749 protein-coding genes, 6 tRNA genes and 4 pseudogenes (1 of these 759 only partly in view) are annotated in these 922746 nt (G+C 37.9%); 435 read left to right on the plus strand and 324 right to left on the minus strand.

Translation table 11 applies throughout. The annotated features are described in order from the left end of the window. Positions 1-436: 436 nt before the first annotated feature. From JYB62_RS00005 to JYB62_RS00045, 9 genes are all read left to right on the plus strand, one after another. Complete coding sequence (locus tag JYB62_RS00005) at positions 437-1042, plus strand: hypothetical protein (protein ID WP_243431400.1); 606 nt, start codon at positions 437-439, stop codon at positions 1040-1042. A 71-nt stretch (positions 1043-1113) separates the two neighbouring features. Further along, a complete protein-coding gene (locus JYB62_RS00010; protein ID WP_205643407.1) occupies positions 1114-3543 on the plus strand; it encodes a heavy metal translocating P-type ATPase in 2430 nt (809 codons plus the stop codon). 1 nt (position 3544) lies between these two features. Then, complete coding sequence (gene ccoS / locus JYB62_RS00015) at positions 3545-3733, plus strand: cbb3-type cytochrome oxidase assembly protein CcoS (protein WP_205643408.1); 189 nt, start codon at positions 3545-3547, stop codon at positions 3731-3733. Further along, the gene (gene ccoN, locus JYB62_RS00020) at positions 3726-5855 is read left to right on the plus strand and encodes a cytochrome-c oxidase, cbb3-type subunit I (RefSeq protein ID WP_205643409.1); all 2130 of its coding nucleotides are present in this window, start codon (positions 3726-3728) and stop codon (positions 5853-5855) included. The genes ccoS and ccoN overlap by 8 nt, the downstream gene beginning before the upstream one ends. 11 nt (positions 5856-5866) lie before the next feature. Next, complete coding sequence (locus JYB62_RS00025; RefSeq protein ID WP_205643410.1) at positions 5867-6049, plus strand: cbb3-type cytochrome c oxidase subunit 3; 183 nt, start codon at positions 5867-5869, stop codon at positions 6047-6049. Next, a complete protein-coding gene (locus JYB62_RS00030) occupies positions 6046-6960 on the plus strand; it encodes a cbb3-type cytochrome c oxidase N-terminal domain-containing protein (protein WP_205643411.1) in 915 nt (304 codons plus the stop codon). The genes JYB62_RS00025 and JYB62_RS00030 overlap by 4 nt, the downstream gene beginning before the upstream one ends. A gap of 64 nt (positions 6961-7024) precedes the next feature. Beyond that, complete coding sequence (gene ccoG / locus JYB62_RS00035; RefSeq protein WP_205643412.1) at positions 7025-8440, plus strand: cytochrome c oxidase accessory protein CcoG; 1416 nt, start codon at positions 7025-7027, stop codon at positions 8438-8440. Between the two features lie 4 nt (positions 8441-8444). After that, a complete protein-coding gene (locus JYB62_RS00040; RefSeq protein WP_243431401.1) occupies positions 8445-8882 on the plus strand; it encodes a FixH family protein in 438 nt (145 codons plus the stop codon). Next, on the plus strand, positions 8882-9586 hold the full coding sequence (locus JYB62_RS00045; RefSeq protein ID WP_205643413.1) for a sulfite exporter TauE/SafE family protein: 705 nt from the start codon (positions 8882-8884) through the stop codon (positions 9584-9586). The genes JYB62_RS00040 and JYB62_RS00045 overlap by 1 nt, the downstream gene beginning before the upstream one ends. Here JYB62_RS00045 and hemN read toward each other — a convergent pair. The 4 genes from hemN to JYB62_RS00065 all read right to left on the minus strand — a co-directional run bounded on the left by hemN (position 9583) and on the right by JYB62_RS00065 (position 13837). Continuing rightward, positions 9583-10941, minus strand: a complete 1359-nt coding sequence (hemN, locus tag JYB62_RS00050) for an oxygen-independent coproporphyrinogen III oxidase (RefSeq protein WP_205643414.1) — start codon at positions 10939-10941, stop codon at positions 9583-9585. The two genes, JYB62_RS00045 and hemN, sit on opposite strands and share 4 nt — an antisense overlap. A gap of 104 nt (positions 10942-11045) precedes the next feature. Continuing rightward, positions 11046-12089, minus strand: coding sequence for a vWA domain-containing protein (locus tag JYB62_RS00055; RefSeq protein WP_205643415.1), 1044 nt, complete (start codon positions 12087-12089; stop codon positions 11046-11048). Next, on the minus strand, positions 12070-12966 hold the full coding sequence (locus tag JYB62_RS00060; protein WP_205643416.1) for a hypothetical protein: 897 nt from the start codon (positions 12964-12966) through the stop codon (positions 12070-12072). The genes JYB62_RS00055 and JYB62_RS00060 overlap by 20 nt, the downstream gene beginning before the upstream one ends. Further along, the gene (locus JYB62_RS00065) at positions 12959-13837 is read right to left on the minus strand and encodes a DUF58 domain-containing protein (protein ID WP_205643417.1); all 879 of its coding nucleotides are present in this window, start codon (positions 13835-13837) and stop codon (positions 12959-12961) included. The genes JYB62_RS00060 and JYB62_RS00065 overlap by 8 nt, the downstream gene beginning before the upstream one ends. Before the next feature lie 106 nt (positions 13838-13943). On the opposite strand from JYB62_RS00065, the gene JYB62_RS00070 reads away from it, so the two are divergent. Both JYB62_RS00070 and JYB62_RS00075 read left to right on the plus strand, forming a co-directional pair. Further along, a complete protein-coding gene (locus tag JYB62_RS00070) occupies positions 13944-14303 on the plus strand; it encodes a DUF4296 domain-containing protein (RefSeq protein ID WP_205643418.1) in 360 nt (119 codons plus the stop codon). Further along, complete coding sequence (locus JYB62_RS00075; RefSeq protein ID WP_205643419.1) at positions 14303-16690, plus strand: endonuclease MutS2; 2388 nt, start codon at positions 14303-14305, stop codon at positions 16688-16690. Before JYB62_RS00070 ends, JYB62_RS00075 begins: the two co-directional genes overlap by 1 nt. A gap of 27 nt (positions 16691-16717) precedes the next feature. On the opposite strand, the gene JYB62_RS00080 is transcribed toward JYB62_RS00075, so the two are convergent. Genes JYB62_RS00080 through JYB62_RS00105 form a run of 6 tightly spaced genes read right to left on the minus strand, consistent with a single transcriptional unit; the run spans position 16718 to position 22364 of the window. After that, positions 16718-17203 carry a hypothetical protein gene (locus JYB62_RS00080; RefSeq protein ID WP_205643420.1) on the minus strand — a complete coding sequence of 162 codons (486 nt, stop codon included), beginning with the start codon at positions 17201-17203 and terminating at the stop codon, positions 16718-16720. A gap of 56 nt (positions 17204-17259) precedes the next feature. After that, on the minus strand, positions 17260-17880 hold the full coding sequence (locus tag JYB62_RS00085) for an ABC transporter ATP-binding protein (RefSeq protein ID WP_205643421.1): 621 nt from the start codon (positions 17878-17880) through the stop codon (positions 17260-17262). A gap of 2 nt (positions 17881-17882) precedes the next feature. Then, on the minus strand, positions 17883-18662 hold the full coding sequence (lpxA, locus tag JYB62_RS00090) for an acyl-ACP--UDP-N-acetylglucosamine O-acyltransferase (protein ID WP_205643422.1): 780 nt from the start codon (positions 18660-18662) through the stop codon (positions 17883-17885). Beyond that, a complete protein-coding gene (locus tag JYB62_RS00095; protein WP_074225009.1) occupies positions 18659-20053 on the minus strand; it encodes a bifunctional UDP-3-O-[3-hydroxymyristoyl] N-acetylglucosamine deacetylase/3-hydroxyacyl-ACP dehydratase in 1395 nt (464 codons plus the stop codon). The genes lpxA and JYB62_RS00095 overlap by 4 nt, the downstream gene beginning before the upstream one ends. 39 nt (positions 20054-20092) lie before the next feature. Beyond that, positions 20093-21115, minus strand: a complete 1023-nt coding sequence (lpxD, locus tag JYB62_RS00100; protein WP_205643423.1) for a UDP-3-O-(3-hydroxymyristoyl)glucosamine N-acyltransferase — start codon at positions 21113-21115, stop codon at positions 20093-20095. Between the two features lie 16 nt (positions 21116-21131). After that, positions 21132-22364 carry an HD domain-containing protein gene (locus tag JYB62_RS00105; RefSeq protein WP_205643424.1) on the minus strand — a complete coding sequence of 411 codons (1233 nt, stop codon included), beginning with the start codon at positions 22362-22364 and terminating at the stop codon, positions 21132-21134. Positions 22365-22423: 59 nt separating this feature from the next. On the opposite strand from JYB62_RS00105, the gene porX reads away from it, so the two are divergent. The 3 genes from porX to JYB62_RS00120 are packed head-to-tail and all read left to right on the plus strand — an operon-like array spanning position 22424 to position 25621. Next, entirely contained in the window at positions 22424-23980 is a 1557-nt protein-coding gene (gene porX, locus JYB62_RS00110; protein WP_205643425.1) for a T9SS response regulator signal transducer PorX, read from the plus strand. 8 nt (positions 23981-23988) lie between these two features. Further along, positions 23989-24420 (plus strand): tRNA (adenosine(37)-N6)-threonylcarbamoyltransferase complex ATPase subunit type 1 TsaE, encoded by a 432-nt coding sequence (gene tsaE / locus JYB62_RS00115; protein ID WP_205643426.1) that lies wholly within the window; start codon positions 23989-23991, stop codon positions 24418-24420. Next, positions 24410-25621 carry an alanine dehydrogenase gene (locus tag JYB62_RS00120; RefSeq protein ID WP_205643427.1) on the plus strand — a complete coding sequence of 404 codons (1212 nt, stop codon included), beginning with the start codon at positions 24410-24412 and terminating at the stop codon, positions 25619-25621. Before tsaE ends, JYB62_RS00120 begins: the two co-directional genes overlap by 11 nt. Before the next feature lies 1 nt (position 25622). On the opposite strand, the gene JYB62_RS00125 is transcribed toward JYB62_RS00120, so the two are convergent. Further along, complete coding sequence (locus JYB62_RS00125) at positions 25623-26096, minus strand: response regulator (protein ID WP_205643428.1); 474 nt, start codon at positions 26094-26096, stop codon at positions 25623-25625. A 209-nt stretch (positions 26097-26305) separates the two neighbouring features. Here JYB62_RS00125 and JYB62_RS00130 point away from each other — a divergent pair, with 209 nt between their 5' ends. From JYB62_RS00130 to JYB62_RS00150, 5 genes are all read left to right on the plus strand, one after another. Next, positions 26306-28573, plus strand: a complete 2268-nt coding sequence (locus JYB62_RS00130) for an Rv1355c family protein (protein WP_205643429.1) — start codon at positions 26306-26308, stop codon at positions 28571-28573. A 1-nt stretch (position 28574) separates the two neighbouring features. Then, the gene (locus tag JYB62_RS00135) at positions 28575-29285 is read left to right on the plus strand and encodes a hypothetical protein (RefSeq protein ID WP_205643430.1); all 711 of its coding nucleotides are present in this window, start codon (positions 28575-28577) and stop codon (positions 29283-29285) included. A 19-nt stretch (positions 29286-29304) separates the two neighbouring features. Then, the gene (locus JYB62_RS00140; RefSeq protein WP_243431402.1) at positions 29305-31386 is read left to right on the plus strand and encodes a 7TM diverse intracellular signaling domain-containing protein; all 2082 of its coding nucleotides are present in this window, start codon (positions 29305-29307) and stop codon (positions 31384-31386) included. Then, complete coding sequence (locus JYB62_RS00145) at positions 31376-32461, plus strand: hybrid sensor histidine kinase/response regulator (RefSeq protein WP_205643432.1); 1086 nt, start codon at positions 31376-31378, stop codon at positions 32459-32461. The genes JYB62_RS00140 and JYB62_RS00145 overlap by 11 nt, the downstream gene beginning before the upstream one ends. Before the next feature lie 88 nt (positions 32462-32549). Then, positions 32550-33089: an inorganic diphosphatase gene (locus JYB62_RS00150; RefSeq protein WP_205643433.1), complete on the plus strand. Its 540-nt coding sequence runs from the start codon at positions 32550-32552 to the stop codon at positions 33087-33089. A gap of 21 nt (positions 33090-33110) precedes the next feature. Here JYB62_RS00150 and JYB62_RS00155 read toward each other — a convergent pair whose 3' ends face one another. Beyond that, the gene (locus JYB62_RS00155; RefSeq protein ID WP_205643434.1) at positions 33111-33569 is read right to left on the minus strand and encodes a hypothetical protein; all 459 of its coding nucleotides are present in this window, start codon (positions 33567-33569) and stop codon (positions 33111-33113) included. After that, positions 33556-34161: an acyl carrier protein phosphodiesterase gene (locus JYB62_RS00160; protein ID WP_205643435.1), complete on the minus strand. Its 606-nt coding sequence runs from the start codon at positions 34159-34161 to the stop codon at positions 33556-33558. The genes JYB62_RS00155 and JYB62_RS00160 overlap by 14 nt, the downstream gene beginning before the upstream one ends. Before the next feature lie 63 nt (positions 34162-34224). Between JYB62_RS00160 and JYB62_RS00165 the strand changes: the two genes are divergently transcribed. After that, positions 34225-36153 carry an AAA domain-containing protein gene (locus JYB62_RS00165; RefSeq protein WP_205643436.1) on the plus strand — a complete coding sequence of 643 codons (1929 nt, stop codon included), beginning with the start codon at positions 34225-34227 and terminating at the stop codon, positions 36151-36153. A 127-nt stretch (positions 36154-36280) separates the two neighbouring features. Here JYB62_RS00165 and JYB62_RS00170 read toward each other — a convergent pair whose 3' ends face one another. From JYB62_RS00170 to JYB62_RS00185, 4 genes are all read right to left on the minus strand, one after another. Continuing rightward, positions 36281-36820, minus strand: coding sequence for a DUF4924 family protein (locus JYB62_RS00170; RefSeq protein WP_205643437.1), 540 nt, complete (start codon positions 36818-36820; stop codon positions 36281-36283). Positions 36821-36945: 125 nt separating this feature from the next. Then, positions 36946-38418: an efflux transporter outer membrane subunit gene (locus JYB62_RS00175; protein WP_205643438.1), complete on the minus strand. Its 1473-nt coding sequence runs from the start codon at positions 38416-38418 to the stop codon at positions 36946-36948. Then, the gene (locus JYB62_RS00180; protein WP_205643439.1) at positions 38415-41606 is read right to left on the minus strand and encodes an efflux RND transporter permease subunit; all 3192 of its coding nucleotides are present in this window, start codon (positions 41604-41606) and stop codon (positions 38415-38417) included. The genes JYB62_RS00175 and JYB62_RS00180 overlap by 4 nt, the downstream gene beginning before the upstream one ends. 145 nt (positions 41607-41751) lie before the next feature. Further along, the gene (locus JYB62_RS00185; protein WP_205643440.1) at positions 41752-42906 is read right to left on the minus strand and encodes an efflux RND transporter periplasmic adaptor subunit; all 1155 of its coding nucleotides are present in this window, start codon (positions 42904-42906) and stop codon (positions 41752-41754) included. Between the two features lie 355 nt (positions 42907-43261). Between JYB62_RS00185 and lepA the strand changes: the two genes are divergently transcribed. The 6 genes from lepA to JYB62_RS00215 all read left to right on the plus strand — a co-directional run bounded on the left by lepA (position 43262) and on the right by JYB62_RS00215 (position 50171). Next, positions 43262-45055, plus strand: a complete 1794-nt coding sequence (gene lepA, locus JYB62_RS00190; protein ID WP_205643441.1) for a translation elongation factor 4 — start codon at positions 43262-43264, stop codon at positions 45053-45055. 299 nt (positions 45056-45354) lie between these two features. Then, positions 45355-45567, plus strand: a complete 213-nt coding sequence (locus JYB62_RS00195; RefSeq protein WP_205643442.1) for a four helix bundle protein — start codon at positions 45355-45357, stop codon at positions 45565-45567. Between the two features lie 67 nt (positions 45568-45634). After that, positions 45635-46516 carry a bifunctional 5,10-methylenetetrahydrofolate dehydrogenase/5,10-methenyltetrahydrofolate cyclohydrolase gene (locus JYB62_RS00200; RefSeq protein WP_205643443.1) on the plus strand — a complete coding sequence of 294 codons (882 nt, stop codon included), beginning with the start codon at positions 45635-45637 and terminating at the stop codon, positions 46514-46516. Positions 46517-46595: 79 nt separating this feature from the next. Then, positions 46596-46679: transfer RNA gene (locus JYB62_RS00205), tRNA-Leu, on the plus strand. A gap of 368 nt (positions 46680-47047) precedes the next feature. Further along, positions 47048-47596, plus strand: coding sequence for a DsrE family protein (locus JYB62_RS00210; protein WP_205643444.1), 549 nt, complete (start codon positions 47048-47050; stop codon positions 47594-47596). 37 nt (positions 47597-47633) lie between these two features. Next, a complete protein-coding gene (locus JYB62_RS00215; protein ID WP_205643445.1) occupies positions 47634-50171 on the plus strand; it encodes an ATP-binding protein in 2538 nt (845 codons plus the stop codon). 17 nt (positions 50172-50188) lie between these two features. Here JYB62_RS00215 and JYB62_RS00220 read toward each other — a convergent pair whose 3' ends face one another. Together JYB62_RS00220 and JYB62_RS00225 are read right to left on the minus strand one after the other, a co-directional pair. Continuing rightward, positions 50189-51589: a sigma-54-dependent transcriptional regulator gene (locus tag JYB62_RS00220; RefSeq protein WP_205643446.1), complete on the minus strand. Its 1401-nt coding sequence runs from the start codon at positions 51587-51589 to the stop codon at positions 50189-50191. An 88-nt stretch (positions 51590-51677) separates the two neighbouring features. Next, entirely contained in the window at positions 51678-51995 is a 318-nt protein-coding gene (locus tag JYB62_RS00225) for a hypothetical protein (RefSeq protein WP_205643447.1), read from the minus strand. Between the two features lie 357 nt (positions 51996-52352). On the opposite strand from JYB62_RS00225, the gene JYB62_RS00230 reads away from it, so the two are divergent. From JYB62_RS00230 to JYB62_RS00255, 6 genes are all read left to right on the plus strand, one after another. Further along, complete coding sequence (locus JYB62_RS00230; protein WP_205643448.1) at positions 52353-54236, plus strand: amidophosphoribosyltransferase; 1884 nt, start codon at positions 52353-52355, stop codon at positions 54234-54236. A gap of 118 nt (positions 54237-54354) precedes the next feature. Continuing rightward, positions 54355-55407: a M42 family metallopeptidase gene (locus JYB62_RS00235; RefSeq protein ID WP_205643449.1), complete on the plus strand. Its 1053-nt coding sequence runs from the start codon at positions 54355-54357 to the stop codon at positions 55405-55407. Between the two features lie 119 nt (positions 55408-55526). Next, on the plus strand, positions 55527-56519 hold the full coding sequence (locus JYB62_RS00240; protein WP_205643450.1) for an App1 family protein: 993 nt from the start codon (positions 55527-55529) through the stop codon (positions 56517-56519). An 11-nt stretch (positions 56520-56530) separates the two neighbouring features. After that, a complete protein-coding gene (locus JYB62_RS00245; protein WP_205643451.1) occupies positions 56531-57436 on the plus strand; it encodes a diacylglycerol/lipid kinase family protein in 906 nt (301 codons plus the stop codon). Between the two features lie 156 nt (positions 57437-57592). Further along, positions 57593-58318: a 3-keto-disaccharide hydrolase gene (locus JYB62_RS00250; RefSeq protein ID WP_394369687.1), complete on the plus strand. Its 726-nt coding sequence runs from the start codon at positions 57593-57595 to the stop codon at positions 58316-58318. Positions 58319-58397: 79 nt separating this feature from the next. Beyond that, positions 58398-59387, plus strand: coding sequence for an SH3 domain-containing protein (locus tag JYB62_RS00255; protein WP_205643453.1), 990 nt, complete (start codon positions 58398-58400; stop codon positions 59385-59387). 117 nt (positions 59388-59504) lie between these two features. Here the strand turns inward: JYB62_RS00255 and JYB62_RS00260 are convergent, their stop codons facing one another. The 5 genes from JYB62_RS00260 to JYB62_RS00280 all read right to left on the minus strand — a co-directional run bounded on the left by JYB62_RS00260 (position 59505) and on the right by JYB62_RS00280 (position 64260). After that, the gene (locus JYB62_RS00260) at positions 59505-62138 is read right to left on the minus strand and encodes a valine--tRNA ligase (RefSeq protein ID WP_205643454.1); all 2634 of its coding nucleotides are present in this window, start codon (positions 62136-62138) and stop codon (positions 59505-59507) included. A gap of 156 nt (positions 62139-62294) precedes the next feature. Then, positions 62295-62795: a GreA/GreB family elongation factor gene (locus JYB62_RS00265; protein WP_205643455.1), complete on the minus strand. Its 501-nt coding sequence runs from the start codon at positions 62793-62795 to the stop codon at positions 62295-62297. 95 nt (positions 62796-62890) lie between these two features. After that, positions 62891-63349 (minus strand): MarR family winged helix-turn-helix transcriptional regulator, encoded by a 459-nt coding sequence (locus JYB62_RS00270; protein WP_205643456.1) that lies wholly within the window; start codon positions 63347-63349, stop codon positions 62891-62893. Next, positions 63342-63836: a glutathione peroxidase gene (locus JYB62_RS00275; protein WP_205643457.1), complete on the minus strand. Its 495-nt coding sequence runs from the start codon at positions 63834-63836 to the stop codon at positions 63342-63344. The genes JYB62_RS00270 and JYB62_RS00275 overlap by 8 nt, the downstream gene beginning before the upstream one ends. 1 nt (position 63837) lies before the next feature. Continuing rightward, complete coding sequence (locus tag JYB62_RS00280) at positions 63838-64260, minus strand: DoxX family protein (RefSeq protein ID WP_205643458.1); 423 nt, start codon at positions 64258-64260, stop codon at positions 63838-63840. A gap of 316 nt (positions 64261-64576) precedes the next feature. On the opposite strand from JYB62_RS00280, the gene fahA reads away from it, so the two are divergent. Further along, positions 64577-65845, plus strand: coding sequence for a fumarylacetoacetase (gene fahA / locus JYB62_RS00285; RefSeq protein ID WP_205643459.1), 1269 nt, complete (start codon positions 64577-64579; stop codon positions 65843-65845). 245 nt (positions 65846-66090) lie between these two features. Continuing rightward, entirely contained in the window at positions 66091-67590 is a 1500-nt protein-coding gene (locus JYB62_RS00290) for a hypothetical protein (protein ID WP_205643460.1), read from the plus strand. 122 nt (positions 67591-67712) lie between these two features. Here the strand turns inward: JYB62_RS00290 and JYB62_RS00295 are convergent, their stop codons facing one another. After that, a complete protein-coding gene (locus JYB62_RS00295; protein ID WP_205643461.1) occupies positions 67713-68630 on the minus strand; it encodes a sugar phosphate isomerase/epimerase family protein in 918 nt (305 codons plus the stop codon). 157 nt (positions 68631-68787) lie between these two features. Here JYB62_RS00295 and JYB62_RS00300 point away from each other — a divergent pair, with 157 nt between their 5' ends. Beyond that, positions 68788-69453: an FAD-binding oxidoreductase gene (locus JYB62_RS00300; protein ID WP_205643462.1), complete on the plus strand. Its 666-nt coding sequence runs from the start codon at positions 68788-68790 to the stop codon at positions 69451-69453. Between the two features lie 5 nt (positions 69454-69458). On the opposite strand, the gene JYB62_RS00305 is transcribed toward JYB62_RS00300, so the two are convergent. The 9 genes from JYB62_RS00305 to JYB62_RS00345 all read right to left on the minus strand — a co-directional run bounded on the left by JYB62_RS00305 (position 69459) and on the right by JYB62_RS00345 (position 77682). Continuing rightward, entirely contained in the window at positions 69459-71045 is a 1587-nt protein-coding gene (locus JYB62_RS00305) for a serine hydrolase domain-containing protein (RefSeq protein WP_205643463.1), read from the minus strand. A gap of 65 nt (positions 71046-71110) precedes the next feature. Then, entirely contained in the window at positions 71111-72382 is a 1272-nt protein-coding gene (locus tag JYB62_RS00310) for a cation:proton antiporter (RefSeq protein ID WP_205643464.1), read from the minus strand. Between the two features lie 105 nt (positions 72383-72487). Next, positions 72488-73732, minus strand: a complete 1245-nt coding sequence (locus JYB62_RS00315) for a DUF4153 domain-containing protein (protein ID WP_205643465.1) — start codon at positions 73730-73732, stop codon at positions 72488-72490. 48 nt (positions 73733-73780) lie between these two features. Further along, a complete protein-coding gene (locus JYB62_RS00320; RefSeq protein ID WP_205643466.1) occupies positions 73781-74506 on the minus strand; it encodes a DoxX family membrane protein in 726 nt (241 codons plus the stop codon). Between the two features lie 28 nt (positions 74507-74534). Continuing rightward, positions 74535-74861, minus strand: a complete 327-nt coding sequence (locus JYB62_RS00325; RefSeq protein WP_205643467.1) for a hypothetical protein — start codon at positions 74859-74861, stop codon at positions 74535-74537. Between the two features lie 54 nt (positions 74862-74915). Then, positions 74916-75209 (minus strand): winged helix-turn-helix domain-containing protein, encoded by a 294-nt coding sequence (locus tag JYB62_RS00330; protein WP_205643468.1) that lies wholly within the window; start codon positions 75207-75209, stop codon positions 74916-74918. 1 nt (position 75210) lies between these two features. Next, positions 75211-75822, minus strand: a complete 612-nt coding sequence (locus tag JYB62_RS00335) for a hypothetical protein (protein WP_205643469.1) — start codon at positions 75820-75822, stop codon at positions 75211-75213. Between the two features lie 91 nt (positions 75823-75913). Then, positions 75914-76609 (minus strand): LytR/AlgR family response regulator transcription factor, encoded by a 696-nt coding sequence (locus tag JYB62_RS00340; protein WP_205643470.1) that lies wholly within the window; start codon positions 76607-76609, stop codon positions 75914-75916. Continuing rightward, positions 76606-77682 (minus strand): sensor histidine kinase, encoded by a 1077-nt coding sequence (locus JYB62_RS00345; protein ID WP_205643471.1) that lies wholly within the window; start codon positions 77680-77682, stop codon positions 76606-76608. Before JYB62_RS00345 ends, JYB62_RS00340 begins: the two co-directional genes overlap by 4 nt. A 215-nt stretch (positions 77683-77897) precedes the next feature. Here JYB62_RS00345 and JYB62_RS00350 point away from each other — a divergent pair, with 215 nt between their 5' ends. The 3 genes from JYB62_RS00350 (at position 77898) to JYB62_RS00360 (ending at position 81119) form a co-directional block, all read left to right on the plus strand. Beyond that, positions 77898-78326 (plus strand): MotA/TolQ/ExbB proton channel family protein, encoded by a 429-nt coding sequence (locus JYB62_RS00350; protein ID WP_205643472.1) that lies wholly within the window; start codon positions 77898-77900, stop codon positions 78324-78326. Positions 78327-78358: 32 nt separating this feature from the next. Beyond that, on the plus strand, positions 78359-79591 hold the full coding sequence (locus JYB62_RS00355) for an alpha/beta hydrolase-fold protein (protein ID WP_205643473.1): 1233 nt from the start codon (positions 78359-78361) through the stop codon (positions 79589-79591). Positions 79592-79763: 172 nt separating this feature from the next. Next, positions 79764-81119, plus strand: a complete 1356-nt coding sequence (locus JYB62_RS00360; protein ID WP_205643474.1) for an amidohydrolase family protein — start codon at positions 79764-79766, stop codon at positions 81117-81119. Between the two features lie 39 nt (positions 81120-81158). Here JYB62_RS00360 and JYB62_RS00365 read toward each other — a convergent pair whose 3' ends face one another. The 11 genes and pseudogenes from JYB62_RS00365 to JYB62_RS00415 form a co-directional block, all read right to left on the minus strand. Beyond that, positions 81159-82460, minus strand: coding sequence for a metal-dependent hydrolase family protein (locus JYB62_RS00365; RefSeq protein WP_243431403.1), 1302 nt, complete (start codon positions 82458-82460; stop codon positions 81159-81161). A 109-nt stretch (positions 82461-82569) separates the two neighbouring features. Further along, complete coding sequence (locus JYB62_RS00370) at positions 82570-83964, minus strand: alpha-L-fucosidase (protein ID WP_205643475.1); 1395 nt, start codon at positions 83962-83964, stop codon at positions 82570-82572. 44 nt (positions 83965-84008) lie between these two features. Next, positions 84009-84803, minus strand: coding sequence for an alpha/beta hydrolase family protein (locus JYB62_RS00375; protein ID WP_205643476.1), 795 nt, complete (start codon positions 84801-84803; stop codon positions 84009-84011). Positions 84804-84826: 23 nt separating this feature from the next. Continuing rightward, a complete protein-coding gene (locus tag JYB62_RS00380) occupies positions 84827-85279 on the minus strand; it encodes a nuclear transport factor 2 family protein (protein WP_205643477.1) in 453 nt (150 codons plus the stop codon). Positions 85280-85361: 82 nt separating this feature from the next. Beyond that, entirely contained in the window at positions 85362-86255 is an 894-nt protein-coding gene (locus tag JYB62_RS00385; RefSeq protein WP_205643478.1) for an NAD-dependent epimerase/dehydratase family protein, read from the minus strand. A gap of 75 nt (positions 86256-86330) precedes the next feature. Further along, complete coding sequence (locus JYB62_RS00390) at positions 86331-89411, minus strand: WD40/YVTN/BNR-like repeat-containing protein (RefSeq protein ID WP_205643479.1); 3081 nt, start codon at positions 89409-89411, stop codon at positions 86331-86333. Between the two features lie 200 nt (positions 89412-89611). Further along, positions 89612-90247, minus strand: coding sequence for a hypothetical protein (locus JYB62_RS00395; protein WP_205643480.1), 636 nt, complete (start codon positions 90245-90247; stop codon positions 89612-89614). Then, positions 90231-90722, minus strand: coding sequence for an RNA polymerase sigma factor (locus JYB62_RS00400; protein WP_205643481.1), 492 nt, complete (start codon positions 90720-90722; stop codon positions 90231-90233). Before JYB62_RS00400 ends, JYB62_RS00395 begins: the two co-directional genes overlap by 17 nt. A gap of 188 nt (positions 90723-90910) precedes the next feature. Beyond that, complete coding sequence (locus JYB62_RS00405; RefSeq protein ID WP_205643482.1) at positions 90911-92179, minus strand: phosphatidylserine decarboxylase; 1269 nt, start codon at positions 92177-92179, stop codon at positions 90911-90913. 126 nt (positions 92180-92305) lie between these two features. Next, positions 92306-92419: pseudogene (locus JYB62_RS19970) on the minus strand (PepSY domain-containing protein); the annotation flags it as partial. A 167-nt stretch (positions 92420-92586) separates the two neighbouring features. Continuing rightward, positions 92587-92931 carry a hypothetical protein gene (locus JYB62_RS00415; protein WP_205643483.1) on the minus strand — a complete coding sequence of 115 codons (345 nt, stop codon included), beginning with the start codon at positions 92929-92931 and terminating at the stop codon, positions 92587-92589. Between the two features lie 162 nt (positions 92932-93093). On the opposite strand from JYB62_RS00415, the gene JYB62_RS00420 reads away from it, so the two are divergent. Further along, a complete protein-coding gene (locus tag JYB62_RS00420; RefSeq protein WP_243431405.1) occupies positions 93094-93669 on the plus strand; it encodes a COG2426 family protein in 576 nt (191 codons plus the stop codon). A gap of 264 nt (positions 93670-93933) precedes the next feature. Here the strand turns inward: JYB62_RS00420 and JYB62_RS00425 are convergent, their stop codons facing one another. Further along, complete coding sequence (locus tag JYB62_RS00425; RefSeq protein WP_205643484.1) at positions 93934-94206, minus strand: hypothetical protein; 273 nt, start codon at positions 94204-94206, stop codon at positions 93934-93936. 435 nt (positions 94207-94641) lie between these two features. On the opposite strand from JYB62_RS00425, the gene JYB62_RS00430 reads away from it, so the two are divergent. Then, complete coding sequence (locus JYB62_RS00430; protein WP_205643485.1) at positions 94642-95745, plus strand: glycoside hydrolase family 130 protein; 1104 nt, start codon at positions 94642-94644, stop codon at positions 95743-95745. A gap of 361 nt (positions 95746-96106) precedes the next feature. Here the strand turns inward: JYB62_RS00430 and JYB62_RS00435 are convergent, their stop codons facing one another. Further along, complete coding sequence (locus JYB62_RS00435) at positions 96107-97138, minus strand: YncE family protein (protein WP_205643486.1); 1032 nt, start codon at positions 97136-97138, stop codon at positions 96107-96109. A 551-nt stretch (positions 97139-97689) separates the two neighbouring features. Here JYB62_RS00435 and JYB62_RS00440 point away from each other — a divergent pair. Beyond that, positions 97690-98565, plus strand: a complete 876-nt coding sequence (locus JYB62_RS00440; protein ID WP_317194617.1) for a carbon-nitrogen hydrolase — start codon at positions 97690-97692, stop codon at positions 98563-98565. A gap of 6 nt (positions 98566-98571) precedes the next feature. Beyond that, positions 98572-99645, plus strand: coding sequence for an agmatine deiminase family protein (locus JYB62_RS00445; RefSeq protein ID WP_205643487.1), 1074 nt, complete (start codon positions 98572-98574; stop codon positions 99643-99645). Between the two features lie 564 nt (positions 99646-100209). Here the strand turns inward: JYB62_RS00445 and JYB62_RS00450 are convergent. The 3 genes from JYB62_RS00450 to JYB62_RS00460 are packed head-to-tail and all read right to left on the minus strand — an operon-like array spanning position 100210 to position 103234. Next, on the minus strand, positions 100210-100899 hold the full coding sequence (locus JYB62_RS00450; RefSeq protein ID WP_205643488.1) for an ABC transporter ATP-binding protein: 690 nt from the start codon (positions 100897-100899) through the stop codon (positions 100210-100212). Beyond that, the gene (locus JYB62_RS00455; RefSeq protein WP_205643489.1) at positions 100896-102152 is read right to left on the minus strand and encodes an ABC transporter permease; all 1257 of its coding nucleotides are present in this window, start codon (positions 102150-102152) and stop codon (positions 100896-100898) included. Before JYB62_RS00455 ends, JYB62_RS00450 begins: the two co-directional genes overlap by 4 nt. Continuing rightward, complete coding sequence (locus tag JYB62_RS00460; RefSeq protein ID WP_205643490.1) at positions 102149-103234, minus strand: efflux RND transporter periplasmic adaptor subunit; 1086 nt, start codon at positions 103232-103234, stop codon at positions 102149-102151. Before JYB62_RS00460 ends, JYB62_RS00455 begins: the two co-directional genes overlap by 4 nt. A 178-nt stretch (positions 103235-103412) precedes the next feature. Between JYB62_RS00460 and JYB62_RS00465 the strand changes: the two genes are divergently transcribed. Further along, positions 103413-104300, plus strand: coding sequence for an alpha/beta hydrolase (locus JYB62_RS00465; RefSeq protein WP_205643491.1), 888 nt, complete (start codon positions 103413-103415; stop codon positions 104298-104300). Here JYB62_RS00465 and priA read toward each other — a convergent pair. Genes priA through JYB62_RS00480 form a run of 3 tightly spaced genes read right to left on the minus strand, consistent with a single transcriptional unit; the run spans position 104297 to position 109848 of the window. Beyond that, on the minus strand, positions 104297-106819 hold the full coding sequence (gene priA, locus JYB62_RS00470) for a replication restart helicase PriA (protein ID WP_205643492.1): 2523 nt from the start codon (positions 106817-106819) through the stop codon (positions 104297-104299). The two genes, JYB62_RS00465 and priA, sit on opposite strands and share 4 nt — an antisense overlap. A gap of 4 nt (positions 106820-106823) precedes the next feature. After that, a complete protein-coding gene (locus tag JYB62_RS00475) occupies positions 106824-108860 on the minus strand; it encodes a thioredoxin domain-containing protein (RefSeq protein WP_205643493.1) in 2037 nt (678 codons plus the stop codon). 7 nt (positions 108861-108867) lie between these two features. Then, entirely contained in the window at positions 108868-109848 is a 981-nt protein-coding gene (locus JYB62_RS00480; RefSeq protein ID WP_205643494.1) for a GSCFA domain-containing protein, read from the minus strand. 151 nt (positions 109849-109999) lie between these two features. Here JYB62_RS00480 and JYB62_RS00485 point away from each other — a divergent pair, with 151 nt between their 5' ends. Further along, positions 110000-110506 carry a sigma-70 family RNA polymerase sigma factor gene (locus JYB62_RS00485; RefSeq protein WP_205643495.1) on the plus strand — a complete coding sequence of 169 codons (507 nt, stop codon included), beginning with the start codon at positions 110000-110002 and terminating at the stop codon, positions 110504-110506. Next, complete coding sequence (locus JYB62_RS00490) at positions 110497-111090, plus strand: hypothetical protein (protein WP_205643496.1); 594 nt, start codon at positions 110497-110499, stop codon at positions 111088-111090. The genes JYB62_RS00485 and JYB62_RS00490 overlap by 10 nt, the downstream gene beginning before the upstream one ends. Positions 111091-111104: 14 nt before the next feature. Here JYB62_RS00490 and JYB62_RS00495 read toward each other — a convergent pair whose 3' ends face one another. The 5 genes from JYB62_RS00495 to JYB62_RS00515 form a co-directional block, all read right to left on the minus strand. Continuing rightward, entirely contained in the window at positions 111105-111848 is a 744-nt protein-coding gene (locus JYB62_RS00495) for a DUF1835 domain-containing protein (RefSeq protein WP_205643497.1), read from the minus strand. Between the two features lie 446 nt (positions 111849-112294). Further along, positions 112295-112681, minus strand: a complete 387-nt coding sequence (gloA2, locus tag JYB62_RS00500; RefSeq protein ID WP_205643498.1) for an SMU1112c/YaeR family gloxylase I-like metalloprotein — start codon at positions 112679-112681, stop codon at positions 112295-112297. Next, positions 112682-114754 carry a S9 family peptidase gene (locus tag JYB62_RS00505; protein ID WP_205643499.1) on the minus strand — a complete coding sequence of 691 codons (2073 nt, stop codon included), beginning with the start codon at positions 114752-114754 and terminating at the stop codon, positions 112682-112684. Positions 114755-114798: 44 nt separating this feature from the next. Beyond that, on the minus strand, positions 114799-116106 hold the full coding sequence (locus JYB62_RS00510) for a D-alanyl-D-alanine carboxypeptidase (RefSeq protein ID WP_205643500.1): 1308 nt from the start codon (positions 116104-116106) through the stop codon (positions 114799-114801). A gap of 302 nt (positions 116107-116408) precedes the next feature. After that, a complete protein-coding gene (locus JYB62_RS00515; RefSeq protein WP_205643501.1) occupies positions 116409-118616 on the minus strand; it encodes a sodium-translocating pyrophosphatase in 2208 nt (735 codons plus the stop codon). A gap of 219 nt (positions 118617-118835) precedes the next feature. Between JYB62_RS00515 and JYB62_RS00520 the strand changes: the two genes are divergently transcribed. Next, positions 118836-121214 (plus strand): GAF domain-containing protein, encoded by a 2379-nt coding sequence (locus tag JYB62_RS00520; protein ID WP_205643502.1) that lies wholly within the window; start codon positions 118836-118838, stop codon positions 121212-121214. Here JYB62_RS00520 and JYB62_RS00525 read toward each other — a convergent pair. Both JYB62_RS00525 and JYB62_RS00530 read right to left on the minus strand, forming a co-directional pair. Next, the gene (locus JYB62_RS00525; protein ID WP_205643503.1) at positions 121182-124823 is read right to left on the minus strand and encodes a BamA/TamA family outer membrane protein; all 3642 of its coding nucleotides are present in this window, start codon (positions 124821-124823) and stop codon (positions 121182-121184) included. The two genes, JYB62_RS00520 and JYB62_RS00525, sit on opposite strands and share 33 nt — an antisense overlap. Then, positions 124820-125674, minus strand: a complete 855-nt coding sequence (locus JYB62_RS00530) for an SdiA-regulated domain-containing protein (RefSeq protein WP_205643504.1) — start codon at positions 125672-125674, stop codon at positions 124820-124822. The genes JYB62_RS00525 and JYB62_RS00530 overlap by 4 nt, the downstream gene beginning before the upstream one ends. Before the next feature lie 69 nt (positions 125675-125743). Here JYB62_RS00530 and JYB62_RS00535 point away from each other — a divergent pair, with 69 nt between their 5' ends. Continuing rightward, positions 125744-126910, plus strand: coding sequence for a Pycsar system effector family protein (locus tag JYB62_RS00535; RefSeq protein WP_243431406.1), 1167 nt, complete (start codon positions 125744-125746; stop codon positions 126908-126910). 321 nt (positions 126911-127231) lie between these two features. Then, positions 127232-127378 (plus strand): response regulator, encoded by a 147-nt coding sequence (locus JYB62_RS00540; protein WP_205643506.1) that lies wholly within the window; start codon positions 127232-127234, stop codon positions 127376-127378. On the opposite strand, the gene JYB62_RS00545 is transcribed toward JYB62_RS00540, so the two are convergent. Then, positions 127375-127824: a DM13 domain-containing protein gene (locus JYB62_RS00545; protein WP_205643507.1), complete on the minus strand. Its 450-nt coding sequence runs from the start codon at positions 127822-127824 to the stop codon at positions 127375-127377. The two genes, JYB62_RS00540 and JYB62_RS00545, sit on opposite strands and share 4 nt — an antisense overlap. 95 nt (positions 127825-127919) lie before the next feature. On the opposite strand from JYB62_RS00545, the gene JYB62_RS00550 reads away from it, so the two are divergent. The 3 genes from JYB62_RS00550 (at position 127920) to JYB62_RS00560 (ending at position 128744) form a co-directional block, all read left to right on the plus strand. Further along, positions 127920-128246 carry a hypothetical protein gene (locus JYB62_RS00550; RefSeq protein ID WP_394369680.1) on the plus strand — a complete coding sequence of 109 codons (327 nt, stop codon included), beginning with the start codon at positions 127920-127922 and terminating at the stop codon, positions 128244-128246. A 132-nt stretch (positions 128247-128378) separates the two neighbouring features. After that, complete coding sequence (locus JYB62_RS00555) at positions 128379-128600, plus strand: hypothetical protein (RefSeq protein WP_205643508.1); 222 nt, start codon at positions 128379-128381, stop codon at positions 128598-128600. Between the two features lie 69 nt (positions 128601-128669). After that, positions 128670-128744, plus strand: a tRNA-Pro gene (locus JYB62_RS00560). A 178-nt stretch (positions 128745-128922) separates the two neighbouring features. On the opposite strand, the gene JYB62_RS00565 is transcribed toward JYB62_RS00560, so the two are convergent. From JYB62_RS00565 to JYB62_RS00605, 9 genes are read right to left on the minus strand one after another with little or no spacing between them, the layout of a single operon-like run. Next, a complete protein-coding gene (locus JYB62_RS00565; protein ID WP_205643509.1) occupies positions 128923-130245 on the minus strand; it encodes a hypothetical protein in 1323 nt (440 codons plus the stop codon). Between the two features lie 23 nt (positions 130246-130268). Next, the gene (locus JYB62_RS00570) at positions 130269-131012 is read right to left on the minus strand and encodes a hypothetical protein (RefSeq protein ID WP_205643510.1); all 744 of its coding nucleotides are present in this window, start codon (positions 131010-131012) and stop codon (positions 130269-130271) included. Positions 131013-131054: 42 nt separating this feature from the next. Then, the gene (locus JYB62_RS00575) at positions 131055-132413 is read right to left on the minus strand and encodes a glutamate-cysteine ligase family protein (RefSeq protein ID WP_205643511.1); all 1359 of its coding nucleotides are present in this window, start codon (positions 132411-132413) and stop codon (positions 131055-131057) included. A 22-nt stretch (positions 132414-132435) separates the two neighbouring features. Then, positions 132436-133506: a deoxyribonuclease II family protein gene (locus JYB62_RS00580; protein ID WP_205643512.1), complete on the minus strand. Its 1071-nt coding sequence runs from the start codon at positions 133504-133506 to the stop codon at positions 132436-132438. Further along, the gene (gene gshB / locus JYB62_RS00585) at positions 133503-134492 is read right to left on the minus strand and encodes a glutathione synthase (protein WP_262897653.1); all 990 of its coding nucleotides are present in this window, start codon (positions 134490-134492) and stop codon (positions 133503-133505) included. The genes JYB62_RS00580 and gshB overlap by 4 nt, the downstream gene beginning before the upstream one ends. Before the next feature lie 52 nt (positions 134493-134544). After that, entirely contained in the window at positions 134545-139956 is a 5412-nt protein-coding gene (locus JYB62_RS00590) for an AAA family ATPase (RefSeq protein WP_205643514.1), read from the minus strand. A 4-nt stretch (positions 139957-139960) separates the two neighbouring features. Further along, entirely contained in the window at positions 139961-140677 is a 717-nt protein-coding gene (locus tag JYB62_RS00595) for a hypothetical protein (protein WP_205643515.1), read from the minus strand. A gap of 48 nt (positions 140678-140725) precedes the next feature. Beyond that, complete coding sequence (locus JYB62_RS00600; protein ID WP_205643516.1) at positions 140726-141517, minus strand: gamma-glutamylcyclotransferase family protein; 792 nt, start codon at positions 141515-141517, stop codon at positions 140726-140728. A gap of 1 nt (position 141518) precedes the next feature. Further along, positions 141519-142544, minus strand: coding sequence for a hypothetical protein (locus JYB62_RS00605; RefSeq protein ID WP_205643517.1), 1026 nt, complete (start codon positions 142542-142544; stop codon positions 141519-141521). Between the two features lie 241 nt (positions 142545-142785). On the opposite strand from JYB62_RS00605, the gene JYB62_RS00610 reads away from it, so the two are divergent. The 5 genes from JYB62_RS00610 to JYB62_RS00630 all read left to right on the plus strand — a co-directional run bounded on the left by JYB62_RS00610 (position 142786) and on the right by JYB62_RS00630 (position 153069). Continuing rightward, complete coding sequence (locus JYB62_RS00610; RefSeq protein WP_205643518.1) at positions 142786-144945, plus strand: alkaline phosphatase family protein; 2160 nt, start codon at positions 142786-142788, stop codon at positions 144943-144945. Between the two features lie 983 nt (positions 144946-145928). Further along, on the plus strand, positions 145929-147731 hold the full coding sequence (locus tag JYB62_RS00615) for a 3-keto-disaccharide hydrolase (RefSeq protein ID WP_205643519.1): 1803 nt from the start codon (positions 145929-145931) through the stop codon (positions 147729-147731). Positions 147732-147753: 22 nt separating this feature from the next. Next, positions 147754-149661, plus strand: a complete 1908-nt coding sequence (locus JYB62_RS00620; RefSeq protein ID WP_205645374.1) for a c-type cytochrome — start codon at positions 147754-147756, stop codon at positions 149659-149661. A 148-nt stretch (positions 149662-149809) separates the two neighbouring features. Continuing rightward, positions 149810-151300: a sulfatase family protein gene (locus tag JYB62_RS00625; RefSeq protein WP_205643520.1), complete on the plus strand. Its 1491-nt coding sequence runs from the start codon at positions 149810-149812 to the stop codon at positions 151298-151300. 104 nt (positions 151301-151404) lie between these two features. Next, on the plus strand, positions 151405-153069 hold the full coding sequence (locus JYB62_RS00630) for an FAD-dependent oxidoreductase (RefSeq protein WP_394369681.1): 1665 nt from the start codon (positions 151405-151407) through the stop codon (positions 153067-153069). 35 nt (positions 153070-153104) lie between these two features. Here JYB62_RS00630 and JYB62_RS00635 read toward each other — a convergent pair whose 3' ends face one another. The 6 genes from JYB62_RS00635 to JYB62_RS00660 all read right to left on the minus strand — a co-directional run bounded on the left by JYB62_RS00635 (position 153105) and on the right by JYB62_RS00660 (position 159396). Further along, positions 153105-153692, minus strand: coding sequence for a hypothetical protein (locus JYB62_RS00635; protein WP_205643521.1), 588 nt, complete (start codon positions 153690-153692; stop codon positions 153105-153107). Between the two features lie 52 nt (positions 153693-153744). Beyond that, positions 153745-154731: a hypothetical protein gene (locus JYB62_RS00640; protein ID WP_205643522.1), complete on the minus strand. Its 987-nt coding sequence runs from the start codon at positions 154729-154731 to the stop codon at positions 153745-153747. A gap of 5 nt (positions 154732-154736) precedes the next feature. Beyond that, positions 154737-155108 carry a hypothetical protein gene (locus tag JYB62_RS00645; RefSeq protein ID WP_205643523.1) on the minus strand — a complete coding sequence of 124 codons (372 nt, stop codon included), beginning with the start codon at positions 155106-155108 and terminating at the stop codon, positions 154737-154739. Between the two features lie 70 nt (positions 155109-155178). Then, complete coding sequence (locus JYB62_RS00650; RefSeq protein ID WP_205643524.1) at positions 155179-156312, minus strand: carbon-nitrogen hydrolase family protein; 1134 nt, start codon at positions 156310-156312, stop codon at positions 155179-155181. A gap of 86 nt (positions 156313-156398) precedes the next feature. Then, on the minus strand, positions 156399-158735 hold the full coding sequence (locus JYB62_RS00655; protein WP_205643525.1) for a glycoside hydrolase family 95 protein: 2337 nt from the start codon (positions 158733-158735) through the stop codon (positions 156399-156401). A gap of 88 nt (positions 158736-158823) precedes the next feature. Next, positions 158824-159396, minus strand: coding sequence for a TlpA family protein disulfide reductase (locus JYB62_RS00660; protein ID WP_205643526.1), 573 nt, complete (start codon positions 159394-159396; stop codon positions 158824-158826). A gap of 165 nt (positions 159397-159561) precedes the next feature. On the opposite strand from JYB62_RS00660, the gene JYB62_RS00665 reads away from it, so the two are divergent. Continuing rightward, positions 159562-161805: a Tex family protein gene (locus JYB62_RS00665; RefSeq protein ID WP_205643527.1), complete on the plus strand. Its 2244-nt coding sequence runs from the start codon at positions 159562-159564 to the stop codon at positions 161803-161805. Positions 161806-161843: 38 nt separating this feature from the next. Here JYB62_RS00665 and JYB62_RS00670 read toward each other — a convergent pair whose 3' ends face one another. Together JYB62_RS00670 and JYB62_RS00675 are read right to left on the minus strand one after the other, a co-directional pair. Then, positions 161844-162830, minus strand: coding sequence for an LLM class flavin-dependent oxidoreductase (locus JYB62_RS00670; RefSeq protein ID WP_205643528.1), 987 nt, complete (start codon positions 162828-162830; stop codon positions 161844-161846). A 177-nt stretch (positions 162831-163007) separates the two neighbouring features. After that, the gene (locus tag JYB62_RS00675) at positions 163008-165785 is read right to left on the minus strand and encodes an outer membrane beta-barrel protein (protein ID WP_205643529.1); all 2778 of its coding nucleotides are present in this window, start codon (positions 165783-165785) and stop codon (positions 163008-163010) included. 306 nt (positions 165786-166091) lie between these two features. Here JYB62_RS00675 and JYB62_RS00680 point away from each other — a divergent pair, with 306 nt between their 5' ends. After that, entirely contained in the window at positions 166092-166349 is a 258-nt protein-coding gene (locus tag JYB62_RS00680; protein WP_205643530.1) for a hypothetical protein, read from the plus strand. Continuing rightward, positions 166346-167116 carry an XRE family transcriptional regulator gene (locus JYB62_RS00685; RefSeq protein WP_205643531.1) on the plus strand — a complete coding sequence of 257 codons (771 nt, stop codon included), beginning with the start codon at positions 166346-166348 and terminating at the stop codon, positions 167114-167116. Before JYB62_RS00680 ends, JYB62_RS00685 begins: the two co-directional genes overlap by 4 nt. Here JYB62_RS00685 and JYB62_RS00690 read toward each other — a convergent pair. After that, a complete protein-coding gene (locus tag JYB62_RS00690) occupies positions 167106-168185 on the minus strand; it encodes a toll/interleukin-1 receptor domain-containing protein (protein ID WP_205643532.1) in 1080 nt (359 codons plus the stop codon). The two genes, JYB62_RS00685 and JYB62_RS00690, sit on opposite strands and share 11 nt — an antisense overlap. Before the next feature lie 71 nt (positions 168186-168256). Then, the gene (locus JYB62_RS00695; protein ID WP_205643533.1) at positions 168257-169015 is read right to left on the minus strand and encodes a hypothetical protein; all 759 of its coding nucleotides are present in this window, start codon (positions 169013-169015) and stop codon (positions 168257-168259) included. Between the two features lie 73 nt (positions 169016-169088). Here JYB62_RS00695 and JYB62_RS00700 point away from each other — a divergent pair, with 73 nt between their 5' ends. Then, positions 169089-169700, plus strand: a complete 612-nt coding sequence (locus JYB62_RS00700) for a 2OG-Fe(II) oxygenase (protein WP_205643534.1) — start codon at positions 169089-169091, stop codon at positions 169698-169700. Here JYB62_RS00700 and JYB62_RS00705 read toward each other — a convergent pair. Next, positions 169697-170116, minus strand: coding sequence for a DUF2141 domain-containing protein (locus tag JYB62_RS00705; protein ID WP_205643535.1), 420 nt, complete (start codon positions 170114-170116; stop codon positions 169697-169699). The two genes, JYB62_RS00700 and JYB62_RS00705, sit on opposite strands and share 4 nt — an antisense overlap. Beyond that, positions 170113-171183 (minus strand): AMP-binding protein, encoded by a 1071-nt coding sequence (locus tag JYB62_RS00710; protein WP_205643536.1) that lies wholly within the window; start codon positions 171181-171183, stop codon positions 170113-170115. Before JYB62_RS00710 ends, JYB62_RS00705 begins: the two co-directional genes overlap by 4 nt. 105 nt (positions 171184-171288) lie before the next feature. On the opposite strand from JYB62_RS00710, the gene JYB62_RS00715 reads away from it, so the two are divergent. Beyond that, entirely contained in the window at positions 171289-172122 is an 834-nt protein-coding gene (locus tag JYB62_RS00715) for a 1,4-dihydroxy-2-naphthoyl-CoA synthase (RefSeq protein ID WP_205643537.1), read from the plus strand. 81 nt (positions 172123-172203) lie between these two features. Here the strand turns inward: JYB62_RS00715 and JYB62_RS00720 are convergent, their stop codons facing one another. After that, on the minus strand, positions 172204-173427 hold the full coding sequence (locus tag JYB62_RS00720; protein ID WP_205643538.1) for a serine hydrolase domain-containing protein: 1224 nt from the start codon (positions 173425-173427) through the stop codon (positions 172204-172206). 131 nt (positions 173428-173558) lie between these two features. Further along, positions 173559-174134 (minus strand): DJ-1/PfpI family protein, encoded by a 576-nt coding sequence (locus tag JYB62_RS00725; protein ID WP_205643539.1) that lies wholly within the window; start codon positions 174132-174134, stop codon positions 173559-173561. 120 nt (positions 174135-174254) lie between these two features. Between JYB62_RS00725 and JYB62_RS00730 the strand changes: the two genes are divergently transcribed. Further along, positions 174255-175091 carry an alpha/beta hydrolase gene (locus JYB62_RS00730; protein ID WP_205643540.1) on the plus strand — a complete coding sequence of 279 codons (837 nt, stop codon included), beginning with the start codon at positions 174255-174257 and terminating at the stop codon, positions 175089-175091. 856 nt (positions 175092-175947) lie between these two features. On the opposite strand, the gene JYB62_RS00735 is transcribed toward JYB62_RS00730, so the two are convergent. Continuing rightward, on the minus strand, positions 175948-178110 hold the full coding sequence (locus JYB62_RS00735) for an alpha-glucuronidase family glycosyl hydrolase (RefSeq protein WP_205643541.1): 2163 nt from the start codon (positions 178108-178110) through the stop codon (positions 175948-175950). Between the two features lie 161 nt (positions 178111-178271). Between JYB62_RS00735 and JYB62_RS00740 the strand changes: the two genes are divergently transcribed. Continuing rightward, a complete protein-coding gene (locus tag JYB62_RS00740) occupies positions 178272-181490 on the plus strand; it encodes a UvrD-helicase domain-containing protein (RefSeq protein WP_205643542.1) in 3219 nt (1072 codons plus the stop codon). After that, a complete protein-coding gene (locus JYB62_RS00745) occupies positions 181483-184347 on the plus strand; it encodes a PD-(D/E)XK nuclease family protein (RefSeq protein ID WP_205643543.1) in 2865 nt (954 codons plus the stop codon). The genes JYB62_RS00740 and JYB62_RS00745 overlap by 8 nt, the downstream gene beginning before the upstream one ends. Before the next feature lie 15 nt (positions 184348-184362). Here JYB62_RS00745 and JYB62_RS00750 read toward each other — a convergent pair whose 3' ends face one another. The 4 genes from JYB62_RS00750 to JYB62_RS00765 form a co-directional block, all read right to left on the minus strand. Further along, positions 184363-184986 carry a hypothetical protein gene (locus tag JYB62_RS00750; protein ID WP_205643544.1) on the minus strand — a complete coding sequence of 208 codons (624 nt, stop codon included), beginning with the start codon at positions 184984-184986 and terminating at the stop codon, positions 184363-184365. Positions 184987-184991: 5 nt separating this feature from the next. Further along, positions 184992-186242 carry an LVIVD repeat-containing protein gene (locus tag JYB62_RS00755; protein WP_205643545.1) on the minus strand — a complete coding sequence of 417 codons (1251 nt, stop codon included), beginning with the start codon at positions 186240-186242 and terminating at the stop codon, positions 184992-184994. A 238-nt stretch (positions 186243-186480) separates the two neighbouring features. Then, complete coding sequence (locus JYB62_RS00760; protein WP_205643546.1) at positions 186481-186933, minus strand: YciI family protein; 453 nt, start codon at positions 186931-186933, stop codon at positions 186481-186483. A gap of 12 nt (positions 186934-186945) precedes the next feature. After that, on the minus strand, positions 186946-188322 hold the full coding sequence (locus tag JYB62_RS00765; protein ID WP_205643547.1) for a TIGR00341 family protein: 1377 nt from the start codon (positions 188320-188322) through the stop codon (positions 186946-186948). Between the two features lie 430 nt (positions 188323-188752). Here JYB62_RS00765 and JYB62_RS00770 point away from each other — a divergent pair, with 430 nt between their 5' ends. The 4 genes from JYB62_RS00770 (at position 188753) to JYB62_RS00785 (ending at position 192013) form a co-directional block, all read left to right on the plus strand. Next, a complete protein-coding gene (locus JYB62_RS00770; protein ID WP_205643548.1) occupies positions 188753-189136 on the plus strand; it encodes a response regulator in 384 nt (127 codons plus the stop codon). Between the two features lie 346 nt (positions 189137-189482). Beyond that, on the plus strand, positions 189483-190277 hold the full coding sequence (locus JYB62_RS00775) for an MlaE family ABC transporter permease (protein WP_074224878.1): 795 nt from the start codon (positions 189483-189485) through the stop codon (positions 190275-190277). 3 nt (positions 190278-190280) lie between these two features. Then, positions 190281-191033 (plus strand): ABC transporter ATP-binding protein, encoded by a 753-nt coding sequence (locus JYB62_RS00780; protein WP_205643549.1) that lies wholly within the window; start codon positions 190281-190283, stop codon positions 191031-191033. Next, positions 191030-192013: an MlaD family protein gene (locus JYB62_RS00785; protein WP_205643550.1), complete on the plus strand. Its 984-nt coding sequence runs from the start codon at positions 191030-191032 to the stop codon at positions 192011-192013. The genes JYB62_RS00780 and JYB62_RS00785 overlap by 4 nt, the downstream gene beginning before the upstream one ends. A 68-nt stretch (positions 192014-192081) precedes the next feature. Here the strand turns inward: JYB62_RS00785 and JYB62_RS00790 are convergent, their stop codons facing one another. After that, on the minus strand, positions 192082-192435 hold the full coding sequence (locus JYB62_RS00790; RefSeq protein ID WP_205643551.1) for a hypothetical protein: 354 nt from the start codon (positions 192433-192435) through the stop codon (positions 192082-192084). A 152-nt stretch (positions 192436-192587) separates the two neighbouring features. Here JYB62_RS00790 and acnA point away from each other — a divergent pair, with 152 nt between their 5' ends. After that, positions 192588-195362: an aconitate hydratase AcnA gene (gene acnA / locus JYB62_RS00795; protein WP_205643552.1), complete on the plus strand. Its 2775-nt coding sequence runs from the start codon at positions 192588-192590 to the stop codon at positions 195360-195362. 60 nt (positions 195363-195422) lie between these two features. Here acnA and JYB62_RS00800 read toward each other — a convergent pair whose 3' ends face one another. Beyond that, positions 195423-195683 (minus strand): TonB family protein, encoded by a 261-nt coding sequence (locus tag JYB62_RS00800; RefSeq protein ID WP_205643553.1) that lies wholly within the window; start codon positions 195681-195683, stop codon positions 195423-195425. 270 nt (positions 195684-195953) lie between these two features. Beyond that, entirely contained in the window at positions 195954-196739 is a 786-nt protein-coding gene (locus tag JYB62_RS00805; protein WP_205643554.1) for an energy transducer TonB, read from the minus strand. A 154-nt stretch (positions 196740-196893) separates the two neighbouring features. On the opposite strand from JYB62_RS00805, the gene pgi reads away from it, so the two are divergent. Continuing rightward, positions 196894-198537 carry a glucose-6-phosphate isomerase gene (gene pgi / locus JYB62_RS00810; protein WP_205643555.1) on the plus strand — a complete coding sequence of 548 codons (1644 nt, stop codon included), beginning with the start codon at positions 196894-196896 and terminating at the stop codon, positions 198535-198537. Between the two features lie 67 nt (positions 198538-198604). On the opposite strand, the gene JYB62_RS00815 is transcribed toward pgi, so the two are convergent. The 4 genes from JYB62_RS00815 to recQ form a co-directional block, all read right to left on the minus strand. Then, on the minus strand, positions 198605-199060 hold the full coding sequence (locus JYB62_RS00815) for a gliding motility lipoprotein GldH (RefSeq protein ID WP_205643556.1): 456 nt from the start codon (positions 199058-199060) through the stop codon (positions 198605-198607). Beyond that, positions 199053-200510, minus strand: a complete 1458-nt coding sequence (gene ricT / locus JYB62_RS00820) for a regulatory iron-sulfur-containing complex subunit RicT (protein WP_205645376.1) — start codon at positions 200508-200510, stop codon at positions 199053-199055. Before ricT ends, JYB62_RS00815 begins: the two co-directional genes overlap by 8 nt. Before the next feature lie 132 nt (positions 200511-200642). Next, the gene (purD, locus tag JYB62_RS00825) at positions 200643-201932 is read right to left on the minus strand and encodes a phosphoribosylamine--glycine ligase (RefSeq protein ID WP_205643557.1); all 1290 of its coding nucleotides are present in this window, start codon (positions 201930-201932) and stop codon (positions 200643-200645) included. A gap of 14 nt (positions 201933-201946) precedes the next feature. Beyond that, positions 201947-204124 (minus strand): DNA helicase RecQ, encoded by a 2178-nt coding sequence (recQ, locus tag JYB62_RS00830; RefSeq protein ID WP_205643558.1) that lies wholly within the window; start codon positions 204122-204124, stop codon positions 201947-201949. A 98-nt stretch (positions 204125-204222) separates the two neighbouring features. Here recQ and JYB62_RS00835 point away from each other — a divergent pair, with 98 nt between their 5' ends. Both JYB62_RS00835 and JYB62_RS00840 read left to right on the plus strand, forming a co-directional pair. Further along, positions 204223-205191, plus strand: coding sequence for a KpsF/GutQ family sugar-phosphate isomerase (locus tag JYB62_RS00835; protein WP_205643559.1), 969 nt, complete (start codon positions 204223-204225; stop codon positions 205189-205191). 7 nt (positions 205192-205198) lie between these two features. Next, positions 205199-206272 (plus strand): mannose-1-phosphate guanylyltransferase, encoded by a 1074-nt coding sequence (locus tag JYB62_RS00840; protein ID WP_205643560.1) that lies wholly within the window; start codon positions 205199-205201, stop codon positions 206270-206272. Positions 206273-206287: 15 nt separating this feature from the next. Here the strand turns inward: JYB62_RS00840 and rlmB are convergent, their stop codons facing one another. Then, the gene (gene rlmB, locus JYB62_RS00845; protein WP_205643561.1) at positions 206288-207067 is read right to left on the minus strand and encodes a 23S rRNA (guanosine(2251)-2'-O)-methyltransferase RlmB; all 780 of its coding nucleotides are present in this window, start codon (positions 207065-207067) and stop codon (positions 206288-206290) included. Continuing rightward, a complete protein-coding gene (locus JYB62_RS00850) occupies positions 207040-208275 on the minus strand; it encodes a GWxTD domain-containing protein (protein ID WP_205643562.1) in 1236 nt (411 codons plus the stop codon). Before JYB62_RS00850 ends, rlmB begins: the two co-directional genes overlap by 28 nt. A gap of 61 nt (positions 208276-208336) precedes the next feature. On the opposite strand from JYB62_RS00850, the gene JYB62_RS00855 reads away from it, so the two are divergent. Further along, positions 208337-209113: a class I SAM-dependent methyltransferase gene (locus JYB62_RS00855; RefSeq protein ID WP_205643563.1), complete on the plus strand. Its 777-nt coding sequence runs from the start codon at positions 208337-208339 to the stop codon at positions 209111-209113. Between the two features lie 24 nt (positions 209114-209137). On the opposite strand, the gene JYB62_RS00860 is transcribed toward JYB62_RS00855, so the two are convergent. Then, a complete protein-coding gene (locus tag JYB62_RS00860) occupies positions 209138-212122 on the minus strand; it encodes a glycosyltransferase family 117 protein (protein ID WP_205643564.1) in 2985 nt (994 codons plus the stop codon). Between the two features lie 170 nt (positions 212123-212292). On the opposite strand from JYB62_RS00860, the gene trxA reads away from it, so the two are divergent. The 13 genes from trxA to JYB62_RS00925 all read left to right on the plus strand — a co-directional run bounded on the left by trxA (position 212293) and on the right by JYB62_RS00925 (position 224461). After that, positions 212293-212613 carry a thioredoxin gene (trxA, locus tag JYB62_RS00865; protein WP_205643565.1) on the plus strand — a complete coding sequence of 107 codons (321 nt, stop codon included), beginning with the start codon at positions 212293-212295 and terminating at the stop codon, positions 212611-212613. Positions 212614-212696: 83 nt separating this feature from the next. After that, positions 212697-214118, plus strand: a complete 1422-nt coding sequence (locus tag JYB62_RS00870; protein ID WP_205643566.1) for an MBL fold metallo-hydrolase — start codon at positions 212697-212699, stop codon at positions 214116-214118. Between the two features lie 97 nt (positions 214119-214215). Then, on the plus strand, positions 214216-215622 hold the full coding sequence (locus tag JYB62_RS00875) for a hypothetical protein (RefSeq protein ID WP_205643567.1): 1407 nt from the start codon (positions 214216-214218) through the stop codon (positions 215620-215622). A 16-nt stretch (positions 215623-215638) separates the two neighbouring features. Then, positions 215639-216220: a YeeE/YedE family protein gene (locus JYB62_RS00880; RefSeq protein ID WP_205643568.1), complete on the plus strand. Its 582-nt coding sequence runs from the start codon at positions 215639-215641 to the stop codon at positions 216218-216220. Positions 216221-216232: 12 nt separating this feature from the next. After that, positions 216233-216721: a DUF6691 family protein gene (locus JYB62_RS00885; RefSeq protein WP_205643569.1), complete on the plus strand. Its 489-nt coding sequence runs from the start codon at positions 216233-216235 to the stop codon at positions 216719-216721. Between the two features lie 258 nt (positions 216722-216979). After that, positions 216980-218152, plus strand: a complete 1173-nt coding sequence (locus JYB62_RS00890; protein ID WP_205643570.1) for an MFS transporter — start codon at positions 216980-216982, stop codon at positions 218150-218152. Next, the gene (locus JYB62_RS00895) at positions 218149-218865 is read left to right on the plus strand and encodes an acyl-[acyl-carrier-protein] thioesterase (protein ID WP_205643571.1); all 717 of its coding nucleotides are present in this window, start codon (positions 218149-218151) and stop codon (positions 218863-218865) included. The genes JYB62_RS00890 and JYB62_RS00895 overlap by 4 nt, the downstream gene beginning before the upstream one ends. An 84-nt stretch (positions 218866-218949) precedes the next feature. Continuing rightward, on the plus strand, positions 218950-220005 hold the full coding sequence (locus JYB62_RS00900) for a c-type cytochrome (protein WP_205643572.1): 1056 nt from the start codon (positions 218950-218952) through the stop codon (positions 220003-220005). After that, positions 220002-221351 carry a hypothetical protein gene (locus tag JYB62_RS00905; protein ID WP_205643573.1) on the plus strand — a complete coding sequence of 450 codons (1350 nt, stop codon included), beginning with the start codon at positions 220002-220004 and terminating at the stop codon, positions 221349-221351. The genes JYB62_RS00900 and JYB62_RS00905 overlap by 4 nt, the downstream gene beginning before the upstream one ends. A gap of 461 nt (positions 221352-221812) precedes the next feature. Next, positions 221813-222808 carry a fatty acid desaturase family protein gene (locus tag JYB62_RS00910; protein ID WP_205643574.1) on the plus strand — a complete coding sequence of 332 codons (996 nt, stop codon included), beginning with the start codon at positions 221813-221815 and terminating at the stop codon, positions 222806-222808. Continuing rightward, positions 222808-224001 carry a DEAD/DEAH box helicase gene (locus JYB62_RS00915; protein ID WP_205643575.1) on the plus strand — a complete coding sequence of 398 codons (1194 nt, stop codon included), beginning with the start codon at positions 222808-222810 and terminating at the stop codon, positions 223999-224001. Before JYB62_RS00910 ends, JYB62_RS00915 begins: the two co-directional genes overlap by 1 nt. A 9-nt stretch (positions 224002-224010) precedes the next feature. Beyond that, positions 224011-224274 (plus strand): cold-shock protein, encoded by a 264-nt coding sequence (locus JYB62_RS00920; RefSeq protein ID WP_205643576.1) that lies wholly within the window; start codon positions 224011-224013, stop codon positions 224272-224274. Beyond that, a complete protein-coding gene (locus JYB62_RS00925; RefSeq protein ID WP_074224850.1) occupies positions 224267-224461 on the plus strand; it encodes a cold-shock protein in 195 nt (64 codons plus the stop codon). Before JYB62_RS00920 ends, JYB62_RS00925 begins: the two co-directional genes overlap by 8 nt. 98 nt (positions 224462-224559) lie before the next feature. Here JYB62_RS00925 and JYB62_RS00930 read toward each other — a convergent pair whose 3' ends face one another. Together JYB62_RS00930 and JYB62_RS00935 are read right to left on the minus strand one after the other, a co-directional pair. Beyond that, positions 224560-225558, minus strand: a complete 999-nt coding sequence (locus JYB62_RS00930; RefSeq protein WP_205643577.1) for a 2-hydroxyacid dehydrogenase — start codon at positions 225556-225558, stop codon at positions 224560-224562. Between the two features lie 2 nt (positions 225559-225560). Beyond that, positions 225561-226637, minus strand: a complete 1077-nt coding sequence (locus JYB62_RS00935; protein ID WP_205643578.1) for a hypothetical protein — start codon at positions 226635-226637, stop codon at positions 225561-225563. Positions 226638-226893: 256 nt separating this feature from the next. Here JYB62_RS00935 and JYB62_RS00940 point away from each other — a divergent pair, with 256 nt between their 5' ends. After that, entirely contained in the window at positions 226894-227328 is a 435-nt protein-coding gene (locus JYB62_RS00940; RefSeq protein ID WP_205643579.1) for a Dabb family protein, read from the plus strand. Here the strand turns inward: JYB62_RS00940 and JYB62_RS00945 are convergent, their stop codons facing one another. The 3 genes from JYB62_RS00945 to msrA all read right to left on the minus strand — a co-directional run bounded on the left by JYB62_RS00945 (position 227329) and on the right by msrA (position 229757). Next, complete coding sequence (locus tag JYB62_RS00945; RefSeq protein ID WP_205643580.1) at positions 227329-227736, minus strand: hypothetical protein; 408 nt, start codon at positions 227734-227736, stop codon at positions 227329-227331. Between the two features lie 161 nt (positions 227737-227897). Further along, the gene (locus JYB62_RS00950; RefSeq protein ID WP_205643581.1) at positions 227898-228287 is read right to left on the minus strand and encodes a response regulator; all 390 of its coding nucleotides are present in this window, start codon (positions 228285-228287) and stop codon (positions 227898-227900) included. Between the two features lie 363 nt (positions 228288-228650). Further along, complete coding sequence (msrA, locus tag JYB62_RS00955) at positions 228651-229757, minus strand: peptide-methionine (S)-S-oxide reductase MsrA (RefSeq protein WP_243431410.1); 1107 nt, start codon at positions 229755-229757, stop codon at positions 228651-228653. Between the two features lie 289 nt (positions 229758-230046). Here msrA and JYB62_RS00960 point away from each other — a divergent pair, with 289 nt between their 5' ends. Continuing rightward, positions 230047-232698 (plus strand): PQQ-dependent sugar dehydrogenase, encoded by a 2652-nt coding sequence (locus JYB62_RS00960; protein ID WP_205643582.1) that lies wholly within the window; start codon positions 230047-230049, stop codon positions 232696-232698. Positions 232699-232775: 77 nt separating this feature from the next. Here the strand turns inward: JYB62_RS00960 and JYB62_RS00965 are convergent, their stop codons facing one another. Further along, the gene (locus JYB62_RS00965; RefSeq protein WP_205643583.1) at positions 232776-233297 is read right to left on the minus strand and encodes a TerB family tellurite resistance protein; all 522 of its coding nucleotides are present in this window, start codon (positions 233295-233297) and stop codon (positions 232776-232778) included. A 189-nt stretch (positions 233298-233486) separates the two neighbouring features. Here JYB62_RS00965 and JYB62_RS00970 point away from each other — a divergent pair, with 189 nt between their 5' ends. Further along, on the plus strand, positions 233487-234026 hold the full coding sequence (locus JYB62_RS00970) for a hypothetical protein (protein WP_205643584.1): 540 nt from the start codon (positions 233487-233489) through the stop codon (positions 234024-234026). A 3-nt stretch (positions 234027-234029) separates the two neighbouring features. On the opposite strand, the gene JYB62_RS00975 is transcribed toward JYB62_RS00970, so the two are convergent. Together JYB62_RS00975 and JYB62_RS00980 are read right to left on the minus strand one after the other, a co-directional pair. After that, positions 234030-235382, minus strand: a complete 1353-nt coding sequence (locus JYB62_RS00975) for a sensor histidine kinase (RefSeq protein WP_205643585.1) — start codon at positions 235380-235382, stop codon at positions 234030-234032. Further along, on the minus strand, positions 235372-236760 hold the full coding sequence (locus tag JYB62_RS00980) for a sigma-54-dependent transcriptional regulator (protein WP_205643586.1): 1389 nt from the start codon (positions 236758-236760) through the stop codon (positions 235372-235374). The genes JYB62_RS00975 and JYB62_RS00980 overlap by 11 nt, the downstream gene beginning before the upstream one ends. A gap of 340 nt (positions 236761-237100) precedes the next feature. Here JYB62_RS00980 and JYB62_RS00985 point away from each other — a divergent pair, with 340 nt between their 5' ends. From JYB62_RS00985 to JYB62_RS01000, 4 genes are all read left to right on the plus strand, one after another. After that, positions 237101-238348 (plus strand): efflux RND transporter periplasmic adaptor subunit, encoded by a 1248-nt coding sequence (locus tag JYB62_RS00985; protein ID WP_205643587.1) that lies wholly within the window; start codon positions 237101-237103, stop codon positions 238346-238348. Between the two features lie 203 nt (positions 238349-238551). Further along, positions 238552-239250, plus strand: coding sequence for an ABC transporter ATP-binding protein (locus tag JYB62_RS00990; protein ID WP_074224837.1), 699 nt, complete (start codon positions 238552-238554; stop codon positions 239248-239250). 168 nt (positions 239251-239418) lie between these two features. Further along, positions 239419-241779, plus strand: coding sequence for an ABC transporter permease (locus tag JYB62_RS00995; protein ID WP_205643588.1), 2361 nt, complete (start codon positions 239419-239421; stop codon positions 241777-241779). A 313-nt stretch (positions 241780-242092) separates the two neighbouring features. After that, on the plus strand, positions 242093-244546 hold the full coding sequence (locus JYB62_RS01000; protein ID WP_205643589.1) for an ABC transporter permease: 2454 nt from the start codon (positions 242093-242095) through the stop codon (positions 244544-244546). 293 nt (positions 244547-244839) lie between these two features. Here JYB62_RS01000 and JYB62_RS01005 read toward each other — a convergent pair whose 3' ends face one another. From JYB62_RS01005 to JYB62_RS01020, 4 genes are all read right to left on the minus strand, one after another. Then, positions 244840-245247, minus strand: a complete 408-nt coding sequence (locus JYB62_RS01005; protein ID WP_205643590.1) for a MoaF-related domain-containing protein — start codon at positions 245245-245247, stop codon at positions 244840-244842. Positions 245248-245875: 628 nt separating this feature from the next. After that, positions 245876-246601 carry a hypothetical protein gene (locus tag JYB62_RS01010; protein ID WP_205643591.1) on the minus strand — a complete coding sequence of 242 codons (726 nt, stop codon included), beginning with the start codon at positions 246599-246601 and terminating at the stop codon, positions 245876-245878. A gap of 54 nt (positions 246602-246655) precedes the next feature. Then, positions 246656-247135, minus strand: a complete 480-nt coding sequence (locus JYB62_RS01015) for a nuclear transport factor 2 family protein (protein ID WP_205643592.1) — start codon at positions 247133-247135, stop codon at positions 246656-246658. 29 nt (positions 247136-247164) lie between these two features. Then, the gene (locus JYB62_RS01020; protein WP_205643593.1) at positions 247165-247812 is read right to left on the minus strand and encodes a DUF2306 domain-containing protein; all 648 of its coding nucleotides are present in this window, start codon (positions 247810-247812) and stop codon (positions 247165-247167) included. 389 nt (positions 247813-248201) lie between these two features. On the opposite strand from JYB62_RS01020, the gene JYB62_RS01025 reads away from it, so the two are divergent. The 8 genes from JYB62_RS01025 to JYB62_RS01060 all read left to right on the plus strand — a co-directional run bounded on the left by JYB62_RS01025 (position 248202) and on the right by JYB62_RS01060 (position 260306). Beyond that, positions 248202-250565, plus strand: a complete 2364-nt coding sequence (locus JYB62_RS01025) for an ABC transporter permease (protein WP_205643594.1) — start codon at positions 248202-248204, stop codon at positions 250563-250565. Between the two features lie 103 nt (positions 250566-250668). Beyond that, on the plus strand, positions 250669-253089 hold the full coding sequence (locus JYB62_RS01030) for an ABC transporter permease (protein ID WP_205643595.1): 2421 nt from the start codon (positions 250669-250671) through the stop codon (positions 253087-253089). A gap of 153 nt (positions 253090-253242) precedes the next feature. Further along, positions 253243-253932 (plus strand): head GIN domain-containing protein, encoded by a 690-nt coding sequence (locus JYB62_RS01035; RefSeq protein ID WP_205643596.1) that lies wholly within the window; start codon positions 253243-253245, stop codon positions 253930-253932. 73 nt (positions 253933-254005) lie between these two features. Then, complete coding sequence (locus tag JYB62_RS01040) at positions 254006-256432, plus strand: ABC transporter permease (protein ID WP_205643597.1); 2427 nt, start codon at positions 254006-254008, stop codon at positions 256430-256432. A gap of 249 nt (positions 256433-256681) precedes the next feature. Continuing rightward, complete coding sequence (locus JYB62_RS01045) at positions 256682-257446, plus strand: MlaE family ABC transporter permease (protein WP_205643598.1); 765 nt, start codon at positions 256682-256684, stop codon at positions 257444-257446. A 3-nt stretch (positions 257447-257449) separates the two neighbouring features. Further along, positions 257450-258190 (plus strand): ABC transporter ATP-binding protein, encoded by a 741-nt coding sequence (locus JYB62_RS01050; protein WP_205643599.1) that lies wholly within the window; start codon positions 257450-257452, stop codon positions 258188-258190. A gap of 1 nt (position 258191) precedes the next feature. Continuing rightward, positions 258192-259178 carry an MlaD family protein gene (locus JYB62_RS01055; RefSeq protein ID WP_205643600.1) on the plus strand — a complete coding sequence of 329 codons (987 nt, stop codon included), beginning with the start codon at positions 258192-258194 and terminating at the stop codon, positions 259176-259178. Between the two features lie 432 nt (positions 259179-259610). Then, positions 259611-260306 (plus strand): head GIN domain-containing protein, encoded by a 696-nt coding sequence (locus tag JYB62_RS01060; RefSeq protein WP_205643601.1) that lies wholly within the window; start codon positions 259611-259613, stop codon positions 260304-260306. A 74-nt stretch (positions 260307-260380) separates the two neighbouring features. On the opposite strand, the gene JYB62_RS01065 is transcribed toward JYB62_RS01060, so the two are convergent. Then, entirely contained in the window at positions 260381-261367 is a 987-nt protein-coding gene (locus JYB62_RS01065; RefSeq protein ID WP_205643602.1) for a bestrophin family protein, read from the minus strand. A 273-nt stretch (positions 261368-261640) separates the two neighbouring features. Here JYB62_RS01065 and JYB62_RS01070 point away from each other — a divergent pair. The 8 genes and pseudogenes from JYB62_RS01070 to JYB62_RS01105 form a co-directional block, all read left to right on the plus strand. Continuing rightward, positions 261641-261945, plus strand: a pseudogene (locus JYB62_RS01070) (cytochrome ubiquinol oxidase subunit I); the annotation flags it as partial. 171 nt (positions 261946-262116) lie between these two features. Continuing rightward, positions 262117-264540, plus strand: coding sequence for an ABC transporter permease (locus JYB62_RS01075; RefSeq protein ID WP_205643603.1), 2424 nt, complete (start codon positions 262117-262119; stop codon positions 264538-264540). Positions 264541-264714: 174 nt separating this feature from the next. Continuing rightward, positions 264715-267141: an ABC transporter permease gene (locus JYB62_RS01080; protein WP_205643604.1), complete on the plus strand. Its 2427-nt coding sequence runs from the start codon at positions 264715-264717 to the stop codon at positions 267139-267141. A 119-nt stretch (positions 267142-267260) separates the two neighbouring features. Then, positions 267261-269687 carry an ABC transporter permease gene (locus tag JYB62_RS01085; RefSeq protein WP_205643605.1) on the plus strand — a complete coding sequence of 809 codons (2427 nt, stop codon included), beginning with the start codon at positions 267261-267263 and terminating at the stop codon, positions 269685-269687. A gap of 195 nt (positions 269688-269882) precedes the next feature. Continuing rightward, a complete protein-coding gene (locus JYB62_RS01090) occupies positions 269883-270164 on the plus strand; it encodes a hypothetical protein (protein ID WP_205643606.1) in 282 nt (93 codons plus the stop codon). A 75-nt stretch (positions 270165-270239) separates the two neighbouring features. Further along, a complete protein-coding gene (locus JYB62_RS01095) occupies positions 270240-270815 on the plus strand; it encodes a hypothetical protein (protein WP_205643607.1) in 576 nt (191 codons plus the stop codon). A gap of 222 nt (positions 270816-271037) precedes the next feature. Next, on the plus strand, positions 271038-271982 hold the full coding sequence (locus JYB62_RS01100; RefSeq protein ID WP_205643608.1) for a DUF4097 family beta strand repeat-containing protein: 945 nt from the start codon (positions 271038-271040) through the stop codon (positions 271980-271982). A gap of 61 nt (positions 271983-272043) precedes the next feature. Beyond that, entirely contained in the window at positions 272044-274401 is a 2358-nt protein-coding gene (locus JYB62_RS01105; protein ID WP_205643609.1) for an ABC transporter permease, read from the plus strand. Positions 274402-274502: 101 nt separating this feature from the next. On the opposite strand, the gene JYB62_RS01110 is transcribed toward JYB62_RS01105, so the two are convergent. Both JYB62_RS01110 and JYB62_RS01115 read right to left on the minus strand, forming a co-directional pair. Next, positions 274503-275894 carry an FAD-binding oxidoreductase gene (locus JYB62_RS01110; protein WP_205643610.1) on the minus strand — a complete coding sequence of 464 codons (1392 nt, stop codon included), beginning with the start codon at positions 275892-275894 and terminating at the stop codon, positions 274503-274505. A 45-nt stretch (positions 275895-275939) separates the two neighbouring features. Next, positions 275940-277301, minus strand: a complete 1362-nt coding sequence (locus JYB62_RS01115; RefSeq protein WP_205643611.1) for an adenylate/guanylate cyclase domain-containing protein — start codon at positions 277299-277301, stop codon at positions 275940-275942. 283 nt (positions 277302-277584) lie between these two features. Here JYB62_RS01115 and JYB62_RS01120 point away from each other — a divergent pair, with 283 nt between their 5' ends. From JYB62_RS01120 to JYB62_RS01145, 6 genes are all read left to right on the plus strand, one after another. After that, positions 277585-279456: an ATP-binding protein gene (locus JYB62_RS01120; RefSeq protein ID WP_205643612.1), complete on the plus strand. Its 1872-nt coding sequence runs from the start codon at positions 277585-277587 to the stop codon at positions 279454-279456. A gap of 19 nt (positions 279457-279475) precedes the next feature. Continuing rightward, a complete protein-coding gene (locus JYB62_RS01125; RefSeq protein WP_205643613.1) occupies positions 279476-280117 on the plus strand; it encodes a response regulator in 642 nt (213 codons plus the stop codon). A gap of 336 nt (positions 280118-280453) precedes the next feature. Then, the gene (locus JYB62_RS01130; RefSeq protein WP_205643614.1) at positions 280454-282892 is read left to right on the plus strand and encodes an ABC transporter permease; all 2439 of its coding nucleotides are present in this window, start codon (positions 280454-280456) and stop codon (positions 282890-282892) included. Positions 282893-283329: 437 nt separating this feature from the next. After that, a complete protein-coding gene (locus JYB62_RS01135) occupies positions 283330-285774 on the plus strand; it encodes an ABC transporter permease (RefSeq protein WP_205643615.1) in 2445 nt (814 codons plus the stop codon). Between the two features lie 51 nt (positions 285775-285825). Further along, positions 285826-288237, plus strand: a complete 2412-nt coding sequence (locus JYB62_RS01140) for an ABC transporter permease (protein ID WP_205643616.1) — start codon at positions 285826-285828, stop codon at positions 288235-288237. 59 nt (positions 288238-288296) lie between these two features. Continuing rightward, positions 288297-290708, plus strand: a complete 2412-nt coding sequence (locus JYB62_RS01145) for an ABC transporter permease (RefSeq protein ID WP_205643617.1) — start codon at positions 288297-288299, stop codon at positions 290706-290708. Between the two features lie 16 nt (positions 290709-290724). On the opposite strand, the gene JYB62_RS01150 is transcribed toward JYB62_RS01145, so the two are convergent. Continuing rightward, complete coding sequence (locus JYB62_RS01150) at positions 290725-291792, minus strand: PA0069 family radical SAM protein (protein WP_205643618.1); 1068 nt, start codon at positions 291790-291792, stop codon at positions 290725-290727. 261 nt (positions 291793-292053) lie between these two features. On the opposite strand from JYB62_RS01150, the gene JYB62_RS01155 reads away from it, so the two are divergent. From JYB62_RS01155 to JYB62_RS01175, 5 genes are all read left to right on the plus strand, one after another. Next, on the plus strand, positions 292054-292713 hold the full coding sequence (locus JYB62_RS01155) for a 3-keto-disaccharide hydrolase (protein WP_205643619.1): 660 nt from the start codon (positions 292054-292056) through the stop codon (positions 292711-292713). 20 nt (positions 292714-292733) lie between these two features. After that, positions 292734-294083 (plus strand): Gfo/Idh/MocA family protein, encoded by a 1350-nt coding sequence (locus JYB62_RS01160; protein WP_243431411.1) that lies wholly within the window; start codon positions 292734-292736, stop codon positions 294081-294083. A 260-nt stretch (positions 294084-294343) separates the two neighbouring features. Further along, complete coding sequence (locus JYB62_RS01165; RefSeq protein WP_205643620.1) at positions 294344-296746, plus strand: FtsX-like permease family protein; 2403 nt, start codon at positions 294344-294346, stop codon at positions 296744-296746. Between the two features lie 31 nt (positions 296747-296777). After that, complete coding sequence (locus JYB62_RS01170; protein WP_074224797.1) at positions 296778-297461, plus strand: ABC transporter ATP-binding protein; 684 nt, start codon at positions 296778-296780, stop codon at positions 297459-297461. Then, complete coding sequence (locus JYB62_RS01175; protein WP_243431412.1) at positions 297439-298788, plus strand: TolC family protein; 1350 nt, start codon at positions 297439-297441, stop codon at positions 298786-298788. The genes JYB62_RS01170 and JYB62_RS01175 overlap by 23 nt, the downstream gene beginning before the upstream one ends. A 94-nt stretch (positions 298789-298882) precedes the next feature. Here the strand turns inward: JYB62_RS01175 and JYB62_RS01180 are convergent, their stop codons facing one another. Then, entirely contained in the window at positions 298883-299731 is an 849-nt protein-coding gene (locus JYB62_RS01180) for an OmpA/MotB family protein (protein ID WP_205643622.1), read from the minus strand. 242 nt (positions 299732-299973) lie between these two features. Further along, positions 299974-300558: a DUF4136 domain-containing protein gene (locus tag JYB62_RS01185; RefSeq protein WP_205643623.1), complete on the minus strand. Its 585-nt coding sequence runs from the start codon at positions 300556-300558 to the stop codon at positions 299974-299976. A gap of 185 nt (positions 300559-300743) precedes the next feature. On the opposite strand from JYB62_RS01185, the gene JYB62_RS01190 reads away from it, so the two are divergent. Beyond that, positions 300744-301385 carry a uracil-DNA glycosylase family protein gene (locus JYB62_RS01190; protein WP_205643624.1) on the plus strand — a complete coding sequence of 214 codons (642 nt, stop codon included), beginning with the start codon at positions 300744-300746 and terminating at the stop codon, positions 301383-301385. Here JYB62_RS01190 and JYB62_RS01195 read toward each other — a convergent pair. Further along, positions 301363-302259 carry a cation diffusion facilitator family transporter gene (locus tag JYB62_RS01195; protein ID WP_205643625.1) on the minus strand — a complete coding sequence of 299 codons (897 nt, stop codon included), beginning with the start codon at positions 302257-302259 and terminating at the stop codon, positions 301363-301365. The two genes, JYB62_RS01190 and JYB62_RS01195, sit on opposite strands and share 23 nt — an antisense overlap. Before the next feature lie 196 nt (positions 302260-302455). Here JYB62_RS01195 and JYB62_RS01200 point away from each other — a divergent pair, with 196 nt between their 5' ends. Next, complete coding sequence (locus tag JYB62_RS01200) at positions 302456-302752, plus strand: hypothetical protein (protein ID WP_205643626.1); 297 nt, start codon at positions 302456-302458, stop codon at positions 302750-302752. A gap of 2 nt (positions 302753-302754) precedes the next feature. Here JYB62_RS01200 and JYB62_RS01205 read toward each other — a convergent pair whose 3' ends face one another. Beyond that, positions 302755-303672, minus strand: a complete 918-nt coding sequence (locus JYB62_RS01205; protein WP_205643627.1) for an NAD-dependent epimerase/dehydratase family protein — start codon at positions 303670-303672, stop codon at positions 302755-302757. 377 nt (positions 303673-304049) lie between these two features. Between JYB62_RS01205 and JYB62_RS01210 the strand changes: the two genes are divergently transcribed. The 12 genes from JYB62_RS01210 to JYB62_RS01265 all read left to right on the plus strand — a co-directional run bounded on the left by JYB62_RS01210 (position 304050) and on the right by JYB62_RS01265 (position 317347). Continuing rightward, positions 304050-305693, plus strand: coding sequence for a TldD/PmbA family protein (locus JYB62_RS01210; protein WP_205643628.1), 1644 nt, complete (start codon positions 304050-304052; stop codon positions 305691-305693). Positions 305694-305710: 17 nt separating this feature from the next. Then, positions 305711-307027, plus strand: coding sequence for a TldD/PmbA family protein (locus JYB62_RS01215; protein ID WP_205643629.1), 1317 nt, complete (start codon positions 305711-305713; stop codon positions 307025-307027). Between the two features lie 108 nt (positions 307028-307135). After that, complete coding sequence (locus JYB62_RS01220; RefSeq protein WP_205643630.1) at positions 307136-307750, plus strand: DUF4159 domain-containing protein; 615 nt, start codon at positions 307136-307138, stop codon at positions 307748-307750. 6 nt (positions 307751-307756) lie between these two features. Next, the gene (locus tag JYB62_RS01225) at positions 307757-308752 is read left to right on the plus strand and encodes an AAA family ATPase (protein ID WP_205643631.1); all 996 of its coding nucleotides are present in this window, start codon (positions 307757-307759) and stop codon (positions 308750-308752) included. After that, the gene (locus tag JYB62_RS01230; RefSeq protein WP_205643632.1) at positions 308742-309611 is read left to right on the plus strand and encodes a DUF58 domain-containing protein; all 870 of its coding nucleotides are present in this window, start codon (positions 308742-308744) and stop codon (positions 309609-309611) included. Before JYB62_RS01225 ends, JYB62_RS01230 begins: the two co-directional genes overlap by 11 nt. Then, a complete protein-coding gene (locus JYB62_RS01235) occupies positions 309611-310774 on the plus strand; it encodes a BatA domain-containing protein (protein WP_205643633.1) in 1164 nt (387 codons plus the stop codon). The genes JYB62_RS01230 and JYB62_RS01235 overlap by 1 nt, the downstream gene beginning before the upstream one ends. Next, positions 310771-312957, plus strand: a complete 2187-nt coding sequence (locus JYB62_RS01240) for a hypothetical protein (RefSeq protein WP_205643634.1) — start codon at positions 310771-310773, stop codon at positions 312955-312957. Before JYB62_RS01235 ends, JYB62_RS01240 begins: the two co-directional genes overlap by 4 nt. Next, positions 312954-314579: a hypothetical protein gene (locus tag JYB62_RS01245; RefSeq protein ID WP_205643635.1), complete on the plus strand. Its 1626-nt coding sequence runs from the start codon at positions 312954-312956 to the stop codon at positions 314577-314579. The genes JYB62_RS01240 and JYB62_RS01245 overlap by 4 nt, the downstream gene beginning before the upstream one ends. Positions 314580-314639: 60 nt before the next feature. Then, positions 314640-314825, plus strand: coding sequence for a hypothetical protein (locus tag JYB62_RS01250; protein ID WP_205643636.1), 186 nt, complete (start codon positions 314640-314642; stop codon positions 314823-314825). Positions 314826-314906: 81 nt separating this feature from the next. Next, a complete protein-coding gene (locus JYB62_RS01255; RefSeq protein WP_205643637.1) occupies positions 314907-315455 on the plus strand; it encodes an RNA polymerase sigma factor in 549 nt (182 codons plus the stop codon). Continuing rightward, the gene (locus JYB62_RS01260; protein ID WP_205643638.1) at positions 315442-316821 is read left to right on the plus strand and encodes an outer membrane beta-barrel protein; all 1380 of its coding nucleotides are present in this window, start codon (positions 315442-315444) and stop codon (positions 316819-316821) included. Before JYB62_RS01255 ends, JYB62_RS01260 begins: the two co-directional genes overlap by 14 nt. Before the next feature lie 148 nt (positions 316822-316969). Beyond that, positions 316970-317347 (plus strand): VOC family protein, encoded by a 378-nt coding sequence (locus tag JYB62_RS01265; protein ID WP_205643639.1) that lies wholly within the window; start codon positions 316970-316972, stop codon positions 317345-317347. A gap of 61 nt (positions 317348-317408) precedes the next feature. Here JYB62_RS01265 and JYB62_RS01270 read toward each other — a convergent pair whose 3' ends face one another. Then, positions 317409-318137 (minus strand): DUF4397 domain-containing protein, encoded by a 729-nt coding sequence (locus JYB62_RS01270; RefSeq protein ID WP_205643640.1) that lies wholly within the window; start codon positions 318135-318137, stop codon positions 317409-317411. Between the two features lie 373 nt (positions 318138-318510). Here JYB62_RS01270 and JYB62_RS01275 point away from each other — a divergent pair, with 373 nt between their 5' ends. From JYB62_RS01275 to JYB62_RS01285, 3 genes are all read left to right on the plus strand, one after another. Beyond that, positions 318511-320151, plus strand: a complete 1641-nt coding sequence (locus JYB62_RS01275; RefSeq protein ID WP_205643641.1) for a sulfatase family protein — start codon at positions 318511-318513, stop codon at positions 320149-320151. A 19-nt stretch (positions 320152-320170) separates the two neighbouring features. Beyond that, positions 320171-321718: a sulfatase family protein gene (locus JYB62_RS01280; RefSeq protein ID WP_205643642.1), complete on the plus strand. Its 1548-nt coding sequence runs from the start codon at positions 320171-320173 to the stop codon at positions 321716-321718. Positions 321719-321855: 137 nt separating this feature from the next. Continuing rightward, the gene (locus tag JYB62_RS01285) at positions 321856-323244 is read left to right on the plus strand and encodes an MATE family efflux transporter (protein WP_205643643.1); all 1389 of its coding nucleotides are present in this window, start codon (positions 321856-321858) and stop codon (positions 323242-323244) included. A 10-nt stretch (positions 323245-323254) separates the two neighbouring features. On the opposite strand, the pseudogene JYB62_RS19975 reads toward JYB62_RS01285, so the two are convergent. Beyond that, a pseudogene (locus JYB62_RS19975) lies at positions 323255-323338 on the minus strand (DinB family protein); the annotation flags it as partial. 354 nt (positions 323339-323692) lie between these two features. Between JYB62_RS19975 and JYB62_RS01295 the strand changes: the two are divergent. Continuing rightward, positions 323693-328999, plus strand: a complete 5307-nt coding sequence (locus JYB62_RS01295) for a CHAT domain-containing protein (protein ID WP_205643644.1) — start codon at positions 323693-323695, stop codon at positions 328997-328999. A 225-nt stretch (positions 329000-329224) separates the two neighbouring features. Here the strand turns inward: JYB62_RS01295 and JYB62_RS01300 are convergent. After that, positions 329225-329313, minus strand: a tRNA-Ser gene (locus JYB62_RS01300). 599 nt (positions 329314-329912) lie between these two features. Between JYB62_RS01300 and JYB62_RS01305 the strand changes: the two genes are divergently transcribed. Beyond that, complete coding sequence (locus JYB62_RS01305; protein WP_205643645.1) at positions 329913-330104, plus strand: hypothetical protein; 192 nt, start codon at positions 329913-329915, stop codon at positions 330102-330104. Between the two features lie 265 nt (positions 330105-330369). Further along, positions 330370-331620 (plus strand): hypothetical protein, encoded by a 1251-nt coding sequence (locus tag JYB62_RS01310; protein WP_205643646.1) that lies wholly within the window; start codon positions 330370-330372, stop codon positions 331618-331620. Here JYB62_RS01310 and JYB62_RS01315 read toward each other — a convergent pair. Next, positions 331617-333143, minus strand: a complete 1527-nt coding sequence (locus JYB62_RS01315) for a hypothetical protein (RefSeq protein WP_205643647.1) — start codon at positions 333141-333143, stop codon at positions 331617-331619. The genes JYB62_RS01310 and JYB62_RS01315 overlap by 4 nt on opposite strands. A gap of 51 nt (positions 333144-333194) precedes the next feature. Beyond that, positions 333195-334406 carry an S-adenosylmethionine:tRNA ribosyltransferase-isomerase gene (locus JYB62_RS01320; RefSeq protein ID WP_205643648.1) on the minus strand — a complete coding sequence of 404 codons (1212 nt, stop codon included), beginning with the start codon at positions 334404-334406 and terminating at the stop codon, positions 333195-333197. Positions 334407-334478: 72 nt separating this feature from the next. Between JYB62_RS01320 and JYB62_RS01325 the strand changes: the two genes are divergently transcribed. Next, positions 334479-335561: an o-succinylbenzoate synthase gene (locus JYB62_RS01325; RefSeq protein WP_205643649.1), complete on the plus strand. Its 1083-nt coding sequence runs from the start codon at positions 334479-334481 to the stop codon at positions 335559-335561. Here JYB62_RS01325 and JYB62_RS01330 read toward each other — a convergent pair. After that, on the minus strand, positions 335558-336625 hold the full coding sequence (locus JYB62_RS01330) for a lactonase family protein (protein WP_243431413.1): 1068 nt from the start codon (positions 336623-336625) through the stop codon (positions 335558-335560). The genes JYB62_RS01325 and JYB62_RS01330 overlap by 4 nt on opposite strands. A 243-nt stretch (positions 336626-336868) precedes the next feature. On the opposite strand from JYB62_RS01330, the gene JYB62_RS01335 reads away from it, so the two are divergent. Next, the gene (locus JYB62_RS01335; protein WP_205643651.1) at positions 336869-339403 is read left to right on the plus strand and encodes a phosphoenolpyruvate carboxylase; all 2535 of its coding nucleotides are present in this window, start codon (positions 336869-336871) and stop codon (positions 339401-339403) included. Between the two features lie 58 nt (positions 339404-339461). Here the strand turns inward: JYB62_RS01335 and JYB62_RS01340 are convergent, their stop codons facing one another. From JYB62_RS01340 to tamL, 11 genes are all read right to left on the minus strand, one after another. Continuing rightward, a complete protein-coding gene (locus JYB62_RS01340; RefSeq protein ID WP_205643652.1) occupies positions 339462-340103 on the minus strand; it encodes a hypothetical protein in 642 nt (213 codons plus the stop codon). 17 nt (positions 340104-340120) lie between these two features. Next, positions 340121-340666, minus strand: a complete 546-nt coding sequence (locus JYB62_RS01345) for a DUF4136 domain-containing protein (protein ID WP_205643653.1) — start codon at positions 340664-340666, stop codon at positions 340121-340123. Between the two features lie 145 nt (positions 340667-340811). Next, positions 340812-341402: an outer membrane beta-barrel protein gene (locus JYB62_RS01350; protein ID WP_205643654.1), complete on the minus strand. Its 591-nt coding sequence runs from the start codon at positions 341400-341402 to the stop codon at positions 340812-340814. A 4-nt stretch (positions 341403-341406) separates the two neighbouring features. Continuing rightward, positions 341407-342054: a DUF4136 domain-containing protein gene (locus JYB62_RS01355; RefSeq protein ID WP_205643655.1), complete on the minus strand. Its 648-nt coding sequence runs from the start codon at positions 342052-342054 to the stop codon at positions 341407-341409. A gap of 19 nt (positions 342055-342073) precedes the next feature. Next, positions 342074-342550, minus strand: a complete 477-nt coding sequence (locus JYB62_RS01360) for a hypothetical protein (RefSeq protein ID WP_205643656.1) — start codon at positions 342548-342550, stop codon at positions 342074-342076. A gap of 118 nt (positions 342551-342668) precedes the next feature. Beyond that, complete coding sequence (locus JYB62_RS01365; RefSeq protein ID WP_205643657.1) at positions 342669-343868, minus strand: BamA/TamA family outer membrane protein; 1200 nt, start codon at positions 343866-343868, stop codon at positions 342669-342671. Continuing rightward, positions 343868-345109 (minus strand): OprO/OprP family phosphate-selective porin, encoded by a 1242-nt coding sequence (locus JYB62_RS01370; RefSeq protein WP_205643658.1) that lies wholly within the window; start codon positions 345107-345109, stop codon positions 343868-343870. The genes JYB62_RS01365 and JYB62_RS01370 overlap by 1 nt, the downstream gene beginning before the upstream one ends. 102 nt (positions 345110-345211) lie before the next feature. Next, complete coding sequence (locus JYB62_RS01375; RefSeq protein WP_317194618.1) at positions 345212-345865, minus strand: outer membrane beta-barrel protein; 654 nt, start codon at positions 345863-345865, stop codon at positions 345212-345214. A gap of 161 nt (positions 345866-346026) precedes the next feature. Further along, the gene (locus JYB62_RS01380) at positions 346027-346602 is read right to left on the minus strand and encodes a phosphatase PAP2 family protein (protein WP_205643659.1); all 576 of its coding nucleotides are present in this window, start codon (positions 346600-346602) and stop codon (positions 346027-346029) included. Continuing rightward, positions 346599-347510 carry an oxygen-dependent coproporphyrinogen oxidase gene (gene hemF, locus JYB62_RS01385; RefSeq protein ID WP_205643660.1) on the minus strand — a complete coding sequence of 304 codons (912 nt, stop codon included), beginning with the start codon at positions 347508-347510 and terminating at the stop codon, positions 346599-346601. The genes JYB62_RS01380 and hemF overlap by 4 nt, the downstream gene beginning before the upstream one ends. A 13-nt stretch (positions 347511-347523) precedes the next feature. Beyond that, positions 347524-349884 carry a translocation and assembly module lipoprotein TamL gene (gene tamL / locus JYB62_RS01390; RefSeq protein WP_317194619.1) on the minus strand — a complete coding sequence of 787 codons (2361 nt, stop codon included), beginning with the start codon at positions 349882-349884 and terminating at the stop codon, positions 347524-347526. A gap of 79 nt (positions 349885-349963) precedes the next feature. On the opposite strand from tamL, the gene JYB62_RS01395 reads away from it, so the two are divergent. The 3 genes from JYB62_RS01395 (at position 349964) to JYB62_RS01405 (ending at position 352657) form a co-directional block, all read left to right on the plus strand. Then, entirely contained in the window at positions 349964-350710 is a 747-nt protein-coding gene (locus tag JYB62_RS01395; RefSeq protein ID WP_205645380.1) for an RNA methyltransferase, read from the plus strand. Then, entirely contained in the window at positions 350710-351696 is a 987-nt protein-coding gene (locus tag JYB62_RS01400) for a bile acid:sodium symporter family protein (protein ID WP_205643662.1), read from the plus strand. Before JYB62_RS01395 ends, JYB62_RS01400 begins: the two co-directional genes overlap by 1 nt. Before the next feature lie 79 nt (positions 351697-351775). Next, positions 351776-352657, plus strand: coding sequence for a hypothetical protein (locus JYB62_RS01405; RefSeq protein ID WP_205643663.1), 882 nt, complete (start codon positions 351776-351778; stop codon positions 352655-352657). A 54-nt stretch (positions 352658-352711) separates the two neighbouring features. Here the strand turns inward: JYB62_RS01405 and JYB62_RS01410 are convergent, their stop codons facing one another. The 10 genes from JYB62_RS01410 to JYB62_RS01455 all read right to left on the minus strand — a co-directional run bounded on the left by JYB62_RS01410 (position 352712) and on the right by JYB62_RS01455 (position 361328). Next, positions 352712-352972, minus strand: a complete 261-nt coding sequence (locus tag JYB62_RS01410; protein WP_205643664.1) for an acyl-CoA-binding protein — start codon at positions 352970-352972, stop codon at positions 352712-352714. A gap of 122 nt (positions 352973-353094) precedes the next feature. Continuing rightward, positions 353095-354381, minus strand: coding sequence for a citrate synthase (locus JYB62_RS01415; protein WP_205643665.1), 1287 nt, complete (start codon positions 354379-354381; stop codon positions 353095-353097). Positions 354382-354625: 244 nt separating this feature from the next. Then, on the minus strand, positions 354626-355048 hold the full coding sequence (locus tag JYB62_RS01420; RefSeq protein WP_205643666.1) for a BrxA/BrxB family bacilliredoxin: 423 nt from the start codon (positions 355046-355048) through the stop codon (positions 354626-354628). 23 nt (positions 355049-355071) lie between these two features. Further along, a complete protein-coding gene (locus JYB62_RS01425; protein ID WP_074224740.1) occupies positions 355072-355410 on the minus strand; it encodes a DUF59 domain-containing protein in 339 nt (112 codons plus the stop codon). 3 nt (positions 355411-355413) lie between these two features. Then, positions 355414-355845 carry a SufE family protein gene (locus JYB62_RS01430; protein ID WP_205643667.1) on the minus strand — a complete coding sequence of 144 codons (432 nt, stop codon included), beginning with the start codon at positions 355843-355845 and terminating at the stop codon, positions 355414-355416. Beyond that, positions 355842-357065 carry a cysteine desulfurase gene (locus JYB62_RS01435; RefSeq protein ID WP_205643668.1) on the minus strand — a complete coding sequence of 408 codons (1224 nt, stop codon included), beginning with the start codon at positions 357063-357065 and terminating at the stop codon, positions 355842-355844. Before JYB62_RS01435 ends, JYB62_RS01430 begins: the two co-directional genes overlap by 4 nt. A 7-nt stretch (positions 357066-357072) precedes the next feature. Further along, positions 357073-358341 carry a Fe-S cluster assembly protein SufD gene (gene sufD, locus JYB62_RS01440; RefSeq protein WP_205643669.1) on the minus strand — a complete coding sequence of 423 codons (1269 nt, stop codon included), beginning with the start codon at positions 358339-358341 and terminating at the stop codon, positions 357073-357075. A 22-nt stretch (positions 358342-358363) separates the two neighbouring features. Further along, positions 358364-359128, minus strand: coding sequence for a Fe-S cluster assembly ATPase SufC (sufC, locus tag JYB62_RS01445; RefSeq protein ID WP_205643670.1), 765 nt, complete (start codon positions 359126-359128; stop codon positions 358364-358366). A 39-nt stretch (positions 359129-359167) separates the two neighbouring features. After that, the gene (gene sufB, locus JYB62_RS01450) at positions 359168-360613 is read right to left on the minus strand and encodes a Fe-S cluster assembly protein SufB (protein WP_205643671.1); all 1446 of its coding nucleotides are present in this window, start codon (positions 360611-360613) and stop codon (positions 359168-359170) included. A gap of 241 nt (positions 360614-360854) precedes the next feature. Next, positions 360855-361328 (minus strand): Lrp/AsnC ligand binding domain-containing protein, encoded by a 474-nt coding sequence (locus JYB62_RS01455; protein ID WP_074224734.1) that lies wholly within the window; start codon positions 361326-361328, stop codon positions 360855-360857. A 373-nt stretch (positions 361329-361701) separates the two neighbouring features. On the opposite strand from JYB62_RS01455, the gene JYB62_RS01460 reads away from it, so the two are divergent. From JYB62_RS01460 to JYB62_RS01475, 4 genes are all read left to right on the plus strand, one after another. Beyond that, on the plus strand, positions 361702-362238 hold the full coding sequence (locus tag JYB62_RS01460; RefSeq protein WP_205643672.1) for a hypothetical protein: 537 nt from the start codon (positions 361702-361704) through the stop codon (positions 362236-362238). Positions 362239-362327: 89 nt separating this feature from the next. Beyond that, complete coding sequence (locus tag JYB62_RS01465; RefSeq protein WP_205643673.1) at positions 362328-364244, plus strand: M14 family metallopeptidase; 1917 nt, start codon at positions 362328-362330, stop codon at positions 364242-364244. 6 nt (positions 364245-364250) lie between these two features. Beyond that, complete coding sequence (locus tag JYB62_RS01470; RefSeq protein WP_205643674.1) at positions 364251-367064, plus strand: S9 family peptidase; 2814 nt, start codon at positions 364251-364253, stop codon at positions 367062-367064. A 163-nt stretch (positions 367065-367227) separates the two neighbouring features. Further along, entirely contained in the window at positions 367228-367788 is a 561-nt protein-coding gene (locus JYB62_RS01475; protein WP_205643675.1) for a hypothetical protein, read from the plus strand. Positions 367789-367865: 77 nt separating this feature from the next. On the opposite strand, the gene JYB62_RS01480 is transcribed toward JYB62_RS01475, so the two are convergent. Next, positions 367866-368660: a thymidylate synthase gene (locus JYB62_RS01480; RefSeq protein ID WP_205643676.1), complete on the minus strand. Its 795-nt coding sequence runs from the start codon at positions 368658-368660 to the stop codon at positions 367866-367868. Positions 368661-368791: 131 nt separating this feature from the next. Between JYB62_RS01480 and JYB62_RS01485 the strand changes: the two genes are divergently transcribed. Then, entirely contained in the window at positions 368792-371053 is a 2262-nt protein-coding gene (locus JYB62_RS01485; RefSeq protein WP_205643677.1) for an efflux RND transporter permease subunit, read from the plus strand. On the opposite strand, the gene JYB62_RS01490 is transcribed toward JYB62_RS01485, so the two are convergent. After that, positions 371042-372085: an endonuclease/exonuclease/phosphatase family protein gene (locus JYB62_RS01490; RefSeq protein WP_205643678.1), complete on the minus strand. Its 1044-nt coding sequence runs from the start codon at positions 372083-372085 to the stop codon at positions 371042-371044. The genes JYB62_RS01485 and JYB62_RS01490 overlap by 12 nt on opposite strands. Positions 372086-372326: 241 nt before the next feature. Between JYB62_RS01490 and JYB62_RS01495 the strand changes: the two genes are divergently transcribed. The 66 genes from JYB62_RS01495 to rffA all read left to right on the plus strand — a co-directional run bounded on the left by JYB62_RS01495 (position 372327) and on the right by rffA (position 453528). Continuing rightward, entirely contained in the window at positions 372327-372899 is a 573-nt protein-coding gene (locus tag JYB62_RS01495) for a DUF2911 domain-containing protein (protein WP_205643679.1), read from the plus strand. Between the two features lie 184 nt (positions 372900-373083). Beyond that, on the plus strand, positions 373084-375498 hold the full coding sequence (locus JYB62_RS01500; RefSeq protein WP_205643680.1) for a penicillin acylase family protein: 2415 nt from the start codon (positions 373084-373086) through the stop codon (positions 375496-375498). A gap of 4 nt (positions 375499-375502) precedes the next feature. Then, positions 375503-375874, plus strand: a complete 372-nt coding sequence (locus JYB62_RS01505) for a hypothetical protein (RefSeq protein WP_205643681.1) — start codon at positions 375503-375505, stop codon at positions 375872-375874. Positions 375875-375986: 112 nt separating this feature from the next. Continuing rightward, positions 375987-376505, plus strand: a complete 519-nt coding sequence (locus tag JYB62_RS01510; RefSeq protein WP_205643682.1) for a DeoR family transcriptional regulator — start codon at positions 375987-375989, stop codon at positions 376503-376505. 182 nt (positions 376506-376687) lie between these two features. After that, on the plus strand, positions 376688-379270 hold the full coding sequence (locus JYB62_RS01515; RefSeq protein ID WP_243431414.1) for an SLBB domain-containing protein: 2583 nt from the start codon (positions 376688-376690) through the stop codon (positions 379268-379270). An 18-nt stretch (positions 379271-379288) separates the two neighbouring features. Next, a complete protein-coding gene (locus tag JYB62_RS01520; RefSeq protein WP_205643684.1) occupies positions 379289-380608 on the plus strand; it encodes a UDP-glucose dehydrogenase family protein in 1320 nt (439 codons plus the stop codon). 220 nt (positions 380609-380828) lie between these two features. Continuing rightward, positions 380829-382031: a UDP-N-acetylglucosamine 4,6-dehydratase gene (locus JYB62_RS01525; protein WP_205643685.1), complete on the plus strand. Its 1203-nt coding sequence runs from the start codon at positions 380829-380831 to the stop codon at positions 382029-382031. A 2-nt stretch (positions 382032-382033) separates the two neighbouring features. Further along, positions 382034-383173 (plus strand): LegC family aminotransferase, encoded by a 1140-nt coding sequence (locus JYB62_RS01530; protein WP_205643686.1) that lies wholly within the window; start codon positions 382034-382036, stop codon positions 383171-383173. A gap of 122 nt (positions 383174-383295) precedes the next feature. Next, a complete protein-coding gene (neuB, locus tag JYB62_RS01535; protein WP_205643687.1) occupies positions 383296-384321 on the plus strand; it encodes an N-acetylneuraminate synthase in 1026 nt (341 codons plus the stop codon). Then, positions 384318-385442, plus strand: coding sequence for a UDP-N-acetylglucosamine 2-epimerase (gene neuC, locus JYB62_RS01540; RefSeq protein WP_205643688.1), 1125 nt, complete (start codon positions 384318-384320; stop codon positions 385440-385442). Before neuB ends, neuC (JYB62_RS01540) begins: the two co-directional genes overlap by 4 nt. After that, positions 385426-386472: a nucleotidyltransferase family protein gene (locus JYB62_RS01545; RefSeq protein WP_205643689.1), complete on the plus strand. Its 1047-nt coding sequence runs from the start codon at positions 385426-385428 to the stop codon at positions 386470-386472. The genes neuC (JYB62_RS01540) and JYB62_RS01545 overlap by 17 nt, the downstream gene beginning before the upstream one ends. Further along, complete coding sequence (locus tag JYB62_RS01550) at positions 386469-387167, plus strand: acylneuraminate cytidylyltransferase family protein (RefSeq protein WP_205643690.1); 699 nt, start codon at positions 386469-386471, stop codon at positions 387165-387167. The genes JYB62_RS01545 and JYB62_RS01550 overlap by 4 nt, the downstream gene beginning before the upstream one ends. A 3-nt stretch (positions 387168-387170) precedes the next feature. After that, positions 387171-387695 (plus strand): acyltransferase, encoded by a 525-nt coding sequence (locus tag JYB62_RS01555; RefSeq protein WP_205643691.1) that lies wholly within the window; start codon positions 387171-387173, stop codon positions 387693-387695. Between the two features lie 35 nt (positions 387696-387730). Further along, positions 387731-389137, plus strand: coding sequence for a lipopolysaccharide biosynthesis protein (locus JYB62_RS01560; RefSeq protein WP_205643692.1), 1407 nt, complete (start codon positions 387731-387733; stop codon positions 389135-389137). Further along, positions 389134-390543 carry a hypothetical protein gene (locus tag JYB62_RS01565; RefSeq protein ID WP_205643693.1) on the plus strand — a complete coding sequence of 470 codons (1410 nt, stop codon included), beginning with the start codon at positions 389134-389136 and terminating at the stop codon, positions 390541-390543. Before JYB62_RS01560 ends, JYB62_RS01565 begins: the two co-directional genes overlap by 4 nt. Before the next feature lie 28 nt (positions 390544-390571). Continuing rightward, complete coding sequence (locus JYB62_RS01570) at positions 390572-391192, plus strand: DapH/DapD/GlmU-related protein (RefSeq protein WP_205643694.1); 621 nt, start codon at positions 390572-390574, stop codon at positions 391190-391192. Between the two features lie 39 nt (positions 391193-391231). Continuing rightward, the gene (locus JYB62_RS01575) at positions 391232-392098 is read left to right on the plus strand and encodes a glycosyltransferase (RefSeq protein WP_205643695.1); all 867 of its coding nucleotides are present in this window, start codon (positions 391232-391234) and stop codon (positions 392096-392098) included. 49 nt (positions 392099-392147) lie between these two features. Further along, positions 392148-393239, plus strand: a complete 1092-nt coding sequence (locus tag JYB62_RS01580; RefSeq protein ID WP_205643696.1) for a Wzz/FepE/Etk N-terminal domain-containing protein — start codon at positions 392148-392150, stop codon at positions 393237-393239. A 1-nt stretch (position 393240) separates the two neighbouring features. Then, positions 393241-394236 carry a glycosyltransferase family 2 protein gene (locus tag JYB62_RS01585; protein WP_205643697.1) on the plus strand — a complete coding sequence of 332 codons (996 nt, stop codon included), beginning with the start codon at positions 393241-393243 and terminating at the stop codon, positions 394234-394236. Then, on the plus strand, positions 394233-395435 hold the full coding sequence (locus JYB62_RS01590; RefSeq protein ID WP_205643698.1) for a hypothetical protein: 1203 nt from the start codon (positions 394233-394235) through the stop codon (positions 395433-395435). Before JYB62_RS01585 ends, JYB62_RS01590 begins: the two co-directional genes overlap by 4 nt. A 155-nt stretch (positions 395436-395590) precedes the next feature. Further along, positions 395591-396178 (plus strand): glycosyltransferase family 2 protein, encoded by a 588-nt coding sequence (locus JYB62_RS01595; protein ID WP_205643699.1) that lies wholly within the window; start codon positions 395591-395593, stop codon positions 396176-396178. After that, on the plus strand, positions 396178-396933 hold the full coding sequence (locus JYB62_RS01600; RefSeq protein ID WP_205643700.1) for a glycosyltransferase family 2 protein: 756 nt from the start codon (positions 396178-396180) through the stop codon (positions 396931-396933). Before JYB62_RS01595 ends, JYB62_RS01600 begins: the two co-directional genes overlap by 1 nt. A gap of 11 nt (positions 396934-396944) precedes the next feature. Then, entirely contained in the window at positions 396945-397802 is an 858-nt protein-coding gene (locus JYB62_RS01605; RefSeq protein ID WP_205643701.1) for a glycosyltransferase family 2 protein, read from the plus strand. Between the two features lie 2 nt (positions 397803-397804). Next, positions 397805-399532 (plus strand): capsule assembly Wzi family protein, encoded by a 1728-nt coding sequence (locus tag JYB62_RS01610; protein WP_205643702.1) that lies wholly within the window; start codon positions 397805-397807, stop codon positions 399530-399532. 312 nt (positions 399533-399844) lie between these two features. After that, positions 399845-401143 (plus strand): nucleotide sugar dehydrogenase, encoded by a 1299-nt coding sequence (locus JYB62_RS01615; protein WP_205643703.1) that lies wholly within the window; start codon positions 399845-399847, stop codon positions 401141-401143. 112 nt (positions 401144-401255) lie between these two features. Then, positions 401256-402080 (plus strand): polysaccharide biosynthesis/export family protein, encoded by an 825-nt coding sequence (locus JYB62_RS01620; RefSeq protein ID WP_234982142.1) that lies wholly within the window; start codon positions 401256-401258, stop codon positions 402078-402080. A 13-nt stretch (positions 402081-402093) separates the two neighbouring features. Beyond that, a complete protein-coding gene (locus JYB62_RS01625) occupies positions 402094-404463 on the plus strand; it encodes a GumC family protein (protein ID WP_205643704.1) in 2370 nt (789 codons plus the stop codon). Positions 404464-404479: 16 nt separating this feature from the next. Then, on the plus strand, positions 404480-406276 hold the full coding sequence (locus tag JYB62_RS01630; RefSeq protein ID WP_205643705.1) for an ABC transporter ATP-binding protein: 1797 nt from the start codon (positions 404480-404482) through the stop codon (positions 406274-406276). 20 nt (positions 406277-406296) lie between these two features. Then, on the plus strand, positions 406297-407409 hold the full coding sequence (locus tag JYB62_RS01635; RefSeq protein ID WP_205643706.1) for a DegT/DnrJ/EryC1/StrS family aminotransferase: 1113 nt from the start codon (positions 406297-406299) through the stop codon (positions 407407-407409). Beyond that, the gene (locus JYB62_RS01640; protein ID WP_205643707.1) at positions 407390-408292 is read left to right on the plus strand and encodes a glycosyltransferase family 2 protein; all 903 of its coding nucleotides are present in this window, start codon (positions 407390-407392) and stop codon (positions 408290-408292) included. The genes JYB62_RS01635 and JYB62_RS01640 overlap by 20 nt, the downstream gene beginning before the upstream one ends. 392 nt (positions 408293-408684) lie before the next feature. Next, a complete protein-coding gene (locus tag JYB62_RS01645; protein WP_205643708.1) occupies positions 408685-409479 on the plus strand; it encodes a glycosyltransferase in 795 nt (264 codons plus the stop codon). Between the two features lie 7 nt (positions 409480-409486). Continuing rightward, on the plus strand, positions 409487-410698 hold the full coding sequence (locus JYB62_RS01650) for a glycosyltransferase family protein (RefSeq protein ID WP_205643709.1): 1212 nt from the start codon (positions 409487-409489) through the stop codon (positions 410696-410698). Positions 410699-410709: 11 nt separating this feature from the next. After that, positions 410710-412119: a glycosyltransferase family protein gene (locus JYB62_RS01655; RefSeq protein WP_205643710.1), complete on the plus strand. Its 1410-nt coding sequence runs from the start codon at positions 410710-410712 to the stop codon at positions 412117-412119. Between the two features lie 29 nt (positions 412120-412148). Beyond that, positions 412149-413294, plus strand: a complete 1146-nt coding sequence (locus tag JYB62_RS01660) for a glycosyltransferase family 4 protein (protein WP_205643711.1) — start codon at positions 412149-412151, stop codon at positions 413292-413294. Beyond that, positions 413291-414421 carry a glycosyltransferase gene (locus JYB62_RS01665; protein ID WP_205643712.1) on the plus strand — a complete coding sequence of 377 codons (1131 nt, stop codon included), beginning with the start codon at positions 413291-413293 and terminating at the stop codon, positions 414419-414421. Before JYB62_RS01660 ends, JYB62_RS01665 begins: the two co-directional genes overlap by 4 nt. Further along, positions 414414-415112, plus strand: coding sequence for a class I SAM-dependent methyltransferase (locus tag JYB62_RS01670; protein ID WP_205643713.1), 699 nt, complete (start codon positions 414414-414416; stop codon positions 415110-415112). The genes JYB62_RS01665 and JYB62_RS01670 overlap by 8 nt, the downstream gene beginning before the upstream one ends. Continuing rightward, positions 415112-416239, plus strand: a complete 1128-nt coding sequence (locus tag JYB62_RS01675; RefSeq protein ID WP_205643714.1) for a glycosyltransferase — start codon at positions 415112-415114, stop codon at positions 416237-416239. The genes JYB62_RS01670 and JYB62_RS01675 overlap by 1 nt, the downstream gene beginning before the upstream one ends. After that, a complete protein-coding gene (locus JYB62_RS01680; RefSeq protein WP_205643715.1) occupies positions 416236-417654 on the plus strand; it encodes a hypothetical protein in 1419 nt (472 codons plus the stop codon). The genes JYB62_RS01675 and JYB62_RS01680 overlap by 4 nt, the downstream gene beginning before the upstream one ends. 1 nt (position 417655) lies before the next feature. After that, entirely contained in the window at positions 417656-418972 is a 1317-nt protein-coding gene (locus JYB62_RS01685) for a phenylacetate--CoA ligase family protein (protein WP_205643716.1), read from the plus strand. Beyond that, complete coding sequence (locus JYB62_RS01690) at positions 418969-420165, plus strand: glycosyltransferase family 4 protein (RefSeq protein WP_205643717.1); 1197 nt, start codon at positions 418969-418971, stop codon at positions 420163-420165. Before JYB62_RS01685 ends, JYB62_RS01690 begins: the two co-directional genes overlap by 4 nt. Then, positions 420162-421058, plus strand: a complete 897-nt coding sequence (locus tag JYB62_RS01695) for an NAD-dependent epimerase/dehydratase family protein (protein WP_205643718.1) — start codon at positions 420162-420164, stop codon at positions 421056-421058. Before JYB62_RS01690 ends, JYB62_RS01695 begins: the two co-directional genes overlap by 4 nt. After that, complete coding sequence (locus JYB62_RS01700; protein ID WP_205643719.1) at positions 421055-422089, plus strand: glycosyltransferase; 1035 nt, start codon at positions 421055-421057, stop codon at positions 422087-422089. The genes JYB62_RS01695 and JYB62_RS01700 overlap by 4 nt, the downstream gene beginning before the upstream one ends. A 5-nt stretch (positions 422090-422094) precedes the next feature. Then, complete coding sequence (gene asnB, locus JYB62_RS01705) at positions 422095-423954, plus strand: asparagine synthase (glutamine-hydrolyzing) (protein ID WP_205643720.1); 1860 nt, start codon at positions 422095-422097, stop codon at positions 423952-423954. A gap of 24 nt (positions 423955-423978) precedes the next feature. Next, the gene (locus tag JYB62_RS01710) at positions 423979-424386 is read left to right on the plus strand and encodes a sugar 3,4-ketoisomerase (RefSeq protein WP_205643721.1); all 408 of its coding nucleotides are present in this window, start codon (positions 423979-423981) and stop codon (positions 424384-424386) included. Beyond that, positions 424376-424810: a sugar 3,4-ketoisomerase gene (locus tag JYB62_RS01715; protein WP_205643722.1), complete on the plus strand. Its 435-nt coding sequence runs from the start codon at positions 424376-424378 to the stop codon at positions 424808-424810. The genes JYB62_RS01710 and JYB62_RS01715 overlap by 11 nt, the downstream gene beginning before the upstream one ends. Continuing rightward, on the plus strand, positions 424791-425258 hold the full coding sequence (locus JYB62_RS19980; protein WP_205643723.1) for an acyltransferase: 468 nt from the start codon (positions 424791-424793) through the stop codon (positions 425256-425258). The genes JYB62_RS01715 and JYB62_RS19980 overlap by 20 nt, the downstream gene beginning before the upstream one ends. A gap of 48 nt (positions 425259-425306) precedes the next feature. Continuing rightward, positions 425307-426311 carry a glycosyltransferase family A protein gene (locus tag JYB62_RS01725; protein WP_205643724.1) on the plus strand — a complete coding sequence of 335 codons (1005 nt, stop codon included), beginning with the start codon at positions 425307-425309 and terminating at the stop codon, positions 426309-426311. Positions 426312-426734: 423 nt separating this feature from the next. Beyond that, on the plus strand, positions 426735-432947 hold the full coding sequence (locus JYB62_RS01730; protein WP_205643725.1) for a PKD domain-containing protein: 6213 nt from the start codon (positions 426735-426737) through the stop codon (positions 432945-432947). Continuing rightward, entirely contained in the window at positions 432948-433949 is a 1002-nt protein-coding gene (locus tag JYB62_RS01735) for an N-acetylneuraminate synthase family protein (protein ID WP_205643726.1), read from the plus strand. Further along, complete coding sequence (gene neuC, locus JYB62_RS01740) at positions 433946-435100, plus strand: UDP-N-acetylglucosamine 2-epimerase (RefSeq protein ID WP_205643727.1); 1155 nt, start codon at positions 433946-433948, stop codon at positions 435098-435100. Before JYB62_RS01735 ends, neuC (JYB62_RS01740) begins: the two co-directional genes overlap by 4 nt. Beyond that, the gene (locus JYB62_RS01745) at positions 435100-435798 is read left to right on the plus strand and encodes an acylneuraminate cytidylyltransferase family protein (RefSeq protein ID WP_205643728.1); all 699 of its coding nucleotides are present in this window, start codon (positions 435100-435102) and stop codon (positions 435796-435798) included. Before neuC (JYB62_RS01740) ends, JYB62_RS01745 begins: the two co-directional genes overlap by 1 nt. 338 nt (positions 435799-436136) lie before the next feature. Beyond that, positions 436137-437069: a sulfotransferase family protein gene (locus JYB62_RS01750; RefSeq protein WP_205643729.1), complete on the plus strand. Its 933-nt coding sequence runs from the start codon at positions 436137-436139 to the stop codon at positions 437067-437069. 289 nt (positions 437070-437358) lie between these two features. Then, positions 437359-439053 (plus strand): asparagine synthase (glutamine-hydrolyzing), encoded by a 1695-nt coding sequence (gene asnB, locus JYB62_RS01755; protein ID WP_205643730.1) that lies wholly within the window; start codon positions 437359-437361, stop codon positions 439051-439053. Between the two features lie 144 nt (positions 439054-439197). Continuing rightward, entirely contained in the window at positions 439198-440811 is a 1614-nt protein-coding gene (locus JYB62_RS01760; RefSeq protein ID WP_205643731.1) for a hypothetical protein, read from the plus strand. Positions 440812-440981: 170 nt separating this feature from the next. Continuing rightward, a complete protein-coding gene (locus JYB62_RS01765; protein ID WP_205643732.1) occupies positions 440982-441881 on the plus strand; it encodes an MraY family glycosyltransferase in 900 nt (299 codons plus the stop codon). Between the two features lie 554 nt (positions 441882-442435). Next, positions 442436-442903: a nucleoid-structuring protein H-NS gene (locus JYB62_RS01770; protein WP_205643733.1), complete on the plus strand. Its 468-nt coding sequence runs from the start codon at positions 442436-442438 to the stop codon at positions 442901-442903. Positions 442904-442929: 26 nt separating this feature from the next. Then, positions 442930-443508, plus strand: coding sequence for a hypothetical protein (locus tag JYB62_RS01775; RefSeq protein ID WP_074224683.1), 579 nt, complete (start codon positions 442930-442932; stop codon positions 443506-443508). Beyond that, entirely contained in the window at positions 443505-444347 is an 843-nt protein-coding gene (locus JYB62_RS01780) for a hypothetical protein (RefSeq protein WP_205643734.1), read from the plus strand. The genes JYB62_RS01775 and JYB62_RS01780 overlap by 4 nt, the downstream gene beginning before the upstream one ends. Next, the gene (locus tag JYB62_RS01785) at positions 444334-446784 is read left to right on the plus strand and encodes a leucine-rich repeat domain-containing protein (protein WP_205643735.1); all 2451 of its coding nucleotides are present in this window, start codon (positions 444334-444336) and stop codon (positions 446782-446784) included. Before JYB62_RS01780 ends, JYB62_RS01785 begins: the two co-directional genes overlap by 14 nt. A gap of 427 nt (positions 446785-447211) precedes the next feature. Continuing rightward, entirely contained in the window at positions 447212-448777 is a 1566-nt protein-coding gene (locus JYB62_RS01790) for a hypothetical protein (protein ID WP_205643736.1), read from the plus strand. Positions 448778-448990: 213 nt separating this feature from the next. Continuing rightward, positions 448991-449245: a hypothetical protein gene (locus tag JYB62_RS01795; RefSeq protein WP_205643737.1), complete on the plus strand. Its 255-nt coding sequence runs from the start codon at positions 448991-448993 to the stop codon at positions 449243-449245. Between the two features lie 288 nt (positions 449246-449533). After that, complete coding sequence (locus JYB62_RS01800; RefSeq protein WP_205643738.1) at positions 449534-450037, plus strand: winged helix-turn-helix domain-containing protein; 504 nt, start codon at positions 449534-449536, stop codon at positions 450035-450037. 11 nt (positions 450038-450048) lie between these two features. Further along, positions 450049-450966, plus strand: coding sequence for a glycosyltransferase family 2 protein (locus JYB62_RS01805; protein ID WP_205643739.1), 918 nt, complete (start codon positions 450049-450051; stop codon positions 450964-450966). Between the two features lie 131 nt (positions 450967-451097). Beyond that, entirely contained in the window at positions 451098-451772 is a 675-nt protein-coding gene (locus tag JYB62_RS01810; RefSeq protein ID WP_205643740.1) for a GNAT family N-acetyltransferase, read from the plus strand. Positions 451773-451852: 80 nt separating this feature from the next. Continuing rightward, on the plus strand, positions 451853-452212 hold the full coding sequence (locus JYB62_RS01815) for a four helix bundle protein (protein ID WP_205643741.1): 360 nt from the start codon (positions 451853-451855) through the stop codon (positions 452210-452212). 50 nt (positions 452213-452262) lie between these two features. Continuing rightward, positions 452263-453528, plus strand: a complete 1266-nt coding sequence (gene rffA, locus JYB62_RS01820) for a dTDP-4-amino-4,6-dideoxygalactose transaminase (protein ID WP_205643742.1) — start codon at positions 452263-452265, stop codon at positions 453526-453528. Between the two features lie 53 nt (positions 453529-453581). Here the strand turns inward: rffA and JYB62_RS01825 are convergent, their stop codons facing one another. From JYB62_RS01825 to JYB62_RS01860, 8 genes are all read right to left on the minus strand, one after another. Beyond that, on the minus strand, positions 453582-457007 hold the full coding sequence (locus JYB62_RS01825) for a hypothetical protein (protein WP_205643743.1): 3426 nt from the start codon (positions 457005-457007) through the stop codon (positions 453582-453584). A 2-nt stretch (positions 457008-457009) separates the two neighbouring features. Then, entirely contained in the window at positions 457010-458620 is a 1611-nt protein-coding gene (locus JYB62_RS01830; protein WP_205643744.1) for a hypothetical protein, read from the minus strand. A gap of 286 nt (positions 458621-458906) precedes the next feature. Further along, a complete protein-coding gene (locus tag JYB62_RS01835) occupies positions 458907-459767 on the minus strand; it encodes a DUF5777 family beta-barrel protein (RefSeq protein WP_205643745.1) in 861 nt (286 codons plus the stop codon). After that, positions 459764-460303, minus strand: a complete 540-nt coding sequence (locus JYB62_RS01840; RefSeq protein WP_205643746.1) for a YceI family protein — start codon at positions 460301-460303, stop codon at positions 459764-459766. The genes JYB62_RS01835 and JYB62_RS01840 overlap by 4 nt, the downstream gene beginning before the upstream one ends. Positions 460304-460305: 2 nt before the next feature. Beyond that, positions 460306-460692 (minus strand): 2-polyprenyl-6-methoxyphenol hydroxylase, encoded by a 387-nt coding sequence (locus JYB62_RS01845; protein ID WP_205643747.1) that lies wholly within the window; start codon positions 460690-460692, stop codon positions 460306-460308. A gap of 87 nt (positions 460693-460779) precedes the next feature. Then, on the minus strand, positions 460780-461994 hold the full coding sequence (locus JYB62_RS01850) for a porin family protein (protein WP_205643748.1): 1215 nt from the start codon (positions 461992-461994) through the stop codon (positions 460780-460782). Further along, complete coding sequence (locus JYB62_RS01855) at positions 461963-462532, minus strand: RNA polymerase sigma factor (protein ID WP_205643749.1); 570 nt, start codon at positions 462530-462532, stop codon at positions 461963-461965. Before JYB62_RS01855 ends, JYB62_RS01850 begins: the two co-directional genes overlap by 32 nt. Positions 462533-463715: 1183 nt before the next feature. After that, positions 463716-465377 carry an FAD-dependent oxidoreductase gene (locus JYB62_RS01860; protein WP_205643750.1) on the minus strand — a complete coding sequence of 554 codons (1662 nt, stop codon included), beginning with the start codon at positions 465375-465377 and terminating at the stop codon, positions 463716-463718. Between the two features lie 641 nt (positions 465378-466018). Here JYB62_RS01860 and JYB62_RS01865 point away from each other — a divergent pair. The 29 genes from JYB62_RS01865 (at position 466019) to JYB62_RS02005 (ending at position 498144) form a co-directional block, all read left to right on the plus strand. Further along, on the plus strand, positions 466019-467452 hold the full coding sequence (locus tag JYB62_RS01865; protein ID WP_205643751.1) for a hypothetical protein: 1434 nt from the start codon (positions 466019-466021) through the stop codon (positions 467450-467452). Positions 467453-467655: 203 nt separating this feature from the next. Then, on the plus strand, positions 467656-469227 hold the full coding sequence (locus JYB62_RS01870) for an MBOAT family O-acyltransferase (RefSeq protein ID WP_243431416.1): 1572 nt from the start codon (positions 467656-467658) through the stop codon (positions 469225-469227). A gap of 3 nt (positions 469228-469230) precedes the next feature. After that, entirely contained in the window at positions 469231-470154 is a 924-nt protein-coding gene (locus tag JYB62_RS01875) for a hypothetical protein (RefSeq protein WP_205643752.1), read from the plus strand. 6 nt (positions 470155-470160) lie between these two features. Then, positions 470161-470976 (plus strand): ABC transporter permease, encoded by an 816-nt coding sequence (locus tag JYB62_RS01880; protein ID WP_205643753.1) that lies wholly within the window; start codon positions 470161-470163, stop codon positions 470974-470976. A gap of 53 nt (positions 470977-471029) precedes the next feature. Then, positions 471030-472289: an ABC transporter ATP-binding protein gene (locus JYB62_RS01885; RefSeq protein ID WP_205643754.1), complete on the plus strand. Its 1260-nt coding sequence runs from the start codon at positions 471030-471032 to the stop codon at positions 472287-472289. Between the two features lie 2 nt (positions 472290-472291). Beyond that, a complete protein-coding gene (locus JYB62_RS01890) occupies positions 472292-473011 on the plus strand; it encodes an O-methyltransferase (RefSeq protein WP_205643755.1) in 720 nt (239 codons plus the stop codon). Further along, the gene (locus JYB62_RS01895; RefSeq protein ID WP_205643756.1) at positions 473011-473922 is read left to right on the plus strand and encodes a glycosyltransferase family 2 protein; all 912 of its coding nucleotides are present in this window, start codon (positions 473011-473013) and stop codon (positions 473920-473922) included. Before JYB62_RS01890 ends, JYB62_RS01895 begins: the two co-directional genes overlap by 1 nt. Positions 473923-473962: 40 nt before the next feature. Then, on the plus strand, positions 473963-474886 hold the full coding sequence (locus JYB62_RS01900) for a hypothetical protein (RefSeq protein WP_205643757.1): 924 nt from the start codon (positions 473963-473965) through the stop codon (positions 474884-474886). Continuing rightward, positions 474883-475773: an FkbM family methyltransferase gene (locus JYB62_RS01905; protein ID WP_205643758.1), complete on the plus strand. Its 891-nt coding sequence runs from the start codon at positions 474883-474885 to the stop codon at positions 475771-475773. The genes JYB62_RS01900 and JYB62_RS01905 overlap by 4 nt, the downstream gene beginning before the upstream one ends. 4 nt (positions 475774-475777) lie before the next feature. Then, a complete protein-coding gene (locus JYB62_RS01910; protein WP_205643759.1) occupies positions 475778-476965 on the plus strand; it encodes a glycosyltransferase in 1188 nt (395 codons plus the stop codon). Between the two features lie 5 nt (positions 476966-476970). Then, positions 476971-477900 carry a glycosyltransferase gene (locus JYB62_RS01915; RefSeq protein ID WP_205643760.1) on the plus strand — a complete coding sequence of 310 codons (930 nt, stop codon included), beginning with the start codon at positions 476971-476973 and terminating at the stop codon, positions 477898-477900. Continuing rightward, positions 477900-478778: a glycosyltransferase gene (locus tag JYB62_RS01920; protein WP_207758585.1), complete on the plus strand. Its 879-nt coding sequence runs from the start codon at positions 477900-477902 to the stop codon at positions 478776-478778. Before JYB62_RS01915 ends, JYB62_RS01920 begins: the two co-directional genes overlap by 1 nt. Positions 478779-478787: 9 nt before the next feature. Continuing rightward, complete coding sequence (locus tag JYB62_RS01925; protein WP_205643761.1) at positions 478788-479447, plus strand: class I SAM-dependent methyltransferase; 660 nt, start codon at positions 478788-478790, stop codon at positions 479445-479447. Beyond that, the gene (locus JYB62_RS01930; RefSeq protein ID WP_205643762.1) at positions 479444-480397 is read left to right on the plus strand and encodes a glycosyltransferase family 2 protein; all 954 of its coding nucleotides are present in this window, start codon (positions 479444-479446) and stop codon (positions 480395-480397) included. Before JYB62_RS01925 ends, JYB62_RS01930 begins: the two co-directional genes overlap by 4 nt. Positions 480398-480689: 292 nt before the next feature. Further along, complete coding sequence (locus JYB62_RS01935) at positions 480690-480989, plus strand: GIY-YIG nuclease family protein (protein WP_205643763.1); 300 nt, start codon at positions 480690-480692, stop codon at positions 480987-480989. A gap of 178 nt (positions 480990-481167) precedes the next feature. Next, entirely contained in the window at positions 481168-482097 is a 930-nt protein-coding gene (locus tag JYB62_RS01940) for a glycosyltransferase family 2 protein (RefSeq protein ID WP_205643764.1), read from the plus strand. A gap of 1 nt (position 482098) precedes the next feature. Continuing rightward, positions 482099-483232 (plus strand): glycosyltransferase, encoded by a 1134-nt coding sequence (locus tag JYB62_RS01945; protein ID WP_205643765.1) that lies wholly within the window; start codon positions 482099-482101, stop codon positions 483230-483232. Beyond that, a complete protein-coding gene (locus JYB62_RS01950; RefSeq protein WP_205643766.1) occupies positions 483229-484350 on the plus strand; it encodes a glycosyltransferase in 1122 nt (373 codons plus the stop codon). Before JYB62_RS01945 ends, JYB62_RS01950 begins: the two co-directional genes overlap by 4 nt. 76 nt (positions 484351-484426) lie before the next feature. Then, complete coding sequence (locus tag JYB62_RS01955) at positions 484427-485626, plus strand: hypothetical protein (RefSeq protein WP_243431417.1); 1200 nt, start codon at positions 484427-484429, stop codon at positions 485624-485626. Next, on the plus strand, positions 485623-486711 hold the full coding sequence (locus JYB62_RS01960; protein ID WP_205643767.1) for a glycosyltransferase family 4 protein: 1089 nt from the start codon (positions 485623-485625) through the stop codon (positions 486709-486711). Before JYB62_RS01955 ends, JYB62_RS01960 begins: the two co-directional genes overlap by 4 nt. Positions 486712-487550: 839 nt before the next feature. After that, the gene (locus JYB62_RS01965; protein ID WP_205643768.1) at positions 487551-487817 is read left to right on the plus strand and encodes a GIY-YIG nuclease family protein; all 267 of its coding nucleotides are present in this window, start codon (positions 487551-487553) and stop codon (positions 487815-487817) included. A gap of 575 nt (positions 487818-488392) precedes the next feature. Further along, positions 488393-490045, plus strand: a complete 1653-nt coding sequence (locus tag JYB62_RS01970) for a DUF6044 family protein (RefSeq protein WP_205643769.1) — start codon at positions 488393-488395, stop codon at positions 490043-490045. A gap of 122 nt (positions 490046-490167) precedes the next feature. Next, positions 490168-491355: a glycosyltransferase family protein gene (locus tag JYB62_RS01975; protein ID WP_205643770.1), complete on the plus strand. Its 1188-nt coding sequence runs from the start codon at positions 490168-490170 to the stop codon at positions 491353-491355. After that, on the plus strand, positions 491352-492530 hold the full coding sequence (locus tag JYB62_RS01980) for a hypothetical protein (protein WP_205643771.1): 1179 nt from the start codon (positions 491352-491354) through the stop codon (positions 492528-492530). Before JYB62_RS01975 ends, JYB62_RS01980 begins: the two co-directional genes overlap by 4 nt. 6 nt (positions 492531-492536) lie before the next feature. Then, positions 492537-493517, plus strand: a complete 981-nt coding sequence (locus tag JYB62_RS01985) for a polysaccharide deacetylase family protein (RefSeq protein ID WP_205643772.1) — start codon at positions 492537-492539, stop codon at positions 493515-493517. A 31-nt stretch (positions 493518-493548) separates the two neighbouring features. Then, positions 493549-494364, plus strand: coding sequence for a polysaccharide biosynthesis/export family protein (locus JYB62_RS01990; protein WP_205643773.1), 816 nt, complete (start codon positions 493549-493551; stop codon positions 494362-494364). Continuing rightward, positions 494361-496814, plus strand: coding sequence for a GumC family protein (locus JYB62_RS01995; protein WP_205643774.1), 2454 nt, complete (start codon positions 494361-494363; stop codon positions 496812-496814). Before JYB62_RS01990 ends, JYB62_RS01995 begins: the two co-directional genes overlap by 4 nt. A 12-nt stretch (positions 496815-496826) precedes the next feature. Beyond that, complete coding sequence (kdsB, locus tag JYB62_RS02000) at positions 496827-497552, plus strand: 3-deoxy-manno-octulosonate cytidylyltransferase (RefSeq protein WP_205643775.1); 726 nt, start codon at positions 496827-496829, stop codon at positions 497550-497552. 403 nt (positions 497553-497955) lie between these two features. Beyond that, on the plus strand, positions 497956-498144 hold the full coding sequence (locus tag JYB62_RS02005) for a hypothetical protein (RefSeq protein ID WP_205643776.1): 189 nt from the start codon (positions 497956-497958) through the stop codon (positions 498142-498144). Between the two features lie 156 nt (positions 498145-498300). Here JYB62_RS02005 and JYB62_RS20090 read toward each other — a convergent pair. Further along, positions 498301-498432: pseudogene (locus tag JYB62_RS20090) on the minus strand (hypothetical protein); the annotation flags it as partial. Between the two features lie 350 nt (positions 498433-498782). After that, a complete protein-coding gene (locus tag JYB62_RS02015; protein WP_205643777.1) occupies positions 498783-501290 on the minus strand; it encodes a right-handed parallel beta-helix repeat-containing protein in 2508 nt (835 codons plus the stop codon). A 1161-nt stretch (positions 501291-502451) separates the two neighbouring features. On the opposite strand from JYB62_RS02015, the gene JYB62_RS02020 reads away from it, so the two are divergent. From JYB62_RS02020 to JYB62_RS02100, 17 genes are all read left to right on the plus strand, one after another. Further along, positions 502452-502958 (plus strand): hypothetical protein, encoded by a 507-nt coding sequence (locus JYB62_RS02020; RefSeq protein WP_205643778.1) that lies wholly within the window; start codon positions 502452-502454, stop codon positions 502956-502958. A 770-nt stretch (positions 502959-503728) separates the two neighbouring features. Further along, positions 503729-504739, plus strand: a complete 1011-nt coding sequence (locus tag JYB62_RS02025; RefSeq protein WP_205643779.1) for a mannose-1-phosphate guanylyltransferase — start codon at positions 503729-503731, stop codon at positions 504737-504739. A gap of 7 nt (positions 504740-504746) precedes the next feature. Continuing rightward, positions 504747-505706 carry a GDP-L-fucose synthase family protein gene (locus JYB62_RS02030; protein ID WP_207758586.1) on the plus strand — a complete coding sequence of 320 codons (960 nt, stop codon included), beginning with the start codon at positions 504747-504749 and terminating at the stop codon, positions 505704-505706. Between the two features lie 45 nt (positions 505707-505751). Next, positions 505752-506897, plus strand: a complete 1146-nt coding sequence (gmd, locus tag JYB62_RS02035; RefSeq protein ID WP_205643780.1) for a GDP-mannose 4,6-dehydratase — start codon at positions 505752-505754, stop codon at positions 506895-506897. 48 nt (positions 506898-506945) lie between these two features. After that, positions 506946-513413 carry a polyketide synthase gene (locus JYB62_RS02040; protein WP_205643781.1) on the plus strand — a complete coding sequence of 2156 codons (6468 nt, stop codon included), beginning with the start codon at positions 506946-506948 and terminating at the stop codon, positions 513411-513413. Between the two features lie 22 nt (positions 513414-513435). Then, positions 513436-517464, plus strand: coding sequence for a non-ribosomal peptide synthetase (locus JYB62_RS02045; protein ID WP_205643782.1), 4029 nt, complete (start codon positions 513436-513438; stop codon positions 517462-517464). 9 nt (positions 517465-517473) lie between these two features. Continuing rightward, the gene (locus JYB62_RS02050; RefSeq protein ID WP_205643783.1) at positions 517474-518196 is read left to right on the plus strand and encodes a 4'-phosphopantetheinyl transferase family protein; all 723 of its coding nucleotides are present in this window, start codon (positions 517474-517476) and stop codon (positions 518194-518196) included. A gap of 21 nt (positions 518197-518217) precedes the next feature. Continuing rightward, on the plus strand, positions 518218-518997 hold the full coding sequence (locus JYB62_RS02055) for a polysaccharide biosynthesis/export family protein (protein ID WP_205643784.1): 780 nt from the start codon (positions 518218-518220) through the stop codon (positions 518995-518997). Positions 518998-519007: 10 nt separating this feature from the next. Beyond that, positions 519008-521323: a GumC family protein gene (locus JYB62_RS02060; protein WP_205643785.1), complete on the plus strand. Its 2316-nt coding sequence runs from the start codon at positions 519008-519010 to the stop codon at positions 521321-521323. A 10-nt stretch (positions 521324-521333) separates the two neighbouring features. Continuing rightward, positions 521334-522728, plus strand: coding sequence for a lipopolysaccharide biosynthesis protein (locus JYB62_RS02065; protein ID WP_205643786.1), 1395 nt, complete (start codon positions 521334-521336; stop codon positions 522726-522728). 9 nt (positions 522729-522737) lie between these two features. After that, complete coding sequence (locus tag JYB62_RS02070; RefSeq protein WP_205643787.1) at positions 522738-523655, plus strand: alpha-1,2-fucosyltransferase; 918 nt, start codon at positions 522738-522740, stop codon at positions 523653-523655. Beyond that, on the plus strand, positions 523652-524860 hold the full coding sequence (locus tag JYB62_RS02075; RefSeq protein WP_205643788.1) for a glycosyltransferase: 1209 nt from the start codon (positions 523652-523654) through the stop codon (positions 524858-524860). The genes JYB62_RS02070 and JYB62_RS02075 overlap by 4 nt, the downstream gene beginning before the upstream one ends. A gap of 422 nt (positions 524861-525282) precedes the next feature. Beyond that, positions 525283-526173, plus strand: coding sequence for a hypothetical protein (locus tag JYB62_RS02080; protein ID WP_205643789.1), 891 nt, complete (start codon positions 525283-525285; stop codon positions 526171-526173). Further along, complete coding sequence (locus tag JYB62_RS02085; RefSeq protein WP_205643790.1) at positions 526160-527515, plus strand: glycosyltransferase family protein; 1356 nt, start codon at positions 526160-526162, stop codon at positions 527513-527515. The genes JYB62_RS02080 and JYB62_RS02085 overlap by 14 nt, the downstream gene beginning before the upstream one ends. 10 nt (positions 527516-527525) lie before the next feature. Then, positions 527526-528680: a glycosyltransferase gene (locus tag JYB62_RS02090; protein WP_205643791.1), complete on the plus strand. Its 1155-nt coding sequence runs from the start codon at positions 527526-527528 to the stop codon at positions 528678-528680. Positions 528681-528686: 6 nt separating this feature from the next. Continuing rightward, positions 528687-529730 carry a glycosyltransferase gene (locus JYB62_RS02095; protein WP_205643792.1) on the plus strand — a complete coding sequence of 348 codons (1044 nt, stop codon included), beginning with the start codon at positions 528687-528689 and terminating at the stop codon, positions 529728-529730. Positions 529731-529734: 4 nt separating this feature from the next. After that, complete coding sequence (locus tag JYB62_RS02100; protein ID WP_205643793.1) at positions 529735-530898, plus strand: glycosyltransferase; 1164 nt, start codon at positions 529735-529737, stop codon at positions 530896-530898. On the opposite strand, the gene JYB62_RS02105 is transcribed toward JYB62_RS02100, so the two are convergent. After that, positions 530895-534929, minus strand: a complete 4035-nt coding sequence (locus JYB62_RS02105; protein WP_205643794.1) for an Ig-like domain-containing protein — start codon at positions 534927-534929, stop codon at positions 530895-530897. The genes JYB62_RS02100 and JYB62_RS02105 overlap by 4 nt on opposite strands. 787 nt (positions 534930-535716) lie before the next feature. On the opposite strand from JYB62_RS02105, the gene JYB62_RS02110 reads away from it, so the two are divergent. The 9 genes from JYB62_RS02110 to JYB62_RS02150 all read left to right on the plus strand — a co-directional run bounded on the left by JYB62_RS02110 (position 535717) and on the right by JYB62_RS02150 (position 547029). Then, positions 535717-536484 (plus strand): WecB/TagA/CpsF family glycosyltransferase, encoded by a 768-nt coding sequence (locus JYB62_RS02110; protein WP_243431419.1) that lies wholly within the window; start codon positions 535717-535719, stop codon positions 536482-536484. Continuing rightward, positions 536468-537157, plus strand: a complete 690-nt coding sequence (locus JYB62_RS02115; protein WP_205643795.1) for a sugar transferase — start codon at positions 536468-536470, stop codon at positions 537155-537157. Before JYB62_RS02110 ends, JYB62_RS02115 begins: the two co-directional genes overlap by 17 nt. 518 nt (positions 537158-537675) lie before the next feature. Further along, entirely contained in the window at positions 537676-539019 is a 1344-nt protein-coding gene (locus tag JYB62_RS02120) for a Gfo/Idh/MocA family protein (protein WP_205643796.1), read from the plus strand. Positions 539020-539346: 327 nt separating this feature from the next. Beyond that, positions 539347-539613 (plus strand): hypothetical protein, encoded by a 267-nt coding sequence (locus JYB62_RS02125; protein ID WP_205643797.1) that lies wholly within the window; start codon positions 539347-539349, stop codon positions 539611-539613. 134 nt (positions 539614-539747) lie between these two features. Further along, complete coding sequence (locus tag JYB62_RS02130; RefSeq protein ID WP_205643798.1) at positions 539748-541094, plus strand: DUF3748 domain-containing protein; 1347 nt, start codon at positions 539748-539750, stop codon at positions 541092-541094. A gap of 297 nt (positions 541095-541391) precedes the next feature. Beyond that, positions 541392-543650 carry a glycoside hydrolase family 20 protein gene (locus JYB62_RS02135; RefSeq protein WP_205643799.1) on the plus strand — a complete coding sequence of 753 codons (2259 nt, stop codon included), beginning with the start codon at positions 541392-541394 and terminating at the stop codon, positions 543648-543650. Between the two features lie 299 nt (positions 543651-543949). Beyond that, positions 543950-545737, plus strand: a complete 1788-nt coding sequence (locus JYB62_RS02140; RefSeq protein ID WP_205643800.1) for a glycoside hydrolase family 9 protein — start codon at positions 543950-543952, stop codon at positions 545735-545737. Beyond that, positions 545730-546464, plus strand: coding sequence for a polysaccharide deacetylase family protein (locus tag JYB62_RS02145; RefSeq protein WP_205643801.1), 735 nt, complete (start codon positions 545730-545732; stop codon positions 546462-546464). The genes JYB62_RS02140 and JYB62_RS02145 overlap by 8 nt, the downstream gene beginning before the upstream one ends. Positions 546465-546522: 58 nt before the next feature. Beyond that, positions 546523-547029 (plus strand): PH domain-containing protein, encoded by a 507-nt coding sequence (locus JYB62_RS02150; protein WP_205643802.1) that lies wholly within the window; start codon positions 546523-546525, stop codon positions 547027-547029. Between the two features lie 12 nt (positions 547030-547041). On the opposite strand, the gene JYB62_RS02155 is transcribed toward JYB62_RS02150, so the two are convergent. From JYB62_RS02155 to JYB62_RS02205, 11 genes are all read right to left on the minus strand, one after another. Beyond that, entirely contained in the window at positions 547042-547857 is an 816-nt protein-coding gene (locus tag JYB62_RS02155) for a PAS domain S-box protein (protein WP_205643803.1), read from the minus strand. 422 nt (positions 547858-548279) lie between these two features. Beyond that, positions 548280-548450 carry a hypothetical protein gene (locus JYB62_RS02160; RefSeq protein ID WP_205643804.1) on the minus strand — a complete coding sequence of 57 codons (171 nt, stop codon included), beginning with the start codon at positions 548448-548450 and terminating at the stop codon, positions 548280-548282. Positions 548451-548674: 224 nt separating this feature from the next. Beyond that, entirely contained in the window at positions 548675-548809 is a 135-nt protein-coding gene (locus JYB62_RS20095) for a Beta-galactosidase C-terminal domain (RefSeq protein WP_205643805.1), read from the minus strand. Between the two features lie 160 nt (positions 548810-548969). Continuing rightward, a complete protein-coding gene (gene rhaM / locus JYB62_RS02170; RefSeq protein WP_205643806.1) occupies positions 548970-549305 on the minus strand; it encodes an L-rhamnose mutarotase in 336 nt (111 codons plus the stop codon). Between the two features lie 47 nt (positions 549306-549352). Beyond that, the gene (locus JYB62_RS02175; RefSeq protein WP_205643807.1) at positions 549353-550186 is read right to left on the minus strand and encodes a GDSL-type esterase/lipase family protein; all 834 of its coding nucleotides are present in this window, start codon (positions 550184-550186) and stop codon (positions 549353-549355) included. Positions 550187-550328: 142 nt separating this feature from the next. After that, positions 550329-551390 (minus strand): HmuY family protein, encoded by a 1062-nt coding sequence (locus JYB62_RS02180; RefSeq protein WP_205643808.1) that lies wholly within the window; start codon positions 551388-551390, stop codon positions 550329-550331. A 22-nt stretch (positions 551391-551412) separates the two neighbouring features. Continuing rightward, positions 551413-553668 carry a TonB-dependent receptor gene (locus tag JYB62_RS02185; RefSeq protein WP_205643809.1) on the minus strand — a complete coding sequence of 752 codons (2256 nt, stop codon included), beginning with the start codon at positions 553666-553668 and terminating at the stop codon, positions 551413-551415. 42 nt (positions 553669-553710) lie between these two features. Beyond that, on the minus strand, positions 553711-554760 hold the full coding sequence (locus JYB62_RS02190) for a hemin-degrading factor (RefSeq protein WP_205643810.1): 1050 nt from the start codon (positions 554758-554760) through the stop codon (positions 553711-553713). Next, on the minus strand, positions 554747-555565 hold the full coding sequence (locus JYB62_RS02195; protein ID WP_205643811.1) for a heme ABC transporter ATP-binding protein: 819 nt from the start codon (positions 555563-555565) through the stop codon (positions 554747-554749). The genes JYB62_RS02190 and JYB62_RS02195 overlap by 14 nt, the downstream gene beginning before the upstream one ends. Further along, complete coding sequence (locus JYB62_RS02200; protein ID WP_205643812.1) at positions 555558-556628, minus strand: FecCD family ABC transporter permease; 1071 nt, start codon at positions 556626-556628, stop codon at positions 555558-555560. Before JYB62_RS02200 ends, JYB62_RS02195 begins: the two co-directional genes overlap by 8 nt. After that, positions 556628-557491, minus strand: a complete 864-nt coding sequence (locus JYB62_RS02205; RefSeq protein ID WP_205643813.1) for a heme/hemin ABC transporter substrate-binding protein — start codon at positions 557489-557491, stop codon at positions 556628-556630. Before JYB62_RS02205 ends, JYB62_RS02200 begins: the two co-directional genes overlap by 1 nt. Positions 557492-557590: 99 nt before the next feature. On the opposite strand from JYB62_RS02205, the gene JYB62_RS02210 reads away from it, so the two are divergent. Next, positions 557591-557899, plus strand: coding sequence for a hypothetical protein (locus JYB62_RS02210; protein ID WP_205643814.1), 309 nt, complete (start codon positions 557591-557593; stop codon positions 557897-557899). A gap of 136 nt (positions 557900-558035) precedes the next feature. Beyond that, positions 558036-560765 (plus strand): WD40/YVTN/BNR-like repeat-containing protein, encoded by a 2730-nt coding sequence (locus JYB62_RS02215; RefSeq protein WP_207758587.1) that lies wholly within the window; start codon positions 558036-558038, stop codon positions 560763-560765. 91 nt (positions 560766-560856) lie between these two features. On the opposite strand, the gene JYB62_RS02220 is transcribed toward JYB62_RS02215, so the two are convergent. The 5 genes from JYB62_RS02220 to JYB62_RS02240 form a co-directional block, all read right to left on the minus strand. Then, positions 560857-563277, minus strand: coding sequence for a TonB-dependent receptor domain-containing protein (locus tag JYB62_RS02220; RefSeq protein ID WP_205643815.1), 2421 nt, complete (start codon positions 563275-563277; stop codon positions 560857-560859). Beyond that, entirely contained in the window at positions 563258-564631 is a 1374-nt protein-coding gene (locus tag JYB62_RS02225) for an HTTM domain-containing protein (RefSeq protein ID WP_205643816.1), read from the minus strand. Before JYB62_RS02225 ends, JYB62_RS02220 begins: the two co-directional genes overlap by 20 nt. Continuing rightward, complete coding sequence (locus JYB62_RS02230; RefSeq protein WP_205643817.1) at positions 564621-565748, minus strand: imelysin family protein; 1128 nt, start codon at positions 565746-565748, stop codon at positions 564621-564623. Before JYB62_RS02230 ends, JYB62_RS02225 begins: the two co-directional genes overlap by 11 nt. Positions 565749-565809: 61 nt before the next feature. Continuing rightward, positions 565810-566982: a DUF4856 domain-containing protein gene (locus JYB62_RS02235; RefSeq protein WP_205643818.1), complete on the minus strand. Its 1173-nt coding sequence runs from the start codon at positions 566980-566982 to the stop codon at positions 565810-565812. 262 nt (positions 566983-567244) lie between these two features. Further along, positions 567245-568651 (minus strand): sulfatase family protein, encoded by a 1407-nt coding sequence (locus JYB62_RS02240; protein ID WP_205643819.1) that lies wholly within the window; start codon positions 568649-568651, stop codon positions 567245-567247. Positions 568652-568990: 339 nt separating this feature from the next. Here JYB62_RS02240 and JYB62_RS02245 point away from each other — a divergent pair, with 339 nt between their 5' ends. After that, positions 568991-573340, plus strand: coding sequence for a PAS domain S-box protein (locus tag JYB62_RS02245; protein ID WP_243431421.1), 4350 nt, complete (start codon positions 568991-568993; stop codon positions 573338-573340). A 17-nt stretch (positions 573341-573357) separates the two neighbouring features. Here the strand turns inward: JYB62_RS02245 and JYB62_RS02250 are convergent, their stop codons facing one another. The 5 genes from JYB62_RS02250 to JYB62_RS02270 all read right to left on the minus strand — a co-directional run bounded on the left by JYB62_RS02250 (position 573358) and on the right by JYB62_RS02270 (position 576318). After that, entirely contained in the window at positions 573358-574068 is a 711-nt protein-coding gene (locus JYB62_RS02250) for a LytR/AlgR family response regulator transcription factor (protein WP_205643820.1), read from the minus strand. A 2-nt stretch (positions 574069-574070) separates the two neighbouring features. Further along, positions 574071-574394 (minus strand): hypothetical protein, encoded by a 324-nt coding sequence (locus JYB62_RS02255; protein WP_205643821.1) that lies wholly within the window; start codon positions 574392-574394, stop codon positions 574071-574073. Positions 574395-574405: 11 nt separating this feature from the next. After that, positions 574406-574831, minus strand: a complete 426-nt coding sequence (locus tag JYB62_RS02260) for a hypothetical protein (RefSeq protein WP_205643822.1) — start codon at positions 574829-574831, stop codon at positions 574406-574408. 67 nt (positions 574832-574898) lie between these two features. Continuing rightward, on the minus strand, positions 574899-575291 hold the full coding sequence (locus tag JYB62_RS02265; RefSeq protein ID WP_205643823.1) for a response regulator: 393 nt from the start codon (positions 575289-575291) through the stop codon (positions 574899-574901). A 244-nt stretch (positions 575292-575535) separates the two neighbouring features. Then, positions 575536-576318 (minus strand): glycerophosphodiester phosphodiesterase family protein, encoded by a 783-nt coding sequence (locus JYB62_RS02270; protein ID WP_205643824.1) that lies wholly within the window; start codon positions 576316-576318, stop codon positions 575536-575538. A 92-nt stretch (positions 576319-576410) separates the two neighbouring features. Between JYB62_RS02270 and JYB62_RS02275 the strand changes: the two genes are divergently transcribed. The 26 genes from JYB62_RS02275 to JYB62_RS02400 all read left to right on the plus strand — a co-directional run bounded on the left by JYB62_RS02275 (position 576411) and on the right by JYB62_RS02400 (position 608556). Beyond that, the gene (locus JYB62_RS02275) at positions 576411-577382 is read left to right on the plus strand and encodes a polysaccharide deacetylase family protein (protein WP_205643825.1); all 972 of its coding nucleotides are present in this window, start codon (positions 576411-576413) and stop codon (positions 577380-577382) included. Positions 577383-577448: 66 nt separating this feature from the next. Next, on the plus strand, positions 577449-577889 hold the full coding sequence (msrB, locus tag JYB62_RS02280) for a peptide-methionine (R)-S-oxide reductase MsrB (protein WP_205645389.1): 441 nt from the start codon (positions 577449-577451) through the stop codon (positions 577887-577889). Between the two features lie 378 nt (positions 577890-578267). Then, on the plus strand, positions 578268-579296 hold the full coding sequence (locus JYB62_RS02285; RefSeq protein ID WP_205643826.1) for an LLM class flavin-dependent oxidoreductase: 1029 nt from the start codon (positions 578268-578270) through the stop codon (positions 579294-579296). A gap of 278 nt (positions 579297-579574) precedes the next feature. After that, the gene (locus JYB62_RS02290; RefSeq protein WP_205643827.1) at positions 579575-580387 is read left to right on the plus strand and encodes a polysaccharide biosynthesis/export family protein; all 813 of its coding nucleotides are present in this window, start codon (positions 579575-579577) and stop codon (positions 580385-580387) included. A 5-nt stretch (positions 580388-580392) separates the two neighbouring features. Then, a complete protein-coding gene (locus JYB62_RS02295) occupies positions 580393-582837 on the plus strand; it encodes a GumC family protein (RefSeq protein WP_205643828.1) in 2445 nt (814 codons plus the stop codon). Between the two features lie 2055 nt (positions 582838-584892). Continuing rightward, a complete protein-coding gene (locus tag JYB62_RS02300) occupies positions 584893-586203 on the plus strand; it encodes a nucleotide sugar dehydrogenase (protein ID WP_205643829.1) in 1311 nt (436 codons plus the stop codon). A gap of 2 nt (positions 586204-586205) precedes the next feature. Beyond that, complete coding sequence (locus JYB62_RS02305) at positions 586206-587204, plus strand: SDR family oxidoreductase (RefSeq protein WP_205643830.1); 999 nt, start codon at positions 586206-586208, stop codon at positions 587202-587204. A gap of 11 nt (positions 587205-587215) precedes the next feature. After that, entirely contained in the window at positions 587216-588685 is a 1470-nt protein-coding gene (locus JYB62_RS02310) for an oligosaccharide flippase family protein (protein ID WP_205643831.1), read from the plus strand. A gap of 4 nt (positions 588686-588689) precedes the next feature. Next, complete coding sequence (locus JYB62_RS02315) at positions 588690-589853, plus strand: glycosyltransferase family protein (protein ID WP_205643832.1); 1164 nt, start codon at positions 588690-588692, stop codon at positions 589851-589853. Further along, a complete protein-coding gene (locus JYB62_RS02320; RefSeq protein WP_205643833.1) occupies positions 589846-591171 on the plus strand; it encodes a hypothetical protein in 1326 nt (441 codons plus the stop codon). The genes JYB62_RS02315 and JYB62_RS02320 overlap by 8 nt, the downstream gene beginning before the upstream one ends. A gap of 99 nt (positions 591172-591270) precedes the next feature. Then, positions 591271-592353: a glycosyltransferase family 4 protein gene (locus tag JYB62_RS02325; protein WP_205643834.1), complete on the plus strand. Its 1083-nt coding sequence runs from the start codon at positions 591271-591273 to the stop codon at positions 592351-592353. Positions 592354-592406: 53 nt separating this feature from the next. Continuing rightward, positions 592407-593681, plus strand: coding sequence for a phenylacetate--CoA ligase family protein (locus JYB62_RS02330; protein WP_205643835.1), 1275 nt, complete (start codon positions 592407-592409; stop codon positions 593679-593681). 1 nt (position 593682) lies between these two features. Continuing rightward, positions 593683-594834, plus strand: coding sequence for a glycosyltransferase (locus JYB62_RS02335; RefSeq protein ID WP_205643836.1), 1152 nt, complete (start codon positions 593683-593685; stop codon positions 594832-594834). Further along, positions 594827-595849, plus strand: a complete 1023-nt coding sequence (locus JYB62_RS02340; RefSeq protein ID WP_205643837.1) for a polysaccharide biosynthesis protein — start codon at positions 594827-594829, stop codon at positions 595847-595849. Before JYB62_RS02335 ends, JYB62_RS02340 begins: the two co-directional genes overlap by 8 nt. Beyond that, a complete protein-coding gene (wecB, locus tag JYB62_RS02345) occupies positions 595837-596973 on the plus strand; it encodes a non-hydrolyzing UDP-N-acetylglucosamine 2-epimerase (protein WP_317194620.1) in 1137 nt (378 codons plus the stop codon). The genes JYB62_RS02340 and wecB overlap by 13 nt, the downstream gene beginning before the upstream one ends. Then, complete coding sequence (locus JYB62_RS02350; RefSeq protein ID WP_205643838.1) at positions 596973-597839, plus strand: dTDP-4-dehydrorhamnose reductase family protein; 867 nt, start codon at positions 596973-596975, stop codon at positions 597837-597839. The genes wecB and JYB62_RS02350 overlap by 1 nt, the downstream gene beginning before the upstream one ends. Positions 597840-598035: 196 nt before the next feature. Next, the gene (locus tag JYB62_RS02355; protein WP_205643839.1) at positions 598036-599025 is read left to right on the plus strand and encodes a glycosyltransferase family 4 protein; all 990 of its coding nucleotides are present in this window, start codon (positions 598036-598038) and stop codon (positions 599023-599025) included. Then, positions 599018-599443, plus strand: coding sequence for a WxcM-like domain-containing protein (locus JYB62_RS02360; RefSeq protein WP_205643840.1), 426 nt, complete (start codon positions 599018-599020; stop codon positions 599441-599443). The genes JYB62_RS02355 and JYB62_RS02360 overlap by 8 nt, the downstream gene beginning before the upstream one ends. A 67-nt stretch (positions 599444-599510) precedes the next feature. Then, a complete protein-coding gene (locus JYB62_RS02365; RefSeq protein ID WP_243431423.1) occupies positions 599511-601124 on the plus strand; it encodes a capsule assembly Wzi family protein in 1614 nt (537 codons plus the stop codon). 77 nt (positions 601125-601201) lie between these two features. Then, complete coding sequence (locus JYB62_RS02370) at positions 601202-602893, plus strand: SLC13 family permease (RefSeq protein WP_243431424.1); 1692 nt, start codon at positions 601202-601204, stop codon at positions 602891-602893. Position 602894: 1 nt separating this feature from the next. Continuing rightward, on the plus strand, positions 602895-603488 hold the full coding sequence (gene cysC, locus JYB62_RS02375; RefSeq protein ID WP_205643842.1) for an adenylyl-sulfate kinase: 594 nt from the start codon (positions 602895-602897) through the stop codon (positions 603486-603488). A gap of 22 nt (positions 603489-603510) precedes the next feature. Then, on the plus strand, positions 603511-604416 hold the full coding sequence (cysD, locus tag JYB62_RS02380) for a sulfate adenylyltransferase subunit CysD (protein ID WP_205643843.1): 906 nt from the start codon (positions 603511-603513) through the stop codon (positions 604414-604416). 92 nt (positions 604417-604508) lie between these two features. Continuing rightward, the gene (gene cysN / locus JYB62_RS02385; protein WP_205643844.1) at positions 604509-605768 is read left to right on the plus strand and encodes a sulfate adenylyltransferase subunit CysN; all 1260 of its coding nucleotides are present in this window, start codon (positions 604509-604511) and stop codon (positions 605766-605768) included. 52 nt (positions 605769-605820) lie between these two features. Next, positions 605821-606198, plus strand: coding sequence for a GxxExxY protein (locus JYB62_RS02390; RefSeq protein WP_394369689.1), 378 nt, complete (start codon positions 605821-605823; stop codon positions 606196-606198). A 148-nt stretch (positions 606199-606346) separates the two neighbouring features. Then, a complete protein-coding gene (cysQ, locus tag JYB62_RS02395) occupies positions 606347-607105 on the plus strand; it encodes a 3'(2'),5'-bisphosphate nucleotidase CysQ (protein ID WP_207758588.1) in 759 nt (252 codons plus the stop codon). A gap of 293 nt (positions 607106-607398) precedes the next feature. After that, positions 607399-608556, plus strand: coding sequence for a glycosyltransferase family 4 protein (locus JYB62_RS02400; protein WP_205643846.1), 1158 nt, complete (start codon positions 607399-607401; stop codon positions 608554-608556). 400 nt (positions 608557-608956) lie between these two features. On the opposite strand, the gene JYB62_RS02405 is transcribed toward JYB62_RS02400, so the two are convergent. Further along, complete coding sequence (locus JYB62_RS02405; RefSeq protein WP_205643847.1) at positions 608957-609658, minus strand: sugar transferase; 702 nt, start codon at positions 609656-609658, stop codon at positions 608957-608959. A gap of 270 nt (positions 609659-609928) precedes the next feature. Here JYB62_RS02405 and JYB62_RS02410 point away from each other — a divergent pair, with 270 nt between their 5' ends. The 6 genes from JYB62_RS02410 (at position 609929) to JYB62_RS02435 (ending at position 618326) form a co-directional block, all read left to right on the plus strand. Next, entirely contained in the window at positions 609929-611086 is a 1158-nt protein-coding gene (locus JYB62_RS02410; RefSeq protein ID WP_205643848.1) for a glycosyltransferase family 4 protein, read from the plus strand. 129 nt (positions 611087-611215) lie between these two features. Next, the gene (locus tag JYB62_RS02415) at positions 611216-612355 is read left to right on the plus strand and encodes an aminotransferase class I/II-fold pyridoxal phosphate-dependent enzyme (protein ID WP_205643849.1); all 1140 of its coding nucleotides are present in this window, start codon (positions 611216-611218) and stop codon (positions 612353-612355) included. Positions 612356-612410: 55 nt separating this feature from the next. Continuing rightward, complete coding sequence (locus JYB62_RS02420) at positions 612411-612992, plus strand: sugar transferase (RefSeq protein WP_394369690.1); 582 nt, start codon at positions 612411-612413, stop codon at positions 612990-612992. Positions 612993-613225: 233 nt separating this feature from the next. Continuing rightward, the gene (locus JYB62_RS02425) at positions 613226-615136 is read left to right on the plus strand and encodes a polysaccharide biosynthesis protein (protein ID WP_205643850.1); all 1911 of its coding nucleotides are present in this window, start codon (positions 613226-613228) and stop codon (positions 615134-615136) included. Between the two features lie 177 nt (positions 615137-615313). Then, on the plus strand, positions 615314-616900 hold the full coding sequence (locus JYB62_RS02430; RefSeq protein ID WP_205643851.1) for an NAD(P)/FAD-dependent oxidoreductase: 1587 nt from the start codon (positions 615314-615316) through the stop codon (positions 616898-616900). Between the two features lie 58 nt (positions 616901-616958). Continuing rightward, positions 616959-618326 (plus strand): exonuclease domain-containing protein, encoded by a 1368-nt coding sequence (locus tag JYB62_RS02435; protein WP_205643852.1) that lies wholly within the window; start codon positions 616959-616961, stop codon positions 618324-618326. Between the two features lies 1 nt (position 618327). Here the strand turns inward: JYB62_RS02435 and JYB62_RS02440 are convergent, their stop codons facing one another. Further along, positions 618328-618876 (minus strand): GNAT family N-acetyltransferase, encoded by a 549-nt coding sequence (locus tag JYB62_RS02440; RefSeq protein WP_205643853.1) that lies wholly within the window; start codon positions 618874-618876, stop codon positions 618328-618330. Then, a complete protein-coding gene (locus JYB62_RS02445) occupies positions 618877-620001 on the minus strand; it encodes a pyridoxal phosphate-dependent aminotransferase (protein ID WP_205643854.1) in 1125 nt (374 codons plus the stop codon). It lies immediately after the preceding gene. Positions 620002-620201: 200 nt separating this feature from the next. Here JYB62_RS02445 and JYB62_RS02450 point away from each other — a divergent pair, with 200 nt between their 5' ends. Then, positions 620202-620993 carry a hypothetical protein gene (locus tag JYB62_RS02450; protein WP_205643855.1) on the plus strand — a complete coding sequence of 264 codons (792 nt, stop codon included), beginning with the start codon at positions 620202-620204 and terminating at the stop codon, positions 620991-620993. A 17-nt stretch (positions 620994-621010) separates the two neighbouring features. Here JYB62_RS02450 and JYB62_RS02455 read toward each other — a convergent pair whose 3' ends face one another. The 7 genes from JYB62_RS02455 to topA all read right to left on the minus strand — a co-directional run bounded on the left by JYB62_RS02455 (position 621011) and on the right by topA (position 630578). Then, positions 621011-622204, minus strand: a complete 1194-nt coding sequence (locus tag JYB62_RS02455; protein WP_205643856.1) for an MFS transporter — start codon at positions 622202-622204, stop codon at positions 621011-621013. Beyond that, positions 622201-623223: an L-glyceraldehyde 3-phosphate reductase gene (gene mgrA / locus JYB62_RS02460; RefSeq protein WP_205643857.1), complete on the minus strand. Its 1023-nt coding sequence runs from the start codon at positions 623221-623223 to the stop codon at positions 622201-622203. Before mgrA ends, JYB62_RS02455 begins: the two co-directional genes overlap by 4 nt. 27 nt (positions 623224-623250) lie before the next feature. Continuing rightward, the gene (locus JYB62_RS02465) at positions 623251-624585 is read right to left on the minus strand and encodes a YfcC family protein (RefSeq protein WP_205643858.1); all 1335 of its coding nucleotides are present in this window, start codon (positions 624583-624585) and stop codon (positions 623251-623253) included. After that, positions 624582-625712, minus strand: a complete 1131-nt coding sequence (locus JYB62_RS02470; protein WP_205643859.1) for a serine hydrolase domain-containing protein — start codon at positions 625710-625712, stop codon at positions 624582-624584. Before JYB62_RS02470 ends, JYB62_RS02465 begins: the two co-directional genes overlap by 4 nt. A 72-nt stretch (positions 625713-625784) precedes the next feature. Beyond that, positions 625785-626723, minus strand: coding sequence for a DUF5996 family protein (locus tag JYB62_RS02475; RefSeq protein WP_205643860.1), 939 nt, complete (start codon positions 626721-626723; stop codon positions 625785-625787). 45 nt (positions 626724-626768) lie between these two features. Continuing rightward, a complete protein-coding gene (locus JYB62_RS02480) occupies positions 626769-627464 on the minus strand; it encodes an SIR2 family NAD-dependent protein deacylase (RefSeq protein ID WP_205643861.1) in 696 nt (231 codons plus the stop codon). A 789-nt stretch (positions 627465-628253) separates the two neighbouring features. Continuing rightward, positions 628254-630578, minus strand: coding sequence for a type I DNA topoisomerase (gene topA, locus JYB62_RS02485; RefSeq protein ID WP_205643862.1), 2325 nt, complete (start codon positions 630576-630578; stop codon positions 628254-628256). Positions 630579-630733: 155 nt separating this feature from the next. Between topA and JYB62_RS02490 the strand changes: the two genes are divergently transcribed. The 3 genes from JYB62_RS02490 (at position 630734) to JYB62_RS02500 (ending at position 633887) form a co-directional block, all read left to right on the plus strand. Next, on the plus strand, positions 630734-631201 hold the full coding sequence (locus tag JYB62_RS02490) for a SixA phosphatase family protein (protein WP_205643863.1): 468 nt from the start codon (positions 630734-630736) through the stop codon (positions 631199-631201). Between the two features lie 355 nt (positions 631202-631556). Continuing rightward, positions 631557-632732, plus strand: coding sequence for a pyridoxal phosphate-dependent aminotransferase (locus tag JYB62_RS02495; protein ID WP_205643864.1), 1176 nt, complete (start codon positions 631557-631559; stop codon positions 632730-632732). Positions 632733-632744: 12 nt separating this feature from the next. Continuing rightward, complete coding sequence (locus tag JYB62_RS02500; RefSeq protein WP_205643865.1) at positions 632745-633887, plus strand: AEC family transporter; 1143 nt, start codon at positions 632745-632747, stop codon at positions 633885-633887. A gap of 79 nt (positions 633888-633966) precedes the next feature. Here the strand turns inward: JYB62_RS02500 and JYB62_RS02505 are convergent, their stop codons facing one another. Then, positions 633967-634713, minus strand: coding sequence for a 3-keto-disaccharide hydrolase (locus tag JYB62_RS02505; RefSeq protein ID WP_205645394.1), 747 nt, complete (start codon positions 634711-634713; stop codon positions 633967-633969). Between the two features lie 230 nt (positions 634714-634943). Here JYB62_RS02505 and ypfJ point away from each other — a divergent pair, with 230 nt between their 5' ends. Next, positions 634944-635843, plus strand: coding sequence for a KPN_02809 family neutral zinc metallopeptidase (gene ypfJ / locus JYB62_RS02510; protein WP_205643866.1), 900 nt, complete (start codon positions 634944-634946; stop codon positions 635841-635843). A 6-nt stretch (positions 635844-635849) separates the two neighbouring features. Here the strand turns inward: ypfJ and JYB62_RS02515 are convergent, their stop codons facing one another. Continuing rightward, positions 635850-637094: an Nramp family divalent metal transporter gene (locus JYB62_RS02515; protein ID WP_243431425.1), complete on the minus strand. Its 1245-nt coding sequence runs from the start codon at positions 637092-637094 to the stop codon at positions 635850-635852. Between the two features lie 61 nt (positions 637095-637155). Between JYB62_RS02515 and JYB62_RS02520 the strand changes: the two genes are divergently transcribed. From JYB62_RS02520 to JYB62_RS02535, 4 genes are all read left to right on the plus strand, one after another. Further along, positions 637156-638169, plus strand: a complete 1014-nt coding sequence (locus JYB62_RS02520) for an alpha/beta fold hydrolase (RefSeq protein WP_243431426.1) — start codon at positions 637156-637158, stop codon at positions 638167-638169. Continuing rightward, a complete protein-coding gene (gene rmuC, locus JYB62_RS02525) occupies positions 638159-639403 on the plus strand; it encodes a DNA recombination protein RmuC (protein WP_205643867.1) in 1245 nt (414 codons plus the stop codon). Before JYB62_RS02520 ends, rmuC begins: the two co-directional genes overlap by 11 nt. A 165-nt stretch (positions 639404-639568) precedes the next feature. After that, a complete protein-coding gene (gene trkA, locus JYB62_RS02530) occupies positions 639569-640915 on the plus strand; it encodes a Trk system potassium transporter TrkA (RefSeq protein ID WP_205643868.1) in 1347 nt (448 codons plus the stop codon). A gap of 2 nt (positions 640916-640917) precedes the next feature. Beyond that, entirely contained in the window at positions 640918-642366 is a 1449-nt protein-coding gene (locus JYB62_RS02535) for a TrkH family potassium uptake protein (protein WP_205643869.1), read from the plus strand. Here the strand turns inward: JYB62_RS02535 and JYB62_RS02540 are convergent. Then, entirely contained in the window at positions 642363-644822 is a 2460-nt protein-coding gene (locus JYB62_RS02540) for a ligase-associated DNA damage response DEXH box helicase (RefSeq protein WP_205643870.1), read from the minus strand. The genes JYB62_RS02535 and JYB62_RS02540 overlap by 4 nt on opposite strands. Positions 644823-645048: 226 nt before the next feature. On the opposite strand from JYB62_RS02540, the gene JYB62_RS02545 reads away from it, so the two are divergent. Beyond that, positions 645049-645513, plus strand: a complete 465-nt coding sequence (locus JYB62_RS02545) for a hypothetical protein (protein WP_205643871.1) — start codon at positions 645049-645051, stop codon at positions 645511-645513. Positions 645514-645577: 64 nt separating this feature from the next. Here the strand turns inward: JYB62_RS02545 and JYB62_RS02550 are convergent, their stop codons facing one another. The 6 genes from JYB62_RS02550 to JYB62_RS02575 all read right to left on the minus strand — a co-directional run bounded on the left by JYB62_RS02550 (position 645578) and on the right by JYB62_RS02575 (position 653371). Then, positions 645578-646174, minus strand: coding sequence for a hypothetical protein (locus JYB62_RS02550; RefSeq protein ID WP_205643872.1), 597 nt, complete (start codon positions 646172-646174; stop codon positions 645578-645580). A gap of 14 nt (positions 646175-646188) precedes the next feature. Further along, a complete protein-coding gene (locus JYB62_RS02555) occupies positions 646189-648501 on the minus strand; it encodes a TonB-dependent receptor (RefSeq protein ID WP_205643873.1) in 2313 nt (770 codons plus the stop codon). A gap of 186 nt (positions 648502-648687) precedes the next feature. Next, entirely contained in the window at positions 648688-649122 is a 435-nt protein-coding gene (locus JYB62_RS02560; RefSeq protein WP_205643874.1) for a hypothetical protein, read from the minus strand. Between the two features lie 53 nt (positions 649123-649175). After that, positions 649176-650357, minus strand: a complete 1182-nt coding sequence (locus tag JYB62_RS02565; RefSeq protein WP_205643875.1) for a class I SAM-dependent rRNA methyltransferase — start codon at positions 650355-650357, stop codon at positions 649176-649178. After that, positions 650344-651741 (minus strand): sodium:solute symporter family protein, encoded by a 1398-nt coding sequence (locus JYB62_RS02570; RefSeq protein WP_205643876.1) that lies wholly within the window; start codon positions 651739-651741, stop codon positions 650344-650346. The genes JYB62_RS02565 and JYB62_RS02570 overlap by 14 nt, the downstream gene beginning before the upstream one ends. Positions 651742-651751: 10 nt before the next feature. Beyond that, the gene (locus JYB62_RS02575; RefSeq protein ID WP_205643877.1) at positions 651752-653371 is read right to left on the minus strand and encodes an ABC-F family ATP-binding cassette domain-containing protein; all 1620 of its coding nucleotides are present in this window, start codon (positions 653369-653371) and stop codon (positions 651752-651754) included. 163 nt (positions 653372-653534) lie between these two features. Between JYB62_RS02575 and JYB62_RS02580 the strand changes: the two genes are divergently transcribed. From JYB62_RS02580 to galE, 3 genes are all read left to right on the plus strand, one after another. Next, a complete protein-coding gene (locus JYB62_RS02580) occupies positions 653535-656672 on the plus strand; it encodes a PKD domain-containing protein (protein ID WP_205643878.1) in 3138 nt (1045 codons plus the stop codon). Positions 656673-656682: 10 nt separating this feature from the next. Then, the gene (locus JYB62_RS02585) at positions 656683-659796 is read left to right on the plus strand and encodes a PKD domain-containing protein (RefSeq protein WP_205643879.1); all 3114 of its coding nucleotides are present in this window, start codon (positions 656683-656685) and stop codon (positions 659794-659796) included. Between the two features lie 66 nt (positions 659797-659862). Next, positions 659863-660885: a UDP-glucose 4-epimerase GalE gene (gene galE, locus JYB62_RS02590; RefSeq protein WP_205643880.1), complete on the plus strand. Its 1023-nt coding sequence runs from the start codon at positions 659863-659865 to the stop codon at positions 660883-660885. Here the strand turns inward: galE and JYB62_RS02595 are convergent. From JYB62_RS02595 to JYB62_RS02605, 3 genes are all read right to left on the minus strand, one after another. Then, positions 660882-663188, minus strand: a complete 2307-nt coding sequence (locus tag JYB62_RS02595) for a GH92 family glycosyl hydrolase (RefSeq protein ID WP_205643881.1) — start codon at positions 663186-663188, stop codon at positions 660882-660884. The genes galE and JYB62_RS02595 overlap by 4 nt on opposite strands. Before the next feature lie 307 nt (positions 663189-663495). Further along, a tRNA-Asp gene (locus JYB62_RS02600) sits at positions 663496-663569 on the minus strand. A 43-nt stretch (positions 663570-663612) separates the two neighbouring features. Further along, positions 663613-663686 (minus strand) — tRNA-Asp (locus JYB62_RS02605). Positions 663687-664096: 410 nt separating this feature from the next. On the opposite strand from JYB62_RS02605, the gene JYB62_RS02610 reads away from it, so the two are divergent. From JYB62_RS02610 to JYB62_RS02625, 4 genes are read left to right on the plus strand one after another with little or no spacing between them, the layout of a single operon-like run. After that, complete coding sequence (locus JYB62_RS02610) at positions 664097-665044, plus strand: acetyl-CoA carboxylase carboxyltransferase subunit alpha (protein WP_205643882.1); 948 nt, start codon at positions 664097-664099, stop codon at positions 665042-665044. A gap of 53 nt (positions 665045-665097) precedes the next feature. Further along, positions 665098-665937 (plus strand): MBL fold metallo-hydrolase, encoded by an 840-nt coding sequence (locus JYB62_RS02615; RefSeq protein WP_205643883.1) that lies wholly within the window; start codon positions 665098-665100, stop codon positions 665935-665937. Beyond that, on the plus strand, positions 665927-666715 hold the full coding sequence (locus JYB62_RS02620; RefSeq protein ID WP_205643884.1) for a patatin-like phospholipase family protein: 789 nt from the start codon (positions 665927-665929) through the stop codon (positions 666713-666715). The genes JYB62_RS02615 and JYB62_RS02620 overlap by 11 nt, the downstream gene beginning before the upstream one ends. An 11-nt stretch (positions 666716-666726) precedes the next feature. Beyond that, a complete protein-coding gene (locus tag JYB62_RS02625; RefSeq protein ID WP_205643885.1) occupies positions 666727-667287 on the plus strand; it encodes a 1-acyl-sn-glycerol-3-phosphate acyltransferase in 561 nt (186 codons plus the stop codon). 39 nt (positions 667288-667326) lie between these two features. Here the strand turns inward: JYB62_RS02625 and JYB62_RS02630 are convergent, their stop codons facing one another. From JYB62_RS02630 to JYB62_RS02640, 3 genes are read right to left on the minus strand one after another with little or no spacing between them, the layout of a single operon-like run. Then, complete coding sequence (locus tag JYB62_RS02630; protein WP_205643886.1) at positions 667327-668508, minus strand: aspartate aminotransferase family protein; 1182 nt, start codon at positions 668506-668508, stop codon at positions 667327-667329. Between the two features lie 13 nt (positions 668509-668521). Then, a complete protein-coding gene (locus JYB62_RS02635) occupies positions 668522-669421 on the minus strand; it encodes a class I SAM-dependent methyltransferase (RefSeq protein WP_205643887.1) in 900 nt (299 codons plus the stop codon). 36 nt (positions 669422-669457) lie between these two features. Next, a complete protein-coding gene (locus JYB62_RS02640; RefSeq protein ID WP_205643888.1) occupies positions 669458-670282 on the minus strand; it encodes an SDR family NAD(P)-dependent oxidoreductase in 825 nt (274 codons plus the stop codon). 176 nt (positions 670283-670458) lie between these two features. Here JYB62_RS02640 and JYB62_RS02645 point away from each other — a divergent pair, with 176 nt between their 5' ends. From JYB62_RS02645 to ppk1, 5 genes are all read left to right on the plus strand, one after another. Further along, positions 670459-671274 carry a 1-acyl-sn-glycerol-3-phosphate acyltransferase gene (locus JYB62_RS02645; RefSeq protein ID WP_205643889.1) on the plus strand — a complete coding sequence of 272 codons (816 nt, stop codon included), beginning with the start codon at positions 670459-670461 and terminating at the stop codon, positions 671272-671274. Then, positions 671271-672236, plus strand: coding sequence for a GNAT family N-acetyltransferase (locus JYB62_RS02650; RefSeq protein WP_205643890.1), 966 nt, complete (start codon positions 671271-671273; stop codon positions 672234-672236). Before JYB62_RS02645 ends, JYB62_RS02650 begins: the two co-directional genes overlap by 4 nt. Continuing rightward, positions 672217-672597, plus strand: coding sequence for a CoA-binding protein (locus JYB62_RS02655; RefSeq protein WP_205643891.1), 381 nt, complete (start codon positions 672217-672219; stop codon positions 672595-672597). The genes JYB62_RS02650 and JYB62_RS02655 overlap by 20 nt, the downstream gene beginning before the upstream one ends. A gap of 161 nt (positions 672598-672758) precedes the next feature. Further along, a complete protein-coding gene (gyrB, locus tag JYB62_RS02660; RefSeq protein ID WP_205643892.1) occupies positions 672759-674717 on the plus strand; it encodes a DNA topoisomerase (ATP-hydrolyzing) subunit B in 1959 nt (652 codons plus the stop codon). 116 nt (positions 674718-674833) lie between these two features. After that, positions 674834-676960, plus strand: a complete 2127-nt coding sequence (gene ppk1 / locus JYB62_RS02665) for a polyphosphate kinase 1 (protein WP_205643893.1) — start codon at positions 674834-674836, stop codon at positions 676958-676960. 14 nt (positions 676961-676974) lie between these two features. Here ppk1 and JYB62_RS02670 read toward each other — a convergent pair whose 3' ends face one another. The 3 genes from JYB62_RS02670 to JYB62_RS02680 form a co-directional block, all read right to left on the minus strand. Beyond that, positions 676975-677862 (minus strand): Ppx/GppA phosphatase family protein, encoded by an 888-nt coding sequence (locus JYB62_RS02670; RefSeq protein WP_205643894.1) that lies wholly within the window; start codon positions 677860-677862, stop codon positions 676975-676977. Between the two features lie 9 nt (positions 677863-677871). Further along, entirely contained in the window at positions 677872-678081 is a 210-nt protein-coding gene (locus tag JYB62_RS02675) for a hypothetical protein (RefSeq protein WP_205643895.1), read from the minus strand. A gap of 175 nt (positions 678082-678256) precedes the next feature. Then, a complete protein-coding gene (locus JYB62_RS02680) occupies positions 678257-678532 on the minus strand; it encodes a DUF202 domain-containing protein (protein ID WP_205643896.1) in 276 nt (91 codons plus the stop codon). Positions 678533-678580: 48 nt separating this feature from the next. On the opposite strand from JYB62_RS02680, the gene JYB62_RS02685 reads away from it, so the two are divergent. Beyond that, a complete protein-coding gene (locus JYB62_RS02685) occupies positions 678581-679474 on the plus strand; it encodes a DUF3078 domain-containing protein (RefSeq protein ID WP_205643897.1) in 894 nt (297 codons plus the stop codon). 673 nt (positions 679475-680147) lie between these two features. Continuing rightward, positions 680148-680321 carry a DUF7010 family protein gene (locus JYB62_RS20100; protein ID WP_394369682.1) on the plus strand — a complete coding sequence of 58 codons (174 nt, stop codon included), beginning with the start codon at positions 680148-680150 and terminating at the stop codon, positions 680319-680321. A gap of 864 nt (positions 680322-681185) precedes the next feature. On the opposite strand, the gene JYB62_RS02690 is transcribed toward JYB62_RS20100, so the two are convergent. Both JYB62_RS02690 and sucC read right to left on the minus strand, forming a co-directional pair. Next, positions 681186-681259, minus strand: a tRNA-Arg gene (locus JYB62_RS02690). A gap of 23 nt (positions 681260-681282) precedes the next feature. Continuing rightward, positions 681283-682497 (minus strand): ADP-forming succinate--CoA ligase subunit beta, encoded by a 1215-nt coding sequence (gene sucC, locus JYB62_RS02695; RefSeq protein WP_205643898.1) that lies wholly within the window; start codon positions 682495-682497, stop codon positions 681283-681285. Between the two features lie 151 nt (positions 682498-682648). Here sucC and JYB62_RS02700 point away from each other — a divergent pair, with 151 nt between their 5' ends. From JYB62_RS02700 to JYB62_RS02735, 8 genes are all read left to right on the plus strand, one after another. Continuing rightward, positions 682649-683299, plus strand: a complete 651-nt coding sequence (locus JYB62_RS02700; protein ID WP_205643899.1) for an ABC transporter ATP-binding protein — start codon at positions 682649-682651, stop codon at positions 683297-683299. A gap of 194 nt (positions 683300-683493) precedes the next feature. Continuing rightward, positions 683494-684303, plus strand: a complete 810-nt coding sequence (locus tag JYB62_RS02705) for a DMT family transporter (protein WP_205645397.1) — start codon at positions 683494-683496, stop codon at positions 684301-684303. Between the two features lie 58 nt (positions 684304-684361). Next, positions 684362-685852 carry a nicotinate phosphoribosyltransferase gene (locus JYB62_RS02710; protein ID WP_205643900.1) on the plus strand — a complete coding sequence of 497 codons (1491 nt, stop codon included), beginning with the start codon at positions 684362-684364 and terminating at the stop codon, positions 685850-685852. Next, complete coding sequence (pncA, locus tag JYB62_RS02715; RefSeq protein ID WP_205643901.1) at positions 685842-686480, plus strand: bifunctional nicotinamidase/pyrazinamidase; 639 nt, start codon at positions 685842-685844, stop codon at positions 686478-686480. The genes JYB62_RS02710 and pncA overlap by 11 nt, the downstream gene beginning before the upstream one ends. Next, complete coding sequence (locus tag JYB62_RS02720) at positions 686473-686991, plus strand: acyl-CoA thioesterase (RefSeq protein WP_205643902.1); 519 nt, start codon at positions 686473-686475, stop codon at positions 686989-686991. Before pncA ends, JYB62_RS02720 begins: the two co-directional genes overlap by 8 nt. Positions 686992-687364: 373 nt before the next feature. Further along, a complete protein-coding gene (locus tag JYB62_RS02725; protein WP_205643903.1) occupies positions 687365-687949 on the plus strand; it encodes a hypothetical protein in 585 nt (194 codons plus the stop codon). A gap of 1201 nt (positions 687950-689150) precedes the next feature. After that, a complete protein-coding gene (locus JYB62_RS02730) occupies positions 689151-689738 on the plus strand; it encodes a hypothetical protein (protein WP_205643904.1) in 588 nt (195 codons plus the stop codon). A 538-nt stretch (positions 689739-690276) separates the two neighbouring features. Beyond that, on the plus strand, positions 690277-690858 hold the full coding sequence (locus tag JYB62_RS02735) for a T9SS type A sorting domain-containing protein (protein WP_205643905.1): 582 nt from the start codon (positions 690277-690279) through the stop codon (positions 690856-690858). A gap of 33 nt (positions 690859-690891) precedes the next feature. Here JYB62_RS02735 and JYB62_RS02740 read toward each other — a convergent pair whose 3' ends face one another. Both JYB62_RS02740 and JYB62_RS02745 read right to left on the minus strand, forming a co-directional pair. Continuing rightward, positions 690892-692151: an ADP-ribosylglycohydrolase family protein gene (locus tag JYB62_RS02740; RefSeq protein WP_205643906.1), complete on the minus strand. Its 1260-nt coding sequence runs from the start codon at positions 692149-692151 to the stop codon at positions 690892-690894. 1 nt (position 692152) lies between these two features. Further along, positions 692153-693112: a phosphotransferase gene (locus JYB62_RS02745; protein WP_205643907.1), complete on the minus strand. Its 960-nt coding sequence runs from the start codon at positions 693110-693112 to the stop codon at positions 692153-692155. Positions 693113-693292: 180 nt separating this feature from the next. Here JYB62_RS02745 and JYB62_RS02750 point away from each other — a divergent pair, with 180 nt between their 5' ends. The 3 genes from JYB62_RS02750 to JYB62_RS02760 all read left to right on the plus strand — a co-directional run bounded on the left by JYB62_RS02750 (position 693293) and on the right by JYB62_RS02760 (position 696789). Further along, positions 693293-694450, plus strand: a complete 1158-nt coding sequence (locus JYB62_RS02750) for an acyl-CoA dehydrogenase family protein (RefSeq protein WP_205643908.1) — start codon at positions 693293-693295, stop codon at positions 694448-694450. Between the two features lie 76 nt (positions 694451-694526). Next, a complete protein-coding gene (locus JYB62_RS02755) occupies positions 694527-696209 on the plus strand; it encodes an AMP-binding protein (RefSeq protein ID WP_205643909.1) in 1683 nt (560 codons plus the stop codon). Positions 696210-696303: 94 nt separating this feature from the next. Next, positions 696304-696789 (plus strand): hypothetical protein, encoded by a 486-nt coding sequence (locus tag JYB62_RS02760; protein ID WP_205643910.1) that lies wholly within the window; start codon positions 696304-696306, stop codon positions 696787-696789. A 26-nt stretch (positions 696790-696815) separates the two neighbouring features. Here JYB62_RS02760 and JYB62_RS02765 read toward each other — a convergent pair whose 3' ends face one another. The 5 genes from JYB62_RS02765 to uxaC all read right to left on the minus strand — a co-directional run bounded on the left by JYB62_RS02765 (position 696816) and on the right by uxaC (position 701932). Then, positions 696816-697748 carry a UDP-glucuronic acid decarboxylase family protein gene (locus JYB62_RS02765; protein ID WP_205643911.1) on the minus strand — a complete coding sequence of 311 codons (933 nt, stop codon included), beginning with the start codon at positions 697746-697748 and terminating at the stop codon, positions 696816-696818. Between the two features lie 103 nt (positions 697749-697851). Further along, positions 697852-698415, minus strand: coding sequence for a sugar O-acetyltransferase (locus tag JYB62_RS02770; protein WP_205643912.1), 564 nt, complete (start codon positions 698413-698415; stop codon positions 697852-697854). Continuing rightward, a complete protein-coding gene (uxuA, locus tag JYB62_RS02775) occupies positions 698412-699587 on the minus strand; it encodes a mannonate dehydratase (protein WP_205643913.1) in 1176 nt (391 codons plus the stop codon). Before uxuA ends, JYB62_RS02770 begins: the two co-directional genes overlap by 4 nt. A 78-nt stretch (positions 699588-699665) precedes the next feature. After that, positions 699666-700484 carry an SDR family oxidoreductase gene (locus tag JYB62_RS02780; protein WP_205643914.1) on the minus strand — a complete coding sequence of 273 codons (819 nt, stop codon included), beginning with the start codon at positions 700482-700484 and terminating at the stop codon, positions 699666-699668. A gap of 2 nt (positions 700485-700486) precedes the next feature. Next, a complete protein-coding gene (gene uxaC / locus JYB62_RS02785) occupies positions 700487-701932 on the minus strand; it encodes a glucuronate isomerase (RefSeq protein ID WP_205643915.1) in 1446 nt (481 codons plus the stop codon). A gap of 177 nt (positions 701933-702109) precedes the next feature. Between uxaC and JYB62_RS02790 the strand changes: the two genes are divergently transcribed. Further along, a complete protein-coding gene (locus JYB62_RS02790) occupies positions 702110-703132 on the plus strand; it encodes a LacI family DNA-binding transcriptional regulator (RefSeq protein ID WP_205643916.1) in 1023 nt (340 codons plus the stop codon). 82 nt (positions 703133-703214) lie between these two features. Here the strand turns inward: JYB62_RS02790 and JYB62_RS02795 are convergent, their stop codons facing one another. The 4 genes from JYB62_RS02795 to JYB62_RS02810 all read right to left on the minus strand — a co-directional run bounded on the left by JYB62_RS02795 (position 703215) and on the right by JYB62_RS02810 (position 711034). Next, the gene (locus JYB62_RS02795) at positions 703215-704885 is read right to left on the minus strand and encodes a RagB/SusD family nutrient uptake outer membrane protein (RefSeq protein ID WP_205643917.1); all 1671 of its coding nucleotides are present in this window, start codon (positions 704883-704885) and stop codon (positions 703215-703217) included. 6 nt (positions 704886-704891) lie between these two features. Then, positions 704892-707909 carry a SusC/RagA family TonB-linked outer membrane protein gene (locus JYB62_RS02800; RefSeq protein WP_205643918.1) on the minus strand — a complete coding sequence of 1006 codons (3018 nt, stop codon included), beginning with the start codon at positions 707907-707909 and terminating at the stop codon, positions 704892-704894. Between the two features lie 382 nt (positions 707910-708291). Next, entirely contained in the window at positions 708292-709638 is a 1347-nt protein-coding gene (locus tag JYB62_RS02805; protein WP_205643919.1) for a Gfo/Idh/MocA family protein, read from the minus strand. Between the two features lie 13 nt (positions 709639-709651). Next, a complete protein-coding gene (locus tag JYB62_RS02810; protein ID WP_205643920.1) occupies positions 709652-711034 on the minus strand; it encodes a 3-keto-disaccharide hydrolase in 1383 nt (460 codons plus the stop codon). A 170-nt stretch (positions 711035-711204) separates the two neighbouring features. Between JYB62_RS02810 and JYB62_RS02815 the strand changes: the two genes are divergently transcribed. Then, positions 711205-712365, plus strand: a complete 1161-nt coding sequence (locus tag JYB62_RS02815; protein WP_205643921.1) for a THUMP domain-containing class I SAM-dependent RNA methyltransferase — start codon at positions 711205-711207, stop codon at positions 712363-712365. A 207-nt stretch (positions 712366-712572) separates the two neighbouring features. On the opposite strand, the gene JYB62_RS02820 is transcribed toward JYB62_RS02815, so the two are convergent. The 4 genes from JYB62_RS02820 to JYB62_RS02835 form a co-directional block, all read right to left on the minus strand. Next, positions 712573-714084, minus strand: a complete 1512-nt coding sequence (locus tag JYB62_RS02820) for a DUF4301 family protein (RefSeq protein WP_205643922.1) — start codon at positions 714082-714084, stop codon at positions 712573-712575. Between the two features lie 120 nt (positions 714085-714204). Then, positions 714205-715056 (minus strand): 5-oxoprolinase subunit C family protein, encoded by an 852-nt coding sequence (locus JYB62_RS02825; RefSeq protein ID WP_205643923.1) that lies wholly within the window; start codon positions 715054-715056, stop codon positions 714205-714207. A 14-nt stretch (positions 715057-715070) separates the two neighbouring features. Beyond that, on the minus strand, positions 715071-715769 hold the full coding sequence (pxpB, locus tag JYB62_RS02830; protein WP_205643924.1) for a 5-oxoprolinase subunit PxpB: 699 nt from the start codon (positions 715767-715769) through the stop codon (positions 715071-715073). Further along, positions 715766-716491 (minus strand): LamB/YcsF family protein, encoded by a 726-nt coding sequence (locus JYB62_RS02835; RefSeq protein WP_205643925.1) that lies wholly within the window; start codon positions 716489-716491, stop codon positions 715766-715768. The genes pxpB and JYB62_RS02835 overlap by 4 nt, the downstream gene beginning before the upstream one ends. A gap of 134 nt (positions 716492-716625) precedes the next feature. Between JYB62_RS02835 and JYB62_RS02840 the strand changes: the two genes are divergently transcribed. Then, entirely contained in the window at positions 716626-716751 is a 126-nt protein-coding gene (locus tag JYB62_RS02840; RefSeq protein WP_205643926.1) for a 30S ribosomal protein THX, read from the plus strand. Positions 716752-716796: 45 nt separating this feature from the next. On the opposite strand, the gene JYB62_RS02845 is transcribed toward JYB62_RS02840, so the two are convergent. The 6 genes from JYB62_RS02845 to JYB62_RS02865 all read right to left on the minus strand — a co-directional run bounded on the left by JYB62_RS02845 (position 716797) and on the right by JYB62_RS02865 (position 721180). Then, entirely contained in the window at positions 716797-717096 is a 300-nt protein-coding gene (locus JYB62_RS02845) for a hypothetical protein (RefSeq protein WP_205643927.1), read from the minus strand. Between the two features lie 62 nt (positions 717097-717158). Then, positions 717159-717470 carry a YdeI/OmpD-associated family protein gene (locus JYB62_RS19810; RefSeq protein ID WP_317194657.1) on the minus strand — a complete coding sequence of 104 codons (312 nt, stop codon included), beginning with the start codon at positions 717468-717470 and terminating at the stop codon, positions 717159-717161. Further along, positions 717471-717665 (minus strand): hypothetical protein, encoded by a 195-nt coding sequence (locus JYB62_RS19815; RefSeq protein ID WP_243431428.1) that lies wholly within the window; start codon positions 717663-717665, stop codon positions 717471-717473. A gap of 32 nt (positions 717666-717697) precedes the next feature. Continuing rightward, the gene (locus JYB62_RS02855) at positions 717698-719140 is read right to left on the minus strand and encodes a hybrid sensor histidine kinase/response regulator (protein ID WP_205643928.1); all 1443 of its coding nucleotides are present in this window, start codon (positions 719138-719140) and stop codon (positions 717698-717700) included. Positions 719141-719154: 14 nt separating this feature from the next. Beyond that, positions 719155-719598 (minus strand): response regulator, encoded by a 444-nt coding sequence (locus tag JYB62_RS02860; RefSeq protein ID WP_205643929.1) that lies wholly within the window; start codon positions 719596-719598, stop codon positions 719155-719157. A 106-nt stretch (positions 719599-719704) separates the two neighbouring features. After that, the gene (locus tag JYB62_RS02865; protein WP_205643930.1) at positions 719705-721180 is read right to left on the minus strand and encodes a sensor histidine kinase; all 1476 of its coding nucleotides are present in this window, start codon (positions 721178-721180) and stop codon (positions 719705-719707) included. A gap of 152 nt (positions 721181-721332) precedes the next feature. Here JYB62_RS02865 and JYB62_RS02870 point away from each other — a divergent pair, with 152 nt between their 5' ends. The 5 genes from JYB62_RS02870 to JYB62_RS02890 all read left to right on the plus strand — a co-directional run bounded on the left by JYB62_RS02870 (position 721333) and on the right by JYB62_RS02890 (position 724552). Then, positions 721333-721485, plus strand: a complete 153-nt coding sequence (locus JYB62_RS02870) for a lmo0937 family membrane protein (RefSeq protein ID WP_205643931.1) — start codon at positions 721333-721335, stop codon at positions 721483-721485. Positions 721486-721583: 98 nt separating this feature from the next. Next, entirely contained in the window at positions 721584-721859 is a 276-nt protein-coding gene (locus JYB62_RS02875) for a hypothetical protein (RefSeq protein WP_205643932.1), read from the plus strand. Positions 721860-721996: 137 nt separating this feature from the next. Continuing rightward, complete coding sequence (locus tag JYB62_RS02880) at positions 721997-722365, plus strand: response regulator (RefSeq protein WP_205643933.1); 369 nt, start codon at positions 721997-721999, stop codon at positions 722363-722365. Between the two features lie 11 nt (positions 722366-722376). Next, positions 722377-723792, plus strand: coding sequence for a sigma-54-dependent transcriptional regulator (locus JYB62_RS02885; protein ID WP_205643934.1), 1416 nt, complete (start codon positions 722377-722379; stop codon positions 723790-723792). Positions 723793-724063: 271 nt separating this feature from the next. Further along, positions 724064-724552 carry a Dps family protein gene (locus tag JYB62_RS02890; protein WP_205643935.1) on the plus strand — a complete coding sequence of 163 codons (489 nt, stop codon included), beginning with the start codon at positions 724064-724066 and terminating at the stop codon, positions 724550-724552. A gap of 70 nt (positions 724553-724622) precedes the next feature. Here the strand turns inward: JYB62_RS02890 and JYB62_RS02895 are convergent, their stop codons facing one another. Further along, the gene (locus tag JYB62_RS02895; protein WP_205643936.1) at positions 724623-725651 is read right to left on the minus strand and encodes a sugar phosphate isomerase/epimerase family protein; all 1029 of its coding nucleotides are present in this window, start codon (positions 725649-725651) and stop codon (positions 724623-724625) included. Between the two features lie 188 nt (positions 725652-725839). Between JYB62_RS02895 and arfB the strand changes: the two genes are divergently transcribed. Then, positions 725840-726259, plus strand: coding sequence for an alternative ribosome rescue aminoacyl-tRNA hydrolase ArfB (gene arfB / locus JYB62_RS02900; protein ID WP_205643937.1), 420 nt, complete (start codon positions 725840-725842; stop codon positions 726257-726259). Positions 726260-726283: 24 nt separating this feature from the next. Here arfB and JYB62_RS02905 read toward each other — a convergent pair whose 3' ends face one another. Continuing rightward, on the minus strand, positions 726284-726943 hold the full coding sequence (locus JYB62_RS02905) for a metal-dependent transcriptional regulator (RefSeq protein ID WP_205643938.1): 660 nt from the start codon (positions 726941-726943) through the stop codon (positions 726284-726286). Positions 726944-727056: 113 nt separating this feature from the next. Here JYB62_RS02905 and JYB62_RS02910 point away from each other — a divergent pair, with 113 nt between their 5' ends. Next, positions 727057-729333 carry a TonB-dependent receptor gene (locus JYB62_RS02910; protein WP_205643939.1) on the plus strand — a complete coding sequence of 759 codons (2277 nt, stop codon included), beginning with the start codon at positions 727057-727059 and terminating at the stop codon, positions 729331-729333. A gap of 53 nt (positions 729334-729386) precedes the next feature. Here the strand turns inward: JYB62_RS02910 and JYB62_RS02915 are convergent, their stop codons facing one another. The 14 genes from JYB62_RS02915 to JYB62_RS02980 form a co-directional block, all read right to left on the minus strand. Beyond that, complete coding sequence (locus JYB62_RS02915) at positions 729387-729968, minus strand: DUF3347 domain-containing protein (RefSeq protein ID WP_205643940.1); 582 nt, start codon at positions 729966-729968, stop codon at positions 729387-729389. Between the two features lie 21 nt (positions 729969-729989). After that, positions 729990-730685, minus strand: a complete 696-nt coding sequence (locus JYB62_RS02920) for a PepSY domain-containing protein (RefSeq protein ID WP_205643941.1) — start codon at positions 730683-730685, stop codon at positions 729990-729992. Between the two features lie 24 nt (positions 730686-730709). Then, positions 730710-732470: an efflux RND transporter periplasmic adaptor subunit gene (locus tag JYB62_RS02925; RefSeq protein WP_205643942.1), complete on the minus strand. Its 1761-nt coding sequence runs from the start codon at positions 732468-732470 to the stop codon at positions 730710-730712. Continuing rightward, positions 732467-733792 (minus strand): TolC family protein, encoded by a 1326-nt coding sequence (locus JYB62_RS02930; RefSeq protein WP_205643943.1) that lies wholly within the window; start codon positions 733790-733792, stop codon positions 732467-732469. Before JYB62_RS02930 ends, JYB62_RS02925 begins: the two co-directional genes overlap by 4 nt. After that, on the minus strand, positions 733789-737613 hold the full coding sequence (locus JYB62_RS02935) for an efflux RND transporter permease subunit (RefSeq protein ID WP_205643944.1): 3825 nt from the start codon (positions 737611-737613) through the stop codon (positions 733789-733791). Before JYB62_RS02935 ends, JYB62_RS02930 begins: the two co-directional genes overlap by 4 nt. A gap of 100 nt (positions 737614-737713) precedes the next feature. Then, positions 737714-738133, minus strand: a complete 420-nt coding sequence (locus tag JYB62_RS02940; RefSeq protein WP_449500890.1) for an HYC_CC_PP family protein — start codon at positions 738131-738133, stop codon at positions 737714-737716. Positions 738134-738166: 33 nt separating this feature from the next. Continuing rightward, positions 738167-738601 (minus strand): CHY zinc finger protein, encoded by a 435-nt coding sequence (locus tag JYB62_RS02945; protein WP_205643946.1) that lies wholly within the window; start codon positions 738599-738601, stop codon positions 738167-738169. A 26-nt stretch (positions 738602-738627) separates the two neighbouring features. Beyond that, positions 738628-738837 carry a heavy-metal-associated domain-containing protein gene (locus JYB62_RS02950; RefSeq protein ID WP_205643947.1) on the minus strand — a complete coding sequence of 70 codons (210 nt, stop codon included), beginning with the start codon at positions 738835-738837 and terminating at the stop codon, positions 738628-738630. A gap of 185 nt (positions 738838-739022) precedes the next feature. Continuing rightward, positions 739023-741260 (minus strand): heavy metal translocating P-type ATPase, encoded by a 2238-nt coding sequence (locus JYB62_RS02955; protein ID WP_205643948.1) that lies wholly within the window; start codon positions 741258-741260, stop codon positions 739023-739025. A 107-nt stretch (positions 741261-741367) separates the two neighbouring features. Continuing rightward, positions 741368-742570: an MFS transporter gene (locus JYB62_RS02960; RefSeq protein ID WP_205643949.1), complete on the minus strand. Its 1203-nt coding sequence runs from the start codon at positions 742568-742570 to the stop codon at positions 741368-741370. A gap of 66 nt (positions 742571-742636) precedes the next feature. After that, entirely contained in the window at positions 742637-743221 is a 585-nt protein-coding gene (locus JYB62_RS02965; RefSeq protein ID WP_205643950.1) for a Crp/Fnr family transcriptional regulator, read from the minus strand. Positions 743222-743252: 31 nt separating this feature from the next. Then, positions 743253-743822: a helix-turn-helix domain-containing protein gene (locus JYB62_RS02970; RefSeq protein WP_205643951.1), complete on the minus strand. Its 570-nt coding sequence runs from the start codon at positions 743820-743822 to the stop codon at positions 743253-743255. Positions 743823-743834: 12 nt separating this feature from the next. Continuing rightward, positions 743835-746312, minus strand: a complete 2478-nt coding sequence (locus JYB62_RS02975) for an outer membrane beta-barrel family protein (protein WP_205643952.1) — start codon at positions 746310-746312, stop codon at positions 743835-743837. A 202-nt stretch (positions 746313-746514) separates the two neighbouring features. Continuing rightward, positions 746515-746709 carry a hypothetical protein gene (locus JYB62_RS02980; protein ID WP_205643953.1) on the minus strand — a complete coding sequence of 65 codons (195 nt, stop codon included), beginning with the start codon at positions 746707-746709 and terminating at the stop codon, positions 746515-746517. Between the two features lie 33 nt (positions 746710-746742). On the opposite strand from JYB62_RS02980, the gene JYB62_RS02985 reads away from it, so the two are divergent. Then, complete coding sequence (locus JYB62_RS02985) at positions 746743-746985, plus strand: winged helix-turn-helix transcriptional regulator (protein ID WP_205643954.1); 243 nt, start codon at positions 746743-746745, stop codon at positions 746983-746985. Here the strand turns inward: JYB62_RS02985 and madM are convergent, their stop codons facing one another. The 4 genes from madM to JYB62_RS03005 form a co-directional block, all read right to left on the minus strand. Continuing rightward, positions 746986-747744, minus strand: coding sequence for a malonate transporter subunit MadM (madM, locus tag JYB62_RS02990; protein WP_205643955.1), 759 nt, complete (start codon positions 747742-747744; stop codon positions 746986-746988). Positions 747745-747748: 4 nt separating this feature from the next. Continuing rightward, complete coding sequence (locus JYB62_RS02995; protein ID WP_205643956.1) at positions 747749-748105, minus strand: malonate transporter subunit MadL; 357 nt, start codon at positions 748103-748105, stop codon at positions 747749-747751. A gap of 5 nt (positions 748106-748110) precedes the next feature. Next, positions 748111-749586: an acyl-CoA synthetase gene (locus JYB62_RS03000; RefSeq protein ID WP_205643957.1), complete on the minus strand. Its 1476-nt coding sequence runs from the start codon at positions 749584-749586 to the stop codon at positions 748111-748113. 146 nt (positions 749587-749732) lie between these two features. Continuing rightward, on the minus strand, positions 749733-751424 hold the full coding sequence (locus JYB62_RS03005; protein ID WP_205643958.1) for a M1 family metallopeptidase: 1692 nt from the start codon (positions 751422-751424) through the stop codon (positions 749733-749735). A gap of 135 nt (positions 751425-751559) precedes the next feature. On the opposite strand from JYB62_RS03005, the gene JYB62_RS03010 reads away from it, so the two are divergent. From JYB62_RS03010 to JYB62_RS03040, 7 genes are all read left to right on the plus strand, one after another. Beyond that, the gene (locus tag JYB62_RS03010) at positions 751560-752474 is read left to right on the plus strand and encodes a methionyl-tRNA formyltransferase (RefSeq protein WP_205643959.1); all 915 of its coding nucleotides are present in this window, start codon (positions 751560-751562) and stop codon (positions 752472-752474) included. A gap of 184 nt (positions 752475-752658) precedes the next feature. Next, positions 752659-753414, plus strand: a complete 756-nt coding sequence (locus JYB62_RS03015) for a hypothetical protein (protein WP_205643960.1) — start codon at positions 752659-752661, stop codon at positions 753412-753414. 65 nt (positions 753415-753479) lie between these two features. Beyond that, complete coding sequence (locus JYB62_RS03020) at positions 753480-754022, plus strand: phage tail protein (RefSeq protein WP_205643961.1); 543 nt, start codon at positions 753480-753482, stop codon at positions 754020-754022. 51 nt (positions 754023-754073) lie between these two features. Next, positions 754074-754616 carry a phage tail protein gene (locus tag JYB62_RS03025; RefSeq protein WP_205643962.1) on the plus strand — a complete coding sequence of 181 codons (543 nt, stop codon included), beginning with the start codon at positions 754074-754076 and terminating at the stop codon, positions 754614-754616. Positions 754617-754661: 45 nt separating this feature from the next. Further along, positions 754662-755204 carry a phage tail protein gene (locus JYB62_RS03030; protein ID WP_205643963.1) on the plus strand — a complete coding sequence of 181 codons (543 nt, stop codon included), beginning with the start codon at positions 754662-754664 and terminating at the stop codon, positions 755202-755204. Positions 755205-755272: 68 nt separating this feature from the next. Beyond that, positions 755273-763453 (plus strand): MBG domain-containing protein, encoded by an 8181-nt coding sequence (locus JYB62_RS03035; protein ID WP_205643964.1) that lies wholly within the window; start codon positions 755273-755275, stop codon positions 763451-763453. A 72-nt stretch (positions 763454-763525) separates the two neighbouring features. After that, on the plus strand, positions 763526-764488 hold the full coding sequence (locus JYB62_RS03040; protein WP_205643965.1) for a PorP/SprF family type IX secretion system membrane protein: 963 nt from the start codon (positions 763526-763528) through the stop codon (positions 764486-764488). 44 nt (positions 764489-764532) lie between these two features. Here the strand turns inward: JYB62_RS03040 and JYB62_RS19985 are convergent, their stop codons facing one another. From JYB62_RS19985 to JYB62_RS03065, 5 genes are all read right to left on the minus strand, one after another. After that, the gene (locus tag JYB62_RS19985) at positions 764533-764889 is read right to left on the minus strand and encodes a GH25 family lysozyme (protein ID WP_205643966.1); all 357 of its coding nucleotides are present in this window, start codon (positions 764887-764889) and stop codon (positions 764533-764535) included. Next, positions 764868-765284, minus strand: coding sequence for a glycoside hydrolase family 25 protein (locus JYB62_RS19990; RefSeq protein ID WP_205643967.1), 417 nt, complete (start codon positions 765282-765284; stop codon positions 764868-764870). The genes JYB62_RS19985 and JYB62_RS19990 overlap by 22 nt, the downstream gene beginning before the upstream one ends. Next, positions 765281-765883, minus strand: a complete 603-nt coding sequence (locus JYB62_RS03055) for a hypothetical protein (protein WP_205643968.1) — start codon at positions 765881-765883, stop codon at positions 765281-765283. Before JYB62_RS03055 ends, JYB62_RS19990 begins: the two co-directional genes overlap by 4 nt. Positions 765884-766225: 342 nt before the next feature. After that, positions 766226-766846 (minus strand): NADPH-dependent F420 reductase, encoded by a 621-nt coding sequence (locus JYB62_RS03060; protein WP_205643969.1) that lies wholly within the window; start codon positions 766844-766846, stop codon positions 766226-766228. Between the two features lie 286 nt (positions 766847-767132). After that, positions 767133-767792, minus strand: a complete 660-nt coding sequence (locus tag JYB62_RS03065; protein WP_205643970.1) for an ROK family protein — start codon at positions 767790-767792, stop codon at positions 767133-767135. A gap of 219 nt (positions 767793-768011) precedes the next feature. Between JYB62_RS03065 and JYB62_RS03070 the strand changes: the two genes are divergently transcribed. Both JYB62_RS03070 and JYB62_RS03075 read left to right on the plus strand, forming a co-directional pair. Then, complete coding sequence (locus tag JYB62_RS03070) at positions 768012-768476, plus strand: DinB family protein (protein WP_205643971.1); 465 nt, start codon at positions 768012-768014, stop codon at positions 768474-768476. Between the two features lie 205 nt (positions 768477-768681). Next, entirely contained in the window at positions 768682-768873 is a 192-nt protein-coding gene (locus tag JYB62_RS03075) for a CsbD family protein (protein WP_205643972.1), read from the plus strand. 60 nt (positions 768874-768933) lie between these two features. Here JYB62_RS03075 and JYB62_RS03080 read toward each other — a convergent pair whose 3' ends face one another. After that, complete coding sequence (locus tag JYB62_RS03080; RefSeq protein WP_074224384.1) at positions 768934-769113, minus strand: histone H1; 180 nt, start codon at positions 769111-769113, stop codon at positions 768934-768936. A gap of 324 nt (positions 769114-769437) precedes the next feature. On the opposite strand from JYB62_RS03080, the gene JYB62_RS03085 reads away from it, so the two are divergent. The 3 genes from JYB62_RS03085 (at position 769438) to JYB62_RS03095 (ending at position 773030) form a co-directional block, all read left to right on the plus strand. After that, positions 769438-770820 carry an MATE family efflux transporter gene (locus tag JYB62_RS03085; protein WP_205643973.1) on the plus strand — a complete coding sequence of 461 codons (1383 nt, stop codon included), beginning with the start codon at positions 769438-769440 and terminating at the stop codon, positions 770818-770820. Between the two features lie 109 nt (positions 770821-770929). Next, positions 770930-772348 (plus strand): sugar porter family MFS transporter, encoded by a 1419-nt coding sequence (locus tag JYB62_RS03090; protein WP_205643974.1) that lies wholly within the window; start codon positions 770930-770932, stop codon positions 772346-772348. Between the two features lie 220 nt (positions 772349-772568). Continuing rightward, positions 772569-773030, plus strand: coding sequence for a YehS family protein (locus JYB62_RS03095; protein ID WP_205643975.1), 462 nt, complete (start codon positions 772569-772571; stop codon positions 773028-773030). On the opposite strand, the gene JYB62_RS03100 is transcribed toward JYB62_RS03095, so the two are convergent. Then, entirely contained in the window at positions 773015-773266 is a 252-nt protein-coding gene (locus JYB62_RS03100; RefSeq protein ID WP_243431429.1) for a YwbE family protein, read from the minus strand. The genes JYB62_RS03095 and JYB62_RS03100 overlap by 16 nt on opposite strands. A 110-nt stretch (positions 773267-773376) precedes the next feature. On the opposite strand from JYB62_RS03100, the gene JYB62_RS03105 reads away from it, so the two are divergent. The 3 genes from JYB62_RS03105 to JYB62_RS03115 all read left to right on the plus strand — a co-directional run bounded on the left by JYB62_RS03105 (position 773377) and on the right by JYB62_RS03115 (position 774907). Next, positions 773377-773790, plus strand: coding sequence for a hypothetical protein (locus tag JYB62_RS03105; protein ID WP_205643976.1), 414 nt, complete (start codon positions 773377-773379; stop codon positions 773788-773790). Between the two features lie 65 nt (positions 773791-773855). Further along, positions 773856-774329 carry a hypothetical protein gene (locus JYB62_RS03110; RefSeq protein WP_205643977.1) on the plus strand — a complete coding sequence of 158 codons (474 nt, stop codon included), beginning with the start codon at positions 773856-773858 and terminating at the stop codon, positions 774327-774329. A 113-nt stretch (positions 774330-774442) separates the two neighbouring features. Next, positions 774443-774907: a hypothetical protein gene (locus JYB62_RS03115; RefSeq protein ID WP_205643978.1), complete on the plus strand. Its 465-nt coding sequence runs from the start codon at positions 774443-774445 to the stop codon at positions 774905-774907. Between the two features lie 191 nt (positions 774908-775098). Here JYB62_RS03115 and JYB62_RS03120 read toward each other — a convergent pair whose 3' ends face one another. The 3 genes from JYB62_RS03120 to JYB62_RS03130 form a co-directional block, all read right to left on the minus strand. Then, positions 775099-775347 carry an acyl carrier protein gene (locus tag JYB62_RS03120; RefSeq protein WP_205643979.1) on the minus strand — a complete coding sequence of 83 codons (249 nt, stop codon included), beginning with the start codon at positions 775345-775347 and terminating at the stop codon, positions 775099-775101. Positions 775348-775934: 587 nt separating this feature from the next. Further along, complete coding sequence (locus tag JYB62_RS03125) at positions 775935-777419, minus strand: glycoside hydrolase family 32 protein (RefSeq protein WP_205643980.1); 1485 nt, start codon at positions 777417-777419, stop codon at positions 775935-775937. Between the two features lie 6 nt (positions 777420-777425). Beyond that, positions 777426-778694 (minus strand): glycosyltransferase, encoded by a 1269-nt coding sequence (locus JYB62_RS03130; protein WP_205643981.1) that lies wholly within the window; start codon positions 778692-778694, stop codon positions 777426-777428. Between the two features lie 72 nt (positions 778695-778766). On the opposite strand from JYB62_RS03130, the gene rfbA reads away from it, so the two are divergent. Continuing rightward, positions 778767-779630 (plus strand): glucose-1-phosphate thymidylyltransferase RfbA, encoded by an 864-nt coding sequence (gene rfbA / locus JYB62_RS03135; protein WP_205643982.1) that lies wholly within the window; start codon positions 778767-778769, stop codon positions 779628-779630. A 71-nt stretch (positions 779631-779701) separates the two neighbouring features. Here the strand turns inward: rfbA and JYB62_RS03140 are convergent, their stop codons facing one another. The 6 genes from JYB62_RS03140 to JYB62_RS03165 form a co-directional block, all read right to left on the minus strand. Next, positions 779702-782473: a M14 family zinc carboxypeptidase gene (locus JYB62_RS03140; protein WP_205643983.1), complete on the minus strand. Its 2772-nt coding sequence runs from the start codon at positions 782471-782473 to the stop codon at positions 779702-779704. 106 nt (positions 782474-782579) lie between these two features. Then, the gene (locus JYB62_RS03145; protein ID WP_074224372.1) at positions 782580-783602 is read right to left on the minus strand and encodes a hypothetical protein; all 1023 of its coding nucleotides are present in this window, start codon (positions 783600-783602) and stop codon (positions 782580-782582) included. A 3-nt stretch (positions 783603-783605) separates the two neighbouring features. Continuing rightward, a complete protein-coding gene (locus tag JYB62_RS03150) occupies positions 783606-783923 on the minus strand; it encodes a DUF3817 domain-containing protein (RefSeq protein ID WP_074224371.1) in 318 nt (105 codons plus the stop codon). Position 783924: 1 nt separating this feature from the next. Then, the gene (locus tag JYB62_RS03155; protein ID WP_205643984.1) at positions 783925-784512 is read right to left on the minus strand and encodes a hypothetical protein; all 588 of its coding nucleotides are present in this window, start codon (positions 784510-784512) and stop codon (positions 783925-783927) included. A gap of 72 nt (positions 784513-784584) precedes the next feature. Next, positions 784585-785112 carry an acyl-CoA thioesterase gene (locus JYB62_RS03160; RefSeq protein ID WP_074224369.1) on the minus strand — a complete coding sequence of 176 codons (528 nt, stop codon included), beginning with the start codon at positions 785110-785112 and terminating at the stop codon, positions 784585-784587. 101 nt (positions 785113-785213) lie between these two features. Continuing rightward, a complete protein-coding gene (locus JYB62_RS03165; RefSeq protein ID WP_205643985.1) occupies positions 785214-785873 on the minus strand; it encodes a protein-L-isoaspartate(D-aspartate) O-methyltransferase in 660 nt (219 codons plus the stop codon). 115 nt (positions 785874-785988) lie between these two features. Here JYB62_RS03165 and JYB62_RS03170 point away from each other — a divergent pair, with 115 nt between their 5' ends. Continuing rightward, entirely contained in the window at positions 785989-786585 is a 597-nt protein-coding gene (locus tag JYB62_RS03170; protein WP_205643986.1) for a riboflavin synthase, read from the plus strand. A gap of 66 nt (positions 786586-786651) precedes the next feature. On the opposite strand, the gene JYB62_RS03175 is transcribed toward JYB62_RS03170, so the two are convergent. The 5 genes from JYB62_RS03175 to JYB62_RS03195 all read right to left on the minus strand — a co-directional run bounded on the left by JYB62_RS03175 (position 786652) and on the right by JYB62_RS03195 (position 792042). Further along, a complete protein-coding gene (locus JYB62_RS03175; RefSeq protein WP_205643987.1) occupies positions 786652-787743 on the minus strand; it encodes a formylglycine-generating enzyme family protein in 1092 nt (363 codons plus the stop codon). Positions 787744-787810: 67 nt separating this feature from the next. Then, positions 787811-788827 (minus strand): hypothetical protein, encoded by a 1017-nt coding sequence (locus JYB62_RS03180; RefSeq protein ID WP_205643988.1) that lies wholly within the window; start codon positions 788825-788827, stop codon positions 787811-787813. Positions 788828-789033: 206 nt separating this feature from the next. Next, positions 789034-789612, minus strand: coding sequence for a hypothetical protein (locus tag JYB62_RS03185; RefSeq protein WP_205643989.1), 579 nt, complete (start codon positions 789610-789612; stop codon positions 789034-789036). 436 nt (positions 789613-790048) lie between these two features. Then, positions 790049-790594 (minus strand): ferritin, encoded by a 546-nt coding sequence (locus tag JYB62_RS03190; RefSeq protein WP_205643990.1) that lies wholly within the window; start codon positions 790592-790594, stop codon positions 790049-790051. A 101-nt stretch (positions 790595-790695) separates the two neighbouring features. After that, positions 790696-792042, minus strand: a complete 1347-nt coding sequence (locus JYB62_RS03195; protein ID WP_205643991.1) for a M20/M25/M40 family metallo-hydrolase — start codon at positions 792040-792042, stop codon at positions 790696-790698. A 67-nt stretch (positions 792043-792109) separates the two neighbouring features. Here JYB62_RS03195 and JYB62_RS03200 point away from each other — a divergent pair, with 67 nt between their 5' ends. From JYB62_RS03200 to JYB62_RS03215, 4 genes are all read left to right on the plus strand, one after another. Continuing rightward, a complete protein-coding gene (locus tag JYB62_RS03200) occupies positions 792110-792625 on the plus strand; it encodes a DinB family protein (RefSeq protein WP_205643992.1) in 516 nt (171 codons plus the stop codon). Positions 792626-792628: 3 nt separating this feature from the next. After that, a complete protein-coding gene (locus JYB62_RS03205) occupies positions 792629-793423 on the plus strand; it encodes a PhzF family phenazine biosynthesis protein (RefSeq protein WP_205643993.1) in 795 nt (264 codons plus the stop codon). A gap of 1 nt (position 793424) precedes the next feature. Further along, a complete protein-coding gene (locus JYB62_RS03210) occupies positions 793425-794126 on the plus strand; it encodes a potassium channel family protein (protein ID WP_205643994.1) in 702 nt (233 codons plus the stop codon). An 89-nt stretch (positions 794127-794215) separates the two neighbouring features. After that, positions 794216-795697, plus strand: coding sequence for a S10 family peptidase (locus tag JYB62_RS03215; RefSeq protein ID WP_205643995.1), 1482 nt, complete (start codon positions 794216-794218; stop codon positions 795695-795697). Positions 795698-795743: 46 nt separating this feature from the next. Here the strand turns inward: JYB62_RS03215 and JYB62_RS03220 are convergent, their stop codons facing one another. After that, positions 795744-796634 (minus strand): glutamate--tRNA ligase family protein, encoded by an 891-nt coding sequence (locus tag JYB62_RS03220; protein ID WP_205643996.1) that lies wholly within the window; start codon positions 796632-796634, stop codon positions 795744-795746. 37 nt (positions 796635-796671) lie between these two features. Here JYB62_RS03220 and JYB62_RS03225 point away from each other — a divergent pair, with 37 nt between their 5' ends. Together JYB62_RS03225 and JYB62_RS03230 are read left to right on the plus strand one after the other, a co-directional pair. Then, entirely contained in the window at positions 796672-797337 is a 666-nt protein-coding gene (locus tag JYB62_RS03225) for a DUF6503 family protein (protein WP_205643997.1), read from the plus strand. A 67-nt stretch (positions 797338-797404) separates the two neighbouring features. Continuing rightward, complete coding sequence (locus JYB62_RS03230; protein WP_205643998.1) at positions 797405-798136, plus strand: peptidase associated/transthyretin-like domain-containing protein; 732 nt, start codon at positions 797405-797407, stop codon at positions 798134-798136. Here JYB62_RS03230 and JYB62_RS03235 read toward each other — a convergent pair. Next, complete coding sequence (locus tag JYB62_RS03235) at positions 798133-798639, minus strand: DUF4442 domain-containing protein (RefSeq protein ID WP_205643999.1); 507 nt, start codon at positions 798637-798639, stop codon at positions 798133-798135. The genes JYB62_RS03230 and JYB62_RS03235 overlap by 4 nt on opposite strands. Before the next feature lie 94 nt (positions 798640-798733). On the opposite strand from JYB62_RS03235, the gene JYB62_RS03240 reads away from it, so the two are divergent. After that, complete coding sequence (locus JYB62_RS03240; RefSeq protein ID WP_205644000.1) at positions 798734-799525, plus strand: M48 family metallopeptidase; 792 nt, start codon at positions 798734-798736, stop codon at positions 799523-799525. A gap of 32 nt (positions 799526-799557) precedes the next feature. On the opposite strand, the gene JYB62_RS03245 is transcribed toward JYB62_RS03240, so the two are convergent. Together JYB62_RS03245 and JYB62_RS03250 are read right to left on the minus strand one after the other, a co-directional pair. Next, complete coding sequence (locus JYB62_RS03245; protein ID WP_205644001.1) at positions 799558-800364, minus strand: 3'-5' exonuclease; 807 nt, start codon at positions 800362-800364, stop codon at positions 799558-799560. A 58-nt stretch (positions 800365-800422) separates the two neighbouring features. Continuing rightward, positions 800423-801778 carry a UDP-N-acetylmuramate--L-alanine ligase gene (locus JYB62_RS03250; RefSeq protein ID WP_205644002.1) on the minus strand — a complete coding sequence of 452 codons (1356 nt, stop codon included), beginning with the start codon at positions 801776-801778 and terminating at the stop codon, positions 800423-800425. 139 nt (positions 801779-801917) lie between these two features. Here JYB62_RS03250 and JYB62_RS03255 point away from each other — a divergent pair, with 139 nt between their 5' ends. The 3 genes from JYB62_RS03255 to JYB62_RS03265 all read left to right on the plus strand — a co-directional run bounded on the left by JYB62_RS03255 (position 801918) and on the right by JYB62_RS03265 (position 805291). Continuing rightward, positions 801918-802601: a lycopene cyclase domain-containing protein gene (locus JYB62_RS03255; protein ID WP_205644003.1), complete on the plus strand. Its 684-nt coding sequence runs from the start codon at positions 801918-801920 to the stop codon at positions 802599-802601. A 102-nt stretch (positions 802602-802703) separates the two neighbouring features. Continuing rightward, positions 802704-804284 (plus strand): replicative DNA helicase, encoded by a 1581-nt coding sequence (gene dnaB, locus JYB62_RS03260; RefSeq protein ID WP_205644004.1) that lies wholly within the window; start codon positions 802704-802706, stop codon positions 804282-804284. 8 nt (positions 804285-804292) lie between these two features. Further along, positions 804293-805291, plus strand: coding sequence for a quinone oxidoreductase family protein (locus JYB62_RS03265; RefSeq protein WP_205644005.1), 999 nt, complete (start codon positions 804293-804295; stop codon positions 805289-805291). Here JYB62_RS03265 and JYB62_RS03270 read toward each other — a convergent pair. Together JYB62_RS03270 and JYB62_RS03275 are read right to left on the minus strand one after the other, a co-directional pair. After that, complete coding sequence (locus JYB62_RS03270; RefSeq protein ID WP_205644006.1) at positions 805288-805773, minus strand: hypothetical protein; 486 nt, start codon at positions 805771-805773, stop codon at positions 805288-805290. The two genes, JYB62_RS03265 and JYB62_RS03270, sit on opposite strands and share 4 nt — an antisense overlap. Before the next feature lie 150 nt (positions 805774-805923). Continuing rightward, positions 805924-806256 (minus strand): tetratricopeptide repeat protein, encoded by a 333-nt coding sequence (locus JYB62_RS03275; protein ID WP_205644007.1) that lies wholly within the window; start codon positions 806254-806256, stop codon positions 805924-805926. Between the two features lie 74 nt (positions 806257-806330). On the opposite strand from JYB62_RS03275, the gene JYB62_RS03280 reads away from it, so the two are divergent. The 4 genes from JYB62_RS03280 (at position 806331) to JYB62_RS03295 (ending at position 810044) form a co-directional block, all read left to right on the plus strand. After that, a complete protein-coding gene (locus tag JYB62_RS03280; protein ID WP_205644008.1) occupies positions 806331-807068 on the plus strand; it encodes an electron transfer flavoprotein subunit beta/FixA family protein in 738 nt (245 codons plus the stop codon). A 35-nt stretch (positions 807069-807103) separates the two neighbouring features. Beyond that, on the plus strand, positions 807104-808072 hold the full coding sequence (locus JYB62_RS03285; RefSeq protein ID WP_205644009.1) for an electron transfer flavoprotein subunit alpha/FixB family protein: 969 nt from the start codon (positions 807104-807106) through the stop codon (positions 808070-808072). A gap of 5 nt (positions 808073-808077) precedes the next feature. Continuing rightward, positions 808078-808674: a bifunctional nuclease family protein gene (locus JYB62_RS03290; protein WP_205644010.1), complete on the plus strand. Its 597-nt coding sequence runs from the start codon at positions 808078-808080 to the stop codon at positions 808672-808674. Positions 808675-808757: 83 nt separating this feature from the next. Next, on the plus strand, positions 808758-810044 hold the full coding sequence (locus tag JYB62_RS03295) for a NupC/NupG family nucleoside CNT transporter (protein WP_205644011.1): 1287 nt from the start codon (positions 808758-808760) through the stop codon (positions 810042-810044). A 160-nt stretch (positions 810045-810204) separates the two neighbouring features. On the opposite strand, the gene JYB62_RS03300 is transcribed toward JYB62_RS03295, so the two are convergent. From JYB62_RS03300 to JYB62_RS03325, 6 genes are all read right to left on the minus strand, one after another. Beyond that, positions 810205-811680 carry a M28 family peptidase gene (locus JYB62_RS03300; protein ID WP_205644012.1) on the minus strand — a complete coding sequence of 492 codons (1476 nt, stop codon included), beginning with the start codon at positions 811678-811680 and terminating at the stop codon, positions 810205-810207. 52 nt (positions 811681-811732) lie between these two features. Further along, entirely contained in the window at positions 811733-812443 is a 711-nt protein-coding gene (locus JYB62_RS03305; protein WP_205644013.1) for a pseudouridine synthase, read from the minus strand. A 54-nt stretch (positions 812444-812497) separates the two neighbouring features. Continuing rightward, entirely contained in the window at positions 812498-813709 is a 1212-nt protein-coding gene (gene mnmA, locus JYB62_RS03310) for a tRNA 2-thiouridine(34) synthase MnmA (protein ID WP_205644014.1), read from the minus strand. Positions 813710-813885: 176 nt separating this feature from the next. Continuing rightward, positions 813886-815601, minus strand: coding sequence for a gamma-glutamyltransferase (ggt, locus tag JYB62_RS03315; protein ID WP_205644015.1), 1716 nt, complete (start codon positions 815599-815601; stop codon positions 813886-813888). Beyond that, positions 815601-817973, minus strand: coding sequence for a S9 family peptidase (locus JYB62_RS03320; protein ID WP_205644016.1), 2373 nt, complete (start codon positions 817971-817973; stop codon positions 815601-815603). The genes ggt and JYB62_RS03320 overlap by 1 nt, the downstream gene beginning before the upstream one ends. Positions 817974-818001: 28 nt before the next feature. Next, positions 818002-818337, minus strand: a complete 336-nt coding sequence (locus JYB62_RS03325; RefSeq protein WP_205644017.1) for an Hpt domain-containing protein — start codon at positions 818335-818337, stop codon at positions 818002-818004. Between the two features lie 395 nt (positions 818338-818732). Between JYB62_RS03325 and JYB62_RS03330 the strand changes: the two genes are divergently transcribed. Further along, entirely contained in the window at positions 818733-819203 is a 471-nt protein-coding gene (locus JYB62_RS03330; RefSeq protein ID WP_205644018.1) for a DUF2452 domain-containing protein, read from the plus strand. Then, positions 819196-819840 carry a DUF7255 family protein gene (locus JYB62_RS03335; RefSeq protein WP_205644019.1) on the plus strand — a complete coding sequence of 215 codons (645 nt, stop codon included), beginning with the start codon at positions 819196-819198 and terminating at the stop codon, positions 819838-819840. Before JYB62_RS03330 ends, JYB62_RS03335 begins: the two co-directional genes overlap by 8 nt. 2 nt (positions 819841-819842) lie before the next feature. On the opposite strand, the gene JYB62_RS03340 is transcribed toward JYB62_RS03335, so the two are convergent. Next, positions 819843-820460 carry a deoxynucleoside kinase gene (locus JYB62_RS03340; protein WP_205644020.1) on the minus strand — a complete coding sequence of 206 codons (618 nt, stop codon included), beginning with the start codon at positions 820458-820460 and terminating at the stop codon, positions 819843-819845. A 14-nt stretch (positions 820461-820474) separates the two neighbouring features. Next, complete coding sequence (locus JYB62_RS03345; RefSeq protein ID WP_205644021.1) at positions 820475-821365, minus strand: 3-hydroxyacyl-CoA dehydrogenase family protein; 891 nt, start codon at positions 821363-821365, stop codon at positions 820475-820477. 172 nt (positions 821366-821537) lie between these two features. Here JYB62_RS03345 and JYB62_RS03350 point away from each other — a divergent pair, with 172 nt between their 5' ends. Beyond that, positions 821538-822374, plus strand: a complete 837-nt coding sequence (locus JYB62_RS03350) for a CvfB family protein (protein WP_205645399.1) — start codon at positions 821538-821540, stop codon at positions 822372-822374. On the opposite strand, the gene JYB62_RS03355 is transcribed toward JYB62_RS03350, so the two are convergent. Then, the gene (locus JYB62_RS03355; RefSeq protein WP_317194622.1) at positions 822367-822780 is read right to left on the minus strand and encodes an arsenate reductase family protein; all 414 of its coding nucleotides are present in this window, start codon (positions 822778-822780) and stop codon (positions 822367-822369) included. The genes JYB62_RS03350 and JYB62_RS03355 overlap by 8 nt on opposite strands. Positions 822781-822828: 48 nt before the next feature. On the opposite strand from JYB62_RS03355, the gene JYB62_RS03360 reads away from it, so the two are divergent. Then, positions 822829-823317, plus strand: a complete 489-nt coding sequence (locus tag JYB62_RS03360) for a YkgJ family cysteine cluster protein (RefSeq protein WP_205644022.1) — start codon at positions 822829-822831, stop codon at positions 823315-823317. Between the two features lie 47 nt (positions 823318-823364). Further along, a complete protein-coding gene (locus JYB62_RS03365) occupies positions 823365-824297 on the plus strand; it encodes an ROK family protein (RefSeq protein ID WP_205644023.1) in 933 nt (310 codons plus the stop codon). On the opposite strand, the gene JYB62_RS03370 is transcribed toward JYB62_RS03365, so the two are convergent. Continuing rightward, positions 824278-824664 carry a hypothetical protein gene (locus JYB62_RS03370; RefSeq protein ID WP_205644024.1) on the minus strand — a complete coding sequence of 129 codons (387 nt, stop codon included), beginning with the start codon at positions 824662-824664 and terminating at the stop codon, positions 824278-824280. The two genes, JYB62_RS03365 and JYB62_RS03370, sit on opposite strands and share 20 nt — an antisense overlap. A 3-nt stretch (positions 824665-824667) precedes the next feature. After that, a complete protein-coding gene (locus JYB62_RS03375) occupies positions 824668-825900 on the minus strand; it encodes a sterol desaturase family protein (RefSeq protein WP_205644025.1) in 1233 nt (410 codons plus the stop codon). A gap of 115 nt (positions 825901-826015) precedes the next feature. On the opposite strand from JYB62_RS03375, the gene JYB62_RS03380 reads away from it, so the two are divergent. The 4 genes from JYB62_RS03380 (at position 826016) to JYB62_RS03395 (ending at position 831854) form a co-directional block, all read left to right on the plus strand. Continuing rightward, complete coding sequence (locus JYB62_RS03380; protein WP_205644026.1) at positions 826016-826510, plus strand: DNA topoisomerase IV; 495 nt, start codon at positions 826016-826018, stop codon at positions 826508-826510. A 21-nt stretch (positions 826511-826531) separates the two neighbouring features. Further along, a complete protein-coding gene (locus JYB62_RS03385) occupies positions 826532-828427 on the plus strand; it encodes a DNA topoisomerase IV subunit B (RefSeq protein ID WP_205644027.1) in 1896 nt (631 codons plus the stop codon). Positions 828428-828534: 107 nt separating this feature from the next. Further along, positions 828535-831141 (plus strand): DNA gyrase/topoisomerase IV subunit A, encoded by a 2607-nt coding sequence (locus JYB62_RS03390; protein WP_205644028.1) that lies wholly within the window; start codon positions 828535-828537, stop codon positions 831139-831141. 11 nt (positions 831142-831152) lie between these two features. Next, positions 831153-831854, plus strand: coding sequence for a TrmH family RNA methyltransferase (locus tag JYB62_RS03395; RefSeq protein ID WP_205644029.1), 702 nt, complete (start codon positions 831153-831155; stop codon positions 831852-831854). A gap of 6 nt (positions 831855-831860) precedes the next feature. Here the strand turns inward: JYB62_RS03395 and JYB62_RS03400 are convergent, their stop codons facing one another. The 3 genes from JYB62_RS03400 to pckA form a co-directional block, all read right to left on the minus strand. Then, on the minus strand, positions 831861-832469 hold the full coding sequence (locus JYB62_RS03400; RefSeq protein WP_205644030.1) for a hypothetical protein: 609 nt from the start codon (positions 832467-832469) through the stop codon (positions 831861-831863). A gap of 113 nt (positions 832470-832582) precedes the next feature. Next, positions 832583-833017 carry a peptidylprolyl isomerase gene (locus JYB62_RS03405; protein WP_205644031.1) on the minus strand — a complete coding sequence of 145 codons (435 nt, stop codon included), beginning with the start codon at positions 833015-833017 and terminating at the stop codon, positions 832583-832585. 107 nt (positions 833018-833124) lie between these two features. Then, the gene (gene pckA / locus JYB62_RS03410; RefSeq protein ID WP_205644032.1) at positions 833125-834735 is read right to left on the minus strand and encodes a phosphoenolpyruvate carboxykinase (ATP); all 1611 of its coding nucleotides are present in this window, start codon (positions 834733-834735) and stop codon (positions 833125-833127) included. Between the two features lie 344 nt (positions 834736-835079). Between pckA and JYB62_RS03415 the strand changes: the two genes are divergently transcribed. Then, positions 835080-836579, plus strand: a complete 1500-nt coding sequence (locus JYB62_RS03415; protein WP_243431522.1) for a peptide MFS transporter — start codon at positions 835080-835082, stop codon at positions 836577-836579. Positions 836580-836631: 52 nt separating this feature from the next. Here the strand turns inward: JYB62_RS03415 and JYB62_RS03420 are convergent, their stop codons facing one another. The 3 genes from JYB62_RS03420 to tyrS form a co-directional block, all read right to left on the minus strand. Next, positions 836632-838053, minus strand: a complete 1422-nt coding sequence (locus JYB62_RS03420) for an amidohydrolase family protein (RefSeq protein WP_205644034.1) — start codon at positions 838051-838053, stop codon at positions 836632-836634. A gap of 3 nt (positions 838054-838056) precedes the next feature. Then, complete coding sequence (locus tag JYB62_RS03425; protein ID WP_205644035.1) at positions 838057-838755, minus strand: TetR/AcrR family transcriptional regulator; 699 nt, start codon at positions 838753-838755, stop codon at positions 838057-838059. 151 nt (positions 838756-838906) lie between these two features. After that, the gene (tyrS, locus tag JYB62_RS03430) at positions 838907-840199 is read right to left on the minus strand and encodes a tyrosine--tRNA ligase (protein WP_205644036.1); all 1293 of its coding nucleotides are present in this window, start codon (positions 840197-840199) and stop codon (positions 838907-838909) included. A gap of 191 nt (positions 840200-840390) precedes the next feature. On the opposite strand from tyrS, the gene JYB62_RS03435 reads away from it, so the two are divergent. Then, the gene (locus JYB62_RS03435) at positions 840391-843624 is read left to right on the plus strand and encodes a S41 family peptidase (RefSeq protein ID WP_205644037.1); all 3234 of its coding nucleotides are present in this window, start codon (positions 840391-840393) and stop codon (positions 843622-843624) included. A gap of 67 nt (positions 843625-843691) precedes the next feature. On the opposite strand, the gene JYB62_RS03440 is transcribed toward JYB62_RS03435, so the two are convergent. Then, positions 843692-844021: a BlaI/MecI/CopY family transcriptional regulator gene (locus JYB62_RS03440; protein WP_205644038.1), complete on the minus strand. Its 330-nt coding sequence runs from the start codon at positions 844019-844021 to the stop codon at positions 843692-843694. Positions 844022-844196: 175 nt separating this feature from the next. Continuing rightward, positions 844197-844946, minus strand: coding sequence for an acyl-CoA desaturase (locus JYB62_RS03445; protein ID WP_205644039.1), 750 nt, complete (start codon positions 844944-844946; stop codon positions 844197-844199). A 143-nt stretch (positions 844947-845089) separates the two neighbouring features. Between JYB62_RS03445 and JYB62_RS03450 the strand changes: the two genes are divergently transcribed. After that, on the plus strand, positions 845090-845455 hold the full coding sequence (locus JYB62_RS03450; RefSeq protein ID WP_205644040.1) for a phage holin family protein: 366 nt from the start codon (positions 845090-845092) through the stop codon (positions 845453-845455). Here the strand turns inward: JYB62_RS03450 and JYB62_RS03455 are convergent. Next, entirely contained in the window at positions 845444-845875 is a 432-nt protein-coding gene (locus JYB62_RS03455; protein WP_205644041.1) for an AlbA family DNA-binding domain-containing protein, read from the minus strand. The two genes, JYB62_RS03450 and JYB62_RS03455, sit on opposite strands and share 12 nt — an antisense overlap. A gap of 96 nt (positions 845876-845971) precedes the next feature. Here JYB62_RS03455 and JYB62_RS03460 point away from each other — a divergent pair, with 96 nt between their 5' ends. The 5 genes from JYB62_RS03460 to JYB62_RS03480 all read left to right on the plus strand — a co-directional run bounded on the left by JYB62_RS03460 (position 845972) and on the right by JYB62_RS03480 (position 850925). After that, positions 845972-846538, plus strand: coding sequence for a hypothetical protein (locus tag JYB62_RS03460; RefSeq protein WP_074224312.1), 567 nt, complete (start codon positions 845972-845974; stop codon positions 846536-846538). Between the two features lie 56 nt (positions 846539-846594). Next, the gene (locus JYB62_RS03465) at positions 846595-847497 is read left to right on the plus strand and encodes a histone deacetylase family protein (RefSeq protein WP_205644042.1); all 903 of its coding nucleotides are present in this window, start codon (positions 846595-846597) and stop codon (positions 847495-847497) included. A 97-nt stretch (positions 847498-847594) separates the two neighbouring features. Continuing rightward, positions 847595-848194, plus strand: coding sequence for an OmpH family outer membrane protein (locus tag JYB62_RS03470; protein WP_317194623.1), 600 nt, complete (start codon positions 847595-847597; stop codon positions 848192-848194). Positions 848195-848292: 98 nt separating this feature from the next. Next, complete coding sequence (locus JYB62_RS03475; RefSeq protein WP_205644043.1) at positions 848293-849264, plus strand: deoxyhypusine synthase family protein; 972 nt, start codon at positions 848293-848295, stop codon at positions 849262-849264. A 2-nt stretch (positions 849265-849266) separates the two neighbouring features. Then, positions 849267-850925: an OmpA family protein gene (locus JYB62_RS03480; RefSeq protein ID WP_205644044.1), complete on the plus strand. Its 1659-nt coding sequence runs from the start codon at positions 849267-849269 to the stop codon at positions 850923-850925. Positions 850926-850964: 39 nt separating this feature from the next. Here JYB62_RS03480 and JYB62_RS03485 read toward each other — a convergent pair whose 3' ends face one another. Beyond that, positions 850965-852422 (minus strand): Gfo/Idh/MocA family protein, encoded by a 1458-nt coding sequence (locus JYB62_RS03485; protein WP_205644045.1) that lies wholly within the window; start codon positions 852420-852422, stop codon positions 850965-850967. 210 nt (positions 852423-852632) lie between these two features. Between JYB62_RS03485 and JYB62_RS03490 the strand changes: the two genes are divergently transcribed. The 3 genes from JYB62_RS03490 (at position 852633) to JYB62_RS03500 (ending at position 856865) form a co-directional block, all read left to right on the plus strand. Next, positions 852633-854228 (plus strand): beta-N-acetylhexosaminidase, encoded by a 1596-nt coding sequence (locus JYB62_RS03490; RefSeq protein ID WP_205644046.1) that lies wholly within the window; start codon positions 852633-852635, stop codon positions 854226-854228. Positions 854229-854381: 153 nt separating this feature from the next. After that, the gene (locus JYB62_RS03495; RefSeq protein ID WP_205644047.1) at positions 854382-855770 is read left to right on the plus strand and encodes an alanine/glycine:cation symporter family protein; all 1389 of its coding nucleotides are present in this window, start codon (positions 854382-854384) and stop codon (positions 855768-855770) included. 3 nt (positions 855771-855773) lie between these two features. Continuing rightward, on the plus strand, positions 855774-856865 hold the full coding sequence (locus JYB62_RS03500) for a glycerate kinase family protein (RefSeq protein ID WP_205644048.1): 1092 nt from the start codon (positions 855774-855776) through the stop codon (positions 856863-856865). A gap of 46 nt (positions 856866-856911) precedes the next feature. On the opposite strand, the gene JYB62_RS03505 is transcribed toward JYB62_RS03500, so the two are convergent. The 4 genes from JYB62_RS03505 to JYB62_RS03520 form a co-directional block, all read right to left on the minus strand. Beyond that, positions 856912-857049: a hypothetical protein gene (locus JYB62_RS03505; RefSeq protein WP_205645463.1), complete on the minus strand. Its 138-nt coding sequence runs from the start codon at positions 857047-857049 to the stop codon at positions 856912-856914. Positions 857050-857138: 89 nt separating this feature from the next. Continuing rightward, positions 857139-857327, minus strand: coding sequence for a hypothetical protein (locus JYB62_RS03510; RefSeq protein ID WP_074224302.1), 189 nt, complete (start codon positions 857325-857327; stop codon positions 857139-857141). 314 nt (positions 857328-857641) lie between these two features. Next, positions 857642-857998 (minus strand): response regulator, encoded by a 357-nt coding sequence (locus JYB62_RS03515; protein WP_205644049.1) that lies wholly within the window; start codon positions 857996-857998, stop codon positions 857642-857644. A gap of 241 nt (positions 857999-858239) precedes the next feature. Beyond that, positions 858240-858830, minus strand: coding sequence for a DUF4136 domain-containing protein (locus JYB62_RS03520; RefSeq protein ID WP_205644050.1), 591 nt, complete (start codon positions 858828-858830; stop codon positions 858240-858242). 143 nt (positions 858831-858973) lie between these two features. Here JYB62_RS03520 and JYB62_RS03525 point away from each other — a divergent pair, with 143 nt between their 5' ends. After that, on the plus strand, positions 858974-859456 hold the full coding sequence (locus JYB62_RS03525) for a deoxycytidylate deaminase (RefSeq protein WP_074224299.1): 483 nt from the start codon (positions 858974-858976) through the stop codon (positions 859454-859456). Here the strand turns inward: JYB62_RS03525 and murB are convergent. Beyond that, positions 859453-860466: a UDP-N-acetylmuramate dehydrogenase gene (murB, locus tag JYB62_RS03530; protein ID WP_205644051.1), complete on the minus strand. Its 1014-nt coding sequence runs from the start codon at positions 860464-860466 to the stop codon at positions 859453-859455. The genes JYB62_RS03525 and murB overlap by 4 nt on opposite strands. Positions 860467-860543: 77 nt before the next feature. Here murB and JYB62_RS03535 point away from each other — a divergent pair, with 77 nt between their 5' ends. Genes JYB62_RS03535 through JYB62_RS03545 form a run of 3 tightly spaced genes read left to right on the plus strand, consistent with a single transcriptional unit; the run spans position 860544 to position 863635 of the window. Then, entirely contained in the window at positions 860544-861488 is a 945-nt protein-coding gene (locus JYB62_RS03535; RefSeq protein WP_205644052.1) for a succinylglutamate desuccinylase/aspartoacylase family protein, read from the plus strand. Between the two features lie 34 nt (positions 861489-861522). After that, a complete protein-coding gene (gene egtB / locus JYB62_RS03540) occupies positions 861523-862668 on the plus strand; it encodes an ergothioneine biosynthesis protein EgtB (protein WP_205644053.1) in 1146 nt (381 codons plus the stop codon). Position 862669: 1 nt separating this feature from the next. Beyond that, a complete protein-coding gene (locus tag JYB62_RS03545) occupies positions 862670-863635 on the plus strand; it encodes an L-histidine N(alpha)-methyltransferase (protein WP_205644054.1) in 966 nt (321 codons plus the stop codon). A gap of 53 nt (positions 863636-863688) precedes the next feature. On the opposite strand, the gene JYB62_RS03550 is transcribed toward JYB62_RS03545, so the two are convergent. After that, complete coding sequence (locus JYB62_RS03550; protein ID WP_205644055.1) at positions 863689-865419, minus strand: phospho-sugar mutase; 1731 nt, start codon at positions 865417-865419, stop codon at positions 863689-863691. Between the two features lie 202 nt (positions 865420-865621). Between JYB62_RS03550 and JYB62_RS03555 the strand changes: the two genes are divergently transcribed. After that, positions 865622-868411: a glycoside hydrolase family 2 protein gene (locus JYB62_RS03555; RefSeq protein ID WP_243431430.1), complete on the plus strand. Its 2790-nt coding sequence runs from the start codon at positions 865622-865624 to the stop codon at positions 868409-868411. Here the strand turns inward: JYB62_RS03555 and JYB62_RS03560 are convergent. The 6 genes from JYB62_RS03560 to JYB62_RS03585 form a co-directional block, all read right to left on the minus strand. Further along, a complete protein-coding gene (locus tag JYB62_RS03560) occupies positions 868391-869362 on the minus strand; it encodes a YihY/virulence factor BrkB family protein (protein ID WP_205644056.1) in 972 nt (323 codons plus the stop codon). The genes JYB62_RS03555 and JYB62_RS03560 overlap by 21 nt on opposite strands. A gap of 2 nt (positions 869363-869364) precedes the next feature. Next, the gene (locus tag JYB62_RS03565; RefSeq protein WP_205644057.1) at positions 869365-870309 is read right to left on the minus strand and encodes a mechanosensitive ion channel family protein; all 945 of its coding nucleotides are present in this window, start codon (positions 870307-870309) and stop codon (positions 869365-869367) included. 254 nt (positions 870310-870563) lie between these two features. Then, positions 870564-871160, minus strand: a complete 597-nt coding sequence (locus JYB62_RS03570; protein WP_205644058.1) for a DUF502 domain-containing protein — start codon at positions 871158-871160, stop codon at positions 870564-870566. A gap of 74 nt (positions 871161-871234) precedes the next feature. Next, positions 871235-872329 carry a 4-hydroxyphenylpyruvate dioxygenase gene (hppD, locus tag JYB62_RS03575; protein ID WP_205644059.1) on the minus strand — a complete coding sequence of 365 codons (1095 nt, stop codon included), beginning with the start codon at positions 872327-872329 and terminating at the stop codon, positions 871235-871237. A gap of 74 nt (positions 872330-872403) precedes the next feature. Next, entirely contained in the window at positions 872404-873405 is a 1002-nt protein-coding gene (locus JYB62_RS03580) for a lysophospholipid acyltransferase family protein (protein WP_205644060.1), read from the minus strand. Continuing rightward, positions 873402-874304 (minus strand): bile acid:sodium symporter family protein, encoded by a 903-nt coding sequence (locus tag JYB62_RS03585; RefSeq protein ID WP_205644061.1) that lies wholly within the window; start codon positions 874302-874304, stop codon positions 873402-873404. Before JYB62_RS03585 ends, JYB62_RS03580 begins: the two co-directional genes overlap by 4 nt. A 294-nt stretch (positions 874305-874598) precedes the next feature. On the opposite strand from JYB62_RS03585, the gene JYB62_RS03590 reads away from it, so the two are divergent. From JYB62_RS03590 to JYB62_RS03625, 8 genes are all read left to right on the plus strand, one after another. Continuing rightward, entirely contained in the window at positions 874599-875969 is a 1371-nt protein-coding gene (locus JYB62_RS03590; protein ID WP_205644062.1) for a Gfo/Idh/MocA family protein, read from the plus strand. A gap of 16 nt (positions 875970-875985) precedes the next feature. Then, positions 875986-876882: a sugar phosphate isomerase/epimerase family protein gene (locus JYB62_RS03595; RefSeq protein WP_205644063.1), complete on the plus strand. Its 897-nt coding sequence runs from the start codon at positions 875986-875988 to the stop codon at positions 876880-876882. Positions 876883-876909: 27 nt separating this feature from the next. Continuing rightward, positions 876910-878001: a DUF6807 domain-containing protein gene (locus tag JYB62_RS03600; RefSeq protein WP_317194624.1), complete on the plus strand. Its 1092-nt coding sequence runs from the start codon at positions 876910-876912 to the stop codon at positions 877999-878001. Positions 878002-878304: 303 nt separating this feature from the next. Continuing rightward, complete coding sequence (locus JYB62_RS03605; RefSeq protein ID WP_205644064.1) at positions 878305-878901, plus strand: hypothetical protein; 597 nt, start codon at positions 878305-878307, stop codon at positions 878899-878901. 72 nt (positions 878902-878973) lie between these two features. Next, on the plus strand, positions 878974-879720 hold the full coding sequence (locus JYB62_RS03610) for a hypothetical protein (protein WP_205644065.1): 747 nt from the start codon (positions 878974-878976) through the stop codon (positions 879718-879720). 299 nt (positions 879721-880019) lie between these two features. Continuing rightward, positions 880020-883361: a transglutaminase family protein gene (locus JYB62_RS03615; protein WP_205644066.1), complete on the plus strand. Its 3342-nt coding sequence runs from the start codon at positions 880020-880022 to the stop codon at positions 883359-883361. A gap of 40 nt (positions 883362-883401) precedes the next feature. After that, positions 883402-885939: a circularly permuted type 2 ATP-grasp protein gene (locus tag JYB62_RS03620; protein WP_205644067.1), complete on the plus strand. Its 2538-nt coding sequence runs from the start codon at positions 883402-883404 to the stop codon at positions 885937-885939. Further along, positions 885936-886826, plus strand: a complete 891-nt coding sequence (locus tag JYB62_RS03625) for a transglutaminase family protein (RefSeq protein WP_205644068.1) — start codon at positions 885936-885938, stop codon at positions 886824-886826. Before JYB62_RS03620 ends, JYB62_RS03625 begins: the two co-directional genes overlap by 4 nt. A 51-nt stretch (positions 886827-886877) precedes the next feature. Here the strand turns inward: JYB62_RS03625 and JYB62_RS03630 are convergent, their stop codons facing one another. Together JYB62_RS03630 and JYB62_RS03635 are read right to left on the minus strand one after the other, a co-directional pair. After that, entirely contained in the window at positions 886878-888176 is a 1299-nt protein-coding gene (locus tag JYB62_RS03630; RefSeq protein WP_205644069.1) for a DUF3472 domain-containing protein, read from the minus strand. Between the two features lie 116 nt (positions 888177-888292). Next, the gene (locus JYB62_RS03635; protein WP_205644070.1) at positions 888293-888769 is read right to left on the minus strand and encodes a hypothetical protein; all 477 of its coding nucleotides are present in this window, start codon (positions 888767-888769) and stop codon (positions 888293-888295) included. 279 nt (positions 888770-889048) lie between these two features. On the opposite strand from JYB62_RS03635, the gene JYB62_RS03640 reads away from it, so the two are divergent. The 5 genes from JYB62_RS03640 (at position 889049) to JYB62_RS03660 (ending at position 895552) form a co-directional block, all read left to right on the plus strand. Continuing rightward, on the plus strand, positions 889049-890707 hold the full coding sequence (locus JYB62_RS03640) for an amidase (protein ID WP_205644071.1): 1659 nt from the start codon (positions 889049-889051) through the stop codon (positions 890705-890707). 451 nt (positions 890708-891158) lie between these two features. Next, a complete protein-coding gene (locus JYB62_RS03645; protein WP_205644072.1) occupies positions 891159-891734 on the plus strand; it encodes a class I SAM-dependent methyltransferase in 576 nt (191 codons plus the stop codon). A 45-nt stretch (positions 891735-891779) separates the two neighbouring features. After that, the gene (locus JYB62_RS03650; protein ID WP_205644073.1) at positions 891780-892871 is read left to right on the plus strand and encodes a hypothetical protein; all 1092 of its coding nucleotides are present in this window, start codon (positions 891780-891782) and stop codon (positions 892869-892871) included. Positions 892872-893098: 227 nt separating this feature from the next. Beyond that, complete coding sequence (locus JYB62_RS03655; RefSeq protein ID WP_205644074.1) at positions 893099-894841, plus strand: GMC oxidoreductase; 1743 nt, start codon at positions 893099-893101, stop codon at positions 894839-894841. A 3-nt stretch (positions 894842-894844) separates the two neighbouring features. After that, positions 894845-895552, plus strand: coding sequence for a gluconate 2-dehydrogenase subunit 3 family protein (locus JYB62_RS03660; RefSeq protein ID WP_205644075.1), 708 nt, complete (start codon positions 894845-894847; stop codon positions 895550-895552). Positions 895553-895642: 90 nt separating this feature from the next. On the opposite strand, the gene JYB62_RS03665 is transcribed toward JYB62_RS03660, so the two are convergent. The 3 genes from JYB62_RS03665 to JYB62_RS03675 all read right to left on the minus strand — a co-directional run bounded on the left by JYB62_RS03665 (position 895643) and on the right by JYB62_RS03675 (position 898263). Further along, a complete protein-coding gene (locus tag JYB62_RS03665) occupies positions 895643-896347 on the minus strand; it encodes a collagen-like triple helix repeat-containing protein (protein ID WP_205644076.1) in 705 nt (234 codons plus the stop codon). Between the two features lie 147 nt (positions 896348-896494). Further along, positions 896495-896989 carry a hypothetical protein gene (locus tag JYB62_RS03670; protein WP_243431431.1) on the minus strand — a complete coding sequence of 165 codons (495 nt, stop codon included), beginning with the start codon at positions 896987-896989 and terminating at the stop codon, positions 896495-896497. A gap of 5 nt (positions 896990-896994) precedes the next feature. Continuing rightward, the gene (locus tag JYB62_RS03675) at positions 896995-898263 is read right to left on the minus strand and encodes a sulfite oxidase (protein WP_205644077.1); all 1269 of its coding nucleotides are present in this window, start codon (positions 898261-898263) and stop codon (positions 896995-896997) included. A 228-nt stretch (positions 898264-898491) separates the two neighbouring features. Here JYB62_RS03675 and JYB62_RS03680 point away from each other — a divergent pair, with 228 nt between their 5' ends. The 7 genes from JYB62_RS03680 to JYB62_RS03710 all read left to right on the plus strand — a co-directional run bounded on the left by JYB62_RS03680 (position 898492) and on the right by JYB62_RS03710 (position 903521). Next, complete coding sequence (locus JYB62_RS03680; protein WP_205644078.1) at positions 898492-899514, plus strand: aldo/keto reductase; 1023 nt, start codon at positions 898492-898494, stop codon at positions 899512-899514. Between the two features lie 202 nt (positions 899515-899716). Continuing rightward, positions 899717-900277 carry a helix-turn-helix domain-containing protein gene (locus JYB62_RS03685; RefSeq protein WP_205644079.1) on the plus strand — a complete coding sequence of 187 codons (561 nt, stop codon included), beginning with the start codon at positions 899717-899719 and terminating at the stop codon, positions 900275-900277. A 322-nt stretch (positions 900278-900599) separates the two neighbouring features. Then, the gene (locus JYB62_RS03690) at positions 900600-900950 is read left to right on the plus strand and encodes a cupin domain-containing protein (protein ID WP_205644080.1); all 351 of its coding nucleotides are present in this window, start codon (positions 900600-900602) and stop codon (positions 900948-900950) included. Between the two features lie 17 nt (positions 900951-900967). Then, entirely contained in the window at positions 900968-901141 is a 174-nt protein-coding gene (locus JYB62_RS03695) for a hypothetical protein (RefSeq protein ID WP_205644081.1), read from the plus strand. A gap of 43 nt (positions 901142-901184) precedes the next feature. Next, complete coding sequence (locus JYB62_RS03700) at positions 901185-902183, plus strand: beta-1,6-N-acetylglucosaminyltransferase (protein ID WP_205644082.1); 999 nt, start codon at positions 901185-901187, stop codon at positions 902181-902183. 1 nt (position 902184) lies between these two features. Next, positions 902185-902370 (plus strand): CsbD family protein, encoded by a 186-nt coding sequence (locus tag JYB62_RS03705; protein WP_205644083.1) that lies wholly within the window; start codon positions 902185-902187, stop codon positions 902368-902370. 71 nt (positions 902371-902441) lie between these two features. After that, positions 902442-903521, plus strand: coding sequence for a fatty acid desaturase family protein (locus JYB62_RS03710; protein WP_243431432.1), 1080 nt, complete (start codon positions 902442-902444; stop codon positions 903519-903521). A gap of 354 nt (positions 903522-903875) precedes the next feature. On the opposite strand, the gene JYB62_RS03715 is transcribed toward JYB62_RS03710, so the two are convergent. Continuing rightward, a complete protein-coding gene (locus JYB62_RS03715; RefSeq protein ID WP_205644084.1) occupies positions 903876-904325 on the minus strand; it encodes a YybH family protein in 450 nt (149 codons plus the stop codon). Positions 904326-904752: 427 nt separating this feature from the next. On the opposite strand from JYB62_RS03715, the gene JYB62_RS03720 reads away from it, so the two are divergent. Beyond that, entirely contained in the window at positions 904753-906459 is a 1707-nt protein-coding gene (locus tag JYB62_RS03720; protein ID WP_205644085.1) for an amidohydrolase, read from the plus strand. Between the two features lie 41 nt (positions 906460-906500). Here JYB62_RS03720 and JYB62_RS03725 read toward each other — a convergent pair whose 3' ends face one another. Next, a complete protein-coding gene (locus JYB62_RS03725) occupies positions 906501-907382 on the minus strand; it encodes an aldose 1-epimerase family protein (RefSeq protein WP_205644086.1) in 882 nt (293 codons plus the stop codon). A 353-nt stretch (positions 907383-907735) separates the two neighbouring features. On the opposite strand from JYB62_RS03725, the gene JYB62_RS03730 reads away from it, so the two are divergent. After that, the gene (locus JYB62_RS03730) at positions 907736-909934 is read left to right on the plus strand and encodes a hypothetical protein (RefSeq protein ID WP_205644087.1); all 2199 of its coding nucleotides are present in this window, start codon (positions 907736-907738) and stop codon (positions 909932-909934) included. A 59-nt stretch (positions 909935-909993) separates the two neighbouring features. Here JYB62_RS03730 and JYB62_RS03735 read toward each other — a convergent pair whose 3' ends face one another. After that, positions 909994-910500, minus strand: coding sequence for a DinB family protein (locus JYB62_RS03735; RefSeq protein WP_205644088.1), 507 nt, complete (start codon positions 910498-910500; stop codon positions 909994-909996). Between the two features lie 171 nt (positions 910501-910671). Between JYB62_RS03735 and JYB62_RS03740 the strand changes: the two genes are divergently transcribed. Beyond that, positions 910672-911121, plus strand: coding sequence for a GNAT family N-acetyltransferase (locus JYB62_RS03740; protein WP_205644089.1), 450 nt, complete (start codon positions 910672-910674; stop codon positions 911119-911121). 72 nt (positions 911122-911193) lie between these two features. Here the strand turns inward: JYB62_RS03740 and JYB62_RS03745 are convergent, their stop codons facing one another. The 3 genes from JYB62_RS03745 to JYB62_RS03755 form a co-directional block, all read right to left on the minus strand. Beyond that, complete coding sequence (locus tag JYB62_RS03745) at positions 911194-911538, minus strand: putative quinol monooxygenase (RefSeq protein ID WP_205644090.1); 345 nt, start codon at positions 911536-911538, stop codon at positions 911194-911196. 418 nt (positions 911539-911956) lie between these two features. After that, the gene (locus tag JYB62_RS03750; protein WP_205644091.1) at positions 911957-913810 is read right to left on the minus strand and encodes an adenylate/guanylate cyclase domain-containing protein; all 1854 of its coding nucleotides are present in this window, start codon (positions 913808-913810) and stop codon (positions 911957-911959) included. 5 nt (positions 913811-913815) lie between these two features. Continuing rightward, the gene (locus JYB62_RS03755; protein ID WP_205644092.1) at positions 913816-914283 is read right to left on the minus strand and encodes a hypothetical protein; all 468 of its coding nucleotides are present in this window, start codon (positions 914281-914283) and stop codon (positions 913816-913818) included. A 446-nt stretch (positions 914284-914729) separates the two neighbouring features. On the opposite strand from JYB62_RS03755, the gene JYB62_RS03760 reads away from it, so the two are divergent. Next, positions 914730-915008: a hypothetical protein gene (locus JYB62_RS03760; protein WP_205644093.1), complete on the plus strand. Its 279-nt coding sequence runs from the start codon at positions 914730-914732 to the stop codon at positions 915006-915008. A gap of 159 nt (positions 915009-915167) precedes the next feature. Here the strand turns inward: JYB62_RS03760 and JYB62_RS03765 are convergent, their stop codons facing one another. After that, positions 915168-915482, minus strand: coding sequence for a hypothetical protein (locus JYB62_RS03765; protein ID WP_205644094.1), 315 nt, complete (start codon positions 915480-915482; stop codon positions 915168-915170). A 137-nt stretch (positions 915483-915619) separates the two neighbouring features. On the opposite strand from JYB62_RS03765, the gene JYB62_RS03770 reads away from it, so the two are divergent. From JYB62_RS03770 to JYB62_RS03780, 3 genes are all read left to right on the plus strand, one after another. Continuing rightward, positions 915620-916459, plus strand: coding sequence for an endonuclease/exonuclease/phosphatase family protein (locus JYB62_RS03770; RefSeq protein ID WP_205644095.1), 840 nt, complete (start codon positions 915620-915622; stop codon positions 916457-916459). A 412-nt stretch (positions 916460-916871) separates the two neighbouring features. Further along, positions 916872-918536, plus strand: a complete 1665-nt coding sequence (locus JYB62_RS03775) for a hypothetical protein (RefSeq protein ID WP_205644096.1) — start codon at positions 916872-916874, stop codon at positions 918534-918536. A 311-nt stretch (positions 918537-918847) separates the two neighbouring features. Next, positions 918848-919258: a hypothetical protein gene (locus tag JYB62_RS03780; RefSeq protein WP_205644097.1), complete on the plus strand. Its 411-nt coding sequence runs from the start codon at positions 918848-918850 to the stop codon at positions 919256-919258. Between the two features lie 1221 nt (positions 919259-920479). Here the strand turns inward: JYB62_RS03780 and JYB62_RS03785 are convergent. Further along, positions 920480-922746, minus strand: the 3' portion of a protein-coding gene (locus JYB62_RS03785; RefSeq protein ID WP_205644098.1) for a DUF2357 domain-containing protein. 52 nt of this gene lie beyond the right edge of the window; only the last 2267 of its 2319 coding nucleotides appear in the window; its start codon lies beyond the right edge, outside the window — the gene reads right to left on this strand; it ends in the stop codon at positions 920480-920482.

Below are 922746 nucleotides of genomic sequence, written 5' to 3' on the forward strand. Positions count from 1 at the left end.
AGAGAAGTTAAGCCCTGCAGCGCCGATGGTACTGGGGTTACACCCGGGAGAGTAGGTCGCCGCCACATTATTCAAGCCCTTTGGATCCGTCCATAGGGCTTTTGTGTTTTCAGCCCCACAGGGAGCAAAACCCATCCCTTCCCTTTTACCTAGCCAGCTATCCAGCTGGCTTTTTTTGTTGTTACTCTTCTCTTCTAGTCCTCAGGATTCTCATGTCTCGAACCAAAACTGTTCCTGATCACTGCTTACTGAATTCTATTGGTAATATATGGGTTAAATGGAATGGGAACTTACCATTTCCATTTTTTTGGTTGGCAAAGAAAATTCAAAAAACTGACTTTTATCATCTTTGCAACTAGGAATGGTCATGATGTGCAAAGGCTCTGTTGAATAGCTTTGAATAAAGTTATTCTATATGGAAGCCAAGCCTTCAAGCATGACGAAGTTTGATCTACCGCCCCAATTGATCAATGTATTTCACCAAGAGATATTGGAAGAAAAATTCAATCCAGCTATTGAACTAACCAGCCATGTCTTTGATGAATCAAACCATACCTTGTTTTCATTAGACCTTAATCAAGTATTGGATTGGCTGCAAACCCATGAATATCCTAAATCTTTGGAAAAAGAACCTTGCCAAACTCCTGTTCTACTTTACGTCCCAAAATTCTCTTTGAACCACCTGTTGTTTCATTACGATGGTACTAGTGATTCAGCGAGAATCATTCATAAGTTTTTGTACCTATTCCAAGACTTAATTAAGGGCAGTAAAGCCACTATCATTTCACCCAGCTTCATTCCTAAATCCAGGTCAAAAGAAGAACAAGAAATTATTCAAAAAATTACTTCTGCGACCATGGAAACCAGTTTTATCAAATTCAATTTTATGCGAATTGGAGACTTTTGGTCCTATGCAGTGCAACATGACTGTACTCTTTTGGTCACGTCGAAAACCTATCAGCAAGAGCTCTCTAATGTGCTTTTTGATTTTTACAAAGGTAATTTGTGGGATGACCAATTATCATTTTACCTATCCCTTTAATTAATGTATTCAACTGACTTTAATCATGTTTTTTTATTACTTTATAAGGTAAATTTAGTAAACTAATATCCATGAAAGCCACCTCTAACTCAAATTCTATTACTAAATGCTATCATTGTGGTGAGGTGTGCAGTGAATTGAATTTGGTGCTTGAAGAAAAGCATTTTTGCTGTCAAGGCTGTAAACTAGTCTACGAAGTTCTTTCTGAAAATGACCTTTGCAGCTACTATGAATTGGAGGAATTTCCTGGAGAAAATCAAAAATTAAAGAGTTCCAAAGAAAATAGATTTGACTATTTAGAAGATTCGGATATTCAGTCACAACTTTTGGATTTTAGAAGTGATTCTGAAAGTCATATTACCTTTACTATTCCTCATATCCATTGCGCATCCTGTATATGGTTGCTCGAAAACTTGGTTCAAATCCATTCTGGAATCCTATCAAGTAGGGTTGATTTTATTAAAAAGAAAGTTCAAGTCAAATTTAATCAACATAAAATCAGCTTAAAGGAGCTGGTTTCATTGTTGGCTACTATAGGTTATGAACCGAAAATCAGCTTATCTGATACAGGAGGGAAACCAAAAGCTACGATAGATAAAAAACTGATTTCCCAATTAGCAGTAGCAGGGTTCTGTTTCGGGAATATGATGTTATTCAGTTTGCCGGAATATTTTTCTGAGACCCAGTTTTTAGGAGAAGGATTTAAAGGCTTATTTAATTACTTGAATGTTTTACTTGCTTTACCTGTCGTTTTCTACTCAGCTAATAGCTATTATTTATCTGCCTGGAATTCTCTAAAGCAGTGGAAAATTAATATGGATGTGCCTATCGTATTAGGCATTATTGCATTATTTCTGTATTCCCTTTGGCAGATATTTATTTTTGGGAATGCTGGTTTTATGGATAGCCTAGGAGGATTATTGTTCTTCCTTTTATTGGGTAAATTTTATCAGCAGAAGACTTTTTCAGCCTTGGAATTTGATCGTGATTATAAATCCTATTTTCCAATGGCAGTTACCAAACTAGTTCAAGACAAGGAAAATGTGGTTCCTATTTCAAAACTTGAAATAGGAGATGTGATCTTGATAAGAAATGAGGAGTTGATCCCAGCAGATTCAATTTTACTCAGTGATCAAGCAAGTATTGATTATAGTTTTGTCACAGGAGAAGAGATTCCTGTACCTAAGTATAAAAAAGAAATTATATATGCTGGTGGAAGACAAGTAGGCGATCCCATTCTCTTAACTATTCAAAAATCTCCATCCCAAGGGTATTTAACAGACCTTTGGAACAACGAAATCTTTGAAAAAAAGCATGATGGACTTTTAGAACCTTTGGCCAATAAAGTAAGTAGCGTGTTTACTTGGACTGTGCTTACTATCGCTTTCCTGGCATTTTTTTATTGGAGTTTTCAGGATTTATCAATTGCAGTCAAAGCCTTTGCTTCTGTATTGATTGTGGCATGTCCATGTGCATTGGCGATGTCTACTCCATTTACCTTAGGCAATACTTTGAGAATTTTTGGGAAGGCAAAGTTTTATTTAAAAAATGCTTCTGTTATTGAAAAGATGGCTCAGCTAGATACCATCGTTTTTGATAAGACAGGAACACTTACTTCCCCTGCCAATGCACAAATAGAATTTGTTGGAGATGAATTGACTGCACAAACTAAGAATGTTTTGAAATCTATGGTTTCCAAGTCGAGTCATCCATTAAGTAATCGAATTAATCATTATTTGGGAGATTGTGAACTGGAGCGTATTACAGATTTTCAAGAACTCAAAGGGAAAGGGATACAGGCTATTTTCAAGGGACAACTTTTTCAATTGGGATCTAAAGATTTCACAGGGTCACAACTAGAACCTAATATTGTGGAAGGGAATCTGGTCTATTTTACTGTTGCGGGACAAAGTTTAGGTTATTATTCCATCAAGTCAGGATTGAGGGAAACTGCCCCATTTGTCATCCAACAATTGGAAGAAGAATATGAATTGCACTTACTTTCAGGGGATCATAGTCATGAACAGGTTGCTTTGCGGGATAAACTCGGTACTTCTATTCAGTTTAATTTTAATCAAAGTCCTTCCGATAAGCTTCAATATCTAAAACATCTTAACCAAAAAGATAAACATACGCTGATGATAGGTGACGGTTTGAACGATGCGGGGGCCTTACAAGAAAGCGAAGTTGGAATAGCCGTGACAGAGCAGATCAGTCATTTTTCTCCTGCAAGTGATGCCATTATGGATGCCTCTGTGATTTCTGAAATTCCTTCTTTTTTAAGCTTTGCAAAGGCGAATAGAACGATTATTAAAATCAGTTTTATCTTGAGTTTAATGTACAATATTGTCGGGATTTCCTTAGCAGTTCAAGGAGTTCTGAGTCCAGTTATTTGTGCCATTTTAATGCCTCTTAGCAGCATTACGGTTGTGGTGTTTACCACAGTAGCAACTAATCTAGTGGCTATGAGAAAAGGATTATTTAAGACAAACTTCAAATAATATGGAGGTAATTTTTCTATTGATCGGTGTGAGTTTAATTCTAGCAGGGACATTCCTTTACCTGTTTTTTAAAGCAATGAAGGATGGCCAGTTTGATGATGATTATACGCCATCCATTAGAATATTATTCGACAGCAAACAGAAAAAAGTAACAAAAGATCAACCAACAAAAACAAAGTCCTATGAATGATTCTACTTTAGAAACGTTCCAATATGACAATAAAATTGTCAAGTATTTTGGAGCAGCCACCGTTATATGGGGGCTCGTCGGGATGTTGGTGGGAGTCATCGCTGCCACCCAATTATTCCTACCAGAAGCCAATTTGGGTAATCCCTATACCACTTTTGGTAGGATTAGACCATTGCATACGAATGCGGTAATTTTCGCCTTCGTGGGAAATGCGATTTTCGCAGGTGTGTATTATTCCATGCCGAGGTTGTTAAAAACGCCTATGTGGAATAAAACATTGAGCTGGTTTCATTTCTATGGATGGCAGCTAATTATTTTGGCCGCTGCAATCACCCTTCCTTTAGGACTTACCACCTCAAAAGAATATGCTGAGTTAGAGTGGCCAATTGACATTGCCATTGCCTTGGTTTGGGTGGCGTTTGGTGCCAATATGATTGGTACGTTGATGACTCGAAGAGAGCGACACATGTACGTAGCCATTTGGTTTTACATGGCTTCCTTTGTGACTGTGGCTGTACTGCACATTTTTAATTCCTTGGCTTTGCCAGTTTCCTTTCTAAAAAGTTACTCTGCCTATGCTGGGGTTCAGGATGCTTTGGTACAGTGGTGGTATGGTCATAATGCGGTTGCATTCTTCCTTACAACCCCCTTTTTAGGATTGATGTATTATTTCCTGCCAAAGGCGGCGAACAGACCTGTTTATTCTTATAAACTTTCTATAGTTCACTTTTGGTCATTGATATTCATTTACATGTGGGCGGGCCCTCACCATTTATTGTATACAGCACTTCCTGAATGGGCTCAGGTATTGGGTACTGCATTTTCGGTAATGTTGATTGCTCCATCATGGGGTGGAATGGTCAATGGATTATTGACCCTTCGAGGAGCTTGGGACAAAGTAAGCAATGAACCTATATTGAAATTTATGGTCGTGGCTCTTACAGCATATGGTATGGCGACCTTTGAAGGACCTATGTTGTCCTTGAAAAATGTGAATGCGATTGCTCACTATACCGACTGGATCGTTGCTCACGTGCATATTGGAGGATTGGGCTGGAATGGCTTCTTGACTTTCGGCATGTTGTATTGGATGTGGCCAAGGATATTCAAAACCAAGATCTATTCAATCAAATTGGCCAATACCCATTTTTGGATGGGAACCTTAGGGATTATTTTCTATGCACTACCGATGTATGTGGCTGCCTTGACTCAGTTCTTGATGTTAAGAGAGTTTGATGAAATGGGACGATTGTCTTACGGTAACTTCTTACAAACTGTAGTAGAATTAGTGCCGATGTATATGTTGAGAGCCTTTGGGGGTTTATTATACTTAAGTGGTGCGGTGATCATGGTATACAACATGTGGAAGACTGCTCAACAAGGAGTATTCCAAGAGTCAGAAGAAGATTCTGCGCCAGCCTTGGCTAAAAACTATAAGCCAGCTGGAGAATTTTGGCACAGAGCCTGGGAAAGAAAGCCTGTTTTCTTTACTGTATTGGCAACAGTTGCCATTGCAATAGGAGGTGCGATTGAGATTATTCCAACTATTTTAGTGAAATCCAATGTACCAACCATTAGTTCTGTAAAACCATATACCCCATTAGAATTAGAGGGTAGAGATTTGTATATCGCGAATGGCTGCGTTGGTTGTCATTCACAAATGATCCGTCCATTTAGATTTGAAACAGAACGATATGGGGAATATTCCAAAGCCGGAGAGTTTGTCTATGATCGGCCTTTCCTATGGGGATCCAAGCGTACAGGGCCTGATTTACATCGTGTAGGAGGTAAATATCCTGATAGCTGGCACTACTTCCATATGATGGATCCAAGGTCCATGTCTCCGGGTTCATTGATGCCACCTTATCCATGGATGGTGGAGAATGTAATGGATTACTCAGATTTACCAGCCAAAATCAGGACGCTTCAAAAATTGGGAGTTCCTTATCCAGAAGGATATGATGAGCGCGCGATGGCAGACTTGGAATCCCAAGCTGCTCAGATTACTGCTAACCTAAAAGATGCAGGTGTCGAGGTAATGCCAAATACTGAAATCGTGGCATTGATATCTTATTTGCAAAGACTTGGTACAGATATCAAGGCAACTTCTTCAAACGAATAAATCTATAAGTCATGTATAAAGAAGTTTTAAGATCTATCGAAAACATAGAAATCTATCCGATCATTTCGCTTTTGATTTTTGTCCTGTTCTTTGTCGCCATGTTGCTATGGGTGATTAAGGTGCCTAAATCCTACATTGACCATATGAGGTCACTTCCTATGGAAGAAGACGATATTATAAAGAAAGAGCCATGAAAAATATACTAACCTTATTATTTGCATTTGTTGGGCTTTCTGTGACCAACGCAGTTTTTGCTCAAGCAGTAGAAAGTTCGACTTACGAAAAACTGATGAATATGGATGGGAATCAATTAACCCTTCTTATCATTATGGGGGTCATATTAGGAGTCATTGTTCTTCTTTTGATATTGATTATTTACCTCATGTCTTTTATAACAGCAATGTTTAGAAAGGAAAACCCTGCTATGGCAGAAGAGCCAACATGGTGGGAATCCTTCAAAGAAAAGTTCATTACAGGGGATGTAGAAGAAGAAGCAGTGGAGAAAAGGGAAATGACAGATCACTCCTACGATGGGATTACTGAGCTAGATAATTTCATGCCTCCTTGGCTTCAATATACGTTCCTAATCACAGCCATCTTTGGGATAGGTTATTTCATCAATTACTCTGTATTGGGCTATGGCAAGACTGGAGTGGAAGAATATGAAGAGGAATTGAGAATTGAAGCAATAGCCTCGGAAGAGCGTAAGGCAAATGCCGCCGCGGGAATAGATGAGACTACTGTCGTTTTTGATGAGTCTGCATCCGCATTAGCATCAGGTAAGACCATCTTTGAAGGTAATTGTGCTGCATGCCACGCTATTGATGGAGGTGGGGGAGTTGGTCCTAACTTAACGGACGATTACTGGATTCATGGAAATACTATATCTGAAGTGTTTTCTGTTATTAAATATGGGGTCGTAAGTAAGGGAATGGTGCCATGGGAGGATCAGTTAAGCCCTGAAGAAATCCAACAAGTAGCAAGCTATATTCTTACGTTGAATGGCACAAGCCCTGCAAACCCTAAGGAACCTCAAGGTGAGCTGGTCGGTGCAGCACCTGCCACCGAAACTCCTGTAGAGTCCGATAGCACCACAGTAGAATAAGAAATAGACTGAACATAATTAGTCGGGAGAAGAAATTCTTCCGACTATTCCTTAGCTATCAATCATGGCAAAAAAGAATCCACATTTAAACCCCGAGAATTTCCGTGATGCCTTGGCAACTGTTCAAGAAGATGGGAAAAGAAACTGGGTATACCCAAAAAAAGTCAAGGGTCTGTTCTATAAATATAGGACCTATCTTTCCTGGCTTTTATTGGCTATTTTATTTGCGGGACCTTTCATAAAAGTGGATGGTAGACCATGGCTTTTGTTCAATATTTTTGAAAGGAAGTTTATCATATTTGGAGCTGTATTTTGGCCTCAGGATACCTATTTATTGATTTTTCTCCTATTGATCTTTTTCGTTTTTGTCATTCTTTTTACGGTGATTTTTGGAAGAGTTTTTTGTGGTTGGGCTTGTCCTCAAACTCTTTTTATGGAAATGGTTTTTCGTAAAATTGAGTATTGGATCGAAGGAGATGCCAATCAGCAAAGAGCTTTGAATAGTGCTCCTTGGGACTCAAGAAAAATTGGCAAAAAAGGGGCAAAGTACTTGATCTTTGGATTCATTTCACTGATGATTGGTCATTTGGTGATGGCTTATTTAATAGGGGTAGATCAGGTAATAGAGGTAGTTACTCAGCCACCTTCTGCCCATATGGCTGGTTTTATAGGGTTGATCGCGTTTTCAGGAATTTTCATGTTTGTATTTTCCTGGTTTCGAGAGCAGGCATGTTTGGTTGTTTGCCCTTATGGAAGACTTCAAGGCGTTTTGCTGGACAATAACTCCATCAACGTCATGTATGATTATGTGAGGGGTGAACCTAGAGCTCCAATACGGAAAAATAAGACGGAACTTGAGCCTAAAGGTGATTGTGTGGATTGCAGCCTTTGTGTACAGGTTTGTCCAACAGGGATTGATATTAGAAATGGAATTCAAATGGAGTGCGTAAACTGCACCGCTTGTATTGATGCCTGTGATGAGGTCATGGAAAAGGTGGATAGACCAAAAGGCTTGATCCGGTATGCCTCTCAGAATAGCATTAAAGAAGGATTCCAAAAATTGATCACGGGTAGGGTCAAGGCATACGTGGTGGTTTTATTGGTGTTAGTAGCCGCTTTTGTTTCATTAATTGCTACAAGAGAACCTATTAATGGAACAGTCACTAGATTTCCGGGTATGACTTATCAAACCAGAGAAGATGGAAGAGTTTCAAACTTGTATGAAATCACGTTAATCAACAAAACATTTGAACCTCAAACTGTAGAATTAATACCATTGGAAGAAGGGATTGATTTGGAAGTAGTTGGCGATACTCATTGGACTTTAGAACCCCAATCAAAGTTTGAAGGAAGGTTTTTCTTAGTTAGAAATCAATCTGATGTGCAAGTGACCCAGGAAAAGGTAAAGTTGCAACTAAGTGCTGGGGGTCAAGAATTTGGTGATATTGAAACAAACTTTATGGCTCCCATAAACAAATAAAGCGATGAAATTAAATATGAATTGGGGAACTGGAATATTCCTTTCGTTTTTAGGTTTTATTGTGGTCATTATGACCATGGTGACTATTTCGGTTAGAATGGATGGGATTGAATTAGTGACAGAAAGCTATTATGAAAAGGAAATAGTTTATCAGGATCAAATAGATAAAGAACAGGCTACTTTAGATCAAAACAAGGATATTATGACCTTTGATATCAAGGCGAAGGTGATATTAGTGGATTTGCCTTCAGGCGCTTCAGGAACTCTTCATCTTTTCAGACCTTCTGATGCCGCCTTAGACAAAAAAATTAAATTAGATGGTAATAGCCAAAGAGTTATTGAAGTTCCAACTGATCAATTGAAAAGTGGGTATTGGAAAGCTCAATTAAATTGGGAGGAAAATGGAGTTGAATATTATCAAGAAAAGAAATTGAATTTTTAATGCTTTGGACCGCTGTCATACTTGGTTTTTTGGGATCATTCCACTGTGTTGGAATGTGTGGGCCAATTGCTTTGGCAGTGGGAGGATCCAATAAAAATAAATTTTTAGGTAAAAAAATAGTTTACCACTTTGGACGAAGTTTTACTTACTCCCTATTAGGACTTCTGGTAGGTAGTCTAGGTTTTTCCTTAGCATTGGCAGGAGTTCAGAAAGGCCTATCTATTGGGATGGGAATAATTATTTTAATCCTTGCACTTTCTATTAAAAAATCAGATCAATTCCTATCAATCCCAATTTTTTCAGGATTTGTAAAATGGATCAAAAAGACCTTAGGAACCTATCTAAAATCTGGAAAAACAGCTGCTTATTTAAGTACAGGTATGATCAATGGTTTATTGCCTTGTGGCATGGTCTATATGGCACTGATCGCAGCTTTGGCTTTGCAAAATCCTTGGTTAGGAGCGGCCTACATGTTTTTCTTTGGATTGGGTACTGTGCCGCTCTTATTGGCATTAATGATTTCTGGAAGTCTTTTTAGTCTGTCTTTAAGACAAAAATTCCAATCAGCTATCCCTTACTTGGGAGTTCTGATTGGAATACTATTTATTTTTAGAGGCTTGGGCTTAGGGCTGCATGGCTTTAGTCCTGAATTGCAAGTCTATGACTATGGCACTGAACAAATCGAAATAACGATGTGCCGTTAAATCGCTTTACTAAATACTTGATGTTGCTTTTGGTTTTCGGCTAGTCTTAAATCCAACTGCTTGCAAACATGACGGATAATTGCCATCCCCATTTCGGTAATTTCTAATTTTCCATCTTCTAATCTGATCAGATTTTCAGATTCCATATTTTTCAGTTTAAAAATCTGATCTTCATTTAGCTTTTCCCAAACCTGCAAAGGGATATGTGCTTCATTTCTACAAATCAAGTCAAGAATGATTTCTCTGATCTGAATATCTTCTTTTGTTAATACGTGTCCTTTTTGAATCGCCCATAGATTTTCGTTCATGGTTTCTTTATAGGCTTCAATATTCTTTTCGTTTTGAGCATAGCCAAGATGTATATCACTAATACTACTTGCGCCCAAGCCAATTAATATCTTGGAAGGAGAGGTGGTGTAGCCCATGAAATTTCTATGCAAAGTACCCTTGTGTTTTGCCAAGTTTAGTGGGTCATTGGGTAGGGCAAAATGATCCATTCCTACTTCCTCATATCCTAGATCAATTAATTTTTTTCTTCCAAATTCATATAATGCCCGCTTTTCAATATCTACAGGTAAATGTTTTTCAAAGCTCTTTTGTGCAGGGAATACGGTTGGTAGATGCGCATAGGAATAAAAAGCAATGCGATCCGGTTTTAAATCGGCCACCTTCTCAAAGGTATCTTCTAGAGATGCTATTGTCTGATGTGGCAGTCCATAAATCAAATCAAAGTTGATAGAAGTATACCCCGACTTTCGAGCATTTTCGGTAGCTTCAATTACCTTTTCCAAAGGTTGTAGCCTATGAATGGCCAGCTGTACTTTCGAGTCAAAGTCTTGAATCCCATAACTCACTCGATCAAAACCGAGGCTATTTAATGTTTGTAAGTGGGCCAAGGTAGTGTTGTTGGGGTGTCCTTCAAAACTGAATTCGGCCGATTCCAAAACTTCAGAATTTTGAATGATTTCGTTAAGAAAATACTCTAGGGATTCAGGTTGGAAAAAGGTAGGTGTTCCGCCGCCAAGATGAATTCCAGCTAGCTTGGGCTTGCTATTAAATAGCTTAAGGTATTTTTTCCATTCAGTTAGGATAGCGTCCAAATAGGGAATTTCCACCGAATGGTTTTTAGTAATTCGTTTATTACAGCCGCAATAGGAACAAAGGCTTTCACAATAGGGAAGGTGGATGTATAAAGTAATTCCTTCTTGTTCACCAAACTGGTCAAATGCAGTTTGAACAAGCGCTTCCCAGGTCTCTGAATGAAGGTTGTTTTCCCAAAGTGGTACCGTTGGATACGAAGTATAACGAGGTGCAGGTTTGTTATACTTTTCTATAAGTTCTGGTGATAAAGTCATTCTTTTTTCTTTGTACAAAACTGTACTTAAATGACTTTTTTTTGACTGACTAGAATAAGACTAAAACCTGATATTTATCAGGTTTTAGCGATTTGTAGGAATATCTAATCAAGTAGGAAATTATTGAGAAAGCTACTTTTCAAAAGTAACCAGACAAAGAATAATAGGATTCCCCAAAATAAATAAATACGATAGTAATCTGAAGTCTCTTTATACCTGTTTTCTATAATTTCTGCCTTTTCCAAGGTGTCAATTCTTTCAAAAATACTATTTAGTGTACCTCCGTCTGATGCCCTAAAAAACTCTCCATTACCAATTTTTGCAATTTCTCTTAAAGTAGTTTCATCCAGGTAACTTTCCACCATTTGAGGTCTCCCGAAAAAATCAGTCCCGTAAGGAACCATCCCATCTTTTCCCACTGCAATGGTATATATTTTTATATCTAATGCAGAGGCAAGTTCCGCTGCAAACAGAGGGTCTACGTTTCCAGCATTACTTTCACCATCACTCAGTAGAATCAAAACTTTGGAAGCCGACTCTGATTCTTTCATTCGATTGGTTGCTGAGGCTATTGCGGAACCGATGGCAGTACCTTTTGCTTCCATCATATTAAATGAAATATCCTCTATCAAATCTGTCAAAAGCTGATAATCATTCGTCAATGGCGCAAGTGAATATGCTTCTCCTGCAAATACCACCATTCCTATTCTATCTCCAAAACGGCCGTTGATAAAGTCAACAGCGGTGGATTTAGCTGCTTCCAACCGATTTGGCGTAAAATCTTGAAGATCCATGGATTCAGAAATATCCATTACTAAGACAATGTCTATTCCTTCCGTAAATTGCTCTACCCGTTCGTTACTTCGCTGAGGTCTTCCTAAGGCGATCACGATCATGACCAAGGCCAAGAAGAAGAATCCTGTAGGGATAAGTCTAAGGTAAGTCCATGGATTGTTTTTTGCGGCTCTTTTAGGAAGTGAAAGCTCTAAAACAGGATTTTTCAAAAACTTCACGAAAATTCTCAAAAGCATAAGCGCAGGAATGATCCAAAGCAAATGCAGAATCCAAATATTTTCCCATTCGTATGATTTGAAGGTCTCAGGCAAAAACCAAGACCAGCTAAAAAACTCAGCTAGTTGCTCTTGCATGCTTCATCTCGTTTAGTTTTTCTAAATGCTTTTCTTTTGCTACCTGAAGTAGATAATCAGTAGCTTCTTCACTTTTTTCTGAAACCCCTGCATAAATGATCAAGTCAATTGCTCTTAATGCTTTGAAAACTTCAGGGTCATCCAGTTTTTCCCCGATTTCGCTGGAAGTCCACTCTTGGAAAGGCTGGTGAGTGAGTTTCTCCATAAATGATTTCCAAAGTCCCTGTACTTCATCTGCAAGGTCCAAGGTAGGGTTTTGGGTAAGAAGAGTGGTTTGTTTGATCCATTCTTTTTCAAATTGCCTCCATCTTCTTTTTTGACTTTTATCCTTAAGTAAGCGTTTGATACGTTCCGCAAATAGGAGATAGAATACCAATAAGACTAAAACAATTCCTCCTAACAGAACCCCAATGACAATCCAATTGAATTCTTTTTCAAGTGGCTGATATACATTGTTTTCCTGAAAAACAGGTTGCTCTGGAATACTGTCTAACGTGAGCTTTAATTTTAATTCGGCCTCTAATGGGAAATGAGTGATGCTATCGTATCTGGTTAACTCATATACTGGAAGCGTCATAAAGATACTGGGCTCCAGAGAAAAGTTGGAAACATAATAGATAGTACTATCACTGGTTACTCCTTCGATAGTACTCGAAATAAATGTCTTTTTTTCAAGCAGCACCAACGGGGAATAATCATATAATGAATCAGGAAATATTAGCTGTTTCTGTTCAGGGTAGGTAGCTTTTAAAACATAACCTACACGTTCTCCAAGTTTTGCAGAATCCTGGAGAAAATATCCATCTATCTTGACCTCTTGAGCCCAGCTTAGAACGGGGAGGAAAAATAAAAGAATGATTTTACTTAGTTTACCCACGTTTCATTCTTTTGTTTCTGTACTTAAATAATTCAATTAATGGGGCTACGATATCTTGACTCGTATCAATACTTAGGTAATTGATCTGATTTTTTTTACAAATTTCTTGAAGGTTCACCCGTTCCGAAGAAAAAGTTTCAGCAATTTTTTTTGAAAAACTTCCGAAGGCTGTATTTACCCAAGTTGTTTTACCTCTCTCTTTATCATAGATGGGAATAATTCCTAAAGAAGGTAACGCTGATTCCCTTGGGTCTGTCAACTGGATTGCTACCAAGTCATGTCTTTCTGCCAGAGCTCTGAAAGGTCTTTCATAACCTTCATCGATAAAGTCAGAAATCACAATGATGACACTTCTTTTTTTAATAAGATTTAATGCGAAGGTAAACATGGCATTCAAATCTGTTTTTAAAGATTTGTTCTCATGCTCAAAGATCCCTCTAACCATCTTTACACCTTGTTTTGGACCTTTACCGGGTAAAATCAGGTTCTCTTTTTGATCAGAAAAGCTGATAAGTCCTACCTGACTGCCATCAAAGACCGCAGCAAGGTTAAGCACTCCTGCGATGATTTTTCCCTGATCTATTTTCTTGTTTCCTACTTGACCAATATCCTGACTTCCACTGATGTCCAATAAGAAATAAACACATTGATCTTTGTCTTCACGAAAGGTCTTTACAAAGGTACCATGACCTTTAGCAGACACTTTCCATTCGATCGTTCTTACATCATCCCCGTATTGATAAGGACGTAAGTCGTCAAATTCCAAACCAGAGCCTTTGAACAGAGATTGGTACTCTCCTTGCAAGTGGTTGTTAGCCACTTTTCGGATCATTATCTCATATTTTCTAAGCTTACTGAATAGTTGATTCATTCCTGGAGATTTGAACTGGCTAATTTATAGGAACAGGTTGAATTATAAAATTTGTCTTATATGAAGGGTGAAGGAAATTTCAGTTAAAAAACCATAATTTTACATCGTGAAACGATTACTACTAATTTGTTTAAGTCTCCTTTTTGTAGCCTCTTGCTCCAAAGATGAGAAACCAAAAGGTTTGTTGAGTCAGGATAAAATGATTAATGTCTTGATTGATATACAGATAACGGAGGGGATTGCCAGTGCAATTCCAGTGCCCTATGATTCTTCTGAGGTTTTATACAAATTAATGGAAAAAGAAGTCTTCAAAAAACATCAAGTTGAAGATTCAGTTTTTACTCAAAGCCTCCGATATTACCTGCAATACCCAGGAATCATGGATAATATGTACGCCCAGATTTTAGATTCGTTGGCAGCAAGAGAAACAATTGGAATTAAAAAAGACGAAGGAGAGATTTTCTAATGATATACCCCTCTAATTTAGAGCAAAAAATAAATTTCGGAAAGGTCAAGGAATTACTTAAAGAGGAATGCACCTCTCCTTTGGGAATGAGTTATGTAGATAAAGTTTCCTTTTCTTCTGATCCCAAATTGGTTGTAAAACTCCTAGACCAAACACATGAATTTTTTCAGATCCTGATTTCCGGGGAAGTTTTTCCCTCCTCCAATTTTACGAACCTTTATCCTTTTTTAGATAAAGCCAAATTGGAAGGCTCATTTCTAGATCAGGAGGATTTTCATGAAGTGAAGTTGGCTCTATATACCTTGAGAGGATGTATTTCATTTTTTAAAAAATTTGGGGATGAATATCCTGCTCTTAGTCAACTTCTGGGATTATTGGTTGATCTGGATTTGAGCTTACTGAAATCAATAGAACAAGTAATCGATGAAAAAGGAAAGATCAGAAGTAATGCGAGTAGAGATCTTCAATTGATAAGGAACCAGATCATTTTTGAAGAAGGAAGGCTAAGAAAGGTGATGGAAAGAATCTTTAAAGAGGCAAGGGCCAAAGGTCTAACTCCTGAAGATTCGGCTATGACCATCCGTGGAGGCAGAATGGTGATTCCAGTGGCAGCAGAAAATAAGAGGAAGCTAAGAGGGTTTATCCATGATGAATCTGCAACAGGCCAAACTGTCTTTATGGAGCCAGAAGAAGCCTTGGATATCAATAATGAAATCCGGGATTTGGAATACATGGAGCGCCGTGAGATTATCAAAATACTCACGACTCTAACTGATAAATTGCGACCGACAATCCCTGCATTAAGAAAAGCGACAAATTACCTGGGTTTGATGGATTTTGTCAGAGCAAAAGCAAAATTTGCTCAAAAGACAGAGAGCGTAAAACCTGAGATCACCAAAGAAAGACAATTGACTTGGACCAAAGCAAGGCATCCACTCTTGGAAATGGCTTTGAAAAGCCAAGGAAAGAGAATCATTCCTTTGGATGTGAAATTAGGAGGGCATGAGCGTCTGTTAGTGATTTCAGGACCCAACGCAGGAGGAAAATCAGTAACCCTAAAAACAGTAGCATTGCTCCAGTATATGTTGCAATGTGGTTTGTTAATCCCTGTTCAGCCTGATTCAAAAAGCTCGCTCTTTGATAATTTCTTCATCGATATTGGAGATGAACAGAATCTTGAAAATGACTTGAGTACATATAGCTCTCATCTCCTAAGTATGAAGCATTTTACTCAATTTTCGAATAGAAAGACGATCCTCTTCATTGATGAATTTGGAACAGGAACTGAACCGCAGTTTGGTGGGGCGATTGCTGAATCTATATTACTGGCTTTGAATAAATTAGGAGCCTTTGGTATTGTGACTACCCACTATGGAAACCTGAAGCAGATAGCCAATAAGAACCAAGGGTTGGTAAATGGGGCCATGCGCTATGATGTAGATAAATTGGAGCCACTGTACCAATTGGAAATTGGTAAGCCAGGATCTTCTTTTGCTTTGGAAATCGCCTCTAAAATCGGGATTTCTAAAGATATTCTTCAATATGCAAAGGATAACATCGGAGAAGAACGGGTTCGCTACGATAGATTGTTGACCCAGCTTGAAAATGAGAAGAATCAATACACTAGCCTATTGGCAGATGCAAAAGCAAAAGAAAGGTTACTCAAGACCAGGCTCAGAGAATATAATGAACTGAAAGAAACCTTAGAGCTTACAAAGAAGCGATATATCCAAGAGGCCAAACAAGAAGCCAAAGCATTATTGGATCAAACCAATAAAAAAATCGAATCTACTATCCGTCAGATAAAGGAAGACAAAGCAGATAAAGAGGCCACTAAAAAAATCCGACAGGAACTCGAAACATTTAAAGAGGAGGTAAAACCTGAGAAAATGGCCATTAAAGATCCGGAGATCGTGGTTATAGGTGGCAAAATTTCCAATGGAGATTGGGTCAGGTTAAAAGATAATGGAGCGATTGCTCAAGTGCTTCAGGTGAAAAATAAGGAAGTGGAACTTTCAATTGGAGAGTTGAAATCTAATGTTAAGCTTTCTAGATTGGAAAAAATCTCCCAAACTCAGGTGAAGAAAGAATTGAAGTCATCTTCCAAAAGAAGTGGGTATAACACCAACGAGAAACTCATGGATTTTTCTCCAAACTTGGATTTGAGAGGAAAAAGGGGAGAAGAAGTGCTGTCTATAATCCAGACATTTATTGATGAAGGATTTATGTTTGGAGTCAAAGACCTAAGGATCGTTCATGGAAAAGGTGATGGGATCCTAAGAGATATTACCAGAAATTTACTTAGAACCATGCCTCAGGTGGCAAGGTTGGAGGATGAGCATCCTGATCGTGGTGGAGCTGGGGTAACTCTGGTAACTTTAAAATAGCAAAGGGGCATTTTTAGCTCCTTTTTCTTAATCCTTCAAAAGATCAAATTCGTAGGTTCCTGCAATGGCTTGGACCCCATTGATTCTAGCTCCTGGTAAAGGAATAGTAAAGATCAAAACCAGGCGATCACCAGTTCGGGTGAATGAAATCTCTCTACCGGAAACTGGTTTAGATCCGGTCAAAACTATTTTGTCAAAATTACTACCAGCAAAAGACCAAGTTCCTGCATTATCAAAAATGTCATTGTTGTTTTTACTGGTATATGTTTTAGCGGCTGTGTTGGCACTCAAATTCAATTCAAAGTTTTGATAAAGGTCTGTGACCAAGGTCCCATCTCTTTTGACGGTACCTCCTCCTGCAATAACCCAATTTATTCTACCAGTTTCTGTTAATGCTTCAATCGCTAATTCCTCAGCTGTTTTTTGAGGAGGGGTTGGATCGTCATTCCAACAAGCTTGAGCGAAAGCTGCAATAATTACAAAGGATAAGAATCTAAAATATTTGAGTTTCATGAATTGAATTGTTCCTTCTTAAAAATAAATATACACAAGTATCCCTAAAACTAATCTTATTTGTAGTCCTCTAGTTTTATTTTTTGCGTACAAAACTCATATTCTCTAGGTTCATTGGAACAAACGAAAATTGTTCGATCTGATTTATAAGTATCGATCAATTCTTGGTACCATTGAATTCCTTTTTTATCGAGGTTTGATGTAGGTTCGTCCAAAAATATAAGAGGGACTTCCGAAAATAATGCGATACCAAGTTTTACTCTTTGTTTCATTCCAGAAGAAAACTGGGAGATTGGCTTATTAGCATGTTGTTCCAAATACAGCATAGAAATGATCTTTTCTACCGTAAAATTGGAAATCATATCCTTGAACTTGAAATGAAATTTCAATAATTCTTCGAGGGTGAATTCCTCAGGTAGCTCCATGTATGGTGCTGCGACACTTAAATAGGAAAACCAATCAGATTCTGAAATCGATTGGTTTTTATAGATGTAGTTGACTTTTCCTGAGGTAAGGGGAATGGCCCCACTGATGCATTTGAGTAAGGTGGATTTACCAGAACCATTGCTTCCCGTGACAGCCAAAGATTCACCTGATTCTAATGTTAAATCCAGGTTTTTAAAAATCCATTCATATTGAAAGCGCTTTGTAGCCTTTTCAAGTTGGATTTTAAACATGATTAATTAATATAACCTTTCATAACCCCGCGCTCTGATGAACGGATGAAATTCAGGATTTCATCCCGCTCCTTGGTAGCAGGTAAATTGATTTCGATTTCTTCTAGAGCCCGGCTATTATTCATGCTATTCAGGAATAAATACCTGTATACTTCCTGAATATGCCCTATAGACTCACTGGAAAAACCCCTTCTTCTTAATCCAAGTGAATTGACTCCTGCATAAGAGAGCGGTTCTCTAGCGGCTTTTGTAAATGGAGGTACGTCTTTTCTGACCAAAGATCCGCCAGAAATCATAGAGTGCATTCCAATTTTTACGAATTGGTGAATAGCACTGGAACCTCCAATAATTGCCCAGTCATCTATAGAAACATGACCCGCGATTTGAACTGAGTTTGCTATAATTACATGGCTACCTAGGACGCAATCATGAGCCACGTGAACATAAGCCATTAATAAGCAGTCACTTCCAATAACAGTAGTTTGCTTGTCTACTGTTCCTCGGCTAATGGTAACACATTCTCTGATGGTCGTATTGTCACCAATAATTACCGTTGATTCTTCCCCCTGAAATTTTAAATCCTGGGGAATTCCTGCTACTACCGAACCAGGGAAAATCTTACAGTTTTTACCAATTCTAGCACCAGGAAAAATGGTCACATTCGGGCCAATCCAAGAGTTATCACCAATAGTCACATTCTCATGGATCATGGTGAAGGGATCCACCGTTACATTTTTCCCCAAAATTGCCTTTGGGTCTACGTGGGCCATTGGGCTTATCATGATTCTTTACGGGTTATGCTGGCTGTCATTACTGCTTCACAGACCAATGTGTTTCCAACATAAGCCTCTCCTCGCATCTTTGCAATGCCTCTTCTAATAGGAGCCAAAAGTTCGCATTTAAAAATAAGGGTATCTCCCGGTAGCACCATTTTTCTAAACTTACAGTTTTCAATACCTAGAAAATAAGTCCAATAGTTTTCTGGATCTTCTACTGTACTTAATACTAATATTCCACCTGTTTGAGCCATAGCTTCTACTTGCATAACTCCTGGCATCACTGGGTTTCCTGGGAAGTGTCCCATGAAAAAAGGCTCGTTGATAGTCACATTTTTTACCCCAGCAACTACTGTTTCATCCAAGTAGATGATTTTATCCAATAGCTGGAATGGATATCTATGAGGTAAAATATTACTGATCTGATTGATGTCCATTACTGGAGGCAGCTTCGGATCATAATGTGGTATATGGGAGGAGCCGGATTTTTCCATGGCTCTCTTCAATTTCTTAGCAAAAGCAACGTTGGCAGCATGACCAGGTCTAGCAGCTAAAATCTGGGCTTTCAATGGTCTGCCCACTAGTGCCAAATCACCAACTACATCGAGCAGTTTGTGTCTAGCAGGTTCATTGCGATAGCGAAGGTCCACATTGTTCAAAATGCCTTCTTTTTTCACTTCAACCTTCTGCTTATTAAACATCTTGGCTAGATGTACTAATTCTTTTTCTTCTACTACGCGGTCCACCACCACAATAGCATTATTGAGATCTCCCCCTTTGATTAAGTTGGAGTTATAGAGCATTTCTAATTCATGTAGAAAACAGAATGTTCTACAGGAAGCAATCTCAGGGATGAATTGACTAATGTCAGTGATAGAAGCATGCTGACTTCCTAACACTGGAGAGTTATAATCCACCATCACCGTGACCCGGTAATTATCAGTGGGCAATGCCACCATTTCTACCTCTCTTGAAGGGTCCTTGTATTGAATGCTTTCTTCTACTTCAAAAAATCTTCTCAAAGCATTCTGCTCTTCTAATCCAGCATCTTGTAAAACATCGATGAATTGAATAGAAGAACCATCCATAATCGGGGGTTCTGGGCCATCTAGTTGAATCAGCACGTTGTCTATTTCCATGCCAACCAAAGCGGCAAGTACGTGTTCAACAGTATATACTCGAGCACCATTTTGCTCCAAAGTAGTGCCTCTAGAAACATCTACTACTAAATCGCAGTCAGCATCCACAGTAGGCCGACCTTCTAGATCAACTCGTTGGAACTTAATTCCATGATTTGGTGGGGCTGGCAGAAAAGTCATATTGGAAATTACTCCAGTATGAAGTCCTACTCCGGATAGTTCCACCTGCTTTTTGATGGTATGTTGTTTTACCTTCATCTGATATTTTAGACTTTCAGGATGATTAAGGGTGCAAATTTACGGCTTTTTTTCCAGTTCTCTTAAACGGTTTTCAAGGACATCCAGATTTTTGAAGATTGAATAAGATTTTAGGAAGTTTTTCATCTCCATTCCTATGTACCCAAAAATCGTTTCCCCCTCTTTCTTTATCGTTTTAGATATCCCTGTTTTCGCACCAATAGTGGTTCTATTTGCTATTTTGATATGACCGCTAATTCCTACCTGACCAGCAACCACACAATTTTTTCCGATTTCTGTAGATCCGGAAATTCCGGTTTGGGAAGCAATAACGGTGTCCTCACCAATCACAACATTATGGGCAATCTGAACCAAATTGTCAATTTTGACTCCTCTTTTAATAATGGTTGAGCCCATGGTGGCGCAGTCGATGGTGGTGTTTGCTCCAATACTCACATGGTCCTCAATGATCACATTTCCAATTTGTGGAATGGGTTTGTATGTTCCATCAGGTTGAGGAGCAAACCCAAACCCGTCAGAACCGATTACAGCACCCGGATGAATTTCACAATTATTACCGATCACGGTACCGGAACAGATTTTTGCTCCAGGATGAATAATTGTATAGTCTCCGATTTTCACATTGTCACCAATAAAAACTTGGGGATGAATCTTTACCTCTGATCCTATTTTGCAAAGTTTTCCAATATGTGAAAATGCACCCCTGAATCCATTTTCTCCCATTTCAGAACTTGAATCCATGTAGGAAGGTTCTTGAACACCCACTAGACTCATCTTTGAAAATTGGCTATAGGCTTCCAGTAAAGTGGTAAAACCAGTATAGGCATCCTTTACCCGGATCAGATTGGTCTTGATCTCCTTGACAGGAGTGAAGTTTTCTGAAACGATTACAGCAGTTGCCTCTGTTTCATATATAAAAGATTGATATTTCTCATTGGAAAGGAAGCTGATTCCACCTTCTTTTCCTTCTTGGATTTTATCCAGTCTATATACTTTTTGGGTTTCATCCCCTTCTACTTTTCCCTGAAGGATAGCGGCCACTTGACCTATAGTAAATTCCATATGCAGGTTGGACAATTTAGAATTTTAAATTTAAGCTTTTGGCTTTACATACATAGTGTTTCTCGACGATTTTGCTCATTACCTTAATATTTGGTAAGTCTGCAGCTTGGGCTACATCAATGACCTTGCCTTTTTTGGTCAATATATTTATTCGATCTTTTGCTAAGTATCCATAATTACTGACTGCCCCATGAGAGAAGAAGTATTGGATGTCTTCATCAGGGATGCCTAGTTTATGAATGGTCTTTAATTTCATTTCTTCAATTTCTTCAGCTCCAAACTGCTCATTTGTTAAGGTGATCTTAAATAAGTCCCTTGTCAAGAACATATTGGAAATATTGCTAAGCACATAGTCTGGATGTCTCTTCCAAAGCTTTACTGCTCCCCATATATCCAAGTCATCCATTTCCAGAAACTTCTTTAAAGTGTCAGGGTTCCTCTGAAAATCTTCAACTGAGTTTTCATGTTGTAAGAAGAAATCAAACTCATCTGTAATTGTAAAATTCATGCCTGATTTCCGAAGCATTTTTGCCCGTTCGATCAATTTGATCAACATTTTTTCTGCACTGACCGTGGTTTTATGAAGATATACCTGCCAATACATCAACCTTCTTGCACTTAAGAAGTTTTCTATGGAATAAATTCCTTTTTCCTCAATGACCACTTGGTCATTTTTGACATCCATCATCTTGATGATACGATCTGCACCAATCGTGCCTTCTGATACACCGGTAAAGAAACAGTCCCGTTGTAAGTAGTCCAATCGATCAATGTCCAATTGGCTAGAAACTAGCTGATGAAAGAACTTTCTTTCATAAGTATTCTTAAATATTCTTAAAACTAAATCTAGTTTCCCGTCCAATTCCTTGTTCAAAAGTTCAATAATGAGCAAGGATAATTGTTCATGTGGTACCCTTTTAAGCAGACTATACTCCAAGGCATGGGAAAATGGGCCATGGCCAATATCATGTAATAGAATAGCAATTAAGGCAGCTTCGTACTCTTTATTCGAAATTTCTGTTCCTTTTATGCGTAAATTATCCAGCGTTATGCTCATGAGATGCATGGCGCCGATGGCATGATGGAAACGGGTATGAAGAGCTCCTGGGTATACAAAGTCAGTCAAACCCAGCTGTTTTATTCTCCGTAACCTCTGGAAATAGGGATGGTCAATAATTGTAAAAATTAACTCGCTTGGGATAGTGATAAATCCGTAAACCGGGTCATTTAGTATCTTTTGGCTTTTCAATTGGGCCTAATTTGATTGACTCAAAAGTAATTATAATTTTAAAAGAAAAGGAAACTCTAATGTCTCAAAAGTTTAATATTCTATGGGCGGACGATGAAATCGACCTTCTTAAACCACATATTCTTTTTCTGGAGCAAAAAGGATATCAGATTACTACGGTAAATTCTGGAGTGGATGCAATTGATGAAGTCGAAGCTCAAAATTTCGATGTCATTTTTTTAGATGAGATGATGCCTGGTATGACAGGCTTGGAAACCTTGCAGCAAATCAAAATTATCAAGCCTCAAATACCTGTGGTGATGATTACCAAGTCAGAGGAAGAGCATATTATGAATGATGCTATTGGGGGTAAAATTGCTGATTACCTGATCAAACCTCTGAATCCCAATCAAATCTTGCTTTCTGTTAAAAAGCTGTTGCAAAACAAACAACTAATTGATGAAAAAACTACCCTGAATTATCAGCAGGAGTTTATGAAAATCAGTATGGCTTTTGGAGATGCACAAGATCATAATGATTGGACTGATATTTATAAGAAGCTGATTTATTGGGAGATGCAAATCGATTCTACTGAAAATAAAAGTATGATTGAAGTGCTGGAAACCCAGAAAACAGAAGCAAATGCCTCTTTTGCTAGGTTTGTAAAAGACAACTACCTGGACTGGATGGAGGAGCAAAACAAAGACAAACCTCTTTTGTCCCACCAAGTCTTGAAACAAAAGGTGTTTCCTCAGATCAAATCTGGGAAGCCGCTGTTTTTGATTGTAATTGATAATTTGAGATTAGATCAATGGGAGGACATTGAGCCCTTGTTGACTACTTATTTCAACATTGGGCAAAAGGATACTTATTATAGCATATTGCCAACCACAACTGCCTTTGCAAGAAATGCGCTCTTTAGTGGAATGATGCCCATGGATATGGCTCGATTCTATCCAAAACTTTGGGAAGATGAAGATTCAGACGAAGGGAAAAATAATTTCGAGGAAGACTGGTTGAAAATCAACTTGGATAAAAACAGGTTACCCATCAAGTCTTCCTATCATAAAATCCTACAGGCAAATCAAGGAAAAACTGTGGTGGAACAATTCCATCAGCTTCTTCAAAATGATTTGAATGTATTGGTCTATAATTTTGTGGATATGATGTCTCATGCCAGGACCGATATGAAAATGATTCGGGAACTTGCCCCTGATGAATCTGCTTATCGATCCATCACAAAAAGCTGGTTTGAGCATTCCTCTCTTTTTGAGTTATTTAAAAAAATACAACTAGCTGGGGCAGAGGTAATCGTGACTACGGATCATGGGACTAAACGAGTGAATAGACCCTATCGAATCATTGGAGATAAGAATGTGACTACAAATCTGAGGTACAAACAAGGGAAAAACCTTAATTTTGAAGGAGGAAAGGTTTTTGAAATAAAAAGACCAGAAGATGCAAAGCTTCCTAGGTTGAATGTTTCTTCCAGTTATGTATTTGCAGTGGAGGATTATTTCTTTGCCTATCCCAATAATTACAATTATTATGTGAACTTCTATAAAGATACTTTTCAACATGGAGGTGTATCTTTGGAAGAAATGATCATTCCGATTGTTCATTTGTCACCAAAATAATAGATCAGTTGATTCAATTTTCATATGGGAAGGATGCTATTTCTAAAGCTGCAGAGAAAGTAATTGAAATAGCAGGTTCTGAAAAGGTTTGGGTGTTTAAAGGAGAGATGGGAGCTGGAAAGACGACCTTTATCAAAGCCCTGGCAGAGCAGTTTCATATTCCAGATCAGATCAGTAGTCCTACCTTTGGAATCGTCAATGAATATCAAAATGATAGGGGAGAAGAATTTTATCATTTTGACTTTTATAGGCTCGATGATCCTACCGAGGCATTGGATATCGGAATAGAAGAGTATTTTTATAGTCAGAATTATTGCTGGTTGGAATGGGCCGAAAAGGTGGCGGATTTTCTTCCAGATCAATATTTTCTAATCAAGTTAGAAATTCTTTCTGATTCAGAAAGAAAACTCACGCTTCAACACGTTAACGATGTCAGCTGAATTAAGTGAACTGTCTGCAGTAGGTTTAATACCTAAGGAATCTCCATCAAAAGTAAGAAAGGACTCTAAATCCATCACGATTGGAATTCCCAAAGAGGTTTCTGATCAGGAAAAAAGAGTGGTCCTAACTCCTGAGGCAGTAGGTATTCTTTCCAATAATGGGCTAAGTGTAATTCTAGAAACAGGTGCAGGCTTGCAAGCAAAATTCACCGATCAGGATTATTCCGATGCTGGTGCAAAGGTGGTTTATTCAAAAAAAGAGGTACTGGCTGCTCAAATTGTTTTGAAAATCGATTCTCCTACCTTGGAGGAGGTGGAGGATATGAGCCAGGGGAGTTGTTTGATCTCAGCATTACAACTTGGAAGACAGAGTAAAGAATTCATTGAAGCTTTGAATTCAAAAAAGATAACTGCCGTCGCTTTTGAATATTTGGAAGACAAAGTGGGAGGGATGCCTGTAGTCAGAGCAATGTCTGAAATCGCAGGAAGTACTGTCATGCAAATTGCTGCTGAGTACCTTTCCAGTGTCAATGATGGGAAAGGTTTGATTATGGGTGGAGTAACTGGTGTTCCGCCTACTCAAGTAGTCATTATAGGAGCCGGAACTGTAGCCGAGTATGCTGCTAGAACCGCTTTGGGATTAGGTGCGAATATCAAAGTATTTGATAATCATATCTACAAGTTGAGAAGAATAAAGCAGTTGCTGGGACAGCAAGTATATACTTCCACTATTGATAATTTCAGTTTAAGTCAAGCCATGGCAGAAGCAGATGTTGTGATAGGGGCATTAAGAGCTGAAAAAGGTAGAAATAAAATAGTAGTCAGTGAAGAAATGGTAGCCAACATGATGCATGGAAGCATTGTGATTGATGTAGGAATTGATCAAGGGGGTTGTATTGAAACTTCGAAGGTGACCAGTCATGATGATCCTATCTACAGGGTTCATGACATCATTCATTATTGTGTTCCTAACATAGCCTCTAGAGTTGCACGTACAGCATCTTACTCTTTAAGTAATATTTTTACTCCTATTATTTTGCAGACTGCAGATCTTGGCGGAGCAGAAGAAATGATATTTAATTACAAGTGGTTTTTGAGAGGGGTGTATACGTATCGAGGAAGCCTGACAAATGCATATTTGGGAAGAAAGTTTGGGCTTTCTCACAAAGAACTTCAATTATTACTGGCAGCTCGATATTAATTTAGGAAAGTAGGTTTTGTCTTAGCAGAAACTCAAGTTGCTCATTGGCTTTCAATAAGGCCTCTGTTAACTTTTCATTCTCCCTTCTGAGTGTATACATCTCAAAAGCATTTTTGATCACAGTTCTTAAATAATCTTCCTCCCAAGGTTTTGTCAAGTAATGATATACTTGGCCTTTGTTGATTGCGTCAATTACTGCTTGTATATCAGTATATCCAGTTAATAAAAGACGTATTGGTTTAGGGTAAATAGGAATGATGCTTTCTAAAAATTCAACGCCAGTTTCTTCTGGCATCCGTTGATCTGTAATAATCAAATCAACTTCTTGTTCTATTAATATTTCTCTTGCTTCTTTTGCTGAGATAGCAAGAAATATTTTATAATCTCTTCGGAATGTTGCTTTAAATGCCTGAAGATTATTTTCTTCATCATCTACATAAAGAATTTTTATTTTTTCTTCACTTCCAGTTTCCATAAGGCATCTATAACTGTCAACAGATTGAAATCTGTAGGACAAATAATCTCTTTTTTAGTTAAAAAACAAACTAAGGTCGGTTTGAAATCTATTTAGGGTGTTAGGTGATGAATTATTCTCAATAAATTAATTGAATATGTTTAAGAATATATTTGACATAAATCTTAATAAATTATCTTTACTGAGCTATTCACCCCCAGATTACACAAATGTCCATTAAAAATTTCGCGGATCAAAATGTAAATTATTCTGCTGTAATTCTAAATCCGAACCTTGAGTCTGACTGGTTAAAAATCAAAGAATTGCAAAAGAGTGAATTTGTTTTTGTTTCCGATCAAATTGAAAGTCAAGTAGGAGATTTAATCAAATCAGAAAATCCTGAAAGGACTATACCTAGTCAAGAATTAAAAGGCTTAGTACTAAATTTTTTTAAAGAAATAGAGAAAGAAAAGTATGGCAATTGGGTGTTCTTTCCCTGGAAAAACACCTTGGTTCATGTGTTAGCAGAGGAGGAGTTTATTAAAATCAGAACACTTCGAAATAATTTTAAAATAACTCCTTCGGAACAAGATTTATTAAGTAAAAAGAAGGTCGGTATTGTAGGTTTATCTGTAGGTCAAAGCATCGCGTTGGCTATGACTTTGGAGAGAGGATATGGGGAGATCAGATTAGCAGATTTTGATACATTGGAACTTAGTAATCTAAATAGGCTGAAAGCAGGTGTAACTAGCTTAGGGTTAGAGAAAGTCGTGCTAGCGGCCAGGGAGATAGCAGAAATTGATCCGTATCTCAAGGTGAAGGTTTATAGAGAAGGGATCACACCAGATAATATCGAAGATTTTCTATTAGAGGGGGGGAAGTTGGATTTGCTTATTGATGAGTGTGATAGCTTGGATATTAAAGTGTTAGTACGAGAAAAGGCAAGGCAACATCGAGTGGTCGTGATGATGGATACTTCGGATAGGGGTATGTTAGACATTGAACGCTTCGATATTGAGCCGGAAAGAGAATTGTTTCATGGTTTACTGAAAGGGGTTGATGTGAAGTCTCTAAAAAGCCTTTCTAATACAGAGAAAGTATCCATAGTTTTAAAGATTACAGGATTAGAAACCCTGACACCCCGAATGAAAGTCTCTCTTTTGGAAATCGGGCAAACGATTAGCAGTTGGCCTCAGCTGGCCTCTGGAGTTTTTCTGGGAGGAGCATCTGTTGCACATGCAGCTAGGAAATTTCTTTTAGGAGAAGATGTGAAATCCGGGAGATTTTATGTGGACTTTGATCAACTTTTTAATTTTAAGGAAGCGGAAGAAATTAAGGTAGATGCTCCAGTCTTTGAACAACTTTCAGATTTTCAATTTGAAGTTCCGACGGATGTTCTGCAGTCTGCTTATCGACTGTCAAGGGAAGAACTAGAACTATTAGTGGATCAAGCTAATTGGGCTCCTTCAGGAGGGAATATCCAGCCATGGGTTTGGGTTTTTGATAAAAAAGGAATCCTGCATCTTTTTCATGATAAAGTCAGAAGTCATTCCATGCTGGATTATAAGGGTACAGGTTCTTTAATTGCTTTTGGAGCAGCATTGGAAAATATTCGACTGCAAGCCGGTCAACTTGGGATTGAGGTAGAAATAATTTATCAAATCAGCGATTTTGAACAGGATTGTATTGCCAGTGTTCGGTTTGTTTCCAAACAACCTAACCCACTACCTATCAAATTTGCTGAATTAGTGGACGGGATTAACCTTCGTTGCACCAATCGAAAAAATGCATCTAGGTATATGTTAAGCGAGGTGGAACTTCAGGCTTTAGTTGAGGTAGCAAAAGAAGATGATGTTTCGATGGAATGGACTTCTGAGCCAGAAGATTTAGTTCAATTGGCAAAAGTGGTGGGAGGAATGGACCGATTGCGCTTTTTTCACGATCAGGGTTTGACGGATTTCATAAATGAAGTTCGGTGGACTGAAAAAGAAGCTATAGAAACGAAAGATGGGATTGATATAGCTACGTTGGAGTTGAAAGGGGCAGAAAGAGCTGCAATGGGACTATTGAGAGATCCCAGAACCATTCAGTTTTTCAGAAAGTATCTGATGGGCTATGGCTTAACCAAGATTTCCAAGGATACGATTACCACCGCTTCCGCAATATTCTTACTGAAAACTCCAGATTATACACCGGTTTCTATTTTGAAAGTAGGAACTGTCCTCCAAAGGGTTTGGATTAAAGCCAATATGTTGGGCTTAAGTGCTCAACCGGTTTCAGCGATGTTGTTTATTTTTCACATGTATTTGAATGAAAAGGAATCAGGTTTTACCGAAATTGAAGGCAAAGAGATTAGAGAATTAAAGAAAACTTTTAATTATATTTTTAATAAGCCAGTTGATCAGAAAGAAATTTTTATGTTTAGGGTAAATAAGGCAGGTGATCCTTCAGTAAAATCCTATCGCAGAGATCTGTCAGAAACCTTAATTACTATCTGAAATGTTCAATTTTAAGGCATTTAGAGCGATTGATGAACCAGAACGATGTGAGAAATTCGTTCAAGGGCATTCTGACGTATTGAAGCAATATGGAGTTACAAAAGTAACCTCCTCAAATAATGATTGGGTTAATAACCCGTTTGTGTATGTGGTGACAGTGGAGACGGCAGATACCAAAGAAGTAGTGAGTGGATTAAGAATACATATTGCCCATCCAGACTATCCATTACCGATGGAGCAAGCAGTATCTCAGGTAGATCATAAAATTTTTGATTTGGTAAAAAATTATTCAGTCGAAGGCACAGGAGAAGTTTCTGGTTTATGGAATTCAAAGTCCATTTCTGGATATGGAGTGGGGGCTGTCTTATTAATTCGAGCTGGTATTGCAATCGCATCACAACTAAAATTAGGCTCTTTGTTAGCCTTAGTAGCTGAATACACTTTAAAACCTTCTTTGCAAAAGGGATTTGAAATTGAAACTGGAATAGGTAATTCAGGAACTTTCTTTTACCCAAAATTGGATTTGGTTGCTACTTCGATAGTGATGAAAGATCCTGAAAATTTACCTTTGGCAGATTCTTCAGAGAGAGAAAGAATTAAGGAGTTGAGGGAAAAGCTTCAGTTTAATAAGATTGAAGAAGGGCCCAAGGGTAAGTTTGAGGTTAATTATGACCTATTATTGACTAATATTAATTGGAGAAATGACATTTAGGATTTTTATTTTGGTTCTCATGTTTTTCGCAGGAACCTTTCAGGTATCTGCACAAGAAACAGAAAAGGTTGAATGTTTTTCTTTTTTGCTCGCAGAAAATGACGTAGAGATTGGTGAAATAATCAAAAGTGGTGAGTTCAGTTCCAATGACTGTCAAAACTTTAATTTTGGAATCAATTCTAAAACCCTGTGGATTAAGTTGGATTTCCCCAACTTAAATAGATTTGAAAATCCAGTGTTTGCTCTTAATTCATCTTCTGCTGACCTTGTTAGGCTTTTTTCTGTAAAAAATGGAGAGGTACTAAAGATCCATGATAACGGACGTCTTTTAGGGGTCGATGAACGGGATTTTCCGACACAGAAAATAGCATTTAAATTTGATCAGGATGAAATTGATGCAGATTATTTTATTGTAAGACTTGATAATGTAGACAAAAAGATATTCTACGGATTCCTTTCTTCAAGGGAGACATTACTGGATATAATCACATTTGAAGATTTGCTTTTTGGACTTTTAACAGGAGTTTTCTTAGGGCTATTCTTCTATAACTTGTTTCTCTATTTCTCTGTCAAGGATAAGATTTACTTTGTTTATGTTCTTCATACCTTATTGGTTTGGTTTGCACAAGCTTCAATATTGGGATATACACAAAGTTTACTTTGGCCTGAATGGGATTGGATGAATCAAAGGTCCATTGTTATTTTCTCTTCTTTGGTAAGTATTGTGGGGATTTGGTTTTTGAGATTATTTCTAATGTCCAAAAGCATTGTTCCTAAAATAGATAAAGGGTTTCTAATTGTATTTATTGTATATGGATTTATTCTGGTTAATGCCTTATTTTTTTCCACTACCATAAGTTATCAGGTCATCTTAGTCACCCAATCCATTGTAGTCATTTTTGTGCTATTAGTGGCAGTTATGATCTTACGGAAGGGATATAGACCTGCCAGATATTATTTGCTGGCCTGGTCTATCTTCATGATCGGTATTTTCCTTTTTGTTTTCAGTGAAATGGGAATTATTCCTTCCAATAACTTGACGGCTTATATTATGCCTCTGGGGTCTGCATTGGAAGTAATCTTGCTTTCCTTTGCATTGGCTGATCGGATAAATATTCTTAAGAAAGAAAAAGAGAGAGAGCAGGCGGAGCGTCTGGAGATCTTGAAAGAAAATGAAACTCTAGTGCGCGAGCAGAACACCCTTTTAGAGAAAAAAGTGAAATTAAGAACCGATGAACTAGAGCATGCACTTCGAAATTTACAGAATACCCAAAGTCAGTTGGTGAGTCAGGAGAAGATGGCTTCACTGGGTCAGTTGACAGCTGGTATTGCACATGAAATCAATAATCCGATCAACTTTGTGAGTTCAAATATCACTCCGCTGAAACGGGATATTAAGGATATCATGGATGTAATAGAGTTTTATAGAAATACAGGAAATACTGAGTTTTCCGAGAGTTCTAAAAAGAAAGCCAAGGACTTGGAAGAAGAGTTGGAGTTGGATTATGTGCTTGACGAAGTAGATCAATTGCTCAAAGGGATGGAGGATGGAGCAAGAAGAACTGTTGAGATCGTAAAAGGATTGCGGATTTTCTCTAGAGTAGATGAACAGGACGTTAAAAAAGTAGATATTCACGATGGCATCAATAGCACCATCATTCTTTTAAATAGTCAAATTCCCGGGAAAATCAGAATAGTTAGGGAATTTGGAGAATTGCCAATGGTAGAATGTCTGGCGGGAAAGATTAATCAGGTATTTATGAATATCATCAATAATGCTATCCATGCATTATCTGACAATATCGATGAAATTAAGGATCCGCATATTACCATCCGGACAGTGGCCAATGCTGAAGAAACTGTCACTGTAGAGATAGAAGATAATGGGCCGGGTATGCCAGATAATGTGAAAGAGCGTATATTTGAACCATTCTTTACTACAAAAGCAGTCGGCAAAGGTACTGGCTTGGGGCTGTCAATTGTTTATTCTATTATTGAGAACCACAAAGGAACCTTGGAAGTAAAATCAAAACAAGGAGAGGGAACCACTTTTATTATCACCCTTCCAGTATACCAAAGTACCCAGAAATATGAGCAATAAAATCCATGTGCTCTACATTGATGACGAGGACAACAACTTGAAATCATTTAGAGCAACGCTTAGAAAAGACTTTAAAATTTTTACAGCCATAGATGCTGAAGAGGGACTTAGAATCGCTCAGGAAGAGGAGATTCATGTGGTCATTGCTGATCAAAGAATGCCTGGAATGACGGGCACCGAATTCTTTGAAAAAATGGTGAAAATCAATCCGGACCCTATCAGAATCTTGTTGACAGGCTATTCGGATATTGCTAGTGTCATTGATGCGATCAATAAAGGGGAGGTATATCGTTTTATTGACAAGCCTTGGAATATTGAGCAAATCAAAAACTCGATTAAAAATGCCGCTGATATTTATTTCATGCGGATGGAATTAAAAGAAAAGAATGTGAAGCTCAAAAAGCTTCATTCGGAAATGAACCAGTTTGTTTATAGTCTTTCGCACGAATTGCGTGGTCCATTAATGAGTATTTCCGGGATTTCAAAGTTGGCCAAACTGGAAGTTCAGGATCCTCAGACTCTGGAATATTTTGAAATGATTGATTCGGCAACAGTCAAACTTGATGACTATATCTACAAGATGCTGGATTTTTACAGGTCCACTAAAATAGATCATAAAGTTACTGCTGTCGATTTTAAAGAAATTGTTCGTCAACAAATGGAAGCTTATCATGCTAAATTTGATTTGACTAATTTTCATATCGATATACAAATCAATCAAGATCATGATTTCTTTTCCGATGATGCCAAAATCCGTGTGATTTTGAATAATCTGTTCAGTAATTCGGTGCAATTTCAAAAACAAGAGCCTGGACCTAAGAACATTAGCTTGACCATCGATGTGATGGAAGATTCTGCAATGATAGCTATTGAGGACAATGGAATAGGGATTGATGCCAAACATCATCCAGAAGTTTTTAATCTTTTTACCCGAGCCACGCAAAAAAATGTGGGTGTAGGATTAGGGCTATATATGGTGAAGGAGGCAGTAGAACAAATGGGGGGAAAAATCAACTTGGAATCAGCTTTGGATGAAGGAACACAGATAACTGTGATTCTTCCAAGCATGAAATAAGACAGAAAAGATGTCAAATAACTTCTAAACTGTATCTTTGCAATCCAAAAGTAAAGAATCCTACTTTTTATTACCAAATTCAAAAAATATGATTAATCCTTGGCACGACGTCAATATCGGGAAAAATGCCCCTGAAACTGTAATGGGCGTGATCGAAATTCCAAAAGGAAGTAAAGGCAAATATGAGCTAGATAAAAAGACTGGTATGTTATACCTAGACAGAGTTCTTTTCTCTGCGGTTCATTATCCAGCTAACTATGGGTTTATTCCACAGACTTTTTGTGAGGACCATGATCCATTGGATATTTTGATTATCTCCCAAATTGATATCCCTTCCATGTGCTTGGTAGAAGCAAAAGTGATCGGAGTAATGAGAATGGTTGATGGTGGCGAAGCAGATGATAAAATCATTGCCGTAGCAGCAGGGGACCAGTCTGTAAACTATATTGATGATATCGATAACCTTCCCCCTCATTTGATGAAGGAAATCCACAGGTTCTTTGAAGATTATAAGAAGCTTGAAAACAAAGAAGTGAAAGTTGAAGACTTCCTTGGAAAAGAAGATGCCATGCGAATCATCCAAGAAAGTATTGAGATGTACGATAAGAATTTTAGAACTGCACGATAAAATGAAAGCCTGGGAATTATCTCAGGCTTTTTTACTTTTCACTTTTTGCTTCCCTGCCTTCTTTTGAAGGTATTTGATCAGCTGATCATAGGATTCATGTTCATGGTTGGAAATAGAGATCGATTGCTGATCTTTAAATGCCACGGTCAACTGCTTAAACTCTTTTTTGTTGGCCATGATCTTTTCTTCATCCCATGCTAAAATCTCGGTTACCGGATACACTTTCTGATAGCTTTTAAGTGGCATCCTGACTACAATTTGATCTTTTCCCGCCGCAATGAATCGATATCCAGCCAATAATTTGACTAGGATCATTAAAATGACCAGGGTAATTAAAGGGCAGGCAATCAAATAAAACCAAAGACCAAAACTTCCTACATAGGCAAAATCACGTAAAATAAACACTAGGCCAGCAATTAGGATCAGGACTACAAGTCCTAATGAAAAGTAGGTAGAGAGTTTTGGTTTAATCAGAATCATTGGTTTGTTGGATTTCGTCCAGTTTTTGCTTTGCAAAAGTCTTTAAATCTTCGAAAAAAGCGAAGAATATCAATTCAAATTCTGCTTCTTTCTCCAAGAGGGCCAGATGCGCTTGTTCCATTTTAGAGTCAAAACGCGTTCTTTTTGATAATCCTGTCAAGGAACGTTGAATCCCTTCAATGGAGGAATAGTTCAAGAGCCAATTATCTTTTTTCATCCAGTAAAACAGATTGCCGAAGCGCTCAGGGAAATAGTTTTCATGCTTAGATATGTGCTCATACACTTCCATGGTAAAGCTTTCTAGCGATTGATTCGAATATCTGTCCCAATTTCTTCCAAGGAAATAGTCAAAGTAAATATCGGTGATGACGGTAGAATAGTGACCGAATTTCGGTCTGAGGTAGGTCTGACCAGCTCTTACGAGTGGATGAGTATCTGTAAATTTATCGATTTCACGATGTAATAGGATTCCTTGTCTTATCCCAATGGGATACTTGTCCAACATTTTCCCTTTTACGAAATCCCCGAAAAAATTACCTACAAGAATTTCTTCTTGATGAAAGGAAAGATAGGCATGGGCTAAATAATTCATCCTTACTCTTTGAATAGAAAACCTAAAAGGTTTTGATTAGTTTCAACCCTAAAATACGGATAGATGCCAAATATCAAGGAAGAATTAAAAAATGGACTGAAACTACTGAAGTTAGAATGGCAGGAAGACCTCGCTCAATACAAGAAAAAATTCCTAAATACTTCCTTGGCGGATAAGAAAAAAGAGGGAATTACCTGGCATCCCATTCAATTGAAGAAGAGTAAGATAGGGATGGGGGAGAGGTTATTGGTAGAGGTGGAGCGATTCGACTCCAACCATCCTTCTGCCTTTAATTCCGGGAAATCCGTATCATTTTTTACCACTCAGGATAGTTATCAAAGTGCTGAGCACCGGGTGAACGGAGTCATCAATTTTGTGAAGAAAAATACCATGACGGTCACGCTTCAGGTAGATGAAATCCCGGATTGGATGGAAGGGAATAGGCTGGGAGTGGATTTACTGTTTGATGAAGCAAGCTACCGGGAAATGGAGTTTGCCTTAAAGAAGGTGATTTCTGGAGAAAATCAACGGGTAGAAGAATTGACTGAAATTTTTCTTGGAGAAAAAGCCCCTCAGTTTTCAGACAAGCCTCATGTACTAAATGAATCCTTAAATAAATCCCAGAATGATGCCTGTGCCAAAATAGCCAATGCCAGAGATGTGGCTATTGTACATGGTCCTCCAGGTACCGGAAAAACCACTACACTGATTGCAGCCATAGAGCAGGCAGTAATTGCTGGACAATCCATCTTAGTCTGTGCACCCAGTAATGCTGCTGTGGATCTGTTAGTTGAGAAATTAATTGATCGAGGTATTGAGACATTACGATTGGGACATCCGGCTAGGGTGGAGGAGAAAATCTTGAATCAGACGTTGGACGCCAAGACAGCAAACCATGCAAGCTACAGAGATCTTAAAAAGCTTCGTAAAGAAACAGATCAGTACTTAAAATTGGCCAAGCAGTACAAGCGTAACTTTGGCCCGGAAGAGCGAGCACAGCGCAAGTTAATGTATGCAGAAGTGAGCAGAATCAGGGAAGCGGCCAAATCTCTGGAAGAATACATCCAATACGATATTTTTCAACAGACCAAAGTCTTTGCAAGTACGTTGGTAGGTGCTTCAGCCTATAGTTTGAAGGGGATGGAATTTGACCTGGTTTTCATAGATGAAGCTGCTCAGGGGCTGGAAGCAGCAACTTGGATTCCGATCTTAAAGGCTAAGAAAGTTGTCTTGGCTGGGGATCATTGTCAGCTGCCTCCAACGATCAAATCCTATCAGGCTGCTCAGGAGGGCTTGGCTGAAACATTATTTGAAAAAGTAATAACCAGGAAACCGCAGGCTGCTCAGATGCTTCAGGTACAATACCGGATGCCAGAAGATATTATGGGTTTTTCCAATGATTATTTTTACCATGGAGAGCTTAAAGCTGCTGATAACACCGCAATCCATTTTTTTCCAAATGAGACGGGAGTCTTGGAGTGGATTGATACGGCTGGGGCTGGATTTACAGATCAAAAAGAAGAGGAAAGCCTCAGTACCTTTAATCCTGAGGAAGCAGCTTTTGCTTGCAGGTATTTGAATGAGATGATCCTTAGAATTGGAGTTGCTAATTTCAAACAGGAAGGGTGGACCATTGGATTAATTGCTCCTTATGGAGCACAAGTGCGCTTGTTGAGATTCTTGATTTTTGAGGGATATGATTATCCTAACCTGAGGGCATTTTCAGAAATGATTTCCATTGATACCGTAGATGGTTTCCAAGGACAAGAACGGGACCTGATAATGATTTCATTGACCCGATCTAACGAAAAAGGAGAGATTGGTTTTTTGGCAGACGAACGCAGGATGAATGTGGCTTTGACCCGTGCTAAAAGAAAACTGGTGCTGATTGGGGATAGCAGCACCTTGGCTCCCCATGCGTTTTTCGATAAGCTATTGGCCTATTTTGAAAAGAAGAGTGGGTATAAGAGTGTATGGGAATTTATTACCTAATCTCCGCTAGTTTTTGTTCTTTCCTCCATTGATCTTATAGATCAAATAACCAATCCCGACCACAAAGTGAAGAGCTAAAATCCCTACGACTATATATATGGTGGTATTACTCATAGCTTGGGAGTGCTTAGTTCTCAGGCAAGGAGTGCACCGTATGGTAATAGCGGCTTAGGTAAGACAATACATCCCCATAGGCTTCAGCTGATTTCAGCTGGTCATCAGAGACTTTTTTTCCTAAAAGTCGGCAAAGTAACAATCCATAAATCCCATTTAAGCAAATCTGAATCTCATTGCCCAAGTCTTTTCCTTCAGCCTGCATGACCGCATCCAAGATAAATGGTTTTACTTTGGAGTAAGCTTCAAAATAGGTGCCGTCCGTTTTCAATAAATTCCAATGGATTTTAGCCAATTCCCCCACCAATTGATTGAGCTCCTCCAAATGCCCCTTTTCTAGAATTTTCTGAGCATTCATTTCATCCAACAAGGATAAATACCAATCGGATATTTCAGCTTTTTCCTCTTCTGAAACGGGATACTTTTCTACTACATATTGCTTGATTTCGGCTGGATTTCCTTGATAGGATCTTATCAGGTCTTCCATTTGATACATGTAAATAATGTATTCAGCGATGTTTTGGGACTTTTTGTTTTCTGCTACCGACTTCATGGGGCAAAGGTAAGAAAAGATTATTTTTTGCGCTTCCGATTTTAAATCCTAAACAAAACAAAAAAGCAACCTTCATATTCGAGGGTTACTTTTAATAAATGTCGCCTTGTTAAAATTAATAGAATTTAATCCGTATTGACCTGCCAACCGCCACCAAGGCTTCTGTATAATTCTACTTTGGCCAAAGCCAATTGCATTTTTAACTGAACTACCTCCAACTGGTTTTGAAGTGCGTCCTCTTGGGCATTGATGATTTCCAAGTAATTCGCAAAGCCACTTTGAAAGAGCAAAAATGCATCAGTCATACTCTTGGTAGTTGTTCTTAACCGCTCTTGGGCAATATCGTATTCCTCTTGAAGCTTTTCAATATTAACCAACGCACTAGATACTTCACTAATGGCAGTATTCACTTTGTCTCGGAAGTCTAATTCGGCAATCTCACGTTCCTTGATCGCAATACGGTGATTGGTCTTTAATTTTCTGTTTTGGAAAATAGGCTGGAACAAAGCCCCATTGAGCAGTGCAAATCCAGAACTGAATGGATCTAATACATTCCCAAAACTCATGGAGTTTAACCCGGCACCTGCATTAATGGTTAAAGAAGGGTATTTCATGGCTTGGGTGATCCCTACTTTTGCATTGGCAGCTAATAGATTATACTCTGAACCAGCCACATCAGGTCTGTTTTGAATCAAGTCGATCGGTACCCCGGTACTGAATCGGTGGTCTAATGCCAGCTGGTCCAGTACTCCCTCCAGTTCGATTTCAGAAGGTACATTTCCTAACAAATTGTTTAATTTATTTTCCTGGATGATATAGGCTTTTTCCAATTGAGGAATCAATGCCTTGGCTCGTAACATCTGGGACTGGGTTTGCTGAACAGCCAAGGATGTGTTCTCGCCTGCATCGTACTGAAGTTTGACGATTTTTAAGGTGTTTTGGCTGAGGCTGTAGTTTCTTTGTGCTACAGTCAATTGTGATTTCAGCATCAACATATTGAAATAGGTCGAAGAGATCTCCGAAACCAAAGCCGTTTGAAGTGCTTTTTGAAACTCTGCCGTTTGCATATACTTGGCTTGGGCAGCTTCTTTTTGCCATCTCAATTTGCCCCAAATATCAATCTCCCAGCTTGCTTGCAAGGTTACCGCATAGGCTAAATTTTCGGTATATAAAGTTCTGGGAACTCCATCTGGATGGTTTCTCCTCGCTCTATTCGAGCCGTAATTGTTGTAGTTTTCTGAATAATATTCCCGGGTAAATCTTGCAGGATTGGACCCAAGGCTAGGTAAGAAATTGGCTTTTGTTTGCAGGAAGCTTTCACTTGCAATTTCAATTTGCTTTCTGGCTTTTTGCATATCAAAGTTTCCTGAAAGCGCCGAGTCGATCAGAGAATTCAATGTAGAGTCCTGAAAGAAATCTTCCCAAGAAATCAATGCGATTTTTTCATCACCGATAAATACACTGTCTTGCAATTTTTCGCTACCATAAAATTCGTCGGGTAAATCCGTGTCGGGTCGTGTATAATTCTCTCCGACTTTGCAACTTACCGCTACGATAAGCAATAAGAAAAGGGGTATTAATCTCTTAGTGTAAATCATTGTTCTGCGGTTTCTACTTTTTTACTGGTAGTCAAAGTGAATCTATCCTGTAGTTGTTGGAATAGATAGGCCAATACAGGAATGAAAATAAGTCCTAGTGAAATCCCGAATATCATTCCCCCAGCAGTACCAATACTGACTGATTTGGTTCCTTCTGCGGAAGATCCTACGGAGAACATCAAAGGAATCAACCCAGCTGTAAAGGCAAAAGAGGTCATCATAATAGGTCTCAATCGCAATTCACAAGCTTCTATGACCGCCTCAAAGACGGGTAGTCCAGCTCTTCTTTTCTGTGCCACGAATTCTACAATCAGGATGGCATTCTTTGCCAACAAACCAATCAGCATGATCAGTCCCACCTGGACATAAATATTATTATCTATTCCTACCAGATTTATGGATGCGAAAATCCCCAGAATACCTGCTGGCAAGGAAAGAATCACGGCCATAGGAAGCCAGAAACTTTCATATTGTGCTGCCAGAATGAAGTAAGTCAGGATGATACTGATGATGAAAATCGTGGTGGTACTTGAACCGGATTTCTTTTCTTCCAAACTCATCCCAGTCCATTCAAAGCCCAAGTTGGCAGGAAGTTTATCTGCACTGAATTTCTCCAACATATCCATGACATCCCCCGTGCTGTACCCTTGAGCTGGCGTAATATTAATTCTTGCTGCATTGTATAGATTGTACCTAAATACCGTCTCCGGTCCATACGTTTGTTCCAGACTTACAAAGGAGCTAAGCGGCACCATTTCGCCCTTATCATTTTTGACCATAATGGAATTGATGGCATCGGGGGTTTCTCGGTATTCAATGTCCGACTGCATGTATACCATGTATTGACGAGTGAATCGGTTGAAGTCACCCACTCGGGTTCTACCGAAGTTAGACTGAATGGTAAACATCATGTCTTTCACACTGACCCCTAAAGCTTTTGCTTTTTCATAGTCGATGTTCAGTTTGAACTGAGGGAAATTGGTGTTGTAGGAAGTAAAGGCTTTTTCGATTTCTTTTTGTCTAGAAAGTTCCGCTACAAACTCATGGATCAACACTCCAAACTCAGCCAAATCCCCATCTGAATAGTCCTGAAGTACAATCTGAACCCCATCGAAATTACCAAATCCCTGTACCGTCGGTCTTGGATACATATTAATTTTGGCTTCATTCAATACGCTAAGTTTTTTGGTCAAATGCTTGACCACTTCCTGAATATCAGAAATGTCTCCTCGCTCAGAAACTTCTTTCAGTTTCACATAGCCCAGCCCTGTTGAAGCGCTTTCTGAATCATCCACAATATTGTAACCAGAAACCGTGTTGACGCTTGCTACGGCTGGCTCCAAGTGTAATAAGGAGTCTGCCTGTCTAAGCAACTGGTTAGTTCGGTAAAGAGAAGAACCTTCCGGCATGGATAATGAGAAAATCAGGAAGTTGTCATCTTCGGTAGGAATAAAGCCTTTTGGCGTATTGGAAGCCAAGAAAAAGGTAAGTCCAGTTACGATGACCAATCCCCCTACGGTCCACCATTTACGAAGGATGGCCCATTTGATCAATCGGATGTATTGAAAGGTAAACTTGTCAAAAACGGTGTCAAATTTCTTTAAGCTTTTGGTCTTGATAGACTTGATTTTGTCCATCTTCTCAGACTCTTTGATCTTTCCGATCAGGTTGTTTTTAGCAGGTTTTTTCTCTTTTTTCTTGCCTAAAATTAAGGCGCTCAAAACAGGAACCAACGTCAATGCATTGATTGCTGAAATCAAAACTGCAAAGATGATGGTGAATGCAAATTCCTTATAGAATACTCCCACTGGTCCATCCAAGAAACCTGCAGGTAAAAATACGGCAGCAATTACAATGGTAATGGAAATAATCGCTCCGGTGATTTCAGACATGGCTGCATTGACCGCATCCAATACCTGCATTTCTTGATCGTGGATTTTTTCGTAAATTGCCTCAATCACCACAATGGCATCATCCACCACAATACCGATTGCCAACACGATGGAGAACATACTGAGCACATTCATGGTAGCCCCGATTAATTGAAGGAAAAAGAATGTGCCTATTAATGAAACAGGGATAGAAATCGCCGTGATAAGGGTCGCTCTAAAATCCTGTAGGAAGATAAATACGACCAAAAAAACCAATACAAATGCCTCAATTAAGGTTTGCCGCACATGGTGCATGGACTCATCAATTTGGTCACGCACACTATAGGTGATTTTGTAATGAATTCCTTCTGGGAATGCCTTGGCTTGCTCTTCCATGATTTCACGAACAGCCTTGTCAATTTCCACTGCGTTGGCTCCTTGCTGTTGTACAATATCAATGGTGACTGCAGATTTACCATCCAGTTTATTTTCACTGGCATAGTTCGATGCTCCGAACTCTAGTCGGGCCACATCCTTTAATCGAAGTTGGGATCCGTCTTCCTCAGATTTAATGACGATGTTTTCATATTCTTCTGGTTCACTGAACCGTCCACTATGTTTTAATACAATCTCAAAAGTTTCTTCTGAATTTTCCCCAAACCTACCTGGAGCCGCTTCAAAACTTTGATCTCTTACTTCATTTAACACCTCTCTAGGAGTCAATCCATAGAGCGCCAGTTTTTCTGGATTGAGCCAAATTCGCATGGCATAATCCCGGGAACGCAAGATGGATGCTTCTGCAATACCGCCCACACGTTTTAACTCTCTACGGATTTTCATCCGGGTGTAGGCATTTAGGAAAGTCTCGTCATAATCATCACTTTCACTGTAGATGTTGATGGTCATCAAGGAACCTTTCAGTCGTTTCAAAACGACAATACCTCCTTCTCTCACCTCGGCAGGGATTTGTTCCATGACTTTCGAAATCCTGTTTTGAATTTCTACTGCAGCAACATTGGGATCGGTTCCGGGTTCAAAGTACACGGTAGATCGACCTCTTCCTGAGTTAGTAGCTGTGGAGTTGACATAACTCATGTTTTCTGCCCCGTTGATTGCTTCTTCAAGAGGTAAGAGTACTGAATTGGCTACGGTCTCTGCATTGGCTCCAGGGTAGTAAACCTGTACACTGACACTGGGAGGTGCGATTTCGGGAAATCGCTCCACGGGAAGCATGGTCATGCTCGCTGCACCGGCCAATACCAATAGAATGGAGATTACCAATGCCAATACTGGCCTTTGTATAATATTTTTAATCATGCGACTTTCAGGATATACCTAGATAAAAAATGGGGGAAAACCAACAAAGGTAAACCACCCCGCTTCCAAGAGAAGTGGATAAATGTCTAGGTGTCATGTTAGATGGTCTAAGCTTTCATAAAAGTTAGACTACAGCTTGTCTGAATTAATTTTGTGTTAGTAATTGCCCTTGCTCCAAAGGTTTTACAAGTACGCCTTCACTGAGTTTATCGAGTCCTGCAGTGACGATTCGGTCATTTGCTTTCAAAAGACCTCCGGTTACGATAAAATCATTTCCAGATCTGCCTTCAATCGTAATTTCTTTTCTTGAAACAGTATTGTCTCCATTTAATACGTAAATAAACCGTTTATTTTGAATGGAAATAGTTGCAGATTGGGGGACCAATATCGCGTTAGGATAAATCTGTTCCATCAGGATTTTTCCAGTATTACCAGTTCTCAATAAGGTGTCTGGATTTTCAAAATGGGCACGTAAAGTAATAGAGCCAGTTGATCGGTTGATTTGACCTGAATTTGCATCTATTGTTCCCACTTTATCATACACACTACCATCAGCCAACACCAGCTTCACGTCGGGATTCATTTTTTTGGAAGTGGAATCCTTTTTCATTCGTTCAAAGTAGAGATAGTCAGACTCGCTCATTGAAAAATACACATAGATCTCACTCACATTGGATAAGACTGTCAATGGCGTGTCATCTGATTTTTTCACTACGTTACCTATCGATTTTGGAATTCTTCCCATCAAACCATCCACTGGTGCTTTGATCGTGGTGAACGCCATATTGATTCGCATGTTAGCGGCCTCTGCTTCTGCTTTTGCCAAGGAAGATTGAGCTACCTCATAATCAGCGATTGTGGTCTCCATTCGTACTTCTGAGATCACTTCATTTTCAATCAATGGACGTAGTCTGTCGATTTCAGTTTTTGCTTTTCTGAGTCTTGCTTTTTCAAGTTCTACATTGGCAAGAGCATTTTTCAAGTCTTCCATGTAAGGTTGACTATTAATCTTAAACAATGCATCTCCTTTATTGACGTATTGGCCTTCATCCACGTAGATTTCTTCCAATATTCCTTCAACTTGAGGCCTTATTTGTACGTTTTCAACTCCTTCTACGGAGCCTAAATATTTGTAGGAAATAGCTGCGGGCTCTTCTTTCAAGGTAAGTACAGGCAAAGGGATTCCTTCCTCTTTTACCTCAGCTTCCTCGCAACCGTAAAACCCGAAACTTGCTGCTAGACAGCTGAGGATGACGGCGAAAGTTTTTAGCCTGTATGTTTTGATAGATAGATAGTTCATGTTTAATAGGTAGTCTATGTCCTGATAACAGTTGGTTTTGCTGTGGTTTTAGAAATAATCATACCACTGGCTTTTATAGTGCTAACTTGAACCTAGTAGCTGATTTTCAGGTAGTAGTGTAGATAAAATACAAAAAAAGTGGGTATTTCTTGCTGATTATTGGGGAATAATTCCTCATATATTCTCTAAAAGTTGGGGTGAATTCCAATACTTTCCAGTTTATACCCTTTTTCTTCCTCATCCTGAGTAAGTTGTTTTAACATTTTTTAAACTGGAGGTTCAGAATTTGGAAGCTTTTAAGAAAGCAATAAAAATAAAAGCGATAAGCCTATTTTTTACTACTTTTGCCCCCAGAATGGATATGCAAAAAATTAGAAATTTCTGTATCATCGCCCATATTGATCATGGGAAGAGTACACTGGCGGATAGATTACTGCAGGAAACCCAGACGGTCGCTGATCGTGATATGCAGAATCAATTGTTGGACAACATGGATTTGGAGCGTGAGCGTGGGATTACCATAAAGTCTCATGCGATTCAAATGAGATATACTCATGAAGGAGAAGAGTATACACTCAACCTGATTGATACTCCAGGACATGTGGATTTTTCCTATGAGGTTTCCCGTTCTATAGCTGCCTGCGAAGGTGCTTTGTTGATTGTGGATGCTTCACAGGGTATCGAAGCCCAAACAATTTCCAATTTGTATTTGGCTTTAGGACATGATCTGGAAATCATTCCTGTCCTTAACAAGATTGACCTTCCTGGAGCAGATCCCGAGGCAGTAGCGGATGAGGTGATTGATTTGATAGGTTGTGACCGAGAAGATATCATCTTGGCATCTGGAAAAACAGGTATTGGAGTAGATGATATCCTAAAAGCCGTAGTAACCAGAATTCCCGCTCCTACTGGAGATCCAGAAGCCCCTTTACAGGCCATGATATTTGATTCTGTATATAATCCTTTCCGAGGTGTTGAAGTAATTTTCCGAATTTTCAACGGTACCTTTTCTAAAGGAGATAAAATCAAGTTTGTCAATACAGGAAGAGAATATGAGGCGGATGAAATTGGAATCCTGGGTCTAAATCAAATACCGCAACAAACCATGAGTGCAGGTAACGTAGGTTACTTGATCTCCGGAGTAAAAGTGGCTAAAGAGATTAAAGTAGGGGATACTATTACTCACATCAAGCGACCTTGTGAAAAAGCAATTCAAGGGTTTGAAAATGTGAAGCCCATGGTATTTGCCGGGATTTACCCTGTTGATACGACTGATTATGAGGAACTCAGAGCTTCCATGGAAAAGCTTCAGCTAAATGATGCTTCTTTGGTTTGGGAACCTGAAACTTCAGCTGCATTGGGCTTTGGATTCCGTTGTGGATTCCTAGGAATGCTTCATATGGAGATCATTCAGGAACGATTGGAACGTGAATTTGATATGACTGTGATTACCACGGTTCCTTCAGTGCAGTTCAAGGCTTTGATGACTGATGATACATACAAATTGATCAATGCGCCTTCAGATATGCCTGACCCAACACGAATGAAGCATATTGAAGAGCCTTATGTCAAAGCTTCAATCATTACAGCCTCCGATTATGTGGGTTCAGTGATTACTCTTTGTATGGAGAAGAGAGGTCAGATCAAAAACCAAGTTTATTTGACAGCAGATCGAGTGGAATTGACTTTTGATATGCCTTTGGCAGAGATTGTCTTCGATTTCTTCGATAAATTAAAAACGATCTCCAGAGGGTACGCCTCTTTGGATTATGAATTGATCGGTTATCAGGTTTCCCATATGGTGAGATTGGATGTGATGTTGAATGGAGAGCCGGTAGATGCGCTTTCTGCGGTCGTTCACAGAGATAAAGCTTATGAATGGGGAAAGAGACTTTGCGAGAAGTTGAAAGAATTGGTACCAAGACAAATGTTTGAGATTGCAATTCAGGCAGCTATTGGAACTAAGATCATTGCCCGTGAAACAGTGAAAGCATTACGTAAAAACGTGTTGGCGAAGTGTTATGGTGGTGATATTTCTCGTAAGCGTAAATTGTTGGAGAAGCAGAAGAAAGGTAAAAAGCGAATGAGACAAGTTGGAAACGTAGAGGTTCCTCAGGAAGCGTTTATGGCGGTGTTAAAACTTGATTAGGAAGTACGAACGACGAAATCGGAAGTACTAGATTAGAAGTACGAAGAACGAAATTGGAAGTGCGAAGTCAGAAATGCGAGTTGTGACAGATTAAGAATTAATTGGAATAGAAATATTGAATTATTATTTTAGTTCAAATATTTTTTTCAATGAGTCAAGACTTGAAAGACCGAACAAAGAAGTTTGCCATTGATGTTTGGTATACATGTTCGAAATTACCGCAAACCAGAGAGTTTAATAATTATGTGAATCAGCTTCTTCATTGCTCTAGTTCAGTTGCCGCAAATTAAAGAACTGAAATGAGAGCAAAATCGAATGCTGATTTTATTTATAAACTTCAAATTGTTGAAGAAGAAGCTGATGAGAGCCAGTTTTTTCTAGAGATTTTAGAGAAAATAAATTCAAAACTGGAACTGAAACCAGAAATAGAAAGATTAATAAAGGAATCAAATGAGCTAGTTGCTATTGTTGTGGCAAGCCTTAAAACAGCTCGGTTTAAAATAAAAGGTTAATATTATTAAAATGCCCGTACTTCGTACTTCGCATTTTGTACTTAATTTGACCCCAATCGAAATTCATATGATCTTAATAGACGGTAAAAAAACATCTTCCGAAATCAAATCCGAAATTGCTGCGCGTGTCAGTGAAATTAAAGCTGAAGGAGGAAAAACTCCTCATTTGGCTGCGATCCTGGTAGGAAATGATGGCGCTAGCCAAACCTATGTAGGAGCAAAAGTAAAAGCTTGTGAAGAGTGCGGTTTCGATTCTACTCTGGTTCGATTGGAAGATACGGTATCTGAAGAAGAACTTTTGAAAGTAGTCGAGGATATCAATGAAAACCCATCCATTGACGGATTGATTGTACAATTGCCTTTGCCGAAACATATCTCTGTGGAGAAGGTAACTGATAAAATCAAACCAGAGAAAGATGTAGATGGGTTTACACCAGCCAACGTAGGTAGAATGGCTTTGAACTGGCCTGCTTATGTCGCGGCTACTCCTTATGGAATCATTGAGTTATTGAAAAGATACGAGATCGAGACCTCAGGTAAGAATTGTGTGGTGATCGGAAGAAGTCATATCGTAGGTAGCCCTATGAGTATTTTGATGGCAAGAAACGGATACCCTGGCAATGCTACTGTCACGTTGACTCACAGCCGCACCAAGAATCTGGAGGAGATTGCTAAGTCTGCCGATATCTTGATCGTTGCCTTAGGAAAGCCTCATTTTGTTACTGCTGATATGGTGAAGCCAGGAGCAGTAGTCATTGACGTGGGAATTCATAGAATTGAAGACAGCAGCAAAAAATCAGGATTTAGATTGGTAGGAGATGTAAAGTTTGATGAGGTGTCTGAGATTGCTTCCGCAATTACTCCAGTTCCTGGAGGGGTCGGCCCGATGACCATTGCTTCTTTACTTTACAATACCTTATTGGCAGCCGAGAAGAAAGTTTACGGGTAAACGATAAAAATAATTGGAAAAGCTTGAGGGAAGGGGTTGCTTTGAATAGGCAACATTTCTACTTTTGCTGACCCTATCCGCGCACGTGGTGAAACTGGTAGACACGCCATCTTGAGGGGGTGGTGCATTAAGTTGTGTGGAGGTTCGAATCCTCTCGTGCGCACTAAGAGCTCTGAAGTAATTCAGGGCTTTTTTTCTTTCTACTGCAGAGTCCGCAGAGTTATTCGCAGAGTGTGGTAATCTCATTTCCCAAAGTCTTGATTGCCACGTCGGCTTTAGAGAATCCTAGCAATGACGGCACTAATGCCAGTCCCCTGGACTATGCATATACTGTAATCATGAGTTTGTCAAGGGATGAATATTCATATTTATATTAACCCTTTGCGCCTTCGCGGCTTTGGGGGAGGTTTAAAATTCGAAGGAGGGTGAAATTAAAAATGATCCTAAGAGCTCATTACATGTATTTTTTCCACCAATGGCCACTCATTTCCTCAATAAAATCCCTACTTTTTCGGGCTAACAAAATTTCCTATGAATCAACTAATGAGAGCGGCACTTTTCTCTGCTGCGCTTTTGCTTATTACCCAAGTTACATTTGCCCAATCAGAAGCTCAATTCCCTTTAGTTAAAGGTTATGGTGGGATTTATGAAGTTCCTGATGCGACGGAACGTCCGGATCCAAGTTTGGATTATAAAATCATCGTGGACTTATCTACAGGTGCGGATAACCCCAAAGAAATCAGCAGATGGGTAGATAATATTGCTCGATTAATGAACCTACATGGTTTAGCAGGTGTGAAGCAAGAACAGATGCATGTGAAAGTCGTGATTCATGGGGGAGCGATCTTTACTTCGATTACAGATGAAAACTATCAGTCTCGGTATCAGGTAGATAATCCAAACCTAAAAGTATATCAAGCATTGAAGGATGCAGGCGTAGAATTCTATGTTTGCGGGCAGTCGATGAGAGCCCGTGGCCTTACCAAAAAGGATATTTGGCCAGGGATAGAAATAGCCCATTCAGCCTTGACCACTCTTACTACCTATGTCCCTCAGGGATATACAATGCTCAAATTTTAAATACTTGGAATAATTATTGGTAATTTTGGAGGGTAGAATGAAAAAAGTCAATCCTCCTTCCAAGACCGCCAGAAAAGTCGTGATCGGATTTTTCTTTGCTGCCATCTTTTTGATCGGTGTGGCAGGACTGACTTATTATACCCTAAATCGTCTGGTAGATACGGTAGCAGAATTGGCTCAGCCCAACCAGAAATTGAATTTACTGAGTGAGCTGCAGTCGGAGATTTTTCAGATTACCCAAATCGAACAGGTAGACCAAGGAGGTGATTTTAGGGTGCAGGATTCTACCATGAATTCCCTGAATGCCAAACTCATTCAGTTAAATGAATGGGCTTCCGATACCTTGGAGGAATCCAATATCAGAAGTATCCGAGAAAATTTAATTGCCTTGGTAGTTGGGTACAAAGATCTGTACGAGGTAAAAAAGAATCTTGCCGATAGGAATTTTACCCAGGAAGCACTTCGAAAGGTAGAATTGGGGATTCGGCGGAGAGCAGCTGATGCAGAGACGGAACCTTTGATCACACTTCGTCCAAGAGATATCATCTTGGATGAATTGGAACAGCAAAACGCGACCCGACAAGAGCTTCCCAAGAATCAGGAGTTGCAAGTAGGTAGGGTATCGCCGGAGGAAATTTCTCGAGAGGAAGATAAATTGGTAAACTACCTTCGAAATCTTCAAAAGCAGAATACCCGCACCAATTCTACACAACCATTTACTATTGATAGCATCCTTTATAATATCAAAGGAGTCATCAGCAGGATTTATAGAGAAGAATCTTACCAAAGACAAAAGTTGGCTACGCTGGAGGCAGATCTTTCCCAAAAGCAAAGTGAAATCGTCGGAACCATTCAGGAATTGCTGGTCACCTTACAAAGAAGGACAATTGAAGAATCCAATGATCAAAACAATGCTGCTTATGGGCTTGCCAATGATGTGACTTATTTTTTAGTGCTGGTGGTAGTTCTGGCAGTGTTAGCTTCAGCTTTATTGGTGTATTCGATTTTGAAAGAGATTCGACTCAATAGAAAGTACCAAGAAAACCTATTGATTTCCCAGCAAAAAGCAGAACAGTTGGCTAAATCCAAGCAGGAATTTTTGGCAAACATGAGTCATGAGATTCGTAATCCTTTGCATGTGATCCAAGGATATCAATCTGTATTGGAAAAATCGGAATTGGATTCTGCCCAGCAATCTTATTTGAGAATGATAGGTTTTGCTTCCCAGACTTTGATGGAAATTGTGGACGATGTCCTTGATTTTTCTAAGCTAGAGGCAGGAAAGTTAAAATTGGAATACACGGCTTTTGATCCGGTAAGATTATTTAGTGCTCTTCAAAAATTCTATGAGCTTCAAGCAACTGAGAAAAAGCTGGGCTTTTATTGGTCTTTAAAGCTACCTGAAGATAAATGGTTGGAGGGAGACCAACTTCGATTGAAGCAAATCTTGAATAACCTCTTGTCAAATGCCTTTAAGTTTACCCAAGCAGGTTCGATTCATGTAGCTGTAGAATGGTCAGAAAATCAGCTAGTTGTGGAGATAAGGGACACTGGGATAGGGATGAGTAAAGAAGTGCTGGAAAAAGTCTTCTTAGAGTTTGATCAGGCGGATAACTCAATTTCCAGAAAATTTGGGGGTACTGGACTCGGATTGGCAATCGTACATCGATTGGTGATGTTGATGAATGGTGAAATTGATACCCAGAGTGAAGAGGGAGTTGGAACCAATATCAAGATCTCTTTGCCTATGGAAACTACCCCAGCTCAAGAATCTGAAGTTGACCAGGAGGAACTTAATTACATTGACCTGGAAGGGAAAAATGTTTTATTGGTTGATGACGATAAAGTGGGGCTTCGGTATTTGGAAACTATCTTTTCCTACTTTGGAGCCAATGTGATTGCCTACCCTGGAGGAGCCACTTTTAGAGATGAATTTGAAGAGATTGATATTGATTTGGCGATCATTGATATTCAGATGCCAGAATTTTCCGGATTTGATGTTGTGAAATCCTTAAGATCTATTGCTGCTTATCAAACGCTTCCGATTTTAGCAATGACAGCCAATGTTTTTGTGGAGGAAAAGGAAAAAATGATGAGAGAGGGTTTCAATGAGCTGTTATTCAAACCATTTCAAGAAAGAGCATTGGTAGCTTGTTTGAGTAGAGTATTCCCTGACCGTGCTACTAAAGGGCAACCTATCAATCCGGAACCGAATGCTGATAAGCATGATCATTTTGACCTAAAAGATATGAGAAGGTTCTGCATGGGAGATGAGGACCTCTTGATGGATATCTTGAAGGATTTGATCAAGGATACTCAAAATGACATGACCAAACTGAAGAAAGCAAGGTTAAATGATCGTTGGGATCAGGTTTTGGAAATATGCCACCAATTGGGAAGTAGGCTTGGTCAAATTAAAAGCCCAAGTGGGGAATTAGCCAGGAAGGTAGAAAATAGCCTGAAACTGGGTACCCATAATGGAATGGAAGATGTGCTTAATCTCTTGGATATTGAAGTGAAAAACCTGTTGGCAGCTCTCTCAGATTTGGTGTATGCTCCAGAGAGCTATTCTTAAATAAGTTTGTTTATTACTTAATCCAACCCGTACTTTTCCATTTTACTATACAAAGTCTTTCGGTCCATGTTTAGAATCCTGGCGGTTTTGGATTTATTGAATTTCGTATCGTTGAGGACTTTTTGAATCAATTCCTTTTCCTGCTCGATCCACTTGGATTTATAATCTTTGGGTGAGGGCAATTCATTTCCCATGGAGGAGGCTCCTCCCGACATGGAACTGGGAGAAGATTGAAGGGAAGGTTCGTACAAATCCGCAGGTAGCGCATCTTTTTCCACTAATCCTCCAGCAGTAAGCAACACGGCTCTTTTGATGATATTTCGTAATTCTCTTAAGTTTCCTGGCCAATCATAAGCTAAGAAAATCTCCCAAACTTCAGGAGTGAACCCACTGACAGATTTATTGAGTCGAGCATTACTTTCTTCTAAGAATTGCTGAGAGAAATCCTCCAAATCTTCTTTTCTTCTTCTTAGAGGGATCGCATGAAGCGTGAATTCATTCAGTCTATGATACAAGTCCTCTCTAAAATGTCCATCCCCAGATTGCAGAATTAGGTTGTCATTAGTTGCTGCAATAATTCGGACATCTATTTGAATTTCCTTATTGCCTCCGATTTTACGGATAGTCCTTTCCTGAATGGCACGTAATAGCTGAATCTGAACCTCATAACTCAAGTTTCCTATTTCATCCAGGAAGATGGTTCCTCCATTTGCAGACTCAAAATGTCCCGTTTTATGTTCTAGTGCACCTGTAAAAGCACCTTTTACGTGGCCAAATAGTTCACTTCCTGCAAGTTCTCTTGGTAGGGCTCCGCAATCAATAGCGATGAAAGGTCCGTCTTTTCTGGTGGATAGCTCATGAATTCTACGAGAGACGAACTCTTTCCCTGTTCCTGTTTCACCCAATACTAATACACTTAAATCGGTGGGAGCTACCAATTGAATGTGCTTTTCCAATTTTTCTGCCTCAGCAGAACTTCCTATTACATAGCTCCCCTTGGATACCTTGGGTTCCGTACTTTTTTGTGGAGAAGAAGATATTTTTGGTGCTTCATTCTCCTTTACGGAAAGAGACTCTTTTACCGTTGCCAATAACTCATCCGGATTGATCGGTTTGGTGATATACTCAAATGCACCAAGCTTCATGGCTTTGATGGCAATGCGTATGTCTGAATAGTGTGTGATGAGGATTACTTGGGTCTGGGGAAATTTGGACTTGGTCCATTGGAGTAGTTCCATACCTGTACCATCAGGCAGGCGGAAATCAGCTATGATCAAATCAAAGCTATTGGAGCTCATTATCTGCTGAGCATCTTTTACTTTGATGCAGGTTTGAACAGCGTATCCGTTTTTCTCCAAAAAGGTTTTTACTATTCTTGAGTAAGTCAGGTCGTCTTCGACTAATAAGATCTGCTTCATGAAATTATTATCATTGAATAATTCTAAATTACGAAAAAAGCATCGAGCAAAGTGCACGATGCTTTTTTAATATAAGGAGATTGAGCAACTAGCCTTTTATTTCATTCCCCTCTTGGTCATATTTCTTAGTTACCTTTTCATCGGTTCCGCCGTCAAATACGACCTCAAAGTGGAAGGTTCCATCGAGCTGGGTGATTTGGAATGCTTCATCTATAGGCAAAGATTTAACCAAATTATCTTCAGCGATAGAAGTTTTCACTGCTTCGGGCAATGATTCAGCTTCGATTTTCATTTTGTCTTGTTGAACCGAAACAGATTTTGGGTTTAAGCTTTCTAGGGTCATTAGTGGAGTAGCCATTGCAGCTCCAGTAAATAACATTGTGGACACTAAAATCAGAGTTTTCATAATGCTATTTGGTTTAGTTAGATAATAGTAAACTAGTTGGAATCCGGACTCCTTCATTCGTAATGATCATTTTCGAACTGTAAATAGTAGATGCGAAGCCTGTGCCAACCGCCTAAACTTCTCCTAAAGCAACTTTTTTGAGATAGATCAAAAATAATTTTGGGGAAAAGTCCCTCAGTTTGTACTTAATAAGCCAAAAAATCACCCTTGAATAGTGGCTATTTCATCTAAATCGGCGATTTGTAAGAAATAGGGCTATTCACAAAATTTAAAATCATGAAATAGAACTTTTTTGAAGAAAAATTCTTTTAAAAACTAGTAACTTTGAATCATCAAAAATAACATTCGCCAGAATCCATGAGTGACGCCATCAAACACGAATGCGGCATAGCAATGATAAGGCTACGCAAACCTGTTCAATACTATATCGATAAGTACGGAACGGCAGCCTACGCAGCAAACAGGCTTTATGTCTTAATGCAAAAGCAAATCAATCGAGGTCAAGATGGCGCAGGTGTCGCCAACATTAAAATTGGTACTGACCCCGGAACAAGGTATATCAGTAGATATCGTTCGATTGAGCCATCAGCAGTCAATTATATTTTTGACAAAATCAACAAGAAGTACAAGAAAGCCAAGAAGTTAGGAGGGCATGATGCTTTGACAGATGCCGATTGGTTGAAAGAAAATATTGCCTTTACAGGTGAAGTTTGGTTGGGACATCTTCGTTATGGAACGCATGGTGAAAACAGCATTGAAACTTGCCATCCATTCTTGAAGCAAAATAACTGGAGAAGTCGTAACCTAGTGATGGCCGGTAACTTCAACATGACGAATGTGGAGGAATTGTTCAGCAAACTGGTTCAGCTTGGACAGCATCCAAAAGAGAAGACAGATACAGTAACCGTGATGGAGAAAATTGGTCACTTTCTTGATGAGGAAAACCAACGCATCTTCGATAAATATAAGCACCAATATTCCAATGAGCAGATCACGAATGTGATTGAAAATGAATTGGACGTAGCTAGGATTTTAAGAAGGTCCTGTAGAGACTTTGACGGAGGATATACCATGGCCGGCATGATAGGGAATGGTTCTTCTTTTGTAGTTCGTGACCCTTCTGGAATCCGTCCTGCTTATTATTATGCAGATGAGGAAGTGGTAGTAGTAGCTTCCGAAAAGCCAGCAATCAAATCGGCCTTCAATATTGATTTTAATGCAATCCAAGAGATCAAACCAGGACATGCATTGGTGATCAATAAAGATGGGTCTTATGCTGAATCAGAAATCCTTCCTGCCAGAGAAAAGAAGTCTTGTAGTTTTGAACGTATTTACTTCTCTAGAGGAACAGATCCAGCAATCTACCAGGAGCGGAAAGATTTGGGTAAGGCCCTAATCCCCCAGATCTTGAAAGCCATTGATTTCGATCTAAAAAATACCGTGTTTTCCTATATCCCAAATACGGCTGAAACGGCCTTTTTGGGAATGATTGAAGGTTTAGAAGATTACTTAAGCGCGAAAAGACGTGAGGTATTTCTAGAAGGAAAACCACATATGGGCGAGCTCGATGAGTTGCTTAATTTCCGCCCAAGAGTAGAAAAGTTGGTGAGTAAGGACGTGAAGTTAAGGACTTTCATTACCAATGACGATGATCGTGATACTATGGTGGCTAATGTATATGATACTACTTTTGAGGTAGTAAATTCAGGCATTGACTCCTTGGTGGTGATTGATGATAGTATTGTAAGAGGCACTACCTTGGAGAAAAGTATTTTGACCACCTTGGATAAATTAAATCCTAAAAGAATCATCATCGTTTCTTCTGCTCCCCAAATAAGATTCCCTGATTGTTATGGAATTGATATGTCAAGAATGAAGGAATTCATAGCCTTCAGAGCTGCATTGGCTTTACTAAAAGAGAGGGGGATGGAGTCTGTTTTGGATAGAATCCACGAGTCCTGCTTGAATGAGCCAAATTCCTATGAAAACTTTGTGAAGGATGTTTATAACTCTTTTACAGACGATGAGATTTCTGATAAAGTAGCCCAGATTGTGGCGGGAGATAATATCAAAGCTGAAGTAAAAGTGATTTTCCAAACAGTGGAGAACCTTCATAAATGTATTCCAAAACATACCGGAGACTGGTATTTTACTGGAAATTATCCAACTACAGGAGGAACAAGAGTGGTAAATAGATCATTTGCCAACTATATGGAAGGTAAAACAGTAAGAGCTTATTAATTCATTTAAAGAATTGATAAAAATATTGATAGGCACAAGGAATATTCCTTGTGCCTTTTTCTTTAATAATCTTAGCGATCAATAAATTAGTGTTTTGAAACAAAACAGATTCATCGAAATGGACATAAACGTATCTCTCTTAAAAGAAATTTGTGAAATCGCCGGCGCACCGGGCTTTGAAAAGCGTGTGAGGGATTTGGTAATAGAATTAGTAACTCCGCTTTCAGACGAAGTAAAGGTGGATAACCTAGGAAATGTGATCGCTATCAAGAAAGGGAAAAGAAATCCTGATCAAAAAAAAGTGATGGTGGCTGCGCACATGGATGAGATTGGGTTTATCGTGACGCATATTGATGATAATGGGTTTTTGAGATTCCATACATTAGGTGGTTTTGATCCAAAAACATTGACTGCACAACGGGTGATCGTACATGGTAAGGAAGATCTGGTAGGAGTAATGGGAAGTAAGCCTATCCATGTGATGTCCCAGGAAGAGAAAACCAAGCTTCCTAAAACTACAGACTTTTTCATTGATCTTGGGATGCCGAAATCTCAAGTAGAAAAAGTGATTTCCATTGGAGATCCTGTTACCAGAGACCGGGAGTTAATTGAAATGGGGGATTGTGTGAACTGTAAATCCATTGATAATAGAGTAGCGGTATTCATCTTGATTGAGACCTTGAAAAAATTGGAGAATCCTGCCTATGATGTATATGCGACTTTTACGGTGCAGGAAGAAGTGGGTATCCGAGGTGCCAATGTGGCCGCACATGGAATCAATCCTGATTTCGGAATCGCATTAGACACGACTATCGCCTTTGATGTGCCGGGAGCTCAAGCTCATGAGAAAGTGACGGAACTAGGAAAAGGAACGGCGATAAAGATCATGGATGCTTCCACAATCTGTGACTACAGAATGGTGGAGTTTATGAAGCAAACTGCAAATAAACAATCCATTACCTGGCAGCCAGAGATCTTAACTGCAGGAGGAACTGATACTGCAGGCGTTCAGCGAATGGGGAAACATGGGGCGATTGCGGGAGCGATCTCTATACCTACCAGACACCTTCACCAGGTGATCGAAATGGCCCATAAGCAAGACATAGCGGATTCTATTTCTTTGTTAACTGCATGTTTGGAGCAAGTAGATCAATACGATTGGAAACATTGATAGACTAAAATTTCTTGGTTGGCCATTTCGAGAAATCAGAATGGCTATTTTTTTTTGGCAACCTACTTCAAATGCACTGAATTCGATTCTGAGGCCTCTCTTTTGCATTTATAGTAAGTATGAATTCAGAAACAATCGTTCAGAGAGAGGTCAGCTCGAAGGAAAAAGTAAAGGTGGAGCCTTTTCTTTCCTTTGGAAATGAGGATACCATCTTTGTTAATGGAAGAGTTATTACCTCTTATACGCAAAAAAGACCTTCTTCAAGAAACTCTTGGCTGAAAAACATCATTGCCTCCATTAGAAGATATTCTGTCAAGACTATTCCCAATGCATTGGTGGAGATTCATTTACATGATCAAAAATTACAAGTCAGAACAGATGAAGAAGGGGTTTTTGAGAAACAAATTGAGGTAAAAAATCCCTATTCTGTAGACAGATTGGAACATGTGAATTTTACGGTTCTGGAACCTGAACAAAAAATTAATTCCACTTGGGTTACTAGGGAAGTTAAGAGGTTTAGTGAACGGCAGGGAGTGATTTCAGACATTGATGATACAGTTTTGATTTCCCATTCCACAGATATTGGGAAGAAGTTTTGGCTTTCTATTTCTAAAAATGCCTATACAAGAAGACCCTTGCCTGGGGTGTCAGAGTTCTACAAAGAACTTACTCGTCACAAAGAGAATCCCATATTTTACGTATCCAGCAGTGATTGGTCGATTTATGATCTGATCCGGGATTTTATGCGATATAGACATATTCCAATGGGTCCCACCTTACTGAAAGACAAACATCTAAATCTTAGGAATATTTGGAAATCTGGTCATGGAAATCACAATCATAAAAAGGATAAGATTGAGTTTCTGTTTCGTTTTTTTCCAGATATGAATTTCTTTTTGGTGGGGGACAGTGGCCAACATGATCCGGAAATCTATACTGAAATAATGAAGAAATTTCCAGATCGGGTCACTGCTGTTTTTATACGACTAGTGGATGAGTTGGACGCTAAAAGAAAGCAAACGCTAGAATCCCAGGTGTCATTAGAGAATTTTTTCTTTTTCAAAACTTCAAAAGAGGCCTTGGAATTAGCGAAAGAAAATCAATTTATTTAATAGAATATGTAATGAGAAAAGTTTGTCTATTTGTTTTTAACCCCATATCTGGGGAGAATGGTTTGAGGGAGGAGGATTTGATGGAAATGGTGCAAGTTAAACTTCACCAATATGATACTCATATTTTTAGGACTACAGGTCAAGGAGATGCTGAAAAAATCAAACTGGAATATGACCGGATTCAGCCAGATCTAGTATTAGTTGGGGGAGGAGATGGTACGGTAAAATTAGCTGCCATGGCATTACGGGAAATGAATACCACTCTGTGTATTGTTCCATTAGGCTCTGCCAATGGACTTGCCAAGTGTATGGGCATCAACACGATAGAAGATACTTGGGAGGCGGTAAGGAATTTTCAAGTTCACAACATCGATGCTATTCATATCAACGATGAGCTTTGCTTGCACTTAGCTGATTTTGGTTTTAATGCCAACTTGGTTAAAAAGTTTGAATCAACCGATGGTCGAGGAATGCTGGCCTATATTACCAGCTCGGTATCTGAGATTTTTTCTACTGAGCCAAAAGTATTTCGATTGAAGATCAATGGCGAGACTAAGGAAGTTTCTGCAAAAATGCTTGTAATAGCCAATGGAGACAAATATGGGACAGGAGCTTTGATTAATTGCAAAGGTAGGTTAGATGATGGTAAGTTTGAAATTATAGCCCTAAACCCAGAGTCTGCCAAAGATTACATTCGTATGACCATGGCCATGTTTAAAGGTGACTTAGAGGAGCAGGATTCTTCAAGAGTTTTTCGCTGCGAATCCTGTGTGATTGAAAATCCTGAGGAAGTGGAGTTTCAAATTGATGGAGAATTAATGGGAACACCGTATTCTGTAGAGGCAGTGATAGACAAGGAAGCATTTCAATTCATCACTTCCAAGAAATATTCTGTCTGCCAAAAAAAGCTTTCCTAAACCTATTATAACTTCTTGATAATAGATTTTAGTAGATTTCCATATCTTCCACTTTCATTTATCAAAAGCCTTATGATCAAGAAAATTTTATATTTTTCGCTGTTGAGTTCAGTACTTTTTTCATGTGCCCAAAATAAAGCAGGAGAAAGAGAGGGAATGCAGAATGAAGCCAAACCTGAATGGATTCAAATGTTTAATGGTAAAGATCTACAAGGATGGATTCCAAAAATTCAACATCATGAAACCGGCGAAAACTACGCCAATACTTTTAGAGTGGTAGATGGGTCGATTGAGGTGAACTATGATGATTATAAGGAAGGTTTTGATGATCGTTATGGCCATCTATTCTACGAAAAACCTTTTTCATCCTTTCATATGACCTGGGAATACCGATTTACAGACCAGTGGTTAGAGGATGCAGCAAGCTACACCTATAGAAACAGTGGCGTGATGTTCCACTCCCAAGCACCAGTTACTATCTTAAAAGAGCAGGATTGGCCCATTTCTGTGGAATGGCAGATGCTAGCAGAGGAAAAGGAAGGAGTGGCAAGACCAACCGGCAATATGTGTTCTCCAGGGACAGATGTGTATTTCGAAGGAAAGAAAGATCCTAGGCATTGCATCAATTCCACCTCTCCTACTTTTAAATGGGATGAATGGGTCAGAGCAGACTTAATAGTCTTTGCGGATTCATTGGTGATCCATTTGGTAAATGGAGATACTGTTTTGCAATACACGAAACCTCAAATAGGAGGAGGGACTGCGAATAGATTTGACCCAAAGATGAAAGTGGATGGGCAACTTCTTAAAGAAGGATTTATAGGACTTCAAAGTGAAGGACAAGGTGTGTTATTCAGAGATTTGAGAATTAAAGAGCTTTAAAGCTGTTCTTGGACAAGGATTGGATTTTTCTGGTTAAATTAAATGGAAATCAAATTTTTAACGTTTAATCAGAAGATTCATGGAGTCAAAATATGGATTTTTAAAAATGAGTTTGGCAGAGTTTGTTCCTTGGATTCAAGAGCAGCGGATTGCAAGGACTATTTTAACAGTACAGCAACATCATACCTGGAGTCCTAGCTATGTTCATTTCAATGGGTCGAATCATTTCGAACGGCAATCAGCGATGAAAAACTACCATGTCAGAAACAATGGGTGGCAGGACATAGGACAGCATTTCACAAGTTTTCCGGATGGATCCATTGTGACAGGAAGGTCGCTGGAATTGACTCCGGCATGCATCTATGGAGCCAACCGGGACTCTATTTGTATGGAGCATTTTGGGAATTTTGATAAGGGAGGCGATGAGATGACACCCGAACAAAGGGAAACGGTAGTGGGAATGACCGCAGCGCTCTGTGACAAGTTTCGATTGCCTTTGAACAGTTTCAGTATTATCTACCACCATTGGTTTGATTTGAATTCCGGAAAAAGGAATAATGGGACTGGTAACAATAAGTCATGTCCAGGGACTAATTTTTTTGGTGGAAATAAGGTTGATGATTTTAATAGGGATTTTTTGCCTTTGGTTTCGCAAAAGCTCCAAGGTAGACCTGCGCCTACCCCTCCTGCAGCAATTCAGAAATATGTAGTGGTAACAGCAAACTTATTGAATGTTCGAGAAGGTCCTTCAGGTTCAGCGCCCAAAGCCTCCGACAGAGGTGCCGCTCAATTAGGGTCAATTCTTCGGGTTTATGATGAGTCCAATGGATGGTTGAAAATCTCAAATAGTCAATCCCATTGGGTGTATGGTCAATATACGATTGAAGTAAAAAGAGCAACTGTAAATGCCAATGTATTACGGGTGAGAAGTGGACCAGGGACCAATTTTTCCGTTGTAGATAACTTAATGGAATCAGAGGAAGTGTTTCTCTCTGAAGAGGAAAATGGTTGGTGTAAAATCAGTTTAGAGGAAAAATGGCTTAGTAAAAACTATTTGAATTTTTCCTAAAAGGGGAGAAGTTAAAGGTTAGTAATTGATTTTCTGATTTTTTACTAAAAGTTCAAAACCCGAAGTCTTCACTTCGGGTTTTGATTTATTACTCTATATAATTAAACCACTTTTGGTTTAGCCTAATTTGGCTAAGCTGTCTTCCAAAGCCTTTATTTTTGCTTCGGCATCAGCTTGCTTTTTACGTTCCATTTCGATCACCTTCGCTGGAGCTCCAGATACAAATCGCTCATTGCTTAATTTTTTCATTACAGAATTCAAGAATCCTTTCGTGTAGTCAAGCTCTTTCTGGATGTTTGCTTTTTCCTCCTCTACATTGATAGAGTCTCCCATTGGTACGAAGCACTCATCTGATTTTACAACAAAGCTAATGGCGTTTTCAACTTTCTCTCCAAAGTTTAATGAAGCCAAGTTGGCTAGCTTATTCAATACAGATTCAAATCGTTGATAAACACCTTGGCTTTTGGTATTGATGGTCAATTCCAAGGCTTCTTTTGGAGACATTCCTTTAGAGGCACGTAGATTTCTCACTTGTGAAACGACCTCAAAAATTTGATTCGCCTCTTGAATGATTTCCAGATCAAACGGTTTTTCTTCAGGCCATGAAGCAAGAATCAATGATTCTTCCACTGTTCTATCCTTGATTTGATGCCAAAGTTCTTCGGAAATAAATGGCATAAATGGATGAAGAATCTTCAGGATATCTTCGAACAAGGAAATGGTCTTGTCATAGGTTTCTTGGTCAATTGGATGCTGGTATTCCGGTTTGATCATTTCAAGATACCAAGAGCAAAAATCTCCCCATACCAATTTATAGGTAGTCATTAAAGCATCCGAAATTCTGAATTTCTCAAAATGCTCATTGATCTCTATCAAGGCTTGGTTAAAGCGGTTTTCAAACCATTGAATACTTGAACGGTTGGCTGCACCATCTAGGTTAGGGTCGATTTCCCAACCTTTCACCAATCGGAAGGCATTCCAAATTTTGTTGGCAAAGTTCCTTCCTTGCTCTACCAATTTGTCATCGTATGGAAGGTCATTGCCGGCAGGAGAAGAAAATAGCATGCCTGTTCTAACCCCGTCAGCACCATTTTGGGCTATCAATTCCAGAGGGTCTGGAGAATTCCCCAATGACTTGGACATTTTTCGCCCCAATTTATCTCGTACAATTCCTGTAAGATATACGTTTTTAAATGGCTTTTCTCCCATGTACTCATATCCTGCGATGATCATTCTTGCTACCCAGAAAAACAGAATTTCTGGAGCAGTAACCAAGTCATTCGTAGGATAGTAGTATTTCAGGTCTTCGTTTGGTTTTCCCGTTTTAAATACCTCTGTGTCAAAAACAGAGATCGGCCATAGCCAAGAGCTAAACCAGGTGTCTAACACATCTTCTTCCTGATTAAGGTCTTCAAGGCTGTACTTCTCCCCATATTGTTCGTTTGCAATCTGCAAGGCTTCCTCTGCAGTTTTGGCTACTACATATTCCCCATTAGGAAGGAAAAATGCAGGGATTCTATGTCCCCACCAAAGCTGGCGGGAAATACACCAGTCACGAACATTCTCCATCCAAGAACGATACATGTTTTTGAATTTTGGAGGGTATAGCTTGATGACATCATCCATCACTGAGCTCAATGCCGGCTTGGTGATTTCATCCATTTTCAGGAACCACTGCATGGAAAGCTTTGGCTCAATAACAGCATCTGTTCTTTCGGAATGACCTACATTGGATTTATAATCTTCGATCTTATCCAGCTGATCTACTTCCTTCAGGAGTTTACCAATCATCTTTCTGGCGATGAATCGGTCTTCACCCACCAAAATCTGAGCTTTCTCATTCAGCGTACCATCGTCATTCAGAATGTCAATAACTTCCAGTTTGTGCTTGATTCCTAACTCATAGTCATTGATATCATGCGCTGGAGTCACCTTCAGACATCCCGTACCAAACTCCATGTCTACATATTCATCTTCAATAATTGGAATGGCACGATTGATCAAAGGAACAATGGCTTTCTTCCCTTTCAAATGAGTAAATCTTGGGTCATTTGGATTCACACAGATGGCCACATCAGCCATGATGGTTTCAGGACGTGTGGTTGCAATCGTCAAAAACTCGTTTTCAGTACCTTCGATTTGGTACTTGATATAATATAGTTTGGATTGGATTTCTTTGGTGATTACTTCGTCATCGGACAAAGCAGTTTTACCTTGTGGATCCCAGTTAACCATACGGATTCCACGATAGATTTCCCCTTTTTTATGGAGGTCTATGAATACCGTCAATACTGCATCGCTCAGACCCTCATCCATGGTAAAGGCAGTTCGATCCCAATCGCAGGAAGCACCTAGCTTTTTCAATTGCTCTAGGATGATCCCTCCGTATTTTTCTTTCCATTCCCAAGCATGCTTCAAGAATTCCTCACGGGTAATTGATTTTTTATCAATCCCCTGTTCTTTGAGCATGTTTACTACTTTGGTTTCTGTTGCAATGGATGCATGGTCAGTTCCTGGAACCCAGCAGGCATTTTTTCCTTGCATTCTGGCTCTTCGAATCAATACATCCTGAATAGTATTATTCAACATATGTCCCATGTGCAAGACCCCTGTGACGTTAGGTGGAGGGATTACGATGGTGTAAGGCTCTTTATTCGGATCTACTTTCGAAGAAAAAAGCTTGTGCTCCATCCAGTAAGCATACCACTTGGCTTCTGCTGAGGCTGGATCGTATTTGCTGGCAATAGACATAGAAGGATAATTAATTGAGGGGCAAAAATAGGGAAAAAGCCAATTTTTGCGGCATGATTGGAGGATCAATTGCAAAGCGAAGAAAAAATAGTCTCTAAAGCTATGGTGAATTTTAATTCTAAAAATCAATTGGGAATAGGTCTTATTCCAATTAGGTTAATAGTGGATTGCTACTATTTCAAAAACTCGATCTTCTTTTGCAAGTTTTAATACCGCCTGATCGCCGACTTTTTTACCAGTTAAAATTTTTGCGATAGGGGAAATAAATGAAATTTTGTTTTTGGAAATATCTGCTTCATCTACCCCTACAAGTTGATAAGTCATCTTTATGGGGCTTTTGTTTACTTTGAGTGTTACTGTGGCTCCAAACCGTATTTCATCTTGTGGTTGCTCACGTAGGATTACCGGTTTAGCGGTAGCAATTCGTTCTTCGAGCAAATGGATTTTAGCATTGATAAAATTGGAAAGGATACGTTTTTCCTGTTCAGTGGTAGCTTGAATTTTGGTTTTTTCTTCCAATAAAGCTTCCTTTTCGGAAAGTAATTCAACCAATCCATTTTCGGTCACGTAATTGGTAACACCATTTGGAAGCTCTACTCTTGGTGGAACCAAGGGGGTTTCTTCCTGATCTTCTTCTTTTACAAATCCTCTACTCATGGTGTATTCTCAATTTCTTTCCTAAAGAAGGTATTGTGCTAGGATAAAGTTTCATTTTCTAGGTATTCCGAAGAAATCTTTTTCCTATTACGATGCTATTCAGACACCTTTTTATCCAAGACATTCAAAAGTTTGAACAGTGTTTTTTGAAAGGAAAGTATCTCATCTTCAGAAATAATCTTATCATGAAATGATTCCACAATTTTTTTGGGTATCTCCACCGCTTTTTCCTTCAATTCCATTCCTGCTTGGGTTAAGGTAATCATGACCGTACGCTCGTCCGTTTTGGAGCGTATTCGTTGGATGAGGTTTTTCTGTTCCAATCGTTTCAAAAGAGGGGTTAAGGTATTGGATTCCAAAAACAGGCGTTTTCCAATGGACTTGACGCTTTGTTCCTGAAATTGCCATAAAGTAAGCAAAACTAGGTATTGGGGATAGGTAATACCCAACTCCTCTAGGAATGGGGTATATATTTTGGTGGTCAAACGAGACGCTGCATATAAGGGAAAGCAGAGCTGATTTTCTAAATACAGCTCTGGTGCCGGATTAGCCATGGTTTAATACTTTTTCAATGTCTTTTTCCATCTTTTTGGGTACAGAAATAGGGGCATATCGCTTGATAGGAACCCCATTTTGATCAATTAGAAATTTGGTGAAATTCCATTTAATTTTACTTCCCAAAAGTCCTCCGGATAGCTTTGATTTAAGAAATTTGTAAAGGGGATGGGCGTTATTACCATTCACTTCGATCTTTTCAAACATCGGAAAACTCACGCCATAATTTACCTGGCAAAATTCCTGTATCTGCTCTGAATTTCCTTTTTCTTGATTTCCGAACTGGTTACAGGGAAATCCTAAAACGACCAAGCCTTGATCTTTGTATTTTTGATAGAGCTCCTCCAGGCCTTCATATTGGGGAGTCAGACCGCATTGGCTGGCGGTATTGACTATCACGAGTGGTTTACCTTGATATTCTTTAAGACTGATCTTTTTCCCGGCAAGCGTATTCGCCTCAAAATCATATACAGTTTTCAATTTCATGCTATTTTTTATTTCTGTTAATTAAATATTTCAATGCTCCGGTTGACCATAATGCCCATAAAATCAAAACAGGCTGAAAAAACAGGCGGATCAATCGTTTTTGATCAGTGTCTAAACCAAATGCGCTGATTTCATTGGTGTACTGGGAAATGTTCCCTGGGAATATCAATACGTAAAAGATTGCCAAGGCGATTCCAACTTTAATTTGATGTTTCCAAAGAAATATCATAGCCAAACCAAGGGCTATTTCTACCACTCCTGAAGAGATTACTACAAAATCCATGAATTCAGGATTGTCAGGTAACCATCTTGGGACCTGTGCTTGAAATTCATCGCGTTGGAAGGTAAGGTGGCCAATTCCCGCTAGGGTCATAAATCCGCCAAGAATGACGCGCATTATTTTCTGAAACAAGTTCGTTTTCATCAGTCGCTAAGGATTAAATCGTGTGCGATTTAAATGTAGTGTAAATTACATTCTAAATCAAATCATTCAAGAAGGGTATAGATGTTTTTGGAATTCCTTCATGATCTGGGATTTAAGCTTGAATAACCTCTTTTTGAAGGTTTGGTTTACTTTTTCGTAAAATCTGGCTTGAATTAAAATTCTTTTCAACTCATCTAAAACAAAGAATATCAGTTGGATGTTGGGACGAGGTAGTACTGTAAAATCAAGCCAAAAATTTAATTCCTTTTCATTTCCTATATAAACCCTAAATTTGCCCCTTGAAAGATTTTTAATCATGAGCGACATTACGAGTAACACCTTGAGTACCTGGGTGGAAGTCCCCAAAAATTCCGATTTTACCATTTATAACCTGCCTTTTGGGGTGTTTAAAAACAAAAGGTTGAGCCCTAGAACTGGAATAGCCATAGGTGACAAGATTGTGGACCTAAGCGTTTTGGATCAAGAAGGTTTTTTTTCGGACCTATTTCTTCCAGAGGGGATTTTCATAAATGAGGCTTTGAATGATTTGATTTCTCTAGGTAAGGTTCAAACCAAAAAGATCAGAGAGCGAGTCCAGGATTTACTTTTAGCGGACAATGAAAAGCTAAGAGATCATTCGGTAAGAGGTAAGGTGATGGTCAACCGAAAGGAAGCAGAAATGCTATTACCTGTCAAAATCGGTGATTATACAGATTTCTACAGTAGTATGGAGCATGCAACCAATGTAGGTAAAATGTTCCGTGATCCTGAAAATGCATTATTGCCGAATTGGAAACATTTGCCGGTAGGCTATCATGGCAGAGCATCTAGTATCATACCTTCCGGGGTTCCTGTTCACCGTCCCAAAGGACAATTTAAAACTCCTGATATGGATGTGCCAGGATTTGCTCCCTCCAAGAAAATGGATTTTGAGTTAGAGCTTGCTTTTATCACAGGGAAGTCCACTAGATTAGGAGATTCTGTAAGCACTGCAGATGCAGAAGATTACATTTTTGGATTTACCTTATTCAATGATTGGTCAGCACGTGACATCCAGGCCTGGGAATACGTGCCATTGGGACCATTTCTTGGAAAGAGCTTTGCCTCATCCATGTCACCTTGGGTGGTAACCTTAGAGGCTTTAGAACATTTTAGAGTGGATAACCCGATTCAAGATCCGGAAGTGTTGCCTTATTTAAAATGTGACACTGCCCATAGTTTTGATATTAATTTGGAGGTATTTATTCAGCCTGATGGTAAAAAAGCAACCAAGGTTTGTCAATCAAATTTCAAGTCTATGTACTGGAACGTAGCACAGCAATTGGCTCACCATACCGTCAATGGTTGTAATATCAATGTCGGTGATTTGATGGCCTCTGGAACAATTTCTGGCACCAAGGAAGATTCTTTTGGGTCCTTGTTGGAACTGTCTTGGAATGGCAAAAATACTTTGAAATTGGATACTGGAGAAGAAAGAACATTTCTTGAAGATTGGGATACTGTCATCATGAAAGGGTATGCAGAAAAGGACGGGATTCGAGTAGGTTTTGGAGAGGTGAAATCCCAATTATTACCAGCGAAGTAATTTAACCTTTATATAATTCAATTAAGGCTTCTGATAATGATATCAGGAGCCTTTTTGTTTGATATTATTATTTTTTTTGATCAATTATTATTAATTTATAAATACTTGAAATTCAGCTACTTGCTGAATGTTTGATTTCTTCATGAAATCGGTTCCCGCAAAGGGATTGTAGTCAAAATGCGCTCATTTTTAGGCTAGAGCGTAAAAAAAACACTTTTATTACATTTTTATAACCCTTAAAAACCATGGCAAAACTTAGAAACTTTTCCATCACTACCCCCTTGCTTTTTGCGTTTCCGTTGAAAAGCACCTGGGCCAACAACCCAATTAATTTAGGAGCTCCCATCAACTCAGGAGGATGGGAAAATGCTGGATCCTTAAAATTTTCAAGAGGATACATTATGGCAAAAAATGATGCCAATTTCCTGTATTTAGCGATTGACGCTTTGGAAGATACCGGAAATGATCCTGGTACTAACGATTACTTCTGGCTTTCTTTTGATTACAATCGAGACCGGGCCATAACCAGTAATGTGGACATCAATTACGCCTTGTATCAAAACCAACCCAATAAACTAGCAATCCAAAAGTACTTGGGGCCTGGTTCATGGACCGGGATTTCTGTTCCCCCTAAGTCTGAAGTGGTGCAGGAGTTTGCTCCAAGTCCCAATTCAGAGGTGAGCCATAGAATATGGAAATTCAAAATTGAGTTGAAAGAAATCAATGTTTCTCTTTCTTGGCCATTGAGTACTCCCTACACGTATTTTGGCTTTAGGGTACGATCCAGCAATCCAGGTTTTATCACTGATTTTCCAGGAGGATTTTTCAAGGATTTCACCAAACTCAGGCAACTGATCTTATCCAGAAAACCAACGATCCCCTCTGCAGATTTGGGGCCTTTAGTTGGAAGTGTTGGACTTATTCCTACTACTAAAATTGATGCCCTTGGTAGGGCTACTACTGATCCAGGGTATTATGTACATGTAGAAAATGCAGCGTTTGGAGGAACTCTGAATTTGATAGGAAATAGAACCAAACTGCAACAATTATACGCTGCGGGAAATCGGAAATATAAAGTTGAAATAGACCCACCAGGAGGATCTTACACGAAATTGATCAGTAATTGGTCCAACTACCGATGGACTGGAAGCACCTATGCATTACAATCTTTTGCTCCTTCGGCTTATGGTTATTACCAACTTCCAAATCCAGCCATAGATTACTCCATTGATGATTTATTGATTCAATTTCCGACTACGGCCTTATTGCCAGGTTTGTATAAAATCAGGGTTACATTTTATGTAGGAAGTAGTAATACCACTGTTGCTGCGCAGCAGGAGTTAAGACTTTATATCGATAACCATGTCCCTGCCACGAATATTGAAAGTATCAAACATGGTAGCAGTGAAGTTTCAGCTTGTGCTATCGAAACCATTGGTGCAGCTCCTGATGGACTAAATTTTAGGATTACAGCCAATGACCCTGAGGGTAATTTGAGAGGAGTCAGTTTCTATGCTACGTATGGGGCAGGCTTGTCCACTTCCATTTACTCTGAAGGATATTCCTTGTCTAAGGGAAACTGGACTGGATTTACGAACAAACTGGCGCCTGCCACTGGGAATTGGAGGCCTCCTCAATCTTGTGCCTACAGCTTTGTCTTAGTGGCGACGGCAAGGACTACAAATGGGTATTCTTACATCGGAAAAAATACGATTCACAGGAATTTAACCCTCTTGCTTGGCTAAAAGATGATTAGAAATCAAGACCAATCTGAGAGTATTCGGATTGGTCTTTTTATTGGCTTTGGAAAATAAAAAAGCGGAACTTCCTTTCAGTGAAGTTCCGCTATCATTGGAATTGGAAGAGTTTATTTAAACCCGATTTCCTTTAATCCATCATGGCTGATTTTAATGGCTTCCATAGGATCTAATCCAAAAGTTTGATCTTGTTCAACTAGATAGAATTCCATACCTGACTGATCTTTTTCTGCCAAAATTCTAGCAAAATCTATCGTTCCAGTATTGACAGGAGCGAAGTTTCCTTCTTGGTTCATGTCTTTCACATGCCAAGCTTTAAATCTTCCAGGGTATTTTTCAAAATAAGTCAAAGGATCTACTCCTGCTTTAGTTACCCAGAAAAGGTCCATCTGAAAATTCACAAATTCAGGGTTACACTTTTCTAAAAGCAAGTCTTCGATGATGGTTCCATCTTCCATGGCTTTGAACTCAAAATCATGATTGTGGTAAAGCAATTTGATTCCAGCTTGATTGCATTTCTCTCCCAATGTATTCATGATATTTACTAATTCATCAGGGGTGCCTTTCATTCCCATGGATCTGGTTTCTTGATTAACAGTAAACATGCCCATAGGAGGGACAGGAATTACAAAATATTCAATTCCAGCGGCTTTCACGTCAGCGATCAACTGATCAGCATTCTCCATGTTGACCATGCCCATATGCGCACTTTTTGCAGTCAATCCAAGAGATTCCAAATAAGATTTGAACTCAGATGGAGTCATTCCATAAAATTTGCCGTCAGCATAGTTTGCAGCTTCTACATAGGCATATCCTGCGTCAGCTACGGCTTGTAAGGTGGTTTTAGGATTCCTTGCCATGGAATCGCGAACGGTGTAAAGTGCTAATCCTCCAAAGCTGGAAGATTCGGCCACAACCGCTTCCATAGTTTCTGTGGATTCTTCTGTGTTGGTTTTTGAACTACAAGAGGTAAATCCTATGGTTATAAGAAAAACCAAGGATAAGGTTAAATTGAAATGTTTTTTCATAAGGGTTGTTTTAAATCACGACAAGTTAGCTAAATCAAATAATTTTTTAGGCGAAAGAATAAAAATTGAGATGCTGGAAAATTTAAGAAAAGGGAAAGTTTAGGAAACAAAACTGAATTAAAACGTTTGTATAAGTACAACCAACTTTAATTTAACTATGTCAACCATTGTAAAAATACTGGATATCCAAACTTTGACACATGATGTGAAACAATATACTGTGGAGAAGCCTGAAGGATATACGTTCATCCCTGGGCAGGCTACTGAAGTGGCAATCAACAAAGAGGAATGGAAGAATGAGTTACGACCTTTTACTTTTACCTCTTTGCCCGAAGAAGAGCATTTGGAGTTTGTAATTAAATCTTATGCGGATCATGACGGGGTCACCAATCAATTGGACCGATTGGTCAAAGGAGATGAACTCGTGTTGAATGATTCCTGGGGAGCGATCCAATACCATGGAAAAGGTGTATTTGTCGCAGGAGGGGCAGGAATTACTCCTTTTATAGCAATTATCAAAGATTTAAAAAAGAAGGGAGTCCTTGCTGGGAATAGCCTTTTCTTTGCCAATAAAACCAAAGAAGATGTGATTTTGGAGGACTATTTCAAGGATACTCTTGGGAATGATTTTATTTCAATACTTGAAAAGGAAACGGTTTCAGGCCATGAGCATGGTCGAATTGGAGCCGATTTTTTAAAAAATCATGTTAAAGATTTCTCCCAGCACTTTTATGTTTGCGGACCAGACCCAATGGTCAAAGCAATCAGTGAAACGCTTGAAAAGCTAGGTGCAAAACCGGATGCCATTACTTTTGAAAAATAAAGATTTTATTTCTCCTCTTTTTCAATAAAAGCAAATAGCAATTGCTGAACTTTAGGGTCTTTCTCTGGTGTAAGTGTGAATAATATTGCCACATCTCCATTTTCACCTTTGAGTCTAAAAATGCCTCTTAATTGATTTTGAGGTTCAATTTCAGTGACTTCCAGAATTTTGCCTGCTTGATCCAGTGCTTTGGAGATTTCACTTACACGATGCTCTCTACTTTTATCCAAAAAGAAATTTTCTGCAAAAATATCGGCTTTTAGGGCGTCTTCGCCTTGTTGAAACGTTTCGGCAACTTGAGTTTTTCTTGTCTCTAAGATGGATGAAACTGGTAATACTCGAGGATCTAATTCCAATTCATCAAATAGCATTTGCTGGATCTTTTGCAAAGGCCAAGGAGTGGTGTAGGTCAAATTGCAGAATGCCATGATGCCAATTCCGTATTCTGGGTAAAAAACATAATTGCTACCAAAGCCTGGAAGGGCTCCACCATGTGAAACCCATTTTTGACCCTCACAATTTTGATAAATACCCAAGCCGAATCCATATCCTGAGACGATTGCACAAGGTTCTTCTTTATAGTTTTTGGCATTAGAATTCAATCTAGGGAATTGAGGTGTTTGCATTTCCCGAAGCGAACTCCTTTTCAATGGTTCTCTTTCATTTTCGTTTCGGGGAGGCCAGGCAGAGAGATGAAAACTTACATACTTGCTAAAATCCTCTATGGAGGTAATTAATCCCCCCATGGATCCAAAGGCTCCATCATGAAGCATAGGTTCCAATTTCCATTTTTCATCTTCCCATCGATAGCCTATGGCTAGCTGATCGGTAGGAACCTCGTTGATTTCCCAATACGTATGAATCATGCCCAAAGGGGTTAGGATTTCCTCTTGAATGTATTGTTGATAGGGTTTTCCGGAAACTTGAGAGACTATATAACCAAGCATTGCATAACCGGTATTGCTGTATTCGTATTGGAATGAAGGAACATTGGAGAAGGAAATTCCATCACTGATCAAGTCCAACAACATTTGGTTGGATTCATCCAATTGGCGGTCTCCCCAAGGATTGTCTTCCGGAAAGCCAGCAGTCATGGTCAATAAACTCTCAATATCGATTTCAGGGGCATCTTGCGTCAGATAGGTAGTGTGTTCCATTTCAGGAATATACTTGATGACAGGATCTTTTAATGCAAGCTTTCCTTCATCCCGAAGTTTTAGAATGGCCATCGCGGTAAAGCTTTTCGTCATGGAGGCTATTCGAAAGGCAGCACTGGAACTGGCAGGTAATTGCTTTTCCAGATCCAAAACTCCTACCGCTGAGGAAAGCACTAACTCCTCGTCCACCACGATCCCATAAGCAATTCCAGGGATATGATTCTCCTTGGCATATTCTTCCATAATCACTTGAAGCTTTTCATCTAGAGTCTTGATTTTTTTAGCTCGTTGGTCATCTATAAATTCTGGCTTTTTGTACTCCAATGAAAAGAGATGCTCGATTGATGAATCAGGAACTTGAGCTTCCTTAGAAGGTGCATTGCAAGCTGAAATCAAAAGGAGTATTGAAAAGAGAGCTAAAAGATGATTTTTCATGGAATAAAGAATTGGGTACCAAAAGATAAAGTTTCGCAGCTAGAAGCCAAAGAATCCAGTTTTAATTACTTGTGGATTGTTGGGGAACTGGATGTACCATTCTTAGCTAAGACTTTTTTGACTAACGGACCTATGGTTAGGCCCTGACCTATAATGGAAAATACAACAATGATGTAGGTGATTGTAAGAAAGAGTTCCCGCTCCATTTGTGTTTCTAAAGAGAGTGCCAATGCGATGGAAATCCCACCTCTGATTCCTCCCCAGGTCATCAATAAGTTTGTTTTGGGGATAAAGTCCAATTTCTTTTCAAAGATGGCAACAGGGCCAGCCAAAGATAAAAACCGGGCAATTAAGGCAATTGGAATGGCGAGCAGCCCATAGATTAAATATTCCTCTTTGGCAGAAATAATGAGTAGTTCTAAGCCAATTAAGACGAATAAAACGGCATTTAGTAGTACGTCGATGAGCTCCCAGAATTTGTCTACATAATTATGCGTGATCTCTGACCAAGCAATTTTTGGGGATTTATTCCCTATAAAGATCCCTGCTACTACCACTGCTAAGGGTCCTGATACATGAAGCAAATGAGCCAATCCTGACAGTCCCATGACTAATGCGAGAGTTATGATTACTTCTGTTTCGTAGTGGTCTATTACTTTCATCACTTGGAAAGTGAGCCAGCCTGTGATAAGGCCTAAGGTAATTCCACCCACCACTTCTTCCAAAAAAAGCAGGCCGACTTCACTTGCAGAGACAGCGTCAATCCCTTGTTGTGCAATTTTGAAGATCACTAAAAACACGACAACGCCCACCCCATCATTGAACAGGGATTCTCCCACGATTTTAACTTCCAGTTTTTTGGGAGCATTGGCATCTTTAAGGATTCCTAAAACTGCAATGGGGTCAGTAGGAGAGATCAATGCCCCGAATAAAAGGCAATAGATATAGGATATTTCGTGTCCAAATGCTTGAAAAACAAAGTACATCATGGAGCCCACGAGAAAGGTTGACAAGACGACTCCAATGGTAGCGAAAGCGGCAATTGGAGCTTTCAAGGTTTTCAAAGCATCGAGTTTCGTATGTAAGGCGCCAGCAAATAATAGAAAGCTTAGCATGACGTCCAATAATGCAGTTTCAAAATCGATGGACTGGATCAATAATTCTGCTTCATCAATAAAAAAGTGGTTGATTTTACCTAAAGCCGTTATTCCTATGGTAAAAGCAATGGCTATAATCATCAAACCAATAGTGAAGGGTAATTTCAAAAACTTGGTATTGATAAATGCAAATACTGCCGATAAAACAATGAGAATGGTGATAATGGTAAAAATGCTCATAGAATCCTGATTTAGGTAACAGGAAATTACAAGCATTTTTTGAAAAGGTAATGAGATGTGCCTCAAAAGAACACATGCTGCTATGGTAGGTTTTATTTTTAAAGGTTACATAAATCCAAATACTAGTGGGAAAACAAAAACTACAATGCAGGCCCAAATAAAGTAGATAGGGATAAATTTGGCCACAGTCGTTCCAATGTCTTCAAGAACTGCTTTTTGACGAAGAGCTTTGCTTAGTTGGTATGCCACAAGTAATAAATGGATTAGAATAAGTAGGTTGGCTACCAATACGGTAAGTCTATTCGGAGTAAACCCCCATTCTGAGATTCGAAAGGTAATGGCAGATAAAGCGATTCCATTGACCACAATGGTGAGGCAAGAAAGAAGAAATAGTACCCAACTATCAAAAGTGATTTTCTCTATATGAGATGTTTCAGCAATGGAAAAGAAAATCAATGCCATGACTCCAATCAACAACAGATTAAAGATTAACAAAAACTCCCGGTCATTGTAAGGATCCTTTCCTGAGTAAATGATGGCGATAACATAGGCCAACAACATGATCAAAACAGCAGGGCTAAACAGTTTAGCGATGATAGGAGTGACTTTATTGACCAATTGAGGATTGGATTGAGTGAGAAAGGTGCCTAAAATAGGTATAGCAGGAAGTCCAAAAACCATCAAGTACTTTTCAAAAAAGGGTTCCAAGTTGATGCCGATCAGCTCGAATAATCCAAAAGTCATGCCCATCAACAGAGCTCCTGCAATTCCGAGCACTGCACATAAGACGGCTACTTCTCCATTGAATTTTAAGAATTCCAAACGCGGTTGGAGGCTTTTGGATTTGTTTCCAACAAAAGAAATTCCAAGCATGTACCAAAGTAGAAGAGGTAAATGAATACAAGCCAAAATCAAAGTGTCGCTTTCCGGGTTGTTGGGAAGCAGGTTGATATAAATGATGCAAATGCTGAATATCCCAGCTAAGACGCCGACGGTTTGTCTAGAGAGCTGATTTCGCCATGCAAAATAGGTGGTCAATACAGGGAAGATGATAAAACCTAGATTTCTCGGGTAAAAGAAATCAGGCGAGACTGAAATGATATCAGGTAGTTTAGCAACCAGCCCTGCAACTAGGCAAGCAATAGCTATGTAAAGCATTTCATTTTTTTGTCCCCAATAAATAGCATTGCTTTCGTAGTTTAGTCTGGCATTCCAAAATTCAGTTGCGGAATTTTGTTCAATTTTTGGAGATAGTTTGAGGAATGATTCCGTGAATAGTGACTTGTTTGACCGATAGAGTTTCTCTAAGGAAACTGGGTCATTTAGGTGGGTTAAAATCTCTTGTTCCATGGTGTGATATTTTTAGCTATAGGGTAGGAGATAGGTGTCATAAATGGATTAATTTTTTGAATTTTCATATGTTTCTAAGCAAGTATCTAATGGACTTCCATTTGTATGGATGCATTCACAAAAAGCAAATCCGACGGTTTCATTTTCTGTCCCGATAAATTGCTTTTTGCATGATTCCAGGGAATTTTGAGGCATTACCTCATGACCGAATCGCGTGAATAAGACGAAGAAAACCATGGTTAAAAGAACTCCACCAAAAAATAGAAATGGAAATTTAAGACTGTATTTTCCTGGTTTTGAAAAGCTTATCTTTTTAGAGAAGCGATTAAATGGTATGATAAACCTTAGTTTGTCATAATGCCATGCAAGGATGTAAAGATTAGCCAAAACCATCAGCGGTGAGGTAATATAGGAGCCCACAAATCTCACAGCATAGGATAAGATCCAGATATTAACAATGATTGGCAAGTATAATAATGCTCCCATTAAAACCGTCCTTGGTAAGAGAAGTAAAATCCCTGCCGTAACCTGCGCATAGCCAATAAATGTGTAATAGTAGCCAGTATGATGAAGAGCTTCCAGATAAGCCCCCATCGGGTGAATCTCAGATAAACCACTGGCAAATCGTTCGCCCAGGATTTTTACCATTCCTGCTACGATAAAGGCATACGCTAATAGAATTCGGCAAAAAAGCTGGAAAAGCCAATACCACCGGTTTTGCTTTATTTCGATATAGTACTTTTCCAAAGTGTTCTTGGGAGTGAATTCAATCATATCTTTTTGTTTAGTTAAGTTGTAGAATTCAATTCCAATCTCCCGTAAGTCTAAATGCGAATACAGCACATAACCAGATGGCGATAAAATAAAGTAGGGTGCTAAAGAGGATCGCAATGAGTTTGGGAGTTCCTTTTGGAAACCAGACAAAGCCCATTAAGTAAAAGAAGAGTGCACCAAAAATTCCTCCCAATGGAATAAAAGTCAAGGGAATTAACATCCATTTTTGAAATATATCTTCTTTGAATAGAATGATGGATCCTAGACAGGAAAGGGGGATTGCTGCCCCAATAATTCCAGCTGCCAGCATGGATTTGGCTTGTAGGCCTTTTAGAAAATCGATTTCAGTTTTCATTCGCTTAGATTTTATGAAAGTACTTTGTATTTCAAAGTGAATGGGTAAATTTTTTTAGGTTTTGTTTTCTTTGATCAAATTTTCAAGGAATTCTAAATGCTCTTCAAAGGCTTTTTTGCCTTGTAGAGTAGCGGAATAGGTAGTTAAAGGCTTTCTTCCGACGAAGGATTTATTGACGGTTATATATTCTTGCTTTTCTAGGTTTTTGAGGTGTGATGCCAAGTTCCCGTCCGTTACTTCCAGGAGTTCTTTGAAGGAATTAAAGTCGTATTCCTCATTGACCATCAAGATGGACATGACCCGCAAACGGACTACGTTTTCAAATGCTTTATCGTAATTCCCCTTCACCTTATCTTTCGTATTTATAGTACATCATAGTTCCATATATAATATGTACTACCCCAAAGCCAATTGCCCAAAGAATCAAGCCAAAGGAAGGCAAGAATGCAGAAATCACTCCCAAAATAAGTTGGCAATAGCCTAGGTATTTGATGTCGCTTAATGTGAAATGAGAAGCACTTACCAGTCCGATCCCATAAAAAATCAATGTTGCCGGAACTAACATCTCGATTTGGTCTCTCATGATCAAGGCCAAGCAAAAAATCCCTCCCATTAATACAGGGATGAATAATGCTTGTGCAAATCTTTTGCTGGCTGAGGACAAAAAAGTAAGTGCTTTTTTCTTGCTTTTATTTTGACTCATGATCCAGGCAGTTGTAATGGCGAGAACCATTACGATCAGGGCTGTGATCAATACATAATGAAGTAGACTATCATTGTATTCAGCTGATGGAGGTCCGATGGGTGAATTTGGATAATAAATCCATCCATAGGCTAATCCTGCTCCTATAAGAGCATAGGTTCCAGTTAAAATTCCAGATAGTCCACTCAAGGATAAAAAGCGGGTGCTTCGTTCCATCATGGATTTAATCTCAGCTAACTCTTGTTCTGGCTTTCTCATTTTAAAAGTACTTTGAAATACAAAGTAAATTTTAAAATTTGGATTTAAAATGGATTGTTAAATTATTTTTTTTAAAAATTAAGGAGGCCAGTTATTCAAACTGTTGCAAACGCCTTAAAACTTCCTCTTTATAGGATCGGCTAATGGTCAAGGCTTTATCGGCAATCTCTAAGTATTCGTGGGTATAAGAATGGATGGCAGAAATATTCCCTATAAAGGATCGATGGAAACGCAGAAACTGACTTTTGGGTAACTTTCCTTCAAAATTGGAAATGCTTTCCCTGACGACTAGGACACGATCTTTCAAATGAATTTTAATGTAGTCAGAATAACTTTCGACGTAGAGAATATCTGAGAAATCTATTTTTTCCATTTTCCGATCCTGACGAACAAACAGGAATTCAGGCTTCTCAGAAGTTGAAGTATCCCCATCTTTCTGTAGGGACTTCTTGACTTTTGCGACAGATTTAAGGAATCGATCAAATGGAATAGGCTTTAGTAAATAATCAGTGGCTTCCAGATTAAATCCTTCAATCGCATATTCCCGATAAGCTGTGGTGAAGATGACATGAATCTCTTTGGGAATGATTTTGGCGAAGGCCATACCGTCGATTCCAGGCATATTGATATCTAAAAATACCAGATCGATTGTATTTTGTTGCACTACATTAAAGGCCTCATTGGAATTGCTACAACAATCCACCAGATGAAGATAATCTACTTTAGAGATGAAATCCTTCAGGATATTCTGGGCTATGGGTTCGTCGTCAACAATGAGGCAGTTCATGATACCTGTGGCTTTGGTTGGGTGGTTAACAGTTTTAGCTCAACTACAAAATAACCATCTGATTTCTTGATGTTAAATGAATGGGAATCCGGGTACAATAGTTTAAGTCTTTTTTTGATATTTTGAAGACCTATTCCTGAAGAAGTCAAGGTTCTTTTTGTTACTGAATCATCGAAAGAATTCTTTACAGAAAACGCTACTTTATTTTCTTGAGTCTCAATTCTAATTTCGACAAAGGCCCCTTTCCCATGTTTGAAGCTGTTTTCCAATAAAGGAAGAAACAGCATCGGGGCAATCATCAGGTTATTTGTTTCTTCAGGAAAATTTGAAATAATCCGTAGTTTATCTCCATGTCTCAATTTTTCCAAGGCTAAATAGTCTTTCAAATGATCTATTTCATCCTGCAAGGGAACCAGCGTTTTTTGAGTTTGGTATAAAATGTAATCCAACAGATTGGACAGCTTGAGAATCAACTCAGGGGTTTCGGGACTTTTTGCAATAGCAGAGCCATAAATTGTATTGAGTGTGTTGAATAAAAAATGGGGTTGAATCTGCATTTTGAGGTAAGAAAGTTCCTCTTGCTTAAGTTGAAGTTCTCCATTAAGAATGGTGTACTGCAGTTCCTGGTTTTTCAGGTGTAGCTTGTAGCTTTCCCGATAGGCAGCGAATAAAGAAGTGACCAAAACTACGATATAAACAGCCACAATGATAAGGTAGAGATTTTTTGTCAAAGTAAATTCGGTGCCGAGCGATTCCACCGAATTGATAAAAAGGAAACCGTAAAAGGAGGATAAAGCGATCAGAAAAATAGAGATGACAATGGAATAAAAAGTATAGAGCGAAAACCAAAAGTACCGTTGCCGAAACAGATATTTCGGGATAAGATAAAAGCTGAATACGTTGACCATTCCCATGGTAACCGGAAGTAAAAAGGTTCCGAAAGTAAAAGCCGGACCAAGATCAGAAATCGTGATTCCAAAGTAAAAAGCAAAGAATACCAGCGCACCAAAACAGATGGAGATTTGCTCCAGCATTTTCTTTAGCAATTGCTTTATTACTCGATTCTTATCCATTTTTAAGTAAGACAAGGTCTTTTAAAAAATTGTATTTCCAAAGAATTTGCGACGATTGACAGGTTTTGGAAGATAAGTAACTTCAGGGAATAACCTTTTTCCAGAATCCAGTTGAATCCAGTCAAATCCCTAACCTTGCCAGTCGTTTGTCGCAAAAACCACTATCAGCCTGCGAAGTATGGTAAACTTGTGAACTCATTTAAATAAAAAAATCAATGGACACACTCACAACAATTTTAGGTCAAAACATAGTGTTTTTAAATGTTATAACTGATCGTTTTCAGGAAGGTGGTTTTCTTGGAATGACACTAGTTTTCTTATGCTTAATATTGGGAATCTTCTTTACGATAAAAGCTTTTTCAAATCTTAAAAGTAATTTACCCACTTTCACTAAGTATAAAAAGCTGATAAATCAGGTCGTTTTGCTTGGTCTGGTAATCTCTTTTCTAAATTCCCTTTTGGGATTGATTCAGGCATTTGATTCATTGGAAGCTACAGGCGGAGCTGATCCAGCTATTGTTGCTGGCGGTCTAAAAGTCACTCTGCTTTCGCCTCTTTTTGGGTTACTCGTCTTCGTTCTGGGTTATACTGCCACTTTTATACTTAGCTGGATGCGAAAAACAGACCTGGAAGAAGCTAAATAAATCAACATTCAAATTCCATAAAATCCTTTCTGATGTCATTTTTCTTCAATCAAAAAACAGTTCTTTGCCTCGCTATTTTGTTCAGCGTAATTGGTGAAGCTAAAGCTCAATATTTATCTCAGATCGGCTTAAAGGACTCTGTTTATTCAGAAGTTTTAAAAGAGTCCAGAGAGTTTTATGTACAGTTTCCAGAGGGATTTGATCCTGAAAGTGGCAAGAAATATCCCGCAGCATATATTCTCGATGGAGAGATTTTGTTGCCGGGACTGAGTGTCACGCAGAAGTTTTATTCGGGAGGTTTTATCCCCGATATGATCCTTATCGGAATTTCCAATCATCAAAATAGAACAAGGGACTTGACTCCATCTCTTGTGGAACCTAGTTGGGAACCTAATGGAGGAGCAGCTGATTTTTTAGAATTTATTTCTAAAGAATTGATCCCATATATCGAAAAAAAGTATCCGGTTACGGATTACAGGAGCTTGATAGGACATTCCTACGGGGGGCTGTTTGCTATTAATACACTGCTAAACCAACCTGAACTTTTTGAAAATTACCTGGCAGTTGACCCTAGTTTGGATTGGGATGATCAATTGATGTTAAAGCAGGCGAAAGAAGTTTTTTCGAAAGAAAGCCTGGAAGGAAAATCTCTATATGTTTCACTTAGTGGGCAGTTGCATATGCAAAAGCCCGAAATGACTATCGCTACTGTCATGCAGGACGACTCGGATTTTACACTTTTCGCCCGAAGTAATCTTGCTTTTTCGGAGTTCATCAGAGCAAAAGCAGGACAAGGTTTAGATTATGATTGGGAATTTTTTCCAAAAGATCTTCATGGCACTATTCCTCTTCCATCTATAAGGAATGGCTTGATTTCCCTGTTTGAATGGTTTCAAATGGAAAACGTTGAATTGTTCAATATACCAGAGACAACCACTTCAGAACTACTTGATTTGATCAATTATAGGGCGAAAAAGTTAGAGGCTCATTTTGGATACCCGGAACCACCTATTCCTGAAGATTTGATGAATATGTCTGGATATATGAGTTTGGATCGGGGACAATTGGAAAAAGCGAAAATGTTTTTTGAGCAGGGAATTTACTATTTCCCTAAAAGTGCCAATATGTATGACTCAATGGCGGATTATTTTATTGCTGTGGGTAACTTCGAAAGTGCTTACAACCATGTAAAAAAAGCTTATTCCTTGAGCGAGAGCGATTACCATAAAGAGCGAATGGAAGAATTGGGATTAAAAATTAATTAGTCTCTTTCTGATAATATTTTAAAAATTCGGACAAACCTAGAATTTGTAAGCGCATTTTCTGGGTTTTTTGTGGAATATTTCGATCACTTCCTGGAAATGATTTTGTCCATTTATTGCCTAAGGATTTTCTGTATATTCATGACAACTTTTAACTTCAATCCCCTTCCAATTTATGAATAGGAAATTATTTCTTTTGGTAATTTTAGTTGCTTTAATCAGCAAACAAACATACGCTCAAAATCTCATCATCAATGGAGGATGGGTGTTTGACACTTCTACCAAAACCTTTGAAAAGAATAAAGGGATATACTTGGTGAATGGGGTTTTTGGAACTGGTTCAGAGCAAATCTTAAATTGGGAAGTATTTAACTTGACCGACGAAGATTATGTATTACCCGGACTAATCGATTTGCATGCCCATTATAGAATCAGCTACAATCAAGAAGCCTATGACGATACGGTTGCCATGCCCAAGATATTTCTGGCTAATGGGGTCACCAGTACTTTTCCTGCTGGGGAAATAGAGCCCGAGAAAATGTGGGATCTACAGAAAGAAATTGATGCCAATAAGAGACCTGGTCCAAGAATCCTCCATTCTGGGCCATATTATGGAACAGCAGCTCCTGATTGGAATCCAGATTTTACAGAAAAAGATATTCGTGAACGAGTGGATTATTGGGCAAAAAGAGGAGCCTATGGTTTGAAAGCCAAAGGGATTACTCCTGAGCATTTGGCCATTCTTATCGATCAGGCTCATAAGAATAAATTAACGGTAACCGGTCATTTGGATTCTGGGTTTAGAAATTCTGTCAATCCTCAAGATGCGATTGACATGGGTATAGATCGGGTAGAGCATTTTTTAGGAGGGGATTTATTGGCTGATACTACCAATGCGTACTATAGCTTGAAACAACTGGATCCCATGGATCCGAAATTGGAGGAAATCATTCAATTGTATATTCAAAATGGGGTGTATTTCGATGCTACTTTAGGAACCTATGGAGCGATTGGTCTGGTTGATTCTCCAATTTTTTTTGATTGGGCCTATGAAAGACAATATTTCACCCCATTTACAGAGAAACTGATAGAAGGGATCAAACCATCCGATTTCAATGCCTTATGTGCAGAGATTTATCCTGTAAAACAAGGAGTCTTGAAAAGATATTATGATGCCGGAGGCTTGATAACTGTCGGTACGGATAGGCCTTTATTATTGGATAATTATCTAGGAGGTGGAATAGGAGGTTTTTTCATCCATAGGGAAATGGCAGCCATGGTGGAAGTAGGAATTCCTGCTGCGGAGGTGCTGTATTTTGCCACACAACAAAATGCAGAGGCTTTGGGAATTGAGGATCGAGCGGGAAGCATCAGTCCTGGGAAATGGGCCGACTTGATGATTACGAAAGGAAACCCGATCGAGGATATTAAGAGGACTCGATTCGTTCATACTGTCATCAAAGGGGGCAGGATCTATTCATCAGAGGAATTGAAAAATGCTGCTAAAGGGAAGTTGGGGCCAGAGAAATAAAAATATTCATCGGATCAATACCATTTTCAGCTTCTTATTCTATTTGATCGCTTTGATCACTTTTCCTCCTTTCATTACGAATTCTACACGGGATAATTCAGTAATATCGTCTAGCGGATTTTTCTTCGTAGCAATGATGTCTGCAAATTTCCCAACCTTAATACTTCCTATTTCATCCTCTTTCATCAATAATTCCGCATTTACTTTAGTTCCTGCGAGAATCGCCTGCAAAGGGGACATTCCTAATTTGACAAGTAACTCAAATTCCTTAGCTGCAAAATAGGGAGGGAATCCAACATTGTCTGAACCAATTCCCACTTTTACCCCTCGTTCAATGGCTTTTGAATACATCTTCCATGACTCCTCTCGATGCTTCAAGGTTAATTCATACATTTTGGCCTGTGCCTCACTTTCCTTCCATGTCTCCAATCCATACTCTCCGACACTAACAGTAGGAATTAAAAATGCATCATACTTCAAAAAAAGATCAATACTTTCATCATTGAGAAAGGTGCCATGTTCTATGGATCTTGCCCCAAACTGGATCGCTTTATTGATGCCTTCTGTAGCATGTGCATGAGCCATCACCGGAACACCTCTTCTTTTGGCTTCTTCCATTGCTGCTATTATTTCCTCATCACTAAACTGGACATTTTGTGGGTTATCTCCTTCGGACATAAATGCCCCAGTTACCAAAATTTTAATCCAGTCGCTTCCATATTTTATTTCCTCCCGAATAGCCTTTTGAATTTCCTCTTTACCATCTACGACTAGACCATCAGCAATAATCGATTGATCAGGAGAGAAAAAATTAATATCACCCCCACCCCCTGTCACTGATAAATAATGTCCCGCTCCGTAGATTCTTGGGCCATCAAATAAACCGTTATTTATCGCATCTCTAATTTCAAAATGTGCGTATTGGGTATCCGCATCACCTGCTATTCTTAAAGTAGTCCAACCCTCATTCAGCCAATTTTGGACTGATTTTAATCCTCTGAGCGCATTGAAAGCCGAGGACCCTTTTAAGTGATTTACTTGGTAATCGTCTCCATAAATTAAGGGATGTACATGTGCGTCTATCAATCCTGGCAGCACAGTATATGCGGAAAGATCTATCACTTCATAATCAGGTTTTATAATAGCTCTATTTCCTATTTCTACAATTCTATCCTCCTCAATGAGGATTACTGTATTGGTGAAGACTTTATCATCTTCAGCGGTAATAAGTTTACCACATATGATCGCTGTTTTTTCTTGAGCATGCAGCACAAGGGAAAACATGAGCATAAGTACGGATAAGAGGATTCGGTTTTTCATCATCAGTTTTTTTTGAGGCATGGTCAGGTTGACTATGCGCTAAATATTGGGCTTTCCTTGACCTAATTACCGCTTTTTATCCTACAATAGCCTAGCGTGAATTCTTGTAGGGGGTGGTTATTAACAAAGCCTAATCAAATAAATATACACTAAAGTCCTTGATTTGTGCTTCCCCTTTTGAGTCCAGAATTTTCAGGCGTATCTCAGACAACTCCATTTCATCAAATCGATGAATGAACTTATGGCCTATAACTGTACCTTCAAAAATGGTCTCCCAACCACTTTTGGTTTTGCCTTCCACTAAAAATTTACGAATGCGTTCTCCTTTAGAGATTTCCTCCATTAGGACCAATTGATTGATTGCTGTTCGTTTTGGTAGGTTGATGCTGAGCTTATTCCCAGAACCTGAAGTAGACCCGATTTTATTGCTAAACCTTCTTTTGATTTCATCTCCGAATTCCATTAATCGTTTGGTATCAGTATCGGGAATTAGACCTTCTGCATTGGGGGTCAGTCCTAAAATCAGACTGGTATTATGGCCTACCGAATTATAATACATATTGACAAGTTTCTCCAAGGGATATACCAAATGGTCTCTTCCCGGTTCCCAAAACCAATCATGTCCTCCATGTCCCCTCAAGGGGGCATCGCTCATGGCAGGCATATAATAGGTACCGTTGGGGTCTCCTGTTTTCAGTAATTCAAAATTATTTTTACTGATTTCCTCCCTTGCACTTTCTCCCGATCCTATCGCCGGGTAAGCAAAGGTCCCCCAACTCGGATAAGGAACAGTTCCGGATTCACTGCCTCCCCAACGCATATCTGCCCGCTGTAGGTTGTGATAAAACAAACCATTGGGTTGGTATTTTTCAAATATGGATAAAACATCTGGACCTCCTTGTTCAGGGCCATGTGCACCTCCATCAAACCAAACCATGGCCCAGTCTCCGTAATTGGTAAAAATTTCTTTGACCATACCTTCAACCATGGTGTTGTAATGCTGCTGACGATTTTTAGCAAATTCACTAGATCCTTCGATCCTAAAATCGTGGATTCCATAGAAGGAATTCCATCTGATTCCAATATAAACTCCCGCTTGGAGTCCATACTTTTCACAAGAAGCTTTAAAATCCCGGAGTAGATCGCCTTTGCCATCTTGCCATTTCAAAGCCTTCATGCTATAAGGGTTGTAATCACTTTGAAATAAAGCAAAGCCAGTTTCATGGGTAGCGGTCAAAATAGCAATTTTTACTCCCGCGTCTTTTGCGGCTTTTACCCATTGGTCTGTATCTAGTTTTTCAGGATTGAAAATGTTATAATCTGGAATAGGAGTAATTCTGTTATAAGCCTGGTTGTAAACTTTCCCATCAAACACATGGAGATCATAGTGAAAGACGGCTACCATCTCTGTATTTTGCCAGTTAAGCTGGGCCTGAGTTGGAATGGGAACTTGATCTTGCGCTTGCGAAAATGTCAAACCAAGGAAAAATAGGCAAAAGCTTAACAGGGATTTTTTTAGGGACATGTTAGGGTAATTTCTTTTAAAAGCTTAAAAAAAATGGAATGCTTTTACTTTTCAATACTTTTTAGGATAAAGTCCACCAATAGACTTGGATCTTTTAAACTATGTGGATGATGTCCAACTCCTGGTTTTGGGATCAAAGTAATTTGTCCACCAGCTTTTCGGAATTCTTCAGCTAGCAAATAGGTGTTTTCCATAAAAGGGACAACTTTGTCTGATTCCCCATAAACATGTATCACAGGAATCTTTGCTTTCGCAATTGCAACACTCTTGTATATGGGAATGCCTTTAAAATCACGAACGGAAGCAGAATCCAATCCATACGCTTCTAAACATTTTTTCCAATCATTGGGACTTCCTTGACCAGCAAATAAGCCTCCTGGCCAACTTTTGATATCGCAGACCGGAGCGTCTGCATAGATGGAATAAACTTTATCAGTATTTTCTGTGGCCCAATTATAAATAATCAGACCACCACGGCTCATGCCTTCCAAAACCACCTTCGGGTTTAGTTTGTATTCTTTTCTGCAGAATTCATAAAACTCATTCCATCGTTGCACAGCTTCTGGATTACCAAATAACCCGGCTACATCTACATAAACTACATGAAATCCTTTTTCTAATAAGGCTTGGTCCAATTGTGGCTCATGTCCCCAGAACCGAGCTCTCCAAATCCAGTTTCTGGTATCATTTGCCTCTTTGGGGAATACGATCTTTGCTGCATGGCCTTGAAATGAAAACTCCTTTACTTCATATTCTGAGAAAGCAGAATTCTGGGCAAAGCTTTGAGAAACCAAAAAGCTAAAACCAATAATCGCGATGGTTTTGATAAGGGAGTTCATAAGTTAGCTGGATTTGAGCGAATTTATAGTTCCTCTTTAGGAATGGCCATGGTGTGGTTTCCTATCAAGTAGCATTTCCCACCAATTTCCACATAAGTTCTCATAAAATGATAGGTAGTGGGTTGAGGTCCTCGATCTACCACAGTAATCCCCGTGACCACCGCAGTATTACCGGAAATAGCCACTTTTACATCTCGTTGGGACCTTGAACGGGTATTTGAAGTTCCTGCTGCTTTCTGTTTTTTGGCCCGTTCAACTACCGACCATTTAGAATCCACCATGGTACCATGATTATGTACCCAGACAAACTCCTCTCCCAAAGTAGTTTCAAAAAAATCAGGGTTGGGATGCAAATTTGCCTCTTCCCATTTTGAATCAAGTAATTTGATGCTTTCTGCTGTCATACAGGTAGTTTGAGCGGAAGCGATGTAATAGGAGGAAAATACGAGTAGGAATAAAAGAATACTGGCTCTCATTTGGATTGGGTTATGGGCTATAAAACTAGTTAAAGGTTTTAGTGAAATGATTAAGAATAGGATAGGCTCTAAAATGATTTGACTATTCCCAATCCAAATAATTTCTCCAATTATGCTGTTCCTTGAAGCCCAGTACTTCTTTGATTTTTCGATTTGAAAATAAGGCTTCATGCTCTTCCAATTCACGGGTGATAGGTACTCCTGGAAAGAATTGTTCAGCCAGTTTTTTACTAGGAATCACTGCTCCGTTATGGTCATTTCCTGCATTGAAGACTTGGTATCCTAACCCATTTTTCTTCAAACATAAGTCCACAATTTGCCCCAAATCTCTGGCATCGATATAGCAAAATGCATTCCTACGTCTGACCTCAGGATTTTCTAAATAGTGAGGGAATAATTCGACATATTCATGAGGCTCAATTACATTCCCGATACGAAGGGCATAAATGTCATAACCTGATCTTCGCTGGAAGGTCCGAGCCGTTTTTTCATTAACTACTTTGGATAAGCCATAACTATCCATAGGATCCACATCATAGTCTTCCTCCAGTGGTAAAGATTTAGGGTCGGTTTTCCCATCAGAAAAACAAATCCCATAGGTGGTTTCCGAAGATGCGATGATGATCTTTTTTATTCCCAACTTCACTGCCGCCTCAATCACATTGTAAGTGCCTATGGAATTTACTCGGAAAGTTTCATTGTCGGGATTGATCAAAATTCTGGGGACTGCAGCAAAGTGAACCACTGCATCAAACTTGGGCGTCCCATTACCTATTTCCAGTTCGCCTAGATTGGAATAGGAGGACATGGCATTGAACATTTGTCCCGAATCGGTGATATCGGCTATCAAATTGTCCACTTTGGGGTGATTCAAAGGTTTCAAGTCTACATTCATGACCTGATGCCCCTGGTCCAATAAGTAGGGGATGACGTGTTTTCCAGCTTTTCCTGAACCTCCTGTAAAGAATATTCGCATGTTGAGATTGGGGTTTATTGTGAAAATGAAATGAGGATCATTCAAAGTAAAAAACCTTGAATGATCCTTTAGGACTTAATTATCAACTGTTAATCGATGGTCTTTTTTAAGGCCTTTATTGATTTTGGGAACAGTAGTTTTAATGACTTGATCCCGTTCCTCTTTCAATTTAGGTTTCATGGAGTTATAATACTCAAATTGTGCTTTTTGATCCGAAGTCCATGGACCTATGTAATTATCAATCTGAGAATAGAGTGTTCTGATACGGCTGTTTAATTCCCCATATTTTCTGATAATTTCTTTCAATGGAGCTGCATCATCCTGATCGTATGAAATGTTATCTTCCTCAAGTTTTTCTAACTGTTCCTCTAATTTTTGAATCGGAGCTCTATCTTGTGCTACTTCCGAACTCAGAGCAAGGATCTTTTTGAGAGAGGCAGTCCATTCTTTTCTTACTCCAAGTGGAATATCAAGTCTAGGGTCATCATTCACCCTAAAATTCTCTTCAAAGATTTCACCATTGACTTCTAGCTTAGCAGTGTACAATCCTGGAATTACATAAGGTCCATTCATTCTAGATCTACCAGATCCAGGAGCACCATATTCATACCTCAAATCCCACATTATACGATGAATTCCGGGTTTATTCTTAGTTTTTACTTCATTCACATAATCACCATTGCTATCATAAATCTTCAAGCTGATGGCATCTTTTGCTACAGAATCTTGGAGGTAATAATCAATTACTGCCCCGAAGTCAGGGTTTTCACCACGATAATACATATCTCCTGTATGTGCCCCGTCATTGGAGTAATTGATGATAGATGCATCTTCAATTGTGAATAATTCTGCTGATTGCTGAAGAACTTCTGGAGTCAATTCCTGTAAGGCATTCACATGATCCAAAATCCAAACCCCACGTCCATGGGTTCCCAAAACCAAGTCATTGTCTCTAGGGTGAATGACCAGATCATTGAAAGGAAGTGTAGGCATATTGCTTTTCAATTCTACCCAGTGCTTTCCTGCATCAATGCTGATAAATAAACCGAATTCAGTTCCTAAGTACAATAAATCTGGATTCTTAGGATCCTCTCTTAAGGTTCTCGCAACGCGATTGGCTGGTAAATCACCTGCTACAGATTCCCAGGTTTTTCCATAATCTTCCGTGCGATAGATGTAATTGCTATAATCATCATTTCTATAATTATTGATCGCTACATAAGCCCTTCCTGCTTGGTGTACCGAAGGTTCAAATGTATTGATCCAAGTTTCCTTTGGTAAACCTTCTAAGGCGCTACTTACATCATTCCAGGTTTTTCCGCCATCCCATGAAACCTGCAATAAACCATCATCGGTACCGGCGTATAGCATTCCTGGGGTGTGCAAATCTTCAGCAATGGCAGTAAGGGTAGGGTAATAAGGGATGCCATCATCCAAAGATGCGGTATGCTCATCTGGTCGTTGTCCCATGATCAATAGTTCACGACGATTTACCTTAGTCGTTAAATCCCCTAAAGCAGCCCAACTAGCTCCATTGTCGGTGCTTTTCCATAATACATTGGTGCCCGCATAAATGGTGTTGGGGTCATGGTTTGATAGAAAGAAAGGTCCATCCCAATTGCCGGGAGCCATTGCGTTTCCTAATTCAGGTTCGGGAAGTCCCGGGCCCCAAGCATCCCAGTTTCTTCTGGCACCAATTCTGCCTTTTGGGTCCCCGGGGCGAATGTCTTGACGTTGTCCATTTTTCATATTGAGTCGGGATAGACCCAAATATTGAGATTCGGTGTACACTACATCCGGATCGTTTTGATCCACCAAGTTGAGGAAGCCATCGCCTCCTCCTAATCTTTTCCAATCCTCATTGAGTATTCCATCTCTGCGGTAAGTTTCACTTGGTCCTACCCAGCTTCCATTGTCTTGTAATCCTCCATAAACGTTGTATGGAACCGCATTATCCACGGATATTCTATAGTATTGACTGACCGGAAGATTGTTGATAAAAAGCCATTTGAGTCCACGGTCGTACGAAATCCCTATACCTCCGTCATCGCCTTTGATGACATGTCTGGAATCCTTGGGGTTTACCCACAAAATCCGATCATCTCCGTGTAGGGATTGACGCGGTGCGGTAAAGGTTCTTCCGCTATCACTGGAATAGCTGTACTGGTTCATCATATAGATGCGGGATTCATCACTTGGATCCACCAAAGGCTGGGAAGCATACATGGGTCTCGGGTTCCAGTCGCTCATCAACTCCCAACTTTCTCCTTTGTCCTTGCTTCTGTAAATCCCGGCTCTTCGTTCATTGTATGCAGTGGAGGCATTGTATTGAAAACCTTGTTCCAATGATATAAATACAACCTCTGGATTTTTGCGATATATCGAAATTCCAATTCTTCCATAATCTCCCTCTGGAAGACCATTGCTTAGTTTTTTCCAGGTTTTACCTCCATCGATGGATTTATGAATTCCACTTCCGGGTCCTCCTCCATGAAAACCATAAGGCTTTCTCATTCTCTGGTAGGTAGCCGCATAAAGAATATTGGGGTCTGATGGGTCCATAGCCACATCGACTACGCCTGTTTCCTCATCCACATAAATCAATCGTTCCCAGGTTTTCCCACTGTCACTGGTTTTGTAAAGTCCTCTTTCTTCATTAGGACCCCACAAATGTCCCATGGCAGCCACATAGGCCACGGCAGTGTCAGTAGGATGAAGTACGATCCTTCCGATATGGTGAGAGTCTTTCAATCCCACGTTTTTCCAGGTTTTTCCTCCGTCATGAGAAAAGTAAACCCCATCTCCCCAGGAATTACTTTGTCTATTGGCTCTTTCTCCAGTTCCTACCCAAAGGATGTTGGGATGTGCTTGATTCAAAGCGATTGCTCCAATGGAATGGGTGTTTTCTTTTTCAAATACCGGTTCGAATGAAATTCCATTGTCGCTGGTTTTCCAGATTCCACCAGTAGCAGTGGCAGCATAAAAAGTGTAAGGATCTGATTCCAGTACTGCCAAGTCTACGATTCTACCACTCATGGTGGCAGGACCTATATTTCTTAAGGGCAGTCCATCTAATAATTGACTGGTTAACTGCTGGCTAAAGACAGAAAATGAGAGGCTCATGCAGAGCAAGAGCAATAAGGATTTGGTTTTCATAAGGGTGGTTTTCTTTATCAACTTGAATTTAATCAGATGTGGGGAGTCTACCATCCAATTTTTGAGGAATGGTGGAGAGTTGATAGGGAAGTAATGAAAAAATAACCCAATAAAGAATTGTGAATTTTAGATTTAATATAGAGGTAAAGTGGAATTATATGTTCCACTTTACCTCATTTGTTATCTTTAAAATCAATAAATCAGCGCTGCAACTCTTCCATTTCGGCAAGTGCATGATCGAGCTTATCTAGGATTTTGCCATAGATGGCTCTCACATCTTCCTTATGAATCACCTTACTGAACGCACTCATGATACCTGCTCCAATAAAGATGGCCAAAGTAGTATAAGTATGGAGGCCGAAAATCAAATCTGAAGTACTTTCAGCTACTTTTTCGCGCATGGGTGAAAAGATGTCGGAGTACCAAATCCCAAAATAAAAGAGCAAGATTAACGCTGGATATACGAATCGATACATGTTGCCATAGCGCTCTGTAGAGCGGTCGATCCATTCTTTGAAGGATTTTAAAAAAGCATAACTGCTTTGCCCCTTATCTAGCTTTTCCAAGGATTTTAATTCTTGGTATGCCGTATAGGCTACATAAAGCATCATTACCAACATGAGGCTACCAGCCACGAGCGCACCCGCCAATACTGCTCCGATAAATAAGAGGGAGGACCCAATGATAATTCCCCAAATATTGATTTTGAACATTTTCTCAAATTTTTCAATCAGATGTATGGACTTCCTATTGTAAATGTCATTGACTTTAGGAGCTATCAGCGCATCACTTTTTAGAAATCCTTGTTTCCAGGTAGTTTCAATTGATTTTTCCATCTAATAATTTTTTTAAGCGTTCTTTAATACGTTTGATTTTTACCCCGATATGATTTGGGTTGGTTCCCATGATGTCTGCGATTTCCTGATAGGATTTTTCTTCCAGGTATAGTAAAATTATTCCTCTGTCTACCTCGGATAATTTTCTGATGGCCTGGAAAAGTTGTTCCAATGACTCGTCTGAAAATGCCTTTGAATCTTCTGATAGCTCCTCAGGTATGAATTCTGAACCGGTATGCTGAGGGGTATTTTTCTTTTTCTTGAGTAAAGTCATACTCACATTCAGCGACAATCGGTACACCCAAGTAGACCATTCTGATTGACCTTGGAAGTTGTGTCTGCTTTTCCAAATTTGTAAACACACTTCCTGATAGTAGTCTTCGAAATCTTCCTGCGTATCCGTATATGCCCTGCAGATCTTGATGATAATCGGGGCATAGGGTAAAATTGATGCTGAATAAAAATCGCTACTCACTGGCTTTTTCTTAGTTAGTGGCTCAAATCATAATTTATTACACCTCATTGGATATTTTTTCAAAAAATGTGATTTATCACTTATTGGTGATGTTGGGGAAAGGGAATGACTTGGATATAATATGGGAAGGTTAGAGGAGGTATAATGAAGAAAGCCCCTCCTTTCTGATTTTATAGAAATAAAAAAGATTAATCTTTCAAGGTGAGGGAACCCAATCGCTCGCCCATCAAGAGATGTTCATAGCCTGCTCCATTACCCATTTGGGGTGCATCTAAGGTGAATTGGACGAATTCCTGAAATAACATCACAAAGTCTGAACCCCCAAATTGGAAATATCCCAAAGGATCACCCTTTTGGACACGGGACCCTTTTTTTACGGTATCTTCAAAATTAACCGAACCGATGGTAGCCATGCCCACTGGGATCAATGCCACCAATCCAAATTCTTCTGTGTCTAAAATGACACAGCCTCTGGTTTCCAAAATCTGCCAATCTATGCCAGTAGGATCATAGGCATAACGTTGGTTGGCAGGATCCCATTCCAGAAGCCCACCCGCTACCCCTAAACCAGGTATCAGTTTAACCTCTTTGATCACCCCACTTAAAGGGAAATGATAGCGATGGTAATCATTGATTGCCAGAAAAGAGTGTAAAAAAGTGCCATTTTTAAAGGCATTTGCATACTCGCTTTCTTCTCCAATAAGCTTGTAAACAGAACGGAAAGTAGCAGATTTGACAGGAACTCCCGCTTTGGCAACAAGAACCGAACTACTGTCTATTTCCCAAGTTCCAATCGGTCTGGAATCAGCAAAAGAAGTAACAATCTGATTATCCTCGGGAGAAGTAATGGGCCTCTCTTCTGGAGATTGGAGCTTTCTTGCAAAGAAATCATTAAAAGAATGCCAATGGGATGGGGCTTCATACCAGGAAGTGTTTAGCCCAAACAGACTGTCAGCTTTGGCAAGTTGGTAATAGGATTCGTTCCAGGATTCTTCGGATGAAAGGTATTTTCCCCATTCCTTGTTGAATTTTGTCAACCAGGATACAAAGGGTTCTGAAAATTGGATGGTATTGTTATAAAGCCCTTTGCCTTCCAGTTCTGGAAGAGGTTGGTTGATCAGAAAGTAGAAGTACCGGAGGCTCTTGCTGATGTCGGAATAAACTTCAATGCTGTCCTTTTGTTCATATAGGCTCCAGGGCATCCCTTTTTCTGTTTTGGAAACAAATTCCAGGTATTGTTCTAAAGATTGCACAGGATTGGTCTTTGGGTCTGGATTGGTAATTTTTGCTCGTTCAATGGACTGCTCCAAAAGCTTCTGTACCTCAGGCTCCGTCTTCATTAAACTGATCAGTTCCACCGTCATGGGATGGTAATCCACCTGGTTGGCTGCATCACTACAGCTAAAGCAACATCCGATAAGCAGAAAAATACTAAAAAAATAGTGATGCTTTTCCATATTGTTAGAAAAATGATTCTTTCTAAATTACTAAAAAGCTTGAAATAATACTATTTCAAAACTCTACTTTTGAAAGTGTTTTTAGATGGGATTTATTGATTTTTTGTTCTTCTGTTTACTCTTGTTCTACCACACCAAAAAGCCTGTAATCGGTAAGGAAGCTCCAATCAAGGAAGCTAAATAAGCAAGAATTCTCCCTGTAAGACCCCAGACACTTCCAATATGGAAGTCATAGACCAACCCATTGGTTTTGCTGTTCTATTTGGGCATTGTGTAGGATAAACTTCTGCACGCTTTCATTTTCTCGACCCACTGGTTTGTAAAAAAAGGATCCAGTTTTACCTCTGCATGTTGATAGATTTGATCACTGATTTTCGAGGTGATCAAAGAAGCTCCGAAAGCATCCGCTAAACCTTGGGCGTATGTGGATTCATTGGGATGCGGCAATAGTCTTCATTACTTCCAATAGCCAAGTAATCGGTTAGTACCTCGTATATCAGGTCATGGGTTTGGCCAAGAGCGACCGTAAACATAGAGGTCAGCCGGATCGGTTTTCCCAGGAAATCAGGCATATTTCCAGAGGCTAAAGCTTTGAAAATTTCCTCTTCTCGTTCTTCTAATTCCAAAGGGATCATTTGCTGCATAAATTCCAAACCAGTCTCTGTATCTGGATTTCTTTCCGGAATCTGTACTGGGGTGATCTTACTTTGAGCTATTGAAAAGAGTGGAAAAAGAATTAAAAAGGAAAGCATAATTGAAACATGTGAAAAAAAGCAAGGATTGTTCCCCTGGTTTTAAGCATAAGGATTATGAATGTTAAAGCATGCAATTTTTTATCGGACATTTGCATCCATTCGAATTTCAAATCCGTTAAGGCAGATGACCTGTTATCTGAGATACACCTAATAGGGAGGATGCAAAAGCAAAATCAAGATAAACCCTCCTTCAATTTGGGGATTCTAAGTAAAAGTCTCTTTATACTAATCACCATCAATGCGGCCTCATTTGCCAACTTCTCCTATTTTTCAATGTTTATAGATCTATTTATTTCCATGCTGTGGAGCGTATCTCCTTTTGGAGAAGCCAAATTCGGAATTCCTTATGCCTTACTCAACGGGGTGAATATTTACCTGACTTTTGTTTGCTGTTTTGTAGCAAATATTCTAGTCTTTCCGGTGATGAACTTTTTTCTCCAGGTAGTCAACCGATACCTGCTTAAATGGTACCATTATAAAAAAGCTGCTATTTTTGTGGGTCGCCGTACCAAAGCAGGGGCAGGTGAAAATGTGAAGAAATATGGGTTTTGGGGTTTGATGGTTTTTGTTTCTATTCCCTTTCCCGGTACCGGAGTATACGCCGGTACGATTGCCAGTTTTCTTTTTGGACTGGATAGGAGAAAGGCTTTTTTCGCCAACGCAGCAGGGATTTTTATTTCCTGTGTGATTGTTTGGATTACTACCCTTGCAGCGATGAATGGGTTTAAGGCTTAGGACACTCCAATATTCAATAGCTCAATCCCACAGGATTTATCCTTTATGCTCAGTCCCCAATGGCCTCAGAAGGACGAGATGTAAAATTTTTAAAAATTAGCAAATGAGAAACTTCAGGATTTCAAACCCTAAAGAGCGAAAACTGAAAGTGAATTATACATTCATCGGAAACAAATAGCAGAACTAAATTTATAAAAGAATCCAGACCGGATCCTTTTTTTGCATTGAAATTAAGTCTGCTAATCTTCTTGAAAGCTTGATGTCTTATACCGGGACGGGCATGGAGACCACCACGGGTAAAAGAACGCTGTGCTTTTCGATAGCTACTTTTTGCATGACTTCGGGATCTCCCAAAACTTCCTGCATCTTAGCTAAATCGGTCACTTCTGCCACCAAAACAATGGAATTGGGATCATCTGTGTCCTGAAACGTCTGAAAGCTGGTTCCGAATTTGGAGAAAATCTCTACTCGGTCTTGATGACCTTTCATCCAGGTGTCAAAATCGCCTACTTTATGGCGCATTACTACTGTTGGCATGGGTTATTGGATTAAAAATGATTCCTACTCGTTTGGCTTTTCGGATTTCGCCCCCTGGTTAATCAGGCAGGGATTGGTCTGGTGGTGAAAAGAAATCTCGCTCCAGTTTCCATAAGTTACCCATTCTGCTAGAAAGAAGCTAAAATTAAATTATTGGTAATCAATAATTTGAAAGAGATAGAAAAGCAGGGGTTGAAGTTTTTGTATAATGTTGAACAAGTTTTCAATCCACTTCAGGATTACAAATCCTGAAGAGAAGGTTGAATTTTGGAGGAACTCCCTTAAACTAACCGATTTGAAGGAGAGTTTAGGCAGAAGGCTTTTTTCTTCAGACAGTAGTATTTTTGAGACCAAAAGGACTTATACCTAAAATCCCCCGACATTTTTTCTTTTGAAAATGATAGAATCTATCTTGGGGTAGTCAAACTCAAAATCATGAAGAAATTACTTTTGTTCAGCCTACTATTATTTGCCTTTTTAACGCTGCAGGCACAGCAAAAAGCCTGGATGCTTGGGCCTTTTGTTAGACCTGTTGACGCAAAACCTATCATTGCGCCACAGTCTACCACCACTTTCCAAGATCCTATGACTGGGAAAACAGTTGCCTGGGAATCTATGGCAACGTTTAACCCAGCTGCTGTGGTAAAAGGCAATCAGATAATGGTGCTCTATCGTGCCGAGGAGAAACTCGGGGAAAAAGAAATCGGTGGACATACCTCCAGAATAGGTTTGGCTAAATCGGATGATGGCCTTTCTTTCAAGAGGGAACCAGAACCTATTTTTTATCCGAAAGAGGATATGCAAAAAGAATTTGAATGGACAGGAGGGACGGAAGATCCTCGGATTGTCGAAACAGAAGAAGGCTTGTTTGTCTTGACCTATACCCAGTGGAATAGAGATGTGCCGAGACTTGCAGTGGCCACTTCCAAAGATCTCAGGACATGGGAAAAGCATGGGCCCATTTTTAAAGATTGGAAAGATGGAAAGTACCATTTTACCGAATCAAAATCAGGGGCAATCGTTACTGAAATCAAAAATGGCAAGCTCTATGCAGCTAAAATTGATGGGAAGTATTGGATGTATTATGGAGTACCTCATATTTGGCAGGCCACATCCGAGGATTTGATCCATTGGCAACCGGTAGAGAATCACGAAGGAAACCGTGTGCCGGTTTTAAGTCCAAGGCCAGGGTACTTTGATTCGTGGTTGGTAGAAGCAGGTCCGCCTCCTGTCTTGACAAAGGATGGAATTGTAGTGCTATACAATGCAGGAAATTCACAGCAGGTAGGAGTAAAAAATCTTGGCAACCGGGTTTATACAGGAGGACAGGCGCTTTTCTCCGCTACCGAACCTTGGAAATTATTGGATCGGGTGGAGGAACCTTTTATCCAACCTACATTGCCATTTGAAAAGTCAGGTCAATATCCTGAGGGGACCACATTTTTGGAAGGCTTGGTTTATTTTCAGAACCTGTGGTTTCTGTATTATGGCACAGCAGATAGTATGGTAGGAGTGGTTTCCTGGTCTGAGAAAAATTAATCGATTTTAGATATTATAGCTATAAATAAAAGGACCGAAATCCTCATGATTATAAACCCATTCAGTCTCATTGATATAGGATTCAGAATATGTTGAATCGACTTCAATTGACCACCAATTTCCTAAAATCCCGATTGAACTCACTTTCTTGGAACAGCCAATCGAAGTAAAAAATAATAAGACTATTGGATCCAATAAAAAGATCTTTTCTTTCTCAAAATAAAACTTTTATGTGAGCCCTTTTTCAAATTAAATCTAAAGAGAAGAGAAATCCACCATGGGTATTATTTGAATTTTTTAGACAATCCATTGATGGCATTGAGTCAATTTTTTAAAATAAGGCAAATTTAAAAAACCGAATTTATTTCGCCACAAACCAATCCATCCCATCAGGATTCTCAAAGCCAGGTATTTCTTTCATCACGGTCATGGTATTGGTGTCGATGACTACTAATTTATTTCCGGCGCTTACTGCATAGTATGCCCGTGGTCGAACGGGATCGATGAGTATGCCCTCACCACCGGCACCTACGTCAATTTGTTTTACTTCTTTTCTTGTGGCCACATCCCAGACACGCAGCTCCGTGCCCTGCAGCTCATTCATCAAAACGTATTTTCCGTCTTTCGTAAACTTGATACGGTTGTTCAATCCCCCTTCAAATGAAATTGTATCGACCAATTTCATTTCCTGAACATTGATGATGGATAATTTCTTCGCATGCATGTGAAGCACCCAGAACTCCGTACCATCGGGTGAAAGTGCCATGCCTTCCATTCGGGTGTCACCGGGAAAATTATGGAATACAAAATTCTTCCGACCTCGATCATTGGTTACCCGATCAATAATAGAAATCACTTGGCCATTGCTGCTGGCAGTGAAAATGCGATTTTCGTCAGGAGTGACGATGAGCATATGTGAACCACCGGGGAGGCCAATGACCTCATCAAAAGTTTTAGAGGTCGGATCATAACGCGAAATCAGGCGATTGGTCTCATGGCCTATGTAGAGATGATTGCCTGCGAAGGTAATCGCATGCCGGTTTCCAAATGCACTGATATCAATGGGTTCCATTCTCTTTTGCTCAATCATATCCACTACTGTGATTCCTGGAAGATTCGAGCCGATGTATACATATCTCCCGTCGGTTGCCAGTTCGTGTAGATTTCCTCCTGCCGGAATACGAGCGACCACTTCCAATGTTTCCGGATCGATAATCACCAGTCGGCCTGCATCCTTCTCACCTAAAAGCAAAGCTTCTTTGGGAGTGGGGCCGAAGCTCACTACTGGTGAATCCGGATCAACGGCCTTGCTTTGCCTTTGTGCAAGTAAGGGTTGTACCTCAAACAGAAGAAGCGAAATCAGGACTAGTAATAAACAGCTTGAGTTTTTCATAACTGGAATTTGGATATGAGTAGTTATAAAAACCTGCTCTTAAGCTCGTCCTGTGCTGTCTTGAAGGTTCCGTTCTTTTTTTGTTGATTCTCTGGTTCATTGGGATAAGATGGTGTAGTTAAAACTACACCTAGTGGGGAAAGTGTAGGAGTAATCTCAGCTACTTGAGGGGGGCTTGCTCTTCGAGATTTGTAATCTCGAAGCCTTATCTGAAGATTTATAATCTTCTAAAATTATATGTTTTTCTTTTTACGAGGATTGAAAATCCAATGAAATTGGTTCAGGATTACAAATCCTGAACAGCGGAATTTCAAATTCTTTTGGATGGGAAGATGAAGTTTTAAACTAGACCTATAGGAATGGGATTGTAACGGGACATCATAGCAGGTTGGTTCTTCTCCTTCCTCCCTCGGCGAAAAGGAGCAATCACGATAAAATGGTAGGATTGCCGTCAGCCAAGTATTGAGAGTTAGAAGGCAATGCCGATTAATATTTTGGGATTGCTGCCTCATCCAGTATCTTTGTTCCCTTAACCATAAAACCGATCAATAGTGGCAAATAAAACTGTAAAAGTGGGCTTGGTCCAGTTGAGCTGTTCTGCTGATGTGGCAGCGAATCTCGAAAAAACCATTGTCGGAGTTCGCCAAGCGGCTGCCCAAGGCGCACAAGTGGTGGTCCTTCAGGAGCTGTTCCGTTCCCTATATTTTTGTGATGTAGAAGATTATGAAAACTTCAAGTTGGCCGAAGCCATCCCAGGTCCCTCTACGGATACCTTTGGTGCCTTGGCAAAAGAACTTGGAGTGGTCATTGTTGCATCCCTTTTTGAGAAAAGAGCAGAAGGCTTGTACCATAACACCACAGCAGTTTTGGATGCGGACGGTACCTATCTTGGGAAGTACCGAAAAATGCATATTCCAGATGATCCGGGCTATTTTGAGAAGTTTTACTTCACCCCTGGAGATCTGGGTTATAAAGTATTCAATACCAAGTTCGGGAATATTGGAGTCTTGATCTGTTGGGATCAGTGGTATCCAGAAGCAGCAAGAATTACGGCTTTGAAAGGAGCGGATTTCTTAGTGTATCCTACCGCGATTGGTTGGCATAAGGATCAGGATGGCCTGACCAATGACGAACAATACGGTGCTTGGCAGACGATTCAGCGTTCCCATGCAGTGGCCAATGGGATTCCGGTAGTATCTGTGAACCGTTGTGGGATCGAAGGAGATATGAAATTTTGGGGAGGATCTTTCGTTTCCAATCCTTTTGGAAGAGTGATCTTCAAAGCTAGCCACGAAGAGGAGCAAATACACGTAGAGGAACTTGATTTTGCAAGTTCTGACCGATACAGAACGCACTGGCCTTTCTTGAGAGATCGAAGAATTGATTCTTATCAGCCGATTACCAAACGATTCCTGGACGAAGAATAGGACCTCATGGCAAACATTTTTGAATTAGCGAAAACCGGAGAAATGACTCCTGCGGAACTGGGGTATTATTTTCCAGCTGAATTCGCACCCCATACTGCTACATGGTTGAGTTGGCCGCATAAGGAGGAATCCTGGCCGGGCAAAATCCATACGATTTATCCAGCCTATTGCGAGTTTATCAAGATCGTCGCGAAAGGGGAGATTGTGAATATCAATGTGGCAGATGAAGCCATGAAGGCTTTTGCTGTAGCTCAGCTGGAACAAGCTGGTGCGGACCTAAGCAAAATCAAATTTCATTTTTTTCCAACCAACGATGCTTGGTGTCGTGATCATGGACCAGCATTTCTGATCAATCCCGATGCGGAAGAGAAGAAAGCTTTGGTGAAATGGAATTACAATGCTTGGGGAAATAAATATCCACCGCATGACTTGGACAACCAGATTCCTTATCGCATTGCAGAGCACTTAGGGATTCCTTGTTTTACACCTGGAATCGTCATGGAGGGAGGTTCTGTGGAGTTCAATGGCAAAGGAACGCTTTTGACTTCTAGAGCTTGTCTCTTAAATGAGAATAGAAACCCACACCTGATTCAGTCTCAGATTGAGAAATACTTATGTGACTATTACGGAGTCAGTCATATCCTATGGGTAGGAGATGGGATTGTGGGAGATGATACCGATGGGCATATCGATGACATTACTCGCTTTGTGAATAACGATACCGTCGTGACCGTGGTGGAAGAAAATAAGTTGGATGAAAACCACTTGTTGCTCGAGGAGAATCTACAGGAGTTGAAGCAAATGCGTTTGGAAGATGGCAAACAATTGAATATTGTGGAGTTGCCGATGCCGGAAGCAAAGTACTACGAAGACCAGCGATTGCCTGCTTCCTATGCGAATTTCTACATCGCCAATGAAGCGGTGGTTGTACCGACTTTCCGTGATAAAAATGACCAAAAAGCATTGGATATTTTGGGTGATTGCTTCAAAGATCGTAAGGTAGTAGGAGTGGATTCACTGGATATCATCTGGGGCTTGGGTAGTTTCCATTGCCTGAGTCAGCAGGAACCGGCTGTTTAGTAGGCAGTGGTCAGTAACAGTGGGCAGTCACAGTAAACAGCCTCAGTTGGGAGTGTCTGAATTGTGAAACACGCATTAACTCCCCCTTTAAGTAGTTTCTTATTGGATGCTAATTTTAATCAAAGAGGGCTAGGGGGATTTGGGAATTTAGTATTAAGCCGGTAGTACCAGTGAGCAGTAATGAAAAGAACTGTTAGATTTCTTCTTAAATTCTTATAAAGTGCCATAGGTACGAAGTAACCATTGCGATCCCGATATCAGTGCCATCGCCACGATACCTAAATCTGAAATCAAACTGTCTTCGTCCTCCAGCGACATCTTAAAAATTCTAAAGGCAATGGTGGGCTGGAGGGAAATGGAATGATTATTTTTTACCAGGCATTCTATCCTTCGTTCCTCAGGATTTCATACCTGGCTATAGATATTAGACCCTTACAGGGTCAGTAAACTGCTAGACATTATCTGAACCTAGAAACCATTTTCAGCTTTCTGACTTTAGCCTTCTGATTTTTTCAACAACTATAAAAGTTATCTGCAAACTGCTACTGAATACTGACCACTGTATCAATGCCGGATCACCTTTCCATCTTCCATTTCGATGATGCGATCAGTGCCGGATGCGAATTCGGTATCGTGGGTGACGATCAGCATGGTCTGTCCGAATTCCTGAGCCAATTCCTTGAACTTGTTATACACAATGTCAGAGTTCTTTTTGTCCAGGTTTCCAGTAGGTTCATCTCCCATGATCAATAAGGGATCGTTGATTAAGGCCCTGGCAATGGCAACCCGCTGCTTTTGACCACCAGAAAGTTGGTAGGCTTTTTTCAAAGCATGATCCTCCATATCAAAAATCTTGAGCTTTTCCATAGCCCGGTGTTCCAGTTCTTGTCGGGAATATTTCCCAAGTTTCAATCCCGGAATCATAATGTTCTCCAATACAGAGAATTCATTGAGCAGGTAGTGAAACTGGAATACAAAACCGATTTTTTCATTTCTAAGCTTGGCTAGGTAGTTGGCAGGTTTTCCGGATATCAACTCCTGATCCATCCATAATTTCCCATCAAATGCCGTGTCCATGGTGGATAAAATATAAAGGAGCGTAGACTTCCCACAACCGGATTTACCTACCACCGAGACAAACTCTCCCCGATTGATTCGAAAGGTTACCTTCTTTAGGACCTGGGTTTTAACCGGGTTATAGAAATATTTGTCTATGTCTTTCGCTTCTAAAACGCTTTTCTTTTCCAGACTCATTTTCCTCTGATAATATCTACTGGATCCACACCACTGGCTTTTCTGGCTGGGAAATAGCCGGCGAAATAAGTGGTAACTACACTGAAAATCCCACCGATTAAATAGTATTTCACATTAAAATCTACCGGAAAAGTTTTGATGGTAGGCAATGCTTCTGTTTCAAAGGGGATTCGTTCTATGCCCAAACAGGCTAGAAAGCCTAAAATCAAGCCAATACTTCCCCCAACCACTCCGATGACCAAGGCAATGCTTATAAAAATCCTCTTTACATCTTGGGAATTGAAACCAATTGCTTTTAGGATGGCGATGGTGTCCAATTTCTCATAAATCATCATGTTGAGAATATTGTAAATTCCAAAGCCAGAAACTACTAGAAGTGTAATTCCTACTGCATAACTGATCAGAGTTCGGATGTAGGTTCCGGTTTCAAACTGTGCGTTGACCGTTTGAATATCGTCCGCATCAATTCCGAAAATTTCCCTGTATTCTTTTGCCATGGAAGGAGCTAGGTCTAAATCCGTAAGTTTGATTTGAATGTCTGTAATGTAGGAGGATGGTTCGCCTAGCATCTTTTGCACCGTAGAAATACTGGCAAAACTATTGGCGTTGTCATAATCTCCTAGTCCGGATTGGTAATAGCCCACCACTTTCAATTGGATTTTATTTCCATTGGCGGTGGTGGCCTGGATTACATCTCCAATATCTGCTAACATCCGATCGGCTGCTCCTTTACCTAGGATAATGCTATTGGTTTGTTTGAGGTCCTCATAATCTCCGGTAGTCACATAATCTTGGAAAGCAAACAATTCTGCTTCCTTATCTACATCAATTCCGTTGACTACGCCTGTGATATCTATGGTTCCCACATTGAAAAATACCTGAGCGGCAATTTTGGGACTGATTCCAGTAACCCTTGGATCTTCTTCCAAAGCGTGCATAATGGACTCACTGTTATAAATAGAAAGTCTGCTGGTACTTGGTCGAATGGACCGGATGAAGTTTAAGGAATTGGAAAATTCATCGCTGATATCTACCGGCTGATCGGGATTGGGTTTGATTTCATTGTAAAATCTAATATGAGGAGTTCGGTTCAATACCAAACCATCAAGCATCTCGTTGAGCCCATTCATAAAACCCAGCAAAGTCACAAACATGGTGATACTGAAAGTGACTCCAATTGCAGCTACCAAGGTTTGCTTGAGTCTGGCTGTCATCAAAGCCTGAGAGATCTCTATGATCAATCCCCACTTCATAATGCAGGTTTCAATAAAACAGTGGAAGCATCAATTCCCTCTAAGATCTCTGCAAATTGATAATTTCTGATTCCTACCTTGACGATTAATGTATCTTCATTTTCATTGATTACAAGAGAATCTGCAATCAAATAGGCTCGAGGGATGACCAAGGTTTGTTCTTTCACTTCCGTGATGATATTCGCTTCCAAAGTCAGGTTGGGATACAACTGTGGGGGAGATTTGGAGAATTTGGCTTCCACTTTAAAGCTTTTACTTTGCATATCCATCAAAGGGTAGATTTTACTCACTACCGCTTCGAAGGCCTGCCCTTTATAGCTGTCCATGGAAACAGAAACCCGTTGTCCTACTTCCACTTTCGAAATATCGTATTCATCTACCTGTAGTTCCAAAATGAAATCGTCTGCACTTCCCAGGACTGCCAACGCCACCTGAGGAGTCACCATTTCCCCTCGTTCTTTCAAAAGAGCATACACTTTACCATTGATTTTACTTTTCAGAACATAGTCACTCTCCAGGACCTTGCTGATGGCTAAATTCTTGGAAGCACTGCTGGAATTGTATTCGATTTCACGTTTGAGGTCTTTGTATCTAATCAAAGCAGATTCGTATGCTGTCTTTGAATTTTCCCAGTTTAGCTTCTTTTGCTCAAATTCTATCTCTGTTCCAATGTTTTGATCATGCAGGCTTTTTTGTCTAACATACAGCAAGGAATCATTTAGCATCTTACTTTTATTGAGGTCAATGGCAAGTTGCAGGTCTCGGAGCCGAGATTGATTAGCCTGTAGGTCTGCATAGGATTTGGCGAGTTCTGCATTTTCCCTACTGAGTTTTTCACGCTCACTAAATACTGCCAATAGGGGAGTTCCAATGGACACTGAATCTCCTTCTTCTACAAAAATCTCCTGAATTGGGCCGCTTGCATTGGTAAACGCATCGTATTGATCGATGGCTTTGATATTGCCAGAAGCATAGACTGATTCGGTAATGGATTTTACTTCTGGACTGATTCGTTCTCCGGAACCATTACTACAGGAAAAAATAAAGAAGAGAAGGCCCAATAAAATTATTGGGATACTCATGTACTCAAAGCTGAATTTTCTCATAGGGATCCTTTGAGTGGAAAGTTGGATTTTGCTTACCTGAAAATAAGGACAATTATGGGATAAGTCCAGTTTTATTGAAACACTTGATTTTTTAATTCCATATTCCGTAAGATTAAGTTATTTTAGTAGTCATTGTTTTCGGCTACCGCTATCTATGAACCACCTAGTTACCTGTAGATATTTTTTGGTCTTGGCGCTCTTGATTTTAAATTCCTGTGCGTTTAAGGGAGTACATCGATACAAAGGGCTCGAGTACACCAATTCAGACTTGGATGCCTCCATTCCAACAAAAAGCCTGAATGTGTTTTCTCCTAAAAAAGCAGATAGTCTACCCGTAATGATCTTTTTGTATGGAGGAAGTTGGGAAAGTGGCAAAAAGGAAATCTATGATTTTTTAGGAAGTAGAATGGCGCGAAGAGAGGTAGTGACTGTGATTGCGGATTATCCGCTTTCACCCGATTATCAGGTGGAGGAAATGGTCAAAACTGCAGCCCATGCAGTTCGATGGACCAAAGAAAATATAGCCAAATATGGGGGAAGCCCGGATCAGATCTTTATTTCGGGACATTCTGCAGGTGCCCATTTAGCGGCTGTGTTGTCCACTAATAATAAATATTTTGAGGAGTTGAAAATGGATAATCCCATCAAAGGAGGGATTTTGATTGACCCTGCAGGCTTGGATATGTATTGGTTTTTAAGTGATTATCCATCTGATGGAGAGAAGTATTTCAAGACTTTTACCGAAAATCCGGATGTTTGGAAAAGCTATTCTCCTATTTACTTTTTAGAAGGGCAGAAAATCCCTTTGCTGATATTGGAGGGGGAACGAACCTATCCATCGATTTCAAAAAGCATCGACCGATTTTTGGAAAAAGCAGAAGAGGAAGAAGTGGAGGTGTCCTACGAGTTTTATCCTCACAAAAAGCATATCCCAATGATTACTCAGTTTTTTTGGACTGGGAGTCAGGGATATGATGATGTATTGGGCTTTATTCGGAAAGAAGCAAGTGAGGCAAGAAAAGCGACGAGCTTGAAACCTTAATTGGGGTCCACGTCTACAATAAACCGCACCGATCGAAATTCTGGTTTAGCCGTAATTTGTTCCTGAATTTGAGCAATTTGCGTTTTGAATTCAGTTTGCGAGGCACCGGAGCGGTCCAACTTGATCAAACTTTCGAATTGGTATTGGTTTTTAATTCTGCCAATCAATGCTTTTTCAGGACCTAAAACAATCTTCTTCACCGCGACCCCTGCCATTTGTCGATGCAATTCCATGGCAGCTTTTTCCGCAGTTTTGAAATCGGTGTGTCTGGTAGTGATTTTAATCAGTTTGACATAAGGAGGATAATAGAATTTTTTCCGTTCATGAATTTCATGTTGGTAAAACTCCAAATAATCTCCCTTGATAACTTGTTGATAAATAGCCTCATCTGCTTTTCGGGTTTGGATAATGACATTTCCTTTGGCTTCCCTTCTTCCGGCTCTACCTGCTACTTGAGTGATTTGTTGGTATGCCCGTTCTCCCGACCTGAAATCCGGGAAATTTAAAATCCGATCCCCATCCCAAACTCCGACCACCGTTACATTTCCGAAATCTAGTCCTTTAGTGATCATTTGGGTACCTACTAAGATATCTATATGACCCGAACCAAATTCATCCAGTAATTTTTGATACCCATATTTGCTTCTGGTGGTATCCAAGTCCATTCTTCCTATTCTAGCTTCCGGGAATAACAGGCTCAAGGATTCTTCAATTCGTTCTGTACCCATGCCCATTGTGGTCAAGTGATTTCCTCCACAAGCTGGGCAGGAAACAGGGACTTTCTCTTTATAGCCGCAGTAATGGCATCTCAACTCCTCGGCGAATTGATGATAGGTAAGACTTACATCGCACTGAATGCATTGCCCCGTCCATCCGCAGTCTTCACATTGGATGTAAGGAGAGTACCCTCTTCTATTCTGGAAAATCAGGACTTGCTCCTGCTTGCTCAATGCCTCTTGGATTTTCTCACGCATCATTCTGGTGGAGTCGACTTTAAGCAGGTTTTTTCGCTTGTCGGCTCCAAGATCTGCTAAGTGGAATTCAGGTAAGTTGGATTTTCCATAGCGCTCTGAGAGCTCTACCAATCCATATTTTAGGGTTTCTGTGGCATTGAAATAAGATTCAAAAGAAGGAGTAGCGGATCCCAATAAGGTTTTTGCCTGATGAAAATAGGCCAGCATAATGGCGGAATCCCGGGCTTGAAATCTTGGAGCTGGATCAAACTGCTTGTAGCTGGATTCATGTTCCTCATCCACGATAATCATTCCTAAGCTGTCGAATGGTAAAAAGATGGATGATCGTACCCCTACTACAAAAGGAAATCTTCCGGAGATGACGCCATTCCAAACTTCAACGCGTTCATTGTCTGAGTATTTGGAGTGGTAAACGCCCATTTGACCCCCAAAAACTTGTTTTAGCCTGGATACAATTTGAGTAGTCAAGGCAATTTCTGGAAGTAACATCAATACTTGGGAACCCGATTCCAGTACTTCTTTGATCAGTTGAATATAGATTTCCGTTTTTCCACTTCCGGTAATCCCATGAAGCAATACCGTGGACTTGGTGTCAAAATGGGATTTGATTTCTGAGATGGCGAGTTCCTGTCTTTCTGAAAGTATAATTTCCCCTGCGGTTACTTCCGTTTCATCAATTCTATTGACTACCTGCTTAAAGGACTCAAAAACACCATTTTTGATTAGCGTTTTAAGGGAGCTTTCGGAATCACCTTCTTCCAATAAGGAAGTTTTGTCCAAGCCTTTTTCATTCAGACTAGGATTATTAAACACAGGGATATCCCGCAGGTATTTTAAGAGAATGGATTCCTGCTTTACCTTACCAGAAAGCTGCTCGAAGAGCTGTTCCAGAGTTTGTTTGTCTTCTGCGATTTCCTGCTTTAAACGGATTCTGGTTTCAACTTTGGGTGTGTATTTATCCTGAACACGTTCAAAAATCAGAATGGCTTCCTTATAGACCAGACTTTTGAGGATGGGATGGATGGTCTTGATGCCCAATATTTTCTCACAATCCTCATAGCTGAGTTCCGCCTTGTTTTCCAAAGCTTCCAAAATCAGTTCTTCCCGGGCATCCAATGGGTATTGACTTTCTTCAGCGACGAAATTAGGGTGGAGTTGTACTTTACTTTCGCTGCTCAGCCGGAGTCCAGAAGGTAATGCGGCCAGCATGACTTCTCCGATATGGCAACAATAGTATTCTGCCATCCAGACCCAAAATCGAATTTGAAGTGGGTTGACAGTAGGTTGTTCATCCAGAATGTCTAAAATTGGCTTTGCTTCGTATGCCTTGGGAGGTTTCGAGTGCACCTTGCCGATGATCCCTGTCAATACCTTTTTTCTTCCAAACTGCACGATGACTCTTGCTCCAATCTGTACTTGGGGGACCAAAGCAGCAGGAATTCGATAGGTAAACATCCTTGGAATGGGTACCGGCAAGATGATATCAGCAAAGGTATTGTTTCCTTCGTCTGGGAATAAATCTGGATGAGTAATCAAACTTTCCAAGGAATCAGGCTAAATAGGGTAGTTGAGAAATTGCTTCTTCGATGGTATTTACCGGCTTTTGGCAGGCATGGTCGAAGCAAACATAAATTAAGGCATTTCCATTGGAATCAGGGGTTTTTCCCTGAAGTATTGGGGCAGTTTCTGTCAATTCTTCAGAATAGGCCACGAGTGTATTGGCAAGGTAGAGTTGCTTCAATTCGAAAGCGAGTTGGGTAGCGCCTTTACCTACAATGGCGATTTCAGCGGTAGGAACCAGTTTTTCCAAATACAGGTTGGCCCAGTTACAAAGAAATCCGGGTTCTTTGAGAATTAACTCCTTCATTCCTCCTAGCATTTTATTGGCCATTTCCTGATATTTTTCCTCATAGGTAAACAAAGAAAGCCGGTGTAAATTTCTTGCCATGATGGAATTGGAAGCAGGAATGACATTGTCAAACAGCTCTTTTTTATTGGCAATCAGTTTTTCTGAGTTAGGGTTATTAAAATAGAAGAAGCCATCGCCTTCATCGAAAAACTCATTCAAGCAAATGTCTGTTAAGGATACAGCTGCATCAAGGTAGGATGAAGTTCCGGTTGCCTCAAACAGCATCAGGTCTGTTCGGATGAGTGCAGCATAATCTTCTAGGAATGCAGGAGTATAGGCTTGTCCATTTTTATAGGATCGGAACAACTTTCCTCCAATCGTCATCTTTTTGGCTATGAATTCTCTGTTTTGAATGGCTAGCTTTAATACTTCTGAGTTTCCGCTTGCATAATAGGATTGAATTAAGCCTATGGACATTAAACTATTCCAACCACTTAAAATTTTATCGTCTTTTCCAGGGTGGATTCTTCGGTTTCTTACAGATAGTAACTGGCTTTTTACCTCTGCCAGCTTTGAAATCAACTCCTCTTCAGTCATTCCATGAATTGCGGCCACGGTAGCGTAAGTGGAGGTCTGGAATAAGATATTCACACCTTCTTCCCAATTACCAGTGGACTTCAAGTTGTAAAGTTCTGCGAACCAGGCTAGGTGTTCCGGAATGACTTGTTCAAGTTCCTCATAAGTCCAAGTGTAGAATTTTCCTTCTACTCCTTCGCTATCGGCGTCTTGCGCTGCTTGAAAAGCTCCTTCCTCTTGTAGCATTTCTTCCGAAAGCCACTGGATGGTTTCATTTACTTTCTCCAAGAAAAAATCTTCTTTGCTTACTTGATAGGCCTTGGCATAGAGTTCCAATAATTGGCCGTTGTCATAAAGCATCTTTTCAAAATGTGGAGCAAACCATTCACCATCTACCGAATAGCGGGCAAAACCCCCTCGGAGATGATCGTATATTCCGCCCATACCGATTTTGCGAAGAGTAAACAGGACCTTTTCGATTAGTAATTGGCTGTTGCTTAACAAGGCATAGTCCAATACAAAATTCCAGATTGCAGGCATGGGGAATTTTGGGATTCGGTTCATTCCTCCCCAATCAGGATCAAATTGACTGCTTAATTTGGTGATGATCTCAGCTAAATCATCTGGATCTAATTCCGCTTCTCCAGGAACGATTCCATATTTTTCTGTTTCTTTTTTGGAAATACTGATTCCAAATCCGGCTGCGCTTTCTGCCAATTGGTCTTCATGTTTGGCAAAGGCATCTGCGATATTTGCCAATAGATTTTTCCATTGGGGATTCGGAAAATAGGTGCCTCCATAAAATGGCTTTTGGTTCGGCATCAAAAATACGTTCAAAGGCCAACCTCCCTGAAGTCCCATGGCTTGCACCGCATCCATGTAGATGTTGTCTATGTCTGGTCTTTCTTCCCTGTCAATTTTGATGCATACAAAATTTTCATTCATCAGATCCGCAGTGATCTGGTCTTCAAAGCTTTCCCGCTCCATGACATGGCACCAATGACATGCAGAATATCCGATGGACACAATGATGGGTTTATTTTCTATTTCGGCCCTTCTCAAGGCTTCAGGTCCCCATGGGTACCAGTCGACCGGATTATGGGCATGTTGTAGAAGGTAGGGGCTTTGGCTATTGATCAGCCTATTGGAAGGTTTGCTCATGGTAGATTCAGAATTCGGAAAGCGTGTTGGTTACGGTCTCCAGTTCTTTAGAAAAATCAATTTGACTGTTCAATCGTTCCAGTTTCTCTTTTAAGTTTTGAAGGAATTTTTGATGTGCGATGCTTTTTGGGTTCAATGGTCTATGCCCAAGCTCCAGTTTGACACTTTTAATTTTTTCAAACAATCCTTGGGACTCTTCTGTGAACAAGGAATTTTGCCACTTGCTCCAGATATAATCTTCGGCTTGTAAGGTAGGGTGGATCAAATCAGGTTTATAAAAGCGATATTCCCTTAACTCATCTACCATGATTTCATAGGAAGGGAAATAGTGGACCTGTTCATATTTATTGGCAAACTCACCGCACAATACCCTCAATAGACTCTTGCTCATTTGATTTTCTGGAATGCCATCTTTGATATGTCTTACTGGACTAAGTGTTAATATGATCTGCAAATGGGGATTCTTTTCTTTAAGCTTTTTAAAAACCCGTGAGAGATGGTTGGACATTTCTTCCAAGCCAGTCAGTCTTTTTGTAAATAATTTCCCCGGCTGCTTATGGCAGTTGGCTACGGGTTCCGAACTTTCAGCCAATTCATATAGCCAAGCTGTTCCTAGAGTCAAAATCAAATAATTACTGGATAAGAGGTATTCCTTGGTGAGAAATCGTTCTCCTGTCAATCTACCTCTTAGTTCCTCAAAAGAATAGCCCATCACTTGGGAATGTGCCCAATAATGAAAATGCATTCCATCCCGTTCTAGAAATAGGGACTCAGGAAGGTATTGATCTTCCAAAGCAGCTTCGAGCAACTGGCAAATAGGAATAGGGTGGAAGAGGGTTCCAAATGGATTGATTAAAATATCCATTTTTGATTCCTGCATTCTTTTTCCCATAGTTTCTGCAAAGCAAGAGCCTAGGCTGAGGATCTTATCAGTGTAAGAAATAGGTTTTGGATGGGGAGGGATTTCAAAACTTGTGGTCCATTGCATATTCGAAAATAAGCAATTGGTATTTTAGAAGACAGGTTTTTGGATATGAATCAAAGAATGGATTTTCGATTCAAATTGATTTTTTTGAAAATAAATGAGGTGAACTGTGATTTTTTTCTTGATAATGAGACTAATGAGTAAAACCAAGTAAATGAGTAAGGAAGAAGAATTCGTCAATCTAATTCAGGAGAATCAAGGGCTGATCTACAAGATTACCTTGGTGTATTCCAATGAAAAGGAAGAACAAGATGATTTGTATCAGGAAATTGTTTATCAAACTTGGAAGTCATTTGATCAATTTAAAAAGGCTTCCAAGCCAAGTACCTGGCTTTATCGTGTGGGGATGAATACGGCGATCACTCATTTAAATAAATCAAAGAAGAAACCCTTATTGGTGTCTTTGGATCATTCTTTTATGAATTATTCAGAGTCGGTTGATTCAGAAAAAGAAGAAAAGATCAAATGGCTTTATGCACAGATCAGGAATCTGAATTTACTGGATCGAGGAATCATGTTTCTTTTTTTGGAGGGGAAGAGCTATGAGGAAATTGGACAGATTACTGGTATATCCACGAGCAATGTGGGGACTCGAATGTCCCGAATCAAGCAAAAACTAAAATCTGAAGCCACACCTAAACCAACTAAGATATGGAATTAGAAGAGATGCAATCATTATGGGCTGATCTAAGCCAAAAAATTGAAAAACAGGATAAAATTCAAAAGGAGTTATTAATGGAAATCACCAAGCAGAAATTCAGGAACAAACTCAATGGAATCAGGCTTCCGGAAATCATAGGGTCCATCATTTGTTATGGATATGCTATTTATTTTATGATTCGATTTTCAGAATTAGAACTATGGTATAATCAGCTATTTGCTTTGTTGACCATTGCCATCATGATTGTCTTGCCTACAGCTAGTTTAGCATCAATCAAGGCCATGAGGTCTGTTAAAATCCATGGAGATGCTCCTGCGGAAATGTTGGATAAATTTGCAAAAAGCAAGATCAGGTTTTGGAAGGTTCAGAAATACGGAATGGTATTAGGTGCAGTCCTGCTTATTACGATCATGCCTCCCATTAATGAATTGCAAGGTACTTCGGAGATGATGTCGAGGCCTATTTTTTGGATGCTTTATATACCAGGAGGTTTGCTGTTTATGGTATTGTTCAGTCGATGGGTATATAACAGGTATAAAAGAGTCATCCTTGCATCTGAAAATATGTTGACCGAATTGGAGTAGCAAAAAAGAAGCTGTTAAACAGCTTCTTTTTTTATTTCTTCCAATAGTCTTTTTATCTGTAGGTCACCAAAACCATATATGGGTGCTCTTTTGATGAATTCTAAAAATATTTTCTTGAAGTCATCTGTCTTAAGTTCGTCTAAAATCTCTAAAAGGGTGGCTTTTGGCTTTCCAGGATAAGTTCCATGGGGAATGGCATCTTTCCACGCCTGTACAGCTTCCAATAAAAAGGGAAGCTCATAATGATCTTGCTTAGCAAGTGTCATAGCTTCGTCGATATGTTGAAGTTGATACAGAGTCCATAAGTTTCCCAAGATAGATCTTTCATTTTTGGTTAGTAAACGAGCATCTCTGAAATGTTCATGCAGTTGCCGTTCATTCAATTCAGCAAAACCCAACCGGAGATCTGCTTTTTCGGGAATGATTAAATAAACTTCTCCTTGGTGTTTTCTGAGTAGGTTCATGACAAACCATAAGTTTACCTGGCAGAAAAGATCTTTCTCAAACCAGCAATAAACCTTTTCATCCGATCTAGCGGTTAATATTGTTTCAAATTCAGGAACCACTTTTTCAAAGTACCCTTTTTCTTTACTTCCATAGTGAGAAGTTAGGTATTCATCCCTGATTACCCATAATTCTTCCAAGGATTGGGCTTCTACTGGTCCATCTAAAAGGCATTCTCTGACCACGGCGCGTTGGCCATGAATATCGGGAGGGAATTTTGAGGCTAAAGAATCTCCATTTAAAATGTGTAACATGCTAGGTTGATTTTTGGTCCTGTTTCATGATTTGGGAATAACACTCACGAATCAAAGTTCGAAGGACAGACTCATTTATATCAGATAATTTATTGATTTATAAACAGCCTTTGCTGGTTTTGTATTTCCCCAATTGATTTAATGTTTCTTCAAGATCGGAAAAACTTTTCATTAGGTAAATGGAAAGTGATTGCTTTCTTGGAGAGAATCCTACGGGAAACCATTCTTCTTCTCCTCCGGATTTATAGGAATTAGTAAATCTTCCATACCCAATGATACTCGGTTCTCACAATTCTGTGCCTGTTCTTGTTTCTTGCTGAAAAATTTCTAACAGCTTAAAACCATCTTTTTTTCTGGTTTCGTTTTCAACCGAATTCAAAAAAATCTTGTGCCTAAGACTTGCTAGCTCCTTTTTTAAATTCTGCTATTTTATAAGGATTTATTATTCATTCTTCATAAAATTCGATGGGCAAGTCATCAGGATCTGCAAGGAAAGTAAATCGCCTTCCCGTATGCTCATCTACACGAATAGGCTCAGATTCAATTTGCCGTTTTGATAATTCTGCGACGCAAGAATCTAGATTTGGGGTAGCAAAAGCCAAATGCCGCATTCCTGCTGCCTCTGGCCTGGAGGGTCGCTTCGGAGGAGCCGGAAAGGAAAATAGTTCAATGATATAATTTCCATTTAATTCCAAGTCCAATTTATAGGATGCTCTTTCTTTCCTATAAACCTCTCTTATGATTTTCAGTCCTAAGACCTCCGTATAGAATTTTTTGGACAGCTGGTAATCAGAACATATGATGGCAATATGATGGACTCGTGATAAGTACATTTAATCCATGAGGTGTTTCTGTAGAAAATCAGCAGTTGCTTGATCCACACGAATCATATTCGACCATTTCATCCAATGGTGTGTGTCACCAGGAATGATTATGGATTCATACGGCTTGCCCAATTCCTCAAATCTTCGGATTAAATCCACGGTTTGTCTAACCGGTACATTTCTATCATCATCCGCATGGATAAATAAAACAGGGGAGGTCCAAGTGTCTAGGTCAGCTATCGGAGAAGATTCCCAGGCAGTTTTTCTTGCCAAATCCAGGTCTGGAGCTTGTTCATAATTCGGAGAAAGGTCATACCTTCCATCCAGATCATGTACTCCATGAATATCTACACCTACTTTAAATAAATCTGAATCTCTTGCCAAAGCCAAGGCAGTTAAAAACCCACCATAAGAACCTCCATAAATCCCAATTTTTTCCGGATTCACCTGAGGTAAATTTGCCAAATATTCACCTGCAGCTTTTACGTCCTGGTATTCAACCGCGCCTTGAAAGTAGGCTCCAGCTGGTTTATGAAATTCGTAGCCGTAGCCAATTCCCAGTCTATAATTGACAGATAGCACAACGAAACCCAAATTGGCCAAGTATTGATTAATAGAATAGGTATTGGAATAATAATCCATATAACTCCAACCTAACAGCATTTGTCTCTGGGGACCTCCATGCACAAAAACTACTGCTGGCTTGGTGGAGGCTCCGCCTTCTTTTTCAAATAACTGTCCATAAACGGTGGTTCCATCAGGGGCGGTGAATTTCACTTGTTTTGGAGTGACCAATTGGTTTTGTGGAAAGTCAGTGGGTATGAGGTATTCACCAAGTAATTGCGTACTATTCCCATCTTTAACTTTTACCAAATGTGACCTTTGAGCAGTAGCACTGAAGAAGGCCAATTTTCCAGATTCACCCACCCAAACTGGGTATGCCTCGATACCGGTACCGGTAGTTTCCCAAGTCAATTTTCCCGAAGAAACCTCAATGGATCCAATATGTCTTCTGTCTAAATCTTCTGGTTCTGTACCGGTATTTGCGGAGAAAACAAGCTTTTTTCCATCTGGGCTGAGCTTAATTTGTTCCACCATGTAATTTCCAGGCGTCAATAATTTGGAAACTTTGGAATTAATATTCAGAGCATATAAATGTTGCCAGCCATCTTCATAGGATAAGTATACCAAGTCTTCATTTCCTGAGAAATCAAAGAAAGGATAGACATAGGATGCTGCTAAGGTTTTGGGAGCTTCCCATAGTTTTTGCCCCTTTTCTGATCCTATATTTGCTACCCAAATTTCCCAGGGATTGTGTCTAGGTTCTAAAATAGGGAATGCAGCACCACTGCCCCCAGGTCTTCTGATAAAGGCAATCTTTTTGCCATCAGGAGACCAGTGAATATTGGAATCTCGATGGAAAGAGGGAGATACCCATTGAATGGAAGTTTCGGGATTTTGAAAGACGCCTATCATAGAATGGGAGCCTCTGTTGACGACAAATGCGAGCTGCTGCCCATCAGGAGAATAGCTGAGCTCATTGATGTTGCCCTTGATTTCAAAGAGTTGGCTTGGCTTCTCTGAACTATCTAAATCTACCGCCCAAACCTGGCCTCCTTTCAAAAATAAAAGTTGATGCGGAGGACCGAATACAGGATCATCCGCTTCTGCTACCACCTCAATTTGTTGAGTAGTTAGATTTATTTTCCAAATTTCTACTTTGGGGAGAGTAGGTAGATTTTGTGCATTGACGGTGGAGGATGCATTCCCTCCTCCATGATCTCCGCCTCTTACAAATACTAGCCATTTTCCATCAGGAGAAAACTGAAGGCTTGAAATCTCTTGTCCATCATCTTTATCAAACGGAGTGATTTTTTTTGGAGTGAAGCCTGGGCCCTCCGCTAGGTAAACATTTCGCTTCCCTTGTTCATTCATGGCCCAGGCTATTTTTTCTCCAGTGGGAGAGCTGGTTAATTCGGAGGGAAAGGAAAATTTTCCTACTTGTTCCATGGTGAAATTTTGGGCACACAACACATGGGCAAGAAGAAAAAATACAAGCGTAAGAAAATGGTTAGGTTTCATATAGGAGGTGGTTAAATGATTGGAAAGATTGAAGACTCGCATGCTTAGTACTTGTCATGAATCAGGTAAAGTGTTTTTTCTAACTCTGTTTTCAATTGAGAAGAAGGTAAGGCATAATTATTCAGAATACAGGAAAAATGCAGGATTTTACCACTCTTGGTAATGAGGTATCCACTGAGTGCATTACTCATGCTCAATGTTCCTGTTTTGGCATAGATGTAAGCAGGTTGTCCTTGATCTGCTTTGTACCAATTCTTGATGGTTCCGGATTCACCTCCTGCGGGAAAATAGGCTTTGATTTTTTCGAGAGGAACCTCTGCTCTAATCTTTCCGAGTAAGGCAATGATTGAACGAGGAGTAAACATGTTTTTTGCGGATAGACCAGAACCATCCACCCATAAGGGTTCATCCGGTAAATCAGCTAACAGATTTTCTTTTGCATAGTCGATGGCATCCGATGTACTGAGTTGGTTGGTCAGTTGATCGGAAACCAATAGCATTAATTGTTCAGCTAGGAAGTTGTCCGAAATTTTCATCATTTGTGCATATATGCTATCTGCAGGGGTGGTTTGAAGTTTTTTCGGGTCTAATTTTCCTATTTCCTTATCTTGAATAATTGTGATCTCTTTCCCCGTTTTTTCTGCTAGAAGCTTTGCTATGAACTCTGAACTGGTTACAAATGGAATGTCTTGTTCAAATTCTTTTACCTCTACCCGGTCAGCTGTTTGATAGGAGAACTTGTTTTCAAAACGATCTCTTCTAAATCGGTACCCTTTCCAGTCCTCGGTTATCGTTCCAGTTAAATCAGGCTTGAAACGTTCTGGAATTACCCTAAATGTTTGTTCCGTAGAGTCCTGTTGGATTCGTACCACATTTCCAAAAATGGGCATGGCCGATCGCTCGGTCGCATAATAATAATTATACCAATCCCATGACCATCCTGGGCCGAAGGCATCCACTTGGTCAAAATTGTCTAGCAGGAATAAGTTTTTGTTGGAGGATTTTAAAAATTGAAGTGCTACTTCATTTTGTAGGTCTGGATGCAATAAGCCGGGATCTCCTGTCCCCCAGAAAATTAAGGAATCGCCTTTTTCTATGTAGTTCAGTCCATTGACCAAATCATCGCCCAATACGGAGTAAGAGGTATAGAAGGTGAATAGTTTGGTGTTGGAAGCAGGGATAAAATATTTATCCGAATTGATATCCACCAAGACTTCACCCTTTTCAGGGTCGAGAAGCATAAAACCCATGTGCCCTTTATTGAGAATCTCTGATTTGTTCAGTGATTTATTGATTTTTTGGACGGTACAGGAACTGAAAAGTACCAATATTCCAATAAGTAATTTCTTCATAGGTTGGGGATTTCTATCAAAAGATAAATAAAAAAAGTCTCCTATTGAATGGATAGGAGACTTAGGTTTATAATAAAAGGATTATTGGTCTTACTAGATTTTGTCCAGTAACGTAACAGTAGGGACGTTGTTTTCATTTCTACTTACTTCGCTATCGGGATAGGCCAATCTTCTGCCATCGTATCCTGTTTCAGGATGTAGGAATATATTTTGAATAACTGCATTAAATAGATGATTCGGAATTTATAGCCCAAAAAAAGCCACTTCAATTTGAAGTGGCTTTATATGAAAGGAGGGTGGTCTTAGTGGATTACTTTTTTTGTTTCCGTTACGATCTTCTTTCCATCTTCATATTTGATTTCCTTTTTTACCTCAACTCGTTCAGCCATTTCGGATCCATGAGAAACATGGCTAATATGTGGGGCAATTACCAATGCCACGATAGACATCAATTTGATCAAGATATTCATGGAAGGTCCAGAAGTGTCTTTAAAGGGATCTCCTACTGTATCACCAGTAACAGAAGCTTTATGTGGTTCTGACTTCTTGTAGTACATTTCGCCATCTATTTCCACTCCTTTTTCAAAGGATTTTTTTGCATTATCCCATGCACCACCTGCATTGGATTGAAACATTCCCATCAAGACTCCTGAAACAGTTACCCCCGCAAGTAAACCTCCCAACACCTCGGGTCCAAAAGTAAAACCTACAATAATGGGAGTGATCAAGGCGATAGCTCCTGGGGCAATCATTTCACGAATTGAAGCTTTTGTGGAGATTTCAACACATTTGTCATATTCAGGCTTGGCTTTATACTCCATGATTCCAGGGATTTCCCTAAACTGACGTCGAACTTCATTCACCATGTCCATGGCTGCTCTACCTACTGCTGCAATGGCGAGAGAGGAGAAAATAAATGGAATCATACCTCCGACAAATAGTCCTGCCAATACATCCGCTTTATAGATGTCAATGGCATCAATTCCTGCTATTCCAACAAATGCTGCAAATAATGCCAGAGATGTCAATGCTGCTGAAGCAATAGCAAAGCCTTTTCCGGTAGCTGCTGTGGTATTTCCTACCGCATCTAAAATATCTGTTCTACCTCTTACCTCTTCTGGAAGCTGGCTCATTTCCGCAATTCCTCCTGCATTATCCGCAATGGGTCCAAATGCATCAATCGCTAACTGCATGGCCGTAGTCGCCATCATTCCTGCAGCTGCAATCGCTACTCCGTACAATCCTGCAAATTCATAAGCTCCATAGATTCCACCTGCTAATACCAAAATCGGTAATACAGTGGATTCCATTCCTACAGATAAACCACCGATTATGTTGGTAGCATGTCCTGTAGCGGATTGCTTTATAATCGATAGGACAGGTCTTTTACCCATCGCAGTATAATACTCTGTAATAATACTCATCAAAGTTCCCACGATCAATCCCAGAATGATGGCATAAAATACGTCCATGTTCGAAAACGCATACCCTCTGATCGAAAGGGTTTCAGGTAGCATGTATTGTACAACAAAGAAAGAAGCAATACCCGTAAAGATGATAGAAGACCAGTTTCCCATGTTCAATGCTTTTTGAACATCTCCTTTTTCATCTTTAATGGTTACGAATGCCATTCCTATGATAGAAAACACAATTCCCAATCCCGCAAGAATCATGGGTAGTAGAATAGGTGCTATTCCTCCAAATGCATCTACAGAAACAATTTCTCTTCCCAATACCATGGTGGCTAGGATAGTAGCTACGTAGGATCCAAAAAGGTCAGCTCCCATACCTGCTACATCGCCTACATTATCTCCCACATTATCTGCAATGGTGGCCGGATTTCTCACATCATCTTCAGGGATTCCTGCTTCAACTTTTCCAACTAAATCTGCACCTACGTCAGCGGCTTTGGTATAGATACCACCGCCTACTCTTGCAAATAATGCGATGGATTCTGCACCCAAAGAGAAGCCTGCCAATACTTCCAAGGCTTTTTCCATCTCGACGCCATTTACTCCAGCTCCTACGCTCTGTACGTAAAGATGGTAGAAGAAAATGAACAGAGAGCCTAAACCCAATACGGCAAGTCCTGCAACTCCAAGTCCCATGACAGATCCTCCTGTAAATGACACTTTGAGGGCTTGCTTCAGGCTTGTTCTTGCAGCCTGAGTAGTTCGTACATTCGCTTTGGTAGCGATACGCATTCCGATAAATCCTGCAAAAGCCGAGAAAAATGCACCAATTAAAAATGAAATGGCAATGACCGGGCTTGATGTTTCTACCATCATTCCTGACCATCCTAATAGAATCATGGCAATGACGGCAAAGTAACCAAGTACCTTCCATTCTGCCCTAAGAAATGCCATGGCACCATCGGCGATATAGCCCGCCAGTTCCACCATGGTCTTATCTCCTGTTTCTTGTTTCGTAACCCAGGAAGATTTTATGGCCATTACGATGAGACCTAAAATTCCCAATGCTGGGACCAAATAAATAAGCGCGTTTTCCATATAAATTCGTAATACTAAATTGGATTTATTGATTATCAACTGAGCAAATATAGAATTTCTCTTGAAGGCGACAACTCCAAAGAAATCACTGTATAATAAGAAGAAAAACCTATTTTATTGAGGATTTAGCAATAAAACCAAGTCAAGATTAAGATTGGGCTCGTTAATGGAACTTATTTGCTGAAAATAAGTTAATTTCTATAACACATCGAACTTAGTATGAAAAGTGAAAAAATGCTTTCCGATTTAAAGTTTAATTCATTTTTAGACTTTAATCTGCTTTTTGAACAGTGGGAAAAGCTAAGTGATAAAGAGAATCCAAGTACTTGTTTGTATCAAGATTATTTGACACGAATGAAGGATTATCCTGATCTGAGTAAATTTCCTATCGAGAGAGAAGATGTATTGAAAGATAAAAATAAGCTAGGTTTTAGTTTGATCTTAAGTTCACTTTTCCCTTTATCCGGTCAGGAAGAAAATAAAATATTAGGTTTATCTAAGCCATTCGATTACAACCCGATTTATTGTACCCCTGCCTTCAAAAAGGAATTTTTGACCCCAGAAGGAGAAGTAAAGATCCCTTACAATCTCAATGAAGAGCGGATTTTTTTTCATAAAATGCTGCATGTCTATGCATTGATCCTCGACCAACTTTATGGGATCAAAATCAATGAGATTTACCCCCTAGTCTTTAAGGTTCCCAGTTCTGAAGGCTTTACTAGGCATTATCAAATCCAAATCAATTCGCAGTTTGTAAAGGTAGTTCCTAAGATCCCTCTTCCTGAAATTAAGCGAAAGTCAGAATTTTGTTCCAGTAATAAGCCCAACCATTACGATGTGGAAAAATGGATGGAGTTGTTGCCATTGGAGATGTTTGAATTCCACGGCTTTATTTTGATGGAGGCTCAGGACCTTACCGTCGCTCAAAGTGTAGCTACTTTAAATGAAGCTGTATTAAACCAAGAACAAGTAACAGCGGAGTCTTTTATGGAAATTGTAGAAGATTCCGTCAAAAGCTTATTAGGAAAGCCCGGAATAAAAGTAGGACTGGCGGTTTTACAAACCATCAATGGGAGGATAGTGATGACTGAAAGCAGACTTGCTTATAGTTATTTGATCAAACAATTGTGTGGAGAAGGTTGTGAAAAAAGTTACCAGGCTGTATTGGAGTTGTTGTCAACAGTTGAAAAACCGATTTTTCTGAATGATTTGGATGTTGCGAGAGAAAAATTGCCGTTGGGTGTGAAGTTGAATGAGATGGGAGTCAGGGAAATTATTTTGTACCCTTTGAGGCATAATGGAGATTTAGTAGGGGTTTTGGAAGTTTGTTCTTTTCAGGAGCAGACTTTTGATCCATTGATGTTAGTGACTTTAGATTATTTAGCCCCCTCGCTTTCTTTGGCTCTAAACAGGCAAGCTGAGGTGTTAGACCAAAAAATCAAAAGCATCATACGGAAAAATTTCACCGCAATACATCCTGTAGTAGAGTGGAAGTTTGACGAGATCGCATTGGATTATGTGTTAGAGGAAGAGGAAGGTGGAAGTCCTGAAATTAAACCCATTGTTTTTAACGATGTCTATCCGTTGTATGCGGCTGTGGATGTAAAAAATTCATCAGTAGAACGGAACAGTGCCATTCAAGATGATTTTCAAATACAGTTGGCCTTAGCAAAAAAGGTCTTGCGAAAGGCTAAAGAAGTTCATTTTCTTCCATTGATGGATCGATTGATAGATCAAATTGAGGAGTTCGAAAAGCGAATTAACTTTATGTTGGTAAGTGATGAAGAGGTGAAAATCACAGACTTTTTCCATTATGATTTAGAGCCTGCATTTAACTACCTAAAAAATAATTTTGAAGACCTTGAAGTGGATGTAAATACCTACTTCAAAGCTTTGGATGCTAAACTGGGAGTGGTTAGTACCAATAGGAATTCCTTCGAAAAAAGTCTTTCCAAAATAAACCAAGTAATTGGTAACTATCTCGAAAAAGAGGAAGCCAAGGTGCAGCAAATGTTCCCCCATTATTTTGAAAAATTCAAAACTGATGGGATAGAGTATAATATTTACATTGGACAGTCTTTGGTCAAAGACCAGAAGTATGATCCGCTGTATTTAAAGAATCTAAGGCTTTGGCAATTACAGACCTTAATCGAAACGGTTCATTTGGTTGCCCATCAAAAGAACGAATTGGAGTATCCATTGGATGTGACTCAAATGATTTTGGCACACAGTACACCGATCTCAATCAGTTTTAGGTTGGACGAACGAAAATTTGATGTAGAGGGAGCTTACAACATTCGATACGAAATTATCAAAAAGCGCATTGATAAGGCTTTGGTAAAAGATTCAAGAGAACGCTTGAACCAGCTTGGAAAAATTGCGATAGTTTATTCTCAGGAAAAAGAGGCTAGAGAGTACTTGGACTTTATCAAGTATCTACAGAATAAGAATTTGTTGACCAAAGAAGTGGAAGAGCTAGAGTTGGAAGAAATGCAAGGGGTATATGGGATGAAAGCGATTCGGGTCACAGTCAAAGAAAGGACTCATGAGAATCAGGAGATTTTCTCAAAACTGATAGCCGAAAGAAAAGAAGGGTAAGGTTTCTTCGTTATTAAAACCTAGAGAAATGGTAGCAACGATTTGGTTTAATGGTGCGAGCCATACTCCCAAGCCAAAGGTATTGTGCCATTTATTAGATTTTTCGTTTTCCATCCAAACTCTACCAATGTCATGAAACCCTAACACGCCTACAGTAGCTGGTAAAATGTAAGTTTTTAGGTTGAACACCTGAATCCTCACTTCCGTGTTATTGTAGGCTACTGCTTTTCCATTGAATCGGTAGCGGCGAAATCCTCTTAAATTGTCCATTCCTCCTAGGATTTGACCTTGAAAATAGGCGTAATTTCCCCAGTTTTTTCCGGCTCCGAATCGAGTGGCCCATACCATTCTGGAGGGGTAATTGAATGACCAATACAAAGCCAATTCAGTGTCAAACCGAGTGAAGTTATTGGAAGCCTTATTTAAACCCCAGCTTCGTTTAAGCTGATTTTGAAAAAGGAACCCTCGGGTAGGTATATGCTCATTATCCCTTTTGTCGAAATTGACCTGAGCAGTTACCCCTGAATAGAACTTGGCTTGATCAATATCCTCCTGGTCTAAACCAGACTCAGGACTTGTTATAAATTTTCCTTCATTATCATCCGGATCAAATCGATACACCTGATAATGTGGTCCAATGGTTAAGGTGCCACTTTCACCAAGGTTAGTTTGAAGCCCAGTGGATAATTCATACCAGCTAAAACGTGCTCGGTAATAGCGGATCTCAAAATTTTCAGGGTTGTAAGTGGATTCATTTCCTTGGCCGAAAAAGTTGAAGGCATAGTCTGGGGCTTTTATATCTGCTTTCCATACTAAATCCCAGTTATTTAAAACATCGACCGCATGACCTTCATAGTCCAGATTAAAGGCATTGGTTTTAAAAGCCCAGTTCCCTTTTAAGCTTTGTCTGATGGCATAAGGCTCTTTTTTAAACCCCTGCTTTTCCCACAAAACTCCAGCGCCAAAGAATATCCCGTCATCTTTATTGAATTCCACAGATGCTAGAGGCATCACTTTGTCATACTTAAATTCTTTTCTATTGTACTCCAATAAATTGGGTTTATAGGCTTTGATTATTTTGGACGAAGATCCGGATTGGATTTGAGTTTTTTCATTTTTTGACTGATAGATAAGCTGGGAAGTTTTCTTCAAATCAGCATCATCCTCATATTCCTTATCACCTTTACCTGGGATGACTCTAATTTTAATATCTCCAGGACCTTCTCCTTCAAAAATAAATTTGTCTTCTCCTTCCAGACCATAGAGTCGGATTTCTTTTGTTTCATCAGGGAGGAATGTTCGGTCAAAAATTTTCTGCTTTATGTTGCCTGATTTACTAATCTTGCGAACTTCCACTTTTACATTTCCGTCTGGATAATGTTTGACTTCAAACTCCTCGTTTTTATTGGAACCTACTACATTGACATTTAATGCTAAAAAATGGTAGTATTCCAGAGATTTTTCTTTGAGCCAGGTTTTTCTGTGTAGCAGTTTTGCTTTTATTTCAACCCCGTCATGTTTTTTGACCGTGTCAGGCCATGAATCCAATGCATGATCGATTTCTTCTTCCGTTAGTTTAGGAAGCAGGTTGTCCAGTACTTTTTCCCAATCCTTCTGGTCCAGATTATTCAAAAAGCTACGGTCAAAATACCTGCCGTTAAACATGAACCCATTTACATTTTTCAGTTCATAACCGAAACCTTGGAATTTAGGGTTCAACCAAGGTCTACTGGCCAGTTTTGGAAAGAAGCCTTCATTCAGGAAGAATGCCTGATCACGATCTCTTGGCATGGGTTTAAATTCCCAATCACCTTTATTTTTCTCTCCAACCCATCTCCATTGATCATCATGTCTGTCCCAATCCGCAATCCAAAGGTCAAAAATCCTTGCTTTGAGCACTTCCTTTTGATTTACCTGGTTGTCATTATCCTTCTTGATTTTTTTCAACATCTTGTCGGTGCTGAAAAACTCAATGTCTTTCGGGGCATCCGAATGGCCAATTTCCCGCTCTTCGAAGAGATAGAGTTGGTCCGCAAAGGTTTTTCGATAAACTCCTAGCAAGGGGTCATCAGGTAGATACACAATAGAGGGATTGGTATGAATCACTCCAACTGCATGGGCTAGCCTGGCAACGGCCATAGCAGCGTAGGGATGAGAGGATGAGATTTGATCTTGAACAACTTCCTTGGCTATGGTCTGCCTCAGCGGAACGGAAAGTGCATTTTCAGGATATTTGTTGATAGACCTCAATACAAATTCCTTTCCCTCGGGATTTTCTAAGCGAAGTGAACGGGTTTGCATGCCACCACCTCTTTTGGTGATCTTGAGGCCTCCTTTTTCCTGAGTCAAATCCAAAGAAGGAAAGGTAACTGGGATTGCCCAGGTCTCCCGATAGTTAGTGCCTAAAAATGCCTGATACGCCTTGCCATGCAGGTACTGTAAGGAAATGGGTTCGGTTACTTCTTTCGGAAGGTTTCTATCAAATAATTGTAACTCTGCAGGGGTATCTGCAAATGGCTGTATCAGTTCAGATTCATATAAAGGAGCTTCTTTTAAAGGGTCAAAAAAAGTGAGCTTTACCTGATGGTTTTCATAAAAATCCAAGGTGGCATACCCTTGTTTGGGATAGGTGAATTCCGCTGGGTTATTTTTTTTGATATAGGTGTTTTTCGCTCCTGCCCCGCTAACTACATAATGGGTATTTCCCTCTTTGGTATAAAAAAGGCCATGTTCATGACCAGCAACTTGAATGACATTGGGATGTGAATCAAAAAGCCGATCCAGTGCTTTGATCATGGCTTCATACTTAGGATGAGGGATGTCCTGAATATCTCCAAACCAAGATCTATACAATGGATAGATTGAACCGACTACAGGTAAAGGAATATACAGGTTTTCTGAGGCTGCTGTTAAAGGGAAAAGATGGTCTTTCCAGCTATATGCCCCATTATGCGGTCCATAAGCGCGCATGGGATGGTGCATGGCAAATACAATGGTTTTATCTTGATTCTCTTCCAGGGTATAGGCCAGTGAAGCTAAAATTTCCTCTTCGGTTTTGAATTCACAATCGGATTCAACGCCTGGCTTGTCTTTGGAATGCAGCCACCATTGGCTATCAAAGGCAATCAGCAATGTTTCTGAATCAAGTAGTGTTAGGTAAGGACCAGGGCAACCTCCAGAAGGGACTAAATTGACTTTTTCAGTAGGGTAATTGTCTTCAATATATTCTTCAGCATACAGTATTCGATTCCAACCTTCAGACTTTCCCTTTTTCCAATCATGATTTCCTGGGACCATCCAGATTTTCCCGGAAATAGAAGAAAATAAATCAAGCTGAGTTTTCAATATGGCTTCTGCTTCTGGTCGATCTTCATCACTAATCGATGGCATTCCTAATGGATAAATATTATCTCCTAGGTAGAGGATATGAGTGGGTAAATTCGGTTCCGAAAGCGCCTTTTGTTTTACTTTTTCAACAACTGGATGATGTTTGTTTTCTAATTCCCCTGCATCCCCAATTAAATAAAGCCTGAACTTTAAGTCAGCTTCTTGGGCATTGGTACTAACTACCCAGAAAAGAGTAAGGATGTAGAGAAACAGCTTTTTCATGGCTGATAAGGGAATATAAGAATATTGGGTCGGCCATCCCTGGCTTCATTCGAAATGAAAAGTGTCCCATCTTTGGAAAAAGTAATCCCTTCCGGTTGCTTGAAAAGAGCCGGGTTTAAATGATGAAAGCTAACAGGGTTAAATTCTTGATCTAATACCATAAGCCAGTGGTCACTTGAAGATAAGAGGTAGTATTTTTTTTCGATGGGATGGAAAGCAATAGCAGATGGTTGCATTTTGACTTTCTTAAAATCATCTTCCTTTAATAATGGTTCCAATTGCTCATTCTTAAGAATAAAATTGGCATCCTCTTCAAAACTCATAGACTCTAAATTGAAAGCAAAAACTGAGGATTTATTGGAGCTTTTATCCCAACTACAGACTTTGCAAAAAATCCAAATGAGAGGTTCGTCCGCAGATTTGATCAATGCCTCAAAATCTCGTTTTTCTTGAATAGGGAATTTATGGATAGTCGTGTTACTATATTCCGTTAATGGTTCCTCTACTTGATAGAGGTTTCCATTACTTTGAAGGACCCAGGCTTCATTGCCCATGAGCATGATATCTTCAATGTCTTTGTTTTTGGCAAACTTTTTTTTATCAGTGATTTTGCCTGAGTTAGGATTTAATTCAAAAATAACGGAAGACTCATCTTCAATCGCCCAAAGGGTTTGTTCATTGATCCATTCCAGCCCAGAGATTTCCTCCAAATCATTGGAGAGGTTGAATTTTTCCACATTTTCCAAAGAGTAATGGGAGGGAAAACTGTAATAATCTGCCCGCTTATCCTGTGAATAACATTGACTTAAAAGCAGAAAGCAAAAAATGGATATATTAGATATTTGGTTCATGTATGATCGAGAACTAATATTCTTTTATCTTAGAATACTCAAAATAAGGTAATAACAGTGGATAACCAATTGAAAAAATTCGAATCCTGGATGCGGGAAATGTTTGCTAACCGACAAATTCCTGAGGTTTGCTATCATAATCTGGACCATACCTTATTAATTGTAGAAAAAGTAAATGAGATAGGAAAGTACTATAAACTTTCTGATCAGGACCTTGAAGATCTATTTTATGCCGGCTGGCTACATGATGTTGGTTACTGGGATGGAGTGGCTGAAGGACATGAACAGCAAGGAGCAGACCTTGCTCAGAATTGCCTGACCGAATTAGGTCTTCCTGACGAAAGGGTCCAACGAATTAAATCTGCTATTTTAGCTACTAAAGTTCCTCAGAAACCTAAGGATTTATTTGAATCGATTATTTGTGATTCAGATTTGTACCATTTGAGTTCGGATTTATTTTATGAGCAGACACTTTTATTGAGAAAGGAAAAAGAAAGTGCATTAGGAAAGAAAATTCCGCTGGAAGAATGGCTAAAAGGTACTAGGGAGTTTATGGAATCCCACCATTATCAAACCGAATATGCTTTGAAGTATTTTCAACCTGGGAAAGAAAAAAACAAATTGATATTGGAAGAGAAAATAGAAGATGCAGAGTTGCTCGCAAAAAAAAAAGGAAAGAAAAAAGAGAAGAATAAAAAATCAGACCGTGGGATAGAGACCATGTTTCGCGTTACTTCCAAAAATCATATGGAGCTTTCCTCCATTGCCGATAATAAGGCCAACATTATGATCTCTGTCAACTCGATCATCATTTCCATCGTTGTCACAGTTTTAATTCGAAAACTAGAGGAGTTTCCTAACTACACCATTCCGGCCATCTTATTAATTTCTACTTGTTTGGGAGCCATGGTGTTTGCCATTTTGGCTACCAGGCCAAAAGTCACCCATGGGAGTGTTTCGGAAGAAAGTATTGGAAAAAAGGAAAGCAACCTGTTGTACTTTGGGAATTTCTATGAAATGAGTCTTCAGGAATATACAGAAGGGATGCATGCGATGATTGAGGATGGGTCTTTCTTATATGATTCCATGATTAGAGATATCTATTTTTTAGGGAAGGTGCTGGCCGTGAAATATAAATTGCTTCGAAAAAGCTATAATATTTTCATGTTTGGATTTATTATCTCTATCCTTTCTTTTTTGATCGCCTCTATCTTTTTTGAGCCTTTGCAATATTAGAAGCAAAAACTCTGCTTTAAGAGAGTTATCCTCGGTATTTCCTATGGTTCGAGTAGCTGAAATTTTGCAATCGTGATAGTTTCCTGATGTTTCAAAATTAATTTTCGATTCAAATTCTCGAATATGAAAAAAGTACTCATCGTAGAAGACGATCCAAATATCAGTGAGTTGATTTAAATTCACCTGAATGACCTAGGCTATCAAATTCAGGTTCGAAATAATGGAAGGTTAGGTTTCGAAGAGGCAAATTCAAATTCATTCGATTTAATTCTCTTAGATATCATGTCGCCAGAAATGGATGGGATTGCAATTTGCTAGCGTTTGAGAGCATTGGTTGATTATTCCCCCATTCTAATGATTACCGCCAAATCAGAGGAAATTGATAAAGTGATTGGGTTGGAGTCAGGAGCGGACGATTACATTATCAAACCTTTTAAAATCCAAGAGTTTTATCAACATGATAATTAATTAAGTGGAGCATTACCAAAAGGAATTCCAACTGACCCACACCATAAAATAACATGGGTGTATTTTTCTGTGGTAACTCCTGAGGGGATTAAGAAGTAATTGGTTCCTGCATTTCGTACTACCCCCATTGCCAATAAATCAGGATTTCCATTTCCAGGATCTGCCATAAAGGTATCCGAGGTAGAGAGAAATACTTTGACAGTTCCTGTTGCTAATGCAGTATTGAAACTACTTCTAAATGGATTGAATTGGTGGCTTTCTGAGTCTACTCCAAGGGAGACAAATCCAGTTGATCCGGCACCGTTTTGATCTACAAAATTCCCCATCCTTAGGACATTAAAGGAGCCTTGGGGTAAGGTTGGGTCAATGAAAGTTGGTTCGGGATCATCTGAGCAAGCAACTAGGCCCAGAAAAGCGAAGTAAAAAAGGAGCATAATCTTTTCCATGGTATTATTGGTTTTGTGATATTCAAAAATTGGCCTTAGGTTATCACAAAAAAATCACAGAAGAATAAAGCTTTTGTCGCAAAAATCGGCTTGTTTTGAAGGAGAACGATTACATCATTACAATGAATCAACGAGATATTGATCAATTTTTGGCTTTACCATCACCTAAACAGCACTTTTCAGCCGAGTTGAAAGCCTTGTATTATGACGGAAAAGGGGATTGGCAAACTGCCCATGATTTAGTGGATCAATTGCCCGGAAAGTCCGCAGCAAGGATTCATGCCTATTTACATAGGAAGGAAGGTGACCAGTGGAATGCGGATTATTGGTATAGAAGAGCGGGAGAATCCATACCATCTGTTTCATTGAAGGAAGAATGGGAGATGCTTCTTGAGCGCTATAATGAAAGTTTGGAGGAATAAAAACATAAAATTTATTTAGTTGATCTACATATATGGTTAATTAATGGGTGTTTTTAGTTAAAAAATACCCAATACTGGGTATTTTTTGAAAGTATAGAGAATGGTAATTTTAGAAAAATTTAATTTTCTGTTATGAAATTCTTTTACTTAGCATCTAGCCCAAATTCTGAAGGTGAATTTGAAATTCACGATCGTGAATGTGAGTTTATTCCGGATCTACATGAAAGAGAGTATTTAGGACCTTATAATAACGGCAAAGAAGCGATGCGGAAGGCATTGGATTTAAATCCCAAAGCAACTATTTGTGAGAAATGTGGTACGTCAGCTTTTCACGGGATTTTTTCTGACAAGTAATCTTTTATTTATAATTTTTTAAGATCCTACTTTATAAAATCATCGAAACTTGTAAATTCGAGCCTGTTTCGGGGTGTGGCGCAGTCCGGTTAGCGTACACGTCTGGGGGGCGTGGGGTCGTGGGTTCAAATCCCGCCACCCCGACAATCATAGAACAGTTCTTCGGAACTGTTTTTTTTTTTAGTTATAGAATTCAAGGTATACATACTTTATTTTCACAAGCTTGGGAAATACTACGTGGGGTAAATGAATTGATAGTTATTTACTTCTTTTCATTTATAAACAAAAAGCCTTGGCTCCAAAAGAAACCAAGGCTCTAAATTTAGCATCCCCATTTGTATGGAGGTGGCTTGATAGACTCGCTGCAGGGGTTACCGGGTTCTGATGCATTTCTACATCGTTCTAGACCCTCTTCAATCGTGTACTTTGGATGTGGATAGGGTTGACCTTCGAAGAAGAGATCCATCTGTGCCAAGGCACAAATCATCATCTCATCATCTTTTGAAGGCGGTTTTGGTGCACCAATTCCATCTTTGTTTCCATACCATCTCATACAGGCTTGGGCCTTAGCATCTTCAGGATCTATACTGGGATTTTCAGAATAAATCTTAAGGAAAGTGGCTGCGACCAAATCTTGTGCTTCATACTGGCTGATATTAGGAATTTTGGTCTTGTCGTCCGTACAAAGTCCGGTCACGCCTGCCGCGATCATATGATTGCCTATGAGGTAGGGAGTTTCTCTTTTCGAATCTGGCCTCACCTTAAATTTCCCTGTTTGCATCACATTTACTTGAGGTACCTTGTCCACTTGCGGCAGAATGTCTGTGTATGCTGTTCTAAACCAACCTGGCGCCTGTGGATCGTAAAGAGGCGAACCACAAATTAATAGAGGAAGCGTGTATTTGCTGTCTTCTGGTAAGTCCGGGGGAGAAAGATAAAGCTCCAACATTGACTTGATATAGTCTCGATCTGGTCCTCCGTCAAAAAAGCCAGAGGCCATCATGATCGGGAAATAATCATTGGCATATTCACTCTCACCGGAGCCAGGAGCCGCAATAGGATTTACATCAATAAAGGTTTTGTACCTACTGATCTCAGAAGGGTCCACTCCGGCAGCCTCAAGAATCCGTCCCCAACGCTGGAAAGTCATAGCATTATCAAAGGTACCTGCCTGCAATACTGCCCATGGTGGATAGTGTAGGAGCAGAAGGCCTTTTTGTCCCATGACGTTCAGTCCGAGTGGAGGGAATAACTGCCATTTTGAGGTGCCGTCAGCAGGATTTTTGTTGACATGATATCCTTCCATTGGATTCCAAACCCCTAGTTCTTGAAGCAATTCTTTACCCCGTATTGCCTTGATGGCATAGTCTTTACTGAAAATTTTTGCATGGGTCGTACCGAAATTGACTAGCAAATCAATATCAACTTCGGCGTCAATTTCTATCAAATACTCCCCATCGACTAAGTCCACTTCGACCTTATCTATTTTAGAAATCCCGTCGGCTTTCAAGGAATTTGTGGTGTAATGTGCGATCACATCGCAAAAGTTTTTAACCTTTAATTTTTTGGGGTCCGCGTCTTTGGCGGGAGGGTAAAGTTGATCTATAAAATGGGCAGAGCCCAGGGAGTATCTGTAAACAGTCATAAGCTTAAAATTTATTTCAAAAATTATTTATTCCATCCAGTGAAATCAGAGATCACATGAACTGAATCACTTGTGTATTTATCACTTGGATTCCAGGTAGTTTTTACCCAAAAATTCATTGCGTTGCAAAAGTGTTCTTGAAAAACCTCACAGTTATGTGGTTCATTATCAAAAGTTGCGATCACGTTTCCATTCAAGGATTGAATTGATTTTATAGCATCAGCTTTATAGTCGGCATCCTTTTGGTCTACGTCTAGTTTTAAATTGAGTTCACATCTGCCTTGCCAAAACGGGAAGCCTCTGTTGGTAAGGCTCAATGTGGTGCCTTGGCCCATTCCATTTCTTAATCCACGGTCTCCAATATGCCTTCCGGTCAGGTAGTAGATCAGAGCGCCGCTTTGATAGCAAGCGTTTACAAAGTCTACAGCTCCAGGATTTGGAAGGTCTAAAGCCACGTAGTCGTCAGTGAAAAAGGTAGACCCCCAATAGTTTCTAAATGGTGTAAGTGAAGCACTATTTGGATCTAAGCCGGCTTGAGTGAGCGCGAAGGACACATTCCAGTTCATATCACCCAGAGTAAGGCCGGATGCTACTTTCACAAAATCAGGATACTTGTCTCCTTGGTCTGCGGCGAAGTTTTGAATGATAACAAGATTTCTGCGTGCTGTGGCGAATAATGTGTCGTCCAGATCGAAGACTACAATTGGGAGACCTTTGGAGGATTTGATATTGGCAAGTACTTGTTGAAGGGGGGGGAAGTTTTCCATAATTCGTAAAAAGGTTTAGATGTAAAAAGATAAAGTAAAAACTCAGATAATCAATGAATTATTTATTTGAAACTCCCGGATCAAATCATCGGCAGGAGAGATTTGCTGACTAGTGTACTGCTCGAAGTACTCTAAGAGTAAATTCAGTTGCTCCTGACCTCTGAACTCAGAGGGTAAGGAAGTAAATCCTGAAATTGCCAGTTCGAAAAGCTTCAGAGCATAGTTGAAAAGAGCTTCATCCTCTAGTCCAAAACTCGCTTTATTCCAAAACTGCTTTAAATCGGGGAGAATTTCTTCGGTGAGTTCCAAGACCGCGTCTATGCTTTGATCATGGTATAATAGCCCACAGCAGAATGCCATTGGGACTAATTGCCATTTTTCTGGTAATGCATCGCAGGACCGGAGTTCCAGAAAGCCTTTCAGTCTCACCTCTGGAAAGAGCAGTGTAAAGTGATTTCTAAGATCATCTATCGTAGGAGAAATCCCAGAAACGGGATTTTGAAGCCAGTCACTGAAGGAAAATCCCTTTGGAAGTGGCTTTGCTCCCAATCGATGGATATGGATCAGTGGTGCTTTCAATCCGAAATCCAAATAGGAATCGATTAATGAGTCAAGGTCCTGGTTTTTTTTGAAATCCAAGGGAAATCCAGTTCGCTGATGATCAAGATTTTGCCAAAGAAAACTTCGATGCGACTTATGCGAAGTAAGCTTGACTGCTTGGATAGGAGAATGTGAGAAAATTGCAGTGAGAAAAGGCGCAATTAAATTGGATGCGATGATTCTTTTTCGTCGGGTTTCTTTGCTTTCTCCTAAATCTAAATTGATGTGAATAGAGCAAGTCAATAGCATCATTTGTTTTCCACTCAGGCTGATGCCGTTCAGATATTGCTGTAATGCCTGATATCTTGGTTTTGGCAGCTGCAGTCCGATTTGATTTTCATTAAGCCAGGGATTGGTACCATAAGATGCAAATCGGATTTCCTCATTTTGGGAAATGTCATTGAGAAAAGCCCAAGTGGATCCCAGTTGCGTTTGAATTTGATCAAAGCTGTTACAAGGAGCTGTAGCCACTTCCAATTGACCACCTGGCTCAAATTGAATAATGTCTCCGTGGGAAAGAATCACCTTATCTAAAAATCGTTTCTGGTGTTCTGGTAGGGAATAAAACACCGATTCTTGCGAAGTAGATTTAGCAGTTTTTTCTATGGCTCCTGCAAGAGAATCTACCCCTTCATAAAGGGGGACTGGTACAATGGTTTTTTGATCGATGCGGTATGGAAAGCTTTCGATTTCCAACCCGATTAATCCGGGCTTAGATGGATTTTTTTGAAGCTTTGGGCTGAAGAGCTCATCCTCAACAAACTTTCGACAAATATCCTGATTTAGGTTGGTGAATTCCATTAAAAAATAATTGAGGGCATAATTACATTCTGTCGATATGTTCAGTTTTTTCTATCACTTTTTCTATTATTTCGATCTTTTTGAGGGTCTCCCAGAGTATAAGATTTTCAAATGCGATACCCCCTCCACCACGTCTTTCTTGGCTGATTTGGCGATTGATATCTGCGATAATGATCATGTTCTTTCGTTCATCAAAAGATATTCCCCATTTCGCATGGTCTTTTGAAAAACCCCAGCGGTATCCGTCCAAACCTATTTTTGATAAATCAATATCTACAATATCCTCTGTCAATTCGGATTTTACAGAATCGATATCATCAAAGACCATCCCACGGCGCCAAGTTTCGACACTCAGATTGATGGCCAAGGTGGGTCCGATCAAATCTTTCCAAAAATCAAAACCTATTTCTCCATTGGCCTTGGGTTTACTCCAAATCCTATTCTTAGCGATGAGTGAAAAAGTTTTTCCTGCCTTTGAAGTAAATGTCAGATTCGCGGGCTTGCTTGGTTTTTCATAAGGAAGATTTTTTGCAAACTTATAAATCGCGTCTTCCGCAGAGGCTTCCTCCAAATTGGATTCATAGACTTGACCTTCATTTTGGGTATGTACCACCTCAGCTATCGCATTGGCGGTTTCATAATCTTTTAAGCTTATGCAAAGATAAGTTTGGCCAAATTTTCGTTCATTTTCCGGAAGTTCGATTTCAGCGCTAGTTGGGAATCTAGGAGTGGAGTGGAGGAGGTAAAAGCCAGAATTAGTTTCTTTTGAAAAAGCTAAAATTCCCTTAGAATGGCCCTTTTGACCTTGATTTTTAGGTTTGGGATTTTTTGGAGTTGGAGGAATTTCATCATTCCAAAGTACAAAACCACCTTTTTTTGGACTTGAAAAAATCTGGTTCAGAGTCAATCCCAAGGCCGACTTTTCTTCATTCAACCGTGTTGAAGATAATTTGACCCCGTCTGTTGACTGAGCGTCAAAATAAAGAAATTCAAATCCCGAAGAATCCTTTTTTGGCCCTACGTTCATTGGAAGTTTGTACATAAACCACCAATCAACTGGTTTGCCATCCTCATTACTCAAAGGTGAAATCATGCCAACTTAGTTTTCGAATTGGAAACTATCTCCTCGATACACGAATAGAATTCTGCTGCACAATTCGTGGAAAAGAAATGATCTATCTCCTTGATTCCAGTAGGGCTGGTGACGTTGATCTCTGTGAGATAATCGCCAATTACATCTATACCAACGAATAGAAGGCCTTTATCCTTGAGGATTGGACCAAGTTCGCGGCAAATCCAAAGGTCCTGATCTGTGAGTTTAAAGCCTTCAGCCTTCGCTCCCACAGCTAAATTCCCACGATGATCCCCTTTGCTGGGAATTCGGGTGATTCCGTAGGGGATGGGCTCTCCATTGATTAGGATAATCCGCTTATCTCCCTTGATTTCAATCTCTGGAATATAAGCTTGGGCTTGCACATATTCGGTTTCTTTTCGAGTGATTTCTTCAAGAATTACATTGGTGTTGATATCTCCTTCAGCGATAACGAAAATGGATTGACCCCCCATTTTTCCTGTTGGCTTCACTACGATTTTCTGGTGTTTGGTTAGAAATTCTTTAAGACGCTCTTTAGAGCGGGTGAGTATGCTCGGTGGGCAGCATTGCGGAACCCAAGCCGTAAAGACCTTTTCATTGACATCTCGAAGGGATTGAGCCTTATTCACCACGAGTACTCCTTGAGCTTCAGCGAGCTCCAAAATATAGGTGGACATTATAAACTCAATATCAAAAGGAGGATCTTTTCGCATCAAAATGACATCCAGGTCCCCTAAAGAAGTTTCCTCTTGGCTTTGGATCTCAAACCAATTGGACTGACTATTAAATAGCTTAACCCAGGTCAATTTGCCTTTTGCCTCGCCGTCTAGAATGAACAAGTCTTTCATTTCCAGATAAGCTACTTGGTGTCCGCGGGCCTGAGCTTCCAGCATGAGCGCTAGCGAAGTGTCTTTTTTAGGGTTGATCGAGTCTATTGGATCCATTACCACTCCTATTTTAAGGCACTTTTTGTTAGTTTGATCCATAGGTCGCTGAGATAAAAAAGGTTGTGTTGAAAAACAGGATAAAGTTTATTAGTTATTTGAATGTCAAAACCTCATAACCTTCCCATGATTCAGAAGGTGGGTTGTCGGCGTATATGCTTGCCCTCTCTAGCAAAAGCCTGAATACAGGGTCCTCTGGATTGATTTTGGACCCTTCAAGAAAGGCCTTTTTTGCATTCTTGAAATCCCGATCATAGTAAAATTCAAAGGCCTCCGATAGCAGTTTCATCGTAGATTCTTTTTGAGCTCTCCGCTCTTCATTCTCGGCATCTAGGACTTCATACAGCCTGATGGCTTTTTCTTTACCTTTTACTGCCACCCGGTCTACCATGCGAATGGAGAATTTTTCAGGTTCGTCTAAGGCCAAAAATGTATTTTCGCCAATCAAAAACTGCGAGCCGTAGGTTTTGGTGAGGTTTTCAACTCTAGATGCAAGGTTTACCGTGTCTCCCAAAACAGAACACTGCATGCGGTCAAGGCCCCCCATTGTACCTAAAACCAGAGGACCTGTGTTTATCCCAATTCCCATGTTGAGTTGGGGCCGGTTTAAAGCACGGGATTGTTGATTGAAACGCCAAAGTTCTTGTCCCATTTTCACTCCAGCCTCCACGGCTTGCTGAGCTGGTACGGCAAACAATGCCAAAATTTCATCTCCGGAATACGAATCGATAAACCCTCCGGCTTCAGTGATATGGGTACCTTGCTTGCTGTAATATTCGTTCAAAAGTTCAATCACCGCTTGAGGAGTCAATAGCTCTACCAAAGGAGTGAAATCCCGGATATCCGAAAATAGTACAGACATTTCCATGGAGACAGATTCACCCAATGCCACTTTTGCTATATCATTATGTCCCAAATGCTTCAGGAATTGGCTTGGGACAAATCTCTTTTGTGCCTTTAGCAGGATGTCTTGTTCCTCGTAAATTCTGGAGTTTTCTATTGAAATGGCCGCCTGTGCAGCAAGAAGTTTTATCACCTTAATCCTCCCTTCGGTAAATGCGCTATGGGTTAGATTATTTTCCAGATAGATCGCCAACTTCTGATTTTTATGATCAGCGATGGGTACACACATAACCGAGAGTGGCTTCGTCAGGAGGATATATGGATCTGTTGAGAAGTTATTGGGTTCAGATGCATTGCCTATCACGATGGGCTCATTGGTCCGAATGGCAGTATTGATAATGGTGATAGGTAAGCGGTCCGATTCCATAGTAAGCTCTGAAGCACTTTGGGTGGAATAGTCCTCCTCCAGATTGGATGCAAGAATGGATAATTGCCCATTGCTATCTTGCACCAGAAAGCCTCTTTGAGCCCCGGCGTTTTCGATCAGAATGTCGAGAGTAGCTTTCAGAAGTTTATCCAAAACAAGCTCTCCTGAGATAGATTGGGAGGCTCTGAACACAGAATTCATATCCAATTGATCACCACTAAAGATATCTGAACTTACACTTCTTTCGGAGGTTTTGGAGCGCAGGGTTTTGCCTGAAGAATATGGATTGCTCTGTCGGAAAATATCATATTCTTTTTCCATTTCCTCTATTTTACGATGAGCTCCCCATCGGTAATAGAGATAATGTGCGGCTTTCAAATATCCTTCAGCTGCCTTTTCCAAGTTAATCCGAAGCAGGTATCGTCCAGCCATTTCATTGGCCATTGCTTCATCTCTCACAAAAGAATTGGCTTTTGCTGCCTGAATCGCGGCTTCGTAGAGTTGGATTGCAGTATTGGTTTGGCCAAAATGCCCTTCAAGCTCTGCTTCCATCAGTAGTTTGAGGTGTTCAAAGTTTTCAGGACAATGCGCAGCCCAAAAACTCATTCGCTCCAAGCTCGCCTTCATTTTTCGGATGCTCAAAGCCTGTCCTTCTTCGTCCTCCAACTCAAAATACATGGAACGGACCAAAAAGGAAATGATATGAAAGCGCACTAGTTGCGGCAACGACATCACGGAAGCCATGAGCTTCTCTTGCTCCAAAATATGTTCTATGGCTCCTTTGGGATGATTATAGAGCAAATAAATCTCAGATTTATAAATATGGTAGTTCGCGATACCCGTCATAAATCTTCGTTCGTGCATACCTTTCACGCACTCTTCCTCATTGAAATCCTCATTAGACATGGAGAAAGTACTTTCAGTAAGGCCTTGGAAGTTCAATTGCATTTGAAGAAACAGGGTGCCCGAATCGTATGAATCTTGATATTCGCAGTCTTTGACGATAGTTAGGAGCTTTCTATGCTCTTTGGTTACATATTCCAAGTCCAAACTGGGGTCCCAAATAATGCAATCCTGTGCACTGTAAGCCAAATAGAGTAAATCACCAGATTGATAACCCGCTTCTATACCCTTTTTAAACCATGGAGTCATACTTGACCAATGCTTGCTCCAGTGATGAACGAACATGGCATATACATACATGATTCTTGACCTGAGAGCCAAATCGTCAAAAGACTCGATCAAGTCAACACTGAGTTTTCCGTATTTGTAGCCTTTGGCGGGATCGTCCAAGAACCCACAAAGAATCATCCCATACGCTCCGTAAGCAAAAGCAGTTTCGGGACTATTTCCATATTTCAGAGCGAGATTTACGGATTTTAAGGTTAAGTATGGGAAAAGAGTGCCACTGCCAGATAAGAATGCTGCGGCAAAAATTTCCATCAAAAGCTGACTGGCTATTCGAGCTTTAGGGTCAGTGAGAGGAGGTGCTTGGATTAAATCTTCCACAGCTCTTCCCTTGAGATTAATGACCACATTTTGGACTTCCTGATCTACATCGGCTTGTGTGGGGTTTTCATTAAATACGAATCCAAGAGCTAACAGGCCTTCTTGAGCAGCCACAATGGACTCCTTCATTTTACCAATGGTGGCATATTGCCTCGTCCGAGCGGAAAGAACAAGTGCCTTTTCGATCTCGGATCTGGAATGGGAAAGCATGATTTCGGTCCATTTCTCCGCGTTTTCCCGATCACCGGTTAGGTAGAAACAGTGCTGAAGCTCTTCGGCTAGCTTCCATTTGAGGGAATAATTTTTTTCCCAATCAATATCTTGAAGAATTTCTAGGCTGATTTTGAGAAAGTTGAGGGCAGAAGCGTAGGCTGAAGACTGCTTGGCTTTGATGCCTGCTTGTAAGTTCAGATCAGCAATTTCAATCAGTTCTTCTTGGTCTTTGACCAGAACTCTTCCTTCATTTAGATGACTCACCACATCCATCAAAACATCCTCCAGGCCATTTTCCCGAGTATGATTCAGGATGAGTTTGCCAATCGAAAGATGAACTTGCTTTCTTTTTTCAGGCAAGATCATGGTGTAAACTGCCTGCTGCACCCGGTCATGCTGAAACTTGTAGGAAGGATTTAGATGATTTGACTCTAATTCAAAACGATCTGAATTTACTGGATCTTCTCCTCCCTCTCCAACTCCAACAAGTTTATAATTCTCATTAAGCGGCAGAATCATGTTTGCTTTTAGGGCATCATAGAGCTGTACTGCCGTTTTCTCCATCGTACTTTCCCCAATGATGGCCAGCGTTTTCAAGTCAAATTTAGCCCCTATACAGGCAGCGAGCTGAAGAATATTTTGGGTCTCGGGCTTGAGTCTATTCTGTCCCTCCACCAAAAAATCAATGACATTATCACTTTGCTGGACACGTTTTACTTGTTCCAATTCTACTTCCCATTTGCCTAAGCTGGAATTGAAGTAAATACTACCTTGCTCGTGAAGATTCTTAAGAAGCTCAATCGTAAAAAATGGATTTCCATCGGTTTTTTCGAAAAGAATCTTAGATAATGTATCCGTGTCTTGGTCCACTCGCATGAGGGTGTCCTCTGTGATTTGACGTACCGCATCTATGCTCAATGGCTGCAAAGAAAGATGGTCAACCTTTCGCTTTTCTTCAATTTCGTTTAACGTGAGACGAAAAGGGTGGGATTGGTCCACCTCATTGTCGCGGTATGCCCCTATGATCAGAAGGTTGCTCAAGTCCTGATTGGTAACCAATCGCTGAATTAAATTGAGCGTAGGAATGTCACTCCACTGCAAGTCGTCCAAAAAGATGACCATGGGGTGAAGCTTGTTTGCAAAGACTTTGACAAAGTTCAAAAATTGAATTAAGAATCTATTTTGGGACTCTTCTGGTGAAAGTTCCTGAACTACCTGCTGAGGACCGATGATCAACTCTAGTTCTGGGATTAGATCGATGATGAGTTGAGCATTGCTTCCTAGAGCCTCAGAGATTTGTTCATTCCAATGATCGAGTCTTTCTTTTGGCTCACCCAAAAGTTGTCTTACAAGATCTCGAAAAGCATTAGAAAGGGCTCTATAAGCGGTGTTTTGCTTGAATTGTTCAAATTTTCCATGGATCAAGTAGCCATGCTTTTTAACGATGGATCGTCCTAATTCATGAACAAGGACTGATTTTCCCACTCCTGAATAACCAGCCACTAGGCAAAATTCAACCGCCCCATCTGCGGCTTTTGTAAAAAACTCTTCGAGCTTCTGCAGCTCTGCATTACGACCGTATATTTTTTGAGGGATCTGAAATTGACTTGAAGCATCGAATTGTGCCAGTTCGAAGTCTGGGTTGTCTTTTCCATTTTTAAGATCATCCCAGATTCTTTCTAAATCAGATTTTAATCCAAAACTACTTTGGTACCGATCTTCTGCGTTTTTTGCGATCAATTTGGCTACCAGATTGGATAAAGCCATTGGTATTTTGGGACTGACTTCATGAAGTGGATCAGCCTTCTTACTGATATGAGCGTAAACCCATTCCAAGGCGTCATTCGCCTGAAAAGGTAGCTTTCCTGAGAGCATCTGATAGAAGGAAATTCCCAAGGCATAGTAGTCAGTTCTATAATCTATGTCCCGATTCATCCTTCCCGATTGCTCGGGAGAAAGGTAGGGGAGGGAACCTTCGATGACTTTGGAAAAGGTAACATCTTGATGCTCCCGAAAAAGCTCAGAAGATGCGCTGAAATCAATTATTCGCAAATCCTTGGTCTCGGGATCAATTAGGATATTTCGAGGTACCAGGTCCTTATGAATAATCCGGTTTTCGTGTACGACTCCTAGAGCCGCCACAATTTTGATTGCAATCTCGAAAAACTCAGCCAAGGGAATGGTTTTGTTCTCCAGACTTTCTAAATATTGGCTGAGGGAAATTCCAAATGGCTCCATGGCGATGGCAAGATTCCCATTACCATAGGGAATGAGTTCAAATGCCTTGATCACATCTTGCCCTTGAACTTTCGTGAGAATATTGAATTCTCTGCGGATACTAGCGAGCCACTCTTTTTTAGGGTAGTGGTCCTGAAGCGTTTTCAGGACCACTTCTTGATCATCCAGAGTTCTTTTGGCTCTGTAAATCACGTGAGGAAAAGAGTCACAGATTTTCTCCAATACCGAATGGTTCGGAATCCTATCCGTGATGCTATTCTCCTTTTTCTTACTCACTTAACTAGACGTTAAAAAACCTATTGAATGTTTGGTGGTACTCAGCCTGAGCATTGTTTATAAATGGATAACCATGACCGCAAAGCGCATGTTCGAAAGGAATTTCTTTCAAGCGGATAAAATCACTTGGCTCAGGTTTACTTTCGTGAAGCCAAGCTAGTCCCAAGTTTGCTTTGACGAAGAAATTCATATTGGCCATGGTACTTACCGTTTCGGGGTCAAAAAACTCATCTGGTTCTACCCAGTTCTGAAGAGAGTCGCAAGCGATCATCACTCCACCTTCACGATCTAGTCGGAGAATGCCTTCTGGTCTTTTTACTGATTTGAATTCGAAAAAGGAGCAATTGCTAAATGGCATTTCTCCGCCTTCGGTAAGCCATTTGTCGACTTTAAGATCTTTTTGAACATCCATGCCTGGCATAGCCCAAAAGGTAGCTTTATAGTGGTCTACGTAAAACGGATCGTCTACGCCGTGCATGTCCCCGATTCGTACCACATTGACCACCTTTCCTAGCTTGTCTAGTTCTGCCAGTCCTTCATCACTCAGGCGAACAGAATTGATAATGGTGAGATTTCCATTTTCTCGGACCACTGTCATATTTCTACTAAACTGCCACATAGAGCCAAAAAATTCATTTTTCATCGATCCAGTCACGAAAAATACGTCTGGTAATACTTCCTGAATGTTGCCATGAGGAAGTGCGTCTTGATAATGTGCCATAACTAAACTTAATTTGTGTGTGATAAACGTTTGATAAATATCTTATTTTTAAAAATAATATTGTTCCATTCTGCCTAAGTATTGGAATTCTTTTTCGTATTCGTGCAAATAGGCATTGAGATAGTTTTTCGCTCCTATAGAGATTTTCCCCTTTTTGATATCCTCCATGGTTTCCTTACCAGTACTGCTATCATGTCTTTTAGCATGAAATAGCGTCATGTCCTTGCCACCAAATAATGACTTTACCGGTGCTAGCTTTGGTCTACATTCAGACATGTCAAAAACAAATCCTGATAGCACGGTCAGGTTTGGATTATCTCTGACCTCATCGAAAGTGAAAATTCGATTCGAACTTGGGTTGAAACTAGGATAATCCTTGAGTTCCAATATTTCCTGGGACTCAAGATTTGAAATATATTTCGGTGAAAATTCGGCTTCTTTGGCTCCTTTCAAGATGATGGAAAGATATCTACGAGTAGGGAGACAAGATTCATTCAGATAAGCTGGAAGTCCTACATAGGCAAAGGCCTTCTTTATTGATCCATCGAGTGTTTCTACTTTGACTTCGACTCTGTCGTATCCCACGCCCTTGGATTCCATGGCGTCCAGCGAAGCCAAACTCTCATCCGGGCAGGCATGGAGCATTCCCTCCACGAAGGATTCTGCATTGGAGGATGGCTCGATATTGCCCATACCACCTTCATGTTTAAACCAATGCTCAACATTGAATTTCAATTCCCATCCTCTCAAAAATGCTCGCTCGGACGAAAATGGATTCACTCCTTTGGCTCGGAGTGAGATCATATTGATGTTGGAACCGTACCCGAAGTAATAGAACATCTTATGGGTTGAAATTATAAGCTTGATCCTCTTGATTCATGATTTCTGCAAGCCTTGGATTTGCAGTCCAGTAGGCTGTGAGAGATTCCAAAACTTTGAAGGGGCAATCATTTGGGTGCTTAGACATTCGGGCTTGCCATCCTGCGGAAATCAAATCCTGAGTTAGAAGTTTCTCTTTAGCTTCCGAATAGGGTTTGTCTGCATAGTACAAGTACTCACTTGGATGATTGGCCGCCAAAACGGGTGTTTTGGTGTCATCATCAAAGAAGTGGATTTCGGCTATTTTCAACGTATCAAAATATCCATCAATTTGATCAGAGTAATTTTTCTTTAGCCAGTCATGTACAGGACTTCCATGGGCCACAAGTGGAACCGTGGTCTTTTTATATGTCCTAAGTCTCGCCTGAAGCATGACTTTGACATAATCCGTGAAGGTATCATTGAAGGGGTTAATCCCATCGGCATCCCCACCAGGAGCACCTAAGGGCACACAATCCACCACACTCTCCAATACCGAGAAATTGGTGTCATGCACGCCATTGTAACCTAGAAGATTTTCCCATCGACGGTTGGTAGGAGAAAACAAATAATCGGTATAGTCATAAGTCTCAATCGGTGGGAAATGCAAAAACTGCACAGATCGAGTGTTAGCCATAGCAGTTCCAAACGGCAAAATAAATCTCATTTCCTTTCCCGTGCTCTTAATCACCGAATCAATCATGGACTGTTTGTCCCGCTTTATTTCCAGTGCCTTTTGAGCAGCAGAAATGAAATCTGGAACTTTGGTTTCATAGGCCGATAGATCATGATGTGGGCTAGAAAGTTTTAAATTATACGTACCGTCTTTTTGCCAAACCTTAGCCCAAGCCCCAAAAAAACCATCGCGCTGAAGCGTGAGGTTAAATGCATGTCCGATGAAAGTTTCCAGATTTGTAAGTCCAGCGATACTTTTTTCGGCCGTGAAAGAGAATATTTCGGCTAAATCATCCTCCTTGCAAGATAGGGTAAGATCAACACTGTTTTTCATAGAATATAAGCTTTACTTGAAAAAGAATTTTTTGATAAAAAGATGATTTAAAAAACGAGGAGTTCAATCCTAGATAAGTCCAAAATCATAGAATGAAATATACATTTATTGTTTTGAAAATATGACTTTTTTTAGAAAAAAATCATTTTTAATCTGGCTTATTATCCCTACTTTTCATTCCTTCAACCACGTTTGTGGACTTAGTAATTTTTGTTTTTATAACCATTTATTTTCTAAAATCATGAGTACTTTCCTTTTTAGTCGTAGTGATTCCTCAGCAAAATTTACAGTTTGGAAATTTGATCCGCAGAGTGACCAAGTTTTTTCTAAAGTAGATGTTGATCCTAACTTTACCCTAAATCAAGGTTACCAGCTCGCTTCGGTTGGCGGGTATCTCCTTAGCTGGGGTCCAAATCAAAAAAATGCTCCATGTCTTCCAGACGGATTTCCTTTCGAGCTTTTGGAACCAAATGCCGAGCCAGGCAAGCCTTTCTCTGTGAAGGCCATCCAAAAAGGTGCTTTGCCTCCCAGTAAGTTTTGGGGGTATCGAGGGCATTATTCCTCAAGCCAAGACGAGCAAAAGACCCTTCCACTGATTTCCATGGGAAATTTCTTGATGTTCTTCGTAGGCGGAAAAGGTCGTGGCACTTACACGTTATACAATTTTGATCCCAAGCCTTCAGATCCATTAAACCCTGATCCAATCCCAAGCGGATTTACTCCTCAGGGTGGATTTCCAAGTATCCATGAAGGTCATGAGTTGGTTAATTTTGGGAATTATGTTTTGGATCGTTTTCCTGATGGAAGCACTTATCGAATCTGGAATTTTGATCCACAAAATACGGTGCCTCTATCCATTCCAGAAGTCAACACAGGAGAGTGGAAAGGAATTACTTCAGCACACAAAGTAATTGCAGTAGGTAAAAAATTGTTGACTTGGATTCCAGGGGAGCTGAATTTTTCTCTTTGGTCTGTCAATCCTTTTGCCAAAAACCCGTTCACGGAAGAAGTTTGTGGAGGAAGTTTGCCTACTGAGTTTAAGTCAGGAAGTACTATATCTTGTTTTGAAAGCCTGGAGGAAATTAAAGTTAAGGATGCTCCGGCGCCTGGCACCTTGGATTTCATGCGTACAAAAATCAAGAAAGTCGTCTACTACATGGTGGAAAGTCGCTCTTTTGATAATGTATGTGGCTGGCTGTATGAAAATGATTTAGCTAAAATCAATTACATCGGTTCGGATAAGCCTTTTGAAGGAGCGAGTAGCTCAAACACCAACCCTTATCAAGGCAAGAGTATCCCACAGAGCAAATACCAAAATGGAGCTTTGAGTGACCAGTGGGATTTGAAAGCAGAGAGTCAGGATCCTTTTCATGATACCTCTGATGGACTCTCCCAAATGTTTAATGATGAAGGGCAAGGCTATGCTAAACGAGAAAAACCAAGTATGGAAGGTTTTGTGGAAAACAACTCAAATCCGGAAGTTATGCTGTCTTTTACACCTAATCAACTTCCAGTTTTGAATGGGCTGGCCAACAACTTTGCCATTAGTGATGAGTGGTTCAGCTCGGTACCTGGAGGCACAGATATCAATCGTTCTTTTTCAGTTACAGGTTCTGCTATGAATCGTCTTGACACATGGGAGGGAGGAAGTATTTATGCAAACTGGGCAGATTATCCGCATAGACCTTCACTTTGGAAGATTTTGTATAACAATGGAATCAAGGATTGGAAAATCTTTAATGTGATTGATTGGTTGGGTAAGCCTTTTACCTATCACTTGTATCTGGAAGGACAAGTACCATCCATCGATGCATATCCTACGCCGTATATCAATAGTTTGAATACATTTAAAATGCAGGCGAGATACGGTGAGTTGCCTTCTTTCAGTTTTCTAGAGCCGATTTGGATTGCTCCCGTGGGAACTACCTCATACCATCCTGGAGGTGACATGGTCCCCGCCGAAATTCAATTGAATGAAATCTATGAGGCGATTAAAAACGGACCAAATTGGGAGGATACCTTGCTGGTAATCACCTTCTCTAAGAATGGTGGTCTGTATGATCACGTTGCGCCACCTTATGCAGCTAAACCTTTCGCTAATGATGGGGTAGATGGTTTTGAGTTTGATATATTAGGGCCAAGAGTCCCTACAATTATGGTTTCTCCTTGGATCAAAGAAAACACAGTCATCAGATCAGGGGAGGACACACCCTTTGACTCCACCTCATTTGCTGCCACTTTGCTGAAATGGTATGGTGTGCCTAAGTCACGTTGGGGAATGGGTGATAGGATGGATCAGGCACCCACTTTTGAAGCAGTCTTTCAAGAATCTGCCCCAAGAAAGGATAAACCTGAGTTTGAGCGACCTTTTGACAAGTCCTTTCCAAAGATGGATAGTTAATTAGCTTGAAAATTGAAAGAAGCTGTCTTATAAGGGGTATTCTGGTCAGAATGAGCGAAGGCGAAGTCTACTTGGGTACCAACAAGCAACATTTCAATCCCGTATCCCTTCGGGACTAATGTGATAGAAGTAATTTATGAGACAGCCTTCTTTTTTATCCTTTAGTACCTAGATTTTAAAAAAAAAAGGCTCCAAAAGGAGGCTTTCGAATGCCGTTATCAACTAAACGTGAGAAAAGCTTTACTCCGTGTGAGTAATTAAGCCATTTTCAATTTCGGCATACCGTCAAATCGATTTTAAACCTCAAAGGTTTAGCTTCTGAGGGTTTTTCTGATAAGTAATCTTATTTTAAATTTTTTGAGATCCTACTTTATAAAATCATCGAAACTTGTAAATGCGAGCCTGTTTCGGGGTTTGGTGCAGTCCGGTTAGCGTACACGTCTGGGGGGTAGGGTTGTGGGTTCTAATCCCGTTACTCCGAATTTATAATCAATGGGTTACGAGTTAAAATCTTGTAGCTCCATTTTTATTTGTCTTTGAAAAGCATTCTTTATTGATACAGGGGATAGTCTTTTTCAAATTAAAAACCCCGAATGGTTAGTAATTCAGCTATGGGATTATTATAGAAATAAGGTTAATCCTTATCGTTTTGAATTTAAGATTTGTTCTTGAATATCAATGATTTAATTATTCCATCATTAACTCAAAATCCTGGATACGCTAATTAATTTATTCGCCTGGGCAATTTTAAAAACTGCCCAGGTGAATCTTTTTTGAATAAATATATGCTTTGTTTCCAATATCAAAGACGGAGTAAAAAGGTAAATTTCTTTTGAATTCATTCGATTCAGAGAAATTGATCCCGTATATTTCGTGTTGAAAAATTCGAGGATAACGCTTTTTTAGACTTAATAGTCCATTTGTCAAAATGCTAAGCAAGTAAGTTCCTGAGAATATAACATTTCAATCAATTTTATTAACCTATGCTTTTGAATCCCAGATTACTTGGGTTAGGAATAGCTTTGACTATTTCAGTCCCAGTTGTAACAGCACAGGCACAAACTGTATCCAAACTCACCTTGGATTCCTTCACAAACAATAAAGGAAGTTGGTCAGAAGTTGGAAGTGTTTGGTCTGACCTTGCTCCAAACAGTCATCAATTGATCTCTGAAGGGGAAGGAATTATTCTTTTTAACGCACCTTCTAAGAAAAAACCCGGCGCAGATATCATTTCTTCCGAGAAATTTGGAGATGTAGAACTGAAATTAGTTTATATGATGGCCGAAGGTTCTAATTCAGGACTTTACCTTCAGGGTCAATATGAAATCCAATTATTGGATAGCTGGCTAGAAAAAAGCCCTAAGGCTGGAAGTAACGGTGGAGTGTATGAGCGATGGGACGATTCAAAACCTGATGGTCAAAAAGGTTACCAAGGATACGCTCCTAGACAAAATGTAAGTAAGGCTCCGGGTGTTTGGCAAATCTTAGAGGTTGGCTTTGAGGCACCGAAGTTTTCTGCAAGTGGAGAGAAAATCCAAAATGCAAAGTTCAGATACATTCGATTAAATGGAGTGACCATCCATGAAGACCTAGAGCTCTTTGGGCCAACCAGAGGTGCACTAGCTGGAGGAGAAGTAGCGGAAGGCCCAATTAGAATCCAAGGAGATCATGGAGCTGTGGCCATTCAGTCTCTAGAAGTAAAAAGACTGGATTTGTCTTCACCAGAAATTAAAACCATCAATTACTCGGTTTTCCCAGGTGTTTTCAATGAACTTCCTTCGGAGTCCAGTTTGAAACCTGCCAATGTTGGAAGTGTTAAATCATTCGATGAATTTAAAACTGGAATTACGGGTTCAAGCTTGACAAAATTTGAAGGCACTTTAGATATCAAAGAAGCGGGGAATTATACTTTGGATTTAGAAGTTCCTAGAGGTCTTGGAGCTTTGGTAATTGGAAACAATTCTTCAGCAGTAGAATTGAAAGAAGGGAAAGTACGAGTAGAGAAATCATTATCTACAGGAACTGTGCCTTACACGATTTGGGTTTCCAAGCCAAGAGATTGGACAGCTCAAGGATTCAACTTGACCGCAAATGCGGAAGGTATGTGGCCAGTGATTATGAGTGAACCAGCGCTTGCTTATAATAATTCCGTGGATCCAATCTGGGTAAAAACAGATGAAACCCCAGTATTGAGAAGCTTTGTAGAGCTTCCTAATAGATCGAAATTATCCCATGCTGTTTCTGTTTCTTCTGAGTATGGTACTCACTTTACCTACGACTTAGAAAGTAATCAACTTATTCGAGTATGGAGAGGTGAATTTTTAGATGCTACTCCCATGTGGCATAGTAGAGGGAATGGAGTTTCTAGACCCTTAGGTACTACTACAGAATTGAGCTTAGGTACCCCATTATTATTAACCAATTCCTTCGAAATATCTGAAGAAGAATTAAAAAGTATTGGGTATCAGGTATTGGGTACAGGAGATATTGTATTCAATGCCAAAACCTCCAATGGAGGAGAGATGAAAGACCATATTCAATTGATGTCTTCAGGTAAAGGAATCACCAGAACAATCCAATTGTCTGGAGCAGGATCTTATATGATCAAAGTGCTTCCAGGTAGCTCTTTGAAGAAAGTATCCAAGACTTTATACCTCATTGAAGATACTGGAGCATACTTAGAAGTATTAACAGATGGGGTAACGCCTCAACTTGGTAGTTCTGAAGAAGGAGAAGGTGTTTTTCTGCCTCTAAATTCAAATTTGAGCTATGTTATTTTATTCTAAATCAGGCCAGAAGATGAAAAAGATGAATTTAAAAAGATGGATCTTGGCCGCAATGAGTGTGGCGTGTATTAACACCACTTTTGCTCAGGAATCGCCAAAAGAAGAAGATTATTTTAAGATAACAAGAGTGCCGGCACCAGAAGGTTTACTTTTGGAAGTGGGTGGCTTGACCATGTTGCCAAATGGTAATTTAGGGGTGTCTACCAGAAGAGGAGATGTCTTTGTGGTAGAGAATCCTACCTCTTCTAGACCGTATTTCAGAAAATTTGCATCAGGGTTACATGAGGCCCTTGGCTTGCATTATGAGGACGGTGCATTCTATGCTGTACAGCGAGGTGAGTTGACTAAAATGGTGGATACCAATGGTGATGATAAAGCAGATGTATACGAAACTGTAGCAGCTTGGCCTTTATCAGCCCATTACCACGAATATAGCTTTGGACCAAAAGTAGCTTCTGATGGGTCATTTATAGTAACTACTAATGTGGCTTTTGGAGATCAAGAATGGTGGAGAGGTGAAAGCCGTGTTCCATTCCGTGGTTGGACTTTGAAAGTTCATAGAGATGGAACCATCGAGCCTTATGCTACGGGAATGAGATCTCCTGCAGGTGTGAATGTATTGAATGGGGATGTGTTTTACACTGAAAATCAAGGTGATTACCAGGGGTCTGGCGGCTTGTGGCATTTGGAGAAAGGTGATTTCTCTGGACACCCAGCAGGCTTACGATGGTCCGGATTGCCTAATTCTCCTATAGCTATTACTTCTGAAGAATTTGATAAAGTAGTGGATCCTCAAAAGGTGAAGGATGAAAATGGAAGATATATCAAGCCGGAAAATGTGGTGGACGATAACTTTGTGACCCTATACGAAGCAAAGAAATCCTTGCCGGCAATTAAGCTTCCTGCAGTTTGGTTCCCATATGGGGTTCATGGTATTTCCACTTCAGAACCAATTCTTATACCTGAAGGTTTCTATGGTCCATTTGCAGGTCAATTACTGGTAGGTGATCAAGGCCAAAGTAAGATTATGAGGGTAGTGCTGGAGAAAGTAAAAGGAGAATACCAAGGAGCTTCTATCGATTTTAGAAATGGCTTTCAGTCTGGAGTTTTAAGAATGGCTTTTGCCGATGATCAGTCTTTATTCGTTGGTGAAACCAACAGAGGATGGGGGTCTGCAGGTGATGCTAATGAAGGATTGCAGCGATTGGTATGGAATAGAGAACTTCCTTTTGAAATGAGAACAGTCAAAGCAAAAGTAGATGGCTTTGAAATCGAATTTACCAAGCCGATCAATAAGGAGTCTGCTGAGGATTTAAGTTCTTATGAAGTAAGTAGCTATACTTATAAATATCATCCAGTTTACGGTAGTCCTCCAGTAAGAAACATGGAGCACGAGATCTTGGGTGTTGAAGTGTCTGAAGATGGAATGAAAGTGCGAATTGCAGTGAAAGATATGAAGCAATATCATGTTCATAAAATCAGCTTACCAGGCATAAGAGAAGCGATTGATTCTCACGAATTAATTCACCCAGATGCTTATTACACCTTAAATAATATTCCGGACGGCACTAAAATGGTCATCAAGCCTAAGCCTGTTCCAGTGGTGGAAGAGAAGCCAGCTACTAAAAAAGAATCTCCAGCTCCTGCGAAGGTACTGGCCGCTGTGGAAGCGATTCCTTCTGAAGCTGAAATCAAGACTTTATTGGCAAAAAATACCTGTACTGCTTGTCATGCTGCAGATAAAAGAGTAGTAGGTCCTGCTTTTAAAGATGTGGCAGAAAGAGGGTATACTCCAGAGCAAATCGTTGAATTAATCTATAATCCAAAGCCTGAAAACTGGCCCGGATATGCAACTCCAATGGCACCGATGCCCCAAGTAAAAAGGGAGGATGCATTGAAGATTGCTAGATGGATTAATTCATTAAAATAATAATGGTAGAAATAATTGAGTTTTAAATCTGAAAACCGAGATTCTAGTAGCGTCTCGGTTTTTTTTGGTTAATAAAATGGGGAAGAGCAGGATAGGTAGGTAAAATGATTTGCTAATATGCATCTTGTTTACTCCTAAAAGCTACAAAATGATGCGTCTTTCTCTTCTTATTTTTGGATTGATCCTGTCCTTTCCCCTACAAGCTAAAACCAGAACACTGGACTCACTTACAAAAGAGAAACCCAAGAAACCCAATGTGGTTTTTATTTTAGCAGATCAATGGAGAGCTCAGGAATTAGGATATGCAGGAAGTGAAAATGTGATTACTCCTAATTTGGATGCCTTAGCCGAAGAAAGCTTGGTATTTCACAATGCAGTTTCCGTAAGTCCAGTGTGTACCCCATGGAGAGCCAGTTTTATGACAGGACAGTATCCTTTGACGAATGGGATTTTTTACAATGATAAACCCTTACCCACGGAAGCACTAACTGCCGGGAAAATTTACAAGAAAGAGGGGTATCAAACAGGGTATATAGGTAAATGGCATTTGAATGGTCACCCGAGAGGAGCTGATTCTTTTGCATCCCGAGACTTGCCAGTTCCAAAGGAAAGGAGACAAGGGTTTGATTATTGGAAAGTCAGGGAAGTGACCCACAATTATAACAACAGTTTTTATTTTGATGAAAACAATGAAAAGCACGTCTGGGAAGGGTATGATGTGTTTCCTCAAACTGACAGTGCCATCAGTTTTATCAATAAAAACTCGGATCATCCATTTTTTCTCATGTTATCTTATGGTCCTCCTCATGACCCTTATTTCTCAGCTCCAGAGGAGTTTAAGAAAATGTATCATGAAGATCAGATTAAACTTAGACCAAACGTTCCGGAGGAATTGCAGGATAGTGCCAGGCACGTTTTGGCAGGTTATTATGCCCATTGTACCGCTGTAGATAAAGCCATAGGAGATTTGTTGGTAGCCCTAGATGAGGCGGGGCTTAAGGACAATACCATTTTGGTCTTTTCTTCTGAGCATGGGGACATGTTGCTTTCCAAAGGTGTACTTAAAAAACAACGTCCATGGGATGAGTCTATCAAAGTTCCTTTGCTGATACGATACCCTGATAGGTATGGGAATTCCCGAAAGGATATCTATGATCCCATCAATACTCCTGATTTGCTGCCTACACTTTTGGGCATGAGCAATATCGACATCCCTAATAGCATGGAAGGAACCAATTTCTCCAAGCAACTGAAAAAGGATAAGGATTTAGGAAACGAAGCAGCCTTGGTTATGCTGCCTGTTCCGTTTCATGAATGGAAATTTATGAATGGAGGACGGGAATACAGAGCAATTAGAACCAGAAGATATACCTATGTCAAAGATCTGTTAGGGCCTTGGCTACTTTATGACAATGAAAAAGATCCCTATCAAATGAATAATTTGGTAGGAAAGGATGAATTCAAAGAGTTACAGCAGGAATTAGAGCAGATTTTACAAGCGAAACTAACCAAAACAAACGATGAGTTTTTGCCTGCTGACCGATACATGGAAATGTGGAATTACCTCTATGATCATCCGGGAGGTAGAAGTGATAGCACACGCTTGGGAAACTATTTACAAATTAATAGAAATGATTAATTGAAGTGCTTTACTAGATTTAACTAACTTGAGGAATGGGGGATTAATTGTTTTTCTAGGTTCCTTATCTTGATATATCAATTAGATTTTTAAGTGTTTATGATGTGAGAAACTTCATTCTTTTATTTCTACTTTTCACCTTTTTTTCCTGTGCTGAACAGAACAAGGAAATCGTAGTTTCTAAATTTTATTCTGCAGATGTTATTATTTATGGAGGAACCTCTGCGGCGATAATAGCAGCTGTACAGGTAAAAAAAACGGGAAAATCTGTGTTGGTTGTTTCTCCAGATCAGCATTTGGGCGGACTGTCTTCAGGTGGACTTGGTTATACAGATACTGGTAATAAATCAGTGATTGGTGGACTGGCCCGTGATTTTTACAGCCGGGTTTATTCTCATTACCAGCAGGATTCGGCCTGGAAATGGCAGGCACGGGAAGAGTATGGGAATAAAGGGCAAGGCACCCCAGCGATTGATGGGGATGCGAGGACGATGTGGATTTTTGAGCCTCATGTAGCGGAACAAATTTTTGAAGACTATGTAAAAGAATACCAGCTTCGATTGTTCAGAAATGAATGGCTAGATCGGAGTAATGGGGTTGTTCTGAATGCAGGGAAAATCACCACCTTCAGGACCCTTTCGGGAAAAACCTTTGAGGGGCAGGTCTTTATTGATGCAACTTACGAAGGAGATTTAATGGCTGCAGCTGGTGTTTCTTATCATATCGGGAGGGAATCCAATGAAGTTTATAATGAAACTTGGAATGGCGTGCAGGTAGGTGTCTATCAGCATGGTCATTATTTTAAAGATTCAATTAGTGCATATACGGTGCCCGGAGATAAATCGAGTGGCTTATTGCCAGAAATAGCTGATACTTCTCCTGGTGAAAACGGACAAGGGGATTCCAGGTTACAGGCATATAATTATAGAATGTGTTTAAGCCGTCACCCTCAAAACCAAGTAGCTTTCGAAATGCCTGAAAATTACGATCCTGCCCGGTATGAGTTATTGGCAAGAGTATATGAATCAGGTTGGAATGAAACCTTTCAGAAATACGATCCTATTCCCAATTTAAAAACAGATACCAATAATCATGGTCCTTTCAGTACTGATTACATAGGTAAGAATTATAACTACCCTGAAGCAAGTTATGAGGAGCGAAGGGCTATTTTAAAAGACCATACAGATTATCAAAAAGGATTGATGTATTTCCTGGCAAATGATCCCAGTGTCCCAGATGAAGTAAGAAATGAAATGGCGCAATGGGGGCTAGCCAAAGACGAATTTCAGGATAATGGGAATTGGCCACACCAGATTTATGTGCGTGAGGCCAGAAGGATGTTAGGTGATTATGTAATGACCGAGCATGAAGTGTTGGGAAACAGAGAAGTACCTAATCCAATTGGGATGGGATCTTATTCACTGGATTCCCACAATGTTCAAAGGTTTGTGACCCCAGGCGGATATGTTCAGAATGAAGGAGATATTGGTGTCCACCCTAAGCAGCCATATAGCATTTCATACGGAACCCTAGTGCCACGAAAATCAGAGTGCACCAACTTGTTGGTTCCAGTTTGTGTTTCCAGTTCCCATACTGCTTTTGGATCCATTCGAATGGAACCTGTATTCATGATATTAGGTCAATCAGCTGCTGCAGCCGCTGCTTTAGCCATAAACACAGGTCTCCCTGTTCAAGATGTTGATTATCAGGAGCTACGAGAGATTTTGTTAAATGAAAAGCAAATACTGGAATTGGATGGAAAGTTGTAATCCACCAATTCCAATTATAAATGCTTTCTAGGATTTTAATTTCTCGGTGGAGTAATCATAATATGCGCCCGATGCGTTCCTGGATCCATAATCCAAGGCATTCCTGGTGCACTAGGTTTTAATGGCAACCCAGTGGTTTCGGAAGTTGCCCAAGGCAAATAAACTACATAGCGAAGGTAGGTGTCTGAGACTTCTCCTGTGGAGGGTGTATAATTTTCTTCATCAGCAGTCAGAACATAAAGGGTAGCACCATTCTTTGGCATTTTGAGTTTGCCACTTTTGGCTTCTGCTTCTCTGGTATCAAAAATTTCCTGAGAAGATTTTCCTTCTTTCTTGAGTTCTCTACCTCTTACCATAAATGGTTCTAAATCATTCTGGTAGCTCGCCACACTAAAACCAGGAGAATTTGGATCATCCGCAATACAAATCATTTCGTTGCTCCCTTTTCTCAATACAGTAAAAGTGCCGTTGGAATCATATCCATAGACAGTTGCTTCTGCTCTTTTTTCTTCAGGAGCGGCCAAGACAGCAGTTTTTATTTGAACTTCTTTGGAAGGGATATCCTGGGAGAATCCCTTGATAAAGATCAGTAGAAGGAAGGTGGTAAATAAAGACGTTTTCATAGATCGGTTAATTGGGTTAATCCAATTTACGATTTATTTATTCATTTTTTCCTTAATATTCAGATACATTCACCACGTAAAACTCCCGAGAGGATTCTCCATTTCGAAGTTTGTATTGGATTTGCTTAATCTTACCTGTTGGAGTCCAATTTTTGCCATCCAATTGATAAGTACGAAACCGTCTGATCAGAGAGGTTTCAACGATGGCAAATTCATCCTGTCCTCTAAATCCTTCTTTTTGTTCCTCTGTCATTTCAGGCATACTTATTATGCTCATGGATTTTCCATTATTCACGGAATATCCAATTAAAAAAGCTTTCATCTCCTGATCATAGGAGTTAAAATAAATAAGGATTTCTGGCCATCCATCACTATTCAAATCCTCAATTTCAGATCTGATATACGCTCCGTCAATTTTGTGATTAACCGGGCTGTTGTCTATTTCCAACCCATGAGGTTTAATTTCTAAAATGGTAAAGGGATTTTGCTCTGTGGCTTTGATATCGAAATCAATCCCTTGAAGGGAAAGTGTTTGGTCAAAAGTGAAGTTTTTGATTTGGCTTTCATCCAAAGGTTCATGAATCCTGGTGTAATGATTTTTTAAACTGGCCCCTCCATTACAATAAAAGTGAAGCATCTCATCTGCTTCTGGAGAATCTCCTTCAATCCAAAGACTATCCCCTTTGACTTTGAAAAAGATGGTTGCATCCATAAAGCTAGTCACTAATGTTTGTTCATCGAGTGTGTCCAATTGGGTTGCCCAACGACAGCTGGGACGTTTTAAATCTGATCTAGAGCTTATTTCTGCCGATAATTCACCCAATTCATTCTGGAGAATTCGTACTACCGTCCAATCGTATCCGTCTTCTCTGTTTTTGTAGTATTCCGTAACAAAATCACCTAAGAAATTTTCAGAGGTTTGTTCTGTGTTGTTTTCAATTCCATCTTCTTTAGATAAGTTGGAAGTTGAGGTAGAGTTTGAACATGCAAACTCAAAAAATAAAAAACTGGATAAAAGTAAGTAATAGACCTTCTTCATAAGAGTTAAATAAGACCTGCATCAATATATAAAGATACACCTTGTCCAATCATACTTTCTATTTCTTTCCTTAATTCAAAGGTAGTTTTTTTGAAATGAAAACAACTTTTACCATGTTGGCATTTTCGTAATTCTGAAGAAATGGGAAGAAAGGCATTAGGGTGCGTGTAAATCGGAAAAAAGTAAAGCCTTGCTTCCTTTGGTTTTAGCACTACGCTCCCTACATAGTGCCCGTCTACTTTTTGCTTTCCTTGCATCGCAGGCTTGGTTCCACACACTTCAAATACAGACGGATTATCTTTGCTTATTTTTAGGGGTGGGACATGTTTTTTAAAGCTTTCTATTAAGAATGTTCTTATTTCCTCCGGTGTGTCCATGGACTTCACTAATCATTAGATTCCAAGCTCAGAATAAACCCAAATAGTGGAAGTCTGAGAGTTCCTGAATTTAATAATTTAGGGACCAAATTCCAGCTTTTTCTGCTGGACTCACTTGTAGGCTGGAATCATTGACTATTGCTAAGGGTTGACCATCCGTTCCCAATTCCCAAAACTCTCCTCTTAAATATACACTCAATCCTACTGATGGGCTGGTGTTTTGGATGTGTCTTGGTAATCCATATTTGTAATAAGCTTCCCGGTTAGTTAGTTGACTGGTATCTGAATCATTAACAAATTCTGGACTAGGTCTTCTATTGTAGCCCTTCCAAAGCTTTTCCATACTTCCATCTCCTAACTGATATGAAGGTACCAAGACCAAATCCGGAGATTCGGAATCCACTTGTTTGAAAGGAGCAGAGTACCAGCTGTCTTCCGAAATAATTACAGAGGCTTTTGAAAATGGAAATTGAAAAGTTTGAACTGATTTTAACTCTGGTTCTTTAATAAACTTCAACTCTTCTGTATTTGGATAGGTTTCAAAAATGGGGGCTCCTAGTATTTTTCCATCTGGGCCAAATACAAATGATACATTGTATAATTCTTTTTGATTTTCAACCGACAGTCCTTCATCTGAAACATAAGGGCCTGGTAGAATAATAGAACCTGCTACTATATGTGTTTGGGTTTCTTTGGATAGTTCACTGAAGGTATCATAATACACCTGCGCCATTTGTCTGGATTTCATTCGAAGGATTGCGGAAATCGACTTGTCACTTTCGTCTCCAGTTTTAATAATACCTAGGAAGTAGTCAAATACATTGCTTAAAATAAGGGTTCCTAAAGCATCTTTGAGAGTTTCTTTATCTTCTAATGCATGTTTTTCTCGAAGCATAAATAACCAAGTTCCAATGTATTCCGGAAAAAGGATGATGGTGTTTTTTTTAATGAACCCTTTTTCTGATGCGGCTTGGATATATTGGCGAATTTTTAGTTTAAATCGTTCGGGATTAAAGTAATCGGATGGAACCATATAGGGTTGGATTCCGATTATATTTCGCTCTAAAGAATCAGCTGGGTTGATTTCCTGAATTACTGAGATATAGGGATCAGGAGGATCTAAGGGCAGGTTTCTTCCTTCATATGACCAAATGAGCCAAATAAATATAATTAGTGTAAGGAGACTGAAGAATCTTTTAATCATTCACTGATTAGAGGTTTATAAGTGATGCATCAAACTTAGCAATTTCACTAGAATTGGGAGTTTAAATCAAGAATTTTCAATTAGAATCAATTCATTTCAAACCCAAATTTTTCGCCTTTTTTGAGCATAATGGTAGTTTCTGATCCATTATAGATAAGGGTAATGGTTTGATTGATTCCTGAAACTAATGAAAGCATGACGATTTCCCCATTCGCCCAAGTCATATCTACAGTAATATTTCCACGGGCTTTGATACCTCTTACAGTCCCATCCGACCAGGCTTTAGGCAAGGCTGGAAGAAGACGGATAATGCCACTTTCATGTGATTGAATTAGCATTTCTGCCACACCTGCAGTATATCCGAAATTCCCGTCAATTTGGAAAGGAGGATGTCCATCAAATAGATTGATGTAGAGTGAATTGGTGATTAATTTCTGAATATGTTCATGGGCCATTTCTCCATCAAGTAATCTTGCAGAAAAATTGATCAGCCATGCCCTGGACCAGCCAGTTCCTGCTCCACCATTGGCCAATCGAAACTCCAATGTTTTCCTTACTGCATCAAAAGCTTCTGGAGTATCACTTTTTGTGATGGAGTTGCCAGGATGAAAAGCATAGAGGTGTGACATATGTCTATGCCCTTTTTCAGGTTCTTCATAGGGTTGGTCCCATTCTAGAATTCTCCCGTCTTCTCCTATCTGTACTCCAGGTCGTAGTATCGTTAATTGCTCAGCGATTTTATTTCTAAGGCGAGATTCCGAATTTAATATTGTAGCTGCCTGCAAGAAAGAAGTAAACACATCGGCAATAATTTGTTGATCCATTGCAGCTCCCATGGTTGTGGCAACCGATTCTCCTTTGGAATTAATGAATTGATTTTCCGGAGAAGTGGAGGGTGAGGAAACCAATGTGTTTTCACCTGGGTAATTGACCAGCCAATCTGAATAAAATGCAGCTACTTCAGAAATAGCCGGGAACCCCCGGTCGGCTAAAAATCTTAAATCTCTGGTAAATAAATAGTGATCCCAATAATGCCTTGCCATCCAGCCACCGGCGCCGACCCAACCTCCCCAATATGCAGTAGCGGCCCGCATAAATGGCACTTGCCATAAATCCGTAGCATGGGGTAAAAAGGATCCTCGCATGTCAAAATTGGTTTGGGCTACCTTTCTTCCATTGTAAATAGCTCCGTCGATGAAGTCAAAAAGTGGCTGGTTTAACTTGCTCAAGTTGGTGACATCTGCCAGCCAATAATTCATTTGCAAGTTGATATTGAGATGATAATCTGCATTCCATGGTGCATTGATATGTTGATTCCAGATCCCTTGTAGATTGGCTGGATTAGAGCCAGGTCTACTAGAAGAAATCAGCAAATACCTCCCATAATCAAATAGTAATTTTTCCAAATACAGATCAGTGGCTCCTTCTTTTACACGCTTTATTCGGATATCAGTGGGTATTTCATTGATGGAATTGTTGCCCAAGGTTAATTCCATATTGTCAAACCATTCTTGATAATCCTCTATATGTTGGGCAAGGCTTTGTTCCCAAGACTTGCCTTTGATGACCTCAATAGATCTTTCTGCAGCAGATTCATAATTTTTATTATAAAAACTTGTAACGGTGACCAGTTTCAAGAGTACTTCCTTTGTTCCATTTAGATCTAAGTAATCCTTTTCGGTTAGGATTTTATCCTCTTCCGATTCTGCAATTAATAAGGTTCTGAATTTTACACCCTCCAATATTGGGTAAGGTTTGGAATCGATTTGCCCTTTTCTTTGGGTGGCCATTCCTACCATTTCAAGCATATTGGGAGCTAGTGTAGATGATTCAGCAGTAGTAAAGTCTTCATCTTCAGGTCTACTTAGCCTGATTTTACCTGTAAAACCTGCCGGATGATCCGTATGTAGTCGGATAAGTATGGCGTCATCAGGCATGCTGGCAATGACCTCTTCCGTGACTTTATATCCTTCGCTTTTAAAAGTAGTGGTGGTAGTTGCAGTATTGAGATCCAATTTCCTTTTGTAATCGCTGATTTGTTGGAAATTAAAATCAAGCCAAAGGTCTCCTAAGGTTTGGTGGGATCTAGTGATCCCTTTTCTAGAAAATGCAGCTACCAGCAAGGAATCCGCTTTTTTATTGTCTCCCTCCAATAAATAAGCTCTCACCTGATCCAAGTCTTTTCTTCTTCCTTCTGCCAATCCCCAATCATCCCGAGAACCTGACCACATAGAATCTTCATTGAGTTGGATTCTTTCCATGGAGGGCTTTCCAAATACCATGGCTCCTAGGCGGCCATTACCTACAGGTAATGCTTCTTCCCATACTTCAGCTGGTTGGGTGTACCATAGAATTGATTTTTGGGAAAAACTTAGTGTGTAAAAGCAAAAAAATGCAGCTATAAAGGTGACTAGGCGTTTCATATATTTTGGGTTTGGATTTAAGATTACAAAAAAACCCATTCTACCACCAATAGAATTTGATTAAAAATCATTCTTATTGGAAGAAAATTTACTGTGAAACTAGAAACTCTTTAAATTCTGGGGTGTTAAAATTGCTCATCCCTTGTTGGTAAAAAACAATTTTTCCTTCTGGGTTGACCACTAAGGTAGTTGGAATCGCCTCACTCTGTAAACTAGGGTTTAGGCCAAAACTAGCATGAGCGGAAGGGAAGCTCCAAGATTTGCTTTCGATTAATTTCCTGCTTTTCTCAATATCATTGTCCACGCCGATCATCAAAAATTCAATATTTGGCTCATTTTTTACCGACTTATAGAGCTCAGAAATATGAGGCATTTCAGCCCGACATGGGCCACACCAAGAAGCCCAAATATTGATAAAAAGAGTTTTCCCTTTATAATCCTCTAGGTTGATTCTGTTGCCTTCAAAATCCATAAATTGACCTCGATAATCAAATGTTTCTTCAGTAAGGTCAGGGACTTCAATATTCGGTTTGATCAGACCAGTAGATAGAAGTACAGATTGTATTCCTCCTATAATAACTGGGAGTAATCCAGTAAAATAGAGAAAGGCCACTATTGCACCCATCACAGCCCAACTTTTTATTTCTTTTTTCCAATCCATTGCTTAGGGAATACGAGATTTGATATGAGTAGTTTGGTTAATTTTAATATTCAAAATTACTTCCACATTTCCAGTCGTTTAGTGACATCGGATACAATTCTTTCTTTTTGTCTCAAAAAGGAGGCTTAACTTGTGGTTTGAATTAGGACTGACATACCATTTTATATGAATTACGAGATTAAAATTGCCGCTGAACTCAGTATCAGACCAGAACAGGTCAAAGCTACTATTGGCTTGCTAGATGAAGGTGGAACGGTACCATTTATTTCCCGATATAGAAAAGAGGCTACTGGAACCCTTGATGAAGTCCAGGTAGCAGGAATTCGAGATAGGGTGTTACAATTGAGGGAGTTGGATAAGAGGAAAGAGGCAGTATTGAAATCTATTGAGGAGCAAGGGAAATTGACGCCGGAATTAAAGGCTAAAGTTCAGGATGCCGAAACTATGGCCAAGTTGGAAGATATTTACCTTCCTTTCAAACCCAAAAGAAGAACCAAAGCAACGATTGCGAAGGAAAAAGGGTTGGAACCATTGGCTGAATTGATTTTTTCTCAGGAGTCTATCCAACTCGAATCTGAGGCAGAGAACTTTGTAGACCAAGAAAAGGAAGTCGCAACTGTAGAGGAGGCCTTACAAGGAGCCAGGGATATCATGGCTGAATGGATTAATGAAAATGCCGAGTTGAGACAAAAGATGCGAAAGCTTTTCTTGGAACATGGTGTGTTTACTTCAAAAGTGATTCCTGGAAAAGAGCAGGAAGCTATCAAGTATAAGGATTACTTCGATTGGTCTGAACCCATACATTCTGCACCATCCCATCGTGTTTTAGCAATGAGAAGAGGGGAAAAGGAGCTGTTCCTGATGTTGGATGCTGTCCCTGATGAGGCTTTGGCTATAACTCAAATGGAAAAGATGATTTTGGCGGATGAAGCCAATACTTCCATGGACCAAGTGAAAATGGCAGTAAAAGACAGTTATAAAAGACTGTTGAAGCCAAGTATGGAAACTGAAATCCGACTTTTGACAAAGAAGAAAGCGGATGAGGAAGCCATCAAGGTATTTACTGAGAACTTGAAGCAACTGTTGTTGGGTGCACCACTTGGCCAAAAGTCAGTAATGGCCATAGATCCTGGATTCAGAACGGGTTGTAAATTGGTTTGCCTAGGCCCCCAAGGACAATTTTTACATTATGAGGCGATTTATCTGCATGAACCACAACGCAGAACTGCAGAAGCAGGAATGAGTATCAAAGGTTTGGTAGAAAAGTATTCCATTCAAGCCATTGCCATTGGAAATGGAACTGCTGGTAGAGAAACGGAGACCTTCGTAAAAGGTTTGGGGCTACCAACATCAGTGATTGTCACCATGGTCAATGAAGCAGGAGCTTCTATCTATTCTGCATCAGATGTAGCCAGAGAAGAATTTCCGGATTTGGATTTGACAGTAAGAGGGGCTGTTTCTATCGGTAGGAGGTTGATGGATCCTTTGGCAGAATTGGTAAAAATAGATCCAAAATCCATTGGTGTAGGACAATACCAGCATGATGTAGATCAGAATGCCCTAAAACATGCTTTGGATGATACCGTGATGTCGGCAGTGAATGGAGTAGGAGTGGAAGTGAACACTGCTTCCAAACAATTGCTGACTTATGTCTCTGGTTTAGGTCCTGTGTTGGCGCAAAATATCATTGAATTTAGAAATGAAAATGGTCCGTTTAAGAGCCGGACTCAATTGAAAAAAGTACCAAGGTTAGGTGATAAAGCCTATGAGCAAGCCGCTGGATTTCTTCGGATTTCAGAAGCTAAACATCCATTAGATAGATCGGCAGTTCACCCGGAGAGATATGATTTGGTAGAAAAAATGGCTAAAGATGTCAATGCCTCTGTCTCAGACTTAATGAGTTCGGAAGATTTACGTTCCAAAATTATCTTGAAAAACTACGTGTCTGAGACGGTTGGGTTACCTACACTTCAAGATATCTTGGAAGAATTGGCTAAACCTGGAAGAGATCCTAGAGAGACCTTTGAAGTCTTTGCCTTTGAGGAATCAGTAAATAGTATTGGAGATTTGAAGACAGGGATGAAGTTGCCAGGTGTGGTGACCAATATAACGGCATTCGGAGCTTTTGTGGATGTAGGAGTTCATCAGGATGGATTGGTTCACTTAAGTCATTTGGCAGATCGATTTGTGAAAGATCCCAATGAAATTGTTACGGTAAATCAGAAGGTCATGGTAACGGTGATGGAGGTGGATATTCCAAGAAAAAGAATTGGGCTGAGCATGAAATCCGATCCTTTTGCAGAAAGAGGAAAAAAAGTGGAGAAAAGCCAACACAGACCCAAAAGGAAAGAGGAGGAAGGGACCATGGCAGAAAAATTGGCTATGTTGAAAAAACAGTTTGGTAAATAAAAAACAAATCCCCGGACCATGGCTCGGGGATTTGTTTTTTATTTGAATAATTCAGCGGCGATTTCAAGCGATCTATGTCTTTTTTCGGGATCATAAATATTGCAACTGATCATTAATTCATCTACTTGAACTTGATCGAAAAAGCTTTCGAACTGAGGCTTTAGACTTTCTTTTGTTCCAATGAAGGTACATGCCATCATATTTTGAATGGCAGCAGCTTCAGGTTCAGTCCAGATTCCTTCCATGCTTTTTACAGGTTTCTTAAGAGGGTAAGAAGTGCCTCTGATGACACCGAGGGCAGTTTGGAAAAAGGAAGTTGCCAAGTAATGTGCCGCGGCTTCAGAATCAGCAGCAATGACATTTACGCAAGAGATGAAATAGGGCGTTTTTTGTTGTTCGGAAGGCTGGAAATTCTCTCTGTAGTATCTAGATGCCTGAATTAAATACCCGGGGGCAAAATGGCTGGCAAAAGCATAAGGTAATCCCTTTTGAGAAGCTAAAACGGCGGAACTCATGCTGGAACCCAATAAATAAAAGGGAACATTCAGTCCTTCTGACGGGAAAGCCCTAACTTTGGAATCAAGGTTGTCTTCAGAAAAATACTGTTGTAGATCATCTAGATCATTAGGGAATTCTTGTACAGATTCGTGACGCCCCCTTCTTAATGCTGTTGCGGTAGTTTGATCGGTACCAGGTGCTCTTCCTAATCCCAAATCAATCCTATTGGGAAACAAAGTGGCTAAGGTTCCAAATTGTTCGGCGATAATCAAAGGGCTGTGATTCGGAAGCATGATTCCCCCAGACCCAAGACGGATTTTTTTGGTGCCTTGAGCCAAATATCCTATTAATATTTGAGGAGCGGAACTGCCGACATAGGCCATGTTATGATGCTCGGCTAACCACATACGGGTATAACCCAACTCTTCGGCCTTTTGTGCTAAAGCCAAACTTCTAGCATAGGCATCTGATGCGTCAAATCCTTCTCGAAGAATAGAAAGGTCAAGTAAAGAATAGGGGATTGTCATTTAAAATTTTTCAATTGGTGCTGGTCTGAAATACCATCAGACACGTTAACTAATTGAAATGATCCTCGAAAAGTTTCTTCACCCATAAATTAATGTTGATTTCCGGTTGATTTTTATTAGGACTTTAGGAGTTCAGGATAAAAACAAAAGGCTCAACTTAAGTTGATCCCAATGGTATTAAATGGTGTCTTGCTCTCTACGGCGGTCCCCACCACTATTCATCATATCGTTGTAATCATTCATGTCCATCCCTTTGCTAAATCTTCGGATATTAAATGAGAAAGTAACCATGAAATATCTTTGGAGGACATTATTCTGAACATCTTCAATGTATACATCCGTTACGTTTCTTCTCACACTGGTATTTTGACCAAGCATGTCATATACATTCAGTGAAATTTCTCCTCTTTGATTATTGAATACTTTTTTTCCTATACTCATATTCATGAGTAAAAAGTTATTGTCAAAGCCTTCAGAAAGTCCAGAATTGATTTGATGGTTCAGGTCCATTCGATAGACAAAACCCTCCCAAATGATCCAACTGAAATTCAATCTGGTTCGTTGGTTGAAGTATTTGTTGTTCAAATTGGAGTTCAAGGTATTTTCGACATTGTTGAAAGACATCCTGGTAGAAATATTGAAGTCCACCTGATCGCTGATATTACTGCTCAAAGAGATACCAGTACTTAGCCTGGTAGAGTTATTGAAACTCAACACATCATTTACTTGACCAGGTCTTTTATTGTAGCTAAAGCCTCCGTTGATATTTAAATTGGACTTGATAAAGCCTACAGGCATCCCATAACTTACCCAAGATCTGAAATCCTGAAAACCATCCAGGTTCACGGGTCTAAATAATTGAGATCCTTTTTCCAAGATGATTCCACCTGGAAGTTCTGTGGTTTCATCTGCTATGTAGGAACTATTGGCAATGGAGTTTTCCACTAATCTTGATTGTGCAAAAACAAACCAGGATTTATCGGTATCCGGGTTCCTGCTTCTAAATCTTAATCTAATTCGGTTGGAGTAAGATTGGTCCAAATTAGGATTACCCGTTCTCAATTGAAGTGGGTTGGAATTATCGATTACACCTTGCAGTTGTTGAACGGAAGGGGCATCGGTATTGGTATCATAGTCCAACTCCATGTTGGTATTGTCCGAGAATTTGTAATCAAATCGAACGGTCGGCAAGAAACTTACAAATGTTCTCTGTAAGTCAAATGGGGCAGGGAAAAATTGATCGTTTTGTAGTTTTGCATGTTGATATTCTCCTTCTATTTGTATTTGAACTTTTTCTTTTCTGAATTGATATCCAAGTTCTGTTTCTTGTCTAAGGTATTTACTTTCAAAACTATTACTCAAAGCGGTATCCAACTCGAGATCCAAACCAGACAAATCTTCATTTAGAATGTCGAACGTAAGTTGATCAGAATCATCTGCACGGTTTCCGATTTCATATTCAATTTCCATCATCCCATGCTTTCCTATTGGTTCGGTGTATGAGATTCCCGTTTGCCAATTCGTACCGGTTCTATCTCTTGAAATTTGCTGGTTGATAATCTCTGTTCTTTCCGTAGGTTGGAAATAAAGGTTTTCTGCCCTCCTAAATGCCAGGTCCTCATTCCAATGGTATCCTGCATTTGCTCTCAAGGTAAGTGATCTGCCTTCTTTGTCGAACTTATGTCCGTAATAGAGTCTGTTGTCTATATCGAAATCATCATTATCTGCGGTTCGGATATTTTCGGTCTGATTAAGAGGGCCATCTGTATTGACCGACTCTCCTAAGAAATAGGAGTTTTCCCGATCATTGGCAGCAGAAAATCTTGGACGATAAACAATTCTGTTTTTTTCATCAATATTATATTCCAAGCGCATGTCAAAACGATGTTCCTGATTGGTTCTGGTATTTCGGCTGTTTTCAGTATAGGTTTGACCATCATTTGCATCGGTGACATATTCTCTAAAAAGAGAAGAAATCCCATTGTTTTCTCTATTTCTATAAAGGTAACTTCCGCTAACCTTAATTTTTTCACCCCAAAGGTCTGAGTAATTAAGCCCAAGAATATTGGTTTTTATAATCCCGTTTTGCGGCCTATTATTTCCTTGCGCATTGGGATCTGAGGAGAAATTCTGAACGTTGATGTTATTGCTTAAACCCGTAAAAGTAATTCTTTGGTCTTCATTAAAGGCATTGATACTTGCCCCAAGTAAATAACGATCGTCTGTACCATACCCGGTCGAAACTTTTCCAAACTGGCCTTTTCTTCTATTCGGTTTGGTAACGATATTGATTGTCTTTAAACGTTCCCCATCATCAAAACCACTGAGTTGTGCCTTTTCGCTTTTTTGGTCAAAAATCTCTATTCCTTGAATTACTTCCGCAGGTAAATTTTGAAGAGCCGTTTGTACATCTCCTCCAAAGAAAGGTTTGCCATCTACTAAAATCTGTGCAATGGATTCTCCTTGAGCTTGCAAGGCACCATCAATCATGGCTACTCCGGGTAATTTTTCTACCAAGGATTGAGCACTTGCATCTTTCATGGTTTTAAATGCATCCGCATTAAACAGGGTGGTATCGCTTTTTTGTGTGCCCGTAGATCTTCTTGCAGTAATCGTCACTTCTCCAAGTTCAGTGGCGGTCTCTCGCAATAAAAGATTTCCCAAATCAAGGTCTTTAGAGATCTGTATGGTCCTAAATAAATCTTGGTATCCCAAGTACTGGACTTTGAGAAGGTATTCTCCATCCTTAACTTCTTCAATATCAAAATTTCCGTCCAGGTCAGAAATCATTCCGTCTATTTGGGTAGAATCTGAAAATGTTAAAAGAAGAATTGTGGCATTGGGAATACTTTGTTGAGATTCAGCATCGATGATTTTACCTTTCACAGAATAGGTTTGTGCAAAGGCGCAGTAAATAGCTCCAATTAAAAATAATAGAGTTAAATATAATTTCATGTAGTTGGTTTTGGAAATCTTGCTTTTACTAGGCTAACAAGAGTAGTTTCAATAGGTTTAGATTCACTTCAAAGAACGACCTTAAAGAGAGAATTTGATATGTAATATTGTCTAAGCGGTCAAATGAGTTATTAAGCAGTTATTTTGGAAAGGAGATTTGAGAGGAAATATTTGGTATTATGGTCTGATAATGAAATAATTGCATTGGATTGACAGTTTTTGTCGGAATTAAATGTTTATTTTTAGATCATTTGAATGTTTATAAAAGTAACATTTGTAAATTAGCTGATGTTAAATCACAGTGTTATGGAAAATCAAGATAAAATCAGCATTACTTCAAAAACCTTGGCATCAGGAAATCGTCAAGTGAAATTTTTTATTGAGGATGAGGAAAGACCTCAGTATGGTTATTTATTGATGACAGAGCCCAAATCGGTAGGAGAGATAATTGAGGAAATTAAACTTCGTATGGAGAGAAGAAAATCAGCCGCCTTAAATATGAATCCATTTTTTCCTTTGCAGCCTACGCAAGATGATCACAATTTTTACTTATTCTCAGCATGAGCTTCCTTTCTTCTAACCTGAAATTTTTGCGTAAACAAAAGGGGATTACGCAGAATGAGCTGGCAGAAAAACTAGCAGTACAGCGTACCATGATTTCTGCTTATGAAGATGGAAGGTCTGAGCCAAAACTTCAAACTTTGAAGTTACTCAGTGGAATTTTGGAAGTGGGGTTGGAAGAATTGTTGGAGCATGATATTGAAACGAAAGGAAGGAAAGTGCTTCAGAAGAGAGGGATTAATATCTTAACCATCGCGACCAATGATGAAAAAGAGAATATTACCATGGTCCCACAAAAGGCTTCTGCTGGCTATCTCAATGGGTATTCTGATCCGGAATATATGGAAAGCTTACCCCAGTTTAACCTTCCAAATCTTTCCCAAAACGTTACTTACCGTGCCTTCGAATTGGCAGGAGATAGCATGCTTCCTTTGATACCAGGTACCATTGTGATTGGAGCTTATGTAGATCAGCTCAAAGACATAAAGAGTGGAAAGACCTATGTATTGGTTACTGCTACGGAAGGGGTGGTCTATAAGCGAGTGTTTAATTATTTAAATGAGAACGGGAAGCTTTTTTTAGTATCAGATAATGATCATTATAAACCCTTTGAGATCCGGGGAGAGGACGTGTTAGAAGCATGGGAGTCAAAGGCATTTATCAGTACTGATTTTCCAAATCCAGGGGATAAAAAGAAACCCATTACTTTAGAAGATCTAGGTGAAATGATTCAGGATATCCAAGCAGATTTAAGAAACATCAAGGGTTGATCCGCTGTAATGAAACATTAGTGGTTGTTCCCAGTGTAGGGAAGGATATGGTGCCTATCCAACTTCCCCCTGCATTGGAGGTGTTAAGTATTAACTTACCACTGATCTGTACTAAGGAATTATAATAATCTGCAGTCAATTGGGTGCCTGAAATGGTGCCATTTCCTTCCCCAACTTCCACGTCGTATATATTGTATTCCAAAAACTCAATAGAATCATCGTATTGGTTAAAGACTAGGGTACTTGTATTTCCTTGAGGATCGGATAAAAGCCAGAATCCTGATATATCATCTACATAAACCTCCGTGGAGGTGGCATTGCTTGGCTCTTCCAATGAATTGTCTTGAGTTGTCGTGGAATTTTCTTCTGGGATTTGGGCTGGAGGAGAATCTTTCTCTGTAGATTGGCTGAGTCCATTGGTCAATTCAGTATTCTCTTCAAAATCATCGTAAATAGGATCTTCTTCCGGCAAACTCAATAACTGAATCAAAACGATAAGGCCTACTAATCCACCAAGGAACCAGAGGTAATTTTTAGCGAACCAACTTTTCTGTTTAGTAGGTCTAGATGTAATAGGAGTAGGTTTGGTCGGTTGGGGTTTGGGTTCGATGATTTTGCTCAGAGCAGCCACCAATTGATCGCAATCATATTTCCATCTGGAACTGCTGATCTCCTGGGCGTGTCTCCGAGTCAAGCCTTGAAGGTCTTCAGGTAATTGATCCGCTGTGGGCATAACCGCTCCGTTGACCAATACCGGAATGACCCGTATATCTCTTTTTAAAGCGGCAGAGATCTCAATTCTAATAAAATCTCCCTCATTAAAAATCCGTGGATTTCCTTCGGTATCTTTAATGTTGAGCCAATGCGGACCGATCATCGCAATCAGCACCTTACAAGAATTTAGTGCTTTTTCTATAGCTTGAATAAAATCCAACCCAGCTTCTAGGGTTTCTACATCTAAAAACACACTGTCTTCACCATAAATCTCTTGAAGATGATCTACTAATCTTCCTGCTTCTCCAGAAGCATCCTGACGGCGATAGCTTACGAAAATTTTATTGTCAGCCATAAAAAAAAGTCCCTGGTTATCAGGGACTAATTTAATAAAAAATAGGATGTAAGGAAGGGTTGTTTGTACTGTTATCCTTCCAATAAATCACTAAATATTTCTTTGATTTTGCTTACGACATCATTGGACGGGTCAATGTTAACCACCCCTTTTCCTAATTCATGCCATAAACCATCTCCGCATTCAATGTATGCTCCACGTTTATTTCCAGGATTTTCTTTAGCTATTTCATAGTTATAATCAGGCGTGAAGATCAATTTCATCAGTTGGACAGTATACTCCCAATTGATGTTTCGCTCTTCATTTCCTTCCACAAAAATTACTTCCCTATCGGAAAATCGGATCGTGATAGAACAATCTTGGATTTTTTCTGAAGTGACTTGCCGATAATGAATGGTAAGTGGAGCCTCTTTTTTAGTAGTTTCATAAATAGCCTGAATGATATCCTGACCAAAAACCATCCAGTCATCTTGATCTGCAGGGATTTTCACTTTTCCTTGAACACCAGATTCGGTCAGTTTTAGAATAATTCCTCCTTCTTCCAAGCTTTTACCAGACCACTTTGTCTCCGAGAGTTTGTTTTGAATGGCCTTGATCCAGGTTTTATTCAGAGGACCTTCATAGGAGAAATCATCTTGGGCAGTAAATCCTTCATCGAAGATTTCTGCCTCACTGATTTCATCCCTATCTGTATAATGTAAGTCTAATTTACAGCTTAAATCACCTTTGCTCCAGTCAAGAGAAATTCTATATACATGACTATATGGGGGTGGGATTATTCCGGAATCAAACTCTATTTCTAATCCTGTAAGTTCTTCTTGTTTGGGCATGATAAAATTTGCTTTGCGCAAAAGTAATTTTTTTCACTGAAATAGAAGTTATTTGTACGGTTAAACGCAACATATGGAATCAATATCAGAGCACATCGCCTCAGAGATTTACGATAAATCTTATGCGATAATTGATGATTTTATTAGTGAAGAATTAAGGGCTTCCCTTTTAAAGGAACAGTCAGAGCTGTTGGAAGCAGGAAAATTTAGGATTGCTGCAGTTGGGAAGGGTGAAAAAAAGCAAGTAAGAACAGAGATCAGAAATGACCAGGTTCTGTGGATTGATCCAGATAATCTAAACCAGTTTGAGCAACAATACTGGTCTAAAGTAGATGAAATCAGAAAGGCTATTAACCAAAGGTGTTACCTGGGACTGAGGTCATTTGAAGCGCATTTTGCGAGATATCCCATTGGGTCATTTTATGTAAGACATATGGATCAGTTTCAACAAGTACTTTATCGTTTGGTGACAGTAATCATTTATTTGAATGATTCATGGGAACCAGAAGATGAAGGAATGTTGAGAATGTACTTGCCTCAAGAGGATGGTTCAGAAAAGACCTTAGATATACTGCCCAAGGGAGGAAGGTTAGTAGTTTTTATGAGTGGAGAGATTCCTCATGAAGTAATGCCTACTAAAAAAGAACGAATCAGTATTACTGGTTGGCTACGGGATATTGATTAACGTAATTTTATTTTGACTGTGACAGGTTTGTCTTTGACTTTAAAAGATGCTTTGCTGAAACTTGGAGGTCCAAATAATAGAGATGGATTATTTGAGAAACCAAATTTATCCAAAGGGTATCCAATTTGGTTTTTCTTAATCTCTCCATCCATATCCTCGTCGTGAAAAACAGAAAATGCGTATTCCCCAGGATCAATATCTTTTAAAACTATTTCGGCCTTTTTGTTCACCACAGGAAGGCTTAACTTTTTTATAGCCTTGTTTATTTCTGAAGGAAAACCATCTTTTTTGTTAAATAAAAGTACCTGAACCACTCCTTCATTGACCTCGGTTTCTTCAATTATTAAATATATCTCTCCTTTTGGAGAAGGGAGAAAAGAGGAAAATGAAATAAATAGAGCTAAAAGCAAGTTCATTTTATTGATTGAATGGTTTTTGGTCTGTTAATCTTACCCGTTGTTGTACGGATAAACTCAGGAATTAGCTGAATTTCTTTTGGGATTTCATATTTATGAAGGATTTCTTTTAACTCCTCCCGCAAACTTTCTGCCTTCTCTGCTTCCGTATCCAAAGTTTCAATAATTAAAATCAATTTTTGTCCCAACTTTTCGTCTGGTGAGCCATAAAAGAAATAGGATTGATTAGGAAAAAAGTTTTGGATACTACTTTCAATTTTTGCTTCCAAAACCTCAGGATGAAATTTGATTCCTCCGGAGTTAATCGCAAAATCGGCTCTTCCTAACCATGAAAATCGGTTGTCGTCATGCAATTCCACCAAATCGTTGGTCTGAATGGTTTGATAATTACTCATAGCAGATGTTATCCAAAGTGCTCCTCTAGAATCCTGTCCTATTTTCACTCCAGGCAAGGCCTTATAAATCATGTCTCCTTCTCCAAATGTCGCGATGGCAACATGGGAAACGGTTTCAGTCATCCCATAGGTCTGGAATGCATTCAATTTCTCCTTCAAGATGGAGGATCTGAGCTTTTTTGAAACGGGAGCTCCTCCGATAATTAGGTGTTCTAAAGACTTTAACTCCTCAAGATTTGTAGATAAACTTTCTTCCACTTGAATGGGAACCATGGCTACAAATTTTGGAAAAAAGTGTTTAGGAAGGCTGGAAAGTGGTTTCGAACTTGGTTCAACGACTAAGATAGGGCAATTCCAAACTATAGCCCGGACCAGCATCATTTTACCCGCGATGTATTGGGTATTCATACAACAAAGCATTTCTGTCCCAGCAGTTATGCCAAAAAAGGATTGAGTGGCAGTAGCACTTGCAGTCATTTGAGAGCGTAGGACCTGGATAGGTTTGGGAGTGCCTGTAGATCCTGAAGTTTGCAATTCAAAAGATTCTTGGCCTGTCAACCATTCCTTACAAAATGTGAAGGCAGGGATGGCAAAATTCGGTAAATCAGAAGGGGTATGTATGAAATCTTCTTTGGAAGAATACCTATTTGTTCCAATAATCAATTCAAACATAGAGAAACAGGTCTTAGATTGATGAAAGTAGAGCAGCAAACTAACAACATTTTTCCGCGAAGCCTGTTATCTTGCAGCGAAAATTCAGCTTAAAATTTGATCATCATGGAGTGGATTACTGCAAAAGAATACGAAGATATCACCTATAAAAAGTGCAATGGCGTAGCACGAATTGCTTTTAACCGACCTGAAGTAAGAAATGCTTTTCGTCCAAAAACAACCTCTGAGCTTTACGACGCATTTTATGATGCGCAAGAAGACACCTCAATTGGAGTTGTTCTGTTAAGTGGCGAGGGACCTTCTCCTAAAGATGGGGGTTGGGCCTTCTGTTCAGGAGGAGATCAAAAAGCGAGAGGAAATCAAGGATATGTAGGAGAAGATGGATACCATCGATTGAATATTTTAGAGGTTCAGAGGCTGATCCGATTTATGCCAAAAGTAGTCATTGCAGTGGTACCGGGATGGGCTGTAGGTGGAGGTCATAGTTTGCATGTGGTTTGCGATTTGACCTTAGCTAGTAAGGAACATGCCATTTTCAAGCAGACTGATGCAGATGTAACCAGTTTTGATGGAGGATACGGGTCTGCCTATTTGGCTAAAATGGTAGGCCAAAAGAAAGCGAGAGAGATCTTCTTCTTAGGAAGAAACTACTCAGCACAAGAAGCTTTTGAAATGGGAATGGTCAATGCCGTGATTCCTCATGAGGAGTTAGAAGCGACAGCTTATGAGTGGGCTCAAGAAATATTGGAAAAATCTCCAACCTCTATAAAAATGTTGAAATTCGCTATGAATTTGACAGATGATGGAATGGTGGGGCAACAGGTGTTTGCTGGTGAAGCCACTCGATTGGCTTACGGTACAGAGGAAGCGAAAGAGGGTAGAAATGCGTTTTTGGAAAAGCGAAAGCCTAATTTCGGTTCTAATAAATGGATTCCATAAGTTAAAAGAAAAGGTTTTGATCTTACAAAATTGCCTCAAAACAAGGTTGGATTCACCCTTGTTTTGAGGCTTTTTCTTTTGTTATTGAATGGATTGATAGACCATTTGTCTCATTTTATCTCCCCAATAATTACTATACGGATTCATTTGGGTCATAAAAATAGAAATTAGATCTTCTTTAGGATCAATAAAGAAGAAAGTACAATACGCTCCACTCCAAAAGTACTGGCCAACTGAACCCAATTTCTTGGCATCTGCTAGATCTTCCAATACTGCAAACCCAAACCCGAACCCATGCCCCGCTCCGTTATATAAACCATCTGCCTGATCCATGGTCATCAACTCTATTGTTTTTGGACTTAGGAATTGAATTCCATTGGATTCACCATCATTCAAAAGCATTCGGGTGAACTTTAAATAATCTTCAGTAGTGGAAAACAAACCATGTGTTCCTCCATATACTGTATTCCCTGAGGTAGGAGTTTGGTTTTTCTGCTTGATCAAATTCCCATTTTCATCAATCGTATGAACCTGAACCATTCTGTCTTGTTGCTCTTCATTCAGATTATACCCTGTGTTTTTCATTCCCAAAGGGTCAAAAAGTCGCTGTTGAAGGAAATCTGCAGTGGTCATTCCAGAAAAAGTTTCAATTAACAAGGAAAGCACATCCGGAGAAGCAGAATAATACCATTGTTCTCCTGGTTCACCGATCAAAGGTAAGCTTGCAAGTGTTCTTACTCTGCTTTCAATGGTTTCTTGAGGAGACCTATACAAAGCCTCTCCAATTTCCTCCTCTAACTTTCCTCCTGCAATTCCATGCGAAAAACCGGCAGTATGACTCAAAAGTTGTGCGATGGTAATTTTGTTTTTTGCAATCCTGGTTCCTCCTGCAATTCCTAGGCTTGGATTATTGGCAATTTTAAAGTCTTTAAACCATGGAAGATATTTTTCAACAGGGTCGTTCAATTGAAAATACCCTTCTTCATAAAGCATCATGATGCCCGTAGTAATGATGGGCTTACTCATGGATTGGATGAAAAATAGTTGATTTTTGAGCATTGGCTCATTTGAATTGACATCGCTTACCCCATAAGCTTTATGTTGGATCACTTCCCCATTTTTATAGATTAGTGTGACGGCTCCAGGGATTTTTTCTTGATCGATATGTTGATCGATCATATTTTCATACCTGGCTAAGCGGTCTAAAGAAATTAGGCTTTGTTCCTGTAAAACTGATTGGGCAAATACTCCGTAGCTAAGTAAAAAAAGAATTAAAGCAGATGGAAAAAGTTTAGTTTTAAGCATGTTGGGTCGGGTTATTGTTTGCTGAAACTGTGATTTCAAAGTTAAGGTAATGAATTGAAATTGATTAAAATCTAAAAAGCCCTTTCAAGAGGAATGAAAGGGCTTTTTAGACTTATTTTAATATAAGAGTATTAGATCTCAATTTTCACACCTAGCACCTTCAAGAACTCCCTGATCCACGCGGCATGTCCAGGCCAAGCTGGAGATGTGACTAGGTTCCCATCCACATAGGCATCAGTAGCAGGAATTTCTTGAAACTCACCTCCTGCTATGGTTACTTCAGGACCTACAGCTGGGTAAGCGGTAAGTTTTCGCCCTTTAACAACCCCTGCTGCAGTTAATATTTGTATCCCATGGCAAATTGCAGCCACTGGCTTATTGGATTCAAAGAAATGTCTGACTATTTCCAAAACTTTGGCATTTAATCGTAGATATTCTGGAGCCCTTCCACCTGCAATGGCAATTCCAGCATAATCTTCTGGTTTCACTTCATCAAAAGTGTAATTCAAGGTAAAATTGTGACCTGGCTTTTCAGTGTATGTCTGATCTCCTTCAAAATCATGAATCGCAGTCTTGATGGTTTCCCCTTTTTTCTTTCCAGGGCAGACAGCGTGTACTTCAAATCCTACCATTTCCAGCATTTGGAAAGGAACCATGGTTTCATAATCTTCTGCAAAATCTCCTGTTAGGAATAAGATCTTTTTCATCTTTTTTCTGGTTTAGTTTAAAAATTTGGTTTCTGTTTATACAACGGAAATAGACTAAAAAACATTCTTGGATAACAGTTAATTCTTTGCATTTTCATAGTAAATTTTAATAAATAGTCTATGAATCATTTTGAGAGTACGTATGAGGCTCCTGATGGAGTAAAACTTTACTTGCAGGCATGGATGCCGGATCAACCGAAGGCTTCTCTGTTATTGATTCATGGACTAGGGGAGCATAGTGGTCGGTACACAGCGTTGGCAGAAACCCTGGTTTCTATAGGGGTTTCTGTTTTCTCTTTTGATGGAAGAGGTCATGGCAAGTCTGCCCCAAATGAACCAGACGCATATTTTGAATCGTATTTAAGTTATCTAGAGGATATTCATGTGCTGTTTGAAAAAGCAAAAAACTACCAGGCCTCTCTCCCCATTTTTCTTTATGGCCATAGTATGGGAGGAGGCTTTGCAGCAGCCTATGTATTGAAATATAACCCCGAATTAAACGGTGTGATTTTAAGTAGTCCTGCCATTATGGAGGACCCCAAAACGCCCAAAATACTGAAGTCTATTTCTGGACTAATCAGTAAATTTTTACCTAGGCTGAAGGCTTTAAAACTTGACCCCAAAGGAATTTCCAAATTGAAAAAGGAAGTTCAAAGATACTTAGATGACCCGCTTATTTACAAAGATGCTTACCCAGCCCGTACAGCTGCTGAAGTATTCAATATGATGAAATACATTCAAGAGCATGTAGTTGAATTTGATCAATCTGTTCTTTTACTACATGGGACCAGTGATACCTTGACCAATCCGGAGGGATCTAAACTCCTTTTTGAAAAATCTAATTCTATTGATAAGACACTCAAGTTGATTCCTGGAGGGTACCATGAATTGATCAATGATACCGATAGCGAGTTGGTTCTGGAATTAATTAAGAATTGGCTAAAAGATAAACTTTAAGTTATCGGAATTCCCAATAGGTACAAAACCTAAGTAGGACCGGAATTAATCCTTCCCACTTCCCAATGGAATTGCTCTTGATTGTTTAATTGCTCAATCAAGCGGTTCATTTCCTCCTCGGAGTAGGTTCGAGGCAGGACGCCATTCCATCCTACCAAACGGATAAACACACTATTGGATCAAATAAGTAAAAAGTGGTCTTCCTAAATTAAAAGGCCTAATGAAAGGGGTGGTCAGTAATACGGTAATAGGGGGAGAAGGACATAGCTAATAAGCATGGGAAAGATCTTTCTTGACCTTCTGCTATAAAGGGTGTTTGTTGAGAGGTCACCTCATTTTCCAGGTTTTGAATGGCATCTTTGGGCGACAATGATGAAGAGACAGGAATTGAGTTCGTAACCCTGTATACATTTTGGAGACTGCACTGGCATCAATTGACTTAGTTGAAAATTCGATATTGGAGGATTGGGAGGCAGTATATTCAAACGCCTTTAGGTTTGGAAAATAATCTGGAAGAAGAATAGTGAATTCAGGATGTTTTAAAATCAAATCCTTATTCAAGGATAGAATTCCATCACCATTTCCGGAAGCCAAATCAATGACTTGATTCGTTCCTGAAGATTGAAGACCTTTTTCAATCTACCGAATCAGGGGTACAAATATGTTTGTTTTGTTTAACTATAAGTGTGGGAAATCAGTACCATAAATTCGTGGAAATCCCGGAAACCAAAGTAGGTCCTCAAATTCGAAAAGATGAATTCAATTCATGGGAGCGTGAGTGGATTCTTATTTAATTTAGCCAATTCTAAATGAAACCTTTGGAGAATATCTACACGCATGGGTAGCAGCTGCCAACTTAAATTCCGGGGGCATTTGGGAACATTAAGCTTTTGTAGTATTCCAAATCTCCTTCTGGTTGCTCTATATCACTTGGGAATGGCCTTTTGGAAAAGGTTTGAAAATAAAGTAAACAAGCATTTCTCCACCATTCCGCTTCTTCCTCTTGAATGTTTAGCAATTGCCGGACATGCTCAAACTCCTCAGAATCAAGTTCAGGTTTTAAACTGGCCCAAGTATGTTGCATAGTCCTCACTTTCTTAACCCCTCGGTCATAATGATAGGCAATTCCCTCCCATAAGGTATGTCCATCCTTTAATTTAAAGTCCCAAGGTAAGTGGTGGAACCAAAGTAGGTACTTTTCAGGTATTTGATTTGGCTCTGACCAAGCATCCTTAATTTCCGGGGCATATTGGCTCAATGCATCACTTCCTGTGCTAGTCCTGTCAAACCCGATACCCAAACTGTCAGCCTGGTGATAATAAGGAGCTGTCCAATCAGCACGACCTCCCATCACCCAAGGACCTGGTCCATAATGATGACTTCTTCCCATGATATGATGGAGACCAAGTGGAGTCATATAATCTACAGCTGCCTCATGTGATTCCAGCATGATTTCCTCAATTTTGGATACGACTACCGAATTTTGACCGAAGGTCAATTTAATCCATTCATTGGCAATATCAGCCGAATTGGCATCAGGATTCCAAGCTAATTTTCCAAAAGCATACCAGTTGGCCTGGCCAAATAAGTGACCTGTCCAGTTTCTATCCGTACCGATATTGGATACCCCTGCCATCAACGTGACCTCTTGGTTGGTTTCATTGCCTTCCAAAAGGCTTGCAACGGTGGTAGTTGGGTTTGGTCTTAATATTTTAGTTTTTAGTACTTCTTCCCACATGGGGGCAAGGAAAACCAATTGGGTAGCTTGTCCCAGGTATTCTTGGGTGATCTGAAATTCCATTCCCACATTGGTTTGATTGATGGATCCGAAAAGTGGATGGAAGGGTTCCCGAGGTTGGAAGTCAATTGCTCCATTTTTTATCTGGATAATGACATTCTCCCTAAACTTTCCATCCAGGGGTTCAAATTCAAAATTGGCTTGCTTATGTCGGTCCTGATCCTCTTGAAACGAATACACGAAAGCTCTCCAGATCAGCAAACCTCCATGTGGAGCCAATGCCTCAGCTAGCATATTGGCACCTTCAGCATGGTTTCTTCCATATTCATGAGGGCCTGGTTGACCTTCTGAATTTGCCTTTACTAAAAAGCCTCCAAAGTCTGGTATGTAGGAATAGATTTCGGCCGTTTTTTCTTTCCAGAAATCGACTACTTGACCATTTAACGGATCAGCAGTTTCCAACCCTCCAATCTGAATGGGAGCAGAGAATCTTGCAGTCAGAAATACTTTGATTCCATAGGGTCTGAAAATGTCTGCAAGCACTTTCACTTTCTTCATGAAATCAGTAGTTAAGATCAAGGCATTCGCGTTTACATTGGTTAGGGAAACAGCATTAATTCCAATGGAGGCATTTGCTCGAGCATAGTCTATATACCTAGGATCTACATAACCGGGAAGTCTATGCCAGTCCCAAATCGAAAAGCCAGCATAGCCTCTTTCTACCGTTCTATCCAGATTATCCCAATGGTTTAACATTCGTACTTTAACTTTCGGGTTATCAGAATGAATTGAACTTTTATTGAAAGTATTACTTTGGACTGTTTTGATCCAATTGAAAGTCCCATATAGTACTCCTATGGGAGTATTTCCAATGATTGAAAAATAGCTTTTCCCATCAATTTCTACTGGGCCTGTCCAAAAGCCATCGTTACCGAGTGCCTTAATTTCGGCTTGTTGTTCCAAGGATAAAACCTGGGAAAATTCTTGCCGAGTACCTAAATAAAACTTAGCAGATAGCAACCTTTCCTGACTGAAAGTGGGACTGGTTCCAATCCATGATTCCGCTGCTAAATTCAGCTCTTTTTTGATTACTTCATAGGTAGGGTTTTCCCCGAAAAAATATACCCCCGAGAGAAATTCTGTAACATCATTTTGAAGGGTCGAGTTGGGCAGGGGCTGGTAGTCCAACCAAAGTTTATAGCCATCATTTCCGAAGGAAGAATAGCAATTGCCTAGCCAAAGGGAAACGAACAATAGGAGTAGGTTGATGGGTTTTTGCATAGTCTTAAAATTGGGGATTTCTATCCAAAAAGCAATTGTTATTTTAGGAATGAAAAGATACCGATATAAATCAATGTCTTACCTGACAATCCTTGTCAAATTGATGAAGAAACTACCAAAATAAGAAGTGCCTTCCTTATATTCGATTCTAACTTTTAGCCATGGATCAAAAACCATTCATTATCTATAAGTCTTCTGCGGGTTCAGGAAAAACCTATACGCTGACCCTGGAATACTTGAAATTAGCCCTTCAAAGTCCACATGCCTTCAAGCAAATCCTTGCTGTCACCTTTACAAATAAGGCGACACAGGAAATGAAAGAGCGGATATTGGAGGAATTGAATCGATTGAGATCAAAGGTAGATCCTCAAGAGAAAATGGATGCTGAGTTAATGAAAGCATTAAATGTGGATGAATCAGGGTTAAAGGTTTTGGCCCAACAAACGCTTACTGCCATTCTTCATGATTATGGCAGATTCTCTGTGAGTACCATCGATAGTTTTTTTCAGAAGGTAGTCAGGGCATTTGCCAGAGAGATTGATCTGAATGCCAAGTTTGATGTGGAAATGGATCAAGCTGCAGTACTGGATCGGGTGGTTGATCGGGTGGTAATGCTGGTGATGGAAGATGAGTTTCTTCATAAATGGTTGGTGGATTATGCCTACGAACAAATCCAAAATGGGAATTCATGGGATATCCGAAGAAACATACACGGATTAGGTCAACAGATTTTTCAAGAAGACTTCAAAAAGTTCGCACCGGAGATCAAAGAATTTTTAAAAGAAAAGGAAAACATCTCCTCGCTCCAGAAGATGGTCAGGGAGCGGAAATCCGAAATTGTTCAATTAGCCAAAGAGCTTGGGACTCATGCCAATTCGATACGGGTTTCCAATGGCTTGGAATGGACTGATTTTGCAGGCGGATCCCGGACCTTTGCAAAAGTTTTTAGCCAATTAGGAGATAAAAATCAACCTATTCCAAAATTGACTGATGCAACACTTGCTAAAATAGACCAACCTGATGGCTGGTTTTCGAAATCCAGTAAATGCATTGATCAGATTCAATCGGCATACGAACAAGGGCTTAACCAGATCCTAATTCAAATGGATGCTTTGACTTCCAGATGGAATACCTTGCAGGCAATAGCCAAAAACAGTTATGTCTATGGAGTTTTCAAAAACTTGTTGGATGAGTTAAGTCTGGTAAAAGATGAAGAGAACATCCTTCTCATATCGGATGCAAATGAGTTTCTCAAAGAAATTACAAAGGGGAATGACACCCCCTTCATCTATGAGAAAGTAGGCAACCAATACAAAAATTACCTCATTGATGAGTTTCAGGATACCTCCGGCTTCCAATGGGATAGCTTTAAACCTTTGTTGGAAAACTCCTTAGGACAACATCAAACCAATTTACTGGTAGGGGATGTGAAGCAATCCATTTATCGCTGGCGTGGGGGGGAGATGAAATTATTGCTCACTCAAGTAGAAGAGGAGATCGGAACCGACCGGATTGCTTTGAAAAATCTGGATACGAATTTCAGAAGCCTTCCTCTTATCATTCAATTTAACAACGAGGTATTCAAAGCGCTTCCTAAATCCATGGAGCAGGTCTTAACCGCTGATTATGGTGTAGGAAATCCCCAAATTCTGTCCCAGGCTTATGAAGATTCATTTCAGCATGTTTCTTCCAAAAAGATGAATTCAGACTTTAAGGGAAAAGTAAAATTGGAATTTATTGATCCCAAGAATGTGGAGGATGAAAGTAGTTTTGACGAATTGGTGTTGGATAAGCTACCTGATGTGGTCAAGGAGCTTCAAGATCATGGATATGAACTCAAAGACATTGCTTTTCTGGTAAGAAAAAAAAATCAGGGAGAGGCGATTGCAGACAAAATGATGGAATATGCTGCTGAAAACCCTGACTCATCATATGGTTTTGACGTGCTTTCTGATGAGTCCATGTTTCTTAATAAAGCTGCTTCAGTCAAAGCATTGGTTTCCGGCTTCCACTATTTACATAATCCTGCTGATCAAGTGCAATACAAAACCATGTGGTATCATCTGGCTTTGCTGAAAAATGAACTCATCTCGCATGAATTGTTTGCTTTGGATAAAATGCCTTCCTATTTGGATGATATGGAAAAAGCTTTTAAGGAGAAAGAAAAAACCATGCTTCAATTGCCTTTGATGGAAGCACTGGAGGAGTTGATTCAGGTTTTAGGACTTATGGAGCTTGGAAATGAAAAAGCTTATATTTCTGGGTTTAAGGAAGCAGTGTTTGATTTTACAGCAAATAACAGGGCTGATCTCAGTGGCTTCTTGGATTGGTGGGAGGATCAGCAATTAAAGCGTACCGTCAAAATTCCTGAAGGCCATAATGCGATGAGGATAATGACCATTCATAAGTCCAAAGGACTTCAGTTTAAAGTGGTACTCATGCCATTTTTGAAATGGACCATATTTGATACGAATAAAGGAAATGTGATTTGGTCGCCTTTTGAGGATAGAGAGAAGGGTTTATCGGCGATTATTCCTTTAAATCTGAATAATGAATTGGCCAACTCTGATTTCCGCGAGACTTATGCAGAGGAGGCTACCATGGCCTATTTAGATAGTTTGAATATGCTTTATGTGGCTTTGACGAGGGCTGAAGAAGTTTTTTATGGGTTTTCACCATTTAAAGAAACAATCAAATCCCAAAACTACATGGAAGTTCAATTGCAGCAATTGATTCAATTAGATGCTTCAGAGGAAGGGGGATTAAGCTTTAAAACTTATTTTGACCAAGAGTCAAAAGTGTTTGAATTAGGAGATTGGCCAGAAAGCCAAGTGAGGAAATTGGAACCCCATCAGGCGCCTGACCTTCGTTGGGCCTATAAAAATTGGGCTGAGGTATTAAAGCTGAAGAAGTATGCCGTGGATTTTTCATTAGAGGGCTTGGAACAGCGAAAGAAACAAAAATTTGGGTTACTAGTGCATGAAATTCTGGAACTTTCGATCAATCATCAATCCGCCTTGCAGCATCTTCAAAAGTTTTATTTCGAAGGCAGAATAAGCGAGGAAGAGAAGCGTATTGTCGAGCAGCAGTTGGGACATCTTTTCGCTGATCCTACTTTTGCCTCCTGGTTTAGTTCAGAAGGAGTATTACTTGCAGAACAAGGAATTTTACTTCCTGGAGGAAAGCAAAAACGGCCAGATCGGATCATTCTAAATGATCAAGAGGCATTGATTGTAGATTTTAAAACCGGCGAGAAGCAAAGCCGCTATGCAGAACAAGTGCGAGAGTATATGAATTTAGTGGCCAATTTGGCTAAAAGGCCTATCAAAGGATATTTATGTTATTTAGAGACTGGTTTAATTGAGGAAGTGTATGCATAGTTTTTTGAAAAACACAGCAAAAGAAATCCTCGAATCAGGGTTGGATTTGCAACATATTACCCTGGTATTGCCTAACCGGAGAGCGGGCTTATTTTTCACTAAACATTTGGGCGGCTTAATTCAGGAGCCTACTTGGATGCCAGAGGTAAAAACCATTGAGGAGCTATTTTATGAATTAGGAGGTGAAAGACCGGCAGATGACCTGACTTTGATCTTCGAATTGTATAAAGTTTATCAAGAACTTAATCCTGAGCCCGAAACCTTTGACCGCTTTTATTTCTGGGGAGAGATGATCTTGAAGGATTTTAATGATGTGGACCAATTTATGGCCGATGCCAGCAAATTATATCACCACTTATCTGAAATCAAAGAGATTGAGTCTGATCTGAGTTTTTTGAACGAAAGTCAAATCGAGCTGATTAAGCAATTTTGGTCTTCCTTTGTCAGACAGGATCGGGATCATCAGGAGAAGTTTTTGAAATTCTGGCAATTGTTGGGGCCGCTTTATTCTTCTTTTAAAGCCTCATTGGAAGTTTCCGGTTTAGCTTATTCAGGAATGATTTACAGGAAAGTGGCGGAATCACTGAGTAAAATTACTACTCCAAAAAAGAAGTTTCATTTTATAGGGTTCAATGCATTTACAGGAACTGAAGAAGCCTTGATCAAGTACTATATTACCGAATTTGATGCAAAGATTTATTGGGATATAGATGTCTACTATGTGGAGGATAAAGTCCAGGAGGCAGGTATGTTTTTTCGTGACTATCGAAAAGATTTGGTATTTGGTCCTACATTTCCTGAGGTAATACCTACTCATATTGAATATAGAAAAGCAGCAATTCATACCTATGCTACACCTCTAAAAATCAATCAGGCGAATCTGGTTGGAGCACTTTTGGAGAAAGTACCGGCAGGAGAATCTTGGGAAGAAACGGTGGTGATATTGCCAGATGAGCAAATGTTATTTCCAATACTTCATACACTTCCAGAGCAGGTAGACAAAGTGAATGTAACCATGGGGTACCCAGTAAAAAATGCTCCTGTGTATTCGTTTTTGGAAGCGGTATTGGAAATGCAGCGCTTTATTAAGGTAGAGGATGGACAGGTATTATTTTACCATTCAGCAGTCAAGAATTTGTTAAGCTCTGTGTACTTGAAAAGTGTAAACCCGGGGTTTGCCAAAAAACTGCTGGAGGATATGCAGTTGTTGAATCAAATTCATATCCCAGTAGATAGACTTGCCGAAGGAGGGAGTTTGTATCGGCTGATATTCCAAAAGCTGGAAAACGATAGTCTCTTTCCTTATCTGACCCAGTTAATGGAAGCCTTGGCTGATCAACTGCAGGAGGAGCCTTTGCAGCGATCCTACTTGTACCAATGTTTTAAACAATTGACCCGCTTAAAAGAAATTTTTGCTGGTCAGGATATTTTAAGCATCAATCGAGAGTTTTTTATTCGCCTGTTTCGTCAGGTATTTCGGGAAGTGAAGTTGCCTTTTGAAGGGGAGCCTCTTTTGGGATTACAGATCATGGGGGTGTTGGAGTCCAGGAATTTGGATTTCAAACGTGTTATCATTTGTAATATGAATGAGGATAGTTTTCCTCCAGCAGCGGGGTTAAATTCCATGATTCCATTCAATATCCGAAAAGCTTTTGGCTTGCCTGTACAGGAGCAGAATGATTCTATTTATGCCTACACTTTTTACCGATTACTTCATAGCGCAGAAGAGGTGCATATGATTTACACCACCGCCTCTGATCAAGGTAAAGCTGGAGAAAAGAGTCGATACATTCAACAAATGGCTGTTGAGCTAGGGAGGAAGATGGAGGAAGAGGTGATTTTTATTCCAATAGATCAAAAATCCCCAGAGGTTATTAGCATAGAGAAAGATGAAGAGGTATTAAATCTATTGGATAAATACCTCTTGGATGATCATGGTTTTTCCAAAACCGCATTTTCACCTTCTGCCTTAAGTGTTTTTTTGGATTGCAGGTTGAAATTCTATTTTCAGTATTTGGCAAATATTCAAGAGAAGCAAGAAGTCAGCGAGGAAATAGACGCAGCTGTATTTGGTAACCTGGCCCATCTAAGCATGGAGTTTTTGTATCAGGATTTCGCAATAAGGAAGAAGAGGACCGTGTTGGAGAAATCCGATTTTAAAGAGTTGAAAACCAATTGGGTTTTTCCTGCTATAGAAAAAGCGATCAGGAAATTTTACCACTTAGAAGGGGAGGCCAATACCAAGCTAAATGGGCAAATGGCAATTGCCCGTGATGTGCTACAGAAATATTTGCATCAAATTTTAAAAATTGATGAGGAATCAGCTCCATTTAAACTCGTTTCCCTTGAAAAGGAGAAAAAGTATGCTGCGGCTTTAACAATTGAAACGTATGCTGGAAATCAGAAAGTGGCACTTCGTGGGATTATAGATCGGGTAGATGAACATAATGGAACCATCCGCCTGATAGATTATAAATCAGGAAAAGACAATAAGAATTTTCCAGATGTCTCCTCTTTATTTGATCGAGATAATAAATCTCGGAATAAAGCAGCTATGCAAACCATGTTTTATGGATTAATTTATCAAGAGACGATGGCTGGAAATACTGCCCCATTGAAACCCGCGATTTTCAATCTTAGAGAAATGTTTAATGATGATTTTAATCCCTATTTGCAGCTTAAGGAAGGAAGAAAACCTGGCATAGAGGTAAATGATTATCGAGAGTTTGAGGAAGATTATAAGGCCGGGTTAAAATCCCTTTTGGAGGATATATATAATCCCAATCAATCCTTCGATCAAACCGATGACCTCAAAAAATGTGGATATTGTCCATACAAAGAGATTTGTGGTAGATAAATGCCTTCTGAACTATTAGAATAAGAGGCCTGCTCTGAAAACAAAACTTCTAAATAGGAAATCGTTTTCTGTGAAAGTACTAAATCCTGGAGGTAAAAGATCAGTAGGAATGGAAGGGGAGCCAGGAGGTAAAAAGGTTCCAACAAACTGAGAGATTTGTTGACGTTTATAAGCAAAACTCAACGTTAGAGCTGATTTCCCTTTTTTTGCGGGAAAACTAGCTCCGAAGGATGGACTAACTAAATAACCTCCTTCATACCAGCTTTTACTCCATTCATTTTCCTCTTTTTTCTCCAAAAGGGCTGATCCTCCGCCTATGTCCAATCCAGCAAATACATTCGGCTTTCCTGTTTTTCCCAAAAAGCCTCTCCATCCCAATGCCAATGGGATGATGGAGAGTTGATTGTATTGATCCAATCCAGTCGAAAACCCTATTACATGATTTTTGGTAATGCGGACTCCATGAAATGTGATAAAACTGACATCAATTCTATTTTCTTTACTGCCGTCCCATTGTTCCGATCCTTTACCATATAAAAAACCCAATTCGGTCTGATTAAAATAGGCTTTGTCCTGAGCGATACTGTTCAGGTAAAAAAATAAGGCACAGGATAGTAGAATTGTAGTTTTTAGGCTCATTTGCTTCAATAAACATTGACAGGGTTGCTTACTTGAATACAACTAAGTTTCCTCAATTTGGAGGGATTACTATAATCAAACTGACATACCCCATCTGGGCCAATCACAATCAAAGAATTGGGACCAGGAATTAAGTCAACTGATTTTTCTTTTTCCAAAAACTCCAACTGGTTTTGATCAATCGCCATCACATCACTTATATTGAAGCTTTTCAGTCCATGTACCCCTTCGGTTACATATAGGTATTCTCCTGCCAAGCCTAGGCCATGGGGGTTAAGCATAGCATAAGACTTTTTCAGTGTAGGATTGTATAGATCATTTATATCAATTACCTGAAGTTCATTAACCCCATTCCAGCAAGCTGTCCCATTTCTTAGTGTTACGAAAGCGTAGTCTTCATTGACCACAACCGGGTCACATGCCTGTACATGTTCGTAAACAGACATTCGGGTAGGGGAGCTAGGAGTGCTGGCATCATAGATATGCATTCCATTGTTAGAGCCTATGAATAGGATGTCCTTAAAAGGGAAAATAGTTTCTATCCCCCATCCAAGGTCAATGGGTTTCACAAATGTTGGATCTGCAGGTACTTCCACATCAAACACCCGCATCGTGGATTCATCTACTGCATATAAGTGCTGATTTAATAAGGTAAATCTGGCCATGGACCCGCCTGTTCCATAGCTTTGGGATGCTGCAGCATAATTAGCAGAAAAGCTCAAAGCATCACTCATTACCCATCCTCTTTCTACTTGCCAAGTAGCACTTTCAGTGGTTATGATAGTATCTTGAAAGGTGATTATTTCTCCGGTATCGTGACGGTATAGATGGTTAAAGACATCTTCCACTCGTTTTACTAATTGGATATGGTTTATGTCGCTGATGTCAAAGGCCAGTAAGTCCACATAATTATCCGCATAAAGGATTTTTCCATTGACAGCCATGTCTACATTGCCTGCGATTGGAATGAAACTGAGGTTGATTGGTCTGGATGGATCTTCATTGTCTAGAATATGAATTCCTTTAGTTGGTTCATTTATGAATAGGTAATCCTCATAGATATAAATTTTACCTGGATTATCTAAATCCTTGGCAGGTTCAATAGCAATCGTTCTTGCCCTTACATCGCTCATTTCCAAGTATACAGGCATCATGGTGCGATAGGTGTAGGTGCTAGTTACTTCATCATGACAGGATGAAAAAATAAGAACTGCTATAAAGAAAAGTAAGAGTTTAGGAGTATCGAGAGATTTCATACTTCAGTTAGTTAAGAAAACAAAAAGATATAATCCTGTGACGTAGCCAAACTATAATCTGCAACAAGTCAAGATGCTAATATTTTATAGAGGCAATATTTTCTAAAATCTTGAGTTAATTAATTTTCTTAGAAAAAATTAAATTAACTATTAATTTAGAATAAAAAGATAACAATCACATGAATAAGGCTTCGAACCTCTAGATGTTAAAGGATGAATTGAACTTTCAATGCAGGGATTAAATAATCTCTTTTGCTACTTTCATATGAAGTTCATTCATCATCATTAAAGCAGCCGAACCATACCATTCTTTCAGTTCCATTTTTAATACTCCTGCTTGAATGGAAGGGTCTGTCTCGGTGAGGGATTTGGCATCTTCTAAATCCTGCACATCAAAAATATAAAGACCTCTTAGGTCCTCATTCCCAAAAAATGGGCCTGCCATCACTAATTTTCCTTCTTCTGCCATTCTGGTGATATTAGCCATATGACCTTCTTGAAGCTTACTTCGCTCTTCTGTGGTGTACTCACTTACTCGGTCGCCTCTATAGAGGAAAGCGATGACATATTTTTTCATTCCATATTGATCGGCCCCTACTTCTTCGGCTAATTTGGGATCATAACTGGACTGGGCGTTAGAAAAACTAATTGAGCAAGCTAGTAAGGCGATAGAAAGGAGAAAGGTTTTCATATCAGTAGGGGATTAGTTGAGGATAAGACCAACAGTGTCTGCTTTAGTTCTTAATTTAAGCCATTCAGTCAATTTTTCAGTTTCAGAAGCATTAGGTTTCGAGGAAAACTCTGCATAGGCAACCAAAAGTGTGTCTGTTTTTTCATTTTCCAAGTCAGTGACCAATGACCTGTTTAAGGTGAATTTACGAAGCTTGGGATGATTGATCTTTGCTTCTTGTGCTATATCATTCCCAAGAAATCGTACTTCTCCATAATTCGCGACTTCACTTTCAAGCAAGGCGATGCGTTGATCCTTATCTTGAATGATTTGTTCATTTCGTTCATACAGATCTTTTAGGATATCCGAACGCAATAAATTCATATCTGTAATTCCCGCATTATTTTGATTGATCTTGATATCCGTATCCGTTAGTCCAAAGGTGATAGCTTTTTCTTTGATAAGCTCGATGGTTTCCTGGTCTATTTGATCTCCAATCAAACTTACCTGGATTGTTTTATTTGAACTGGAATAGGTGAAATTGGAATTAAGTACTTGCGTTCTAGGAAAAACCATTTCCTGGCCTACGAAAGTTTTTGCTTGTTCTTCCCAGATGGATCGGATGACAATCCCATATGCTAAATAGACACTTGGTACGATCGTAATAATGGTAAATATGGTAATGTAGGTTTGTACTCGTTTTTCTTTTTTATGATCTAAAAATTCCTTTTTAGGAAAATTCATAAACCGAACAATCAAATATGTGGAGAGACTTATAAAAACTGAATTGATAAAAAATAAATAAAAGGCACCGATGAAATAATAAAGATTCATGGTTGCTAAACCATATCCAGCAGTACAAAGGGGAGGCATTAATGCAGTGGCAATTGCCACCCCAGGTATTGCATTACTTTTCTCTTTTCGGGAACCTGCAATGATTCCAGCAAGCCCTCCAAACAGAGCAATTAGAACATCCCAAATGGTGGGTTCTGTTCGTGCCAAAAGTTCGGATTGGGCATCATCCAAAGGTGTGAAATTAAAGTAAATTGTGGAGGTTAAAATCGCGATAAAAACGGCAACTCCAAGATTCCTCATCGAACGTTTCAAAAGCTCAAAATCATTGATCCCAGCAGCCAGTCCAATTCCCATAATCGGACCCATCAATGGGGAGATCAACATGGCTCCGATGATCACTGCTGTGGAGTTTACATTGAGACCGATAGAGGCAACAAAAATCGCGAAAATCAGAATCCATAGATTGGCCCCTTTAAAATCCACGTTCTTTTTGATATAGTCAATGGTGGCTAGCTCATCCTCTTTGCCTTCATGTAAATCAAACCTGTTTTTCAAATAGAGTAGGGTTCGGATCAATTGATTTCGATTGCTTCTAGGGGCTTTTTCTTCTTCCATCTTAGGGGTAATTAATAGGCACCTAAATTAGTTAAAATAAGCCTTCGACAAGTTTTTGATGAGTAAAATAGTGTTGGTTTAGGGGAAGTGAGGAGGATATTTGTTGGTACACTTTATGCTTTATTAAATTGATTTTTTTAATCATTTGTATATTATAAATTGATTTAATTATAGGTAGTTAAAATATTGATTTATAATTAAATATGATTGAATTAGTCTAGGCATAATTTGGTTCAACTAAAAAAATTAGATTAGACTAAAAATTGATAACCCCTCATTTTTTAAAAATTACTTCTTGATCGGAATGGCAGATTGGAAAGCTTTGGAGTGTATTTGAAGACCTATATGGGAAAATCAAAATATTGGATTTGCATCAGGAATAATGATATTTGCAGATTCGGTTTCGCCCTGTAGTATCAACTATCAAAATATGAATAATACCATTTCCAAAAGAATTGCATCTATAGATGATGATAAAATTCAACATATTTTGGTCAAGAAAAGAATGCAGTTGATAGATCCCACTGTGGAGATATTTCCTTTTGATGATCCTGAAAATGCGTTGGAATGGCTTGAGAATAACTCCGTAGATTTAATATTTATGGACCTTAATTTTCCTGGCCTTTCCGGTTGGGATTTGCTCCAAAAAATCAGAGAAGTTTCCCAAGCTCCCGTGATCGTTTTGACAGGAAATATTGGGCCTTTTGAACGAGAGAAAATAGAGGCATTTCCCCAGGCAATCCGTCTGTTTGAAAAACCAATTTCCAGTGTTCAGGTGAATGATGTTTTCCAATATTTGAACTCCAAAAATTAGAGAAAAATTAAGCCCATTTATTTCAAAGAAAGGGAAGAAATGACCTAGAATAAGGAGATGGGAATCCTAAGTATATACACCGCTATTTTTTTGGCAGGAATTTTGAAATTACACGAGGTAATTGAAACTCTTACGTTGATAAAAGAGCAGAATTAATTTTAGTAAATCGAACTAATTAGCTCGCATTCTATTTAGATACTTTAAACCTTTTTAAAAAAACGAATTAGGTTTGTAGAATAATTAGATTGAATGATTTTACCATTTAAAAGTATTAATGTCCCTTTTGGTATCTTAAGCCAAAACCCTTTGGAGATTTTTACTTAATTTCAAGCGATTAAATTGACCTATGGCTGAAGAAGCAGACAGAAAGCCTGTGCTTTCTAAGAAAATAGATAAATTTTTTACAGGCTTAGCAAGTGCCTGGAGCTTTGTAAGGAGATTCTTTAAAGAAGTGTTTTTACCTCCTTATGAACTAAAAGAAGTCTTCCACCAATGTTATCGAATTGGGGTGGAATCCTTGCCTCTTATTTCATTGACTGGATTCATCGTAGGGATTGTATTTACCAATCAATCTAGACCCTCTCTTTCAGAATTTGGTGCAACCTCTTGGTTACCTTCTTTGATTTCCATAGCCGTAGTAAGAGCGATGGGACCTTTGGTGACGGCATTGATTGCAGCTGGAAAGATGGGATCCAGTATTGGTGCAGAGATAGGCTCCATGAAAGTGACAGAGCAAATTGATGCCATGGAAGTTTCAGCAACCAATCCTTTCAAATTTTTGGTGGTAACCCGGGTTTTGGCAACAACTTTCATGATACCCGTCTTGGTGATGTATACTGATTTTGTCGCATTGATGGGATCTTTCTTAAGTGTAAACGCCAATGAAAATGTCAGTATGACCACCTTTTTTGTAGAGGTGTTTGAATCAATTAGTTTCTTGGATATCAACTCTTCAGTCTTGAAATCCCTTCTATTTGGCTTTACTATTGGCATAGTGGGTTGCTATAAAGGATATAACTCTTCCAAAGGAACCGAGGGAGTAGGTCGTGCAGCGAATTCAGCTGTTGTGATGGCCATGTTCCTGATATTTATTGAAGAATTACTGGTTCTTCAGATTGTGAACGCAATTAGAATGATGTAAACCATGGAAGAGAAAGTTGTAGAAATAGCTGGTTTAAAGAAATCATTTGGGGATTTGGATGTTCTCAAAGGGGTTGATTTGGATTTATATAAGGGTGAGAACTTAGTGGTACTCGGTAAATCTGGTTCTGGTAAATCTGTGTTGATTAAAATCATGGTGGGTTTGCTGAAGCAGGATGAAGGATCGATGAAGGTGTTAGGGCAGGAAGTTTCCAAATTAGGAACCAAAGCACTCAATGAGCTTCGATTAAAAATAGGTTTCTCTTTTCAGAATTCAGCCTTATATGATAGTATGACTGTTCGGGAGAATATGGAGTTTCCATTGGTAAGAAATGTGAAGAACCTAACCCGAGGAGAAATTACAAGAAAAATAGAAGAGTTATTGGATAGTGTGGGCTTACCCCAATCCATCAATCAGATGCCGTCTGAACTTTCAGGAGGTCAGAAAAAAAGGATAGGGGTGGCCAGGACTTTGATATTAAATCCTGAGATCATGCTTTATGATGAACCAACTGCTGGTCTAGATCCGATTACTTGTATGGATATTAATAATTTGATCAACCAAGTAAGAGAGCAGTATAATACTTCATCAATAGTCATTACCCATGACCTTACTTGTGCCAAAGTAACAGGGGATCGTCAAGCAGTGTTGCTAGACGGTCAATTCAAGGCGATCGGTAGTTTTGAAGATGTTTTTGCTCATGCACAAGATGGGCGAGTCAAATCATTTTACGATTATAACTTCATTGATTCATGAGAGGTGAAAATAAACGCAACGTTTTAGTAGGCATATTTGTATTTATAGGAATTGCCATCCTGGTAGCCGGTATTTTGACCTTAGGCGGCCAGCAAAAGAAATTTGTCAAAGCAATCCAATTGAAAACGGTGTTCGATGATATTGGAGGTTTACAGACTGGAAACAATGTTTGGTTTTCAGGGGTGAAAATCGGTACGGTACGAAAAATCAATTTCTATGGTGATTCGCAAGTTGAAATAGAAATGAACGTAGAGGAGGAAGTGGTAGAATTTATTCGAAAGGATTCAAAGGCCACATTAAGCTCTGACGGACTGATCGGTAATAGAATCATCGTGATTTACGGTGGTACTACCATGGCACCTCCAGTGGAGGATGGTGATCGATTGGAATCGGTTATGCCTTTGGATACCGATCAAATGATGGAAACCTTGCAAGTAAATAATGAAAATCTAGTTGAGATCACCAATGACCTAAAGGTTTTGACCAGTAAATTAGCTGCAGGGGAAGGCATCGTAGGAGCTGTGTTGACTGACTCCACCTTGGCAGAAAGTTTCAAAACCATCATTGCGAACCTGAATAATGCCTCTGTTCAAAGTAACAGAATGCTTACCGACCTCAACTCCTTTACCCAGAAATTAAATCAGGAGGGAAATCTTTTCAATGATCTGGTAACGGATACCACTTTGGTCACCGAATTTAAATCCACTATGGGAAGTCTGAAAGCCACCGCTGAAAACTCTGAACAAATGACGGAAGAGTTGAAAGCTATTACAGAAAAATTCAACTCCTCAGACAATTCCATCGGCGTATTGTTAAATGATGAGGAATTTGCTAAAAATTTAAAGCAAACCATGGTAAATACAGATTCTGCTACTTACAACCTTAATAGAGGATTAGAGGCACTGGAATACACCTGGCCCTTCAGAAAAGGATTTAAAAGAAAAGCAAAGGCTGAAGAAAAAGCCAATGAAAATAATTAAAATGAAGCCCTAAATTGATTTAGGGCTTTTTTTATGAACGATCCGAAATTCCGTTTTCGATCTTCTCTTTAGCCTCCTGATGGTCTTCCCCATTGGCTTCCAATTGATCTGCGGTATTCTTTTCTGTGATCACTGCTTTCATACGAGTCAATCATTTTATTGCCCAAGGGACTGAAGATTTTCACTTTTCTAAAAAGGTGAATACCTGCCATCAATAATAGAACCATCCAAATGAAACTTTCAGGGGGAGCTTCCTCAAAGGCAAGGTACGTCCAAGGCAACACGCAAAGGATAATGATCACCAGCTTTAGCAGTTGAGGGTAGTCAAAAACTCTGATCCACCAATAGTCCCATTTGATAAAAGGGATCCAGGTAGCAAGGATAAAAAATGCACTGATTATCCTCAAAACGTAAATCGGCATAGGCTTTGGAATTTATTAACTAATATAAACAAGTAAGAAGTAAAATTGACCAAGCCCAATATTGAAGGGAATAGCGAGTGTGGAATGAATTCTATCTTTCGTAATTTGGTTACTAATAAAACGCTTCTTCATAGACCTAAACAATTTTTATCATGAACCAAGATCCATTTCAAATTAAATCAAGTTTAACAACTGATTCCGGTACTTTTGATTATTGGAGTTTGGATAAGCTCCATCAAGCTGGACATGAGATTAAAAAGTTACCATTCTCTATTCGGATTTTATTGGAAAATGCGCTTCGAAACTATGATGCCTTTTCCATTACCAAAGAGCATTTAGACACTATTTTAAACTGGAAACCTGAAGCATCGGATGCAGACATTCCTTATAAACCGGCTAGAGTTTTGATGCAGGATTTTACGGGAGTTCCCGCAGTTGTAGATATAGCATCTCTGCGATCGGAGGCCCAGCGTAAAGGAAAAGATCCAGAAAGAATCAATCCTTTGATCCCTGTAGATTTGGTAATTGATCATTCGGTTCAAGTGGATTATTTTGGAACCAATTACAGCTACCAGCGGAATGTGGAAGTAGAATATGAGCGGAATGCAGAACGGTATCAGTTTTTGAAATGGGCACAAAAATCCTTTGATAATTTTTCTGTAGTACCTCCAGGAATGGGGATTTGTCATCAGGTAAACCTTGAATACTTGGCTCAGGGAGTGATTATGCGTGATGGGAAGGTTTTTCCAGACACCTTGGTAGGTACCGATTCACATACCCCAATGGTCAACGGAATTGGGGTCGTAGGATGGGGAGTTGGCGGAATTGAGGCGGAAGCAGCCCTATTAGGACAACCCATTTTCTTTATCATGCCAGAGGTAGTTGGTTTGAAATTGACCGGTAAACTACCAGCAGGAACTACTGCGACAGACATGGTTTTGACCATTACCGAATTGCTCAGAAAACATGGAGTGGTGGGTAAGTTTGTAGAGGTATTTGGACCAGGGTTGGATCATTTGACTGTACCGGATCGAGCGACCATTTCCAACATGTCTCCGGAATTTGGATGTACAGTTTCCTATTTCCCAATAGATGACAGAACTCTTGATTACATGGCGAAGACCAATCGGAGCAAAAGCCAGATTAAATTGGTAGAGGACTATTGCAAAGCGAATTTATTATGGAGGAAAGAGGAGGATTTGATACAGTATTCCTCTGTTGTAGAATTGGATTTAGGGACGGTAGAGGCAACGGTATCTGGCCCCAAAAGGCCTCAGGATAAAATTTTGGTTCGAAACTTTAAACCAAAATTCGAAGAGTTATTACATTCCATGCATGGCAGACAATACATTCCAATAGATAAAAGAGAGGAAGGAAGAATGCTTGCTGAAGGTGGTGGACAATCCTCAAAAGAGGCAAAAAATTCCCCTCAAGATGTAGCGTTTAAAACAGAAGTAAAAAACGGGTTGAAATCGGTTACCATCGATTTAAACTATGAAAAATTTACGCTTTATGATGGATCTATTGTCATCGCTGCCATTACTTCCTGTACCAATACCTCCAATCCAGCAGTAATGCTGGGTGCAGGCTTAGTAGCCAAAAAGGCATTGGAAAGAGGTTTGGATGTGAAGCCTTGGGTAAAAACCTCCTTGGCTCCAGGTTCGAAAGTCGTGACAGATTACTTAAGCAAAGCAGGCTTATTGGAAGAATTAGAAGCTCTCAAATTCCATACTGTTGGGTATGGTTGTACTTCCTGTATCGGAAATTCAGGACCTTTACCAAACCATATTGCTAAGGCAGTGGAGGATAATGATTTAGTAGTAGCCTCGGTGCTTTCGGGAAATCGAAATTTTGAAGCCAGAGTACACCCTCAGGTGAAAATGAATTACCTCATGTCACCTATGCTGGTGGTTGTGTACGCGTTGACGGGGAGAGTAGATGTGGATTTATACAATGAACCAATAGGATATGACCCCAACCAAGAACCGGTTTATCTCAAAGATATTTGGCCTACCACAGCGGAAATAGATGAGATTTCCAGAAAAGTGTTGACACCCGATGATTACGAGAAAAATTATGGGGAGATATTCGAAGGAAATGATATCTGGAAAAAATTGAATTCGGGAGAAGGGTCTATTTATCCATGGGATGATTCCAGTACCTATATCAAAGAAGCTCCCTTTTTCAAAGGAATCTCAATGGATTTGGAAAGTCCAAAGAATATCGAAGATGCAAGAGTTTTATTAAAGTTAGGAGACTATATTACTACAGACCACATTTCTCCAGCAGGTTCATTCAAGCCAGATACTCCAGCTGGGAAGTATTTGAATGGAAGAGGGGTGCAGCGGCCTGATTTCAATTCTTATGGTTCAAGAAGAGGAAATGATGAAGTGATGGTTCGAGGTACATTTGCCAATGTACGGATCAAGAATCAACTCTCTACCCAAGAAGGAGGCTTTACCAAGTACATTCCTGATGATGAGGAAATGACAGTTTTTGATGCCTCTCGAAAATACCAAGCCGATGGAACACCCTTGATTGTCTTGGCCGGAAAAGAATATGGTTCAGGATCTTCCAGAGATTGGGCTGCTAAAGGCACCAATTTATTGGGGATTAAAGCTGTGATTGCAGAAAGCTATGAGCGGATTCACCGAAGCAATCTAGTAGGAATGGGAGTCTTACCTCTTCAGTTTAATTCAGGAGAAAGCGCCGAAAGTTTGGGCTTAACAGGTTTTGAATCCTTTAGTATCGAAGGTATTTCGGATGGATTGAAACCTGGCCAACGCTTTAGGGTGGAAGCAGTGGATCAAGATGGAAATAAAAAGGAGTTTCATGTAAAATCCCGATTGGATTCTGAAGTAGAGATTGCTTATTACCAACACGGAGGAATCCTGAATTATGTATTAAGAGATTTCTTAAAGGACTAAGTTCCCATTTAGTTGTTTTATAATGCTTCAAAACCCGTCAATAATGACGGGTTTTTACTTTTAACTCAAAGAAAAGCGGATGGGAATAGTAAAGTAGGCTTTGGTTGGATTTCCTTGAAAATCAATGGCTGACTCGAAATCGAGATTGATTTTTTCTAAGACCCTGATTGCCTCTTTGATTAATGAACGATGTATTTCTCCCGGATTGGCCCAATATAGTTGAATCAAATTGCCGCTCTCATCCACTTCTATTCCCACTAGAGCAGTACCAGTTTCTCTAAGGTTTCGTGCTTCTTGAGGATAATGAAGCTCCTTTGCCAAAGCATTTTGAATTTTTTTTTTTAATTTTTGGTTTGGGAAACATAGGGTTAAATTTCCCTGCGATCCAAGCCGAATCCATATCTCCTCTGTAGAAATAATAGATTTTATCTTCTAAATAGGTCAGTTTTGAGACCACCTGTTCTCCTTCCAAAAATACTTTTACAAAGCTGCTGTTATCTAGATTTTTAATTTCTGAAGAAACCCGGTTTTGAAGAATATCATAGGTAGAAGTGATTGCTTCATTGTAGCCTAATCCCTCATTGAATTTTTCTACTTATAATAATAAAACCCAATAGGTAAATAGAGCCAAGCTTCAACAGTTTCCCCTTTATAGTCGATGGCAGGATTGTAATTTCCTACAAACAATTCTCCTATTCGCAGTGCTTCAGTTGATAAGATGGGGGGTAGGTCATGTAGATTGGCAACCTCAGTCTTTAGTCGTTGACCATTCTTGTCAATTAAAAATGCTAGGATAACTGTACCCTCAAAACCTTGAGATTGGGCTTCTTGTAAGAACCTTTTTTCTTTCAGAACAAATTTTTTCCAGTCCTTATCATTAGGGAATAGGGATGGTTCAAAATCATTCTTGTTGGAAGAATACCTATTAGCGCCAGATTTTCTCCAAATTTCAAACTCATTGTTGCCATAATGGGCCACATGGGCCACCTGAACCCCGTCTTGATAATAGAAGTAGAACTTTTCACGATTCTGTTTATTTTCCTCACTTCTAAGAATTAACTGGCCCTGTTGATCAAATACTTTTACTACTTCTTCAATGGCCCCGGTTTTAGAGTTGAGGTCGGTCTCAATGGTTTTGATCACTCTGTTTTGGGCATCACTTATTTGGGTGAACGTGGATCCATCTTCATTGATATTTTGTAATTGAGAATACACAGTGGTAGGATCATCGATAGAGGAAGTTTTAAAAAAATGTTGATTTAGAGGAGTGATTTCAAAGTCTTGGCTTTGTACATCAAATGCCTTTCCTAGTCCTACCAAGCATAGACAGCATGCAAATAGATTGGTTTTGTAAGAGGTTATTGATTTGAGCTTCATTCCGTCTCAATCTATTTATTTTTCATTGGAGTAACAAAAGGCAAATTCTTCCTTTTCGGAAAGGAGAATACAAACTTGTTTTCAAGAAAGAAAAGACTTTTATCCCACAAGATAAGTCTTAATTTTGTTGCCCATACCTATAATTAACCTAGCCATGAAATCTATCAATCCTACCACAACAGCTGCTTGGAAAAGATTATTAGACCTTGCCGAAGAGCATAAAGACCTAAAAATAACCTCCCTATTAGAAGAGCACGAAAGATTCGAACGATACAGTCTTCGACTGGACGATATTCTAGTTGATTATTCTAAAAATAAGGTGAACGATGTCATTCTGAAGGCACTTTGTGATTTAGCCCGCGAGACGGAGATTCATATTGCCATCGAGGATATGTTTACCGGCAAAGCCATCAATGAAACTGAAGGAAGAGCAGTATTGCATACAGCTTTGAGGAACCCGTCAGATCGAGCTGTTTATTTAGATGGGGAAGATGTGATGATCGAGGTCCAAAAGGTTTTGGATCAGATGAAAGTCTTTGCGGACAAAATTCAAAATAAACAATGGTTAGGCTATACTGGAAAGCCGATCAAATCCTTGGTAAATATTGGGATAGGAGGTTCGGATCTGGGCCCTGTCATGGTAACGGAGGCTTTGAAACCCTATCAGAATCCTGACATTGACTGCTATTTTGTTTCCAATGTAGATGGGACACATATTGCAGAAACCCTGAAAAAAGTAGATCCGGAAACCACGCTTTTCTTTATAGCTTCCAAGACTTTTACGACACAGGAAACCATGACTAATGCACATTCTGCCAGGGATTGGTTTGTAGGATATGCAAAAGATGAAGCGGCTGTATCCAAGCATTTCGTAGCCTTGTCAACCAATGCCAAAGCAGTAGAAGCATTTGGAATTGATCCTGCCAATATGTTCTCATTTTGGGATTGGGTAGGAGGCAGGTATTCTTTATGGTCTGCCATTGGATTGCCGATTGCTTGTACGATAGGATTTGAAAATTTTGAACAATTGCTTCAAGGCGCCCATGTCATGGATGAACATTTCCGCCACTCCATGTTTGATAGAAATATTCCTATTGTGTTGGCATTGATCGGTATTTGGAATACCAATTTCTTGGGAGCTACTTCGGAGGCCATTCTTCCTTATGATCAGTATATGCATCGTTTCGCTGCCTATTTCCAACAAGGAAATATGGAAAGTAACGGAAAATACGTCAACAGAAATGGAAACAAGGTAGCTTACACTACCGGACCAATTATCTGGGGAGAGCCGGGCACCAATGGTCAACACGCATTTTATCAATTGATCCACCAAGGAACCCATTTGATTCCTTGTGACTTTATTGCACCTGCCATTTCCCATAATCCTATTGGGGATCATCACCAAAAATTGCTTTCCAATTTCTTTGCTCAGACCGAGGCTCTGGCAAAAGGGAAGTCCCTGGAGGAAGTGAAAAAAGAAATGAAAGCAGCAGGAAAGTCTGATGAGCAAATTGAAAAGATCGCTCCTCATCGAGTTTTTGAAGGAAACCGACCTACCAATTCTATTTTGGTTAAAAAGATTACTCCTTACACTTTAGGATCGCTGATTGCCATGTACGAACATAAGATTTTTGTTCAAGGTGTGATTTGGGACATCTTTAGTTTTGACCAGTGGGGTGTGGAACTAGGGAAAGTATTGGCCAATGGGATCCTTCCTGAGTTGAAAGGTGATGAAAAGGTAACTTCCCATGATGGTTCCACCAATGGATTAATCAACGCCTATAAAAAGATGCGATAAATAAGATTACTATCAGTATCCAATGAAAAAGCCTATTCAGAAACTGAATAGGCTTTTTCTTGTTATGTTACTTTAGGATTTTTAATCCAACAGCTTCAATGCCCGGAAGCTGATTTTGCCTCATATATTGAAGGAGGGTGACTTTCTTGGTGTTGTTCGGTAATTGAAAAGGAAGAGAGTCATAAAAGGTATAAGTACTTCCAAATCCATCACCCAGAGGTTCTCCTGTTTTCGAATCAAACAATGGGACATTGATTAATTTATTTTCAATAATGGTTCCAGTGGAGTCTTGACTGAGTACTCTCACATAACAATTGGAAAAAGAGTATTCCTCATTAAAACGAAATGCGATAAGGCTTTGATTGTCCTGCAGCTGAACAGTACTCAAATCAAAATGAAGACTATCCTCTATTGCCCAGTTTTGCGTGGGTAATGCTTTGAATTCCTCAAAAACCCGATCATCGGAACAGGATGATATACCTAATCCCATTAACGCAATAAGGAAAACAAAAACTCTATTCATTTCCAGATGAATTTGAATTAGGTCCTTGATTTTTTCTAGGAGGGAATTTCTTGATACCACCTGATTTACCTTCTGATTTAGGATTTGGTTTACCTTCTCCTTTTGGCGCAGACTTAGGTCCCTGTTTAGGATTTGGATGCTGTTTCTTTCCTTCCTGGTTACGGGGCTTATTTTGTCTTTTTTCGCCAGCTTGATTAGGATTAGGTTTATTTCCACCTTGTCTTTTTGGAGGGTTATTTCCTTGAGCTGGTGGAGTGGCCTGTTGATTTTTATTTCGGTTCCTATTGTTTCTGTTCTTTTTTCTTCTCGGTTCTCCCGGTTGATTTGGCTCAGCCTGCTGGGGAATAGACTCCTGCTTAGTAGGTGCTGGGTTTGCTTTTTGATTCCTATTGGAATCAGCGGTTTGTTGGGAAGGGTTGGAGTTATTTCGAGATTTATTTCTGGACTTCCTCTTCTTCTTGCCTGTTGAAAATTTCTTATCAAGAAGTTCAAGTTCCCTTGTAGATTTAGCAGCTAGATCTTCTATATCTGATGCTTCATTTACCTGAAGGTTAAAAACTTTGATCCCTTTTGCATTAATTTCCAAAATCTCTGTCACACGCTCACAGCTGATGCTATGCCAATCATTTTCATTGTTATAGCTAAACCACATCATTTTTCTAAAGATGTCGGTTTTTTGAAGTTTGGCAGGTCCAGATTCGGTTTGAAGTGGACGCTCAATTTGAGGGATGTCTTTGATTGCATCCATATAGGTGTCCAATTCATAATTTAGGCAGCATTTTAATCTCCCGCACTGCCCGCTGAGCTTGCCCGGATTAAGAGATAAATTTTGGTAGCGAGCTGCAGAAGTGCTGACATTTTTGAAATCTACCAACCAGGTAGAGCAGCATAATTCTCTCCCACAAACTCCTAAACCACCGATTCTACCAGCTTCTTGACGAAGACTGATCTGGCGCATCTCCACCCGAATTCGGAATTCACCAGCTAGGACTTTTATCAACTCCCTAAAGTCAACCCGTTCGTCTGCTGAATAGTAAAATGTAGCTTTTGAATTATCCGCCTGGTATTCGATATCAGACATTTTCATTTTCAAACCGAGTTCTTCCACGATTTGCTTGCATCGATACAAGGTGGGGATTTCTCGGTTTTTTGCTTCCGCCCACTTTTCTAAGTCTTTTTCGGTGGCTTTTCTGTAGATTCTGAGTATCTCATCATCATTTTTGATTTTCCGTTTTTGCATTTGTAGGCGAACCAATTCACCTTGAAGAGAAACGTAACCAATATGATGTCCATTTGGTACATCCACTACTACAGGATCACCTGTAGTCAAAGGAAGGTAATCGACGTTTCTGTAATAATCTTTTCGCCCCCCTTTAAACTTTACTTCTACTATATCAAAGGTGTCCACCTCTGGAATTCCCATATGACCTAACCAGTCAAATGAGTTCATTTTATTGCAATCACTCGTTCCGCAACTCCCATTATTTTGGCAGCCACCGGTACCTCCAGAGGAGGTCGAGCAAGTAGTACATCCACTCATAAGTATATATTTACAGGACCTTGATCCTGGGTAAGATTGGGTTTACTTCATCAGTTTCAAGATATCTTGACCGATATCTTTTCTGTAATAGGATTTTTCCCAAGTAATATTTTCAACTGTGGAAAAAGCATGATTTAAAGCCGATTCAAGGGTTTTGCCCATTCCAGTAACTGCCAACACTCTACCGCCTTGGTTTACTAACTGGTTCCTATCGTTTGTAGAGGTTCCAGCATGGAAAATAATCGTGTGCTCAGCCTCTTGTGGTAAGCTAATCGGAAATCCTTTTTGATAAGATTCAGGATAACCTCCGCTCACCATTACTACAGTAGTGGCATAATCAGGAGAAATTTCCAATTGGTACTGGTCTAGAGTTCCTGTTCCAATTCCTACCAGTAAATCCACGAAATCACTGGTGATTCGTGGTAACACAGCCTCTGTTTCCGGGTCTCCCATTCTCACATTGTACTCTATTACATAAGGTTGGCCATTGTTATTCATCAACCCTATAAAAAGAAATCCTTTGTATGGAATATTTTCTTTAGCTAGACCTTCTACAGTAGGTTTGACTACCAATTCCTCCACCTTTTTCATGTAGGCTTCATCGGCGAAAATCACAGGGCTGACAGCACCCATCCCACCAGTATTCAAACCAGTATCTCCTTCACCGATTCTCTTGTAATCTTTCGCTTCAGGTAAAATCTTGTAACTCTTTCCATCTGTAGCCACAAATACAGAAAGCTCGATTCCTTTTAGAAATTCTTCTACGACCACTTTTGCCGAAGCTGCGCCAAACTTATGATCGATAAGCATTTCTTTGAAGGATTCTTTGGCTTCCTCCAAAGTTTGGCAGATCAATACTCCTTTTCCCGCGGCAAGCCCATCTGCTTTTAAAACGATAGGCAAGTTTTGGGTTTCCAGATAAGCAAGTCCTGCTTCAATATCCTCAGCGGTGAAAGTCTCATAGGCCGCGGTTGGAACATGGTTACGTTGCATAAATCTTTTGGAGAAGTCCTTGCTTCCCTCTAGAGTAGCTCCAAGTTGAGAGGGGCCTACTACCGGGATAGATGCGGTTTCGGACTGATTTTGCAGGTAATCCACCACACCTTTTACCAGAGGCTCTTCCGGGCCTACAACGACCAATTCGATGGAATGCTCAAGAATAATTTTTTTTATTCCTTCAAAGTCAGTAATTGAAAGTTGAATGTTTTTTGCAATGCTTGAAGTGCCAGCATTTCCCGGAGCCACATATAGCTGAGTGCATTTTGGGCTTTGTACAATTTTCCAGGCGAAAGCATGTTCTCTGCCTCCGCTTCCTAATAAGAGTATATTCATTGACTCAATTCACGTTAATTAGCATGCTCGGAAATAAACTTGATTCGATAGACTCGCAATTCATCTTCTGCGAAATCTTCGTCTTCCAGTTCTTCCATTGCATCTTTAATTCGATCGCTTTCTGCATTCATGAAATAATCATGGAGTAAATCCTCACGTTCCTCATCCATGATATGTTCAATGTAGTAATCGATATTTAATTTTGTTCCACTGTAGATAATTTGCTCAATTTCTTGAAGGAGTTCAGACATGCTGATGTTCAAGTTGTCCGCAATTTCATCTAAGTCTATTTTACGATCAATTTGTTGGATGATCGTAATTTTGATTTTTGACCTTGATCCCGCTGACTTCACTACCACCTCTGAAGCAGTCTCAATTTCATTTTCTTCTACATAGGTAGAAATAATCCTCAAGAATGACGCACCAAATTTAGCGACTTTTCCCATACCAACACCGTTGATTTGGGCAAGTTCCTCTCGAGTGGTTGGGTAAACGGTTGCCATTTCTTCCAAAGAAGGGTCTTGGAAGATGACATAAGGTGGTAAGCCTTTTGACTTTGCTACTTTTTTTCGTTCTGCTTTGAGGAGTTCAAATAGTTTTTCATCATAAGCAATGCCTGCAGTAATTTCTACATCAGGAGTGCCAGATGAATCCTCATTAGCATAATCGTGGTCCTTATACAGGTTAACAGAATATGGTGCTTCTATAAATTCTTTGCCTTTTTTGGTGAGCTTCAACACTCCAAATGATTCAATATCCTTTTCCAACAGGTCAAAAATCATGGCTTGCCGGATGATTGAAGTCCAATATTTTTCAGGTACTTCTTTTCCTTTACCAAATACTGGTAGTTTATCGTGTTTGTAACTGGTGACGTATTCGGTAGGCTCTCCAATGATTACTTTTACAAGATGCTCAAGACCAAACCGTTCATTGGTTTGAAGGGCTGCTTCCAATGCGGTTTGTATGTAAGTCATCCCCTCAAAAATTTCACGATCTCTCTTACAGTTGTCGCAGTATCCACAGTCTTTTTCGAATGTCTCCCCGAAATAATTCAGGATAAACTTCCTTCTACATACTCCAGTTTCAGCATAGGCCGCCATTTCCTGAAGTAAAACCCGTGCATTCTCTCGTTCTGTAACAGGCTTGTCTTTATTGAATTTATCCAATTTGACAATATCCTCGTATTTGTAAAACATGAGGCAATGTCCTTCCAGTCCGTCCCGTCCTGCTCTACCAGTTTCTTGGTAATATCCTTCTAATGATTTGGGTACATCGTAATGGATGACATAGCGTACATCCGGTTTATCTATCCCCATTCCGAAGGCAATGGTTGCTACAATCACGTCTAATTCTTCATTTAAAAAATCATCTTGATTTTTTATCCGAACGGCTGATTCCAAGCCTGCATGATAGGGAGCTGCATTGATTTGATTTACCTGAAGAAGTTGGGCAATTTCTTCTACCTTTTTTCTGCTGAGGCAATAGATAATTCCTGATTTCCCTTTATGGGACTTGATGAACTTGATTAGCTGCTTTTTAGACTCATTTTTTAATTTAGGTCTAACCTCATAGTACAAATTTGTCCTATTAAAGGAAGATTTGAATAAATCCGCTTCCTCCATTTGAAGATTTCGCTGAATGTCCTGCTGCACTTTTGGCGTGGCAGTAGCCGTCAAGGCGATAATTGGAAGATTAGGAGCTATTTGTGCAACAATGGATTTGATCTTTCGGTATTCTGGTCTGAAGTCATGGCCCCATTCTGAGATACAGTGGGCCTCATCAATCGCCACAAAACTCAAATGTGCTGACTTGAGGAAAGCAACATTTTCTTCCTTAGTTAAAGATTCCGGAGCCACATAGAGCAACTTGGTTTTTTTGCTTAAAACCTCATTTTTTACTTTTGTCGCCTCCGATTTATTCAGCGTTGAATTTAGAAAATGAGCATTAATACCTACGGCATTCAGTTGATCTACCTGATTTTTCATCAATGCAATCAAGGGCGATATGACAATCGCTGTACCATCAGACACGACTGCTGGCAATTGATAACACAATGACTTCCCCGCCCCAGTCGGCATGATGACGAAGGTGTTTTTTTGGCTCAGTAAATTATCAACGATAGGTTCTTGATTCCCACGGAACTGGCTAAAGCCAAATATTTTTTTGAGTTCTGATTTTACTTTTTCTTCCACTTGAAACAGGTGCTTTAAAGGGTGCTCTTAGCCTGTAAACAGGAATGATTAATTACTTTTATACCTTTGTACGAAAATACTCATAAACGCAGGTAAAATTGAATTTAACTAAAAATATTAGAAATACAGCCACTCGGGTATTGCAAAATGAGGCGAATGCTGTTTTAAATTTAGTAGAGTATATAGATGGTGATTTTGAGGCATGTGTGGAAAGGATTTTAAACTCAACGGGAAGAGTAGTAATCACAGGTGTTGGGAAAAGTGCCATTGTTGCCAATAAAATTGTAGCAACCTTAAATTCAACCGGAACTCCAGCTCTTTTTATGCATGCGGCAGATGCTATTCATGGTGACTTAGGGATGATCCAGGAGGATGATGTCGTGATTTGCATTTCTAAAAGTGGAAATACTCCTGAGATTAAAGTATTGGTTCCTCTTCTAAAAAAATCAGGATCTGTATTAGTGGCACTTGTTAGTAATGTCAAAAGTTATTTGGCAGAACATGCTGATTATGTGCTGAATGCAACTATAGGTGAAGAAGCTTGCCCGCATAATTTAGCTCCCACTACCAGCACCACAACTCATATGGCCATGGGAGATGCTTTGGCGGTTTGTTTATTGGAGGCAAGAGGCTTTACCTCGGAGGATTTTGCCAAATACCACCCGGGAGGATCTCTTGGAAAACAGTTGTATCTTAAAGTCAGGGATTTATTGAATAAAGAGCAATTGCCTATGGTGAATGAAGCAGCGGGTTTGGCAGAAGTAATTGTAGAAATCTCAGGAAAAAGATTGGGAGCCACAGCGGTCATTGATTCGAAGGGGAACTTAAAAGGTATCATTACCGATGGGGATTTGAGAAGAATGTTGGAGAAAAGCCTGGATATCCAAAAACTAACCGCAGGAGATATTATGACGGTAAACCCAAAGACTATTTCTCAAGATGAATTTGCCATTCGTGCATTAAATCAGATGAAAAGTTATAATATCACACAACTTGTAGCCATGGATGGGGACAAAATCGCCGGATTTGTCCATATTCATGATTTGATGAAAGAAGGAATTGTTTAGACCCAAAATGCAGGTAAAACCATATATTGTCATTATGGCAGGGGGCATTGGCTCCAGATTTTGGCCATATAGTCGGAATGACCGACCGAAGCAATTTTTAGATATTCTAGGTACTGGTAGGACATTGCTCCAAATGACCTATGATCGGTTTCAGGAAATTTCCAGTCCAGATAAGTTTTATGTGGTGACCAATCAACATTACTTTGATTTGGTAAAAGAGCAGTTACCTGAAATAAACGATAACCAGATATTGACGGAGCCGCTCAGAAGAAATACAGCTACGTGTATTGCCTATGCTGCCTATAAAATTAATGCCATCGACCCCAAGGCGACTTTAGTTGTCGCTCCAGCAGATCATTTAATTACCCAGGAAAATAAGTTTCATGCTGCTATTGATCAAGCATGCCAAGAGGCTCAGAAAGAGGGTAGGTTAATCACCATGGGGATTCAGCCTAATCGACCAGAAACGGGATATGGATACATTCAATACCTGGAACAGGAAGGGCAGGAGATCTTCAAGGTAAAAACGTTTACCGAAAAACCTAATTTGAAACTTGCAAAAACCTTTTTGGAGAGTGGCGATTTTGTATGGAATTCAGGAATGTTTATATGGAAAGTTTCCAGCATTATCTCTGCCTACGAAAAATATATGCCTGACGTAGCTGAGGTATTTAATGAAGGTGCTGAGTTTCTTGGAAAAGAAAATGAAAATGAATTCATCGCTAGAGCCTATTCTTTATTAAAAAACATATCTATTGATAATGGGATTATGGAGCATTCAGATCAGGTGTTTGTGATCCCAGCTACTTTTGGTTGGTCTGATTTAGGTTCTTGGAATAGTCTCCATGAATTAAAGAAAAAGGATAAGAAAAATAATGTAGTAGAGGGAAATGCCATCCTTTACGATACAGAAAATTCTTACGTTAAAGTCAGCAGTGATAAACTGGTAGTAGTACAGGGATTGGATAATTACCTGGTGAATGAATCAGATAATGTTATTCTGATTTGTAAGCTGGATGCAGAAAAAAAATTCAGAGAGTTTGTGGCCAATGCAAAAAAGAAAGGGAAGGACTTTGTTTGACCTTCCCCAAGAATCTTATTGGTTTGTTCGTTGCCTCATAGCCTCATAAATAGCTACTCCGGCAGAAACAGAGACATTCAAACTTTCAATTTTACCAAGCATTGGGATATTGACTTTTTCATCTACAATTCCCATTAGCTCATTTGAAATTCCGTCCTCTTCCGAACCCATGATCATGGCTACAGGAGCTGAAAAATCAGCTTCATACATGCTTTTATCCGTTTTTTCAGTGATAGCAATTAAAGTGAGTCCGCTTTTTTGTAAGTCTCTACAGGTATAGAAGAGATTTTTTACTCGGGCTACAGGTAAGAAATTCAAAGCTCCAGCAGAAGTTTTTACAGCATCAGAATTAATCTGTGCACTTCCTTTAGAGGGAATGACAATGGCATCCACGCCGGCGCACTCAGCAGACCTTGCAATGGCTCCAAAATTTCTTACATCAGTGATTCTATCCAAAATCAATATCAAAGGAGATTTTCCAGCAGAAAAGCAATTTTCAATGACATGATCCAATGAGGCATATTCAATTGAAGAAATGTAGGCCACCACTCCTTGGTGATTTTTACGGGTAATCCGATTGAGTTTTGCATCTGGAACTCGAACTACAGGGACACCATCTGCTTTGCAAAGCTTCAGTAATTCCTTGATTAAGTCATTGTTCAACTCTTTTTGAATCAGAACTTTATCTATTTCTTTTCCTGCATGGATTGCCTCCATTACAGCTCTTGTCCCAAAAAGAAAATCTTTTTCGGTTGCTCCTTTATCAATCAGAAAGCCATCTTTCCGTTTCTCCATATGGATATGTTTTTAAACCAAACAGGCTGATATGCTCTGGAGCGGTTCAGCGAGTAATAGTGTGAGTTAAGAATATTCTTTACTCGGACAAAAGTAAAGCGAATTTTTGAACTCTCATTCATGCCCAAGTAAGTCCATACTTCTCTATCCTGATAAAAGTTGACTTCGTTTGGTGGTCCCATGACCACATAGATCATACCTCGATCTGTTTTCCAACCTTCTTTAAAGTCTGTAAATAAGATATTTGCGAATTCGATCTGACGGAAATACTCCCGGATTAAGTCTTTTGCAATGTCTGGGTTTCGGGTCAGATTATACCAATATTCATCAAGTGCTTTCTTTTTGTCTTCCGCTGCAAGCAAGGTTTCGTGTTCTTTTCTGGTAGATATATAGGTGACCATTTGAATCATTTCCTCCCAGTCTTTCACTTTAGGGAATGCTTCGTGGGTGGTTTTCAATAACAATCCAGTACTAGAGCTGGTGTCACCTTGAATGAAGTAATACCCTTCATTATCCAAGCTTTCAGGTACATTGGTGAGAAAATCTCCTTCATCTATTACTTCTAGTTCTTTGGGTACAGTAGCTGGTTTCGTCTCCATTGGGGGATAAGGGACATCGAAAGTAGCCGGATAATAAAATTCATGAAGATTAGGACCTTCCTCTGATTTGAAGAGGAGGGACTGACCTTTAGTTAAGAAATTTTGATCAAAAGGAACGTTATTGGCATAATAGGCACCAAAAGAGGGTTGCTCAAAGACAAAGGGGCTTTTCAAATCAATGTGGTAATAATATTCATCCGCCTGCCGAGTATCCAGCACAGAAAGTAAAGCTACCGCGACTTCTTGATCTTCCGGAATACTGACTGTCTTCTCAAAATACCAATGTCTTTCTGTATCTAGCTTTATGTCATTTTCAGTAAGAATAGTAACTTCATCATCCATGATTTCCTGATCATAGCTGTTGAGTACCATGTAAGAGAAACTAAACGTGTTGAAGTTGATGTCTTCTTCTATTTTCTCCACAACCATTTGTAATTTGTAATCGGTCTCATTCTCTTTGATAGGAATGATTTTTAATCCTAACCTAGAGTACCTCGAATAACGAAGAGCTTGATTTAGGCTGTTTAGCTTTTTTTGTGAAAAAGCTGGATGGATGGCTATAAATGCCAGTAGAAAAAATGAGAAAAGGATGTTTGTTTTAAGCTTCATTAGGTGATTCTATCGGGTTTTAAAAATTAACCTTACTTTTGCCAAAATAGTAAAATTTTGTATGGCTACCTATACAACGGAAATTGCTTCTGACAAGTTAATCAGTGACGGTCCTATTCACCAACGTTTGCTGAAAGCATACATTGCTGCCCAGCCTTGGATTTCTGGCAAATTGCTGGAAGTAGGATGTGGAGAAGGTAGGGGAGTGGAAATATTATTGCCTCATGCCAGCGGCTACTTAGGGATTGATAAGATCCAGGAAGTTATCGATATGCTCAAGCAAAAATTCCCTGGTGTTTCTTTCAAACAAGCAGTCATCCCTCCATTTGAGGGGATAGAGGATAACTCATTTGATACTGTGGTAAGTTTTCAGGTGATCGAACATATTGAAAATGACCGGCTGTTTTTGGAAGAAATTTATCGTGTTCTAAAACCTGGAGGTAAGGCAATTATTTCCACGCCAAATATTAACCATACGCTTTCAAGAAATCCTTGGCACGTCAGGGAATATACTCCTCAACAATTAATCGATCTTTCGAAATCAATTTTTGATCAGGTGGAGGCAAAAGGAGTGGGTGGAACTGATAAGGTCTGGACCTATCATCAGGCAAACCGTGAATCTGTCAATAAAATCATGCGATTTGATATTTTTGATTTGCAGCACAAGCTTCCTGCATCGATCCTTCGCATGCCGTACGAAATATTGAATAGAATCAATAGAAATAAGCTTCACAAACAAAAGTCCAGCAAAGCAATGGATATTACTCATGAGGATTATCCCATTGTAGAAGATCCTGCTCAGGGATTGGATTTGTTTTACATCCTACATAAAAGATAAAAAGAGGCCCTTGAGCCTCTTTTTTTATCTTCTGTCAATCTCTGTTGGAAGCGCTTCTGCTCCCATATAAGCTGTGAGCCTGGCTTTTAATTCATCCGCTTTTTCTTGGTATCCTCGCTCTTCCAAAAGAGGAATGAAATACCTGATCATTTCTACAGAAATCATCATTTCCCGATCATAATCCCTGTTTTCTGCGGTATAGAATTCAATCATATCCAAAGATTTTTTGGACACTTTATCTATAATATCCAAGGCCTTTTCTTCTTCGCCTACTTCAAAGAACAATGGTACTGACTGTCCACTTGAAAGATCGTAAGGAATTGCCGCATGAGGCATTACCTCAAGTCCATAATTTAGAAGTTTCGCTGCTTTATCCATTTCATTTTGATCCAATAAAGCGATGGCAATAGAGTTTAAAGCACTTCTGTGATTAGAGGCGAACCTTCTATATTCCTCATCCAAGTAAGCATCTGGATCGTCCATTCCTCTGAATGCAAACTTCTCCATGAAGTTTTTATAGGCTAAGTCTGCATTGACTAACTCTTCTCTGATAAAGTCGGGCTTCTGAATAGGAAGCAGTCTATAAGTCAATCCTTCATTGACCACATGGCTTTCCAGGTCTATTCCTATGGTAGACAGAGAAGTGTTGTTGAAATAGATTGGTCTCTCCCAATTATTGGTTGTGATCAAATCAATTAACATCAAGGTGCCCTTTGTGAGGTATTGACCTTTCACTCTTAGATTGATTTGAGGAGTGAATAATGGAGTAAACTCTTCTGGAATGATGTCTTTATTGGCTACAGAAGCAGAGTCCACATCCAGAATCAAGTTTCTGGAAGGGACCATGTTGACCACACTTTTTCCTCCAGTGTTGATATTCAATCTCGGGTCTCCGGTATTCAGCAAAGAAAGGTAAGCTTTAACCGATATGGCAGAGTTTGGATTTTCGTCACCTGTCACGTATAGCACGTCGTTGGTTCCCTTTTGGTACCTGTTTTTATCCAAGCTAAATGGCAATGCATCTGATTCATTGACCGGTCGAGTCATTTGTTCCACGTACCAATCCGTATCGAAATAACTGAGTACAATTACTCTCACATCCGTACGGAATCCTTCTACCTCCTGTACATACCAAAGAGGGAAGGTGTCATTATCGCCACCGGTGAATAGAATTGCATTCGGAGCGCAAGAGGCCAAGAAATTTCTTGCTGAATCCACTGAGAAATATCTTCCATGTCTATTATGATCATCCCAGGTTTGGCTTGCTACCAATCCTACTATAGGTAGCGTCAGTAAAGTGGCAACCAGACCTGCGGTAGCCAAATTCTTATTCATTTTGCCTATGGCATGGGCAATACCTATCACGCCCATTCCCAGCCAGATGGCAAAAGCATAGAAACTACCAACATAAATGTAATCTCGTTCTCTCGGCTCCACCGGAGGGGAATTCAGGTAGAGCACCAGTACCACTCCCATCATCAGGAAGAGCATTAAGTTGACATAGAAAGATTTTGGATCGTATTTGGCTTGGAAGAACAATCCGATGATCCCTAATAAGAGTGGGAGCATCAAATAGTTATTATGTCCCTTGTTTTCCTTGATATAATCAGGATATTTATCAGAAAGGGCATCTGTAATTCCAATCCAAGGAGCATCCGAAAAATCACTTTCCCGCCCGGAGAAATTCCACATGAAATACCTCCAGTACATCTGCCCTAATTGATGGCTGAACATAAAGTATAAGTTATCACCGAATGTAGGGTCCTGTCCTTCTCTTAAACCAAGTTTTTGCCTGTAGATCCGCTTATGATTTTCCTGGGTAGAATACACTCGTGGAAGGATGGTAGTTTTATTTTTTTCGTAGATGTTTTTCAGTCCATAATCTACAATTTCATACTTGTCTTTCCCCTTCATATACACTGGATCTCCCTCTTCTTGATCCACCAGTTTTGCAGTGAAGTATTGGCCATGTAGTAAAGGGCGATATCCATATTGTTCCCTTTTCAGGTAAGATACATAGCTGATGATATCCTTAGGGGCATTTTCATTGATGATTGGGTCTTGATTGGCACGGATGACTATCAAAGCATAGCTGCTGTATCCAATTAAGATAAATACCAATGAAAGGAGTGCTGTATTTAGGGTTGCATTTTCTTTGCTTCTGGAGTATTTGTAAGCAAAAAACAAAGCGGTAAAGAATACGATCGCAAAGAAGATAATCCCTGATCCAAATGGAAGTCCCAAAGAATTGACAAAGAATATCTCCATGGAGCCTGCGAGGCTAGGTAGGCCAGGAATAATAAAGTTATTGATGATGACCAAGGCGACACCCCCGGCCAAAAAGGCAAGGATGGCACCTTTTACATTCGGTTTTTCATACTTTTTAAAGTAATAAATCAGCGCCAATGCAGGTAGGGTAACTAAGTTTAGCAAGTGAACGCCAATGGAAAGTCCAACCAAATAGGCGATAAAGATCATCCACTTATTTTCATCTCTTGGATCTTTAATAACATCCCACTTCAAAAATGCCCAGATGACAATGGCAGTAAAAAAAGATGACATGGCGTATACTTCTGCCTCTACCGCAGAAAACCAAAAGCTATCACTGAAAGTATAAAATAAAGATCCTACAATTCCAGCTCCCATCAAGGTAATTACTTGGCCTTTACTTTCTTTCCCTTCTTCCATTTTGTAGAGTCTTCTTCCAAAGAGTGTGATGGACCAGAACAGGAATAAGATAGTAAATGCAGAGAAAAGAGCACTTCCTACATTCATCCAGTAAGCCACTTCTAAGGTGTCACCGAGAGCTAGGAAGCTAAACATTCTGTAAACTAGTAGGAAGAACGGTGCTCCGGGAGGGTGGGGCACTTGCAGTTTATAAGAAACAGCGATGAATTCTCCTGGATCCCAGAAGCTTGCCGTCTCTTCAGCTGTCAAAATATATACGATCGCGGCTACGGTAAAAACCACCCAGCCGGTTAAATTATTGATTTGCTTATACTTGAGCATTAATTCGGAATATTAGACTGGCGAAAATAAAAAAATAATTCCCAACTGAGGATTTTTTAGCACTTTTTAAAAGTTAAAGGTAAAATCCAAATTCTTCCCTTTGTGATAAAAATTACTGTATAGAACCTATTGACTCTGTACTTTTGTTACGTTAAATAAATCAAATGACCATGAGCGCACAACCTAAAACCTTTCAGGAATTAATTGATGGTGATCAGCCCGTGTTGGTAGACTTTACTGCAACGTGGTGCGGCCCTTGTAAAATGATGCATCCTATTTTGGAAGATACTTCCAGGCAAATGGGAGATAAGGTCAAGATATTGAAAGTTGATGTGGATAAAAATCCATTAGCAGCGAGCAAATTTCAAGTACGAGGTGTTCCTACATTGATTTTGTTCCAAAAAGGAAAAATCCTTTGGAGACAATCCGGAGTGGTACCAGCTCATCAATTGATTCAAACTATTGAATCCAATATTTTGAAAGATGCATAATAGTGTGACAAAAGTCATCTTTACAGTTCTCTTGGACTGGTATATTTGAACTACCTAATTGAAAATAAAAAAAAACACATCATATGAAAATCGAACAAATTTATACCGGCTGTTTAGCTCAAGGAGCTTACTACATTGAATCAGATGGCGAGGCAGCGGTGATCGATCCTTTAAGAGAAGTTCAGCCTTACATTGAAAAAGCTGAAAGAAGAAATGCCAAGATCAAGTACGTGTTTGAAACCCACTTTCATGCTGATTTCGTATCTGGTCACCAAGATCTTTCTGCGAAGACAGGGGCGCCTATCGTTTATGGTCCTACTACCATGAAAATGGGATTTGATGCGATCGTAGCAGAAGATGGTCAAGAATTTCAGATTGGTAAGGTGAAAGTGAAAGTGATTCATACTCCTGGACACACGATGGAGAGTTCTTGCTTCTTACTTTACAATGAGGAAGGAAAGCCAGAAGCCATCTTTACAGGAGATACTTTATTTATAGGAGATGTAGGTAGACCTGATTTGGCTCAAAAAGTGGTAAAGGATTTGACCCAAGAAAAACTGGCAGGTCATTTATATGATTCGCTTAGAAATAAAATCATGCCTCTACCAGATGATTTGATCGTTTATCCGGCACATGGTGCAGGTTCAGCATGTGGAAAAAACATGAGCAAGGAGACTTCAGATACTCTTGGAAATCAAAAGAAGACCAACTATGCGCTTCAGGAGATGACAAAAGAGGAGTTTATCGAAGAAGTTCTTACAGGTTTAACCCCTCCTCCTGCATATTTTCCTCAAAATGTGATGATGAATATCGAAGGATATGACAGCATTGATGAAGTATTGAAAAGAGGAGTGAAACCATTGACTCCAACGCAATTTGAAGCTGCTGCGAATGAAACAGGAGCATTGATCTTGGATACAAGAGCGCCTCAGACTTTCGCTAAAGGATTTGTTCCAAACTCTGTCAACATCGGAATTGACGGAAGCTTTGCGGTTTGGGTAGGAGCAATGATTCCAGACTTGAAGCAGGAAATTTTGGTGGTAGCAGATGAAGGCAGAGAAGAAGAAGTAATCACCAGATTAGCGAGAGTGGGATATGACTATGCTTTAGGCTATTTGGAGGGAGGAATCGATGCCTGGAAAGAGGCTGGTCATGAATTGGATTCAATAGAATCTATTTCTGCAGAAGAGCTTGCTAAAAGAAAGGATCAAGATCCTGAATTGAATATTCTGGATGTTAGAAAAAACAGTGAATACTTATCAGAACATGTAGTAGATGCTGAAAATGCACCACTGGACTACATCAATGAGAGTATGTTGAAAGTAGACAAGGATAAAACCTACTACGTTCATTGTGCTGGAGGATATCGATCAATGGTATTTAATTCTATCTTGAGAGCTAGAGGATATGATAATTTGATCGATGTGGATGGAGGATTTAAGGCCATCAAAGAATCTGAGAAGTTTAAGGTGACAGATTACGTTTGCCCAACCACGCTTCTCTAATTGCTAGGAGAAAAGTTGCTTAATTCCCAAAATGGCGAGTCTTATGACTTGCCATTTTTAGTATCAACTTATTCCATGTGATTAAAGTCACAACTTTATGCAGAAAATGATCGCCAAATTTGCATTACTATTTCTTCTCATGGTGATGGCTGAATCAGTTTATTCCCAGCATCCGTATGAAGAGGTAGAAATGGAAGAAGAACCAGACAAAAAGTTGTTTGGCAAACTATTGAAAACTGGCTCGTTTGAGTTTCATCTTAGGTCTTATATGATGGGAACTGTCAATCAAGGTGCTTTGACTGATTATAGTACTTGGGGTACAGGTGCTGGAGTTGGTTATTTCTCACCAAGATGGAAAGGACTAGGAGTGGGGTTTAGTGGTTTTTTTGTCTTTAGACATTTTGAAAACCATATCACGGAACTAGATCCATTGACGGGAATGCCAAACAGGTATGAGTTACCTTTGTATGATGTTCATCATCCCGAAAATCACAAGGATATGGATAGGTTAGAGGAGTTTTATATTTCCTATGAATCTTCTTCCATTTCAGCTTGGTTCGGAAGACATCATTTCGAAAGTCCTTTACTTAATGCCTCTGATAATAGGATGCGCCCTAATTTGTTTAGTGGTCTATCCCTAAGTTGGAATAAAAGTGATTTCTCTGTGCAAGGCGCTTGGTTTACCCATGTGATTTCAAGAGGATCTCTAGAATGGCTGCCCATTGATGAATCTTTTGGATTTTATCCTACTGGAAGAAATCCAATGAGGGAGGAAGAAACGTATAAGCATCACATTCATACCAAAGGAATTGGTGTGTTAGGACTTGGATGGAACAAGGAACAGGTGACAGCAGAATCTTGGAGTTATCTTTCCGAGGGAGTGTTTGCAGCCAATCTAACCCAAATAAAGGGCAGGAAGCCCATGCTAAAAGGACCCAATTTGGTCTGGGGCGTCCAAACCATGTTCCAAACTGCGATAGGAGATGGAGGAAATCCGGATCCTACCAAGGCTTATATCCTGCCAGGAGAGAGTTCTTCCGCATTAGGACTTAGAGCTGGATTTGCTTGGTCTCATAGTAAATGGACCATTAACTACCTTGGGTTTTCAAAACAAGGAAGGTTTCTATTCCCAAGAGAATGGGGGAGGGAACAGTTCTTTGCGAGTCTTCCTAGGGAACGATTCGAAGGATTAGGTGCTACTCATGCTATCATGACCCAGTTCGAACAAAAACTGGTAGATGAAAGAATGAAGGTGGTGTTGGGAGCTTCACATGTAAAAACTCCAGACATCCATCATGTAGAACTCAATAAATATGGAATTCCAAGCTACTTGCATTTCTCAGGTTTGGCAGATTATAGGTTTAATGGGTTTTTCCATGGACTTGATTTACAATTGTTGGTGGTAGCTAAAAAGGAAATATTTCAAAGAGAGATTCCTTTGGAATATGTGATAAACCGAGTTGAAATGATGAATTTCAATTTGATACTAGATTATAGATTTTAAATAAACGAGAATAAAAATGAATCAATTTATCGACTGGATTACCCAGCCTTGGCCTTGGTACGTAGCGGGCCCAATGATTGGCCTTACAGTGCCAACTTTGCTGTTGATAGGAAATAAGACCTTTGGGATTTCCTCCTCATTACGACATGTCTGCGCCATTTGCGTGCCGGCAGGTATCCCTTTCTTTACCTACAACTGGAAAAAAGAAATGTGGAATATGTTGTTCGTGGTTGGAGTTTTAATTGGTGGTTTTATAGCGACTAATTACTTGGCAAATCCAAATGATTTTATCCTAGCAGATCAGACAAAAGCAGATTTAACCGCTTTGGGTATCACGGATTTCTCTGGCCTAATGCCATCTGATATCTTCGATTGGAGTGTTTTATTTACTGCGAAAGGCCTTTTGTTCTTCGTGGTCGGAGGATTCCTTGTGGGCTTTGGAACCCGATATGCGGGCGGATGCACTTCCGGACATGCAATCATGGGTATTAGTTCACTTCAGTGGCCATCCTTGGTAGCTACCATTTTCTTTATGCTTGGCGGCTTTGTGATGACTCATTTGTTGCTAGGACCTTTGATGTCTTTGGTGGGATTTTAATTTGATGACAAAATGAAAGTAGCAGAAAAAAATATACAAGGGGCTGCAGTTTGTGATGCTCCAAACTCTCAGGAGAATATTGAAAAAGGCTTAGCCTTAGTAAAATACATGATTGTCGGGATTTTGTTCGGAATCGTGTTTGTCAAAGCTGAAATCATTTCTTGGTTTAGAATCCAGGAAATGTTCCGTCTTCAGTCTTTCCATATGTATGGAGTAATTGGTTCGGCGATCATTACGGGAATCATTTCCATTCAGATCATCAAACGATTCAACATCAAGACGATCAAAGGAGAAACGGTTAATATTCCTAAAAAGGAATTCAGAAAAGGACAGATCATCGGAGGATTTATCTTTGGTTTAGGATGGGCGATTACCGGAGCGTGCCCAGGACCTTTGTTTGCTCAAATAGGAAGTGGATTTACCATTGTATTTGTAACCTTGATTTCAGCTATTGTAGGAACCTGGGTGTATGGAAAATTTGCAAACAAGCTTCCAAATTAATGAATAGGTTTAGATGAACTCTAAGAAGCCAGTTTCCGACAGGAAACTGGCTTTTTTAATCAAATACTTTTTTGATAATGAATCTGATGATCAAGATGGCTGTGGTGATAATTGCACCTACGATGATGAATTCCATGTGCTTAAATTTACCTCAATAACATGCCCTTTCCCAAATAGTTTAAGCTTGGCGAGAGGTAATTTGTCGCTTATTGGAGTAATCTTTCTAAATTTCGGAGCCTATTAATCTATACCCAACCTATGATTTCTCATTCCAAACGCCGAGTAGCCCTCGGAGCATTTTTCTTTTTTGTGGGCTTATGTTTTGCCTCATGGGCTGCTAGGATCCCCGATATTCAAGGCAAGTTTGATCTTTCAGAAGGTCAACTAGGAACTTTATTGCTGTTTCTTCCTTTGGGCTCAGTCATAGGGCTGCCTATTGCCGGTTGGGCAGTCCATCAATTTGGAAGTAGAAGTGTCATCATGATTGGAGCAGTAGCCTATGCGCTCACATTGCCTTTGATTGGATTGGCTCCTACGATATGGCTCCTTGTTCCCGTTTTGATTCTGTATGGTATGCTAGGGAATACCATGAATATTTCATTGAATACTCAAGCATTAAACTTGGAAGACCAAATGGGGAAAAATATACTAGCTTCCTTTCATGGACTTTGGAGTATGGCTGGATTTACAGGAGCTGGAATCGGTGCTTTGATGATCTACCTGGGGCTTAGTCCTGCTCAGCATTATGGGGTGGTTATGTTGATTTCACTGACGATTATCTTTGTTGCTCAAAAATTTATAATTAAAGAGAAGGCTGCATCCGCAGATGGAGGCTTGGTGTTGAAAAAGCCGGATGCTTTGCTTTTAAGAATTAGTTTGATTGCCTTTTTGGGCATGATGTGTGAAGGGTGTATGTTTGACTGGAGTGGGGTATATTTCAAAAAAGTAGTCAATGCGGACCCTTCATTAATTGCATTAGGATATGTTGCTTTTATGGGCACCATGGCTACAGGAAGATTTATTACCGATAAAATTGCAGCGAGATTTACCAAAGTAGCTGTAATTCAAGTAAGTGGTGTTTTGATATTTGTAGGCTTGGCTCTGGCGGTGATTTTTCCAACAGTTACAGTTGCTACCATAGGGTTTTTGTTGGTTGGATTAGGTGTGGCCTCTATTATTCCACTTTCCTATAGTATTGCAGGAAGATCTAAATTGTATGCACCAAGCGTGGCTTTGGCTTTGGTGTCCACTATTTCATTTTTCGGGTTTTTGTTAGGTCCCCCTTTGATTGGATTCATAGCTGATCTCTTTAATTTGAAAACCTCATTCGCCATGATAGCTGTGGCTGCATTGGGGATTACCCTGCTTTCAAGTTTCCGTAAAGCCGTATTTCTTATTCCAAAAAAAATTAAACCCTCTTCTGTTTCATGAGTCATGCCGCTACCTTTCAGTTCGAAAAAGACTTTGAAATAGGCTCGTTTCAAGTTCATCCTTCAGGTAAAATCAGATTGAGTTGTGTAGCAGACTTATTCCAAGAAAGTTCATGGGGACATGCTGATTCTGCAGATTTTGGGAGGAATTTGATGGAAAATGGTCAAATGTGGGTATTGTCAAGAATGGATTTCCATTGTTTTGATTTACCTTCTTGGGGAGATCATGTGAAGGTTTATACCGCCGGAAGAGGCGTTGAGAAATTGTTCGCTTTTCGGGAGTTTATGATGACTGATGGGGAAGATAATATCCTCGCACTTTGCATGACCTCTTACCTATTGTTGAACATTGAGTCCAAAAGACCCATGAGACCTGAGCAGGTATTGCCATCACAGCTGTTTGATCCCTTGGAAAAACCTGATTGGCAAGCAGCTAAGGTAAAAGTGGAAGGAGAATTGATTGCAAGTGAAAAGTTGACGGTACGATATTCTGATTTAGACTTATACGATCATGTGAATAATACCAGCTACATCCTTTGGGTAGAAAATATCCTGAAAGAAAGGAACATTGAAAAAGATAAATTTTTAATCAATTTTCAGGCTGAATGCCTTTTAGGAGAGGTGGTGGAAATTAATCTATACCATAAAGAAGATCGTTTTATTTTTCAAGGATTAGTGGGAGATAAACTCGTGTTTTTAGCTGAAGCCTATTAAATTACAATATGTCAAGCTAGATGTGATTCTTGTCACAGCATTATAGCCATTCTTTGAGCCATTTTTGTAGCTTGATATAGCACTATGAAAGAGATCGGTAAACCATTTCTGCAATTGATTACGCTGGTACTAAGTTTATTGGTACTGGCCAGTTTATTAGTAGGCGTAATCGGATTTGTAATTTATTTGTCCTACTCGGGGGTTAATCTACCGGCTTTTAAAGAGGAACCTGTAGTAGCTCAAGTAGTGAATACGCCTGTTCCTAAGGCATTGATGGATCCTACGGGGATGTGGCAAGCGCCTGATTGGGCAAGTGTAGATACGGAACCCAATGCGGATGAAATCAAGTATGGTAGAGAATTGATTGCTAATACTTCCGAATATTTAGGACCAAACGGAAAAGTCAAAAAGATTTCAAACGGGCTAAATTGCCAAAACTGTCATCTTCAAGCGGGTACCGTTCCTTTGGGGAATAATTATTCTGCAGCTGCTAGTACTTATCCAAAGGTGAGAGGTAGATCAGGCACTTCCGAAGATATTGAAATGCGAATCAATGGCTGTTTCCAAAGAAGCTTAAATGGTGACCCTTTGCCAAGAGATAGCAAAGAAATGAAAGCCATGGTCGCTTATATGAATTGGCTTGGTCAGGAAGTTCCAAAAGGGGAAAAACCAGTAGGAGCAGGGATTTACGAAGTACCACTGCTGGATAGAGCAGCTGATCCTGTAAAGGGAAAGTTGGTGTATGATAGACAATGTGTTGCCTGTCATATGGCTGACGGACAAGGTTTGGCAAAAGCTGATGGAACAGGTTATACTTACCCTCCGTTATGGGGAGAGCATAGTTACAATCAGAAAGCAGGACTGTTTAGAATGTCAAGATTTGCCGGTTATGTCAAAGCCAATATGCCTTTTGGAGCTACTTATGAAAATCCAATTCTATCTGATGAGGAAGCCTGGGATGTGGCAGCTTATGTAAACAGCCTCGACCGACCTACAAGAGATTTTCCCAACGATTGGCCTGATATCAGCAAAAAGCCAATGGATCATCCATTTGGTCCTTATGCAGATGAATTTTCAGAGGAGCAACATAAGTTTGGTCCTTTCAAACCTATTAAAGAGGCGATAGCAAAACTAAAATGAAAAAGATACTACTAGGATTATTCCTGGTACTATCTTTCCAAGCTATTGCTCAACAATCAGAGCGTAAGCTAAAAGTAGTGCCGGATGTCCATTTCCGAATGTTTTGGATGAGTACCAGCTATCCAAAAGATTTTAAAAATGACTTTGCTCTAGGTTCAAGTTTGAACCTAGGAGCGAATCTGACATATGCAGAACATTTAAACTTCCATGTAGGATATCGATTTTATGGAAATCTATGGAGTTCCGATCTCACGAGCCCAGATCCTCTTTCCGGACTTGGAAATCGTTATGAAGTGGGATTATTTGATTTGCTCCACCCAGAAGATAAGTTTTTCGGAAAATTGGAGACTCTTTCTTTATCCTACTCTCAAGATAAGTGGGGCGCAAAAGTGGGTAGAATGGGGATCAATACCGATTGGGTCAATGCCCAGGATGGAAGACTTGCTCCTACAGCCATAGAGGGACTCCATGCTTGGTATGCAGCAAGTCCCAAATGGGAATTCGGTTTATGGGCAATCAGTAAAATGGGAGTGAGGGGAACTTCTGAGTGGCTTGGGGTTGGGGAGTCTATTGGAATATTTCCTGTAGGTAGAGATATCAATGGAGAAGCTTCTCAGTATGCAGGGAATACCAATAGTGATTGGATAGGGATCTTGGAGTTTTCCCATCAAACCGAAAAGTTTGGAAAAATCAGTATTTCAGAAACGTTGGTACAAAATATATCCAATACCCTTTGGGCGTCATTGGAGAAAAATTGGCCTAATCAAACCAATGGAAAGTGGTTTTCTGGAATTCAGTTTGGATTTCAAAATGGGATAGGGGATGGAGGGAATACCAATCCCATATTCCAATACAAAGACCCTGAAGATACAAATTGGGTAGTGTCCGCGAAGGCTGGATATACCGTAAAAAACTGGTCCTCCAGTTTGAGTTATTCTCACTTGGATGGAAAAGGGAGATGGCTAAGCCCTAGAGAGTGGGGTAAAGATGCTTGGTATACCTTTATTCCTAGAGAGCGGAATGAAGGATTTGGAGGAATGGATGCTTTAGTAGCTTATGTGGATTATAAAATCGGGGATACAGGCCTCAGGCCCTATCTTCATGTTGGATTCCATTGGTTGCCTGATTATACAAATCCTCAAGCAAACAAATACGGGTTTCCTTCCTACAGACAAATAAATTTAGGCCTTAAATATGTGCCCCAATCCTATAAAGCCATTGATTTTCATTTGATCATCATGAATAAGGAAGCAATTGGAAATAGGGAACTTGGTCCGAAATTAAGGTATAATAAAGTGGAAATGATCCATGTCAACGGCATGTTGAATTGGAGGCCTTTTAAGTGATTTGAATCATTTTCGAGAAAAACCAGTTAAGAGGAAAGGGTTTAAAATTCTCCTATTTTGATACAAATTAGGAATTATCAATTAATAGACAGACCTTTGTCCCAGTCAGGAATTCACTTAACAACTATTATCCTGATCCTTGAAGTAAAGTTAGCGTTGATTATCAACCTGCTTAAGTAGCAAATTCAAGAGTTTTCCCTTACGATTACCTAGGTTTTAATTCTCTCCCTTTTCTACTTTTTTAATTCAACAATGGCCTAGCGCTATTTTTCGGATTAAAACCTGCAGTAAAAATCCTCCCCAACAGTACCAGAATTACCCTTTAATTTAAACCAAAACAATACTCTATTAAAACTGTAAGATTCTCAGAATCAAATCTATCAGATTTCTCTGTCACCCTCAAGTCAAGGGTTTATGGACATTTCAAGTCCAATAACAAATCCAAGTATGCAAATAAGGAAATGGTCATTAAGACAGTTTTACTTATTTCACTATTCTTAATCCCTCAAGTGCTCATTATTTCAGGATTAGTTGCCGAAACATGGCAATTATTTACCTGCTACATATTATCAGCATTTGGAATGGCCGGCATAGGCATGGGTGTCATGCATGATGCATGTCACGGCTCTTATTCCAAAAACCCTTTAGTCAATAAATTTGTGAGCTACACCCTTAATATGGTGGGAGCAAGTTCAGAAGTATGGAGAATACAACATAATGTATTGCATCATAGCTTTACGAATATCCATGAACATGATGATGATATCAATGCTCCATTCTTTTTGAGATTTTCTCCTGAAGCCGAGCAAAATAAACTTCATAGATTTCAACACCTGTACGCTTGGTTCTTTTACTCATTATCTACGCTTTCTTGGGTAACAGCCAAGGATTTCATTAGACTTAAAAGATACCATGACAAGGGATTGGTGAAAGGGGAAAATGGATATCAAAAGACCTTGTGGAAGATCATCGCTTGGAAAGTGGGATATTTTGCTGTCATCTTGGGATTGCCATTAATTTTCTCCCCATTTCCATTTTGGATGATATTATTGGGATATATATCCATGCACTTCGTGACAGGGTTTGTAATTACCATGGTATTTCAAATCGCTCATATAGTAGAGGATGTCAATTTCCCAGTAGTAGATGAGCATGGAAATGTGGAAGGTGAGCGAATGCTGCATCAGTTGGCAACAACTTGTAACTTCTCTCCGAATTCACGCATCATCACCTGGTTTGCCGGGGGATTGAATTACCAAGTGGAACATCACCTATTTCCGGATATTTGTCATGTACACTACAAAAAAATCGCACCTATTGTAAAAGCTACAGCAGCGGAGTTTAATGTGCCTTATTACTCCAAGCCTAACTTTTTGATGGCTGTTTTAGACCATTTTAAAATGCTTTATATCCTCGGAAACACTCCGAAGATGGAGCCTCAAAAAGTTTTTAAATAATGAATAGCGCAACGAATAGAAATGCGAAGCCTTCTTCTACTAGAAGACCCAATCGCGGGCCTAGACAGGTTCAGAAAAAAAAGGTTTCTACGCTTGATCCAAATTTATTGATCAAGAAAGCCAAGCCAACTGGGCAAAAGGGTTTTCAATCGAAGACTTCTTTCACCAGCCTATCACTTTCAAAAGGATTGATGAATAACCTGGCAACAAAAGGCTATGTGAATATGACCAATATTCAGGAGCAATCAGTAGCCCCTTTGCTGGAAGGAAGAGACATGCTTGGGATTTCAAACACTGGTTCTGGTAAAACAGGAGCATTTTTGATTCCTATTATCGAACATGCATTACAAGATAAAAACCAGTTTACCGCATTGATTGTAACCCCTACCCGGGAGCTTGCCCTTCAAATTGAAGAGGAATTTAAAAGCTTGAGCAAAGGGATGAACCTTTACTCTGCTACGTTTATTGGAGGTACTAATATCAATACGGACATGAAGGTGCTTTCGAGAAAACTTCATGTAATTGTAGGTACTCCTGGAAGATTATTGGATTTGGCTAGCAGAAGACTTCTAAAGCTGAATCAAGTGAAAACCTTGGTATTGGATGAATTTGACAGAATGCTCGATATGGGTTTTGTCAATGATGTCAAAAAGCTTGTTGGGGCAATGACCCAAAGAAAACAGACTATGTTATTTTCTGCCACCTTGGAGGCCAACCAAAAAGCATTGATCAATAGCTTGTTGAATAATCCTGTAGAGGTGAAAATCAATTCGGGGGTTACGACAAACGAAAACATTGAACAAGGGATCATCCGCGTGCCGGAAGGCAAAGATAAGTTTGTATTGCTTGCCGACCTTTTTCAGGATCGAGGCATGGATAAGGTGATCATTTTTACAGAAACCAAACGGTTAGCAGATAAGCTTAGTAAAAAATTGAACCAATCTGGGATTAAATCAGGATTGATCCATGGAAATAAGTCTCAAAATTTTAGAAATAAAACGATAGAGCAATTCAAATCTGGAGAAACCAGAGTATTGGTAGCAACTGATGTAGCTGCCAGAGGTATAGACGTGGCTGATGTTTCCCATGTGATAAACTATCAGCTACCCATGACAATGGATAGCTATATACACAGAATCGGAAGAACAGGTAGGGCTGGTAAGACTGGTCATGCCCTTACATTTGTCAACTAAAATAACTGTATGTCAAAAAATCAAAATAGCTTTATTAAGAAGCAAAAAGCTGAATTAAAGAGAAGAAAACAGAAAGAAAAATTTGAGAAAAAGTTAGAAAGAAAAGCACAGCCCAAAAGCGGGGACTTGGATGACATGATTGTCTACGTTGATCGCTTCGGTAATTTCACCGATACTCCTCCAGAAGAGGAGCCAGTAAAGAATACAAAAAATCAAAATCAAAGTAATAAAAACACAAGAACAACAAATTTTAAATCAAGAAATCATGAATGAAGGAACAGTAAAATTCTTTAACACTACAAAAGGCTTTGGATTCATCACACCATCTGACTCTGACGAGGACGTTTTCGTACACCAGTCTGGTTTGGTTCACGATATCCGTGAAAATGACAAAGTATCCTATGAACTAGTTCAAGGTAAAAAAGGCGTTAACGCTGTGAATGTTAAAGTGATCAAATAAGGAAAAATAGGATGGGGTAACCCAATCTATTTACTTTTTGATACAAAAACACCTGGCTTCTCTTGAGGTCAGGTGTTTTCATTTTAATTATGCCCTAGTTATTCGGAATAGGTGACTTCGTTGGTCAGTTGACTTCCTAGTTCCAACTCATCCAGATTGAGTAGGGTGGTTTTTGCAATCTGGGACAATGCCTCCTGGGTTAAAAATGCCTGGTGACCCGTAATCAACACATTAGGGAAGGTCATCAGTCGGGCAATTTGTTCGTCCATCAAAATCTCTTCGGACAAATTTCTGAAAAACAAGTCTTCTTCCTGTTCATAAACGTCGATTCCTAGGTATCCTACCTTTTTGGATTTCAGGGCTCTGATGACGGATTTGGTCTCAATCAAAGCCCCACGGCTGGTATTAATGATCATCACGCCGTTTGGCATCTGGTCTATGGTCTTTTTATTGATCAGGTGCTTGGTGCCTGGGGTCAAAGGGCAATGAAGGGAAATGATCTCGCTTTTCGATAATAACTCATCCAAGTTCAGGTATTTTACTCCTATTGCTTTTAATTCTTTGTTTTCGATCAGGTCATAAGCCAATACTTCACAGCCAAAGCCTAGAGCTATTTTACAGAAAGCGGTGCCGATCGCACCGGTTCCGATGACGCTGACCACTTTCCCATTTAAATTGAAACCGACAAGACCTTCTAAGGAATAGTTGTTCTCTCTGATCCGATTATAAGCTTTATGGGTTTTTCTACTCAGTGTCAATATCATGGCAAATGCATGTTCTGCTACTGCCTCAGGACTATAAGCCGGTACACGGCAGATTTTTAAGTTCAGCTCCTTGGCAGTTTTCAGGTCTACTTGGTTGTACCCTGCACAGCGGAGTACAATAGCCTGGATTCCGAATTGATGGAGCATTTTCAAAACAGGAGCATCAAGATGGTCATTGACAAATGCACAAACTGCATCATACCCCTTTGCTAAGTTTACCGTGTGCTTATCTAGCTTTGCCTCAAAATAGGTGAATTGATGTCCATGTTTAGTTAACCTTAAATCGAAACTCTTTTGATCATAAGATTTGGTACTAAAACATGCGACTTTCATAGCTAATTGGTTTGTAATTGGTAGATGGTGAATTTGGTGAACTCTTCTTCTATTTCGGTATTTGCAGGTTCTTGGACTAATAGTTTATTATCATTTAGAGCAGTGACCAAAGCCCCAGCAATTCCCGGTAATTCTACTGCTAGTTGTTTTCCATCTTTAAAAATAAGAATTCTTTGCTCAGATGCATCTTGTACCGCGGAATAAGGATTTTCTTCTGAGTTTCGGTTTTCGAATTCTGATTCAGTTACTCCAGTAAAATATTGAAGCAATATGAAGCCGTTCCCTAGGTTAATTAGTTTCCTGTTTCTCCCTGAAAGTCTTGCAAGATTAATTGCCTGTGGATCGTCAAAAGGTGCACCTATGGGAACGGGGCTATAGGTTAAAAATTCAGAATAGTTGATAGGAATGGTGTTTTTCAAAGTAAATTCTGGTAATTGATACACCAGGATTTCTGGATCTAGTTCTTGAGCTACTACTAATTCATTGGCTTCTTGGTCAATGAAAAATGTCTTTCCCATGACTCCGTTATACACGTTTTCTGTCTGCTCGTAAACAGAAGTTGGCTCGTAAGGGACCACAGTTTTGGTCTCACCGGTAAATAAGTTTAACTGATAAAAGTTTTTGAGTGTGTCTTTTCCTTCTTGATTCCGAATCAAATGAGAGGCAGTAAGGTAATTGCTGGGTCCAACCAACAAATGGGTGGTATCATTAGAAACAAAATAAGGAGTTTTTCCCAAAGGTGTATTGGTTCTGATCGGTAATGGAGATAACACCCGATGGGAATGGGTAATTTCATAATTGGGGTCGTAGGAAATTACTTGAAAAGGAAGTTCCACGATTCGCTCTCCATTAGGGCCAAAGGCTAAACCTATGGGGTTCCAATTTCCATATTTTCCAGGTCCATCCCCTTTTTTATTGACTCTTTTGATAATTTCTCCGCTTTCTGAAATTTCAAGGAGATCATCTTCCACTTCAGAGTAGCCTAAATAGATATTTTCTTTTTGGCTATAATCCCGGATGCTTACTCTAGTGAAGTTATTTACTTGAAAGGAATCAACTTTCACTAATGAGTAATTCAAATCGACTGTGGATTTATTCTTTGATGTACAGCTGAAAAGCGATAGCAGGATCAAAAGACTAAACAGGAGTGGGCGAGTAAGATAGTTCATGTTTAAATATTTAATTTTCGTAAGTCTACGAAATTTTCGTTTAATATAAAATATTTTCGTCAAATAGCTTATTTCCTTCAAATTACTTGATTTTGACTTCCTGATTTAATGAAGAGTTGGAGAAATTTATAGTTTCTGCCTAGATTGGGTCAAAAACCATCAGATTATGAAAAAACTATATCAAAGTGTCCTTTTAGTTATTGCAATGGCCTTGGTAGGGGCTTGTTCGCAGGAAACAGAAGAGAAAAAAATTGTTGAAGAAATAAAAGAAGTAGAAATGGTAAGTACTGCTCCGGATTCAGTATTAAGGCATGTGGTGATGTTCGGTTTTAAAGAGGAAACAACTCCTGAAAAAATTCAGGAAATAGTGGATGCTTTTGCTGCATTACCAAGTAAAATTGAACAAATAAAGGGTTTCGAATGGGGAATTAACAACAGCCCTGAAGGATTAAATGATGGATTGACCCATGCATTTACCCTGACTTTTCACTCTGAAGAGGATCGTGCTATCTATTTACCTCATCCAGATCATAAAGCTTTTGGAGAAGTGTTAGGCAATAGCCTTTTCAAGGTGGTAGTAGTCGACTATTGGACTCATTAATTATTGATCAAATGGCAAAGCGGATCCGTCCGTTTTGCCTGATTCTTTTACCGTCAGAACTTCAGTTACCACAAAATTACTAGTGCCTCTCCAGGGAAGCATTCCATTATATTCTTTGTATCGGAGTTCCACAAATTTTCCGGAGGCTCTTTCTAATTCACTGGCAACATCCTCGCTTACGACGCTGAATCTAAATTCATTACTTTGCAATCCTCCAGCAGTGGGACTTTGAAATCCTTCTTGAACTACTCTTCCTTCAAAGGTTTTAAAGATGACACCTTTTTTTACGAAGTAATTCAAACTACCTGCTTTGACTCCTTCACCGAAAACAAAGTAGAATTTCCACCAAAAAAACAGTAAGAATATAACCAAGGCACTGATTCCGGCAATCCAAGCGAACTTCTTCATAATGAAATTTTAAAAGTTTTATTAAATATAGAAAGTGGAATAGATATTTTGATTCAAAAATCAAATATTTGATCTTTCACTCCTTCATCTTTTTACTCGATTTCTGTTCGATTGCAACATTTTAATCATAATGAGGTAGCTCTTTCTGCTCTAAAATTTATCTAGAATAAATAGCAGTCTTTCAGCATAGTTAAATAATTTGCTAATAAGGGTTTTTCTATGTACTCGATTACGGAGTGATATTTTATGGCTTTTTTCTTATCCTCACTATTGACTGAGGAAGAAATTAGAATCACTTTGAATCTTTTGGGGAGATTTAAGGATTCCAAATAGTCCAATACTTCCCATCCATCAATTCCTTCCATGTAGATATCCAAAAAGATCAACAGGTTGTTTTTGGGTTCTGTGCTTTTCAGCTTAATATATTCAATGGCATCTAATCCGTCTGATACACAATCAGGTTTTAAATGAAATTCAGTTATTTCAGCTAATTTTCTATGTAATAATTGAAATTGGGGATCGTCATCAACGATTAATAGGTCAAAATTCATTAGGCTGGTTCTCTTGATTTTAATTAAAGTTTCTTTCGTTTTTGATGAAATAGGAATAACGATTCTATGGATGAATCAGTAATATTTTATAATTGTTCGAAACTTCCTTATCTAACTCTTCAATTTGTTCTAAAATATTTAATTATTCCCATCATTTTAACCACAAGAATACTTTCAAAAGCATAAAATTAATTTCAAAAATAAATTAAAGTCAGATTTTCCAATTTATCGACGAATCACTGATAGTATTTAAAAAAACATACTTACAATTTTGAAATGAAAATAGCGTAAATAAAATTGATCCTCCTAAAAAATTAAAAGCCCAGATTAATCTGGGCTTCATAACTTAAAAGAGGTTGTTTATCAATCCACTAACCATAAATAATCTCCATATCCGGCAGCTTCCATCTCACTTTTTGGGATGAATTTCATCGCTGCTGAATTCATACAATAACGTAGGTTGGTAGGGTTTGGTCCGTCGTAAAACACGTGGCCTATATGGCTATCACCTAATTTGCTTCGGACTTCTACTCTGGTCATCCCGGCAGATCTGTCTAAGGGTTTATCAATGATTCTTGCATCAATAGGCTTCGTAAAGCTTGGCCATCCGGATCCAGATTCATATTTGTCTTTTGAGCTGAATAGAGGAGCTCCTGTTACAATATCCACATAAATACCTGGCTCTTTATTGCCATTATACTCATTTTGGAAAGCATATTCAGTAGCATCTTCCATGGTAACCTCATACTGTAAATCCGTAAGTTTGGCTTTTAATTCAGCTTTGGAGGGAGCTGGGTATTTTTTTTCTGACAATTCTGGCCAGTGAGCCTTGATAAATGCATCTCTTCCGCTCCCGTTTCTATAAGCATAATATTCTTTTGGATTCTTTTTGTAATAATCCTGATGGTATTCCTCTGCTGGATAGAAATTCGTGTATTTGATGATTGGAGTGGCAACAGGTTTGTCAAATTTACCAGAGGCATCCAAAAGCTTTTTGGATTCTTCAGCAACTTTCTTTTGTTCGGTATCATGGTAGAAAATTGCCGATTCATACTGTGAACCTCGATCATAGAAGGACCCTCCAACATCAGTAGGATCAAATGTTTGCCAAAATATATCCACCAGTTCTGAATAACTGATGACTTCTGGGTCAAAGGTGATTTGTACAGATTCTCGATGCGAGGTAGCTCCGCTACTTACTTCTCCATAAGTGGGATTCTTTTCTTTACCACCTGCATATCCAGAGGTCACTGCTATGACCCCGTCTAATCCCTCAAAAGGTGCTTCTACACACCAAAAACAGCCTCCTGCAAAGGTCGCCAATTCGGTATCTCCTTTATAAGCAGCTACTTTTTCCATGTCAGCACTACCATTTTCATTCTTTTCAGCTGGAGAATTTCCGCAGGCTGCCACCATGAGCGCGAATCCTGCAATCAATAGTTTTGAAGACATATTTTTAAAATAATTCATGGGTTGTTAAATCGTTTAATGAGTGGCCAATGAATCAGCCAATTAAGGTTAAAACCTTCAATCCACTCTTAGTGTTTTGGTATTCTTGATTTAAAGATAAAGTTTTTTATGGCTAGCTTAAAATACGGATAATTAGGGGGTGTGGATGTGTCTTCTAATAGACAAATTAAGTTGATGTTAAACTTTTTATAGGAGTTCAATGAATAAAGTCCTTAAATCCACCATCGGTAATTTTATACAAAACTAAATTTTATATCTTGGGCATTGCCAAAAAATAAGTATAGAATTTATGAAGAAATGGTTGTTGGTCATGGCTTTTTTAGGTGGTTGCCTTAGTAGTTGTACCGAACAAGATTCAGACCCATTTGCTACAGTCAAACCTGACGAAAGTAGATTTACAAAAGTCACCCTAGTTGAGAAATTGAATGAACCCATGGAAATTGAGGTTCTGGATAATCTAGATGTTTTGATCATTGAACGAGCTGGGAAAATCAGACTTTATCAACACGAAACCGGAGAATTAGTAGAGGCTGGGTTTTTACCTGTTTATCCAGAGCGGGAAGACGGGCTGATGGGATTGGCCAAGGATCCTGATTTTGAAAATAACCATTGGATTTACCTATACTATGCCCCACCTAATACCACCATTAATAGACTTTCCAGATTTGATTTTAAAGATAATCTGGTAGATCTGGCTTCCGAAAAGGTATTGTTAGATATCCCGATTTACAGAGATTGTTGCCATTCTGGTGGTTCCCTGGAGTTTGATCGACATGGTAATTTGTTTTTATCCCTAGGGGATGATTCCACACCCTTTGAGTCCAGTAACTATAATCCGATCGATGAGCGTGAGTTTAGAGATGAAAATGTGGATGCCCAAAGATCTTCGGGCAATGCCAATGATTTGCGAGGGGCTATTTTGAGAATTCATCCAGAACCCGATGGTACTTATTCTATTCCTGAGGGAAATTTATTCCCGGTAGGTACGGAAGGGACTCGGCCGGAAATTTATGTGATGGGAAACAGGAATCCTTTTCGAATTGCCATCGATCCGCATAATGACAATCTCTTTTGGGGAGAAGTGGGGCCAGATGCTGCGGTAAGTGATTCTCTCCGAGGTCCCAAAGGCCATGATGAATATAACTTGGCTACCAAACCTGGTTTTTATGGTTGGCCATATTTTGTGGGGGACAATAAAGCCTATTGGAAATTTGATTTCGCTACAGGTGAATCCTTATTCCAATTTGATCCCAATGCCCCAATCAATACTTCTCCAAGAAATACTGGAATTCAGCAGTTGCCCCCAGCTCAAAAACCTTTGATCTGGTACCCTTATGATGAGTCAGAGGAATTTCCGATGCTAGGAACAGGAGGTAGAAATGCAATGGCTGGACCGGTTTATTACCGGGAGGATTATGGAGATTCTGAAGTGAGATTTCCAGGTTATTTCAACGGAAAGTCCATTTTCTATGATTGGATGAGAAACTGGATTTTTATGGTCAGTCTTACGGAAGATAATGAATTGGATACGTTAGAGCGGTTCATGCCATCTACCAATTTTGACAAGCCCATGGATATGCAATATGGGCCTGATGGAGCATTGTATATTTTGGAATATGGTACTTTCTGGCGTTCCCAAAACGATAATTCTGGAGTCTATAGAATTGAATTTTCTGCAGGAAACCGGAAACCATCGGTTCAGCTGAATGCTAATCAAAGAGTTGGAGCAGCACCTTTACAGGTACAGTTTTCTTCTGAAGGGACTCAGGATTTTGATGAGGGTGATAAGCTTAGTTACCAGTGGAAATTCGGAGATATAGGAAGTTCACAAGACAAAAACCCAAGCTTTACCTTTGAAAAACCAGGAGTTTACCCGGTTACCTTGACCGTAACTGACCCTTCCGGAGCCAGTGCTGAAAAATCCATGGAGATACTTGTAGGGAATGAAGCTCCAGTGGTAGACATAGATTGGAATGGGAACCAAAGCTTTTATTTCGCTGGCGATCAGGTCTCTTATGAGGTATTGGTTTCAGATCAAGAAGATGCCGAAATCAATGATTCAAAAATTGAATTTAGCATTGATTACATGGAAGGAGGCTTTGATCTCATTCAAACAGGTCATCAAGAAGAAGTGCTAAGCTTAGGGGAGACTTTAATCAATCAATCTGGATGTAAAGGCTGTCATGGGATTGCTGATAAGTCAGTAGGTCCTAGCTATACACAAGTTTCCCAGAAGTATTTAAATGAGCCAGAAGCAAAAGCCTATTTGGTGAATAAAGTAATCAAGGGAGGTGCAGGAGTTTGGGGTGATACAGAGATGCCTGGCCACGTCCATCTAGATGAAAATGAGATAGAGGAAATGGTGGATTTTATTTTAGCCATTGCCGATCCTACCCTCAAAGAAAGAACCCTTCCTTTGGCAGGAATCTATCAGATAGATCCTTCAAGCACTGGTGAATCATATTATTTAATTCAGGCATCCTATGAAGATCAAGGAGCCAATGGTATCAAACCTTTGAAGTCATCTAAACAGCTGGTATTAAGAAACCCAACACTATCACCTACCAGTGCGGATGAATTTATACATGTGGCCAAATCCAATGAGAATAACTCTCACTTCGTGAAGTTTACCGAAAAGGGAGCTTACATTAAATTTGATCAATTGGATCTTAGTGGTATTTCCTTGTTGGAAATGGAAGTAGAGCCAGGAAGAATTTCAGGAAAGTTGGAAGTAAGAGCAGGGAGTGTAGAAGGAGAGCTTATTGGGGAGTCCAGATTGGTGGACAATTCTCAGAAACCAAAAGATGAGCAGTTCTTAACGGTAGAAATTCCAATTTCAAAAATGACGGCACCGACAGATATTTATCTAATTCTACGTACGGATTCTGGAATATCGATTTGGTCCACTTTTAATATATATTCCATTCAATTTAAAAGATAACCAAAATGATTATCCCATTGAAGGCCATGGCATGGCTTTCAATGGGATAATCTTGAGATTTTAGAATTAGGATTTAATTAATCAATTTTCAGAAACTCCAAGAAATACTTGGTAAGGTATTTGTACTCCTCCTGTTCTATTTTGCCAGCATCTATGGCTTTTTTTACCACAGCGGTAATTTCATTAAAAGGGTAAATATCCTTCAAGTGATCGTGATCAGTTAACCATTTTTGTAGCAGATTTAACTCAAATTGGTTGATGTCTCCATCTGCCATGATTCCATAACAAACTCCTTGTAAGAAATGCAGGTCTGCTTTGATTTGATCCTTTTCTTCAAAAGAGGGAGAATATTTCGCAATTATTTCTTTCAGTTCGATTATTTCTTCTGAGCCCAGGACACCACTTTTGATTTTTTCTTTTACCTCTTCATGAAAATCCTTGAATGGATCAATTGAGCACAAACCGTCATGGGTTTGACACCAGGATTTGAGTGCATCGAATTCACTTTTTGTTATATGCCCATCCATGGCAATACCATTGATGAGTCCATTCAAATTGTGAAAAGCTATTTGGGTTTGGGTGATGATATTTTCTTCCATATCCTCTTTTTTTTGTATATAAGTTACAAATACTTGATCTACTATAAAATACCCAGTACAGGGTAATTTTGAAAAGTTTGTTGTCACCTAAAAGAGTTTGTGAAAGAAAAGTAGATTGCTTACTCTTGAATAAGAACTTAGAAGGAGGTAAAAGCGTAACAATCACTTGTTCACCAGATTTTCCTAGCGATGAAAAAGTCAATATTTATAATTGCCTTATTGATAGGTAATTTTATTTCTTCTAATGCACAACAATCCAATTGGGAACTGCCAAAAATCAATATTCCTTTGGTCACAGAGGGGGAAGAAATAGCAAATCTGGGAGTTGAAAAAAGTCTGGAGTATGCAGATCTAAATGTAGGGTCGAAATCTTACCGGATATTGCTGAATAATAGCAGCAAAAAATGTAAAATTATCGATTTGGAGTCTGATCAAGTGTTAGCAGAAGGCAAAAGTCTGAATAGCTTCCAGTTGGCAAACTTGACTTTTACAGATGGTGAAGTTTTCAATTTTGAAAAGAAGAAGAAAAAGGAAGGCTATGATATAATCGGCCCTTCTGGGCTTTTATTCAGTGTAGAAAATAGGGGATTGGCTTCAATAGAGGTAAATAATGAAAAGGAATTGATCGCTCAGTCTATTTTTGTTTTTAAAAGATTAAGGGATCTGTATCGGCAAACGCCCGTCGTGTATAATTACTATACCGATTATTATTCCTCATTATACAACTGATAGTTATCTGAAATTTAGGGTAAAGACTGTCTTTTCATTTGGGGTGGAAGTCACTTGTAAACTTCCCCTATGAAGGTTCATGATTTGCCTTGAAATCGCCAAACCAATTCCTGACCCTGTTTTTTTAGTGGTATAGAAAGGAACAAATATTCGTTCGAGTGCCTCTGGAATAATTCCCGGGCCGTGATCTTCCACCCGTATCATTATTCCCATATCACCCTGTGATAAGGCAGACAGCCAAATGGTTCTTTCTTCTTGATTTTGTAATGACTCATTGGCATTTTTTACGAGGTTGATCAAAATCATCGCGATTTGATCTGGATCACAATTGATTTCAAGGTCCTCAGGCATGATTTCTGTCACAATTTTAACATCCGACACTTTCAGGTCCTCCTTCATTAAAATGAGGACATTTTCAAACAATGATTTAACAGAAATCAGCTCCTTTTTAGGAGTTGGTATATTGGTGTAATCCCTGTAGGCATTGACAAATGCCACCAAGCCTTTGCTTCTGTTGGCGATGGTTTCCAATCCTTCCTGTATGTCTTGATAGCCGTCTTTCTTGATCAAAAACCCTTCTTTTTGCACGTAGGAGTCTTCTTCTAAAATAGTGCTCAATGAATCTACCAAACTTGAAATAGGGGTGATGGAATTCATGATTTCATGTCTCAACACTTTGGTAAGGTTTTGCCATGCTTCCAATTCGTTGGATTGAAGTTCCGCATTGATGTTTTGTAATGACAGCAACGTCCAACTTTGGCCTCCCATTTTTAAAGAGGTGGACTGAATGATCAAGTGTAGGTTTGGATTAACCCGATAAGAGATTCGCTGACCAGGTTTCATTTCCATGACCTGCTCTAATAAAGAAGTAGAAAGTTTGCCTAAATCAGAAATATCCCGAAACTGAGGGATTTGTAATAAATGCTTTGCGGCATTGTTGATCACTCCGATTTTGCCTTCGGAATTGAAAGAGATAATCCCCGAGTTGATATGCTGGATAATCACTTGAAGAAACAGCATTTGTTCCTCCTTTTCAGCCCTGGTTTGTTTAAAAACGTTCATGACTTCATTAAATGCCATGTTAACTTCTCTAAAGGAACCTCCCATTTGGCTATCCGAAGTAAAGGAGCTGGAGAAATCAGTAAAACGAATGGAGTCTAGAAATCGGGCAAGCTTATGATTGATGGAGTTGACATAGTAAATCAGCTCGCCTATTTGGATCAAGGCTATCAGCCCCAAAATCCCTGGGGCTAGCCATAAATCTTGCCTATAGTAAAGCCATAAACCTAGGTATAGGCATAGAATAATCAGGAAAATCCTAAATCCTACGCCTATCGAAAACCGCTTATAAACCATATTTTTCCAGTCTACGATAAAGTGAGGAGCGAGTCAATCCTAATTCCTCAGCGGCTCTAGTGATATGTCCATTATGTTTCTGAAGGGCTTTACGAATCAAAATTCGTTCTACATCTTCAATATTTAAGTGCTCTAAACTCACTGACTCATCCTTGTTTTCCGGCTGCTGCATTTTTTGCAGGAATAGGTCTTCAGGCTGAAGCACATTATGATTACTCATAATGACTGCCCTTTCAATGCTATGTTGAAGTTCCCGGATGTTTCCAGGCCAATGGTACTTCATCATCCGTTTGATCAAAGGTTCTGAAGCTTTTCTGACATCCTTATTGTATTTCTTGGCATAAAAGGCAATAAAGTGATTGGCCAGCAACATGATGTCGTCATCTCGCTCCCTTAAAGGAGGAAGCTGGATTTCAATTGTATTGATCCTGTATAATAAATCTTGACGGAAACTATTGTCATATACCATGTTGTGTATTGGCATATTAGTAGCCGAAATTAAACGAATGTTGACATCAATGGCTCGATTCGCTCCCACACGGGTGACCTGTCTATTTTGTAATACCGCGAGTAATTTGGCTTGTAAAGGAAGGGGTAAATTTCCGATTTCATCCAAAAAGAGGGTGCCTTTATGTGCTTGTTCAAATCTTCCTGCTCTGTCTTCTTTGGCATCTGTAAAGGAGCCTTTTTTATGACCGAATAATTCCGATTCAAAGAGGGATTGAGTGATGGAGCCAAGATCTACTCCTACAAAAGCCTCTTTATTTCTCCTACTATGTCTATGAATAGCTCTGGCAATCAATTCTTTTCCGGTACCGTTTTCGCCTAAGATCAAAACATTTGCATCGGTAGAAGCTACTCGTTCAATGGTTTCATAGACTTTTTGCATGACCGCACTTTGACCGATAATTTCGCTGAACTTGCGGTCCATGTCCGCCTGAAGTGTTTGCTTCTGGTCTTTCAGTAAATCTACTTCCAGTTTTTTCTGGCGTAATTTGAGCGCAGAATTAAGGGTGGCCAACAAGCGTTCATTTTCCCATGGCTTCAAGACAAAATCGGTGGCTCCCTCCTTGATTGCTCTTACAGCAAGGTTGACATCGCCATAGGCAGTTATCAATACCACCACAGCGGAAGGGTCTAATTCTAGAATTCGGTCAAGCCAATAAAAACCTTCCTGCCCGGAACTCACATCCTTGGTGAAGTTCATATCCAGCATGATCACGTCATATTGCTCATTGTGAGTCAAAATAGGAAGTAGGTCTGGGTTAGTTTCAGTATCTACTTGCGCAAAATGTCTTTTTAGAAAAATCTTGGCAGCTTTTAGTAGGTCTTCATTGTCATCAATAATGAGAATTTTACCAATTTTTTGCTCACTCATTTATTTGTTGGGTTTAAAAGAATAATATGTAGGCTTTCGCCTTATTCAAATAACTGCACTGTAGTGTTCCAAAAGCATACCGAATTCTACATTTACAATAATTTAAAATCAAATCCAGCCCTATGACGATAATTAGGCCATATTAATTCTTTTCGGGGCAGTTATCCACTCTTGATAAAAATAAGAAAGTTGAATGAGTTTTGTTCGCCTGCGAACAAAAATGTTCGGGAGATCCAAATTCAAAAAAGGTGAAACCTCCAATATAAGCCTGAGAACGCTATTTTTTTGATGGCATACCATTTGGCATAAAGGGTATAGCCGAAAATGGCAGATACACACAATGGACAGAAAAATACAAAAGAAGACCTGGACGCCCAGGAGGATTGCATGGATTGTTGGAGGAGCAGCATTGCTCTTCGGAATTATTTATCAAATAGGCTTTGCGGATCACCGTTCTACCATGAATGTAGAGCGAGATCGGTTAAGTATTGCTACGGTAAGTAAAGGAGAGTTTACAGATTATATTTTGGTCTCTGGCCAAATAGAACCTGCACAGACTTTTTTCCTAGATGCTGTAGAAGGTGGGATGGTTGCCGAAATTGTTAGGGAGTCCGGAGCCTTGGTAGATGTGGGTGATACAATTTTGATTATGGCTAACTCCAATCTACAATTGGATGTTATGCAGCGTGAAACGATGTTGTATGAGCAAATCAATAACCTGCGACAAACTCGTCTCTTTTTAGATCAAAATGATTTGAGTCAACAAGGGCAATTGGCTGAAATTGATTACCAGATCAGTTTATTGGAGCCTCAATATAAACGATTCAAGGAGCTTCATGAGAAAAACCTGGTTTCAGACCGTGAGTTCGAGGAAGTCGCTGAGCAGTATGAATATAATTTGAAGCGTAAGGAGCTTACTTATGCATCTTATAAAAGTGATTCTATCGCAAGAGCATATCAGCTAGCTCAACTTAGGCAGTCAGAAAGTAGAATGAATGCTTCTCTTAATGGAGTAGGTCGGATTTTGGATAATCTGGTAATCAAGGCTCCAATTGCTGGACAGTTGGCCATGGAGCAGATTGAAGTAGGGCAAGCAATCAACTCGGGAGAGCGTTATGGGCAAATCGATGTCTTGGACGAGTTTAAAGTGAGAGTTCCGATCGATGAATTATACCTGCCAAGAATTGGGCAAGGGCTAAGAGGTAAATTTACGTTGAGTGGTGTAGACCATGAATTGGAGATTATGAAAATCTATCCAACCATTACCAATGGCCGATTCGAAGTGGATATGAATTTTACAGGAGAAAGTCCACAAGGGATCAGACGTGGTCAAAGTGTAAGAATCAGGCTGGAGTTAGGTGACAGCGAACAAAGCTTATTGCTACCTACTGGAGGCTTCTTTAAAGATACCGGAGGAAACTGGGTATTTGTTTTGAACTCTGCTGGAAATGCTGAGAAAAGAAATATCCGTTTGGGAAGAAAGAATCCTGAGTATTATGAAGTTTTGGAAGGTTTAGTAGAGGGAGAAAGGGTGATTGTATCTGGATATGAGAATTTCGGTGATAACGAAGTGCTGGAGCTGAAATAGAAATGTGAAGTTTGAAAAAAGAGATGAGAAGTGAGGAATAAGATGTCATGGATATAATGTGACCCCATGCAACCAAAACCAGATTCTTGTCATCTAATAATTAGGATAGAAATAGTTAAATCAAAAAATAAAATAAATACTAAAATCACTGATTGAGCCGAGTCAGATCAGCGACTTCGGACATCGGGCAATAACAACACCATATGGAAAACGTCATCAAAACCGTCAATCTTAGGAAAATGTATGCTACCGAAGAGGTAGAAACTACTGCTTTGGATAGTATCCAGATCGAAATTAAAAAAGGAGAATTTGTCGCTATCATGGGGCCATCCGGTTGTGGTAAATCCACCCTTTTAAATATTCTTGGTTTGTTGGATAATCCAGATGCCGGTGAATATTATTTCTTGGATCAGGAAGTTGCCAAGTTTTCTGAAAGACAACGCTCGTCCTTGAGAAAAGGGAATATCGGATTCGTGTTTCAGAGCTTTAATCTTATCGATGAACTGACAGTTTTTGAAAACGTAGAGCTACCTCTATTGTATTTGAAAATCCCTGCAGATGAGCGCAAAACAAGAGTGGAGGAAGTTTTGACAAGGATGAACATCATGCACCGTCGAAATCACTTCCCACAGCAGCTTTCCGGTGGTCAGCAGCAACGTGTTGCGATTGCCAGAGCCATTGTCGCAAAACCTTCTGTAATCCTTGCCGATGAGCCTACAGGTAATTTGGACTCAACCAATGGTGAAGAAGTAATGCGCTTATTGGAAGAGTTAAATAATGAAGGAACTACCATTGTGATGGTAACTCACTCTCCTCATGATGCCAACTATGCCCACAGAACGATCAACTTATTTGATGGTAAGGTGGTGACTGAAAATATTCGTGAGCAGTTTCACGTGTAAAAAGCTCGAAGCGCAATCCGTCACTGCGAGGAGGAATGACAAAGCAGTCTCGTTTTAAAGAAGTACTTATCCTGAAAAGGAGGGATTGATTTCTTATGGCGAGATTGCTTCTCCCGATTATCGGGATCGCAATGACGAAAAAGCACCTTAAACTAAACCAACTTCCCCATGCTACGTCATCAAATATTATTGACCTTTAGAAGCTTCATGAAGTCCAAACATACCTTTGTGATCAATCTTCTTGGGTTGACTGTAGGTTTGACTACTGTCATTTTGATTTTGCTTTGGGTGAAGGATGAGTTGAGTATCAATCGCTACCATTCCCGGCTAGATCAGATCGTGACGGTGATGACTAATCATGATAATTCTACAGGGATTGTCACAATCAATTACACGCCTGCTGAAATGGCAGAAGCCATGAAGGCTGAACTTTCTCAGGTGGAAAAAGCTACTGCCTTTTCTCCTTTTATTGAAGGGGTTTCCTTTGAACAAGGGGATACTAAAATGAAGGGGGATGGTTTTTTTGTGGACCAGGATTATTTCCAAATTTTTGATGTGGACTTCCTTGTCGGAAATCCAGATAAGGCTCTGGAAGATATTAATTCAGTAACCCTTTCAGAATCTCTGGCGACCAAGCTTTTTGGAAGCCCTCAACTGGCCTTAGGGAAATCATTGAAATGGCAGGTTTTTGATTTTACCAATGAGGTGGAGATTACTGGAGTCTATGAGGATTTTGGTAAGCTGGATGTGACCAAGCCTGATTTTTTGTTGTCATTTCCCTACTTTAAGCAAATGCTAGGGGATGGAGCACATTGGGACAATTTCAATGCATCAACCAGTTTATTGTTAAAAGAGGGAACTGATATTGCCAGTTTTAATGGGCAAATCACCGATTTTATTAAAAATAAAGAAGCTGAATCCAATGTTTCGGTATTTGTTCAGCCATTTGGAGATGCTTATTTATATGGAAGATATGAAGATGGCAAAATTGCCGGAGGAAGGATTAGTTATGTGAAAATATTTTCTGCTATTGCCCTTTTTATCTTGCTTATTGCCTGTATTAATTTCATGAATTTAAGTACCGCGAGATCCATGAGCAGGCTGAAGGAAATAGGAGTGAAAAAATCCATGGGAGCCAGTAGGGGAGGTTTGTTCTCTCAATTTATTACTGAATCTTTAATGCTTACGCTTTTTGCTTTAATTCTGGCAGTCTTGGTATCTTTTCTATTGCAGCCATTTTTTAATCAAGTTACCTCTAAGTTACTTGTACTAACATTTCAGCCAGATGTAGTACTGATTCTATTTAGTATTTGGTTGATTACAGGGTTATTAGCAGGGATTTATCCAGCTATTTACCTTTCCAGGTTTAAGCCTATAGAAGTGATGAAGTCCAATCTAAAAGGAAGTTTTGGAGAACTTTTGGCAAGAAAAGGATTAGTGGTTTTTCAGTTTTCTATCTCCCTTTTACTCATTATTGGTATTTCGGTTTTGAGTAAGCAAATGAACTATATCCAAAATCAAAATCTGGGTTACAATCAAGCGCATTTATTGGAACTGAATGCTTCTGGAATTGCTCCAAATCAATTGGATACCTACCTCGAAGAAACTAGGAAAGTCCTAGGGGTAAGTAATGCTTCCAGTTTATCGCACCCTTTGGTAGGGCTTGCTAGTTCCACGATCGGATTGACCTGGGATGGAAAAGATCCTGAGGAACAAGTGAAGTTTGAAAATATAACGGTAAACATGGGCTTGATCGAAACCATGGGATTTGAAATGGCGGAAGGCCGTGCTTTCTCTCCAGAATTTGGGGATGAGGATCAAAAAATCATTTTAAATGAAGCTGCCGTGAGAACCATCGGTTTTCAAGATCCTGTAGGTCAAATCGTTAATCTATGGGGTGAAGACAAAGAGGTAATTGGTGTGGTGAAAGATTTCCATTTTGAGTCTTTAAAAGAAACTGTTAAACCTGCATTTCTGAAATACGATCCAGCATTTGCTCAAAAGGTGATGGTGAGAATTGAGTCCAATGATCAACAAGCCAGTATAGCAGGGATATCCGAGGTCTATGAAAAATTCACGGGACAACCTTTGAACTACTCTTTTATGGATGAGGATTATCAGTCCTTGTATGCTTCAGAGCAAAGAGCTTCAAACTTAGCCAAATATTTCGGTACCACAGCCATTTTCCTTTCCTGCCTTGGCCTCTTTGGATTGGCTGCCTTCACTGCCGAAAAGCGTAAAAAGGAAATCGGAGTGCGGAAAGTTATGGGAGCTTCCTTGATGAGCGTGCTGACTTTGGTTTCCAAAGACTTTGTTGCTTTGATTATGGTTTCGATCATCATCGCAGTTCCGATTGCTTGGTATTTCGCTAATAATTGGCTGCAAAGCTATGCTTATCAGACGGATTTGAGTTGGTGGATTTTCGCAGGGTCTGGCGTACTATTGATTTTGATTTCTCTTATCACTGTAGGATACCAAGCCTTTAAAGCAGCTTCTGCCAATCCGGTCAATTCCCTTCGTAGTGAGTAAGGGGATTTATGATGTAGGATGTAAGATATAAGATGTAAGAGATATGAATTAAGATTCTTCATTTTAGGATGAGGAAAATTGGACAGAGAAATCTTGATTCAAAACCTCGTGTTTGATGGAAGGATTCTTTTTTCTTTCTCAACCAAATGGATTTGTACATGAGAAAAAATATCAGGAATCTGAAATACACCTTTTAAAAATATAAAATCCTTAAAGAGCAGTACTTGATGCAACCTTCTGGATCAAGTATGCATCAAATGAAGATAAGGAACCTTTTCTTGAATTTTAGGAACCCACTTAAACCAGCACAGCTATGTTTGAAAACTACTTCAAAATCGCCATTAGGAACTTAAAAAAGCATAAGTTCTACACCTTTATCAATATCCTTGGTTTATCCGTAGGGGTGGCAGTCTGTATGATTATCTCACTTTTTGTCATCAATGAACTCTCATACGACAAGCATTTCAAAGATGCGAACCAGATTTACAGAATTCATTCGGAAATTATTTTTGGTGGAAATCATTGGAATATGACTCAAGCTCCGGCCCCTATGGCAGAGGCACTTCCTGCTGAGTTTCCCGAGGTTGAATATGCGGTTAATTTTAGACAGCGTGGTTCCTATCTGGTCAAAAAAGTAGATCAAAACATCAAAGAAAATAATGTAATCTGGGCCAGCAAGGATTTTTTTAATGTCTTCGGGATGCCACTTTTGGAAGGAAATCAGGAAGGTGTTCTAGCTGAGCCTAGCACCATGGCTATTAGCAAAAGTATTGCTGAGAAGTATTTTCCTGGAGAAAGCGCCTTAGGAAAATCTTTGATTTTGGATAATGAATACGATTTCCGGATCACTGGAGTCTATGAGGATATTCCCCAAAATAGCCACTTCCATTTCGATTTTTTACTTTCTATGGAAGGCTTGGATGAAGCAAAAACCACCTCTTGGCTAAGCAATAATTTCCAGACCTATCTGAAACTAAGGGAAGGGTCTGATCCAGAGGATCTGAATTTGAAGATGAAATCACTGATCAAAAAGAATGTCGAGCCTGAATTAGGTAAAATATTTGGAGAAGGGGCAACAATGGATGCCATGCTTGCTGATGGTGGTAAAATAGAATACGTGCTGCAACCGCTGCTTGATATCCACTTGAAAAGTGATTTGATGGGGGAATTTGAACCGAATTTCAACATTACTTATGTCTATCTTTTTGTAGCGATAGCGTTATTCATCTTGGTCATTGCTTGTATCAATTTCATGAATTTGTCCACGGCACGATCTTCCAACCGTGCCAAAGAAGTAGGGATTCGAAAAGTAATGGGTTCTTACAGGTCTCATTTGATACGACAGTTCTTGATGGAGTCTATTTTGCTGAGTGTAATTTCTTTCTTAATTGCGATTCCAATTGTTGCCTTTCTCTTGCCAGTTTTCAATGATTTGGCAGGGAGAACCTTAGGTATTCCATTTTCACAATTGACGTTTTACATCATTTTGATGGTGGGCGCCATTGGTACAGGTCTTCTGGCTGGAACCTATCCATCATTTTTCCTGTCCGGATTTAAACCCGTGAGCATTTTAAAAGGAAAGGTGGCTTCCGGAATGAAAAGCGGGATGATACGAAGCTCATTAGTGGTATTCCAATTTTCGATTTCCATCATTCTGATCATCGCAACCATCGCGGTATTCAACCAGCTGAATTACATCCAAAACAAGAAGATTGGCTTTAACAAGGATCAAATCATCACAATCGATGACATTTATGCGCTAGGGGATCAGGCAGAAGCTTTCAAGCGGGAGATTTTAGCAAATAGCATGATGGAATCCGGAACGATCACTGGATTCTTGCCAGTAGCAGGCACTTGGAGATCTGATACACCTTGGTGGGCGGAAGGAAAAGATCCAAAGCAAACAGAAAATCTCGTCAGCCTTCAAAACTGGCGTGTGGACTACGATTACGTGAATACCATGGGGATGGAAATTGTAGAAGGAAGAGATTTTTCCGTGGATTTCCCATCTGACTCAAGTGCAGTCATCTTAAACGAATCGGCGGTGAGGCAATTCGACTTTACTGGTGATCCAATCGGACAGAAAATCTACACTTTGGCCGGGGACAATGAAACGATGAATCTAGACGAATTAGAAAGCAAAACGGTAGTAGGGGTCGTGAAGAACTTTCACTTTGAATCGTTAAAGGAGAATATTGGATCTTTGATGATTTTCCTCAGCAAAAGACCTCAAGGGATTGCCTCTTTCCGTTTCAATGCCAATGATACTGATCAGGTGATTGAATTTGTGGAAGCAAAGTGGAATGAATTTGCTCCAGGGCAACCTTTTACTTATTCCTTTTTGGATGATCGCTTTGGGAAAATGTATGCAGCAGAAACCCGACTTGGAAAGGTCTTCGGCATCTTTGCAGGGTTTGCAATTGTAATTGCTTGCTTGGGTTTATTTGCCTTGACGGCATTTACGGCCGAGCAGCGAACCAAAGAAATTGGTATCCGAAAAGTATTGGGTTCGAGCATTGGAAGCATCATCGTTTTATTATCAAAAGAGTTTGCCAAGCTGGTGTTGATCGCCTTCTTGATTGCTTCGCCTGTGGCATGGTATGCCATGAAAAAATGGCTGGAAGATTATCAATTCAAGCAGGATCTAGGCTGGCAGGTATTCTTGGGAGCAGGACTGTTTGCAATTGTGATTGCCTTGTTGACTACCAGTTACCAATCCATCAAAGCTGCCACCGCAAATCCGGTAAATTCCTTGAAAAGCGAATAAATTGATTTAAGATTTTTGATGTAGGATATAAGATTTTGTTTGTCCCAGTTCGTGTCTTCTCGAAGTGGCAACCGATAGGCTCATGGAGACTCGAGCCGGGGCAAGTAGAGTAAATCAACCTTTGAGGCTTTAAAAACCTCGAAGGTTTTTTTGTTTTTTACTTTTTAGTATGTCTTCCCACAATTATCAAGAATAGCTATTCCTGAGAAAATGCTGAAAGATCAACTTTTGATTATTCATGGAAGCCAGTGTTGAATGCCGTAATATTGTAATATGATTCATTATAATTTGAATCACTTTTCCTTTAACGTTAATTGTTCAATTATTCCAGCTTCAAATAGAACTAATTCCTTATCAGTTCCTGCACCAAGTAATGCCGAAGTTGAAAACACATTTTGATTGAAATTAAAAACTATTGTAACGAAAGCTTCACTTGGTTCGAATTTGAAATTTACTATGTAAAGTTTATCTCCAATTTTCCTTGACCTATAGTCACACGTTCCTGAGGCTCCTTTACTAGGACCATCTATCCATTCAAATTTAAACTGACCATCTTCAAGTTCAGCATGAACGGCACTTCCATTTTGATAAAAATATTTCATAGAAGTTCCATCCAATAAATGCTCAACCTGACTTTCTTGTGAAATTGCTTGCAATGAAAATCCCAAAAGGATTAGTAAGAATGTTAAAGAGTGTTTCATAATATGCGTATTAAGTTTTATAAAATTATTGGTTTCTAATGTTCGTTAAAGTAGATGGTTTACAACTTCTTTATAGTACACATTTTATGCACTTATCTCCTTAAAATCGGGTGGATATTTTCACCTTTTCGACTTTTTATCCCTCAAAAAATTATTGTCAATCTCCTCAAAAAAGCTACTAAAATTCCTAGATGGTTTTAGTTATGCAAATGGGTTAAGAAGCGGGGATAAGAAAAGTCAGAAGTCTAAAGCCTGTGCTAGGAATTACTCTGGATTGAAAGGTTTGATAGAGGTGGATTATTGGTAATGAATGAAATCTTTCTTAAAAAAATATTAGCCTTGGGCCGGAAGTAGGGCAGGCAATCTACACCTAGTCCCAGCCATGTTTTATCTTCACCCAGCTGGGGTGGACAAGCCACCCGCAAGGCAGCGCTTTGTCCATTCTTGACTTCTTACAATCAGTCCAAAAAGCAGGCAATCAATTCAAAAACAGCCTAAACGAAGAAAAAATGCTAGAAAATGAACTTTTGATTATTCATGGAATAAATTGTTGTGCTTTCGGCTTGTTTGTCACTTGTAGTATAAATATTCTTTCAGGTTTGGAAATGATTAGAAGTTTTAAGTTTTTTCAAAAAAAACTGTCTCCAATAAATCGAACTATTGATTGCCATTCGTCTGTATTACGACCATGCATACTAGTGATACTTATACCCAATCCGACTGCTATAATAATATAGGGTATAGGGTTTGCCTTCTTTCTTATATCATTTAATAAAAGGAGTAATACTATGCCGAGACCAAAATATTCAGAGATAAAAAAGGCATAAAAATTAATTGACTCTCCAAAAATAATTATCAATAGTCTAGAAGAAATAGCTCCAAAAAAAGTGAATACTGTGCCAATCATATAACGCTTGTGTTTAAACACCTCTTTTTTATGGATAATAGCAAGCGAGTAGAAAAGCAAAAAATTGAATGGGGTAATAATGTTTAATGACTGCCAAGCAGCGACTTCTATAAACGGCATTTCTCCCAACATTTTGAGATAATTTAGCTTTGTTATTAACACCATATAAATAAACACTAATGGTGCTGTGAAATAGGATATTTTACCAATAAGTCTATGCTCCTTGTATTTTTTTTTGATGATAAGATAAGGTTGAATAATCAGCATCACCACCCAAGACACCATTAATGCCCCATGTATGTGATGTGTCCAACTAAATTCATGAAATTGTGGAAAATATTGCAAATAGAAAGGGTGAAAGGCTACTTGCATTAAAATAAATAATAGTACCATCCCTATAAAAAAAGTTTGGGTTGTAGCGTCTTTTGTTTTGTTTTCCAGTATCATTTATTTTTAATTTTTTTATGCTAGCCAAAACGACCCAGGCTATGAATCGTGGTTTTATTTGTTAAACCACTTACAGGTATAGCCAGTCCAAGCCCAAAGGATATTCACAATCTTCCATTCTCCATTCATTTTGGCCAGATGGATGTAGTCCTCAAATTCAAACTTATTGGTGGTCGCCTTTACCGTAGCAATGCCATTGGAGATATCATAAATATGCACTTCGGATTTTAAGAGTTCGTTGGGATCTACTCCTGCTGTGTAGAATTGGGTGTAGTCAAAATCTTTGGTATAGCCAATCAAACTGGCTGCTGTCATATTGGTTGGACTCTCGATCCCTTCCCCGTTTTTATTCACGGTTCTTTTTGCCAAATCGGGATGCATGGCTTTTTCCATCCTCACAGGATCGTTGTTTTCCATGCCTTCCAAATAATTGAGTACAGTTTCTTGGATTTGTAGCCGATCATCTTGCGCTTGTGCAAATCCGATAGAACCACTCATAAGGATGATTGCGAAAAGTACGTTTAGTGTTTTCATTTTTTGTTTATCCAGGTTTAAAAATATGTTCAATTGGAGGAAAGAGTTTTTCGATTCAGTTTTTTATAGTTCAGGATCATCTCAGTAAACAAGAGTGGAATAGCCCAGGAAATCCAGATCAACGTAGGCCCATCGATCTCAAGGTTTTCTATAAATTCCAATTCATTCAAAAAGCGAAACGTGACAAATGCAAAAGTCACAACATAGCTTTTGATCATCCATTCCCGGTGGAGTTCTGTGTTTTTTCTCAGAATAGATACATAAGCAAAAGCCACAGTGACAAACCAGGCTAACGCTAGACCTTGCAAGGAAATGGCCCAGTTGATATTTATTTTTAAACCTGAAGTCCAAGCCAAATAAGTAGAGGCAATCGTAGCTAGGACAATAGCTGCAATGTAGATTTTACCTAGGGCTCTATGGATTTTATAGTTTGCTTTTCGGAATGATTCCCAGAATTGAAATGGCCCTATCAGTAATGCGATTATTCCACCAGATATATGGCTGACCAAAGAGAATTTAAAATCCTGCCATCTTCCTAATATTTCTGGATCAAAGCTGTAATAGGGCAGAGCAGTAAATAAAATGAATTTTCCGGCCAGCAACGTTAATACAGTTACAGCTAAAAACATAAAAATAAACCTGGGTTGTGTCCACTGGGATTGGTGTGTTGCTTTCATGACATTTTTGAATTTATCTAATAAAAATAAGATTTTTTTTAGAATAGTAATGGCCTTCTCGGAATTTAAAATCGTGTACCGATTCAATGTTTTAAATTGATTATCAGTTAATTGCTTTTGCTGGTTATAAGAATTAAAATTTGATTTTATTAGCTATTCAAAGAGTAAAATCAATGCTTTGGAATTTTTGTCCGATTGCGACCAAAAACACCTATTAGCGGACAAATGAGTTTAGGGTAAATGGCTTTTTAACCAGTAATTAGGGCGTTTTATTCTACTGGCACTTTCTATGCAACTTTTTCAATCCTAAGTGCATCTCTTTTAGTAGAAAGCTAAACCAACTTTATAAGATACTTCAACAAGTTCTTTTCAACTTACGACGCCTTGCCATGTTTAAAAACTACTTTAAAATTGCTTTAAGAGGTTTTGCCAAGCATAAGCTTACTTTTTTCATCAACCTCTTTGGTCTTTCTCTTGGCCTTTGGGCCGCTATCCTAATAGGGCTATGGGTTAACTCTGAGTTGACCATCAACAAAGAAATTCCCGAAGTGGGTCGAGTGTATCAGATGATGGAACATCAGTCTTATGGATCAGATGTTTTTACCACGAACTCAACCCCTGGAGTATTGGCAGAAAGTATGAAAGAAAGCTTGGCAGAAGTGGAACTCGCCTCTACTTATACCTGGATGGAAAATTTACTCTTTGTACAAAAGGATCAGCGCATTAAACTTGAAGGGTTGTTTGCTATGCCGGATTTTTTAAAAATCTATGATTACGGGGTCATCGAAGGTGATCTGAACAGCATGTTGACGGAAAACAACCATGTGATCTTGTCTGAAAGTGGTGCGATCTCGCTTTTTGGCAGAACAGATGTAGTAGGAGAGGATGTGGAGATCAAAGGGGGAACTGAAACACAAAACTTTATTGTACAAGGAGTAGTGAAGGATTTTCCTGCCAGTTCCACTATTAAGTTTGATTTTTTGCTTCCCTATTCCTGGTTTTTTGCAGAAAACGACTGGTTAGAAGACTGGGGGAACAATGGTCCTCGTACAATCATCCGCCTTCGGGAAGGAGTGGATGGAGATGCCTTTTCTGCAAGTGTAGAGAATTTTATTAAAGATCGAAATAAAGAGTCCAACGTTCGCCTTTTTGCCTACCCATTAGGAGATTTATACCTGCATGGTCAGTGGAAAGATGGACAACCAGTAGAAGGCAGAATCAAAAATGTGAAGCTTTTTGCCATGATCGGTTTATTCGTTTTGATCATTGCCTGTATCAATTTTATGAACCTGAGTACGGCCAAATCACAAAAAAGAGCCAAGGAAGTGGGAGTAAGGAAAGTAGCTGGCGCCAACAAACAGTCTTTGGTGTATCAGTTTCTGAGTGAATCTTTGCTAATTACTTTCTTTTCCGGAATTATTGCCGTGGTTTTGGTACAGGCTTCCCTGCCGATTTTCAATGATCTGACAGGCAAAGTCATATCCGTACCTTATGGATCCTTTTATTTCTGGTTGCAGCTATTGATGATCATACTTTTCACTGGGATCGTGGCAGGCAGCTATCCGGCATTTTACCTTTCTGCCACCAAAGTAGTTTCTGTCTTTCGTTCTTTCACCAAATCTGGAAAAGGAGTGGTTATGGCCCGAAAAGGTTTGGTTTTGTTTCAGTTTATTCTTGCTACGATTTTGATTGTTTCCACCTTAGTGGTGTATCAGCAAATCAATTACGCGATGAACCAGGATTTGGGTTATTCCAAAGACCAGCTGATTCAGGTTCCATTAGAAGGTAAGCTCAAGGAAAGCTTCGATGTATTTAAAACCGAATTGGAGAAAAATGAAAATATTGAGTCTGTGACTCGTTCATCCTTTGGCTTCCTTGGCAGAAACAACAATACAGGTGGTGTTTCCTGGGAAGGAAAAGATCCGGAAAATGCAGCGCTATTTGAAGTTATCCGAGTGGATTATGATTTCTTGAAAACAGCAGGATTGGAATTGGTGCAGGGAAGAGGATTTGACCGAATGAATGGGTCGGATTCCACTTCGGGAGCTATTTTGAATCAGACGGCTTACGAATTGATGCAAAAGGATCATGAAGGTTCTGAGTTTTTTAGGTTATGGGATGAGGAGCGTGCAATTACTGGAATTGTGAAGGATTTTCACTTCGAAAGTTTCCGTCAAAATGTGGCTCCTGCCATTCTCTTGCTTGATCCTAAAAATACCTGGCAAGGTTATATCAAGATGAATACCGATCAAATTCAGGAAACGATTGCCTACATGGAAAAAACTGCAATAAACTTAAATCCGGAATTTCCTTTCGAGTATAGCTTTATGGATGAAAACTATGCCCGCTTGTATAGCGAGGATGTGAGATTGAGAGATTTAGCGCAATACTTCAGTATTCTGACGATTATTATTTCCTGTTTGGGACTTTTGGGATTGTCGGCACATATCGCTGAGCAAAAGACCAAGGAAATTGGTATACGAAAAGTCTTGGGAGCATCTACTTTTTCAATCCTTCAAGTCATCAATAAAGAGTTTATTTTGATTGTTTCCTTGTCTATTTTGATTGGATCAGGTATCGCGTTTTGGTTGATGCAGGACTGGCTAAATGGCTATCAGTATAAAATCAACTTCGAATGGTGGTTTATTCCTCTTGCGGCCATTACAATTATGGGGGTTGCTTTGATAACGGTGACTTTCCAATCTCTGAAAGCTGCCCATTCCAATCCAGTGAAGGCGATTAAGAGCGAATGATTTTGATGTAGGATTTATGATATAAGATGTAGGATTTATGAAAATGAATGTGAAATGTATTTAACGTAGAAATGCCCATTTAAACGCCCCAAACCCCAGAGCTATGTTTAAAAATTATATTAAGATTGCCCTCAGAAATCTCTATAAAAACAAGGTCTATTCCATCATCAATGTGATGGGTCTGACCCTAGGTTTTCTTTGCTGCATGTTGATCATGCTGCATGTCAAAGATGAGCTTTCCTATGATAAATTTGTTCCAAACTATGAGCAAATACACCGAGTTGCATTGGAGCGGATTTATCCAGATCATGTAAATTTTTATTCCATTATTCCCCATAGTTTTGCAGAGGTAATTCAAGAGGAAGTAAAAGGAGTATCGGATGCTATCCGGATTTTTAATTTTGGTGCTGGGAATGTAATTACCTATGAAGACACTCCTTATGAAGAAGATTACGTGGCAGCTGCGGATTCTAATTTTTTCAATGTTTTTGATTTTGTGCTTTTAGAAGGGGATAAGGAGACGGCATTGGCGGAGCCTAATACTGTGGTGATTTCTAATTCGGCTTCCATGAAAATATTTAAAGGGGAGTCAGCTTTGGGTAAAACCATCAAGCAAGGGCAAACTGAATATGAGATTACTGGAGTCATGGAAGATATTCCGGAAAATTCCCATATGAAATTTGATTACTTGGTATCCAGTACTTCCTTTCCTTTTATAAATCAGGATAATTATACCTCCTTTTCTGCACATACCTATTTAAAATTGGATCCAAATGTATCGGCTAAATCCGTGGAAGATGCAATTCCTGGATTGGTGACCAAATATGCTTCGGGACAAATTGAGCGGAATTTAGGGATCAGTTATGCGGATTACACAGCAGCAGGGAATGGCTATCGTTATTTCCTTCAGCCAGTGGCATCTATTCATCTGCATTCTAATTTGGAAGGGGAGTTTAAGGCCAATGGCAATTATTTATATGTGTATATTTTTATTTCCATAGCGGCTTTTATTCTAGTTTTAGCCTGCATCAATTTTATTAATCTAGCGACTGCCAGGTCTGCCGATCGTGCCAAAGAAGTAGGGGTGAGAAAAGCGATGGGTTCAGCAAGGAAGCAAATCATCACTCAGTTCTTATTAGAGGCAGTTTTACTTACCATCGTCAGTTTAATGATTGGAATCGTTTTGGTCAGCTTTGCAGTTCCGTTTTTCAATAACCTAGCCCAAAAGTCCTTGGTGTTTGATTTTGCAGCCATGCTTTCATCCATTCCATTATTATTGATTTTCGGAGTGATTGTTGGCTTGTTGGCAGGATACTATCCCGCATTCCAAATTTCAAAATTCAATACGATCAGTATTCTCAAAGGAAAGCTGCAGACGGGTAAAGGCAATTGGCTAAGAAATGGTTTGGTGGTATTTCAATTCGGAATAGCCATCGTATTAATTTCCGGAACCCTGATCATCAATGATCAAATCCAGTTTATCCAATCCACCAGTTTGGGCTTCAATAAAGAAAATGTATTGGTTTTACAGCGGTTTGGTAATCAAGACAATCACAATGCTTTAAAGCAGGAGATAGAGAATTTACCAGGTGTGATTTCTGCAGGTAAAACGAGTACCATGCCTGGAAAAGGGACATTTGGTGTTCAATTTATGAAGCCAGGAGGCGGAGATGTACTGACCACCAAAGGTTTTTCTGCCGAAGCTGATTTCTTCAATACCTTAAAAATAGAAGCCTTGGAAGGACGGGTATTTGATGAAGATTTCAATGATTCACTTTCTTTGATTTTAAATAAGTCAGCTGTAAAAGTATTTTTTGGAGATGAAAACCCCTTAGGGCAGCGCCTGATGACGACTAATAACATCAATGGAGAAAATATTACCTCTGAGCTGACAGTGGTGGGAGTGGTCGAAGATTTTAATTTTGAATCTCTGCATACGGTGGTGACACCATTGGCAATCTTCAATACCAAAAATCCCGCTGGTTTTACCAGTACACTCGCTATCAGGTTTGAGAATAGCCGCCAAAATGAAGTTTTAGGAGCGGTAGAAGAAAAATGGGCAAGCCTGTCAGATGGCCTTCCTCTTTCTTATTATTTCCTGGATAACGGCTTAGCAGAACTTTATAAAAACGAGCAAACCTCCAGTAAAATTTTAGGAGTGTTTTCCGTTTTGGCTATCCTAATAGCCTGTATTGGCTTATTTGGCTTAGCGGCCTATACGGCATTTCTCCGTACCAAGGAAATTGGAGTCCGAAAGGTATTGGGAGCTTCCGTGGGTAGTATAGTATTCCTTTTGTCGATCAATTTTGCCAAACTGGTGGGGATTGCCTTTTTAATTGCAGTGCCAGTAGCATGGTTTGCCATGGACGGTTGGCTGGATTCTTTTGCCTTCAAAATAGACTTGGGACTTTCAGTGTTTTTGGTAGCAGGGCTTTTGACTTTGGGGGTGGCCCTAATTACAGTAAGCTATCAAGCGATATCTGCTGCCATTGTGAATCCGGTGAAAAGTCTGAAAAGCGAATAAGGACTAAAAAAGCTAGTGTTCGCTCACGGTCAAAATCTGATTTGTGCGGACAAAATAAATACCATGAAGGTCCTTTTATTCAACTGAAAGGGCTTTTTGTCTCTTGGCACAGTCTCTGAATTAGTGATGACAACCAACTAAACTAAAAACGTTATGAAACTTTCAACTATATCTGCATTCGTGTTTATGCTTTTTTTGATGGGAGCTACTGCTCAGGCACAAACAGAAACTAGAGCGCCCGGAGACTTCACAAAAGTAAATTCTTCTGGATCTTGGGATGTATTTATCACATTAGGAGATAAAAACGAGGTGAAATTGGTTTCCAAAGGCTTTGATTTAGACCAAGTCATTACGGAAATAGAAGATGGAACGCTGGAAATTAAACTTGAAAAAGGCAGGCATACTAATGTGAATTTTACTGCCTATGTAACAGTCCGTGAATTGGAATCAGTTGGATTAAGTGGATCAGGACATATGGAAATTGAATCTGACATTTCATCCAGGTCATTTGCAATCGGAACTTCTGGTTCAGGAGATATTAAGATGCAACATCTTGAAGCAAGCTCTTTGTATGTAGGAATGAGTGGTTCAGGAAAAGTAATTATTGATGGAGGCTCTTGTGATGATGCTAATATTGGTCAATCAGGATCCGGTTCATTTGATGCTTTGGATTTAATGGCTGGAGATGTGAAAATTGGAAAATCGGGTTCTGGGGAAACATCGATAGGAGTAACAGGAGATTTAATAGTAGGTGCTTCTGGCTCGGGTAATGTATATATCAAAGGGAACCCTACCAGTCAATCTATTGGTAGTTTTGGATCAGCCAAAATCATTAGAAAATAAGAATATCATGAGAGTTTGACTTGCTGCATAAAGGCAGCAAGTCAAACTTTTTTTAAAAATAACCCATTCGACTATGTTCAAAAACTATTTCAAAATTGTTTTTAGAAACGCTAAGAAAAACCCATTGTATGTCTTCATCAATATTTTGGGGCTTTCTATCGGGATGGCAGTAAGTATTCTGATTTTTTTGTTTGTACAACATGAACTGAGCTACGATACCTACCACAGCAACTCAGATCGGATTTTTAGGATATCAAGAAGCTGGTACAATGCGGATGGAGATGTGAGTTTACATTTAGGTCATGTAGCTGCTCCATTTGGACCATTGATCAAGTCTGATTTTGGAGATCAGGTTGAGGAAGTGGTCCGACTGACTAATAACGGATTGCTGATTCGGTCTGGAGAGAATTCCTTTATGGAAGATGAGTTTTTCTTTGCTGATCCCGAAGTTTTTGATGTGTTCTCTTGGAATATGATCGATGGAGATCCAAAAGCAGCATTGGAGTCAGGAGATGGGGTTTTGATTTCGGAGGATATGGCCAAAAAGTATTTTGGAAATTCCCCAGCTATAGGTCAGGAATTAATTGGTGAAATTCAGGGGATGACCTTGACATTTCAGGTCAGAGGAGTTTTTGAAAATATTCCGGACAATACCCATATGCATCCGGATTTCATTGCGACCATGAACCCCGTGATCCAGTTTTATGGAGGCTTGGAAGCTTTTATGAAGAACTTTGGGGGGAATAATTTTTCAACCTATGTATTGCTGAAAGAGGACTATGATTACAAAGCCTTAGAGTCCCAGTTACCAGCTTTGATTGATCGGAACATGGGCGAGGCGCAGGCAGGAGTACCTATGTCCAAAGTGACTGAACTGCACTTGTGGCCCATTGAGGATATCCACTTATATTCTAATCTGGATTCAGAAATAGAAGCCAATGGTAATATTGACTACGTTTATGTGTATTTCGCAGTAGCTCTTTTCATTCTATTGATCGCCTGTATAAATTTCATGAATCTTTCTACGGCCAGATCCTCTTTGAGATCTATGGAAGTTGGATTGAGAAAAGTGATGGGCGCAGATCGAAGTAGGTTGGTCAACCAGTTTATGGGTGAATCCTTTGTGATGACATTTATTTCCTTGATTATCGCTGTTATTCTAGTCTATATTTTCCTTCCTCTTTTTTCAGATTTCACCCAAAAACAGCTGAGCCTTAATTTCATTGAAAACCCTGAATATCTCCTGGTTTTAGTAGGTTTGGCCATAGGAGTTGGACTTTTGGCAGGAAGTTACCCCGCGTTGTTTCTATCCGGATTTTCTCCCTCAAAGGTGCTGAAAGGAACCTTTAAAGCAGGGAAAGGACATGAGAATTTCCGATCAGTTTTGGTAGTGGGTCAATTTGCAATTTCAGTAATCTTGATAGTGGCAGTTATTGTGGTCGTTCGGCAATTGGATTTCATGCAATCCAAAGATCTTGGTTTTCAAAAAGATGATATAGTTGTATTACCTGCCAGTCCAGCCATTGTTGAAAATTATCAAATTATCAAAGACCGATTTTTGAACAACCCTGGAATTAGTGGAGTCACTATTTCTAGCAGAGTGCCTTCTGGAAGACTTTTGGATTCACAAGGAGGTAGTGCTGAGGTGAATGGAGAAATGTCCCAGTTGGATGTAAGAATTGCAGATATCCATGTAGGACATGAGTTTATTAAAACATATGGAATTCCGATCCTGGCAGGAAGAGATTTTGATTTCCAAATGGCCAGTGATTCCACTGAAGCGTTTATTCTCAACGAGGTGGCTATCCGTGATATAGGATGGTCAACTCCGGAAGAAGCAATCGGAAAGAAATTCAATTATGGAGGAAGAAATGGTTTTGTCACTGGAGTGATGAAAAACTTCCATTTCGAATCCTTACATCAACCGATTGTGCCCATTGTATTTATGATCACTCAGGACCGTTCCAATCAAGTGAGTATCAAGATTGATGCTTCCCGACGAGAGGAGACCTTGACCTACCTCAAAGCTGAATGGGCTGATTTGAATCCTGGATTTCCTTTTGAACCACGTTTTGTGGATGAGGGGTTTAACCGACAGTACGAGGCTGAGCAGCGAGTTAAAACAATTTTCACCTTCTTCTCTGCTTTAGCGGTTTTGATTTCCGTCTTGGGATTGCTGGGATTAACCACGTTTGCGACGGAGCAACGGACTAGGGAAATTGGAATTAGAAAAGTGATGGGAGCTGAAACCAGCAATATTCTGATATTACTTGGTAAAGATTTTATGAAACTTGTATTGATTGGGTTTTTAATTGCAGTACCAATTTCTTGGTTTGGGATGGATAGCTGGTTGGAAGATTTTGCTTACAAAATCGGGATCAATTGGACAATATTTCTTTGGGCGGGATTGATTGCAGGACTGATTGCAGCAGGAACCGTCATGATGCAATCCCTTAAAGCTGCATTAGCAAACCCCGTGAAAAGCATCAAAAATGAATAGAAAGCATTGACTCTTAAAATTAAATGGGCTCACTTGTAAATTCAGGTGAGCCATTTTTTATTCTATAAATCAGAAATTATAGAGGGAAAAATTCTCTAATTTTTTTGAATAGATTTTGGAGAAATTACTGAGTGAATAAACTTTTTTCTTCAAGTAAAGCTGATATAAATCAGTTTTTTAGCAATTATTTCTCGTCATCTTTAATAAATACTTTTCTGAAATTATAGTTTCAAATTAACGACTTGGGTTTTGGATGTAATCAATTCGCCTTTTTTCAAAGAAGTAGGAGAAATAGCTAGGTTTACCGGAAGGTTTTTTAAACAGATCGTCAAACCAAAGCAGGAATATGAGGAATTTATAAATCAATGTTTCTGGATTGGCTATAAGACCTTCACCTTAGTAAGTATTACTGCTTTTATCATGGGGCTGGTACTCACGATCCAATCTAGACCTACATTGGTTGAGTTTGGTGCTGCTTCACTTTTGCCATCCATGGTTTCGGTATCCTTGGTTCGTGAAATTTCACCTGTCATCACTGCATTAATTTGTGCTGGGAAAATAGGTTCTGGAATAGGTGCAGAACTGGGTTCTATGCGGGTGACAGAACAAATTGATGCAATGGAAGTGTCAGGAACCAATCCATTTAAATACTTGGTAGTTACTAGGGTAATGGCTTCTACACTAATGGTTCCGATTCTTTCTATTTTAGCCATAGCTATTTCACTCTATGGAGGGTTTTTAGGAGTGAATTTGAAAGGTTCTGTGAGTTGGTCCCTTTATTGGTTTCAAGCTTTTGATGCCTTAACCTTCGGGGATTTTATCCCTTCATTGATTAAGACATTTTTCTTTGGTTTTGCTATAGGGATTGTAGGGTGCTATAAAGGATATAATTCTCAAAAAGGAACTGAGGGGGTAGGGAGGTCGGCTACCACTGCCGTGATAGTCGCGTCTTTAATGGTTTTTATTTTGGATTTGATTGCTGTTCAAATAACAGATCTATTAGGACTGACTTGAGTTATGGAACAGAAGGATCATATCATTGAAGTTTCAAAGCTCAATAAATCATTTGGTAGTAATCAGGTGCTCAAAGACTTTTCTATGAAATTAGTCCGAGGTGAAAATTTGGTTATTCTAGGGAAGTCAGGTTCTGGAAAGTCCGTATTAATCAAATGTATCATCAAGCTGTTGGAGCCAGACTTTGGTGAAATTAAGATTTTGGACCAGGATATCAGTGAATTGGATGAGGATGAAATGGATTTGCTCCGAAAAGATGTGGGCTTTCTTTTTCAAAGTAATGCATTGTATGATTCCATGACCGTTCGCGAAAATCTAGAGTTCCCTTTGAGAAGGCACTGGACTTTAGAAGAGCGCGAAAACAAAGCTGAAGAAGCTGTAATGGAGGCTCTCGAAGATGTTGGACTTTCCCACACGGTCAATATGATGCCAGCTGAATTGTCTGGTGGAATGAGAAAGCGAATCGCGTTGGCAAGAACGCTGATTTTGAAACCTCAAGTGATTTTGTATGATGAGCCCACTACAGGGTTAGACCCTATTACAGGTAGAGAAATCAGTGAACTTATGATTTCCATTCAAGAAAAATACAAAGCATCATCGGTGATCATTTCTCATGATATGAACTGTATTAAAATGACTTCTAATCGAGTAATTGCTTTAATAGAGGGAAGGAATTATAGGACTGATACGTATGAAAATTTAATGAAAAGCACTGATCCAAAAGTCAGTGAATTCTTTCGATAGGATGAAAAAAGAACGGAAAATAGCAAATGCAAAACTTGGGGTTCTAGTATTAGCTAGCCTGATATTTCTGGTTTTTTCTCTGTATTTAATAGGGAAAAATCAGAATATTTTTGGTTCGTCTATCAAAGTAATCGCAGAGATGCAGGACGTCAATGGGCTTCTTCCAGGTAATAATGTGCGCTTCAAAGGGATGGATATTGGGACAGTGAGTGGTATTGAAATGAAAAATGATTCCATTATTCATGTGGAACTCCTGATACATAAATCCATGCAGCCCTTTATTAAGAATAATTCGAAGACTACTATCAATACGGATGGATTGATGGGCAATAAAATACTTCATATTAATCAGATGGAGGCTGATGCACCACTTTTAGAGTCTGGGGATATATTGTATTCATTGCCTCAAATTGATACGGATGAAATGCTTAAAACTCTTAATTCTACGGGGAATTATTTGGAAAACACCTTAAGCAATCTTTCTATAATCACAGAAAAACTGAATCAAAGCGAAGCACTTTGGGACTTATTGTCAGGACCTGAATTAGTGAATAACTTGAATACTGCGATTCGTAAATTTAGAGATGCTGGTTCAAATGCAGTCGAAATCACAGAATCGGGTAGGAATATGATCACCTCTTTTGAGAAGGGTGATGGTCTGGTCAATCAGTTGTTTACAGATAGTAGTATGAGTTCTAATTTTGAGGAAACCTTGATCCAGCTTCAAAATACAAGTAAGGAGGCGGAGCAAATGATGAAGAGTGTCAATTTATTACTCAATGATATACAAGATGGCAAGGGTACTGCAGGTTTGGTTTTACAGGATTCTGTTTTTCGCCAACAAGTGGATCAAACTCTTCAAAATCTTGAATCCAGTACTTATAAATTGAATGAGAATATGGAAGCGATGAAGTCCAATTTTCTTTTTAGGGGATATTATAAAAAGCAGGAAAAAGCCAGAAAGAAGGAAGAGAAAAACAAGGAATAGTAATCAACGCATTTTGAATTTTTTTTTAGATTGTTCGAATTTGGGCAACAGTGTCCGATTGCTGTGCCCAATTGCCTTTATAATTGAGTTTTATAGCCCTAAGAGTAGGTTTTTTTGTGGCACAATAGTGGAGAATGGGAATGACATAAGATGGAGTAGATCTTATATTCCATTAGAAAATGGCAGTTTGAAGAATTTTAATGTTATGACTATCCCTTTGGATTTGATTCTTTATTAAAAGTGCTTAGACAGCCGTTTTCTTATAATTTTATCCAAATAGAATAAAGGTTTTAAAAATATAAAGGAAATCCTGATTGCAAAATGCAACCTTCACGGAGCCTACTGCATCTTATCCATAGCAGGTAATGCTAAACATGTTTTTTCTTAAAGAAAACCCAAAGAATAAATCAGATCAACATAACTTTAAATACAATGAAAATCTATTCGAAATTGATGGCGATGGCCATTCCAGCTTTTATCCTAGTTTCTTATGCACAGGCTCAGCAGACAGAAACAAGATCCCTTGGTCATTTTACAGAAGTGCACTCCGGCGGTAGTTGGGAAGTGATTCTGGAGGAAGGGAATAAGGAGGAAGTTCGGATCGAAGCAAGTGGTGTAGACTTAAGTAAGGTTAGAACTGAAATAGAAGGGAATGAACTGAAGCTGGGCTTAGTAAAAGGAAGCTATAACCGAGTGAAATTGAAATTTTATGTGACTTACAAAAGCCTGGAAGGTTTAAGTTGTTCTGGTTCAGGAGAGATCAATGTAAAATCTGATGTGGTAGCAGAAGCGTTTAATTTGGCTCTTTCCGGTTCTGGGGACATTATCATGCAATCTTTGAGAGCAGATGAATTAGATGCTTCCATTTCTGGATCAGCAAAAATTCAAATTGCAAGAGGGGCAATAGGAGAGGCCATAATCAGTCAGTCCGGTTCCGGTGATTTTGAAGCAGAAGAGGTGACTTTCGAAGAATTGGAAGTAAAAAAATCAGGATCTGGAGATACCTATGTAGGTGATTTGGGAGAAATATCAGTTCGTTCTTCTGGTTCAGGAGATATTGTATACTCAGGATCTCCTCGTATGGGAGACATCAAAGTATCTGGTTCCAGCAGCATTAGAAAACGTTAAACTCAAGTATATACCAATTAAAAAACCACCAATTTTTTGGTGGTTTTTTTGTTTTAATAATTGATAACTTTCTATTACATCAAGAAACCATTCTCAGTTTTATAGGGTGCAGGGATATTTTCATCACCGATCATTTCCAGAAGATCAATTTCAATAGCGCGGGCCACCGATGAAATTGGAACATCATTGTAACCTCCTTCAAAGGGATTTTCTGAGTAATCTCCTATTCTATCAACCAGGAAGAAAATCCAGATAATAATGGATGAAAAAGGAACGGTTAGCCAATAGTGTAAGGCTTTGGATTGCTCAAAAATATCCAGCAAGCCGAAAGGGATCAAAGCACAGAAGATATAGGTAATCCAAAGCCCTGTTGAAGCATATTGTCTTGGAAAAGGAAAGTTTTTGATGCGCTCAGACATCCCCTGATGGGTATATAAATTTCCGATTAACTCGTGGAGCCTGACCTGTTTGTAATCACTTATAAAACCTTGTTCTTTTAATTTTGAAATCTCAATACTTTGGTTCTTTAAGATATGTGAGGGAATGTTTGAATGGCTTTTGAGTTGATTCAATTCTTCTTTCGAAAGGTATCTTTCTATTTCAGCAAATATACCGTCGTAATATTCTTTGATAAATCCAGGAATGAAATTCAGTTTGTTTACAGGAAGGTTGTGTTCCCAGGTTTTTTCCTGACGCATTACATGCTTCAAAGCCATCAGCCAGGCCAAGTGTCGATAGATGAACCGCTTTTTTTCCTCGAAAGGCATATCGGGATTTGGTAAGCTTAGGATTGCAGTGGCAAAGGTTCTGCTTTCATTGACAATAGCACCCCAAATTTTTCTTGCTTCCCAGGTTCGGTCATAGGAACTGTTGTTTTTAAAACCTAAAAAGAAAGCAACAGCAATACCGATTACTGAGATTGGTTCCCAAGGGAGAGAAAATGGGATGGAAGTAATTTCATATAGTACTATGATGATGAAGGAATATAGTATGCCATAAATCAAAGAAAATTTGGACCAGCGAACTGTCATCCAAAAACTGTAATACCGTTTGACGTACATAAAAGTGATTTTTGTTATTAAGCTACTGATTTTTGTCTAAAAAATCACCTAACTAATTGATTGGCATAGTGATAAAAAATATCAAGTTGACCCTTAGATGAGACTGGTTTTGTCGGTGATCAAGTACTTTATTTGAACTTGAAGAGGCTTTTAAAACTCTTGAAAAAATAGTTTGAAAAAGGTGAACTAATCACTGAATTTGTGCGTCAGTCAGATAAGAAGGTTCACTTGATTAGTTAGCTTGTATAGCTATTCATTAAACAAAAAAGTTCAATGGAAGACCTTTTCGCAGCCCGTTCCCAGTTGGCGCTTTCACTCGGGTTTCACATTATTTTTGCCTGTATTGGTATGGTGATACCCTTTTTTATGGCCACATCCCGTTATAAATATTTGAAAACTGGAAATCTTCTGTACGAGGATTTAACCAAAGCTTGGAGTAAGTAGCCATATTTTTTGTAACTGGTGCAGTATCAGGAACCATGCTTTCCTTCGAGCTTGGTTTGCTTTGGCCGAAGTTTATGTTGCATGCTGGACCGATCTTTGGAATGCCATTTCCTTGTGAGACTACAACTGCCTACTGCTTTCCAAAATCGCCCATTATCGAACAAAATTGTCCGTTACTTTTGAATAGGTTTATCGAAAAAATAGCTATTCGGGCATTTTAATGCTGTTTTGCTTTGGCACTAAACTGGAATAGCAAGTTGGGATTTTCAGTCTTGAGATTTAGAAATACCAAAACAATTGCCAACATGTTTACAAATTATTTGAAAGTTGCTTGGAGAAATCTGGTCCGTAGCAAATGGGCAGGTGCAATCAATATTCTTGGTTTAGCCATAGGAATTACTGCATCCCTTTTACTTTTTATGGTGGTACAATATGAAATGAGTTTTGATAAGTTTCAAAGTCATTACAATGAAATCTATCGAGTCGTTTCCAAGGACAAATACCCGGATGGGTACGATTACAATCCTGGGGTCAATAACCCTGTGCCAGATGCCATCGCTGCAGACAACTTGCCTTTTGGAGAAGTGGTGCCAGTAAAATCTGCCTACAACACCCAAGTGAATCTCTATAAAGATGCAGCTGAAGTTGGGATTCCAGACAAATATGAAATCGATTATACCTTCTATACCACTCCTGATTTTGCTGACCTATTCGATCTGGAATTTGCTATTGGTGACATTCAAAGGTTATCCGATCCCAATCAGATAATTCTTACCAAAAAGACTGCAGAGAAGTTTTTTGGAAACTGGAAACTGGCTGAAAATAAAACTTTGGAGTTTTCCAGCGGATTGAATTTAACAGTAGGAGGGATTGTGGAAAATATCCCAGATAACAGTAATATGTTTTTTGACATGCTTGTTTCCTACCAGACAGTGAGATCCAATCCAGGGATTTATGACCATGATTTAGAGTCTTGGGGCAGTTTGGGAAGTGATAATCAATTGTATGTAAGTTTGGCAGAAAGTACGGATGTAGCTAGTGCCCAGGCCGCTTTAGATGGTTTTACCAAGAAGAATTTTGAGGGAAGAGGAAATTCAGAAAAGTCCTTGATCTTACAGCCTTACAAAGACATTCATTTTGACCAGCAATATGGGAGTATCAGTGGCAGTGTGACCCGATTGTCGACTGTCAATACCTTGGTGATCATTGGATTGTTTATCCTGGTCATGGCTTCTATTAATTTTGTGAATTTGGCCACTTCCCGTGCCATCGGTAAAGGAAAAGAGATCGGGGTAAGAAAAGTTATGGGAAGCACTAAGACCCAGATAATATTTCAATCATTTGGAGAAACTTTTCTATCTGTGTTGATCGCAGCATTGATTGGTGTGATGGGAGCAACACTACTACTTCCATTTTTAAGCCTGATCGCCGATGTTCCTGAGAAGATGGATTTCTTTCAACCTATCGTGCTGACATTCATCGGAATTTTGATAATAGCTTTGACTATACTTTCAGGGTTTTATCCCGCTTTGGTGATTTCCAAATTTAAGCCCATTCATGCGCTGAAAAGCAAATTCCATCAAGGTCAAGTTGGAGGAGTTTCTATTAGGAAAGCTTTGGTAGTAGTTCAATTTACTATCGCTCAGATTTTGATGATCAGTACGATCATTGCCATTCAACAAATGAAAATGGTTCAGGATGCAGACTTGGGTTTCACCAAAGATCATGTCTATTACATTGAGGTGCCTTTTGATTCGGAGGATGAACGTCGAATTGAATATTTCAAGCAGGAAATACTTAGCAATCCAAGCGTCGTCACTGCAAGTTTGGCTTCAGATGTTCCAGCTTCTGATAATAATAGCCTGTTTAATTTTTACTTTGACGGGAAGTCAGAAGATGTGCCTTTTCCTGCTTTTACAAAGTTTGGAGATGAAAAGTATTTTGAAACCTATGGGATTGAGTTCGTAGCTGGAGGCCCATATCAGGTTAGCGATACGATTCGCGAGGTAGTAATTAATGAAACAATGGCCAAGCGCTTACTGATTGAAGATCCGAATGACGCGATCGGAAAACAGTTTAGACTGGGTTTCATGAAAGAATGGGCTACCATTACTGGAGTAATCAAAGATTTTACAGTTAATTCTTTGCGCGATGAAATCAAACAGCTAGTCATTGCTCCTAAGAAGGATTTTTACCATGTTGTGGGGTTGAAATTGGACCAAAACGCATCCTTGGCTAGCATTGCTAATTTTGAAGAGTCCTTTGAAAAGACCTATCCTGAACAAATCTATCATGGGTATTTCTTGGATGAATCCATTCAGGAATTCTATGAAAGTGAGCAGAAATTAGCATTACTATTCAAGATTTTTGCTGCCATTTCCATTCTTATTTCCTGCATAGGCCTTTATGGACTGGTTTCGTTCATGATCAGTCAAAAAGTAAAGGAAATAGGTATTCGTAAAGTGTTGGGAGCTTCTGTTTCCCAGATCACTTTCTTATTAACCAGAGAGTATTTCATTATGGTTCTTTTAGCCTTCTTGATAGCGGTCCCAATTGCTTATTGGATGATGGAGCGATGGCTGGAAAATTTTGCCTTTAAAATTTCATTTTCGATAGGACTCTTTGTGGTGGTTATGATCTGCTCCCTTTTGATTACCGGTTTGACAGTAGGATCCAAAGCAATCAAATCGGCCTTGGCCAATCCAGTGGATAGTTTGTCAGATGAGTAGTGATTTTTTGATTTGACCACGAGCGGACGAAATTGTTCGCTTACTAACTGAGAATTCCCATAAAAAGCCCAAAACAATGCTGTTTTGGGCTTTTTTCTATGGCACAAAACTGGAATTAAAGAATGAGATGAATTAGGAAATGTTATATCCTTTTCATTCTATTTTGATTATCCTATGCTAAAAAACTACTTAAAGATCGCCTGGAGAGTACTAAAGAAAAACACACTGTATACTGGACTGAATGTCTTTGGATTGACGCTGGGGATCAGTGGTTTTTTAATGATTGCTCTTTTTATCCAAGACGAGTTAAGTTATGATCAATACCTTCCGGAATCGTCATCCGTCTATAGGGTGAATGCTCAATGGGGGGATTTTAAAACGGCAAGCTATGCAACTGCTCCACCAGCGTTGGGGCCAAGAATTGCTTCTGATATTCCGGAAGTAAATGCGGTGACCCGTATTCTAAAATGGAATGACTTTACTATTCAGCCAGGATCTGGTGCCAACAAGGATCAAGTTTTCCGAGAGGAGAACGTATTTTATGCAGAGCCAAATTTCTTTCAGGTTTTTGATTTGCCTTTGGCGGCAGGAAGTAAGGAAAAGGCCCTATCACAGCCTAATTATATTGTTATTACAGAGGCTTTTACGAAGAAGTATTTTGGAAATATTTCTCCTCAGGAAGTCCTTGGAAAGGTATTATTAATTGGAAGTAATGACCCAACACCTCGGGAAATTGCAGCTGTGATCCAAGATATACCTGCTCAATCCCATCTGCATTTTGATATGTTGGTTTATGAGCCAGGTATGCATCAAGAGATTTTTTTAATGGACTCTTGGACCTGGCCAATTTTAAATACCTATGTCAAAATCGAAGAAAGAAGTAGTGAAGTTGTAAAAACAAAACTGGATCAGATTGTCTCGAATTATGCGATCCCAGCTTTTGATAACGAGGGAGAAGAATCAGATTACAACCTTCAACTGATGCCCATTCAGGATATTCATTTGAAATCTCATCTTTTAAGAGAATTGGAAGCGAATGGCTATGAAAGCTATGTGTATATCTTTTCATGGGTAGCTGTTTTTGTACTGCTTTTGGCCTGCATCAATTTTATGAATTTGGCTACTGCCAAAGCTGGGCTTCGATCCATGGAAGTGGGGGTTAGGAAAGTAATGGGTTCGGAAAAATCCCAGTTGGTCTACCAGTTTTTGACCGAAGCTTTCATCTTAGTATTAATATCTGTCGCGCTTTCACTGGTAGTAGTTCAGCTGTCAAATGGACTATTCAATCAACTTTCAGGCAAAAATCTCCAGTTTAATTTATTCAGAAATCCATGGGTTTTGGGGATGATTCCTCTCTTATTGATCGGGCTAACACTGATATCTGGAGCTTACCCAGCCTTTTATCTTTCTTCCTTCAAGCCTTTGCTGATCATTAAGAAGCAATTATCCTCGGGAAAGAATGCCCATTCATTCCGAAATGCCTTAGTAGTTTTTCAATTTGCTACTTCCTTGACCCTGATTATTTGTACCCTTTTGGTACAGCGTCAGATGAGCTTTATTCAAAACTCCAATCCTGGATTTGATAAAGAGCAATTGCTTATTATCCACAATGACGGGGAAATACAAAATGAGCAACGGGAGGATTTTAAGAGTCGATTTGCATCCAGCAGCCAGATAGAATCCATGAGTTTTTCAACGGGAATACCGATGACTGGCCAATATCAAATGCGCTCTTTTAACTCCATCAATTCCAAAGAAAATCAAGGAATGAATTGGTATGAAGCAGATGCGGATTATTTGAACACCTATCATTTCGAATTATTGAAGGGTAGAAACTTTGTCCCAATTTCTGCAACCGACGCTGGTAAAATCATTATTAATGAAAAAGCTGCTGAATACTTAGGTATCTCAGATGATCCAATTGGACAGATTCTGATAAAAAATGAAGGAGAAAATGATGAGGCTTCTTTAGAAGTGGTTGGCTTGGTAAAGGATTTCAATTTTGAAACCTATAGAAACGAGATCAAACCCCTGGTTATAGAATACATGCATGACTATTACTTAAGGGATTATATCACCGTGAGAGTTCAAGGGAATCAAGTAGAATCTGTGGTCGACGAATTGCAGACAGGCTGGGATGCTTATGAGCCGCGAGTTCCTATGAACTATTCCTTTATGGATCAAGACTTTGCAAGAGTATATCAGTCTGAAATGAAAATGGCTGATTTACTAAAAGTGCTGACCTTCATGTCCATTTTGATTGCCTGTTTAGGACTATTTGGATTGACGGCCTATACCACTCATTTGAGAACCAAAGAAATTGGAATCCGAAAAGTGTTTGGTGCTTCCATGGCGGAAATCTTTGTCATGCTATCTGCATCCTATCTTCGATTGGTTTTAATTTCTGTAGCATTGGCCATTCCGATTGCAATTTATTTCATGAATGAATGGCTGGAGGAATTCGCCTACAAAACTGGAATCAGCATTTGGGTGATCGTACTGGCGATTGGTGCCTGTTTAGGGTTGGCAACGCTAACCATTTTCTTTCAGACCTATCAAAGTATTCAGGCGAATCCAGTGAAGAGTTTGAAAGACGAGTGAGAAATAGGAAGTACGAAAAGAGAAATACGAAAAGGGAAGTTAGAAGTGATGAGGATTGAAATAATTGAGAATCAAAGAGCTATAGTGTTTATCCAAATCGCTTAAAAAATTAGAAATATATGTTTAAGAATTACTTAAAAATCGCCTACAGAAATCTTCTTAAAAAGAAGGTGTACTCTTTTATCAATATTCTCGGTTTGGGTATCGGAATGGCTTGTTGTGTGCTCATATTTATGTTTGTTCAGGATGAGCTTTCCTATGATCAATTTAATGAGAAGGGGGACCGGATATATAGAGTGGTCCACGGATATTTTTCTGAGGATGAACAAGCTGAAAGTAATTCGAGGGAAAATTATTGGGTTTGGGGGAATGCCCCTGTGGGGCCAGCTTTAGAATTGGATTTTCCAGAAATAGAAAAAGTGGTCAGGTTTTCAGGTAAGGCAGATATCCTTTTTACAATTGGAGATCAGACTCAACAAGAAGAAGGAATAGTTTTCATGGACTCTACGGTATTTGATGTGTTTTCCTGGGAACTGTTAGAAGGGGATCCTAAAAAAGCCTTGGTTGCACCTTTTAGTGTGGTACTTTCAGAGTCTGCCGCAAAGAAATATTTTGGAGACCAAGAGGCTTTGGGTAAAACCTTAAAGGGATCTGATGTGGCAGGAAGAGCGAATTCCGGAGATTACACGGTGACTGGAGTCATGAAAGACTTACCCTCTAACTCCCATTTGAAATTTAATACCCTGCTTTCTTTAAGTACTTTTCATCAGTCTCGGCCAAGTGTTTTTGATTCTTGGGATTATGTGGACACCTATACTTATTTTTTAGTAAGCGAGAATTTTGACCAGCAGGCGTTTGAAGCAAAGCTTCCGGAATTTGTCGCTCGGAGGGCAAGCGAAGAAAATGGTCCCAATTACACCATAGGAATTGAGCCTTTGAAAGATGTGTACCTCAGATCTGAGGTACAGCGTCAACCAGGAGAAACAGCTTCCTTAACGAATATTTATGTGTTTTCTGTAATTGGATTATTTATCCTGGGAATTGCTATCATCAATTTTATGAACCTTTCTACCGCCAGATCCATGGAGCGTGCAAAAGAGGTTGGTATCCGTAAATCCATTGGAGCTGATAAAAACAGTTTGATATTCCAATTCCTTGGAGAGTCTTTGGTGATTGTATTGTTATCAGCCATCCTAGCAGTGATTTTCGTCTCCTTGGCTATGCCTTTAATGAACCAGCTGACAGGAAAAGAACTGATGCTTAATAGCATACTGAATTGGCAAACCATTCCATTCTTTTTGGGTATAGTACTAGTTGTCGGGCTTCTTGCTGGTTCCTATCCAGCTTTGGTTTTATCTAGTTTTAGACCGGTATCGATCCTAAAGGGCATTAATAAATCGGATGCTAAGGGAGCCAATTTGAGAAAGGGCCTAGTGGTTTTTCAGTTTAGTCTTTCTATTGCTTTGATAGCGGGAACCATCATCGTCTACAATCAAATGAGCCATTTATTGGATAAGGATATGGGGTTTGATAAAGAGCAAATGCTAATTGTGGATTACAATTACGATGGGCAAGTAAATAACGTGTCCTCCACTTTGGAAAATGAATTGGAGAACAACCCAAACGTTGTTTCAGTGGCTTTTTCTCGTAGTGTACCTGGAAGTCATTTCCCAAATGCGGGAACTACTATCGAGAATCCAGAAGGTGAAATGGTGATGCAAGGGCAGGCAATTTTTCAAGTGGGATTGGATTTTATCGATCATTTCGATCTAGAATTGATAGCAGGAAGATCTTATAGCAGGGATTTTCCCTCAGATTCTACATCAGCCTTGGTAATAAATGAAGCAGCAGCCAAACAATATGGCTATTCCAATCCAGCAGATATCGTTGGGAAAAAATTTGATCAGTGGGGAAGAGCAGGAGAAGTCATCGGGGTCGTGAAGGATTTCAATTACATTTCCTTACATAATACCGTAGAACCCCTTACGCTACCTTTTGAGGCATATGCCAGTCGGTATATGAGCCTCAAGCTCAACACAGAAAATCTTCCTACTACCTTAGTAGAAATTGAAAATATTTGGAAGGAACTTGCTCCTCACCGTCCATTTATATACAGCTTTTTGGATGAGGATTTCAACAGTCAGTATGAATCTGATTTTCGCTTTAGACAGATCTTTACCACTTTTTCAGTCTTAGCAATTATGATTGCTTGTTTGGGATTGCTGGGATTGGCCACTTATACGGCGGAGCAACGAACCAAAGAAATTGGAATTCGAAAAGTACTTGGTGCAGACATAGGAAGTATTGTCGGGTTGCTTTCAAAAGACTTCATTAAACTGGTGTTTATTGCCATTCTGCTAGCAACGCCAGTGGCATGGTTTGCTATGAACAAATGGTTGGAAGGCTTTGCTTACAAAGTGCCTTTACATTGGTGGGTATTCTTGGTTGCGGGGGTATTGGCCGTGATCGTGGCCCTTGTTACCATTAGCTTCCAAGCCATCAAAGCAGCGATGATGAATCCTGTGAATAGTTTGAAGAGTGAGTAATAAAGTATCAAGGACCAAGTATCGTGTAAGAAGTAAAAAGTGCCAAGAAATTAGATCAAATAGGATGGGTATGAAACACCTATTTATGATTAGCATTTATATGAAAACCTTGATCTGCTGGAAATATAGAACGAATGAGAATAAACAACTTAAAAATAAATGTATCTATTAGTACACACTTAAATCCCTAGAGCCATGAGTCATATCGCCATTCCTATTCCGACATTTCCTGGTAAACAGGACATAGAAATTCAGGTCATCATTAACAATGAAGTAAAATCCCTTCATTACAAAGTTGAATTGTTTTATTGGGATGACTGTGCCAACCCCCAAGGACATAGAGCAGATTGTATTTCTGATATGCTGGCCAACCATGACCCCAATTGGACCGTCTACTACATTGGAGCTCCCACAGATAAGTTTGTACCCATCACTTTTGTCAACAAGGAAAGTAAAAAGTGGATGCAAGTGAGGTAAGGATTTGACTTGGGCCTTTGTTTTAGAGCAATTCCTCCTTTGTTTTGTTCTAGTTTGTTCAATTGGACTTGACTTATGCATACTTTAGAACCCCATTACAATTGGAGGAATATATACATTTCCGCAGAAGACCCGAAGTCTCCATTTTTTGGCTATGAAAACAGTGAGGTTTACTTCACGGATCAAATATATAATTACCTCATCCATCCTCAATGGGATAATTTTGGGAGTGAGACCCTTTATCTGAAGGTTCTTTTTGCTGATTATACGCATGGATTTGCGGTTATTGAATTTTTGGGAGAATGGAATGATCTCTTAAATAATGATATCATGACTTTGAAGAGAGATGTGATTGAACTGATGATCAATGAGGGGATCAATAAATTTATCCTCGTGGGTGAAAATGTCTTTAATTTTCATTCCGATTTGGATTCCGTAGATTATTATGAGGAATGGCAAGATGAACTGGAAGAAGGTTGGATTGCGGCCTTGAATTTACGGCCCCAAGTGATGGAAGAGATGAGCAGGTTTGGAATCGATCAATTCTTTGTCATGGGGGGTAAATTGGATGATGTCTCCTGGAGGACAAAGCACCCAAAACTACTTTTCAAGCAAATTGATGAATTGGTGCAAAAACGATTGGGGTGGTAATCGAGAACTACCGTAGAGCCAACTAGAATTTTTTGAAATGAAATTGATTTAATTTTTTAGATCTCTTAACTCAGAAAATCATATGATCTTTGCCCGAAATCGAACGAAATTGTTCGAGAAATTCTGGTAGTTTTATTGAAAATATGCCCAAAAAGCCATTTTAAAGGGGTTTTTGCTGGCACAAAAGTAGAATGAGTAGGGTATTAGATAATTTAAACTACCATGAAAACCTCATTCTTTTCTCTGTTTTATCTATCCTTCTCTCTGTTCTTTGCATCAGTTCAAGAATTAATAGCCAGCTCCATTGCTGACCCTTATTTAACAAAAGAATTTACCCTTAGTGGAAAGGGTGAATTAGACGTAGAAACTTCTGGTGCTAGCGTGGCTGTAATGGGTATGCCTGGAAACCAAGTGATTGTAGAAATGTATGTTAAAAGAAATGGGCGAGAGTATGGTTCCAAAGATCCTGAAATTGAAGAATTGCTCGAAAATTATCAATTGTATATATCAAAGAGCGGCAATACGATTTCCCTTAAAGTAAAGAAAAAGAATAATTCAGGCTGGAATAATCGAAACAATCTAAACCTTTCTTTCAAGGTACAGGTGCCTACCGAGATGTCCTCTTACTTTCAATCAAGTGGAGGATCTATTTCATTAGAAAATGTTTCCGGAGAACATAAGATCGCGACCAGTGGAGGTAGTATTCGTATTGCAGATGCAAGTGGTAAAGTCACTTCCCAAAGTTCTGGAGGATCCTTTTCATTAACTGGATTTGATGGATTGGTGGATGTTCAAACCAGCGGGGGATCTGTAAAAATCAATGGTCTGGAGGGAGATCTTGAAATCAATACTTCTGGGGGCAGTGTGACGTTGGAAGATATTTCAGGGAGCATTGATGCGACTACCAGTGGTGGTTCGATCCGTGCAAAATTGCTTGGTGTAGATGAAGACCTGTCTTTTCAAACTTCAGGAGGTAGAATCACTGCTTTGGTACCTGCTGGCTTAGGCTTGAATCTGGATTTGAGAGGCGGAAGAGTCAATTCCAGATTTTCCAATTTTGATGGGGAAGTGAAAAAAGACCTGATTGTTGGAAAAATGAATGGAGGAGGACCTCTGCTTTCTATGAGAAGTTCCGGTGGCAGTATCAATTTGGAGTTTATCAACTGATCCTTCTAGTTCTCTTACTGGATCAATTTGAAAAGATGTTTTTAATATTAACCAACCTATTATGTGGAAAAACTACTTAAAAATAGCCTGGAGAAATATTGCCAGACCAAAAGGGTATACCTTGATAAATATTGGTGGTCTAGGGATTGGAATGGCAGCATCCATTTTGATCTTAATTTGGGTCCAGTTTGAATTGTCTGTGGATAATTTCTATCAAAATTCTGATAGAATTTACGCAGTCATGAGAAATGACAACAATCAAGGAGAAATTTTTACCTGGGATTACACTCCGGCTCCTTATGCACCCACCATGAAGGAGCAGTTTCCTGAAGTAGCAGCTACAAGTAGGTTGACGGAATGGGATCCAATGTTGATCAGTGTAGGAGCTACCAGCATGTATCAAAAAACTACCTTTGTTGATCCTGATTTTTTCGAAATTTTTTCATTTAAGGTATTGCAAGGGGATATTTCCGATGCAATGTCTGACCCGAATGCCATTATACTGACAGAAACCCTGGCCAAAAATCTTTTTATTGATGAAGAGGCCATTGGAAAAACGGTGACTTTAGAAAAACAGCTTGATTTAGAGGTCAAGGCAATCATTCAAGATCTTCCTCAAAACACTGATTTTGATTACACAGCATTTCTTCCTTTTCAAAAATTGGAGCAATTGGGATGGGTGGATGAAAATTGGAACAATAACTCCTATTTGACATTTGCGATGTTGAATGAAGGGACGGATTTGGAATTTTTCAATGAGAAATTTAAAGGGTTTACCTCCGAAAATTCTGGAAGTGAAAGAATCAGTGACTTCCTTTTTCCTATGAGGGACCGGCATTTAAGGTCCAAGTTTGAAAACGGAGTATCCGTTGGAGGAAGAATTGATTTAATCAAGATGTTTGGAATCGTGGCGATCATTGTATTATTGATAGCCTGTATCAATTTTGTCAATTTGAGTACCGCCCAAAGTGAGAGACGGGCCAAAGAAGTGGGAGTGAGGAAGATCTCAGGAGCAGGAAGAGGAATGTTGATTCGACAATTTTTGGTGGAATCCATCATGATCGCATTTTTTGCATTTATTCTTGCGACTTTAATCGTATCCCTTTCCTTTCCATGGTTTCAGGAATTGATCGGTAAAGAATTGGAAAGCCCCTTTACTCAGACTTTTTTCTGGGTGACTTCTGGAATATATGTGGTGATTACCGGGGTATTGGCAGGAAGTTATCCGGCATTTTTGCTCAGTTCATTCAGACCTGCCATCGTCTTGAAATCTAAGCTTCAATCCAGACACTACTGGGTAAATCCACGAGAGGTGTTGGTAGTGTTCCAGTTTGCCATTGTGGGAATATTGATTTCTTCAGCTTGGATTATTCAAGATCAAATGGTCTATGTTCAGAACAGAGATTTGGGTCTTAATAAGGAAAACTTATTATTCCATCCATTGACCGAATCCATCAGAAAAAATAAAGTCGCATTTAGGAACGAACTTCTGCAAATGAATGAAGTGGAATCGGTCAGTTATACCTTTTCACCACTGACTGAAATTTATAGCGACACCGATGCCATGGAATGGCAAGGTAAGCCAGAGGAGTTCAGACCAAATATCAGTCGAATGGGCTCAGATGCCAATTTGGTAAAGACGGCTGGAATGGAATTGATGGCAGGCCGTGATATTGACGTGTATTCATACCCCAGTGATAGTTTGGCTGCTGTCATTAATGAAACCGCTGCAAAAATCATGGGTTTTGAGGATCCTATTGGTCAGGTAATTAAAGATGACTCCTATGAATTCACAGTGGTGGGAGTCGTAAAAGATTTCATTATGGAATCACCTTTTGATCGGATTAAACCCATAGTAATTATGGGGCCAAAAAGAAACCTGAATTTTATCCATGTTCGATTAAAAGATAACCTGGAATATGCTGGGGTGATGAGCAATTTACAAGCCCTTTTTTCCAAATTTAATCCAGGTTCTCCCTTTGAATACCAGTTTGTAGACGAAGCCCATGAAAGAAAATTTGTTTCTCAACAGAGAACTGCGAAACTTACTGGAGTATTCACAGGACTCGCGATTATCATTTCCTGTATGGGTTTATTCGGATTAGCCACATTCATGGCCGAACAAAGAAGTAAGGAAATATCTGTCCGTAAAGTATTAGGCGCCTCAGTAGCTGGTATAGTCCGATTAATTTCTTCAGAATTCACTAAACTGGTGCTGATCGCCGTGGTAATCGGAATCCCTGTAACCTGGTTCTTTATGGATACTTGGTTAGAGTCTTTTGCATACCGAATTTCAATTGACTGGAAGGTTTTCCTTTGGACCACTTTGGCAGCCTTAATTATTGCATTCTTAACTGTGAGCTCTCAAGCCATCAAAGCAGCGTTGATCAACCCTGCCAAAACTTTGAAAAGCGAATAAATTGAAGGATTAACAGGTTAATTATAAAAACAGAGTCCGGGCATCTACCCGGACTTTGTTTTGCTTAAGTCCCTTTTGTTTTCACCAGAAAAGAGTTTGCCTTAATCTGCGGGTAAGATATTTTGATTCACCCTGAAAAAATTATTCGGGTCGTATGATTTTTTGATTTTGGTTAAGCGCTCGTAATTTTTTTTGTAGCTCGCTTTAATCCGTTCCTGACCCTCATCTTGGATAAAATTTAAATAGGTCCCACCTGAAGAATAGGGATGAAGAGCTTCCCAATAATCTTTGCACCATTTGGTGATTTTTTCTGCATTGGCAGGATCAGGATCCACCCCCACATACACCCCGGCGTATTTGGCATCTCTATGTCCCCAGGGGGTTTCTTCTTCTCCCACTCGGCTGGCTGCACCACTGATAGGATATAAGTGCATTTGTGAAAGTGGAGTAGGAATCTTGGACCCAAACTCTAAGTGTTTAGCCCTTACTTCTGAACCCAATTCTTTGAAATAATCTCCTCTCCAATACCATTGTAAACCTGGAGGTAACATTCCATCAAATAAAGTCTGCATGGAAGGGTAAGGCATTTCCCCTACATGATGGAATATTGGGTTCTTTTCCAAAATGGGTTTGAAAACTTCTTCTTGCTTTGCTGGATCCCCTAAATAAGACCATACAATTCCACAGAACATTTTATGATGTAATGCTTCTGGAAAAGGAGGCCCCGGAATCACCATGGTAGCAATGAATCCATTTAAATCCTCAGAAGAATTATTCAGGAACTCATGATACCATTTCATGATTTCATCGATTTGTTCTATTGGCCACAAGGTGGGACCACCAATTATAGTCTTTACGGGGTGAGCTTTAAATTTGAAAGAAGTGACAATCCCAAAGTTTCCTCCTCCACCTCTAATGGCCCAAAAAAGATCTTGGTTCTGGTCTTTATTCACCGTTACAAACGAGCCATCAGCTAGGACCATATCTGCTTCCAACAGATTGTCTATGGTTAGACCATATTTTCGGGAGAGATAGCCAACCCCTCCACCTAAAGTCAATCCACCTACTCCAGTAGTAGAGATAATTCCGGCAGGAACTGCTAATCCAAATGGATGAGTAGCATGATCTACTTCTCCCCATAAGTTTCCTCCCCCAACTCTCACGGTACTGTTTTGTACATCAACCTGTACGAATTTGATGCCTGATAAGTCGATGACCATACCATCTTCACAAAGTCCCAAGCCTCCTCCATTATGGCCACCACCTCGAACTGCGACCAAGAGATTGTTTTCTCTTCCGAAATTAACTGCATAGATGACATCAGCCACATCTACACACATCACAAACATACCTGGATGTTTGTTGATCATAGCATTGTATACTTTTCGGGTTTCGTTATATGCTGGATCATTTGGAAAAATGACATTGCCTCTAATCTGAGTAACAAATGCTTCAATTGCTGATTGCTCTAATTCTTTAACTTTCGTTGTCATGATTACTAGTTTAAATTAATGATGAGAAAATTGATTCTATAAAAATTAAATCATGGTTTGATCCATTACTTTTCTGGTAGGGGTAGGTTCAGTATATGCGTGTTTTTGCATGTTTTCGATCACGAAATCCAATGCTGAATTCCAGGCATGTATGGTTTTTGTTGTTTTATTTTCTCCAAGGATTTCTTCAATAGTTTCCATCATGGCTTGTTTTACAACTGGGTAGTATTCGGCTTTTACTCCATAGCTTAAATGGTTTCTACCTAATGTTTTTAATCCATTTAGGAGTTGCTCAGGTCTAGATAAGGAATGGATGATTCCTCCTAGCATATGCGTGAGTAACCTTCCTTGTTCTGTCATATTGTTCCTAAATAATGCCCTGACTCCTGGGGCAATATCAAAGACTTTTTGGTAGAAGATTTCAGCAAATCGATCTTCATCTTCCAATAGAAAATTCATGGAGCATTGCAATTCCAGTTGAAGATTCAGTTCCTTGAACCCCAATAGTTCAAGGATTTTGATAGGGTCTTCTTTCCCTCGGACTTTGTTATTGAATTCTTGGCCGATGATTAAGGAGCCACTTTCTATATTTTGGAATACTGAATCTGAAATTAGGATTTTAGTACCAGTGGATTTGGTTTCATTCTGAATTCTGCTCGCAACATTCACAGGATCCCCAATCACTGAAAATTGTTTGAAGGTAGGATGACCTAGAAGGCCGATATACGCCGTTCCAAAATTGATCCCAATACCTGATTTTAATTTGATTCCAAAGTCCTTGAGTTCCGTTTTGTTTAGGGATTCCAAGGCATATTGCATTCCTAGTGCAGCACGGATAGCATCTTCACAATTCTTTTCTGCTGTACCACCATTGGTTCCAAATACTCCTACAATTTCATCTCCCACATATTGATAGATAATCCCATTATTCATTAAGATAGGTTCACCAAGTGCTGTGTAGAATTTGTTCAAAAGGTAGGCGATGTCATAGTTTAGGTTTTCAGAAGATAGGTTGGTATAGTTTCTTAAGTCACAGAACAAAATTGCGATGGGACGTTCTTCTGCTTTGCCTTGTGGCACCAATTCTTTTTGTAAGTTATTTACCTCTCCACTAGACCAGATAAGTCGCTGAACAATGACATCCCCTTTGGGCCTGGCTTGACAAGCTAATCGGACCGTAGGATCCCATTTTCTGGAATGTCCATTAATTTTCTCAGACTCTGTTTTTGGACTAAGATTTTCCATCCCATGTAGCACCCTAACTCTGCAGGTTGTACAAATGCCGTGACCACCACATTCATGCATATGGGGAATTCGGTTGGCAATGGATAAATCCAAAATGGTTTGAGTCTGGCCCTTGAATTCCACCTGTCTATTGATTGAGGAGTAGGTAATTTTAAAAGACATGAACAAAGAATTAATTGGTTGAAAAACACTCTAAAAACTTGGTTCAAAGCTATGAAGGCATGGAATGGTTTTTTACACCCATTAGTATGATTTCAGAAAATCATACTTCTGTTAGAAAAAATCTCACACAATTGTGTGAGGTTAAAAAGTCATGGTTTTGGGTGTTGTCTCAAAATTTGAAAAGAACTACTTTGGAGTGTGGAAATTCCTAAGAAGTTGATTTCTCAAACTTTACCAGTTTTATTGATAAACGTTTCTTTTTTGATGGGCCAAACATCCTGATATGGAGTTAAAGAGAGTGTTGATTTTTCTGTGTTACCTGACTTGCAGATTGACATTTGCACAATCAGATAACTTGGATAGCCTTAAAGCAAGGGTAGAAACTATGCCGGATGACTCCTTGAAAACTGAAACCCTCTTAAGGATAGCATACATTTTATATGCAGGAGATGAGTCAGAACTGTATGCGCAAAAGGCGCTAGAGTTAGCAAAGAAATTAAAAAGTCCGAATTTGATAGGCAGATCTTATCATCGATTGGCTTGGTGCCATGGCCTTGATGAAATGGATAAAAAGACTGCATATTTGGATAGTGCGGCTGTTACTTTTACTAGCATCGCTGACTATTATGGATTGGGAAATGTGTTTGATACCAAAGGTACCATATTGATGGAATATGGTTCATTAGCCGATGCAAACGATTCTTATCAACAGGCATATAACTACTATTCACGAATTGGGAATGAGGAGCGGAAGGCAGGAGTTTTGAATAATTGGGCAATTGCGGAATATTCCAGAGGGAATGTCAATGAGGCAATACAAAAGTTTACGACTGCCCTTGAATTTAGAATAGAGGAAAAACCCATTTCCCATATTGATATAGCACGGCTTTATCAAGGTTTGGGAGAGTGTTATAGACTGCAAGGTAATCTGGAATTAGCCACAAGGAACTATCTCAAAGGATATGAACATAGAAAAGTGGCCGGAAATATCGGTGTAGTTGAATCTATGCTCAGTATAGCTTCGATGATGTATGATGCAGCAGAACAAAACATAGACACCACTTCTATCCAGGAAATGATTAGGGAAAATGGCTTTGATAATTCCATGAACCTGATCGAAAGAGCAGAAAACACCCCAGGTGTTGCAGACCGAATCGGGATTCAGGAGTCTATTATGGATGTGAAAAGAAGAAGATTTTTATTGAATGAGGATTTTGAAGCGGCATACCAACTACTCTTGAAACAAAAGCAAATCCAGGAAGAGTATAAGCTTCGTGAAAGTAGTTTGGAGGCCATGGCAGATTTGAAAGTGAAATTCGAAAAAGATCAGTTGACTATACAATTGTTAGAGGAGGAAGTATTAAACCAAAAAAAGCAGGAACAAGTGACATTTTTAATAATTTCTTTAGCAGGATTATTTCTGATTTCAATGATTGGATTTCTTTATTATCAGAATAGAGTTAAATCTGCTCAAATAGAACTCAAGGATGCTCATCGGGAACAACAAATAGTTTCTATGAGATCGATGTTGGAAGGCCAGGAAAAAGAGCGGTCCCGAATCGCTCGGGATTTACACGATGGCTTGGGCAATTTGTTGTCGACCTTGAAAGTAAACATCGGTAGCCTTCAAATAAATTTTGATGATTCCAATGCCAAGAAAATCTATGGGTCAGCAAGTCAAATGATCGATGAAGCCTGTACGGAAGTTAGAAAAATTGCGCATGAAATGATGCCCCAAGCATTAAAGAAACTGGGACTGCGTAAGGCCATTGAGGATTTAGTCAAAAAAATGGATGCCACCCATCCTTTTGATGCAGAATTTCATGTGCATGGGGTAGAACAAACCTTTGATGACAATACCAATGTAATGTTGTACCGTATTGTTCAGGAAGCTTTGAATAACATCGTCAAATATGCGAAAGCCTCTGAAGTGTCTGTTCAGATTACTTACTCAGATGAATGGTTTGACTTGACTATAGAAGACGATGGGGTCGGGTTTGATCCTAGCTCCTCAGATTCTGAAAAAGGAATGGGATTGAAAAGTATTGCCTTTCGAACCGAGTTTATAGGAGGTACTTATGATATAAATAGTAGACCGGGAGTAGGGACTTTAGTTACCATTAACCTTCCTCTTCATCCAAAAACTGAAGCTTAGACTAGAAATTGAAAATCGTATGGAAAAGATCAAAGTTCTTTTAGCCGATGACCATCAAATCATGCTGGATGGCTTAAAGGCAATTTTTGCAAAGGACAAGTCTATCGAGGTGGTAGGGACTGCAAATAATGGTTTGGAAGTCTTGGAGTTTTTGAAAAATCAATCCATAGATGTTCTGCTTCTGGATTTGCAAATGCCGGTCATGGATGGACTGGAAACCACTATGCATGTAAAGAAATCCTATTCTGAGGTAAAAGTAATCATGCTGACTACCAATGACGAAGGTAGTATTATTACCTCCTTATTTAAAGTAGGGGCTACCGGCTATTTACTTAAAAATGCCTCTAAGGAATCCTTGATCCAAGGAATTAAAGATGCCTTTGAAGGAAAGAAAGTTCTTAGTGCTCACCTAACCGAGAAAATGATTGATAGTCTCAATGAAAACCCGAAACCTAAGGAAGGTGAAATTCCGAAAATCACTAAGCGGGAAATTGAGGTTGTGAAGTTGATTGCCCAAGAATATACCACACAGGAAATCGCAGACGCCTTGTTTGTAAGTACCAATACAGTGGCCACTCACAAACGGAATCTATTTGTTAAAATGGATGTCAAAAACTCGGTGGGAATGATTAAGAAAGCAGTGGATTGGGGATTGATTTAGATTTTATAGGAATTCTAAATAGAAATCAAAAATGGAAACAATGGATTGTTTCCCTATAAACCTCTGGAGCAAGTAGATGAGCGGATATAAGTGAATGGTATGTTTGTAATTGGAAGGGAGGTAAATGGAGATCTTTTTAATTGGATTTTCTTTAGAGTTTCAGTTCGCCAGCGACCAAAATTGTCCGAAAGCAAAATAAGAGGTTCAATACAAAGGCCTACTAAAGCTCAAAAGGCATGATTTTTTGGTTGGCACAGGAATTTGGATGGGAAAGAGGAATCCTTCTCGATAGGACAATCTTGTAACTTTTTCAAAGTCCATATCATCTAACAGAATATGTTCAAAAACTACCTCATCCTTGCCTGGAGAAACCTTAAAAGGAATAAATCCTTTAGCTTTCTCAATATACTGGGACTTGCAGTGAGCATGTCCGTTTGTCTCCTCATCATCATGATCCTCATGGATCAATACAGTTATGATACCTATCATAGTAAGAAGGATAGGGTTTATCGGGTTCATACCACTCGTTATCAGCAGAATAATGGTGAAACAGCCAGTTCGGCTTTGCCTTTGGCTGAGAAGCTGAAAAGTGACTATCCCAATATTGAAGAAGCAGCTGCGCTGAATAGTGAAATTGGGGGTGATATTATTTATGAAGAAAAATTTGCGACAGGGGGAGGGTATTTCGCTGATGGCAATCTTTTCAAAATCCTGGATTTTTCCTTTAAGGAAGGTGATCCAAACACTGCGTTAATCGAGCCTTTTTCGATGGTTATTTCTTCTGACATGGCGGAGATCCTATTCAAAGATGAATCAGCCTTGGGTAAAACAGTGGCATTTCATGACAAGGATATCAGAGCATTGGATATTGAAGAGGGGAATGCCGAAACTGACTTCGGTTATTTTACCATCACCGGAGTTTTAAATCCCAGCCCAGGCAAAACACACCTTCCTTTTAAATTATTGGCTTCCCTCAGTACGATGAAATCGCTCCCTGAGGGATCAGTCATGGCTGCTCAGGATGACTGGGATAATGTCTGGTCAAATTATACCTACGTGCTTTTAAAAGAAGGAAAAGCCAAACAGGATTTACAGGCAAACCTGGATTATATCTCGGAGGAGATTTATGGCGATAAATATGATAACAAGCATTCATTTAAGGCAGTGGCTCTTGGAGAAATCACTCCTGTGGGGTTTATTGGCAACATGACTCATGTATCAGTTCCAAAAGTGGTTTTAGTGATATTATCAATATTATGCTTGATCGTGATGTTTTCAGCCTGTTTAAACTACACCAATATGTCTGTAGCTCGGGCTTTGACGCGAGTAAAAGAAGTAGGGATCAGGAAGGTTTCGGGTGCGAATAAAAGACAGATTTTTGGACAGTTTATAACAGAAGCGGTGGTCATATCTCTCTGTTCCTTGTCCTTTGCATTTTTGATGCTTCAGGTTCTGGAAAATGGCGTGGATGGGCTGACTTTTAACCAGTATCTTAAAATTTCCTTAAAGCAGAGTTTACTTGGTATTTTGATCTTTATAGGATTCAGCATTTTAGTAGGGGTAGTTGCAGGTGTACTTCCAGCAACCTATGTGGCCAAATTGAATCCGGTCAATTTATTTAATAAAACCACCGGAGTGAGAATTTTTAAAAGTATGGGTGTTCGGAATGTGTTGTTGGTAGTTCAGTTTTCAATTTCTCTGATTTTTATTATTTCTGTGGTTTTGATTCAATCCCAGGCAAGGCATATCCTGAATTTTGATTACGGCTTTAACAAGGAAAATGTCGTCACCGTTAAGCTTTTCAATCATGAAAACTACCCAAGATTTGCACAGGCAATGAACGCTAATCCAGCCGTTTCTTCTGTAGGAGGATCTTCTCTTATTCCCGCCGGAGGGTGGAATTTTGGAACAGAAGTGATCAACCCGGATTACCCACTGGACAGTTTGGAAACCAACTATTTTGATGTCAATAGCGGAATCGTAGAGGTCTTGGATTTAGAGTTGGTAGCAGGTAAAAATCTACCGCAAGAAGGAAGTGATAACCTTATTTTGATCAATGAATTCGCAGTAAAAAGTTTCAATCTTGGAAGTAGCACCGAGGCTGTGGGGAAACAACTGGCGGTAGAGGATGGAACTGCGTTTAAAAATGTACAGATTGCCGGCGTGGTAAAGGATTTTCAGTTCCTCTCACCTGATAGACCCATGCAAAGCCTGGTTTTACGAAATAGAAATGATGCTTTGGGATTTGCTTTAGTAAAAGTATCCGGGGTCAATCAAGCCCAAACCCTGTCTTCCCTCGAGACTACCTGGAAAGAAGTGAACCCTGATTCCAAGTTCTCTTACAAATACCTGGATCAGGAGCTTTTGTTTATCCATCAGGTATTGGGAGATGTGTTTGCTGTCATCGGACTTATTTCCTTCTTGGCCATTTTTGTCTCCTGCTTAGGATTGTTGGGCATGGCTACCTATACCGCACAAACTCGAGTCAAGGAAATAGGGATCCGCAAAACTTTAGGGTCCAGTATTTCCCAGGTTATCTTTTTGCTTTCCAAGGGCTTTTTGAAATTGCTCGGAATAGCGATCCTGTTGGCAGTTCCTGCCGCTTATTTCATCAATAATTTATGGTTGGAATTCTTCGCCTCCCGAGTCAGTATAGGAGTTGTACCGATAGGAATAGGAGTCGGGGTAATCCTCTTGATCAGTATAGGAATCATATTTTCACAAGCCTATCGTGCTGCGGTGATTAATCCCATTGAAAGTCTAAAAAACGAATAGGTTGGTGAAATTATAAATTGATTGTTTTAGGTGACTGAATTTATGATTTAGGCTAAACTCCTATCTGGTGTATTTTTTATGCGATAGATAGGTGTAGATAGTCCGTAGGCGAACAAATTTGTCCGAAAAATTTGAACCCAAAGGAATATAAACCTCCAAAACAAGCTGTTTTGGAGGTTTTTTGATGGCATAAATGTGGAATTGATGGCAGCATTGAAAAATAGAATAGCCCGGGAATTTAGTATTCTATTTAAACAGATCTGCTGCATGATAAAAAATTACCTAAAAATAGCTTGGAAGAATTTGGTTCGTCAGAAATCGTTTTTACTCATTAATTCCAATCCTTTAGGACAGTCCTTGCCAATCCGGTAGAGTCCATAAAAATGAATAATAAACCCTAATAAGATTAAACTAAGCCAATCTAAATCTTCATATCAATGATCAGGAATTATTTCAAAATCGCTATTCGTAATTTGTCTAAAAACAAATTGCATACAGGGATCAATTTAATTGGCCTTTCTCTTGGTTTGGGAGTAAGTATTTTGATTTTCTTTTTCGTTCAGTTCGAAATGAATTTTGATACATTTCATTCCAAGTCTGAAAATACATTTAGGATAAAAAGATTTGAAATGTTTGAAGGGGAGTTAAGAAGTTCCTTTGCTACACCCATTGTTTCAGCTACAGCGTTTCAAGATGAGTTTCCTCAAATACAAAATGTGACACGAATGATTAGTGGTGTGGCACAGGCCTATTTGGATGAGACAAATACACAAAGCCAAGAGTTTTTGATGGTAAGCCCTGACTTTTTGAGAATTTTTGATTTCAATTTACTACAGGGAGATCCTACGAATGTGTTGAGTGATAAATATGGAATCGTTATCACAAAAGCAACTGCTGAAAGGTATTTTGGAGAGACGAACCCAATTGGTGAAAGTATTAGAATTCGATTGGGAGAAAGCTATGAAGCCTATCAAGTGGCTGGAATCCTTGAAGATATTCCAGACAATTCCAGTATCAAGTTCGAAATGCTACTGAATGAGGAGAATCTGGATTTTATGGTGGAGGAAAGAAGTAGAAACTCTTGGTATAATGTCTTTGGTGAAACCTATGTTTACCTTTCCAGTGCCAATCAAGAACAGGATGTGGAAGCTGGAATGGAAGGTATGATGAAGAAGGTTTTAGGGGAGGATTACAAAGAAGGTAATTACTATTTTACGTTGGAGCCCATTTCAGAAATGCATTTTTCGGATGATCCAAATGGGGGTATGGTCGAAACTACCCGCCCTAAATTACTTTGGATCCTCTCGACGATAGCAGTATTAATTCTGTTGATCGCAAGTATTAATTTCACTACCATGGCCATTGGTAGAGCCATGACACGAGCCAAAGAAGTTGGGGTAAGAAAAACCATGGGAGCTGATTTTGGTCAATTGGTTGTTCAGTTTTTGACAGAGGCTTTCCTAACTACCTTGGCTGCATTAATTGTAGGAGTGATCTTAGCTGAAGTCCTATTGCCTACCTTTAATGAGCTTTTTGAGAAAAACTTAAGTCTGGTTTATGGATTGAATCAGATATTGATCCTAGTTGGATTAGTTGTTTCTATTACACTTTTGGCAGGTGCATATCCTGCATTTTTCCTATCTGGATTTAAACCCATTAAAGTCTTGAAAGGGACACTTTCTCTTAATTTTGGAAAGCAAGGCTTAAGGAAAGGCTTAGTAGGTATTCAGTTTTTTATATCCTTTTTATTAGTGGCTTCGACCTTTATTATGGTTCATCAGATGAACACGATTCGAAATTTTGATTTGGGGTTTGATCAAAATATGGTGGTACTCGTAGATGTGCCAGAAATTCCTTCTCCTGGTTTTATCAAAACTATTAAAGAGAGTTTTAAGCAAGCAGAATTATATAGACAATCATTAAATGCTAGGTCTGAGATTCAATCTGCTGGAATCACCATTGCTACTTACGGAGACGATGCATTTTGGAATGCTGGATTTCCTTTAGAGGAAGGAAAACAATTTCAATTCCGGGTAAATTTTGTAGGAGGAGATTATTTTAAAACCCTAGGTTTAGAGTTGGTAGATGGACGTGATTTTAATCCTGATCAAGGAACAGATAGCAGTGCTTTTGTCATCAATGAAAAGTTTGCTGAAGCAATGGGATGGGATGACCCAACTGCTGAGATGATGCCAAGCACTCGATTCGATAGCCATGAAATAGTTGGCGTTGTAAAAGACTTCAATCATGCTTCTTTGTATCAAGAAATTGAACCGGTATTATTTGCAAAAAGTCCAGATGCAGTCTTTAGCGGGATTAATTCTTTGAGTATCAACTCAGCAACCAACCCAAAAGTAATTGTCAAAGGCTCCGGGACAGATTTTGAATCTTTTAGAGCATTGCTGAAAAGTGAATGGGAAAAAGTATTCCCTTCTGAATCATTTAGTTTTAGCTTTCTGGATGAGACGGTGGAAGCGCAATATAGAGCAGATGAGAGGCTTGGTAAAATGGTGTTTTTTGCAGCAGGGATTGCTATCTTAATTGCTGCTATGGGGTTATTTGCTTTAGCAGCACTAAGTATTTCCGGAAGAACGAAAGAGATTGGAATCAGAAAAGTTTTGGGAGCTTCAATCTGGAGTATCTCATGGATGTTTAATAAGGAATTCTTGATTATCACGCTAGCTGGTATCTTGATCGCGCTTCCATTGAGTTTATATGTGATGCAAAGTTGGATCGAACAATTTGCAGTTAAGGCCTGGCCTTCCTGGGTGAACTTTATGCTGTTAGCGATAGGCGGAGTTGGATTTACCTTACTGATCGTTTCCGCTCAGGCCTATTTTGCTGCACAAACGAATCCCGTGAAAACGTTGAAAGACGAGTAGTTTTCTATTTAAAAAAAGAAGAGTCTTAAGGTCAAAACAAAAAGGAAAAATATGATTAAAAATTATTTCAAAATAGCATGGAGAAATATTCTCAGAAATAAACTGAGGACAGTAATTCATATTCTGGGTTTGTCTATGGGGATTTCTATTTGTTTTTTAATATTCAATGTGGTTATTCATGCTTACAGCTTTGATAACTTTCATCCGGATGATGATAGAATTTTTAGAATTACCTCAAAGTCATCCTATGGAAATATGGAATTCAGTAATCCGGGAGTTCCATTTCCTTTGGCCGAAGTCATTGATCAGGATTTAACAGGTATTGAGGAAAAAGCCCATGTTTATAGTTATAAAAGGGCCATGGTCCGTATTTCTGAAACCAACAAAAATCTTGGCAGAAGAAATGGAGCTTTGTTAGTCTCTAACTCTTTTTTTAAGATTTTTCCCAGAGAATGGATCGCAGGAAAAATGGACCAGGCATTGGAAAAACCTAATTCAGTGGTGCTTTCAGAAGAAACTGCCAAGGTCTACTTTCCAAATTTGCCTATGGAAGAGATATTGGGGAAAGAAATAGTTTATCACAGCCAGGATACAATTGCAGCCACAGTTACGGGCATAGTGAAACCCTTCTCCGAGAATTCTGATCTGGATTTTACAGATTTTATCTCTATAAACAGCTTAGATCTCCTTCAAGATAATTCAAGATTTAATATGGAGCGTTGGGATGCCTTTACTTCAGATTCTCAATTGTTTGTCAAGTTGGCAGAAGGTGTAGGCCCAGAGCAACTGGAAGCATCATTTCCGGAAATGATTAAAAAGTATTTAGGCGAAGAAGATGGGGAGTACAGACAACATTTCGCTCAGCCTTTATCAGAGCTACATTTTTCAGATGCATTGGGAAATGAGCCTGCGAACAAATTGATACTAAATGGACTGGTCATTTTGGGATTGATTATTTTGGTTTTAGCCTGCCTGAATTTCATCAACCTAGAAACCGCTCAGGCCATCAACAGATCCAAAGAGGTCGGAATCCGGAAAACTTTAGGCGGGAGTAAAGGACAGCTAACGAATCAATTTTTGGCAGAGACTCTGGTGATTGTATTCATCGCTACTTGTATTTCAGGTGTTTTTTCTGAACTGTTAAGGTCTGTTTCAAAGTCTTACTTGCCAGAAAATTTTGAACTGAATTTCATTTCAGTTTCAAGTTCGGCTTTCTTGATCGGGTTTTCGCTGTTGTTGACCTTGGTGGCGGGGCTATATCCAGCCTTAGTTCTTGGAAATTATGATCCTCAAAGAGCCTTAAAAGGGGAGCGGCAGGGAGTCACCGGAAAATTTTCTTTCGGGGTATTTCTCCGGAAGAATTTAACGGTGGTACAATTTACCTGTTCCATTGCTTTTGTCATTATGGTGCTGGTGGTGAATAGCCAATTAAGGTTTTTGAGCAGACAGGAAATGGGTTTTGACAAAGAAGCAGTACTATTCATTCCTACCCCGTTTATGGAGTCCTCTGCGCGGATTGATGTTTTAAAAGAGCGATTACTTCAAAAATCCTACATAGCTGGAGTTTCTCAAAGTGATGCCTTGGTCTCTTCCAATAGTTATAATACCTCTGGTATTTACCTGGTAGTGGATACTACCAAAATAGAAATCGATATACAGACCAAGAATATTGATTCATCATTTGTGGCGGTAAATACACTGGAGTTGGTTGCTGGGGAAAATATGAATAACCAAGTAGATCAGGTCCTGGTAAATGAGGCCTTGGTGAGGGAATTAGGACTTGAAAACCCAGAAGAAGTGTTGGGTTTGATGTTTAATTACAATGGTCAAAACAGAGTGATCAAGGGAGTGGTCAAAGATTTTCACGCCTTGAACCTGAGATCAAAAATAAGTCCCTTGGTCATGTTTTATTCTCCGGAATATTCTCCAATTATCAACGTTAAGTTAGAGAAAGGAACAGATATCAGTGTGGCAAAATCCGAAATGGACCAACTTTTTAAAGAAGTCTATCCATTGGAATCCTCTGAATTTAATTTTCTTGATGAGATGCTTGCGGGGTTTTATAAAGATGATCAAATGCTTAGAAATGTCATGGGCTTCGCATCCGGACTCGCTATTTTGATTTCATGCCTAGGGCTCTTTGGGTTATCTTCTTTTACGATCGCTCAACGCACCAAAGAAATTGGGATCCGCAAGGTATTAGGCGCTACTATTATGCAAGTGTTGGTAATGATCAGTAAGGAATATGTATGGTTGATAGGGGGTTCATTTGTATTAGCCTCAGGAATAGCTTGGTTCTTTTCAAGCGAATTTTTGAATACTTACGCCTTCAAAATTGGAATGCCTTATGGACTATTTGCTTTGTCTGGTTTATTAATATTGAGTATTTGCTTACTGATTGTTGGGCTGCATGCTTATAATGCTACCCAAGCCAATCCTTCAGAAGTATTAAAGGATGAATAAAGATTTCCTTGCATTTAGAACCCAGGTTTAGGTCAGTCAGATTTTTAAAAAAATGAAATATGTTGAAGAACTACTTCAAAATCGCCTTTAGAAATATCCTTAGAAATAGGTTGAGGATGGCAATTCATGTCCTTGGCCTGTCGATTGGAATCTCAATTTGTTTTCTGGTGTTCAATGTGGTTTGGTATGCCAATAGTTTTGATAATTTTCATCCGAAGGCAGAAAATATTTATAGGATTTCTACAGTTACTGACTTTGGTGGAGGAGAAGTCTATCCAAATTCGGGGACACCAGTGCCATTAGGGGAGGTGATTGAAGATGAAATCTCAGGCATTGATCAAAAGGCGAGGTTTTATACTACCTATCAAACCAAAGTAGTGGTACAGTCACCAGAGAAAGATTTTGGCAGGACCAATAAAGTGATTTTGGCAAGCCCTGGTTATTTGGAGATTTTTAAGAGAGAATGGTTGGCTGGAGATTCAAAAAATGCATTGGTGGAGCCTTTTTCTGTGGTGTTGACGGCTTCATCTGCAGAAAAATATTTTCCAGATGTGTCTTTTAGTGAGGTGGTAGGGAAAGAGATTCTATATACCGAAACTGACACCATGTACACCAAGGTCACAGGAGTGGTCAAGGACTTTACAGAGCACACTGACTTTATATTCACAGATTTTATTTCCTTTTCTACGATATCCATGTCCTCCAACAAAAACCGATATGCTTTGGAGCAATGGGATAATGTGAATTCGAGCAGCCAACTTTACATAAAAACACTGGATGGAGTTACCGAAAGTAGTATCAATGAAGGTTTAGAGGCAATCGTAACCAAAAATCTAAGCGATCAAGAAGATGCTGAGACCAGTTTTTTTGCGGAGCCCTTGAAAGATGTACATTTTGGACAGACCTACGATGGTAATTCTGTTTCAAAAACCTTCCTTCATGGATTGTTGGTGATAGGGGCGATCATTATAATATTGGCTTGTTTGAATTTTGTAAACCTGGAAACCGCTCAGGCAATTGGCAGAGCTAAAGAAGTGGGGATCCGCAAAACGTTGGGAGGGAGTAAATTTCAATTGATCTTTCAATTCCTAGCTGAAACCTATCTGATTGTTCTGGTTGCCACTATTATTTCCTACTTATTGGTTCAGATTTTAGTGACTTCATTTGAATCCTATCTTCCAAAAGGAATTTCGGTTGACTTTTTGTCTTTTGAAAACATGCTGTTTACCATAGGATTTACTTTGATCTTAACGCTGATTTCCGGGATTTATCCATCTATGGTTTTAGTCAGCTATCAACCTCAGAGGGCCTTAAAAGGGGAGGTGAAGCAATCCAATAAATTCTCTTTTGGGGTCTTTCTAAGAAAGAATCTAACTGTTTTACAGTTTGCCAGTTCTATCGCATTTATCATTCTTGTTTCTGTGATCTCTTTTCAGCTGAAATATGTGTCCAGTCAACCTCTAGGGTTTAATAGTCAGGCAATTTTATATTCTTCCTTACCTTTTCGAGGAGGCCAGGATAAATTTGAATTGCTTAGGGAAAGATTGAATCAATTGAGTTATGTAGACGGGGCAAGCCTCAGTGGAGACCTGGTTTCCTCAACCAGTTTATGGACTTCCGATGCTCAATATCAATTAGATACAGCCGAGCTGGATTTCTTTGTACAGATAAAAAATATGGACTCTGCTTTTGTGGAAGTAAACGGGTTGGAGTTATTGGCAGGTCGAACGAGTCAAAATAGAGAGGGTGAGGTGTTGGTGAATGAGGTGTTTATGAATCAGGTTCTAGTTGAAGACCCTACGGAGCTTGTTGGGCAAAAGATGAAGTTTTCTGGAGAAGAGAAGACCATTGTTGGGGTGGTGAAAAATTTTCATTCAAGAACCCTCAGGGAAGAGATTAGGCCTATTCTGATGATTTATCAACCTGAAACGTTTAGGGCGATCAATGTCAAGCTTCAGGATCATATCAATTTGGCGGAGGCTAAATTGGGACTGGAACAAGTATATCAAGAAGTCATTGGATCGGAAAATCAGACCTTTAAATTTTTAGATGAAGAGATCGGTAGATTTTATGAGGAAGATTTGAAAATCCGGAATGTGTTGGGATTAGCCTGTGGTCTAGCAATTCTAATATCTTGTTTGGGTTTATTTGGACTTTCTTCCTTCACCATTGCTCAGCGAACCAAGGAAATAAGCATCAGAAAAGTGTTGGGTGCAAGCATCCTTCAGATTTTAGGATTGATATCCAAGGAATATGTACTCTTGGTGACGGTCTCCTTTGCCTTGGCAGTTTATCCTGCATATTACTTTTTGAGTGATTGGCTGAATGGATTCCAATACCGAGTAGAGATGCCTTATTTCATATATATGATTTCAGGCTTGGGTGTATTGGTTATTTGTTTGATCATAGTGGGGCTTCATTCCTTTACTGCTGCCCAAACCAACCCTGCCAAGGTATTGAAAGATGAGTAATTTATAGGGATCGCTTTTAGAATAGGTTAAGATTGCCCCCTTTTCTGAAAAGAGAAAGATCGTAATCAGGAAAGCTTTTGTGTTGGAACTGTTTGTTTTTGGCAGTGAGGAAGAGTTGGTTGATGATTTCAGCGATTTTTCCCTCGCCAGTCATTCGTTTACCAAAGCGACTATCATTTACCTGGCCTCCATGGATGGATTGGATTTGATTCCAAACTTTGGAGGCTCGGTTGGGATAGTGAGTAGCAATCCAATTTTTAAATATGGGAGCTACATTTCCATTTAATCTGATCAACGTCTTTCCTGCAGCAAGAGCTCCTGCGTCAGATGCGGCTTTTAAGATAGAGGGGATCTCATGGTCATTCAGACCTGGAATGATAGGAGCATTCATGACTCCAACAGGGATTCCTGAACCACTAAGTTGTGCGATGGTCTGAATCCGTTTTGAAGCACATGCAGTTCTAGGTTCCATGGCTCTTCGGAGTTGCTCATCCAGCGTGGTGATAGATATGTATACATGAACCAAATGGTGTTGAGCAAGTTCCTGAAGGATGTCGAGGTCACGGAGGATAAGACTGTTTTTAGTAATGATTCCCACAGGATGGCGATATTTTAAAAACAAGGAGAGTAAATCTCTGGTAATCGACAGTTTACGTTCAATTGGTTGATAACAATCGGTATTTCCGGAAAGGGATATGGGGTTAGCCTTCCAGCTTTTCTTTAGGAATAGCTCTTCTAAAAGTTTCGCTGCATTGGTTTTTACCATGATTTTACTTTCGAAGTCAATCCCCGCATCAAGTCCATAGTTTTCATGGGTATTTCTAGCGTAACAATACGAACAACCATGTTCACAACCTTGGTAAGGGTTTAAAGAGTAGCTCATTCCCAGATCGGGGCTCGAAATTTTGTTTACAATGGATTTTGATTGCTCATAGTAAATTTTTGTATGCGGGTTTACGTGTAATTCTTCGTCTAACCCTTCTATGTGCTCCGTAACATATTCTCTAGTTAAAAACCTATTCTTGGTTTTGATTTGAGCACCTCTGCCCTTGAAGTGATCCCCAAGTTTGAATCGATTTTCCATACCTCTAAAATACCGCCTTATCCCGGTACTAAAAAGTGAGGTTCGAAGATTGGACAAGAGCTGTCAACTATTAAAAACCAGCCCTAAAAAAAGCTTTTGCCTCCCACTTAATTTTGAATAAATTCTATCTTTCCCAAAAAAATAAAATAACACCCTTGGAAGTATTGAAAATTTTTAAATAAGTTTTTAAGGAAATATCCCATTGTTCCTTTAAATTGTCTTTTCAAATAGAGTAGCAATTAAATAGACCCTTTTAAACCTATGAGAAAATATTCTCTTGTCTTACTATCTTTTTTACTTCTTCTTTCCATTTCGGTTGAAGCACAAGTCAAATCTGATGATTCAGATTTCATTTCTTTATTTAACGGGACCAATCTTGAGGGATGGGTGGGGAACAAAGAGTCCTACAAAGCCGTGGATGGGATGATTGTCATTGATCCCAAGGGGAGTGGAGGAGGAAATCTTTATACCGAAAAGGAATATGGGGATTTTGTCTTGAGGTTTGAATTTCAGCTTACTCCAGGAGCTAATAATGGTTTGGGGATTCATGCTCCTTTGACAGGAGATGCTGCTTATATGGGAAAAGAGCTTCAGATTTTGGACAATACTGCCGAAAAATATGCGGAACTTCATGAATACCAATACCATGGTTCTGTTTATGGGGTGATCCCTGCCAAACGTGGCTATCTAAAACCAGTGGGTGAATGGAATCAGGAAGAAGTAATCGTTCAGCATCCGAAAATCAAAATTATTTTGAATGGAGAAGTGATATTGGAGGGAGATTATTTAGAGGCAAGTAAAAATGGGACCTTGGATGGCAAAGATCACCCCGGGCTTCAAAGATCCTCTGGGCATATCGGTTTTCTAGGACATGGCGATGTAGTCCATTTTAAGAATATTCGAATCAAGGAATTAAATTAATCAAGTAATAAAGCACAAAAATGAGTAAGAAATTAGCAATCATGGACCGACGTGACTTTGTAAAGAAGAGTAGCATCGGTATGCTTGGAGCCGCTTTGGCACCATCTTTTTTAGGGAAACTGAATGCAGAAGGTAGGTTAAGAACTGCACACATTGGTCTAGGTGGAATGGGAATGGCGGATTTAGATGCGATCTCATCCCATGATTTGGTAGATGTGGTTGCACTTTGTGATGTAGATAGTGATGCACTAGCAAAGGCAAAGGCCCTGCATCCCAATGCAAAAACCTATTCTGACTATCGGGAGCTTTTAAAAGAGCTTGAAGATGAAATTGATGCTGTAGTTGTCTCTACCCCAGATCATACGCATGCTCCTGCGTCCTTGATGGCGATGAAAATGGATAAGCCTGTGTATTGTCAAAAGCCTTTGACCCATCATGTTTCTGAGGCTAGAGAGATGAAGAAAATGGCAGAAAAGAAGAATTTGGTAACACAAATGGGAATCCAGGTTCATTCATTTTATGACTATAAGTTAGCTACTCTTTTGATTCAATCGGGAATCATTGGGAAAGTTCATACGGTAAGAGCATGGTCTCCTAAAAACTGGGGATTTGATGGGCCAGAGCCAGCGGGATCAGATCCCGTTCCATCTACGTTGGATTGGAACTTATGGCAGGGTACAGCTCCGGAAAGACCCTATAAAGAAGGATATTATCACCCAGGTAACTGGAGAAAAGTAATGGATTATGGTTGCGGTACGCTTGGTGACATGGGAGTCCATATTTTTGACACCCCTTATAATGCATTACAATTGGATGTGCCGGAAACGATCATTAACGAATGTCGTCAACCCACAGGATTTGGTTTTCCAGAAAATAATGTAGTAACCTATGAATTCCCAGGTACACCACAAACTACAGAGAAATTAAAGTGGGTTTGGTACGATGGACCTGGAGCTCCAGCGGATCATGAGGATTTGGTATTGCCAAATGGAGATCAATTACCGGATCAAGGTGCGATGTTTATTGGTGAAGAAGGGAGGTTGTTACTTCCTCACTTCCAGCAGCTGCCGAGAAAAATAGTGGATGGAAAATATGTTGAAATGGACATTGAGTCCTTTAACTTAGGTAAGCCTGTAAAGGACTACGATGCTGAAAGTAAAAAACACTACCACCAGTTTGTGGATGCCTGTCTAGGTAAAGATGAGTGTAGTGCTCCATTCTCTTATGCAGCTCGATTGACAGAGACTATTTTGCTAGGAGTAATTGCAGGTCGATTCCCAAATCAGACATTACATTGGGATAGTAAAAAAGCGAAATTCTCTGAGAAGGAAGCCAATAAATACCTGGACGGGAAATATCGAAAATTTTAAAAAAGACCTGCTTACCGGACTGAAATAATTCACATGTTTCGTCCGTATGCGAACAAAAATGTTCGAGAAAACAATAGGGTTGAATACCAAAAAATGCCTCTGGAGTTGTTTCAGGGGCTTTTTTTTGTGGCACAAAACTGGGAAAGAAAGAGGAAGGATCACAAAAGATGAAGGTGTGTTCAAATCACCTTTATTTTTTGTGTTTGAAGAACATGACAATTCATTAAAATTCAATTTTCCTAAATCAAATCATTTTGGCCATGTGGAAAAATTACTTGAAAGTATCATTTAGAAATCTCCAGAAGCGAAAACTGTATACTGGTATTAATCTTTTGGGCCTGACTATCGCAGTGGTAAGTTTTTTGGCGATATGTTTATATATACACCATGAATGGAGTTATGATACGATGTATTCGGATTATAACCGAATTTATAAAATGAACCAGGAATTCAAATCGGATGGAGAATCGCAGCTTTTATCTACTACTCCGTCCAGTTTGGTGCCTACCATTTTGGAAGAAATACCTGAGGCAGAAATCGGGACTTTGATTTTTGATGTCAGTATTTTTTCTACTGTCATGGTAGATGCAGGGGAGGGGAACCAAGAGGAGTCGGCTTTTGCGTATGTGGATGAAAACTTCTACCGGGTGTTTGATTTTAAAATGGTATCAGGAAATCCTCTACAGGCATTTTCAGAACCCAATCAAGTGGTTTTGACTAAAAGTACCGCAGAGAGATATTTTGGGAATGCCAATGCAGCTCAAGGTCAAGCATTAAAAATAGATAATCAAGATTATGTGATTTCTGGTGTGATGGAAGATTTTCCTTCCAACAGCCATATTGATTTTGATTTTTTAGCTTCGTTTAAGACGCGTAGACATGGCAAAAATCCAGAGTGGTCTCCTAGTAATTATTATACCTATGTCAAGGTGAAGCCTGGGACAGACCCAGCAGTTTTCGAAGGTAAATTAAAACAGATTGTTGATAAGTATTTAGGAAAAGAATTGGCAGAGTATGGATATGAAACTGCCTTTTTCCTACAGCCTGTGACCAAAATACATCTAGGAGATCAAGCTTTGGATTCCATCAAGCCAGGGACTGATATTCGTTATTTATACATTTTTGGAATAGTGGCTTTACTACTGATTGCGATTGGGGTGATTAACTATGTAAATCTTGCCACAGCTGAAGCAACTGAAAGGAACAAAGAAGTTGGCTTGAGAAAAACCATGGGAGCAGATAGGATCCAATTATTCGGACAATTTGTTTCTGAGTCCATGCTTTTAACCTTTGCATCTACACTGCTTAGCATGCTAGTCTTATATCTGATTTCTCCCAAATTTTCTTCGATTAGTGGGGTTCCTTTGAGATTAGACCTATTGGTAACTCCACTCGGAATCACGTTGATACTCGCTTTTGTGGTATTGATTGGAGTCCTTGCAGGGTTATACCCCTCTTTGATTCTTTCTGGAATGGAGCCTATTAAAGCGTTGGCAAATAAGACCAAAATGGGAGGAGGCGCCTGGGTACGAAAAACGTTGGTTGTTTTTCAATTCTTTTTTTCTATAGGTCTTTTGATTTCCACTATGGTGGTTAAAAATCAATTGGACTACATGCAAGAAATCAATTTGGGTTATGACAAAGAGCATTTAGTCTCTTTAAGCTACCATTACAATATGGGGGATGGAATAGAAACTATTAAAAATGAAATGTTAAGGTCAGGGGCAGCTACCTCCATCTCTCGGGCTGCAGATATGCCAGTATACATAAAAGCAGGATATAAAATTTCCCCTGGTGGTGATAATCAGCGAGAGTTTATGATTACTGGATATTCTGTGGATACTGATCTGATCAAGACTATTGATTTGGATTTGATAGCAGGCAATAATTTTTCTGAAACAGATCCAAAGAGAAGTGAATTGGAAGAACTAGATGATCGTAATCTGGTGATTTTGAATGAAACTGCTGTAAAGGAAATGGGCTGGACAGTCGAAGAAGCGGTAGGTAAAACCATCAATATTGGCTTTAATTCCAACTCAGAAGTGAAAGGAGTGGTGAAGGATTTTTATTTCAATTCATTACATCACCAGGTTGGGCCGCTTGTTATATTTAATGACCCAGATCAGGCAAACGTGCTCTTGGTAAAACTACCGGTAGGTAACCCTGCAACACATTTGGCTACATTAGAAAATGTTTGGCAAAATCTGGTCCCAGAAAGACCTTTCAACCCCGTATTTGTGGATCAGGCCTATTCTCACATGTATAATTCGGAACAGCAGGCAGGATTGATTTTTGGAGTATTTTCAGGAATAGCCATATTTATCGCCTGCATGGGACTATTTGGCTTGGTAAGTTATGTTGCCCTAAGAAGAACCAGAGAGATCAGCATAAGAAAAGTATTAGGGGCGACTCAGCAAAATGTAGTGGCAGTACTTGCTGCTGATTTCCTCAAACTTTTATTGGTAGCAGCTATTTTAGCTACTGGTTTTGGAATATGGTTTTCAAAATCCTGGTTACAGGACTTTGCTAATAGAACCACTCAATCCATTTGGCCATTTGTGATTTCGATTGCTGTCGTGTTTCTCTTGGCCTTAATTACAATTGCCTATAGAAGCTGGAAGGTGTATTCATTGAATCCGGCAAAAACATTAAAAAGCGAATAATTACACACAATACCTATTTCATTAAAACAGAATGATTCAACTTAAAGAAATTGATAAGTACATAGAATCCCGCTTTCAAAGGATTTTTATTCTCAAAGGAATTAATCTTACCATCAATGAGGGAGAGTTTGTTACGTTGATGGGGCCAAGTGGTGCCGGTAAGTCAACGTTACTCAATATTCTTGGATTGTTAGATGAAGACTATTCTGGAGAGTATTGGTTTGGAGACAATAATATCAACAAGATGAGGGACCGAGATAGATCTGCCCTTCATAAATCAGAATTCGGCTACATTTTTCAGGCCTATCATTTGATTGATGAGTTGACTGTATATGAAAACATTGAAACTCCACTTCTATATAGAAAAGTATCCTCCAATGAGCGAAAAAGCATCATTGCAGACTTATTGGATAGATTTAATATGGTAGCAAAAAAAGACCTATTCCCAGCCCAATTGTCAGGAGGCCAACAACAATTGGTTGGTATTGCCAGAGCAATTGCCGGAAAACCAAGAATACTCTTGGCGGATGAACCGACTGGTAATTTACATTCTGGACAAGCTCAGGAAATCATGCAGGTATTCCAAGAGCTTCACAAGGAAGGCACGACCATTATCCAAGCTACCCATGCCAGAGAAAATGCGGATTTCGGAACCAGACTGATTCAGATGCTGGATGGAAAAATTGATCAAGATGAAGTTATTACCCATGCTTAAATATATTTTAGGAGCTACACTTCTGGTGAGTACTTTAGGAGGAGCTCAAGCTCAAGATACCCTTAAATTGGACTTTCGGCAAGCAGTAGATATTGCCCTTTCCAAAAACTTGGATTTTCAAATTCAGTCCAACCAAATGGAAGTATTGAAAAGGCAAAAGCAATCTGCTTTGGCCTCTCATTTCCCAAGTGCGAATCTAAGTACTTCCTTCCAACAACAAAGAGGACAGCAGTTTCAACAAATTGAAGGAGAAATTGTGGTGACGAACGTGACCAATGAAATCGTATCCTCTGGAGTGAACCTGAATATGCCTGTGTTCAACTTTGGCAGAAGGCTATTAGACACACAATCTTCAAAATTATCTTATTTGGCAGGAGAGAGGGGGCTTGAAAGAGCAGCTCAACAAGTAGTATTTGAAGTGTCCAGAAGGTATTTGCAAGTGTTGCTAGATGGGGAACTCTATAGAATAGCCAAAGAAAACCTGGATAATCAAAAACAGCAATTAGAACAAATTACTGGTTTTGTGGATGCTGGATTAAGGACTTTATCCGATCAATACAATCAGGAATCAGAAGTGGCAAGGTTGGAATCTGTGGCGGTTCGAGCTCAGGTTCAGTTGGAGACAGATCTTTGGAATTTATCTGAATATCTCATGCTGGAACCTACGGTGGTACCGGAACTGGATTCTGTAGATCCATTGGCTACTACGGTCACGTTTGACGGGCTAAGCGTCAACGAACTGTATGAATTGGCTATAAATAGTAGGTCAGATTTAGACCAGCAAGAAATGTTGGTGGAATCAGCACAAAAAAGTGTGAAAGCCATGAAAGCGATGTATTATCCAAGAATCAGTGCTTTCTATAATTACAACACTTTCTTTACTTCTTTGGATGATAGGACATTGCGTGAGCAATTGTTGAAAATTTATCCTCAACAAGTTTTAGGGTTGAATTTACAAATTCCAATTTTCAATAACCTTCAAACCAAACTTGAAGTAGGAAGAAGGAAGGTAGCGTATCAAAACCAAATTCTTCAAAAGGAATCCTTGGATAGAAAGATATATCAAGAAGTTAAACTAGCCTACATCAATTACCAAGCAGCAGTAAGGAATGAAAAGAATACCCAAGTACAGGTATTGGCTGCAGAAGAAGCACTATTGGCCGTTCGTGAGCGATTTAGATTAGGTTTATCCAATTTTGTGGACCTATCTACTGCCAATCAGCAATTGGTGGCTGCACAAGCAGACCAGGCTCAGGCGATTTATACCTTGTATTTCCAAGAGGTTTTGATGAAACATGCCTTAGGCACACTGACAGTGGAGTACTAAATGAAATGAAAGAATAAACGAACTCTAGCATAAAAAAGGCTGATCTTAATTAAGATCAGCCTTTTATGGTTGGTAGTGTTGGTAATCGGGAGATTTACAACATTGCAAAGAACATATCCAAATCTGGAATCAAAACAATTCTAGTTCTTCTGTTGATCGCCATGTTTTCTGGAGAATCATTCTCAACGATTGGCATATAGCTCGCTCTTCCTGCTGCAATCATTTTTTCTGGAGATACATTGTAGTCTTCCTGAAGCTTTCTAACGATGCTAGTTGCTCTTTTTACAGATAAATCCCAGTTATCCTGAAGAACGCCTGTTGAGATAGATCTTGGATCTGTATGACCTTCAATCATCACTTGTAGGCTTGGTTCAGCATTGATCACTTCAGCTAATTTCTGCAATAATGGGTTGGCCTTACTATTGATTCTGTAGCTCCCTGTATTGAATAACAATTTGTCTGAAACGGAAATCATCACTACAGTTTGGTCGATATCAATTTGAACATCATCTTGATCACTATCTTCTGTAGTTTCTGTAATATTTTTTTTCAGGTTATATTCTACAGCCAGGTTTACAGAATCTTCCAGTGTTTTGGCCTTGGCTAATTTTTCTTGATCCACCATTGCCAAAGTTTCATTCATCTTGGTTTTAGAGTTTTTGGACATGATTGTAGAACCTTCAATGCTGTAAAGACTCGCGTTGGTGCTGTTTAATTCGTCATTAACAGACCTTAAAGAGTTGATACGGTTATTATATTCTGCTACTCTTGCTTCAATTATTGCCATCTTTTCCTCTAATTCAGCTTTTTCTTGATTAGTGGCGGCTAGTTCTGTTTGAGTCTTAAAAAGATTACTCTCTAATTCTGTGTATTTCTTTTTGGAAACACATGAAACCATGATGGTGGCTCCTAAAATTCCTGTGATAATAAATGAATTTTTCATTGTTCAGTTTTCTTGATTTTGATTAGTTAGTTCCAAACCTATTGCCATTCCCGAAGGGGAGTAAAGAAAATTGATCCAATTACTACTAAAAATCGGTCTATTTGAGGTGTATGAGTGGATTTTGGACAGATTTTGGATAATTAATTGGGCAAAAAAAAGCCCCGAAATAATCGGGGTTTCATATTTTATTGTGGATTAAGTCCACATATTGGATAGGAATATTCCCTAATAACTGTCTGAGGTTATTGCATATACCTATTAACAACCTTGAATTCATTCATGACTCGGTAGGCAGCTCTAGTAATGTCTGATTGAAAGTTAGGAGATGAAACGTCAAAGTTTGCGGCAGTATATCCTTGCCAAATAGTACTACCTCTTTTACTATCAATGACATAAATGACTAACATACCTTGGTTTTCCTGATATTTTACCTGATTATAAGTTTCATCTTTTTCTTGTTCCTTTTCCTCTTCACCTTCATCATTGATGGTGGTCACACCTCTTCTGTTTAACCAATAATCAAACTCAGGTTGAACATACCCTCTGTACCGAATGGAATCCATGAAGATCTTATAGCTTACCAGCATATCAGGCTTTTCTTCATATTCTCGAAAACCTTGCGACCCCAATCTTGCCCCAATGGTGGCATTTAAAACAGGAGTGATAGAAGTGGTGTCAATTTCATCCGGAACCACAAAAGCAAAGGTTTTATACTTTTTAAATGAGCCTTGATAATTGTAATCATATTCTGTTACATAATCTTTCTGCGAAAAGCAGGAGGCACATAAGATCAAGATAAAGGATAAAATCAGGTAAGAGTTTTTCATGATTTCTTAATTCATTTAATTGATAGAAAGTCTATCAGAAATACAAACAATCCGGTTCTATTGGATTAACCTAATTTCGGTAATGTTGTTTTCAAATACTTGTAATTCAATTATGTATCTACTTAAGTTATTGAAAAAAAATCACAATATCACCCATTGGTTACTGTATTTTGAATATTGTCCCAATGCTTACAATTTGTTTGAGGATTTTTGAAATTAGAGCTGTGAAAAAGTTTGAGTCCATCTGTAATCAAGCCAAAAACTGTATCGTTTGCAAAGAGGAGTTACCCTTTCATCCCAAACCGGTTTTTGCACTTCATCCAAAGAGTAAAATCTTAATTATTGGACAAGCACCTGGTACTAGGGTGCAGGCAACAGGTATTCCTTGGAATGACCCTAGTGGCATCGAATTGAGAAGATGGTTGGATGTAACAGAAGATGAGTTTTACAACGAAAAGATTTTTGGAATCATGCCAATGGGTTTTTGCTACCCTGGAAGAGGAAAACAAGGAGATCTGCCTCCCCGCGTGGAATGCGCTCCTCTTTGGCATCCAAAACTCACTCATCATTTAAAAGAATTAGAGTTGGTATTGTTGATTGGGAAATATGCACAAGCCTATTATTTAGCGAAAGAAAGAAAAGAGAATCTGACCAATACAGTCAAAGCATTTAAGGAATATTTGCCTTATTATTTTCCTTTGGTGCATCCCTCTCCAAGGAATCGATTATGGCAAAAGAAAAATCCTTGGTTTGAGGGAAAAGTTATTCCGGAACTTCAATATCGGGTCAAAAAGATCTTAGAATCTAATGTTGATGAGGTTCTGTAAGTTCGCAACGTTCCTCTTGTAGTTCCACTTCAACGGTATAGTGGCTGAATGGATAGGATTTTAAAACTTCTTTAATGGCAGCTTTAGCTTCCAATACATCTTTCAAGCTCTGAACTTCCTTAATTCGCACATGTGTGGTGAAAACATGATGTGCTCCTTCCAAAGACCATAAATGAGTGTGATGAATGGATTCTACTTGGGGGATTTGACATATTTTCATTTTGATTTCTTCGAGTGAAAGCTCAGCTGGAACAGCTTGTAAAAAAATGTATAAAGTCTCCTTGAGGTTTTTGAAAACGTTCCAAAGGATAAATAGTGAAATACCCAAGGATAAAGCAGGATCAAGCCAAGGAATGTATTTGAAGTAGAGAATGATCCCTGCGATCAGAACGGCTGCCCATCCCAATACATCTTCCAGCAAATGCCAACTGACAACTTTCTCATTTTGTGTAGAACCCGTGCTGACCTTCCAGGCAGCATATCCATTGACAGCCACTCCTAGCAATGCAAATAGGATCATCCCTTTGGCATCAGATACTTCAGGGGAAATTAAGCGGTTTATGGCTTCAGATATTACAAAAAATGACCCTATAATTAGAATGACAGCATTAATTAAGGCACCCAAAAGAGAAAATCGTATGTACCCAAAAGAGAATTGTTCATTAGCTGATTTCTTAGACTTTTTGTCGAGATACCAAGCCAATCCCAGAGAAACAGAATCTCCTAAATCATGGATTGCATCCGATAAAATTGCTACAGAATTAATCCAGATTCCACCAAAGATTTCCAAAATGGTAAAAACTAGGTTGATAAAAAATGCCAGCTTAAGGTTTGAACCGGTGGAATGATGGTGGTGTGAATGCGAGTGTCCCATAAATTAATTCTATAAACACTAAAATACTAAAAGAACAGTGCAAGGCTATTGCATCAAGATGTTGACACCTTTAGGTGTTTTAATTTTAAAATTAAATACCTAGGTTATTAGATTTTTTTTAATCCTTTCATGTATTGCCAATAGAGAAGGAAGACGAACGTCTTATTTTTCTCTTGCGTTAAGCGATTCTGAACTAGTGGATTACCTTGGCGATTTGATGCTGTTAGATTATGATCCAGAAAAAGAGAAATACCTGTTATCCAATGATACCTATAATAAATACTTGGAGGAAGGTGAATTAGGAGAAATATTATGTCACCATCAATTTAACTTGGAGGGAATAGATGCTGTTGATCTTCCTTTTCCTGCAGCAAGTTACTATCCCATGGTAGTCAATAAAAAAGGAGAATTAGTAGTCTCAAAAGATGGAAATCTATCTGATACAGAAGATGACGGAATTTTCCTTTACAAATTAAAACTGGTAAAGAAGTAGCATTAAATACAAGCTTTTAGTCCTTCCTTAAATGGAGTGGGTTTTAGCCCATACCGCTTCTCTATTTTTGAAGAGTCAAAGCAATAATCTTCGGCAGATTGATATTTTAATTCCCGTATTTCCTTCATAATTGACATAAATATCCCTAATACAAAAACCAGCCATGAGGGCATTACCTGAAGTTTAAAATTCATATCAAGCTCTTTGTTTAAAAATTCAGTGATTTCATTTCCAGATGGATAAGAATTATCTGTCGGAAGATGCCAACTTTGATTCCAGGAATCTTCTTGAAGAGCCAAAAATGCGGTAGCCTTTCCTGCATCTGGTATATAAGTAAAGGAATGTTTTTTATCACCAGAATATAACCATTGAGGAGCTTTTCCAGATTTCATTCTTTTGATCACCAATTCATTAAGAAAGCTGTTAGAGGCATTAGGTCCATAGAAGTCGGCAGCTCTAGCTACCAATGCAGTTATTTTTTTTTCTTCCACAGCCTTCCAAAGCATTTCTAATATCTCCTTTCTTACCTGCCCCTTTCTGCTTTTAGGGTTCAAAGGCGTTTCTTCAGTTAGGTTACCGACTTGATCAGGATCATAGGCATACATATTATCGAAGAAAACCAGTTTGGCATTGTTGGAAATACAGGCTTCGATGGTGTTACTCATAATGATTGGCCACTCTTCCTCCCAGATTTTACTACTATATTTTATGCCAGCCAAAAGATAAACCACCTCAGCTCCGGAAACGGCATTGTTTACCGCGAGGCTATCTAATAAATCTCCTGAAGCTAAATCATCAGTTTCATTTTCTTTTTGTGGATTTCTGCTGAATTGACGGACTTGAATTCCATTTAAATTCAGTTCATTGGAAACGATCTGGGCGATATTTCCATTGGCCCCAAGTATGGTGTGTAGCTTCATGGATAGAATATTGAAAATATAGAGTAGAAATTAATCATATTAAAAAGGATTTAGAAGAAAAACCCTTACAGTTTTTAAAAATTAAGATAGTTTAAAGAAAACTTTTAGAATAGGAGGTAAAGGGTCAAATTGAGTTAATTGAACTTAAATAAATGGTATAATTTTTATTTTCAGGTTAATTTTTAATGAAAATAGCGTCATATTTTGATTAAAAATTGAAGTTGAAGGTTGCCAAACAAAAAAAATGGCGGGATAAATAGCTTATTTACCGTGACTGTATAATTCTATTGGCATCTTGATCTTTAAAGGTATTTTTATACAGAAAACCCTATCAAACCAAATATCACTAATACACCATCATTTAAACAGAAGGTAAATTGAAAAGAAGAGATTTTATTCACCTTTCAGGGATGGGCCTTGGCGCTCTAATGACCCCTGGAATGCTGGCCATGGGAAACCCCGTGACGGCGGAAAGACTAATGGAACCTGGAATTGATGTAGCTGCGAAGAAAGTCCTAGCGGATATTGCTCTCAATGCCGCCAAAGCAAAAGGAGCTACTTACACAGATGTGAGAATAGGTAGATACCTAAATCAATTTGTAATCACGCGGGAAAAAAATGTTCAAAATATCACCAATGCAGAATCATTTGGTGTGGGGATACGAGTAATCGCAGAAGGTACTTGGGGATTCTCAGCTACCTCTGATGTAAGTCCAGATGGGATAAAAAAATGTGCTGAAACTGCAGTCGCGATTGCAAAAGCAAATTCAAAGCTTCAAAAAGAACCTGTAGTACTTGCTCCAGTCCAAGGTGCGGGAGAAGTATCTTGGCAAACCCCAATTAAGAAAAATGCTTTTGAAGTCCCTGTGAAGGACAAGATTGACTTATTACTCAGTGCAAACGATGCGGCTGTTCAAAACGGAGCTGCCTTCGTTAATTCTGCTTTGTTCATGGTAAATGAACAAAAGTACTTTGCATCTACTGATGGCTCTTATATAGATCAGGACGTACATAGAATTTGGCCAAACTTTACAGTAACTGCTTTAAACAAAGCAGAAGGTAATTTCAGAAGTCGACAAGCATTAAGTGCACCTATGGGAATGGGCTATGAATATTTAGATGGATTAGCATCTGAAAAAATCCCTGGACCAGCTGGATTGGTGAGCTATAGAAATTCTTATGATTTAATCGAAGATGCAACCGCTGCAGCAAAACAAGCGGTAGAAAAGCTTTCTGCAAAATCAGTTTTACCTGGTAAATACGATTTGGTACTTGATCCTGACCACCTAGGCCTGACCATCCACGAATCTGTAGGTCACCCACTTGAGTTGGATCGAGTATTGGGCTATGAGGCAAATTATGCCGGAACAAGCTTTGCCACACTCGATAAATGGAAGTCAGGAGACTTTAAATATGGCTCTGACAAGGTGAATATTTTCGCAGATAAAACTCAACCTCATTCTTTGGGGTATGTTGCGTATGATGATGAAGGTGTAAAAACTAAGGAATGGGACTTGATTAAAGATGGTGTATTGGTGAATTACCAGGCAATTAGAGATCAAGTAAGTATACTTGGTGAAAATGAATCTCATGGCTGCTGCTATGCAGATAGCTGGGAGTCTGTTCAGTTCCAAAGAATGGCAAATATTTCTTTGAGACCTGGTAAGGAAAAGTTGAGTGTCAATGACATGGTGAAAGACGTGGAAAAAGGAGTCTACATTGTAGGTAGAGGTTCTTATTCTATTGACCAGCAACGTTACAATTTCCAGTTTGGAGGACAATTGTTCTATGAAATCAAAAATGGAGAAATTGTGGGTATGCTAGAAGACGTAGCCTATCAATCGAATACTCAGGAATTTTGGAATTCTTGTTCCCAGATTTGTGACAAGGATGATTATAAGCTATTCGGATCTTTCTTTGACGGAAAAGGTCAACCTTCGCAAGTTTCAGCTGTCTCTCATGGTAGTTCAACTACTCGATTTGACGGTGTCAATGTAATTAACACAGGTAGAAAGATTTAACTTTTAAAATCATCGAAATGGCTATTTTAACAAAAGAAGAAGCAAAACAAATTATAGATAAAGTTCTTTCCTACGCTAAAGCTGATGAAACTGAAGTTAGCATTTCCGGAGGGAGAACGGGTAATATTCGGTATGCCCGAAACACGGTCAATACGAGTGGGGAAACCAATAGTATCAGCCTTAATATCACCTCGGTTTTTGGAAAAAAATCTGGCTCAACCAGCATTAATGAATTGGATGATGAGTCTTTGAAAAAGGCAGTTGCCCGAGCAGAGGAGATTGCTAAACTCGCTCCGGAAAACCCTGAATATATGCCGATGTTAGGTCCACAAACGTACGTGGAAACCAATACATTTAGTGAAGCTACAGATCAAATTGATCCTGACTATAGAGCACAAGTGGCAATAGATAGTATTAAACCATGTGCAGAAAAAAATCTAACTGCAGCAGGATACCTAGAAGACTTTTCGGGCTTTTTTGCTACCGGAAATAATAAAGGTCTTTTTGGGTATAATAAGCGAACTTCAGTTGATTTTACAGTTACGGTAAGAACGGCAGATGGAACTGGATCTGGGTATTCTGGTTCCGATTACAATGACGTGAGCCTTTTAAAATCAGGTCCAGTAACCTCCCTAGCCGTTCAAAAGGCAATGGCCTCCGTAGATGCCCAAGCCATTGAGCCGGGGAAATATACGGTGATTTTGGAACCTAGAGCTGCATCGGATTTATTAGGACGTTTGACATTTGGTTTGGATGCTAGAAGTGCGGATGAAGGAAGAAGCTTCATGTCTAAAAAAGGAGGAGGTACCAGAATTGGTGAGAAAATCTTCGATGAGCGAGTAAATATCTATTCTGACCCTACGCACCCAGATATCCCTGTAGCACCTTGGAGTGGAGATGGTTTGCCGCTTACCAAGACCAACTGGGTAGAAAATGGGGTGGTGAAAAACTTGTTTTATTCCAGATATTGGGCAGAGAAGCAAGGGGTAGAGCCCGTTCCAAGACCACGAGGAGTTATTTTTGAAGGAGGTGATCAATCATTGGCCGATATGATCAAAAGTACTGAGAGAGGAGTATTGGTCACTAGATTCTGGTACATCAGATCTGTAGATCCTCAGACCTTACTATTCACAGGGTTGACCCGGGACGGTACTTTCTATATTGAAAATGGACAGATTAAGTTTCCAGTAAAAAACTTCCGTTTCAACGAGAGCCCAATTATTATGCTTAACAATATTGAAGCGATGGGTAAACCTCAACGAGTGGATGGTAGCATGGTTCCTCCTATGAAAATCAGGGACTTTACCTTTACAAGCTTATCTGATGCTGTTTAAATTCAGATTACAGTGAAATTTGCAGTGGGCGGCATACTTTGATCTATCTGAATCAAGTTCTGCTCACTGCTTGCTTTTTCACTGTATATCGAAAAACTGACCAACTACATGCGCCCTTTCTTTTTCACAAGAATAAAATATAATTCAGGAAACTGGGATACTGATCAAAGGATGCCATCCAATTTGATACATTCTTTGGTAGAGTACACGACCATTCCAGTGGATGAAACCGAAAAGGTGGTGGAGTTGAGCAGCCCTGAACTATTTAAAAGCCCCTTTTGCTACATAAGTGGGCATAAATTGGTGGATTTCTCGGCTCAAGAGCGATCCAATTTTAAAACGTATGTAGAGAATGGAGGATTCGTCTTTGCAGATGATTGCAACCATGATATTGATGGGCTCTTTGCAAAATCCTTCGAAGCAGAAATGGCAGAAATATTTGGCCCAGATGCTTTACAAAAAATCCCAAATGACCACTGGATTTATAATTGCTTCTTCAAATTTGAAGATGGTCCTCCCGCCACCTCTTTCGAACTGAATGGCTGGGGCGATGATTTAGTCCATGACTACCTCAAAGCCATCATGATCAATGGAAGGATAGGAGTCCTTTATAGTAATAAAGATTATGGTTGCGAATGGGACTATGATTTTAGAAACAAGCGCTTCCTCAAAGTTGATAACACCAAATTTGGTGTCAACATAGTGGTCTATGCTTTAACCTAACACGTATTGGAAAATATAGAATTAGCAGAATACAAGGAGTTGGTAGAGAAGATTCCGCTGCTGAAAAAAGAAATTGCTAAAGTGATCGTCGGTCAGGAGGAAATTCTGGATGAGATCATTATTACCTTTCTTGCAGGAGGTCACTGTTTGTTGGAAGGGGTGCCAGGCTTGGCCAAAACCCTAATGGTTAAGACCATTTCTGAAGTATTGGAGCTTCAGTTTAAACGTATTCAGTTTACTCCGGACTTGATGCCCGGGGATATTTTAGGGACTGAAATTTTAGAAGAAGATCATGAAACAGGAAAGAAATTCTTCCAATTTAACCGAGGTCCAATCTTCGCAAATATGGTCTTGGCGGATGAAATCAATAGAACTCCACCCAAGACCCAAGCTGCACTTTTAGAAGCAATGCAGGAGAAAATGGTGACTTATGGAGGGCAAATCCATCCACTTCCAGATCCATTTTTAATTATTGCTACCCAGAACCCGATCGAACAATCAGGAACTTACCCACTTCCCGAGGCGCAGCTGGACAGATTTTTACTTTATATTAAACTCGCTTATCCTTCTGAAAAAGAAGAATTGGAAGTCTTGGAAAAGACGACCGGAACCTATGATGTTAAACCTGAAATGGTATTGTCAGCCACAGAAGTGAAGAAGCTTCAGAAACTGACTCGACAAGTACATATCGACTCGAAATTACTAGAGCACATTAATAAGCTGATCAGGTCTACCAGACCAGATAGTTCTCAAGTTGAGGCAGTTCGGGAATATGTGGAATGGGGGGCAGGTACGCGTGCTGGTCAAGCCTTGATTTTATGTGCTAAAGCGAGAGCAATTATAAAAGGTAGGTTTGCTGTCACTCCGGAAGATATCCGAACCTTAGCCTTCCCGGTTTTAAGACATAGATTATCACTACATTTTAGAGCAGAAGCAGAAAATGTTGCAGCAGATGCAGTGATCACTCAAATTGTAGATTCTCTACCACTACATGCAAGCTAGTAATCTGGAAATTATCAAGCTCAATAACCTGAGGTTGTCTGCTAAGATTATCAGCGAACAACTCAAGCAAGGAATCCACCTTGGAAAACGGGTGGGAGCCGGGTCTGAGTTTGAACAATACAGATATTACGAACCTGGTGACGACCCCAAAAGATTGGACTGGAAATACTTCTCCAGATCTGGCAAATACATGATCAAAGAGTCACAGGCAGAGAGTCATTTACAAATCACTTTGATGCTGGATTTGTCTGGCTCGATGAATTATGAAGAAAATGGTGTGAAGCGGATTGATTATGCCAAAAATATCATTGCAACTATTGCTTATTTAGCCCACCTTCAGGGAGATTCTCTTTCTTATTTTACCTTTCATGAAGGGAACCTTACCCAAAAAGTAGCTCCATCTCCAAAAAGCTTTCAGCGTATTTTATATTGTTTGGAATCTGAAGAGGCGTCTGGATCTTGGCCTATTTCTAAGCAATCCTTTCCTGCATTGAAAAATAAACAGAAGGAATTGATTCTTTTGATCTCTGATTTTTTACAGAAGGATAATGAGTGGGTGGAAATTGTAGAAGAAATGAAACATCCACAAAAAGAGATTGTTTTGTTTCAGCTTTTAGGAAAACAGGAGGTAGAGTTTGATATGAAAGGTAGTTTTGTTTTTATGGATCTTGAAAGTGATCGGGAGATAACCTTGGATGGAGCGGCAGCAAAAAAAGAATATAATCAAGCGATTGATGAGTATTTGAAATCCTTAAAAGAAGCATTTCACCAGCCCAATATCCATTTGATTCAAGAGACCATCGATGAGCCCATGGTGTCAGTCATTTCTAAATTTCTTTCTAAAAGGTCTTTTCACTAATGGAGTTTCTACAACCCATATTACTTTGGGGATTGTTAGGCTTGTCCATCCCAATTGCCATCCATTTATGGAATGGTAAAAAGGGGAAGACCATTTCCTGGGCTGCTATGGCATGGCTTTCTGAGCAAGAAAATCAATCATCCAAATCCATCCGTTTAGACCAATTACTAGTACTGCTCTTACGTTTAATTCTGTTGGCACTATTAGTTTTATTACTTTCAAAATTGATTGTTAAATCCTGGTTACTACCTGATGAAACCAAGACAGTACATTTAGTGGCGCCCGATTCGCAGGTTTTTGAAGAATATAGATTTGAAATAGATAGGGCATTAGACGCTGGAGAGGAAGTGTTTTGGCTGGAACCTGAATTGTCAGATTTGAACTCTGAAATAAACCCCCACTGGCTGATTGAAAGAGGGGTGCAAGAGGCCTTGAATAACTTGGAAGGACCAATTTCTGAGCTCCATATCTACCTGCCTAATTCCCAAAGTTATTTACCTGAAATCCCAATCATTAGCCCTGTGAAGCCCCTTATTCACATTGCAAAATCTGCAAAAATGAGGCAGACATTCACACCAATAAAGGTTGATTCAAGCTATGTGCTTGAACAAAATGAAATAGGGGTATTGGAAGTAGGTAGTACAAATTCCTATAACCAACCCAAGGAAGAGTTGCTCGAAATATCCTATTTCCTAGGAAATCTAGAGGAGGAAGAAAAAAGTACTATTCGGGCAGCAATGAAGTCAATTTCGGAGGTGATGAAAGTCAAGTGTGTCGAAACGGATCAACAAGACCAAGGGAATTTGGTTTTCGATTCCCAAAAGCCTGAGAAATTGGATTCCTCCACATTCTATTTTCTAGTATCCAATCATGGGTATTCAATGGATCAAAATGTGGTTTTGATTCAAGATCAATTGGATTTTGATCATTCTGAGATGGTCAGGAATGGTCAACTTCCCGAATTTATTTTAGTAAACTTTCTTGAGTTTATTGGAGTACAATCATTGCCTGTGGAAGTGACTCATCATCAAACAGAGGCTCGATTTATTGCAAAAGAGATTCCCAAAGAGGATAAAAAGTCTGGCTTTGAGATCATATTAATTGCGATGTTTGTCCTTACCTATGGTGCAGAACGTTATTTCTCCAATCAGAGAGGTATATGAGTAGAATTGAAAAACATATAGACCAAATTCAGCTTCAGCTAAAGCTCAATGCGCTAATCAAGTCTTTGTTTATTGGTTTAGGATCAGGATTGTTGTTTGACGCATTTCAAGATTCATTGGCTATTACTTTTTCTATTTCAATAATTTCATTTGCAATTGGAGCCTATTTCCAAGGACTGTTTAAAGATCAAAAATCCCATGCTTTACAAATCCTTCACGAGCGGTTACCTGCCTTGGAATTTAGTCTTGAGTTATTGGATAAAAAAGAGAAAAATCTAGCGGAAACTCTTCAGTGGGAGCGGATCAATAATCAGGTTCCTGAACATTATCCTTTCATTTATAAGGAAGGGTTAAAAGTGTTTTTTATGTTTTTCCTGATTTGTGCAGGGGTGTTTGCGTTGAGTTTTGTGGACTGGACTTCCTCTTTTAATCAAGAAATGGTGCAACCTGAAATAAGAAATACTTTGGCAATTGAGGAGGCAGCTCCACTTGTGGCATTGTCTGAACTTCATGTGACTATTCGCCCACCTGCATATACAGGGCTGCCAGTTCAAGAGCAAAATACTCTGGAGATTAAGACAATTAAGGGGGCTGAATTAAGTTGGAATGTTGAATTTTCCAATTCAGATCAATTGAAAGTAATGATGGTTAATTCTCAAGGTGAGGAATTGATTTTTACAAAGGAGAATCAAATTTATACTTTAAAGGATGAAGCATTAGGATCAGGGATTTATGCCCTTCGAGGGTACCAAGGCGAAGAAAAAGTATTTGAATCCTCTTTTTTCACGATGGAGGTTTTTGAGGATAAAGTGCCTTTGATTCAGCCTTCTGAAAAAGATGTGTATAAATTTCATTTTCAGAAAGATCCACAGGTAATGAGTTTGGAGGCTAGGGTTTCTGATGATTTCAAAGTGAAGGAGGTTTACTTGGTGGCTACGTTAGCCAGAGGATCTGGAGAGAATGTGAAGTTTCGTGAGAGTAGGATCGATCTGGAGGAAAAGAATTTTAAATCAGCTACGATCAATGCCCAACTGGACTTCAAAGCACTGGAATTTCAACAAGGGGATGAACTGTATTATTATTGGGCTGCAAAGGATAATAAACTGCCTGAATCTAATTTTTCAAGGTCAGACACTTATTTTATTAAGTATGTTGATTCCACTGGATTAGGAGAAACCGAAATGGCTGGAATGGCGATCAATGTGTTGCCTGAATATTTCAGAAGCCAGCGTCAAATTATTATCGATACGGAAAAATTGATTGCTGAACGAAGCACTATGAAGGAGCAAACATTCAATGAAACTTCAAACAATATTGGCTATGATCAAAAATTATTGCGATTACGATATGGTCAATACTTAGGTGAAGAATTTGAGAATTCTGCAGGAGGAGGATCTATGGTGGAAGATGATGGGGATATTTTGGCTGGGTATAGGCATGCTCATGACGAAGAGGGAGAACATGAAATGGCAGTTAATCTTGGGGCTTCCGAAACAGTAGCAGAAGAGAGCCATTCCGAAGAAGAACATACTAGTGAAGATGATTCAGGGTTGGGAGATTTGTTAAGCGCTTACATGCATAATCACGAAGAGGAAGAAACCAATACATTTTATGAGGAATCGACAAAAAGCGCTTTGAAAATGGCCTTGGAGCAAATGTGGGAATCGGAACTCTATTTGAGATTATACGAACCAGAGAAAGCCTTGCCTTTTGAAAAAAAGGCCCTGGAGTATTTGAAATCCGTGCAGCAAAAGTCACGAGTGTATGTGAAGAGAACTGGTTTTGACCCTCCTCCAATCAAAGAGGAGGAGAAAAGGTTGACTGGAGAGCTGGATGATTTAGACCAACAGATAAGAAAGGAGCAGTTGATTCTTCAGGAGAAAATTGGGTCGCTAGCTTCTCAAGTGATCGGATTAATTTCAAAAAATGAATTGAATGATGCGGATCATTTGATCATTACTGAATTTGGGAAATTATGGACAGCCAAAATGCAATATTCTGGTATGGAGGAATGGTCTGTATTATTGGAATTAAAGCAGCTTTCCAGAGGTGAGCTTTCCAGAGAGGGAAAAATTCACTTGTTCGAGTCTATCTATCCTATAGCGGTAAGTGGTGAAAGAAAGTCTTCTTCTTATCTACAGCAGCAAGAGTTGGAGCATGCTTTTTGGAAAAATATCAAATGATGAATTTTAATCCCTCAATTCCCATCGACTGGTTGACCGTTTTTTCTATCCTGACCATCCTGGTTCTTGGGATTCAGTTGTTTTGGATTTATAATTTGAAGGTTTCCAACATTAGGAAGTGGGCAAAGTCTTTTTTGAATATCCTTTTTGGGGTTTGTTTCCTTGCCTATTTATTTCATCCTACTTGGACCTCTACTAAGGCTTCTGAATCAGTTTTAGTATATTCAAAAGATCTTTCTAATGAAAGAATTCGCTTCCTAAAAGATAGCTTGAGGTTAAAACGAGGCTTAACTATTGAAGAGTATGTTGGGAAGGGGAATCCGGTCTATTTGATTGGGCAAGGCTATTCAAGTTTTGAGTTGAATAAGTTGGTTGGAAAGAAAGTGATTTGGATACCAAATGCAAGTTCGATGGTGTTCGAGAATATTCATTGGAGAGGAATTCTTAACCAAGGTGAGATTCAAAAAATAACAGGTGAAATTCATGTGGATGAGCCATCTCTTCTTGAACTCAAAATTCTTGAACAAAGAATCGCTTATGATTCTCTTAGTGCCGGTAACAATATCGTTGAGTTTGATTTTCCAGTTTACATTTCAGGTAGGAATGAGATGGACCTTTATTTAAATGATTCACTTCAGAATAAAATCCGATTTTTTGCTAAAGCTACTAAACCCAAAAGTTATAGCCTTCAGTTCTCTTTTCCAGATCCTGAAGTTCGAGCTTTAAGCCAATTTTTAATTAAAAAAGGAGCAAAAGTAGAAGAGCAGATAAAAGTTTCACGATCTAGTAAAATTGCCTCTGGAGCCCAAGAATTGGACTCATTGAATATTGTGATTAGTGATTTAGATCAACTTAAATCCAGAAATAGGTCTGACGGTAAAAATCCCGGTATTGCAGGGGTTTTGTTGATTAATACTCAAAACCCAGAATTAGATGTCAAAGAGTTGAATGAGCTTTATGAAACAAACTTTGAGATTTCGAGAAATACTACCGAGGAGTATAGAGTTTTGGAATCAGGGATTGAAGTTTTACCCTATTCTTTTGTTCCAAAAAGGGGTCAGAAAACTTTGTTTGATAATTCAATTGCTGTTCAAGATAAGGGGGATTTAAAAATTGGAATCAGTTTAATAAGCCAGACATTTCCTAAATATCTAAGTGGAGATACACTTGCTTATAAGCGGATTTGGGATGAAATTCTTTCTCTTGTCACTCCTAATGAACTAGAAAACTGGAATTATTCAGCACCTGTATTTACCAACCAAGTTGCTGAGATAGTATATAATGGAATCAATTTAGAGGTGAAGTCGACCATGCTCAATCAAGACACTGTTTTTTTTGAACAAGACCTCATCAACCCATTGACTAAAAGAGCACAATTTACTTCTTTGGCTTCAGGCTGGGTTTCATTGTCAGACTCTATGGAAGTATATGTCTATGGCGAAAGTGGCCTCAATTCCGTTCGATCTGAGATGAATCTTGCTATTTTTTTTAGGGAAGGGGATGGGAATCAAATTGATGTGAAATCTGGAGAGCAGAAAAGTGGGGTTTCAAATTGGGTGTTTTTAGCGCTCTTTTTAGTAGTCCTTGGGGCTTTGTGGTTAGAACCTAGGATAAACTATTAATTTTTTTTAAGGTCTGTGTTGCATTGAGCCCAGCAACCTCGTAATGGTTGAAAAACCATCATGAAAGTCTTTATTAAGGTGATATTATTGTTGTTCTTTTTTGGGTTTACGCTCGAAGACAATGGTAATGCATGCGGTTTAGTAGAGCAGTGTTTAATTATTCAAGGAGAACTGAATGAGTTTGAAGATTCGGGAATGTATCATCTTAAGAATTTTCACCGTATAGATCATGCGGTTTTGGATTAGGTGCAAAGAACTATGCCTAATGATGAAATAAGAAAAGAAAAAATCAGCCAAATTTGACTGTCAAAGAAATAGCGTATTGAATTGAACTATACGGAAGAAGAGTTGATCGCCGGTTGCAAACGGAGGTCTGCCAAACATGAAGAGGTATTCTACAAAAAATACTATGGCTATGTCATGGGAATCAGTCTGTCCTATTCTAAGGAGCGGGATTTGGCGTTAGAAATCACCAATGATGCCTTTTTAAAATTTTTTGCTTCCATTAAGAAAGTTGAAAGCTTTAAAACTGTGAAAGCTTGGCTTAGAAGAATTACAGTCAATACTGCCATTGATTATTATAGAAAAAACAAGAAGTTTCAAAGTCATCTTGATTTAGAAATAGACATCCCAAATGAGGCAGAGGCAAATGCTCTTTCGAGTTTGGGGTTTGAGGATATTTTAAAGCTAATAAACCAGTTGCCGGAAGATCAAAAGCTAGTATTCAATCTCTATGAAGTGGAGGGATACAGTCATAAAGAAATTTCGGATAGAATGGGAATAACTGAAGGCTCATCCAGAGTTTATTTGACTCGAGCTAAGGTTAAACTTCGACAATTGGTCCATATACATTTAAGAGAATATGAAGGAAGATAAGTCGGATGAATGGATTGCTTCTTCCCTGAAAAAACATCTGGAGGAGGGGCAATTGCCTTACGAAATCGGGGCTTGGGAGGAATTTCAAAAAGTGAGGAATTCCAGAAAACGTCGTGCTGCCTATTATTGGATGGGGGCTGTAGCAGCATCTCTACTTCTATTAGTTGGAATCAGTCAAGTTTTTCTGGATAGTGATTTTATACCCAACCAAGAACTGGATACATCGGAGATGCTATCAGAACAAACCCTTGAGCAGGAAGAGAATCCTATTCTAGATAATGCTCTTGACACCGGATTACGCGGGGAGGTGGATGAAAGCGTTGAGCCAGAATTATTGGCTAAGTCTATTGAAAAGGTGCAGAGTGAAGCTGTTAACCGAAATGGACTGGAGGAAAAAAGTTCTGTCGAGGAACCAGGCCAGGGAATTGAGGCTGATCCATTTGTAAGCAACGCTGGTAAGAAAGAAAATTTGGTTGCACTTGAAGAAGTGAAGGAATTAGAAGAGAAGGAGATCGAGAATTCTTTAAAATTAAAAGAAGAGGTAAAGAAAAATGCTGAATTGCCATCTTCCTCATCAGGATTGATTGCTGCCCTAGAAAAGCAACCTGAAGCTAAGTCAGTGCGGGAAACAGTTGTTAAAATCAATAAAGCCCAGGAGAATAACTTAGTAGCGAAAGTAGAAGAAGAGGATTTTCCTGAGATTCCAAAAGACCATACGACGGTTTCCTTGGGTATGGGCGTTTCACCTGGCTTTGGAACCCTTCAGCAAGATGATGTGAATACCACTGCTTCAAGCATTGGAGTTGGGATGTTGTTGGATGTGGATTTACCAGGGAAATTGACGATAGGTTCTGGCTTTGGGGTGAATTATATGAACCAACAAAATAAGTCTCAAATGCCCGTGACTATTGCAGGGTATCGTACCTCTCAAGTGGAAAAGCAAAATATTCAGCAAGTTCAATTGGAGTTGCCTGTTTATTTTAAATACCCGATAACTAGAAATAATGCAGTTTCCATCCAAGCAGGTTTTTCTAATCTGTATGCGATTAATCAAAGTGCAGAACAAATGACTACCGTAAATGAACAAGTAGCTGTCAATAACTTATCTGATGCAAATAGTAGTGCATTTGCATTGGCCAGTAAGGCCGTTTCTCAAACAGAAGTATTGCAAACAGAAGATTCTAAATTCTACCCATTTGCCACTCTTAATTTTGGGCTAAATATTAGATTAGTAGAAACAAAAAATGCCAATTATTTAGTGATGCCTTTTTACAATCATCAGTTGAGATCCATTTCAGGATTTGGAACTAATTTTGGTATGTTTGGGGCTAGTCTTAAATTAAATTTCGGAGGTTCAGAAAAGTAAGAGTCCTATTTAATTTCCTGTTTCCTCTAAGGGTTTGAAGAATATCTGTCTTCAAACCTTTTTTTTTATATTTTTTTGTAGAAATTGGTTCGATACAATAGCCCCTGAATTACCTGAGTTGTTTTAACAATCAAAACCTTTTAACAATATGTTTACGAATACAAAAGCATTCGGTGGGTTCTCTGTAGACGATCTTCATGAGGCTAAAATTTTTTATAGGGAGATTTTAGGGGTAGAAGTGGAGAAATTGCCCATGGGGATACTTTGTTTAAAATTCCCTGATGACAATCAAATCATGATTTATCCTAAGACCAATCATCAGCCCGCCAACTTCACAGTATTAAATTTTCCTGTAAAAGATGTGGAAAAAGTAGTGGATGAATTGATTGCAAAAGGTGTTGTATTTGAACAATACCAAGATCCAATTAAAACAGATGAAAAGGGGATCTGCAGAAATTCGGGACCATTAATCGCTTGGTTTAAGGATCCTGCAGGAAATATTTTGTCCATTTTGGAGGACGTATAGTTTTCTACAAAAAAAAATCCCAAAGCCTAAGCTTTGGGATTTGAATGACTGAGATTAACTTTTAATAATTGACATAATTGGTAATCAGTTGTAAATCAATCTTTTTGTCATTGTCAGTGCTTGATGCTAGACCTCTTAAGATTAATGTAATTACCCGGTTACCTTTCAGCTCAATATCAGTAGCAGTGACTAAGGTTTCTCCGGTAGTAGAAGACTTAACTGTCAGGTCGTAAGTCCCAGATTCGATTCCTTCAAAATCACTTGCAGTTCCAAAAGGCAGGTTATTTACAAATGCAGACTCTTGTTCTGAAATTTCTAAAATAACATCTCCGGCGTCAGGTGATAAGTTTACCAATCTAAGTTGGGCTTCCTCAGCAACAGGCTCTTCCCATTCATCTTGAACCAAAATTGCATCGATTTGAGATAGCTGATCCAAAACGAAAATAGAGTAAACACTATCCTCTTTGATGGTGAAATTCTTTTCTAAAATGGAACTCAAGGAATTTACTGAAGTGAATTTGAACGTTCTTTCTCCAATATAGAATGGTCCATAATTAACACCATCTGCATATTTGATTGGGTAGTTGTTTATTTTGTTCTGATTTGCATAGATGTCCATTTCTGGAGCATCAGGAGAACCTTGGTACACCAAAACGTAAGCTGCAGGGGGTACTGGGATTGTTTCATCATCATTAAAGCAGCTGGTTAAAGAAACTGTAGCGCCAATAAGAAAAAGGGCAAGTAATGATCTTAAATGTTTGTTAGACCAATTTTTCACTCTGTTAAGCATAATAGTAGGTTAATTAAATTTTTTTTCACAACTGTGACGTATTCTTTCCCTAAAACGCATCAATCGATGTGTTTTTTTTTACTATTTCTTTGAGTTTTTGAGTTTTATCAATTTATGGTTCTTAATTGATAACTTCATCCAAGATCTAAGCACTATTTTGAAATATGGGCATAGTCCAAGTAATTTGATTATAGAAACCACGGACTTAAAAGTATGATTGATTCTGTGAAAATAAATAGACTGTTTCAGCTATTATGAAACCTGTCATTAGCAAAAATATTAATAGTAGCTTGGTGATATTTTAAGATTAAGACTCCCTAAAATGTCTCTGTTTTAAGGTTAGGAAGGGATTCACCCCAAAAAAAAGGATAAGATGTTGAAAAAACTGGTTTCATATACTATTGTACTATTCACCATATTTAGTTGCAGTAACTCAGAAAATAAGTTTTCCCAGCTACCGAATATTCTTTTTGCAATCATGGATGATGTTACCTATATGCATATGGGTGCTTATGGTAGCGATTGGATCAATACACCTAATTTTGATCGGGTTGCGGCTCAGGGAATTCTCTTTCAAAATGCGTATACCCCTAATGCAAAATGTGGACCTTCCAGGTCTAATATTTTGACTGGTAGGAATTCCTGGCAACTGGAAGAAGCGGTCAATCATTGGGCTTATTTTCCGGTGAAGTTTAAGTCTGTCGCAGAATCTTTGTCTGAAAATGGGTACCATGTTGGCTATACAGGTAAAGGTTGGGCGCCAGGAGTGGCAAAACATGAAGATGGAAGCCCAAGAGATCTATTGGTTCATCGATACAATGATATTAAGTTAACTCCGCCTACACCACATATAAGTAATGTGGATTATGCAGCTAATTTTGAAGCGTTTTTGAAAGATAAGGAGGAGGGAGAACCTTTCTTTTTTTGGTATGGAGGTTTAGAACCACACAGAGGTTATGAATATGGCTCCGGAATAGCGAAGGGAGGAAAGCAACTAAGCCAAGTGAACGATGAAGCCATTTTTTCCTTTTGGCCTAAAGTGGACTCTGTCAGAACAGACCTATTGGATTATGCCTTTGAAATAGAATATTTCGATCAGCAGCTAGGAATAATGCTGGATCAGTTGGAGGCCTCTGGTGAGTTGGAGAATACCTTGATCATTGTTACTTCAGATAATGGCATGGCATTCCCAAGAATCAAGGGGCAGGAATATGAATATTCAAACCACTTACCTTTGGCGATGATGTGGCCTGCAGGAATTAAGGCCACAGGTAGGAAGGTAGAGGACTTGGTAAGCTTTATTGATTTTGCCCCTACATTTTTAGAGTTGGCAGGAATTTCTGAGGAAAATTCAGGAATGGAAGCTATTACAGGGAAAAGTTTAACGGAGATTTTATTTTCAGAACAAGAAGGAAAAGTTACTGATTTTAGGGACCAGGTTTTGATCGGAAAGGAGCGACATGATGTGGGTAGACCAAATGATGAAGGGTATCCTATTCGTGGGATATTCAAAGATGGAATGCTTTACCTGAAAAACTTTAAAACCGATAGATGGCCCGCAGGAAATCCCGAAACTGGATATCTAAATACTGATGGAGGGGCTACCAAAACGGTAGTTTTGAATAGTATTTATTCTCCAGATACATTTCGATTTTGGAATTGGTCATTTGGTAAAAGAAATGAAGAAGAATTGTTTGACATTAAAAGTGATCCAGACTGTATGAGAAATTTGGCTTTGGAGGAAGAATATCAAGAAATTCTCAAGGAGATGCGAATGCTATTGCTTACAGAATTGACCGAACAAGGGGATCCAAGAATGTTTGGAAAAGGTGATGTTTTAGAGAGTTATCATTACGCAGATCAAGATGGAGTGAACTTTTATGAACGATACCTAAATGGAGAGAATGTGAAATATGGTTGGGTAAATCAAACTGATTTCCAAGATTTAGATAAAATTGAAACGTATCAACATTTGAAAAATGGAAGTAATTCCGTGCTATTAAACAAAAAATAAATTTGATTAAACATAACACATGAACCTAAAATCTACTATTCTTTTATCTCTATTTATAGGCCTATCTAGTGTCCTAGTGAGTTGTTCTTCTGATACGAAAGAAGAAATTGAAGAGAACCCATCCAAACCCAATATTGTAATTATCTATATGGATGATTTGGGTTATGGAGATATGGGAGCCTATGGAGCCACAGAGATCAATACGCCAAATATGGATCGGTTGGCCAATGCAGGTTTAAGATTTACCAATGGCTATGCTTCCTCTGCCACCTGTACTCCAAGTCGCTATGCTCTACTTACTGGGACTTATCCATGGAGAAATAAAAATGCCCATATTTTACCAGGTACAGCACCATTGATTATTGATACGGCACAATTGACTTTGCCGAAGTTGTTAAAAGAGCAAGGCTATTACACTGGGATAGTAGGGAAATGGCATTTGGGCTTAGGTGATGGGAATACTAATTGGAATGAACATATTTCTCCAGGGCCAAATGAGGTAGGCTTTGATTATAGTTACATTTTAGCTGCTACTCAGGATCGAGTTCCTACAGTTTATATTCACAATGGGGATGTTGATGGTTTGGACCCTAATGATCCTATTGAGGTGGATTATTCAACCAATTTTGATGGTGAGCCAACTGGGTTGGATAACCCGGAATTATTGACCATGAAATGGCATCACGGGCATAACAATAGCATCGTTAACGGGATTCCAAGAATTGGTTTTATGAAAGGTGGAGCATCTGCTAAATGGAGCGATGTGGATATGGCCGATCACTTTTTGAAGAAAGCTCAGGATTATGTGAAATCCCATAAGGAAGAATCATTTTTCCTATACTATGCATTGCAACAGCCACATGTCCCTAGAACACCCAATCCAAGATTTGTAGGTGCTTCAGGGATGGGACCTCGTGGAGATGTAATTGTTGAAGCAGATTGGGTAATTGGGGAGTTTATTAAAACCTTGGAAGAAGAAGGTCTCTTGGAAAACACATTAATCATATTTTCTAGTGACAATGGCCCTGTATTGAATGATGGGTATTATGATAATGCAGTAGAGATGCTTGGCGATCATACCCCTGCGGGGCCGCTGAGAGGGGGTAAGTACAGTTTGTTTGAAGCTGGAACTAGAGTTCCGTTTTTTACTTATTGGAAAGGCACTATTCAATCAGGTGTTTCTGATGCGTTAGTTTCTCAAATTGACTTGATGACTTCTTTGGGACGCTTAGCAGGTAGTACAAAAAAAGGGGAGGATAGTGAAAATTTCCTGAATACTTTTCTTGGAAAATCAGATCAAGGAAGAAATGAATTGATATTGGAAGCAACAAGTAGGCTAGCGATTAGAAAAGGAGATTATGTGATGATTCCTCCTCACAAAGGAGCTCCAAAAATTGAGACTGTAAATATAGAGGTAGGAAATGATCCTAATATTCAATTGTATGACTTGAAATCTGACATAGGACAACAACAAAATATTGCAGAGCAGCAACCGGCTATTGTTTCTGAAATGATTCAGGATTATCAAAGAATTACTGGGAAGGAAGTGGATTTAAAGATGAAGTAACTATTTGATACCTACTTGAGAAGGATTTAAATTGGATGAAAGTCCTTTTAAATCCTTTTTTTGTTTGAATACCTAGAGGAATTATTTTACTTCTAAATTGATTGTTGATAGGTAGACTAATGGGAGATGAAAAGCTTATGAAAAATAACCAAGGCTTGCTTGAAGGAAGCATTTTTAAATCTTTAACCACGCTAGCCTGGCCGATTATCATGGCCAACATTCTTCAAACTGCTTATCAATTAATAGATACTTTTTGGCTTGGAAGATTAGGCGCTAATGCCGTTGCAGCTGTGAGTATCAGTTTCCCGATATTGTTTTTAGTCTTGTCCTTAGGTGCTGGATTGACCTTGGCAGGAACGGTCATTGTTTCTCAGTACAAGGGAGCTTCCAATCAAAAAATGATTGATTTTTCTGCTGGACAAACAGTGGCTTTGGTATTGCTAGTTTCCACCTTCTTAGCAGTGGTTGGGTTTCTTTCAGCGAGACCTTTGATGGTACTGATAGGAGCTGGGCCTGAAATCCTAGAAGACTCAGTTTCTTATTTTCAAGTGTCTTCTTGGGGCTTTGTGTTCCTTTTTATGTTTTTTGTTTTTCAATCCTTGATGCGGGGAATCGGGAATGTAATGCTTCCTATGTATATCGTTTTGGGGACTGTTTTTCTAAACCTAGTGTTAGATCCCCTTTTTATTTTTGGTTATGGGTCCATCCCAGGTTATGGCGTAGCAGGGGCAGCTGTAGCAAGTGTCATTACTCAGGGTATTTCCGCTGTGGTAGGTTTGATAATTCTATTTGGAGGTAAACGTGGAATTAGAATTAAGCTTAAAGAAATGATTCCCCAATGGGAATGGGTAAAACGGTTATTTTCCTTAGGTATCCCCGCAAGTTTAGAGCAGTCCTCCAGAGCTGGTGCGATGACTGTGATGGTGATGTTGGTTACAAGCTTTGGAAGTAATGTAGTGGCTGCCTATGGAATTGGAGCTAGAATATTAAGCTTAGTCATCGTCCCTGCTCTAGGGTTTGCGATCGCTACTACCACCCTTGTTGGTCAAAATATAGGAGCCGCGAAAATCAAACGTGCTGAAAAAATAGGGGACCTAAGCAGTAAAATTGCATTCTTTGGTTTGACTGGTGTTGGGCTGATATTATTTCTTCTTGCAGAGCCATTGACTCGGTTTTTTGTTCCTAATGATCCACAAGTAATTCGAGAAGGTTCTAAGTTTATTAAGATAATGGCGCCGAGTTTTGGTTTGTTGGGAGTTCAACAAGTATTAAATGGATTGTTTAATGGAGCGCGCTTTACACAGGCCTCTATGTTGATTTCAGTTTTTAATATGTGGATTGTGCGGTTTCCGCTGGCCTTTATCCTTTCCTACCAGACAGACTTAGGTTTTGAAGGGATATGGTGGGCTTTCCCAATTTCCAATCTATTTGCAGCTATAGTGGCTTTTATCTATTATAAATCGGGTCATTGGAAAGTCAGGACCCTTAGAAAACGGCACTTATGGCTTCAACAAGGAATAAATTAAGGGCTTTTTTTTAATCTCGTTCCCAGAAGAAAGGAGGTTCAATTCCTAATGCTCTCAGATAGACATACCCTTGCCCTCTATGTTGAACATGGTTTTTTGTATTGTGGAGCCAATTGAGCTTTAAGAAAAGTTAAATGAACTAATCGATGATATAAAGAGAATTCGAGAAATCTAATATTCTTCGTAATCCTGATTTTGTTGGGATTTTGCTCTTTATTCTTCCTTTTATTTCTTAATTCTTTTGATTTTGGAATAAAATACAAGTAATAAATTTTAATTTGTACTTAAGATTTTGGGATAGGGTATTCTGATTACTCTTAGCGATTTTTGAAAATTAGACGATGATTTTTTCTCATCTCTAAATTTTTCTTTGGCATCAATCAAGATTTCTACTCAAATTCTACCCTTTTAGGGAGAAAAATCACTTTAAACAAACATCATTTTTACTATGTCAACACTGAAACTCAAGCTCAAAGGAAATGACCATTTACCTTTTATTAAAGGGGAGGATAATGGTTTTGAATATTATGGTTTGGATCAGGCATTTACAGTTTTAAGCCCTACCCGTGGCGATGTAGAGGAGCAAACAATCGAAATAGATGATGACCATATTATTGAATTTGAATTTGACGATGATAGCGTTTGGCTAGGAGACAAGGAAACTCTTCGTGATATTTTTCCAGAGCGTTTCAAACGTTCTGCTGGCGAAGATGAACTTTTTTTGCCCGATGAAATTGCTACAGAAGAAACGGATAGAGGGATCTTCAAAAAAGTGGGTATCAAACTATTGAAGATTTTTGTCAAGAAAAAGGTGATCCGACCAAAAATGAGGGAGTTGGCGATCAATCTGGAAAACAAACAGCTGGCATTTCGGGGAAACGATTTTGAAAAAGTAAAGTATGGTATTTTATGCCATTGTTTGCCGGATTTTGAATTAGAGGAAGTCAAAGCGCTGGACTCTTCCAAAAGACATTTGTTGTTTTTGCATGGTACCGGTTCATCTACCAAGAGTTCTTTTGGAGATTTGAAAGATTCTGAAGATTGGAAGAATTACACCAGTGAATATGGGCTTGACCAAATTCTGGCTTTTCAGCATAGAACCTTGTCTAGCAGTCCTCTTGAGAATGTTTTGGATTTAGTCAGTCAGCTCCCAGATGAGATCGAATTAGATTTGATCAGTCAATCTCGTGGAGGTTTGGTGTCAGATGTTTTTGCAAGGTTTTGTACCGATCCAAGGGGGTTTGATACAGCAGAGTTGGAGGTTCTTGTTGACCATGATCGAGACCGTGATGTAGAGGTAATCAAGGAACTTAAATCTTTGATGGAGTCTAAAAAAATCACTATTCATAAGGTGGTTCGTGTGGCCAGTCCGGCGAATGGAACGACCCTAGCTTCCAAACGATTGAATATATTTTTAAATGTAACCTTCAATTTGATCGGGTTGGCAACTGGGCAAGCTGGAAATCCAATTTTCATCACTTTTAAAGAGATGATTATGGAGGCTGTGGCTTGTAAAGACGATGTGGATGTGCTTCCTGGGTTGGAAGCTATGAACCCCAAATCTCCATTTATCAAGGCTTTAAATTATCAAGGATCACAGATAGTGATCCAATCTCCTTTGTATGTGGTAGGGGGTAGTAGTGAGTTGAGTTTACGATTTAAAAGTCTGGTGGTCTTAGTTGGTAAGTTCTTCTTTTTGGATAAAAACGACTTGGTAGTGGATACCGAAAGTATGAAGTGGGGTGCAGTGAGAAAAGAAGGGAATGTTTCAGTTTTTATAGAAAAAAGCGGTTTGATAGACCACTTTAAATACTTTTCTTCTCCCAGGACTTTGAAAGCAGTGGTGGATGCATTAGACGCTTTGATGGACCAAGAGCCAGAAGGCTTTGTGACCTTTGCGAAAGCCAGTGGTAAAGAAAGAGGAGTGTTTGGTATAGAGGGTGGAGATTACAAACGAGAAAAAATTTCAGGTAAAAAACCAATTGTCATTCTTTTACCGGGAATAATGGGCTCCAACCTGAAGGATGAGAAAAAGCTTTGGATTAATTATTTCCGTTTTTTGAAAGGCGACTTATCCAAATTAAGTTATACAGACAGCGGTAAACAGCCTATTCAAGCGGACTCTTTAATATCCACCTCTTACGAGGCCTTAGGGAAAAATCTAGAAAAAAGCTATGAGGTGTTCACGTTTCAGTTTGATTGGAGAATACCTTTAAAAGCCAGTGCTGAAAAGTTAAATGCAAAGATTTCAGAATTATTAAAGTTTAATCAGCCCATCAAGATAGTAGCGCATAGTATGGGTGGAGTTTTGGTAAGGGATTTCATTTTATATCATCCCGAAACCTGGCAAGTATTGAATAAGTCCATTGGGTTCAAAGCGGTCTTTTTAGGTTCTCCTTTGGGAGGATCTTATCGAATTCCTTATGTGCTTTTTGGAAAAGACAGTTTGATCCGATTGTTGGGTAAAATTGATATAAAAAATAATACGAAAGACCTATTATCTGTTTTTTGTGATTTCCCCGGAATACTCAATCTGTTGCCGATCAATAAAAATGGGAATCATGACTTTTCAAGCAGGAGTTTTTGGGAAAAATTGAGAGCTGCATCTGGTGATAGCTCTTGGCCAATTCCATCCAAAACTGTATTGGATGAATTTGCTATTCACCAAAACAAGGTTATGGCAGAGGCTGACTCAATAGACTATAGCAATATTACCTACATAGCTGGACAAAGCAGTAAAAAGAACTTTACTGTTTCTAATCTGGAAATTGAAGATGGAGAATTGGTCTTTTATGCCACTAATGCAGGGGATGAAAGCGTTACATGGAAATCTGGAATCCCTGATGGAATTAGAAAGGCGGGACAATATTATTACTGTAATGTAACCCATGGAGGGCTTTCGAAGGATAGTAAGTTATTCTCGGCTATTGAAGACCTACTGATTTATGGATCTACCTCCAAATTACAAAATAGTCTTCCGATCGTGAGAGGTGAAGAGCAAGAGTTTGCACCTAAAGAGACAGAGGTATTTGATATCAGTGAAGAGAATGTTGTCAACAGCATACTTGGAGTAGATAAGGAAGAGGAAAAATGGAGTGTAGAAGCTCCAATTAGAGTATGTGTAAGCCATGGAGATTTAAAATATGCAGACTACCCAGTTTTAGCAGGACATTTTGAATATGATTCAATTTTGACTACAGAAAAAGCGATTGATTATCAATTGAATGGTGAGTTGAGCAGGTTGTTAAGACTCGGTTTATATCCAGGGCCAATTGGTTCAAATCAAATCGTTTTAGCTGATAAGGATGCGGAGACAAAATTTAAAGGTGGCGTCATAGTTGGTTTGGGGGTCCCTGGCGAATTATCGGGATTTCAGTTGATGGTATCCATAGAAAAAGGAGTTTCCAGGTATCTGACCATAAAAAATGCCCCTGAGGAAGAGATTTCAGATGAGACAATAGGTATTTCCGTCATAGCGATAGCAAATATGTATGGAGGATTGTCTACAGAGAGTTCAATTAGAGCGATAGTTCAAGGTGTTCAACGAGCTAATAGAAATATTAGAAATTATTATGAGTCGAAAATAAAAGTAATTGAAGAAGTAGAATTCATAGAGATTTTCCATGACAAAGCTTTGTCCATATTGAAATCCGTTCAACAATTGCAAAGCAGCGATAGCAGAGACTTTAACATTGTATTCAAGGGAAAAGGGTTGAAGTCAAAACTGGGTAAGAGATGGAGAATTCCATATGATAATTCTTCGGATTGGTGGACAAGAATTACCGTAAGGGAAGAGCAAAAAGGGTCTGCTGAAATTCTCAAGATTGCTGTGGCGACGAGTGGGGCCAGTGAAAAGGTGGAAGAGGTTGAATCCAATAACAAGACCTTGGAGATTTTGCTGAAGGACATGACCTTAAACAATCAATATTCTCCGGAGATTGCTAAAACTATGTTTGAGTTGTTGGTTCCTTTTAGTTTTAAAGAGGAATTGAAAAGGCAAAATAATATCTCTTGGGTGTTGGATATTGCTTCAGCGGAATATCCTTGGGAGATGATCCAAGAAGATGTGAATGCTGTTCCTCTTTGCATCCATACAGGGATGGTAAGGCAACTGTCAACCGGGAATTTCAGGGAGAAGACGTCTAGGGTGAAAAATAAAACTGCGGTGGTAATCGGTGATCCTCAGCTGGATCAGTTCATGTCGCAATTACCGGGAGCAAAGAGAGAGGCGGAAATGGTTTCTAGCTTACTGAAAGATGCAGGATACACCACTCAAAGTCTCATCAATACAAATGCTTCAGAGATTTTTTTAAAGCTCTTCTCCAAAAATCATAAAATAATTCATTTGGCGGGGCATGGTGTTTTTAATTATGGTAGCAAAAAAGCAACAGGAATGGTCATTGGAAATGACACATTCTTGACCCCAGGACAGATTGCAGGAATGAGTGAAACTGCAGAGATGGTTTTTGTGAATTGTTGTTACTTGGGGCAAATGAATCAAGAGTCTGAGAAGGAAAGTCAACAGCGAAATAAGTTTGCGGCAAATATTGGAACTCAATTAATCAATAATGGGGCAAGGGCAGTAGTGGTAGCTGGTTGGGCAGTGGATGATTCGGCTGCTTTGGAATTTGCGAGGCAGTTTTATAAATGCATGTTTTCCGGTGTAGGGTTTGGAGAAGCCGTAAAAAGGTCTAGAAAAAGGATTTATGAGGAATTTGGAAGAAGAACGAATACCTGGGGGGCATTCCAGTGTTATGGTGATCCATTTTATAATCTCTCTAATGGAGCTAGAGATAGCTCTGGCAGTTCAGGAGTGGTGATAGAAGAAGAGGTGGAAATTGAGTTGCAAAACCTATTACATCAATTGGAGGCCAATCAAAACGACCATGAATATGTGCTCGGTAGGGTGAACAAATTGGTAGAAGCAACAGAAAAAATAGGGCTGGAAAATGATAGGATTGTAGAGCTTACAGCGGCGTTATATAATGGACTGAATAATTATGCGAATTCCATAGCATGCTATAAAAAGCTTCTTTCCTCTAATAAGGCTAGCTATTCCATGAAGTCTCTTGAGCAATATGGCAATGTAAGAGCTAAGTTTGCGGTTAAGAATTTCTTGGAAGAATCGATCAGTGGACCAGATACGATTAAGGAAATAGATGTAGTGATTGCTGATTTTGATAACCTACTCAAATTTGGTCAAACGAGAGAGCGATTAAGTTTGATGGGAAGTACTTACAAAAGAAAGATGTTTGTACAGCAAAAAATGGGAGCCAAAGAAAGTATTAAATCTCTAAAAGAATCTATCTCTTATTATGAAAAAGCTGCTAGTAGCAGTGATTTCAAAGATCCTTACCCTTTAACAAACTGGCTTTCTTTATTAAGGTTGGCAATGCTTATGGAAGGAAAATCAAGCATTACAACTATTCCACTGGATGCGAGAAAAGCATTGGATGAATTGAAAAATAGGTGTGAAAAGAAACTGGAAGAAGAAAAGGATTACTGGACATTTGCAAATCTGGCTACTATTCAATTAACCCAGCTAATTCTCGGAACTTCTAAGGTAAATCTAAATGAGGTTAAAAAGTCTTACAATGAAGTTTGGAAAATGGCGGGAAATAAAGGCCAGAAAAATGCAGAGATCGAACACTTGGAAATTCTAAGTTTGATTATTTCGAAAATTAAAAAGACCGATTCAAAAGAATTAGGAAAGGATATTGGTCAGTTAATGGAGTATTTGAAAGCTAGTATATAGGAAATTACTAGATGTATAATAAAAAAGCCCTGCAGTTTAAAATGCAAGGCTTTTTTTTTTTAAGTAGAGGGTGGGGGATTGGCTTCGCCTTTCCCTAGTTGGGGGAAAGATGCAAACCAAGCCTACTCAGTTCGTTCGTTTTGGTCTTTTTATTTCATAGCCACTCAAGCAAGCTTGGTAGTTAAAAACAAAAAGCCCTTCCGCTATGCGAAAAGGCTTGCTTTGCAGAGGGTGGGGGATTCGAACCCCCGGTACGGTTTGACCCGTACGACAGTTTAGCAAACTGCTGGTTTAAGCCACTCACCCAACCCTCTATTATGTGTTTCCAAAATAATATTCTGGAATTAAGTTTAGCAAGCTGCTGTCCCGATAACTATCGTGGATAAGCCACTCACCCAACCCTCTATTATGTATTTCCAAAATAATATTCTGGAGTTAAGTTTAGCAAGCTGCTGTCCCGATAACTATCGTGGATAAGCCACTCACCCAACCCTCTATTATGTGTTTCCAAAATAATATTCTGGAATTAAGTTTAGCAAACTGCTGTCCCGATAACTATCGTGGATAAGCTACTCACCCAACCCTCTATTTTGACTTTAGGAGAATAGGAAATTATTCAAATAAACCTCCTTGTTTCCTTAAGGCGTTGCAAATATAAATCAATTGATAAGATTATAACAAGCTTCAGAGGCATAGAAATCATTTCTATTTTACTTTTTTGTTAAAATACTGGTAATCAAAAGAAATAATTTACATGTTCGTAATTCCTTTTTGGTAAAAATACCCAGTACTGGGTATTTCTATTGAATTTCGCTTTTATAAATTTGTGATCAATCCTCTTTTAAAAACTATGTTAATACAAACTAGCAACGGAAATTTTTTGATAGAAAGAAATAATTTGAAATCAGATTCTGTGAAAATTAAAACTAACTCAAAAGAAGAACTCCAGCGATTTTTTGGCTCTAATCAGATTATTTTTACTTCGAACTCAGATTATCCATACCATATTTTTGCTTGTAAACAAGAATTTGCGAATGCATTGATTCTGATGGTAAAAGAGATAGAATATTCTGAATTTATCAACCATGAGCTGATTAATCGATAATCTCAAAAAAACTTGAAATTTTTTTTAGAAATGCTTTTCAGGGATGAAAAGCATTTTTCGTTTAATCACTTACTTTTTTCTGTCTTATAAAAATATTAATTCGAATAACCGATTTTTATAGTATAAAATTCTTTAAAAGCATCTTTTTTTAATTGATAATTTTTATCAATCTTTAAGTTCAAAGAATCAAGAAGTTGTCACCTAGTACTTCTTTAATGCTGTGATTAGTGCTGAAAAAATAGAAAATCTTATTCCGGAGGTTTTAATGGATTCTAATCATTTTTTTCTCATCCTGATGGATGTGGAAGGAAATCTATTGGACTCTAATAAAATCTTTAAAGAGACTGTTGAGGGAGTAGAAACTGCTTCCTTGTCTTCGTATTTGTCTGAAAGCTCTTGTAGTGATTTTGCAAATACTTTAGATGAGTTATTGTCTTGCCCAAAGCAAAAGCAGCACTTACTATTAGAATTAAAAGGATATCGAGGTAATTCTAAGGTTTGGATTGAGTTTTCAGTCATTACCAATCTTGATATGGATTTATTAGGTGTGGTTGGGATAGGAATAGATTTTCAGTTTCTAAAGCAAGAAATACCATTAGAAAATCTTAGTGATCTTCTGGGTTTATCAAGTATCCTATTAGACAAGGATTTCTGTGTAATTGAAGTGGAGGATGTAGTCAGAAATTGGCTTGGGATTGAGTTCGAGGATTTTTCTGGCAAAAGGATATTTGAATCTGAGCTTGGTTTGGAGATAGTAAATAATACCTCGTGGAAGAGCTTTTTGGTGGGTGATGAAAGTTCTCAATTTCTGCACCTAATAGATTCCAGACGGGGTCATGAATTTACGGGCTTATTGGTCCGATATAAAAAAGGATATCAACTTTTTTTACTTCCAAAAATGAAAGAATCATTTTCTCTTCAGACTACAAAACCATTTAGTGAAACTCAATTAACAGCAATTCCAGGGTCTGTTTGGGTAGTGGATTCAGATATGAAATTAATCCAGCAAAATAATGCGGGGAAAGTACTTTCAGAATCATGGTCTGGGTCGAAGCTTTTAGAGGGGGCAAAGCTCCAATTTACTTCCAGTTCCTCTAGATTTTCCCAATTAAAGGAAAATGTGAGAAAATGTCTTTTGAAAGGAATTTCCTCAGAAATAGAATTGAACCTCAAATTAAAAGAGGGTGAATTTGGTTTTTGGAAAGTAATAGTAAAGCCTGTTTTGAGTCCTAATGGGGATCGAATTGCAGCTTTGATACAAGCGATAGACATTTCTGCTTGGGGAAATAAACTAGTGGAGATCCAAAATGAAAATAAAATGCTTAAAGAGCTGGCATTAAAACCTTCTCATGTATTGCGTTCTCCATTGTCATCTATGTTGGGACTTTTGGACCTGATCGATCCTCATCAATTGGACATAGAGAATCAAAAATATTTTTCATACCTCAAACCATTGGCGAAAGAATTGGATGATGTTATCAGAACTAACGCCAAAAAGATGAGTGTGTTTGATTAATAAAGCCCAATTATGTTCATTTCGCTCAGTTTGCCAGGGATATAAACTTCTCCAAAATTTATCTCTTCTCCAGAAATAATGATCTCATTATTTGTCCTGAAAACGACCCCTTCTGTTTGGGAAAGAATAGAAGGACTTCCTAGATAAACCCTTCTTTTTCTTCCACTGAAAAACTCAGTATTACTAAAATCTGAAAACAACCAGATAAAAGATTGGCTAGCAATTCCCTTATTTTCATAGCCTAAAAGAGCAATTACTTTTCCATCTGGACTTAAATCTGCTCCAGTTATTAATCCTTGGGTATCGAATTCCTCTGTAGGTGATACTTCTTGCTTTGTTATTTCATCCTTTATCACGTAGTGCCTAGTTTTTCCATCCCCTCGGTTTTTGGTAAATAGATGAAGTTGGTTGTTCAGGAAAAAGAAACTTTCACAATCAAAGTTATTGCTCTCCATTGGCCCGGAAAAATTCACCTGATCAGCAAATGAAAACTCTATTATTTCTGCCACTAAACTATTGGAATGAAGGAGTTCGTCTTTTGAGACTCTAAGAATACTTAAGTTTTTTCTACTTCCGATGTTGTTCCCAAAGTCTCCAATATAGACATGAGACTCACTTTGGGCTAAATCCTCCCAATCTTCATTGAAGGCATTATCTATAGTTATTTCTCGTATTAGTTGACCGTCTTCTGGATTGAACTCTTGAATTTTGGGGTCATTGTCTTTATCATTTATGGAAAATAATCTTCCATTGATGAGTGCTAACCCAGAACTTTCGTTGAGGGACGTTCCTAATTCAGCTTGAATCCAGGGTAAAAGGTTGATTGGTTTATGGTCCAAGTCCAGATTTACTTTCTCCTGAATTAGTTCAAAGTCAATTTTTTGAAAAGTACTAAGTGCATTTTCATTTTGTTTCTGGATAATTTTTGCCAGGTGATGAAAAGAGGTCGATTGGCTGATTACCTTAAAACTGGATGATGGATTATTCGATGTAAGTTCTAGGGTAGTTTTTATGCCTGATTTGATGTATTTGTAATAGACCTCCTTATTCTTATTGAGTTGGATTGAGGGATGCGAAATAAACTTAGGAGCGGGTGAGTCAGGACTTTGTGAGAGGGTCAATAAACCATAATCGGTGTCTACGGGAAATCTCCATGATTGCTTTTCTTGATTGAGGTTTAGTTGCCCCTCAGCTTTTAAAGGTAAAAAATCCGAAAAATCTGGACTGACAGATATCGAATGAAAAGTATAATTCCCCAATGGTAGTTCGATTGAAAAAGACTTTTCAATAGTGTTGGGGTTCAGCTCTAATTGAAAGGTTTGGTTGGTTTCATTGGTGAAGTTGACTATCATGGAATTAGTCAACACATGTGTCCAATTTGTTCCATTATCGTTGGAAAGTGGGAAGTTTCCCAAATCTATTCCTGTAACCGTAAGTATTCCATTACCAGGCCTTGGTTTTTCATCTTCTTTACATGAAAACAAAAAAGAGAATGCCAAAAGGATAAAAAGAAACTTCTTCATTATTGAGCCCAAATGAGGGATTACTAAGTTGGATTAAAGCTAATTAAGAATTTAATCTATCCAAAGTAGACTGCTATCCCCGTAACTCAAGAATCTATAACCAGAATTTAATGCTTCCTCATAAATTTCTCTCCATCGATTACCAAGAATAGACGCTATTAAAAGAATCAAGGTAGATCCAGGTTGGTGGAAATTGGTAATCAACCCATTAACAACTTGAAATTGGTAACCTGGGAAGATGAAAATTTCCGTTGAACCCACTAACGTATCAATTCCTTTTGCTTCCATATGACTTAGAATAGCTTGAAAGGAATCTTTGTAATGAGGATGAACGGAGGATTCTGTATATGGATAAAGTTTAGGAATGTTGAATTCCTCTCCATCATTTCTCAATAGCTTCACACCGTACCAATACAGACTTTCCAAGGTTCTGACGGAGGTGGTGCCTACCGCTACAATCTTTCCCTGATGTTGGAGCAGATTTCTGATGGTGTCAATAGCTACATGGATCTGTTCGCTATGCATGGGGTGCTCAATGACATTTTTCGACTTGATGGGTTGAAAAGTCCCCGCACTGACATGCAATGTTACTTCCTCCGTTTTCACTCCTTTTTTTCGGAGTTTTTCTAAAACTTCATTTGTAAAGTGAAGTCCAGCGGTTGGGGCAGCCACTGCACCCTCTTTTTGGGAATAGACTGTTTGGTATCTATCACGATCTTCGGCTACTGGCTTTCGATTTAAATAGGGCGGTAATGGGACTTCTCCACTGGCTTCCACCACATCGACAAACGCAATCTGTTCTTGATCCCATGAAAACTCAACCTCTCTACGATCCCTATTGATTAATTTGGCAGAAAGGATTATTTCTTGATTTTGATAAATGATCCTTCCCTGAAGGATTTCTCCATCTTTCCATTTTTTTAAATTTCCGATCATGGTCTCCCAAATCACTGGATGCTTCGCAAGCATAATTTCAGGGATGACGGTAGTAGGGGCGATGGGTTGAAGTAGGAAAATTTCAATTCGGGCACCTGTTTCTCGTTGAAAAATAAGGCGTGCAGGAATGACTTTGGTATTGTTATAAACCAAAAGACTATCCTCCGGCAATAAATTGGGGATGTCCGAAAATCGCTGATGTGTAATTACCTGATTTTTGAAATGGAGGAGTTTGGAAGAATCCCTTTTTTCGAGCGGAAACCTAGCAATTCTCTCTTCTGGTAATGTATATTCGTATTCCTTTAAATCAATCTGGGGGATATTCATGTACTTTTTCCTAATTCGCTGGCAAATATAGCCCTTGTAAACAAAATTACCGATTGGCTTACTGATTAAACTATGCAGACTATTCCAACCATCCGATTTGAATTCATTAAAAGGAATCTAATTTTTCGATTCGATGCTGGAACCTCAAGAGGGGTTTTGAAAACGAAAGAAGTGTTTTGGATTAAGGCCTTTCGCGAAAGTGAACCTGAGTTGATCGGATGGGGAGAAGCGGCTCCATTGGTGAAATTAAGTCCAGATGACAGGCCTGATTTTGAGCAGGTATTGAAAAAAACGCTCCGGTATTTGGAAAAGGAATCCTGGTCCATGGAGGAAGCCTCAATTTTGGTAAAGGTAGCCAATTTGATCCCATTTGAATTACCGAGTATTCGATTTGGAGTGGAAACAGCATTGTTGGATTTGTTGAATGGCGGTAATCAAAAGATTGTTTCGAATCCATTTTATGAGAAAGGGCTTCCAATTCCTATTAATGGGCTCATTTGGATGGGAAGTGCTGAATTCATGAAACAGCAAATTGATGAAAAGTTGGCCCAGGGGTTTCACTGCATCAAAATGAAAATCGGAGCCATTGATTTTGAAAAAGAGCTTGAGTTATTACACTATATCCGCAGCAATTATTCCGATTCAGAAATCACGTTGAGAGTGGATGCGAATGGAGCATTTGCACCCGAAGAAGCACTATCTAAACTGACTGCTTTACATCAATTGGATTTGCATAGCATCGAACAGCCGATTCGGTCCGGGCAGGGTGAAGAAATGAAGAAGCTATGCATGGCCTCTGAATTACCGATCGCTTTGGATGAGGAACTCATAGGAGTCAAGGATAAAGCCGGGTTATTGGATCAGATCAATCCTCCTTATATTATTTTGAAGCCAAGTTTATTGGGAGGTATTAAAGAAACCAGAGCTTGGATCAGCGAAGCCGAAAAACGTGGGATTGGCTGGTGGATGACTTCCGCTTTGGAAAGCAATATAGGCTTAAACGCCATTAGTCAGTTGACAAGTCAATATCAGCCATCCATTCCACAGGGGTTGGGTACCGGGAAGTTGTTTCACAATAATTTGAATTCTCCGCTAACTGTTCGTGAGGGGAATATTTATTACGATGTCAAAGTTCCTTGGGAAATACCCTCTTAATCTGGTAATTGAAATAAGTAAACTGGTTTATGGACTTTAACTTTCCAGTTTGTCAAGGCTAAAGTCCCATTTTCTTCATTTCTTTCGAATACCACTACATCATTGCTAGCCTGATGTGCAGCTAATAGGTATTTTCCGTCATTAGTGAGGTTGAAATTTCTCGGCATGAGTCCCCCGGAGCTACTATTTTGGATTCTTGAGAATGTTCCATCTTGAGCTTTTTTAAATACAGAGATAGTGTTGGCATCCCCCCTGTTGGAAACATAAATATTTTCACCATCGGGAGATATTTTCACTTCAGCTGCACCCACTGCTCCTTTGAAATTTTCATCCAGTAAATTGAGTCTTTGTTTTGGAGTGAAGGTGTCATTGTTGAACCCAATTATTTCTAGGGTGGCAGACATCTCTTGAACTAAGAAGATGGTATCACCACCTTTTGAAAAAACTAAATGTCTTGGTCCATCTCCTGCGGAAAGACTCAATTCATTGACCAGAGACAAAGGCTCTTCATCCTCCGGGCTTACCTTGTAATTGTATAGTTTATTGGTTCCAAGGTCTGCCACCAATAGCCTGGACCCATCAGGGCTGAAAACTGTACTATGAACATGGGGGCCTTCTTGCCTATCAGGATTTGTACCTTTTCCATGATGCTGAATGGTTTGCTGATGTATCAGCTTCCCTTCCGGGGTGATTTCATAGATACTTAGACTTCCTCCCGTATAATTACCTACAGTAAGGTGTTTTTCATTTGGGGATAAAGCTAAATAACAAGGGTGATCACCGAAAGATGGCATTTTGTCAACAAGCTCCAATGAATCTGAAGTCATATTTAGATTAAAACTGAGTACCTCTCCTCCCTTTACTCCGGCAGATTCTTCCAAAGCAAATACACGGTTTCCCTGTTTATTGGCTATTACGAAAGACGGATTTTGCACATCAGGCGTTAATAGGGTAACTTCAAGAATATCCTTACTCGGATTGAATTTCAATAGATTGATCCCTTGATCAGCAGAATCTGTATAGGTGCCTATTAGGAAAGTGTATGTGTTTTCGGATTTATCCATAGGAGGAGTGGAAGGGTTTTTACAAGAAAAACACAGAATAAATAAGAGGGTAATAGTAAAAATTGATTTCATCTGGGAAAGATAGAAAAATATTCAGTTGTTTATGATTGCTCGAAATGTTGAGAATTGATAATTTTCATGTAAAAAATTAAATGATTTGCCTTTTCTGTTATTGATTAGGTAAATAATTGGGTAAAACTTAGAATTTTATTTAATTTGGTAAGCTTATTAAACCGGACCCTGATGCATAAAACCTATGATACTGAAGTCGCGAAGCGATTTACGATTTACAACAGTTTATTTTTAGATCTTCCTTTTGATGATATCTACCGTACCGGAACTTTATTACCAATTTTAGGTACAGCATGTCAGAAAGGCTTTCAATCTGGTCTCACTCCAAAGCAGATCATTGAAGGTTTTTTTGAGGAAATGATGTCAAACAATACCGAGACAGAACAGACCAATCTTTTGTTTAAAATGATCCAATATGTGGAGAGGCAAGTGGTATTGTTTGACTCCATAGAAGATGCTGCATTCGAAAAAATCAATGATTTGAGTGGAAAAGGTTCTATCAAAGCCTTGATTGCTAGGGCAGATAATGATCACAAGCGAGAAGCCTTGATTGAGAAGCTGAAGAATTTTTCTGTTCGCCTTACGTTGACGGCACACCCCACACAATTTTATCCCGGCAGTGTTCTTGGAATAATTACTGACCTCGAGAATGCTATTCGTTCTGATGATATTGGTAAAATTAATTTGTTGTTAAAGCAATTGGGTAAAACTGGTTTTATCAATAGGGAAAAACCAACCCCCTATGAAGAAGCCATCAGTTTGATATGGTATTTGGAAAATGTGTTTTATCAAAGTATTTCTGATATCACCATAAGGTTACTTTCTACCCTAGATATACCACTTCATACTTGGGAAAACCCAGGCTTATTGAAAATTGGATTTTGGCCAGGTGGAGACCGGGATGGTAACCCATTTGTAACCCATGATACCACCGTCAAAGTAGCTGAAAGGCTTCAGAAGTGGATTCTAAGATGTTATTATAGAGATCTTAGGAAGCTGAAAAGAAGGTTGACCTTCAAAAATGTAGAGGATAAAGTACTTCATATTGAGCGATCTATTTATAAAACTCTTTTTGAGGATGAGGCAGTTTATACTTCCATAGAGCAACTTTTGGACGATCTGCTAAAAGTTAGGGAGACGTTGATTCAAGATCATAATGGAATGTTTATAGATCTTCTTGACCAATTTATTTTAAAAGTCAAGATTTTCGGTCTCCATTTCGCTTATATGGATGTAAGGCAGGATAGTAGAAAGCATGATAGCCTTTGGGGAGAAATATTTGAATTGAAAGGGATTGATTGGGCTGAAACAGAAGATGATCAGATTGAGCAAATTTTGGCCATAAAAGATTTACCTGCAGTAGAAGAAGTGCAAGATGATTTTCATAAAGAAATGCTACAAACTTTTGGGGTGATTGGACAAGTCCAAAAATCCAATGGAGAAGAAGCATTGCATCGCTATATCATTTCTAATTGTCAATCTAGAAAGCACCTGTTAGAAGTGTATAAATTGGCAAAACTCACAGTGGGAGAAGGGAAAAAGAATCTGCCTTTGGATATAGTTCCTCTTTTTGAAACGATTGATGATTTGGCAGAAGCTCCAGAGATCATGACTTCCCTCTATCACTTGCCCGAGTACAGAGCACATTTAGCAAGCAGAGGTAATAAACAAACCATTATGTTGGGATTCTCCGATGGAACAAAAGATGGTGGTTATCTTCAAGCTAATTGGTCCATATTACGAGCAAAAGAGGAATTGACAAGAGTTTCTCGGGAGAATGGCATTGAGATAGCCTTTTTTGATGGTAGGGGAGGACCTCCAGCAAGAGGTGGTGGAAACATGCATAATTTCTATGCTTCCTTGGGGGAGAAGGTTGAAAACTCAGAAATCCAAGTTACGATTCAGGGACAGACCATTTCTGCCAATTACGGTAAACAAGCTTCCTGCACTTATAACTTTGAACAGTTGTTGAGTGCTGGATTAGAGAATCATTTGTATTCTGATTCGGAAAATAACCTCAGTGAAAGCCAAAGGGCATTGATTCAGGAACTTGCAGATAAGGCTTATGAATCCTACAAGGACTTCAAAAACCACGATAAATTTGTTCCGTACCTGGAACATGTAACTCCGCTGAAATATTTTGGAATGACGAATATTGGCTCTAGACCTCTAAAAAGAGGAAAAGGCGGGGGTCTTAAATTTGAAGATTTGAGAGCGATTCCTTTTGTGGGTAGTTGGGCACAAATGAAGCAAAACATCCCTGGTTTTTATGGAGTGGGAACAGCCATAGAAAAGCTTGAAGAAGAAGGGCGAATAGATGAGGTGAAAGAACTCTATCAAAATAGCTTGTTTTTCCGGACCTTGCTTGGTAACTCTATGCAGTCTCTCAATAAATGTTTTTATCCGGCAACGGCATATTTGAAGGATAATAAGAATTACGGGGAGTTTTGGCAAATTATGTTTGATGAATACAATAAATCAATACTGAAATTGAAAGAGGTTTCTGAAATGGAAGAGTTGATGGGAGATAATCAAGTAAGTAAAAAATCCATTGCAATTCGTGAAAAAATTGTTCTGCCTCTGATTACCATTCAGCAATATGCGATTCAGTCCATGCTAGAATCTGGAAAGAGTTCAGAACTATTTCAGAAATTAATTCTTAGAAGTATGTTTGGAATTATTAATGCCGCAAGAAATGCAGCGTAAGAACTATTAAAAAAAATAAGCCGCTTTCATCAAATGATGGAAGCGGCTTTTTTTGGTTTTATTTACCGGCAATTAAGCCGTCTTTGATCAATTGATAAACTACCAATTCAGAAAAACTTCTGGAAAAGGTTTCGATCGAACTAGGATTGGTTGTTTCTGATTGAGCTGACCAAACAAGTGTTTCAGTTTGTACATCATAGAGGTTCATCTCTAAATAATACTTCTTGTCTGTAGAATAGTATCCTGGGTTATACATGACAGGATTATAGTAAGAATAATACCCATAGAATCTACCATAATAACCTCCATACATCATTGGTGAATACATGGTAGTACCAGGTACATATCTGGTTTCAGATGTTTGATCCAATAATGCAATTGTTAAAATTGCATCACTACCTCCTTCTTTGATGGCCTTTAACGTAGCATCTTTGTTTTCTTCCGTAGCTTTGAAGCCGGGAGGAATGATGTCAAAAGAGCTGACAGCAGTAACCCCTCTCTCTTTCAAATGAGTGTTGATGTCATTTTCAATGGTCTGTCTGGCTACCAAATTACTGGAAATCCCTGTTACAAAGATGTTCTTATATGGTTCTGAAGGAGTGTCTGGCCCCGTCCAAGATCCAATAATTTTGGAACTTGGAGAACATGAAATGGCAAATGCCAAAATTAGTAAAGTGAATACTATATTATTCTTTTTCATAATTGAAGGGAGAAGATTTAATTTTGGTCAATTTCTTTGAACAATTCACTCACTGCGAATTGAATAGCTTCCGCTTTTTTATCGTCTTTTTTAGGGACTACCCGATCAATAGAACCTATCCAGACTGCTGTATTTAATTTTGAATCTATTAGGTGCAGGGTAATGCTCCCTTCTTTGTAGGTATTTACAGGCACCTCTTCACTTTTCCAGGTATACCGTCTTTGTCCTGTGTAGGTAAATGGATCTGTAGCCAAACTAGTTGTCCTGGTTTGTACTTTATCCTCAACCAATAGTCCTATGTTTACCAATAAATCTGGATTGGAAGAAACACTTAATCCACGAGTGCTCATCTCTGAGTCAATATCCTTCTTGATCAAGTCAATGGCTTTTTGAAAATATGGATTGTCAGGGGCTGTATTTTCAATTTCCATGAAACCATAACTTTTAAAGTCGGAAAGGTTGAAATTTTGGTAGTCCTCACCCTCCACCGTCACCAAAGAAGAAGTACATCCAAAACTGACTAACAACATCAGGTAAGGAAATAGTAGCTTTTTGATTTTCATTTAATTGATATTTTAATTCAATTACTAATACTGAAGGATGTTACAGAAAGTTTGATCTTATCCAAAAACAGAACCATTACATCCAAAAGATTGGTCCAAGCAATCAATTGTATATAACGAAACTGATGTAAGTTGGATCAACTAATTAATTGAAAATTACAAAGCCGAAGTTAAAATTGATATTTGACTGGCTATCAAAATTATCGCCACCTGTCCCCATCAAATATTTGGCTCCAAATTTAAAAGCCATACTTGAATTAGGTTGGATTAATGCTCCCACTTCAGGTTTGATAGCAAATTGCCAATGCGTCTTACTCGAAGTGTAAATTCCCATGTCAAGTCTTCTATTACTTGCCATAGTTCCGATTCCTAATCCCGCATAAGGTCTAAATAAGCCAGTTCTAAGTGCATAGTAATTAACGGTAGCTAAAATTGGCCAAGTATATTGATAGCGATATTGAACACCTGAAATAGATGCTGAACCTTCTGTATAAACTTTTTCATCTTCTCTTTTATATAATGTGGTATGTCCAGCTTCAAGGCCAACAGCTACACGAGGGTTAATGAATTTTTGAAATTCAAAATTGATTCCTCTTCCAGATGGGTTGTTTATATAATCGGAGGTGTTTCCAAGAGGAACGGTAACTACATAATTTACTGAAAACAAAGAGTTTTGAGCAGCAGCAATAAAGGAAATACCTATAAATAATAGGGTAGTGATAAATATATTTTTCATGTCTTTATTTTGCTAAATATGGTGATTGTTCGAAGGCTTGTTTGATACTTGCATTTACACGATTGTTGATGCTGTTTTCACTTCCTTCTATTAATCCATTAAAAATACCTGTCCAAAGAACTGGGATTTTTTCAGTTGCATCAATTGCGTTAGGATCAGTCATTTGCATTAGTAAAGTTCCTGTTCTATATCTTGTAATAGTGGGTGGATAATAACCTGGGTACCACCAGCCCCATCCTGGTCCCCATCCTGGGTAAAACCAACTCCAATACCACCAATCATAGTAATAGTAAATTTTGTCAGTTTGAGATACTGATGGTAAAATGATTAAATCAGGGTTGACTGTGGAAGCTACTTCCGTATACCCTAATTCATTCATATTACTCCTTATAGAGGATAAAATGAGGTTTCCAAATTTTGGGTCAAGGTATTCCGGCTCATCCCCAGGCTCTCCTCCTATAAAGTCATCTGTGATTAATACTACTTTGTCTGGGAGGGAATACGTTGATTTGGATTGAAAATCATAGCTAACATCATAGTTGGTGTAAACTAAATCCAATTCATCTATGAAATCTGCTCCCCCTGGGCTACAGGATATTGCAAGTACTCCTAGTGTAAGTATTAATGAGATTTTGAGTAATTTTTGTTTCATTTTTAATTATTTGGTTTAATTAATTCTCACCTATAAATGGAAGTTCTTGCTGTAGCGCATTCCGTATGGTATTATGAATATAGGTGTCGATTTGTAAAAACTTTGCAGCATTAATAGCTGAAGTTGCTTTCTTAAATTTTTTGTAATATTTGGAATGAAGTTTTGAAAGTTCTATATCATTCTTGATGGATCTCTTTGCTAAATCATCCGCTTCGTATTCGCCCAAGGAATTGTAACTATTAAGATAATCATCAATGATTTTTATGCGATCTCTGGAAATTTTTTTTCTCTCAAATTCATATTCTTGGTATACAATCCAAAAAGCCGACGCAATACTTTCCGGTAAATCCATGTAGGCCTCTACAATCATTTTCTTATCATTACCAAAAGCTTCCTGGATTAGAGTTATTTCATCATCCACTGTCATCTCTTGACTATAACCAAAGTTGACTGCAAAAAACATGCATACTATCAAAGGAACTAAATAATTTTTCATGGTTTTCTTGAGTTAGTGAGTTGTAATATTAAAAATAAAGCTTGTAAATTATTTAAACTGTTAAAAGTTAAAAATTTAAAGGATTAAGTATAAATATTTATTGAATAATGTCAAACAGTTAAAATGTTTCATTCACATTGAGGTAAAATCCTGAATTTCCTTTTTTGCCAAAACCATAATCAGCTGTAATGGTAGTTCTGTTTTCCTTATTGATCATCACGCGTAGTCCAACCCCATATGCCGCATTAATGTTTTCCAAAAGTTTCTCTTGGGTCATTTTACTTCCAAAAGAAGAAGCATTAATGAAAAGTGTTCCTCCGAACGTTTCTTTCTCTTTTTGTAAGGGGAAACGGTATTCAGTTTCAGCATAAACCATAGTTTCTCCTCTAAATCTTCCTTGCGCATAACCTCTTCCTCCTCGTCCAAAAGTGTCATAGCCGATTGAAGGTAAACTCATGTAAGGGAGATCGCCTGAGACTAAAAAGTTTCCTAATCCCCAAACTCCGATGAGATGTCGTTTCCGTCTGTCGCTTAAGTTAAAATAATGCCTATAATCTAATAGGAGGGAAGAGGAAGTTTTCTCAGAGCCTAAAAACTTTGGATTTATTTTATAAGAAACCAGTGCAAAGTTTTTCTCATAGGGAGATACGGCTATATCTCGATTTTCAAAAAGGCCATTGATGGTTATACCTGATAATGTATAACGCTCTTCACTAAAGCCTAACTGAGCATTATAGTAATCATGAGAAAATATCAATTCTGTGGGACCGGCTTCCGTATCCAGAAAATTTTCAATCTTGGAATAAATGTCCAAGTGGTAACCGATACCCAGATAGAATTTAGAGTCACTGATTCTTTTTAAAACTGCTTCATAGAATCTAAACCAAGAAAAGTCCATTTGCTGCTCACCCCAAAGAACCCCCGCCTGATTGGGATTTTCTGTGGGGGCATTGGGTGCGGTACTTCCCAATCCAAAAGTAGGCTGTGAAGTGATGAAATACCTCCAGTCTCCCCATAAAATCCATTTATCCTCAGAAAGAAAAATATTCGATCTCGAACTAAAAATCCATTGTTTTTTAGTGGTGTATAAAAAATTCCCCACCAAATTAGACAAATGGGTGTCCTCAGGGTTGCCCATTCGCCATGTAGCCGATGGAGCCACTCCAAATAACCAACCATTGGCAGGGTTAGATCCTATGGCAGGTAATGGAACAATTTTAAAGTCCCTAATTTGATTTTTTTTATAAGTAACAGAATCCTGAGCATATATATTTCCAAAAAGGAATAGACAAATGGTTATAGTCAGGAGCTGTTTCATTAGAAGGATATATCGAATTGCAGTCTAAATCTTAATTCATCACTTTGAGGAAGTTCTTTATCCTCAAAAGTGAATTTCGTGATTTCTGTAGTAAGTTTATTCAAATGACCCACAAAAAACCAATTAAATGCGAGTGCCGTTTCTCTTTGTTTGTTTTGTGAAATGGACATGTCCGGACTAATAACTGCATACCTTATTGCCACTTCTAGAGGTTTTGGCCAAAAATCAACCACTTGATTTGGGAAATATCCTGCAGTGAAATACATGCCTCCTAAGGTAGTACTCCCACTGTCTTCAAAATTATCGACAATGTTTTTTCTATGGAATTCACTAGCCCAAGAAAATCCTTTGTAAATAAAAGCAGTTTCAATATTATATTGCTTTATCGTGTATTGGCCATCGTTAGTACCTTCAAATCCTGCTAAATTTCCTCCTCCCGAACTAGAGAATCTTGTATAGGGGCTGGTATTGGTGACCCCTGCAATTGCAATCAAAGCAGCTGGTTTCTCAGAAATAGTTATATCACCACCTGAAAATGGGACTTCTCTTCCCAATAAATTCCACTGGAATCTCCCAAAATACATCAATTTGGAATCATCATTAAATCTCGATCCTCTTCCTGTTCCTGTAAAAGCTCCAAGCCAATAATTAAAGTTTGAAGCTCCTCCGCCATCTAAATTTCCATAGATAGATAACCCTTGTTGCCTATCCACAGTAAAGAATCTATTTAACAAAGATCTATCTACCAGTTGTTGGCTACCACTGCTTATGAAACGCTCTCGGGTGAATTCAACTTTCCATTGGCCGGCTTTAAATTTTAACCAAGGGAATTTTTCAATCATAATCCGGAAGTCCAAAAGAATGCTTTGGCTTAGCTCATATTCGAAATAATATTTTAACCAAGGTTGATATGCATGGCCGCCTATCTTTAAACGTGCTCTATTGATTTTGAAAAGTTTTACATCCTGATTATTAAAATCATTAAAAGTGATAGGGTCTTGATCGTCAGGAACAGCAAATCTAAACTGGAGTCTACTGGCAAGCTGTAATTCAAATTTTTCATCTGCCGTAGTAAACACAAAACCTTTTGATGTGTGTCTAATTGGTTTTTCTTTTAAAACGGATTCCTGTTTGACTGAATCTTTTTCTTGGGCGATGGCACCAAAGCTTAATAGGATTAAAGATAGTCCGAGCAGGTGTTTGAAGGTAATAGGAAAAGGTAAGTCCCTAAAGAAATCCATTTAAATTCTGATTTTGAAATTTGAGAATGCAAAGAACGTAAAATGCATTGAGAATATGATATTTTCCCAATGCATTTTTATAATTTTTCCAAGAGAATAAATTTAACTCCCGGGGATTCTAAATACCAGACCTCCTTCAAAACCGAACTGGAATAAGGAACTATAAGAAGAAAGTCCTGCTCCTAAACCTCCAGATCCGAAGTAAAGACCTCCACCAATGGCTTGTGTGGCAGAGAATAAACTTGCCTGCACCCTAAAGGCAACATTGCTCGATAACCAAAAGTTAGCCCCACCTCGAATGTTATAAGAGAATTTTGTAGCGGAGCTACTTTTTCGGGTGTCGGGATTGGAGATATTAAAAATCCCCATTCCTATTCCTCCTCCCGCAAAAGGTTCTACTACTTCAGATACTGGGAAATACCTAGTACCATTTAACATGATCCAGTTAATGGCCATGTCAAAATCTGTAAATCTGGGTCCTCCTTGAAAGCCAGTGTCAAGATAGGTAGTAGGAGCGTTGGTGTCTTGTCTCAAGTATTGTATTTCTATAGCACCCCGGTTAGGAATATGGTATTCCAGACCTGCTCCCCATCGGAAACCATCTTGAATTTGACCGTTGAAATAAGATGAGCTAGAATAGTAAGAATCTACTTTGTCCTTGAATATATAGCCACCATAGGTGTTTACTCTAAATTCCTGTGCCATAGCACATCCGGAAATGATAAATAGAGCTAGAGATAGAAATGTATTTTTCACTGTCGGTAAGTTTAATTCAACTGAATGGATTAGAAAAGAGCCTTAATTATAAGGAAAAAGTAACTATTATTCTTTAGATGATTAAATGAAACCTCTCAATTGTTAAAAATATCTGATCAGAATCATTTTTAGTTGCCAGTGCTCACTTTTATTGATTTTGCTTATTTGAGTAAAGATTTCAGGATTTCTCTTTTTATAAAAACGATCAAAAACCAACTGATCAATCCAGCTAAAAAGCCTATGAATGCTCCAATCAAAACGTCTACAGGATAGTGTACACCTAAATAAATTCTAGTGTAGGAAATAATAGCCGCCCAGAGAAATAGCCATTTTAGATGCTTAATGTTTTTACCCACTTTAAGATTAAGGAATGTAGCAATAGCAAAAGTATTTGCAGCATGAGAGGAAGCAAAACCATATAGCCCTCCACATCTCCCATAATTATTTATAATTCCTTCCCATCGCTCATCATGACAAGGCCTCAAGCGTTCAAAAAAAGGTTTCATAAAACCTGAGGTAGTTTGGTCTGCTATAAGAATTGACAAAGCAACGCCTCCAAATACCCACCAGCTAATTTTAGGATCTGCTTTGTAGATAAAATAAATTAAAACGGCATAAAAGGGGAGCCAAGTTACTGTTTGAGAAATTTGGAACATGATAGGGTCCATCCATTCCCAATGGATAGAGTTTAAAAAAATGAAGAGACTCTCGTCCCATTTTTTGAGGGTTTCAATCATAGAGTAAAGTTTATCCAGTCCACTCCCTTATTTAGATGGTTTAAAGTAAAGCTTTCTTCACTACCTATTTCTGGTTGATGCATGTATTCCCAACTAGCTTCTGGTGGCATACTCATTAAGATACTTTCAGTCCTTCCGTTAGTGTCAAGGCCAAATTTTGTTCCTGCATCCCAAACCAAATTGAACTCTACATATCTACCTCGTCTTAATTTCTGCCAAGCCACTTCTTTTGGTCCGTATGGAATTTGGTGGTTCTTTTTCATAAAATAAGTGTAAACCTCTGGAAACAGCTTACCAACGTTAAGGCTGAAATTAAGAATGTCTTCAAATTCCTGATCAGAACTGGCTTTTAAATGGTCATAAAAAATCCCTCCAATCCCCCTTGTTTCATTACGGTGTTTTATAAAAAAGTAGTCATCGGCCCATTTTTTATAGCTTGGATATGCATCTTGATTAAATTGGTCACAGACTTTTTTTACTTCCGAGTGGAAGTAAGAGGCATCTTCAATATTGATATAATGTGGTGTGAGGTCAATACCACCTCCAAACCAATGAACTCCATTATCCATTTCAAAATAACGGATGTTCATATGGATAATGGGTACCATAGGACTTTTTGGATGTAATACGATAGACACTCCTGTGGCATAAAAATTTGCTTTCTCAAGCTTGAGCTTCTCTAGGATTTTAGTAGGTGTTGGTCCATGAACTGCCGAAAAAGCAACGCCTCCTTTTTCAATTATTTCTCCACCTTGAAAAATTCTGGTTCTCCCACCACCTCCTTCAGGTCTTTCCCATTTGTCTTCATGAAACTTCCCTTTTCCATCTCCAATTTCAAGCTGGTTACAAATAAGGTCTTGAATACCTTGGTATATTTTAGAAATTTCTTCCTTGCTTTTTCTAGCCATAATCTGATTTGAATTAAAAAGGATAACCAATGCCAAAGTTAAACACAGTTTGCCCTTTTTCACCCAACGGTCTTTTAAAACTTAATTTGTTGAGAATCCATCGTTCGCCTTCAGGCCTTGCTGGGTCAATGGCTTTGGTGGCCATATCAAGTCTGATAATTAGGAAGTCAAAATCCATACGGAGTCCGATTCCTGTTCCAACAGCAATTTCTTTATAAAATCGATTGATCCGGAAATCACCACCTGGTCTTGAATCTTCAACTCCTATATTCCATGCATTTCCGGCATCTATAAATAAGGCCATGTCAAAATAACCTACAAGTTTTCTTCGGTACTCGAGCATAGACTCTATGATCATCTCCGAAGGCTGCTCAAATCGGTAATCAAAGTATCCATTTTCATTTATAGGAGGTGTGAAGCTCCCGGGACCAAGTCGCCTTGCTTGCCAAGCCCGGATACTGGTACCTCCTCCAGCAAAAAAGTATTTTTCATAAGGCAAAATCCCATTACTTACTCCATAGGGCTGTGCAATTCCAAAATTTAAGCGGTAGGCAAATGTTTGTTTTTTATCTATAGGCAAGTATTTTCTAAAATCTGCTTGTAATTTCAGCCATTGGAACCTTGCAAAGTCTGTGGTTTCGTTATTGGATGGCGCATTAAAAAAATTAAATGAAGTACCGCCACTCTCAAGAAATAGTTTTAAAAGAGAAGAGCGGTTGGTTTCAAATTCACCATATCTGTTGAAATTAATGATGGTTTGGCCAGAAATACTACTTACAATAGAAGGAAGAAAAGACCATGCTAAATTATTGCCTTGGTTAGCAAGCTCTTCCAATACATCAATAAATTCCTGGGTGATTTTTGGTGTTCTAATATAGTTGATATCCAATAGATTGAAAGTGTATTGCTGTCTATTAGATCTAGTGGCCCAGGTATAAGAAAGTAAACCGTTGAGTCCTGAACGGGTATATTCTGGTCTGTTTGTATAGTTGTAACCAATAAGGGTTCGGGTATTAGGATTGTACCTGCCGTACCTTTCCAGACTTCTTGGAGAGAAAGGCATTAAGAACCTGGGGAAAATTACGGAAGCTGATGTTCCTATTTCCCTACTTTGATAAACCCCTTGATCTGTAGCGGAAGCCACCCCTTCTAATCCAGCTCTAAAATTAAATTCTAAGATTTCTCCAGCTCTAAAAAAGTTTCTATTCCTAAGGGAGGCAGAGAAAAATGGACCTGGCAACTGTTCGGTAATGCTAAGACCCAATTGATTCGTTAGTTGATATTTTTGATTGGGTTGGGTTTGAATTTTCGCAGTTAGCGAAGTTCCAACTGTGTCAAAAGAAATGTTTACAAATCGAAATAAGTCGAGGTTGTTTAATTGTCTTTGGGATTCAAGTACTTCAGATCTGTTATAAACATTGCCGCTATCTAAAAATACTCTCGAAGAGAATATTTTTTCAGAATATCTATTCTTATAAAATGAAAAGTCGATATCTCTGTAACTTCTTGTAATTTTTTGATCTATGAAATCATTACTAGGCGGATTTACCCGGAAATAAATAGAATCAATTGTATATATCTCATGTTTTTCTGCAAAAGTGGGTTTTCTTATCAACTCTTCAATAACAACCGATTTTTTACTCGTATCCTGAAAAACATTGTATTCGATAAATGATTTCGAAAACATAAAGAAACCGTTGTTTTTCAATAGGTCTTCAATTCTATTTCTTTCTGATACGATGTTATTTTGATTATAATTTTCATGGAGCTTTAAATGGGTTTCTGATTTTGACCTATCCAATAAACCTAAGATTTCTTCATTATCAGACCTTACGTAAATAGAGTCAATGAGGTAAGGTCGATTTTCTTCTACCTCATAGGTTACAAATGCTTTTTTCTTTTTGGTTTCGACTTTGAAATTGGTAGAAGCATCCATATACCCCCTGTTGTATAGGAAATTTCTAATTTCATTGGTAGAAACCTTGGTGTCTGCGCTGTCTAAAACTGTAGCAGGATTTCCTGTTCGCATGACCAGATTTCCAAATTCAGCTTTCTTCTCTAAGCTCTCTACTCTTGATTCTAATTTGTCTTGCTTTTTAATTAATTTTCTGTTGTCAGAATTTTCTCCACGTGCCCTTCCAATAGAATCCAATTCTTCTTTTTTCAGCTCTAGTTTTCTGGCAACTTTAGCACTGTCATAAAAATTTTTCCCAAACCTATAAATATTTACTCCCAATGAAATGTTGGTCAAAGGGATCCTAGTATTAGGTTCTTGAATGAGTAATGGGTAAAGATCTCCTTGATTTACTTGGTCAAGCCCTGTAATGTTGTTTTGAAAGATCACATATTCTCCATCAGGGATGTTTTTAGTCACAGAACAGCCTGCCTGGACTAAAAGGACACAGATAAAAAGTATATATTTGGTGAATTTCAAAACGGGAGAACAGATCGGAATGCTTAGCAAAAATACAGTTAAGTTTATAAAAACCTTACATCAAAAGAAATACCGAAACCTAGAACAAAAGTTCTTTTTAGAAGGAGAAAAATCAGTTTTAGAGGTCATAGATTCGGATTTTAAGATTGAGTTGCTGCTTGCAACAGATCAATTCATGGAAAGTAATGAAGAAATCATGCAATCTTTCCGGGGTGAGGTGTTGAATGTGACCCAAAAACAATTGGAAAGTGTCGGGCAATTCCAAAGTAATGACAGCGCATTAGCGGTAGTTTGTATGAAGCCCAATCAATATTTTGAAAGACCAAAAGAAGAGTTAGTAATTGCATTGGATGATGTGAGAGACCCAGGAAATTTAGGTACAATTATTAGGATTGCTGATTGGTATGGGATAAAGCATTTACTTTTTTCAGAGCAAACTGCAGAGTTTTATAATCCAAAAGTAATTCAAGCAAGTATGGGATCATTCACTAGAGTGAAGTTTTATTATGGGGATTTGGCAAAAGTCTTTAATCAATGGCAATGTCCTGTATATGGAGCTTATTTAGATGGAGAAAATATTCATCAAATAGATCAAGTGAACCCTGGGATTCTATTAATGGGAAATGAGTCCAAAGGGATTTCAGAGGAGCTTGCTCCTATGGTCACCAATAAATTAACAATTCCAGGCTCTGGAAATGCTGAGTCATTGAATGTAGCAATTGCCACGGCAATACTGTGTGACAATTTTAGTAGGTTGGGTGTCTAATGATTCGAAAATTACTAAGTACCTTAAATAAGGTTGGAATTAATGGGTTTTTATTAGGGATTTTTGCTGCGATTTTTTTTGGCTATTTATTCCCGTTTTTTGGTTCCTCAGAATCTACGGTTCCTTGGAAACCCATCATCAATGTGGGGATTGGATTTGTATTTTTCTTTTATGGGGTCAAATTAAATCCCCAACAATTGAAATCAGGATTAAAAAACTGGAAGTTACATTTACTGATTCAATTGACTACCTTCTTAGTATTTCCGCTACTGGTTTTTTTGATTTTCAGCTTTCTTCCTTTTATTAATCAGGATTTTAGACTTGGGATATCTTATCTTTCTGTCTTACCATCCACCGTGAGCGCTTCGATAGTGATGGTTTCTATCGCTAAAGGGAATATTCCAGGAGCAATTTTCAATGCAAGTATCTCTAGTTTGTTAGGGGTGATTATTACTCCGGCCTGGATGGAAGTGTTGGGGAACTCGTCCAATTTTGAGATTGACTTCGCCGGTACTTTAGGAGAATTATCAGTTAAAGTATTGTTGCCAGTTATAGTGGGATTATTGTCTCATAATTGGTTATACCCAAGAATTCAAAGCCATATAGGGAAGGTGAAATATCTGGATCAGACGGTCATTATGATTATTGTTTTCACTTCTTTTGCAGAGTCCTTTGCTCAAAATGTGTTTTCACCATATAACTATTCAACGCTCGTTGAGGTAAGCGTGACCATGTTGGGATTGTTCTTTTTGGTGATGGGAGTGGTCGAACTACTTAGTAGGATTTTGAGGTTTTCTAGGGAGGATAAAATTACCGCTCTTTTTTGCGGATCTAAAAAATCCTTAGTTCAAGGTGTGGTGATTGGCAAAGTCATTTTCCCTGATCCTGCTATTCTAGGATTGGTATTACTTCCTGTCATGCTTTATCATATTCAACAATTGATAGCAGGGTCAATTATAGCATCTAGTTTTGGTAAAAGGATTTAAAAACAAAATATTACTTTTTCCGGTTTTTTGATCGAACTATATATTTTGTATTTTCAATTGAAATAAATTTCTAAAAGATATGAAAGCTTTTAAAAGGGCATTTTATGTGCTTTTTTTAATTTTCGCGATGGGTTTTTCCCTAAGTTATGAAGCTCAAGCACAGGATAAAACGGATATTTTATTCTTGAAAAGTGGGGAGAAAAAAGAAGGTAAAGTAACGGGGATTACAACTTCACATGTCAAATTCAGGTATATAGGCGAAGAATTTGATTATGAAATTCCAAAAACAGATTTAGCGAAGATCCAATTTTCCAGTGGGAGGGAAGAAGTATTTGAGGTCGCTGAAACTGGAGCAACGGTAAGCACTTTACCTCCTCCTCCAAATGCTGCAGATGCCCATAATAAGATAGCAGTTTTACCTTTTCAGTTTATTAGCAATGATCCAAGTATGGATTCTAATTCCTTAAGTAATCTGGCTCAAAACACAACTGCGAATTCTATTCGAGAGCAATATGGAAACTTGATGTTGCAGGATCCGATGACCACCAACGCCTTGCTAGCGAAGAGTAATATTGACCAATCCAACATCACTTCCATGACACCTGCAGAAGTAGCGAATTTGTTGGGGGTGGAGTATGTGGTTTATGGTACTGTCAACTTAACAAACAAAGGAGCCTCTACTTATGGCAGCTCAGGCACTACTTACAAAGAGCGAGAAAAAACAGATTACAACAGAGGGAAGACTGATGAGCGAACCAAAGGAAGTGCTTTTACCTCTTCAAGTTCCTCAACGACCATTGAGTATGATACTTCTGTGGACTTCCGATTATTTAATAACCAGGGTACAAACTTATACTCTGATTCCAGACATGTTTTTGGGAGTGATGTGAACTCCTATGAAAATGGAATTAACTACATGATCAAAAGGACGCCATTTGGTTCTAAATACGGAAAAAAGTGATTTTAATAATACCGATAAAAAAAGCAGGTCTGAAAATTTCCAGACCTGCTTTTTTTATAAATAAGACTTAGAAAGCTCTTCTACCAGTTCAATGTATTCTTTTTCAGCCTCAGACTTAGACTTGCCTTTCAAGTTTAGCCAGCTATGGTATTTCGCTGCCGCCTTAAAGTCGAATCCTCCTGGTTTTTCTCCTGTATTATCCCCTTCGGTGGCCTGCTTATAAAGGCCATATAGTTTGAGGAGCTCTTCATTAGAAGGCTTTTGCGTAAATTTCTTGGTTAAATCAATCGCTTGGTGTAGATTTTCTAATTTCATAGTAAACTGGTTTAGGCTATTTTAGTTTCCAAATATTGCGCCAATTTCAGAATTAATGAAATGTATAGGTATAAAAAAAGCCAGCGTTAGTGCTGGCTTTTTTTTTGTAATTCAGGAATAAATTATCTCTTATTCATGGAAACATATTCGCGTTCGTTTGCTCCCACATAGACTTGTCTTGGACGTCCAATAGGCTCGTTATTTTCACGCATTTCTTTCCATTGCGCAATCCATCCTGGAAGTCTTCCTAATGCAAACATCACAGTAAACATATCGGTAGGAATTCCTAGTGCTCTATAGATGATACCTGAATAAAAGTCTACGTTTGGATATAACTTTCTATCGATAAAGTATTGGTCATTCAATGCAGCATGCTCCAATTCTTTAGCAATATCCAAGACCGGGTCATTTACACCTAATTTGGTCAATACATCATCAGCAGCTTTTTTAATGATTTTTGCTCTTGGATCGAAGTTTTTATATACTCTATGTCCAAAGCCCATTAATCTAAATGGATCATTTTTGTCTTTTGCTTTGTCCAGATATTTCTTAGCATCTCCGCCATCCGCTTTAATCGCTTCAAGCATTTCAATCACCGACTGGTTCGCTCCACCGTGTAGGGGACCCCAAAGCGCATTGATTCCAGCAGAGATAGAAGCATAAATACTAGCTTGAGAGGAACCAACAATTCTTACAGTAGAAGTAGAACAGTTTTGCTCATGGTCTGCATGTAAAATCAATAATTTATCCAAAGCAGAAGCAACTACTGGATCTACATCGTACTTTTCAGCTGGAAGTGCGAACATCATTTTTAGGAAGTTCGAACAGTAATCCAATGAATTGTCAGGGTAATTTACTGGATGTCCAATTTCATTTTTATATGCCCATGTAGCAAAAGTTGGCATTTTCGCTAGCAATCGAATAATGCTCATATTTACTTCATCCTCACTTCTATTCGGGTTCAATGATTCTGGATAGAAAGCAGTCAAAGAACAAATCAAAGAAGAAAGTACTCCCATTGGGTGAGAATTAGAAGGGAAACCTTCCAGAATTTTTTTGATATCTTCGTGTACTAGCGTATGGTGAGTGATTTCTTTAGAAAAGGATTCATACTCAGCCTGCGTAGGAAGCTCACCATAAATTAATAAGTAGGCGACCTCTAGGAAAGTTGACTTTTCTGCAAGATCTTCAATTTTATAACCTCTGTAGCGAAGGATACCTTCTTCACCATCTAAAAATGTAATTGCACTGGTAGTTGAACCAGTGTTTTTAAATCCCGGATCAAGGGTGATTAAACCGGAAGCTCCTCGAAGCTTTGCAATGTCAATTGCAGATTCATTTTCTGTGCCGGTAATTACCGGGAATTCATACTCTTGTCCTTTGTAGGACAACTTAGCGGATTCAGACATATAACAGGTTTGTTTGGATTGCTCTTTAGAAAAAACTTAGAATTTCGGGCTTAAGTTAATAAAAGCATGTTGTTTTTTGGATGATAATTGTATTAAGGGAGATATAATTCTTCGATTAATTGATAAACTGACTTAATCGCAGAAAGTTTATAGGATATTTTGAATAATTAACTGCATGTTTTTTATCCCAGATATCTACTATCTCCAATAGTTGAATAAAAAAAGCCCCGCAGGGCTATTTTTATTAAGCACAAAAGTGCTCAAATACTTCCACTAGGTGGTCTCCGATCATTTTGGCATTTCTTCCCTCGATGTGGTGACGCTCAATAAAATGAACTAATTCACCGTCTTTGAATAAGGCCATAGCTGGAGAAGATGGAGGGTAAGGAAGCACGATCTCTCTGAACTTATCGACTGCCTCTCTATCATTTCCTGCAAATACAGTTCCTAGGACATCAGGTTTTACTTTTGCATGATCTAAAGCATATTTCACTCCAGGTCTTGCAGCACCTGCTGCACACCCACATACTGAGTTTACTACTACAAATGTGGTTCCTTTTTGGTCTGGACCAAGTTTTTCAGCAACAATTTCGGCTGTTCTAAACTCCTCAAAACCTTCATTAGAAAGTTCTGCTCTCATTGGAGCAATTAATTCTTCTGGATACATATGTTCTATTATTTAAAGTCTATTTATAAAAAACCTAATTCTAATTTCGCTGCTTCAGACATCATATCTTGAGAATAAGGCGGATCAAAAGTAAGTTCAACTTCTACATTACTAATTCCCTGAATCTGCTGGATTTTATCCTTCACTTCTGATGGGATAAATTCTGCCGAAGGGCAATTTGGAGAGGTTAATGTCATAAGTACATAGACATTATTTACGGGATATACTGTTATCTCATAAATTAACCCTAATTCATAAACGTCTACAGGTATTTCAGGATCATAAACCTGTTTGATAGCAGTAACAACTTTCTCCTTCAAATCTGTTATTTGTCCCACACTTGTATTGTTTTCAGTTTCCATGAATTAGGCGTTTTGTTTGGTTTGTAAGGCCAATGCATACAATTTCATTTGTTTGATCATTGCAGCCAGCCCATTGGAGCGTTGACTTCCAATAATGCCACCCATGCCTATTCGATTGATAAAATCTAAATTAGCGTCGATGATTTCCTTTGGGGTCCGATCATTTAGAACTCTGATTAATAACGAAATCAGACCTTTGGTAATATCAGTATTCGAGTCGGCTTGATAATGGACTCTTCCATCTTTGTCATCCGCGATTAACCAAACTTTAGATTGGCAACCCTTGATGATATTTTCTTCCACTCGCTCACTATCAGGAAAACTTTCAAGGTTGGCACCAAGTTCCATTATATAAAAAATGGTACTCTCTTTGTCATCCCCGAGGATTTCAAATTCACTGATTATTTCATTTTGAATTTCCTGAATACTGCTCATTTATTTTTTATTCTTGCGATTCTGGCGACGCCTTCTGCTAGTTGTTCAATTTCTGATTTGGAATTGTAAACAGCAAACGAAGCTCTAACAGTTCCCTCGAGACCAAGTCTTTTCATTAAAGGTTGAGTACAATGATGACCAGTTCTTACGGCAATTCCTCTTGCATCCAACATCACGCCTACATCAAAGGGATGCATTCCATTGATATTAAATGACAGCACACTTACTTTATTAGAGGCTGTTCCCACGGGGATAAAACCTTTGATCGGCAAAAGTAATTCATTGGCATAAGCCAACAAACTATCTTCATGCTCTTTAATTTTAGATTTTCCAATTTCACGGATAAAATCCAATGCATACTTAAATGCAATGACGTCTCCTATGTTTGGAGTTCCAGCTTCAAATTTGAAAGGAATATCATTGAAAGTAGTCTTCTCAAAACTTACCTCCTTGATCATTTCACCCCCACCCTGGAAAGGAGGCATAGACTCTAATAATTCTCTTTTACCATAAAGTACGCCAAGGCCAGTAGGCCCGTATAATTTATGTGCAGATAAAGCGAGGAAATCACAGTTCAATTTTTGGACATCTATTTCCAAATGACTGGTAGATTGCGCTCCATCCAACAGGACTTTGGCTCCTGCTTTATGAGCAGCTTCAATAACCCGTTCTACTGGATTGATAGTGCCCAACGCATTTGAAGCGTGTACCACACTGACCAATTTGGTTTTTGGGCTAAGAAGTTTTTCAAACTCTTCAAAAAGGATCTCTCCGGCATCATTGATGGGGATTACCTTTAATATCGCCCCTTTTTCTTCGCAAAGTATTTGCCACGGAACTATGTTGGAATGATGCTCTAACGTGGAAATTATGATTTCATCACCTTCGTTGATGAATTTTCTTCCAAAAGTGTAGGCAACTAAATTGATGCTTTCTGTCGTGCCTTTTGTGAAGATAATTTCGGCAGATTCCCTGGCATTAATAAAATGCTGAACAGCCTCTCTCGAATCCTCAAAATATCGGGTAGATCGATCAGCTAAGGCATGAGCCCCTCTATGAATATTGGCATTGTCATGAAGATAATATCCACTCAAAGAGTCAATGACCGTTTGTGGCTTCTGCGTGGTGGCTGCATTGTCAAAATAGATCAAAGGCTTCCCATGTACCTCTTGATGAAGTATAGGGAACATCTGTCTAATTTTATCAATAGGGAAACTCATTCAATAATTAGAAATTACTCCCAAGTCTATTTTGTACCAAGTTGATGCAATACTCTCTAAAGCTGTCATTTTGGATATGTTCCAATACTTCTCCAGCGAATGCATAAAGAAGTAATCCTTTAGCTTGTAATTTATCGATTCCTCTCGCTTGAAGGTAAAATAAAGCCTCCTCGTCCAATTGTCCAGTAGTACATCCATGGGAACACTTCACATCATCTGCCCAAATTTCCAATTGTGGTTTCGTATTGACAATTGCATCTTCGGAAAGAAGGATGTTATTGTTTTGTTGGAATGCATTCGTTTTTTGAGCATCCTGTCTAACAAAGATTTTACCGTTGAAAACCCCTCTGGACTGATCTGCTAAGATTCCTTTATATAATTCATTGGATTCTGCGTGGGGAATGGTGTGGTCCACATTGGTATGATTATCTACATGTGTTTTACCATTCAAAAGATAAATTCCATACATGTTTCCTTCTGAATTGCTCCCCAGAAGATTCAGGGAAAGGTTATTTCTTACCATTTCTCCAGATAGGGAAATAGTAACAGAAGTAAATCGGGAATCTTGAAGTAGGTTTGTTTCAATATTGCTTACCTCGATTGCATTCTTTCCTTCATTTTGCAATCTATAATATCTAATCTGAGAGTTTAAGCCACCTTTGATTTCCACTACTTTATTGACAAAATAAGGCTTGTCACTATTATTAATAGTGTGGGTTATAAAAGTTACCTCTGCAAAGTCACCTGCTTCAATCCATACTCTTGGAGAAATAACATCGCCCTCATTGCTCTTGATAAAAGAAAGCAAAAGAATAGGCTTTTCTACTACTTCTTTTTTAGGGATGGAAATATAAACTCCACCTTCGAAAGATGCTTGATTTAGGGCAGCAAAAGGATCTTTTTCAGCCTTAGCAATACTTCCAATGGCTAAATCTGATTTCTCATTTAAAGAAGAGAAGTTTAGTTTTTCTACTTCCAGACACAAGTGGTTTTGTAAATGTCCATTGGCAAATACCAATACTGAACCGTCAAATCCCGTGGGAATAGCAGCTTTTACTTCTTCAGAACTGACCTCAAATGGCTTAGCTCCGGTAATAGAAGTGAGAGATTGCTCCAGCTTTTTGGCGATTGAAGTAAATTTATATTCTTCTGATTTGAGGGTTGGAAGTCCTTGCTTGGTAAAGCAGACTTTTCCTTCTTTCCTGATATTTTCAAATCCGGCAAAAGAAGATTCCAAAAATCCTTCAAATAGATTTTCCTTAGTCAGCGTACTCATGTTTTTGGGGTTGATGGGAATATCAGACAGTTGCCTCAGAATCTACGGCTTCTTTAATCCAGTCGTAGCCTTTTTCTTCCAGTTCCAAAGCCAGATCCTTAGTACCGGATTTTACAATTTTTCCTTTGTAAAGCACATGTACAAAATCAGGTACAATGTAATCCAATAAACGTTGGTAGTGAGTTACTACGATAGTTGCATTATCCTTGGATTTCAATTGGTTCACTCCATTTGAAACTATTCTTAATGCATCGATATCCAAGCCTGAATCGGTTTCATCCAAAATGGAAAGCGTAGGTTCAAGCATTGCCATCTGGAAAATTTCATTTCTTTTCTTCTCACCTCCTGAAAAACCTTCATTCAATGACCTACTTAGAAGTTTTTGGTCGATTTCTACCAACTTCATTTTTTCTTTCATCATGGTCAAGAACTTCACGGCATCCAAAGATTCCAAACCTCTGTACTCTCTTACTTGGTTTACAGCAGTTCTAAGAAAATTAGTGGAGCTTACCCCGGGAATTTCTACAGGATATTGAAATGCAAGAAATACTCCTTCTCTTGCTCTATCTTCAGGAGCTAGATCTAAAAGGTCTTTTCCTTTGAAAGATACTTCTCCTTCAGTAACCTCATATTCTTCTCTTCCAGCCAATACAGAAGCCAAGGTAGATTTACCGGAACCATTTGGTCCCATAATCGCATGGACTTCACCAGCTTTAACTTCCAAATTGATACCTCTCAAAATAGGTGTTCCTTCGATAGAGGCATGCAGGTTTTTTATACTTAACATATTCGTATTAATCTTTCAATTTCTAATTTTTAAACTCACTTATCCTACAGAGCCTTCAAGTGTTAGTGCTAGTAACTTTTGGGCTTCAACTGCAAATTCCATCGGCAATTGATTCAATACTTCTTTCGCATAACCATTAACAATCAGGGCTACTGCATCTTCAGTAGAAATACCTCGCTGATTACAATAGAATAGCTGATCTTCTCCAATTTTTGAAGTAGTTGCCTCATGTTCAACTTTCGCAGTAGAATTGTTGATGTCGATGTATGGGAATGTATGAGCTCCACATTTATCACCCATTAACAGAGAGTCGCACTGTGAGAAATTTCTAGCATTATCTGCTCTTTTCATCACTTGAACTTGTCCTCTATATGAGTTTTGTGATTTTCCTGCAGAGATACCTTTGGATACAATCCGAGATTTGGTGTTTTTACCAATGTGTATCATTTTGGTCCCAGTATCTGCTTGCTGGTAATTATTTGTAACTGCTACAGAGTAGAATTCTCCGATTGAGTTATCTCCTTTCAAAATGCAAGAAGGGTATTTCCAAGTAACTGCTGAACCAGTTTCTACCTGAGTCCAAGATATTTTAGAATTGTCTCCGGCGCATATCCCTCTTTTCGTTACAAAATTGTAGATACCGCCTTTTCCTTCTTTATCACCAGGGAACCAGTTTTGCACGGTTGAATATTTGACCTCCGCATTTTTGGAAGCATAAATTTCAACTACAGCTGCATGTAGCTGATTTTCATCTCTTTGAGGAGCAGTACAGCCCTCTAGGTAAGAAACATAAGAATCATCTTCTGCTACTATAAGAGTTCTTTCAAACTGTCCAGTATTGGCAGCATTAATTCTGAAATAAGTAGATAGTTCCATTGGACATCTTACTCCTTTAGGAATATAACAGAATGAACCATCGGAAAATACTGCTGAGTTTAGTGCTGCGTAATAATTGTCAGTCATAGGAACAACAGAACCCAAGTATTTTTTTACCAGTTCTGGATGTTCTTTGACAGCTTCACTAAAGGAGCAGAAAATAATACCAAGTTTAGATAAGGTACCCTTAAAAGTCGTTGCAACAGAAACTGAATCCAATACTGCGTCTACAGCGATTCCTTGAAGTTTCTTTTGCTCATTAAGATTGATTCCTAATCTTTCATAGATCTGAAGCAGTTCTGGGTCTACTTCATCTAATGATTTAGGTTTATTATTTTGCTTCGGTGCTGAATAATATCGTAAACTCTGAAGGTCAATTTTAGGGTAAGTGACATTGGCCCAATTGGGCTCTGTCATATTTTGCCAGGTTTTGAAAGCCTTCAATCTCCACTCAAGTAACCATTGTGGTTCTTCCTTCTTGGCAGAAATCCACTTAATGATTTCTTCATTGAGTCCGATAGGGGCTTCATCGGCCTCAAAATTTACAGACCACCCATGTTCGTACTCTTTGGAGGTAAATTCTTCTAAAATCTGATTGTCTTTGCTCATATTAGCTAAGTTATTTAGACTAATTACATTTTAACTGCGAAGGTACAACATATAATGAAAAAATTATGTTCAGAATTATTCGAAAAATCTATGATTGATATAATAAATCAATAAAAAGCGGTGTTTCGCTTCAAATTGGCCTTATAAAAGCAAAAAATAAGTGTTGAATTTTCAACACTTATTTTTTTTGAAAAGTCTCAAAAGACTGAATTTTATTTATTTGGATTTAATCCAAATAGAGTCATTTCTCTTTATCGAAGAATTGAATTGGTCGATTAATACTCTCCTCCAGCACGATTAAAGTTTCGGTTCTGTCTATTCCTTCTACTTTTTGGATATTGTCTAAAACCAAGCGCAAGTGATTGGTGTCACGACAGATAATCTTTGCAAAAATGGAATAATTACCTGTAGTGTAGTAGGCACTAACTACCTCAGAAATGGTTTTTAATTTTTCAATTACATTATCATAAAGAGAACTCTTTTCAAGATAGATTCCCAAGAATGCAGAAATATCATAACCTAATTTCGAGAAGTCTATGTTAAGTGTGGCGCTTTTCACAATACCCATATCCTCCAACTTCTTCATTCGTACGTGAACTGTACCAGATGAAACGAAAACTTTTTTGGCAATTTCCGTGTAAGGAGTCTTTGCATCTTCGTTTAATAATGAGATGATTTTTAGGTCTATGTTGTCGATATCTAAAATTTTATCCATTTTCGGTTATTGGATTTAGATGATTGTTAATGAATGTGCCTGTAAATTAGAGGTTCTTCAAAAAATACCAAAATTTTTTTTTCAATTTGTAATTGAATTATAAATCTATTTACTTTGGGTTCGAGATGGAACAATAGTTGAATATTTTGTTTTCATCTTGAATAGTCAAATTAAAATTGGCTGATTTTCATTTAGCCAAATGTTTGATTAAAAAAAACTAGAAACTTTTAATCTCTAAAGTTATATTTGGGTTTATATTCTGAAAAGGGTCTTGCTGATGGCGAGACTTTTTTGTTTCCAAAAGTAAATTTAAAATACAAAAAATTGCATTTGAAAGTTTTATTGGTGTATTTTTGTTGAATATTACATGACTATGAACGCAAAAGTAATTTTTCGTATTTTTTCTTATTTCGCTCTTTTGGGGCTTGCTGTCTTGTTTCCATTATCCAGTGGTGAATTAAAAGCACAAATTTCCGGTGATTTCCCGGATACCAGAATCAATTACATCCAATATAATCGATTAAGTTTTCGCAACTTGGAAGAGGAAAGTGTGGAGGATGAAGGGTTGGAAGCGAAAAAATTAAAAATAGAACCGCTGACAATGATCGAGGAAAATGTTGCCAGAAATTTAAATTCGCATTGGACATGGCCAGAGTATACACTGGAAATGATTGATAGTTATTCCCCATTTCTTTTTAGGACAAAAAAATCTGCTGCCTTAGAGGAAGTGAAAGTATTACTTCAAATCAATTCGAAAGGTAGATTGAGTGGTTTCGAAATTTTAGGTGATGTGGATAATGGCCTAAAAGAGCGATTGGATCACATGCTTCGTAAACTTCCGGATTGCAAACCAGTACCTGGGTATGCTTATTATAATCCTGAAGTTTTTGAATTAACAATTCGAAAATAACTTACCTTCAAATAATCCAGGCTTTTTTTTGAGCGGTTGGGTGGTTTATTTCTACTCTATTTATTTTGAGTAAAACAACCACAGACCAAATGAGAAAAACGTTACTGATTATCTGCTTTGCTTTGTCTGCAAATGCTTTATTTTCCCAAGTAAAATCATTTGCTCCAGACAAAACATTTCCAGAAGAAAACTCCAAATCCAAGTTTTATACGGTGTCAGGAGAACGGCACGGACCTTCATTTTTTAAAAAATTCACCTTTCCCGAAGTACAATATACTCCAGGAGACCAACTTACATTTGACCAATACCACACGGTAGATGTAATGTATTATTGGTATAATATCTGGGCTGAACAATATCCCGAAATCGTGGATGTTTATGAAGTCGGGAAATCTTTTGAAGGAAGACCCATCCTTCAAATGACCATAACCAATAAGGAAACAGGAAAAGATACCGACAAGCCCGCAGCCTACTTTGAAGGAGGAAGACATTCGGGAGAAATTACCTCCAGTGAATCTATTCTTTGGCTAACCCAGCACATACTTGAAAATTATGGTGCTGATCCGGAAATCACAAAACTGGTAGATACCAAGGCAATATACCTGCGACCTCAAAACAATCCGGATGGATCAAATCTTTACTTAAGGACGGAACAAAGAAATAGGAGTACGGTAAAACCTCATGACAATGACAGGGATGGATTGATTGATGAAGATCCAGAAGAAGATTTGGATGGAGATGGTATTATTTATCAGATGAGGAAAAAGGCGGTAACGGAAGAAGAGAAGAAGAAGGCCAATTTCATTGTTGATCCGGAAGATCCTAGCCAAAAATTAATGAAAAGAACTTTTCCTGGAAAAGGTGATTACTTGGTGTATACCGAGGGATTTGATAATGATGGAGATGGTTCATATAATGAAGATGGCATTGGTGGCTTGGACTTACATAGGAATTACCCAGAAAACTGGAGGCCGGATATTGGTGGAGATTTAACAGGGCGTGGGTACACCCAATATGGAGCTGGAGAATACCCAATGAGTGAGCTGGAATCTAGATATACCGTATTATGGATGCTGAGCCATCCAAATATCTCAGTGGTCAATTCAATGGATACGAGAGTTCCTATGCATTTGAGAGCACCTTCTACCTCCAAAGCAGAGGAAAGAATGTATCCGAAAGATTTGGAGATTTATAAAGAAATGGATGAATTAGGTTTGTCCTTCACGGCCTATCCTTGGGCTGGAGATGTATATGAAACGTATGCCACTAGATACAAAGTAAATAGCATGACAGGAGATCCTTTAAAACCAAGCCCCTTGTTTGGTCATGGACCTGATTTTGGGTACTTCTATTATGGAAGTATCTGGTATGGGGATGAGCTTTGGAATAATGGTGCGATGAAGGATTACAATGGAGATGGAATCTATGATGATTTTGATGGTCTAAGATGGGATGAAGAGGAAAATGGAGGAAAAGGATTTAAATCTTGGACACCTTTCCAACACCCCGTTTTAGGGGAAGTAGAAATTGGTGGGTTTCATCCAAAGTTCTTTGGACAAAATGGACCTACATGGCAATTAGAAAATTGGGCGAAAAAGCAGGCACTATTTAATCTTGCTATGGCCAAGAAGCTGCCCCAGTTGACGGTTTCTTCCGTGGAGGTAGCTAATTTAGGAGATGGGGAGTTTGAAATCACATTAAATTGGGAGAATACAGGAAGTTTACCTGTAGCATTGGAACAAGCCAAATTGGTCAAAATCGTTCAAGAGGATAGGGTCTCCTTAACCTTTGAAAAAGAATTGACAGAAGGGTATGAGAATGCCAAGGTTAAAATCATTACTCCCGAATTGTATGATAAAACTATCTATGCTGGATATACGGGGGTAGGAGAGAAGAAATCAGTCACCTTCAAAGTGAAAGTGGAAACATCGGAAGAAGTTTCTGGAAAAATTAGTTTATCCTCTACGAGAGGTGGGTATTTTGAGAAAGAATTTACTTTAAAATAAGAAACTATGCTTAAAAAAATAGTAGTGATTTGTTTCTTTTTTGTTGGGATTATAAATCATCTGGAGGCTCAACAGAAAAGATCCTTAACGCACAAAGATTACGATGGATGGGAAAGTCTTAGGTCTGAAAAAATTACCAAGGATGGACTTTGGGTTAGTTATCAGATTTCCCCCCAGGAAGGGGACGGGAGAATTGAAATTTTCCCTTTTAAAAACCCGAATAATAAATATGTTATTCCAAGAGGCACCTCTTTTAGTTTCACTGCAGATGATCAATTTGTAGTAGGTAAAATTGCTCCGCAAGAAGATACGGTTCATCTGTTAAAAGTGAAAAAGACAAAAAAGGAAGATATGCCAACAGACAGTCTTTTCATTTATGAAATGAGCTCTGGAGAAATAGAAAAATATGCAAGGGTAAAGTCCTTTGATACTCCAAGCGAAAAAGGCAGCTGGGTGGCCATTCTCTTTGAAAAAGAAAAACCTGCGAAGAAAGATCCAGCAGATTCCACTTCCAAAGAAGAAAAAACTAAAAAAACAGATGGAACAAAGCTGCTTGTTCGAAGTCTAACAGGAGACAAGTCTTTTGAGTTTGAACGAGTAAAATCCTACGGATTTGCTCCAAATGGTGATCATTTGCACTTTGAATTGGCAGAGGAAGATACCTTGGACAATGCTGCAATTCATATTTTGAACCTAGCAACAGGGGAAAGTCATGAAATCCATCAAGGGATGACATCTTATACCATGAATAAGTTTTCTCCCCAGTCAAAGTATTTGGCATTCCTGACCTCCGATGATTCCACAAAAGCTAAAAAGCCTTATTATCAACTTCAGCTTTTTGATATTGAAAATAAGAGTTTAAGTCAAATTGCTGATGAGAATACCAATGGTATTTTAGAAAATGGTAGGATCAGTGAAAATGGTTCTCTGAAGTTTTCTGAAGATGAATCCAGAATATTTTTTGGGGTAGCTCCTGAATACATCGATTACCCATATGAAGAGGATAGTACCATTTTGGAGGATGAAAGACCAAGATTGGATATTTGGGGATGGCAGGATTCCCAAATTCAACCTATGCAATTAAAAAGAAAGTCTAGAGAAGAAAAAAGGTCTTATTTGGCCACAATGGATTTGAATTCCGGAAAAATCTCTCAATTAGAAACTCCTGATTTACAAGATGTCTCTTTGGAGAATAAAGTTACCAGAGACTTTGGATTAGGAACTACCAATGCACCTTATGAAAGAAATTATAGCTGGGATATTCAAATTGGAAGGGATGTTTATTTAGTTGATTTTACGGATGGAACTAGAAAACTCATTGAAAAAGATGTAAGTGGTTTTCCTAGTATTTCTCCTGGAGGTAAGTATGTTTACTGGTATGCAGGTAGTGATAGTGTATGGGTAGCTTATGATATTCAGAATGAGGAAAAAATCAATTTAACTGCTGGTCTTGATGTGCCTTTTTATGAAGAACTCCACGATTCTCCATCGAATCCTGGAAGTTATGGTACAAGCGGTTGGTTGGATGAGGATGCGGCTATATTGATAAATGACCGCTATGATATCTGGAAAATTGACCCAAAAAATCCATCAACAGCATCTAGGATTACATTAGGAGAAGGAAGAAAGAATAAGATGGAATTTAGGATGGAGGTTCTTGATAGGGAAGTGTTGAGTATTGATCCGGAAGAACCGGTGATACTAAATGCATTCAATGAAATGACCAAAGAAGCTGGGTATTATTCAACAAAAGTAGATGCGAATACCGCACCTAAAAAGCTTATTTTTACACCAAATCGTTATTATGGATTGACAAAGGCCAAAAATTCTGAGGAGGTGTTGGTAAGAAAGTCAACTTATGTAGAAAACCCAGATGTATACCTGACAGATTTGACCTTTAAGAATCTAACCAAAGCATCTCATCTGAATCCTCAGCAAGCAAGTATCAATTGGGGTACATCAGAATTGGTTTCTTATTTAGCTAATGATGGTACACCACTTCAAGGGATATTGTTCAAACCTGAAAATTTTGATCCTAACAAGAAGTATCCGATGATGGTCTATTTTTATGAAAGAAGTAGTGATGGGCTATATTCATATCGGTCACCTGCTCCAAGTGCTTCCACTATCAATATCCCATATTTTGTAAGTAATGAGTATCTAGTCTTTGTTCCAGATATTAAGTATGAGTTGGGACTACCAGGGCCAAGTGCATATAACTGTATAATTCCTGGTGTACAAACCGTGGTAGCTAAAGGGTTTGTGGATGCAGATAATATGGCAATTCAAGGTCAGAGTTGGGGCGGATATCAGGTGGCCTATTTAATTACGCAGACCAATATGTTCAAAGCTGCGGGGGCGGGAGCTCCAGTAGTAAATATGACTTCAGCCTATGGTGGGATCCGTTGGGGTACAGGTATGAGTAGGATGTTTCAATACGAACAAACTCAATCAAGAATCGGTGGTACTTTATGGCAGAAGCCTCTTTATTATATAGAGAACTCCCCTTTATTTTTTATGGATAGAGTTGAAACACCAGTGCTAATCATGCATAATGATGAAGATGGAGCTGTTCCATGGTATCAGGGGATAGAAATGTTTATGGCTTTAAAGCGATTAAATAAACCTGCTTGGTTATTACAATACAATGGAGAAGACCACAATTTGGTCAATCGAAGAAATCGCAAGGATTTATCCATGAGATTGAGTCAATTCTTTGATCATTATCTGAAAGGAGCTCCGGCTCCCTTGTGGATGACCGAAGGACTTCCGGCTGTTGAAAAAGGGAAGACACTCAAATATGAACTGAGTGATAATTAGGCAAAATTGATATTCAAGTTTAAAGGGTCTGGAGTAAATCCAGACCTTTTTTTATGCCATGTAATTAAAACATCAGTTTTTAAAATATATTTTTAAGTACATTAACTATTTTTTAGTTTATATTTAAGACTTATTAACTAAACTATTCTATCAAACACTTTTTATGTACAATAAAATTAAATCAATTGTAACTGGCTACAAGAATAAAAAGGTAACCATTGGAGAAATAGAGATAAAGTTGGCATACCAAAAAAAGTTTACAAAGTTAGATCCTCTGGCACATTTAAGAAGTATAAAGCATGAGCTTCTTAAATCTCCAATTAAATCTTTAGAGCATGTTGATTTTAAACCCTTTTGGGAAGAGAAAAAAAAATCAGTTGAGAGCTTAATACCTACTCATGAAGCATGCTTTTCAGTGCATCATAAAAACTACCTGGTAAAGCGATATGTGACTAAACATCAAAATCGTTCGGTAAGTATTTATACCTATAGTGCAGACGGAAAAACTTTTGCGATTTTCACAAGAAAATATGATTATGGTGATTTTCATTGTCAATATGTAATTAGCTTCTTTAAAAAATATAATCTTGAGGGAGATGAAAAGGCGACTCATTGTATAAAGACAAAGGAATACTCTATTTTTTTAAATCATTTTGGGCATTCCCATTCACTCATTTGGAATAATCAAACTGAACTTGATCGATTCCTTTCAATACTTGAATAGTGCAAGAGCCCTTGAGAAAAAATCTTCTCAAGGGCTCTTTTAATAGGTCAAAAAAACAAAAGCTAATGCACTAGATACTACACGGCTACTGCCGCTTTGATATGTGGATGAGGATCATAACCAACCAATTCAAAATCTTCTAATTTAAAAGAGAATATGTCTTTTACTTCCGGATTGATTTTCATAGTTGGAAGTGGTCTGAGGTCTCTGGTTAATTGCAGTTCTGCTTGCTCAATATGATTGGAATACAAATGAGCATCTCCAAAAGTATGCACAAAATCTCCCAGCTTTAGATCACAGACTTGGGCGATCATCATTGTAAATAAAGCATAAGAAGCAATATTAAAAGGAACACCCAAAAATACATCTGCACTTCTTTGGTAAAGTTGACAAGAAAGTTTTCCATCAGCTACATAGAATTGGAAGATGGTGTGACAAGGCGGAAGTGCCATTTGGTCCACATCGGCAACATTCCAGGCACTGACGATATGCCTTCTACTATCCGGCTTAGTTTTTATTTGATGGATCAAATTTTTGATTTGGTCTATTTCTCCACCCTTACCATCTGGCCAATGTCTCCATTGATATCCATAGACAGGTCCTAAATCACCATTTTCATCTGCCCATTCATCCCAAATTGAGACTTTGTTTTCTTTCAAATAGCCAATGTTAGAATCTCCTCTTAAAAACCATAATAATTCCACAATGATAGATCTCAAATGCAGTTTTTTGGTAGTAACCAAAGGAAATCCTTCAGATAAATCAAAACGCATTTGATGCCCAAAAATACTTCTGGTTCCTGTACCGGTTCTATCGCCTTTTTGAGTTCCTTCTTCAAGGATTTTTCTCATTAAATCGTGGTATTGCTTCATGGATTGAGGGTGCTTTCTTTGCACGCAATTTAGTTAGTTCGACCAAGAAATGGAACAATCTTTAACAAAGATCAGAGTTATCTTGTATTATTAAGTTCTAGAGGTCTATTGGTAAAGACTTAAATTTTCACATGTTCCACAAATCTATTTCATATATATTCCTGGGAATTGGGATTTTAATTACTGTTTTGATTTTAATTTTTCCTCCTAAAATCAGCTTTAATTATGACTTTGAACAATTTTTTCCCCAAAGCAATGAAGACTTAGAGTTTTATGAAGAGTATAAAAAGAAGTTCGAAAACGATAATGACTATTTGCTAATCGCTCTTGAAAACCCTGGTGGCGATTTGTTGGAAAAGCGTTTTTTGGATTCAATCTGGTCTATTCAAATCAAGATTAAGGACTTGGAGGGAGTGGACACAGTCATATCAATTCTAAATATAGAAAAGCCAATCATTGGATTATTTGGTTTAAGAAATGAAAAGGTATTGAAATGGGATACGGAACGTGAATTGTCGGAATCTTCGTCAGATTTAGGGGTTTATAAAACCCAATTGATTTCAAAAGACGGGAAATCACTGTTGCTATGGATAAAGAATACTCAAAATATAAGTAAGGAAAATGGAGACAGGCTTTACAGTGAGATCAAAGGAGTAATTGAACAAGCTGCTATTCAACCAAAGGCCATTGCTGGTAAAATTCAAGCTCAAGGGGATTTTATCCGTTTGATGCAAAAGGAGTTCGGGATGTTTTTTGGAGCTTCTATAGTACTGATTCTTGGAATGCTTTTCTTTATTTTCAGGACATTTTGGTCAATATGGATTCCATGTGTGGTTTTACTGATAGGAACTCTATGGTCTTTTGCTGTGATGCTTTATTTCGGAAAAGCCCTAGATGTGATGTCCGTGATGCAACCTACAATATTTCTTATTGTTGGATTAAGCGCTTTGATCCATTTTATTTCACATTTGAACCAAAAAATCCGTCAGGGTATACGTATAGAAAAATCGATTCAAGAGGTTTTCAAGGAACTTTTTATTCCGGTTTGGTTGACCATTTTAACAACTTCTTTAGGATTTATCTCTTTATACTTTACCACTATTCCTGCATTAAAATCATTTGGGGTAAGTACTGGAATTGGTGTGTTGGTAGTATTTGGAGCCTTGATTTTACTGACCCCCGGGATTCTATACCTAAGTAGAATTCAGCCAAACCAAGGGACTGACAAATTTATTTCTGCCAATTTTTTAAAAGTATTATTTATAGAAGTCCTGAAAAAAAGGAAATGGATTTTGATGAGTTTTCTATTGATCAGTCTCTTGAGTATTTGGGGAGGATCAAAAATCCATGTAAACGGATACCTATTGGATAACCTGCCTGAAAACCATCCAATACAATTAGATGTCCACTATTTTGATGAGCAATATGGAGGTTCAAATCCATTGGAAATCTATTTAAAAACTGGCCTGGATGCTTCCTCTTTGATGGATTACGAAGTATTAGAAGCACTTGAAAAAGTTGAATCCAAATTAGCTGAGCTTACTGGTACAAATCAATTTCTATCCCCCTTGACTATTGTAAAAACCTTGAATCAGGCTCAAAATCAAGGTAGCGTGAAGGCTTTTGTATTTCCTTCTCCCGGACAATTTCAAAGAATGGAAAAGTATTTGAAAAGAGCAGGGGAGGAATTGAATTTCAAATTACTTCTCAATGATAATCAAGAGGGACGAATCAGCGGTAGATCTCCAGATTTTGGGTCCTATAAAATGGCCCAGATTCGCGAAGAGTTTCAAGATTTTGTGAACAGAGAGATTGATCCCCAAATATTAAGTCTTCAATGGACTGGTACTGCCTATCTAATTGACAATGGACATCAATCTGTGACAGTTCAAATGGCTAAAGGTCTAGGAGTTGCTTTTTTAGTGGTAGGCCTGATTGCTGGGATCTTATTCAGATCTTGGAGAATTTCTTTGATTCTTTTGATACCAAATATCATCCCATTGATTTGGATGTTAGGAATGATGATTTTGCTTGGAATTGAATTTAAGTTAACTACTGCAATTCTTTTTACGGTGGCCTTTGGAATCGCTGTGGACGATAGTATTCATTTCATGACAAGATTACGATTTGAATTGGGGAAAGGTAAAAGTTTGATTTACGCAATCAAAAGAACCGTGATGGAAACTGGGAGAGCCATCGTTTTGACCACCATAATTTTGGTCATGGGATTTGGATTATTAATAGCGAGTGATTTTGGGGTTACTCATTTTACGGGATTATTGATTGCAGCTTCTTTGATCGTTGCATTACTGTCTGATGTACTCCTTCTTCCTATTTTACTACTTCCCATGAAAAAAGTATGGGAGAAGAAAGCTAAGAAATTAATCCGATGAAGGTTCTATTGAGAAAGTAGCTGATATTGGATAATGATCTGAATAATCTACCTCTCTATGTGTTTTAAACTCGATTGCTTTTAAATTATGTGAGGAAAAAATGTGATCAATTCTCAAAAAGAACAAAACCTTATTATAAGTGAACCCAAAACCTCTGCCCGCTTTTTCAAATGCATTGTCCAAATTCTCCCCAAGTTTAAAATAAGTATAGGAATAAGGGATTTCATTCAAGTCACCCATTAAAATGACAGGGTGAGGGCTGTTTTTTAAATGTTCCACTAATACACTTAATTGCTTGCTCCGTTCTAAGCTCCCTCTATGGAGTTTTCCCAGAGTTTGTCGGTAGTTTTCTTTAACCCCTTCCAGATTTTCCAAACCATCGGAATTAATTCTCATGGATTCCAAATGTGCATTATAAATGCGGAGGGTATCACCATTCACTAAAACATCAGCAAAAATTGCCCCATTCGTTCCATTTTTATCAAAGACCTTACCTTCATGAATGATCGGGTATCTACTGAAAATGGCTAAGCCTATGGATCGTTTTTCAGGGTTTCCATCAACTGGGTGGTAGAAGGAATAAAAACTATTGTCTTTGCCTAGAAGTTTTATTGCATTTCTGGAAGCAGAGGTATAATCCTGGTAAAACTCCTGAAACACTTTGATGTCCGCAGGATGTTCATTCAGCCAGGTGAAAATATTTTGATCTATTTTGCCTTCGGCGTCCCTTTTAAAATCAAAATTATGGGCATTGTAGGTAAGTACTTTAAGCCCTTTGGACTCTTCATTTTTCGGATGGAACTGAAGTGTGATTATTGCAAATTTATACCCAATCAAAAGTGCGACCAAATGAAACCAAGCCCATTTTTTCCAAGATAAAAGAAAGATGAAAAATAGGAATAGGTTGATTAACCAAATGATCGGGATCAAAAAGGGGAGTAAGCCTACGTATGGGAAATATTCGGGAGAAACATAAACACTTAAAAATAAAATCAGTGATAGGCAAAAGATTATTCCTGAGAGGTATTTCATAGGTAAGCTAAGTGGACTTCAAATTAAATGAGTCAAAATTAGAAATCAGAATATCTGAAAGGTTTAATTTGTTTTAACAAATTCTTGGCCTTTTTCGTCTGTAATACGGTAAATTAGATAAACTGTTGAAAAATTAGTTGCTTGGCCCTCATAGGTATGAAAATTGTCGTTTAAATTGAGAAAGGCTGGAATTTTGTAAGGAAGAAGTTAATTGTTTACTTGAAAGAGAAATCTCCGTATCATGAAAATACAATACTTAATTTGGGTATCCGCTATAGCTACCCTTTTATTTACTTCATGCGATCCTAAATCCTCTGAATCTATTGAAAAGTCCGCTATGTCCAATTCGGATATGGAATCTGAGGAAGTAGAGAATAGACCCAGTCCTCTTGAAGTGAAAGACGGAATGGTAGCTGGAAAAGCGTTTAAGGTACATTATGGTTCCCCAGCTGTAAAAGGGCGGGTCTTGTGGGGAGACTTGGTTCCTTATAATGTAGTTTGGCGGACTGGAGCCAATGAGGCTACCTATGTAGAACTGAGTGAGGATATGACCGTGGAAGGAGAATTGTTGAAAGCTGGAAAGTATTCACTTTTTACAATTCCAAAAGAAAACGCTTCTTGGACCATCATCTTCAATTCTGAGTGGGATTTGGAGCATGGTCATTTTCAATATGATGAGGATAATGATGTGTTGAGGGTTGAAGTTGACCCAGTTTGGGAAGAAAATTCTCAAGAAAGATTATCTATTGATTTAGAAACCCCAGGGTTAGTGATCCGTTGGGAAAAATTAAAGCTTCCAATTACAATTCAGTAAAATAATAAACAAACTCAAAGCCCTCAATTCATAATTGGGGGCTTTTTTTGATTCATATCAAAACTTAATTTGAAAAATAGAGATTAAGAAAGAATGGATTAAATTCGCTCGATGTATGCTCTTTGGTATATCATGTAAATTGATTCTACCCTAATCTTATTCCAGTTCCCTTGTTTTAAAACATATGAAATATTTTTCCTTCCTATTTGTTCTCGGGATCACGATTGCTTTGGCTATATATATTTCAAGACCTATTGGACCTATTCCACCGATTGCACCTTTATTAGACCCCAATCATGGATTTTGGCAAAATATGATCAGTGAGGATGAAAAAGCAGAATCTGAAATTTCGCTTCCAGGGTTAAGTGCACCGGTACAAGTAAATTATGATGAACACCTGATTCCTCACATTTTTGCTCAAAATGCAAAGGATTTATACCAAGCTCAGGGATACATTACCGCCAAGCATAGGCTTTGGCAAATGGAGTTTCAGACAAGAGCTGCGGCTGGAAGACTATCAGAGATAGTAGGTGAAATCGCCTTAGACCTTGATCGAATTACCAGAAGAAAAGGACTTGGTTATGGTGCAGAGCTAGGGTTGGATTATTTGAAAGCCAATGATCAAGAAACGTTGGAATATATTGAGTCTTACTCCAAAGGAGTAAATCAATATATCCATGAGTTAAGTCCAGGTGAACTTCCTGTGGAATACAAGATTTTAAATTACCGACCTGAGGAATGGACTCCTTACAAAACTTTGTTGCTTTTAAAATACATGTCTGACATGTTGGTGGGTGATAGGGATTTAGAATATACCAACTTACGTAAGATTTTAGGGGCAGAAATGTTGGATAAGCTGTATCCTGATTTTTCAGAAGAAAGTGATCCTGTAATAGAAAAAGAAAAGGTTTGGGATTTTGAACCAATACCTATTGAAAAGCCAGAAGGGGTTGCTTATCCAAACGATTCATTGGTTTTTGAGCCTTTACCTCAGCCAGCTGAAGGAATAGGTTCTAATAATTGGGCAGTATCTGGTACAAAAACGAAGAATGGAAGACCAATTTTAGCCAACGATCCGCATCTTAGTCTGAACCTTCCATCATTGTGGTATGCATTACAATTGACCACTCCTGAATTTTCTGTAAAAGGGGCTTCACTTCCCGGAGCTTTAGGAATCATTTCCGGTTTTAATGAAAATGTTGCCTGGGGAGTTACTAATGCCACAAAAGATGCAAGGGACTGGTACAAAATTACATTCCGGGATGGTAGTAGGAATGCCTACAAATATGGAGATGAATGGAGGAAAACTACATTTCGGATAGAGGAGATCAAGGTCAAAGGAAAAGAAGATTTTTTAGATACAGTAGTCTACACTCATTACGGTCCGATTGTATATGATAGAAATTTCCGAGGAGACAGACAGGATGTCAATTTTGCGTTGAAGTGGACAGTTCATATGGGTTCTAATGAACAGAAGACTTTTTTATCGCTCAATAAGGCTAAAAATCATCAGGATTATAACCAGGCCTTGGATCATTTTACAGCCCCTGCTCAAAACTTCGTTTTTGCATCTAATTCCGGTGATATTGCGATGAGAATCCAGGGGAAATTTGCACTAAAATGGCCTGAACAAGGTAAGTTTTTTATGGATGGTTCAGACCCTCGAATGGAATGGCAACAGTTTATTCCAAATAATCAAAATCCAAGTACATTAAACCCTGAAAGAGGTTTTGTTTCCTCTGCAAACCAGCGACCGGTAAATTCGACTTACCCCTATTATGTTTTTGATAATAGTTATGAGCATTACAGAAATCATCGAATTAATGGAAGACTTAGGGAGATGGATCAAATTACGGTAGAGGACATGAAAGAATTACAGTTTGATGATTATTATCAGCAGGCTTCAGAAATTCTTCCTACCATGTTAAAGCTCCTGGGTGATCAAGTCCCTGAAGGGAAAAATTCACAGACCTTTTTGAAACAGCTTCAAAACTGGGATTATTATGCTGAACCCAACCAAAAGGCTCCTACCGTTTATCATATCTGGTGGGATAAATTATATAACTTAATTTGGGAGAAATGGGATGAATTTGGCGTGGCGGTAGTCAAGCCAAATAGTTACCGCACCATACAGCTATTAATTCAAGAACCAGAGGGAGAGATTTTTGATAATAAAAGTACCTCAGAAAAAGAAACAGCAACTACACTTGTCAGGAAATCATTTGAACTAATGGTGGAAGAATTGAATGAATATATTTTAAAAGAGGGAGATTATGCTTGGGCAAATTTCAAAAACACCACCATCCAGCATCTAGTACCGCAGTTTAATTCATTTTCCAAATCACATGTGTATACAGGAGGTGGATCTGGAATAGTGAATGCTACCAGTGGAAGGAACGGAGCAAGTTGGAGAATGATCGTCGAGTTGGGAGATTCACCAAATGCCCATGGGGTATATCCTGGAGGACAGTCAGGCAATCCTGGGAGTAAATATTATGCTGATTTGTTGCCCATTTGGGCAGAAGGGGACTATTTGAATTTCGATCTAAGAGCCCCGGAAAATTTAGAAGGGATACTGTTTCAAACTACTTTAAAGTAACGTCATGAAGTTTATATCACTAACAATTTTAATTGCTTTAATTGTGGTTTTTGTAAATCCATTTTTCCCTTACTGGATCGTAATGATTTTAATTGGGATTCTTTCAGTTGCTTTCGGTTTAAAAGGATTTGTCTCATTTTTAGCAGGAGGCTTAGGGATGGGACTTGCTTGGGTTGGTCAAACAGTTTATCTAAGTTTTATGACGGGAAGCTCACTTCCAGATCAAATGGCTGAAATTATGGGGGCAAGTAGTGGTGTATTTCTTTCCGCAATCACAGGGTTGATTGGGTTTTTATTAGGAGCCTTTAGTGCCTATTCTGGGAGTTTGTTCAGAAGAATGCTTAAAAAGAGGCCGGATAATATTTACAGAGGATAAAATTTCAACTCATTTAAGCTTCTTGCTCCAACAAGTGTTTCAAAATAATCATTTTGTTTTTTCAGTTCGTTCTAATGAGTACCTTTGTTACTCACTATAAAAGTGATTTTTTATGCTTGATTCATTAATTACTTCTAAGACTAGACTGAGACTTTTGGTCAAGTTTTTTGTCAATTCCAAAACCCATAGCCATTTGAGAGGTTTGGCTGAGGAATTTGGGGAATCTACCAATGCCATTAGAAAAGAATTAAATAACCTGACCCAAGCAGGTATATTGGAAAGGCATACAGATAAAAATAAAATTGAATACCAAGCAAATGTAAAGCATCCATTCTTTTCAAATATTCAAGAGATCATTCGGAAATATTTGGGATTGGATAAGTTGTTGGAGCAGATTTTAGAAAGGATGGGAGAAGTAGAGCAAGTGGTTTTGGTTGGAGATATTGCTGAAGGTATAGATTCTGGGAATATAGAAGTGTTGGTAGCGGGTGAAAGCTTAAATGCAGAATATATTAGCCACTTGACTAAAAGAGTGGAGGAGCTTATTGAAAGAAAAGTGGTATTTACCTTGCATGGAGAACGGATAACCTCTTCAGGTTTGGTACTATTTGATAAAGAAGCAGGAGTCTAAATCCTGCTACAAGATATTCTTCAATTGCTAAGTACAAATATGTGACTGAAAGGGCGAAGCTGTAGCCCGAGCTTATTGATTTTGGAAATTTTATTGCAACTTACTTTATGGTTAATACCAAAAATATAATGATCTCAGATGCTTTAAGAAGGCGATATCAAACAATTGATATCAGGGTATTTATGTTTACCGTCCTATTTTTCTTGATTGGATTAATGGTACAGGCCCAAAATCTATCAGATATCCAAAACTTGAAGGTGGATAATTTATCGGATGCTCAATTGGAACAATTGTTAAAGAGAGCAGAGGCAAATGGACTGACAGTGAATCAATTGGAAGCCTTAGCAAGAGAAAGGGGAATGCCTGCAATGGAAGCCGCAAAATTGAGGCAAAGAATCAACCAACTACAAATGGCTGTAAGTCCTGAAAATGGAGTGACGCCTGTAGGCTCAGGTAGGTCAGTAGTAGGGGGAAATGGGAGAGATGTATTTGATTCTCTCAGAAGATCAGATCCCTATTATGATTTAACCCCAATTCAGAAAAAAATCTTTGGATTTAAGTTATTTCATAATAAAAATTTGGACTTTTCACCAAGTCTAAACCTTCCTACTCCTTTATCCTATGTTATTGGAGCTGGAGATCAGTTATTGCTGGATGTTTACGGAGCGTCCCAACAATCATTTGATTTGAATGTGACTCCAGAAGGAAGAGTCTATCTGCCCAATATTGGTCCAATACAAGTGGGAGGCTCCACCATTGAGGCAGCAACAGCAAGGATAAAAACCTCTTTGGGAAGAATATATTCTGGGCTAAATGGAGCAGAGCCTAATACATTTATTCAATTACGTCTGGGAAATATTCGCTCTATCAAAGTTTCTATGGTGGGTGAATTGACGAAACCTGGCACCTATACATTGCCTTCTTTTGCAACAGTTTTCAATGGTTTATATGCAGCTGGTGGCCCAAATGAAAATGGTGCATTTAGAAATATTCAAGTTTACAGAAACAGTAGATTGGTAGCGACAGTAGATATTTATGAATTCCTTTCTAAAGGTGAGCAGAGTTCAAATATCACGTTACAGGATAATGATGTCGTGATTGTTCCACCTGTCCAAGCTAGAGTGGAAGTGATTGGCCCAGTTAGGAGAGAGGGTTTATTTGAAGTTAAACCTGAGGAACACCTAACAGACTTATACATCTATTCGGGAGGTTTTGAAAGTTTGGCTTATAAAGATCGAGTTACGATTAGAAGGATTGAGGATAATCAACGAAAAGTAATTGATGTTTCGTCTAGTCAATATAACTCCTTTCTTCTCAAAGATGGTGATGAAATTTTAATAGGTGAGGCATTGGATCGATTTGTAAATAGGGTTCAGATTTCGGGTGCAGTGAATCGTCCGGGGGAATATTCTTTTGAAGAAGGGAAGTTAACTGTAAAAGGATTGGTTGAAAAAGCCCAAGGGCTAAAACCAGAAGCGTTTACCAACAGATCTACTTTATATAGAACAAGTACAGATTTGACTCTTGCTGCTGAATCATTGGATTTAGCTGGAATTTTGAATGGATCAAAACCTGATATTACTCTTCAGAACGAGGATTTATTATTTATCCCAAGTAGATATGATATTCAAGAAGAATATTATGTCAAAATATCCGGAGAGATCAATTTTCCTGGAACTTATCCATTTGCCTCTAACATGACAGTTGGAGATTTGATTTTAAGATCCGGAGGATTATTACAATCTGCCTCGAATGCGTCAATTGAAATTGCGCGAAGAGTTAGAGATCCTAATTCTGGAAAAATTGCAGAAATTTCTAATTTATCTATAGATCCTAATTTAGAATTAACTGCCGAAGAGTCCAGTATGCCCTTAAAACCTTTTGACCATGTATTTATTCGTAGAAGTCCAGGTTTTGAAAGAGAGCAATTAATAACCTTGCAAGGAGAAGTGGTACACCCTGGAGAGTTTGCGATCTCAGGAGCAGATGAAAGAATTTCTGATGTAATTAAAAGGGCGGGCGGTTTGACTCAATTTGCCTATCCTAAAGGCGCAAGTTTGATAAGAAGAACCGTTTATTACAAAGGCCCGACAGAAGAGGAGATGAAAGAGGGGGCTTTAAGGAATTTAAAGGATAACCTGGACCCTGAAAGAAATCGTAATATCAATGAAGCTGAGGAGTTGATGTATGAAAGGATTAATACGAAGTTAAGTCAAAAAGAGCAAGAGCGTATCTTGAGAGAAAGAGAACAGGAAAGAATGAAGCTGTTTGAATCCTCTAATTTAAACGATACAATATCCCTAGATTCCACAATCAATCAAGTAAGAATCTCAGAGCAGGATTTAGTAGGGATTGATTTGGAGAAGATTATGCAAAACCCTGGTTCAGATGAGGATTTGTTCTTAATGGAAGGAGATATTATCAGAGTACCTAAAGAGTTACAAACGGTCAGAATGGTAGGGGAGGTGTTGTTACCTACTACTAGCAGATATAATAAAAAGAATAGTTTAAAAAATTACATATCAAAAGCAGGAGGATTCACAGAAGAGGCTAGAAAATCTAAAACCTATGTGATTTATGCGAACGGGGATGCCAAACGAACGCATAATTTTTTGGGAATAAAATTTTATCCTGAGCTTGAACCTGGAGCTGAAATTGTAGTGCCCAAAAAACCTCAAAGAAATAGACTTAATGCAGCGGGATGGATAGGACTTGCTTCTAGTTTAGCAACGTTAGGGATCCTAGTTGATCGATTATTAAATTAATATTTAAGGAATAATTTTATGAAAATTGCAGTAGTTGGTACCGGCTATGTTGGGTTGGTGTCAGGAGCTTGTTTTGCTGACGTAGGTATCGAAGTTACCTGTGTGGATATTGATCAAAAGAAAATAGAAAAATTAAAGAATGGGATCATGCCCATTTATGAACCAGGACTAGAAGAAATTGTGGTTCGAAATTATAAAAGTGGAAGATTACAATTTAGCACAGACTTAGGGGAAGCAATTCAAGGTGCATCTGTTGCATTTATCGCAGTAGGCACTCCTCCAGGAGAAGATGGCTCTGCGGATTTAAAATATGTATTGGCAGTGGCTGATGAGATTGGTCAAAAGATGTCAGATTATATCGTTGTAGCTACTAAAAGTACTGTACCTGTTACTACTGGTGAAAAGGTAAGAGCAGCAATTAAAAATGCCTTAGATAAAAGGGGGGCTGATCTTCCCTTTGCAGTAGCTTCAAACCCTGAGTTTCTAAAAGAGGGAGCTGCTGTAGAGGATTTCTTAAAACCCGATAGAATTGTAATCGGAGTGGATGATACTCGTGCAGAGGAAATCATGAAGCGCTTGTATAAACCATTTCAGCTAAGTGGTGAGAGAATCATCTATATGGATATTCCTTCTGCGGAAATGACTAAGTATGCAGCAAATGCCATGTTAGCGACAAAAATTTCTTTCATGAACGACATTGCCAACCTATGTGAAAAAGTAGGGGCGGATGCCAATATGGTCAGAAGAGGAATTGGAACAGATCCGAGAATTGGAAATAAATTCATTTACCCTGGTGTAGGATATGGTGGATCCTGTTTCCCTAAGGATGTTAAAGCCATTATCAAGACAGCCAAACAATATGGGTATGATCTGAGAGTTCTTCAGGCTGTAGAAGATGTGAACGATGACCAGAAGCATGTTCTAGCCAATAAAGTGAAAGCACATTTTGGAGAGGATTTAAGCGGGATGACCTTTGCCATGTGGGGTTTAAGCTTTAAGCCGAATACCGATGATATGAGGGAAGCACCAGCTGCCGTAATCATTGATGAGTTAAGAGAAGCAGGAGCAACTGTTAAGGCTTATGATCCTGTTGCCATGGAAGAGGCTAAAGAACATTACCTATTTGATAAAGTGACTTATTGTAAGGATTCTTATGATGCTTTGGTCGATGCTGACGCATTGTTGCTAGTGACCGAATGGTCAGAGTTCAGAATTCCAAGTTGGGATGTAGTTTCCAAGCTCTTAAAAAACAAAGTGATATTCGATGGTAGAAATATCTATGATAGAAAATACTTGAATACTCTTGGTTTTGAAGTGTTTAATATCGGATCTAAGTAATTATGAAAGCTATCCCCTGATTTTTATTCAGGGGATTCTTTTGTTTTGATAACAGGCTTAATTCCAAAGATTTTTTGTAGTTGACTTTTGAATATCCCCATTATAATTAGTAGACAGTAAAAACTTCTAGGATGGAAAAAAGCAATTTTCCAATAACCTAATTCTGTCTAGATTTAATTGATTTTATAATCAGTTGATTGAAAACAATTTCTTGAATTAAATGAATTATTTACATCTAATAGGTCGAAAGAAAGATCTTTTTTCAAATGAAATAAAGTCCTTTGATTCTTTTTTTTCGAAGCAAATATCACAGTCTAAATTCCTAGTATTAGGGGGTGCTGGTTCTATTGGCCAAGCTGTTTCAAAAGAGATTTTTAAACGAAATCCAAAGAAACTTCACATTGTTGATATTAGTGAAAATAATCTCGTAGAGCTCGTAAGAGATATTAGGAGTTCTTATGGATATATCGAGGGTGATTTTAAAACTTTTGCTTTAGATATTGGATCTAATATTTATGATGCATTTTGGAATTCGGACGGAGATTATGACTATGTGTTAAATCTTTCAGCTCTAAAACATGTAAGGAGCGAAAAGGATTCATTCACATTAATGCGGATGGTTGAGGTGAATATATTGAATACCCTAAAAACCGCTAGACAAGCAAAAGAAAACGGAATAAAAAAATATTTCTGCGTGTCTACGGACAAGGCAGCAAACCCAGTTAATATGATGGGGGCCTCAAAGCGCATAATGGAGTTTTTCCTAATGCGTGAGAGTAAGGACATTTCCATATCTACAGCAAGGTTTGCAAATGTCGCTTTTTCTGACGGATCATTATTGCATGGGTTCAATCTACGAATTCAAAAAAAACAACCCATCGTAGCCCCAAACGACATTAAGCGGTATTTTGTCACTCCTCAGGAGTCTGGAGAGCTTTGTTTGATGTCCTGTCTTCTTGGAGATAATAGGGATATCTTTTTCCCTAAGTTAAGTGAAGATCTGCACCTTATTACATTTGCAGAAATAGCAGTAAATTATCTTAAAGGATTGGGTTACGAACCTTTTATCTGCGATTCAGAAGAACGGGCTCGTCAATTTTTCAAAATGGAAAACCAATTGCTGAAGGAGAATAGAAACTATTGGCCATGTTATTTCTCTAAAAGTGACACCACAGGCGAAAAAGATTTTGAGGAGTTTTTTATGGAAGGTGAGACTTTGGATATGGAGCGGTTCGAGAATCTAGGTATAGTAAAAAGCAATCTCTCTTTTAAAGAAGAAAAGCTAGATGGCTTTCTTTCATCTATTGACACCCTTATTGAAAGCAAGCAATGGACAAAAACTGACCTTGTCGATTTATTTCGCAGCCTATTACCTTCTTTTCAGCATAAGGAAACAGGTAAATATTTAGACGCTAAAATGTAAATATGGTCTTCAAAGAAACCATTCAGTTTATTCAGGATAAATTCAATACCAAAGACTTTATTCCACTTCATGTCCCCCATTTTAATGGGAATGAGCGCAAATATGTATTGGATACTTTGGATTCTACCTTTGTTTCTTCAGTAGGGGCTTATGTGGATAGAGGGGAGGCCATGATGACCGAGATCAGTCAGACCAAAGGCGCTGTGGCGGTTGTCAATGGGACTGCTGGATTACAAGTTGCGCTTCAGTTGGTTGGTGTAAAACCTGGAGAGGAGGTTCTTACCCAAGCTCTAACATTTGTGGCAACAACCAATGCCATCCAATACAATGGGGCTCAGCCGATTTTTTTGGATGTAGATTATGATACTATGGGACTTTCTCCCAAATCAGTTTTGGATTTTCTTGAAGAATTTGGGGAACGACGAGACAAAGGGACATTCAATAAGAAATCAGGAAAAAGAATAGCAGCATGTTTACCTATGCATACTTTTGGTTTCCCCGTTCATTTGGAAGAACTTTTAGCAGTATGTAAGGATTGGAATATTCCAATAGTAGAGGATGCGGCAGAATCCTTAGGTAGTTCTTATAAAGGAAAACCTACAGGTTCATTTGGGAAGGTTGGTGTGTTCTCCTTTAATGGAAACAAAATAGTGACTTCTGGTGGGGGAGGTATGATAGTAACCAATGATGAAAAATTAGGCAAGTTAGGGAAGCATTTGACTACAACGGCTAAAATCCCTCATGCCTTTGAATATTTTCATGATCAAACGGGATATAATTTTAGGATGCCTAATTTGAATGCCGCATTACTTTGTGCACAGTTAGAGCAATTAAGAAGCTTTTTGGAAAACAAGAGAAAATTAGCAGGGGATTATGCTGAGTTTTTTGAAAATCAAGGAATTACTTTTCGAAAGGAATTAGAAAACACAAAGGCTAATTATTGGCTAATGTGTGTGGAGATGGAAAATTTGGAGCATCGTAATAGTTTTTTGGAAGTTACGAATGGTTCCAAAGTAATGACAAGGCCTATTTGGCAATTGATGTTTAGGTTACCTATGTATGCACATTGCCAGCGAGATGCCCAGACTAATGCGGAGTTTTTGGAGCAAAGAATCGTCAATATTCCAAGTAGTGCCATCTAAATTCAATGAATTTATATTTCAAAGATAATCTTCTAGTGGTCGAAATGAGAAAGAAAGTAGTTCTCTAGAGAATTTGTCATGCAGGAGAAAGCAATTCGATATTCTTGCTAATGACTAGTAAAATGAAAAGAAATAAAGTTTTAATTATTGCAGAAGCCGGTGTAAATCACAATGGAGATTTGGCACTTGCAAAAAGGCTGATCGATGTGGCTGTAGTAGCCGGAGTTGATTTGGTGAAATTCCAAACTTTTAAAGCTGAAGATTTAGTTTCCAAAGAAGCCAAACAAGCGGACTATCAAAAGAAAAATATAGGTGAAGGTTCTGATTCACAATTTGAAATGCTAAAAAGGCTGGAGCTATCAGAAGAGGATCATCTAGAACTTGTAAATTATTGTGAAGAAAAGGGAATCGAATTCTTTTCAACAGCTTTTGATGTCAAAGGATTGGAATACCTAAACTCACTTGGTTTTTCTAGATTTAAAGTTCCCAGCGGAGAAATCACCAATTATCCTTACCTCAAAAAAATTTCGGAATTTGGTAAGCCAGTTATCCTTTCAACAGGGATGGCAGACTTAGTGGAAATAAAGGCCGCTTTATTAGTATTAGAAGAGGGTATTGCAAAAGAAAATATTACAGTTTTGCACTGCAATACAGAATATCCCACGCCAATGGAGGATGTCAACCTAAAGGCTATGAACACTATTGCAAAAGAATGTGATGTAGAAGTGGGATACTCGGACCATACCTTGGGAATAGAAGTACCTATAGCAGCAGTAGCCATGGGCGCGGTGGTCATAGAAAAGCATTTCACACTAGATCGATCCCTACCGGGGCCTGATCATGCGGCATCTTTGGAGCCTGATGAACTAAAAGCTATGGTTCAGGCGATTAGAAATATCGAAAAAGCTATTTCTGGTAATGGAATAAAGGCACCTAGTAAAAGTGAGTTGAAAAATAGAACAATTGCAAGGAAAAGCCTCCATTTAATAAATAACCTTGTACCAGGGCATATTTTGGTTAAGGAAGATTTGGTTGCACTTCGACCTGGTGATGGAATCTCACCAATGATAATTAATGAAGTACTGGGAAAGGAAATAAACCAAAACCTTGATAAAGGTGCTAAACTGCTAAAAGAACACTTAAAGTGATTAGAGTTGGATTATTGACAAGTTCTCGAGCTGATTATGGGATTTATCTGCCTTTAATGAAGGCATTGAAGGCAGATAAAGAAATTGACCTTAAAATTATTGTTTTTGGTACTCATTTATCCAAATTCCACGGATATACGCTTAATCAAATATTGGCTGATGGTTTTGTCCCTTTTGGAAGTGTGGAGTCAATGTTAATTGGAGATACACCGAATGCTATATCGACCAGTTATGCCCTTACTGCTTTGAAGTTTTCTGATTTTTGGAAGGAAAACCAGAAAGAATTTGACATTGTTTTTTCTTTGGGAGATCGATTTGAAATGGCGGCGGCAGTTGCGGCCTCCCTGCCGTTTCAATTGAAAATAGCGCACATTCATGGAGGTGAAACGACTTTGGGGGCTATAGATAATATTTATAGGCACTCCATTTCACTTTCAAGTTATTTTCATTTTGTTTCGGCAGATCCTTTCAAAAGCAGGCTCATTCAACTGTTGGGATTAGAAGATCCAAGAATCTTTAATGTTGGGTCCCTAAGTTTGGAGAATTTGGCAAATATGCCTCTTCTTTCTGTTTGGGAGTTTAAGGATAAATGGGATATAGACCTAAATCAAGATACTCTATTAGTGACTATACATCCGGAAACAGTGGCATTTGAATTTAACGATAGATATTGTAACGAAGTAGCAATTGCTCTAGAAAGTCTAGCCCATCATTTTCAAATTGTAATCACAATGCCTAATGCAGATACTTCAGGAATGATTTTTAGGAATGCTTTTGAAAAGCTAGTTGAAAAAAACAAGAATATTAAGGCTATAGAAAACTTCGGAACACAATCTTACTTTACCTGCATGAAGTATTCTAAACTGATCATTGGGAATTCTTCAAGTGGGATAGTGGAAGCAGCTACTTTTAATAAATATGTTTTGAATATTGGAGATAGACAAAAAGGAAGATTGTCCGGAGAGAATGTGATTCAATTGCCATTTGAATCCGTAAAGATTATTGAGCAGGCGAAGTATTATTCTAAAATAGAATACCAAGGTTCAAATATTTATTTCCAACCAAACCCATCAGAAAAAATAATAGGAGTCCTAAAAGATCAATATGCAAACTTTTCATAAGCATATATTAAATATTAATTCTTCAGTCAAAGAAGCTTTAAAACAATTAGATTCTTTGGCATCAGATGCCATTTTGTTTTTGGTAGATGGAGAAAGTAAATTATTGGGATCTCTAACAGATGGAGATTTGAGAAGGGGCTTTATCAGAGGGTTGGATTTTGAGAGTCATCTTACTGAATTTATTCAGGCCAATCCAAAATATATACAACAAGGGAAATATGATTTGAATGAGATCATCGAGTTAAGGAAAAAGCATTTTTCTGTTTTTCCAGTAGTCAATGCTCAGATGCAGATTATTAATGTGGTCAATTTTAAGCATCAAAAGTCTTATTTGCCTATTGATGTCATGATTATGGCTGGGGGAAGAGGAGAGCGACTTAAGCCACTTACTGATCATACCCCAAAACCTTTATTAAAAATAGGGGATAAACCTATCATTGAGCACAATATTGACAGATTAGTTTCCTATGGTGTAGATGATATTTGGCTTTCAGTCAGGTATCTGGGAGATCAGTTAGTGGATTATTTTGGAGATGGATCGAAGAAAGGAATCCGAATTAAATATGTAAGGGAAGAGGAGCCGCTAGGAACTGCAGGAGCACTTGGTCTCGTGAAGGATTTTGTTCATGATGATGTATTAATGATGAACTCGGATCTGTTAACCAACATTGATTTTGAAGACTTCTATATGTTCTTTGAAAGAGAAAAGGCAGATTTTGCCGTAGCCTGTATCTCTTTTCAAATCAATGTTCCCTATGCTGTTATGGAAACTGAAAACAAAAGAGTCATTGGATTGAAAGAAAAGCCAACTTATACTCATTATTCAAATGGAGGTATCTATTTGATGAAAAAGGAAATAATCGATCAATTCCCAAAGGAGAAACATTACAATGCAACTGATTTGATGGAATCATTAATTTCCCAAGGCAAAAAAGTGGTTGCATACCCTCTGGTAGGGTATTGGTTAGATATTGGCAAACACGATGATTATAAGAAAGCGCAGCAGGATTTTAATCAGATTAAATTTTGAAACCATTAGTAGTTATTCCTGCCAGAGGGGGATCAAAAGGAGTACCTCGAAAAAATATCAAACTCCTGGGAGGAAAGCCGTTGATTCAATATACCATCGATGCGGCAAGGAAAGTCTTTCCTGATGAAGTTATTTGTGTATCCACAGATGATGAGGAAATTAGAGAAATAGTGAAATCATTGGGGTTACAAGTTCCATTCCTTCGGCCTGCGGAATTAGCTACTGATAACACAGGCACCCATGAGGTTTTGTTACATGCCGTTGATTTTTATGAAAATTCCAATTATCAACCTGACGTTTTGATTCTTTTACAGCCTACTTCACCTTTCAGAACAGATGCCCATATCAAGGAAGCACTCGAGCGTTTTGATAAGTCTTGTGAAATGTTAGTATCAGTAAAAGAGACGAAGTCAAACCCTTATTATGTTTTGAGAGAGGAGAATGAAGCGGGTTGGCTAGTCAAATCCAAGGAAGGGGATTTTATTAGAAGGCAGGACTGTCCTAAAGTTTATGAGCTGAATGGAGCGATATATATAATCCATGTAGATTCATTAAAATTAAAACCAATTCAAGATTTTAAGAAGGTGAGGAAGTATGAAATGGATGAGTTGAGTTCTCATGATATAGACAATATCATGGATTTTTCTTTGGCAGAAATGATTTTGCATCAAAAAACGAAGCCCCAAAATTCTTAACCAATGTCGTTGTTCAAATTTTTACTTCATCATTATAGAGCTTTTTGGAAAAAACTTCGAATTAGTCAAAACACCAAAAAGGCTAAAAAAGCTCTAGGTGGCTATGGGAATTCATTGAAAGTTAATTACAAATGCGTTTTTAATGAAAATGTGTTTTTAGGAAACAACTGTCATTTTAATGGAATTGAAATCCCAAAAGGTGGAATTGTGAAGATTGGAGATAATTTTCATTCAGGTAAGTGCTGTATGATTTTATCAAAGTACCATAATTATGAAGGGGAAAAAGTCCCTTATGATAATACCTACATTGTCAAAAATGTTACCATAGAAGATAACGTTTGGTTAGGGAATAATGTAATAATTTTAGGTGGAGTCACTATTGGAGAAGGTGCAATTATTCAAGCAGGAGCTGTAGTGGTTAGTGATATACCCGCCTGCGGAATTGCTGGAGGAAATCCTGCAAAAGTATTTAAGGAAAGGGACAAAGAACACTATTTTAAGCTTAAGAGAGAGGGGAAATTTCATTAAAATTTATTTTTCTTAAGTAAGTCTAAGGTCTTTTTATGTTCAAAAAATTATTTAGCCATACAGTTATTTATGGCTTTGCCCCTCAAATACCGAAAGTAGCTCAGCTTTTTATTTTGCCTGTAATTACCAGGGATTTAACAGAAGTTGATTTCGGGGTGGCAGGTATTCTTACGGCTTACACAAGTAGTATTGCAGTATTGGCATTTCTAGGGCTTCGAGTAATCTTAGTCAATACTTTTTATAAATCACCTAATCACTATAAGTGGGCTTGGAGGCAGATTTATGGGTTTTTAACCTTATGGAATTTTGTGTATGCCCTACTATTGGGGTTTTTGATTTATTGGATTATCCCAGAGGAAGCTCATGATAATAGGTGGTTGATCATGTTACTAAATGTTGCCCCCTTGGTCTTATTCGGACCAATTGGAATCATTGGAACAACCTATTTTCAATTAAAGCAGAAACCATTACAAATAGGATTAAGGACTGCTTTATTTGGCATATTGACAGTCTTTTTGAACCTTTATTTTATTTCATTTCTGAAATTGGGCTATATGGGCTGGTTTTGGTCAAATTTAATAGCGACGGTTCTTTCTAATGCTTCCTACTATTATCCAATTAATTTTAAGCTCGGATTAAATCCAATTTTCAATTTCAAATGGAGGCTTATTAAGCAGTCCCTCAAGGTCAGTTTACCAACTGTACCACATTTTTATTCTTCCTATTTACTGAACTCCTCAGATAAAGTGGTAATGGATTTATTCGGAGTAGGTGTAGATAAAATAGGAAAGTATAATGCAGCTTATACAGTTGGGAATATTTTTCAGCAATTAGGAATGGCAGCAGGATATGCCATAGGGCCTATGATGATGCAGAAATTCAGGGAAGGAAAAGATTTAGTAGCTAGAAATTTAATATTTGGATTGCAATTCGCCTTTTTTGTCCTAACATTTTTGGTGAGTATTTGGCTTAAAGAGCTTTTTTCTTTTTTGTTAAAAAGCCCAGGATTGGATGAAATGTATTCATTGGGTATTATAATAATAATGGGTTATAATTATCGCCCTATGTACATGGGGTCTAGTAATAAATTATTTTTTGTAGAAAAGACCAATATTATATGGAAAGTTACTTTTGTTGCCGGACTAATTAATGTGATTTTTAATTCAGTTTTTATCCCTTATTATGGATTTGAAGTTGCTGCATACACTACTTTTATTTCATTAATGTTTATGGGGTATATTGGTTTTTTAATTCCTTCAGTAAAAGCAGAGAATCCTGTTAATTACCATCCTTTTAAATGGTTGGTTTTGACTTTTGTATTGACCTTTGGAGCTTATTTCATCGTTGATTTTCCTTTACAAATAAAAATAGTTATCACACTGGTTGTAATTGGAGTTTCAATCATTTCTGGCTTCATGTTCAAAAAAAGATTTGAACAATGAATTTTAGAGAAAGGCAAAAGATTATTGATTATCTCAATGTTTTTGAGGCGGAACACCCTACAGAAGATTGGCTTTTTGGAGGGATTAAAATTTGGCCTATACTCAAAACGACTTTGTTTTTAAGGTTGTTTTGGGGGATTAAAGCAAATCAAAAACAAAGGACCAAGCGCTTTGAATTATTAAATTCCTTTAATCATGCCGTAAAAAGAATTAATTCAAGCTTGAGGTTTAAAAAAATAAAGCTGAATTCAACAGATTATCTGTTTTTTAGCGGCGTAAATTTTAGAGAAAAGTTTAATGGTGAATCTTTCAATAAATTTTATGATCCTATAGGGGACAAACTAGATAAGAAAAGTAAGGAGTTTCTTTTTTTGGAATACGGAGAAGAAATTCTAGAAAAGACGTATAAAAGTAGAGGGGAAAATATTCAATTAATTTACCGCTATTTTGAGAGTAAAATTAAAATGGCTGAGATTGACTATTCCAAAATGGTTGGTCTAGAGGAGTTCAAGTCTTTCATTGAAAAGAAGTTATCAAATTCAAATTTTTCATTTTACAAAGAAACCCAAGAGACATTAAGAAAAATTCTCATTTGGGAGGCTAGTTTTGACTGGATATTGGAACAAACTAAACCCCAAAAAATTTTCTTACTCTCTTATTACAATATTCCATGTTTTGGATTGCTGATCGCTGCAAGAAAGAGAGGGATTCAATGTATAGATATCCAACATGGTACTCAAGGAGTTTTACACCCGGCATATTCTGGATTTAAAGAGGACTATTCAATCCTTCCTACTTTGTTTTGGTTGTGGGATCAAAAAACTGAGGAACAGCTCAAAGAAAATCTGAAATTCTCCAATTTTCAAACCAAAGTAGGTGGAAATCCTTGGCATTATTTTTTAATAAATAAAACAAATGAGTTGAACCGAAAAAAACCTTCCATCTTATACACACTTCAGCCCTTAAACCCACTTATCGATGATTATTTAGTCGAAACTATTCTTAAGACAAAGGAAGATTTTGCTTGGCTAATTCGCTTACATCCAAGGATTGATATTAAGTCAAGAAATCAATTAATAGATAGATTTAAATCCTTAGAAATTTTTGATAAAGTATTATGGGATTTAGCAAATAAAACGCCTTTACCTTTGTTATTGAAAGAAGTGGATCTTCATATTTCCAAATTTTCAGGTTGCATTTCTGAAGCGGCTGATTTAGGCACATTTAGCATAATACTTGAAAAAAATGGTGAAATCACCTACAAACATTTGATTGAAGAGGGAATAGCAATAGGAGGAATAGAATTAAACTCCGAAAATTTATTGGATGCTATTAATTCTAATATTGGGAGAAAGAAAGCAATAGATTCTGTTGATTTAGAATTGGTAATAGATCAATTATGTTGATTTTTCATTTTTCAAATACTTCTAACATATGATGGTAATAGCAGGGGCAGGAGGACATGCATTGGAGGTTTTTGATGAGCTGAAAGGTATATTTCCCGAAAAATTAAATGAGAATTTTTACTGTTATGACCAGGATCTTAAAAAAATAAAATTTGTAAATGAGTTCCCAGTATTGCATTCCCCGGATGAATTAATAGGAGCAGTGTCCTCCGCTTTTTATTTCTGTCTTGGGATAGGAAATTCCTTCTTAAGAAAGAAGGTTTTTGATGAATTGGTAAAACTGGGCGGAGTTTTTCAACCTGTTCATTCCAACAGTTCAATCATTAGTGATTCAGCTATCGGGGATTTTGATGCCTTGAGTCAATCTTTTATAGGCCCCGATGTGAAAATTGGGACAGGCTCATTGGTCAATGTGGGTGCAAAAGTTCACCATGAAAGTTCTTTGGGGGAATTTGTAGAAATCGGACCTGGATCCATCGTGCTTGGAAATGCGTCGATTGGTGATTTTACTCAGATTGGTGCTGGAGCTGTAGTTCTTCCGGGAGTAAAAATTGGAAGTAATTGTAAAATTGGTGCTGGTTCAGTAGTGACTCGCGATTTAATGGATGGGGTGGTTGCCTTTGGTGTCCCTTGTAAAGTTAAAAAGTAAAAATAGATCCCCTTTCTCAGAGGAAAATTTCAAAAAAAAGTGATAGTAGCTTCAGTAATTATCCCAACCTACCGAAGTTGGGACTATTTGTCAAAGTGCTTGGAAGCTTTGGAAAAGCAAAGTATTCCGAAAACCGAATTCGAAATACTTGTTATAAACAATAACCCGGATCATTCCATTCCCAAATGGCTAAAAATGCCTGATAATGCAGCGCTTTTTCTTCAATCTGAACCAGGGTCCTATGCTTGCCGGAACATGGGATTAAAGTATGCAAAAGGGAAATTCATTGCCTTCACTGACTCGGATTGTATCCCAGAACCTGATTGGCTTGAGAGAGGCATTCAATTACTAAATCAAGGCTACGATTTGGTCGGAGGGAAAATGGAGTTTTTTAAACCGAACGGAGGAAATCATCTGGCATTTATTTACGAACAAGCCTTTTCTTTTAATCAATTTAAAAATGTAACTCAAAAAGGTCAAAGTGTTACTGCCAACCTGATTTGCAAGAAATCAGTCATAGAAAAGATTGGAAAGTTTAATGAAACGCTTATGTCTGGGGGTGATTTTGAATGGACTAAGAGGGCAACAAATAGTGGATTCAAAATGGGATATGGTCATGATGTGGTGGTAGCTCACCCTTCAAGAAAGAACCTAAATGAACTAATTAGAAAAAAGAAAAGGACAATTGGAGGGATGTATTCCAGATTTTATAAATTCTATACTCCCAAGCAAAAACTCTTTTTCGGCTTACATTTTATCAGACCTCATGTTTCTATCTTTACTTATCCCAATTTAAGTTTTACAGAAAAAACAAAGCTATTTTTTGCAACTTGGTATATAGAGTGTATAGGTATGAAAGAAATGTTGAAATTGGACTTTGGAATTAAAAAAGTTGAAAGAGAATGAAAAGATATTTTCAAAAAGATCAGGATTTCGTAAATCAGAGTTTTATTCTATGAAAAATCAAATAAATAATATCCTGCTAAAAAATGATTTTACACTTCTCAACTTAGTGAAATTAGGGAAAGCCAAGTTGAAAGTACTTATAGCTGCAATTGTATTCTTTATACTTATAGGGATCGCTTATTTTATTTCTACTCCAACCTCATTTTCTTCTGCGACAATTTTATTGGTAGAAAGCCAAAATACAAGTTCCGCTGGAGGTTTGGGTTCACTGGCTCAAGTGGCAGGTTTTTCTGTACCGGGCTCCTCCGCAGAATTAGCAACATTGGATCCCGCTCTTTATCCAATGATCTTGCAAAGCAAACCATTTTTGGAGGATTTGATGAATTCAAAAATTAAATCTGAAACCTATCAAGATTCTGTTTCTCTTTTTAAATATTTCGTTGAAACACGGCCTGATAATGAGATTTATAAGTTTTTAAAAAGCCCGCTTTCAATTTTTAAACCTGGTATTCAAGTAAATGATAGTGAAAGAGATTCTGTCAAACAGAAAGACAGAACAAGGTATGAACCGCTCGAGATGTATGTTTTGTATCGAATTTCTGAGCGAATAACTGTAAGCTCGGAGGGGAGATTATTAATCATTTCTACTACCATGCCGGAGCCAAACTTGGCATTCCAATTTTCCAAAATGGTCAAAAATTTATTAGTGGAATATTCCACTAGATACCTTCAAGAAAAGCAAAAAAATCAGGTTCAATATTTAGAAGTTCAATACCAAAAAAGTGAGGAAGGGTTTAAAGAAGCTCAAAATGCTTTGACCACTTTCAAAGAAAGGAATCAAGGGTTGTTTTTGGAAAGTATGAAAGCCATAGAGCAAAACTTAAATGCTGAGTATAATCTAAAGTTTGAATTATATAGGACTATTGCAAAGGAGTTAGAAACCTCAAAAATTGAATTAAACAATCAAAAGCCCATTTTTACTGAGATCGAACCCCCGATTATACCTAATGGGCCTATAGCCCCTAACTTAATTTTAACCTTGGCATTTTGTATCACCTTAGGTTTTATTTTTGGTCTGATCTTGATTTTCATACTTTATATCAAGCAATACATCAAGCTACATCAAGAAATTGAAGTCTGATTTGAAAGTATCTGTAATTGTACCCTGTTTCAACAACGAACGGTTAATTACTGATACCTTAGAATCTGTTATCCAACAAACCTATTTCAATTGGGAGTGTATCGTAGTAGATGACGGCTCTGATGACCGTTCTGTTGAAAAGATTCTAAGTTATGTGAATAGAGATCATCGATTCAGGCTATTAAAGAGGCCAAGTGATCTTCCCAAAGGTGCTAATTCATGTAGAAATTATGGGGTCTTAAAAAGTTCAGGAGAATATCTGATATTTCTTGATGCCGATGATTTACTTGCTAATAATTGCATTGAGCGTAGAGTTAATTCAATATCAGTAGAAGATTTAATAATTCATTCTACCGCCCATTTTACTGAAGAAATAGATCAAGCATCCCCATTTTTCCCAAACCTTAATTCAAATTTATCGGCTATTGAATACAGGAATATGTTTTTAGAATATATGATTCCATGGCATACCAGTAGTGGGATTTGGAAAAAAGATTTTTTTAATGAAATAAATGGGTTTAACGATAGGTTGTTAAGGTTTCAGGATGTGGATTTACATGTAAGAGCATTATCCTTTCCTTTGATTAAGTTCAAATTGGATGATTCTTCAAGTTTTACATCTTATTACCGGAAATCCGAGTTTCATCAAAAGGTCACCAAAGAAAAACGGAGATTTATTTTAAATCAAGGACTTGCTTTTGCAAGTGAATTGAAGTCGTTACTAAAGCCAAATGACTTCATATCTGTTCAAGGGCTATTTGTTTATTTACTATTTAGGTTTGAAGAAGTGGTTGGTTTAGAGGATTTAAAGGTGATTAAAAACCTTATGCAAACGAATTCAGGGGAATCGGAGTCACATTCACTTGCATATGAATTCAACTTTCTTGTTTGGGTTTATGGGACTTGGATGACAAACCCCAGTCGATTTAGAAAGTATTTGAGTTTTATCGTGTTCAAAAAATATTCTTATTCAATCCGAAAGAAGTTGAACCATTGAAAGTCTATTATGAAAATATTGAGTTTTGGCATTTAATTACCTTGCCCATTTACTTCGTTTTGGTTTATTTAATTCTGACGACGTTTGCCAAAAGGATTTTAATTTCAGATAGTAAGTATATCAACATCCATTTTCTTGGTCTTTTATTGTTTTATCTTGCCATTGGGTTAGTTGATTATAAGATCAAGCTGATTCCTTATTTCCCGGATACAAATCTATTTACTAGGATTTTAGAAACAGGTGTAACGCCACAAAATCAATCCATTGGTGTGAAAATTGGATATAAATTTCTAGCTATTCCAATCTATTTGATTTCACTAAAATCAATATTTAATTATTTCTTATTCAATATTCTGTTCTTCCAACTTGGACTGATTTTCTTGGCTGGCGCATTTAACCGAACCTATGATATTAAAGATGTTTGGGTTCAACGGTTTTATTTACTCCTAGCTGCATTAGCCCCGTCTATAGTGGTTTATTCTTTTACACCACTTCGAGAGAGTTACTTCGTCCTTGCTTTAGGTTTATTCTTTTACGGGATGACCGGGAAATATAAACTCAATTACTACTTAATTTTCGGGGTTATTTTGGCTGGGATTCTTAGGATTCAACTTCTTCTGTATTTTTTTATCATTGTCGGGTTGCAATACTTGGTTCAATTAAAGTTGAACCGAAAAATGGTAATTGGTCTCATTTTAGTTTTATTTCCTGTATTTTTTGTAGTGTTGAATTTCTTGTCTACCAGCATTTTGAATATACCTATTTCACCACAGAGTTTATCCTTGTTTAGAAATGTACAACGAATGAATTATTTTGAATCTGGGGTTACCTACCCAGAAGTAGATTGGAGGACTTGGTTGGACTTAATTTTAGACTTTCCTGGTTTGTTTTTTCAATTTTTACTGGCCCCTTTTCCAGTAATTATTTTCATCCCATTTTGGACAAAATTGGCCTATTTTGCTGACGGATTGTATTTGCTTTTCCTTTTATTTATTTGCCTTATTTTCATAAAAAATATCAAGAAATATTCCTTATGGATGATCTACATAGGGGTTTATGTTGGAATGTCGGCTTTTTTTGAATTTCATTTGCTAGGGGCAGTCCGTCATAGATTACCTGCAACCTTATTATTATTGAGTATTGCTGCACAAGCATTAGCGTATTACTTGCCAAAATATAAATGGATTTTCAGGTATTGATTTCGACAATGAATCCAACGCCAGATTCATTCAAAGGAAAAAGTTTTAATGCATTGGTCATTTCCCAAAACCAAACTGGAATCAGATTCCACGATAAAAACTTAGAGTTTATTTCTTTTGATGAAAAAGGATTGTCAAAGAGTAGAAATCGGGCTATGGAAAAAGGAAAAGCGGATTTAGTCTTAATTGCTGATGACGATGTGGATTTCTGTGAAAAATTTGATGTTAAAATCAAAAAAGCTTTTCAAGAGTTTCCCGATGCGGATATTATTACCTTCAAAATATTGACTCCAACAGGAGAAAACTATAAAAATTATCCCGAGAGTTCTTATAGACATACACGTAAAAGTATTTTTACAGTGTCCTCTGTAGAAATAGTTTTTAAACTTGAAAGTTTGAAAAAAGCTGGAATTAAGTTTGATGAAAGATTTGGCTTGGGGGCTTCTTATCCTAGTGGAGAAGAAACCATTTTTTTAAACGACGCAATGAATAAAGGGTTGAACATATATTTTGTACCTGAATATATAGTGGTGCATCCCCTTGAAAGCTCCGGGAAAATTTTGGATACAAAGTATTATAAAAGTAAAGGAGCCCTAATTAAAAGGTTATATGGTTATTCTTTTAATTTAGTTTTGGGGATAGCTTTTTTGATAAAGCAATATTTAAAACCGCAAAGATCTATTCCTTTTTTTAGTTCATTTAAAGAAAGTTTGATAGGTTTCAACTCAATCAACAAAGGATAATGCTTGTATCGATAATTACTCCTGTTTACAATGCCCACTCTCATATAGAGGAGACGATACAGTCAATTATGGCGCAGACCTATACTGATTGGGAATTGATCCTGATAGATGACTATTCCACTGATAATGGTATTCATATTTTAAGCCGTTATACAGAATTGGATGCAAGAATTCATTTGCATGAAAACCCTAAAAATCTAGGTGCTGCTGTCAGTCGAAATAAAGGAATTGAAATGGCTAAAGGTAGGTTTATTGCATTTTTAGATAGTGATGATCTATGGGAGCCTACAAAGCTTGAAACTCAAGTAAGGTTTATGTTGGAAAATAAACATGCATTTACATTTGCTGGTTATTTTAAAATTAAGAATGATGTCATAGTAGGAGAACATGAAGTTCCCTCTAAAGTAAATCATAATGATTTATTAAAAACTTGCTCCATTGGGTGTTTGACAGCAATGTATGATACGGACCAACTTGGGAAAGTTTATATGCCTATAATATCGAAAAGACAGGATTTTGCACTTTGGCTTAAAATATTGAAGCTAATTCCTTACGCCTATGGTATAAATCAACCGTTGGCAAAATATAGGTTAAGGGATGATTCTATTTCAGGGAATAAATTCAAGGCCGCTAAATATCAATGGATTGTTTATCGTGAATTTGAGCATCTGAACTTTTTTAAATCTATTTATTATTTCATGCATTACACTTTTTTTGGGGTACTGAAAACGTATTTTCATAAAGCGAAAAAATAAGATTGAACCAGGTGTTTATTAGTGTAATTATTCCTGTTTATCAAGATTGGGAACGTCTATTGACCTGCCTGAATGCCCTGGATAAGCAAGAAAATATCGATTCAATCTTTGAGGTAATTATTGTAAATAATGATCCTAATGACGATTACAGGCCCAGTGAAAAATTTTCTTTCCCTATTCAGTTTTTAACGGAACCTTCTCCGGGTTCTTATTCAGCAAGAAATAGAGGGTTGACCTTAGCAAAAGGATATGGTGTCTTATTTACCGATTCTGATTGTATCCCAGGTCCTGATTGGATTTTTCAAGCTAAAAACCTTCTTGAAAAAGGAGAAGCTGATTTATATGGAGGGCTGATCGAAGTATTCTCACACCTCGAGAATAAATTTGTCAAATTTGAGAAAGCATTTGCCTTCCCAAATTCATTTTATGTAGAACATTGTAACTTTAGTGTAACTGCTAACCTTTTGGTAAAAAAAGCGGTTGTAGATACAATTGGTGGATTTAATTCTTCCTTACTGACAGGGGGAGATTCGGAGTTTTGCAATCGAGCTGTGAAAGCAGGGTTCAAAATAAACTTTAGTCCATTGATGTCACTTAAACACCCGGCAAGAACAACTTGGGAAGAGATGAAAGTGAAGGCCATCCGCTTTGGAGGAAGATTGCCCAAAGGAAAAAATAGACTCATTATCATACTGAAGTTATTAGGTAAATTCCGAATTAGGTTGACAGATATTCAACAGGTTTATAAATTGACGGGCTTTGGAATTACAGATAAATTGGAGTTTTACTTCATCAAACAAAGGTTAAGGTGGGTGGAAGCGCATGAATCAGTACGTGTTTATTTAGGTAAAAAACCTGGAAGAAAATAATCATGTTAAAGAAGGCTGAAAATGGTGTAAATCGACCCAACTTTCAATTTGGGGTTCTACTCTTGCTTACGATTTTTTCTTTTTATTTTGACACTCAAGCTCAGATTCTAAATACGGATTTCCCAGTATTGGAACAATACCTAAGGAGGGAGCAGTTATTAGGAGAATTTCCCCTTCACCATTCTTTTACTCTCAGGCCAATTCGTTTTGATGGAAGGGATTCTACAGCAGGGACCAATGCAGTTTCTAAGATTCTCACAAGGGCTTCGAAAATTGAAACCCCCCAAAAGCGGATCAATTTATTACCTCTTATTTCTACAACGGAAATTAATACAAAAAGGCCCTATGGTTGGGGAAATAAAGGTTTGATACCTAATGTAGGATTTCAAACATATTTCAGCGCTGGAATTTATGCTCGATTTAAGTTTTTGGAAATTCAGCTTCAACCAGAACTTTCATTTTCTCAAAATAGACCATTTGATGGATTTGAAGCACAGTTCTCCGGTTTTGAAAATTATTCCAGATATTTTTATTGGAATAATGGAGATAATCCAGAACGATTTGGGAATGAGTCGATAAGTAGATTTTGGTGGGGCCAGTCAAGTGTAAATATTTTAATGGGGCCGATGGCTCTTGGTATTTCAACCCAAAATATTTGGTGGGGACCAGGACAATTTAATTCTTTGATTTTTTCGGATAATTCGGAGGGATTCCCTCATTTGTCTTTATCCACCCGAAGACCTCTCAAGTCAATTGTAGGGAATTTTGAATTGCAGCTGATTTTGGGCAGGCTTGAAGATTCAGGGTTATTTCCTTCTCAAAATGAGGTGTTAAATAGGAGGTATTTCCGGAGATTTGATGGAGATTGGCGCTACTTGAATGGTTTGAAATTAAATTATAATCCTTCTTTTTTAAAGCATTTGTTTGTAGGATTCAGTAGGACTTTTCATCAATACAGTAAGTACATGGGAAGTTCTTTTAATGACTATTTCCCGGTTTTTGAAGTTTTTCAAAAGAAAACTTTGTTTCAAAATGGTAATTCGATAGCCTATGACGGAAGAGGTCAGGATCAACAAGTCGCCTTGTCCATGAGGTATGTGGTACCCAAGGCGAATTTTGAAATCTATGCAGAATATGGGAGGAGGGACCATGCCTACAATTGGAGAGATTTTATTTTAAATCCTGATCACGCAAGGGCATATTTATTTGGATTTCAAAAACTCTTTCCTATTCATGAAAGAAATTCATTTCTTCAAGTGAGAGGGGAAATGACTCAACAGCAAGAATCTGTCAATAGGTATGTGAGATATCCTGGACTGATTGGAAATCAAACTTGGAATACCCATGGTTTGGCTCGGGCTTTCGGTAATTATGGGGAAAATTTAGGGGTAGGGATAGGAGTAGGTTCAAACGTTCAAACTCTCGAGATAACAGAGGTGAAGGGAATGATGAAAAGAGGAATCTTATTAGAGCGTTTAGAGAATAATCAAGATTACTTTTTTAGAGCATTTGGTTTAAATACAGAGAAAAAACCATGGGTAGATTTAAGCTTTGGTTTGCTTTGGGATCAGCGATTTGATAGACTTATTCTCAGCGGCAAAGCTCAATTTATCAAAGCCAATAATTATCAGTGGCAGTCCCAAGGAATAAGTACGAATGATTATCCCAACGGTAGAAAAGTCTTTTCTTTTTATGGGAATCTGAATATTATTTATCAGTTAAAGAAGTAAGTAGTTAATGGATTTTAATTTTTCCAAAACCTATTACATTTGCATTCATGCTCAAATGAGTAACTTTGGTACTCGTTTTAATAGCTATCTTTAAATCAATTCTTTTTGGTCTATTTCCAATGAAGCAAAAACATCCTTTATGGGGAGTTTCTACTATTCATTGAGAATTTATTTAAAGAAAAAAAGTAAGTCAAATAGTGCTGGGTTCATGGGACCGAAAGGGCGAAGCTGAGCCCACTGAATATGTGTTTCTGCTAGTTATAGCAGGAATTTAGAAATTGAAATAACACAACGTAAAACATAGTATTTTTAATGTCGACACCTATCAAAGAAGTTAAAATTGCCGTTATAGGCTTAGGGTATGTTGGTCTTCCTTTGGCAGTAGAGTTTGCCAAAAAATATCCAACTGTCGGTTTTGATATTGATACCAAGAGGGTTTCAGAACTTATAGCTGGTGTGGACCATACACTGGAAGTAGAAGATGAGCTGCTTCAATCAGTATTAACTGATTCTTTAAATGGTGATAAAGGTTTATTACCAAGTTTTGATTCTGAGGTTTTGGCTGATTGTAATATTTATATTGTTACTGTTCCTACACCAACAGACAAGCACAATCGACCTGTACTAATCCCTATGCTCAAAGCTTCCGAAAATATTGGAAAGTATTTAAAGAAGGGAGATATCGTTATCTATGAATCGACGGTATATCCTGGGGTGACTGAAGATGAATGTGTGCCTGTTTTAGAGCAAGTTTCCGGCTTGAAATTCAATCAGGATTTCTTCGCTGGGTATTCTCCAGAAAGAATTAATCCTGGTGATAAAGAGCATACTGTTGCAAAAATATTGAAAGTCACTTCTGGAAGTACTCCAGAAATAGCGGAGTATGTGGACCAATTGTATAAAACTGTCATTGTAGCAGGTACCCACAAGGCCTCATCTATCAAAGTAGCTGAAGCGGCAAAAGTGATTGAAAACTCGCAGCGAGATATCAATATTGCATTTGTCAATGAACTCTCCAAAATCTTTAATCTGATGGGAATTGATACCAATGAGGTGTTAGAAGCTGCAGGGACAAAATGGAATTTCCTCAAGTTTAAACCTGGATTAGTGGGGGGGCATTGTATTGGAGTAGACCCTTTTTATCTTGCTCAAAAAGCACAGGAATTGGGATACCACCCTGAAATTATCCTTGCAGGAAGAAGGTTAAATGACTCAATGGGTAAGCATGTCGCTACTGAGGTAATAAAACTGATGATGAGAAAAGACCTGAAGGTCATTGATTCTAAGGTGCTTATATTAGGGTTTACTTTTAAAGAAGATTGTCCTGACGTTAGAAATACTCGAGTGATTGATATTTATAAGGAGTTAAAATCCTTTGACATGGAAGTGGATGTTTACGATCCATGGGCCAACCCTGCTGAGGTTGAACATGAATATGGAGTTCAGATTATTTCTGGTAAGCAAGCTCCGGAATTTGCTCAATATTCTGCTGTAATTTTAGCTGTTTCTCATAAGGAATTTAAGCAACTACAAATCAAGAAATCTGATACTCAAGTGGTATTTGATGTGAAGGGATTTTTGGATAAATCTGACGTGGATGCCAGATTATAATTTTGCAGAAATACTTGCCTAAATAAATAAAAGTTTAAAATTCTGATTAATTCTTATTTTTGATCCCGTATTCAAATTCTGAAGAGATCCTTTTTCTACATTTAACTAATTCATGAATAAAATTTTAAGAAACCTGTTCTTTTTTGGGGTAATCGCATTAGGCTTTTACTCGTGTGTTCCCAATAAGAAAATGATTTATATGCAGCAGTTAGAGGAAAGTCAGGGGCCTTTGATTGAATCAAGTGAAAAATATTCCTATGAAACAGAGGAATATCTGTTACAGATTAACGATAATGTAGAAATCACAATTAAAACTACTGATGAGGACTTGAACCTGATTTTTGGAGCTATCAGTAATGAAAATCAGACATCTGCCCAAATGGGAGGAAGCCAAGGAGCAGGAGATGCTTTTTTCTTAAATGGGTATACAATTGACGAAAGGGGGATGGTTGAAATTCCTTTAATTGGTGAAGTTAAATTGCTTGGACTTGATACAAAGCAAGCAAAAGAGTTGATCGAGAATGAGGTTTTGAAATATGTAAAGGCGAATGAGTTTTTTGTCAGAGTGAGGTTAGGAGGTATTCGCTTTAGTGCTTTGGGAGAATTTACTAGATCTGGGAAATACACTATTTTACAAAATAGAGTAACCATTTTTGAGGCAATTGCCTTCGCCGGAGATCTAAACAGGGTTGCCAAAAGAGATCAAGTGCTCTTGGTGAGACAATATCCTGATGGTTCACAGATTCATAAAATTAATTTATTGGATAGGGACTTACTTGGCTCAGAATTTTACTTTTTAAAGCCCAATGATTTAATCTATGCTGAACCAATGAAAGTTAGAGAGTTGGGAGCAGGTACAAACTTAGTAGAAACCTTGACCTTGCTGACGACGACGATCACAGCAGTAGCTTTGGTTCTTACTTTAATTAAAAATTAACATTTCCAAGAATATGAGTTTCGATCAAGAGGAAAGCGATTTTTTCCAAGAGGATGACAGCAGTTTTGATTTAAAAACGCTGTTTCCTAAAATTTTAAAAATTTGGCCCATAATCTTAGGGACTGTAGTCTTCTTTCTCGGAGCCGCGTATTATTATACCAGTACTACCGTTCCTACTTATTTGGTGTCAAGTAAGTTTTTTATCAAGGAACAGGAAAGTGCTTTATCCTTATTTGAAAACCCAGCTTTAGGTAATCAGCAAGGAATTGGAATCACCAATGAGATCATTATTCTAAAATCCAGACCGATTGCGGAAGCAACTTTGATCCAATTGGATTTTGATGTTGAATACTACGAAAAAGGCCGATTCATCAAAAGAGAGGTATTTAGAAAAACTCCTATTGTGGTGGAGGTGGATTGGGGATTTCCTCAACTGATCAATGGATTGGTAGAAGTAAAATGGGAGAATGCTAATGAATACTCCTTGACTTTTAATGATGAAAATTATTCCCAATATTTTCCCGATGGAAGTTTTGGGGTAGGAGTTCCGAATCAAGAGGGTACCTATAAATTCAATGAATGGATAGAAACTCCACAATTCAAAGTTAAAATCAATAATACCTCCAATCAGGATGCTGGAGAGGCCTATTACATTGTAAGAGATAATAACTATTTGATCAACAAATATTCCGGCGGGCTCATTGTTGATTTGGAGGAAAAGAACTCTACCATCCTAAACTTGAGTATGGCCGTTCCTAATGTGGATAAAGGACAAACCTACCTCAATGCATTGATGGAAACCTATCTTGAACTGGAGCTTCAGGAAAAGAATGAGATCGCCAACAGAACCATCAACTTCATTGATAAGCAGGTGGCAGGAGTGGCAGATTCATTGACTCAATTTGAAAATAAGCTACAGGCCTTCAGGTCCAGTAACAAGATATATAACCTCAACAATGAAAGTAGTACAGTATATGGCAGATTGACAGAAATTGAGTCTGAATTAGCCAATGCCAATCTCAAGAGTAGGTACTATCAAAGTTTGAAAGACTATTTGGTGAGGGAAAATTACAATGAAATCGTAGTTCCTTCCGGTTTGGGTATTGAAGACCCTTATTTGAATGGACTGATTGAAAACCTCTTGTCTGTCCAAGTGGAGCGTTCCAGATTAATGGCAACTCAGACAGACCTTTCACCTGCGGTAAGGGAGGCCAATAAAAAGCTCGATGATTTGAATAAATCCATTCGGGAGATTTTGGACAACGTGGATCTGAACAATAAGATGACGATCCAGGATTTGGAACAAAGAAAGAATGAAATTGAATCTTCTTTTAGGAATTTGCCTCAAGCAGAGCAGAACTTGATTGCCCTTCAAAGACAGGCCGATCTTTCTGAAAGTATCTATAATTTCTTGAGTGAGAAAAGAGCAGAGTCTGCGATTACCAAGGCTTCCAATCGACCCAATAACAAGATCATTGAATTTGCAAAAGTAATTGGAGGCCCTATTACCCCAAAACCACAGCGGAATTACCTTTTTGCGTTCTTCTGTGGTCTGATGCTTCCGATCCTTTTCGTTTTTGGAAGGGAGTTGTTTAGAGTACGAATCGAAGATATTTCTTATTTAGAGAAGCGGCTTAAAATTCCGGTGATTGCCACTATTCTAAAAAATAAGGAAGAAAACAACCTGGTTGTTTTTAATAATGGTAAATCAGGTATCGCTGAATCCTTTAGATCTTTGAGAGCAAACATCCGCTATCTGATGCAAAAAGATAAGCAGGTGACCCTTATGCTTACCTCTACTATTTCAAGTGAAGGAAAAACCTTCTGTGCCATGAACTTGGCTTCGGTCTATTCCTTGACAGGAAAGAAAACCATCTTGGTAGGTTGTGACATGAGGAAGCCAAAGATCTTTGATGATTTTGGATTGAAAAATGATGTAGGACTTTCCACGGTTCTAAGTAATCAGGTAGATGACTGGAAAGAAGCAGTTCAAAACTCCAAGTTTGACAATTTGGATATCATGGTTTCAGGACCTATACCACCGAATCCAGCAGAATTATTATCTGGGGATCAATTTGAAAGTTTGGTGAACGACCTCAAAAAAGTGTATGATGTCATCATTCTGGATACTCCACCAATTGGTTTGGTGAGTGAAACCATAGAATTATTGAATTTTGTTGATTTGACCTTGTTTGTCTTTAGACAGGATTATAGCCAGCGAAACTTTATAGATGCTCTTAATGGCTTGAAAACCAGTAAGGGAATCAAGAATATCTATGCATTATTTAATGGAGTAGAAGGAAAAGGAGTTACCTATGGCTATGGCTATAGCTATGGCTATGGATACGGATATTATAGTGATGATAAACAAATCAAGAAGTAATCTGAAACAATTCTAAGTGAAATTGATTTCAAAATACTTCCGGCACTTCCTCTTCTTTTATTCCTATTTAGGAAATAGGATTATCCTGTTAATAGGTTTAAGCTTAGTAGGCGGGTTTTTGGATGGATTTGGCCTGGCTTTATTTATTCCTTTGATCCAGGTTGCTGGCAAAGATCAAATAGATAAAGCAGAGGCAGCCGAATCTTTAGGTTCCTTAAGTTTCTTATTGGACTTCATTACATGGACCGGTTTGGAGCTGACGGCGGTAGTCATCCTTGTTTTTTTACTTTCCATATTTGTTGCCAAAGGACTTTTTAAATACATGGAAAGCCATTACAAAGTGATGGTGCAGATGTTCTTTGTAAAGAAGATCCGTTACCAAATGGTGGATAGTCTTGGCGATATGGAGTACCGAAACTTTTTAGGATTGGATGCCGGTAGGGTTCAAAATACCCTTTCAGGAGAAATATATAAGATTGTATCTGCTTATGTGTCTTATTTCAATACCCTTCAATCCTTTGTTTTATTACTAGTATATGTTGTTTTGGCATTACTTGCCAATTTTCAATTCGCATTGGTAGTCAGTGTAGGTGGGTATTTATCCAATCTGATCTTCAAAGTAATTTTTAAATACACCGAATCAGCTTCTCTCAATAACAGCCAGCTCAGTCATAAATATCAATCTTCCCTGATTCAGGCGGTTCACAATTTCAAATACCTCAAGGCTACCAATTACTTTCAGAGGTATAAAATTAAGCTCAAGGACTATGTGGATAAAATTGAGTATGAACAAAAGAAGATAGGCATCTTTAATGCGATTCTATTGGCAGCTAGAGAACCATTGGTAATCGCAATTGTAGTGGGAGCAATTCTGGTGGAAATAAAGCTCCTGAACGGAAACATTGCTGCCATCTTTTTGAGTCTGATGTTTTTCTATCGGGCTTTGAATTTCATTATGTTGGTACAAACGCACTGGCAGGCATTTACGGCCAATCTCGGGGGATTGCATGTGGGCTTGGAATTGTTGAAAGACTTAGAAACGGGGAAAGAACAAGACATTTCCAAAAAACAGGTGGAAAATATCAAATCCCTTTCCTTACAAAAGGTGGGCTTTTATTACCATCCTGAAAAAATGGTTCTTCATCAGATTGATCTGACCATTGAGAATAATAGGTCCTATGCCTTGGTTGGGAAAAGTGGGAGTGGAAAAACTACTTTAACCAATCTATTGGTGGGATTGGTACATCCGACTGCTGGGAAATTCCTCCTAAACGGGGAACCCTTGCGATCTTTTAACCTGGCAAGTTATCGCTCCAAAATCGGATATATCACCCAGGAAGCAGTGATTTTCAATGATACTGTTTTTAACAATGTGACCTTTTGGTCAGATAAGACAGAAGAAAACTACAAGAAGTTCGAACATGCCTTGAATCTTGCGAATCTCAGTGAGTTGGTAGATTCTCTTCCTTTGAAAGAAGAAACCATTTTGGGTGACAGTGGGGCTTTGATCAGTGGAGGACAGAAACAGAGGATTTCTATTGCCAGAGAATTATTTAAAGAAGCTCAGCTCTTGATTTTCGACGAGGCTACCTCAGCCTTGGACAGTGAAACGGAGAAGATGATCCAACAGAATATTGACTCTTTAAAAGGTAGCTGCAACATTGTTTTGATTGCCCACCGATTGAGTACCGTAAAGAATGCAGATGAGATCCTTTTGATGAAAGATGGAGAAGTGGAATGCAGAGGCACCTTTAGTCAATTACTGAATGAAAGTGAAACCTTTAAATCAATGGTGGAACTCCAAGAGTTTTAATTAAACCCTTAAAGATATCTATGGTAAAATTCCTAGACCTTCTAAAAATAAACCTTGCTCACGAAGCAGAAATACAAGAAGCTTTAAATCAGGTTTTATTAAATGGCTGGTACATCAGAGGTAAATTTCATGATGAATTTGAACAGAAGTTTGCGGGATACTGTGGGACTTCAAGATGTGTTGGAGTAGCCAATGGTTTGGATGCATTGATTTTGATTTTCAAAGGCTTTAAGGAATTAAGTCTTCTCAAAGACGGAGATGAAGTAATTGTGCAGGCCAATACCTATATCGCTTCCATCATTTCAATTACCGCTTCAGGCTTGGTTCCAGTTTTTGTGGAGCCGGATGAGGAAACCTACAACTTGAGCGTCGAAAATGTAAAAAAAGCCATTACCAGTAAAACCAAAGCAATCTTGGCAGTTCATCTTTATGGTCAATTGACCCCGATGAAGGAGCTGAAAGAACTGGCTGAGGAGAAGGGCCTATTATTAGTGGAAGATTGTGCCCAGTCCCATGGAGCGATGGATGAGAGAGGTCTTAAAGCCGGTAATCTTTCTGATGCAGCCGCTTTTTCATTTTATCCTGGTAAAAATATGGGAGCCTTGGGAGATGCCGGAGCAGTCACTACTTCCAATGAATCCTTGGCTGATATGGTCAAAACCATGGGGAATTATGGCAGCCAAAAGAAATATTTCAACGAGGTGCAAGGAGTGAATTCCAGATTGGATGAAATTCAGGCAGCAGTCTTACTTGTTAAACTGAAATACATCGATCAAGAAAATTCCGTCAGGAGAAGAATTGCCAAGAGATACCTCACTGAAATAAAAAACCCCCATTTGATTCTACCAACATCCCAACCGGATAGCTTGGATCATGTGTTTCATGTGTTCGTCATCAGAACCAAAAACAGAAAAGAATTAATCGAATTCACCGATGCTCAAGGAATCCAAACCTTGATCCATTATCCGATTCCTTTTCACAAACAAGGGGCTTACCAGGAATATTCTTCACTCCAACTTCCCATTACAGAACGGATCCATGAGGAGATTTTAAGTATTCCAATTAGCCCGGTGATGGAAGAAGCAGAAGTAGATGAGGTAATCAGAGTGTTAAATGAATATCAACCTGGATAATCAAGTGAAACACACTCCTTTGGTCAGTATCATCGCCATTGCTTATAACCATGAGGAGTTTTTGGAAGAAGCGCTGGACAGTATCATTGCCCAAACCTATCCGGAGATTGAAATTGTCCTAGTGGATGCATGCTCCAAAGACCAAAGTGTTTCCAAAATCAACGCATGGATCGCTAGAAACCCAGATGTAAAAGTCAAAACCATCTTCCAGTCCTCTACCAAGAAGATTACCGAAAATGCCAATGACGCATTGGAATTGGTTGAAGGTGAATATTACCAGGTTTTAAGTTGTGATGATGTGTTGCTTCCTCATAAAATCAAGGATCAGGTAAACCTATTTCAGCAATCTGACAATCAGCTAGGAGTGGTGTATTGTGACGCTGAGAAAATCGATAGAGAAAGTAAATCCATGCATTTACCTACATTTTTTCAGGAAAGAAATTGGACTTCAGCTTCCCAATTGCCTTCTGGAATGATCTTCCCTATACTTTTGATGGATTATTTCATCTGTGCCCCTACGGTATTGGTCAAGAAAGAGTTGGCTTTGAAAGTGGGAGGGTATAATCCAGAATCCATGATGGAAGACCTGGACCTGTTCTTGAAAATGGCACAGAATTATTCTTTCAAAGGAATCCTGCAAGTAGGAGTGAAATACCGCATTTTAGAAACTTCCTTATTGAGATCCACAGATCCATTTCATAGGCAGGCTACAAGATTGAAGATTTACTCAGATTATTTAGGGCAAAAAGGGGAATGGGATAGATTTATTTTATATCAATTTCTTTTGGCACATAAGACAAAATCTTCAGTTTTAAGAGTTTTGTTCTCAATTCAGCAAGCCATTCAAAAATTCTTAAAATCTCGATTCAAGGATAACTACTGATTTCTGAAATGATTTTTAAAAAAAGGGTCTTGTTTATTGTGCCTGGAATTGCTGGTCCAGGAGGACAAGAACTTGAAAATATTGGATTTGCCAGTTTTTTAAATTCTGACCCAAGATTTGAAATTGAAATTTTGAATTTTTTTTGCCTTTTGGAATCTACTGAATTTAATAACCTTCCAAAAGTTGTCTGGAATTTCCAATTATTGAAAAATGTTTTTTTAAGTAAACAGTTCCTTAAAATTTATATTAAATCTGGTTTTAAGCTTAACCAAAGTTTATCCAATTGTTTTAGGAATTTTCCTCACCTTTTTGACTCTTGGTTGAGTGCAATTCTTAATGATTTTGATTTGTGTTTCGCAGGTGTGAGTCCAACAAAATTGTTGCCTCATATTTTGAATTTATGTGTAAAATCAAATGTCCTTTTTGCTTATCATGAATCTTCTATCTGCCATCCCAAGAACCATTTATTTTACAAACAATTAGAGATTTATGGCTTCTTCTTGATTTCTGCAAAAGAGAAAGAAAACTATATTTTGGAGAACTATCCGGATGCCAGGTACTTCCTTATGAAGCAATGGATCTATTTGGGACAAAGTGATTTTCTTTCCATTTCCCCATCCAAAAATAATGTGATAAGATTTGGATCAATTGGAAGGTTAGACTTAGGCAAAAATTTCATTTTAATTATGGAAGCACTCAAAATACTCAATGATAGAAAAATAAAAGTGGAGTTTGTTTTGTATGGTGACGGGCCTGAATTAGAAAATCTTAAAAAATCCGCTGTTGACTGGGGATTAAATGAAATAGTATCTTTTAAGGGAGCTATTCCATTTGAGGATAGATATTTATGTTTTGAGGATATGGACGTTTTTATTATGACGTCTAATTTTGAGGGTGGACCTTTGGTGATTCTTGAAGCGATGGCTTCAGGGAAGCCAATAATTTCAACCATAGTAGGAGATGTACCCAATCGAGTATTCGAGGATATAAATGGATATAGCTTACCTCCCTTTTGTTCAGCTTCGGATGTGGCGAATGAAATGGAAAAATATATTTTTGATTACGAAAAAGTGGAAAAACACGGTAGAAATAGCAGAGAGGTTTTTTTGAAGGAATTCGAAAAAAGTAAATCGGAGGAACTATTCAAAACCTGCATAATGAATATTTTAGACTCAAAAAAGGTATAAAAACTCCGTGAAAATATTAGTAATAGCTGAAGATTTAAGGATTTCTGGAACGAGTGAAGGTCAAGTTAGTAGGTCATTTATTTATAGATTGGTTTCTCATCCCAATGTAGAGAAAGTCGATCTTTTATACTTACAAAAAGAAAGTGGTGACCATGATATTGAAATGTTGGAAGTAAATCAATTTTGGCAACATGAAATATTGTTTTCTAAAAATCCAGTTTTAAAGTTCATTGAAAAAGTTGGGCACAAATTATTGGGTAGATCATTAGAGGATGAAATAAAACTATCCAAAATCCATAAAATATTATCAAAGGTAAAATTCGATGAATATGATTTCATTGCAGTTAGAAGTACTGGGCATTCTTTTCTTTCCCTAAGGTCCATTAAAGATTTTAAATATTTAAAGGAGAAAGTAGTACTGTTTTTTCACGATCCTTATCCTGTTTTCTGGGATCCTGGATATTCTGGCCCTTTGAATAGAAGATCGCTTTTTGAATTTAAAGAAATGAAATCTTTGATAGATATAGGATTTAAATGTGTGACTCCTTCCAATTTGCTCAGTAGGGATCTTAGATTTTTATATAGAAGTAAGAAGAATTTTTTTACTCTTCCGCATCAATTTGCTCCTGAAGTATTTGTTAGTTCCAATGCGTCAGGACTTAAGAAAGTCTCTGAAAAAGTTACCATCATGTATCATGGAGCCATTCAACTTGGAAGGAAAATTGATCCATTTATTGATACTTGTAAAAATTTAATTTCCGAAAACCCTTCATTTGAACAGGAAGTTGAATTGATCTTTAGAATAAAAGGTAATGATACAGAAAGACTGAAAAATAAATATAAGGATATGGGGAATTTGAAAATTCTCCCGACAGTTAATTCAGCAATAGCATTATGGGAATCAAAAGAAATTGCTGATATCAACTTGATAATTGAACCTTCTGGGAACTATAGTAATATTTTAGTTGGGAAAGCTCCTTTGTTGGATTACGTCAATCGAAGAATCTTGGTTTTGGGTCCAGAAGAAAGTGAATTGAGAAATTTACTGATAGACAAATCTTCTTTTGCTTTGGCTGATTCTTATTCAGAAATTAAAATGGCAATCTTAATAGCGATTAAAAAAATCAAAAATGAGAAATCTAATAATCCAGTTTTTGGAGATTATTTCTCAAAAGAAAATTTCAATAAGATTGCGGACACTATTTTTGCTTCTAAATAATATTTCATTTAGTGACTAAGAAAATTCTATTTGTCATACCGGATGGGGTCGGAATTAGAAATTACCTCTATTCTGATTTGTTTTATCATTTAAACAAAAAAGGATTTCAAATTCACTTGATGCATAATCTGGAAACTCAGTTTTTGAATTATGTAAAAAATGAAAAAGGAATTGACTTTACAGATGAACCATTAAGAAAAGTTACTGAATCCAGGTTTCAACAATTTTTGAGAGAGACATCAACTTATGCCAGGTTGAAACATAACTCTAAGCTAAAGCAAAACCCTACCATTCTAACCAATTGGTTTAAAGTAAGAAACAACCCTTTGAAGAGGATCTTTCAAAAGACATCAGAATTGGCAAGTGCTTCATTAGCCAATTATGATGGCATTAAATACCTAGAAGAAACGAATAGATTAAAGTGGAGACGTAGTCCCGCCTATAAAGAGTTTAGATCAGATATCCGAAGAATTCAACCCGATTTGATCTTTATTACTCATCAAAGAGTTTCAACTTTAGAACCGCTTTGCTTGGCTGCTGCAGATATGGGGGTCAAGACCGTTACTGCTATATTTTCTTGGGACAATCTCCCAAAAGCTAGGTTGCCAATTCGTACTGATCACTATGCGGTGTGGTCTGAATACATGAAAGGTGAACTCTTAGAATACTATCCTGAAATTTCTGAAAGCTCCATATCTGTAGTTGGGACACCTCAATTCGATTTTCATTTTCAGACTGAATTGTTGGAGTCAAGAGAAGAATTTGCCTCTAAATATGGATTGGATGTTTCAAAAAAATGGATTCTTTTTTCAGGTGATGATGATTTGACTTCTCCTCATGATCCTGAATATTTGAAAGATGTGGCATCTGCATTGGATTCAAATCCTCAAGTTTCTATTCTGTTTAGGCAGGTCCCTGTTTGTACCGTAGATCGATATCAAACAGTATTGGACCACTATTCAAATATCACTCATATTCCACCTAAATGGGAAAAAGGAACAAGTTGGATGTCATTTTATCCTCTCTTCGAGGATGTGAAACTGTTGATGAACCTTTGCCTCCATTGTGAATTCTCGGTAAATATTGGATCAACTATCGGTTTGGATTTTTCATACTTTGGAAAGCCAACGGTGTTTTTGGCATATGATACGGTGCAAGATAAAAACTGGAGTACAGATGTGGTATATAAATTCCAGCACTTTAGGTCTTTTGAAGGATTGGATGCGGTGGTTTTTGCAAATGAAAAATCAAGCTTGGCTACCCTCTTGAAGCAGGTATTAGAAAACCCAAGCCAGTTTTCTACCCAAAAACATCTGTGGAGAGATAAAATCGCTGCCAATACAGAAAATGCGCCTTCTTCCGCACAAATCGCAGCTTTTTTGGAATCCCTATTGGTTGAAAAAGAGGTAGTTCAGGAATAACTCAAAACAATTCGTTAAGAAATTAGATCATGCATATTTGCTTTTTATCCAGTGAATACCCAAAAGCAGGTTTTCCCCATGGAGGAGTAGGAACTTTTCTCCAGATTCTGGCTAGGAATCTTGTAAAGCATGACATCCGTGTTTCCATTGTAGGGTTGAATTATACGGAAGAATACGAAGAATCTCTTGATGAAGGAGTTCACATATTTAGATTGAAGCCAAGGAAAGTAAAACCGATTACTTGGTATTTGACATTTCAAGCGATCAACTCTAAAATCAAGGAAATTCATCAAAAAAATCCAATATCTATCGTAGAATCCACAGAGTTGGGCTTGGCTTTTATCAGAAAGATTCCTGGTATAAAATACTTGATACGAATGAATGGAGGTCATCATTTCTTCGCTGAATCAGAAAATAGGCCAATCGACCCTTGGAAAGGGTATCAGGAAAAGCGGTCATTTAAAAAGGCAGATTTGGTTTTTGGAGTAAGTGAATATGTGATTAGCCATACTGCTAAATACTTGGATTTTAAAGATAAGAAAGGACCCGTTATTTATAACCCTGCGAATCTTGAACATTTTTATAAAGCAGACCCAAGTAAGATTGTGCCTGGAAGAATATTTTTTGCAGGTACAGTTTGTGAGAAAAAAGGAGTAAGGCAATTGATTTTGGCCTTTCCAAAAATCAAAGAAAAATTTCCTGAAAGTGAATTGTATATCGCTGGAAGAGATTGGTTTTTCCCGGATGGAAGGTCCTATATTCAGTATTTGAAAGATTCTCAAATTCACGATTCTGTAAAAGATTCTATTAAGTTCTTAGGACCAGTAGCAAACCATAAACTTCCTAAATATATGGAAGAAGCAGAAATCTGTGCTTATCCCTCTCATATGGAAGCGATGCCATTGGCATGGATTGAGGTGTTGAGTATGGGCAAGGCATTTTTAGGATCTAATTTAGGGCCTGGTCCAGAAGTGGTGAATGATCAAGTAACCGGAAGGGTATGTGATCCTAGAGATGTATCAAGTGTGGAAAGGGTGTTATCGGAAATGCTTTCGGATAAGGACCAAAATTTGAAAATGGCAGAAGCGGCAAGAAAAGATGTATTGGAACGCTTCTCAATCGATAAATTAGTTCATAAAAACATTGACCTTTTTAGGCAAGTAGTAGCTGGATGAATTTTTTGATTCTTACCCATGTGCATCATGTCAGAAAGAGAGGTAAATACTACGCCTATGGTCCCTATGTGAGGGAAATGAATATCTGGACAAAATTTTTTACCTCTGTAACGATCCTAGCACCCTTATCAGAGGATAGAGAATTGAATCCAATAGAGATTGCATACGAGCATGATAATATCCGTTTTATTACTGTTCAGGAAATCAATTTAACCACCTGGAAAGGTAGAGTCTTGACCTTATTGTCCTTACCTGTATCCCTCGCAAAAATTCTTCAAGCCATGAGGTCAACAGATCATATTCATTTGAGATGCCCCGGAAATATGGGATTGGCGGGAGCTACCCTTCAATATTTATTTCCTTCCAAAGCAAAAACAGCCAAATATGCTGGGAATTGGGATCCTAAAAGTGAACAACCTTATACCTATAAGCTCCAACAGCGATTGGTTTCCAATCCAAGGTTTGCAAAAAACATGAAGGTGTTGGTTTATGGAAAATGGCCTAACCAAAGTCAGAATATAGTGTCTTTTTTTACTTTCTCATATAGCCAGGGGGAATCCCAAGAAGACCACAGAGAGCCTCTATATGAAGGAAATAAACTACAATTACTTTTTGTGGGTGCACTTGTTCCCGGAAAAAATCCGCTCATGGCAGCAGAAGTAGCTAATATTCTAAAATTGCAGAAAGTGAATTTTAAATTGACTTTTTGTGGAGAAGGAGATCAAATGGAACCTCTTCGCCAATTTGTAAAAGAAAATAGCCTGGACGAAGAAGTGGAACTTTGTGGGAATTTGGATAGTGAACGATTGAAGAATCAGTACAAACAATCTCACTTTTTAATATTTTTATCGGAAAGTGAAGGATGGCCTAAAGTTGTAGCTGAATCCATGTATTTTGGTTGTCTACCCATTACAACTCCTGTATCTTGCGTTCCATTTATGTTGGCAAATGGGGAGCGTGGGGACTTAGTGGATAAGGATCCAAATGAGGTAGTAAAAAGAATCAACTATTATTTGTCAAACCCACAAGATTTTTTTAGAAAGTCTAAAAATTCAAAAGAATGGTCCAAAGCTTTTACCAAGGAAAGCTTTGAACTGGAAATAAAGAAGTTAATTAATAATGTATAAAGAGGGAACCTATTTTTCTGATACAAAGCGGCACTTGGAAGATTCTGATTTTAAGGTCAGTGCGATTCTAAGATTGCTTAATCCTATTTTAGATAAAGCTAATATAAAAGTAAATTCTTATGCTGATGTAGGCTGTGGTGCCGGGGGAGTTTTACTTGGTATATCGGAAGCATTCTTTCAAAAAGGTTATCCTATCCATGAGGTCAAAGGATATGATGTTTCCCCACATGTGAATGCCATGAAGATGGATCATGTTACCTTCGAACATGGAGATTTTGTAGAAATAGGGACCAATGCGGACTTGATAACTTTAACAGATGTGTTTGAACACGTAACAGATCCAGTAAATTTTATCAAAAATGTATCTAAGAAAGGAAAGATTCTTGCCTTTCACATCCCTTTGGATGATTGCTTAAGTGTTAATTTGAGAAATCTTCAAAGGAAAAAAATCCAGAATCCTGGTCATTTGATATTTTTGAATGTAAACTCTGCTTTGAATATGATTACCATGGCAGGATTACAGATTTTGGATTATGATTTTTCTCGAGAGACGATCAAGGCTCCCTCGAATAATGAAACTATCCTTCAAAAAATCTTTTCTCCATTAAAAAGGACCATGGTGGCTTTGAATCCATGGTTATATTCCAAAATCTTTGGGTTCAGCTTAGTAGTGATTGCCAAATCAAATTAATGAGAACAAATAACTCGAAAAAGCCAAAGGTTTTTCAAATGGTGGATTCCCTCAGTATGGGTGGCATAGAGAGGATGTCTGTAAATATTGCCAATGGCTTAACTGAAATAGGAGTGGAGAGTGGCTTGATCGTCACAAGAGAATCTGGGGGGTTGGAGGAATATTTATTACCCTCGGTAAAGAAATTCATATTCAAGAAGAAAGGAAAGCTGGATGTTTTTACCTTCTTCAAGATTTTGAGCTTATTGAAAAAAGAGGCTCCGGATGTACTTCATATACATCAGACATCTATTTTTTGGGGAGCTTTGCTAAAGAAATTTCTCCCGAAAGCCAAATTAATATGGCATGATCACTTTGGGATGAGTGAACAGTTGGATCTACATCCAAGAAATGAAATGGATTATCTTATTTCTTCTGTGGATTTGATCATTTCTGTAAATGAGAAAATTGAAAGCTATTGGAAATCAAGATTTCCAATGATGGCAGAATCCACCTATTTCATTGAGAATTTTTCAGGGAAACTTAATGCAGTTCCCGAAAGGAAATTGAACTCCACATTCAAAATCATCAATATTGCGAATTTTAGAAGGCAAAAAGATCAGCTAACACTTATAAGGTCTCTTATTGGATTAAAGGAAAAAATAGGAGATTTTAAAGTGTATTTGATAGGAGAGTTTGTAGAGAAGGATTGGTTGACTGAAATAAAAGAGGAAATAGAGGCGCTTGGATTACTGGAGCAGGTAGAGATTGTAGGACCAGTTGTGAATGTTACTCCTTATATAGAAATGGCACATTTGGGGATTTTGAGTTCAGAATCCGAAGGATTACCTGTTGCCCTTTTGGAATATGGGATGGGCGCTTTGCCTACCATTGCAACTAATGTAGGACAATGTGCAGATGTCTTAGGGAATGGTTCCTTGGGTGAATTGATCCCTTCTAAATCAAGGGAACAGCTCCATAAAGCAATTCTTAATGTTTTTAATAAGTATCCTCAGGCCATTCAGCGTGGGTATCAATTTCAAGAACAGACAGAAGCAAACTATGGACCTTCAAACTTCTTTAAAAAGTATTTACCGATCGCTTTACCAGAGTTTGAACAAAAAGTGGCTAACTCTCAACCTTTATGATTAAGCGAATTATCAGTTCTAAATCGCGATTTGGATGGTTGTTATTCCATGTCTTTTTGGGGATCGTGTCGTCGATTACTCCTTGGGGATTAATTGCCTGGTTTTATTTGGTATTTGCGACTTCGTTTTATGGCGTTATCAAAAGTAAATCCATCTTTCCTTTTTGCCTGTTTATTGCCTATTTGACTTCTTTTGAGCTGTTGGCAAGGATGTCACAGACTTCCCCTTTTATTCCTTACGAATTGGGGAAATACCTTTTGTTTCTGATGCTTTGTATCGGGATATATAAGTTTAAGAGCAAAAGTCATATTGGGCTGGTAATGGTCATTTTACTCTTACCTTCTGCATTTTTCGATCTTTCTGGGGAGGTGAACAGAGGTTCACTCATTTTTAATTTGATGGGGCCGATCAATGTGGCCATGGCAATATGGCTTTTTTATGGAAAATCGATTTCTAAAGTTCAAATGATTCGCTTATTAAGGATTAGTATACTGCCGTTAGTAGCTATTCTTTCTTCTACTATTTTTAAAACTCCTTCTTATAATGAGCTGGAATTTACCTTGGGAGCAAATTTTGCTACCAGCGGAGGAGGAGGATCCAATCAGGTGTCCACTGTATTGGGTTTAGGAATGTTTATTTCTTTCATTTTTCTCATCAATAAATGGAATTTGACCGGATACAGGATTACCGATTTTTTGTTATTTTTCTTATTCGGGTTCCAAGGTTTATTGACCTTTTCCAGAGGTGGAATCCTAGGAGGAGCATTGGGGATTATGATCGTATTTTACTTTGTTATCAAAACTCCCAAAAGGCAGAAAACCCTTTTCAAGTTACCTAATTTGGGTAAGGCTTTCTTACTATCTTTATTTCTGATTTTGATTACTTTTCAAGTGGCCGACAGCTTAACAGGAGGCTTATTGAGCTTAAGGTATTTGGGCGAAACAGAAGGTACATTGGCAGGAACCAAAGAAAAGTCAATCAACTCTATTACTACAGGAAGAGTAGAGATTTTTCTAGAGGATATGGAGTTATGGGGGGATTTCCCCATTTTTGGTGTTGGAGCGGGAGCATCTTCCTATATGCGTAATTTTAGTTATTTCTACCTTTCCCACGTGGAGATGAGTAGATTGATATCGGAGCATGGGTTATTAGGAATCATTTATTTTGTGCTGTTACACTATATATTGCTCCAAATATTATTAAAAAAACAAACTCCAATGGAAAAAGGGATCATGGTTGCCTTTTTTATCATTGCGTTGTACACGACTTTTCATGCTGCTATGAGAACTTACCTAACTCCATTGTTTATAGGATTAAGTTTACTTTATGTTAAACCTGCAAAGGGGAAAAAGGTACCTTCAACAGGAATTAAAAAGCTTGAACCTATCAACCCTGAACCTGTTTCCATAAGTTAAAATGTTGAATATTCTTGATTTATTAAAGTTTCAGGGATACCCCATTGAAGCTGCACAAAAAGAATTGGCAATCATCCAATCTTACTCAAAAGACCAGTTTGAAGATTGGAGAAATAAAAAAGCCTGGGAGATTGCCAAATTCCACTTTGACCATAATTCCCTTTATAAAAAACTGGTAGGGAACCATTTCCCAGACAGATGGGAAGATTTACCCATAGTGAAGAAAAAAGATATCCAAGTGGATTTTAGTGAAAAATTGACTCAGGGGATCTCCAAAAAAAATCTACACTTTGGGAATACTTCAGGTTCATCTGGAATTCCTTTAAAATATGCCAAGGATAAATTTTGTCATAGCATGACCTGGGCATTGATCGTAGATCGATACCAGAAAATCGGGTTTTCTCAAAATGATTTTCAGGCAAGATTTTACGGCATACCTTTAGATTTTCCCCATTATCATAAAGAAAGGCTAAAGGATAAATTGATGAACCGGTATAGGTTTATAATTTTTGACTTTTCTGATGAGAACATGGAGTCATTTGTTCAAAAATTCAAAAAAGAAAAATTTATCTATACTTATGGATATGCCAATTCACAATTGTTTTTGGCCCGTTACCTGCAGAAAAAAGGAGTTATTTTAAAGGATATTTGCCCTAGTTTAAAAGGGACCATTGTGACTTCAGAGCAATGTTCTGATGAAAATAAGATGTTTCTGGAATCCCAATTTGGATTGCCAGTTTACAATGAATATGGGGCCTCTGAATTGGAGTTCCTTGCGATTACCGACTCGAAGGGAATCAGAAGACTATCTTCAGAAACATTGATTACAGAAGTGGTAGATGAAAACTATCAGCTTTTGAACCCGGAAAAAGGAGGGAATTTAATTTTCACGAACATTTACAACAAAGCCATGCCTTTTATCCGCTACGAGTTGGGGGATTTAGGTGCGTTTAAAAAGGATGAACATGCCATCCAGGATGAGTTGACCCAGCTCAATGGAAGAATAAATGACACCATTGTTCTACCTTCAGGAAGAAAAGCATCGGGTTTTTGCCTTTATTATATTTCCAGGCATTTGAACACCAAGTTGGGAACCTTACAAGAATATCAGGTTAGACAGACCAAGCGAGACACGTTTGAGGTGGATTTGGTTTTATCAGGTGAATTGGATCAAAATACCATTCTGACTATTAATGAAGCATTCGATCAATATGTAGAAAAAGGGCTTCAAATTATCATCAAAAAAGTGGATCAAATAAATCGCGAAAAGTCAGGAAAGCTGAGGCATTTTTTACCCTTGGAGGAGTTTCATTCATGAACATCCTTTATTTCTATCAGTATTTTGCTACCTCCAAAGGATCTTGGGGTACAAGAGTTCATGAATTTACAAAAGAGTGGGTGAAAGAAGGACATCAAATAACTGTAGTGACCAGTGTTTATTCTAAATCCGATATTTCAGCCTCCAAATTTATTGAGACTAAATTCTATGAAGGAGTAAAAGTGATCATCATCAATGTGAGAATTGATAATCGACAGCCATTTTTGAAAAGGATTTATTCGTTTTTGGCATATTCTTTCATCTCTTGTTGGTATGCCTTGACCTATTCCTGCGATCTCGCTATTGCATCCAGTGGACCCATTACAGTAGGATTACCTGGTTTGATTGCGAGGTATTTTCGTGGAAGAAAATTGGTTTTTGAAGTTCGGGATTTATGGCCAGATGGAGCTATTGAGCTTGGGATCATCAAAAATCCAATGCTGAAGAAATTATCGCTTGCCTTTGAAAAGTTTTGTTACAAATCCTCCAGTCTCGTGGTTGCGCTTTCCGAAGGGATGAAGTCAGAGATTTTGGAAAAATCTCCTCAAAGCAAGGTGATTTCAGTCACCAATGCGGCGAACATATCCTTGTTTTCTACACCAGTCAATTTTCCTGAAGATGCACCGGTCAAGCCCTATCATTATGCCATATATACGGGGAATATAGGAGAGGTCAATAATTCAATCTGGTTATTGGATGCTGCAAGAATTCTTCAAGAAAGGGGTATTGATGATGTCCAGATTTTGATGATTGGGGAAGGGCAACAAAGGGAATTGATCGATCAAGCAATTCAAGATGAAGGTTTAAACACTATTATCAGGTTAGGCTTGATGCCAAAATATAAATTGGTTCCACTCATTCAACATGCCATGGCTTCTTTGGTTCCATTGAAAGGAACCCGAGTCTTAGATACCTCTTCACCCAATAAGTTTTTTGAATCGCTATCGGCTGGTATCCCTGTTGTTCAAAATACCCAAGGCTGGATGAAGGATTTTTTAGAGAAAAATAAAATTGGCTACACACTGTCACCCAACGATCCTGCACAATTAGCTGATTTGTTGGTCTATTTAAGGGACAATAAAACCATATTGGATGACATGGGGATCAGGAGTATGAACATAGCGAAAGAGGAATTTGATGCGGATTTCTTAGCAAGAAAAATGCTTTCAGGGATTATAAATGCTTGTCAATGAGAGTGCTTTTGACAGGTGGTAGTGGATTTTTAGGTTCCTATATTTATAAAGCCCTTGCCAATAATCATGATGTGATTACTCTTGGGAGATCTGGAAAGAATACATTACAGGCAGACTTTAATAAAGAACTTCCAGCATTACCAAATGTAGATTGGGTGATCCATGCTGCCAGTCCAGCTCATTTTATCCCGAAAACCGAATCAGAAAAACAGTCGTTTTTTGATATCAATGTTTCTGGGACTGAAAAGTTGCTAAAAGGACTTACCAAGCTTCCAAAGATCTTCGTTTTCATTAGTACTGTCGCAGTTTATGGATTAGAGGAAGGGGAAATGATAAAAGAATCTGCCTCTCTTAATGCGGACACTCCCTATGGGAAAAGCAAAGCGGAGGCAGAAATTTTAATACAGAATTGGGCAAAGGTGAATGGAGTAAAAGCTTTTATTTTCAGGTTACCTTTAGTGGTAGGAAAAAATCCTCCAGGTAACCTTTCCGCGATTGCGAAGTCAATCAAGAAAAAGATGTATTTCAGGATAGGGAAAGGACTCAACAAAAAGTCTATGGTTTTGGCAGAAGATGTGGCCAACCTGATTAGTCAACTAGAGACCAAACCTTCAGGGATTTATCATTTATGTGATCCTCAACCTGCGAGTTTATCAGAAATAGATGCTTCCATTGCTGCCCAATTTGGTTATAAGGTGAAAACAATACCAGATCTCCCAATCACCTTGGCCGCTAAGATTGGAGACCTTCTTCCATTTTTCCCACTTAATACTTTAAAAGTAAAAAAGCTTTCCAGTACACTCACATTTGACACCAAAAAGGCAATTAATGAACTAAATTGGAAACCAAATAGTGTTCTTGGCTTTTTGAAAAACACCTCCATTATTTCATGAGAATTTTATTTCTAGGAGAAACCTACCGAGCTGATGCCATCAGTTGGATAAAGGGAGTTGAAGCAAACTTGGGAGTAAAATTGGAAACCCTGGAATTGCCAAAAGGAAATTCAAGAGTTTTGAGAATGATTGCAGCCTTTGGTTTTTTTGGAAAGTTGTTATTGACTCGGTTCTCCAAACCTTATGACCTGGTGTTGGCAGAGCGAGCGACCAGCTATGGGTTTTTCTCCTTATTCGTACATGCCAAAAAGCGAGTAGTTGCACAACAGGGAATTACCGATGTGTTTCCAGAAGGTGGATTCTCAGGTTTCTATAAAAGTATTCTCCAAAGGTTAGCTTATAAAAAGGTGGATTTGATCCATGCCTGGGGAAATGTGATGACATATGCAATGTTGGAATCAGGAGCAAGTCCATCCAAAATCATGGTGCTTCCAAAAGGAATCGATCTAGGAAAATATCATTTTCCAGATAAGAGGGATTTGGCGCCGGCTTTTGTTGTGACAAGGTCTCTTTATGATTTGTACAGACATATCGATATTGTTGAGGCAGTAAAAATTCTAAAGGATAAATCCATTAATATTAAAGGGTACATAGTGGGAGATGGTCCGGAAAAAATTCAAATACAGGCTTTAATCAATAAGTATCAGCTCGAAAAGGATGTTTTTCTAAAAGGACACATTCCCAATACTCAACTCCCCGAGTTGATGGATTTGTGCCGTTATTACATAGCAGTACCGACCACAGAAGGTGTTTCCAGTTCACTTTTTGAAGCGATGGCTTCAGGATGTTATCCAATTGTAACTGATCTTCCTGCCAACCAAGCTTTTATAAAAAACAAAGAAAACGGAGAACTTGTGACTCCTTGCGTTCCTTCTGAATTGGCAGATGCAATAGAATCAGCATTGGTAAATGGAATTCATGTGAACACTGCATTGGAAGAAAATAGAAAGTATATTGAAGATCATGTGGACCACCAAAAAAACATGAAAATCATTACAGATAGATATAAAACCTTATTAGAAATTAACTAATACTCATGTGTGGAATTGTAGGTTTTTGGAATAAAGAACTACCGGCTTCAGAATCTACGCTGATAGCCATGAGAGAATCTTTGGTTCATAGAGGTCCTGATGCAGGTTCCCATTGGGCAGAAGGTAAAATCGGCTTGGGGCATAGAAGACTTTCGATTTTGGATTTAAGTGAAGGTGCAAACCAGCCCTTTGAATCTCCCTGCGGGAATTTCATTTTAGTATTTAATGGGGAAATTTTTAACTACAAAACTTTTTACCCAGAGCTGAAGAACAAAGGCTATAACTTTAAAACTACCTCTGACACAGAAGTTCTATTATTCCTGTTAATGGAATATGGGACAGAATGTCTGCACCGACTCAATGGATTTTTTGCATTTTCTTTCTTGGATAAAAGAAACCAGGAAATGATTTTGGTGAGAGATAGATTCGGTGTCAAGCCATTTTTCTATTCCAATAACCATCGCGGGTTTTATTTTGCCAGTGAGATCAAGGCGCTATGGGCTGGAGAAGTTCCCAAAGAAATCGAGGAATCTCAACTCGATGAATTATTCCTTTACCGATATACTTCCGGTGAGAATACCGTGTTCAAAAACATTTTCAGATTGTTGCCGGGTTATCTGATTCGATTGAAAGATTCAGGCCGGCAAATAAGTTCTGAACGCTGGTTTCATCTAGGAAATGAAATCGCTGCCCAAAAGTCTATCGCCAATCCTTACGAATGGTTTGAGCAGACCTTCCATGAAAGTATTCGTCTTAGGATGATTTCTGATGTACCAGTAGGTACCCTTTTAAGTGGAGGACTGGATAGTAGCAGTACTCTATTTAGTCAAGCTTCGCAGGGCTTTGATGATTTAAGTGCTTGGAATATTTCATTCAGCAATAAAGAACATGATGAATCGCATCTGGCTAGGAAATTGTCACAGGAATTGGGGGCAAACTTCCATAGCTACGAATTCGATAATGAGCAATTGGTTGACTTGACTACCCGTTCGATTATTCAGCATGATGAACCAATCATGCATTTTTCTGATGGGCACTTGTTGGGTATTTCAGAGAAAGCTAAATCAGAAGTGAAGGTACTACTTTCTGGTGAAGGGGCAGATGAAATCCTTGGAGGGTATGTACGGTACAAAGTTCACGACAATGAACTTCGCTATAACTTATTGAATCTGATTCGTTTCTTTCCAGACAAATGGTTGAAAAATGACCGCTTGAGAAAGATGAAGCGCTATCTGGGGATGGGTAATCGAGAGGCTGAAATTTTGATGAATGCCAACGAATTGTATTTGGCTGATCTGAAAAAATTAGGAGTGCTTTCCTCTGATTTACTTCCTGAGTTCAGGGTGAAAATCCTGGAAGAAGCCAAAAAGGTTTATCCCAAAAACAGATTGAGACAGTTACTTTATCTTGAGCAACATACCCACCTTTATACACTCAATGACCGAAATGATCGAACCACGATGGGGGCCTCTATCGAATGCAGAGATCCATTTTTAGATCCTAATTTGGTCATAGGAGTAGGGAGTCTTCCCGATCAGTATTTTCATATCAAAGGAAAAGGAAAAGACCTATTGATGAATAGTATTGGCAAAAAGCTTCCGGAATATATAACCAGCCACCGAAAAGTAGGATTGTCTGTACCATGGGATGAACTGATTTTACAAAATCCAATTCTGCGGGAACATTTGGAGAATTTACCAAATTCCGACTTATTTTTAATGAGGCCATATTGCTACCTTGATGCGAAAAGCATCGTGGAAAATTTCAAAAAGAACCCAAAACTTTATTACCCAACTATCAGGCAAATATTCTTTACAGCGATGTGGTTCCAAACTAAATTTGAATTTTCATCCAAAGAAAAATAAGTCAGAATATTCCATATCTTTTTTATGCAAAGAAATGAACAAGTAAAACTCCCTCAGATATTTGATCCCAGAGGGAATCTCACATTTTTACAGTATCCCGATCAAATCCCTTTTGTGATAAAAAGAGTGTTCTGGACTTATGATGTTCCAGGAGGGGAAATCCGTGGTGGTCACGCATTCAGGCAACAACAGGAATTAATAATAGCTTTAAGTGGATCCTTTGATGTGGTCATAACCAATGAAAGGGGAGAAGAAATTAGGACTTCACTAAACAGGTCTTATCATGCTTTGTTTTTGCCAAAAATGACATGGAGACATTTGGAGAATTTTTCTACCAATGCAGTGGCATTGCATTTATCCGATACTGAATATTTGAAAGAAGATTATATCCGGGATTTTGAAATTTACAAAGAACTTAAGAATGGTAAATAACACAATTTGGGATTGCAATTTGGTATACCTACCTAAATTAGGGGATAGAAAAGGACATATTACTCCGGTCACCAACCTGAAAGAATTGCCTTTTGAAACCAAAAGAGTGTTTTATCTCTACGATATCCCTGGAGGTGAAAGTAGAGGGGCCCATGCTCACTACGAATGCCATCAATTTTTGGTAGCAGTAAGTGGTGCATTTGAAGTTTTATTGGATGACGGAAATTCAAAAAGACAAGTTTTGTTGAATAGGCCAGATTTAGGATTGTTAATTCCAGCGGGTATTTGGGCTTCAGAGATCAACTTTTCTTCAGGAGCTGTTTGTTTGGTATTAGCTAGTGAGAAGTACAACGAAAAAGATTATATCAGAGATTACAATGATTATTTAAACTTTAAACAGCCCAATGATACATCCGCTAGCTGACGTACAAACAGAAAAGATTGGGGAAAATACCCGCATCTGGCAATATGCGGTTATTTTGCAAGGAGCCTCAATAGGGAAAGATTGTAATGTGAACTGTCATACCTTTATTGAAAATGATGTCTTGATTGGAGACCGGGTGACAGTGAAATCGGGTGTTTATCTATGGGATGGATTGACTATTGAAGATGATGTATTTATCGGTCCAAATGTCACTTTTACCAATGATAAATATCCCAGGTCAAAAAAATATCCATTAGAGTTTCAAAGAACAATTATCAAAAAAGGAGCTTCCATTGGTGCTGCATCAGTAATATTAGGTGGATGCACTATAGGGGAAAATTCCATGGTGGGTGCAGGTTCTCTGGTGACCAGAGATGTTCCGCCTAATACCCTGGTGATGGGAAGACCTGCCAGAGTTTTCAGGAAATTGGTGGAAGATGCTGAATAATGATTGTATTAAATTCTCTAAAATGAATTCCAAAAAGATTGAGAAGTCATGAGAACAGGAATTAACCCTGCAAAATTAGATTCCAAAATTTCCCAAAAATATCATCACAGGATCATCATTCCTGTGTTTATTCCGGAGATTTCTGGCTACTTCAAGGATTTGATGGAAGTGTACCGATTGTGCATTGAATCAGCCCATTTGACCCAGCATGGGAGGTCAGCAATTACTGTGGTAGACAATGGTTCCTGCGATCAGGTGAAGACTTGGTTGAGGGGATTGCAGGATCAAGGAGTCATAGAGACTTTGATTACCCACGGAGAAAATGTCGGTAAAATTGATGCCATCATTGGAGCTGCCAGGGGATGCAGGGAGGAACTGATTACCTTATCCGATAGTGATATACTGTTCAGGAATGGTTGGCAGGAGGAAGTGGAAAAAGTTTTCAGGAATTTTCCCAAAGCAGGTTCAGTGGCACCATTTCCAATCGCCAGACATATGTATTATCATTCTTCTTCGACCCAAAAATCCGTAGTGACAGGTGAACTGGGTTTTAAGTTTCAGGAAGCCAAAGAGCCTGAATTAATTAAAGAAGTATATGAATCCTATGGATGGAATTATGAATGTGATTATGATGGTTTATTGCCAATTGTAAGTAAAAATGGAGTGGATGCTGTGATGGGCAGCGGCCATCAGGTATTTACCATAAGAAGAGAATTGTTTTTTAAAATGCCCTTAGAACCCAGTTTTATCAAAATAGGGGCGGGATCTGAATTAAATTGGATCGATAAACCGATAAATGAACTTGGTACATTGAGGTTGAGTACTGTCAATACCTTGGTTCATCATATGGGAAATCAATCGACAAAAGAAAATTACACAGAATTTGAAAAATTGGTAAAAAATAAAAATACACCTGATTTACTAAATTTATCTCCTTTAATACTCTCACAAATTAATTCTTTGGAGCATAGAGCTTTACTAAAAATTTTCAAAATAAAATACGATAAAAGGCCTCCTGCACCTGAATTAAAAGTACAATTTAAAAGTTTGTAAATTCTGAATCACCAATCAAAAAGTACTTTTCTAAGTTAATAAGGCCTAATACGATTGTAGACCTTTCATAAAAAAGATAATTTTTTGAATATGATTTTCCGCATTCACACTAAAAAGAAGTCTTTTTTCTTCATTTTTTCGGATAATCGTCCTTAGACGACTGTCAAAAACCCACTGCTGGAACAAATGAAATTCAATCCTTAGTTTATTTTGGAAGTGGTAAGAATAGGGATATTCAGTTTTATTTATATAAAATTGAAAAAGGCATCCATGAATTGTTTTTTGGACTTTTAATTAAGTTGCATAGTTTTTGTAACTTCTAAAATCCCATGGTATTGAGTTCTGATTAACATGGGATTCAATTGCAAAGGGTTTGGTTTTTCCTCACCTTTAAGAGATAATTTGATTGATTTAAAAAAGTAGATGGCAAAAATTTTACTTGGCTTGTCTAGAATATTTTGGTTCCATTTTCAAAAATGGAAGAAGCTTTATGCAATGGCAGCTCAGGTGCTTTTTGTTTGTTTATCTATTGGCATAACTCCTCTTGAGGCCCAAACGATTGTTATTCCAAGGGAGGGTTTTCCATATTGTCAGCCATTTCAAGGCAATGGGCCATTCGATTATACAATCTTAGGAGGGGAAATTAGAATTCCTGTAGGAGTTCCTGAAAACCTAACACCAGTTACTATCATTAATCCATTTAGTGCTAATCCGACTGGAGAATCTTTGCAATTCACTCCTTATGAATATTGGCATTCTGGCTATGCGATTGTCGATATTCCATTTTCTTCGGAGTTTGGTATAAAAACCTCATTTGAGTATTTTTCTTACGGTTCTCCAGATCCAAGAGGAAACGCTGACGGGATTAGTTTTTTTATGTTTGATGCGGATCAGCCCATTGACATTGGATACTTAGGTGGTTCATTGGCTTATGCTCCCTATATAGATTTAGATGGTTCTATCCTGCAGCCAGGGATTTCTGGTGGATATGTAGGAATAGGTTTTGATGAATGGGGCAATTTTGGAGTAGGGACTGTTGGAGAACCTATTGCGAACTGGGACCCTAGAATTTCAAACAGTATTACCATTAGGGGGCCAGAGAGTCTTAATTACGATGTGTATGAGAGGTATGTGACAAAAAAAGTCAATGCATTTGGAATTGACTATTTTCCACCATCTCCTTTAGATGCCGATCCAACAAAATGGTTTGATATTGATCACAGTAGCGGTGTAAGAACTACGGATTGTCTGTTGCCGGGATATAGAAAAGTTTTTATTGAACTGACCCCTAAGAGTTCAGGAATTGGATACAATATTGAAATTACCATGCTGGTAAATACTACTGCTAATGGTCAGCAATTAGTTTCATTTCCCCCAATTGATTATCCCTTCAATGCTCCCGATCGATTAAAGATAGGGTTTGCGGGGAGTACTGGTTATGGAAAGAATAATCATGAAATCAGAAACGTAACGGTAAACGTGGCAGACATATCTGCAGCTCTTTTACCTGAGGTGTCTGATCAGAATAAAGTTATTTGTATCGATGAGGATTTAGAATTTGAATTTCCAGTCGTTCTTCAGGCAGGTTCAGATGCTTTTATTACCTGTATGCAGCTTTTTGAAAACAATCCAGGTCCACCTGATAACACGGTTCCACCTACAAATTATGATTGTGGATTTGATGGATCCTTATGTGCTGCAAAATGTGATCCGGACAATTATGAAGTTCCGGTTTACGATGCCAGTGGTAACCTGTTGGGAACTTTTTATTCTATCCTAGAAGAATTAAATACCGGCAATTTTGAGGATGAAAGAAATAAAGCCACCATCCGGTTTGAACCTGCACCAGGATTTACCGGAGAGGCATCAGTTTATTATAATGTAACTGATAACTATGGATTGACCTCACAACCAGCAAAGATTACGGTGGTTGCCAATCCATTTCCGGTAAAAATTCAAGATGCATCCTTAGAGAATCCTTCTTGTGATGGGCAGCAGGATGGTAGAATTTATGACATCATTATAGGGGACCTTGTAGATGGATTTGATTATGAATGGCTCTACGACGGTAACTCAATCGGAAAATCTGGAGCTTCAGTAAGTCCATTGGTAAATGGAGAAGCAACCTTTGAATTGGACGGAATCAATTTAGGAACCTATACCTTAAATGTTTGGAACCCATCAGATTCCCAAAATGGCGGCTGTTACGAAACTGTTGAGGTAATTGTAGATCAGGAAGATGGAACTCCTGTCGATATCGAAGTGCCTAACCAGACTATCTGTGAAGGGGAGGATGTTTCATTTTTACCTTTGATTGATCCTGCATATAATCCTTCTGGTGCTGCCCCTAATTTTTTATGGTATCAAAATGCAAATCGGGCAGGAGGGGCATTAGTGAATGGATCTACCATAACAATCGGAGGCAACCCAGTGGAAGTTTTCATTTCTTCTACTGGAGAATTGACCTTGTCCGGATTGAAAAATACAGCAGGTGCATCTACTTATGAGTTTTATGTGGAGGCAGCTACCCAATCTCAAACAGGAGGAAACTTTTGTCCTTATATAGGTGATGTGCTTACCAAAGCGACTGTTCTAGTCAACCCTCCTATAGAATTTACAATTTCACATACCGATGATTGGTGTTTGAGTTATGTTGGTGAAATTATAGGTACCGTCACTGGAGCTACAGATGTTACCTACTATTTATTGGATGAAACTGGTAATCCATTTAGAAATAATTCTACAGGTGTATTTTCAAATTTACCAGCAGGTACCTATCAGATTTATGGAAATTCACCTTCCCTAGGCTGTAGTACTCCTGTGGAGAAGGTGATTATAGAAGGTCCTTCAGAGGGTTTGGTGATTACTCCTGCACAAATTGATAATGCCTACTGTGAACTTCCAAATGGGCAGATTGATTTTGTGGTAAGCGGAGGTAACATGCCTTATCAGTCTGTGAAAGTGAATGGGGCAGACGTTCCTGTGACTTCAGATGGGATTTATGCTGTCTCTGGACTAGCAGAGGGAAGCTATACCATTGAAGTTATCGATGCTCAAGGGTGTAATACAAGCATTTCTATGGAAGTACCAGGAGATGAACCTTCCAATTTCACAACCCTAGGTTCTGAAATCTGTGAAGGAAAGGTAGGAACTGCCACCATAGATATCAACGATCCTTCAACAGGAACTCCGACTTATGGATGGTATTTTGAAGATGCTTCCGGAAACTATCAGCAAATTACGGATGGATTGACTTTGGGTGACATTTCTTATGAAATCAACCCGAGCATGGAACTATCTGTTACCGGTTTGACTGCCAATCCAAGCCCTTATATCTATTATTTATTGATTACTGGAGATAGAATCTGTGATCAAGGCTATATTCCTACTGAAATTTTAGTGACTCCTGGCCCTGAAATGAATCCTCCGATCGTGACTGAAACTTGCTTTGGGGAATCTACAGGAAGTATTCAAGCGCAAATACCTGGAAGTAACTACTCGGATTTTGAATTTAGTCTGTTAGGTGATAACGGAGTTTTTGTAGACTTTGCCAAAAATGATGGAGTCTTCCAAGATTTACCTGCAGGAATCTATGAGTTAAGCATCAAAGATGACTTAGATTGTATCACCACTTTGGATGGAATTGAGGTAAAAGAACCAGCTGCTCCTATATCTATCAATACGAATTATTCCATCGAAAGGGCATCCTGTGGATTGGCTAATGGTGTGATCAAAGATATTCAGCTAAGTGGAGGTTGGGGGAATTATACCGTAGAATGGCGTAAAGGGGCCCTTGATGGCCCTGTGATTCCAGGTGACTTGACCGGAGCAAATAACTTATTGCCAGACACTTATTATGCTATAGTTACTGATGCCATAGGCTGTTCCATTACGTTTGATTTTGAAGTAGGAGCGCTGTCAGATCCTGTGTATGATATTGTTCCACCGATTGACGTCTGTGTGGAGGAGCAAGTGGAAATTAGACCTATTCATTTGGCCCCTGATCCTAATCTACCTCCAGCAGCATTTACAGAGGTTTTCTGGTACAAGGATTCAGGACAACAAGGATTGATCACGACGGGGCCTGATACTAGCATGCCTGGCGTTAGCTACACAGTAGACGACTCGGATTGGTTAAATCCTAAATTGCTCATCGATGGACTTCCGGCAGGTGTGTATGAGTACTATTTTTATGTGGCTTGTACTGGTCAGGAAATAAAAGTAGATGTAGAGGTATTTGCAGTACCAACAGTGGCTCTGGAAACCACACCAGTTTCATGTTTTGGTGGGGATGATGGAAAAGTAATATTCGTTTCAGGAACAAATGCTGATTATCAATACAGCATCAATTCCGCTGCGCCAATTTCTCAAAGTGAATTTGAGTTGATGAATTTTGCTGCAGGAACCTATCAAGTAGAAGTAACTACTCCTGCAGGATGTCCTCAGGAATTGGAATTTATAATAGAGGAACCCGATTCAGCATTGGAGGTAACACCACTTATTGGTGTAGATCCCGTATGTGGAGCATTGAATGGGAGTTTGGAGACAACTATTACTGGTGGTTGGAGCCCTTATCAAGTCACTGTGATCAAGGACGGCGCAATTCTTCAGACTATTGAGGATTCTGGAAATTCGGTTGTATTGAATGGACTTGGAGCAGGAATTTATTCCTTAGAAATTGAAGATGCCCAAGGTTGTCAGATAATTTCCACCGAATTGGAGCTTGTAGATGGACCTTCACAGGTTTTGGTAGATGATCAAGCTGTTTGTGAAGGGCAACAAGTAGTATTTAGCCCATCCATTGATCCAGCGGCTCCAGGAGCAACATTTGAGTGGTATTTCGATGCTAATACCACTCAAAAAATCCCTTCTAGTTCTACTCCAAATGGACAAGGTATTACCTACGAAATCAATTCTTCAACAGGGGAATTGACCATCACTGGTTTATCGGTGTCAGCCACCCCTTATAAGTATTATGTGATTGCAGTTGGGAGTGAGGTGTGTACTGGATTTGTAGCTGAAGCAGAAGCCATGGTTTATGGAACACCATCTGCCACCTATGTCAAGACGGATGAAGTTTGTTTTGAGGATGGAGGAACTATCGAAGTGACAGCAACAGGTGGTTCAGGGAATTATACCTTTACATTAGATGGCCAGATATCACAAGATAACGGTCTATTTGAAAACGTGCCTAAAGGAGTTCATATCATTACTATTTCAACTCCTGAAACCTGTGAAATTACACTGGATAATATTGAAATAATAGGTCCAGATAGTCCATTGGAAGGTGAAATTATAGATATTGTGAATCCTGCTTGTGAAATGTCCAATGGATCGATTACCCTTGCATTAACTGGTGGAATACCTTCTTATACTGTAGAAGTAATCAAAGATGGAATTAGCCAGGGAACCCAAACTTCTGATCAAAATGGTGAGGTGGTTATATCTGGAATCAGCAAAGGGGAATTTGTCTTTGAAATTACGGATGCTTTAGGATGTACCATCACTCTTTCAGAACCATTGGATTTAGTGGAAGTTCCCACTGAGATCAATTTGGAAGATCAACAAATTTGTGAAGGACAAGATGGTGTCTTGACCCCAGAAGTTCCAAGCAATATCAACGCTCCTGTATTTACTTGGTTCTTTGATGAGGAAATGAATAATCCTTTGCAGTCAGGTGTGGTCAATGGGGTTACTTATACTATTGATTCGCAAGGTGAAATGACTATTTCAGGATTGCCTTCGAGAGATCAACCTTATGAGTATTATGCCATGGTAAATGGTGTAGGTGTCTGTGGAGTAATACCTGAAAAAGTGGAAGTAAAAGTCAGTCCGTTCCCTAATTTACGGGTATCTAATCCTTCCATTGTTTGTGATCCAAATGGAACGGTGGATTTGACCAATTACATTGAAGGTTATAATCCTTCGGTTTATGAATACAATATTATAAGCCCATTGGGCAATGCGTTGGTAGGAAGTGAAGTAAGTGCTGTGAACGTTTCAGGAAATTATGAAGTAAGTTCCTCTTTGAAAGGTTCTGGTTGTTGGACTGCATCACAACGAATCCTAGTAAGGATTGCTGAAGAATTATTGCAATCAAACTTTGTATACCATGCTGATCAAGGAGATGGAATCATTGTCAGCAATGGGGATATTCAGATTCTTGAAAATGTTGATTTTGAAGATATTTCCAGTGGAGAAGTCATTATGTGGGAGTGGGATTTTGGAGATGGAGCAACTAGCACAGAACAGAACCCAAGCCATGTCTATTCCAAAAAAGGTACATTTACTGTAACATTGAAAACAACGGACTCCATTGGTTGCCAAAGTATCTATTCGATTTTGGTGAATGTGAAAGATGATTATTTGTTGATGATGCCAAATGCCTTTACTCCGGATGGTGTCAAAAACCAATATTATAAACCTATGCATAGAGGACTTGCCAGTCTTGATTTTTATGTATTTAACACATGGGGAGAACTGATCTACCATTCAGATTCCTTGGAAGATTTAGGTTGGGATGGTACACTGAATGGCAAACCAGCACCAAATGGTAATTATGTTTATAAAGTGAAATACCAAACCAGGTCTGGAAATGTGTTTGATGAAGGAGGAGTATTTATTTTAATTCGATAGATGATAATTGCCGAGATAGGCCAGGCCCATGATGGAAGCCTGGGGAATGCACATGCTTTTATTGATGCCTTAGCAGAAACAGGGGTAGATGCTATAAAATTTCAAACCCACATAGCGGAAGCAGAATCTTCTAGTTTTGAACCTTTTCGGGTAAAGTTTTCCAAGCAGGACAATACTCGTTTTGACTACTGGAAAAGGATGGAGTTCACTCCAGCACAATGGAAAGGAATTAAAGCACATTGTGAAGAGAAGAATCTGAAATTCATCTCTTCTCCTTTCAGTAATGCAGCGGTGAACTTACTTGAATCAATACAGGTGGAATCCTATAAAATAGGATCAGGAGAGATTGGAAATTTTTTGATGTTGGAAAAGATTGCCCGTACCGGAAAACCAATAATGCTAAGCTCAGGGATGAGTTCATTTGAGGAACTGGACAAAACGTTTGAGTTTTTAAGACCTTTTGGAAATGCCCTAAGTATTTTACAATGTACTACAGCTTATCCGACACAACCGGAACAATGGGGTTTAAATGTAATGGCTGAATTAAAAGCTCGGTATCAGGTACCTGTGGGATTTTCAGATCACAGTGGAGATATTTTTGCCTGCTTGTCTGCAGCTACTTTGGGAGCTGAGATTTTTGAATTTCATGTGGTCTTTGACAAAAGACAATTTGGACCAGATTCCCCTGCCAGTATCAGCATAGACCAAACAAAGGTGCTCTGTGAGGGAATCAAGAAAATCCAAAGTGCATTAAGAAATCCTGTGATTAAATCTGAAAACCAGAAATATTCTGAGTTGAAAGTGATGTTTGGAAAATCCTTGGCAGTAAATAAAGCTTTACCGAAAGGTCATCTATTGACGATGGATGACTTAGAATCCAAAAAACCTGGGGATAAAGGAATTCCTGCCTCTCAATACCAAATCGTCATTGGAAAAGAGTTAAATAGAAATCTAGAAAAATATGATTTTCTGAATCTGGAAGATCTTAAGACAGACTCATGAAAAGAAAAATCTGTGTTGTAATCACTGCACGCCCTTCCTATTCCAGGATTAAGACAGCCTTGGCAGCGATCAATAATCATCCTGATTTGGAATTACAATTGGTAGTAGCGGCCTCTGCTTTATTGGACCGCTATGGAAATGCTGTCAATAATATTGAGAAAGACGGCTTTAAGATTTCTGCAAAAGTTTTTAATGTACTGGAGGGAGAGAACTTGACTGCTGCTGCAAAAACAACAGGAATAGGTATTCTGGAGCTTTCCACTGTTTTCAATAACCTGAACCCTGATATTGTCGTGACGGTGGCGGACCGTTTTGAAACCATGGCCACGGCAATTTCCGCCAGTTACATGAACATCCCTTTGGCACATATCCAAGGAGGTGAAGTAACGGGAAATATTGATGAGAAAGTGAGGCATGCTATTACCAAATTATCTGACTACCATTTCGTGGCATCCGAGGATGCATATCAAAGAGTAGTGAAACTGGGAGAAAATCCATCTTATGTCTTTAATACGGGCTGTCCTAGTATTGATTTGGCCTATGAAATCAAACAAAACCCCAAGTTGGACTTTGACCCCATTCAAAAATATGGAGGAGTAGGAAAAGTGATGGATTACTCCAATGGGTATTGGGTAGTCATGCAACACCCTGTAACGACGGAAGTAGGTAATTCAAGATTTCATATTGAGGAGACACTACATGCGATGTATAGTTTAAATCAACCCGTTTTTTGGTTTTGGCCAAATGTAGATGCGGGAGCAGATGGGACCAGTACAGGAATCAGATCTTTTAGGGAAACACATGATTTAGAGAATTTTCATTTCTTTAAGAATATGGAGCCTCAGGATTTCTTAAAGCTCCTTTATTCCAGTAAAGGCCTTATTGGAAATAGTTCTGTAGGAATTAGAGAATGTGCGTTTATGGGAGTGCCTGTCGTGAATATCGGGTCTCGACAAAATAGTAGAGAAAGAGGGAATAATGTCAAAGATGTTGGCTATTCTAGAGTAGAAATACTTCATGCGCTTAATGAAATTGAAAATTCGCCAAAACCTGAGATTTCTAAGATCTATGGAAATGGAGATGCGGGTGAGAAAATTGCGCAGCACTTATCTGAACTCCCATTGATTTTTCATAAAACCATCACCTTTTAATGAGAGTTTTAGGTCTTATACCAGCTAGAGGAGGTTCCAAAGGAGTACCTGGAAAAAACATTAAGTTTTTGGGAGGAAAACCACTTCTTGCTTACACTGCTGAATCTGCATTTGAATCTAAGTTTTTGGAAAAGACTATATTGAGTACAGATGATCAAAATATTGCAGTAGTAGGTGAAAGTCTTGGGGTGGAGGTACCATTCATTAGGCCTGAAAAGCTTGCATTAGATCAAACTCCAACTTTGCCTGTAATCAACCATGCTTTGGATTATTATGAATCCCTTGGGGAAAAATTTGATGTGGTTTGCTTATTACAAGTTACATCACCTTTTAGACCAGCTGGTTTTATTGATCAGGCAATTTTAAAATTTAAAAATTCTAAGGCAGACTCCCTTGTTTCCGTTTTGGAAGTTCCTGATCACTTTAATCCACATTGGACATTTGAGGATAGCGCTAATGGATTTTTATCGATAGCCACCGGTGAAAAAGAATTGATAACGAGGAGACAGGAACTTCCTAAGGCCTATTACCGTGATGGGAGTTTATATCTGACAAAAACTTCTGTTATCCGAAATGGATCCCTATATGGTGATAAATTGACTTATATTGTTAATGACCCTGAATATTATGTGAATATCGACACCTTAGAAGATTGGGAGAAGGCGGAAAATTGGATTAAAGTGAAAAAGAGCTTTTGATTTTTTTATACTATTCTTAAAGGAATTTACCCTTGGAAATGATCTTTGAATATACGCTTAATGATTTAGTTGTTTAAGGGTGATATTAATTTTTTCAGGTATTAAAAATTAATTTTTTTCAAGAAAAAAAATACTTGAGATATTAAATCAATAACTAGGTAAGTAATTAGAATATTTGTACTCCAAATAAGTAAAAATTAGGTCCTGATATCCTTTTAAGGATAATTCATAAAAAAAATAAATTTAAAAAAAATAATATTTCACCTTTTTTATTGAAATAATGGCGATTATTGTTTTGAAATGTTTCTCCTACAAATTTCTTAATATTTATTATTTTAATGGAAAAAGATAATCTACTAGATTTTATTTTTGTAGGCGGAATGCCTCGGTCTGGTACAACTTTAATAGGTCAATTGACGTCCCAAAGTAAAGACGTTTTCGGTATTAAAACTGATAACTCAATCATTAATTATTTGCCAAAAATTAAAAATGTAAGTTTTGATTTGACCAATTCTGATTTGGATTTAGTCATTCATAACCTAATAGCTAATACTACTGCACGAAAATGGAAGTTGACTGTGGAAGAAGTCAAATCTGTTACGGAAGAGTTTCCTGTGAGTAATTGGTATGATTTGGCTATTTGTTTTATGATTGCCGCAAAAAACAAATTCAAAAAAATAATTTATATCAAAAGCCCTGGATTGGAATTCTATTTTTCGAAGATAGAACAGCACTTACCTGACAAATATGCTAGAAAATATGTTTATGTGGTCCGAAGTCCATTAGACTCTTATTTAAGTATGAAGTATGCGGGACTGGCGTGGAGGAATAAAATAGGTAGACTTGTGGATACTTCTGTGAATTGGGCTTTTCGTTGGAGGCAATCTGTAAATATGTATTTGCTAAATAAGGAGTTATTAAAAGAAAACATATTCCTTATTAGACACGAGGATAATCTAGAAGATCGTGAAAAAGTATTTAAGAAGTATTTTGAATTTTTAGGTCTTGAACTCACCAAAAAAGTGTTGAATCACAAAAATGAAAGGCAAAGTTCCTTAGCAGGACATTCTGAAATAAAGAGGGAATTGACTCGTGTTGAAATTGAAAATATTTCTAATTATTGTTTTGACTATATGAAGTTGTTTGATTATTTACCTGAAAGTGAGAGATCAAATTCCTATACAGATTTTAGATTAACGGAGATTGATTTTATGGAGAGTAAAGAAATTGCAAAAACCTTATCCAAGATTATTATTAAAAATATTATATAGTTTATTATTGGTTTAATTATTTCTCATTTTTTTAATTTCTGGAATAGTGATGTATATATTTAAATATGGAGAATGAATCATATAATTTCGATTCATTCTCTATTAGTTTTAAGAAAAAGTATTTTTTAAATCAAAGGATTTTGGTTTTTTTTTCTTGTTGTTATAAATATTTATGGAATATTATCGATTCATTCTTAAGTCTGTTTATTTATTGGTAATATGATGATTATTTGAAGTTTTTATCAATAGTTATTATTGATTGTAAAGTATAAATAAAGTTTAATCAATTATGTGTGGGATAGCTGGTACAGTTGGTTTAGGGAGCAATGTAGAGGATGTTAAAAACATGTGTAAATCCATGCTCCATAGAGGGCCTGATAATACAGGGATTTGGGAAGACCAAGAGAATTGTGTTCTAGGCCATAACAGGCTAAGTATTATCGATCTTTCAGATGAAGCTAATCAACCATTTTTGTCTGCTAGCCAGCGGTATGTTCTAGTTTTTAATGGAGAAATCTATAATTATATAGAATTAAGAGATCAATTAGAAATTAAGAATTTTCGAACTAAATCAGATACAGAAGTTTTAATTGAGGCTTATGAAAAGTGGGGAAAAGCCATGCTTGATAAGTTGAATGGGATGTTTGCTTTTGCAATATGGGATAAAAAGGAAAAGAAGTTATTTGCAGCAAGAGATAGATTTGGGGTAAAACCCTATTACTATGCGGTTAAAGAAGAGAAATTATATTTCGCATCTGAAATCCCACCTTTGTTCAAAGCAGGAATTCCAAAGAAACCAAATTTGGCAATTTGGTCATCCTATTTCATTTCAGGTAAATATGGTGTAGGGAAGGAAACATTTTGGGAAGGTGTGAATTCTTTGGAACCTGGGTTTATTTTAGAATATAAAAATGGACAAACGGAGGTTCAACCATGGTATGATTTTGAAAAGAGAATTATTGAAATTAGAAATAACCCCATTACCGATTCAAAAGAATTTTTAAAAAATCTGCTTTTAGACTCAACGAAATTAAGATTTAGAGCAGATGTTCCTGTTGGTTTTAATTTAAGTGGAGGTTTGGACTCAAGTATGTTGTTTTCTTTGATTAATAGCCAATTTGGATCAGATTCCAATATTGAGGCTTTTACATTTTACACGGGGGATTCCAGGTATGACGAATTGGAATATGTTGAATCGTTACTTAAAGGTTCCAATTTTAAATTAAATCCAGTTTTACTAACTGCAAGTGAAGTGCCTAATTTGGCCCAAGAAATAGCGATTCAGCAAATGGAGCCTTATGGTGGATTGCCCACAATTGCCTATTCCAAACTTTTTAAAGATGCAGCGAACAAAGGGTTTAAAGTATTATTAGATGGTCAGGGTGCCGATGAATCATGGGCCGGATATGATTACTACTTCAATGATTCAAATCTCACATTGCAGGGAGTGAATTCTTCACCATTTAGAGCTAATGTTTTAAAAGACGATTTTTTAATACATCAATCTAAAGTATCATATACTCCAACGTTTGAGGAAAAATTATTGAATCTTCAGTATAGGGATTTGTTCCATACTAAACTTCAAAGAGCATTGAGATTCTCAGATAGGGTTTCGATGATGTCAAGTACAGAATTGAGAGAGCCATTTCTGGATTATCGATTGGTAGAACATGTTTTTGCTTTACCCTTGGAGATGAAAAAAAGAAATAACACGCAAAAATGGCTATTTCGAGAAATTGCTGATGATTTTCTTCATAATGATTTAAGATTGGCTCCAAAAAGACCACTACAAACTCCCCAGAGAGAATGGTTTGGAGGTGAATTAAAAGAGTGGGTCGCAGACAATGCCTTATCTCTAGATAAGTTGTCATGGTTTAATATGAATGAGCTGAAAAAAGAAATTGACAAGTACATAAACGGGGAGCAAGATAGTAGTTTCCATCTTTGGCAGTGGGTGAATACTGCATTGATTTTCAGTTGTTAGTTAAATTAGCTTTCTTGTTTATTAAATAGCTAAGCATTATTTACTTATTTGTAAACCTGCTGTTTTAATTTTATTTAGAAGTTTTATTTTTAATATTTTTTAAAGATGAGATATAAAATAAAAATTACAAATCTTTCGTTTGATATGGAATTTGAGCCTCTAGAAAATTCACAGGACGATTCCATATTTGTAAAAAATCACCGTGTTGAAGCGGGAGAATTGTTTCTAAGTTCCTCTGTTTTAGGAGATTTGTTGAAAAATAATTCCACCAAATATATCACCTTAGAGGACTTTAATTATGACTGGACTAAAGCCATACAGCATACTCAAGAGTCTGAAGTGTCTATTATCAAACTTCAAAAAGGTAAAAAATATAGAGTTAAAGAATATAAAACCCAAGACCTTATAAAGAATTTATTTATTGTTTCTGAGGGTAATTCTGAAATCTGTTTTGGTATTGATAATTACGATCAGTGGAATCCAAATCCTTCAATTGATCAAGACAGGTATGTATTTAATTTAGGTAAATGGAATGCTAGAGTTGGGGTTTTGAATGTTGACTTGAAATCTGCAACTACCATTTCGGAAGTCCAACCATTTTATCGAGGCATTTTTAAAAACTCTCCTTTTGAAAATCAATCTGGACTGATTGCTTTGATTAATTCAAATACGGATATGGAGTTTGGCTTGCTTTATTCTGGTGGTCAAGAAGAGGATTTAATTCTAATACAGAAAAATGTCAATTTTGAAGGGATCATCTGGCAAGAATTAAAGGCTAACAATGGGGGAGGATTAAAAGTAATAATGGAAAATTGTAATCTTAAACAAGTTGATCCTCCTACCTACTACAAGAAGCAGTTGAAGTTTTCTAAAAACTCAGTCATGGTCAATGATGGTAGTTTTAATCAGATTGAAAATTCGTTTCAAGGAATGGGGAACAGTTCCAATATTGTTTTTGTAGAAGGGATGACTTTCTTACTTCCTCCATCTACTTTTATCCGTAATTACCATAATAGATATAATGGGGATAATATAGAGAGTACCAATCGGGATATATCTCATTACATACATCCCATCCCAACAGTTGGAGAGAAGTTTCTGATGTCAAGAAGCTATGATGTTTACGGAGTGTCTATTCCAGAGATGCTAAGAAATGTCATCAACTGGGAAAAGTTAGGCTTGGATCCAATACCCAACGTAGTCAGATCATTACAAGTAGGGGACAGGTTGAGGATAGATGGGCAAGAATACCTGATCAAAATAACTGATAGGATTCCTGGAGTGGCTTTTAATTCAGAATATAGATTTAACGGTCAAGACTCTTATTATGCTCAGGAATTTAAATTGGATAAAGATCTTCCAGAAGATATGCCAATGGTAGTAGAGGTAGAAGTTTTAGAAAGTAAGGGGGAACAATTATTGGATGGAAACCTTCATGAGGGGTATATAATCTTTAAGTATAATAAGAATTGGCAGACTAATATGGATGTGAACCATGGTCTGGATTATATGCTAGCTTCCAATCCTTTTGGGGTACTTTCCTATAATCATAAAGAGATATCCCTTTGGGCTAAAAATACGGTACACCAAGGATATTACAGACAATCCAAATCTGGAAAGGGAAATTCCAAAGGATATACACTAATAAATTGCAGTGGCTTTGGAGACCAATTTAACCCAGAGGTACCTGTGAAAGAATCAGGTGAAATGGCTAAAAAAGCGAAGGGTTTTATCGATTTTTTAATGGCATTGGTTTAATAATTGCTCCAAAAACCGAACTTGCCCTTTATTTTAATTTAAGACAAGATCCTAATGTTCATTTATCAAATAACACGATTCGAATTTGATTTGACATACTGCACTGTATGATTTTATCCCATATTATAGTTTTCCTTATTCTATTATTGCTTGCGCTGATATACCAACGCATGGCGATAAAATTCAAAATCATTGATATTCCAAACAACAGAAGTTCCCATGCCATACCAACGGTAAGAGGAGGAGGAATTTTATTTCCAGTAGGAGTGATTTTATGGTGGATGGCTTTTGATTTCCAAAATCCCTGGATGGTCATTGGGGTTATTTTGGTTTCTGCCGTCTCCTTGATGGATGACTTATATTCTATTTCCAGGAAGATTCGATTTGGGGTTCAGTTTTTGGCAGTAAGTATGGCTTTTTATGATCTGGATTTATTTGCCAGCGTTTCTTGGTATGTATTACCCGTGTTTTATTTTTTCGCATTAGGAATTATTAATGCAGTCAATTTCATGGATGGTATCAATGGTTTGACCGGACTTTATTCCTTGGTATTTATGGCTAGTATGTTAGTGATAAATACCTATACGCCACTGTTTGACAGGGAATTGATTCAATACGAAATCCTTGCGCTAAGCGTTTTTCTGATTTTTAATTTTAGAAAAAGAGCGATGATGTTTGCCGGTGATATAGGAAGCATATCTATTGCTTATTTAATGATTTATTTTTTAACAAAATGGTATTTGTACGAACAGAGTTGGACCGTACTACTGTTTTTAATTGTTTATGGAGCTGATTCTATGCTTACCATGATCCAAAGATTGATCAAAAGAGAAAATGTGACTGAGCCACACCGCTCTCACCTTTATCAAATTTTGGCCAATGAAGGTAAAATAGATCATATCATTGTGGCAATGATTTTCGCGGGAATCCAGGGGGGGATCAATTATTTTCTGTTTATACAACATCGAGAGGTTCCTCCTGTGGATTTGTCTGTGCTAGTGATTGTGGTGTATGGGTTGATTTATCTGGCTTTGAAAAGAATTTATTTATCCAAATACAGAATCCCTTAATTATTGCTCTAGAGATTAGGTGTCTTAGGGTAATAAATAAGAAAAGCCGAGGGAATCCCTCGGCTCTTCGTTTAGGCAAACGCCCTATTTAAAACTTAACGCATTTCAAATATCGGGTATATTTCAACCCGAAGAAATACCTATAATTGGGTATTTTTTAAACATTCTGTGGGTTTTTCATGTCTTTCAAGATTTATTTTTTGATGCTTTTTGCCTTTTTTTATTAAAATGAAAAGCTAAAACAGTTTTTAAATCCCTTTTGATCTTACGGGGGATATTAGATTTCTTTCCTGACTACATGTTTTACCGACTAAAAAACTTCTCTCACTAAATGGTTTTATTTCAGGATTTCCCGAAAATTTTAGACTACCATTAAGCTAAACATGATGCCGTCAAAAAGGTGAATTGAAATATTAACAAAAAGGATTTACTATTTGGTATGGCATTTGTCTTTTAATCATCTGTTTTTATTTAATTTGTGCCAAATTTGCCGACCGGTTATTTCCGATACAGCAATTCCAAATAACACCTTAATATTTAATCAAACCCCTAAAATGAAAGAAAAGTTATTCTCTTTTTCGATCAACCGCTCTCTGATCATTGCCCTAGTAGGTCTGTTGGCTCTAGGTGCTTGTAAGAGTAAAAAGAAAGCTGTAGAACCAGCTCCGGCTCCTGCACCAGTAGAGACAGTAGAGCAAGCTCCACCTCCACCACCTGTTGCCTCTGCTGAAGAAGTGGCTGCCGAAAAATTGGAGAACTATTTTAATAGTGTAGCTTCCTCTGGAAGTACTTCGATGGCAAATCAATCTATTCAGGAAACACTTTCTATGTTTTCAAATCAGGAAACCCCGGTTTTGATTGTTATACATGAAGAAAACGGAATCAAGGATTACGATGAACCAACTACCATCAAAAAATACCTTGAATACCTGAAAGACACCAAGAAAAACTTGAATTTCATCTCTGACATTCGTCTGGATGCAAATGGTAAAGTTTCTGAATTGGAACTTAGAAGAAAATAATTCCTAACCTGAAAATTAGATTTGACATGAAAAATAAAATGATCCTTATGTTGGGCCTTTTTTTAGCCACAACAGTAAGTGTATTCGCTCAGGCGGATGATATTAGTCCTGCAAGAAAGCAGGCAATTGACTCATTAGCTTTAGAAAAAGTAAAAGATTTAAGTAAGTACATCAGCATTATCGGTAGCAAAGAAACTCAATTCTCTGAAGCTAACCGTGTAATGGACAGAGCAGAAGAACTATTCGCTCCTGGAGCTGAGATGGGTGTTTCCAGCATCAATTCCAGTGAAATTGCTTATTACAAAGTAAGACGTTATTTCGAGCGATTGATGGCATTAAATTATGACAGAGTAAATATCACATGGTATGACATTCAATACATCTCTGACCTTGAAAGACAGCCTGATGGCAGATATGTAGGTGTGATTACCGTATTCCAACGATTTGAAGGTACTTCCATTGAAACTGGAATGAACTATAAGGATACAACTAAAAAGGATATCACTATTTACGTAGAGAAAAAGCAAACTCAAATTGCCGGACGAACCATCGAATTCTGGGATGTGATGTTGGGTGATGTAAGAGTGACTGAAACCTCCGCATGAGATTAATTTCCCTGATATTTGCGTTTTTTATCGCAAGCATCTTTTTTGTCTCGGGGCAGGGCATAGGCGGCCCCGGGACAATCAAAGATGATGGTAGATTCGCAGCATCAACAAAGCAAGTAAATCAATTTTTTAGAAGGTTTAATGCCGAGGAATCGCCGACAGATGGTAATAAGAGATATTATCCAGGTGACTCCCTTTACCACAATAAAGCATTGAGACAGGGCTTTTTGAAAGTCCTTTTTGATAATCAAACTTCTTCTATTTCTCCTGACCTGAAAGACGAGTTTCAGAAAAATGTATTGTCGGATCAATATCCCCAATACTTGAATTTTCATAGAGAAGGGTGGATGGCAGAAGTACAAGCCGATTTCATTTTTAAAGGTAAAAGAGAAACGGCTACCCTAGTATTAAAATTACAGCCAGAAGGCTTGGGCTATGAATGGGTCATTGATAAGGTGAGTTTCCCCCCTTTTAAGGATCTTTTCAACAAGCCAGTAGGAGATTCCAAAGATTTTCTGCATCCATTAAGTCATGAATTAGGCTTCATGAACCTGCGTAGGGCCTTCCAAGACTCTAAAATGCCTGAAGCTTTTACAAAATCTAGTTTTGAACCGGATTATTTGACACTGTTTTTGTATGAAATGAAACAGGATAACGTTCGATTCGAAACTGTTAAAGATGTCAAATTCCATTTCTTTCAGGTCGAAGGATGGTATTTTGAAGTGAATCAATTCAACCGCCCAGGTTTTAATACCGGCTGGTTGATTTCAAATCTGGTGAAATTAAGTCCAGGTGATAAGGAAACTATCCTGAAATACATTTATGATCAAGAGTAAAGTATCCATTTTTCTATTTTGTCTTTTAGGTTTTGCTGCTTCTGTTCAAGCACAAAACATCAAAGGCTATACCCAAGAAGAAATCAAAGACTTCACTGGAAAAGTTGAAGATCAGGTTCGCTTTTTGGAATATCTTCTCAATACAGTTGGGAATGAAGAAACTCCTGCTCGGGATAAAGATGTGGTGATCAGAGAGAGTTACCTGAAAATATTTAGAGACGAACATGTGCAGGTGGAAGATGACCTGTTAATGGATAGAAAAGTAGTGACCAATAAAGATGTGACTGCTTATCTCAAAGACATCGAGTTCTTTTTTAACAATGTCAATTTCAAATTTAAAATCCGAGAAGTAAAGCCTTCTCAAAAGGATAATGGAGAGGTATTTTTTATAGTTTCCTTGGATAGAACGATCACAGCTACGGGAAAAACAGGTGAGAGCATTAGCAATACCAAGCCTCGGTTTGTGGAAGTGAATTTGGAAGATAATTCTCAAGAATTAAAAATTGCCAGTATCTATACCACCAAATTAAGTCGTGATGAGGAATTGATGGAATGGTGGGAGATTTTGGACCCCAATTGGAAAGTCTTTTTAAGAGAGAAATTCCAGATTTCAGAATTTGACTCAATTGATATCAATCAGTTGTATCGATTTGTGGAAATGGATAGCTTGGATATCTCTGGGACTGATTCGCTCTTGAATCTGAAGCCAATGGAAGCGATGAGGCAATTGAAGTATGTAAACCTTAGCAATACCCAAATTACTGAGTTAGGTCCAATTTCTAATGTTACTTTTCTTGAATATTTAGATGTTTCCAATACTCCAGCTTCAGATATCCAGTTTATCAAATATTCTGATCGATTAAAGCATTTGGATATATCCAATACACAGATTCAACATATTGAGGAGCTGGCCAACTTAAAATCATTGACAAGCCTCAAAGCCGACTATACTCCGATCATGAGCTTTGCAGTATTGAATGAGTTTGATAGCTTGAAAAACCTTAGCCTGGTACAAAGTGGTTTCAATAGTGCTGAAAATATCAAAGAACTAAAACACCTAAAAAGACTTGATCTAAGTCGTAATTACTTGATCAATTTCACCTCATTGGAAGCTTTGACGGATTTGGAATATTTAAACTTATCCGAAACCAATATCCAGGATATCACACCACTAAATACTTTAGAGAACCTTCAAGAAGTGGATTTGACTGGTACTCAGGTTGCAGATATTTCTGTTTTGAATGGCAAGGAAAAATTATTTAAGGTATTGGCCGACCAGACCAAGCTTTCAGTTTTGGCTGCTGATAATTTCACCAGAAATAACCCAACTGTCTTACTAATACACCATGTCAGAGATTTGGAGAGTTGGTGGTCTGGTTTATCGGATGCTTGGAAGTCTACTTTGAGAAAAGCCAATCCAAAGATTAGAACAGATAACCCGAATGTAGAAATCTTAACCGAAACCATTGGAGTGGAGGAATTGGACATGTCAGGGGAAGGTATTGAAACACTCAATCCAATCACTAGGTTTGTAAAGCTTCATAAGCTGAATTTCTCTGACAATGAAGTGAATGATTTATTGCCACTTTCTGAGGTAAAAACGTTGGTCGAGATCACGGGTAAAAACACCTTGGTGAGAGACATTTCTCCAATTAAAAACAATGAATTACTGGAAAGGATTGATTTAGAGGGAGCTCCCGTTGAGAGCATCATGGATGTGTTGTCTCTTCCAGAGTTGGTATATATCAATGTAAACAACTCCGCAATATTTGAGGAGGAAGTTCCAGAAATACTAATTCAAAAGCCAACTCTGAATATAATTTATCGGACAGATGAGTTGATGGCTTGGTGGGAAGAATTAGATGGAACATGGAAAAATTTGCTAAGAAGGCAAAATGGTACGCCGGAAGATCCAAATACCGAACAGTTACATGCCATGACTGAGAAGTCATCTTTAAGCTTTGAAAGTGTGCCGATTGGGAAAGTGGAAGCCTTGACCATCTTTAGTAATTTGAGATCCTTGACGATTTTTGATGCGCCATTGATGAATATGTCTCCGATTTCCGAATTAAAGCTTTTGAAGTCTTTAAAGCTTTCACAAGTTCCTGTTTCAGATTTTAGTACAATAGCTTCATTAACAGACCTAGAGGAACTGGACATTTCAAATACCGGTATTTCCGATTTAGAACCTCTTTCTAGTTTGATTCACCTAAAGAAGTTAAATATTTCAGGAACGAATCTGAAGACACTTCGAGGTTTAGAAGGACTAATTAATTTGGAAGAGCTGGACGTCGCTAGCACTAATTTGAGATCTTTAAGACAGATTGAAGGATTGACAAATCTGAAAAAATTGTCATGCTTCAATACCAGACTCAATAGCCGGTCTGTAGATAATTTCAAACAAGCAGTACCTGACTGTGAGGTGAGGTACTATTAAAGTATAAGGGGTAAAAAAATGTGGAAAAAAATCCCTTAATGATTGTCTAGGAAAAATGTTGAGAAAAGTTGCTTAATCACCCTGACATAAAGGTAGAAAGCTACAATGAAAAAAAAATACCCAGTACTGGGTATTTTTTTGTTTTTAGGCCCAGTATTTATCCACAGATTGTAAATTTTTATAGAAAACATTGAATCTTTATGAGGAGGGTTTTAAGGAGAACTGTTAATTTTATTTTGTGAATTTTGGCAAATCAGACCTTTCTAAAGTGGTTTGATTTATTTTTCCAAGTGCTGATCTATGACCACCTGTTTAATGCTTGGTTTAGGTAGCTCAAATCTATTTTGAATAGATTTGATTATCATTACTAAGCCGCCCTTAATTCAAAGATTGATTAATTGAAAGTTTAAATTTTTAAGTCAAAGCATTGAAAACATTTTATCGTGAAATAAATCTGAATTTCAATTCTAAAACTTGGCTTTGGCTAGGGATTCTAATTATGGTGGGTATTTGGAATTGCCCATGGCGATACCAGGTAAATGATGATGTAATCATGATGTGGTTGGTTTCAGGAGCTTATACTGGAAAAGAAGAATTTTATGCTGTTTTTATACATCCTATTCTTTCCTACTCTTTCTCCTTCTTATACAGGTATTTAAATCATACTTTTTCATGGTATAGCCTGTTTATGTATGCAGGTATTTTTTATTCCTATTATTTAATACAAACCAAGATTGAGGAAAAAGCATGGAATAACTCAAGTAAATTTTTATTTAAAATTTTGATTTTGGCTATTTGTTCTCATTTATGCATTTTCCCTCAGTTTACGCTGATAAGTGGATGGCTGGCATTGGCTTCCTGGTGTTTTATTATTGATGAAAATGAACAGCCCCAAAAGAAAAGACTATTGCTATTCTTTTTGGGGATTTCATGTTCAATGATGATAAGAATTGAAGCTTTTCTTTTAGTAAGTATTGGTGTATTCTATTATTATTTTCTAATCATTAACAGAAATACAATCCAAAAGAGAATTTGGATTATTGTACTCTTTTTAGCCGCTATTTTTTTCTTCTCCAAGAATATTTTTGAAAATAATTCTGAGTTCAAGGATTATTTGATCTTCAATAAGTTGAGGCACCAAGTGATTGATCATCCCGTTTTTTATGAAAACTCAAAAGATGATCTATATAAGCAAGATTCAAAATGGTATTATTTTTCAAAATGGTATTTTCAGGATAGTGAAATAGGTAATCCTGATCTTGTTCAATTGAAAACCATTTTAGACAAATCTTATCTTAATAAAGACTATATCATAAAATCATTTTCTAGATTTTGGGAGGTTCAAACATCAGAAATGTTTAAGGGCTTTATCAGCATTCTGTTGATTTTATTATTTGTGATATCATTTCCTAAACGGAATAACCTCATTTTTTTCGGATTGTGGATAGTGATGTTCTTTTCGGCAAACCACCTTTTTCATCTAAGAGGTAGAGTGGTTTTTTTATTTTTTATCGTGCTTTTATTTCCGCTGTTAGAAAATTCTAGAATGTTCATTAAAAGTAAATTGCCAATATATTTAGGTGTAGTAATAATTTTGTTTTTAGGTGCTCATTTTTCTAACTTCTGGAAAGAATCTATCAAAAGGGAAAAGTTGCTCAGTGAATACGATCAACTTATCAAGTTGAAAGAAGATGATGAATTCTTGATGCTGGAAGGTTTTTCGATTGAATATTTTTCGAAAAGATACAATAAGGAAAATCAAGTGCCTTTTTTTATTCATGGATGGGTTTCGAGAAGTCCTTTTCAGAAAAGAGCACTAAATAGATTAGGTTATGCTTCTTTAAAGGAAGTTGAAAAATTTGATTTGATTGTAGTAAATGAAAAAGCCCCTTTTGACACGAAGAACTATATGGAACAGATAAGTTCAAATTATATCATTGCTGATTCAATTATAACAGAAGAGTTGACCTTATTTAAATATTCAAGAAAATAACCCAACTTATAAATGAACATAGTCAAAAAGAAAGCAAGAAAACAACCAATATGATTATCAATGTTTTTAAAGGGGTATTTTCTAATAGTTTGGTTGTGTTTCTTAAATCCAATTCAAGTAGTTTTACCAGGATGATTAGTTCAGGTTAGCTCTTATTTTTATCAGAAAAAGGGAAAATGGTTTGACATACCTGAAAATTATGAAATCACCCAATTGAATTACGATCTGGTGATCGTGGATGCTCCTAAGAATAATGTCTGTAAATATTCAAGATATGGTTTTTTTCCTTTCTTGAAGGGTAGGATTTCCGAAAATGCAATCATTTATGGGGATGATTCTATTAGACTTGATGAAAAACAAATTGTGGAGTGGGCAAAGGAACATTTTCCAACGATAAATAAGTCTAAGTTTCATCAAAGATATACTAGGATCTCTGGGGAAGAAGCGTTTTCTACCCGACCTTTTTAATACCATATTCTTAATAATCCTTTTTAATTCCTACATTTTAATTCACACTTGCATAAAGTATTACACAACAAACTGATCCTTTCATGATCATAGGAAGGTGTTGAATTGTATATTTTTGTCTTTGAAGTGTTGATTTTGGATAATCTATAAACCACAAATTTGCTATTACCAAACAACCGAGTAAATTTATTACTCAGTATTGTAGGCCCCAGATGGGACTGAAAGGGCATTGCCGTAAATAAGTAATCCAACTTGATTTTTTTATCACTTTTTCTGACTTGAAAAGAATTGCTGGAATCTCTCGTTACATCTAAAACTCGTATCAAGCTTTTACTGAAGTTTTTTGCTCACGCCAATTCCGGATATTTGCGTTCCTTGGCAAAGGAGTTTGATGAATCCACCAATTCCGTGCGGGTTGAATTAAATAGATTGACAGAAGCCGGATTATTGGTGTCAGAAGAAGAAGGAAAAACCAAAGTATATCGTGCCAATAAGCAGCATCCTTTCTTCTCTGAAATCACCAATATGGTATCCAAGTTTTTAGGTTTGGATGATTTGATGGAACGTATTGTAAAAAGAATGGGAGAGGTGGAGAAAGCGTATATTGTAGGTGATTATGCCTTGGGAGTTGATTCAGGTACCGTCAATATGGTCTTGATAGGTAAAAACTTAGATACGGATTATTTGGATTTTATTAAGGAAAAGACCTACGAGAAAGTTCACCGAAAAGTGGAAGTATCCATATTGGATTCTGACCCTGGAGATATTCAGGGGATTTTGGTTTATGGCTAAATACTAAAAATTTGATTCTTTCCATTGTTTCCCCTGTTTACCGAGCCGAAAGTACGCTTGAAGAACTTGTCTTCAGGATAAGAAAGGCTATTCCGGAAATTGAAATGGAAATCATTTTAGTGGATGACGGAAGTCCCGATAATTCTTGGATTAAAATTAAAGAATTAGTGGCATCCTACCCTGAAATTAAAGGATTAAAGCTTTCTAGGAATTTTGGACAACATTATGCCATCACTGCTGGACTAGATGCTTCCGTTGGAGAATGGGTAGTAGTAATGGATTGTGATTTACAAGATCAACCTGAGGAAATACCTTCCTTTTTGGAGAAAGCTTTGGAAGGCTATGACGTGGTTTTAGGGAAAAGGAAAAATAGGAGAGACGGATTCCTAAAACGACTCTCATCCAAACTTTTTTATAGAACGCTGGCATGGCTGACGGGCTCCCATCAGGATGAACGTATTGCTAATTTTGGAATCTACCATAGGAAAGTGATCAATGAAATTATTGGGATGCGGGAAAGCATTCGATATTTTCCTACCATGGTTAAATGGGTGGGGTTCAGGCAAACTAGTATCGAAGTGGTCCATTCCAACCGAGAAGAAGCAAGTAGTAATTATAACTTTAACAAGTTGTTTAATTTGGCCTTGGACATCATGTTAGCCTATTCGGATAAACCCATTCGCCTAACCGTAAAACTTGGATTTGGGATTGCGCTCTCTGGTTTTTTGTTTGCGCTCTTTACCTTTTTAAAGTACCTCAATGGTGAAATCATAGTGGCAGGGTATGCCAGTTTAATTATTTCCATTTGGGTATTGACGGGGTTTATTTTGATCACCCTAGGTATGGTCGGTCTGTATGTGGGGAAGACTTTTGAGGGAGTAAAAAACAGGCCGATTTATATCATAGAAAAGCAAATAGGAGATAAGTAATTCTCGACACGAAAAGAATTGGTTAATTGAATCTTAGTCTGACTTTTTCTACCACTAATTTACAGCCCGGAAGGGCTATCTTTTTTTCCTCTTAACTCCATTCTAACAAGCTTTCATTTACTTTATTTCAATTGAAAATACAGTCTCTTCCCTTTGATTCAGAATTATTTGGATACCCAGTAGCCAAGCAAGAGGTAATTGGGGATTGGAATGAGCTTGAGTTTTTAAAAAAAGCAGAGAAATTCAACTTGGTTTACCTGTTCTCCAAAAGTCCTTTATATTTTCAAGATCCTAGGATTTTATTCTTAAATAAGAAAATAGTTTTTAAAAAGAGCCTGAAGAAACGGAAGGAGATAGATCATCAAGTGATAAGACATAGCAAAACCGAATTTCTGCCTTCACTTTACTCATTGGCCTTCCAAAGTGGAGCATATTCTCGTTTTTATGTAGACTCTAGATTAAAACATCAAGAATTTGAGAAAATGTATACAGCTTGGATGGATCGGGCATTAGACGAAGATGAAATTTTGGTTGTAAATGATTTCTCAGGCATGGTCACCTATTCGGTGGAAGAAAATGAAGCAAGTATTGGGTTACTGGCTGTTGCAAAGGAAAAAAGAGGGTTGGGCTTGGGATCTGCTCTGGTACACGCGGTGGAGGAAGAGTCCATAAAATCTGGAGCAGAATTTATTCTAATTCCTACTCAGGATACCAACAAAGCAGCTTGCCAGCTTTATCAAAAATTGGGATACACTAAAGTAGATGAAACATATGTGTATCATTTTATGAAGAAAAGATTAGTTTAAAGTTTAAAATGATTAATTTAAAAGTATAACCGCATAACTTTTATCATCTGGACTTTTAAAACTTCACTTTTATGGAGAACATGATTTTGAATAGATCATTTAATTATTCTAAGAAAGTGCTTGATTCATATTTTTATTTAAGAGATAAGGGACATTTTAGATTAGCTGACCAGTTCGTAGGTGCTGGAACTTCCATTGGAGCTAATATAGAAGAAGCTCAAGCTGCTCATTCCAAATTGGATTTAATCAGCAAGTTAACTATTGCCAATAAAGAAGCTAGAGAATCCAGATATTTGATTAGATTATTTGATAGGAAGGAATTGTTATCCTCTTTCCCAGAAAAAGAATTCTTAACGAAAGAAATTGATGAAATTATCTTGATTTTAAATTCGATCATTAAGAAATCAAGGGAGAGCCTTAAAAATCAAAGAAAAAATTAGTTTGTTGGGTCTAGTCAAAAACTTTAAACTTTAACCTCTAAATTTTTAATTTGAAAATCCCTTTCAACAAACCGTTTCAAACCGGAAAGGAACTGACGTATATTCAGGATGCCATCCACCGAGGGAAAATCTCAGGAAATGGACATTACACCCAGCTATGTCAGGAGTTTTTTGAAAAACGATATGGGTTTCAAAAGTGCCTGTTGACGACTTCTTGTACGGATGCGTTGGAGATGGCAGCCTTGCTTTGTGATCTCCAACCGGGGGATGAAGTCATTGTACCCAGCTTTACATTTGTATCTACTGCCAATGCGTTTGTACTGAGAGGAGCCAAGATCGTCTTTGTGGATAGTAAATCTGATCATCCGAATATGGATGAAAAACTGATTGAAGAGCTGATTACCCCAAAGACAAAAGCCATTGTGGTTGTTCATTATGGGGGAGTTCCTTGCGAAATGGATACCATTCTTGAAATTGCCGATCGACACCACCTATTGGTTATTGAAGACGCTGCTCAAGGAATTGAAAGTTTTTATCAAGGGAAAGCTTTGGGAAGTATGGGGCATTTGGGTTGCCTGAGTTTTCATGAAACAAAAAATATCCAATGTGGGGAAGGAGGGATGTTGATGATCAATGATCCTTCTTTGATAAAAAGAGCCGAAATCCTATGGGAAAAAGGAACAGAGAGAGTCGCTTTTTCAAGAGGGGAAGTTCAAAAATACGAGTGGGTAGATCAAGGAAGTTCATTTTTGCCTTCTGAACTTACTGCGGCATTCCTTTGGGCTCAGCTAGAAAACTTGGAGGTGATCCAATTGAGAAGAAAAGCAATTTGGGAAGACTATCATTGTGCTTTTAAAAGCGATTTTTCTAAACCTGAAGTTTTGAGTTCTGAATACTTGAAATTAATCAAGAATTTAAAATTTAAAGTTGAAACTGGGGTATTAGACCAAGGGGAATCAAAGATTTCTGGATTTGATACTTCTCAGACTAGTATAAAATCTAGCTCAACTTCAAAAAAGGTTCAGGATTTTTCAACTTTAAACTCCTCCATTTTTAATTTTAAATTCAGTGCGAATGCACACCTCTTCTTTTTACTTTTTCCATCTCTTGCCACAAGATCAGCTTATATCAATTCGCTTAAGGAAAAAGGAATTCTAGCTGTTTTTCATTACCAAAGCCTTCACAAATCAGCATTTGCTAACAAACATTTCCCTAATCAATTCCAGCGGAATCTCTCCAATTCCGACCGCTATTCTGATTGCCTGTTACGTTTACCGCTTTTTTATGAATTACCTGAAATGAGTTGCTTGATATAAACAGCAAGCTATTTTTTTAATATTTGATTTTGATTTTCTCCACTCTCAATTCCTTATTGACTTTTAAGAGTGAAAAATCTCTTTATTTCTGAGACCACGAAAGACACCAACCCTAAAATCCCAGTAATCAAAGCTTGGATTTCGGTGAAGAATGATCTTTCAAAGTAGGCTATCAAGCCTATCGCTATGATTAGGAAAGAGAAAACTCCCCATTGCACATTCCCTACATTACTATTTTTCTTGCGATATTCTTTAAGTTTACTTACCATTTCAGTTGAAATATTAGCTATAATAAAATAGCGGAAGGTCTTACTAAATAATTGCAAATTTCCGGCTAGCTCACTTTTAGTGAGTACTCCTTTTTGAAATAATTCAATTACTTCATCGTAATTTTTGTAGTTTAAGAATCCTTCAATAGCGTAACCATAACAAACATTTTTCTCTTCTATCGTCAATTCCGACCAAATATTGAAATAAAATGCTTTACCATAGCGCTGCAGTAATAATCTTGCATTTGGATCCTCATTATTCTTTGATAAAAGTCCCCTCTTATAAAAATAGCGCTCCACTTCCTCTTCATTGAAAATATTTTGATTATGAACTGGGATCGAATTGTTTTGTGGTTTAAGAGGCACAAATTCAAAGTAATACCCATTCATTAGTTCTGAAAATCTAACTTGAGACAATTCTGAAGACAACTTATTAACAAGAGTTTTCCAATTGCTCCCAGAGCTTAGAACCAAATGAATAGAATTTGTTAAATCATGGATTTTTGAAAGAGAATTCATAAAGTCATCCATTGATTCAAGTGTATGAATGTCTTCGATTAAAAGTGCCTGCTTACCTTTCAAATCTTCTGCTGTAGGGATTTTTAAACCACTATCTGCACAGTCTACAATTAATAGCTCATCTTCCTTTAATTTAAATTGGGAGTAAATCCAGAATCTACTCACATTACTATCACAGCCACATAAAAAGAGGCGTAAATTATTGCAGAGGTTGAGTTCAGACTGGATTATACTTCCCAAGGCATTTTCTTCGCGCACATCGAAATTGAGCCAAAGAAGTTTAGAAACCAAAAAGTTAATTCCATACCAAATCAGAGGTAGTATAGATAGAAAAAGGAAAACTAAAAACCAATTTTGAGTTTCTTTATCAGATTCTTGTTGGTTCTTATCATCCTTATCATCTTTTTTATCATTAGGATTTATAGCAGAGTTAAAGACAGAAGGGTGAGGTTCAATAAATCTTGCAATTTGCTTATCCTGTGCAGTCACTGTGTTGGAAAATAAGATTGCCCTGCTTCCTTGATACCAACTTATGCTAGTTGAATCATTTTTTATTTCTTTAGTATCTATACTTTTCTCCCATATTTGATCTTCCATTTTAAAAACAGCGTTGCATATTGAAAAACCGGGAATAAAGCCCAAACCCAAAAACCAAATCAGGATAAAAAAACTATAGATTTTAGGTTCTGTATAATCAGGGTTTTTCCTGCCGAAGTATAAAAGCCCTCCTACGATTATAATGGAGCTTATTACCACTAGAAATACCGAAATTAGAATGTCAAATAAGGAATCTATTTCTAGAAGTGAATATATAAACCAAGAGGAAAAAATAATCAAAAGGCTAATTCCGGCATTTCGGAAATTTATTGCTTTATGATCTCTGTATAGTATCCACCAAAATAAAAACTTCTTCCAATTATATGTTTTCTTGGTAAAAAAGGTGGTCAAAGAAAAAAGTGTCGTGAGGAGTATCAGATAAATAATCAAAAATATAAAGCTTTCTAAAGAAGCCAATCCTGACATAAGATGATAATTATTGAGGTTGATAAGATATATAAAAAATAGTGTCTGATTTGCTTCATTAAGTACCAAGGGACTGATTAAGGCCTTATATTCCTGGCCATTTATCCGAATAGGTAGTACCCAATTACCCTCATAATCTACCTTGTCATAACTGAAAATTGTTTCCAAGTTAGACCATCTCTCTTTTTCAAGTACTGACTGGAGTTGTGTAAACTGAATTTCAAATTTGGAGCTTGCGTGAACAACTCCTCCATTTTTTTTTACTAGTAAAAATCTTCTTTCTTCATCAAAAGGAATATCATCCAATCTAAATGAAATCCCTTTTATTTCATTTTTCCTGGTTGTTGAAATAACCTGTTCCGGTTCACCATTTTGCTGGGAAAAAATCCGCTCTATAAAATAGGGACCCTCAGGTTTTTTAGTAGTCGTATGGTATTTGAAATAATTTCTATGGGATACAGAGATAAATGAAAAGTCCCTGATACCTATTCCACTTTCATAATTTTTTGTCTTTATGTAAGTTAACTTTCCTGCTTGAGGGAATGTATCATTATTAATTAATTTTGCTAAAAAAATCTCATTTACATTGTCTGTCAGGATTGTTTCATAATCCAGTTGTTCAAATGAAGAGTTTAACTTTTCTGAAAGTTTCGTTTTAATTTGCTCTAATCGGGGCTGTTCATCCTTAACTGGGTGATTGAGATGAAATAAATAAGAACAAGTCCATCCTGCAACTAGCATAAACATCAAGAGTGAAATGCCCATTGAGATAACCCTTCCTTGGGTTAATACGTCCCCCTTGCCCATACTTAGAAAAGAAATAATCGGCAAAACAGACAAAAGAATCACCAATACTAAAATCAAGATTATCAGTATAGTAAAATCGATCTTGTAGGCCGCCTGCTCCAAATCTGCCTGTTCTTTAAGCCCTAAAACCCAAATTTTGGTTGCCCCCTGTACCAATGGAACCTTATAGCCATAGTAAGGAACAGAGTAAAGTGAAATTTCTATTTTTGTGGAAGAGCTGTTTATCGAATCCCCACTATTCTTGCCTAGATCAGTTATGAAATTTATACCTTTTAATCTATCGGGATAGAGTACCTCTCCGTCTTCTTGAATGAAGGCTAATTCATCAAAAAATAAATTCTTTTTACCCATTTCTCTTAGCCAGCTCTGGTAGGATACCTTCGTTGAGAGAAATGTCCTGTCTCCCTCTTTTTGCTCAGGTACATTGTAGATACTTTTGAAACTGACTGGTTCTTTAGCATTCAATAACTTGTTAAACCAAGCCGCACCTTCTTCTTCTGGCCAGTAATCCTGAAGTGGGATCTTGGATATTAATACGGAATCAGCAAAGCTAATTTCAATGTCAGTTAAAGTGTCAACTGAAAATTTAAATTTATCAGTAGGTCTATCTTGGGAAATAGCGGCATTTTTTTGAGGGGAGTCTTCATCGAATAAGGCAAAAGTAAACCATTCAAAACTTCGGATTTCAGCTCTTAGATCATCTGTGGATTTCAATAAGGCATCGCGAAGCATAAGGATATTCCTAGATGCCTGATTATCCAATTCCACGCGGTTACTTTTTGCCTGATTAAATAAAAATGCGGCCATCAGTCCCAAAACCGCCATTCCAGCTATCCAAATAATTAATCCTTTCCGATCCATTTTCAGCTTATCAATTGATTATGTTCTTGCAAAGAAATCTTGCTGGACTCCATGATTTTTTCGGTAATTACCCGGTTAATCTGCATTTTTCTCATTGCCCATTGGATCACTTGATTTTTTGGTTTCAATTCAAAAAAATTACTCTTCAATGCATCCACCCCTTCGTGGATATCCTCTCTGTAGCTTTCCAGTTCCCGAATATTGATCTTTGGCCAGACCATTCCTTCTCCAAAATCCGGCATATAAGGGGACTCTTTTCTTGGGGAGAAAATCGGAATCAGCTGTAACCTTCCATCTACTTTGGAAACAAAGTCTGACTTATTTTTATCATCCATTTTCCCATACCCTTTATCTTGGATGGACTTGTCGTATTCCGGAGAAATTGTAAAATGATCTCTTAAAAATTTTTCACAATTTGCCCTGCCTAGGAAGAAATCATGAATTCGAAATTGTTTGCAAACAAACCCGCCCAATCCATCCAAGGAGCTACAAGCAATGGCATTATTGCCTTCCACTTCTCTTTCTCCCATTGAATTGAAAGTATAGCGTACGGGTGAGATTACATAATTTCCACTTTTTGAAGAATCTAAATAATCATTTCCAAGACTCTTTTTTCCCGATTTTCCAAAGTAGGGATTCACCATCACCACTTTCGTTTTTTGACTTATTGCAGACTCATTTTCTTTGAGAAGATTCAATCCCCATTTGCTGTTTAATTTGCTCCTGACCTTCTCAAAAATTTTAAGATTGAGTAATTCTGCATCTCCTTCTTCAGTTAAATCAAATTCTGATTTGGCAATGCTTCTTCCGGAAATATGAATAAGCCAAAGCAAATCCATCAATTGTCTGGTGCTGGGATTCTGATTATCTCCCTTTGCGAAATTTTCAAAATCCTTTTTGGCCAATGCTGCCAATTTGTATCGAAGAATTGTTTCTAAAAAAAGTGGTGCCATTTGGTTCCAACCCCTCTTTTTTACTTCTGATTTGGAAAAAATGAAATTGATTTCGTCTATCTGATCCAGGGGCGGGGTTTTTCCGAAAATTTCTTCCTGATGATTACTGATGGCTATTAATCTATGAAAGTAACTTGGGTAAGTGAATGAATCAAATGAAGGTGGTGCATAGGTTCTGATAGAGTTTTGCTTAATCGCAGTCTCCAACTTTTGATTAACTTCCTTTTCCAAAAAATCTGAATCCAGAGAAAGACTACCATTTGCTTTAGAAAGATCCTTTGCTTTCAAAATTTCCAAGAATATAGGAATCGCAGGGCCTTGATAGGACTCTTCCATAAAATCTACCCATGTATTATAAAAAGGATTCGTGGGAATACAAGCTAAAATATTGGATTGATTTGGGATAGAAGATACAGGCTCAAACTCCTTTTTTATAGCTAAAGCATGAATCAAAGCAGTTAAACCCATTTCAGAGCTGCCACCAATCAGGGAAAGGTTCACGAAATGTTGAGGAACTTCCTCCGGGGAATGAGTCTTTTTCTTTTTTTCCCATTCGTCTAGGGCTTCTACCAAATAGTCCATGACTCCGGCGGTGTATGCGCCTCCTGATAATGCTGCAGGTAAACATATTCCTAATTGAAAATCTATTTCCTCTTTCATAAAAAAATAAGATTAAAAACAAATAACAGACTACTTAAAACCGAATTGTCTTGTAAAAAAGAAAAATTGATTTAATACAATGTTAATCTAAAAATAATTATAATACAACAGTAACATATTGATTGTTATTAATTTATGATTATAGAATTCGAGGTCTTGCGATAGGAGAACAGAGCTAGAGGGTAAACAGGTTTTTTAACTAATGTCCAAAATTAAAGTAGTTTTAGTTTTGCTGGATGATGGGCCGTATAACTATCTTATTAGTGTTCTTCCTTTGCCTGAATTATTACTTACCCACCTGAAAAGATCTAGAAATATTGAATCCGAAATGGATGTCTCCATCAAAGAAGTTTCCGGTAGTAGAAGGGATAAATCCAGAGGGAGTCATTTCATTGCTGTTCGTGAACTGCAATTGAAAAACGTGTCCACCTGTTTCAATTTCTATTCCCAATCCCAATGAATTATAGCCAGGCAAGTCACTTCCAAATCGATAATAATATTCTCCGGTTAGCCCCACTCTTTTTGATAAAGAAACCTTAGCAGCCATGCCTAATGCAAACAGGTCATTACCTTCTTGTGCTGTGGGGACTAAGTTGCGGTGCACATAACTTGGCATGAATTGAATCGATAGGATTGAATTGAATTTTCGAGCCACCAATGCTTGATGAACATATCGAAGTCTTCGTTCAAAGGTCATTGGCAATTCTGGCCGTTTCAAGGTGTAAATAGAAAAATCACTGACCCAAGTGATGGAAACGGGACTTCCTTTTGTCTTTTGTTGAAGGATTCTCCCCTTTATATAACTATCATACACCTTATTGAGTGAATTCCTTCCTAAACCTATTGTCAATCTGTCCAAAATGGAATATTCCAAACCCAGTCTTACATTCGCATCATCCAGGCCAAACAAGTTGTAAGAACCTGAATTGATTCTTCCGAATCTATGAGAAATGATGACTTCCAAATTCCCTTTTCCTCTTGTCTCAATAGACTGGCCATTGATGATTCTTGTTCCCTTAAAAGTCCCAATGACAGGTCTCGGATCATTGTTAGAACTTGCTCTTAATTGATCCAATAGATCCTGTCCAGGAGAATTCATGGTGATGAATGCCAATAGCAAGGTGATAAATAAACGTACTGAATTCATAAGCTTGGGTTTTGAAATTCAAATTGTATAGTCACTTCTACTTCTTCCGCAATTTTTTGAAACATCAATTTAGGGATCTCAATGTCATAATCTTCAAGTGCTACCTGAAACACTGCTTTCAATAAAAGGGCATTGTTTTGACGAACGATTTCACCAGGAATCCTTACCTTATTTTTTACTCCATGAATCATCATTTCTCCTTCAGCAATCGCGTCGCTTCTTGTGGCTCCATCTTGATAGCCTGATATGGTTCCTTTGAAATACGCTTCGGGGTATTTATCAGATTCCATATAATTCTCATTGAAATGCTCCTTCATCAGCTTTTTGTTAAATTCAAAATCAGCAATAGGAATCAGAAATACGGCTTCATTGGTTTCTGGATTGAATAGGGCTTTAGCTTGATGATTTTCAGCAGTGATATCCTCGATTAAGGCACTGCTGAAGAATCTGACATATCCATTTTCAGATTGTAAAACCTGGCAAGTTCCATAATAAGCATGGAGCCAGAAGAAGATAAATAAGATTGATTTTTTCATGATTAATTGTCTTTAGCACCATTGGCTACCCAGCAATTGATCAGTTTTTTTTCAGAATCAGATAGGGATTTGCCTGAAGAGGAAGGAGGCATCACGCCAGCTTGGGTATTGGTTCTGATTTGACTGGCGAATGAAATGATATTCTCCTTGGTGGATAAATTTGCTCTTCCTGTACCAGAAACATGGCATCCCGCCACCGCACAATTTTGCTGAATGATAGGAATAATATCATTGGCCAGTGAGGCAGTGCTTCCGTCACATTCATTGGTGGGTGGAGCAGGCAACTGATCTTCCGAATCTGAGGAACAGGAAATGCTAATCATCAGAGCTGAAACAAATGTGGCGATGATTGCCCAATTGGTTTTTTTGTTCAAGAATATTGTTTTCATAGTTGTAGGGATTAAAATTTTAGCAAATAATTTCCAGTCCTCTTTTATCTATAAGAGGTTAACATATTTATTAAGAATGTGTTATGGTTATTTTAGTGTTTGGCTAGGATAGAATTTTAGACCTATAAATATTCCGGTACTTTTTAATGAAACATCCCCTTCTCCTACACCTGAAAAGGGTACCTTGAAATAGGGTTCCACCTGTAAACTGATTTGCCTACCGAGTTTTCTTTCATAACCCACGCTGATATTGGCTATTCCTAAGAAATGCTGATTGGCACCTTTTACTTCCAACTCCCTTGTATAGGGATATCCTGTGTCTTCGTTATCATATTCCAGTTCATACTTTTCTTTCAGCATGAGGTAAGAGGACACTCCTGCACTGATGAAAAACCGTTGAACTTTCCCCTCGAAAGGATAATACTTTAAATTCAAAGGAATGTCGAGTATGTCACAGGCTCCAATTACATAAGTTGGTTCATTACCATAGTTTGAATGATAGCCCTGATCTCCACTGTATGGCTTATAAGAATAATAGACTCCAGTAGACAAACTGAATTTTGGTAGGATGAAATATTCGACACCCAAACCCGCCATATTTCCTGCTTTACGCAATTGATCGATTTGAATTGCACTGATGTCTGGAGCTACCTGAACTGAAATATTGAATTTTCCTCCAAATTGTTCCTTTCCCTGCTTACTTACTTTTTTATATTCTTCCTCATTAGGCGCTACTAAAGAGAAAGTGTTCAATCCCTTTTCCAGTGATTGTTCCAGTCCTTCCAAACTCTTAATTGGAATTGCCCCATTTCTCTCTTCCTCAGGAAAAGGATGATCATACCTACTGGTTTGTACACGGGAATTTCCATTTGAAGGCAGCTGCTGGTGGATAGAGGGTATGATGGAAGCACTTTTTGAGGTTGACCTTTTAGCATAAGATTCCTGAAAGGCGCTTTCTTCCAACTCATTTGATTCTAGGCTGGAAATACTGCTTTCCTGAGTAGTATTGTTTTCAAGCGGAAATGGCTCCAGAAAGTCCTCATGTTGTTCTGATTGATACTCCTGAGTCGGATCCTGCCTATCCCAAATGGAACTCAATAAGGCACCCACCAGGAGCAAAGCCGCGAACCAGCTTAAGATGGACGTTTTCCAATCAATTGTCCCATTTGAAAGATTTTGATCCAACCGAGACTCCATATCAGACCAATCTTGCTCTGAGAAGGGGATATCCGCTGATTCGGAAATCTTTTTCAAGAGTTCATCCAACTCCTTATCGCTCTTGTCGAAGAAATTCTCGCTCATTGCCTTGGGTGTTTAACATCTCTCTTAATTTTTGCCTTGCCCTCGAAAGGTTTGATTTGGAAGTTCCCACGCTGATATCCAATAACTTGGCAATTTCATCATGGGTATAGCCATCCAGAATATATAAATTGAAAACAGCTCTATAAGCGGTTGGCAACCGAAGAATCAATTGTAATAATTCCTCGTATTGCATGGATTCCAATGGGCTTGGTTCGTTAGTTTCTGACTCAGGAATCTGATCAAACCCAGTTTCATCCATTTTTCTTTGATGCTTTTTGAAATGATTAATGCATCGGTTAATCAACACTCTTCTAAACCAAGGTTTGAAGGGTAATGATGGATCCAATTTCCTCGGTGTTTTGAAGAGAATCATGAAACCATCGTGCAAGATTTCTTTCGCTTCCTCCCTGGTCTGGGTATAGCGTAGGCATATACTCATTCCATAACTGTAATAGCGTCTATACAGAATCTCCTGGTATTTACGGTTGTTATCCACCAGGCCTTGCCAGATTTCTTTTTCCAGTTTGTCAGATTTCACATTCCCAAGCTTGCATTAGCCCATACAGGGGAAGTTACGAATTGGTTGCGTGGGATTTTAAAAAAATCTTTATTCGAATGTTTTATAAGCTACGTTGTCGGTTGAAATACGCCTTCGGCGAAATAGAGGCTCCGTTGTCGCCTGAGATATACTTCGTGAAATACGCCTTCGGCGAAATATAGCCTCGTTCCTCGGCTGAAATAATCCGCCTTTGGCGGAGAGATACAGCTCTGCTGAGATACGCCTTCGGCGAAATAGAGGCTCCTTCGTCGCCTGAGATAGGCTTCGCGAGATAGGGGTATATGGTTTCTCTTTTGATATCTATGCTATCTTAAAAATATCTGCCCGAAGGGCTATCTTGAATTAAAAGACACGCCTTCGGCGAAATAAAAGCTCGTACCTCGCTTGAAATACGCCTTCGGCGAGATAAAGCCTCGTTCCTCGGCTGAAATAATCCGCCTTTGGCGGAGAGATACAGCTCTGCTGAGATACGCCTTCGGCGAAATAGAGGCTCCTTCGTCGCCTGAGATATACTTCGTGAAATACGCCTTCGGCGAAATATAGCCTCGTTCCTCGGCTGAGATAGGCCTTTCGTTCACAAAATTCTTTGAATATCTCGCTTCCGCAGGGAAGCTTATCTTCGTATCTGCCTTCAGGCTATCTTATATCTATTTCAATGTATTTCTCCCGAAGGGACTATTTCAACGGTATCTCAATAGTATTTCCAAAAAACCATAAATCATAAATCTGAAATTTTAAATCCTGATCTATCCCCAATTCTTCACTTTAAACTTCTCATTTTCAACTTTTCACTTTTAGCTCACTTCACTCAAAACTCCATTCTCTAAAAAATTCCATTCATTCTGATCACTGCGACTGCCTACTGAACACTGTTCCCTTCTTCCAAATCCTCCTAGCCCCCTTTGATTTCAAATTTGCGCTAATCTAAATATCTTCTTAAGGGGGAGTAGCTCCTGCTCAACTTTAAACTCCTCACTTTAAATTTTTCACTTTTAGCTCACTTCACTCAAAACTCCATTCTCTAAAAAATTCCATTCATTCTGATCACTGCTACTGCCTACTGAACACTATTCTATTCTTCGAATCTCAAATCTCTAAATATTTTAAACTTCCCACTTTACATTTTAAATTCTCAACTCTACATTCTTCACTTTTAACTTCCCTATTCCAACCGCTGCTTATATTTTAAAAGGGTTTCCTTCAAAGAAGCATAGGGGATATCCTGAACCGCAAGGGATTCGTCGATTGCCATCGCCGCTGCAATTGCTGCGGATTGACCCAATACCATAAAAACAGGTTCCATTCGGATGGATCCAAAAGCAATATGTGAAGCACTGATACAAACAGGGACCAAGAGGTTTTGGGCTTCCGATCTTTTAGGAATAATGGATCTATAGCTGATCGGATAGGGGCCAGAAACATGGGCTTCTACATTTCCTTCATTTTGCACAAACCCGTTTGCATCCACATAGCGCTGAATATGATGCGAATCCATCCCATAAGCTGCCAGGCCAATTCCATCGTCTACGACCTCTAAGCCCTCACAATGATGCTGGGTCATCACCAAATCACTGATCATCCTTCTTGCTTCCCGGATATACAATTGGTTTTGCCAACCGTCCTCACGTTCAAACTCATCTTTACTGGTACCCCATCTAGAGACTTCATTTCGTATTTTTTCAGGCATTCTTGGGTGATAGGCCAAGGTCCACATCAAACCTTGCTGGTATTTTCTATGAGCTTCCACGATCTTTTCCCGTTCTTCATAGCTGGCCTCCGGATAATCATAGTTTTGTCCAATGAAATCAGTGGAAAAGCCCAAACGGTTATTTGTGTCCGTTTTTCGGTTGGGCATGTAGGAATTGATCCAGGGAACCTGAGCTTCTCCCATTTCATAATTTCGGATCAGTAATTCATAGTCCAATTCCTGATAGCCTTCAGGTTTTTCAAATGGAATTCGATTATCAGGATGATCCGTCAAGCACATTCTAAAGCAGTAAGCCTGAACCTTGTTGTCCCCAGCTCCATCGATTCCTGGTCCCTCTGGATTTATAAAGGGGAGTAAACCACTGGAAGGATTACCTTTTTCAATATAGGGATCCACACCTGGGACGAAATTATGGTTGATGGCATTGCGGGAAACCTTGTTTTGTAAGGTAGGGGCATAGTAATTTGCTTGGACTCCATTCAGGGATTCCTTGTATTTTTTGTTGCCCTCTCTTCCTACTGTATAAGAAACCCCCGCAGTAGCCATTAGATCACCTTCATAGGTGGCATCCATAAACATTTTACCTTGGAATTTCTTTCCACTTTCCATGGTAATGGCTGTTAGTTTTCCATTCGTTTTATCGACCCCATCCTCTGTTCTCAGTAGCCGTTCTCCATAAACTATGGTAACTTCTTCCTGATCCAACATCTGTTGAAAAACCTGTAAGGCTGCTGAGGGTTCAAACGTCCACATGGCATCTTCTCCCTCCGCAGTAGTCGTTTGACCTCCGTCTTTGTATTCTTCTTTTTTCTGCCATTTCCAATGTTCGGGTTGCTTATAATATTCCTTGATACCTCGGTAGAATTCCCTACTAATTCCTCCAATCGCCTGTTTATTTCCTATGTCCGTTTGACCCAACCCACCGGTAGTCAGCCCTCCCAATCGATGACTGGGTTCAATTAACACCACTGATTTATCCATTCTGGAGGCTTGGATGGCTGCTGCTACTCCGGCAGAAGTTCCTCCATAAATGACCAAATCATATTCCTGTCCAAGTACATGGGTCCATTGGATGAATGTTAAAAAAATAAAGAAGGACAATCGAAAGCGGTTCATGAGTGTTGGGATTATTGATAAAAGTGAAGGTTTGATGAATTGAGAAATTAAGATAACAATTGGGTGTTAATTAAATGGATTGAAATTTATCCTATCTTAAAAATATCTGCCCGTAGGGCTATCTTGAATTAAAAAGATACGCCTTCGGCGAAATATAGCCTCGTTCCTCGGCTGAAATAATCCGCCTTTGGCGGAGAAATACAGCTCCGCTGAGATACGCCTGCGGCGAAATAAAAGTTCGTGCCTCGCTTGAAATATGCTGCGTGAGATATTTTGGACTAAACCTAAGTTGGATTTAAAAAAAGTATTTCTCCCGAAGGGACTATTTCCATGGTATTTCAACCGTATATCTTAAATCCTAAATATGAAATCGAAAATCAGGTATCATAAAATTTGCGAATCCGATCCAACCGAGTAAATTTATTACTCAGTCGCTAGCTTGCAGAAATGGGAGTGAAAGAGCGAAGCTTTAATAATAAGTTATGCAAACTTCCAGTATTGAACAGTTTTATAGCATAAGAAAACTAATGCACGTTTTTTCTTCAGGGATTGAAAAAATAGTTTGAAGTAATTTAATTATCGATTTGATTTCTTGTAATTAGGTATAAATTTCAACAAATGAATTTAACAGTTTACTTTTTTTGAGAAACTTATTCTTATTAGCATTTATCGCCCTAATCGTATTCCTTCAGATCAATGGAGAGAAAATTCCTGTAAATGACGGTGCTTTTGGAGGCGGTGTTTTTTATCGGGATGTTGCCAGGTTCTTTCTAGATGATATAGAAAATTCCAGCTATAACTTGGTTCAGCTTACAAGGATTCTTCCTTTTGCTTTGTTGAATTTATCTTTTTCAGCTTTTCATATTGTCAAAGATGATGAAGGTCTAAGAAATGGAATGTTGATTTGGCAAGTAGTATATCTTGGCTTAGCAATCTACTGGTATTTACGAATCGCAAAGAAACTTAGGCTAAATAGTGCTTTAATCACGTTAGGCTTTATTCTCTTCTTTTTCAATTTTGCATGGCTCAAATCCGTATGGTATCATCCCTTTTCACCTGATATGATGGCTTTTACCATGGGGGTGGGGCAAATGAATTATTTTCTTAGATACGAAAAATTCAAACTGGGAATGTTATCAGTAATTGGGGCTTTTGTTTCCCCTCTGCTATTGATATCTGGTATCTTGATGTTGTTTCTTCCAGGGGACAAATTGCCTTTATACGAAGGGGAGCGACCAAAATCCGCAAGTCCTGTTGTATTTTCTCTTTTTACCATCATCATCTTTTCCATAATAGGATGGGGGATTTGGGATTGGAAAAATGAACCCATTGTAGATCAGGTATTTCATGGGCTGGCACTATTATTACTTCCCGTGTGGATCATCTATGTGGCTGTCAATAATAGCTTGGACTGGGACGTGGCGATTAGGCAATTAAAGAAAAGGACTCATTCATCCCGATTGAGCAAAGGAATCATGTACCTCACTGGAATTTTATTGATTTTGGTTTTACTCTCAGGCAACAATGAATCTTTGGGGGTTTTTCGAATTTTGAAAGGAATTGGTGATGGTGTTTTTAGATTTCCGGGGGATTTTATCCTTTCAGTCACACTCCAATGGGGAGTATTGGTTTTGGTTACTTTGGTTTACATCAAGCGCTTTTTGCAAGAGATGGGTAGGTTGGGCTGGTCCATTTGTCTTATCCTAATGATAGGAGTATTGTTCCTTCCTTTTTTTAAAGCTAATAACATGGCAGCTTGGATCCCTATTTGGGGAGTCGTGGTAATCAAGAGCATGAAGCGATATAAATGGACCGGAAAAGAGCTGATTTTTTATGGAGTAATGGCATTAGGAATTTCTTTGACTTGGCTACCAATCAATAATGAAATACTGAGTGATTATTTAACAAGCTGGAATCCAGATTTACTTCCTAATTGGGAAGTTCAAAAGTGGGCCATTCATTTACCAGAATTTACCTCGATTCTTGGCTACTTCTTGATTTTTCTGGTCCTTGGTGGACTGTTTTATTGGATAAGAAGGAGAAGGAAAAAGTATATGAAAGTGTTGGTGAATTGATTGTCTATCAAATTTGAAAAACTTGAATTCTTAATTTCATTTTAAGAAAAAAGCTTAATTCAATAAGATAAAGGATGATTAGTCTAAAATTATTTGAGGTTTTATAACATAAGGTTGAGTACCAAATTATTCATGGAATCTGGTCAAAGGAATTTTAATGATAGGAACTGAGTTTCAGTCAAAAAATAAGAGCACGGGGTTTAATGCTTTTTAATTCTTACGAATATTTGATTTTCCTACCAGTAGTATTTCTACTCTACTGGTATGTTTTTAGTAAAAACTTAAAGGTTAGAAATTTTTTCCTCTTAGCTGCCAGCTATCTCTTTTATGGCTGGTGGGATTGGAGATTTTTATTCTTGATTATTGCGAGTTCAGCTGTGGATTATTGGTGTGGCTTAAAGATGGCGACAGTCATCTCGAACGAAGAGGGAGTGAAGTCAATTCGACCGAAGGGAGAAATCTCATCAGTTAAAGAGATTTCTCCTTCCGCAAGCTCCAATCGAAATGACCCCAAGTCCAAATCACCTCGAACTCAGAGAGTGGTCTCATTGACAAGAAAAAAACTCTATTTAGCCATCAGCCTAGCCTTCAATCTAGGTCTGCTTGGCTTCTTTAAGTATTTCAACTTCTTTATTGAATCCTCAGTAGACTTTATAAATCTTTTGGGCTTTCAGGCCAATATCCATACCCTGAATATCATTCTTCCTGTTGGAATCAGCTTTTATACCTTCCAAACTTTGAGTTATACCATCGATGTATATCGAGGCAAGCTGGAACCTACCCAAGACTGGATGGCCTTCTTCGCTTATGTAAGTTTCTTTCCACAGCTCGTGGCAGGTCCTATTGAGCGGGCATCTAATCTATTACCTCAGTTCTTTCAGAAGAAAAGCTTTGAATATACCTTAGCCATGGATGGGCTTAGACAGATTCTTTGGGGGCTTTTTATGAAAGTGGTGATAGCAGATAACTGCGCAGTCTTTGTAAACCAAGCATTTACCAACCCAGAAAGTCAGCCAGCCTCCAATCTGTTAATCGGGGCAGTATTTTTTAGCTTTCAGATTTATGGGGACTTTGCAGGATATTCCAATATCGCTATCGGGACGGGTAAACTCTTTGGTTTTCATTTGATGCAAAACTTTGCTTTTCCTTATTTTTCTAGGGATATAGCTGAATTCTGGAGAAGATGGCATATTTCTCTTTCTACCTGGTTTAGAGATTACCTTTATATCCCATTGGGAGGATCTATGGGAAGTAAAACCCAAAGCCTTAGGAATATCTTAATCATCTTTTTGGTTTCTGGATTCTGGCATGGGGCTAATTGGACCTTTATTATTTGGGGAGGCATCAATGCCCTTCTCTTTATTCCTCTCTTTTGGTTTGGGAAAAATCGGGTGAATATAGGAATCGTGGCACAAAACCGATCTCTACCAACATTCTATGACCTAGGCCAAGTACTTCTTACTTTTTCAGTTACCACTCTGGCTTGGATTTTCTTTAGATCTCCAGATTTGAATACTGCTGGAACTTATATAACTCATTTATTTTCCTCCAGTATTCTTTCAATGCCAAAAATGGATATTAGAGTTTACCTTTTTATTGGTTGGGTGCTGATTTTCATCATTTTGGAATGGATGGGAAGGAGAGAAGAATTTGCGATTCAAAAAATGGCATTTAGAAAACCGGCTATAATTCGCTATGGCTTGTATTATGGATTGGTTATGGCAGTATTTCTGTTTGCCAGAAAAGAACAGGAATTTATCTATTTTCAGTTTTAAAAAGTGAATCGGTTTTTACTCAGAGTATTGATTTTCTCTTTTTTTCCTTTGCTCTCATTGTATGGGGTTTTACTGTTAGAAAATGGTACTGCGGATCCATTTTACCAGCGATTTGTAACTCCCAAGCAAGAGGCATTGATTTTGGGGAATTCAAAGGCTGCTCAAGGAATAATACCTTCGATTTTAAATGATCGATTAGCTGATGTCTATCCAGCGAAGCTTTATAATTATTCATTTACAGTTTATAATTCTCCTTTTGGAGCATCTTATTTAGAAAGTATAAAAAAGAAACTGGCTGAATATGATGGGGAAAGGTGCTTTATTGTCACAGTGGATCCTTGGAGCATTTCAAGTGATATAAAAGATCCCAATAACCCAGATAAGTTCGAAGAGAATGACAGGTTTTTAGCTGCAATCAAAAACGTAAACTCCAATCCAAATCTAAATTATTTACTCTATTGGTTTGAAAAGTCATTTTATGAAATTATTCTGATGAGAATCAAAAATAATTTATCAAAACTCCATGTAGATGGTTGGTTTGAAACAACAGGTAATATGCAAGAAAGTGCTATTAATCAGAGAAGGGGCTTTATGATAGATTTTTACACTGACTATTTGAACAAATACAGTTATTCGGAAGAGCGTTTTAAATACCTTCAAAAGACTATTGATTTATTACAAAAGAAGGGTAGGGTGATTTTGGTAAGGATGCCATTACATCGAGACATCCTTAAGATTGAGAAATTCCAAGACCCTGATTTTGAGTCAAGGATGGATTTTTTGTCCAAAAAATTTAGTGTTTCATATTTTGATTTTACTATTACAGAAAGTAAATGGGGATTTAAAGATGGACTTCATTTAACTATAGAGTCTGCAAAGGATTTTTCACAAGATCTTTCGAATAAAATTTTATTATCCAATAATTAATTCCTTTTGAAAAAATCCGTTATCCAACCCACTAAAGGTTGGCAGTTTATTGATTTCGAAGAACTTTGGAGGTACAAAGATCTCCTTTATTTTCTAACTGTCAGGGGTATCAAGGCTCGATATGCGCAATCCATACTTGGAATTGGATGGGCTATTATCCAACCTTTATTTACTACGCTGATTTTTACCCTTGTTTTTGGAGGATTAGCTAAGGTTGATTCTGATGGTATGCCTTATATCCTTTTTTCCTATTTAGCACTTTGGCCATGGTCTTATTTTTCGGGTACCTTGTCTGAATCAGCCAATAGTTTGGTGGCTAATGCTGGGATGATTACCAAAGTTTATTTCCCCAGATTGATTTTGCCTCTCGCCGCTATCTTTTCCAAACTGTTAGATTTTGGAATCTCATTTATTGTTCTCTTGGTGCTTCTGATTTACTTTCAGATAATGCCGGGGTGGGGCTTGCTAGTACTCCCGTTGCTTTTGCTTCAATTGTTGATGTGTTCTTTGGGAATAGGAATGATCCTTTCGGCAATGGCGGTACAATACCGAGATGTTAAATACGCGCTTGGCTTTATAATCCAACTCTTACTCTATGGAGCGCCTGTTGTTTATAGTACCACCGCTGTTCCCGAGGTTTGGCAGTTTGCCTATTCTCTAAATCCTATGGCAGGAGTGATTGAAGGAATACGTGCAGGGTTCTTAGATAGACCTATGCCTTGGGAATGGATCTGGCCAGGAAGTATTGTGGCAACAGTACTCTTTGTATTTGGCTTGTTTTACTTTAGACGGATGGAGAAAGTATTTGCTGATGTCGCTTAAAACCCTAGTTCAACTTTTCAGCTTTCTGAATTTATCCTTTTGAATTTCTAAAAATGTCCGACACAATAATTAAAGTAGAAAACCTCTCCAAGCGCTATCGAATAGGGCTGCAGGAAAAAAAGGCGGATACCTTCACTCAGCAACTAATAAATAATCTAAAGGCCCCAATTGAAAATTTCCGAAGGATTCAGAGCCTTGGAAAATTCGAAGCCGAAAGTGATTCAGTGCATTGGGCATTGAAAGATGTCAACTTTGAGGTGAAGCAAGGTGAGGTGTTGGGAATTATTGGAAAAAATGGAGCAGGTAAATCTACCCTTTTGAAAATCCTATCCAAAATAACTGAGCCTACATCAGGAAGAATAGAATTGATAGGAAGGGTAGCAGCTCTTCTGGAAGTAGGAACAGGATTCCATCCAGAACTAAGTGGAAGAGAGAATATCTACATGAATGGGACTATCTTGGGAATGACCAAGAAAGAAATTGATAGTAAACTTGACGAAATCATTGATTTCTCAGGAATAGAAAAGTATGTGGATACTCCTGTTAAATTCTATTCTTCGGGTATGCGGGTAAGATTGGGCTTTTCTGTTGCTGCGCATTTGGAACCTGAAATATTGATAATTGATGAAGTCTTGGCAGTAGGGGATTATGAATTCCAAAAGAAGTGCTTGGGAAAAATGGAGGATGTAAGTCAAAAGGAGGGCAGAACAGTATTATTTGTTAGCCATAATATGGATGCAGTTAGAAATTTATGTAGCCATTCTATTTTACTTAGAAATGGAACAATAGAAGCGAATGACTATACAGATATTGCATTGAAGTACTATTTAAAAGGTGAAAAAACTAATAATTTATTGAATATTAAAGAAGCTGAAATAGTTGGTGCTGGAAATAAGAATATTCAATTGGAAGAAATTATGGTTTCTTCAAATAAGGATCATTTAGCTGAATTAGTGACAGGCGAGCCACTCCATATAAAGTTAACCTATAAAATAAATATACCTATTGACTTATCTAAATCTAGGATTGATATAAGAATAGATAATCAATATGGTCAAAGACTGGTTTGGATGAGTTCAGAAATCAAAAAAGGTTTTGATTTTTATAAAAAAGAAATTGTATTTAAAGTAAATGAAAACCTGCTTTTACCAGGGGATTATATTTTGACTGTATTCATACATGATGGGATAGATGTATCTGACTGGTTTCCTAGCGTATTAACGTTTTCTGTTTCAAATTCAGGAGAATTATTTAGTAAGTTGAAAGTCCCCAATAGTCAGTCTAGCATTTTCTATCCATTTGAAGTATTATAATAATGAATTGGATTGTCAAATTAAGAGATAAGTTATTCGGGCTAAATAAGCTTGAATACAATTTTTTATTCGGGAAAATTAATCAGAATCAAGATTATAGATTTAAAGAGTTAAAAGCTATAGAGGTTTTGAAGCCTTATTTTCCAAAGGAATATGTTTTTGAAACTAGTTTTTCTCTTTCCTTTCAAACGATTCAGCACATTGCAAATGATATAGTCATCAATAGACCGAAAATTATTTTGGAAATTGGTTCAGGTTTGTCAACAATTATTTTGAATAACTTAATTTCTGATTTAGACTATAACCCCGAGTTTATAAGTATAGACCAAGACGGAGACTGGCAAAAATATCTTCAACCCCAATGTCCAAGAGTTAAGTTTTTCGCTTTTGGTATTACTTCAAGTAATGAATTCTCTTATGAAAGAAAAGGAGAGTGGTTTGATATACCCAATACCTGCGAAGTAAGGTTTAAAAGTTATGATCTAGTGATTATAGATGGACCAAAAGGATTTGGGAGTAAGTTTGCTAGGTATGGAGTTGTCGAGTTTCTAAATGGTAGAGTTAATGGATCATCTATTCTATTTTTAGATGATACAGATAGGCCAGATGAGCAATTTGTTTTGCGGAATTTGAAAGAAAAGTTCTCTATGTTATATGTTAGTTCAAATGGAAGATATACTAGACTTTCCAGGGATACTAGTATAATTACTTCTCCCAGCTAATGAATATCCATATAGTATCAGTCCTTATTCCAAACTACAACAAAGTTCAATATTTGAGGGAAACTTTAGATTCTGTGATTTTACAGACTTACCCCCATTGGGAATGTATCATAGTGGATGATCACAGTACCGATAATTCTTGGGAAATATTGGAGGATTACGCAGAAAGAGATCAAAGGTTCAGACTTTACAAAAGACCGGGAGACCGGAAGCCGGGAGGTAATGCTGCTAGAAATTATGCGATTGAACAAGCAAAAGGAGAATTTGTAGCTTTTCTAGATTCAGATGATGTTTGGTTTCCTCAAAGGCTTGAGCGGGCAATGAATTTTATAAAAAGACATAATTGTGTTTCAATTTTTAGTGGAGCCTTAGTTAAAAAGCAAGATGGTATTATCACCCTAAAATCAAGAGATATTCATGTAGATGAATCAATCTTTGATTTTATTTTAAGTGATAGTGTCTTTTGTCCAACTCCGTCTTTAATAATGAAAATAGAACTTGCTCAAATAATTATGTTTGATGAGGACCTAAAGCGTCACCAAGACTATGATTTTTTTATTAGGGCACATTTGATAAGTCCTTGGAAATACTTTGAAAATTATGATGTCCAAGTTAATTGGACAAGATCTGACATTAAAAATATCAATTATCAACATTGTATTCCTTTTTATGAAAAGCATTGGGAAAAGAGTCTGAACAAAAAGATAAGATATAAATATATTGTTAGAATTACATCTTCTTCGATTAGGGAATCATTTCAAAATAATATAGCTCCCTATTTTAGAGATGTTTTGAAAAATGAAGGGTATGTATTTTCATTTCAGGATTATATTATGTTTTTTTTCCCACACTTGTTTTATGTTCTTTCAAAAATTAAATGGGCTTTTCGTGGTAGGATTTACAATGAATGATTTCTTAACTTAATTTCCCTAAAAGATTTAATTAATTTTGATGATTAGAATTAAATCAAATTATGCCCATATAGTGTCTGCTTTTAATTCATCAAGTGATAAGTTGATTTTATTGTCCACTTATTTCACTTCCAAGATGGATCCTATGAGGGCTTCCCAGCAAGCAGTAAATAATTTTGACTATTTTAAGAATTGGTATGATAGCGTAAATGAATTAGGGTTATGGGGAATGATTTTTTGTGACACAATTTCAGATGAGTTTAAGATAAAATACCAAACAGATAGAATATCATTTGTAAGGTGTGAATTGGGTCCTCATTCGCTTAATGATGAACGTTTTTTTATTTTCCATGAATTTATTCAACAACTGAAATCAGATGCCTATGTTGTTTCAACTGATATTAATGATGTAATCATAAATAAAAATCCTCTACAACTATTCGAGTTAAATCCTGATAAATTATTTATCGGAAGAGGGATTAGAAAGACTTGGAAGGACGGATTATGGGCAATAGAAGCTTTATTTCATTTTGATAAAAAATTAAAAAAGAAATTGCCTGTTAGTTTCTTTAATTTCCCTCAATTTACACCTGGAACCATTGGTGGAAAAACAGAGATTGTAAAAAAAGTATACCAAGAGATGATAGATCTATTTTCTGAACTTGGGGATGATGGGAATTATGACATGCAAGTTTTCAATTACATTATAAAGGAATCTTATTTTCCTCTGAATTCTTTTTGGGATGGTATCATTCCTTTTTGGCTAGCCAAATGGTATTATTATGCGCTTTATAGAGTTTCAAGAAAACTTGAAAAGGGATATAAAGCATACAAATATGATGTGGTTTTACCAGAAGAGGGGATTAGTAAAAATGATTTGATTCATGCTGGTTTTCCATTCGTTAGTGTTGTTGGAAAATTTGAAAAGAAAGGAGTGTCTGAGGCTTACCTTATTCATAAATGAATAATAAAATTAAAAGCTTTTATCATTATAATTTGGCCAGGCCATTTTATCAAGTTATTCGACCACTACAACCAATTCTAAATTTTAAAAAGCGAACCTTCTTCGATAAGTTTAGGGTAAAAACTAATGATGGAGTTTCCTTCTGGCTTTACAATAATGCTTTTTATTGGGAGACGGAAATGTTTTGGGCTGGTTTTGAAAATTTTAATTACGAAAAAAAATCGAGATTAATCTGGTGTAAATTGGCAAAATCTTCCAAAACAATTTTAGACATTGGCTCAAACTCTGGATGGTTTTCAGTGATGGCCAAAGCCTATAACTCTAAAGCCACTGTTCATGCTTTTGAACCTCAACCAAATATTTTTCAGGTTCTGAAAAAGAATAATACTATAAATAGTTTTGACATCTTTTGCCACAAACTTGCCCTTTCAGATAAAGAAGGTGAATTCCCCTTTTATAATACTGGAGCCAATTCTTTCACCACAGAAAATACCAATCATGGTAGTTTAAATAAAGATTGGAGACCGGAAAAACAACATTTAATTTTTGTTCAGGTTGATCGACTTGACCATTTTTTAAAAGAAAATGAAATTCCACAGGTTGATTTAATTAAAATTGATGTGGAAACATATGAGTATGAAGTCCTTAAAGGATATGGCAATATGTTAAAACTCCATCATCCCATTATTTTACTTGAAATCCAAGATAGAGAGTTAGGCGATAAAGTAGCAAGCTTGTATTCTACAGGGACTGTTAAGTTTTTCCAAATTGATGAATCTGATGGGCTACTGGAAGTGTCCCGATTGGGAGAAAATTCTTCTCAAGAAAACAGAAATTACTTGATATGTCCATTGAATAAGTTGAGCCTTATCAGTGAGTTTGTCTAATCAAATGCATAAAATTCTTATTATTCCTTCATGGTATCCTACACCAAAAAGACCATTAAATGGATCATTTTTTAGGGAACAGGCCGAATTTTTAAGCCAGTCCAAAGTTTGCCAAATGCTTGTTTTATATGGAGAGGAGCGATCCACTCCTTTTTTGAAATTAGCATGGATTTACTTTTTGAGTTTTGTAAAACGTACCTGGCCAATCCAAAAGGAATTCGTTATTCAAAGTCCTGAAGCTTATGGATTTATTATTCCTAATAATAGGAGGTTTCCGGAAAAGCTCAGAGTAAAACTGGCTATTAGACTCTATCAAAAAGCTTTTTTATCCTTGAAAGGTATTGGATTTATACCTGATCTTCTCCACGCTCAAAGCGGTATGGATGCGGGTATTTATGCGCATGACCTGTCTAAAACTCATAATATCCCTTTTGTAATTATTGAACATCAAGTCTTTGTTTTCCATTATTATTCTCGATTCAAAGCCAAGTTGGTGTTGGCTGCTTTTAAAGCTGCAAAAAAAACAGCAGCTGTTAGCTATGACGAGCGAAGGCAAATTTTAATGAATCAGCCTAACTGTAATCCTGAGGTTATTTGGAATCTAGTGGACGAATCTCGTTATCATATCCAGTTAAAAAGGAGAAATAAGCTATTTACTATAATTACAATCCTGAATTCTTTTACTATCAAAGGATTTGATACTTTTTTGGAAGCAATTGCTGAGTTAGCAAAAGAAACTCAGAATTTTAAATTTATTATGATCGGGAAAGGGGCAGATGAAATGTCAACTGATCCTGATTCAAATGCATTTGTTAGAAAAAGCAAAGAGCTAGGGATTTATAATTTCGGTAAATTCTTTCCATTTATAGGAAGGGGTGAGATAGCAGGTATATTGAATACAGGTCACGTCTTTGTTTCTCCAAGCATTCATGAACCTCATGGAATTGCCGCAAGAGAGGCAATGATGTGTGGATTGCCAATTATTAGCACTTCAAACGGAGGAGTTGAAGATTCCATATTCAAGGAAACAGGTTTAGTGGTTCCGGTAAAAAACCCTATTGCATTAGCACAAGCTATTCTAGAAATCAAAATAAATCTTTCAGTTTATGATCCCAATAAGATCAGAGGAATAGCTATTGAACAATGTGGATCAAGAATTTTTTTGGAGCAAATGACTAAATTTTATACTTGAATAAAATGAGCAACCGCACCAAAGTAAGTGTTTGTATGATTGCTTTCAAGGTCGAAAAATATATCCAAAAAGCTATAGAGGGAGTTTTGATGCAGGAAGTTGATTTTGAAATTGAATTAATTATTTCAAATGACAATTCACCTGATAAAACAGGAGAGATAGTTGAAAAGATAATTGAAACGCATCCAAGAGGTTCTTGGATAAAATACAAGAAGCAAGAAAAAAATATTGGTTCCACTTTAAATTACCTTTGGGTTCTTGAAAATTGTACGGGAAATTATGTAAGTATTTGTGATAGTGATGATTTTTGGTCCGACCCGAATAAATTACAAAATCAGGTAGATTTTTTAGAAGGTCATCCTGAGTATATAGCCTCTTTTCATAATAGGTATATGTGTGATGAAAATGGAAATGTTACTTCAACTTCCATTGATGAAAATCAAAAGCGGAATTGGAATTTTGAAGAATTAATCCTGAGAATGCCGGAAATTCCCTCTGCTTCAGTGGTTTTTAGAAAAAGAGAAGATTTTAATCTTCCTGAAGAATTTAGAAAGGTTGTTGTTAATGGAGATACTTTTCTTTGGACTTATTTACTTCAATTCGGAGATTTTTATTATGATAGCACAATTTTACCCTCTTATTATCGGCAGCACTCCAATGGGCTTTGGTCTTCAAATAATAGTTTTAAAAAATCCAAGTTGAGTTATAATACTTACCTTCTATTGAAAGAAAGTTTTCCTGAAAGAAAATCTATAAATGATCAATTATTTGAAATAAAAAATAATCTTTTTTATTATGCTTTTAAAGAAAGAGAGTTTAAGATTTTTGGTAAATATTATTTTTCAAATCTTTTTACTTGTATCATTCGACCGAAATATCTTAAAAGTTTTTTCAGGATTCATAAACCCCTTTTATCTAGACTCTCGGGAAAATAATGATTAGGATTTCTGTCATTATTCCTGTTTACAATGATCAAAAGAGGCTATTGGGTTTGTTGAATAGCCTTAACTCTCAAACACTGAATATAGAAAATTGGGAAGTGATAGTTGTAAATAATGACCCTGAAAATGATTTAGACATTTCCGATTTAGTAAATCTAACTTATTGCTTAAAAGTATTGAATGAAAAAAGACCTGGCTCTTATGCAGCTAGGAATAAAGGAATTGGTTTCGCTAAAGGAGAGATACTTGCATTTACAGATTCAGATTGTTTGCCGGATCGGGATTGGTTGAAAAACGCTTGGAACCTTTTTTCACAGGATTTCAGAAAAGAAATTGGAATCCTTACCGGACCTGTACCACTGTTTTTCAAAAATACTAAGGCACTTTCTGATGCTGAAATTTATGAAAAATATACGGGTTTTACGACTGAATCCTATGCCAAAGAAGGACATGCCATTACTGCCAATTGGTTTTCCTACAAATCTGTTTTAGCCGAATTTGGAAATTTCAATTCCCAATTGAAATCCAATGGAGACTCTGAATTATCTGGGAAAATAAGTCATATATACCAAATTGTTTATAGAGATGAGATTAAAGTAATACACCCTGCTAGATACCATACCCAAGATTTAGTAAATAAATACAAAAGACTTATAGGAGGGACTTTTAGCTTGAGGTATCAGGAAAACAAGCAGGGTTTTCGTGCCTTTTTTATAGATTTTGTGATAAAAAGATATCGTTTTGCTTTAAAAAAAATTTTTACTGTTTCGCCCAAAGAGTCATGGGCAATTCTCAAAGTCTGTCATGCCATCAATCGAGGAGCTTTAAGAGAATATTATAACTTAGTCAAAGGAGGAGATACGAAACGCTAAAACGAATATATGTTAGGAGCTATTAAAAAGAAGTTTTACGATTTCTATACTCGAAAGCATAGGCTAATCCAAAAGCCAAATTTTGAGGCCATGCCAGTCCCAGAAATCTTATATAACCATTTAGAAAATGGGAGACTTTTGGCCAAAAGAGAGCAGTTATTAGGGCTCCTTCCGGAAAATGGAATCGTAGCTGAATTGGGAGTTGATCATGGGGATTTCAGTAGGAAGATTTTAGAGATAAATAAGCCATCAAAACTACACTTAGTCGATGTTTGGCAAAGTGAACGCTATCCGGAAAAGCTTTTTCATGAAGTAAGTCAAAAGTTCCAAAAAGAGATTGAGGCAAAAAAAGTGGAAATAAATCGTGGCCTATCCACAAAGGTAGTGGATCAATTTCCAGATGGATATTTTGATTGGATTTATATTGATACGGCTCATACCTATTCGATGACCAAGGCAGAGTTAGAGTCCTACCTACTAAAGATGAAGAAAGGTGGAATAATAGCGGGACATGATTTTATCATAGGTGAGATCGATGTGCCTTGGAAATACGGGGTAATAGAAGCTGTTTATGAGTTTTGCGAAAAGTATAACTGGGAGATCATTTATTTGACTATGGAAAGAGGGATTTCGCCAAGTTTTGCAATCCGCGAAATTTTAAAAAAATGAATCCATTAGTTTCCATCATCATTCCTGTTTATAACAAGGCTGCTTTTGTGGCAGAGACATTAGATTCGGCTTTGGGACAGAGCTATCCCAATATAGAACTAGTTTTGGTGAATGATGGAAGTAGGGATGGTTCTAAGACGATATTAGAAGCCTGTAGATCAAATTTCCCAAATAGAGTAATTTTAATAGATCAGCCTAATGGAGGAGTTTCCAAAGCTACTAATATAGGAATCCAAGCAAGCAATGGCGAATATATCCAGTTTTTAGATGCGGATGACATCCTATCCGAGGATAAGATTCTTAAACAAATAGAACTTCTTGAAAATCAAGATTCCAAAGTAATGGCATCCTGTGAATGGGTGAATTTCCAGGAGGATATTACAGAGTTTTCAAGGTTGCCCTATGGCGCTTTTCAGGGTTTTGAATCGGGATTAAACCTACAGCTTAGTTTCTGGAATAATCAGGAAATGATGGCTATTTCTTCTTATTTAACCCATCGAACCCTTATCGAAGAGGCAGGGCCTTGGGATGAAAGCTTGACCATCAATCAGGATGGGGAGTTTTTTATGCGTGTATTACTTCGGGCTAGCAAAGTGCTTTTTGAACCTACTGAGCGTGTTTATTACAGGCAGCCTGGAATATCCAATGTTTCCCAACAGAAGTCTGAGAAGGCTTTTGCCTCACTTTTGGATTCGTATCAAGCCTTTGAGAGGAATGTGCTTGCAGTAGAAGATTCACATCGAGTTAGAAAGGCTTTAAAAAAAGTTTATCAAAAGTTTATTTACGATTGCTTCCCAAATTATCCCCATTTGGTAGCCAAAGCTGAGGAATTGATGGAAACCTTGCAGGTTCCTGAAAAGACTTATATAGGAGGACCAAAATTTCAGCAGCTATCCCGATGGATCGGGTTTAAAAATGCTTTGCGCTTAAAGCGATGGTTTCAATTGTGAAATTGCAACGTCATTGCGAGGGGCAAGAGTAAGGTTTTCATTTAGTTTAACATTTAAAGCCCCGAAGCAATCTTTTGTTTGGAGTAGTATTGAAACAGATTGCTTTGCTTCGCTCGCAATGCCGAATTAAAGACGTCATTGCGAGACTTTACCAAGAGGGTATCTTATTCTTAAAAAATTCAAAGTCGAAGCAATCTTTTGATCAGGAGTAAGAATCTGACAGATTGCTTCGCTCCATTCTTCCGCTCGCAATGACGAATAGATTTCTTCACTTCTCTTGAAATGACTTAAAATGAAAAAAGGAGGCGCTGTATATATAATGACCAATTTCAATAATACAGTCCTTTATACAGGTGTCACTGCTGATCTTTTTCAAAGGGTTTATCAACATAAAGAAAGGCTAGATCCGAAGTCCTTTACTCACAAGTACAATATTAATAAGCTAGTCTATTTTGAGTCTTTTCATAGTATTGAAGAGGCTATTGATAGAGAAAAACAGATCAAAGGCGGAAGCAGAAAAAAGAAAGAGGATTTGATAAATTCTATGAACCCAGCATGGAAAGATCTTTGGGAGGGTGTAAAGGATTGGTGAAATTATAACGTTATTCTGAGGGCAAGAGCAAGGTTTTAATTTAGTATAGAATTTATAGCCCCGAAGCAATCTTTTGATTGGAGTAGTATTGAAACAGATTGTTCCTCTATTACTGCGGATCAAAGTGACGAGTAGATTGCTTCGCTCCATTCTTCCGCTCGCAATGACGAATTAAATTATGTTTTCCGTAATTATCCCACTATATAATAAAGCCTCTTTCATTAGCAGAGCCATAGATTCTGTTATGTATCAGACATTTCAGGAATTTGAGATTATTGTGGTCAATGATGGATCTACCGATGGCGGAGAGAAATTACCAGAAAACTACAAAACTGATAGGATTAGAGTAATCCACCAAGAAAACCAAGGAGTATCTGCTGCCAGAAATGCTGGGATAGCTCAGGCTAGATGTTCTTTTGTAGCATTTTTGGATGCAGATGATTACTGGCATAAGGATTATCTAAAAATCACTTCAGAGGCTATTAAAAAGTTTCAGGATGTTGGGGTAATAGGATCTCATTATTCTCATGAAGAGCTTCCAGAAGTAGTTGAAAACCCAGAAGTTTTACCTCTGACAAACTACTTTTCAAAGGCAATTCATAACACATTTTATTCTTCCTCCTCAACTATCATCAGAAAAGACTTTTTTGACAGCAATGAAGGATTTAAGACTTATTTGAAAATAGGAGAAGATTTAGACCTTTGGTTTAGAACAATTGCTTTTTTTGGTAAAGCGTATTTGATAAGAGAGAGACTTGTTTTCTATGATCTGAGTAGCTCTGAAAGTGGCCTTATTAAAAAGAATTTAGCTTTTTCAGTTCTTTCTGAGTTTTTGAAAGATGATTATCTAAGTGAAGAACAGAATGCCATTGAATTGGAAAGTTTTAAAAGGAAATTTATTCTGTTCAATTTGTTTGAGTACTATTCCTTGAATACAAATAAATCAATTCTTGAAAGGCTTTTAGAGAAAGTTGGCACAAATTATAGTCTAATTGGCCTGTTTTATAGGTTACCAGGAGCATTTTTGAAAAAGTATTTTTCTGTTGGTTCGCTAAGTAACTTGTTTCGAAACTATATGAAGTTTTGCTTCCGATATATCTATTCTTGAAATGAAAGTAGTTCGTGTCGTTTCAGAATTGGATTTTGGCGGAGTAGAAAAAGTTCTGGCGATTTCCTTGCCTGCACTTAAAAATCAAAATGGCTTGGAGCTTAAGCTGATCGTATTAGGAAAAGGCGGAAAAGTGGCAGAAGAATTAGTTCCTAATGGAATCGAACCGCAGATTTTAAGCTTTAATCCCAGAATCCCAAATTTCAAACTGATAAAGAAACTTCAAAACATTTTGATTGAATTTGCACCTGATGTAGTACATACACAAGGGGGAGAGGCTAATTTTCATGGTATTTGGGCAGCTAAATTGGCCAATGTTCCTTTGGTTATTGGGGAGGAAATTGGTATTCCCAATCATCATACTTATTGGAGATATGTTTTTAAGTGGGTTTATCGTAAAGCGAATAAAGTAATAGCTATTTCAGAAGCGGTCAAGGAAGCAATTGTGGAGTTGGAAGAGGTGGAAGCTTCAAAAGTAAGTGTAGTATATAATCCGGTCAATATCGGAATAGAAGGAAGAGATTTCTCCCTCCGTTCCTCCGGTCGAAATGACCAAATTACCAGTAATTCCCCCTTTGTTTTTGTGTGCACATGTCGATTAGTACCGATAAAGAATTTGGACCGATTGATAAAAGCATTTGAGGGATTAGTTAAAGAAAATCAAAATAGAGAACTTTTATTGAGGATTGTTGGAGAAGGGCCGGAAAGAAATAAGTTAGAAAGCTTAAGTCAGAAATTAGAAATGGGGGGATGTGTAGAGTTTTTAGGTTTTCAGGAGGATGTTTGGCCATTTTTAAATGAAGCGGATTCTTTTATTCTTCCATCGCTTCGAGAAGGTTCATCGGTTTCCTTGGCTGAGGCCATGAGTGCAGGACTTCCCAGTATAGTCACCAAAGTAGGAGGAGCTTCCGAAATTCTTGGCAAATCCCAGTCAGGGATTTTAATTGATCCTTTAAAAACCCTGGAACTTCAATCTGCGATGCAAAAATTATTAGACATTCCTTATGAAGAAAGAATTTCAATGGGACAAAGGGCAGAAGAAGAAGCAAAACGTTTTTCAGTTGAACATTATTTAGATTCCTTACTATCCATTTATGCTTTTTCAGATTTAAGACTTAAGCCTTCAGACTTTTGATCAGGGTCCTTCATTGTATAGAAACCATAGCCTCAGGAGGTGTAGAGCAGGTTCGTTTAACTTTGGTGAGAGGTTTAGATCGTTCAAAGTTTGAGCATAAAATTATCTGTACTTGGAAGGGAGGGGCTATAGCGGATGCATTAGAGCAAGAAGGTATTGAACTAATCCCTATTGGCGGTTTTAATCATCCATTCGAATGGCAGAAGCAAAAACAGGTTTTGGAAGTGATCCGGAAATTCAAACCTCATATTATCCATGGGGCTATTTTTGAAGGTATGAGTATGGCCGCAATAGCTGGGACATTAGGAGGAGTCCCAATTAGAATTTTGGAAGAGACTTCGGAGCCAATTGGAAGAAGCAAAAAATCTCTTTGGTTGCAGCGATTATTTCTTAGGTTATCTGATAAGATCGTGGGTATTTCTCCTTCGGTAGTCCAGTTTTTAATCGAAAAAGCAAAATTGCCTGCATCAAAAATTCTTTTGATCAATAACGGGGTTACTATACCTGCACCGAATGAGTCAAAAGAAACCCAAGAACTGAAAAATAAATTGGGGCTCAAGGAACATGATTTTGTAATTGGATCTGTTGGTCGAATCTATGATGAAGTAAAACGGTTTTCAGATATTCTTAAAGCATTGGAGATATTAAACGATCCAAAATATAAATTACTTGTAATAGGGGATGGTCCAGATTTGGAATCCTTAAAACTGTTGTCTGAGGAATTGAACCTTAGTAAGCAAGTGATTTTCTTAGGGCAACAACCTAACCCACATCCTTTCTTTGGGGTCATGGATGTATTTTGTATTGTATCTGCACATGAAGGATTTGGTTTAGTCGCAGCTGAGGCCATGATGCATAACTTACCCGTTATCGCAACAAAAGTAGGTGGTCTAAAGGATGTAGTAATAAATGAAGAGACTGGTTATTTGGTACCTTCTTATTCACCTCACCAAATAGCTGATAAAATTAAAGTTTTAGCTATTGATTCTGGATTGAGGACTAACATGGGAGAATTGGGAAGGACTAGAGCTTTGGAAAACTACTCAGCAAAGCGATATTGTAATGAAATTGAAGACTTATACTTGGAGCTATTAGCTAAAAAAGGAATTCAAGCTTAATAAGCGTTTTAAAATTTAAGGTTTAACAAATACACTCTTGCTTGATATTATAGTCATTCTTCTCCTAATCATAGTCATGGTAAATACCAATTCATCCATGGCTAAAAGGTTTGGTCTGCCTTATAAGTATGAGCTTCATCTACACTATTTGTTGGCATATCATATCTTCTTCAGCCTTTTCTTCACTTGGTATATTATTAATTATGGTGGAGATTCTCAAGGCTATTGGAAGTTTGGAATGGAGCAAGTATTAATTAGAGGGGATGAAACTTGGTTTTCCTATTTTGGAGAAGGGACCACATTTATTCTTTGGTTATGCTATATTCCGAGCCAACTCATGGGGCTTTCTTACGTGACAGGCAATATTCTTTTTGGATTTTTAGGTTTTATTGGGATACGATATATTTTTGTGATGACCGCAGATTTATTCCCTGAAAATCACGAGGTGCTGGGAATCTCATTATTTCCTGCTGTTTTTTATTTTCTAAATCTTCATTTTTGGTCTGCTGGGGTTGGTAAAGATTCGGTTTGTTTCTGGGGAATTGCATGGTTCTTTTTTGCAGTTCAAAAATATAAGACTAGATGGTGGCAAGCCGCTATCGCTTTATTTTTTGTTTATCTATCAAGACCACATATGGGTCAAGCTTTAATATCAGGTGCAGGTTTGGCTATTTTATTGGGATCAGAAGTGAAATTAGGCTATAAGATTGCTTTGAGTGGATTGGCTGCAGCAGGAGCCATTCTTTTATTGCCAAGCACCTTAGAGGCTTTGAGGATTGAAGAATTAAGCTTCGAGGCGTTGGAAACCATGTCGGGAGTAAGAAGTGCCGGCTTAAATACCAGGAATGTTGGTTCTGGAGTCGATTTGGCTTCATATTCTTGGCCCATGAAACTTTTTACATATATGTTTCGACCGCTATTTATTGATTCACATAACATAGTTACATTTTTAAGCTCTTTTGAAAATCTTTTATACCTCTGGCTCAGTTTTTTCATTTACAGAAATTGGACTCCAGAAGCGATACGGGATATGCCACTATTTATAAAGGCTGGAATGTTGACCTTTATTCCTGTGGCATGGGCATTTATGGGAGCTTTGAGCAATCTGGGGATTATCATGCGAATGAAGAATATGACCATGATCTACTTTTTATTGTTTTGTTTTTTCTTGATAGCCTATAATAAAAAGCTGAGAATCCAGAAGGTTCAAGAAAAGATGCGTTACTACCTACAGCGGGAGGAAATCAAAAGGAAGAAAAAGGAACTGGCAGGGTGAAAAAAAAGAAGAAGATTCTTTTTCTCCCTAAATACCCTCGACAGGGAGCCTCCAGTAGGTTGAGAACTTTCCAGTACCTGGATTTATGGAAGCAGCAAGGAGTAGAGGTCAGCGTATCCTCATTTTTTAATTCAAAATACCTTTCTCAGATTTACCAGAATCAAAAACCTCAGTTCATCAATGTCTTGAAATGCTATCTGAAAAGGTGTTGGGTGCTGATGTACAGTTGGAGGTATGATCTGATTTGGATAGAAAAAGAGGCCTTTCCTTTTCTACCTTCCTATGCGGAATGGCTGATTGAAAAATTAGGAAAGGGCTACATCGTCGATTATGATGATGCCGTTTTTCATAACTATGATCAGAATCCCAATTGGTTGGTCCGGACCTGGATGGGGAATAAAATTGATTGGGTGATGCGGCATTCCCGAATAGTTTTTGTGGGAAATTCTTACTTGGGCAAAAGGGCTAAATTGGCAGGTGCTTTGGATGTACAGATTTTACCTACCGTGGTAGAAACAACTGTCTATTCTGTTCATCGAAATAACAATAATTCTAAAATTAGACTGGGCTGGATTGGGTCTCCCTCCACAACCAAATATTTGAATTTTTTAACGTCAATTTTTGAAGAATTAAGTAAAACACTTGATTTTGAGTTGTTGATTATTAATTCTCCACATGTTCAGCTACCTGATTTTACTTGTGAGTATAGCTTGATTCCTTGGAAGGAGGAAGAGGAGAGTTCACAGATCTCTCAATTTGATATTGGAATGATGCCATTACCAGATAGTGACTGGGAAAAGGGGAAATGTGCTTACAAGTTAATTCAATACATGGCTTGTGGATTGCCGGTGGTGGCTTCCCCTGTAGGAATGAACAAGGATGTGGTACGACCTGGAGAAAATGGTTTCTTGGCTTCCACTGAATTGGAATGGCTGGAGGCATTGAGTCTGCTGATAAGTGATTCATCATTGAGAGTGAAGATGGGAGATGCTGGAAGAAAGTTGGTGGAGAATGAATATAGTTTGGAGAAGAACTTTGAGAAGATCAAGAGGGCTGTGGAAGGGGTTTTTCATAAAGGTAGGTAGAGAGAGATTTCTCCTCCTCGTTCCTCGTCGTCGAAATGACCGAGGAGTAATTCATGTTAATTTGTCATTTCGAACGAGCAACCGAAAAAGTAAAAGCTAGAAGTTCTGTTGTTGCGAGGAGAAATCTAAAAGTCGTTAATAAAGTCAGGGTTTTTGAATGGGTTGAATGAGAGATTTCCTGCCTTCAGCAGGCAGGCTCAGTCGCTACACTGTGTTTGGCTCCTTCGAAATGACAATTAGAAAGAATCGAATTTTGTGTCATTTCGAACGAGCAACCTAAAAAGAAAAAGCAAGAAGTTTTGGGGCTGCGAGGAGAAATCTAAAAGGTCTGTTAATAAAGTTGGAATATGGAGTGACCGATGTAAAGATTTCTCAGTCGGTTTAACTTTTTGTATTCAGAATTTAATGCTTGACCTCCTTCGAAATGACCATAGAAATCGCTTTGTGTTATTTGTCATTTCGACTGCAAGGAGAAATCTAAAGTTTTGTTTTTAAAGAAGGGTTTGTGAATGGGTTGAATGAGAGATTTCCTGCCTTCAGCAGGCAGGCTCAGTCGCTACACTGTGTTTGGCTCCTTCGAAATGACAATTAGAAAGAATCGAATTTTGTGTCATTTCGAACGAGCAACCTAAAAAGAAAAAGCAAGAAGTTTTGGGGCTGCGAGGAGAAATCTAAAAGGTCTGTTAATAAAGTTGGAATATGGAGTGACCGATGTAAAGATTTCTCAGTCGGTTTAACTTTTTGTATTCAGAATTTAATGCTTGACCTCCTTCGAAATGACCATAGAAATCGCTTTGTGTTATTTGTCATTTCGACTGCAGGGAGAAATCTAAAACACTATGTTTGTCTACATCCTTACAAATAAGAATAAGACGACCCTATATGTTGGGGTAACCAATGATTTAAGCAAAAGGTTGGCAGAACATAGGGAGGCAAGAAATACTTTTACTTCAAAATATAAGTGCTATAATTTAATTTACTTTGAGGAATTCCAGTCTCCCCTGGATGCAATAGCTAGAGAAAAAGAGATTAAAAAGTGGCGAAGGGAGAAAAAGGAACGTTTGATTTCCTCACTGAACCCTCACTGGGATTTTTGGGAGTTTTAGGTTAGAGAGATTTCTCCTCCTCGTTCCTCGTCGTCGAAATGACCAAAGTGCATTTCACGTTAATTAGTCATTTCGACCGCAGGGAGAAATCTAAAAGTCGTTGATAAAGTCTGGGATTGTGAATGGGTTGAATGAGAGATTTCTCAGTCGCTACACTGTGTTTCGCTCCTTCGAAATGACAATTAGAACGAATCGAATTTTGTGTCATTTCGAACGAGCATGCTGAAAATTTAAAGTTAGTAGTTCAGTTTTTGCAAGGAGAAATCTAAAGTTTTGCTTTTAAAGAAGGGTTTGTGAATGGAATGCATAAGAGATTTCCTGCCTTCAGCAGGCAGGCTCAGTCACTCCACGGCGTTACGCTTCTTCGAAATGACCAAAGTGCATTTCACGTTAATTAGTCATTTCGACCGCAGGGAGAAATCTAAAAAACCTTTATAAAAGGAGGAATAGTGAAAAGAGCGAAGGATAGATTTCTCAGTCGCTCCACTGTGTTTCGCTTCTTCGAAATGACCCTTAAGACTTTACTTGGTAGTTAAAGATTTTTGTTTAACCTACCTTTTCAGCTCAAAGACCATATGAATAAAACCATCATTTTCTTAGTCCTATTGGTGCTGGTAATGTTGCTGCCTTATTTCATTTTGGGGGAGGGGGTATTTATCCCTGTTTCAGATAATATGGACTCCAATCTCGCCTGGTACAAGATGTTGCAGGATCAAGGAAAGATTTTTTCTAGTTGGAATACTCCGGTAGAAGGAATGTTAATCGAGACACCCAGGTTTAGTTACCCTTCTGGCTTTAATGTGGAAATGATGTTATATGGGCTTTTTCCGCATTTGAATGCTTATATGATCAATAAAGCCTTGATCATTATCATCGCCTTTTTTTCATTTCGCTTTTGGTTGAGAGGACAGCAACTCACGGTGAAAAATGGAAGGGAGGAAATCTTATGGTGTTTGCTTTGGGCAAGTTTGGCTTACTATCCCCATAGAGGAATCTCCATCGCTGCGCTTCCCGCTTTGGTACAGGTTTTTTCCTTGCTATTAGGTAAGAAAGATCACGTAGGGCACTGGTTATTTCTGATAGGATATGCTTGCTATTCTATGTTGTTCCTAGCCTCTTTTTATTTCTTAACAGGGATTTTGGGTTGGATCATAGTTTCCTCCTTAAAGAATCAAGTAATACCTACAAGAACAATCTTAGCCTTTATACTGCTTATGGTTGTTTATTCTATTCAAGAAATAAATTGGATACTTGGGTATTTTTTGAATGATCAATTTGAAAGTCATCGCGCTGATTTTACCTATGATTTTGGAATCTGGATTAATCAAAGTCCTATTGATTTTTTCTGGTCGGGAGATCAAAACGGAGTTCATTTTACACCGATATATCCCATTATTTTCTTTGGCTTAGTAATGATGGCTTGGTACCAGAAGAAATGGTCTTCCAAATCCTTTTTATTTCTTAATCTTCTTTTTGGGGTCTCATTTATATTAGCAATTCTCAGCAGAGTTGGGAATTTGGAGTTTTGGGGTAAGGTAACCCCCAAACTGAATTCTATTAATTTGTACAGATTTGAATATTGGATTCCTTTTTTTTTGTTTGCAGGTTTAGTTTATGCTTGGAAGACTTTTTCATTTAGAGGGATTTCCTGGATTCTTTCCATACTCATTTTCATTAATTTGTTTGTCTATCAATATGAATGGCGTTATTGGATCAATTCAATGATCCCCATAATGGATCAACAAGTACCTAGTTACCAATCTTATAATGCCACCAATCAAATGGAGGAAATAAAGGAATATCTAGGAGAGGAGTTGCCTAATTCCCATTTTGTGAATTTCAATATTCCCCCAGCAGTTGCAGCTTTTAATGGATTGATTACGGCGGATGGATATGTACAACTTTATTCAAAATCCCATAAAGAACAAGTATATCAACTAATCAAAGAAGAGCTGGGAAAGGATGATTCTTTAGAGCAGCACTTTTTAGAATGGGGAAACAAGTGTTATTTTCAAAATGCCCAATATCCTGATGATTACTTCATGTATCAATGGAGGAAAGAGGCACCTCTCATGGAACCCAGCTATGATTATGAGAGCATGAAAAATGAGTTAGGAATAAATTATGTGCTTTCCGCCTTACCTGTCATTTCCGAGCAGTTGCAGTTGGTGAAGGTCTTTGAAGATGAACACTCGGCATGGTCCATTCATCTCTATCAATTGAAATAAATGACATCTAACTTGAGTAGATTCTTAGTGTTTTCAGATGTACTATCTTCCTCCATTTATAGGTTTGATCAATATTCCTATCTGTTCAGATGGGCAAACCGTGAATTAACAAGTGGACTAAATTGAAGAAATTATTATTCATCACTTGGGATTCTGATTCCACTAATTACCTGGAGAATTTATTTTTCCCCATTCTTTCGGGATTACATAAAATGGGGGAGATTGAACCTTTTGTTTTTCAGTTTTCTTGGGCAAATAAAAAGGAGGTGGAACGAATCAATTCCATCGCTTTAAAATTGGGGATTCCATATTTCCATGCGGCAATACCAAAAAAATTACCTGGAACGATAGGAGCCCTTGGAGCTATTTCTAAGAATAGAAAAAAGGTATTGGAGCTTGTAAAAACTGAAGGGATTCAGGTCGTGATGCCTAGAAGTACCATGCCTGCCTTGTTAGTACTCTCCATCTTTAAAAAGTTGAAAAATATTGGGATTGAACTTGTTTTTGATGCGGATGGGCTACCCATTCAAGAACGGTTTGATCAAGGATATTTAACAAAGAATTCCATTCAATACCAGATTCTCACTAAAATTGAACGTTTGATTTTACAAAAGGCTGATAAGGTACTTTGTAGGTCCCAGAAAGCAATAGATTGGCACCTTTCAAAATCCCCTCAATTGAATAAGGAGGAGTTCTTTGTAGTTGGAAATGGCCGGGATCCCAACTTGTTTTATTTTGATAAAGAAACAAGGAGAAGAGTCAGAAATGAATTAGGATTGCAAGATGAAATTTTATTGGTGCATTCAGGAAGCCTAGGTCCTGGATATGCCTTGGAAAAGGTTTTTCAACTTTTATCGTACTTAAAGTCCAACGAAGTTGCTTTTAGAATGCTTTTTTTGACTAGAAATGATTCCATTTTGTCAGAGCTTACTCCAACTTCTTTGAATGATTGCATACTTTCTCTACAAGTGCCTTTTAAGGACATTCCTACTTATTTGAATGCTGCTGATTTTGGAATTAGCGTACGGGCCCCTCACCCCAGCATCCAAGGGATTTTGCCCATTAAGTTTGGAGAATATCTCATGTGTGGATTACCTGTCATTGTATCGCAGGGGATAGGTGATTTAGATGAACTAGTACAGGGAAGCCAGTCTTGCTATTTTTTGGACCACCAACAGTTGGATTGGCAGCATCTATTGGGCTGGATGAGGGAAGCCCAAGTTTTGGACCGAAAAAGTATTAGCCAACAAGGTGAAGAATTGTTTTCATTGGAAAATACACTATTGGATTACAGGAAAGCATTGATATGATCTTCACCTTCCAAGATGTACTTGTATTAATCTTCGTTCATCTATTGCTGGGTTTCTTTTTTAAATATCACTACCTGAAACCTAATTATTCGATCCTTGAAAGAGGCTTGGTTTTATTCTTGTGGTTCATCCATCTAAGTTTTGCCTATTTCTTTGTCAGGTATATCCAACAGAATGGAGGTGATTCCATTGGGTTATGGGATTTGACGGCAGACACTTCTCAATATGCTCGAAGTTGGATGGGATACTTTGGAGTCAATACATTTTTTATTCAATGGTTGAACTATATACCATCCAAGCTGCTTGGTTTGAGTTATATTTCAGGTACGGTCATTTATGCCTTTTTATCTTTTTGGGGTATGATTGGACTATTTGAGAGTGTAAACTTTCTGATTGAAGAATTTGAGCAGAAATTAAGATTCCCTCAACTTTTGTATTTGCCTCTTTTTTTACCCGGATTACATTTTTGGACAGCTGGGGTATCGAAGGAGACCTTGCTCTTTTTGGGGGGTTCGGCAATGTTTTACGCTTTTTCTACCCAGAAACAGATCTTCAGCATTGGAATATTGGGTTGGTGCCTTTGTTTGCTGGTTCGACCTATTTTAGGAGTGTTGTTTTTGCCCATACTAGTTGTTTTCGTGGCTAATGGGCTAAAAAAAAGGTGGGAATTACTCAGTTTGGTAATTGTGATCTGTGGAGGCTTACTATATTTTTCTATCAGTCAATTTTTACCTTACCTACATTTAGAAAATTATTCCTGGGAAGATTTATCTGATTTCTCCAATAGGCAACTGAGTTTTTTGACTGACTTTAGTGCCAATACCACCTTATCCATGGAGACTTGGCCTTGGTATAGGAAGCTGGCTGCTGTTGCTTTTCTGCCATTCCCATGGGAAAGTTGGGATTTTTATTCGTTGATTTTTTCCTTAGAGAATTTTTGGCTGTTGTCCATTGGAGTTTTAGGCTTGGCAATGGGATATCGACATTTAGTTCAAATTCCAAAAACCATGATCTACTTTTTTATGATAGGGATTGTCATGTTTATAGTATTTACCTTTACATTGAATAACCTTGGATTGTTCTATAGAATGAAATCTATCTGGCTTCCATTTTTGCATATTACTTTCCTATGGTTAATTTGTTATTCTGATCACCCTTCCAAACGCTTTCAATAGGTTAAATTGTCTGATTCCAGCTTAATTATTTCTTTAGATTTTGAACTTCATTGGGGTAGGTTTGACAAGTATCCTATTGAAGAATACCAACGCTATTATCAAAATACCTTACGATCTATACCTAAGATTTTATCTCTTTTTGAGAGATATCAAATTAATGCGACCTGGGCTACGGTTGGAATGTTGATGGCAGAAAGTTGGGAAGAGTGGGAAACTTACTCTCCTCTCATCAAACCCAATTTTCTTCAGGAAAAATATTCTGCCTATTTATGGGGGAAACAAAAATATTCCCTTGACTTTGAGGGTTTATTTGCTTCTGGAATTGTCCATGAAATTATTCAATGCTCAGGCCAGGAGTTGGCTTCTCATACCTTTTCCCATTATTATACCGGTGAAGAAGGGGGAAGTCTGGAAGCTTTCCGATCCGATTTAATGGCATCCAAAAAAATAGCGAAGGATAAGTTTGGGGTAGATTTGGAGAGCTTGGTTTTTCCAAGAAACCAATACAACGATGGAGTATTGGAAATTGCAGCAGCATGTGATTTTAAAACCGCAAGAATTAATCCTTCCGATTGGTTTTGGAAGGAAACGAACCATGAAAATTTGCTGAAAAAAGTTTTTAGAACAGGAGATACACTGATTCCAATGGGAAAACCAGTATATTTTAATCTAGATAAATGTATTCAGTTCCCCTTAATTCAGATTCCAGCAAGCCGATTGTTGAGGCCCTATAAGACAGGCTCTATATTTAATAAACGAAGAATTGAGCGAATAAAATCTGAACTGAAAAGAGCATGTGATTTACACCAATCTTATCATCTTTGGTGGCATCCTCATAATTTCGGTTTTTGTCCTGAAGAAAATACTCGGGTATTGGAAGAGTTACTCCAATATATTGATAGTTTGATTCAACAAGGGGATTTGAGAAGCCTGTCCATGAGAGGAGTTTATAAAAAAATGAATTCCAATATTGGATCAGAAGGATAAAAACTCTGAATGAAAATACTAAATTAACTAAATGAAAAATACTTTAGCTGTCCTGCTGATTTGTATTCTAATAAGTTCTTGTATTAGTAATAAACGTATTACTTACTTACAGAATTTACCAGGTAACCCAGAGATTGGTTTAGATGAATTTATTCCTTATGCCTCTGTGGAATACAAGTATGTGCTTCAACCCTTTGATGTGGTCGATATTGACTTTGCTTCTTCAGATGAAGAATTAACCAAAGCGTTCGAGTTTCAAGGGTCTAGGAACATGCGTGCTGGTGGTGGCGTTGGCGGAAGTGGAGTTAATGATATATTTTATTTTACAGGCTATTCAATTGACCAGGAAGGATTTGTAGAAATCCCGCAACTTGGCAAAATTAAAGTGGCAGGGCTGACGGAGGAAGAGGCTCAGAATCAAGTGCAGGAAGCAATTAATAAATATTTTAAAGAAGAAGTATTTGTTAAATTGAGGATAGGAGGGATTCGTTTTACTGCCTTGGGTGAGTTTAGTAGATCAGGGACCCAGGTTATCCTGAAAAATAGGGCTACTATTTTTGATGCTTTGGCTGTGGCTGGAGAATCAAATATTTTGGCCAAAAAGAACAAATTGTTCATCATTCGGCAATATGACGGAGGTACGAAGATCCATCAAATAAATCTAAATGACAGGCAATTGTTAGCCTCCCCTTATTACTTTATTCAGCCAAATGATATATTGTATTTGGAGCCAATGAACATCAGACAATTCGGGAATGCTGATAATTTAACAGCTTCATTAGGTTTGATTATTTCGGTAACTTCATCTATTATATTGATCGTGGCCTTGTTGACCAGTAATTTATGATTGACGGAAAAGTAGACATATCTAAGTTTCAAGAGGAGGTCAAACCCATTGATATTAAATATTACCTGATCAAATATTCCAGGTATTGGCCGCTCTATGTGACGAGTATTTTTTTAGGGTTGATCATTGCATTTTTGTTTCACAGGTATTCTGTAGAAGAGTATGAAGTACAGGGGAGTATCCTGATCAAACAAAATTCCAGTCCTGAAATGAGGATTTTGGATAGATCCAATATTTTTTCCGGAGCTTATAATTTGGAAAATGATATTTTGATGCTCACCTCTAAGAATTTGGCGGCCGATGCGATTAGTAAATTACACCTGAATGTTACCTACTATGCATCCACAAACATCAAGGAAGTAGAATTATATGATCAGTCTCCTATTTATGTAGAAGTTGATCAGGCGTTTCCTCAAATGGAATTGGGAGAGATTACCTTTACCATGGTTTCTGATGAGGAGTTTGTATTGACTAGAGAAGAGTCTGGTTTTTTTGATTTTTTAGATGCCAAAGCTGCCGGCCCTATGGATGAGGCTATTTTGAATAGGACCTTTAGGTTCGAAGAAGATATTATATCAGATAAAAGCCATTTTAAGATCCATAAAAAGAAAAGGTTAGAGGCAGGGGATAAATTGTCATTTGTGGTACATAATTCCGTGAATGTGATTGAGGATTATGCAAGAGCAATCTCCGTCCAACCTATCAATTCATATGGTACTGTACTTCAGGTAACCATGGTAACCAAAGTGGTGGAAAAGGGACGAGATTATGTCAATGCCCTGATGGACTCCTATATTGATTATAACCTGAAGGAGAAAAATTTAATGACCGAGAATACCCTCAAGTTTTTGGATGAGCAATTGTTTATTGTGGAGGATTCTCTTAAAGCAGTGGAGAGAAAGATTCTCAACTTTAAAGTGGAGAATAAATTAATGGATGTGAACTCTGAGTTTGGGGGAGTTTTGGGGAATATGCAAAGCTTAGAAGATCAGGTTCAAAACATTGATTTTCAGTTACAGTACTATCAATCGCTACAGCAATACTTAATAGAAAAAGGAAAGGATTATTCAGATATTTTAGCTCCTTCCTTAGTTGGGATTGATGACGGAGTTTTGAATGGTTTGGTGAGTTCTCTGATTAGTGTTTCCTTGGATAGGAGAAAACTTTTGGCTTTGGTAAATGAAAACCACCCATCAGTAACTGAATTGGATGAGCAGATTACCAAACTCCGGGAAAATATTTTTGAAAATATTGATAATCTGGTGGCCAATACTGTCAAGAGGAAGGAGCAGGCATTGGCCATGTTAGAAGATGAAGATGTGGAATTTTCAAAACTTCCTCAGGCAGAGTCTCAATTTATGGGATTAAATCGAGAGTTTAAACTGAGAGAAAATTTATACAATTACCTACTCGAAAAAAGAGCAGAAGCAGGGATAGCTCGGGCATCGAATATTTCAGATAACTCCGTATTGGATTATGCAAGAAGGGGTAACTTGATTTTCCCTAAAAAGCCCCAAAATTATGGTTTGGCTTTTGGCTTGGGACTTTTCATTCCTTTGGCTATATTATTAGGTTACCATTATCTGAACAATAAGATTGTAGATCAGGTACAATTGAAAAATGTATTAAGGATTCCGCTTCTGGGTACGATAGGATACAGTACCAAGGATACGAACTTATTGGTTCAAGATCATCCCAAATCCATGGTATCGGAGTCATTTCGCTCCTTACGATCTGCCTTGTTTTATATTGCCAGTGAAAAGAAGTGTAAAAAGATATTGGTGACATCTTCGGTTTCAGGAGAAGGTAAAACCTTCGTCAGTATCAATCTCGCTTCAGCAATAGCTTTAAGTGGTAAAAAGACCTTGCTATTAGGACTTGATTTAAGAAGACCCAAGATTTCTGAATATTTAGGGGTTTATAATCAGACAGGACTTTCCAATTATTTAGTAGATAAAGCAAGTAAAGAGGAGATCATCGTAAAAACTGCATTTGAGGATCTATATGTAGTTCCTTCAGGCCCTGTTCCACCTAATCCTGCAGAATTATTGTTGAAAGATAAAATGACAGATTTACTGAATTCTTTCGATGGGGAATTTGATGTAGTGGTGATGGATACTCCCCCTATTGGTTTGGTGTCTGAAACCATGGATTTGATGCGCTTTTCTGATGTGAATTTATACATCGTTAGACAGGATTATACCCACAAAAGGTACCTATTAATGATTAATGATCTATATGCCAATGATCAGGTAGATAATATTTATGCAGTTTTTAATGGTTTGAAAGCTGGGGTAGACGTCTATGATTTTGGAGGCTATAATTACGGGTATGGGTATAATTATTCGTATATGAAGAAAAATGAATATTCTGGGTCTTATTATGATCAAGAGGATAAAAAACCGCAATCAGATTGGTTAAACAAATTGCTGTCTAAGTTTAGAGTTTAAAAAAATAATTCATTGAAAATAGTAGCGCTTATACCAGCTAGGTATGCTTCTACCAGGTTGCCTGCCAAATTAATACAAGACTTGGGAGGCAAGTCAGTCATTCAAAGAACTTACTTGAGTACTTTAGCCACTCAAATTTTTGATGAGGTTTGGGTGGTCACAGATCATGAAATCATACAAAAGCAAATTGAGGAGCTTAATGGTCATGTTTTTTATAGTAAAACCAATCATGAAAGCGGGTCTGATAGAATAGCTGAAGCTTTGGAGAAAATTGAAGCTGAAATTGTGGTCAATGTGCAAGGAGATGAACCATTTCAAGATTCTAAATCTCTTTCCGATTTAGTTGATGTATTTGAAGATTCTTCCATTCAGGTAGCTACCTTAATGACTCATATTTCAGAAGACGAAGCCCATAATCCTAATTTCGTAAAAGTGGTTACTGATGACAAAGGGGATGCTTTATATTTTTCGCGCTCTCCTATTCCATACAACCGAGATAAATTAAAGGATTTAGATTATTGGAAGCACATCGGGATCTACGCCTACCGTCGAGAAATTTTATTAGATTTTACCAAGATGGGGAAAGGTAAGCTGGAAGGTATTGAAATGTTGGAGCAATTGAGGATGTTGGAAAATGGAATCAAAATCAGGATGGTGAAAACTAACCATCAACCAATCGCCATTGATACTGCAGAAGATTTGGCAAGAGCTAGAAGTTTATTGGATTTGAACCACTAATAAATTCTTGTTAAGCTTCTAATCTCTCAGGGAAATTTGATTTCAAAGCCATTTTTAGGAAACTAGTTCAATGCAAAGAGTTGGTTACTAAATAAAAATTATTGGTTAGAAAGTTGCAATAAACCCCTAAATACTTAGCGTATCGAAATTAGACCTTTGAGGAAACAGCACCCTCGAAGGTCTTTTTTATTTTTAGCGGTTACTCCAGTAAGGGAGAAAAGCGAAAAGCTTGGTTTAAGGAAGGCTTCCCATTTTTAAGGTTCCTCGATTCGTGTTTCTCCAATTTCAAGAGTTTAATCTATGTTTACCTAAAGCTTAACATTCAATCTTAGTGGCTAGATGACTACCTACTAAAAAGTATAAACCCACCATGCAGGAAGAAAACTAGTTTGTTACTTGCGGTATGTGGCATGATGCTATTGCTGGTAACCCGAATAGAGAGGACGGTATCTCCATGGATGAAGTGGAGCGGATTGAACGCGCACTTTTTGCGGACGATATGGAAGGGAGGAGAATTTTTACTCAGGCCTGTAAAAAAGCAGCAAAATTTATCGCTGATGAATTTGAAATAAATGACCTGCCAAAAAATTAAAATTAATCTTCTTTAGGGTCAACAATGGTTACGAAAGGAGGGAGATTGGCACTGGGAGGTTCTGCAATGTTGACCGTGAGTTACCCAGGCGAGCCTTCTGCACCTTCGGTGTGAAAGGCTATGGCATATAGGGTATAACTGTATATTTGAAGGTGTCCAGGTGATTTTATAGGGAGATATGTTTACAGTTCCTACAAGTTTATTTCCTTCGTAAATCTCTGCTCGATCTACAGTACCATCAGCATCTTGAGGAAAAGTACTGATTAAAACATCTTGTCCTAAATCGATGGATTAATTATTGGAAGTGGTAAGAGTTTCTACAGAGGGAGTGGTTTTGAATGGTTTTTCTAATATAGTATTGGGAACTATTTCAGATTGGGAAGTCCTATCCAGAATGTCATATTCAACTGCTTTTAAATTTTATTGTCCAGATGCAAGGTCAGGCCAAGTATAATGAAAGGGATGTGCTGATAAATCCTAGATAAATGAATGTCTTCTTGATAGAAAAATGACTTACTCAGAGCTTCTTTTGGGGCTGTTATTTGAGTTTTGATGATGAATTTTTCACTATTATAGACTTGGGTGTTTGAAGAGGGGTCGGTGGTGCAAATTTCTAAAGGTGATTTTATAAGGTCAGGTTAATCTATCTCCGATTTAACTAAAAGCACTGACTCATAAGCAGGTATAGTTACTTTTTGAAAGAAGGTTTCATTTTTAGCATTTCTATAAATTCCAGAAAGAGGAAAAGTTACTGCTTCATCAGAGTTATTGTAATTGAAATACACGTATTCTAAAATGTTCAATTCATTCGTAGTGACTTTCGAAATTTCAATGTTATCAAAAATCACTGGATCAGAGGGATCTTGGATTTTTATGACAATACTTTCGTTGGCAGCTGCTACTTCTGCACTAAAACCTATTTGAATTTTTTCTGATTCTGTGGTAGTAGCTAAAAACCTGAGGCTTCCTACCTGATCTTGGTCAAATGTCTTTTCCAAAAATAAAATGACCTCTTTATTGTCCTTGGTACTTTTAGAATCAAATTCCATCAAAATTTGATCTCCGACTTTGACAGGCCCAATCTGCAAATAAGAGAGCACATGACCACCAGGATTAGGTTGTAAGGACAAAGAACCACCCTCTATTCCATTAGAGATCCATTGGTCAGTTCCCCCATAGGTACCCGCTACGATATCAATATTCGAATCAAAGGTGCTGGATTTGATGAGGGATTGAGTAAGGATTTCATACCTGTCCAAGTTGAATTTTGGCTGTTTTGAGTTTAAATCGTATCCAAATGTGTTTCTCCAGTTTTTTAAATTTCTTGTTTGTCCAATTTGTCCATCGGAGGGTTCCTTGGAATAGAAAATGAAATTTTTGTGATAAGGGTCTAAAAAATAATTGCTATCAATTTGACCAAATTGGGCGATGTCAGAATCTATGGAATTGAAACTCATAACGATTTCATGGTCATAGATTCTGGAAAGCTGGTTCTCTCTGACCACAATATTTCTGATAGGTGTACCGATTGGGTCATGGGATGCAAGAATTTGGGTAGGAATCTTGTAAAACAGATTATCTATGACCTCGATATGATTAGTATTATGAAGAAAAAGTCCATTGCCATTAATATTGCTTATTGTATTTTTTGATATGGTAATTCCAGCAGCCATATCATCAGCGTAAATGCCGTTTGCTAGAAATACGTTCTCTTCGTTTCCATCAATATTTCCTAAGCCATTCAGAATAATATTTCCGATGATTTCCCTTCCTTTATTGTTTCGGTTTTTCTGTCCATCTGCATTCGTATAAATCCCACCTCCATCTTGCTTAAAAACACAGAACGTATCAATAAAATTGTTTTTAACAATGGTGTAGTCGCCTCCAAAATGGATACCATTATAACCGGTATTGATGATCTGGTTTTTTTCTATTAAAGAATGGTCTGAGTCTGAAGCAATGTAAAGGGCAATGCCGGTTAAGTCACTGCTTTTCCCCATGCCTTGGTAAGGCATCGAGTTTTCAAAAAGGTTATTAGTTACTTTTACGCTTGGGCTACCATGATAAACAAATAGTCCTCCATTCAAATTGTTTTTTATTGTATTATCTGAAATTGTCAGGTTTGGGACTACTTCTACATAAATTGCATGATCTCCAGCAGATTCCAAAATACTTTTTTGGATGGTGAAATTACCTGAGTATTTCAAAGAAAAAATGCTTTTGTTGCTTCCTTTGAAGTGAAGTTTCGAAAAAGTAATGTTTTGGACAAATCTGTTATTGGTAACCAAATTGTCTTTATTTGCCACTTTGATTGTAATAGTAGAAGGTTTTTTGGAGCCCAGGAATACGGTGATCGTCTTCAAAGTGGGGTTATAAGCCCATTCCCCAAATGAATCCAAGGTGCCTACATGATTTTGGATAAAGTAACCATATCCTGATTTTACATGGTAAGCGGTATTAATGGATTCAAAATTGATGCGGTTTCCAGAGGAAGAGGAAATTGGATGTCTATCAATAATCCAGTTGTTTTTTCTGAGTACCACTTCAGCCCCGGTTAAATCCCCAAAGCTCCCTTCTCCTGTAATGGAGTTTGTTCCGAGTACATTTTTAATTTCAAAATAAGGTGATTCGCTAAAGGAATTAGGAGTTCTTCCTATTTCTTGAGGCATATTATCAATTTCTAAAATTTGAATGACTGAACTCTCTAGATTTGGAAGGGAAGCCTCGTACAACCCACCACCTATAGATCTCCATTCGGTAATTGATTCCAGTGAAGTAATTTGTGGGGCAGGGCCTAAGCCATAAGAAGTATAAACAATCGGTTTCCCTACCTCCCCACCTCTAACGACATTGATCGTCCCGTAAAAAACCTCACCAGCAGCAAATAGGACTCTGTCTCCACCTTTCAAAGCAGAGGATATAGCATTGAGCTTATCAATCGTCTTCCAGGGGGTTTCAGGGTTTTGAGCCTCTGAGATACTTCTATTATCATCACCTTTGATCGAGGAGAAATAATAGTCCGTCGCAAATGAAATACTGGGAATATTAGCTATAAAAAAAATAATCCAATACTTTATCAGTTTGTTGAGATATACATTTTTAGGAGGTGTTGAAAATACTTTTGTTAAAATGTTGAAAAATCTCATACTAGAAAAGGTTCGATGAAAATTAATTGAATTCAATTTTCTAAAATCATGAATAAAAATAATTATAGTTAACTAAAATTATTGCTGTTTAAAAAGAATTAATTTTAATATAAAAAAACTTCTTAATTCAAAATAGAAAATAGTTAATTTTCAATCCATAATTGTTTTATTCTATCACAATCCCTTAAATGATGAGTAATATTTAAAAGTTAGTTTTTAGATTGACTTTTGAGTCATTGAATTTTTTTTGGAATCATATTGTATTAAAATAAAAGTAGTTCAATTTTCTTTTTTTTAATAAAGTAGTTAATTCTATTTGTGTTTAATCCTGATTAATTCGGCATGTATTGAATATTTCTGTGCGGGTGATATTTTGGATTTAACGATTTTTATAACCACTGTATTTTGATAAGATTTTGTTGTTTAGGTTACTCTGTTTCTTATGAGGTTGAAAACGAATAATTCTTGAAGTGGTTTTAAAAATAATAGGGGGTAAGCTTTGATGGGTTAGGATTCTATTGGAGGAAATGGGGAGTTGGAAACTCATGCAATTCAATGATATTCCCAATGACTTTTTGATAGCTGTCTGGAAAATTTAGATTGGGAAAAAGATGGATTCTTTTGGTAAGAATAGGTCTTGTTTTACATATCTCAGCCCATAGAAAAATCAGCATTATGGAATCGGGATTTCCTAAAAAATAGTTTGACTATAAAATCAGGGATTTTATCTGAGGATTACATCTAAAATTGATAGATCCAAAATTTTTTAAATCACTGGATATCAGATTATTAAATATTAAATACCTAGTTTATTTAAATCATATTTTTCAGAAGAAGGTCAAAAGAGCGAACCAGAGAAAAGATTTTTAAAAAATTCTATGATTTCCATCAGTTAATTTGTGTTCAATTGAATTATATCATTATTCCAATTGTAAAAATTGCATTTTATTGATGAGTAATGAATTCTATTATTAATCATTTAAATTTCATTTGATGGTTTAAAAGTGAAGTTTGAATCTAAAAAAATGTAGAATATAATAGGAATCTAATGATTTATTTGTTTAAATTTACTGTTACGCGAATTAGTTCGAATTTAAAAATATTAATTTTTCAATTATTTATTGAACTAAAATTTTTATACAAACTCTAAAATGTTTTTTTATGAGCAAATCTGAATTAATGGTTTCCGAGGCCCTGGAAATAATCTATTACGTTTTGCAAAAAAAACGAGATCAATTCCTGACTTTTTCTGAAATTATTTCTTCTGCAAAGAAGGAAATTTTAGGATTTGAAATGTGTTATAGTTCTACTTATAATGGGATCTTACAGCAGCGTTTGAATAAGATGGGGGGAGTATACCGGTTGTTTAATTTTGACTCCTGGACTTGGATGTTCACTAATCGCCCAATCCCTCAAAATTGGGTTTGGCCAGACGAATTGGTTGAAGAGATATTGGAGTGGACTAAATCGGAAGATGCGAAGAACTTAGATTTATCTAATTTACCTAGACCTTATATTATTCATACTGTTCAATTAGTAATGGAAGATAAAATGCCGGTCTTAAAGTTTTGTTTCCCTTTATCTATAACTATTGAACATGGAGGTGTTGTTTCTTGGTATTGGGAGATAGTCTTAAATGATAACCCTAGATTGAAAGCAATATTTTAACATCTATATTTATTTAATGAACCGTTAAGTTCAATTGATTGGTGTAGTCCTTCTCTAGGAAAAGAGAAGGACTTTTCTTTTCCTAGATTATTGCTTGATAATTTTAAATAAATTCTGATTTCAATCTGGCTTTTCCACCTGCTCAATTTATTAATTTTTTACTTGGACTAAGTATGAAGAATTTGTTCATTTCTAAATTGAGTTTTTCGATTTTTATTGTATTTTGCTAATATTTTGAATTTCTAAAATTTGATATTGTTAGGTTGTATGACTCTATTTTGTCTGGAAATTAATTTTTTATGTAAAAAAAATAATTTTTTTTCTAATTTTTAATTCATTGTATATCGCCTAAATATTCCTATAAAAAAACATTTAAAATTGTATTTAAATTATAAATAAATATTTTTGATTCATTATATCTAGTTTAATGTCATTTTATTTTTATATGATCTTTCGTTTCATACTAAAATTTGGTATTATCTACTAAATAAATATTTAATTTTATGTCTGTTGTATTTTATCGGGAAACTCACTCTATAGAATAGTATTTTGTGAATATTTTTAAAATTTTATTTGGGATATAACTGTATTTTAATGACAAAAAAACGTATTTCAAATAAATAAAAGAGCTTTTCACCATTTTTTCTTTTAAAATCTATTTCCTAATATTGACTCAACAGATGATTGTTACATAATTATTCTTGTCATTTTTCTAATAATACAGTAGCAGTAAATAATATTGTTATTTAACCTTTTAAACCTATTGTTTTATGAGTCCTTTAAAAGTAACTCATGTCATTTTATCTGGTGGAACAGGTAGTAGATTATGGCCGCTTTCCAGAAAGTCCTGTCCAAAACAATATTTGGAGATTTTTGATGGAAAATCATTGTTTGAATTGTGTTTGGAGCGTAACCGCTTTCTCAAGGGAAAAGGGATTGTAGTAGGTAGTTTGGGAAATTTTGAATTATCCAGAAAGACCTTTTCCAAGATGGGTATTAACCCATACAAGGAAATTGTAGAGGCTTTGCCTAAAAATACTGCTCCTGCCATTGCATTTGCGGCTTTGTCAAGTCATCCTGACGATATTTTATTAATAACCCCATCAGATCATTTGGTGCAAGATCAAGCCTCTTATGAACGGGCAGTCGAAAATGCGGTGAGACTCGCTAGCATAGATCTCCTTGTGACTTTTGGTATTACGCCAACTCGTCCTGAGACCGGATATGGTTACATTCAGGTTGAGGATGGGATAGTTAAAAGATTTAAAGAAAAGCCAAGTATTGAGTCTGCAAGGACTTATTTGGAAATGGGTGATCATTTTTGGAATAGCGGAATGTTCTGTTTTAAGGCTGGACTCTTTTTGAGAGAACTTGAATTTTTTCAGCCAGATCTTTTCCATCAAATAAAAATAGCTTTTGAAAACTCCAAAGATGGATTTATTCAAAAATTAGATAATGAATTAATTGATTCATTGAGTGTGGATTATGCTGTGATGGAGCATTCCAAAAAGTTGGTGATGGTAGAAGGAGACTTTAAATGGTCTGACCTAGGTTCATTTGAAGCACTTAGTGATTATTTGAGTGAAACCCATCAAATCGAGGAAGATGAATATGGAAATGTCTGTATAGGCAAGTCCCGGCATGCCAGTTTTCTAGGTGTTTCTAATATGATTTTTGTGGAGACACCAGATGCATTTTTGATTTTGAATAGGTCTGACTGCCAAAAAGTGAAAAACCTATTTGAACAATTTGAAACTGAAAATCCAAGCTTAGTTAACTGATCATACAATGGATATTTTTAAGAAGAAAATATATGTAGCAGGGCATACAGGAATGGTTGGTTCTGCTATATGGAGACTTTTAAAAGCCAGAGGGGCAATGAACCTTATTGGAAAGAAGAGTTCGGAGCTTGATTTGAGAGATCAATATGAGGTACGTGAGTTTTTTGCTGATCAACAGCCTGAAATAGTCATCAATGCAGCAGCCAAAGTAGGAGGGATCCTGGCAAATGATTCCTATCCCTATGAGTTTTTGATGGATAATTTAATGATTCAAAATAATATCATTGACAGCTCTTTAAAATCTGGGGTTGAAAGATTTCTATTTCTTGGCAGCTCTTGTGTATATCCAAAAAGAGCAATCCAACCCATTAAAGAAGAGTATCTATTGACTGGTCCTTTGGAACCAACAAATGAATCTTATGCGATCGCAAAAATAGCCGGAATCAAAGCTTGCGAAGCTATTTACTCCAAAATGGGTAAGGGATATAGTTCTATCATGCCTTCCAATCTTTATGGACCCTATGATAATTTTGATCTTAACAGCTCGCATGTTTTGCCTGCGATGATCAGGAAATTTCACGATTCAAAGATCAATGGAAATCAACCAGTCATGCTTTGGGGGACCGGTAGTCCTTTACGTGAATTTTTGCATGTAGAGGATTTGGCTGATGCGGTTATGTTTTTATTGTCAAGGGATGTGAAGTATCCAATGATCAATGTGGGTACAGGGTACGATATAGAAATAAAGAAATTGGCATTGATGGTCCAAAGTGTGGTGGGGCATGAAGGTGATATCCTCTGGGATGAAAGTAAGCCGGATGGCACGCCCAGGAAAGTGATGGATGTCAGTAGAATAAACTCCATGGGATGGGAGCCAAGACTGAATTTACTGGAGGGCATTTCGCAGACCTATAATTGGTTTCAAAAAAATCAAAAGAGTTTAAAAATGCATTCCATTGCATTTTAAAAGTTCACTGTTTAATAATCCTATCAATTTTTAAAAATACTATTTATGAAAGTCGCTTTAATAACTGGAGTAACAGGTCAAGACGGAGCTTATTTGGCTGAGTTTTTACTGAACAAAGGATATGTGGTACATGGGATTAAAAGAAGGTCCTCTTCATTTAATACTCAAAGAATTGACCATTTATACCAAGATCCACATCAGGCGGATGCAAGATTTTTTATGCACTATGGGGATCTCACTGATTCCATGAACTTGACTAAAATCATCAAGGAAACTAATCCGGATGAGATTTATAATCTAGGAGCTATGAGTCATGTTAAAGTAAGTTTTGACTCACCGGAATATACTGCAAATGCTGACGGTCTGGGAGTTCTTAGAATTTTAGAGGCGGTCAGATTATTAGGAATGGAGAGTAAGACCAGGGTATATCAGGCCAGTACTTCTGAACTCTATGGTTTGGTCCAAGAAATTCCACAGACAGAAAGAACTCCTTTTTATCCAAGGTCTCCCTATGCAGTGGCCAAGTTATATGGATTCTGGATCGTGAAGAATTATAGAGAGGCCTATGACATGTTTGCGTGTAATGGGATTCTTTTTAATCACGAATCTCCATTGAGAGGAGAAACATTCGTGACCAGGAAGATCACCAGAGCAGTTTCGAGGATAGGAATGGGGATGGAGAAAGTACTCTATCTGGGCAACCTGGATGCCAAAAGAGATTGGGGACATGCCAAAGATTATGTAGAAGCAATGTGGCTAATGTTACAGGCAGATAAGCCGGAGGATTATGTCGTAGCTACCGGAGTTACCACCAGTGTTCGTCAGTTTTTGAGTATGGCATTCTCCAAAATAGGATTCAAACTCGATTTTGCCGGAGTTGGTGTGGGGGAGATGGGTATTCTTTCTTCCATAGATTATGAGGTAGCCTATGAAAAGTTAAGAAAAACGAAAAAGGAGCTTCCTAAGCTTGGTGAGATTTTAGTGAAAGTGGATCCAGAGTATTTCAGACCTACCGAAGTAGAATTATTAATAGGAAATCCGGATAAAGCATTAAGGAAACTGGGGTGGAAACCTAAATACAATTTAGAAATGCTTGTAGAGGATATGATGCATGCAGATTTGCAAGAATTGAATAAAGATATCTGCTTAGTGAATGGAGGCTTTGAGGTAGTATCTCATTTGGAATATTGAGCTTCATTCTCCAATAATAATCAGTTTTTTAACTAAACGTCTCTTGAGATGGAAAACTTTTCAACTTCAACTACACCAAATATCTTTGATCTTTTAAAAAGGAGATTCGAGGAGTTTAGAAAGTACGATGCACTCGTTCATAATGACGAATTCATCACCTATGGAAAATTGGAGATCCTGGTAGATTTAGTTGCTCAAAGAATCAGAAATGAAGCTCCGGAAGAAAAACTAATAGCCATCTCCTGTTCTAGATCTGTAAAAACGATCATTAACATGTTGGGAGTTTTGGCTGCTGGAAAGGCATATCTGCCCTTGGATTTTGATCAGCCAACAGAAAGACTTGCTAAAATTGTTTCAGAAACCAATGTTCGTTTTGGATTGCAAGGCCTGGATTCGGAGGATTTTGCTTCACTTTCAATCAAGACCATTGAGGGGAAATATAGAGATTCTACTTTAACTCCTAATTATACCTCTGATCTTGCCTATGTCTTATTTACTTCTGGTACAACAGGGATGCCGAAGGGGATTGAGGTATGTAGTCCAAGTTTGGTCAATTTAGTGAACTGGCAGCTAGTAAACTCTCAGTCTGGACCTGGTTTTAAGACTTTGCATTTTGCCAGGTTGACCTTTGATATTTCATTTCAGGAGATTTTTACCACCTTGGTAAGTGGTGGTACTTTGTACATTCAGGATAACGAGATTCTAAAAGACCCTTATCAATTATTACAGTTCATCCAGAATAAAGGAATAAATAGGTTGTTTGTACCTTTTATTGCCCTTCAAGGATTAGCGAATGCAGCCGTTTCTTACAAAATTTTCCCAGACTCTATTCGAGAGATAATGACCTGTGGAGAACAGCTAAAAGTAAGCAGTACTATACGGGAGTTTTTCCAAGAGTTACGAAGCTGCAGATTTTATAACCAGTATGGTCCTACTGAAACTACCATTATCGTTTCGCAGAAATATTTAGAAGACGAACCATCACAATGGGAAGATCTTCCAAGTATTGGTTGGCCAATTTCCAACGTAGAAATGTTGATTGTAAGCCCTGAAGGGAAATCCATCACCACTATGAATAAAGTTGGTGAAATCTACATCACTGGAGATTGTTTAGCTCGAGGCTATTACCAAAATGAGGAGTTGACCAATAAGTTATTTGTGGAATTGAATCTGGATGGTTCCGGAATCAAACGATACTATAAATCAGGTGACTTGGCGGAATGGAATGTTGATGGAAGTATAAAGTTCTTGGGGCGCGTCGATGATCAGGTTAAAATTAATGGACATCGGGTAGAACTAGGTGAAATTGAAGTAAATGCCTCTAAAATTAATGGAATTGAAGAGAATGCCGTGGTGATAGGCCATTTCAAAGATGGACAAAACTATGTAGTACTTTTCTACAAGACTACCGGAGTGGATCTAAAAATAGAGGAGATCAAAAAGGAATTGAGGAAATCTATTCCTGAATACATGATTCCGTACAAATTCATCAGAATTGAAGAGTTTCCTCGAAGTGGAAGTGGGAAAATTGATAGAAAAGCGTTGAAGAATTCCTTGTCCGAAAAAAAGGACCAGAAGGTTTCCCAAACGAAGGTTGATACTAACTACAAGGAGATAATAACCGGGATATGGAAAGATCTCCTTCAGGAAACGGAGTTTAACTTGCATAGTAATTTCTTCCAATTGGGAGGAAGCTCGATTTTAGCACAAAAACTTTCATTGGCGATTAATGATCAGCTTAAAACTGTATTTCCTGTAGCTTTAATTTATCAGAACCCTACTTTAGGCAAGCAAATTTCTTTCCTGAAAGGAGAAAAAAAAGGAGGGTTGGATAGTCCTGAAAAGCTAGCCAAAAAAGCTGCTTCCGACAATAGAGATGTGGCAGTCATAGCGATGTCCGGAAGATTTCCTGGGGCAAATGATACTGCCGGTTTTTGGGAAATGATCAAAAATAAAAAAGAGGGGATCACCCACTTTACACTGGAGGAAATAGATCCTTTAGTGAGACATGAGGCAGAAGAATCCAATTACATCAAATCAAGAGGGGTGGTAGCCGATTATGATAAGTTTGACTCTAAATTTTTTGGAATGAATCCAAAATTGGCTGAAATCATGGATCCCCAACAACGTAAGTTTTTAGAGATTTCTCATGAGGTGTTGGAAAAAGCAGGATGGATTGCTAATCGACCGGATTTTAGAATAGGTGTATTTGCTGGAACAAATAATAACACCTATTACAACAGAAATGTAGTTTTTGATCATGAGGCAACGGAAATCTTTGGGCCAAATCAGGTCATGTCCCTTAATGAAAAAGATTATGTGGCAAGTAGAGTAGCCTTCCAGCTTAACTTAACTGGACCTGCTGTCAGTGTTTATACCGCGTGTTCTACCTCGCTATTGGCAGTAGCCCATGCAGTGATGAGTATTAGGTCTGGGCAATGTACTGCAGCTATTGCTGGGGGAAGTTCCATTACATTTCCTGCAAATAGTGGACAACGGTATCAAGAGGGAGCCATTTTTAGTATAGATGGTCATTGCAAACCATTTGATTCAGAAGCTACTGGAACCATGTTTTGTGATGGAGCAGGAGCAGTTCTACTAAAAGACTATGAACAAGCTGTAAAAGATGGGGATAAGATCTATGCAGTTATTAAAGGAATAGGGATCAGTAATGATGGATTTGAAAAAGCAAGTTTCACTTCTCCAAGTGTGAGAGGAGAAGCCTCTGCCATCAGAGATGCTATTTTGGATGCCCAAATTAAGCCAGAGCAAATTGGTTATGTGGAGACGCATGGTACCGCTACCCCTATAGGTGATCCCATTGAGGTAGAAGGATTAAAGTTGGCTTTTGGAGAAGGGGTATCAAGCACATGCGCCATTGGATCCGTAAAAAGTAATGTGGGACATTTGACAGCCGCTGCAGGTATTGCAGGGTTCATTAAGACAGTGTATGCGCTACATGAACGAACCCTTCCCGCTTCTTTGGGTTTTGTGAAACCCAATCCAGAGATAAAATTTGAAGGATCACCTTTTTATGTAAATAATGAAACCAAAAGCTGGGCTAGTGATACTAAGAGAATTGCTGGCGTAAGTTCCTTTGGCTTTGGTGGAACGAATGTTCATGTGATTCTTGAGGAAGCAGATCCAGAACAAAAAGTCATTGCCCCCAAAGAGAATGAAGAACCAAATTTGTTTGTTTTTTCAGCAAAATCTGAGTCAAGTGTAAAAGATTACGCGAAAAAAATGCACGCCTATGTGCAGGAAAATCCTGATTTGGATCTTCAAAACCTTCATGCAAATCTTGCCAATAGGTATTTGAATTATGGGGTGAACCTTCATTTCTCTGCCTCTAAAAGAGCCGAATTGATTAAGAATCTGGAGGAGATAGAAAAAGGAATGATCCCGGTTTTATATAAAAAAGGAGAATTTAAAACTCCAGTATTTCTGATTCCTGGTCAAGGCTCACAATATGTGGGGATGGGAAAGGATTTTTATGGGTCCAATCAAGTTTTCAAAGATGCTTTTGATCAATGTTGTAAGCTATTTGATTCTTATTTGGACAGTTCTTTAAAAGAAGAAATATTCAATGGGGCTCAAGAGAACTTATCAAAAACCTATTTAACTCAACCAGCCATCTTTACAGTTTCCTTTGCCTTGGCTAAGATGCTTGTCAGTAAAGGGTTTGATCCTGTTGCGCTTTGTGGGCATAGTATAGGAGAATACGTTGCGGCACATTTAGCTGGTATATTCAGTTTGGAAGATGCCGTTAAAGTCGTTGCCTACAGAGGAAAGCTGATTTACGATTTGCCAACAGGTCAAATGTTATCGGTTCGATCACAGTTGGATATTGTTAAAGAAATTCTTCCTGACGAGTTGTCCATCGCAGCTCATAATGCACCTAATTTATGTGTTGTCTCTGGAGAGCATCAAGTAATTGAAGAGTTTCAAAAAGTACTGGAAGAGTATGGGATTGCCAATCAGGTATTAAAAACAAGTCATGCATTCCATTCTAAAATGATGGATGGGGCTTTGGATGATTTTTCAAAAGTTTTGGAAAGTGTTCGTCTGAACATTCCTCAAATTCCAATAAAATCCACTCAAACTGGAGCCTGGTTAACAGATGCTCAAGCCACTTCCATCGAATACTGGGTAGATCATATCCGAAATGCAGTATTGTTTAATGACAGTGCTAAAGCTTTACTTGAAGAATTAGAGGATTCTTATTTTATCGAAGTAGGACCTGGAAATGTACTATCAAGCCTAATGCAGCAACAGCCTGAAGCAAAGGATAGGGCAATTGTTCATACACTTTCCAGAAAAAATGAAGAGGATGAATTTACCTATTTGATGAATCAAATCGGAAGGTTGATTTCTTTCGGAGCTACAATAGATCAGTTTAAACTCAATGGGATAGGGGAATTTTCATTTTTGGATATCCCTACCTATTCTTTTGAACCGAAGCTTTGCTGGACTCAAAAAGGAGCTTTATTAAATCCGGCATTTTCGAAGAGCTTGGCTAACGCGACTCGTTTGAATAGTCTTCAGGAAAACAAACAATTGGAAGAAGCCATTCTTGAAGAGGAGGAAGTAGAGCAAGATAATTTTGAGAAAATCAAAGAAATGCTGGAGTCAGCTTCCGGCGTTAAGATCCAGCGTAAGGATATTGGTTCCTCATTTTTTGAATTGGGACTTGATTCTTTAGTGCTTACTCAATTTACTTTTTCTATCAAAAAGGAGTTTGGAGTAACAATTACGTTTAGGCAAATCAATGATGATTTAAATACACCAGGTGCATTATTATCTTTTATCCAATCCAAATCTCCAAAGCCAGTTAATAAACCTAAGCAAGAAGAGGTTAAAAAGAAGGAGCCTGTGGCTGAGCATAAGGAAGAATTGGTAGGGGTTGATGTGATTCAAATGATTCAACAACAATTGAATGCTATTCAAACACAAATTTCCCAACTACAGACCAATGGTGGAGGTGTAAAAAATAGTATCAGTAAGTATGAAAAACCGAAAGTAATAAGTAAAACCGTACCCGCTGAAGGAAGCTCCTCGCAAATGGAGGAAGAAATTGATCCTTCAAACCTTAGCAAAGAGGCTCAGGAGTTTTTTGGTGAATTGAAAGAGAAGTATCAAAAGAGAACCTCGAAAAGTAAAGATTATCACGATTCTCACAATGGACGAGAGGGTTTGGAAGTGGAAAAAGAACAGGTATGGAGTACTAAGCGATTGAATTATCCAATTATTTCAAAGTTTTCAGACGGGTCAAAATTGATTGATTTAGATGGGAATGAATATTTGGATTGGCATTTCAGCTATGGGTCAAAATTGTTTGGATACAATGCTGATTTTATCAAAAAAGCATTGAAAACTCAGATAAGTGATGGCTTGGAGTTTGGAACCCATTTAGATCAGGAGAAAGAGGTAATCAGGAAATTTAAAAGGTTAACCCAAGTGAAGGAAGCCTATTTATTCGATCACTTCTCTGAAGCTTTGTTAAAAGCCATTACAGGCTGTCAATCCATTAATACTAAAAAACTAATTGCAGTTATCTCAAGAAAATGTAAAACACAAGGTAGTGACTCTCATTTGCCTTGTGGTTCATTAGGTAATACTGAATGCCTGGACTTCCTTAAAGAACATTTTCATAATGACTTACTCGTCTTGACCGGAAGTTGGGATGAATCTTTGGAAATCCTTCAAGATCGATCTTCTGAAATCGGGACTGTGTTATATGATGTACGTTGTGATGATTTGAATACTGAAGAACTGGGAGTTTTCTTAAATAACTTAAGAAAGCAAACTCTTGAGGAGGGTATGTTTTTGGTATTGAATGAGGTGTTGTCGGGTTTTAATACCTATTCCAATGGCGTAAGTCACTTCATGACTTCAAAACCAGATGTAGTGGTTTTTGGAAACTTAATTGGAGAAGGTTTGCATTTGGGGATTTTAGGAGATTATTCAGGAATAACCTCCTCCCATACAAAAAGCCAGTTTGGAATGCTTCAAGACTTGGGAGAATATACAGGCGATGCATTTGTCTTAGCTGCTACCGTAGCATTGCTGAAGGAGATTGAGGAAAGAGGCCCAGTTTTTCAAGATGAATTATCTAAAAAGACAGATGATTTTGTGGCTCGGGTAAATGAGCTTTTTGAAAAATATAATAGCCCCTATGAGGCAGCTAATTTTCGCTCTATCTGGAGAATTAAGGAGAAAGAACACACTCCTTTGACCCCATTGCTTTTCGTTTTGTTGAGGTATGAAGGGGTTCACATGATGAGGGGAATTCCTTGTTATTTTACTGAAAAGCATACTCGAATAGACATCGAACAAACTTTAGTGAAGCTTGAAAAAGCTTTGGCACTGATGATTGAAAATGATTTGGTGAGAGGAGATCTTCCTGATTTAGAAGAGCTGGTGATGGATACTCATTATCCTCCATTTCCAGGCGCAAAAATCGGGTTAGACAGTGAAGGGAACCCAATGTGGGTTTCACCAAAAGAGAATAATTAATTTTTATTGATCTGATTTTTTTATGAATAACTTATTAGAACAGACATTGAATCAATCCATGCTAACCAAAGCAACTATGGAAATTGAGAAGGTGATTAAGACGACACCCTCTCAAACAGAAATTTGGTTGGCTTGTAAAATGGGAGGAAAGGAAGCCAATATGGCCTACAATGAATCTGTCTCTCTTCAATTGAAAGGAAACCTTTCTGTTGATAGTTTGAAGGAAGCATTTTTAGAGCTGATTCGTAGACATGATGGGATGAGGACAATCATAAGTCCTAATGGGAAGAATCTGTTAGTTTTTTCTTCCTACGAATTGCCTATTAGGTTCCGGGATATCAGTCATTTATCTGAGGAAGAGCAGCAGTGTTTTTTTAGAAAGCATACAAAAGAGATCGGTAATTACCATTTTAATTTGAGCCAGGGACCATTGTATGTGATGGAGCTGATTAAAATTAATGAGTTGCTCCATGAAATTTCTTTTACAGGTCATCACATCATATTCGATGGCTGGTCTATTGGATTGATGTTGGAGGAATTAAGTGAATTATATTCTAAAAGTGTTCAAAGTCTGGAATTGGATCTCCCTGATCCAGATTTATTGGGAGAATACTCAGCAGAACTTATAAATAGAAGTAGAAAGTTCGAACATAAGGAAACCAAAAAGTATTGGAAAAATTACCTGTCAAATCCTTTACCTGATTTTTCATTACCTATTTCGAAGGATAGACCTATTCATCGAACCTATGACTCAGATGTTATCGGATTTCCTTTACCAAAAGAAGTTGTAAAGCAAATAAAGAAGGCTTCCTCGGAGGAGAAAGTTAGTTTGAACTTAGTAATACTCTCCATATTTGAGATCTTTTTAAGCAGATGGTCAGGTGAAGAGGAAGTAGTAGTAGGGATGCCTGTATCCGGACAGCTTGGTCTAAACAGACCTCGTCTGATTGGACATTGTGTCCATTTATTGCCACTGAGAAGTGAGGTAAATATGGCCTTGCCTTTTTCAGAGTATTTGCAACAAAGGAAGGCGAATTATAATCAAGCATTGGATCATCAATTCTTGAGTTTTGGGAATATGATCCAGGATCTTCCGATCAAAAGAGATTCGTCAAAAGTCCCTTTAATTCCGATTACTTTTAATATTGATCTGGACTTGGATGCCAAAGTGGATTTTGTTGGATTGGACCATAAACTTTCCTTTAATCCGAAAGCCTATGCAAATTTTGAAATTATACTAAACCTCTATGGGAATTCGGATGAATTCATTTTCGAGTGGACCTATAATAAAAGTTTGTTTGACCGAGATTACATCAATCATGCAGGAAATGATTTTGTCAGTTACCTTAAGGCTTTTACTAAAGATAGAAAACTTCTAATTCAGGAGATTATCGATGAGATAGAAGTCAACTCTCCAAAAGAAAAAGAGCCTTCTATTGACTTGCAGGTTTCTGAATTGGAATTCATTCCTTTTGGAAAGTACTTTTTTGATTCGGTAAGTCAATATCAAAATAAAGTGGCATTGACGGTGAATCGCAAACAATTCACTTACCAGGAATTGGGGATAAAGGTGAAACATTTGGCAGGGTACCTCCATAACAAAGGAGTAAAACCTGGAGATATTATTGGTATTCATTTAGAAAGAGATGAAAATTTAATTGCTACTGTTTTAGCAGTAATCAGTGTTGGAGCGGGGATTCTTCCAATTGATACTGATTTCCCTGAGGAACGGGTAAAATTCATGCTCGATGATGCCGATGTGAAGTATTTCATTTCGAGTAATGATTCAGTGAATTGGGGTGACTTGAAACCCAAAAAACTACAAATTCCAATAAGTCAGATCCTTGATCAATACGAGCTTTTTACGGTTCAAAACTTTAATCCTGTAAATCCAGCTCTGATTATTTATACTTCAGGTTCTACGGGTAAACCCAAAGGAGTAGAATTATCTCATCAAAATTTATTTTACTTCACCCAGCAGGTAATTGAACAGCCAGGACTTAGTAGTGAAGATAGAGTGTTGGGGTTGACGTCGATTAGTTTTGACATGGCATGGCTTGAAGTGGTCCTTCCTCTTACATTTGGGGCTAGTCTGTATTTACTCGGAAAGTATGAAAGAAAGGATCAGCGAGAAATTTTTAATGCGCTGAAAGATTATCGTATTACCAAATTGTACATCACCCCTTCCCATTTAAAGTCCCTTATTCAATACATGGGTGAGCCAAAATTGGAAGGACTTACCATCATTTCTGCTGGAGAACCACTATCAAGGATGTTGGCTGATTCTTTACTCAAAGTTGCTGACTCGGTTTATAATATTTATGGTCCCTCAGAAACTACCGTATATGCCACCATTAAGAAAATTAATTCTTCTGAAGAGGAAATTACAATTGGGAAACCCGTCAAAAATTCCTGTGTCATCTTGGTGGATGAGCAAGGTAAATTGATCACTTTCCCCGGTAAAATGGGAGAGATTTGGATTGGAGGAACTTGCGTTGGAAACGGATATTTGAATCGCCCAGAATTAACCAAAGAACGGTTTGTTCCTAGCCCATTTAAAGGATACGAGGGGAAATTTTATAAATCTGGTGATTTAGGTCTTTGGAATGAAGAAGGGGATTTGTTATGCAAAGGAAGGATAGATCACCAAGTGAAGATAAGAGGTCAAAGATTGGAATTGGGTGAGATCGAGAGTGAACTTACCAAGGATCCTTTGATCAAAAATGCAGTGGTTATTAAAGTACTCGATGGCAATGGAGAAGGAATGCTGCGAGCTCATGTTTCTTTTGTAGATGGCCAAATGCCTGATTCTAAATTCTCCAATTGGGTAGACATCACGAAAGGTCAGCTTTCCAAAAAACTTGCTTCTTATATGATTCCGAGTGAATTCGTTCAACAGGAAAGTTTTGAGTTGAATTCGAATGGTAAAATCGATCGTAAGTTATTGGAAAGATATAGGCCAACTTTAGTATTTAACGAGGCCACTGATCAAGAAAAAGAGATCAAGGGTTCTTCCTCATCAATTCTAGCAGTTAAAAAAGCCTGGGAACAAGTTTTAAAAAGGGAATTGGAACAAACAAATGAGGATTTTTTCCAAATAGGAGGGCATTCTCTTCTAGCGGTAGATTTATTATCCAAGCTTGAAAACCACTTTGAAATAAACCTTCCACTTTCCACGCTATTTGAGTTTCCTACGATTGAGATGCTTGCATCTCATATTGAACATTGTAAAAAAGAAGAGAACAAAGGACAGTCCAAATGTTTGGTAAAAATTAAGGAAGGCGATCCTAATAAAGTTTTACTATTTATTCATGGGGTGGGTTTGAATCCTTTGGAAATCAATACGTTGGTGGAAAATATGGAGGAGGATCAGACGATTTGGGGACTACAATCGCCGTCAATTTTAGATGCTTCCTTAGCACCGCTTAGCACCATTGAACAGATCGCTCAAGTGTATATTGAACAGATCAGAATAGCAGGTCTTAAAGGTCCTTATCATTTAATGGGAAATTCTTTGGGAGGCTTAATTGCTTTTGAAATGGCCAAGCAATTTATAAAGATGGGAGATAAGGTGCAGTTTTTAGGAATGATTGATACGATTGCTTTTGATACTGATAATACCCCAAAAGGATTTTTCAGCAAGGTGTCCAAACTTTTAAAAAGGTTATGGTATGAAATCAAATTCATAATCAGAGATCCAGGTTTTTACCTGAGTTATAGAAAGAAATATCTATTGGAAAAACGGGACAATTGGAGAGCGAAATTTCAGAAGAACACCAATTTATTTAATAGGATCAAGGAGATTGAACATGTCAACAAGGAAGCTTGGAAAAATTATGTTCATGAGCCGGTTGACGTAAACATTACATTATTTCTTGCAAACCGAAGGACATTTTATGTGGAGGATTTCAAAACCTTTGGTTGGACTCCATTTGCAAAAGAGATAGAGGTAATCAGGATGCCAGGTGAGCATGCAAATATGCTAAAACCACCTCACGGTGCAGAATTTACAAAGACATTACAGAATATTTTGAACTCCTATACTAAGTAAGCTATGATTATGGGTAAAGTTTTCTGTGATCAAATTAGGGTGATTGAATGGAGAAAATCATGTGATTTTAACTTGGATAATCATTTTGATATATGGAGAATATATATTCCCGATCATTTAGATATGTTAGAGGAATTAAGTGATACGCTATCAGAGGAAGAGTTAAATAGATTTAATAATTATAAGGATACTGAGGATAGAAACAGACATTTATTGGCTCGTTATTTTGTTAGAAAAATAAGTTCTGATTATTTAAAAGTTGATCCTAATTCATTTGAGATCGATTATTTAGAAAATAATAAACCATACTTTAAATACTATCCTCATTTCAATTTTAATATCTCTCATTCGGGAGATTACATTGTTATTGGTTTTGCGAATAGGTGGTCTGTAGGTGTAGATATTGAGTTTATGAATTCACAATTAGACTTATACGATTTGATTATTAATTGTATGTCTAATTATGAAATAAGCATGATTTTAAACTCTGAGGCACCCAGAGCTGTGTTTTTTAAACACTGGACTAGAAAAGAGTCTTTGTTGAAAGGAGTTGGTTTAGGACTGACTGATAGAATTAAAGATGTAGCCTGTGTAGATGGGTTAAATTTAATTCCATCTGACCTTTCAAGTTTTGCCTCTGCCTGGAAGATATGGAGTTTTGAAATGGGAGAGTATTGTGTAAGCATAGCCCATGATTCTGCGGTAAGAATCATTAGATTCTATCAATTATAATAGATATATAACTATAATTTTATGAAATATTTTTTTAAATACATGCTTGTGTTATTTCTTTTAGCATCTTGTTCTAAAAGAAATATCACCTACTTCTCCAACTTAGAATTACAAAAGGGTGAATTATACACCACTACCAATGCAATAGATCCTATTAGGATTCAAAAAGGAGATGAATTAGAAATTAAGGTAACCACCTTGGATCCCGAATCTAATCTTCTTTTTAATTATGGTGTGATTTCAAATGGAGATGAAGTACTAGGTTCAAGAACTACTTATACCCAGAGTAGATATAAAGTATCTGAAAATGGAGAAATTGATTTTCCCATTGTCGGAAAAATAGAACTGCTGGGTTTGACTAGAGATGAGGCTAGAGAAAAAATAGCTAGTTCTTTAGAAAAGTTGGTCACTAACCCGCGTGTAGAATTGACCATTACCAACTTTAAAATTACGGTCTTAGGAGAGGTTAATCAACCTAATACATTTACCATCACTACTGATAACATCACTGTCATTGAAGCTTTGGGCTTGGCAGGAGATATGACAGTATATGGTAAAAGAGAGAATGTTTTAGTGATCAGAGAACGTGGTGGAGAGAAAATGCTTTATCGGATTGATATGAATGATAAAGAGTTGTTGGGATCTGCCAACTTCTTTCTAAAACAAAACGATGTGCTTTACATAGAAGCAGATAAAAAGAAGCTGATTCAAGCGGAAATGAACCCAACTACCATTGCGGTCATGACCATATTATCTTCTGTTGCTGTGGCACTAATATTTAACTATCAAAATATTTTTTAAATAACTGTTTATGAAAGCTTCAGATGTTTTATTGGATGGAATTGTTGACACAGAGGTATTTGAGTCATCACATATCAAGAAAAGCTTGCTATACTATTTAAGGTATTGGAAACTCTTTTTGATCTCCTTTGTGGTGGTTTTTTCCTTGGTGTTTGCCTATATCTATTTTGCTATCCCTTTGTTTCAGGTGAATAGCGTGATTATGCTTAAAGACGAATCTAAGGGTTCTGTGTTTATGGAAAATCCAGTGTTAAGTGAATTAAGCGACTTTAAGTCGTATCAAATTACTGATAACGAGATTGATGTTCTTCAATCCTCGGATTTAATGAGACAGGCGATTAAAGATTTGAATTTTAATTATTTAACCTACCATAAAAATTTCCTTGGTAAGCTAAATACAGTATCAAACAATGAGCTTCCATTCATTATCGAAGTGATCAATATTGATGAGGAATATTTATTGGATAAGGAATTTGAGGTCTTGGGGATTGAGAATAATTACGTCATCTATTCCAATGGCGACACGGTCAATGAAATTAAGTTTGGGGAAACATTTCAAAATGAATTTGCCATCCTGAAAATTCACAGGAATGAAGAAGTAAAGGAGTTTAATGGCTATCCACTAATTGTGAATTTGTTTAATAACGCACAATTGGCAAGTATGATGTCAAGCAGTCTTAAGGTGGAGCCAAAGGATAAAAACAGTAGTATTCTATATGTTTCCTTGAAAACGGAGTTTCCCGACTTGGGAGTACAGGTGGTCAATGAGTTAGTTAATACTTATAATGAAAATGCGGTAGCTGAGAAAAAGGAAGTTGCTTTAAATTCCTTGGAGTTTTTGGACAATCAATTATCGATTCTGTCGGCGGAATTGAGTGGGATGCAATCCAATATTGAAACCTTCAAGTACAGCAAAGATGTCGTTGATGTAGAAAATGATTCTAAGTTTTATCAACAAAATGCGCTTGATAATTCAAAGCAATTATCGATCAACCGAAGTCAGTTAGAAATACTTAGAAATCTTAAAAGTGAGGTATTATCGGGTACACAACAAAGTATTACCCTTGGCCCTTTGTCGAATGATGACCCTGCCTTATTGACAATGATTCAGGATTTTAACACTGAAGTAGATAAGCTTGAACGCTTGAAAGGGGCTATTCTACCGGAAAATCCAGTATATGTAAATACCATGGAGCGCATTTCTAGTTTTAGAAATAAGATTGTTGCGCATTTGGAGGATAGAATAGATGCGCTTGAAATTTCTACCAGAAACCTGGAAACGGCATCTGCAACCTACAATGATAAATACCATTCAGGTCCTATGATTCAAAGGCAATATGAAGCCCTTACAAGGGATTTGGACTTTAAGAAAGCTCATTATATCAATTTAATAGAGAAGCGGGAAGAGACTTCTCTTTACTTGGCCTCTGTCTCTTCAACGCATTCCAAAACTATAGAAAAGGCATATTTCAGTCCTATTCCGGTAAGTCCAAATAAGCCGATTTTAGGCTTGATTGGGTTGTTTATCGCATTTGCAGCACCTTTTTCATTTTTATATGTGAAAAGGACTTTTCAGGGGAAATTGGAAGATAGAAGTCAGATTATTGTTCCTTCTTCTAGTAGCGTTTTGGGAGAGTTGTCACTGGTTGACGCAAAACCAAATGGGCCAATAATTGATCATAATTCCAAAACACCAATTGCTGAACAATTGAGGTACGTTAGGACAAGTTATTGTCTAAATGATTTTGGTAAAGAGTCTAAGGTAACTCTAGTTACCAGTACTGTATCAGGTGAAGGGAAGACATTTTTTGCCTTGAACTTTGCCAAGTCTATGAGCATGATTGGGAAGAAGACTGCCGTATTGTTTTATGACTTGAGAAAGCCTTTGGAGTATGCCAATTTGTTTGATAAGGGATCAATTGGAATCTCAGAATTCATCAATGACAAGAATATTTCATTTAAGAAGTTTTTGGACTCTGGACTGGATTACCAAGGAGTCACCTTGTTTCAAACAGGCAAATTACCAAATAACCCTGCTGAAATCCTGCTCAGCCCTAGGAATCAAGAGCTGATCAATGAAATGAGAAAGCATTTTGAATTCATTGTGCTCGATAGTGCTCCGGTGGGCCAGGTTTCCGATTCCTTCTCATTAATTCCTTTGGTAGACGCTACTATTTATATGATGAGATACAATTGGACTACCAAAAATGATATCGAATTCTTCCACCAACTAAAAGCAGAAGCGAAAATTAATAATCCAATGTTGGTGCTTAATGGAAGTAGAGCAGGACAAGGGTATTCTTATGGTAATTACGAATACAATTAAATTTTTAATAATGTGGCTTATTAGTATACGTAGGGAATTTGATCTGAAGATTGATTGGGTTAAGAATTTGATTCAACGAGGCGAAAAGCGCTCAGTTGTAGCTAAAAAAAATATCATCGGCTCATTTTTAATTAAGGCGATGAATATGTTAATCTCTTTCGTCTTAGTTCCAATAACCATTAATTACATCAATCCAAGTCAATATGGAGTATGGCTTACTTTGACTTCTATGGTGGCTTGGGTTGCCTTATTTGATGTAGGCTTGACCCAAGGGTTGAGGAATAAGTTTGCTGAAGCAAAAGCCACCGGTAATAAGCAGCTTGCAAGAACATTTGTGAGTACAACTTATTACTATGTAGCGATCATATTTTTGTTGGCAGGCGTGGTGATGTTTTTCGCAAGTAGGTTTATCGATTGGTATAGTTTTATAAATATTCCAAAAGAGGGGAATGAGGAGATTGTAGGCTTGATTGCCATCATTATATCGTATTTCTGCCTTCAGTTTATTTTTCAGATAGTCAAAACAGTCATTACTTCTGATCAGAAACCTGCCTTAGCTTCTTTGATTGATTTAGTAGGGCAAGTATTGGTGTTGGTTGCTGTATTCCTGTTGACCAAATTCACACAGGGATCTTTAATCTATTTAGGGTTAGCCATGGGTTGTATCCCTGTTCTGATTTTAATCATTGCGAACATTTATTTCTTCAGTAATGATTATTATGATTATAGACCTTCCCTGTCTTTTGTAGACAAGAGGCATTCGAAAGAGTTAATGTCAATGGGAGGGAAGTTTTTTGTACTTCAGTTGGCTGCGATGATCCAGTATAGCACTTCATTGTTTTTAATTGCGCATTTCTTTAACCCAGAATCAGTTACGTCCTATAATATCGCTTTTAGATATTTTGTGGCATTACAGACCATCTTTATGATTTTTATTTCTCCCTTGTGGAGTAGTACAACGGAGGCTTATTTTATGAAGGAGTTTGATTGGATTATCCGTGTGATTAAAAAATATTTATTATTGATTATTCCCTTTTTTATTCTGGGACTTTTGATGCTTTTATTCTCAGATGTTTTTTACAAATTTTGGTTGGGAGCTTCCTATTTTAAGATTGATTTTAATATTTCATTTTTCTGTTTTTTATCAGTTGTTATTTCTATGTTTTCTAGTGTTTTTGTAAATGTGGTAAATGGGATGGGGACCTTGAAGGTTCAGTTTATCTCTTCTATTATTACTTCTATTTTATTTTTAGTGTTGTCGTTTTTATTTATTAAAATGTTCGAATTTGGAGTATGGTCCATCATATTTGCTTCTATTTTAAGTAATGTGTATGGTTATTTTATAGCACCAATTCAGGTATATAAGGTTTTGATTGAAAAATCAAAAAATCCAATTTGGTATTAATTTATAGCTATGAATAAAGTTGTTATTTTTGGGGGATTAGGAAATCAAATGTTTCAGTTTGCATTAGCAATTGTTATGGATTCAATTGGTAAGCCAACTAAAATATCTGTTAATGACTATATATTGCATGAGCATTACCAGGGGTTTGAGTTGATTAAAGCATTTGATATTCCTATTTGTTTTGATGATCGATTTAGAGTTATTTATGTATCTAAATTTTTAAGACCTTTATTAGTTCATTCTAAATTAAATTGGTTTAAAAAGATTGCTAAAAAAATATTTCGTTTTAGCGATAATATATATTATGAGAAAGATGAATTTTGTTTTGATGAACAAGTGTATCAATTAGATAATTATTATTTAATAGGAGGTTGGAAATCAACTTTATATTTTGATTCACATAAAAGTTTGATACAAGAGGTCTTTAACTTTAAAAAGCCTACAGATGATGTTAATTTATCTGTGTCAAGAAAAATTCAGTCTTGTAATTCTGTAGCAGTACATATTAGAAGAGGTAATTATTCTGATCCGAGTCAAAACCAGAACAGGGTGCTTTTAGATGCAACGGATTATTATAAACATGCATTTCAATATATAAATGAACATGTTTCTAATCCAGTTTTTTATATTTTCTCTGATGACCCGGAATGGGTCAGAGCCAATATAAAAGGAGATAATGTATTTTATATCTCTCATAATACTGGGGCGAATAGTTATTTGGATATGTATTTAATGAGTATTTGTAAGCATTTTATTATTGCGAACAGTTCGTTCAGCTGGTGGCCAGCTTGGTTATCTAAAAATGAGGATAAGATTGTGATTTCTCCAGATACTTGGGAGTCCAAGTGTCCTAATCGAACAGTTTATCCAGAGGAATGGAAAGTATTACCTGTAAGCTCTCAAGACGTTGAATTTATAGAGGTATGAATAATATATTGCAAATACAGTTTTCAACTAAATCCGCTGGTTCTTCTGCTTGGAGGTTACATAATGCGTTCAAGAAAATACCTGGCTATTCCAGTGAGGTGATATCATTGATAAGAGATGATGATCAGAGGGATGGGGTTTATTATATGCCAAGTTTTTCTAAATTTTTGGCTAAAATCAACAATAAGATAGAGGGCTTTTTATTTAAGTATAGCAAAGAAAAATACGGTCTTTTTTCTAGTCCTGTCATTGGTAGTAGGTTGACAAACCATCCAAGTTTTAAAAGGGCAGATGTAGTATATATTCATTGGGTTCAGATGGGTTTTTTGACACTCAATGAAATAGAGAATATCGTCAATACTGGTAAGAAGGTGATTTTTGTACTTCACGATATGTGGGGAATCACCGGGGGATGTCACCATTCCGGAAATTGTGAGCAGTATAAAAATGGATGCACCAAATGTCCTATCCTTTTGGGTAGGAAAAACATCACTCAGGATCAGGCTGAACAAAAAAAGAGAATCTATTCCCGAAGCAATGTGTCAATCATATCGCCAAGTAAGTGGCTGGCGGAATGCGCGATGAATTCTTATGCTGCGAACGGATGTAAGGTGATCAATATTCCCAATTATTTTGATACAAAAACATTTAAGCCGGATCCTGAAAAGCTTAACAAAAGAGTAGCCAAAGGAAATCAACATACCAAGATAATTTCTTTTGCGGCAGTAGACATTACAAGTGTTTATAAAGGGTTTACCTACTTAAAAAAAGCATTGGAATATTTACCCACTATCTATCCAGATGAGTCCATCGAAATACAAATGATTGGAGCAGGAGATTTGGGAGATCTATCCAGCATTCCTTATAAAGTAAATTGCTTGGGCTATTTGTCTGATGAAGAAGAAATGGCAAATGCCTTGTCGATTTCAGACCTATATGTGATTCCTTCTATTATGGAGAATCAGCCTACGATTATCATAGAAAGTCTCTCTTGTGGAGTTCCCGTGGTTGGTTTTAAAATAGGAGGGATCCCAGATATGATCGATCACCTTAAAAATGGGTATCTGGCGGAACCTTTAGATTATAAGAGTTTGGCAGAAGGAATAAAATATTGTTTGGAGAATAATTTGAAAGGGTTCAAGCTAGAGAATTTCCAGCCTGAATATGTGTTAGACAAGCATTTAACTTTCTTAAATGAAGTATGAGCGAAATAACTTTTCCATATAGAAAAAGACTAGAGTTCAACATAGGAACGATTAGCACCTCATATATTAAGATGATTAATATATTTTGGATAAGCATACTATTGTTTTCTATTTGCTATGTATTGTCTTCTAGCTTATACTCCTTTGCTGCGATTTTTCAAGGAATTCAGATCATTTCGATTTTAGCATTCTTTTTCTCATTGGTCCACCTAATTAATCTAAAAAATACTAATAGATATTTTCTGTTTTTTGTGGGCCTGCTTTCAATTTGGCAAGTGCTGTTGCTCATCAGAGGTGATTATGCCTTTATGGATTATGAGGATACAAAATCCATGTTTTTTGATGCTAACTATGGCATATTTTGTTTGTTTGTTCCCTTAATTTCTTTGATAAAACCGAATCTAATCCATTTAAAAAAGTTCATGAAAGTACTTGTTATTTGTTCTTTCATGTACCTTGGATATACCGTTTTTTTCCTTCCTCAAATGATTCAGGGGGATTTGTTGGATACTTTTTCTAGAGAACTCGTTGAATCATCTTTCAAGTTTTTGGCATTTCCTACCATGTTTTTCCTGCTGACTTCGCCTTATCAATCAACACGGAATAAGGTATTGTCTTTAATCATATTCGTGCTGTTTATGACCTTGGGTGCTATCAAAGCAAGAAGGGGGATTTTGTTAATGGGGGGCTTTGTTTTAGGAATCTCTATCATCTTGAATTTATGGAAAAGTTCAAATAAAATCCCATGGATTTTGGTAGGAGTTTACCTCTTGGTATTTGTCTATCAATTATTTCTCATTGAATTTTCTGTCACTGATTTCCAATTGTTTTCCAGCTTGTTTGACAAAGGTTTGGTGAACACCAGAACCTATGTTGAAAATTGTTTTTTTAATAGCATGTCTACCATGGACTGGGTGATAGGGAAAGGGTATAATGCCGGATATTTTTGCCCAGGTATAGATGAATCAATATTTAAACAAGGAGTAAGGAGAGTAATAGAAACGGATTACTTACAATTTATATTGACTGGAGGGATCTTGAATTTAGCCATGATTCTGTTTCTTATGATTCCTGCTGCCGTCCTAGGTCTTTTTTATTCAAAAAATCTGTTTTGTAAATCTGCAGCTTGCTGGATTTTAATCTGGTTGGTGTTTCTATATCCATCCAATGGATTTACTTTTTCTGTGTTCCATGTTAGCATTTGGCTCATGGTTTCAATTTGTTATAATGGTTCATTCAGAAACTTGGATGATAAAGTCTTGAAAAAATATTTAAAAATGGAATTAAAGTTTAATCATCGTGAAGAAGCCTAAGGTTTTGATTTTTGGCCAGTCCTTCAACTCTAATACCGGAGGAGGAGTTACATTGTCTAATTTATTTCACGATTGGGATAAAGAGGATTTGGCTGTCATAGTAACTAGCCATGCTATCAATAATATTAATTTTTCGTATTGTGATAATTACTTTTTTATAGGGAATAAAGAAAATAGCTGGATTTTTCCATTTAATTTCTTCCAGAGGAATATTCCTTCAGGGAGAATCGATGTTCATCAATTTTCCAAAAAACAGGAGGTAATTTCTCAAAAGCCAAATATCAGATCAAGAATCATCAATAAACTATTTTATCCATTCCTTATGTGGACCGGGTTGTTTCACGTGCTTTCAAGAATACACCTGACAGACAATTTGATGGAATGGATTAAGGAGTTTAATCCTGACATCGTATACATTCAAGTTTCAACTCGTGACTCTTTGTTATTTGGGAAAGCACTTGCAAAGAAATTAGATATCCCAGTGGTGTTGCACCAAATGGATGATTGGCTTCATTCTATCAGTTTTGGTGGCTTATTTAGTAATTATTGGAAAAAGACCATCAGGAATGAATTTCAAGAGCTTGTAGATTTATCCACGCTTTGTTTGAGTATTTCTGACTTAATGGGCATAGAATACTACAAGAGGTTTGGGAAAAAATTTGTGACCTATCATAATCCAGTTGATTTATCTTTTTGGAACGCAAATCAAGATGAAATATCTCTAAATGATCATGCCATTACCGTTTTATACGCAGGAAGGACAGGCTTCGGGATTGGAACCTCATTAAAGAGTTTTGCACAAGCAATTGAGGAATTAAATAAAGAAGAGGGAATAGCGATTGAATTTTACATTCAGACAGTGGAGCCTTTATCTTGGATAGATGATTTTGAATTCACTCATTATAGAGGATTAGTAGCTTATTCTAAATTACCCAAATTGTTTAGAGGAGCTGACTTTCTTTTGCTCCCTTGTGATTTTTCTCAGAAGTCTATCGAGTTTTTAAGGTATTCCATGCCTACCAAAGCGCCAGAATACATGATTTCAGGAACTCCTACCATTCTTTTAGCTCCAAAAGAAACGGCTGTTTATCAATATGGTAGTAGTCAAAAATGGGCTTTCTCCATTGACAATGATGTTGTTTCTAACATCAAGGAAAAATTAAAAGAATTCTTGTTCAATCAAGAACTGCAATATGAATATTCCAGTAAGGCGCTCAAGTTAGCGATGATGAACCATGATAGTCAACTGATTAGAAATCGGTTCCTAAAAGATTTTATAAAATTGTTGGATATCAGTGATTTACCGAATGATAAATTAGTAGTGCAAAAAATAGATTTTTAAACTTTTTGTTATGCATGTTTTACTTTTAGGTGTGCCTTTATTTGAGGGAATGGCTGGTTCTGTCCGGGTTAGGAACCTGCTGGATCCTTTGATTCAGGAGGATAAGATTGAATGGAGTAATTTATATTTTTCAAAACAAGCAGGAAATTATAAAAACAAGGGAGAAGCTCATGTGATGGAAGTTGAGATGAGCATGAAAAGCATTCCTTCCATTGTTAGGTTTCTTAGAGATTCATTTAGATTTATCAACAGCAGAAAGGTACCAAGAGGCAAAAATCTATTTTATGCATATGATACTCCAGATCTTAAAACTATTTTTTTAATACTTTATGCCAAGTCGAAGGGATACAAAGTAATTTTAGACATAGTGGAGGACAACAGTGTGGCTTCTAGTATAGATGGACTTTGGAATTGGGTGCGAATAAAAAGTGGTCAATACTTTGTCAGTTTGGCCCCTTACTATGCAGATCTGTTGATTGGAATTTCTCATCATTTATATAAAAAATTAAGTGGGATCGTCAAAGATATTTCAAAGGTGATTTATATACCGGTAACTGTGGATCTGCAAAAAATCAAAGTCTTTGAGGCTGGAAAGAAAGAAACGGTCAAGATATTTTATGGCGGATCCTTTGGTAAGAAAGATGGTTTAGAATATTTAATAGGAGCCTTTAACAAACTGAACAAGGTTTATCCTTCTACTGAGTTAATATTGACTGGGAAAGGAGAAAGCAAAAAGGACTTTGACCAGATTTTTAGCCTAATTCAGCAAAGTGAAGCTTCTAGAAACATTAACTATTTGGGCTTTTTAAATTCAGAAGATTACCTAGCGGTTCTTAGTGATTGCGATATCTTTTGCGTAACAAGGAATAATTCTCTAGCGGCAAATACTGGATTTCCTTCCAAACTGGCGGAATTTTTAGCATCAGGCAAAGCGGTAGTTGCTTCAGATGTAGGGGATGTTGGAAAGTTACTGGTTGGGGATAGAGATTTGATTTTGGTTCCCCCGGAAAATGAAGATGCTTTATTTGATGCTTTTTCAAGAGTTTTGGAAGATAAATCCTTGATTGAAAAATTTGGAAAAGCAGGTCGGATTGCTGCCAAGGAAATTTTTGATAATAGAAAATATAGCTCCTTGCTTTTTGAAAGGATGAACTGTTTAACCTGAAAAGAAATGAAAATAGCCAAAAAGAATGCAGCCGTATTATTGACTAACTCATATTTGACTAGTTATGGTGGGATTGGGCCTTTTGTAAGAAACTTGGATAAGGATTTAAATTCATATTTTAATCTGACTTACTTTTTTCTTCCTGCCGGTTTCGAAAAAATCAGATGGGTGCCTCATCGGTTGATGTATGTTGTATTTTTAATGTTGAGCTTTTTTAAACTGAAGAAATACGACTTTATTATTTCCCATAGCCCAGAGGGTTCCTATGTGGCAAGTTTTACCCATAAGCCTTTGATCCATATTTTTCATGGAAATACCAATCCTATGACGATTTCAAGATTCAAATTTGGGAAGTATTTGAATTTTGTGTTCGACCATATTCATGCAGTGATTACAAAAAAAGCGTGCTTGTTATTTTCAGTGGGGGAAAAAAGAGAAGGGGTTTTTAAGTTTGTCAACCCAATATCACATGAAATCGGGGTACAGGCTGAGGATAAAAGAAAAGGGTTCATTTTTGCGGGCCGCTTGGAAAAGCCTAAAGGAGTAGACCAATTAATTAAGGTGTATTATTTATTGCCCAAGTATGTTCAAGAACAAAACCCATTGGAAATTGCCGGGACTGGATCCGAACTTCAACGATTGAAAAACTTGGTTTTGAAATTGGGGTTGGAGGGTAATATTACTTTTTTGGGGAATTTGGAAAATCGAGATTTGATAAAAGTTATTTCTGAGAAGAAAATACTTTTAATGGCATCAAGCTTCGAAGGTTTTCCAATGGTTATCGCAGAGGCATTTTCTGTTGGTGTTCCTGTCATAAGTACATCGGTAGGAGATATTCCAGAATTTGTTAAGCATGATGAAAATGGATTGCTATTTCCTGTGGGCTTTAATTTTGAGGATTATGCCACCGGTATTATCAAAATACTGTCCAGATATAAGCATTATGCGGGGAATGCATTTTTGTCCAGCGAACCATTTGACGCTTCTGTAGTAGCAAAGGGTTTTGTGGATAAAGTAGAGGAGACGTTGGGTCAAGTTCAAAGTAAATAACAGGATGACTAGAATTTGCATCGATGTGACCAATATTGTTCCTGGTTTGGGTGGAGCAGGGGGAGGGATTTCTACCTATTCCAAAAACTTGATTTCAGGGATTGACCAACTGTTGGATTCCACAGAGGAAGGAGTGGAGATGATGGTCATTGGGCATCCTGATTTTTTAAAGAAAATTGAAATCAAGAATATGACCGTTGAGTATAAGGTGGTCAATAATCAGTCTTTTTTCTCAAGGTTTTACTGGTTGAATTTTTCCTTGCCCAGGTTTTTGAAAGAACGCCAGGTGGATATTTTACATCGAGTGATTCCGGAATTACCGATCTTTCCAAACACTAAGTCCATGTTTACTTTGCATGACTTTATGTTTGATTTTTATCTGAGCAATGAACGGTTGGGGAAGTATCTTGGATTTAAGGAGAAGTTAAAATTCAGGGTATTACGTTGGTTGATGCAAAGTGGACTTAAAAAGGGAAATATGGTCCTTGTCCCCTCTGGATCAATCGCTAATGAACTGAAAAGGAGGTTTCCCAAGAAGGATCTAACCATTAAAGTCACTAAACTTGCTACTGCCTTTGAGGGATTGGATAAAAAGGATTCACTCAATTTAGAGGAGAATTCAGAGATAAAAATTGGCTATATCGCAGGTTTTTATCCTCATAAAGGCCATAAAAAGGCGATCAGTTTAATGAAAATGTTGGTAAATCAACAAAGAGGGAAGTCATTTAAACTTTTTTTCAGGGGAAGTGTGGTTTACCCAGAATACTATGAGGAGATCAAAGATTTAGTAGTAAAGGAAAATTTGCAAGAGGTTATATTTTTTGAGGAGTTTGAACCTTCAATTACCATTAAAGAAATATATGAAAAGTATGATGTGACATTGCTTCTTTCTGAATATGAAGGATTCGGACTTCCAGTTTTGGAGTCTCAAGCTTTTTTAAAACCTGTTTTATGTTCAGATATTCCTGTCTTCCGTGAAAATTTAAATGGATCTGCTTTTTTTATTCAAGAAGAAATCAAAGAATCTGAGGTAGAAAGAGTGTTGAATGCCTTGTCTGACACCGCATTCCTCCAGTCCCTTTCCCAAGAAGGAATGAAAAATAGCTCGCAATATCGCTGGGAGAATACCTGCAGAAAGACATTAGCGAGCTATTTAAACTTTGCTTAGTTTTTGATCAGCTTTTTCGTTTGAACCCCTTTGTTTCCAAAATCGACTCTGATGATGTAAACTCCTTCAGGGAAGGATGATACATTGAACACCACATTTCCATCATTTGTGGAAAATTTCTGCGACTGAAGCTCTACACCTCTAGTATCAATTAGTTTTATTTCACCATCCAAGTTTCTAGGATAATCATCGAAGAATAAGGTGACCTCATCTCTCGTAGGGTTTGGTCCCATTTTAATTCCATAAATTGAAGATTGATCAAAGATCTGAACCTCATTGATCGTATTATCCACCGAGCTTTGAATTTCTGTTGAGGAATTCGAACTGACGGATAGTTGGTTTTCGGAATCTGAAGTTCTGGCAGAGGATGAATTTACCCTAAACCTAACGGCTTCAGAATCATAGGTAACCCCATTTTTGTCCGTAATTCTTACGAATACCAAGTATTCACCTACTTCAATTCTTGTCCAATCAAACTGCTTAGTGGATACCGGGGCAGTGGTTAAAGGGAATCCCCAGTTAAAGAACTCTACTCTTGTAGCATCAATATTCGTATTGGCTTTAAGGGAAACAAGATCATTTCCAATGACAAATTGTTGTCCATTATATGGTTGGGCCATGGTCACGGTAGGGGTGGTATCGCCAGATCCTGCGATGACCTTGAATGAAACAGGGTCTGATTTGATCAAGTTTCCATTGATATCCACCATTTCAGCATGTACTTTATAATTTCCCTCCTCAATTCTAGCCCAATCGAACTGATAAGGGTAGGCATTTGCTGCTACTAAGGGGAATCCCCAATTATAAAATTGAAGTGACTTTACTTGAGTTGGATCAGAAACCAAAGCTTTCAAAGTAACTAAGTCAGTCCCCAATGTAAAGGTTTGTCCATTAAATGGAGTGTCCATTTTGATGGTAACTGGAGGATTTCCCCCTTCAGACCCTTCTGTAACTTTGAATGTTACTTCATTCGTAGTATAAACTTTACCAGACTGATCTGTAATCTGTGCAAATACTTTGTAATTATCTGGCTCAATTGTACTCCAAGCAAATTCAAAAGGAGCGGACGTTACAGTAAGTATTGGGAATCCCCAATTGAAATACTCTACTTTTTGAATAGCCAATCCTGAAGAGGTTGCATTAGTTTTTAATACTACCGGATTGACTCCTTTTTCATAGACCGAATTATTGCTTGGGCTTACCATTTGGGCATTGAAGCCAGGTCCTTCATCAGATTGGTTTTTAACAGTGAAATCAATGGTTTGAGATACCGCAGTCTGGTTTGCATTGTCGGTAACTTTCGCATAAACCTGATAATTTCCAATTTCTGCATTTGTCCAGTTAAATACATAAGGCGGACTCGTAACAGTGGTGACTAAATTCCCCCAATTATAAAATTCAACGCTTTTAATTTGACCTTCTGGATCAGATGCATTTGCAGCTAACTGAACCGTATTTACACCCATAATAAATTCTTGATTTTGGGTAGGGCTCGTTAAAGTTACTGTTGGTAATTGGTTTTCAGGACTACCACCTTCATTGGAGATTTTTGCCAAAACCACTGAACCATAAGCGGGGATCGTGACCGAACCGCTAAATTGTTGGTTTTTCCCGTTCTTATAGGTTCCGTCCAAAGGTACCGAAACAGGAGAGGAGCTGGCGTTGTAATCAAAGAACACGAAATTTTCTTTGGGTATTTCTTCGGTTTGAACCTTGGATATTTCAATGTTGTCTAGATACACCTCTTGTGCTGAGCTAGGAATTCTCATTACAATACTTTCAGTGGATTTTGTGGCTTTGGCATCTAAGAAGACTTTATAATGGGTTGTTCCTGATTTTGTCGCAATGATTTTGTTTCCTTTTCCTTTATCCACATTAAAAGTAGCCTCTAGAAATAATTCAATAGCCTTATTTTCTGGAGATCCCTTCATGTCAAATTCCATCAATATTTTATCACCGGAATTTACAGCGCCTATTTGTATATAGGCTGTTGCACTGCTGGAGCTGTTGGGGTAAATCACCAAGGTGTTTCCTGAAATACCACTGGAAAGTACTTTAGAGCTGGCATTATATAAACCGGAAATAATTCCGCTTCCTGAATTAAAATTGCTTTGCTTGATTAAGCTAGACGAAAGAACTTTGGTAGTGGATAAATCAAAAGAAGGCTTGGTGCTATTGGTGTCATACCCAAAACTACTGGCCCAGTTTCCTAAATTCCGATTGATCCCTACCGCTGGATCAGAGGACGATCTAGTATGAATAAAGAAATCTTGATTGAATGGATCCAAAAAATAATTGGAATTGATCGAGCCGACTAGACCGATATCGTCAATCACGGAATAGGCAGAATAAATTTCTTCCAATTCATCCACATGGGAATATTGGTTTCCGGTGATTCTAATATTTCTATTTGGATCCCCGTAATAGTCATGGGTTAATTGTAATTGGACTTTAGAGCGGTAAAATAGGTTGTTTAGGACCTCGATATTATTGGCATTATGCAGGTAAATTCCCTTTCCAGTCATAAATGCGATGGTGTTGTTCTCAATTTTTATACCTGCACTATTGTCATCAAGGTAAATACCTTCAGCCATATCGACTTCTTCAATGGTTCCATTTTTTGTTCCTTTTCCATTCAAAATGATATTTCCCGAAATTTCTCTTCCGGTATTATTTCTTCCGATTAGACCATCTGAATTATTATAAATTCCTCCGCCGTCTTGCTTGAAAAGGCAAAAATTGTCGATATAGTTATTTAATATTTTGGTGTAGTTCCCCCCAAAGTGAATAGCATTGAAACCGATGTTCGTAATTCTATTTTTTTGAACGATTGAGTTGTCACTATCACTCGCAATGAAAATACCGATGCCAGCTAAATCACTACTTTTTGCCATCCCTTGAAAAAGCATGGCTTTGTCAATTACGTTATTACTTACTATTGCACCTGGAGCACCGTATTTAATATTGATACCATTATTGAAGGGGGAAAGTATTTGATTGTTTTGAATTACTAAGCCTCGGACATCAGCCGCATTGATTCCATTTTCACCTGCAAATTCCAATATGCTGTTTTCGACGGTGAAATTTTGACTTATAGAAATTTCAAAAATACTTCCATTTGAACCTTTAAAATGAAGGTTGGAGAATTTTAAATTATTGATGTATGGGCTATGTGTAACTAGGTTTTCAAGTGAGGAAACAGATATGTTAACATTGGAAACATTGTATCCCGAAAGATTGATCGTGAATTTTTTGCTGTCTGGGTCATAAGCCCATTCACCAGCCTGATCCAATAAGCTGGGATGGTTTTGAAGGAAATATCCATAGCCAGCTTGTGGTGCATAATGACTTTCATTTCCCTGAAAAGAAATAAAGTTACCTGAGATATAGTTTATTCTGTGCCTATCTATAATCCAATTATTTTTTCTTACCAAGACTTCACCTCCAGATCCATTATAAGGGATTCCTGTAGTGGAGGTAAACCCTGTTTGGCTTTGGACGGATCCAATTTTTAAATATCCACCATTGCTTGCATTTGAATTAGGGTGCCTTCCTATTTCTTTGATTTGATTGTTTACCAAGACAACTTGTATTCTAGGCATATTGTAATTGCTTAGATCTGCTTGATAAAGCCCGTTTCCAATGGAAGTGAAATTGGAAATTGTAATCATGGAGGTAATAATTGGCTTAGCTCCAGTTCCATAAGACGTGAAAACGATTGGGCTACCTGAGCCACCTGAATTCGCAACTTTTATAGTGCCGTAAAAGACTTCTCCGGACCTAAAAAGGATTCTATCTCCACTTTTTAGTGTGGAAGAAATGGAATTGAGTTTGTCAATGGTTTTCCAAGGAGTCGAAGGACTTTGTGCTTGGGTTACCGACCGACCATCATCCCCGGAAGAGGTGGAGAAATAATAATCAGTAGCATAACTAATTTGAAGTTGAGAATAGAATAAAGTAACTAGAAATAATAATTTTAATAAAGTGCTCTTTTGAAAGAGAAAGGTTGGCGTAAAGGTTATTTTTCTCATATTAGGCTGATTAGATTTTGTTTTTATCGTCAAAGTTTATTCCATAAGACAATAATTTTTTATGATTAAAAATTTCCTAAAACATCCTCCCAACGATTTAATTATATTATTTATAATTCGAATATTAAGTTTGGTTTATTTCTAATTTTAGATTGTATTTTTCCGCTATGATGACAATAGATAATCCTATTATTTTATTTATTTAGTTGGTTCGAAATTTTCTTATTGGTTTTATACAATGACTACTTGGAATTTTTCTTATTTAAATAGTTTAATTGTTTGTTTTATTAAAAATTAGAAATGTCAATAAAGAATAATTAATTAAAAAGCATTTATTTTAATTATTATGAGATTGTTATGAATTAATTCTATATATCGGGTGTTATTATAACTGTTTATTTAGTGATTATTTGATCTTGATTTCAATAGAGGGGATCTTTGTGACTAAATATTCCACTTCATTTTTCGTTTTATTTCATTAGAAAGCGTCGTTTTTGAAGTCCATATCCTAAAGATTAATCAGTGGGTATATCTATAGGTATTATTTAGTTTTAAGGAAATGTAAAATATTTTTAGGTAAGCATTAAAAAAGTGCAGTTCGGTTGATATTTTATTTTGTAAAAATGATAAAATCAAAATAAAATAACTGGACTAGTAATAGCGTGAAATAAAATCTTATTTTTTTTATATACATGATTAAAAATGGTTTTTAAACCTAAAAAAATGTATATTGCATTACCTTTTAATGAGTTTAAAATAAATTTTTCTAATTTTTAATAGAATAGATATGGAAACGGTCAATTCCGAATTTTTAGGGTATTCCATGTATAATGGTAAGTTGATGGATATTTTGCTTAAAGGTAAAACCATAGTAAATACCCTGAATCAATACTCTTTTTGTTTGGCGGAAGAGGATAAAAACTTCAAAAATGCGCTCTTACAATCAGATGTGCTTTTGCCCGATGGAATCTCCATTGTCTTATCCGCTAAGTTTTTGAGCGGTAGTGAAATTCATAAAATTGCAGGGGCGGATTTGCATGAATTTATTTTAAAATATTTGAATAGTGTTTATGGGAGCTGCTTTTATTTAGGTTCCAAGAATGAGACACTAGAGGTCATTAAGAGTAAAATTGTGGAGAAATTCCCCAATGTAAATTGTGGAAGTTATTCTCCTCCATTTAAAGATTCTTTTACTGAGGAAGACAATGATTTGATGGTTCAAAAAATCAATGAATTCAGTCCTGATGTACTTTTCGTGGGAATGACTGCTCCTAAACAAGAGAAGTGGGTTCATCAGAATAAAGATAGAATTCAGGCAACTTATATTTGTTCTATTGGAGCTGTCTTCGATTATTTTTCTGGTACAATTGAGAGACCAAATGATATTTGGGTAAAATATGGGTTAGAATGGCTGGGTCGATTCATGAAGGAGCCAAAAAGACTTTGGAAAAGATACTTTTTATATGGATTGATCTATGTGAAATATATTTCACTAAATAAGTTTGTTAGATCTTTTAAACTTTTTAAACCGAATACAAATGTCGCTAACACTTGAAAAATTCATTGCAATAGAAGATTTAAATAGAGATCGTGAGTTTATTTTAAACTCTTATTCTATTAATTATCTTGATTCTTCTCAAATTGCAGTTAAGAGATTGTTTGACCTAACAATTTGCTTTTTATTTATTACCATTATTGGATGGTGGTTATTTATAATCATTTCTTTGCTTATCGTAATAGACTCTAAAGGTCCAGTGATATTTAAACAATTGAGGCATGGTAAAAACAATAGGCCATTCTATTGTTATAAATTTAGAACCATGAAATATAATCCTTCCAAGGAGTTTGCTCAGGCAAAGAAAAATGATGACCGGATTACTAGGGTGGGGAGGTTTTTAAGAAGAACCAGCATGGACGAACTCCCTCAAGTATTCAATATTTTATTAGGAGAAATGTCTGTTGTGGGTCCTAGGCCCCATGCTTTAACCATGAATAGAGAATATTCTGTTCAAATTTCGAGGTTTATGTGTAGGCATTACGTAAAACCCGGAATCACAGGACTCGCACAATGTAAAGGGTATAGAGGTGAAATTAAAGATGATAAAGACATTAGATTTAGGCTGAGATATGATTTGTTTTACATTAAAAAATGGAGTGTGATGTTTGATTTGTATATCTCACTATTGACCTTTAAATGTGTTTTTTTTAATAATGAAAATGCTTATTGAATCTATTGTTTATAGTAACTTTTTGAATTGAGAGATGGTTAGTGTTTAACCATCTCTTTTTTTATAAACCAATAATTTTAAGTTTCAATTTTTAGGAATTTAATCCGAACCGATTTGAACCGTTAAATCCTGAGTTAAGTACCTCTCACTTCCATTTTGGAGTACAAAATAGTTTCCTACCGCTCAAATAATAGAAAAACAAATAATTAGGTGATTTGCAGTTTGCTTTTTATCTTAAACAGGTAATTTATTCATGTATTTTTATTTGAGGATTTATTCTTTGGAAAGGATTTGATGATGTATTTTTCAATTGATTCTAGATCCTTCCAAGATTGGTAGAAATAGCAGAAATCTTATCGGAAATACATGCTTTTAATCGTTTGCATCTTGATCATTTATACTGAAACCACCCAAAATAGCCTCTTTGCTTGAAATGGTCCTCTTAATAGTATCGGTGGCCTATTTTAAGAAATCAAGGAGGCGTCCATAAAGACACTTATCCTTAAAAATTAACAATAATGAAGAAAGACTCATCTAGAAGAACATTTATCAAGAAAACGGCAATTGCAAGTTCCGCGGCATTGATAGCTCCTACCATCATTCCCGCCTCGGCATTTGGTGCAAATGATAGAATTAATGCTGCTGTCTTAGGAATCAATGGGAGAGGCAACTCGCATATTCAAGGTTTTATGGCTCAAAAAGACGTTCAGGTAACGACTTTATGTGATCCTGATATGAATTTGCTTGTGGCTCGTCAAAAAACTTTTAAAGAGAAATATAACCTTGATGTAGCTGTTGAACAGGATCTAAGAAAGGTTTTTGATAATAAAGATATTGATGTAGTAAGTCTTGCGACCCCTAATCATTGGCATGCATTGGCAACTATTTGGGCTTGTCAGGCAGGAAAGGATGTGTACGTTGAAAAACCAGGTTCTCATAATATCTGGGAAGGTAGGAAAATGATTGAGGCTGCCAATAAATACGATCGGATCGTACAGCATGGTGTTCAATTGAGAAGTTCTCCAGCTGTTCAGCAAGCAATCAAGTTAATGAGAGAAGGGTACATCGGTCGTGTTTACATGGCGAGGGGCCTAGTCTTTAGAATGAGAGGAGATATTGGAGATAAAGGTTTTGAACCGGTTCCGGAGGGTTTAGATTATGATTTATGGACTGGGCCAGCTCCAAAAAGGCCTTTTACTCGGAATTTGGTGCATTACAATTGGCATTGGAACTGGGATTACGGAAATGGAGATGTTGGGAATCAGGGAATACATGAAACAGACCTTTGCATGTGGGGATTGGATGTAGGTTTCCCTACCGAAATTACCTCTATGGGTGGGAAATACCTTTGGGATGATAGTAAGGAAGTACCTGAAGTGTTAACTTCTATTTATAATTATCCTGAGGAAGGTAAAATTATCCAATTTGAGGTGAGACCTTGGTACACCAATACTGAAGGGGGAGCTACTGTAGGAAATATTTTTTATGGTGATAAAGGATATATTGTAGTGGATGGTTATGATAAATTCAAATCCTTCTTGGGGCCAGATAGAACTCCTGGGATATCTGGAGATGATGGAGGAGAAGCTGCAACTGGAATGGACCGGGGAGCTGGAGGTACAGATGGACACATTGCCAACTTCATAGAAGCAGTTCGGAAGCATGATCGATCTATATTAAATGGACCTGTGGAAACAGCACATTTATCATCTGGATTGGCCCATTTGGGAAATATCGCGTATCGATTGGGAAGAGTTTTACATTTTGATCCTCAATCGGAGAAATTTGTCAATGATCCAGAGGCAGATAAAATGCTGACAAGAAATTATAGACCGGGCTTTGAGGTTCCGGATATGGTTTGATAACCGCTTTACTTACTGTAGGTAAATACAAACTTCAGCCGTCAAGGCAATACCTTGACGGCTGTTTTATTTATATCAATGTTTATAAGAATAGGTAAAGGTGTATGTGATCGAATTGATGAAATGTCTTAAATATTTTTTAGAACTCCCTTTGATCTACTGTTTTGCCTTATGAGATATCCATTATCTGTCTTGATACTTTTGACCTTCTTTGGATTCGGAAACCTGCTGTTTTTTTTCCAAGAAAGAACTTTAATTGATAATGATCAAAGTATTGATTTTTAAATTGTTAAATATAATAATCTAGAAACAACTTCCTTTTTAGGAGTGGGGCTGTGGGCCTGGGCTTTGCCTATGGATTATGACGGAGATGGGGATATGGACTTATTGGTGAATTGTGTAAATGTGTCTCTTTTTGAAAAAATCAGCCAAAAATCTGATAAGGTGATTTTTAAACATGGAGGGCCATTGTCAGATAAAATGCTGGTAGTTCATACCACTAGTCCTACTTTTATCGATTGGAACAAAGAGGGTATCTGGGGAATTCTAGTAGGTGCTCAAGATGTGCATTTTACTACTTCGAGAGATAGTTAAAAATGAAAACTGGCTTTCTCCAAAATAGCTACAGGTTCACATTGATAGTTAAAGATCTTTCCAAGCTTTTGTGGCTTCTTTTAATTTATACCCTTGTACTTTTGTGTGCTAGTTGGAATTCAAAAAAACAAAATGTGGACTTAAATCACGTATTCACCAACCCCATGGTGCTCCATGAAATTCAAATGACTGAAGGACCACAAGGTCATTTTTTAAATCAAAGACAGGCGTTTTCTCCTTATGATCAATTTTTGGCTTTCGATAATAGAAACGAGGATTCCAAAATAGGGGAGAATGCTTCTATTCAATTTATAAACCTATTCACGAAAAAAGTGAGTACGGTTTATAAACTTGAAAATCAACAAAATTATGGTCCTGGAGTTGGTGCAGTGAGCTTTCACCCAAAAGAGAATAAGATCGTATTTATTCATGGATTAAGGAATGCTTCAGAAAAAAGGCCGTATTACATCACAAGACGTTTTGCCATGCAACTTGATTTGGATGATGATTTGAATACTTTTCCATTGGATGCACGTGATGTTCAAGAGCCTTTTACTTTAGGGGCATTAAGAGGTGGATCTCATGCGTACTCTTATAGCTCTGATGGCCAGATGGTCAGCTTTACCTATAACGATGAAGTTTTAGAACAAGAAGCTCAAGTGAATCCAGAAGTAGTCGATTTAAGAACTGTTGGGGCAATTTTGACTAATGAGCCTGTTTCAATTAATGGAAACGTAAATCATGAAAATTTCAATGGAAGTGGTTTTGCAATTTTATTGGCTGAGGTTACTGCTAACCCTGAAAAAGGTTCAGATCAAATAAGTAAAGCATACGAGGAGTGCTGGGTAGGAAAATCTGGTTACAAAAGGCAAGATGGAACCGTCCAAGCAAGAGCTTTGGCCTATTTGGGAAATGTGGTTTTAGAAAATGGTGAAAAAGCAACCGAAATCTTTATTTCTGATATTCCTGACGATCTTGAATTATTGAAGATTGGGGTTACAAGTGGGGCTAGGACGATTCTGCCCACAGTTCCTGAAGGTGTGAAGCAAAGAAGGCTGACCCATACTTCTACGCATACCTATCCGGGGATTCAAGGACCAAGGCAATGGCTCAGGAGCTCCCCTGATGGAAGCAAAATCTATTTTTACAAAAAGGATGAAAAGGGCATTGTTCAAATCTATTCGGTTTCACCTGCTGATGGCACGATCAATCAGGTCTCTTATAATGACTTTTCCGCTGACACCTCATTTGATTTAAGTTTTGATGGGAAGTATTTTGCTTATGGGTCAAAGGAATCTCTTTATCTTACAAAAGAAGAAGATGGGGAAACTATCCAAGTTTTGGCTGCTCCAAAAGATTTATCCCATGGACTCAGTAATATCAATTGGGCAAATACTACTTATCAATTGGCTTATAATCGAAAAGTGAATAGCCCAGAAGGTCCTTATTTTCAAATTTTCACATTATCTTTTTCTAATTAGCCTCAAGGCCCATGGCGAATCTACATTAAAATTAAAGGATACGATTGCTTTCATTTTTTGTCTTGGAGGATTAAGTCTGGATTACTTGTCAGAAAGAAAGAAAATAGTAGAGGTGAATTTGAAAATTTTCAATTGACTTTTTGAATACACTAAAGTTGCGATTTTGAACCACATAGCCACTTAGCTTGATGGGGTAACTGCTCGTTGAGCTAGACTATTTGAAAAGAGGTTTTTGAAGGAAGGGATTTATTTTTATTTCCCCTATTATCTTTGGCGTTTCACATTAGAATATTCGTTTTGAAACACGTATTATACTTCGTTGGGATTTGTCTTCTTTTTTCTTGTTCTCAACCCGCTACGGAACAAATTTCAATTATACCTGCCCCTGCACATCTGAACGTTTCTGGAGGAGAGTTTGTGTTGGATTCTAAAACTCAGTTGATCTTTTCGGAAGCTGATGGGTTTCAAAATGAAATTGATTTTTTTCAACTGTACATCTCCGAAAAATTAGGGAAGGAGCTTTCCATAATAGATGGAAGAAATAGCCTGGAAATTTTAAAGTCAAATGAAATTGAAGGGGAGGAATCCTATTCCCTGATCATCCAAGAACATAAAATAACTTTAAAAGCCAGCCATGGCAAAGGAATCTTTTATGGTTTGATGTCGCTGAAACAGTTAATCCCACCTTCCAATTCTTTAGAGGAAATCAGGCTTCCTGTTTTGGAGATCAGTGATCAACCTACCTATGAATGGAGAGGGATGCATTTGGATGTGTCCAGACACTTCTTTTCAATGGATTATCTAAAAAGGTATGTGGATTTATTGGCCTTGTATAAACTCAATAAACTTCACTTGCATCTGACCGATGATCAAGGATGGAGAATTGAAATCAAGAAATATCCTCAATTGACGGAACAAGGAGCTTGGAGAACATTTAATGATCAAGATTCAATTTGTATAGATAAATCCATTGAAGACCCAAGGTTTGCTTTGGATCCTAAACATATCAAAGTAATCGATGATCGACTTCATTATGGTGGATATTATACCCAAGAGGAATTGAAAGACTTGGTTGCCTTTGCAGGTACCAGGCATGTGGAAATTATTCCTGAAATCGATATGCCGGGGCATATGATGGCAGCAATTTCAGTTTTTCCTGAGTTGGCTTGTAATGGGGAAGCTGCATGGGGCGAGGTGTTTTCCACGCCGCTTTGTCCTGTAAATGAAGAGGTCTATACGTTTGTAGAAAATGTATTGACGGAAGTAAGTGAAATTTTTCCATCCAAGTATATTCATATCGGAGCAGACGAAGTGGAGAAATCCACTTGGGAAGAATCTTCTGAATGCAATGAATTTATGCGGGAAAATGGAATAGAAGATGTTGACCTGCTCCAAAGCTATTTTGTAGAGCGAGTTACCACTTTTCTACAAGATAAAGGAAAAGAAGTGGTTGTTTGGGATGATGCGTTGGCAGGGGGAATTGATGCTAGCTTGAATGTCATGTATTGGAGAAATTGGGTGGCTGAAGTCCCTGATAAAGTGGTAAAGAATGGGAATGATTTGATTTTAACCCCAGGAGATCCTTTTTACTTTTCAAGTCCCAATTCCAAACTATTTGATATCTACAATAAGAAGCTGTTAGGAGCCAAATTTCCAGAAGAGCTTTCTTATAAGATTAAAGGTTTACAAGCTTGTCTATGGACAGAAACCATTCCTTCCGAGGAGTTGGCTGATGCGATGTTATTCCCCAATGTATTGGCTCTTGCCGAAAGAGCTTGGTCTCCCTCTTCAATCCAGGATTGGGATGCCTTTAAAAGAAGACTGCCATCACAACTGGATATATTGGAGTCTATGGGTGTAAAATACGAGTACAAGCAAAGTAATGCGTTGATTCCATTTATGAATGTGGATCTAGAAAACAAGAGGATTGGTGTTTCATTTGAAACAGACCTGAATGACCCAATCATCTATTATACCACTGATGGTACTATTCCAACTTCTGCTGCGAACCTGTATCAAGGGGAGTTTTTTGTAAATGGAAGTGCCTCCATTGTGGCAGCAGTTTTTGAAGACGGAGAAGCCAAGGAACCGATTTTGAAAAAACAAGTAGATTATCACCTTGCCATAGGTAAACCTGTAGTTTATAATAAGGCCTGGAATCCTTCTTATCCGGCAGGTGATGCAGGAAGTCTCACAAACGGATTAAGAGGTGGAGATTCTTACAATGATGGGTTTTGGCAAGGATTTACCAATGATTTGGATGTTATCGTAGATCTTGAAGAAGTCAATGATTTGTCTTATTTCTCAGCGAATTTCATGCAATTGATTGGCCCCGGGGTGTTTTTGCCAGGTTCGCTAGAAGTTTCCATATCCGAGGATGGGAAAACATTTGAGAAAGTGTTGACTTTGAATCATACCATTTCTTCTGAAGAGGAGGGGTTGATCTTCCACAATTTTGAAGGTTCATTAGAAGGTAAAAGTGCCAGATTTGTTCAGGTCAATGCAAAAAATACTCAATCCGGGTTTATGTTTGTCGATGAGTTAGTCATCAAATAATCTATTCCATTATGATTATTAAATAAGGGACTATCTAGGTCCCTTTTTTCTTGAATCAGTTCGATAAAACAATGCTATTGAGACTCCAGGCAAACAATCAAACTTACTCGTGAGATGAAATTGATCTTGGTATCAATCAGCAATAGGATAGTTTGGATGGAATAGGTTATAGCAAAAATTAAATGATGTTAATACTAAAGGAGTTTTAGTTAGAATCTCTTTTTTATGAATAATTAATGAAGTATTTTCTCATCTAGATCTATTTTTCAAATTCCCTTGATTCACTTCATTTGTTCCATATGAATTTCAAAAATCTCTCTTTTATTCTTTTTGTCCTTGTTTTTATAGTACGTTCCACCGATCTGTTGGCAGCCTCGGATGTAGAATTCCGAGTCAACTTACAGGGATATCTAAAGGATATGCCAAAAACGGCCTTAATCCTGAGTAAAGTGGATTTAGAGACGACAGAGGTTTATTTAAAAACCTCTATTGGTCAGACAAAAGAACGATTAGTGCTTCAAAGAAAGGGAAATCCTTGGAGTCCTTTTTCCTATTATTATGAACTCGATTTTTCTGGATTTACTGAGGAAGGAGAGTTCTATTTGGAACTGCAGGGGTCTACTATCAAAAGTGAGAATTTTTGGATTGGAGCTTATCCTGCCTGGCAAGAGGATGTAGTTTCATTTATAAGAACTCAAAGGTGCGGGTTTAATCCCTTTATTGAAGAATATTGTCATCAGGAAGATGGATTGAGTTTTTTTGGGATTTGGTCTGATTCCACCAGAATGGATGCGACGGGAGGTTGGCATGATGCGGGGGATCAACTGAAATATTTGATCACCAGCAGTAATACTACCGCCAGACTTTTAATGACTTACCAAATGAGGCCTGAGCGATTTAAAGATGAAGTAAATGAGCAAGGTCTTCCGATGAAAAATGAACTTCCTGATATTTTGGATGAAGCCAAGTGGGGATTGGAATGGATCCTTAAGTTACATCCTGGACCCAATGAATTATACCATCAAGTGGCTGATGATCGAGATCATAGAGGCTTTAAACTTCCCCATGAAGACAATGCTGATTATGGATGGGGAGCCAATCGTTTTAGGCCTGTCTATTTTGCTACAGGTAAGCCACAAGGTCTTTCTAAATACAAAAGTGAAGCTACTGGCATAGGAAATCTTGCTGGCAGATCAGCTGCCACTCTTGCATTGGGATACCAAGTATTCATAAGTTTTCCTGAATACCATGCATTTGCCGAGAAATGTTTGAATGCCGCTGTGGAAATTTACCAAATGGGGAAGAAAAAAGAAGGCTTTCAGCAAGGGAATAGTTTTAGTGCTCCCTATCGATATGAGGAAAATACCTGGGCGGATGATATGGAGTGGGCTGCTGCGGAATTGTTTAAAATTTCTAAGGAAAAAGATTATTTGGAAGATGCTAGAAGATACGCTTCCATTATTAAAGAGTGGTCCTGGATGGAACGTGACTCTGCTAGCCATTATGAAATGTATCCATTTTTAAACATGGGGCATTACGCTCTTTGGCAAATTGGGAAAGAAGAGGATAAGAAGCAGATGGTAGCATACTTTGAACATAACCTGGAGAATGTAAAAAACCGAGCGGACCAAAATCCATATGGAGTTGGCCATTTATTTATTTGGTGTTCTAATAACCTAGCAGCAGCAGTAGCTACCCAAGCCATGCTTTATGAAGAAATGACCGGTTCAAAGAAATACCGCCCTCTTTTGGTAAATCATGTCAACTGGCTACTGGGGTTAAACCCATGGGGGTCCAGTATGATCACTGGACTTCCTGAACATGCAGACTATCCTATGGATGTGCATATGCCATTTTGGAGATTGCTGAATACCACCATAGCAGGCAGTTTGGTAGATGGTCCCATCTGGTCAAGTATTCATGAAAATATGTTGGGGATTGAACTTTCAGAGCCGGATGAATATGCTCATTTGCAACCAGATCATATTAAATACATGGATGATTGGATGGATTATAGCACCAATGAACCTACCTTGGATGGATCTGCAGAGCTCTTAATGATTCTTACTTATTTGAATCATGACTAAACTCTGGGTCTTCTTACTTGGATTTTTTTGTAGTGTTTCCTTTGTTCAGGGACAAGTGATTTATGATGCCTATGGAGCTTTGATAAGGTCAGATCAAAAGGAGAAAAACATTTACTTGATTTTCTCCGGACATGATTACAATGAGGGCTTTGATCATGTTTTAAAAGTTTTAAAAAATCATGGGATAAAAGCATCCTTCTTTTTTACAGGAGAATTTGTAAGGTCTAATCAAGAACTAGTGAAAAGGATTGCGAATGAGGATCATTACATAGGAGCCCATTCTGATCAACACTTATTGTACTGTGATTGGGGAAACCGGGATAGTTTATTAGTTGATGAACAGGTGATCCAACAAGATATAATTGATAATTTGAAGGAATTGGAAAATTTAGGAGTCCATCCTGATATTTTCTTGCCACCTTACGAATGGTACAATAAAAAAGTTGTGGAAATAGCGGAAGGTTTGGAACAGCTTACCATTAATTTCAGTTCTGGGACTAGATCAAATGCAGATTATACCAGTCCTGACATGGAAAATTATGTCGACTCATCTACGATTCTTGAAAGTATTTATAATTATGAAATCTCGTATGGATTAAATGGTTTTCATTTGTTAATTCACCCTGGTACGACTCCCCAGCGACAGGATAAATTTTATATGAAATTGAAAGAATTAATTATAGAACTTCGAAGTAGAGGGTACAATTTTGTGAAGCTATCGAGGTAAAAGAAATGGGTATAGAAAAACTACCGTATAGAATAACTTCCTTTGAAAAACTTTTACTATGAAATTTAAAGCATCTTTAGATACTCTTGCCAAAGTCATCACTGGCTTTATTGTTTTACTTTTCATTTATTTAGGTCAGCGAAGTGTCCACATAATTTTGGAATCAGAAACTGAGCCCACAAGCTTTTATCTTCATGTTTTTATTTTGGTGTTTTTAGTTTTCGTACTAATAGGGACTTGGGTTTTTTCACCGCAGGATTATGAGATTGGTGATGGAAAGCTAACTATCAAAAGAATTATTGGAGATTTTAAAATAGGCCTTCATGAAATCACCGAAGTTAAGGGACTTACAAAGGAAGAGACTAAAGGGACTATTAGGACTTTCGGAGTAGGGGGGCTTTTTGGCTATTTCGGAAGGTTTTATATCCCAAAAATTGGAAGGGTAATCTTATTTGCTACCCAAAGAAAGAATAAAGTACTCATTAAAAAGAATGAGGAAAAGCAATTTATTCTAACGCCAGATGACCTTCAATTTATCCAATATTTAAGGAATAAAATCTCCTGATTAGGTTGGAAATCAAACTTCTTTCATTTTTAGGTTGATCTCTTTTAATGCTTGGTCCAACTCTTCACTTGATGATTTTAAATTGGAGAGCAATTGTTTTTTCTCATCTAAATCCAGTTCATGGCTTTGAACCAAATCAGTTATCCCCATAATTCTTGCTAAAGGAGCCCGGACTACATGGGAGTGTTCAAATGCAATATCTTTAAGTTTCTTATTTTGAGATTCAAGCCTGTTTAAAAATTTGACTTGGTCGGTGATGTTTTGGAAGGTGGTAATATAACTGACAGAATTAATCCGTTCATTGACCACTTTCATTCCATAAGCTCTGAGGATTATAGTTTCTCCATTCTTACATAAAATTCTCTTGGTAAAAGTGAAACCTTCATTTCCTTTCGACATGGAAATTAATTTCAGCTCTTCTAAGTCTACTTCCTTCCATTCCTCAGGAGTAAATTGGATAATATGTTTTCCTTCTATTTCAGCGGCTTTGTATCCTGTGATTTTGCGGATATTCTCACTGATATAGGTGATATATCCCATTTCATCCAACTTTAAAATTCCAAGATTTGGATTGGTAAAAAGTAATTCAAGTTCCTGTTTTCTTTTGTTTACTTGACTATAAAGGCGATAAATCAGGATAAATAACAAAAGACTTGTTACAAGGACAAAGAAAATTCCCTTCGCCAGTTGATACCTGGACATTTCTCTAATATCATTGCTTACTAAATATTCTGCAGCCTTGTCGCTAAAAAAAATCCAGCTCACACCTATTATCAAATAGATAACTGAAATAGTCCAAGGCTTATTAATATTTGATGATTTTGACATATACCTAATCTGGCAAGGAAGTAATTTTCGCTTAAAGATATTTGAATATTTGTTTGGTTGAGCCTTATTCAGGATTAAATCTAAAGTTTGTTTAGGCTGCTGGTTTCTAATTTTTTGAAAAACTGGTATTCTATGTTCTATAGTGAAGAAGCGATTTTAAGTTTATTACCTAATACTCACCTATTGACACTTTTCCCTCAGTCCCTGAAGGCATGGTATTCCAATTGCTTGCATCAAAGGGATTGTAATCAATGTTTACAAAATTGATTTTACGGTAATTCCTCCTTTGAATTCCATTCCTATTTAAATATCGGATACTATTAGCCATCAAATTTGCTACTTCTATCTTGATGGTGTTTGGACCGTTTTTTAAGGTGCTCAGTTATATTCAGCTGAAAAGGAATACTTCACATGGCTCAGTCTTACTCGTCATTGATCCAAATCTTGGCACTTTCATACATTTGATTTATCTGTAATAGATATCGTTTTCCCACATTTTTTTCCAATTCAAAATTGGAAGTGTAGTTTGCTTGTCCAGAAAAATCATCCGAAGAACTATCTCCCTGAGTGATCCATGGATGAATGGCCTCCATTTGTAGGGAGGAAGGAAGGCGGGGTTGCCCCTTTGTAAATGCTAATGTCCAAAATAGGAAGAGAGGTCTTGATTCCTTCCTAAGCGGCTATAATCTAGCCAATTCGAAAGCCTTGTTTCGTTCGATTCTTCCAAGGCCTTGACGAAAATGGACTCAGCCGGTTTTAAGGAGATTGACGCACTGGTTTTGCTGCCATTTGAATTAGATTCCAATATTCCTCTTCTTCAAGTCAATGGATCCATCACCACCAACTGTTTAGCTGTTAAAATAAAAGAGATTGTTTGGTGGATGTCAGTAGGACTATGGTTTACAAGAAAGTAATACCTGCCATTTTGAGTTTTTCTACGTATAAAATCCACCTCGGATTCTGACCAGAAGTTTGAATTCTTCCCTGACCATCTTGTCCAAGCCTTGGATGTTTGCGTGATTTCGAACCAATCAGCAGTTGCTACTGCTCTTTTTTATCGGGAACAAGACAAAAAGAGGGAGGAGAATACCTAAAATGTAAGAAGTAAAATTCTATTTATTAGGTTGAACTTCTTTTAAGTTGAACACCGGTAAAAGCGGAATAGAAATAGGGGAGTTGTCTGGATTGGTTTCCATAATGTCTGCCATGTATTTCCACCAGCGTTGAACAATTTCAGTGTTTCCAAGATCTTGTGAATTTGCATTCCCTTCGGTGACTTGAAAAGCGAATAAAAGAGAGGTTTCCTTATCTAGGAATATATGGTAATCTACGATTCCTGTATCTTTTAATAAACTAACCAATTCAGGCCAGATTTCTTGATGACGCCTTTCGTATTCTTCCTCAAATCCTGGAATCAATTTCATTCGGAAAGCTAATTTTTTCAACATAGGTAATTTTTGATTTCAGATTTTAGTTATGAGAATTCATTTTGTTTTCAAACCTTAGACAGGTTTTCCAATAATTTGTACTTCATTATATATTCTTTTAAACCAATTTCCGCCAGATTATCAATTGCTTTTGCCACTATATTGGCGTTCAATTCAGCTCCTTCAAGAATGGTAGGTGTATGATCTGTTTCATCAAAATAATGAACTCTGACATAATCTTCACCTAAGCCATCGTATTGGTTTGCCATTTTTGTGTTTAAATCTATAAAAGTAGTGAAGGTGTCTTGAGCTATTTGTTTAGCCCAAAGCCCGTATCCTTTGTCCGCTCGAATTACTTTTCCATTCTTCCAATTATTTCTTGGTATTAGGGAGCAGACGAGGGGAGTTACCTCTTTGGTTTTAGCTGCAAAGATCATTTGTCTTAAATATTGGCTATAGGAATAAACTGGTTCTTGTTGCTTGGTGATAGGGATGTAAATATTCTCGACTTCTTGCCCTGCACTTTGGACGACCCCTTCAGCTTTTAATGTGTCATCTATTGGGCTAGAGTCATTATGTCCAGATTGCATGATCACATAATCTCCTGGCTGGAGAGTGCTCAACTCCTTATTCCATCTTCTTTCTTTGATAGATGCTCTGGTACTTCTACCTGCCATGGCCTGATTGCTGACTTTCAACCTGGTGCTATCGAAGAACTCTTGAAGAAAGTTGCTCCATCCTATTTGAAGGTTACTTTCTCCACCCATACGAATTGATGAGTCTCCAATAAAATGGAGCGTTTTAGGGTAGGAATTTTCTTTTTGTTGAATAGTAAATGATAGAATTAAAATTAAAAGAGGGGAGAAGGAGAAAAATTTGAAAAAGGGTCTTTTCTTAAGCATGCTTAGAACTTTCAAAAAAGGGTTGGAATTTTCAGTTTCTAAGGTAGGAAAAGATTCTTTTTTTAAAAGTGTGAAGAGGAGTGACAAAAAATAATCAAAGGCTGCTTTTGCAGCCTTTGATTGAACATTAAAATAGCCATTATTATAAACCTGAGTTTATAAGCTCGTACTCAAAAGAAGGTCTTCCTCTTTCTCCATCTTTCGTCAATGAGAGGAATCGTAACTTGTAATAATTATCCTCTGAATCTTTGACAATGTAATAACGGTCTTCAAGAACTGCTGGAGTTGAGTTTGGGCCACCACCTCCTCTCCAGGAAGAACCAATAGTTAATCTGTTGTCTGAATTAAAAGTTAAGGAAGCGATATCCGAGAAGAGAAAGTTTTCATAAGGGATATCTTCTTCCAGCACTTCCACTGCGGTTGTTCCACCGTAGATGTTATGGTAAACTAAATCTTGGAAAAAATAGGCCAAAATCCCATTGGACGCCTGAGGAAAGGGAGTGGAGGAGGTACCTGCTGTCCATGCAATGTCCCAATCTTCTTTGGCGGGTTCTACTTCTACAATTCCATTTTCGAAGGAAACGTATACAAAATTGTCTGAATCATTTTTGGAAATTTCAAGGGTGGAAGAGCTGCTGCCATCTGCATCCGCATGTTCCAAAAGGTATCCGGAACCATTCCTTGTGATTTTGATTTTTTTCCAAGTTCTTTCAGAGGCTCCACTGCTTCCTCTATTTAAGAGATATACTTCATTTTCATCATCGGATGCACTGATTGGAGCAATAATGGGCTTGTTTAATGGATTAGCAGGATCATCAACATGTAGAATACTCTCCAAATTAGTAAATGAGAGCACTAGTTTACCAGTTGATTCAGCCGCTGAAACTTCTTCAGTTCCAACTTCGTCCAAAGAGGTTTTTCCAGTGGCAGAGGCCATTGCTCCTGTCGTTCCATTGATCAAAACTTTGAAATCTGATCCTGAATAAAATGCCAGGTCCCAATCATCTCTTTTTACGGCAGTTTGTTCGCTAGACCTAAGTTTGATAAATGCTGTATTGGGAAAGGTTGCTCCACCTCCATTTACCTCAATCAATCCAGTTTCATCCGGTGGAATTACAATTGGAGCTGAATCATCATTGCAAGATGTAAATAGACCTGCTCCTATGAATAATAAGCAAATAGGGAGTAATCGATCGTGTTTCATAGTTTAGATTATTGATAATTGGTTAGTTTTTTAATTGATAAGTAAGTCCTAGGAAATAGGATCTTCCATAGCCTATAGGCCTTTGAGACCCCGTACTATGTGCAGCCCCGGATTCCGAACTGCTGTTGATTTGGGTAATATTGAATAGGTTTTTTATGCCGAGATGGACGTTCAGGTTTGTTCCTATCTCTTTTTTGAAGGTTAGATCCATCCATTGGTATCCGTCCAATTCAATTTCTTTCGGTTTGGTGTTCTCATTTTCATCAATGGAGATTTCATACCCTGGCAGGCTTCCAGTCCATTTGTAAAAAAGACTAGCTGTAGTTTTCCATGGCCTGATCTGGTAAGAAATGTCAGAGGTGATTTCTGGAGTCCAAACAAAAATGGGAAGGTCTGATTCCTCCTGAGATAGTTGATTATACCTACCTATGTATGAAAAGCCTAAGTTGAAATTCCAGTTTTTCATGGAAAGGTTTTCTCCTATAGTAATCCCGGTCGTTTTGTATTTATCTACATTGATCAATGTAGTGACTTGTATATTTTCTGGATCTTGAGCATAGGCTATTCTATTGGAGATATCATTGTAGAATCCTCCGACTATCGTTTTCAATTGAACGCCTTCAAAAACTTGCTTCTTCCAATCCAAGGAACCATTGATGCTATTGGAGGTTTCTGCTTCTAGGTTTGGGTTGCCGGTGATACTATGACTGGCATCGAAGAAATTAAAATATAATTCTCTGGTGGAAGGGGCTCTAAACCCATTTGCATAAGCAAATCGAATAGCCAACTGATCTGAGAGATTCCATTTCGTGTTGATCGAAGGAATAATTGGAGGTGCATCATAAGCAGAATTCCAGGTTTTTCTAAGGCCAGGTTTGACACTAACATTCGGACTAGGCGTCCAATCTGCAGAAAGGAAAACTGCATAATCCTGGATTCCATCATTTGAATCAATTCGTTCTCCTGCACCTTTTTCAAGATTAATGTCTATGCCTGGATTAAGGCGTAAGTTGTTCCCTGATTTCCAATCAGCCATCATTCTCCATGTGAACCCTTGGTAGTGGATGGTGGCATTAACCCCTTCTGCTTGAGATAGATATCTTTCTCCACTGTAGACGTTGGTTACCCAGGTCTCTGAATCACGGGAATAATTTGTATAGGCACCTTGCCAGGTAAGACCAAAGCTATTTGATGATTCCCACCTTCCGCTTAACCTATGCATCCATCTCGAGGTGATGAAATTTTGATCTAAAATTTCAAACCGTGCATCTGCACCATAAGAAAATACTGTTTCATCCAAATAATCCAGTTGATAATCGGTGTAGATAGATTTACCTGTCCAAGACGCGCTCAGATTCATGAAAAACTGTTCTTTTGGAAGCCATTCATAGTCCCGACCTGTTTTTTCGCCTTTCCACCCTCCAAAATTGTTTTGTGAAAAAGATGCTCCAAAATTCCATTTTTCAATTCCGAGATTTCCGGAAATACTGCGGATATGGTTGCCTTTGCTAGTAAATGGCTGGTATTCTACTCCAACTGTTTCCTCTTGGATTCTGGCCATAACACTCCACTTGTTTCCAAGGTCTTTCTTGGTGATGATGTTGATTACTCCGGCTAGCGCATCCGCTCCATACACTACAGACATGGGGCCTTCTACAATTTCGATTCGTTCAATTCGGTTAATATCAATTTGATTGATATTGATTTCATTGGAAGTGCCTTGTCTGCCCACCATTGGCACTCCATCGATAAGGATTTTTACATTTTGCCCGGACAATCCAAGAAGTTCCAAATTCGATGATCCCAATGCATTATCCTGACTAAATCTAATTCCCAGTTGGGTGTTTAAAGCTTCTTGAATGGAAGTAGAAGCTCTGTTTTGAATGGTTTTTTTTTCAATCGATCGAACTTGATAAACCGAATTTCTTGCAGATTGAGGCTCGTAATTTCCTGTTACTACAACTGGATCTAAATCGTTGATTTCTTCTTTTAACCTAAATTCTTTAATAGTATCATTTTCAGATAAATAATACCAATTGGATTGGTAGCCTAATGCCGAAATTTGAAACCGTTTATTTCTCATTGCTATATCCAAGTCAAACTTCCCATCGATGTCAGTTTTAATGATTTTTCCATTTTCTAACTGAATAGTGGCGTAGGGAATTTCCTCTCCAGAACTGCTGGTTATTCGGGCCTTTTGTTGTGCAAGAGTAAAAGAGGAACAAAAGAGGATGAATAGTATCGAAGCGGTTATTTTATTTAGACTAAATCTAAACATAGAGCTAAATTTTTTTTGGGGAGTATTACCTCCCCATCAGTATTATGTCAATTGATCCAATAATTCTTTCCATGCGGGTTTTTGAGGCAATCCTGGTTTTCTAAGACCAAAGAATTGAGCTACCATTTCTCCGTTTTTGTCAAATAGTTCAAGTGCGGATACATATCCATCTGTTGTATTTTTATGAACCACATATGCAGAATCTACTTCTGATTCATTAAGGTGCATATTGAAATCAGGATCTAGAACATTAATCCAATCTCCCATTTGTCTGATGGTTCTTACTTTTCCCTGATGAATTTGAATGTTTCCTTTATTGCCCGCAAAAATCATGATTGGTAATTGCGTTTCAGAGGCAACAGAAAGTACTTTCCTCACAGAAGACTTGCTTACTTCGTAGGCCCATCTATCCCCAATCCATTTTACAGCATCCAATCGGTTCAGTTTATGCTTTCTAAGCATACCGAAAAAGTCATGAGTATCTTTCATATTCGCCCAATCGGATTGAAACTCTTCCATATCCAGTTCATCCAATGAGGAGTAAATGGGCTTTTCAGGCATTTCAATGGATAGTGGGATATGTTGGTTTTCCGATGCGTATTTTTCAACCATTAATTCATACGCCTCTGGGTTAGACTTCTCTTGTAAATAAACTTTTAAAATAGCCTCTCCAGTCTGGTCAAAATATTGAAGGCTTTTTAATATTCCTCTTGGAGATTGGGTAGTCACAGCAAAACCGAATTTCCAGCTTTTGAAAAACACACGCTGTTCTATTGGTCCAATCACGGTAGCGATGGTTGAAGGACCGGCAGCATGTAGTTCAATTTTTTGAAAAGGGCCTTTATGCTCCAAGACACATGCTTCATTTCTAGTCAAAGACATGACTTTCCCAAGCTTAGGGAAATCAAGTACCTGTGATTTAAAATTGTCTTGTAGTCTTATTACATTCTCACCGATACCTGTTGCCAATAACTCGGCTTCAGAAACTCCTAGTCTTTTTGCTGCATCTCGGATTCTTAATTGAGGAAAGTCGCTTTTTAATTCTTCCCAGTTTTGCTTTAGTGTGTCGGTAGATTCATTAAAGATTTCCATAATAAGCTAGTTTTGAAGAGGATAAATTCGAGATTATTTCAGGGGAGGACGATACAATCAGTCCTCCGGTATAAGGGTTTTTAATAAGCTGGATAGGATGCTCAAACACATGGTCTAATGTTTCTTTTTCCATGACAGCATTCACTTCTCCGGTTTTTACAATTGTTCCATTTTTTAGTAGTGCTATTTTATCCGCGTATTGAATAGCCAAATTCAATTCATGTAAAATCAGCAAAATGCCTATGTTTCTGGATTTTAATTTGTCTAGTATTTTTAGAACAGCATGTTGCTGTGAAATATCAAGACTAGAGGTAGGTTCATCCAACAGCAGAAATCTTGGAAAGGGTTTGTTTTCCCAGATTTGAACCAGCACTCTTGCCAAATGGACTCTTTGCTTTTCTCCTCCAGAGAGATAGTTGAAGGCTTTCTCTCTTAGATGACCAGTATTGGTCACTTCCATTATTTCAGAAATCAAGTTTTCCGGTTCTGTTGAACTGGAACTAATCAATCCCAGTCGAACTACTTCTTCAGCAGAGAAAGGGAAATTCAATTGGGAATGCTGTGGCATAACCGCTCTGATTTCTGCCAATTGTTTTGGCTTGAGTTGATGAACCAGATTTCCATTGTAGTGAACAGTGCCCTGCTTGCAAGCTATTTCTCCTGATAAAACTTTGAAAAAAGTGGATTTTCCTGCTCCATTAGGTCCTAAAATTGCCATAATTTCACCTGGGTTCAATTCCAGATTCATCTGATCAATGATCGCTCTGTTTTTGATGCAATAATGAATATTTGAAGCTCTAAGCATAAGTTTTGGAATGATTTAGGTTGAAAATCAGCCAGATAAAGAAAGGTGCTCCTACTAATGCGGTAATGACCCCAATTGGCATTTCTGCAGGAATTACTATAATTCTGGCTACCAGATCTGCAAAATTCATCAAGATAGCACCCAGCAAAAAGGATCCCGGCAAGACGAGTCTATGGTCTGCTCCGAATAGTATTCGTATCAGGTGAGGTACCACTAATCCGACAAACCCTACCATTCCTACCATCGATACCCCAGTTCCAACAATTAATGCACAGTAGATTAAAAGCTTTAGCTTAACTCTCTGAACATTGACTCCCATATGGAAGGCTTCTTGCTCTCCTAGTGCTAATGCATTTAAGGCTTGATGTTGAAAGAGAAGAAGGAGGGAGGGGACTCCAATCAATACTAAACTGATTGGAATTTTATTCCAGACTGAACCTCCCAGATCACCCAAGCTCCAAAAAGTAAAACTTCTTAAAGCAGTATCATCTGCAAAGAATAAGACCAATCCGATCAGTGCTCCTGCTAATGCATTAATGGCTACCCCGGCCAATATCAACGTCCCCGATTCAGTTTTTCCTTGGCTTTTGGAAAGTTTATAGACACCGATGACATGTATTAAACCACCGAAGAATGCGAAAAAGGGGAGTCCTATTAATTGCAAAGGTTCGAAAAGGGTGGAAGTGACAGGAATTAACACCATAAAGATGACCGCGAAAAGTGCGCTTCCGCTACTAACTCCGATTAAACCAGGTTCTACCAGTGGGTTTCTGAACATTCCCTGAAGGGAGGCTCCGGCAATTCCCAATCCTCCTCCTACCATGGTAGCCATAATGATTCTGGGTAATCTTATCTGAAGCAGCACATTTTCTTGCTGTATGCTATGTAATCCTATATGAATACCCAACTGTTCCATCAAAATGGAAAAGCTTTGTGATATGGAAATGGTATATGCTCCTAGAGAGAGGGAAAGAAATATTAGTAAGGTCAAGGAAATCGCAAAAACTAGTAGAATTAGGTTTTGCGATTTTGACTTATCGGTATGTAAAGTTGAAATCAGCATTAGGGTCTAGCGGCTTTTGCAAGTTCCAAGGCAGCTTTTCCTACGCGAGGTCCAAAGCTTGATAGATAATGACCATCCATAGTAATAATTTGGTTTTTCTGGAAGGCGGTAGTTTGATCAATCCCTTGAATTTTTGATAATCCTTCCAACCCGCCCAAACTTTGGACACTTGAAGCGAAAAGTATAATGAAGTCTGGGTTTAAATTAGGTAAGGACTCAGGGCTCAATGGAGCGAACTCATCGAAACCAGTAGCAGTATTTTCTAGCTGAGCTATTTTAAAAATCTCTGAAGCAAAGGTCTTTTCTCCTGCAATAAATAGGGTTTCCGGCCCCCTTGCCATAACGAATAAGGCTTTGGGCTTGCTTTCATGGGTTGCTATAAACTGATTTAACTTCTCTAAATCAGCATCTATTTCTGAAATAAGATGCACCCCCTTTTCTTTCTCTTGAAAAAGTTCAGAAAGTTCTGCAATTATTGTTTTGGTTTCTGCGATCGATTTAGGTTTTGTAAATAATTCCAATTCAACCTGGGCAGCTTTTAATTGAGTGATGACATCTGCATTTAAATATCCCTCTTCTATCAGGACCAAATCAGGTCCAAAAGCTAAAATTCCTTCTGCTTTTATTTGATTTCTATACCCAATGGAAGGCAATTCTTTCATAGCTTCCGGATAGGTCGAAGTTAAGTCTGTGGCAATTATTTCATCCCCATGCCCTAATGCGTTTACAATCTCTGTGATCGTGCCTCCGGCAGTAATTATTTTTTTGGATGTTTGATCCGTTGTCGTCTCTTCAGATTTTTCGTGCGATCCGCATGCTACAAGAGAAAATGCTATGAATACCAGAACTAATTTTCTTATCATTATTTAGATCAATTATAAATACATGACAAATGTAAATTTATTTAGATTTAATCCAAATAGGTATAAGACTATTTTTTATAAAAAAGTGCTGAATGGAATTTGCTAAGGATTAATGTTTTTACTGATGTGCGAAAGGATGTTCGTTTTGTTGATAATGGAAAGTGGATCACCACCTGCGGAATCTCTGCTGGAATAGATGGAGCAATCTTGGAATTTGTTTTAGTTGATCGACCTTCTGATCTACATGCGTTAATTAATGGTGAGAAATTTCCGCTTTTCTTTGAATCAGTGAATGTCTTTTCTGATGGAGATTTGGTCTATTTTGAACGAGATAGCAAGGGAAAAGTCATCGGTTATAGAATCCAAAAGGAGGGAACCCTTTATCTGAAAATCTCCGTGGATTGTTGAATTAACGGGTTGAAGTCTGGAATTTTTATACAGGATTGCCAAAAAGCTATTCATTCCCACCATTTACATAATTGATTTCATGGGGTTTTGTGGTCCTTGCTTTTTACCTTAATTTAACTGACACAACCTTAATTCTATGATCAAACAATCTACAAAAAAATTAAAGAGTGTTTTGGCAATGGGACTGTTGATTTCAGCGGTTTCTCTTCCAAATGCTCATGCACAGAAAATCCCTGACCAAGTCGTTGAGGCTATTAAATTCAGGGAAATTGGTCCTACCAGACAAGGAGGTCGATATGTTGAATTTGCAGTTGTAGCAAATTCAACGAAAGTAATCTATGCTGCTACTGCTTCCGGAGGACTTTGGAAATCTGTAAACAACGGACAGTCCTGGACTCCTATTTTTGACAATGAATCGGTCATTTCTATAGGTTCTGTCGCAGTGGACCAAAAAAATCCCGATGTGGTTTGGGTTGGTTCTGGGGAAGCGAATAACTCCAGAAGCTCCTATTGGGGAGATGGTATCTATAAATCTACGGATGCCGGAAAGACTTGGACAAATATGGGACTTCCAGAGTCTCATCATATTGGTAGAATCGTCATTGATCCTACAGACTCAGATATAGTTTACGTGGCTGCTTTAGGTCATTTGTATTCCGAGAATGAAGAACGAGGACTATACAAAACTACCAATGGAGGTAAAACTTGGAAAAAGGTGTTGGACATTCAGAGAGAAGACGGGAAATATATTGGAGTCGTGGATGTAATCATGAGTCCTGAAGATCCTAATACCCTGATTGCTGCAGCCTATGATAAAATCAGAAGACCTTGGACGTTCAATGAAGGAGGAGAAGGAAGTGCAGTGTACAAATCCACGGATGGAGGGAAGTCCTGGAATAAACTAAGTAACGGGTTTCCTGGTGGGTTTTTAGGTAGAATAGGTCTTGCCTATGCGCCTAACAATGCGGAGGTAGTCTATGCCAATGTTGAAAATGTCAATGTGGAAGGGATTTCTGAGGAAGAAAGAAAAAGAATGCTCGAGATTGGACTTCCTCTGGGCAACGACCAAAAAACAGCTGGAACTGAAATGTATCGATCTGATGATGGAGGCGAAAGTTGGAGAAAAATAAGTCCAGAAGGGGAGGATATAGGAGGTTACCCGTCTTATTACTATCAACAGGTAATAGTAGATCCAAACGACGAAGACCATGTGTATGTCTTGGGGATTCGGGTTTGGGAAACTAAAGACGGTGGTAAAACCTGGGGAATGCCTTTCAGATTCGGTGGGGACAACCATGCGATGTGGATTGATCCAGCAGATTCTGAGCATATGTTGCTTGGTTATGATCATGGAATGGGCATTACGTATGATGCAGGTGCGACCTGGTATCACCCGGATGAATTGCCCTTGGCTCAGTTCTATGCGGTAGATGTGGACATGGCTTATCCTTATAATGTATATGGTGGATTACAGGACAATGGTTCTGTAAGAGGCCCAAGTTCCATGAAAGACGGAAGCTCTATTCCTTTTGAAGCTTGGCAAAGAGTAGGTGGAGGAGATGGAATGTATAACGTGATTGATCGATCTAATAATCGATACCTGTACAACGAGTCTCAATTCGGACCTATTCAACGCTTGGATCTAGAAACTGGTGAATCGAAGAGCATCCGTTATTCTGGAGCAAGAGAGATGCGTTGGAATTGGAATTCACCTATCGTAGTTTCACAACATGATACAGATGTGATTTATCATGCAGGCAATAAGGTCCTAAGATCAAGTTTCAGAGGTGAGAATTGGACCGAAATCAGTCCTGACTTATCCAAAAACGATTCCATCAAGGCATTAGGAACCGGAAATATTCAGTATGGAACGATTACCACTTTGGAGGAATCTCCTTTGGATCCTAATGAACTTTGGGCCGGAACAGATGATGGAAATGTTCAAGTCACCAGAGATGGTGGTAAAACATGGACTTTATTAAATGAAAACATTCCAAACAATCCGGAATATTGGGTAACTAGAATTGAGGCTTCTGCTCATTATCCAGGTACAGCTTACCTTTCGTTCAATGGAATGAGAAGAGATGACTTTACTTCATTTTTATACAAAACAACTGATTGGGGTGAAACCTGGACTTCTATCGCTGCAGGTATCCCAGAAGCTGGAGTAAATGTGATCAGAGAGGATCTGAAAAACCCTAATTTGTTATTTGTAGGAACAGAATTGGGAACTTATGCAAGTATCGATGGGGGAGCAAATTGGACCAAGTTCATGACCAATATGCCAAGTAATCCTGCCTATGATATGGTGATTCATCCAAGAGAAAATGAATTGGTGGTGGCTACTCATGGTAGAGGTATTTTTATAGCGGATATCAGTTCACTTCAGGGCTTAAATCAAAGCGTGTTGGATGCTGAGTTGACCCTATTTGATATCCAACCTGCCGTGCAATATATCGAAGGCTTGAGTAATGTGACTGCCTATACCAACTTTGATGGAGAGAGCAGGAGCCCAGGTAATCATATTCAATTCTATGCCAAGAATGCGGGTCAAGCAACTATAAAAATCTATAAAGGAGCGAAAGAGATTTTCACCAAATCCATAGACGCTAAAGCTGGCTTAAATAAATTCGTTTGGGAATTTGAAGAGGTTACGGGGGAGAGAACCCAAAAGCAACTGGATCAAACAGCAGAAAGATTCCGCGGTTTTGGAATGGAAGAAGAAGATATCCAAAGGAGAATTGAATCGATGAGATTCATTACTCGTACCGTGAACCCTGGCAATTACACAGTAGAGGTTGAAGTGAATGGCCAATCTTCATCCAAAGAAGCTGTAGTAATGAAGGATTATTGGACTTTGAATTAAAATTGCCTTATGAATAAAAAAGCCGATTTTTAGAATCGGCTTTTTTTATGTTTTTACTAAGAAAGAGTAATCGGGAATTCTTTGTGATTGCTTATAATTGAAATTGTACAGTCAAATAAATTCCCCTTCCATCTGAGGGTAAAATACCAGGGCCAGGGTACCCTGTCGCTCTTCTGGTAAAGTAAATCGCATTGGTCAAGTTATTGACTGATCCTTCAAACTTGAATTTTTTGTATTCATAGGATAAACTAAAATCCATAATTGAATAAGCTGGGATTAAACCAACCACTGCTGAAACACCACCATCGATGGCATTGGTGGCATCACTGAATTGGTCACTGAGATGACTGAATTGAAGTGAAGATTTAAAGTTATTATAGGCAACAGAAAGTCCAGTTTTGAAATTAACATTTGGAACAAATTCTACCTCATTACCCTCAATTCCATTAATATCGCTGGCTCTATAGGTGGAGTTAATGATTGCGAGGTTACTAAATACAGTACCTTTCCATGAAGCATTCTCTGGGAATAAAGAATGCATGAAATCCCATTCTACATAACTTTCAAAACCACTGATAATCGCTTGACCAATATTGGTTCTCTGTCTTAATACCCTATTGCTTTCATCATAATATTGGACTTCCCCAATTCTGTTGTTATAGTTCAGGTAGAAAAGACTCAGGTCATAATTGATCAATCTGTTTTGATCAGATCGGATTCCAAGATCAATGGAGTACCCTTTTTCATCTTCCAGGTCTGGATCAATAGTAGCAGAAGGGTTTGAAATCCGCATATCACTAAATGTGATGGAACGGTAGTTCTGTGATATATTGGAATAGACTTCTAATTTCTCGTTTGGCTTAAAACTTAGGCCTAAACCTCCTAAAATGAAACTACGGTTATTTTTTCTAGATTCTTCCACCACGGTTCTTTCAATAATGTTCCCTGCTAGATCCTTGTAAAGGATCGCATAATATCCTTCTGCAGAAGTTCTAATGTTTTCAAATCTGACACCTGGTGTGATAGAAAATTTATCATTCAAGAAGAAAATATTTTCCCAAAACAGGGAGATGTTTTTGTTCGGAAACTCATAGTCATTGAGCAGGTTATTTTCTCCTGGTAAATAATTAAAGTTTGCATCCGATCCGGTACTACCAAACCCTTGCGTACTATGGTTGTATCCATGGTAATATCGGATTCCAGTGATTCCTATAGATTGGATGTTTCCTAGTGAATACCTTTTTAGGTATCTAAATTCTGTTCCCCAATTTTCAAAATCACCTTTAATTAGATCTCTTTCGGAATTATCATCTATAGTGGCTACTCTATTGGGTCTAAAACCAATGGAATATCGATTGGCATTCAATCCAAAAAATCTAAGATTGATGGAGTTACTCTGGTTGAATTTATGGTCCAAATGGAAAGCATATAAATTCCAGTCCACATTGAACCAGTTTCTTGATCTATTACTTTGTCTCGGGTCTTGTTCAAACATCTCATCGGTTAGACCACCTGGTTGTTGGGAGAGGTAGGTCATTTTTGTGATGTCAATACCGACTTTGGTGTTTTCTGTGACTTGGTAATTAAGATTAGTATAGAAATTATAGCTGTTAAATTCAGAGTTGGGTCTCCAGCCATTCCCTTTTTTATATTGGAAAAAGGTATAGTAACTAAATTTTTTATTCGTCCCGCTAAGACTGGTGAAGGCATTGTAGAAGCCGAATGAACCAAGGGTTTGTCGAGCTGTTAATTCAATTTTTTTATGTTCCACCGGACGCTTCATCTGAAAATTCACCAATCCTCCAAATTGGGTTCCATACTGCAAGGAAGCAGCTCCTCTTACAATCTGGATTTTACCAATTCCTTCCAAAGGTGGAGTGTAGTAGCTTTCCGGATATCCCAATGCATCTGCACTGATATCGTAACCATTTTGCCGTGTATTGAAATTAGAGGAACGGTTAGGGTCCAATCCTCTTCCTCCGATACTTAATTGAAGACCTGCTCCATCATTTTCCCAAATATTCAATCCTACTACCTTGGAATAGACCTGTCTTGCGTTATTGGTAGATAGGTTAGCCGTCATGTTTTCAGGCAGGATCACTTCTGATTTTTTGGCTTCATAAAGGCCCATGTTATCCACCGCGTTCATACGGGAAAGACCAAAATCTGAAGCGGATTCAGTGACTACCGCTTCCTCCAGATTCATGCTTTTAGGGTCAAGAAATACTGCCAAGTTTTGGTCACTATTAGAAATGGAAACTTGAATTTTCTTATACTCGAAAAATTCACTGGTGAAATGAACGGTATAGGAGCCATTGGCCAAATCTCCAAAATAAAACTCACCTTTTGAAGAGGCTTCTACCAATCTGGACCCATCATTTAAATAGATAATGCAGGAAGAAATAGTCTGGTTATTTTCAGATGATTTGATAGTACCACTCAATTTGGATTGAGCAGCTAAAAGCATTGGAAATAACCCTACTAGGATAGTATTAAAAACCTTTAATTTCATCTTCAAATTTTAAAATCCAGTTTTTTGGAGCGAACGATTCTTTTTCTTCGGAAAGGTCAATTTTTGGGTCAATCAATGCTTTTCCTATTCTGCCATTTAAGGAAACATAACTATCCACATAGATTTGTGGATTTTCTATACCTGTTTTTTCAAAATGATTTTGAAGGATATGTGCAAATTCCAGTATCATATCCGGTTGTGTTGCCATCATCTTTTCTTGCTGGGGAGTAAGAAATTCTTTGTTATCTACTTCCTTGATTTCTCCATTTTCTCCTTTGGCCAAGAAGGTGGCTGATCCCATTTTTTCCATGAGCATCACCCTCCAACTGAATCGATATCCTTCTTCGGTCCAGAATAATTCTCCAGGGTATAAGAGGTATCTGAAGGGGAGGAGAATTTGAATGGTAAAGAATAGGATTAAAAGGCCGATAAATAGGCTATTTAAATTGTTGGAATAGCTAAATGATCTTTGAGGATTTAAAAAGGAGGAAGAGGCATGCATTATTCCTCCAATTTTATGAATGATACGAAGGTGAAAGTCCTGAGAGAAAAAAATAAGTGCGGTACCTATCATGATATAAGGGAACATTCCTATTGGAAAAAGTATAGATGTGAGCAGGTGGAATACGATGACAGAAGTATATGCCAATTTCCTAGTTGGAGTGTAGAGTAAAAGAAAACCTATGCTTAAATCATAAATACATCCGATCCAACTAAACAGGTATGCAACCCAAGTTTCATTCAATAGATTTCCAATCAATGGAAGGTCATTTTTGGCCGGAAGCCAAATTTTCATAGGTAAAGCTAGAAACAGCCAATCACTGTTGAGTTTTGCCAGACCTGCAAAAAAATAGAGAATGATGACCATTAACTTGATGGAATCAGTACACCAAGAGGGAATTTTAGAAGAATTGAGACTTGGTTTCCTCCAAGCATCTATAGAAAAGTAGGCATTTGCAGGAAGAAAAATCAATAGGAAACTTAAAAGGGAAATAAAGTAATAATGGTTTAGATAAGTAGTCTTATCCATTAATTCAATGTAGGTGAAGCTTAAAAAAAAGAGGAGGGCAGCCCATCGGTAGTAAAGGCCTATGCCGATAAACAAAGCAGCAATCATCCCTACTAAAAATAGGAGGTAAGTATATTGTCCCAAAGGTTGGACCCATTCGAATCCGTAGTAGCTAAAATGGTGTTTTGGTGCAATATATAATTGGTGTATCCAGCCTTTGAGCCAAAATCGAAGGAGGCTTAGAAACATCAATAAACCAAACATCATTCTGAATACAACTAACGCTGCTGGAGAAGATGTTTGGTTTAAATAAGATGAAAACCTTGTTTTCAAATTAGTCACCATCGTTATCCGTGTAGGTGATTGTAATACTCATCGCTGAAGTCATATCTACTTTTAGAATTCTTACAGCTTTTTGCATTTCTTGGTATACTTGGATCATGGAATCATTATCCGTGATGATTTGCTGATAAAGGTTTTCTGATAATCCATTGAGGAGATTGCTGATGACTGCCAACTGCTCAGTGATGTATTCAGACAATAGTATCCCTGTACTTGGGTCTTTTGCTCCGATAGCTACCAAATAGGTTTTCAAGGAAGGGCCTTGTTTGCCATTTGCATTCCCATTAAAGAAATCGGTAAATGCTTGATGAGCTGTTTTTGCCAATAAAAGCGAGATATCCTGCTTATAGTATGCCTCAATTTTTTCCGGGTTTGGGGTACCGGAACTTGCTAAAGTTGCTCCGGAAGGAATACCAAATTTGCCACTTCGGACATGTCTTTCATAATAAAGCACATAGGCATTGACCATGGATGCTGTGGAAGAACCTATATCCAATCCAGTTTTTGAAATGAACTCTTCTTTAGCAGGACCATTCCAGTCTGAGGTTACTTGATTAAGTAACAATTCCATTCTGGTAACCAGCGTATTCAGATAAGCACGTCTATTTTCGCCTTTTTCTGAGTCCGTATAAAATTCCAGGATTTTGATGTCCTCTTCTGCCACACCATTGATTAGGTAATCCAAGGCTGGGAATCCTTGCTGGTCATAAGTGGAGGGCAAATTCAGATTCAAGGTGGAGGAACTGATATTGGTTTCAATTCCTGAAACATTGGTGGGATAAATGTTGTAAAAATTCCTTAACGTATATTTTTCAGCAGGACCTACTTCAAATAATTCTACATGTTGCCAAGAAACATAGGCCTGAACCCAGGTGTTTCTTAAAGCTTGTAGGTTGGACTCAGTGGGGTTATTCACAAATTGATCGGCACTGATTACCATGTTTTGCAGATCTTGTTCAAATTCCGAATAGGAAGGTATGATCATTTCCTCTACCCAAAACTTAAGCATTTCTTTTCGATCGCTGTTTTCCTCGGGAATGTCTTGATCTTCGGTTGAGTCAACACAACCAAAAAGCAAGGTCAACAAAAAGAGAATAATAGGGTACTTTCCGTAATTCATCTCCAATGTATTTAAGGTGGAATAAAAGGCCGGAACTCATCCGGCCCGATGATATGAATTCTTACAAGTTGAATTTTGATTTGATTGCAGCTTCTGCAGTATTGATTTTAGCTGCATCTATATCCCAAAATCCATTTTCACTATTGATTAAGGCAGCTATAATGGTGTCAGAGAAATTTGCATCTGCTTGATAAGTACTGGCAAATCTTAGTGAATAAATGAATCCTAAGGCTTCTCCGATAGCATGTGCTCTTTTGTCTTCTGTAGTACTGGTTCTCCATTTACCCAAATAGCCAAGGGCTGCATTTGCTATCGATTTTTCGAATTCTTGTCTGATTACAAGCGCCTGGTTTTCCATTTCCACCAAATCGTTGTTGACGATAGCAGCTCTTCCTTTAAGAAATGCAGGATAAATTTTCGCATAGCCACTTTTATTATACTCCCAGATATAAGCTCCTGCTCCGAATTCAGAAACAGATCCTTTTTCAGTATCAGAAAATCCTTCTAAATAGATTGGATTCAAAGTAAGTGTGGCATAGGCCAAGTCCCAATTGTGTTCTAGCTGGGTATAGTTTCTATCCGAAACAAGAGTTGAGTTATCTGCATTCAGCCCTGAGTTTAAAAGGACGTTACCGATATAGTCCAACTGAAATGCCCCTAAAAGGGATTTTTGGATTACCTGGGCTACTTCAATCCCCTTATTATTCAATAAGTAATTACCCAGTTTACCAGCCTGGTTGATAGATGCTTCTTCATTGATGGATAAACTGTTCGCATCTATTTCCTCAAATAGGGATTCAAAATAGGCCTGGGTGGCTAGAATTTCTGCTTGTGACCTTGATGGAGCCACTCTCGCACTAATGCTTTCTTCAGAATTATTAAGATCGGAAGCATTAAATAAACCTCCTTTTATTTCAATTTGGGAATAAGAAGATTCAGTATTATTGAAAAGATTCGATAGAAGGCCTTGATCAATTCTTGAATTAGTGCTTACGCTGGATTTAATGTAATTATCCATCGATTGAAACATGCTTAATGAAATATTTCCTTCGGTTAAATCCACTGTTGAAGTACCCGATTGATCCAAAAATTGAGTAGAGTAGGACTCGTTTGTGTTCAAATCATTATAGCTTAGTTCAGATCTAAGGTTAGGTACTGCTGTTTCATTTTCACAAGATGTCGCAGCTAATAAGACTAATCCTAGAAGGAATTGATAGCATTTTAAAAACTTCATTATTTTTTTTAATTCGATTGAGTATTCGTTTTCGGCTGCAAAGTTATTTATTTAGATTAATTCTAAAAAAATTGTTTAGAAAAAATCTAAATAAAAACAGGGCGAGATTTTTAGAATTACTTTTTCAAAGAGAATTTCCTTTTGGGAGGCAGAAAGTTGATGAGGTGTATTAGAAAGAAGGAAGGTGAACAAAAAAAAACGTGTTAAAGCTGTTTTGCCTTAACACGTCATTTATATTTTTTACTTAGAATCTCTTCGTTCCTTAGTTCTTTTCAATTCTCTTTTCCAATTGAGTAGGTCCAAATGACATTTGCGATTGATGTGTCTGTATCAAGGCTTGAATTTCTTCAATGATTTGATTGTTTTCAGAAGCGATATTAAACCTCTCGGAAGGATCATGTGCCAGATTAAAGAGTTGAAGGGTATCCAGTTTTTCGACTTTTGCCGGATAGCCCATGGGGTTGTTTTTGTAAAAATAGAGTTTGTAATCCCCTTTTCTTACAGCAAATAATCTATCTCCATGGTAATAAAATAGTTCATTTCTTGGAGTTTCATCCTTTCCTGCCAATACAGGGCTTAAGTCAAACCCATCATATACTCGATCGTTTGGTTTGACTGTATTGGATAAACTGCAAAAGGTAGGTAATAAATCCAGGGTACTTCCTATTTTTGAAACAACCCCTGGTTGCACATTTCCGGGGCCCCAAATGATGGTGGGCACACGAACTCCACCTTCATAACTAGTACCCTTTCCCCCGAAAAGGCCTCCATTGCTTCCTCCCTGTTCATTGTAGACAAGCCAAGGACCATTGTCTGAAGTAAAGACCACGTAAGTGTTGGTATCTAAGCCTTCTTTTTTAAGTGTCGTTAGGATCTGACCCACGCTCCAATCAATTTCCTCAATAACATCTCCATATAATCCTCTCTCACTGCTTCCTAAGAATCCTTGGCTTGCAAATAATGGCACATGGGGGAGAGAGTGAGCCAGATATATAAAGAAGGGTTGGTCTTTATTCTCTTGGATGTATTGTATGGCTTCTTCTGTATAGCGTTTGGTGATCGTATTTTGGTTGGCAGGCCTTTCCACAATCTCCGTATCCCTCATCAGAGGAACGTTGAAATAATTGTATTTTGGATTTGCGAAGGCCTCTTTAGCGGAAACATCGTTGATTCGGTCCATGTCATTGCTATATGGGATACCAAAGTAAGAGTCGAATCCATGGTTCGTGGGGAGGTAGGGGGGAAGATGACCCAAGTGCCATTTCCCGATAGCTTTGGTGGCATAGCCAGAAGTTTTTAGCAAGGTTGCGATGGTGTTTTCAGAACTTGGAAGTCCTCCATCCGAGTCTGGAAATAGAACCCTTCTGGTATTGCTATACATACCTGTCCTTACCGGAAGTCTTCCCGTCATAATTGCGGAACGGCTGGGGGTACAGACATTTGCTGCCACATAGAAATTGGTCCACTTTTGTCCCTCCATGGCCATTTGATCCAGGTTTGGGGTTTTGATGGTCGGATGTCCAAAAACTCCCACATCTCCATACCCTTGGTCATCGGTGAAAATGATGATGAAATTAGGTTTTTTGTTTTGGGCGTAAATGAAATCTGAAGTATAAAGGACAGTAAAAAGTGAAAGGATTAACAGCTTAATTTTAAAAGAAGATTTCATAGTTGAAAATTTGGCTATGTGTTGGGTTGAATCTTGGAAAGATAAGGAATAAGGACTGAAATAACCCTTAAGTAAGCTTTCTATCACAAAATATTGGTTTTAGTAATTTTTTTTTCCGATTAAGAACTGAGTCATTTTTAAGTTGAAATGCATTTTTATAAAGGTGAAATTTAGATATTATGGGGGTGAAAATTAGAGCGGGAAATTTTCAATGTTTTTCCTTTAATATTAAAAGGTTTTGGGGTTTTTAATTTAAAATTAACCCGATAATTTACCTGTTATTAAAGAAGAAAACATTCAAACTCTTTTTTTGATTAACTTTATTGTAATCCCTCAAAAATGATGAATATCCCATCTCTACTCGGAGATAGTTCCAGAATAAACTCATTGAAGAGTTACCAGATTTTATCTTCTGAAAAAGAGAAAGAATTTGATGGAATTGCAAAGCTTGCCAGTAGGTTATGTAATGTGCCGGTTGGTTTGATATATTTTTTTGAAGAGAAAAAGACGTTTATTAAATCAGTGTTTGGAAGTATTAATGCGATAGAATCACTGGATTTGACCCCTTGGTTTGATGTTCACCAAGAAGCTTCGTTTATCTCTTTTAGTTCCAGCGACAAAAATTTTCCTTCCACATTAAGAGAAAGAGGTTTTGAATATTATGCTGCATGTCCAATAAAGGATGAGGATGGGTATGTTTTAGGGGCATTGGCAATTTTGAATCACCAGATGGTTGAGATCAATGAAGATCAAAAATCCAATTTGATGACACTGTTTGGAGGGTTACTGAGTTTATTGAAGGATAGAAAAAAGAATATTGAACTGGATCATTTTGAAAAGTTATTCCAGTTATCCTCAGATTTGGTATGTCTGGCGGGAGTGGATGGTTTTTTTAAAAAAGTCAGTCCTTCATTTAAGAAGATACTAGGTTGGGATAAGAAGACCTTGTTGACCAAATCATTTTTTGAATTAATCTATCCCGAGGATTTAGAGAAGACTCAACAAGAAATAGGAAAACTATCGGAAGGACTTCCTACCATTAATTTTACCCATCGGTTTAACACCAATGATGGCTCATTCAAATATTTACAATGGACTGCTTCTCCAGAGCCCGAAACAGGAAGCATATTCGCTATTGGGAGAGATATCACCAATGAGCGAATTCGGGAATTAAAGCTGGCTGAAAGTGAAGAGAAACTGAGAGTTTTCTTCGAAAATTCTCAAGGTTTGATGTGCACCCATGATTTAAAGGGGGATTTTCTTTCTGTAAATTCTTCAGGCGCAGGCATTTTAGGATATACTGTTGAGGAGGTGCTTTCTTTAAGTTTATTTGACATCGTTCCGGAGGAAAGGCATCCTGAAATTTATGGGTATTTGAAGGCAATTACCACCCATGGTAAAGCCAGTGGTCAAATGATTACCAGGCATAAAAATGGAACTCTCCGGACCTGGTTATTCAATAATGTTCTTGAGAAAAGTGGGGTTGACCATTCATTATATGTTATCGGTAATGCAATAGATATCACCACAAGGGCAAAGCTGGAAGAAGACCTCAAAGAGACTAAACAATTGCTTGAGGAGACAGGAAAAGTAGCCAAAGTAGGAGGCTGGGATTTTGATATTGTTAATCAAAAAATATCCTGGACACCTGTTACAAAAATGATTCATGAAGTTCCTGATGACTTCGTACCAGATTTGAATAAAGGAATAGGATTTTATAAAGAGGGAGAGAGTCGATACAAGATCACCAAAGCCTTGGAAGAAGCTATTCAACATGGTACCCCATGGAGTTTGGATTTGCAATTGATTACCCATAAAGGAAAAGAAATTTGGGTGAGAGCAATTGGAAAACCAGAATTTCAAAATGGGGAATGTGTCAGGTTGTTTGGGACTTTTCAAGATATTGATGAAACCAAAAGAGCAGAATTGGAGGCATCTAGGGCGAGAAAAGTATTGGATGATGTGTTTAATGCCTCTTCGGAAGTGAGTGTGATCGCTACAGATTTAGAAGGGGTGATTACAGTGTTCAATAAGGGAGCAGAAAAAATGTTGGGCTATACTTCTGACGAAATGGTTGGAAAGCATACTCTAAGAATCATTCATTCTCAAGAGGAGGTGGAGAAAGCGGCTTTAGAACTTTCAGAGGAATTTGGAAGGCCTATTTCCGGATTCGAAACCTTTATAGCTAGACCGGAAAGAGATGGTTCAGAACAAAGAGATTGGACCTATATTCGAAAAGATGGAGAAGAGCGTTTGGTTTCTTTGGTCGTCACTCCCATCAAAGACCCCGACCAGATTAGTATCGGTTATTTGGGAATTGCGATTGATTTCACAGAAAAAAGGAATATTGAAATTGATCTGATTAATGAAAAAAGTCGGCTAGCAGCATTTGTAAAGCATACACCGGCAGCGGTATCCATGTTAGATAATAACATGAGATATATTGCTGTGAGTAATAGATGGGAGGAGGAGTACCACTATAAAGAGGAAGAGGTTTTAGGCAATTCCCATTATGCGCTCTTTAGTGAGCTGATGAATGAAGATAGAATCGCTAATTATAATCGGGTTTTAAGTGGTGAAGTTTTAACCAATAAAGAAGAGAAAATCCTATTTCCTGGAGAAACTGAACCTAGATATATATCCTGGGAGATGAGGCCTTGGTACCTTCACAATGGAGAAATTGGAGGGATGATGGTCTTTACGCAAAATATCACTTCGTTGATTGCTCAGCGGGAAGAACTCAAACAGGCCAAGTTACAGGCAGAGGAAGGAAGTAAAGCCAAATCTGAATTTTTGGCCAATATGAGCCATGAAATTAGGACTCCTCTCAATGGGGTAATAGGATTTACGGACTTGGTATTGAAAACCAATTTAAATGAAACTCAACATCAATATTTATCGATCGTCAACCAGTCTGCTAATGCACTATTAAGTATCATCAATGATATTCTGGACTTTTCAAAAATTGAGGCAGGGAAGCTGGAAATAGATATTGATAAGTGTGATCTGTATGAAATGAGTTCTCAGGCGACAGATATCATCACCTACCAAATCCAAAACAAAGGCTTAGAAATGCTTTTGAATATCGGAACCGATTTACCAAGATTTATTTATGCCGATTCTGTAAGGTTAAAACAAGTGCTGGTGAATCTACTGGGCAATGCTTCCAAGTTTACAGAAAAAGGAGAAATAGAGTTGAAAATTGAAAACCTTCATTCAGACGGTGATTTTAATCGAATTCGGTTTTCTGTTCGAGATACTGGGATTGGCATTAATGCCACAAAACAGAAAAAGATATTTGAAGCATTTTCTCAGGAAGATAGTTCCACTACAAAAAAATACGGGGGAACAGGCCTTGGCTTGACCATATCCAATAGCCTTTTAGGGTTGATGGGATCAAAATTGCAATTGGTATCTGAAGTTGGAAAAGGAAGTACATTTTTCTTTGACGTTACCTTCAAAACAGAACCAGGAGAGGCAGAAGAATGGTTTGATGTGGATAAAATTAAAAATGTATTGGTTGTGGATGATAATGACAATAATAGATTGATTGTCAGTCAGATGTTATTGTTAAAGAATATTCATGCAACAGAAGCGACGAATGGCTTTGAAGCCCTTCAAATATTATCAAAAGGAGATAAGTTTGACGTAGTGTTGATGGATTACCATATGCCATTCATGGATGGCTTGGAAACCATTCGAAAGATCAAGGAAAGTTTTGTGGAAAATCTGGAAGAGATGCCAATCATTTTGTTGCATAGCTCTTCTGATGACCAGAAAATCATACAAGCCTGCCAAGAACTAGGTGTAAAACATCGTTTAATTAAACCCCTTAAATTACAAGATTTCTATCATGCGCTTTCAAGGCTCCATACCAAGGATTTTGACATAGTAAAGGAGGTAGAAAATGATGATACTATACCGCAAGATGTGCATTATAAGGTGTTGGTAGCCGAAGATAATATGGTCAACATGATGTTGGCAGAAACTATCATCAAACGATCCTTTCCAAATGCAATTCTAATCAAGACAAAGAATGGCAAGGAGGCCTTGGATTATTGTAAGGAAGAATTTCCAGATATCATATTGATGGACGTTCAAATGCCTGAAATGAATGGGTATGAAGCAACCAGACGAATCAGGAACTTAAAAAATGGGGATCGGATACCAATTGTGGCATTGACAGCTGGTAATGTGAAGGGAGAACGTGAGAAATGTTTAGAAGCTGGAATGAATGATTTTGTGGTGAAGCCTGTAGTAGAAGAGACTCTTAATAACATTTTCCAAAAATGGCTGCCTCTACAAAAGCTTGATTCTTTAAATTCTGATGAACCGGAAAAATTCACAAAAAGTCATTATGATCAGGAGGTTCTAAATGCTTACACCGATAATAATGTGGAGATATTAAAGGGGATTTTGAAGATTGTCAAGTCAGAACTGACCACTTCTTTTGCTGATCTTAAGGAAAAATTAGTTAAAGAGGATTTGGTGGGATTGAAGGAGGCAGGACATAAGCTTTATGGAACAGCAGTCTCTTCAGGGATGTTTTATTTATCGGAAATGGCGGCTGAAATGGAAAAACTTCAATTACTTGACCAATCAGCTATACAGCATAAATTAGCTCAAATTGAAAAAGAGATAAAACTGATCCTAAATCAAATACATTCTCAGGAAGATGCTATTGGGTAAACCTATAATCTCAATCCTTAAATCAAGTTTAGTTTTCCCATAAGTTCTCCTCGCTTGGATCTACTGATTGGGATTACTGATTTATGAATCAGTACCGTATTATCCTGTATATCTATGATTTTTTTTAGGTTGATAATATAAGATCGGTGAACCTGAAAAAAAGTATCTGATGGAAGTTTTTCTTTTAATTTTGTCAATGAAGTATGTACTTTATAATCAGTGTTTTCCAGTTTGATCCGTACATAATCTCCACTAGCTTCAACGAGATCAATTTCGTCGGTATTGATTTTTATGAGGCGCTTGTCAATATTGATGAATAATTGATTTTTACTGGCCTTTGACTTTTTAGGATTACTAGTATTTGAACTTCCTGATTCAAGTAATTTAGAAACCTTTTTGACAGATTTTTTAAATCGATCAGCATCTATGGGCTTCGTTAAAAAATCAATGATACTTTCATATTCAAATGCTTTAAGCGCAGAATTCTGATCAGAAGTGGTCAATATGACATAGGGAGAGCTTTTTAAGGTTTGGATAAAATCAAACCCTGTAAAACCAGGCATGTGGACGTCCAAAAAAATCAGGTCTACATCTTCCTTATTGAGGAACCGAAAAGCATCCATCGCATTCGAAAAATTACCTACTACTTCTACACCAGGCTCTTTTTCACATAAAAAGTTTAATATTTCTCTTGACACATTTTCATCGTCAACAATAATGCAAGTCATGTCTACTCTGGTCGTTCAGGTAGAAATTTAAGTATTTTAGCTACTATATCCTGAAATTCTTCTTGAAAATTTAGTTTTCCCGATCGTAATGCAAATTCATGCTTTTCAGTGACATTTAGAGCGTTTTGCATTTGGAAAAAGGCAATTTTATGTTTGATTCGATGTACCGTTTCAGATGCCCAGAAATAATTATTGGAGTTGATTGCCTGCTGATAAGTATTATACTCCATTGGCAACTCCTCTATTAAAAGCTTCAGGATCTTTTTTTCAAATAATTTATTTCCACAGGATAACTCTTTGAGATAGTGTAAAGATGGCCTTTCCATAATTATGCTATTTAAAGATAGGGTATTACCGAAGGCACCTCACTTAAATTTTGTAATGCCTTTTTGGAAATGGCCAGATTAAACTCCTGAATGGGATCTGTTCGTTCAGGAACTGTTTTTTTTTCTGATGGCATTGATTTCTGATCAATGGAGAATGCAAAAATCCAAGATTTTGGGTCTTTGATATGAACGACCTTGACGATACCTAAGTGTTGTTTAAATTCTACTATGGTTTTAAGAATAAAATCTTTGAAAACTCCAGAAATAAAATTGGGATCCCCTTTGATCATGGGAAGTGTTGGGTCCAATAGAAATCGGAAGGAAGCCTGCCCCCCTAATTCAGTTATCAAGGAATGAATCAAATCATAGCTATCTATGATTTGATCATTATTAGCAAATCCAGAGAAGGTTATATACAAGTCGTTTGGATTTGTCATACTTGATAATGTTTTTTGATGAGGGGCAAGGCTTGGGTGACAAACAACTTACTCTCCTTTTTTGTTTTTATTGGATATTTAACTTCCAATAGGTGATTAGCAACTTTACTGTTTCTTTATAAAGGTTGGGGTTCATAGGTTTGAGAATAAAACTCGAGATTCCATTTTCATAGCTCATGTTAATGTCTTGGGGATCATTGGAAGTGGTAAAAGCAACGGTTCTTATATTTTTCAGATTAGAAATGGATTTAAGTTCTTTCAGAAAATCAATTCCGTTCTGACCAGGCATTTTGATGTCGATTAAAATCAGATCGGGTACTATGTTTTCATTTTTCAAAAGGAGGATTCCTTCCTTGCCATGATTAGCTATAGTCAAGTCAATCTTGAGACCCAGTATTTCGATGGTCCTTTGAAATCTGAGTTGCTCCAATAAAACATCTTCTAATAACAAGACTTTCACATCCTTTTTTCTTCAAATTTCATTATTTCCTATCCATGAAATTGAAAGAATCGTTCACACCGAATTACCTATCGATGAAATGCAGCTATCTATAGACGGATGGATTTGAAAAAAATGAAAATCTTTGTTTAATGGGGCATGAAGGGGTTTCTAAAAAAAATAGAACGAAGGAATGCCTCAAAATATAAGTGGTGCAAACCTAAAAAAATAGCATAGATAGGTTTGCAAACTTTGAATAATGATATCACTTGGATTGGATGAGTTCCAGCAGTAATTCCGGTTCGTCGGTGGTAATAAAGTCTGCCCCTTGTTCCAATAGCCATTTCATATCTTCCTCTTTATTGACCGTCCAGGAATTTACGGTGAGCCCTAGGTCTTGCGCTTCTTTAATCCAATGAGGGTTTTTCTTTAACACCCCAATATTGTAATCAAAACCAAAAAAACCGGCCTCTTTGAGTTCTTTTGGAGTTTTATCTCCACTTAAATAGGCAACATTCGCCTTAGGATCTGTTTCAATGGCTTTCAGTCCTCCTTCGTAGCTAAAAGTGATGTAATCCACCCATTTACTAGCTTTCATTTTTTTAACGGCTTTCACTGATTTGATCGCTACTTCCTCCGATCTTTCCACACTTATTTTGGATGGTTTGATTTCAAAAATCAGTTTGGTGCCTTTTTGCTTTTTGCCTTCGGCAAGGTATTCTTCGACCGTCGCGAGTTTTTCACCATTTTCATGCGAGTTTTTCAACAGTTGATCATAAGTACTGGTTTCAATCGGCATTCCCATGAAGTCTGCATCATGGTTGACCACTAGGATTCCATCTGCTGTCATCCAAACATCAAATTCCGAACCCTCACAACCCAAGGACACGGCTTCATTCAAGGATGCAAGACTATTTTGTGGGTGTCCTTTTGCCTTCCAAGCGCCTCGGTGAGCAATTACTTTGTTTTGATGGAAAGATTTTTGAGCATAACTAAAAGGAGTTTGAACGAGCATTGCTAACAGGAAAAGTGCGAGGTACAACTTCATGGATGGTGATCAGTTTTTATTTCCCTAAAAATAGGTCTTCAATTAGAAAAAGGTTTCCTGTTTTTGGTTTCTTTACAAAAACTTCATTTTAAATGTCAATTTTGAGTAGTGTATTTGTTGTGCATAGTATGTCCTTTAAATGGAAAACCAGTTTTACTTTTTTGCTTTGTATGTTCCTCATTTTTTCGGTTTCTGCTCAAAAGAAAGTAGCCATCAGTATGGATGATATTCCAAATACCAAAAAGTATGAAAAGGATGACTTCCAATTGGGACTTCTTTCAAAATTGGATTCGATCCAAATTCCAATTTCGATCTTTGTTATTGAAGGATTAATCTATAAAACCGACTCCATTTCAAAAAACTTTTCCCTCCTAATGGAATGGACAGAAAGGCCTTATACCACCTTAGGAAATCATTCTTTTAACCATAACCGGTCTTCTGAATTCACAGTGGAGCAATTGGAACAGGAGGTGTTAAAAGGGGAGGGCATTTCCAGGGAGCTTGCCAGGTATTATGGAAAGGACTTGAAATACTTTCGGTTTCCATTCAATGACTTAGGGAAGGATTCCCTGCAGCAAAATGCCTTTAAAGCCCAATTGAAATCCTTGGGGTATGAAATCATGCCTTTTACAGTGGAAAGTGCGGACTGGATGTATAATGCTGTGTATGAGCATTACCTTGAACAAGAAGATCGCTCGAGGACGGTTGCAATTGGAGAAGCATATGTGTCTCAAACCTTGGCTTTATTTGAATTCTTTGAAGCACTATCGTTGGAAGAATATGGCAGGTTGATTCCGCAGATCTATCTTTGCCATGATAATTCCATCAATGAAGCTTACCTCCCGACGATAATTGAGGAGTTAAGTGATAGAGGCTATGAATTTGTGGGTGTGGAGGAAGCATTGGCTGATCCTATATACCATCAAACCAATTATTACGATAAAAAATGGGGAGTGTCCTGGTTTTATAGATGGATGGAAGACCAGGACGAGGCAATGGTTTGGATGAGAAAGGAACCTAGTTTGGAAAGTATTCAAAAACAATTTGATGCCATTCAGAATTAATTAAATGAAACTGCTGTTACTTAGACCTGTTTCCGTTTCAACAAAAAAATAAGAAGAATACGAATGATGATTAATTGGAATGATGTAATCAAGTTTACGAATCAGGGCAATCCCAAACCTCCGAGGAGAGTGGAGAAAACGGATGCTGAATGGAGGGAAATGTTAAGCCCTGAAGAGTTCAGAGTTGCAAGACAAAAAGGAACTGAAAGGGCGCATAGCTCCGAGCTTTGTAGTTTATTTGAACCTGGTAAATATGCTTGTGTTTGTTGCGGTACAGAGCTTTTTGATGCAAACGTCAAGTTTGAAAGTGGCACAGGATGGCCTTCTTTTACCCAACCCATCGATTTATCTCATGTGGCCTATACCAAGGATGTAAGTTTTGGAATGATCCGGGTAGAAGTGACATGCAATGTTTGTGATGCACATTTGGGACATGTTTTTCCAGATGGGCCGAAGCCCAGTGGACTTCGATATTGCATCAATGCGGTTTCACTCAGAAAATTATAAATCAATCTAAGTCCCCTAAGAGCTCTTCCTAGGGGATTTATATTTTTTATAGGGTAGAAGATTAATTCAACCCAAATGAACCGTTTTATTCTATTGGTTGCCTTGTTGTGGGTAGGTGTTCCCCATGTTTTCCTTACTGTTGAGAGTTTGTAATCCCATACATCTGGCCCATTTTCCAATTTTTGATTTAAAAAGAAGAGGCGCTGGGCCTATACTACACGAATGGGTTCGTGGTGTTTAGGGTAATTGAAAAAAATATCAAAACCATAGAGAATAACCTTAAATTTTTTAAACCAAAAAAATCACTCAATTATTGTGTGGAGGAAGGGAATTCATTGCGAGTGAAAATGGTTTAATTGCAAATTGATTTTGTTAAAAATGGAAATAGGAATAGATAGTTTTGCAGCCACAGAAGCGGGGGATGTGAAAATAGACGGACAAAAGAGCGTTTTGTCATTGGAACAACTGTTAGCAAGAATCGAATATGCAGACCAAATGGGTTTGGATGTTTTTGGGATAGGGGAGCATCACCGAAAAGAGTTTTTGGATGCTGCTACTGCAATTATTTTGGCCGCTGCAGCATCAAGAACCCAACGTATCAAATTGACTTCAGCCGTTTCAGTGATCAGTGCGGCTGATCCTGTGCGCGTGTTTCAGGAATTCGCTACTCTGGATTTGATATCCAAAGGAAGAGCTGAAATTGTGGCTGGAAGAGGATCTTTTACGGAAGCGTTTCCCTTGTTTGGTTTAAGACTGAATGATTACGATAAACTGTTTTCCGAAAAGCTAGGCCTATTGCTTCAAATCAGAGATCAGGAGACGGTCACTTGGCAAGGGCAATTCAGACCCGCATTAAACAATCAAAGCATTTACCCTAGACCGCTCCAAAAAAAGCTTCCTATTTGGTTAGGAGTTGGAGGGACCCCAGGTTCTTTCATCCGAGCTGGTCAATTGGGGATGCCATTGATGGTGGCGGTGATTGGTGGAGAAACCCATCGCTTTAGACCATTGATCGATTTATATAGAGAAGCTTTTGTAAAAGCAGGTCATGTGGAGGAGGATTTGAAAGTGGGTTTACATTCCTTGGGATATGTTGCTAAAACCAATGAAGTAGCACTAGAAAATTATTATCCTGGATATGCCGAGACATTTACCAGAATAGGGAAAGAACGAGGTTGGCCACCGGTCACCTGGAATCATTTTTATGCACAAACAGGAAAGACGGGAGCTTTGGTGATAGGGAGTCCAGAGGAAGTGGCTGAAAAGATTCTTAGACACAGTGAAGCCCTAGGAGGGATTTCAAGATTTACTTTCCAGATGGATAATGCTGGATTGACCCATGAGCAGCTCATGGAGGCTATTAAGCTGATTGGGAATGAAGTCATTCCTTTGGTGAAAAGAGGGTAATGGTGAATTTTCTTGATAGAGATTTGAATACGAAAGGCTAAAATCTGTTTGCTTCATTCCCCATACTCTTTCTAATTCATACTTAAAGATGGATAGATTTTGTTTGAGAGTCATTTTCATTCTTTTAAATCACCTCTTACACCCTAATACTTGAAATACATCCTGATAAAACTGTAATTTAACTTTCTCTTATTGTGAATTCGTAAAATTCACCCTTCTTTTCTGTTAAAATGTTTAAGTTTGCCCAGTTTTTGACGAAGATTATTAAAAATTCATTTATGCGGAGATTCCCAATTGGGTTGATATATTTTATTGCCCTGATAACTGTGACATCATGTATTTCCAATGAGAAAATTATTTATCTCCAAAACCAAGAAGGTGAGACGCCTATTGAGGATGGAGAGTTGGTGACTTACGAGATTCCGGAATACAAGCTGCAGTACAACGATATCATTGATGTGAACATTCAAACGGTGGATGATATGATCCAAAATGGATTCAATAACAAAGCAATGGGGGGAGTATCTGCACAAATGGGAAATGTTGCCTCGCAATCAGGAGGCGATATTTATTATATGACAGGGTATACGGTGGATAATGAAGGTAAAATAAGGCTTCCAATAGTAGGTGAAGTGGTGGTGAAAGATAAAACTTTAGAAGAAGCACGAATTGCCATTGAAGAGAAATTAAGAGTATACGTGACCACAGAATTGTATGTCAAAGTAAAATTGGGAGGAATCAGATATTCAGCTATAGGGGAATTTAGAAGGCCTGGAAAATTTGTGGTGCTACAGGACAGAATGACGATTTTTGAGGCAATTGCCAATGCGGGAGATCTGACCACAGTGGCCAAAAGAAGTGATGTATTATTGATCAGACAATACCCTGAAGGAACCAAGTTACATAGAATTGATTTATTGGACAGAAAAATTGTGGAGTCACCTTTTTATTTCATCCAGCCCAATGATCAGATTTATGTGGAACCCATGAAAGTACGTGAAACAGGTACTGGTGAAAATACAGCTCAGTCTCTTGCATTGATTTTTTCAGGGATTTCTGCCATGGCCCTCATTCTTAATTTAATCAAATAAGTTATATGTACCCCAATACTCCAAACCCAGCAAATTCGGGTCAGAATCCATTTATGGTACAAAAGGAAGATGAAATTGATTTAAAGGTCTTATTGTTTAATTACCTGCAATATTGGCCTTTGATTCTTGCATTTATGTTTGCAGGATTAATTTCAGCATTTTTATTCAATAGATATGCAACCAATATTTATAGCGTTCAATCGAGTGTACTCATTGAAGATGAAGAGCCTTCTTTGGGTATGGATTTATTCGAATCGGCAGGATTTGGCTTGCAGGGCAAGAATAATATTGAAAATGAAATTGGAATCTTAAAGTCCTTTTCTCTAGCCGAGGAGACCATCTCTGAGTTGAATTTGAATGTTCAGTATTTCGGAGAAGGTTTTATCACAACGAATCAACTATATGACAAGCTTCCAATCATCGTTTCAGTAGATTGGAAACAACCTCAATGGGTGGGAGGAATGTTCCGAATTGAAGTGTTGGATGAAAATTCTTTTGAATTACAAATCGAAAATGATGAATTCAGTATTTATGATCCTGCAGACCCTTATTATAAATCCAAATTGGAAGATGCTTCTTTGAAGAAATCAGTTTATTCTTTTGGGGAGCAAATTGAAGAAGAGAATCTTTCTATTAAAATCAATAGTATTTATGCGAATCCAGGGGAGAATTATCAGTTCAGAATAACTGATACACCTACTCTAGCATTGAAATACAAAGAGGAATTATCAGTTTCTCCAATCAACAAACAAGCATCTATTCTATCATTAAATTTAGAAACTCCTGTTAGGAGACTGGGTGAAGACTACATCAATAAATTGATGGAGATGTACCTAAAGCGGGAATTGGATGAGAAAAATAGGGCCTCTGAAAGCACCATCCGCTTTATTGAAAACCAATTGTTGGGGATTTCTGATTCTTTGGAAATATCTGAAAATAGATTGCAACAATACCGTTCCGAAAATAATGTCTTTAACCTTTCCGAAGAGGGTTCTGTAATTTTTGAACGGTTACAGGATTTGGAAAAACAAAAAGGGGAAACAGAAGTAAGTCTCAAATACTACCAAACGCTAAATTCCTATCTTGAAAATAGTCAAGGGGGAGAGTTGGTAGCTCCATCTATCATTGGAGTAACAGACCCTTTATTAAACTCTTTGGTCAACGCCTTAGCGGAGCTCCAAGCGGATCAAATTCGTTTGAAATCCAATTTTTCGGATCAAGCACCTGCCGTACGGGAAAATTCCACTAGGATCGCCAACACCAAAAAGCAATTGCAGGAGAATGTGAATCTGGCATTAAGCAATACTCAAAATGTCTTGGCAGACTTGAATAATCGAATTCGATTAATACAATCGGATATTAACTCTCTTCCCAAGACGGAAAGAGACTTGATTGGAATTCAGCGTAAGTTCACGATCAACGAGAATATTTATGTGTATTTGCTTCAAAAGAAAGCGGAAGCTGAAATCACCAAAGCTTCTAATATGCCCAAGAACACCATATTGGACTTTGCGAAAGCCGGTCAAATTCCTGTTGCTCCCAAGCGTACCTTAAACTTATTGATAGGATTGATTTTAGGTTTGATTGTTCCCATTGGATTTATTACCATCAAAGATTTTCTAAATACTAAAATTGAGGATCCTAAGGAATTGGAAAATCAGATCAAGGTTCCTTTAATTGGAATGGTAGGAAGAAATAATTCAGATGATGCGCTGCCTGTGTTAAACAATCCTCGATCCACCGTGACAGAATCCTTCCGCTCCCTTCGAGCAGACATGACCTATTTAAGTCAGCAAAAGGAAAATTTAACCATCTTATTCACCTCCTCTGTTTCTGGAGAAGGGAAAACTTTTGTCTCTATTAATATGGCTTCTGTTTATGCCTTGATGGGTAAGAATACCATATTGATTGGGTTAGACTTACGAAAACCTAAAATCGCGGAAGATTTTGGATTGCCCAATGACAAGGGAATGAGTACTTGTCTGAGTTCGGATACCCCTTGGCAATCCGTAGTGAAATCGTCGGGGTATCAGGATTTTGACGTGATCTTGTCGGGTCCTATTCCACCGAATCCGGCAGAATTATTACTTCAAGATAAATTCATTCAAATTATCAACGAAATTAAGCAAGTATACGATGTGGTGGTTTTTGACTGTCCACCTGTCGGTTTGGTCTCTGAAACCAAGGAATTATTCGCTTTGGCAGATATTTCATTCTATGTATTCCGTCAAGGCTATTCCATGAAGGGGAACACTCAGATTTTGAATAATTTGGTTGAAAAAGGGGGGGTAACCAAGATTTATGGCATTTTGAATGACATGCATATCGACAAAGGCTATGGCTATGGTTACGGCTATGGTTACGGTTATGGATACGGAGGGAATTCTTATGGCTACCATGAAGAAGCTTCTCCACTTCCCTGGTGGAAAAGAGCCTTGAGAAGAAAATAAGATCTGAAGTACGAAGTAAGAAACACGAAGTGTGAAGGGTAAGTACGAAGTTTGAACTACGAATTGCCAGAGTATACTCAAACGTTCTTTGGTCATTTCGAAGGATAAAAGACTGAGAAATCTCGATTCAAAGGTAGAAGTACGACATTCAATTATACCCTCAAACGATCTTTGGTCATTTCGAAGGATAAAAGGCCGAGAAATCTCCATTCAAAGGGTGAAGCACGAAGTTTGAAATACGAATTACAATAGAATCCTTAAACGATCTTTAGTCATTTCGAAGGATGTAAGACTGAGAAATCTATATTTAAACGGAGAAGTACGAAGTTGGAAGTACGACATTCAATTATACCCTCAAATGATGTTTGGTCATTTCGAAAGGTGAATGCCTGAGAAATCTCCATTCAAAGGGTGAAGCACGAAGTTTGAAATACGAATTACAATAGAATCCTTAAACGATCTTTAGTCATTTCGAAGGATGTAAGACTGAGAAATCTCTATTAAAAGGTAGAAGTACGAAATTCAATTATACCCTCAAATGATCTTTGGTCATTTCGAAAGGTGAATGCCTGAGAAATCTCCATTCAAAGGGTGAAGCACGAAGTTTGAAATACGAATTACAATAGAATCCTTAAACGATCTTTGGTCATTTCGAAGGATAAAAGACTGAGAAATCTCCATTCAAAGGGCGAAGCACGAAGTTTGAACTACGAATTACAATAGGATCCTTAAGCGATCTTTAGTCATTTCGAAAGGTGAATGCCGGAGAAATCTCCATTCAAAGGGTGAAGCACGAAGTTTGAAATACGAATTACAATAGAATCCTTAAACGATCTTTAGTCATTTCGAAGGATAAAAGAATGAGAAATCTATATTTAAACGGAGAAGTACGAAGGTGGAAGTACGAGATTCAATTATACCCTCAAATGATCTTTGGTCATTTCGAAGGGTGAATGTCTGAGAAATCTCCATTCAAAGGGCGAAGCACGAAGTTTGAAATACGAATTACCAGAGTATCCTTAAACGATCTTTAGTTATTTCGAAGGATAAAAGACTGAGAAATCTCTATTCAAAGGTAGAAGTGCGACATTCAATGATACCCTCAAACGATCTTTGGTCATTTCGAAGGGTGAATGTCTGAGAAATCTCTATTCAAAGCTAGAAGTACGAGATTCAATTATACTCTCAAACGATCTTTAGTCATTTCGAAGGATGTAAGACTGAGAAATCTATATTTAAAGGGAGAAGTACGAAGTACGAAGGTGGAAGTACGAGATTCAATTATACCCTCAAACGATCTTTGGTCATTTCGAAGGGTGAATACCCGAGAAATCTTAAGCCAAGTGTAGAAGTGTACTCAAGTTAAAGGAAGAGAGAGGAATTTTGGATTCAAAAACATGATTTACTAAATCTAACATCATTTATCTTACATCTTTTCCTGCCCTCATTTCCCCCAATTTGTTCCATCCTTCTGTAGAAAAGATAGGTGTTGATTTTCCTCAATAATCAGGTTTACACATGTTTAGGAATTGGTGTCTTTTTTGAGAAATAGAGGATGATGTGAAGATTATTTTAATAATGAAATGCATTTCTTGGTATATGAAATTTCCATTTAAAAATAGGATAAAAAATGAGTAAAAAAACTACTCACTTTCCTTATCTTTGGCTTCTGTAAGAGATAAAAAAGCCCTAAATTTTAGCCTGGGGGCGCTTTTTGACATTATTTCCAAACTACCTAATGTATTCTTAATCAGGCTACAACTAGTTTTTTAAAAGCTAAGTTTACTTTCGGATTTTAAGATTTGAATTCTCCAAAATTGAGATGTGAAATTCAAAAAACAATTCGAATGGGACTGAAAGGGCGAAGCTGTGCAGTGAGTTGAAAATTGAGAATAAATAGTTTAAAGATTTGCCAAATAATTAGCTGTTTAATGACTGCTGCAATTGATTATTAAGTTTATAGGAAGGTATTATCCAGTTTTACTATTGAATCTGAAGTTTTAAACTTTTAATAAAAATGGAATAACCAAATATTATTTGCTATTGAATTTAAGCATGTTACAAGATATTCAAGAAAGTAAAATTGCCATCATTGGCCTAGGCTATGTAGGACTTCCATTAGCGGTAGCCTTTGCCGAAAAATATAAAACAGTTGGATACGATATTAATCCAAGCAGAGTGGATCAATTGCAAAAAGGCCATGATAGAACTTTAGAAGTAGCGGATCAGGATTTACAAAATGTATTGGTGAAAACGAGTGTAGAACTTGATAAAAAAGGAAGTGGTCTACTAATTACAGATGCCATTCTACCTGTCACCTCTTCCAATATTTATATAGTTACCGTTCCAACTCCGACTGATAAACACAATCGACCAGTACTTACTCCTATGATTAAGGCATCAGAAATGATAGCAAAGATATTGAAAAAAGGAGATGTGGTGATCTATGAATCCACGGTTTACCCGGGTGTGACAGAAGAAGAGTGCGTGCCTGTTTTGGAAAAAATTTCTGGTTTGAAATACAATGAGGACTTTTTTGCGGGTTATTCACCTGAGCGGATTAATCCAGGGGATAAGGAGCATACAGTAACCAAAATTCTAAAGGTTACCTCTGGTAGTACTCCTGAGGTAGCAGATTATGTGGATCAACTGTATAAATCAGTGATTACTGCTGGTACGCATAAAGCATCTTCCATCAAGGTTGCAGAAGCAGCCAAAGTCATAGAAAACTCACAACGGGATATCAATATTGCTTTTGTAAATGAATTAAGTAAGATTTTTAATCTTCTGGATATAGATACCCAAGAAGTTCTCGAAGCGGCTGGAACCAAATGGAATTTTCTTCCTTTCCGTCCAGGACTAGTCGGAGGGCATTGTATAGGAGTAGATCCATTCTATTTAGCTCAAAAGGCTCAAGAAGTAGGCTATCATCCAGAGATTATTTTGGCAGGTCGCCGACTCAATGATTCCATGGGGAAACATGTGGCTACTGAGACGATTAAGCATATGATGCGCAAGGATCTCAAAGTAATCGACTCCAAAGTGTTAATTCTAGGCTTTACCTTTAAGGAGGACTGTCCGGATGTAAGAAACACACGAGTGATTGATATTTACAATGAATTGAAATCTTTTGATATAGATGTTTGTGTCTATGACCCCTGGGCAGATGTGGCAGAGGTAAAACATGAATATGGGATTGAAATCATCAATGAAGGCTCAAAGCCTGTATTGGAAGATTATTCAGCCATCATACTTGCAGTAGGGCATCAGGAGTTTAATACCTGGAATATTCAGAAATCTGATAATCAGGTGGTCTATGATGTAAAGGGAATGCTGAGTAAGAAATTGGTGGACTCTAGGCTTTAATTATGTTTGAGAATTTTAAAGAGCAATTAAAAGGTAAGAAAGTATTGGTGACAGGAGGAGCTGGTTTTATCGGCTCTAATCTTTGTGAGGCTTTATTAGAACTTGGAGTAAAGGTCACTTGCCTAGACAATTTTGCTACAGGGCATAAACATAATATTGAGCCGTTTTTAAAGAATCCTAATTTCACATTGATAGAAGGAGATATTCGTGATTTAGCTACCTGTCATACTGCCTGCAATTCGCAAAATTTTGTATTACATGAAGCAGCTTTAGGTTCTGTTCCGAGATCCATCAATGATCCCATCACTACCAATGAGGTAAATGTGGGTGGTTTTTTGAATATGCTGGTTGCTGCGAGAGATGCGGGAGTGAAGCGATTTATCTATGCGGCAAGTAGTTCCACTTATGGGGATTCAGAGGCCTTACCAAAAGTTGAAGAGGTAATAGGAAAGCCACTCTCGCCGTATGCTATTACCAAATATGTAAATGAATTGTATGCAGAGAATTTCTTTAAGACCTACGGTTTAAACACGATTGGATTAAGATACTTCAATGTATTTGGTAGAAGACAGGATCCAAATGGAGCATATGCGGCGGTGATTCCTCTTTTTGTAAATAAACTGATGAATCATGAGAGTCCTGTACTCAATGGAGATGGGACTTTCTCCCGGGATTTTACTTATATAGACAATGTGATTCAGATGAATTTATTGTGTTTGACCACAGATAATCAAGACGCCTTGAATCAAGTGTATAATACTGCTGTGGGAGATCGCACTAACTTACTTCAATTGACCGAGTTGATTAAAAAGTACTTAAGTGTTTATAGTCCTGCTATCAAAGAAGTAGAAGTGATGAATGGACCTAAAAGGAGTGGTGATATTCCACATTCTTTGGCCTCAGTAGAAAAAGCAAGGAAAATACTGGGTTACAAGGCATCTCATTCAATTGATGCTGGTATTAAAGAGGCTGTGAAATGGTATTGGGAAAGTTTCAAATAATCATAAATTAGTTGCAAAAGATCAAAACCTACTTTTATCCACTTTTAACGAGATTGTCTCTTTCAGAAAGAGAATTATTTAAAGGAACAGTTTGGAATATTTGTGGAAATGGATTTGGAAAATTTTCACTCCTAATTTCGGCAATATTTGTTGCGAGAATATTAGGTCCCGAATCATTTGGTAAATGGAGTATAATTAGAAGTACATCTTCAATTTTTACAATTCTTTTAGGTTTTGGAGTGGGAGTTACAGCTATTAAATATGTAGCAGAATATAAAGATTCTTTTAAAAATAAAGCAGGTGAAATATTAGGTATAACTATTACTTTTGCTGCCATATTAGGTCTAACTCTTTCAATTGTTTTCTTTTTACTTTCAAGGTTTATAGCTGTAGATATCTTAAAAGATGCATCGTTAATAAATCCCCTCCAGATATCTTCAATATTTTTGTTTTTAATAGCATGCAATGGAGTTTTGTCAGGGTCGTTAGCAGGCTTTAACAGCTTTTCTTCTATAGCTGTAGCTAATTTTATAGGTGGAGTTCTAGGAACCATTGTAATTATTTCCTTTAGCGAAAAATATGGGTTAATTGGATTAGTTTCTGGTTATGTATTATATTATTTATTTATATTTTTTTTATTGATTTTTTTCTTTCTAAAAAAAGTGAAACAATATAATATAAGAATAAGACTTCAAAATTATCAAGATAATTTATCAGTTATTTTTAACCACAATTTACCTGCAATTCTAAGTGGTGGAATTGGAGGTTTTGTAATTTGGTGTGTTTTTACTTATGTGTCGAGGTTGAATAATGGTTTTTCTATTATTGGAATCAATAATGCGGCAAAAATAGCCCAGAATGCTATAATGGAACTTGCTGCTCAGGTTGATATTCCAATTATATCGTATTTATCTGCATCCAAAGAAAATAACCAGCAGAATTTGATAAATTTCCTTTCGCCAGTCCTAATAGGAGTTATACTAATTTTACCTTTTATTTATTTTCCTAATATTATCAGCTTTTTCTTTAAGTCAAGTGAATATGATACAAATGATTTTTTGCTTGTAATTTCACTTGCGATGCTGACTACATTTATTATGATTTTTAAAAGAGGGATGGGACGAAGTATAATTACAAAGAACCTGTTGTGGTGGGGAGTATATGAAAATATATTGTGGTCACTACTTTTAATTTTCTTTACAGTTCTGTTTGTATTTGATTATGGGAGTGTTGGTCTAGCAGCAGCTTTTGCTTTTGCTTACTATATTGACCTATTAGTAATTGCCCCTTTTTACTACCGTAAAAAATTAATCCCAAAAACCTTGTATTTCTCAATCGAATATCTTCTTTTATGGATAGTAGTTTTTGGTGGATGTTTCATGGTGTTTCTCGAAACTTCAGTTCTTATTAGAGTTATAGTATATATTATATCTGTTCCAATACAATTTTTCGTTTTATATCGTTTTTATAAAAATATATAGAGAAGTGAAAATTTTAGTTATATCCTATAATTTTGGTAAAACCTCCTCTGGTAAAGCCACTGAAAGAATAGTGGATGGTCTTATTAATAGGGGGCATGTTATCGAGGTTATCTGTGGACAAAATTATGTTTTAGATAAACCATATACAATTCATAGAATTAACCCACATCCATTAAGTCCTAGTCGTTTTTTTAAGTTTGTCGGTAATTTTATTGGTAAAGAAATTAATTATTTGTTTTGGCAAATAAGAGCAAAGAAGAAAGGAGTTGAAATTATAGAAAAATTAATTCCTGATGTGATTTATTCTCGAGGTAGTCCAATATCAAGTATGATTGTTGGAGAATTTCTTCGAAGAAAATATAACTTGCCTCATTCTATTCATTTTGCAGATCCAATACCTCCCACATTAGATTGGATGAATAATAGTTTGGAAAGAAAGAAGCTTATGAATACCATAAATCCGATTATTAAAAATGCGGGTTCAATTTCATTTGTTACTGAAGAAATGAGTAAATATCAATTTCAATCCTCAAATATTCTAAATTCCTCTAAATACTATTTCGTTTCGCCAAATCCTCTTCCCGATTTTGTGAAATTTGGAAAGCCAACTGGAGATAAATTTATTTTTTTATTTTTGGGAACGTTTGCTGCTCAGCGAAATCCTTCTGTAATAATAAATGCATTTCTAGAATTTTCTTCTGTTTTAAAAAATGTGGAGTTCCATATTTATGGAAATTCTTTAAATCAAAAGATATTTAGGGAGTTAAATTTATCTCATAAAAGTATTAAATTTTTTGATTCATCGAATAATGTTCTTGAGATTATGAGAAACTCGAATGTTCTTGTTGATGTTGATGCGGATGTTTTAAATCAAGTTTTTATTTCAGGGAAACTTATGGAATACATTGCGGTAAATAGATTTATATTATCTATTTCTCCAATAAATAGTCCCACCTCAAATCTTTTAAAGGGAATGGAAAAGTCTATAGTTTCTAGTACTCATAATTTTGCAGATATTGTAAAAAGCATGAGTATTTTATATAATAGGAAATGGGACAACAATTTGTTTTCTGAAAGAGAGCTATTAAAAGAATTTGTTGGTTTTAATAGTGTGATTGATAGGATAGAGAGATCTTTTTCATATATAATCGATATTAATAATGGATAATTCTTTGATGTTATCTAGTAAATTAATTTATTTCCCTAGGAATATTTTACTATCATACTTGGTATTGACTATTTTTATGTTTATTGTATCTCCTTGGGAATGGGAAGTTCAAAGTGTAATTGTTTTTTACTTTTATAATATTCTTTACTTAATTTCTTTTTTTCTAGGTTATAAGTATGGAGTGTCGAAATATAAAATATTCGATGTTAATAAAATATTTTATCTGAAAAAAGTAATTTCAATTTCATTGATTGTAAGTATTTTTTTTATATATCCTAAGTTTCTGTTTAATTTAAAAGTGTCAAATGCTAGTATAGGTGAGATTTTTGATTCAATTTTATTAGGGATTTTTTCTCCCTCTATTGCCTATGCGGCTAAACATCAATCTGAGTATGAAGGTTTTCTTACTCTTTCCAACCCTCTTGTTTTGTTTTATTTTGTCACCTTACCCCTTCAGTATATTGTTATTCCATTAGCGATATACCACTGGAAAGCTTTAAAACTTTGGCAAAAAATCTCTTATTTAGTTATAGCAGTAACAAATGTATTGTCTTTTATAGCGATAGGTACAAATAAGGGGGTTTTTGATTATGTTATTCTTTTACCCGTTATGGCTTTAATTTTGGATCCGCGTCTTATAAGTTTTAAATATTTTCTATTAAAAAGAATTAAATTGCTTTTTGTTTTATCTCTTGTTTTATCCTTGGGTATCTTCTATTTTTCTGTTGGAAACCAAGGTAGAAAAAAAAATGATTTTGGATATGACTATAGTGTTGGAAAGATAGTAAATAGAGATGCAACCATAATGGTATTTATTCCGGAAATATTTGAGAATACTTATATTGCTCTTGATAGCTACTTAACACAAGGCTATTATGCAATGGGATTAGCAATTGATTTGGATTTTGTTTGGACGTATGGGCTTGGTCATAACAATTTTTTTATTTCTCTAGGAGAAAAAGTTTTTGGAAAAAACTCTATTTGGAGCAATACATATCAAGTTAGGGTAGAAAATATTTATGAATATAGTAGTACAGGTAAATGGCATACTGCATATGTATGGCTAGCCAATGACTTTACATTTTTTGGTGTATCTTTTATTATTTTTTTGATCGGCTATTTTTTTAGTCATGTTTGGTTAGATTCTTTATTGTGCCAAAATGTTTTTGCCATTGTTTTATTACCATTATTTTTTACTATGATTTTATATTTTCCAGCTAACAATCAAGTTTTAGGATTTCAAGGAAGTTCTATTACTTTTTGGGTTTTATTTATTTTTTGGTATAGCAGTAGGAAGAAAATGTTTGTTTTGGTATAGGTTATAACCTTTTCAATGTATTTAATTTGGTTAGGTGTTTTTATTCATATATAATAAATCTTTGAAAGTTTCTTTTTATCTCTTTTTTGAAATCTTATTATGAAAATTCTTATTGTTGGAAACGGTTCAACTGGAATTAATAGTGCTACTAATGAGCATTTTATAACTAAAAATACGGGTGTGTTTTTGAAGTCTTTGGCCAATCGATTTCATTTAAGTTTTATTCAATTTAGATCTCCCTATAAAAGAGATAATGATATAGTTGACTATTGTATAACTGGCTCTGTAAGATCATTAATTTTTGCTAGTAAATATCAAATTATTGAATATATTAAATTATTTTTATTGTTGATTAAAATGGATTATGTGTATATATTTTATCCTGGTTCTTTAGGGAAACTTGTATGTATTTTTTCTATATTTCTTAATAAACCTTTTGGTTTGTACATAAGGGGTCAATATTATAATAAAAATATATTAGATCGTTTTATTTTAAATAGATCTAAATTTATTTTGACAGTTTCCCCGTCATTATCTGATGATCTTTCAAAGTTTTGTTCTAATGTAGATGTTATTAAACCGATGATTGATATTGATCGAAGTGATTTTAAATTAGATCGAGATTACTCTATTCCAATTGTGTGGAATTTTCTTTTTGTAGGAAGAGTTGAAGAAAGAAAGGGGATATTTGATTTATTAGAAATCGCTCAAAATCTTAAAAAAAGTAATATTTATTTTGTTCTAAACATAGTAGGAGGTGGGAAATTGTTTGATGATTTTAAATCACTTTTAAATAAAAACAATCTTCAAGATTATGTAATTTTGCATGGTTTAGTTTCTGATAAAAATATATTAAAATCTATTTACGATGATGCTGATGTATTTATTTTTACTTCTCATGACGAAGGTTTTCCAAGAGTTCTTTATGAAGCCATGGCTAGTGCATTACCTATATTTACTACTTTTGTTGGGGGGATTTCAGGAAGAATGAAACACTTATATAATTGTATTGAAATTCCTACTAATAATTCGGGTATTGCAAGTGATATTATTATTCAAAATTTAAAAAGGATCAAGATTTTAAAAAAAATAGGTAAGAATGGACAAAAAACCTTAAGTAATGTGATCTCTGGTACACTATTAACTCATGAGGAATTGGTTTTTAAAAATATCTGTTCATAATGATGTTTAAAAAAATAATTTTCCATTTAAAAATTAAATTTCTTTTTAAAAGAATGGAAATCTTTACCAATTTGCTTAAAAATGAAGATTTATCCGTAGAAGATTTAAATCAATTGAACTTTGCAAAAAGAATATCTATTGTGAAGTATGCTTATAACAATATTCCATTTTATAAAAAATTCTATGACTCTAATTCATTTAATCCTGAATCTCTAACTAATGAAAATGATTGGAATAGAATTCCTTGTCTTACCAAGAATATTTTAAGAGAAAGTTCCAACGATATTATCAATCCTAATGTTCCAAAATCTCGTTTAAAGTCCACTACAACCGGCGGTAGTACAGGTGAACCACTACAAGTATATTTTGATAGAACTGTTCCATTGGAGGCATTTGGATGGCGTACTATGAGTTGGTGGGGTATAGCTCCATGGGAAAATCAGGCCTTTGTTTATAGGAATGTTAGAAAAGGTTTTAGACAATTAATTAATTTTTTAATGTGGTGGCCAACTAAAAGAGTATTACTTGATTGTTCGTCTATGAGTCCTTCGGATATTAATGTTTTCTTGAATAAAGTGAATGATTTACAACCTTCATTTATTCAGGGATATGTCGGAGGTATTTATGATTTTTCAAAGTATATCAAAGATAATGGAAGGAAGCTTCATATACCTAAAGCAATATGGGTAACTGCTGCCCCTTTGTCTGAATCAACACGCAAGTTTATAGAAGATACACTTAAAGCCCCTGTTTATGATCAATATGGTTGTAGTGAAATGTTTTGGCTTGCAGCTGAGTGTAAAAATAAAAAGGGGCTGCATGTTCTTTCAGATATTCGCCACATCGAATTTTTAGATTCTTCTGATGAAGTAGTGAAAGATGGTGAATATGGAGATGTGACTATTACTGACCTCGAAAACAAGGCTTTTCCTTTAATTAGATATAAAAATGGTGATTCAGGACGATATTTAGTCGATAATGTTTGTACGTGTGGTTTACCCTTTCCATTAATTGATAAAATAAAGGGTAGAGTTTCAGATACCATTAGAACACCGTCCGGAATTTCTATAAGTGGAGCTTATTTAACAACTATTTTTGATGATTATGTCCATTTGGTCGATGGATTTCAAATAATTCAACATAAGGATTATTCAGTTTCAATTAATTGTATTCTATCACAAGGACAAAGCGCAAATAACATTGGATTTGCAAAAATTAAGAACGAGCTTTTAAAAAAATCGAATAATGAATTGGAAATTAATTTAAAGTTTTATAATTCTTTAATTCAGGACGGAGGTAAACTTAAGTTTGTGATATCTGAACTATAATATGAATATTGGTATTGATGCCACGAATGTTGGAGGAGGAGGTGGAATTACACATCTGGTTGAGATTTTGCATCATCTGAATCCACATGATTTTAACATTTCAAAGGTATATGTCTTTTCTTCTCAAAGAGTTTTAGAAAAGCTGCCAACAAAAGATTTTATCATAAAATATAATGATAATTATCTTAATGGTAGTTTAGTTATGAGGCTTTTTTTTCAACTATTTAAGTTTGACAGCATTCTCAAATCTAATTGTGATGTGCTATTTTCAGTAACTGGAGATTATATAGGATCGTTTCGTCCTGTTGTTGGAATGTCTAGAAATATGTTGCTTTATGATAGAAAAGTTGTTTCTGAAATTAATTCCATAAATCAAAAAATTAAATTTAGACTTAGTTTTTATAGACAGAAATTTTCGTTTGAGAAATCTAAAGGTGTTATTTTCATTTCTCAAATTGCTAAAACCTTAGCCAGTAAATATATAGATTTAGAGAATGTTAATACTACTCTCATACATCATGGAATTTCTGCTAAATTCTCTAATTCACCTAAAAGGCAACTAGGGATTAAAGAATATTCATTTAATAATCCATTTAAATTTTTGTATGTCTCAACTATTCATATGTACAAACATCAATGGAATGTGGTCAAAGCTATTGGTAATTTGCGTTATCAAGGCTACCCAGTTTCTTTGGTTTTAGTAGGTGGATCTATTTTTGCACCGGCTGGAAATTTACTTGATGAAACTATAAATGAAGTCGATCCAAAAGGTGAGTTTGTAGATTGGAAGGGACATATTGAGTATTCAGAAATTCAAAATATTTATAAAGAAATTAATGGCATTGTGTTCGCCTCCACTTGTGAAAATATGCCCAATATTCTTTTAGAATCCATGTATTCAGGATCAGCAATTGCATGTAGTAATACACAGCCTATGCCTGAATTTCTTAAAGAGTTTGGATTTTATTTTGACCCGCACTCAGTCAGATCCATACAAGAAGCTTTAATTATGATGTTAGAAGATCCAGAAAAGAGAGAAAATTTTATACTTCACAATCAACAAGAAATTAAAAAATACTCATGGGATAAAACCTCCCATGACACTTTTGATTTTATTTTATCCTGCTTTCATAATTTTAATAACAATGTTTAAGAATAAAACACTTTTAATTACCGGGGGAACAGGGTCCTTTGGAAATGCGGTATTAAAAAAATTCATCTATTCTGATTTTATCGATGAGATCAGAATTTTTTCAAGAGATGAAAAAAAGCAACATGATATGCGGGTCGCTTTAAATGACCCTAAGGTGAAATTCTATATCGGTGACGTAAGGGATTATCATAGCCTAGATTTGGCTATGAAAGGAGTGGATTACGTTTTTCAAGCTGCTGCTTTAAAACAGGTCCCTTCCTGTGAATTTTTTCCTATGGAAGCTACTAAGACCAATGTATATGGGACAGAAAATGTAATTAGGGCATCTGTAGCTAATGGAGTCAAGAATGTTATTTGTTTGAGTACGGATAAAGCTGCGTATCCCATCAATGCAATGGGTATGACAAAGGCCTTGATGGAGAAAGTGGCTGTAGCAGAATCTAGAAATATACCTGGTGATAGGACTACGGTATGCCTAACAAGATATGGGAATGTCATGGCTTCTCGTGGTTCTGTAATTCCTCTTTTCGTAGATCAATTAAAATCAGGAAAACCTTTAAGTATTACTGACCCCGCTATGACTCGTTATCTAATGTCCTTGGATGAAGCTGTTGATTTAGTAATGTTTGCTTTTGAGAATGGGAAGCAAGGTGATTTGTTTGTGCAGAAGGCTCCAGCCTCTACAATTGGTGATTTAGCCACAGCCTTATTGGAATTATTTGAAGTCAGCAATCCGATTAATATTATTGGAACTCGACATGGAGAAAAGTTATATGAAACCCTTTGTACCAGGGAAGAAATGGCAAAGGCTAAGGATATGGGGGGGTTTTATCGAATTCCTGCAGATAATAGGGATTTAAACTATGGGAGTTACTTCACTGAAGGAGACACAAAAGCTTCTAATCTAGAGGACTACAATTCACATAATACCAGAAGGTTGACCATTCCTGAGATCAAAGAAAAATTAATAAGCTTGGAATATATCCAGGATGAACTAAAAAATTGGAAGAAATAATGGATGCCAAATTGAAAGTTGTTACGGTAGTAGGTACGCGTCCAGAGATTATACGATTGGCAGAGTGTATAAAAAAATGCGATGAGTTTTTCGATCATACATTAGTTCATACTGGACAGAATTACGATTACACACTAAATCAGATTTTCTTTGATGATCTTCAGCTTAGAGAACCTGATCACTATTTAAATGTGGCTGGCAAACATTTAGGGGAGACTATAGGGAATGTAATTGCTAAATCTTATGAGTTATTATCCGAGATTAAGCCAGATGCAATATTAGTCTTGGGTGATACCAACAGCGTTTTATGTACGATTGCAGCAAAAAGACTTAAAATCCCTATTTTCCATATGGAAGCAGGAAATCGCTGTTTTGATCAAAATGTGCCGGAAGAAATAAACCGGAAAATCTCTGATCATATCTCAGATATTAATTTGACCTACACAGAAAATAGCAGAAGATATTTGCTGAGTGAAGGCTTTCGAAAAGATCACGTATTTGTAACAGGGTCTCCGCTCAAAGAAGTTTTGAATAAATATGAAGTTGAAATTCTTGAATCTAATGTGGTGAACAGGCTCGGGCTAGAACCGAAGGAGTTTATAGTAGTAAGTTCACATCGAGAAGAAAATATTGATCTTAAAGATCATTTCAATATTTTGTCTGAGGCCTTAAATGCAGTGGCTGAAAAATACCAGATGCCAATCATCTTCAGTACACATCCGAGGACGAGGAATAAAATCAAAGCCAGTGGAATCCAATTTCATAAATTGATCAGAAATATTGAACCTCTGGGATTCTTCGATTATGTGAAGTTGCAAAAGGAGGCTTTTGTAGTACTTTCTGATTCAGGAACAATTTCGGAAGAATCAGCAATGATGGATTTTCCAGCTGTAAGCATCCGAACTAGCACTGAAAGACCTGAGGCTATTGATGCCGGAACAATTGTGCTAGGTGGAATCACTACAGAAAGTATGCTTCAGTCTATTCCCATTGCACAAGAACTACAAGAAAGCGGGCAAGCACATCTTCCTTTGGAATATCAGGTGACTAACTGCTCTACTCGGGTGATTAGAGCGATTCAGAGTTATACTTCAATTGTTAACAAGGTTACTTGGAATAAATAATGCAAAAGGTACTAATATTAGGATCAACTGGAATGCTTGGTCATCAAGTATTTTTCAATTTGGAGTCATCTGAAGAGTTTGAAATTTTTGATTTATCCTTTAGGAATAAGCTAAGAGAGGAAACGATAATTTGTGATATTACGGATTTCAACAAGCTCGAAGGTATTATCAAAGAAATTGTACCAGATGTAATAATTAACTGCATTGGAATTTTAATAAAAGGGTCTAATCAAAACCCCAAAAATTCGATATTAATCAATGCTTATTTCCCCCACTGGCTAATGAGCATTGCTGATGAAATTGATTCAAAAGTGATTCATATTTCTACAGACTGTGTTTTTTCCGGAAAAAAGGGAGCTTATGTAGAGTCTGATTTTCGAGATGCTGATGACGTTTATGGAAGAGGAAAAGCTTTAGGGGAATTATTTTCTGAGAAGCATCTCACCTTACGAACTTCCATAATAGGCCCCGAGATAAAGCAGAATGGTGAAGGCCTGTTCCATTGGTTCATGAATCAAAAAGCAGAAACAAATGGATTCACCAAAGCATTATGGGGCGGGGTAACCACTACCGAGCTTAGTAAGTCCATAAGAAAGGCTATAGATGAAGACTTAAATGGTCTGTATCATATAACAAATGGTGTAGCCATTTCAAAATTTGACCTTCTAAATCTGTTTAATAAAACCTTTGAAAGAGGGCTTAAGATTAATGCGATTGAAGGTAAAAGAGTTGATAAAAGCTTAAAGAGTGAAAAAATTGATGTGGATTTTGCTATACCATCTTATGAGTTCATGATTAAAGAAATGAAAGATCATATGGAGAAAAACAACTCCATTTATTCATCCATCTACCCAGATGCAGGATAAGCGTATTTTGATTATAGGGGAGGCTTTTTTCCCTGAAGAATTTGTAATCAATGATTTAGCTAGTCATTGGAAAAATGAAGGCTATAAGGTGGAAGTTCTAACAAGAACTCCCTCTTATCCATTCGGGAAAACAATTTCAGGTTACAAAAACAAACTATATCAAAAGACCTATTTTCAAGATATACCCATTCATAGGGTGCCAGTGATTGAAGGATATCAAAAAAGCAAGGTGATTAAAATTCTTAATTACGTTTCTTTCGTATTTTTCACTTCAATTGTAAGTCTATTTATCGGCAAAAAGTTTGATAGAATTTTTATTTATCAAACAGGACCCTTAACCGTTGCTTTGCCAGGAGTTTTAATAAAAAAAATATATTCTAAAAATTTGACCATCTGGACACAAGATTTATGGCCCGACACAGTATATGCTTATGGATTTAGGTCAAATAAAATTTTAGATTTAAGTTTAAATACTCTTGTGAAGTTGGTTTATAATTCTTCAGATAATATTGCAGTCTCCTGTAAGGGTTTTGCCCCCAAGTTAAGGGCCTATTTAAATTTTCACAAGGATATCTCATGGATACCTAATTGGTCAATTATTAGTCAGCCTAGTACAAAAAAAATACAACTTCCTGGTCGAATTAATTTTACTTTCGCAGGAAATGTAGGGAAAGTACAAAATCTTGATCAAGTAGTCCTCGGTTTCAAAAGGGCAGTGATTGATTTTCCGGAGGCTTATTTAAACATTGTAGGAGACGGTTCTTTTCTTGAGGATTTAAAAAAACTTGTGAAAGAAGAGAAAATCACAAATGTAAATTTTGTGGGAAGGAAGCCATTAAGCGAAATGCCTAATTATTTTGAGGCTAGTGATATATTATTGATATCCCTAGTTGATGCCCCAATTTATGAAATAATGATCCCAAGTAAGTTTCAGACTTACCTCCAATATAAAAAACCAATCTTCGCAGTAATGAAAGGAGAAGTTCCTGATTTAATTCGGGAGTATAAATTGGGGTATAGTGCTGATTCAAATGATGTTGAAATGATAGGCAAAGGCTTTAGGGAACTAATGTCGCTCTCAGCGCAAGAATTGAATGAAATGAGTTTGTCAGCTCAAATATTATTGGATCAATCGTTTGATAGAGCAAAAAATCTTAATGAATTAACCAGAATTTCTTTTGAATAAACCAACTCTTATTCCAGTCTCAATCTACAAAGATGAGCGTGGAGAATTACGCTATTGCAATGAATTTGATCTATCAAATTCAAAGCGTTTTTATTCAATATCATTTGGTGTTAAAGATCAAATTAGAGCTTGGCAGGGACATAAGATTGAAACCAAATCAATTATTCCCATTCGAGGAATTACAAAGATCGTGTTGGTGAAAGTTGAGGATTTTGAAAATGCTCATCCTGGGGACATCTATGAGTTTATTTTAGATTCAGATGCTCCAAATATTCTTATTGTACCAGGAGGCTATGCTAATGGCTTTCAATCAAAATCTAAGGATTCATCTATAATGATTTTCTCAGATTCTTCACTTGAAGACTCAAAAAATGATGATTATAGGTTTGACAAAGACGAGTTCTTTAAATGGAATTAGGTTGAGATATCTGCTTACTATATTGCTCATTATTACCTCTTATATAGGATTTACCTCAGCCCAATCCTTGCCCGCAAATTTCCCGGTTCTCGAAGAAGTTGTTCGAAGAAGCCAATTGGATTCTACAGGTTTCTATTCTTCTTTTTTATTGAGACCCACTCTTCCATTTGATTCTACATATACAAGTTTAGATCCCTATGGCTGGTTTGCCGATCTACCAAATGAGGTTAATTTGGGGCTTTTGCCGGTAGTGAATACTACTCGAATTTTAACTGGTAGACCTTATGGTTGGGGAGATTATGGGTTAATTCCAAATCCAGGCATTCAAACCTATTTTTCGGGAGGAATTCAGGCCAAATATAAATTCATAAACTTCACATTTCGTCCTGAAATTGTAATTGCTCAAAATTCTGGTTTTATTACTGGATTGGAAGAGATGTCCAATTCCCATATAAAGGATAGATTCTTTTTTTGGAATTGGGGAGATTTTCCTGAAAGATTCGGAAAAGGTTGGTATTATAGCCCATGGTGGGGGCAGTCAAAATTAACTTTTCAATATGGCGCATTTGAAATTGGGGCAGCTACAGAAAACATCTGGTGGGGTCCTGGGCAATTTAATTCCTTAACTTTTTCAAATAATGCCCAAGGTTTTCCTCATTTGACATTCAATACAACAAAGCCTGCAAAAACTTTTTTAGGAAATTTTGAAGGACAGTTAATAATGGGGAGGTTGGAAAACTCAGGGATTTCTCCCTCTCAAAACCAAGAGTTGAATTCCCTTTATTTCACTCAATTTTCAGGAGATTGGAGGTATTTAAATGCCATTTCTATTTCTTATAACCCTAAATGGGTGCCGGGATTATTTCTTGGGTTTGCACGAACTTTTCAACAGTATAATGCAAACAGGGGAAATGCATTCTTAGACTGGTTTCCAGTTTTTGAAGGTTTTCAGAAAAAAAATGTTTTTGATAATGGGAATACGGTAGGGTATGATGGGAATGGTAGAGATCAAACGTTTACTTTATTTGGTAGATTTATTGTTCCTAAGGCTCAGGCAGAAATTTACTTTGAATATGGTAGAAGGGATCATGCTTACAATTGGAGGGAATTTATACTGAACCCAGAACATGCTAGAGCCTATATTTTTGGCTTTAACAAATTAATAGAGATTCGAAATTCGAGTAAAAAACTTTTAATTCGAAGTGAAATTACGCATCAACAAGAATCTCTAAATAGAATTATAAGGCATAGTATAAAAGGCGGACTGTCTTGGCATACCCATAATCCAGCAAGAGGTTTTGTTAATTATGGTCAACCGTTAGGGGTTGGAGTAGGCGTAGGATCCAATGTTCAAACTTTTGAATTATCTTTAGTTGAAAAAGTAGATAAAATTGGATTGATTATGGAGAGGCTAGCCAATAATCAAGATTTTTACTATAAAGCTCAACTACAGGAAACAGAACGCAAACCCTGGGTGGACCTATCATTGGGATTCCTGTATGACAAACAATTCAATAATCTCTTACTGAGCTCTAAGTTGCAAATTATTCATGCTCGAAATTATCAGTGGCAGTTGGATCCTACTAGTACGCCCGATTTTCCAAAAGGGAAAAATTTAACTTCATTTTTAGCTCAAACTAGTTTGATCTATTTTTGGAATAAGAATTTGAACAACAAGTAATTTAGTTTGATTTGACTTTTAATATAATAATTACCACTGTTTTGGTAATAGGCTTAGTTCTCACTCTTTACAAAAATTTGCTAAAGCCATCCTTAGCATTTGTATTGGTGGTTTTTGCTTTTGTTATATTAAAGGTGATTTCTATAGAGGATTTTTTACAGGGATTCGCAAACAAGCAAATTATCCTCATATTTCTTTTGATCATTTTGACCTCTGGAATACAGAAAAACCTAGGAAAGGGTTTTTTTTATGCTTTATTTAAAAAGAGCCTTTCTCCTTTTCAGTTTCGGTTTAGAATGATGCTGACAGTTTCAGGTCTGTCCAGTATGCTCAATAATACTCCCGTGGTGGCTTTTATGATTCCTTACGTAAAGAATTGGTCAGAAAGCAACGGGCATTCCGCCTCTAAATTCTTGATTCCACTTTCTTTCGCTACTATCCTCGGAGGAATGATCACCATAGTTGGTACTTCAACCAATTTGGTTTTAAATGGGCTGATTGTCCAATCTGGACTTCCTTCTCTAAACTATTCAGATTTCTTATTCTTAGGAGGAATTGTCACCTGTTTGGGCTTACTTTACTTGGCTTTTTTTTCTGAAAAAATGTTGCCGAAAACGACCACCCGAAAGGAAAGTTTGTTGGAGCATCTAAATGAATACTTGGTAGAGACAAAGGTGAATCCAAGTTCAGTTTTGATAGGGAAAACCATAGAAGAGGCGGGTTTGAGGCATTTAAAGAATTTGTTTTTGGTTGAGATCAAAAGAGGAGAAAGAAGTATCACCGCTGTGTCTTCGGATAGAATCATTCATTCTGAAGATGTACTTTTTTTTGCTGGGAATACCCAATCAATTCTTAATTTGATCAATGATAATAATGGGTTGGAGCTTCCAGACACCTCCCATTTAGTTAGAAATGGCTTTTCAGCAATGACCGAAGCCGTCATTCCATCTGGAAGTGGATTGGTAGGGATTTCTCTTAAAGAATTGGGATTTAGGGATAGATATAAGGCCTCAGTGATATCGGTCTATAGAAAAGGGGAAAAGGTAAAGGAGAACTTAGGTGAGATTCAATTGAAGGAGGGGGATTTATTATTGCTTCTATGTTCCAAGGATTTTTCCAAGGTAATATCTAACCGGGACTTGATTGTGCTTTCCAAATCTGTAGAAGTTCAAACGGAACTTTCATTAAAAAAAACCCTTCCGAGCATTCTTTCATTAGGAATTATTTTGATTGGTATATTTGGATTAATAGATTTATTTCTTGCTGCTTTTGTGGGTATTTTAGTTATGACTCTATTCAATGTCATTAATCTGAATGAGATTAAATCGGCCATTGATGTGGATCTGTTAATTATTTTAGTCTCTGCCTTAGCTGTGGGGGTAGCAATTCAAAAATCTGGATTGGCTACATTTTTGGTTCAGCAGATCTACCATATCTTTACGAACTTGAATCCTTTAGGAGCGATTAGCATTCTATTTCTTTTGACTTTAGGATTGACCGTCTTAATCACTAATGCGGCTGCTGTTTCCATCATGTTTCCGGTAGCCTATGAAATGGGTTTGGGTTTTGGTGAAAGCCTAACCCCTTACTTTATAGCCATTGCCTTTGCTGCTTCTGCAGATTTTATGACCCCAATAGGTTATCAAACTAATCTGATGGTACTTGGTCCTGGGAATTATAAATTTTCAGATTATACTCGAATAGGCTTGCCTTTGACATTAATCTACTCAAGCGTAGTGATCACCTTTATTTATTTATACTATTTCTAAAATGGAAAATAATATACATCCCACTTTATTTAAGATAACTGGTCAACAGAGAAAGGAACGCTTAAAGCAACAACCCAAGTTGATATGGTTTACAGGGCTTTCAGGTTCTGGAAAGTCTACCTTGGCTAATGCAGTAGAAACTCAGTTGTTTGAGGATGGTTTTATGACCTATTTATTGGATGGTGATAATATCCGTACTGGATTAAATAAGGATTTGGGCTTTTCTGATGAAGATCGTGTCGAAAATATCCGCAGAATAGCTGAAGTAGCTAAATTGATGATGGATGCAGGGCTTTTGGTGGTTTCTGCATTTATTTCTCCTTTCAGAGTTGAACGTGAAATGATCTCTAACTTGGTGGGGGAAGAAAATTTTTTGGAAGTTTTTGTAGACTGTCCAATAGAGGTTTGTGAGCAGCGAGATGTAAAAGGCCTTTATGCAAAAGCCAGAAAGGGAATCATCAAAAATTTTACTGGAATAGATTCTCCCTATGAAAAACCTTTGAAACCATCAGTACATATTCATTCAGATCAAGAAGAATTAAGAGATTCTGTATTAAAAGTAATTAAAACAATTTCGGCAAATATTTGCCATTAAATTCAACCCAGAAAAACAAATAATGGGACAATATTATTTATCACATTTAAAAGAATTAGAAGCAGAAGCAATATTCATAATCAGGGAGGTGGTGTCTCAATTTGAAAAGCCTGCTTTATTGTTTTCAGGAGGCAAAGATAGTATTTTACTCGCTCACTTGGCAAAGAAAGCATTTTTCCCAGCAAAGATTCCTTTTCCTTTAATTCATATTGATACAGGACATAATTTTCCTGAAACTCTTAAGTTCCGAGATAATTTGGTCAGAGAATTAGGGGTTCAATTGGTTGTAGGCTCTGTTCAAGAAAGTATTGATAAGGGAAGAGTTCGGGAGGAGACCGGGGTTAATGCAAGTAGAAATGCTTTACAAACCGTAACGCTGTTGGATACGTTGGAGAAGTTGAAAATCGATGCAGCTATGGGAGGAGCAAGAAGAGATGAGGAAAAAGCCCGTGCGAAAGAACGCTTCTTTTCACATCGAGATGAGTTTGGTCAATGGGATCCAAAAAATCAACGGCCTGAATTATGGAATCTATTTAATGGTAGAAAACACCATGGTGAGCATTTTAGAGTATTCCCTATATCCAATTGGACTGAAATGGATGTTTGGCAATATATTAAAGAAGAAAATATAGCATTACCATCCCTATATTTTTCTCATGAAAGAGAATGTGTAGTAAGAGACGAAGTGATTTTGGCTAAATCAGAATATTTGCCTTTGAAAGAAGGTGAGGAAATTAAAAAATTAAATGTTCGCTATAGAACTTGCGGGGATATGCCTATTACAGGAGCTGTTCTTTCTAATGCGAATACACTCGAATTGATCATTGAAGAGGTGGCAACAACAAGAACTACTGAAAGGGGAACGCGGGCTGATGATAAACGAGGAGAAACAGCTATGGAGGATAGAAAGAAGGCAGGCTATTTCTAAAAATAGTTTCTAGTACGTAGAATCAAGTATCTAGATTTCCTTCCTTAATAATCAACGTTTAACTTTTTAATCTTTAACATTTAATTAATTCAATGAGTATACAAGAAAATAATCAATTACTTCGCTTTACCACTGCAGGTTCTGTTGATGATGGAAAAAGTACATTAATCGGTAGACTGTTGTATGATTCCAAATCTATATTTGAGGATCAGATCGAGGCAGTTAAAACTTCCTCCGAAAAAAAAGGATTTGACTATGTAGATTTATCCCTTTTAACTGATGGCTTAAAGTCAGAAAGAGAACAAGGAATTACTATTGATGTAGCTTACCGTTATTTTGCAACACCAAAGCGTAAATTTATCATTGCTGATACTCCAGGACATACCCAATATACAAGAAATATGGTGACAGGGGCGTCAACTGCTAATCTTGCCATTATTTTGGTGGATGCTCGAAAAGGACTATTGGAACAAACATATAGACATTCATTTATTGCCTCCTTATTGAAAATTCCTCATGTAGTAGTATGCGTAAATAAAATGGATTTAGTGGATTATTCAGAGGAGGTGTACAATAAAATTGTAGCAGATTATGAAGCATTTTCTAGTAAACTAGATATCAAGGATGTTCAGTTTGTTCCAATTTCTGCATTGAAAGGAGATAACGTGGTGGATCGTTCCAAGAATATGTCTTGGTATGAAGGGTCTACGCTTTTATACCATTTGGAACACGTTCATATTGCTTCTGACTTTAACCATATTGATTGCAGATTCCCTGTTCAAATGGTAATCCGCCCTCATACATTGGAGTTTCAAGACTTTAGGGGTTATGCAGGAAGAATTGATGGAGGCATATTTAAAGCAGGTGATGAAGTAAAGGTTTTACCCTCTGGGTTTACTTCTAAAATTAAATCAATTGAATTGAATGGAGAGCCTATAAAAGAGGCATATGCGCCTATGTCAGTCACCATGACTTTGGATGATGAAATTGATATCAGTAGGGGTGATATGATTGTAAGGCCAAATAACCAACCTCATACCGAACAAGATTTAGAGGTAATGGTATGTTGGATGAATCAAAAATCATTACAAAATAGAACCAAGCTTATTGTAAAGCATACTACGAAGGAGTGCCAAGCTTTGTTAAAGGATATCCAATACAAAGTAGATGTAAATACCTTGCATAGAATAGAAGATATTCAGGAAATAGGGATGAATGATATTGCAAGAGTTTCTATCCGCACGGCATCTCCAATCTTTTTTGATTCTTATAGCAAAAATAGACAAACTGGTTCTATCATTTTGATAGATCCGAATACTAATGAAACTGTTGGCGCTGGAATGATTATTTGAGGATGATACCACCAAGGGCACCAAGATCACAAAGATTTTTTTATAAAGTTTGATAGAGGATAAAACTGAGGAAATATTTAAAAGTGTTTTAGATGCTTGCTTTAAAGTCCATAAAACTTTAGGTCCTGGTTTATTAGAAAGTGCTTATGAGGTTTGCCTTATTTATGAACTTCAAAAAATGGGGTTAAAAGCAAGATCACAAGTTGCTCTACCTGTAATGTATGAAAATATCAAGCTGGATGCTGGGTATAGAATTGATTTGTTAGTCGAGGGATTGGTTATAGTGGAGTTAAAAGCAGTTGATGAATTAAATCCAATTCATATGGCTCAAGTCCTTACCTATCTAAAATTATCTAAGATGAAATTAGGCTTGTTAGTCAATTTCAATGTCAAACTTTTAAGAAACGGGATTAAAAGAATAATCCTTTAAAAATAAACTTTGTGCGCTTTGTGGTTAAATAAAAATGATGAACCACCAAGAACACTAAGATCACAAAGTTATTTTTCAAACAAAAAATTAAAGGGTATTCTCAAACCAATTTACTTAGTGTCCTTTGTGCGCTTTGCGGTAAAAAATTATGATTGATATAAAACAACTCACCTCCCTAGCCAAAGAAGCCTCCTTAGCCGCCGGCAAGGCCATCCTGGAAATTTATAACTCAGCTGATTTTGGTGTTGAATTGAAAGGGGATAACTCACCGCTAACCAAAGCAGATCAAGCAGCCCATCAGGTTATCGTAAAGTATTTAGAGGAGACTGGATTACCTGTTCTATCAGAAGAAGGAAAAGATATCCCTTTCGAGGTAAGGGAAAATTGGAAATATTTCTGGATGGTAGATCCTCTGGATGGAACGAAAGAATTTATTAAAAAGAATGGGGAGTTTACAGTAAATATCGCCTTAATACATCAAGGTAAACCAGTAATAGGAGTAGTGTATGCTCCGGTATTAAAATGGATGTATTGGGGTAATGAAGAGGATGGAGCTTGGAAAAAAGAAGCGAAGGAAGCTCCATTTCAATTGGAAAAACAAGTGAATAAAGAAGTCAAAACCATAGTGGCTAGTCGTTCACATTTAAGTTCAGAAACACAAGAGTTTATAGATCAATACCCAGGAGTGGAAGTAATTTCCATGGGCTCGTCTTTAAAATTTATGTTGGTAGCTGAAGGAAAAGCTCAAATTTATCCACGTTTTGCACCTACTATGGAATGGGATACAGCTGCTGCTCATGGAGTAATTTTATCGGTAGGAGGTGAAATAATTCAAGCAACTAATACATCACCAATGGAGTACAACAAAGAAAAATTATTGAATCCTTGGTTCATTTGTAAATGTTGAGGTTTTTAATTTTGAAAATATTCATTATTTGAGGATTGTACATTTTTTTTAAAATGTACAGATTCTCATCAAATTGGTGAGTTGAGTTTAATGCTTCAATTTCCAATACTTTAGGTTTGGAATTAATTTTTTTTGCAAAAAAAAATGTTTTTCAAATAAGAATAAGCACTAATAATTATCAAAATAAAGCATTTGGTAATTATTAAATTTACTGGCTGTATTTTATTTTATTGTTAATGGCAAGCCATTTGCATTAAAGATTCTTAAATTTACGTGAGACTAACCACTATTTTATGTTTTTTATTTTAGCTACTATTACAGCCTTTTCTGTAGGTTTTTTAGTAACTCCCATTTTAATCCAAGTATTGAGAAAAGCAAAAATCGGGGACGTTCCCGGGGGAAGGAAAATTCATAAATCATTTGTTCCTTCTATGGGAGGGATTGGTTTCTTTATCGCAGCAGCTATGACTCTGTTAATTTGGGCTTGGCAATTCCCTTTACCTGATATTAAGTATATTTTGGGAGGTATACTTTTTATGTTTTTTGTTGGATTAAGGGACGATATTGTAGAATTAAAAGCTTCCAGAAAATTGCTTGGACAATTAATGGCTGTATTACTAGTAGTGGTTCTTGCTGATATCAGAATTAAAACTTTTCATGGATTCTTGGGAATAGAGGAATTGCCTATTGCAGCAAGTTATATTTTCACAACCGTAGTCTTATTAGCCTTAACAAATGGATTTAATCTAATTGATGGCCTTGATGGATTAGCTGGAACGATTGCTATCATTACGCTTGCTTGTCTCGGAGGATGGTTTTTAGTTCAAGGAATTGAAAGTTATGCATTGATCAGTTTTGTGTTTATGGGAGGGATTCTTTCTTTTCTAGCCTTTAATTGGCACCCAGCCAAAATCTTTATGGGGGATACGGGTTCATTGACGATTGGATTCACGTTGGCTACACTTATTGTGGCCTTTATGGAAATCAATGAAGGTCTTCCGAGTAATACTTTTTTGAAATTTGATTCTACTTTTTCGATTTCCGTGGCCTTGATGATTTTCCCATTGTATGACATGGCAAGAGTCTTCACTCGTCGCCTTTTACAAGGGAAAGGGCCTATGACTCCAGACAAATCTCATGTACATCATTTTATGATGCGTATGGGATTACAACATAATCAAGTAGCATTGATTTTAGGAAGTCTACAATTTTTGATGATTGTCTTAGCATTTACCTTGAGAGATTATTCAGATCATATTGTTTTGCCAATTTTATCTGTTTTGGTAATTTTCTTAGGTTGGAGATTAGATCAAGTCACTGTTGTTTATTTAAAGAAGAAGGTGGAGCTTGAGCCCAAGGTTTTGGAATTAAGGGAGATGAAAGCCAAAAAGATTAAAAAAGTTAAAATCAAAACAGAATCCTTAAGTGAAAGTCCAGTTAATTTGAATTAATATTCGTTTTCGAATACTAAGAATAAAGGTATAAATTAAGGATGCCCCCAAAAGTTCGCCTACTTTTGGGGGCTTTTTTGTGCAATAATTCAGATGACATTTTTTAAAATCATAGGTTTCATCCCTATTGGGAAAGTATTCATCTATCTTCCAATTGAAAGGGGCACGCTTGTTCATATTTTTGGTCTTTAAAAAACTTTTCTAATTGGACATGATCTTTAATCCTTTCGCTGCCTCCCATACTAGGGAGGAAATCCCTAGCCTTTAAAGGAATAGTCAATTATTGAAGTTTAGGGGACTGGAGATTAACCTGTTTATTGATTAAAAAATATCAGAAATGCTATAAAAATTAATGTGTTCTGTGGTTCATTTTGAAAATTTAATGCTCCAAGAGCTTTTTTTAGTAAGCCATATCATCTCCTTCAAATAAGGATTTAATAGTAGTGAGCATGATTTTAATATCAAATAGAGGATGCCAATTTTTAATGTAATAGATATCCAATTTATATCTAAAGTAGATGGAGTGGGAAAGAACTGTTTCCCCTCGATACCCTTTAATTTGAGCTAAACCGGTAATCCCAGGTTTTACCAAATGTCTATTTTCATACCCCTTTATTTTTTTAGAATACTCTTCATTTTGAGCTACGATCAGAGGTCTTGGTCCTACAATAGACATGTTACCATAGATGACGTTAAAGACTTGGGGTAATTCATCAATACTCGTTTTTCTCAAAATCCTTCCAATTCGCGTAACTCTTGGATCATTTTTAGTGGCTTGCTTTAGATCATCTTCTTTTTCAATCTTCATAGATCGAAATTTGTAGCAATTAAAAGTTGTATTATTAATTCCTCCCCTGGTTTGTTTAAAAAATACAGGACCTTTTGAATCCAATTTGATTAGGATCGCAACGATGGGAAACATCCACCACCCGAAGAAGATCATAAACCCAAAAGCTCCAGCTAAATCAATTATCCTTTTGAAAGTAAGATTGTACCAATTATAATAGGGGGAGTGAATTGAATCACTACTTTCATTTTTGGGCTTTGTTGGACTAACATATACCTCAAATTTTTCATTTTTTCTGAAAATATTATTAGTCATTATTAAAAAAGCTTTTTTAGGAAACTTAAATTCTATTAAAGTTTAAAATTGGGTAATTTTGAAAATTCATCAAAAAAAAAGATTGAATATTTGTGAATACACATAATTGCAGATGATCTTAAAAATTAAGCTGAATTTTGATTTTTTTTAAATTATTCAGAAAAGATAGTTCAAAATTGTTGCCATTTTAGGGTTAAATACGTTAAAAGGAGAAAATGTTTTCATTATTGGGCCTTATTTTTGTTTTTTTGTTAATCCAAACCATTTCACATGTTTTATATACTCGCTTTTTTATCATCTTTTGCCACAGCCTTTTTATTTTTTCCTGTACTGATTCAACTATTCACCAAATATAAGTTGTCAGATTCCCCAGGGGGTAGGAAAATTCATCAACATGTGGTTCCTTCCATGGGAGGGATCGGTTTCTTTATGGCTGCAACCATTTCTTTGGGAATATGGATATGGCAATTTTCATTACCAGATATACGGTATGTATATGGGGGTATTTTACTGATGTTTTTTGTAGGGTTGAGAGATGATTTTGTGGAATTGAGAGCTTCCAAGAAATTACTGGGCCAATTGATCTCTGTTTTATTGGTTGTAGTGGTAGCGGATATTCGTGTTCGTAGTTTTCATGGCTTCCTCGGCATCCACGATTTAAATCTTTTTGCAAGTTACTCTTTCTCCACCTTGGTTTTATTGGCCTTAACGAATGGGTTTAATCTCATTGATGGACTGGATGGCTTGGCAGGAACCATCGCTTTGATTTCTCTAAGCTTATTGGGGGCCTGGTTTTATCTGCAGGGAGTGGAAAGTTATGCCTTGATTAGTTTTACTTTTTTGGGAGGTGTTTTAGCCTTTTTGATTTTCAATTGGCATCCTGCAAAAATCTTTATGGGGGATACCGGTTCATTGACTTTAGGCTTTACACTTGGAACCTTAATCATCGCTTTTATGGAAATCAATGAGGGTTTACCCGAAGGTGCTTTTATGAAATTTGAACCTACCTTTGGCATGTCTGTCGCATTGATGATTTATCCTTTGTATGATATGGCAAGGGTTTTTGTGAGGAGGATTTCTCAAGGGAAAGGCCCCATGAGTCCAGATAAATCCCATGTGCATCATTTCTTAATGCGAATGGGTTTGAAGCATAATCGCGTGGCTTTGTTACTGGGATTTTTGCAGTTTGCTATAATTTTGTTGGTATTTATATTAAAAGATTTTTCTGATAATTTACTGATCCCCTTAATTTCAGGCATCGTATTTGTTTTGGGATGGAGATTAGATCAAATCACTGTAAAATATGTGAAGAAAAAAGTTAATCTTTCTCCCAGAGTTTTGGAAACTAGGAAGAAAGGATCTAAAAAGAAAACAAAGGCAACGGTAGATCGGGAGGGTTTAAAAGATAGTACCATCAATCTAAATTAATAGCCACTTCTATTCTATCTCTGGAATATTCTTAAAACCCACTTTTATATTACCTGCACATTAGTTATTCGGTGTTGGGATTTTGTTCTATAAGTGGTATGTTTAAACTGTTTTACACTATATTAATAAATGGCATACAGAATCCCTCTTTCTTTTCCGGTATTTGGCGGTAATGAAAAGTGTTATACTGAACAGGCTATAGCATCGGGAAATTTGGCTACATATGGGTCCTTTATTAATAAATTTCAAAACAAACTTTCCAAAAAGATTAAGACACATCAGGCGGTAGCCTTGAATTCGGGTACTTCTGCGCTCCATTTAGCAATGGTATTATTAGGAGTAGGACCTGGAGATGAGGTGATCTGCCAATCTTTTACTTTTTGTGCCTCGGCAAACCCAATCGTCTATTTGGGAGCTCAACCAATTTTCGTGGATAGTGAAAAAGATACCTGGAATATCTCCCCGGAGATATTGGAAGATGCTATTCTATCTCGTATTGCATTCGGGAAAAAGCCAAAGGCTATTGTGTTGGTTCACCTGTTTGGAATGCCTGCAAAAATCAATGAATTGATGGAGGTCGCAAACAAATATAATATTCCGGTGATAGAGGATGCTGCAGAGGCAGTAGGCAGTAAATACGAAGGAAAGTCCTGCGGTACTTTCGCAGATATTGGGATATTTTCCTTTAATGGAAACAAAATCATTACATCAGGTGGGGGAGGAGCGATTATAGCCAACAATACGGAGTTAATCCAAAAAGCTGCGCATTTATCTACTCAGGCTAGAGAAGATCTGCCCTATTACCAGCATCTAGAGATTGGCTACAATTACAAGATGAACAACTTGACAGCAGCCGTTGGATTGGCTCAGCTTGAAAAGCTGGAAAGTTTTGTTAAGAAAAGAAGGGAAATTAATACCCGGTATAGAAATTTACTAGCTGATTTTCCTGGGATATCCTTTCATCAGGAAAGAACTGAAAGTGAATCCAACTATTGGCTGACCACTATTTTGATCGATGAGGAGAAAACAGGTTTTTCTAATGATAGATTGAGGGCTGTTTTATTGAATAATGGAATTGAAACCAGATTTTTGTGGAAACCTCTTCATTTGCAGCCTGTATTTAAAAAAGCTCCATTTTATGGAGGGAGAGTAGCTGAAAAATTATTTAGTAATGGTCTTTGCCTACCCAGTTCATCCAGTTTGAGCATGGATCAGCAACAGGAAATTGTTGGGATTATCGAGAAGGAAATTCAAAAAAGTTATTTCTAAAGTGATTTATAAGAAGTACATAAAAAGGCCAATGGATATTCTCATATCCTTTTTAATGCTCGTTACCCTTTCTCCAATTTTTATCCTACTTTTTTTATTATTAGGGATTTATTATAGATCCTCGCCCATATTTTCGCAAGTCAGACCTGGCCTCAATGGCAAACTGTTTCGTATACTCAAGTTTAAAACAATGAATGATGCTTATGATGAATCTGGTTTATTATTACCAGATGATAAAAGAATCAGTTCTTTGGGTAAATGGGTCAGGGCTAGTTCGTTGGATGAAATCCCCCAATTGATTAATGTGCTGAAGGGAGACATGAGTATGATAGGGCCGAGACCTCTGCTCAGAGAGTATCTTTATTTATATTCAGAAGAACAAAGCAAGAGGCATGAGGTAAGGCCTGGAGTGACTGGATGGGCTCAAATTAATGGTAGAAATGCTATTTCCTGGGAAAAGAAATTTGAGCTTGATGTAGAATATGTTACTAATTGCTCTTTTCGGCTGGATATGAGAATTTTGTTTGTGACCTTTTTTAACGTGCTAGCTGGAAAAGGGATTACTCAAAAAGGGCATGTTAGTACTGATAAATTTACCGGTTCCACTGCAAATAGCTATATAAACAGATCTGTTTAATAAAATCCTCTTACACCTAAAAAGATATTAATTTCTAAGTTTAACTTGATATTGTGTCCTTTTTAAAAGGATTTTAATTACATGAATAATGCAAAATAATATTGGATTTAATTGAAAAAAACTGTAGGTCCTTTGGCTGAATGGTAATTTTCTTAAGAAATAATTATATATTTGCCTACTCTGGTTAAAAAATGTTTGAATTCAAATATTAATCATTTGACAAAAATTTTACTATGAATTTTTTAACAAGGCTAAAAATTCTTCCACGATGGATTATAGCCACACTTGATTCTTTTATCTTATTTCAGTGTGCCCTTTTTGGATATTTAGTCCGATTCAATTTTGAATTAGCACTAATTGAGCAAAACGATGCCTTTGCAGGTTCCTTTACCTTTATGGTTGGTGGTCTTCTTGCCATGCAAAACACAAGAAGTTATGAAGGAATTGTTAGACATACGGGGTTTAGAGATGGTTCGAACATATTTAAAACGGTCATCATCAATTTCGTATTATTCCTTTTCTTGAATTTTTTCCATGGTAATTTCCTAAATGATCGATTTTTACTTCCAACATCTGTATTAATCATCGCCAGTTTATCGGCTATGTTCATGCTAATATTCTATCGCCTGGTGGTCAAAGAGCTTTTTGTTTATGTAAAAAATGGAATCACAGCGCGGGAGATGAAAAATGGAATCATTTTCGGTGCAGGAGAAGCGGGTATTATTGCACAGGAAGCTATTAAAAGAGATAGTAAAAGTTTATTCAATACAGTGGCTTTTTTGGATGATGATCCTAAGAAGGAAGGAAAAAATATTGATGGAAAAAGGATTTTCAAAGGCATAACTGAATTAGAGAAATTAGTAAAGGATAATCATATCACTGAATTGATTATTGCTGTTAGAGATCTTACTGTTCAGCGAAAAAATGAAATCATCGATGAGTGTCTACGATTAAAGGTCTCAGTTTCTATCGTGCCTCCTGTAGACCAATGGATCAATGGAGGATTGACTGCTGGAGCTATTCGTGAAATTAAAATTGAGGACCTTCTTAGTAGAGAACAAATTCATTTGGATAATCCAAGAATTCAAGAAGATCTAATCGATAAGGTCGTTTTAGTGACAGGAGCTGCAGGTTCCATTGGTTCAGAGCTTTGTAGACAGATCTCACATTATGAACCTAAACTTTTGATCTTGTTAGACATCGCTGAATCTGCTCTATATGATGTGGAACAAGAGTTCAAAGAGAAATGGCCGAAATGTCCTATCAAAATCATCTTGGGTGATGTAAGGAATAAGAAGAAAATGAAAGAGGTTTTTAGAAGTTATAAACCTCAAGTGGTTTTCCATGCAGCCGCCTACAAACATGTGCCGATGATGGAAAATTATCCAGAAGAGGCTGTTCATTCCAATGTAATTGGAACCAAGATTTTAGCTGATCTTTCAGTACTTTCCCAAGTAGATAAATTTGTATTTGTATCTACTGATAAAGCGGTGAATCCTACGAATGTCATGGGGGCTAGTAAGCGAACTGCTGAAATGTATGTTCAAGCTTTGAATGAATACCTGGAAAGAAACCACAAAAAATACCATACCAAGTTTATAACCACCCGATTCGGAAATGTTCTAGGTTCCAATGGGTCGGTAATACCTTTATTTAAAAAGCAGATTCTTCATGGGGGACCAATTACGGTTACCCACCCTGACATCACTCGGTATTTTATGACTATTCCGGAAGCTTGTCAGTTGGTGCTGGAAGCAGGTGTAATGGGTGAAGGTGGAGAAATTTATGTCTTTGACATGGGGCAGCCGGTGAAAATTCTGGATTTGGCGAAGAAAATGATCCAACTTTCTGGAAAGAAAGTGGATCAGGATATCAAAATTGTATTTTCTGGCTTAAGAGAAGGAGAGAAGCTTTATGAGGAGTTGTTAAACGATTTCGAAACGGTGAAAATTACACACCATCCAAAAATCAAGATTGCTCAGGTGGCTCCTGCAGCCTACCATAAAATCGATGGGCAAATAGAATTATTTATGAGCTTGATCGGTAAAAACTCTGAAAATGAACTCGTAAGCCATTTGAAGGTGATTGTTCCGGAATTTATTTCCAATTCTTCTAGATTTGAAGTTTTGGACCGATTGAATTGATTGTTCAATTTAAAGAAATCTTTTAAAAGGAAAATGTTCTCTAGCGTTTTCCTTTTTTTATGCTCTTGAATGATTCACTTTCTTATTCCTTTTTTTGAATTCAGTGCATTGAATTACTTGGTATAAGCTTGACTGAATAGCTATCTTTGTGGGCTATTTAAGGATAAATACCTTACCATGAAAAAAGATTTCAATCTTCAATTGAGCCCTGAGCAGGCTTATGATCCTCAGTTATTCCAAGAAACAGTTTTAAAGAAGGCAGGGATTCCTATTGACGCCAAGGATGTGGTTGCCAGGCAAGTAAAACGATCCATTGATGCGAGAGGCAGAAAGGTTAAAATTAATGTCCAAGCAGAACTTTTTATCCAAGAGAAGGCTCCTTCATTAATTGACCATATTCCTACCTATAGTCATGTGAGTTCCAAAGATCCCATCATCATCGTGGGTGCTGGTCCAGCTGGTTTGTTTGCTGCCTTAAGAGCCATTGAACTTGGTGTTAGGCCCATCATCTTGGAAAGAGGAAAAGATGTGAGGGCTCGTCGCAGGGATCTAGCTGCGATTACCAAACATCACCTAGTAAATCCAGATTCAAACTATTGCTTCGGAGAAGGTGGAGCTGGTACCTATTCAGATGGAAAGTTGTACACCCGATCTAAGAAACGAGGTGATGTACGTCGTATCATGGAGATTCTAGTGGCCCACGGAGCAACGGAAGAGATATTGGTGGATGCACATCCTCATATTGGGACCAATAAATTGCCAAAGCTGGTTGCGGACCTCAGAACTACTATCTTAGATGCAGGAGGGGAGATTCATTTTGATTGTAGAGTGGATGACTTCATCCTAGAAGGCAATGAAATAAAAGGAGTAGTCACCCAGCATCAGGAAAAAATCAAAGGTCTGGGAGTGATCTTGGCTACCGGACATTCGGCAAGGGATATCTTTCACTTGCTCCATCAAAAGAATATTACAATAGAGGCGAAACCCTTTGCCTTAGGTGTTCGAATAGAACATTCCCAAAATTTGATTGATCGAATTCAATATCATTGTGAAGTTGATCGAGGGCCCTATTTACCTGCATCTGCTTATTCGTTGGTAACACAAACCTCCTTTAAAGGAAAACAAAGGGGAGTTTTTAGTTTTTGCATGTGTCCAGGAGGATACATTGTCCCTGCTGCGACTGCTCCTGGAGAGCTTGTAGTAAACGGTATGAGTCCAAGTAGGAGAGACAGTAAGTTTGCTAACTCAGGAATCGTAGTATCAGTTGAATTGGAGGATTTACCAGCCTATCAGCATTTTGGACCTTTGGCAGCAATGGAGTTCCAAGCTGAAGTGGAAAGGAAAGCTTGGGAACTCGGGGGTAAAACCCAAGTGGCGCCGGCACAGAGAATGATTGATTTTGTAACTAAAAGGAATAGCTCATCGCTTTTGGACACCTCCTACCAGCCTGGTTTGGCTTCGGTAGAAATGAGGGAAGTATTACCTGATTTTATAGCAGAAAGATTAGCGATGGCTTTTAAGGCTTTTGGCCAAAAAATGAAAGGGTATTATACCAATGAATCCCAATTGATTGGAGTAGAAAGTCGAACTTCATCTCCCGTAAGGATTCCAAGAGATCGAGAGAGTTTTGAGCATGTTCAGATCAAGCGTTTATACCCTTGTGGAGAAGGGGCAGGTTATGCAGGGGGAATCGTTTCTGCAGCTATGGACGGTGAACGATGTGCGGAAAAGTTAATTGAAACCTATACTAGGAAAGTAAACTGATTGTGTCAATCACTGACATAGATTCTTAACACCTCCTAGCAATTCTTTATCTTGGGCTATGGAATATGCAATCGTGGATATAGAAACTACAGGAGGCACCGCAAAAAATTGTGGGATCACTGAAATAGCTATTTTGATCCATGATGGCAATGAAATCATAGCCGAATTTGAAACCCTTATTAATCCTGAACAAGATATCCCTATTTACATCACTGGTCTTACTGGAATAGATAATGGAATGGTTCATGATGCTCCGACTTTTGATGAGCTAGGGGAGAAATTATGGAGTTTACTACATGGAAGGGTGTTTGTAGCCCATTCGGTCAATTTTGATTACGGCTTTGTAAGAGAGAGCTTCGCTAGATTCGGTAGGGAGTTCAAAGCTGATAAGCTATGTACCGTGCGTTTAGCCAGAAAAGTTATCCCCGGTCTAAGTTCTTATAGCTTGGGAAGAATTTGCGAGCATAGAAATATCCCTATTTTAGCAAGGCACCGAGCTATGGGAGATGCAAGAGCTACTGCCATCTTATTTGATGAAATGATCAAGGAAAGGCCTGAAATCATTTCTGCTTCCTTAAAAAAGAATTCGGGAGAGGCCTTCTTACCACCGAATATTTCGCTTTCAAAATTTAGGCAAATACCGGAAAAATGCGGTGTTTATTATATGCTGAATGAAAGAGGAAAAGTGATTTATGTGGGTAAAGCAATCAATATCAAAGAGCGATTTAAGAATCATTTTTCAGGAAACTTATTGCCAGGTCTTAAACAAAAGCTAAAATCGGAGGTGTTTGATTTGAAATGGGAATTGACTGGCTCTGAAATGATGGCATTATTGGTAGAGGCATTAGAAATAAAGCGATTATGGCCTAAGTATAATTCTGCACTTAAATTACCAAAAACCATGTGGGGGTTGTTTCAATACACAGATGGTTCCGGGTTTATCCGATTTCAAATCGCCAAAGTAACGAAACACTTACGACCTTTGGAATCATTCCTTTCTTCTGAAGAAGCCCATGCATTTTTGAAGGATGGAATAAAATCCTTTGGCCTTTGTCCAAGGCTATGTGGCTTGAGAAAAGCTCCCTGCAGTGAGGGAGGTTTTTTAAGCTGTCAGGGTACATGTAACTCACAACTTCCTCCTCAAGAATATAGTCAGAATGCGAAGGACTTTATCAATTTGATAGAGGAGAGTAAACGCGAGATTCTTGTGAAGTTTAAGGGGAGGTCTGATCAAGAAATCGCCGCATGTGTTTTTGACAGGGGAGTTTTAAAAAGCTATGGATATTTCAGCGAAATGACTGAGTTGGAATCCATATTGGAGCAACTTGAACCGGTTCCTACTGTTCCGGAAACTTTTTATATTCTGAAACAATTTCTTCCCTCACTTGCTCCGGAACAAATTCAGGTTTTAAACCCTGTCTCTTGATCTAGTTTTTGATTTTTTCCCATTCTTCCGGAAGCACACTATAATAGATCGTATCTCTTCTTCTGCCATGTACCATCAAGGTATGACTACGAAGTACCCCTTCTTCCACAGCTCCCAACTTCAACAAGGCATGTCTTGCAGGCAAGTTCAGTACATCAGTTTTGATCTCTACTCTTTTCAAATTCAATTTTTCAAAGCAGTACTCAAGCATGGCCTTTTTCATAGCCTGATTGATGCCCGTGCCATGAGTGGCTTTGCCTAGCCAGGTCCAACCAATTTCTATTCGTTGATCTCTTGGAGAGTAGTTTCCAAATCCGGTGGATCCAACTAGCATACCGGTAGTTTTATCCTCCACGGTAAACTGAAGTCGTTCCCCTTGTAAGGCGGGGGCCACCCAATTATCAAATCCCTCTTCTGTGCTTAAATCAAATGTGAACCAGGTCCACATCTTAGGATCGGTGCATAGAGCCCTAAGCGTAGGAAAGTCCTGCTTCCGAATTGGTCGAAGCAGGACTTTTTCATTTTCTAAAACTAAATTATGATCTAACATTTAGCCTAAAACTTCTCGAATGGCTTGATTATATAAGGCAACTTCTTCGATTGTACCTGTTGAGATTCTACACCAGTCAGTTAATGGGGGAAAAGGCCTACCAATAATAAATCCTTTATCAGCCATTTGTTTATTTAATTCTACAATATCTCTTCCTGTATGAAAGAAGACAAAGTTAGTGTGTGACTCCAAATAGGGGAGTTTCAAATCATCCAAGGTTTGGATGATCATTGATTTTGCCTCTTTCGCTTTATTGACTGAAAAATTGTAAAATTCTTGATCTTGCAATGCTGCTTTTCCCGCCTCGATTGCCATAATATTCAAGTTGGCAACTACTCTTTCGGAAAGTTTTTCTGCCAATTCAGGTTTTGCAATTAAATAGCCTAATCTGATCCCTGCCAGTCCATATACTTTAGAAAATGTTTTTGAAACGATTACATTTTTGCCCTGCTTTACTAATTCTACCATAGAGGGATAATTGGGGGTAGTGATGTAATCGTAATAGGCCTCATCTGAAAACACGATTGCCTTATTGCTTACAGAATTGCAAAAATCAAGGACTTTCTGTGCGGGAAGCAATTTTCCAGTGGGATTGTTTGGGTTACAAAGGAATATAAGCTTGGTCTTGGAAGAGACTCTTTTTTCAATTTCATCTAAATCAAAATCATAGTCCTTATTGAGAGGAACCCAATTAATAGAAGTGCCCCATAGCTTTGCATAATCCATCATCGCAAGAAAAGTGGGTTCGCAAGAGATGATTTCTCCTCCTCCTCCAAAAGTCAATCCTGTGATCTTCAGTCCTTCCGTGGAACCGGCCACCATAACGATGTGGTCTTCAGGAACCCCTTCTTTCTCTGCAATCATTTTCACCAGGTCTGAGTTATATCTCCAAGGATATCTACAACCCAAATCAAATCCACTGCTCATGGATTTTCGGACTAATTCTGAAGGTCCATACGGATTTTCATTGGATCCCAACATGATAGGCCCATCCATTGGCCTAGGATTAAATTTCTTGATTTCCTCTGCAGATAGTGAATTGGTTAGTCCAGCTCCTCCCAAAAGTGCAAAACTGCTACCTAGTGTTGCTCTTTTTAACCATGATCTTCTTGATAATCCTGTCATTTATTTAAGGGTTTGTTTGTTGATATTTTAAGGAGAAGTGCAATACTTTATAAATAATTCATTTTCTCCATTACTTTATTAAAATTAGCTTTTTTACTGAAAAAATCAATATTATAAAATAATCTCTCTCATATTAATAATTCAACGAAATTATTTTTTAAATTAAAGCAAAGCACAATTTACCCTAAACCCAAAGTAATATGAAAAAGATTATAATATTCTTGTTTTTTGGCCTATTCATGGCAAGTGGTATTCGGGCTCAGCAAACTCAGTACATGGTATTCGATTTCATCAAAGTCGAAAATGATCAGATTTTCGATTACATCGAGTATAAAGATTTAATGGAGAAAGTTTACCGTCAAGCATTAAACGATGATAAAATCAAAGGATGGGATTTTTGGGCATTACAATCAGGAGCAGACCAAAGTACTTTTCAGTACATTACCATCACCTATTACAATGATCCTGTCAAAATGATGAATGGCCTCGATGAGTCCACCATGATTGATTATACAAAAATTGCTTATCCTCATTTAAATGATGCTCAAGTAGCTAAACTGTTTCAGAACGCTCTCGCTATCAAGGATACTCCAATGAGGCTTTACATGCAGGAAATAGTGTCTACTGATGATGATTTCCAGATGAAACCAGGAGTGCTGGCTTCCTTTGACCTAATGAAAGCGTATGAAGGGAAATTTCAGCAGTATGAAGAAGCGGAAATGGAAGTGTTTAGACCAATCCATCAGAAAAAAATTGAACAAGGGATGATGGGACATTGGAGCTTTCTTAGAACTGCGTTACCGCTTGGATCGGAGGCTAAATCAACTCATTTGACACTGAATATGTATAAGGATTACATGCAGTTTTTTAATGCACAGGCTTATGAAGATTTAGATCAAACTGTTGCGCAACAAAGAGCTGTCGATGAAGGTTTAAATTCAAGAGATCAAAAGTGGGTGTATTTGGCCACCTTAGAAAATGTAGTGCGATAGTCCGGTTTGACTTTACGCTAGGAGGCTTCAGGTAGAGGCCTCTTTTTTTTTGCGAAAAATCTGAAAAGAAGGATTCCAGTCAATGGCCCAACAACCAACAATGCCAAAGCTTGGTCTATCGGTAACCAGTTTTGTAGAAATTGACCGAATTGAATACTTACGATACTAAGGGCGAACCCCATACTATTTACCAAAGTCAGGGCCGTTCCCTTGAACTCTGCAGGGACAGATTGGGAAACCAAGGTGGAGAATTGAGGAGAGTCTGCTGTCACGAGAATTCCCCAAATCAATAGAAAGATAATCCAAATTGAAACGGGAACACTGGGAGCGACTAACAAAAAAATACAGCATATTCCTGATCCTATAAGTGAAAACAAAGCCACTTTTTTACTTCCGGTTTTTTGGGAAATGAGCCCACCAACCGCACAGGAAATTCCTCCAACCGCAATGACGAAGAAGGACAGAATAGAAATCTTAGAGGAGGAGAAGCTCCCTTCTGATAGAAATGCAATAACCATCGGAATAAAAGCCCAGAAGGTATATAGCTCCCACATATGACCAAAATAACCGGAGGCAGCACTTTTAAGGGCATTTATTTTACTAAGCCTCGGTAAAAGACTGACGTCGAATTTAGGGTTTGATTTTCGGTAAGGTCCATCTGGTACAAAAAAGCCAACAAGTGCACCTCCTAGTATTGCTAATGCTGAGGTAATCCAAAAAATAATTTTCCAAGAAAGCTGAAGTCCTAGTCCATTTATAAGATGGGGGAAAGCGGTTCCAAGTACCAAAGCACCTACTAAGAAACCCAAAGCAGCTCCTAATCCTTTTTCAAAATAGTCGGCAGCTATTTTCATCCCTACGGGATAAATCCCTGCCAAGAAGAAACCTACTAGAAACCTGCAAAACAAGATGTAATATAACTGAAAAGGGAGTAGTACTACCAGAATATTAAAACAGGCGGCTAATACCGCACTAAAGAAAAAAACATCCCCTGGAGGAAACCGATCTGGAATTGCAAAAAAAGCATAAAAAAATGTGCCTATGATAAATCCAAACTGGACAGTAGAGGTGATGGAAGCAATTAATTCAGGCTCACCTAATAAGGCTCCTATTTCAGATGCCACAGCATTGCCAGCAAACCATAAAGAAGTGCCAAGAAATTGAGCTATGACGATCAATATCAAGGCACTTCTGCTGGAAATCAATTTCATGAAGCTCCGATGATTGATTTTATTTGTTCGATTTCAGCTGGACCAAAAATAGTATTGTTGATGGCCGCAACATTGTCATCGAGTTGCTCAGGCTTGGAAACCCCCACCAAAACTGACGTAATTCTTGGGTCTTTCAGTAACCAAGCAATAGCCATTTGAGCTAAGGTTTGGTTTCTTGTCTTGGCAATATCATTGAGCTTACTGATCATGGAAAGCTTCTCTTCAGATATCTGTTCAGCCTTTAAATACCTGCCATCTTTTGCTGCTCGAGAATCCTCAGGAATGCCTTTTAAGTATTTGTTGGTCAACATTCCTTGTTCCAATGGAGAGAATGCGATGCTTCCTATTCCTCTTTCTCCTATTGCATCCAATAAACCACCTTCTACCCAGCGGTCAAGCATGCTATACCTTGGTTGATGAATAAGAAGTGGGGTCCCCATTTTCTTAAGAATATCATAAGCTTTGATAGTATCCTCTGCACTGTATTGAGAAATCCCTACATATAAGGCTTTTCCTTGTTTTACGATTTGATCTAACGCCCCCATAGTCTCCTCCAATGGAGTTTCTGGGTCAGGTCGATGGTGATAGAAAATATCCACGTAGTCCAGTCCCATTCTTTGAAGGCTTTGGTCTAAACTTGCGATCAAATATTTTTTTGATCCAAAATTTCCGTAAGGTCCGGGCCACATATCCCATCCGGCTTTACTGGAAATCAAAAGTTCATCCCGGTAAGGTTTTAAATCTTTTTGGAGAATTCTTCCAAAATTCTCTTCTGCTGAACCATAAGGAGGACCGTAATTGTTGGCCAGATCAAAGTGGGTGATTCCAAGATCAAAGGCTCTTCTTAATATTTTTCTACCCAATGTAAAGTCAGCATTATGACCGAAGTTATGCCAAAGGCCAAGACTTATCTCAGGAAGCTTTAATCCACTGTTTCCACATTTTCTGAATTTCATTTGATCATACCTTTCAGAATCAGCATGATAGGTAGGCAATGGGTTGTGATCGTTGATTTTCATCCGTGTTTTTTTGGGTTTTAAAAGGTTTTAAGCAAAATAAACTATGCCTAAAATAACAGAAATCAGGCCCAAAACCATTAAAAACAACCAGCTTTTCAAAATATAAGAGAACCATTCTTTGTAATTGACGCCTGCTGCTGCAATCACTGCCATCATTCCGCCATTGGTAGGGGTTAATAAATCCATAAATCCTGCTGGATATTGATAGCTCATAACTGCGATATGTCTGGAAATCCCAAGCAAATCACTAAGAGGTGCTGTCAAAGGAGTCGTTAATACGGCTTGACCTGATGTGCTAGGTACCGGTATATGGATAACTCCCTGGGCAAAATACATCCCAATAGCCGCTAATTGGGTAGGGAGTCCTTCCAAAGGGGAGAATAGCCCCTGAATTAATGGGTCGATAATAGCGGAATTTTCAAGGATGATATAAATGCTTCTTGCCAGCCCCACAATTACTCCGGCAAAAATCAACTCTCCAAAACCTTCGGTAAAGGCCTTTGCTGTCCCGTTAATTCCTAGGTTACCGATGATACCACAGCTAAAACCTATCAGGAAAAACAAGGCGGACATTTCGTTAAATCCCCAATCTTTTTGGGTGATTCCCCATCCCATCGAAAGAATTCCCAAAGTCATGATGAACAGAATGATTTTCTTTCTGGTAGAAATAAAAACCGGCTTAAATTCTAGGGTTGGTTGATCCACGTTTTTGATTTTTCCATTCCAGATATGATATAAAATCCAGGAAAACACAATGAAAATAAATACGAGGCTTTTGAACCAAAGCCCATCACCTAACTCTAAATTGGCAATTTTGAGAGAAAGCAATGAGCCAAATGGATTGATAGGGGAGCAAGCTCCTCCTACCAAAGCAGTCCCCAAACTCAAAGCTAAAATGGATCGGATATCGTAATGCAACTTTTTGGCTAAAATCAATAATACAGGGGCTAAAGCGATTACCTCTTCTTGCATGCCAAAGGTTGCTCCACATAAGGCGAACACTAAACCTAAGAAAAAGAGCAATAAAAACTGTCGTTTTCGAAACGTATAAATCAATGCTTCTATGCCAATATGGAGTGCTCCTGTTTTTTCAATCACATAGAAAGAACCTCCGATCAATAAGATTAACACCAATATATCTGCACCTAATATAATTCCTTCTGGTACAGCTAATAGGATGTCGTATATGCTTGCATTTTGATCCTCCACTTCATGAAAACTTCCTGCGATGACAATTTCCCTACCTGTACTTTCGTCAATTTCCCTCTCAAATACACCTGAATCAATGAAATAGGTGCTGATCCCTGCAATTAATATAAATAGCAACATGATTATAAGGGGGTGGGGGAAGTTTCTTTTCATGTTTTAGGGGGGATAGATGATAGGATTTGTACTAGTTGATCCATTATTTTTTTTCTGAAATTTTTTGAATCACGAGTGTTTACGAGAAGGATCAGTCCCGAATTTTGGGAAGGTGAATAAATCAAAAGGGAGCTGTAACCTGCCTGTCCTCCATAGTGCCCAAACCATTCACTGTTTGTCAGCTGAATTTTTTGGAAGCCCAAAGGAGCCTCACCCTTTTCATGCGTAAGCAAATTCAGCTCTTTCTGAAATATGCCCATTTCTCCTCGTAGAATATGAATTAGAAAAAGATTCAAATCTTCAATAGAACTAATTAGGCCTGAAGAAGGTGAAGGACTTCTTTCAAAAGTGATGTGGCGAGGTTCCATTCTTCTCCAAACAAATGTCTCTTGGTATCCAACAACGGGTATGGTGTCAATAGGCCATTCTTTGGTAAAGAACGAGCGAGTCATTCCAGAAGGAATAAGAATATTAGTACTCAGGTAATTCTCAAATGATTGCTGAGCCGATTCTTGAAGGAAGTACCCAAGCATATCAAAATTCCCATCATGGTACTCATAAGTAAGATTGTCAGGTACCTTGTGATCCTCCATCCATAAATGATTTCCATATTCTATCAAAGGCTTTCCTGCATCAGGGGAAAGGAGTTTCTTGACTATCCCCGGATTTTTCAAGCCTGTTTGTTGTACTAGAAAATCCCAAAATGTTAATTGCCCCAGTTTACTTTCTGTGGATTTAGGAAAACTTAAACTAGAGATTTTTTGATCTGCATTGATTCCTTTAGAGGATAAGAAATTAGCAATCGCTAAAGCGGTAAAAATTTTTGAAATGGATGCAGTTGGGACTAAGGAATTGACTGAAAAAGAATCTAGGGTATTTAGGTTTTGAAAGCCAAATGCTTTTTGATAGATGATTTTACGATCTTTCACTATTCCCACTCCAATTCCGGCAAGCGTATATTCCCTTAATGAGTTTTGAAGCAGGGAATCAAATTTATCCTGAATAGTCTCTACTGTAACAATAGGTGTTACTTTGACTTTTGGATAACTATTCCACCAATCCAGAATTAAAAATAGAACAAACCACAAGGCCATCGCCGAAAGAATTGTTCTAATTTTATTTTTCATTATCAATGGGTTAATATTAATTCATTAATCTAACACTTTAAGTGTTTTTTAGAACTAAAATGAGCCCGTTTATCATGATTTTTTTTCTAAATGCGAAAAGTCGCAATCCAGATTTTCACGGTCCCAATCAGATACTTTACATGCTGCTTCATAGGAGCTTTGTAAAAAGGAGAGTAGTGTTTCTGAGGGATTTGAAGAAGACCGAACGTCTTCATATTTCAACATAAATTCGCCCATACTTTCGTTCCAATAGGCAGCGCTAGGTTGAATTTTTTGATTCTGAAAATCTGGTGAGTTGGGATAAATATACGCGTAATAAACTGGGGTTGGGTATGCATTACTTCCAGGCCAAAAACCAAAGCTACAAACCTCATGCGAGTAAGCTTCCTGCATGACTTCAAGTGGCATATTGGGCATTTCTCCTTGGAATAAAGGAGCTTTTCTTCCAGAGAATCTTGTATATGCCAGGTCAAATGAGCCCCAAAAGAAATGAATGGGGCTTTGTTTACCTGTAAATTTACTTCTGAATTTCAAGAAAACATTTTGAGTTTGAACCAATATTTTCCAGAAGTTTTGTGCTTGGTTCGCTTGGTAGGGTATTCGCTGGGAGTTTTTTGAAAAAGGAATAGCGCCAGCTATTTCATTAGGCATACCATAGATTTTTACCTCTATTCCCAAAAATTTGAGTTTTTCCATCAACAATTCATAGAAACTAGAAACAGTTTGCCCTCCTAGTGAGAATCGATCTCTAGTACCAGAACTAGTTTTTATTTTAAGTTCGTGGTGGATGAAATCAAACATGATTTCAAAAAGTCCGTGTTCATAGGGGATATTTCCTGTAGTCAGCCCTTGGTGATTCACGTAAAGCGATACATGCCAAGAATGGTTTTGCCAGGGTGTTTTTTTAAGCCTTACCTTACCGACAATCTGAGTCCATTGATGAACAAGCGTTATTGTTTCTTTACATTCCTCAAATTGAAAAGCTGGCCAAGGAGACTTTTTAGTTGCCATAGTAAAAATATTTTATTCAAGATATGAAAATGAAAAACTGAATTCCTATAATTCTCCTAAAATAATACTTTCTAAAAGTTTCAATCCCTCACTTGCTTTTTTTTCTACACAAAAGATATCTTTAGTCAAAGGGGAACTTGGTATTACTACATCTACTAAGAACTTTTTAGCCTTTTCTGGGACAAAGTCAATTAGACCTGCTGCAGGGTAAACTTGTAATGAAGTGCCAACTACTATGAAAAAATCAGCAGAAACTGCATAATTAATTGCCTCTTCCATCTTCGGAACGGGCTCTCCAAACCAAACGATATGAGGTCTAAGCTGACTTCCTAATTCACAGCAATCACCTTCTTTTATTTCCCACCCATCAATCGGATAAACTAGTTTCGGGTTTTTGCTACTCTGGGCTTTTGATAATTCTCCATGTAAATGAATGACATGGGATGACCCACCCCGTTCATGAAGATCGTCCACATTTTGGGTGATAATGGTGACTTCAAACTGATCTTCTAATCTTGCTAGAATCTTATGCGCCTCATTAGGCTGGCATTCTTTTGCTTGCTTTCTTCGTTGGTTGTAAAATTCTTGGACAAGGGCCCTGTTCCTTCTCCAACCTTCAGGAGATGCGACTTCCATAATGTCATGGTTTTCCCAAAGTCCATTGCTATCTCTGAAGGTTTTTATTCCACTTTCTTGGGATATCCCTGCACCTGATAAAACGACAAGCTTTTTTTTCTCCATGGTTTGGTAAATGTAGTGGGTAAGCAACATTCTTCAAAAAAATCCACATACAAGGAAACTTATTGGTTATTTCTCATGGGTAGGGACCTAATCGTAAAGCATTAAATTGCAACTCTTTCCCAAGCCATGGAGCCTTCTACTCATAACCCTAAAGGATCATCAAACCTGCCTGATAAAAATGGTTCAACCCTCGGGTCTTTCAGCGTAATCTTAGAAATCTGATTTGACTGATTCTCAGTTGTAAGTAATAAGCATTTGGTCAGAAAAATTTAAAAATATGCTACCTTCTTCTTTTTCTAAATCAAGTTAAGATTCTTGGTTTAGTTTATTTTGCTGGAGGACTAAAAAGGAATCCGGAAGTGTGGATTTAGATAACTTATGCACCTGAATGCTCCCTTTAAGGGCGGTGGAAGTGCTGGTTTTAATTCAGGTGTTGGTCTCATCCATAACAGATTGGCTTTATTTGTCCGGATTGGTAATAGATTTCATAGTTCTGAGGAGACATCCTTACTCTTCTCCAATCCCGAAATAAAGGCAGTTAATAAGACGCTAAAAACTATCTTTGTAGGCAATACCTCTGTTTTTCTGTAGTTTATTATCTTTCGCTCTTTTTACTTCTTCATAGAAGGGGGAGATTCTTTACTATGCTCAATAACCCTTCCTTTCCAGGTGTTTTGGGCTTTGGAATTATAGAAAATTGTAAAAGAAAAAAAGCCAAAATCAGTTTACTATAAGCTGATTTTGGCTTTGATAAAACGGGCCTATTGAAAGACCTGTAGTGATAAATTCTTAGCTTTTCTTTTTAGCAAATCTACCTTTTTTCTTTGGTTCCGGTTGATTCTCAATGATATCAATGGTTTCCTCATAGGTCAAGTCTTCTGCTACTTTATCCTTCGGGATTTTATAATTTTTCTTACCCATTTTGATATAAGGTCCCCATCTACCATTTAAAACCTGGATTTCAGGGTTTTCATCAAAAGATTTGATGTGTTTTTTCGCATCGGCCTCTCGCTTGTCTTTAATCAATTGAATAGCTTCTTCTTCATTGATACTTAGTGGGTCTTGATCTTTACCTAAAGAGAAGAAAGCTCCGTCATGTCGAATGTAAGGTCCAAATCTTCCGATGGCGGCAACCATCTTTTTATCTTCAAACATCCCTACATCTCTCGGAAGCTTAAATAGTTCCAAAGCCTCTTCAAGGGTAATGTTTTCAATAAATTGACCTTTTTTAAGACTTGCGAATTGTTTTTCTTCATCGTCATTGTCACCGATCTGTACCAAAGGGCCAAATTTTCCAAGTCGAGCTGTGATGGTTTTACCGTTTTCAGGGTGGGTTCCGATCACTCGACTGGTATTGATGTCTTGTCGGGAAACCTGTTCTGTTTCTTCTACGCTATGGTGAAAATTGCCATAAAAAGAGTCAATCATGTCCTGCCATACTTGACCTCCTGCTGCAATGTCATCAAATTCCTTTTCTACACGTGCGGTAAAGCTGAAGTCAATGACATTTGGAAAATGTTCCACCAAAAAATCATTGACTACCATTGCAATATTGGTAGGGAATAATTTCTGTTTTTCGGCTCCAGTGATCTCGGTCTTGGTTTCATCTTTGAATTGACCATCAGCAATGGACATTTCTATATAATTTCTAGACACGCCATCTCTGGATTCTTTAATGACATACTCTCTTCTTTGAATCGTAGAAATCGTCGGAGCATAAGTAGAAGGTCTTCCAATTCCCAGTTCTTCCAATTTCTTTACTAAAGAAGCTTCCGTATATCTTGGTGCTGGTCTGGAGAAGGTTTCTTTTCCTTTCATCTCCTGCAGACTCAGTTCTTGCCCCACCGTAAGTGGAGGTAGAAGTGATTTGTTTGCATTGTCATCATCTTCCGGCTCATCATCTGTGTCTTCCAGATATACTTTTAGGAATCCATCAAACTTGATGATTTCGCCAGTAGCGACAAGGTTCAAATCTGAATTTGAAATATCGATCGTAATCGTGGTTTTCTCCAACTGTGCATCGGACATTTGAGAAGCTATGGCTCTCTTCCAGATTAAATCATAAAGTCTCTGTTCGTTTCTATCCCCCGAAATTTGATTGACGGAAAAGTCTGTTGGACGAATAGCTTCGTGCGCTTCTTGAGCACCTTCAGATTTAGTGGTATATTTTCTTGATTGATGATATTGTTCACCATAAGAATCATGAATCGCATTTTTAGCAGAATTCATTGCATCATCAGATAGGTTGGTACTATCTGTTCTCATGTAGGTGATTTTACCCGCTTCATATAGCTTCTGGGCTACAGACATGGTTTGGGCCACAGAGAAATACAACTTCCGACTTGCTTCTTGCTGAAGGGTAGAAGTAGTAAATGGTGCCGCAGGGGATTTCTTACCTGGTTTTTTCTCCAGATTACCTACGGAAAAATCTGCTGCTAAGCAGGATTTTAAAAATTCTTCTGCTTCAGTTTTTGTATCAAATCGCTTAGGAAGTTCAGCTTTAAAGGTTTTTCCGGAAACCTCAAAAATAGCGGTAATCCTAAAGCTAGACTTAGCTTTAAAGTGTTCTATTTCACGCTCTCTATCAACTATTAATCGAACGGCCACAGACTGTACTCTTCCTGCTGAAAGTCCTGTTTTTATTTTCTTCCAAAGAATAGGGGATAGCTCAAAACCCACCAATCTATCGAGGATTCTTCGGGCTTGTTGTGCATTGACTAAATCGATGTCAATTCCACGTGGGTTTTCGATGGCTTTGGTGATGGCATTTTTGGTGATTTCCCTAAATACAATTCTTTTCGTTTGCTCATCTTTCAGTTTAAGCACCTCTTTTAAGTGCCAAGAAATTGCTTCTCCTTCGCGGTCATCATCACTCGCCAGGTAGATCATATCAGAATCTTTGACCAATGATTTAAGGTTTTTGATGACCTCTTTTTTATCGGCAGTAACCTCATAAGTAGGTTCAAACCTATTCTTGATATCAATTGCTTTATCTCCTTTTGGGAGATCCCTCACATGGCCATAGCTTGAAACAACCTTATAATCACTACCTAGGTAGCCTTCAATGGTTTTGGCTTTGGCAGGGGACTCGACAATGACAAGGTTTTTCGACATAAAAATCAATTTTATTTTGGGCTCTTATGCCCGATTTGGATTGCTAAAAATAGAGGGCATACTTTTTTGTTCCAAATAAATAAAAAATATGAGTGGATAATTGGAGGGATTTTTGATAAAATCTCTAAAGAAATTAAGAAGCTAATCTTATCAATATGAAGCGTTTATTTTTATTAAGGCATGGAGAAGCAGGTTTTTCAGAGGGAACAGATTTTCAAAGACAATTGACAACCAAAGGCAAAGAAAAGTTGAATCAATTGGGGAAAGAGCTCCAAAGTAGATCGCTTTCAATTGATTTTATGTTTTGTTCCACTGCCGAAAGGACTATGCAAACAGCTGGAATTATCCAGAGGTATGTGGCGATCAAAGAGGAGATTTTCTTAAAGGATATTTACGAAAGTAATTTAGGTGGATTGATCCATATTTTGGAGGGATGTCCATCGCATGCTGAGTCATGCTTAATAATAGGTCACAATCCGATCTTGAGCTTGTTGGTCTCTCATGTTTCTGGGGAGAACTATATTAATATGCAACCGGGTATGTTGGCATGCTTGGATTTGGAAATCTCTGATTGGAGTATGGTGGGTGTTAATACTGGCTCCTTAATTGAAATTCTACAATAAGCATAGTTTTCTATATGACCAAAAGGTTATCGAATGTATAAGTTTATTTTTTAACCAATAAATTTATTTTTAACATAAAATCATTGTTTTAAGATTTCTTTTTAAACCTATTTTATATAAATTGACAAAAAAATGGAGAAAATTGATTTTTAAAACACCCATATGTTTTAAAAATTACAGAATCCATTGATTTTTACAATAGACCCACCTGACCGGAAGCGTTTAATCCCGGATTTTAATGCCAAATCGTAAGGAGAGAACTTCTTCGAACACTTGAATCATCATTCCTATGAAGAAATAGGTGTTGAAAAAAGCGAGTACCCTTAAAAGAAATATATACCCTAACCATTGAACGATGTTTAAATCAATGAACAGAAGAGATTGGATGAAAACGAGTTTGCTATCCGCAGGATCCTTGATAGCAGCTCCTTCTTTTGCAATGCCGAACAGAAAAGCAAGCACTGCATTTTCTTACGCTCCAGAAAGTATACTCGGAGAATATTTACCGGATTTTCCGATTTCGGAACCAAAAATGGTAGCAAGGTTAAATGCGAATGAAAATCCCTATGGTCCTGCTCCTCAAGTCATTAAAGCGATTGCTGATGCAGCAAGTTCAGGAAACCGTTATGCGCATAGTGATGCCAATACCTTGATCAGCATGATCGCAGAAAAAGAAGGCGTGACTCCGGATCATATCATGTTGGGCCCTGGGTCTACCGATCTTTTGGAGAAAGTAGCAATTACTAGATTTCAGAATGGAGGAAATATAATAGCTGCAGATCCTTCTTATATGTCGTTGATCAATACTGCCCAAGCTATGGGAGGAACTTGGAAGCCAATACCTCTGACTGCAGATTATGCGCATGATCTTCCAGCAATGGAAAGTGCCATCGATTCGGAAACGAAGCTTATTTACGTGTGTAACCCAAACAACCCAACAGGCTCTATTACTCATGCAGCAGACCTGAAAAAGTTTTGTGCATCTGCTTCAAAGAAAACTCCAATTTTTGTGGACGAAGCGTATTTAGAATTTCTGGATGATGCAGCTTCTCAAAGTATGGTTGGCCTTGTTGCCGAAGGAAAGGATGTAATCGTAGCGAGAACATTCAGTAAAATCCACGGAATGGCCGGATTAAGGATTGGATATATTGTGGCTACTCCTGAAAGAATTGAAAGTATTACCAGTATGGTTAGAAGTACCATGGGACTTTGTTCAACTTCTTTGAAAGGTGCAATTGCAAGTATGAAGGAAACCCAGTTTATTGGAGAATGCAGAGGGTATAATTCAGAATGTCGTGAATTTACCAAGAATGCAATTGCTTCATTGGGATATGATATCATTCCATCTTATACCAGTTTTATGATTTTCCCTATCGAAATGAATGGTAAGGAGTTTTTGAAAGCCATGTATGATTCAGGGGTTGGAATTCGAGTGTTTGACATTAATAATAAGGACTGGTGTCGCGTAAGTATGGGAACCAAATCCGAAATGGAAATTTTTGTAGAAACATTCAAGAGAGTTACCGCCTAAGACAGCATTTATATGTCCATAGCCTTACAAAAAACATGTTCGCTTTTACTACTTATCCTAATCGGGTTCCTGTTAAAAAACAGGCTGGTAAAAGATGAACATAAAAAAGGCCTTAAAACAATTATTCTTGATCTAGCTTTACCGGCTATGATTTTTGTGGCACTATTAAAAATAGAGGTGGATTCAGAGTTAATGTTTCTCCCTCTATTGATTCTAGTGTGGAATGCAACCATGCTTTTAACCAGTAAATTCACCTTGCCACTACTTGGGTTTTCAAAAGATAGTGCCGAGATGCGGACTTGGTTAATGATGATTCCATCCTTGGCGCCAGGATTGTCTTGTTTTCCTTTTCTACTGGAATATTTAGGAGAAGATGCATTGGCTTGGGGAGCATTGGCAGATATTGGAAACAAAGTATATGTATTGATCTTTTCTTACCTCCTGGCCATGAGCTGGTATTATAAGCACATGGGATTAGGATCCAGGTCCAACGGGCAAAAAGTAAAAGAATTGATTCTATCCATGTTTAAGGAGCCGATCAACATGGTAATCATTGTAGCCTTACTTTTACTTTCTTTTGGTCTAAGACTAGATAATCTTCCTGTTTTCATAGGTGAATCTATTTTGATGTTGAAAGATGTGATGACTCCCCTGGTTTTACTATTCATTGGGGTTTCGGTAATCCTAAAGAAAGAACAGATTCAGTCCATCGCTTCTGTATTGATTTTAAGAGCAGGCTTTAGCTTAGTTCTTAGTGCTGGATTTATTGCATTGGTGGATTTGCCAAGTGAAGCTGCAGTGTTATTGGCGGTGGTATTCACTCTTTCAGCTTGTTCTTTTTGGCCTTTTGCCCATATGTCTGCCATACGCCAACTGGAAAGAGATCAGGAGGTTGAGAGTGAAAAAGGAACTTTTGACTTGGGATTAGGGATCAATATTCTAGCCGTTTCTTTACCAATGAGTACGGTGTTGATTTTGGGAGTATTTAGCTCAGGAAATTATTTCACAGTTCCATTTCATTTATTGACAGTAGGGAGTGTCATGATTGTGGTTCCATTGATTCCCAGAGTTTTCTCTTGGGTGAAAAATTTAGAATTTAATATTCCCTTTATAGTTCAAAAGGAATTAAAAGATAGTTCTGCTGATAGCAGATAATAGCAATGGGTTTGATTATTGATTAATTTGCAAAAAGCCCTAGATGGTTGTCTAGGGCTTTTTTTTGCTTCATTTTTATTTAGAAATCTGTGCTTTTTCCATCTAAATCCAATTTTTTGATCCAGATATTTCTATAGTAAACATCATGTCCTTCTGCTTGAAGTTTTAAACCTCCTGGAGTGTCAGTAATTCCTTTCCCTCCGTCATTTCCTCCATCGATGCCAGAATTGGGGCCTCCCCAAACTTGCTGGATCGGTTGGTCTTCATGAATTTTTACTCCATTGAAATATATAGTCGTTCTTGCCTTTTCTATCAACACGCCTTTTTCAAATCTTGCTGCTTTGAAGACAATGTCATACGCATTCCATTTTCCTGTACCGTTGTAGGCATCAGTAGATGGTATTTTTTCATTGATGATAGCCGCCATTCCATGATTGGTGTTATCTCCATCAAGAATTTGGATTTCATACCTGTTCTGCAAATATACTCCGCTGTTTCCTCCTGGATCTTTTACAAAAAACTCTACATGCGCTCTGAAATCCCTGTATTTGGTTTTCGTTACAATATCGGCAGCTCCATATTTGCCTCCAGCGCCCGCAGGGTCATTACTACTGATTACTGGTCCTCCATCGATTGGATCCGTAGTAGCAGGCCATTTTATTGGCATGGTACTGGAGAATCTTGGTCCTTCCCAATATTCCCAGTTTTTATGCAACATTTTTTCGGTGCCGTCAAGCAAAAGTTTTGCCCCTTTTATTGGTTTGACTCCAACTCCTGTTTGGGCATAAGAAGAAATTGAAACGGCAGCTATCAGGAGTATTGCCATCGCTGATTTTGCTAGGAGTCGTTGGGTTGTAGGTTGTAAAAGCATGTGAAGGGTATGATTGAATTTAAATTAATTGATTTAAGCCACGATTGTGAATTTGAAAAATAGCTATTTTTAATTATTGAACGGTTATCAGATTATCGTAATCTATTTTCAGTAGTCTAAATTACCAAATCTGTCAAAAAACAATATCTGTTTAATCTTATGTTTAACTAACAAATTTTTACCCAATGAAATGGCAAGGAAAAAGACAAAGTTCCAATATAGATGACAGAAGGGGGAAAAGTGGTTCAGGAATGGGGGGTGGAGGATTCAATCCACTTTTAATTGGCCCTCTGTTAAAGCTGCTTTTTTCGAAAACAGGCTTAATCATAGTAGGGATTCTTGTGGTATTTTCAATTGTAACAGGAATCAACCCCTTGACTTTTGTGGGAGGGATAATGAATGGAGGAGGTCAAGGATTTGCCACAGAGAGCAATTATGAGCCCACTGCAGAGGAGGAATTATTAAAAGATTTTAGTGCTACGATCTTGGCCAATACAGAAGAAGTTTGGAACCGGGAATTGGAAAATTATCGTAACCCAACCTTGGTGTTGTTTACTAATTCTGTTTCATCTGCCTGTGGAAATGCTTCTGCTGCAACTGGTCCTTTTTATTGTCCGGCAGATGAGAAATTATACCTGGATTTAAGCTTTTTTGAAGATATGGAGCGAAAATTAAATGCACCCGGTGATTTTGCCCAAGCTTACGTGATCGCACACGAAGTAGGGCATCATATTCAAAAAATAATGGGGATTACCGATGAGGTCCACAAATTAAGAGGTCAACTAAGCGAGAAAGAATACAATCAATATTCTGTAAAACTTGAACTTCAAGCTGATTTTTTGGCCGGAGTATGGGCGCATTATAGCCAGGAATCCATGGATTGGATGGATGAAGGTGATTTAGAAGAAGCTCTCAATGCAGCCAATGCGATAGGGGATGACCGTTTACAAAGACAATCTGGAGGAAGAGTAGTTCCGGATTCATTTACCCATGGTACTTCAGCCCAGCGGATGAAATGGTTTAAGAAAGGATTTGATACCGGAGACTTATCTCAAGGAGATACCTTCAGTGCTGCTGACTTATAATATCCTTTACCAGATTCCGAAAACTGTACCAATACTTTTTAGCCCAAGGACAAGGGTGATGATCCAGATAGCTAAATAAATAAGATTACTTCTAAAGCTGCTTTGGAGGTTTCCCATGATAGATTTTTGAGCACCAATCCAAATAATCCATCCACTGATCAGGGGTAATAAAATTCCGTTTGCCAATTGGGACAAGGTGATTAATTGAACCGGTTTGATTCCAAAGGATGCAAAGGTCAAGCCCAATAATAGGACCAAGCTCATGGATATTCTCATGGTTTTGGATTTTAAATCCTGATCCCATCCAAAAATCCCACAAACTACCAAAGCAGCGGCTAATGGGGCCGTTAGCGAGGAGGTTAAACCCGCGGCCATAAACCCTATGCCCATCAAGTATTTTGCGGTGGCTCCAAATACGGGTTCTAGGCCTTTGGAAACATCCATGGCATTGCTTACTTCAGTGCTCATGCTACTTGCTCCTACTAATAGGATAGCCATGGATACCAGACCGCCTAAGACCACAGAAATCCCAATATCCTTTCTCATCCAAGAAATACCTTCTTCTTTTTTCCATCTCTTATTGGCTAGACTGGCATACAAAAAGAGATTGTAAGGGACCACGGTTGTTCCTATCAAAGAGACGATGGTTAAAAATTCCTGATTGTTCCAGCTGGGAATAAATCCTTTGAAAACCATGGACCAATCAGGGTTCGTAAGTAGAGCTGTAACCGTAAAGGCAATGGACATTAAGATAACTAGGGCGATGAATAACTTCTCGAGACTTTTATAGTTACCTAAATATAAGAGGGCCAAGGAAATGGCTCCAATTAGAAAGTTTCCAGACTGTATTGTTAACACTCCTAATTTCAAAGTAGGAGCTTTCCAGAATATTTCCAGTCCTAAATTGGCACCGGTAATATTACCAGATTCGTAGGCTGCATTTCCCAGAACTATGGCTAGCAAAACTAAAACCATAGAAATAAGTTTAAAAAGAGTATTGGATTTGCTATTTCGTAGCAATTGGCTCAAATCTTGTCCTGTACTAATGCCTATTCTTCCGGAAATTTCCTGGAGTGCAAGCGTGGCACAAATGGATAAAATCAAGGCCCAAAGCAGGGAGTACCCAAAATTTACTCCGGCAAGGGTGCAGACTGTAACAGTTCCTGGTCCAATGAATGCTGCTGCAATGACTGGTCCGGGACCAAGGTTTTTGAAAAAACGGGAAATAGACAAATTGAAAGTTTTCTGCAAAATAGAGATTTAAGAGATTTTTTGTAGATTTTAATTGAAAGCAAATAAAAGCTTAAAATAAATGATGGTCTGGATAAAAAGAATCGGAAAAGTAATTCTTACACTGCTTTTGGCATTGGTATTCTTTTTATTGCTTTTATATAGAAATGACATTTCACATGAGAAAGTGGATCAAAAATATGCTACCCCTCAATCTCATTTTATCAATGTAAATGGTCAGAATGTCCATGTAAGAATAATGGGGGAGGGAGATCCTATACTTTTACTTCATGGAAGTTTTTCTTCTCTCCATACCTGGGAAAGTTGGCAGGAAGAATTAAGCCCATATTTTATGACCATTTCTCTTGATTTTCCTGGACATGGTTTGACAGGTCCTGATGAGTTACAGCGCTATTCGATTAAAGATTATAGTCATCTTGCCTTGACCTTGGCAGAGAACTTAGGTCTAGATAAATTCCATGTGGCAGGTAATTCTATGGGAGGGGCTGTCGCCTTGCAAATGGCATCTACAAGACCCGATAAAGTGTTGAGCTTGAATTTGATTGATGCCTCAGGCGCTCCAATGCCTTCTATCCGGAGTTTGAATGAGGAGGATGAAAGTCAAAGTCAAGGCTTGATTTTTAAGCTTACTTCCAACCCTATTTTTTCAAAACTATTATTAAAATGTACCCCAAAATTCCTCTTTGCCATGAATATGAAAGAGGTGTATTTTGATTCCGATAAAATCACCAGTGATAAAATAGATCGGTATTATGAATTGATGCTAAGAGATGGAAATAGACAGGCTACTTTGGATCGATTGTCCATCCCTAGGGAATATGATTTTGACTTCGATGTAGTAAAAATGCCGACACTGATCATGTGGGGAAAAGAAGATAAATGGATCCCATTAAAACAAGCATACCTCATCGAAAATGCAATTCCTGGTTCCCATTTAGTAGTATTTGAGGAAGCGGGACATGTTCCAATGGAAGAATTACCGACCGAAACTGTCGCAGAATATCTATCGTTTTTGGGGGTAGAAATTAGGAAGGACTACATTAAGGGTCCAAATTACTTAACCCATGCCTACTGAATCTTTGTTGATCATTGTACTTGTTGCCCAAGTAATCATCCTTTTTCTGATTTTTTATAGAAGGAACGACTCCTCTCAAAAGGAACTGTTGCAATCTGAACTCCAACGGATTAGTAGGGAGGTGGAGTTGGCACTGATTCAATCCAGAAAAGAGGCCAATGAAAATCTAACTTCTCAATTTCGGTTGGTTTTTGACAATCAACGTGCCACATCAAGGGATCAAAATGAAGCGTTAAAAGCCTTTGGTGAGGTTTTTAGAAGGAATGTTCAAGAGTTTAATTCCCTACAAAAAGAAAAGTTTGAAGATCTCAACCGAAGGCAAGATGAATTGATGAAAACGACCGAACTTCGGCTTGAAAAAATCAGAGAAACAGTAGATGAGAAGCTTCAAAAGACCTTGGAAACCAGATTGGGGCAATCATTTGAAATGGTAAGTAAACAACTTCAGTCCGTACAAAAAGGCTTAGGGGAGATGCAGAGCTTAGCTAATGGGGTAGGTGATCTTAAAAGGGTACTGAGTAATGTGAAAAGCAGGGGTGTTTTAGGAGAATACCAACTTCAGGCCATTTTGGATAATGTATTGACTCCGGATCAGTATATCTTGAATGCTGCCATTGGACAAACTGGAAGAGAGCGGGTTGAGTTTGCAGTGAAAATGCCTGGAAATGAATCTCAAGTGCTATTACCTGTCGATTCAAAATTTCCACAGGAATCTTATTTGAGGTTAGTAGATGCGTATGATTTAGTCGATAAGTCAGCTATTGATTTTGCTAGAGCGGAATTGATTAAAGCTGTCAAAAAAGCTGCTTCAGATATCAGAAACAAGTACATCCAGGTTCCACATACCACAGACTTTGCTATTCTATTTTTACCGGTCGAAAGTTTGTATGCTGAAATATTGAGAGAGCCGGGTTTATCCCAGCAGATTCAGCAGGAATATAAAGTGTTAATTACTGGACCGACTACGTTGTCAGCGATCTTAAATAGTCTACAGATGGGGTTCAGAACCTTGGCGATTCAAAAGAGGAGTTCTGAGGTTTGGCAAGTTCTTGGAGCTATTAAGACAGAATTCGGGAAATTTGGTGAGTTGATAGAAAAAACCCAAAAGAAATTAGGAGAGGCAAATTCTGAACTCGATAAATTGGTAGGGGCTCGTACGCGGGCAATTCAAAGGAAATTGAAAGATGTGGAGGAACTACCAGAAATTGAAAGCTCAAAATTATTGGATGAGTGAAACCAAAAAACTGAATTTTTAGAGAAAAAAGTAGGAATATATTGAACAGAAAAGATCATATTAACTACTTTGAAACTTGAATTGCAAAAGATTTAGGATATATGGCTGATTGCCATGTAGAAAGGTGTTAATTTTGCAGCTGTTTAAATCACTCGAATTACCTCTATGGCGATGAATATCGTGATTGCAGGCGCAGGAGATATGGGATATCACTTGGCTGAGCAATTAAGTTATGATAATAAGGATATTACACTGATTGATACGGATCGGGAAGTACTGGAATATGTGGCATCGAAGTTGGATGTATTGACAGTACAGGGAGATTCTACCTCTTTTGAAGTCCTTCAACAAGCGAATGTGGAGCGGGCGAATATGGTTTTGTGCGTGACTACTTCCGAAAAGACAAACATTGTCACAGCAGTATTGGCGAAGCAGCTTGGAGCCAAAAGAGTAATGGCCAGAGTGAGAAACCACTCCTATTTAAATCCTGAGAACGTAAATTATTTCAATAATCTAGGAATTGATAATTTGATTTCTCCTACCATGCTTTGCAGCAGGGAAATCTTCAATATGATCGAGAATTCCAGCTTTACGGAAGTCTTTGACTTTGGTGGAGGTAAATTGAATATTGTTGGGATCACCTTGGATCAATCTAATCCCTTGGTAAACCAAAGGATCATGGATACCAAGACGAACCCAATCTTTGAGGATATCCGAATTATCGCCATCCTTCGAGATCAAAAAACGATCATTCCAAGAGGTAGTACCATCATCCGAAACAATGATCATGTGTTCTTTATTTCCAATAAAAAGAATACTGAAAGCATCATGGAAGTATTAGGCCAAAAGAAGGTTACCATCAAGAATGTGATGATTATTGGGGGAGACGATATGGCCTTGACCACCGCATTGCGATTGGAAGACCACTTTAGAGTGACCTTGGTAAATAAGGATAAGGAGAGATGTAAATGGTTGGCAGAGAATCTTAGCAATACTCTAGTCATCAATGGGGATTATAAAAACATTGAATTGTTAGTTGAGGAAGGCTTGGAGCAAATGGATGCATTTTTGGCATTGACAGAGTCTTCTGAAACCAATATCATTACCTCTCTGACTGCCAAAAATCATGGGGTGTATAAAACCATCGCCCATGTAGATACCCGTGAATACATTCATATTTCTCATAGTATCGGAGTGGATTCTTTGATCAACAAAAAGTTGGTTGCGGCAAATGAAATATCAAGGTATTTGAAGAAAGGAACTGTGGATGCAGTGTCTGGGATCTATGGGGTAGATGCAGAGTTTATCCAGTATTCGGTTTGTAAAACCAATCGACTTGTAAAAAAGCCGTTAAGAGAACTTCATTTTCCAGATTCTGCAATCGTAGCTGGAGTAATTAGAGGGGATAAAGTATTTATTCCGGATGGAGACTTTTTACTTCAAATGGATGATAAAGCGATCGTTTTGGCCCTTCCTGAAGCAAAACTTCCTCTCGAAAAACTTTTTCATTAACTATGATTCACTTTAAAGAGATCGCCAAAATCATGGGAGCCCTCTTGGTGCTTATTTCACTGTTGATGCTTCCTGGAGTTGGTTTTTCGTTGCACTTTAATGAAGATCCCTGGCCGGTTTTAAGTTCTGTGGTGATTACCATGGTCATCGGAGGGATTCTGTTTTTTTCCTTCTCTAAACAAGATCAAAATATCAGGAAGCGGGAAGGTTATTTAATTGTTTCTTTGAGTTGGATTTTTATGGCGGGATTTGGAATGCTTCCATTTATTCTCAGTCATGAAATTTACTCTTTTTCGGATGCTCTATTTGAAACTACTTCTGGAATCACCACCACAGGAGCTTCCATACTGAATGACATTGAGGCTATGCCCAAAGGACTTTTGTTTTGGCGAAGCATGCTTCAATGGATAGGAGGTTTAGGGATTATCGTGTTGACTGTCGCGATCTTTCCTTTATTGGGTATTGGTGGAATTGAATTATTTGTCGCAGAATCACCTGGGCCTACTTCTGATAAGGTACATCCAAGAATCTCAGAAACTGCCAAGCGATTATGGTATGTATATGTAGGTTTGACGGTCGCTGCTACCTTGTTGTACTGGGTAGGGGGGATGACTTTCTATGATGCTATAAATCATGCTTTAACTACTCTGGCAACAGGTGGTTTCTCTACTAAGAATGCAAGTATGGCCTACTATGATTCTGCATTTATCCAATATACTGCTATCTTCTTTATGTTTTTGGCGGGTACTAACTTTACGGTTATTTATTTCGGATTAGTTGGAAAGTTTAAAAGAGTGCTTAAAAGTGATGAGTTTAAGGCCTATGCTTTTATTGTATTTGCTACCTCTGTGGTTTTATTTTTCCCAATATTTACGAAAATTGGATCGGATGCTGAGTTAGCATTTCGTAAATCTGCTTTTCAGGTAGTATCGCTCATTACTACCACCGGTTTTGTGTCAGATGATTATACCCAGTATGGTCAAGGAATGACATTCATTTGTTTTATATTATTATTCGTAGGTGGATCTGCTGGTTCAACCGCAGGTGGAATCAAATTCGTGAGGCACCTTACCTTTTTCAAAAACTCTTATTTAGAATTTAAAAGATTGGTTCACCCTAGGGCCATCGTACCTCTGATTATTAATGGAGATCGAGTTACTGGTAGAATTGTAACTCATATTATGAACTTCCTTTTGTTGTACCTGTTGATCTTTGTATTTGGAGCATTTGTCCTATCCATTATGGGATACGATCTAGAGACTTCATTAGGAGCAACAGCCACTTGTTTGGGGAATGTTGGACCAGCTATTGGTAAAGTAGGGCCAGTTGATAATTTCTCATTCTTCAGCCCAACTGCGAAGATTTTTCTTTCCTTTATTATGTTGCTGGGAAGATTGGAGTTATTTACGATTCTGATTCTTTTTACTCCATTCTTCTGGAGAGCAAATTAATCTTGAATTTCAAATTGTGACTGGATTTTGACGATTCTATCTTCTATAGATTCGGAGGATATGGAAGTTCGACTCAAACGGTCCACCATGATGGGAAATGAAAATGGGGTGAATTGAACAGGGGTTTTAAGAATAATTTGTTGGGCATTTATTTTATTCAATGCCTTGATCATCTTTTCCTGATCCATTTGTTGATTGATGGCTTCAGCATGCGCTTGTTTGAGCAATAAATTGTCCGGATCATAGGATTCAAATACTTGAAAAAGCAAACTAGAATTCGCTTGAATATGCTTAAAAGTGGTGGGTTTTCCGGGATAGCCCTGGAATACCAAACCTGCAATACTTGCAATTTCCCTGAATTTTCTTCGGCTCATTTCACTTTCATTGACGCAATGACGAATATCTTCCTGGAAGTTATCTAGGGTAAATAAATCTTCCTCTAAAAGCTCCTCAATTTGAATAGGGCGATCTGATAAAAGTTCAAACCCATAATCATTCATGGCAATGCTGAACGTAACTGGCTGACTGATACTGATCCGGTAAGCAATTAGCGCACTCATTAATTCATGAATCATCCTTCCTTCAAAAGGATAGAAGAATAAGTGGAAACCTTCTTTGCTTTGATGAGATTCAATTAAGAATGTGTCTCTATCCGGTACAATGGATAGTTTATTTTGTAAATCCAGAATTGGCAACACTCTCACTATCTCCTCAGAAATGTAATTTTCTTGGTTGTAATACTCGAGGATTTCCCTGATTTTATCTGAAAGCTTGGAGGAGAGGGACATTCTAGCTCCCATCCAAGAGACTACATTTTTGGTCTTTTTTTCGGAAACTTTTACTGTGGCAGTAAGCCCTTTAACTTGAAGGAGTTCCAAACTTCTGCCTGCAAAGAAGAAGCGATCCCCGATTTTCATCTTTGAAATGAAGAACTCTTCCACGCTTCCTAAATACGCTCCGTTTTTAAACTTCACTTTGAGCATCACTTCCGAAACAATCGTACCCATGGATAGTCGATGCTTCATAGCGATTCGTTTACTTTTCACCCGGTAAAGCCCATCTTCATCCAGGCTGACTTTGAGGAAGTCCTCATAGCTTCCCAAGGATGCTCCTCCTTTGGTAATGAAGTCCATCACCCAGTTCATTTCTGCTTCTGTAAGGTTTTCAAAGGACTTGGTCTGTTTGACCACCAGAAAAATTTCTTCAGGGTTTAGACCTTCACCAACAGCGAGCGTAACTAAAAACTGAATCAGTACATCATAGGGGAGTTCTGGTGGAAATTGAGATTCCATCTCATTGTTTTCAATGGCATCTCGAAGTGCTGAACACTCAATTAATTCTAATGCATTGGTAGGAACAAAGAAGATTTCAGAAGGCAATCCTGGTTGATGACCCGCTCTCCCTGCTCTTTGAATAAATCGAGAAACTCCTTTAGGGCTTCCCACTTGGATTACTCGGTCTACTGGTCTAAAATCAACGCCTAAATCCAGACTGGAGGTACAAACCACTAATTTTAACCTTCCTTCATGTAAGGATTCCTCTACCCATGATCTCACTGACATATCCAAAGATCCATGGTGCATGGCGATCCAACCTGCCCAATCGGGTCTTGCTTCCAATATCTTTTGATACCAGATTTCTGTTTGAGAACGGGTATTGGTAAAAAGCAATACAGTTTTACCTGCTTCAATAATAGGAATGACTTTTTCAAGCATCCGAATTCCTAAATGTCCTGACCAGGGGTATTTTTCAATTTCTTCAGGAAATACTGGATGTACCAAGATCTCTTTTCCAATATTGGCTTTTACAATATGGGGAGGAGATTGGTTCCCCAATAAAGCTCCAGCAGCTTCCTTTAAATTTCCAATGGTAGCAGAAACAGCCCATCTTCTAAAAGTAGAAGGACAAATGGATTGAATGTACTCTAATGCCAGCTGAACCTGAACCCCGCGTTTATTACCGACTAATTCATGCCATTCATCTACTACGATGGCATTTACAGTTTGGAATAACTTTTTATGGTCTTTCTGGGAGATCAACACATGTAGTGTTTCAGGGGTAGTAATCAGACATTCTGGAGGTCTTCTTTTTAAAGCTGCTCGGGTTTTTGCATCCGTGTCTCCATTTCTTACAGCAATTTTCCAAGGTAGCCCGATTACATCACAGACTTCCTGCATGGCCAATTGAATGTCTTTGGATAAAGCTCTTAGTGGGGTTACCCAAATAATTTGTATTCCATTGTTCTTGGGCTTTTTCCAAGTACCTGGATGTTGCTGGATATATTCCAAAATTGCGGGAAACCACAAGGCGAATGTCTTCCCCGAACCGGTAGGGGCATTCAATAACCCAGATTTGCCATCCAAAAAATCATTCCAAGTTTCAATCTGAAAGGGAAAGGGCTTCCAACCTTTGGTCTGAAAGTAATCAAATGCGATTTGTAGCCTATTTTCTTTCATGAATTTTACTTTTGAAAAAGTATTGCAACCGTGAAAATGTGAGATTTCTTCGATGAAACCCATCAATCGAAGGGAATTGTCAATTTTTATTTTGGTAGCTAAGACTACTGATTCCTACGATTAATTGTTTGGGTTTGACGTTGTATACTGATTCGAAATGTTTCACTTTTGAGTTTAGAGAACATATGAGGAGTGAAAACGTTTCACTGGAGAACGAATATTATCTATGAGGATCTTAGTTTTAGCATTTGTTATTGGAGTTTTGTTTGTTGGATGCACAGAAGTAGAAAGACCTTCTCGATATGTGAGATCCACAATTTATGAGTTGCAGCAGGCAAGTGATTATGAATATACTGGAGAATTAGAGGTAGGAGAGTTGCCTACTGGAGAATTGGAATTAGTAATCACCCTAAAAGGAGCGAAAGGTAGCACAGCAGTCACATATCCTGCTCATTTGCATTACGGTCCTTATGGAACTCCAGACGCTCCAATGGCCGCGATGTTGAGTCCAATTTATGCCAGTTCCTTGGTAGGAGCAACGATTTTATCTGAACTTTCAAATGGAAATGTGATCAACTACGAAAGTTTCCTGACTTTTAATGGACATGTGAAAGTACACCTTGCCAGTGAAGGACCTGACTATGAAGTGATTTTAGTGGCAGGGGATGTAGGTGCCAATTATCAACAATAAAAAATATCTTTGGATACAAAACAAAAAAGCAGCTGTTAAGCTGCTTTTTTGTTTCAAGTCTTGATTAATTTAAGACCAAAGGGAAAGTTAGATCCAAATCTGTTTCACCTCCTGCCTGTGTGAAATTTTCAAAATTAGGATTATCCGCTCCAGGAAAATTCTTGTCCAAATCATGTCTTAATATTATTCGCATGTTGGCATTGTTGAATCCTGGGAATTCAGCCACTTCCACTTGCCCTTTAAGTCCAATGATCTCTCCATTTAAGTCATCGTAAGTGTAGGTTAATACAGGAGAACCTACAAATGCAGTTCCTAGGAAATAAAATTGATGTTCATCAGACTCTTCCTGAACTTCTTCAGTGATATCTTCATCTGCAATGGAATTGTAAAGGAAGATTTCCATCTGATAGGATTTTCCTTTCACTAATTCCACTGTCTCAATGGTAGGATCACCTAATTCCACTCCCTGAGGATCTGATGCGACAAATTCAAAAGGGGTTCCAATGGCATTGCCAGATGCATCCACCTCTGTAAATCTCAAAGTTACGTCTGTGATTAATTCTTCGTCATTTTCAGGAACTGGATCTTCACTTTTACAAGAAGCAAGAGCCAAAGAAACCATCATTGCAATTAGTAGAGTAGGTTTTTTCAAGTAATTCATACGTTGGTTAAAGTTTAAAATTGGTAATTTATTTTTAAGAGAATGTTTCTTCCCATATCATCCGTGAAATAACGGAATCGATTCATATACTCCTTATAAGAAGTATTGAATAGGTTTTGAATTTGTATACCTAGGTTCAATTGATTTTCGCCGAAAATAAATTTCTTTTGGTATGCTAAGTTGAATAAGGCATACGCAGGAGGGGCTGGAGCAAGATCAAAATCAGGTTCCCTCTTTTGCTTGGCTACTAGCATGTTGCTCAAGGTCAACTTATTGGTTTGTGAATTTTTTAAAGACCCAAATTGGTATGCTAGACCCCAATCCATTCTATCTGAAGGAATGAATGGAAAATAATTGTTTTCATCTGTGTTTTTTGCCCGGATGATTGAACCCTTAGCATAGGCGCTTAATCGTTCGGTAAAAACATAACTTCCAGAGAAATCAAATCCATAAAAGAAGGCATTAGCCTGTAGGTATTCATAGACATTGAAAGTTCCTCTTAAGGAAACATAGGTTTCCCCGGTTGGATTTAAATAGATGTAATCAGAAATATGGTTTGCGTAGGCAGTAAATTCCAAATGAGTTCTTCCTCCATCATATTCCAAAGCGTTCACCCATTTGAGAGATTTTTCAGAATTCAAGTCTGGATCGCCAATTTCCACCGCAGCTGCTCCATGGTGCAATCCTTCACTGAATAATTCATTTACATTAGGAGGTCTCCAAGCGGTTCCTAGGTTAGAATTGAAGGTGACTTTCGGGCTGATTTGATAAAGCCCCCCTATAAATGCAGAGAAATTGGTATAGCTTAAATCCGCTTCTTGGAGCTCGGAATCAACATACCTAGCCGTATTGACTGATCGTGCATCGAAACGTAAACCGCCTTCCAACTCTAAAGGACCTTTGCTATATTTTTCAATGGCATATATCCCCAGATTGACCATATCATAATTCGGAATCAAAGGAGTGACACCAGTCCCTGGTATATTGTTATTGGCCTGCTGGATCGCGTTTAAACCAAAACTCCCACTCCATTCATTTTTCAAATTATGATCAACAAATAAGTCAAAAGTATTGGTAAAAAGTTGGAGATCTAAACTTGGTTTTTCGTTTAAATCACCCCTTCTTTTATCAAATTCCTTTCTGTTATTGGTTTGGAAGCCATATTGAAAATTCAATTTCCAAGTGTCAGAAAGATGGTAATGAGATTTAACTTTTGCTAAATGATGTGAAACTACCTGCTTGGGATTGATGATTTCATAAGTGAATCCTGGGTCTGAAAAAGGTCTCCCATTTTCAATAATAGCAAGCAAGTCATCTAAATTACCAGTATGGGAATCCCTTAAAATCCCTAAAGTGGTATTAAAATAACTATAGTATCCTTCTACACCTAACTTGGAACTGCTATACCCCACAGAACCAGAGAAATTTAGCTCACTTAATCCTGTATTTCCCTGAAAGTAATCCGGTGATTTAATGTTTCCAGCCCTCTTGGCAGAGGCTTGAACCTGGTAACCTAATCCTTTGATTTTATTGGACCCATCAGCATGGGAAACGGAAATATTGCCCATTCTTCCATTGGTTCCTCCATTGAGATAAATATTGGTCTTTGGGTCTTTCTTAGTAGGAATAGGGGCTGGGTTTACTAAAATTACTCCACCCATTGCCTCAGGTCCATATCTTACTGTTTCAGCCCCTTTGATAACTGTAATCTCATCTGCTACGAAAGGATCAATTTCTGGTGCATGTTCTGCTCCCCATTGTTGACCTTCCAATCTGATTCCATTATTGAGAATCATAATTCTATTACTGTGCATTCCATGAATGACAGGTTTTGCAATGCTATTACCTGTGGAAAAGGTGGTTACTCCAGAAATACGTTTGAGACTTTCGCCTAAATTTTCACCTCTCGCTTCCAGCAATGCTTCTCCATATAGAGCTGTGACTGCTGTTGTGGTTTGTACAGCAAATCGATGTCCGTGAATTTCCACACCTCCTAAATCAAGGGATTCTTCTTCCAGTCTATAGGTTTTGTTGAAGTTGTTGGAGGATAATGAAATACTATCTTTTATTTCCTTATGGCCTAGGTATTGGATCGTGATGTGATATTCTCCTTGGCAAAGATTTTTGACTATAAAATTCCCATTTTCATCAGAAACTGCTCCAGTGGCACTTTCTATTACCCAGATATATGCTCCTTCAATAGGATCATTGTTTTCTTGGTGCAAAATCCTACCCCTAATGGATAAATCACATTTTTGGGCAAATGTGGTTTTGGAGCCAAAAAGGAGGATCAATGATAAGAAAATAGAGAATTGTATAAGTTTCACGAAACAAAAATAGAATCCATTTTCAGATTAAACTAGTGTAAATGAAACAAAGTTGCAAAAATGTGAAATAGTCTTTGTTTGGCTATTCAAATGGCAAATTCAAAGGACAGATTGTTCAATTTTGGTATTAGGAAACAAAAAAGTCCGACAATAATTTGCCGGACTTAAATTGAAGTTTTCAGGAGATCACCCTAACCAAGCTGTCCAAGGTATTCTTGAAAGTAATAATACCAATCCAATCGCATACATCATGTAAATGCTACGGAAACGAGCTCTGGGAATGGTTCCTTTTTTGGCTTTGCTATATCCTATGGTAATAATCACAATCGCAATGATATTGACCAATGGATGCTCTACAGCAGTTAATCTAACTGCAGAATCTGACATAGCGGAACCAGATTTTAACATTTCAAATCCGAGGGGGCTTACAAAATAGAGGATTAGCCCCACAGTCAATTGAAGGTGAGCAAGGATAAAACCGATCAATGCAATTTTTCTATCCTTATCAGTAAACTGTTTATTAGATAAGCTGCCTATAAGGGCATAAATGACAATAATAATAAGGGCCAATAGCACTAAATAAGCCAGCCCTGAATGTAAATGTTGTAATCCTGTATACATGCTCTTTTATTTTGATAGGTGAAAATAATTGAATGGCTTCGAATTATAAGGCATTACTCCACAAATAATACGAGTCCTTTCAAATATTCAGTTTCTGTGTGATAAATATTCACTGGATGATCCGCTGGTTGTGTAACTTGATGAAGGATTTTAATGTTTCTACCAGATTCCAAAGCGGCAGCAGTAATCGTATGTGCAAACAAAGCCTTATCTACTACTTGGCTACAGGAAAAGGTAAATAATATTCCTCCTGGTTTAATTTTTTTCAAAGCTTCAGCATTTAATCGTTTGTAAGCTTGGACAGCATTATGCCGGGCCTTCATATTTTTAGCAAAAGCAGGAGGGTCAAGCACAATGATGTCATAATCATCACCTATCTCTCGAATGTATTTTACCACATCTGCTACCTTAGATTCGTGTTTGCCTTCGATCTCAGGATTCAATGCTACATTTTCTTCTGTAAGTTCGATTGCTTTGGGAGAGATGTCTACGGAATGTACTTCCTTAGCACCTTCTTTTAGAGCCAAAACCGAAAATCCTCCTGAATAGCAAAATGTATTTAATACCTTTTTTCCAAAGGAGTAGGAAGCAAGTAATTTTCTGTTCTCTCTTTGATCGATAAAGAATCCAGTTTTCTGTCCTTTCTCCCAATCAATTTTGTACGTGGCGCCATATTCTTTTACCAAATCAGTTATAGGCTCACCAATAATCCATTCATTGGATGATATGCCCAGATTCTTTGGAAGGGTCTCAGCACTTTTATCGAACACTCCAGCCAATTTGTTGCCATAGGTATGATGTATAGCTTGGGCTATTTCTTTGATATGGGCATGCATTCCCACATGATGGGCTTGAATTACCGCGGTGCCATTGTAAAAATCTACAATCAAGCCAGGCAATAAATCTCCTTCCCCATGAACAAGCCTATATACATTCGTTTCCTGATTGTCCGTCAACCCTAAACTTTGTCTCAAGACGTATGCTGACTGGATTTTAACATTCCAGAACTCCTGGTCAATTTCCCTGTTTTCGAAGGATATGATTCTTACCATAATAGAGCCGTGTGAGAAATGCCCTATTCCTAGAAACTCCTCTCTGGAAGAATAGACAGAAACTAGTTCACCATTTTCTAAGTGTTCTGGCTTTTGAAAGATCGCTCCAGAAAACACCCAATGGTGCTTCCTTTTTAAGGAGATTTCCTTTCCTTTTTTTAAAATAATTTTAGGATAATTCATCGAGTTGTAGGGTTCGTGTTGGGAAACTAATGCTTCCGATTATCATTGCTAAAATACTAAAAGCCAATCCAATTATATGTGCATCTATGACTGGATTAAGTTGATCGGAGATTAAGTAAGAAATCATCCCTACCATCATAGAAAGTAGGCAGCCCGTAGGCGATGCCTTTTTCCAATAAAGGCCTGCTGTTAAAGGAACAAAGAGGGAAACCAGCATTAAAATGGAAGCTCCAGCAACCAGGTCATAAATGTTCGATTCCATCGTGGCTATGAAAGTGGCGATTATTGCAACAAAAACAATATTGCCTCTCAGAATCCATAATAGTGATTTGTCATTCACTTTTTCTCCGAAAAATGGTTTAATCAGATTTTCAGAAAGAATAGCTGCCGGTGCTAATAAACCAGAACTAGTAGTACTCATGATTGCTGAAATCAGGGCTCCAAAGAAAACAATCTGAATTGGAAGTCCTCCATGAGCAAGAATCATGGTGGGCAAAAGCATTTGGTTGTTTTCCAAATAAAGTTCCGGGTAAAGCACTTTTGCTCCCAGGGCTATAAATAAGGGCAATAACCCAAAAGTCAAATAAAAACCTCCTGCCAAATAAGTGGATCTAACTGCTACTTTTTCAGACTTGGAGGACATGACCCGTTGGTAAATATCCTGACTTGGAATGCTACCCAGACCTAATATTATCCAGGCTCCAAAATAATTGATCCAAGAAATTGCACCGCCAGTTGGAAAAAACTGGAAGCTTTCTTCTGGAGCTTGAGATAAAATATTTTGAACTCCACCTGCTTCTGAGGCAACCATCATGGATACCCAAAGTAATCCTACCACAATCATGGTTGTTTGAATAAAATCCGTGATAGAAATGGCCCACATTCCGCCAAGGAAGGTGTAAAAGACCACAATGCCTGATGAAATTAAAATTCCTTCTACCAAAGTTAAATCAGTAATGGAACCTAATATTAAACTCAAGGCCACCAATTGAGCTGCTACATATCCGAAATAGGCAGGGATCATGAAAACAGAAGCAAAAAACTCTACGCGCTTCCCAAAAATCCGTCTGAACACATCGCCAATAGTCAATACCCCCATTCTATACATGGGCCGAAGAAAAAACAGACCAAATAATACTAAACAAAGAGCACCTCCAAAGGGGTCTTCGATTACGCCTATTAAACCTTCCTCCAAATAAACAGAAGAGGCTCCGAAAATCGTTTCGGAGCCAAACCATGTTGCAAATAATGCAGATGCTGATAGGAAAAGAGGTAAAGATCTTCCCGCTAACACGAAATCATTGGAACTTTTCACTAGTCGAGTGGACCAGGCTCCGATGGCAACAGTAATTGCCAGATAAATAATGATCGAAGTCAGCAGCAAGATTTATCGCTTAACTATTTCCGTACATTTTTTCTCTGATCGCTTTAATTTCCTCAGAGTTTAAATAATCATCATAAGGCATTCTTCTATCAATCGTTCCATTTGGAGTAAACTCCACTATTCTGTTTGCAGAAGATTGAACAAAAGCGTGGTCATAAGATGACATCAAAACGGTTCCTGTAAATTCCACTACGGCATTATTGAAGGCAGTGATAGATTCCAAATCCAGGTGGTTTGTAGGTTCATCCATGACCAATAGGTTTGGGTTTTGAAGCATCATTTTGGAAATCATGCAGCGTACCTTTTCCCCACCAGAAAGCACAGAGGACTTTTTAAGTGTTTCCTCTCCTGTGAAAAGCATTCTCCCCAAGAACGTTCTTACATAAGCTTCCTCCTGATTGGAAGAATATTGTCTTAACCAATCGATCAAATTGAGGTCAGAATTGAAATACTCAGAGTTGTCATTCGGTAAGTACGCTTTGTTGATGGTTACTCCCCACTTGAAACTTCCTGTCTGCACAGGAATTTCCTCCATGATGGTCTGAAAAAACTTGTTGACAGCCTGTTTGGTTTTAGAAATAAATGCGATTTTATCTCCTTTATCTACCATCAAATTAACATCCGTGAAGTAGGTAACTCCATCAGATTTCAATTCTAGGTTTTCGGTCATAAATATCTGATCGCCAGCTTCTCTTTCAGGTTTGAAGATGATCCCAGGGTATTTTCTAGAGGAAGGTTGGATTTCATCCACATTCAGCTTTTCAAGCATTTTCTTTCTTGAAGTGGCTTGCTTGGACTTTGCCACGTTAGCTGAGAATCGCTCAATGAAGGATTGAAGTTCTTTACGCTTTTCTTCCGCCTTCTTGTTTTGCTCAGATCTTTGCTTTAATGCAAGCTGAGAAGACTCATACCAGAAGGTATAGTTGCCTGAATAAATTTTGATTTTGGAAAAATCAATATCTACAATGTGGGTAGAAACTGTATCCAAGAAATGTCTATCGTGAGAAACGACAATGACCAAGTTTTTAAAATCAATCAAGAAGTTCTCCAACCATTCGATGGTATCAGAATCCAAATCGTTGGTAGGTTCATCCAGAATCAGGATATCGGGATTACCAAAAAGTGCTTGGGCCAATAATACCCTTACTTTTTGATTTCCTGCCAGCTGGTTCATAGGAAGGTAATGAAGATCCTCCGTGATGCCAAGACCAGAAAGGAGGGAAGCCGCATCAGATTCAGCATTCCAGCCATCCATTTCAGCAAACTCTGCTTCCAATTCAGAGGCTCTAATACCATCTTCTTCAGAGAAGTCTTCTTTCATGTAGATGGCATCTTTTTCTTCCATGATTGAAAAGAGCTTTTTATGGCCCATCAATACGGTCTTAAGGACTTCTACCTCATCGAATTTAAAGTGATCCTGACTTAATACGGCCATTCGTTGGCCAGGAGTAATATTTACGGAACCACTGGTACTTTCTATATCTCCGGAAAGAATTTTCAAAAAAGTAGATTTGCCGGCACCATTGGCACCGATTACCCCGTAACAATTACCTGGGGTAAACTTGACACTTACTTCATCAAAAAGTGTTCTTTTTCCAAATTTAAGAGAAAGGTTATCTACTGAAATCATTCGGTTTTGCTTCTTTTTTTGAGCCGCAAAGATAGGAATAAAATTTTGTTGAGCAGGTTGAAAAAGCGCTTTTCTAAGTTAAAATCCTGCCTATAGTCTGATTATTTAAACTATTGTTTCGCAGGTTGTTTATATTGAAGCAATTTCCACCTGTTGGGTTTCTATGAAGAGAATTTTACTTGGATTTTTATTTCTTTTTTGCTGCTTTTTTTATTGCCAAAAGTCAGTTGCGCAACTCTCCACAGTTGGAAAGGAATTCTGGGTAGGATTCATGGACAATAATCGAGTTTTACCAGATGCACCTGATCAAGCAGTAATTGTTATTTCTGCGAATGAAGACGCAGTTGGCTACATTGAATATAATGGAAGGGATGTTCCATTTAACCTTTCGAAAGGTCAGCAATTTGCCCATGTAGTGCCTTCGGAAGAAATTGATTTACTACATCGAAATACAGGAATTATTGAGAACAAAGGGGTTTACATCAGTTCCAATGGAAAAATTGCGGTCTATGCGTTTAATGAGCGTTTTCGTTCGGCGGATGGAACAGTAGTTTTGCCTGTAAGTGCATTGGGCGTGGATTACTTAGTTACTTCTCATTACGAGCTTTTGACGGTTCCTGTGCCCTTTGTCGCTAATGTCAATGATGAAAGTGAATTATTGGTGGTGGCTACGGAGGACAATACTGAAATTGAAATTACTACTTCAGTTTCTGCATTTGGAGGAAAAGTTCCTGGACTACCTTTTACCATCATCCTAAATCGGGGACAAAGTTACCAGTTGAAGGCCAAAGCGGATTTAACAGGCTCTAGGGTTCGGGTGATCGGAGAAAATGCGGAAAGTTGTAAAAAAATTGCTGTTTTTGGAGGCAATAAATGGACTACCGTAGGGAATTGCGGAGGCGCACCGGATAATTTGTTTCAACAAACCTATCCCACTTCTAGCTGGGGAACCTCATTTGTGCATGTAGCACTTTCAGGAAGGACTTCTGGGGAGTTGGTTAAAATACTTGCTTCAGAAGACGGTACCCAAGTTACTATTGGTGGTCAAAATAGAGGTACCATCAATGCTGGAGAATTTTTAAGTGTGGACTTTGGAATCCATGAATCTGCAAAAATCGAAACCTCTAAGCCGGCAAGTGTTACCGTCTTTTCAAAAAGCCAGGAATGTAACGAGCCCAACGATCCCAATTATTCTAATGGAGACCCCTTTATGATGACTTATAGCCCTAGCGAACAATTGCTAAAGGAAATCCAGTTTAATGCCTTGGATTTGCCTTCGATTGTATCACACTATTTAAATCTGGTAGTGAAAGCAGGGACTGAGAGTCTTACATTTTTAGACGGACAAAACTTAGGGACTAGGTTTTCCCCAGTACCAGGAGATCCCTCTTATTCTTATGCTAGGATAAATATTTCCCAAGGGGTGCATCGATTAGTAAACTCCGAAGGTTTCAATGGATATGTTTATGGTTTTGGGTTTATTGAATCGTATGGATTTGCAGTAGGAGCGGCGTTGGATAATTTGAATTTTGAAACAGAATCTTCTTATGAATTTGAGGTAAATGGGGAACAAGTAGCCTGTTTGAATCACGAAGGCACATGGGTGATTGAGTCGGAAAACCCTAACTTTAGTTATTTTGAATGGGATTTTGGCGATGGTTCTGAGGTGAAAATAGGCAAGGAAGTAACCCATACCTATACCGAAGCCGGAGATTATGAAATTTTGGTCAAAGCTTCGATCAGTCCAAATACCTGTGAGGAACAAGAGGAAGTTGTATTTGAAGTGGAAGTGATAGCGGTGTCTTCTGATTTAGAAATAGAAGGAATATCCAGCGTATGTCCTGAGGAAGAAGGATTGATCTATAAGCTTTCAGATGCTATTTCTAATCAGGTTTCAAAGATTGAATTTGAAGTGGAAGGTGGTGATATTGTTGAAAATTATGGAGATTCTATTTTGGTAAACTGGGGTCCTTCAAATGAGCTTGCAGGGATATTAGCTATTCCATTTTCTGCCAATGGTTGCCCTGGCGACATCATTCGATTGGATGTAACCATCAATAAACAACTGGAAGCGGTAATGCCAGAAGGGCCAACTCAGGTGTGTTTTGATCCAACTACTCCATTTGTTTACGCTGTGCCTGACTCAAGCCCAGGGAGATCCTATCAGTGGAGTGTCCTTGGAGGTACCATTAGTTCAACCTCAGATAATGGAAGCATTGAGGTAATTTGGGATCAGCCTGGCATGAAGGGATCAGTAAGTTATACTGTGTCCAGTTTGGTGGATAATTCATGTGGAGGAGTTTCCCCTCAGTTGGAAATTGATATTGCAGATCGCTTAGAGTTGAGGTCAGCGCATGAAAATACTGTTTTATGCTTTGGGGGGAGTAATGGGGAAATTGAGCTAGAAGTAATTGGAGGAGTGGCACCTTTTGAGATTATTTGGTCTCACGATGCGGGTTTGAAACAGTTGAAGGCAACAGGATTGTCGGCAGGAACTTATGATGTAAAAATTGTGGATGCCAATGGTTGTGAGTTTGAATTAGAGGAAATTGAGATAAAGGAACCAAATCAATTTGAGGTTTTATCAGTCAATGTAGAGGGAACGTCCTGTTATGGGAAATCTGATGGTAAATTAGCTGTATCTCTGATTGGCGGAGTTGCTCCTTACACTTATGAATACCAAGGAAATCGGACCACTAATGGAACTATAAATCTGATTGATTTACCGCAAGGGATTTATGAATGGGAGTTTAGTGATGCCAATGGCTGTGTGGTTCCCCTAGCTTTCGAGATTACTTCACCACCTGCACTTGAGGTATCGGTGAGATTAGAAAAACCCGCGTGTCCAGGAGGGAGTAATGGAGAGTTATTGGCAATTCCAGGAGGTGGGGATGCTCCATACATATACACTTGGGAGGCGCCAGAAGGGCAAGGAAATCAATTGATAGGGGTGCCTCGAGGTACCTATAATATTTCTGTTCTGGATAATTCAGGTTGTATTAGTTTAGGGGCAGGAGAAGTGTTGGAAGCAGCTCCGGAAGTTAGATTGCCTACTGGATTTAACCCTGATTCTTCAGGAGATCTCTATCAAGGTGTTTCCAATTGTGAAATTGAGTTTGAACTCTGGATATTTAATCGATGGGGTCAATTGATTTATTCAGGGACCTCTGGTTGGGACGGAAGAGTAGCAAATGAAGAGGCTCCTTCTGGGACCTATACCTACTTATACCAATATTCTTTTCCTTTGGAAGGAAAAGTTCAAACCATTGAGAAACGAGGAGGGTTTACTTTAATCAGGTGAATTTTAGACAATGCCCAAATTAAGAATCAAATTTCTGTTTTGTATACTTACTTTTTTAGTAAGCTTGAATGGGTATGCTCAACTGAGTACTCTAGGGAAGGAGTTTGTTTTGGGATTTATGGAAAATAATAACCGTCCCAATCAACCAGATCTAGCCTCGGTCATCATCACAGCCAATGAAGACAGTGAAGGAATGATTCAAGCGGGGAGTAAGGATATTCCATTTTCTCTCAAGCAAGGAGAGCAATTTTATTATGAGTTCAATAATGAGGAGGACTTTATTCATAGGAGTTCGGGTACTGTTGAAAATAAAGCTGTATTTATTTCCTCATCCGGAGAGATAGCTGTTCATGCCGTAAACCAAAGGCAACGTAGCTTGGATGGTTCAGTTGTATTACCTATAACAGCATTAGGGAAGGAATACTATGTAACTGCACATGCCGATGTTTTTGGGGTGGGGCAGGATCCAGGAGGAAATGTAAATTATGAGAGTACCCTATTGATTTTGGCGGTGGAAAATAATACTGAGATTGAGATTGTTACTTCCACTAATACCGTAAACACTATTCCTGCCAATGCCCCTTTAACCATATTTTTGAATTCAGGAGAGAGTTATCAGATTAAAGCCAAAGGAGATTTAACAGGTTCTCGAATCAGGGTGATGAATAGTACGGATGGAGATTGTAAAAATATTGCAGTTTTTGGAGGGAATAAATTAACAAGTGCAGGTGATTGTGGAACTACTGGTGATCATTTATTTCAACAGGCTTATCCTATTAAAAACTGGGGGAAGTCCTATATCCATGTTCCATTAGCAGGAAGGACCTCGGGAGAAATTGTCAAGGTGTTGGCTTCAGAAGATAATACGGATGTAAATGTAAATGGTAGTCAGGTGGGCAACTTGGACGCTGGCGAATTTTTGAAACTGGAGTTTGGTCCTAAAGAAGTAGCCAATATTGAATCCTCCAAACCAACAGCTGTTTCTGTTTTGGCGAAAAGCCAAGCTTGTAATGAGTTTAGCGACACGTTTTCAGCGCAGGGAGATCCATCATTGATTACTTACAGTGATAATGACCAAAGGATCAAGTCCATTATATTCTCTACTCCTGTGGTAGATGAGATTTTAAAGCACTACGTCAATGCAATTGTCCCTTCGCAAGCAGCAAATCAAACTGTTTTGAATGGCCAAAACGTGGGAGGAGAGTTCCTTCCAGTACCGGGAAATCCAGATTTTAAGTATGCGCAACTTGTCATTAATGAAGGAGTAAATTCCCTATCTAATCCAGAAGGCCTTCTAGGATATGCTTATGGGGATGGTTTTATTTCTTCCTATGGTTATGCAATAGGGGCAAGTTTGGAAAATGTTCAGTTTGAAATAGAGTCAACCTATGATTTCGAAGTAATCGGGGATCAAGTTGCTTGTTTTGGGAAGGAAGGAGTTTGGGAAATAATACCGGATAATCCGATGTTCCAATCATTTTTATGGGATTTTGGAGATGGAAGTGAAATGAAATCAGGTAAGGAAGTGACCCACACTTTTGAAGAAGAAGGAGTATTTGAGGTAGTGGTATTGGCATCAACTGGGGAGGGTAATTGTGACAGCGAAGAGGAATTTAAGTTTGAAGTGGAGGTTAAAAAAATCGAAGGAGAATTAATAGGTCCCAGTGCCATTTGTCTCAATGCCGATGAAGTGACTTATACTTTTGAAAACACGGATAATTTTGAAAGAGTAGAATGGGAAGTGGTCGATGGAATTGAATTGGAGAGTACTAATTCTACCATCACGGTAAAGTGGGATGTGGAGACCCAAAATGGATTAGTGAAAGCAATTCCTTATTCAGAAAATGGTTGTCAAGGGGAAATCCAAGAAATCCAAGTTCAAGTTTCCAACGATGCCGAACCTGATTTGCCTTTAGGTCCCGAGGGTATTTGTGGGGTATTGTCTGATGTGGTGACATATTCTATTCCATTTCCTTCCGATCAAAATACGTATCAATGGGTGGTAACCGGTGGAAGTATAGTTGAGGGCCAAGGCTCAGTGGAAGTGGAAGTGGAGTGGGAGGAGAATGCCATAGAAAGGAGTTTGTATTATGAATCTACTAGTTTGATCAATTCCTTGTGCTCAGGTATTTCGCAAGTGTTGAGGGTATTCATTTATCCGGAATTTGAAGTGACTATTTCCGAAAAATTATCTCCTTCCTGTCCAGGGGAATCGAATGGTTCAATTGTTTTAGATCCTCAAGGTGGCTCTGGAAATTACAAGATGGAGTGGAGTCATGATCCATTGTTGGAATCCAATAGTGCTTTCAATCTATCTCAAGGAACATACGAAGTAAAAATCACTGATTTATCTGGCTGTGGTGAAGAGGTGTTGATGATTGATCTGGAAGATTTAGAGCCTTTGAGTTTTCTTGATGAGCCCGTTACAAATGAAGTAAGCTGCTATGATGCAGAAGATGGTTTTTATCAATTGAGAGTTTCGGGTGGGACACCACCTTATGAGGTGGAAGGTCAGGAATCAGAATGGGATGGAGAGTTTTTGAAAGTGACAGGTTTGCCAAAAGGAATGTTTTCCCATATCATCCTTGATTCGAGATTCTGCAGCATACAATTGGAGGGAATCATTGAAGGACCTGATCCATTATCGCTTACGTTTAATGAAATCAGCCCAAGTTGCCCAGGAGGTGGGGATGGTGTTTTGGAAGTAATTCCAACTGGAGGAGTAGCTCCTTATGAGATTGAATGGGATAATGGTTTGATGGGGGCAACCATTGACGGCTTGTCTTCAGGAGAGTTTTCTGTCACAGTTACAGATGCCAATGGTTGTGTGGTGAACGGAACCGGATCGATACAGCCTTCCAAACCTCAGGTTCGAATGCCCTCAGGTTTTTTGCCTTCAGAAGGTTTCTATGAGCCCATTTCCAATTGCCCGATTACCTATCAACTGTTGATTTGGGATAGATGGGGACAATTGATTTACTCCGGAAATGAAGGCTGGAGTGGGGAATTAAAAGGTAGATCCGTTGATTCCGGGGTATTTACTTACAAAATAACTTATGAATTCTCCTTGGAAAATGGTCTTGGATCCGATTCTGAAACAGGAACATTTACCTTAATCCGCTGATTTTTGATTTTTATTATTCTAAATGCCCAGTTTTAGATAGTTTTGCTTCTGTAAATTTTTAAGAAGATGAAAAACATTTTAATCACTGGAGGAGCTGGATACATTGGCTCTCATACCGCTGTGGAACTTGTAAAGGCTGGGTATGAGCCCATTATTTTGGATGATTTTTCGAACTCCAATCCAAATGTCATCAACAGATTGGTTGAAATCCTCGGTAAGGAAGTTAGTTACTTCGAGGGCGATTGTAATGACAAAGAGGTCTTGGAAAAAGTCTATGCAGCTCATCCTTTCGAGGGAGTAATCCATTTTGCAGCTTTTAAGGCGGTAGGCGAGAGCACTCAATTTCCTTTGAAATATTACCAAAATAATGTGGGCTCATTGACTGTGTTGCTGGACTTTATGCAGCGTAAGGGAGTCAAAAATATAGTGTTTTCCTCGTCCTGTACAGTATATGGTCAGCCAGATCAACTTCCGGTAACGGAAGAAACACCACGTAAAGAAGCGGAAAGCCCATACGGGAATACCAAAAAGATCTGTGAAGATATCCTGGTGGATTTTGTGAAAAGTAAGGCTAAAGTAAAAGTTGTTTCTTTGCGATATTTTAATCCAGTTGGGGCACACCCTAGTGCGAAAATTGGAGAGTTGCCAAATGGTACACCGAATAATTTGGTTCCTTTTGTCACCCAAACTGCTGTTGGAATCAGAGAAAAAATCACCGTATTCGGAGATGATTATGATACGGTGGATGGAAGTTGCATCAGGGATTTTATACATGTGATGGATTTGGCGAATGCCCATGTGAAAGCATTGGCCTATCTAGAGAAACAAGAGGATTGCTTTTATGATGTGTTCAATGTGGGAACAGGAAACGGCAATTCCGTTTTGGAGATCATCAAGACTTTCGAAAAGGTCAATAACCTTAAACTTAACTATACCATTGGTCCAAGAAGGCCTGGAGATGTAGTTAAAATCTGGGCAGATACCCAAAAAATCAACCAAGTTTTAGGCTGGTATCCTCAATATACTTTGGAGGATTCTCTCAGAGATTCCTGGAACTGGGAAAAAAGTTTGAGTGGCGAACTTGCTTAGTTCGCCTCCTCACTCATTTCTAAAACCAATGACCCTCCATTTGTGATTTGTTGGTGAGTTAATTCTAATTCCTTCAGTGGTTGCTCATTAAATACTCCAGATTTTACATAATAGCTGTTGGAGTCATTATGTAAAGTTTGGATCGTGAATTTCTTTCCTGAATAATAGTTTGGATGTAAACGGATGACTACTTTGTCAAAGATGGGACTGCCAAGTTGGTAAGAAGGATTCGGTTCTGTCCCTCCATTCATCTGAAATAGTCCAATTTTCATCAATACGGCTAGACTGCCCATGAGACCTTGGTCCTCATCTCCATTGTATCCAGAATCAGGGCTTAATTCAGAGTATACTTTTTTCACAATTGCTCTAGTCCAATAATGCGTCAGATCAGGTCTTCCCAATTTTTGAAAAATAAAGGCTGTTTGAATGGAGGGTTGATTTCCATAGTTGATAGGAATTCTTCGATATTCTGGATGAGCTTCTTGGGAATGTGAGGTTCCGGAAGTAAATCCTTGTTTTTCAGCTTGCTCAAAAGATTCATTTAATCGTCGAATTGCTTGGTCTTTTCCTCCCATAAGCGCTGCAAGTCCCTCTAAGTCATGGGGTACAAACCAGGTAGCCTGACTTCCGTTGGCTTCGTTAAATCCTGCATTGTAATCATAGGGATCGAATGGAGTTTTCCATTCACCTGAAACATTCCTGGGTCGCATCCAGCCCGTTTCTGAGTCAAAAGTGTTTTTATAGTTGAAAGATCGTTGATAAAACTCTTCATAGGCAGCTTGGTCTCCTAATGCTTTTGCCAATTGAGCTAAGGTCCAATCTTGATATGCATATTCCAAGGTGAGGCTTGGCCCATCCTGATGCGCACCAAAACGACCTTCTGGAATTGGCCAAGGCACATATCCATTCTTTAAATAGTATTGAAATCCTCCTCCAAAATTGGTGTTGTGCTCGTAACCGGCTTTTTCCATAATTCCCCCTGGGCGATGGTTTTTCTTTAGGCCTTCATAAGCCATTTCAATATCAAAACCTTTAATTCCTTTTTGATAAGCACTGACGATAAAAGGGGTGCTGGAGGCTCCTGTCATCACATAAGTGTAGTTCCCCCCTGATGGACCCCTGGGGATCAATCCTCCATCTTGATAGTATTGCAACATGGAATTGACAAACTCCTCCGTAATTTCTGGATAGACCAAATGCCAAAGGGTGTTGATGGTCCATTGTGCTCCCCAAAAAGAATCCGAATTGAAATGCCTGAATTTCGGTTTACCGGATGCGTCCAAGGGGATCTGTTTGATCCGATGTTCCCCTGAAGTCATATCAGCATATTTGCCATTGACATCACTGATGGTTCTCCTCCCTTGCAATGCATGCCATAAGTCTGTGTAAAACCTCCTTTGTGATTTTTCTGACCCCCCAGAAACTTGGATTCGAGATAGGTAATTATTCCATTCTGTAAAAGATTCTTCCTTTATATGATCAAAATCCCAGTGGCTGTTTTCTGTTTCAAGGTTCAACATTGCTTGCTCCGCACTGACATAGGAGATTCCTACTTTCATCAGCAATTCATCGGAGCTGTCATCAAATGAAAGAATAAGTCCGGAATCGGAGCCTTTGATTTGTTCTAGGTTTGAGCTTAATTCTTTGGCATTCCAACCGATATGCGATTGAACTGCTCTATTCAATTGAATGGCAAAGAAAACGGGAGTATCAAATGGTCTTCGGGAAGTCGCTCCATTGACAATAAACCCCTGGTAGCTTGATGGAGAGATTTGTGTAATAGATCCATCAATTATTTCTGAAGGTCCAAGCTTTCCTCCCAATCGAATCAGGACTTGTTGTTGACCTGTTTGGGTGAAGTTATATTTATGAAACCCCGTTCTTAAGGTGGAAGTCAGTTCTGCTTTCACACTATAACGATCTAGGTATACCTGATGATATCCCGGCTTAACGATTTCATTGGAATGGCTAAAAGGGGAGCCGAAATCCTTAGATGATTCGAGGTCAAAATTGACTAGAGGAAGAACAGATAAACCAGACAATTGCCAGGCATGAATATGGCTAAAACCTTTGATGGTATCGCTTTGGTATCTATATCCACTTCCCCAAGCACCATCAATATCTGTGTCCGGACTTAAATTTACCATTCCGAAGGGACGGGAAGCCGAATTAAAGAAGAACCACCTTGAATTACTACTGTCCACATGGGGGTAGACCAAATCCACTGGGGAGTTTGGGTCTTGAGCATTTACTAAAGAAATACAGTTTAAAAAAAGGAGGCTAATTATTATTCGGAAGGTCATTTCCTTAAGGTTTAGGTTTTTTTGTCACAATGAATCAAAGAAACGAAAAAGCAATAATAATGGCGAGTGCTTTATTCGGAATGGATTCCATAGAATGATCTAAAGCTGATTGTTTCAGGTTACATGAAAATTTTATTGGGAATTGTTGATCCCGAGGATTCGGGAGGCGGACTCGTTCCGACCACTGTTTGGAATAGCGTCTTTCCCGATGGGGCGGGGCAGGCATTCTAACCAGCTTTTAATATTAATTAAAATATTAGTTTTTATAGAAACAAAAAAAGCCTCGAAATTAATCGAAGCTTTTAAGCGGAATGGACGGGACTCGAACCCGCGACCTCCTGCGTGACAGGCAGGCATTCTAACCAGCTGAACTACCACTCCAATATTTTAAAGAAATGTTGATGACTTTTTCATCAAGTTTAAGCGGAATGGACGGGACTCGAACCCGCGACCTCCTGCGTGACAGGCAGGCATTCTAACCAGCTGAACTACCACTCCGTTTACTTCAAAAACATCTTGAAACAAGAATTTTACATCCCCGTCGTTTTTGAGTGATGCAAAGGTAGGTTTTTGAATCATTTTTACAAAAGGAGGACAAAAAAAAAGATGAGTAAAATTGTATTGACTTCTGATTCAAGGAGATAAATTTTTAAAAAAAGGCTTTTGAAGATGTATTATTTCCGAAACTAAGGTGCCTAGCGTATCAAGAGAATAGGGGATTTGTTTAAACAGCCTAAAGTAAAGACCTTTGCGAAGTCCTTAGATTTAGTGTAGTATTGAAGTAATTAACTATTTAAAGACTTTGAATACAATAGCTCTTGAAAATCAATAGCTTCCAAAGTGATTGAGTAAAAATTTTATTTCTCAAGGGTATATTGCTTATCTTTAACCTTCCAAAAATCACCAGAATGGTATTAGAATTCGAAAAACCAATAGCTGATTTAGAGCAGAAACTTCAGGAAATGAAGGATTTAGCCCAGGGTAGAAACATAGATTTAACTTCAGATATAAAGTCTTTAGAAGAAAAAATCCTGACTTTGAAAAAAGAAACGTTTCAAAATTTGACCCGCTGGCAGAGAGTTCAGCTTTCAAGACATGCAGATCGACCTTATGCATTAGATTATATCTATGAAATAACCAACGATTTTATTGAGCTACATGGTGACCGCACCGTAGCAGATGATAAAGCAATGGTTGGTGGACTAGGTGATATAGATGGCAGAACAGTCATGTTTATCGGACAGCAGAAAGGTAGGAATACAAAACAACGTCAGTTGAGAAACTTTGGGATGGCAAATCCTGAGGGGTATAGAAAGGCTTTGCGTTTGATGAAAATGGCTGAAAAATTCGGTAAGCCGATTGTCACATTGATTGATACTCCAGGGGCTTTTCCTGGATTGGAAGCAGAAGAAAGAGGGCAAGGAGAAGCAATCGCCAGAAATCTCAAAGAGATGTTTATGTTGAAAGTCCCTGTGATTTGTATTATCATAGGGGAGGGAGCTTCTGGTGGGGCATTGGGAATTGCTATAGGAGATAAAGTGATGATGCTTGAAAACTCTTGGTATTCAGTAATTTCTCCAGAAAATTGTTCTACTATTTTGTGGAGAAGCTGGGATTACAAAGAGCAAGCTGCAGAATCTCTGAAGTTAACAGCAAAAGACATGAAAGGCAATGGCTTGATTGATGATATCATTCCTGAGCCTTTGGGAGGAGCACATAAGGACATGAAACAAATGTCGCTTACTTTAAAAGAAACGATTGTCAAAGCTTTGAAAGAGCTGGATAAGATAAAAGTAGAAAAAAGAATAGAGCAACGCATCGACAAATTTTGCTCGATGGGTGTAGTAGTTGAGTAAAACATTTGAATCCCGGTCTTTAAAAAGGACCGGGCTTTTTCTTTCTATACAAAATGGATTTATACGTAGTAAATACAGGTTTTTTTAAATTGGATGGAGGAGCAATGTTTGGAGTTGTACCCAAAACACTCTGGTCAAGAACAAACGCTGCAGATGAGAACAACCTTTGTACCTGGGCAATGAGGTCGCTCTTGGTGGTTCATGGAAACAGAGTGGTATTGATTGATAATGGTATTGGAGATAAACAGGACGCTAAGTTTTTCTCTCATTATTACCTTCATGGTGAGGATTCCTTGAAAGGAAATCTATTGAAGTTAGGGGTTCATCCCACAGACATCACGGATAATTTTCTGACTCATTTGCATTTTGATCATTGTGGAGGAGGAGTCGGTTATGGTTCCCATGGCCAATATGAAATGACTTTTCCAAGAGCAACCTATTGGTCCAATAAAGATCACTGGAAATGGGCTACCATCCCAAACCCCAGAGAAAAAGCCTCCTTTTTGAAGGAAAATATTCTACCTATGGAAGAAATGGGTCAGCTGGATTTTGTGGATCTGGAAAAACCTTCACTTTTTGAAGGGTTTGACTTTATAACTGTAGATGGGCATACTGATAAACAAATGCTTCCAAAGATTCAATACAAAGGTAGGACCCTTGTATTTGTAGCAGATTTGTTGCCTTCTGTAGGACATATTCCTTTGCCTTATGTCATGGGATATGATACCAGACCATTAATTACCATGGATGAAAAAGCTGAATTTTTAGAAGAAGCAGCACGTGAAAAGTATATTTTGTTTTTGGAGCATGACCCTGTCCATGAGTGTTGCACCGTTAAAATGACCGAAAAAGGAGTGAGATTAGATCAAACTTTCAAGCTTAATGAAATCTAATTTAAAAGTTGGGATTGCTTTATCTGGGGGAGGGGTGAGAGGGATTTCTCATTTAGGGGTTCTCAAAGGATTGAATGAAGCAGGTATTTTCCCTACCAAAGTAAGCGGTACTTCCGCAGGAGCTATTGCAGGAGCGATGTATTGCAATGGTTATCAACCAGAGGAAGTTTTAAAAATCATTGTGGAGACCAATTATTTTAAGTTTATGCGCCCCGCAATATCTCTCACGGGTTTCTTAAAGATGAATTCAGTGGGAGAATTGTTTAAGATATACCTGAAGCACAATCATTTCAGTCACTTAAAAATCCCCTTGACGGTAGCCGCCACGGATATCAAAAAAGGGAAAGTCGTCTATTTTTCAGAAGGAGAATTAATCAATCCAATCCTAGCTTCCTCCTGTATTCCTGGGATGTTTGACCCGATTGTTATAGGGGATAAGTTTTTTGTCGACGGAGGAGTTTTAAATAATCTTCCAGTAGAACCATTGGAAGGGATCTGTGACTTTGTGATTGGGATTAATTGTAACCATTTGCCTGAGGAAAGCAATATCAGGAATATGAAAAGCCTGATCGAGCGGTCCGTTATCATGTCCATGAACTACAATGTTTACAGCAGGAAGTCAAAATGTGATTTTTTTATAGAAGCACCGGGATTGGGCAAATATGGAGTCTTCGATATCAAAAAGGCACCAGAATTATTTCGGGCAGGTTATGAACAGGCATTACAATATATTGACGAAAATCCTGCAATTTTGGAGCTGGCAACTAAAAAAGAGTAAAAAGTAATCATATGATGAAGTTATTGTCCCGCTTTGTGTTTTGGATTTCGGGCTGGTCCTTGAATGCCAATTGGCCTGAAGGCTTAAAAAAGGCGGTCTTAATTGCAATCCCCCATACTTCCAATTGGGATATTTTATATGCAAGAGCTGCATTTTTCCTAATGGATATTCCGGTCAGATTTACCATCAAGAAAGAAGTAATGGTAGGCCCATTGGGATGGCTGCTATCAGGCTTGGGGGCAATAGGAATTGACAGAAAAAGAATCCCTGGGGGACGAAAGCAAACCTACACCGAAGCCATGGTGAATATGCTTAAAGAGCGGGATGAATTGGTCATCATGGTCACACCAGAAGGAACCCGATCACAAGTGAAAAAATGGAAATCCGGGTTTTACCATATTGCTTTAGGGGCCAATGTTCCAATTGTGGTAGGGTATCTGGATTATAAAAAGAAGGAGGCAGGGATTGGACCTTGCATCTATCCAGATGGAAATATGGATGAACAAATTGAAGAGTTAAAAGCCTTTGGAAGGACCGTTACTGGAAAACATCCTGAAAAAGGAATCTTATAAAAAAACAAGGTCTGGAATAATTACCAGACCTTGTTTTTTTTATGACTCTTCGATCGCCTGCAGGATGAGTTGGCAGGCATTTTTTATTTCCTCTTCAGTAATGGTCAGTGGTGGTGCAATCCGCATGGAGTCATCACAAAACAGAAACCAATCTGTAATCACTCCAAGCTCTATTGCCCGATCTATGATCGGTTTTAGCACTTCAAAGGACTCAAATTTTACAGCCATCATCAATCCTTTGTTTCTGATTTCTTGAATCTTTGTATGAATCAGTAAGGATTTGATCAGGTTGGCCTTAGTTTCGACCTGTTCTATTAGGGACTCGCTTTTTAAAACTTCTATGGTTGCAATACTAGCTGCAGCTGATACAGGGTGTCCTCCAAACGTAGTAATATGACCCAATAAAGGATTGTTTTTAAAAACACCCATTACTTCTTTGTTGGCTATAAAAGCTCCGATAGGCATTCCTCCTCCCATTCCTTTGGCACAGACAATAATATCTGGCACGATATCAAAATGCTCAAATGCCCAAAATTTACCTGTTCTTCCGAATCCTGCCTGAATTTCATCCAGAATTAAAAGCGCACCCATTTCATCACACTTCTTTCTGAGGGCCTGAAAATACGCTTTGGTTCCCACTCGGATTCCAGCTTCTCCTTGGATGGTCTCAATGACCACAGCGGCTGTATCCTGATTGATCTGTTCTAAATCAGCTAATTCTCCATATTGAATATTGGTAACACCGGGAAGTAAGGGTCTATATGCCCTTTTGAAAATTTCATTTCCACCTATACTTAATGCACCTTGGGAACTGCCATGATAGGCATTGACACAGGAAATGATATTTCTCTTACCGGTATATCTTTTTGCTAATTTTAAAGCTCCTTCTATCGCCTCAGATCCGCTGTTAACCAAATACACATTATCTAAATGAGCAGGTAGGGTTTTACAAAGTGCTTCCGCCAATTTGGTTTGAGGGCTTTGAACATATTCTCCATACACCATCAGGTGCAGGTATTTATCGAGCTGAGCTTGAATAGCTTTCAACACTTTTGGATGTCTATGTCCTACATTGCTTACTCCGATACCTGAAATGAGATCAATATATTTTTCACCATTTGGGCCATGTAAATAAACCCCTTCCGCTTTTTCTACTTCAATTAATAATGGAAAGTCAGTGGTTTGTGCTAAATGTTGAAGAAATAGTTGTCTATTATTCATGAATAGGTAAGGTTCAATAACTTGAAAATCTGAAGAAAATACCCAGCGGTAATTTTTTGTCGAATCGGTCATTTAAATACAATTCGCCATGTTCAGCATTTTTCACAGAATCAAAATTCGTATTGATCAAATTTGCTGCGATCAGGGAGGAAAAGCTCAGGGAATACATATTGAGAATAAGAAAGTGGTTTTCTTTATCCAAAATCTCTGCACATACTTTCAGCATCTCATTGATCTGTTCCTCCAATACCCATTTTTCTCCGTCAGGACCTCTGCCATAAGCTGGAGGATCCAAGATGATCCCATGGTAAATATTTCCTCTTCTAGCTTCCCGCTTGATGAATTTCATCGCATCATCAATGATCCATCTGATTCCTTCTAATCCCGAGGATTCCATATTATGTCTCGACCATGTGACTACTTGTTTGACGGAATCCAAATGGGTTACTTCCGCGCCAGCTGCTCTTGCTGCAACAGAAGCAGCGCCAGTGTAGGCAAACAAGTTCAAGACTTTTGGCTTTTCTACCGGGCAAGATTTGATTTTGGTATAGAGGTAGTCCCAGTTTACCGCCTGTTCAGGAAACAACCCGATGTGTTTAAATGAAGTTTGTGCAAGGTTCAATTTGATATTTAAACCTTCAGGATTGGCATAGCTAATGGCCCAGTTATGGGGCATCTTTTTTAGTTGCTCCCATTTTCCTTTTTCAGGATTGTTTTTTTCCTTGGCAAAATGGGAATGGGCTTGTTGTTTCCATTCTCCCTCAGAAAGAGATTTATCCCAAATCGCCTGTGGCTCAGGTCTACTTAAAATAAATTGTCCGAACCTTTCCAACTTCTCAAATCCTCCTGTATCTATAAGTTCATAATCTGCCCATTCAGAAGGGCTAAGTGATAGAATGGTTTCTTCTTGCATGCCTTTTTAATTCAGTATGCAAAAATAGGGAAATAATCAGGAAAGGATTTCTTCCAACTGTTGAAGACTGAAATCGTAAAGTTTATCCTGCAAAACAACATCCTCGGCCTTGGAGCTAGGCTTTTTAAGTTTCTTTTTATCATAATAACCTCCCGACTGAAGTTCATCCTTGTTGGATTTTGCGATAAAAATGGAGGTTTTAGCCCCTTTTTGTGGACTAATAAAGAAGGGCTTGGTGAGGTTTATGAAAACTTTGGACAATAGATCTGACTCAGAGCCAAAAGAAGTGTTGACTGCTCCAGGATGAAGTGAATAGGAAGCTAATCCTTTTTCTGAGTATAGAGTATGTAATTTGTTAGTTGTCAAAATATTATAAAGTTTGACATCACTATAGTTCTTCCAGCTACTTGTACCATTATGAAGTCCCATGTCATTTAGCTTGACGGATCCCAGTCGATGGAATTCTGAGCTTACAAACACTACTTTTCCTTTTGCTTGAATTAAATTTTGGAGAAGTAATTGACTTAAATGAAAATGTCCTAAATGGTTAACTGCAAACGACCAATCCAGACCTTCTTTTGTTTTTTTACTATTTGGAAACATTCCCCCGGCATTATTAATTAGAAGGTCGATTTGATCATAAGAATCTGTGATTTGTTTTCCAGCCTTATGAACGCTTTTCATGGAACTCAAGTCCATTTCCAAGCAGTCAAACTTTTCGGGATTGTCAAATCGTGATACTAGTTTTTTTGCCTTCTCTAAATTTCTTACTGGAAGGATAAGTTTATCGAAAAGGGGATAGAGCGCTTTTACAGTTTCCAATCCAATACCCGAAGTACTTCCAGTTATGACTAGATTCATCGTTGATTTCTATTTAGTTAAATAAAAAATTAAGTTAATTGGTTTTCAGAGTACTAGTGGTAAAGTTTCAATCTAAAGCTTTAAAAACTCTGTTTTTTCTTATTTTTAAACTTATTTTTCTAGGAGATTGAGTTAGCTTATTTTGATTTGATCTCTTGTAAAGAGATAATTGCCCCATGCCCGATAAATTTATCGATGTTAAAAAAGTGATAAAAGAAAAGAATCCTAAGCTCTTAAAATGGCTTCCAGGATTTGTGATTTCATACATACGAAATGTGATTCATGAGGATTGGCTCAATGAAATAATGAGCAGGATTCATCATTTGACAGGAATGGATTTCGTGGAAGCCGTTATTGAAGAGTTGAAAATAGAGGTGGAGCTAAAAGGCGCTGAGCACATACCAAAATCTGGTGGGGTGATTATAGCCGCGAATCATCCACTGGGAGGGATCGACGGAATCGCTTTGATGTATGCTGTAGGAAAGATCAGAAAAGATATTCGATTCTTAGTCAATGATCTACTAATGTCATTTGAGAATTTTCAGCCGATGTTTGTTCCGGTAAATAAACTTGGGAAAAACTCTCAAAAAAATCTGGATGACATTGATCATGTATATGCCAAAGAGTATGCAGTGATGGTTTTTCCAGCAGGTTTGGTTTCCAGAAAATCTGATGAAGGTATACGTGACTTATTGTGGAAGAAAAGTTTCGTGACTAAGTCAAAAAAGTATAAAAAAAATATTATTCCTTGCTTCATTGAAGGGAAGAATTCGAAGTTTTTTTACAATTTGGCTAATTGGAGAAAGAAAATTGGGATTCAAGCAAATATTGAAATGTTTTACCTTGCAGATGAAATGTACCAGCAGCAAGGTAAAAAAGTGACTATCCATTTTGGTGAGGCAATTCCTTATCAAAATTTGGATTCTAGTAAGACCGATGCACAATGGGCCTTGCAGGTTAAGGAATTGGTATACAAATTAGGAAAAACATGAGTAAAGAAGCAGACATTATTCCTCCAGTAGATAGGGCTTTGATCAAAGCCGAGCTTACTGAAGAACGATTTCTTCGGTATGCGAACAATGGGGATAATCTGGTCTTTTTGGTAAATTTTCACAATGCTCCAAATGTGGTGAGAGAAATCGGAAGACTGAGGGAATTGACATTCAGAGCTGCAGGAGGAGGAACAGGATTGGAATTGGACTTGGATGAAAATGACACGTGCGAAAACTGCTATGATCAATTAATCACTTGGAGTGCTGAGGATGAAGAAATAGTTGCAGGATACCGTTTGATCAATTGTAAAAAGGCTATTGGAGAGGATGGGACTATTAATCTTTCTACCACTCATTTATTTGATTTTTCTGAAAAGTTTGTAAATGAATTTCTTCCTTTTACCATCGAGTTAGGGAGATCCTTCGTACAGCCTAAGTATCAGCCAAGTATAGATAATAGAAAAGGGATTTTCAGTTTGGATAACCTCTGGGATGGATTGGGTGCTGTGGTTTTGCTCAATCCTGAGGTGAAGTATTTATTTGGTAAAGTGACTATGTATCCCCATTATCACCGGGAAGCCAGGGATTTGTTGTTGATGTTTATGAACCACTATTTTCCCGATAAGGAAGCCTTGGTGGCACCAAAGCCAGAGATTCAGTTGGGCTATGATTCTGATTTGCCTTCAAAGGGTAATCCATTTGAGGGATTAGAATATAAAGAAGGCTATAAAGTATTGAATTCTAGAGTAAGAGGATATGGAGAAAACATACCTCCATTGATTAATACGTACATGAATCTTTCACCTACCATGATGACTTTTGGAACCGCGATGAACGATGAATTTGGAGAGGTAGAGGAAACGGGGATTTTAATTACCTTGGCGGATATCTACGAGACAAAAAAGCACCGGCATATGGATACATTTGAGCGGGACAGGGTGTATGGAAGCAGAGACAAATAAAACCACATTAATCGCCGGAGCTACTTCGGATACAACTAGGTATGCCTATACCGCTGCAGTATTTTTGGAAAGGTCTCAAATTCCATTTATTCCTATCAGTATTAAAAAAGGAAATGTATTGGGAAGGGAAATTTTACCATTAGGTGACAAACCGGCACTAGCTGGAATTCATACCATCACCCTGTATTTAAACGCGAGGAACCAACAAGAATGGGAGGACTATTTTTTATCCTTAGAGCCTCAACGAATTATTTTTAACCCAGGAGCGGAAAACCCATCTTTTAAGGAGCGGGCGCAGAAGCTTGGGATTGAATGTGTCAATGGTTGTACTCTTGTCATGGTAAGCTCCGGACAGTACTGAAAATCAGGGACTAATAAGTGGAGTTTACGCGCTTCTAAAATGGGATTTTGAGCCTTCAAAAAAGCTGGGTTAAGTCACTTTTTTTTTCTATCTTGCGTATTCTTTAAATGAACACAAAATCACCTTTCTATAGCCCTTTTTGAGGGTTTTCTCCAGAAAATATGAGTGAAGAAAAAGCTAATAAACCCGCGAATTACGGTGCAGGTAACATCCAGGTATTGGAAGGTTTGGAAGCAGTGCGAAAAAGGCCTGCTATGTATATCGGCGATGTCGGTGTCAAAGGTCTTCATCACCTGATATGGGAAGTAGTTGATAACTCCATTGATGAGGCCCTTGCAGGACATTGCGACACGATCCATGTGACTGTAAATACTGACAATTCCATTACGGTGGAAGATAATGGTCGAGGTATTCCTACAGATTGGCACGAAAAAGAGCAAAAATCCGCATTGGAAGTGGTATTGACTGTACTTCATGCCGGGGGAAAGTTTGATAAGGATACCTACAAGGTGTCTGGTGGATTGCACGGGGTAGGGGTTTCCTGCGTGAATGCACTCTCTACAGATTTGAAAGCTACTGTATACAGGGATGGAGTCATCACTGAGCAGGAGTTTAAAATTGGGGTTCCTCAGTATCCTGCCAAACAGGTAGGTACAACGGATAAGAGAGGTACCATGATTCACTTCAAGCCTGACGCATCCATCTTTACCCATACTGAATTCAAGTATGAAACCATTGCCAATCGATTGAGAGAAATGGCATTCTTGAATGCCGGAATCAGAATCTTTTTGAAAGATTTGAGAGAAATCGAAGAGGATGGCAATGCAAGGTCTGATGAGTTTTTCTCTGAAGGAGGTTTGGTTGAGTTTGTTCAATATTTGGACAATACTCGTGAGAAGATAATCGAAGAACCTATTTATATCGAAGGGGAGTTCAATTCAGTACCTGTTCAGGTAGCGATGAATTACAACACTTCTTACTCTGAAAATGTAGTTTCTTATGTAAATACCATTAACACCTATGAAGGTGGAACGCACGTTACCGGATTTAGGAGAGCATTGACCAGAACATTGAAGTCCTATGCAGATAAGTCCGGGATGCTGGATAAACTGAAGATTGATGTTTCCGGAGATGACTTTAGAGAAGGATTGACAGCGGTGATCTCCGTGAAGGTTGCAGAACCTCAGTTTGAAGGACAGACTAAAACAAAATTAGGTAACTCGGATGTAGTAGGTGCCGTTGATTCTGCGGTTTCTGATACTTTACAGTCCTGGCTAGAGGAACATCCTAAAGAAGCTAAAATCATAGTAGGGAAAGTAATTCTAGCTGCGCAAGCAAGGCATGCTGCTAGAAAAGCGCGTGAAATGGTGCAACGTAAGAATGTCTTGGGTGGCGGAGGCCTTCCTGGTAAACTTGCAGATTGCGCGAATTCAGACCCCTCCATTTGTGAATTATACTTGGTCGAAGGGGACTCGGCAGGGGGATCTGCTAAGCAAGGTCGTGATCGTGATTTTCAAGCCATCTTACCATTGAAAGGAAAGATCCTGAATGTGGAAAAGGCACACGAACATAAGATATATGATAACGATGAAATCAAGAATATTCTGACCGCACTTGGTGTTAAGTTTGGAACAGTCAATGATGACAAAGAGCTTGATTTATCCAACTTGAGATATCACAAGATTATCATTATGACGGATGCTGATATCGATGGGTCCCACATTAGAACCTTGATTTTAACACTGTTCTTTAGGTATATGAGATCCTTAATCGAAAACGGATACGTCTATATTGCTTTGCCACCTCTTTATTTGTTGAAGAGAGGGAAAGATGAGCGTTACTGCTGGACAGAAGAAGAGCGTCAGCAATTGACCAAGGAAATGGCCAAAGATGGAAAAGAAGATAGTGTAGGGATTCAGCGATACAAAGGTCTCGGTGAAATGAACCCAGAGCAATTATGGACCACCACCATGGATCCTTCTGTAAGAACTATTAAGCAAGTGACCATTGATTCTGCCGCAGAGGCCGATCACTTATTTAGCATGTTGATGGGGGATGAGGTAGCTCCAAGAAGAGAGTTTATTGAGAAAAATGCTAAATATGCCAAAATTGATACTTAAGGCGATTTGAAAAACAATAAAGGGGCCTATGCGCCCCTTTTTTCATTCTTTAACAAATAGATAAACTTGGATTTGACAAAGGAATTTTAAATTGCCTACCCAAATATTAAACTTTTATGAAACTGGCATTAAAAGATAAATACGAATCTATTATCCAAAAAAGTGATCTGGTAAGCCGGGATTTAAGCTGGCTAAAATTTAATGATCGGGTATTAGATCAATCGAAGAAAGAACACAGGACAATTTTTGAAAAATTAAAATTCTTGGCCATCACTGCCTCGAATTTGGATGAGTTCTTTATGATTAGGGTGGGTTCTCTTTATAACTACCTTGACTATGATAAGGAGCGTGTGGATTATTCAGGTCTTCGAGAAGAGCCTTTCAAGACCAAGTTGATGAGTGATTGTCAGGTTTTTCATAAAGATCAACACGAGCATTTTACAAATGTAATTCTTCCAGGATTAGATAAGGAAGGGGTTTCATTGTTTAATATTTCGAGACTCACCGATGTTGAAAAACAAACAGTAAAAGATTACTTTAAAAAAGCCATCTATCCTATGCTTACACCCATGGTGTATGATGGATATAGGACCTTTCCGATTTTGATGAATAGGTTGTTGATTTTTGGGGTAGTAACGACAAGTCCAGGAGAGCGGAAAGATATGAAGAAGCTGAGCTTTGTTCAGATTCCTTCTAATATTCCGAGATTTTTCGAGATAGAAAGAGAGAACTCCCTTTTATTGATTCCAATCGAGGAGGTGATTCGCGAGCATATAGTTTCTCTTTTCAGGAATGTAGAGATCGAAGGGATCAGTTTGTTTAGGATTACCCGTAATGGGGATTTCACATTAGAGGAGTCAGAAGACATGGACGCTAATTTCCTAGAGGAAGTGAAGCGTAAATTAATGGAAAGAAAAACTGGTCGGGTAGTACGAATTGAAATAGAGGAGGGATATAGCAAATGGATGCTCAATTCCTTGTTGGAGAGATGGAACCTTAAAATGGACTCTGTTTTCTTGGTCAAACGTGCCAGTATGATCGATTTTACAGGAATGTGGCAAATTGTTGGAAACAAGAAATTTAGAGAAAGATTGCCTCAAGTTCATCCTCCGGTTAATCCACTTTCTTACCCTGAAGAAGGGAGAGCAGATATCTTTGAAACACTGAAAGAGAAAGATATTTTATTACATCATCCTTATAATAACATCGATTCCATCTTGGATTTGATTAATAAGGCTGCAGAAGACCCTGATGTAATGGCCATCAAAATGACCATTTATAGATTGGCAAAAGATAGTCAGATTACCAAAGCTTTATTGAAGGCGGCTGAAAACGGAAAACACGTTTCTGTGCTATTCGAGGTGAAAGCTAGGTTTGATGAGGAAAATAATATAAGAGAGGCTAAAAGACTTCAAAAAGCAGGTTGTTTTGTGATTTATGGGATTACGCATCTTAAAACCCATACGAAGCTCCTTCTCATTGTGAAAAAAGATGCTAATGAAATTACTCGGTTTGTTCATTTGGGATCTGGAAATTACAACGAGGATACAGCCAGACTTTATACGGATATCGGCTTATTGACGACTAATGAAACTTTAGCCAATGATGTGTCTGAATTCTTTAACGTAATTACTGGGCATTCTATGCCTTCTCAATATACCAACTTGATTACAGCTCCTAGAGATATGCGAAATCAGTTGATCGAATATATTGAAGAGGAAGCTGAAAATGCCAGAAAAGGTCTTCCAAGTGGGATTTTCATTAAAGTTAACTCCTTGGAGGATTCCGAAATAATCTATGCTCTTTATAGAGCTTCTCAATCAGGGGTGACCATTAAATTGATAGTAAGAGGGATTTGTTGCTTAAGACCTCAGCGGGAAGGTTTAAGTGATAAAATAGAGGTGATTTCCATTGTGGGTGATTTCTTGGAACATTCCAGAATCTATCACTTCCATAACAACGGAAATACCAGAACCTATGCAGGGAGTGCCGATATGATGGTCCGAAGTTTTGATAAAAGACTGGAATCATTATTTAAGGTAGAAGCTCCGCTGTTGGAAAAGCAGTTGATGAATATCCTGGCTTATAACCTAAAAGACAATGTCAATGCATATGTCATGCAAGAGGATGGAACTTTTATAGCCAAATCACCAGTAGGAGATGAGGAAGAGTTTAATGTTCATAAAGAGTTTTTCCATTTGGACCCCGAAAAAGTAATTCAAGTCAAGCTGGTAGAATCCTAATTAAAAAGCCTCTGTTAAAGAGGCTTTTTCTTTTGATGCTTATCAAATAAAATCTGCATAATTCCATCTTTTAATCCCAAATCAGGGACAAGAATTTTAGTGGACTGGGCGGCATTCATGGCTCGTTGATAAATCTTTCCAGCAGGAATAATGACATCTGCTCTGTCTTGATTTAGATTCAATTTGTTGACCCGTTCTTCAAACGTCAGCGATTCGAGGTAATGAATGGTGTCTTTGATTTTTGAATACTCCAGGAATTTTCTGTTTTTCCGAGGACCAGTTAACTCAAAAATTTTATTAATGTTTCCACCTGTACCGATGGAAATAATATTGGATTTTTTCTCTATGTTTTTAGCGATGAAATTCTCCATCGACTTCCAAACAGGCTCTAATACTTTATCTTCCAGTGCTCTCACAGAACCTATTTGGAAGGATTTAGAAGCTATTTTTACTCGTTTATGATAAATATTGAGTTCGGTGCTCCCTCCTCCTACATCGATGTGTAAATAGGCTTTCTCATCGATTAGACTTTTGAGGGAATTATTGATTAGTTCCGCTTCTTTGTTGCCATCAATGATGTTGATTTTCAGTCCAATATCTTCCTTAACCTCCTCGACAATATCTTTCCCGTTGGAACTTTCCCGCATTGCTGAAGTGGCGCAAGCCATGTAATCATCTACCTCGTATAAATCTATCAGGATTTTGAAAGCTTTCATCAGTTTGATGAATTTCCTTCGGTTTAGGTCACTGATTTTTTGGGTGTGAAAAACATCTAGGCCCAATCGAAGTGGAAATCTTAAATATTCCAGTTTTTTGAAATTGTAAACACCCTCATAGTAGGTAACATTCGTAATTTGCAAACGAATTGCATTGGACCCAATATCTACAGCTGCGAATTTCAAAGTTCTTAATTATTTCTTTTTTGAGAATATCAATAAAACAACTCCAGTAGCAGCAACAATTCCACCAGCATACGAAGGCCAGTCAACTTTGTGTTGCTTTTCTGCATTGATTTGGATGGGGCCAGCATCTACTACCTTTTCTTTTGTTGTAAAACTGATGCTATTGCTAAAGAACATAAATGCTCCTGCAAGAATTAATACGATACCTAAAATTTTCATAATTAATTTTTAAAAAGATATTACAAGTTCTTTGCCAAGTGAGAAGTTGTTAAATGCTTTTCGATTTATTCACTATTTTTTGTTCAACATCTTGATGTAAACCTAGGTCAAAACCCTTCATAAAATGGGGTAGATGCTAACATTATGGCAAATGGAATGTTAGGATACTGGAGAATTACATGGTAAGATAATTTCCTTTTTTAAGTTTTGATTTAATCTTGAAAAAACTGATGATTCCAATGATTAAAATAACAATGCTCAATCCCATGGAGACATATCCTAAATCTTTAATATGTTTCAGCTTTTCAACTTCGAATAGAGCTACCCCACTTACCAAAAAATAAAGTGAAGTTCGGATAAAGGACAATAAGGTACGCTGGTTTGCCAGTGTCGTACGTTGTCGAGCCAAATAATCTCTAATAATAAGTTCTCTTTCAAAGTCATTTTCCATATTTGTATTATATTATTTAAAATTTATTTATTTCTAATCTTATAAATTATGAAAAGAATTTCTACACTTTTCCTTCTTCTTTTTCTAGCTGGGAATTTATTTGCTCAAACAGAATCAGAAATAATTCCTGCCGACACGAGTTATTGGCTTAAAGAAATAAGTGGCGGTTTAAACTTGAATCAAGGATCTTTTAGTAGCAATTGGCAAGGAGGGGGTGTAAACTCGATAGCGATTGGTACTTATTTGAATGGTCGGGCTAATTATGCCAAAGATAAATGGTCATGGGATAATACCATGGACTTCGCATATGGTATAGTAAAGAATAAAGATGAAGACGGTAGGAAGTCAACGGATAGAATTTATTTGGACTCAAAGGTAGGTTATAAAATAAATGATAAATGGAATTACTTTTTTGCGGTCAACTTTTTATCCCAATTTGCTCCAGGTTATGATTTTGGAGAAGATGACAAAACACTCATTTCAAAATTTTTAAATCCAGGCTATTTGACAACTTCTTTGGGATTTGAATACAAGCCCAATGATGAGTTTAGCTTGAGGATTTCCCCCTTAGCTCCAAGATGGACTTTTGTGACAGATATGGAGCTCCATAATAATGTGGAAAACAACTATGGAGTTGAAGTTGGAAAGAAAGTAAGGACTGAATGGTTGGCTTTTAACTTATTGGCTGATTGGAATAAAAAGTTGAGTGAGAACCTGACATTGAAAATGAGATACCAAATGTTTGCTAACTACGAAACTCTTGAATTTAAAACCATAGATCATCGATTGGATGTTGGTTTTGAGGCGAAAGTTTCCAACCTGATCAATGTGAGTTTGACCAGTTTAAGCATTTACGATATTGATCAAGACGATAAAATACAATTTAGCCAAGGGCTGGCATTGGGGATTTCTTTTAAGAGAGGAAACTTCCCTGAAGAGTAATAATATTTAACAAATTTTTATTTGGCATTTTGATTTAATTATAATTGTATTATTTTTGAATTCATTGTGGTAGTTAAATAATAGTTGGTTTAGTTTTCAAATAAAGGGCAGGAGATCTTCTCCTGCTTTTTTATTGCCCTAGGGCCAGTTTTTTGCTTTTTTGTACTGCCTCCATATTCTTCTTTAAATAATCCTATTTTTTTGTATGTCTCATTTATGAAGACAGTTCATTATATGGAAGATATAGGGATTCTTCCGAAGAAAAGCCCGGGATTTCAATGGTAACTTCTTGTTCTCTTTTCCATATGAACGATGAATGATAGAGGATTTGTATCTCATTTCAAGGAATTAAGAAAAATTTAAATCAAGAAAAATTAATTTAACACTAATTCTAGGGTTAAATAGCTGGAAGAAGTTGCATGATTTTCTAGACCCAATTTGTACGTATAATATCCAGGTGACAAAGGTGTTTCTCCTACATAATCGATGGGTTGGATGACCAATTCTTTTCTATCGGAATTTAGTTTTACATACCCTTACCTGTCTGCGGCGATTTTATGGTTACTAATTTCCTAATATATGGACTTTAGAATACTCTTCATTCAATAGGAGTGTTCTTACGTTTATGATTGGTGCAATTCTTCTTCCTCTTGCTTTTTGATTGTCAAAAATCTTGAAAACAAATTGGAAAGTAAAAGACAACCCTTTACAACCACTTGGACTTTGGATGAATTTTGCTCAACTTATTTATTTTCCATTCTTGATCTTTATCTTAATTAAGTACCCTGATTATTTTATTATGACTTATGCCATAATAAAAGGTGCCCATTTATTTCCCCATGCTTGATTTTATGATGAACTTGGTTATGCTGTTTGGTCTATATTAATTTCTCTTGGTTCCTTATTGATTACCCTAAAATCTGAAGCTGAAATAATTTAGGTTGTTCCATTTTATACCTCGATTATGCTATTTCTATTTGCGAGCTGGATTTTAATAAGAATCCGTAACCGAAAAGAAACGATAAAAAAACTGGATAATAGGAACAACCGGTTTAATTCAAATTCATTATGTATCCATGCTTAAGAGAATAACCATAAATGATTGCCAAAACCAAGTAATTGAAAGTATTTTGAAATCAAATCACACATAAACAAAAGGTGAAGAAAAAAAGATATATTTTTTTGGAGCTTTAATATTGACATTATGTACTATAGTTCTTTTGGTGACAGGCTCTTCTGTTCTTTCAATAGCATTGGTTAATGATCCATCAATTCCTTTTGGAACGCTGATAACTTGGTCGGGTATGATTTCTTTACCATTAACCATTTATTGGGGAATTGAAGAAATGAGAAAACCAACTGGAAAACTGAACAAAATTCTTTCTGGATTCCTAAAATTCATGATCATCAGTGGAATTCTTTGGGTACCAATCTCTTTTTTACTTGCGGGTAACCTTTCATTCACGTTTTCCGAGAAAGAAATATTTCAAGGAGGACAGCTTGCTATGCGATGGTTTTGGCGATTTAGTTATGGAATTGTGATCGGAATAATTCTTACTCTAATTATATATTGGCTATCTCTACTTTTCTATAAAAGGGGATAAAATGCCAACAACAGAATCTTGTCTGTCTAGTATGGGAAGTGAGTAATCTCTAATTACTGTAGTTTGCTAAAAAATAAGAAACCCCGAGTAATAACCCGGGGTTCTTGTACACGCGGAAGGATTCGAACCCTCAACCCTCGGAGCCGAAATCCGATATTCTATCCAGTTGAACTACGCGTGCCTGAAACTATTTTCAGTAAAATATTATCCTTGTAAAACCGCCTGAACTTTGTCAGCAGCTTCTTTCAATGTGATTGCAGAGGCAACTTTTAATCCTGATTCGTCAATGATTTTGGCACCTTCAACTGCGTTGGTTCCCTGAAGTCTAACGATAATTGGAACTCGGATATCACCGATTGATTTATATGCTTCCACAACACCATTCGCAATTCTATCGCATCTTACAATTCCCCCGAATACATTGATCAAAATCGCTTTTACATTAGGATCCTGAAGAATGATTCTGAAACCAGCTTCAACAGTGGTCGCATTAGCTCCTCCTCCTACATCTAGGAAGTTGGCAGGCTCTCCACCAGAAAGTTTGATCATATCCATGGTTGCCATTGCAAGACCAGCACCGTTCACCATACAACCCACGTTTCCGTCCAATTTCACATAGTTCAAACCGGATTTTCCAGCTTCAACTTCCAAAGGATCTTCTTCAGATAAATCTCTTAGCTCAGCAAGATCTTTATGTCTGTAAAGTGCGTTGTCATCCAAGTTTACTTTTGCATCTACCGCCAAGATCTTGTCATCAGAAGTTTTCAACACAGGGTTGATTTCAAACTGAGAAGAGTCAGTGGCTTCGTAAGCCTTGTAAAGAGCAGCAATGAATTTCACCATCTCTTTGAATGCATTACCGGTTAAACCTAGTTTGAAAGCTACTTTTCTTACTTGGAAACCTTGAAGACCTACTTTAGGGTCGATCCATTCTTTGATGATTTTTTCCGGGGAATTTTCAGCCACCTCTTCGATGTCCATTCCACCTTCTGTAGAAGCCATGATGACATTGCTTCCAGTTGCTCTATCCAATAAGATGGATAAATAATATTCTTTCGGTTCGGATGCTCCTGGGTAGTAAACATCTTCAGCAACTAGTACTTTGTTTACTAATTTACCTTCCGGTCCTGTCTGATGCGTCACCAAAGTCCCGCCCAGAATATTTTTAGCTTTTTCAGCTACATCTTCTAGTTTTTTGGCAAGAACCACACCGTTTGATCCAGTAGACTGGATTTTGCCTTTGCCTCGGCCACCGGCATGAATTTGAGCTTTGATCACATACCAGGAAGTTCCGGTCTGAGCATTTAGCTTAACTGCTGCTTCATGAGCTGCTTCTGGACTGTCGGCTATAATACCTTCCTGAATGCGAACTCCATAACCTTTTAATACTTCTTTAGCCTGATATTCGTGAATATTCATCCTATGAAAATTTTTGCCCGAAGTTAAGTCCTAAGAGCCGATAAATCAAACCTAGATTTGTCCTTTCTTCTCAAAAAATCCCGTTTATTACGAATTAATTGAGTATCTGGAAAAGATTTGTTCTAATTTTAAATTTGTAAAAAATCTTACTATGCTGAAAGCCAGTGGTATCCATAAGCACTATGGAAATCTACACGTATTAAAGGGAGTGGATGTAGAAATTTCATCTTCAGAAATAGTTTCTATTGTTGGATCTTCCGGAGCTGGAAAAAGTACCCTCTTACATATATTAGGAACCTTGGATAAACCGGAATCCGGGATTCTCACCATGGAAGATAAAGATTTGTTGAAATTGACCGGAGAAAATCTGGCCAAGTTCCGCAATCAGAAAATAGGCTTTATTTTTCAGTTCCATAATTTGTTGCCTGAATTTACAGCATCGGAAAACATCCAGATTCCAGGGATGATTAAAGGAGGGAACCCTGCGGCATTGGAAAAGCGGGCTGGGGAACTGGCAGAATTGCTAAGTATCAGTCACCGCCTGGACCATAAACCTTCCACGCTTTCAGGAGGGGAGCAGCAACGGATAGCAGTGGCCAGGGCATTAATCAATGATCCTGCAGTGGTGTTTGCAGATGAGCCTAGTGGGAATCTGGATACAGAAAATGCCAGAGCCCTACATTCCCTGTTCTTTACGCTGAGAGAGGAATTGGGGCAAGCTTTTGTAATTGTAACCCATAATGAAGAACTGGCAGGAATGGCTGACAGGAAATTAACCATGAAGGATGGCCTGATTATATAACTGTTCAAATGAGCTAATAGGGGTATTAAATATCAGGGGTTAATGAGGGCATTACGCAGTTGAATGAGAAGCAAAATTAAAAAGACTCATTAATTTAAATCCTTCCAATTTTCTTGAACTTTCTTCCGGTTTTTTACATTTGATCTTGATAACCACCAAATGAATTACTTGTGAAGATAAGCAGTGTCCAGTCCATGTTATTGGCTGGAGTTTTTTTTGCATTGATGAATGTGTCTGTCAAGTACATTCCTCATATTCCTGCGATAGAAATTATCTTGTTCAGGTCTCTCTTTAGTTTGGTGTTTAGCTTTACCATGTTAAGAAGGCAGCATGTACCTGTTTTTGGAAATAATAAAAAGCTTTTGGTACTGAGAGGGGTGGTAGGTTCTGTAGGATTGATTTCCTTCTTCTATACCCTCCAAAAAATACCCTTGGCGAGTGCGGTTACCTTGCAATACCTTTCTCCTATTCTGACAACTATACTTGGAATCTTTTTGGTTAAAGAAAAGGTGAAGCCTATTCAGTTTCTCTTTTTTGCCATTTCATTTGTTGGAGTGGTTATGGTGCAGGGGTTTGATACGCGGGTAAACCTGCTTTATGCAAGTATAGGATTCATCTCTGCCTTGTTTTCTGGATTGGCTTACAATGTGATCCGGAAATTGAAAAATACCGAACACCCCTTGGTTATTATCTTTTACTTCCCTTTAGTCACCCTTCCAATCGCTTGTGTCGTCAGTTTCTTTACTTGGGTGCAACCGGAAGGTTGGGACTGGGCCATTTTGTTATGGATAGGAATCTGTACACAGACGGCTCAATATTTTATGACCGTTGCTTACCAAAATGCCAACGTTTCTAGGATTTCTAGTTTGAGTTATTTGGGCGTTTTTTATGCATTAATCTTCGGATTCTTCTTCTTTGGAGAAGCATATACTTTGATGGCTTATGTGGGAATGGGCTTGTTGCTATTAGGGGTCATTCTGAATTATCGGGTTAAAAATGCATAGAAAGAAAAGTTTGTTGAAGTACGCATCCATAGTACCTTTATAGGCTAGCAATTCTTTTATGAAAATCACTAAAGATCTTTATCAGGGCTCTTTGGCCTTATTAACCGATTTCTATCAACTGACCATGGCTTATGCCTATTGGAAATCAGGTAAAGCAGAGCAGGAAGCCGTATTCAATTTGTTTTTTAGAAAGCATCCATTTCAAGGTGGTTTTACCTTAGCTGCCGGCTTGGATTATGTGGTGGATTATTGTAAAAACTTCAAATTTGGTTCGGAGGATATCCAATATTTATCCTCCATGAAAAATGAAGAAGGTGAAAATCTTTTTGATCCGGAATTTCTCAAGTACCTATCCAAGATGAAGTTTAGCTGCGATATAGATGCAGTGGAAGAAGGAACCGTGGTTTTTCCAAATGCGCCGATGATTCGAGTGAAAGGGCCATTGATTCAATGTCAGCTATTGGAAACTCCTTTATTAAATATTTTCAACTTTCAGACCTTGATTGCCACCAAAGCAGCAAGAATTAATTTAGCAGCCAAGGGGGAGCCAGTGTTGGAATTTGGACTCAGACGTGCCCAAGGTATTGATGGGGCATTAGCGGCTTCTAGAGCATCTTATATTGGTGGTTGTAGCTCCACCAGCAATGTGATGGCAGGTAAACTTTTTGGAATTCCGGTATCAGGCACTCATGCACATAGTTGGATCATGTCCTTCGAAACTGAAATGGAGGCTTTTGAGGCTTATGCGGATGCTTTTCCCGATCGTTGTATTTTTTTGGTAGACACCTATGATACCATCACAGGAGTAAAGAATGCCATTAAAGTAGGTCAATCCCTTAGAAAGAAAGGGAAAGAAATGTTGGGAATACGTATTGATTCCGGAGATTTGGCCTATTACAGCAACAAAGCTAGGGAAATGCTGGATGAGGCTGGTTTTCCGGATGCGAAAATCGTGGCCTCTAACGATTTAGATGAACATATCATCACCTCCTTGAAAGGTCAAGAAGCATCGATTAATGTCTGGGGAGTAGGGACGAAGTTGGTGACTGCCTTTGATCAACCGGCTTTGGGTGCAGTGTATAAACTTTCTGCCATTCGAATTGAGAATGGAACCTATGTTCCAAAAATAAAAATCTCTCAGCAGTCTTTGAAAATCAACATTCCAGGTGTGCATAATGTAAAACGGTACTACTCTAAAGGAAAGGCTGTAGCAGATATGATTTATCTGGAGGATCAGGAAATCAATCCCAAAGGTTTGGTGATTATTGATCCAATTGATAGTACTAGAAGAAAAAGGATCATGCCATATTTTTACCAGGAGGAGGAGTTACTTCAGCCCATCTTTAGAGGAGGGAAGCAAGTGTACAAATCCCCAAATCTGGAGAGCATTCGAAAAAGAGCAAAGGAACAATTAGATTCATTTGATAAAACCCATAAACGAATGGTCAATCCACATCTGTACCCTGTAGGTTTAGAGGAGAATTTGCACCATTTGAGGACAGATTTGGTTTTAAAAGCACAACAATTAGATCCTAAAGATGAAAAGTAAAGAAGAAGCCTTACTCATAGTGGATGTTCAGAATGATTTTTTACCTGGAGGAGCATTGGCGGTAAAAGAGGGTGATCAGATCATTCCGGTCATCAATTCACTTCAGGAACATTTTCAATTTATTGTGGCTACTCAGGATTTTCATCCTGTAAACCATGGCAGTTTTGCTTCAAATCACCCTGGTAAAAAAGTGGGAGAGTTTGTAGGATTAGGTGGCTTAGATCAAATTTTATGGCCAGATCACTGTGTTCAGGGAACTTTTGGAGCTTCATTTCATCCGAACTTGAACAAGGAAAAATGGAAGGCCATATTTCAAAAAGGTAAAAACCCGGAAGTGGATTCCTATTCAGGTTTTTATGATAATGCCAGGAAGGGAGATACTGGATTAGGGCAATACCTAAAGGATCGAGGAATTAAAAAAGTTTATATCGCAGGACTCGCTTTGGATTACTGTGTGAAATTTACGGCTTTAGATGCACATGGGTTGGGGTTTGAAACCTATTTGATTGTGGATGCTACCCGGGCTGTAAATGTGGACCCAATGGATGGTGATTTTGCCATTGAAGAGTTGGTTGGGTTGGGAATTAGATTAATTAATAGCCAAGAAATACTAAAAAATCATGTTTGAATACGATCCAGAAAAACATTATCCCTCTGAAACAGAAAGCCGAGTTGTAATTCGATTTCAGGACTGTGATCCATTAAGGCATTTGAATAATGCGAAGTACTTTGACTATTTCTTCAATGCCAGAGAAGACCAAGTACCTAAACTATATGGGTTGGAGGTGATGGACTTAATAAGGAAATATAAAGCAGCATGGGTGGTTTATAACCATAATATCAGTTATGTCAAGCCTGCCATGGTAGGGGAATGGGTGCGTATCATGAGTAGGATCATCTGGCACAATCAAAATACAATTGTCATTGAATATTACATGACAGATGATAGTAAAAAGCAATTAAAAACATTGCTTTGGACTACCATGCGCTATGTTACCCTGGCGGAAGGAAAGTCTACGGATCATGAAGGAGCAGTGGCTGATTTTCTGAAAGCTACCTCTGGAAACTTGGATATTTCTACCTTAAATATTAAGGATAGAGTTAAATTTTTGAATACTCAAATGAAAAATAGTAATTGATAAAAGTCAAAAATCTGTGTCTCAGCGAACAAAGCCTGTTCGTAAGCGTACAGGTTTTTTATTTTTAAGGGTTTTGTAATCAAGTGGTTATAGAAAAAATAAAAATTATTTTTTCATAAAAAATATCATAAAGTGTAACCCCGATTTTTCGCAATTCTGTACAAATATGTCCGCATGTATGACAATCGAACAAGAAATTGTTTCAAAACTGTGCGAATTTGTTCGGTTTAATGTCGTTACATCAAAATAATATTTTGTAGAAATTAAAATAAATTAAGAATAAGATTGTTTGAAATCGTTAGGTTTGGCAGGTTAAACATGTTTTGGTATGGGCTTGGCATCATAAAAAGCACAACACTAAACCAACACTGTTATGAAAACCCTATTCACTTTAGCTATGGCAGGCGCCCTTTCTTTTAGCGCTTTAGCCAACGCAGACGACGATTTAAGAGAATTGTCTGACGTAAATTCAAAATTCAAAAAAATCAATGTATTACTTAAAGAAGGTGTAGGTGATGCCAAAATTGCCATCATTGACATGAATGGTCATAAACTTCACCAAAGAAAGGTGCATGTAAAAAATGACGACCTCATGGTCCCTTATAATCTGGATGAATTGCCTTGTGGAGAATACCAGGTACGAATTTCTACTGACGACGAGGAAGTAGTGTACACGGTAGAAACAAAGGAAAGACCTATTCCTACTGAAGAATTGCCCTTAATGGCATATGGGAAACTATTAGATGATGATACGATCAATTTGGCTGTCATAGGACTTACCGAACCAGGTGTGGAAGTAAAAGTGAAAACCGAAAAAGAAGGAAGTGTAATCTTTGAAGAGTATATTGACCAAGCGGAAGGTTTCAAAAAAGATTTTACTTTCAATGGGATTGACCCAAAGGATATTTACCTAGAATTGACTGACGCCTTAGGAAGAACTAGAATCATTCATTTTTAGGCTTTCAAACCTAGTTTAGTTGAAGAAAGAGCTTTAGCCTGCAGGTTAAAGCTTTTTTTATGCATTATTTTGTTCTAGAATAAGTTGACAACAAATCGACTCATCATGGAAAATTGAAATATTGATCCTAAAAAACGAAATCAGCATAATTATAACCTGGGCTTTAAATCATCACTTTTTTCCAAGTGAATTAAGACTAGTTGACTTTTATGTAAGCCTAGAGATTATATATGATTCAAGGGAATTCAACACTTTAGGTTTCAATAACTTTGTAGTTTGGATTATCTCAATTTATTCATTTTATAAGCCTCGAAAGAAGAAAAAAATAATAGTCCGATATTAAACTTTTGATATCCTTGAAACCGGTGAAGATGCCACGTTAAGACCCTCCAAAATTGTATGATTTATTGAGAGACCAATTCAGTAAGATGGAGTTGAAAAAAGGTGTTGACAGACTTTCTGCCTATCTAAGTGATGAAAGTATGTAGATTCAACTTTTTATCAGATTCACGAAGATTACTCATTCATAGCATTGGTGGAGAAGCATCCAAATTTGTCAAAAGATTTCAAACTAATCTGAATTGATTAAATCTTATCAATTTTTTCAAGTTTTTGCCAATTAAAGAATGGGAGGAATTAGAAACTCAGCTTTTTTATTTGAATCCACTATTTGAATCCGCTGTCCTTGATTTATATATAAAGTGAATTATTACTGTACTTAATACTATTTGATTAGATAAAGCCTCAAATAAGAAGGTAGGGTCGAGATTTGGTTTAACCTAGCTCGAATTCTTCTGAAAGAATCAAAAAAGAAAAGAAGATGAGACAATAACTTGTCCGAAAACTTGAATGCTATCGGACGAAATATGTACAAAACCGTACAGTATATTTTTGGTATCAGAAATTAAAAAATGATTTAGTAGAATTTCCGAAATTAAATTTTCTTAACAAGTATATTTTTATGTAACCCTGAAATTCCGAAAAAATCAAAAAACATGTCCGCTTGTAAGACAGTCGAACAGTAAAGTGAATTGGAAGTGGACAGATTTTGTTAAAAAATCATGAATTTTTCAAAATTAAATTTTGATAAACTGTTAAAAAAGTAAAATAAAAGAAGAATCCTTACATGTGGATTTGGTACAAGTTATTGGTTTGGTACGAGCTTCGCAATAAAGAAAGCACAACACTAAACCAACAAGTTATGAAAACCTTATTCACATTCGCAATGGCTAGCGCCTTATCTTTTAGCGCATTGGCAGCAGACGCAAACGAAGATTTAAAAGACCTTTCAGCTGTAAACACCAACTATAAAAAGATCAATGTTACTTTAAAAGAGGGGGTTGGAAATGCAAAAATCACTATCCTTAACCAACAGGGAAAAAGCCTGAATCAAAAGAGGGTTCATGTAAAAGATGAAAGTATCATGGTTCCTTACAATATGAAAAATTTACCGGCAGGTGAGTACCAAATTAAAATTGTAACGGATGAGGATGAAGTGATCTATTCTGTAAATACTACCGATTCGCCGATTCCTGTAGAAGACCTTCCTTTAATGGCCTATGGAAAAGTTGTAGACGAAAATACAGTAAGTCTTGCTGTAGTAGGATTGACAGAGCCAGGAGTAGAGGTGAAAGTATATTCCTCTGAAAGTGGTAAAGTCATCTATGAGGAAACTATTGACCAAGCAGATGGATTCAGAAAAGACTTCTCCTTTAAAGGAATGAATTCTGAAGAAGTATATCTTAAAGTAAAAGACAACTTAGGAAGAACAAGAACCATTTTCTTCTAGTATTAAGCCAACTTATTAGAAGTAAGCCTTGATCGTGTGATCAAGGCTTTTTTTTGTTTAAAAATTAAAACCATCAATTAATTTGTGTCAATTCAAAAAGCATGAAAATAATCAAAAACAAAGAGTGTTTAAAAAAATGACATTGAGATTGGAAAGTCCAGTTTTGATGGATTGATAATAGTATTTAGTAAAAATGAATCCTAGTGAACAAAGATGTGCAAATGCGTACAGGTTATTCAATCGTCAATCAATTCACTCTTATTTTTATTAATTTTTTTGTCTTAAAAAAATATAAAATAAGCGATAAACTGTAACCTATGAATTTCCAAAACACACTGGAAATCGTTCGGTTTTATGACAGTATACCTCTATTTAGTATGTTTTTCATCAAGTTTGACTGATTTTATCAATAGGACTCCAAATAATATTCTGTTTTACTGTTGAAGGGTGGATTCCCTTTCTCATTGAAATTTCAGGAAGATTTAAACTTGGTACAGCGTTGGTAAAAAGATAAGCATATATCTAAACCAACATTATTATGAAAACTATTTTAGCATTAGCAATGGCCAGCGTAATTTCTTTTAGCGCTCTTGCTGCAGTTGAAGACTTAAGAGAATTGTCAGGAGTAAGTTCCACATTCAAGAAAATCAATGTCACTCTAAAAAGTGAAGTAGGGGATGCCAAAATTTCCATCATGGATGAGTCAGGAAAAAAATTGGCAGATAGAAAAGTTCATTTGAAAAACACAGATGTAGTGGTTCCATTCAACCTGAATAGTCTTCCAGAAGGAGACTACTTGGTGAAAATTGAGACCAATGAAGAAGAAGTCATTTATGAAGTAGAAACCATAGATAGACCGATCCCCACGAATCAACTTCCTTTGATGGCTTATGGAAAAGCAATAGATGACAATACAATCAATCTTTCTGTGATTGGTTTAACTAAGCCAGGAGTAAAAGTTGAAATTCATTCTGCATCATCAGGCGAGTTGATTCATGAAGAATTCATCAATCAGCCCGAGGCATTCAAACAAGATTTCTATTTAAAAAACCTCAAAGCAGATGAGGTTTATTTGGAATTGACGGACGCATTGGGAAGAAGTAGAACCCTATTTTTCTAAATTATTCAAATATCACAGTAAAAAGCTCCCGAATTAATTCGGGAGCTTTTTGTTTTGACCGAGATGTACGGTTAATTTCTTTGCCAGTTCTTTTAAATCAATGCCCAGTAATTCTTTGCTTACTTGGATAACTTTTTCTTTGGAGGAAGTTGGTAGCCTATCAAATCCATAAAAAGCACCTAATATACCTCCTGCCACTGCTGCGGTGGTATCATTATCTCTCCCATAATTCACCAAAAAAACCAGTGTTCCCTGAAAATCAAAGTCAGCATACAACATGGCTGTCAATAATTGTAGGTAGATTTCACCTGCATGAAAAGGCATATCCTGTTGTCTCTGGTCTAGTTCTGCAAAAGCATATTTTAATCCTTCGCTTTTTGGGTTGAGTCTAAATTCCGTGCTATCTAATTCCAAGGATTTGTGATGAATTCTGAGAGCATCCACCAAAATCCGCTGTGCAGTCCTTCCTACCAATCTACTTTCATAATACCCTTTGGGGTCTATCCTTAAAGAAGATAAAATATCTTCTTTGGTAGCTCCCTGCTTCATTCCAGCAGCTGTCATTGCAGCGGCTAAAGAGGATAAGTCTCTCGCATATCCTATATCATAGATAGAAAGCTTGAAAGCTTCTTGATAAGCTTTTTCTGGGTTGGCAGGAAAAACAGCACCAATAGCCGGGGCATACAATAAGCCTGCACAAACCATTTCTCCTCCATAAAACCTGCTTAAGGAATCAGCATACCCGTCCACATTTCCTTCGATATAAGGTTGACTAACTTTTGCCCATTCTTGGAGCCAAGTAAGTTTGAGAGTAGCACCTTCGATTTCGGAAGGATTTACCCCTTTGATGGATTTCAATTCCTTCACATAATCAGAATATTGGTCAAATATATACTGTGCAAACTCAGTAGAATTTAAGGATTGTGGATCTTGACTGAGCAAGTAATTTACTGTCAGTTCTTTCCATCGAGTGTCATCGGTGGTTCCTCCGGCAGGTAAATTCGGAAGCCAAGTTCCTTCTGGAGAAACTTCTCTGATCATAGAGTCCAGCTGTTCCACAAAGCCATATTGCAGATCAATATCTTCTCTTGACCACATTTCTGTAGGGGCACCCATCGCATCGCCAATTGCAGATCCCACTAGCATTCCAAGAATTTTATCTTCTAATTCTTCATTGGAAAGCCCTGGATCAACATAATTGTACTCTTCTTCTTTAGCTATTTCTTCTTTTTTCTCTGAGTTACAGGCAAAAAAAAGCAGGAGGAAAATACATAAAATTGGAAGGTGTTTCATACTAGGATAGAATCAATTGTTCTGCTTTTTCCATTAAGCTTTCTTTTTGTTCCAGGGTCATATTGAGAGGCAATTGAGCAATCCCTATTAAACGCCTCAATAGCTCTACACCCTGATATTGATTTAATAAACCTGGAGAAAGGGGAAGGGTATAAGTCTGAAGAATTTTTGTTTTGACCTCCTCGGGCTGTTGTCCTAAATCCAAATGAGCAAATAAAACTCCTAAATCAAATTCAGGGTCTCCCAGAAATGCGAATTCTGGGTCTATGACTTTTAAACCTTTCCCGGTCTTTAGCCAGCTTCCTGGGTAAAAATCCCCATGCAAAAGGGTTTCTCCTTGTTTTAAATATCTTTTTCCAAGTTCCTCTATTTTTCTTTTTAATGGGATGTTGGTTTTATATTTCAAGCTTATTTCTTGAAGCCCATATTGTATAGAGTCTAAATCGAATCCATTCTCAATCTGAAAAGGGAAGCTAAAAATATGCTCATGGTTCAGTTTTTTCATCAAGCTATTATCTGGGAATTCTTTGGGCTCTAAGTCATGAAGGGCAATTAGGTAGTCACAGAGATCATTTACATCGGTCGTGCCTAAATAGAAATCTCCGCTATATATTCCTATAAAATCACTTCCTTTTCCTAAATCTTCGGTAATCAATAAATGTTGTTCTGGAATAAATTTTAAAACCTGTGGTGAATAATTTCTCAATGTAGAACTCTTACTAATTGCTTTAAAAAATTCATGTTCCACATATATTCTTTCTATAGGTGCTGGAATCTGTGGGAATTTGTTTACATAAGGTTTCGATTGTTTGATAATCACAGAACGCATATTGGTGCTTACTCTAACTACTACATTCATATTACTCTCTCCAGCTGATTCAGATTTTAGAATTTTTTCATCTGCCTTCCAAAAAGGGATGTTAGATATTTCTTCCAAACTGGTATTTTCTTCCAGATTCATGCTTCAGTTTTTAATGATTATCAAGTAATAAACTTATGCACCCAAACATAAGTTTAGATGATGGATAATGAGTACAAATTAGGAAAGATTCATCATTGTGTCGCATCCTATACAATTTTGGACTTGCCCACATCCAAAAATCCTTATTTTTGGTAAAGAGTTAAAATATAAACCCTATATATGTTTGGATTACCAAGAACCCTATTTACGGAAGAACACGAACTTTTTCGCCAAAGTGTTCGAGATTTTATAGCCAAAGAAATAACTCCCTATAATATGGAATGGGAGAAAAATCAAATGGTATCAAGAGAGTCCTGGAAGAAGTTTGGAGAAAATGGATTTCTAGGAATGCAAGCTCCAGAATCTCTGGGGGGAATGAATATTCAGGATTTTAGATTTAATGCCATTTTAGTGGAAGAGCTTGGTCTCAGTGGATGTTCGGGGCCTGCCATAGGTTATCCTCTACATAGTGATATTGTGATGCCCTATATTTTACATTTTGGGACAGAAGAAGTAATGAATAAATATATTCCAAAAATGATTTCTGGGGATTTTATAGGGGCTGTGGCAATGACAGAACCTGGAGCAGGCAGTGATCTTCAAGGAATTCAGACCAGAGCAGAAGATAAAGGGGATTATTATTTAGTTAATGGATCCAAAACCTTTATCACCAATGGATTCTTATGCGATGTAGTCGTAGTAGCCGTAAAAACTGATCCAACTAAAGGTGCAAAAGGAATCAGCCTCATTGTGATCGATAAGGATATGCCAGGTTTTACAAAAGGGAAACCATTTGATAAGGTGGGTTTACATGCCCAAGATACCTGCGAGTTATTCTTTGAAGATGTGAAAGTGCCCAAGGAAAATTTGCTGGGTAAAGAAGGGGAAGGATTTAAATACCTGATGATCGAGCTAGCCCAAGAGCGCCTTGTGGTCGCTTTGGCAGCCGTGGCATTAGGTGAGTATATGCTAACTTCTACGATTGACTATGTCAAAACTAGAAAAGCATTCAATAAGTCAATTTCTGAATTTCAAAATACAAGATTCAAATTGGCGGAAATGACAGCTGCTTTAGAGCAGGGCAGAATTTATTGTGACTATTTAGTTCAATTGCATAATGATGGGAAACTTGATTCAGCAATGGCTTCTGCCGCAAAATATAATATGACAGAACTACAGTGTAAGGTAGCAGACGAATGCGTACAATTACATGGAGGCTATGGATATATGTGGGAATATGGAGTAGCAAGAGCTTATGCAGATGCCAGAGTACAAAGAATATATGCTGGTACCAATGAGATCATGAAAGAATTGATCGCAAGAAAAATTTTGAAATAGTTATAGATTTTAATTGTTGAAAGACAATAAATTTTAGTAATTCCAGAATAAATTTAGATACCCAAAATACATCGAAATGAAGGATTACCCATGGTTTAAACACTACCCTGAATCGGTAGATAAAATTGTAGATTGTGAAGCCTATGAAAGTGTTCCAGAGCTATTTGAGGAATGTGTAAAATCATATGGCCCAACCATTGCCTATGAATGTATGGGGAAAACTCTTTCATTTAATGAATTAGAAAAATATTCTTCCTACTTCGCCAATTACCTGATTCACGTATTGAAGTTGGAAAAAGGTGCTAGAATTGCCATTCAAATGCCTAATTGTCTCCAATATCCGGTGGTGATGTTTGGAGCATTAAGAGCTGGAATGATCGTTGTCAATACAAACCCATTGTATACCGCTGCGGAGATGAAGCATCAATTCAACGATGCGGGAGCAGATGTCGTGGTAATCCTAGCCAATTTTGCCTTTAATCTGGAGAAAATTAGGAATGAAATACATGCAAAGAGAATAATAGTAACAGAGCTAGGAGATATGCTTGGACTTCTCAAAGGTACATTAGTGAATTTAGTGGTCAAGCATGTAAAAAAAATGGTGCCTAGTTATTCATTGCCAGGAGCTGACTCCCTAAAATTTGCTTTGGATCAGGGTGCTGAATATGAATTTAGAAGCACAAAGATCAGTTTAAATGAAACTGCATTTTTGCAATATACTGGAGGAACGACAGGAGTTTCCAAAGGAGCTGAATTGACTCATGGGAATATTATCGCCAATATGCAGCAGATTTCAGCTTGGATGAAGCCTAAATTGAAAGCGAGGGAAGAAATTGTAATCACTGCATTGCCTTTGTATCATATTTTTGCGCTGACAGTAAACTGCTTGGCAATGCTCAAGATTGGGGCGCACAATGTATTGATTACGAATCCAAGGGATATGCCTGCATTTTGTAAGGAGTTGTCCAAACATAAATTCACTGTCTTTACCGGGGTTAATACATTATTTAATGGCTTATTGAACCAAGAGTCATTTAGAAAGCTTGATTTTTCCGGTCTGAAAATCTCTGTTGGCGGAGGTATGGCTGTTCAAAAGTCTACTGCTGAGCGATGGAAAGAAGTGACAGGAACTCCATTGGCAGAAGGCTATGGCTTGACAGAAACTTCACCAGTAGCCTCTTGTAACCCCATTGATGGGACGGAGCGTAATGGGACAATAGGTATTCCCCTTCCAAATACAGAATTAAAAGTGATGGATGACGATGGAAAGGAATTAAAAGTAGGTGAGCGAGGAGAAATTTGCATCAAAGGCCCTCAAGTGATGAAAGGATACTGGAATAGACCAAAGGAAACCGCTGAGGTTATGCGAGGAGAGTGGTTTAAGTCAGGCGATATTGGAATCATGGATGAAGATGGCTTTTTTAAAATAGTGGATCGTAAGAAAGAAATGATTTTAGTCTCTGGTTTCAACGTTTATCCAAATGAAGTGGAAGATGTAATAGCTTCATGCCCAGGGGTCCTTGAAGTTGGGGTGATCGGAATGCCTGACCCGAAGTCTACTGAAAAAGTGGTTGCTTTTATTGTTCCTAATGATAAATCCTTAACCGAGGAGGCGGTAAAAGGCCATTGTCATGAATCGTTGACCAATTACAAATGTCCAAAAGAAGTGTATTTCACCGATGAACTACCTAAATCCAACGTGGGGAAAATTCTGAGGAGGAAAATCAAGGAGGCTCATTTAGAGAGTCTGGGGAAATAAAATTGAAAATTTAAATATCAATTGAATTTATCTAGCCCATTTGTAAGAAATGGGCTTTTTAATGTCCAGTAGCGTTTCATTTAGTTCAATCGTAATGGAATTAAAAACATTCCCTTCTTTGAAAAAACTGTTTCTGCTTTCTCTAATTTCCATTTTATTCTTTTCATGTGACAATGAAGATTCTGATCCAGATAGTATTGTGGGGAAATGGGGATTGATTGAAATCTATTATCCAAGGACTGTTGTAAGCAGTGATGAGTTTGTGGAAGAAAATTTTCAGACCTACCGATTCTATTCTAATGGGACCTTTGAAAAAACCAGAATTAGTGAAGGGGAGGATTTACAAACAGCAACCGGGGATTATTTACTGGAACAAGTGCCAGCTTATAGTTCAAGTGAGGTCAAATTGTATGTCAATTTGGAATTCAAAGAAGGAGATAATATAACCAATAATTGTGGTCAGCCGGATGGAGAACAATTGATGTTACGATTTAATAATCAATTGGATAATTTTTCTGCAATTCCATGTGATGGGCCTGGTTACATCTTTCAAAAAGAATCAAAAAAGCCATCCTTTTGAGATGGCTTTTTTGATTGGAATCCAATTTATATGATTTCTTCAAAATATTTGATGGTTTTGATCAAACCATCTTTTAACGCAACTTTAGGCTCCCAGCCCAATTCTTCTTTCGCCAAGTCGATGACTGGCTTTCGTTGCATGGGATCATCCTGAGGCAAAGGCATAAATACCAATTTACTTTTGCTATTGGTCAAGTCAATGATTTCTTGAGCCAATTCCAACATGGTAAACTCTCCGGGATTACCAATATTCACTGGTCCAGTGAAGCCATCCCTACTGTTCATCAACCGGTACATTCCTTCGATATTATCATCTACATAGCAGAATGACCTTGTCTGCTTTCCATCACCATAAATGGTGATGTCTTGATTTTTTAAAGCTTGTACGATAAAATTTGAAACAACTCTGCCGTCGTTTGGATGCATTCTTGGTCCATAAGTATTGAAAATACGCATGACCTTGATAGGCACCTGGTGTTGTCTATAGTAATCGAAAAACAAGGTTTCAGCACATCTCTTCCCTTCATCATAACAAGCTCTTGGGCCCAATGTATTGACATTACCTCTATAAGATTCAGGTTGTGGGTGTATCTCCGGATCTCCATAAATCTCGGAAGTACTTGCCTGCAAAATTTTAATTTTGAGCCTTTTGGCCAACCCTAACATGTTCATGGCACCAATAACTGATGTTTTGGTGGTTTGAACTGGATCAAATTGGTAGTGAATTGGGGAGGCAGGACAAGCAAGGTTATAAATTTCATCAACCTCCACATAAAGGGGATGGGTGACATCATGACGCAGTAATTCGAAATTTTTACTGTCAAGAAGGTGGTGGATGTTTCTACGGTTTCCTGTAAAAAAATTATCAACACACAAAACTTCATTTCCTTCCTTTAAAAGTCGGTCACAAAGGTGGCTTCCAAGGAATCCTCCTCCGCCTGTTACTAAAACTCTTTTCATTTATTTAATTCAAAAGATATAACTATTGCAAGCCAAAAATAGGGAAATGTTTTTCATTTTAAACCTTCACCTGATATAAGGATAGAAAATTGCAGATAGGTTATTAATTTGAAGGAGGAACTTCTTTGATAAACTTGGCTGGATTTCCACCTACAATCACCCCTGGTGGAACATCTTTGGTAACCACTGACCCTGCGGCAACAATGGATTTATCACCTATAGTCACGCCAGGACAGATAATAGAGCCACCTCCAATCCAAACATCAGAACCAATGGTAATAGGCTTGCCGAATTCCCAAAGCTCACCTCTGGTTTTCGCTTCTGTGGGATGGGTAGCTGCGTAAAATTGAACATTAGGAGCAATTAAGACCCGATCTCCCATCTTTACAGGTGTGACATCTAGGACTATACAGTTAAAATTGAAGAAACAATCATCTCCAACCTCGATATTATATCCATAATCGCAGAAGAAAGGAGGCTCTATCCAAATATTTTTCCCAGCTTTTCCCAATAACTCTCTAACCAACTGCACCCGAAATTCAGGATCTTCGGGGGCAGAATCGTTCAATTTTTTTAGGAGTTTACGGGCATGCATTCTTTCTCTCACCAACTCTGGGTCAGCGGCGAGATACCATTCTCCTGCAAGCATTTTCTCCTTTTCTGTCATTTTGATTTGTTGTACAATAATGCGGCTTCTACTCCTCTGATTTCTGCGAGGCCTTTGAGTCTCCCAATGGCAGAATAACCAGCGTTGGTCTTTTTGTTTAGATCATCTAACATTTGATGTCCATGGTCTGGTCTCATCGGCAGGGATTTGCCTCTTTTTTCCTGAACCTTAAGGATTTCATCAATAACTGCTACCATTGGAACATTTCCGTCCAAATGATTATCCTCAAAGAAATCCCCATTTTCTTTTCTTCTGGTACTTCTCAAATGGATAAAATGGATATGATCCCCGAATTCAGCGACCATTGCTGGAAGGTCATTGTCCGCTCTCACTCCATAAGAACCGGTACAAAAGGTAAAACCATTGTAAGGGCTTGGTTGATCTGTGATCAATCTTCTTGCATCTGAAGCGACAGATACCACTCTAGGAAGACCAAAAAGTGGGAATGGAGGGTCGTCAGGGTGAATCGCTAAATACACTTTATTTTCTTCAGCCACCGGCACAATTTCATCTAAGAATAACTTGAGGTGTTCGGCTAACTTGGGGGCATCAATACCGGCGTAGGTTTCCAGCATAGCCTTGAATTCTTCGAGCGTATAGCCGATCTCCGAACCAGGAAGTCCTTTTAATATATTGTCGATGATCAATTGGTGCTTTTCAGGGCTCAAGGCATCATAATATGCTTTGATCTCTTGGATTTCTTCTGAGGAATATTCGGCCTCTGCACCTTCTCTTTTAAGAATAAACAAGTCAAATGCCTGAACTGCTTTTTTCTCAAATAACAAAGCCTTCGCCCCATTGGGAAGGGTATGGAATAAGTCGGTTCTGGTCCAATCAAGAATAGGCATGAAGTTATAACATACCGTATGAATCCCTACAGAAGCCAGATTTCGAATACTTTGCTTATAGTTTTCAATGAGCTCTTTAAAATTTCCCGTTCTGGTTTTTATTAACTCATGAACTGGGATAGATTCAACTACTGACCAGGTTAGACCTGCTTTTTCAATAATGTCTTTTCTTTTTTGAATTTCTTCGATTGTCCAAACTTCACCATTTGGAATATGATGCAAGGCGGTGACAATTCCAGAAGCTCCTGATTGAAGAATGTCTTGAAGACTTACAGGGTCATTTGGGCCATACCAACGCATGGTTTGCTCCATTTTATAGGCCATAAAACTGAGGGTTATATGTTAATACTTGGTATTTAGAGTTAGATAATTTGCACAATTGGCGAATCTTTTACTATTTCTTTAAACTCCTGAATAGGCACTGAAACCTCCATCCACAGGTATAATGGTTCCAGTTACAAATTCAGACGCATCACTACAAAGCCACTGTAGGGCTCCCAACAAATCCTCAGGCTTTCCAAATCTTGCCATTGGCGTATGTGTTTTTATTTGATTTCCTCGCTGTGTAAGACTTCCGTCTGTTTCCGTTAACAAGGTTTTGTTTTGCTCTGTTAAGAAAAATCCCGGAGCGATCGCGTTGACTCTAAAACCTGCTCCATGTTTGGAGCAGAGTTCTACCGCCATAAATTTTGTGAAATTGTCGATAGCCGCTTTGGCAGAGGCATAGCCTAATACTCTTGTCATAGGTCTCGTTGCAGCCATGGAGCTAATATTAAGGATGTTCCCTTTATTTTTATTTAGCATTAATGGCAACAGTGCTTTGGTGGGAAGTACAGTTCCTAAGTAATTTAAATCCATTACTTTTTTCAAAGAATTGGTGTCTAAATCCAAAAAGCTTTGATCAGGAGTGATGACTGCTCCAGGCATATTACCTCCTGCGGCATTGATTAATATGTCTATATAGCCATGATCTGCTTCAATTTGGGCAACGATACCCGTAAGGTCAGTTTCATTGGTTACATCCGCTATATAGCCCCAGGCACTTCCTCCTTCGCTTTTCACTTCAGCTACCAATTCATCTACTTTAGCCGGAGTCCTGCCAATTACTAAAAGGTCAGCCCCTTCTTTAGCCAAGTGAATACTCATGGTTTTGCCTAATACTCCAGTTGCTCCAGAGAAAGCTATTTTTTTTCCTTGCAAGGAAAATATGGTGTTACTCATATTTAATAATTGATGTTATTTGGATGGAAGTCAAAGTAATTCTTGGCATTTTTATAACAAATATCTTCAATGATTTTACCAAGCCATGCTTCATCCCATGGTAATTCTCCGTTCTCAACATCCTTTCCAAATAGATTACATAATATTCTTCTGAAGTATTCATGTCTAGGAAAGGATAGGAAACTTCTTGAATCAGTCAACATGCCAATAAAGCAACTGACCAAGCCCATATTGGAAAGGGTATTGATTTGTTTTTCCATCCCATCTTTCTGATCCATGTACCACCAACCTGAACCGAATTGAATCTTTCCCTTGATAGAACCATCGTTGAAGTTACCTATCATTGTTGCCAAGACTTCATTGTCTCTAGGGTTAAGGTTATACAGAATTGTTCTTGAAAGTTGGTCTGTAGAGTCCAAAGCATTGAGGTATTTAGCCAAGGATTTTGCTTGATCAAAATCACCAATTGAATCAAAGCCAGTATCTGGACCTAGCACTTGAAGCATTCTAGTATTGGTGTTTCTTAATGCACCTAAGTGAAATTGCTGAACCCAGCCTTTGGCATGATACATTTTTGAAAGCTCTTTTAATACTCGGTATTTGAAGAAACTTACCTGCTCTGGAAGAAGAGTGTTTCCATAGCGAAGCATTTCTAATAATCCATCCATATCATAGGAAAGATCATTTTCGAAATAAGAAAGTTGTTCTAGTCCATGATCTGATACTCTGCACCCTCTATCATGGAAATATTGTACTCTTATTTCCAAGGCCTGAATCAATTCTTCAAAACTATAAATCAACTTACCTATAGTTAATTCTCCCAGTTTGAGAAGGTATTGATTGTAAGTTTCTAAATTTTCTACAGCGTATGCTTTATCCGGACGAAATGCGGGATACAAATCCAAATCGTTTTCTTTTTTACTGAATTGTACATGTTCTTCCAAGGTGTCAGTGGGATCGTCTGTAGAACACACCGTTTCAACATTCATTTTCTTCAGAAGAGAGCATGTAGAGAAATCCTGACCTTGTAGCATTTCTGTTGTTTGATCATATATTCTATCCGCATTTTCACCTGTGAGCAATTCCTCTATTCCAAAATATCGCTTTAGTTCTAAATGAGTCCAATGGTACAAAGGATTCCTTAGGGTGTAAGGGACAGTTTCAGCCCATTTTTGGAACTTTTCCCGGTCAGTAGCATCTCCCGTGATATATTTTTCAGAAATTCCAAGTGTCCTCATTGCCCTCCATTTGTAATGGTCTCCAGCTAACCATATTTTTGAAATATTTTCAAAGGTTTGATTAGAATTAATTTGGCTAGGAGGGAGGTGATTATGATAATCTATGATGGGTTGATTTTTAGCATACGTATGATAAAGTATACTAGCATACTTATTTTGTAAAAGAAAATCTTCTGACAAGAATGCATGTTGAGTTTCTATTGTTTGCATAAGCTGAGGTGCTCGATCCTTAGAAGTTAAAAACGTTTCAATTTACCTTGATTTACGACCAAATTCGGAAGAAAATACGCAATCGTTTTCGATTTTATATGAGTGGAATAGGGGGAATACCATGGAACCTTTGTAATTTATCAGCCAATTTCTATTAACCCAAAAAAAATCTAAAGGATGGTTTCCGGTATAAGTCTAAAGGAGCTGGCTGCTGAGCTTAATCTAGCACCCTCTACGGTTTCGAGAGCTTTGAATGATAGCTACGAAATCAGTGAGCAGACCAAGAAAAAGGTCTTAAGTATGGCTGAAAAGCTGAACTATCATCCCAATCCTTTTGCAAGGAGTCTAAGGGAAAATAAAAGCAAAACTATAGCAGTAATTATTCCTGAGAGAATCAACAATTTCTTTGCTCAAGTAATTGATGGAATTGAGTCGATTACGCAGGAACATGGATATCATCTATTGGTATATTGTACCCACGAAGATGTGGAAAGAGAGAAAAAGATTGTCTCGGTTTTATTGAATGGAAGAGCTGATGCCATAGTCATGTCGGTTTCAAGTCAAACGAGTGATATTTCACATCTTAGAAAATTGTACGATAGAGGCTTGCCCATCTTATTTTTTGATAGAATCTGTAGTGAAATACCTACCACAAAATTTATCACTAACGATTATCAAAGCACATTAGAAGCGACAAGACATTTGATTCAGCAGGGGTGTAAACGTCCTGCATTTTTAATGCTTTCGGAGGATATATCTATCACTAAAGAGAGACATCGAGGTTTTCTTGCTGCCTTGAAAGAGGCGGGGATTGAGCATAATCCTGAATTCAGTAAAGTTTGTTGTCAAAAAGAGGAACGGAATATAGAGATTCTTAAAGAACTTTTATCTAAAGAAAATAGGCCAGATGGCATCTTGGCATCGGTAGAGAAATTGGCCTTGGCCACCTATCAAGCGGCTAAAAAGGCCAATGTGAGAATTCCAGAAGATTTAAAAGTGATCAGTTTTTCAAATATGGGGATTGCAGGATTGTTAAACCCTTCTTTGACCACCATTTCCCAACCAGCTTGCTGTATAGGGGAGGAATGTGCCAAAATCCTGATGAAAAAATTGACCAAGGTCAATCAACCTGATTTGCCAAATGAAGTGATTACCTTTCCTTCCAAGCTTACCATTCGTGCATCTACGATGGCAGAATAATTCTAGTTATGAATAAATCAGTCCATAAAAAAAGCTGTTTCGAATTCGAAACAGCTTTTTGCATTAACAACCCTATCAACAATTAATAACCTGGGTTTTGAGGGAATGCACTTGCATTGCCTTCCGCTCTATCAATTTGGTTTTGAGGAATCGGTCTCAACACATGGAAATCTTGAATATTGGGAGCCCCTTGAGGATTATAAGCTCGCACTCTTTCAACCAAAATCCCCCATCTTTTTAGATCCAACCATCTGCTTTGCTCTCCAAGTAATTCTCTTTCTCTTTCTTCAGTGATGAACTCAAAGGTCAATTCAGATTCGGAAATTTCCATTGCTGCTTCTTTCCCTGGGAAAGCTGCTCTTCTTCGGACCATATTGATGTTTTCAGTAGCAGCAGCTATTTTACCTTGACGGAATTGAGCTTCAGCTAACATAAGGTAGGTGTCAGCCAATCTAAAAGCGATATAATCTCTACCTCCAGCAAATTGAGTTCTATCCGCTCTTCCTGGATCCTTATGCTTTTTTAGACCTGGGAATAATCTTTCTGTATATAATTCAGGAGTCAGAACTTGATATGGATATTTTGCACGCTCAGATTCTGACATATTATAACCTGGTAACCATATCGTGGTATCACCAGCAGCAAAAGTTACGGTCTCTTTTGATTTATCAAACGTCGTGTTATACGTGCCTGGTTTATTTGACTGGAAGAAATCAACAAAGGAGTTTTTATAGCGTGAATCATTCTCCCGGTCACCGAAAATCACATTTAATGTATAATCCGTTGGTCTAAATCTTTTGAATGGACGACCATTAAAAACGTCTCTTTGCATTCCAGGCTGAACATCATATTCCATTAAGAAAAACACATGCGAGTTATTACCCCCACCTGTTGTTAATGGGTCATAGGTATATTGAGTAGACCAGATTACCTCCTCATTAATTTCATTTCCAAAGGCATGAACATCTCCAAAATTAGGTAATAAAGCGAATCCATAATTGTCAATCACACTTTGGAATAAAGTCTCAGCTTTTGCATAGTCAGAGGCCTCTCCTGCTTCTGAAGTTGCTTTGGTTAAGTAAACTCTTCCCAACAAGTGTTCTGCAGCAGGCTTTGTTGCTCTACCATAATCAGAGGATTTTGCTTTTGCTTCGAGATTAGGTATTGCTTCTTCTAAATCTTGGATGATTGCAGAATATACTGCTGCAACCGATGCTCTTGTCACCTCTTTGGTAGGAACAGATGTTTCAGAAAGTTGTAAGTCCACTCCACCAAATAATTGAACCAAGATGAAGTAATGATGTGCTCTAATGAACTTCGCCTCAGAAATTCTTTGTAACAACACTTCTTGAGGCACTCCTGTTACTTCTGCAGATCTATCAATTACTGCATTACAAGTGTTGATTCCTGAGTAAAACTCATCCCACAATTGCCGTACATGACCATTTTGAGAGTCAAACTGGTTTGTGTACGTGTTCATGAATTTCCAGGAACCATCAGCCCCGTTGGTGTAGGAGTCTGTACCGAAAATGGTGAAGTTATTTCCTCTTTCAGTACCGTACCAAGCTCGCATGGTGCTATACGCTGCATTTACCCCGTCATTTAAACCTTTTGGTGTACTGAGATAATCATTCCCAATTTGCGATACAACATCCTCGTCTAGAAATCCGCTACAAGCAGACATGGCTGATATCCCAATGAGGAGGGCTGTAGATTTAGCCCAGGTGTTTAATTTTATTGCTAATTTTTTCATTATCGATTAGAATTTTGCATTAATACCAAATGTGAAAGAAGTAACTGCAGGAGAGACGTTGGAATTTACTGTTCCTGCCGCAACGCCTTGTTCTCCATCCATAAACACTTCTGGATCAATTCCTTTGTACTTGGATCTATATTCAGCAAAAATGAATGGTTGTTGAATACTAGTATAGATTCTAAGGCTTTGAAATCCGATTTTACTTACAACTTCAGGTGTGAAATTGTAACCGAAATTGATGTTTCTCACTTTGATAAAGGATCCATCAAAATATTGCATTGAGCTTGCATATTTTGCACTTTCTTGGTTCACATTTGGTCGAGGGAACTCGTTGGTTGGATTGTCAGGAGTCCAATAATCCACATCCAAGTTGTTATATCTACCCGCTAAAGTATTGTTACTAGTGTGGAATTGAGAACGGATCATAAATCCGAATCTACCATATAGGAAGAAGGAAAGGTCAAAACCTTTATAAGTAAATCGGTTAGTCATACCCAATGCAAAATCAGGTACCACAGAACCTAAGAATTGTCTGTCATCTGCATTGATTTTGCCATCTCCATTGACGTCTTCAATCTTGATTTCACCTGGTTTGTCCCCAAATGAAGTCGCTAAATCAGTTTCTGACAATTGCCAAATCCCAATTTTATTCCAATCATAAAAGATGGTCAAAGGTTGACCAATGAATCTTCCTGCAGAAATATCATCTCCATTTGGTAAGGAAATGATTTCTTCACGGTTTCTGTTGAAAATGAAGTCAGTTGACCACATGAAATCACCTTTTTCGATGTTCAAAGTAGAGAGGGTTAATTCTAAACCTCGGTTTTGAGTCTCACCGATATTGGTGGTAAATCCTCCAAATCCTGTGGAATTTGGAAGTGGTTGTGGAGCAAGCAAATCAGAAGTATTAGTGATGTAATATTCCAATGAACCAAATACTCTACTCTTCCAAAGAGCAAAATCTAAACCTAGGTTAAAAGTCGTTGAAGATTCCCATCTCAAGTCTGGATTACCAATGGTATTTGGTCTGTATCCAAAAGCAGCTGTATTGTCAAAAGCATAGGATGTTCTTCCTAACAATGCCTGAGTTTGATATGGGTTGATCGCTTGGTTACCGATGGATCCATATGATGCTCTAAACTTCAATTGATCTACTGTTGATGAATTTTGCATAAAGCTTTCTGAATGGATATTCCAACCCAGAGCTACAGAAGGGAAATAACCAAACTTGTTGTTTTCACCAAATCTAGAGCTACCGTCAGCTCTCAACGTCGCGGTCAAAAGGTACTTGTTTTTGAAATCGTAATTTACTCTTCCCATAAAAGACATCAGAGCCCATTCTCTCAAATTGGTATTAGCGCCAGTAATTAAAGAAGCATCACCAAGTCTATGAAATAATTGAGATTCTGCAGGAATACCTTGAACACTTACCGTAGTTTGTTCAAAACGGTCCTTTTGAATAGACTGGAGTGCAGTAATATTCAAGTTATGTTTTTCATTAAAGGTCTTGGTATAAGTTAGGATGTTCTCCAAAGTATAGTTGAACGTGAATTGATCATTCACACTACCTGTAGCATCACCACCACGTCTTGCATTCGTTTGGGATCCAGTGAATCTTCCTGCTCTACTAATGGTGATATCTGGACCAAATACCAACCTGTAATTTAAGCCAGGAATGATTTCATAATTAGCGAAGATGCTATTGAAGATTCTGTAATTTTTGGTCAAATCCTGTTGAGCACCTGGTACAATTTCAGCGAATGGGTTGGTTCTTAAACCATCTGAAGTGGGTAAGAAGATGATGTTTCCTTCGTCATCAAATGGCTTGCCCAATGGATTTTCTGCTAAAGCACCTCCAAGTGGGTTGAAGTTTGCGCCATTTCTCTCACTAAAGGAAACCAAGGTAGAGGTACCAAATTTGATTTTCTTATTGATAGAATGGTCAATATTTGCTCTGAAAGTATATCGCGTATAATCTTGATTTTTAATGACACCTTTATCATTAAAGTAGTTGGCAGAAACAAAGAAGGTGGTTTTATCAGAACCTCCACTTACACCAACTTGATGACTTTGAATAGCTCCATTTCTTAATAAGCCACCTACATAATCAGTACTTCTACCTAAAGAGATACCCTCTAATTCAACAGGCTCAAATAAAGACTCATCAGCCTGTGGAGTGGCAGGTCCATCAGGGTATTCTCCACTGGCTCTTCTGGATTCTCTCTTGTATTCTGCGAATTCAGATCCATTGAAGACATCAATTCTTCCCAATTCTTTGTTTACACCATAATAGGAATCAACGGAAACGATTGTTTTTCCTCTATTCCCTCTTTTTGTGGTGATCAATACCACACCATTTGATCCTCTGGAACCATAAATAGCAGTTGCAGATGCATCTTTTAAGACTTCCATAGAAGTAATATCCTGAGGGTTGATATCATTTAATCCACCCACTACTGGAATTCCATCAATCACGTACAAAGGTTCATTGGAGGCGTTGAAAGATCTTCTACCTCTAATTCTAACCTGTGGGGCTGATCCGGGCTTAGATCCTGGTTGTGTTACATCCACACCTGCAGCTCTCCCTTGTAAAGCTTGTCTCGCGTCTGTAATCGGTAATTCCTGGATCTCTTTGGATCCCACAGATGAAATCGCACCTGTCAATTGACTTTTCTTGGCAGTACCGTAACCAACGACTACCACTTCTTCCAAATCTGCTAGATCCGGGTCTAGTGTGACATCGATAACTGACTGGTTTCCAACCACTACCTCTGTTGGAGTGTATCCTATAAAGGAAAAAACCAAGGTTTCGTTACTAGATGCAGCGATCGAATACTTTCCATCTAAATCGGTGGTTGCACCTCTAGTGGTACCTTTTACTAAGATGGTAACTCCTGGTAAGGGGAAACCAGTCTCATCAAGAACGGTACCTGTTACTTGAGCTTCTTGCGCAAAAGTGTGAGTAACACCCGAGAGCAAAAGCAGCACTACCATTAGGTAAGTGTAAAATTTAGGCCTCATAGTTTTGGGGTTTAAGTTGTTAAAAAGGGTTTAGGAATATCTAGTAACCGTTAGAAAAAAATATCTGTGATTAGTAGAATTAATTATTTTCAAATTATGGTAAAAAAGGAATGTATTCAAGCATGTATAGTGATACATTTACGCAATCGATTGCGCGATTATAAATGGCAAAAAATCAGGCTCTTGTAATGAAGATTCGGAATTCAAAAATTAGGTCGATTATTTGTGTTTTTTTTAAATATTGAGTTTAGTTAATGCTTTAATAAAAATTTAAAGTATGTTTTATTGACTTTTTGATTTAATATAGTTTATACAATAAAAAACACCTGTTATAAAATATATAAAGTATAACAGGTGTTTAGTAATAATTAAATAAGAGAATTTATAGTTTTGGCGGCTCCCAACCTTTTTCATATTCCCTTGACCAAAGGGCTTTTGCTTTGGAAGAATTGGTAATGTGCCCATTAGATGGATCACAAATCAAAGATTCACCGGTTCGATAAGAAATATTCGCTAAGTGACATAATAGTGTGCTTACAGCACCTTCCTCTATTGTAGAATTCTGCTTTTCTTTTCCTCGAATCGCTTCAAAGAAATTGGCCACATGAATGGTACTCATATCTCCACCACCACCTAATTGGGTTCCTCCTTCGTTGTTGGCAGATAAATTTTCCTTTACCAGTTTTCCTGATCGATCGAATTGTTTGTATCCACCTCGATCAACATAAACTGATCCTTCTGAGCCGTAAATGATAGTTCCTCGATCTGATCCATAGGTGCTATATCCATTTCTACTTTTTCCATCCCATTGAATTACGCTTCCATTTTCAAACTCATAGGTGGACTCCAACGTGTCATACATGGTCCATCCGTCTTCAGGAAAATGAAATTTTCCTCCCACGGTAGAAACTTTACTTGGGTAATTTACCTGAAGTGCCCATCTGGCAACATCCAATTCATGGGTGGCATTGTTGCCTGTTTCTGCAGTTCCGTAATCCCAACCATACCAATGCCAATTGTAATCCCAGGTATTATGGGTGTATGCACGTCGAGGGGCGGGACCCTGGAACATTTCCCAATCCAATCCTTCTGGTGGAGCGGCAGGAGTGGGGTTCACTACTGCACCTCTATTATTACTATAGAATGCTTTTGCCATGGAAACTTTACCGATAGCCCCCGCATGAATGGCTTTGATAATCTCAATACTTTCAGGTGCAGACCGTTGCTGATTTCCCATCTGAATGACATTGCCGTATTTTTTCTGGATCGCAATAAGAATCTCACCTTCTTTGGGGTTGTGGCTACAGGGTTTTTCTACATATACATGTTTGCCTCGCTCAGATGCCAACCAAGTGCCTGGGGCATGCCAATGGTCTGGAGTTGCATTGATTAAGGCATCTACCTCTTTATCCTCCAAAACCTTCATGATATTCCCTTCCAGTTTGGGTCGGTAATCAATATGCTTGGCGAAGTTCTGCGCTGCTTTGGTCATTTGAGATTCCATTACATCGCATAAATACATCAGATTCACATTGGTTTTTGGAAGTTTAATCGGCTCATAATATGCTCCTAATCTCCTTCCTAAACCCGCAATAGCAACATTGATTCGCTCGTTTGCGCCAATAATATTTCCATAACTTTTGGCTGAAAAACCTAGACTTCCCAAAGCAGAAAGGCCCACAGTTGCCGCGGCAGATTTTTTGATAAATTCTCTTCTATTGTTTTTCATGTTCGTTTTGGGCTTATTTTAACGTTTTAATCTTGATATTCTTGAAGCTAACTTCATTCCCATGGTCTTGTAATAAGATGTGACCTTGATCTGCTTCTCCGAAATTGTCCCATTTAGCATACTTGCTTTTAGCAACCAAATCTCTGTATTCGGGGGAACCTCTATCATATTCCAATACTTTTACCCCGTTCAGATAATGAGTGACATGATTGTTTGGTTCTACTACCACACGTCCTTTGTTCCACTCTCCAATAGGTTTGATGAAGCGAGGTTGCTTATCAGCAGTAATAAGGTCATACAAACTGGAAAGTGTTCTATTGCCTGCAATACCCATTTTAGCGTCTGGATGTTTTTCATCATCTAAAATCTGATATTCCAATCCGATGGCAGAACCAGAATTTCCTTCTGATAAGGTAACAAAATATTTCAATCCACTATTTGCACCTTCTGTAAGTCTGAATTCAAAACCAAGGTCGAAAGCAGAATATTCCTCCGTCGTGACAATATCTCCAGCATTGGAGGACTCGCCTCCGTCAGAAGCTGCAATGGTTAAAATCCCATCATTTACGGACCAACCAAAATCAGGAAAAGTTTCTTTGTAAGCACCTTTCCATCCTTCAGAGTTTTGTCCATTGAAAAGTAATTTCCAACCGATATTCTTTTCATATTCTGTCAGCTCATTCAGACGGTTGTTAACCACATAAATAGATTTGTCAAAAGGTCGAGGATCCAGGTTGGTGGTTTTGATTCTCACATTTTTGAAATAGGATTTATTTCCTTCGTCCTCAGGATTTCTGATACTGTGTACCTGTAGTCCTATAAAACCTTTTTTGTCGGTGTCATCTACGACGTAAGCTACTTCTTGTCCATTCAACCAGGTTTTGATTTCATCTCCAATGACTTCAATTCTATAATGGTTGAATTCTCCCATTTTGAAAGCAGATTTAGCTGCTGGATTCAGATCCAAAGGGTATAACCAACCTCTTCTAGCCTCATCATACACTCCGGCAGACCATGCTCGGTCGCTTGGGTCTGCTTCTATCTGATAACCATAAACCAATCCTTTTCCATCTCTTCCTGCTGGATCAAATTGACCACGGGCCATGATACCTGAATTACTGGTCAAATCCTCAACTTTTAAATCCAACTCTAAAATAAAATCTCCAAATGTCTCTTCGGTAATTAGAAAAGTATTCGGCGAACCTGCTACAGCGGAACCTTCTATAACACCATCAACCACCTCAAATGTGGCCGTTCCAGCCACCGGTTTCCAACCAGTAAGATCCTTACCATTGAACAGGTCTCTCCAATCATCCTCTACTTTAGGCTCGGTAGCGCAACTGAATAAAGTGGTGCCAGATAGTAACAGAATGAATAGGGTTTTTATTTTTTTCATAAATTTTAAATTTTGGGAATGGTTAAAATTCCTTATTTCGCGCATTCCGAACAACTTCGATAGACTTCAATTTACGCAATCGTTTGCGAGTATTTGCGAAAAAATAAGATGAGCGAAAGTTCAGTTTTTTGAATGGATTAAGAATCGGATGAACTTTCTTACTTTTGCGCATGCTTGATTTTGACCAAAGAGGAAAAGTATTTATTACTTGTAAAGATCGTTTTGCCTCCTACCTCGAGAAGGAAGTGCGGGAACTGGGGTTTGTTCCTGAATCCGTATCCAGAACAGGGATAGAACTTAAGGCCAGTTTGGAAGAGTGTATGGATTTGAATCTCCATTTAAGAACGGCCTCCCAGGTACTTTTTGAAATTAAATCCTTTTATCTGCAACATGCAGATGATATATACCGAAAGATAAAAACGATTCCCTGGGAAGAGTTTTTAGATGTAGATGGATATTTCTCCGTGAATTCGGTTGTTGACAACGAGAGCATCAATAATCCTATGTTTGTGAATGTTCGGGTGAAGGATGCCATCGTGGATCGATTTAGGGAAAAAACAGGAAGAAGGCCTGACTCAGGATCGGATTTTCAAGGATTGGTTCTACAACTTTACTGGAAAGACAGACAGGCTTCCATGTATATCAATACCTCCGGAGAAACGATCGCTAAACACGGATATCGAAAAATCCCAGGTAAAGCTCCCATGTTAGAAGCCTTGGCAGCAGCTACTATTTATGCAACGGAATGGAATACCCGTGTTCCATTTGTTAACCCCATGTGCGGTTCAGGGACCTTAGCCATTGAAGCAGCCTTGATGGCCACCAAAAGATACCCTGGTTTGTATCGTGACAATTATTCTTTCCAATACATTTTAGGGTATCAAGAAGAAGCATTTTTGGCCAAAAAGAGAAAATTGGAAAATAAAATCATGGAGGTACCTGAAGTAAAAATCATCGCTTCTGATATTTCATTGCAGGCTATTGCTTTTGCTAAGGAAAATGCCATCGTAGCCGGAGTAGATCATATGATTGAGTTTCAGGTTTGTGATTTTGCAGAGACAGAGATCCCAGAAAGACCCAGGGGAGTGGTGATTTTCAATCCTGAATATGGGCAAAGACTTGGAGAGTCGTTGGAATTGGAAGAAACCTATAAAAGGATGGGGGACTATATGAAGCAGAAATGTGCTGGGTATAGAGGATATATTTTTACAGGTAATATGGAGTTGGCTAAAAAAGTAGGATTAAAGGCCAGTAGAAGGATTGAGTTCTGGAATGGAACCATTGATTGCCGACTACTGAAATATGATCTGTACGCAGGTAAGAGGGAATAAGCATCAGTAATAATTTGCAGTAGGAAAGAGTAGGAGGTAAGAAGTTTAAAATCTTAACGCTGAAAATGGTTACTGCTAGGGCTTTTGGGTAGGGAATGGATGAATCGTTACCCGGATATAAAAAAAATGCCCATAAAAAAAGCTGAAATTGACCGATGTATCAATTTCAGCTTTTTATTTTCAGTGATCAAACTGAGATACCAGATTTTACTGATGTTCGTCTCTTAGTAAATCGTTTACGGTTTTCACGGGATTGAAAGTGATGATTGGAACTTCTACGAATAAGGTATTCCATCCCGCCATCGCACCATTCCAAAGTCCAGGTAATTCCAATGCTTTTAGCTCTTTTCCACTTTTTGACTTTTCAGTAATAAATCCAGTCATCATATCCCGGTACTTTAATAAATCAAAATCATTGCCTTCAAAGTCCTTGGTACCACAGACTAAATCTACCGGATTAAAGTGAGTGGATCCCTGGAAATGCTTTTTAGCTTCAGGATCATTTAAGTCTATCTGAGCGGTTTCTGCTATCTGTAAAGAAAGTGAACCATCTGAATCTTTCACCCAAAAAGGTCCTCCCCCCGGTTCACCAGTATTTTTCACCATTCCACATACCCTTAGTGGTCTATTCAATTTTGATTCTAAATAGGTTGTTTTTTCTACTGAAGATTTGCCTTCATATGATTCAGGGAATTTAATTCCTAAATGGTGTTTTAGCACATGTTCGGCGTGGCTTACCGCATTATCATCTTGTTGGTTTTTTAGTCTCAACAATGCTTCAAAGACCCGTTCCTGAATTTCCAACAAGAGTCCTCCTATGGCCATTTTGTAATCTTTGGTATCTCCTTTCAATCGATCAGGCACCACATTATCAATATTTTTAATGAAGATGAGGTCAGCTGATATATCGTTTAGGTTTTCTAATAAGGCTCCATGCCCTGCAGGTCTAAACAGAATACTACCGTCATCTTCAATAAAAGGAGTGTTGTCCATATTGACAGCAATGGTATCCGTAGACTTTTTTTGTTGGGAGTAACTGATGTCAAAATTGATTCCGTTTTCTTTTTCCAATTTTGGTAAGACCGATGCGATCTCTGATTTGAATTTTGATTCATGCTCAGGCGATACGGTAAAATGAATCTTAACGGTATTTCCAGCTCCAGTAGCATATTGAACTCCTTCGATCAGATGTTCATGTGCAGGAGTTCTTCGTTCCTCAGAATAGGTATGGAATCTCAATAAACCTTTAGGAAGACTTCCATAAGCTAAACCATCTGAATCTAGCAATGCGGCTAAAATTCCTTTATAATCCTTACTGTCCAGTTTTTGGTTGATGCTACTTCCCTGGGATTTTAAAACATCATTTAAATCATCATAAAAGGCGAACTTTTCGATGTTATTCATGAATTTCTGAACAAAAGCAGATTTGCTTAAATCTCCATCTCCTTCCAGAAATGCAAAAAGGTCTTTAAACATCCTCGAAGCAGCACCACTAGCAGGTACAAATTTGACTACTTCTATTTGGGAGGCCTTTTCAGGGTAGGTGTTTTTAAAATGTGATAATTCCTTTTCACTTAATACTTTGATGCCATTGCCAGGAGTGGCAGGTGCTACTATTTGTAAAAAAGGAAAGCCATTTTCAAAATGGCTAATTTGTTGTTTAACAACTTCAGGGTTCATTCCCTGTGACAAAATCTTTGATTCTAAGCCAGCGTCCATGGTCTTTGGGTTGAAATAATGATATGTTAAGATAGCAGGCTATTTTACTTTGCTCAAATTTGAAGCGGGTTTTTTTGAGCATAATTTCAAAAATTGTTTAAGTCTTTTCCTTTTTTTCACCTATTCAAAATTGATAATTTTAAAAATAAATTGTTGGTTGGGTGATTTTTGGGAGAGTTGGGCGATCGATTTTTCAGGTAAATGAAGGATTCTTGGATAGCCTCCTGTGACTTGTGCATCCTTCATTAAAATAATTAGTTTTCCACCAGATGTTAATTGGACGGTACCCGGATATACTGCAGCTGTAGACATTTCAATTAATAAGTTTGGAATAAGCTCTTCCAATTGGATTGCCATTCGATTTTGAAGTTTTGAAATGGTAAAAACGCCGTTTTGGATCTTGTCCTTGTTTTTATCAGCCAACTCTCCCCACTCGGGGCCATGAAATGCTTCTATGGTGTTGGAATCCATCCAACTTCGATCAAATTTTACAGTGGACCATGTTGGGTTTTGATGTTCATGAATAGATGAATATTCTAGCTGATCTCCTTTTTTCAACATTCCTGATTCAGTTATTCCTTGATAGGAACTTTTACTGTTAAGTACGATAGGTACCTTAAACCCTTTTTTTACTCCTAAATACAACCGAGATCCCATAATAAATGAGCCAAAACTAAGTACATCACCTTCATTGATTAAAAATAAACCTTCAGATTTAATAGGGGAGTCGTTTAGCGTGATGTTGGCTTTTGCCCCTGCGATGCAGATTATGGTGGGAGATCCAAAGTGTACCTTTAGCCCAGGTAGAGAAATTTCCAGAACGGCTTCCTTTTCCGGGTTTTGTAATATGTGATTTACCCAACGCATGGAAATGCTATCCATCACCCCTGATACCGGAATTCCGTATTGTCCCAAACCCTCTCTGCCAAGATCTTGGATACTTGTACCCGGACCAGTTCGTAAAATAGTCATGTATGGATTTTCCTTCATTTTTCCCAAACTGGTTGTTGAGGATTTTGTTGAATCGACTTGAATTCTTCTATGGAAATAGGGTTGAATTTAATGAGGTCACCCGGACTGGCCCAAACTGGTGGGGTGTTTGATGGGTCAAAAAGAATGATCGGTGTTTGCCCAATTAAATGCCACCCTCCGGGACTAACACTTGGATAAATTCCCGTTTGATTTCCTCCAATAGCAATGGATCCAGCTGGAACACTGGCATCTGGAAGTGATTTTCTCGGAGTAAAAAGTACTTCAGGCAAGCCTTGCAAATACATAAACCCAGGTAAAAACCCATAGAAATGTAATCGGTAGTTATTTTTTGAATGAAGGTCAATCAAGGCTTTCACTTCTAAACCTTTGGCAGAAGCTAAATTTTCTAAATCTCTTCCGAGTTCTAAATCATAGCAGGCAGGGATTTGCCAGACCTTGTTAGAAAGAGGAGCATATTCTTCCATTTCCTCAAATTGATCAATAAGAGCTTGAACCTCCTTAAAAGGAAATTTGGATTTCCAAGAGATTCCCAGAGTCTTGAATCCAACCCCTATCTCTAAGATGTTTTTTTGAAAATGGTTTTCAAGAATACTTTTAAGCGCTAACTGTTTTTGTAAAAGGAGGTCGGAAATTTCCAGGCTCCATTTTATCTCGGAAAGTGTAGTGGTTATGATGGAGTGGATCGGTTTCATGTCCACCAGGTTTGTCTAATTGCTGAAAGAAATGAATCCAAGCCTGGGTTGTCTCCATGAAAGCATAAAGTATCTGCTTGAATGGGTAAATGTGTACCTTCTATTGAGATTAGTTCACCTTTGGTAAATAAAGGGTCCAATTGATGATTGATGCTATTCAAATCACTTAGCAAGGAACCCTTTACATTTCTTGATACCAAGGAATAATCTGAATGGTATGCTCTATCTGCAAAAACCTCTCTCCTAATTGTTAAACCTTTTTCTAGACAAAACCTTTCCATTTCAGAATTTGGGGGAGTGAAAATCGGTGTTTGAGGATAGTTCTTTAAGAGGAAGTTTGTCAACGTTTCTGCAAGATCTACTCTTTTTGCTGAATCATTATATAAAGCCCCATGGAATTTAATATGGTCCATAATGAAGCCCAATTCATTAACGACATCAAGAAACAATTTGAGTTGCGTTTGAATACTTTGGATCAAATCTTCATTGGTGATCGAAATGGATTGCCTACCAAAATTTTCTCGATCTGGGTAGGAGGGATGGGCTCCTACTTTCTTTCCGAATTTTTTTGCCAACTGTAGAGATTGATAAATACTGGATCGATCTCCATAATGTCCTCCGCAAGCGATACTAGCGGCATCAATCCACGGAAAAATCTTTTCTTCAAAGGGTATACCTTCCCCTAAATCACAATTTATTTCCGGTAATTGTTTCTTAGTCATCCCAAAGTAAAATTACTATTTAGAAGGGAAAGATAGTTTTAATTCATGAATCCCCATTGTCCCAGCGTCTCAAGGCTTGACATTTTTTTATCAGTTTTTTACCTTCAAATGAATCAAATTAAACCAAAATAATTATGGGAAAAGGAGATATGAAAACTAAAAAAGGTAAAACCAACAGAGGGACTTTTGGCGCTAGTAGACCTAAGAAAGAGTCGAACAAAGCTGCAAGAAGGGAAAAATTTAAAATAAATGAGGATTAAAAATGAAGAGGGCATTGCCCTCTTTTTATTGAATTGAAATCTTTTCTAATCTCTTGGGTAGATTCCAATTACTTCTCTTGTTTTTCCATCAATTTCTATCACTATTGGACCTAAAAGTGCATCGTAAATTGTATTAAAAAGAACTTCATAATTGCCATTTCTATTTTTTCTCACAAAAGCCTTCTTCCAATTTCCTATAATGGTCTCTTGAGTTGAATCGTCCAGATAGTTGTAGGCAATTTCTCTGAATTTACTTAAATCGGCTTCTTGATCATCTTTATCTTGGCAAGCTACGATGGTAAAAACAAGTAAAAAAATAAGTAGATAAGGGATTGATTCCTTCATAGGTATTCGAAATAATTTGTTTAAAACTTAACCAGCCTACTTGTTGTTCCGAAACACTTCTATCACAAATTATTGTAATATTTAATCAGTTCATTTAATTGTTTGAAGTCTAATTTTCCTTTAGATAATCTGAGATGATGCATAATGGCTAGTGACTTCTTCACCCTGCTTTCAGGATTTTTCACTTTAGTAACTAGATATACTAAGCTTCTTTGTTTACCAGGTGTCAATGATTTGAAATACTTACTTCCCTCTTCATCTTGGTCCATTAATACCTGAAACTCTTCAGGTAATTTATGTCCAAATTCACTAAAATCACTTTCTATAAAAATGGAAAGTGAATCTCCAGACTCTAATTTTAATTTGGATCGGATTTAATGGTTAATTAAAATATACCAATACGCTTTGGCTTTCATCAAAGCCATATGATATGGCCCTACTTGATTGAATTTGACCAACACTCTTCTTTGGTTCTTTTTTAGTAATTCATTAGCTAGTTCTTCAGGAACAGCTACATGGAAGCTCCAATGGTTGAATTCGAAGTTTTCTAATATTCCTTGAAAATCCATGCGAATTATTATTTCACTACCACCAAATGAATTCAAGAACTCAAATTAAAGCTTAGCAAAAATGTGGTTCCAACTCCTTCTTCACTTTTTACGCGTATGGAGCCTCCATGGCTTAAGATGATGTTTTGAGTATTGGTTAGCCCTAAGCCAGAACCGGATTTTTTACTGGTAAAGAATGGCTCAAATAATCTTTCCAAATTTTCCTTAGGAATACCCACTCCATTATCTTTTAATTCAACTCTGCACTGCTTTCCTTTAATGTAGGTCTTAAGAAACAGCTTTCCTCCAGATTCAGGCATAGCCTCGATGGCGTTTACCAATAGGTTAATAAGCGCGATTTTTACTTTTTCAGCATCTACATCGATTTTGCAAATATCATTTTGAAAGTCTTTTGTGATCTTCAGGTTTTTCATTTGGACTCGATCCATTACTTCCTCCAAAGCCTCATTTAAAAGATCATTGATGGAGTGATTGGCAATATCTAACTCGGTAAACCTGGTACTTTCCAATAATTGGGTAACCAATTGATTGATTCGATTACAGTTTCTCTGGATTACTTCAATTAGATCTCCGCTTTCTTTCAAGATATTCTCTGGTAGCTCCATTTGAAGTTGATCAGCAGATAAAACAATGGTAGTAAGCGGATTTTTAACTTCGTGGGCTAGCAACCTAGCAATCCTTCCCGTAGAAGAGAATTTTTTAAGATTTAATTCTTCCTCTTCTTTTGCTTTCATGGCTGTTAGATCCTTGATTAGCACTTGAAAAAGGTTGGCATCCTGCTTGGCAATACTGATTAATGCATTGATGCGTGTGTCATTGTCTATTTTCAGGACGGTTTCTAAATCATACAAGTCAGATTTTTTACCCAAAACGTCCATTAAAATCAACCTAGATACTTGGTCCTCTATAAAGTCGGAAAAAAAATAACCTAATCCAGATTCTTCTGAATGAGGTTCAATCCCAAATTTCGAGATAAAAATAGGGTTAGCTTCCAGTATTTTACTTGTTCCATCCATTAATAGAAAGGGATCTCCTGCTCTTTCAAAGATGGATCGAAATTTAATGGCAGCACTATCTAGTGATTCCATTAATTGGGAATCCCGAATTGCATACCTCAAAGTACGGTCTAGCGTTCTCGCATCAAATTCCCCCTTGATTAAATAATCAGAGGCCCCTAATTGAAGAGCCTCTTTATCAATTGCACCTGTATTCATGCCCGTCAGCATAATCACTGGGGCATGTTTTTGAATTGATTTTATTTCTTGGATAAGCTCTAATCCGGTTGCTTTACCAAGTTTGTAATCCACAAGGTATACGTCAAAGCGCTCTTGGGATTTCTCAAGCGCTTCCTCGTAAGAAGCTGCGGATTCAATCTGATAATTGGTTTCATTAATTTTTTTTAAAATGGTAGAAAAAAGGAATAAATCATCCGGATCATCATCAACATATAAAATGCGAATGGTTTCAGAACTCATGCTTAATAGTTTATTTAGAGAGGTAACATGACTGTATTAGACCAATAATTTTCAATTTCTTTAGCCACTTTTACCAGCCCTTCAAAAGTGCCAGGTTTAGTGATGTAGCTATTGCTACCCATTTTGTAAGTAGTTTCTATATCGTCTTTCAGATTGGATGTAGTGAAAATGATCACTGGTATTTTTTTAAAATCCTCATGACTTTTGATTTCAGCAAGTGCAGTCCTGCCATCCTTTCTAGGCATGTTCAGATCAAGTAAAATGATATCAGGAACAGGATAATTATTCAAATCATCAAAAGGAGCAGATCTTTTAAGGTACTGAAGTAATGCCTCTCCATCTTCGACACAGGTGACGTTTTCTTTTGGCAGCGTTTTTTGAAAAGCTTTTATGATCAGTAATTTGTCATCATCATCATCTTCTGCGACAAGAATGTTAATTGGCTTTTTCACGAACATAGATGTTTATTAAAGGCACAAGAAGATATTAGTTTTTTGCAAATAAAATAATTGTGTGAGTTATTTATTGATATATGGCACAAATGTCATTTGGTACACTGACTTTTTAAGATGGAATGACTGGCAAATAAATCGTAAATATTGAACCTACCCCAGGTTCGCTTTTTGCTTGAATAGTACCGTTAGATTTTTCAATGATTTTCTTTGAAATAGAAAGACCTATTCCAGTTCCTTCAAAAGCTTCTTTTCCATGAAGACGTTGGAAAATGGCAAAAATTTTCTCTGAATATCCTTCATCAAAACCAATTCCATTATCCTCCACTGTAATCTTGTAATAGGAAAGTTCTGGGTCTAACTGAACAATACTCTTTATTTCTTCATTGGGAGCTTCATCGCAGTTAATTTTGATCTCGGGTATTTTCTTAGGATCTGAAAATTTCAAAGCATTAGAAATCAAATTTTGAAACACTTGTCTGAACTCGGTCTCTTTTCCGATTACTTTTGGGAAAGTTCCCACTTCAACTTTTGCCTTTTTCTCAACAATAGCGATCTCCAAGTCATCTAAAACAATTTCTAAGACATTTTGAAGATCGATTTCTTTTTCCTCCTCATTGGTAATTCTTCCAGCCCGACTATACTCCAATAAATCCGTTATGAGTCTTCTCATTCGATTTGCCGCCACCGTGATTCTATTCAGGTACAGCGCTCCTTCACCTTTAAGAGTGTCGGAATATTGCTCAACCAGTAAATCTGAGAATGCAGTTATTTTCCTAAGTGGCTCCTGTAAGTCATGTGAAGCAACATAAGCAAACTGCTCTAATTCCTTATTGGAGTCATCCAACAAATAGAGCTGTTCTTGTAGCTGTTCCTGATAATTTTTGATTCTTCTCGAGGCAATTTTTTGAACCTTATTGTAATGAAATATTGAAAATAAGGTGACAAAGCCTACAGAAATTGAGAATAGAGATATTAAACCAACGATAAAGGGAAGGGCATTGATATTATTAAGTAGGGACCTATTTCGCTCCACAAATAACCTATTCTCTTCATCATTAATGGTGGTGACTGCCTGCTTGATGGTTCTATATCCACTTAGGGCATTATCGACTCTACCAGAATTTAAAAACCCCTCTAAACTTCCATTTTCATGATAATAAGAAATAGTTTCCTCAAAGGCGGTTACCCGTTGTTTAATTAGATCTTCTAGAACTTCTAAGTTTTGATGCTGCTTTGGATTATCAATCGTGAGATCCTTTAATTTATCCAAAAGCATTTGAGCATCTATCAAAGACTGCCTGTAATTGGTAAGAAATTCTTCTTCCCCAGATATCACAAAGCCCCTAATATTGGTTTCCCGTTCTAAAATACTTGCATAAAGTTCGCTTGTTCTTTGGAGGATATCCTGAGTTTCCATCAAAGCTGAAGTGTAGAATCCGATTCTCTCAGAAGTCCAATAGGAGATACCACTTCCTACGATGATTAAAAAAAGAGAAATGATGGAATATAACTTAATTCGATTCATGGATAAGTTGGTGCTTTCAAATAGCTGGGAATTCCCAGAATTGGGGAATTTATTTCTCATATCTCGGAGTTTACCGGGTTAAGATGACATCGATAGAGGTCTAAAACCTGCTTTCTTACCAAATTAAGCCCCTTTTTTCGAATTTTTGACATATGGGCATGAGCATTGAATCTAAAGAATCAAATAAAACTTAAACCATAACCACTAAAACCATGAGTTCTCTATTATATTTTATCGCGGTGATTCTCCTCATTGGCTGGCTGATTGGAGTATTCGCTTATAGTGCGTCAGGATTAATTCACGTACTGCTAGTTTTGGCTGTTATTGCAGTTTTATTTAGACTTATCAGTGGTAGGGGGATTTAACCTCTCCATATATTTTAAAGATATCTCCTTAAAATCGAATCAGGCTTTAAAGACTTACGTTTAATCTTAAAAAAGCTAACATTTAAACCATTAAGAACATGAACAAACAGGTAAAAACAACAACCATTTGGGTAGGCGGATTAATAACAGGTGCAATGATCGGTGCTTTTCTTTATAAGAATAAAGACCAATATGAACCTCAAAAAGAGAAATTAAACAGCCTATTGTCAGAATTTCAAAACATTGCGGCAGACCTTAAATCAAAATTACTTTCTGCTAGTCAGGAAGGATTGAATGCTACAAAATCAGCGCTTCAAACAGCAAAAGAGACCGCAAAAGAAACTGCTAAAAATGCTAAAGAAAAAGTGAAGTAAGGTTTATTAAAAAAGGAAAAGGTACAATTAATGAATGTACCTTTTCTTTTAATCCAAATTAGACATAATAATAAAAAAAAATAAATCAATTATTTGAGTTTAGTACTCTGAATAACCATTTCAAATGCCGAAACCTGATGAAGAATAATGTGATCCTTGTAGTGGATGATGAATTAGAAATCAGAGCACTATTATCTCGATTCTTAGCTAGAAAAGGATATGAAGTGTTTTCCGCAGGGACCCTCTCTGAAGGAAGGCAACTCGTAAATGAAAGAAATCCCAACCTAATTTTCTTAGATGTAAATTTGCCAGATGGCAATGGTTTGAAGGAATTGAAAAAATGGTCTCAAGATTTTGATTCACTAAATGTGATCATGATGAGCGCCTTTGACCATTTAGAAGCCAGAGAAGAAGCAATCCAATCAGGAGCGCTTCACTTCTTAAGTAAGCCTTTTAACCTAGCAAGATTAGAGCAGGTTATTCAAAAAGATATTTTCAACAATTAATATTTACCACCATGGCAAAGATTCTTGTAATCGATGACAATATTGACATTTGCCAATTATTAGAGCGTTTTTTAACTAAAAAAGGCTACGATGTCGAAACCACTATTTCAGGTAAAAACGGTCTTGAAATGGTTAAAAACACGTACTATGACCTAATTTTTTGTGATTTTAAATTACGGGATATGGAGGGGCGAGATGTATTGGCTAGAGTACGAATCATTTCTCCTGGAACCCAAGTAGCTATTATTACCGGGTATGCGGATGTGAAAATTGCAGTTGAAGTTATAAAAAAAGGAGCGTTTGATTACATCACTAAACCACTGATTCCAGATGAAATCATCAGTTTAATTGAACGGGCCTTGGCAGTTCAAAAAGAGACAAAAGTAAATACAGTCACTTTAGACAAAGCCGAAACAGAAGCAAATAAGAAGGGCCAAAAGACAGAGGCTAAATCTGATTTTTTGAAAGGAACAGGGAAGGAATCCAAAAAACTTTATAAGGAAGTAAAATTGGTAGCACCTACCAATTTAAGTGTAGTTATTTACGGAGAAAGTGGGGCTGGTAAAGAAAACATAGCCCGCTTAATTCATGATCAAAGTGAAAGAGCAGGGAAACCTTTCATAGCAGTGGATTGCGGAGCTCTAACCAAAGAATTAGCCGGTAGCGAACTCTGGGGTCATGAAAAAGGATCATTTACAGGAGCTCATGCAGAAAAACCAGGCCAATTTGAATTGGCGAATGGAGGAACCATATTCCTAGATGAAATTTCTAATTTATCTTATGAGGTACAAGTGGGTTTGTTGAGATTGGTCCAAGAAAGAAAATTAAGAAGAATAGGTGGGACGAAGGATAAATCCATTGATGTTCGAATTATAGTAGCTTCTAATGAGGACCTTCGTAAGGAAGTTCAGGAAAATAAATTCCGAGAGGATTTGTATTTCAGATTCAACGAATTTAGTATTACTGTTCCTCCTTTAAGAGAAAGAAAAGACGATATAGAAGCATTTGCATTGCACTTCCTCCACCTATCCAATGAAGAATTGAAAAAATCCGTGAAAGGGTTCGATGATGAGGTAATGAAGGTGTTTAATGAATATGTTTGGCCAGGTAATCTTCGTGAAATGAGGAATGTGATCAGAAGGGCAACTCTCCTAACCGATGGTGAAAAAATGACCGTTTCAGCATTACCTCCAGAAGTAGTTTATGCTCGAAAATTTAATTTTACTGATTCAGGATCTGAATCAAAAAGTAACAGATCATCTTCAAACCATACCCCCGTCAACTTGAAAGATGCAGCTGCTGAAGCTGAAGCTGAAGTTTTGAGGAAGGTATTAGAAGAAGTAAAATATAATCGGACCAAAGCTGCCAAGCAATTGGGGATCGATCGGAAAACATTATTCAATAAAATGAAACAATACGATTTATAAATACTGGGATTTTGAATTCAAAAAAGGCCCTCAATCAATTGAGAGCCTTTTTTTGTGCAATTAACTCAACATTTTGGGGAAGTATTTTCATGCAGATTTGCACAGGTATCATCCCTGATTTTAAGAATACCAAATGATCTGTTGGATCTTAAAAAAGTCTCCAAAGATTGGTGTGAAATCTTATGGTAAGCAGTGGAATCTATGGTCATCATAATAATGGCGGGGACCTTGCACTTATAATGACATGGATAACTTAACTAACACTAATACAATGAACACTAATAAAGCAACACTCGAAAATCATTTAAAATTGGATAATAAGGCCATGAATAATTTGGCTAGTAATATGAATGATCTACTTTCAGATTATCATATTTTTTATCAGAATGTAAGAGGATTTCACTGGAATGTAAAAGGTGAAAATTTCTTTGAATTACATGAAAAGTTTGAAGAGCTTTATACGAAACTGTATCAAAATATTGATGATTTAGCAGAGAGGGTAGTAACGATCGGGTTTAATCCTAAGCATGCTTATTCTGATTATTTGAAAAATAGTATTCATAAAGAAATCACAGATGTTTCCCATGGAGAAGAATGTGTGAAGCATGTAATTGATGGATTGGGAATCCTCGCCAAATCCCACAGAAAAGTAGCTGAAGAGGCTGGAGCCGCCGGAGATATCGCTACTGAAGATATGTTGACAGCATTTGTTGGAGATTTGGAAAAAAGAATGTGGATGTTTACTATGTTTGTAAAATAAATTACCAAACACAACCAAATTAAAAAACCGCAGCAATTGCTGCGGTTTTTGTTTTTTAAGGCAACATGGATCAGCTAAGGGCTTTTTCACAAAATTCTACGCATTTCTGAACTTCTTTGACAGCATCAGAGCCTTCAGGAACTTGATACTCCAATTCAATGGTAGCAGGGAATTTATATTTATTTGTTTTCATCAAGTTTAATAATTCTGGAATAGGAGTATCTCCAGAACCCCATGCCAAATTGCCTTTTCCATTGGCAGGAGTCTGTCTATCCTTGGTATGCATGCTTAGAATATGCTTGTGTTGTTTTTCTATCAAAGGAATTAAATCAGTGTTGCCTGCGGCGATATAATGTCCTGCGTCTAGATTCATTCCGTTTTTAGGACTTTGACTGATAGCAGTATCCCAGAAGTTAAAAGTTTCTTGTTCATGGCCATGATAGCCAACGGAAATACCATTTTTCTCAGCCATTTTACCAAGCTTTAAAGTATGTGCATCGTCAGAAGGATGTTCTAAAGTAACATGGCTTGCTCCTAATGCTTTCGCTGCCTTCATTCCATAATTGATCTCTGCATCAGTATTATTTTTACCAAATGCACTAGGCTTGAATGCATAAATACTGACTCCAGCAGCCTTGTACATTTTACGCAGATCTTCAAACTTTTTCATGTCAGCTTTTGCTCTCCATTCAGCTACTTCTTTTCTGTATGCTTCTCCTTCAGCTCGCATTTCATCCAATTCTGATTTTTCTGAAGAATTCAAATCTTGCCCATCTCTTTGTTTTCTCATGAGCTGGAACATTCTCATCCGATTTATAGGAGAGGAAGGCATTCCCGCAAAACTTTCAGCAGGGTCTCCCATCAATTCAATCGCATTCAATCCTGATTCAGTCACATATTTTAAGGTAGCCTCGGCACTCTGATCAGGCATAGATCGAAAAGAATAGGTAATACACCCTAATTGCACACCATTGATCAGTGAATTAGGTTTATTAAAGGATTTGATGATGGAAGGAGCGCCTTGTAACCAAGCGGGAGCAGCTACTAGTCCTGCTGCACCGAGGGCAGATTTGATTAGAAATTCTCTTCTGTTTTTCATAGTATTTTGGGTTGATTAATAGGGTGAGATTGATTAAGGGAAAACAAATTAGCATTTTTTTGAAAAATTAGTTTTAAAATCATCCGTTCACCCAAATGAATGGATAGTAGGTGATTATTTCATTTAAATGAAAGCATGTAACTTGCTTACATAACAGATTTAATATTTTATTAACAAGCGGTTACCAAATGCAATCTTTAAGAGAAAGAATTGAGAAGGGTTATTTTTTGTCTGAAATGAATTTTCAAACCTCCAGGAGTGGTGGGGCAGGAGGTCAGCACATCAATAAAGTGGAAACCAAAGTACAGTTGTCTTTTGATCTTGAAAACTCGATGTTTTTGACGGAGGAGGAGAAAAGCTTGATCCGGGAAAAACTGAAAAATAAAATTACTGACGATGGTTTTCTGCAAATCCAAGCACAGGAAAAACGTTCCCAATTGCAAAATAAAGAGATCGTGATTCGAAAATTTTATAAACTCATCCAAAAGAGCTTAGAGAAAAAGAAAGTAAGAAAAGCGACCAAACCAGGAAAAGGAGCGATAGAGAAACGATTAAAATCGAAAAAATCCCAAGGGGAGAAAAAAGCAAACCGATCCTGGAAATATTGATATTTCTTAGTATGAGAAAGTTGTTTATCCTACTAATCTTACCAATAACCGATCACAGACTTTTTCACTTAATGTTTCTGAAGGATGGCCTTCAAAACTAACTACCATGCTTTGATCGTAAGGCTCAATTGATATTACCTGAAGCTCTATTCCCAATCTCAGGTCTCTACTATTTAAAAATTCTAAAAATTCTGTAGAGGAATTGGTTAATGCTGCCAAGTTTACAATTTGACCTGTTTTGCATTTGGACAATGTAAAGTAGCTTACTTCTTGAACTCTTCCCATCTTATCTGGAATGGGAGATCCATGGGGATCGACCGTAGGATGTCCCATCATTTCATCCATTCTTTCAAAGAATTTTGGTGAATGAATATGCTCTATTTGTTCAGCAATTTCATGAACTTCTTCCCAGCCAAACCCCATTTTTTTTACTAAAAACATTTCTGTCAAGCGATGTTTCCTGATCACCAATGCCGCCTCTTTTTTTCCCTCTGAGGTGAGGGTAACAGGTTTATATTTTTCGTATATCAACCAACCGTTTTTTTGAAGGGTTTTTACCATACTATTCACGGTGGGCATACTTACCTGCATTTGTTGAGCTAGTTCTGAAATGTTTACTTCTCCAGCTTCATTTGCCAAGTTGAACAATGACTTTAGGTAGTTTTCTTCTGTTTGAGATGCCATGAATAATGATTTAGTATTCAAATATTAAATAAAATATTTAGAAAACAATTTTGTTAGAAGATTCTAACAAATTACTTTTGGGTAATCTAATGGATTAAATTAGCCTATTATATATGCTTCGACTACTACTAGTATTTCTTCTTATATCAGTGATTTATATGGATTCTTTTGCTCAGGACTACTGGGTGAAAGGCAAAGTATTATCCAAGGGTGAGGTGGTGGAATTTGCCAATGTAATCCTAAAAGGAACTTCAGTTGGAGCGGTTACGGATGAAAATGGAGATTTCAATATCAAGGTAAACAACCCTGATACGTATGTCCTTCAAGTTTCAAGAATAGGATTTAAATCCATTTCATCTTCTGTTAAAGTTCCATCAGAGGAGGCAACCCAATTGGTTTTTGAACTGGAAGAAATGGATTCTGGGTTAGATGAGGTAGTTGTAAGCGGTACCATGCAAGAGGTTTCTAAATTGGACAGCCCTGTTCCTGTGGAAGTGTATTCAGCAAAATTTTTTAGAGCCAATCCAACACCCTCTGTATTCGAGTCCTTACAAAATGTAAACGGAGTCAGGCCTCAAATCAATTGCAATGTTTGTAATACTGGTGATATTCATATTAATGGATTAGAAGGTCCTTATACCATGGTATTAATAGATGGTATGCCAATTGTTTCAGGCTTAGCAACTGTCTATGGGCTGACAGGTATACCGCAATCATTAATCAATAGGATAGAAGTAGTGAAAGGGCCTGCTTCTACTTTGTATGGATCTGAAGCTGTTGGAGGACTTATTAATGTTATTACGAAAAGTCCCGATGCTGCTCCCTTACTTTCAGCTGATCTATATGGGACAGGCTGGGGAGAGTTTAATATGGATTTGGGCTTTCGTAGTCAATTTGGATCCAATGTCCAGTCTCTAACCGGAATCAATGGATTTTATTATGACAACCCCATTGACAACAATCAGGATGGCTTCACTGACCTAACCCTTTCTAAGCGAATTTCTATTTTTCAAAAATTCAATGTGAAAAGACCGGAGAATAGAATTTTCAATATTGCAGGCAGGTATGTTTATGAAGATCGGTGGGGAGGTGAAATGAATTGGGAAAAAAGTAATAGAGGGGGAGATGATATATATGGGGAAAGTATTTACACCAGTAGATGGGAGACTTTTGGTACCTATCAATTGCCAAGTTCAGAAGCTTTAAACTTGATGTTTTCTGCCAACGGACATCGTCAAAACTCAGTGTATGGGACGACCATTTATAATGCAGATCAATACATTGGTTTTGGGCAGTTGACTTGGACTAAATCGATTGCCTCTCATAATTTTCTATCAGGATTGGCCTATCGCTATACCTATTACGATGATGATACTCCGGTCACTTCTTCTGGGGATGGCGAACGGAATATGCCTTCTGTTATCCATTTACCTGGAGTTTTTATTCAGGATGAGATCAAATTTAAAGAAACACAAAGTCTTTTGCTTGGTGCTCGCTATGATTATAATTCTGTTCATGGTTCCATTTTCTCTCCTAGATTAAATTATAAATTATCCTCCTACGATAAAACAACAGCTCTCAGGGTTTCGGTGGGGAATGGATTTAGAGTTGCTAATGTCTTTACAGAAGATCATGCAGCTTTAACTGGAGCTAGGGAAGTGGTTTTTGAAGGGGAATTAAAGCCCGAACAAAGTTGGAATACAAACATCAATTTTGTGAAAAAAATCTATTCTAATAAAGGTACTTTCGTAGGGATTGATGCTACCGCATTTTACACCTACTTTACCAATAGAATAGTCCCTGATTATGAAACGAATGTTAATCAAATCATTTATGCAAATTTAGATGGTTCAGCAGTTTCGAAAGGTATTTCCACCAATGCGGATATTGCTTGGGCAAACGGGCTTTCCATTACAGCAGGAGTCACTCTGATGGATGTATCTATAGAAGAAGAAGGAATTAAAAGAAGGCAGTTGTTAACAGAGAGGTTTTCAGGAGTGTGGTCGGTTGGGTATGATATTCCGAGACTTGGTTTGACCATTGATTATACCGGCAATGTTTATAGCCCGATGCGATTGCCTTTGCTTGGGGAATTGGATGAGCGAGATGAATTTTCTCCTTGGTGGAGTATACAAAATATACAACTCTCTAAAAGAATTGGAAACCAGTGGGAAGTTTATACGGGTGTTAAGAACCTGCTGAATTTTACTCCTCCAGCTAATAGTATTGCCAGGTCATTTGACCCATTTGATAAAAATGTGGTATTTAATCCGGATGGTTCAGTCATGCCAACCCCCGAGAATCCGAATGCCTTGACCTTTGATCCAACCTATGTTTTCGCCCCTAATCAGGGAATCAGGGGGTTTTTGGGATTGAGATTTACTTTATAAAAAAGCCCCAGATAAATCTGGGGCTCAGGCGTTAAGTTAAAAAAGGGTAGTTTTTAAATTTCCTCTTGAACTGAACCGCACTTTAGCATTTTATCTCCGAAATAAGGGTTTCTTATCTCATTGGAAACACTTAACCAAAATGCCCCTTCATTGTTCTTTGCCATAGGGCAATATTGCTTATATAATTTCCCTTCAGTCACTACTGAACTTTTAACCAATTGGATCATTTGATTTGAAACCAAGTCAAATGATACTCTCTGAGCATCTGTATCTGTTGTTTCAGCAATTTTCTTTACTTCAATTTCCATTTCAGATTTTCCTTCAAAACTGGAGTTTCCTAAAATTGATAGCAGTTCAACTGCCGCATTTTTAGCCTTTTCCCCATCAGTTTCAACTAAGGCGTCTTTTAAACCTAAATAGGCATTTACAGCTTCAGAAACCTGCTTGTCTTCAAATGAAACAGATGCCGTGGATTCCGAATTTGAACCATGGTCCATTGAGTCATGATTCTCATGATCCATTTCTTCTGTATGGTTCATGTGCTCCTCATTACCTTCATGTTGATCGTTTTGCTTACAAGCAAAAGCCAAACTGATTGTAAGTGCAATTAATAGAGTTTTAGTTAGATTTTTCATGTTTAATTGATTTATTATTATTTATTTAGATTGTTTCCTTTTCTTTTTCTGCGTCATAAAAAACAAAGTGAACCCAGAAGCCACTGTTGCTAAACCGAATAATGAAAAAGCTCTGAGCAGTAGGTTATTGAAATCGTCTCTTCCTGCATAATCCATTGTATGGAACATCCAGAGAAAATCAAACCATCTCCAGCTTCTATGTCTCACTCGTTCAAAGCTTCCACTTTTAGCATCTATATAGGCTACTAAGTTTTCTGGGTGGTCGTAGTGTACCGCCCAAGCAGGCAATGGTTTGCCCCGAAATTCATGGTGCGCTCCGGTTTCAGTAAGATATTCTACCGATTTGATACCCAAATCCCCCTTTACATAGATCTGGGCAATTTCCTTTGCTTCTTCTTCTGTCACCTCAGGTTTAAGTTTACCTGTTTGAGCATTATAGAGCAATTTGGAATTAACCCAGTAATAAGGCTGGTGGTTGACAAATCTAAGTTCAAGAGTTGAAATCTGAAGGGTAGAATCCAATTTCCCAGGTTGAATTAGATTTTCTGCCGACTGATGCATCATGTGCTCATTATGAAAATGATCTCCATGGATTTCATCAATATCTGTCCAGCTGAAATATAATCCGCTGATCGTCCAAAGGAAAAATTGAATTCCAATGAATACACCTAGAAAGCGGTGAATTTTTCTGGTGTAATACTGATTGTTTTTACGCATAATTTACTATTAAAGATTGGGTGATTATTTCAATGTTTTGGTAACCTCTCCACAGGTTAGCATGGATTGTCCAAAATAAGGGTTGACAATATTTTGGTCTAGGCTCAACCAATCTGCTCCTTTATTACTATCAGCCATAGGGCAATGCTGAACATATAAAGTGCCTGCATATGAATGAAACTGCTCAGTCATTGTCACCATTTCCTTAGAAAGATTTTGAAAACTCTTTCTTAATTCCTCAATAGATTTTGAGGATTGAGCAGCTTGTAAGGCTTTTTTCAAATTACTGTCAAAGCCCATCCATAGGTTGTGAGATTCTCCTGTGAATAAAGCCATGTTCACTTGTTTCAAAGATGCATCCATCTTTGCCGCTGCCTCTTTGGCTGCATCCAGATTATCTTGCGTTAATTTGTCTTTCAGCAGTAAATATTGATCATAAACAGGTTTCAAGGCCTTTTTTGCATTTTCACTGATGGATAGGTTGGTGCTGGAAGGCATGCTGCTTCCTTCCATATTTCCGTGGTCATGTCCTGTCATAGGTACACCGCCATCGGGGCTCATCATGCTTGGTTTACCAGCTAATTGCGCAGCTGCATCGATACTGAAAGTACCATTGATGGCTATTTCTTCACCTTCATTCAGCCCACTTTCAATGACATAACTTTCTCCTAAAGCAGGTCCCAAAGTTACTTCCCGAAGGTTAAAGCTAATCCCTCGTTCAGAACTTGATTTCACATATACTACAGACCTTTTTCCTGTCCATAATACCGCGGATTTGGGAACGGTAATCGAATTACTGCTGCTTTTAGAATCGCTTTTAATTGTACCAGAGACAAACATTTCTGGTTTCAAGCTTAGATCGGAATTGCTTACTTCAACCCTTGCTTGGGCAACTCTGGTTGAAGGATCAATCAAAGGATCGATATAACTGATTTTCCCAGAAAAAGTCTTTCCAGGAATGGATTGGACTGAATATTCAACCTCATAGCCTTTTTTGATCCAACTTAGATCGGATTCATACACATCAAAAAGAACCCAAACTTTGGAAAGATCGGATACCGTATAAAGAGGCTGTCCAAGTGACACGTAGTCTCCAGCATTAGCCAATTTCTCAGTTATATATCCTGAAATATTTGCTCTGATGGGAAAGTTGTTAAGGATGTTTCCTGATTCAATAATCTGATCAATTTGGTTGCCTGATAATTTCCAGTTTCTCAGTTTCTCTTTTGCAGCCTGAAATAATTGTGGCTGGGAGTCTTTGATTTTTGCTGCTTGCAATAGTTCCTGCTGAGCGGTAACCAGCTCAGGAGAATAAACAAAGGCAATCACCTGTCCCTTGGAGATGTATTCTCCTGTAAAATTGACGGTTAATTGCTCAATCCTGCCAGGAATATGAGTGGTCTGAGTAAAGATTCTCCGTTCATCAGACTGGATTTTCCCGGTGAGTTTTACTGATTTTGCAGCACCTGATTCTCCGACTATCGCAGTTTGGACATTGGCTAATTGCATGGCGGTAGGAGACATGCTGATGGCCATAGGGTCCAGATTTTCTTCCTCATTCTCTAGGGGAATCAAGTCCATTCCGCAGATTGGACAGGATCCCGGTTCACTCTGACGGATCTGTGGGTGCATGGAACAGGTCCATACGCCATTTACTTCAGTGAGATCATGTTGGTGTTCATCTTGAGAAGGATTGTCATTTCTGAAGATGAGGTATCCTGCAAGTATTCCGATGAATAACATGCCGATAGCAATGACCAAAACGTTTATTTGTAGCTTTTTCATTGGTCTAATGTTTTTGCAGTGATATAATCTATTTCCGCAATGTTTATTTGTAGTGCTGTTTCAGCAGACACTTTCAATTTTTGATATTTCAATAACTGCTGCTGCATTTGAAGTACATCCTCAAATGATTTTCCTGAATTGGAATAAGCAGTATAAAGTAATTCCAGAGACTGTTGAGTCTGTTTGATTTGCTCTTCGTATAAGATAATCAGATCATGCTGTTTAGAGACTTGAAAGTCCAGTTGATCATAGGTACTCAGTAAATCATTCTCAAATTCCTCCTTTTGATACTGGTAAGCTTCCTGCATCAATTTCGCCTCCTTTTTTGCTGCTTGATATTTTCCGGAAAAGATGGGCAAACTCATGGAAACCATGGGCATCAATGCATTTTTACCATTATCATCTACCATCATATCTTCTCTTTTGCCAATAATGACATAATCCAACCCAACCCCAATCTTGGGTTTTCCTTGACTAGCAGCAGTCATCTCATTGGCATGGCTTGCCTTGATTTTAAAGTCAAATTCTTGGAGGGTTGGGTTGTTTTCCAATAATGAATCCCTTCGGTAATTTTCTTGGACCAAGATTTCTTCCAACTCATTGACTACTTCCACCGGCTCATTTTCTTCCCGATTAAGCAAATTGTTGAATCGAGTAACCAAAGGGGTACGTTGCTTTTCCAAAATACCCAAGTTGGTTTCCGCATCTTTCAACATAATATCCACTCTCAATACATCAACCATGGCACCATTTCCATTTGAAAATTGACTGGTAGCTAGTGTTTTATAGTTTTTAAGAATTTCAATGTTTTGCTCCTCTATTTCAATGAACTTATTCAGTTCATACAACGGGTAGTAAGCAGATATTACCTTGAAGTACAATTTGTTTTTGGCATCCGTAAATGCTTGGAACTTCGCCTCGGCCATAGCTTCCGAGCCAGTGCCATAGTATTTTAACGTACCAAACCAAGGAAACATCTGGTTTAAGGATAATCGTGCCCTTTGAGGTCCAACCCGAGTTTCTACAGGAGAAATAAAGTATCCAAATGATATAGTTGGATCAGGTAAACTTCTAATCTGTGCAGCTTTCTGAAGTGCTGCTTCAAACTCTTTATAGCTACCTTTTAACCCTGGATTATTCTCGGCTGCTATTTTCAAATAGTCATCTAAACTTTGTCCAAATGAATGAAAACCAGTGAAGATTGCCAGTAGAAATGCGATTGTCCAGTTTTTGATCTGTTTAAAACTGGTATTTTTGGTCACATTGAACTTCGCATTCAATAGGTTCCTATCATTCTCTATTTTTTTATAGCTCGATTTCATTTGCTAATCTTTTTGAGTCTATATTCCTCACGGATGCTGTATAACACCGGAACAATGAAATAAGTAATGGCTGCTACTAACATTCCTCCGAAGGCAGGAATTGCCATAGGAATCATGATGTCGGAACCCCTGCCTGTAGAGGTCAAGATAGGTAACAAGGCAATGATGGTGGTTGCTGAAGTCATGACAGCCGGTTTGATTCTTCGCTGCCCAGCTTCGACTACAGCAGCCCGAATCCCTTTCAGGGTATTGGTCTTATTTCGATCAAAGCTTTGGTCTAGATACGTAGCCATCAATACCCCATCATCTGTAGCAATCCCAAATAGAGCAATGAAGCCTACCCAAACAGCTACACTTAGATTGATCGTTTGCATTTGGAATAACTCTCTGATATTGGTATCGAAAAGGCTGAAATCGGCAAACCATTCTTGTCCATAGAACCAAAGCATTATGAACCCGCCACTGAAAGCCATGGCGATACCAGTGAAAACCATTAAGGAAGTCGTTACTGATTTAAATTGGAAATAGAGGATTAAGAATACCAACCCTAATACAATAGGAACGATAATAGAAAGTCGCTTTTCGGCACGTACCTGATTCTCATAACTACCTGAAAACTTAAAACTTATTCCCGCAGGAACCTGTAGTTCACCAGAATCAATTCTTTCTTGAATCATTCGTTGGGCATCATTGACCACTGTTACTTCGGAGAAGCCTTCCCTCTTATCAAAAAGCACATAACCTACCAAAAAGGTGTTTTCACTTTTGATAGCTTGAGGTCCTCGTTGGTATTCGAAATCAATTATTTGAACCAATGGAATTTGAGCTCCGGTAGGGGTAGAGATCAAGATTTTACCTAAGGATTCAGGATCATCTCTGAGCTCTCTTGGATAGCGAACCCGTACTGGAAAACGCTCTCTGCCTTCCACAGTGTTCGTGATATTCATCCCTCCAATTGCCGTTTCTATCGTTTGCTGTACGTCCTCAATGTTTAATCCATAGCGGGCAATTTCATCCCGTTTGATATTTAAAAGCAAGTAAGGTTTACCTACAATACGATCTGCAAATGCTGCTTCAGCTTTCACTGAAGGCACCTCTTTTAAAATACTTTCTAACTTTAATCCAAAGGTTTCAATAGTCTGTAGATCAGGTCCATATACTTTGATGCCCATAGGAGCTCGCATCCCAGTTTGGAGCATGACCAATCGGGTTTCAATAGGTTGAAGTTTTGGGGCGGAAGTTACTCCAGGAATCTTGGTCACTTTTACTATTTCCTTCCAGATATCATCAGGGGAATTGATCTCATTTCTCCAGTTTCGAAAATAAAGTCCATCCTCATCCGGAATCAATTCCGTATTTTTTACTCCTTGTGCTATAGCTTCCTCATTACTTAAAGTATCACCGGAGGTGAGAATAAATCGATTGTCTTCATCCGTTCGGAAACGCACCCTAAATCCATCTTTATCTAGGACGTACTCAGGTTTATAGTTGATAATATTCTCATACATCGAAATAGGGGCAGGGTCCAAGGCGGATTCCACTCTTCCCAATTTGCCTACGGTTAACTCCACTTCAGGAATATTAGTGAGCATCATGTCAAGCTGTGAAACGACATTCCCATTAAACTCAATTCCTGAATGCGGCATTGCGGTTGGCATCAGTAAAAAGCTTCCTTCATCCAGAGACGGCATAAATTCTTTTCCTATTCCAGGGAAAGTGTGGGTTAAAGAAGCCCAGACCTTAGTAGGGCGAATGTTTACCCCGATTAAATCAAAGCCTTTAGGGATAAATCCAAACACTCCATTGATCCCTAACCAAATGCTTCCTGCAAGAAGAATAAGTACTGTTGGGATGCTTAGAAATGCTTTTTTATGATTCAAACACCAGGTAAGGATGTGTTTGTAATAGTATTCCAAAACCGCAAAAGCACCTAAAATCAGACTTACAATCAAGGCTACAAAGAAGAAATTCGTAAAGGTACTTTCCGAAGGTCCGAGAGGAAGCCAATATTTTGCCAATAGCCAAACTACCCCAATCACCACTAAAAATAGTTCGGCATTGTTCAGGAATTTAGTAGAACGCTTATCCAGAACAATTTTGGAGGAATTCAAATACTGTTTTCCAATAGCTAAACCTCCAAACAGTAGGAGCATGATTCCTGCCCAAGAATAACCCAAAATTAAAGTGATGATGCCAAGAAGTAGTAGGGCAAAAGGGAAGAACTTTTTTGTTTTATCTCCTTTGATTTTAAACCCAAAAAACCAATGGGCCAGTGTCGGTAAGATTAACAAAGAGACAATCAAAGCAGCTACTAACGCAAAAGTCTTGGTAAAGGCTAAAGGACCAAATAGTTTTCCTTCTGCTGCCTCCAGCGTAAATACAGGAATAAAGGAAACAATGGTGGTAGATACGGCGGTCAATATAGCCGTGGCTACTTCCGAGGAGCCTTTATAAATGGTTTCAATTAATTTTTGATCTTCAGGAGCTTCATCCAGATGCTTTAGGATATTTTCTGATAGGATAATTCCTAAGTCTACCATGGTTCCGATCGCAATAGCGATTCCAGAAAGGGCTACAATATTGGCATCCACTCCAAAATACCTCATGGCTATAAACACCATTAATATAGATATGGGTAATAAGCTGGAAATCAACAAGGAAGCGCGAAGATTGTAAACCATTACTATCACTACCAAAATGGTAATCAATAGTTCTAGGGTCAAAGCTTCTTCCAATGTGCCTAGCGTCTCCGAGATTAAGGTAGATCGATCGTAAAAAGGAACCAACGTCAATTGACTTTCCGTCCCATTTGCTAGGGTTTTTTTAGGTAATCCTGAGCTGATTTCTGAGATTTTGGCCTTGACATCTTGAATAACTGCCAAGGGGTTAGCTCCATATCTGGCAACGACCACACCACCTACTACTTCAGCTCCGTCTTTGTCTAAAGCCCCTCGGCGGGTAGCTGGACCCAATCCCACGACGGCTATGTCTTTAATACGGATAGGAACGTTTTCCTGCACGGCCACTACAGCCATTTCTAGGTCAGAAATATTTTTGACGTATCCCAAGCCTCTGACCAGGTATTCTGCTTGGTTGATTTCAATAGTTTTGGCTCCAACGTCACGGTTTGATTTCTTTATCGCTTCCATGACTTTTGCTAATGGGATCTTGTAAGCTTTTAATGCGTCAGGGTTTACATCAATTTGATATTCCTGGACAAAACCTCCAATAGAAGCGACCTCAGAAACCCCTTCTACGGAATTTAACGCATATTTGACATAGAAATCCTGTACAGAGCGGATTTCGTGCAGGTCCCAACCTCCAGTTGGATTCCCATTGGAATCACGACCTTCCAAAGTGTACCAAAATACTTGTCCTAATGCGGTGGCATCAGGCCCTAGAGCAGGTTGAACTCCTTCTGGCAATAATCCCGATGGTAAGGAATTGAGTTTTTCTAAAATTCTGGATCTGGACCAATAGAATTCTATGTCTTCATTGAAGATGATATAGATACTGGAAAATCCGAAAATAGAGGAACTACGAATGGATTTTACTCCAGGAATTCCGAGTAGATAAGTGGTAAGTGGATAGGAAATTTGATCCTCAATATCCTGAGGAGATCTTCCTGCCCATGGGGTAAATACGATTTGTTGATTTTCCCCAATATCTGGTATGGCGTCCACAGGAACTGGATCTGAAGGTAAAGAACCTACTTTCCATCCAAAAGGAGCTGTAATAATTCCCCAACCAATCAATGCGATCAGTAGCAGAACTGTTACCAGTTTGTTTTCAAGAAAATACTTGATGATTGAATTTAACATGTGATGAATCTGATAAGTGACCAGAAAAGATTATTGACATCACCAGAACTTTATTTCGGCAATATCTCGGTTAGCAGAGCTAACCTTCCTTCATCCATGTTTAAATAATAAAGGTTTGAAACAGTACTTGGTGGTCCTGTTTCAGAAAAGGAGGGGAGTAATCTGAATAAGTAGTAGCGGTAGTTTCTTCTAGGGAAACTTTAAAAATAAACGTATGAACCAGTGCAAATGCGAAGTCCAAATTAAGGTGGAAAGAAGCTTTGTTAATGCTGAAATCTTCATCTAGTTGAAGAACCTCGAATTCATTATCACAACAGCCCGAATCCTGATGAACATGAACTTTCCCATCATTGGTGTCACAATCCGGTTTTTTTTGCTCCATGCCACAATTGATATGGGAAGCATTCAAAGACAATTCAGAAAGCATTTCCAATCCACCACAGAAGTGGGTGGATTTTGCCATTCCTATACTCGTAAAGAGCAGAATGAGTGATAGCACTATGGAAATTATCTTTTTCAACGTTGTAAAAATACGAATTTTTTGTCAAATGGGTTATTCTATTTTTTTATCTTCTGTTTCAAAATATAAATGATAGTGTTTGCTGCAACCAGGGTTAAAAGCTGCCATGCATTTTGGACAGCTGTTATTACTTTTTTGATATTCAGAGATACTTAATTCTGTTCCACAGACGCCACATAATATTGCTTTGAAATCAAATTCTGATTTTGGCCAAACTTTAGGTTCATGATCAGCTTCTTCTTCATGGCAAGAAAAACATGGATAATACTTTTCACAGCATTTAAATTTGATTGCAATCACATCTAATTCAGAATGCCAATGCTGACATCTAGTTTGCTGGTCTATGGGTTTTCCATAGATATTTATGCCTCCAATACTGGATTTAACTATAGGCAAAGCGATGTTGGTTTGTGCCTTTATAGCTTGGATATAAAGAAATAAAAACAGCGCTAAGAATAGATTTCTCATGGGTAATCAAAGAATTTGTCGCCAATTTATTCAGGTTTGGCAACAAATCCTGCTTTGATGACAGTTTTAAAGACTTCTTCCGGAGTAATGTCATCCGATTCTACTGTTAGAATTCTATCTTCACTTTCTAAATCTACACCCCAAGACTCGATTTTTGGATTTGCATTGAGTACAGGTGTAACTTTGGCTAGGCAGTTGCTACAGTTGATGTTGGTTTTGAATTTTTGAGTTTTCATGATTGAGTTTTAAAATTATTAAGTGAGTGTATAGAATTCAAGTGAAAGTAAAATAGAAATTAAAAGGAAATACGATTGAAATAAGGTAGAAATAGAACTCCTTCGGATTTGAAATAATGAAATTAATATTCAACACTTCGTACAATATTTGTGGCGCATTTTTGTTAAAGTTTTATTAACGATGATTATAGCTTTCTTCCTTTTAATCTTAGACTATTCAACACCACAGACACAGAACTGAATGCCATTGCTCCTCCGGCAATCATAGGATCGAGCAAGAATCCATTGAAAGGATAAAGTAAGCCGGCCGCAATTGGAATTCCGATCAAGTTGTAAATAAAGGCCCAAAATAAATTCTGGCGAATTCCATTTACCGTCATTTTTGAAAGTTTTAATGCCTTGGGTATGGCTTCTAAATCAGATGAAATAATCGTCATTTTTGCCACATCCATTGCAATGTCTGAACCATGTCCCATTGCAATGCTGACATCTGCCTGAGCCAAGGCTTCTGAATCGTTGATCCCATCACCTACCATAGCCACTTTTTTTCCTTGACTTTGGAGTTCTTTGATAAAATCTGATTTATCAGAAGGCATTACTTCTGCTTTGAAGTCGGTTAAACCCACCTGTTTCGCTACAGCAGCAGCAGTTTGACTATTATCTCCCGTGAGCATAAAGACCTCAATACCCTGCTGGATTAATTGGGAAATAGCAGATTTTGAACTGGGCTTGATTTCGTCTGTAATAGCTAGTATGGCTAAGAGTTCCTGTTCATTTGCAAAGAAAATAACGGTCTTGGCTTCTGATTTCCATGCTTTGGATAGTTTGTAAAACTCTTCTGGAATGGCGATTTGATGCGAATCGAGTAAGTTTTCATTCCCAACATAGAACATGACTTCTTTTTCATTTTTTGCAGATGCTCCTTTTCCGGTGATGCTTTGAAAGTCAAGTATTTTTCCGGATTCCTGGTTGTTTTCTTTTAGGCTTTTTGAAACAGCTTCTGCCAATGGATGCTCTGACTTGGATTCTATCGCCAATAAAATTGGTGCAAAATCTTTCATGGCTTGATCGGAAACCCATTTCGAATCCGAGACACTGGGTTTACCTGCAGTGATAGTTCCTGTTTTATCCAAGACAATAGCATTGACATGATGAGCTAATTCCAGACTTTCGGCATCCTTGATAAGGATATTGTTTTCTGCACCTTTTCCAACTCCGACCATAATCGCAGTCGGTGTGGCCAAGCCTAAGGCACAAGGACAGGCAATCACCAACACTGCTACAGAGGTTAACAAAGCATGGGTAAAAGCATCCTTTCCACCTAAGATCATCCATGTTAAAAAAGTGATGATGGCGATTCCAATGACAATAGGCACGAAGATACTAGCGATTTTATCTGCCAATTTTTGTACGGGGGCTTTGCTTCCCTGAGCTTCCTGAACCCGTTTGATGATTTGTGAAAGAAGGGTTTCACTGCCGACTTTATCGGCTTTGAAATGAAAACTTCCTTTTTGATTAACTGTTCCGGCATAAACCAGATCGTTTTCCTTTTTTTCCACTGGAATAGGTTCACCACTGATCATGCTTTCATCTACATAGGAATTGCCAGAAAGGACTGTGCCATCCACGGGTATTTTTTCACCCGGTCTCACTACAATCTCATGACCTATTGCAACTTCAGAAATGGGTATTTCCTGTTCTTTGCCATCAATGATGGCTTTCAGGGATTTTGCTTGTAGCCCCATCAGTTTTTTCAATGCAGTGGTAGTCCCTGTTTTTGCTTTCTCTTCTAGAAGCTTTCCAAAGCTGATAAAGGTGATAATCACTGTGGCAGCTTCGTAATAAACGTGTGGAGTTATGCCTCGATCCAGCCAAAATTCCGGGAATAGGGTATTTAGCAAACTGAATAGAAATGCGATTCCAGTACTCAGTGCCACCAGGGTGTCCATGTTGGCTTTTCTGTGTTTGGCTTGCTTATAGGCGTTGACAAAGAAGTGACGTCCAAAAATGAATAATACGGGGATACTTAATACTAGAGAAATCCATTTTCCGGGTTCCCAATGCATGAAAAACATCCCTAAAATGAAAATAGGAAGGGTCAAAAGGGCTGCACCAAGAGTTTGCTTTTTTACTTGCTGATAGTATTCTTGTTGGGCTTTTTCCCCCGCCTCTTCCAAGTTCTCTTCACTCACAATAAGCCCATATCCAATTTCTGACAATGCTTTGTTTAATCCTTCGGCCTGTATCTGTTCTTGGTCATATTCCACTAAAACGGTATTGGAAGCAAAATTGACAGATGCAGATTTTACTCCGTCCGTATAGGATAAGATCGTCTCGACACTGTTTGCACAGGCCGCACATGTCATTCCAGTTACTGGAAATGTCTTTTTGGTTAAATGTTCTGATGTGGCTGTTTGTGTCATGATAAATCAAGATTGATTAACACTACAAACTTCGGGAAAAATGGAAGCCGACGTATTATGAAATTTTGATCTTATGTTATAAGATTTGGCTTTTACTGATTATGGTTTTAGGAATTCTTCATTCTAAGTTGGACTATCAAGGAGGAGAGGATGGTCAGTATTCCAATAAAATAAATACTAACTTCTAAGCCCCATTGGTCTGCCAGAATCCCTGAAAAAATAGCCCCAACCGCATATCCTAAATCTCTCCAAAGCCTGAATGTCCCAATGCTTTCTGCTCTTTGCATAGGATGTGTGAATTCTGCAATGGATGCCATAAAGGTTGGGTACACCAAAGCAGTTCCAAGTCCCAAAAGTACCATTAATCCAATCTGGAAATAGTACCCCACAAATTCAGGCAAAATAAGAAGGGTCAGACCTTGGAGCAACATGCCAAAAACGATCATTTTTTTCTTAGAAAAATGGTCTGCCATCTTACCGGTAAACAATTGACCAACTCCCCAAACTAATGGATAGACCGCTGCAACAATTCCAACTTTTTCAAGCTCTAAGTGATGACTGATCAAAAACACCGGTAACAGCCCCCAAACCATTCCATCATTCAGGTTGTTAACCAAGCCTGCTTGGGAAATACTACTCAGCGTCGGGTTTTTGAAAGAGGTTTGGATAAAAACATCCTTGATTCTTTTTTTGGTGACCGTTTGAGATTCCTTTTTGACAAATGAATGGGTATCATTGACGAGACAGAGGGACAGAATCAATCCAGTAATCGCTACGGCAATTCCAAGGTAAAAAGGGTAGGGGCTCACGCCATAGTTATCTGCGATATATGCTGACAAATATGCTGAAACTCCTAACATTAAATAGCCTGCAAATTCATTCATGCCCATGGCCAATCCCCGTTCTTTTTCTCCCACCAAATCAATTTTCATCAGTACAGTGCTTCCCCAAGTAAGTCCCTGGCTTATACCCAATAGGATATTGGCCACTATGACGAACGTCCAACTTGGTGCAAAAATTAACATCAATGGTACCGGGAGTGCTATGATCCAACCAAGGACAAGCAGCTTTTTCCTGCCTACTTTATTTGCGAATTTTCCTGTAATGTAATTCGTGCCGGCTTTCGAAAAGCCAAATGCTGTAATGAAGGAAAGTAAGGCAAAATTGGAATCTATCTGAAAAGTCTCAGAGGCAAACTGAGGAAAAATAGAGCGTTCCATTCCAAGCATGGAGCCTACCAGCCCATTGACGAACACCAATAAGGTGAACTGTTTCCAGTTATTCTTTAAACCTAGAACTGCAGCTGACAATTGAAATTATTTTTGAATACAAATTTTAACTTTTTAAGTACCTGATCCTTTTACAAATGTTAAAAATTATCGGTTACTCGATCTAATTCTGCTTAGACTGACCTGGGTAATGCCGAGGTAGCTGGCAATGTGTTTCAATGAGACATTTTCCAATAGGCGAGGGTAGTCCTTTACCAGTTGATTATAGCGCTCTTCGGCGGTATGAAATTGTAGGCTTTCCATACGATTGACATAGGCCACAAATGAAGCTTCCAGAATTTTCCTAAAGAGTCTTTCTAAATCAGGGTAGGTGTCAAATAAGCCTTCCAATTTTGAAGCAGGGATTCCGATGAATACTGTGTTTTCCAAGGCCTGAATAGCTTTTTTGCTGGGCCTTCCAGTGAATAAGCTTTCTGCCCGAATGATCATGTCATTTTGATGGGCAAAATATTCAGTCACATCCGTCCCATCCTTCAAATAAAAGATTCTTGCCAAGCCTTCACTAACAAAGTAATAGGTTTTACAAGTTTGGCCGATTTCATGGAGATGTTTGTTTTTTGAAGTTTCAATTTCAAATGATATTCCATACAAAGCTCGCTCCGCCTCAGGGGAAATCGAATGAATGGTTTTGAAATAAGTGAAAAGAGATTGAATTGTTAGAGGAAACTCCATGAATAAATGTAAGGAAAGTGTCTTGGAGAAATTAAACTTTGTCCAGACTTTTTCTAACGCTGCTTTTGCTTTTTTTGAATTCAGAAGGTGTCATTCCTGTTTCTTTTTTGAATTGAGTGGATAGGTAAGCGACGCTGGAATAGTCCATTTTAAAAGCTATTTCAGATAAGGTTAATTCATCATAGATTAAGAATTCCTTGATTTTTTCTGTTTTCAACTTCGTAATATATTTCTCAATAGTAACTCCCTCTACGGAAGAAAAAAGTCTACTGAGGTAGGCATATTCGTGATTGAGTTTATTGGCCAGGAAATCAGAATAATTCATAGTGAGATTTTGCTCAGAATGATGAATTTGTTCGATCAAAAGAGATTTTATCTTGGAAATAATTGCAGATTTTTCTCCTTTCAATAATTCAAATCCATGATTTGTTAAAGCTTTTGAAAGGATAACTTCCTGATCAATGGTTAGAGGATTATTGATAGATACCTTACCTAATTCTACACTTTGGTAAGGGATACCTGTTTCTTCTAAAATGATTTTTAATGCCTCAATGCATCTTGGGCAGACCATATTTTTGATCATTATCTCAGTTGAACTCATTTAGGTTGCTGATTAAAATTCCTTTTCTCCAAATTCGCTTTTTACAAATTTAGCTTTGTTTTTGGAACGGTTTAATGTGTAAGAAAGGTTCAAAATCAGCATGTCTACCTCCTGTATATAATTGGTAGTGGTATAAAATTCTCCAGGTCGGAATGTGGTGATTCGTTGTTCATTGGTTTTGAGCAGCCCCATATCTATATTTTGCCAAATTAAATTGGCAGATAATCGGTTATCTAGCCATGTCTTCTTGATGTTAATACTTGGTAAGTAGAATCTAGAGTCTACTCCTTGAGCAGTCACTCTTTTGGATAGGTAATTAAGGTTCCCTTGAATACTCCAGTTTTTTTGAAGTGTAAACGTTGTATTGATGGAAAAGGAATGAACCCAGCTGCTGGTATTGACTGGTTTATTGTCAAAACTACCCTCGATCGAATAATAGTACAAGTTCAGTCCAGCAAACAGTTTCCACCATTCGGTGGGGAAAAGTTCGGCTCCCAAGTCAAATCCAGTAGATTTTCCGGTTCCTACATTGGAGTAAATTCGATTCAAAATGCTGTCATTGTAGACCGTATTTACCCTGTTTACCAGGTTTTTTACTCGAGAATGGTAGGCTGTAGCATAAAAACTATTGGCATTCCAGGTTTTTACAATCCCCAATTCTACCTGATTGATGAATTCAGGAAGTAAATTAGGATCTCCTTGTTCCAGTGTTTCGCTATGTTCCCTTTCCGGAAAGGGATTCATTTTGAACGTAGTGGTTCTTTCTACCCGCTGGCTGAAATTTGCCTTGAATTGCAAACTTTCACTCAATGGAATCCCAATGTTTGCACTGATAAAAGGTCTGATAAAATCATACTGATAAACGGTGTCGATCATTCCTGCTTGATCCTCCAAGTCAAATGATCTATCCATATGTTCTACCCGGACCCCAAATCCATAACTGTATTTTTCTGACTTTTTATCCAACTGTAAATATCCTGCATGGATATTTCTTGTAAGATTCACACTACTTGAAAATTCAGGGATTACGTCAAATTCACCTGTTTCAATATTTTTTCTTTCGTAGAGAAAATCACCTGTATGGTCCAAACTTCTGAATTGGTAACCCGTTAATAATTGTCCGATACTTAATGGTTTAAAACTGTAGTCAACATTGACTCTGACTCCGTGAAGTGGGTTATCGTTTGTGTTGTAATCTTCTTGGTACACCTTACTGAGGTCAGGATACCCTAGGTTCAAATTACTTGTAGGACCTCCCAACATGCTATATTCATAGAGGATTGAACTACTGATTTTGGAATCATTTCCGAAAGTATGGGCGTAATCTAAGCTACCCAAAGCCACATCCCCTCGTCGGCTTTGATCATTTGCATTGAAATATTGAAATGTGTAAATCCTTTCTCCATTTACGATAGCATGATTGTCATCGTATAAAATGTCTGCAGTTCGAAGCTTGTCTCTGACAGCCCCATAAAATCCTAATGAGAAACTATTTGCGGCGTTAGGATTGAAACCTATGGTAAACCTTCCAGAATAATTTTTTTCATCAATACTTCTTTCTCCTTGCGAGGGGAATCTGGTAGTGGTATCACCTGAAATGGTATATACATCTCCTACACGCCTTCCGGCGATGTCGTTTCTTTGATAGCTTGCACCCAAAGAAATGTCCCATTTTCCTTTGAGGTAGTTTAAATTGAAATCTGCTCCATATCTTTTTGCTCGCTCAGCATTGCCATAATTTTCAATAGGAGGAAAACCTAATCTGGAATTGAATTGGACATAAAGTCCATCTGCAGTTCCAGATTTGGTAATGACATTGATCATTCCTGCTTTGCCTTCTGAATCATACTGAGCAGAAGGTGAAGAGATCCAATCTATTTTTTCAATACTATTTGCAGGCAATTGGCTTAAAAAGGAAATAGGATCTGATTGGATGGGTTTTCCGTTGAGCATAACTACAAAACCGCTTGTTCCCCGGATGGTAATAGTACCCATCGCATCAATGGCTACCCCTGGTAAGTTTTTTAAAATATCACTGGCAGTTCCTCCTTGCGCTGCTTGAAAATTATCGGCAGCATAACTCTGCTTCTCCAGTTGGAAATTGGTACTGAGCTTTTGTCCTTTTACTTCGATTCCTTCCAAGGTGGTTTCATCGGGTTCTAAGCTGATGATCCCAAAATTTCTGTTCTCATTTTTTGCCAGATTAAAAATTAATGATTCTTTGGTTTGGTAACCAATAAAACTGACTTTTAAGAAATAGGACCCTGGTTTGAGTTTTTCAAGTTGAAATAGCCCGCCAACATCTGAAATGCTCCCATCGATCAAACTGCTATCAGTAGCTGAAAAAATTGAAATGCTACTATACTCCAATGGAATATTGGTTTTTGCATCGTGAACAATTCCTGAAATACTGGACTGGGCAAACGAGACGAATGAGCCAAAAAACAGGTTAAGAAATACGATAAAACAAGGAAGGTCTAATCTTGACATATATCAAAATTACAATACTCCCCATTCATTATTATTTTTTTATTTGGTGAATGGTTCAAATTTCATTTGAATATTTTTAGAAACTCCCTTTTCCAAAACAGGATATTATTTAAGAAGTTGGTTTTTAGTAAGATCTTCACAATAAAACCCAGGGTTTTGGCTCTGGGTCAAATTGGTTTAGATTTAAATTTATACCGATTGTTTACTGAGGTAAATCATTAGAAGTGATTAAAAAGGCGGCTTCGATAACCGCAATGATGATGGCAGAAAATGAATGCCCATTGAATGTGCCATGAATGCTAAAGCGAAAGTGATTCCAAAACCTGCGTAAGCTTATTCCTTGAGGGATTTTGGAGAAAAGGGTAGAAGGAATACCAGGATTCTGAGGATTTTCCAAAGTTTAATTCCTCTCTGAATTATTCATGAAAACTTGAGAGAAGCAACGGGAATTACAAATAGGATACTTTCCAAAGAATTAAGAGATTTTGAACTAAATCACCTGGTCGAAAGAAAGTTGTATGATACCTTTCCGGTAACTGTAGCTTACACAAAGACTGAATATGGGGAAACATTGAAAGGATTAATCGCATCGTTCTATGAATGGGGAAGCAATCCAATAAAAATGAAATTAAACTATGAAAAAGAAGAGGAAAAAATCAATTCATCCCATTGATTAACTGAAGAGCGTAAGGATATAATAGAATAGAGAAGGGCAAAGTAAACAGCCTACCCCTGTATAAAAGGTAGCTGTAACTGCTCCGTAAGGCACTAATTTCGGATCAGTTGCTGCAAGTCCAGCAGCCACCCCACTGGAAGTACCCATGATCCCACCATAGGCCATCGCTGATCCTGGAGATTCCAGCCCTATTTTTTTAGCCAGTATTGGGGTGAAAATAGTTACCGCAATGGTCTTTACTACTCCTGCTGCAATGCTCAGAGCAATAACTTCCGAACTTGCCCCAAGCGCCGCACCTGTTACTGGTCCTACTATATAAGTACAGGCACCTGCTCCAATCGTGCACAAACTGACGGCATCTCGATACCCCCAAATCCAAGCGATTGCTACTCCGGAAACAAAAAAGATCAGGATTCCGAAAAGCAAAGAAACCAATCCTAATATCCCTGACTTTTTAACCAAAAGAAAACTTGCTCCCATAGCCGTGGCTACTATCGCAAAGTCACGAAACATGGAGCCACCCAAAATCCCAACTCCTTTGAAAATTTCAATATCTGCGATACCTTTTGAACCATCTGTAAACACACCTCCTATATATCCTAGAACCAAACCTAAAAAAATAGCGATGGCAGAACCAGGTATTCTTGAGTTTAGGAATTTCTTTGAAAATTGATCGGATAAAAAAGCTAGGATTCCGACCACCAGGAAGCCAACTATCAAAGCATTTTTATCGATCACTTTTAGAAGTTCTTCCATGCTGTTAATGCTTAAATGTTTTCATTAAGAAAGGGAAAAAAGCAAAACCCAAAATAACAGGAAGGATTCCTACTAAAATGGCCAGGTTACCACTCGAAATCGCAGATTTAATATTCAGGCTGGCGGCCATCGCTATGACTACAGGGATGTACATTTTATTCCAGAAATCTATCCCTAAAATCATTTCAGCTTTCCACCAACCCTTTCTTTCAAAAACCTCTTTTAGAAGCATTAGAATCAACATGGCAAAACCAACACCACCAACATTGGAATTGATCCCCATTAATTTCCCGAGGAGTTCCCCTAACCATTGGCCGGTAATAAATGAAAAGGAAAGAATGGCAAGTCCGTAAATGATCATAGGTGTTAGAATAATTTCTTTAATTCATTTTTAGTCACTTTGCCCATGGCATTACGGGGTAGATCATCGAGGATCAAATATTTTCTTGGTGTCTTATAAGCAGGCATTCGCTCTCTCATCCATTTAGATAGTTGTTCCAGGTCCATGTTTTCGGAAGTGACCAAAGCAGCAACGATCAATTCTCCCCATTCCTCATTAGGTATTCCGATCACTCCACAGTCCTTAATAGAAGGGTGTTTTCTCAATACTTCTTCAATTTCGAGGGCAGAAATTTTGTATCCTCCGGATTTGATGATGTCGATTGAGTCCCTTCCCAGGATTCGGTAGTAGCCATCATCCAGAACTGCGATGTCTCCGGTCTTGAACCAACCATCGGGAGTAAAGCTTTTTTGTGTGGCCTCGGGTTTACCCCAATATTCTTTAAAAACAGAAGGTCCCTTGATGTGAATTTCTCCGGGTTCACCCGATTTAACTAGTTTTTCATCTTCATCTAAAAGGCAGAGTTCTACCCCTGGTAAAGGCTGACCAATATGACCTGCTCGTCGTTCTCCATCGTAAGGATTGCTGACTGCCATTCCTATTTCTGTCATGCCATAGCGCTCCAATAAATAATGTCCAGAAATCTCTTTCCATTTTTCCATGACAGAAACTGGCAAAGCAGCAGAACCAGAAATCATTAAACGGAAGGATTCCATGCATTTTTTTAATTCAGCTTGCCTTTCAGGATTATAGCTTTCAAATTCTGAAATGAGTTTGAAGTAAATGGTGGGGACGGCCATGAAAACATTGAGTTTGCCCGCTTCGAAAATTTCAAAGACCTTTTTGGCATCAAATGGATTTAAAAACTCTACCGTAGCTCCGGACCAAAGGGCGCAGCATAGCACATTGATGATTCCATGAACATGATGAAGGGGTAAAAGCTCCAAAATGTAATCTTCCGAATTCCAAGCCCAAGCTTTCACTAAAGTACTGATTTGAGACTCTAAATTGGCATGGGTGGTTAAGACTCCTTTGGGCAAAGAGGTGGTGCCAGAAGTATAGAGAATCATTGCCCCCCTTTCTTTTCCAATTTCAGGAAGAGGCTTTGCCTTCCTATTCTGCATTTCTCCTAAAGCTATGAATTTGATTTCTTTATGGTTTCTATAAGGTTGAAGAATGGTTTCATATTCAGGACCTACAATCAGAAATTTAGATTGCGTATCCTCAATGACGTACTGTAATGAAGGAAAGGGGTAGCTAATGCACAGTGGAACCGCAATTCCTCCGGCTCTCCAGATTCCCCACTGAACAGCCACATAATCAAATCCGGGAGCCACCATAAAAGCTACTCTTTCTTGATGGAGGTCTTTGCTTTCACCCAATAAAAAATTGGAAATCTGCTCGCTCTTTTCTAATAATTCTTGATAGGAATATTTATTTGGCCCTTCAACGATGGCAGTTTTACTTGGAGTTAGCTTTGCTTTTTCAAACAGATGAAGCATATAAAATCAGGAGTATTGTTATTGTTTCAAATTGAAATATAGAATCAAAAGCTTCAATAATAAAAAAACACGTCATAGGAATTTCCATGACGTGTGAAATTTTACTTGAATGGGTTAGATCTATATATCTTTTTTAGTTTAGTTTTTTACCTGCCAGAAATATTCATCATCCCAACATAAAAATTTGTATCAACAGACAATCTTTCAACGCCAGTATCCAAATCTATACTTGCCCATCGGGTAGTGGGTTTTAACCAAAGCTCTTGACCTGTGTTAAATTTTATTTTAACGGGCATGTCAAAAGTCATTAAGGAATTTTCCCATCTGAAATTTAATTTATTTCCTTCCAAGTAGTAGCTAAAAATTGGAATCCTTACATCTCTCAAATATTGGTCAAATACGGAAGATAAATTGATGTTTGCTTGGGTGCTGATGTATGTTTCGATCTGATTACTGGTAACTGTCTGGTGGTAAAACTCCTGATTTAAGCCTCTCAGAATCTGTCGCCATTTTTCATCGTCATTCACTAATTGTCGAATCGTATGAAGCATATTTGCTCCCTTGTAATACATGTCTCCAGAACCTTCTTGATTGACTCCATAAGGACCTATGATAGGAATGTCATTATTAATGTTTTTACGGGTTCCCAAGACATAATCTCTGCTGGCTTCTTTTCCATAATAATAGTCAAGAAAAAGATTTTCTGAGTATGCAGTAAAGCTTTCGTGAATCCACATATCTGCCACATCCTTGTAAGTGATGTTATTGGCAAACCACTCATGTCCTGATTCATGGATAATGATAAAATCGAATTTTAATCCCCAGCCAGTTCCGCTTAGGTCCCTTCCTAAATAACCATTCGCATAATTGTTTCCATAAGTCACTGAACTCTGATGCTCCATCCCTAGGTAGGGAGTTTCCACTAATTTGTAACTATCCTCATAGAAAGGGTAGGGACCAAACCAGTATTCAAAAGCTTTCATCATCTTTGGGGCATCTTTGAATTGACTTTTTGCTTTTTCTAGATTTTCGCGCAGGACATAATACTCCATATCCAATATGCCTTTCTCCCCTTCGTATTTGTCGAAGAAATGGACATAATCTCCAATATTGATATTGACTCCGTAGTTATTGATCGGATTTTTTACTTCCCAATGATAGGTCTTGGTTTTTGCCTTTTTATTATGTTCTGTTTTGATCAATCTGCCATTGGAAACATCCATTAGATTTTCTGGAACTTCTACTGAGATCAACACCCCTTGATCCGGCTCATCTGCAGCATAGTCTTTATTTGGCCACCAGATACTAGCTCCTATACCTTGATTTGAATTTGCTATAAATGGAAGTCCATTACTGTCCTGACTCCAGGTCAACCCACCATCCCAGGGAGGTCGAACAGCTATAACTGGTGAACCTTCAAATTGTAGTTCTACTTGGTAGCTTTTGCCTATCTCCTGAGGTTCTTTAATATTGATTAGATAAGAGTAGCCATCTTTTATGAAGGAAAGTTCCTTGCCATTTTGGACTGCATTGATAAGAACCATCGGCTCTTGCAATTCAATTTGAAACCGCTGTGATTCTGAAATAACTTGATAAGTTACCGTATTGGAACCTTTGATAGTTTTGGTTTCAGGGGCAACTTTGATGTCTAAATGATAATGTTTTAAATCCCACCAAGCCCGGTCTTTTGTATTACTTCCCCGAAGCGTGTCTTGATGTGTAAATTCTTGGGAAGATCTAAAAATTTGTGCTTTTACTTCATTTGTCAGTAGAAATATGAAAGCTAGAAATGATATAGCTTTTGCAAGTTGGATGTTGAAGAAGTGAAGTTTATGCATGTATAGGTTTACTTTTAAAGGTTGAAATTAAGCATGATCTATAGAATTTAAATCGAGGTTTTATTTTTTAGGGAAAATTTAAGTTTGTAAGCTGAATTAATACAATTAGTTTCAAGTTTAGAAAATTGTCCTTTAATGAAAATCGTATTTTTTACCCAAAGTAATTGGTGCATTCCAACCATTCAACATTTCAAAGATATTTACGAAGTTGTAGGTGTAGTTTCAAAAACTAATCATCCTAATTCAAATGAATTTTTGCTTGAATATTTGAAAGGAGAGGATATCCCCGTTTTTAATTGGCAAAGTTCTGATTTGGAATCCTTGTCATCCAAGCTTTTGGAACTTCAAGTAGATGTGGGTATCAGTTTTGGTTTCTCTTATAAAATTCCTGCGAGTGTATTTAAAAGTATAAAAGAGGGGGTATTAAATGTGCATTTTGGAAAACTACCGGAGTTTGCTGGACCTGACCCTTTGTTTTGGGTGATCAAGAATGAAGAGAAAGTAGTAACGATTAGCGTCCATAAAATAAATCAGAAGTGGGATTCCGGAGAATTATTGGTTGAGTTTCCTATTCCTGTTTTTCCAGGAGAACCTTATGGTTTATTAGCATCTCGACTTTCTGTTTCTTTTCCAAGTAAACTGGAATCCTACTTTTCCGGTCAAATTCAATTTGATCGAAAGCCCATCGAAGAAAACCTTGAGCCTAAGTCTAAGCCTACTGACGAGATATTAACTATAGATTGGAAAAAGCAGAGAGCAGATGAGGTGGAGGCTTTGGTAAATGCATCAAATCCTTCTTATGCTGGAGCCATCACTAGTTTTAGAGGTAATCCAATTAAAATCTTGGAAGTAAGTCCTGCTGATGTAAATATTACCGGAATTTTTGCACCAGGCTCCATAGTTTATGCTGATCCCAATTACGGGATATTCGTTCTATGTGCAGACATGAAGTATTTAAGAATAAATATTTTACAGTTAGAAGGCACTATAATTTCTGGACAAAAATTAGCGGCAATGGGAGTGAATACCTATGAAAAATTTGGTGTTTAGACTGTCTTTACCAGTATGATGTATAATTTTTTAATTAATAGTTGAATCGTAACACAATAAATAAGATATTAGCTAATGTATTAACTTTTACGTTATTGAATATTTTTGGGATTGCCAATTTTTTTTCTGATTTTTCTTAAGAATTGAGGTTAATATTTTTAATTGAAGTTAATATTTTTAATAAATGGATGTTAGGAGAAGGAAGTTTGTACAAAAAGTCTCGTTAGTTTTTGGAGCTGTTTCTATTCCTGGATTAAGTTGGGGTATGGGATCCAAGGAAGTTGTAAAAGATACAAAGTCCATTATCCATGTAGGATTAAAGACGTTGAAGTTTTTTAAGGGAGGAGATTTAGAGTCTAACCAATCCTTGGAGTCAGGACTTACGGTACTTACCCATGTAAGGAATTTTAATTTTTCGGAATTTGGATCAAAAAAGATGCTTGATGCTTTATTGTATGGAGGTAATGCAGAGTTAATTGCCAATGAACCAGAATCTTCTGATCTCCCGTGGGTGAATTCCAATTTGGATGGGAACCCCGAGTTTGTAAAAGACTATCTGATCACGAATAGAATTGGAAAAAAAGTGGGGATTCTAGGTATCGATTTTGAAAAATCCTCTAGAAATATAGACGAGACTATTCGATTTGTAAATAAAAAGGCAGACTTTTTAAAGCAGGACTTAGGATGCGAGCAAGTCTATTGCTTATTGACAGATCCAAAGTTAAAAGATTCTAATAGTTCATGGGAAGGTGTGCTTTCCAAGAGTGATCAAGTGGATGTTTTCTTTGCAACCTGTGCTTCTGCGATAACCAATAATTTGTGGGTTTTTCCAAACTTAAAAGGAAGACAGACTTTATTAAGTATTCAATCTGAAAGAGAAGAAAATAACTCTGAAATAGAATTGAAAGAAAGTGTAATCAATACCTTTAAAAAGGATTAAGAATTTGGATTTTTTCCGATTTAAAATACTAAGAATAAATTTTCATTCATTAAACAATTTTTAATATGGAACCGACTATAGGGGAAATCAGACTATTTGCTGGGAATTTTGCTCCAAGATCATGGTCCTTTTGTAACGGTCAATTATTGGCAATTGCACAGAATCAAGCTTTGTTTTCAATTTTAGGAACTATTTATGGTGGCGACGGTAGAACCACTTTTGCATTACCTGATTTGAGGGGTAGAGCACCGATTAGCCCTGGTCAAGGCCCTGGTTTATCTTCTGTCAGTCAGGGGCAAAGAGGTGGAGTTAATTCTGTGAATTTGACCATACAAAATCTGCCGAATCATAACCATACCTTAAATGTTCAAAATGCTGCTGGTACAAGTGCTTCCCCAGCCCTTAAGGTGTCCGCTAATGCACAGGTACAACTTGAAAGAGGCGGGGATGTATTTAATGTAAATTCCTTTGGGCCTACCCCAAATGCCACAATGGGGGCTAACTCAATAGGATCTACAGGAGGGAGCATTCCTGTTTCTGTACAAAATCCTTTTTTAGGCATCAATTATATAATTTGTTTATATGGCATATTTCCTTCTAGGAATTAAACTTGAATCGCACCTTTAAAATAATTATACAAAAACTTAAATTTTTAGAATATGGAAGGAATGATAGGAGAGGTAAGAATTTTCGCTGGAAATTTTCCTCCGAGATCTTGGGCTTTTTGCAATGGTCAATTATTAGCTATTGCTCAAAATTCCGCATTATTTTCGATTTTAGGCACCATCTACGGTGGTGATGGAAGAACGACTTTTGCTTTACCGGATCTGAGAGGTAGAGCTGCAATTAGTCCAGGAACTGGTCCAGGGCTTCCAAATATCCCTCAAGGTTCAAGATCTGGATCGGAGCAAGTTACGTTAACGGTTCAAAACCTACCAAGCCACAACCACCAATTGAATGTCAGTAATGGAGCTGGAACAAGTGCTACACCAGTAGGTAATTATCCTGCGGCATCCTCTGTTCAAGTGGAACGAGGAGCGGCACCACATGATGTCAATGCCTATGGAGCAAGTCCTACATCTACTATGGCTTCAAATGCGATAGGGAATTCAGGAGGTAATATTCCATTCAATATTAGAAATCCCTATTTGGCAGCGAATTACATTATTTGCCTACAGGGGCTTTACCCTTCAAGAAATTAATAACTCTTAAAGTCATTTGAATCATTAAACTTAAATTTTTAGAACATGGAAGGTACAATAGGAGAAATCAGGATGTTTGGAGGGAATTTTGCCCCTAGAACTTGGGCGTTTTGCAATGGCCAACTCTTGCCTATATCTCAAAATACAGCATTATTTTCAATCATAGGAACCATTTATGGGGGAGACGGAAGAACGACTTTTGCCTTGCCGGATTTAAGAGGTAGAACAGTGATTGGCCCTGGGGCGGGGCCCGGACTATCTGATGTTCGACAGGGAGCAAGAGGTGGGACTGAGTCAGTGACTCTTTCGACTCAAAATATGCCAAGCCATTCACACACTTTAAATGTGAGTAATGCTGCTGGAACAACCTCTTCACCTGCGAACACTTATTTAGCAAATTCTCAAGTTCAAATAGAGCGAGGAGGTGATACATTTGATGTCATGTCCTATGGATCTACAGCTAATAGTACCATGGGGGGGAGTGCAATTGGGAATTCTGGAGGAAGTATTCCAGTGAACACTCGAAACCCCTACTTAGGTATATATTATATCATTTGCCTTCAAGGAATATTTCCATCTAGAAATTAAATAGCTGCCGGGTAGACAGGGATGTTTACCCGGTATTTATTTAAAAGAAAAGTTAACACCTCTATACTATGAATACTTTTACTGCTCGATATTTACTTTTACTCCCTTTCTTGATAGGGATTCATATTTTTAGTCAAGCCCAGACCACCGTTACTTTTGACGAAATTACTACTGCCTCCCATCTTTCCTTAAATGGAACAAATACTTATGATAATTCAGGGGTCAGGTTTCAAATCTTTTCTGGATCCAATAGCAATGCGAATGTAAGTTCCACTGACAATGGTTTTAATGGTACCAAAGCACTCGATGATACTAATTTAACTATAGGGGGTGTTACCGGTTGGAAAATCACCAAGGTGGATGCCTCTGATTTTCAATTCATCAGCATTTGGTTGCAAAATGGCTGTAATGATTGTTCTGCATCTGGTACTGTCAAAGCTTACAAGGATGGAAGCCAGGTTGGGTCAACCGTAAATGTGAATTTTGACAGTGGGACAAATGGTGTTAAAAATTTTGTTGCTAATCCTGATTTTTATAGTGTTGATGAGATTAGAATTGAAGGCGTTGATCTCTATGTCTATATAGATAATTTCACTTTTGGAAGTCCTTACACACCAGTGGACGGAGATCCTCCTGTAGTTTCAAGTATTTCCCTCGTGGGTACTCCTTTAACTACAGCTACCTCAGTAAATTACACAGTTACTTTTTCGAAGAATGCCAAAAATGTTACCTCAGATGATTTTGATTTAACTACTGTTGGTACTATTGGTACGGTAGGTGCTGTGACGGGTTCCGGGACTACTTATAACGTAGCTGTAAATGGAATTGATGGAGAAGGAACTATTCGGTTGGATCTAAAAGCAGGTACGGATATCGCGAATGATGATGATGTCACAGGAACTCCTGCCTTTACTTTAGGCCAAATTCATAACGTCGGAGAGTGTTTTGTTGAAACTTTTGAAACTGAAACCGATGAGTCTACTACTTTTAGTGGTAATGGATTAACCTTTACTTTGGGCACTGGACTGAAGATTGAGAAAAGATTAGGTTTCGGTGCAGGTCCTTCCAATGGGTATATTGCCAATAATTTTACGGCGGGTACTTTTTCAGTTTCCAGTGGGACGGAGTTTACCATGAAAACCATTGATTTGTTTCTTTCAGACCTAAGCAATGGAAACAACCCCACTGGAACAGGGACTTTGGTCATCACCGGTAAAAAAGGAGGAGTTGATCAATTTACCATTACCAAAACAACAGGTTTCCCAACAAATACTGCAATCAATAACGGATTTTTCACCCTTGATTTTGCTACCGAGGGACCCGCAAATTATAGGGATACGAATGTGGATGAGTTGGTATTTACCATCAGTGATGGATTTATTGAACTTGCCATTGATAATATGAATTTCTGTGAGGCCGCTCCTGATGTTGATTCAGATGCGCCTGCTGTGAACAGTATTTTAAAGGTGGGTAATCCAATTTCTACTGCTACCTCGGTAGATTTCCAAGTTACTTTTGATGAAAATGCAAATAATGTAACCATTGATGATTTTGATTTGATTAGAACAGGAACGGCCACAGGTGCCATCACTGGTATAAGTGGTTCAGGTTCTGTTTATACTTTAAGTGTGACAGGTATCTCTGGGGAAGGTTCTATTCAGGTAAAACTCTTGGCAGGAACCGATATCGCCGATGCCTTAGGAAATACACCTCCATTTGAATATGTCAATGGTGAGTTGCATTTGGTAGGTGCATGTTATATTGAGAATTTTGAAACTTTCTTGGACGGAGTTACTTCCTTTACCTCAAATGGGGTAGACTTTACCTTGGGAGGAAATTGGGCTGTGAATGTCAGAAATGGCTTTGGGATTAATAGTTCAGATGTATTTGTCGAAAATACAGGAGCCGGAACTTATACGCTAAGTAACAGTGAACCTGTTAGATTTAGTAAAATCGCATTCTTTTTATCTTCTGAGGCTGTTTCCAATCCAAATCCTACGGATGATGGTACGCTTACCATTAGAGGAATTAGAAATGGAGGGACTGTTTATACCATCACCAAATCCTCTGGATTCCCTACTGACTTTTCTTCAAATAATGGATTCTTCTATATTGATTTCTCTACTGAAGGGGGTGCAGACAATTCCGGAACTTTTGTGGATGGGTTAGAAATTGAAATGGGAGGTAGTTTTGTCTATTTAGCTTTGGATAATCTTCAGTTCTGTTCTGATTATTCTCCACCTACTGTTTCATTGTCAGTTACTCCTGTCTCTAAATTAGAAGGTACAACTACTCCGAATACGATAACGGCAACGCTTTCTCAAACATCCACAGAAAATGTAACTGTTAATTTAGGGTTCAGTGGAACTGCAACGGGAAGTGGAGTGGATTATTTTCTAAGTGCCGCCTCAATAACTATTAATGCCGGAAATACATCAGGGTCTATTACGTTAACCAATGTGCCAGATGTGCTATACGAGAGAGACGAGACAGTAATCATAGATGTTACAGGGGTCATCAACGCAGATGAAGACGGAACTCAGCAGGTGACTTATACCATCACAGATGACGACCCTCAACCAACTGCTACCTTGGAGGTATTGGGTATTTATAATCCAATTACCGATGAAAGTGGTGGTCAAGCTTATGTTCGGGCAATTATAGATGCTGTTGCAGGAACGACGGTAACGGTACCTCTATCATTTAGTGGAACAGCATCAGGAGGTGGTACGGATTATAGCATTACCGGCTCTACCATCACGCTTTCAGCTGGAGAAATCATGGATAGTATCCGTGTAACTTCTCAATTTGATGGCATTGAGGAAGGGAATGAGACGATTATCATAGATATGGGTACACCTACGAATGCTACTGAGGGAACTCCAAATCAAGTGACCATTACGATTATCGATGAAGATGCGACTCCGCCAACTGGTTACTCAGTTTCCATCGATCAGAGTGTTATTAATAGCGTAAATGAAACTGCAGCTAGTTTTACATTCGCTGGTGCTGAAGTGGGAGCTATCTACAATTATGAATTCACAAGTTCTGGAGGAGGAACTGCTGTTTCAGGATCTGGTACAATAGCTACTGCTTCAGATCAAATCACAGGAATTGATTTAAGTGGGCTGGGCGATGGTCTCATCACCTTATCAGTATCTTTAGAGGATGGCTTTGGTAATGTAGGCTCTCCGGCCACGGATACAAAAAATAAGGATACTGTTGTACCAGCTGGATATGCTGTAGCCATTGACTTATTGGGAGAATCTCAGATAAATGTGATCAATGAGACCATCATAGAATTCACTGGAACAGGATTGGAAGTAGGGGCAACCTTGAATTACTCATTTACAAGCAATGGAGGAGGTACTCCGGTATCTGGAACCGAAGTTGTTTCTACTGCCAATCAGACATTTAATAATGGAGGAGCAGGTTATGACCTTTTAGGATTATCAGATGGGATAGTAACCCTCACAATTTACTTGGTAGATCCTGCAGGAAATCAGGGAGCAAATGCTTCTAATACTGCAGATAAGGATTCGAATCCACCTACAGCGCCATCTACCCCAGATCTTGTCGCTGGCAGTGATTCGGGTATTAGTGATACTGATAATATCACCAATGATGTAACTCCAACGTTTGTAGGGACAGCTTTACCAAATTCTACTATTACTCTGAATAGTAGTTTGGATGGGAATGTGGGTACAATTCCTGCTGATGGATCGGGCAACTGGTCAATTACTTCTTCGACTTTGTCTTCAGGAATTCATACCATTACTGCTACTGCTACTGACCTTGCTGGCAATACAAGTCCTTCTTCTCCAGGACTACTAGTAACTATTGATATCTTGGCTCCAACTCCAATTTTGATAAATGGTTTAGCACTCCAATTGGATGTGAATGGTAATACGCCAACGATTTTACCAACTGACCTATTAGCTAGCCCGATCACAGATGATTACTCTTCATCCGGAAATATTCAATTAGCATTAGATAAAACTGATTTTAATTGTTCCGATGTTGGAATTAACAATGTTACGGTAACCGCAACGGATCAAGCTGGGAATTCTGATTTCGCAGTCACAAATGTTTTAGTTCAAGATTTGATCGGACCAACAATTTTGGCGAAGCCATCTATTACTTTAAATGTGAGTGCATTTGGAACTGTAAGTCTGACCCCTGCAATGGTCGATGAAGGCTCTTCAGATGCCTGTGGAATCTTATCACAAGTATTGAGCAAAACTATTTTTGATAGAAATGATGAAGGAATAAATAATATTACCTACACCGTTACTGATGTAAATGGCAATCCATCCCAAGTAAATGTAGAAGTGACTATTGCGGTGGTTCCGAAAGTATTGAATATTACCGTGGATGCAGGTCAGAGCAAAGTGTATGGCGATGCGAATCCTGTGTATACCTTCACTGCCACAGGCTTTGAAGCCGGAGATGATGAGAACATCCTTACGGGATCTTTATCTAGAGCCTCTGGGGAGAATGTCGGAACATATGCTATTCAATTAGGAACCCTTGATGCGGGTCCAAACTATTCCATCAACTTTACTCCTGCGAATTTTGAGATCACTCCTGCTACATTGGAGGTCACTGCTTTTGCAGGACAAAGAAAGGTCTATGGCAATGTGGATCCGACCTTTGCCTTTTTTGCCTTAGGTCTTAAAAATGGGGATTCAGGTTCCATATTCTCAGGTCAATTAACTAGATCGCCAGGCGAGGATGTGGGCTTCTATGCGATTAGCCAAGGAACTTTGAGTGCCGGAGACAACTATATCATCAACTTTAACTCTTCAGATTTTGAAATCACACCTGCTACCTTGGATATCACAGCAGATGCTGGCCAGACCAAGCTTTATGGTGCAGCTGATCCAGTATTCACTTATTCAGTGAGTGGACTGAAGAATGGGGATACAGAATCGGTCATCTCAGGGACTCTGACCAGAATAGCGGGCGAAGATGTGGGTACGTATGCGATTCAGCCAGGAACAATCGATGCAGGATCTAATTACACCATTAACTTCACCTCTGCAGACTTTGAAATCACTCTTGCAACCTTAGATATTACTGCCGAAGCCGGTCAGACCAAGGTGTACGGAAATTCAGATCCAATATTTACCTATCAGGTATCCGGTTTACAAAATGGCGATACTGAGGCAGTCCTTAGTGGAGTACTGGCCAGAGCAGTCGGAGAAGATGTGGGTACCTATGCAATCAATCAAGGTACCCTGGATGCGGGTTCCAATTATACGATCAATTTTACTGGAGCTGATTTTGAGATCACTCCTGCTACCTTGGATATTACTGCCGATGCCGGTCAGACCAAGGTGTATGGAGATGCTGATCCGGTATTCACTTATACCGTGAATGGACTCAAAAACGGGGATACCGAAGCTGTAATTACAGGTGCTCTAATTAGAATAGCCGGAGAGGACGTAGGAAATTATGCGATTCAACCAGGCACCATAGATGCAGGTTCAAACTATACGATCAACTTTAACTCTTCAGATTTTGAAATCACACCTGCTACCTTGGATATCACAGCAGATGCTGGCCAGACCAAGGTATATGGTGAAGCTGATCCAGTATTCACGTATTCAGTGAGTGGATTGAAGAATGGGGATACAGAATCGGTTATCTCAGGGGCTCTGATCAGAATAGCGGGTGAAGATGTGGGACTGTATGCGATTCAGCCAGGAACAATTGATGCAGGATCTAATTACACCATCAACTTCATCTCTGCAGACTTTGAGATTACATCTGCAACCTTGGATATTACTGCCGATGCCGGTCAGACCAAGGTGTACGGAAATGCAGATCCAATATTCACCTACCAGGTATCCGGTTTACAAAATGGCGACACCGAGGCAGTCCTTAGTGGATTATTGGCCAGAGCAGTAGGAGAAGATGTAGGAACCTATGCAATCAATCAAGGTACCCTGGATGCGGGCTCCAATTATACGATCAACTTTACCGGAGCTGATTTCACTATTACGCCTCGAACGTTGAGTATTGTAGCTAAACCGAATCAGGCTAAAGTTTATGGCACTGCTGATCCAGTCTTTGCGTATACTGCTTCAAACTTTGGTAATGGAGACAATACCTCTGTATTGACAGGTGCATTGAGCAGAGTAGCAGGGGAGGATGTTGGATTGTATGCAATTACCTTGGGTAGTTTGGATGCAGGAAGCAACTATATCATTGACTTTACTTCAGCAGACTTTGAGATTGCTGAGAAAGTACTAGATGTGGTGGCAGATGCTGGACAAGGTAAAGTCTTTGGTACAGCTGATCCGGTATTGACCTATCTGGTTTCTGGTTTTGAAAATGGAGATGATACAAGTGTTCTAACGGGTGCACTTGTAAGAGCCTCTGGTGAGAATGTGGGAAGCTATGCAATTAGTCTTGGCACCCTGGATGCAGGAAGCAACTATGCCATCAACTTTACAGGCGCAGACTTTACGATAAGCAAAGCAATGATCGTTGGAATTACCCTTGAAGATGGAAACTTTGTGTATGACGGCATTTCCAAGTCACTTTCAATAAGCGGAGTTGTTCCTTCTGGTACTGCTGTGACTTATACTAACAACAGCAGAACAGATGTAGGAAGTCAGGAAGTTACTGCTACCATTTCCGGTTCAAATTACAATTCGCTGGTGCTGACAGCAGATTTAACGATTTCACCTGCTACGATTATTGGAATCACTCTCGACGATGGAAGCTTCGTGTATGATGGTACTTCTAAGTCCCTATCAATAAGTGGAGATCTTCCTACTGGAGCTGATGTTACTTATACTAACAACAGTAGAACTGAAGTGGGAAGCCAGGAAGTAACGGTTACTATCAGTGGTTCAAACTATACTGCCTTTGACCTGACCGCCGAATTGTCTATTACTCCTGCAACACTAGAAATAGTGGCAGATTCCGGACAAAGCAAACTGTATGGCGAATCTGATCCTGAGTTGACCTATTCTGTTGCTGGATTTGGAGAAGGTGATGATGAAAGTATCTTGACAGGTACTCTTGAAAGAACTGCAGGTGAAAGTGTAGGTATGTACGAAATTCTTTTAGGGTCTCTCAATGCAGGTACCAATTACCTCATTGACTTTACAGGTGCAGAATTCGAGATTATCAGTGGTGATACCGATGGTGACGGAGTTCCAGATGAAGTAGAGGAAGAACAAGGAACGGATCCAGAAGATCCAATGGATTATCAAGATTTGGACGGGGATGGAGTTCCAGACTTTGTCGAAGATGAGCAGGGAACAGATCCTTCAAGTTCCGGAGATTACTTGGATACTGATGGAGATAAAGTTCCTGATTATGTAGAAGAGCAGCAAGGAACAGATCCGGATGATGCAGAGGACTTCCCAGATGAAGATGGAAATGGTATTCCTGATTATGTGGATGACAAAGCCGTAGTTGAATTTGTAGATCAGACGTTGGAAGCATTGTGGGGCACAGAAGTAGGAGATCTAAAAGTTCCAACAGAAGTGGTAGGAATCACTTCAGAAGGAGTGGTGGTCAACTTCCCTGTGATCTGGGATCTCAATGGATATGATCCATTGGTATCAGGTACCGTGAATTATTTGGGAACGGTGGAATTACCAGATGGGGTGTTTAATCCTCAGGAACTTCAGCCTGTCTTGGAGCTTTCAGTACTAGCTAAGCCTGCTCCAACTGATGTAACCTTAAGTGAAAATAGCTTCGTTGCAATTCCAGCTGTATTCTTCCAAGAGATAGGTGTGTTCACTGTGGTAGATCCTACTGATGATGTACATACTTTAAGCTTGCCTGAAGGGGTTCAGGACAACGATTACTTCGAAGTGATAGATGGTATTCTGTTCTGGAGCAGTGCAGGTAGAGCACAGGGTGAGACCCAATTTACCATTACTCTTCAAGTAATAGACCGAGGAGGAAATGTATTTGAGAAATCCTTCCAGATCACAAGACAGAGAACTCCTCTAGGTCAGTTAGATGTTCCAAATACATTTACACCGAATAATGACGGAGTGAATGATACATGGGGAGTTCCTGCCTTGAGGTATTACCAAGGAGTGAGGATCTCTATCGTGGAAGTAGGAGGTAATAGGGTGTTCTATACTGAGAACCCAGATATCCGTTGGGATGGCACCTTCGATGGTAAAGAGTTACCTGTTGGAGCTTACTTCTGGATTATAGAAGTGGCAGAAACAGGTGAGGTGAGAAGAGGTGTATTGAACCTGTTAAAACAATAGAATAAGACTGAATCTGGGTGACCGAGAAGCGAAAATCTTGGTTGCCCAATTTTTAAACATTTCAATTTTGCAATGAAAAAGAATATCAGAAATATCGCAATGGTTTTTTTAGTCCTTTCAGTAGCACTAACTGCAGAGGCTCAGTCGAGAAAACACATCTCCAATTTCAGCCATTTTCAAAGTTACTTCAACCCTGCATTGACAGGGTATGAAGGGAGTACAATCCGAGGTTTTGTAAGAAATCAATGGTCAGGATTTGAAGGAGCTCCTAAGACTTATTTTATTTCTGCAGAGCTAGACTTTGGAGAATTGGCAGGAGAGGAAGATCCAGCATTGATGGGTAAGAATGCAGTGTCGGCAAATATGTTATATGACACCTATGGAGCATTTAGAGAAACTGAATTATTGCTTTCATATGCTTCTAGGGTCAGATTGACCGAACGCCATAACTTACGATTGGGGGTTGGATTAAACTACCAAAGTATAAGACTAGATGGGAATTCTTTGACAACTGAAGAACAAAATGACCCCACCTTGGGACAATATATTGGTCAGTTTTCAAATATGAATGTGGTAGACTTTAATCTAGGTATCGCTTTGACCCATGCCAAATATTATGTTTCCTACGGAATGCATAGAGTAGCAGGAGGTAAGATTACTTCTGGAGATGAGTTTATGGATGGCTACCCAACAGCGATCATGGTTCAGGCTGGTTATAGAGAATCTATAAGCGAAAATTTAGGTGTAATCTTTAACGCATTTTACAGGAGCCAGAAAGACATAAAAGATAATCTGGAATTTAATTTGAAAGCCCTTTTGATGGATAGGGTATGGGTTGGAATGGGCCATAGAATAAACTATGCTACCAATGCACAATTAGGAATCTTGACCAACAGGCTTAGAATCGGTTATCTATATGAGTTTTCAACAGGAGGAGCATATAATTTGCCAGGCAACACTCATGAGTTCACTGCTGTATTTAACCTATTCCGTGACAACAACAGAAGGTCTGACAATCAAGTCCTGATTTGGTAAGAATTAGAAAACATCTCAAAAAAATAGGCCCAATAATTTTGGGCCTATTTTTTTACCACTTCAAATGGTTTGGAAGGATTGTATAAATCATGATCTACTTGTCCAACAGCACCTTCAATAGTACCTCTTTCAGATCTTTGCCAGATTAACCAACCTTTTTCATTCCAAGTTTTTGGTATAGTTGGCTGCTTGACTCCATATTCTGCAATCCATAAATTATAATTTGAGAAATTTTCATGTGTTAAATACAGATCTCCAAAGACGTGATTGGTATAAATAATGGGCTTTACTCCAAGTTTAGATTCTACATAGTTTAGCCATTTTAACACTTCGGATTGAAAAGTTGTAGTATTGATTTCGCCTTTTATTCCAGCTTGTTCTAGATCCAAAACTGGAGGCATATCCCCGGACCATAATCAATAATATTGACAAAAAGTTCTGCTTGTTCTAAAGCGTCTGCATCCGAGGTGAAAAAATGATAGGAACCATGTGCTAACCCATTTTGATGAGCTCCAATTTTGTTTTCGGCATAATCAGGATCTTTAAAAGTTTTTCCTTCCGAAGCTTTATCATAAACAAATGTGATCTTTGCTTCTTTTACCTTTGACCAGTTGACATCACCTTGGAAATGGGATACGTCTATGCCTAATATCTGTGTAGTTTTTTTGACTTCAATACTATCTGATACTTGTATAGGCTTTGGAATATTCTCTTGGACAGTATTCTGTTCTTTTGAACAAGACCATACCAATAGTGAAATTAAAACCAAAGAAGTTGTTCTATTAAGGTAATTCATGATTTGGTAATTTTTTGAATCGATTCAAGTTTTTTATCAATTTCTTGAAGAGGCTTATCAAATTGAAACAAACGCTGAAGAACTAGCGACATGAGGTACCAAAATAGTATCGGTAATATTCCAAAGATAATGAGGATGTTACTCATTAAAGAAACTGCTAGCTTTAAGCCATGATGGCCTGCAAACCTCAAGACATCCAGTAGGTCATTTCCAGCTTGATCAACATCATCTACTATAGATTCCCCTAAATGGATTGCATCATCTTCCACTTTATCAAAAAGGTTGAGCCTCCCTTTGTTTTTGGATTTTTGGTGAGCTTCCAATGTGTCTAAAGTAGCTTTGTGAAGCTCCTTTTTACTAGTGATTGAATCTTTAGTAGCGGATAAACTTGATTTTAAGTCGGAGCCTAAATCCAATTCCATTTGGCTAGACAAACTAGATAAAAATTGAGTGTAGATACCTAAGCCAGGTGTAATTAATAGACCAAGTATTAATAAGTTTTTACAGGTGCTTTTTGTATAGTTAGTAAATAATCCTAAAAAGCTTAATACCAACACTAATTTAAATATCCACCATTCACTCAGCTTTAAAATTCCCAATTATAGAAGCATTAATAAATCAGCAAAATTTAAGTAGGTCAATAATTTGTCAAAATCATTTTGATACGTATGAGCCCATGATTTGAGGAATGGGATGTTTTCAGCTAGTGGAATGGTCAGTGTTTCAATTTCTTCTAATAAAATGATGCTTTCGGAGATTTCTTTAGAAGCTTTATCCTCGAATGATATTGCACTATTATAAAAAGGATTAAAGAAGGATAATACTATTAAGACTCCTGAAAATAGATATGTAAAAAACCCTTTTTTTAAAAAAATCATCATTAAGAGGTATTATGGGCAAAATAGATAAAACAAATGAGTGTTAACTATATTTTATTATTTCTAAACTGAAATTAACTTAAAATGATAATTAGATTGTTCTTTTTTTTGCCAGGTTATTTCTTTACTTAATTGATAAAATGCTTCTAATAAATAGGCATTGTCAATTTGACCGGCATCAATAGCTTTATAACCTATAAGTTCTATCAGCCTCTTTACTCGCAATTTTTCAATAGTGCCTTCTCCACAAAAATAAGTCTCCTTAATTATTCCAAGTATATCTGATTTCGGGTAATCCAACCCAAGGTTATTAAATGCTTTGAAAACAAGGTTATTAGGAGCTGATCTTTTGATGGTAGCGGTATTTGATTGATTATTAGTATCTAAACAATACTTGTTATTGGTACAATCTATAATCAATTTATCTTCCAAATCCACTTTCTCTAGTGCAATACAAATATCTTTTAGATAGTCATTTTCACAACATATAAGAATAATATCAGATTGGATGATAGCTGATTCATAGGGACAAATCCGGTCAAAAAATTTATTTAATATTTTCCATTCAGTAATTTCAGTATCAAAATCACTTCTAACTCCAAAAACTACTTGTATTCCTGCATCAATATACTTTTTACCTAAAGTTCTGGACAGGTTGGTTCCTCCTAAAATTCCTAATTTCATAATTGGCTTACAATATGGGTGAGTTATGATAGCCTTTGAAATCGAAGAAATTATTAACTCCTAGAATTAAAGATTTGCTATAAGATTTCAATAGGAAAGTCTAAAATCTAAGAGTAATATCGGAATAATCAAAATTTTATTTGGAAAAAATACTATTGTAAATATGAAATGCAAATGTTATTGTTTGATATTCATATAGTGTTACATAAAAATTATTTTAATTTTTTAAATTAATCAATAATAAAGAAATTAGTAGCTGAGATAATCTTTATAAATTATTGAATTATTAGATATTAAAATCTTCTTCCCATAAGCGAAAGCCTCCTTTAAAGGCGTTTTGATTGGTCCCTAGTCTACAACCTTCAGGTACATAGGATAATAATTTAGAATTCCCTCCCCCTAATAATATATCATCAGGTTGAAATACATGTGAGAATTTTTCGATGCAATTATTGACATGTTTCTCCCATTTTTTTGAGCCACTTTTATTTAGAAACTCTTTTCCAACATAATTTTCAAAAGTCCCTTTTTTATAAGGTAAATGACCAGCTTCCAAAGGAATAATCGTCTTGTTAACAACCATTGCAGTGCCTAAACCAGTACCGAACCCAAGAAATAGTAATTTTTTATTTTCATAACCCCCAAGGGCTTGCATGGCAGCGTCATTTATTAGCTTTACTGGGCAGCTAAAGGCTCCTTCAAAATCAAACCTTTTCCAGCCATCTCCCAAATTGACAGGTTCTGTTATTACTTTGTTATCCTTTACGATTCCAGGAAAACCTATTGATACCACATCGTATTTCCAGTTGGATGCATTTTCTTTGATAAGAGGAATCATTTCCTCTGGAGAAAAATTATTGCCTGAAGGTATTTTTATTCTATCAGGCTGACCGGTTGCTAAGATCTTTATATTGGACCCTCCGACGTCTATAACTAATATATTCATGCTTAAAATATGAATTCTCCTAATGAGAACTGGGTTTTGCTTTTTAGGTGATCTCTTTATTTAAATGATTAATAACCAATGTTATATGGGTGAAAAGGGTTTGCTTTATAAGCAGGATCACTTTCTTTCATAATTAAAGATAATCAATAATATTTTTTAGACGACGGTGAATTCTCAAAAGAATCATCAATTTTATGCAGTTTAATTCAATCATTATTTATGGAATCGTCCTTTAAATCTGTCTTCTATCAAGATTTTTTTAATTACAATCACCAAACTAATTTAAAATTGGTGGCTTCTTATGAATCATTATCAGGTCAATTAAGTCCAAAAATCATTGAATTATCTTGCCATATTATGAATGCTCATACTATTTGGAATGCAAGGCTAAAAAGTATTCAAGACCCTTGCAAACCCTGGGATTTATTCCCAATAGAAAAATTTGCAGAAAAGGATCAATCGAATTTTGAGTCCACCATGGAAATTCTCCATCAAGTTGATCTGGATGTAAAGTTTAAGTATAAAAATTCTATGGGGAAATCTTTTGAGAGCTATGGAAGTGACGTGCTTACTCATATTGTAAATCACTCCACCTATCATAGAGGGCAAATTGCTATGCTCATGCGTGAACTTGGATTAGAGCCTTTACCTTCTGACTTTATCCAATTCAAAATTCAAGATTGATTCAAGAGAAAGAAGAATGAAATTCCCCAATTTGTTACTTTAATTCTAAGAAGATGAATGGTAAACTTAGTTTTAAGATTTCTTCAGTTCTGTTTATCAACTGTAAATCAGGTATTTATATTTATAGTTAGGAAGATAAGGTTTTAGGCATGACTTGTGAACTATTAATAGTAAATAAATTAGTTTACTAAAAAAAATAGAAATTATGAGTTCATTTAAAGATAAAACAAAAGGAAATTGGAACGAGATTAAAGGTAAAATCAAGGAAGAATATGCTGAAGTTACCGATGATGATCTTTTATTCGAAGAGGCACAAGAAGACCAATTGATAGGAGTTATTCAAAAAAAGACCGGTAAAGCCAAGGAAGAAGTGAAAAGTTTTATTGATAAATTATAATAGTCTTCCAGATAAAGAAAAAGCCCTGTGACATTCAAATCACAGGGCTTTTTATTGGTTTTACTTTGCAGCGTTCTTCATTGCAGTAATTTCTGCTCTGATTTCCTGTGCAAGATTTTTAATAGCTTGCATACCGTTTCTCACTCTGGTACCTGCAGCTTTGTTACCTCCCTCATAGAATTTTTCAAAATCTGATTCTAGAGAATTAACCAGGTCTTGCATTTCTTTAAATCTGCTCATAATAGCTTTTTGTTTAAAATTGTAATATTAGGTTGACGGGCAAATGCTGCCATAGAGTAATAATAGCAACTTTAAAGCCCTTTATGAAGCCTTTTTCAATTGATTTTTGAGTTTTTTTCTATTTGCCTAAATATTAGACAAATAAATATAACTATCTAAAGATTTTTCTGTCTAAGACAGTGTTTTGATTTTCCTATTTCCCATCTAGAGCTTATAATAAACTTTTTGAAGTTCACACAAAATCATTTATTACATGACTTGTGGCTTCTTTTAACCTTGCAAAATTTTAGTTTTCTTGCGCAAGCAAATTTTTAATCTCCTCTAATGAGTATTTGGAATCTGATTAAAGAGGCAATACAAGGGAAAGAACAAGATTTCACTAAGCTCTCACTTAAAACAGCCATTTTTGTTTTAGCCATCCCCATGATTTTGGAGATGATGATGGAATCTTTGTTTGCAATTGTTGATATATTTTTTGTTGCCAAATTAGGCGAAAATGCAATCGCAACTGTTGGCCTAACTGAATCCGTCATTATCATTGTTTATGCGATGGGATTTGGGATTAGTATGGCGGCCACGGCTTTGATCGCAAGAAGGTTTGGTGAGAAGGAATATCATGAAGCAGGAGCAGCTGCATTTCAGCTCTTATTAGTAGGAGGAACAATCGCAGTATTTCTGGGGCTGATAGGATGGGTTTTTGCCCCGGATATTTTGGGGTTGATGGGGGCTGAAGCTGATGTGATTGAAACTGGAGTTGGTTTTACGAGAGTGATTTTTGCCGGGAATATTGCCATCATGCTTTTATTTCTATTGAATGGAGCATTTAGAGGAGCAGGTCAGGCACATCATGCCATGAGATCACTTTGGATTTCCAATGGTTTTAATATGATTCTGGACCCACTTTTTATTTTTGGAATTGGGAGCTGGCAAGGTTGGGGCTTAGAAGGAGCTGCAATCGCAACTACATTAGGTAGGTCTTTGGGGGTGGTTTATCAATTGTATCACCTTTTTAATGGAAAACATAGGTTGACTATTTTAAAAGAGAATATTAAGGTCTCTTGGGCTATCATAAAAAAAATCATGGATATTGCTATAGGGGGAATGGGACAATTTTTGATTGACTCTGTCTCCTGGATCGCGTTGACCAGAATGAATGCGGAATTTGGTTCTGCCTCTTTGGCTGGATATACCATTGCATTTCGAGTTTTAATGTTTACTCTCATGCCAGCTTGGGGATTATCTGGGGCAGCTGCAACATTAGTGGGACAGAACCTAGGAGCAAAGAAAGTGGAACGAGCTGAGAAATCGGTTTGGCTCACTACTAGATATACTGTGATTTTTATGGGCTCTGTTACCGGTATTTATCTACTGTTTCATCAACAGTTGGCAGGCTTCTTTACGGATATTCCTGAGGTAAGAGATATTGCTGCCCAAGGCCTTTGGGTAATCGTTTTAGGCTATGTGTTTTTTGCGGTTGGTATGGTTCTTACCCAGGCATTTAATGGAGCAGGTGATACTAAAACTCCCGCTTACATCAATATAGGTGTACTTTGGTTTTTAGAGGTACCCTTGGCTTATTTTCTTGCATTTCCATTTGGTTTAGGCTATTTAGGTATTTTCATTGCAATTTCATTTGCCCATTCATTTCATGCAGTAGTTGCCTTGTATTTCTTTAAAAAAGGAAATTGGAAGAGAGTTAAGGTTTAATTACCTCTTCTTTTTTTCTTTGCACAACAGACAGTCAAGGATGGCCATTTGAAATTTTACTTAAATTTCACCTTTTGCATTATGTAGATTTAGAAATATAATATTTGAAATGGGGCTTGAACAGAATAATTCAAAAGAATTTCAATACAACCAGCGCTATATTTGGTTAATCAGTCTGACTGCAGCGCTTGGTGGTTTTTTGTTTGGTTATGATTGGGTAGTAATAGGAGGTGCCAAACCCTTTTATGAGCCTTATTTTAATATTACCTCCACCAGTGACCAAGGGTGGGGGACAAGTTCTGCCTTGGTGGGGTGCATGGTGGGTGCAATTCTTTGTATTATCCTTAGTGATAAATTAGGAAGGAAAAGATTACTGATATTCTCTGGATTTTTATTTTCTCTTTCTGCGCTGGGCACTGCTTTGTCTGAGACTTTCTGGTGGTTCAATGCCTATCGAATTGTAGGGGGTGTGGCCATGGGAATCGCCCTAAACCTTTCCCCTCTTTACATTGCAGAAATTTCTCCTTCTGAAAAGCGAGGAATGTTTGTCACGATCAATCAATTGCTGGTCATGGTGGGAGTTCTTTTGGCCCAGATATGTAATTGGCAAATTTCTTTGATAGATACCAGTTTACCGGAGAACGCAAGTTTTGAAGTTATTGCTGCGAGTTGGAGTGGTCAGATGGCTTGGAGATGGATGTTTGGTGCTGAAATAATTCCTGCATTATTGTTTTTTCTATTGATGTTTTTAGTACCTGAAAGTGCACGTTGGTTAGTAAAGAATAATCAGGTGGTCAATGCTAAAAAAGTATTGGAAAAAATAGGAGGTAAACAATATAGTGATGTGGCTATAGCCGATATCCAAAATACACTTCATGAGGGAGATTTAGGAAAAGTTCACTTTAGGGATTTGTTGAAAAAACCACTTCCTAAATTGATCGGAATTGGGATCTTCTTGGCTTTCCTTCAACAATGGTCTGGAGTAAATGTAGTGATCTATTATGCCGCCGATATTTTTCAGGCGGCAGGATATAATCTGAAGCAGATGATGCTAAATATTGTGGTAATAGGAGGCGTCATGGTTTTATCTGTATTCATCACCATTTTTACAGTAGATCGTTTTGGGCGGAAAAATCTTTTATTAATTGGTACCGGAGCAATGTCCATTCTGTATGGCTTAATTGGTTATTCTTTTTCAGTAGATCAGGGAGGCTGGGTAATAGTTCTTTTAGTGTTGACAAATGTGATGTTTTACTCCTTTACATTAGCTCCACTTTTATGGGTGGTGTTGTCTGAAATTTTTCCAACCAGAATTCGAGGCGCAGCAATTTCCATTGGAGCCTTAGCACATTGGTTGGGGAATTTTACACTAACTTATTTTTTTCCTGCCATCAAGGAAAACCTTGGTTGGGCAAATAACTTTTGGCTATATGGACTTATTTGTGCATTTGGTTTTGTAGTCGTGTATTTGGTTTTACCGGAAACCAAGGGAAAAACATTAGAACAATTAGAAAAGGATTTAAATTAAAATAGGTTGGTAGAAATTCGGGTTTTTGCTGAGTGTAGTGATCAATTGGATTTAAAAATTGAATGGGAACAATTGAATGAGTTGATGAAATAGGTGCCAGTTTTTGATTTTCTTTATGATACTGAAAGTTGAATAAGCACTTTATATATTTGATTTCCATCTTAATCTAAAACTATGATAGGTCGTTTTATTTGCCTTATTTTGATTCAGATTTAAGCTTATGAGTAATAACGATATCTTCCGAAGCCTGCGCTATACCTTTGATATTAATGATTTTTTAATGATTGAAATTTTCGGGTTAGCCGGACAAGAAGTGGACAGGCCCACTGTTTCAAATTGGTTGAAAAAGGATGATGACGAGGATTTTAAACCATTATATGATAAAGATCTCGCCGCATTTCTAAACGGATTTATTATTCTAAAAAGGGGTAAAAAGGACGGGAACGATCCTGTAAATGAAAAAAGTCTAAGTAATAATCAGGTCCTTCGAAAATTGAAAATTGCCTTGAGCTTAATAGATGAGGATATGTTGAAAATGCTAAAGGCAGTTAATTTCAGACTTTCCAAACATGAATTGAGTGCATTCTTTAGAAACCCTACTCAAAGCCAATACAGGGATTGTAAGGATCAGGTATTAAGAAACTTTTTGAAAGGGCTTCAAGTTACCTATCGCCCAAGTTGATCTTCCTCAGGGAAGACTTCTTTAACTCTTCCTACTTCTCCGGTATCCAACATGACTTTAATCCCATGAGGATGAGTAGGAGAACTTGTTAATATTCTCTTGACAAAACCTTCAGTAATTTCACCTGTTCTTTGATGATGTTTCTGTACAATGGTCACTTCATCTCCAATTTGGATGTTTTTTCGAATGTTGCCTGGTAGAGAATTTTTTTCCATTCTCAAAAATACTAGTACCATGGAGATAAATAAGCGGTTTTTGTTTAAAAATGTTGCGTTAAGGACCGGGGCAACGTCATTATTTATACCCTATAAAAAAATAGAATTAGTTATTTTTTTAATTATTCAGGATGAATCAAAAATTACTTTTTTTAGGAATGATAGTGCTATCAATTTACGGTTGTAACCAAAACAATGAAATGAGACCAATAAAGGAATTAGTTGGACCTTATGAATTTAAAATGGAGAAAGTTGGTAAAAACCACGAAATAGACTTTGTTGACAGGTTGCAATTCAAATCAGTGGGTATTGTCTATGGTGAAGGGATTTCTAATATATCCGGCACAAATCAGGTTTTAGGATATCGCTACTACTTTAATGGTTCCTATAAAATTGAAGATGGGGTTGTGAATATTATAGAAACAGATGCTTTCCAAATTGATGATGAGGATTCTTTCTTTAGCCTAAAAGATAATCTGATCTATAAGGATGGTAACCAAGTCTGGGATCAACTTTTGAAAAAGATAATTACAAGGAGCTCCTGAAGATTTGTTCTCCTTATACCAATTGTTTTAAAATTACAGATAGGAAAATTTATTAATTGTCGATCATGAAAAGAAATATTGCTATAGTGATGTCCTTCATGGCTATTTTATTTAGCTGTAAAAATGAAGACGATGAATTAAATCCGGGTCAAGCGATACTGGGAATCTATCAAAAGACAGATAGAGATTTGAGTGATGAGTTGGACTTCGTAAGAAGGATAGAATTGAAGCAGGGGCAGCAAGTTGTAGCTCAAGGTACAGTTAAAAATAAAGGGGAGTCCGCAACTTTGGGTTTTCAATATTATTATGAAGGAACCTATAAGTTAGAAGGCAAAGTAGTAGTTATAAATTTTACAAAGACATTTCATTTAACTGATCCAGACATTTCTTATTTACCAAAAGATGAGCTTCCAGAAGTAAGTAGAGAATTCTTCTTTGAGGATAGATATAAAGTGTCGGACGATTATCAGGAGTTGATCTATATCTGTCCTCCAAATGCCTTATGTGTTCCACCTACTCCTTTCGAGAAAATAAATTAAGTTTTGGTGAAATGGGTTTAAGGCTGTTTTTATGTTTAAAGGCAGCCTTCATTTTTTACAAGCCTTCTAATTTTCAGTAAATTAACGTAGCTTTTAATCTAAGTCTATCCAAAATGAGATTTCAGCTTCTTCTTATATTGATGTTTTCTGCTGTTTTTTTTGCTTGTAATCAACAAAAAGAAGAGATGCTTCCTATTCAACCTGAGTTAGGTAAATACCAATTGGAATTGAAAGGAAATACATTTGATCTGATCCACACCATTGAATTAAAACATAGTGGCAATGTGCTTGGATGGGGGATTATTAAGAATGCAGGTGATTCAAAAGATTTAGGGTATAGCTATTATTTCTCCGGGGTATATACCTTGGAGGATGGTGTGGTTTCAATTTTTCAAGAGTCCTATTTCCAAGTAGGTGAAGCTGGTAAACAATACGATTCCAAGGAAATGCTGGTGTTAGTCCAAACAAGATCTGCAAGTTCTGATTATAGCATCAAGTCAAATTATACAGAGCTTCATTTTATTTGTCCACCTAATTCAATTTGCTTACAAGACCGTGTTTTTAAACGAGTAGATTAAATAAGTCAACTTTGATTGAAGAATTATGTTAATAAACACTTTAAGAAACATCCATTATTGGGTATTTGAAGCGATTTTTTAAATGTTTAGTTTAGGGTCTTTTTTTCAAAAAGTTTCTTGATTTTTATAGTATTTAACTCCTGTTTAACAGTGCTTTCAATAGAAAGATCGAAAACAAGACATTTCAAATTTTAATTGTCCTGAGGAATGTTCAACAATAAATTGATCAGATCTTTGGGAGTGTTCACCTGGCCAAGTAGCTCATCTTGAAGGATAATATGCAGCTGATATTCCAATTCGAAAATGAGACCGTTAATAAAGATCGGATCCATTTCTAGTTGTTGAATAAAGTCGGCATTTTTTTGTTGGCCGGAAAGGTTGATTCCGTAGGAATGAAAAACTTCAACAGCTTTTTTTAGTAGAGTAAATTGTTGGTTCATAGTAATTAAATTATAGGTAGGAGGTATTAGTTTTTTTAATTGACATTTAATACGAAGATTTTGATCTCGTGGATTACTTTTTCAAAATTAATTGTTGCTAAATGAAGTAAAAGGTAATATTTGTCACGTAAGATAAACTTTGAAGTGGTCTAAAATAAGGTAAAATTTTGAGAAGAATTTAGGTGAAAAAAATGCTCTAGCCAAAGGAAGAGTGCATTTTTGACATAATCCATGAAGCATTTTTAATCGAACCAATTCCGTTTTTGTGAACGATTATGGTGTCTCAAAAAGATTAGTTTTTAATTCTATTCTGTAAAATGTGAAGCCATTTGCTTGCAGACCTTTCTGCCGTTAATGCAGATGCTAATTTGTTATCATAGATCTCCAGCATTTTCAGGAAGTTTGGAGTCTATGAATTGAATTTTTATCCCAACCCAGTCTACCACCTCGATTTTTGATCTCCCCATTTTTTTTAGATGGCGATGTTCATGAAGACTGATTATAGAAGTTCTTGATGCTCATTCCTTAGGTCTAATCCTTCCAAAACGCCCTCCATAAAAACCTAAGAATCAAGATGCTTAATCCACCTATTTTTCTAATGAGAATAATTTTGCATTTTTTAGATTTTCTGATAATTCTACTTCTTTCCAAGGACTATTAGGAAATAAGATAGAAGTCATCACTAGCTCACCCTGATTCACAAAAACTTCTACGGAATGCGCATCTAGAAAGATTCTTAAATTCTTGGCTGGCCAACTCATGGGAGCGGAGTGAATGGCTGCAAAATCAGGGTCGAAGTCTGAAATTCCAGCATTGGTTCGATCAATTGAGAGCAAGCCGTTTTCCCTTGTGATACGAAACTGTTCTCCCAATTCATTCCTAAAGTGGATAAAGAATGGTTCCTCATTTTCTATATCCACAGTAAGTTCTGTAGCAACAGAAGGCAATCCAGATTGATATTCAATTTCATAGGAGGATTTCCTCAGCTGGTTTAATTCTTTGACAGGTTCGGATTTAAGTAATAAAGTGCCATCTACGTCAAATAAGCTTAAACTTCTGGGAATTGTCATTGCAGACCTCCATTTTTTGGTAGGCACATCCTGTGCGTATAACCAATTACTCATCCATCCAATCAATACCACTCTGTCTTGATTGGATGGAATATTATTCCAGGTTACCCCCGCATAATTATCTGGGCCATAATCCATCCATCTGATCATGGTGTCATCTGGAGTAAAAATTCCTTCTTCAAAATCTCCGATGAAATATTGTGTTGCCGAACCTTTTTGTGGTCCTCCAGGATTGATACTTACCAATAAAACATATTTAAGTTCTCCAGAAGGGGTCTTTAATGGAATTAAGTCTGGACATTCCCAAACCCCTCCATGCGCACCGACCCTTTTTCCAAACTCGCCAATCTTTTCCCAATCAATAAGATTGATTGATTTATAGAATTCAATATGATCCGATACGGCTAAGGTCATCAACCAATGCTCTTCGCCATCATTTCCTTGGAATAACTGGACTTTAGGGTCCCTGAAATCCCTAGATCCAAGATTGGGTAACACAGGATTGCCTGAAAATTTTTCCCAAGTTCTACCCTTGTCTAAGGAGAAGGCTATTCCTTGGCTTTCTACGTCTATCAATCCACTTTTTTCTTTTTTAGGGTCATGGTAGGTGAATATCGCTACAATAGGAGGGGTTTCCTCAGTTCCTAAACCAGAGCTATTCTTAGAATCTACTACCGCCGAACCAGAAAATATATACCCTAGGCTATCTGGTTCCAGAGCGACATTAAGATGCTCCCAATTAGTTAGATCGCGGGAAACTGCATGTCCCCAATGCATGGGCCCCCAAACCGTACTATCAGGATAATATTGGTAAAATAAATGATATTCCCCATCCATGTAAAACATGCCATTGGGATCATTCATCCATGAAGACTCTGGGGTAAAATGATACACAGGACGAAATTGTTCTCCTGAGGAAGGCTGAAAAACAATCGGTTTTTCTTTTTGGCAGGAACTAAAAAGAAGTATAGTTAGTAGGAGGTAGAATTGGATGTTTTTCATGGAGATTTATTCTTGGGTAATTTCTTTAATATTTTTTTCGATTAGCGCCTCACTGATCATTCTATTGGCTACTGCATTGGCTTGCGTTTTAAATTCTTTTTGATTCCAAAATTCTAATAAAGCTTTCTCGAAATTATAGGATGTAATGTTATGAATGCTGGGCCCTTGTGGCCCTAAACCTCTTTTTAAGATAACCCTATTACAGAAATATTGGTCGACGATATGAGGAATAATCAACTGTACACAACCATTGATAGCTGCATGATGGGTAGTACCTGAACCTCCATGATGAATCATCCCGTACATTTTTGGCAATACCCAATCATAAGGTATTTGGTTTACATAAAATATTAAATCCGAATCTATATTTATTTTTTCAAGTCCCCCCCAAGAAAGATTTACAATCGTGGGGATTCTATGTTTGATCAACAAGTTGATAAGAAGTTCTGAATATTTCTTCGGGTTTGGGTTCGTCATGGAACCAAAAGTCAGAAGAACGGCCTTGGGGTTCTTCTCAATCCACTGGTTCAACCCTGGGTTTATTTGGTAAGTTTTAATTTGGTTTCTGAAAAAATATCCAGTGATTTTAGCTGTCTTAGGCCAATAATCTGGAAAGGGGAACAGGCTAGGAGAAATCGTATATAGTGTTCTTAATTGATTGGATTCAAACTGATTCAAAGTATTTGAATTAATTTCAATCTTAGGAAAATCACCGTAATAAGGTTTAAGTAATCTTTTCATCACCCGATGTCTGACCCCATTGACAAATCGATAGGATTTTAGGTTCCACTTTTCGGAGAAAGGTTTCCATTTGGCTAACCCTATGTGAGGGAATTCTTTGACTTGATGAATTAAGCAGGGGATTGGAGAAAGAAGCATGAACTTTCTAGGGTTAGCCATTGCTCCCAAATAATGATATAGGGCTTTGGCATGAAATAAAACTTTATCAGGATTTATTTCTTCCAATGCCTCTTTTTGTTGCTGAATGATCAATTTCTGAATTTTCAGAGAGTTCATTATCAAATTTAAATATCCTTTCAGTTGTTTAAAAGAGCTCCCTCCACCCATTACTGCTTTTCCACTTTGACTCTCCAGCATTTCTAAAAAGCCCTTGTCAAAGCCCAAAAAAGAGTAGCCCAATGCTTCGGTCATCTTTCGGAATTGTTCAGGGAACTGACAGGTTATTTCATGTCCAGCATTTTTTAAAAATTCAGCCTGCGCTAAAAATGGTTCTATGTCTCCTCTGGTTCCCATGGAAACTAGTAGAATTTTCATGTCATTTTTTAAAATGTAATGCAATCTGTAGTTTTGTCACCTCAATCTACTTTTGATTTTTATATTTTCTATATGAAAGGAATCATTTTAGCAGGAGGGTCTGGAACCAGATTATACCCTTTGACCATATCGGTAAGTAAGCAGCTCATGCCAGTTTACGATAAACCAATGATTTATTATCCTCTTTCTGTCTTGATGATGGCTGGGATAAAAGATATTTTAATTATTACGACTCCCGATGATAATGCAGCATTTGAAAAGCTATTAGGAGATGGTTCACAAGTGGGTTGTAACTTTCAATATGCAGTTCAACCGAGTCCTGATGGATTAGCTCAGGCATTTATCATTGGAGAGGAATTTATTGGGAAAGATAAAGTGGCTTTGATTCTTGGAGATAATATTTTTTATGGGTCTGGATTACATAAGACCCTTCAAGAAAACACAGATCCTCAAGGAGGAGTAGTTTTTGCCTATCATGTGAATGATCCCCATCGTTATGGCGTGGTTGCTTTTGATGAGGACCAAAAGGCTATCAGCATAGAGGAAAAGCCAGCTGAGCCTAAATCAAACTATGCAGTACCAGGATTGTATTTTTATGACAATAGAGTGGTTGAGATTGCTAAGAGCATCAAACCAAGTCCAAGAGGTGAATTGGAAATTACAGATATCAATAATGAGTATTTAAAAAATGGTCAGCTTCAGGTTGCAATTTTAAATAGGGGAACTGCTTGGTTGGATACCGGTACCCATCAGTCCTTGCTTCAAGCGGCTCAGTTTGTAGAAGTAATTGAGGAACGACAGGGACTTAAGATCGGGTGCATTGAAGAGATCGCTTATCGGAACGGCTTTATTGGAAAAGAGGAGTTACTAAAACAAGCAGATAAGCTTGGAAAGAGTGGGTATGGAGCATATTTGAGGAAGCTGGTAGCCATCTAAAAAAAAGGGATTGAATCAAAATAGATTCAATCCCTTTTTTGTTGGGAATAAGATTAGATATGTTTCTAAGATTATTTCAAATGATTCCAGTTGATCAAGGCATTCCAAACCAGTGGGGCATCATGGTGATTTAAATACCTGTGAAGAGGGTCAAAGGTGAATGCCAATACATTTCCTTTTCCAACAGGAACTTTAAAAATAGATCCATGACCAATAATGGTTTGTTCATTTCTAACCATCCCGGATCTCACATAAGGAACATCTTTTCCACTCTCTTCCTTCTTTTCCTCTACTTTTTCTTGATCAGGTTTGCCCATGATGGGCCCTTGATAAGCTAGCTCGTCTTTCAAAGGCTTAGTTCCATATTGTAAGAGCATCATATCTCTATCCTTTAGATCTACTCTATAGAGAGGTCCATTACCTCTGAAAATTGGAAAGGTTTCCGGGAATCCATATAAGACAGGACTTTCTGATTGCTTTATTTTTACTGTCACTACCGAGCCAGGGTGAAATAAACCAGAAGCTGAATAAGAATCCAAGTTTCTTACAATTCCAGTTTCTGCCACCATGTTAGTAGAATTGTCCAAAGTGATAACAACTCCTCCTTCTTCCACAAATTTTTTCAAATTGTCCATTCCGGCAAAGCCAGGTCCTCCTGTGATGTCTGGAGAGGAATCAGGATATCCGTGAGAAGGATACTCAGCTGTCTTTGTAAAAGGTAAAGGACCAAACTCTGTAGTTACTCCATGAATAAAGTTTGATCCATTTCCGCGAGCCCTAGGAACTAAAATCACATCAAATTTATCTTTCAATCCTCCTGCCTTTAAATCATCCTTGTCTATGGAGGTGTAAGGAATTCCTCTTTGTTCAAATGTATACCTAGACCAACCCTCATCTTGGGTATTGAACCAGGTATGGTAAATAGCTACTTTTGGCAAAGTCACTTCATGAACCTCATTAGAATCAGGTGTTAGACTACCTTGAATTAAGTCTAGTCCAAATTCCCCAGCGATTTGATCGGCTTGTTTGTTAGATATTCCTTTAAAATAGACTGAACCTTTGGGAAGTGTGTCAGAATCTAAAATGAATTCATTTTCTATGATTTGAATGCTTGCATTTTGATTTTCCTTTTTTAACCAATACAAAGCAGGTAAAACGGTGTTTTGAGCTTGATAAGCTAGAAAATAATTTTTTCCATTGCCTGAAATAGCTCCCTGATAAACCGCATCTTCACTTAGTAATTCGAGGTCTTGATCGTTATAAGCAATGCTATCGGATTTCTCAACTTCCACCCCGTAGAGGTACCCCAAAGTCCATGCAATGTCATCATATGGAGGGAACTTTGCCTCTTTAGGATATTTTTGTTCGGTTAATAAATTGTATGCAAGGTTTCGATAAGGTTGGTCCATCAACACCACATAATCTCCTTTATTTTCTCCTGAAACAACTTGATGAACTTCAATATATTGTGCACGTAGTTGATTTGCCAAATAAGCAGCCATGGCAGGATCTTTCTGCTCCTTGGGAATAATAAAGGCTTTTGGTCCTTCAGTTTTCCCTTTTTGGATGGAATTCACTCCTTTTTGGTAAAAATTCTTTAAAAGCTGTTCTCCATTATGAGCTGCATAGGTCAAAGAGGCCAATACCCCCGCCTGCATGTAATTGACATTGTTTCTGGCTGACCAATAAACTTTTTCTGTTGGTGGATCTGGTCTATACCACTCTCGACTGGTAGCGGGATCTCCAGCATATCTGGCGTTGGAGAGGTCTCTCATATAAGTGTTGGCTCCAGCATTACCAAACGTTTCATAGAACCTACCATTGGAATTATGATTATTTGCTACCCATATGCCATAACCAGGCCACCAACCATCATAAAATGCCCAAGTAAAAGCTCCAGGCATACCCTGACCTGCAAGACTGGCAATATCACTATTTGCCATAATTTGCCATTCACTGATGGTAATAGGATCCACTTGCTCATTATAGGGGCCTGTACCCGTAGAAATGTATAAAAGAGGTACAGACTCATGTAAATCAAGCATAACCAAAGGGTGCCATTCAAAGAATATCTTGAAAATCCCTTTGGTAATTCCCTGTGATACTTGCAGACCATCTCTGTTATTGTCATGGAAAACATATTTTCCCCAATAGGGAGTGGAGCGAGGAAAACCATCATCCCATTCCGTTCTTGCTTTGGTATATCTATGGTACCAATCTACCTGTTTATCTCTTCCGTCCGGTTCAGAAACAGGATTGATCAATAAAATGAGGTTTTCTCTGATATTTTTGATTGCCTCATCCTCACTGGTTATTAAACGATAGGCTAATTCCATCAACATTTCGGGCGATCCCATTTCTGTGGAATGCATCCCCCCATTCAAATAATATACAGGCTTGGAATCTGCGATAATAGCTTTTGCTTCTTCAGAAGTTGTAATCCGAGGATCGGCCAATTTCGAAAGTTGGCTTTTATAATGATCCAGGCGATTCATGCTCTCATCTCCACCAATAATGACCATATAAATAGGTCTGCCTTCCTCAGTGGTTTCAACTTGCTCTATGCTTAGATGCGGGGATTTTTCTGCCAATAACTGGTAATAGCCATATATTTCCTTTGTCCCATGCATGATGCCTGGTGAACCAATGATTTGTCCAAAATGCTTTTTGGGTGAAGGGATTTCTGGATGATCAATAATTCCTAAAACGGAGGAAGGTAAAAACCTTGGGTCCGTGGTATACTCTTGGATTTTTGCATGATACTCCTCGTCAATTTTTTGAGCAAAAAGAGCTTGACATGCCAGTAAACCAAGAAGCAGACCCGAAAAAAAACGTGTCTTCATGGGGTTTAAAATTGGTGGTGGATAATTCTATTCAAATAAAAAGTTAAGCTTTTTCTAATGGATGAATAGGTTCCTCATGTAAAAAATAAAAAATGTTGATAGGGGACTATTTTTTTATCAGTTGTTCCAAGCTAATTCTTAAGATCTGTCCCATGTTATGGCAGCTTAAAAACTTTTCGTTGGAATAATGCTTCGCCAAATCCTTCTTCAAGGAATCGATGTTTTCTGGCAATGAAATTTTGTCATGCTCCATTGCCCTCAGGATATCATCAATTCCTTTTTGCGAGGATCTTAATCGGTGTGCAATCAGTGCCCTCTCTTCTTTTTGATATTGATGCATTGACTCAGGGGTGATGTATTTCATCCCTAGCTGGATCAACATGTTGTTTTCTTTAAAATACTGCGGTAGGTAGATGGATTTTTTTCCTTCGTATGATTGCTGGTCAAAATCTATGGCCCGGATTCTATAATGGGTTTCCTCAAAATCGGGTGTGACGTCAATCACGAAATTAGCGGAATGCATGTCTCCCAATAATCTCACAAAACATCGCTCATTGAATTTGACAAACTCCTTAGCAAGGCGAATAGGATTTAAATGCGAATCTTCCATATGTATTCGCATAAACTTATCACCTGGGATACCGGCAATATGTTCTTCTATCAAGGTGTTTTGATGGACTAAATAACTTATCCTATTTGGAGAAAGTAGATGCTCCAGCTCCAGTCCATATACCCGGGATGCATCTGCATTTTTAATGTAAAAATAGTCAAAGTTGTCATTGATTCTGTTGACTATTCTCACCCGAAATGGCTGTGTATTTCCATAAATACATAAATCAATTCGGTCTACATATAGGTGTTCCATGACTGACATGTCTCCACCTGCCTTCAACAGCGCATAGATCTTCTTAACATTTAAATGAATTTCCTCCCTGTCAGACTGATCATAAAAAACGGTTTCCCACAAGGTGTCTTGGTCCTTGGAATCATACAAGGCGATAGAACTGGAATAACGGAGAAGCTCATGGTAATGGATAGGAATATCCACCTCTCTGGAGTATTTGATCAAATACCTTCTTAAGCCAGGACTTATGGGATATATCTTCTTCTTTTTACTGATTAAAGCCATAGGCTATAAATCTACGTGTTGACTTTTCTTTAGATTTCTGTCGAAAATAAAAGGTCCAAATGGCAAAACAGAGGCGATTAGAGCGAAAAAGGTTCTACTGAATCCCCATTTTAATTTATGGGCAGTAGGAAAAACTGTGTAGATATAAATAATGAATAATAAGCCATGAGCCCAACCTACTACTTTCACAGCCATAGGCATGTCCAGCATGTATTTCAATGGCATGGCAATCAGTAAAAGGACAAGAAAAGAAATGCCTTCAATAAGGCTGATCCATTTAAATCTTCTGGCCCAAGTGTGCTGTTCTGGAGTTAAGCTCATATTATTTTTTAATGTTAAAAAGGATTTGAAGGGCATTCCAAAGTTTGCGCTTCATTGTATTATCGTCTGCGATTTGTCCTAAGGCATCTGCAAATAAGTATTGGGTTTCCTGGTCTGTAAATACTTCATATGGAATCGCGGGAACGGAATTGACAGGGTGCTTAATTTTACCGAACTTCAGAATAATATGCGCATTCAATGCTTCAAATTCATCTAGAGTTCTGTCTTCTAAGATGGAGGAGGAGACCAAGCCAACTTCATTCATGGAGTGACCAACAGCATTGATCATTTTGACCAACATGTTCATTACTTCTTCAGATAAATCATCCTCTTCGTGCACAATCAATAGTCCTTTTGTAAAATTACCTTTTACTTGGATAGGAGGTAGGTCTTCTTTAGTAAGTTCAGTACTGCTGGGAGTTGATTCGTATGTTTCCTGAGCCTCTTTGACCGAACGGTTTGGAGCTTCAAGACTGGAAGTCTGATCTGAAATTGATTGTTGATCTTTCAATTTTTTGGCATCTTCTGGCAATAAGAATAGGTCTTCTTCCAGAAAAAACTGAAGTTCTTGGAGACTTAAATTTTCCATGTGGGAAATTGGTCAAAAATCAGTTGTTAGCAAAAAAAGAAAGGACAAATACTTCTGTCCTTTCTTAATTTTTTATTTGGTTCCTGGCAAATTGAAGATGGATTTCAATTCCACTGCATCTTCAGGTTTCATTCTTTGGGAAAGCACTAGACGAAGTTGTCGTCTTCTTAGTGCGCCTTCATAGTGCTCTATTTCTTCTTCCGTTTCGGGAACTACTTCAGGTACTTCAATGGGTTTTCCATTTTGATCCACTGCTACAAATGTGAAAAATGCCCGGTGTGTCATGATTTTTTTGTTGGCAGGGATATCTTCGGCAACCACTTCAATAAATACTTCCATAGAAGAATTAAATGCCCTGGTCACTTTTGATTTTAATGTGACTACATTTCCTAATGCAATAGGTTCTTTAAAGGAGATACTATCCGCGGAAGCAGTCACCACGATTCTATTTGAATGTTTTTGAGCAGCTATGGCAGCGACTACATCCAACCAATGCATCAATTTACCTCCCATTAAGTTATTCAAGGTGTTGGTGTCGTTTGGAAGAACCATCTCAGTCATGATGGTTGCAGACTCTTTAGCAAATTTTTTCTTAGCCATAGGATTAATTTTGCCTTAAAAATATATATAAAATTTTGAAAAAAGTAATTCAAGTAAATAAAACAGAATAAAATTCTGAATTTAAGTTAAATTGAGTTGAGCTACCTCTTCCAACCTTCTTTGCCCAGTAAAGGGACAAAAGCAAACCAATCGAATTCTTCACGGACTATTTGTTTTTCGGATTTTTTGGTCAATCTCAGCATGGTTTGCCTTCTTCGGTCTCCTACAGGAATGACTAAAACACCTCCAACTTTTAATTGTTTTAATAAGGCATCAGGAACGATTGGAGCTCCTGCGGTGACTAATATTTTGTCGTAGGGGGCATGTTGGGGTAATCCTTCAGATCCATCTCCATAGAATAGGTTCATATGAATTCCAAGTCTTCCCAAAAATCGTTTGGTCCCTTCATAAAGCTTCTTTTGATACTCTATTGTATAGACCTCTGCTCCTAAAAGATGAAGGATACTTGCTTGGTATCCAGAACCAGTTCCGATTTCTAGTACTTTATCTCCTTGTTTAATGTTCAGTAACTCCGTTTGAAATGCTACTGTATAAGGTTGGGAGATAGTTTGTCCTTCTCCTATTGGAAATGCCTTATCTTCATAGGCGTGTGAGATCAGTGCGGAGTCAAAGAAAAAATGGCGGGGTAAATTATTTATCGCCTCCAAAACACTTTCACTTTTGATTCCTTTTTCCCTGAGCAAAGCAACTAACGCTTTTCGTTTGCCTTTGTGGAGGTAGGTATCTTCTAGTTTCAGCATTTTTGAATGTGTTAATTTAAATTCTGTGATCGAAGATAAAAGAATAATTGGCTTAATTTGAACTCTTAAATTGCAATTTTTGCTTACTCATTGAAAGCCCGAAGTTTAAAAAAACATGTTTACAGGAATCGTAGAATCTTTCGGAACCATCAAGAAAATCACAACAGATGGCACCAATGTTCATTTTGATTTGGAATCGACTTTAAGTTCTGAATTAAAAATAGATCAATCTCTTGCTCACGATGGAGTTTGCTTAACAGTAGTGGAAACCACTCCGGATTCCTATCGAGTAACTGCAATTGATGAAACCATTCAAAAGACTAATTTATCCCAATGGTCCGAAGGTAAAAAGGTGAATTTAGAGCGTTGTATGCCTTCTAATGGACGTTTTGACGGTCATATTGTCCAAGGGCATGTGGATCAAATTGGAGTGGTGAAAAATATCTCTGATCAGGATGGAAGTTGGTTATTTGATATAGATTATGATGACAGCCTGGGTAATATTACAGTAGAAAAAGGATCAATTACCATCAATGGTACCAGTTTGACCTGCTTTAATTCAAAACCAGGCAAGTTTTCTGTAGCTATTATTCCTTATACCTATGAATTTACCAACTTCCATCAGCTTCAAATTGGTGATGTTGTAAATTTGGAATTTGATATCATTGGAAAATATATCGCTAGAATAGTGAAGGGTTACCCTAATTCTTAATCGAAATTAAGAATAAAAAAGGGCTGAAATCTCTAGTGATTTCAGCCCTTTATTTTTTTAAAATGTTTATTTCAAACTTAGTGTTTTGGTTTCGGGATCTTTCACACATCTAAACCCGACATTCGAAGTTCCAGAATCAAAGGCTTGCCCTTGTCTTGCAGAAGGTCTATAGTTGACACAATAATTTGCTGCACAAAGGTAGGATCCTCCTTTTATTACTCGTTCCATCGCGTATGGATTGTCAGGGTTATAACAAGGGTTCATTCCCTTATCTAATTTAGGCGCTTGTCCGGCCAGTCTAGCGTACTTCAAAGCATCATACCAATCATCAGTAAGTTCCCAAACATTCCCGATCATATCGTATAGGCCAAATGTATTTGGAGCAAATGATTTTACTGGTGAGGTACCAATAAACCCATCATGACCGAGATTCTCATTGGGGAAATTCCCCTGAAATGTATTTGCAAGATGTTGACCATTAGGAGTTAATTCATCTCCCCAGGCAAACCGCTTTCCATTCATTCCTCCTCTTGCAGCAAATTCCCATTCAATTTCTGACGGTAATCTTTTTCCAGCCCATTCTGCATATGCAACTGCATCTTCATAAGAAATATGAACAACAGGATGATTCTCTCTGCCAATGATGTCTGAGTCAGGGCCTTCTGGATGCTTCCAGTTGGCTCCATTTACCCAAACCCACCAAAGTGATATGTCTTGCAAAGGGACTGGATAAGGAGGAGGAGAGAATACCATGGATCCTGCTACCAAAACTGATTCATCTGGTTTTGGTGTGCCTGGAGGTAATTGTTTTTTTAACTCTTCCCATTCCGGTTTTCTCTCTGCTACTGTAACGTAGCCAGTTTCATCCACAAACTTTTTATATTCTGCATTGGTCACTTCATGGGTGTCCATCCAATAGCCCTCAACCTTTAAGTTTACAGCTGGCTTTTCAGCAGCATATGCATCGGCTTCATTTGTTCCCATCACAAACTCACCACCTGGAATCCAAACCATTCCATCGATCTTTTCTGTAGGTATGGGTGCTTCTGAAACTACCAGTTTTTCTTCATTTTGAACAGCAGTTTCTTTTTGCTCACATGAGGAAAAGGAGAAAACGATGCCGGCAAGAAGTGGTAAACATTTTTGATAATAATTCATACGTAATTCTTTGATACAGGAAAAGTAAGAATAATCAAATAAAATCGCAGGGGATTAATGGATTCATTTATTCTTCCTGGGTTGAAATGGACTCCATATTTATACGAACCTTCCTTCTTAATTTGTTGAAAAACTGCCTTCTTTCTTTTTCACCCACCTTACTGATTTGTGTCGATTTTTTGATCAGATTTTCCAAGTTTTGAAACATAGATTTGTTAAAAGCCACGTCTGAAGTACCCATAAAATAAATCACGTTGTAATTCAGGTAGGTGATTTTATTGTCATCTAATTCAGCAAAAAATGTATTATCACCTAATACGAATTCATTGACATAAAAATAGTAGTCCGCGCTTTCATCCGTGGGTTGACCACCTAATGGGAATTTCTTCCCAAATTCCGCCATTTTTTCTAAATGGTTGATCACTTCTAATAGGCAAGTGTAAAGTCGAATGGTAAGAGATGGATCAGTGATGATTCCCATCTCATGGTAAAGATTGATTTGGCGGATTGTGGTGTTGATGCCTTCAATATTCCAGATTTCTGTGGAATTTACATTGTTGTAGGCCTTTAAAATCTTTCTTGTTATCTCCTCGAATTCCCGATAGGAATGTTCTTCAAGTGAAAAAGTTGAGTCGGCAACATCTGGGCTAAACAGGATGGATTTTTTCCAAAAGAAGAATTTAAAAGCTGCTAATTCCTTATGGTAATAATGATACCAAGGGGGCATGTCCTTTAAAAGAAAATAAATATGCTTTTTTGAAAATGAGTTGACCATTTCGAGCTGGTAAAGCACATCTTGCATCCAGGATAGGAAATTGTTTTTTTCTAAATTATTTTGGTTCGTTTGGAATAGAATGGAGCTTGTTCCATTGCTAAAAATTTTGTCAATGGATACATTAAATTTTTGACTCAAAAGAAAGAGCTCGTGGTAGTTTAGTAATTTTTCTCCTCTAATTCTTCTGTAGGCACTATCAACGCTGATATCAATAGTTTCTGCTACTTCATCCACTAAGGAAGAATAGGATGGGATTGAATTTTTTAAGGCTTGAAAAAATTGAACTTGTGATTCTAATCCTAATTTCATGTTCTAACCAATTAAAATAGTTCTTAGTATGCCTAGAATATGATTAAGTTAATAAAAAATGGATAATTATTAGAAATTATTCAAATCATATTTATGAATTTAAAATGGTGTTTTTAGTATGTTTAATTTTCATTTTAAAACTTATTGGTATACTTATTTTTTAATTGATCATATATTTAAATCACCTAAGATAATCTGTTTATAACTTAATTTACTTTTTTGTTTAGGATAAAGGAATATCCAAGACTGAATTGTCCTACGCCTCCTCCTTGCTGGATTAATCTGCCATATTCTACTCTCCAAGCATATTTATTAAGATCCTTACTGAATGCTAACCCTAAATTGGTAGTAAGATTATTTCCACAATCTTCACATAATGAAAATATATATTTAGGTGCAATGGTGATTTCAAATTTGTCTTGAACAACTGGTTGCGTAAAAAATAAAGTAGGTTGTAACTGCCATATTCCCCCTTGAGTGGTTGTTCCAACTGGGAAGAAGAATGAAATTCGATCAGGAATTATTCCAATTTTAGGACCTACTCCTAAAATGAATGTGCCTGAGTCTTCAACTCCATTTAACCATAGATATTCTAGCCTTCCTCTAATATCAATATTTTCTGAGAGCCCTATCCCAAAATTTATTCCTGTATGTGATGCTCCTTTATCTTCTGAGTTCGCACCGGTATTGGTATAATATGGAGTTCCTTCAAAATTTCCTTTTTTTAATGTTCTGGCACTTTGTAAATCTGAAAACACCGGAACGCAAGAAACCAAGAAGCTCATAATTAATGCAGTTGTTAAAGTTGAAGAAATTGATCTAAACAATAATCTAAATCTTTTTAAGTAGTCGGCTTTTTTATTGATCCGTCTGAAATAAACCTTCCAAAAAGTTTGGGAATTCATTGCAGTTATATTTGAGATGGGTAATTTGACCAATTTATTTTCTGAAGTTTTCATGGCTTTTTTTAAGAGAATTTACCTCTAATTGAGACTTAGATCAAGCTGAAAATCACTTCTTTTTTTAAAATAATTTCTGAATTCTTACCAATTCATATGTTTTAGAAGAATCATTTATTTCTTAATGCAAAACTTCAGGATTAAGGGGTTGCAACTATTAAAAATTGCCATAAATAAATTCTTGTATATAGAAAGTTTAAATGAAAAAAGCGGCATTTAGCCGCTTTTGAGTTCTTGATTATTGTTGTTTTATCAAGGGTTTCTATTCACCTGGTTGAATCGAAGCATCGTGAAGTTTTCCTAGCTCTTGATCAATTGTCCATAAGCCAACACCATCTTCACCGATTATGTCAAATAATTCCAATGCTCTTCGGGACATGGTTTCCTCTTCTCTTTGTTCAGTAACATACCATTGCATAAAACTAAATGTTGCAAAATCCTTTACCGTAAAGGCATGATCCACTATGGTATTAATAGCTTTGGTTACTTTAATTTCATGCTCTAGAATTAATTCAAAAACTTCCCTTAAAGAGTTGAAATTGTGGCGAATATCTGTGATTTCTGGCTGGTAAGCATGACCACCGGCTTCATTGATATACCTAAATATTTTCATCATGTGCATCCGCTCTTCATCCGCATGGGTATACAGGTATTTTGCTGCATTTTCGTAGCCCATCATGTGACACCATGAAGCCATGGAAAGATAGTAAGCAGAGGACTTACCTTCCATTTCCACCTGTTTATTTAGTAGTTTTTCAGTATCAACCAGAAGTGAGCGTTGTAGGGTAACTATTTCTTTTGCTTTCATTGTTTCAAATTTTGTCTTAGTGTTTAAACTAAATTTACAACATTCAGTTTCCGTAAACCAACCTTTTGAAGCAATTTGGAATTGTTTCAATTTAAAATAGCTTATCTGTTCGATGGGGTTGGGAAAACCGGAAGTGACTCAGCTCCATCATCTCCCACAGCTTGTACTGCAAAGAAATAATTGTCTTTGGAGTAAGGAAGAGTCATCGTAGTTTCTGTTGTGAAAAATTTCTTTTCCCACATAGGTGAAGAAGTCTCCCTCATCAAAACATAATATCCTTTTGCCTTTCCTATCGCAGGTTTTTCCCAGACCAATGTCGAAGAATTACTCAAGCCTCTCACACTGATTTGAACCTCTTCGGGTTGTGCAGGAGCAGAAGCCAAAGTGGCAAGACTTGCTACATTGACTGCAGAAACTTTACGTAGGTATTCAAAATCCATGAACTCAGGTAAGTCACCATATTGAATGCCATTTTCTACTCTTACGTTTTCATGTTGGTGATAGAAATTTTCATTCATTTCGGAGATCCTGATCGCAGTAAATCCATTTCTGGCAAAGGCAGTTTGGTCTCCACCCCTTAAAAATCTATCGGCTCTATAAATCAATTTAACTTCGAATTGGTCCACATATCGCTCTCCAATCTCTTTGACATATCGCGCCAATTGTCTTGACTTACTATCATTCTCTGCACCAGTGTAGCGTCTGATTCTTGCCATCTCTTCTGTTTCATTCGCTGGGATGGTTTCAGAAAAGACCCGCATTTTAAGATTGTCTTTGATCAAAGTACCAGAGGAACTACTGTTTCCAATAATATCATTGTTTAAGACTGCCCCGATATTCCATCCTTGTTCGGTTGCTTTGTCAGCCAGATAAGTTGCCCCTTTCAATCCTTCTTCTTCTCCGGTAAAAGCTACAAAAAGAATGGTGGCTGGAAATTCCCTTGAGGCCATGACACGAGCCAATTCAATTACTGCTGCTGTTCCACTACCATCATCATTTGCACCTGGTGCAATTCCTTCTTTGTCCATCACATCTTTATTTCTAGAGTCCATATGTCCGGAAATAATGAAAATGCGTGGATCATTCGGGTCAGTACCTTTTAAGGTAGCGATGACATTGGCTGCAGGAGCATCTTCTTTGATTCTTCTGTCATCTGCAGGAATTACAAAATTTTCAATTTCTGCGGTCATTCTTCCGCCTGACTGCTGGGCGAAAGAATTAAACTTGGAGAGTACATAGTTCTGAGCAGCAGGCATTCCATTTTCAGGATCTGTATTTAGGGTATGTCTCGTATCGAAAGAAGCCAGTTTTCTAACATAACTCTCCAATGAGTCTGAGGAAACTTCAGAGACCATTTTTGCAATTTCCGGATCTCTATTGATGAGGGTTTGTGAAAAAGCTTCGGAACTGATAAAAATCAGTCCTATCCCAAGTAATATTTTATTCATGTTTGGTATATGTTTTAGGGTTCGTCTAAATTTATCCTATATAATTGTGAAACAAATCAACTTTTACATGAAGACAATAAACCAACCGAATAAAGGTGATTATTCTGATTTTTTTTCCACCTATTTAAATTTAGTAGCTGGTGAAAATTTTGAAGTATTGATTTTGGATCAAATCAAATTGATCCATGAATTGTTTCTATCGAAAGATCGTAAATGGGCTGAAACTGCTTATGATGAGGGCAAATGGACTCCAAAAGAAGTACTTGGACATATCATCGATACCGAGCGGATTATGACATTCAGGGCCTTATGTTTTGCGAGAGGAGAAGAATCCGAATTACCAGGTTTTGACCAAGATCCTTATGTGTTGAATGCAAAGTTTGGAGCTGTTCCTTTACTGGATTTATTGGAAGACTTTAAGATTCAACGAATGGCGATGCTTTCCATGCTGAAAACACTACCGGAGGACAGTTTAGATACGATGGGTAAAGCCAGTGGAAATCCTATTACACCAAGAGCATTATTTTGGATTATTCCAGGTCATTTTATGCATCATTTTAATATCCTAAAAACAAAATATTAGGTCATGAAAATACCTATTGCTATCGTTGACGCATTTACAAATAAACCTTTTGGAGGGAATCCAGCGGCGGTATGCTTACTGGAAGAAAGTATTTCTTCAGATGAGATGCAGAAAATTGCCATGGAGATGAATTTGAGTGAAACCGCTTTTGTAGAAAAGACAGAAGATGAAGGTCATTTTAATTTACGTTGGTTTACCCCTACCTTAGAAATAGATTTGTGTGGACATGCCACACTGGCTTCTGCCTTTCATATGACACATGCGGGATGGGCCTTTCCTGAAGAAGAAATTCATTTTAATACCAAAAGTGGGGAGTTGAAAGTAACGGTTAATGGGGAATGGATTGAAATGAATTTTCCTTTGATCCCAACTTTTTCTGAACCACATCCATATTTTAAAGAAGAGTTTTTTGGAAAACGAATTGTAGGGATTTCAGAGTTGAGAAAAAATTGGATTATTGAATTAGAGGATTCAGATGCAGTAAAAAGTGTAAAACCTGATATGCTGGTCATAGCTCGAAACTCAGAAGAGGGAATAATTGTTACAGCAAAAGGGGATTCACCTTTTGATATTTGCAGTAGATTTTTTGGACCAAATGTGGGAGTCGATGAGGACCCAGTAACAGGATTTGCTCATTGTGCTTTGATGGATTATTGGTATCAAAAAACAGGAAAATTTACTTTGCATGCCTTTCAAGCCTCTAAAAGAGGAGGGGAGCTTCGTTTAGAAAAACAGGATGATCGAGTAATTATTAGAGGGCAGGCTGTTCAAGTTTTAATAGGAATGTTAGATTTATAATATGAACCCTACAGCGCTAGTTGGTAAAAAGTCCGTAAGAAAGGCCTTTAAGAACTTTACCGAATATTGGCTCACTGATGCTAGTTTTGGATTATTATTATTAATCCTGGTGTTTTCGGTCTTTATCTTACCCATATTAATAGAATATGGTAGAGTACATTTCATTTTTGTTAATACCGTATTTTTATTTCTGTTTTTCACGGGTATTTGGTCCTCTAGGCATAGAGGTATGATCTTACTGACCTCTCTTTTGTTTTTTACCCAATTGGGATTGAGATTACTAAGATTCAGTGACTTGGATTTTGAGTTTTATTTATCGGAAAGGATTGTAGGTATTCTTAATATGTTGGTATTTATATTCCTAAATATCAGGCTGTTATTTAGGGATAGGGAGGTTAATATCTATCGGGTAATTGGGGCTATCAATGTTTATTTGTTAGTAGCCATCTTGGGAGCATTTGTTTTCGAAATTGTGCATTTAATTACTGGAGTAGGTGTTGAAGGTTTACCTACATTGAAAGGAGTTGATGAGGATTATGCAGAATACATCTATTTTAGTTTAGTATCCCTTACTACAGTAGGTTTTGGGGATCTTTATCCAAATCATGTACTTACAAAAATGCTGTCAGTCTTTTTATCAACTGTTGGTATTTTATATCCAGCAGTAGTCATTGCCAGACTGGTAGGAGCCAGTAAGAACTAATTCATTTCTCTCGTCCATTGGTGTAATTTTCTAGTTAATTTCTGAGAAGGAATGGTACTTTTAAAGTAAATAATTACACCACTTACCTTATGAGAAAATTAGTTTTATCCTGCCTGTTGATGTTTTGCATCAGTTTCACTTGGGCTCAGACAGAGCGTCATATTGAAATAGAGTCAAAGGTAGAAAGCACTCACGAAACCACAATTAAAGGAAAAAAAGTCCCTTACAAAGCTACAGCTGGAACGCAACCAGTGTGGAACGAAAAAGGTGAACCGATCGCATCTTTATTTTATACCTATTACGAGAGAACTGATATTTCCGATAAGACCACAAGGCCATTGGTGATCTCTTTTAATGGAGGTCCAGGTTCTGCTTCTATTTGGATGCATTTAGCCTACACAGGTCCAGTAATTTTGAAAATTGACGATGAAGGATATCCGATTCAGCCTTATGGAACCAAATCCAACCCAAATTCAATCTTGGACGTGGCTGACATTGTTTATGTAGATCCGGTAAATACTGGGTATTCTAGAATCGTTGATCCAGAAACTCCAAGATCTACCTTTTTTGGAATCAATTCAGATATTAAATATTTGGCAGATTGGGTAAACACTTTTGTGACTCGCCAAGGAAGATGGGCTTCTCCAAAATATCTCATCGGTGAAAGCTATGGTACCACTAGAGTAGCAGGCTTGGTTTCCCAATTACAAAACGCACACTGGATGTATTTCAATGGTGTGATTTTGGTTTCTCCTACGGATATGGGAATCGAAAGAGGGGGGCCAGTTAAAATGGCGAATTACCTTCCTTATTATGCTGCAACAGCGTGGTATCATAAGGCATTGGACTCGGATCTTCAAAGCAAGGACTTAGATGATATTTTACCTGAAGTGGAAGCGTTTGCCGTGGATGAATTATTACCAGCGATGGTGAAAGGTGGAAAATTAACCGCTTCAGAAAGGGATGCTATTGCTACCAAAATGGCTCATTATTCAGGCTTGAGTAAAAAAGTGATTTTAGAACATAACTTAATGGTTCCTACCAATTTCTTCTGGAAAGAATTGTTAAGGGATCAGGGAATGACGATTGGTCGTTTGGATAGTAGGTACAAGGGTATTGATAGAGCTGGTACAGGTTCCAGACCTGATTTTGATCCTGCTTTGACTTCTTGGAATCATGCTTTTGCTCCAGCATTTAATATTTATGCCAAGGAAACTTTGAAGTATAAGACAGATCTTACTTATAATCTTTTCGGACCTGTCCACCCTTGGGATAGATCCAATGAAAATACGGGATACGATTTAGCAACTGCTATGCGTCAAAATCCATATTTGCATGTTATGGTTCAATCTGGTTTATATGATGGTGGTACCGACTTTTTCAATGCAAAATATAGTATGTGGCAAATGGACCCTACAGGAGAGTTGGCAGATAGATTGTCTTGGATTGGTTATAGAAGTGGCCACATGATGTATCTGAGAGCGGAAGATTTAGAAACTTCCAATGAGGATATCAGACAATTTATTGAAAAGTCTAAGGTGGCTCCGAATATGCCTGCTAAGTACGAATAACTGTTCCTTTGAAAAGGAAGGGTCTGAAATTTTTCAGACCCTTTTTTTATTTCTGTTCAATAATTCCAAGAGAATTTTTGAAGTCTTCAAAATTAGAAAGTGGGGTTTCTGATTTCATTAGATCTCCAAGAATTTGATATAAATCACTTGGCTTTTTTCCTTCTTTTCTCAAATATTGAATGGAGGTAGCTCCTTCAGATTTTGATAATTTTACATTTTTTGGACCTTTGATCAATGAGTGATGAAAGAAAGTGATCTCATTAAATGAATTGTTACCTAAAGATTCAGCGAGCACTTTTTGATCTAAAGATGAACTGAGTAAATCTTTGCCCCGAATAATAAAATCGACTCCAAAGTGAATGTCATCAACCACTGAGGTAAGTTGATATGCTGGTAGGCGGTCTTTTTTTCGAACCATAAAAAACGCTCCATCTTCTGGTAGCGTATAGGTTCCTTCTAAATTTGGATACTCTTTGATTTTAATAAAATCTGTGTTGAATGTATTGTATCTCCATGCTGTATCCATTTTGTCCAAAGGAATTCTTCTATCCAGACAATACCCTAAATAATATCCGGAAGAATCTAATTGCTGTATCCTTTTTCTAGTACAGTCACAGGAGAATAAGACCTTTTGGTTTCGAAGGGTTTCCAAAGCATCCAAGTAAGAATTCATTCGATGGATCTGAGACCAATCTGATTCAAATTCCTTCAGGTTTTTGGGGCCTATGTCATAGGAGATTTCCATAAAGTCCAAGGTGTCAAATATGTCCTGAACATATTCTTGCCTATATCGGTCCCTGTCCAAATCGTCTATTCGTAATAATACCTTGCTTCCATGTTTTTCTGACAGGGCTTTGGTGATCAAAAACGAATAGAGGTTGCCTAAATGTAGAAAACCACTCGGAGTAGGGGCTAGACGGGTAAGCTTTGTGTGCATTCCACCAAATTAGCTAGATTGCTAAAAAAAATCATCAATGAATATAGTTGTAAAATCACTTTTTTTCTTTTCTCTGGCAACTGTTACATTTTCATGTGATCATAAGGTTCCAACAACTGGAGAAGAGCTCGTTCAACGTGCTATTAAATACCATGATCCTAAAGGAAATTGGGATAATTTGAAGGCTACTTTTATCATGAAAGATAGTCTGCCTCCAGGTAGGAATTCAAGGTCTTATGAGTTTTACTTGGATAACTCTAACTCTAAGATGACTTATACTATTGAAGGATTAGAATATCAGGTCATGAGTGATTCTTTAGTGATTTTAATGGGTGAAATTTCCAAAGACCGGGCATTGAGAATGAGGAATTATTATACTTACCTATGGGGTTTACCAATGAAATTGAATGATCCGGGTACTTTTATCGAGAAGGAAATTCGTAAGGAAATAGTAGATGGAAAAGAGTACTTGGTGGCCAGAGTACCTTATGAAGATGATCAATGGTATTTTTATTTTGAACCCGAGACTTATAGAATGGTTGCCTATAAATTTTATAAGGATGAACCCAATCAAGTAGGTGAAATAATCTATTTAGAGGGGGAAAAGGAGTTTAATGGGATTAAAATTCCAGCCAACCGAACTTGGTATAGAACTGAGAAACCGGAATTTCTAGGGGTAGATATGCTTCAGGAAATAAAATAACCTGTTTTAGGTTAATTAACGGGATTCATTTTTGGGGTTCCATAAACTGAAATATCTTTGGATCTTTATGAAATCCATAACAGTTACATGTTTCTTATTGCTGCTCGTAAAAGTAGCGTTGGCCCAAGTTTCCTATTCAGGGAATGTGTTGGATGCCAATGATAAAAACTATGTGGAAGGTGTTTTGGTCGAAGTAATAGGTAAGGAAGATACTGACTCAACTAATGTAAGAGGTTATTTCAATGTACAGGCACAGGCTGGAGATACTCTGAGAATTACTTACCCGGGCTTTATTGAGCAAAATCTTGTATTGTCTTCAGAACGATTTTTACAGATTCAAATTCAGGATAGAGCCAGACTTTTACCCACTTTTGAGGTGAAAGCCGAGCCATATTCTTTTAGGTTCAAAGATGGTAAACTGGTTTTGGTGGATCCAAATGAGGAAGCCTCAACTTCTAATAAAGGTCAGGTGACAGCCGGATATCGTGATTCTCCTGAGGGAGGAATTGCAATTGCGGGTGCGATTTCCTATTTCACAAAGAAATCTAGGAATGAGAGGGAATATGCAAAGAAACTGGAATACCTGAAGCGTCGAGCGGGGTACTTACAAGTAGTGGATTCTGATTCTGTCAGAAATATATTAAAGGAGGATTATAATTTAGCCAATGATGAGTGGGATCCTTTAATTATAAAATTCAATCAGATGCATGCCCATCATGAGTTTTTAGATTGGTCAATGGAACGAGTATATGACAGATTAAAAGAATTTATAGAATGGGAAAAAGACTGGTCTAATTAACTTTTCCTTTTGAAAGACCAAGTAATAAAAAACTTGGCAACTAAATCACCTTCCTGATTCTTTCCTTTTGTAATCAAGCATATTTGGTCTGTTTGCCCGACTTTTAATTGCTCAATTAATTGATTTAATTCTAAGCCTTGTTCACAAGTAAAGGTGATTTTTTGGTCCGCCTTTTTAGTGTATTCTGCTTTAAAATCCACCACCAGCATACTAAACTTTCCTTTGCCAGCTAGAGCAAGTTGGCATAAAAGCCCCGTACTTAATTCACCCGCTCCTGCAAGTGCAGCAAAGTAGATGGATTTAAATGGGTTTTGTGTTCTCCAAAAAAATGGAATGGTCACTTCACATTTTTCCAAGGTCAATGTTTTGACTCCTAGCTTCCAAAAAACTGCAGATGGTAATTTAAAAAGCATCCCCCACCAAAAAATAAATGGGTTTCCCATCTTTCTTATATAAGCTTTAGCTGCAGGGTTTAATTCGAGTTTGGAGCTTTTAATACTCATCAAATGAAAATTTTTTATTTAAAATAGTCAAAAAATATTTAGTATTGAATCTGGTATTCTGTTTGAAAATAGAATGAGTAAAATAAGCATCAAAATGAAAAAAATAGCATTAATATTTGGAATCGGTCTCATTACCTATGCCTGTGCAAAAGTACCTTTAACTGGTCGTTCTCAGCTTGCATTGGTTTCAAGCGAAGAAATTCAGCCTTTAGTAAATGAGCAATACGACCAAGTTTTGGAAGAAAGCAAGGTAGTAACCTCTACAGCTGATGGGCAAAAAGTGCTTAAAGTGGGAAATAAAATGGCGAAGGCAGTGGAAGAATATTTGCGTTCTTCGGGATATGACGAATTAGCAGATGATTTTAGCTGGGAATTTAACTTATTGGAAAGTGATCAAGTCAATGCTTGGTGTATGCCTGGAGGAAAAGTTGCTTTTTATACTGGTATCATGCCCATTACAGAAACCGAGACTGGGATTGCTGTAGTTATGGGACATGAAATAGCCCATGCAGTAGCGGCCCATTCCAGAGAAAGAATGTCTAATGGGTTGGTAGCTAATTTCGGAGTTGGTCTACTTTCTTCTGCGATTGGACAAAACCCAACATTAACTCAAGCGATATTTCTACAGTCTGTGGGTATTGGTAGTGAATTAGGAATGTTAAGTTTCTCTAGAAAACATGAGACTGAAGCGGACCAATTAGGTTTGACGTTTATGGCCATAGCTGGATATGACCCGAGAGAAGCTCCGATTTTCTGGGAACGTATGCAAGCACAAAGTGGGGGAGAGGCCCCTCCAGAATTTTTATCCACTCACCCGGATCCAAGCAATCGAATTAAAAAGTTGAATGAATGGATGCCTCAGGCATTGGAATTTTATAAAAAATAAAAAACAAAACCCGGAGAATTCCGGGTTTTGTTTTATCTATTCGTAAATCCTCTCAGTTTTACCTGAGTTAATTTTCTCTTGGTGTCCAAAGGGAAATCACCTCTCATCATCCAATCATAATATCCAGGCTCCTCTTTAAAAACTTGTTCTATAGGTTTTCCTTTATGTTTCCCAAAGTTGAAGACTTCTTCACCTTGGGAATTAAAAACAAACCTACCTGCTAAATCCACCATTTTTTCGTTCACCAAATCATGGATTTTTTTCATGTCGTTTTCAAATACCCCCAACTTATTTCCTTGAAGATCAATTGCCTCTTCTCCAACATATCTTTCAACCTGTGATTTGAAGACATCCATGGTGGCTAAGGTATCTGCTTCAGCACTATGGGCATTTTCCAACGTCTTTCCACAATAGAATTTGTAAGCAGCGGTTAAATTACGCTTTTCCATCAAGTGGAATATCTTCTGGGCATCCAGTAGGTTTCTTTTATCTAAATCAAATTCAATCCCTGCTCTTAAAAATTCTTCAACCAACAATGGAATATCGTATTTCAATACATTGAATCCTGACAAATCGGATTGGCCAATAAACTGATGCACTTCCTTCGATAAATCTTTAAAGGAAGGCTCATTCTTGACATCCTTGTCATAAAGGCCGTGAATTAAGGAGGCTTCCAATGGAATAGGGATTCCAGGATTAACTCTTCTGGTATAGATTTCCTGACCTCCATCTGGATTTAATTTGACAATGGAAATTTCCACAATTCTATCTGTAGAAATATTGGTACCTGTCGCCTCCAAATCAAAAAAAGCAATGGAGTTTCTTAGATTTAATTTCATTTTTTGTTTAATTATTTATACTCGCTTTTTTCTGAAGCGATCAATTAATCCTTCTTAATTAATTGAATTTAGCTTTTAATTCAGTTAAATCCATATTGTCATAATTTCCTGAAGACATGAGCAACAGATTGGTGTTGGAATAATCCTGATTCAATAAGAATTCTTTTAATTGATTACTATCCGTAAAAAGCTTTAAATCTTCACGTTCAAAACCTTTTCTTAAGGTTGGCTCATCCATTAATTCCAGCTTTTTTAATGCAGCAGCATGGGGATTTAGGTAAATTACCGCAATATCAGCGGCATCCATTGTACCCGCATAATTAGGTAGAAAATCTTTATTTAAGGAAGAGTAGGTATGAAGTTCTTGTACTGCGATTAAAGTCCTTTCAGGAAACTGTGATTTTACTGCATTGGTAGTAGCCTTTAATTTGGATGGTGCGTGAGCAAAATCCCTGAAGATCGTAGATTGCTCATTTCCAGCGATTTTTTCTTGCCTTTTTGCAGCTCCTGTAAAACTCTGGATGGAAGTATAAAACTGCTGTTTAGTTAATCCAAGAGATATACAAATATTCATTGCCCCCTGCAAATTTTGAAGATTGTGCTCTCCAAAAATTTGAATAGGGATCAGATCATTTTCAGTCTTTAAGAAAGTTTTTCCTCCTTCAATCGTGGCAGGATGTGCTTTATAAGGTGTTTTCAAAGATTTGATTTCAACTTTTTTAGCTGCCTCTTTGACCAAAATGTCGGAGTCGCAATAAATCAATTCTCCAGATTCGGGAGTTTTTTCCATCAAATTGCTAAACTGAACTTTGTATTCTTCAAAATCAGGGAAGACATTAAAGTGATCCCAAGCGATGCCACTTACCAGTACGATATCATGTTTGTAATGGAAAAACTTGGGTGTTCTATCCAAAGGAGATGTGAGGTATTCATCTCCTTCAATAATAATGATAGGGGCATCCGAAAGCCGTACCATTAGGTTAAAGCCTTCAATTTGGGCGCCAACTAAATAATCGAAATCCACCTTTTGGTCTTTCAACACATGGAGTATAATGGAGGTAATAGACGTTTTTCCATGAGATCCAGCGACTACCACCCGCTTTTTCTTTTTGCTTTGATTGTAGATGAATTCCGGGAAAGAATATACTGGAATGCCTAACTCCTGAGCTTTTATTAATTCCGGATTATCGATTCGGGCGTGCATTCCCAAAATGATGCCGTCTAATTCTGGAGTTATTTTATTTGGAAACCAACCGTATTGGTCTGGAAGAATACCTGCTCGTTGCAACCTTGTTTTGGAAGGTTCATAAATTTCATCATCGGATCCAGTGACTTGATATCCCTTTTCAACAAGTGCCAATGCAAGATTATGCATCACCGCTCCTCCTATAGCAATGAAATGATATTTTTTCATAAACATTGGTTTCAGTTTTTCATTTAATACTCAAACTTAAAAATAAAAGTCGGGTGCTTAGACCATAACGATTCTTAAATGAAACAATTTTTTGAGGGCGGTTCTTTTTAATTAATTTCGGGCTCTATTTGAGTTTTTTATGCTAGAAGATAAGTACGCCTACCTCTGCCTTGCGCTTATGTATATGGTTGCCTGGGCAATTGTTTATTGGAAAAACCCATGGAAAAAGGGGATGATAAAAGTTGGAGCTGTAGGAGGTTTGATGGGAATTGTGGCCGAAGTCTGGTATTTCCGTGATTATTGGAGACCACCTACGCTTTTTGGGGAAGGGATTGTAGGAATCGAAGATTATATCATAGGTTTTGCCCTATTTGGTGTAGGTGGATATATTCACTCTTCATTTACAAAGAGAGAAATCGACTATTCCAGACAAACCAAGGCCAAGAATAAGGAATTTTTCTACATGTTTTTAATTGCCTGTGCAAGTTTGACGGTTTTTAGTATTGGATTTGGGATTCATTCTGGATACGTTACATTTCTGACCTTTTTTATCCTTTCAGTTTACATATGGATACAAAGGCCAGATTTGATTGAATTATCCTTGATTTCAGCTTTTGCTACTTTGGGAATCACCCTCTTGATCTATTATATCAATTTCAACTTGCTCTTCCCACATTTTTGGGATACCTATGGGATGCTGGATGCTCCTATATTAGGTGTTAAAGTATTTAATATTCCCCTTTCTGAAATGCTGTGGCACTTTTCCTGGGCCATGCTTTGTAGCATGTTTCGAGGATACAGAAATGGTGTTTATTATAAATAGAAAAAATATTTAGCAAGGCTTGATTTTTGTGGCTTTTCATTGTTGATAAGTCTGGCAAAACTTGTTTAAAACTCGTGGTCAGAAGACCCTACATTTGTTACTATGACTGAGAAAAGTACCAACCCTCGATATTCCCGAAAAAACCAAAATTCAAGCGCTCCCAATATGTTGGGGAAAGTGCCTCCTCAAGCGGTAGATCTTGAGGAAGCCGTATTAGGTGCTTTGATGCTCGAAAAGGATGCATTGACCAATGTGATCGATATCCTGAAGGTAGAGAGTTTTTATAAAGACGCACATAAAGTGATCTTCCAGGCAATCTTGGATTTGTTTACAGACAGTCAACCCATTGATTTGCTTACTGTAACCAATCAGCTAAGAAGAAATGGGGCACTGGAAATTGCTGGGGGTGCATTTTATGTCACTGAACTTACTTCCAAGGTAGCCTCAGCGGCAAATATTGAATACCATGCTAGGATTATCACTGAGCAATCCATCAAGCGTGAGATGATTCGTATTTCCTCAGAGATCCAAAAAGATGCCTATGAGGATACCACCGATGTATTTGAGTTACTGGATAAGATGGAGCAATCCTTGTTTGAAATCTCAGAAAAGAATATTCGAAAGAATTATTCTGATATGAAATCTATTATGCGGGAGGCTATCATAGAACTGGAGTCCCGAAGAGATCAAAAAGATGGATTAACTGGGGTGCCTTCTGGCTTTACTGCATTGGATAGGGTGACCTCTGGTTGGCAGAAATCTGATTTGGTAATTATAGCTGCCCGTCCTGCAATGGGAAAAACAGCTTTTGTACTTTCTGTTTTAAGAAATGCCGCGGTAGACCATAATAAACCAGTGGCTATTTTCTCTCTGGAAATGTCCTCGGTTCAGTTGGTAAATCGTTTGATCAGTTCCGAAGCGGAGTTGGATTCAGAGAAAATTAAAAAGGGATCTTTAGAAGAGCATGAATGGGCACAATTGGTACATAAAACAGCTAAATTATCCAAAGCACCTCTTTTTGTCGATGACACTCCGGCTTTGTCTATTTTAGAGCTTCGTGCAAAGTGTAGAAAATTGAAAGCCCAGCACGATATTCAAATGATTGTTATTGATTATTTGCAATTGATGTCTGGTGATTCCAAAGGTGGTGGTGGAGGTAACCGTGAACAGGAAATTGCGAGTATTTCAAGGGCATTAAAAAAGATTGCAAAGGAGTTGAGTGTGCCTGTAATTGCCTTGTCTCAGTTATCAAGAGCGGTAGAGACCCGTGGAGGGGATAAAAGACCTCAACTTTCAGATTTGAGAGAATCTGGTGCGATTGAGCAAGATGCAGATATGGTAATGTTCTTGTATAGGCCAGAATACTATGGTATTACAGAAGATGAAGAACATAATTCTACACAAGGAGTGGGGGAAGTTATTATTGCAAAACATAGAAATGGTTCCTTGGATACTGTAAAACTTCGCTTTATCGGTCGCTATACGAAATTCCAGGATTTGGATCATTTCGGGGGAGCTCCTGCCGTAAACCAACCTATATATGGTTCAAATTTCTCTAAACAATCATCCGGTATTTCTTCTTTCGATTCGGGACAAACCATCAAAATGCAGAGTAAAGCAAACAATGACTTTGATGATACAGATGACCTATTGAATCGACCAAATTCTCCAATTGATTTTTAAATGATTTCATGAAGGCAATTACACTGAATAGTAAAACATTAGGAAAACTGTTATTGACTGACGTTCAAGACAGGGGTTGTGAATCAGGAGAGGTGAAAGTTGGCATCAAAGCCGCAGCTTTGAATCACCGGGATGAATGGTGCAGAAAAGGCCTATATCCCAATATTCAAGACGGTATAATATTGGGTTCAGATGGTGCAGGTGTTGTATTGGAAGTAGGGGACAGCGTTAACCTTAATCTGGTTGGAAAAGAAGTGATCATCAATCCTGCTATCAATTGGGGGGACCGGCAAGAAGTTCAATCCAAGAATTTTGAGATTTTGGGAATGCCTAGAAATGGGACTTTATCTGAAAAGGTCATCGTACCGGCAGATCGAATAAAATTAAAACCAGAACACTTAAGTTTTGAAGAAGCGGCAGCGTTGCCATTAGCAGGTCTTACTGCTTTTAGGGCCTTATTTTACCAAGGTCAGGTGAAAAAAGGAGATTCAGTCCTTATTACGGGTTTTGGAGGTGGAGTAGCCCAATTCGCATTTCAGTTTGCCTTAAATGCCGGTGCCAAAGTATATGCAAGCAGTAGTAAACAAAATAAACTGGATTTAGCCAGAAAGTTAGGAGCGTTAGACGTTTTTGATTATACGGAGGACAATTGGACTCAACTAGCATTAGAATCCTCTGGAGGTTTCGATTTGATTGTTGATAGTGCTGCAGGAGATGCATTAAATAAACTGATCGAAGTTGCGAAGCCGGGGGGAAAGATCGTTTTTTATGGAGCTACAAAAGGGAACCCCTCTGAACTCACTGCGAGAAAGATTTTCTGGAATCAACTCAAACTGATAGGTACAACGATGGGCTCTGATCAAGATTTCGAAAATATGGTTCAGTTTGTCAAGGACAATAAAATTAAACCCATTATTGATCAAGTATTCTCTTTTCAGGAAGCTATTCAGGCTTTTGATAGAATGAAGGAAGGGGAGCAAATGGGAAAAATCGTTTTAACACCTTAATTTTCTTCATAGGTTTCTCCAAATTCCTTTTGAGCTATTCTATATATCTCATCCTTTTCAGGAGGAGTAACTAAGTAATCTCCGACTCTTAAAACTGTCAGCTCTTTCCAAGGAGCTTCAAATTTTAGGATGTCTGGATCACCAAATTTTGAAAGATGATCTTGTGTTATTTTTATTGCCAAAATGGTACCTTTGGGTTGATAGCAACCCCATCCATTTTCTAAAGATTGGATAAAGTCGTATTTCTTTTCAAAAACCTTAGGTTTGATCAAATACTGCTCAGAAGAAGAAGTTTGATTTTCTACCAGCCAATCTCCTTGTTGAGCTGTGTTTTGGGTTTCATCACCGTCATTGGTTCTGGTAATGATTAATGTGCCAGGAACTGCCTTTTTAGCTTTGATTAAGGTTTTCTTTTTAAAAGTCCGCCCATCACTTTCAATGATAGGTAAAAAAAAGTTAAGCATATCCCGTTGTGTGATCATGATGAAAATCTTTTGATTGAAAAATTTGATAGTCTTAATTTAGTCATTTGGCTTTAAAATTATAGGCGTAGAATTTTAATCACATAAAAAATAAAATAAAGATAAAGCGTAAGAGAAAACCTTGTCTAAAGTAAAATTTAGAGTGCTAAATTAATCTAGGTCATTTTCGAACAGAAAATTTTGGTAAGCATTTTTTAATTCTTGTAAGGTTTTTATTTCCTGTTTTTCTTGTGCAAGTGTTATTCCTTTTTCGAAAGTTTCCTTTGCTTTTTCCAATTCTTCCCGTTCTGAGAAAAAGGATGCTGCCGTGTAATACGTTGGTAAATAGGCTTCAAAGGAGCTTAAAAGTTTAATAAAGTATTTTTCTGCTTCATTTGGATCGACAGAAAGGTATTCAATCGCAAGTGCATACCAGTTGAATGGGTTTTCCGGTTCTTCTTTTGCGTACTCTTTCAATATTTCCAACCGATCTAAATTGCCCATGATTTGTTTTTTTAATTAGCTGTAGACTGTTAATTTCACACGAAATAAATCGAAAATAATCTAATTCTAAACCAATGAAGATTCTTGTTTGTATCACACATGTTCCAGATACGACCTCTAAGATTCAGTTTACTGCCGATAATACGAAATTTGATACTACAGGAGTACAATTTATCATAGGTCCATATGATGACTATGCTTTGGCAAGAGCTGTTGAATTAAGAGATCAAACTGGAGGTAAACTTACAGTACTAAATGTTGGAGAAGCCGAAACGGAGCCTACTTTAAGAAAGGCTTTGGCGATCGGTGCAGATGAAGCGATTCGGGTGAATACCGCTCCAAAAGATTCCTTTTACGTTGCCAAACAAATTGCACATTATGCTGCTGATGGTAATTATGATCTCATACTAATGGGTAGAGAATCCATTGATTTTAATGGGGGAATGGTTCATGGTATGGTGGGTGAGCTTTTGGGAATGCCCTCTTTCTCCCCGGTAATGAAATTAGATCTGAATGGGAATTTAGTGACTATGGCTAGAGAAATTGAAGGAGGAAAAGAGACTTTGGAAGCGAGTCTTCCATTGATTGCTGGATGCCAAGAGCCTATTGCAGAATGGAAAATTCCTAATATGAGAGGAATTATGTCTGCTAGAACGAAACCATTGAATGTAGTGGATACAGTAGAGGTGGCAACACAAGCTGAAGCTACCACTTATGAACTTCCACCTGCCAAAGGTGCTGTTAAATTAATCGATAAGGATCATGTGGGAGAATTGGTGAAACTCCTCAAGAATGAAGCAAAAGTGCTTTAATTTATTATCATTAATAATTTGTAAATCAAGAATTTATGTCAATTTTAGTATATATAGAACAGGCAGAAGGAAAAGTTAAAAAAACGAGTTTGGAGGCAGTTTCATTTGCGGAAGCATTGGCGGCCAAAACGGGTGAAGGGGATGTCGTAGCAATTGCCTTAGGTACGATTTCAGCTGATGAATTAGCTGGTATAGGGACCGCAGGAGCTTCAAAAGTACTTCATGCTTCGGATTCAAAACTTGATTCGGGTGTGATCCAGGCCCATGCTTCTGCTATTGCACAAGCCTTCACTTCTGTTGGAGCAAAAACATTAGTCTTAGCCAAATCTTCTTTAGGAGATGCGGTAGCGGCAAGGTTAGCGATCAAATTGGACGCAGGCTTAGTATCAAATGTGGTTTCTTTGCCATCCACGGATCAGGGGTATGTGGTGAAAAGAAGTATTTTCACAGGAAAGGCATTTGCAGAAACTGAATTAAAAACAGAGAATAAAATTCTTGCGATCAAGAAAAATTCTGTTGATCTTAAAACAAATGGAGCTCAAGCTGCTGTAGTACCTTTTGAAGTTTCTCTTTCTGATTCAGATTTTGCTTCAAAAATTACTTCTACAGAAAGGGCTACCGGGGAAGTGTTATTGCCTGAAGCAGATATAGTCGTTTCTGGAGGAAGAGGAATGAAAGGACCTGAAAACTGGGGTATGCTTGAGGATTTAGCAAAAACATTGGGTGCTGCTACGGGATGTTCCAAGCCTGTTTCCGATATTGGTTGGAGGCCACACCATGAACATGTGGGCCAAACAGGTGTAAAAGTAGCTCCTAGTTTGTATATAGCAATAGGAATTTCAGGAGCTATTCAACATCTTGCAGGAGTTAATTCATCCAAATGCATTGTTGTTATTAACAAAGATCCTGAAGCTCCATTCTTTAAAGCAGCTGACTATGGAATTGTTGGGGATGCATTTGAAGTGGTACCAAAACTTACTGAAGCATTAAAAGCTGAATTATAATTTTTGTGGAAAAACTAGTAGAACTGGAAATTTTAGGTTTATCGTCAAACCATTCTCAATCAGGGTCTTTTACTTTGGTTATGGGAGAGGTTGAAGGAAGTAGAAGATTACCGATTGTCATTGGCATGTTTGAGGCTCAAGCAATTGCTATTGAAATCGAAAAAATCATTCCTAATCGACCTATGACTCATGATTTGTTTAAGTCATTTGCCAATAGCTTCAATTATGAAATTGATAAAATTGTCATTTCAGATATGAAGGAAGGAGTTTTCTATGCGAAGATCCATTGTCATAATGAATCTTCTGAAATAGAAATTGATTCCAGGCCTTCAGATGCGATTGCGATTGCGGTAAGATTTGATTCTCCGGTTTTCTGCTCAGAAAAAGTGATGTCAGAGGCATCTATAGAATTTTCCGAGGAGGAAAAGAAAGAGGAGAAAGCTTCTTCTAAACCATCGTCTCAAAAAGTGAGCTCCAAAAAAGAAAGCTCCTTAAAAGACTTTAGCCTAGACAAATTAAACCAGATGCTAGATAAAGCCATCAATAATGAAGATTATGAAAAAGCTGCCCGAATAAGGGATGAAATAAATAAAAGAAACTAAATCTTTCAAGGCCTGAAGTAATTCAGGCTTTTTTATTGACGGCTACTTGGCTATTTTTAGCTTTTCTCATTTAATATCAATTCATGGATTACTTAAGGGGTGTCTTAGGACTTTCAGTTATAGTTTTGATTGCATTTCTTTTCTCAAATGAAAAAAGAAAAATTGATTGGAGACTTGTAGGTATAGGCATCGTGCTGCAGCTGATTTTTGGTTTTTTAATCACTAAAGTTCCCATTGTAGCCCAGGGTTTTACTGTTTTAAGTGAGGCATTTGTCAAATTTTTGAGTTTTAGTAGAGATGGGGCCGCCTTTATATTTGGAGACCTAGCAGGGGATAGCTATGGATTTATTTTTGCTTTTCAGGTATTGCCCACCATTATTTTCTTTTCAACTGTTTCTGCAGGTTTATACTACTTAGGGATTCTACAAAAGGTAGTCTTTGGGATAGCATGGGTAATGGCACGAACCATGAGGTTATCAGGTCCTGAAAGCCTTTCTGCAGCAGGAAATATTTTCTTAGGACAAACGGAAGCACCATTGCTTGTACGTCCATTTATACCTCAAATGAGTAAGTCTGAACTGATGTGTTTGATGACTGGAGGTATGGCTACCATTGCAGGAGGAGTCTTGGCTGGGTATGTGGCGTTTCTAGGAGGAGATAGTTTAGAGGAGCAAAGTAAATTTGCCGCCTATCTATTAGGAGCTAGTATCATGAACGCACCTGCAGCCATCGTTATGTCCAAAATGTTTGTTCCTGAAGTGGAAAAAGAAACCAAACAGGATAAATTGGAAGTCAATGAAGAAGCCATGGGTGTTAATTTAATAGACGCCATGTCTATCGGTGCTTCAGAAGGTTTGAAGTTAGCACTCAACGTTGGAGCTATGCTTTTAGCTTTTATAGCCGTAATTGCAGCAATCAATTATTTATTGAGTGGACTCATAGGAGAGTATACAGGTTTGAATTCATTTGTGGCTTCTACCACAGGAGGACAATTTCAAGGCTTTTCCTTAGAATATCTCTTTGGCCAGGTTTTTAGAGTTTTTGCTTGGGTAATCGGAGTGGATTGGGTTGATACTTTGCAAGTAGGTAGTCTCCTAGGTCAAAAAACAGTAATCAATGAATTTGTGGCCTATTTAAGCCTTTCCGAAATGAAAGAAATTGGCTCTTTAAACCCCAAGTCCATTGTTATCGCGACTTATGCGCTATGTGGATTTTCAAATTTCAGTTCGATTGCTATTCAATTGGGAGGGATTAGTATTATTGCCCCCAATCAACAAGGAAACTTAAGCCGTTTAGGACTGCGCTCTCTTTTAGCAGCTTCCTTGGCGTGTTTGATGACTGCTACCATTGCAGGGATGTTGTTTGGGTGATAAATAAATTCTGTTCTTTCAAGGTTGGATCTTACCAGATTTAATGAAGTAGTTAGGGATTTAGTATCTGTCTTAGAAAAAGCCTAATCAATTGTTAAAAAATAAATTAAAAGCCCTTCGAATACAATTCGAAGGGCTTTTTGATGGAAAGAAATTCCTGCTATCGAATACCATAAAGTTCTTTTCCAACTTTTTCATATTTATCTCCCTCAAACCAAAATGGTTTCTCTTTCATGTTGGCAATTTTTTGAGCAGAAAGAATATAGGCTTTCCAATAGTTTACAGCATAGTCCAAATCAAAGGAATCCACTTCATCCGCCTGCTTATGGTAATATTGATTGATATCGTCATCAAAAGCTGTAAAACCTAAGCTGAATGTAGGGGAAGGAACCCCTAATTTTGCAAAATTTACATTATCGGACCTGTCATATAGTCCTTGTTCAGGGGATGGATCCGAAATCGCTTTTAATCCCATTTCACTGACTGCATCTGTAATTAATTGATCTCCGGAGGTTCTACCTAAACCTATGACAGTTATGATAGAGGTATTATTATATCCTGCATTGTCGATGTTTAAATTAAAGACGATGTCTTTAATAGGAATTAGTGGATGAGAGGCAAAATAGGCGCTTCCTAATAGGCCTTTTTCTTCAGCTGTCCAGGCAGCCAATAAAATGGATCTTTTTGGTGGGTTTTCTGCAAAATAACGAGCTGCATTGATTACCGCTACCGTTCCCACAGCATTGTCTCTGGCTCCATTAAATATAGAATCTCCATTTGCATCTGCTTCTCCTACTCCCACATGATCATAATGAGCTGAAAGGAGAATGTATTCGTTTTTAAGTTGAGGGTCTGTTCCTTCAATCCAGGCTACTACATTCTTACCCTCTACAGTTTTATTGATCTTTTTTTCAATCTTAAATCTTGCTTCCTCCATTTTGCCTTTGGCCATGTCGGACTTGATCTTGTTTTTTGGATCCTTGATCCAGATGTAAGGAAGTTCATTTGCCTCTCCCTGATCAATACTCAATTGTGTTCTATTCAGATACCTGGATACCAATTGCCAAGGAACAGAAGGAATATTAAACATTTCTACAATGGCAACTGCACCTTTCTCCTGAGCAATTTTTGCCTTTTGGGCACCTAATGAAAATAAGGCTCCTGGACTCATTTGTTCGGGTGCTCCTACACTGCTTACGGCTATCTTACCAGCTATATCCAATCCTTCATAATCTTCTTCCATTCCATAGCCAACATCCACTAGTTCATAAGATCCTTCTAGGTCATTTCCGCTTAGAACCAATAGGGTTTCTCCTTGTGTAAAACGCTCTCCAAAAATCACGATCTCTCCAGTCTTCGGAGGACTGGACATCATAAATGGGATCATTTGAAAATAACCAGTCGCACCAGGTAATTCTTTGGCTCCATATTTTTCAAATTCTTTGGCTATATAATTTGCTGCTAACTCTATCTCTGGCCGTAAAGGATCTCTACCTTTCAGCTCATCAGATGCCAAATAGCGGAAGTGGGATATTGCATCCTCTCTATTGAATTTTTGATTAATGTCCTCAACTTGTGAAAAGGCAATTGTGGAAATTGCAAAAAGGAGGGGGAAAGTTCCTAGTAATTTTCTCATCGGGTTAATTTTTACTCTTCTAAAGTAACTGAATTTCCCCAAATGAATTCAATTAGTGTGGATATTGGATGGTATCAAGCTCCAATTCTTGTAGAAGTTTTAAAAAGTGAGGAGGAGGAGTACAAGATAATTCTACCTTTTCTAAACTAATAGGATGAATAAAGGATAGGTATTGAGCATGAAGCATCAGGTTTTGTACACCAAATTTCTTTTCTAAAAAGATGTTTTGTTTGTTATCTCCATGCTTTTTGTCTCCCAGGATATAATGGCGTATATGTGCCATATGCCTTCGTATTTGGTGGGTTCTTCCAGTTTCCGGCTCTACTTCCAATAAACTGTATCTACTGGTGGGGTATCTTCCTGTACTATTAAAAGGCATTTCAGAGGTAGCCATTACTCTATAGGAAGTCCTGGCTTCTTGTAACCTTCCAGAACGCTCACTTTTCAGAGGATGGTCTATGGACCCTACTTTTATTTCAGGAATTCCTCTTACAATGGTCTGGTACTTTTTGTCTATCGATCTTTCTGAAAAAAGTAATTTTAAAGAGGGGAGGATCGTTTCACTTTTAGCAAATAACAATACTCCACTAGTGGGTCGGTCCAATCTATGAACTGGGTGTACATGTTGGCCTATCTGATCTCTCAATAATTGTAAAGCAAAGACAGATTCATATGCGGCTATGGCAGTTCTATGAACCAATAAACCAGAAGGTTTATTGATGGCAATCAAATGTTCATCTTCAAAAAGTATTTCTAGAACCATTGTTGAATGGAAGAAGAGTCAGCTTCAGGCTGACTCCTTAATAAAAAACATTAATTAAAATATGGTTCCGGACCCAATCGATTCTTCCTCATTATACCAAGCTACAAATTGCCCTGAGGCAACGCCTTTTTGTGGTTCATCGAAAATGACATACAGTCCATTTTCTTTTCTTACCAATGTGGCCCATGTCAAGGGTTGACGGTAACGAATTCTAGCTTTGTATCTGGCGCTTTCTCCGATGGCAAGTTCAAGGTCTTCCCGAATCCAATGGATTTGGTCAGCTTTGACAAATAGCCCATTTTTTAATAAACCAGGATGGGTTTCGCCGAGTCCCGTGTAAATGATGTTTTCTTTTGTATCTGTTGCAATAACAAATAAAGGTTTCCCTGTTCCACCTACGTGAAGTCCTTTTCTTTGTCCTACTGTAAAATAATGTGCTCCATTATGTTCCCCCAACACCTTTCCTTGTTCTGCAGAATAATGAAGTGGTAAAGAAATAGCATCTAAGGTTTCCTGGTCCCAATCTTCAGCAGGAACTCCCGCAGGAATTTGTTGAGTTTGATAGACGGGTAAATCTTCAGGGATTTGAATGATTTTCCCTTTTTTCGGTTTCAATTGTTGCTGTAAGAAATCCGGCAATCTGACTTTTCCTATAAAACAAAGCCCTTGTGAGTCCTTTTTATCGGCTGTAATCAAGTCCAATTCTTTGGCAATTTTTCTTACCTCAGGCTTCTGTAAATGCCCTATTGGAAAAAGGGCTTTACTTAATTGCTCTTGATTGAGTTGGCACAGGAAATAACTTTGATCTTTATTAGGGTCTGCTCCAGCTAATAATTGATAAACGGATTTTCCATTTACCTCTATTTCTCCTTTTTGACAATAATGTCCAGTCGCGACAAAATCAGCTTTTAACTTTTGGGCCGCTTTCAGGAAAATATCAAATTTGATTTCTCTATTGCAAAGAATGTCTGGGTTTGGAGTACGTCCAGCTTTGTATTCTCCAAACATATAATCTACAATTCGCTCTCGGTATTCCTCACTCAGGTCAATAGCCTGGAAAGGTATTCCTAATTTTTCAGCGACCAGCATGGCATCGGTGGAATCTTCCATCCAAGGGCATTCATTGGAAATGGTAACGGACTCATCGTGCCAGTTTTTCATAAACATTCCGATGACTTCATAGCCTTGTTCAATTAAAAGATGAGCGGCTACGGAACTGTCGACACCTCCGGAAAGGCCAACAACTACTCTAGGTTTTGTTTTCATGGGTTGTAATAATTAATGGATTCAAGGTCCATTAGGTTACAGATGAGTTAAGAACTCCAAAGGCTTGGAATTAGTTCTCTGGGTTAAAGTTACAAATTTGAAAAATGAAAAAGGGAAAATGTTTTCCTCCCGATGAGAGAACTCCATTTTCCCTTTCTAATCTTTTAGATTTTAGTTTAAAAACCTAAAGCCTTATCATCTCCTCTTGGGTCTGCGCCTCCTTCTAACTTTCCATCAGGCATCACTAAAATAGCATCTACTTTCCCAATGATGGGGTTATTATTTTCTAATATGATATACCCTTTGGATTTTAGATGATTCAATAAGGTGGAGTCGAAGGAATTGGGTTCAAAACTTACCCGGTCAGGCAACCACTGATGGTGAAACCGGGCTGATTCTACCGCTTCTTGCATTCCCATATCAAATTCATAAACATTGAGAATAGTTTGAAGTACAGATGTGATAATTGTAGAACCTCCGGGAGTACCGACCACCATCCAAAGTTTGCCGTCTTTTTCCACAAGGGTAGGAGTCATGCTGCTTAGCATACGTTTTCCAGGTTGAATGCTATTGGCTTCTGCGCCTATTAATCCAAACATATTAGGCACTCCTGGCTTGGAGCTAAAATCATCCATTTCATTATTCATGAAAAAGCCCAGTTCATCAATATACACTTTGGAACCATAGGCACCATTTAAAGTCGTAGTCACCGAAACGGCATTTCCTTCCGCATCAATTATAGAGTAATGTGTAGTTTCCATACTTTCTAAAAACTCAATTTTACCTTCGGCTATCTCCTCTGATTTTGTGGCTTGCTCAAAAGAGAAGTTTTCCATTCGGGATTTGAGGTAATCAGCCGACATCAATTCGGCTTTAGGGATATGGACAAAATCTGGATCGCCTAAATAATAGTTTCTATCTGCATATGCTCTTCTTTCAGCTTCTACAAGGAGTTGTATATGTTCTGGACTGTGGTGGCCAAACTTTTTTAAATCGTATGGTTCAATCATTCCAAATATCTGTGCCAAGGTGATGCCTCCAGAACTAGGAGGAGCCATGGAGATGATTTTTAACTCTTTATAATCGAAAATGATTGGGTCTCTCCAAGCTGCTTCGTAATCTGCTAAATCTTGCTCTGAAATGATTCCTCCCATTTCCCGTAAATGCTTTACCAGTATTTTGGCAGTCTCTCCTTGATAGAATTCCTCTTTTCCGTTTCTTGCAATTCGTTTTAAAGTCTCAGCCAATACAGGGAACTTTAGTGTATCACCTTCGTTGATTTCCTTTGCGAAATAGGTGTCAGGTCCATTGACCTCTATAAATGTTTCTCGCAATCTCTGTAGTCTAGCTGCTTGATTTTTAGTGGTGACATACCCTTTTTCTGCTAGTTCAATTACTGGGTCTAGTACCTCTTCAGGAGAAAGTTTCCCAAATTTTTCTTGAGCAGTAAATATACCTGAGATGGTGCCAGGCACTCCAGATGCCATTGCTCCTTGTGTACTTAAACCGGGGATTACATTTCCTTCCTGATCTAAATACATGTCTGAGAAAGCAGCAGAAGGGGCCTTTTCTCGGTAATCCAAGGAGCCTACGGAACCATCAGCCATTCGGTATACCATAAATCCACCACCTCCAAGATTTCCGGCAAAAGGGTAAATAACTGCCAGTGCCATTTCAGTGGCCATCATGGCATCGAAGGCATTTCCTCCTTTTTTGATGATATCCAATCCTATTTGTGAAGCTTCTTCACGAGCAGACACGACCATGGCTTTTTCTGCTATCGATCCTCTCTTAGCTTGAACTGAATCTTTTTTTTCTCCGCAGGAGTAAATGGAAATAGAAAGAGTAGTCACTGCCAGTAATCTGCCAGTGGTCCGAGAAAATATACTCATCAATCTTCTATAAGCGTGTTGTTAAATAATTTTAGAATGCGTTTGTATTCATCGGTCCATGAACTTGGCTCTACAAAGCCATGATCCTCTACAGGGTAAATAGCCATTTCCCAATTATCCTTTCCCAATTCAATTAATCGCTGAGAAAGTCTGACTACATCTTGGAAATGAACATTCACATCTACCATGCCATGAGCCATCAAAAGATTTCCTTTTAAACCTTCAGCGAAATAAATAGGACCAGATCTCCTATAAGCAATTGGATCTTGTTCAGGCGTATTTAGAATATTCGATGTATAACCATGATTGTAATGTGCCCAATCTGTTACTGATCGTAACGCAGCTCCTGATTTGAAAACATTAGGTGCATTGAATAGTGCCATAAGGGTGATAAAACCTCCATAACTCCCCCCATATATACCGATTCTATCCGCATCTACTCCATGGGAAGCTACCAGATATTTTGCTCCATCCACCTGATCAGATAAATCTTTACCTCCCATATGTCTATAAATACCAGTTCTCCAATCTCTACCATACCCAGCACTAGCTCTGTAATCAATATCAAGCACGGTATATCCTAGGTCAGTCAATAAATTATGGAACATGTATTCTCTGAAATAGCTACTCCACCATTTATGTACATTTTGAAGATAACCGGCTCCATGGACGAAAATTACAGCTGCCCCATTCTTTTTAGCAGGGTCAGGAGTATATAATCTTGCAGGAACTTGTGCACCATCTTCTGCAGTAAATCTGATAATTTCAGGATCTCTCCAATTGTAGGCTTTAAATTCATCTGATTGCCCAGAAGTCAATTGGGTTGGATTTGCTCCTACTTTATTGTCTTGAATATATAATTCAGTAGGCTTATTACTATACGAATAAAGAATTGCCAATTTCTTCTCATCCGGAGAAAGAGTCACCTCATTATTTCCTGTCATGGAAGTCAGCTTTTCCATTTTTCCACCCATTAAAGGCATTCTATAAAAATGTCTTTCTCCGGGATCCACTTCAGAAGTGGTGAGATACCAAGATTTTTTATCCTTTGAAATGAATGGATTAAATACCTCATAAGCTCCGGAAGTTAATGCTGTTTTTTCTCCTGATTCTACATCCAGTAGATACAAGTGAGAATATCCAGATTCTTCCGACTGGAAATAGATGTGTTGATTATCTGGAAGCCATCCTAATGTTCCGCCAGAAAAAGACCAACCAATACCTGGACCTGCAATCCATGCCTCATCCCTCTGTCTATCTAACGTTTTTAATTCTCCTGTGGTAAGGTCTATTGAGGAAATCCATCGATCCTTATTGTCTGAAGACCGGATGTTGATTACAGCTTTTGATCCGTCATGCGAAAAATAAGGCTGAGAAAGGATCACAGTTCTTTCCTTTTCTTCCCATGTTTTCTCAGGGTAATCCTTTACATAATCCGGCAAATCCTTGATCCCAGGAAGGTTGGATGTTCCTATAAAATAAACTGTATCTCTTGTTAAATCATAAATACCAATTTCAACAGTGGTAGGAGTGGTGCCTACCTTGGATCGTGCATTCAAATCAGTGGTATAACCTGATGCATCTACATAATCCGGAACGATGGTGTTTTTTCCTGATCCTCTGTCATAGTAAGAAAATGTAGCATATTTGCCATCAGGAGAGAGGGTTAAATTAACAGGGTTTTTCCCCTCGGTATAATAGGTAAACTCCTTAGAATCACCTTCAGAAATTGATTCGCGATAAGCTCTACTTTCTTTTTGCTTTTCTTTTCTTTCATTCACCACCTGCAATAATGTTAGGTTATCTTCTTCAAGAAAACCCAGTTCTTCGTCCTTTGTGCCATTCTTTTTAGCAGTAGGTTTTGATCCTGAACTAATGTTTGTCACTTTTTCAACTTTTCCAGTGGTCTGATTTAAAACAAAAATATTTCCCTCAGAATTGAATGCGATTAAATTCTCATCAGCCAAATAAGTTGGGTTAGAAATATTTTGGAACCATTCAAGAACAGTAGTTTTCTCTCCTTTTTTCAGATCTTCAACAATGATCTTATTTTCCTCTAGGTAAAGTCTTTTTGATTGGTCTTGATTCAGTGATGAAAATCTCCTTTGTAGAGACTTCTCTTCTTCCCAATGAACTTTTGAGATGACAGAAGGTGAGGATAAATTGATTTTATAAAGTGAATCTGCAGGATCATTTTCAGCATTATACTTGAAGTAAATTTGCTGACTGGAATCGTCCCACCTAACAGAAGAAGGGAAGGTCCCCATCCATTTTGGATCCCTCATAATGTACTCCACAGATAAATTGCTCTGGGCATGAAGTTCTAAAATGGCAATAAATAGCAATGGCAGAAAAAAGAGTTTTCGCTGCATAGTTAATAATCAGTTAGTTTAATGAGTTTTACTTTATCGTCTCAAGGAACTCATTTAGTTCCTCGATAATCACGTCTAAATGTTTCTGGAGGGAATTGTTGATTTCAGAAGAATCTTCAAGATTAGCGTCGATTTCTTCCAGCAACTTACGGGTTTTTAAAGCACCTATGTAACTCATGGTTGGTTTGGCTTTATGACACCGTCTTTTGATCGTATCAAAATCCTTAATCTTGTAAAATTCATTGAGCTCTTTCAAATCTTTGATATTGGTATCAAGGATTATTTGGATCATCTCCTTAGTCATATCCGGATCATCATCACCAAAATACTGATAAATAGATTGCTCACTAATAATTTGATACATGGTCGGACTGAAAAGAGTATGGAATGAAAAAAAACTGTGTTTGGTAGACTAACATTAAAATTAAAAACAATTTTCAAATTGTATAATCAAGGAGCAAATGATTTGAAGAAAATATGTAATTTTTTTATGTCTATTATCTTATTCCTTGATGACCCAATAACAAGAGATCTAAATTATTTGATGGGTTCTTAAACAACCTTTCCTAATTTTGGATTCTAATAAGGACAGATTATTCAGATTATGCAGCGTAACAAAAAAATCTTTCTGATTTTGTTTTTGATCTTTATGTTAATCATGGCTTGGATCGGTTATGATATATCTACAAGAACTACCTTCCCTGGTTCTAAAGGGAATTTGAAAGAAAGGATAAGTTCAGGAGAGGAAACTAAAAAGTAATGACTAAGAAAAAAATAGACATCACTAAATTGGATTTGAGTGAGATGAAGGAAAAAACTGCAGAAAACCCTGGTAGTTTACCTTATCCACATCATACGGGAAGTGCGATTATCCGTCCAGAAGATCAAGGAAAAATAAATGGGAGAGCTATTGCTGCAATGCAAAGCCAAACGGATATGCAGATGTCTCAGATCTATAGACAAATGCAGTTACTGGCTGATCAAGCAAAAGCAATTCAAGCTAGAGTGGAATATTCCGAAAGAATATACAATGCTCAGACTTCTTTTGAACCTTTGATCAATCACCATTATTATTTGTACCAAAAAGATAATGGGAATGATTTTTTAAGCATGATTGCTCCAGAAGAGTGGGGTAGAAAAAAAAGCTTTGCTCATTTTTTGGCGGAAGTAAAATTGTTAGCAGATCACACTTGGGAGATCGTAAAGGAAAATAATCAAGACAATGGATAACCTGATTACGCGCCAACTTCAAAGTATATTGAAAGAAGGTGAAGTTGAGTTTGAAAGGGATTTCGAATTGGAGGTCAACCCTAAATTTTTGGATCAAAAAGGAAAAGAATGGTTGGATGAAATCTATGAAGATCTAGGCGGGTTTGGAGAGGCTCCCTTGTTGAAGAAGTTGAAGTTTGATTTTAAAATCAATCGGAATCTTATCTTATATGACGATGAATTACACTTTAATAGATATAGGTTAATTTCTTATAGATCAGATTTTTATAAAGAGTTTAATTTGCCTTTCTTTGAGGCCCAAAAAAGGTTGTGTAGAGCGTACGAAAAGGATTGTTTAAAAGCGGGTTTGCAAGACAGAGTTTGGTCTGGTCCTCCAATTGCTAAGCATAGTTTTGGTTTAGCAAGCGAGCCTGGTGATTTCTACGGGAATGGCTCAAGTGGTTGGAAACTGTTGGCCTATAATGATGCCCAAACCGATATCCAAACAAGAATCCATGGATATAAATTGATCCGGATTACACCTTACGAGACCTTGATGACAGGGGGATCATTAAAAAGACTGGATCATTTATTGATGAACCCAAAAGAGGAGCAGCGTACGATCCTCCTCAATTGGTTCATGAGAAAATTTGAATAATCCTAACTGAATAATCCAAAAATCTCCCGGTCAATTTTTTCTACTACAAAAGCAAAGTCTTCGGGATTAGAGACAAAATCCAAATGATTTACATCAATAATCAAGAGTTTTCCTTCTTGGTAATTTTTGATCCATTCCTCATAGTGTCGATTGAGGTTTTTTAAGTAGTCAATAGACATGGTCGTTTCATAGTCCCGTCCTCTTTTCTCTATTTGATCTACCAGTTTCGGAATATCTGCTCTTAGGTAAATCAATAGGTCCGGAGCTTTGACATGCGTAATCATGCTGTTAAAAAGACTTTGATAGTTTTCATAGTCTCTACTTGTCATTAACCCACTTGTATGTAAGTTGGCCGCAAATATATAGGCATCCTCGTAAATGGTTCTATCTTGGATAAAATTGGATTTTTGCTCCTGAATTTTTGAGATCTGATTAAATCTTGAATTCAGAAAATAAACCTGAAGATGAAAAGCCCATCTTTTCATATCCTCATAAAAATCTGGAAGGTATGGGTTGTTGTCTACGGCCTCAAACTCCGCTTTCCATCCATAGTGTTTGGCTAGTTTTTCGGTCAATGTGGTCTTTCCACTCCCAATATTTCCAGAAACAGCAATATGCATAGTCCGTATGAACGTTAGTTGGAAAATCTTGGAGAGACCACTAAGTCTTTACTTCCTTTGGTATACGTATAAAATCCTTCTCCTGACTTTACGCCTTTAAAACCAGCTTCTACCATATTTACAAGCAAAGGGCAAGGAGCGTATTTTGGATTGCCAAATCCATCATGTAATACTTTTAAGATGGAAAGACAAACATCTAGCCCTATAAAATCTGCCAATTGCAATGGTCCCATGGGGTGGGCCATTCCAAGTTTCATCACCGTGTCAATTTCATATACACCTGCTACTCCTTCATATAAAGAATAGATAGCTTCATTGATCATAGGCATTAAAATCCTATTGGCCACAAAGCCTGGATAATCATTTACTTCTACTGGAACTTTGGAAAGCTTAACTGAAAGTTCCATGATTTGCTTGGTAGTCTCTTCTGAAGTGGCATATCCTCGAATTACTTCCACCAACTTCATTACTGGAACAGGATTCATGAAGTGCATTCCTATTACTTGTGCAGGCCTTTTAGTGACAGCTGCAATTTTGGTAATGGAAATGGAAGAAGTATTGGTAGCAAGGATGGCATTTTTTGGACTTGCTTGATCTATCTGACGGAATAAATCTAATTTAATAGCTAGGTTTTCAGTAGCTGCTTCAATTACCAACTCTGCCTCTTGAACTCCTTCCTTTAAATCAGTGTAGGTAGAAATGTTGGATAAAGCTTTTGCTTTTTGATCTTCAGTGATTACTTCTTTTGCAACTTGTCTATCCAAATTTTTGGTGATGGTAGTCAAGGCTTTATCTAAAAATTCCTGTTTAAGATCAATGAGGGAAACTTGGTATCCATATTGTGCAAAAACATGGGCAATACCATTTCCCATAGTACCTGAACCGATCACTGAAATATTCTTCATGAATTTTAAATTTTAGGGTGTTATATGTTGGGTTATATTTTTTGTCCGTAGTTGTATTTCATCAAAACTACTTCGATCACTTTCTAATTCCAATTTTTTAATTCTACTAATCCGACTTTGAATGTCAGAAATTCTTCCATTCCTAAATAGGATTAATGTCTACCTTTGTGGTATGAAAGAACTTGGTTTGATTAGCACACTCCCTATTAATCGATTTACAGATTTTGGAGCCTATCTGGCACTTAGCTCAGGTGAAGAAGTTTTATTGCCTAAAGGATATCTTTTAGGAGACGAAAAAGAGGGAGAGGAGATTGCAGTCTTTGTGTATACGGATAGTGAGGATAGACCTGTTGCTGTGACTGAAAGTCCTAAAGCATTATTGGATGAATTTGCTGTCTTGGAGGCCAAGGAAATTGCTCCATTTGGTGTATTTATGGATTGGGGCTTGCCAAAAGATTTATTGGTTCCCAAAGCTGAGTTAGGGCAAAACATGGTGGTAGGAAAGAAATACTTGGTCAAAGTATGTGTTGATTTCCAAACCAACCGCTTGATAGGAGTGAATAAATACCGGGATTTTATTTCAGAAGCTCCTATGGATTATGTTCCAGGAACCGAAGTTTCAGGATTGGTTTTTGATAAAACTGATCTGGGATACAAGGTGTTGATCGAAGATCAATATGAGGGATTGGTATTTTCGAATGAAGTTTTTCAACCACTTGAGATCGGAGATTTGAGGAAATTTTTTGTAAAGAAGAGGAGAGATGATGGAAAAGTGGACTTGCAGCTATTACCTCCAGGTAGAGTGAAATATGAAGAAGGTGCAGAAATGATTTTAGCGATGCTGGAAGAAAAAGGCTTTATGCCATTACATGATAAATCTACTCCAGAAGAAATTCAAAAGGAGTTAGGGATGAGTAAGAAACATTTCAAACAGTGTATTGGGCAATTATACAAAGCTGGAAAAATTCAAATTTTAGAAAATGGGATTTCAATTAATTCTTCTAATTAAGTTTTAGAATATCGCTGGGAGTTCTACACAAAATAGCTTTGTTTCTCAATACTGCTATCGGAGATTTAATAAGATGTGGATTCCTTACTAAAATATTTAACCAGCTTTCCTCGTCCCAATCATTGCCAGCTATTTTTGACTGATAATCTGGGTGAGCCTTGTTCAGCAAATCTTTCGCTCGAAGATTTAGTTTCATTAGCATGCTGTTCCACTGAGTAGTGGTTATCCTTTCTTTAACCACATCTATTTGATTGATGAAATTTGCAATGGAATGTGCATAGGCCAATGTTTGCTTATCAATGACCTGCCCAGGACTGTGATAAAAGTAGAGTTCAGAAGGATGCATCTTCATGGTGTATTGGGTTAAATGGGTATAGAATATACTGATAACCTGCGTTTTAAGCAAATATATTATCGGGTTTTTATTGTATATAAAATAAAATAATTTTGGGGTATGAATCTCGAAAAATTTCAGCAAGAAAGTCAATCTGAGTTTCCTTCTAATACTAAATTGAAGGCGAAGTTAAGGAAAGTGAAACCTAAAGAATTAGACCAGCGTTTTTCTGAGCAACACGAATTAGCTTTTGAAGAGATTGATTGTCTGGATTGTGCGAATTGTTGTAAAACTACTAGCCCTATTTTTATCCAAACTGACATCGATCGGCTCGCAAAGGTTTTTAGGATGAAAAGCAGTAATTTTATTGAGGAATACTTACACCGGGACGAGGAAGGAGATTTTGTATTGAATTCATCACCTTGTCCTTTTTTGAATGAGGATAATAAATGTTTAGTCTATGATGAGAGACCTAAAGCTTGCCGGGAATATCCCCATACCAATAGAAAAAATATGCTTGGGATCTTAAACCTAAGTTTAAGAAATACACTAGTTTGCCCTGCAGTTTTCAAAATTTTCTCAGAGATTGGCAAAGAATATAGGAAGTAATCCATTCTTTTTGCTTTTTTTTGAATAACAAACCTATAACAATAAACATGCAAAATCAGGATATACACTTTTTAGGAGTGGACGTGGGAGGAACCCATTTAAAAATTGGACTTGTAGATAAAGAAGGTACAATCGTTGAATTTCAAAAAGAAGATACCACACCATTTCGTGATGATCCTGAAGGTTTTGGACCCTGTTTTATCAAAGGGATCGGAAAATATTTAGCAAAATATCCCCAGGTGAAAAAAGTTGGAGTTGGGCTACCTGGCCTAATTTCAAAAGATAGAACCACTACCTTAGAAATACCGGCTATTCCAGGCTTGGATGGTTTTAATTTGAAGGGTGGATTGGAAGAAGCATATCCAGGATGTGAATTTTTCTTGGAAAATGATGCTGCAGCTGCCGGAATCGGGGAATTTTATTTTGGAAAGGATAACCCAAGCGCCAACTTCCTTTTTGTGACCATGGGTACTGGAATCGGAAGTGCATTGGTTTTGGATGGAGAAGTGTTTAAAGGTTCCCGAGGAAATGCCATGGAAATGGGGCATATGCTTTCTCGAGGAAATGCCAGATTGGAAACCCTGATCGGAAGAAATGGGATTCTTAAAATAATGGAGAAAATGATTGCTGCCTATCCGGAAAAAGCCAATGGGCTGGAAGGAAAAGAATTAGGTACGCACCTATTGGTAGACTCGGCCAAAGCTGGCAATGAGGTAGCCCTCATGGTATTTGAAGAAGTTGGAACCATCTTAGGGGAAGCTATCGTTTCTACTATAAGAGTATTGGATGTGACGGAAGTTTACTTTGGCGGAGGGATCTCTGCAGGTCTTGAATTTATGATGCCTTCATTGGATCATACAATTCGACAATACCTAACACATTATTATATAAAAGACTTGAAGCTTAAAAAAGCTACCTTGGAGAATAATGCAGGCACCTTAGGTGCCGCAGCACTTTGTTTTATGGGTTCAGGTTTGTAATAGTTACCTCTGAAACCTTACTAATCGCATTCATCCGAAAAAGAACTCTAAGGGGTTCTTTTTCTGTTTCTGTCCCTTCGCAATCACCACTTGGTTCTAAGAAGTAGAAGAAAAAGCTTTGACTTTTGTCGACTAGTTCCACTCGGTCAGGTCTTCCAAAGGTCTTGATGATCGATTGGTTATTTTCTCCTAAGAATGAATGCTTGATTTTTTGCAATTCATCTAAATCTTGGATTCGTAAACCTTTACAGCCATATCGATCCGATTTCCAATTGTCTAAATTTATATTTCCTGCATCAAGTTTGCCGCCACAGGAGGCAATCAAGAGTGCAATGAAAGGCAATACTAATTTTATGTTTTTAAGCATGTACTATAGGGATGCAGAAGAAATTTCAGAAGTAAGCTTATGGTTTTTCCATAGCCATAGAAAGGATGCAAAAGTATAAACTCCCAGAATAGAAAGCAGTACTATTTGAGGAATATTACCTTGAAATAGATAGAAAACTGAAAAATCAAAAGCGAGCACTCGAAGGTATTCTTGTGGAAAATACCATTTTCTTTTTTCAAAAATTCCAGAGAAACTGACGGTAGTCCAAATTATCAGTACACTTACTCCAACCTTCGCTACGAGATCAAGAGAATTTACTTGGAACAGGAAGAAACCTGTGACTAGTAATAAAAAAATGTACTGTGTGAAAATATACCAATTCATGGTAGAGGGAACCACCGTATCGTATTTTGAGTAGTTGGAATCCACTTCTTTTGGAGCTCTATAACCTCCTAAATAAGAGGGAAGCCATCCCGGTTTATTGAATAGGTAATTTAATTTATCTCGAAGGCCTTTTATCTGTTTCAGCTCTTCCTTCATGGTGACATAATGAGCAATGTTGACCCAAAGGGGGTTCCAGCTTTTCACTGGGGTAGTGATACCATAGGTTGGTGTTTCTTCTTCTTCCTGAAATGTCCCAAACCATTTGTCGAAGATAATAAAAGTGCCTCCATGGTTTTTGTCAATGTACTTAGGATTTCTTCCATGATGAACCCGATGATGGGAAGGGGTGTTCATGAAATGTTCTAAAAAGCCCATTTTCCCAATTACCTCAGTATGAATCCAAAATTGGTACAGAAGATTCAGGCCTGATACCAAAATGAGCATCACGGGGTCAAAACCTAAAATGGCAAGTGGGAAATAAAAAAAGAAGGTCCAGAAAGTCTGAGTACTACTTTGTCTTAGCGCTACAGAAAGGTTATATTCTTCACTGGAATGATGGACTACATGTCCTCCCCAGAATAAATTAACTTCATGGCTCATTCGGTGGGCCCAATAATAACAGAGATCATATAAGAAAAATAACAGGAAAAAGGTCCAGATGTTATTTGGGATTTGAAAAACGGCAAAATTCTCAAATATCAAGGTATAAATCCCAATTGAAATGATTTTAAAAAATACTCCAGTCACCTGCGACAAGACACCACAATTGATGTTGGTAATGGCGTCATTCATGCGATAACCGGGGTGTTTTTGAAATCGAAGAACGATCATTTCAATTGCCATCAACAAGAAATAGATAGGGATTGCGATTACTACTGGACTGAGGTTCATTAATTTGGGCTTATTATTGACTGTACTTGTCAAATATAATCATAAAACCAACTCTAAATAGTCCGAATCTGTTTGATCAAATCCTTTATATTAGCACCTTCAATTACTCAATAATATGTACTATCGGTTTGGCAAGGCCTTTTATTTCCTAAGTATCCTATTCTTCATTTTCTATCTATTGTATTTCTACTCGGCTTTACCTGAACAACTCAGTTTAAGTAAAAGCGAAGCAGGAAATATTGCGAGAGATTTAAGTAGAGGTTCCTTCTTCTATGGCATGATTGCTGTTTTTGTAGTGATGAATGCAATCGTCTTACTACCCCCAAAATTATTGGAAACAAAAAGTCATCGTGGTTTGGTAAGAATCTTCCCGGTTGGGGATCGGTTTAGAGATTATTATTTAGGCTGGTTTTATTCCTTCGGAGGAATCTTGAATGTTAGTCTTGGGCTCTTGATATTTTATACCCATGCGATAAATAATCAAGATGACGCTGCTCCTGAACAATTTGATTTTATATTTTTCATCATCCCGACATTGTTTGTCATTTGGGTGATTGGATTATTTGTTATTATGGCAGGTAAATTCAAGCAAGTTCAAAATAAATCTTGATCGGAATTTCAAATTTAAAATATGGCAGAACCAGTAAAATATACAGAAGATAGTATTAAGTCCCTGGATTGGAGAGAGCATATTCGACTCAGACCAGGGATGTACATTGGTAAATTGGGGGATGGTAGCGCACAAGATGATGGGATTTATGTATTGGTAAAAGAAGTTCTGGATAACTCCATCGATGAGCATATGATGGGTTATGGACGGACCATCGATGTGAAGATCTCTGAGCATAAAGTAGAAGTAAGAGACTATGGACGAGGCATACCTCTGGGCAAAGTCATCGACTGTGTTTCCAAAATTAATACCGGTGGTAAATATGATTCTGGGGCATTTCAAAAATCGGTTGGGTTGAATGGAGTAGGTACCAAAGCGGTGAATGCCTTATCTGATTTTTTTAAAGTTCAGGCCTATAGAGATGGAGAAACAAAAGTAGCTGAGTTCGAAAAAGGGATTTTGACCAATGATGCTCCTATTTCTAAATCTTCTGACAGAAATGGTACCAAAGTAGTATTTTCTCCAGATGCCAGTATTTTCAAGAATTACCACTTCATTCCGGAATACCTGGAAAACCAAATCTGGAATTATGCTTATTTAAATGCTGGCCTAACCATTAATTATAATGGAAAGAAGTATTTTTCGGATAAAGGGCTTTATGATTTGTTGTCCAATAAAGTAGACGAAGAGAGCATCAGGTATCCAATTATTCACCTAAAAGGGAATGATATTGAGGTAGCAATCACGCATACTTCTCAATATGGTGAGGAATATTATTCTTTTGTAAATGGACAGTATACCACTCAAGGCGGAACTCACTTGGCCGCTTTTAGAGAAGCCATTGTCAAGACAGTAAGGGAATTTTACAAAAAAGATTACGATGCTGCAGATATCAGACAAAGTGTGGTAGCATCCATTGCTGTAAGAGTGCAGGAGCCAGTTTTCGAATCTCAGACAAAAACCAAATTAGGTTCTCAGTCTATTGGACCAGATGGGCCTACTTTGAGGACGTTTGTCAACGATTTCATTAAAACTGAACTGGATAATTATTTGCATAAAAATCCGGCGGTTGCAGACGCGCTCTTAAAGCGTATTCTTCAATCGGAACGCGAGCGAAAAGAGATTTCTGGCATAAAAAAGCTGGCCAATGAGCGGGCGAAAAAAGCAAACCTTCATAATAAAAAACTTCGTGATTGCCGGGTTCATTATGATGATGCCAAGGCTGATGAAGATCAGAAAAACAATACCATGCTATTCATCACGGAGGGGGATTCAGCTTCAGGATCCATCACCAAATCTAGAGACGTTCAGACTCAAGCAGTTTTCTCTTTGAGAGGAAAACCTTTGAATTGTTATGGCATGACCAAAAAAGTAGTGTATGAAAATGAGGAGTTTAATCTCTTACAACATGCCTTAAATATTGAGGATGGGATCGAAAACCTAAGATATAGAAAAATAGTAATCGCTACAGATGCTGATGTGGATGGCATGCACATTAGGTTATTGATTATGACCTACTTCTTGCAATTTTTCCCTGATTTGGTGAAAAATGGTCACTTATTCATATTGGATACGCCTTTGTTCCGAGTAAGAAATAAAAAGGAAACGATCTATTGCTATACCGATGAGGAAAGACAAAAAGCGATCCATAAGTTAGGCTCTAAGCCAGAAATTACCAGATTCAAGGGCTTGGGAGAAATTTCCCCTGAAGAATTTGGAACCTTTATTGGAGAAGATATTCGTCTGGAACCCATCATATTGAACAAGGAAACGAAAATAGCGGATTTATTAGGGTTTTACATGGGTAAAAATACCCCGAGCCGACAGACATTCATAATTGATAATCTGAAAATTGAAAAGGATTTAGCATTGGATGATCCTAAGGCTGAGGCAGTGAACGAGGAGGAAGCTGCCTAAACCTAATTCGGAGTTTTAAAAAATATTAAACGTATTTTCTGAAAAGAGAAAAGTGAATTTCAGATCAATTTTGAGTTTGAGATTCTACTAATAACCGGAATTATTTCATGAGTGAAGAAAACAATTTGCCAAATGACGGAAGCCTGCACGATTCTGTTCCAGTTACTGGGATGTATAAGGAATGGTTTCTGGATTATGCTTCTTATGTAATTCTTGAGCGTGCAGTGCCTGCGATTGAAGATGGTTTAAAACCTGTTCAACGTAGAATCCTTCATGCCATGAAGGAAATGGATGATGGGAGATTTAATAAAGTTGCCAATATCATTGGTCAATCCATGCAATATCACCCTCACGGGGATGCTTCCATTGGAGATGCAATTGTCAACATTGGGCAAAAAGATCTTTTGATTGAAACTCAGGGTAATTGGGGAGATGTAAGGACTGGAGACCGAGCTGCGGCAGCACGATACATTGAAGCCAGACTGTCCAAATTTGCATTGGATGTGGTCTTTAATCCTCAGACGACAGAATGGCAATTGTCTTACGATGGAAGAAAAAGAGAACCGGTCACACTTCCTGTCAAATTTCCTCTATTATTGGCTCAAGGAGTGGAAGGTATTGCTGTAGGTTTATCCACTAAAATCCTACCTCACAACTTTTGTGAATTGATCGAAGGATCCATTGATTTATTGAAAGGGAATCCAACCAATGTCTTACCGGATTTTATTACGGGTGGCTTAGCGGACTTTTCTGAATACAATGGGGGAGAAAGAGGAGGTAAGGTAAAAGTTAGAGCAAGAATTGAAGAGGAAGATAGTAAGACTATATTAATCAAGGAAATACCTTATGGAACCACTACGGATTCCCTGATTGATTCTATCCTTAAAGCCAACGATAAGGGGAAAATAAAAATTAAAAAGGTAGTAGATAATACTGCCAAAGATGTAGAGATAGCCATTCAACTGGCATCTGGAGTTTCTCCGGATGTGACCATTGATGCGTTGTATGCATTTACAGACTGTCAGGTTTCCATTTCACCAAATGCTTGTGTGATTATTGATGAGAAGCCTGTCTTCTTAAATGTGAATGAAATTCTTGCTTATAATACCAAGCAAACAAAAGCACTTTTAAAGAGAGAGTTAGAAATTAGAAAGGCAGAGTTGATGGAGAAGGTGTTGTTCTCTTCTTTGGAGAAAATCTTCATCGAAAATCGAATTTACCGTGATATTGAGGAATGTACCACTTGGGAAGGGGTGCTTGAAGCGATTGATCAAGGATTGGAACCCTATAAACCTGATTTTTATAGGGAAATTGTCCAGGAGGATTTGATCAAATTGACCGAAATCAGGATTAAACGAATTTCAAAATTCGATGCTTTCAAAGCAGATGAATTGATGAGAAAGCTTCAAGAAGAACTGAAAGAGGTAAACTATAATCTCCGACATTTGACTGATTATGCGATCAAATATTACCAAAACCTTTTGGCTAAATATGGAAAAGGTAGAGAGCGTAAAACAGAGATCAGAGCTTTTGATACCATTGAAGCTTCTGTGGTAGCAGCAAACAATGCTAAACTCTATGTGAATAGAGCAGATGGATTTGTTGGTTCTGCCTTGAAGAAAGATGAATTTGTATGTGACTGTTCCGACCTAGATGACATCATTGTCATTAGAAAGGATGGGAAATGCATGGTTTCCAAAATCCAGGAAAAGAATTTCATGGGTAAGGATATCCTTTACGTAGGAGTCTTCCGAAAAGGAGATGAAAGGATGGTTTATAACCTCATCTATTTGGACGGAGGATCTGGAAGGGCGATGGTCAAAAGGTTTCAAGTGCTAGCTGTGACCAGAGATAAGGAATATGACCTAACCAAAGGGACAAAGGGCTCTAAAGTCTTGTATTTGACTGCTAATTCAAACGGAGAAGCAGAAATCGTTACTGTTTACTTGACCCAGGGTGCCAAAGCAAGGGTTAAAGTATTTGATTTTGATTTTGCTACTATCGAAATCAAAGGAAGAGGTGCAGGAGGAAATATTTTGACCAAATACCCTGTGAGAAAGATCCAATTGAAAATGGAAGGAGTTTCTACTTTGGGAGGTTTGGACATTTATTATGATCCTATTGTAGGCAGATTAAATACTGATCAAAGAGGTAACCTTATCGGTAATTTCCTGGGAGATGATAAGGTCCTAGTTTGCTACAGATCCGGAGAGTATGAATTGACTTCTTTTGAACTCACCAACCGTTACGAACCTTCCAATGTATTATTGATTGAGAAATTTGACCCTGAGGCAATCATTTCAGCCATTTATTACGATGGAAGCTCTAAAACCTATTTCGTAAAAAGATTCCAGATTGAGACGACTACCATCAATAAAAAATTCAACTTCATCACGGATCACAAACAATCATACCTGAAGGTGGTTTCTACCGAAAAACAACCACAGGCTACCGTAACGTTGGTAAAAGGTAAAGAAGAGGAGGTGAAGGATTATGACTTGGATATGCTGATCGATGTGAAGGGCTGGAAAGCGATCGGAAATAAATTGAGCTCCCATCAAGTTAAAGAAATTAAACTGATTGAAACCAAAAAATCTTCTTCCAAAAATACTTCCACTGATGACTCTGATTCAGAGGATGATGAAATCGAAGTAGGACAGACAATTGATCTTTCAGTGAAGAAAGATGATGAGGAACAATTGGGTCTTTTTTAAGGCTACTATTCATGGATTTTAATCCTCAGGAAAATATTGACCAAGGTTTAATTGATTATTTAGGACAGTACATTACCGATCACAAGAAGAAAGTGATGGAGGATGTGCTGTCTAAACGAACCCGCTTTTTCACAGTAGTATTAGAGGATATTTTTAAACCGCATAATGCGAGTGCTGTCCTAAGGACTTGTGACTGCTTTGGAATTCAAGATGTTCATGTCATTGAGAAAACAAAAGAATACAAGATAAACCCATTTGTTACTCGTGGTGCCTCCCAATGGGTGGACCTCAAAAAATATTATAATCCAGACGGATCTGGAGTGAAAGACTGTTTTTCGCATCTTCGGAAAAATGGATATAAGATTTATGCTACAAGCCCCGAAGCTAATTCCAATACCATAGAGGAAATCAATCCTAATGAAAAATTAGCCTTGGTGTTTGGTAATGAACATGAAGGGGTAAGTGAAGAAGTGATCAAAAATGCTGATGCGTTGGTGCATATTCCTATGTTGGGATTCACTGAAAGCTTTAATATTTCAGTCGCAGCTTCCATTTTTTTACACCATTTGATTCAACAGGCTGACCATAAGAATCTAGCTGATTTTTATTTAAATGATAAAGAGCAACAAGAGCTTCGATTGCAATGGTATAAGTCTGTTGTGAAGAATTCTGATATTCATGAAAGAGTGTTTCTGGATTCTTTAAAAAGATAACTTCCCTTAGTTGTTAGAGAAAAAGGATTTTACCTTTTCTCCAAGAGGTTCTTGTTGTCCCTGTTTTTTAGCTTTTTTTCTTCTTCGTTGTTTTCGTTTTTGTTCTTTGCTTTTGGTCAACACAGTTCTTGCTGAAAAGCCAATTTGTCCTCTATAAAATTCTTCTCTTCCTGCTAGATTAAAATTGGGCTTATAGTCTATAGATAAAACTGTTTTGGCTATTGTGAATTCTATACCACCAATTCCTTCAATCCCCATGGTTTTATTTCCATACGTTTGAACAATCTCTTTTTCAATTTCATTCTTTTTGAAGCTTTCTTCATTCCCAAAGGAAACACCTGCACCCAAGTAATAATTGAATCGCTTTGAGATAATCGGTCGGTGTTTCTCCAGTAATAAGCTTAAGCTGGAATTTCGGGCAAAATCAGTTTGCAGTATGGCTTCTAGGCTTGTTCTATCCATTACGCGTTGTTGGAAAGAAATACCCAACTGCCTGCTGATCTGATTATTTCCTAATCGAATTCCAACGGCATTTCCATAGCGTTGGGCATACAGATTGGAAGTTAAGAGTAGGACTAATACAATGAAGGAATACTTAAAAAGCTTTTTGTTCATAAAGGGCCTTGTTAGTAGGAAGGCCACTTGTCCAATAACTATTCCAATTCTTATTAAACGTTAAAAAATGGAAAAAGAAAAAAGCCTTCCATTTAATTGGAAGGCTTTGATTTTTATTCGCTTATAACAATTTTTTCTATTTTGTCTCCTGCTCTGATGTCGTCAATTACATCCAACCCTTCTACCACTTTACCAAAACAAGTATGGTTTCTATCTAAGTGAGCGGTATTGTCTCTACTATGACAAATGAAGAACTGGGAACCTCCGGTATTTCTACCTGCATGAGCCATGGAGAGTACTCCTCGATCATGGTATTGATTATCTCCATCCAGTTCACATTTGATTTTATATCCGGGACCACCAGCACCATTTCCAATAGGGCAACCACCTTGGATCACGAAATTTGGAATTACTCGATGGAAAGTAAGTCCATCATAAAATCCTTTATTTGATAAATCGATAAAATTTTGGACTGCAATAGGAGCATCCTCCTCATAGAACTCCACCTTCATGGTTCCTTTTTCAGTAATAATTTCAGCTGTTCTCATTTCTTTAAGATGAATTGAAAGATATTTCTTTCTGTTTATTAAAAATCAGAATGCAAAATAAACAGATAAACTGAATAAAACCTTTAGAAATTTATGAGGAATTGGTTTTATAAATCAAGTGGAGTAGGTGCTCCCTTCTTGATTTCTGGGGAGGCAAAACTTTCAAATTGTCTAAAATTTTCTACAAAAGCTTCGGCGAGTTTTTTCGCTTGGCGATCATATGCGCTTGAATCGGCCCAGGTGTTTTTGGGGTTAAGAACTTCTTTTGGAACATTCATACATTCTTGGGGTACCTCAAATCCAAAAGTTGAATGCTTCTTGTATTCAACCTGATCTAGATTCCCTTCCAGAGCAGCGGTAATCATAGCTCTGGTGTAGGCTAATTTCATTCGAGACCCAATTCCGTATGGACCTCCTGTCCATCCTGTATTTATTAGCCAAACATTCACCTCATGTTTTTCCATTTTCTCACCAAATAGAGAAGCATATTCAGTAGGATGTAAGGGAAGGAATGCCGCTCCAAAACAGGCCGAAAATGTCAATTTAGGCTCCGTAACTCCCATTTCAGTTCCAGCTACTTTCGCGGTATACCCAGAAATGAAATGATACATTGCTTGGCTTTTATTGAGTCGGGAAATTGGAGGAATTACTCCAAATGCATCCGCAGTCAGAAAGAAGATGTTTTTTGGAATTCCCCCAATGGAAGGGTTTTGTGCATTTTGAATGTGATAAATAGGGTAGGCCGTTCTCGTGTTTTGGGTTACTTCTATATTTTGATAATCTACCTCCCTTGTGCCGGGTTTGAATCGGGTGTTTTCTACGATGGCCCCAAATCTAATCGCATCCCAAATTTCAGGCTCTTTTTCTCTAGTTAAGTCAACCACTTTGGCATAGCAACCTCCTTCAAAGTTAAATACAGTCGTATCTGTCCATCCATGTTCATCGTCTCCTATTAACTTCCTGTTTGGGTCTGCAGAAAGGGTAGTTTTTCCAGTACCGGATAGTCCAAAGAAAATCGCTGTATCCTCTTTTTTACCAATGTTTGCTGAACAATGCATGGATAAGATTCCCTTTTCATGAGGAAGGATAAAATTGAGAACGGAAAATATTCCTTTCTTCATTTCCCCTGCGTACCCAGTTCCTCCAATCAAAATCATCCGCTTGGTCAAATTCAGGATTGCAAAGTTGGAACTTTTAGTTCCGTCGATAGCAGGGTTTGCTTCAAAATCGGGTGCACAAATGATAGTGAAGTCAGGCTCAAAATGCTCCAACTCCTCTTTTTCGGGCCTTAAAAACATGTTATGGCAGAATAAGTTATGCCAAGCCATGGTGTTGAACACTCTTAAATTTAAACGGTGTTGAGGGTCAGCTCCCACATAGGCATCTCTAACAAAAAGATCTTTTTCACTAAGAAAATACTTCATTTTCTGCTCCAGTAAGTCAAATTTATCTGGATCAAAAGGAATGTTAATATCTCCCCACCAAACACTATCTTTTGTTTTATCATCCAAAACAATGAAACGGTCTTTTGGAGACCTACCGGTAAATTCACCGGTATCTGCCATTAAGGCTCCGGTAGAGGTAAGAAATCCTTCTTGCCGTGCAAGTGCCATCTCAACTAATGTGGCTGTAGGAAGGTTTAAATAAACATTTCCAGAAGTATTTATTTCCATAAGTACTTTGGTTTTACTGTGTTTTTCCAGAACGGAGTCCTGCATAGAAATTTGGGTTTACAAACTGAAATAAGTCTGCCCAAAATTAAGCAAAAGGCTTTTAATAAAAGCAATAAAAACTGCGAAATTTGGCTTTTCAATCGATTACGAAGAAAAAACAATACTAAATTTGGTGCCTTCATAATACTCTTAAAATTTGAAAAGTAATGCGCTATATTTTTTCTTAATTCACTGGTTTTGAATCGTTCATTGTATAAAGATTCTTGGTAAAAAGACATAAAATCGTTTATCATTGTAAATTAAATATTCACCCAAATAATTAACTCTTGGAAAAACAACTAACTCCGGAATTTGAAGGGCCAACAGTTTTTGGTCATCCTAAAGGTCTGATGACTCTTTTCTTTACTGAAATGTGGGAGCGATTTAGCTATTATGGCATGAGAGCATTGCTCATATTATTCATGACCAAAACAATCGCAGATGGCGGGTTAGGATTTGATGATACCACTTCTGGAGCAATTTACGGTTTATATACCATGGGGGTATATTTATTGGCTCTTCCTGGAGGTTGGTTGGCAGATCGTCTCTTCGGTCTAAAAAAGTCTGTTTGGTATGGTGGGATTATTATTGCCATTGGGCATTTTATGATGGCTGTTCCTGGAGTGGCAGCCTTGATAAATGGAGCCCATGAAGCCAAAACCCAATTGACCACCTTGGATACTTCTACCTTCTTTCTTGGATTGATCTTGATTGTATTAGGTACTGGACTACTAAAACCAAATATCAGTTCTATTGTAGGTCAATTGTATCCAAAAGGAAGTACTAAAAGGGATGCTGGTTTTTCCATTTTTTACATGGGAATTAACTTAGGAGGCTTTATTGCACCGATTGCTTGTGGAACCTTGGCCACTTATGATATGCACTTAGGCTTTGGTTTGGCAGGTTTTGGAATGGTTTTGGGCTTGATTCAATATAAATTAACTGCTAAAAACATTGAAGGATATGGAGAAGCACCTGTTGCAGAAATACCTTCAGAAGTAGAACGTCAAAAAAAGTTGAAATCATCTATCACTTGGATTGGAGTAGGTTTAGTGGCTATTTTAACCGTGCTGTTTATGGGGGTGATTCCTATTAATGTTTCTGCAATCGCTAGTGCTTCTGGAACCGTCATCGCCTTGGTTGCATTTGGTTATTTAGGCTATGTAATTGCATTTGGTGGACTGAGTAAGTCAGATAAAAATAAAGTTGGGGTTATCGCAATTCTATTTCTTTTTTCAGCCATGTTCTGGTCTGGCTTTGAGCAAGCAGGGTCTACCTTGAATTTATTTGGAGAGCGATTTACGGATAGAACCGTATTAGGATGGGAAATACCAGCAAGTTATTTCCAGTCAATTAACTCACTTTTCATTATCATTTTTGCTCCTTTTTTTGGTGCTCTTTGGGTTTGGTTGGGAAGAAGAAATTTAGAGCCTAGTTCTCCTTTGAAATTCACCTTTGGATTGTTGTTGTTGGGCTTGGGATTCTTTGTCATGTATTTTGCAGCTAAGATTGCTGCTTCAGGTGATTTAGCTGCTCCTACTTGGTTAATCATGACCTATTTACTTCATACCTTTGGGGAATTGAGTTTATCTCCTGTGGGCTTAAGTTTGGTTACCAAGCTTGCTCCAAATGGATATGGTGGTCAGATGATGGGGATTTGGTTCCTCTCTGTAGCCTTGGGTAATCTGATTGCAGGTCTAATTGCAGGAGAAGCCAGTGGTGGTTCCGAAGAAGCCCTTGCCAATATGCCAGATCAATATTTATTGATTGTATATACTGTGGTAGGTTCAGCTGTACTCTTGTTTTTACTGAAACCAATCATCAGAAAAATGATGGGGGAGGTTCATTAATTCAATGAATTATTTCATAAAAAAAGGGAAGTCAAGTCAGACTTCCCTTTTTTTATTTTTCTTTCTCTGAAACCCAGGACTTGATTTCTTTAAGCATTTGATCCAATTGATTTCTATCTAGAAATTCACCACTTTTTATTACATCCTGAATGGATAAGGTAGCTGTAATATCCTCCAAAGGATTTTTTTCCAAGAGAATTAAATTCGCTTTTTTGCCAACTTCTACGCTCCCAAACTCTTCTTCTAAACCAAAGTATTCTGGACCATTGATGATAGAAGCTTCTAATGCCTCTCTAGGACTTAGTCCATATTTGACAAGTTGTTGGAGTTCCAAATGAATAGCCAAACCAGGGAAATCATAAGTATTCAAATACCCGGCATCTGTTCCTGCATAGATTTTCATTCCTGACTCTTTTACCAAAGGGATTAAATTTGCTGTAGCTTCAAAATTATCCTTTCGATTCTGTTTGTCCTCTGGAGTATCATTGGCCATCCTTTCAATACGCCATTGATAACTCTCTTTCAATTTGGGACCTAAATAATGGAGGATGGTATCTTCGGCAAAATTATGTTCATCCAGATAAGCAATATTGGAGCTAATCAATAGAGTAGGGACCACTCCTGTTCCTTGTTGAGCCAATAGTTTAAATTTTGCCAAGGTGACGGAGTCATCTCTGCTTTCTGCTTGTAGCTTAGCAGCATCTACCGCACTCATGGTGCCATTTCCTCGGGCTTTGCTGATTTCTTCTTCAAATGGAGTAGTCATTCGCATTAAATAACCCAAATGTTCTACCGTCTTTTGTCCAGCTTTGGAAACTTGGTCAATGGTCAAAGCAGTAGGAATATGACCTGATACGCTCCAACCTTTTGCAGTAGCTTTTTTGACAGCTTCCAGAAAAAGCTCAGGTTGTAAGGTGTTATCAGTAATCTTGATAAAATCTACCTTCAATTTTTCCAAGGAGTCTAAGGCAAGTTCTAATTCTTCCTCAGTGCCGATTTCCAGATCTCCTGGCCAAATGGATTCTATCCCTTCTAATTTGGGACCAGAGGTGAGAATTTTAGGGCCAATCCGTTGGCCATTGTTGATTTCATCCCTCCATTTTAAAACCTCTAAACTGATATCTCCTGCTGCATCTCTTACGGTAGTAACCCCAAAAGTTAAATAAAGAGGTAAAAGCTGCTCGTTTTCATCGATGTATTCCGCACCTCCAAAGTGGACATGGTTATCCCAAAGACCAGGCATAAGAAACTTACCCCCTCCATCTACTTGGGTTTTGCTTCGAAATTTTTGAGAGAGTTCATTTCCCCCTACTTCCAAAATGGAATCTCCTTGTATAGCTACAAATTGATTTGGAATAGTTTCACCATTTTTAACATCAATGATAGTGACATTACTGATCAAAAGATCTGTTTCTTTTTTGCTTTCGCAAGCTGCGAAAGTAAGCGCAGCGAATAGATAATAATTAAACTTCATGGGTTAGAATAAGGATCCTTGAACTGTGACTGGCTTAACTGCCTGAATGGTACCTCTGAGCATGTCTTGTAATAATTTCTGAAATCCAGGTTGCCAATTGGAAGGACTTATTTTGATTTCTTTTCCTTCATATTCAATTGGTCCCATCATCTTTTCATAACCAATGATCATACTCCAAACGGTGTAGAAAGTGATTTCTGGCTGTAACTCAGGTCTGATACTACCATCTTTAATTCCCTGGCTCACCATCATGACACCAATTTTGGCTGGTTCATGGTGGATTTCAAGTAGTTTTTGGAAATGGATAGAATCTAAAATCAATGGATTGATCTGATCTTTGGTTTCAGGATTATTATATTTTTTCATTAAATCCAGAAAGTTCAAAATAGAATCATAATATACTTGGTTGGCTTTGGCAAATGCTGGAATCCTCACTACCAATTCACTTAGCATCTCTAGTCCATTTTTACCTTTGGTTCGGTATATTTCCCGGAATTCATCTTTAAATTGATCGAAAGCCTTTTTGGTTAAGGCCATAAAAAGGTCTTCTTTATTCTTGTAATAAAAATAGGTCAATCCTTTGCTGATCCCCGCAGTCTTTGCCACATCTTCCATTCGAGTTGCTTGAAAGCCTTTGCTCGTAAAAAGTGATACAGCAGCGTCTAAGATTAGTTTTTCTTTATTTGTTTTTTCTCCGGCCATGGGTAAATTTTTAGAGTTCTTTACAAGTAATCAAAGGTATTAAACTCCGGTCAAAAACACCCTGTGGATTGAATTATATTTTAGGATGAATTCATAAAAAAAGGCCTTAAAGTTAATTTTAAAGCCTTTTTTATTTCTGACTGAGGGTCAATTACTTGATTTCCACGATGTAATAATTTTTCTTTCCTTTTTGAACTAGCAAGTATTTTCCTTGCAATAATTCGAAAGAAATTACTCCATTGGGATCTGCGATTTTCTCCTTGTTGATACTAACTCCTCCTCCTTGAATCATTTTTCTTGCTTCTCCTTTAGAGCTGAAAATTACTCCTTGGCTTGGCTCCCCAAAAAGGTCTAAAACAGATTCTAATCCTTCAAACTCACTTTTGCTAATCTGTACCTGAGGCACTCCATCGAATACTTGTAGGAAAGTCCGTTCATCTAAAGAGGCCAAGTCTTCTGTGGATGATTTTCCGAAAAGGATAGCCGAGGCTTTCACTGCCATTTCAAAATCCTCTTTACTATGAACCATAATGGTTACGTTCTTAGCGATTTCCTTCTGGAGAATTCTCAAATGGGGGGCTTCTTGATGCTCTTTTTCCAAACCTTTAATATTTGCTTGGTCCAAAGTGGTGAAGATTCGAATGTATTTAGATGCATCTTCATCCGAGACATTCAACCAGAATTGGTAGAAGGCATATGGAGATGTTTTCTCGGGATCTAACCAAACAGATCCTCCTTCCGTTTTACCAAATTTGGTTCCATCTGCTTTGGTAATCAATGGAACAGTCAATGCATAAGCACTTCCTCCTCCCATTCTTCTGATCAGTTCTGTTCCAGTTACAATATTTCCCCATTGATCAGAACCACCTAATTGGATGGAGCAATTCCTATTTTTCCAAAGATGATAAAAGTCGTAACCTTGGATTAATTGGTAGCTGAATTCAGTAAAAGAAAGTCCATTACCATCCTCCAACCTTCTTTTTACAGAGTCTTTAGACATCATGTAATTTACCGTGATGTGCTTTCCTACATCTCTGATAAACTCCAAAAAGCTAAATTGGGACATCCAGTCGTAGTTGTTAACCAACTCAGCTTTATTTTCTGTTGCCCCGGAAAAATCTAAAAACTTTGAAAGTTGGGCCTTAATGCAAGATACGTTATGATCTAAAGTTTCCTTATTTAAGAGGTTTCGTTCTGCAGATTTAAATGAAGGGTCTCCGATCATTCCAGTGGCGCCACCTACCAATGCAAATGGTTTATGGCCAGCTCTTTGGAAATGAAGTAGGGTCATTACCCCAACCAAGTGACCAATATGTAATGAATCAGCAGTAGGGTCGAAACCAAGGTATGCAGAAGCCATCCCTTTCGCTAGGTGTTCTTCTAATTCGGGAGTCATATCCTGAAGCATTCCTCTCCAACGCAATTCTTCTATAAATGAATTCATCGATGTCTTGTGATTTTTTCGAGTCGCAAATATAGCTTTCCTAAGGGAAGCATGGAAGCAAAGATCCATTGTTTACCTAATTTTGAGAAAATTGAATTAGCCTAGATTTATATAAATCTTCTTCCAATCAAAATATCCTTCCGAAATTAGAGCTTAATTTTACTTACTTTCAGGCAAACAATACTTTATTTATGAGATCGTTAGTTAGTTCTTTTGTTTCCTTATTATTCATTCTAGTAGGAAATCTTTCTTTTGCCCAATCTACCCCTCAATGGATGAGGTACCCAGCAATTTCTCCAGATGGGTCTCAAATTGCATTTACTTTTAAGGGAGACTTATACTTAGTTTCCAGTTTGGGTGGAAAAGCTCAACAAATTACCTTTCATGAGGCCCATGATTACAAGCCTGTTTGGAGTAAGGATGGAAAACAAATTGCTTTTGCATCTGACCGTTATGGAAACTTTGATGTATTTCTTATGGACGCTACTGGAGGTCCAGCAACCCGCCTGACTTACCATTCCAATGATGAACAGCCATTTGACTTTAGTGCGGATGACCAGAATGTAATTTTTGGGGCTACGAGAATGGATATTGCCGAGCATCGCCAATATCCTACTGGCTCACAGCCTGAATTGTATCAAGTGCCAAGAAAATCTGGTAGAGTGGATCAAATCTGGACGATTCCTGCGGAATATGTACAGACTAATAAAGATGGCAGTAAGTTGATTTACCATGATAAAAAAGGTGGGGAAAATGAATGGAGAAAACACCATCAATCAGGCATTGCCCGAGATATTTGGATGTATGATCGCAATTCCAATTCCCATACCATGCTCACTTCATTTTATGGAGAAGATAGAAACCCGGTTTTCTCACCGGATGAATCTGAAATTTATTATTTGAGTGAAGCCAATGGAAGTTTCAATGTTTTTTCCATGCCGGTATCTGATCCTTCAAAATCCATTGCGCTTACCAACTTTGAAGGCTTTCCTGTTCGTTTCCTTACTATTTCTGATTCAGGTCTAATGAGTTTCGGTTATGACGGAGAGCTATATACAATGGCCATAGGGGGAAGTCCTAAAAAATTGGAAGTGAGTATTCAGACTCAGGCTATTAGTAATCCCGATAATTTTATTGCCATCAATGGTGGAGTAAGGGAAATGGTCATTTCTCCAAATGGAAAAGAAATTGCATTCATTGCCAGAGGTGAAGTATTTGTTACTTCAGTGGACGGTTCTCTGACAAAGAGAATTACGAATACTCCAGAACAAGAAAGCTTCTTGGAATTTTCTCCCGATGGAAAATCTGTTATTTATTCTAGCGAACGAGATGGAAAATGGAGCATTTACCAAAGTAAGAAGGTAAGAGATGAAGAACCTTTTTTCTATGCATCCACACATTTAACTGAAGAACCTTTAATCAGTCTAGATCAAGATGCCTATGAAGGTAAATTCTCACCTGATGGAAAGAAAATTGCCTATGTAGAAGGAAGAAGAACCCTGAAAGTAATGGATCTTGCTTCTAAAGAAACAGTGACTTTAATGACTCCTGAAGAGCTCTTCCATATGAGAGACGGGGATCAATATTACACTTGGTCTCCAGATAGCAAATGGTTATTGGCTACTTATAGACCTACCATGGCCAATTCGGAGGTCGTGCTGTTGGATGCAACCGGAGCCCAGAAAATGAAGAATCTAACCAGGAGTGGGTATGGGGATAATTCTGCCACTTGGGTCAATGGAGGAAAACAAATGCTCTGGTTTTCAAATAGAGATGGGATGAGAAGTTATGCCACCAGTGGTAGAAGCCAAGATGATGTTTATTCCATGTTTTTTGATAAAGAGGCTTGGGATAAATTCACGATGTCCAAAGAAGATTTTGATTTGATGAAAGAGATCGAAAAGTCAAATAAAAAAGAGGAAGAAGGAGATAAATCGAAATCTGATAAGAAGGATGATAAAAAAGTGGAAGACATCATGTTTGACTGGGAAGGTCTGGAAGAAAGGAAAGCAAGGTTGACTATTCATTCATCCAATCTAGGAGATGCAGTGTTATCCAAAGATGGGGAGAAGCTGTTTTATTTGACCAGTTTTGAAAAAGGCATGAATCTATGGAGTACAAATCTCCGCACCAAAGAAACCAAACAAGAGATTGCATTGGATGCAAGTTATGGAAGCTTGATGTGGGATAAAGACCTGAAGAATTTGTTTCTTTTATCCAATGGAAGCATTTCAAAGATTGACCCTGAGTCGATGAAAAAGGAAAATGTAAAGATTTCAGGAGAGATGACTTATGACTCCAATGCTGAAAGAGAATATATGTTTGAGCATATTTGGCTGCGAACGAAAGGGATTTTTTATACTCCAGATATGCATGGAGTGGATTGGGATGCAGCAAAAGTGGCTTATGAGAAGTATCTTCCAAGCATTGGGAACAGTTACGAATTTGCAGAAATGATTTCTGAGATGATCGGGGAATTGAATGTTTCTCATGCTGGTGCGCGTTATTCCAGAAGTATTTCAATGGCAGACGAAACTGCTTCACTAGGGGTGTTTTGGGATTATGAGTTTGAAGGAGATGGAGTGAAGATTGAGGAAGTAATTGCAGGCGGTCCATTGGACAAAGCAGATTTGAGTATCAAACCAGGTATGGTGATTCAAAAAATTGACGGAGTTACCATTTCAGCTGATCAGGATTTTGCCAAATTCCTAAATAGGAAAGCAGATAAGTTTACTCTTTTAGAAGTAGTAGATCCATCTTCAGGTAGTAGTCAGCAAGTTACCATTAAGCCAATTTCTCTTCGAGAAGAGAATCAGTTGCTATACAAGCGTTGGGTGAAGAAGAACCAAGAGGAGGTAACTGAAGCGAGTGATGGTAAACTTGGTTATGTACATATTCCAGGAATGAGTGATGGACCTTATAGAAATGTATATGAAGAAATGATGGGGAAATACCACGATACAGAAGGAGTAATTGTGGATACAAGGTTTAATGGAGGAGGAGATTTGGTGGCTGATTTGGCAATGTTTTTTACAGGTGAAAAGTTTCTTACCTATGCCACAGAAGACAGAGATGTAGGATATGAACCTACTGCAAGATGGACAAAGCCAACGTTGGCAATGTTTAATGAAGCAAACTACTCGGATGGACATTGTTTTGCTTGTGGGTATACCGATTTAGGAATTGGAAAAACGGTTGGGATGCCTACACCTGGTACTTGTTCATTTGCTGGATGGGAGAGTTTACCAGATGGAGGCAGATGGGGAGCAGTGCCAATTTCTGCTAAGAACAAAGCTGGTGAGTGGTTAGAAAACAATGAAACCCGACCTCAATTTGAAGTGAAAAATATGCCTGGAAAAATTGATCAGGGAATTGACCAACAATTAGAAAAGGCGATTGAGGAGTTATTAAAAGAAATTGATTAGATAATACTTCTTGAACATAAAAAAACCTGGCATTCGCCAGGTTTTTTTGCATATTCTTTATTTTGAATTATTGATACTCTTTGGTATTCAATGTTTCGTCATTTTTAAAGAAGTCTGTTAGTTTACCGAAGGAGTTTTCGAAATATCCTTCAAGCATTTTTTTGATGATAAATGTTCTGTATTCGTCTTTTGAAACAATTGGAAAATACTCGTGGCTTTTTCCGTAGGACTTGTGACTTACAAAACCTTTTCTTTCCAAAATCCTAACAATAGTGGATACCGTATTGTATGCTGGCTTTGGCTCTGACATTGCTGCAAGGATGTCTTTAACAAACCCCCTTTCAATGTCCCAGAGGATCTGCATAATCTCCTCTTCTGCTCTAGTTAATGGTTTCATAAAATTTTAGGCGTTAAGTTTTAAATCGTAGAGAAAATTATTCGTTTAGTTTGGTAAAAGCAAACAAATCTTTAGTTAAATTCTATTTTTACTACAAATTAAAGCTTTTTAGTACAAAAAAAACGCTTTAAAAAGTCCAAGAAACAAAAAAGCCTCCATCTGGAGGCTTTTGATTTTAGGAGGTTCTTAATTTTATGATCTTGGTTGCATGCAACAGTTTTACAATGGGGTAGGTGGGGTCAAATTCATACCATTTGACAGCAAAATTTGGTCTATTGGGTAATTTGTGATGATTGTTTTGAAATAATTCACCCAACATTAAAACATCTAATAGCAGGCTGTTTTTGGATTTGTCATTATTGTCAAAGTTGGCATATCCATATTTATGACCACTCCAGTTGACAATAGCACCATGGACAGGTCCCATTAAGAAATGAATAGGCAATAAGAAATACATCCACCAATGAGTGCCTGGAAGTTCAAATACTGAAATACAAAGTACATAGATAAGTACGTACAATAATCCCCATGCAACTCGGATATACATAGTGTCTGCAAACCTGTCAAATTTATTCCAATCAGGGATGTCTTTTGAAAAACGTTCCTCGGGAGTCAGCTTAAAACTGAAATAATCATTATAAATATTTTTAGTCTTCCACATCATGGTGAATAGATTTTCGGTATGATGTGGACTATGAGGATCTTTTGGAGTATCGGAATAAGCATGGTGCATTCTATGTAGAATCGCATAAGCTCGAGGTGATAAATAGGAGCTTCCTTGCCAGATCCAAGTAAATAAATAGAAAAAGCGTTCCCAATACTTGTTCATCACAAACATTTGGTGAGCGGCGTATCTATGAAGAAAGAAACTCTGGCAGAATAAAGAGAAATACCAGTGTAACAGAAAGAAAATTATAATAATCACTAGTTGTAGGTTTTATTAATTGACTTACAAATATAAACCTCTCCTGAATAAAAAAGTTAATTTTTCTCAGTAGACTTTGGAGTTGAGTATGTGATAAAAATCAGTTTTTGATTTTTTTTAAATAAATTATGTATAATTAGTTTATGGAAAACTCATCAAAAGCTGGAAATTTTTTAGTCAAAATAATAATAGGTGGCATCTCAGTATTAATTGCAGAATTTTTATTACCAGGAATTCACGTGGACTCGGTTGTAACAGGATTTATACTTGCAGCCGTCATTATTTTAATTAATTTGACGATTAAGCCCCTATTGATCATTCTTACATTGCCTATTACAATATTGACTCTAGGGATTTTTTTGCTGGTAATTAATGCCGCCATGCTGCTATTGGCAGCTGAAATTATTCCTGGGTTTTCGGTAGATGGCTTCTGGTGGGCCTTGTTTTTCGCTGTCTTACTTAGCATTATCAATTCCCTTTTCGGAAATAGTTTGGATTCAATAAACTAGCCGATTTTGATCTCCTACTCTGATGTATTTACGTTTGATTCCTGATTTGTCTTCACAATAGATGGTGGGGCCTTCAGATTTTTTTACTTCCACTACTAGAATCCACTTTTCTGAATTTGTTTTCTTGCTTTCTTCGTCTTTCCATAAGAAGTTATGCATTGAAATGGAGACTTTGGGTGTACAAAAACTTTCATTAGCCTGATCTATCATAAACCTTTCCTCATTCAAATCAATTCCGATTACTTTCTTTTGATCATTAATTCCAATAATCAAAATTCCTCCATCAGTGTTGGCCATGGCAGCTAGGCTTCTAGCAATTTTTGAAGTTGACGTAACTTTTAGCTTGAAATCCAAAGTTTTATTTTCTGTAGAATTGATTAGATTTTTTATAAATTCCTCGCTAAAGAATGTAGATTTCATTTTATTCGTTTAGATTTTGAATGTATATTAAACATCTATTTAGTACTATAGAGTCAAAATTTGATAAAACATATTAGTCGATAAAATTTTTATACGATGTCCATAATAAATGCGGGATTTGATCCAGAAAATATTGAAAAGCTCAAGTCTGAGTTAAAGAAGGCAAATAGACCTTACAAGATTATACCTGATGAAGAAAATTCTGATGAATTTGTAAATTTTTATTTCATAGGAATGTATGAAGGTAAAGAGGTGATTTATGATGCGGCTTTGTATACACTAAGGTTGCACCATGCCAGTGAAGTTTATGAAATCGCAGAGCATGAGGCAGCAAAAAAATTCCCTAACTTCAATGGGATATCCTATGAAGAAGATGAGAATGGAAATATGTTGCCATTGACAAGTGAGCAAGAAGAAGTGGGTTGGTTTATCACGGAAATGATCATGGAAATGGAAGAAGAGGAAGCAGTAAAGGTTCAGGAATTTGTTGACATTGATACGCATCATGATTTCGGAATCGGTCTTGACGCTGCTTTAAATGTAGAATTCATTGATGATAAAGTCATTAAAAAGTTTATTAAAGAATTTAATGACGATACCATTACCCTAGACGAAACCATGTATGCTTTTCAATCAGAAGAGGAGGATATTGAAGGAGATTAATTCAACTGGAAAAAACACTTTCTCTTTACGCTTGTTTAAGTACAAGCGTTTTTTTTATGCTTAAAATTGCTTATTCAACCATATATGCCCACCCGCTTCCTGCTGGACATCGATTTCCAATGGAGAAATATGCCCTCCTACCACAACAATTGATGTATGAAGGAACTGCTACAGAAGAAAATTTCTTTGATCCTGACCTGTTTGGGGAAGAGGTGATTTTATCTACACATAAATTAACTTATTGGGAAAGGCTTAAGAATTTGGAATTGACTAAATCCGAGATCCGGAAAACAGGTTTTCCTTTGAGTAAGGATTTGGTAGATAGGGAGGTGAAGATTCTTTCAGGGTCTATTCAATCTGCCCTTTTCGCCAAAGAACAAGGAATAGCTATGAATATTGCTGGAGGTACTCACCATGCATACTCTGACCGGGGAGAGGGTTTTTGCTTGCTGAATGATTTGGCTGTTACTGCCAATTACTTGATTCAACATCAACATGCTTCAAAAGTATTGATTGTTGATTTGGATGTACATCAGGGAAATGGGACTGCTGAGATTTTTCAAAACGTCAAAGAGGTATTTACTTTCAGTATGCATGGACAGTCCAATTATCCTATGCACAAAGAAAAATCAGATTTGGATGTGGGCTTACCTGATAAAATCGAGGACAAGGAATACCTCTATCTTCTTAATACTCACCTAAATAAAATTTTAGAAGAATTTGATGCAGATTTTATACTCTATCAATCAGGTGTGGATGTTCTTAAAACAGATAAATTAGGAAAACTTGCGCTATCCTTGGAAGGCGTAATGGCTAGAGATAAAATTGTTTTGGAACTTGCTCACCAAAACGAAATTCCAATCATGTGTTGCATGGGAGGAGGTTATTCACCTCAAATAAAGGATATTATAGATGCCCATGCACAAGTCTATCGGTTAGCTCAGGAAATATTTTTTTGAATCTTTAACTGATTTTAACGGAAGCTGCAGCTTGAGTCCCTTGCAAAATCAATACTTTCTTTATATTTGCGCCCTTGTCAACCATAAAGAATAAAAAGTGAAAAAAGGATTAAAACTGTTCGGTATCCTAGGATTAGCCACAGTACTATTCTACGGATGTAACCAACCTGCTGCTACATCATCTGAGGGTTCTACTCCAGCAACTACTACGGCCAGCGGTGATTTGAAAGTAGCATTCGTCTATACGGACTCTGTGATTAACAAATATGAATACTTTGTAAAGAAGTCTGAAGAGATCACAGAAAAAGGCAAAAAATTTGAAGGTGAGCTTCAAAGTAGAGCTCAAGGGTTTGAGCGAGAAGTAGCTAACTTTCAGCAGTCTGCAAATAGTATGACACAAAACCAAGCATTGGCTAAACAAGATGAACTTGGTAAGAAACAACAAAATTTAATGACCTATAGAGATAACTTGATGCAGGAACTTTCTGTGGATGAGGCAAATCTCTATAATGAAGTATACACTCAGGTTCAGGAATATTTAGATAACTACGCAAAGGAAAACTCTCTTGATGTTATTTTATCCTACACTAGAGGTGGTGCTGTATGGTATGCAAGTGATGCAATGGATGTTACAAACGCTGTTATTGAAGGTTTGAATAAAAAGTACAATAGTACTTCTACCGATTCAGCAAAATAAAAACAGGCATATTTTGATATTTAAAAGCCCGGCAAAGTCCGGGTTTTTTTGTGCTGAAATTTTAGGTAATTTTACGGCTCTAATGAAACAATGAACGAATGAAAATCACGGAATTTTTAAAACACAATTACCGTCATTTTAATGCTGCATCTTTAATTGATGCTGCTGAGGGATACAAAACCCATCTTGATAACGGTGGTAAAATGATGATTACTCTTGCCGGAGCCATGTCTACTGCTGAATTGGGTATTTCCTTGGCAGAGATGATCCGTCAGGATAAAGTACAAATTATCACCTGTACAGGAGCTAACCTGGAAGAAGATGTTTTTAACCTAGTGGCTCATGATTATTATGAGCGAATTCCTAATTACAGGGAATTGACACCTGCTCAAGAACAGGATCTGGTGGAGCGTCATATGAACCGTGTAACTGACACCTGTATTCCTGAAATGGAAGCCATGAGGAGAATTGAAAATGTGATTTTGGAAGAATGGGAGAAGGCAGACCAAGCAGGTGAAGCTTATTTTCCTCACGAGTTCTTTTACAAAATACTTCTTTCTGGAAAATTGGAACAGTATTATCAAATTGATCCAAAAGATAGCTGGTTGCTAGAAGCAGCCAAGAAAAACCTGCCGATCATTGTTCCAGGATGGGAGGATTCCACGCTAGGTAACATGTTTGCAGGTCATGTGATTTCGGGAGATATTAAAAATGTTCATACGGTTAAAACCGGAATTCAGTATATGATTTACCTTGCTGATTGGTATACAAATACGGCAACTGATGAAAGTACCATTGGATTTTTCCAAATTGGCGGGGGAATTGCAGGAGATTTCCCTATCTGCGTGGTACCAATGTTGCATCAGGATTTACAAAGAGATAATGTTCCACTTTGGGGATATTTTTGTCAGATTTCTGATTCTACCACTTCTTATGGTTCTTATTCTGGTGCTGTTCCAAATGAAAAAATCACTTGGGGCAAACTGGGGATGGAGACACCAAAGTACATTATTGAGTCTGATGCAACTATTGTGGCCCCGCTGGTATTTGCCATCGTTTTGGGTCAATAATAATGAATAGAAAAATAATCACATACCTAAAAGCAAGTGGCATTCCGCTACTTGCTTTTTGTTTTAATATAACTACTGGTTTCGCCCAAGAGTTGAAGTCTCTTTCTGGGGCCAATAGTCCTCAGGATGATCAAAACCCGGTTTGGATTGGAGATAATATGCTTTTGTTTAGTAGGGCATTTCATCCAATCAATCTTGGTGGAGTGACCGATCCAGGTGATATCTGGATGACCAAAAAGAATGAAAAAGGGGAGTGGGAAGAAGCGATTCACCGCGCTGATTTAAGTACTGATGGTTACGATTTTGCCTTAGGTCTGGAAGATGCCTTGACCTTATTGGTATATCATAAAGGTTCAGGTAGGAATGGAATGTACCAATATTCTAAGTTTGGAACGGATTGGAATTTTTTACGACAGGTAAATTTCCCTGGACTAGAAGACCTTCAAGGACAGCTACTAGGAAGAGTTGCAAATGGAGGTAAACTTATATTTTTATCAGGGAAAAGAGCAGATAGCTATGGGAACGAGGATATTTTCGTCAGTGAAAAAACGGGAGTAATTGATTGGTCTGTTCCGGTTAACCTTGGATCTGCCATCAATACAAAAGGGCAGGAGATGAGTCCTTATTACAATCCGGAAAAGCAATTGCTATATTTTTCCTCAAATATGCATGAAGGTGCAGAAGGGAAAGATATTTTTATAGCTAAAAAAACAGGAGAAGGATGGAAAGACTGGAGTAAACCTACCAAGTGGGAACAGATCAGTTCTAGAGGTTCGGAAGTTTCCGTAACATTTATTTCTGATACGGAGGTAGTATGGTCCAGTACCACAAATAGTGATGGGTTTGCCGATTTAATGACCTTTGAGACTATTGTTCCTTTGGAAACTCCTGAAGAATTTTCTCCTGCACCACCCGCAATCTCACCTCCTAAACAGTCAATTAGTGAAGCTATGCCTATTGCTAATACTTCGGATTCTATCAGTCCAATTTTCCCTAGAACAGCTATTGGAAAAGCTGAAATACAACTGAGTCAACTGGAAAATACAAAGCCTAAGATGGAAGAAAAAGAAAGCCCGATAGCTTGGTTGGTAATTGATGCTAAGAATAACAAACGACTGGACTTTACGATTCATTTGAAAAAAGGAGAAATTGAAAAATCTTTCAATAATTTAGATTCCTTATACATTTCAAAACTCTTATCCAATGGAGTGAATGAAGTTAAAGTGATGTCTCAAGGATTCTTCCCTAAATATCTGGCTATTAGTGATATAAAATCAAATGATAAGACGGTTGTATTAATGACAAAAGTAGAGCCTGGTAGTGTATTGCTCTTAGATAAAGTAAACTTTAAAAGAGGTACTTCTGAATTGGAGGGAGCAGAAACGGTTGCCTCCCTCACAGAGTTGGCCTACTTTCTTGTAGAAAATCCAACTGTAAAAATCAGGATTAATGGGCATACCGATAGTGTTGGGGACCCTGGTTTAAATAAAGGTCTATCTTTAGAAAGAGCCGGTAGCGTGAGAGATTTTTTAGTTGATAAAGGAGTGGAATTTGAAAATTTAAGGATTTCTGGATGGGGAGGGACAAGACCGATAGCTTCCAATGCCACAGAAGTAGGAAGATCAAAAAATAGAAGGGTTGAATTAGAAGTAATTCAATGAAAAAAGGCTTTGAGTGAATTCACTCAAAGCCTTTTCTAATTATAAAGAATAATTTCCTCGATAGTTTCGTTTTACAAATTGGTTGGCTGGCTCAAAATTAGTGATCTTCATATTCTCACCATCCCAAAGTAATTTGATTCCTCTTCCTGGATAATCAAATTGATTGTCTTGCCCTTCTTTCGCTACTCGGTAATCATAGCTTCTGATCGCAAGATTACCCATTAACACTGATTCAGTTAAAGGACCTGCTATAGAGAAAGGAGAGCTTAATTGATCAAACTCCTTGGAACCATGCCCTGCGATACAAGCATCTACCCAGTTGGCATAGTGTCCACGGTCTCCATTTGGAACTCGATATAAGGTTTCTGGCACCTTGATGTCTTTGGTTCTTGAAGTAGGGAGTAGTTGAGGGTTTATTCCATAGGTTGAACACATCATTTTACCTTCTGTGCCTTCTATAATTACACCATTTCCTCCATCTCCCATTTGTTCATTCGGTTCCAATTCTTCTGGTCTGGTTGGTTGAATACCTCCATCCATCCAGTGGAATTCCAGATCTTCCTTGCCTGGTCTATCAAATCGAAGTGTAATATGAGAGGAAGGAGGACAACTTTCAGGGAAATACCCACGCTGAAATTCTCCAACATAAACTGAACCTACAGACGCTTCAGCTGATTTAGGATAGCCAAGTCCTAACACTCTAAAAGGTGGTTCCATAATATGGCAAGCCATATCTCCTAATGCACCAGTACCATAATCCCACCAACCTCTCCAGTTGAAAGGTACAAGGTTACCAACATAATCTTTATAAGGAGCAGTACCTAGCCATAGATCCCAATCCAAATCAGAAGGAGGGGTAATTGGTTTTTCAGGCCATTGGATTCCTTGAGGCCAAACAGGACGATTTGTCCAAGAGTAAACTTTGGTTGCCTCACCTATTAATTCAGCATTATACCACTCAACCATTTTTCTAACGCCATCACCTGAAGATCCTTGATTACCCATCTGGGTTACTACCTTGTATTTTTCAGCAGCCTCTGTGAGCATTCTAGCTTCATAAATATCATGGGACAAAGGTTTCTGTACATAAACATGTTTGCCCATTTTCATGGCCATCATCGCAATTACGGCATGCATATGGTCTGGAGTTGAGACAGAAACAGCATCAATATTATTGCCTTCTTTTTCCAACATTTCACGGTAGTCCTTGTAGTAGGCTGCCTTTGGGTGTGCTTCTCTACTTCCTTTGGCTCTAGAATCATCTACATCACAAAGCGCAATCATATCTACCTTACCAGTAGAATAAATACCTCTTACATCTCCGCCTCCCATTCCACCAACACCTACGCTGGCCACTCTCAATTTATCGCTAGGAGCTATAAATCCAGGGCCACCCAAAACATGTCTAGGTACAATATAAAATCCCGCTAAAGCTGCGGTGGTAGTTTTCATAAAATCTCGGCGAGAGTTGGCAGAGATTTGATCCTTCTTTTTCATGGAATTTTAGGTTATTGATATCAAGCACTTAAAATATAAAATGCTTATCTCATTTAATAGTTGTTTTTGCTAGTAGGTATATTTTCCTTTAAATGGTCAGCCAATGTTAAGCTACCGACCTTTATTATCAAAACCCTTTTTCGAATAAATTTGATTTGTGACTTTAAGATATTTAAAAATTTAGAGTAAGTTTAAGCAAATTAATAACCCATGAAAAAATCTATCTTAGGATTCTTATCACTCATGTCAGCTGTGGTTTTCAGTTGCCAAGAGCCTATTCACGGCTTAGATGAGTCCGCCATTATTCCTTTACCTAGCACTATTCAAACTTCCTCGGGAGCATTTGAATTAACCTCCTCTTCATCTATTCAATTGGTAGGAAATTCATCTAATCTTTCCAATTTGGGATCATTTCTAGCTTCTAAATTAAAGCCTGCTACCGGATATGAAATTCCTGTAGGAACTGAAGGTGGAGATATTCAATTAGAACTTACCGGTAATGATAAATCAGAGAAGTATACCCTTGAAATCGATGATTCCTCTGTAAAAATCTCGGCTAGCTCAGAAGCGGGTATTTTCTATGGAATTCAAACGTTAGTTCAGTTATTCCCTGTTTCCATTGAGAGTTCTTCTGTAGTAAAAGAGTCCTGGAGAATCCCAACAGGAAAAATCATGGATGAGCCAGACTATGCATATAGAGGCTCCATGCTTGATGTAGCCAGACACTTTTTTGGAGTGGAAGATGTGAAGCATTACATTGATCAGATGGCTATATTGAAGTTAAATTACCTGCACTTGCATTTAACAGATGACCAAGGTTGGAGAATTGAGATTAAATCCTGGCCAAACTTGACAGCAATAGGAGGGAAAACCGAAGTTGGGGGAGGTGAAGGAGGATTTTTTACCCAAGAAGATTACAAAGATATCGTTGCCTATGCAGCTCAAAACTATATCACTGTAGTTCCTGAAATAGATATGCCTGGTCATACCAATGCAGCTTTAGCTTCTTATGGTGAGTTAAATCCAGGTGTGAATTTGCCAGATGGGGATTTCAGCACAATGAGGGAAGGGAAAATCGATTTTGATATTTTGGATAGAAATCCTCAGCCAGCAGAATTATATACGGGTATTGAAGTAGGGTTTAGTACATTTGCCACTAATAAAGAAATCACTTATCAATTTATTGAGGATGTAATTAGAGAAATCTCTGAAATTACTCCTGGACCATACTTTCATATTGGTGGGGATGAGTCCCATGTTACCGAAAAAGACGATTATATCTATTTCGTTGAGAAAGTACAGGAGCTTACTGCGAAATATGGAAAGACCAGTATAGGATGGGATGAAATTGCCACAACAAAGTTAAAGGAAGGGAATATAGCTCAATTCTGGGCTTTGGCAGATAATGCCAAATTGGCCAAAGATCAAGGAAACCAAGTTTTGATGTCTCCTTCCAAAAAGGCTTACCTAGATATGCAATATGATTCTACCAGTAGATTGGGGCTTCATTGGGCTGCATATATAGAATTGGATTCTGCCTACATGTGGGACCCAGCCACTTATGCCGATGGAATTAATAAATCTGATGTGATTGGGGTGGAAGCACCTTTATGGACCGAGACTATTACCAGTAGATCAGATATTGAGTACATGGTATTCCCAAGATTGGCTGCGATAGCGGAGGTAGCGTGGACTCCAACTCCAAAAAGAAATTGGCCGGACTTTCAACGCCGGATTGCTGTGATGGGAAAAAGATGGGATATCAACGGCATTGAATTTTATAAATCACCAAAAGTCAATTGGTAAGATTTCTTGATCTTCAAAACCCGGGTGTAGTCTGAATACACTCGGGTTTTTTATTACCATTCTTAATCAAAAACCTTTGATATTGCTCAAATTGGGGCTATTATCGGGATTAAATGATATTCGAAACCTACTAAACCACAAAAAATATACGCTATGGGCGATCTAATTATATCCTTCAGCAATTGGATTTGGGGCACTCCAATGTTGATCATGTTGCTTGGAGGAGGAGTGATCCTATTTTTTCATTCGGGATTTATTCCTTTTAGAAAGATAGGCCATGCTATTCGGTTACTTAGTGGAAAGTATGACAATGAGTTAGCTCCAGGTCAAATTACTTCTTTTCAGGCATTATCTTCTGCTATTGCAGCCACAGTGGGATTAGGGAATATCAGTGGAGTTGCTATTGCCATCAATATGGGAGGTCCAGGAGCTATTTTTTGGATGTGGATTTCTGCATTTGTTGGAATGGCCACCAAATATTACACCTGTAGCTTAGCCATTATGTTTCGAGGAAAGGATTCGTCTGGAGAAGTCCAGGGTGGTCCTATGTATGTGATAGAAGAGGGGATGGGTAAGAAGTGGAAGTTTCTTTCTGTTATTTTCTGTACCGCTGGTATATTGGGGTTATTAGCGATTTTCCAGGCCAATCAGCTCACTGCAGTATTGAGGGCTGTGATATTTATGCCTGCTGGTTTGGATGGGGGAGAAACCTCTAGGTTTATCCTAGCAGGGATAGATTTAGGGCAAAGTACGCGTTGGATATTAGGGGTTACCATGATGCTTTTGGTAGCTATTGTAATTTTAGGTGGCATTAAAAGAATTGCCGCAGTTGCCTCTCGTATGGTTCCTTTTATGGTTGCCCTTTATTTTGTGACAGTTCTGTTGATCGTATTCAATTATATTGATGAAGTTCCTGCCATGATATGGAAAATAATTGAAGATGCTTTCACAGGAAATGCCATTGCAGGTGGAGCTGTCGGTGCGGTGATCATCACTGGCGCCAGAAGAGCAGCTTTTTCCAATGAAGCTGGAATTGGTACAGCTCCAATGGTGCATGGAGCATCCAAAAACAACGAACCGATTCGTGAAGGTTTGATCGCTATGTTGGGTCCATTTATTGACACGATAGTAGTATGTACCCTAACGGCTTTAGTGATCATGCTAACAGGAGTATGGGAGACTACCGAGCATGATGGTGTAAGGTTGACGTTAAATGCATTCGAAATGGCTTTGCCTGGAATAGGGAAATATTTGCTGATGGTTGCGGTATTGATTTTTGCCCTATCGACGATGTTTACCTATTCCTATTATGGGCATAAATGTTTCAATTATTTGTTTGGAGCCGATAAGGCTGATTATTACAATTACTTTTACCTAGCCACCATTGTCTTGGGGGCGGTAGCTTCTTTGGATGTTGTAATCAGTCTGGTAGATGGAATGTATGCGATTATGGCAATACCAACTATGATTTCTACTATTTACTTAGCTCCAAAAGTAAAAGAGGCATCTAAGGATTATTTTAAGAGAATGAAAAATGTATAAGAGGTGAATGTTCTCATTGCTCCAAACGCTTTCAAAGGTACCCTTTCTGCGATTGAAGCAGGAGAAATAATTGCATCTTCTATTCGCTCTCGAAACCCAAAAGCTTCGATTGAGGTGATCCCTATTGGAGATGGGGGAGATGGTACCTGTGAATTATTGGGCTACTCACTAGGTTTGACCTTCGTTTCCTTTTGGTGCCTCAATGCGGTTGGTAAGCCAGTATTGGGAAGCTATTACCTAAATGAAGACAAAGCTTATATAGATGTTTCAGCATTTTCTGGCTTAGGTCAGCTCCCACCTCATGAATTGGATATAAAAGTCAGCTCAACTTATGGAACAGGTCAAGCTATTCAGCATGCAATTTCCAAAGGTGCAAAAGAGATTATTCTAGGGCTTGGTGGGAGTGCTACCATTGATTTAGGAATTGGGATTTTACAGGCGTTGGGTATTCATTTTCTGGATGCCAATGGTCGGAATCTTATTCCATTTTCAAAGGACTTTTTATTTAAAATTAAGCACATTCAAAAAGGCCCTAAAATCCCTAAGGTGAAATTTACATGTCTCTGTGATGTGAAGAATACATTTGGGGGTCCTGATGGAGCTATTCCTGTCTTTGGACCTCAAAAAGGTCTAATAAGCGAGGAAATATCCAAATATGAAAATCAATGTGAATTATTGTTGGAAATGATGTATCGCAAATCAAATCTTGCTTTTCAGGATAAATCTGGATTTGGAGCAGCAGGAGGAATCGCAGCTGGGCTGTCTGGTTTTTTTGAAACCAAGATTGAAACTGGAGCCACCTATTTCTTTGGTCAAATTAGTTTGGAAAAAAAGCTGGAAAAAGCTGATTTTCTGATTACTGGTGAGGGGAGGTATGACAACCAGTCAAAATCTGGAAAGGCCTGTTTTGAACTATTGAAATTGGCCGAAAAATATCAGAAGCCTATTTTTTTGATTACTTCTGGAGAGGAGGCACTGAGCGAAGAGTTTACTAGAGTGTATCAACTTCCGGATCTAAACTTTCAAAAAAACAATTTTCGGGAAGTCGCAAAAAAAAATCTGAAGGAAATTTCTCAAACTATTGATTTGGAATAAAAAAAGGAGGTAAAAAACCTCCTTTAAAATATATGCTATGTTTTAGTTACTTCTTTTTAGAAAAAGTATCCTTCACGTCAATTGCAGAAATCCCTGCTCCTAAACCGATTAATACGCAAACAATCACTAGGAAAGTTTGTGCTCCAAATGCAATTGGTGAACTGAAAATATCAAGTAGTATCATAATTTCTTTTTCATTGAACTTAACAATGCCCGAAGATAATTTCAATCATTGAAATTACCAAAGCTGAACCGGTTTAAAGCAACTATTCTTTAATCTAGATCGTCTTCTAAATCGTCGAAGTCATCTTCAAAATCCTCATCATCATCGAAATCAACAATGTTGTCATCGAGGAATTCGTTTTCTTCGTCTAGATCGTATTCATCTTCGAAATCTGCTCCGAATTCATCAGTGTCGTCAAAATCATCGAAATCGTCGAAATCGTCATCAATGTCCTCCATATCAGTTAATTAAATGGTTGTGTGAATGAATTAATGCTGCGAATTAAAATAAAATTTCATTTTAGACAATGCGATCTCAACTATTTTTTTTCAGGTTCATTCCATCCTAATTTGAATTGAAAATTTTGAGTTGAGCCTTTACAATTTCTTTAAAGTAGCAGAAAAGGCCGGGTAACTTATTAAAGCGCTGAGTACTAAGAAATAATATTTAGTTAGGCGTCTAATTGCTACTTCCCTTTCATTTACTAAGAGAAGGTAAAAAAAAATGAAATCGCTTTCAAGCAATTAAATAAAAAAACCTCCGGATGGGGAGGTTAGTTAAAAATACTTTTGATATATTTTTTTATCAGAGGTTTAGATAAATAATCCTTGACGATTTGGTATTTGCTAGCTTTGTTGATGTCCCTTTCATCCACAGAACTACTCAGAATGTATATCTGAGCCTCGTTTTGAGCGGTGTCAAACGTGTCTAAAAAATCCCATCCAGTCATCTCTGGCATATTCAAATCCAAGAATAAGTAATTGGGCTTGATATTATAAATTTCATTTAACGCAGCTTTTGCGCTTTGATACTTATAAAATTGACAAGGCTCATTTACATTCTTAGATATTAATTTTTCAGTAACAAATGTACTGATAGGATCATCGTCTATGAGAACTATGGTTAACATCAAAATGCAAAAATGTGCAACTGAACAACAATTAATATGTTACAAAAGTAACATGATGTTGGAAAAACACAAATATTTTGCCAATTTATCTTCATGCAAAATATCTTTTATTTTTCCAGCCACGATTTTCTGGCAATCCAAATTGTCTACAGATAGACTCTGCAACTGAAAATCTGTTGAAATAGAGGTTTGGCTGCGGTAGTTTTCACATATTTAATGCAATAGCCATGCCTCGTTCTTTTTAGGAGTTCTCTATTGAATTTGGTCGTTTAGGCAAATCCGTTAAAAAGCTTTCAATAATTTTATCTACAGTTTTTAGAACTTTTTTATCTTTCCCTTTTGGACTGGAAACTTCAGTCACTCCTGTTAAGGTCATTAAAAATTTGTCTTCCGCAGGATCAATAAAATCAATAATTACCTGCAGGAGCTCATAGCTCGTAGTTTTTGTTCCATAGTTAGGGTTCATATAGCTTGAGGCGGCCCATGGATCCCAAACTCTATATCCCCAATAAGGGTAGGGAGCGGGATAATTACTGGTCGTTCTTTTCCTAGGGTCCTCATTAGAGGTATATCGGATCACTAGGTCTGGTTTCTCTCTATCATAGACAAAGCCTTGGGCTTCTAATGCCTCTTGTAAATGTATCTGTACTTGATGATCTATAAATTCAGATTTGAACTCTTTCATTCCTACTTCCTGATTGATAATCACAAAAGAGGTATAGGGTCTGCTAACAGGTATTTCTGTGTTTTCTTTGAAAATATCTATGGAACTACAGGATGAAATGATTAATAGCAGAAGTCCTAATGCGTAATTGCGTTTAATCGAAAACATGTTGGGTAATATTTGGTCTTACTTGATACGAAATGCCCTAACCAAAGTTAGATTGGACTATATAAACGAATATAATGAAAGGATTATTCCACAAACTTGTTCTTGCCTAAGAATCATTGTTATTTTTGACAAAATTTTCAAGCATGCAAAAACCGGAATTTGACGATATTTTTATGGAATTGGCTGTCAACTTAGCCAAAAGGTCACATTGTATTAAAAAACATGTTGGGGCCGTTTTGACAAAGGAGACAAGAATCATTTCAATAGGATACAATGGTCCACCGGCAGGTACTCATAATTGTGATGTGGAATTTCCAGATCATGGATGCGCTAGAGATAGTAAAGGTAGCTGCTCTCTTGCGCTACATGCAGAGCAAAATGCAATTCTTTACGCTGTGAAAAATAATACTTCCGTAGAAGGCTCTACCTTATATGTAACACTTTCTCCTTGCTTGGCCTGTGCAAGAATCATTTTTTCAATGGGAATTTCCAAAGTCGTATTTCTATATTCCTATGCAGAATATAAAGGAATAGGCTCCGACGAAGGGGTAGATTTCTTGAGGAAATTTGGGGTTCAAGTAGAAAAATATCCTGAGGAATTGTTGGTTCAGGATGATCTTATTTAAATAAAGTTTACTTCAGCCTTGAGTTGGATTCCAAACTTATCGTAAACGGAAGACTGAATATTTTCAGCCAGCTCCTTAATATCACTCCCTTTACTTTCCCCGTAATTAACTAAAACTAGGGGTTGCTTGGTGTGTACTCCTGTTTCACCAAAGCGCTTACCTTTCCAACCGCTCTTTTCAATTAACCAAGCAGCTGGAACTTTTTTTCCTTCTGGCACATCGTAACCAGGGATATCCGTAAATGTTTCTTTCAGTGCATCCCATTCTTCTTCGGAAATTGTTGGGTTTTTAAAGAATGAGCCTGCATTTCCGATTTCTTTAGGATCAGGAAGCTTGGACTGCCTTATTTTAATTACAGCATCGCTGATTGCTTGAATGGACAATTCTTCATTTCCGCTTTCTTTGAGTGTTTCTTGAATAGTGCCATACTCAATATTGAATTTAGGTTTTTTATTCAATTGATAGGTTACGGAAGTGATGATGTATTGACCTTGTAACTCATTTTTAAAAACACTTTCCCTATATCCAAATTTACATTCCTCCTTAGTGAACTCCTTTTGTTCAAGGTTAGCTCTGTTTAAAGCTCTAAGACTATGAAAAACATCTTTAATTTCTACGCCATATGCTCCAATGTTCTGCATGGGGGAGGCTCCTACTGTTCCTGGAATAAGCGATAGGTTTTCTATTCCAGCCCAACCTTGAGAAATGGCATATAAAACAAATGAATGCCAATTTTCTCCTGCTCCAACTTTTACCCATACATGATCATCATCTTCATTCACTACCTCAATACCAGATATTTCAATTTTAATTACCAGTGAGTTGATATTCTGTGTTAAAAGAATATTGCTACCTCCTCCTAAAATAAAAACCTCAAGTCCCCTATTTCTGGACCATATTAAAGACTCAATTAATTGTTCTCTTGAATTAACACTAGTAAAAAATCTGGCTTTTTTATCTAAGCCAAACGTATTAAAGGGTTTAAGGGAAATGTTTTCTTGTATATTCATGAAGGAAATCTTGTATTGCGAAATAAACAAGATTTGGTCAGATAAGAAATGAAATTTTCATTCCTTTCACATATTTCATGAAAGAATTAATACTAAATGGGGTCAGAATTAGACCTGGGCAAAACTTAAATTTAGAGTTGCCAATCGCAAAACTTCCCACTCACACACTGATTGATTTACCGATTTTCATTCGATCGGCTAAGAAACCCGGTCCCGTGGTTCTAATATCAGGTGGGATTCATGGAGATGAAATCAATGGAATTGCAACAGCCAAAAAGATTCTGGAGGAAGTAGATGAAAATTTAGTGTTACGAAAAGGGACCCTGATCATTATGCCTTTAGTGAATATCTATGGGTTCTTGTCTAATAGTCGAACTTTCCCCGATGGTAGGGATTTAAACCGGAGTTTTCCTGGGAGTAAGAAAGGTTCTTTGGCTTCTCAGATCGCTTATATTTTAAGTAATGAGATCATTCCTTTGATTGATTATGGCGTTGACTTTCATACTGGAGGGAGAATGCTGACCAATTACCCCCAAATCAGAGTGGATTATAGTGATCAAGAAGCTTTAAACCTAGCTAAATCCTTTGGATCCCGTTTTGTGGTCAATTCAAAGTATATCGAAAAATCATTTCGAAAATCTGCATATAAATCTAATAAACGTATTTTAGTGTATGAGGGAGGAGAGTCCATGCGATTAGATGAGTTTGCCATTGAGGAAGGAGTACAAGGAACTAAGAGGCTTCTTGCTAGTTTAGGAATGATTGATAATTTATCGGATCCCACTCACACGATTTTCCTAAATGGAAGTGACTGGATAAGAGCCAAGGCCTCAGGAATTTTTAATTCCAATATTCAGTTAGGTGAAGCCGTGAAAAAAGGACAGGTGCTAGCCAAAATATCTGATCCTTATGGTCAAGTAAAAATTCCCGTCAAAGCACCTTCAAATGGCTTTGTCATTGGAATAAACAATATGCCTGTGATTAATGTGGGGGATGCCTTAATTCATGTAGGAAAAGAATAATTTGAAACTTTAAACTGTTAACCCTATAACTTTTATGCGTGTTGATGAACAATTCAAACACATTAGAAACCACTCTTTATTCCTTTGTAGGGATTTGATTACTGAAGACTTTAGCCTTCAGGCATCAGAAGAAGTAAGTCCCCCCAAATGGCATTTAGCTCATACCACCTGGTTTTTTGAACAATTCATTTTGATACCTTTTGCGCAAGCATACCATGTTAAGCATCCTCAATTCAACTTTTTATTCAATTCGTATTATAATTCATTAGGTACCAGAACCGCTAGAAATCAAAGGGGCTTGATGACCAGACCCTCTGTCGCTGAAGTGTTTGAATACAGGGAATATGTAGACCAAGCCATGCTGGAATTGATTGCTCAAGGGAAAGAGGAGGTGATGTCTTTAGTGGTCTTGGGGCTAAATCATGAGCAGCAACATCAAGAGCTTTTGTTAACCGATTTGAAATTCAGCCTTTGGTTTAACCCCTTAAATATCTCGGTAATGGATATAGGAGAATATGTAATTCCAAATTCTAGTCCATGGGTAGGAAAAGAAGAAGGAATCTATGAAGTAGGCTATAAGGGAAATGGATTCTGTTTTGATAATGAAATGAACGCCCATAAAGTCTATCTAAATGCTTATAGAATTTCGGGGAATTTGGTTACAAATGAAGAATACTTGGAGTTTATTAATGCAGAGGGATATCATAATCCAACTTACTGGCATGAAGAAGGTTGGGCTTGGGTTCAGCATCAAAAAATAAAAGCTCCTTTGTATTGGGAGCCTTTAGAGAATTCATGGGCTTATTATACTCTGAATGGCAAAAAGTCTATTGAATTAAAAGCCCCTGTGGCTCATGTGAGTTTCTATGAGGCTTCTGCCTTTGCAAATTGGAAGGGGAAAAGGTTGCCTACTGAATTTGAATGGGAGGTAGCACAACGTGATTTTCATTGGGGTTCGAGATGGGAATGGACCAATTCAGCGTATTTGCCCTATCCAGGATTTAAAATTGCACCAGGAGCATTAGGTGAATACAATGGTAAATTTATGGTCAATCAAATGGTGCTGAGAGGAGCCTCTGTAGCTACTCCTGAAAATCATTCGAGACCCACTTATAGAAATTTTTTTCATCCTCATTTCCGTTGGCAATTTATGGGGATCAGATTAGCCGAATCAATATAATATGAGTTCAAAAAATTTAGATTTCGGATCCTTTGCCCAAGATGTAATGCTGGGCTTAAGTTCCTATCCAAAAACCCTTCCTTCAAAATATTTTTATGATGAGAAAGGGGATAAGTTGTTTCAGGAAATCATGAATCTCCCTGAATATTATCTTACTAGAAAAGAATTTGAGATTTTTGAAAATCAGCATGAAGAAATTCTAAGGCCAATTTTGAACCTAGGTCAATATTTTAACCTGGTAGAATTAGGCGCCGGAGATGGGCTTAAGACAAAAATTTTCCTTCAATACTTAATCAAAGAAAAAGCTGATTTCGAGTATTTTCCGATAGATTTTTCGGCTACAGTCTTAGAGGAGTTGAAATTAACTCTGAAAACTGAATTTCCTGGATTAACTGTTTCTACCATTAAAGATACTTACAGAGGTTCCTTGATAAAGCGGGATTGGGATAATGGTAGGCCAAATTTGATTTTGTTTTTAGGCTCAAATCTTGGGAATTTTAGTTTGGAGGAAGCCTATGATATTTTAAATCATTTACGAATCGGAGCCAATCATCAAGATTTTGTATTGTTAGGATTGGATTTAAAGAAGAATCCCCAAACCATTTTAGATGCTTATCATGATTCAAAAGGGGTGACCAAAGCGTTTAATTTAAATCTTTTGGATAGGATTAACAGAGAACTTGATGGTGATATCAATAGGGAGAATTTCATTCATTGGCCAACCTATGAACCTGTATCTGGAGAATGCAGGAGTTATTTGGTCTCGATGGTTGAACAAACGATTAATTTAAAAGCCCTGGACCAGTCTTTTCATTTTGATGCATTTGAACCCATATTCACGGAGATAAGCAAGAAGTACAGTCTATCAGAGATTGATGATTTGGCTGTAAAAGGAGGATTTCGAACTGTAAAAAGTTTTACGGATAAGGAGAATTACTTTGCGAATATTTTGTGGCAAAGACTCTAAATCAAAAAAAGGCATCCAGTAAACTTGGATGCCTTTTTTAATACTAATAGAAGTTAACTGAAGTACTGCTTTAATCCTTCTAATCTTTCTACCAATTCCTTTTCTGTGCTTCGATAGGCAGACCTGCTTGATAATTCAGTGTTGACCGAAAAATAATATTTAATCTTTGGTTCGGTACCTGATGGTCTTGCTGAAATTTTGCTTCCATCCGCCAAATAAAACTGCATGACATTGGACTTGTCCAATTCAAGAGGTACAACCTTTCCTGAATCTACATAAGTGATGGTACTGGCTTTGACATCCACAATTCTTTCCACTTTCTGAGAATTCATTTCTTTTGGTGGATTTTGCCTAAAACCATTCATAAGAGCCTGAATTTGTTCTGCACCATCTTTTCCTTTTTTCGTCACTGAAATTAGGTTTTCCTTGTAGAAACCAAATTGCTCATATATTTCAGCAAGTACATCAAATACGGTTTTTCCTTTTGATTTATAGTAAGCTACGACTTCAGCTACCATGGCACATGCACTAACTCCATCTTTGTCTCGGACAAAATCACCCACTAAGTAGCCATAGGACTCTTCACCACCTCCAATGAATTTTTTAATACCTTCTAATTCTCTGATGATTGCTGCAATATTTTTAAAGCCTGTCAATACGGAGAAACATTCCACATCAAAACCTGCACATATTTTGTCAATCAATTCTGTGGTCACAATGGTATTGACCATAAACTGATTTCCATCGAGTTTTCCTGCTTCTTTCCACTTACTCAATAAGTAATAGGTCAACAAAGACCCTGTTTGATTTCCATTGAGCAGTTCATATTCCCCTGATTCATTCGGTACAGCTGCTGCATATCGATCTCCGTCGGGATCACAGGCCAAAATCAACTCTGCACCTACTTCTTTTCCTAATTTAACAGAAAGCGTTAATGCTTCTGCCTCTTCAGGATTCGGGTACACTACTGTTGGGAAGGTTCCATCTGGTTCTGCTTGTTCCTTCACAATATGTACATTTTCAAAACCAAATGTTTTGATAGCTGCCGGTACCATTTTGCCTGAAGCTCCATGAATAGGAGAGAAGACAATTGGTAAGTCTTTTTGTTGTTTGATTTCCTCAGGGGATAAACTGAGGCTTTTCACTTTCTCTAGATAAATGGCATCAAAATCCTCCTCTATGTAACTGAATAACTCATCTTGTTTATTCCAGTTGACCTGATCAAAAGATGTGATTTTCTGAACTTCTTTAATGATGTTGGTATCATGTGGAGCGACTACTTGAGCTCCATCATCCCAATAGGCTTTGTATCCATTGTATTCTTTTGGGTTATGGGATGCAGTAATCATGACTCCACTTTTACAGCCATAATGTCTTACAGCAAATGAAAGCATAGGCGTAGGCCGCATGTCTTTAAAGTATAAAACTTTAATTCCGTTAGCAGTCAAAACATTCGCTGTGGTGGTCGCAAATAAAGTATTATTGATCCTACTATCATGAGTAATCGCTACTTTGATTTCTTCACCTTCAAAGCACTTCAATAAATAGTTGGCCAGTCCTTGGGTAGCCATTCCGATGGTATAAATATTCATTCGGTTGGTTCCAACTCCCATTAAACCTCTCAAACCTCCTGTTCCGAATTCAAGATCTTGATAAAATGAATCAACCAACTCGGTTGGATTATCATTTATCAGCGTCTTGATCTGTTTCTTAGTATCTTCATCGATGTTTCCATTCAGCCAACTTTGGGCTTTTTCGAGTATGGCAGGGTCTAGTGCGCTCATATGTTAAAAATTTCTTTGAAATCTAATTTATAGAAAATGTGAAATAAAGCCATTTTATCACAAAAAATCCTTCTCTTTTTTTACTTGAATATTTTTTAAAGCTCCTTACTTTGAATAGGTAATTATTTTTAGCTTTTGAAAAGGATTTTTTTAAGCGTAGAATAAAACTATTTTTAAGGAGTTCTATCACCCTCTCAAATTAATGGATTTCCCTTTTCGTCTAGGATTACTTCAGCTTTTCTTTTTACAGTTTATGATAAGCATGGGCTATGCCCAAGACTTCCAGCATAATCAAAGAATATACCTAAGCGGAAAAGATGCTGCTAGTGCTATAAATTGGGATTTTAGAATATCTGATGGAAGAAATGCTGGGATTTGGTCTCAAATACCAGTTCCTTCCAATTGGGAAATGAATGGTTTTGGAACACTTAATTATGGTCTTGATCATCGTGATACCAACAAGCTGGTTGGAAAAGAATTTGGAGAATATCGTTTAGAATTCTTTGCTGAAAAGGAGTGGAAAGGGCAAACTGTTAATTTGGTCTTTGATGGCTCCATGACAGATACTGAAGTTTGGGTTAATGGTAAAAGTGCTGGACCTATTCACCGGGGAGGGTTTTACAGATTTCAATTTGACATAAGCAAATTATTGTCCTATGGAGATACTAATTCACTTGAAGTAACTGTTCATAAAGTTTCTGAAAATGAATCTGTTAATAAAGCAGAAAGAGAGGCTGATTTTTGGATTTTTGGAGGAATATTCAGACCGGTATTTCTAGAGGTTTTACCAAGTTTTCATTTTACTAGAATTGCAGTAGACCCCAAGCATGAAGGGGATTTTAATGGATTTGTCCTATTGAACAAAGTTCCTAAATCCGGTTGGTTGGAAATAGATCTGATTGACCCTAGAACTGGTCAATCTGTAGGGGAATTCCAGCATTCTATTTCCTCTGATTCGGTTAGGTTTACTCATCAATTCCCTAATATCAAAGCTTGGAATCCTGAATCCCCTACACTCTATAAAGCTATTTTCAAATTAAAGGATGAGGAAGGAATCCTCTATAAGAAAAGTGAAACAATAGGATTTAGGTCCGTGACTTTAAAAGAGAAAGACGGATTATATATAAATGGAGTCAAAGTCATACTCAAAGGAGTAAATAGACATTCTTTTTATCCAACCACCGGGAGAGCTCTGAGTGATTCTAATCATTTGGAGGATATTCTTTTGATGAAGGAAATGAACATGAATGCGGTAAGAATGTCTCATTACCCCCCCGATGAAAGATTCTTAGAGTTAGCCGATTCAATAGGGTTATTTGTATTGGATGAAGTGACTGGCTGGCAGGATGCTTATGATGAAATCATAGGTCCCCAGTTAATTAGTGAAACTGTTTTAAGGGATGCGAATCACCCATCGGTTATCCTTTGGGATCATGGAAATGAAGGAGGTTGGAATTTTGAGAATGAGCCCGCTTTTCATCAGTTTGATATTCAAAAAAGACCTGTTATTTACCCTTGGCTATTGCGAAATCACCTCGATACGTTTCATTATCCCACTTATAATTCTGAGGAAGGAAGACTGGATCGTGGAGAGAATGTATTTATGCCAACAGAACTATTACATGGTTTGTATGACGGAGGTGCTGGAGCTGGGCTGAGTGATTTTTGGGCGAAGTATTCTGAAAACCCTTTGTTTGCTGGAGGTTTTTTATGGGCATTTTCAGATAAAGCAGTAAAAAGACGAGTTCGATCTGATAGCTTAGATGCTGATGGGAATCATGCTCCAGATGGAATACTAGGTCCATATAGAGGAAAAGAAGGGAGTTTTTATAGCATTCAATCTATTTTTTCTCCCATCAAGATTGATTTTTTAGAAGAGGAACCTCACCTTGGAAACAAGGTAAGGGTTACGAATCAATATCTATTTTCTGACCTAAACGAATGTCAAATCCAGATAGAAGTTTTGAAAATAAGAGGATGGCAAGGAACATCGGTTGTTAGCAGTAATTTGATTTCACTTCCCCAACTTCGTCCTGGAGAATCGGCATTGGTTGATTTACAGTTACCTGATCAATGGAAAAAAGGAGATGTTTTGAAACTAACAGCTTTTGGTATCCATAGTGAGAAACTTGCTGCTTGGGCGAAACCTATTCACGAACCTAAAGAGGGAATTACTAGCTATTTTAATTCCAATGAAATTGAAATATACCCCATCAAGGTCCGGGAATCTACTGGCGATTTACAGGTAGAAGTAGATGGGAAACTCTTTTTTTTCGGAAAGAAGTCAGGAAATTTAGAGTTGGTAAAAGTGGGGAGAAGATTTTTCTATTTGTCCCAAAATCCAGAATTGGAGGGAATGAGGCTTGAGCCTAATAAAGTCTCTTGGAAAAAGTTAAAGGATGGATCCATCGAGATTCAATCCTCATTTCAGGATCAATTGGGCTCTATCACTTGGACGGTTTTACCAAATGCTAAATTAAAAATGGAGGCATCGCTTTCCCAATTGTCTTGGAAAAGTGAGGAGTTACTAGGTATGGGATTCCATTTTCCTGACTCTTTGATAAAAAAGGCTGATTTGATTGCAGATGGACCTTATAGAGTATGGAAAAACAGGAGGGAAGGAGTAGGTTTTGGGCTCTGGGAAAAAACATATAATGATACCCAGACAGGCTATAGTTTTGAAGATTTAAGGTACCCAGAGTTTAAAGGATATTACTCGAACTTCCATGCAGTCAAATTGATAACATCTGAAGGGGAGATCGAGATAAAAACAGAAACTCCGGGAATATTTTTAAGCTTGTTCAAACCTAACTATCCAGACGAATCAACTTTGGGAATTATGCCGGAGCAAACCAAATCTGATCTGAGCTTTCTTTATGACATCCCAGCTATGGGTACCAAATTTCATATGGCCTCCGAAATGGGGCCTGTTCAAAATGAATCTCCAGAAAGAAATTTAAAACCACTTATATTATGGTTCAACTTTCGCTGATTGGGACTTTTTATCGATAATTACTTCTTTTTTTTTAACTCTTGAAAAATGCTCATAAGGGATAATCCCATATCCATATTTTATAGAAAATACCTTGGTGAACTCTGCTCCAAAGAAGAAAATCAAACAGGAATAGGATACCCAAAGCAGGATGAGTATTAAAGATCCTGCTGCTCCGTAGGTGGAACCGGGATTCGTGGCACCAAAATATAAGGCGAGTAAAAATTTTCCCGCAACAAATAAAATAGCAGTTAAAAATGCTCCGACCCAAACTGTTTTCCATCTGATTTTGGCATCAGGCAAATATTTGAATATCAAGGCAAACAAAAATGTGATGACAGAGATGGAAAGTACCCAGTCTAAAGTGAACGCTAAGTAAATTACAAATTCGGGTAATTCACCAGATAAGAACTCACTTAGAATAGAAATCAAAGCTGTGAGAATAAAACTTATCAAAAGGAGAAATCCAAGTACCAAGACAAAACCAAAGCTTATTAAACGGTCTTTGGCCAATTTATACCAAGTGATTTCATCTGTAAGTTTCAACTCCCAGATTTGGTTTAAAGAGACTTTCAAATGGTAAAAAACTCCTGTGGCTCCAAATAGAAGTGTCCCCACACCTACGACAGTAGCCAAGATATTTTTATCACTTAACTCAGTACTTAAAATCATTTCCTGAATGATCTTAGCATTATCTGGTCCTAAGACATTTTTGAATTGAGCGGATAGATTACCTGCTACGATATCAGGACCCCAAATAGCTCCTACGGAATTGACTACAATGACTAATAACGCCGGTAAAGACAAAATGGCATAATAAGCAACTACAGCACTTAGCCTTGCTGGGTCGGAAGCCATCCATCGATGAAAAGCCATAACAATTAGTTTTGGCAAATCCCGAATGTGAAACCTACTTGGGGTAATGAGATCTTCTTTGGGAATAGTATCCATGCTTAATTAGAGTTTTCTTTCGCCTTTTGTAGGGTAAGTGCTCCCAATTCCTCTTTCATTGTAACTCCACCTTTAATGCCAAAGTCCAAAGTTCTGATTGGGAATGGAATAGTAATTCCTTCTTGGTCAAATGCTTTCTTCAATGCAATAATGGCTTCATTTCTGGCAGGGATGAAGTTGATTTCTTCTGTGGAGAATTTAACCCAAATATTCAAAATAAAATTAATGGAGCTGTCTCCAAACCCTGTCCAGAAAATACTTGGCTCTTCCGTTGACAATCTGCTTGGTAAACCTTCCATAGCCTCCAAGGCTACTTTTTGTACCGTTTCTAGATCTTCACCGTAACTTACTCCACATTCAATTTGAACTCTTCTTTTGCCTTCTTCTGTGTAATTGATAAAAAATTCCTGGAATAACATTCGATTTGGAACATGTACGATTGGGCCATTGTAAGTTCGAATTTTGGTGACACGAAGGTTTACATCAATCACTTTACCTTCATGTCCGTCTTTGGTCTGAATCACATCTCCAATTTTATAAGGTTGGTTAAACGTGATAAAAACACCTGACATGAAATTGGCTGCTGTATCCTGGAAAGCAAAACCCAAGGCCAAACCCATGATACCCAATCCTGCTAAAATGGAAGAAACTGTTTTACTTAATTCCATGGCTGAGAGGGAAAGCATGATTCCCAAAACCATAATTCCCATAAATATGATCTGACTCAAAAACCTGCTTATGGTAGGGTTTATATGAATTTTAATGAGGTATTTATTGGAATACAACTTGAGTTTTCTCGCCATGAAAATTGCTGCGGTCATAATGATGATGGCCAACATCAAATTAGGTAAGCTGCTGATTGCTGCTTCTCCCCAGCCTTGCAATTTTTCGGTTATTTTTTCAAAAACTTTTTGTGTATCGTATCCAAATATTTCCATTAAACTCATATCCTTATTTTTAATTCCATCTTTAAAATGAAATCATCATGCCATGTTTAGCATGAATTGCATAATGGAGGATTGGCTGAGATATGGAGTTTAGATAATGTTTTATCAGGCATTATTTAAAGCTGAAATTCAGCTTTTTAAAAGAAAAGACTCACAAATAATTTCATTCCTATCAATAATTTGAGATTAATAGGAAGCTTTTAACTTGGAATTAAAACCTTGAATTTGCCCGATTTGGGGAATTAATTCCTTTGCTATTTTAGATTTTGTTCTAATTGATTCAGTATTTTTTGCGAGTTCACTCCCAATTGTCTCATGATTTTTTGAACATCTTTCTGATGTAAGTTTGTCCTTTTGATTGTCTTTTCTTCAAAGATGATCACATTGCCTTCCCAAATATTTGGGGCGCCTGGTACAAAAATCACTAAGTCTCCATTGTCCAATTTATCTACTTCGAATCCCAACATCCATCCATCGATGGGAGCTAGGACTACAGGGAAGTTGGTATCCGCACTTAATCCGGCCGTGTCTTGAAGTGTATTCTTCATCAGGTGATACCCTGGGAAAAGTGTCAAAATATTATTTTCTATCCAATTGACCATTTTTAGTCCCACACCTTTACTAGCTATATATCCGGCTATCAAACAAATAATAACCAAAATGATGATACTTAGAAGGTAAGGGCTACTTGTAATAAAGTACTTGTCACCAAAGTTTTCAGTGATAGAGTTTGCTAATGGTCTTAGCAAACTGATGGCTTTTTCTAGAAAGATAATTGCCAGGATGATAGGAATTAAAAAAAATATTCCTCCTTTCAAGAGGTCATTAAATAAATTGATTAGTTTTTTCATGGATTCCGATTTTAATAAAAAAATTAGGACATTTTCTTATGTAAAAAAAATGCCGGCACTAGACCGGCTTCATTTTATAAGTTTCCTCGTAATTCTTGCTCTCGTTCAATTGCCTCGAACAATGCCTTGAAATTTCCTTTACCAAAGGATTTAGCCCCTTTTCTTTGGATAATTTCGAAGAATAAGGTAGGTCTATCTTGAACAGGTTTGGTGAAAATCTGAAGTAGATAACCTTCCTCATCCCTATCAACCAAAATATTTAAATCCTTAAGGGGCTGAAGGTCCTCATCTATTTTTCCCACTCGATCCAATAAGTCATCATAGTAAGATTGTGGAACTTCCAAAAACTCTATTCCTCTTTTTCTAAGTTCGGATACTGTGTGGATGATATCATCGGTAGCAATGGCCATATGCTGGACTCCAGGCCCGTTATAAAAATCCAGATACTCTTCTATTTGGGATTTTTTCTTTCCTTCTGCAGGTTCATTGATAGGAAATTTGATGTAACCATTTCCATTGGAAACTACTTTTGACATCAATGCTGAATATTCCGTGGAAATGTCTTTATCGTCAAACGTGATCAACAATTTGAATCCCATCACATCTTCATAAAAAGAAACCCAGCGATTCATTTCGCCAAGCTCTACGTTTCCTACACAATGGTCAATATATTTCAACCCAATAGGAGTAGAATTGTAGGTGCTTTTTCTTGGGATAAAGCCAGGAAGAAATACACCCTTGTAATTTTTACGTTCCACGAATGTATGAATGGTGTCTCCATAAGTTTTTATAGAAGCGATTTTGACCTCCCCATATTCATCTTTTAAGATGGCAGGTTCTTCCACAGATTCAGCTCCTCTAGAAGTGGTCTCATACCAGGATTTTTCTACATCATCTACCCATAAGGCAAGTACTTTTACTCCGTCTCCGTGGCGATTGATATGTTGGGAAATAGGGGAATCAGATTGTAAGGGTGAGGTCAGTACCAATCGAATCTTATCCTGCTTTAATACATAGGATGCCCGGTCTTTAATCCCAGTTTCTGGACCTGAATAGGCAATCAATTCAAATCCAAAAGCATATTGATAGAAAAGGGAAGATTGCTTGGCGTTGCCTACATAAAGCTCTATATAATCGGTCCCATTGATAGGGAGAAAATCTTCATTCATGATAAAGTTATTTTTGGGTTTTATATCTATCCCAAAGTTATAAAATTAACCAAAGAAAATTTTGTGAATTGCAATTATTCTTGAGGGTTTTTATTACTCCATAAGGTAATTCCTGCCATGATCAACATGGTCAATGCCCAAGGTCCTATTCCCGGTTCAAAGGATAAGAGAATCAAAGTAAGGTAGTAAATGGGCCCCAATGTAAATCCTATTAGAAATTTCATAGTGGAGTCAAAAACTTTGTCCTTGATTTTAGGACTTCTCCACAGCCAAATCCAATACAATGGGAAATGAAAAATCTTCATGAGTTTATTTTTTAAACCTGAAAAGGGGAGGATGGGGTCTTTTACCATTCCTGTTTCCAGAAACTCTCTAACAGCTTCTTGGTCATTTAGATCTACACCTGCTTCAATTAGTCTGATTAAATTGACCTCGTAATTTTCATTGGGAATTTCTACCACTAATTCATGAAGAGCCTTTTCCACAGACTTGGTCAATTTTCCTGATTGGGAGTTAGGCATGTCTACCTCTATGGGTTTCCCAAAAACCATATGAACCCTACTCCCAGATTTTTTATGCGCTGAATAGTTGATTCCTACAGGTAAAACAACGGGATTGGTTTGAGGGTATTTTTCTTTTAAACCAAATGCCATTCTAGTAAACCCTTTACTCAAAGGTCTTAGATTTCTTATCAAGCTATGACTTCCTTCAGCAAAAATGATGACTGTTCCATTTCTTTTCAGAATCTCATATGTTTTATCAAATATTTGCTGATTCTGCTGAATGGTTGAAAATCCATCGCGTACACGATAAACTGGAAGCATCCGTATAAAATCCAATAATTTGGCAGCTAATGGACTTTTAAACACTGAAGCCCTGGTTAAAAAGAAGGGATTTAATTTAGTATGAGTAGCTAAAAGGAGAGGGTCAATTAATGCATTTTGGTGATTTGCAACCAAAATAACCGGCCTCTTTTTAGGAATATTATCTTTCCCATCCACTTTAATGTTTTTGAAATAGAGATGAAGGCAGGCTTTCACCATAAGCCTTAACCAATAATTTACAAAATCTTTCATTCTTTATATTTCCATAGGGTGGCTATCGTAATTCCTGAAATCAAATGCCAAATGCCCCAAAAGGCTGTAATAAAGGCCATTCCTCCAAGTCCATTAAAATAGGTAAAGATAAGAACCAACCCCAATCCTGAGTTTTGAATTCCTGTTTCAATAGTTAATGTTTTGACATCAGCTAAGGGAAGTTTGAATGCTTTTCCGGTTAAAAAACCAGCCCCCAAAGCAATAAAATTGTGTGCTAAAACCCATAAAAATATTAAGGAAATGTAGTTTAAAAACAGATCCAAGTTTCCCATAAAGGCAATGACAATAAATGCAGCGAAAATTAGAAGACTTAGGGATTTTAGGATTTTTGATGCTTTCTCTGCAAATTTTGGTGAATTCTGATGAGTTAAAATACCGAGTAACAGGGGTATCCCTAATATTAAAGCAACCGTAAAAAAGGCATCTTTGAAATCCAGGCTTATTTCTTTAAGTAGATTGGAAGTAGGTCCGTATAGACTTGCCCAGATGGCAAAATTGACTGGTGTACTAATGATGGATAGGAAACTTGAAAATCCTGTTAAACTGATCGATAAAGCTGTATTTCCTTTAGCCAAATTGGACAGGAAATTTGAAATGTTTCCTCCTGGGCAAGCGGCCACCAAAAACATCCCCAATGCAACACTAGGAGGTGGATTAACTAAATGAACTAATATCCAGGTTAAGAAAGGAAGTAAAAGGAATTGTGAAAAAACGCCTAAAAAAAAACTTTTGGGATTTTTTACCAAATACTTAAAATCTTCAAACCTTAAATCTAAGGCGACCCCATACATGATTAGCGCCAAGGCAAGGTTGAGTAAAAGGAGGTCTTGGGGGCTAAAGTTTAATTGTATGGAATCTAAATCGTTATATGCTTGCATGAAGCCTTAATTCATAAAGATGGGTGTCTTCACTTTTAATTATTCATTAAAGAGAATTCCAATAATAAGCAATTTGAGGATGAAAACACGCATGTATTCATTTTAGGCCCATTTTTTCACAAATTGATAAAAAGTAAGTGCAATCGATTGCGTAGGTATCTAGTTCGTTCAAAGAATAGGCATTGACCCAAAGAGGCGAAATAGTTAGATTAAAGAAATTTATGGTAGATGCTGAGAATACAAGTTCTTGGTGGTTCCTGATTTGATGATAAATAACCCAAAATAGTTATACCCATGACCCAGCGAAGAGAGTTTATTAAAAAAAGTGTGTTAGGTACTGCCGGAATTGCCATGGCAGGTATGAGTATGTCAGCTAAATCCTATGCCTCGATCTTAGGAGCGAATGATCGAATCAACATGGCAGTAATAGGAATTAGAGGACAAGGCAGTAATCATATTAATCAATGGTGTGCATTAAAAGATAACCGAAATGTTCGTCTGAAAACACTCTGTGATGTTGATGAACAATATTTTTCCGAAAAATCGAAGATCGTAATAGAAAAAACTGGTGTTACTCCATTGACTGAATGGGATATGCGAGCTGTTTTTGATGATCCGGAAATAGATGGGGTATCCTTTGCTGTCCCTAATCATTGGCATGCCTTAGGAACCATTTGGGCTTGCCAAGCTGGTAAACATGTGTATGTCGAGAAGCCAGCAAGCCATAATGTCTTTGAAGGAAGGAAAATGGTAGAAGCAGCCAGAAAGTATGATCGGAGGGTTCAGGTTGGTTTTCAGAATCGATCTATTGCTAATGTAATGGAAGCGATGGAGTTTCTACATGCCGGTGGAATTGGTGAAGTTTATATGGCCAGAGGTCTTTGTTATAAACCAAGAAATTCCTTTGGTAGGGTGGCTGATAGTAATCCCCCAGCATCCTTACATTATGATCAATGGTTAGGTCCTGCACCTTATCAGCCTTATAATGAGAAAAAAGTCCATTACAATTGGCACTGGCATTGGGCTACGGGAAATGGGGATACTGGTAATCAAGGTCCTCATCAATTTGACGTGGCTCGCTGGGGATTGAATGCGAATGAACATCCCGTGTCGGTTTATTCTTCTGGTGATATTTATGGAGTAACTAAAGAGGAATGTTCTCAGGAAACACCCAATACTCAAACTTCTATTTTCAAATATGCGGATGGAAAAACCTTGGAGTTTGAAACGAGGGGCAGGTATACCAATGGGGAAGCCAGCTTAGGAATAAAGATCGGGAATGTGTTTTATGGAACGGATGGCTACTTAGAAGTAAATGGAAGTTCATGGAGAGCTTTTAAACAAGATGAAAAAGAACCATTTGCCATGAGTAAGAAGTCCCAAGAGGCTGGCCCTAGCAACCAGGTGTTGGCAGCACCAGGTGGGGCGGAGCATTATGCTAATTTTTTGGATGCAATTCGATCAGGTAGTAATGAAACATTACATTGCGATATTGAAGAGGGCTTTATTTCTTCTACTTTACCATTGATTGCCAATGTCAGTTATTTAACAGGGCGACAATTGCATTTTGATGGAAAAACTGAAAAATTTATCAAAGATAAAGAGGCTGATAAACTCTTGACTAGAGATTATCGAAAAGGTTTTGTAGTTCCTAATCAAGTTTAATTGTTAAAGACTAACTATGTTTGAATTAAATTCAAGAAGAGGCTTTTTGAAAACAGGTATTACGGCAGGCCTTGGGTTGGCTGCTGGGAATTTTCCCTTTTCACTTCTTGCCGAAAACGCAAGAAAAGGAATGCAATTTGGGTTAGTTACCTATCAATGGGGAAGAGATTGGAATCTTGAAACCTTGATTTCAAATTGTGAAAAAACAGGTGTTCTTGGGGTTGAACTTCGAACACAGCATGCCCACGGAGTGGAAACCTCTTTAAGTTCTGCCCAACGCATGGAGGTGAAAAAGAGATTTGAAGATAGTCCAGTAACCTGTTTGGGATATGGAAGTAATTTTGAATACCACAGCCCTGATCCAAAAGTAGTTCAGCAAAATATCGATCAGACTAAAGAATACATCAAGCTTTGCAAAGACATTGGAGCCAGTGGGATAAAAGTCAAGCCTAACAATCTTCCTGCAGATGTTCCAAAGGAAAAAACCATCGCTCAAATTGCAGATTCATTTAATAAGATCGGTGCTTTTGCAGGTGACTATGGGCAATTGGTACGTGTAGAAGTACATGGACATTTGACTCAGGAATTGCCAAATATGAAGGCAATATTTGATCAGGTCAATGACCCCAATGTGAAAATCTGTTGGAATTGTAATCCTGAAGATTTATTGAGCCCAGGACTGGAGGCAAACTTTAATTCTGTCAAGCAATGGTTCGGTGATACGGTTCATGTTCGGGAGTTCAATGAAGGTGATTATCCATATCAAGAACTTTTCAATCTATTTGCTAAAATGGATTACCAAGGCTGGATTTTGATGGAAGCCAGAACGGAACCGGAAGATCGAGTAGCTGCCCTTAAAGAACAACTGAACTTATTCAATACATTAAAATCAAATGCTTTAGGAATAGTCTGAGCTTTTAATCTTAACCCCAAACAACCAATGCAATTAAAAAAATCAATTCAATTAGCAGGACTGGTATCTGGTTTTTTGATACTGAATGCTTGTAATTCTGGAGATTCCCAAAATCAAGAAACATCAAATGATATGGAAAAGCCTTCCAATACGATACAGTTGGTTCAAGACGAAGCAGCTCAAAAGGTAGATGTATTAGTAGATGGGGCGCTTTTTACATCATTCATCTATCCAGATACATTGGATAAACCTGTGTTATTTCCCATCAACACATCGAAAGGTACTACCATCACTCGGGGATGGCCTTTAGCTCCAAGACCAGGAGAGCGGTTTGACCATCCTCATCATATTGGCTTATGGTTTAATTATGGAGATGTCAATGGCTTGGATTTTTGGAATAATTCTTATGCGATTCCTGCAGAAAAGAAATCTGATTATGGACACATCACATTGGAAAAAATAAATTCCATTTCCTCTTCAGGAAACACAGGAAAATTGGAAGTAACTCAAGAATGGAAAAATGAAGATGGGCTAACCTTATTAGAAGAAAAGACCACCTTTAATTTTGAAGCAACGGATGATACAAGAACGATTGAGCGAATTGCTATTTTGACTGCGAAAAATGGACCTGTTTCATTTACCGATAATAAAGAAGGTATGATTGCAATTAGAGTTGCTAGGCAATTAGAACATCCTTCTAAAAAACCTGAACTATTTACCGATGCATCTGGAAAAGTTACAGATGTACCTACGATGAATAATGAAGGAATCACTGGAATGTATACTAGTAGCAATGGAAAAAAAGGTGATGATGTATGGGGAACAAGAGGAGATTGGGTGGAGTTGGCAGGATCTATTGAGGGAGAGCCTATTTCGGTAATTTTATATGACCATCCAGAAAATGTAGGCTACCCAACCTATTGGCATGCGAGAGGCTATGGTTTATTTGCAGCAAACCCTCTTGGTCAAAAAGCAATGAGTGAGGGTAAAGAAGAATTAAATTATCAATTAAAAGATGGAGAATCCATGACCTTTAAATTTAAAGTGGATATAGTTTCTGGAAAGAGTATAGAAGAGGGTCAAATTGTTGAATACTTTAACAGTTGGAAGGAAAATTAAATTGCATAAAATATTTAATTAGAAAAAGCACTATTTATTTATAGTGCTTTTTTTTATGTATAAATAGCTTATTTATTAAATATTCATGTGTTTATAGATCTAATAAAAGTCTATTTGATATTCTGGCATCATGTATGAACTAATATTAAGAGAATTCGCCATAAGGGTGTTTAGAAAACATAAAAATCTTAGTAATCAATAGATTATAGGTAAGTATGTGTGAATTTTATCCTCATTTTGTGGGAATTATATGCAATCAATGTTTTTCAGTTTCTCTTTAATCTTCTTAAATTATTAGTACATATGATTTTATCTATTCTAAAGCGTGCTTTTATTCTATTAGTACTTTTTAGTTTGATTTCTTGTATTGATATAAATGGCGTAAATGTATTTCCAAATAGGAAAGATAAAGGTGTTATTTCTGCTACATTAAATGGAGACCAATTTGAAGTCGAAAGTGGGAAAGGAATTTTAGCCTCTGAATTTGTAGTATCAGAGATGAAAAATCGTGATGATTACTTTTTATTAACAATCTATGGGATTCGTGTTAAAGATGGAGGAAAGGCTTTGGCTTTTGGATTTAAGATTGCAGGAATAAACCTAGAGGAGCTAGCAAGAGGATCTAAATTCTCAGAATGGAATTTGATAAAAAATTCTGAAGTGAATTTTGAAGGGGCCATGGGAGCTGTTGAAATGAGGAAATCCGTGAAATCTGAGGGTCATTTATATCAAGCTAGTTCTAATCATACAGGAGAAATGGAGTTAATAATTACAGATATTGATGTAAACAAAAAATTGATTTCGGGAAGATTCAGTTTTACTGCTTTAGATGAGGTGAATGGAACCCTGATTGAAGTTGAAAATGGGACTTTCGATAATATTAAATGGAAATGGATTTAAAGCGTATTAATTAAGTTTTTTAAAGTAAAAACTACCAAAAACAAACTATAACCAATCTAAAAAAGCTAGATTATGATCAAAACAACAAGATTTAGAAATTTGATAATTGCCGTAGCAGCTACCGCATTTATCACATCTTGTACGGAGGAAACAGATGAAACTCCAGCAATTACAGAAAGTGAAGTAACTATTTCTGCCACCCTTGGAATTAGTAGTTTGGACGATGCGAATGCTAGAACCTCTGATTTGGATTATGGGAATTTTTCGATTGAATCTGTAAAAGTTTCCATAGATAACGTAAAGCTAATTTTAAGGACTACAAGTGAGGACAAAAAGAAGCCAAGTATTGTACAAATAAGAAATAATGAGCCACAGATTTTAAATTTGGTTGAAGATGGTGAAGTTCAGATTGTGCAAATAGGCTCTGTCATGGCTGCAGATGGAGTATATGGCAAGTTAAACTTAGATTTTGTTCATGCCGATGTTCCTGAAGATGACGAAATGCACGGATTATCCATCTTTGCAAAAGTAAGCTGGTTCGGTGTTCCTGCCGAGGTGTCTATAGATATTGAAGATGAGATGCTAGTACAGTTCAACCAAGGTATCGAAGTGGCAGGTGCTCAAGATATGTTATTGACCATGTATATGGATAAATTCTTGGAAGGTGTTAACCCAGCATTAGTATCTGATGGAAACGGAGATGGATTAATTGAAGTTGGTCCAGATGATGTTGATGGTAATGGTCAAGCTTATGACGAAATCGTTTCAAACATCGAAAGTGCTCTTGAAATGAAAAACGGAAAGTTCAAAGACAAGTAATTCTTATTCGACCTTAGGTCAATTGATTATTGAAAGCATCAATCTAGTTGCCACTGGTAAGTTGGATTGATGCTTTTTTATTGATTTTGAATGCCTGCAATTTCATTTTCAACCAATCTTTATGTTGATTTTAATCGTGATGACAGAAGAAATTACTTTTTAATGTTTAATATCTTTTATAAATTTTAATCAGTGTTGTCCTTATTTTAATTTACTTTAGGAGCATTCGCCCAAGTAACCCAAGTCTAATTATTCAAGAGGGGAAGACTTTCATTTTTAATCAATTTTAAAATCTGTCCATGTCCATTAAGGTTGCTATTAGGCATTTTACTAGATACGATTACGATCGTCATATTTCTTTGGGACCCCAGGTCATTCGGTTAAGACCTGCACCACATTCCCGAACATTTATTAAAGGATATTCATTAAATATAAAGCCCGAGAACCATTTTATTAATTGGCAACAGGATCCTTTTGGAAATTACCTAGCAAGAATTGTATTTCCTGAAAAAGTCAAGTTTTTTGAAATAGATGTGGAAGTGATTGCCGATATGGTAGTTATCAATCCTTTTGATTTTTTTGTAGAAGACTATGCGCAAACATTTCCATTTGCCTATGAAGAAGGCCTAAGTGCCCAATTGGGTCCTTATTTGGAGAAAAAAGAATCAGGACCTTTATTGATGGAGCTGGTCGCGAAAGCCAAAAGCTTACTCAAAAAAGATATGATTACAGTGGATTATTTGGTGGCTATTAACCAACTAATCAGTAATGAATTGAAGTACAATGTCAGGATGGAGCCGGGGGTCCAAACTTGCGAAGAATCTATGTTTATAAAATCCGGTTCTTGTCGTGATTTTGCTTGGTTGATGGTGATGGTACTCAGACATCTAGGTTTGGCATCAAGATTTGCTTCAGGATATCTAGTCCAATTGAAATCCGATGAAAAATCCCTCGATGGACCTTCCGGACCAGAAGAAGATTTTACAGATTTACATGCTTGGACCGAAGTATTTGTGCCTGGCGCAGGATGGATTGGGTTAGACTCCACCTCTGGGTTATTTGCTGGTGAAGGGCATATTCCATTGGCATGTACCCCTAGTCCTCAGGATGCAGCACCGATTTCCGGAATGGCTGAACCTACTGAGACTACTTTCCATTTTGAGAATCAGGTAACAAGAATTGAAGAAACTCCAAGGGTGACCAAGCCTTACTCGGAAGAAGTTTGGGAAAAAATAATCCTGGTAGGAGATCGAGTTGATGAAGATTTAGTTGCGAATGACGTACGCTTAACCATGGGAGGTGAGCCAACTTTTGTTTCAGTTGATAATCAAGATGCCCCGGAATGGAATACCGATGCCGATGGCGAACATAAAAGAAGTTTATCCAATATACTTTTCCATAAATTAAAAGGGGAGTTTGGAAAAGGGGCCTTAATGCAGTATGGTCAAGGGAAATGGTATCCAGGAGAACCGCTTCCTAGGTGGAAATTGGCTTGTTTTTGGAGAAAAGACGGCCACCCAATTTGGCATGACGATTCATTAATGGCAGATATTTCCAAGGATTATAAACTCAATAGCCGACATGCCAAAAGCTTCATGAATAATTTGGTAAAGCAGCTAAATGTCGATAAAAACAATATTTCTCCATTATACGAAGATCCCTTTTATTTTATTTGGCAGGAGGGAAGAGTTCCTGTGAATATTGATCCCAAAAAATTCAACTTAAAGTCATCCTTAGAACGACAAAAACTTGCTGAGTTATTAAATAAAGGTTTGGGTAAACCAGTTGGTTTTGCTGTTCCATTGGAATGGGAACTAAATGAACAAAGGTGGCAAAGTTGTAGATGGAAATTTAGGAGAGATGATTTGTATTTAGTGCCAGGAAATTCTCCTGCAGGCTTGAGACTTCCATTGGATTCTATTGAGCATACTGCTGAAAAGGACGAACCTATAGCACCTATTCAGGACTTGTTTGCCCCAGTAAAAAAGCTTCCAAAATCCTCCAAGAAATTAAGCTCAAAACTTCCTCCCATTAATTCTAAAAGGATTTTTAAAACCACTTTGGTAGTAGAAGTTCGAGAAGGGAAGCTTTTTGTGTTTTTTCCCCCAACCACCCATATAGAGCATTACTTGGACCTTGTCAGTGCGGTAGAACGGACAGCCAAAAAAATGAACTTACCTGTGTTGATAGAGGGCTATGACCCTCCTTCGGACAAGAGGGTAGAAAAAATGATGATCACTCCCGATCCAGGAGTAATTGAAGTAAATATTCAGCCTGCCAAATCCTGGAAAGAGGTATTGCATAACTACCGAATACTGTATGAAAAAGCAAGGGAATCCAGATTGATCAGTGAGAAATTTAATGTGGATGGAAAGCATACCGGAACAGGAGGAGGAAACCATATTACTCTTGGCGGGACTTCCCCAGAAAATAGTCCTCTGCTTAGAAGGCCTGATGTATTGCGTAGTTTTATTACCTATTGGCAACACCATCCTGCATTATCCTATTTGTTTTCTACTCAATTTATTGGTCCGACTAGTCAGGCTCCAAGAGTGGACGAAGGAAGAGATGATATGCTGTATGAGCTGGAGTTGGCATTTCAGCAAGTGCCAGACGGCAAAGAAAATGAAATTCCGTTCTGGATGGTGGATAGGATTTTCAGAAATTTATTAGTAGACATTACAGGAAATACCCACCGGGCTGAGTTCTGTATTGATAAGTTGTATTCTCCTGATTCAAGTAGCGGTAGATTAGGAATTCTTGAATTTAGAGGATTTGATATGCCTCCTCATTATAGGATGAGCATGGTGCAATTGCTTTTGATTAGGGCCTTGATGAGTTGGTTTTGGAAAGAACCTTACAAGCACAAGCTAGTGAGATGGGGGACTTCTCTTCATGATAAGTTCTTATTACCACATTACTGCCAAAAAGATATGTTGGAAGTAGTGAATGATTTAAAAAGAGCGGGATACGATTTTGACGTAAATTGGTTTGATCCTTTTTTCAGTTTTAGATTTCCGTTTATAGGAGAGTTGCAGTCAGATGAAATCCATATCGATTTAAGAATGGCTATTGAACCTTGGCACGTATTGGGCGAAGAAATTTCAAGTTCGGGTACAGCAAGGTATGTTGATTCTTCCCTAGAACGTTTACAAGTAAAAATTACCGGATTGACAGATTCTCGATATGAATTGCTTTGCAATGGTTTCAAGATTCCTTTGAAAAACACTGGAGTACATGGGGAATATGTTGCGGGGATCCGATATCGAGCATGGCAACCATTTTCAGCATTGCATCCTACGATAGGAATTGATACCCCTTTGGTTATTGATCTGTATGATACATGGACCAAAAAATCTGTGGCTGCCTGTCAATACCATGTCGTACATCCGGGTGGGAGGAGCTATGATAATTTTCCGATCAACAGTAATGAAGCAGAAGCCCGAAGAATTTCTAGATTTTTCGACTTTGGACATACAATTACCAAGGAGAATCCTATTAATTTCACGGTAAAAGACGACCATCAAACTGGAAGGTATATCACCAAGTTGGATGGACCTATCGAATACGAGGATAGTTCGGAAATTGTAAATCCTGAATTCCCGTATACAATGGACCTTCGTCGTTATAAAAAAAGATGAGGGTAAACTATAGAATGTGCAATTAGTTCAAAGTAGAGGAATGATTGAGTCATATCTTATTGAAAAGATGTTCAATAACGCGCCATTTCTGGATGAAATGGCCACCGACCAAGGTAAAATACATTCCCACTGGGAGCGCATAGCCAAATACTACGACCAGATTGGCTCGGAGAAAATGCGGCAATTTCAAGAGGAAGTAAGCCGTCAACTTCGTGAAAATGGGGTAACCTACAATGTATATGGAGATCCAGATGGGATGAACCGTCCTTGGATTTTGGATCCTGTTCCCATGGTTTTCAATACGGAGGAATGGGAAGGAATTGAGAAAGGATTGATTCAAAGGACTCAGCTATTAAACCTGATTCTCAGTGATTTATATGGTGATCAAAAATTAATCAAAGAAGGTCTAATTCCTTTTGAGTTGATCTATAATCACCGGGGATTTTTAAGACAAGCCCATGATATCAAATTAGAAGGGGAACAACAACTGATTCAATATTCTTCAGATTTGGCCCGAGGCCCTAATGGAATGATGTGGGTGCTTCATGACCGAACAGATGCTCCTTCAGGTGCTGGATATACATTTGAGAATAGGGCAGCGATGACTCGGGTATTTCCAGAACTGATCCGAGAAAACCATGTTCGAAAAATCACCTCTTATTATCAAACATTCAAGAATACCTTAGGACACCTTACCAACAATAAGGAAAACCCTCGAGTAGTTTTGTTATCACCTGGTCCTACTAATGAAACCTTTTTTGAACATGCCTACATCTCTTCGTTTATGGGATTTACCTTGGCCTTTGGAGAGGATTTGACGGTAAGCGGTGGGTATGTCTGGCTAAAAACCATCAAGGGGCTGGAAAAAGTTGATGTGATTATCCGTAGGGTGGATGATGTTTTTTGTGATCCATTGGAGTACAAAAACGATTCACATTTAGGGGTAGTGGGGCTAATGGAGGCAGTACGTCAGAAAAAAGTATTGGTCATTAATCCTTTAGGTTGTCGTGTAATGGAAAATCCTGGCCTAATGGCTTTCTTACCAAAAATATCCAAACATTTATTGGGGCAAGATTTAGTATTGCCATCAGTAGCTACCTGGTGGTGCGGCCAGCCTAAAGAGAAAAAATTTGTTTTTGATCATATTGAAACGCTGGTCATTAGAAATATTTATAGAGGGACCAACCATAAATCAATTTTTGGAGGTGATCTCAGCAAAGAACAAATACAAGGTTTAAAGAAACAGATTGAAAAGAACCCCTACATGTATGTAGGACAGGAAATGGTGGACTTCTCCACATCTCCCTCCTGGATCAATAACAAACTGGAAGCGAGGAATGCAGTATTTCGAAGTTATGTAATTGCCGATTCGGAGAACAATAATTACAAAGTAATGCCAGGTGGGCTTTCGCGAAGCTCTCCAGAAAAAGGTGCTTTCTTGGTTTCCAATCAAACAGGTGGAATCAGTAAAGATACATGGGTGTTGGGTAAGTCTAAAGAACCCATAACCATCGTTTCCAAAACGATCAAGGCTCAACCTTTGGTAAGAAATGTCCTGCCAAGTCGTACTGGAGAAAGACTATTTTGGCTAGGTCGATACTTAGAGCGATCCTCCTATGCGGTTCGATTAATGCGTATGACATTATTGTCCTATAATGAAGCTGACGAAGATATCCATATTCATGAGACTCCTGTTTTAAGTACCTTATTAAGAACTTTAACCATTTTAACAGGAACTGGTCCTGGCTTTATGGAAAAAGCCACTTTAATGAATCCTGAGGATGAATTGTTGGATTTGGTCCATAAAATTGACAAGCCCGGAAGTTTAGCGTATTCAATTCAATCTTTCTTAACCAATGCCTATGCAGTTCGAGATAGACTAAGTTTGGATACCTGGAGAATTCTAGATAGTATCTCAGAAGAGTTGAATAAAATGCGACAAAGCAATACTTCCTTGATGCAAGCCTACCATAGTTTGGATAATATGGTAGTCAAATTAATGGCTTTCTATGGGTTGAATATTGACAATATGACTCGGGAAACAACTTGGCATTTATTGAATATTGGCCGCTTTATTGAATCTGCAGCTAACAATTGCACCATTCTCAGAGGAATGTTGTGTCAGTCTTTTGATTCAGAATCCAACAAGGAACTGATGGAAGATACCCTGCGCTGTAATGAGAGTTTGGTAACTTATCGTTATCGCTATAGATCCAATCTGGAATTGCATGGAGTATTGAGTCTATTGATCTTACATGAGGATAATCCAAGATCCTTGATTTATCAATTATTGGAAATAGACCAACATTTAAAATCATTACCGAATCAGGATGATCATGAAATGTTTGGGGTGGATCGAAAAAAGTTGTTGGAAGCAATTACCAAAATAAGGTTATGCGATATAGATTTAATTTCAACTCCAAATCCGGAAACGGGAAGCTTTAAGAATTTGACCACCTTATTAGATCAGATTGTTGAATTGTTACATGATACTTCTGATAGGATATATGAGAAATATTTCAGTCATACAGGATCTGGATATAGTATGATTCAAACCTCTGTCATTCCTGAGATATGAAATACCAAGTAATACATATCACGGATTATATTTACGAGTTTCCTGCCACCCTGTGCCATAATTTGATGTTTCAAATACCGCAGGACTTGGAGTTTCAGAAGGTGAATAAATATGTTTGTGAAATCAGTCCTAAGCCAAGCTCAGAAGTAGAAAGAGTGGATTTTTTTGGGAATAAATACCTGTATTTCTCGGTGGAGCGATCCCATAAGAAACTTACCGTTACTTCGCAGAGTTTGTTGGAATTGAGTACACCGAGTTGGATTTATGTGGACCCTAAGTCTACCAAACCCTGGGAAGAGGTGGTGGAATGGTTACATACGACAGAGGCTCCCAATGATATCAGGCAATATTATTTGGAGTCAAACCATGTGGAATTTATAGAAGGTATCAAGGAATATGCATTAAAGTCCTTTACTCCGAAGCGACCAATCATGGAAGCAATGCTTGATTTAAATACCCGAATATTCAAGGATTTTGCCTTTACTCCTGGGTTTACAGATATCAGTACGCCTCTTCAAAAAGTGTTTGATCATAAGAAAGGCGTTTGTCAAGACTTTGCTCATTTTTCATTAGCCTGTTTGAGATCATTAGGACTTTCGGCCAGGTATGTCAGTGGGTACATAGAAACCTTGCCTCCTCCGGGAAAACCCAAGCTGATAGGATCTGATGCATCCCATGCCTGGATCGCGATTTATATACCTGAACATGGATGGGTAGAATTTGATGCAACCAATAATTTGCTGGTCAATGATAAACATATCCGGGTAGCGGTAGGTCGGGATTTTGCAGATGTCACCCCTCTTAAAGGGATCGTTTACAGTGGTAGTGAGCAGGAAATGAAGGTGAGCGTGGATGTGACGAATCTGGAGGAAGAATTATTGATATAAAGCCGACTCTAAACCTTCTTATGGATCGAGTTTTAAAGGTATTGATCTTGGTTAAGGAAGATTTTCCCAATTGATTTGAGGGCTATTGTCCTTTTTAGCTCTTTGGTGCATACTATTTAACTCGATACTCTGATCAAAAAAACCTCCATTTTGTAAATAGAAATCTCCGCTGATTTCACCACCTGCAAAATCCTTCCTGTAGCCTCTTTTTGCAATATCATCTCCTGTGAATTTTGCTTCAGTGAGCTCAATCCACTCACCTTTGTCATTCCTTGCCCATTGATTGGAATAGTGAGCCGAACGTTGAATATTTCCAGATTCAGGGATAAAGTTCTCCAAAAAGGAGTGAGGCCTTTTATACCAGGTATCTGTTTTCGGTCTTAAAAAGCTTGCAATTAGTACCCAATTACCTACTTCAGGGTCCATGAAATAAGCAGTATAAATCGTATTACCTTTTCCATCTGGTTCAACTGAATTCAGAAATTTGTAGGTGTCGCCGGCTTTCCAAGGGTAAACTAAATAGCTTTGACCTCCAGAACCTTCGTTACCGAATTCACCCGTGTATACCCCATCTCCTTTTTTCAGGAGTAAGATTCTTTCCTCTTCAGGGATAGTAGTTGGGTCATCAGTTTGGAAAGGGCTCCAGACTGAAAATAAAATCCTCCTTTCATCAGGGCCGTTCACTTGGATTCCAAAATACCCTTCTCCAAACCCATTGGCCATAAAATAGGAACCAATAGGGTCTTGTCCCTCAGGAACAACCACTTCATTGTAAAACCATTTAAACTTCTGGCTATCGGGCAAGGAATAAGTTAGGTGAACAGAAGGTCCACGGCGGCCCCAATAAAAGCGGTTGTTTTCATTGTCTTTGACGAATTCCAACATGAGATCCTCCTTGGAAGCAAGGATTAAATTCTTGATGTTGGCAAAGTGTTCCCCGGATTTTGTCAATCCATTCAATCGGAACTGATTATATCCTTCTTTGAGTTGAAACTTTCCTACCTCCATAGAACCAGATTGTCCTGCTTCTAATCTTACTTGGTGGCTTTGATCTAATGAAATAGATAATTCTGAATTGGATTCTTGAGGAAGCAGATCTAGGGCTAGAAAAATGGTTTGGTTCCGTTCCGACTTTACATAAATACTGAATTCTGATTGATCATCAATCCAAGTTTCAATTCCATTTTCTCCAATCTTTTCTTTGAAAGTTCCTGCTGTTTGGTAAGTATTTCCTCCTAATGGTATATGGAGATTATGTTCAAATGAAACAGAAGAATCCTCTTCGTTTAAAGTGCAGGCAAACGTGATCTGGAGAGCGATAAGCAGGATTAAAAAGCAATAAAACTTCATGCGTTAGGAGGTTTTGATGCCAAATATATCATCAAAGGCAGCAAAATGAGTGGTTTTTGTGATGAAGTTATCAATTGGAAAGCTGGAACTGTTTTGAAATAAGCGTTTTAAAGGCTCTAAAAAGTCCAACCTAAACCAAAATAAATGGACTCAGGTAATCCTACTCCTGTTCTGAGCATAAAGTGTTTTCCTGGTTTTTGAAGTCGATATCCGGTGGAAAAGGAGACGATTGGAATCTCCGAATCCACTTCTTTAAATCCGATGTTTGGACCTGCACTGATTTCAAAATGGTTGGCCTTTTTACCTGTAAATACGCCATATTGGAGGTACGTAAAATTTCCTTTCCCTCCCCATACTCCATAAGCACCAATTCCAAACCTTAGATAGGTAGCCGTAATCCATTTACCCTGAGGTAAGGAAATAATCCGTTCGTAATTAGACGTGGCTGCAGCATATAAACCCGCAAATCCCAAACTCCCTTGAAGGGCATTCTTATAGAATTCTGGTCGATTATCTATCGTTTGTGCCATTGTTTCAACTGAAGCATAGTTAAAGCATAAAAAGAATAGAATGATATAGAAGTAAAATTTCATTTGGATAGGTTTTGGGTGGTAAAAACTATTCTTCTTCAATGGCGATATGTTTTTATGAAAATTACATTAAATGTGCTACATCTAGACTAAAATCATCTAAATTATTTCTGGCTTGTTCTTTATACTTTTTTTGATTTCCATTCATCAAAAAATGATAGAAAGAAACTCCTTCAAAGTGAATTGCCTTTCTGGTTTGGATGTATTAGTATAAATTAAGTGATTAAGATTTGGGCTTTAATTATTCTTATCTCAAATCAAATCACCACCTAATATTATTTTATGAAGAAATTTTACCCTGCTATTAACCTCCTTCTTTGTCTAGGACTTATTTTAAGTTGTAAATCCAACGAATATGGGTTTACCAATAAGGACATAAAAAGTAGTCAAAAGCTGATTGGTTTGAATTTTGAAAAGCCTGCAATAAAAACCATGAGCGGGTATTTAGGAAGGAATAAGTCAGGGTATGATAGTTTGAGAAGCTATGAAATTTCCAATGAAACCTTTCCTGCAATAACTTTTGATCCACATCCCTTAGGCTTTGTTTTTCCAGAGAAAGTTGAAAATCCTGAATTCATTATTCCTGAACAGTTAGAAGTACCCGACAACTTTGAAGAGCTTGCCTTTTACACCATACCCCAGCTTGCCTCATTGATCAAGAACAAGAAAGTGACCTCAGAGGAGCTTACCCGTCTTTTTATTGATAGAATCAAACGCTTTGATGATCAGTTGGAATCGGTAATTACGCTTACTGAGGATTTGGCAATGAAACAGGCCAAACAAGCAGACAAAGAACTAGCTGCCGGTAACTACAGAGGGATTCTACATGGAATCCCTTATGGCGTAAAAGACCTGATGGCAGTAGAAGGATATCCCACCACTTGGGGGGCAGCACCTTACAAAGATCAAATGATTGATTATACCGCTACAGTGGTTAAAAAATTGGAAGACCAAGGAGCAGTCTTAGTAGCCAAATTAGTTTCCGGTTCCCTTGCGAGAGGGGATGTATGGTTTGGAGGGAAAACCAAAAATCCTTGGGATACTACTCAGGGAGCTAGTGGTTCATCGGCAGGATCTGGATCTGCAACTTCTGCAGGTTTAGTCGCTTTTGCTTTGGGAACAGAAACGTTAGGCTCAATAACATCTCCGGCTACCAGAAATGGGGTTACCGGATTACGTCCAACTTATGGAAGAGTCAGTAGGTCTGGAGTGATGAGTTTAAGTTGGTCTATGGATAAAATTGGGCCTTTAGCAAGAACTGCAGAGGATTGCGAAATCATTTTCAGCGCGATTTATGGAAAAGATGACAAAGACCCAAGTACCAATGAGGTTCCATTCAACCATGTTTCTAAAAGCCCAAAAGAGTTAAAAGTAGCCTATCTGAAGAAAGATTTGGACAAGGACACTACAGCGATGGGAGATAATCTCCGGGCTTCTTTGGAAATATTTAAAGGAATGGGGGTAGAACCTGATTCCATCGCTTTGCCGGAAAATTTTCCTTTTTCCAGTTTTGATATTATCCTAAGATCGGAGGCGGGAGCTTTTTTTGATGAGTTGATTCGATCAGGAGAAGTGGATTTGATGGTAGAACAGCATGGGGGCTCCAGAGCCAATTCCTTGAGACAGTCCCGGTTTATCCCTGCAGTGGAATATCTTCAGGCTAATCGTCAGCGAAGGCAATTGATTGAAGATGTTAATCAGTTGTTCAAACAATACGATGTCATCATTGCTCCAAGCTTCAGTGGTAGGCAGTTGCAGATTACCAATCTTACCGGGCATCCAGTAATTTCAGTCCCTAATGGATTTGATAAAAAAGAACGGCCAACCAGTTTTACGTTAATTGGTAATTTATACGATGAAGGTAGTATCCTGGCATTGGCCAAGGCTTTTCAGGGTGCAACTGATTTCGAAGAAAAACATCCTCCAAAATTTATTGATTAGTAGGATTGATAACCAAATTAAAAGATGTCTTAAAAAGAAGGTTTAAATAGGCCTATTCGCGCAACAGGAATACTGGAATTCTTAAAAGAGTTAATTTATCAAATTCCTGAATTTTCAGTCGAGCAGGAGATAGAATTAAGAATTAATTGCACCTATATTTTTTCCTCTATCCCTAATCTTAAACCTGTAAAAATTCCAAGTTTATTGGCCCCAAACCTTACTTTTTATCCTCAAAAAGAAATTTTAAAAGAGCAGCTGAATAAATTGGCTTTGGATATTAAATTCCATCTCAGCGAGTGGCTTTCAGAACATTTTAAAAAGAATGAAATAGGAGAGTTTCAGTTTGAAGTAATAGTGCTATCCAGGCAAAAAAAACCGGAGGAAAATAGAAAATATGTTGGCATTTATCCCCTTTTGTAGTGGGAAGTCTCTCACTGGAACCCTTTGATTAATGGAGTTAGCGCATATTTCAGATGAAGAATTTGATTCTCATTACCCTCTTAAAATTCGAAAGGTTTCAGGTACCCAATGGACGCCAATTTCGGTAGTAAAAAAAGCAATAGCTTATTTAGGAGTAGATGAGCAATCTATTTTAGATATTGGTTCAGGTGCAGGCAAATTCTGTTTAATTGCAGGAGCTCTAGTCAATTCCAAAATAATAGGGATTGAGAAGAAAGAAAGCTTGGTCAAGTTGTCCCAAAAACTTATGGTTGAATTCGGTCTTAAAAATGTCAGTTTTATCCATGGAGATATTAAGGAACTTGACTTTTCCCAATTTGATCATTTTTACTTTTTTAACGCCTTTGAAGAGAATGTAAACCTGAATGATCGTCTAGATAGAGACTTAACGATTGATCCGGAATACCATCAAATCATGATTGACTGGCTTAATCAGAAGTTTGATGAAGCACCAAAAGGAACGAAAATTGTAACCTATTGTGGGGATTGTCGAGAAATCCCAGATAGCTATAGTTTAGTTAAATCCAGTAATCGTGGGAAACTTAGATTTTGGGTTAAAAGAGATTGATTTAGGATTCCAAACCTTTTTATCAAAACACTTGTATTAACTTTTATGAGAGTCCTGACATTATTTTTTCCATTGTTATTGCTGTTCAGTAGTATTTCATTTGGGCAGGACGTGGTGTTTGAACTCAATTCAAATGGAGAGTATTTCTCTACTAGTGAATACCAATACATTGAGGTGATTGACCGAAGAAAAAACAAGTCAGGCATCGGGGTGATGTTTGATTCAAATGGAAGGAAACATGTCGTCAAACTCAAAGGGTCCTTAGAAAAGGAAGCATTGGATTTATTTCAAGAAAAGGTAAAAACAACTTCTAATACCTTTCATAGAATTCAAGTTCATATCATGGAATTGGAACTGAATGAGAAACTCAATACGGCTACCAAACTTTATGAGGGTGGAGTTCATATGAAGCTAAGCTATTTCCTCATTGGAAAAGCTGATCCAATTCCTTTAGTTGACTATACTGGAAGTTTGAATTATAGAAGAACTCCCAATCGTGGAGATCAAGTAAGGTATGTTGTGAATGGTATTTTCCATAAATCTCTTGAGTTTTTTGATTCCTGGGAAAAGGCACAAAACCTTGGAAACCCAAGTTTGGCAAAAAAAGTAAGACTTAAAATCACAGATCAACTGAGAGATAGTACAAAGGATACGGTGTTTTATCATCCAGATCGACCTTTAAATTGGGGTGATTTTAGAGATTCGCCTCAGCCTAGTAGTAATTTCAATGCCACCATTTTTTCGAGCTTTTCCATGGCAGGAACATCCGTGATGGATAATGGTACCATCGTGCAGGAACTGGATTTTAAAGTTTATATGCTTCCTAAGCAATCTTGGGTCAAGCATGCAAGTGATTATGGAATAATGCATGAGCAACTCCATTTTGATGTGGTGCGGATCACTGTAGATCGTTTAATCCATCGTTTACAAAGTTTAGAGCTAGATCCCGAGTTCTTTCAGGCTACTTTAAATACAGAATATTTGGATGCAATGCGGGAGCTTTCAAAAATTCAAGAACTGTACGATGGGCAAACACGACATGGTCTGGATAAAATAAAGCAGGCGGAATGGAAAGTAAGAATAAAGAAAGCTTTAGCTGGTGATTGGGAGGAAATTGAACAGTATTTAAATCAATAAATCCTTACATCAATTTTCCAATTTCATAGCTAATAGTGAGTGGTTTTAAGAAATAAAATAATACCTGACCGTTTAGCTAGTTATAAAACCAAACAGGCAAAAAACTCGAAACTCAACTAAATTATGGTGATATTACTAGAGGGAATTTAATCTAATTCTTTGAAAAGGAGTAAGAAAGGATTTTAAATCGGTTTTTTAACATACACCCAACTATAAGACAAAATAGTATGAGTTTACAAATCAAATCAACTGCGGATGCCTATGACGTGATTATTGTGGGGTCTGGAGCAGGAGGTGGAATGGCCTCCAAAATTTTATCAGAAGCCGGGCTTACTGTAGCCGTGGTTGAGGCAGGAGGGGACTTTGATCCTGCTAAAGAAGAAGATAGAACCCAATTGCGTCCCCCTTGGGAATCTCCGAGAAGAGGTGCAGGAACGCGCATTAGGCCTTTTGGGGATTTTGATGCCGCTATAGGTGGATGGGATATGGAAGGAGAGCCCTACACTAGAAAAAACGGAACTCAATTTGACTGGTTCCGGTCTAGAATGGTGGGGGGAAGAACCAATCATTGGGGAAGGATCTCTCTTCGATTTGGCCCCAATGATTTTAAAAGAGCAAGTATTGACGGACTGGGGGATGATTGGCCGATCGGTTATGATGATTTGAAGCCCTATTACGATAAGGTAGACCAGTTGATAGGCGTATTTGGTTCAAAGGAGGGTATTTATAATGAACCGGATGGTTTTTTTCTTCCTCCACCCAAGCCCAGGTTGCACGAATTATTTATCAAAAGAGGAACTGATAAGGCCAATATTCCAATGATCCCTGGTCGGCTTTCAATGCTGACCCGTCCGATCAATAATGAGCGGGGAGTTTGTTTTTTCTGTCGTCAGTGTAACCGTGCCTGTCAGGTTTACGCGGATTTCTCGGCTGGAACCTGTCTAGTCCATCCAGCTATGAAAAAAGGAAAGGTGGATTTGTATACCCATTCCATGGTTCGAAAAGTTACCACCAATGAGGAAGGAAAAGCCACCGGGGTTTCTTTTGTGAGCAAACAGGACATGAAAGAATACAAATTGAGATCCAGAGTAGTGGTCTTGGGAGCATCTGCTTGTGAGTCCGCTAGAATTATGATGAATTCCAAATCCAAGACCTTTCCAAATGGAATTGGAGGTGACTCGGGGGTTTTGGGAAGATACTTGCATGATTCTACCGGGGCCAGTAGGTCAGGGATTCTTCCTGCTCTATTCGGTAGAGATCGCTACAATGAAGATGGAGTTGGAGGAATGCATATGTATACTCCTTGGTGGTTGGATAACAAGAAACTGGACTTTGCAAGGGGCTATCATATTGAATATGGGGGAGGAATGAGTCAACCTGGGTATGGAGAAGGATCTGGTATGGATTCTATGCGGAAATATTTGAAGGATGAATTTGGGAATCCCAAAGAAGGCGGAGGATACGGAGAAGGTTTGAAAAAGGACGTAAGAGAGCTTTATGGGGCAAGAATAGGTATGGCTGGAAGAGGGGAGAGTGTGCCCCGATATGACAATTATTGTGAGATTGATCCAGATACCGTAGACAAATATGGTATCCCGGTACTTCGCTTTCATTACAATTGGACAGATCAGGAAATCAAGCAGGCCAAACATATGCAGGACACATTTGAAGAAATTCTGACGAATGCTGGGGCCATCCTATTGGGCAAGAAGCAAGGTCCCGAAACGCAATATGGCCTGGCTGCTCCTGGAAGAATTATCCATGAGGTAGGAACGGTAAGAATGGGCAATGATCCTAAAACTTCTGTACTAAATTCCAATTGCCAATCCCATGACTGTGACAATCTATTTGTAGTAGATGCAGGACCTTTTGTTTCCCAAGCAGATAAAAACCCTACCTGGACAATTCTGGCCTTGAGCTGGAGAACTTCGGAATATATTATTGATCAGTTAAAAAAGAAAAATATCTAGGCCATGAATAGAAGAGAAAACTTAAAGCTACTTTTTACTGGCTCTATTGGTACTGGTCTTATATTAACTGGTTGCTCACCAGAAGAGCAGGCCATGCCTCAGGTGCATTTACTAGAGGGTGGAACCATTGGAGGAAGAACGGACGAAGAAATACAGAGGGATCAGGAATTGTTGTCGGAGACGTTTTTCACCGAGGATGAACGCAGGAAATTAAGCACATTAGTGGATATTATTCTTCCTAAAGATTCCGAATCTCCTTCCGCAACAGAAGTAGGGGTAGTGGACTTTATAGAGTTTATGATGAAGGACCAACCTGGTAACCAAACCAGAATGCGGGGAGGATTGATGTGGTTGGATTTTGAATCAGACGAAAAATTCGGAAAATCATTCAATGAACTCACCGATAGCCAAGTGCTGGAAATTGTAGAATTGGTAGCCTGGCCAGATAGGGCGTCAGAGGAATATCAAGGTGGAGTTAGGTGGTTTAACCTATTGAGAAACCTGACCTGTTCTGGCTATTTCTCTACGCAAGCAGGTTGGAATTATATTGGATACAAAGGAAATCAACCGAATGTCTGGGATGGGGTACCACAAGAGGTCATGGACAAGCATGGGTTCAAACTAGATGAAAAATATATACCTATTTACCTAAAACCTGAAGAGCGTGGGATAGTTGCCCAATGGGATGAAGCCGGAAATTTGATAGGATAAATTCTATTTCAAATTTGGTTATTAAAAAACCTCCCAAACTATATGTTTCAAGTTTGGGAGGTTTTATTTTTAGGTGGAAGGAAAAGGAGGTTACATAGGAATATTGAAATACTTCATGGTTTCCTCATAATTGCTATAGTCCACTTCAGGGTTTAACCTTCCTCCTGGAATCACGCCTGGGATGATGACATAGCGGAATTGATTGTCACAAAGTGAAATTATTTGGTTATCAGGAGCAGGTCGAGTTCCCTTATGTAAAATATAAAGTCTTAATAAGCCAGTATCCATGGTATGGAATAAGTAATCCCAGGTACCTAAATCGTAAAACATATCAAATGGTAATGCAGTTATTTCATCTGGCATCCAGGAGTTTTGACAAAACTTCGCATAAACGAGTACTATCCCATTATTTACCACGCTGGAAGTAAAATTCGAGGATAGGATATTTACATATCGTCCTGGTTTTGCTGGAGTCAAAAACGGATAAGTACCTGCCGGAATAAAGGTCCAATCAGTTTTCTTGACAGTTATCCAGTCTGAATAAATTACTTGCGCTGGTGTACCTGGTTCTCCTTGAGGACCTTGTTCACCTTGAGGTCCTTGTTCACCCTGAGGACCTTGTTCACCTTGAGGTCCTTGCTGACCTGCCGCTCCAGTCGCTCCTTGCGGACCTATGGCCCCTGTTTCTCCAGTATCTCCTTTAATACCTTGGGGCCCCTCGGGTCCTTCGCAGGCACTAAAACATATTACTATTAGAAGTAGGAATGAGAGAATTTTTGGTTGAATGTTTTTCATAACTAAAATAAGGTTGTTGGTATGTTGTAAAATGTATTACCTCCAATCTAATTATAAAAAATTGTATTTTATTAATATTCAAAAAGTTATATTAGTAATTATTATTTGACTTAAGGAGCCTCAAATAAAATATTCTCTCCTAATTCTTTACTCCTTTAATTCATACCATTCTATATCTTTTAAAGGGGCTCTTCGTCCCACATAAGCTTCCGGGGCATAGTTTGCCGCTAAATAGTCTAAAATCAGAGATTCATTATTTCCTAAATCCCATAAACCTTGCGTTTCTTGCATCCACTCAATTTTGACTTTCCATCCTTCTCGTGTAAACCGATTTTGAAGGATCAATGCACTGGAATGGCAGGAAGTACAGTTTGCTTTGACAAGTTCAAAACCATCACCTTTCACTAAACCGGTTTCTACATCCTTGCCATCTACAAATTGGCCATTACCAGAAACAAGAGTGGGAGATTCATTATTGGAATTGATAGTTTGTAAAGTGGGAGTAGGGCCATTGGATAAAGTCAGGAACAAAATTCCTCCTGTTATGAGTAGGATCAATATAAAAAGTGCGATGACTCCTTTGATAATGCCCTTAAACAAATGTCTTTGATCTTTTGATGATTTGGTTGAATGATCTTTCATCTTTCTCAGCTAACTTTTACAGCAATTCTATGGCAAGCATTATTCAGGTATCCTTTGGGGTTCCATCCAGGGATTACCATAGGTTGTGCAGTTCCTTCTCTATCTGTGGCCTTGGCCCAAATTTCATAATAGCCTTTTTTGGGAAAAGATAGTTCTATGGACCATTCTTGCCATGCAAGCCGATTGACGGGTGCTTTTAAATCACATTTTTTCCAGGTAGCTCCAAAATCCGTGGATACCTCCATCGAAGAAACTTCCAGTTCACCAGCCCATGCTTTTCCTCTCACTTGTAATTTTTTTTCCAAGCCAAATATGGCTCCTGATTTTGGATAGGTAATCAAGGATTTAACAGGCATGGATTCGATAATTTTCATATCCTCATCTGGGACTTTTTGACCAGGTGCTACAGGATAGGCAGGAACACGGTACGCATCTCCCATCATCTTTGGTCCATCATGAACTTGATTTCTGAGGACCAATTTATGAAGCCATTTACCCGAAACGGATGCGGGCCATCCACCACATACCAGTCTGAGAGGATAGCCATGAGGTAATGGAATATCCTTCCCATTCAATGCCCATGCGATTAATGTCTCATCTTGTAATGCTTTAGCTAAAGGAGCGCCTCTAGAAATTACCACCTCATCGGGTTTTCCATTTAAATGTTTGTCCGCTCCATAATACCCAATATAAACTGCGTCTGATTTGATCCCCACGTCTTGCAAGACATCTTTCAAACGAACTCCTGTCCATTCTGAACAATACACTGCTCCCTCTTCCCATTGGTTGCCGGATGCTGGGGGGTAGAAACCAGCTCGACCATTTCCCCCACATTCCAATACCAGTTGGTAAGTATACGGCTTGAACTTCTTTTTAAGATCCGCAATCGTATATGTTTTTTCCTGTTCCGCAGATTCACCTCCAATAGTCAACGTCCAATTGGCTGCATCCACTTCCTCTGGCATGATCCCATTATTGCGAATAAAAATTTTATCAAATGGAGTGATTGGATCATCCAATAAATGCGGTTTTGCTTCTACATTCCAAGGAAGTTCATTCCGAATAATCATTTCTTCATTTTTACCTTCCATGGGGTTGGATTGCATGGATACTCCAATGGGAATGTATCCAATAGGCATTTTCGAAGCATGCACGATTTCTGTTCCTAAGGTTGCTGCAATAGAAGCGAGGATACTTTTTCTCAAGAAGCCTCTTCTTCCTTGTAAAGGATAATTGGGAGACTGTAGGCTTTTGGTTTCGTCAGCTTTTGACATTGGATAAAATTGGGCTAGGTGGTGTTTTCTTTTGAAATAAATGAAAGGAAATAAGTTTCGCAAAAAATCTCAATGAGATATATGGTATTAATTGTTATTTTATTTTTAATAAATTAAGTAAGAAAATGAGAGAATGAAATTAGAATTTCCTCCAAGCTCAAGAAACTGTTTTAAGAGGTAGCCTGTTCTTTTTTCAAAAGCTATTTTTAACCTTAACCTTAGTAACAAATGAATTACAATTTTATAGGTGATACTGGACTTTTGGTATCTGAATTATGTTTTGGAACGATGACCTTTGGAGGGCAGGATGCAGGGATGTGGGATCAAATTGGAAAACTTCAGCAAAAGGAAGTAAATGAGATGCTTTCGGCGGTAGTGGATTCGGGAATTAATTTTATTGACACAGCGAATGTGTATTCCTATGGACAATCCGAACAACTATTAGGTCAGGGTTTAATTGATTTGAAAGTTCCAAGAGATGAAATAGTCATTGCCACCAAGGTTTTAGCCAGAATGAATGACAAACCGAATAGTACGGGATTATCTCGCTATCATATTTTTAATTCTGTAGAGGCAAGTTTAAAGCGTTTGCAGTTGGATTATGTGGATATATTATATGTACATGGTGTAGATCCAGCTACATCCCTAGAGGAAACGGTTCGTTCCTTGAATGATATTGTAGAGTCAGGAAAAGTTAGGTATATCTCCATTTGTAATTGGCCCGCATGGATGGTAGCAAAAGCCCAGGCAATAGCTCATTATAATGGCTATCATAAATTTATCGGGCTTCAATATTATTATGCTGCCATAAGCAGAGATATTGAACATGAATTGGTCCCAATGGCGCAAGACCATAACTTGGCAATTTTTCCATGGAGCCCACTAGCTGGAGGATTCTTGACAGGTAAGTTTACCAGAGAAGGGGCCGATTCGGGAGCTAGAAGGGCGAATTTTGATTTCCCACCTATTGATAAAGAGAAGGCCTATGACTTGGTGGATGTGATGGGAGAAATTGCAAAGTCCCATGGTGCGAGTATTGCTCAGGTGGCCTTGGCTTGGGTGAGGCAACAGCCTGGAATTACCAGTACCATCATTGGAGCGAAAACTTTAGATCAGTTACATGCAAATATAGCTTCTACTGAAGTTCAGTTGACGGAAGCTGATTTGGATAATATTGATAAAATAAGCCCACTTCCAAAGCAATATCCAGGCTGGATGGTTGAGAGACAGTCCGCATATAGGAAGTTATAACCCAAGGATAAATAGCGAGCGTTTCTAATAAAAGGAACGCTTTTTTTGTTTTCAATTAAAGAGTTGTTAGCCCTCTGAATTCTGATAATTGTTTTGAACATTACTTTATTAAAAAAAAGGAGGCCTTGAATATTGAATTCTTACCATAAATAAATTGTTATTGAAGCAAACCCGCTTGATTTTAAGCATTTGATACAACCTTATGAAGCTATTTATAAAATACATGGTCAGTTTGCGCTGCAAAATGATGGTTAAAGAAGAGCTTCATAAACTGGGGATTCATCCAATGACTGTGGATTTGGGGATGGTCGAGTTGGCGGAAGGTCTAAGCGAGATGCAGCTCTTGAGATTAAAAACTAACCTGAAAAAGTCTGGTTTGGAGCTTCTGGATGATAAAAAAAGTATCATCATAGAAAAGATTAAAAACATCATCGTTGAGATGATCCATTATTCCGACGAGCTTCCAAAGGTTAACTATTCAGATTACATCAGCGAACATTTAGGATATGATTATACCTATTTGGCAAATATTTTTTCCGAGGTAAAAGGCATCACTATCCAGCAATTTATTATCCTTCATAAAATTGAAAAGGTAAAGGAGTTGCTGATCTATGATGAGCTAAATCTAACTGAAATTTCCTATAAAATGCATTATAGCAGTGTCGCCCATCTTTCCAATCAATTTAAAAAAGTCACAGGTTTGACTCCTACTTTTTATAAAAACCTAAAAAATAAGCGAAAGAAAAATTTAGAGAATATCTAAATGATCTAAGTATTTCTGCTGATTTAAGATTGGCAAAAACCTCTAATGTGGGTTTTATGTAACTTTCCTACAGTTTGATGTAACACTTCCTAAAGGGATTAGAGCGAAATTTGTAATAGAGCTTTACTAACATGTATTCGTTAAGTGCGCCTTACCAAAACAAATGACCATGTCCAAAGATAAAAATGGAAAGGATAAATCAGGATCAAAAGCTCCTTTGAAAACCCTTAAGGAAAAACGGGAAGCTAAGTCCATCAAAAAAAAGCAAAAAAGAGAAATGGACTAATTGTCCAATCTTTTGCAACCTATAACCTAAATCATCATGGATCATCCAGATTTTGAAAAGTCCCTACCTCATGTATCGGTAGACTCAATCGAGTATGTTTCAGGATCAGTGGTCACTCGCTCCATTCTGAGTCAAAATACCGGTTCGGTTTCACTTTCTTCTTTTGATTTAGGAGAGATACAAGCTGCTAAATACTCACCCTTTGACCATTTAATTCAAATTATTGAAGGGGAAGCTTCGATTACGATTGATGAGAAATTGAATACGGTAAGAATAGGTCAAGCCATCATTATACCTGCTCATGTGAAACATTGGATTAAAGCTGACAAACGCTTCAAAATGATTTCTACCTATATAAAAAGTGGTTATGAAGACATCAGCATCTAAGACTAAACCAAAATACAATGAAAGAGCAAGAAGAAACCAAATTCAAAGCTGGTCAAACCGTTTTTGCCAAAGTAGACCCTTCCGTCAAATTGATCATTAGGAGGTATTATCAACAAATCTACTATTGCCAGTTTGCGGAAGATCTTAAGAAAAAAGAACTGGCTCTCTTTGAGAGAGAAATCCAAGAATAAGTAGTCTTGATTTCTAAAAATTAACCCAACAGATGAAAATCAAATGATACAAGAAATAAAAGAGGAAAGTTCACATTCACTAAATAGTAGAAAAAACCAAGAACCAAGAATTGCCTATTTTATTTTGGTTCACAGATATCCGGAACAGTTTAAACGGTTATTTAAAACAATTTATCATCCGGAAAATCACTATCTGATTCATGTTGACCAAAAGTCAGTTTCTGGCGTTATTCAGGAAATTAATAAATTTTTGTTGGGGTATCCAAATGCCTATACACTTACCAGTGAACGAGTATCCTGGGGTGGCTACAGCATGGTTCAATCAGAGTTAAAAGCCATGGTTTACCTGCTTAGCCATTCTTTGAAATGGGATTTCTTTATCAATCTCAGTGGGCAGGATTTTCCCTTAAAATCACAGGAATCCATCATTGATTTCTTAGCAGAGAACCCAGGGAAGAATTATCTAAAAATTGCTAATCAATCCCAAGAAAGACCAAATACTATGAAACGCATTGACCATTACTTTACAGAAACCAATTCTGGTTTTTCAGGTACAGAGGCCAAGCGTGCATTTATGAAGAATGTGACATCCTATATAGGAGGGCGGTGGATGATTTTGACCCGTTCTTGTTGTGAATTTATTTGTAATAGCCCTGAGATAAAGAAATTTGAAGACTTCTACCAAAACACCTTGAATGCAGAGGAGTCCTTTTTTCAGACTGTACTAATGAATACATCGTTTTCAGAAGAAATCACCAATGATGACAAACGTGCGGTAATTTGGATCCCCGATGGTGGTATGAATTTACGCCCCAAGACTTTAACTATTAACGATTTATTATTTCTACAAGAAGGGGACAATCTTTTTGCAAGGAAATTTGACATGCAAATAGATGAGGCTGTTCTTGAAGTTTTGGAAATGAATCTTAAAGCTGAAAAAGTAGCAATTTTTCTGGAAAAAGCTCTTCGTCCGAACGAATCAAGAAAAAAGGTCTATTTAGAATCCGCTTCAGGTATTTCTTCCTCCTTAACCAACAACTAACATGAAAATCTTAAGGAGTTGGAGAGAGCAAAAAATAATGTTGAAACAAAGGTTTTCGGTATTGATGGATATGGATTTTGACTATGCCGAAGGACAAAGAGAAAAAATGATGGAAAGACTTTCCAAAATATTAAAGATAGACCGAGAGGAATTGGATTTGCTATTTGAGGAACTCCAGACCTATTAACTAAATAAAAACGCTTGAATACAGCTATGCTCAAAGAGGATAGGAGTAGAGGAGCCTAAACCAACGCGTATATGAAAAATATAAGATTTAATAAAACCGGCACAGGGGAATTTTCTAAAACCTTGCACAGTCGAGTGAATAGCTATTTCAAAGAAAGGCAGAAGAACACCTATGGAGATCGTAGAATGGTAATTAAAAGTATTTTCATGATATCTGTTTTCTTTATTCCGCTTGCGGTTATTGGCTCCGGGCTAGTTTCCAGCACCTTGCTTCTATTTGCATTATATGTGCTAAGTGGTTTGGGAATGGCAGGAGTAGGAATGGGTGTCATGCACGATGCCATCCATGGATCTTATTCCAAAAATTCTCAAATCAATAAATATCTAGGGTATACGATGAATTTGATTGGGGCAAATGCAAGCGTTTGGCGTATTCAGCACAATGTGCTTCACCATACTTATACCAATATTGACCATGGAGATGATGATATCAATGCTCCGTTCTTTCTTAGATTTACTCCCAATGCCAAACGATATTGGATTCACCGATTCCAGCATATCTACATTTGGTTTTTTTACGGTCTTTCTACCATTTCTTGGATTACCACAAAAGATTTTGTCCGTGCGTTCCGCTATAAAAAATTAGGCTTTTTTAAAAAGAAGGGAGAATTCAAGAAGGTATTATTGAAAATTATCGGCTGGAAAGTCCTGTATTATAGCTATGCTTTGGTGATACCTTTGATCATGGTCCCTCTTCCTGCCTGGATCGTAATTTTGGCTTTCTTAAGTATGCATTTTGTGACGGGAATCTGTATCAGTTTGGTCTTTCAAACTGCCCATATTCTTTCTGAAACTTCCTTTCCTAAACCCAATGAGGAGGGATTGATAGAAAGCCAATGGATTACGCATCAATTCGCAACTACTAGCAATTATGCCCCCAAAAGCAGGATTTTTTCTTGGTTGATAGGTGGCTTGAATTATCAAGTGGAACATCATTTATTTCCAAATATTTGTCATGTGCATTACAGGAAAATTTCAAAAATCGTCTCCGATACCGCAAAAGAGTTTCAGGTTCCTTATTTGGTCAAAAGTAGTTTTCTAATGGCATTGGTAGATCATGTGAAAATGCTAAGGCAATTGGGAAAAGCATAAGAACCAGTATTTTTTTATGATCAGCTGATTCAATCTTTTTTAGGAAAGAAAGAATCCTACCAGTTTAATACCCTTGAAGTTTTTCTCTTCAAGGGTATTTTTTAGTTCATAGATTCTTTTTCACCCAGAGACCTTAGCTCTCACTTTTTGCTTCATGTCACCCTTCAAAGTTTTTGGCTGAAGATGGGAGTCATGTACATGATAGATTGGGGAAATCCTGGTAAATATGATTCTCTAAAGAAGGCAACCTATCAAAATCGCATGATCGAAGGAAAGTAAGATTAAAGAAACAAATAAGTAAAAAGCACCTTATTACATATCATAAGTTGCTTTTGTTAAATTACTATAATCCAATTAGTTATCAACCATAATAGTTGAACTGGTCAATAACCATTTTTTGCCCACCTTGGTCATGGTGTTATTATAGCTTCCAGATAAACTAACCGGTTGGCCATTGGAATTGCCAACGAGTTGGTAGGTGCCTTTGACAGTAGCTGTTCCATCTGCATTCATTTCTGAAGAGCCATGTTCAATGGATAAGGTTAACGCATTGGCAGCAAATTCTGCTTCCATGGCTGCAGTGATTTCTGCTATTCCACTGTATTTCCTACCGTCACTATAAGTTCTTACTGCATCATCCGTGTACATGGATGCCAAGGTGGATACATCTTCTTTATTGTATGCTTTTACATACTTTTTGGTGAGAGCTTTTGCTTCCTTCTCCAGATTTTGTGCTCGGAGAGGTAGGCTTAGAATTGTGCATGTAAACAACAATACCAAACTCAAGACAGTTAAGTTTTTCATAATAAAAAGGTTTATTGCGTTTGCCTACTCTTCACAGTTTTCGGCTTCCCTGGATTCATTCAATTAAAAATCCCAGCCTTTTCAAATAGATTTATCAATTTTTGAAATAGGCCTTTGTTTTAAAAAATTAGTACTTAAAACTAATAATAGCTTTAATATTCTTTTTTAATTTACATATAAAATTTGATTTGTTCAATCAGATTCCTTGAAAAGGACCTTCATCTTTGAATTTGCAAATGCTTCCTCCATTGGCCATTTGATTAGTTAGGTCGTTTCTCTTTTGAATTAGAATTAAGCATTTGCTGAAATTCATTAATCCGGTGCAGAAAATATCATCTTGGATTTACTTAGAAGTAAGTAAAATCTACTAAAGTTAAATTTTATGGTTAAAAAACTCGAAATTAAAGGAAAACCAATCTATTATTTTATGAAAAGGATTTTTCTGATTGTATCTGTACTTGCTTTTTTATGGGGGTGTAACCACTCTCAAGAGAATGCTGGAGTACCTGCCACCGTTTATTTTGGTGGGGATATTTTGACCATGGTAGGAAATGAGCCTTCTTATGTGGAAGCTTTGGTAGTAAAGGATGGTATAATCAGCTTTGCCGGAAATTCGGATGAGGCAATGCGAACAGCAGGTGCTGGACATCAAATGATTAATTTGGAAGGAAAAACATTAATTCCAGGATTTATTGATGGGCACGCACATTTTGCCAATTTTTCTATCCAAGCTATAGGAGCCCTATTATTACCTTCTCCAGATGCTGATGTAGACAATATTCCAACCTTGATTGAGAAGTTAAAAGCTTGGAATACTCCTGAAAACAGAGCATTAACAGGATGGATTTTTGGGACTGGATTTGATGATTCTGTGTTGGAAGAAAAACGTTTTCCTACGAAACATGATTTGGATCAGGTGACGACTGAGTTTCCTATCCTGATCATGCACATCTCTGGCCACTTTGCTGTAGTAAATTCCAAAGGTTTGGAATTGTTGGGAATAAGTGCAGAGAGTAAAGATCCTGAAGGTGGAATTATTAGAAGAGAACCTAACTCCCAAGAACCAAATGGAGTCTTGGAAGAATTGGCAGCCATTCCACATATGTTAAAGGCGATGAGTCCAAAAACCCCTGAAGCCAGTCAGAAATTTTTTGATGCAGGCCAGGACATGGCCCTTTCCTTTGGGTATACTACTGCCCAGGAGGGAAGAGCCATGGAAAACCATGAATTGCTCGCAAAAATGGCTGAGGAAAACAAATTGAAATTGGATGTGGTCAGTTACATTGATTACCTATATGTAGATAAGTACATGGGAACTAAATGGAATAGTAAATCCTATTTGAATCATTATAGAATAGGGGGAATGAAATTGACCTTGGATGGTTCACCTCAGGGAAGAACCGCATGGAGAACAGAACCTTACCTAATTCCTCCAGATGGTGCAGATAAAGATTATGCCGGGTATCCCGCAATTCCTAGCGACTCTGTACTAAGTAATTATTACAGAAAAGGCCTTGAAAATAACTGGCAAACAATTACCCATACCAACGGGGATGCTGCAGTAGATCAAATGATCCGAGCCCTCAACCCCTTGTTTGAAGAATATGGGAATGAGGATCGGAGGTTTGTGATGATCCATGGCCAATATGTGCGATTTGATCAATTAGACGAACTGGCTAAGATGAAAATCATTGCCTCTTTATTTCCATTACACACATTTTATTGGGGAGATTGGCATAAGCAACTCATTGGGGACTCATTGGGAAATAGGATAAGCCCTACAAGAACTGCCATTAATAAAGGTTTGAATATTACCATTCACACGGATGCACCGGTAGCCTTACCCAATTTGATGAGAGTAGTTTGGACCGCAGTCAGTAGGGTTTCCAGATCAGGAGATGTTATTGGAGAGGAGCAAAGACTTAGTCCATATGAGGCATTACAGGCGATTACGACTTGGAGTGCTTACCAACACTTTGAAGATAAAACGAAAGGAACTTTAGAAAAAGGAAAATTGGCTGATTTGGTGATTTTGGACAAAAATCCGTTAAAAGTGGAAGTAGCCGATATTAAAGATATTAGGGTGATGGAAACAATTAAGGAGGGAGAAACTGTCTTTAAAAGAATGGAATAGCCTCCATATTCACTTTAAATTATTTTTCATTGAATTAAATGTTATTCTTCCAAAATTCGAATTTGATAAGATTTAATTTCTGAATTTCCGGGGCTGAGTTTTCGAATTCCTTCTTTATCTATCAGTTTCCCAGAGGCATTTACTGAGTCCGCTATTCCGAGCCAAGGTTCTATGCATACAAATGGAGCACCGGGTTTTGCCCAGATTCCCAGGTAATCAAAATCTTCAAATTCAACCTCTAAAACAGGTCTTTGCTTTTGATGAACCAAACTGGCTTTTTTTGATTTTAAATGCTTAAAAATCAAGGCATCTGCATCAAAGATATGTTCCTGCAAAGGGATTAAATTAGAATTATTCAGGATTTGATCTCCCTCATTACCTATTAAACCATTTGGCTGGATAAGCCAAGTATGGTCTTGTTCAACTTCTGGAAATTCAATTGCATACTCATCGTATTTCTCTCCGGTATGGATAGGACAGGCAAAGGCAGGATGACCACCCAACGAATAATACATATCCTGTTCTCCTGTATTTTTAACAAGGTGCTTTACTTCCAGGCAATTTCCAATGACTTGAAAAGTAATTTCCAACACAAAATGGAAAGGATAAATAGCCAAGGTTTCTGGAGACGAAGTCACTTGAAATACCAACCTGTCTTTTTCTTGTTTAATCACTTTCCCTAACTCTGAATTTCGAATAAATCCATGTTTCGGTAGTTCATACTCTTTTCCTTGAAACATGGTTTTACCGTCTTTTAAGGCACCTATGATGGGAAATAGGATAGGAGCTTGGCCAGTCCAATATTGTGGGTCGCCTTGCCAAAGATATTCAAGCTTGGTTGTTTTGGAATGGATAGAGCTGAGCTCCATTCCTTTAGAATTTATCTTAACGATCAGAAGATCAGATTCAATGGTAAAAAGCATATCTAGAATTGAAATAGGAACGAAAGATAAAAATCAAATAATTAAATATAATCCTTCCTAGTTGAATTTATAAAGCCTAATTATCGTCCTACTACTTGTTTTTCTTCAAGTCCAATAATTTACCCAAGACGTAGTTGATTGATTTTGTAATTGGTAACTTTATTAAAATATAATTTTATAGTAAAAGAAAATTTATCTTATTGCTTTTGTAGGTGGTTTTCTCACAGACTAGAGCAGTTGATCCATCTTCAATTGATACTTTTACATGCCGTCGTAGGCTAGTATAAATAGTTGAAAAATAGTACTTTAATTGTATTGTTTTAAATATAAAGATAACCAAATTTTTACCCCTTATGCCCAAAATTAAGAACCTGGATGAATACCTTAAGAAACTAGAGTTATTACCTCCATTTCAAAAGCAATTATCTGATATACCAAATGAGGACTATAAATTGGATGTAGTGGATATCAATGAAACTTTGCCGATAGCTGCTGCTCCAATACAGTTCATTGGCAGTTTGAATTTCGGTCCTCGACTCTTTGTATTCAATGATCCTGACGATAATAACCGGGAGTTGGAGGAAGATGAACATGAAATAGTCAAAAGTGAAAACTCCCAAGACGAAGTACTGATAGTTCCGAATTATGATACCAATGCAATCATCCAATATGGCTTAGGAGTTTCCATCAAAGCGAGTTCCTCGAATGAGAAATTGGGTTTTTTATTTTCCGGAAGCGCCAATGTGAGGGTGAATACCTATAAGCAACATCCTAGGACTTATTCTTTACTAAAGGCTGCTACACAGGATTTGAAGAACTTTCCTTGGGTTTTTAGTATTGGAGAGCTGAAAAACCTAAAGAATAATGAGGCTTGTACCTTACAGTTTGCGGGCGTACTAAAATCTTCTCTGGAGGTTAAATGGAGTGATTTATACTCTGGAAGTTTACTTGGAGTTTCTAAACTGTTGAACGTTCCTGCTCCTTTGACCATTGAGGTGGATGCTGGAGCCAGCGTTCAGTTTGATTTTGGCATCCAAGATGACTTTGTTTTGATCATCAAAAAAGTATCTGGGCAAACCTATGAAATTGGAGTGAAAAAGAATAAAACCCAATCTTTTGGGGCTGGAGCTAAAATTGGTATTAACGCTTCTTTTTCAGAGAAAAGCCAAGGTGCTTTGGAAACAATACTACAAAGTTTATTAGAAAATTTTCTTAAAAAAGGGAAGTCGGAAATTGATGGTATTTTAAGTAAATCGAGAGTAGCTGATTTAATCCAAGAAGAACAAGACACCTTAACCAAGATCATGGAAACCATCGGCTATACTGGCCCTTTGGATAAAATTGCAGAAATGAAAGCTGCTTGGGAAAAGTATTTGGGTAAGATTCGAGATACCATTACCAAGGTTGCCACGGCAAAAATAGAAGCAGGTGTAAATTTTGAATACAGTCAAATCAAGACAGAAGAATGTTTTTTACTTGGAGAGCTCTCATTGGATGCATTGGTGCAATACCATCCTGACCTAATTAGACTTAGACTGGATGGTATCTTGGAAGATCAAACCGAAGGGGTAAATGTCAAAAAATACCTGGAAGACAAAAGCTACCAAAGAAAATCGGGGTTTGGTTTTGATTTAAAAGTGAATCAAAAGGGGCTAGGATTGGACTTTGATTCCAGTATTGAAGTTTTGACTCGAAAAAACGAAAAACCTGGATACCTCTATGTTAGCACCAAATCCGCAAAATCTTATGAAGGAGAACTATTTGGTGATAAATTTAAATGGTTGGCAGGCTTAGAAATAGCCACCAAAGATTTTGTAAAAGATCCAAAAATCAGTGATTTAGGGATTAAACAGCACCTAGGGTTTGAATGGAGCGAAAACAAGAAATTAGAGAAAAATGAAATCTATAAAATTATAGATACTGCTGTTCTTTGGGGATTGATCAATGGCTATGATCGGGAAGAAGCCTATCAGAATTTGAGTTCTGAATTAAAGACAAAAAATGCCAAAAATATTACGGTATCCCTGAATTTAGAGATACCAGAAGATACCTTTAAGGAAATTATCAGGGCAATGTATGAAGTGAAAAAAGCGAATTTGAATAATTATTATTCAAATCTTGCCTATGCTTTGGCTGCCTGTATTTTTAATAAAAATCAACCCATTCGAGATAGAATAGAGAAACATGGGAAAAATTTTCTATCCTATCTATCTACCCCTTCTTATAGATTGGATGACAGTTTAAAGGCCTATGCTGGTTATATCAATCAATCACAAATAGGCCAATTAAATAATGCCATAGATATGATCATCAATCGGGGAGGGGAAAGTTTCTCCGAAGATTCCGTGAAAAAGATTATTAAAGGATTCAACAAATTTCATAACAACATCTACAGAGTGAAAGTCTTGGGCTTTTTACTTTTCCATTTTGGAAGAATTACGGGAAGGGCAGCGGAAATTGAACCTTCTTTAAAAATTACTTACTCCAAAAATAATGAGGAAAAGGTGATCAATATGGTGCAAAACCTGAATCCTCAATATTTGAATTATTGATCAAGGAGGACTTAGATCATGCCAATCCATTTGAAAAAAAGCATAAATAACTAGTTGATTTAGTCAGTTAAAATCACTTTCACTGTGACGAGTAATTGGCCAAAATGCCGTTGTGTATGTTCCGCTGCATGAAATAATAATCCGCCCACCGTAGATGCCAATTGGGCTCTTCCTACAGGTCTAAAATCAGATAAGGTTTTAGGATCGATGGTAGATAAGAACTTTAAGAATTTAGCTATTTGTAAATCCAATTGGACTAAGAGCTCTTGAGAAGTGAGATCAGGATTTTCTTTTCCTTCTCTTTTCAGATAATCAAACTGGCCTTGACTTAAAGGTTCAGCTTTCGAATAAGTCGCCATCCGGTCCACAACTCCAGCAATATGTTGTAAGTGAAAAGCGGGACTAGCCATACCTGCAGGTCTTTTCCATAGTAGTTCAGAAGGAAATTCTTTCATGAGTGCATGAATTTCATCCTGAGCTTGCAATAGTGCATGAACAATTGGTTGAAACAAATCAGGAAAACCTTCAATGGGTCCTCTTAGCCAATATTCAGGTAGGATAGTCATGGTTTTAAAATTACATGGAAATTCAAATCAAGTTATTAGAATTAGTCAAATTTCTTAAAATGAATGACCCAACCATTTTTTCAACTAATTCAAGTTTGAGGTTTTCTAGGGATAGTTGCTTAAGATTTTTAAACTTGCATCTATATTTTAACCCATTCAAAAGTAAACTTCATGAACCTCAGCCATACCGTCAAAGCATTTGATGAATTAACCATCTACGAACTTTATGATCTTTTAAAATTAAGAAGTGAAGTATTTGTAGTGGAGCAAAACTGCGTGTTTCTGGATCAAGATGACAAGGATCAAAAATGTCATCATTTGATGTTGTATGAGGGAGAACAGTTGGTGGGCTATAGTAGATTAGTTCCTCCTGGTTTGTCTTATTCAGAAATGTCAATTGGACGAGTAGTCACCTCTCCGGCAGGTAGAGGAAAAGGTTTTGGAAGGATTTTAATGGATTTGTCCATCCAATATTGCCGTCAAATTTTAGGGGAAGGTCCTATCCGAATTGGTGCACAAACTTATGCACTGGGCTTTTATTCTTCATTGGGGTTTGTGTCTGATGGAGAAGTTTATGATGAAGATGGCATAGAGCACATAGAAATGTTAAGGAATGATTAAGGCAAGAAAGTCCTAAAGAAGAGTCAGCAATCTAACTTTCTTAAGTGTTAAGGATGGGTGTATTGTCCAGCTTTATAAGGATTGATAGAAACAAAAATGCGTGATAGGCATTTTGCTGATCATTTCCTGTAATTCGGAAGATAAGTTTCCATAAATATTTCCTTCAAAATCAGCCATAGATAGAGCCTTTTCAAGTAGCTTACTCATATTTGCTACATGGGTTAATAAGGCCTTGGAATTGGTATAAGTTTCTAATACATGACATACCGTGCCTGAAGAGTTAAAATACCATTCATATTTCTCAACACCTGTCTCATTTACCTTAACATGTTCAATACATTGTGGGATTAAATCCTTAAACGCATCTTCTTTTCCAGGATGAATTTTAAACTGGGCGTAAAACTGAATTTTTTTCATAGTGCTTTAGAATTTGGGTTAGTATAAGTTATTGAAAATAAGAGGTAAAACCTATAGGTATTAAGGGTTTACATCATGGAATGAATCTTTCTGAAACTGGCCATTGATCACTGATTACTGAACACTAAATCTATTTCAGGTTGCTGATTTGAGACTTTAGAATTTCTAGTCTTCTTCTTCCTGAACTGCTGATTGATCATCAAATACTGATCACCGATTACTGATCACTAATTGTTAAAAAACTGCACCAAATCCCCCTAACCCCCTTTTATGAATATTTACTATTCAATAAAAAATTTACTCCAAGGGGGAGTTAGTTCGATATTGAATTATGGTTACAGATAACTAAACATTTTAAATTTTACATTAAAACTGCTCACTGATTACTGACCACTGACCACTTACTACTAAAACCCGCTCACTCAGACTCCCGACTGCTTACTTCGACTTCTGAATGCTCACTATCCACCATTCCTTCAACAAAATACATTTTCATTTTGCCTTTATTCTTGACATAAATTTCCCCTCGATCTGAGAAGAGAAATTTATCCTTAATCAATTCATAGGTATATTCTGTGATATTAATCTTTCCAATCCCAGAGTAATATTCCATTCTTGAGGCACAATTCACCGTGTCCCCCCAAATATCATAAGCAAATTTCTTACTTCCCACTATACCCGCCACTACTGGACCAGAGCTGATTCCAATTCTCATATCAAAGCGGATCCGCTTTTCTTCCTCAATTTGCTTTGCTTTTTCAACAAACTTGAACATTTCCATGGCTGCTAAAACAATTCGTTCTGCATGGTCTTCTTGAGGAAAAGGAAGCCCGGAGGCACACATATAGGAGTCACCTAAGGTTTTGATCTTCTCTAGCTTATACTTTTCTACAATTTGGTCGAAATACGAAAAATAATAATCCAGACTCTTCACCAAATCCTCTGGAGCTAAATGTTCCGCATTACTGGTGAAGTTTTTAAAATCTGTAAACATCACCGAAACCGCATCAAAGCGCTTTGCATTTACTTTCCCGAATTCTTTTAATTCATTTACAGTTTCCTCAGGCAGAATGTTCTTAAGTAAATGATCTGATTTACTACGCTCATTTTCAATAATCCGATTCGTTTTACGGATAAATGAATTATTCCTGTAGAGTATGCCTGCTAAGATCCCAATAAAAATAAGTGCGATTGCAGTGGAAAAAATCATGATCTTTTGATTTCGGTATTTTTGATTCGCAAGATTTAATTCCATCTGCTTTTGATTGACTTCAAAATTTTTGGCTTTTTCAGCGATTTCTTCAACTGCTTGAAGGTTTCTGACACTATCTCTGGCAGCGATGTATTTTAAATGATAAAATAAAGCAGAATCCCGATCACCAAATTGGTTATGAAGCTCGAAAAGCATCTGACTTGCATCAGTAGTCTCCTTCATTAGGTGATATTTCTCAGCAAGATTTAAACTTTTTTGGGCATTAATAAATGCATTTTCAAAGTCATTTTCATTTAAATTGATTTTCGAGAGGTACAGATAATAGACTGAAATAGGATAGTAGTCTTCTTTTGAATACAGGATTTGAATAGCTTGATTTAAATTCTCTTTTGCTTGTTGGTACTTTTGAAGTTGAGAATAAACCATTCCTAGGTTACCAAGAGCATATGCAAAGCCTATTTCATAATTGAGATTACTAAAAATGGACTTAGCCTCTTCCAGACGGAGCATGGCTTTAGGGAATTCTTCTGTATAAAAATATCGATCTCCATCATTCAATAAGGCTGTGGCTAAGCGTAATGAATCATTCGAATTTCGAATAGCCTGTATCCCTTGCTCATAATAATTGTCAGCAGTCTCATAGTTTTTTAAGGTAGAATAGGTATCTCCTATACTGATAAATAGCACCCCAACTCGATCTTCTATTTTATATCGTTGAGCCAATTCAACCGCATGAAAATAAGCCTCCAAGGCCTCTGAATATTTTCCCTGAAGCTTATATCCATTTCCTCTTTGTAAATACCCATTAACCAAGTAGGTTTCTTCTGTACCCCAACTGGAAGCTTTGTCAATCAGTAAATTAGCGTAATGAAGTATATCGTCTGGGTTCGTTTGTGAAATGGCTATCTCATATAGCAGGAAGAGTTCATCCTGAAATACTCCACTTTCATAAACCTTTACCAAACTATCTGCCTTTGCCTGATCTTGTGCAAAAGCTGTTACCCCTTTATGGAAAAGGAATAAAAGAGAAATGAAAACGTAACACCAAGCTTTGAACATGGCTATTAGGTCATTCTAAGTTGAGGGTCAATTACATAAGATTGGAGGTTTCTAAAACTATCTGTGATGGTAAATATGATGTTGTATTGATAGATGTCATTGATATTGCCTTTTGTAGGAGTTGCCAAGATGATATTACCCAGAGGTAGAAGCGGGTCAAAGTCAAAAAATTCGTAAGCGCTGGACTTCTTTTCTGCAATACAAACAAGGTCCAAGCTATAATTTCTTTGTTGGGTATTATCCTCAAATTTGATCTTCCAAAGTAAGGCCCCATTTTTTACGATGTCAGTAATATATGAGTCTTTTGGTTCTCCGTATTCAAGAGTATTTCCACCACTGCTCAACTTAGTGTAATTGTTTATTGCATCGTTGTTTTCAGGAGGATAAGGGGAAGTGAATAATTCGGCAACTTGAACTGTAATGGTGATGATATTACTAGCTTGAGTAAGCTGATTTAGCTCTAAAGTGGACATAATAGTTAAAATTTTAGGTTGAAAAAAATAGAAAAAGAATGTGTATTAATCTGTAGATTAAGTAAAAATCAAATACAGCAAATGTCTCTTAAATAGACACTTAAGATACAAAAATTATCTTTACGATGTTGGAAAAATGCAGGTTGTATTTTTGCAGAAATTACTAAAAAACCTAAGCTCTCAATGGGAATTTGGTTCTCAAATTAGAACCTAATTAGAGATAAAAGAAAAATTAGAAAATTTGACTAAAGCCTGGTACAAGGGAGTGAATTTTTGATAGGAATGGGCTAAAGCTTCATTTCTATTTAAATGTTTTGTGTTTCAATAGTATTATCGAAACTATGCATAGCCTTCTACTTTAGCTGGAGGCTATATTTTTGTCAGCCCCAGCAAAAATTCGTATTTTAAAGAATAAGCGATTTAACTAAACCCAAAATAAACGAACCATGGATAAATTAGAGAAACTGGATATGATGGATAAAATCCTGAGGGAATTTGAGGATTTGAGAAACAGTCAAACTTCTGTCCTAAAGAAAATATCCAAAATTGAAGCGGATAATATTAATCTGGGAGTGAAGATTTTGGAAGAAAAATTACCAGATATATTTTTTGCAGTAGATACCAATCTTGGTTTGGTTACTGAGTTGGAAGAAAAATTTCAGGAATATCGGGATCAATTCTACACCTCGAACAACCTGAAAGCATTACAGGAAGAAAGACCATAAAAATAAAGTTCATTCAGACAAGGGAGTAGTTACACATTGGTGTATTGCTCCCTTTTCTTTTTTTCCAAGTATTCTAGGGACATCATAAATCTGAGCTCATTGCAGGTTCAAAATTCAGCAGCTTTCCTGATCGTTGGTTGGGAAGGTTAGTTGAAACTGTTAGAATGGATCAGGCTTCGTTTCCGGGTGTTTTTCCCAATACTGTACAATGGAAGGCATGTATTCGTCGCTTTCAATGGTCCCTTGTAAATCTGCTTTCTGACCTATGTACAGATATACCTTATTGTCCTCGACTTTTTCTACCGTTAGAGCATCCTTTTCAAGAATACGTTTGACACGTTCCCATTCTTTGGGATCAGTCACAAAGGTTTCGAAACGAATATAAAATTCTTCTCCAATGGGAGGAATAGGGTAGTCGCTTGGGATTTCAACACGTACGACCGGGTCTGTGGGGATAATAATTTTTAGGCTCATTGGGTTTTCTGGTTTAATTAAAGCTAGTTAGGATACGGGAGAAAGACAATTGGAGACGGATTTCTAAACTAATTTATCAATGGTTTTCTCCAGATTTGTTTAATTGGTATTTCAAGGGAACTTTTAAAAAAATTAGAATGAAAAAACAGCTCATTGCGTTAATCGCATTTTTCCTGTGCACCTGCACATTTGGACAAGAAGTCAAAGACATCAAGGTGTCTAGCTTTAATTTAAGAATGGACACACCTAATGATGGGGTCAATGCTTGGCCGAACCGAAAAGAAATGGTCAAAGCCTTGATCCAATACCATGACTTTGACATCATAGGAACTCAGGAGGGATTTACCCATCAATTAAATGACCTATTGGAAATGCCAGGCTTTGCCTTTATCGGTGCGGGTCGAGATGATGGGAAGCAAGGAGGGGAGCATTCTGCTATTTTATATAAGACCGACCGATTTGAAGTGATGGAATCAGGCGATTTTTGGTTACGGGAAAATCCAGAGGAACCCGGGTTGGGTTGGGATGCCACCTGTTGTAATCGAATTGCTTCCTGGGGCTTATTCAAAGACTTGGAAAGTGGAAAAGAGTTTTATGTATTCAATGCCCATTTTGATCATCAGGGAGTCATTGCCAGAAAAGAATCGGGGAAGTTGATGGTGAAAAAAATCCAGGAAATTGCCCAAGGAAAGCCGGTGATCTGTACTGGGGATTTTAATTCCACTCCGGATACCGAACAAATCATCTCCCTATCAACCTTGCTGCAGGATTCCTATCAGGTATCCAAACTACCACCTTATGGACCTGTGGGAACAACCAATCAATTTGTTTTTACTGCCCCTATGAAAAGCCGAATCGATTATGTCTTTGTCAGTGATGATTTTGAGGTATCCAAATATGCGGTCTTGACCGATGCCTTAAATCAACGCTATCCTTCGGATCACTTACCAGTGGTAGCGACGGTTAATTTTAAATGAATTTATTCTTGATAGAGCCGGGGTAATGTCAAATCATTGGGTTTTGGCAGGATTGGCGTTAATCGGGAGTTGTCTTGTCGCCAAAACAGGTAGCTGCTATCGTGGACTTCTCTCCACATCGTACCGCCGGCCCGTGGTCACTTCCGCCCACCGCATCTCATAGATTAGAAATTCTGCTAACTAACCTTCGGATAAGGTTTGAAAACACATTACATCTAATTCTTTAATAGACATATGGAGCAATATTATCCATATGAGAAAAATGTCCTTTCACTTTGTAAATCAGGTTATTTTTATTAAAATAGTACAATAAAACATATGAAAAATATAATAAATACAGATTCATGTAGTTCTTTGCTTATAAAAAGCATTTCATTTAAAATCAAGCATTTGAGATCTCTTCCAGAGAAAAATGAAAAGTATATTTCTGACATATCTTATCTTTCTTGCGCTACTTTTTTTTGGCGGAAATATTTATGCCCAGACCTATACCTATAATCCTAGTAAGGCTAATTGCACATCGAGGTGGACGGATGGAAATTGCTGGGACAAAGTAAATATCAGTGGCTGTTCAAATAATTCAACTAGCCTGTATCCGCCATTGGTGTCAAGTGCAAGCTTACCTGGTTATAATAATTTCAAGAACTACTGTGAAGTAAAAGTATATATCAATCATAATTTGCTTATTGATCCGGGTTTTGACTTTGGATTTTTAGGGCCGGATTACAAAATATTTCTAGGAGATAACGTCTCACTTACCACTCCGAGAAATCTTTTTTTACTGGAAAGAGCTACTGTGAGATTTTTAAAGTCATCAGGAACCAGTAATGCTTTGGTCAATCTGTTAAATATATATTATGTAAAACAGGCAAAATTTTATATTGAAGATAGGATAGTAGTAGAAAGTTATAATATTATACACCCAACTAGCAGCCAATATGAGGGGATCCTTTTCCATATAAATCCTTTGGGGGTTTTGAGAGTCTTCGATACCATGGCTTTTTTAAATGGAAATTCTAATAAGGTAGTAGTCGAAGGACTTTTCGAAGTTTCAAATTTTTCGCTTGATGCCGGCAACCCAGGTTTTACAGCTTCTGATATTAGTTTGAAAAACGCGCTACTGGTTAAAGGAACTGGTAGGTCCAATGTCTGTAGTGGAATCACTATAGCGGGTGATTCTTATGTAGCAGTAGAAGCAAATGGCACTCTCAATATTAAGTCCTTTAATTTGAGTGGCTCGACCATATTTGAAAACTGGGGGAACACAAATTCGAAATCTGTTAATATTTCCGGCGAACCTCGCTTTTGGTTGTATTCCAATTCCCATTTTAATAATCAAACCTTTACAAAAATCTCAGGAACGCCTCAATATGTTAAGTGTGGAACTACTGTTTCTAGTATCGATACTAACGTTGCAGGATGTACAGCGGGATATACTATAATAAGTGATCAGAATTACTGGGATTCTTCCACTGGAGATTGGTGTTTTAGAACTTTGCCGATTGGGTTTATAGATGAAAAACTTGATTATAATAAGCATAGTAAAACCATAGTCCTTCATTGGACTACTACCAAAGAAATGGAAAATGGTCATTTCGAAATAGAAAGGTCGATTAATGGTGTTGATAATTTTGAAAAAATCGGGGTAGTAAAAGGAGTTGGTTTTTCCGAGAATAATGTTTCCTACCAGTTTAAAGATGAAAAATTTCCAATTACTGGTGAGCGATTGTATTATCGGATTCGGCATGTGGACTCAAATGAAGATTATTCATTTGGCAATGTTATGTCGGTTTTGCCTATTACTGACAACACGATCGCAGCTAAATGGTATGCTTATCCAAATCCGAATAAAGGTCAATCACTTAAGGTCAATCTAGGAAATGTAAAGTTGACTGAACCCATCGAATTCCGGGTTTTCTCTCAATTTTCTCTGGGCCAACATTACAAGGCTTATGGTGAAGCGGAAATGAATCGAAAATTGGCTGAAATAGTCGGGAGCTTACCCAATGGACTTAATTTTTTGGAGGTTAGATCTGGAAATCGAACTGAAATTCTCAAGATTTTGGTAGAGAAGTAGGTTTAATTTTTTTGATCAAAGCAATAAAGAGAACACAAAGACCACTCGGATTAAACACCCTCCGTTGTGGCGGAGGGTTAGGGGATTTTCTCCTTCGGTCTTTTTTTTATTTGGCTTGTACAAGAGGATGTCAACCTGAGGAATTTAAGCTCTGGTAATAAAGAGGATAGGAGATTTTAACTCTGTCAATTTTTTAATAAACTTCTTATCCCTAAGACCTTAATTATGTTCTACTAACTATTTGGTTTTATTGATTTAAAACCTTAATTACTTTTAGTTATTCTTTAATTCACACTTAAATATTTTTCATTATGGCGATTGAAAACAAAATCTCAATCACGATCCCAGAGACGGATCTTCAGGCGGCAGCTGATGCCATCAACACCGCTAGGGAAATTTTAGCTCCCTATTTAATTGCGTTGACACCGAAGGAACGAATGATCCTTTCGAAGATGTCAGATGGCACCCGACCTTTTGTGGAGAAGTTCATGGATTATGTACCAACCGAACCTTCCTTTTTGCCTCGTTTTGTTCCGGTGGAAGAAATGCAAAAGGACTGGAAATCAAACAAGAAGATGGATAGTGTTTATAAGTCTGCCATGTTGCTCTGCAATGATTTGAATGACACGATGATGCTTGCTGGTTCGGAGGTGTATGAAGCTTCCTTAGCCTATTACAATTCGGTGAAAATTGCCGCCAGAATGCGGGCCCCAAATGCTTAGGGAATTTACGATGACCTGAAGATGCGTTTCGAAAGGCAGGGCAAACGAAAACCAGAAGCAGAAGCCTAGAGAGAATCTACTACAATACCCAATTGTACCTGGTCATTAGATCCGGTTTTTTTATGCCTTAGTATCAAAGCTTCCTTTAGATGGTGATGCAGGTCAATTCAATTAAAATCCAATCATCCTTTTCAACGGTAGAGGCAGTCTCAAAAGTCGATTAATTGTCAGCTTGGGTCTTTAATATTCATCGAAAACCCAAAAAGGGAATGACAGGTTTTTTTATGTTTGGCACTTTTGAAATACCAAAAGTCCCCCTCCACGATAGTTATCGGGAGTCTTTTGCCTGAATCGGCTTGAAAATGCCTTCGGACATTTTCTGCCAGATTGGGTCAAACGCTAAAAATCAACGGATTTCCGAACAAGTTCGGAACTAGCCGATTTTCTTAACGCTTATTGACTCCAATCTGTCACCAGCCACTTCAAAGCAAATCGTCAATTGATATTTCATGTGATATTTAAAGATTTTAGGTTGGACCCGCCTTCCAATTTTGGGTGTTAAGAAATCAATTGTGAGGGTGGTAATTAGGAGGCTTGTTTGACGAAAAATTTGCTATCCTTAACATCATAATTTGGCAAGATTTAATGTAAAATTGAGGAGTTTGCCGACGTTTGGGGAGAAAATTGATTTTAACCCAAAAATGGACAGCGGTGGGTTTTTTGGTCCTTTTTCACCTACAGGAAAAAGGACGTAGAAGTTAAATACCAGTAAGGGTGGATTGTGAAATTTAAAACTGAATCAATCCTTTTTTTAACAAATTATTCTGTTGTCATTATCAGGATGACCCTGGTCAATTCAATTAAAATTCAATCAACCTTTTCAAGAAATCAACTCTTGTTGGAATAGGCTTAACTACAAGGATCATATCGGCTTTTAAACAAATCTACCAATTCGGTACTTCCAACGACCAACAAGCAGGGTATTGAGAATAGGGCCTTTGTTAAATAGGTGAACGATCTATTCTAAAAGATGATCTAGTCTATTTTAAAGAGTAACTAGCTATTCAAAAAGGATCACCTAGTATGCTATAAGAATACCCAACTAGGCTAAAAGAGAAATCAGTTAACCAAATTAGCTAACCAATTCTCCAAATTAGGTAGCCAGTTATCCTTTGCCCCCCTAGGGGGTACCTCCGAGGTGGGGAGGGGTACTTCTGAATCTTACAAAATAATTTTAACTTTTGATAATTCTGAAAGTGTTGCTGTATAGGGTTTCCCTGATTGGTTTTTCGTTTTGTAGTTTTTTAAAGATTTGAAATCCCAATTTATTCCAAGAAGCTCTGGATCTGTTATTTGTTCTAATTCAACTACTAAATAGAATTTCTCCTTATTCTTTCCTGAAGATTCATCTTTGGGATATTTGGTTTTTCCCTTATCTAAATCTTTTATCGAATAGACTTTTGGTCCTTTACTAACGATTTTCCATAAACGACTCGAATCTTTATCTCCTTTTGTGTGTAGAAGTAAATATTTTGCAGATATAGTTTTAAAATCCAAAACTAGTGATCCATTTCCTGTACCAGTTCTAAAATTATATTTCTTTTCAGTTTCAATCCATTCCAAATGTTCAATAGATTTAAAATATCCTACTAAAACAAATGTTTCATCTGGTATTAAAGATCGATTGACACCAAAAGGCTCAGGAAGAAATTCATTTAAGTGATCATCATCACTTGGTGCATTTTTATAGATCTCATAGGATTTTAAGGCAATTTTTTCCCGTTGAGATGAACGATTAATAAAATGATTAATAACCTTTTTGATAAAGGTTTCAAGTTCTTTAGTGCCATCATCCTGCTTTGAAGGTCGAACAGGAAATGCACCTAAACCTGGAATAATCTCATGAAATCCCTTTCTTTCAATAGGGATAGCTCCTGGGTACAAAACATAAGCTCCCCCAGTTCTTCGAATTGCATCTTTATAAGCATGCATTTTCAAGAGATCGGCATTTTTATAAATACCACTTCTATTTGCTTTTTTTTCTTCCTCCAAGCCAATTTCCTGATCGGTCATTTGAAAAATGTTATCCGCTTTATACTTAGCATCAAAGTGTATGTGAACAATTAGTTCTTCTTTTTCTGCCTGAAGTTCATTTATTCCAAATGGCCAGACGGAAAGGGTATAATCAGGACGTAGGGTAGTAGTCCAACTGCCTGATTTTGGGTATTCGTTATTTCCTTGAAATGACCGATTGTAGTTAAACTTAACATGAAACTTGCGATTTCCAGAGTTGAAAATCCCTTTTAAAGCAGTGAATTTTCCCTGTTTCAGATTAATATTTAATCCTTCGTCTTTAATAGTTATCAATTTTTCCAATTGCTTGGCTTCGATATCAAATAGATGTTGAAGGATTTCTAGCAACTTGAAGAATAGCCAATATTCATAAAGAGTTGCAATGTCTTTTTTGCCTCCTTCATACACATCTTCTCCTCCTTTCCAGATTAATTTAGAAGCTAGGTCAAACATTAGCCAAACTCGCAAAATTTCCCGGTATCCTTCTTTTCTTTGAAGAACAGGACTGTTTAATTTCAATAAATGGGGGGCGGAGATTTCAGAGAAAATAGTATGGTGCAAATGGTTTTCCAATTCGGCAATTAATCTTTCTGATTCTCTGACAAGCTGACTTTGTGCGTTAAGCTTTCTTGCTTTAGAGTTAATTTCAACACAAAACCTTAAAAAGGTTTCCAAGGCGTATTTGATAAATCGATTCTCCTGAGTATCCAGTGAATCTACTTTTCTGGAAGAAAGTATTTTTGAAGGAAAAGAATCTAAACCAAATCCAGACAAGAGGTGAGACGAAGGAATCTTTATCCGATTTTTGCCTTTGATGAGTTCAGCTACTGCACTTCTTGAAAAACGTCGCACATTTCGTACATCCTTGAGTTCTGTATCTTCCTCCCATTTGGTGTTGGGAAATGAAACGATTCGGTGCAATGCCTCATGAAATTCTGATGTCCCTATAATCGACTTCAAAAAGATAAAGCGCTGGTAAAGTACAGCCTCGGGAATATCTTTTTCAAAATTCGTCTCAAAGTTTTGAGTGACAGGAGAATTAGTCTGTAAAAGAAGATCAGTACACTTCTCTGTGATGTATTCCAGCATATCCCGATAATCATCCCGATAGCCGGTTTTCCTCGATCTGACCTCTAAAGGAATTTTCTTTATTGGGAGGTCAATGCCTTTTTTCAAAAGGTTTAAATATAGAGTCCCCACATAAATATTTGGAGCCAAACTTCCCATATTGGGATGCTTTCTATGTGGTTGGATTATGTTTCCTTGAATAGATTCTAAATAGTAGTCAGGATCACTGAGTTCATAATCATAGAAGCAACCTTCTAGAATTTGATACCTGGCTTCATTGTTTTCCAAACTTTCCTGTTTCTCATCAAAAAGAGTCCCTACCTGTTTTTCAAGGATTTCAAGAGCCA

It is taken from the genome of Algoriphagus lutimaris, assembly GCF_017051705.1.
Taxonomy (GTDB): domain Bacteria; phylum Bacteroidota; class Bacteroidia; order Cytophagales; family Cyclobacteriaceae; genus Algoriphagus; species Algoriphagus lutimaris.

Excerpts from the sequence above, each read along its gene's own strand:
- JYB62_RS01685 (WP_205643716.1), top strand. The coding sequence starts at position 417,656 with ATGTTGAATATTCTTGATTTATTAAAGTTTCAGGGATACCCCATTGAA.
- JYB62_RS02305 (WP_205643830.1), top strand. The coding sequence starts at position 586,206 with ATGTTTGAGAATTTTAAAGAGCAATTAAAAGGTAAGAAAGTATTGGTG.
- JYB62_RS01695 (WP_205643718.1), top strand. The coding sequence starts at position 420,162 with ATGAGAGTGCTTTTGACAGGTGGTAGTGGATTTTTAGGTTCCTATATT.
- JYB62_RS01220 (WP_205643630.1), top strand. The coding sequence starts at position 307,136 with ATGCGCCCTTTCTTTTTCACAAGAATAAAATATAATTCAGGAAACTGG.
- JYB62_RS01310 (WP_205643646.1), top strand. The coding sequence starts at position 330,370 with ATGGATTCTAATCATTTTTTTCTCATCCTGATGGATGTGGAAGGAAAT.
- JYB62_RS00885 (WP_205643569.1), top strand. The coding sequence starts at position 216,233 with ATGAAAGTAGCAGAAAAAAATATACAAGGGGCTGCAGTTTGTGATGCT.
- JYB62_RS00255 (WP_205643453.1), top strand. The coding sequence starts at position 58,398 with ATGGAGTCAAAATATGGATTTTTAAAAATGAGTTTGGCAGAGTTTGTT.
- JYB62_RS02560 (WP_205643874.1), bottom strand. The coding sequence starts at position 649,122 with ATGTATACAGGATTACAACATTTACATTCAGGGCTGGCTTATTTAGTG.
- JYB62_RS02620 (WP_205643884.1), top strand. The coding sequence starts at position 665,927 with ATGAAATCTAATTTAAAAGTTGGGATTGCTTTATCTGGGGGAGGGGTG.
- JYB62_RS01530 (WP_205643686.1), top strand. The coding sequence starts at position 382,034 with ATGGTCTTCAAAGAAACCATTCAGTTTATTCAGGATAAATTCAATACC.
- JYB62_RS00975 (WP_205643585.1), bottom strand. The coding sequence starts at position 235,382 with ATGGTTTATAAGCGGTTTTCGATAGGCGTAGGATTTAGGATTTTCCTG.
- sufD (WP_205643669.1), bottom strand. The coding sequence starts at position 358,341 with ATGAGTACGCTGACTAAGGAAAATCTATTTGAAGGATTTTTGGAATCT.
- JYB62_RS03590 (WP_205644062.1), top strand. The coding sequence starts at position 874,599 with ATGACCCAGCGAAGAGAGTTTATTAAAAAAAGTGTGTTAGGTACTGCC.
- JYB62_RS01010 (WP_205643591.1), bottom strand. The coding sequence starts at position 246,601 with ATGATACTGGAAAACAAAACAAAAGACGCTACAACCCAAACTTTTTTT.
- JYB62_RS02015 (WP_205643777.1), bottom strand. The coding sequence starts at position 501,290 with ATGAGATTTTTCAACATTTTAACAAAAGTATTTTCAACACCTCCTAAA.
- ccoS (WP_205643408.1), top strand. The coding sequence starts at position 3,545 with ATGGAGGTAATTTTTCTATTGATCGGTGTGAGTTTAATTCTAGCAGGG.
- JYB62_RS01845 (WP_205643747.1), bottom strand. The coding sequence starts at position 460,692 with ATGAAAACAATATTCTTGAACAAAAAAACCAATTGGGCAATCATCGCC.
- JYB62_RS02185 (WP_205643809.1), bottom strand. The coding sequence starts at position 553,668 with ATGTTTAGATTTAGTCTAAATAAAATAACCGCTTCGATACTATTCATC.
- JYB62_RS02275 (WP_205643825.1), top strand. The coding sequence starts at position 576,411 with ATGTCAATTTTGAGTAGTGTATTTGTTGTGCATAGTATGTCCTTTAAA.
- JYB62_RS00465 (WP_205643491.1), top strand. The coding sequence starts at position 103,413 with ATGAACCACCTAGTTACCTGTAGATATTTTTTGGTCTTGGCGCTCTTG.
- JYB62_RS01130 (WP_205643614.1), top strand. The coding sequence starts at position 280,454 with ATGTTCAAAAACTACCTCATCCTTGCCTGGAGAAACCTTAAAAGGAAT.
- JYB62_RS00900 (WP_205643572.1), top strand. The coding sequence starts at position 218,950 with ATGAAAGAGATCGGTAAACCATTTCTGCAATTGATTACGCTGGTACTA.
- JYB62_RS00040 (WP_243431401.1), top strand. The coding sequence starts at position 8,445 with ATGAAATTAAATATGAATTGGGGAACTGGAATATTCCTTTCGTTTTTA.
- JYB62_RS00595 (WP_205643515.1), bottom strand. The coding sequence starts at position 140,677 with ATGGCACATTATCAAGACGCACTTCCTCATGGCAACATTCAGGAAGTA.
- JYB62_RS00600 (WP_205643516.1), bottom strand. The coding sequence starts at position 141,517 with ATGTTCTATTACTTCGGGTACGGTTCCAACATCAATATGATCTCACTC.
- JYB62_RS01995 (WP_205643774.1), top strand. The coding sequence starts at position 494,361 with ATGATTGACGGAAAAGTAGACATATCTAAGTTTCAAGAGGAGGTCAAA.
- JYB62_RS02160 (WP_205643804.1), bottom strand. The coding sequence starts at position 548,450 with ATGGAGGCCATTCATCCATGGATCACTCAGGGAGATAGTTCTTCGGAT.
- JYB62_RS02050 (WP_205643783.1), top strand. The coding sequence starts at position 517,474 with ATGGGTAAAGTTTTCTGTGATCAAATTAGGGTGATTGAATGGAGAAAA.
- JYB62_RS03295 (WP_205644011.1), top strand. The coding sequence starts at position 808,758 with ATGGATTACTTAAGGGGTGTCTTAGGACTTTCAGTTATAGTTTTGATT.
- dnaB (WP_205644004.1), top strand. The coding sequence starts at position 802,704 with ATGACTGAGAAAAGTACCAACCCTCGATATTCCCGAAAAAACCAAAAT.
- JYB62_RS02575 (WP_205643877.1), bottom strand. The coding sequence starts at position 653,371 with ATGATTTCAGTAGATAACCTTTCTCTTAAATTTGGAAAAAGAACACTT.
- JYB62_RS01660 (WP_205643711.1), top strand. The coding sequence starts at position 412,149 with ATGCATATTTGCTTTTTATCCAGTGAATACCCAAAAGCAGGTTTTCCC.
- JYB62_RS02200 (WP_205643812.1), bottom strand. The coding sequence starts at position 556,628 with ATGCTGATTTCAACTTTACATACCGATAAGTCAAAATCGCAAAACCTA.
- JYB62_RS00625 (WP_205643520.1), top strand. The coding sequence starts at position 149,810 with ATGATGCGTCTTTCTCTTCTTATTTTTGGATTGATCCTGTCCTTTCCC.
- JYB62_RS00055 (WP_205643415.1), bottom strand. The coding sequence starts at position 12,089 with ATGCAAGAGCAACTAGCTGAGTTTTTTAGCTGGTCTTGGTTTTTGCCT.
- JYB62_RS00950 (WP_205643581.1), bottom strand. The coding sequence starts at position 228,287 with ATGAATTTTGACCTATTAATCGTTGATGACGATCCCCAATTTCAATTA.
- JYB62_RS00210 (WP_205643444.1), top strand. The coding sequence starts at position 47,048 with ATGAATCAACTAATGAGAGCGGCACTTTTCTCTGCTGCGCTTTTGCTT.
- JYB62_RS03100 (WP_243431429.1), bottom strand. The coding sequence starts at position 773,266 with ATGGTACTAGTATTTTTGAGAATGGAAAAAAATTCTCTACCAGGCAAC.
- JYB62_RS02630 (WP_205643886.1), bottom strand. The coding sequence starts at position 668,508 with ATGAATAATAGACAACTATTTCTTCAACATTTAGCACAAACCACTGAC.
- JYB62_RS00635 (WP_205643521.1), bottom strand. The coding sequence starts at position 153,692 with ATGAAAACGTCTTTATTTACCACCTTCCTTCTACTGATCTTTATCAAG.
- JYB62_RS03455 (WP_205644041.1), bottom strand. The coding sequence starts at position 845,875 with ATGAAATCTACATTCTTTAGCGAGGAATTTATAAAAAATCTAATCAAT.
- JYB62_RS02840 (WP_205643926.1), top strand. The coding sequence starts at position 716,626 with ATGGGAAAAGGAGATATGAAAACTAAAAAAGGTAAAACCAACAGAGGG.
- JYB62_RS01230 (WP_205643632.1), top strand. The coding sequence starts at position 308,742 with ATGCAAGCTAGTAATCTGGAAATTATCAAGCTCAATAACCTGAGGTTG.
- JYB62_RS01065 (WP_205643602.1), bottom strand. The coding sequence starts at position 261,367 with ATGTACGTCAAACGGTATTACAGTTTTTGGATGACAGTTCGCTGGTCC.
- JYB62_RS03415 (WP_243431522.1), top strand. The coding sequence starts at position 835,080 with ATGACTCTTTTCTTTACTGAAATGTGGGAGCGATTTAGCTATTATGGC.
- JYB62_RS00180 (WP_205643439.1), bottom strand. The coding sequence starts at position 41,606 with ATGATTAAAAATATTATACAAAGGCCAGTATTGGCATTGGTAATCTCC.
- JYB62_RS02615 (WP_205643883.1), top strand. The coding sequence starts at position 665,098 with ATGGATTTATACGTAGTAAATACAGGTTTTTTTAAATTGGATGGAGGA.
- JYB62_RS00025 (WP_205643410.1), top strand. The coding sequence starts at position 5,867 with ATGTATAAAGAAGTTTTAAGATCTATCGAAAACATAGAAATCTATCCG.
- JYB62_RS01780 (WP_205643734.1), top strand. The coding sequence starts at position 443,505 with ATGAGATTAATTTCCCTGATATTTGCGTTTTTTATCGCAAGCATCTTT.
- JYB62_RS00580 (WP_205643512.1), bottom strand. The coding sequence starts at position 133,506 with ATGATTTCACCTTTGAGTAATGAGGATGGCAAACCAGTTGATTGGTGG.
- JYB62_RS01885 (WP_205643754.1), top strand. The coding sequence starts at position 471,030 with ATGTCCGACACAATAATTAAAGTAGAAAACCTCTCCAAGCGCTATCGA.
- JYB62_RS02860 (WP_205643929.1), bottom strand. The coding sequence starts at position 719,598 with ATGTTCGTGAAAAAGCCAATTAACATTCTTGTCGCAGAAGATGATGAT.
- JYB62_RS03425 (WP_205644035.1), bottom strand. The coding sequence starts at position 838,755 with ATGGCCGGAGAAAAAACAAATAAAGAAAAACTAATCTTAGACGCTGCT.
- mnmA (WP_205644014.1), bottom strand. The coding sequence starts at position 813,709 with ATGAAAACAAAACCTAGAGTAGTTGTTGGCCTTTCCGGAGGTGTCGAC.
- JYB62_RS02580 (WP_205643878.1), top strand. The coding sequence starts at position 653,535 with ATGAAGAGAATTTTACTTGGATTTTTATTTCTTTTTTGCTGCTTTTTT.
- JYB62_RS00615 (WP_205643519.1), top strand. The coding sequence starts at position 145,929 with ATGCTTTTGAATCCCAGATTACTTGGGTTAGGAATAGCTTTGACTATT.
- JYB62_RS00160 (WP_205643435.1), bottom strand. The coding sequence starts at position 34,161 with ATGAATTATTTAGCCCATGCCTATCTTTCCTTTCATCAAGAAGAAATT.
- JYB62_RS01775 (WP_074224683.1), top strand. The coding sequence starts at position 442,930 with ATGAAAAATAAAATGATCCTTATGTTGGGCCTTTTTTTAGCCACAACA.
- rfbA (WP_205643982.1), top strand. The coding sequence starts at position 778,767 with ATGAAAGGAATCATTTTAGCAGGAGGGTCTGGAACCAGATTATACCCT.
- JYB62_RS01900 (WP_205643757.1), top strand. The coding sequence starts at position 473,963 with ATGATTAGAATTAAATCAAATTATGCCCATATAGTGTCTGCTTTTAAT.
- JYB62_RS01870 (WP_243431416.1), top strand. The coding sequence starts at position 467,656 with ATGCTTTTTAATTCTTACGAATATTTGATTTTCCTACCAGTAGTATTT.
- JYB62_RS00120 (WP_205643427.1), top strand. The coding sequence starts at position 24,410 with ATGTCAGCTGAATTAAGTGAACTGTCTGCAGTAGGTTTAATACCTAAG.
- JYB62_RS00930 (WP_205643577.1), bottom strand. The coding sequence starts at position 225,558 with ATGAAAGTCGCATGTTTTAGTACCAAATCTTATGATCAAAAGAGTTTC.
- JYB62_RS03015 (WP_205643960.1), top strand. The coding sequence starts at position 752,659 with ATGGATGTTAGGAGAAGGAAGTTTGTACAAAAAGTCTCGTTAGTTTTT.
- JYB62_RS00085 (WP_205643421.1), bottom strand. The coding sequence starts at position 17,880 with ATGTTTAAAATCCAACTTGAAAAGGCTACAAAGCGCTTTCAATATGAA.
- JYB62_RS02020 (WP_205643778.1), top strand. The coding sequence starts at position 502,452 with ATGAGCAAATCTGAATTAATGGTTTCCGAGGCCCTGGAAATAATCTAT.
- JYB62_RS03420 (WP_205644034.1), bottom strand. The coding sequence starts at position 838,053 with ATGAAGTTTAATTATTATCTATTCGCTGCGCTTACTTTCGCAGCTTGC.
- JYB62_RS01215 (WP_205643629.1), top strand. The coding sequence starts at position 305,711 with ATGGCTATTTTAACAAAAGAAGAAGCAAAACAAATTATAGATAAAGTT.
- JYB62_RS03755 (WP_205644092.1), bottom strand. The coding sequence starts at position 914,283 with ATGTCCACTTTAGAGCTAAATCAGCTTACTCAAGCTAGTAATATCATC.
- JYB62_RS00165 (WP_205643436.1), top strand. The coding sequence starts at position 34,225 with ATGCCAAATATCAAGGAAGAATTAAAAAATGGACTGAAACTACTGAAG.
- JYB62_RS00220 (WP_205643446.1), bottom strand. The coding sequence starts at position 51,589 with ATGAAGCAGATCTTATTAGTCGAAGACGACCTGACTTACTCAAGAATA.
- JYB62_RS00890 (WP_205643570.1), top strand. The coding sequence starts at position 216,980 with ATGATTTCTCATTCCAAACGCCGAGTAGCCCTCGGAGCATTTTTCTTT.
- JYB62_RS02425 (WP_205643850.1), top strand. The coding sequence starts at position 613,226 with ATGAATTTTTTAACAAGGCTAAAAATTCTTCCACGATGGATTATAGCC.
- JYB62_RS00415 (WP_205643483.1), bottom strand. The coding sequence starts at position 92,931 with ATGCTTTCCTTTTTAATTCTTTTTCCACTCTTTTCAATAGCTCAAAGT.
- JYB62_RS01840 (WP_205643746.1), bottom strand. The coding sequence starts at position 460,303 with ATGAAAAAATCAATCTTATTTATCTTCTTCTGGCTCCATGCTTATTAT.
- JYB62_RS01095 (WP_205643607.1), top strand. The coding sequence starts at position 270,240 with ATGCATACTTTAGAACCCCATTACAATTGGAGGAATATATACATTTCC.
- JYB62_RS00315 (WP_205643465.1), bottom strand. The coding sequence starts at position 73,732 with ATGGAACAAGAGATTTTAACCCACCTAAATGACCCAGTTTCCTTAGAG.
- JYB62_RS01175 (WP_243431412.1), top strand. The coding sequence starts at position 297,439 with ATGAAGTTATTACCCATGCTTAAATATATTTTAGGAGCTACACTTCTG.
- JYB62_RS01570 (WP_205643694.1), top strand. The coding sequence starts at position 390,572 with ATGATGGTAATAGCAGGGGCAGGAGGACATGCATTGGAGGTTTTTGAT.
- JYB62_RS02350 (WP_205643838.1), top strand. The coding sequence starts at position 596,973 with ATGCAAAAGGTACTAATATTAGGATCAACTGGAATGCTTGGTCATCAA.
- JYB62_RS03570 (WP_205644058.1), bottom strand. The coding sequence starts at position 871,160 with ATGAAAAAACTAATCAATTTATTTAATGACCTCTTGAAAGGAGGAATA.
- JYB62_RS01170 (WP_074224797.1), top strand. The coding sequence starts at position 296,778 with ATGATTCAACTTAAAGAAATTGATAAGTACATAGAATCCCGCTTTCAA.
- JYB62_RS01040 (WP_205643597.1), top strand. The coding sequence starts at position 254,006 with ATGTTCAAAAACTATTTCAAAATTGTTTTTAGAAACGCTAAGAAAAAC.
- JYB62_RS02585 (WP_205643879.1), top strand. The coding sequence starts at position 656,683 with ATGCCCAAATTAAGAATCAAATTTCTGTTTTGTATACTTACTTTTTTA.
- JYB62_RS02975 (WP_205643952.1), bottom strand. The coding sequence starts at position 746,312 with ATGTCAAGATTAGACCTTCCTTGTTTTATCGTATTTCTTAACCTGTTT.
- JYB62_RS03495 (WP_205644047.1), top strand. The coding sequence starts at position 854,382 with ATGGGCGATCTAATTATATCCTTCAGCAATTGGATTTGGGGCACTCCA.
- JYB62_RS02455 (WP_205643856.1), bottom strand. The coding sequence starts at position 622,204 with ATGAAATTGATTTCCAGCAGAAGTGCCTTGATATTGATCGTCATAGCT.
- JYB62_RS02260 (WP_205643822.1), bottom strand. The coding sequence starts at position 574,831 with ATGACAAATCCAAACGACTTGTATATAACCTTCTCTGGATTTGCTAAT.
- JYB62_RS00685 (WP_205643531.1), top strand. The coding sequence starts at position 166,346 with ATGAGCTTCCTTTCTTCTAACCTGAAATTTTTGCGTAAACAAAAGGGG.
- JYB62_RS03020 (WP_205643961.1), top strand. The coding sequence starts at position 753,480 with ATGGAACCGACTATAGGGGAAATCAGACTATTTGCTGGGAATTTTGCT.
- JYB62_RS01610 (WP_205643702.1), top strand. The coding sequence starts at position 397,805 with ATGTTAAAGAAGGCTGAAAATGGTGTAAATCGACCCAACTTTCAATTT.
- JYB62_RS19990 (WP_205643967.1), bottom strand. The coding sequence starts at position 765,284 with ATGAATTACCTTAATAGAACAACTTCTTTGGTTTTAATTTCACTATTG.
- JYB62_RS01525 (WP_205643685.1), top strand. The coding sequence starts at position 380,829 with ATGAATTATTTACATCTAATAGGTCGAAAGAAAGATCTTTTTTCAAAT.
- ggt (WP_205644015.1), bottom strand. The coding sequence starts at position 815,601 with ATGAGTATATTTTCTCGGACCACTGGCAGATTACTGGCAGTGACTACT.
- JYB62_RS03685 (WP_205644079.1), top strand. The coding sequence starts at position 899,717 with ATGAAGCTATTTATAAAATACATGGTCAGTTTGCGCTGCAAAATGATG.
- JYB62_RS02025 (WP_205643779.1), top strand. The coding sequence starts at position 503,729 with ATGAGTCCTTTAAAAGTAACTCATGTCATTTTATCTGGTGGAACAGGT.
- JYB62_RS00665 (WP_205643527.1), top strand. The coding sequence starts at position 159,562 with ATGAATTACGAGATTAAAATTGCCGCTGAACTCAGTATCAGACCAGAA.
- JYB62_RS03715 (WP_205644084.1), bottom strand. The coding sequence starts at position 904,325 with ATGAAAAACTTAACTGTCTTGAGTTTGGTATTGTTGTTTACATGCACA.
- gshB (WP_262897653.1), bottom strand. The coding sequence starts at position 134,492 with ATGGATCAAACTAACAAAAAGTGCCTTAAAATAGGAGTGGTAATGGAT.
- neuB (WP_205643687.1), top strand. The coding sequence starts at position 383,296 with ATGAAAAGAAATAAAGTTTTAATTATTGCAGAAGCCGGTGTAAATCAC.
- JYB62_RS03730 (WP_205644087.1), top strand. The coding sequence starts at position 907,736 with ATGCCCAAAATTAAGAACCTGGATGAATACCTTAAGAAACTAGAGTTA.
- JYB62_RS01460 (WP_205643672.1), top strand. The coding sequence starts at position 361,702 with ATGAACGCAAAAGTAATTTTTCGTATTTTTTCTTATTTCGCTCTTTTG.
- JYB62_RS03170 (WP_205643986.1), top strand. The coding sequence starts at position 785,989 with ATGTTTACAGGAATCGTAGAATCTTTCGGAACCATCAAGAAAATCACA.
- JYB62_RS01250 (WP_205643636.1), top strand. The coding sequence starts at position 314,640 with ATGAAAGTCTTTATTAAGGTGATATTATTGTTGTTCTTTTTTGGGTTT.
- JYB62_RS00345 (WP_205643471.1), bottom strand. The coding sequence starts at position 77,682 with ATGGATAAGAATCGAGTAATAAAGCAATTGCTAAAGAAAATGCTGGAG.
- JYB62_RS01235 (WP_205643633.1), top strand. The coding sequence starts at position 309,611 with ATGGAGTTTCTACAACCCATATTACTTTGGGGATTGTTAGGCTTGTCC.
- JYB62_RS02090 (WP_205643791.1), top strand. The coding sequence starts at position 527,526 with ATGCATGTTTTACTTTTAGGTGTGCCTTTATTTGAGGGAATGGCTGGT.
- JYB62_RS02910 (WP_205643939.1), top strand. The coding sequence starts at position 727,057 with ATGCTTCGACTACTACTAGTATTTCTTCTTATATCAGTGATTTATATG.
- JYB62_RS01485 (WP_205643677.1), top strand. The coding sequence starts at position 368,792 with ATGTTCCACAAATCTATTTCATATATATTCCTGGGAATTGGGATTTTA.
- JYB62_RS00260 (WP_205643454.1), bottom strand. The coding sequence starts at position 62,138 with ATGTCTATTGCCAGCAAATACGATCCAGCCTCAGCAGAAGCCAAGTGG.
- JYB62_RS01700 (WP_205643719.1), top strand. The coding sequence starts at position 421,055 with ATGAGAATTTTATTTCTAGGAGAAACCTACCGAGCTGATGCCATCAGT.
- JYB62_RS00155 (WP_205643434.1), bottom strand. The coding sequence starts at position 33,569 with ATGATTCTGATTAAACCAAAACTCTCTACCTACTTTTCATTAGGACTT.
- JYB62_RS02625 (WP_205643885.1), top strand. The coding sequence starts at position 666,727 with ATGATGAAGTTATTGTCCCGCTTTGTGTTTTGGATTTCGGGCTGGTCC.
- JYB62_RS02745 (WP_205643907.1), bottom strand. The coding sequence starts at position 693,112 with ATGAATCTGGAAGAAAATACCAGTTTGGAAGAAATATCTAACATCCCT.
- JYB62_RS03070 (WP_205643971.1), top strand. The coding sequence starts at position 768,012 with ATGGAATCGTCCTTTAAATCTGTCTTCTATCAAGATTTTTTTAATTAC.
- JYB62_RS01280 (WP_205643642.1), top strand. The coding sequence starts at position 320,171 with ATGAACCTAAAATCTACTATTCTTTTATCTCTATTTATAGGCCTATCT.
- JYB62_RS00610 (WP_205643518.1), top strand. The coding sequence starts at position 142,786 with ATGAGTACTTTCCTTTTTAGTCGTAGTGATTCCTCAGCAAAATTTACA.
- madM (WP_205643955.1), bottom strand. The coding sequence starts at position 747,744 with ATGGAAGAACTTCTAAAAGTGATCGATAAAAATGCTTTGATAGTTGGC.
- JYB62_RS00420 (WP_243431405.1), top strand. The coding sequence starts at position 93,094 with ATGCAAAAGCAAAATCAAGATAAACCCTCCTTCAATTTGGGGATTCTA.
- JYB62_RS03200 (WP_205643992.1), top strand. The coding sequence starts at position 792,110 with ATGAAGACAATAAACCAACCGAATAAAGGTGATTATTCTGATTTTTTT.
- JYB62_RS00850 (WP_205643562.1), bottom strand. The coding sequence starts at position 208,275 with ATGAAGCTTAAAACAAACATCCTTTTCTCATTTTTTCTACTGGCATTT.
- msrA (WP_243431410.1), bottom strand. The coding sequence starts at position 229,757 with ATGAATTATTTTAAAAATATGTCTTCAAAACTATTGATTGCAGGATTC.
- JYB62_RS00300 (WP_205643462.1), top strand. The coding sequence starts at position 68,788 with ATGTCAACCATTGTAAAAATACTGGATATCCAAACTTTGACACATGAT.
- ccoG (WP_205643412.1), top strand. The coding sequence starts at position 7,025 with ATGGCAAAAAAGAATCCACATTTAAACCCCGAGAATTTCCGTGATGCC.
- JYB62_RS02800 (WP_205643918.1), bottom strand. The coding sequence starts at position 707,909 with ATGAGGCCTAAATTTTACACTTACCTAATGGTAGTGCTGCTTTTGCTC.
- JYB62_RS01150 (WP_205643618.1), bottom strand. The coding sequence starts at position 291,792 with ATGGAAAATCGATTCAAACTTGGGGATCACTTCAAGGGCAGAGGTGCT.
- JYB62_RS03265 (WP_205644005.1), top strand. The coding sequence starts at position 804,293 with ATGAAGGCAATTACACTGAATAGTAAAACATTAGGAAAACTGTTATTG.
- rhaM (WP_205643806.1), bottom strand. The coding sequence starts at position 549,305 with ATGTTGAAAAAATTAGCTTTCCGAATGAAATTGATTCCAGGATTTGAG.
- gyrB (WP_205643892.1), top strand. The coding sequence starts at position 672,759 with ATGAGTGAAGAAAAAGCTAATAAACCCGCGAATTACGGTGCAGGTAAC.
- JYB62_RS01295 (WP_205643644.1), top strand. The coding sequence starts at position 323,693 with ATGTCAACACTGAAACTCAAGCTCAAAGGAAATGACCATTTACCTTTT.
- JYB62_RS02755 (WP_205643909.1), top strand. The coding sequence starts at position 694,527 with ATGAAGGATTACCCATGGTTTAAACACTACCCTGAATCGGTAGATAAA.
- JYB62_RS00700 (WP_205643534.1), top strand. The coding sequence starts at position 169,089 with ATGGAATCAATATCAGAGCACATCGCCTCAGAGATTTACGATAAATCT.
- JYB62_RS00840 (WP_205643560.1), top strand. The coding sequence starts at position 205,199 with ATGCAGGTAAAACCATATATTGTCATTATGGCAGGGGGCATTGGCTCC.
- JYB62_RS03780 (WP_205644097.1), top strand. The coding sequence starts at position 918,848 with ATGGCGATTGAAAACAAAATCTCAATCACGATCCCAGAGACGGATCTT.
- JYB62_RS02040 (WP_205643781.1), top strand. The coding sequence starts at position 506,946 with ATGGAAAACTTTTCAACTTCAACTACACCAAATATCTTTGATCTTTTA.
- JYB62_RS03610 (WP_205644065.1), top strand. The coding sequence starts at position 878,974 with ATGATCAAAACAACAAGATTTAGAAATTTGATAATTGCCGTAGCAGCT.
- JYB62_RS03555 (WP_243431430.1), top strand. The coding sequence starts at position 865,622 with ATGGATTTCCCTTTTCGTCTAGGATTACTTCAGCTTTTCTTTTTACAG.
- JYB62_RS00675 (WP_205643529.1), bottom strand. The coding sequence starts at position 165,785 with ATGAAATTATATTTAACTCTATTATTTTTAATTGGAGCTATTTACTGC.
- JYB62_RS03380 (WP_205644026.1), top strand. The coding sequence starts at position 826,016 with ATGTACTATCGGTTTGGCAAGGCCTTTTATTTCCTAAGTATCCTATTC.
- JYB62_RS00455 (WP_205643489.1), bottom strand. The coding sequence starts at position 102,152 with ATGAAGTGGGGATTGATCATAGAGATCTCTCAGGCTTTGATGACAGCC.
- asnB (WP_205643720.1), top strand. The coding sequence starts at position 422,095 with ATGTGTGGAATTGTAGGTTTTTGGAATAAAGAACTACCGGCTTCAGAA.
- JYB62_RS02635 (WP_205643887.1), bottom strand. The coding sequence starts at position 669,421 with ATGCAAGAAGAAACCATTCTATCACTTAGCCCTTCTGAATGGGCAGAT.
- JYB62_RS02825 (WP_205643923.1), bottom strand. The coding sequence starts at position 715,056 with ATGACTATTTTACGAACTGGTCCGGGTACAAGTATCCAAGATCTTGGC.
- JYB62_RS01155 (WP_205643619.1), top strand. The coding sequence starts at position 292,054 with ATGAGAAAATATTCTCTTGTCTTACTATCTTTTTTACTTCTTCTTTCC.
- JYB62_RS01245 (WP_205643635.1), top strand. The coding sequence starts at position 312,954 with ATGATGAATTTTAATCCCTCAATTCCCATCGACTGGTTGACCGTTTTT.
- JYB62_RS02875 (WP_205643932.1), top strand. The coding sequence starts at position 721,584 with ATGAACAAACAGGTAAAAACAACAACCATTTGGGTAGGCGGATTAATA.
- JYB62_RS01515 (WP_243431414.1), top strand. The coding sequence starts at position 376,688 with ATGTTTACCGTCCTATTTTTCTTGATTGGATTAATGGTACAGGCCCAA.
- JYB62_RS02760 (WP_205643910.1), top strand. The coding sequence starts at position 696,304 with ATGGAATTAAAAACATTCCCTTCTTTGAAAAAACTGTTTCTGCTTTCT.
- JYB62_RS01555 (WP_205643691.1), top strand. The coding sequence starts at position 387,171 with ATGTCGTTGTTCAAATTTTTACTTCATCATTATAGAGCTTTTTGGAAA.
- JYB62_RS00360 (WP_205643474.1), top strand. The coding sequence starts at position 79,764 with ATGAATAGGAAATTATTTCTTTTGGTAATTTTAGTTGCTTTAATCAGC.
- JYB62_RS01415 (WP_205643665.1), bottom strand. The coding sequence starts at position 354,381 with ATGTCTGAATCCGCTAAGTTGTCCTACAAAGGACAAGAGTATGAATTC.
- trxA (WP_205643565.1), top strand. The coding sequence starts at position 212,293 with ATGAGCGCACAACCTAAAACCTTTCAGGAATTAATTGATGGTGATCAG.
- JYB62_RS01205 (WP_205643627.1), bottom strand. The coding sequence starts at position 303,672 with ATGAAGCTACACACCATACTTGGGGCCAATGGAAATATCGCCCAGATC.
- JYB62_RS03320 (WP_205644016.1), bottom strand. The coding sequence starts at position 817,973 with ATGCAGCGAAAACTCTTTTTTCTGCCATTGCTATTTATTGCCATTTTA.
- JYB62_RS02410 (WP_205643848.1), top strand. The coding sequence starts at position 609,929 with ATGTTTTATATACTCGCTTTTTTATCATCTTTTGCCACAGCCTTTTTA.
- JYB62_RS00815 (WP_205643556.1), bottom strand. The coding sequence starts at position 199,060 with ATGAATAGAGTTTTTGTTTTCCTTATTGCGTTAATGGGATTAGGTATA.
- JYB62_RS03010 (WP_205643959.1), top strand. The coding sequence starts at position 751,560 with ATGAAAATCGTATTTTTTACCCAAAGTAATTGGTGCATTCCAACCATT.
- JYB62_RS02720 (WP_205643902.1), top strand. The coding sequence starts at position 686,473 with ATGTTTGAATACGATCCAGAAAAACATTATCCCTCTGAAACAGAAAGC.
- JYB62_RS01025 (WP_205643594.1), top strand. The coding sequence starts at position 248,202 with ATGTTTAAAAACTACTTTAAAATTGCTTTAAGAGGTTTTGCCAAGCAT.
- gloA2 (WP_205643498.1), bottom strand. The coding sequence starts at position 112,681 with ATGTACTTATCACGAGTCCATCATATTGCCATCATATGTTCTGATTAC.
- JYB62_RS01015 (WP_205643592.1), bottom strand. The coding sequence starts at position 247,135 with ATGAAAACACTAAACGTACTTTTCGCAATCATCCTTATGAGTGGTTCT.
- JYB62_RS03205 (WP_205643993.1), top strand. The coding sequence starts at position 792,629 with ATGAAAATACCTATTGCTATCGTTGACGCATTTACAAATAAACCTTTT.
- JYB62_RS00570 (WP_205643510.1), bottom strand. The coding sequence starts at position 131,012 with ATGGAAAACTTCCCCCCCCTTCAACAAGTACTTGCCAATATCAAATCC.
- JYB62_RS03340 (WP_205644020.1), bottom strand. The coding sequence starts at position 820,460 with ATGCATATTGCTGTTTCTGGAAATATTGGGAGTGGAAAGACCACATTG.
- JYB62_RS03720 (WP_205644085.1), top strand. The coding sequence starts at position 904,753 with ATGAAAAGGATTTTTCTGATTGTATCTGTACTTGCTTTTTTATGGGGG.
- JYB62_RS03080 (WP_074224384.1), bottom strand. The coding sequence starts at position 769,113 with ATGAGCAGATTTAAAGAAATGCAAGACCTGGTTAATTCTCTAGAATCA.
- JYB62_RS00660 (WP_205643526.1), bottom strand. The coding sequence starts at position 159,396 with ATGGATTGGAAAAAAGAAATAAAAAGTTGGGCTGTGATGGGTGCAATA.
- JYB62_RS03765 (WP_205644094.1), bottom strand. The coding sequence starts at position 915,482 with ATGAGCCTAAAAATTATTATCCCCACAGACCCGGTCGTACGTGTTGAA.
- JYB62_RS00920 (WP_205643576.1), top strand. The coding sequence starts at position 224,011 with ATGTCAAAAAATCAAAATAGCTTTATTAAGAAGCAAAAAGCTGAATTA.
- JYB62_RS00515 (WP_205643501.1), bottom strand. The coding sequence starts at position 118,616 with ATGGAAAACGCGCTTATTTATTTGGTCCCAGCATTGGGAATTTTAGGT.
- JYB62_RS01435 (WP_205643668.1), bottom strand. The coding sequence starts at position 357,065 with ATGAGTTTCCCTATTGATAAAATTAGACAGATGTTCCCTATACTTCAT.
- JYB62_RS00740 (WP_205643542.1), top strand. The coding sequence starts at position 178,272 with ATGGATCAAAAACCATTCATTATCTATAAGTCTTCTGCGGGTTCAGGA.
- JYB62_RS00750 (WP_205643544.1), bottom strand. The coding sequence starts at position 184,986 with ATGAGCCTAAAAACTACAATTCTACTATCCTGTGCCTTATTTTTTTAC.
- JYB62_RS03110 (WP_205643977.1), top strand. The coding sequence starts at position 773,856 with ATGAAAAGAAATATTGCTATAGTGATGTCCTTCATGGCTATTTTATTT.
- JYB62_RS02870 (WP_205643931.1), top strand. The coding sequence starts at position 721,333 with ATGAGTTCTCTATTATATTTTATCGCGGTGATTCTCCTCATTGGCTGG.
- JYB62_RS02640 (WP_205643888.1), bottom strand. The coding sequence starts at position 670,282 with ATGAATCTAGTCATAACTGGAAGTACTTCGGGTATTGGATTGGAAACT.
- JYB62_RS00565 (WP_205643509.1), bottom strand. The coding sequence starts at position 130,245 with ATGACTGTTTACAGATACTCCCTGGGCTCTGCCCATTTTATAGATCAA.
- JYB62_RS01360 (WP_205643656.1), bottom strand. The coding sequence starts at position 342,550 with ATGAAAAATTATTTAGTTCCTTTGATAGTATGCATGTTTTTTGCAGTC.
- JYB62_RS00940 (WP_205643579.1), top strand. The coding sequence starts at position 226,894 with ATGAAAAAACTATATCAAAGTGTCCTTTTAGTTATTGCAATGGCCTTG.
- JYB62_RS01470 (WP_205643674.1), top strand. The coding sequence starts at position 364,251 with ATGCTTAAAAAAATAGTAGTGATTTGTTTCTTTTTTGTTGGGATTATA.
- JYB62_RS00720 (WP_205643538.1), bottom strand. The coding sequence starts at position 173,427 with ATGCTTAAAACTAAACTTTTTCCATCTGCTTTAATTCTTTTTTTACTT.
- mgrA (WP_205643857.1), bottom strand. The coding sequence starts at position 623,223 with ATGAAAATCAACGATCACAACCCATTGCCTACCTATCATGCTGATTCT.
- porX (WP_205643425.1), top strand. The coding sequence starts at position 22,424 with ATGTCTCAAAAGTTTAATATTCTATGGGCGGACGATGAAATCGACCTT.
- JYB62_RS02300 (WP_205643829.1), top strand. The coding sequence starts at position 584,893 with ATGTTACAAGATATTCAAGAAAGTAAAATTGCCATCATTGGCCTAGGC.
- JYB62_RS01475 (WP_205643675.1), top strand. The coding sequence starts at position 367,228 with ATGTACAATAAAATTAAATCAATTGTAACTGGCTACAAGAATAAAAAG.
- JYB62_RS00925 (WP_074224850.1), top strand. The coding sequence starts at position 224,267 with ATGAATGAAGGAACAGTAAAATTCTTTAACACTACAAAAGGCTTTGGA.
- JYB62_RS01115 (WP_205643611.1), bottom strand. The coding sequence starts at position 277,301 with ATGTCTTTTAAAATTACCTACTCCTCAATCAATAGACAGGTGGAATTC.
- JYB62_RS01980 (WP_205643771.1), top strand. The coding sequence starts at position 491,352 with ATGATCTTCACCTTCCAAGATGTACTTGTATTAATCTTCGTTCATCTA.
- JYB62_RS01745 (WP_205643728.1), top strand. The coding sequence starts at position 435,100 with ATGAGAGTTTTAGGTCTTATACCAGCTAGAGGAGGTTCCAAAGGAGTA.
- JYB62_RS02475 (WP_205643860.1), bottom strand. The coding sequence starts at position 626,723 with ATGGCAACTAAAAAGTCTCCTTGGCCAGCTTTTCAATTTGAGGAATGT.
- JYB62_RS01760 (WP_205643731.1), top strand. The coding sequence starts at position 439,198 with ATGGAATTTGAGCCTCTAGAAAATTCACAGGACGATTCCATATTTGTA.
- JYB62_RS00235 (WP_205643449.1), top strand. The coding sequence starts at position 54,355 with ATGGACATAAACGTATCTCTCTTAAAAGAAATTTGTGAAATCGCCGGC.
- pxpB (WP_205643924.1), bottom strand. The coding sequence starts at position 715,769 with ATGAAACCGATCCACTCCATCATAACCACTACACTTTCCGAGATAAAA.
- JYB62_RS02290 (WP_205643827.1), top strand. The coding sequence starts at position 579,575 with ATGCGGAGATTCCCAATTGGGTTGATATATTTTATTGCCCTGATAACT.
- JYB62_RS00855 (WP_205643563.1), top strand. The coding sequence starts at position 208,337 with ATGGCTACCTATACAACGGAAATTGCTTCTGACAAGTTAATCAGTGAC.
- JYB62_RS01350 (WP_205643654.1), bottom strand. The coding sequence starts at position 341,402 with ATGAAAAATATATTTATCACTACCCTATTATTTATAGGTATTTCCTTT.
- JYB62_RS02465 (WP_205643858.1), bottom strand. The coding sequence starts at position 624,585 with ATGAAAAGAAACTTCCCCCACCCCCTTATAATCATGTTGCTATTTATA.
- JYB62_RS01270 (WP_205643640.1), bottom strand. The coding sequence starts at position 318,137 with ATGCTTAACAGAGTGAAAAATTGGTCTAACAAACATTTAAGATCATTA.
- JYB62_RS03660 (WP_205644075.1), top strand. The coding sequence starts at position 894,845 with ATGAATAGAAGAGAAAACTTAAAGCTACTTTTTACTGGCTCTATTGGT.
- JYB62_RS03710 (WP_243431432.1), top strand. The coding sequence starts at position 902,442 with ATGAAAAATATAAGATTTAATAAAACCGGCACAGGGGAATTTTCTAAA.
- JYB62_RS00310 (WP_205643464.1), bottom strand. The coding sequence starts at position 72,382 with ATGAGCATTTTTACCATTATCACCATTCTCATTGTTTTATCGGCAGTA.
- JYB62_RS01935 (WP_205643763.1), top strand. The coding sequence starts at position 480,690 with ATGAAAAAAGGAGGCGCTGTATATATAATGACCAATTTCAATAATACA.
- JYB62_RS03090 (WP_205643974.1), top strand. The coding sequence starts at position 770,930 with ATGGGGCTTGAACAGAATAATTCAAAAGAATTTCAATACAACCAGCGC.
- JYB62_RS02070 (WP_205643787.1), top strand. The coding sequence starts at position 522,738 with ATGAATAAAGTTGTTATTTTTGGGGGATTAGGAAATCAAATGTTTCAG.
- JYB62_RS03620 (WP_205644067.1), top strand. The coding sequence starts at position 883,402 with ATGATTGAGTCATATCTTATTGAAAAGATGTTCAATAACGCGCCATTT.
- JYB62_RS03505 (WP_205645463.1), bottom strand. The coding sequence starts at position 857,049 with ATGATACTACTTGATATTTTCAGTTCACCAATTGCATTTGGAGCACAA.
- JYB62_RS01410 (WP_205643664.1), bottom strand. The coding sequence starts at position 352,972 with ATGAAATTAGAAAATCTACACCAAGCGATTGATTTAACCAAGAAATTT.
- JYB62_RS01105 (WP_205643609.1), top strand. The coding sequence starts at position 272,044 with ATGTGGAAAAACTACTTAAAAATAGCCTGGAGAAATATTGCCAGACCA.
- JYB62_RS03095 (WP_205643975.1), top strand. The coding sequence starts at position 772,569 with ATGAGTAATAACGATATCTTCCGAAGCCTGCGCTATACCTTTGATATT.
- JYB62_RS00320 (WP_205643466.1), bottom strand. The coding sequence starts at position 74,506 with ATGATTGAATTCACTCCCAAGAACACTTTGGAAAAGTACTATATCGAA.
- JYB62_RS02230 (WP_205643817.1), bottom strand. The coding sequence starts at position 565,748 with ATGAATTACGGAAAGTACCCTATTATTCTCTTTTTGTTGACCTTGCTT.
- JYB62_RS00175 (WP_205643438.1), bottom strand. The coding sequence starts at position 38,418 with ATGATTTACACTAAGAGATTAATACCCCTTTTCTTATTGCTTATCGTA.
- JYB62_RS00520 (WP_205643502.1), top strand. The coding sequence starts at position 118,836 with ATGAAAAGTGAAAAAATGCTTTCCGATTTAAAGTTTAATTCATTTTTA.
- JYB62_RS01060 (WP_205643601.1), top strand. The coding sequence starts at position 259,611 with ATGAAAATCTATTCGAAATTGATGGCGATGGCCATTCCAGCTTTTATC.
- neuC (WP_205643727.1), top strand. The coding sequence starts at position 433,946 with ATGAAAAGAAAAATCTGTGTTGTAATCACTGCACGCCCTTCCTATTCC.
- JYB62_RS01750 (WP_205643729.1), top strand. The coding sequence starts at position 436,137 with ATGGAAAAAGATAATCTACTAGATTTTATTTTTGTAGGCGGAATGCCT.
- JYB62_RS02235 (WP_205643818.1), bottom strand. The coding sequence starts at position 566,982 with ATGAAGTTTTTAAAATGCTATCAATTCCTTCTAGGATTAGTCTTATTA.
- JYB62_RS00760 (WP_205643546.1), bottom strand. The coding sequence starts at position 186,933 with ATGAAAACCTTTCTCCTTTCTATCGCCTTACTAGCTTGCTCAATTAGT.
- lpxA (WP_205643422.1), bottom strand. The coding sequence starts at position 18,662 with ATGATAAGCCCAATGGCCCACGTAGACCCAAAGGCAATTTTGGGGAAA.
- hemF (WP_205643660.1), bottom strand. The coding sequence starts at position 347,510 with ATGGCTAGAAAAAGCAAGGAAGAAATTTCTAAAATATACCAAGGTATT.
- JYB62_RS03190 (WP_205643990.1), bottom strand. The coding sequence starts at position 790,594 with ATGAAAGCAAAAGAAATAGTTACCCTACAACGCTCACTTCTGGTTGAT.
- JYB62_RS02520 (WP_243431426.1), top strand. The coding sequence starts at position 637,156 with ATGATGGTCTGGATAAAAAGAATCGGAAAAGTAATTCTTACACTGCTT.
- JYB62_RS03670 (WP_243431431.1), bottom strand. The coding sequence starts at position 896,989 with ATGAAAGATCATTCAACCAAATCATCAAAAGATCAAAGACATTTGTTT.
- JYB62_RS00045 (WP_205643413.1), top strand. The coding sequence starts at position 8,882 with ATGCTTTGGACCGCTGTCATACTTGGTTTTTTGGGATCATTCCACTGT.
- sucC (WP_205643898.1), bottom strand. The coding sequence starts at position 682,497 with ATGAATATTCACGAATATCAGGCTAAAGAAGTATTAAAAGGTTATGGA.
- JYB62_RS01160 (WP_243431411.1), top strand. The coding sequence starts at position 292,734 with ATGAGTAAGAAATTAGCAATCATGGACCGACGTGACTTTGTAAAGAAG.
- JYB62_RS02500 (WP_205643865.1), top strand. The coding sequence starts at position 632,745 with ATGTCCATAGCCTTACAAAAAACATGTTCGCTTTTACTACTTATCCTA.
- JYB62_RS03255 (WP_205644003.1), top strand. The coding sequence starts at position 801,918 with ATGCTAGAAGATAAGTACGCCTACCTCTGCCTTGCGCTTATGTATATG.
- JYB62_RS00480 (WP_205643494.1), bottom strand. The coding sequence starts at position 109,848 with ATGCAATGGACCACAAGTTTTGAAATCCCTCCCCATCCAAAACCTATT.
- JYB62_RS00170 (WP_205643437.1), bottom strand. The coding sequence starts at position 36,820 with ATGAAGTCGGTAGCAGAAAACAAAAAGTCCCAAAACATCGCTGAATAC.
- JYB62_RS02855 (WP_205643928.1), bottom strand. The coding sequence starts at position 719,140 with ATGAGTTCTGAAACCATTCGCATTTTATATGTTGATGATGATCCGGAT.
- JYB62_RS01495 (WP_205643679.1), top strand. The coding sequence starts at position 372,327 with ATGAAAATACAATACTTAATTTGGGTATCCGCTATAGCTACCCTTTTA.
- JYB62_RS02865 (WP_205643930.1), bottom strand. The coding sequence starts at position 721,180 with ATGAGAAATAAATTCCCCAATTCTGGGAATTCCCAGCTATTTGAAAGC.
- JYB62_RS03210 (WP_205643994.1), top strand. The coding sequence starts at position 793,425 with ATGAACCCTACAGCGCTAGTTGGTAAAAAGTCCGTAAGAAAGGCCTTT.
- JYB62_RS00980 (WP_205643586.1), bottom strand. The coding sequence starts at position 236,760 with ATGAGTGAGCAAAAAATTGGTAAAATTCTCATTATTGATGACAATGAA.
- JYB62_RS01580 (WP_205643696.1), top strand. The coding sequence starts at position 392,148 with ATGAAAAATCAAATAAATAATATCCTGCTAAAAAATGATTTTACACTT.
- JYB62_RS00605 (WP_205643517.1), bottom strand. The coding sequence starts at position 142,544 with ATGAAAAACAGTGTTGATCTTACCCTATCTTGCAAGGAGGATGATTTA.
- JYB62_RS00645 (WP_205643523.1), bottom strand. The coding sequence starts at position 155,108 with ATGGACACACCGGAGGAAATAAGAACATTCTTAATAGAAAGCTTTAAA.
- JYB62_RS02770 (WP_205643912.1), bottom strand. The coding sequence starts at position 698,415 with ATGACAGAAAAGGAGAAAATGCTTGCAGGAGAATGGTATCTCGCCGCT.
- JYB62_RS02655 (WP_205643891.1), top strand. The coding sequence starts at position 672,217 with ATGGAAGCAGAGACAAATAAAACCACATTAATCGCCGGAGCTACTTCG.
- JYB62_RS03150 (WP_074224371.1), bottom strand. The coding sequence starts at position 783,923 with ATGAGCTTAACTCCAGAACAGCACACTTGGGCCAGAAGATTTAAATGG.
- JYB62_RS01490 (WP_205643678.1), bottom strand. The coding sequence starts at position 372,085 with ATGAAATACCTCTCAGGAATAATCTTTTGCCTATCACTGATTTTATTT.
- JYB62_RS03465 (WP_205644042.1), top strand. The coding sequence starts at position 846,595 with ATGCTTAAAATTGCTTATTCAACCATATATGCCCACCCGCTTCCTGCT.
- JYB62_RS03040 (WP_205643965.1), top strand. The coding sequence starts at position 763,526 with ATGAAAAAGAATATCAGAAATATCGCAATGGTTTTTTTAGTCCTTTCA.
- JYB62_RS03625 (WP_205644068.1), top strand. The coding sequence starts at position 885,936 with ATGAAATACCAAGTAATACATATCACGGATTATATTTACGAGTTTCCT.
- JYB62_RS00005 (WP_243431400.1), top strand. The coding sequence starts at position 437 with ATGACGAAGTTTGATCTACCGCCCCAATTGATCAATGTATTTCACCAA.
- JYB62_RS01920 (WP_207758585.1), top strand. The coding sequence starts at position 477,900 with ATGATTAGGATTTCTGTCATTATTCCTGTTTACAATGATCAAAAGAGG.
- JYB62_RS03305 (WP_205644013.1), bottom strand. The coding sequence starts at position 812,443 with ATGGTTCTAGAAATACTTTTTGAAGATGAACATTTGATTGCCATCAAT.
- JYB62_RS01670 (WP_205643713.1), top strand. The coding sequence starts at position 414,414 with ATGTATAAAGAGGGAACCTATTTTTCTGATACAAAGCGGCACTTGGAA.
- hppD (WP_205644059.1), bottom strand. The coding sequence starts at position 872,329 with ATGAATGAAGATTTTCTCCCTATCAATGGGACCGATTATATAGAGCTT.
- JYB62_RS02835 (WP_205643925.1), bottom strand. The coding sequence starts at position 716,491 with ATGACTAAGAAACAATTACCGGAAATAAATTGTGATTTAGGGGAAGGT.
- uxaC (WP_205643915.1), bottom strand. The coding sequence starts at position 701,932 with ATGCAAACAATAGAAACTCAACATGCATTCTTGTCAGAAGATTTTCTT.
- JYB62_RS00475 (WP_205643493.1), bottom strand. The coding sequence starts at position 108,860 with ATGAGCAAACCTTCCAATAGGCTGATCAATAGCCAAAGCCCCTACCTT.
- JYB62_RS01030 (WP_205643595.1), top strand. The coding sequence starts at position 250,669 with ATGTTTAAAAATTATATTAAGATTGCCCTCAGAAATCTCTATAAAAAC.
- JYB62_RS00785 (WP_205643550.1), top strand. The coding sequence starts at position 191,030 with ATGAGAGGTGAAAATAAACGCAACGTTTTAGTAGGCATATTTGTATTT.
- JYB62_RS03300 (WP_205644012.1), bottom strand. The coding sequence starts at position 811,680 with ATGAGAAAATTACTAGGAACTTTCCCCCTCCTTTTTGCAATTTCCACA.
- JYB62_RS01285 (WP_205643643.1), top strand. The coding sequence starts at position 321,856 with ATGAAAAATAACCAAGGCTTGCTTGAAGGAAGCATTTTTAAATCTTTA.
- JYB62_RS02445 (WP_205643854.1), bottom strand. The coding sequence starts at position 620,001 with ATGACAGGATTATCAAGAAGATCATGGTTAAAAAGAGCAACACTAGGT.
- JYB62_RS00690 (WP_205643532.1), bottom strand. The coding sequence starts at position 168,185 with ATGGCTGACAATAAAATTTTCGTAAGCTATCGCCGTCAGGATGCTTCT.
- JYB62_RS02945 (WP_205643946.1), bottom strand. The coding sequence starts at position 738,601 with ATGAGAAATCTATTCTTAGCGCTGTTTTTATTTCTTTATATCCAAGCT.
- JYB62_RS00225 (WP_205643447.1), bottom strand. The coding sequence starts at position 51,995 with ATGAAAACTCTGATTTTAGTGTCCACAATGTTATTTACTGGAGCTGCA.
- JYB62_RS00125 (WP_205643428.1), bottom strand. The coding sequence starts at position 26,096 with ATGGAAACTGGAAGTGAAGAAAAAATAAAAATTCTTTATGTAGATGAT.
- JYB62_RS03510 (WP_074224302.1), bottom strand. The coding sequence starts at position 857,327 with ATGGAGGACATTGATGACGATTTCGACGATTTCGATGATTTTGACGAC.
- JYB62_RS00425 (WP_205643484.1), bottom strand. The coding sequence starts at position 94,206 with ATGCCAACAGTAGTAATGCGCCATAAAGTAGGCGATTTTGACACCTGG.
- asnB (WP_205643730.1), top strand. The coding sequence starts at position 437,359 with ATGTGTGGGATAGCTGGTACAGTTGGTTTAGGGAGCAATGTAGAGGAT.
- JYB62_RS03370 (WP_205644024.1), bottom strand. The coding sequence starts at position 824,664 with ATGCTTAAAAACATAAAATTAGTATTGCCTTTCATTGCACTCTTGATT.
- JYB62_RS01500 (WP_205643680.1), top strand. The coding sequence starts at position 373,084 with ATGAAATATTTTTCCTTCCTATTTGTTCTCGGGATCACGATTGCTTTG.
- JYB62_RS02095 (WP_205643792.1), top strand. The coding sequence starts at position 528,687 with ATGAAAATAGCCAAAAAGAATGCAGCCGTATTATTGACTAACTCATAT.
- JYB62_RS02550 (WP_205643872.1), bottom strand. The coding sequence starts at position 646,174 with ATGAATTACTTGAAAAAACCTACTCTACTAATTGCAATGATGGTTTCT.
- JYB62_RS02055 (WP_205643784.1), top strand. The coding sequence starts at position 518,218 with ATGAAATATTTTTTTAAATACATGCTTGTGTTATTTCTTTTAGCATCT.
- JYB62_RS01315 (WP_205643647.1), bottom strand. The coding sequence starts at position 333,143 with ATGAAGAAGTTTCTTTTTATCCTTTTGGCATTCTCTTTTTTGTTTTCA.
- JYB62_RS03180 (WP_205643988.1), bottom strand. The coding sequence starts at position 788,827 with ATGAAATTAGGATTAGAATCACAAGTTCAATTTTTTCAAGCCTTAAAA.
- JYB62_RS03140 (WP_205643983.1), bottom strand. The coding sequence starts at position 782,473 with ATGAAGACACGTTTTTTTTCGGGTCTGCTTCTTGGTTTACTGGCATGT.
- JYB62_RS02100 (WP_205643793.1), top strand. The coding sequence starts at position 529,735 with ATGACTAGAATTTGCATCGATGTGACCAATATTGTTCCTGGTTTGGGT.
- JYB62_RS00650 (WP_205643524.1), bottom strand. The coding sequence starts at position 156,312 with ATGATTAAAAGATTCTTCAGTCTCCTTACACTAATTATATTTATTTGG.
- JYB62_RS02995 (WP_205643956.1), bottom strand. The coding sequence starts at position 748,105 with ATGATCATTTACGGACTTGCCATTCTTTCCTTTTCATTTATTACCGGC.
- JYB62_RS00250 (WP_394369687.1), top strand. The coding sequence starts at position 57,593 with ATGCAGAATGAAGCCAAACCTGAATGGATTCAAATGTTTAATGGTAAA.
- JYB62_RS03690 (WP_205644080.1), top strand. The coding sequence starts at position 900,600 with ATGGATCATCCAGATTTTGAAAAGTCCCTACCTCATGTATCGGTAGAC.
- JYB62_RS01895 (WP_205643756.1), top strand. The coding sequence starts at position 473,011 with ATGAATATCCATATAGTATCAGTCCTTATTCCAAACTACAACAAAGTT.
- JYB62_RS03250 (WP_205644002.1), bottom strand. The coding sequence starts at position 801,778 with ATGAAAAAATATCATTTCATTGCTATAGGAGGAGCGGTGATGCATAAT.
- JYB62_RS02970 (WP_205643951.1), bottom strand. The coding sequence starts at position 743,822 with ATGAGTTCAACTGAGATAATGATCAAAAATATGGTCTGCCCAAGATGC.
- JYB62_RS03725 (WP_205644086.1), bottom strand. The coding sequence starts at position 907,382 with ATGCTTTTTACCATTGAATCTGATCTTCTGATCGTTAAGATAAATTCT.
- JYB62_RS01275 (WP_205643641.1), top strand. The coding sequence starts at position 318,511 with ATGTTGAAAAAACTGGTTTCATATACTATTGTACTATTCACCATATTT.
- JYB62_RS02255 (WP_205643821.1), bottom strand. The coding sequence starts at position 574,394 with ATGGAAAGGCCATCTTTACACTATCTCAAAGAGTTATCCTGTGGAAAT.
- JYB62_RS03105 (WP_205643976.1), top strand. The coding sequence starts at position 773,377 with ATGAATCAAAAATTACTTTTTTTAGGAATGATAGTGCTATCAATTTAC.
- JYB62_RS02330 (WP_205643835.1), top strand. The coding sequence starts at position 592,407 with ATGGAAATCTTTACCAATTTGCTTAAAAATGAAGATTTATCCGTAGAA.
- ppk1 (WP_205643893.1), top strand. The coding sequence starts at position 674,834 with ATGAAACTGGCATTAAAAGATAAATACGAATCTATTATCCAAAAAAGT.
- JYB62_RS03655 (WP_205644074.1), top strand. The coding sequence starts at position 893,099 with ATGAGTTTACAAATCAAATCAACTGCGGATGCCTATGACGTGATTATT.
- JYB62_RS00960 (WP_205643582.1), top strand. The coding sequence starts at position 230,047 with ATGAAGAAATGGTTGTTGGTCATGGCTTTTTTAGGTGGTTGCCTTAGT.
- JYB62_RS01085 (WP_205643605.1), top strand. The coding sequence starts at position 267,261 with ATGTTTAAGAATTACTTAAAAATCGCCTACAGAAATCTTCTTAAAAAG.
- JYB62_RS03475 (WP_205644043.1), top strand. The coding sequence starts at position 848,293 with ATGAAAATCACGGAATTTTTAAAACACAATTACCGTCATTTTAATGCT.
- JYB62_RS02190 (WP_205643810.1), bottom strand. The coding sequence starts at position 554,760 with ATGGAAATCTTTAATGAATCTACCGACACACTAAAGCAAAACTGGGAA.
- JYB62_RS00215 (WP_205643445.1), top strand. The coding sequence starts at position 47,634 with ATGAAAAAAGTCAATCCTCCTTCCAAGACCGCCAGAAAAGTCGTGATC.
- JYB62_RS02340 (WP_205643837.1), top strand. The coding sequence starts at position 594,827 with ATGTTTAAGAATAAAACACTTTTAATTACCGGGGGAACAGGGTCCTTT.
- JYB62_RS01690 (WP_205643717.1), top strand. The coding sequence starts at position 418,969 with ATGAACATCCTTTATTTCTATCAGTATTTTGCTACCTCCAAAGGATCT.
- JYB62_RS03350 (WP_205645399.1), top strand. The coding sequence starts at position 821,538 with ATGAAAGAACTTGGTTTGATTAGCACACTCCCTATTAATCGATTTACA.
- JYB62_RS00765 (WP_205643547.1), bottom strand. The coding sequence starts at position 188,322 with ATGGAAGAAGAAAAAGCCCCTAGAAGCAATCGAAATCAATTGATCCGA.
- JYB62_RS03565 (WP_205644057.1), bottom strand. The coding sequence starts at position 870,309 with ATGAGTTTAATGGAAATATTTGGATACGATACACAAAAAGTTTTTGAA.
- rlmB (WP_205643561.1), bottom strand. The coding sequence starts at position 207,067 with ATGGAGAAACGGAAAGATGGCTTTCTGATTGATAAAGGAGCAACCGAA.
- JYB62_RS03245 (WP_205644001.1), bottom strand. The coding sequence starts at position 800,364 with ATGAAATTAAATCTAAGAAACTCCATTGCTTTTTTTGATTTGGAGGCG.
- JYB62_RS02295 (WP_205643828.1), top strand. The coding sequence starts at position 580,393 with ATGTACCCCAATACTCCAAACCCAGCAAATTCGGGTCAGAATCCATTT.
- JYB62_RS02145 (WP_205643801.1), top strand. The coding sequence starts at position 545,730 with ATGACTAAACTCTGGGTCTTCTTACTTGGATTTTTTTGTAGTGTTTCC.
- JYB62_RS00695 (WP_205643533.1), bottom strand. The coding sequence starts at position 169,015 with ATGCCCAAACAAGAAGAACTTACAGGATTAGAAATAGAGTTTGATTCC.
- JYB62_RS02335 (WP_205643836.1), top strand. The coding sequence starts at position 593,683 with ATGAATATTGGTATTGATGCCACGAATGTTGGAGGAGGAGGTGGAATT.
- JYB62_RS01075 (WP_205643603.1), top strand. The coding sequence starts at position 262,117 with ATGTTTACAAATTATTTGAAAGTTGCTTGGAGAAATCTGGTCCGTAGC.
- JYB62_RS03085 (WP_205643973.1), top strand. The coding sequence starts at position 769,438 with ATGAGTATTTGGAATCTGATTAAAGAGGCAATACAAGGGAAAGAACAA.
- JYB62_RS00945 (WP_205643580.1), bottom strand. The coding sequence starts at position 227,736 with ATGAAGAAGTTCGCTTGGATTGCCGGAATCAGTGCCTTGGTTATATTC.
- JYB62_RS02205 (WP_205643813.1), bottom strand. The coding sequence starts at position 557,491 with ATGATAAGAAAATTAGTTCTGGTATTCATAGCATTTTCTCTTGTAGCA.
- JYB62_RS02480 (WP_205643861.1), bottom strand. The coding sequence starts at position 627,464 with ATGGAGAAAAAAAAGCTTGTCGTTTTATCAGGTGCAGGGATATCCCAA.
- JYB62_RS00970 (WP_205643584.1), top strand. The coding sequence starts at position 233,487 with ATGAAAAAGTCAATATTTATAATTGCCTTATTGATAGGTAATTTTATT.
- JYB62_RS01955 (WP_243431417.1), top strand. The coding sequence starts at position 484,427 with ATGGTAAATACCAATTCATCCATGGCTAAAAGGTTTGGTCTGCCTTAT.
- JYB62_RS02075 (WP_205643788.1), top strand. The coding sequence starts at position 523,652 with ATGAATAATATATTGCAAATACAGTTTTCAACTAAATCCGCTGGTTCT.
- JYB62_RS00680 (WP_205643530.1), top strand. The coding sequence starts at position 166,092 with ATGGAAAATCAAGATAAAATCAGCATTACTTCAAAAACCTTGGCATCA.
- JYB62_RS01925 (WP_205643761.1), top strand. The coding sequence starts at position 478,788 with ATGTTAGGAGCTATTAAAAAGAAGTTTTACGATTTCTATACTCGAAAG.
- JYB62_RS02420 (WP_394369690.1), top strand. The coding sequence starts at position 612,411 with ATGCTCGTTACCCTTTCTCCAATTTTTATCCTACTTTTTTTATTATTA.
- JYB62_RS00705 (WP_205643535.1), bottom strand. The coding sequence starts at position 170,116 with ATGAACTTGCTTTTAGCTCTATTTATTTCATTTTCCTCTTTTCTCCCT.
- JYB62_RS01560 (WP_205643692.1), top strand. The coding sequence starts at position 387,731 with ATGTTCAAAAAATTATTTAGCCATACAGTTATTTATGGCTTTGCCCCT.
- JYB62_RS02905 (WP_205643938.1), bottom strand. The coding sequence starts at position 726,943 with ATGGCATCTCAAACAGAAGAAAACTACCTAAAGTCATTGTTCAACTTG.
- JYB62_RS02405 (WP_205643847.1), bottom strand. The coding sequence starts at position 609,658 with ATGACTAATAATATTTTCAGAAAAAATGAAAAATTTGAGGTATATGTT.
- pckA (WP_205644032.1), bottom strand. The coding sequence starts at position 834,735 with ATGCAGGACTCCGTTCTGGAAAAACACAGTAAAACCAAAGTACTTATG.
- JYB62_RS02735 (WP_205643905.1), top strand. The coding sequence starts at position 690,277 with ATGAAAACTATTTTAGCATTAGCAATGGCCAGCGTAATTTCTTTTAGC.
- JYB62_RS02285 (WP_205643826.1), top strand. The coding sequence starts at position 578,268 with ATGGAAATAGGAATAGATAGTTTTGCAGCCACAGAAGCGGGGGATGTG.
- JYB62_RS00390 (WP_205643479.1), bottom strand. The coding sequence starts at position 89,411 with ATGAAAACCAAATCCTTATTGCTCTTGCTCTGCATGAGCCTCTCATTT.
- JYB62_RS03275 (WP_205644007.1), bottom strand. The coding sequence starts at position 806,256 with ATGGGCAATTTAGATCGGTTGGAAATATTGAAAGAGTACGCAAAAGAA.
- JYB62_RS02545 (WP_205643871.1), top strand. The coding sequence starts at position 645,049 with ATGAGGATCTTAGTTTTAGCATTTGTTATTGGAGTTTTGTTTGTTGGA.
- JYB62_RS01860 (WP_205643750.1), bottom strand. The coding sequence starts at position 465,377 with ATGAACCGCTTTCGATTGTCCTTCTTTATTTTTTTAACATTCATCCAA.
- JYB62_RS01680 (WP_205643715.1), top strand. The coding sequence starts at position 416,236 with ATGATTAAGCGAATTATCAGTTCTAAATCGCGATTTGGATGGTTGTTA.
- JYB62_RS03215 (WP_205643995.1), top strand. The coding sequence starts at position 794,216 with ATGAGAAAATTAGTTTTATCCTGCCTGTTGATGTTTTGCATCAGTTTC.
- JYB62_RS03065 (WP_205643970.1), bottom strand. The coding sequence starts at position 767,792 with ATGAATATATTAGTTATAGACGTCGGAGGGTCCAATATAAAGATCTTA.
- JYB62_RS03600 (WP_317194624.1), top strand. The coding sequence starts at position 876,910 with ATGCAATTAAAAAAATCAATTCAATTAGCAGGACTGGTATCTGGTTTT.
- arfB (WP_205643937.1), top strand. The coding sequence starts at position 725,840 with ATGCAATCTTTAAGAGAAAGAATTGAGAAGGGTTATTTTTTGTCTGAA.
- JYB62_RS01505 (WP_205643681.1), top strand. The coding sequence starts at position 375,503 with ATGAAGTTTATATCACTAACAATTTTAATTGCTTTAATTGTGGTTTTT.
- JYB62_RS00775 (WP_074224878.1), top strand. The coding sequence starts at position 189,483 with ATGGCTGAAGAAGCAGACAGAAAGCCTGTGCTTTCTAAGAAAATAGAT.
- JYB62_RS02435 (WP_205643852.1), top strand. The coding sequence starts at position 616,959 with ATGGAATATGCAATCGTGGATATAGAAACTACAGGAGGCACCGCAAAA.
- JYB62_RS00875 (WP_205643567.1), top strand. The coding sequence starts at position 214,216 with ATGCAGAAAATGATCGCCAAATTTGCATTACTATTTCTTCTCATGGTG.
- tyrS (WP_205644036.1), bottom strand. The coding sequence starts at position 840,199 with ATGAATTCATTTATAGAAGAATTGCGTTGGAGAGGAATGCTTCAGGAT.
- JYB62_RS00655 (WP_205643525.1), bottom strand. The coding sequence starts at position 158,735 with ATGAAACGCCTAGTCACCTTTATAGCTGCATTTTTTTGCTTTTACACA.
- JYB62_RS03520 (WP_205644050.1), bottom strand. The coding sequence starts at position 858,830 with ATGTTTTCGATTAAACGCAATTACGCATTAGGACTTCTGCTATTAATC.
- JYB62_RS01145 (WP_205643617.1), top strand. The coding sequence starts at position 288,297 with ATGTTGAAGAACTACTTCAAAATCGCCTTTAGAAATATCCTTAGAAAT.
- JYB62_RS03760 (WP_205644093.1), top strand. The coding sequence starts at position 914,730 with ATGGATAAATTAGAGAAACTGGATATGATGGATAAAATCCTGAGGGAA.
- JYB62_RS00725 (WP_205643539.1), bottom strand. The coding sequence starts at position 174,134 with ATGAAAAAGATCTTATTCCTAACAGGAGATTTTGCAGAAGATTATGAA.
- JYB62_RS00870 (WP_205643566.1), top strand. The coding sequence starts at position 212,697 with ATGAAAATCGAACAAATTTATACCGGCTGTTTAGCTCAAGGAGCTTAC.
- JYB62_RS03075 (WP_205643972.1), top strand. The coding sequence starts at position 768,682 with ATGAGTTCATTTAAAGATAAAACAAAAGGAAATTGGAACGAGATTAAA.
- rmuC (WP_205643867.1), top strand. The coding sequence starts at position 638,159 with ATGCCTACTGAATCTTTGTTGATCATTGTACTTGTTGCCCAAGTAATC.
- JYB62_RS01120 (WP_205643612.1), top strand. The coding sequence starts at position 277,585 with ATGGAGTTAAAGAGAGTGTTGATTTTTCTGTGTTACCTGACTTGCAGA.
- JYB62_RS00460 (WP_205643490.1), bottom strand. The coding sequence starts at position 103,234 with ATGAGTATCCCAATAATTTTATTGGGCCTTCTCTTCTTTATTTTTTCC.
- ypfJ (WP_205643866.1), top strand. The coding sequence starts at position 634,944 with ATGAAATGGCAAGGAAAAAGACAAAGTTCCAATATAGATGACAGAAGG.
- JYB62_RS03285 (WP_205644009.1), top strand. The coding sequence starts at position 807,104 with ATGTCAATTTTAGTATATATAGAACAGGCAGAAGGAAAAGTTAAAAAA.
- JYB62_RS00375 (WP_205643476.1), bottom strand. The coding sequence starts at position 84,803 with ATGAACTCCCTTATCAAAACCATCGCGATTATTGGTTTTAGCTTTTTG.
- JYB62_RS01405 (WP_205643663.1), top strand. The coding sequence starts at position 351,776 with ATGAAAGCTTTTAAAAGGGCATTTTATGTGCTTTTTTTAATTTTCGCG.
- JYB62_RS00130 (WP_205643429.1), top strand. The coding sequence starts at position 26,306 with ATGTCCATTAAAAATTTCGCGGATCAAAATGTAAATTATTCTGCTGTA.
- JYB62_RS02270 (WP_205643824.1), bottom strand. The coding sequence starts at position 576,318 with ATGAAGTTGTACCTCGCACTTTTCCTGTTAGCAATGCTCGTTCAAACT.
- JYB62_RS00030 (WP_205643411.1), top strand. The coding sequence starts at position 6,046 with ATGAAAAATATACTAACCTTATTATTTGCATTTGTTGGGCTTTCTGTG.
- JYB62_RS01915 (WP_205643760.1), top strand. The coding sequence starts at position 476,971 with ATGAGCAACCGCACCAAAGTAAGTGTTTGTATGATTGCTTTCAAGGTC.
- JYB62_RS01000 (WP_205643589.1), top strand. The coding sequence starts at position 242,093 with ATGTTTGAAAACTACTTCAAAATCGCCATTAGGAACTTAAAAAAGCAT.
- JYB62_RS01665 (WP_205643712.1), top strand. The coding sequence starts at position 413,291 with ATGAATTTTTTGATTCTTACCCATGTGCATCATGTCAGAAAGAGAGGT.
- JYB62_RS02645 (WP_205643889.1), top strand. The coding sequence starts at position 670,459 with ATGCCCGATAAATTTATCGATGTTAAAAAAGTGATAAAAGAAAAGAAT.
- JYB62_RS00275 (WP_205643457.1), bottom strand. The coding sequence starts at position 63,836 with ATGAAATTGAAAACTGTATATGATTTTGAGGCGAATACGCTTGCCGGG.
- JYB62_RS03060 (WP_205643969.1), bottom strand. The coding sequence starts at position 766,846 with ATGAAATTAGGAATTTTAGGAGGAACCAACCTGTCCAGAACTTTAGGT.
- JYB62_RS01260 (WP_205643638.1), top strand. The coding sequence starts at position 315,442 with ATGAAGGAAGATAAGTCGGATGAATGGATTGCTTCTTCCCTGAAAAAA.
- JYB62_RS03740 (WP_205644089.1), top strand. The coding sequence starts at position 910,672 with ATGAACCTCAGCCATACCGTCAAAGCATTTGATGAATTAACCATCTAC.
- JYB62_RS03270 (WP_205644006.1), bottom strand. The coding sequence starts at position 805,773 with ATGATCACACAACGGGATATGCTTAACTTTTTTTTACCTATCATTGAA.
- JYB62_RS03195 (WP_205643991.1), bottom strand. The coding sequence starts at position 792,042 with ATGAATAAAATATTACTTGGGATAGGACTGATTTTTATCAGTTCCGAA.
- JYB62_RS03705 (WP_205644083.1), top strand. The coding sequence starts at position 902,185 with ATGAAAATCTTAAGGAGTTGGAGAGAGCAAAAAATAATGTTGAAACAA.
- JYB62_RS02805 (WP_205643919.1), bottom strand. The coding sequence starts at position 709,638 with ATGAAAAACAATAGAAGAGAATTTATCAAAAAATCTGCCGCGGCAACT.
- hemN (WP_205643414.1), bottom strand. The coding sequence starts at position 10,941 with ATGACTTTATCACCAGAACTTATAGAAAAGTATAACAAACCTGCACCT.
- egtB (WP_205644053.1), top strand. The coding sequence starts at position 861,523 with ATGCGTGTTGATGAACAATTCAAACACATTAGAAACCACTCTTTATTC.
- JYB62_RS01020 (WP_205643593.1), bottom strand. The coding sequence starts at position 247,812 with ATGAAAGCAACACACCAATCCCAGTGGACACAACCCAGGTTTATTTTT.
- acnA (WP_205643552.1), top strand. The coding sequence starts at position 192,588 with ATGAACCAAGATCCATTTCAAATTAAATCAAGTTTAACAACTGATTCC.
- JYB62_RS03735 (WP_205644088.1), bottom strand. The coding sequence starts at position 910,500 with ATGACTATCCTACCTGAATATTGGCTAAGAGGACCCATTGAAGGTTTT.
- JYB62_RS00200 (WP_205643443.1), top strand. The coding sequence starts at position 45,635 with ATGATCTTAATAGACGGTAAAAAAACATCTTCCGAAATCAAATCCGAA.
- JYB62_RS03160 (WP_074224369.1), bottom strand. The coding sequence starts at position 785,112 with ATGGCTAAGAAAAAATTTGCTAAAGAGTCTGCAACCATCATGACTGAG.
- JYB62_RS01815 (WP_205643741.1), top strand. The coding sequence starts at position 451,853 with ATGATTTTGAATAGATCATTTAATTATTCTAAGAAAGTGCTTGATTCA.
- JYB62_RS01185 (WP_205643623.1), bottom strand. The coding sequence starts at position 300,558 with ATGAAAAACTCTTACCTGATTTTATCCTTTATCTTGATCTTATGTGCC.
- JYB62_RS01380 (WP_205643659.1), bottom strand. The coding sequence starts at position 346,602 with ATGATTGAAACCCTCAAAAAATGGGACGAGAGTCTCTTCATTTTTTTA.
- JYB62_RS02215 (WP_207758587.1), top strand. The coding sequence starts at position 558,036 with ATGATCAAACAATCTACAAAAAAATTAAAGAGTGTTTTGGCAATGGGA.
- JYB62_RS03155 (WP_205643984.1), bottom strand. The coding sequence starts at position 784,512 with ATGGAAAATTTAAGTCTCCAAGAACTTCAGTTTTTTCTGGAAGAAGAC.
- JYB62_RS01600 (WP_205643700.1), top strand. The coding sequence starts at position 396,178 with ATGCTTGTATCGATAATTACTCCTGTTTACAATGCCCACTCTCATATA.
- ricT (WP_205645376.1), bottom strand. The coding sequence starts at position 200,510 with ATGAACTCATTTGACTGGTTAGGTCATATGGGAATTCCAGAGGTGGAC.
- JYB62_RS01325 (WP_205643649.1), top strand. The coding sequence starts at position 334,479 with ATGCAGACTATTCCAACCATCCGATTTGAATTCATTAAAAGGAATCTA.
- JYB62_RS00755 (WP_205643545.1), bottom strand. The coding sequence starts at position 186,242 with ATGAAATCTCTCGATACTCCTAAACTCTTACTTTTCTTTATAGCAGTT.
- JYB62_RS01620 (WP_234982142.1), top strand. The coding sequence starts at position 401,256 with ATGAATAAAATTTTAAGAAACCTGTTCTTTTTTGGGGTAATCGCATTA.
- JYB62_RS02430 (WP_205643851.1), top strand. The coding sequence starts at position 615,314 with ATGAAAAAAGATTTCAATCTTCAATTGAGCCCTGAGCAGGCTTATGAT.
- JYB62_RS02450 (WP_205643855.1), top strand. The coding sequence starts at position 620,202 with ATGAAAAAGATTATAATATTCTTGTTTTTTGGCCTATTCATGGCAAGT.
- JYB62_RS01905 (WP_205643758.1), top strand. The coding sequence starts at position 474,883 with ATGAATAATAAAATTAAAAGCTTTTATCATTATAATTTGGCCAGGCCA.
- JYB62_RS00265 (WP_205643455.1), bottom strand. The coding sequence starts at position 62,795 with ATGAGTAGAGGATTTGTAAAAGAAGAAGATCAGGAAGAAACCCCCTTG.
- JYB62_RS01035 (WP_205643596.1), top strand. The coding sequence starts at position 253,243 with ATGAAACTTTCAACTATATCTGCATTCGTGTTTATGCTTTTTTTGATG.
- JYB62_RS00490 (WP_205643496.1), top strand. The coding sequence starts at position 110,497 with ATGGAATTAGAAGAGATGCAATCATTATGGGCTGATCTAAGCCAAAAA.
- JYB62_RS02325 (WP_205643834.1), top strand. The coding sequence starts at position 591,271 with ATGAAAATTCTTATTGTTGGAAACGGTTCAACTGGAATTAATAGTGCT.
- JYB62_RS00575 (WP_205643511.1), bottom strand. The coding sequence starts at position 132,413 with ATGGAATTCACCAACCTAAATCAGGATATTTGTCGAAAGTTTGTTGAG.
- JYB62_RS02140 (WP_205643800.1), top strand. The coding sequence starts at position 543,950 with ATGAATTTCAAAAATCTCTCTTTTATTCTTTTTGTCCTTGTTTTTATA.
- JYB62_RS03460 (WP_074224312.1), top strand. The coding sequence starts at position 845,972 with ATGTCCATAATAAATGCGGGATTTGATCCAGAAAATATTGAAAAGCTC.
- JYB62_RS01005 (WP_205643590.1), bottom strand. The coding sequence starts at position 245,247 with ATGAAACACTCTTTAACATTCTTACTAATCCTTTTGGGATTTTCATTG.
- JYB62_RS02180 (WP_205643808.1), bottom strand. The coding sequence starts at position 551,390 with ATGAAACACGATCGATTACTCCCTATTTGCTTATTATTCATAGGAGCA.
- JYB62_RS03545 (WP_205644054.1), top strand. The coding sequence starts at position 862,670 with ATGAGTTCAAAAAATTTAGATTTCGGATCCTTTGCCCAAGATGTAATG.
- JYB62_RS00395 (WP_205643480.1), bottom strand. The coding sequence starts at position 90,247 with ATGGAAAAATCAATTGAAACTACCTGGAAACAAGGATTTCTAAAAAGT.
- JYB62_RS01545 (WP_205643689.1), top strand. The coding sequence starts at position 385,426 with ATGCAAACTTTTCATAAGCATATATTAAATATTAATTCTTCAGTCAAA.
- galE (WP_205643880.1), top strand. The coding sequence starts at position 659,863 with ATGAAAAACATTTTAATCACTGGAGGAGCTGGATACATTGGCTCTCAT.
- JYB62_RS00545 (WP_205643507.1), bottom strand. The coding sequence starts at position 127,824 with ATGGAAAAGATTATGCTCCTTTTTTACTTCGCTTTTCTGGGCCTAGTT.
- JYB62_RS01850 (WP_205643748.1), bottom strand. The coding sequence starts at position 461,994 with ATGAGCGAGAATTTCTTCGACAAGAGCGATAAGGAGTTGGATGAACTC.
- JYB62_RS00805 (WP_205643554.1), bottom strand. The coding sequence starts at position 196,739 with ATGAAGCTCAAATCAATAACCTCTTACAAAACCAATCTATTTGCATGC.
- JYB62_RS02400 (WP_205643846.1), top strand. The coding sequence starts at position 607,399 with ATGTTTTTTATTTTAGCTACTATTACAGCCTTTTCTGTAGGTTTTTTA.
- JYB62_RS01395 (WP_205645380.1), top strand. The coding sequence starts at position 349,964 with ATGCTTAGCAAAAATACAGTTAAGTTTATAAAAACCTTACATCAAAAG.
- JYB62_RS03695 (WP_205644081.1), top strand. The coding sequence starts at position 900,968 with ATGAAAGAGCAAGAAGAAACCAAATTCAAAGCTGGTCAAACCGTTTTT.
- JYB62_RS03630 (WP_205644069.1), bottom strand. The coding sequence starts at position 888,176 with ATGAAGTTTTATTGCTTTTTAATCCTGCTTATCGCTCTCCAGATCACG.
- JYB62_RS03130 (WP_205643981.1), bottom strand. The coding sequence starts at position 778,694 with ATGAAAATTCTACTAGTTTCCATGGGAACCAGAGGAGACATAGAACCA.
- JYB62_RS02250 (WP_205643820.1), bottom strand. The coding sequence starts at position 574,068 with ATGACTTGCATTATTGTTGACGATGAAAATGTGTCAAGAGAAATATTA.
- JYB62_RS03640 (WP_205644071.1), top strand. The coding sequence starts at position 889,049 with ATGAAGAAATTTTACCCTGCTATTAACCTCCTTCTTTGTCTAGGACTT.
- JYB62_RS00530 (WP_205643504.1), bottom strand. The coding sequence starts at position 125,674 with ATGAACCAAATATCTAATATATCCATTTTTTGCTTTCTGCTTTTAAGT.
- pncA (WP_205643901.1), top strand. The coding sequence starts at position 685,842 with ATGAAAAGTAAAGAAGAAGCCTTACTCATAGTGGATGTTCAGAATGAT.
- JYB62_RS02930 (WP_205643943.1), bottom strand. The coding sequence starts at position 733,792 with ATGAAATCGAGCTATAAAAAAATAGAGAATGATAGGAACCTATTGAAT.
- JYB62_RS03375 (WP_205644025.1), bottom strand. The coding sequence starts at position 825,900 with ATGAACCTCAGTCCAGTAGTAATCGCAATCCCTATCTATTTCTTGTTG.
- JYB62_RS01510 (WP_205643682.1), top strand. The coding sequence starts at position 375,987 with ATGCTTGATTCATTAATTACTTCTAAGACTAGACTGAGACTTTTGGTC.
- JYB62_RS01365 (WP_205643657.1), bottom strand. The coding sequence starts at position 343,868 with ATGAAACAGCTCCTGACTATAACCATTTGTCTATTCCTTTTTGGAAAT.
- cysC (WP_205643842.1), top strand. The coding sequence starts at position 602,895 with ATGGAAAATAATATACATCCCACTTTATTTAAGATAACTGGTCAACAG.
- JYB62_RS02415 (WP_205643849.1), top strand. The coding sequence starts at position 611,216 with ATGGCATACAGAATCCCTCTTTCTTTTCCGGTATTTGGCGGTAATGAA.
- JYB62_RS02495 (WP_205643864.1), top strand. The coding sequence starts at position 631,557 with ATGTTTAAATCAATGAACAGAAGAGATTGGATGAAAACGAGTTTGCTA.
- JYB62_RS01735 (WP_205643726.1), top strand. The coding sequence starts at position 432,948 with ATGATAATTGCCGAGATAGGCCAGGCCCATGATGGAAGCCTGGGGAAT.
- JYB62_RS01110 (WP_205643610.1), bottom strand. The coding sequence starts at position 275,894 with ATGACAACGAAAGTTAAAGAATTAGAGCAATCAGCAATTGAAGCATTT.
- JYB62_RS01420 (WP_205643666.1), bottom strand. The coding sequence starts at position 355,048 with ATGTATCCAGAAGAATTAATTGCTCCAATGAGAGCAGAACTTTCTAAT.
- JYB62_RS01320 (WP_205643648.1), bottom strand. The coding sequence starts at position 334,406 with ATGAATATCCCCCAGATTGATTTAAAGGAATACGAATATACATTACCA.
- JYB62_RS00380 (WP_205643477.1), bottom strand. The coding sequence starts at position 85,279 with ATGAGAGCCAGTATTCTTTTATTCCTACTCGTATTTTCCTCCTATTAC.
- JYB62_RS02155 (WP_205643803.1), bottom strand. The coding sequence starts at position 547,857 with ATGTCAAAATCATCAAATATTAATAAGCCTTGGACTATTTCAGTTATC.
- JYB62_RS03535 (WP_205644052.1), top strand. The coding sequence starts at position 860,544 with ATGAAAGAATTAATACTAAATGGGGTCAGAATTAGACCTGGGCAAAAC.
- JYB62_RS00895 (WP_205643571.1), top strand. The coding sequence starts at position 218,149 with ATGAGTCATGCCGCTACCTTTCAGTTCGAAAAAGACTTTGAAATAGGC.
- JYB62_RS01770 (WP_205643733.1), top strand. The coding sequence starts at position 442,436 with ATGAAAGAAAAGTTATTCTCTTTTTCGATCAACCGCTCTCTGATCATT.
- JYB62_RS00495 (WP_205643497.1), bottom strand. The coding sequence starts at position 111,848 with ATGTTACACATTTTAAATGGAGATTCTTTAGCCTCAAAATTCCCTCCC.
- JYB62_RS02815 (WP_205643921.1), top strand. The coding sequence starts at position 711,205 with ATGCTTGATTTTGACCAAAGAGGAAAAGTATTTATTACTTGTAAAGAT.
- JYB62_RS01970 (WP_205643769.1), top strand. The coding sequence starts at position 488,393 with ATGAATAAAACCATCATTTTCTTAGTCCTATTGGTGCTGGTAATGTTG.
- JYB62_RS03145 (WP_074224372.1), bottom strand. The coding sequence starts at position 783,602 with ATGGCTTTAATCAGTAAAAAGAAGAAGATATATCCCATAAGTCCTGGC.
- JYB62_RS02750 (WP_205643908.1), top strand. The coding sequence starts at position 693,293 with ATGTTTGGATTACCAAGAACCCTATTTACGGAAGAACACGAACTTTTT.
- JYB62_RS01345 (WP_205643653.1), bottom strand. The coding sequence starts at position 340,666 with ATGAAAATCAAAAAGCTACTATTTCCTTACCTGATGTTGTTAGTCAGT.
- JYB62_RS01615 (WP_205643703.1), top strand. The coding sequence starts at position 399,845 with ATGTCGACACCTATCAAAGAAGTTAAAATTGCCGTTATAGGCTTAGGG.
- JYB62_RS01640 (WP_205643707.1), top strand. The coding sequence starts at position 407,390 with ATGAATATCAACCTGGATAATCAAGTGAAACACACTCCTTTGGTCAGT.
- JYB62_RS00715 (WP_205643537.1), top strand. The coding sequence starts at position 171,289 with ATGGAGTGGATTACTGCAAAAGAATACGAAGATATCACCTATAAAAAG.
- JYB62_RS00305 (WP_205643463.1), bottom strand. The coding sequence starts at position 71,045 with ATGAAAAATCATCTTTTAGCTCTCTTTTCAATACTCCTTTTGATTTCA.
- JYB62_RS03115 (WP_205643978.1), top strand. The coding sequence starts at position 774,443 with ATGAGATTTCAGCTTCTTCTTATATTGATGTTTTCTGCTGTTTTTTTT.
- JYB62_RS00340 (WP_205643470.1), bottom strand. The coding sequence starts at position 76,609 with ATGAACTGCCTCATTGTTGACGACGAACCCATAGCCCAGAATATCCTG.
- JYB62_RS00730 (WP_205643540.1), top strand. The coding sequence starts at position 174,255 with ATGAATCATTTTGAGAGTACGTATGAGGCTCCTGATGGAGTAAAACTT.
- JYB62_RS02225 (WP_205643816.1), bottom strand. The coding sequence starts at position 564,631 with ATGGTGACTAATTTGAAAACAAGGTTTTCATCTTATTTAAACCAAACA.
- JYB62_RS02780 (WP_205643914.1), bottom strand. The coding sequence starts at position 700,484 with ATGAGTAACACCATATTTTCCTTGCAAGGAAAAAAAATAGCTTTCTCT.
- ccoN (WP_205643409.1), top strand. The coding sequence starts at position 3,726 with ATGAATGATTCTACTTTAGAAACGTTCCAATATGACAATAAAATTGTC.
- JYB62_RS03185 (WP_205643989.1), bottom strand. The coding sequence starts at position 789,612 with ATGAGCTTCTTGGTTTCTTGCGTTCCGGTGTTTTCAGATTTACAAAGT.
- JYB62_RS01335 (WP_205643651.1), top strand. The coding sequence starts at position 336,869 with ATGCATAAAACCTATGATACTGAAGTCGCGAAGCGATTTACGATTTAC.
- JYB62_RS00745 (WP_205643543.1), top strand. The coding sequence starts at position 181,483 with ATGCATAGTTTTTTGAAAAACACAGCAAAAGAAATCCTCGAATCAGGG.
- JYB62_RS03440 (WP_205644038.1), bottom strand. The coding sequence starts at position 844,021 with ATGAAACCATTAACTAGAGCAGAAGAGGAGATTATGCAGATCCTCTGG.
- JYB62_RS01465 (WP_205643673.1), top strand. The coding sequence starts at position 362,328 with ATGAGAAAAACGTTACTGATTATCTGCTTTGCTTTGTCTGCAAATGCT.
- JYB62_RS01455 (WP_074224734.1), bottom strand. The coding sequence starts at position 361,328 with ATGGATAAAATTTTAGATATCGACAACATAGACCTAAAAATCATCTCA.
- JYB62_RS00710 (WP_205643536.1), bottom strand. The coding sequence starts at position 171,183 with ATGTTTGAATTGATTATTGGAACAAATAGGTATTCTTCCAAAGAAGAT.
- JYB62_RS01730 (WP_205643725.1), top strand. The coding sequence starts at position 426,735 with ATGGCAAAAATTTTACTTGGCTTGTCTAGAATATTTTGGTTCCATTTT.
- JYB62_RS01930 (WP_205643762.1), top strand. The coding sequence starts at position 479,444 with ATGAATCCATTAGTTTCCATCATCATTCCTGTTTATAACAAGGCTGCT.
- JYB62_RS01100 (WP_205643608.1), top strand. The coding sequence starts at position 271,038 with ATGAAAACCTCATTCTTTTCTCTGTTTTATCTATCCTTCTCTCTGTTC.
- JYB62_RS00505 (WP_205643499.1), bottom strand. The coding sequence starts at position 114,754 with ATGAAACCTAACCATTTTCTTACGCTTGTATTTTTTCTTCTTGCCCAT.
- JYB62_RS00280 (WP_205643458.1), bottom strand. The coding sequence starts at position 64,260 with ATGAAAACGAACTTGTTTCAGAAAATAATGCGCGTCATTCTTGGCGGA.
- JYB62_RS01835 (WP_205643745.1), bottom strand. The coding sequence starts at position 459,767 with ATGAATTCAGTACGTTTATTTATCACCTTGCTATTGGCATTCATCACC.
- JYB62_RS00910 (WP_205643574.1), top strand. The coding sequence starts at position 221,813 with ATGGTCATTAAGACAGTTTTACTTATTTCACTATTCTTAATCCCTCAA.
- JYB62_RS03405 (WP_205644031.1), bottom strand. The coding sequence starts at position 833,017 with ATGAGAACAGCTGAAATTATTACTGAAAAAGGAACCATGAAGGTGGAG.
- JYB62_RS19985 (WP_205643966.1), bottom strand. The coding sequence starts at position 764,889 with ATGCCTCCAGTTTTGGATCTAGAACAAGCTGGAATAAAAGGCGAAATC.
- JYB62_RS02175 (WP_205643807.1), bottom strand. The coding sequence starts at position 550,186 with ATGCTTAAGAAAAGACCCTTTTTCAAATTTTTCTCCTTCTCCCCTCTT.
- purD (WP_205643557.1), bottom strand. The coding sequence starts at position 201,932 with ATGAATATACTCTTATTAGGAAGCGGAGGCAGAGAACATGCTTTCGCC.
- JYB62_RS03345 (WP_205644021.1), bottom strand. The coding sequence starts at position 821,365 with ATGAAGAATATTTCAGTGATCGGTTCAGGTACTATGGGAAATGGTATT.
- JYB62_RS02045 (WP_205643782.1), top strand. The coding sequence starts at position 513,436 with ATGAATAACTTATTAGAACAGACATTGAATCAATCCATGCTAACCAAA.
- JYB62_RS03175 (WP_205643987.1), bottom strand. The coding sequence starts at position 787,743 with ATGAATTATTATCAAAAATGTTTACCACTTCTTGCCGGCATCGTTTTC.
- JYB62_RS00080 (WP_205643420.1), bottom strand. The coding sequence starts at position 17,203 with ATGAAACTCAAATATTTTAGATTCTTATCCTTTGTAATTATTGCAGCT.
- JYB62_RS03240 (WP_205644000.1), top strand. The coding sequence starts at position 798,734 with ATGAAAAAAATAGCATTAATATTTGGAATCGGTCTCATTACCTATGCC.
- JYB62_RS02925 (WP_205643942.1), bottom strand. The coding sequence starts at position 732,470 with ATGAAAAAGCTACAAATAAACGTTTTGGTCATTGCTATCGGCATGTTA.
- JYB62_RS01425 (WP_074224740.1), bottom strand. The coding sequence starts at position 355,410 with ATGGAAACTGAAAACAATACAAGTGTGGGACAAATAACAGATTTGAAG.
- JYB62_RS02675 (WP_205643895.1), bottom strand. The coding sequence starts at position 678,081 with ATGAAAATTTTAGGTATCGTATTAATTCTTGCAGGAGCATTTATGTTC.
- JYB62_RS00370 (WP_205643475.1), bottom strand. The coding sequence starts at position 83,964 with ATGTCCCTAAAAAAATCCCTGTTAAGCTTTTGCCTATTTTTCCTTGGT.
- JYB62_RS02820 (WP_205643922.1), bottom strand. The coding sequence starts at position 714,084 with ATGGACGCTGGCTTAGAATCAAAGATTTTGTCACAGGGAATGAACCCT.
- JYB62_RS01785 (WP_205643735.1), top strand. The coding sequence starts at position 444,334 with ATGATCAAGAGTAAAGTATCCATTTTTCTATTTTGTCTTTTAGGTTTT.
- JYB62_RS03775 (WP_205644096.1), top strand. The coding sequence starts at position 916,872 with ATGAAAAGTATATTTCTGACATATCTTATCTTTCTTGCGCTACTTTTT.
- JYB62_RS02895 (WP_205643936.1), bottom strand. The coding sequence starts at position 725,651 with ATGAAAAACAGAAGAGAATTTCTAATCAAATCTGCCCTCGGTGCAGCA.
- JYB62_RS02730 (WP_205643904.1), top strand. The coding sequence starts at position 689,151 with ATGAAAACCTTATTCACATTCGCAATGGCTAGCGCCTTATCTTTTAGC.
- JYB62_RS02795 (WP_205643917.1), bottom strand. The coding sequence starts at position 704,885 with ATGAAAAAATTAGCAATAAAATTAAACACCTGGGCTAAATCTACAGCC.
- JYB62_RS00185 (WP_205643440.1), bottom strand. The coding sequence starts at position 42,906 with ATGAACTATCTATCTATCAAAACATACAGGCTAAAAACTTTCGCCGTC.
- JYB62_RS03385 (WP_205644027.1), top strand. The coding sequence starts at position 826,532 with ATGGCAGAACCAGTAAAATATACAGAAGATAGTATTAAGTCCCTGGAT.
- JYB62_RS03595 (WP_205644063.1), top strand. The coding sequence starts at position 875,986 with ATGTTTGAATTAAATTCAAGAAGAGGCTTTTTGAAAACAGGTATTACG.
- JYB62_RS02935 (WP_205643944.1), bottom strand. The coding sequence starts at position 737,613 with ATGTTAAATTCAATCATCAAGTATTTTCTTGAAAACAAACTGGTAACA.
- JYB62_RS02535 (WP_205643869.1), top strand. The coding sequence starts at position 640,918 with ATGATTCACTTTAAAGAGATCGCCAAAATCATGGGAGCCCTCTTGGTG.
- JYB62_RS00335 (WP_205643469.1), bottom strand. The coding sequence starts at position 75,822 with ATGAGAAAGCCAGAACAAGAGTTAGCTGAGATTAAATCCATGATGGAA.
- JYB62_RS03515 (WP_205644049.1), bottom strand. The coding sequence starts at position 857,998 with ATGTTAACCATAGTTCTCATAGACGATGATCCTATCAGTACATTTGTT.
- JYB62_RS02105 (WP_205643794.1), bottom strand. The coding sequence starts at position 534,929 with ATGAGAAAAATAACCTTTACGCCAACCTTTCTCTTTCAAAAGAGCACT.
- JYB62_RS00525 (WP_205643503.1), bottom strand. The coding sequence starts at position 124,823 with ATGAAAAAGCTGTTTCTCTACATCCTTACTCTTTTCTGGGTAGTTAGT.
- JYB62_RS01715 (WP_205643722.1), top strand. The coding sequence starts at position 424,376 with ATGGTAAATAACACAATTTGGGATTGCAATTTGGTATACCTACCTAAA.
- JYB62_RS02740 (WP_205643906.1), bottom strand. The coding sequence starts at position 692,151 with ATGAAACACCTTCCAATTTTATGTATTTTCCTCCTGCTTTTTTTTGCC.
- JYB62_RS02505 (WP_205645394.1), bottom strand. The coding sequence starts at position 634,713 with ATGGCAATACTCCTGATAGCTGCCGTTTCAATTTCTTCTTATGCCCAA.
- JYB62_RS00620 (WP_205645374.1), top strand. The coding sequence starts at position 147,754 with ATGAATTTAAAAAGATGGATCTTGGCCGCAATGAGTGTGGCGTGTATT.
- JYB62_RS01125 (WP_205643613.1), top strand. The coding sequence starts at position 279,476 with ATGGAAAAGATCAAAGTTCTTTTAGCCGATGACCATCAAATCATGCTG.
- lepA (WP_205643441.1), top strand. The coding sequence starts at position 43,262 with ATGGATATGCAAAAAATTAGAAATTTCTGTATCATCGCCCATATTGAT.
- JYB62_RS00915 (WP_205643575.1), top strand. The coding sequence starts at position 222,808 with ATGAATAGCGCAACGAATAGAAATGCGAAGCCTTCTTCTACTAGAAGA.
- JYB62_RS01265 (WP_205643639.1), top strand. The coding sequence starts at position 316,970 with ATGTTTACGAATACAAAAGCATTCGGTGGGTTCTCTGTAGACGATCTT.
- topA (WP_205643862.1), bottom strand. The coding sequence starts at position 630,578 with ATGTCGAAAAACCTTGTCATTGTCGAGTCCCCTGCCAAAGCCAAAACC.
- JYB62_RS03220 (WP_205643996.1), bottom strand. The coding sequence starts at position 796,634 with ATGCACACAAAGCTTACCCGTCTAGCCCCTACTCCGAGTGGTTTTCTA.
- sufC (WP_205643670.1), bottom strand. The coding sequence starts at position 359,128 with ATGTTAAGTATAAAAAACCTGCATGCCTCTATCGAAGGAACACCTATT.
- JYB62_RS03225 (WP_205643997.1), top strand. The coding sequence starts at position 796,672 with ATGAATATAGTTGTAAAATCACTTTTTTTCTTTTCTCTGGCAACTGTT.
- JYB62_RS19815 (WP_243431428.1), bottom strand. The coding sequence starts at position 717,665 with ATGGATTTTCAAGGAATATTAGAAAACTTCGAATTCAACCATTGGAGC.
- JYB62_RS00240 (WP_205643450.1), top strand. The coding sequence starts at position 55,527 with ATGAATTCAGAAACAATCGTTCAGAGAGAGGTCAGCTCGAAGGAAAAA.
- trkA (WP_205643868.1), top strand. The coding sequence starts at position 639,569 with ATGGCGATGAATATCGTGATTGCAGGCGCAGGAGATATGGGATATCAC.
- JYB62_RS03665 (WP_205644076.1), bottom strand. The coding sequence starts at position 896,347 with ATGAAAAACATTCAACCAAAAATTCTCTCATTCCTACTTCTAATAGTA.
- JYB62_RS01340 (WP_205643652.1), bottom strand. The coding sequence starts at position 340,103 with ATGAAAAAGAATAATATAGTATTCACTTTACTAATTTTGGCATTTGCC.
- JYB62_RS02540 (WP_205643870.1), bottom strand. The coding sequence starts at position 644,822 with ATGAAAGAAAATAGGCTACAAATCGCATTTGATTACTTTCAGACCAAA.
- JYB62_RS03580 (WP_205644060.1), bottom strand. The coding sequence starts at position 873,405 with ATGAAAGATTTTGTAAATTATTGGTTAAGGCTTATGGTGAAAGCCTGC.
- JYB62_RS00290 (WP_205643460.1), top strand. The coding sequence starts at position 66,091 with ATGGCAAAACTTAGAAACTTTTCCATCACTACCCCCTTGCTTTTTGCG.
- JYB62_RS01180 (WP_205643622.1), bottom strand. The coding sequence starts at position 299,731 with ATGAAAAATTCATTTATTATCACAGGAATTTTAGGAGCCACCATCATG.
- JYB62_RS01565 (WP_205643693.1), top strand. The coding sequence starts at position 389,134 with ATGAATTTTAGAGAAAGGCAAAAGATTATTGATTATCTCAATGTTTTT.
- JYB62_RS00245 (WP_205643451.1), top strand. The coding sequence starts at position 56,531 with ATGAGAAAAGTTTGTCTATTTGTTTTTAACCCCATATCTGGGGAGAAT.
- JYB62_RS01240 (WP_205643634.1), top strand. The coding sequence starts at position 310,771 with ATGAGTAGAATTGAAAAACATATAGACCAAATTCAGCTTCAGCTAAAG.
- JYB62_RS03165 (WP_205643985.1), bottom strand. The coding sequence starts at position 785,873 with ATGCTGAAACTAGAAGATACCTACCTCCACAAAGGCAAACGAAAAGCG.
- JYB62_RS02810 (WP_205643920.1), bottom strand. The coding sequence starts at position 711,034 with ATGAAAAAAATAAAAACCCTATTCATTCTGTTACTATCTGGCACCACT.
- JYB62_RS01355 (WP_205643655.1), bottom strand. The coding sequence starts at position 342,054 with ATGAAACAAAAATTACTCAAAATCTCATTAATACTTACACTAGGAGTA.
- JYB62_RS00965 (WP_205643583.1), bottom strand. The coding sequence starts at position 233,297 with ATGGAAGAAAATATCATCACCCAAACCCAAATAGCTTTTCACAATTTG.
- JYB62_RS01520 (WP_205643684.1), top strand. The coding sequence starts at position 379,289 with ATGAAAATTGCAGTAGTTGGTACCGGCTATGTTGGGTTGGTGTCAGGA.
- JYB62_RS02565 (WP_205643875.1), bottom strand. The coding sequence starts at position 650,357 with ATGAATTATCCTAAAATTATTTTAAAAAAAGGAAAGGAAATCTCCTTA.
- JYB62_RS00860 (WP_205643564.1), bottom strand. The coding sequence starts at position 212,122 with ATGCTCAAGTATAAGCAAATCAATAATTTAACCGGCTGGGTGGTTTTT.
- JYB62_RS02065 (WP_205643786.1), top strand. The coding sequence starts at position 521,334 with ATGTGGCTTATTAGTATACGTAGGGAATTTGATCTGAAGATTGATTGG.
- JYB62_RS00790 (WP_205643551.1), bottom strand. The coding sequence starts at position 192,435 with ATGCCGATTTACGTTTTGAGGATAATCAGTGCATTTTTTATCCTTGCT.
- JYB62_RS01725 (WP_205643724.1), top strand. The coding sequence starts at position 425,307 with ATGAGAACAGGAATTAACCCTGCAAAATTAGATTCCAAAATTTCCCAA.
- JYB62_RS00350 (WP_205643472.1), top strand. The coding sequence starts at position 77,898 with ATGGACACACTCACAACAATTTTAGGTCAAAACATAGTGTTTTTAAAT.
- JYB62_RS01890 (WP_205643755.1), top strand. The coding sequence starts at position 472,292 with ATGAATTGGATTGTCAAATTAAGAGATAAGTTATTCGGGCTAAATAAG.
- JYB62_RS02965 (WP_205643950.1), bottom strand. The coding sequence starts at position 743,221 with ATGGAGTTTCCTCTAACAATTCAATCTCTTTTCACTTATTTCAAAACC.
- JYB62_RS02950 (WP_205643947.1), bottom strand. The coding sequence starts at position 738,837 with ATGAAAACTCAAAAATTCAAAACCAACATCAACTGTAGCAACTGCCTA.
- JYB62_RS02320 (WP_205643833.1), top strand. The coding sequence starts at position 589,846 with ATGGATAATTCTTTGATGTTATCTAGTAAATTAATTTATTTCCCTAGG.
- JYB62_RS03585 (WP_205644061.1), bottom strand. The coding sequence starts at position 874,304 with ATGCAAGCATATAACGATTTAGATTCCATACAATTAAACTTTAGCCCC.
- JYB62_RS01965 (WP_205643768.1), top strand. The coding sequence starts at position 487,551 with ATGTTTGTCTACATCCTTACAAATAAGAATAAGACGACCCTATATGTT.
- JYB62_RS00510 (WP_205643500.1), bottom strand. The coding sequence starts at position 116,106 with ATGAAGAAATTACTTATTGGAATATTGGTACTTTTCAGTTCCTGTACC.
- JYB62_RS02845 (WP_205643927.1), bottom strand. The coding sequence starts at position 717,096 with ATGAAGGAATCAATCCCTTATCTACTTATTTTTTTACTTGTTTTTACC.
- JYB62_RS00325 (WP_205643467.1), bottom strand. The coding sequence starts at position 74,861 with ATGAAAACTGAAATCGATTTTCTAAAAGGCCTACAAGCCAAATCCATG.
- JYB62_RS02610 (WP_205643882.1), top strand. The coding sequence starts at position 664,097 with ATGGTATTAGAATTCGAAAAACCAATAGCTGATTTAGAGCAGAAACTT.
- cysD (WP_205643843.1), top strand. The coding sequence starts at position 603,511 with ATGGGACAATATTATTTATCACATTTAAAAGAATTAGAAGCAGAAGCA.
- JYB62_RS00095 (WP_074225009.1), bottom strand. The coding sequence starts at position 20,053 with ATGAAGGTAAAACAACATACCATCAAAAAGCAGGTGGAACTATCCGGA.
- JYB62_RS02120 (WP_205643796.1), top strand. The coding sequence starts at position 537,676 with ATGAAGAAAGACTCATCTAGAAGAACATTTATCAAGAAAACGGCAATT.
- JYB62_RS03360 (WP_205644022.1), top strand. The coding sequence starts at position 822,829 with ATGAATCTCGAAAAATTTCAGCAAGAAAGTCAATCTGAGTTTCCTTCT.
- lpxD (WP_205643423.1), bottom strand. The coding sequence starts at position 21,115 with ATGGAATTTACTATAGGTCAAGTGGCCGCTATCCTTCAGGGAAAAGTA.
- JYB62_RS02240 (WP_205643819.1), bottom strand. The coding sequence starts at position 568,651 with ATGAAATCTTCTTTTAAAATTAAGCTGTTAATCCTTTCACTTTTTACT.
- JYB62_RS03490 (WP_205644046.1), top strand. The coding sequence starts at position 852,633 with ATGAAAAAATCTATCTTAGGATTCTTATCACTCATGTCAGCTGTGGTT.
- gmd (WP_205643780.1), top strand. The coding sequence starts at position 505,752 with ATGAAAGTCGCTTTAATAACTGGAGTAACAGGTCAAGACGGAGCTTAT.
- JYB62_RS00430 (WP_205643485.1), top strand. The coding sequence starts at position 94,642 with ATGAAGAAATTACTTTTGTTCAGCCTACTATTATTTGCCTTTTTAACG.
- JYB62_RS02220 (WP_205643815.1), bottom strand. The coding sequence starts at position 563,277 with ATGAAATTAAAGGTTTTTAATACTATCCTAGTAGGGTTATTTCCAATG.
- JYB62_RS02080 (WP_205643789.1), top strand. The coding sequence starts at position 525,283 with ATGAAAGTACTTGTTATTTGTTCTTTCATGTACCTTGGATATACCGTT.
- JYB62_RS02595 (WP_205643881.1), bottom strand. The coding sequence starts at position 663,188 with ATGACCTTCCGAATAATAATTAGCCTCCTTTTTTTAAACTGTATTTCT.
- JYB62_RS02470 (WP_205643859.1), bottom strand. The coding sequence starts at position 625,712 with ATGAAAAATAAAATTAGAACAATTCTTTCGGCGATGGCCTTGTGGTTT.
- JYB62_RS00075 (WP_205643419.1), top strand. The coding sequence starts at position 14,303 with ATGATATACCCCTCTAATTTAGAGCAAAAAATAAATTTCGGAAAGGTC.
- sufB (WP_205643671.1), bottom strand. The coding sequence starts at position 360,613 with ATGAGCAAAGACAATCAGATTTTAGAAGAATTTACCTCCAAAGAGTAC.
- JYB62_RS03645 (WP_205644072.1), top strand. The coding sequence starts at position 891,159 with ATGGAGTTAGCGCATATTTCAGATGAAGAATTTGATTCTCATTACCCT.
- JYB62_RS03280 (WP_205644008.1), top strand. The coding sequence starts at position 806,331 with ATGAAGATTCTTGTTTGTATCACACATGTTCCAGATACGACCTCTAAG.
- JYB62_RS03120 (WP_205643979.1), bottom strand. The coding sequence starts at position 775,347 with ATGAACCAACAATTTACTCTACTAAAAAAAGCTGTTGAAGTTTTTCAT.
- JYB62_RS02115 (WP_205643795.1), top strand. The coding sequence starts at position 536,468 with ATGTCGCTAACACTTGAAAAATTCATTGCAATAGAAGATTTAAATAGA.
- JYB62_RS02030 (WP_207758586.1), top strand. The coding sequence starts at position 504,747 with ATGGATATTTTTAAGAAGAAAATATATGTAGCAGGGCATACAGGAATG.
- JYB62_RS00735 (WP_205643541.1), bottom strand. The coding sequence starts at position 178,110 with ATGCAAAAACCCATCAACCTACTCCTATTGTTCGTTTCCCTTTGGCTA.
- JYB62_RS01080 (WP_205643604.1), top strand. The coding sequence starts at position 264,715 with ATGCTAAAAAACTACTTAAAGATCGCCTGGAGAGTACTAAAGAAAAAC.
- JYB62_RS02680 (WP_205643896.1), bottom strand. The coding sequence starts at position 678,532 with ATGGAAAATGACTTTGAAAGAGAACTTATTATTAGAGATTATTTGGCT.
- JYB62_RS03750 (WP_205644091.1), bottom strand. The coding sequence starts at position 913,810 with ATGTTCAAAGCTTGGTGTTACGTTTTCATTTCTCTTTTATTCCTTTTC.
- JYB62_RS02685 (WP_205643897.1), top strand. The coding sequence starts at position 678,581 with ATGAAAAGAATTTCTACACTTTTCCTTCTTCTTTTTCTAGCTGGGAAT.
- JYB62_RS02060 (WP_205643785.1), top strand. The coding sequence starts at position 519,008 with ATGAAAGCTTCAGATGTTTTATTGGATGGAATTGTTGACACAGAGGTA.
- JYB62_RS03025 (WP_205643962.1), top strand. The coding sequence starts at position 754,074 with ATGGAAGGAATGATAGGAGAGGTAAGAATTTTCGCTGGAAATTTTCCT.
- JYB62_RS01430 (WP_205643667.1), bottom strand. The coding sequence starts at position 355,845 with ATGAGCAGTATTCAGGAAATTCAAAATGAAATAATCAGTGAATTTGAA.
- JYB62_RS00150 (WP_205643433.1), top strand. The coding sequence starts at position 32,550 with ATGATTAATCCTTGGCACGACGTCAATATCGGGAAAAATGCCCCTGAA.
- JYB62_RS02195 (WP_205643811.1), bottom strand. The coding sequence starts at position 555,565 with ATGCTTAGAGCTTCAAATATTCATTATTGCATCAAAAACAGAGCGATC.
- JYB62_RS01480 (WP_205643676.1), bottom strand. The coding sequence starts at position 368,660 with ATGAAGCAATACCACGATTTAATGAGAAAAATCCTTGAAGAAGGAACT.
- JYB62_RS01990 (WP_205643773.1), top strand. The coding sequence starts at position 493,549 with ATGAAAAATACTTTAGCTGTCCTGCTGATTTGTATTCTAATAAGTTCT.
- JYB62_RS03745 (WP_205644090.1), bottom strand. The coding sequence starts at position 911,538 with ATGAAAAAAATTCAGTTTTACGCCCAGTTTAAAATTCATCCTGGAAAA.
- JYB62_RS01675 (WP_205643714.1), top strand. The coding sequence starts at position 415,112 with ATGAGAACAAATAACTCGAAAAAGCCAAAGGTTTTTCAAATGGTGGAT.
- fahA (WP_205643459.1), top strand. The coding sequence starts at position 64,577 with ATGAGCGACATTACGAGTAACACCTTGAGTACCTGGGTGGAAGTCCCC.
- JYB62_RS03480 (WP_205644044.1), top strand. The coding sequence starts at position 849,267 with ATGAATAGAAAAATAATCACATACCTAAAAGCAAGTGGCATTCCGCTA.
- JYB62_RS03615 (WP_205644066.1), top strand. The coding sequence starts at position 880,020 with ATGTCCATTAAGGTTGCTATTAGGCATTTTACTAGATACGATTACGAT.
- JYB62_RS00365 (WP_243431403.1), bottom strand. The coding sequence starts at position 82,460 with ATGCCTCAAAAAAAACTGATGATGAAAAACCGAATCCTCTTATCCGTA.
- JYB62_RS02440 (WP_205643853.1), bottom strand. The coding sequence starts at position 618,876 with ATGTTAGATCATAATTTAGTTTTAGAAAATGAAAAAGTCCTGCTTCGA.
- JYB62_RS00905 (WP_205643573.1), top strand. The coding sequence starts at position 220,002 with ATGAAAAAGATACTACTAGGATTATTCCTGGTACTATCTTTCCAAGCT.
- JYB62_RS01595 (WP_205643699.1), top strand. The coding sequence starts at position 395,591 with ATGGAAAAAGGAAAAGCGGATTTAGTCTTAATTGCTGATGACGATGTG.
- JYB62_RS02110 (WP_243431419.1), top strand. The coding sequence starts at position 535,717 with ATGGAAACGGTCAATTCCGAATTTTTAGGGTATTCCATGTATAATGGT.
- JYB62_RS00295 (WP_205643461.1), bottom strand. The coding sequence starts at position 68,630 with ATGAAAAAACATTTCAATTTAACCTTATCCTTGGTTTTTCTTATAACC.
- JYB62_RS02490 (WP_205643863.1), top strand. The coding sequence starts at position 630,734 with ATGAAGCGTTTATTTTTATTAAGGCATGGAGAAGCAGGTTTTTCAGAG.
- JYB62_RS03035 (WP_205643964.1), top strand. The coding sequence starts at position 755,273 with ATGAATACTTTTACTGCTCGATATTTACTTTTACTCCCTTTCTTGATA.
- JYB62_RS03325 (WP_205644017.1), bottom strand. The coding sequence starts at position 818,337 with ATGTATCAAATTATTAGTGAGCAATCTATTTATCAGTATTTTGGTGAT.
- JYB62_RS01400 (WP_205643662.1), top strand. The coding sequence starts at position 350,710 with ATGATTCGAAAATTACTAAGTACCTTAAATAAGGTTGGAATTAATGGG.
- JYB62_RS02650 (WP_205643890.1), top strand. The coding sequence starts at position 671,271 with ATGAGTAAAGAAGCAGACATTATTCCTCCAGTAGATAGGGCTTTGATC.
- cysQ (WP_207758588.1), top strand. The coding sequence starts at position 606,347 with ATGATTGATATAAAACAACTCACCTCCCTAGCCAAAGAAGCCTCCTTA.
- JYB62_RS03550 (WP_205644055.1), bottom strand. The coding sequence starts at position 865,419 with ATGAGCGCACTAGACCCTGCCATACTCGAAAAAGCCCAAAGTTGGCTG.
- JYB62_RS01910 (WP_205643759.1), top strand. The coding sequence starts at position 475,778 with ATGCATAAAATTCTTATTATTCCTTCATGGTATCCTACACCAAAAAGA.
- JYB62_RS03450 (WP_205644040.1), top strand. The coding sequence starts at position 845,090 with ATGGAAAACTCATCAAAAGCTGGAAATTTTTTAGTCAAAATAATAATA.
- JYB62_RS02880 (WP_205643933.1), top strand. The coding sequence starts at position 721,997 with ATGAAGAATAATGTGATCCTTGTAGTGGATGATGAATTAGAAATCAGA.
- JYB62_RS00270 (WP_205643456.1), bottom strand. The coding sequence starts at position 63,349 with ATGGCTAATCCGGCACCAGAGCTGTATTTAGAAAATCAGCTCTGCTTT.
- JYB62_RS03770 (WP_205644095.1), top strand. The coding sequence starts at position 915,620 with ATGAAAAAACAGCTCATTGCGTTAATCGCATTTTTCCTGTGCACCTGC.
- JYB62_RS03605 (WP_205644064.1), top strand. The coding sequence starts at position 878,305 with ATGATTTTATCTATTCTAAAGCGTGCTTTTATTCTATTAGTACTTTTT.
- JYB62_RS00435 (WP_205643486.1), bottom strand. The coding sequence starts at position 97,138 with ATGAAAAACTCAAGCTGTTTATTACTAGTCCTGATTTCGCTTCTTCTG.
- JYB62_RS01190 (WP_205643624.1), top strand. The coding sequence starts at position 300,744 with ATGCTTACAATTTGTTTGAGGATTTTTGAAATTAGAGCTGTGAAAAAG.
- JYB62_RS00485 (WP_205643495.1), top strand. The coding sequence starts at position 110,000 with ATGAGTAAGGAAGAAGAATTCGTCAATCTAATTCAGGAGAATCAAGGG.
- JYB62_RS02955 (WP_205643948.1), bottom strand. The coding sequence starts at position 741,260 with ATGACACAAACAGCCACATCAGAACATTTAACCAAAAAGACATTTCCA.
- JYB62_RS02005 (WP_205643776.1), top strand. The coding sequence starts at position 497,956 with ATGTGGCATGATGCTATTGCTGGTAACCCGAATAGAGAGGACGGTATC.
- JYB62_RS00780 (WP_205643549.1), top strand. The coding sequence starts at position 190,281 with ATGGAAGAGAAAGTTGTAGAAATAGCTGGTTTAAAGAAATCATTTGGG.
- JYB62_RS03335 (WP_205644019.1), top strand. The coding sequence starts at position 819,196 with ATGGATAACCTGATTACGCGCCAACTTCAAAGTATATTGAAAGAAGGT.
- JYB62_RS01940 (WP_205643764.1), top strand. The coding sequence starts at position 481,168 with ATGTTTTCCGTAATTATCCCACTATATAATAAAGCCTCTTTCATTAGC.
- JYB62_RS02705 (WP_205645397.1), top strand. The coding sequence starts at position 683,494 with ATGTTATTGGCTGGAGTTTTTTTTGCATTGATGAATGTGTCTGTCAAG.
- JYB62_RS02915 (WP_205643940.1), bottom strand. The coding sequence starts at position 729,968 with ATGAAAAATCTAACTAAAACTCTATTAATTGCACTTACAATCAGTTTG.
- JYB62_RS01090 (WP_205643606.1), top strand. The coding sequence starts at position 269,883 with ATGAGTCATATCGCCATTCCTATTCCGACATTTCCTGGTAAACAGGAC.
- JYB62_RS03230 (WP_205643998.1), top strand. The coding sequence starts at position 797,405 with ATGAAATCCATAACAGTTACATGTTTCTTATTGCTGCTCGTAAAAGTA.
- JYB62_RS00405 (WP_205643482.1), bottom strand. The coding sequence starts at position 92,179 with ATGGAAAAGCATCACTATTTTTTTAGTATTTTTCTGCTTATCGGATGT.
- JYB62_RS03000 (WP_205643957.1), bottom strand. The coding sequence starts at position 749,586 with ATGCTTCATCTGTTTGAAAAAGCAAAGCTAACTCCAAGTAAAACTGCC.
- JYB62_RS03680 (WP_205644078.1), top strand. The coding sequence starts at position 898,492 with ATGAATTACAATTTTATAGGTGATACTGGACTTTTGGTATCTGAATTA.
- JYB62_RS02890 (WP_205643935.1), top strand. The coding sequence starts at position 724,064 with ATGAACACTAATAAAGCAACACTCGAAAATCATTTAAAATTGGATAAT.
- JYB62_RS00770 (WP_205643548.1), top strand. The coding sequence starts at position 188,753 with ATGAATAATACCATTTCCAAAAGAATTGCATCTATAGATGATGATAAA.
- JYB62_RS00450 (WP_205643488.1), bottom strand. The coding sequence starts at position 100,899 with ATGAGTCTGGAAAAGAAAAGCGTTTTAGAAGCGAAAGACATAGACAAA.
- JYB62_RS00555 (WP_205643508.1), top strand. The coding sequence starts at position 128,379 with ATGAAATTCTTTTACTTAGCATCTAGCCCAAATTCTGAAGGTGAATTT.
- JYB62_RS01945 (WP_205643765.1), top strand. The coding sequence starts at position 482,099 with ATGAAAGTAGTTCGTGTCGTTTCAGAATTGGATTTTGGCGGAGTAGAA.
- JYB62_RS03650 (WP_205644073.1), top strand. The coding sequence starts at position 891,780 with ATGAGAGTCCTGACATTATTTTTTCCATTGTTATTGCTGTTCAGTAGT.
- JYB62_RS03365 (WP_205644023.1), top strand. The coding sequence starts at position 823,365 with ATGCAAAATCAGGATATACACTTTTTAGGAGTGGACGTGGGAGGAACC.
- JYB62_RS00010 (WP_205643407.1), top strand. The coding sequence starts at position 1,114 with ATGAAAGCCACCTCTAACTCAAATTCTATTACTAAATGCTATCATTGT.
- JYB62_RS03030 (WP_205643963.1), top strand. The coding sequence starts at position 754,662 with ATGGAAGGTACAATAGGAGAAATCAGGATGTTTGGAGGGAATTTTGCC.
- JYB62_RS03330 (WP_205644018.1), top strand. The coding sequence starts at position 818,733 with ATGACTAAGAAAAAAATAGACATCACTAAATTGGATTTGAGTGAGATG.
- JYB62_RS00990 (WP_074224837.1), top strand. The coding sequence starts at position 238,552 with ATGGAAAACGTCATCAAAACCGTCAATCTTAGGAAAATGTATGCTACC.
- JYB62_RS01825 (WP_205643743.1), bottom strand. The coding sequence starts at position 457,007 with ATGGATCGGAAAGGATTAATTATTTGGATAGCTGGAATGGCGGTTTTG.
- JYB62_RS01165 (WP_205643620.1), top strand. The coding sequence starts at position 294,344 with ATGTGGAAAAATTACTTGAAAGTATCATTTAGAAATCTCCAGAAGCGA.
- JYB62_RS02710 (WP_205643900.1), top strand. The coding sequence starts at position 684,362 with ATGAAAATCACTAAAGATCTTTATCAGGGCTCTTTGGCCTTATTAACC.
- JYB62_RS02885 (WP_205643934.1), top strand. The coding sequence starts at position 722,377 with ATGGCAAAGATTCTTGTAATCGATGACAATATTGACATTTGCCAATTA.
- JYB62_RS01195 (WP_205643625.1), bottom strand. The coding sequence starts at position 302,259 with ATGGGACACTCGCATTCACACCACCATCATTCCACCGGTTCAAACCTT.
- JYB62_RS01055 (WP_205643600.1), top strand. The coding sequence starts at position 258,192 with ATGAAAAAAGAACGGAAAATAGCAAATGCAAAACTTGGGGTTCTAGTA.
- JYB62_RS03435 (WP_205644037.1), top strand. The coding sequence starts at position 840,391 with ATGAGATCGTTAGTTAGTTCTTTTGTTTCCTTATTATTCATTCTAGTA.
- JYB62_RS01625 (WP_205643704.1), top strand. The coding sequence starts at position 402,094 with ATGAGTTTCGATCAAGAGGAAAGCGATTTTTTCCAAGAGGATGACAGC.
- JYB62_RS00135 (WP_205643430.1), top strand. The coding sequence starts at position 28,575 with ATGTTCAATTTTAAGGCATTTAGAGCGATTGATGAACCAGAACGATGT.
- uxuA (WP_205643913.1), bottom strand. The coding sequence starts at position 699,587 with ATGGCCTATAAAATGGAGCAAACCATGCGTTGGTATGGCCCAAATGAC.
- JYB62_RS00880 (WP_205643568.1), top strand. The coding sequence starts at position 215,639 with ATGAATCAATTTATCGACTGGATTACCCAGCCTTGGCCTTGGTACGTA.
- JYB62_RS01330 (WP_243431413.1), bottom strand. The coding sequence starts at position 336,625 with ATGGATAAATCCGAAAACACATACACTTTCCTAATAGGCACCTATACA.
- msrB (WP_205645389.1), top strand. The coding sequence starts at position 577,449 with ATGATTAATTGGAATGATGTAATCAAGTTTACGAATCAGGGCAATCCC.
- JYB62_RS01135 (WP_205643615.1), top strand. The coding sequence starts at position 283,330 with ATGATCAGGAATTATTTCAAAATCGCTATTCGTAATTTGTCTAAAAAC.
- JYB62_RS03235 (WP_205643999.1), bottom strand. The coding sequence starts at position 798,639 with ATGAGTATTAAAAGCTCCAAACTCGAATTAAACCCTGCAGCTAAAGCT.
- JYB62_RS03400 (WP_205644030.1), bottom strand. The coding sequence starts at position 832,469 with ATGAACAAAAAGCTTTTTAAGTATTCCTTCATTGTATTAGTCCTACTC.
- JYB62_RS00140 (WP_243431402.1), top strand. The coding sequence starts at position 29,305 with ATGTTTTTCGCAGGAACCTTTCAGGTATCTGCACAAGAAACAGAAAAG.
- JYB62_RS01765 (WP_205643732.1), top strand. The coding sequence starts at position 440,982 with ATGGCGATAAAATTCAAAATCATTGATATTCCAAACAACAGAAGTTCC.
- JYB62_RS00230 (WP_205643448.1), top strand. The coding sequence starts at position 52,353 with ATGAGTGACGCCATCAAACACGAATGCGGCATAGCAATGATAAGGCTA.
- JYB62_RS00195 (WP_205643442.1), top strand. The coding sequence starts at position 45,355 with ATGAGAGCAAAATCGAATGCTGATTTTATTTATAAACTTCAAATTGTT.
- JYB62_RS02700 (WP_205643899.1), top strand. The coding sequence starts at position 682,649 with ATGCTGAAAGCCAGTGGTATCCATAAGCACTATGGAAATCTACACGTA.
- JYB62_RS19980 (WP_205643723.1), top strand. The coding sequence starts at position 424,791 with ATGATACATCCGCTAGCTGACGTACAAACAGAAAAGATTGGGGAAAAT.
- JYB62_RS00145 (WP_205643432.1), top strand. The coding sequence starts at position 31,376 with ATGAGCAATAAAATCCATGTGCTCTACATTGATGACGAGGACAACAAC.
- JYB62_RS02150 (WP_205643802.1), top strand. The coding sequence starts at position 546,523 with ATGAAATTTAAAGCATCTTTAGATACTCTTGCCAAAGTCATCACTGGC.
- JYB62_RS00355 (WP_205643473.1), top strand. The coding sequence starts at position 78,359 with ATGTCATTTTTCTTCAATCAAAAAACAGTTCTTTGCCTCGCTATTTTG.
- JYB62_RS00670 (WP_205643528.1), bottom strand. The coding sequence starts at position 162,830 with ATGACAATCCCCTATTCTTTACTTGACCTTTCTATTCTTCGAGAAGGA.
- JYB62_RS03485 (WP_205644045.1), bottom strand. The coding sequence starts at position 852,422 with ATGAAAAAGAAGGATCAAATCTCTGCCAACTCTCGCCGAGATTTTATG.
- JYB62_RS00995 (WP_205643588.1), top strand. The coding sequence starts at position 239,419 with ATGCTACGTCATCAAATATTATTGACCTTTAGAAGCTTCATGAAGTCC.
- JYB62_RS02790 (WP_205643916.1), top strand. The coding sequence starts at position 702,110 with ATGGTTTCCGGTATAAGTCTAAAGGAGCTGGCTGCTGAGCTTAATCTA.
- JYB62_RS02765 (WP_205643911.1), bottom strand. The coding sequence starts at position 697,748 with ATGAAAAGAGTTTTAGTAACAGGCGGAGGAGGATTCCTTGGAAGCCAC.
- JYB62_RS03635 (WP_205644070.1), bottom strand. The coding sequence starts at position 888,769 with ATGAAATTTTACTTCTATATCATTCTATTCTTTTTATGCTTTAACTAT.
- cysN (WP_205643844.1), top strand. The coding sequence starts at position 604,509 with ATGAGTATACAAGAAAATAATCAATTACTTCGCTTTACCACTGCAGGT.
- JYB62_RS02920 (WP_205643941.1), bottom strand. The coding sequence starts at position 730,685 with ATGCGTAAAAACAATCAGTATTACACCAGAAAAATTCACCGCTTTCTA.
- JYB62_RS01635 (WP_205643706.1), top strand. The coding sequence starts at position 406,297 with ATGGTAAAATTCCTAGACCTTCTAAAAATAAACCTTGCTCACGAAGCA.
- JYB62_RS02245 (WP_243431421.1), top strand. The coding sequence starts at position 568,991 with ATGATGAATATCCCATCTCTACTCGGAGATAGTTCCAGAATAAACTCA.
- JYB62_RS03560 (WP_205644056.1), bottom strand. The coding sequence starts at position 869,362 with ATGGATACTATTCCCAAAGAAGATCTCATTACCCCAAGTAGGTTTCAC.
- JYB62_RS01830 (WP_205643744.1), bottom strand. The coding sequence starts at position 458,620 with ATGAAAGAGGAAATAGATTTTCAATTAGGAATATGTTTACCTGCAGCA.
- JYB62_RS00445 (WP_205643487.1), top strand. The coding sequence starts at position 98,572 with ATGGCAAACATTTTTGAATTAGCGAAAACCGGAGAAATGACTCCTGCG.
- JYB62_RS01140 (WP_205643616.1), top strand. The coding sequence starts at position 285,826 with ATGATTAAAAATTATTTCAAAATAGCATGGAGAAATATTCTCAGAAAT.
- JYB62_RS00065 (WP_205643417.1), bottom strand. The coding sequence starts at position 13,837 with ATGAATCAACTATTCAGTAAGCTTAGAAAATATGAGATAATGATCCGA.
- JYB62_RS03005 (WP_205643958.1), bottom strand. The coding sequence starts at position 751,424 with ATGCATAAACTTCACTTCTTCAACATCCAACTTGCAAAAGCTATATCA.
- JYB62_RS00640 (WP_205643522.1), bottom strand. The coding sequence starts at position 154,731 with ATGAAGAAGGTCTATTACTTACTTTTATCCAGTTTTTTATTTTTTGAG.
- JYB62_RS03125 (WP_205643980.1), bottom strand. The coding sequence starts at position 777,419 with ATGAAAAACATCCAATTCTACCTCCTACTAACTATACTTCTTTTTAGT.
- JYB62_RS03395 (WP_205644029.1), top strand. The coding sequence starts at position 831,153 with ATGGATTTTAATCCTCAGGAAAATATTGACCAAGGTTTAATTGATTAT.
- JYB62_RS03390 (WP_205644028.1), top strand. The coding sequence starts at position 828,535 with ATGAGTGAAGAAAACAATTTGCCAAATGACGGAAGCCTGCACGATTCT.
- JYB62_RS01050 (WP_205643599.1), top strand. The coding sequence starts at position 257,450 with ATGGAACAGAAGGATCATATCATTGAAGTTTCAAAGCTCAATAAATCA.
- JYB62_RS02725 (WP_205643903.1), top strand. The coding sequence starts at position 687,365 with ATGAAAACCCTATTCACTTTAGCTATGGCAGGCGCCCTTTCTTTTAGC.
- JYB62_RS00385 (WP_205643478.1), bottom strand. The coding sequence starts at position 86,255 with ATGCGAATATTCTTTACAGGAGGTTCAGGAAAAGCTGGAAAACACGTC.
- JYB62_RS03525 (WP_074224299.1), top strand. The coding sequence starts at position 858,974 with ATGCAAAAACCGGAATTTGACGATATTTTTATGGAATTGGCTGTCAAC.
- murB (WP_205644051.1), bottom strand. The coding sequence starts at position 860,466 with ATGAATATACAAGAAAACATTTCCCTTAAACCCTTTAATACGTTTGGC.
- JYB62_RS01370 (WP_205643658.1), bottom strand. The coding sequence starts at position 345,109 with ATGGATTTCTTTAGGGACTTACCTTTTCCTATTACCTTCAAACACCTG.
- JYB62_RS03675 (WP_205644077.1), bottom strand. The coding sequence starts at position 898,263 with ATGTCAAAAGCTGACGAAACCAAAAGCCTACAGTCTCCCAATTATCCT.
- JYB62_RS01710 (WP_205643721.1), top strand. The coding sequence starts at position 423,979 with ATGCAAAGAAATGAACAAGTAAAACTCCCTCAGATATTTGATCCCAGA.
- JYB62_RS03700 (WP_205644082.1), top strand. The coding sequence starts at position 901,185 with ATGATACAAGAAATAAAAGAGGAAAGTTCACATTCACTAAATAGTAGA.
- JYB62_RS00985 (WP_205643587.1), top strand. The coding sequence starts at position 237,101 with ATGGACAGAAAAATACAAAAGAAGACCTGGACGCCCAGGAGGATTGCA.
- pgi (WP_205643555.1), top strand. The coding sequence starts at position 196,894 with ATGAAATCTATCAATCCTACCACAACAGCTGCTTGGAAAAGATTATTA.